The sequence below is a fragment of the Chryseobacterium sp. PTM-20240506 genome (genome assembly GCF_048296755.1).
Lineage (GTDB): Bacteria > Bacteroidota > Bacteroidia > Flavobacteriales > Weeksellaceae > Chryseobacterium > Chryseobacterium proteolyticum.
In genome coordinates, this window is sequence record NZ_CP182581.1 from 3,861,154 (window position 1) to 4,783,899 (window position 922,746).

At 36.1% G+C, this 922,746-nt stretch carries 817 protein-coding genes, 23 tRNA genes, 5 rRNA genes, 7 pseudogenes and 2 riboswitches (2 of these 854 cut by a window edge); of the genes and pseudogenes, 454 read left to right on the top strand and 398 right to left on the bottom strand.

Annotated features, from left to right (window positions below):
• Both ACNFU2_RS17190 and rrf (ACNFU2_RS17195) read left to right on the top strand, forming a co-directional pair.
• A 23S ribosomal RNA gene (locus tag ACNFU2_RS17190) occupies nucleotides 1–2,164 on the top strand; it begins 591 nt to the left of the window's first position.
• A 162-nt stretch (nucleotides 2,165–2,326) separates the two neighbouring features.
• Nucleotides 2,327–2,435, top strand: a 5S ribosomal RNA gene (gene rrf, locus ACNFU2_RS17195).
• A 263-nt stretch (nucleotides 2,436–2,698) separates the two neighbouring features.
• Here the strand turns inward: rrf (ACNFU2_RS17195) and ACNFU2_RS17200 are convergent.
• The gene (locus tag ACNFU2_RS17200; RefSeq protein ID WP_418122419.1) at nucleotides 2,699–4,327 is read right to left on the bottom strand and encodes an acyl-CoA carboxylase subunit beta; all 1,629 of its coding nucleotides are present in this window, start codon (nucleotides 4,325–4,327) and stop codon (nucleotides 2,699–2,701) included.
• Between the two features lie 460 nt (nucleotides 4,328–4,787).
• On the opposite strand from ACNFU2_RS17200, the gene ACNFU2_RS17205 reads away from it, so the two are divergent.
• From ACNFU2_RS17205 to ACNFU2_RS17215, 3 genes are read left to right on the top strand one after another with little or no spacing between them, the layout of a single operon-like run.
• The gene (locus ACNFU2_RS17205; protein WP_172283526.1) at nucleotides 4,788–5,666 is read left to right on the top strand and encodes a DMT family transporter; all 879 of its coding nucleotides are present in this window, start codon (nucleotides 4,788–4,790) and stop codon (nucleotides 5,664–5,666) included.
• 13 nt (nucleotides 5,667–5,679) lie between these two features.
• Nucleotides 5,680–6,762: a PorV/PorQ family protein gene (locus tag ACNFU2_RS17210; RefSeq protein ID WP_418122421.1), complete on the top strand. Its 1,083-nt coding sequence runs from the start codon at nucleotides 5,680–5,682 to the stop codon at nucleotides 6,760–6,762.
• A gap of 10 nt (nucleotides 6,763–6,772) precedes the next feature.
• Nucleotides 6,773–7,528, top strand: coding sequence for a hypothetical protein (locus ACNFU2_RS17215; protein ID WP_418122423.1), 756 nt, complete (start codon nucleotides 6,773–6,775; stop codon nucleotides 7,526–7,528).
• A gap of 111 nt (nucleotides 7,529–7,639) precedes the next feature.
• Here ACNFU2_RS17215 and ACNFU2_RS17220 read toward each other — a convergent pair whose 3' ends face one another.
• Nucleotides 7,640–8,209: a fasciclin domain-containing protein gene (locus tag ACNFU2_RS17220; RefSeq protein WP_172283532.1), complete on the bottom strand. Its 570-nt coding sequence runs from the start codon at nucleotides 8,207–8,209 to the stop codon at nucleotides 7,640–7,642.
• A gap of 254 nt (nucleotides 8,210–8,463) precedes the next feature.
• On the opposite strand from ACNFU2_RS17220, the gene ACNFU2_RS17225 reads away from it, so the two are divergent.
• Together ACNFU2_RS17225 and ACNFU2_RS17230 are read left to right on the top strand one after the other, a co-directional pair.
• Nucleotides 8,464–9,033 carry an RNA polymerase sigma factor gene (locus ACNFU2_RS17225; protein WP_273650661.1) on the top strand — a complete coding sequence of 190 codons (570 nt, stop codon included), beginning with the start codon at nucleotides 8,464–8,466 and terminating at the stop codon, nucleotides 9,031–9,033.
• A gap of 1 nt (nucleotide 9,034) precedes the next feature.
• Entirely contained in the window at nucleotides 9,035–9,853 is an 819-nt protein-coding gene (locus tag ACNFU2_RS17230) for an anti-sigma factor (protein WP_418122425.1), read from the top strand.
• Nucleotides 9,854–9,924: 71 nt separating this feature from the next.
• Here the strand turns inward: ACNFU2_RS17230 and uvrC are convergent, their stop codons facing one another.
• On the bottom strand, nucleotides 9,925–11,715 hold the full coding sequence (gene uvrC, locus ACNFU2_RS17235) for an excinuclease ABC subunit UvrC (protein ID WP_418122427.1): 1,791 nt from the start codon (nucleotides 11,713–11,715) through the stop codon (nucleotides 9,925–9,927).
• A gap of 89 nt (nucleotides 11,716–11,804) precedes the next feature.
• Complete coding sequence (locus tag ACNFU2_RS17240) at nucleotides 11,805–12,569, bottom strand: hypothetical protein (protein WP_418122429.1); 765 nt, start codon at nucleotides 12,567–12,569, stop codon at nucleotides 11,805–11,807.
• A 124-nt stretch (nucleotides 12,570–12,693) separates the two neighbouring features.
• Between ACNFU2_RS17240 and hutH the strand changes: the two genes are divergently transcribed.
• From hutH to ACNFU2_RS17260, 4 genes are all read left to right on the top strand, one after another.
• Nucleotides 12,694–14,181: a histidine ammonia-lyase gene (gene hutH / locus ACNFU2_RS17245; protein WP_273650665.1), complete on the top strand. Its 1,488-nt coding sequence runs from the start codon at nucleotides 12,694–12,696 to the stop codon at nucleotides 14,179–14,181.
• 8 nt (nucleotides 14,182–14,189) lie between these two features.
• The gene (locus ACNFU2_RS17250; RefSeq protein WP_418122431.1) at nucleotides 14,190–14,606 is read left to right on the top strand and encodes a DUF2059 domain-containing protein; all 417 of its coding nucleotides are present in this window, start codon (nucleotides 14,190–14,192) and stop codon (nucleotides 14,604–14,606) included.
• Nucleotides 14,607–14,715: 109 nt separating this feature from the next.
• Nucleotides 14,716–15,162, top strand: coding sequence for a GNAT family N-acetyltransferase (locus tag ACNFU2_RS17255; protein WP_418122433.1), 447 nt, complete (start codon nucleotides 14,716–14,718; stop codon nucleotides 15,160–15,162).
• 145 nt (nucleotides 15,163–15,307) lie between these two features.
• Nucleotides 15,308–16,792, top strand: coding sequence for a S8 family peptidase (locus ACNFU2_RS17260; RefSeq protein WP_418122435.1), 1,485 nt, complete (start codon nucleotides 15,308–15,310; stop codon nucleotides 16,790–16,792).
• A gap of 111 nt (nucleotides 16,793–16,903) precedes the next feature.
• Here the strand turns inward: ACNFU2_RS17260 and ygiD are convergent, their stop codons facing one another.
• On the bottom strand, nucleotides 16,904–17,731 hold the full coding sequence (gene ygiD, locus ACNFU2_RS17265) for a 4,5-DOPA dioxygenase extradiol (protein ID WP_418122436.1): 828 nt from the start codon (nucleotides 17,729–17,731) through the stop codon (nucleotides 16,904–16,906).
• Between the two features lie 76 nt (nucleotides 17,732–17,807).
• Nucleotides 17,808–18,320: a YceI family protein gene (locus ACNFU2_RS17270; RefSeq protein WP_172283548.1), complete on the bottom strand. Its 513-nt coding sequence runs from the start codon at nucleotides 18,318–18,320 to the stop codon at nucleotides 17,808–17,810.
• 450 nt (nucleotides 18,321–18,770) lie between these two features.
• On the opposite strand from ACNFU2_RS17270, the gene ACNFU2_RS17275 reads away from it, so the two are divergent.
• The 3 genes from ACNFU2_RS17275 to ACNFU2_RS17285 all read left to right on the top strand — a co-directional run bounded on the left by ACNFU2_RS17275 (nucleotide 18,771) and on the right by ACNFU2_RS17285 (nucleotide 23,131).
• The gene (locus ACNFU2_RS17275) at nucleotides 18,771–20,909 is read left to right on the top strand and encodes a DPP IV N-terminal domain-containing protein (RefSeq protein ID WP_418122438.1); all 2,139 of its coding nucleotides are present in this window, start codon (nucleotides 18,771–18,773) and stop codon (nucleotides 20,907–20,909) included.
• A 37-nt stretch (nucleotides 20,910–20,946) separates the two neighbouring features.
• Complete coding sequence (locus ACNFU2_RS17280) at nucleotides 20,947–22,017, top strand: acyltransferase family protein (RefSeq protein ID WP_273650669.1); 1,071 nt, start codon at nucleotides 20,947–20,949, stop codon at nucleotides 22,015–22,017.
• Nucleotides 22,018–22,105: 88 nt separating this feature from the next.
• Nucleotides 22,106–23,131, top strand: coding sequence for an LLM class flavin-dependent oxidoreductase (locus tag ACNFU2_RS17285; RefSeq protein WP_273650670.1), 1,026 nt, complete (start codon nucleotides 22,106–22,108; stop codon nucleotides 23,129–23,131).
• Between the two features lie 44 nt (nucleotides 23,132–23,175).
• Here the strand turns inward: ACNFU2_RS17285 and ACNFU2_RS17290 are convergent, their stop codons facing one another.
• From ACNFU2_RS17290 to ACNFU2_RS17300, 3 genes are read right to left on the bottom strand one after another with little or no spacing between them, the layout of a single operon-like run.
• Nucleotides 23,176–23,622 (bottom strand): STM3941 family protein, encoded by a 447-nt coding sequence (locus ACNFU2_RS17290; protein ID WP_172283556.1) that lies wholly within the window; start codon nucleotides 23,620–23,622, stop codon nucleotides 23,176–23,178.
• 50 nt (nucleotides 23,623–23,672) lie between these two features.
• Nucleotides 23,673–26,711 carry an SMC family ATPase gene (locus ACNFU2_RS17295; protein ID WP_418122441.1) on the bottom strand — a complete coding sequence of 1,013 codons (3,039 nt, stop codon included), beginning with the start codon at nucleotides 26,709–26,711 and terminating at the stop codon, nucleotides 23,673–23,675.
• Nucleotides 26,708–27,919: a metallophosphoesterase family protein gene (locus ACNFU2_RS17300; RefSeq protein ID WP_273650672.1), complete on the bottom strand. Its 1,212-nt coding sequence runs from the start codon at nucleotides 27,917–27,919 to the stop codon at nucleotides 26,708–26,710. The genes ACNFU2_RS17295 and ACNFU2_RS17300 overlap by 4 nt, the downstream gene beginning before the upstream one ends.
• A gap of 214 nt (nucleotides 27,920–28,133) precedes the next feature.
• Here ACNFU2_RS17300 and ACNFU2_RS17305 point away from each other — a divergent pair, with 214 nt between their 5' ends.
• Nucleotides 28,134–28,382: a VF530 family protein gene (locus ACNFU2_RS17305; protein ID WP_306614578.1), complete on the top strand. Its 249-nt coding sequence runs from the start codon at nucleotides 28,134–28,136 to the stop codon at nucleotides 28,380–28,382.
• A 107-nt stretch (nucleotides 28,383–28,489) separates the two neighbouring features.
• A complete protein-coding gene (locus ACNFU2_RS17310; protein WP_172283566.1) occupies nucleotides 28,490–28,990 on the top strand; it encodes an FKBP-type peptidyl-prolyl cis-trans isomerase in 501 nt (166 codons plus the stop codon).
• Between the two features lie 58 nt (nucleotides 28,991–29,048).
• Here the strand turns inward: ACNFU2_RS17310 and ACNFU2_RS17315 are convergent, their stop codons facing one another.
• On the bottom strand, nucleotides 29,049–29,426 hold the full coding sequence (locus ACNFU2_RS17315; RefSeq protein WP_273650674.1) for a YchJ family protein: 378 nt from the start codon (nucleotides 29,424–29,426) through the stop codon (nucleotides 29,049–29,051).
• A 112-nt stretch (nucleotides 29,427–29,538) separates the two neighbouring features.
• Nucleotides 29,539–31,680, bottom strand: coding sequence for a M3 family metallopeptidase (locus ACNFU2_RS17320; protein WP_306614575.1), 2,142 nt, complete (start codon nucleotides 31,678–31,680; stop codon nucleotides 29,539–29,541).
• A gap of 232 nt (nucleotides 31,681–31,912) precedes the next feature.
• Between ACNFU2_RS17320 and ACNFU2_RS17325 the strand changes: the two genes are divergently transcribed.
• Nucleotides 31,913–32,728 carry a head GIN domain-containing protein gene (locus ACNFU2_RS17325; protein ID WP_418122444.1) on the top strand — a complete coding sequence of 272 codons (816 nt, stop codon included), beginning with the start codon at nucleotides 31,913–31,915 and terminating at the stop codon, nucleotides 32,726–32,728.
• Between the two features lie 3 nt (nucleotides 32,729–32,731).
• Here ACNFU2_RS17325 and ACNFU2_RS17330 read toward each other — a convergent pair whose 3' ends face one another.
• The 5 genes from ACNFU2_RS17330 to ACNFU2_RS17350 form a co-directional block, all read right to left on the bottom strand.
• Nucleotides 32,732–34,612: a monovalent cation:proton antiporter-2 (CPA2) family protein gene (locus ACNFU2_RS17330; protein WP_273650676.1), complete on the bottom strand. Its 1,881-nt coding sequence runs from the start codon at nucleotides 34,610–34,612 to the stop codon at nucleotides 32,732–32,734.
• Between the two features lie 8 nt (nucleotides 34,613–34,620).
• Nucleotides 34,621–35,142 (bottom strand): NAD(P)H-dependent oxidoreductase, encoded by a 522-nt coding sequence (locus ACNFU2_RS17335; protein WP_172283587.1) that lies wholly within the window; start codon nucleotides 35,140–35,142, stop codon nucleotides 34,621–34,623.
• Nucleotides 35,143–35,333: 191 nt separating this feature from the next.
• On the bottom strand, nucleotides 35,334–36,140 hold the full coding sequence (locus tag ACNFU2_RS17340) for a TPM domain-containing protein (RefSeq protein ID WP_306614570.1): 807 nt from the start codon (nucleotides 36,138–36,140) through the stop codon (nucleotides 35,334–35,336).
• Complete coding sequence (locus ACNFU2_RS17345; protein WP_194304275.1) at nucleotides 36,121–36,549, bottom strand: TPM domain-containing protein; 429 nt, start codon at nucleotides 36,547–36,549, stop codon at nucleotides 36,121–36,123. The genes ACNFU2_RS17340 and ACNFU2_RS17345 overlap by 20 nt, the downstream gene beginning before the upstream one ends.
• Nucleotides 36,549–37,157 carry a LemA family protein gene (locus tag ACNFU2_RS17350; protein WP_172283591.1) on the bottom strand — a complete coding sequence of 203 codons (609 nt, stop codon included), beginning with the start codon at nucleotides 37,155–37,157 and terminating at the stop codon, nucleotides 36,549–36,551. The genes ACNFU2_RS17345 and ACNFU2_RS17350 overlap by 1 nt, the downstream gene beginning before the upstream one ends.
• A 73-nt stretch (nucleotides 37,158–37,230) precedes the next feature.
• Between ACNFU2_RS17350 and ACNFU2_RS17355 the strand changes: the two genes are divergently transcribed.
• The gene (locus tag ACNFU2_RS17355) at nucleotides 37,231–37,731 is read left to right on the top strand and encodes a dihydrofolate reductase (RefSeq protein WP_273650678.1); all 501 of its coding nucleotides are present in this window, start codon (nucleotides 37,231–37,233) and stop codon (nucleotides 37,729–37,731) included.
• A 68-nt stretch (nucleotides 37,732–37,799) separates the two neighbouring features.
• Nucleotides 37,800–38,372 (top strand): tetratricopeptide repeat protein, encoded by a 573-nt coding sequence (locus tag ACNFU2_RS17360; protein ID WP_172283595.1) that lies wholly within the window; start codon nucleotides 37,800–37,802, stop codon nucleotides 38,370–38,372.
• Nucleotides 38,373–38,441: 69 nt separating this feature from the next.
• On the opposite strand, the gene ACNFU2_RS17365 is transcribed toward ACNFU2_RS17360, so the two are convergent.
• The 3 genes from ACNFU2_RS17365 to ACNFU2_RS17375 form a co-directional block, all read right to left on the bottom strand.
• Nucleotides 38,442–39,074 (bottom strand): trimeric intracellular cation channel family protein, encoded by a 633-nt coding sequence (locus tag ACNFU2_RS17365; protein ID WP_273650679.1) that lies wholly within the window; start codon nucleotides 39,072–39,074, stop codon nucleotides 38,442–38,444.
• Nucleotides 39,075–39,156: 82 nt separating this feature from the next.
• Entirely contained in the window at nucleotides 39,157–39,630 is a 474-nt protein-coding gene (gene coaD / locus ACNFU2_RS17370) for a pantetheine-phosphate adenylyltransferase (protein ID WP_273650680.1), read from the bottom strand.
• 2 nt (nucleotides 39,631–39,632) lie between these two features.
• Nucleotides 39,633–40,625 carry a D-alanine--D-alanine ligase gene (locus ACNFU2_RS17375; protein WP_418122449.1) on the bottom strand — a complete coding sequence of 331 codons (993 nt, stop codon included), beginning with the start codon at nucleotides 40,623–40,625 and terminating at the stop codon, nucleotides 39,633–39,635.
• A 156-nt stretch (nucleotides 40,626–40,781) separates the two neighbouring features.
• Between ACNFU2_RS17375 and ACNFU2_RS17380 the strand changes: the two genes are divergently transcribed.
• From ACNFU2_RS17380 to murI, 5 genes are all read left to right on the top strand, one after another.
• The gene (locus ACNFU2_RS17380) at nucleotides 40,782–41,891 is read left to right on the top strand and encodes a PASTA domain-containing protein (RefSeq protein WP_273650681.1); all 1,110 of its coding nucleotides are present in this window, start codon (nucleotides 40,782–40,784) and stop codon (nucleotides 41,889–41,891) included.
• A gap of 72 nt (nucleotides 41,892–41,963) precedes the next feature.
• A complete protein-coding gene (locus ACNFU2_RS17385; RefSeq protein WP_273650682.1) occupies nucleotides 41,964–43,028 on the top strand; it encodes an RluA family pseudouridine synthase in 1,065 nt (354 codons plus the stop codon).
• Between the two features lie 51 nt (nucleotides 43,029–43,079).
• Nucleotides 43,080–44,030 carry a type IX secretion system membrane protein PorP/SprF gene (locus ACNFU2_RS17390; RefSeq protein ID WP_172283607.1) on the top strand — a complete coding sequence of 317 codons (951 nt, stop codon included), beginning with the start codon at nucleotides 43,080–43,082 and terminating at the stop codon, nucleotides 44,028–44,030.
• Nucleotides 44,031–44,080: 50 nt separating this feature from the next.
• On the top strand, nucleotides 44,081–45,205 hold the full coding sequence (gene hemW / locus ACNFU2_RS17395) for a radical SAM family heme chaperone HemW (RefSeq protein ID WP_273650683.1): 1,125 nt from the start codon (nucleotides 44,081–44,083) through the stop codon (nucleotides 45,203–45,205).
• A gap of 61 nt (nucleotides 45,206–45,266) precedes the next feature.
• A complete protein-coding gene (murI, locus tag ACNFU2_RS17400; protein ID WP_172283619.1) occupies nucleotides 45,267–46,097 on the top strand; it encodes a glutamate racemase in 831 nt (276 codons plus the stop codon).
• A 57-nt stretch (nucleotides 46,098–46,154) separates the two neighbouring features.
• On the opposite strand, the gene ACNFU2_RS17405 is transcribed toward murI, so the two are convergent.
• Complete coding sequence (locus tag ACNFU2_RS17405) at nucleotides 46,155–46,754, bottom strand: nitroreductase family protein (protein ID WP_306614562.1); 600 nt, start codon at nucleotides 46,752–46,754, stop codon at nucleotides 46,155–46,157.
• Between the two features lie 84 nt (nucleotides 46,755–46,838).
• Between ACNFU2_RS17405 and ACNFU2_RS17410 the strand changes: the two genes are divergently transcribed.
• Complete coding sequence (locus ACNFU2_RS17410) at nucleotides 46,839–47,186, top strand: winged helix-turn-helix transcriptional regulator (protein WP_172283622.1); 348 nt, start codon at nucleotides 46,839–46,841, stop codon at nucleotides 47,184–47,186.
• Here the strand turns inward: ACNFU2_RS17410 and rsmD are convergent.
• The 4 genes from rsmD to ACNFU2_RS17430 form a co-directional block, all read right to left on the bottom strand.
• Nucleotides 47,183–47,761 carry a 16S rRNA (guanine(966)-N(2))-methyltransferase RsmD gene (rsmD, locus tag ACNFU2_RS17415; RefSeq protein ID WP_273650685.1) on the bottom strand — a complete coding sequence of 193 codons (579 nt, stop codon included), beginning with the start codon at nucleotides 47,759–47,761 and terminating at the stop codon, nucleotides 47,183–47,185. The two genes, ACNFU2_RS17410 and rsmD, sit on opposite strands and share 4 nt — an antisense overlap.
• Nucleotides 47,762–47,831: 70 nt before the next feature.
• Nucleotides 47,832–48,548, bottom strand: a complete 717-nt coding sequence (locus ACNFU2_RS17420; RefSeq protein ID WP_273650686.1) for a DUF3822 family protein — start codon at nucleotides 48,546–48,548, stop codon at nucleotides 47,832–47,834.
• A gap of 18 nt (nucleotides 48,549–48,566) precedes the next feature.
• On the bottom strand, nucleotides 48,567–49,061 hold the full coding sequence (locus tag ACNFU2_RS17425; RefSeq protein WP_273650687.1) for a Smr/MutS family protein: 495 nt from the start codon (nucleotides 49,059–49,061) through the stop codon (nucleotides 48,567–48,569).
• 8 nt (nucleotides 49,062–49,069) lie between these two features.
• Nucleotides 49,070–49,564, bottom strand: a complete 495-nt coding sequence (locus tag ACNFU2_RS17430; RefSeq protein WP_418122455.1) for a metallophosphoesterase family protein — start codon at nucleotides 49,562–49,564, stop codon at nucleotides 49,070–49,072.
• Between the two features lie 102 nt (nucleotides 49,565–49,666).
• On the opposite strand from ACNFU2_RS17430, the gene ACNFU2_RS17435 reads away from it, so the two are divergent.
• The gene (locus ACNFU2_RS17435) at nucleotides 49,667–51,214 is read left to right on the top strand and encodes a serine hydrolase (protein WP_273650689.1); all 1,548 of its coding nucleotides are present in this window, start codon (nucleotides 49,667–49,669) and stop codon (nucleotides 51,212–51,214) included.
• Nucleotides 51,215–51,272: 58 nt separating this feature from the next.
• Here the strand turns inward: ACNFU2_RS17435 and ACNFU2_RS17440 are convergent, their stop codons facing one another.
• Entirely contained in the window at nucleotides 51,273–52,322 is a 1,050-nt protein-coding gene (locus tag ACNFU2_RS17440; protein WP_418122457.1) for a T9SS type A sorting domain-containing protein, read from the bottom strand.
• Nucleotides 52,323–52,535: 213 nt separating this feature from the next.
• Nucleotides 52,536–53,012: a SixA phosphatase family protein gene (locus ACNFU2_RS17445; protein ID WP_273650691.1), complete on the bottom strand. Its 477-nt coding sequence runs from the start codon at nucleotides 53,010–53,012 to the stop codon at nucleotides 52,536–52,538.
• 114 nt (nucleotides 53,013–53,126) lie between these two features.
• Between ACNFU2_RS17445 and ruvX the strand changes: the two genes are divergently transcribed.
• The 5 genes from ruvX to ACNFU2_RS17470 all read left to right on the top strand — a co-directional run bounded on the left by ruvX (nucleotide 53,127) and on the right by ACNFU2_RS17470 (nucleotide 56,660).
• Nucleotides 53,127–53,543: a Holliday junction resolvase RuvX gene (gene ruvX, locus ACNFU2_RS17450; RefSeq protein WP_172283638.1), complete on the top strand. Its 417-nt coding sequence runs from the start codon at nucleotides 53,127–53,129 to the stop codon at nucleotides 53,541–53,543.
• Nucleotides 53,540–54,112, top strand: coding sequence for a peptide deformylase (gene def / locus ACNFU2_RS17455; RefSeq protein WP_172283640.1), 573 nt, complete (start codon nucleotides 53,540–53,542; stop codon nucleotides 54,110–54,112). Before ruvX ends, def begins: the two co-directional genes overlap by 4 nt.
• A gap of 80 nt (nucleotides 54,113–54,192) precedes the next feature.
• Nucleotides 54,193–54,753, top strand: a complete 561-nt coding sequence (locus ACNFU2_RS17460) for a DUF5606 domain-containing protein (RefSeq protein WP_172283642.1) — start codon at nucleotides 54,193–54,195, stop codon at nucleotides 54,751–54,753.
• A gap of 252 nt (nucleotides 54,754–55,005) precedes the next feature.
• Nucleotides 55,006–55,779, top strand: a complete 774-nt coding sequence (gene mazG, locus ACNFU2_RS17465) for a nucleoside triphosphate pyrophosphohydrolase (protein WP_273650692.1) — start codon at nucleotides 55,006–55,008, stop codon at nucleotides 55,777–55,779.
• Entirely contained in the window at nucleotides 55,779–56,660 is an 882-nt protein-coding gene (locus tag ACNFU2_RS17470; RefSeq protein WP_273650693.1) for an SdiA-regulated domain-containing protein, read from the top strand. Before mazG ends, ACNFU2_RS17470 begins: the two co-directional genes overlap by 1 nt.
• Before the next feature lie 187 nt (nucleotides 56,661–56,847).
• Here ACNFU2_RS17470 and ACNFU2_RS17475 read toward each other — a convergent pair whose 3' ends face one another.
• Complete coding sequence (locus tag ACNFU2_RS17475; protein ID WP_273650694.1) at nucleotides 56,848–60,564, bottom strand: metallophosphoesterase; 3,717 nt, start codon at nucleotides 60,562–60,564, stop codon at nucleotides 56,848–56,850.
• 26 nt (nucleotides 60,565–60,590) lie between these two features.
• On the opposite strand from ACNFU2_RS17475, the gene ACNFU2_RS17480 reads away from it, so the two are divergent.
• Nucleotides 60,591–61,769 (top strand): Pycsar system effector family protein, encoded by a 1,179-nt coding sequence (locus ACNFU2_RS17480; protein WP_172283648.1) that lies wholly within the window; start codon nucleotides 60,591–60,593, stop codon nucleotides 61,767–61,769.
• Between the two features lie 106 nt (nucleotides 61,770–61,875).
• On the opposite strand, the gene ACNFU2_RS17485 is transcribed toward ACNFU2_RS17480, so the two are convergent.
• The 17 genes from ACNFU2_RS17485 to ACNFU2_RS17565 form a co-directional block, all read right to left on the bottom strand.
• A complete protein-coding gene (locus tag ACNFU2_RS17485; protein WP_172283650.1) occupies nucleotides 61,876–64,176 on the bottom strand; it encodes a GAF domain-containing protein in 2,301 nt (766 codons plus the stop codon).
• A gap of 74 nt (nucleotides 64,177–64,250) precedes the next feature.
• Complete coding sequence (locus ACNFU2_RS17490) at nucleotides 64,251–65,630, bottom strand: NADH-quinone oxidoreductase subunit N (protein WP_172283652.1); 1,380 nt, start codon at nucleotides 65,628–65,630, stop codon at nucleotides 64,251–64,253.
• A 121-nt stretch (nucleotides 65,631–65,751) separates the two neighbouring features.
• A complete protein-coding gene (locus ACNFU2_RS17495; RefSeq protein ID WP_172283654.1) occupies nucleotides 65,752–67,245 on the bottom strand; it encodes a complex I subunit 4 family protein in 1,494 nt (497 codons plus the stop codon).
• Between the two features lie 2 nt (nucleotides 67,246–67,247).
• Nucleotides 67,248–69,161 (bottom strand): NADH-quinone oxidoreductase subunit L, encoded by a 1,914-nt coding sequence (gene nuoL / locus ACNFU2_RS17500; RefSeq protein WP_273650695.1) that lies wholly within the window; start codon nucleotides 69,159–69,161, stop codon nucleotides 67,248–67,250.
• 3 nt (nucleotides 69,162–69,164) lie between these two features.
• Nucleotides 69,165–69,494 (bottom strand): NADH-quinone oxidoreductase subunit NuoK, encoded by a 330-nt coding sequence (nuoK, locus tag ACNFU2_RS17505; protein ID WP_172283658.1) that lies wholly within the window; start codon nucleotides 69,492–69,494, stop codon nucleotides 69,165–69,167.
• A gap of 4 nt (nucleotides 69,495–69,498) precedes the next feature.
• The gene (locus ACNFU2_RS17510) at nucleotides 69,499–69,996 is read right to left on the bottom strand and encodes an NADH-quinone oxidoreductase subunit J (RefSeq protein ID WP_172283660.1); all 498 of its coding nucleotides are present in this window, start codon (nucleotides 69,994–69,996) and stop codon (nucleotides 69,499–69,501) included.
• On the bottom strand, nucleotides 69,996–70,553 hold the full coding sequence (locus ACNFU2_RS17515; protein ID WP_172283662.1) for a NuoI/complex I 23 kDa subunit family protein: 558 nt from the start codon (nucleotides 70,551–70,553) through the stop codon (nucleotides 69,996–69,998). Before ACNFU2_RS17515 ends, ACNFU2_RS17510 begins: the two co-directional genes overlap by 1 nt.
• Nucleotides 70,554–70,691: 138 nt before the next feature.
• On the bottom strand, nucleotides 70,692–71,753 hold the full coding sequence (gene nuoH, locus ACNFU2_RS17520; protein WP_172283664.1) for an NADH-quinone oxidoreductase subunit NuoH: 1,062 nt from the start codon (nucleotides 71,751–71,753) through the stop codon (nucleotides 70,692–70,694).
• A 93-nt stretch (nucleotides 71,754–71,846) separates the two neighbouring features.
• On the bottom strand, nucleotides 71,847–72,845 hold the full coding sequence (locus ACNFU2_RS17525) for a 2Fe-2S iron-sulfur cluster-binding protein (protein ID WP_172283666.1): 999 nt from the start codon (nucleotides 72,843–72,845) through the stop codon (nucleotides 71,847–71,849).
• Nucleotides 72,846–72,886: 41 nt separating this feature from the next.
• Nucleotides 72,887–73,768, bottom strand: a complete 882-nt coding sequence (locus ACNFU2_RS17530; RefSeq protein ID WP_172283668.1) for a hypothetical protein — start codon at nucleotides 73,766–73,768, stop codon at nucleotides 72,887–72,889.
• Nucleotides 73,769–75,127, bottom strand: coding sequence for an NADH-quinone oxidoreductase subunit NuoF (nuoF, locus tag ACNFU2_RS17535; RefSeq protein WP_172283670.1), 1,359 nt, complete (start codon nucleotides 75,125–75,127; stop codon nucleotides 73,769–73,771). It lies immediately after the preceding gene.
• Between the two features lie 12 nt (nucleotides 75,128–75,139).
• A complete protein-coding gene (nuoE, locus tag ACNFU2_RS17540) occupies nucleotides 75,140–75,649 on the bottom strand; it encodes a complex I 24 kDa subunit family protein (protein WP_172283672.1) in 510 nt (169 codons plus the stop codon).
• Nucleotides 75,650–75,754: 105 nt separating this feature from the next.
• Complete coding sequence (gene nuoD / locus ACNFU2_RS17545) at nucleotides 75,755–76,978, bottom strand: NADH dehydrogenase (quinone) subunit D (protein WP_273650696.1); 1,224 nt, start codon at nucleotides 76,976–76,978, stop codon at nucleotides 75,755–75,757.
• A gap of 69 nt (nucleotides 76,979–77,047) precedes the next feature.
• Nucleotides 77,048–77,542, bottom strand: a complete 495-nt coding sequence (locus ACNFU2_RS17550) for an NADH-quinone oxidoreductase subunit C (RefSeq protein ID WP_172283676.1) — start codon at nucleotides 77,540–77,542, stop codon at nucleotides 77,048–77,050.
• Between the two features lie 6 nt (nucleotides 77,543–77,548).
• Nucleotides 77,549–78,109, bottom strand: a complete 561-nt coding sequence (locus ACNFU2_RS17555) for an NADH-quinone oxidoreductase subunit B (RefSeq protein WP_172283678.1) — start codon at nucleotides 78,107–78,109, stop codon at nucleotides 77,549–77,551.
• A 94-nt stretch (nucleotides 78,110–78,203) separates the two neighbouring features.
• Nucleotides 78,204–78,575 (bottom strand): NADH-quinone oxidoreductase subunit A, encoded by a 372-nt coding sequence (locus ACNFU2_RS17560; protein ID WP_172283680.1) that lies wholly within the window; start codon nucleotides 78,573–78,575, stop codon nucleotides 78,204–78,206.
• Between the two features lie 452 nt (nucleotides 78,576–79,027).
• Nucleotides 79,028–80,158, bottom strand: coding sequence for a GNAT family N-acetyltransferase (locus tag ACNFU2_RS17565; RefSeq protein WP_172283682.1), 1,131 nt, complete (start codon nucleotides 80,156–80,158; stop codon nucleotides 79,028–79,030).
• Between the two features lie 107 nt (nucleotides 80,159–80,265).
• Between ACNFU2_RS17565 and ACNFU2_RS17570 the strand changes: the two genes are divergently transcribed.
• Nucleotides 80,266–80,976: a zinc metallopeptidase gene (locus ACNFU2_RS17570; RefSeq protein WP_172283684.1), complete on the top strand. Its 711-nt coding sequence runs from the start codon at nucleotides 80,266–80,268 to the stop codon at nucleotides 80,974–80,976.
• Here ACNFU2_RS17570 and ACNFU2_RS17575 read toward each other — a convergent pair.
• From ACNFU2_RS17575 to rbfA, 7 genes are all read right to left on the bottom strand, one after another.
• Nucleotides 80,973–81,575 carry an IMPACT family protein gene (locus ACNFU2_RS17575; RefSeq protein WP_273651080.1) on the bottom strand — a complete coding sequence of 201 codons (603 nt, stop codon included), beginning with the start codon at nucleotides 81,573–81,575 and terminating at the stop codon, nucleotides 80,973–80,975. The genes ACNFU2_RS17570 and ACNFU2_RS17575 overlap by 4 nt on opposite strands.
• Before the next feature lie 97 nt (nucleotides 81,576–81,672).
• Complete coding sequence (gene ribD / locus ACNFU2_RS17580) at nucleotides 81,673–82,701, bottom strand: bifunctional diaminohydroxyphosphoribosylaminopyrimidine deaminase/5-amino-6-(5-phosphoribosylamino)uracil reductase RibD (protein ID WP_273650697.1); 1,029 nt, start codon at nucleotides 82,699–82,701, stop codon at nucleotides 81,673–81,675.
• A gap of 60 nt (nucleotides 82,702–82,761) precedes the next feature.
• A complete protein-coding gene (locus ACNFU2_RS17585; RefSeq protein ID WP_273650698.1) occupies nucleotides 82,762–84,564 on the bottom strand; it encodes a DUF349 domain-containing protein in 1,803 nt (600 codons plus the stop codon).
• A gap of 75 nt (nucleotides 84,565–84,639) precedes the next feature.
• Complete coding sequence (locus tag ACNFU2_RS17590) at nucleotides 84,640–85,377, bottom strand: shikimate dehydrogenase family protein (RefSeq protein ID WP_418122467.1); 738 nt, start codon at nucleotides 85,375–85,377, stop codon at nucleotides 84,640–84,642.
• Nucleotides 85,378–85,438: 61 nt separating this feature from the next.
• On the bottom strand, nucleotides 85,439–87,226 hold the full coding sequence (locus tag ACNFU2_RS17595) for an endonuclease (protein ID WP_418122469.1): 1,788 nt from the start codon (nucleotides 87,224–87,226) through the stop codon (nucleotides 85,439–85,441).
• Nucleotides 87,227–87,275: 49 nt separating this feature from the next.
• The gene (locus ACNFU2_RS17600) at nucleotides 87,276–88,481 is read right to left on the bottom strand and encodes an ABC transporter permease (RefSeq protein ID WP_273650701.1); all 1,206 of its coding nucleotides are present in this window, start codon (nucleotides 88,479–88,481) and stop codon (nucleotides 87,276–87,278) included.
• Nucleotides 88,482–88,484: 3 nt separating this feature from the next.
• Nucleotides 88,485–88,844, bottom strand: coding sequence for a 30S ribosome-binding factor RbfA (rbfA, locus tag ACNFU2_RS17605; RefSeq protein WP_172283696.1), 360 nt, complete (start codon nucleotides 88,842–88,844; stop codon nucleotides 88,485–88,487).
• Nucleotides 88,845–88,935: 91 nt separating this feature from the next.
• On the opposite strand from rbfA, the gene mce reads away from it, so the two are divergent.
• Both mce and ACNFU2_RS17615 read left to right on the top strand, forming a co-directional pair.
• Entirely contained in the window at nucleotides 88,936–89,334 is a 399-nt protein-coding gene (gene mce, locus ACNFU2_RS17610; protein ID WP_418122472.1) for a methylmalonyl-CoA epimerase, read from the top strand.
• A 62-nt stretch (nucleotides 89,335–89,396) separates the two neighbouring features.
• A tRNA-Ile gene (locus ACNFU2_RS17615) sits at nucleotides 89,397–89,470 on the top strand.
• 339 nt (nucleotides 89,471–89,809) lie between these two features.
• Here the strand turns inward: ACNFU2_RS17615 and ACNFU2_RS17620 are convergent.
• The 8 genes from ACNFU2_RS17620 to ACNFU2_RS17655 all read right to left on the bottom strand — a co-directional run bounded on the left by ACNFU2_RS17620 (nucleotide 89,810) and on the right by ACNFU2_RS17655 (nucleotide 97,330).
• Nucleotides 89,810–90,958, bottom strand: coding sequence for an NUMOD4 domain-containing protein (locus tag ACNFU2_RS17620; protein WP_418122474.1), 1,149 nt, complete (start codon nucleotides 90,956–90,958; stop codon nucleotides 89,810–89,812).
• 226 nt (nucleotides 90,959–91,184) lie between these two features.
• Nucleotides 91,185–91,892, bottom strand: coding sequence for a hypothetical protein (locus tag ACNFU2_RS17625; RefSeq protein ID WP_418122476.1), 708 nt, complete (start codon nucleotides 91,890–91,892; stop codon nucleotides 91,185–91,187).
• A gap of 583 nt (nucleotides 91,893–92,475) precedes the next feature.
• Complete coding sequence (locus ACNFU2_RS17630) at nucleotides 92,476–93,429, bottom strand: hypothetical protein (protein ID WP_418122478.1); 954 nt, start codon at nucleotides 93,427–93,429, stop codon at nucleotides 92,476–92,478.
• Between the two features lie 38 nt (nucleotides 93,430–93,467).
• Complete coding sequence (locus ACNFU2_RS17635) at nucleotides 93,468–93,749, bottom strand: helix-turn-helix domain-containing protein (protein ID WP_418122481.1); 282 nt, start codon at nucleotides 93,747–93,749, stop codon at nucleotides 93,468–93,470.
• Between the two features lie 83 nt (nucleotides 93,750–93,832).
• Nucleotides 93,833–94,522 carry a hypothetical protein gene (locus tag ACNFU2_RS17640; protein WP_418122483.1) on the bottom strand — a complete coding sequence of 230 codons (690 nt, stop codon included), beginning with the start codon at nucleotides 94,520–94,522 and terminating at the stop codon, nucleotides 93,833–93,835.
• Between the two features lie 350 nt (nucleotides 94,523–94,872).
• Nucleotides 94,873–95,343 carry a hypothetical protein gene (locus tag ACNFU2_RS17645; RefSeq protein WP_418122485.1) on the bottom strand — a complete coding sequence of 157 codons (471 nt, stop codon included), beginning with the start codon at nucleotides 95,341–95,343 and terminating at the stop codon, nucleotides 94,873–94,875.
• Nucleotides 95,344–95,348: 5 nt separating this feature from the next.
• Nucleotides 95,349–95,954 (bottom strand): DUF6705 family protein, encoded by a 606-nt coding sequence (locus tag ACNFU2_RS17650; RefSeq protein WP_418122486.1) that lies wholly within the window; start codon nucleotides 95,952–95,954, stop codon nucleotides 95,349–95,351.
• Nucleotides 95,955–95,965: 11 nt separating this feature from the next.
• Entirely contained in the window at nucleotides 95,966–97,330 is a 1,365-nt protein-coding gene (locus ACNFU2_RS17655) for a hypothetical protein (RefSeq protein ID WP_418122488.1), read from the bottom strand.
• A 250-nt stretch (nucleotides 97,331–97,580) separates the two neighbouring features.
• Between ACNFU2_RS17655 and ACNFU2_RS17660 the strand changes: the two genes are divergently transcribed.
• Together ACNFU2_RS17660 and ACNFU2_RS17665 are read left to right on the top strand one after the other, a co-directional pair.
• On the top strand, nucleotides 97,581–97,745 hold the full coding sequence (locus ACNFU2_RS17660) for a helix-turn-helix domain-containing protein (protein ID WP_418124915.1): 165 nt from the start codon (nucleotides 97,581–97,583) through the stop codon (nucleotides 97,743–97,745).
• Nucleotide 97,746: 1 nt separating this feature from the next.
• Complete coding sequence (locus ACNFU2_RS17665) at nucleotides 97,747–97,947, top strand: hypothetical protein (protein ID WP_418122490.1); 201 nt, start codon at nucleotides 97,747–97,749, stop codon at nucleotides 97,945–97,947.
• A gap of 76 nt (nucleotides 97,948–98,023) precedes the next feature.
• Here ACNFU2_RS17665 and ACNFU2_RS17670 read toward each other — a convergent pair whose 3' ends face one another.
• On the bottom strand, nucleotides 98,024–99,313 hold the full coding sequence (locus ACNFU2_RS17670; protein ID WP_418122492.1) for a tyrosine-type recombinase/integrase: 1,290 nt from the start codon (nucleotides 99,311–99,313) through the stop codon (nucleotides 98,024–98,026).
• 575 nt (nucleotides 99,314–99,888) lie between these two features.
• Here ACNFU2_RS17670 and ACNFU2_RS17675 point away from each other — a divergent pair.
• From ACNFU2_RS17675 to map, 5 genes are all read left to right on the top strand, one after another.
• A complete protein-coding gene (locus ACNFU2_RS17675) occupies nucleotides 99,889–101,211 on the top strand; it encodes a hypothetical protein (RefSeq protein WP_273650719.1) in 1,323 nt (440 codons plus the stop codon).
• 18 nt (nucleotides 101,212–101,229) lie between these two features.
• Nucleotides 101,230–101,799 carry a DUF6705 family protein gene (locus ACNFU2_RS17680; protein WP_273650720.1) on the top strand — a complete coding sequence of 190 codons (570 nt, stop codon included), beginning with the start codon at nucleotides 101,230–101,232 and terminating at the stop codon, nucleotides 101,797–101,799.
• Nucleotides 101,800–102,063: 264 nt separating this feature from the next.
• Nucleotides 102,064–102,651, top strand: coding sequence for a DUF6705 family protein (locus ACNFU2_RS17685; RefSeq protein ID WP_172283714.1), 588 nt, complete (start codon nucleotides 102,064–102,066; stop codon nucleotides 102,649–102,651).
• 25 nt (nucleotides 102,652–102,676) lie between these two features.
• Nucleotides 102,677–103,369 (top strand): hypothetical protein, encoded by a 693-nt coding sequence (locus tag ACNFU2_RS17690; protein ID WP_273650721.1) that lies wholly within the window; start codon nucleotides 102,677–102,679, stop codon nucleotides 103,367–103,369.
• Between the two features lie 304 nt (nucleotides 103,370–103,673).
• Nucleotides 103,674–104,438, top strand: a complete 765-nt coding sequence (map, locus tag ACNFU2_RS17695) for a type I methionyl aminopeptidase (RefSeq protein ID WP_273650722.1) — start codon at nucleotides 103,674–103,676, stop codon at nucleotides 104,436–104,438.
• Nucleotides 104,439–104,527: 89 nt separating this feature from the next.
• On the opposite strand, the gene ACNFU2_RS17700 is transcribed toward map, so the two are convergent.
• Both ACNFU2_RS17700 and ACNFU2_RS17705 read right to left on the bottom strand, forming a co-directional pair.
• On the bottom strand, nucleotides 104,528–106,708 hold the full coding sequence (locus ACNFU2_RS17700) for an outer membrane beta-barrel protein (protein WP_273650723.1): 2,181 nt from the start codon (nucleotides 106,706–106,708) through the stop codon (nucleotides 104,528–104,530).
• A 197-nt stretch (nucleotides 106,709–106,905) separates the two neighbouring features.
• Complete coding sequence (locus ACNFU2_RS17705; protein ID WP_273650724.1) at nucleotides 106,906–107,391, bottom strand: DUF4822 domain-containing protein; 486 nt, start codon at nucleotides 107,389–107,391, stop codon at nucleotides 106,906–106,908.
• Between the two features lie 132 nt (nucleotides 107,392–107,523).
• Here ACNFU2_RS17705 and ACNFU2_RS17710 point away from each other — a divergent pair, with 132 nt between their 5' ends.
• From ACNFU2_RS17710 to ACNFU2_RS17735, 6 genes are all read left to right on the top strand, one after another.
• Nucleotides 107,524–108,429 (top strand): helix-turn-helix domain-containing protein, encoded by a 906-nt coding sequence (locus ACNFU2_RS17710; RefSeq protein WP_273650725.1) that lies wholly within the window; start codon nucleotides 107,524–107,526, stop codon nucleotides 108,427–108,429.
• A gap of 69 nt (nucleotides 108,430–108,498) precedes the next feature.
• Nucleotides 108,499–109,149 (top strand): HD domain-containing protein, encoded by a 651-nt coding sequence (locus tag ACNFU2_RS17715; protein WP_273650726.1) that lies wholly within the window; start codon nucleotides 108,499–108,501, stop codon nucleotides 109,147–109,149.
• Nucleotides 109,150–109,197: 48 nt separating this feature from the next.
• On the top strand, nucleotides 109,198–109,620 hold the full coding sequence (locus tag ACNFU2_RS17720) for an ester cyclase (RefSeq protein ID WP_273650727.1): 423 nt from the start codon (nucleotides 109,198–109,200) through the stop codon (nucleotides 109,618–109,620).
• A gap of 163 nt (nucleotides 109,621–109,783) precedes the next feature.
• On the top strand, nucleotides 109,784–110,434 hold the full coding sequence (locus tag ACNFU2_RS17725) for a hypothetical protein (RefSeq protein WP_273650728.1): 651 nt from the start codon (nucleotides 109,784–109,786) through the stop codon (nucleotides 110,432–110,434).
• Between the two features lie 57 nt (nucleotides 110,435–110,491).
• Nucleotides 110,492–110,815, top strand: a complete 324-nt coding sequence (locus ACNFU2_RS17730; RefSeq protein ID WP_273650729.1) for a hypothetical protein — start codon at nucleotides 110,492–110,494, stop codon at nucleotides 110,813–110,815.
• The gene (locus tag ACNFU2_RS17735; RefSeq protein ID WP_273650730.1) at nucleotides 110,812–111,600 is read left to right on the top strand and encodes a TatD family hydrolase; all 789 of its coding nucleotides are present in this window, start codon (nucleotides 110,812–110,814) and stop codon (nucleotides 111,598–111,600) included. The genes ACNFU2_RS17730 and ACNFU2_RS17735 overlap by 4 nt, the downstream gene beginning before the upstream one ends.
• Nucleotides 111,601–111,698: 98 nt before the next feature.
• On the opposite strand, the gene deoD is transcribed toward ACNFU2_RS17735, so the two are convergent.
• Nucleotides 111,699–112,409 (bottom strand): purine-nucleoside phosphorylase, encoded by a 711-nt coding sequence (gene deoD / locus ACNFU2_RS17740; RefSeq protein WP_172283737.1) that lies wholly within the window; start codon nucleotides 112,407–112,409, stop codon nucleotides 111,699–111,701.
• Between the two features lie 311 nt (nucleotides 112,410–112,720).
• Between deoD and ACNFU2_RS17745 the strand changes: the two genes are divergently transcribed.
• From ACNFU2_RS17745 to ACNFU2_RS17815, 15 genes and pseudogenes are all read left to right on the top strand, one after another.
• Entirely contained in the window at nucleotides 112,721–113,374 is a 654-nt protein-coding gene (locus tag ACNFU2_RS17745) for a hypothetical protein (protein ID WP_273650731.1), read from the top strand.
• On the top strand, nucleotides 113,371–114,504 hold the full coding sequence (locus ACNFU2_RS17750; RefSeq protein ID WP_306614510.1) for an AAA family ATPase: 1,134 nt from the start codon (nucleotides 113,371–113,373) through the stop codon (nucleotides 114,502–114,504). Before ACNFU2_RS17745 ends, ACNFU2_RS17750 begins: the two co-directional genes overlap by 4 nt.
• Nucleotides 114,477–115,220 carry a hypothetical protein gene (locus ACNFU2_RS17755; protein ID WP_306614508.1) on the top strand — a complete coding sequence of 248 codons (744 nt, stop codon included), beginning with the start codon at nucleotides 114,477–114,479 and terminating at the stop codon, nucleotides 115,218–115,220. The genes ACNFU2_RS17750 and ACNFU2_RS17755 overlap by 28 nt, the downstream gene beginning before the upstream one ends.
• A complete protein-coding gene (locus ACNFU2_RS17760; protein ID WP_418122499.1) occupies nucleotides 115,211–117,595 on the top strand; it encodes a hypothetical protein in 2,385 nt (794 codons plus the stop codon). Before ACNFU2_RS17755 ends, ACNFU2_RS17760 begins: the two co-directional genes overlap by 10 nt.
• Nucleotides 117,585–119,246: an APC family permease gene (locus ACNFU2_RS17765; RefSeq protein ID WP_418122501.1), complete on the top strand. Its 1,662-nt coding sequence runs from the start codon at nucleotides 117,585–117,587 to the stop codon at nucleotides 119,244–119,246. Before ACNFU2_RS17760 ends, ACNFU2_RS17765 begins: the two co-directional genes overlap by 11 nt.
• Entirely contained in the window at nucleotides 119,239–120,258 is a 1,020-nt protein-coding gene (locus tag ACNFU2_RS17770; protein WP_418122503.1) for a tetratricopeptide repeat protein, read from the top strand. Before ACNFU2_RS17765 ends, ACNFU2_RS17770 begins: the two co-directional genes overlap by 8 nt.
• Before the next feature lie 826 nt (nucleotides 120,259–121,084).
• A tRNA-His gene (locus ACNFU2_RS17775) sits at nucleotides 121,085–121,157 on the top strand.
• Between the two features lie 176 nt (nucleotides 121,158–121,333).
• A tRNA-Asp gene (locus ACNFU2_RS17780) sits at nucleotides 121,334–121,405 on the top strand.
• 67 nt (nucleotides 121,406–121,472) lie between these two features.
• Nucleotides 121,473–121,544: transfer RNA gene (locus ACNFU2_RS17785), tRNA-Pro, on the top strand.
• A gap of 337 nt (nucleotides 121,545–121,881) precedes the next feature.
• Nucleotides 121,882–121,965: transfer RNA gene (locus ACNFU2_RS17790), tRNA-Tyr, on the top strand.
• A 377-nt stretch (nucleotides 121,966–122,342) separates the two neighbouring features.
• A tRNA-Leu gene (locus ACNFU2_RS17795) sits at nucleotides 122,343–122,416 on the top strand.
• Nucleotides 122,417–122,570: 154 nt separating this feature from the next.
• Nucleotides 122,571–122,642 (top strand) — tRNA-Gln (locus ACNFU2_RS17800).
• 72 nt (nucleotides 122,643–122,714) lie between these two features.
• Nucleotides 122,715–123,200 carry a ribonuclease H-like YkuK family protein gene (locus ACNFU2_RS17805; RefSeq protein ID WP_172283751.1) on the top strand — a complete coding sequence of 162 codons (486 nt, stop codon included), beginning with the start codon at nucleotides 122,715–122,717 and terminating at the stop codon, nucleotides 123,198–123,200.
• A gap of 26 nt (nucleotides 123,201–123,226) precedes the next feature.
• A pseudogene (locus ACNFU2_RS17810) lies at nucleotides 123,227–123,595 on the top strand (cyclic-phosphate processing receiver domain-containing protein).
• Between the two features lie 87 nt (nucleotides 123,596–123,682).
• Nucleotides 123,683–124,234: an exonuclease domain-containing protein gene (locus tag ACNFU2_RS17815; protein WP_418122505.1), complete on the top strand. Its 552-nt coding sequence runs from the start codon at nucleotides 123,683–123,685 to the stop codon at nucleotides 124,232–124,234.
• Nucleotides 124,235–124,267: 33 nt separating this feature from the next.
• On the opposite strand, the gene ACNFU2_RS17820 is transcribed toward ACNFU2_RS17815, so the two are convergent.
• The 4 genes from ACNFU2_RS17820 to ACNFU2_RS17835 are packed head-to-tail and all read right to left on the bottom strand — an operon-like array spanning nucleotide 124,268 to nucleotide 126,401.
• Nucleotides 124,268–125,161 carry an alpha/beta fold hydrolase gene (locus tag ACNFU2_RS17820; RefSeq protein WP_418122507.1) on the bottom strand — a complete coding sequence of 298 codons (894 nt, stop codon included), beginning with the start codon at nucleotides 125,159–125,161 and terminating at the stop codon, nucleotides 124,268–124,270.
• Nucleotides 125,142–125,600 (bottom strand): DUF1330 domain-containing protein, encoded by a 459-nt coding sequence (locus ACNFU2_RS17825; protein WP_273650740.1) that lies wholly within the window; start codon nucleotides 125,598–125,600, stop codon nucleotides 125,142–125,144. Before ACNFU2_RS17825 ends, ACNFU2_RS17820 begins: the two co-directional genes overlap by 20 nt.
• A gap of 10 nt (nucleotides 125,601–125,610) precedes the next feature.
• The gene (locus ACNFU2_RS17830; RefSeq protein ID WP_172283760.1) at nucleotides 125,611–125,955 is read right to left on the bottom strand and encodes a GIY-YIG nuclease family protein; all 345 of its coding nucleotides are present in this window, start codon (nucleotides 125,953–125,955) and stop codon (nucleotides 125,611–125,613) included.
• A gap of 20 nt (nucleotides 125,956–125,975) precedes the next feature.
• Nucleotides 125,976–126,401 (bottom strand): MarR family winged helix-turn-helix transcriptional regulator, encoded by a 426-nt coding sequence (locus ACNFU2_RS17835; protein ID WP_273650741.1) that lies wholly within the window; start codon nucleotides 126,399–126,401, stop codon nucleotides 125,976–125,978.
• Between the two features lie 443 nt (nucleotides 126,402–126,844).
• Here ACNFU2_RS17835 and ACNFU2_RS17840 point away from each other — a divergent pair.
• The 3 genes from ACNFU2_RS17840 (at nucleotide 126,845) to ACNFU2_RS17850 (ending at nucleotide 129,356) form a co-directional block, all read left to right on the top strand.
• Nucleotides 126,845–126,909: transfer RNA gene (locus tag ACNFU2_RS17840), tRNA-OTHER, on the top strand.
• Between the two features lie 402 nt (nucleotides 126,910–127,311).
• Nucleotides 127,312–128,412 carry a slipin family protein gene (locus ACNFU2_RS17845; RefSeq protein WP_418122510.1) on the top strand — a complete coding sequence of 367 codons (1,101 nt, stop codon included), beginning with the start codon at nucleotides 127,312–127,314 and terminating at the stop codon, nucleotides 128,410–128,412.
• A 101-nt stretch (nucleotides 128,413–128,513) separates the two neighbouring features.
• Nucleotides 128,514–129,356 (top strand): alpha/beta fold hydrolase, encoded by an 843-nt coding sequence (locus tag ACNFU2_RS17850; RefSeq protein WP_418122512.1) that lies wholly within the window; start codon nucleotides 128,514–128,516, stop codon nucleotides 129,354–129,356.
• Between the two features lie 76 nt (nucleotides 129,357–129,432).
• Here ACNFU2_RS17850 and ACNFU2_RS17855 read toward each other — a convergent pair whose 3' ends face one another.
• From ACNFU2_RS17855 to ACNFU2_RS17870, 4 genes are all read right to left on the bottom strand, one after another.
• Nucleotides 129,433–129,891 (bottom strand): VOC family protein, encoded by a 459-nt coding sequence (locus ACNFU2_RS17855; protein WP_411251210.1) that lies wholly within the window; start codon nucleotides 129,889–129,891, stop codon nucleotides 129,433–129,435.
• A gap of 85 nt (nucleotides 129,892–129,976) precedes the next feature.
• Complete coding sequence (locus tag ACNFU2_RS17860; protein ID WP_418122515.1) at nucleotides 129,977–130,861, bottom strand: helix-turn-helix domain-containing protein; 885 nt, start codon at nucleotides 130,859–130,861, stop codon at nucleotides 129,977–129,979.
• Between the two features lie 154 nt (nucleotides 130,862–131,015).
• Nucleotides 131,016–131,342 carry a helix-turn-helix domain-containing protein gene (locus ACNFU2_RS17865; RefSeq protein ID WP_172283770.1) on the bottom strand — a complete coding sequence of 109 codons (327 nt, stop codon included), beginning with the start codon at nucleotides 131,340–131,342 and terminating at the stop codon, nucleotides 131,016–131,018.
• Between the two features lie 6 nt (nucleotides 131,343–131,348).
• Complete coding sequence (locus ACNFU2_RS17870) at nucleotides 131,349–131,777, bottom strand: helix-turn-helix domain-containing protein (RefSeq protein WP_172283772.1); 429 nt, start codon at nucleotides 131,775–131,777, stop codon at nucleotides 131,349–131,351.
• A 676-nt stretch (nucleotides 131,778–132,453) separates the two neighbouring features.
• On the opposite strand from ACNFU2_RS17870, the gene ACNFU2_RS17875 reads away from it, so the two are divergent.
• The 8 genes from ACNFU2_RS17875 to ACNFU2_RS17910 all read left to right on the top strand — a co-directional run bounded on the left by ACNFU2_RS17875 (nucleotide 132,454) and on the right by ACNFU2_RS17910 (nucleotide 140,449).
• Nucleotides 132,454–133,992, top strand: coding sequence for a SulP family inorganic anion transporter (locus ACNFU2_RS17875; protein WP_418122518.1), 1,539 nt, complete (start codon nucleotides 132,454–132,456; stop codon nucleotides 133,990–133,992).
• Nucleotides 133,993–134,205: 213 nt separating this feature from the next.
• Nucleotides 134,206–134,880, top strand: coding sequence for an HAD family hydrolase (locus ACNFU2_RS17880; RefSeq protein WP_172283776.1), 675 nt, complete (start codon nucleotides 134,206–134,208; stop codon nucleotides 134,878–134,880).
• A gap of 5 nt (nucleotides 134,881–134,885) precedes the next feature.
• Nucleotides 134,886–135,710 (top strand): phosphoribosyltransferase family protein, encoded by an 825-nt coding sequence (locus tag ACNFU2_RS17885; protein WP_418122521.1) that lies wholly within the window; start codon nucleotides 134,886–134,888, stop codon nucleotides 135,708–135,710.
• Nucleotides 135,700–136,254 carry a TerD family protein gene (locus ACNFU2_RS17890; RefSeq protein WP_172283779.1) on the top strand — a complete coding sequence of 185 codons (555 nt, stop codon included), beginning with the start codon at nucleotides 135,700–135,702 and terminating at the stop codon, nucleotides 136,252–136,254. The genes ACNFU2_RS17885 and ACNFU2_RS17890 overlap by 11 nt, the downstream gene beginning before the upstream one ends.
• A 6-nt stretch (nucleotides 136,255–136,260) precedes the next feature.
• Complete coding sequence (locus tag ACNFU2_RS17895) at nucleotides 136,261–137,421, top strand: toxic anion resistance protein (RefSeq protein ID WP_172283780.1); 1,161 nt, start codon at nucleotides 136,261–136,263, stop codon at nucleotides 137,419–137,421.
• Between the two features lie 15 nt (nucleotides 137,422–137,436).
• Nucleotides 137,437–138,381: a hypothetical protein gene (locus ACNFU2_RS17900; protein WP_418122524.1), complete on the top strand. Its 945-nt coding sequence runs from the start codon at nucleotides 137,437–137,439 to the stop codon at nucleotides 138,379–138,381.
• 223 nt (nucleotides 138,382–138,604) lie between these two features.
• On the top strand, nucleotides 138,605–139,216 hold the full coding sequence (locus ACNFU2_RS17905; protein WP_172283782.1) for a TerD family protein: 612 nt from the start codon (nucleotides 138,605–138,607) through the stop codon (nucleotides 139,214–139,216).
• A 195-nt stretch (nucleotides 139,217–139,411) separates the two neighbouring features.
• The gene (locus ACNFU2_RS17910) at nucleotides 139,412–140,449 is read left to right on the top strand and encodes a TerC/Alx family metal homeostasis membrane protein (RefSeq protein ID WP_172283786.1); all 1,038 of its coding nucleotides are present in this window, start codon (nucleotides 139,412–139,414) and stop codon (nucleotides 140,447–140,449) included.
• A 76-nt stretch (nucleotides 140,450–140,525) separates the two neighbouring features.
• On the opposite strand, the gene ACNFU2_RS17915 is transcribed toward ACNFU2_RS17910, so the two are convergent.
• Nucleotides 140,526–141,521: a catalase gene (locus ACNFU2_RS17915; RefSeq protein ID WP_411251237.1), complete on the bottom strand. Its 996-nt coding sequence runs from the start codon at nucleotides 141,519–141,521 to the stop codon at nucleotides 140,526–140,528.
• A 131-nt stretch (nucleotides 141,522–141,652) separates the two neighbouring features.
• On the opposite strand from ACNFU2_RS17915, the gene ACNFU2_RS17920 reads away from it, so the two are divergent.
• The 5 genes from ACNFU2_RS17920 to ACNFU2_RS17940 all read left to right on the top strand — a co-directional run bounded on the left by ACNFU2_RS17920 (nucleotide 141,653) and on the right by ACNFU2_RS17940 (nucleotide 145,583).
• Complete coding sequence (locus ACNFU2_RS17920) at nucleotides 141,653–142,087, top strand: FKBP-type peptidyl-prolyl cis-trans isomerase (protein WP_273650750.1); 435 nt, start codon at nucleotides 141,653–141,655, stop codon at nucleotides 142,085–142,087.
• A 164-nt stretch (nucleotides 142,088–142,251) separates the two neighbouring features.
• A complete protein-coding gene (locus ACNFU2_RS17925; protein WP_418122527.1) occupies nucleotides 142,252–143,202 on the top strand; it encodes a hypothetical protein in 951 nt (316 codons plus the stop codon).
• Between the two features lie 67 nt (nucleotides 143,203–143,269).
• Complete coding sequence (locus ACNFU2_RS17930; RefSeq protein ID WP_172283794.1) at nucleotides 143,270–143,680, top strand: Rrf2 family transcriptional regulator; 411 nt, start codon at nucleotides 143,270–143,272, stop codon at nucleotides 143,678–143,680.
• A gap of 58 nt (nucleotides 143,681–143,738) precedes the next feature.
• Entirely contained in the window at nucleotides 143,739–144,392 is a 654-nt protein-coding gene (locus ACNFU2_RS17935; RefSeq protein ID WP_172283796.1) for an NAD(P)-dependent oxidoreductase, read from the top strand.
• 15 nt (nucleotides 144,393–144,407) lie between these two features.
• Nucleotides 144,408–145,583: a MoaF-related domain-containing protein gene (locus ACNFU2_RS17940; RefSeq protein ID WP_418122530.1), complete on the top strand. Its 1,176-nt coding sequence runs from the start codon at nucleotides 144,408–144,410 to the stop codon at nucleotides 145,581–145,583.
• 250 nt (nucleotides 145,584–145,833) lie between these two features.
• Here ACNFU2_RS17940 and ACNFU2_RS17945 read toward each other — a convergent pair whose 3' ends face one another.
• Nucleotides 145,834–146,868, bottom strand: coding sequence for a peptidoglycan DD-metalloendopeptidase family protein (locus tag ACNFU2_RS17945; protein WP_418122532.1), 1,035 nt, complete (start codon nucleotides 146,866–146,868; stop codon nucleotides 145,834–145,836).
• 221 nt (nucleotides 146,869–147,089) lie between these two features.
• Here ACNFU2_RS17945 and ACNFU2_RS17950 point away from each other — a divergent pair, with 221 nt between their 5' ends.
• From ACNFU2_RS17950 to ACNFU2_RS17980, 7 genes are all read left to right on the top strand, one after another.
• Entirely contained in the window at nucleotides 147,090–148,130 is a 1,041-nt protein-coding gene (locus tag ACNFU2_RS17950) for an NAD(P)H-dependent glycerol-3-phosphate dehydrogenase (RefSeq protein WP_172283800.1), read from the top strand.
• Between the two features lie 230 nt (nucleotides 148,131–148,360).
• Entirely contained in the window at nucleotides 148,361–149,383 is a 1,023-nt protein-coding gene (locus ACNFU2_RS17955) for an LLM class flavin-dependent oxidoreductase (protein WP_418122535.1), read from the top strand.
• Between the two features lie 10 nt (nucleotides 149,384–149,393).
• A complete protein-coding gene (locus ACNFU2_RS17960; protein ID WP_411251260.1) occupies nucleotides 149,394–150,482 on the top strand; it encodes an NAD(P)-binding domain-containing protein in 1,089 nt (362 codons plus the stop codon).
• 192 nt (nucleotides 150,483–150,674) lie between these two features.
• On the top strand, nucleotides 150,675–152,180 hold the full coding sequence (mqo, locus tag ACNFU2_RS17965; RefSeq protein WP_306614479.1) for a malate dehydrogenase (quinone): 1,506 nt from the start codon (nucleotides 150,675–150,677) through the stop codon (nucleotides 152,178–152,180).
• A 139-nt stretch (nucleotides 152,181–152,319) separates the two neighbouring features.
• Nucleotides 152,320–152,751 (top strand): hypothetical protein, encoded by a 432-nt coding sequence (locus ACNFU2_RS17970; RefSeq protein WP_418122538.1) that lies wholly within the window; start codon nucleotides 152,320–152,322, stop codon nucleotides 152,749–152,751.
• A gap of 195 nt (nucleotides 152,752–152,946) precedes the next feature.
• Nucleotides 152,947–153,348: a hypothetical protein gene (locus ACNFU2_RS17975; protein ID WP_418122541.1), complete on the top strand. Its 402-nt coding sequence runs from the start codon at nucleotides 152,947–152,949 to the stop codon at nucleotides 153,346–153,348.
• Complete coding sequence (locus ACNFU2_RS17980) at nucleotides 153,349–154,215, top strand: AadS family aminoglycoside 6-adenylyltransferase (RefSeq protein ID WP_418122543.1); 867 nt, start codon at nucleotides 153,349–153,351, stop codon at nucleotides 154,213–154,215.
• Here the strand turns inward: ACNFU2_RS17980 and ACNFU2_RS17985 are convergent.
• Nucleotides 154,212–155,792, bottom strand: a complete 1,581-nt coding sequence (locus ACNFU2_RS17985) for a GMC family oxidoreductase N-terminal domain-containing protein (RefSeq protein WP_418122545.1) — start codon at nucleotides 155,790–155,792, stop codon at nucleotides 154,212–154,214. The two genes, ACNFU2_RS17980 and ACNFU2_RS17985, sit on opposite strands and share 4 nt — an antisense overlap.
• Before the next feature lie 106 nt (nucleotides 155,793–155,898).
• Between ACNFU2_RS17985 and ACNFU2_RS17990 the strand changes: the two genes are divergently transcribed.
• From ACNFU2_RS17990 to ACNFU2_RS18005, 4 genes are all read left to right on the top strand, one after another.
• Entirely contained in the window at nucleotides 155,899–156,516 is a 618-nt protein-coding gene (locus ACNFU2_RS17990) for a DUF1684 domain-containing protein (protein WP_411251270.1), read from the top strand.
• Between the two features lies 1 nt (nucleotide 156,517).
• The gene (locus tag ACNFU2_RS17995) at nucleotides 156,518–156,991 is read left to right on the top strand and encodes a GNAT family N-acetyltransferase (RefSeq protein ID WP_418122548.1); all 474 of its coding nucleotides are present in this window, start codon (nucleotides 156,518–156,520) and stop codon (nucleotides 156,989–156,991) included.
• 73 nt (nucleotides 156,992–157,064) lie between these two features.
• Nucleotides 157,065–157,874 carry an SDR family oxidoreductase gene (locus ACNFU2_RS18000; RefSeq protein ID WP_345990558.1) on the top strand — a complete coding sequence of 270 codons (810 nt, stop codon included), beginning with the start codon at nucleotides 157,065–157,067 and terminating at the stop codon, nucleotides 157,872–157,874.
• A gap of 47 nt (nucleotides 157,875–157,921) precedes the next feature.
• A complete protein-coding gene (locus ACNFU2_RS18005; RefSeq protein ID WP_418122551.1) occupies nucleotides 157,922–160,576 on the top strand; it encodes an MGH1-like glycoside hydrolase domain-containing protein in 2,655 nt (884 codons plus the stop codon).
• A gap of 136 nt (nucleotides 160,577–160,712) precedes the next feature.
• On the opposite strand, the gene recO is transcribed toward ACNFU2_RS18005, so the two are convergent.
• From recO to ACNFU2_RS18025, 4 genes are read right to left on the bottom strand one after another with little or no spacing between them, the layout of a single operon-like run.
• The gene (gene recO, locus ACNFU2_RS18010; protein WP_418122553.1) at nucleotides 160,713–161,399 is read right to left on the bottom strand and encodes a DNA repair protein RecO; all 687 of its coding nucleotides are present in this window, start codon (nucleotides 161,397–161,399) and stop codon (nucleotides 160,713–160,715) included.
• Nucleotides 161,399–163,666 carry a hypothetical protein gene (locus tag ACNFU2_RS18015; RefSeq protein WP_418122556.1) on the bottom strand — a complete coding sequence of 756 codons (2,268 nt, stop codon included), beginning with the start codon at nucleotides 163,664–163,666 and terminating at the stop codon, nucleotides 161,399–161,401. The genes recO and ACNFU2_RS18015 overlap by 1 nt, the downstream gene beginning before the upstream one ends.
• Before the next feature lies 1 nt (nucleotide 163,667).
• On the bottom strand, nucleotides 163,668–164,618 hold the full coding sequence (locus ACNFU2_RS18020) for a bifunctional metallophosphatase/5'-nucleotidase (protein ID WP_418122558.1): 951 nt from the start codon (nucleotides 164,616–164,618) through the stop codon (nucleotides 163,668–163,670).
• Nucleotides 164,618–165,373: a 5'-nucleotidase C-terminal domain-containing protein gene (locus tag ACNFU2_RS18025; protein WP_172283829.1), complete on the bottom strand. Its 756-nt coding sequence runs from the start codon at nucleotides 165,371–165,373 to the stop codon at nucleotides 164,618–164,620. The genes ACNFU2_RS18020 and ACNFU2_RS18025 overlap by 1 nt, the downstream gene beginning before the upstream one ends.
• Before the next feature lie 107 nt (nucleotides 165,374–165,480).
• Between ACNFU2_RS18025 and dapA the strand changes: the two genes are divergently transcribed.
• The 4 genes from dapA to ACNFU2_RS18045 all read left to right on the top strand — a co-directional run bounded on the left by dapA (nucleotide 165,481) and on the right by ACNFU2_RS18045 (nucleotide 168,278).
• Nucleotides 165,481–166,353 (top strand): 4-hydroxy-tetrahydrodipicolinate synthase, encoded by an 873-nt coding sequence (gene dapA / locus ACNFU2_RS18030; RefSeq protein ID WP_418122560.1) that lies wholly within the window; start codon nucleotides 165,481–165,483, stop codon nucleotides 166,351–166,353.
• Nucleotides 166,354–166,459: 106 nt separating this feature from the next.
• The gene (locus tag ACNFU2_RS18035; RefSeq protein ID WP_273650764.1) at nucleotides 166,460–166,966 is read left to right on the top strand and encodes a GNAT family N-acetyltransferase; all 507 of its coding nucleotides are present in this window, start codon (nucleotides 166,460–166,462) and stop codon (nucleotides 166,964–166,966) included.
• A gap of 291 nt (nucleotides 166,967–167,257) precedes the next feature.
• Complete coding sequence (locus ACNFU2_RS18040; RefSeq protein WP_172283835.1) at nucleotides 167,258–167,839, top strand: helix-turn-helix domain-containing protein; 582 nt, start codon at nucleotides 167,258–167,260, stop codon at nucleotides 167,837–167,839.
• Nucleotides 167,832–168,278 carry a response regulator gene (locus tag ACNFU2_RS18045; protein ID WP_418122564.1) on the top strand — a complete coding sequence of 149 codons (447 nt, stop codon included), beginning with the start codon at nucleotides 167,832–167,834 and terminating at the stop codon, nucleotides 168,276–168,278. The genes ACNFU2_RS18040 and ACNFU2_RS18045 overlap by 8 nt, the downstream gene beginning before the upstream one ends.
• Before the next feature lie 594 nt (nucleotides 168,279–168,872).
• On the opposite strand, the gene recG is transcribed toward ACNFU2_RS18045, so the two are convergent.
• From recG to ACNFU2_RS18075, 6 genes are all read right to left on the bottom strand, one after another.
• Nucleotides 168,873–170,990, bottom strand: a complete 2,118-nt coding sequence (recG, locus tag ACNFU2_RS18050; protein WP_418124917.1) for an ATP-dependent DNA helicase RecG — start codon at nucleotides 170,988–170,990, stop codon at nucleotides 168,873–168,875.
• A gap of 92 nt (nucleotides 170,991–171,082) precedes the next feature.
• Nucleotides 171,083–171,616 carry a thioredoxin family protein gene (locus tag ACNFU2_RS18055; protein ID WP_306614470.1) on the bottom strand — a complete coding sequence of 178 codons (534 nt, stop codon included), beginning with the start codon at nucleotides 171,614–171,616 and terminating at the stop codon, nucleotides 171,083–171,085.
• A 45-nt stretch (nucleotides 171,617–171,661) separates the two neighbouring features.
• The gene (locus tag ACNFU2_RS18060; RefSeq protein ID WP_418122567.1) at nucleotides 171,662–173,134 is read right to left on the bottom strand and encodes a peptide MFS transporter; all 1,473 of its coding nucleotides are present in this window, start codon (nucleotides 173,132–173,134) and stop codon (nucleotides 171,662–171,664) included.
• Between the two features lie 104 nt (nucleotides 173,135–173,238).
• Entirely contained in the window at nucleotides 173,239–174,993 is a 1,755-nt protein-coding gene (locus ACNFU2_RS18065; protein WP_172283843.1) for a peptide MFS transporter, read from the bottom strand.
• Between the two features lie 133 nt (nucleotides 174,994–175,126).
• Entirely contained in the window at nucleotides 175,127–176,782 is a 1,656-nt protein-coding gene (locus ACNFU2_RS18070) for a peptide MFS transporter (protein ID WP_172283845.1), read from the bottom strand.
• Nucleotides 176,783–176,928: 146 nt separating this feature from the next.
• Nucleotides 176,929–179,058: a S9 family peptidase gene (locus ACNFU2_RS18075; RefSeq protein WP_273650768.1), complete on the bottom strand. Its 2,130-nt coding sequence runs from the start codon at nucleotides 179,056–179,058 to the stop codon at nucleotides 176,929–176,931.
• Nucleotides 179,059–179,178: 120 nt separating this feature from the next.
• Between ACNFU2_RS18075 and ACNFU2_RS18080 the strand changes: the two genes are divergently transcribed.
• Together ACNFU2_RS18080 and ACNFU2_RS18085 are read left to right on the top strand one after the other, a co-directional pair.
• Nucleotides 179,179–179,652 carry a hypothetical protein gene (locus tag ACNFU2_RS18080; protein ID WP_172283848.1) on the top strand — a complete coding sequence of 158 codons (474 nt, stop codon included), beginning with the start codon at nucleotides 179,179–179,181 and terminating at the stop codon, nucleotides 179,650–179,652.
• A 12-nt stretch (nucleotides 179,653–179,664) separates the two neighbouring features.
• The gene (locus ACNFU2_RS18085; RefSeq protein WP_172283850.1) at nucleotides 179,665–179,850 is read left to right on the top strand and encodes a DUF6496 domain-containing protein; all 186 of its coding nucleotides are present in this window, start codon (nucleotides 179,665–179,667) and stop codon (nucleotides 179,848–179,850) included.
• Between the two features lie 109 nt (nucleotides 179,851–179,959).
• On the opposite strand, the gene glgP is transcribed toward ACNFU2_RS18085, so the two are convergent.
• Nucleotides 179,960–181,618, bottom strand: a complete 1,659-nt coding sequence (gene glgP / locus ACNFU2_RS18090; protein WP_273650769.1) for an alpha-glucan family phosphorylase — start codon at nucleotides 181,616–181,618, stop codon at nucleotides 179,960–179,962.
• A gap of 200 nt (nucleotides 181,619–181,818) precedes the next feature.
• Between glgP and ACNFU2_RS18095 the strand changes: the two genes are divergently transcribed.
• From ACNFU2_RS18095 to ACNFU2_RS18115, 5 genes are all read left to right on the top strand, one after another.
• Entirely contained in the window at nucleotides 181,819–182,616 is a 798-nt protein-coding gene (locus tag ACNFU2_RS18095) for a hypothetical protein (RefSeq protein WP_273650770.1), read from the top strand.
• Nucleotides 182,617–182,778: 162 nt separating this feature from the next.
• A complete protein-coding gene (locus ACNFU2_RS18100) occupies nucleotides 182,779–184,878 on the top strand; it encodes a gliding motility-associated C-terminal domain-containing protein (RefSeq protein ID WP_418122571.1) in 2,100 nt (699 codons plus the stop codon).
• A gap of 70 nt (nucleotides 184,879–184,948) precedes the next feature.
• Complete coding sequence (locus ACNFU2_RS18105) at nucleotides 184,949–185,539, top strand: DUF1572 domain-containing protein (protein ID WP_273650772.1); 591 nt, start codon at nucleotides 184,949–184,951, stop codon at nucleotides 185,537–185,539.
• A gap of 68 nt (nucleotides 185,540–185,607) precedes the next feature.
• Nucleotides 185,608–186,954: a tRNA (N(6)-L-threonylcarbamoyladenosine(37)-C(2))-methylthiotransferase MtaB gene (gene mtaB / locus ACNFU2_RS18110; protein WP_418122573.1), complete on the top strand. Its 1,347-nt coding sequence runs from the start codon at nucleotides 185,608–185,610 to the stop codon at nucleotides 186,952–186,954.
• Between the two features lie 287 nt (nucleotides 186,955–187,241).
• Entirely contained in the window at nucleotides 187,242–188,759 is a 1,518-nt protein-coding gene (locus ACNFU2_RS18115) for an FMN-binding glutamate synthase family protein (protein WP_172283861.1), read from the top strand.
• A 60-nt stretch (nucleotides 188,760–188,819) separates the two neighbouring features.
• Here the strand turns inward: ACNFU2_RS18115 and ACNFU2_RS18120 are convergent, their stop codons facing one another.
• Nucleotides 188,820–189,572, bottom strand: a complete 753-nt coding sequence (locus ACNFU2_RS18120) for a hypothetical protein (protein ID WP_273650774.1) — start codon at nucleotides 189,570–189,572, stop codon at nucleotides 188,820–188,822.
• A 54-nt stretch (nucleotides 189,573–189,626) separates the two neighbouring features.
• Between ACNFU2_RS18120 and ACNFU2_RS18125 the strand changes: the two genes are divergently transcribed.
• Nucleotides 189,627–190,079: an RNA-binding S4 domain-containing protein gene (locus ACNFU2_RS18125; protein ID WP_172283865.1), complete on the top strand. Its 453-nt coding sequence runs from the start codon at nucleotides 189,627–189,629 to the stop codon at nucleotides 190,077–190,079.
• On the opposite strand, the gene ACNFU2_RS18130 is transcribed toward ACNFU2_RS18125, so the two are convergent.
• On the bottom strand, nucleotides 190,074–190,589 hold the full coding sequence (locus ACNFU2_RS18130; RefSeq protein ID WP_273650775.1) for a shikimate kinase: 516 nt from the start codon (nucleotides 190,587–190,589) through the stop codon (nucleotides 190,074–190,076). The genes ACNFU2_RS18125 and ACNFU2_RS18130 overlap by 6 nt on opposite strands.
• Nucleotides 190,590–190,705: 116 nt before the next feature.
• On the opposite strand from ACNFU2_RS18130, the gene ACNFU2_RS18135 reads away from it, so the two are divergent.
• From ACNFU2_RS18135 to ACNFU2_RS18145, 3 genes are all read left to right on the top strand, one after another.
• Nucleotides 190,706–190,778: transfer RNA gene (locus ACNFU2_RS18135), tRNA-Lys, on the top strand.
• A 35-nt stretch (nucleotides 190,779–190,813) separates the two neighbouring features.
• Nucleotides 190,814–190,896 (top strand) — tRNA-Leu (locus ACNFU2_RS18140).
• A gap of 64 nt (nucleotides 190,897–190,960) precedes the next feature.
• Nucleotides 190,961–191,033: transfer RNA gene (locus tag ACNFU2_RS18145), tRNA-Lys, on the top strand.
• Between the two features lie 171 nt (nucleotides 191,034–191,204).
• Here the strand turns inward: ACNFU2_RS18145 and panC are convergent.
• Nucleotides 191,205–192,053: a pantoate--beta-alanine ligase gene (gene panC, locus ACNFU2_RS18150; protein WP_273650776.1), complete on the bottom strand. Its 849-nt coding sequence runs from the start codon at nucleotides 192,051–192,053 to the stop codon at nucleotides 191,205–191,207.
• 170 nt (nucleotides 192,054–192,223) lie between these two features.
• Here panC and ACNFU2_RS18155 point away from each other — a divergent pair, with 170 nt between their 5' ends.
• From ACNFU2_RS18155 to ACNFU2_RS18195, 9 genes are all read left to right on the top strand, one after another.
• Nucleotides 192,224–192,994: a glycogen/starch synthase gene (locus ACNFU2_RS18155; protein WP_172283870.1), complete on the top strand. Its 771-nt coding sequence runs from the start codon at nucleotides 192,224–192,226 to the stop codon at nucleotides 192,992–192,994.
• 11 nt (nucleotides 192,995–193,005) lie between these two features.
• Nucleotides 193,006–194,610 carry a DUF4270 family protein gene (locus ACNFU2_RS18160; protein ID WP_273650777.1) on the top strand — a complete coding sequence of 535 codons (1,605 nt, stop codon included), beginning with the start codon at nucleotides 193,006–193,008 and terminating at the stop codon, nucleotides 194,608–194,610.
• Between the two features lie 29 nt (nucleotides 194,611–194,639).
• Nucleotides 194,640–196,493: a glutamine--fructose-6-phosphate transaminase (isomerizing) gene (glmS, locus tag ACNFU2_RS18165; RefSeq protein ID WP_172283874.1), complete on the top strand. Its 1,854-nt coding sequence runs from the start codon at nucleotides 194,640–194,642 to the stop codon at nucleotides 196,491–196,493.
• Nucleotides 196,494–196,600: 107 nt separating this feature from the next.
• Nucleotides 196,601–198,019, top strand: a complete 1,419-nt coding sequence (gldK, locus tag ACNFU2_RS18170) for a gliding motility lipoprotein GldK (RefSeq protein ID WP_172283875.1) — start codon at nucleotides 196,601–196,603, stop codon at nucleotides 198,017–198,019.
• A gap of 61 nt (nucleotides 198,020–198,080) precedes the next feature.
• The gene (gene gldL, locus ACNFU2_RS18175) at nucleotides 198,081–198,776 is read left to right on the top strand and encodes a gliding motility protein GldL (protein ID WP_172283877.1); all 696 of its coding nucleotides are present in this window, start codon (nucleotides 198,081–198,083) and stop codon (nucleotides 198,774–198,776) included.
• Between the two features lie 49 nt (nucleotides 198,777–198,825).
• Nucleotides 198,826–200,397, top strand: coding sequence for a GldM family protein (locus ACNFU2_RS18180; RefSeq protein ID WP_418122580.1), 1,572 nt, complete (start codon nucleotides 198,826–198,828; stop codon nucleotides 200,395–200,397).
• Nucleotides 200,398–200,420: 23 nt separating this feature from the next.
• Entirely contained in the window at nucleotides 200,421–201,359 is a 939-nt protein-coding gene (gene gldN / locus ACNFU2_RS18185; RefSeq protein WP_418122582.1) for a gliding motility protein GldN, read from the top strand.
• A gap of 55 nt (nucleotides 201,360–201,414) precedes the next feature.
• A complete protein-coding gene (locus tag ACNFU2_RS18190; RefSeq protein WP_418122584.1) occupies nucleotides 201,415–202,449 on the top strand; it encodes an NAD(P)/FAD-dependent oxidoreductase in 1,035 nt (344 codons plus the stop codon).
• Between the two features lie 66 nt (nucleotides 202,450–202,515).
• Nucleotides 202,516–202,773 carry a SemiSWEET transporter gene (locus ACNFU2_RS18195; protein ID WP_172283885.1) on the top strand — a complete coding sequence of 86 codons (258 nt, stop codon included), beginning with the start codon at nucleotides 202,516–202,518 and terminating at the stop codon, nucleotides 202,771–202,773.
• Between the two features lie 47 nt (nucleotides 202,774–202,820).
• On the opposite strand, the gene ACNFU2_RS18200 is transcribed toward ACNFU2_RS18195, so the two are convergent.
• Nucleotides 202,821–203,255, bottom strand: coding sequence for an META domain-containing protein (locus ACNFU2_RS18200; RefSeq protein ID WP_418122586.1), 435 nt, complete (start codon nucleotides 203,253–203,255; stop codon nucleotides 202,821–202,823).
• 45 nt (nucleotides 203,256–203,300) lie between these two features.
• Complete coding sequence (locus ACNFU2_RS18205; RefSeq protein ID WP_172283888.1) at nucleotides 203,301–203,693, bottom strand: hypothetical protein; 393 nt, start codon at nucleotides 203,691–203,693, stop codon at nucleotides 203,301–203,303.
• 377 nt (nucleotides 203,694–204,070) lie between these two features.
• Here ACNFU2_RS18205 and ACNFU2_RS18210 point away from each other — a divergent pair, with 377 nt between their 5' ends.
• The 4 genes from ACNFU2_RS18210 to ACNFU2_RS18225 all read left to right on the top strand — a co-directional run bounded on the left by ACNFU2_RS18210 (nucleotide 204,071) and on the right by ACNFU2_RS18225 (nucleotide 210,323).
• The gene (locus ACNFU2_RS18210; protein WP_418122589.1) at nucleotides 204,071–204,454 is read left to right on the top strand and encodes a hypothetical protein; all 384 of its coding nucleotides are present in this window, start codon (nucleotides 204,071–204,073) and stop codon (nucleotides 204,452–204,454) included.
• A 143-nt stretch (nucleotides 204,455–204,597) separates the two neighbouring features.
• Nucleotides 204,598–205,680 (top strand): efflux RND transporter periplasmic adaptor subunit, encoded by a 1,083-nt coding sequence (locus ACNFU2_RS18215; protein WP_172283892.1) that lies wholly within the window; start codon nucleotides 204,598–204,600, stop codon nucleotides 205,678–205,680.
• Between the two features lie 22 nt (nucleotides 205,681–205,702).
• On the top strand, nucleotides 205,703–208,894 hold the full coding sequence (locus ACNFU2_RS18220; RefSeq protein WP_418122591.1) for an efflux RND transporter permease subunit: 3,192 nt from the start codon (nucleotides 205,703–205,705) through the stop codon (nucleotides 208,892–208,894).
• On the top strand, nucleotides 208,866–210,323 hold the full coding sequence (locus ACNFU2_RS18225) for a TolC family protein (RefSeq protein ID WP_172283896.1): 1,458 nt from the start codon (nucleotides 208,866–208,868) through the stop codon (nucleotides 210,321–210,323). The genes ACNFU2_RS18220 and ACNFU2_RS18225 overlap by 29 nt, the downstream gene beginning before the upstream one ends.
• A 206-nt stretch (nucleotides 210,324–210,529) precedes the next feature.
• Here the strand turns inward: ACNFU2_RS18225 and ACNFU2_RS18230 are convergent, their stop codons facing one another.
• A complete protein-coding gene (locus tag ACNFU2_RS18230) occupies nucleotides 210,530–210,760 on the bottom strand; it encodes a hypothetical protein (protein WP_418122593.1) in 231 nt (76 codons plus the stop codon).
• A gap of 283 nt (nucleotides 210,761–211,043) precedes the next feature.
• On the opposite strand from ACNFU2_RS18230, the gene ACNFU2_RS18235 reads away from it, so the two are divergent.
• From ACNFU2_RS18235 to ACNFU2_RS18245, 3 genes are all read left to right on the top strand, one after another.
• Nucleotides 211,044–212,774: a helix-turn-helix domain-containing protein gene (locus ACNFU2_RS18235; RefSeq protein ID WP_418122595.1), complete on the top strand. Its 1,731-nt coding sequence runs from the start codon at nucleotides 211,044–211,046 to the stop codon at nucleotides 212,772–212,774.
• Nucleotides 212,775–212,871: 97 nt separating this feature from the next.
• A complete protein-coding gene (locus tag ACNFU2_RS18240) occupies nucleotides 212,872–214,404 on the top strand; it encodes a M20/M25/M40 family metallo-hydrolase (RefSeq protein ID WP_418122598.1) in 1,533 nt (510 codons plus the stop codon).
• A 121-nt stretch (nucleotides 214,405–214,525) separates the two neighbouring features.
• Nucleotides 214,526–215,224 carry a hypothetical protein gene (locus tag ACNFU2_RS18245; RefSeq protein ID WP_172283902.1) on the top strand — a complete coding sequence of 233 codons (699 nt, stop codon included), beginning with the start codon at nucleotides 214,526–214,528 and terminating at the stop codon, nucleotides 215,222–215,224.
• A 109-nt stretch (nucleotides 215,225–215,333) separates the two neighbouring features.
• On the opposite strand, the gene ACNFU2_RS18250 is transcribed toward ACNFU2_RS18245, so the two are convergent.
• Nucleotides 215,334–216,437, bottom strand: a complete 1,104-nt coding sequence (locus tag ACNFU2_RS18250; RefSeq protein ID WP_273650785.1) for a DUF4861 family protein — start codon at nucleotides 216,435–216,437, stop codon at nucleotides 215,334–215,336.
• An 11-nt stretch (nucleotides 216,438–216,448) separates the two neighbouring features.
• Nucleotides 216,449–217,639 (bottom strand): glycoside hydrolase family 88 protein, encoded by a 1,191-nt coding sequence (locus ACNFU2_RS18255; RefSeq protein ID WP_273650786.1) that lies wholly within the window; start codon nucleotides 217,637–217,639, stop codon nucleotides 216,449–216,451.
• A gap of 309 nt (nucleotides 217,640–217,948) precedes the next feature.
• On the opposite strand from ACNFU2_RS18255, the gene ACNFU2_RS18260 reads away from it, so the two are divergent.
• From ACNFU2_RS18260 to ACNFU2_RS18270, 3 genes are all read left to right on the top strand, one after another.
• Nucleotides 217,949–218,680 carry a hypothetical protein gene (locus ACNFU2_RS18260; RefSeq protein ID WP_273650787.1) on the top strand — a complete coding sequence of 244 codons (732 nt, stop codon included), beginning with the start codon at nucleotides 217,949–217,951 and terminating at the stop codon, nucleotides 218,678–218,680.
• A 390-nt stretch (nucleotides 218,681–219,070) separates the two neighbouring features.
• Nucleotides 219,071–219,802, top strand: coding sequence for a hypothetical protein (locus tag ACNFU2_RS18265; RefSeq protein ID WP_273650788.1), 732 nt, complete (start codon nucleotides 219,071–219,073; stop codon nucleotides 219,800–219,802).
• 233 nt (nucleotides 219,803–220,035) lie between these two features.
• Nucleotides 220,036–220,335: a hypothetical protein gene (locus ACNFU2_RS18270; protein ID WP_172283908.1), complete on the top strand. Its 300-nt coding sequence runs from the start codon at nucleotides 220,036–220,038 to the stop codon at nucleotides 220,333–220,335.
• A gap of 493 nt (nucleotides 220,336–220,828) precedes the next feature.
• Here ACNFU2_RS18270 and ACNFU2_RS18275 read toward each other — a convergent pair.
• A tRNA-Ser gene (locus tag ACNFU2_RS18275) sits at nucleotides 220,829–220,915 on the bottom strand.
• Nucleotides 220,916–220,969: 54 nt separating this feature from the next.
• The gene (locus ACNFU2_RS18280; protein WP_172283910.1) at nucleotides 220,970–221,986 is read right to left on the bottom strand and encodes an asparaginase; all 1,017 of its coding nucleotides are present in this window, start codon (nucleotides 221,984–221,986) and stop codon (nucleotides 220,970–220,972) included.
• A gap of 166 nt (nucleotides 221,987–222,152) precedes the next feature.
• Here ACNFU2_RS18280 and ACNFU2_RS18285 point away from each other — a divergent pair, with 166 nt between their 5' ends.
• From ACNFU2_RS18285 to ACNFU2_RS18295, 3 genes are read left to right on the top strand one after another with little or no spacing between them, the layout of a single operon-like run.
• The gene (locus ACNFU2_RS18285) at nucleotides 222,153–222,809 is read left to right on the top strand and encodes a TrmH family RNA methyltransferase (protein WP_273650789.1); all 657 of its coding nucleotides are present in this window, start codon (nucleotides 222,153–222,155) and stop codon (nucleotides 222,807–222,809) included.
• Nucleotides 222,810–222,826: 17 nt separating this feature from the next.
• Nucleotides 222,827–223,258, top strand: coding sequence for a hypothetical protein (locus ACNFU2_RS18290; protein WP_273650790.1), 432 nt, complete (start codon nucleotides 222,827–222,829; stop codon nucleotides 223,256–223,258).
• A complete protein-coding gene (locus ACNFU2_RS18295; RefSeq protein WP_273650791.1) occupies nucleotides 223,255–224,103 on the top strand; it encodes a hypothetical protein in 849 nt (282 codons plus the stop codon). The genes ACNFU2_RS18290 and ACNFU2_RS18295 overlap by 4 nt, the downstream gene beginning before the upstream one ends.
• Nucleotides 224,104–224,130: 27 nt before the next feature.
• Here ACNFU2_RS18295 and ACNFU2_RS18300 read toward each other — a convergent pair whose 3' ends face one another.
• The 3 genes from ACNFU2_RS18300 to tsaD are packed head-to-tail and all read right to left on the bottom strand — an operon-like array spanning nucleotide 224,131 to nucleotide 226,291.
• Nucleotides 224,131–224,826 (bottom strand): RsmE family RNA methyltransferase, encoded by a 696-nt coding sequence (locus ACNFU2_RS18300; RefSeq protein ID WP_273650792.1) that lies wholly within the window; start codon nucleotides 224,824–224,826, stop codon nucleotides 224,131–224,133.
• A 38-nt stretch (nucleotides 224,827–224,864) separates the two neighbouring features.
• The gene (locus tag ACNFU2_RS18305) at nucleotides 224,865–225,230 is read right to left on the bottom strand and encodes a four helix bundle protein (protein ID WP_418122602.1); all 366 of its coding nucleotides are present in this window, start codon (nucleotides 225,228–225,230) and stop codon (nucleotides 224,865–224,867) included.
• Between the two features lie 44 nt (nucleotides 225,231–225,274).
• Nucleotides 225,275–226,291, bottom strand: a complete 1,017-nt coding sequence (gene tsaD / locus ACNFU2_RS18310) for a tRNA (adenosine(37)-N6)-threonylcarbamoyltransferase complex transferase subunit TsaD (RefSeq protein WP_172283920.1) — start codon at nucleotides 226,289–226,291, stop codon at nucleotides 225,275–225,277.
• A 4-nt stretch (nucleotides 226,292–226,295) separates the two neighbouring features.
• Here tsaD and ACNFU2_RS18315 point away from each other — a divergent pair, with 4 nt between their 5' ends.
• The 5 genes from ACNFU2_RS18315 (at nucleotide 226,296) to ACNFU2_RS18335 (ending at nucleotide 233,201) form a co-directional block, all read left to right on the top strand.
• Nucleotides 226,296–231,098 carry a translocation/assembly module TamB domain-containing protein gene (locus ACNFU2_RS18315; protein ID WP_273650794.1) on the top strand — a complete coding sequence of 1,601 codons (4,803 nt, stop codon included), beginning with the start codon at nucleotides 226,296–226,298 and terminating at the stop codon, nucleotides 231,096–231,098.
• A 134-nt stretch (nucleotides 231,099–231,232) separates the two neighbouring features.
• Nucleotides 231,233–231,703 carry an Lrp/AsnC family transcriptional regulator gene (locus ACNFU2_RS18320; RefSeq protein WP_089029148.1) on the top strand — a complete coding sequence of 157 codons (471 nt, stop codon included), beginning with the start codon at nucleotides 231,233–231,235 and terminating at the stop codon, nucleotides 231,701–231,703.
• Nucleotides 231,704–231,771: 68 nt separating this feature from the next.
• Entirely contained in the window at nucleotides 231,772–232,149 is a 378-nt protein-coding gene (locus tag ACNFU2_RS18325; protein ID WP_172284183.1) for a hypothetical protein, read from the top strand.
• Nucleotides 232,150–232,257: 108 nt separating this feature from the next.
• Nucleotides 232,258–232,785 (top strand): TetR/AcrR family transcriptional regulator, encoded by a 528-nt coding sequence (locus ACNFU2_RS18330; RefSeq protein ID WP_273650795.1) that lies wholly within the window; start codon nucleotides 232,258–232,260, stop codon nucleotides 232,783–232,785.
• A 2-nt stretch (nucleotides 232,786–232,787) separates the two neighbouring features.
• Complete coding sequence (locus tag ACNFU2_RS18335; protein WP_172283926.1) at nucleotides 232,788–233,201, top strand: nuclear transport factor 2 family protein; 414 nt, start codon at nucleotides 232,788–232,790, stop codon at nucleotides 233,199–233,201.
• A 77-nt stretch (nucleotides 233,202–233,278) separates the two neighbouring features.
• On the opposite strand, the gene ACNFU2_RS18340 is transcribed toward ACNFU2_RS18335, so the two are convergent.
• From ACNFU2_RS18340 to ACNFU2_RS18425, 18 genes are all read right to left on the bottom strand, one after another.
• Nucleotides 233,279–234,226, bottom strand: coding sequence for a transketolase family protein (locus ACNFU2_RS18340; RefSeq protein WP_273650796.1), 948 nt, complete (start codon nucleotides 234,224–234,226; stop codon nucleotides 233,279–233,281).
• A gap of 10 nt (nucleotides 234,227–234,236) precedes the next feature.
• Nucleotides 234,237–235,400 (bottom strand): hypothetical protein, encoded by a 1,164-nt coding sequence (locus ACNFU2_RS18345; RefSeq protein ID WP_273650797.1) that lies wholly within the window; start codon nucleotides 235,398–235,400, stop codon nucleotides 234,237–234,239.
• Between the two features lie 32 nt (nucleotides 235,401–235,432).
• Nucleotides 235,433–236,287 carry a transketolase gene (locus ACNFU2_RS18350; RefSeq protein ID WP_273651083.1) on the bottom strand — a complete coding sequence of 285 codons (855 nt, stop codon included), beginning with the start codon at nucleotides 236,285–236,287 and terminating at the stop codon, nucleotides 235,433–235,435.
• 104 nt (nucleotides 236,288–236,391) lie between these two features.
• Nucleotides 236,392–236,913 (bottom strand): hypothetical protein, encoded by a 522-nt coding sequence (locus ACNFU2_RS18355; RefSeq protein ID WP_172283933.1) that lies wholly within the window; start codon nucleotides 236,911–236,913, stop codon nucleotides 236,392–236,394.
• Nucleotides 236,914–236,949: 36 nt separating this feature from the next.
• Nucleotides 236,950–238,449, bottom strand: a complete 1,500-nt coding sequence (locus ACNFU2_RS18360) for a sodium:solute symporter (protein WP_418122608.1) — start codon at nucleotides 238,447–238,449, stop codon at nucleotides 236,950–236,952.
• A gap of 109 nt (nucleotides 238,450–238,558) precedes the next feature.
• Entirely contained in the window at nucleotides 238,559–238,843 is a 285-nt protein-coding gene (locus tag ACNFU2_RS18365; protein WP_172283936.1) for a GNAT family N-acetyltransferase, read from the bottom strand.
• 1 nt (nucleotide 238,844) lies between these two features.
• On the bottom strand, nucleotides 238,845–239,243 hold the full coding sequence (locus tag ACNFU2_RS18370) for an OsmC family protein (RefSeq protein WP_172283938.1): 399 nt from the start codon (nucleotides 239,241–239,243) through the stop codon (nucleotides 238,845–238,847).
• Nucleotides 239,243–239,461, bottom strand: coding sequence for a (4Fe-4S)-binding protein (locus ACNFU2_RS18375; protein ID WP_273650800.1), 219 nt, complete (start codon nucleotides 239,459–239,461; stop codon nucleotides 239,243–239,245). The genes ACNFU2_RS18370 and ACNFU2_RS18375 overlap by 1 nt, the downstream gene beginning before the upstream one ends.
• A complete protein-coding gene (locus tag ACNFU2_RS18380) occupies nucleotides 239,461–240,039 on the bottom strand; it encodes a TMEM175 family protein (protein ID WP_172283941.1) in 579 nt (192 codons plus the stop codon). The genes ACNFU2_RS18375 and ACNFU2_RS18380 overlap by 1 nt, the downstream gene beginning before the upstream one ends.
• Nucleotides 240,039–240,572: an NADPH-dependent FMN reductase gene (locus ACNFU2_RS18385; RefSeq protein ID WP_273650801.1), complete on the bottom strand. Its 534-nt coding sequence runs from the start codon at nucleotides 240,570–240,572 to the stop codon at nucleotides 240,039–240,041. The genes ACNFU2_RS18380 and ACNFU2_RS18385 overlap by 1 nt, the downstream gene beginning before the upstream one ends.
• Before the next feature lie 33 nt (nucleotides 240,573–240,605).
• A complete protein-coding gene (locus ACNFU2_RS18390) occupies nucleotides 240,606–241,505 on the bottom strand; it encodes a pirin family protein (RefSeq protein WP_273650802.1) in 900 nt (299 codons plus the stop codon).
• A gap of 62 nt (nucleotides 241,506–241,567) precedes the next feature.
• Nucleotides 241,568–241,885 carry a GNAT family N-acetyltransferase gene (locus ACNFU2_RS18395; protein ID WP_172283947.1) on the bottom strand — a complete coding sequence of 106 codons (318 nt, stop codon included), beginning with the start codon at nucleotides 241,883–241,885 and terminating at the stop codon, nucleotides 241,568–241,570.
• Nucleotides 241,886–242,007: 122 nt separating this feature from the next.
• Nucleotides 242,008–242,883, bottom strand: coding sequence for a pirin family protein (locus ACNFU2_RS18400; protein ID WP_172284185.1), 876 nt, complete (start codon nucleotides 242,881–242,883; stop codon nucleotides 242,008–242,010).
• A gap of 117 nt (nucleotides 242,884–243,000) precedes the next feature.
• A complete protein-coding gene (locus ACNFU2_RS18405) occupies nucleotides 243,001–244,401 on the bottom strand; it encodes an MFS transporter (protein WP_172283949.1) in 1,401 nt (466 codons plus the stop codon).
• A gap of 233 nt (nucleotides 244,402–244,634) precedes the next feature.
• Nucleotides 244,635–245,444, bottom strand: coding sequence for a hypothetical protein (locus ACNFU2_RS18410; RefSeq protein WP_172283951.1), 810 nt, complete (start codon nucleotides 245,442–245,444; stop codon nucleotides 244,635–244,637).
• 216 nt (nucleotides 245,445–245,660) lie between these two features.
• Nucleotides 245,661–247,334 (bottom strand): asparagine synthase B, encoded by a 1,674-nt coding sequence (gene asnB / locus ACNFU2_RS18415; RefSeq protein WP_273650803.1) that lies wholly within the window; start codon nucleotides 247,332–247,334, stop codon nucleotides 245,661–245,663.
• A 322-nt stretch (nucleotides 247,335–247,656) separates the two neighbouring features.
• Complete coding sequence (locus tag ACNFU2_RS18420) at nucleotides 247,657–249,321, bottom strand: GLPGLI family protein (protein WP_418122614.1); 1,665 nt, start codon at nucleotides 249,319–249,321, stop codon at nucleotides 247,657–247,659.
• A gap of 195 nt (nucleotides 249,322–249,516) precedes the next feature.
• Entirely contained in the window at nucleotides 249,517–250,722 is a 1,206-nt protein-coding gene (locus ACNFU2_RS18425) for an RsmB/NOP family class I SAM-dependent RNA methyltransferase (protein WP_273651084.1), read from the bottom strand.
• Nucleotides 250,723–250,941: 219 nt separating this feature from the next.
• On the opposite strand from ACNFU2_RS18425, the gene ACNFU2_RS18430 reads away from it, so the two are divergent.
• Entirely contained in the window at nucleotides 250,942–251,286 is a 345-nt protein-coding gene (locus tag ACNFU2_RS18430) for a zinc ribbon domain-containing protein YjdM (RefSeq protein WP_273650805.1), read from the top strand.
• A gap of 367 nt (nucleotides 251,287–251,653) precedes the next feature.
• Here the strand turns inward: ACNFU2_RS18430 and ACNFU2_RS18435 are convergent, their stop codons facing one another.
• Nucleotides 251,654–252,589: a sulfate/molybdate ABC transporter ATP-binding protein gene (locus ACNFU2_RS18435; protein WP_418122617.1), complete on the bottom strand. Its 936-nt coding sequence runs from the start codon at nucleotides 252,587–252,589 to the stop codon at nucleotides 251,654–251,656.
• 75 nt (nucleotides 252,590–252,664) lie between these two features.
• Here ACNFU2_RS18435 and ACNFU2_RS18440 point away from each other — a divergent pair, with 75 nt between their 5' ends.
• Nucleotides 252,665–253,324, top strand: coding sequence for a YceI family protein (locus ACNFU2_RS18440; protein WP_172283961.1), 660 nt, complete (start codon nucleotides 252,665–252,667; stop codon nucleotides 253,322–253,324).
• Between the two features lie 130 nt (nucleotides 253,325–253,454).
• The gene (gene pheS, locus ACNFU2_RS18445; protein WP_172283962.1) at nucleotides 253,455–254,465 is read left to right on the top strand and encodes a phenylalanine--tRNA ligase subunit alpha; all 1,011 of its coding nucleotides are present in this window, start codon (nucleotides 253,455–253,457) and stop codon (nucleotides 254,463–254,465) included.
• A 45-nt stretch (nucleotides 254,466–254,510) separates the two neighbouring features.
• Here pheS and ACNFU2_RS18450 read toward each other — a convergent pair whose 3' ends face one another.
• Nucleotides 254,511–255,281 (bottom strand): DUF3108 domain-containing protein, encoded by a 771-nt coding sequence (locus ACNFU2_RS18450; protein ID WP_172283964.1) that lies wholly within the window; start codon nucleotides 255,279–255,281, stop codon nucleotides 254,511–254,513.
• Between the two features lie 150 nt (nucleotides 255,282–255,431).
• Between ACNFU2_RS18450 and ACNFU2_RS18455 the strand changes: the two genes are divergently transcribed.
• The gene (locus tag ACNFU2_RS18455; protein ID WP_172283966.1) at nucleotides 255,432–256,487 is read left to right on the top strand and encodes an NAD(P)/FAD-dependent oxidoreductase; all 1,056 of its coding nucleotides are present in this window, start codon (nucleotides 255,432–255,434) and stop codon (nucleotides 256,485–256,487) included.
• Between the two features lie 12 nt (nucleotides 256,488–256,499).
• Nucleotides 256,500–256,829, top strand: coding sequence for a 2Fe-2S iron-sulfur cluster-binding protein (locus tag ACNFU2_RS18460; protein ID WP_172283967.1), 330 nt, complete (start codon nucleotides 256,500–256,502; stop codon nucleotides 256,827–256,829).
• 179 nt (nucleotides 256,830–257,008) lie between these two features.
• Here ACNFU2_RS18460 and ACNFU2_RS18465 read toward each other — a convergent pair whose 3' ends face one another.
• The 3 genes from ACNFU2_RS18465 to ACNFU2_RS18475 form a co-directional block, all read right to left on the bottom strand.
• The gene (locus tag ACNFU2_RS18465; protein ID WP_273650807.1) at nucleotides 257,009–258,454 is read right to left on the bottom strand and encodes an aminoacyl-histidine dipeptidase; all 1,446 of its coding nucleotides are present in this window, start codon (nucleotides 258,452–258,454) and stop codon (nucleotides 257,009–257,011) included.
• A gap of 108 nt (nucleotides 258,455–258,562) precedes the next feature.
• Nucleotides 258,563–259,051, bottom strand: a complete 489-nt coding sequence (locus ACNFU2_RS18470) for a hypothetical protein (protein WP_273650808.1) — start codon at nucleotides 259,049–259,051, stop codon at nucleotides 258,563–258,565.
• 20 nt (nucleotides 259,052–259,071) lie between these two features.
• A complete protein-coding gene (locus ACNFU2_RS18475) occupies nucleotides 259,072–259,677 on the bottom strand; it encodes a hypothetical protein (RefSeq protein WP_172283973.1) in 606 nt (201 codons plus the stop codon).
• Between the two features lie 116 nt (nucleotides 259,678–259,793).
• On the opposite strand from ACNFU2_RS18475, the gene recR reads away from it, so the two are divergent.
• Together recR and ACNFU2_RS18485 are read left to right on the top strand one after the other, a co-directional pair.
• Nucleotides 259,794–260,405, top strand: coding sequence for a recombination mediator RecR (gene recR / locus ACNFU2_RS18480; protein WP_172283975.1), 612 nt, complete (start codon nucleotides 259,794–259,796; stop codon nucleotides 260,403–260,405).
• A gap of 2 nt (nucleotides 260,406–260,407) precedes the next feature.
• Complete coding sequence (locus tag ACNFU2_RS18485; RefSeq protein WP_273650809.1) at nucleotides 260,408–261,247, top strand: glycosyltransferase family 2 protein; 840 nt, start codon at nucleotides 260,408–260,410, stop codon at nucleotides 261,245–261,247.
• A 48-nt stretch (nucleotides 261,248–261,295) separates the two neighbouring features.
• On the opposite strand, the gene secG is transcribed toward ACNFU2_RS18485, so the two are convergent.
• The 3 genes from secG to ACNFU2_RS18500 all read right to left on the bottom strand — a co-directional run bounded on the left by secG (nucleotide 261,296) and on the right by ACNFU2_RS18500 (nucleotide 265,165).
• Nucleotides 261,296–261,646: a preprotein translocase subunit SecG gene (gene secG, locus ACNFU2_RS18490; protein WP_172283979.1), complete on the bottom strand. Its 351-nt coding sequence runs from the start codon at nucleotides 261,644–261,646 to the stop codon at nucleotides 261,296–261,298.
• A gap of 122 nt (nucleotides 261,647–261,768) precedes the next feature.
• Complete coding sequence (locus ACNFU2_RS18495; RefSeq protein ID WP_172283981.1) at nucleotides 261,769–263,802, bottom strand: M16 family metallopeptidase; 2,034 nt, start codon at nucleotides 263,800–263,802, stop codon at nucleotides 261,769–261,771.
• Between the two features lie 49 nt (nucleotides 263,803–263,851).
• Nucleotides 263,852–265,165, bottom strand: coding sequence for a M16 family metallopeptidase (locus tag ACNFU2_RS18500; protein WP_172283983.1), 1,314 nt, complete (start codon nucleotides 265,163–265,165; stop codon nucleotides 263,852–263,854).
• 170 nt (nucleotides 265,166–265,335) lie between these two features.
• Between ACNFU2_RS18500 and ACNFU2_RS18505 the strand changes: the two genes are divergently transcribed.
• Both ACNFU2_RS18505 and ACNFU2_RS18510 read left to right on the top strand, forming a co-directional pair.
• On the top strand, nucleotides 265,336–267,666 hold the full coding sequence (locus ACNFU2_RS18505) for an ATP-dependent helicase (protein WP_172283985.1): 2,331 nt from the start codon (nucleotides 265,336–265,338) through the stop codon (nucleotides 267,664–267,666).
• 121 nt (nucleotides 267,667–267,787) lie between these two features.
• The gene (locus ACNFU2_RS18510; RefSeq protein ID WP_418122624.1) at nucleotides 267,788–270,511 is read left to right on the top strand and encodes a TonB-dependent receptor plug domain-containing protein; all 2,724 of its coding nucleotides are present in this window, start codon (nucleotides 267,788–267,790) and stop codon (nucleotides 270,509–270,511) included.
• Between the two features lie 14 nt (nucleotides 270,512–270,525).
• On the opposite strand, the gene hxpB is transcribed toward ACNFU2_RS18510, so the two are convergent.
• The 9 genes from hxpB to ACNFU2_RS18555 form a co-directional block, all read right to left on the bottom strand.
• Nucleotides 270,526–271,179, bottom strand: a complete 654-nt coding sequence (hxpB, locus tag ACNFU2_RS18515; protein ID WP_273650811.1) for a hexitol phosphatase HxpB — start codon at nucleotides 271,177–271,179, stop codon at nucleotides 270,526–270,528.
• Nucleotides 271,170–271,820, bottom strand: coding sequence for a thiaminase II (gene tenA / locus ACNFU2_RS18520; protein WP_273650812.1), 651 nt, complete (start codon nucleotides 271,818–271,820; stop codon nucleotides 271,170–271,172). Before tenA ends, hxpB begins: the two co-directional genes overlap by 10 nt.
• A complete protein-coding gene (thiD, locus tag ACNFU2_RS18525) occupies nucleotides 271,807–272,640 on the bottom strand; it encodes a bifunctional hydroxymethylpyrimidine kinase/phosphomethylpyrimidine kinase (protein WP_418122627.1) in 834 nt (277 codons plus the stop codon). Before thiD ends, tenA begins: the two co-directional genes overlap by 14 nt.
• A complete protein-coding gene (gene thiE, locus ACNFU2_RS18530; RefSeq protein WP_418122629.1) occupies nucleotides 272,637–273,272 on the bottom strand; it encodes a thiamine phosphate synthase in 636 nt (211 codons plus the stop codon). Before thiE ends, thiD begins: the two co-directional genes overlap by 4 nt.
• Nucleotides 273,272–274,066, bottom strand: a complete 795-nt coding sequence (gene thiM, locus ACNFU2_RS18535) for a hydroxyethylthiazole kinase (RefSeq protein WP_418122631.1) — start codon at nucleotides 274,064–274,066, stop codon at nucleotides 273,272–273,274. The genes thiE and thiM overlap by 1 nt, the downstream gene beginning before the upstream one ends.
• 58 nt (nucleotides 274,067–274,124) lie before the next feature.
• Nucleotides 274,125–274,217, bottom strand: a riboswitch (TPP riboswitch).
• A gap of 55 nt (nucleotides 274,218–274,272) precedes the next feature.
• On the bottom strand, nucleotides 274,273–276,114 hold the full coding sequence (locus ACNFU2_RS18540) for a carbon starvation protein A (RefSeq protein ID WP_411251455.1): 1,842 nt from the start codon (nucleotides 276,112–276,114) through the stop codon (nucleotides 274,273–274,275).
• A gap of 244 nt (nucleotides 276,115–276,358) precedes the next feature.
• Nucleotides 276,359–277,396: an alpha/beta hydrolase fold domain-containing protein gene (locus ACNFU2_RS18545; RefSeq protein WP_418122634.1), complete on the bottom strand. Its 1,038-nt coding sequence runs from the start codon at nucleotides 277,394–277,396 to the stop codon at nucleotides 276,359–276,361.
• 19 nt (nucleotides 277,397–277,415) lie between these two features.
• Nucleotides 277,416–277,799 carry a DUF3037 domain-containing protein gene (locus ACNFU2_RS18550; RefSeq protein WP_172284003.1) on the bottom strand — a complete coding sequence of 128 codons (384 nt, stop codon included), beginning with the start codon at nucleotides 277,797–277,799 and terminating at the stop codon, nucleotides 277,416–277,418.
• On the bottom strand, nucleotides 277,786–278,559 hold the full coding sequence (locus ACNFU2_RS18555) for a HipA family kinase (protein WP_172284005.1): 774 nt from the start codon (nucleotides 278,557–278,559) through the stop codon (nucleotides 277,786–277,788). The genes ACNFU2_RS18550 and ACNFU2_RS18555 overlap by 14 nt, the downstream gene beginning before the upstream one ends.
• A 136-nt stretch (nucleotides 278,560–278,695) precedes the next feature.
• Here ACNFU2_RS18555 and ACNFU2_RS18560 point away from each other — a divergent pair, with 136 nt between their 5' ends.
• The gene (locus ACNFU2_RS18560) at nucleotides 278,696–279,544 is read left to right on the top strand and encodes an alpha/beta hydrolase family protein (protein WP_418122636.1); all 849 of its coding nucleotides are present in this window, start codon (nucleotides 278,696–278,698) and stop codon (nucleotides 279,542–279,544) included.
• A 60-nt stretch (nucleotides 279,545–279,604) separates the two neighbouring features.
• On the opposite strand, the gene ACNFU2_RS18565 is transcribed toward ACNFU2_RS18560, so the two are convergent.
• From ACNFU2_RS18565 to ACNFU2_RS18595, 7 genes are all read right to left on the bottom strand, one after another.
• On the bottom strand, nucleotides 279,605–280,441 hold the full coding sequence (locus ACNFU2_RS18565) for a flavin reductase family protein (RefSeq protein WP_273650819.1): 837 nt from the start codon (nucleotides 280,439–280,441) through the stop codon (nucleotides 279,605–279,607).
• 109 nt (nucleotides 280,442–280,550) lie between these two features.
• Nucleotides 280,551–281,798, bottom strand: coding sequence for a fumarylacetoacetase (gene fahA, locus ACNFU2_RS18570; protein ID WP_172284010.1), 1,248 nt, complete (start codon nucleotides 281,796–281,798; stop codon nucleotides 280,551–280,553).
• A gap of 217 nt (nucleotides 281,799–282,015) precedes the next feature.
• A complete protein-coding gene (locus ACNFU2_RS18575; RefSeq protein WP_273650820.1) occupies nucleotides 282,016–282,471 on the bottom strand; it encodes a hypothetical protein in 456 nt (151 codons plus the stop codon).
• Between the two features lie 69 nt (nucleotides 282,472–282,540).
• Nucleotides 282,541–283,671, bottom strand: coding sequence for a 4-hydroxyphenylpyruvate dioxygenase (hppD, locus tag ACNFU2_RS18580; RefSeq protein WP_172284014.1), 1,131 nt, complete (start codon nucleotides 283,669–283,671; stop codon nucleotides 282,541–282,543).
• Between the two features lie 229 nt (nucleotides 283,672–283,900).
• Entirely contained in the window at nucleotides 283,901–284,680 is a 780-nt protein-coding gene (locus tag ACNFU2_RS18585; protein ID WP_273650821.1) for a hypothetical protein, read from the bottom strand.
• A gap of 110 nt (nucleotides 284,681–284,790) precedes the next feature.
• Nucleotides 284,791–286,065, bottom strand: coding sequence for an acetyl-CoA hydrolase/transferase family protein (locus tag ACNFU2_RS18590; protein WP_345990423.1), 1,275 nt, complete (start codon nucleotides 286,063–286,065; stop codon nucleotides 284,791–284,793).
• 65 nt (nucleotides 286,066–286,130) lie between these two features.
• The gene (locus ACNFU2_RS18595) at nucleotides 286,131–287,282 is read right to left on the bottom strand and encodes a homogentisate 1,2-dioxygenase (RefSeq protein ID WP_273650822.1); all 1,152 of its coding nucleotides are present in this window, start codon (nucleotides 287,280–287,282) and stop codon (nucleotides 286,131–286,133) included.
• Nucleotides 287,283–287,400: 118 nt separating this feature from the next.
• Between ACNFU2_RS18595 and ACNFU2_RS18600 the strand changes: the two genes are divergently transcribed.
• Nucleotides 287,401–289,470, top strand: coding sequence for a TonB-dependent receptor plug domain-containing protein (locus ACNFU2_RS18600; protein ID WP_418122640.1), 2,070 nt, complete (start codon nucleotides 287,401–287,403; stop codon nucleotides 289,468–289,470).
• The gene (locus tag ACNFU2_RS18605) at nucleotides 289,467–289,937 is read left to right on the top strand and encodes a thioredoxin family protein (protein WP_273650824.1); all 471 of its coding nucleotides are present in this window, start codon (nucleotides 289,467–289,469) and stop codon (nucleotides 289,935–289,937) included. The genes ACNFU2_RS18600 and ACNFU2_RS18605 overlap by 4 nt, the downstream gene beginning before the upstream one ends.
• Nucleotides 289,938–290,048: 111 nt before the next feature.
• Here the strand turns inward: ACNFU2_RS18605 and ACNFU2_RS18610 are convergent, their stop codons facing one another.
• Together ACNFU2_RS18610 and ACNFU2_RS18615 are read right to left on the bottom strand one after the other, a co-directional pair.
• The gene (locus tag ACNFU2_RS18610) at nucleotides 290,049–290,519 is read right to left on the bottom strand and encodes a cupin domain-containing protein (protein ID WP_418122643.1); all 471 of its coding nucleotides are present in this window, start codon (nucleotides 290,517–290,519) and stop codon (nucleotides 290,049–290,051) included.
• A gap of 3 nt (nucleotides 290,520–290,522) precedes the next feature.
• Nucleotides 290,523–291,512 (bottom strand): NADP-dependent oxidoreductase, encoded by a 990-nt coding sequence (locus ACNFU2_RS18615; RefSeq protein ID WP_418122645.1) that lies wholly within the window; start codon nucleotides 291,510–291,512, stop codon nucleotides 290,523–290,525.
• Nucleotides 291,513–291,604: 92 nt separating this feature from the next.
• Between ACNFU2_RS18615 and ACNFU2_RS18620 the strand changes: the two genes are divergently transcribed.
• Nucleotides 291,605–291,991, top strand: a complete 387-nt coding sequence (locus ACNFU2_RS18620) for a winged helix-turn-helix transcriptional regulator (RefSeq protein WP_418122647.1) — start codon at nucleotides 291,605–291,607, stop codon at nucleotides 291,989–291,991.
• Between the two features lie 57 nt (nucleotides 291,992–292,048).
• Here ACNFU2_RS18620 and ACNFU2_RS18625 read toward each other — a convergent pair whose 3' ends face one another.
• Nucleotides 292,049–292,414 (bottom strand): DUF1304 domain-containing protein, encoded by a 366-nt coding sequence (locus ACNFU2_RS18625; protein WP_172284031.1) that lies wholly within the window; start codon nucleotides 292,412–292,414, stop codon nucleotides 292,049–292,051.
• Nucleotides 292,415–292,478: 64 nt separating this feature from the next.
• On the opposite strand from ACNFU2_RS18625, the gene ACNFU2_RS18630 reads away from it, so the two are divergent.
• From ACNFU2_RS18630 to ACNFU2_RS18640, 3 genes are all read left to right on the top strand, one after another.
• Entirely contained in the window at nucleotides 292,479–293,051 is a 573-nt protein-coding gene (locus tag ACNFU2_RS18630) for a Crp/Fnr family transcriptional regulator (protein WP_172284033.1), read from the top strand.
• A 63-nt stretch (nucleotides 293,052–293,114) separates the two neighbouring features.
• Entirely contained in the window at nucleotides 293,115–293,546 is a 432-nt protein-coding gene (locus tag ACNFU2_RS18635) for a DoxX family membrane protein (protein WP_418122650.1), read from the top strand.
• Between the two features lie 5 nt (nucleotides 293,547–293,551).
• Nucleotides 293,552–293,995, top strand: a complete 444-nt coding sequence (locus ACNFU2_RS18640; protein WP_418122652.1) for a carboxymuconolactone decarboxylase family protein — start codon at nucleotides 293,552–293,554, stop codon at nucleotides 293,993–293,995.
• 110 nt (nucleotides 293,996–294,105) lie between these two features.
• On the opposite strand, the gene ACNFU2_RS18645 is transcribed toward ACNFU2_RS18640, so the two are convergent.
• The 6 genes from ACNFU2_RS18645 to ACNFU2_RS18670 all read right to left on the bottom strand — a co-directional run bounded on the left by ACNFU2_RS18645 (nucleotide 294,106) and on the right by ACNFU2_RS18670 (nucleotide 298,763).
• Complete coding sequence (locus ACNFU2_RS18645; RefSeq protein ID WP_172284039.1) at nucleotides 294,106–295,077, bottom strand: cyclase family protein; 972 nt, start codon at nucleotides 295,075–295,077, stop codon at nucleotides 294,106–294,108.
• 126 nt (nucleotides 295,078–295,203) lie between these two features.
• On the bottom strand, nucleotides 295,204–296,187 hold the full coding sequence (locus ACNFU2_RS18650) for an aldo/keto reductase (RefSeq protein ID WP_273650831.1): 984 nt from the start codon (nucleotides 296,185–296,187) through the stop codon (nucleotides 295,204–295,206).
• Nucleotides 296,188–296,210: 23 nt separating this feature from the next.
• Nucleotides 296,211–296,885, bottom strand: coding sequence for a type 1 glutamine amidotransferase domain-containing protein (locus tag ACNFU2_RS18655; RefSeq protein WP_418122655.1), 675 nt, complete (start codon nucleotides 296,883–296,885; stop codon nucleotides 296,211–296,213).
• Nucleotides 296,886–296,965: 80 nt separating this feature from the next.
• The gene (locus ACNFU2_RS18660) at nucleotides 296,966–297,253 is read right to left on the bottom strand and encodes a putative quinol monooxygenase (RefSeq protein WP_418122657.1); all 288 of its coding nucleotides are present in this window, start codon (nucleotides 297,251–297,253) and stop codon (nucleotides 296,966–296,968) included.
• A gap of 11 nt (nucleotides 297,254–297,264) precedes the next feature.
• Nucleotides 297,265–298,149, bottom strand: a complete 885-nt coding sequence (locus ACNFU2_RS18665) for an NAD-dependent epimerase/dehydratase family protein (protein WP_418122659.1) — start codon at nucleotides 298,147–298,149, stop codon at nucleotides 297,265–297,267.
• A complete protein-coding gene (locus tag ACNFU2_RS18670) occupies nucleotides 298,146–298,763 on the bottom strand; it encodes an NAD(P)H-dependent oxidoreductase (RefSeq protein WP_418122660.1) in 618 nt (205 codons plus the stop codon). Before ACNFU2_RS18670 ends, ACNFU2_RS18665 begins: the two co-directional genes overlap by 4 nt.
• 193 nt (nucleotides 298,764–298,956) lie before the next feature.
• Here ACNFU2_RS18670 and ACNFU2_RS18675 point away from each other — a divergent pair, with 193 nt between their 5' ends.
• Nucleotides 298,957–299,691 (top strand): metallophosphoesterase family protein, encoded by a 735-nt coding sequence (locus ACNFU2_RS18675; protein ID WP_418122662.1) that lies wholly within the window; start codon nucleotides 298,957–298,959, stop codon nucleotides 299,689–299,691.
• A 72-nt stretch (nucleotides 299,692–299,763) separates the two neighbouring features.
• Here ACNFU2_RS18675 and ACNFU2_RS18680 read toward each other — a convergent pair whose 3' ends face one another.
• Both ACNFU2_RS18680 and ACNFU2_RS18685 read right to left on the bottom strand, forming a co-directional pair.
• Nucleotides 299,764–300,552: an alpha/beta hydrolase gene (locus ACNFU2_RS18680; RefSeq protein ID WP_306614340.1), complete on the bottom strand. Its 789-nt coding sequence runs from the start codon at nucleotides 300,550–300,552 to the stop codon at nucleotides 299,764–299,766.
• A 257-nt stretch (nucleotides 300,553–300,809) separates the two neighbouring features.
• Nucleotides 300,810–301,406, bottom strand: coding sequence for a Crp/Fnr family transcriptional regulator (locus tag ACNFU2_RS18685; RefSeq protein ID WP_418122664.1), 597 nt, complete (start codon nucleotides 301,404–301,406; stop codon nucleotides 300,810–300,812).
• Between the two features lie 118 nt (nucleotides 301,407–301,524).
• Here ACNFU2_RS18685 and ACNFU2_RS18690 point away from each other — a divergent pair, with 118 nt between their 5' ends.
• Nucleotides 301,525–302,421 (top strand): LysR family transcriptional regulator, encoded by an 897-nt coding sequence (locus ACNFU2_RS18690; RefSeq protein WP_273650839.1) that lies wholly within the window; start codon nucleotides 301,525–301,527, stop codon nucleotides 302,419–302,421.
• Here ACNFU2_RS18690 and ACNFU2_RS18695 read toward each other — a convergent pair.
• Both ACNFU2_RS18695 and ACNFU2_RS18700 read right to left on the bottom strand, forming a co-directional pair.
• Nucleotides 302,398–302,874, bottom strand: coding sequence for a GNAT family N-acetyltransferase (locus tag ACNFU2_RS18695; protein ID WP_418122666.1), 477 nt, complete (start codon nucleotides 302,872–302,874; stop codon nucleotides 302,398–302,400). The two genes, ACNFU2_RS18690 and ACNFU2_RS18695, sit on opposite strands and share 24 nt — an antisense overlap.
• Nucleotides 302,874–303,308, bottom strand: a complete 435-nt coding sequence (locus ACNFU2_RS18700; RefSeq protein ID WP_418122668.1) for a GNAT family N-acetyltransferase — start codon at nucleotides 303,306–303,308, stop codon at nucleotides 302,874–302,876. The genes ACNFU2_RS18695 and ACNFU2_RS18700 overlap by 1 nt, the downstream gene beginning before the upstream one ends.
• A 125-nt stretch (nucleotides 303,309–303,433) precedes the next feature.
• On the opposite strand from ACNFU2_RS18700, the gene ACNFU2_RS18705 reads away from it, so the two are divergent.
• The 3 genes from ACNFU2_RS18705 (at nucleotide 303,434) to ACNFU2_RS18715 (ending at nucleotide 306,016) form a co-directional block, all read left to right on the top strand.
• Nucleotides 303,434–304,309, top strand: coding sequence for an aldo/keto reductase (locus tag ACNFU2_RS18705; protein WP_273650842.1), 876 nt, complete (start codon nucleotides 303,434–303,436; stop codon nucleotides 304,307–304,309).
• Between the two features lie 151 nt (nucleotides 304,310–304,460).
• Nucleotides 304,461–305,525: an NAD(P)H-dependent flavin oxidoreductase gene (locus ACNFU2_RS18710; protein WP_418122670.1), complete on the top strand. Its 1,065-nt coding sequence runs from the start codon at nucleotides 304,461–304,463 to the stop codon at nucleotides 305,523–305,525.
• Nucleotides 305,526–305,563: 38 nt separating this feature from the next.
• Nucleotides 305,564–306,016, top strand: coding sequence for a lipocalin family protein (locus ACNFU2_RS18715; RefSeq protein WP_306614326.1), 453 nt, complete (start codon nucleotides 305,564–305,566; stop codon nucleotides 306,014–306,016).
• Between the two features lie 56 nt (nucleotides 306,017–306,072).
• Here the strand turns inward: ACNFU2_RS18715 and ACNFU2_RS18720 are convergent, their stop codons facing one another.
• The 9 genes from ACNFU2_RS18720 to ACNFU2_RS18760 form a co-directional block, all read right to left on the bottom strand.
• Nucleotides 306,073–306,855 carry a C-type lectin domain-containing protein gene (locus tag ACNFU2_RS18720; RefSeq protein WP_273650845.1) on the bottom strand — a complete coding sequence of 261 codons (783 nt, stop codon included), beginning with the start codon at nucleotides 306,853–306,855 and terminating at the stop codon, nucleotides 306,073–306,075.
• A gap of 348 nt (nucleotides 306,856–307,203) precedes the next feature.
• The gene (locus ACNFU2_RS18725; protein WP_418122673.1) at nucleotides 307,204–308,541 is read right to left on the bottom strand and encodes a UDP-N-acetylmuramate--L-alanine ligase; all 1,338 of its coding nucleotides are present in this window, start codon (nucleotides 308,539–308,541) and stop codon (nucleotides 307,204–307,206) included.
• A 9-nt stretch (nucleotides 308,542–308,550) separates the two neighbouring features.
• Nucleotides 308,551–308,985 carry a hypothetical protein gene (locus ACNFU2_RS18730; protein WP_172284069.1) on the bottom strand — a complete coding sequence of 145 codons (435 nt, stop codon included), beginning with the start codon at nucleotides 308,983–308,985 and terminating at the stop codon, nucleotides 308,551–308,553.
• 16 nt (nucleotides 308,986–309,001) lie between these two features.
• Nucleotides 309,002–309,808: a lysophospholipid acyltransferase family protein gene (locus ACNFU2_RS18735; RefSeq protein WP_172284070.1), complete on the bottom strand. Its 807-nt coding sequence runs from the start codon at nucleotides 309,806–309,808 to the stop codon at nucleotides 309,002–309,004.
• Nucleotides 309,809–309,835: 27 nt separating this feature from the next.
• A complete protein-coding gene (locus tag ACNFU2_RS18740) occupies nucleotides 309,836–310,465 on the bottom strand; it encodes an NUDIX hydrolase (protein ID WP_172284072.1) in 630 nt (209 codons plus the stop codon).
• 130 nt (nucleotides 310,466–310,595) lie between these two features.
• Nucleotides 310,596–311,072, bottom strand: a complete 477-nt coding sequence (locus ACNFU2_RS18745) for an OsmC family protein (RefSeq protein ID WP_418122676.1) — start codon at nucleotides 311,070–311,072, stop codon at nucleotides 310,596–310,598.
• A 75-nt stretch (nucleotides 311,073–311,147) separates the two neighbouring features.
• The gene (locus ACNFU2_RS18750; RefSeq protein WP_172284075.1) at nucleotides 311,148–312,707 is read right to left on the bottom strand and encodes a ribonuclease E/G; all 1,560 of its coding nucleotides are present in this window, start codon (nucleotides 312,705–312,707) and stop codon (nucleotides 311,148–311,150) included.
• A 366-nt stretch (nucleotides 312,708–313,073) separates the two neighbouring features.
• Nucleotides 313,074–313,364, bottom strand: coding sequence for an HU family DNA-binding protein (locus ACNFU2_RS18755; RefSeq protein WP_002984212.1), 291 nt, complete (start codon nucleotides 313,362–313,364; stop codon nucleotides 313,074–313,076).
• Nucleotides 313,365–313,504: 140 nt separating this feature from the next.
• Complete coding sequence (locus ACNFU2_RS18760) at nucleotides 313,505–314,176, bottom strand: response regulator transcription factor (protein WP_172284077.1); 672 nt, start codon at nucleotides 314,174–314,176, stop codon at nucleotides 313,505–313,507.
• Nucleotides 314,177–314,361: 185 nt separating this feature from the next.
• On the opposite strand from ACNFU2_RS18760, the gene tssO (ACNFU2_RS18765) reads away from it, so the two are divergent.
• From tssO (ACNFU2_RS18765) to polA, 24 genes are all read left to right on the top strand, one after another.
• Nucleotides 314,362–314,892 carry a type VI secretion system TssO gene (gene tssO / locus ACNFU2_RS18765; protein ID WP_172284079.1) on the top strand — a complete coding sequence of 177 codons (531 nt, stop codon included), beginning with the start codon at nucleotides 314,362–314,364 and terminating at the stop codon, nucleotides 314,890–314,892.
• A 3-nt stretch (nucleotides 314,893–314,895) separates the two neighbouring features.
• A complete protein-coding gene (gene tssO / locus ACNFU2_RS18770; RefSeq protein ID WP_172284081.1) occupies nucleotides 314,896–315,417 on the top strand; it encodes a type VI secretion system TssO in 522 nt (173 codons plus the stop codon).
• 45 nt (nucleotides 315,418–315,462) lie between these two features.
• Nucleotides 315,463–316,374 carry a PKD domain-containing protein gene (locus tag ACNFU2_RS18775; protein ID WP_172284082.1) on the top strand — a complete coding sequence of 304 codons (912 nt, stop codon included), beginning with the start codon at nucleotides 315,463–315,465 and terminating at the stop codon, nucleotides 316,372–316,374.
• A 44-nt stretch (nucleotides 316,375–316,418) separates the two neighbouring features.
• Nucleotides 316,419–318,818, top strand: a complete 2,400-nt coding sequence (gene tssR, locus ACNFU2_RS18780) for a type VI secretion system protein TssR domain-containing protein (RefSeq protein WP_411251524.1) — start codon at nucleotides 316,419–316,421, stop codon at nucleotides 318,816–318,818.
• Nucleotides 318,819–319,085: 267 nt separating this feature from the next.
• Nucleotides 319,086–319,490: a type VI secretion system tube protein TssD gene (tssD, locus tag ACNFU2_RS18785; protein ID WP_172284086.1), complete on the top strand. Its 405-nt coding sequence runs from the start codon at nucleotides 319,086–319,088 to the stop codon at nucleotides 319,488–319,490.
• Between the two features lie 191 nt (nucleotides 319,491–319,681).
• On the top strand, nucleotides 319,682–319,828 hold the full coding sequence (locus ACNFU2_RS18790; protein ID WP_418122683.1) for a hypothetical protein: 147 nt from the start codon (nucleotides 319,682–319,684) through the stop codon (nucleotides 319,826–319,828).
• Between the two features lie 90 nt (nucleotides 319,829–319,918).
• Entirely contained in the window at nucleotides 319,919–322,414 is a 2,496-nt protein-coding gene (locus tag ACNFU2_RS18795) for an ATP-dependent Clp protease ATP-binding subunit (protein ID WP_418122685.1), read from the top strand.
• Between the two features lie 60 nt (nucleotides 322,415–322,474).
• The gene (locus ACNFU2_RS18800; protein ID WP_172284092.1) at nucleotides 322,475–323,323 is read left to right on the top strand and encodes a lytic transglycosylase domain-containing protein; all 849 of its coding nucleotides are present in this window, start codon (nucleotides 322,475–322,477) and stop codon (nucleotides 323,321–323,323) included.
• Between the two features lie 51 nt (nucleotides 323,324–323,374).
• A complete protein-coding gene (locus ACNFU2_RS18805) occupies nucleotides 323,375–325,312 on the top strand; it encodes a type VI secretion system Vgr family protein (protein ID WP_345990359.1) in 1,938 nt (645 codons plus the stop codon).
• Between the two features lie 2 nt (nucleotides 325,313–325,314).
• Nucleotides 325,315–326,994, top strand: a complete 1,680-nt coding sequence (locus ACNFU2_RS18810; RefSeq protein WP_273650850.1) for a T6SS phospholipase effector Tle1-like catalytic domain-containing protein — start codon at nucleotides 325,315–325,317, stop codon at nucleotides 326,992–326,994.
• Nucleotides 326,987–327,955, top strand: a complete 969-nt coding sequence (locus ACNFU2_RS18815) for a hypothetical protein (protein ID WP_273650851.1) — start codon at nucleotides 326,987–326,989, stop codon at nucleotides 327,953–327,955. The genes ACNFU2_RS18810 and ACNFU2_RS18815 overlap by 8 nt, the downstream gene beginning before the upstream one ends.
• 73 nt (nucleotides 327,956–328,028) lie before the next feature.
• Nucleotides 328,029–329,024 carry a DUF2931 family protein gene (locus ACNFU2_RS18820; protein ID WP_418122688.1) on the top strand — a complete coding sequence of 332 codons (996 nt, stop codon included), beginning with the start codon at nucleotides 328,029–328,031 and terminating at the stop codon, nucleotides 329,022–329,024.
• Nucleotides 329,025–329,148: 124 nt separating this feature from the next.
• The gene (locus ACNFU2_RS18825) at nucleotides 329,149–331,482 is read left to right on the top strand and encodes a TonB-dependent receptor (RefSeq protein ID WP_273650853.1); all 2,334 of its coding nucleotides are present in this window, start codon (nucleotides 329,149–329,151) and stop codon (nucleotides 331,480–331,482) included.
• Between the two features lie 326 nt (nucleotides 331,483–331,808).
• The gene (tssD, locus tag ACNFU2_RS18830; RefSeq protein WP_172284101.1) at nucleotides 331,809–332,222 is read left to right on the top strand and encodes a type VI secretion system tube protein TssD; all 414 of its coding nucleotides are present in this window, start codon (nucleotides 331,809–331,811) and stop codon (nucleotides 332,220–332,222) included.
• Between the two features lie 248 nt (nucleotides 332,223–332,470).
• Nucleotides 332,471–334,636, top strand: coding sequence for a type VI secretion system Vgr family protein (locus ACNFU2_RS18835; protein WP_273650854.1), 2,166 nt, complete (start codon nucleotides 332,471–332,473; stop codon nucleotides 334,634–334,636).
• Between the two features lie 8 nt (nucleotides 334,637–334,644).
• Nucleotides 334,645–335,535 (top strand): hypothetical protein, encoded by an 891-nt coding sequence (locus ACNFU2_RS18840; protein ID WP_172284105.1) that lies wholly within the window; start codon nucleotides 334,645–334,647, stop codon nucleotides 335,533–335,535.
• A complete protein-coding gene (locus tag ACNFU2_RS18845) occupies nucleotides 335,510–335,767 on the top strand; it encodes a hypothetical protein (RefSeq protein ID WP_172284107.1) in 258 nt (85 codons plus the stop codon). Before ACNFU2_RS18840 ends, ACNFU2_RS18845 begins: the two co-directional genes overlap by 26 nt.
• A gap of 1 nt (nucleotide 335,768) precedes the next feature.
• Nucleotides 335,769–337,325: a hypothetical protein gene (locus ACNFU2_RS18850; RefSeq protein WP_273650855.1), complete on the top strand. Its 1,557-nt coding sequence runs from the start codon at nucleotides 335,769–335,771 to the stop codon at nucleotides 337,323–337,325.
• 25 nt (nucleotides 337,326–337,350) lie between these two features.
• Entirely contained in the window at nucleotides 337,351–337,764 is a 414-nt protein-coding gene (locus ACNFU2_RS18855) for an immunity 70 family protein (protein ID WP_273650856.1), read from the top strand.
• Between the two features lie 53 nt (nucleotides 337,765–337,817).
• Nucleotides 337,818–337,994, top strand: a complete 177-nt coding sequence (locus ACNFU2_RS18860) for a hypothetical protein (RefSeq protein ID WP_273650857.1) — start codon at nucleotides 337,818–337,820, stop codon at nucleotides 337,992–337,994.
• A 27-nt stretch (nucleotides 337,995–338,021) separates the two neighbouring features.
• Nucleotides 338,022–338,213 (top strand): hypothetical protein, encoded by a 192-nt coding sequence (locus tag ACNFU2_RS18865; protein ID WP_273650858.1) that lies wholly within the window; start codon nucleotides 338,022–338,024, stop codon nucleotides 338,211–338,213.
• A gap of 48 nt (nucleotides 338,214–338,261) precedes the next feature.
• Nucleotides 338,262–339,914: a hypothetical protein gene (locus ACNFU2_RS18870; RefSeq protein ID WP_273650859.1), complete on the top strand. Its 1,653-nt coding sequence runs from the start codon at nucleotides 338,262–338,264 to the stop codon at nucleotides 339,912–339,914.
• A 9-nt stretch (nucleotides 339,915–339,923) separates the two neighbouring features.
• On the top strand, nucleotides 339,924–340,427 hold the full coding sequence (locus ACNFU2_RS18875) for a hypothetical protein (protein ID WP_172284117.1): 504 nt from the start codon (nucleotides 339,924–339,926) through the stop codon (nucleotides 340,425–340,427).
• Between the two features lie 114 nt (nucleotides 340,428–340,541).
• Nucleotides 340,542–343,367: a DNA polymerase I gene (gene polA / locus ACNFU2_RS18880; RefSeq protein WP_418122692.1), complete on the top strand. Its 2,826-nt coding sequence runs from the start codon at nucleotides 340,542–340,544 to the stop codon at nucleotides 343,365–343,367.
• 74 nt (nucleotides 343,368–343,441) lie between these two features.
• On the opposite strand, the gene ACNFU2_RS18885 is transcribed toward polA, so the two are convergent.
• Nucleotides 343,442–345,328 carry a hypothetical protein gene (locus tag ACNFU2_RS18885; RefSeq protein ID WP_418122694.1) on the bottom strand — a complete coding sequence of 629 codons (1,887 nt, stop codon included), beginning with the start codon at nucleotides 345,326–345,328 and terminating at the stop codon, nucleotides 343,442–343,444.
• 160 nt (nucleotides 345,329–345,488) lie between these two features.
• Entirely contained in the window at nucleotides 345,489–346,124 is a 636-nt protein-coding gene (locus tag ACNFU2_RS18890) for a LysE family translocator (RefSeq protein WP_273650863.1), read from the bottom strand.
• 189 nt (nucleotides 346,125–346,313) lie between these two features.
• Here ACNFU2_RS18890 and ACNFU2_RS18895 point away from each other — a divergent pair, with 189 nt between their 5' ends.
• From ACNFU2_RS18895 to ACNFU2_RS18905, 3 genes are all read left to right on the top strand, one after another.
• A complete protein-coding gene (locus tag ACNFU2_RS18895) occupies nucleotides 346,314–346,928 on the top strand; it encodes a TetR/AcrR family transcriptional regulator (protein WP_418122697.1) in 615 nt (204 codons plus the stop codon).
• 91 nt (nucleotides 346,929–347,019) lie between these two features.
• Entirely contained in the window at nucleotides 347,020–348,285 is a 1,266-nt protein-coding gene (locus ACNFU2_RS18900; RefSeq protein WP_418122699.1) for an MFS transporter, read from the top strand.
• Between the two features lie 11 nt (nucleotides 348,286–348,296).
• Nucleotides 348,297–348,860 (top strand): cysteine hydrolase family protein, encoded by a 564-nt coding sequence (locus tag ACNFU2_RS18905; RefSeq protein ID WP_273650866.1) that lies wholly within the window; start codon nucleotides 348,297–348,299, stop codon nucleotides 348,858–348,860.
• Nucleotides 348,861–348,914: 54 nt separating this feature from the next.
• Here ACNFU2_RS18905 and ACNFU2_RS18910 read toward each other — a convergent pair whose 3' ends face one another.
• The 18 genes from ACNFU2_RS18910 to ACNFU2_RS18995 all read right to left on the bottom strand — a co-directional run bounded on the left by ACNFU2_RS18910 (nucleotide 348,915) and on the right by ACNFU2_RS18995 (nucleotide 367,664).
• Complete coding sequence (locus ACNFU2_RS18910; protein WP_172284128.1) at nucleotides 348,915–349,064, bottom strand: hypothetical protein; 150 nt, start codon at nucleotides 349,062–349,064, stop codon at nucleotides 348,915–348,917.
• Nucleotides 349,065–349,078: 14 nt separating this feature from the next.
• Nucleotides 349,079–349,426 carry a hypothetical protein gene (locus tag ACNFU2_RS18915; protein WP_172284130.1) on the bottom strand — a complete coding sequence of 116 codons (348 nt, stop codon included), beginning with the start codon at nucleotides 349,424–349,426 and terminating at the stop codon, nucleotides 349,079–349,081.
• 20 nt (nucleotides 349,427–349,446) lie between these two features.
• Nucleotides 349,447–350,112, bottom strand: a complete 666-nt coding sequence (locus ACNFU2_RS18920) for a hypothetical protein (protein ID WP_273650867.1) — start codon at nucleotides 350,110–350,112, stop codon at nucleotides 349,447–349,449.
• Nucleotides 350,113–350,114: 2 nt separating this feature from the next.
• Nucleotides 350,115–350,672: a YdeI/OmpD-associated family protein gene (locus tag ACNFU2_RS18925; RefSeq protein WP_273650868.1), complete on the bottom strand. Its 558-nt coding sequence runs from the start codon at nucleotides 350,670–350,672 to the stop codon at nucleotides 350,115–350,117.
• A 9-nt stretch (nucleotides 350,673–350,681) separates the two neighbouring features.
• Nucleotides 350,682–351,530, bottom strand: a complete 849-nt coding sequence (locus tag ACNFU2_RS18930) for a hypothetical protein (RefSeq protein ID WP_273650869.1) — start codon at nucleotides 351,528–351,530, stop codon at nucleotides 350,682–350,684.
• Nucleotides 351,531–351,637: 107 nt separating this feature from the next.
• Nucleotides 351,638–352,951, bottom strand: coding sequence for a DUF389 domain-containing protein (locus tag ACNFU2_RS18935; RefSeq protein ID WP_273650870.1), 1,314 nt, complete (start codon nucleotides 352,949–352,951; stop codon nucleotides 351,638–351,640).
• A 148-nt stretch (nucleotides 352,952–353,099) separates the two neighbouring features.
• Complete coding sequence (locus ACNFU2_RS18940; protein ID WP_418122703.1) at nucleotides 353,100–354,248, bottom strand: FAD-dependent oxidoreductase; 1,149 nt, start codon at nucleotides 354,246–354,248, stop codon at nucleotides 353,100–353,102.
• A 24-nt stretch (nucleotides 354,249–354,272) separates the two neighbouring features.
• Complete coding sequence (locus tag ACNFU2_RS18945) at nucleotides 354,273–355,034, bottom strand: helix-turn-helix domain-containing protein (protein ID WP_172284141.1); 762 nt, start codon at nucleotides 355,032–355,034, stop codon at nucleotides 354,273–354,275.
• Nucleotides 355,035–355,169: 135 nt separating this feature from the next.
• Nucleotides 355,170–355,754, bottom strand: coding sequence for a hypothetical protein (locus ACNFU2_RS18950; RefSeq protein ID WP_172284143.1), 585 nt, complete (start codon nucleotides 355,752–355,754; stop codon nucleotides 355,170–355,172).
• 38 nt (nucleotides 355,755–355,792) lie between these two features.
• Nucleotides 355,793–357,508 (bottom strand): ATP-binding protein, encoded by a 1,716-nt coding sequence (locus ACNFU2_RS18955; RefSeq protein WP_411251582.1) that lies wholly within the window; start codon nucleotides 357,506–357,508, stop codon nucleotides 355,793–355,795.
• Between the two features lie 5 nt (nucleotides 357,509–357,513).
• Nucleotides 357,514–358,623, bottom strand: coding sequence for a sensor protein KdpD (locus ACNFU2_RS18960; protein ID WP_172284147.1), 1,110 nt, complete (start codon nucleotides 358,621–358,623; stop codon nucleotides 357,514–357,516).
• A gap of 57 nt (nucleotides 358,624–358,680) precedes the next feature.
• A complete protein-coding gene (locus ACNFU2_RS18965) occupies nucleotides 358,681–359,766 on the bottom strand; it encodes a porin (protein ID WP_418122706.1) in 1,086 nt (361 codons plus the stop codon).
• 26 nt (nucleotides 359,767–359,792) lie between these two features.
• The gene (locus ACNFU2_RS18970) at nucleotides 359,793–361,163 is read right to left on the bottom strand and encodes an outer membrane beta-barrel protein (RefSeq protein WP_418122708.1); all 1,371 of its coding nucleotides are present in this window, start codon (nucleotides 361,161–361,163) and stop codon (nucleotides 359,793–359,795) included.
• 233 nt (nucleotides 361,164–361,396) lie between these two features.
• Nucleotides 361,397–361,954 carry a potassium-transporting ATPase subunit KdpC gene (kdpC, locus tag ACNFU2_RS18975; RefSeq protein ID WP_273650878.1) on the bottom strand — a complete coding sequence of 186 codons (558 nt, stop codon included), beginning with the start codon at nucleotides 361,952–361,954 and terminating at the stop codon, nucleotides 361,397–361,399.
• Between the two features lie 11 nt (nucleotides 361,955–361,965).
• Complete coding sequence (gene kdpB, locus ACNFU2_RS18980) at nucleotides 361,966–364,005, bottom strand: potassium-transporting ATPase subunit KdpB (RefSeq protein WP_418122710.1); 2,040 nt, start codon at nucleotides 364,003–364,005, stop codon at nucleotides 361,966–361,968.
• A gap of 176 nt (nucleotides 364,006–364,181) precedes the next feature.
• Nucleotides 364,182–365,876, bottom strand: coding sequence for a potassium-transporting ATPase subunit KdpA (kdpA, locus tag ACNFU2_RS18985; protein WP_418122712.1), 1,695 nt, complete (start codon nucleotides 365,874–365,876; stop codon nucleotides 364,182–364,184).
• A 6-nt stretch (nucleotides 365,877–365,882) separates the two neighbouring features.
• A complete protein-coding gene (locus tag ACNFU2_RS18990; RefSeq protein ID WP_373428029.1) occupies nucleotides 365,883–365,960 on the bottom strand; it encodes a potassium-transporting ATPase subunit F in 78 nt (25 codons plus the stop codon).
• Between the two features lie 378 nt (nucleotides 365,961–366,338).
• Nucleotides 366,339–367,664: a sigma-54-dependent transcriptional regulator gene (locus ACNFU2_RS18995; RefSeq protein ID WP_306614254.1), complete on the bottom strand. Its 1,326-nt coding sequence runs from the start codon at nucleotides 367,662–367,664 to the stop codon at nucleotides 366,339–366,341.
• A gap of 282 nt (nucleotides 367,665–367,946) precedes the next feature.
• Here ACNFU2_RS18995 and ACNFU2_RS19000 point away from each other — a divergent pair, with 282 nt between their 5' ends.
• The 7 genes from ACNFU2_RS19000 to rrf (ACNFU2_RS19030) all read left to right on the top strand — a co-directional run bounded on the left by ACNFU2_RS19000 (nucleotide 367,947) and on the right by rrf (ACNFU2_RS19030) (nucleotide 377,771).
• Nucleotides 367,947–370,814 carry a M16 family metallopeptidase gene (locus tag ACNFU2_RS19000; protein ID WP_306614252.1) on the top strand — a complete coding sequence of 956 codons (2,868 nt, stop codon included), beginning with the start codon at nucleotides 367,947–367,949 and terminating at the stop codon, nucleotides 370,812–370,814.
• A gap of 291 nt (nucleotides 370,815–371,105) precedes the next feature.
• Entirely contained in the window at nucleotides 371,106–372,020 is a 915-nt protein-coding gene (locus ACNFU2_RS19005) for a metallophosphoesterase family protein (protein ID WP_418122715.1), read from the top strand.
• A gap of 589 nt (nucleotides 372,021–372,609) precedes the next feature.
• Nucleotides 372,610–374,126, top strand: a 16S ribosomal RNA gene (locus ACNFU2_RS19010).
• Between the two features lie 214 nt (nucleotides 374,127–374,340).
• Nucleotides 374,341–374,414, top strand: a tRNA-Ile gene (locus ACNFU2_RS19015).
• Nucleotides 374,415–374,500: 86 nt separating this feature from the next.
• Nucleotides 374,501–374,574, top strand: a tRNA-Ala gene (locus ACNFU2_RS19020).
• Nucleotides 374,575–374,746: 172 nt separating this feature from the next.
• Nucleotides 374,747–377,501 (top strand): 23S ribosomal RNA (locus ACNFU2_RS19025).
• A 161-nt stretch (nucleotides 377,502–377,662) separates the two neighbouring features.
• A 5S ribosomal RNA gene (gene rrf, locus ACNFU2_RS19030) occupies nucleotides 377,663–377,771 on the top strand.
• The 16S, 23S and 5S rRNA genes sit together here with 2 tRNA genes alongside, the layout of an rRNA operon.
• A gap of 238 nt (nucleotides 377,772–378,009) precedes the next feature.
• Here the strand turns inward: rrf (ACNFU2_RS19030) and ACNFU2_RS19035 are convergent.
• Nucleotides 378,010–378,804 carry a hypothetical protein gene (locus ACNFU2_RS19035; RefSeq protein WP_273650884.1) on the bottom strand — a complete coding sequence of 265 codons (795 nt, stop codon included), beginning with the start codon at nucleotides 378,802–378,804 and terminating at the stop codon, nucleotides 378,010–378,012.
• 175 nt (nucleotides 378,805–378,979) lie between these two features.
• Entirely contained in the window at nucleotides 378,980–381,118 is a 2,139-nt protein-coding gene (locus ACNFU2_RS19040) for a S46 family peptidase (RefSeq protein ID WP_418122717.1), read from the bottom strand.
• A 160-nt stretch (nucleotides 381,119–381,278) separates the two neighbouring features.
• Between ACNFU2_RS19040 and ACNFU2_RS19045 the strand changes: the two genes are divergently transcribed.
• Nucleotides 381,279–381,761: a copper resistance protein NlpE gene (locus ACNFU2_RS19045; protein ID WP_172284679.1), complete on the top strand. Its 483-nt coding sequence runs from the start codon at nucleotides 381,279–381,281 to the stop codon at nucleotides 381,759–381,761.
• Between the two features lie 24 nt (nucleotides 381,762–381,785).
• On the opposite strand, the gene ACNFU2_RS19050 is transcribed toward ACNFU2_RS19045, so the two are convergent.
• The 4 genes from ACNFU2_RS19050 to ligA form a co-directional block, all read right to left on the bottom strand.
• On the bottom strand, nucleotides 381,786–382,433 hold the full coding sequence (locus tag ACNFU2_RS19050; RefSeq protein ID WP_172284681.1) for an MgtC/SapB family protein: 648 nt from the start codon (nucleotides 382,431–382,433) through the stop codon (nucleotides 381,786–381,788).
• A gap of 114 nt (nucleotides 382,434–382,547) precedes the next feature.
• Complete coding sequence (locus ACNFU2_RS19055) at nucleotides 382,548–385,100, bottom strand: DUF7619 domain-containing protein (RefSeq protein ID WP_273650886.1); 2,553 nt, start codon at nucleotides 385,098–385,100, stop codon at nucleotides 382,548–382,550.
• A gap of 91 nt (nucleotides 385,101–385,191) precedes the next feature.
• Entirely contained in the window at nucleotides 385,192–387,474 is a 2,283-nt protein-coding gene (locus ACNFU2_RS19060; RefSeq protein ID WP_306611106.1) for a DUF7619 domain-containing protein, read from the bottom strand.
• Between the two features lie 107 nt (nucleotides 387,475–387,581).
• Entirely contained in the window at nucleotides 387,582–389,588 is a 2,007-nt protein-coding gene (gene ligA / locus ACNFU2_RS19065; protein WP_172276496.1) for an NAD-dependent DNA ligase LigA, read from the bottom strand.
• Between the two features lie 242 nt (nucleotides 389,589–389,830).
• Between ligA and ACNFU2_RS19070 the strand changes: the two genes are divergently transcribed.
• From ACNFU2_RS19070 to ACNFU2_RS19105, 8 genes are all read left to right on the top strand, one after another.
• Nucleotides 389,831–392,905: a TonB-dependent receptor gene (locus ACNFU2_RS19070; RefSeq protein WP_418122721.1), complete on the top strand. Its 3,075-nt coding sequence runs from the start codon at nucleotides 389,831–389,833 to the stop codon at nucleotides 392,903–392,905.
• 64 nt (nucleotides 392,906–392,969) lie between these two features.
• Nucleotides 392,970–393,716, top strand: a complete 747-nt coding sequence (locus ACNFU2_RS19075) for a glycerophosphodiester phosphodiesterase (RefSeq protein WP_172276502.1) — start codon at nucleotides 392,970–392,972, stop codon at nucleotides 393,714–393,716.
• Between the two features lie 351 nt (nucleotides 393,717–394,067).
• Entirely contained in the window at nucleotides 394,068–397,040 is a 2,973-nt protein-coding gene (locus tag ACNFU2_RS19080) for a SusC/RagA family TonB-linked outer membrane protein (RefSeq protein ID WP_418122723.1), read from the top strand.
• 11 nt (nucleotides 397,041–397,051) lie between these two features.
• A complete protein-coding gene (locus tag ACNFU2_RS19085; protein WP_273650889.1) occupies nucleotides 397,052–398,503 on the top strand; it encodes a SusD/RagB family nutrient-binding outer membrane lipoprotein in 1,452 nt (483 codons plus the stop codon).
• A gap of 43 nt (nucleotides 398,504–398,546) precedes the next feature.
• Nucleotides 398,547–400,130 carry a calcineurin-like phosphoesterase C-terminal domain-containing protein gene (locus ACNFU2_RS19090; protein WP_418122726.1) on the top strand — a complete coding sequence of 528 codons (1,584 nt, stop codon included), beginning with the start codon at nucleotides 398,547–398,549 and terminating at the stop codon, nucleotides 400,128–400,130.
• Nucleotides 400,131–400,273: 143 nt separating this feature from the next.
• The gene (locus tag ACNFU2_RS19095) at nucleotides 400,274–400,987 is read left to right on the top strand and encodes a 3-ketoacyl-ACP reductase (RefSeq protein ID WP_172276511.1); all 714 of its coding nucleotides are present in this window, start codon (nucleotides 400,274–400,276) and stop codon (nucleotides 400,985–400,987) included.
• A gap of 112 nt (nucleotides 400,988–401,099) precedes the next feature.
• On the top strand, nucleotides 401,100–401,927 hold the full coding sequence (prmA, locus tag ACNFU2_RS19100; RefSeq protein WP_172276514.1) for a 50S ribosomal protein L11 methyltransferase: 828 nt from the start codon (nucleotides 401,100–401,102) through the stop codon (nucleotides 401,925–401,927).
• Nucleotides 401,928–401,944: 17 nt separating this feature from the next.
• Nucleotides 401,945–402,781 carry an SH3 domain-containing protein gene (locus ACNFU2_RS19105; protein ID WP_306611113.1) on the top strand — a complete coding sequence of 279 codons (837 nt, stop codon included), beginning with the start codon at nucleotides 401,945–401,947 and terminating at the stop codon, nucleotides 402,779–402,781.
• A gap of 75 nt (nucleotides 402,782–402,856) precedes the next feature.
• Here the strand turns inward: ACNFU2_RS19105 and ACNFU2_RS19110 are convergent, their stop codons facing one another.
• The 3 genes from ACNFU2_RS19110 to ACNFU2_RS19120 all read right to left on the bottom strand — a co-directional run bounded on the left by ACNFU2_RS19110 (nucleotide 402,857) and on the right by ACNFU2_RS19120 (nucleotide 404,125).
• Nucleotides 402,857–403,681 (bottom strand): 5'-nucleotidase, lipoprotein e(P4) family, encoded by an 825-nt coding sequence (locus tag ACNFU2_RS19110; RefSeq protein ID WP_418122729.1) that lies wholly within the window; start codon nucleotides 403,679–403,681, stop codon nucleotides 402,857–402,859.
• A 286-nt stretch (nucleotides 403,682–403,967) separates the two neighbouring features.
• Nucleotides 403,968–404,041 (bottom strand) — tRNA-Arg (locus tag ACNFU2_RS19115).
• 9 nt (nucleotides 404,042–404,050) lie between these two features.
• Nucleotides 404,051–404,125: transfer RNA gene (locus tag ACNFU2_RS19120), tRNA-Pro, on the bottom strand.
• Nucleotides 404,126–404,474: 349 nt separating this feature from the next.
• Between ACNFU2_RS19120 and ACNFU2_RS19125 the strand changes: the two genes are divergently transcribed.
• From ACNFU2_RS19125 to ACNFU2_RS19170, 10 genes are read left to right on the top strand one after another with little or no spacing between them, the layout of a single operon-like run.
• On the top strand, nucleotides 404,475–405,263 hold the full coding sequence (locus ACNFU2_RS19125; RefSeq protein ID WP_273650894.1) for a sulfite exporter TauE/SafE family protein: 789 nt from the start codon (nucleotides 404,475–404,477) through the stop codon (nucleotides 405,261–405,263).
• A gap of 16 nt (nucleotides 405,264–405,279) precedes the next feature.
• A complete protein-coding gene (locus ACNFU2_RS19130) occupies nucleotides 405,280–405,522 on the top strand; it encodes a MoaD/ThiS family protein (RefSeq protein WP_273650895.1) in 243 nt (80 codons plus the stop codon).
• Between the two features lie 5 nt (nucleotides 405,523–405,527).
• Nucleotides 405,528–405,944, top strand: a complete 417-nt coding sequence (locus ACNFU2_RS19135; RefSeq protein ID WP_172276526.1) for a molybdenum cofactor biosynthesis protein MoaE — start codon at nucleotides 405,528–405,530, stop codon at nucleotides 405,942–405,944.
• Between the two features lie 45 nt (nucleotides 405,945–405,989).
• Entirely contained in the window at nucleotides 405,990–406,865 is an 876-nt protein-coding gene (fdhD, locus tag ACNFU2_RS19140) for a formate dehydrogenase accessory sulfurtransferase FdhD (protein ID WP_306611117.1), read from the top strand.
• Nucleotides 406,862–407,212 (top strand): DUF7009 family protein, encoded by a 351-nt coding sequence (locus tag ACNFU2_RS19145; protein ID WP_273650897.1) that lies wholly within the window; start codon nucleotides 406,862–406,864, stop codon nucleotides 407,210–407,212. Before fdhD ends, ACNFU2_RS19145 begins: the two co-directional genes overlap by 4 nt.
• Nucleotides 407,213–407,239: 27 nt before the next feature.
• A complete protein-coding gene (locus ACNFU2_RS19150; RefSeq protein WP_306611119.1) occupies nucleotides 407,240–409,633 on the top strand; it encodes an FdhF/YdeP family oxidoreductase in 2,394 nt (797 codons plus the stop codon).
• A 37-nt stretch (nucleotides 409,634–409,670) separates the two neighbouring features.
• Complete coding sequence (locus ACNFU2_RS19155) at nucleotides 409,671–410,159, top strand: molybdopterin-dependent oxidoreductase (protein ID WP_418122733.1); 489 nt, start codon at nucleotides 409,671–409,673, stop codon at nucleotides 410,157–410,159.
• A gap of 6 nt (nucleotides 410,160–410,165) precedes the next feature.
• Nucleotides 410,166–411,407 (top strand): OFA family MFS transporter, encoded by a 1,242-nt coding sequence (locus ACNFU2_RS19160; RefSeq protein ID WP_273650901.1) that lies wholly within the window; start codon nucleotides 410,166–410,168, stop codon nucleotides 411,405–411,407.
• Nucleotides 411,407–412,324 carry a bestrophin family protein gene (locus ACNFU2_RS19165; RefSeq protein WP_172276544.1) on the top strand — a complete coding sequence of 306 codons (918 nt, stop codon included), beginning with the start codon at nucleotides 411,407–411,409 and terminating at the stop codon, nucleotides 412,322–412,324. The genes ACNFU2_RS19160 and ACNFU2_RS19165 overlap by 1 nt, the downstream gene beginning before the upstream one ends.
• A gap of 20 nt (nucleotides 412,325–412,344) precedes the next feature.
• Nucleotides 412,345–412,890, top strand: a complete 546-nt coding sequence (locus ACNFU2_RS19170; protein ID WP_172276547.1) for a DUF488 family protein — start codon at nucleotides 412,345–412,347, stop codon at nucleotides 412,888–412,890.
• 8 nt (nucleotides 412,891–412,898) lie between these two features.
• Here the strand turns inward: ACNFU2_RS19170 and ACNFU2_RS19175 are convergent, their stop codons facing one another.
• From ACNFU2_RS19175 to moaA, 5 genes are read right to left on the bottom strand one after another with little or no spacing between them, the layout of a single operon-like run.
• Nucleotides 412,899–413,939, bottom strand: coding sequence for a HesA/MoeB/ThiF family protein (locus tag ACNFU2_RS19175; protein WP_172276550.1), 1,041 nt, complete (start codon nucleotides 413,937–413,939; stop codon nucleotides 412,899–412,901).
• Between the two features lie 18 nt (nucleotides 413,940–413,957).
• Entirely contained in the window at nucleotides 413,958–414,560 is a 603-nt protein-coding gene (locus ACNFU2_RS19180) for an NTP transferase domain-containing protein (protein WP_172276553.1), read from the bottom strand.
• Nucleotides 414,541–415,017 (bottom strand): cyclic pyranopterin monophosphate synthase MoaC, encoded by a 477-nt coding sequence (moaC, locus tag ACNFU2_RS19185; RefSeq protein ID WP_273650902.1) that lies wholly within the window; start codon nucleotides 415,015–415,017, stop codon nucleotides 414,541–414,543. The genes ACNFU2_RS19180 and moaC overlap by 20 nt, the downstream gene beginning before the upstream one ends.
• A gap of 8 nt (nucleotides 415,018–415,025) precedes the next feature.
• Nucleotides 415,026–416,225, bottom strand: a complete 1,200-nt coding sequence (locus tag ACNFU2_RS19190; protein WP_273650903.1) for a molybdopterin molybdotransferase MoeA — start codon at nucleotides 416,223–416,225, stop codon at nucleotides 415,026–415,028.
• Between the two features lie 2 nt (nucleotides 416,226–416,227).
• Nucleotides 416,228–417,214, bottom strand: a complete 987-nt coding sequence (gene moaA, locus ACNFU2_RS19195; protein ID WP_418122737.1) for a GTP 3',8-cyclase MoaA — start codon at nucleotides 417,212–417,214, stop codon at nucleotides 416,228–416,230.
• A 160-nt stretch (nucleotides 417,215–417,374) separates the two neighbouring features.
• Here moaA and ACNFU2_RS19200 point away from each other — a divergent pair, with 160 nt between their 5' ends.
• Nucleotides 417,375–418,211, top strand: a complete 837-nt coding sequence (locus tag ACNFU2_RS19200) for a helix-turn-helix domain-containing protein (RefSeq protein WP_418122739.1) — start codon at nucleotides 417,375–417,377, stop codon at nucleotides 418,209–418,211.
• Nucleotides 418,212–418,272: 61 nt separating this feature from the next.
• Here ACNFU2_RS19200 and ACNFU2_RS19205 read toward each other — a convergent pair whose 3' ends face one another.
• Nucleotides 418,273–419,007, bottom strand: a complete 735-nt coding sequence (locus ACNFU2_RS19205) for an SDR family NAD(P)-dependent oxidoreductase (RefSeq protein WP_172276565.1) — start codon at nucleotides 419,005–419,007, stop codon at nucleotides 418,273–418,275.
• Between the two features lie 157 nt (nucleotides 419,008–419,164).
• Between ACNFU2_RS19205 and ACNFU2_RS19210 the strand changes: the two genes are divergently transcribed.
• A complete protein-coding gene (locus tag ACNFU2_RS19210; RefSeq protein ID WP_172276567.1) occupies nucleotides 419,165–419,524 on the top strand; it encodes a winged helix-turn-helix transcriptional regulator in 360 nt (119 codons plus the stop codon).
• Nucleotides 419,525–419,767: 243 nt separating this feature from the next.
• Here the strand turns inward: ACNFU2_RS19210 and ACNFU2_RS19215 are convergent.
• The 3 genes from ACNFU2_RS19215 to ACNFU2_RS19225 all read right to left on the bottom strand — a co-directional run bounded on the left by ACNFU2_RS19215 (nucleotide 419,768) and on the right by ACNFU2_RS19225 (nucleotide 420,071).
• Nucleotides 419,768–419,841: transfer RNA gene (locus tag ACNFU2_RS19215), tRNA-Arg, on the bottom strand.
• Nucleotides 419,842–419,887: 46 nt separating this feature from the next.
• Nucleotides 419,888–419,962 (bottom strand) — tRNA-Pro (locus ACNFU2_RS19220).
• Between the two features lie 24 nt (nucleotides 419,963–419,986).
• Nucleotides 419,987–420,071 (bottom strand) — tRNA-Ser (locus ACNFU2_RS19225).
• Between the two features lie 136 nt (nucleotides 420,072–420,207).
• Between ACNFU2_RS19225 and ACNFU2_RS19230 the strand changes: the two genes are divergently transcribed.
• The 4 genes from ACNFU2_RS19230 (at nucleotide 420,208) to ACNFU2_RS19245 (ending at nucleotide 424,702) form a co-directional block, all read left to right on the top strand.
• The gene (locus ACNFU2_RS19230; RefSeq protein WP_273650908.1) at nucleotides 420,208–421,233 is read left to right on the top strand and encodes an N-acetylmuramoyl-L-alanine amidase; all 1,026 of its coding nucleotides are present in this window, start codon (nucleotides 420,208–420,210) and stop codon (nucleotides 421,231–421,233) included.
• Between the two features lie 72 nt (nucleotides 421,234–421,305).
• Entirely contained in the window at nucleotides 421,306–422,706 is a 1,401-nt protein-coding gene (aspA, locus tag ACNFU2_RS19235) for an aspartate ammonia-lyase (RefSeq protein ID WP_172276572.1), read from the top strand.
• A gap of 84 nt (nucleotides 422,707–422,790) precedes the next feature.
• The gene (locus tag ACNFU2_RS19240) at nucleotides 422,791–423,639 is read left to right on the top strand and encodes a glycosyltransferase (RefSeq protein ID WP_306611132.1); all 849 of its coding nucleotides are present in this window, start codon (nucleotides 422,791–422,793) and stop codon (nucleotides 423,637–423,639) included.
• A gap of 22 nt (nucleotides 423,640–423,661) precedes the next feature.
• Nucleotides 423,662–424,702 carry a hypothetical protein gene (locus tag ACNFU2_RS19245; RefSeq protein WP_306611134.1) on the top strand — a complete coding sequence of 347 codons (1,041 nt, stop codon included), beginning with the start codon at nucleotides 423,662–423,664 and terminating at the stop codon, nucleotides 424,700–424,702.
• Here ACNFU2_RS19245 and ACNFU2_RS19250 read toward each other — a convergent pair.
• The 3 genes from ACNFU2_RS19250 to ACNFU2_RS19260 form a co-directional block, all read right to left on the bottom strand.
• The gene (locus ACNFU2_RS19250) at nucleotides 424,695–426,173 is read right to left on the bottom strand and encodes a lipopolysaccharide biosynthesis protein (RefSeq protein WP_273650910.1); all 1,479 of its coding nucleotides are present in this window, start codon (nucleotides 426,171–426,173) and stop codon (nucleotides 424,695–424,697) included. The two genes, ACNFU2_RS19245 and ACNFU2_RS19250, sit on opposite strands and share 8 nt — an antisense overlap.
• A 9-nt stretch (nucleotides 426,174–426,182) precedes the next feature.
• Entirely contained in the window at nucleotides 426,183–426,977 is a 795-nt protein-coding gene (locus ACNFU2_RS19255) for an FkbM family methyltransferase (protein WP_273650911.1), read from the bottom strand.
• 175 nt (nucleotides 426,978–427,152) lie between these two features.
• Nucleotides 427,153–427,818 (bottom strand): DUF2461 domain-containing protein, encoded by a 666-nt coding sequence (locus ACNFU2_RS19260; RefSeq protein ID WP_172276584.1) that lies wholly within the window; start codon nucleotides 427,816–427,818, stop codon nucleotides 427,153–427,155.
• Nucleotides 427,819–428,306: 488 nt separating this feature from the next.
• Here ACNFU2_RS19260 and ACNFU2_RS19265 point away from each other — a divergent pair, with 488 nt between their 5' ends.
• From ACNFU2_RS19265 to ACNFU2_RS19300, 8 genes are all read left to right on the top strand, one after another.
• The gene (locus ACNFU2_RS19265) at nucleotides 428,307–430,001 is read left to right on the top strand and encodes a DEAD/DEAH box helicase (protein ID WP_172276587.1); all 1,695 of its coding nucleotides are present in this window, start codon (nucleotides 428,307–428,309) and stop codon (nucleotides 429,999–430,001) included.
• A gap of 151 nt (nucleotides 430,002–430,152) precedes the next feature.
• The gene (locus ACNFU2_RS19270; RefSeq protein ID WP_172276589.1) at nucleotides 430,153–430,791 is read left to right on the top strand and encodes a DUF47 domain-containing protein; all 639 of its coding nucleotides are present in this window, start codon (nucleotides 430,153–430,155) and stop codon (nucleotides 430,789–430,791) included.
• A gap of 15 nt (nucleotides 430,792–430,806) precedes the next feature.
• Nucleotides 430,807–431,949 (top strand): inorganic phosphate transporter, encoded by a 1,143-nt coding sequence (locus ACNFU2_RS19275; protein WP_172276592.1) that lies wholly within the window; start codon nucleotides 430,807–430,809, stop codon nucleotides 431,947–431,949.
• A 104-nt stretch (nucleotides 431,950–432,053) separates the two neighbouring features.
• The gene (locus tag ACNFU2_RS19280; RefSeq protein ID WP_172276595.1) at nucleotides 432,054–433,025 is read left to right on the top strand and encodes a polyprenyl synthetase family protein; all 972 of its coding nucleotides are present in this window, start codon (nucleotides 432,054–432,056) and stop codon (nucleotides 433,023–433,025) included.
• An 83-nt stretch (nucleotides 433,026–433,108) separates the two neighbouring features.
• Nucleotides 433,109–434,062 carry a GSCFA domain-containing protein gene (locus ACNFU2_RS19285; RefSeq protein WP_172276597.1) on the top strand — a complete coding sequence of 318 codons (954 nt, stop codon included), beginning with the start codon at nucleotides 433,109–433,111 and terminating at the stop codon, nucleotides 434,060–434,062.
• On the top strand, nucleotides 434,062–434,586 hold the full coding sequence (locus ACNFU2_RS19290; protein WP_273650912.1) for a DUF4269 domain-containing protein: 525 nt from the start codon (nucleotides 434,062–434,064) through the stop codon (nucleotides 434,584–434,586). Before ACNFU2_RS19285 ends, ACNFU2_RS19290 begins: the two co-directional genes overlap by 1 nt.
• Nucleotides 434,587–434,590: 4 nt before the next feature.
• Nucleotides 434,591–435,355 carry a TatD family hydrolase gene (locus ACNFU2_RS19295; RefSeq protein WP_172276600.1) on the top strand — a complete coding sequence of 255 codons (765 nt, stop codon included), beginning with the start codon at nucleotides 434,591–434,593 and terminating at the stop codon, nucleotides 435,353–435,355.
• Nucleotides 435,356–435,361: 6 nt separating this feature from the next.
• Nucleotides 435,362–436,894, top strand: coding sequence for a hypothetical protein (locus ACNFU2_RS19300; RefSeq protein WP_172276603.1), 1,533 nt, complete (start codon nucleotides 435,362–435,364; stop codon nucleotides 436,892–436,894).
• Between the two features lie 43 nt (nucleotides 436,895–436,937).
• On the opposite strand, the gene ACNFU2_RS19305 is transcribed toward ACNFU2_RS19300, so the two are convergent.
• From ACNFU2_RS19305 to ACNFU2_RS19325, 5 genes are all read right to left on the bottom strand, one after another.
• Entirely contained in the window at nucleotides 436,938–438,194 is a 1,257-nt protein-coding gene (locus tag ACNFU2_RS19305) for a DEAD/DEAH box helicase (RefSeq protein WP_172276605.1), read from the bottom strand.
• 266 nt (nucleotides 438,195–438,460) lie between these two features.
• Nucleotides 438,461–439,495, bottom strand: a complete 1,035-nt coding sequence (locus ACNFU2_RS19310; RefSeq protein WP_273650915.1) for a DUF6438 domain-containing protein — start codon at nucleotides 439,493–439,495, stop codon at nucleotides 438,461–438,463.
• Nucleotides 439,488–440,471 (bottom strand): GTPase ObgE, encoded by a 984-nt coding sequence (gene obgE / locus ACNFU2_RS19315; protein ID WP_172276611.1) that lies wholly within the window; start codon nucleotides 440,469–440,471, stop codon nucleotides 439,488–439,490. Before obgE ends, ACNFU2_RS19310 begins: the two co-directional genes overlap by 8 nt.
• Before the next feature lie 78 nt (nucleotides 440,472–440,549).
• Nucleotides 440,550–441,131 carry an adenylate kinase gene (locus ACNFU2_RS19320; protein WP_172276614.1) on the bottom strand — a complete coding sequence of 194 codons (582 nt, stop codon included), beginning with the start codon at nucleotides 441,129–441,131 and terminating at the stop codon, nucleotides 440,550–440,552.
• 45 nt (nucleotides 441,132–441,176) lie between these two features.
• On the bottom strand, nucleotides 441,177–441,731 hold the full coding sequence (locus ACNFU2_RS19325; RefSeq protein ID WP_172276617.1) for a phosphoribosyltransferase: 555 nt from the start codon (nucleotides 441,729–441,731) through the stop codon (nucleotides 441,177–441,179).
• A 197-nt stretch (nucleotides 441,732–441,928) separates the two neighbouring features.
• Between ACNFU2_RS19325 and ACNFU2_RS19330 the strand changes: the two genes are divergently transcribed.
• A complete protein-coding gene (locus ACNFU2_RS19330; protein ID WP_172276620.1) occupies nucleotides 441,929–443,518 on the top strand; it encodes an ABC-F family ATP-binding cassette domain-containing protein in 1,590 nt (529 codons plus the stop codon).
• Nucleotides 443,519–443,663: 145 nt separating this feature from the next.
• Here ACNFU2_RS19330 and ACNFU2_RS19335 read toward each other — a convergent pair whose 3' ends face one another.
• Nucleotides 443,664–444,254 carry a hypothetical protein gene (locus tag ACNFU2_RS19335; protein WP_172276623.1) on the bottom strand — a complete coding sequence of 197 codons (591 nt, stop codon included), beginning with the start codon at nucleotides 444,252–444,254 and terminating at the stop codon, nucleotides 443,664–443,666.
• A gap of 85 nt (nucleotides 444,255–444,339) precedes the next feature.
• Nucleotides 444,340–445,275 carry an alpha/beta fold hydrolase gene (locus tag ACNFU2_RS19340; RefSeq protein WP_273650916.1) on the bottom strand — a complete coding sequence of 312 codons (936 nt, stop codon included), beginning with the start codon at nucleotides 445,273–445,275 and terminating at the stop codon, nucleotides 444,340–444,342.
• Between the two features lie 206 nt (nucleotides 445,276–445,481).
• Here ACNFU2_RS19340 and ACNFU2_RS19345 point away from each other — a divergent pair, with 206 nt between their 5' ends.
• Nucleotides 445,482–446,768, top strand: a complete 1,287-nt coding sequence (locus tag ACNFU2_RS19345) for an adenylosuccinate synthase (protein ID WP_172276629.1) — start codon at nucleotides 445,482–445,484, stop codon at nucleotides 446,766–446,768.
• A 275-nt stretch (nucleotides 446,769–447,043) separates the two neighbouring features.
• Here ACNFU2_RS19345 and ACNFU2_RS19350 read toward each other — a convergent pair whose 3' ends face one another.
• From ACNFU2_RS19350 to ACNFU2_RS19360, 3 genes are all read right to left on the bottom strand, one after another.
• Complete coding sequence (locus ACNFU2_RS19350) at nucleotides 447,044–447,868, bottom strand: N-acetylmuramidase family protein (RefSeq protein WP_306611148.1); 825 nt, start codon at nucleotides 447,866–447,868, stop codon at nucleotides 447,044–447,046.
• 68 nt (nucleotides 447,869–447,936) lie between these two features.
• The gene (locus ACNFU2_RS19355; RefSeq protein ID WP_306611150.1) at nucleotides 447,937–449,766 is read right to left on the bottom strand and encodes a hypothetical protein; all 1,830 of its coding nucleotides are present in this window, start codon (nucleotides 449,764–449,766) and stop codon (nucleotides 447,937–447,939) included.
• Nucleotides 449,767–449,834: 68 nt separating this feature from the next.
• Entirely contained in the window at nucleotides 449,835–451,445 is a 1,611-nt protein-coding gene (locus tag ACNFU2_RS19360) for a hypothetical protein (protein ID WP_172276639.1), read from the bottom strand.
• A 385-nt stretch (nucleotides 451,446–451,830) separates the two neighbouring features.
• On the opposite strand from ACNFU2_RS19360, the gene ACNFU2_RS19365 reads away from it, so the two are divergent.
• The 21 genes from ACNFU2_RS19365 (at nucleotide 451,831) to nusG (ending at nucleotide 468,831) form a co-directional block, all read left to right on the top strand.
• Nucleotides 451,831–452,670 carry an energy transducer TonB gene (locus tag ACNFU2_RS19365; protein WP_172276642.1) on the top strand — a complete coding sequence of 280 codons (840 nt, stop codon included), beginning with the start codon at nucleotides 451,831–451,833 and terminating at the stop codon, nucleotides 452,668–452,670.
• Nucleotides 452,671–452,834: 164 nt separating this feature from the next.
• A complete protein-coding gene (locus ACNFU2_RS19370) occupies nucleotides 452,835–453,608 on the top strand; it encodes a ParA family protein (protein WP_172276645.1) in 774 nt (257 codons plus the stop codon).
• A 78-nt stretch (nucleotides 453,609–453,686) separates the two neighbouring features.
• The gene (locus ACNFU2_RS19375) at nucleotides 453,687–454,577 is read left to right on the top strand and encodes a ParB/RepB/Spo0J family partition protein (protein ID WP_172276648.1); all 891 of its coding nucleotides are present in this window, start codon (nucleotides 453,687–453,689) and stop codon (nucleotides 454,575–454,577) included.
• Nucleotides 454,578–455,216, top strand: coding sequence for a DUF5683 domain-containing protein (locus ACNFU2_RS19380; RefSeq protein ID WP_172276651.1), 639 nt, complete (start codon nucleotides 454,578–454,580; stop codon nucleotides 455,214–455,216).
• A 31-nt stretch (nucleotides 455,217–455,247) separates the two neighbouring features.
• A complete protein-coding gene (gene dapB / locus ACNFU2_RS19385) occupies nucleotides 455,248–455,949 on the top strand; it encodes a 4-hydroxy-tetrahydrodipicolinate reductase (protein WP_172276654.1) in 702 nt (233 codons plus the stop codon).
• Nucleotides 455,950–456,027: 78 nt separating this feature from the next.
• The gene (lepB, locus tag ACNFU2_RS19390) at nucleotides 456,028–457,683 is read left to right on the top strand and encodes a signal peptidase I (protein ID WP_273650920.1); all 1,656 of its coding nucleotides are present in this window, start codon (nucleotides 456,028–456,030) and stop codon (nucleotides 457,681–457,683) included.
• Nucleotides 457,684–457,741: 58 nt separating this feature from the next.
• Nucleotides 457,742–458,365, top strand: coding sequence for a WbqC family protein (locus ACNFU2_RS19395; RefSeq protein ID WP_373428002.1), 624 nt, complete (start codon nucleotides 457,742–457,744; stop codon nucleotides 458,363–458,365).
• A 1-nt stretch (nucleotide 458,366) separates the two neighbouring features.
• Nucleotides 458,367–460,049, top strand: a complete 1,683-nt coding sequence (locus ACNFU2_RS19400; RefSeq protein ID WP_172276663.1) for a S8 family serine peptidase — start codon at nucleotides 458,367–458,369, stop codon at nucleotides 460,047–460,049.
• 123 nt (nucleotides 460,050–460,172) lie between these two features.
• Nucleotides 460,173–460,664: a lipocalin family protein gene (locus ACNFU2_RS19405; protein WP_172276686.1), complete on the top strand. Its 492-nt coding sequence runs from the start codon at nucleotides 460,173–460,175 to the stop codon at nucleotides 460,662–460,664.
• 25 nt (nucleotides 460,665–460,689) lie between these two features.
• Nucleotides 460,690–461,379, top strand: coding sequence for an OmpA family protein (locus ACNFU2_RS19410; RefSeq protein ID WP_172276689.1), 690 nt, complete (start codon nucleotides 460,690–460,692; stop codon nucleotides 461,377–461,379).
• 107 nt (nucleotides 461,380–461,486) lie between these two features.
• Nucleotides 461,487–462,374 carry a decaprenyl-phosphate phosphoribosyltransferase gene (locus ACNFU2_RS19415; protein ID WP_172276692.1) on the top strand — a complete coding sequence of 296 codons (888 nt, stop codon included), beginning with the start codon at nucleotides 461,487–461,489 and terminating at the stop codon, nucleotides 462,372–462,374.
• Nucleotides 462,371–463,690: an FAD-binding oxidoreductase gene (locus tag ACNFU2_RS19420; RefSeq protein ID WP_172276695.1), complete on the top strand. Its 1,320-nt coding sequence runs from the start codon at nucleotides 462,371–462,373 to the stop codon at nucleotides 463,688–463,690. Before ACNFU2_RS19415 ends, ACNFU2_RS19420 begins: the two co-directional genes overlap by 4 nt.
• The gene (locus ACNFU2_RS19425) at nucleotides 463,691–464,416 is read left to right on the top strand and encodes an SDR family NAD(P)-dependent oxidoreductase (protein ID WP_273650922.1); all 726 of its coding nucleotides are present in this window, start codon (nucleotides 463,691–463,693) and stop codon (nucleotides 464,414–464,416) included.
• A 4-nt stretch (nucleotides 464,417–464,420) separates the two neighbouring features.
• Entirely contained in the window at nucleotides 464,421–465,008 is a 588-nt protein-coding gene (locus ACNFU2_RS19430; RefSeq protein WP_172276701.1) for an HAD family hydrolase, read from the top strand.
• A gap of 23 nt (nucleotides 465,009–465,031) precedes the next feature.
• Nucleotides 465,032–465,496 carry a hypothetical protein gene (locus ACNFU2_RS19435; protein ID WP_172276704.1) on the top strand — a complete coding sequence of 155 codons (465 nt, stop codon included), beginning with the start codon at nucleotides 465,032–465,034 and terminating at the stop codon, nucleotides 465,494–465,496.
• Between the two features lies 1 nt (nucleotide 465,497).
• Nucleotides 465,498–466,673 carry a cysteine desulfurase family protein gene (locus ACNFU2_RS19440; protein WP_273650923.1) on the top strand — a complete coding sequence of 392 codons (1,176 nt, stop codon included), beginning with the start codon at nucleotides 465,498–465,500 and terminating at the stop codon, nucleotides 466,671–466,673.
• 85 nt (nucleotides 466,674–466,758) lie between these two features.
• Nucleotides 466,759–467,076, top strand: coding sequence for a thioredoxin (gene trxA, locus ACNFU2_RS19445; RefSeq protein WP_034682284.1), 318 nt, complete (start codon nucleotides 466,759–466,761; stop codon nucleotides 467,074–467,076).
• A 128-nt stretch (nucleotides 467,077–467,204) separates the two neighbouring features.
• A tRNA-Asp gene (locus ACNFU2_RS19450) sits at nucleotides 467,205–467,278 on the top strand.
• Between the two features lie 32 nt (nucleotides 467,279–467,310).
• Nucleotides 467,311–467,384 (top strand) — tRNA-Asp (locus tag ACNFU2_RS19455).
• A gap of 34 nt (nucleotides 467,385–467,418) precedes the next feature.
• Nucleotides 467,419–467,492 (top strand) — tRNA-Asp (locus tag ACNFU2_RS19460).
• 847 nt (nucleotides 467,493–468,339) lie between these two features.
• Nucleotides 468,340–468,831 carry a transcription termination/antitermination protein NusG gene (gene nusG / locus ACNFU2_RS19465; protein WP_273650924.1) on the top strand — a complete coding sequence of 164 codons (492 nt, stop codon included), beginning with the start codon at nucleotides 468,340–468,342 and terminating at the stop codon, nucleotides 468,829–468,831.
• Nucleotides 468,832–468,943: 112 nt separating this feature from the next.
• Here nusG and ACNFU2_RS19470 read toward each other — a convergent pair whose 3' ends face one another.
• The gene (locus tag ACNFU2_RS19470) at nucleotides 468,944–469,696 is read right to left on the bottom strand and encodes a M12 family metallo-peptidase (RefSeq protein ID WP_306611169.1); all 753 of its coding nucleotides are present in this window, start codon (nucleotides 469,694–469,696) and stop codon (nucleotides 468,944–468,946) included.
• A gap of 328 nt (nucleotides 469,697–470,024) precedes the next feature.
• Here ACNFU2_RS19470 and ACNFU2_RS19475 point away from each other — a divergent pair, with 328 nt between their 5' ends.
• Nucleotides 470,025–471,044 carry a L,D-transpeptidase gene (locus ACNFU2_RS19475; RefSeq protein ID WP_273650926.1) on the top strand — a complete coding sequence of 340 codons (1,020 nt, stop codon included), beginning with the start codon at nucleotides 470,025–470,027 and terminating at the stop codon, nucleotides 471,042–471,044.
• On the opposite strand, the gene ACNFU2_RS19480 is transcribed toward ACNFU2_RS19475, so the two are convergent.
• The 3 genes from ACNFU2_RS19480 to ACNFU2_RS19490 form a co-directional block, all read right to left on the bottom strand.
• Entirely contained in the window at nucleotides 471,041–471,565 is a 525-nt protein-coding gene (locus tag ACNFU2_RS19480) for a hypothetical protein (protein WP_172276716.1), read from the bottom strand. The two genes, ACNFU2_RS19475 and ACNFU2_RS19480, sit on opposite strands and share 4 nt — an antisense overlap.
• A 1-nt stretch (nucleotide 471,566) precedes the next feature.
• Nucleotides 471,567–472,889: a PDZ domain-containing protein gene (locus ACNFU2_RS19485; protein ID WP_172276718.1), complete on the bottom strand. Its 1,323-nt coding sequence runs from the start codon at nucleotides 472,887–472,889 to the stop codon at nucleotides 471,567–471,569.
• Between the two features lie 109 nt (nucleotides 472,890–472,998).
• Nucleotides 472,999–473,637, bottom strand: a complete 639-nt coding sequence (locus ACNFU2_RS19490) for an alpha/beta hydrolase (protein ID WP_172276721.1) — start codon at nucleotides 473,635–473,637, stop codon at nucleotides 472,999–473,001.
• Between the two features lie 146 nt (nucleotides 473,638–473,783).
• Between ACNFU2_RS19490 and ACNFU2_RS19495 the strand changes: the two genes are divergently transcribed.
• On the top strand, nucleotides 473,784–474,296 hold the full coding sequence (locus tag ACNFU2_RS19495; RefSeq protein WP_306611176.1) for a hypothetical protein: 513 nt from the start codon (nucleotides 473,784–473,786) through the stop codon (nucleotides 474,294–474,296).
• A 423-nt stretch (nucleotides 474,297–474,719) separates the two neighbouring features.
• The gene (locus ACNFU2_RS19500; RefSeq protein WP_273650929.1) at nucleotides 474,720–475,583 is read left to right on the top strand and encodes a hypothetical protein; all 864 of its coding nucleotides are present in this window, start codon (nucleotides 474,720–474,722) and stop codon (nucleotides 475,581–475,583) included.
• Between the two features lie 85 nt (nucleotides 475,584–475,668).
• On the opposite strand, the gene tyrS is transcribed toward ACNFU2_RS19500, so the two are convergent.
• On the bottom strand, nucleotides 475,669–476,964 hold the full coding sequence (tyrS, locus tag ACNFU2_RS19505) for a tyrosine--tRNA ligase (protein ID WP_273650930.1): 1,296 nt from the start codon (nucleotides 476,962–476,964) through the stop codon (nucleotides 475,669–475,671).
• A gap of 276 nt (nucleotides 476,965–477,240) precedes the next feature.
• On the opposite strand from tyrS, the gene ACNFU2_RS19510 reads away from it, so the two are divergent.
• Nucleotides 477,241–477,801, top strand: coding sequence for an RNA polymerase sigma factor (locus ACNFU2_RS19510; RefSeq protein WP_273650931.1), 561 nt, complete (start codon nucleotides 477,241–477,243; stop codon nucleotides 477,799–477,801).
• A gap of 45 nt (nucleotides 477,802–477,846) precedes the next feature.
• On the opposite strand, the gene ACNFU2_RS19515 is transcribed toward ACNFU2_RS19510, so the two are convergent.
• On the bottom strand, nucleotides 477,847–478,482 hold the full coding sequence (locus ACNFU2_RS19515; protein ID WP_273650932.1) for a hypothetical protein: 636 nt from the start codon (nucleotides 478,480–478,482) through the stop codon (nucleotides 477,847–477,849).
• Nucleotides 478,483–478,596: 114 nt separating this feature from the next.
• Between ACNFU2_RS19515 and lipA the strand changes: the two genes are divergently transcribed.
• Nucleotides 478,597–479,463, top strand: coding sequence for a lipoyl synthase (gene lipA / locus ACNFU2_RS19520; protein WP_172276733.1), 867 nt, complete (start codon nucleotides 478,597–478,599; stop codon nucleotides 479,461–479,463).
• 96 nt (nucleotides 479,464–479,559) lie between these two features.
• On the opposite strand, the gene ACNFU2_RS19525 is transcribed toward lipA, so the two are convergent.
• Nucleotides 479,560–480,414 carry an AraC family transcriptional regulator gene (locus ACNFU2_RS19525; RefSeq protein WP_273650933.1) on the bottom strand — a complete coding sequence of 285 codons (855 nt, stop codon included), beginning with the start codon at nucleotides 480,412–480,414 and terminating at the stop codon, nucleotides 479,560–479,562.
• A gap of 185 nt (nucleotides 480,415–480,599) precedes the next feature.
• Between ACNFU2_RS19525 and ACNFU2_RS19530 the strand changes: the two genes are divergently transcribed.
• A complete protein-coding gene (locus tag ACNFU2_RS19530) occupies nucleotides 480,600–481,799 on the top strand; it encodes an MFS transporter (protein WP_373428003.1) in 1,200 nt (399 codons plus the stop codon).
• Between the two features lie 33 nt (nucleotides 481,800–481,832).
• Here the strand turns inward: ACNFU2_RS19530 and ACNFU2_RS19535 are convergent, their stop codons facing one another.
• Complete coding sequence (locus ACNFU2_RS19535) at nucleotides 481,833–482,213, bottom strand: STAS/SEC14 domain-containing protein (protein ID WP_273650935.1); 381 nt, start codon at nucleotides 482,211–482,213, stop codon at nucleotides 481,833–481,835.
• 111 nt (nucleotides 482,214–482,324) lie between these two features.
• Here ACNFU2_RS19535 and ACNFU2_RS19540 point away from each other — a divergent pair, with 111 nt between their 5' ends.
• Entirely contained in the window at nucleotides 482,325–483,530 is a 1,206-nt protein-coding gene (locus ACNFU2_RS19540; RefSeq protein ID WP_273650936.1) for an NAD(P)/FAD-dependent oxidoreductase, read from the top strand.
• Between the two features lie 72 nt (nucleotides 483,531–483,602).
• On the opposite strand, the gene ACNFU2_RS19545 is transcribed toward ACNFU2_RS19540, so the two are convergent.
• From ACNFU2_RS19545 to ACNFU2_RS19555, 3 genes are all read right to left on the bottom strand, one after another.
• Nucleotides 483,603–484,802, bottom strand: coding sequence for a vWA domain-containing protein (locus ACNFU2_RS19545; protein ID WP_418122763.1), 1,200 nt, complete (start codon nucleotides 484,800–484,802; stop codon nucleotides 483,603–483,605).
• 129 nt (nucleotides 484,803–484,931) lie between these two features.
• Nucleotides 484,932–485,606, bottom strand: a complete 675-nt coding sequence (locus tag ACNFU2_RS19550) for an SIMPL domain-containing protein (RefSeq protein WP_306611185.1) — start codon at nucleotides 485,604–485,606, stop codon at nucleotides 484,932–484,934.
• 150 nt (nucleotides 485,607–485,756) lie between these two features.
• Nucleotides 485,757–487,511 (bottom strand): amidohydrolase family protein, encoded by a 1,755-nt coding sequence (locus tag ACNFU2_RS19555; protein WP_306611187.1) that lies wholly within the window; start codon nucleotides 487,509–487,511, stop codon nucleotides 485,757–485,759.
• Nucleotides 487,512–487,668: 157 nt separating this feature from the next.
• Between ACNFU2_RS19555 and ACNFU2_RS19560 the strand changes: the two genes are divergently transcribed.
• The 7 genes from ACNFU2_RS19560 to ACNFU2_RS19590 all read left to right on the top strand — a co-directional run bounded on the left by ACNFU2_RS19560 (nucleotide 487,669) and on the right by ACNFU2_RS19590 (nucleotide 500,226).
• Nucleotides 487,669–489,450: a tetratricopeptide repeat-containing sensor histidine kinase gene (locus ACNFU2_RS19560; protein ID WP_306611189.1), complete on the top strand. Its 1,782-nt coding sequence runs from the start codon at nucleotides 487,669–487,671 to the stop codon at nucleotides 489,448–489,450.
• A gap of 93 nt (nucleotides 489,451–489,543) precedes the next feature.
• Nucleotides 489,544–490,278, top strand: coding sequence for a LytR/AlgR family response regulator transcription factor (locus ACNFU2_RS19565; RefSeq protein ID WP_172276757.1), 735 nt, complete (start codon nucleotides 489,544–489,546; stop codon nucleotides 490,276–490,278).
• 68 nt (nucleotides 490,279–490,346) lie between these two features.
• Nucleotides 490,347–490,886: a lipocalin family protein gene (locus tag ACNFU2_RS19570; protein WP_273650941.1), complete on the top strand. Its 540-nt coding sequence runs from the start codon at nucleotides 490,347–490,349 to the stop codon at nucleotides 490,884–490,886.
• A gap of 101 nt (nucleotides 490,887–490,987) precedes the next feature.
• Nucleotides 490,988–492,238 (top strand): CinA family nicotinamide mononucleotide deamidase-related protein, encoded by a 1,251-nt coding sequence (locus ACNFU2_RS19575; protein WP_306611193.1) that lies wholly within the window; start codon nucleotides 490,988–490,990, stop codon nucleotides 492,236–492,238.
• Nucleotides 492,239–492,326: 88 nt separating this feature from the next.
• Entirely contained in the window at nucleotides 492,327–495,725 is a 3,399-nt protein-coding gene (locus tag ACNFU2_RS19580) for a polysaccharide deacetylase family protein (protein ID WP_306611195.1), read from the top strand.
• A gap of 75 nt (nucleotides 495,726–495,800) precedes the next feature.
• Nucleotides 495,801–497,858, top strand: coding sequence for a M13 family metallopeptidase (locus tag ACNFU2_RS19585; protein ID WP_418122767.1), 2,058 nt, complete (start codon nucleotides 495,801–495,803; stop codon nucleotides 497,856–497,858).
• Between the two features lie 271 nt (nucleotides 497,859–498,129).
• Nucleotides 498,130–500,226, top strand: a complete 2,097-nt coding sequence (locus ACNFU2_RS19590) for a M13 family metallopeptidase (RefSeq protein ID WP_273650944.1) — start codon at nucleotides 498,130–498,132, stop codon at nucleotides 500,224–500,226.
• Nucleotides 500,227–500,289: 63 nt separating this feature from the next.
• On the opposite strand, the gene ACNFU2_RS19595 is transcribed toward ACNFU2_RS19590, so the two are convergent.
• The gene (locus ACNFU2_RS19595; RefSeq protein WP_172276775.1) at nucleotides 500,290–501,336 is read right to left on the bottom strand and encodes a hypothetical protein; all 1,047 of its coding nucleotides are present in this window, start codon (nucleotides 501,334–501,336) and stop codon (nucleotides 500,290–500,292) included.
• A gap of 354 nt (nucleotides 501,337–501,690) precedes the next feature.
• On the opposite strand from ACNFU2_RS19595, the gene ACNFU2_RS19600 reads away from it, so the two are divergent.
• From ACNFU2_RS19600 to ACNFU2_RS19640, 9 genes are all read left to right on the top strand, one after another.
• Nucleotides 501,691–502,137, top strand: coding sequence for a type VI secretion system contractile sheath small subunit (locus tag ACNFU2_RS19600; protein WP_228456922.1), 447 nt, complete (start codon nucleotides 501,691–501,693; stop codon nucleotides 502,135–502,137).
• A gap of 22 nt (nucleotides 502,138–502,159) precedes the next feature.
• Nucleotides 502,160–503,521, top strand: a complete 1,362-nt coding sequence (locus ACNFU2_RS19605; protein WP_172276781.1) for a DUF5458 family protein — start codon at nucleotides 502,160–502,162, stop codon at nucleotides 503,519–503,521.
• 64 nt (nucleotides 503,522–503,585) lie between these two features.
• A complete protein-coding gene (locus tag ACNFU2_RS19610; protein WP_273650945.1) occupies nucleotides 503,586–504,059 on the top strand; it encodes a hypothetical protein in 474 nt (157 codons plus the stop codon).
• A 90-nt stretch (nucleotides 504,060–504,149) separates the two neighbouring features.
• Nucleotides 504,150–505,184, top strand: a complete 1,035-nt coding sequence (gene mutY / locus ACNFU2_RS19615) for an A/G-specific adenine glycosylase (protein ID WP_273650946.1) — start codon at nucleotides 504,150–504,152, stop codon at nucleotides 505,182–505,184.
• A gap of 44 nt (nucleotides 505,185–505,228) precedes the next feature.
• Nucleotides 505,229–505,786 carry a gliding motility lipoprotein GldD gene (gene gldD, locus ACNFU2_RS19620; protein WP_273650947.1) on the top strand — a complete coding sequence of 186 codons (558 nt, stop codon included), beginning with the start codon at nucleotides 505,229–505,231 and terminating at the stop codon, nucleotides 505,784–505,786.
• A gap of 27 nt (nucleotides 505,787–505,813) precedes the next feature.
• A complete protein-coding gene (locus ACNFU2_RS19625; protein ID WP_273650948.1) occupies nucleotides 505,814–506,737 on the top strand; it encodes a PfkB family carbohydrate kinase in 924 nt (307 codons plus the stop codon).
• An 87-nt stretch (nucleotides 506,738–506,824) separates the two neighbouring features.
• Nucleotides 506,825–508,192 (top strand): peptidylprolyl isomerase, encoded by a 1,368-nt coding sequence (locus ACNFU2_RS19630; RefSeq protein ID WP_273650949.1) that lies wholly within the window; start codon nucleotides 506,825–506,827, stop codon nucleotides 508,190–508,192.
• 180 nt (nucleotides 508,193–508,372) lie between these two features.
• Nucleotides 508,373–509,317, top strand: coding sequence for an NAD(P)H-dependent flavin oxidoreductase (locus ACNFU2_RS19635; protein WP_172276796.1), 945 nt, complete (start codon nucleotides 508,373–508,375; stop codon nucleotides 509,315–509,317).
• A 16-nt stretch (nucleotides 509,318–509,333) separates the two neighbouring features.
• Nucleotides 509,334–510,104: an alpha/beta fold hydrolase gene (locus ACNFU2_RS19640; protein ID WP_273650950.1), complete on the top strand. Its 771-nt coding sequence runs from the start codon at nucleotides 509,334–509,336 to the stop codon at nucleotides 510,102–510,104.
• A 10-nt stretch (nucleotides 510,105–510,114) separates the two neighbouring features.
• Here the strand turns inward: ACNFU2_RS19640 and ACNFU2_RS19645 are convergent, their stop codons facing one another.
• The gene (locus tag ACNFU2_RS19645; RefSeq protein ID WP_306611207.1) at nucleotides 510,115–510,732 is read right to left on the bottom strand and encodes a hypothetical protein; all 618 of its coding nucleotides are present in this window, start codon (nucleotides 510,730–510,732) and stop codon (nucleotides 510,115–510,117) included.
• A 27-nt stretch (nucleotides 510,733–510,759) separates the two neighbouring features.
• Nucleotides 510,760–511,059 carry a rhodanese-like domain-containing protein gene (locus tag ACNFU2_RS19650; RefSeq protein WP_172276805.1) on the bottom strand — a complete coding sequence of 100 codons (300 nt, stop codon included), beginning with the start codon at nucleotides 511,057–511,059 and terminating at the stop codon, nucleotides 510,760–510,762.
• Nucleotides 511,060–511,166: 107 nt separating this feature from the next.
• Between ACNFU2_RS19650 and queG the strand changes: the two genes are divergently transcribed.
• The gene (queG, locus tag ACNFU2_RS19655; protein ID WP_306611210.1) at nucleotides 511,167–512,114 is read left to right on the top strand and encodes a tRNA epoxyqueuosine(34) reductase QueG; all 948 of its coding nucleotides are present in this window, start codon (nucleotides 511,167–511,169) and stop codon (nucleotides 512,112–512,114) included.
• A gap of 55 nt (nucleotides 512,115–512,169) precedes the next feature.
• On the opposite strand, the gene ACNFU2_RS19660 is transcribed toward queG, so the two are convergent.
• The 4 genes from ACNFU2_RS19660 to ACNFU2_RS19675 all read right to left on the bottom strand — a co-directional run bounded on the left by ACNFU2_RS19660 (nucleotide 512,170) and on the right by ACNFU2_RS19675 (nucleotide 518,419).
• On the bottom strand, nucleotides 512,170–513,639 hold the full coding sequence (locus ACNFU2_RS19660) for a TolC family protein (RefSeq protein ID WP_172276811.1): 1,470 nt from the start codon (nucleotides 513,637–513,639) through the stop codon (nucleotides 512,170–512,172).
• Nucleotides 513,632–516,793: an efflux RND transporter permease subunit gene (locus ACNFU2_RS19665; RefSeq protein WP_172276814.1), complete on the bottom strand. Its 3,162-nt coding sequence runs from the start codon at nucleotides 516,791–516,793 to the stop codon at nucleotides 513,632–513,634. The genes ACNFU2_RS19660 and ACNFU2_RS19665 overlap by 8 nt, the downstream gene beginning before the upstream one ends.
• Before the next feature lie 15 nt (nucleotides 516,794–516,808).
• Complete coding sequence (locus tag ACNFU2_RS19670; RefSeq protein WP_172276817.1) at nucleotides 516,809–517,894, bottom strand: efflux RND transporter periplasmic adaptor subunit; 1,086 nt, start codon at nucleotides 517,892–517,894, stop codon at nucleotides 516,809–516,811.
• A gap of 96 nt (nucleotides 517,895–517,990) precedes the next feature.
• On the bottom strand, nucleotides 517,991–518,419 hold the full coding sequence (locus ACNFU2_RS19675) for a hypothetical protein (protein WP_273650953.1): 429 nt from the start codon (nucleotides 518,417–518,419) through the stop codon (nucleotides 517,991–517,993).
• 596 nt (nucleotides 518,420–519,015) lie between these two features.
• Between ACNFU2_RS19675 and ACNFU2_RS19680 the strand changes: the two genes are divergently transcribed.
• Both ACNFU2_RS19680 and ACNFU2_RS19685 read left to right on the top strand, forming a co-directional pair.
• Nucleotides 519,016–519,693, top strand: a complete 678-nt coding sequence (locus ACNFU2_RS19680) for a TIGR02117 family protein (protein WP_273650954.1) — start codon at nucleotides 519,016–519,018, stop codon at nucleotides 519,691–519,693.
• A 33-nt stretch (nucleotides 519,694–519,726) separates the two neighbouring features.
• Nucleotides 519,727–520,185 carry a hypothetical protein gene (locus ACNFU2_RS19685; protein WP_273650955.1) on the top strand — a complete coding sequence of 153 codons (459 nt, stop codon included), beginning with the start codon at nucleotides 519,727–519,729 and terminating at the stop codon, nucleotides 520,183–520,185.
• A 35-nt stretch (nucleotides 520,186–520,220) separates the two neighbouring features.
• On the opposite strand, the gene ACNFU2_RS19690 is transcribed toward ACNFU2_RS19685, so the two are convergent.
• The 6 genes from ACNFU2_RS19690 to ACNFU2_RS19715 form a co-directional block, all read right to left on the bottom strand.
• On the bottom strand, nucleotides 520,221–521,351 hold the full coding sequence (locus tag ACNFU2_RS19690) for an MBL fold metallo-hydrolase (RefSeq protein WP_273650956.1): 1,131 nt from the start codon (nucleotides 521,349–521,351) through the stop codon (nucleotides 520,221–520,223).
• Between the two features lie 236 nt (nucleotides 521,352–521,587).
• A complete protein-coding gene (locus tag ACNFU2_RS19695; protein WP_089029390.1) occupies nucleotides 521,588–521,782 on the bottom strand; it encodes a cold-shock protein in 195 nt (64 codons plus the stop codon).
• A gap of 31 nt (nucleotides 521,783–521,813) precedes the next feature.
• Complete coding sequence (locus tag ACNFU2_RS19700) at nucleotides 521,814–522,242, bottom strand: cold shock domain-containing protein (protein ID WP_172276829.1); 429 nt, start codon at nucleotides 522,240–522,242, stop codon at nucleotides 521,814–521,816.
• A 12-nt stretch (nucleotides 522,243–522,254) separates the two neighbouring features.
• A complete protein-coding gene (locus ACNFU2_RS19705) occupies nucleotides 522,255–522,989 on the bottom strand; it encodes a DEAD/DEAH box helicase (protein WP_273650957.1) in 735 nt (244 codons plus the stop codon).
• A 180-nt stretch (nucleotides 522,990–523,169) separates the two neighbouring features.
• Nucleotides 523,170–523,325 carry a hypothetical protein gene (locus ACNFU2_RS19710; protein WP_273650958.1) on the bottom strand — a complete coding sequence of 52 codons (156 nt, stop codon included), beginning with the start codon at nucleotides 523,323–523,325 and terminating at the stop codon, nucleotides 523,170–523,172.
• 419 nt (nucleotides 523,326–523,744) lie between these two features.
• Complete coding sequence (locus ACNFU2_RS19715) at nucleotides 523,745–524,257, bottom strand: hypothetical protein (RefSeq protein WP_172276838.1); 513 nt, start codon at nucleotides 524,255–524,257, stop codon at nucleotides 523,745–523,747.
• A gap of 140 nt (nucleotides 524,258–524,397) precedes the next feature.
• Between ACNFU2_RS19715 and ACNFU2_RS19720 the strand changes: the two genes are divergently transcribed.
• The 4 genes from ACNFU2_RS19720 (at nucleotide 524,398) to ACNFU2_RS19735 (ending at nucleotide 530,217) form a co-directional block, all read left to right on the top strand.
• Nucleotides 524,398–525,810 carry a PLP-dependent aminotransferase family protein gene (locus ACNFU2_RS19720; RefSeq protein ID WP_418122777.1) on the top strand — a complete coding sequence of 471 codons (1,413 nt, stop codon included), beginning with the start codon at nucleotides 524,398–524,400 and terminating at the stop codon, nucleotides 525,808–525,810.
• A gap of 265 nt (nucleotides 525,811–526,075) precedes the next feature.
• Nucleotides 526,076–526,269: riboswitch (cobalamin riboswitch) on the top strand.
• A gap of 404 nt (nucleotides 526,270–526,673) precedes the next feature.
• On the top strand, nucleotides 526,674–527,582 hold the full coding sequence (prpB, locus tag ACNFU2_RS19725; RefSeq protein WP_273650960.1) for a methylisocitrate lyase: 909 nt from the start codon (nucleotides 526,674–526,676) through the stop codon (nucleotides 527,580–527,582).
• Nucleotides 527,575–528,720, top strand: coding sequence for a bifunctional 2-methylcitrate synthase/citrate synthase (prpC, locus tag ACNFU2_RS19730; protein WP_273650961.1), 1,146 nt, complete (start codon nucleotides 527,575–527,577; stop codon nucleotides 528,718–528,720). The genes prpB and prpC overlap by 8 nt, the downstream gene beginning before the upstream one ends.
• A gap of 45 nt (nucleotides 528,721–528,765) precedes the next feature.
• Nucleotides 528,766–530,217 carry a bifunctional 2-methylcitrate dehydratase/aconitate hydratase gene (locus tag ACNFU2_RS19735; RefSeq protein WP_273650962.1) on the top strand — a complete coding sequence of 484 codons (1,452 nt, stop codon included), beginning with the start codon at nucleotides 528,766–528,768 and terminating at the stop codon, nucleotides 530,215–530,217.
• Between the two features lie 171 nt (nucleotides 530,218–530,388).
• On the opposite strand, the gene ACNFU2_RS19740 is transcribed toward ACNFU2_RS19735, so the two are convergent.
• From ACNFU2_RS19740 to ACNFU2_RS19760, 5 genes are all read right to left on the bottom strand, one after another.
• Nucleotides 530,389–530,718, bottom strand: coding sequence for a hypothetical protein (locus ACNFU2_RS19740; RefSeq protein ID WP_172276853.1), 330 nt, complete (start codon nucleotides 530,716–530,718; stop codon nucleotides 530,389–530,391).
• On the bottom strand, nucleotides 530,715–531,113 hold the full coding sequence (locus tag ACNFU2_RS19745; protein WP_273650963.1) for a DUF4267 domain-containing protein: 399 nt from the start codon (nucleotides 531,111–531,113) through the stop codon (nucleotides 530,715–530,717). Before ACNFU2_RS19745 ends, ACNFU2_RS19740 begins: the two co-directional genes overlap by 4 nt.
• A 69-nt stretch (nucleotides 531,114–531,182) precedes the next feature.
• Nucleotides 531,183–531,758, bottom strand: a complete 576-nt coding sequence (locus ACNFU2_RS19750) for a Crp/Fnr family transcriptional regulator (RefSeq protein ID WP_172276859.1) — start codon at nucleotides 531,756–531,758, stop codon at nucleotides 531,183–531,185.
• A 119-nt stretch (nucleotides 531,759–531,877) separates the two neighbouring features.
• Nucleotides 531,878–532,468 (bottom strand): hypothetical protein, encoded by a 591-nt coding sequence (locus ACNFU2_RS19755; protein ID WP_172276862.1) that lies wholly within the window; start codon nucleotides 532,466–532,468, stop codon nucleotides 531,878–531,880.
• A 235-nt stretch (nucleotides 532,469–532,703) separates the two neighbouring features.
• A complete protein-coding gene (locus ACNFU2_RS19760) occupies nucleotides 532,704–533,117 on the bottom strand; it encodes a hypothetical protein (RefSeq protein WP_273650964.1) in 414 nt (137 codons plus the stop codon).
• A 153-nt stretch (nucleotides 533,118–533,270) separates the two neighbouring features.
• Here ACNFU2_RS19760 and ACNFU2_RS19765 point away from each other — a divergent pair, with 153 nt between their 5' ends.
• Genes ACNFU2_RS19765 through ACNFU2_RS19780 form a run of 4 tightly spaced genes read left to right on the top strand, consistent with a single transcriptional unit; the run spans nucleotide 533,271 to nucleotide 536,437 of the window.
• A complete protein-coding gene (locus ACNFU2_RS19765; protein WP_273650965.1) occupies nucleotides 533,271–533,834 on the top strand; it encodes a TetR/AcrR family transcriptional regulator in 564 nt (187 codons plus the stop codon).
• A 1-nt stretch (nucleotide 533,835) separates the two neighbouring features.
• Complete coding sequence (locus ACNFU2_RS19770) at nucleotides 533,836–535,248, top strand: MFS transporter (RefSeq protein WP_273650966.1); 1,413 nt, start codon at nucleotides 533,836–533,838, stop codon at nucleotides 535,246–535,248.
• A 3-nt stretch (nucleotides 535,249–535,251) separates the two neighbouring features.
• A complete protein-coding gene (locus tag ACNFU2_RS19775) occupies nucleotides 535,252–535,761 on the top strand; it encodes a methylated-DNA--[protein]-cysteine S-methyltransferase (protein WP_273650967.1) in 510 nt (169 codons plus the stop codon).
• Nucleotides 535,762–535,786: 25 nt separating this feature from the next.
• Nucleotides 535,787–536,437, top strand: a complete 651-nt coding sequence (locus ACNFU2_RS19780) for a DNA-3-methyladenine glycosylase family protein (RefSeq protein WP_273650968.1) — start codon at nucleotides 535,787–535,789, stop codon at nucleotides 536,435–536,437.
• 45 nt (nucleotides 536,438–536,482) lie between these two features.
• On the opposite strand, the gene ACNFU2_RS19785 is transcribed toward ACNFU2_RS19780, so the two are convergent.
• Together ACNFU2_RS19785 and ACNFU2_RS19790 are read right to left on the bottom strand one after the other, a co-directional pair.
• Complete coding sequence (locus ACNFU2_RS19785) at nucleotides 536,483–537,262, bottom strand: hypothetical protein (protein ID WP_418122783.1); 780 nt, start codon at nucleotides 537,260–537,262, stop codon at nucleotides 536,483–536,485.
• Nucleotides 537,263–537,955: 693 nt separating this feature from the next.
• Nucleotides 537,956–539,212 carry an NRAMP family divalent metal transporter gene (locus ACNFU2_RS19790; RefSeq protein ID WP_418122785.1) on the bottom strand — a complete coding sequence of 419 codons (1,257 nt, stop codon included), beginning with the start codon at nucleotides 539,210–539,212 and terminating at the stop codon, nucleotides 537,956–537,958.
• Nucleotides 539,213–539,565: 353 nt separating this feature from the next.
• Here ACNFU2_RS19790 and ACNFU2_RS19795 point away from each other — a divergent pair, with 353 nt between their 5' ends.
• From ACNFU2_RS19795 to ACNFU2_RS19810, 4 genes are all read left to right on the top strand, one after another.
• Nucleotides 539,566–539,757, top strand: a complete 192-nt coding sequence (locus ACNFU2_RS19795; RefSeq protein WP_418122787.1) for a DUF3606 domain-containing protein — start codon at nucleotides 539,566–539,568, stop codon at nucleotides 539,755–539,757.
• Nucleotides 539,758–539,850: 93 nt separating this feature from the next.
• A complete protein-coding gene (ligD, locus tag ACNFU2_RS19800; RefSeq protein WP_418122789.1) occupies nucleotides 539,851–542,547 on the top strand; it encodes a DNA ligase D in 2,697 nt (898 codons plus the stop codon).
• A 53-nt stretch (nucleotides 542,548–542,600) separates the two neighbouring features.
• Nucleotides 542,601–542,786 (top strand): hypothetical protein, encoded by a 186-nt coding sequence (locus ACNFU2_RS19805; protein WP_306611805.1) that lies wholly within the window; start codon nucleotides 542,601–542,603, stop codon nucleotides 542,784–542,786.
• Between the two features lie 150 nt (nucleotides 542,787–542,936).
• Complete coding sequence (locus tag ACNFU2_RS19810; protein WP_273650972.1) at nucleotides 542,937–543,830, top strand: cation diffusion facilitator family transporter; 894 nt, start codon at nucleotides 542,937–542,939, stop codon at nucleotides 543,828–543,830.
• 1,051 nt (nucleotides 543,831–544,881) lie between these two features.
• On the opposite strand, the gene ACNFU2_RS19815 is transcribed toward ACNFU2_RS19810, so the two are convergent.
• On the bottom strand, nucleotides 544,882–545,940 hold the full coding sequence (locus ACNFU2_RS19815) for a 3-oxoacyl-ACP synthase III family protein (RefSeq protein ID WP_273650973.1): 1,059 nt from the start codon (nucleotides 545,938–545,940) through the stop codon (nucleotides 544,882–544,884).
• 499 nt (nucleotides 545,941–546,439) lie between these two features.
• Between ACNFU2_RS19815 and ACNFU2_RS19820 the strand changes: the two genes are divergently transcribed.
• Both ACNFU2_RS19820 and ACNFU2_RS19825 read left to right on the top strand, forming a co-directional pair.
• Entirely contained in the window at nucleotides 546,440–546,961 is a 522-nt protein-coding gene (locus ACNFU2_RS19820) for a recombinase family protein (RefSeq protein ID WP_418122792.1), read from the top strand.
• 109 nt (nucleotides 546,962–547,070) lie between these two features.
• Nucleotides 547,071–547,307 (top strand): annotated as a pseudogene (locus ACNFU2_RS19825) (IS1595 family transposase); the annotation flags it as partial.
• Between the two features lie 212 nt (nucleotides 547,308–547,519).
• Here ACNFU2_RS19825 and ACNFU2_RS19830 read toward each other — a convergent pair.
• A complete protein-coding gene (locus ACNFU2_RS19830; RefSeq protein WP_418122795.1) occupies nucleotides 547,520–548,224 on the bottom strand; it encodes a hypothetical protein in 705 nt (234 codons plus the stop codon).
• A gap of 463 nt (nucleotides 548,225–548,687) precedes the next feature.
• Here ACNFU2_RS19830 and ACNFU2_RS19835 point away from each other — a divergent pair.
• A pseudogene (locus tag ACNFU2_RS19835) lies at nucleotides 548,688–548,732 on the top strand (hypothetical protein); the annotation flags it as partial.
• 8 nt (nucleotides 548,733–548,740) lie between these two features.
• On the opposite strand, the gene ACNFU2_RS19840 reads toward ACNFU2_RS19835, so the two are convergent.
• Nucleotides 548,741–549,400: a beta-1,6-N-acetylglucosaminyltransferase gene (locus tag ACNFU2_RS19840; protein WP_273650983.1), complete on the bottom strand. Its 660-nt coding sequence runs from the start codon at nucleotides 549,398–549,400 to the stop codon at nucleotides 548,741–548,743.
• 443 nt (nucleotides 549,401–549,843) lie between these two features.
• Between ACNFU2_RS19840 and ACNFU2_RS19845 the strand changes: the two genes are divergently transcribed.
• The 4 genes from ACNFU2_RS19845 (at nucleotide 549,844) to ACNFU2_RS19860 (ending at nucleotide 552,272) form a co-directional block, all read left to right on the top strand.
• A complete protein-coding gene (locus tag ACNFU2_RS19845; protein WP_027378543.1) occupies nucleotides 549,844–550,038 on the top strand; it encodes a cold-shock protein in 195 nt (64 codons plus the stop codon).
• Nucleotides 550,039–550,159: 121 nt separating this feature from the next.
• The gene (locus ACNFU2_RS19850) at nucleotides 550,160–550,618 is read left to right on the top strand and encodes a MaoC family dehydratase (protein ID WP_273650984.1); all 459 of its coding nucleotides are present in this window, start codon (nucleotides 550,160–550,162) and stop codon (nucleotides 550,616–550,618) included.
• A gap of 118 nt (nucleotides 550,619–550,736) precedes the next feature.
• Nucleotides 550,737–551,834, top strand: a complete 1,098-nt coding sequence (locus ACNFU2_RS19855) for a calcium:proton antiporter (protein WP_418122798.1) — start codon at nucleotides 550,737–550,739, stop codon at nucleotides 551,832–551,834.
• A 96-nt stretch (nucleotides 551,835–551,930) separates the two neighbouring features.
• Nucleotides 551,931–552,272, top strand: a complete 342-nt coding sequence (locus ACNFU2_RS19860; protein WP_418122800.1) for a hypothetical protein — start codon at nucleotides 551,931–551,933, stop codon at nucleotides 552,270–552,272.
• A gap of 390 nt (nucleotides 552,273–552,662) precedes the next feature.
• Here the strand turns inward: ACNFU2_RS19860 and ACNFU2_RS19865 are convergent, their stop codons facing one another.
• The 3 genes from ACNFU2_RS19865 to ACNFU2_RS19875 form a co-directional block, all read right to left on the bottom strand.
• The gene (locus tag ACNFU2_RS19865; RefSeq protein ID WP_418122802.1) at nucleotides 552,663–553,367 is read right to left on the bottom strand and encodes a hypothetical protein; all 705 of its coding nucleotides are present in this window, start codon (nucleotides 553,365–553,367) and stop codon (nucleotides 552,663–552,665) included.
• Nucleotides 553,368–554,111: 744 nt separating this feature from the next.
• The gene (locus tag ACNFU2_RS19870) at nucleotides 554,112–554,594 is read right to left on the bottom strand and encodes a hypothetical protein (RefSeq protein ID WP_418122804.1); all 483 of its coding nucleotides are present in this window, start codon (nucleotides 554,592–554,594) and stop codon (nucleotides 554,112–554,114) included.
• 1,014 nt (nucleotides 554,595–555,608) lie between these two features.
• Nucleotides 555,609–556,205, bottom strand: coding sequence for a Crp/Fnr family transcriptional regulator (locus ACNFU2_RS19875; RefSeq protein ID WP_273650989.1), 597 nt, complete (start codon nucleotides 556,203–556,205; stop codon nucleotides 555,609–555,611).
• Nucleotides 556,206–556,896: 691 nt separating this feature from the next.
• Here ACNFU2_RS19875 and ACNFU2_RS19880 point away from each other — a divergent pair.
• Nucleotides 556,897–557,115 carry a hypothetical protein gene (locus tag ACNFU2_RS19880; protein ID WP_418122806.1) on the top strand — a complete coding sequence of 73 codons (219 nt, stop codon included), beginning with the start codon at nucleotides 556,897–556,899 and terminating at the stop codon, nucleotides 557,113–557,115.
• Nucleotides 557,116–557,264: 149 nt separating this feature from the next.
• On the opposite strand, the pseudogene ACNFU2_RS19885 reads toward ACNFU2_RS19880, so the two are convergent.
• Nucleotides 557,265–557,522: pseudogene (locus tag ACNFU2_RS19885) on the bottom strand (transposase); the annotation flags it as partial.
• A gap of 19 nt (nucleotides 557,523–557,541) precedes the next feature.
• On the opposite strand from ACNFU2_RS19885, the gene ACNFU2_RS19890 reads away from it, so the two are divergent.
• The 9 genes from ACNFU2_RS19890 to ACNFU2_RS19930 all read left to right on the top strand — a co-directional run bounded on the left by ACNFU2_RS19890 (nucleotide 557,542) and on the right by ACNFU2_RS19930 (nucleotide 563,542).
• On the top strand, nucleotides 557,542–557,970 hold the full coding sequence (locus ACNFU2_RS19890) for a hypothetical protein (protein WP_418122807.1): 429 nt from the start codon (nucleotides 557,542–557,544) through the stop codon (nucleotides 557,968–557,970).
• A gap of 67 nt (nucleotides 557,971–558,037) precedes the next feature.
• Complete coding sequence (locus ACNFU2_RS19895) at nucleotides 558,038–558,271, top strand: hypothetical protein (RefSeq protein ID WP_418122809.1); 234 nt, start codon at nucleotides 558,038–558,040, stop codon at nucleotides 558,269–558,271.
• Nucleotides 558,272–558,981: 710 nt separating this feature from the next.
• The gene (locus ACNFU2_RS19900) at nucleotides 558,982–559,515 is read left to right on the top strand and encodes a hypothetical protein (protein ID WP_418122811.1); all 534 of its coding nucleotides are present in this window, start codon (nucleotides 558,982–558,984) and stop codon (nucleotides 559,513–559,515) included.
• 200 nt (nucleotides 559,516–559,715) lie between these two features.
• Nucleotides 559,716–559,907: a hypothetical protein gene (locus tag ACNFU2_RS19905; RefSeq protein ID WP_418122813.1), complete on the top strand. Its 192-nt coding sequence runs from the start codon at nucleotides 559,716–559,718 to the stop codon at nucleotides 559,905–559,907.
• Nucleotides 559,877–560,119, top strand: coding sequence for a hypothetical protein (locus ACNFU2_RS19910; RefSeq protein ID WP_418122815.1), 243 nt, complete (start codon nucleotides 559,877–559,879; stop codon nucleotides 560,117–560,119). Before ACNFU2_RS19905 ends, ACNFU2_RS19910 begins: the two co-directional genes overlap by 31 nt.
• Before the next feature lie 1,478 nt (nucleotides 560,120–561,597).
• Nucleotides 561,598–561,813 (top strand): hypothetical protein, encoded by a 216-nt coding sequence (locus ACNFU2_RS19915; RefSeq protein WP_418122817.1) that lies wholly within the window; start codon nucleotides 561,598–561,600, stop codon nucleotides 561,811–561,813.
• Between the two features lie 14 nt (nucleotides 561,814–561,827).
• Nucleotides 561,828–562,712: a GMC family oxidoreductase N-terminal domain-containing protein gene (locus tag ACNFU2_RS19920; RefSeq protein ID WP_418122819.1), complete on the top strand. Its 885-nt coding sequence runs from the start codon at nucleotides 561,828–561,830 to the stop codon at nucleotides 562,710–562,712.
• Entirely contained in the window at nucleotides 562,706–563,056 is a 351-nt protein-coding gene (locus ACNFU2_RS19925) for a GMC family oxidoreductase (protein WP_418122821.1), read from the top strand. Before ACNFU2_RS19920 ends, ACNFU2_RS19925 begins: the two co-directional genes overlap by 7 nt.
• A gap of 54 nt (nucleotides 563,057–563,110) precedes the next feature.
• Nucleotides 563,111–563,542, top strand: coding sequence for a YybH family protein (locus ACNFU2_RS19930; RefSeq protein ID WP_273650996.1), 432 nt, complete (start codon nucleotides 563,111–563,113; stop codon nucleotides 563,540–563,542).
• A gap of 1,519 nt (nucleotides 563,543–565,061) precedes the next feature.
• Here the strand turns inward: ACNFU2_RS19930 and ACNFU2_RS19935 are convergent.
• From ACNFU2_RS19935 to ACNFU2_RS19945, 3 genes are all read right to left on the bottom strand, one after another.
• Nucleotides 565,062–565,541, bottom strand: a complete 480-nt coding sequence (locus tag ACNFU2_RS19935; RefSeq protein WP_418122823.1) for a nuclear transport factor 2 family protein — start codon at nucleotides 565,539–565,541, stop codon at nucleotides 565,062–565,064.
• Nucleotides 565,542–565,622: 81 nt separating this feature from the next.
• Nucleotides 565,623–566,003 (bottom strand): nuclear transport factor 2 family protein, encoded by a 381-nt coding sequence (locus ACNFU2_RS19940; protein WP_273650998.1) that lies wholly within the window; start codon nucleotides 566,001–566,003, stop codon nucleotides 565,623–565,625.
• A gap of 56 nt (nucleotides 566,004–566,059) precedes the next feature.
• On the bottom strand, nucleotides 566,060–566,818 hold the full coding sequence (locus ACNFU2_RS19945) for an SDR family NAD(P)-dependent oxidoreductase (protein ID WP_418122826.1): 759 nt from the start codon (nucleotides 566,816–566,818) through the stop codon (nucleotides 566,060–566,062).
• A 667-nt stretch (nucleotides 566,819–567,485) separates the two neighbouring features.
• Between ACNFU2_RS19945 and ACNFU2_RS19950 the strand changes: the two are divergent.
• Nucleotides 567,486–567,581 (top strand): annotated as a pseudogene (locus ACNFU2_RS19950) (hypothetical protein); the annotation flags it as partial.
• 203 nt (nucleotides 567,582–567,784) lie between these two features.
• On the top strand, nucleotides 567,785–568,051 hold the full coding sequence (locus ACNFU2_RS19955; protein ID WP_273651000.1) for a T9SS type A sorting domain-containing protein: 267 nt from the start codon (nucleotides 567,785–567,787) through the stop codon (nucleotides 568,049–568,051).
• A gap of 755 nt (nucleotides 568,052–568,806) precedes the next feature.
• Here the strand turns inward: ACNFU2_RS19955 and ACNFU2_RS19960 are convergent.
• The 14 genes and pseudogenes from ACNFU2_RS19960 to ACNFU2_RS20025 form a co-directional block, all read right to left on the bottom strand.
• Entirely contained in the window at nucleotides 568,807–569,754 is a 948-nt protein-coding gene (locus ACNFU2_RS19960) for a hypothetical protein (protein ID WP_418122828.1), read from the bottom strand.
• Between the two features lie 391 nt (nucleotides 569,755–570,145).
• Nucleotides 570,146–570,208 (bottom strand): annotated as a pseudogene (locus ACNFU2_RS19965) (helix-turn-helix domain-containing protein); the annotation flags it as partial.
• Nucleotides 570,209–570,606: 398 nt separating this feature from the next.
• Nucleotides 570,607–572,097 carry an amidohydrolase family protein gene (locus tag ACNFU2_RS19970; protein WP_418122830.1) on the bottom strand — a complete coding sequence of 497 codons (1,491 nt, stop codon included), beginning with the start codon at nucleotides 572,095–572,097 and terminating at the stop codon, nucleotides 570,607–570,609.
• Nucleotides 572,098–572,499: 402 nt separating this feature from the next.
• Nucleotides 572,500–572,664, bottom strand: a complete 165-nt coding sequence (locus ACNFU2_RS19975) for a nuclear transport factor 2 family protein (RefSeq protein ID WP_418122832.1) — start codon at nucleotides 572,662–572,664, stop codon at nucleotides 572,500–572,502.
• Nucleotides 572,665–572,934: 270 nt separating this feature from the next.
• Nucleotides 572,935–573,693: an SDR family NAD(P)-dependent oxidoreductase gene (locus ACNFU2_RS19980; protein WP_418122834.1), complete on the bottom strand. Its 759-nt coding sequence runs from the start codon at nucleotides 573,691–573,693 to the stop codon at nucleotides 572,935–572,937.
• A gap of 94 nt (nucleotides 573,694–573,787) precedes the next feature.
• A complete protein-coding gene (locus ACNFU2_RS19985; RefSeq protein ID WP_273651005.1) occupies nucleotides 573,788–574,024 on the bottom strand; it encodes a hypothetical protein in 237 nt (78 codons plus the stop codon).
• A 440-nt stretch (nucleotides 574,025–574,464) separates the two neighbouring features.
• On the bottom strand, nucleotides 574,465–575,877 hold the full coding sequence (locus ACNFU2_RS19990) for a hypothetical protein (RefSeq protein ID WP_418122836.1): 1,413 nt from the start codon (nucleotides 575,875–575,877) through the stop codon (nucleotides 574,465–574,467).
• Nucleotides 575,878–576,082: 205 nt separating this feature from the next.
• Nucleotides 576,083–576,553: a hypothetical protein gene (locus ACNFU2_RS19995; protein ID WP_418122838.1), complete on the bottom strand. Its 471-nt coding sequence runs from the start codon at nucleotides 576,551–576,553 to the stop codon at nucleotides 576,083–576,085.
• 447 nt (nucleotides 576,554–577,000) lie between these two features.
• Nucleotides 577,001–577,489 carry a hypothetical protein gene (locus ACNFU2_RS20000; protein ID WP_418122840.1) on the bottom strand — a complete coding sequence of 163 codons (489 nt, stop codon included), beginning with the start codon at nucleotides 577,487–577,489 and terminating at the stop codon, nucleotides 577,001–577,003.
• Nucleotides 577,428–578,012 carry a condensin complex protein MksE gene (locus tag ACNFU2_RS20005; protein ID WP_418122842.1) on the bottom strand — a complete coding sequence of 195 codons (585 nt, stop codon included), beginning with the start codon at nucleotides 578,010–578,012 and terminating at the stop codon, nucleotides 577,428–577,430. Before ACNFU2_RS20005 ends, ACNFU2_RS20000 begins: the two co-directional genes overlap by 62 nt.
• Nucleotides 578,013–578,105: 93 nt before the next feature.
• On the bottom strand, nucleotides 578,106–579,455 hold the full coding sequence (locus ACNFU2_RS20010) for a hypothetical protein (RefSeq protein ID WP_418122844.1): 1,350 nt from the start codon (nucleotides 579,453–579,455) through the stop codon (nucleotides 578,106–578,108).
• A gap of 34 nt (nucleotides 579,456–579,489) precedes the next feature.
• Complete coding sequence (locus tag ACNFU2_RS20015) at nucleotides 579,490–581,790, bottom strand: AAA family ATPase (RefSeq protein ID WP_418122846.1); 2,301 nt, start codon at nucleotides 581,788–581,790, stop codon at nucleotides 579,490–579,492.
• A complete protein-coding gene (locus ACNFU2_RS20020) occupies nucleotides 581,771–582,460 on the bottom strand; it encodes an ABC-three component system middle component 1 (RefSeq protein ID WP_418122848.1) in 690 nt (229 codons plus the stop codon). Before ACNFU2_RS20020 ends, ACNFU2_RS20015 begins: the two co-directional genes overlap by 20 nt.
• Entirely contained in the window at nucleotides 582,453–583,745 is a 1,293-nt protein-coding gene (locus ACNFU2_RS20025; RefSeq protein WP_418122850.1) for an ABC-three component system protein, read from the bottom strand. Before ACNFU2_RS20025 ends, ACNFU2_RS20020 begins: the two co-directional genes overlap by 8 nt.
• 451 nt (nucleotides 583,746–584,196) lie before the next feature.
• Here ACNFU2_RS20025 and ACNFU2_RS20030 point away from each other — a divergent pair, with 451 nt between their 5' ends.
• Both ACNFU2_RS20030 and ACNFU2_RS20035 read left to right on the top strand, forming a co-directional pair.
• Nucleotides 584,197–584,349 (top strand): recombinase family protein, encoded by a 153-nt coding sequence (locus tag ACNFU2_RS20030; RefSeq protein ID WP_273651017.1) that lies wholly within the window; start codon nucleotides 584,197–584,199, stop codon nucleotides 584,347–584,349.
• A gap of 532 nt (nucleotides 584,350–584,881) precedes the next feature.
• Complete coding sequence (locus ACNFU2_RS20035) at nucleotides 584,882–586,240, top strand: formylglycine-generating enzyme family protein (protein WP_418122853.1); 1,359 nt, start codon at nucleotides 584,882–584,884, stop codon at nucleotides 586,238–586,240.
• A gap of 2,967 nt (nucleotides 586,241–589,207) precedes the next feature.
• On the opposite strand, the gene ACNFU2_RS20040 is transcribed toward ACNFU2_RS20035, so the two are convergent.
• Nucleotides 589,208–591,859, bottom strand: a complete 2,652-nt coding sequence (locus ACNFU2_RS20040; protein ID WP_418122855.1) for a T9SS-dependent M36 family metallopeptidase — start codon at nucleotides 591,857–591,859, stop codon at nucleotides 589,208–589,210.
• Nucleotides 591,860–592,427: 568 nt separating this feature from the next.
• Entirely contained in the window at nucleotides 592,428–592,646 is a 219-nt protein-coding gene (locus ACNFU2_RS20045; protein WP_418124920.1) for a PDDEXK nuclease domain-containing protein, read from the bottom strand.
• A gap of 1,358 nt (nucleotides 592,647–594,004) precedes the next feature.
• Here ACNFU2_RS20045 and ACNFU2_RS20050 point away from each other — a divergent pair.
• Entirely contained in the window at nucleotides 594,005–594,436 is a 432-nt protein-coding gene (locus tag ACNFU2_RS20050) for a transposase (protein WP_418122857.1), read from the top strand.
• Nucleotides 594,437–594,479: 43 nt separating this feature from the next.
• Nucleotides 594,480–594,815 (top strand): helix-turn-helix domain-containing protein, encoded by a 336-nt coding sequence (locus tag ACNFU2_RS20055; protein ID WP_418122859.1) that lies wholly within the window; start codon nucleotides 594,480–594,482, stop codon nucleotides 594,813–594,815.
• Between the two features lie 404 nt (nucleotides 594,816–595,219).
• Here ACNFU2_RS20055 and ACNFU2_RS20060 read toward each other — a convergent pair whose 3' ends face one another.
• Nucleotides 595,220–596,674 carry a catalase gene (locus tag ACNFU2_RS20060; protein ID WP_418122861.1) on the bottom strand — a complete coding sequence of 485 codons (1,455 nt, stop codon included), beginning with the start codon at nucleotides 596,672–596,674 and terminating at the stop codon, nucleotides 595,220–595,222.
• A gap of 1,070 nt (nucleotides 596,675–597,744) precedes the next feature.
• On the opposite strand from ACNFU2_RS20060, the gene ACNFU2_RS20065 reads away from it, so the two are divergent.
• The 5 genes from ACNFU2_RS20065 (at nucleotide 597,745) to ACNFU2_RS20085 (ending at nucleotide 602,747) form a co-directional block, all read left to right on the top strand.
• Nucleotides 597,745–597,915: a hypothetical protein gene (locus ACNFU2_RS20065; protein WP_418122863.1), complete on the top strand. Its 171-nt coding sequence runs from the start codon at nucleotides 597,745–597,747 to the stop codon at nucleotides 597,913–597,915.
• A gap of 69 nt (nucleotides 597,916–597,984) precedes the next feature.
• Nucleotides 597,985–599,232, top strand: coding sequence for a radical SAM protein (locus ACNFU2_RS20070; RefSeq protein ID WP_273651026.1), 1,248 nt, complete (start codon nucleotides 597,985–597,987; stop codon nucleotides 599,230–599,232).
• The gene (locus ACNFU2_RS20075; protein ID WP_418122866.1) at nucleotides 599,219–601,393 is read left to right on the top strand and encodes a peptidase domain-containing ABC transporter; all 2,175 of its coding nucleotides are present in this window, start codon (nucleotides 599,219–599,221) and stop codon (nucleotides 601,391–601,393) included. The genes ACNFU2_RS20070 and ACNFU2_RS20075 overlap by 14 nt, the downstream gene beginning before the upstream one ends.
• 665 nt (nucleotides 601,394–602,058) lie before the next feature.
• A complete protein-coding gene (locus tag ACNFU2_RS20080; protein WP_418122868.1) occupies nucleotides 602,059–602,232 on the top strand; it encodes an MBL fold metallo-hydrolase in 174 nt (57 codons plus the stop codon).
• A 332-nt stretch (nucleotides 602,233–602,564) separates the two neighbouring features.
• Nucleotides 602,565–602,747, top strand: a complete 183-nt coding sequence (locus ACNFU2_RS20085) for a hypothetical protein (RefSeq protein WP_418122870.1) — start codon at nucleotides 602,565–602,567, stop codon at nucleotides 602,745–602,747.
• 349 nt (nucleotides 602,748–603,096) lie between these two features.
• Here the strand turns inward: ACNFU2_RS20085 and ACNFU2_RS20090 are convergent, their stop codons facing one another.
• A complete protein-coding gene (locus tag ACNFU2_RS20090) occupies nucleotides 603,097–603,669 on the bottom strand; it encodes a Crp/Fnr family transcriptional regulator (protein ID WP_273651029.1) in 573 nt (190 codons plus the stop codon).
• Between the two features lie 158 nt (nucleotides 603,670–603,827).
• On the opposite strand from ACNFU2_RS20090, the gene ACNFU2_RS20095 reads away from it, so the two are divergent.
• The 3 genes from ACNFU2_RS20095 to ACNFU2_RS20105 all read left to right on the top strand — a co-directional run bounded on the left by ACNFU2_RS20095 (nucleotide 603,828) and on the right by ACNFU2_RS20105 (nucleotide 607,355).
• On the top strand, nucleotides 603,828–605,498 hold the full coding sequence (locus ACNFU2_RS20095) for a GMC family oxidoreductase (protein ID WP_418122872.1): 1,671 nt from the start codon (nucleotides 603,828–603,830) through the stop codon (nucleotides 605,496–605,498).
• A gap of 214 nt (nucleotides 605,499–605,712) precedes the next feature.
• Nucleotides 605,713–606,693 carry an alpha/beta hydrolase gene (locus ACNFU2_RS20100; RefSeq protein WP_418122874.1) on the top strand — a complete coding sequence of 327 codons (981 nt, stop codon included), beginning with the start codon at nucleotides 605,713–605,715 and terminating at the stop codon, nucleotides 606,691–606,693.
• Between the two features lie 95 nt (nucleotides 606,694–606,788).
• The gene (locus tag ACNFU2_RS20105; protein WP_418122876.1) at nucleotides 606,789–607,355 is read left to right on the top strand and encodes an NADPH-dependent FMN reductase; all 567 of its coding nucleotides are present in this window, start codon (nucleotides 606,789–606,791) and stop codon (nucleotides 607,353–607,355) included.
• A gap of 212 nt (nucleotides 607,356–607,567) precedes the next feature.
• Here ACNFU2_RS20105 and ACNFU2_RS20110 read toward each other — a convergent pair whose 3' ends face one another.
• Complete coding sequence (locus tag ACNFU2_RS20110; RefSeq protein WP_273647225.1) at nucleotides 607,568–608,173, bottom strand: Crp/Fnr family transcriptional regulator; 606 nt, start codon at nucleotides 608,171–608,173, stop codon at nucleotides 607,568–607,570.
• 1,208 nt (nucleotides 608,174–609,381) lie between these two features.
• On the opposite strand from ACNFU2_RS20110, the gene ACNFU2_RS20115 reads away from it, so the two are divergent.
• From ACNFU2_RS20115 to ACNFU2_RS20140, 6 genes are all read left to right on the top strand, one after another.
• Nucleotides 609,382–611,373, top strand: coding sequence for a hypothetical protein (locus ACNFU2_RS20115; protein ID WP_418122878.1), 1,992 nt, complete (start codon nucleotides 609,382–609,384; stop codon nucleotides 611,371–611,373).
• A 211-nt stretch (nucleotides 611,374–611,584) separates the two neighbouring features.
• On the top strand, nucleotides 611,585–612,919 hold the full coding sequence (locus ACNFU2_RS20120; RefSeq protein ID WP_418122880.1) for a peroxiredoxin family protein: 1,335 nt from the start codon (nucleotides 611,585–611,587) through the stop codon (nucleotides 612,917–612,919).
• A gap of 57 nt (nucleotides 612,920–612,976) precedes the next feature.
• Nucleotides 612,977–613,207 carry a hypothetical protein gene (locus tag ACNFU2_RS20125; protein ID WP_273647230.1) on the top strand — a complete coding sequence of 77 codons (231 nt, stop codon included), beginning with the start codon at nucleotides 612,977–612,979 and terminating at the stop codon, nucleotides 613,205–613,207.
• A 103-nt stretch (nucleotides 613,208–613,310) separates the two neighbouring features.
• Nucleotides 613,311–613,817, top strand: a complete 507-nt coding sequence (locus ACNFU2_RS20130) for a hypothetical protein (RefSeq protein WP_418122882.1) — start codon at nucleotides 613,311–613,313, stop codon at nucleotides 613,815–613,817.
• Nucleotides 613,818–614,360: 543 nt separating this feature from the next.
• Nucleotides 614,361–615,914, top strand: a complete 1,554-nt coding sequence (locus tag ACNFU2_RS20135; protein WP_418122884.1) for a GMC family oxidoreductase — start codon at nucleotides 614,361–614,363, stop codon at nucleotides 615,912–615,914.
• Nucleotides 615,915–616,391: 477 nt separating this feature from the next.
• On the top strand, nucleotides 616,392–617,615 hold the full coding sequence (locus tag ACNFU2_RS20140; RefSeq protein WP_273647236.1) for a hypothetical protein: 1,224 nt from the start codon (nucleotides 616,392–616,394) through the stop codon (nucleotides 617,613–617,615).
• 504 nt (nucleotides 617,616–618,119) lie between these two features.
• Here the strand turns inward: ACNFU2_RS20140 and ACNFU2_RS20145 are convergent.
• The 3 genes from ACNFU2_RS20145 to ACNFU2_RS20155 all read right to left on the bottom strand — a co-directional run bounded on the left by ACNFU2_RS20145 (nucleotide 618,120) and on the right by ACNFU2_RS20155 (nucleotide 620,553).
• The gene (locus ACNFU2_RS20145; protein ID WP_273647237.1) at nucleotides 618,120–618,449 is read right to left on the bottom strand and encodes a helix-turn-helix domain-containing protein; all 330 of its coding nucleotides are present in this window, start codon (nucleotides 618,447–618,449) and stop codon (nucleotides 618,120–618,122) included.
• A 10-nt stretch (nucleotides 618,450–618,459) separates the two neighbouring features.
• Nucleotides 618,460–618,909, bottom strand: a complete 450-nt coding sequence (locus ACNFU2_RS20150; RefSeq protein ID WP_418122887.1) for a helix-turn-helix domain-containing protein — start codon at nucleotides 618,907–618,909, stop codon at nucleotides 618,460–618,462.
• A 135-nt stretch (nucleotides 618,910–619,044) separates the two neighbouring features.
• Complete coding sequence (locus ACNFU2_RS20155) at nucleotides 619,045–620,553, bottom strand: helix-turn-helix transcriptional regulator (RefSeq protein WP_273647239.1); 1,509 nt, start codon at nucleotides 620,551–620,553, stop codon at nucleotides 619,045–619,047.
• 347 nt (nucleotides 620,554–620,900) lie between these two features.
• Between ACNFU2_RS20155 and ACNFU2_RS20160 the strand changes: the two genes are divergently transcribed.
• A complete protein-coding gene (locus ACNFU2_RS20160) occupies nucleotides 620,901–621,746 on the top strand; it encodes an SMP-30/gluconolactonase/LRE family protein (RefSeq protein ID WP_273647240.1) in 846 nt (281 codons plus the stop codon).
• Between the two features lie 421 nt (nucleotides 621,747–622,167).
• On the top strand, nucleotides 622,168–623,253 hold the full coding sequence (locus tag ACNFU2_RS20165; RefSeq protein ID WP_273647242.1) for a hypothetical protein: 1,086 nt from the start codon (nucleotides 622,168–622,170) through the stop codon (nucleotides 623,251–623,253).
• Nucleotides 623,254–624,733: 1,480 nt separating this feature from the next.
• On the opposite strand, the gene ACNFU2_RS20170 is transcribed toward ACNFU2_RS20165, so the two are convergent.
• Nucleotides 624,734–624,883: a hypothetical protein gene (locus tag ACNFU2_RS20170; protein ID WP_273647244.1), complete on the bottom strand. Its 150-nt coding sequence runs from the start codon at nucleotides 624,881–624,883 to the stop codon at nucleotides 624,734–624,736.
• A 565-nt stretch (nucleotides 624,884–625,448) separates the two neighbouring features.
• Between ACNFU2_RS20170 and ACNFU2_RS20175 the strand changes: the two genes are divergently transcribed.
• From ACNFU2_RS20175 to ACNFU2_RS20195, 5 genes are all read left to right on the top strand, one after another.
• A complete protein-coding gene (locus tag ACNFU2_RS20175; RefSeq protein WP_418122890.1) occupies nucleotides 625,449–625,730 on the top strand; it encodes a helix-turn-helix domain-containing protein in 282 nt (93 codons plus the stop codon).
• 98 nt (nucleotides 625,731–625,828) lie between these two features.
• Entirely contained in the window at nucleotides 625,829–627,283 is a 1,455-nt protein-coding gene (locus ACNFU2_RS20180) for a DUF3945 domain-containing protein (RefSeq protein WP_418122892.1), read from the top strand.
• A 20-nt stretch (nucleotides 627,284–627,303) separates the two neighbouring features.
• Nucleotides 627,304–629,391: a DNA topoisomerase 3 gene (locus ACNFU2_RS20185; protein WP_418122894.1), complete on the top strand. Its 2,088-nt coding sequence runs from the start codon at nucleotides 627,304–627,306 to the stop codon at nucleotides 629,389–629,391.
• A 296-nt stretch (nucleotides 629,392–629,687) separates the two neighbouring features.
• Entirely contained in the window at nucleotides 629,688–630,596 is a 909-nt protein-coding gene (locus ACNFU2_RS20190; RefSeq protein WP_418122896.1) for a hypothetical protein, read from the top strand.
• A gap of 4 nt (nucleotides 630,597–630,600) precedes the next feature.
• Complete coding sequence (locus tag ACNFU2_RS20195; protein WP_418122898.1) at nucleotides 630,601–631,311, top strand: CBS domain-containing protein; 711 nt, start codon at nucleotides 630,601–630,603, stop codon at nucleotides 631,309–631,311.
• 210 nt (nucleotides 631,312–631,521) lie between these two features.
• Here ACNFU2_RS20195 and ACNFU2_RS20200 read toward each other — a convergent pair whose 3' ends face one another.
• The 7 genes from ACNFU2_RS20200 to ACNFU2_RS20230 form a co-directional block, all read right to left on the bottom strand.
• Nucleotides 631,522–632,364 carry a restriction endonuclease gene (locus tag ACNFU2_RS20200; protein WP_418122900.1) on the bottom strand — a complete coding sequence of 281 codons (843 nt, stop codon included), beginning with the start codon at nucleotides 632,362–632,364 and terminating at the stop codon, nucleotides 631,522–631,524.
• A 38-nt stretch (nucleotides 632,365–632,402) separates the two neighbouring features.
• Complete coding sequence (locus tag ACNFU2_RS20205) at nucleotides 632,403–633,725, bottom strand: hypothetical protein (protein ID WP_418122902.1); 1,323 nt, start codon at nucleotides 633,723–633,725, stop codon at nucleotides 632,403–632,405.
• Between the two features lie 147 nt (nucleotides 633,726–633,872).
• Nucleotides 633,873–635,717, bottom strand: coding sequence for an ATP-binding protein (locus tag ACNFU2_RS20210; protein WP_418122904.1), 1,845 nt, complete (start codon nucleotides 635,715–635,717; stop codon nucleotides 633,873–633,875).
• Between the two features lie 2 nt (nucleotides 635,718–635,719).
• Nucleotides 635,720–636,919, bottom strand: a complete 1,200-nt coding sequence (locus ACNFU2_RS20215; RefSeq protein WP_418122906.1) for an SIR2 family protein — start codon at nucleotides 636,917–636,919, stop codon at nucleotides 635,720–635,722.
• 298 nt (nucleotides 636,920–637,217) lie between these two features.
• On the bottom strand, nucleotides 637,218–638,240 hold the full coding sequence (locus tag ACNFU2_RS20220) for a restriction endonuclease subunit S (RefSeq protein WP_418122908.1): 1,023 nt from the start codon (nucleotides 638,238–638,240) through the stop codon (nucleotides 637,218–637,220).
• A 2-nt stretch (nucleotides 638,241–638,242) separates the two neighbouring features.
• A complete protein-coding gene (locus ACNFU2_RS20225) occupies nucleotides 638,243–640,102 on the bottom strand; it encodes an HsdM family class I SAM-dependent methyltransferase (RefSeq protein WP_418122909.1) in 1,860 nt (619 codons plus the stop codon).
• A 224-nt stretch (nucleotides 640,103–640,326) separates the two neighbouring features.
• Complete coding sequence (locus ACNFU2_RS20230; RefSeq protein ID WP_418122911.1) at nucleotides 640,327–640,617, bottom strand: hypothetical protein; 291 nt, start codon at nucleotides 640,615–640,617, stop codon at nucleotides 640,327–640,329.
• Between the two features lie 673 nt (nucleotides 640,618–641,290).
• Between ACNFU2_RS20230 and ACNFU2_RS20235 the strand changes: the two genes are divergently transcribed.
• The 3 genes from ACNFU2_RS20235 to ACNFU2_RS20245 are packed head-to-tail and all read left to right on the top strand — an operon-like array spanning nucleotide 641,291 to nucleotide 648,144.
• Nucleotides 641,291–644,281 carry a SusC/RagA family TonB-linked outer membrane protein gene (locus tag ACNFU2_RS20235; protein WP_418122913.1) on the top strand — a complete coding sequence of 997 codons (2,991 nt, stop codon included), beginning with the start codon at nucleotides 641,291–641,293 and terminating at the stop codon, nucleotides 644,279–644,281.
• A 10-nt stretch (nucleotides 644,282–644,291) separates the two neighbouring features.
• The gene (locus tag ACNFU2_RS20240) at nucleotides 644,292–645,665 is read left to right on the top strand and encodes a RagB/SusD family nutrient uptake outer membrane protein (protein ID WP_418122915.1); all 1,374 of its coding nucleotides are present in this window, start codon (nucleotides 644,292–644,294) and stop codon (nucleotides 645,663–645,665) included.
• Nucleotides 645,652–648,144, top strand: coding sequence for an alpha/beta hydrolase family protein (locus ACNFU2_RS20245; RefSeq protein ID WP_418122917.1), 2,493 nt, complete (start codon nucleotides 645,652–645,654; stop codon nucleotides 648,142–648,144). Before ACNFU2_RS20240 ends, ACNFU2_RS20245 begins: the two co-directional genes overlap by 14 nt.
• Nucleotides 648,145–648,158: 14 nt before the next feature.
• On the opposite strand, the gene ACNFU2_RS20250 is transcribed toward ACNFU2_RS20245, so the two are convergent.
• The 3 genes from ACNFU2_RS20250 to ACNFU2_RS20260 all read right to left on the bottom strand — a co-directional run bounded on the left by ACNFU2_RS20250 (nucleotide 648,159) and on the right by ACNFU2_RS20260 (nucleotide 650,401).
• The gene (locus tag ACNFU2_RS20250; RefSeq protein WP_418122919.1) at nucleotides 648,159–648,428 is read right to left on the bottom strand and encodes a DUF6520 family protein; all 270 of its coding nucleotides are present in this window, start codon (nucleotides 648,426–648,428) and stop codon (nucleotides 648,159–648,161) included.
• 12 nt (nucleotides 648,429–648,440) lie between these two features.
• Nucleotides 648,441–649,961: a DoxX family protein gene (locus ACNFU2_RS20255; RefSeq protein ID WP_418122921.1), complete on the bottom strand. Its 1,521-nt coding sequence runs from the start codon at nucleotides 649,959–649,961 to the stop codon at nucleotides 648,441–648,443.
• A 203-nt stretch (nucleotides 649,962–650,164) separates the two neighbouring features.
• Nucleotides 650,165–650,401, bottom strand: coding sequence for a hypothetical protein (locus ACNFU2_RS20260; RefSeq protein WP_418122923.1), 237 nt, complete (start codon nucleotides 650,399–650,401; stop codon nucleotides 650,165–650,167).
• Nucleotides 650,402–650,678: 277 nt separating this feature from the next.
• Between ACNFU2_RS20260 and ACNFU2_RS20265 the strand changes: the two genes are divergently transcribed.
• Both ACNFU2_RS20265 and ACNFU2_RS20270 read left to right on the top strand, forming a co-directional pair.
• Nucleotides 650,679–652,382, top strand: a complete 1,704-nt coding sequence (locus ACNFU2_RS20265; protein WP_418122925.1) for a helix-turn-helix domain-containing protein — start codon at nucleotides 650,679–650,681, stop codon at nucleotides 652,380–652,382.
• Between the two features lie 46 nt (nucleotides 652,383–652,428).
• The gene (locus ACNFU2_RS20270; protein ID WP_345989926.1) at nucleotides 652,429–653,274 is read left to right on the top strand and encodes an RteC domain-containing protein; all 846 of its coding nucleotides are present in this window, start codon (nucleotides 652,429–652,431) and stop codon (nucleotides 653,272–653,274) included.
• A gap of 43 nt (nucleotides 653,275–653,317) precedes the next feature.
• Here ACNFU2_RS20270 and mobC read toward each other — a convergent pair whose 3' ends face one another.
• The 3 genes from mobC to mobA form a co-directional block, all read right to left on the bottom strand.
• Nucleotides 653,318–655,321, bottom strand: a complete 2,004-nt coding sequence (mobC, locus tag ACNFU2_RS20275; RefSeq protein ID WP_418122927.1) for a conjugal transfer protein MobC — start codon at nucleotides 655,319–655,321, stop codon at nucleotides 653,318–653,320.
• A 93-nt stretch (nucleotides 655,322–655,414) separates the two neighbouring features.
• On the bottom strand, nucleotides 655,415–656,686 hold the full coding sequence (gene mobB, locus ACNFU2_RS20280) for a conjugal transfer protein MobB (protein ID WP_418122929.1): 1,272 nt from the start codon (nucleotides 656,684–656,686) through the stop codon (nucleotides 655,415–655,417).
• A 1-nt stretch (nucleotide 656,687) separates the two neighbouring features.
• Nucleotides 656,688–657,122 (bottom strand): conjugal transfer protein MobA, encoded by a 435-nt coding sequence (gene mobA, locus ACNFU2_RS20285; RefSeq protein WP_418122931.1) that lies wholly within the window; start codon nucleotides 657,120–657,122, stop codon nucleotides 656,688–656,690.
• 644 nt (nucleotides 657,123–657,766) lie between these two features.
• On the opposite strand from mobA, the gene ACNFU2_RS20290 reads away from it, so the two are divergent.
• The 15 genes from ACNFU2_RS20290 to ACNFU2_RS20360 all read left to right on the top strand — a co-directional run bounded on the left by ACNFU2_RS20290 (nucleotide 657,767) and on the right by ACNFU2_RS20360 (nucleotide 669,318).
• Entirely contained in the window at nucleotides 657,767–658,534 is a 768-nt protein-coding gene (locus ACNFU2_RS20290; RefSeq protein WP_418122933.1) for a ParA family protein, read from the top strand.
• A 4-nt stretch (nucleotides 658,535–658,538) separates the two neighbouring features.
• Nucleotides 658,539–658,934: a DUF3408 domain-containing protein gene (locus ACNFU2_RS20295; protein ID WP_345989919.1), complete on the top strand. Its 396-nt coding sequence runs from the start codon at nucleotides 658,539–658,541 to the stop codon at nucleotides 658,932–658,934.
• Between the two features lie 11 nt (nucleotides 658,935–658,945).
• Nucleotides 658,946–659,569: a hypothetical protein gene (locus ACNFU2_RS20300; protein ID WP_418122935.1), complete on the top strand. Its 624-nt coding sequence runs from the start codon at nucleotides 658,946–658,948 to the stop codon at nucleotides 659,567–659,569.
• A gap of 60 nt (nucleotides 659,570–659,629) precedes the next feature.
• Nucleotides 659,630–660,154, top strand: coding sequence for a hypothetical protein (locus tag ACNFU2_RS20305; RefSeq protein ID WP_418122937.1), 525 nt, complete (start codon nucleotides 659,630–659,632; stop codon nucleotides 660,152–660,154).
• A 192-nt stretch (nucleotides 660,155–660,346) separates the two neighbouring features.
• Complete coding sequence (locus tag ACNFU2_RS20310) at nucleotides 660,347–660,652, top strand: DUF4134 domain-containing protein (RefSeq protein ID WP_345989914.1); 306 nt, start codon at nucleotides 660,347–660,349, stop codon at nucleotides 660,650–660,652.
• A 10-nt stretch (nucleotides 660,653–660,662) separates the two neighbouring features.
• Nucleotides 660,663–660,995 (top strand): DUF4133 domain-containing protein, encoded by a 333-nt coding sequence (locus ACNFU2_RS20315; protein WP_418122939.1) that lies wholly within the window; start codon nucleotides 660,663–660,665, stop codon nucleotides 660,993–660,995.
• Nucleotides 660,992–663,502, top strand: coding sequence for a TraG family conjugative transposon ATPase (locus ACNFU2_RS20320; RefSeq protein ID WP_418122941.1), 2,511 nt, complete (start codon nucleotides 660,992–660,994; stop codon nucleotides 663,500–663,502). Before ACNFU2_RS20315 ends, ACNFU2_RS20320 begins: the two co-directional genes overlap by 4 nt.
• Before the next feature lie 48 nt (nucleotides 663,503–663,550).
• A complete protein-coding gene (locus ACNFU2_RS20325) occupies nucleotides 663,551–664,156 on the top strand; it encodes a DUF4141 domain-containing protein (protein ID WP_418124922.1) in 606 nt (201 codons plus the stop codon).
• Nucleotide 664,157: 1 nt separating this feature from the next.
• Nucleotides 664,158–665,150, top strand: coding sequence for a conjugative transposon protein TraJ (traJ, locus tag ACNFU2_RS20330; RefSeq protein WP_418122943.1), 993 nt, complete (start codon nucleotides 664,158–664,160; stop codon nucleotides 665,148–665,150).
• 13 nt (nucleotides 665,151–665,163) lie between these two features.
• Nucleotides 665,164–665,787, top strand: a complete 624-nt coding sequence (traK, locus tag ACNFU2_RS20335) for a conjugative transposon protein TraK (protein WP_418122945.1) — start codon at nucleotides 665,164–665,166, stop codon at nucleotides 665,785–665,787.
• Nucleotide 665,788: 1 nt separating this feature from the next.
• Complete coding sequence (locus tag ACNFU2_RS20340; RefSeq protein WP_418122947.1) at nucleotides 665,789–666,067, top strand: hypothetical protein; 279 nt, start codon at nucleotides 665,789–665,791, stop codon at nucleotides 666,065–666,067.
• 3 nt (nucleotides 666,068–666,070) lie between these two features.
• Complete coding sequence (gene traM / locus ACNFU2_RS20345) at nucleotides 666,071–667,369, top strand: conjugative transposon protein TraM (RefSeq protein ID WP_418122949.1); 1,299 nt, start codon at nucleotides 666,071–666,073, stop codon at nucleotides 667,367–667,369.
• A gap of 15 nt (nucleotides 667,370–667,384) precedes the next feature.
• Nucleotides 667,385–668,296: a conjugative transposon protein TraN gene (gene traN / locus ACNFU2_RS20350; protein ID WP_418122951.1), complete on the top strand. Its 912-nt coding sequence runs from the start codon at nucleotides 667,385–667,387 to the stop codon at nucleotides 668,294–668,296.
• 35 nt (nucleotides 668,297–668,331) lie between these two features.
• Complete coding sequence (locus ACNFU2_RS20355; protein ID WP_418122953.1) at nucleotides 668,332–668,853, top strand: conjugal transfer protein TraO; 522 nt, start codon at nucleotides 668,332–668,334, stop codon at nucleotides 668,851–668,853.
• A gap of 12 nt (nucleotides 668,854–668,865) precedes the next feature.
• A complete protein-coding gene (locus ACNFU2_RS20360; RefSeq protein ID WP_418122955.1) occupies nucleotides 668,866–669,318 on the top strand; it encodes a DUF3872 domain-containing protein in 453 nt (150 codons plus the stop codon).
• Nucleotides 669,319–669,575: 257 nt separating this feature from the next.
• Here the strand turns inward: ACNFU2_RS20360 and ACNFU2_RS20365 are convergent, their stop codons facing one another.
• Nucleotides 669,576–670,019 carry a JAB domain-containing protein gene (locus tag ACNFU2_RS20365; protein ID WP_418122957.1) on the bottom strand — a complete coding sequence of 148 codons (444 nt, stop codon included), beginning with the start codon at nucleotides 670,017–670,019 and terminating at the stop codon, nucleotides 669,576–669,578.
• A 526-nt stretch (nucleotides 670,020–670,545) separates the two neighbouring features.
• Between ACNFU2_RS20365 and ACNFU2_RS20370 the strand changes: the two genes are divergently transcribed.
• From ACNFU2_RS20370 to ACNFU2_RS20380, 3 genes are all read left to right on the top strand, one after another.
• A complete protein-coding gene (locus ACNFU2_RS20370; protein WP_418122959.1) occupies nucleotides 670,546–671,589 on the top strand; it encodes a PDDEXK nuclease domain-containing protein in 1,044 nt (347 codons plus the stop codon).
• 461 nt (nucleotides 671,590–672,050) lie between these two features.
• Nucleotides 672,051–672,212 carry a hypothetical protein gene (locus tag ACNFU2_RS20375; RefSeq protein WP_418122961.1) on the top strand — a complete coding sequence of 54 codons (162 nt, stop codon included), beginning with the start codon at nucleotides 672,051–672,053 and terminating at the stop codon, nucleotides 672,210–672,212.
• 19 nt (nucleotides 672,213–672,231) lie between these two features.
• Nucleotides 672,232–673,806, top strand: coding sequence for a recombinase family protein (locus ACNFU2_RS20380; protein ID WP_418124924.1), 1,575 nt, complete (start codon nucleotides 672,232–672,234; stop codon nucleotides 673,804–673,806).
• Here the strand turns inward: ACNFU2_RS20380 and ACNFU2_RS20385 are convergent.
• Nucleotides 673,760–673,839: transfer RNA gene (locus ACNFU2_RS20385), tRNA-Leu, on the bottom strand. The two genes, ACNFU2_RS20380 and ACNFU2_RS20385, sit on opposite strands and share 47 nt — an antisense overlap.
• Nucleotides 673,840–673,907: 68 nt before the next feature.
• A complete protein-coding gene (locus ACNFU2_RS20390) occupies nucleotides 673,908–674,675 on the bottom strand; it encodes an MBL fold metallo-hydrolase (RefSeq protein WP_273647265.1) in 768 nt (255 codons plus the stop codon).
• 55 nt (nucleotides 674,676–674,730) lie between these two features.
• Between ACNFU2_RS20390 and ACNFU2_RS20395 the strand changes: the two genes are divergently transcribed.
• The gene (locus ACNFU2_RS20395; RefSeq protein ID WP_172276883.1) at nucleotides 674,731–676,158 is read left to right on the top strand and encodes a TonB-dependent receptor; all 1,428 of its coding nucleotides are present in this window, start codon (nucleotides 674,731–674,733) and stop codon (nucleotides 676,156–676,158) included.
• A gap of 12 nt (nucleotides 676,159–676,170) precedes the next feature.
• Nucleotides 676,171–676,620, top strand: a complete 450-nt coding sequence (locus ACNFU2_RS20400; RefSeq protein ID WP_172276886.1) for a GAF domain-containing protein — start codon at nucleotides 676,171–676,173, stop codon at nucleotides 676,618–676,620.
• A 99-nt stretch (nucleotides 676,621–676,719) separates the two neighbouring features.
• Here ACNFU2_RS20400 and ACNFU2_RS20405 read toward each other — a convergent pair whose 3' ends face one another.
• A complete protein-coding gene (locus ACNFU2_RS20405) occupies nucleotides 676,720–677,448 on the bottom strand; it encodes an ABC transporter substrate-binding protein (protein ID WP_273647268.1) in 729 nt (242 codons plus the stop codon).
• Nucleotides 677,449–677,639: 191 nt separating this feature from the next.
• Between ACNFU2_RS20405 and ACNFU2_RS20410 the strand changes: the two genes are divergently transcribed.
• Complete coding sequence (locus tag ACNFU2_RS20410; RefSeq protein WP_273647269.1) at nucleotides 677,640–678,197, top strand: hypothetical protein; 558 nt, start codon at nucleotides 677,640–677,642, stop codon at nucleotides 678,195–678,197.
• A 52-nt stretch (nucleotides 678,198–678,249) separates the two neighbouring features.
• Here the strand turns inward: ACNFU2_RS20410 and mgtE are convergent, their stop codons facing one another.
• The 5 genes from mgtE to ACNFU2_RS20435 form a co-directional block, all read right to left on the bottom strand.
• The gene (gene mgtE, locus ACNFU2_RS20415) at nucleotides 678,250–679,572 is read right to left on the bottom strand and encodes a magnesium transporter (protein WP_172276892.1); all 1,323 of its coding nucleotides are present in this window, start codon (nucleotides 679,570–679,572) and stop codon (nucleotides 678,250–678,252) included.
• Nucleotides 679,573–679,753: 181 nt separating this feature from the next.
• Entirely contained in the window at nucleotides 679,754–679,915 is a 162-nt protein-coding gene (locus tag ACNFU2_RS20420) for a bacteriocin-like protein (RefSeq protein WP_407933709.1), read from the bottom strand.
• Between the two features lie 27 nt (nucleotides 679,916–679,942).
• A complete protein-coding gene (locus ACNFU2_RS20425) occupies nucleotides 679,943–680,086 on the bottom strand; it encodes a bacteriocin-like protein (RefSeq protein WP_172276895.1) in 144 nt (47 codons plus the stop codon).
• A 41-nt stretch (nucleotides 680,087–680,127) separates the two neighbouring features.
• On the bottom strand, nucleotides 680,128–680,271 hold the full coding sequence (locus ACNFU2_RS20430) for a bacteriocin-like protein (protein ID WP_407933710.1): 144 nt from the start codon (nucleotides 680,269–680,271) through the stop codon (nucleotides 680,128–680,130).
• A 424-nt stretch (nucleotides 680,272–680,695) separates the two neighbouring features.
• The gene (locus ACNFU2_RS20435; protein ID WP_273647270.1) at nucleotides 680,696–681,253 is read right to left on the bottom strand and encodes a pyruvate decarboxylase; all 558 of its coding nucleotides are present in this window, start codon (nucleotides 681,251–681,253) and stop codon (nucleotides 680,696–680,698) included.
• A 173-nt stretch (nucleotides 681,254–681,426) separates the two neighbouring features.
• Here ACNFU2_RS20435 and rpsO point away from each other — a divergent pair, with 173 nt between their 5' ends.
• The gene (gene rpsO / locus ACNFU2_RS20440) at nucleotides 681,427–681,696 is read left to right on the top strand and encodes a 30S ribosomal protein S15 (RefSeq protein WP_418122967.1); all 270 of its coding nucleotides are present in this window, start codon (nucleotides 681,427–681,429) and stop codon (nucleotides 681,694–681,696) included.
• Between the two features lie 139 nt (nucleotides 681,697–681,835).
• A complete protein-coding gene (locus tag ACNFU2_RS20445) occupies nucleotides 681,836–683,008 on the top strand; it encodes an acyloxyacyl hydrolase (RefSeq protein ID WP_273647271.1) in 1,173 nt (390 codons plus the stop codon).
• Nucleotides 683,009–683,111: 103 nt separating this feature from the next.
• Here the strand turns inward: ACNFU2_RS20445 and ACNFU2_RS20450 are convergent, their stop codons facing one another.
• A complete protein-coding gene (locus ACNFU2_RS20450; protein WP_172276907.1) occupies nucleotides 683,112–684,533 on the bottom strand; it encodes a sugar MFS transporter in 1,422 nt (473 codons plus the stop codon).
• A gap of 489 nt (nucleotides 684,534–685,022) precedes the next feature.
• Here ACNFU2_RS20450 and ACNFU2_RS20455 point away from each other — a divergent pair, with 489 nt between their 5' ends.
• Complete coding sequence (locus tag ACNFU2_RS20455) at nucleotides 685,023–687,236, top strand: polyribonucleotide nucleotidyltransferase (protein WP_273647275.1); 2,214 nt, start codon at nucleotides 685,023–685,025, stop codon at nucleotides 687,234–687,236.
• Between the two features lie 70 nt (nucleotides 687,237–687,306).
• Here the strand turns inward: ACNFU2_RS20455 and ACNFU2_RS20460 are convergent, their stop codons facing one another.
• The 7 genes from ACNFU2_RS20460 to ACNFU2_RS20490 form a co-directional block, all read right to left on the bottom strand.
• A complete protein-coding gene (locus ACNFU2_RS20460; protein WP_273647276.1) occupies nucleotides 687,307–690,474 on the bottom strand; it encodes an ABC transporter permease/M1 family aminopeptidase in 3,168 nt (1,055 codons plus the stop codon).
• 2 nt (nucleotides 690,475–690,476) lie between these two features.
• The gene (locus tag ACNFU2_RS20465; RefSeq protein WP_273647277.1) at nucleotides 690,477–691,349 is read right to left on the bottom strand and encodes an ABC transporter ATP-binding protein; all 873 of its coding nucleotides are present in this window, start codon (nucleotides 691,347–691,349) and stop codon (nucleotides 690,477–690,479) included.
• A 205-nt stretch (nucleotides 691,350–691,554) separates the two neighbouring features.
• Nucleotides 691,555–691,758 carry a helix-turn-helix domain-containing protein gene (locus tag ACNFU2_RS20470; protein ID WP_040995723.1) on the bottom strand — a complete coding sequence of 68 codons (204 nt, stop codon included), beginning with the start codon at nucleotides 691,756–691,758 and terminating at the stop codon, nucleotides 691,555–691,557.
• A 1-nt stretch (nucleotide 691,759) separates the two neighbouring features.
• The gene (locus ACNFU2_RS20475) at nucleotides 691,760–692,275 is read right to left on the bottom strand and encodes a DUF2975 domain-containing protein (RefSeq protein WP_273647279.1); all 516 of its coding nucleotides are present in this window, start codon (nucleotides 692,273–692,275) and stop codon (nucleotides 691,760–691,762) included.
• A 192-nt stretch (nucleotides 692,276–692,467) separates the two neighbouring features.
• Nucleotides 692,468–693,667 (bottom strand): hypothetical protein, encoded by a 1,200-nt coding sequence (locus tag ACNFU2_RS20480; protein ID WP_273647280.1) that lies wholly within the window; start codon nucleotides 693,665–693,667, stop codon nucleotides 692,468–692,470.
• Nucleotides 693,668–693,825: 158 nt separating this feature from the next.
• Nucleotides 693,826–694,911, bottom strand: a complete 1,086-nt coding sequence (locus ACNFU2_RS20485) for a DNA polymerase beta superfamily protein (RefSeq protein ID WP_273647282.1) — start codon at nucleotides 694,909–694,911, stop codon at nucleotides 693,826–693,828.
• A 71-nt stretch (nucleotides 694,912–694,982) separates the two neighbouring features.
• On the bottom strand, nucleotides 694,983–695,729 hold the full coding sequence (locus ACNFU2_RS20490) for a nucleotidyltransferase domain-containing protein (protein ID WP_273647283.1): 747 nt from the start codon (nucleotides 695,727–695,729) through the stop codon (nucleotides 694,983–694,985).
• Nucleotides 695,730–695,925: 196 nt separating this feature from the next.
• Between ACNFU2_RS20490 and ACNFU2_RS20495 the strand changes: the two genes are divergently transcribed.
• The 3 genes from ACNFU2_RS20495 to ACNFU2_RS20505 all read left to right on the top strand — a co-directional run bounded on the left by ACNFU2_RS20495 (nucleotide 695,926) and on the right by ACNFU2_RS20505 (nucleotide 701,198).
• Nucleotides 695,926–696,963 carry a helix-turn-helix domain-containing protein gene (locus ACNFU2_RS20495; protein ID WP_273647285.1) on the top strand — a complete coding sequence of 346 codons (1,038 nt, stop codon included), beginning with the start codon at nucleotides 695,926–695,928 and terminating at the stop codon, nucleotides 696,961–696,963.
• A 119-nt stretch (nucleotides 696,964–697,082) separates the two neighbouring features.
• Nucleotides 697,083–698,732 (top strand): serine hydrolase domain-containing protein, encoded by a 1,650-nt coding sequence (locus ACNFU2_RS20500; protein WP_273647286.1) that lies wholly within the window; start codon nucleotides 697,083–697,085, stop codon nucleotides 698,730–698,732.
• 51 nt (nucleotides 698,733–698,783) lie between these two features.
• Complete coding sequence (locus ACNFU2_RS20505) at nucleotides 698,784–701,198, top strand: TonB-dependent receptor (protein WP_273647287.1); 2,415 nt, start codon at nucleotides 698,784–698,786, stop codon at nucleotides 701,196–701,198.
• 111 nt (nucleotides 701,199–701,309) lie between these two features.
• Here ACNFU2_RS20505 and ACNFU2_RS20510 read toward each other — a convergent pair whose 3' ends face one another.
• Nucleotides 701,310–702,701, bottom strand: coding sequence for an RtcB family protein (locus ACNFU2_RS20510; protein ID WP_306611251.1), 1,392 nt, complete (start codon nucleotides 702,699–702,701; stop codon nucleotides 701,310–701,312).
• A 197-nt stretch (nucleotides 702,702–702,898) separates the two neighbouring features.
• Here ACNFU2_RS20510 and ACNFU2_RS20515 point away from each other — a divergent pair, with 197 nt between their 5' ends.
• The 10 genes from ACNFU2_RS20515 (at nucleotide 702,899) to ACNFU2_RS20560 (ending at nucleotide 711,772) form a co-directional block, all read left to right on the top strand.
• Nucleotides 702,899–703,231, top strand: coding sequence for a HopJ type III effector protein (locus ACNFU2_RS20515; protein ID WP_273647289.1), 333 nt, complete (start codon nucleotides 702,899–702,901; stop codon nucleotides 703,229–703,231).
• Between the two features lie 205 nt (nucleotides 703,232–703,436).
• Nucleotides 703,437–704,450 (top strand): helix-turn-helix transcriptional regulator, encoded by a 1,014-nt coding sequence (locus tag ACNFU2_RS20520; RefSeq protein WP_172276952.1) that lies wholly within the window; start codon nucleotides 703,437–703,439, stop codon nucleotides 704,448–704,450.
• Nucleotides 704,451–704,503: 53 nt separating this feature from the next.
• Nucleotides 704,504–704,629: a hypothetical protein gene (locus ACNFU2_RS20525; protein ID WP_262888793.1), complete on the top strand. Its 126-nt coding sequence runs from the start codon at nucleotides 704,504–704,506 to the stop codon at nucleotides 704,627–704,629.
• A gap of 310 nt (nucleotides 704,630–704,939) precedes the next feature.
• Nucleotides 704,940–705,503, top strand: a complete 564-nt coding sequence (locus ACNFU2_RS20530; protein ID WP_273647291.1) for a hypothetical protein — start codon at nucleotides 704,940–704,942, stop codon at nucleotides 705,501–705,503.
• Nucleotides 705,504–705,618: 115 nt separating this feature from the next.
• Nucleotides 705,619–706,665 carry a glucokinase gene (locus ACNFU2_RS20535; RefSeq protein WP_172276958.1) on the top strand — a complete coding sequence of 349 codons (1,047 nt, stop codon included), beginning with the start codon at nucleotides 705,619–705,621 and terminating at the stop codon, nucleotides 706,663–706,665.
• A 154-nt stretch (nucleotides 706,666–706,819) separates the two neighbouring features.
• Nucleotides 706,820–707,386 carry a YceI family protein gene (locus ACNFU2_RS20540; protein WP_172276961.1) on the top strand — a complete coding sequence of 189 codons (567 nt, stop codon included), beginning with the start codon at nucleotides 706,820–706,822 and terminating at the stop codon, nucleotides 707,384–707,386.
• A gap of 78 nt (nucleotides 707,387–707,464) precedes the next feature.
• Nucleotides 707,465–708,091: a YceI family protein gene (locus tag ACNFU2_RS20545; protein ID WP_172276964.1), complete on the top strand. Its 627-nt coding sequence runs from the start codon at nucleotides 707,465–707,467 to the stop codon at nucleotides 708,089–708,091.
• A gap of 72 nt (nucleotides 708,092–708,163) precedes the next feature.
• On the top strand, nucleotides 708,164–708,811 hold the full coding sequence (locus ACNFU2_RS20550; RefSeq protein WP_273647295.1) for an alpha/beta hydrolase: 648 nt from the start codon (nucleotides 708,164–708,166) through the stop codon (nucleotides 708,809–708,811).
• A gap of 100 nt (nucleotides 708,812–708,911) precedes the next feature.
• Nucleotides 708,912–710,258, top strand: coding sequence for an ammonium transporter (locus ACNFU2_RS20555; RefSeq protein WP_273647296.1), 1,347 nt, complete (start codon nucleotides 708,912–708,914; stop codon nucleotides 710,256–710,258).
• A gap of 95 nt (nucleotides 710,259–710,353) precedes the next feature.
• A complete protein-coding gene (locus ACNFU2_RS20560) occupies nucleotides 710,354–711,772 on the top strand; it encodes an L-serine ammonia-lyase (RefSeq protein WP_345989871.1) in 1,419 nt (472 codons plus the stop codon).
• 360 nt (nucleotides 711,773–712,132) lie between these two features.
• Here the strand turns inward: ACNFU2_RS20560 and ACNFU2_RS20565 are convergent, their stop codons facing one another.
• Nucleotides 712,133–712,978, bottom strand: coding sequence for a prephenate dehydrogenase (locus ACNFU2_RS20565; protein ID WP_172276976.1), 846 nt, complete (start codon nucleotides 712,976–712,978; stop codon nucleotides 712,133–712,135).
• Nucleotides 712,979–713,337: 359 nt separating this feature from the next.
• Here ACNFU2_RS20565 and ACNFU2_RS20570 point away from each other — a divergent pair, with 359 nt between their 5' ends.
• The 4 genes from ACNFU2_RS20570 to ACNFU2_RS20585 all read left to right on the top strand — a co-directional run bounded on the left by ACNFU2_RS20570 (nucleotide 713,338) and on the right by ACNFU2_RS20585 (nucleotide 721,958).
• Nucleotides 713,338–714,894 (top strand): T9SS type A sorting domain-containing protein, encoded by a 1,557-nt coding sequence (locus tag ACNFU2_RS20570; RefSeq protein WP_418122977.1) that lies wholly within the window; start codon nucleotides 713,338–713,340, stop codon nucleotides 714,892–714,894.
• A gap of 74 nt (nucleotides 714,895–714,968) precedes the next feature.
• Nucleotides 714,969–717,818, top strand: coding sequence for an RHS repeat domain-containing protein (locus tag ACNFU2_RS20575; RefSeq protein WP_273647299.1), 2,850 nt, complete (start codon nucleotides 714,969–714,971; stop codon nucleotides 717,816–717,818).
• A gap of 2 nt (nucleotides 717,819–717,820) precedes the next feature.
• Complete coding sequence (locus tag ACNFU2_RS20580) at nucleotides 717,821–721,504, top strand: DUF6443 domain-containing protein (protein ID WP_418122979.1); 3,684 nt, start codon at nucleotides 717,821–717,823, stop codon at nucleotides 721,502–721,504.
• A 4-nt stretch (nucleotides 721,505–721,508) separates the two neighbouring features.
• Nucleotides 721,509–721,958 (top strand): hypothetical protein, encoded by a 450-nt coding sequence (locus ACNFU2_RS20585; RefSeq protein WP_273647301.1) that lies wholly within the window; start codon nucleotides 721,509–721,511, stop codon nucleotides 721,956–721,958.
• A 113-nt stretch (nucleotides 721,959–722,071) separates the two neighbouring features.
• On the opposite strand, the gene ACNFU2_RS20590 is transcribed toward ACNFU2_RS20585, so the two are convergent.
• A complete protein-coding gene (locus ACNFU2_RS20590; protein ID WP_273647302.1) occupies nucleotides 722,072–722,536 on the bottom strand; it encodes a hypothetical protein in 465 nt (154 codons plus the stop codon).
• A gap of 513 nt (nucleotides 722,537–723,049) precedes the next feature.
• Between ACNFU2_RS20590 and ACNFU2_RS20595 the strand changes: the two genes are divergently transcribed.
• The 5 genes from ACNFU2_RS20595 (at nucleotide 723,050) to ACNFU2_RS20615 (ending at nucleotide 726,062) form a co-directional block, all read left to right on the top strand.
• Nucleotides 723,050–723,682 (top strand): hypothetical protein, encoded by a 633-nt coding sequence (locus tag ACNFU2_RS20595; RefSeq protein WP_273647303.1) that lies wholly within the window; start codon nucleotides 723,050–723,052, stop codon nucleotides 723,680–723,682.
• 449 nt (nucleotides 723,683–724,131) lie between these two features.
• Nucleotides 724,132–724,569 carry a hypothetical protein gene (locus ACNFU2_RS20600; RefSeq protein ID WP_273647304.1) on the top strand — a complete coding sequence of 146 codons (438 nt, stop codon included), beginning with the start codon at nucleotides 724,132–724,134 and terminating at the stop codon, nucleotides 724,567–724,569.
• 16 nt (nucleotides 724,570–724,585) lie between these two features.
• Nucleotides 724,586–725,224, top strand: coding sequence for a hypothetical protein (locus ACNFU2_RS20605; protein WP_418122982.1), 639 nt, complete (start codon nucleotides 724,586–724,588; stop codon nucleotides 725,222–725,224).
• Between the two features lie 78 nt (nucleotides 725,225–725,302).
• Complete coding sequence (locus ACNFU2_RS20610) at nucleotides 725,303–725,653, top strand: enoyl-CoA hydratase (RefSeq protein WP_273647306.1); 351 nt, start codon at nucleotides 725,303–725,305, stop codon at nucleotides 725,651–725,653.
• Between the two features lie 76 nt (nucleotides 725,654–725,729).
• A complete protein-coding gene (locus ACNFU2_RS20615) occupies nucleotides 725,730–726,062 on the top strand; it encodes a hypothetical protein (protein ID WP_273647307.1) in 333 nt (110 codons plus the stop codon).
• Nucleotides 726,063–726,149: 87 nt separating this feature from the next.
• Here ACNFU2_RS20615 and ACNFU2_RS20620 read toward each other — a convergent pair whose 3' ends face one another.
• The 8 genes from ACNFU2_RS20620 to ACNFU2_RS20655 all read right to left on the bottom strand — a co-directional run bounded on the left by ACNFU2_RS20620 (nucleotide 726,150) and on the right by ACNFU2_RS20655 (nucleotide 733,123).
• The gene (locus ACNFU2_RS20620) at nucleotides 726,150–728,423 is read right to left on the bottom strand and encodes a cation:proton antiporter (RefSeq protein ID WP_172278308.1); all 2,274 of its coding nucleotides are present in this window, start codon (nucleotides 728,421–728,423) and stop codon (nucleotides 726,150–726,152) included.
• Nucleotides 728,424–728,527: 104 nt separating this feature from the next.
• Nucleotides 728,528–728,917, bottom strand: coding sequence for a hypothetical protein (locus ACNFU2_RS20625; RefSeq protein WP_306611263.1), 390 nt, complete (start codon nucleotides 728,915–728,917; stop codon nucleotides 728,528–728,530).
• Nucleotides 728,918–729,024: 107 nt separating this feature from the next.
• Nucleotides 729,025–729,735: a LytR/AlgR family response regulator transcription factor gene (locus ACNFU2_RS20630; RefSeq protein WP_273647309.1), complete on the bottom strand. Its 711-nt coding sequence runs from the start codon at nucleotides 729,733–729,735 to the stop codon at nucleotides 729,025–729,027.
• Nucleotides 729,713–730,483, bottom strand: a complete 771-nt coding sequence (locus ACNFU2_RS20635; protein ID WP_273647310.1) for a histidine kinase — start codon at nucleotides 730,481–730,483, stop codon at nucleotides 729,713–729,715. The genes ACNFU2_RS20630 and ACNFU2_RS20635 overlap by 23 nt, the downstream gene beginning before the upstream one ends.
• 26 nt (nucleotides 730,484–730,509) lie before the next feature.
• Nucleotides 730,510–730,881 (bottom strand): hypothetical protein, encoded by a 372-nt coding sequence (locus ACNFU2_RS20640; protein WP_172277025.1) that lies wholly within the window; start codon nucleotides 730,879–730,881, stop codon nucleotides 730,510–730,512.
• Nucleotides 730,881–732,074: an alanine dehydrogenase gene (locus tag ACNFU2_RS20645; RefSeq protein ID WP_273647311.1), complete on the bottom strand. Its 1,194-nt coding sequence runs from the start codon at nucleotides 732,072–732,074 to the stop codon at nucleotides 730,881–730,883. The genes ACNFU2_RS20640 and ACNFU2_RS20645 overlap by 1 nt, the downstream gene beginning before the upstream one ends.
• Nucleotides 732,075–732,145: 71 nt before the next feature.
• Nucleotides 732,146–732,553 carry a tRNA (adenosine(37)-N6)-threonylcarbamoyltransferase complex ATPase subunit type 1 TsaE gene (tsaE, locus tag ACNFU2_RS20650; protein WP_172277031.1) on the bottom strand — a complete coding sequence of 136 codons (408 nt, stop codon included), beginning with the start codon at nucleotides 732,551–732,553 and terminating at the stop codon, nucleotides 732,146–732,148.
• Nucleotides 732,554–733,123, bottom strand: a complete 570-nt coding sequence (locus tag ACNFU2_RS20655) for a hypothetical protein (protein ID WP_273647312.1) — start codon at nucleotides 733,121–733,123, stop codon at nucleotides 732,554–732,556. It lies immediately after the preceding gene.
• A gap of 183 nt (nucleotides 733,124–733,306) precedes the next feature.
• Between ACNFU2_RS20655 and dnaG the strand changes: the two genes are divergently transcribed.
• The 3 genes from dnaG (at nucleotide 733,307) to ACNFU2_RS20670 (ending at nucleotide 737,810) form a co-directional block, all read left to right on the top strand.
• Nucleotides 733,307–735,289, top strand: coding sequence for a DNA primase (gene dnaG, locus ACNFU2_RS20660; protein WP_273647313.1), 1,983 nt, complete (start codon nucleotides 733,307–733,309; stop codon nucleotides 735,287–735,289).
• 118 nt (nucleotides 735,290–735,407) lie between these two features.
• A complete protein-coding gene (gene clpP / locus ACNFU2_RS20665; protein ID WP_007842699.1) occupies nucleotides 735,408–736,094 on the top strand; it encodes an ATP-dependent Clp endopeptidase proteolytic subunit ClpP in 687 nt (228 codons plus the stop codon).
• A 453-nt stretch (nucleotides 736,095–736,547) separates the two neighbouring features.
• Nucleotides 736,548–737,810 (top strand): esterase-like activity of phytase family protein, encoded by a 1,263-nt coding sequence (locus ACNFU2_RS20670; RefSeq protein ID WP_273647314.1) that lies wholly within the window; start codon nucleotides 736,548–736,550, stop codon nucleotides 737,808–737,810.
• Between the two features lie 108 nt (nucleotides 737,811–737,918).
• On the opposite strand, the gene tpiA is transcribed toward ACNFU2_RS20670, so the two are convergent.
• Genes tpiA through ACNFU2_RS20700 form a run of 6 tightly spaced genes read right to left on the bottom strand, consistent with a single transcriptional unit; the run spans nucleotide 737,919 to nucleotide 743,343 of the window.
• Nucleotides 737,919–738,677 carry a triose-phosphate isomerase gene (gene tpiA / locus ACNFU2_RS20675; RefSeq protein WP_172277043.1) on the bottom strand — a complete coding sequence of 253 codons (759 nt, stop codon included), beginning with the start codon at nucleotides 738,675–738,677 and terminating at the stop codon, nucleotides 737,919–737,921.
• A 14-nt stretch (nucleotides 738,678–738,691) separates the two neighbouring features.
• A complete protein-coding gene (locus tag ACNFU2_RS20680) occupies nucleotides 738,692–739,096 on the bottom strand; it encodes a hypothetical protein (RefSeq protein WP_172277046.1) in 405 nt (134 codons plus the stop codon).
• 4 nt (nucleotides 739,097–739,100) lie between these two features.
• On the bottom strand, nucleotides 739,101–741,227 hold the full coding sequence (locus ACNFU2_RS20685) for a S9 family peptidase (protein WP_273647315.1): 2,127 nt from the start codon (nucleotides 741,225–741,227) through the stop codon (nucleotides 739,101–739,103).
• 27 nt (nucleotides 741,228–741,254) lie between these two features.
• Complete coding sequence (locus tag ACNFU2_RS20690; RefSeq protein WP_273647316.1) at nucleotides 741,255–741,605, bottom strand: TerB family tellurite resistance protein; 351 nt, start codon at nucleotides 741,603–741,605, stop codon at nucleotides 741,255–741,257.
• Between the two features lie 60 nt (nucleotides 741,606–741,665).
• Nucleotides 741,666–742,775, bottom strand: a complete 1,110-nt coding sequence (locus ACNFU2_RS20695; protein ID WP_273647317.1) for a BT_3928 family protein — start codon at nucleotides 742,773–742,775, stop codon at nucleotides 741,666–741,668.
• Nucleotide 742,776: 1 nt separating this feature from the next.
• Nucleotides 742,777–743,343: a DUF1599 domain-containing protein gene (locus ACNFU2_RS20700; RefSeq protein ID WP_172277058.1), complete on the bottom strand. Its 567-nt coding sequence runs from the start codon at nucleotides 743,341–743,343 to the stop codon at nucleotides 742,777–742,779.
• Between the two features lie 483 nt (nucleotides 743,344–743,826).
• Here ACNFU2_RS20700 and folP point away from each other — a divergent pair, with 483 nt between their 5' ends.
• Nucleotides 743,827–744,597 carry a dihydropteroate synthase gene (gene folP / locus ACNFU2_RS20705; protein WP_273647318.1) on the top strand — a complete coding sequence of 257 codons (771 nt, stop codon included), beginning with the start codon at nucleotides 743,827–743,829 and terminating at the stop codon, nucleotides 744,595–744,597.
• 71 nt (nucleotides 744,598–744,668) lie between these two features.
• Here folP and ACNFU2_RS20710 read toward each other — a convergent pair whose 3' ends face one another.
• The 4 genes from ACNFU2_RS20710 to alaS form a co-directional block, all read right to left on the bottom strand.
• On the bottom strand, nucleotides 744,669–746,138 hold the full coding sequence (locus tag ACNFU2_RS20710; RefSeq protein ID WP_273647319.1) for a M20/M25/M40 family metallo-hydrolase: 1,470 nt from the start codon (nucleotides 746,136–746,138) through the stop codon (nucleotides 744,669–744,671).
• A 12-nt stretch (nucleotides 746,139–746,150) separates the two neighbouring features.
• Nucleotides 746,151–746,387 (bottom strand): hypothetical protein, encoded by a 237-nt coding sequence (locus tag ACNFU2_RS20715; protein ID WP_172277064.1) that lies wholly within the window; start codon nucleotides 746,385–746,387, stop codon nucleotides 746,151–746,153.
• 10 nt (nucleotides 746,388–746,397) lie between these two features.
• Entirely contained in the window at nucleotides 746,398–748,812 is a 2,415-nt protein-coding gene (locus ACNFU2_RS20720; protein WP_418122991.1) for a hypothetical protein, read from the bottom strand.
• A gap of 197 nt (nucleotides 748,813–749,009) precedes the next feature.
• Nucleotides 749,010–751,613, bottom strand: coding sequence for an alanine--tRNA ligase (gene alaS / locus ACNFU2_RS20725; RefSeq protein WP_418122993.1), 2,604 nt, complete (start codon nucleotides 751,611–751,613; stop codon nucleotides 749,010–749,012).
• A 344-nt stretch (nucleotides 751,614–751,957) separates the two neighbouring features.
• Between alaS and ACNFU2_RS20730 the strand changes: the two genes are divergently transcribed.
• The 4 genes from ACNFU2_RS20730 (at nucleotide 751,958) to msrB (ending at nucleotide 754,425) form a co-directional block, all read left to right on the top strand.
• Nucleotides 751,958–752,512 carry a sigma-70 family RNA polymerase sigma factor gene (locus tag ACNFU2_RS20730; protein ID WP_418122995.1) on the top strand — a complete coding sequence of 185 codons (555 nt, stop codon included), beginning with the start codon at nucleotides 751,958–751,960 and terminating at the stop codon, nucleotides 752,510–752,512.
• A 9-nt stretch (nucleotides 752,513–752,521) separates the two neighbouring features.
• Nucleotides 752,522–752,794, top strand: coding sequence for a hypothetical protein (locus ACNFU2_RS20735; RefSeq protein WP_172277076.1), 273 nt, complete (start codon nucleotides 752,522–752,524; stop codon nucleotides 752,792–752,794).
• A gap of 81 nt (nucleotides 752,795–752,875) precedes the next feature.
• A complete protein-coding gene (locus tag ACNFU2_RS20740; protein WP_172277079.1) occupies nucleotides 752,876–753,319 on the top strand; it encodes a DUF417 family protein in 444 nt (147 codons plus the stop codon).
• A 20-nt stretch (nucleotides 753,320–753,339) separates the two neighbouring features.
• On the top strand, nucleotides 753,340–754,425 hold the full coding sequence (msrB, locus tag ACNFU2_RS20745; protein ID WP_273647323.1) for a peptide-methionine (R)-S-oxide reductase MsrB: 1,086 nt from the start codon (nucleotides 753,340–753,342) through the stop codon (nucleotides 754,423–754,425).
• 191 nt (nucleotides 754,426–754,616) lie between these two features.
• Here the strand turns inward: msrB and ACNFU2_RS20750 are convergent, their stop codons facing one another.
• From ACNFU2_RS20750 to ACNFU2_RS20760, 3 genes are all read right to left on the bottom strand, one after another.
• Nucleotides 754,617–755,273, bottom strand: a complete 657-nt coding sequence (locus ACNFU2_RS20750; protein WP_418122998.1) for a hypothetical protein — start codon at nucleotides 755,271–755,273, stop codon at nucleotides 754,617–754,619.
• Nucleotides 755,274–755,389: 116 nt separating this feature from the next.
• Complete coding sequence (locus tag ACNFU2_RS20755; RefSeq protein WP_273647325.1) at nucleotides 755,390–756,235, bottom strand: ABC transporter permease; 846 nt, start codon at nucleotides 756,233–756,235, stop codon at nucleotides 755,390–755,392.
• Nucleotides 756,228–757,139 carry an ABC transporter ATP-binding protein gene (locus ACNFU2_RS20760; RefSeq protein ID WP_418123001.1) on the bottom strand — a complete coding sequence of 304 codons (912 nt, stop codon included), beginning with the start codon at nucleotides 757,137–757,139 and terminating at the stop codon, nucleotides 756,228–756,230. The genes ACNFU2_RS20755 and ACNFU2_RS20760 overlap by 8 nt, the downstream gene beginning before the upstream one ends.
• 117 nt (nucleotides 757,140–757,256) lie before the next feature.
• On the opposite strand from ACNFU2_RS20760, the gene ACNFU2_RS20765 reads away from it, so the two are divergent.
• The 5 genes from ACNFU2_RS20765 to ACNFU2_RS20785 all read left to right on the top strand — a co-directional run bounded on the left by ACNFU2_RS20765 (nucleotide 757,257) and on the right by ACNFU2_RS20785 (nucleotide 762,088).
• Entirely contained in the window at nucleotides 757,257–758,621 is a 1,365-nt protein-coding gene (locus tag ACNFU2_RS20765; protein ID WP_172277094.1) for an AAA family ATPase, read from the top strand.
• 13 nt (nucleotides 758,622–758,634) lie between these two features.
• Nucleotides 758,635–759,744 carry an NAD(P)/FAD-dependent oxidoreductase gene (locus tag ACNFU2_RS20770; RefSeq protein WP_418123002.1) on the top strand — a complete coding sequence of 370 codons (1,110 nt, stop codon included), beginning with the start codon at nucleotides 758,635–758,637 and terminating at the stop codon, nucleotides 759,742–759,744.
• 7 nt (nucleotides 759,745–759,751) lie between these two features.
• Nucleotides 759,752–760,060, top strand: coding sequence for a hypothetical protein (locus tag ACNFU2_RS20775; RefSeq protein ID WP_273647329.1), 309 nt, complete (start codon nucleotides 759,752–759,754; stop codon nucleotides 760,058–760,060).
• A gap of 133 nt (nucleotides 760,061–760,193) precedes the next feature.
• Nucleotides 760,194–761,306, top strand: coding sequence for a peptide chain release factor 2 (gene prfB, locus ACNFU2_RS20780; RefSeq protein ID WP_172277100.1), 1,113 nt, complete (start codon nucleotides 760,194–760,196; stop codon nucleotides 761,304–761,306).
• Nucleotides 761,307–761,392: 86 nt separating this feature from the next.
• On the top strand, nucleotides 761,393–762,088 hold the full coding sequence (locus tag ACNFU2_RS20785) for a DedA family protein (protein WP_273647330.1): 696 nt from the start codon (nucleotides 761,393–761,395) through the stop codon (nucleotides 762,086–762,088).
• Nucleotides 762,089–762,130: 42 nt separating this feature from the next.
• Here ACNFU2_RS20785 and ACNFU2_RS20790 read toward each other — a convergent pair whose 3' ends face one another.
• Both ACNFU2_RS20790 and ACNFU2_RS20795 read right to left on the bottom strand, forming a co-directional pair.
• Nucleotides 762,131–763,000, bottom strand: coding sequence for an alpha/beta hydrolase (locus ACNFU2_RS20790; RefSeq protein WP_306611283.1), 870 nt, complete (start codon nucleotides 762,998–763,000; stop codon nucleotides 762,131–762,133).
• A gap of 51 nt (nucleotides 763,001–763,051) precedes the next feature.
• The gene (locus tag ACNFU2_RS20795; protein WP_273647332.1) at nucleotides 763,052–763,567 is read right to left on the bottom strand and encodes a tetratricopeptide repeat protein; all 516 of its coding nucleotides are present in this window, start codon (nucleotides 763,565–763,567) and stop codon (nucleotides 763,052–763,054) included.
• Nucleotides 763,568–763,761: 194 nt separating this feature from the next.
• On the opposite strand from ACNFU2_RS20795, the gene ACNFU2_RS20800 reads away from it, so the two are divergent.
• The gene (locus ACNFU2_RS20800) at nucleotides 763,762–764,643 is read left to right on the top strand and encodes a DUF808 domain-containing protein (protein ID WP_172277112.1); all 882 of its coding nucleotides are present in this window, start codon (nucleotides 763,762–763,764) and stop codon (nucleotides 764,641–764,643) included.
• A gap of 83 nt (nucleotides 764,644–764,726) precedes the next feature.
• A complete protein-coding gene (locus ACNFU2_RS20805) occupies nucleotides 764,727–765,635 on the top strand; it encodes an acyltransferase family protein (RefSeq protein WP_418123006.1) in 909 nt (302 codons plus the stop codon).
• Between the two features lie 110 nt (nucleotides 765,636–765,745).
• Here ACNFU2_RS20805 and dnaJ read toward each other — a convergent pair whose 3' ends face one another.
• From dnaJ to proS, 5 genes are all read right to left on the bottom strand, one after another.
• Entirely contained in the window at nucleotides 765,746–766,861 is a 1,116-nt protein-coding gene (gene dnaJ / locus ACNFU2_RS20810) for a molecular chaperone DnaJ (RefSeq protein ID WP_172277118.1), read from the bottom strand.
• A 100-nt stretch (nucleotides 766,862–766,961) separates the two neighbouring features.
• Nucleotides 766,962–767,498 carry a nucleotide exchange factor GrpE gene (locus tag ACNFU2_RS20815; protein WP_172277121.1) on the bottom strand — a complete coding sequence of 179 codons (537 nt, stop codon included), beginning with the start codon at nucleotides 767,496–767,498 and terminating at the stop codon, nucleotides 766,962–766,964.
• Nucleotides 767,499–767,573: 75 nt separating this feature from the next.
• Nucleotides 767,574–768,905 carry an Nramp family divalent metal transporter gene (locus ACNFU2_RS20820; protein WP_172277124.1) on the bottom strand — a complete coding sequence of 444 codons (1,332 nt, stop codon included), beginning with the start codon at nucleotides 768,903–768,905 and terminating at the stop codon, nucleotides 767,574–767,576.
• A gap of 113 nt (nucleotides 768,906–769,018) precedes the next feature.
• Nucleotides 769,019–770,320 (bottom strand): OmpA family protein, encoded by a 1,302-nt coding sequence (locus ACNFU2_RS20825; protein WP_273647334.1) that lies wholly within the window; start codon nucleotides 770,318–770,320, stop codon nucleotides 769,019–769,021.
• 116 nt (nucleotides 770,321–770,436) lie between these two features.
• Nucleotides 770,437–771,912, bottom strand: coding sequence for a proline--tRNA ligase (gene proS / locus ACNFU2_RS20830; RefSeq protein WP_273647335.1), 1,476 nt, complete (start codon nucleotides 771,910–771,912; stop codon nucleotides 770,437–770,439).
• Nucleotides 771,913–772,089: 177 nt separating this feature from the next.
• On the opposite strand from proS, the gene ACNFU2_RS20835 reads away from it, so the two are divergent.
• Both ACNFU2_RS20835 and ACNFU2_RS20840 read left to right on the top strand, forming a co-directional pair.
• Nucleotides 772,090–773,127 (top strand): prolyl-tRNA synthetase, encoded by a 1,038-nt coding sequence (locus tag ACNFU2_RS20835; protein ID WP_418123010.1) that lies wholly within the window; start codon nucleotides 772,090–772,092, stop codon nucleotides 773,125–773,127.
• A gap of 34 nt (nucleotides 773,128–773,161) precedes the next feature.
• The gene (locus ACNFU2_RS20840; protein WP_273647337.1) at nucleotides 773,162–774,586 is read left to right on the top strand and encodes an OmpP1/FadL family transporter; all 1,425 of its coding nucleotides are present in this window, start codon (nucleotides 773,162–773,164) and stop codon (nucleotides 774,584–774,586) included.
• An 88-nt stretch (nucleotides 774,587–774,674) separates the two neighbouring features.
• Here ACNFU2_RS20840 and ACNFU2_RS20845 read toward each other — a convergent pair whose 3' ends face one another.
• From ACNFU2_RS20845 to ACNFU2_RS20860, 4 genes are all read right to left on the bottom strand, one after another.
• Entirely contained in the window at nucleotides 774,675–776,327 is a 1,653-nt protein-coding gene (locus ACNFU2_RS20845) for a RagB/SusD family nutrient uptake outer membrane protein (protein ID WP_273647338.1), read from the bottom strand.
• A 12-nt stretch (nucleotides 776,328–776,339) separates the two neighbouring features.
• Nucleotides 776,340–779,081, bottom strand: a complete 2,742-nt coding sequence (locus tag ACNFU2_RS20850) for a SusC/RagA family TonB-linked outer membrane protein (RefSeq protein ID WP_418123013.1) — start codon at nucleotides 779,079–779,081, stop codon at nucleotides 776,340–776,342.
• 261 nt (nucleotides 779,082–779,342) lie between these two features.
• Nucleotides 779,343–780,068, bottom strand: a complete 726-nt coding sequence (locus tag ACNFU2_RS20855; RefSeq protein ID WP_407933711.1) for a ZIP family metal transporter — start codon at nucleotides 780,066–780,068, stop codon at nucleotides 779,343–779,345.
• Complete coding sequence (locus ACNFU2_RS20860) at nucleotides 780,065–780,793, bottom strand: class I SAM-dependent methyltransferase (protein ID WP_172277145.1); 729 nt, start codon at nucleotides 780,791–780,793, stop codon at nucleotides 780,065–780,067. The genes ACNFU2_RS20855 and ACNFU2_RS20860 overlap by 4 nt, the downstream gene beginning before the upstream one ends.
• A gap of 135 nt (nucleotides 780,794–780,928) precedes the next feature.
• On the opposite strand from ACNFU2_RS20860, the gene ACNFU2_RS20865 reads away from it, so the two are divergent.
• Nucleotides 780,929–782,092 carry a THUMP domain-containing class I SAM-dependent RNA methyltransferase gene (locus ACNFU2_RS20865; protein WP_273647339.1) on the top strand — a complete coding sequence of 388 codons (1,164 nt, stop codon included), beginning with the start codon at nucleotides 780,929–780,931 and terminating at the stop codon, nucleotides 782,090–782,092.
• 37 nt (nucleotides 782,093–782,129) lie between these two features.
• On the opposite strand, the gene ACNFU2_RS20870 is transcribed toward ACNFU2_RS20865, so the two are convergent.
• Nucleotides 782,130–782,825: a nuclear transport factor 2 family protein gene (locus tag ACNFU2_RS20870; protein ID WP_172277151.1), complete on the bottom strand. Its 696-nt coding sequence runs from the start codon at nucleotides 782,823–782,825 to the stop codon at nucleotides 782,130–782,132.
• Between the two features lie 284 nt (nucleotides 782,826–783,109).
• On the opposite strand from ACNFU2_RS20870, the gene ACNFU2_RS20875 reads away from it, so the two are divergent.
• The gene (locus ACNFU2_RS20875) at nucleotides 783,110–784,540 is read left to right on the top strand and encodes an endo-beta-N-acetylglucosaminidase H (protein ID WP_273647340.1); all 1,431 of its coding nucleotides are present in this window, start codon (nucleotides 783,110–783,112) and stop codon (nucleotides 784,538–784,540) included.
• A gap of 57 nt (nucleotides 784,541–784,597) precedes the next feature.
• Here the strand turns inward: ACNFU2_RS20875 and ACNFU2_RS20880 are convergent, their stop codons facing one another.
• The gene (locus tag ACNFU2_RS20880; protein WP_172277157.1) at nucleotides 784,598–785,404 is read right to left on the bottom strand and encodes a helix-turn-helix domain-containing protein; all 807 of its coding nucleotides are present in this window, start codon (nucleotides 785,402–785,404) and stop codon (nucleotides 784,598–784,600) included.
• 45 nt (nucleotides 785,405–785,449) lie between these two features.
• Complete coding sequence (locus ACNFU2_RS20885) at nucleotides 785,450–786,460, bottom strand: SDR family NAD(P)-dependent oxidoreductase (RefSeq protein ID WP_273647341.1); 1,011 nt, start codon at nucleotides 786,458–786,460, stop codon at nucleotides 785,450–785,452.
• Between the two features lie 233 nt (nucleotides 786,461–786,693).
• Between ACNFU2_RS20885 and ACNFU2_RS20890 the strand changes: the two genes are divergently transcribed.
• Nucleotides 786,694–787,698 carry a glycosyltransferase gene (locus tag ACNFU2_RS20890; RefSeq protein WP_172277163.1) on the top strand — a complete coding sequence of 335 codons (1,005 nt, stop codon included), beginning with the start codon at nucleotides 786,694–786,696 and terminating at the stop codon, nucleotides 787,696–787,698.
• A gap of 39 nt (nucleotides 787,699–787,737) precedes the next feature.
• On the opposite strand, the gene ACNFU2_RS20895 is transcribed toward ACNFU2_RS20890, so the two are convergent.
• Entirely contained in the window at nucleotides 787,738–788,964 is a 1,227-nt protein-coding gene (locus ACNFU2_RS20895) for an aminotransferase class I/II-fold pyridoxal phosphate-dependent enzyme (RefSeq protein ID WP_306611308.1), read from the bottom strand.
• 145 nt (nucleotides 788,965–789,109) lie between these two features.
• On the opposite strand from ACNFU2_RS20895, the gene ACNFU2_RS20900 reads away from it, so the two are divergent.
• The gene (locus ACNFU2_RS20900; protein ID WP_273647343.1) at nucleotides 789,110–789,568 is read left to right on the top strand and encodes an Lrp/AsnC family transcriptional regulator; all 459 of its coding nucleotides are present in this window, start codon (nucleotides 789,110–789,112) and stop codon (nucleotides 789,566–789,568) included.
• 9 nt (nucleotides 789,569–789,577) lie between these two features.
• Here ACNFU2_RS20900 and ACNFU2_RS20905 read toward each other — a convergent pair whose 3' ends face one another.
• Nucleotides 789,578–790,600, bottom strand: coding sequence for a bestrophin family protein (locus ACNFU2_RS20905; RefSeq protein ID WP_172277172.1), 1,023 nt, complete (start codon nucleotides 790,598–790,600; stop codon nucleotides 789,578–789,580).
• A gap of 223 nt (nucleotides 790,601–790,823) precedes the next feature.
• Nucleotides 790,824–792,896, bottom strand: a complete 2,073-nt coding sequence (locus tag ACNFU2_RS20910; RefSeq protein WP_273647344.1) for an alpha-ketoacid dehydrogenase subunit alpha/beta — start codon at nucleotides 792,894–792,896, stop codon at nucleotides 790,824–790,826.
• 236 nt (nucleotides 792,897–793,132) lie between these two features.
• Here ACNFU2_RS20910 and dnaE point away from each other — a divergent pair, with 236 nt between their 5' ends.
• From dnaE to ACNFU2_RS20930, 4 genes are all read left to right on the top strand, one after another.
• Nucleotides 793,133–797,797, top strand: coding sequence for a DNA polymerase III subunit alpha (gene dnaE / locus ACNFU2_RS20915; protein WP_273647345.1), 4,665 nt, complete (start codon nucleotides 793,133–793,135; stop codon nucleotides 797,795–797,797).
• Nucleotides 797,798–798,138: 341 nt separating this feature from the next.
• Nucleotides 798,139–800,808, top strand: coding sequence for a T9SS type A sorting domain-containing protein (locus tag ACNFU2_RS20920; RefSeq protein ID WP_273647346.1), 2,670 nt, complete (start codon nucleotides 798,139–798,141; stop codon nucleotides 800,806–800,808).
• Between the two features lie 114 nt (nucleotides 800,809–800,922).
• A complete protein-coding gene (locus tag ACNFU2_RS20925; protein ID WP_418123021.1) occupies nucleotides 800,923–802,881 on the top strand; it encodes a T9SS type A sorting domain-containing protein in 1,959 nt (652 codons plus the stop codon).
• A gap of 111 nt (nucleotides 802,882–802,992) precedes the next feature.
• Nucleotides 802,993–804,969: a T9SS type A sorting domain-containing protein gene (locus ACNFU2_RS20930; RefSeq protein WP_418123023.1), complete on the top strand. Its 1,977-nt coding sequence runs from the start codon at nucleotides 802,993–802,995 to the stop codon at nucleotides 804,967–804,969.
• A gap of 41 nt (nucleotides 804,970–805,010) precedes the next feature.
• Here the strand turns inward: ACNFU2_RS20930 and ACNFU2_RS20935 are convergent, their stop codons facing one another.
• Both ACNFU2_RS20935 and ACNFU2_RS20940 read right to left on the bottom strand, forming a co-directional pair.
• Nucleotides 805,011–805,169 carry a hypothetical protein gene (locus tag ACNFU2_RS20935; RefSeq protein ID WP_172277190.1) on the bottom strand — a complete coding sequence of 53 codons (159 nt, stop codon included), beginning with the start codon at nucleotides 805,167–805,169 and terminating at the stop codon, nucleotides 805,011–805,013.
• Between the two features lie 43 nt (nucleotides 805,170–805,212).
• Nucleotides 805,213–806,040, bottom strand: coding sequence for an ion transporter (locus ACNFU2_RS20940; RefSeq protein ID WP_172277193.1), 828 nt, complete (start codon nucleotides 806,038–806,040; stop codon nucleotides 805,213–805,215).
• 61 nt (nucleotides 806,041–806,101) lie between these two features.
• Between ACNFU2_RS20940 and ACNFU2_RS20945 the strand changes: the two genes are divergently transcribed.
• Complete coding sequence (locus ACNFU2_RS20945; RefSeq protein ID WP_273647349.1) at nucleotides 806,102–807,199, top strand: Nif3-like dinuclear metal center hexameric protein; 1,098 nt, start codon at nucleotides 806,102–806,104, stop codon at nucleotides 807,197–807,199.
• 2 nt (nucleotides 807,200–807,201) lie between these two features.
• Nucleotides 807,202–807,978 carry a zinc ribbon domain-containing protein gene (locus ACNFU2_RS20950; RefSeq protein WP_172277199.1) on the top strand — a complete coding sequence of 259 codons (777 nt, stop codon included), beginning with the start codon at nucleotides 807,202–807,204 and terminating at the stop codon, nucleotides 807,976–807,978.
• A gap of 94 nt (nucleotides 807,979–808,072) precedes the next feature.
• On the opposite strand, the gene ACNFU2_RS20955 is transcribed toward ACNFU2_RS20950, so the two are convergent.
• Nucleotides 808,073–809,200 carry an endonuclease/exonuclease/phosphatase family protein gene (locus tag ACNFU2_RS20955; RefSeq protein WP_273647350.1) on the bottom strand — a complete coding sequence of 376 codons (1,128 nt, stop codon included), beginning with the start codon at nucleotides 809,198–809,200 and terminating at the stop codon, nucleotides 808,073–808,075.
• A gap of 86 nt (nucleotides 809,201–809,286) precedes the next feature.
• Here ACNFU2_RS20955 and ACNFU2_RS20960 point away from each other — a divergent pair, with 86 nt between their 5' ends.
• Both ACNFU2_RS20960 and ACNFU2_RS20965 read left to right on the top strand, forming a co-directional pair.
• Nucleotides 809,287–809,733: a nuclear transport factor 2 family protein gene (locus ACNFU2_RS20960; protein WP_273647351.1), complete on the top strand. Its 447-nt coding sequence runs from the start codon at nucleotides 809,287–809,289 to the stop codon at nucleotides 809,731–809,733.
• A gap of 6 nt (nucleotides 809,734–809,739) precedes the next feature.
• Nucleotides 809,740–810,117: a VOC family protein gene (locus ACNFU2_RS20965; RefSeq protein WP_273647352.1), complete on the top strand. Its 378-nt coding sequence runs from the start codon at nucleotides 809,740–809,742 to the stop codon at nucleotides 810,115–810,117.
• A 6-nt stretch (nucleotides 810,118–810,123) separates the two neighbouring features.
• On the opposite strand, the gene ACNFU2_RS20970 is transcribed toward ACNFU2_RS20965, so the two are convergent.
• Complete coding sequence (locus tag ACNFU2_RS20970) at nucleotides 810,124–810,507, bottom strand: DUF1634 domain-containing protein (protein ID WP_172277211.1); 384 nt, start codon at nucleotides 810,505–810,507, stop codon at nucleotides 810,124–810,126.
• Entirely contained in the window at nucleotides 810,504–811,334 is an 831-nt protein-coding gene (locus tag ACNFU2_RS20975) for a sulfite exporter TauE/SafE family protein (RefSeq protein WP_172277214.1), read from the bottom strand. The genes ACNFU2_RS20970 and ACNFU2_RS20975 overlap by 4 nt, the downstream gene beginning before the upstream one ends.
• Nucleotides 811,335–811,421: 87 nt before the next feature.
• Between ACNFU2_RS20975 and ACNFU2_RS20980 the strand changes: the two genes are divergently transcribed.
• Together ACNFU2_RS20980 and ACNFU2_RS20985 are read left to right on the top strand one after the other, a co-directional pair.
• Nucleotides 811,422–811,970, top strand: a complete 549-nt coding sequence (locus tag ACNFU2_RS20980) for a DUF1543 domain-containing protein (RefSeq protein ID WP_172277217.1) — start codon at nucleotides 811,422–811,424, stop codon at nucleotides 811,968–811,970.
• A 219-nt stretch (nucleotides 811,971–812,189) separates the two neighbouring features.
• Entirely contained in the window at nucleotides 812,190–813,299 is a 1,110-nt protein-coding gene (locus tag ACNFU2_RS20985) for a 5-(carboxyamino)imidazole ribonucleotide synthase (RefSeq protein ID WP_273647353.1), read from the top strand.
• A 44-nt stretch (nucleotides 813,300–813,343) separates the two neighbouring features.
• Here the strand turns inward: ACNFU2_RS20985 and ACNFU2_RS20990 are convergent, their stop codons facing one another.
• From ACNFU2_RS20990 to ACNFU2_RS21005, 4 genes are all read right to left on the bottom strand, one after another.
• Nucleotides 813,344–813,976, bottom strand: a complete 633-nt coding sequence (locus ACNFU2_RS20990) for an HdeD family acid-resistance protein (RefSeq protein WP_273647354.1) — start codon at nucleotides 813,974–813,976, stop codon at nucleotides 813,344–813,346.
• 163 nt (nucleotides 813,977–814,139) lie between these two features.
• Nucleotides 814,140–816,263, bottom strand: a complete 2,124-nt coding sequence (locus ACNFU2_RS20995; RefSeq protein ID WP_172277226.1) for a cation:proton antiporter — start codon at nucleotides 816,261–816,263, stop codon at nucleotides 814,140–814,142.
• Between the two features lie 9 nt (nucleotides 816,264–816,272).
• The gene (locus ACNFU2_RS21000; RefSeq protein ID WP_273647355.1) at nucleotides 816,273–816,839 is read right to left on the bottom strand and encodes a hypothetical protein; all 567 of its coding nucleotides are present in this window, start codon (nucleotides 816,837–816,839) and stop codon (nucleotides 816,273–816,275) included.
• A 169-nt stretch (nucleotides 816,840–817,008) separates the two neighbouring features.
• Nucleotides 817,009–817,914: a DMT family transporter gene (locus tag ACNFU2_RS21005; RefSeq protein ID WP_273647356.1), complete on the bottom strand. Its 906-nt coding sequence runs from the start codon at nucleotides 817,912–817,914 to the stop codon at nucleotides 817,009–817,011.
• A 195-nt stretch (nucleotides 817,915–818,109) separates the two neighbouring features.
• On the opposite strand from ACNFU2_RS21005, the gene purE reads away from it, so the two are divergent.
• Nucleotides 818,110–818,613: a 5-(carboxyamino)imidazole ribonucleotide mutase gene (gene purE / locus ACNFU2_RS21010; protein WP_306611321.1), complete on the top strand. Its 504-nt coding sequence runs from the start codon at nucleotides 818,110–818,112 to the stop codon at nucleotides 818,611–818,613.
• A gap of 50 nt (nucleotides 818,614–818,663) precedes the next feature.
• Here the strand turns inward: purE and ACNFU2_RS21015 are convergent, their stop codons facing one another.
• From ACNFU2_RS21015 to ahcY, 7 genes and pseudogenes are all read right to left on the bottom strand, one after another.
• Nucleotides 818,664–820,223 carry a BspA family leucine-rich repeat surface protein gene (locus ACNFU2_RS21015; RefSeq protein WP_306611323.1) on the bottom strand — a complete coding sequence of 520 codons (1,560 nt, stop codon included), beginning with the start codon at nucleotides 820,221–820,223 and terminating at the stop codon, nucleotides 818,664–818,666.
• A gap of 17 nt (nucleotides 820,224–820,240) precedes the next feature.
• Entirely contained in the window at nucleotides 820,241–821,992 is a 1,752-nt protein-coding gene (locus tag ACNFU2_RS21020) for a BspA family leucine-rich repeat surface protein (protein ID WP_418123031.1), read from the bottom strand.
• 5 nt (nucleotides 821,993–821,997) lie between these two features.
• The gene (locus ACNFU2_RS21025) at nucleotides 821,998–823,380 is read right to left on the bottom strand and encodes a BspA family leucine-rich repeat surface protein (protein ID WP_418123033.1); all 1,383 of its coding nucleotides are present in this window, start codon (nucleotides 823,378–823,380) and stop codon (nucleotides 821,998–822,000) included.
• An 8-nt stretch (nucleotides 823,381–823,388) separates the two neighbouring features.
• On the bottom strand, nucleotides 823,389–825,026 hold the full coding sequence (locus ACNFU2_RS21030; RefSeq protein WP_273647361.1) for a BspA family leucine-rich repeat surface protein: 1,638 nt from the start codon (nucleotides 825,024–825,026) through the stop codon (nucleotides 823,389–823,391).
• 330 nt (nucleotides 825,027–825,356) lie between these two features.
• A pseudogene (gene sph, locus ACNFU2_RS21035) lies at nucleotides 825,357–826,598 on the bottom strand (sphingomyelin phosphodiesterase); the annotation flags it as partial.
• Nucleotides 826,599–826,613: 15 nt separating this feature from the next.
• Nucleotides 826,614–826,943: a hypothetical protein gene (locus ACNFU2_RS21040; RefSeq protein WP_418123035.1), complete on the bottom strand. Its 330-nt coding sequence runs from the start codon at nucleotides 826,941–826,943 to the stop codon at nucleotides 826,614–826,616.
• 188 nt (nucleotides 826,944–827,131) lie between these two features.
• Nucleotides 827,132–828,448: an adenosylhomocysteinase gene (gene ahcY / locus ACNFU2_RS21045; protein ID WP_273647363.1), complete on the bottom strand. Its 1,317-nt coding sequence runs from the start codon at nucleotides 828,446–828,448 to the stop codon at nucleotides 827,132–827,134.
• Nucleotides 828,449–828,617: 169 nt separating this feature from the next.
• Here ahcY and ACNFU2_RS21050 point away from each other — a divergent pair, with 169 nt between their 5' ends.
• Nucleotides 828,618–829,148 (top strand): HugZ family protein, encoded by a 531-nt coding sequence (locus ACNFU2_RS21050; RefSeq protein ID WP_273647364.1) that lies wholly within the window; start codon nucleotides 828,618–828,620, stop codon nucleotides 829,146–829,148.
• A gap of 139 nt (nucleotides 829,149–829,287) precedes the next feature.
• Nucleotides 829,288–829,902, top strand: coding sequence for a 4'-phosphopantetheinyl transferase family protein (locus ACNFU2_RS21055; protein ID WP_172277255.1), 615 nt, complete (start codon nucleotides 829,288–829,290; stop codon nucleotides 829,900–829,902).
• Here ACNFU2_RS21055 and ACNFU2_RS21060 read toward each other — a convergent pair.
• The 3 genes from ACNFU2_RS21060 to porU form a co-directional block, all read right to left on the bottom strand.
• A complete protein-coding gene (locus ACNFU2_RS21060) occupies nucleotides 829,883–832,150 on the bottom strand; it encodes an FUSC family protein (RefSeq protein WP_306611332.1) in 2,268 nt (755 codons plus the stop codon). The genes ACNFU2_RS21055 and ACNFU2_RS21060 overlap by 20 nt on opposite strands.
• Nucleotides 832,151–832,225: 75 nt before the next feature.
• Nucleotides 832,226–833,389 (bottom strand): type IX secretion system outer membrane channel protein PorV, encoded by a 1,164-nt coding sequence (gene porV, locus ACNFU2_RS21065; protein WP_172277261.1) that lies wholly within the window; start codon nucleotides 833,387–833,389, stop codon nucleotides 832,226–832,228.
• Nucleotides 833,390–833,448: 59 nt separating this feature from the next.
• Nucleotides 833,449–837,336, bottom strand: a complete 3,888-nt coding sequence (gene porU / locus ACNFU2_RS21070; RefSeq protein WP_172277264.1) for a type IX secretion system sortase PorU — start codon at nucleotides 837,334–837,336, stop codon at nucleotides 833,449–833,451.
• 164 nt (nucleotides 837,337–837,500) lie between these two features.
• Between porU and gldJ the strand changes: the two genes are divergently transcribed.
• Nucleotides 837,501–839,102: a gliding motility lipoprotein GldJ gene (gene gldJ / locus ACNFU2_RS21075; RefSeq protein ID WP_172277267.1), complete on the top strand. Its 1,602-nt coding sequence runs from the start codon at nucleotides 837,501–837,503 to the stop codon at nucleotides 839,100–839,102.
• A gap of 65 nt (nucleotides 839,103–839,167) precedes the next feature.
• Nucleotides 839,168–840,439: a UDP-N-acetylmuramoyl-tripeptide--D-alanyl-D-alanine ligase gene (locus tag ACNFU2_RS21080; RefSeq protein WP_418123040.1), complete on the top strand. Its 1,272-nt coding sequence runs from the start codon at nucleotides 839,168–839,170 to the stop codon at nucleotides 840,437–840,439.
• Here ACNFU2_RS21080 and ACNFU2_RS21085 read toward each other — a convergent pair.
• Nucleotides 840,432–841,043 (bottom strand): NUDIX hydrolase, encoded by a 612-nt coding sequence (locus tag ACNFU2_RS21085; RefSeq protein WP_172277275.1) that lies wholly within the window; start codon nucleotides 841,041–841,043, stop codon nucleotides 840,432–840,434. The genes ACNFU2_RS21080 and ACNFU2_RS21085 overlap by 8 nt on opposite strands.
• Nucleotides 841,044–841,072: 29 nt before the next feature.
• Between ACNFU2_RS21085 and ACNFU2_RS21090 the strand changes: the two genes are divergently transcribed.
• Nucleotides 841,073–841,462, top strand: a complete 390-nt coding sequence (locus tag ACNFU2_RS21090) for an SRPBCC family protein (RefSeq protein ID WP_172277284.1) — start codon at nucleotides 841,073–841,075, stop codon at nucleotides 841,460–841,462.
• 29 nt (nucleotides 841,463–841,491) lie between these two features.
• On the opposite strand, the gene ACNFU2_RS21095 is transcribed toward ACNFU2_RS21090, so the two are convergent.
• The 6 genes from ACNFU2_RS21095 to ACNFU2_RS21120 form a co-directional block, all read right to left on the bottom strand.
• Nucleotides 841,492–842,535, bottom strand: coding sequence for an anhydro-N-acetylmuramic acid kinase (locus tag ACNFU2_RS21095; RefSeq protein ID WP_418123042.1), 1,044 nt, complete (start codon nucleotides 842,533–842,535; stop codon nucleotides 841,492–841,494).
• 5 nt (nucleotides 842,536–842,540) lie between these two features.
• Entirely contained in the window at nucleotides 842,541–843,131 is a 591-nt protein-coding gene (gene lptC, locus ACNFU2_RS21100; protein ID WP_273647368.1) for an LPS export ABC transporter periplasmic protein LptC, read from the bottom strand.
• Nucleotide 843,132: 1 nt separating this feature from the next.
• On the bottom strand, nucleotides 843,133–844,407 hold the full coding sequence (locus tag ACNFU2_RS21105) for a hypothetical protein (RefSeq protein WP_172277293.1): 1,275 nt from the start codon (nucleotides 844,405–844,407) through the stop codon (nucleotides 843,133–843,135).
• A gap of 340 nt (nucleotides 844,408–844,747) precedes the next feature.
• A complete protein-coding gene (locus ACNFU2_RS21110; RefSeq protein ID WP_418123045.1) occupies nucleotides 844,748–845,338 on the bottom strand; it encodes an aldehyde dehydrogenase family protein in 591 nt (196 codons plus the stop codon).
• The gene (locus tag ACNFU2_RS21115; RefSeq protein WP_418123047.1) at nucleotides 845,335–846,066 is read right to left on the bottom strand and encodes an aldehyde dehydrogenase family protein; all 732 of its coding nucleotides are present in this window, start codon (nucleotides 846,064–846,066) and stop codon (nucleotides 845,335–845,337) included. The genes ACNFU2_RS21110 and ACNFU2_RS21115 overlap by 4 nt, the downstream gene beginning before the upstream one ends.
• 93 nt (nucleotides 846,067–846,159) lie before the next feature.
• Complete coding sequence (locus ACNFU2_RS21120) at nucleotides 846,160–846,588, bottom strand: organic hydroperoxide resistance protein (RefSeq protein WP_306611340.1); 429 nt, start codon at nucleotides 846,586–846,588, stop codon at nucleotides 846,160–846,162.
• A 213-nt stretch (nucleotides 846,589–846,801) separates the two neighbouring features.
• Here ACNFU2_RS21120 and ACNFU2_RS21125 point away from each other — a divergent pair, with 213 nt between their 5' ends.
• From ACNFU2_RS21125 to ACNFU2_RS21145, 5 genes are all read left to right on the top strand, one after another.
• Nucleotides 846,802–847,920, top strand: a complete 1,119-nt coding sequence (locus ACNFU2_RS21125) for an ATP-binding protein (RefSeq protein ID WP_306611342.1) — start codon at nucleotides 846,802–846,804, stop codon at nucleotides 847,918–847,920.
• A 418-nt stretch (nucleotides 847,921–848,338) separates the two neighbouring features.
• Nucleotides 848,339–848,965, top strand: coding sequence for a TetR/AcrR family transcriptional regulator (locus ACNFU2_RS21130; protein WP_273647371.1), 627 nt, complete (start codon nucleotides 848,339–848,341; stop codon nucleotides 848,963–848,965).
• Entirely contained in the window at nucleotides 848,949–850,265 is a 1,317-nt protein-coding gene (locus ACNFU2_RS21135) for a TolC family protein (protein ID WP_418123050.1), read from the top strand. Before ACNFU2_RS21130 ends, ACNFU2_RS21135 begins: the two co-directional genes overlap by 17 nt.
• Before the next feature lie 15 nt (nucleotides 850,266–850,280).
• Nucleotides 850,281–851,393 (top strand): HlyD family secretion protein, encoded by a 1,113-nt coding sequence (locus tag ACNFU2_RS21140; protein ID WP_273647372.1) that lies wholly within the window; start codon nucleotides 850,281–850,283, stop codon nucleotides 851,391–851,393.
• Between the two features lie 163 nt (nucleotides 851,394–851,556).
• Nucleotides 851,557–853,134, top strand: a complete 1,578-nt coding sequence (locus tag ACNFU2_RS21145) for a DHA2 family efflux MFS transporter permease subunit (protein ID WP_172277314.1) — start codon at nucleotides 851,557–851,559, stop codon at nucleotides 853,132–853,134.
• Between the two features lie 54 nt (nucleotides 853,135–853,188).
• Here the strand turns inward: ACNFU2_RS21145 and ACNFU2_RS21150 are convergent, their stop codons facing one another.
• From ACNFU2_RS21150 to ACNFU2_RS21160, 3 genes are read right to left on the bottom strand one after another with little or no spacing between them, the layout of a single operon-like run.
• On the bottom strand, nucleotides 853,189–854,202 hold the full coding sequence (locus ACNFU2_RS21150; protein ID WP_273647373.1) for a TQO small subunit DoxD: 1,014 nt from the start codon (nucleotides 854,200–854,202) through the stop codon (nucleotides 853,189–853,191).
• Nucleotides 854,203–854,231: 29 nt separating this feature from the next.
• Nucleotides 854,232–854,636, bottom strand: a complete 405-nt coding sequence (locus tag ACNFU2_RS21155; protein WP_273647374.1) for a hypothetical protein — start codon at nucleotides 854,634–854,636, stop codon at nucleotides 854,232–854,234.
• Nucleotides 854,637–854,675: 39 nt separating this feature from the next.
• Entirely contained in the window at nucleotides 854,676–855,590 is a 915-nt protein-coding gene (locus ACNFU2_RS21160) for an alpha/beta fold hydrolase (protein ID WP_273647375.1), read from the bottom strand.
• Nucleotides 855,591–855,777: 187 nt separating this feature from the next.
• Here ACNFU2_RS21160 and ACNFU2_RS21165 point away from each other — a divergent pair, with 187 nt between their 5' ends.
• From ACNFU2_RS21165 to ACNFU2_RS21180, 4 genes are all read left to right on the top strand, one after another.
• A complete protein-coding gene (locus tag ACNFU2_RS21165; RefSeq protein WP_273647376.1) occupies nucleotides 855,778–856,614 on the top strand; it encodes an SDR family oxidoreductase in 837 nt (278 codons plus the stop codon).
• A gap of 269 nt (nucleotides 856,615–856,883) precedes the next feature.
• Nucleotides 856,884–857,804, top strand: coding sequence for a helix-turn-helix domain-containing protein (locus ACNFU2_RS21170; RefSeq protein WP_273647377.1), 921 nt, complete (start codon nucleotides 856,884–856,886; stop codon nucleotides 857,802–857,804).
• Entirely contained in the window at nucleotides 857,804–858,121 is a 318-nt protein-coding gene (locus ACNFU2_RS21175) for a MazG-like protein (RefSeq protein WP_273647378.1), read from the top strand. The genes ACNFU2_RS21170 and ACNFU2_RS21175 overlap by 1 nt, the downstream gene beginning before the upstream one ends.
• On the top strand, nucleotides 858,121–858,672 hold the full coding sequence (locus tag ACNFU2_RS21180; protein ID WP_172277335.1) for a DNA-3-methyladenine glycosylase I: 552 nt from the start codon (nucleotides 858,121–858,123) through the stop codon (nucleotides 858,670–858,672). Before ACNFU2_RS21175 ends, ACNFU2_RS21180 begins: the two co-directional genes overlap by 1 nt.
• Before the next feature lie 91 nt (nucleotides 858,673–858,763).
• On the opposite strand, the gene ACNFU2_RS21185 is transcribed toward ACNFU2_RS21180, so the two are convergent.
• Nucleotides 858,764–859,138, bottom strand: coding sequence for a winged helix-turn-helix transcriptional regulator (locus ACNFU2_RS21185; protein WP_273647379.1), 375 nt, complete (start codon nucleotides 859,136–859,138; stop codon nucleotides 858,764–858,766).
• Nucleotides 859,139–859,230: 92 nt separating this feature from the next.
• Here ACNFU2_RS21185 and ACNFU2_RS21190 point away from each other — a divergent pair, with 92 nt between their 5' ends.
• Nucleotides 859,231–859,761: an NAD(P)H-dependent oxidoreductase gene (locus ACNFU2_RS21190; RefSeq protein ID WP_306611352.1), complete on the top strand. Its 531-nt coding sequence runs from the start codon at nucleotides 859,231–859,233 to the stop codon at nucleotides 859,759–859,761.
• A 157-nt stretch (nucleotides 859,762–859,918) separates the two neighbouring features.
• Here ACNFU2_RS21190 and ACNFU2_RS21195 read toward each other — a convergent pair whose 3' ends face one another.
• Together ACNFU2_RS21195 and ACNFU2_RS21200 are read right to left on the bottom strand one after the other, a co-directional pair.
• Complete coding sequence (locus tag ACNFU2_RS21195) at nucleotides 859,919–861,505, bottom strand: patatin-like phospholipase family protein (protein WP_273647381.1); 1,587 nt, start codon at nucleotides 861,503–861,505, stop codon at nucleotides 859,919–859,921.
• A 277-nt stretch (nucleotides 861,506–861,782) separates the two neighbouring features.
• Nucleotides 861,783–862,682 carry a CorA family divalent cation transporter gene (locus tag ACNFU2_RS21200; RefSeq protein ID WP_172277350.1) on the bottom strand — a complete coding sequence of 300 codons (900 nt, stop codon included), beginning with the start codon at nucleotides 862,680–862,682 and terminating at the stop codon, nucleotides 861,783–861,785.
• 72 nt (nucleotides 862,683–862,754) lie between these two features.
• Here ACNFU2_RS21200 and ACNFU2_RS21205 point away from each other — a divergent pair, with 72 nt between their 5' ends.
• Nucleotides 862,755–863,777: a 3-oxoacyl-ACP synthase III family protein gene (locus tag ACNFU2_RS21205; protein ID WP_172277353.1), complete on the top strand. Its 1,023-nt coding sequence runs from the start codon at nucleotides 862,755–862,757 to the stop codon at nucleotides 863,775–863,777.
• 70 nt (nucleotides 863,778–863,847) lie between these two features.
• Here ACNFU2_RS21205 and ACNFU2_RS21210 read toward each other — a convergent pair whose 3' ends face one another.
• Nucleotides 863,848–865,008, bottom strand: a complete 1,161-nt coding sequence (locus ACNFU2_RS21210; protein WP_273647382.1) for a thioredoxin family protein — start codon at nucleotides 865,006–865,008, stop codon at nucleotides 863,848–863,850.
• Nucleotides 865,009–865,177: 169 nt separating this feature from the next.
• On the bottom strand, nucleotides 865,178–865,390 hold the full coding sequence (locus ACNFU2_RS21215) for a hypothetical protein (RefSeq protein ID WP_172277359.1): 213 nt from the start codon (nucleotides 865,388–865,390) through the stop codon (nucleotides 865,178–865,180).
• 166 nt (nucleotides 865,391–865,556) lie between these two features.
• Between ACNFU2_RS21215 and ACNFU2_RS21220 the strand changes: the two genes are divergently transcribed.
• Nucleotides 865,557–866,354, top strand: a complete 798-nt coding sequence (locus tag ACNFU2_RS21220) for a helix-turn-helix domain-containing protein (RefSeq protein WP_418123059.1) — start codon at nucleotides 865,557–865,559, stop codon at nucleotides 866,352–866,354.
• A gap of 165 nt (nucleotides 866,355–866,519) precedes the next feature.
• Here ACNFU2_RS21220 and ACNFU2_RS21225 read toward each other — a convergent pair whose 3' ends face one another.
• Together ACNFU2_RS21225 and ACNFU2_RS21230 are read right to left on the bottom strand one after the other, a co-directional pair.
• Nucleotides 866,520–866,738, bottom strand: a complete 219-nt coding sequence (locus ACNFU2_RS21225) for a cytochrome C551 (RefSeq protein WP_273647384.1) — start codon at nucleotides 866,736–866,738, stop codon at nucleotides 866,520–866,522.
• Between the two features lie 244 nt (nucleotides 866,739–866,982).
• A complete protein-coding gene (locus ACNFU2_RS21230; RefSeq protein WP_418123061.1) occupies nucleotides 866,983–868,761 on the bottom strand; it encodes an AMP-dependent synthetase/ligase in 1,779 nt (592 codons plus the stop codon).
• 145 nt (nucleotides 868,762–868,906) lie between these two features.
• Here ACNFU2_RS21230 and ACNFU2_RS21235 point away from each other — a divergent pair, with 145 nt between their 5' ends.
• Together ACNFU2_RS21235 and ACNFU2_RS21240 are read left to right on the top strand one after the other, a co-directional pair.
• A complete protein-coding gene (locus tag ACNFU2_RS21235; protein WP_172277372.1) occupies nucleotides 868,907–870,046 on the top strand; it encodes an acyl-CoA dehydrogenase in 1,140 nt (379 codons plus the stop codon).
• 25 nt (nucleotides 870,047–870,071) lie between these two features.
• Nucleotides 870,072–870,437 (top strand): hypothetical protein, encoded by a 366-nt coding sequence (locus tag ACNFU2_RS21240; protein WP_172277375.1) that lies wholly within the window; start codon nucleotides 870,072–870,074, stop codon nucleotides 870,435–870,437.
• A gap of 280 nt (nucleotides 870,438–870,717) precedes the next feature.
• Here the strand turns inward: ACNFU2_RS21240 and ACNFU2_RS21245 are convergent, their stop codons facing one another.
• Entirely contained in the window at nucleotides 870,718–871,650 is a 933-nt protein-coding gene (locus tag ACNFU2_RS21245; RefSeq protein ID WP_306611360.1) for a DUF4349 domain-containing protein, read from the bottom strand.
• Nucleotides 871,651–871,871: 221 nt separating this feature from the next.
• Nucleotides 871,872–873,467 carry a peptide chain release factor 3 gene (locus ACNFU2_RS21250; RefSeq protein ID WP_172277381.1) on the bottom strand — a complete coding sequence of 532 codons (1,596 nt, stop codon included), beginning with the start codon at nucleotides 873,465–873,467 and terminating at the stop codon, nucleotides 871,872–871,874.
• A gap of 222 nt (nucleotides 873,468–873,689) precedes the next feature.
• On the opposite strand from ACNFU2_RS21250, the gene ACNFU2_RS21255 reads away from it, so the two are divergent.
• From ACNFU2_RS21255 to ACNFU2_RS21290, 8 genes are all read left to right on the top strand, one after another.
• Nucleotides 873,690–874,520 carry a CPBP family intramembrane glutamic endopeptidase gene (locus ACNFU2_RS21255; RefSeq protein ID WP_273647387.1) on the top strand — a complete coding sequence of 277 codons (831 nt, stop codon included), beginning with the start codon at nucleotides 873,690–873,692 and terminating at the stop codon, nucleotides 874,518–874,520.
• A 19-nt stretch (nucleotides 874,521–874,539) separates the two neighbouring features.
• Nucleotides 874,540–875,124, top strand: a complete 585-nt coding sequence (gene rdgB, locus ACNFU2_RS21260) for an RdgB/HAM1 family non-canonical purine NTP pyrophosphatase (protein WP_273647388.1) — start codon at nucleotides 874,540–874,542, stop codon at nucleotides 875,122–875,124.
• A gap of 62 nt (nucleotides 875,125–875,186) precedes the next feature.
• Entirely contained in the window at nucleotides 875,187–876,101 is a 915-nt protein-coding gene (locus ACNFU2_RS21265; RefSeq protein WP_273647389.1) for a ribonuclease Z, read from the top strand.
• 8 nt (nucleotides 876,102–876,109) lie between these two features.
• The gene (locus tag ACNFU2_RS21270) at nucleotides 876,110–876,877 is read left to right on the top strand and encodes a TIGR02757 family protein (protein WP_273647390.1); all 768 of its coding nucleotides are present in this window, start codon (nucleotides 876,110–876,112) and stop codon (nucleotides 876,875–876,877) included.
• A gap of 10 nt (nucleotides 876,878–876,887) precedes the next feature.
• Nucleotides 876,888–877,448, top strand: coding sequence for a DUF1003 domain-containing protein (locus ACNFU2_RS21275; RefSeq protein WP_172277396.1), 561 nt, complete (start codon nucleotides 876,888–876,890; stop codon nucleotides 877,446–877,448).
• Nucleotides 877,449–877,688: 240 nt separating this feature from the next.
• On the top strand, nucleotides 877,689–880,070 hold the full coding sequence (locus ACNFU2_RS21280; RefSeq protein ID WP_273647392.1) for a choice-of-anchor L domain-containing protein: 2,382 nt from the start codon (nucleotides 877,689–877,691) through the stop codon (nucleotides 880,068–880,070).
• 183 nt (nucleotides 880,071–880,253) lie between these two features.
• Nucleotides 880,254–883,826, top strand: a complete 3,573-nt coding sequence (locus ACNFU2_RS21285; RefSeq protein ID WP_273647393.1) for a choice-of-anchor L domain-containing protein — start codon at nucleotides 880,254–880,256, stop codon at nucleotides 883,824–883,826.
• Between the two features lie 127 nt (nucleotides 883,827–883,953).
• Nucleotides 883,954–886,326 (top strand): choice-of-anchor L domain-containing protein, encoded by a 2,373-nt coding sequence (locus ACNFU2_RS21290; protein WP_273647394.1) that lies wholly within the window; start codon nucleotides 883,954–883,956, stop codon nucleotides 886,324–886,326.
• 83 nt (nucleotides 886,327–886,409) lie between these two features.
• Here ACNFU2_RS21290 and rsmA read toward each other — a convergent pair whose 3' ends face one another.
• Nucleotides 886,410–887,180: a 16S rRNA (adenine(1518)-N(6)/adenine(1519)-N(6))-dimethyltransferase RsmA gene (gene rsmA, locus ACNFU2_RS21295; protein WP_273647395.1), complete on the bottom strand. Its 771-nt coding sequence runs from the start codon at nucleotides 887,178–887,180 to the stop codon at nucleotides 886,410–886,412.
• A 91-nt stretch (nucleotides 887,181–887,271) separates the two neighbouring features.
• Here rsmA and ACNFU2_RS21300 point away from each other — a divergent pair, with 91 nt between their 5' ends.
• The 6 genes from ACNFU2_RS21300 (at nucleotide 887,272) to rluF (ending at nucleotide 891,412) form a co-directional block, all read left to right on the top strand.
• A complete protein-coding gene (locus tag ACNFU2_RS21300; protein ID WP_172277411.1) occupies nucleotides 887,272–888,171 on the top strand; it encodes a cell division protein FtsX in 900 nt (299 codons plus the stop codon).
• A gap of 4 nt (nucleotides 888,172–888,175) precedes the next feature.
• Nucleotides 888,176–888,472 carry a DUF3098 domain-containing protein gene (locus ACNFU2_RS21305; protein WP_034686639.1) on the top strand — a complete coding sequence of 99 codons (297 nt, stop codon included), beginning with the start codon at nucleotides 888,176–888,178 and terminating at the stop codon, nucleotides 888,470–888,472.
• Nucleotides 888,473–888,552: 80 nt separating this feature from the next.
• Nucleotides 888,553–889,371, top strand: a complete 819-nt coding sequence (locus ACNFU2_RS21310) for an undecaprenyl-diphosphate phosphatase (RefSeq protein WP_273647396.1) — start codon at nucleotides 888,553–888,555, stop codon at nucleotides 889,369–889,371.
• Between the two features lie 30 nt (nucleotides 889,372–889,401).
• Nucleotides 889,402–890,100, top strand: a complete 699-nt coding sequence (gene truB / locus ACNFU2_RS21315; RefSeq protein ID WP_172277417.1) for a tRNA pseudouridine(55) synthase TruB — start codon at nucleotides 889,402–889,404, stop codon at nucleotides 890,098–890,100.
• Between the two features lie 80 nt (nucleotides 890,101–890,180).
• Nucleotides 890,181–890,690, top strand: a complete 510-nt coding sequence (locus ACNFU2_RS21320; RefSeq protein ID WP_306611372.1) for a hypothetical protein — start codon at nucleotides 890,181–890,183, stop codon at nucleotides 890,688–890,690.
• Entirely contained in the window at nucleotides 890,690–891,412 is a 723-nt protein-coding gene (rluF, locus tag ACNFU2_RS21325) for a 23S rRNA pseudouridine(2604) synthase RluF (RefSeq protein WP_172277423.1), read from the top strand. The genes ACNFU2_RS21320 and rluF overlap by 1 nt, the downstream gene beginning before the upstream one ends.
• A 23-nt stretch (nucleotides 891,413–891,435) precedes the next feature.
• Here the strand turns inward: rluF and ACNFU2_RS21330 are convergent, their stop codons facing one another.
• The 3 genes from ACNFU2_RS21330 to ACNFU2_RS21340 form a co-directional block, all read right to left on the bottom strand.
• Entirely contained in the window at nucleotides 891,436–892,722 is a 1,287-nt protein-coding gene (locus ACNFU2_RS21330; RefSeq protein ID WP_273647398.1) for a helix-hairpin-helix domain-containing protein, read from the bottom strand.
• A 240-nt stretch (nucleotides 892,723–892,962) separates the two neighbouring features.
• Complete coding sequence (locus ACNFU2_RS21335; RefSeq protein ID WP_273647399.1) at nucleotides 892,963–893,376, bottom strand: copper resistance protein NlpE N-terminal domain-containing protein; 414 nt, start codon at nucleotides 893,374–893,376, stop codon at nucleotides 892,963–892,965.
• Between the two features lie 209 nt (nucleotides 893,377–893,585).
• Nucleotides 893,586–893,930: a MerR family transcriptional regulator gene (locus tag ACNFU2_RS21340; RefSeq protein ID WP_172277432.1), complete on the bottom strand. Its 345-nt coding sequence runs from the start codon at nucleotides 893,928–893,930 to the stop codon at nucleotides 893,586–893,588.
• 167 nt (nucleotides 893,931–894,097) lie between these two features.
• Between ACNFU2_RS21340 and ACNFU2_RS21345 the strand changes: the two genes are divergently transcribed.
• Entirely contained in the window at nucleotides 894,098–894,979 is an 882-nt protein-coding gene (locus ACNFU2_RS21345; protein WP_273647400.1) for an AraC family transcriptional regulator, read from the top strand.
• 9 nt (nucleotides 894,980–894,988) lie between these two features.
• Here ACNFU2_RS21345 and ccoG read toward each other — a convergent pair whose 3' ends face one another.
• Nucleotides 894,989–896,431, bottom strand: coding sequence for a cytochrome c oxidase accessory protein CcoG (ccoG, locus tag ACNFU2_RS21350; RefSeq protein WP_273647401.1), 1,443 nt, complete (start codon nucleotides 896,429–896,431; stop codon nucleotides 894,989–894,991).
• Nucleotides 896,432–896,674: 243 nt separating this feature from the next.
• Here ccoG and ACNFU2_RS21355 point away from each other — a divergent pair, with 243 nt between their 5' ends.
• Together ACNFU2_RS21355 and ACNFU2_RS21360 are read left to right on the top strand one after the other, a co-directional pair.
• Nucleotides 896,675–897,568, top strand: coding sequence for an SMP-30/gluconolactonase/LRE family protein (locus ACNFU2_RS21355; protein WP_172277441.1), 894 nt, complete (start codon nucleotides 896,675–896,677; stop codon nucleotides 897,566–897,568).
• A 380-nt stretch (nucleotides 897,569–897,948) separates the two neighbouring features.
• Nucleotides 897,949–900,627: a reprolysin-like metallopeptidase gene (locus ACNFU2_RS21360; protein WP_418123072.1), complete on the top strand. Its 2,679-nt coding sequence runs from the start codon at nucleotides 897,949–897,951 to the stop codon at nucleotides 900,625–900,627.
• 78 nt (nucleotides 900,628–900,705) lie between these two features.
• On the opposite strand, the gene ACNFU2_RS21365 is transcribed toward ACNFU2_RS21360, so the two are convergent.
• Complete coding sequence (locus ACNFU2_RS21365) at nucleotides 900,706–902,013, bottom strand: DEAD/DEAH box helicase (protein WP_273647404.1); 1,308 nt, start codon at nucleotides 902,011–902,013, stop codon at nucleotides 900,706–900,708.
• Nucleotides 902,014–902,335: 322 nt separating this feature from the next.
• Between ACNFU2_RS21365 and rpsA the strand changes: the two genes are divergently transcribed.
• The 5 genes from rpsA (at nucleotide 902,336) to ACNFU2_RS21390 (ending at nucleotide 909,937) form a co-directional block, all read left to right on the top strand.
• Nucleotides 902,336–904,132, top strand: a complete 1,797-nt coding sequence (rpsA, locus tag ACNFU2_RS21370) for a 30S ribosomal protein S1 (protein ID WP_172277450.1) — start codon at nucleotides 902,336–902,338, stop codon at nucleotides 904,130–904,132.
• A 415-nt stretch (nucleotides 904,133–904,547) separates the two neighbouring features.
• Nucleotides 904,548–907,157, top strand: coding sequence for a T9SS-dependent M36 family metallopeptidase (locus ACNFU2_RS21375; RefSeq protein WP_273647405.1), 2,610 nt, complete (start codon nucleotides 904,548–904,550; stop codon nucleotides 907,155–907,157).
• Between the two features lie 127 nt (nucleotides 907,158–907,284).
• On the top strand, nucleotides 907,285–908,268 hold the full coding sequence (locus ACNFU2_RS21380) for an EamA family transporter (protein ID WP_172277456.1): 984 nt from the start codon (nucleotides 907,285–907,287) through the stop codon (nucleotides 908,266–908,268).
• 124 nt (nucleotides 908,269–908,392) lie between these two features.
• Nucleotides 908,393–909,346, top strand: coding sequence for an alpha/beta fold hydrolase (locus ACNFU2_RS21385; protein ID WP_418123075.1), 954 nt, complete (start codon nucleotides 908,393–908,395; stop codon nucleotides 909,344–909,346).
• Nucleotides 909,347–909,493: 147 nt separating this feature from the next.
• A complete protein-coding gene (locus ACNFU2_RS21390) occupies nucleotides 909,494–909,937 on the top strand; it encodes an SRPBCC family protein (protein WP_273647407.1) in 444 nt (147 codons plus the stop codon).
• 89 nt (nucleotides 909,938–910,026) lie between these two features.
• Here ACNFU2_RS21390 and rplS read toward each other — a convergent pair whose 3' ends face one another.
• Nucleotides 910,027–910,383, bottom strand: a complete 357-nt coding sequence (gene rplS, locus ACNFU2_RS21395) for a 50S ribosomal protein L19 (protein WP_172277465.1) — start codon at nucleotides 910,381–910,383, stop codon at nucleotides 910,027–910,029.
• Nucleotides 910,384–910,680: 297 nt separating this feature from the next.
• Between rplS and ACNFU2_RS21400 the strand changes: the two genes are divergently transcribed.
• Nucleotides 910,681–913,419 (top strand): fibronectin type III domain-containing protein, encoded by a 2,739-nt coding sequence (locus tag ACNFU2_RS21400; protein WP_418123078.1) that lies wholly within the window; start codon nucleotides 910,681–910,683, stop codon nucleotides 913,417–913,419.
• Nucleotides 913,420–913,502: 83 nt separating this feature from the next.
• On the opposite strand, the gene ACNFU2_RS21405 is transcribed toward ACNFU2_RS21400, so the two are convergent.
• On the bottom strand, nucleotides 913,503–913,877 hold the full coding sequence (locus ACNFU2_RS21405) for a hypothetical protein (RefSeq protein ID WP_273647409.1): 375 nt from the start codon (nucleotides 913,875–913,877) through the stop codon (nucleotides 913,503–913,505).
• A 236-nt stretch (nucleotides 913,878–914,113) separates the two neighbouring features.
• On the opposite strand from ACNFU2_RS21405, the gene ACNFU2_RS21410 reads away from it, so the two are divergent.
• Nucleotides 914,114–914,722 (top strand): hypothetical protein, encoded by a 609-nt coding sequence (locus ACNFU2_RS21410; RefSeq protein WP_418123080.1) that lies wholly within the window; start codon nucleotides 914,114–914,116, stop codon nucleotides 914,720–914,722.
• Nucleotides 914,723–914,830: 108 nt separating this feature from the next.
• Complete coding sequence (locus ACNFU2_RS21415) at nucleotides 914,831–915,532, top strand: CoA transferase subunit A (protein WP_172277477.1); 702 nt, start codon at nucleotides 914,831–914,833, stop codon at nucleotides 915,530–915,532.
• 76 nt (nucleotides 915,533–915,608) lie between these two features.
• Here the strand turns inward: ACNFU2_RS21415 and ACNFU2_RS21420 are convergent, their stop codons facing one another.
• Nucleotides 915,609–917,414: an ABC transporter ATP-binding protein gene (locus ACNFU2_RS21420; RefSeq protein ID WP_273647412.1), complete on the bottom strand. Its 1,806-nt coding sequence runs from the start codon at nucleotides 917,412–917,414 to the stop codon at nucleotides 915,609–915,611.
• Between the two features lie 121 nt (nucleotides 917,415–917,535).
• Between ACNFU2_RS21420 and ACNFU2_RS21425 the strand changes: the two genes are divergently transcribed.
• Nucleotides 917,536–918,189: a CoA transferase subunit B gene (locus ACNFU2_RS21425; protein ID WP_273647413.1), complete on the top strand. Its 654-nt coding sequence runs from the start codon at nucleotides 917,536–917,538 to the stop codon at nucleotides 918,187–918,189.
• Between the two features lie 49 nt (nucleotides 918,190–918,238).
• Here the strand turns inward: ACNFU2_RS21425 and ACNFU2_RS21430 are convergent, their stop codons facing one another.
• The 3 genes from ACNFU2_RS21430 to ACNFU2_RS21440 all read right to left on the bottom strand — a co-directional run bounded on the left by ACNFU2_RS21430 (nucleotide 918,239) and on the right by ACNFU2_RS21440 (nucleotide 920,558).
• A complete protein-coding gene (locus ACNFU2_RS21430; RefSeq protein ID WP_418123083.1) occupies nucleotides 918,239–919,126 on the bottom strand; it encodes a hypothetical protein in 888 nt (295 codons plus the stop codon).
• Between the two features lie 4 nt (nucleotides 919,127–919,130).
• Nucleotides 919,131–919,508, bottom strand: a complete 378-nt coding sequence (locus tag ACNFU2_RS21435; RefSeq protein WP_273647415.1) for a hypothetical protein — start codon at nucleotides 919,506–919,508, stop codon at nucleotides 919,131–919,133.
• A gap of 234 nt (nucleotides 919,509–919,742) precedes the next feature.
• Nucleotides 919,743–920,558, bottom strand: a complete 816-nt coding sequence (locus ACNFU2_RS21440; protein WP_418123085.1) for a DUF4197 domain-containing protein — start codon at nucleotides 920,556–920,558, stop codon at nucleotides 919,743–919,745.
• A gap of 107 nt (nucleotides 920,559–920,665) precedes the next feature.
• Between ACNFU2_RS21440 and ACNFU2_RS21445 the strand changes: the two genes are divergently transcribed.
• Nucleotides 920,666–922,746: the 5' portion of a family 20 glycosylhydrolase gene (locus tag ACNFU2_RS21445; protein ID WP_418123087.1), read on the top strand. The gene runs 184 nt beyond the window's last position; only the first 2,081 of its 2,265 coding nucleotides appear in the window; its start codon is at nucleotides 920,666–920,668; the stop codon falls past the right edge of the window.

Sequence of the window (922,746 nt, forward strand, 5' to 3'; positions counted from 1 at the left end):
AGGTCCGGAGCCGGAGCGAAAGCGAGTCTGAATAGGGCGGATAGTTAGTAGGATTAGACGCGAAACCTTGTGATCTACCCATGGGCAGGTTGAAGCTCTGGTAACACAGAGTGGAGGACCGAACCGGTTGACGTTGAAAAGTCTTCGGATGACCTGTGGGTAGGGGTGAAAGGCCAATCAAACTGGGAGATAGCTCGTACTCCCCGAAATGCATTTAGGTGCAGCGTTGATTATAAGTTTATTAGAGGTAGAGCTACTGATTGGATGCGGGGGTTTCACCGCCTACCAATTCCTGACAAACTCCGAATGCTAATAAATGTTGATCAGCAGTGAGGGCATGGGTGCTAAGGTCCATGTCCGAGAGGGAAAGAACCCAGACCAACAGCTAAGGTCCCCAAATATATGTTAAGTTGAAGCAACGCGGTTGGACTGCATTGACAGCTAGGATGTTGGCTTGGAAGCAGCCATTCATTTAAAGAGTGCGTAACAGCTCACTAGTCGAGCGGTCCGGCATGGATAATAATCGGGCATAAACATATTACCGAAGCTATGGATTTGTACATTGTACATCTGGTAGGGGAGCATTCTGTTTGCGCCGAAGCAGTATCGTGAGGTATTGTGGAGCGGACAGAAAAGAAAATGTAGGCATAAGTAACGATAAAGGGGGCGAGAAACCCCCTCACCGAAAGACTAAGGTTTCCTCAGCCATGCTAATCAGCTGAGGGTTAGTCGGGACCTAACGCGAACCCGAAAGGGGTAGTGGATGGACAATGGGTTAATATTCCCATACTTGCTCACACTAAAAAGGGGACGGAGTGCCGTACCTGCTGGAGACTGACGGAATAGTCAAGGCCTAGCCTTCGGGCGAAGCTGCTGCAGGGAAAGTGCTTCCAAGAAAAGCCGAAGTGAAGCAACCCGTACCAAAACCGACACAGGTAGTCGAGGAGAGAATCCTAAGGTGCTCGAGTGAGTCGTGGCTAAGGAACTAGGCAAAATAGTCTCGTAACTTCGGAAGAAGAGACGCCATCAGCAATGGTGGCCGCAGTGAAGAGGCCCAGGCGACTGTTTATCAAAAACACAGGACTCTGCTAAATCGAAAGATGCTGTATAGGGTCTGACACCTGCCCGGTGCTGGAAGGTTAAGGAAGGGCGTTAGCGTAAGCGAAGCGTTTGACTGAAGCCCCAGTAAACGGCGGCCGTAACTATAACGGTCCTAAGGTAGCGAAATTCCTTGTCGGGTAAGTTCCGACCTGCACGAATGGTGTAACGATCTGGGCACTGTCTCAGCCACGAGCTCGGTGAAATTGTAGTATCGGTGAAGATGCCGATTACCCGCAATGGGACGAAAAGACCCTGTGAACCTTTACTATAACTTCGTATTGACTTTGAGTAAGTAATGTGTAGGATAGGTGGGAGACTATGAAGCAGGCACGCTAGTGTTTGTGGAGTCAACGTTGAAATACCACCCTTTACTTACTTGGAGCCTAACTTCCTTTAGGAAGGACATTGCGTGGTGGGTAGTTTGACTGGGGTGGTCGCCTCCAAAAGAGTAACGGAGGCTTTCAAAGGTACCCTCAGCACGCTTGGTAACCGTGCGTAGAGTGTAATGGCATAAGGGTGCTTGACTGTGAGACCTACAAGTCGATCAGGTGCGAAAGCAGGACATAGTGATCCGGTGGTTCCGTATGGAAGGGCCATCGCTCATAGGATAAAAGGTACTCCGGGGATAACAGGCTAGTCTCCCCCAAGAGCTCACATCGACGGGGAGGTTCGGCACCTCGATGTCGGCTCGTCACATCCTGGGGCTGGAGAAGGTCCCAAGGGTTGGGCTGTTCGCCCATTAAAGTGGCACGCGAGCTGGGTTCAGAACGTCGTGAGACAGTTCGGTCTCTATCTATTGCGGGCGTTAGATGTTTGAGAGGGCTTGATTCTAGTACGAGAGGACCGAATTGAACAAACCTCTGGTGTATCAGTTGTACCGCCAGGTGCACCGCTGAGTAGCTATGTTTGGAAGAGATAAGCACTGAAAGCATATAAGTGCGAAACTCGCCTCAAGATGAGACATCTTTTAAGGGTCGTGGGAGATGACCACGTTGATAGGCTACAGGTGTAAAGTTGGTAACAGCATAGCCGAGTAGTACTAATTACCCGTAGATTTATAGCCTATAGGTTACACTAATTCAAGTCTTATAAGTGCAATACTGGTTTTGCCTTTGTGATGAAATTTACCGATAAAACAGATGTCAGATACAAGAACATCAGATGACAGACTTTATAATGAGTCTGAAATCTGAAATCTAGCCTCTGATATCTTATATACCTTCTTTAGGGTGGTTTTAGCGGTGGGGCTCACCTGTTCCCATTCCGAACACAGAAGTTAAGCCCACCAGCGCCGATGGTACTGCGACAAGCGGGAGAGTAGGTCGCCGCCAGTTTTTATTAAAAGTCTCATACATGAATTTGTATGAGACTTTTTTGTTTTATACCTATACATATCTATACCTACTACACCATACCATAGGAATAAAAGATCAATGATCACTGATCATTGATGAATTATAAATGATAAAAGATCATTCATCAACTATCAATCATTATTTATCAATTATCAGTTATGAACAATAGCTAGTTAATAAATACAAAAAAGCCCTACTTTTTCAAATAGGGCAATAAATATATATTGAAAATTGTATCATTATCAAACCTGTATTACTCCCAAATTAAATTTCTCCGTTATAGGGGAATGATTAGCAGCTTCAATACCCATAGAGATCCATTTTCTGGTATCTGTAGGATTAATGATGGCATCAGTCCATAATCTGGCCGCAGCATAGGTAGATTCGGTTTGTTTTTGATATCTTTTGGATATGCTATCTAAGATTTCATTATGCTCTTCTTCACTAATTTCTTTTCCTTGTTTTTTTAATGTTGATTCCTGGATTTGAGCTAAAACTTTTGCAGCCTGAGCTCCTCCCATTACGGCAAGATCAGCCCATGGCCATGCAACAATGAGTCGCGGATCATATGCTTTTCCACACATTGCATAATTTCCTGCTCCATATGAGTTTCCGGTAATCACAGTAAATTTAGGAACTACAGAGTTGGCTACTGCGTTTACCATTTTTGCCCCGTCTTTAATAATCCCTCCATGTTCTGATTTGGATCCTACCATAAATCCTGTAACATCCTGTAAAAAGATCAAAGGAATTTTTCTCTGATTACAATTAGCGATAAATCTCGTTGCCTTATCTGCAGAGTCGGAATAAATAACTCCTCCAAACTGCATTTCTCCTTTACCACTCTTTACTAACTTTCTCTGATTGGCCACAATTCCCACGGACCAGCCATCTATTCTTGCCGTAGCACAAATAATAGTTTTTCCGTAATCCGGCTTATATTCTTCAAATTCGGAATTATCTACCATACATTTAATAATATCTAATGTATCATATTGTTCAGCTCTTGAAGCCGGCATTATCCCAAAAATGTTTTCAGGATTCTCTTTCGGTGGAAAACTTTCAATTCTATCAAAACCTGCTTTTTCAGTACTTCCAATAGATTTCATGATATTCTTAATCCTGTCTAAAGCATCTTTATCATCTTTTGCTTTGTAATCTGTAACTCCTGAAATAGAACAGTGCGTAGTTGCTCCGCCCAGAGTTTCATTATCGATACTTTCACCAATGGCAGCCTTTACAAGGTAGCTTCCTGCGAGGAAGATAGAGCCTGTTTTATCAACGATCATTGCCTCATCACTCATAATGGGTAGATAAGCACCTCCGGCCACACAGCTACCCATAACAGCAGAAATCTGTATAATTCCCATAGAACTCATTTTGGCATTGTTTCTGAAAATTCTTCCAAAATGTTCTTTATCAGGAAATATCTCATCTTGCATAGGCAAATAAACACCTGCTGAATCTACAAGGTAAATAATGGGAAGTTTATTCTCCATAGCAATTTCCTGCGCTCTGAGATTTTTCTTTCCGGTAATTGGAAACCATGCACCTGCTTTTACAGAAGCGTCATTCGCTACAACAAGGCATTGTCTACCCGAAACATAACCAATGACAACCACTACACCTCCTCCGGGACAGCCTCCATGTTCCTCATACATCTCATAACCTGCAAATGCTCCCACTTCTATGGAATCTGAATCTTTATCGAGAAGATAATCAATTCTTTCTCTTGCAGTCATTTTTCCTTCTTCACCTAACTTTTGAAGTTTTTTCTCTCCACCTCCTTTTTTTATTTCGGCAAGTAAACGATTTATTTCGGATAATTTTAATCTGTTTTGATCTTCTCGTTTGTTGAATTCGATATCCATAAAATTATAATTTTTTACGCCTAAAGATACTATTTTTAAAGAGAATATAAATTTTATTAAAACACGTGTTTAATAGTTTGGTTTACAGAAAATTGTGAAATATTTAACAAGAAATTATTTTTAATTAATTGATATTTTTTCTAACTTTACGTAAGAGTATTGAGGAGTATTATTGCTCTTTAATTACTCTGTTCCTAGTTTATTTTTTTAATAGTTTATTATTTGAAAGCCCCGAAAGTTGTCCAAATTTTCGGGGTTTTTTGTATCTGTATTTTGCGGTTAGATATATTAAGATTTTTTTGATCTTCTCATCATTAAATATGATTCTTCATGAAGTTTAGTAAATGAAAATGGGAGTTTATTATAATAATATCTGTTTTTCTTATTCAAATCTATTTTTTATGAAAGGAATTGGAAATGCTATTTGTAAATTTGCATTTTAAAAATTTAAAGGTAGGTTATGCATAAATTAGCACTTTTCAGATTGCATTTAATAATTTTTTTATGGGGATTCACTGCAATCTTGGGGAAACTTATTCATGCCAATGCTCAGATTCTGGTTTTCTACAGAATGCTATTTGCCGCGATATTCCTGTATGCTTACATAAGAATTTATAAAAAAGAGAGTATAAAAGTCTCAAAGAAAATATTTTTCCAATTGGCGGCGATTGGTACTGCAATGGCGGCTCATTGGTTTTGTTTTTTTTATTCCATTAAAGTTTCGAATGTTTCTATTGCATTAAGCTGTTTATCATTATCTACTCTTTTTGCGTCAATATTAGAGCCTATTATTTTTAAAAGAAAAATAGATATTTCGGAAGTTATCATGGGAATTGTTATCGTGGCTTGCATCCTGCTGATTTTTAAAACAGAGTTTCAATATAAAGAAGGGATACTTTTTGGTGTCTTGTGTGCTATTTTTGGGACGATATTTTCCGTTTTCAATGGTAAGATGTTTGGGAAAACAAGTTCAGGGAATATTATTTTTTATGAAATATTCTGTGGATGGTCAGTTTTATTGATATTTTATTTATTTTCAGGGCAAATTTTTCAAATGAACGAAATAAACTACAGGGATTTGGCGTTAATATGCTTGTTAGCAAGTGTTTTTACCGCTTTTCCAATGTTGGAATCAGTGAATCTGATGAAGTATATTTCTCCTTTTACACTTATTTTAACAGTTAATTTAGAGCCAGTTTACGGAATTATACTAGCTTTTTTTATCTTTGGCGAATCGGAGCATATGAGCCCTATATTTTATATAGCATCATTGGTGATGATATTAGCAATTATCGCTAATGGGCTGATAAAAGCCAGAAAACAAAAAAAAACTAATTAAGCATCAAATTTATATGATGAAAAAATATCTACTATTCCTATTTTCTTTAGCATTTGGATTTTTTCAATCTCAGATCATTAGAAAATATTCCAATGAATTTTTAAATATAGGGGCAGGAGCAAGAGGCCTAGCGATGGGTGGAGCAGTTATTTCCAATCAGGATGACGTTTATTCTCCCATGTGGAATCCTGCAGGTCTTATGTCTATCGAAAGAGACTGGCAAGGAGCTGCGATGCACGCCGAATACTTTGAATCTATAGCAAAATATGATTATCTTGCCTATGCTAAAGTGATGGAAGAGGGAGTTTTCGGAGTCTCAGTAGTGAGATTAGGGGTAGATAATATCCTGAATACGACTCAAATGATCGATTCTGAGGGAAATATTGACTATGACAAAATCACCAAGTTTTCGCAGTCAGATTATGCTGCTATTCTGTCCTATGCATTTCATCCTGGCGGTAACACAAAATTGGATGTGGGTGTTAATGCCAAGATTGTTTACAGGAATGTAGGGAAATTTGCAAGCGGATATGGATTTGGTTTTGATGTAGGGGCAATTTATAAAGCTGATAATGGATGGAAATTTGGGGGAATGCTTCGGGACGCTACCACCACCGTTAACTTTTGGAGCATCAATCAGAAGGAATTATCAACAGTTGTGAATGGAGAAGAGTTTAACCCTGCTCCAAAAGATAAAATGGAGCTTACTATGCCTAAACTTAATGTAGGAGCAAGTAAAATGTTTGAAATCAACAGCAGCGTTTATGTTTTACCTGAAGCTGGAATCAATGTGGATTTCGCTAAAACAGCAGCTTTAATTTCCACAGATTTTGCCAGTATAACACCATATGTAGGAGCGGAATTGGGATATCAGAAAATGATTTTTGTACGCTTGGGAGTGAATCGTTTTCAGTCTATCACGGATATTGAAGATCTTAAAAGAAAGGTTTCTTTTCAGCCGAGTGCAGGTTTGGGAATCAGATACCGCGGACTTACTCTTGACTATGCTATTACTAATTCAGGAATCGGAGGATCGAATTTTTATTCCAACTTTTTTTCTCTTAAATTAGATATGGGAACATTTAGAAATGATTAAAAAATAAAATATGAAAAAGGGATTATTTGCTATATTGACAGTTTGTTCGATACTTGCTTTCGGACAAAAAGTATCTGATTATAAGTATATTTCTATACCTGAAAAATTCAGCACTTTTAAAGAAAGTTTCGATCTGGATATTGCTTTGGCGAAAGCATTAAAAGGTAAAAAATATGTTGTTCTTCAGGGAAGCCGGGAGCAATGGCCTGCTGAAGCAAAAGAAAATACTTGTAATATTGTAAATGCCGATGTCATTGATGATAGCGGGTTCTTAAGAAATAAAGTGATCGTTCAGTTTAAAGACTGTCATGATAAGGTATTACTGACCGGTAAAGGAGCATCAAATATTAAAGATTATAAAGAGGGATTTCAGGATGCATTAAAACAAACTTTTGTTTCTATTCCTGTTTCTTATCCAACGATAATAGCTGCTCCGGCTGAAACGAAGACCAACGAGCAGGTGCAGGTTGCTTCAATTCAGGATAATACTAATACAGCTTCATCAACAGGAAGTTCTGTAAACAAATATAGTAACGGAGCAGTAACCCTACAGAAAATTCAGATTGATAACAGTCAGTTTATACTTGTGAAATCGGATAGCTCTGTTCCTTATGCGACTTTTAAGGAAACAACAAAAAAAGAGGTGTTCAGAGTGAAGCTTGCAAATGGAGATAATACTATCGGTTATTATGAAAATGGAAACATTGTAATAGAAATTCCTACCGGAAATGGTAGTTATTCTAAAGATGTTTATGCAGGTAAATAAGAAAATGTAAAAACTTCAGAGGTTTTTAGGAAACTAAATACAATAAGTAACCCCTTACCAAAATAACAATAGGTAAGGGGTTATTTATTAAACCATAAAAAAAACTAAGAATTAAGGCATCAGAACCGTATCTATTACATGGATAACGCCATTAGACTGATTAACATCTGCTATGGTAATTTTTGCACTGTTCCCTTTCGCATCTTTTACATAAAGGTCTTTGCCTTTTGTCCAGAAAGTAACATCTTCTCCTTCCACCGTTTTCATCATACTTTTTCCATTTCCTGCTTTTACAGCGGCCCAGATTTCCTTAGCATTAAACTTTCCGGCAAGTACATGATATGTCAGAATTTTAGTAAGCATTTCTTTATTCTCCGGCTTAACCAGGTTTTCAACTGTTCCTTTTGGAAGTTTCGCAAATGCCGCATCTGTAGGCGCCAGTACAGTAAATGGACCAGCTCCTTGTAGGGTTTCCACTAATCCGGCAGCTTTTACTGCTGCTACCAGTGTTTTGTGATCCTTGGAATTAACAGCGTTTTCAATGATATTTTTGGATGGATACATAGCAGCTCCACCTACCATTACTGTTTTTTCTTTCATCGTTTGTGCAGTTACCGTTCCGCTAAATGCGAATGATAATACAACCATTCCGAATACTGCGATTTTTGATCTTGTGTTCATTTCTTTGATTTTTTTAATTAAATAGTATTTGATTTCTTGTTATGATCATTTACGACATTCATCTTGTTTTAGATTTAAAGATTTTTATTTTTTTAGTCGGAAATAAAAATCCAAACAAACAGAACTAGTGAAAAAATATGGATCTGTAGGAATTGATTTTAATATACCTTTCATATTCTTGTAATTTGTTAATTTCATATACGATGTAAAAGAACTTTTAGATTTTTGTTATTATATGTTTTATTTTATTACATTTGAATCGAAAAATATTCGCTATTAAAACAAACTATTCGGAGGAAGAACTTATCGTTTTATTGAAGGATAAAAACGAAGCTGGTTTTCATTATTTGTATGACCATTATTCCGGTGCACTATATGGTGTAGTACTTCGAATCGTACAATCAAAAGAATATACTGAAGAAATTATTCAGGATGTTTTTGTTAAAATCTGGAATTCTATCCAACAGTATGACAACAGTAAAGGAAGATTCTATACGTGGATGATCAATATTGCAAGAAATACAGCGATCGATTATCTAAAATCTAAAAGTTTTCAAAACGAATTAAAAAACCAACCAATTCCGGATTTCGTATATAACAGTGCTGAACTTTCTACCACAAACAATACCTCTGATTTTATTGGCTTTAATAATGTGCTTGAAAGTTTGGAAACTGATAAACAGGAACTTATTGATCTGGCTTATTATCAGGGATACACACAGAATGAAATATCTGATAAATTGAAAATACCCCTGGGTACGGTAAAAACGAAGATGCGGAATGCATTAATAAAATTAAAGGATTTGTTAAAAGATTATCAATAAATTGAACACTAAGGAATACATATCATCCGGAATTATAGAATCTTATATTCTAGGACTTGCTTCTCCCGAGGAGGCAGGCATTTTGGAGTGTGTGATGAAAAATAATGCTGAAGTAAAAGCTGCTTTTGATGAAGCACAAAAAGTACTAGAGGATCTGGCAACTGCTCAGGCTGTTGCCCCACCTAATGAGTTAAAATCTAAGGTTTGGGAAAAGATTCAAAAAGAACAAACTTTTGAAAAAATCATACCTGTAGCGCAGCCAACGCAGCCTGTCAGAGATTTAACAAATGGATCGAAAGAAATTGCAAATACAAAAAATAATATCTGGAAAACTTATGCAATCGCAGCTTCGGTCTTATTTTTAGTAAGCCTTACCGGAAATTTGTTTTGGATGAATAATGAGTCTGAAAACAAAAAAGAGATCGCAAAATTGGAAACTGAAAAACAATCTAAAGATGCGGCTCTGCAAAAGATGAATGAAAAATGGACGATGATATCCAGCCCTGATATGCAAATGGTTATGCTAAAAGGAGTGGAAAAACATGCAGATTCCAAGGCAATGGTTTTTTGGGACAAAAAGACAAAAGAGGTCTATCTGAACGCAGAGGCTTTGCCTAAAGCTCCGGAAGGAATGCAATATCAATTATGGGCTATTGCAGACGGTAAACCCATAAGTGCAGGAATGTATACGGAAGAAAAAGATAGTAAAATTGCTCTTTCTAACATACCGAAAGCGCAGGCATTTGCTATCACCCTTGAAAAAGCGGGTGGAAGTGATGTGCCAACTATGGAAAATATGTACGTAATGGGAGGTGTATAAATACCTTCTGATCAAAAATAAAAGCGCTCTTTTGTTACATTACAAAAGAGCGCTTTTATTTTTAAAATTTGTTAGTCGTTAAAATACTCCCAAATAACCTTGGCTTTACTTTTACCCAATATTTCCTCTAATATTTCCAGGTTGGATTCTTTGATCCTTTTTACTGATTTTAATCTGGATAGTAATAGTTCAATTGTTTTTTCTCCTACACCGGGAATTTCTTCCAATTCAGATTTGATGGTAGAGTTTTTCCTTCTGGTCCTATGATGCTTTACACCAAAACGGTGAGCTTCATCACGAACCCTTTGGAGGATTTTAAGAGTTTCGGATTTTTTATCCAGATATAATGGGATAGGATCTTCGGGAAAGAAGATTTCTTCCAGTCTTTTAGCGATTCCGATAATAGTAATCTTTCCGTAAAGACCTAACAGCTTTAAACTTTTTACAGCTGATGATAGCTGGCCTTTTCCACCGTCAATCAGAATAAGTTGGGGAAGACTCTCTCCTTCGTCTACCATTCTTTTGTAACGACGATAGATCACTTCTTCCATAGTGGCAAAATCATTTGGACCCTCTACGGTCTTCGGATGAAAGATGCGGTAATCTGCCTTACTGGGTTTACCATCTTTAAAAACAACACACGCTGAAACAGGATTGGTACCTTGGATATTCGAATTATCAAAACCCTCTATATGTCTTGGCTCTACAGACATTCGCAGTAGCTTTTGCATCTCAGCCATTATACGGTTGGAATGTCTTTCAGGATCTACAATCTGAACCTGTTTTAGTTTTTCCAAACGGTATTCTTTAGCATTTTTCTCGGAAAGTTCAACGATTCTTTTTTTGTCACCTACTTTAGGAACAATAAGTTTTACATTGGGGATTTCAACGGATAAATGAAAGGGAAGCAAAACTTCTTTAGAATCGGAACCAAACTTCTGACGAATTTCAATAAGAGCTTCTTCCAGAATATCCTCATCTGTTTCTTCAAGGATCTTTTTGATTTCTGTTGTAAAACTCTGGATTATATTTCCATTTCTTATCTTAAAGAAATTGACATAGGCAGCCGTTTCGTCGCTGGTCATTCCGAAAACATCCACATCGTCAATATTGGGATTGACAACGGTATTTTTTGCCTGATAATCTTCTAAAATATCCAGCCTTTCCTTGATGATCTGTGCATCTTCAAACTGCAGATTAGCAGCATGCTTCATCATCTGGTTAATAAGGTAATCTTTAGCTTTCCGGAAATCTCCTTTTATAATACCACGGATGGAGTCAATCTTTTCATCATATTCTTCTTTGCTTTCCAACCCTTCACAAGGGCCTTCACAGTTCTTGATGTGATATTCGAGGCAGACCTTATATTTGCCATCTTCAATTTTACTGGGAGCAAGATTCAGATTACAAGTCCTGAGCTTATAAATATGTTTTATAGTGTCCAGTAGTATTTTTGCAGGGCGAACTTTGGCATAAGGACCGTAATATTCCGAACCATCCTTAATGATGTTCCTCGTGAGGAAAATCCTGGGAAAGGCTTCATTTTTAATGCAAATCCAAGGATATGTTTTATCATCCTTGAGCATTACATTGTAAAAAGGTTTATGCTCCTTGATCAGGTTGTTTTCTAATAGAAGGGCATCATACTCGCTATTCACAATAGTGGTCTCCAATCGCTGGATTTTTCCGACCATTATTTTTATCCTGTATCCCGATAGATTTTTATTGAAATAGGAAAGAACTCTTTTCTTTAGGTTTTTAGCCTTGCCTACATACAATAACTGTTCATTTTTATCGTAATAACGATAAACGCCAGGCTCAGAAGGTAAAGTTTTGAGTTGTAATTCTAAAGAAGGATTCATATAACAAAATTACGGAATCCATCCGGGATTTAAAAGAACAAAAAAGCTGTAGAATTTTCTACAGCTTTTGAAGTATTATGTAAGATATTTTATCCGTTGCTCATTTCAGTATACTCATTGACCAAAAAGCTAAAATAATCCCATTCAGCAGATTTCTTAGGATATTTTTTCATGAATTCTGCATTGTCACCAAAAAGAAAATCATAATTGTCTTCAAAGTCATCCTTATGCAGCCAAAGTACTTTATCTCCCTTTTTAATATAATAGGATTTGATTACACCACCTCCGAGCTGAGGAGAACCTCCAATTGAAAAACCTCCAGTTTCTTTGGCTCTGGGATCATAGTACACGGAGATGATTTCACTAAAATCAGGATTGATCAATTGCATCAGAAATTCTTTATCCTCTTTTTTATTTTTCAGTGATACTGTTTGATTGACAAAGTGAATTCGTTCGCCGGTTGTGTTTTTAGTTAATTTTTTAGTTCCGAAATTCCGGATATTTCCCATGTATTTAGCAACTTTTGCTATTTTTTCGACGTTGCTAGGATAGACATACATTTCGCTGATCTGCTCAGCATTGAAGACTTCGTTCTTTTTTGAAATACTGTCTTTAATAGAAACTTCGTAGATCTGTCCTTTTTTGGTTTCTATTTTACTGCAAAAACCTTTATGAGAGCTTCCATCCTTTAAAATAATAGTAGAGGTTTTTCTGGGTGATGGTGTATTAAAACCTTCGTTGAAAAGGTAAGTTTCCATCTTTTTAATTTCTTCTTTGGAGTATTTCACTTTGTCCTGAGCAAAGGAAGCTGTGCCCATAAGGCATAATGCAAATAGTAGAGTTTTAGATTTCATTGGTTATTTTTTAACGGACGTAAAAATAACAAATTAAATTGCTTTCTGCCGAAAAAATTAACGCTGTGAAATTTAGCTTTTACAATAGTCGCTAAATGTGTAATTTTAAAGAAATTTTTTAGAAATGATATACGGTGTAGATATTTTCACTTTCCATGATGTATTGGAAATCTGTAAAAAACCCAATAAAGCAAAACTTAATAAAGCAGCAAAAGAACAAATTTTAAAATCCCAGAAAAATGTTCAAAAAATTGTTGAATCTGATCGATGTGTTTATGGGATTAATACGGGATTCGGTCCTCTTTGTGATACGAAAATTTCAGCTGATGAAACAGCTCAGTTACAATATAATTTAATCATTTCCCACGCTGTTGGAGTTGGAAAACCTATTGATAAAGAATTTTCAAAGATTATGATGATTGCAAAAGTTCATGCATTATCAAAAGGATTTTCCGGTGTTTCTTTAGAGGTGATTGAAAGATTGATCCTGATGTTGGAAAAAGATATCATTCCTGTTGTCCCTGAACAAGGTTCGGTGGGAGCATCCGGAGATCTTGCTCCTTTAGCTCATCTTGTTTTACCATTGTTGGGTCTTGGACAAGTTTGGGAAGGTGATGCCATCTATGAAACTTCTGAAATTTTAGAAAAACATAATCTGGATCCTTTAGCTTTAGGACCTAAAGAAGGGTTGGGGCTTATTAATGGTACCCAATTTATCCTGGCTCACGCGATCAAAGGATTAGAGAAGTTTGAATACTTATTGGACCTTGCAGATATGACTGCTGCCATGAGTCTTGAAGCTTACAGAGGCTCTGAAAGCCCTTTTAAAAAAGAACTTCACGAGATCAGACCTTTTGAAGGAAGTAAAAAAGTAGCAGCAAGAATGCTGAAATTCCTTAAGAACTCTGAAAATATGAAAGCACATGAGGATTGTGAAAGAGTACAGGATCCTTATTCTATGCGATGTGTTCCTCAGGTACACGGGGCAAGCAGAAATGCTTTTGAACACCTGAAAATGATGGCAGAAACCGAATTGAATTCTGTAACGGATAATCCGATTGTATTGAGCGCTGAGGAATCCATTTCAGGAGGAAACTTCCATGGTCAACTTATGGCTTTACCATTGGATTATGCAACTTTAGCTGCAGCTGAATTAGGAAATATTTCTGACAGAAGAAGTTATTTACTTCTGGAAGGGAAATATGGCCTTCCAAGATTATTGACAGAAAGCTCAGGACTGAATTCAGGATTTATGATTCCTCAATACACTTCTGCTGCTTTGGTTACAGAAAATAAAACACTTTGCTTCCCTGCATCAGCAGATTCTATTCCAACAAGCTTAGGACAGGAAGACCATGTTTCTATGGGAAGTATTTCCGGGAGAAAATTCAATCAGGTTCTTGGTAATCTGGTTAATATCCTATCTGTTGAATTGATGTTTGCGGCTCAGGGGCTAGAATTCAGAAGACCGGCTAAATGCTCAAAAATTATTGAAGAGAATTTCAGTATTCTTCGTTCCAAAGTAGCAAAACTGGAAGATGACAGATTAATCGGTAAAGATATGCTTGCTATTGCAGAATTAATCAATGATAGAAAATTCATTGTGAATTAGTAGTGAGGATGAAGAGAATAATTGCCGTAAGTATTTTGTTTTTAGGAGTAAATACCTTTGCTCAAATAAAAGAGGCGAAAATTAAAGAACTCATTGCTCTTACGGGAGGTGATAAACTGGCTTCCCAAGCAGTAAGTGAAAATATAGGAAAATATCAACAGGCATATCCGGGGGTACCCCGAAAATTTTGGGAAGAGTTTTCAAAGGAAATGAGTCCCGAAAAGTTTGCAGAAATTTATGTGCCGATTTACAATAAGTATTACACCGAAACGGAAATTGATGAGCTGATAAAATTCTATAATACGCCACTAGGAAAAAAAGTATTGGAGGTTATGCCATTGATTCTAAAGGAAAGTATGGAAGCCGGAAGAAAAATGGGAGAAGAAACATCCGCTGAACTCATGAAGAAAATAGATGCTGAATAAGGATATCTAAAATCTATTCTGGCATCTTCAGGATATTAAAAAAGGCTTTCTGAATGGAAGCCTTTTTTATTTTTTCAATTCGTTATCTCTTATATTTGCTGAAAAAACAATGATTATAAAAAGAGTAGATTCCTCTGATATCGATTTCCAGAATCTTGTGAAGTTCCTGGATGAAGATCTTGCTATCCGCGACGGTAAGGATCATGCTTTCTACCATCAATTCAATGGAATTGATCTCCTTAAAAACTGTATTGTAATGTATGCAGACAATATTGCAGTTTCCTGTGGTGCCTTTAAGATCTTTTCTGAAGATACGGTTGAAATCAAAAGAATGTATACGAGCCCGATGCAAAGAGGAAAGGGACTAGCCGGAAAAGCATTAACCGAATTAGAAACCTGGGCTAAAGAGTCCGGTTTTAGCAGATGTGTTTTAGAAACCGGAATTATGCAGCCCGAAGCAATTGCTTTATATGAAAAAATGGGTTATAAAAGAATACCAAATTACGGACAATACATTGGAATTGAAAATAGTGTCTGTTATGAAAAAGAGATATAGAAAACAAGGGTATGTAAATCCTGGTTTTACTTTATTACAGGATGATTTGAGAAAATTAATATTCGGGAAATAGTAAATTAATATTCAGGGAATTACAATTCACGATAAAGTGTTATATTGGTGATACCAATCAAAAGTATAACATATGAGAAAAAATGTATTTTACCTTTTAGTCTTATTTTTCTTTATCGTATCATGTAACAGAGAAAGTATCCAAAATGAAACTTCCGGTCTTGAAGCTTATCAGAAAGATCCTCTGACAGCAAAACAAATTAACGCGGAAATCAATCAATCCATTAAAAGTAAAGGTTCCTTCAATTGGAGCCAGACTTCAGATCACTTCCTCTGGAGCGCCGTCTTTCGTGGAAACAGGATGGTATCCATTGGATTTGGTTCTTCCAAAGATGATTTCGATAGAAGTAAATCTCCTAACAGCAGTGAAATAGAGAAAGAGCTCTTATCTGTCATCAAAAAGTATGAAGGAAAAGATGAAAGAGGATTTCTTCTTCTTTCTGATCAGTATCTTAATCAGATGGATGTTGTAATTGAGAAGCAGGAAACACTTACTGAACTCAGAAAGATGAAAACTATCAGATATCTGGAGCCTGCAGATTATCATTATTTTGAATATGAAGCAGCATATAATACAAATGCAAAATCTTCAGGGAGCGGTTCTTCAGGATGTGGCTTTTCTTCAACAACACTCAATACAGCTGATTATACAAGCACAACCCCAAGTGCAAAAATTCCATGGGCTTTTACAAAACACAGTATTCCGAATGCCTGGAATTACAGTACCGGCGCGGGTATAACTATTGGTTTGATTGATACCGGAGTTTCCCCTGAGCAAACCTTGTTGGGAAATAGTTTTAATAACGGAGCATCTTCAGGAAGGACCATCAGTAAATTCGGAGTTTATAACTCAGATGGTTCAGCAGATCAGTGTGGTCACGGAACAAAAATGGCTTCTGTAATGACTGCGCCAAGAAATAATGCCGGATTACCTGTAGGGGTAGCTTATAATGCCAATCTTATCGCATACAGGGCAGCAGAAAATGTTGTGTTGGAAACCTCAAGTGAACAAACTGCTGTTAAAATTGCTTTTACTGAGCTGGGTAATAACAATAACGTAAAGATTATCTCAATGTCGATGGGACATATATTTTCTGTAGGAAAAATTGAGGATGGTGTAAAATATGCCTACTCTAAGGGAAAACTTATTTTCTGTGCAGGGGGAACGTCAACAAGCTTTACCAATTTTGTGGGGGTGATATTCCCTGCCTGGATGCCGGAGACCCAAGCAATAACAGGAGTAAAGGAAAATACTTCCAATAAAAAATGTGATGTTTGCCACTCCGGAAGTCAAATTGATTTTACATTTCAGATGGAAAGATCTTCAGGAAGTAATGTTCCGGTATTGAGCTATTATAACGGACAGTCTGACTATGTAGGAGGATCTTCTGTTGCAACTGCGGCAACTGCCGGTATTGCAGCTTTAGTCTGGTCAAAAAATCCATCATGGACGAGAGAGCAGGTACTTACAAAAATGAGGCAGTCTGCTACTTACTATCCAAATCCGGATTCCAGTTATGGTTATGGGAATATCAATGTTCTCAACGCGGTTCAATAACTCATACAGGATAATAAAAAAGGAAATATCTTAACCGGATATTTCCTTTTTTTATTTTTGAAAGTATACACTTAAAACCAGACTGTTTTAAAGGTAAAAATACTATAATTTTTATCCCACTCTTACACTTGTCATACTCAGTGACCCACCTATCAGCTCATCATTGAAAAGACGAAGTTCTTCAAAAGAATCTTTTAATCCTAAAGTATAGATCAGAGGTAAATAATGATCTGGTGTTGGGACGGCATATTGTAAAAAAGTACCTTGTTTCTGATAGTCAATTATATTTTGAAAATTACCATTTAGGAGCCAGTTGTTGGTTTTTTCCCTGGCTTCAATCGCCCAGTCCCAGCCCGCGCCCACCGTATTGATGTTCTGCCAGTCGATCAATCTCAGATTGTGAACTATATTTCCGCTTCCGATAATCAGGATGCCTTTTTCCCGTAGTTTATTCAACCGTTTTGCGAGATCAAAATGATATTGCGGAGGTTGAGTGTAGTCGATACTCAATTGAATAACCGGGATGTTTGCATCAGGGTACATATGCTTAATTACAGACCATGCACCGTGATCTAATCCCCAATTGTGATCTTCTAATACCACCGAAGGAGCTAAAAGTTCAATAGTTTCTTTTGCCAATTCAGGACTTCCGGGAGCTGGATATTCCACATCAAACAGTGCTTTCGGAAAACCTCCAAAATCATGAATGGTTCTTGGCATATCCATAGCCGTTACATATGTACCTTGAGTATACCAGTGAGCAGAAATACATAGAATAGCATTGGGAGTTGGAATTTCACTGGCTGATTTTCTGAACCCCTGAACAAACTGATTTTCTTCAATTGCATTCATGGGAGAACCATGACCCAGAAATAATACGGGCATTCTCTTTGTGTTATTGAAATGGTCACTGATGTTTTGTAAATCGTTGAGGTTCATAATGGGGTTTTTAAAAAAGAAAAAGGTTCAAGGTTTTTAGAAATCCCTGAACCTGATTATAAGTATTATGATACAATTATGCTTGCTTTACAAACTGTAGTTCACCAGCTACTTTTACCTCATCGCTCACCATTACACCTCCTGCTTCAAGAGCTGCATTCCAGTTTAAACCGAAGTCTTTTCTGTTGATTTTTCCTTCAAAAGAAAAACCAGCTTTTGTATTACCCCATGGGTCTTTATTGATACCCCCGAAATCTACATCCAAAGTTACAGGCTTTGTGATTCCATTGATCGTAAGATTTCCGGTTATATCTCCATTCAATGCCTGAGACTCAAACGTAATGGTAGGGTTTTGCTCAGCATTGAAAAATTCTTCAGACTTTAAATGGTTATCTCTGTCTACATTGTGTGTTGAAACAGAATTGGTTTGAATCGTTGCACTGGTTTTAGCATTAGAAAACGTATCATCATCAGCTTCGATTTCTGCATTGAAATTAGTGAAGCTTCCTTTAATACTGGAAATCATCATGTGTTTTACTTTGAAAGTAATTTCACTGTGTGCCGGGTCTAAATTCCATTTTGTTGCCATTGTGTTGTATTTTTTATTTGTTATTTATATTGCAAATGTACATGAAGGCTTAAGTAGAAACCATTGATATAGGATAAGAAATGAAGTTTCTTTTGGAGCTGTTTCCCGCTATCCATTTTTACTCCTCGCTCCAAATCTCTTCCATACCCTTGCTGCGGGGTAATCATTACTATCGAGGCTATGGTTATCCCTTTTGATTACCATTTAGTATTAAAAATGCGATCAAGATATTTTTCACAAAAAACAAATCCGATATCGTGCTTGTGAATTGAACTTACAGAACTTTTTTTCTATTCTTATTCATAATCGTATTACTCCTTCATTAATTTCCATATTAAGGTAAGAAATTATTCACTTAACATGATTATATCATTTTATGAATGTTTTTAATTTAACATTTCTTAACGGCTGACTTTTATTTCTTATTTTTGATGGATTCAATTTTATATAATGAAATTACATAAGTTTACTTTACTGATGGTGGTTTTGGGCAGTTCTTTATATGCTCAGACCCAAAAATTTACAATGGCGGAGGCTGTAAATGGGCTAAGAACAAATCTGGCAGTTAAAAATATTTCTCAATTTTCATGGTCTGAAGATGGCAAATCGTATATTCAGGCTGTAAAAGGTGGGTATTTAATTACAGATTTAAAAAACAATAAGCAGGATACCCTTATTTCATTGAATCAGCTAAACAAACAATTCTCTTCAAATAAGCTGAACGCGGTTCCACAGATTAAGTTTATCAATAATACCAATGCATATTTTAATGCCAATGACCAAATGTTCTGGGTGGAAAAATCCGGAAACGACTGGAAGGTAAAAAAGACTTCGGCATTGAATGAAAATGCTGCCAATGTAAAGGTTTTTGGGGATAATCAGACCGCGGCTTACACCGTAAAGAATAATCTTTATATTAACAGAAACGGAAAATCTGTTGCCGTAACCAATGATGCTGATGAAAATATCATTAACGGTCAGGCCGTTCACAGAAATGAATTTGGTATTGATACAGGAATTTTTCCAGCCCCTAATTCAGAATCTGTAGCTTTTTACAGAATGGATCAGACCATGGTTGCAGATTATCCCGTTATCGATTGGTCTGTAACTCCTGCGGTGAATCATAATATAAAATATCCTATGGCTGGGAATACCTCTCATCAGGTAAGTCTTGGTGTTTATAATATCAAAAATCAGTCTACAACTTTTTTAAAAATTGACGGAGAAAAAGATCAGTACTTAACAGCGGTTACCTGGAGCCCGGATTCTAAATATATTTTTGTGGCTGTGCTGAACCGGGGACAGAATCATATGAAAATGAATCAGTATGATGCCGAAAGCGGAAATCTTGTAAAAACATTATTTGAAGAAACAAATGATAAATATGTGGAACCTCAGCATCCGCTTGTGTTTTTTCCTAAATCCAACACTGATTTTATCTGGCAAAGTCAACGAACAGGATACAATCATTTATTTCATTTCAACTTGGAAAAAGGGTTGATCGCCCAGATTACAAAAGGAGATTGGTTGGTTACGGATATATTGGGCTTTAATGAAAAGAAAAAGGAAATCTTTTTTGTTTCAACAAAAGAAACCCCTCTTGAAAGACATTTGTATAAGATCAACTGGACAAATTTTAAAATGCAGAGACTGGATGGTGCGGAAGGAATGCATACAGGAGTCCTGAGCAGTGATGGAAACTATTTATTTGATGTCTATACCAATGCCAATACACCCAGAGTCGGTAATATCATTAATACAGCCACTTTAAAATACAATAATGTTTTCACCTCTGAAAATACATTAAAGAACTATCAGCGCCCTGAAATCAAAAATGTGAATTTGAAAGCGGATGACGGAACTCCTTTATACGGAAAGATTATTCTTCCGACGAACTTTGATCCCAATAAAAAATATCCGGTGATTGTTTATTTATATAATGGTCCACACCTACAGCTGATTACCAATTCTTTCCCGGCTTCAGGAAATCTTTGGTATGAATATATGGCACAAAACGGATATATTATTTTTACTATGGATGGAAGGGGATCTTCAAACCGGGGATTAAAATTTGAGCAGGCCGTGTTCAGAAATCTGGGGACTACTGAAATGAATGATCAGATGAAAGGAGTTAATTATCTGAAGTCCCTGCCTTATGTAGATGCGGAAAGAATGGGGATACATGGATGGAGCTTTGGTGGATTTATGACTACAAGCTTTATGCTTCGTCAGCCTGACGTATTTAAAGTAGGAGTTGCAGGTGGGCCTGTTATCGATTGGAAGATGTATGAAATTATGTATGGTGAAAGATATATGGATACTCCGCAGGAAAATCCGGATGGATATGCAAAAGCAAACCTCTTGGACAAAGTCCAGAATCTGAAAGGTAAACTTCTTATGATCCATGGAGCACAAGATGATGTGGTAGTTTGGCAGCATTCTATTAAATTTATTAAATCTGCGGTAGATAACGGGGTTCAACTTGATTACTTTGTATATCCTGGTCATCCTCATAATGTAATAGGAAAAGACAGAGTACATTTGATGCAAAAGATTACCGATTATTTTGATCAGAACCTGAAAAAGTAATCAAATCAACATACTAAAAACCACTTATTACAGTAGAATGAACTTTGAAAAAGGTAAGAGGATTCATTTTCATACTTTCGATTCACTAAGGTTTCTATCTTTTTTGCTGGTCTTTATACAGCATGCTCCTGTTCCGGAGGGTAGTATTTTACGGTATTTTTCGAGAGGAGAAGTAGGAGTTTCTTTTTTCTTTGTATTAAGTGGTTTTTTGATTACGTACATTTTGATACTTGAAAAATTAAATAATCAGACAATTCCACTTAAAAAATTTTTTAAAAGAAGAATCTTAAGGATATGGCCATTATATTATGCAATGGTCATATTTGCTTTTTGTACACCATATATCATTAATTTTTTTCACCTGCCTTTTTCAAATAAGGGATATGAACCCAATTGGCTCCTTACGATTACATTTCTTGAAAATTACAAAATGATGTCTACGGGGATTCTTGCCAATGTTTCTCCGTTGCCGGTGATCTGGTCTCTTTGTGTAGAAGAGCATTTTTATATCATTTGGGGATGCATTATGTATTTTATTTCTTTAAAAAATATTCCGAAGCTTATTGCAGTTTGCATCTTCATTTCTTTTGTATCAAGGATTATTTATCACATATTAGGTATCAGTTCACTGGATATATTTACCAACATCAGTTATTTTGCTTTTGGTGCTATTCCTGCCTATCTGTTTGTTTTTAAAAAGGATATCATCAGAAAATTGAGCATGATTCCTTCAATATATAAATATCTTTATTTTTTTATAGTTATTCTTGCCATAGCACTGCTTCCCGATATTATTTTCTTTAAACATATTCAGATAGGAATTATCATTTTTGGGATATTATTCTCTGTACTCATTTTATTTACATTGGGAGACAGGAATGTATTTAAAATCTCCGACCGTTCTATTTTTGGAAGGCTTGGAAAGTATACGTATGGTCTTTATCTTATACATACAATTTGCCTGGTCTTATTCGATAGAATCGGGAAAAGATATGATCTAAGTAATTATACAGTAATAATATCGGCACTTCTTTTCACCATATTTCTGGCCTATCTCTCTTATCATCTTTTTGAAAAGCAGTTTCTGAAACTTAAAAAATCAGTTTAATTTATTTTCTCTGCTTTTCGATCTTACCATTGATCAATGTTTTTGATTTTTGATTCCTGTAATTTTGATGTATATAAAAAAATACAATATGGAATTAGGAATTGGAATGTTTGGCGACTTAGCTTTTGACCAGACAACAGGAAAATATAAAGATGCAGGAGTAAAGATCAGAGAAATTCTTGAGCAGGTAAAACTAATGGATGAGGTAGGAATTGATGTTTTCGCCATGGGAGAGCATCACCGCCCGGATTATGCAGTATCATCTCCGGAAATGGTTCTGGCAGCAGCGGCAAGTATTACAAAAAATATTAAATTGGCTAGTGGTGTTACTGTTTTAAGTTCATCAGAACCTGTAAAAGTGTATGAAGATTTTTCAACATTGGATCTGATCTCTGACGGTAGGGCTGAAATATTTGTCGGAAGAGGAAGTTTTATAGAATCTTTTCCTCTTTATGGATATTCTCTTAATGACTATGATCAACTTTTCGATGAGAAATTGGAATTGTTATTAAAAATCAATTCTGAAGAGAATGTTACGTGGTCCGGAGAGCTTCGTGCACCTATGCACAATCAGACTGTATATCCAAGGGCAAAGAATGGAGGAAAGCTTCCTATATGGAGAGCCGTGGGAGGAACTCCGCAATCGGTTCTAAGCGCAGCAAAATTAGGAATGCCATTGATTGTGGCTATTATTGGAGGAATGCCGATACAGTTTAAAAATCTCGTGGAATTTTACAAGCAGGAATATCAAAAAGCAGGACATGATGTTTCCCAGATGCAGATTGCTATTCACTCTCATACTTTTGTGAGCGATGACCAAAAGGTTATTGATGGCTATTTTAATACTTACAAATCGCAGATGGACAGAATAGGGGCATCGAGAGGATGGGCTCCCTATACCAAAGCACAATATGATGGTGGGAGAAGCAAAGAAGGAGCTTTATTTATTGGAAGCTCGGATGAGGTATATGATAAGATTGCTTATATGAAGGAGATTTTTGGTATCACCAGATTTGTGGGACATATGGATGTTGGGGATCCGGAGCATAACGTGATGATGAAATCAATAGAATTGTTTGGTAAGGAAGTACTTCCGAAGGTCAAGCTATTATAAAAAGAAACTCCATTGAATTTTCAATGGAGTTTTTATTTTTTAGTCTAGGAATTCACGGAATTTGTTTTGTAGTCATTCATAATTTCTGCCAGCTTTCCGGCAGACATTCCGTAAGTATCCGGAAAAGCTCCTGTCCTCGATTTTAGTTTGGAAATATCTATGTACTCAGAATCAAAATCAATCATTACCATATTGTTAATGAAAATTCTTTTAGTGGAAAAGCCATTAATAACATGCCAGGGGATGAAAGTCGACCTGAATAATGATCTCATCTCAAAACCCTTTCGGTCAACCCTTAAATAAGAAGAATTAGGAATAAGCATGATGACATTCACAATTACACAAAGCCCGAAAAAGATAATATTAGCAAGCCCAATCCAAAGATTGGTGGTAACAATATAAAAGCCCATAATTACAAACAGTAAACTAATGATCAAAAGTATACTTTGCTTAAGCTTGCTGGGATAAAAAGTCACGGGAAGTTTCTCCATAATATTTCAAAAGTCAAATGTACTGCAAAAGGACTCAATAAACCTATATTTTAAAGCATTTCTATCAAACTTCCACGTTCCTCGTCTTTAACAATACTAAGTGATACCGGAATTTTTTCTTTAAGCTCTTCAACATGCGAGATAATTCCAACAATCCTGTTTTCCTTTTGCAGTCCCATCAGTGTTTCAAAAACAATATTTACAGATTCCAGATCCTGGGTTCCAAAACCTTCATCTATAAAAAAGAAATTTTTATCAGCTTTTGTAGTAGCCTGTACACTTTCCGCCAATGCCAGTGCCAGGCTCAGAGATACCTGAAAAGCCTGTCCCCCGGATAAAGTTTTTACACTTCTCGATTTACCCTCGTTTAAATAATCAATAATTTCAAAATCATTGTTGTCATTAAGCTGCAAGCTTAGTTGATTTCTGGTCATTCTGTGGAACCTTACATTGGCATGATCACAAAGCTGTCTAAGATAGATGGAGGAAACATATTGAACAAATCCGGCTCCTTTAAACAGATTGGTCATTATTTTTAGATTATCGGACCGCTTTTGGAGTTCACTCAGGTTTTTAAGTAATGCCTCCTTTTTCTTATATTCTTTTTCCAGTCTTTCAATTTCGGAAGTTACTTTTACAACAGAATCATTAGCTTCCTTTAATTGCAGTTCAATGTCTTTCAATTGTTTCTCGGCAGCTTCAAACATCTCCTGATCATAAGAAAAATCCTTCAGCTTGATCTCCAGCTCCTGTATACCGTTTTTTAATGTTTCAAACTGAATACGGAATTGTTGGATTTGAGTCCTTGTTTTATGAACATCAATTTCGATCATCAAAATATTTTGGACGTCGGTAAGCAAACCAAAGCCTTGTTGCTGTAAAGCAACTTGTAATGCCTCTTCATTTAAGGATGTTTCTTTTGTTAATTCAGAAATTCGGATGTTTAATTGGCTCGCAATCGCTTTTTCTTCCGCGAGTTTGGGGACGATTTCTTTTTCCCGGTTGATTAAGGCTTGATATTCTTTTTCAACTGTCAGATTGGATTCAATTAATTTTTGATGAAGCTTCATAACTTCTGAATGAGATTTATCCCGATAGTCATCCCAGTCCAGGCTCTTCAGATTGGATTGGTTCGTTCTGATCTGCTCCTCCTTCTTCGCCTCTTCTAGTTTGAATTCATCTAAAGCTTTTTTATATTTTTCAAGGATTTCCTGCTCTTTTTCAAAGGTTGTCCTTTCGTGTAAGATCTTCTGGTTAATTTCTTCAATTTGCTTTTCTATGGCAAAGGATTGTTGCCGTTTAAATTCGAAATCAGTTTCACCATCAGCACTAAATTCGTTCCATATGAATCTTTGAACATGGAGTTGACTTTCCTTTTGAAGCAGATCGAAAGATTCCTGTTCCGCCTTCAGCTGATCTTCAAAGATCTTTTTTCTATCCAGAATCTTTTCAATTTCTGCTATTTCTTTTTGGATTTTGGAAATAGCATGATCATTTAATTGAATTTCTTCCTGAACTTCATTAAGCTCAGTATCTACATAATGAAATTCGATAATATGAGGATGTTCCAGAGAGCCGCAAAGAGGGCAGTTCTCCTCATCATGGAGCTTTGTTGCAAAACGGGATAATTCTTTCTGAATCTTCAGGTGATCCAGTTTTTGCTGCAGATTTTTCTTTTTATTTTCTAAATTTTCTGTTTTGAGTTTGAAATCTTCTCTGAAATTTTCAGTATCAATTTTGTAAACTATCAGATCATTAAGGATCTTAGAGATCAAATCCTGTTGATCCATCAGTTTTTGGCTTTGTTTCTGTTGCAGCTCTCTCAGGTTTCTGTTCTGGACAAACCAATTTCCGACGCTGACTAATACATTAGCCTCGATCTTTTGAGGCTTCAGTCTATCAGCTTCTTTAGTAAGGGTATTAATTGCTGACTGTCCAAGCTTTTGTTTCTCCTCAACTTCGAGAACTTTTTCAGCACCCTTTTGTGTTCTTTCCCGAAGTGTCTTAATTTCTTCGGAAAATTGTAGCATCTGTAAGATCAGGCCAAGATCATTTTCCTGGATTTTTGATTGATCTAAAGCATCAAATTGAGGTTGAAGAGCAACAAGCTTTTCTTTGATAAGGTTAAAGCTTTTTTCCGTTTCTTCAACAGACTTTGTCCGGATTTCCAACTCCTTTTGTCTCTCAGAAATTTCACCGGAAAGCTTCTTCTTTTCATTCAATAAAGGGTCGAAAATACGAAAGGTTGTATCATAAAGATCTGTTTTCTTTTCCAGCTCATCAATTTTTGCTTTCTCAGTTGAAATCTTTTCAAACTCTTCTTTTTTTTGACGTAAGTTTTCGAAGTCTGTTTTTAAAATTTTTAGCTGTTGATATTTTTCAGAAACTTGCAGGTGCTCTTTTTTTACGTCACTGAATTTTTGTTGTTCTGTTTTAAGATTTTCTTTTTGTAAACGTATGTGTTCCTCATCAATTTCCTCAAATCCTTTCAATTCACCCTGAAGCTGATCTAGTTCGGACCTGTTTTTGGCATTTAAATTCGAAACATTGTTTTGCAGGTCAAACCTTTGAAGATTGAAAATCTCTTTCATCATATTGGTTCTGTCTGCAGCACCTAATTCAAGGAACTCTTTAAACTGGCCCTGAGGGATAATGATGGTTCTTTTAAAATTGGAATAGCTTAATCCGATAACTTTTTCTGCATCAGAATGATCGAGCGGGATCCATTTTTCATCTTTGTTTTCATAAAAAGTAACTGAAGAGGGTTTTACATCTTCAAATTTTTTTGAATTTCTTTTAAAATCCCTGGTTACACGAAATAACTTATTTTCATGGTTGACGAAATCGAATGCTATATAAGAACTGTTGGATTTGAGATTCATCATATTGTAAGCTCGCTTATCCCGCATATTCAATCGTTCTGTTTCTCCATACAGAGCAAAAGAAATAGCTTCCAGTATCGATGATTTTCCGGAACCCACCGAACCAAAAATTCCAAACAACCCGGCTTCCGTAAGGTTGGCAAAATTAATGGTCTGACGCTCCTGATAGGAATAGAGTCCTTCTATTGTTAGTTGAATTGGAATCATGACTGGGAATTTAAGATTTCGTTAAACAGGTTCATTAGTTCTTCATTAGCTTCCTGGCCAGCATTTTTAGACCTGAAATAATCTTTGAATAAAGTTTGTATATCCTGATTGAGATTAATTTCGTGCGGTTGGCTTTCACTAAAATCCTGATTTTTTACTTTAGGGATTAAGTGGATGATCCCTTGATGAGATTGGTAAATACGTTTTCTGTCCTCCGCCTTTAAAAAAGTATCGCTTTCCAGGGTTAATTCGATCAGCATATCGGGATTTTCAAGCAACCATGAAACCGTCTTTTCGACAGAATCAAAAACCTTTCTTACCAATGGCTTGCCGGTTTTTAAAGCGATTCTTTCATAAGAAACCTCTTTACCCGGTTCTGCTTCGATGATATTTACATATTTTGTTTGCCCTGCTTCATTAAAACTATAGCATAAAGGTGAAGAAGAATAAACAACAGGTTTTTCTTTTGTTCCGATATTTTGAAAATTGTGTAGATGTCCTAAGGCCGTATATTGAATCTGGTCAGGAATAATATCTGAATAGATGAGGTCCGCGGCACCAATTTTAATGGGTTTCTCACCTTCGGGCTCTTCCAGAAGTTCTGCACCTCTTTTATTTATGTATAAATGAGCGGATAAAATATTAACACCATTCTCATCGCAAAATTCTTCTGCGAGCTTTTTCCAGCTTTCCGCTAAAATCTTATTAAGTTCTTCCTCTTTATTTTCACCAAAATATTCTTTTAACCGGATCTCATTGGCATAGGGAGTATGCATGATCCGAACAGGAAAGCTTATGTCCTTTAGGTGTAATTCAATCAATCCTTCGGCTGAATTTGAAATTTTAAAATTTTCTAATTCAAAGGGAGTTACTTTAGCCTTTGGATGACCTATTAAAATAATTCCACATTCTCTTGCAAGTGGATCCGGTGCATCAATTAAATTCGGAGAATCATGATTTCCAGAGATCGCAACGACCGGGCGCTTTCCATTTAATGATAAACGTTTTAAAGTTTTGTAAAACAACTCGACTGCTTCAACACTTGGGTTAAAATTGTCAAAAAGATCTCCGGCAACAATTATGAGATCTACTTTTTGGGCATCGGCTATCTGAACAATCTCATCCATTACCTGAACTTGTTCTTCCAGACGTGAAAACCGATCCAGACGTTTTCCTAAATGCCAGTCGGCAGTATGCAGAATTTTCATATCTCAAATGTAAGAAACAAAAAAGGGAAAGAGAAATTTAGAGAGGAATTCTATAATTTGAACAGGTTGATCTTACTTTTTTTAGTAGAGGGGGCTGATTACAAAATTATTTCTATTGTAAATTATTTCTCCGAATTAATGATCCATATAAAAGGTAGGTCAGGAATCCTCTTTCAAAATCTCACAGTATTATTAGTACTTTTGTAAAAAAAAGATGGAACAATCCAAAGACCCGCTACACGGAAAAAGACTGGATACAATTCTTGAAGAACTTGTGGAATATTATAACGGATTTGAGAAGCTTGGAGAACAAATTAACATCAAATGTTTTACGGATAATCCGAGTATCAGCTCTTCTCTGAAGTTTTTAAGAAAAACGGACTGGGCAAGGGCTAAAGTTGAAAGTCTGTATCTCTTTGTATTGAGGCAGAAAAAAAAGGATCAGACAAGGAATAAAAACTAGAAAAACTCAATATGGATTGAAGATTTTCTCAGTACTTTTTCTGTAAATCAAAAGTAGTATATTTGTGCTGTTAATCGTGAAAGGACTCACGAAAAAAAGATAAAAATATGACAATCGAAAACAATCATGTTGTAGCTGTAAGTTATATACTTCACACTATCGAAGAAGACGGAAGTAAAATTCTTGTAGAAGAAACAACAGCAGAAAACCCACTTACATTTTTACATGGTGTAGGAATGATGATTCCAAAATTTGAACAAAATATCCTTGGTTTGAAAGCTGGTGATAAAGTATCCTTTACTATTCTTCCTGAAGAAGCTTATGGTGAAAGACAACCGGATGCCATTGCACAATTACCGATTGACATGTTTAAAGAATCCGGTGTACCTCCTGTAGGAGCTATTTTACCTTTGTCCGATAATCAAGGGAATAATTTTCAGGCATTGGTAGTAGAAGTTACTCCAGATGTTGTAATTGCAGATCTTAACCACCCTATGGCTGGAAAAGTATTAGATTTTCAAGTGGAAATTTTAAATACACGTCCAGCTACGGAAGAAGAGTTATCACATGGCCATTCTCATGGGATCGACGGAACAGATGTTCACTAAAAAATAAAAATGTCCGATTTTTCGGACATTTTTTTTATAATCAGTTCAGCTAAGTATTTTAATCTAAAAATTCTCCGGAAACATAGTACCATCGATCGTGCATTTTCTGGAAAACAGAAAATTCATGATGAACTTGTGGATTTCCATCCTGATCAATGTAGTGGGCTTTAAATTCCACATGGTTCAAAGCAGGTGTCCGGATAATTTCAAGTTGTACCCATTCATTAATCTCTCCCCATTCCTGCAGATCTTTTTTATTGTGGTATTTACGTTTTCCGGGTAGAGTAGTTTCCATAAGATATTCACCATTTGGGATTGCAAAAGCCGAAAATCTGGAGCGCATTAATGCTTCGGCAGTTGGAGCATGCTTCTCTCCGGTGTGATAGGGTTTGCAACATTCAGCGTATAATTTACCCGAACAACATGGACAATTCATTTTTCAATTTTTTAAAATACAAAAATCATGATTTTTTATCATAATACCACAAATTTCACATTATGTATTTTACAAATAAAAAGCATTCAAATTAATGAATGCTTTTCAATTATTATTTAATAAACCCTCTGTTTCTCAATAAAGGTTTTATATCCGGATCATGTCCTGTAAAATCTCTGAATGCCTGGTTCAGGTCTACAGAGTTTCCTACAGAAAGAATGTATTTCCTGAAACGGTCTCCATTTTCTCTTGTTAAGCCGCCATTATTTTTGATCCATTCCCAGGCATCATTATCTAATGTTTCAGACCATAAATAAGCATAATATCCCGCTGAATATCCACCGCCCCAGATGTGCGCAAAATAAGGTGTATGATATCTCGGTGGAACAGTAGCCAGATTAAATCCATGCTTGGCAAGGGATTGTTTTTCAAACTCCAGAACAGGAATAAGCTGACTTTCATTTGTTACTGTGTGCCAATCCATATCCAGTTCTGCTGCCGAAACCAATTCGGTAGTCATGTACCCCTGATTAAAAGTTCCCGCTTTTTTGATCTTATCAACCAATGCTTGTGGGATAGGTTGCTTAGTTTCATAATGAAGGGCATAGTTTTTCAGAATAACAGGATCCAGAGCCCAATGTTCATTAATCTGTGAAGGGAATTCTACAAAATCTCTAGGGACATTAGTCCCGGAAAGAGAAGGATACTTCTGGCTTGCAAACATTCCGTGTATTGAATGTCCGAATTCATGGAACATGGTAGAAACATCATCATAACTGATCAATGAAGGTTTACCGGGTGCCGGTTTCTGGTAATTGTAGCAATTTACAATCACAGGTTTTGTTCCTAAAAGGTAAGATTGTTCAACAAAGTTACTCATCCATGCACCTCCGTTTTTAGAATCTCTTGTGTAAAAATCAAGATAATAAATAGCAATTGATTTTCCGTCGTGGTCAAAAACCTCATATGTTACCACATCAGGATGATAGGTTGGAAGGTCAGTTCTTTTTTTGAACGTAAGCCCATAGAACTTTTCGGCAGCATAAAAAACTCCTTTTTCTAAAACTGTGGTTACTTCAAAATAAGGTTTGATTTGATTTTCATCCAGATCAAATTTTGCTTTTCTTACCTGTTCTGCATAGAAATTCCAATCCCAAGGCTCTACTTTAAAGCCTCCTTTTTGCTGATCGATAAGGTCCTGGATATCTTTTGCTTCACGTCTTGCAGTTTCTACTGCTGGAGTTGCAATCTGATTCATCAGTTTAGTAGCTGCTTCCGGCGTTTTAGCCATCTGATCCTGGAGTTTCCATTCTGCAAAGCTTTTTTTACCAAGGATCTGGGCTTTTTTAAGTCTTAGTTTAGCTAGTTTTTCAATAGTTTCCCTTGTGTCATTGGCATCTCCTTTTTCAGCTCTCAACCATGAAGCCTTGAATAGTTTTTCACGGGTAGCTCTGTTTTTAAGATTCTGTAATAGCGGTTGTTGTGTTGTATTTTGTAATGCTAATAAATACTTGCCGGGTTGTCCTGCTGTTTTTGCATCCGCTGCTGCTGCTTCAATTTCATCAGCAGAAAGGCCATCAAGTTCCTTTGCGTCCGAGAAGAAAACACCTCCCTGCTTTCTTGCTTCCAGTAATTTATTGGAGTATTGAGTGGAAAGCGAGGCCAGTTCCTGGTTTACCTGTTTTAATTTTTCTTTATCCGCCGCAGAAAGATTAGCACCAGCGATCTCAAAATTCTGCTTATAATATTGTAATAATCTCTTACTTTCAGAATCTAAACCATCCTCTTTAATAGATTGTATTCTTTTGTAAAGATTGTCATTAAGATACATTTTATCAGAGTGTGCTGCAAAAACCGGGGCGTATTCTTCATCCAGTGATTGTAATGTGGGATTCGTATTTGCGCTTGTTAAATTCGAAAATACAATCAGCGCTCTTTTTAATACCTCCCCGCTTTTCTCCAAAGCGACAATTGTATTTTCAAAAGTAGGTGTTGCCGGATTGTTTGCAATTTTAACAATTTCAGCATCATGCTGTTTTAATCCAAAATCAAAAGCAGGTTTAAAATCTTCATTCTTAATTTTATCAAATTCCGGAGCCTCGTACTGAAGCTTACTTTTTTTCATAAATGGATTTGAAGAAAGAGAAGAATCTGGTACAGGAACTTCCTGTTGAGTATCGGTTTTTTTCATTGTAGTACAAGAGTAGTTAAATGCCAAGGCAGAAATTAATAATACCGATGAAATATTTTTCATAAAATTACTTATTATTGAAGCATAAAGATATTAAAAACTAAACTATAATAGCTGCTTTCCGGTAAAGTCTTTCCTGAAAATAACATGGTCGCAGAATTTAAATCAAAAATATAAGATTTTACCTTTGGTCAGTTTTAGGAATGTAATTAACTAAACAGTTGTAATATTTTTTATACTTTAGTTGTTATTAATATAAAAGAATACTAAAACTTAAATTAAAAAATTAATACATATGAAAACGACGACTCTTTTTATTTTTTCAACTTTAATAGCAGTGTCTGCATGTAATGAAAAATATGACAGGAAAAACAAGGAAAAAAGTGATTGGGTTTCAAAGGTAGTGGACAAAGGAAGCGGCCCTATCAGAGAGAAAGAATTTAAAGGCGAGTTCGATGAAATTGAGGTTTCTCAGGCTATTGATGCTGAGATTATAAAATCTGAAACTGAAAGAGTAGTGATCTCTGCACCAGAGAATCTTATTGATGAAATCCTTGTAGATAATAGGGGTGGGAAACTTCATATCCATTATAAACCGGGAATCAGAGTGATGAATCAAAATAATGTTACCGCTAAAATTTATGCCAAGGACTTTACCAAGCTTGACGCAAATTCTGCCGGAAAAATCACAGTTAAAGATAAATTTACCCAGGAGAAAACGGATATAGAAATTTCCAGCGCGGGAAGTGTTACCGGAGATCTGGAAGCGAATAATTTTGAAATTTCAGCGGGTAGCAGCAGTAGTTTTGAAGGAAAAATCTGGGCTGTTGACTTAGAAATTGATGCTTCTTCAGCTGCAAGCATCTCATTAACGGGGAAATCTAAAAATGCAAATATTACATCCTCTTCAGGAAGCAGCGTATCTGCAGAGCAGGTTCTTGCAGAAAATGTAAAAGCAGAAGCTTCCAGCGGAGCAAGCGTAGAGATAAGCGCTACATCCAAAATAGATGCTAATGCATCTTCAGGCGGAAGTATCGATGTTCACAAAAAAGGAAATGTAACTTCTGTAAATAAAGAAGAAAGTAGTGGAGGAAGCGTTAATATACACTAGATATTAATCTTCAGAATCCTCTTCTTCTTCAACGGATGAGGCACCTTCCCAATCTTTATTATCGAAACTAAGATTATCAAATGCCAATAACTCCTCCTCTCTTTGGAGGAGTTCTTTTGTCGTAAACAGAAGCAGTTCATCTTCTTCTTTTATTTTTGCCAGCCTTCTGATAGATGCTTTATCTATGGCCATAAATCTCTGTCCGAGACGTCTGGCAGCATATTTTCTCATGCCTGTTTCATGAAGAACGTCTATAGCCATGTCTACAGCTGTGCCCAATGTTTCTCTGTAAATTTTATCAACACCTTTATTGAGATAGCTGTATGCGTCAATTCTGTTTTTAGCTCTTACAAAAATTTTCACATCGGGATAATGCTCACGGACAAGATCAGCAATAAACATATTATCATTAGGATCATCAAGGCAAAGGACCAGTATCTCGGCATCTTCAATTCCTGCCGCACGTAAAATCGGAATACGGGTGGCATCACCATAATAGACCTTAAAACCATAGCTACGCAACAATTTTACCCGATCAGAATCTCTGTCCAAAACAGTTGCTGAAATCTTATTGGCTTTTAAAAGCCGTCCTACCGTACTTCCAAAGTGGCCGAACCCAACAATAATAATTTTCTTTTGTGCAACATCGCTCCCCAGAATATCAAAATCGTGATCAGTATCCGGTTCTTCTTTGATAAATTTAGGTGTGAAAAATTTGTCATTTACAATCAGAAGAAAAGGAGTAATACACATTGTAATGGCTGTTACTGCCATAAGTTGGTCATTTAATTCAGGACCTAGTAGGTAAAGATCAGATGCATAATTTATAAGGACAAAAGCAAACTCTCCGACTTGAGAAAGGGCAAACGCATAAAACAGACTTTGAGGGGTGTCTATTTTAAAGAATTTTCCGATAGCATAGAGAACTATAAACTTTACGATCAAAACTGCAAAAACAGTACTGAATATAAATAAAGGATCATCCTGGATGATATTGAAATTCATAGTTGATCCTACACTGACAAAGAAAACCGCGAGCAATAAACCTTTAAAAGGGTCGATCTGTGCTTCCAGTTCATGTCTGAATTCACTGTTTGCAAGCATGACACCTGCAAGGAAAGCACCCAATGCCGGAGACAGACCAATGGCAACCATAAGTTCGGCAACTCCGATAACAAGAAATAGGGAAGAGGCTGTTAACAATTCGGTCATTCCGGATTTCGAAACATATCTTAAGAAAGGAACAAATACATACCTTCCCAACAGAATAAGGATTGCTACTCCAAAAAGTACCGTTGCAGCCTGTAGCCACTCAGGAAGTTTCTGAATAATCACCTGTATTTCATTGTTATGGTTTCTTGGTTTATAATGTGCTATTACAGGCAGTATGGCAAGAATGGGAATTACAGCAATATCCTGAAATAATAAAGTGGAGAAAGATGCTTCTCCTGCTGTTGTTTTGAGGTTGTTCTTTTCCTGTAAGGTCTGCAATACAATAGCAGTAGATGACAAAGCGAAACACATTGCTACAGCAGTAGCCTGGTCTGCTCTCCATCCAACACTGATGAAAACCAGAACGAGCAGGGAGATGGTGAGAACCATTTGGGTTAATCCCAATCCTATAATCTTTTTCCGCATTTCCCAGAACTTCCTGGGTTCCAGTTCTAATCCTACTAAAAATAAAAGCATGATTACGCCAAACTCACTCGCATGCATGATGTCATTGACATTCTTGCCTGTGAGCTTAAGTACGTAAGGGCCAATAATAATTCCTCCTGCAATATATCCAATGACGGAGCTTAACCCAAATTTCCTGGCAAGTGGAACCATAATAATGGCTACACCCAGAAAAAGTAACGTGTTAATTGCTAAAGAAGATTCCATATATTATTTCATTGATTCAATAGTTCCATAAACTCTTTTTTATGAAGAATAATTTCCTTTTTCGTAAGCTTATTGGCTTCATAAACGATTTTAATATTTTTGATATTGGCTTTAAAAACATTTAAAGAAACAATTAATCCACTGATCAGCTCGTCAATCGTGTATTGATATGTTCCTGTTTTGGTAAAAGACCGTTCTTTCCCTCCTGTTGTGACCAGAATGTATACCTCTTTGCCTTCAAGGGGATTATATTCCCCTTCTTTAAGCCAGTCGCGATCAAAAACCTCATCAATCCATAATCTCAACAAAGGAGGCATTCCAAACCAGATAATCGGAAACTGAAAAATAAAACGGTCATAATTTTTCAGCCGTTTTCTTTCTCTAAAGGCAGCAATGTGAAAATCCGGATAATCTTCATAAAGATCACGAAGCGTGAAATGCTGATGACGAACATAGAAATTGATAAGCTCTACATTCGAGTTTGAATGTTCCAGATAAGGATGTGCAAAAACCACCAATGTCTTTTTCATAATCCTGTTTTCAGTAAATATATTAAAAAATTAATAGAAAAACGATAGTTTTTAAGAGGTTTTGTTAATTTATTAATACAAAAACTTAAATTTTTTATTAAAATAAAGCAATAAAATGTTCTTATTTTAGTGTTTTAAATAAAAAAAATCAGTCATTATATGGCTGATTTTATATTTTGTTAATGTATATGTTACCACCCTCCGGATGCACCTCCTCCGCCAAAACTTCCACCTCCTCCGAAGCCGCCAAATCCACCTCCTCCGGAACTTCCGCCACCAAAGCCTCCACCGCCGAAGCTGCCCGGGAAAGGGAAGAATCCGCCAGGATAATTTCTGCGTCCTCTTCTGTTCAGGATTACATCGTCATCATCATTATTTCCGCCACCACCACCTCGGTTCCCGAACAGAATAGCCAGAATAATAAATATGACGAAAGCAATGATAAGAACTCTCAATGCCTTTCCATTTCCTTCCCCTGTTGCCGGTTCATTTACAGGCTTAAATTTCCCCTGAACGGCTTCCATAATGGCTGAAGTACCGCGGTTTATACCTTCATACCACAATCCTTGCCTGAAATTAGGAGTTACAATATAATCCAGTATTTGTCCGGAAACTGAGGCTGTAAGGTATTGTTCTACTGCTCTTCCCTGCTGTATAGACATCGTCCTGTCCTGAGTTGCTATAAGAAAAACAATTCCATTATCTACCCCTTTCTTTCCGATTCCCCATTTTTCACCAAACATAGTTGCCAGAAAATTGACATCTTCTCCTTTTGTGCTTGGAATAATAATCACCTCAATTTCTGTAGATGTCGAATCTGCGAATTTGATCAGCTTATTATTAAGATCATCTTTTTCCTGTTGTGAAAGCAGGTTAGCTTCATCATATACAGGATATAAAACAGCTGGTTTTTTAGGAATGGTATATTGTGCTGATACAAAAGTGTAAAAGCAGATCAATAGAAATGAAAATACTGATTTAAGAGAACGTAATTTCATTGGGGAGTTCATTGGGATTTTCTCCTTCTACAGGAAAATATTTTTTTAATTCAATACCAGTCTCCAGAATGGCACTCTTCAAAGCCTTGTAATAATTTCCTTTGGCAAATTCAGAAGTTATATAGTCATGCAGGTGGTCCCAGAAATACTGATGTACTTTTTCATGAATTCCCGTATCACCAATAATGGTAAGATATTTTTGTTCAAAATTAACATGGAAAAGTACTGCATTTCTATGCGTGGTTTTGTGCATACCAAGCTTTTTAAAAACTTCCAGCGCTGTTTGGGCATGCTGGGTTTCCGTATGGGAATCTATATGCACTCTGATCTCACCTGTAGAATTCTCTTCCGCAGACTGAATAGCTTCCACCAGGGAAGCTATTTGTTGATTTGTCAGGAAATTGCTCATTATTCAGAGAAAACTTCTGGTGCTTTATTAGCTCCGGCTTCTGCTTTGAAATAAGGTTTTTCTTTAAAGTTTGTAAAATTCGCCAAAATATTATTTGGGAAAGTTTTTATCGTAGTGTTATAATCTTTCGCAGCATCATTGAAATAAACCGTTTCAGATCTGATACTGTTTTCAATTGCGGTGTATTCTCTTTGGAAATTGATGTACTGCTGATCAGCCTTTAAATTAGGATATGATTCTACCACAGCCATTAATCTGCTTAAAGCTCCTGATAATTCTCCCTGTGCAGCCTGAAACTTCGCAAGGTCAGCTTCTGTCATATTGGTAGGATCAATATTTATAGAGGTTGCTTTCGAACGGGCCTCTATTACTTTGGTTAAAGTTTCCTGTTCAAATTTAGAATATGATTTTACCGTTCTTTCGAGGTTAGGAATCAGGTTGGCTCTTTTCTGATAAACAGTCTCTACATTAGACCATTTGCTGTCAACATTCTGTTCTTTTGTTACGAAATTATTATATCCGCTTTTTCCCCAGAAGAAGATTACGGCAACAATGATAAGGAGAGCAATGCCAATAGTTCCGGCGCTCAAACAGCCTTTATTTTTCATAGTTTATTTTTTTAAATTTTTTGTGCTAATCAAATATACAAATTATGTGCTAATTTTGTGGAAAATTATTTGAATGACAACAATTGTGGTAGCAATGGGGGAGAAAAATGAAATTGGTTTTAATAATCAGTTACTCTGGCATCTTCCGAAAGATTTAAAACATTTTAAAGATATAACTTCCGGACATCCGGTAATCATGGGAAGAAAAACCTATGAAAGCATCGGGAAGCCACTTCCTAACCGTACCAATATTGTTATTTCAAGAAAAAAAGATTGGTTTGAAGAAGGAATCCTGATCGTGGGCAGTATTAAGGAGGCTGTAAAATTTGCCAAGAAAATTGATGAGGAGATCTTTATAATAGGCGGAGGAAACATATATGAACAGACGATGGATGTTGTGGACAAGCTTGAAGTAACTTTAGTAAAAGCAGATCTTGAAGCGGATACCTTTTTTCCAAAAATAGATGGGAAAATCTGGGCAAAAACAAATGAAATTTGCCATGAAAAGGATGAAAAGAACCCGTATGATTTCTGTTTTCAGACGTTTGAGAGGATTAAAAGTAAACAGGATTAGAATTCTGACGGCTAAGTTCTAGCTTCTAACCTCTAAATTTTTTATCTTTGCACTTCTAAAATTGAATAATGAATAAATACATAAAAATTGTAATCGCAGCTCTTCTTATATTGGGTGGACTTGCCATGATGATTTTCACAAGAAATTTAGGTTGGGGAATTGTAATCTTTCTTCTTTCAGCTTTACCGATCTTTCTTTTCTTTAAAAATGAATATATCCTTTTGGCTTTCTGGCAATTGAGAAAACAGAATATGGAAAAAGCTGTAACTTATTTAGACCATATCAGGAACTATCAGACACAGCTTCATAAATCTCAATATGGTTATTTCCATTATCTGCAGGGATTAACTCTGGCTCAGGAACATCCTACCAAAGTTGAGCCTTTAATGAGGAAAGCACTTGAGTACGGTTTAAATATGAAACATGACAGAGCAATGGCTACTTTAAATCTTGCTGCTTCTGCCATTTCTAAAGGAAGAAAACAGGAAGGGCAGAAATTATTGGAAGAAGCTAAAAGATTGGATAGTGCAGGAATGATGACAGATCAGATCAAAATGATGAAAGATCAGTTGAAGATGCCCACAATGCAGAAACATATGCATAACCCTAATATGAGACAAAGAGGAGGGAAAATAAGATAATTGATTCCTTATCATAAAAAATAAAGGCAGAAAGTTTACTTTCTGCCTTTTTATATTGTTTTGTCTGATCTACATTTCCGAATTGTGGTCATATCCGTAGAACTTAGGCATCTGCCAGTGGTATTTTACCGCCAGTGTACGGATCACCACTATCAGAAGGATCGTAAAAATCTGGATAAAAGTGTAGGAAAAGTTAGAATATTTTGTCATCAGTAAAAAAGCAGCTCCGCCAAAAATACAGGCTGTAGCATAAATTTCTTTTCTGAAGATCAGAGGTATCCTGTTGAGTAAAATATCCCGGATAATCCCTCCGAAACAACCTGTAATAGTTCCGAGCCCGATGCATATCAAAGGATGGATATCTGCATTTAAACCTTTCTGGATACCTATAATGGTAAATAAGCCGAGTCCCAGGCTATCAAAAATAAATAAGGTAACCTGAAAGTTTTTTTCAAAAGATTTAAAGACCATCGTAAATATGCTGGTCATAATAATAACGGCGCAGGTCAGCAAATCATGCATCCAGAATACCGGAATATCCAGAAGCAGATCCCTAACAGTTCCTCCTCCCACTGAAGTTACGAAAGCTATAATGAGAACTCCAAAAGGATCAAGTCGTTTTTGCATAGCAGCAAAGCTTCCCGACATCGAGAAGGAAATTGTCCCCAATACTTCTATGGCAAAATTGAACTGTTCGTGCATATATTTTGAATGATAGCTGATAATAGATTGATGATTCTTCCATAAGCAAATCCTTTACCATTTATCACTGATCAACCGTTATTTATTTTTTTGTATTCTCTACTCTTACCGCTTCAGGAACCAGAAGTTCATACTCTCCGTTGTGGTTGATGATTTCCCTTACAATGCTGCTGCTGATAAAAGATTTTCCTGATGAAGTTAATAAAAATACGGTTTCAAGCTTCTTATGGGCCAAAGTTCGGTTGGTATGGGCAATTGCTTTTTCAAATTCAAAGTCTGCAGGATTTCTTAATCCGCGGATTATGTATTGTGCATTTTTTTCAAAACAATAATCAACAGTAAGGCCTTCAAAATAGTCAACCTCTACGTTGGGAAATTCTGCAACAGAATTCTGGATGAATTCCATTCTTTTTTCAAGCGGGAACATGTATTTCTTTTGGGAATTCTGTCCGATGGCAATAATTAATTTATCAAAAAGGGGAGCAGCTCTTTCTATAATGTCATAGTGACCTAGAGTAATAGGATCGAATGATCCCGGAAAAACAGCAATTTTCATAATTAGTTTGGTTTTTTCGCTAATGCTTTTTCAACTTCATTTCCACAAAGATCCATTATGGATATACCGTAATGTTTTGCCTGCTGTGGGAGAATACTTGCCGGAGAAAATCCCGGGTTTGTATTCATTTCGAGCATATAAGGAATGCCGTTCATCAATATATATTCACTGCGTGAAAAACCACTCATTCCTAAAGAGTCATAAGCCTTTTTTGAAATTTCTTCAACTCTTTTTGTTGTTTCTTCGTCAATTCTTGCAGGGGTTATTTCTTCTGAAGCACCTTCGTACTTGGCTTCATAATCGAAGAATTCATTGGTAGGAACAATTTCCGTAATCCCCAAAACAATTGTCTCTCCTTTAAAATCAATTACCCCTACAGATACTTCCATTCCATCCAGGAAGCTTTCTATTAAAATTTCATGATCTTCCTTAAATGCAACTTCTGTCGCCGGAAGTAATTCGGACTTTTCTTTTACTTTAGTAATTCCTAATGATGAACCGGATTGGTTAGGCTTTACAAATAGGGGAAGACCAAGATAGTCTACTATTTCATCAACATTAATATTTTCACCCTTTCTCAGATAAATACTTTTTGCTGATGGGATACCATATTTGGACAGAACTGCTAAAGTGTCCTTTTTATTAAAAGTTAAGGCACTCTGATAAAAATCACAACCCGTATAAGTTTGCCCTATAGCATCCCAGTAGGCCTGAAGTATGCCGTTCTCACCAGGTGTTCCGTGAATGATATTAAAGCATACATCAAACTTCAATTGCTCATTATTTTCCAATGTTACAGAGAAGTCTCCTTTATTGATCGGATATTCCTTTTCGTTCTGATCCAGAAAATACCACTTATCCTTTAAAACAACTACTTTATATACATCATACAGATTCCTGTCCAACGAATCATAAATTAATTGACCGCTTTTCAGGGAAACTACGTATTCATCAGAATATCCGCCCATAACTACGGCAACACTTTTTTTGCTCATAACCAAATAGTATCAATTAAGGCAAATTTAATCATTTTATGTAATGCAACAGGTGAAAATCCGAAATTTTGAAACCAAATATGAAATGTGATAAATAAAAAGTACATTCTAAAATTATTAGCTATATTTGCCATTATAATTAAAGTATTTTTAAGTATGCTTAAATCACTTTTCAACTGGAAAGTTTTACTGAATTTGTTAATAGCCATCGGTGTTTTTATAGGGTTGGTATGGCTTACATTTCGTTGGTTAGAATACCATACGAATCATGGTCAGGAAATTCCGGTTCCCAATGTTGTAAACAAATCCGTTCATGAGGCGGTAAAAATATTAGATGATGCCGGTCTGGGCTATGAAGTAGACAGTGCTGCTTATGATCCAAAATACAAACCTTTCCAGGTTTTAAAGATGTCTCCTACTCCTGGTTCCCATGTAAAGGATGGAAGAGCTATTTATCTGATCGTAAACCCGAGAAGCTGGGCTCCGGTTGCAATTCCTGATGTTATTAACAAATATTCAGGTCTGGCTTTCCAAAGGATAGATCAGGTAGGTCTGAAAGTGGGAGATACTATCTTCGAACCTAGCATCCAGAAAGATGCAGTACTTAGAATTTTATTTAAAGGAAACCCTATGAAACCAGGATCGCTGATTCCTAGGTTCTCAACGATAGATGTAGTAGTTGGTTCTGGACCCATGAGAAATATTTCTATTCCTAATGTAGTTGGCTTAACGGTAAAAGAGGCCAGAGCATTAATTACAAGAAGTATGTTTGAAGTAGGACTAGTAGAACATGAAGATGGAGGTAAAGATGAATCTGATATTATCTATTATCAGGATCCTGCTGCAGGAGATGTAAGAGATCAGGGAATGCAGATGGACCTCTGGGCAAGTAAAAAGACTCCGGCAGAATTGCGCTCTAAAATAGAAGAGCTGAACTCCGTATACCGTATGAAGGTAGATACTTCGTTGCCACCTATACAATATGAAGAAGTTCCTGTTCATCAGCAGCCTGTTTACGAACCAGTTCCTGTACCACCAGTGGTTCATAAAAAAATTGAACCTGCTAAAACGGAAGTTTCTAAAACTCCGGTTTCGAAACCTGCGACTGCTGATACGAAGCCGAAAACAACAACCGAAAGTAAACCGAAGAGTACAACAATCAATACTCCTGCGGGAAATAATAATGCTGGAAATAATAAAACAGCAACAAATGGTACACAACAACCAGCTCAAAAGCCAAAAGCTAAGAAAGTTGTAGTAGAGTAGTTACCATTTATTATTAAAAATACAGGCTTCAACTTATCATGTTGAGGCCTTTTGTGTAAAAAATAAAAAATCATGACAGAAGATAACGAGGATTTTTTTGATGAAGAATTATTGGATTCCAACAATATTGATATTGATGAGGAAAATAAAGGACTGTATGAGCATTTCAATATTACTGTCGATAAAAACCAGGAGCCTTTAAGAATAGATAAGTTTTTACTGATTTTCAGGCAGAATTCTTCAAGAAATAAAATTTCACAAACATGCAGAGCAGGTAACGTTGTCGTAAACGGAACTCCTGTAAAACAGAATTACCGTGTAAAGCCGGGAGATCAGATTTCTGTTCTACTGGCCCATCCTCCGAGAGAAAATGTAATTATCCCTCAGGATATTCCGATCAATATTGTTTATGAGGATGATGATCTTGTTGTTGTAGATAAAGAACCCGGAATGGTTGTGCATCCCGGATTTGGAAACTGGGATGGTACTTTGGTGAATGCTCTTGCATTTCATTTTGCCAAAAATGGTGAGAAATCTGATCTGGATAGAGTAGGCCTTGTTCACAGGATTGATAAGGATACCTCGGGTCTATTGGTTATCGCCAAGAATGAATATGCATTAAGCTTCCTTGCCAAACAATTTTTTGACAGAAGGACGAAAAGATTATATTGGGCTTTTGTGTGGGGGAATGTACAGGATGATGAAGGTACCATTCGGGGGCATATAGGGCGTCACCCTAAGAACAGGATGCAGATGTCGGTTTACGAGGACGGAAGCCACGGGAAGCATGCGGTTACGCATTATAAAGTTTTGGAAAGGTTCAGATATATGACCTGGGTAGAATGTAAACTGGAAACGGGAAGAACCCATCAGATCAGGGCTCATTTTAAACATATTGGCCATACCCTTTTCAATGATGAAAGATATGAAGGTCATACGCCTTTAAGAGGAGTGAATTTACCTAAATATAAACATTTTATTAAAAATGTTTTCGAAATCCTGCCAAGACATGCACTTCATGCACATACCTTAGGTTTTATACATCCTACCACTAAACAGGAATTGTATTTTGAAAGCCCAATGCCTCAAGATATGGCGGATGCTGTAAAAAAATGGAGAAATTATTTGGAAAACTAAAAATATATTGAGATTTTTTTTATATTTGTTGAATTGAAATCAAGATTTGTTATGAGAAAACTATATGCTATAGTGTGTTTGGCTCTTTTGTCAAATGCATACAAAGCACAAGAAACACTACCATATTATCAACAATATCTTTTGGATGGTGAGTTCCTGTTCAACCCGGCACAATACGGTAAAACAGATTATGTTCAGCTCAACCTCAATTATCAACAGCAATTTTCAAAATTTAATGAGTCTCCTAATGTGCAGTCAGTAGGGATCAATGCTAACATTTTTGATAGAGTTGGTGCAGGGATATCTGTTTTTAGAGATAGTAATGGTCCTATTTCAGCAGGAGGTATTACAGCGGGTGCTTCATATTTTATTCCGCTTAGTAGTGAAGGAGAGAGAAAAGATCAGTTCTCATTCGGTACCAGTGTTAGTTTTTACAATATGAATTTTGATTATACTAAAATCAATACTGAAGATGGGTATGATCCTTTATTGCAGGGTACGGAGAGTAATATTTTCATGGCATATGCCAACTTTGGTTTAGCCGCGACTTTTAGAAATATCTTTGCCGGAGTATCGGTTAATGATATTGCTTTGACGAATGACGAATCTATTGTGAATGGTCGTGAGCCTTCTCCTATCAAGTTCTTCTTAAACTTAGGATATGACTGGCATTTCGCAGATAATATGTACGTTACACCATCTGCATTAATCAATTTGAATACGAATTCTACAAGAACAATTGATTATAACTTGATGGCCACATTCTTTAATGATATCAATTCATTCTCTTTTGGGGTAAGTTACAGATCAGTTCAGAACAGATTTGATAACCAGCAATTAAGTATTTCACCACTAGTAAAAGTAAGATTCAATAAGTTTATGATCGGAGCAACTTATAATTTAGGTTTGTCTGATATTCAGACTTATGGAGGAAACAGCTTTATGATCGGATTGGGTTATAACTTCGATAACTTTATTAATCATAGAGGATATAGATATTAATCAATTTAATTTAAATAAATTTGAGCTCTGAATTTTTCAGAGCTTTTTTTATGATTTATATTCACATTCCTTTTTGTAAACAAAAGTGTAGTTATTGTAATTTTCATTTTTCAACATCTTTACTGTCTAAAGATGAGGTGCTTTCTGCTATTAAGAAAGAACTTTTTTTAAGGAAAGATGAATTACATAATAAAACACTACAGTCGTTGTACTTTGGTGGCGGAACACCTTCAATCCTATCAGGAGATGAGATCAATTCAATTGTTGATGAGGTATTGAAGTATTATAGTTTTGAAAAGGATATAGAAATTACTTTGGAAGCCAATCCGGATGATCTGGATAAGACCTTCCTGAGAGATCTCTCAAAATCACCGGTTAACCGATTGTCAATCGGAACGCAAAGCTTTTTTGATGATGACCTTAGGTTGATGAACCGTGCTCATAATGCTTCACAGGCAGAGGATTCTATTAAGAGAGCACAGGATTTCGGTTTTGAAAACCTGAGTATTGATCTGATCTATGGATCTCCCACTTCTAATTTGGAAATCTGGAAAGAAAATCTGAATAAAACAATTGCCCTGGATGTTCCTCATATCTCTTCTTATGCACTGACCGTAGAGCCTAAGACGGCATTGAATGACTGGATTTTGAAAGGGAAAGTGGCTACACCAAAAGAAGAAGAGCAAAATAGAGAGTTTTATTATTTGTCTCACTTTTTAAAAGATAATGGGTTTGATCATTATGAGGTATCTAATTTTGCTAAACCAGGATTTTATTCAAGGCACAACTCGTCTTATTGGAAGTACAAAGAATATTTGGGACTAGGACCCTCAGCCCATTCATATAACGGAGCTGACGTGAGAAGTTGGAATGTCGCTAATAATCAGCTTTATGTAAAGAAGCTGAATTCAAATTCTTTGGCTAAAGAAACTGAAATTCTATCGCAGGAAGACCAGTTTAATGAGATGATCATGATCGGATTACGGACGATATGGGGAGTGGACCTGGATAAACTGAAGAATAAGTTTTCTCCTGAAATAGTTGAGAAATTTCATCAGGAGATTAAACAAAAGATAGCTGACGGCATACTTGTTATTGAAAATAATCATTTGAAAATACCGGAAAAGCACTGGTTTATGGCGGATGGAATTGCTTCAGATCTGTTCCTGATTTGATTGTAAAAGTTTGATGTAATACTGGTGAAATTCATTATTTTTGTATAAAATTTCAACTCTTTTGAAAACTAAGAAACAAGATTATTCGCATCTTTCGGCTAAACAACCTATCGGAATTTTTGATAGTGGTGTAGGAGGTTTAACCGTTGCTAAAGAAATTAAAAGGCTTCTTCCTCATGAAGATCTTATTTACTTTGGTGATACCAAACACCTTCCTTACGGAGAAAAGTCTCGTGAAGCTATAATAGAATACTCTACCAAAATCACAAATTTTTTATTGGAGCAGAATTGTAAAGCAATTGTTATCGCCTGTAATACAGCAACAGCAAATGCTCTTAATGAAGTGATGCAGACAGTTGCCGGAAGAGTTCCTGTTATTGATGTTATTAATCCGGTTGCAGAGAAGGTATCTTATGAGATCCACACCAATGTTGGCGTGATTGCTACAAAAGCAACTGTGAATTCAGGGCTGTATAAAAAAAGTATAAGAAAGCATAATAAATGGATCAAAGTGGATGAGCTGGCAACTCCGTTGCTGGTTCCTGCCATTGAAGAAGGATTTAAAAATCATCCGATTACACATGCTATCATTTACAATTATTTAAGTAACAACAAGCTGAAAAATATTGAAACATTGATATTAGGATGCACTCATTATCCTTTATTAATCGATGAGATCAAGCAATATTACGGAAACCGTGTTCGTGTTATTGACTCTCCGAATATCGTGGCGAGCCATTTGAAAATTATTCTTGATAAATACAATCTTTTAAACGATCTGAATGCCAAGCCAAGTTATCACTTTTATCTTTCGGATCTGACGAAGAATTTCGAAAAGATATCCAAAAAGTTCTTTGGTAAAAGTATAGACCTGGAATTGAAAGTATTATAATATAAAAAGCTGTTACAAGGAATGTAGCAGCTTTTATTTTAATCAACATTTAAAAAGTTATAGTTCTACTATTATTTTTTCTGATTTCAGTCTTTTCTTAGAGGTGATTGTCGGTTGATTAGTGTCCGTTCCGGATCTTTCTCCGATAGTGACAGCAAATAGAGTTTCATAAAGATCATTCTTCAGGATATTATCGTATTTATCCGTTTCAATTCCTTCCATAGGAGTGGAATCTATTCCCATTTCGGCGCATGCAGCAAGCAATACACCAAGAGAGAGATATACCTGATGGGCTAACCAAGCCCGTATTGCAATGTCACCTTTAGGTTTTACCATCGTTTTATAGTAATTAATTGATCCTTCAGGTAAATTTTCCTGAATTTGCTTTTCAAAATCTTCAACGTTTTTCAGCACCTGGAAGACAATGAGTTGACTGCTGTCCAATACTTTCTCCTTATTAAAATAAGAAGCTTCAGCCAATTGTTCTTTTATTTTCTGATTATTTACAAAAATAAAATTCCATGGCTGGCTGTTGATAGAAGAAGGGCTCAGGTTGAGGATTTCCTTTAATTCAAGAATTTGTTCTTCGCTTACTTTACCTTGTGGATTATACTTTTTCACAGTATACCTGGTTTTCATTTTGTTTAAAAAATTCATAATTTTGTACTATATTTTTTATAGTTGCAAAACTAATTTAAGTTTAATAAATTTGCAAGAACGGTCAAAAAGGATAGTAGTAAAATGTATACAATAGATAATAAAACGTACCCGTGTTGTACAAGTATCACCATGAAGTTTATTGGTGGGAAATGGAAAGCAGTGATTTTATACCATCTTATTGAGGGGGCAAAAAGATATAATGAGATCAGGAAAGATATTCCTACCATTACGGAAAGAACATTAAGCCTTCAATTAAAACAATTGGAGGAAGACGGTATTATCAGCAGAAAGGTTTATACGGAAAAACCGCCGTTAGTAGTGGAGTATGCCTTAACTGATTTTGGAAAGACGCTTCTTCCTGTTTTGAATGAAATTACAAGATGGGGAGACGAAGCCATTGCCAATTCCAAAAAAATAACCAGGAATTAGAGTTCCTGGTTTTCTGTATCTGATTGAGTTGGTTCAAAAAAGCTGAAACTTACGTTTCCATATTTTCTGGTATCTATAAGATTCGGGTGTTCAAATTTTAAGCGACTCTGATGCTCTATAATAAGAACTCCGTTTTCTTTTAGGTATTTATTGTTTAATACCAAAGAGATGATTTCATAGTATTTCTTCTCTTCAGTTTCAAAAGGAGCATCGGCAAAAACAATTTCAAAAGATTTTTTATTTCTGAATTTTTTGAGCCAATCCACCACGTCCCCTCTTTGCACATTAACCTGTAATGACATGTCCAGTTCGGATGCTGTAGAATTAATGAAGCTTGTATGTTTGGGGTTCATCTCTACAGAAGTTACATCCTGACAGCCTCTGGAGGCAAATTCTAATGAAATAGAGCCTATTCCTGCAAAAAGATCAAGAACAGAGATCGATTGCATATCATATTTATTTTCCAGAATACTGAACAGAGCTTCCTTTGCAAAGTCAGTAGTTGGCCTTACATCAAAGTTTTTTGGGGCGGCAATTTTTTTGGCTTTCCATCGGCCGGAAATTATTCTGTACATGTTGTTTAGATGTTAGATTGTTAGTAATGGATGCAATGTCAGGTAAGACCTGGCGTCTGCAACCTGCGACCTAATTAAGTATAAAATTCTTATTAGGAACGTTATCATATACAATTTTCAGGTTCTTTACGAATTTTTGTAATTCAGAAATGAATGTTTCATTTTCAGTGGTTTCTCCATAAGCATAGAAGTTGGTTTCATTGATCCCAAATCCTATTTTACTTAATGTGAACATTACAAAATAAAGAAAATCAACCTCAGAATTGACATCCAGATTATTGTATAAGATCAGTTTTTTATTATCCAGGGCAAAAAATTCACATTGGTTATGATAAAGGTTAATGTGGATTTCTTTATTGTTTTTATGGCTGATTGAATTCAGGAATTTTTCTCCTGAAAAATTAAAGTGAACGGGAACGGCCAGCTCCTTTATCTTTTTATAAAAGTTTTTAGGAAAAGTATAATAGAACTGAATCCTGAACTTTTTATTAAGGGACAGCATCAGCTCTTCATTGTCCTTATCCACAGGAGCATTGAATGCAATAAGATCATATCCCGCCTCATGTTCTGAAAATCCTTCAGGCATAAGGGTAAAATGGTTCAAGGCTGAAATGACAGAAATCTCATCGAACCTTTGCTTTATTAAAACTTCATCCAGTTTCTCAGCGATAAAATTTTTAGGAGACTCTTCATTAACGAAATAAGATTTCTCTTCCAAAATGCTTTTATTCCTCGCAATTTGGTAGATTAATCCGTCTTTTGTAAAAAGTAAATTAAGTACGTTCATATTTCTATTGCTGCAAATTTAGTGAAATTCTACCATTACCGCACCTGATTGATGATGAAGTATTTCCTTATTGTAAAAATCCAGATCGGTCTGGCTTTCTAAAACATCTAAAACCATCCTTTGCAGAACACCGTCTCCAATGCCATGAACAATCTCCAATCGTTTAAGATGATTTTTCCGGCAGAAGCTCAATGTATCGATTAATTTTTCCTTTTGGAGGAAAAGTCTCTCGAATCCGTCATAATCATTTGGGTTTTTAACGAGATTATGAAAATGCAGGTCGAGAACCATATGATTTTTCTGATGTTTCTTTGAAGTGATTTTTTGGGGTTCAGCCTTTTTTACCACTTTTATATTATCATATATGGAAGCATTTTTCGGAACCAGCTTTTCCTTGGGATACTGATGTGTAAAACCATATTCATCTTTAAGAACAACAATATTTCCTTTTACGGAAGTTACAACCCCGCTTAAATCTTCATCTACCACAGAAACCTGATCTCCAATCTTCATATGTATTTCTATTTTGGACCTAATTCAATAATTTCCAGATCTTTTACTTCTTCACCATCGACCACAAAACGCATCATTGTTCTCACTTTGTGCCACCCCTGTTTTCCGCATGCCCCGGGATTAAGGTGAAGTAAATTATTTTTTGCATCAAACATCGCTTTCAGAATATGAGAATGTCCTGAAATAAATAGCTTAGGAGCTTTTTCTCCAATTTCTTTTTTAGCTATTGCGGAATATTTTCCGGGATAACCTCCGATATGGATCATAAGAACTTCCAGATTCTCACAGAAAAACCTGTTTGCCTCCGGAAATTCGGACCGGATTTTTGCATTATCAATGTTTCCGTAAACGCCTTTTAGTGGACCGATTTTCTCAAGTTGTTCAATCACTTCAAGACTACCGAAATCACCACAGTGCCAGATTTCATCAGCGTCTTTGGCATATTCCAGGATCCTGTCATCAATATAGGAATGAGAGTCGGAAAGAAGAAGGATTTTAGTCATTATCTTACATTTTCTTTCAGGGATATTCTTCGTGTTTAAAATAAAGTTCAAATTTACTTAATAAATGTCGAATTGATTAACTTTGAGAAAATTTAAAAAATAATGAAACAGAAAATTTCCTTTTTCATTTTTCTTTTGACAGTCGGCTTGATGAATGCACAGGTTGAAGAAAAAAAACTGGATGAGCTCATTCAAAATACCTTAAAAACCTTTGATGTTCCGGGAATGTCCGTTGGAGTGATTAAAGATGGACAATTGATCTATTCGAAAGGATTCGGAGTTCGTTCTTTGGCTTCAAAACAACCCATGGACGAAAATACCCTTGTAGGTATTGCTTCAAATTCTAAGGGATTTACCTGTACGGCACTGGCAATTCTGGCAGACGAAGGAAAACTGAAATGGGATGATAAGGTTTCAAAATACCTTCCTGAATTCCAGATGTATGATCCGTACGTTTCTCAAAATGTAACCATCAAGGATCTGGTAACTCACAGGGCAGGATTGGGATTAGGGCAGGGAGATCTGATGTTTTTTCCGGAAGGAGGAAGTCTTACGGTAAATGATATCGTCCATAATGTAAGATATCTGAAACCTGAAAATCCTTTCAGAACAACGTTAGATTATAATAATATCATGTTCATTGTTGCAGGGGAGGTTATTCACAGGATTTCCTGCTTAAGCTGGGCAGATTTTATTGAGCAAAGAATTATGAAACCTGTCGGTATGAACTCCAGTTTTGGAAGCTATAACAGGGCAAAAGGGGTAACCAATAAAATTGATGCCCATGCTCCGGTAGATGGAAAAGCAATTGCTGTTCCCCACGACTGGAATGAAACAGGAAATGCAGCCGGAGGGATTATGAGTAATATCAAAGATATGACGACCTGGGCCCAGTTCTTATTAAATAATTTCACAACGAAAGAAGGAAAAAAACTGGTTTCTGACAAACAGGTACAACAGTTATGGAGTCTGCAGATACCTAGCGGAGTAGCTCCTAAAAATCCTTATGATACAAGTTTTTACGGATATGGAATGGGATGGTTCCTGAGTGATGTGAAAGGACATAAACAAATTCAGCATACAGGGGGGCTGATCGGCACCGTAACCCAGTTTACATTGATTCCGGATATGAAATTAGGGATTGTCGTTTTAACCAATCAGCAGTCCGGAGCAGCTTTTAATACCGTGACCAATACTTTAAAGGATTCTTATCTGGGAATTGCAGACCGGAATTGGCTCAAAACATACGGAGACAGAATGGCTAAAATGAATGCTGAATACGATAAACAAAAGAAGGAAGCTTTTGAAAAATCTGAAACATTTAAAAAGAATAAAAACCTACACCCAAAAGCAGAACAGTTTGTTGGGAAATATAATGATATCTGGTTTGGGGATGTAGAAATTACCCATCAGGGAAATGCTTACAGAATCACATGTGAAAATTCTCCGAGATTAAAGGGAGAATTGCTTCCTTATTCCAACAATTCTTTCATTATCAAATGGGATGATAGAAGTTATGATGCAGATGCTTATATTATCTTTAATTATGATGAAAGCGGGAAGGCTGAATCAGCAAGGCTAAAAGCTATTTCTGATGTGACGGACTTCAGTTTTGATTTTGATGATCTGGATTTAAAAAGAATTCTGTAATATAAATACAATAATAATCCGGGCTCTAATATTTGTTAGAGCCCGGATTATTAATAAACTATTCTTTAATGAATTTTTTAATCAGATCTCCGGTCTGAATGATATAGGCTCCCTCTATGAGTTGACTTATATCGATATTGTTTCTTTCGAATTTTCCGGACAATATAAGTTTCCCTACCATGTCATATATTTTATATTCTTTTGATGGAGGGTTCATAACTGTTATGAAATCCTTAGCAGGATTGGGATAAATCTGTGTTTTATTTTTGTACTGTTGTTCAGAAACAGACAAAGCACCCAGATCAGCTTTTAATAATGAGCCTCCGAAGAAATCCGTAATAAAAATTGTGTTATTTTTTACGGCTAATCCTGATGGGTAGCTGAATTCACTGGAGACAATACCATCGGAAACTATTGGATTAGCCAGGGTGAAATTTAATTGGGAAATTTTAGAGGCTCCTGCTTCAGAAATATATAATTGATTTCCATGAGAGGTTAAACCGGAGGGATAACTTAATCCCTGAGCTATTGTTATTGGGGAAGTAGAACTATTGAGTTTAAATTTTGAAACTCTTCCTTCAAACCGTTCAGTGTAGAAAATTTCATCTCCGATTATTTCCAATTCAAATGGAGATGCTGCGGATGTAATATCCACTAATTGTGGGATCGGTTGGCTTACATCTATTTTGGCAATCTTATTATCTCCCTCAAGAGCCATATACAGGTCATTTCCAATGAATTCAAGCCCTAGAGGACTGTTTACATTCGTCAGGATAACTTCAGGCGCCGGATTGGAAATACTGAGATTGATCCTTGAAATTTTATTTCCCCCAAATTCAGAGATATATAGATATTTATCTTTTAATGCCAGACCATAAGGTCTGTTTACTCCTGTAACCACATCCACTGGCGCGGCGCCAGGATTATCGAGGTTTATCTTTACCACTTTATCCAAAGCATAAATGCCGATATATATTTCATTGTCTTCAATGATCATGGGGTTGGGTGTATTCAGATTGGTAATAAATGGACTGGCCGAAACCTGTGCGTAAATTGTGTTCCCTGTAAGCAACAGGATCAACAGTAAGAAATAAAATTGTTTTTGCATTATTATTTTTATTTAGAATAAATATTAATAAAACAAAAATATTTTATTCTGAATACAATGACAAAAAGGGCAACATGATATTTGCCCATATATTAGAAACTGTTATGTATAAAAGCGGAACTGGAGATATGATCTTTATAAAAATTTTCTCATGCATTATGCATAAAAAAGGAGATTGTAAAAAAAATAAAACAATAAATTTTTAAAATAATTTTAGATTTTTCCAGGTTCGTAAAAAAATAAAAGCTTTTTCGTTGCTCCATCAAATTCCGACCATGAATCACAGTTTATTTCAAAACCGGCAACTCCGCAGGTAGGAAAATGAAAAATATCCTCTGATATAGAGTTGGCAAAATTGGAAATTCCGTTGTTGTGTGAAAAAAATGCTACCGAATTATGATGGTCATCCAGGTTGTAAATTACAGATTCAAAATTCCTTTCTGAAGGGTTGTATAGCTTTTCATCAGTCATATAATTCAACTGGTATGTCTGATTGAAAATCTTACAGGTATTCAATGCACGAACCGCTGGGCTCGACACTAAATAATCTATAGAAATGCTATTGTTTTTTAAGAATCTGGACATGTTCATTGCGTCCTCCAAACCCTTGTCTGCCAAAGGTCTGTCAAAATCTTCAGTTTCTTCCGGCCAGTCGCTCTTTGCATGTCTCACAAGAATGAGTTTCTTCATAATTTCGTTTTTTGGAAGATTAAAATTATAAAAAAAAATATGGAATGAAACATGATTTATAAAAAAAACTACGTTGTGAATAAAATCATTAAAATTTACTAAATTTGCAAACCTATGGGACAAATCCTTGCAATAGACTATGGAAAGGCCCGTTGTGGCATTGCAACAACGGATGACATGCAGATTATAGCGAGCAGCCTTGATACTGTAGAAACAAAACATATACTGCCTTTTCTGAAAAAATATTTCAGCGAAAATAAGGTAGATGATGTGGTAATAGGACTTCCGATAGATTTAAAAGGAAACGTATCCGAGGTGGAAACAGATATTTTACAATTCATTGATGAATTTAAAAAAGAATTTCCAACTATTTCCGTTTACCGTTTTGATGAAAGGTTTACTTCCAAAATGGCATCATTTTTTATTTCCCAGAGTGGGAAAAGTAAAAAAAAGAGAGAGGAAAAGGGTTTAATAGATAAAATAAGTGCAACCATCATATTGCAGAATTTTTTAGAACAAAGAACAAGATGATTCTACCAATAAGAGCCTTTGGGGATCCTATTTTAAGAAAAGTAGGCAAAGATATAGACAAAAATTATCCCGATTTACAAGAACTGATTGATAATATGTTCGAAACTATGAATAGTGCGAACGGAATTGGCCTTGCAGCTCCGCAGATTGGCCTTGATATTCGTTTATTCGTAATAGATGTAACTCCTTTGGCTGATGATGAGGATTATGAAGATATCAAAGAAGAATTGAAAAGCTTCAAAAAAGTTTTCATCAATGCTAAAATTCTGGAAGAATCCGGGGAAGAGTGGAAGTTTAACGAAGGCTGCCTTTCGATTCCGGATGTGAGAGAAGATGTAAAAAGAAAGAGCACAATCCTGATCGAATATTATGACGAAAATTTTGTGAAGCATACAGAAACTTTTTCCGATATTAGAGCCCGCGTAATTCAACATGAATATGATCATATTGAAGGGACATTATTTACCGATCACCTTAGTGCCTTAAAGAAAAAGCTGGTAAAAGGTAAATTAACAAAAATATCTCAGGGGGATGTAAGCATCAACTACAAAATGAGATTTCCGAAGTAACAGGTGTATTTAATTATAAACAAAAAATAATAGACAGTAAAAGGTTTCTACTGATTACTAAAAATTAAAAAAATAAAATTATGTTGTTAGAAAAAATAATTTCAATCTCTGGAAAGCCAGGACTTTTTAAATTAGTTTCTCAATTAAGAAACGGATTTATTATTGAAGATGTATCTACAAAGAAGAAAGTAAGTATAGGAAACTCAAGCCAGGTGAGCTTGTTGGATAACATTGCTATGTTTACATTTGATAAGGAGGTTCCTTTGTTTGAGGTTTTTGAAAATATTGCTAAAAACCAGGATTACAAAGAAACAATTTCTCATAAATCTTCTGACGCTGAGTTGAAAGAATTTATGGCAGCTTCTCTTCCTAATTATGATACGGAGAGAGTATATGCTTCTGACATCAAAAAACTAGCACAGTGGTATAATATCCTTCACAAGGCAGGATATATTACACCTGAAAGCTTTGTTAAAGCTGAGCCTGAAACTTTAGACCCGGCACAGGATGAAGTTGCTGTTACTGAGAAAGCAGCTCCTAAAAAAGCAGCTCCAAAAGCAGAAAAACCTGCTACTCCAAAAGCAAAAGCTTCAACAGGAGCAAAAGCTGCTACTAAAAGTACACACAGAAAAATGGGATAATCCCTTTGCCCTGATTTAAAATAAAGCCTTGTTGAGAATTTTCTTAACAAGGCTTTTTTAATAAAAAAAGTACCGGATAAAATTTTTAAAGCCAAAAAAAATCTATTCAAAGGCTTCTCCTTAATTTTGCATCTAGCATCTAGCATCTAGCATCTAGCATCTAGCATCTAACATCTAACTTTCCCCACGAAGTTTTGTACCCAAGTTAAAATAACCCTTACATTTGTATAAGATTGAATTCCCAATTGACCTATGAATACCAGACAAGAAAAATTAGACGCTTTCGGAAGATTATTGGATATTATGGACGACCTTCGTGAAAAGTGCCCGTGGGATCAGAAGCAGACCTTACAATCTCTGCGTCATCTTACACTTGAAGAAACCTATGAACTCTCTGATGCTATCTTACAGGAAGATCTGCATGAGATCAAAAAAGAATTGGGAGATGTATTGCTTCACTTGGTTTTCTATGCTAAAATAGGTTCTGAAAAAGAAAGTTTTGATATTGCAGATGTCATCAATTCCCTTAATGAAAAGCTTATTTTCCGTCATCCCCATATTTATGGAGATACAGAGGTGAAAGATGAAGAAGAAGTAAAGCAGAATTGGGAAAAACTAAAACTGAAAGAAGGGAATAAATCCATTTTAGGAGGGGTACCCAAAAGTCTTCCAAGTATGGTAAAAGCTTACCGGGTTCAGGATAAAGTGAAAGGAATTGGATTTGAATTTCATGATGCGGAGGATGCATGGAAGAAAGTAGATGAGGAACTTGAAGAATTTCATGCTGAAACGGATCTTGAGAAAAAAGAGCAGGAACTGGGAGATGTATTTTTCTCCCTGATTAATTATGCACGGATCACCGGAATTAATCCTGATTCTGCCCTGGAGAAAACTAATTTAAAATTTATCTCAAGATTTCAGAAGATGGAAGAGATGGCGTCGGAAAGAAATCTGAATTTAGGAGAAATGTCCCTGGAAGAGATGGATTTGCTTTGGGATGAAGTTAAAATATTAAATAAAAATTAATGAAAATGTATATCTTTTGTATGGTAACCTCTCTTTTATTAATGGGATGTAATCCTAAAAATTCAGAACAAACTAAAGAAGATACTTTAAAAGTAGAGTTTTCATTACCTAAAAAATTAAAAGAAGTTTCCGGTATTACCTTGTCTCCGGATAAAAAGACAATATGGGCTATAGAAGACCAGGGAAATAAAAACCGGGTGTACGGACTGGACAGAAAGGGAGCATTTGTTTCGGATGTGCTGGTGGAGAATGCTGAAAATAATGATTGGGAAGAAATTACCAGCGACCGTGACGGAAATATCTATATTGGTGATTTCGGGAATAATGATAATGACAGACGCAATCTTTCTATTTTGAAAATTGATTTAAAAGATGCCTCTCAGACAACGACAAAAGTTACCCAGAAGACCAGCTTTCATTATGAAGGACAAACAGAGTTTCCGCCTAAAAAGTCAAATCTTTTATATGATTGTGAAGCTTTTGTTGAAATGAACGGGAATTTTTATCTTTTTACTAAAAACAGAAGCAAAGGTTTTGACGGGAGTTTTCTGATTTTCCGTGTACCGAATAAAGCAGGTGATTTTGAAGCAAAGCTAATGGGTAAATTCAAGCTGGATGGAAAGTATGCCGATGCAGCTATCACAGCAGCGTCAATCAATAGTAAAGGGGATCAGATTGTATTGCTGAATCATAAAAATGTGCGTATCGTTACAGGCTTTACTCCTGATGACTTTTCGAAAATTAAAGTTCAAAAAATTTCATTACACCATAATTCGCAGAAAGAAGCGGTTACTTTTGTGGATGATAAAAATCTTTTAATTGCTGATGAAAAGGATAAGAAGGATGGAGGTAATGTTTATCTTTTTACATTAAAACCTTAGAGATAATTTTCAGTTAAGCGGACGTGTGAATCAGCACTTCCTTTTAAATTGATCTTTCAAATATATAATATAAAAAAGTCGCGCAGAAATTTCTGTGCGACTTTTATTATTTTAATAAGGTATTCTAAAGCTCTCTTTTGTTTTGAAAAATGTAAAATTTTTAACAATAAAAATGGATAGTGCCGTTTTAGAAATTCATTCCTACGCCTGCAGAAATTCTTCCCCCGTCAGATCCATAGAAATAGTTTAATCTTGCGGAAAACATTTCGACAAGGCTTAACCATAAACCAACTCCTGCAGCCTGATGCCATTTTCTGGAATTCTCGTTATCATTCCAAACCCGTCCCAGATCATATCCAACCAATATACCCAGATTAGCCGGAATAATATTATTTTTGATCCTTCCAAAGTCCCAACGGATCTCGGAGTTGTTAGTGAAGTACGATTTTCCGGAAAACCGGTCATTTCTGAATGCCCTTAAGCCATTATTACCTCCGATACTTGCCGCCTGATAAAACTCAAAATTATTGTTGTTGATCCACATTACATTATTGGAATTCGAAAAAACAAAATTTGCTTTTTTATCAATTCTGTGGTGAATATTTAATGATCCGTTTACAAATAAAAAGTTTCTGTCGAAGTCCGAGAGATTGGTTTTCCAGTTCACGCTCGCGACAAATTCCAGACCTAAGGTAGGAAAAGCATTATTATCAAGGTTTTTGAAACTAAAGGTATAATTGGCTCCTCCGAATTGCTGACTTTTGAAAACACCAGGATTTACATCAGGAGATTGATCCACAAAGCGGTCACCCTTTCTCTGTACCTTATTGTCTTCAAAGGTAAGCTGAAACTGATGGCTTAAATTAAGCCAGCTCTTCTTTGAAATGGAAGGGGCAAAATTAAATTTTGAGATCCTGGCCCTGTTGTACTTTGCTTTAGTATCCTCACGGTCATATTCACTTTCATTGGATAATCCAAAGAAGTTTTCGGAAAAACGCGGAGTAGTATAGGCTGCATCAAGATTGAAATCCCATCCTGAAATTGCTTTCTTAAAGATACCTTTGTAAGCAAGGCTGAAACCTGCCGTATTGGTGTAAAAATTGGCTTTTAAACTATGTTTCTGTGTAAATGGATCACGAACGAAGTTGTTTACTGTATAATTGGCTAAAACACCGATAATCAATCCGTCATCCGGGTTGTAATCTGCATTGGGATAGCCGGCAAAGAAGTTATACTTCGGATGCTTGTAATTATAGGTGTTGACATCATAATCATCAGAAATATGTTTGGCCGCTGAACCTGCGTTATAGGTATTCTTTTGGGATTTAAAATCATAGATGCTGATCTTTTTTCCGTTGGCAACATTATATACATCATGATTATCTCCTCCCACCAATCTGATATTCATTTTAGGTTTGCCGTTTCCTGACACGTCGTAAACATCATCATCTTCAAGACCGTAGATCCAAAGCTCTTTGGTTTTATTGTCGTAATATGTTTTTTCAAATACCAATTCAGGGTTTTCACCTTTATCGTCAAGTTTATACTGTTTAACATCAACGGAATTTGCATTTTTAACGATTACAAATTTATCCTGGTTTACAGTTCCTGCTAACGGAACTTTTTCCTGTAAAACATCATAATACTGGACAGCATAGTCCTGTAGTTTTTCTTTTCTTAATTTTAATTTTCTCTGAATATCCTCACTGGTTTCATCTCTAACCTCTTTCGGCAAATGATCGAATGCTTCATTGATATCAGCATCAGTAAGGTGCTCCTGAATATATTTTGCCTGTGCAACCCATTCTTCCTGTGTTGAACCTTTTAAGAAAACAAGATCAATAGGATAAGGTTCTGTAGCCAGGAGTTTTACACTTTGAATGTCTTCCTTGAACGTTTTCATATGGCGGATAGCCGGAACGTTCATGATCAGTTTAAATGCAGCACCGTCATACTTGCTGAAAGCCTGGTCACGGTCTCTTGGAATCGGCTTATAGATGATTTTATCACCGTCTTTATATTCTGCCCATTTCCATTGATCGGAGTGTCTGTCCCAATCTCCTAAAAGCATATCAAAAATTCTGGCTCTGATGTACGATTCTTTGTCGACAGAGTATTTATAACTTTTGGATAGGTTTTTCAAGACATCGTCGGTTGAAAGAATATCTCTTGCATTGTCCAGGGATTCAAGCGTTTTAGGATCTGAAGAAAAGCGTTCTTCGATCATGTACATTTCGTCACCGTAATGTTCATTGTAATCTCCAAGGGCCTGTTGTTTTGGAATATAGAATAATCTTGGATTACTGTGCGTAATATTTACTTTTTCCGCCAGATTTCCAACAATAAATGGAGTGAACGGATGACTGGTTGTATAGAAGTCAAGCAGGAATTTGTCCGGAAAAGTGTCATACAGTTCCTCTCCGAAGGTACTTTTTTTAAAGGCCATGTTATTCAGAAAACGTACGGCACTTTTTTTAATGCCTCTCATGACGAATTCCTGACCATCTTTAGCTTTTAGTCTCAGGCTGTTGGACTGGTTTCCACCTCCTTCTCTGAAAGGGATATATCCACCGTCTAATTCTGAAATATTGGCAGTTTTAGCTTCAATAGGAATTCCGTAATATTTTCTGTAATGGTCACCCCACAACCATCTGTAGAACTTCCTTTTTTCTGTTAAGTTTGCCGGATACACCGTTGAGGTGATGGTAGCCGGAAAGGAATTAGGGTAGTTGTTGACAAAGGTTTCAGGTTCGGATATTACGTCGATATGGGCCAATGTTTTAACCTTGCTATTTTTAGTGGAAAAGTACTCAACATCGCAGCTTTGATCTTTGCGGATGTTTAAAACAGCAAAACCACTTCCTCCATAGGAAAAATCGGTCTGTTCAGCGATGGTTGCAGGATCTACTTTGGAGCCTCCGCCGCTGATGATCTGTTTGATATTCCTGTCGGTGTGGTATTGAAGGTTATGGTCATGTCCCGAAACAAAGATTACATTTTCTTTATCCTGGACGATACTCTTTAACCTGTTGGCAAGGTCGGCATAATGCTGGTTGTTGATATCCTCCATGCTGGCACCGGAGGTATTTCTGAGAATATTAATAATTGTTGCAATTCCGGGAGCCGGAATATTTCCTTTAAATGGAAAAAGGTGAGACCTAGCAGAATTATATCCCGCATGAGTTCCACTGCTGATAACAGGGTGGTGTAAAGCGACAATAATCCTTTTCCCCTGATTTTTAGTAATCAGATCCTGGAATTCATAAAAAAGATCGTCCCGGGTTTTGATATTGCAGTTTTTATTCATTCCCGGATATTTGTCCCAGTTGGCTATAACCCACTCACTATCGATAACGATTAACTTGATATCACTGGTCAGGCTTATATCATCAATAGGACAAGCATTTTTAGGTAAAAAAGCCTTTTTATCATTCAGATAATCCTTCACAAAATCTTCCTGTGCTTTTAATCCGTCTAAACCATGATACCAATCGTGATTTCCGGGAATGACGAGGGTTCTTCCCTTGAAATTTTTTGTAATGGAAAGCTGATTTTCCATTTTTTCTTTGGCCAGAGGATACTCTTTATCTTTCTTTTTAGGCATTCCTGAAGGATAGATGTTATCACCCAAAAAGATCAGCATCGAATTTTTGTCGGCTGAGTCCAGTTTACCCTTAAGAATATCCAGCGTTTGCTTCGCCTGTGGCTCATCTGCGTTGCCCGCATCCCCAACCAGGAAAATTTTAAAGTCGTTTTCAGAATTTATAGCAGAATTTTTAATTTCCTGTAAGTTTTTTCCCTTTTTTACGTTATAGGTAGCACAAGAATATAAGAGTCCTGATACCAATAAGAACCTAAATGGGACTGAAATTATTTTTAGATGAGTTTTAAAGGATAAATTCATAAATTTACATTAACAAAAATTCAGTAATGGATATTTTACAAAAAGCTAAAAATTATGTTGAAAACTTATTCAAAGATAAGTTATCTTCTGTATATTTCTATCATAATTTTATTCATACCACATATACGGTTAACAAGGCCGAAGAAATAATGAAAAATACTCCTGTCTCCAAAGAAGACCAGGAGAAAGTGATATTAGCTCTGTGGTTTCATGATGCAGGATATATTGAATGTGCTCAGGATCATGAAGAGAAGGGAGTAGAGATTATGAAAAATTTTCTCATCAATGAAAATTATCCTGAAGATTATATCGAAGACGTTTCTAAATTGATTTTGGCGACAAAGATCAACTATGAACCACAGAATTTACTGGAGAAAATAGCAAAAGATGCCGATTGCAGCCATTTTGCAAGCCATGATTATAATGATATTTCAGATTCTTTAAGGAAAGAGTGGGAGCTTACCAATGTAAGATGCTTTTCTAATGATGAATGGAATGCCGGAAACCTTGAGCTTCTGAAAAACAAGCATAAATATTATACCGATTATGCCAAAGAAAATTGGGAGCCTTTAAAGAAAAAGAATATTAAGAAGATTGAGAAGAAGTTGGAAAAGGAAGAGGAGAAGAAGGAAAATTCCGATGCTAAAGACAATAAAAAAGAACCTAAAGAACCGAAATCCGACAGAAGTGTGGATACTCTGTTCAGGGTTACTTTAAATAACCATACCCGCCTTAGTGATATTGCAGACAGCAAGGCCAACATATTACTTTCTGTAAATGCGATTATTATCTCGGTTTGTCTGTCAGTTCTGGTACCAAAGCTGGATGCACCTAAAAACGCCCACCTGATTGTACCTAGTTTTCTGTTGCTTATTTCAAGTGTGATGACCATTATTTTTGCCATCTTATCCACAAAGCCGAATGTGACAAAAACGAAATTTACGAACACAGATGTTAGCAATAGAAAAGTAAACCTCCTGTTTTTTGGAAACTTTCATCAGATGATCTTTGATGATTACCACAATGCAATGAAGGATCTGATCAAGGACAGGGATTATATCTATGATTCGATGGTAAAAGACCTGTATTACCTGGGAAAGGTCCTGGATAGAAAATATAAACTTTTATCGATTACGTATCAGATTTTCATGGCAGGAATTATAATTTCCGTACTTTCTTTTGCCTATGCATTCCTTACACTTTAATCGTGTTCGGGATGATAGGATAATTCTATAGGGAAATAGGATTATTCCCACTATATTTTACAAGTGAACTAAAGGGAAGCCTGATGTTTTTTTGTGAAGAAAATCTTTAAGCAATCGAAACCCTTAGAGCTAATAATCCTGTTATCCCCTGGAGGTCTTCAACCTTTAAAAACTCAACATCAGACTGAAGGATTTCTTTTTTCTGAAGCTTACTGATGTATTGCAGGTATTCTTTCTGGTTTTCCATTCCAAAGTAAACAATAGTTATTTTTCCCGGACAGGTAATTCTTTCGGTTGAATTTTTTATGTGGGCCTTATCTATTCTTTTTTTGATAATTTCATAATACGAATTGTAAGCACCATCTACATCGAAACGCTTTTCATCCATACGGAAGCGGATATCTATTTTTTCATTATAAACGAAAATAAGTGAAGCGATATCCAACGGAATGGGAAGCTCTTCCTTAAAGGTTTTAATTTCCTGTTCCATTTTACAGATCGTTTTCAGCTGCCAGTATCTTAACTGATGAACCACCTTGGATGTGTAATGAAGATCCGGAGTGATACTTGGTCCGATGAATAAATTATGCTCTACACCATCTGATTTAAACCTTTCGTAGTAATGAGGAAATATGGCTTGTGCTTTGATCTGATTCTCATCAAGTATATCGGCAAGTTTCCTGTTGATCAGAGTAATTGAATCATCAAGGCTTTTTCTGCTGTTGTAAAATAGATCGGTTTGAGTGAAGACCTGGGAAAAATACTCTGAAATCATTGTTTTTACCTCCTTAGTGGACCTTACCTCTAATTTTGCCTGAAGATACGGATGGATTTCATCCCTTAATAACCTTTGGAAGCGCTGTTCCGTATCGGCCTTGATCTCATTATTCAGTTCATTTTCAAAAATTTCCAAAGCCAGTAAATATTTCTCGGAATCTGAATTGACCAGAGTGAAAATATCATGAAGACAATCAATCTGCCTGTTAAGATCTTCCAACATAAGATTGAATCGTTTTTCGGAGGAAGAACGGATATCAGAGAACCCAAATAACGGCGTAAGATTTTTGAAAGAAATCTGCTTTAAGGTATAGATCTTCTTGGCTAACGAAGCATTAAAATACTTTTCTGCCTCATTTCTGAACTTCCAGACCACACTGTTGTGGATGGACGTGTATTCCCGTTGAATGATTGCCTCAATCTGATAATTCTTTTCAAAACTGAATCTGTTCAGCGAAAAAAGAATCATATCACTGAAAAACTCCAGCTTTTTCAATTTTAAGCCATTCAGACTATTGGGAATAGGAGAGGTAAACTCCATAATGGCGAGTAATTCCCCATCTTTCATGATTGGAATTACCATGAAACTGTTGATGTTGTTTTCCTTTAAAATGCTAAAGGAAGGTTGATCTTTTATTTCCTGCTCCATATTATTGACATTGGATATGACAATAGCCCTGGAGTTGTTATTTAAATTTTCAAAGGTGCTTTTCCGGGTCTCTTCATCAAAGGTATTGATCCAGAAATCAAGGATATGATTCGTAAAAAGATTTTCGTAAATCGGAACCTTTTCCAGCCTCTGGTCTTTTTTGTTGAAAAGCATCAGCCCGAAGTTCAATTCCGCGACATCAAAATAAGACTTAAATATCTCGATCAGGTTGTTATCCGGAGTAAGGTTTTCAGGATCAATCTGGATCATACTTGATTTAAGATCGGAAAGTGCAACTTCAGATGTACAGTCGACCAGAGAAACAATGGTAAAACCTTTTAAGACCCATGATTTCGATGGGAAGTGTTTTTTCCACAGCTTGTAATCATCCAGGTTTTCAAGAAGCATGTCGATAACATCATCCGCCGGTATTTTAGCCTTTTCCGTAGGATAAATATCTGTGAAATCTGAATTTACTGTGATTTTATAATGCTTCATGATTCCCTGCTTATTGGGAATATCATAATACAATGGCATTGTACTTTTCACATCTCTCTTGAAATAACTTTGGAGGATAAGACAGCAGCAGAATACATAGAACTCATCATCACTGATATTCCTAAGCTCAATTTCAAAATCCTTACCGGCATCTTTTAAAATATTCTTGAATCGTTCGGTATAATTGAATGTCGTTTTTGAAAGAGGAATACTGGCGGCTTTTATCTCATTATTGGTTAAACCCGTTGGAAACAAGTCAGCCAATAGAAGCCTGATGAGGTCCTCGTGTTTTTCCAATAACGAAACATCCTGGAAACCGTCTTTGAGCTCCTTGATTTTTTTTGTTTTCTCGATAAGGGATTCCGCATAATTCACCCGGTATTCTAATCGGTCATTGTACCGGATATGCTCAAGAACATCCAAATATTTTTTGAATGAAATGGATACTTGAAAAGGGGCGTCTTTTTTGTAAAGATGTAACAATGCTGAAAATTATAAAGTAAAGTTATAAAAAAAGCACAACTTTATGTTGTGCTTTTATATTTTTATGATTTTGATTACAGTCCAAATTGTTTTGCGAACAGGTCAGGGAATACTCCTAAAATGATGATAGAAGCTATAATTACCACCGCTACAATATTGTACGTAATTGTTACTTTTTCTGAAGTTTTGAATGTTGTTTCTTTAAAGAAAAACATGGCTATGATTAATCTCAGGTAATAAGCAATTGAAACTGCAGAACCTAAAACGGCAACCAGCACTAAAAAGGCAGCTCCGTTCATTGCCTGGGAAAATAATGCAAATTTACCCATAAAACCGGCTGTTAAAGGAACCCCAGCCATTGAAAGCATGGAGATTGCAGCTACGGTAGCCAAAAGAGGCTCTGATTTTGCCAATCCTTTAAATGCTCCAAAAGAAGTTTCTCTTTTCAATTTTTCTACCCATATCAGACACATAAATACTCCTACAGTAGATAATGAGTAAGCAAAAAGATAGAAAGCCAGATTATAAGTAGAAAGATTCGTCATTCCAAAGAATACCAATCCGATATATCCTGCATGAGAAACAGAAGAATAAGCCAGCATTCTTTTCGCATTGGTCTGTGCAAGCCCCATAACATTGGCCAGAAGCAAGGTTATGATAATGAATACTCCAAGTATATTAATCCATTCGTGGGTTACTCCTGCAAAACTTATATTCATTAATCTGAAGAATGCGAAAAATCCTGAAATTTTTACAACACTTGCCATGAAAGCTGTGATCAATGATGGAGAACCATAATATACATCAGGACTCCACATATGGAACGGTGCTAATGCTACTTTAAATGCCAATGCACAAAGCATCAGGATCACCCCTAAGATGAACATTACATCTTTTGGGTGAGCAGCTCCGAAATCATGGATTTTATAGATATCAAAAGTTCCTGTACTTCCATAGATGAACGTAATACCGAATAAAAGGAATCCGGTGGCAAACGCTCCCATCAGGAAGTATTTTATAGAGGCTTCGTTTGATCTTAAATCAGTTTTATTAGCTCCGGCCATCACATACAATGGGATGGAAAGGATTTCAATACCTAAGAACAGGGTTACCAGATTCTGATATCCGAAAAGAGTAATACCTCCGCACAAAGCGAATAGCATCAATGCATACAATTCGGACTGATGGCTTCTGTGGTTACTGAATGCGAAACCACCCAGAAAGAACAATAGTAAAGTAGTTACAATTGAGATTTTTGTAAATAAGGCAGTATTAGAGCCATATTCATACATATGTCTGTAATGTTCGAAAAATGAACATTCAGGCAGGAAGCTAACATATAATGCAATGATTAACCCCAAAATCCCAATGTACCTTGCGAATTTTCCTTGTTCAAAAACGCCTGAAAATAACGCAGCAACTGCAGTTAGGAAAACAATAATTAAAACACTCATAATATAGATTTGAGATTCGAGATTCGAGATTCAAGATAAAAACACTGACTTCTCAATTTCATACTCTCTTAATTTTTTAAATTATTAAATTAATCTTTAAATTTTTGAATCTTTCAATCTTTTAATTAATCAAAGATGCATAGATAAACTTCAGCGAACTACTCACCATTTCGATTACCGGTTGAGGGAAAATACCAAGTAAGATCACAAAAACCGCTAAACTGGCCAAAACAGAAAACTCCACTCCTGAAAGATCTTTCGCCGTACTCAATACGGCTTCATCTCCTTTTCCGAACATTGCCTTTCCGTAGAATCTCAATAGATAAACGGCAGAAAGAATCACAGTTAAACCTGCAATAATAGCAGCTAATACATTAAAATCAAAGATTGATTTAATCAAAATGAATTCCCCGATAAAACCATTAGTCAACGGAACGCCCATTGAACCTAAAAGGATCAGTAAAAACAATACGGCAAATTTAGGAGCTACTTTCGCTAAACCACCCATTTGTCTGATGTCTCTTGATTTAAATCTTTTATATAAAATGTCTGCACAATAGAATAAACCTACGACATTAATACCGTGAGCAAAAGTTTGTACCAAAGCACCTTCAGCACCTTCAGTAGTAAATGTTCCTCTTAGTGTAACAACAGCAGATGCAAAAATACCTGCTACCATCAATCCAACGTGAGAGAAAGATGAATAGGCAATGATCCTCTTCATATCATTCTGGATAATTGCGATCAATGCTCCATGAAGGATTCCTACTATCGCAAGGATAATAACGATCTGCCCTGAAATTCCCATAATAGGAATAGGAGTGATCGGTAATAAATAACGGATAACACCATACACAGCCATTTTAAGCATGATCCCTGATAATAACATCGATCCCTGAGTAGGTGAGTAGGTATAGGTATCAGGCTGCCATGTGTGGAACGGGAAGATCGGTAATTTCACAGCAAATGCAAAGAATATAAACCAAAATACAACCGTCTGCTGAGTTTCATTAAGTGATGCATTGTATAGATCTGTTAAGGCAAATGATGCAGAGTGATTATACACATAAATCAATCCGGCAAGCATGAATAAAGATCCTACGAATGTATATACAAAGAACTTCGTGGTGAATTCAAATCTTTTATTTTCCTGGCCCCAAAGTCCGGCAATAAACCAGATTGGAATCAGTGTTACCTCCCAGAAAATGTAGAACAATAATCCATCCAGAGATGTGAAAACTCCTACAAGTCCAAACTGCATCAACAGGATAAGACCATAGAATGAGTTTCTGTAATTGATGTTCTCATTAAATGAAGATAAAATAATGATTGGCGAAAGGATATTGGTCAGCAATAAAAGCAGCATACTCATCCCGTCAATACCGAAATGAAGCGAGCTTTTAATAAATTGTGACCATGGATAATTGATCTCATGCTGCAATACACTATCTACGGTCGGAGTAAAATCGAAATCCGAAAGTATATAAAATGTAAGAAGCATTTGTACCAATGCAATTCCTAGTGCCAAATATTTGCTGGATTTATTTTTCCAGGCAAAAACAAGTCCCGACCCTACTAGAGGTAAAAGCAATAATGTTAATAATAAACAAGACATTATTATTGTAATATAAAGTTAACAATCAGTATAATTCCCACAGCTAAAGACATGATAAGAATGTATGTCTCAACATTTCCGTTTTGAATACGTTTCATAGATCTACCGCTGTCCTCAGCTCCTTCACCTACGAAGTCTACAAAACGATCTAGAACACCCTTATCAAACATTTTACCTCCACGTCCTAATCCTTCAACAGTTTTTACAATTAATGCATTGTAAAGTTCGTCAATATATAATTTTTTAGCAGACAGCTTTTCCCAGCCTGTATAGCTTTCTTCCGGAAGGGCTCTCTTTTGCTTATTCACATAAGTGTTTTTAACGATGAACCATACCGCGAAGAACATTACAACAGTGGCTGCTAATAATATCATTTCAGTATTAAAATCAACTCCTGAAAGCGTAGCTTCCATTTGTTTGAAACTTTCTTCAGTAAGAACCGGCTTCAGCCATTCCATTAATTTTGCATAATGACCGTGGCCGATAAAGTGAGGAAGATTAATAAAACCTCCGATAACAGAAAGAATAGCCAATACGATCAACGGTAACGTCATGTTCATCGGGCTTTCATGCAAGTGGTGTTTCTGTTCCTCAGTTCCTCTGAACTCTCCGTGAAATGTAAGGTAATACAGTCTGAACATATACGTTGCCGTAATAGCTGCCAGAATGAATAACATTACCCAGTAGATTGGATTTTTTGCAAATGCAGCTACCAGAATTTCATCCTTGGAAATCATCCCTGAAAGTAAAGGGAAACCAGAGATTGCCAGTGTTCCGATAAGGAAAGTAGCATGGGTAATCGGAATTACTTTCTTAAGTCCGCCCATAAAACGCATGTCCTGCTCATTACTCATAGCGTGGATCACAGATCCTGCTCCTAAGAATAACAATGCTTTGAAGAATGCGTGTGTCATTACATGGAACATCGCTGTAGTATAAGCTCCTAATCCCAAAGCAATGAACATAAATCCAAGCTGCGATACAGTAGAATAGGCCAATACTTTTTTGATGTCGTTCTGACGAAGTGCATAGAAACCTGCTAAAGCTGCAGTTAAGAATCCGATCAACAGAATTCCGCCCTGAACAGTTGGAGCCAAAGTAAATAAGAAATTAGATCTTACTACCAGGTAAATCCCCGCAGTAACCATTGTTGCTGCGTGAATTAATGCAGAAACAGGAGTTGGTCCGGCCATTGCGTCCGGTAACCATGTATATAAAGGAACCTGCGCCGATTTACCGGTAGCACCGATAAATAAACTCGCCGTAATAAAGATAATTACAGTTCCGTCCAATTCAAATTTTGAAGCGTTTTGAGCTACTGAAAGATAATCAATAGCATTGGTCTGAGAAGCGATCATGAAAATACCGATCAATAAACCAAGGTCCCCAATTCTGTTCATGATAAACGCTTTTCTTGCTGCTTTACCATATTCTTCATTTGTGAACCAGAATCCGATCAATAGATAGGAACACAAACCTACACCTTCCCATCCGATAAACAGGATCAGGTAATTGCTTCCCATTACTAAAAGTAACATAGAGAAGATGAAAAGATTCAGATAAGTAAAGAACTTATAGAAACCTTTATCATGGCTCATATATCCGATAGAGTATAAGTGGATCAATGATCCGATACCTGTAATGATCATGATCATCATTAAAGATAACTGATCGATCTGGAAACCAAAGTTAATCTGAACTCCATTTACTCTGAACCATTCAAAAGCTTTTACGATAACCGGCTGGCTTTCAGAATTGAAATTCATGAAAATACTTACTGCGATACAGAAAGATCCGAAAACCGCTGCAGTTGCCAATCCCCCTACTACTATTTTTGGAAGATTTTTCCCGAATAAACCGTTAATAAGAAAGCCTAAAAGTGGTAAAAGTACTATTGCATACACTAAATTTTCCATTCTTTATCCTCTTAATTTATTAAATATACTAACATCTACAGAACGGGTATTTCTATATAGCATAGCAATAATTGCCAAACCTACTGCTACTTCAGCAGCAGCAACCACCATAATGAAGAAAACTAAAAGTTGTCCATCGCTGTTTCCTTTATACGCTGAAAAAGCAGCCAATAAAAGATTTGCAGAATTGAGCATAAGCTCTACACAACCCAAAATTACAATAGCGTTTTTTCTCAATAACACTCCCAATACTCCCAAACAGAACAATACTGATGAAAGAATAATGAAATAATTTAAAGGGACGCTTTGTATAAATGTATTTACTTCTCCCATAATTTTATAAATCTTTTTTACCGATTAATACCGCACCTACAATACCTGCCAAAATAAGGATGGAAGCAAGCTCAAACGGTAAAACATATTCATTAAACAAAAGTTTACCCAGATTTTTAGTAAGACCCACACCCCTGTCTACATTTTCCACTACAATATGGTTGTCCTGAACTCCTCTGAATACTCCTAAAATACCAATCAATAACAGACCGGCTGTAAAGACTCCAATAAATTTTAAAGTATTGTTCTTCTTACTTTCGTCTTCTTTATTAAGATTAAGCATCATCAGGATGTAAAGGAACAATACCATAATCGCTCCTGCATACACGATGATCTGAATAATGGCAAGGAACTGGGCATTCAAAAGAATGTACATCCCTGCAATGGAAAACATTGTAACAATTAATGATAAGATAGCATACAAAGGATTTTTTGCAAATACAAAGTATACTGCACCTGCCACTGCTAAAAAAGCCACCAAGAAAAATAAAAACTGATCCATTATTTTACCGCATTTTTTTGTTTCTCGGATTGTCTTGTCGTGATGTCAATCCTTTCGTTTATCTTTTCAACTAATTTATCTTTTCCATAGATAAAAGAACCTCTGTTGGTTTCCACATCTACCAATCTATCGGTTAAATAAATTGCTGATTTTGGACATGCTTCTTCACACATTCCGCAGAAAATACATCTCAGCATATTGATTTCATATACTGATGCATATTTTTCTTCTCTGTAAAGATGTTTTTCTTCCTTAGTTCTTTCAGCAGCAGTCATGGTAATTGCTTCTGCAGGACATGCCACCGCACAAAGTCCGCAAGCGGTACATCTTTCTCTGCCTTCCTCGTCTCTTTTCAGAACGTGCTGACCTCTCCAGATATCTGCTCTTGGTTTCTGTACTTCTGGATACGAGTATACTGCAGGAGCTCCTTTTACAACGGTTCTTACAGCATGCTTGAATGTAATCCCCATACCTTTGAAAATCGCCGGTAAGTAGATTTTCTCAGCAAGGGTCATTTCTTTATTAGAAACAACTTTTGATCTGTTAGTAAGTTTCATTTAATTATAGATTATAGATGGTAGACTAATTCTGTCTTTTATCTTAATTTTTAATATTTTATGTCTGAATAGAGCTGCTTAAGTAAAGATAAAATTTGATTTCACTTTCAAATCAGCTCATTTCAAATGTTCAATTTTTTAATGTCCGAATGCTAAAATCAAAGCTCCGGTAACAATCAGGTTCAAAACAGCCAATGGAATCAAAGTTTTCCATCCTAAGTGCATCAGCTGGTCATATCTGAATCTCGGTAGCGTCCATCTGATCCACATAAAGATCAGAATTCCGATAATGGTTTTAACTAAAAACGCTCCGATACTTAATATTCCTGCAATATTTTCTCCCCAGTTTTGTGTTACCCACTCAATTCCCGGATAGTTATAACCACCAAAGAAAAGAACAACCATAAATGCGTTGGAGATAAACATATTTACATATTCTCCGAACATGTATAAACCTAATTTCATGGAGGAATATTCCGTAGAATATCCTGTCACAAGTTCGGATTCACACTCCGGTAAATCGAAAGGGTGTCTGTTCGTTTCTGCTAATGCAGCAACAATAAAAATAAGGAAAGCCAACGGTTGATAGAAAATATTCCAGTTCATCCCGTCAATGTGGATAAGTCCCCACAGTTTTCCTGTTGTTTGAGCTTCAGTAATTACTTTTAAATCTAAACTTCCTGTCATCATGATGATAGAAAGCAGCGCCAATCCCATTGCCAATTCATAAGAGATCATCTGAGAAGAAGCACGGATAGCACCCAATAATGAATATTTATTATTAGAAGCCCAACCTCCGATCATGATCCCATAAACCCCAATGGAAGCCATTCCGATAATGAAAAGTACACCGACATCAATGTTAGCCACCTGAAGGTCGTAAGACATTCCTCCGATATTTAAACTTTTCCCCCAAGGAATAACAGCTCCTGTAATTAATGAAATAAACATCACCAAAGCAGGTCCCAATACGAAAAGGAATTTTTCTGCATTGGCAGGAGTAAAGTCTTCTTTAAAGAAAAACTTTCCACCATCAGCAAGAGGCTGCAGCAATCCGAAAGGTCCGGCTCTGTTAGGCCCGATTCTGTCCTGCATGATAGAAGCAACCTTTCTTTCTGCCCAGGTAGAGTAGGCCGCTATCGTTAGCGAAAGCAAGAAAAGCGCTAGTACAAGTATCAATTTAAATGTAATTAAATCCATTTTTATTATAGATGTTAGATATGAGATGTCAGATGCTAGATTTCAGATCTTTAATCTGATGTCTGTAGTCTGATATCTGAAATCTTATTAAAGTTATTTTTCGTCTTTTTCACTGATTTCTTTAGCCATAGGATTGTCTAAAACTCTTAGCTCATCCTTAGGTTTTTCATAATGGTTGAGTGAAATCACAGAATGTCTGTCGATATGTCTTGGACCTTCAATATTCCAGTCTTTCAATTCTTTTCTTTCAAAACGACATGTATCACAGATAAATTCTTCAACTTCTCCCCACTGGTCTTTTCTGGCTGTAACCCTTACCACTTCATCTCCTTTCAACCATACAACTGCTTTTCCAGAACACTTGTCACATTTACATGAAGCATTCATCGGGTTGGTAAACCAAACTCTGCTTGCAAAACGTGCGGTTCTGTCTGTAAGAGCTCCTACCGGACAAACGTCGATAACGTTCCCAATGAAATCATTATCCAAAGCTTTATTTAAATAAGTCGAGATTTCTGCGTGATCTCCTCTGAAAAGAATACCATGCTCTCTGGTTTCAGTAAGTTGATTCGCTGTAAGAACACATCTTGCACAAAGAATACAACGGTTCATATTCAGCTTGATATGTGGTCCCAGGTCATCCGCTTCGTAGGTGTTTCTTTCAAACTCCGTTCTGGTATTTTCCACACCATGTTCATATCCAAGATCCTGAAGATGACATTCTCCAGCCTGATCACAAATAGGGCAGTCCAGCGGGTGGTTAACCAATAAAAATTCAGTAACGGCTTTTCTACCTTCTTGAGCTTTATCAGAAGTAAGATTTTTCACTTCCATTCCGTCCATTACATTGGTTCTGCAGCTTGCCACCAGTTTTGGCATGGGACGAGGGTCCGCTTCAGATCCCTTAGAAACTTCTACTAAACAAGTTCTGCATCTTCCTCCACTGGTTTCCAACTTGCTGTAGTAGCACATTGCCGGAGGTACAGATTTTCCACCGATTTGTCTTGCTGCTTCCAGGATGGAAGTCCCAGGCAACACTTCAGTAGTCTGTCCGTCTATCGTTATTTTGAATTTTTTAACTTCTTCGCTCATATTATACGCTTTAAGCTTTCTGCAATAAGCAATAGGCTTTATTAATTATATTTTTTCGTATTAAATGTATATCCAATTCCGGCAAGGACTTGTCCAAAAACGAAATCTTGTCGTGCTTTATCTGGTTTATTATTCAACGTGGTTTTAATATCCCACATATTGATATATCCAAATTTTCCTTCCAGTCTTGCCATCCAGTGATTCCAGAACACAAGGTTTAAGCTGGTTCTTACATCAGTTCCCATACCGGCAACGTGAAAACGGTCACTCCTTTCATTCCCAAAAAGTCTTACGTTACTTTTGGGAAACATTACCCCAATTCCTGCTCCATAAGACCATACCAGGTCAATATTTTTCTTATTGATAAGGCTCTGGTATCTTTCAAGACCTAAGTTTTCATAGTTAAGTCCGTCCGTATGTTCGAAAGTAAGGAACTTTTCATCTGCCAGGTTTACCTGCCCGTTTTGAACCATACCTGCATATGTAGGATCTGAAATATGTCCCTTAAAATTAACGGTTTGGTTCTGATCCATAACATACTTCATATGATCAATCCCAAGAACAAGCGCTAAATTATCTTTTATGAAATAACCAGCTCTGAAGTTGTACTGAACCACTGTAAACCACGTAGGATCAAAATATACAATTCCAAATTTTGTAGGTCTGTCATGAGCGGATACATTATTCAGCTGAAAATTATAACCATTTCCTGAAAAATTGATATCAGAATTACTGAAAGCAGCTCTGTTCCAGCCAAAGAAAACAAACATCTGACCTTTTTTGGATAGAGGGTCTGGTTTTTGTTTTTTTGGAGTTGCACCTGTAAATGTTTCCAGATTTCTTTCCACACTTAAAGTATCTTTTTCTTTTTGTCCGAAAACAAAACTCGACATCATTACGCCGATCACAAACAACTTCTTCATTTATACATTTTTTTCAACAGCCGGAATAGGATCAGCATAATTAGCCAGACCATAATTTTGAGTTAAACATAACTCTGGATTTTTGATATGCCATTCAAATTCATCTCTGAAATGGCGTATCGCTGCTGCAACCGGCCAGGCTGCGGCATCACCTAAAGGACAAATGGTATTTCCTTCGATTTTTCTCTGGATATCCCAAAGCAAATCGATGTCTTCCATCTTTCCTTGTCCGTTTTCAATCTTTTTCAATATCTTATACATCCATCCTGTCCCTTCACGACAAGGTGTACACTGTCCACAACTTTCGTGATTGTAGAATCTCGCTAAAGTCATGGTATGTTCCACGATGCACTGATCTTCATCTAAAACAATGAAACCTCCTGAACCCATCATGGTTCCGGTAGCAAATCCTCCATCTGCTAAGGATTCATAGTTCATATATCTTGGTTCTCCGTTTACTGTTCTCAACAATAGGTTGGCTGGAACAATAGGAACCGAACTACCACCAGGAATACATGCTTTTAACCTTTTTCCGTTTGGAATACCTCCACAATATTCATCAGAATAAATGAATTCTTCCACAGTGATCGTCATATCAATTTCATAAACTCCCGGTTTATTGATATTTCCACATGCAGAAATTAATTTCGTACCTGTAGATCTTCCCACTCCGATTTTTGCAAATTCAGCACCGGTAATATTAATGATCGGTACCACAGCTGCAATTGATTCCACGTTGTTAACAACCGTAGGTCTTTCCCAAAGTCCTTTTACAGCCGGGAATGGTGGTTTCAATCTCGGGTTACCTCTTTTTCCTTCCAGCGATTCAAGCAATGCTGTTTCTTCACCACAGATATAAGCTCCACCACCTCTCTGAACATAGATTTCAAGATCGAAACCTGTTCCCAAAATGTTTTTACCTAAAAATCCTGCTGCTTTAGCCTCTTCAATAGCTTCTTCCAAAATATCCGGGATCCATGAATACTCTCCACGGATGTAGATATAAGAAACATTTGAGCCTAAACAGAACGAGGAGATAAGCATTCCCTCAATCAATAAATGAGGAATAAATTCCATCAGATATCTGTCTTTAAAAGTTCCCGGTTCAGACTCATCTGCATTCACTACAAGGTGTCTTGGAACTCCTTCAGGCTTTGCCAGAAAACTCCATTTCATCCCCGTAGGGAATCCTGCACCACCACGACCACGAAGTCCTGAAGTTTTTACTTCTTCCAAAATTTCATCGGGTGTCATCTTCAAGGCTTTTTCAGCAGCTTCGTAACCTCCCTGTTTGCGGTATGTTTCGAAATAGCGAATACCTTCTATATGTGCATCTTTAAGTAAAAGTTTTTTACTCATCGTATATTTTAATTAATCCAAAGCGATTTGTCCCTCTCTGCAAAGATCAAGGATTTCATCTACTTTTTCTATCGTTAAATTTTCATGAAAGAATTTCCCCAACTGCATCATCGGTGCATATCCGCATGCACCAAGACATTCAGCAGGTTTTAAAGTGAACATACCATCTTCAGTCGTTTCACCGTCCTTAATGTTCAGTTTAGTCCTGATATGATTCAGGATCTTTTCACTTCCGCGAACCATACAAGGTCCGGTTCTGCAAACTTCCAAAACATATTTACCAACCGGTTTCATATTGAACATGGTATAAAAAGTAGCTACTTCATATACTTCAATTGGCGTAATACTCAATAATTCAGCAACGTAATCCATTACCGGGACATCCAACCATCCTCCAAATTCTTTTTGTGCTAAATGCAGAACAGGAAGAAGGGCAGACTTTTGTCTTCCTTCAGGATATCTTGCGATAATTTTATGTACTTGTTCTAAACTTTCCGGTTTAAAAGCTATTGTTTCGCTCATTTTCTTTAATGTATTATTGTACAATGTACAATGTACTAATGACTTATTTTATTTTGGTCATTGTAAAAAGTCATAAATACATTTTACAATGATACTTTTTACATTTTATGCGTCTAATTCTCCCGCAATAATATTCATACTACACATGGTTACAATGGCATCAGAAATTACAGAGCCTGTAATCATTTCCGGATACGCCTGGTAGTAGATGAAACATGGTCTTCTGAAGTGTAGTCTGTAAGGACTTCTTCCTCCGTCACTCACTAAGTAGAATCCTAATTCTCCGTTTCCTCCTTCTACAGCATGGTATACTTCTCCTTTCGGAATTTCGGTTTCTCCCATTACAATTTTGAAGTGATAGATCAAGGCTTCCATTTTGTTATAAACGTCAGCTTTTTCAGGAAGATAGAAATCAGGAACATCAGCATGGAAATCCCCTTCCGGAAGATTGTTATATGCCTGCTCGATAATTTTAATAGATTCCCAGATCTCCTGTTGACGAACCATGAAACGGTCGTAGGTATCACCAGCTGTTCCTATAGGAATGATAAAATCAAAGTCCTGGTAAGAAGAATAAGGTTGTGCTACCCGAACATCATAATCTACACCTGCAGCACGTAAATTAGGACCTGTAAAACCATAGCTTAAAGCTCTTTCAGCTGAAATTGCTCCCGCACCAATGGTTCTGTCCATGAATATTCTGTTTCTTTCCAAAAGCTGGCAGAATTCAGCAAACTTCTTAGGGAAAGTTTTTAAGAAATCTTTGATCAGTTCATGACATTTCGGTGTAAGATCTCTTTCGAAACCTCCGATTCTTCCCATATTGGTTGTCATTCTCGCACCGCAGATCTGTTCGTAAATATCATAAATACGTTCTCTTTCGATGAACATATAAGTAAGTCCGGTAATTGCTCCAGAGTCCATACCAGTTACTCCGTTACAGATCAGGTGATCCCCGATCCTTGCTAATTCCATAAGAATTACCCGGATATAATCCACACGCTTTGGAACTTCAATTCCTATCAGTTTCTCAACCGTCATATGCCAGCCCAGATTGTTAATCGGAGCAGAACAATAATTCATACGGTCGGTAAGGGTCGTAATCTGGGTATAATTTCTTCTTTCAGAAATTTTTTCAAATGCCCGGTGGATGTAACCTACGGTTTGCTCAGCATGAAGAATTCTTTCCCCATCCATCGTTAAAACGTTCTGGAAGATCCCGTGAGTAGCAGGGTGAGTCGGACCTAAATTGAGGGTGTACAACTGACCGTCAATCTGCTCCTTACTTTCGTATTGGTTAAGTATATTAGATAATGAGTTATCTTTCATAATATATAATTGATAATTGATAAGCGATAATTGATCATTAACCAATCATCAGCAATCATTATTTTTATTTTATCTTCCGAACATGCTATCGTTCTTGTCGGTTCTTGTACCATCCTCAAGACGATATTCCTTCAGCATCGGGTGGTAACCAAGATCTTCCATATTTAAAATAGGTCTCAGATCCGGATGTCCCTTGAATTTGATTCCAAAGAAATCATAGGTTTCCCTTTCCATCCAGTTCGCTCCGGCATATAGATCTGTAAGAGAGTCTACCTCAATGTTCTCTCTGGACATAAATACTTTAAGACGGATTCTGAAATTCGTCATCATATTATGTAAATGGTAGACTACGCCGATTTCTTTCTCCGGAAATTCAGGATAATGAATTCCACAAATATCTGTAAGGAAATTAATTTCTAAAGACGAATCCTTAAGGTAATGAATCACTTTTTTGATGTCATCTTTCTTCACTTCAACGGTAAGCATTCCATAAGGCTCTGAACTGGAAATTACAGTTTCAGGAAACTCCCTGGTGATTGCTTCTAATACAAATTCGTTCGTCATTTCCGTTTAGTTGCTTATGTTGTAAGAGTCTAATAAATTCTGATATTCAGGCATATCTCTTCTTCTGATGCTTTCGCTTTCTGCAAGAGCCTGAACCTGCATTACTCCTTCAATGATCTGCTCCGGTCTTGGCGGGCATCCCGGAACGTATACGTCAACCGGAATAATCTTATCGATTCCCTGTAAAACAGAGTAGGTGTCAAAAATACCACCGCTGGAAGCACATGCTCCTACAGCAACCACCCATTTTGGCTCAGCCATCTGAGTGTACACTTCTTTTAGGACCGGGCCTAATTTCTTGGATATAGTTCCACAAACCATCAACATATCTGCCTGTCTTGGAGAGAAAGAGTTTCTTTCCATTCCAAATCTTGAAGCATCATATGTTGGGTTAAGAGTCGCCATAAACTCGATACCACAACAAGAGGTAGCAAATGGTAACGGCCAAAGAGAAAACTTTCTTGCCATTCCGATTACACTGCTCAGTTTCGTTGCGAAAAATCCTTCTCCTTCAAATCCTTCGGGAGCAGGTGCATCTGTTCTTATTACTGGTTTTTTATCTGACATTTTATTAAATATTTAAAGATTAAAAATTTAGAAGTTTAAAAGCATGATAAAGCTTTAAATCCATCAAATAATTAAATCTTTTTAATGTTAAAATTTATTTATCCCAATCTAGCGCGCCACGTTTCCATACATAGATAAAACCTACGAAGAAAATAGCCACGAAGGTAAGGACTGCAAGGAATCCTTCGAATCCGAATTCTCTGAAGTTAACGGCATATGGATAAAAAAATACGATTTCGATATCGAATAGAACGAACAAGACAGCCGTAAGGAAATATTTGATCGAAAAAGGGGTTCTGGCATTTCCTTCAACAGGAACACCGCACTCCCAACTTTGATTTTTCACAGAATTTCCTTTCTTCTGACGAGGTCCTAAGAAATGCGCTCCAAGCAATGAAACAGCTACAAAACCAATGGCAACGGCAGCTTGGATAAGGATCGGAATATAACTTTCAGGTAAATTCATTTTTGCATTATTATCTCAATTTGCAAATTTAGCGAATAAACAAGAAAGCATGAAATTAATAACCTTAAATGTGGAGTTAAAATGGGAAAAACCGGTAATTTAGAATTAATAAAAATAACGGTTATTTCTGCATTTTTTTGAGTAAAGAGTAAGCCATAAATGAAATATAACCGAAAAGGATACTGGCGTAAATAATATTGATTACCGTGTTTGTTTTATCGTCTCCGTTTTGGAAAAAAAAGTTGTAAATAATAAACCCGGCAATTAAAATAGCGAAGACGATGAGATGTGGTTTCATAGGAGAGGAGTTATGCGTTTGAGTAATTAATTGTGAGTGACGAGATTCGGGATGTGAAATTCGATTTATGGATGTATGTGTCGATGTTCAGGATTTAAAATCATTGGTTTAAATTATCAAATTGAAAATCCGGTAACACGAACCTCGTACCTTATCAGCTATTGATCTTCAGTGAATAGGTTCTCCTTCTTTTATGATTAACCGGATTGTAATCCTGCCAAAGCAGTTGCACACTTTTGTTTTCTTCCAGTTCCGGATTGGTTTCTGCAAATTTGATTCCCATACTGGTAAAACGAACGAAAATTTCCTTAAAAATAATAGCCGTAACCCCTCTTCTCTGGTATTCCGGATGAATACCGATAAGATAGAAATTAGCGCGGTCATTCTTTTTACCGGCCTGTAAAAAATGCCACCACCCGAAGGGGAATAGTTTACCCTTTGATTTCTGTAACGCTTTCGAATAAGAAGGCATCGTGATTGCAAAAGAAATCAGCTGATCATTTTCATCAACAACGCAGATCACGTAGTTTTTATCGATAAACGGGAAATATTTTTCTCTGTATGTTTTGATCTGTTCGTCGGAAATAGGAGTATATGTGGAGAGGTGCTTATAAGTTTCATCCAAAAGCTTAAACATAGGCTCCACATACGGAAGAATTTCCTCTTTAGATTTGAAGTTCAGGACTTTCAGTTTATATTTTTGAGCGATCAATCCACTGAATTTTTCTACTTTTTCAGGAAGGACTTTAGGGAATTCCATTTCAAATTCCACCCATTCCTTTTCCTTGGTAAGGCCAAGACTTTCAAGATGTTTAGGATAGTAATCATGATTGTAAATTCCGATCATGGTCGCCAGTTTGTCAAACCCCATGGTCAGCATTCCTGCTTTATCCAGGTTAGTGAATCCCATAGGACCTTCGATCATGTCTATATGATGCTCTTTTGCGTAGTCAATTGCTTTTTGGATCAATGCTTCAGAAACCTCTTTGTCATCGATGAAATCGATCCACCCAAAACGAACTTTTTTTATGCCCAGTTCCTTTTCCTCCTTGTGATTGATCATCACAGCAATACGTCCCACTACTTTTTTGTCTTTATAGGCAAGGTATTGTTTTGATTCCGAGTAATTCAGTGCTGGATTTTCTTTGGCGTCCCAGATCTTCATTTCATCTTTGATAAATGAGGGTACATAGTAAGGATTGTTTTTATACAAATCCATGGGGAACATCACAAACTGTTTTAATTCGTTCTGGTTTTTTACTTCTAGAATTGAAACTTTAGACATGGTTTTTCTGGGGTAATTAAAAGGCAAATATAAATAAATAAAATGTAATACTTTGGCACAGTTTTTACATCTTACAGGTTAAAAAATATCTATAAAATTTTATTAAAATGATTGGTTATTATGTAATTATTGGGATTACAATGCTGGTGAGTTGGTATGTTTCATCAAAGTTGAAATCCAAATTTGAGTATTATTCCAATGTACACCTTCGAAATGGCCTTTCAGGAAAAGAAGTGGCTGAAAAAATGTTAAGAGATAACGGAATTAATGATGTTCAGGTAATTTCGGTTCCCGGACAATTAACAGATCACTATAATCCAGCAGATAAAACGGTCAACCTTTCGGAAGGGGTGTACATGCAGAGGAATGCAGCGGCAGCCGCAGTGGCTGCTCATGAATGCGGCCATGCAGTACAGCATGCAGTAGGGTATTCCATGCTTCAGATGCGTTCAAAATTAGTTCCTATTGTGAATATCAGTTCTAATTTAATGCAGTTTGTCATTTTTGCAGGTATTGCCATTATGGCTGCCAGCAGAACAATTGAGAATCCCAATGGGAATACAACCGTCCTGGCAATTGGCGTAGCCTTGTTTGCCGTGACTACTTTATTTGCTTTTATCACCCTTCCTGTAGAGTATGATGCCAGTAACAGGGCGATGAAATGGCTTAAAGATACAGGGACTGTAACTCCTGAAGAATATGTAGGAGTACAGGACAGCTTAAAATGGGCTGCCAGAACCTATGTAGTTGCAGCTATCGGATCACTGGTACAACTTCTTTACTGGTTGTCGATCCTGATGGGTGGCCGAAGAAATTAATCTTTAAATGTAAAGGATACATATTGCATCTCGGATAATTTATCTGAGATGTTTTCTTTTTGTGCCGTTTTTAAAGAAGCGGTAAGGATGCAGTTTTCATTCGCATCAAAGTTCAGGACTTTTGCATCGAATTTTGACAACAGGGTGAAAATGGTGTTTTGCTGATTAAAATTAAATCGGATTTCAACTTCTGTTTCCAGTTCCCGTGTAATGATATTAGCTTCTTCAAGGGTTAACTTTGCAGACTCTTTATATGCTTTTACAAGACCTGATACGCCCAGTTTAGTTCCTCCATAATAGCGGACTACAATAACGAGAACATTGGTGATCTCATGGGCTAATAGTTGATTGTAGATTGGTAACCCAGCACTTCCCGAAGGTTCCCCGTCATCATTTGCGCGGTAATTTTCACCATGAAGACCCATCCTGAAAGCGTAGCAATGGTGTGTCGCTTTAGGATGCTCGGTTCTTACTTTTTCAAGCGCGTCCTTAAGTTCATTTTCGTTCGCAACGGGATAAGCAAATCCGATAAATTTGCTTCCCTTTTCCTTGATTAAGGTGTTTTCGATGGGTTTATCAATGGTTTTGTATTCGTGCATCATTATGGCCGGCTTTAAAAGTACAAAAGTATAAAATGCTTTAGTTTGAAACCCCAATAGACTTTTATAATTTAACTACGGGTTCAGTTTAAAACGGTTACACCATACGGGACGTATGAAAAGCTATCGTATTATCTCTTACGGTTTCGGTTTTAAAAGGTTCTGAATGGAATTCAGGGGCTTGTGTTCCCTTTTCAAGGATGAGATTTTCATTTTTGATAACGATAGCTTCGTCCCAAAGGTTGGCATCAATGAATTGCTGAAGGGTAAAACGCCCTCCTTCTATAATAACGGATTGGATCTGCTCCTGATACAGGATGTCCATCAGGTCGGAAATGAAATCATCCTTTCTGATTTTGATCCAGTGGATATTTTCTTCGTTTCCTTCTTTGATAGAATTAAGAACCAACGTTTTGGCTTCTTTGTTGAAAATCTTAAAATTATCAGGGACTTTCAGGTTGAGATCTATTAAAATTCTGACAGGATTTACTCCTTCAACATTTCTTACGGTAAGGCCGGGATTATCGTTAAGAGCGGTTTGTGTACCTACTAAAATGGCATGTTCATCAGCTCGTAGTTGATGGACAAACTGATTGACCAGTGAATTTGAAATTGAAGTCGGTTTAAAATCTTTATCTAAAAATCCATCCTTTGATTCAGCCCATTTTAAAATGATATAAGGTCTTTTCTTTTCATGGTACGTAAAGAATCTTTTGTTCAACTCAACAGACTCTTTTTCAAGTATCCCTGAAACGACTTCTATTCCGGCATCCTGAATGATCTTTTTGCCTTTCCCGTTCACTTTGTCATGAGAGTCCATCGCTCCGATTACCACTTTTTTGAATCCCAGTTCTTTGATCTTTAATGCGCATGGTGGAGTTTTCCCGTAATGAGCACAGGGCTCAAGAGATACGTAAATGGTAGATTCAGGAATAAGATCCTTATTGATTACGGAATTGATTGCATTGATCTCTGCATGAGGTTCTCCGGCTTTGTGATGATAGCCTTCTCCAATAATTTCGCCGCTATGTACAATCACACTTCCTACAAGAGGATTAGGATATGTTCTGCCCAAAGCTTTTTGAGCGAGCTCGATACATCTTCTTATGTATAATTCGTCCTGCATAATATAAAAAAGGCGAAGACAAATTTCTTTGCTTCGCCTTGGGTGTTATTTTTTTATCTGTTATTCTCCGACAATAATGTTGTGAAGATTCTGTTTTAAAGTTTCCAGATGAGCTTTCTTCTCATCAATCGTGTTGAACGTATCTGCTAAAAGAGGATTGTCCCTTGAAGGTTTATTGAAGAATGAAAGGTTGTTCTCTAATTTAACGATTTCTGATTCCAGGTCAGAGATCTGGCTCTTCATTTTTCTTGCCTTATCGGTTAATTGATTTTCAGAAAGACCGTCTTCTTTCAACTCCAGTTCATTGATCTTATTCAGCTTTAATTTTTCTCTTAAAGTTTTGTTGAATTCGGAGTTGATAGAGATCTTATCTCTAGGAACTTTTCCTACATTATTCCATGCTGTTTTTATCGTCTCTATTTTTTCAATACTTCCTTCATCATTAGAGATCGTTTTCAGCTCTTCAAGAAGCTCTTTTTTCTGTTTGTAGTTCTCCTTCCAGTTATCTGTAGATGCATTGCTTTTTTCTCTGTAGTTATTAAAGAAAGTATTGCAGGCATCACGGAACTCATCCCAGATCTTGTTGGTCATGCTTTTTGGAACATGGCCGATTTTTTTCCAGTCTTCCTGAAGCTTTTTAAATAATGGAACGGCAATATCCCATTCTTCATTGTTCATATTGTCCTTGGCAGTCTGGATCAGTTTTAATTTTTCCTCCAGGTTGGTTTGCTGAGAACCCTTCAAAGATTTATAATAATTGTTCTTTGTCGTATTGAAATTCCTTAGAGTGGTTTTGAAATCATTCCAGTTTTGGTTGGAAAGCTTTCTTGGAACACTTCCCGTTTTCAAAAACTCTGAACGCAGGTCCTCAACTCTTCTAATCGCATTTTGCCAGTAATTGTGGTTAGGAGTTTCCGCAGGTTCGGATAATTTCTTTATCTCTTCGATAATCTTGTTCTTCTTTTCAAGATTGTCATTCTGTTCAGTTTCTATGGCTGCGGAAAGCTCAGATTTTCTTTCGTGTATCTTATTCGAAATTTCTTTGAACTCTTCCCATGTTTTTTCACGGAATTCTTCTGCTACAGGTTCTGCCTCTTCTTTCCAAAGCTTATGAAGATATTGCAGCTCATTCAGCGCTTTTTGAATAACGGGCTCATTTTCCAGTTCTTTAGCACGGGCAATAATATGCTGTCTTTTTTCAAGATTATGACCATATTCCTGCTCCAGAAACTCTTTATTTAAATCCAGCATTTGATAGAATTGATTCAGATGGTGGAAATAATTATTGTTAAGGATTTTAAATTCAGATTTTGCTACCTGTCCCGCGTTAGACCAGTCTTCTTTAATCTCACGGATCGATTTGAATAAATTGGTATTGGGTTCGGAATTGGTGTAAAGGTTTTTAAGCCTTTCAATAATTCCCTGACGATGTTCCAGATTCTTTTTTTGCTCTTCCTCCAGTCCTTTCTGGAAATTGTCATGCTTTTCTCTGAAGATATTAACCAAAGCTGAAAGCTTAGATTGAGAAGGGTGCTCATAGCTGAAATTTTCAGGAGCATTCCCGGCTTCTACATATTCGTGCTTTTTGTCCTCCACTTCATCATGGATGTAATGACTTGCTTTTTCTTTTAACTGGTTGAATTTTTTTACATCCTCGCCCGCATTAGGAGCGTTGATGATTTTTTCCATTTCCTTCAATGCATCAGCCAAAGAAATATCAGTATCTGCTTCCTCTTCCAGATGTTCAGCATCATCATGCTGGTTTTCTTCCTGAGGTACAGTGTTTTCTGAAGTTTCTTCATTTGATCCTTCGATAGAATTTTTACTTTCTTCGTTTTCAGAAAGGTTATTTTCTGTTGTCATAGCAAATCTTTTATGTGAATGGCGTTTATTATCTGTCGCACGTAGCTAAAAAGCCAATTAATGCACTAATTTATGTTATTTTTTTTGAAAATTCCAAATTTCCCAAGCTTTTTCTGCTTGCTGTTCAAGCATATAATAGCCATTTACAGTCTTTGCTCCTTTTTCCGAAGCATTAATAATGAACTTCGTGTAATTGGGATTGTATATAAGATCGATGATCAAATGTTCGCGGGAAAGTCCCTTAAATGGGAATTTTAAGCAATCCTCAACATTCGGAAATGTACCCACGGGAGTAGTCTGGATGATCAGCTTGTGGTCGTTTACTGTTTCTGTATCCAGATTATCAAAATTTAATATAGATTTTCTGGAAACGGTCTGTGAAGAAATGCCATTTTTATCCAATACATATTGTACCGCTTTGGCGGCTCCGCCATCACCTAAAATCAATGCCGAAGTATGGTGTGGTTTTTTATGGAGAAGCAGGGTTTTTTCAAATCCGAAAGCATCCGTGTTATAACCAGTTTTCTTTCCATTTTCAATTAAAACACAATTTACAGCGCCTATTTTTTCAGCTTCTTCACTCAAATTGTCCAGATAATTGATGATCTTTTCTTTATACGGGATGGTCACATTAAAGCCCAGGAGCCCAGGTGTTGAAAACAGGTTTTCAACCTCTTCGATTTCCTGAAGATCAAAAATACTATAGGAGATGCCTTTCAGCATTAGTTTTTGGAATTTATCTTCAAAGAATTTTTTGGAAAAAGAATAAGAAATATTTCTTCCTATTAAGCCTAATTTTTTATTGGAATCCATCTATCAAAAATAAAAAAAAGACCGAACAAATCGGTCTTTATAGATTAAAATATTTTTAAGATTATTCCACAATGAATTTTGCAGAAATGTTGTCTGTTTTTAGGATGTAATTTCCTTTGGTCAGTCCATTTAAATGAATTCTGTTAGAATTTTTGAATGGATTGTTAATCACCCGGATCAGTTTTCCCGACAGATCATAAATCTCTGCTTTGGAAATTTTATTCAGCTGTTCACCTTTTACATAAAGCTCATTATTTGTAACCGGATTAGGATAAACCACAAATGATGATGGGTTTTTAGTGGCATCAACAGTAGCTAATGTTGAATTACATGTCCAGCTAAGATCATCCATTGAGATTCTGTTTGTTGCAGATGATGTAGCGATGATTTTGATCACGGCATTTCCGGTAACATTAATATTGCTGATCGTTGTTGTTTGTACGGAAGCGCTGTACGGTATGGTACCGACAAGATTTCCATTGATTTCAACATTCAATGTTCCGGCAGCTCCACTATACTTCAACTGGGTGGTTAGTGTTAAGCTTTGTACACCTCCTGAAATGGTAGAGCTTGTTAAGACTCCGTTTTTGATCGTGATGGATTTTCCATTGATCGTTTCATCCGTTCTTGCAGAGGTAGCATTCCATGTAATTCCATTGCTCGTCCATGTTCTATCGATGTAAGAACTAGGATTAGGAGCGGTTGGTATGGCATCAAAAGTTTCGGTTCCACAACTTCCTCCTGCCGGTGCTGCCAAGGTAGTCCCTTGTGCGATATTGCTCTGAGGAGATGAATTTCCGCCTGCATCCTTAGCAATTACATAAAAATCATACGTAGTAGACGGAGATAATCCGGAAACCACAGCCGTAGTTCCTGTTACGTAAGTTTTGAATGTATTGTTTGCATAAATATCATAGCCAATTACGCCTATATTATCGGTTGCTGCCGTCCAGCTCAATGACATGGAGTTAGAAGTAGGGTTGTTGGCTATCAGATTGGTCGCTGCTGTTGGCGCCTGGGTATCGATAACCGGAGTTCCCCAGATCAGTGCCACATATTCAGGGTGGTCGATATAAGGATTTCTGTTATTTTGATAAGCATAAGATGCATTATTTCTAGCAATTTCCTCCGGTGACACCGGATCTGCCGCATGCCATGCCAGCAACTGATTCAGTTCCCAGGATTGAAGCCCCGGGAAAGCAGAACCTCCCAGAATATTCCCTGTGCTGAAAGTAGAAAGCTGGGCTTCATATCTTGTTACGAAATAAAGGACCATTCTTGCTATGTCGCCCTTAAAAGCGTTATTAGGTTCAAATACAATACCTGTATATCCCGCGGAAGCAGAACTTCCAAGCTTGGATCCGTTTTGGGAAACGAATGTTGGTACGTCTACAACTCCAAAAGGGTAATTAGATCTCATGCCGTTCACCTTATAATCCGTAGGGCGTATAAAATGAATGTCAGATTTCATGGGAAGGTTTTCACTGAAAAGACTCTGAGGGACAATATGCTCTCTGTTGTAGCAGGTTCCTTCAGGTCCATTGTTGCTGCCGCATTGATTGACTATAAAGGTATAGTTATAATTATCCGGTCCCGCAGGGTTTTCGGAATAGATGTCCAGGACAGTGCCATCCATCTCGTAAAAATTGTCTTTGTCGGTAGATTGATAGGCATCCCAAAGGTCGTTATAGGTATGTTGAACATATCCGGTAGAAATAATTTCCTTAAGTTGGGTTTTTAATGAAGGACCGGTTAATCCAACAGCCGAATCATAATAGCCTGCAGGTATCTGTGCTAATGTATAAAAACAAGCTAATACCAATAAAAAAGAAGATAAAATTCGTTTCATTATTTAAAAATTGGGTCGCAAAGGTAAAGAAAATACGATCTTACGTATATTAATTTTTAGTAATATATTCCTTACTTATTTTTGAAAATACCCATGAAATAATGAAGCCGAATAGAGATGCCGTAACGGCTACAATGATATAATTTTTACCTACGATCTTTACCGGGAACGGCAATGTCTCGTTGGCTTTAAAAAATTCTGTAAACAATTGGAAATAGCACAATGCTGTCCCCAGAATCAACCCGGAAATAATCCCTGATATTACAATAAGAACCCCGGTGTAGAAATAAATTCTTCTCAGGTGGCTTAACGGGAATCCAAGCGAGATCAGTGATCTGGCCTGTTCTTTTTTATCCAGTTGCAGAATGATAATGGCTCCTGCCAGGTTAAAGGTCGTAATAAAAATAACCAACGCGAAGATTAAGTAGATGAAGAGCTTTTCCGTATTGATCATTTTCCAGAAAGCAGCATTTTCTTCTTCTTTGGTTTTGATATCAATCCCTTTGCCTAAAGTAGAAAGTAATTTACCTTTAACGATATCTGCATTTTCAGGATTTTTTAATTTGATGACGATCTGGTAGGCTGAATTTTTGGGCAGGTTCAATAGTTGCTCCGTCAATTCAATCGGGGAAATGATGTAACTGTCCAGCTGATCTTTTCCCGGAAAAATACCGGTCACCAGAATGTCTTTTTTATTATAAATATCATCCTCTTTATTGATGATCCCAAGTCCCGGTTTCGGCATAAAGATGGTGGCATAATCCTTTGAAGAAGCTACGGGAATCGAAAGCCTGTTATCCAATGAATTTTCCATCAATACCTCATTCGAATAATCGAAACTTGGATAGCTGCCGTAAAATACGTCTTTATTGATGGGATTGACTACGGTATAAGCTGAATCCACTCCTCTCAGATAGGCAATGTCTCCTTTACCGTTATAATTAATGTATACTTTTTCCTCAATGACACGGGAAAAGCTGGTAATATCTTTGTTTTTTTTAAGAAGATCTTCAATTTTCGGCAGGTTCTTTAAGGTCTTGCCTGCAGAGCTTTTGATCGTAAGATCCGCATGAAGATTAGAGATCAGATCTTTATTAAGATCCTCAAGGCCCGAGAAAACTGAAATAATGACAAACATTGCAGTAACGGCAACCATCATCGCTCCCACGGATAACCATGTGATGAAGGTAACGGCAGTGCTTCCTTTTTTTGCTAAAAGGTATCGGGAAGCAATATAGAATGCAATGTTTTTCAAAATTTATAATACAGGATTGTCTCCCTCGCCTCTTAATTCTTTTTCCAGTTTTTCAACATCATCAAGAGAAGTGTCAAGATAGAAACTAAGCTGTGGAATGATACGAACTTGTTTAGCCATTTTCTGGCCAATGAAATTTCTGTACTGAGGTTTGTTCTCCTCAATCTCCTTCATAATATCTGAACGGAATTCCTGAGGAAAAATACTTAAGTAGATCTTTGCTATTCCCAGGTCTGCAGTTACTTTAACATCCGAAACAGAAACCAAAATGTTCTGTTTGCTGTCAGCTGCCTGTTTGCGGAATAATTCTGCAAAATCTTCCTGTATAATCTGTGCTACTTTTCTTTGTCTGTTACTTTCCATAATTTATGCAAATTTAGTACTTTTGTTTGAATTGCTCATTTGAAATGTAATGGGTATTTCAAATTTACGATTTAATTATAGTATTTTACTTATGAAGTTAGAACATATCGGCATTGCCGTAAAATCTTTAGGGGTTTCCGATGAACTTTTTGAAAAGCTTTTAGGAAAACCTTCCTACAAAAAAGAAACCGTAGAAAGGGAAGGAGTAGTGACCTCGTTTTATGAAACAGGTGAAAGCAAAATCGAGCTTCTTGAAGCCAGCAACCCGGAAAGTCCGATCTCAAAATTCATCGATAAAAAGGGAGAAGGCATCCATCACCTGGCTTTTGGCGTTGAAAATATCGTCGAAGAAGTAAAAAGATTAAAAAAAGAAGGTTTTCAATTTATCTCCGAAGAGCCAAAAGAAGGTGCTGATAACAAATTAGTTGTATTCCTTCATCCTAAATCCACCAACGGAGTGCTCGTAGAACTTTGTCAAGAAAAGTCATAAAAAGTTTTGTAGTGAAAGAAATTTTACTATTTTTGCAAGCACAAAATTTAACCAAGTTTTGAGGTCCTATAGCTCAGTTGGTTAGAGCACCTGACTCATAATCAGGTGGTCCCTGGTTCGAGCCCAGGTGGGACCACAATGTAAAACCGTAATGCTTTATATTATATAGTATTACGGTTTTTTTCTTTTTGTTTTTCCCAACATTTTCCCAACCTTGAAAAAAATAAGAATAAAAAGAAGGAATTTAAAGGTTAAATTCCCACAGAATTTTTTATTACTTTTCTTTTACTTCAGATATAAGATAGAATATAAAGGTATACAGGTAATTTTTAGATTGAATATTGTTTTCTTTTGTTCATCGGTGTTTTATTTTTATTTCTAGAAAATACAATTACGCTGCTCCATCATAAATAGTTACAAATAACAACCCGGATAGCCTTTACTATTAACTTTTTTGATCATACTTTACGTTTGATTAACGCGGACTTAGAATAAGCTTTGCAATGTCTATATCCCATTTGGGTTCATTTTGATTAATGATGACAAGTCTCCTATCTTTTAGATCAAACTTTTCTCTATAGCAGTAATAGAGTAAGCGTGTAATCATCGTAAAATATTTTTTTCCGTTATGATTTAATTGTGTGTAAAGGTAATAAGCCTTACCATTAGGCTCGGCATTAGCAAGAAGCGATATGATATGTTCTTTAAAAAAAGCTTTGTTTTTAGCTGACGTCCATGTATTTAAGCGCTTTATCCTTCCCTTATTAGAGATTGTAAATTGTTTCTCAAGACCTGGTATTGGCTTCCACCTTTCACCTGGCAGATCTTCAAGCGACATATTCATGCATGCAGGTGGGTTATTTTTATTAATTGTAGGTCTACCTAATTTTTCCCAAAGTAATTTATTTAGTATTTTCTCTGAGTTATGGGCTGTTTTTGTAATTGGAAAAAAATCTTGTTTTCGTGGTGTATAGCCTTTTAAAAACCATCGGAATCCACCTGCTGTCATACCTTCTTTTTTTATTACAGTGAAGATGTTTCTACAGCCAATACCAAGCGTTTCACTCGCAGCAGTTATACTCTCAAAATCAGCTACAAAATTACCTTCTACAGTATATTGACGCACAGCTTGTGCATAGTCTTTCCTATGGTTTTTTGTTCTGTCTGTTCGATACCTTTTAAAAAGACTATCACTGACAGATAGTTTTTCTAAATTACGGACATGGATATGAAATCTATTACCATCTTTGTAGGAAATAATAATAGAATTATCATTTAAGTCAAATCTTTCCACAAAATGATAATAAACTAAGCGAGCCATATATTTCCCGTATTTTTTTCCTTCGAACGAGAACAGGCATCTGATATTGTAAAAATAAGTATTAAGATACTTATTAAATTGTTTGGCAGCCTGTAAGGTCATAATACGTTCCGGTAATTTTTGCCTTCTCCCATCTGAATATACAACTTCACGTTCTAAACTTTTGACCCTGCCATAATTAGAAATCGCATAGCTTTCAAAACCCTCAACAAGCTTCCATTTTTCTCTTAAAAGGTTTTTTAAAGATCTATTAAATATGACTTCTTTTACATATTGGTCATCTAATTCGAGTGGAATCTTCATATATCAAAAGAATAATTTTAACGACAAATTACTATTTATTAGTGAAAACCTAAAAATATTGAAAGAGAAAATTGTAATTGAAGCATGAGATTGTCATCATATTAAAGCAGGTTACGAGATGTAATTTTCTAGTGACATTAAAAATGTGTAAGTATATCCTGATATGAAGTGTCAGATTTTTCTAATATTTATTATGATACTATTTTTATGAATAAAAAGCGGTTAATTATTTATCCTCCCTGACTTCGATAGTTTTTAAAATTTCCTCAATAGTACTAAGCTGGTGAGGACTCAGGCTTTTAATGCTTTCCTGGCTTAATATCATTCCATTAATTTGAATATAATTGTTTTGATTCTGTATCAGGGTATTGTTATTCGAACTATTTAAAGAAAGAGTGTTTTTCAAAGCCCCGATAGCTTCAAGATATAATTTGGCTGCTCGCATGTCTCCATTAATAGCGTACTGGAAGACAGTTGTCATTACTTTAGAAGACATGATAGAAAACTGTTCTTGAAATTCCGAATAATAAACACTGTTTCTATACTCTTTTAAGTGCTTGTGTACGGTTTGCCTACTAAGGTCCGTTTTAGTTGAGATTTCTGTTTTTGTCGGCATTCTGCTGTTTTCTCTGATAAAAGAAGAAATAGCCCACATAATATTTAGTTGATTATGTTCCCAGATTTCATTTTTGGTACGAGAATCCATTATCTCTTCTACCTGATTGTAAAAATTTTCTCTTTCTTCACCTATTAATGTATTAAGTTTATGAGTAAGAATTCGGGAAAACTCTGCTCTTTCTTCTCCTTCAAGAATTTTAATATCTTCTGGAGTAATCTTTTGTAGAGACAAAAGAGAATTTATATTATTTTCTAATTCTGTCAACTTTTGTAAACCTTTATTGGTTCCTGCGTTGTGTTTTCTTTCTGTTTTCATAATAATGAATTTTAAATTTATAATCCAAGTGAAATAATGGGTTATTTTCGTTTCTTTTAGCTCGTAAAATTTGTTAAAAAGCTTGTTAGTCCAACTGATTAGTTTTATTTTTTTAATTTCAGGTTTTACAAGGAATTACAACTGACATAATTTCCTGGTCTTGTAATGTTTCAATGTTAATTTTTGTTCTGTATAGATTCTTCTAAGATCCTCTTTAAATATATTTCCTAACAGCTTTGTTTATTTAGAGAATACTTTAGCTTCATTTTACAGTTCAAATTTGATTGTCAAAGATTCTGAAGGCTATCCAAAAAAATCCTACCGTAATAAACTTTATTTTTCGTAATCATTTAAATTTGCTGTGAACTTAATCCAATTTTTTAATAAAATCTACTTATGAAATAATTGGTTTCAGGCACTTTTGATACTATTTAATTAATTCGTAATGAACTTTAATTAAAAAATATCACAATCTTATTCTAACCTTTTTTAGTATCTCTTTTTTATTTTTGTTTTTTGTTTATCATGTATATCATGTTCAAAATTGATGCATATTCCAAATTTATCAGGTAAGAATTTTTTTTTAATTTTTGAAAAGTCTAGGTTTCATGGGTGTTTTCTGTATGGAATTTGCACTAGTTAGTAAATAGAAAATTTTGTCTAAAATTCTGACCTTTAATTCATGGTGCAGGTTGTTTTTTCCTTTTGATTTATTATAGTATTTTTTCATTTCTCTCGCAAAAGTATTTCGATAAGGATTTTTCAATTTTGTTGACCAAAAGTCAATTGTATTTACCTCACTGATATATTTTGCCTCTGCAGGATTTAGCCCTTTCAAATTAGGCTCTAAATTGATAATAAGAATGTTGTCCCATTCTTTTAGTAAGCTTTCTGCAAGTTTTCTATAAGTGTTATCTTGGAATAAATCACACAGTGTATAAATTCCTAGTTTTCGAATATTCTTTGTTTGTTTAGTCCTGACCTCAAAGCGAAATGTATTTATATCAATTCCGAATTGAGGCATATTAATAAACTGAATACCTTTACCATAGGCTTTAATCTGTTTAAAGGTAGTTGCGTCAGTGATTTTGTACGTTTTTATCTTATTATTAGAAACAAATGGTGTTTTCTTATGATACAATATTCCTTCGATGAGGTTTTTAACGTCTGATTCTGGAAGAACATTAACACCATATTCCAGATTAATCAATTGCAACTCGTTATATTCTAATTGCTCAATTTTTAGAATAGAGAATATTTCTTGTAAAATGTTTTTGCAATTTTCTGGATTGAAGTCATTACCATTATGTTTACCGGAGTTAAAATAGTAATGTGGGGTAATGAGAATATCTATAAAAATAAACTCATTTTCTGCCACTAATTTTGATTTACGACATTCCAATTTAATATTATGTTTCTTATGCTGATAAACGAGGGTGTGGCTTCCTTTACTTCTAGATCTTTCAAAATCTTTACTATTTACCAGACGGATTATAATATTCTGGTTGAATGTTCTGAACTTTAGGAAATCTAACATGATATTTGTAAATTGTGGACACATAAACAAATCCTCTTTTACAATCTGTTCAAATTAATAAACTCATCAATATCGTTTCTCTTGAAATATATACGGTTTCCTAGCCCATAGGCAATGAGAGTTCCTTCCTTTCTCCAACGGTGAAGGGTGGAAAGGTCAATGTGAAGCAATTTGCATACTTCCTGACGCGTAAGATAGCTAGTAGGTTCTTTGGGTTGAAATTCCTTTTTTAATTGTTCTTTTAACTCTGGAATGATTTCTTTTTTTATCTCTTGGATGAGATCATTTGGAGTAGTTCCGATAAATTGAATTATTGACATAATAATGTGTTTTAAATATTATGCAACAAAGCTGAGTTCGGAAAAAATTCGGAACAAAATTATTTTTCCGAAGACTATTTTATTTACAATTTTTTCATTCCGAAATGAGCAAGTATTAATTCTAATTCTTCTTTATCTTGTTTACTTTTAATGGGGTATTTGTCACTATTTTTATCTTTTGTAAAATGTGTATTAGTAGACTTTTGTTTTAAAGGTACTTTGGAAATAAGTTCAAAAAAACCTGCTAGTTGATTATTAGTAATATTTGGATATTCTGATCTTAGAAAATCAACAATGCCTGACTGAATAAGCAAACCTATCTTTTGGATTTGCTTTGCATTTAAAAATTCCATTGAATCAGTCTCTTTGTCAGAACTAGAAACTCTTGAATATGTTGACAGTGTTATTTTCTCTTTTTCTAATTCTGTTTTTAAATAATTATATATTTGATTGTGCTGAATGAGTATAGAATATATGTATTCATTTTTTTCAACATTGTATGTAATTGGTTGTTTAATTATTTGTTTACTATTAAGATCAGTATCATTAAGAATAATTTCTTTGATGTTTATGTTGAGTTTAAAGGCAGATTGACTTTCATATAGTTGTTTATATATATTTTCTAAATCCTTTAAATATTCAATATATGTTATTCTATCACTAAGTCTTGAATAGTCAATAAAGTAATTTTCTTTAAAGTCCTCAAGTTTTCTGTAAACCTTATATTCGCTAGGTGCAAGGTATTGTGTTTTAATGGATGTTTTTTTCTTCATAATGGTAAAAAATAATTGTTAAAAATAAATAATTAATTTCTTGATCCTCCAATATTGATACGTTAGAATTTTTCTTAATTTGCAATTATGTCCATTCCGAAAATAGTTACAATGAAGTCTAATCCTTTCTTATTTTATTTTTTTTGCAACGAAATATACTGAAGTAAGTTACACTCACTTTGAATAGAAAAGTTGATATAATTTTCTTTAAAATCCTTTAAACTTCCATAATAATTGTTTCCATAACTTTATGCTTTAGAAAAGCTAAAATAAAAAGCAAATGCGACAAATAATGTCGCATTATAATTTGTTTAAATGAATTTTAAACTTAAGATTCAAAAGAACGGGACTTATCTATAATCTATTAAATCCTTCATTTTTAATCCGGCAGTTTTAATAATTAAACTAGTAGCATACCAAAAGTCTTTTTGAAAATTGTCATCTTTAGATTTTTTGCTTAAGCCTGCTGCATAATAATCTTTTTTATTATTTAAATTATCATATAATGTAATATTTGTAGATGAACCATCAATTAAATTCTCTTTCAATGCAACGGTATCATATTCTATTTTCTGACAGGCATTATAGATTTTGATGATTTTTTTTTTAGAAATTTGGAGAAAATATTCATTCTCTCTACCTTTTTTTACTCTTATTTTTATTTTATCCTTCTTACTTTGTTTGATAGCTTCGACTGTTATATCTATTGAGTTGGATACAATTATAGGATTTGAATGATGAAACTCTATCTTAGAAATTTTTTGACAGTAAAATAATGAATTTACAAATAGAATTACTGCAATTAATAGTTTAGATTTCATACTGACTATTGCTTTATTAGTACAACATTTTTTGGTAATGGATCAGGTCTCTGAGACTCAGGAAGACCATGATAAAAGCATGAAGTTTCTACCAAATCTGGATCTTGAAAGTACTTCCATTCCAATTTTGTTTTAGATGCATCAGTGAAATTTATTCTTACACTTCCTGTTATATCACACAAATCTGGATCAATATAAATTAATGAATATTTATTATCAATTTTTCTAAATCCACTACCATAAATTTTGGCATTATAATCAACAAGATTAGTATTGTCAAAAAGAACCGTACCATTATTATCTTTTACTATAAATTTTGCAATTAGGTAATCCTTAAAATATTTCAAAGTAGTATTGTAATTTTTTGTTACTTTTTTGAATGTTATAAGAATAGTTCTGTTGTTCCAAGTCCCTTTCCAAGTTCCTTCATATGCAGGAAGCTCATTATTAGTATCTTTGAGATAATAACAGGCATCTTCGGGAATCTCAGTAAAAGTTCTTAAAGGAACTTCATTAGGAGATGGGCAAGTATCTGTAACAGGACCATGGTCACGTTGTGCTGAAACATTGCTAAAAATCAAGGCTGACAATATGATAAGTAAATTTTTCATTCTATTTCTTTTTATTGGGGACATTCTGTTCTTGTTGTTATTTTATTATTTGAATCATAGTCAATTTTTTCAGATGACGTTTCACTTACTTTATAAACTTGTAATCCATCTATATTTACTTTTTCTTTCAAAAATTGTGCAAATACTTTTTCGACATTTTCTTGAGTGAGGGAATTTGTGTCAATTAGTCTTTCATATGAATCTTTATACCAGCTATCCCATCCTTTTAACTTATCTGCATCAATAGTACCCGGCCAAACTTCACTATTATACCTGAGCATATAACTACCCTGTGATGTTACAATTATGGAATATGCATTTGTATAACTTCCTGTATATATTCTAGCCTGTTTAATAAATGTATTCAAAAGAGTCTTTACATCTTTAGGAGATGGAGCTTTTATTGGTGCATTTCCCTCACAATCAAAATCATTATGTATGTGCATTAATCCCCCAATTCCATCTTGATTAGCAGGTAAATCCATCCCTGATCTACATGGGGCGCCATCTACGACCGGAAACCCGGAAGGTAAATTTGATCCTACAGGAGGAAATCTTTCGTAAAATCCTTTTTCGTGATCCATTGCAAAGACTTCTGGTTTGTTTAGTTCCCTGTATTTTTCTTTGAATTTTTCATTCGTAAAAGCATTTTTAATCTTTGCACAGACTTCTTTTATGTCTTCCTGTTCTTCTTCAGTAGGATAATAGTAACCTCCTCCATCTGAACCTCCTCCACCTCCATCACATTCACCAGTAAAAGGGTCTACTATCCCAAGGCAATCACTCGTATTTTCTGGGCCATCAACAAATTTACATACTGTTTTTCTTTGTTCTATAGGAGTTTGCACACCATTTGCACCTTCTACATACCCTACAGTAAGTATTAAAGTGCGACACTGCAAAACTTTCGTTGAAGTTCTAGCTGTTGTATTATCTATATATTGTACAGGTTCTGCTAATAACCGGCTTCGATCAGTAAAAATAATTTTTTCAAAAAATTCGTTACTTTCCATATCTCTGTTTGAAAAGTGAAAGAAAGCCTTGTTTTTTTCTCTGAATACCTCTAAAATATTCGTCACTTTGTTTCCCTTTATTACAGGAACAATCAGATAGTTCTCACCAAAGGTATTCATTGTCATAGCATGATCCCAGGAAATGATTCCATACGTATTTCTTATATAGTTGTCATCAGCATTTTTAGCATAGACTTCCTTTATTTTAGTAATATATTTTTCATCTTCCTTCCATAAGCTTTTAGAATTATATACCTTAGAGGTTGAATCTGATGCTGAAGAAAGTTCATCATGCATACAGGAACATAAAGAGGTTATAAATACTATTATAATAAATAGCTTCAAAATAAATTTGTTTTTCATTTTAATATTTGTAATTTCAAGTTAGCTAATATAAAAATATTTTTCAATTGACAAAATACGGATTTCCCTACTTTTAGAATTAATTAATTTCTTTTGGTAAAGATACACTTGTGATACGTCAAATCTTGTCGTATATTTTCTCTGAAAATCACTTTTCCTTCACAAAATTGTGAATTCTAAAATGTAAAACCTATTCTAATAAGAATAATAAATGAATAAATTTTTTACCTTTGCTTAAAACCTCAGTAAGATTAATGTAAGACTAAGAAAACTAAGAGAAGAAAAACAGATTTCGCAAGAAAAAATGGCATCATTGCTCAATATTTCCCAACCTCAGTATTTCAGAAAGGAGTCTAATCAAATAGGTTTTACAGAAGAAGAATGGATTAAATTGGCTGATCTTCTGAAATACTGATGTGGAGAATATAAAGACTGAAGAAGCTAAGGTTATCCAAAACAATATTGGAACAGCTACTAATTTTGCTTATATAATTAACGTCTCGGATCAATTGGCGGTAGAACTAAAAGAACATATTAGTACATTGAAAGAAATAATTAAGAGTCAAAAAGAAGAAATTGAAAGATTAAGAAAAGAATTAAATAGTCATAAAGAATAACAAAGGGAGTGAAATACTACCTTTGCTGTTCAAATTTAATAATAATTGTAGATTAATATACGTACAGGTAATAATCTTAAGATATTTTTTCCTGTGCAATTTCTCTAAATGTTTTTGCAGTTTGTAAAGCGTGGTCTGATGAAGTTTTTCCAATATATGATAAAAACATTCTTTCTGTTTTATGACCTGTAATAGACATAATCTGAGGAGTTGTAAAGCGTTTATCGCCATAAAAATTAGTCGCAAAACTACGCCTGCAAACATGTGAGGAAACTAATTTGTATTTTTCAGTTTCTACAATTTCATTTCTTTTTAAATCATCGTTAAAAACCTTTCCTTTGACAATGTTGTTTATTCCTGCAATTTCACAAACTTTTTTAATGTATCGGTTAAATAATACAAAATTACTGTCTGTTGCTTTTCCAAAAGTAGGAGGGAAGTTACCATTGTAGATTTCTAAAATCTTTAAAACCTCATCATGTAAAGGAATTGAAACCTCGTTGCCTGTTTTGATCTGCGTAAGCTCCAAAATAGGGAACTTGTTTCCCTCATTATCTATTTTGGTAAAAACCATGCTTAAATTCATTCTTAAAAGGTCCGAAACTCTTTGTCCTGTATAACATCCAATAATAAGCCAGTGTTTAGCAGTGATTAAATCATTTCCTATAACCTTAGCATTCTTAATTTTTTCTATTTCCTCAAAATTTAGAAATACTTTTATTGATGGTACATTCTCGATAGTAAAATTGTTGATAAGTTGATTTATATTCTTTCCGTTGTTCTGTGCATCCAAGAGAACTGTTTTTAAACATCTTAAAGTTCTGTTTGCTGTCGATTCCATTACCTTACAATCGTTAAGCATAAAAATTCTAAATTGAAGCATAAGTTTTTTATCGAACTCAGTCACTAAGAACTGATTTTTTTGCTTTTTCTCAAATGCTTTTATTTTTGTTTGCATCTGGATGAATTTTTGAATAGTTGCATTTTTAATGTTGCTATCTATTTTTCGTAATTCAATATAGTTGCTGAGATAAATTAAAAATAAATCGTCATTTTCAGGATTTGAATTACGACCAAAAAACAAATCGATTTTCTTTTTAAGCCAATTGGTCGAAAATATTACTCCTTTACTAAAATCAACATTATATTCTTTTTGAATAAAGTTTGCAAGATCATTTAGCTGGATTGCAATAATTTTATTTTCTGCTTTGGTTTGCTTGATCTGCGATTTTTCAATGCTCCAGTCTTTATAGTTTGCTGTTAATCCTGTTTTAGTTTCGAAAACCTGATTTCGAGAAATACTAAAACGTAAAAAAATCTGTGAATTGTCAGTTTTGGCTTTAAGCCTAAATTTTACAGTTGCCATGCCTTATAAATCTTGAATACAACAAAGATAAGCAAAAAAATAAGTGGTTCAGGAAAATTCCCAACCATTTCCCAACCATTTTGAAATTAAAATCAATTTGATAAAATCATATGCAATAAGCTAAGGTAGTTTGAAATAGGCTTTATTGATGTATTATCGGTAGATTTTGTAATGTTTATAACTAAAATGTAAAAATGTGAATTGCATTGTTTTGGTTCAGGTGGGACCACAGAAAATGAACCGCTTACAGAAATGTGAGCGGTTTTTTTTGTGTCACAAAGTATTATAGTATTAGTTTTTGAATTTTTTATAAGAACATTTGGCTTTACAAAGAGTTAAAATCAAAAGCAATCGATCTGGTGGTTTAAATAATAATTATGCCCATCTATTTTCTAAGGTCAGTGAAAAGAAAACGTTTATTAAGATTACAAAGCATTGTGTATTTTCTTAATCTTTTATGCACCTGAAATAAGAGTTTCACGTCAAATAAAAAATAATTCAACAATTAAGGAAAACCCTAAGTTGTGAATTATAAAATATTTTTATATTAGCTACCTAAGAAATACAAACACTAAATGAAAAAGAAATTTATTTTCAAGCTACTGCTACTAGTAGTCCTCTGCATCTCGCTGTATTCATGTGTTCATGATGAAGTCACCGCTTCATTTGATCCAAGTTCTAAAGAATATACTAACAAAAGCCTTTGGAAAGAGGACGAAAAGTATATTAAAAATGTAATGAAAGTCTATCAGGAAAATGAATCTAAAATCAAAAAAGGCAGTGGAACACCTTATTGGGATTATGCCACAACAATGGATAGCTTTGATGAAAGTTTTTTGATGGTTCCTGTGGTAGATAATGGAAAAGTTATTTCTGTGCTTCAAGTTCCCAGACATGGCACTAAAATTTACTTCATATATAGACAATCACAAAATGATATTAGTTTTTTCCAAAATTATATTTCTGCAAGAGTTAAAAAAGCAATAAATACCAATACAAACAATAGTAGTAAGGGCACATTAGTCTGTTCAACCAAAACGATTTCTACGTGGTATCCAAATAATGAATCTAATCCTGATCCAGAGGGAGGAGATGGATATTGGGTATCCAGTAATGTTACAACTTGTAGGGTTATAGATGCCCCAATAGAAATTTCTGATTGCTTAGGTATTGTAGATCCTGTAACAGGATTGTGTGATATGGGTAATGGTGGAGGAGGTACAGGCTATCCATACCCAAATACTCCTGACACTCCTTGTGATAAAACAAGAAGTAATCTAGCTAAACCACAGGTACTTGAAAAGATTAATGAACTCCGAAAACAAGCACCTAAAGGAGGTGAGCTTGGAGTAATGTTTAAAGCAGACGGAACACCTAGCGCCACAATTACAGGAGAAACTCACAGTGTGAATTTTAGAAATAAAACAGGATATGTAGGAGGTTATCACAATCACACACCGACAGGAATACCTATGTTATCTCCTCCAGATATAGACCAGTTATTAGGTTTTGCAAGAGCACAGCCCACTTCTAATCCAGCAAATGCAAACAATGCTTATTTAGGAATGGTGGCTCCTAATGGCATGCATTATGTAATATGGTTTAATGGAGGGTATCAAGATGCCGTAAAAACTTTTACGCAAGATGATTTAGATAACTTTACTGTTGATTTTCAAAGAACAGAGAGCAATTTAACTGATTGGGCAAAAAATGGGACAAAGTACATAGATAGTAAAGGGGATTTAAACAATCTAGGAGCAGAAACATTATTCTTTGAAACATTAAGTAATATGGGATTAGCAGGAAAGGTCAACCTGCAAAGAATAGAAAAAGATGGCACAATAAATAACATCACTTTAAATAGTACTAATCAACCAACTCCAGTACCTTGTTCTTAAAAATCAAAATGTAAAGTTATGAAAATAGTAAATCTTAAAACAGTAATATTATTTATATTCTTTATAGGGGTATTTTCCTGTAAATCGCAAGCATTACCCCTAAATACAGATTTAAAAGATATTCCAGCTAATGCTTATTTGAAGGATACCAATAATGAACTTCCTCCATATATCGGAACATATAAAGCAAACTTCCAAGGAAAAGAAATTACATTATATATTACAAAAGTTGAAAAGAAATTACAGAAGAGCTCAAAGAAATTCTACTCAGATATATTAGATATCAAATACATCGTTAAGAATTCTTCTGGTGTAATTTTGCAAGACACAAAAAGTAACAGTACTTCCAAAATAGAACTGTACAGTATAGGAATAAAGTCATATAATAATTCCATTATTTTTTTCTATAGTGGAACAAATTGCCGTGTTGGTTGGGGCAAAATTATTTTAACCAAAATTAATAGTACTCAGTTATCCTGGGAATATAAGCCTAATGATATCATACTTGATGATAGCAAGTGTGCTCAAGGAACAGACATAAATATCTATCTACCTGAAACAAAAGGCTTGATATTTACTAAACAATAGAGTAAAATTTAATATTAACTTAAAGACCTTTACTACCCTTGGTAAAGGTTTGTTTTTGTAGCGTAATAAATTAGAAGGAACTCTCTATACTAGTAATTCTGATTATCATTGGTTTTTGAGTTAGGTTAGGAACTATCCCATTTATTGGGATAGCTCTTTAGAAATTTTCTTGATACTATGATAGTTCAATAAAGAACATTACCCTAGATAATTATAATCAACCAACTTCAACAACCTGCTCTTAAATAGTAAACATAAAAATAAATGAAAACAATAAATATAAAAACAGCCATATTATTCACTTTTCTAGTGGGTCTATTATCTTGCCAGGCACAGCAAACATATCCGCTTCGTACTGCTGTGAACAATGTGCCTAACCTCTCGCATTTAAAAGATACAAACAATGAATTACCAGCTTTTACAGGAGTTTATTCAGCCTCCTATAATGGAAGACAAATTACCATTTACATTTCTAAAGAAGAAGATAAGCTTTTTGACCTAGTGGATAAAAAAGTATATAGAGATGTTTTATCCATAAGATATATTGTGAAAAATTCAACAGGTACAATACTGCAAGATACTAAAAACATGAATTTTCAGTCGAATCAATATACGCATACAATTTATAGTCAATTTATAGTTGATAATGGAGGTAAAGCAATATTTAATTATAGAGGGACTAATTGTCGCGTTGGATGGGGGAAAATTAATTTAAAAAAGATAAGTCCTACACAATTATCCTGGGAATATCGTCCTAATGACATTATACTTGATAGCAGTAAGTGTCCTCAGGGAACGGACATAAATATCTATTTACCTGAAACAAAAGATTTGATATTTACTAAGCAATAATTTCATCATTTCAATAAATTTAACAATGGAGAAAAGGTTACTTCTATTATTCACACTCTATTTTTGTTCTTATAGTACAGGACAAGAAATAAAAATTCCAGATAATTTTAGTGAGTATTCTATTCCAAAAGTAGGATCTGAAGAATCGTTTGTTCTCAATCAATCTAAAGATTGCTATGCTGTGAAAAAAGAAAATAATCGTTTGATAGTAGAAAAGGCCAGTTATTATAAAGAAGATTCTGAATTAGAAATAGAAGGTGGAAAACTGATTGGAGAAAATAAAGGCGAATGGGGAGGAGCATTATACTTTCAGCCGAAAGGAGAGATAAAGAAATCTATAGAAATAAAATTTGGAAATGTGGTTGATATTTTTCGATTCCAAAATAAAATCTACTTTACCGAAGGCTCGGGTATCTGGGGAAGCTTATATGAATTAAAAAAAGATTTCACATACAGAAAAATCGAATCCTTTGGAGATGCCTTAGAAGCATCAACTGTGTTTAATGACATTATTTATATTGTTTCTTTTCATGGTTTTTACAAAGTAGTAAATGAAGAAGCGATCCTTATTTTTAGAGAACAATTTTGGAGAAATCTATATCCAAATTCTGTAGTCATATTTGATGAAGAAAATATTTTTATAGGTATGCGAAGTGGAATTGCTAAATTAAACATTGTAAAAAAAACAATTAATTTTTATCGAGAAAAAGAATTATAGATAAGTTATATTATCTATGTTAGACATAAGAAAACAAATGCCACCAGTTATATTGGGCACATAAAATAAACCGCTTACAGTAATGTGAGCGGTTTTTTTATACCTATCAATATTTTGTTTTAAATATCACAGAACAAAAACGTAGATCAGGATTTGTAATCAAACATGACTTAAATTTATCTTCAACATTTTCACATAGGAATTTTTCCTGTCACACCATCCTATATTTTAATTGCCTAACTTTGTAGTTTCCAGTAAATTTTGTGAACAACGATCCAAAAATAACCTACGTAAACAAATAATAATGTCAATAACAAACGAATCTGAATTAATAGGAATGCAAAAAGCAAGTGAAGCAGTTGCCTATACCTTAAAGGAAATGACCAACTATGCTCAGCCTGGAATGACGACAAAAGAACTTGATGAGTTTGGAGCAAAAATACTTTCTGACTTTGGCGCTAAATCGGCCCCTTATCTGACCTATGGATTTCCAGGTTGGACATGCATCAGCATAGATAATGAATTCTGCCATGGTATTCCAACGGAAGAAAGAGTTCTGAAAGAAGGAGATTTAATTAATATCGATGTTTCAGCAGAGCTAAATGGATTCTGGGCGGATAATGGAGGTTCGTTTATTATTGGGGAAGATATTCATCAGCATCAGAAATTAGTGGATGCTTCTAAAGATATTCTTGAAAGGGCAATTAATAGTATTAAAGGCGGGGTTAAAATTGCAGATATCGGATGGCTTATGGAGACTGAGGCTAAGAAAAGAGGTTTTAAAGTGATTAAAAATCTTGCCGGGCATGGCATCGGAAGAAGTCTGCACGAACAGCCGGATGATCTGCTGAATTATAAAAACCGTTATGATTCCAGAAGATTCAAAAAGAATTCGGTTGTTGCCATCGAAACATTTATCTCAACCACTTCCAGCCTTGCCGTTGAGCTGAATGACGGATGGACCATGGTAGGAAATAAAGGTGGGTACATGGCACAGCACGAACATACAATCATTGTGACTGATGGGAAGCCGGTAATTTTAACAGAGATGAACGGGATTCTTAATTAAGAATAACAGAGTTCATTTCCGAACGGATAAAGAAAGGACTTTTTGAATTTCAAAAAGTCCTTTTCTATAAGTAACAATTAAAATAGCATTTACTTTTCTCCGCCACCACCGCCGCCTTTTTCGACGTCGGTCTTTGTATTGGTTTTTACTTTCTGGTTTCCGAAACGTTTCACAAAAGACAGGGAAACTCCGTACCAATCGGATTGGGTGGAATTTCTAAAAGTTCCCACAGGACTGAAGGTCGTGGAATCAAAGTTCGGTCTCTGAAAAATATTCATCAGCTGAAGGCTGACTTCCATCTGTGTTTTTGGGAATATTTTTGTCATGGAAATATTGTGGAATACATTCGTTTTATTGGCGTAAGAGTTCCCGTTATTCTGATTGGATATTTCCACCCAAGCACTTAGATTAATATTCTTGTTAAACAGGTTAGTGTACGAAAGGTTGGTTGATCCTCCCCAATAGCTGATGTAGTCTCTTGCTTTCAGGTCATTCCTTTGATTGAAATCACTGTTGTCAATATAATACCAGCCAAAGCCTACATTTACATTTAACTTATTCTTCAGAAAAGTCTGGTTGGTATTGGCAAACAGGTAGTATTTCTGAACCTTTCCGCTAAAATTGCCAGGGTAGGTCACTGTTATTTCTTTTGTAGGGTTGTCGGGATCTCCAGGTGTATTAACTACCTGAGTACTATAAGTGGTCCAGTAATCTTGTTTGGTAAACATGTATCTGGCAGAAAGGAAATATTTTTTCAAGATTCCGAACTTCAGATAAAGCCTGTCGCTTGGGTTGGGTTGTAAGTCGATATTTCCTCTGGAGTAGATCCCATCATTATTAGGTAGAAGGAAAGGGTTGAACTCTGCATACCACGGACGCCAGATATTACGGTTGTAGGTAAGGCTTAGATCGTACTTGTCTGAAAAAGAATATTTTAACAATAGATTCGGAAGGAAAGTACCATAGCCGTCTTTTCTTGAAGTTCCTGCAATATCCTGTCTTACTTTGAAATCAATATATTCATAGCGTATCCCGACTCTGGTTTCCAGCTTCTTGAAAAAGGTTTTACTGAAATTGGCATAAAGGGAACTGATATTGTCTTCATAATGGAATTTATCTGTTTTTTGAAGCAGATCCAGCTTGTTCCCGGTCAAATAATAAGGAGCAACATTATTATTGAAATCTATTTTTCCTCCGGCTTCAAATGTGGCTCCCGACTTTCCAATGGATTGCGTATAATCAATTTTGATATAATAGTTACGCATCTGATTGTTGGAATTAACTCCTATTTGATCCGGAATCGGTTTATTGCTAAATGTTTTCAGGAAATCATTGGAATCTTTTTGAGAGTCGTAGTTCGTTCCTAAATTGACATCCAAGATCCTGTTTTTTTCTTTATCATAATACTTGTAAAACAGATTGGTTCCTAAAGTACGATTCATACCCGCTAAGTTTTGGCTCTGATCATAAGAATACTTGAACTGGTCATTGGCATAATTGCTTGCCTCCGCTTCTGATGAAGACGTTCTTTTACTTTGATAATATTCCACAATAAAACCGATGTTGTTTTTATCGTTCAGCTCATATTCTGAAGTGGAAGAAATGGAGGGGCTTTTACTTTTATCTGTGTTTAAAGTATTGATTGTGGTAATATCATTATTTTCATACAGGGAATTAACAATCGAATTGGTTTGTACCCATGTATTGTCACTATAACTTCCAATAACCGTTTGTGTAAATTTTTTCTTATGGTAATTCAGGTTGAAGTTGGTGTATTGCGAATTTTTTCTGTTTTGTCTGTTATTCAGGGTGATGCTTCCTTTCATTCCTTCATCATCCCGCTTTTTCAGTACGATATTAATGACGGATCCTGTCGTTTCATAACGCGAAGAAGGGCTGGTGATCACCTCGATTTTCATCAGATTATCGGCGGGAATTGTTGCCAGATATTCTTTTAGTTCTTTTCCTGTAAAAACAGATTTTCTGTCATTAATATAAACCGTAACGTTCTCGCCTTCTGCTTTAATAGCATCATTATTATCTATACTTACTAAAGGAGTCATTCTCAGTACATCCCAGGTGGTATTTCCGGCCAGGATGGAGCTGTTGGCTACATTAAAAACCGTCCTGTCAACTTTGGATTCCACTGTCGGTTTTCTTACCACTAAAGTAACTGCTTCTATGTCTTTTAGTTTAACGGTGTCTTTTTTGGCCTGAGCCAAAGCTAAAGAAGCGGTTAATAGGGCGATTGTACATGTTATTATTTTCATTTTCAAGGGGCGTTTCAATTGATAAGACAACCATAGGGTGACATATGTTACATCCATATTGGGAAAAAAATGAAAAAAAATCAAGAAAATAAATATATTCCAAAGTATGTAAAGCAGAGCTGCCCTATTTTGGAAGAGAAATGAGTAAAAAACAAAGCCGGCTCATTGAACCGGCTTTCACTTATTATAAAAAGAGCCTAAGGCTCGGGATGAGTTGTTGGAGTATGGATGATATCATAATATACAGATGGATCATTAGCATCAGGAAATATTCTGTAAGTAAATTCCTGTTCCGTTAAAACTGTAATTTTTACTATTCTTGTAAAAAGTACGTTTCCGTTCGCATCTTTTGCTATGATAGTTCTGGTTGCTCCGTCTGCAGAAACGGACCAGTCTCCATGCATTTTAGGAGAATCATCAAGATTATACATCGTAAATGTACCATCTGCTTTAAAATAAGCAAAGCCTACAAAGTTCGTTACATGAGTGTCCGTTAAAGGAACCGGCTGTCCATTTTGGTTTTTAGCATGGGTTGTTTCCCATGGAGTAGACGAAAGTATCTGTGAAGGGGTGAGAACGGTTTCCCCAACAGTAGTTTCGTCATTATTGTCGGAGCATGAGATTACAGATATCATCATCAATACATACAGTCCGTAAAATAGCTTTTTTAAAATGTTCATCATAAATAGGTTTTAAACAGGACAAACTTATCGTTTATAAAAATCAAAAGATTGTATAAAACATTCCTTTTGTTGTAAAAAGCATCATTGATTGTTGCTATTTTGTGATTCCGGAAATAGTATGGCAGATCTGTTGTGAACTTTTTTGATATTCGTACTTTTGGAACCATTAGAGAAGCATATAATATGTATGATGAAGTGCTCATCTTCGATAAGGAAATAAAGGATTCTTTTCAGGTGGTTAAACTGGATCATTCGGTTCTGGAAAAAACGGATGTAGTCAGTGTTACCTATAACAGAGTGCTCATTGTTCACGAAGGAAACGGAAGCATCATTATTGATGGGAAACAATTTAATATTCAGGGGCCGGAGGTATTTGTCATATCGAAAGGACAAATATTTTCTTTATCCCATCCCAATCAGTTGTCCGGATTTGAAATAAGCTTTGGAGATTGCTTTTGGGAAAAGGCACCATCGAGTGCCTCCAATTGTAAATTGATGCTTTTTAATGATGCTGCCCTTCATCAGAATTTTCCTTTACAGGAAAAGGACTTCACTGAACTGATTGGGGTTTGTGAGATCCTTTTTAGAGAATATGAAGGTGCCGATTATCCCAATAAATTAGATGCTATGGCAGCCTATTTAAAAATTCTGATGATTAAGCTGGCCAATGCAATGCCTTCATTTCAGGATGGAATTGACGATTTCGACAATCAGATCTATCGCAGGTTTCTGGAATTACTCAGTCAGCAATATAACAAGATGCATGATGTATTGTACTATGCAGAACAGCTATCCGTTTCACCCCGTAAATTATCCGATATATCAAAAAAGAAAAGCGGTAAAGGAGCTAAAGAGGTCATTGCGGGACAAGTGATCGCCGAATCAAAAAGATTATTGCAGTTTTCCGCTAAAACAATAAAAGAAATTGCTTATCACCTTGCATTCAGCACGCCTGAACAATTCAGTCATTTTTTCAAAAAACACACAGATATCTCACCATTAGAATACCGTAGGATGTTTGTAAATATTGGCAGGTAATAGGTATATTCTGACATTCCGGAGCAAGAAGGACAGGCCTATTTTTGTATTGATTAAAATATAAAAAATATGTCAGTCCAAAGATTAAAAAGTGTTGCCGGAATTATGATTCCGGACAGTAAAATTGCTGCCGAAGCCACTGAATTGCTATTAGAGTATGGAACGGAATTTATTTATAACCACTCATTACGGGTTTTCCTTTTTTCTTCACTTAACGGAAAACGAAAAAATATGGAGTATGATGCAGAGCTTTTGTATATAAGCTCAGTTTTTCATGATCTGGGTTTAGTGCCCCATTACAGCAGTCCCGATTTGAGATTTGAAGTAGACGGAGCTAATGCAGCAAGGGATTTTCTGAAAAGCCACGGTCTTCCGAAAGATCAATTGCAGCTGGTTTGGGATACGATAGCATTGCATACAACCATTGGGATTGCAGAACATAAGGAGAATGAAGTAGCTTTGATGTACTCCGGAGTAGGATTGGATGTAATGGGAGAAGGGTATGAGTATCTGAGTGATTCAGACCGGAATGAGATTATAGAGGCATTTCCCCGGAATGATTTTAAGAATAAAATTATTCCAACGTTTTTTGATGGATTTAAACATAAAACCGAAACCACTTTCGGAAATATAAAAGCAGATGTCTGTGCATTTATGATTCCAAATTTTGAAAGGAAAAATTTCTGCAACTGTATTCTGCATTCTCCTTGGAGCGAATAATGTTTTATCCTAAATTTACGTATCTAAGGAAAAAATCAATAATAAGATATGGATTTGCAACAGGAAAAAAACAAAGAAATAGTAAAACGCTTTAATATAGAAGTTATTGAAAAGGGGAATGTTGAAACCTTTGAAGAACTCATGGATGAGAACTTCATCAACCACTCTGCCCCACAAGGTGCTGATAATGGAAAACAGGGAATGATCAATACTTTCAATGGGATATTAAGACCTGCCATGCCAGATATCCAGGTGACTATTCTTCAGCAGGTTGCGGAAGGAGATCTCGTTACCACCAGAAAAAATATATCCGGAACTCATACCGGAAATTTTATGGGAATTGCACCTTCAGGAAAAAGAATAAGTATTGATGTCATTGATATTGTCCGTCTTAAAAATGGGAAATATTTTGAGCATTGGGGAATTAACAATTTATCGGTAGTCCTGGCACAGCTTAAAAGCAATGAGTAACCCATCAAAATAATAAATTATAAAATCCCTGTCACTGATGGGGATTTTTTAATGAACAAAGATTATTTAATGTATTTTAAATTTTTCATTTTTACGTCAACAATAATGTAGAGTGTACTTTTATTGCTGAAAAAAATCTGCTATTTTGGTTAAAAATTTTTAAATGAGCGGAATTCAGCCATGTTCTTTGTTTTTTTCGGGCTCCTGGAAAGAAAAATATGGTGCCATTGTTTCGGAAGAACATCTTCGGACTATCGATCAAAACATTCAAAGATTTAAAGATGGAACTTTAGATTGGCATCTTCCTTATTTTAATGAAGAAATTCTGATTGACCGGAAGCAAAGTTTCGGGCACTTTATCCATATTCTGGAAACTAAGGATCAAAATGAAGAAAAAGCAAGACAATTGGAAGAAATCCCCTTTGAATACTGGCTTGATGTTCTGGGGCAGAGACTTACTTCAGCAAGCGTTCGTGATGAACAAGCCATTCCACCTCTAAAAGATGCTTTGATTGGTAGTTGTCAGGTCTATTTTAATAAAGAAATCACCATTGCACAGAGAGCATGGGAAAAACATGTGGGAAGAACGGATGACCAGTTCTGGGGTGAGGTAAAAGGCAGTAATTTTCAAAAACAGGAAAAGGTAATGGCTAAAATCCATTATATCATCGAGAATAAAACCTGGTGGAATGTATTCTTTCATTATAAGCATGGGGTTGTCTACGAAATAAGGGAAAAAGAAGGACACGGCATTCGTTGGGCTAGCGGAGGAACACAGCTTATTGGTTTTCTGGAAACTTTTATCAATGAATAATATATTGCGTAAAAAGATTGCGTAGCAAATGCTTTATTTTGCCAAAAATTCATCCGAATGAAAAATATCTATAACAAAGGGACTTTTCGGGCTTTTGAATACGGGAAAATAGGAACTTACCTGAAAAAGTATGGGAACAAAAAGTGGCGGAGAACTGAGCAATCCGATATAGATGACCAATTATCTGAATCCATACCATTACGGAAGGTAAGAAGACAAAAACAAGAACTTGTCTGGGTGAAAATAACCAAAGAAATTAATGGAACAAAATATTCCAGGTACAAGAAATTCCATAGTGAAAGATCTTTTAGAAGTGCCGTAAACAGTCCCCATGTAATAAGATATTTTCATATCAATAACAAAACAAAAAAAGAAAAATGAATACCTACATTGATATTGGCATTAATCTGACCAATAAACAGTTCTATAATGAACAAGACGAAGTGATTAACCGTGCTCTGGACAATGGCGTAGACTATATGATCCTTACGGGGACAAGTGTGCGTGGAAGTAAAGAATCTGCAGATATAGCGCAGGATTATCCGGATATTTTATTTTCAACGGCGGGCATTCACCCTCATGATGCTAAATCATTTAATGATCAAAGTATCGGCGAACTCAGGAACCTTCTAAAACAGGACCATGTGGTTTCAGTGGGAGAGTGCGGATTGGATTTTGACCGTGATTTTTCACCAAGGCCTCTACAAGAGAAGTGTTATTGTGCACAACTTGAACTGGCAATTCAAATCAATAAACCTTTATTCCTTCATGAGAGATCTGCATTTAAAAGATTTACCGAAATTACAGAGGATTACCTTTCTCAACTTCCGGAATCAGTCGTTCATTGTTTCACCGGGACTTTAGAAGAAGCAAAAAGCTATTTGGATAAAGGGTTTTATTTAGGATTTACAGGAGCAATCAGTGATGAAAAGAGATTTAAACACCTTGAGGAAGTGATCAGGTATGTTCCATTAGAAAGAATGATGATTGAAACGGATGCTCCGTTTATGCTTCCGAAAAATATCTCAGCGCGAAGTCAGAACCGGAGAAATGAACCTGCCTTTCTACCTTATGTGGCGCAAACCATTGCTCAGATCAAGAAAATAAGTTTGAAAGATGTAGCAGAGGAAACAACAGCGGTCGCCAGAAAATTTTTCAGGATATAAAAAAGAGCTCTACTGAATAAGTGAAGCTCTTTTTTTATGGTTGAAAAGCAAATTGCGATTCGCAATATTGCTTTCTATAATTAGGGTGATATAAGGTTTTAAATAACTTTCAATGCTGATTCCAAAGCCAGCTCAATCATCGGTTTCAACGCTGTCTCTCTTTGGTCTGCCGAAATTTTTTCGTGAGTAGGAATGATATCCGTTACCGTAAGAATTGTGGCTGCATTTTTCCCTAAATGTTTAGCATTGGCGAATAATCCAAAGGCTTCCATTTCCACAGCCGGACAGTTGTATCTTGTCGCAATCTCAGGAACGGTTAAATCCTTTCGATAGAAAATATCACTGCTATGAATAGTAACAGCCTTGGTTTTCAAAGAAGATTCTTCTGCCGTTGCATTGATCACATCAAAAATATTTCCCTGATGAGAAATAATATCTCCTTCTATTTCCCATGCATATTTTGCATAGGTACTTTCACTTGCCGCATGTTCAACATTTAGAATATCAAATACTTTCAGATCTGTGGTGTAAGCTCCACAGGTACCGATACGGATGATTGTATCTACATCATATTCGGTGTACAATTCATAGGAGTAAATACCGATGCTTGGAAAACCCATTCCACTTGCTCCTACGCTGATTTCTTTTCCTTTATAAAGTCCGGTATAATACAAAATACCTCTGGTTTTGCTTACCAGTTTTGCATTTTCTAAAAAGTTTTCGGCAATATATTGTGCACGAAGCGGATCCCCCGGCTGCAATATTACTTTCGCTATTTCTCCTTTTTTTGCACTTATGTGAATACTCATAATGTTATTTTGAATGACGGCAAAGATAGCAACTTTTACTTTTATTGCTTTTTAAGTTAATCGCAAAAACGCAAAGGTTATTTTATTATTTTATGTTTTCAGAGCACTGGAAAATCCTAGATTTTCAAATGTTTATGAACAAAAATACTTTATTATCAACTTCGTCGGTTTTAAAAATCTTTATATCCTCTAAAAAATTTGTTTTATGCCTTTGTATTCCCGTGGCTGACCGAAGACAGAGGCATTAATTAATTCTTAATCATAATGATATTAAAGTTTTATTCTCAAAAAAATAATTTTACTTTTGTTATATGACCGAAAATACATCTCCTTTCCTGGATACTTTATTTCTTCTCCGTAAAGAAGAATGTATCACCATTTTTTCAAATATTCAAAAAATTTCAGAGAAAGAAGAACAGGATGCCGCGGATTATTTTGAATCAGAATTTGAAAAAGAAAGACTGGAGTTTTTGACGGATCATTTGGAGTATGATAAAGAGGCTGCAGTCTGGGCTGCTAAGGTCCTTTATTATGCTGCTCAATTGTATTTAATAAGGGAAAACACGGCAAAAGACCTGGATCAGTTCATCCCTGAATTTAGAGGAATGAAAAATTCCGAAGCACTTTTATCAGCAGATCTTTCGCTGAGATTTTTACCACAGATAATTGTTGTTCTTCAGAATTTGGACCCCGACGATCCTTTGATAAAAAAATTGGAAAGTATTTTGCTGCAATTCCATTACTCGGGTGTAGGGTATGATCTTGATCTCGAAAATATGAATTGGCAGGAAGAGTTGAAAGAACCGACATACCGGAAGCTATATCTTGAAAGGATTGTTGAAAAAAGAGCTCAAAGGTTGGCTGAAATACCCTATATTAACAAGTTGTTGGTTGCTGAATTTGGCTTACATAAAGACGGGTTCTGGCGAGAATTAAAAATTATAAACGAAGAAGAAAATAAATGATTCCGAATATTTCAAAGCTTAATGCAGTACTCAATTACGTAAAAGACACTTTTGTAGGTAAAAACGATGTGGTCGATCTGCTGGGGATCTGCCTTCTGGCCAGAGAAAATGCATTTTTATATGGTCCGCCGGGAACTGCAAAATCAGCTATTGTAAGAACCTTGTCCCAAACGGTTAAAGATGGGAAGAATTTTGAGTATTTGCTGACCCGCTTCACGGAACCGAATGAAATTTTCGGTCCTTTTGATATCAGGAAATTAAAAGAAGGCGAACTTCTTACCAATACAGAAGGGATGATGCCCGAGGCTTCAATGGTTTTTCTGGATGAGATTTTTAATGCCAATTCAGCGATCCTCAATTCGCTTTTGATGGCTTTGAATGAAAAGATCTTTAAGAGGGGAAAGGAAACCAAGCATCTGCCTGCACTCATGTTTGTGGGAGCAAGCAATGTTTTACCTGAAGATGAAGCTTTAAATGCTTTATTCGACCGTTTTCTTATCAGGATCAATGTAGATTATGTGAATCCTGAGCTGCTTCAACAGGTTCTTTTAGCAGGCAGAAGATTAGAAAATGCAGAGGAAAGGGATATTCCTGAAATTAGGGCCGAGGAAATAAGAGAGCTTCAGAACCTTTGTAAAACAGTGGATCTGAAACCTATTTATGAAGTTTACCTCAATACTGTGATCAGTCTCCGGAATACCGGAATTGCAATTTCCGACCGTAGAGCGGTAAAGCTTCAGAACCTTATTGCTGCAAGTGCTTTGATTTGCGGGAGAAGTGAAGCAATACTTTCTGACCTTTGGGTATTGAAACATATTTGGGATACGGAAGAGCAGATTGAAATTCTGGAAGGGATCATTAACAGGACCATCGAAAAGGATGAAAACCCGCAAAGCCATCCTCAGGCATTGCACAATAAAATGCCGAATCCTGAAGAGGTAATGAAGGATGTGAAGATCTTACAGGAAAAATGGGATAGCGGATCTGCAACATTTGAAGAACAAAATGTGATTAAAGATAAACTGAGATATCTACAAACCCGCTGTGACTGGATTAAAAATCCTGAACAGAAACAATATATTCAACAGGAAATAGAAGGCTTATGGCAGAGGATCTTACAGAGCATGTAATTGACTTTTGGGCGGAATTACCTCGTGCTGATGAAGATTTTTTAGGTTCGATCCGGAACTGGAAAAATCTTCAGATTGCTTTGGAGGATGAGACGATCTGGCTTAAAGGATTTACTGAAGAGCAGGCTGCTTCTCCGGAGGTGCAACAATTGCCCAATTTCATTTTATATGAGCTCCGTAATGGTTTATTATTTAAAAAGAAAGCCTTAGTTCCTACCCGGAAAGTAAGAACTGCATTATTATGGTCTCCTATTGACCAGGCATTGCGTCTGGTACTGCCGCCATCCAATCAGAATTTTTTTGGAATTAATGAAAAAATCAGGATAAGGCTAAAACCTGAAACTACAGAACAGCCTGCCATCGCTTTATTAAGTCCTATGTCGGAGATTGGAGCGGTTATTCCGACATTACCTACATTCAAACTTGAAAGAAACGAATGGATTATCATTGGAGACAGGGCGTTATTCCTGGGTACACCTTTACTGGGGCTACCGGGAAAAACCTATTGGGAGAAAGAAGGACATCTTTTACCCACCGGATTTGATTTTGAATTTAAGAATGTAAGTGCTTTACTTCAAAGAAAATATAATGAGAACCTGAGCTATTGGCTTTTATGGAATGAAGACGGAAGTTATCTGTCCATTGCTAAGAAAGATCTGAAAAAGCTTTCCATAAGCTCATACCGGCTCACTCAAAAAGCGAAAGAATGGAGCTAAATGAATACTTCCAGTCCTACGAAGGATATTTTTGGGAATGGAATACAGATGAAGATGTGCGTGATGAGACAGGTTATCACAAAAATAACCTTGTGTCCATTCCGAATGTGGGAGCCATTGCATACCGGCCTTATATAATTGAAGTCCTGAAAGAATTACATCTGCAGGGAATCCCTCCCTTTGGAGCTTTATTGTTAGTACTTTATGCAACCCAGGAAGGCTATCTTAATTTCAATGCCGTTTCGTATTATTTAAAAAAGCTTGAAAGGGAAGCCAAAGTAAATATTGAGGTTAATTGCATTATCAATTTTCTGGGGAACCTGAATAAATTGGGTAAATCTTATAAAAAAGGGCAAAACAGAATTCTTTTGCTGCAAACATTATTTCACAATGCCCATAACAGGATCTCTGCACCATCCGGTTCATTGCTTCTGAAAAAGTTTGCAAAAAATCCTTATGCTCTGGCCAAAAGTGCTGAAAAAATACCCGTAACATCCTCATCTCTGGTAAAGGATACCAGAGTTCTTGTGTGGCTCAATGAAAAATTTCCTTCGGTAGAGTCAATTATTTATGCGATGAAAGGCTTTGGCACTGAGCCGGAGCTGGATGATGAGGTTGCAGAAGAGGAGATAACCGTAGAATCCAATAATGATTTTATCCAGGATTTAATAGAAGAGCCTAAAACATTTCAGGTAGGAAGCCTGATCAAAAGAATCTGGAGTGGCCTCAAAATTCCCATGCGTCACCTTTCTCCCGGTGAACAGCCGATAGGAGGAATTTCTGATATGACCAATAAGGGGGAGCTTCACCGAATGCTTTTGTCGGAATTCGCAAATGAAGATGAGGTTTTTATGAGCAGAATAGCCAACAACGAAACCCTCTATATTCAAAGGGAGATACCTCCGGAAGAAAATGTTTTTGAAAGAATAATTTTAATAGATACCTCTCTGAAAAACTGGGGAATACCGAAAGTATTGGCCTATGCATCTGCAATTGCGGTCATTAAGCATCCGAAAGCTCATTCGGAATGTAAAGTTTTCGTTCTGGGGCAAACAAGTGTTCCTGTTTCTCTTGATAGCGTGGAAAATGTTGTGGATCATCTGAATCAGGTAAGCTCAGCTTTGGATGTTTCCCAGGCTCTAGATAAGTTTTTCCAGAATGAGCACACGGAAAAAGATCTTGAGGTATTTTTTATCACCAACCAGGAAAATCTCATGAATGAAGGGTTGCAAAAGGTAATTCATGAAAACAGGGACAGGCTTAAGTTTATAGTAACGACATCTGTTGATGGCGAGGTTAATTTCTTCAAACATCATAAAGGAACAAGGAAACACATCCAGAAAATTGTACTTCCGCTAAAAGACTTATGGGCTAATCCACCACAACGAAAACAGAAAGCTGATCAGGATTCTGTGAATGGCAAAAAAACGGATGTTCCGAAGAACTATCCTATTCTTTTTCCAACACCCATGAACAAAATAGCTTCCTTTTTGTATGAAGGGGAGTTCTTTATTTTGAGCAATAAAAAGCAGCTGCTTAAAACCTATTTGTCTGATAATTATTATAATAAGGATTATTATGACCGATACAGAATACATCGGGGCTGTGAGGTTTTAATCGAAAATATTTCGGTAAGACCCCGCGGGCAGTTTGCTCTGGCTAAAAATAAGCAACAACAATTTATCCTTTGCCAGTACCAGCCTGATAAGCATATTATTTCAAAACTTAATCTTAATACCAAAGAATATTCTGAGCTCAATCTAACCGGGAAAAATATACCCAATGATTATCGGCTGATTTATTTTAACAAAAGTTTTTATCTGCATCATGCGGAATCCTCCTGGATCTATCATATTAATATCGATGGAAATATTTCATTTGAATCGGTGAAGAATGATAAAGAGATAGCCCGGAATCATTCAAAAGTAGAAACTGAAATGAAAAAGCTGGCGAATAGCGGAATAAAGATTTTAAATAACTTTAATAATATCGGAATCAACACTGAAAACAGCCTCGTCATATCAAATAACAGGCTGGCGAAAGTTTATGACAATTCTCTGACATTATACCGAAATAATCACAGGATAAAAATAATTGCGAATCAGTACAAAAATAAATTTACTTTTTCAGACGGAAGTGAGATTATCACGGATTCCCGTGGGATATTAACTTTCAAAAGCAGTAATAAAAATATTCCGGTATTTTATATCCCTTCTACGGAACATGGCTTTTTGTCTCTGGCAACCCATACCGAATTTGGAGGAGCAGAATATTACCTTCCTGAAACCACCTTGCTTAAGATGAGAACAATGGGGGATATGTGTTCAGATTATCTGGAGCCTTTTATCAATCAAATTCTGGAATATGGAACTTAGAATAAAACCTTTTCCAAAAAATGACTATCCCCGGAAAGGACTTCTGATCAGGAGTTCTTCACCTTCCGTATGGCTAAGTGAAATGGATGCTTTAGGAATTGACCTAGACCAGGTAATGACATTTGCGATTCCTTCCAAAGAACCTAATATTCTCTATGGCTGTTTTATTGTTTTTAATAATGAGGCACCCCGGGAAGTTGGCAGGAATTCTTATTTTCAATGTATAGATGAGGTCTTATTTATCCCTGAATACACTACATTTTATCCTAAGGTCACTCCTGAAGACTGGCTCCATATTGATTCTCAGTTTCTGATCATCCATCCCGAATTCGGAATGGTAAAATTAAGAGAAGAAATAGATTGGGCCACATTGCTTGAAGAACCACAAAAGAATGGATCTTCTGTCAGCAAACCATTAAACGGAGTTTATATTCCTAAAGAAATCAAAAGTTTTGCAGTGGAAATTGATGATGAAAAAATGATGGAATCTCTGCGGACCTCAACAACAGAAGAAGAATGGATGAAAAACCTGCCTTTTGATCTGAAAAAAGTGATGGCGGGAAACAAAAAAGAAATCGAAAAATATCTAAAGTATATAGAAAAATATCCTGATCGGGCTGTAGATTTGGGCGTGCCTCTGGATATTATGGGAACTTCCCGAGGAGATGGTTCCGGGAAGTTCAGATTTAATAACAATTGGCTGAGCCGGTTATGGGGAGGAAACGGGGCAAATGGTAAACAAAGGGATTACCGGTGGGCTCTCCTTGCATTATGGATCATAATTATTGTCGGGAGAATTATGATAGGCTTTACTAAAGAAGAGGGAACAACAGAAAGCCCTGTTTCTTCAGGAAATGTATTCTCAAAGGAGGCTTTGAAAAATCAGAATCCCGGCAAGTTAGCCTTTGAATCCGGTCTCACCGAAATAGATATGAAGATTGATTCCTTGTATCATAATGAAAGAAAGGAATTAATGAAAGACTATGCCGCAGCTTCCAAAGGATCCGACGCGAAGGAAATGAATAAGGTGGAAAAGAAGCTTGAAAATTACAGGGCAAAAGAAAGTAACACGCGGGATTTTCTAAAGAAAATTTACAACAGGAAAATAGCAAAACATATTGCAGACAAATCCAGGGATTACCAGCGTAAAATTTCCGATTCCATCAAAAATAAAAATCATGATAAACCTGTTGATCAGGGAATTGTAAAAAGTATCTGGAGAAAAAAGCAGGTGTTAATGGAAGATTCTCTTGGAAGGCTTTATGGAACTTTAGAAAGTGCGGAACCCCATTTTTCATCCGGTCAAAATGCAGATACAAAAGGAAGTTTGGGTGATGAAAGCACACCATCGAAAGACATTTCATTCTCCGAGATTGTTTGGCTGATCATTCTGATTATCGGAAGTGTAGGACTTTATTCTTATTTCTTCCGGAAGAAAACCTTGAATATCGGAGGCGATAATGTACCCGGTGGTATTAAAATATTCCTGGTTCTTATTTTGATAGGAATGCTGATTTATCTTTTTTATCCGTTGATCGGGATGTACGGGTATAACTGGTTTGTATGGTTCCTGGTTATTTGTGTCATCTTATTGGTATATCGTTTATTCAGCGAGGACAAAACCATTTTAAAATCCGATAAAGATGAATAAGCAGAAGTTTATAGATAAATTTATCAGAGCATTTTTAATACTGGTACTTCTTAAAGTGCTGGGGCTTGTAGCGCAACTTTTTCATCAGAGTTTCTGGAGTGTATTGGGCACCTTGGGTATTTTTGTCGCGGTGGCTATCATAATTTTTGTGGTAATGATCAGCCTGAAGGATAAAGAAAAAAATGATCAACGTTCCGGAAGGCGAGGAAATTCGGGAGGAAACTTTTACCTTGAAAATTCTCTTTTTGACAGAATCCGTAGTAAGTATGAAGAGCTGGCAGAAAAATATATTACAGAAGGAGATTACAAAAAAGCCGCAAAAGTTTATATGAACCTCCTACAGGATAATTACAGGGCAGCAAAAACACTGGAAAATGGGGGATTTTATAATGAGGCAGCCGTTATTTATCTGAAAAGGTTGCATAATAAATCCGATGCTGCGGCTTGCTATGAAAAAGCAAAACAATACAGAAAAGCAATTGATCTTTATAAAGAACTCGATCAGAAAGAAAAAGTAGGTGATCTTTATAAAGAGATGAATGATATCAAAAATGCACATATCTATTATCAGATGTTGGCAGATGATTTCGTGGATAACAGCCAGATGGTAAAAGCCTCGCTGATCTACAGAAAAAAGATGGAAATGCCTGATGAAGCACAGAAAATCCTATTAACAGGATGGAAAGAAAATAAAGATGCCTTCAATTGTCTGAATAATTATTTTGCAAATATTTTTGATTCTACAAAATTAGAAAGGGAAATTCAGCATTTATATGAAGAAACGCCAGCAGATAAAAAGCTGATTTATCTGGAGGCTATGAAGTATGAATTTAAAAAGAACTCTTCCCTTCAGACTGTCACGAGAAATATTGCTTATGAGATCATTTCCGAAAAGGTAGAAACTCATTCCGAAATTGTAAATGAGCTAAAATATTTTAATCCTGATGATTCGCTTATTTTAAAAGATATTTCAAGGTATAAGACTGGAAGGAATAAGATGTTCAGGAATTAATTGATGTTTGAATTAAAAGATTAAAAGACTTAAAAATTCCATAGTAATCTTTATAAATTCCTAACAAACATAATGGCTGAAGCTTTCAAAACCACCATTTTATCAGGAAAAATATTATCTTTGCGGACATAAAATTATGACAATACAAACAGCACATATCAGTTTAAATCTATGCGATAGCCCTGTACTAAAGGATTCGTTTGGATATGAATGCATGATATGGAATGAGGTAAAATGTGCTGACTTTGTAAATTATTTACTGTAAACTCGTAAAGATTTAATCAAAATACTGCAAAAACGCCTCGATTCACGGGGCGTTTTTTGTGTTTTTAGAACAGAAATTATTTAGAATGAAAAAAAATAACCAAAAAAGTGAAAATTTTTAATTAGCGATGAAATTTTAATACAATAAAATAGAGTGATAAACAAACCGGTGAGAGACAGTCATTTAGGTAATTAAAGTATCTGCAATAATTTGCGGACAGGAATTTCTATTTCTTTTTATTTAATGTAACTTATTGATTTTTAAGTTATTATATCTGGGATTTATTTGCGAGTTAAAAAAAAACATATTTACTTTGCAATCGAAAATTGAAAGCAACAGGTTTTCAGAATTTCAAAAAGTGTTTAAAACAAAAAATATAATGAAACAATTGCATTACATATTTAATCCGTATTCAAGACTACAAGCAGAGGAACCGAAAGGTTACCCATGTCTTCAGGATAGTGAATTTGTGGATAAAAGGTGCTTATATATTTGGGTCAGCTATTGATCTGACACGTCAAAATATATACAGCACCTCCCGAAAAGAGGTGCTTTTTTTATGGTTTCTTTAGCTTATTTGGTAAAGCGTCGGTTTGTGGCACCGGAGAATAGGGTTCGATCCCCGGAGAAACCCAAAGTACAATTCCTTAGCTTAATGAACCGACCACCGGTCTTTTAAAACCGGAAAAAGCGGAGGTTTAATTTCTCTGGGATTAAAAGGAGAGTAGATAAATAGGGGTTGGTTGCGGCTTAATGCTCATAAGTTCTACGATAGTCGTGAAGGTTCAATTCCTTTGCTCTCCGCAAAAAGGTCTATTGAGGTAATGGCTAACCTGCCCGACTGTCTCTTGGACACTGCGAGTTCGATTCTCGCATAGACCGCAAGGTTCACGGAATATTTCGGCTCCGACTGTCTCTCGGAAAAGAAATAGGAAGCTGAACCTTATCACTGGAAAGATAACGGTGGTTGTTTACCCGCCTTGGACGCGGGAGGTCGCAAGTTCGAATCTTGCTTTCCAGACTATTTTTAATTGAACGCGAAAAGTTGTAATGCAGGTCAATTATCACTAATGAACGATCAATTATAATGAATAAAACCTGATGGTTCGCCGAAGTGGAAGAGTCGGGGCGGTCTGCAAAACCGTTGCGTAAGCTGAGTGGGTTTTAATCCCATAACCATCTCAAATAACTAAAATGAGATTAGTTCCGGAGAAAAGTTAAAAGGATGTCGGGCGCAGAAGTTCTTATATCAAACAAAAAATTAAGACAGGCCTTTTGCTTACTCCATTATAATGATCAGAAATTATGATGAAATCAAAACCTCTATTCATCTTTATCACTGATCTTTATACAAATCGGGAAGTGCGCCGGAGTTGGAGAGCCGGGGCAGACTGTAAATCTGTTGCTTTATTGCTGAGTAGGTTCGAATCCTACCACTTCCACTACAATCAACTGATAATGTAATGGCAGCATGCAGGAACTGTACTCTTGTCGCTTAGGTTCGATTCCTAATCAGTTGATTATTATTATTAATTAAAGATAAAAGATAAAAGATAAAAGATAAAAGATGATTCATAAATCTTAAGACTAATATCTTATCAATCAATGATCAATCATCATTGATCAATCATATAACGAAAGGGGAAAGAGAAGGGTTTGTCAAGCGCAGAAGATCTTTACAAACACTAACAAGCAAAAGTTTACACCGACAAACTTTCTCTAACCTTAACTAAAAGTGATGATTGATCATAGATCAATGATTGCAGCTATTATAATTTATCTGTTATAATATCTCATCATTTATAATTTGTAAAAAAATACGGGAATGGCGGAACTGGCAGACGCACTTGACTTAGACTCAAGATATTGAGGGTTCGAATCCCTTTTCCTGTACAAAATGTTAATTCATATAAAGATAAATAACCATTTGGTTTTTATAATGAATTTTTATTTATCTATAATCAATGATAATTAACGAAGGTACAGGTTCGATCCTGTCTGTTCTGTAATTGCGGACAAAACTTATATGTAACTCAGTACTGCAGAATGATTCATGGTGTAATCGGCAGCACACAAGACTTTGACTCTTGTTGTTCAGGTTCGAGTCCTGATGAATCAACAAAATCTTTACTCAATCATCGCTTATCAATTATAAAGAACAATATGTAGAATTTTAAAAAAATGTAAAAAAATGGAAACGCAACAAGAAATATGGCAGAATATGAGTGGGAAATTTTTCCACAAGCCTATCACACAGTTGATAGAAGAAGCCATCATCCGCGAAGAAGCTAATGGATACCGACTGAAAGTTTGTGTGGGATCAGATTCTCATGTGTATGGAGATACTATTAGTTATGCTACGGCAGTAGTATTTATTCGTGAAGGAAAAGGTGCGTTTACTTTTATCAGAAAACAAAAAGAAATTCAAACAATCAGCATCAAAGAGCGGATGCTTAATGAGGTGAATAAATCTGTAGAAATTGCTTATACCATCTGTCCTGTTTTAGATAAATATGGGGTGGAAATGGAAGTTCATGCTGATATCAATACAGATCCTGATTTTAAATCCAATGTAGCCTTGAAAGATGCCATGGGGTATATTTTGGGAATGGGATATGTATTCAAAGCTAAACCTTATGCTTTTGCGAGCTCCAATTGTGCAGATATGATGGTTTAATAATAAATCTTGATGATTTTATGAAAATGATACAAAAGCTTTTGTTTCTTGATGATATCAGGTGTCCGGAAGAAGCCTATCACTATACAAAACAGGATTTTTTCTTATTGAAAGACTGGATCATTGTTCGGAATTATAAGCAGTTTATCCATTGGATTTCGGAAAAGGGACTTCCGGAAATGATCTCTTTTGATCACGACCTTGCTGATGGAGAGCACACCGGTAACTAGGATTCCGAAAAGACGGGATATGACTGTGCAAAATGGCTGATAGAATATTGTATGGATCATCATTTGGATGTACCTCAATTTTACAGTCATTCCATGAATCCGGTGGGTAAAAAGAATATTATTAACCTGCTTGAAAATTTTAAAAAACAGAATGAGCTCTTTTAGGTTGATCTGACATAGGAACCAGAGCTCATTTAAAGTTGCCCAATTATTAATAACAAAGTACATTTTTATACATGTACGACAAAAACTATGAAAACAACAGATCATATACTTATTATAGACCTCGAAGCAACATGTTGGGACAGCCGGCCGCCAAGAGGACAAGAAAGTGAGATCATTGAAATCGGGGTTTGCGTTATGGATGCAAAGACCGGCGAGATCTCAAGAAACGAAGGGATTTTGGTAAGACCTCAATATTCAAAGGTGAGCCCATTTTGTACGGAGCTGACTACCATCACCCAAAAGATGCTGGATGAAGAAGGTGTTTTATTTGGTGATGCCTTAGATATACTCCGGGCAGAATATCATTCAGAACATCTTACCTGGGCGAGTTATGGCAATTATGACTTGAACATGCTTCAAAACCAGGCCAGAAGATTTAATCTTGATTATCCCTTAAGTGATAGTCATATTAATGTGAAGACATTATTCGGGTGTGTTCATCCTACGATCAGGAAAAGTGTAGGAATGAGCAGGGCTTTAGGGGAACTTAATCTTAAGCTGGAAGGAATCCATCACCGCGGTGTGGACGATGCTAAAAATATTGCCAAGATTTTACATTGGTGCCTGCAAAATAACTAATTACTGTAAAGCTCCCTTTCTAAGAAGGGAGTTTTATTTTTCCGATAAATTTACAGTTTGTATAATCTTTTTGCAGATTGGGATATAAAGCTCTTCCGGGATGGAATGTCCCATTCCTTCGATCATCATAAGCTCTGAATTCGGAATAGTCCGGTAAAGATCTCTGGCAGATTCAGGATGAAAAATAGGGTCATCTGTTCCGTGAATGATAAGAACAGGTGCTAAAATTTGTTGCAGGTCATTGGGGTTGTATATCCAGGAGCCCATAGCCAACATTTGCCTGAGCATACCATTTTTTGTTTTAGAACGGACTAATTCCTGTTCTATTAAACTTCTTTCCTGCATTTCGTTCAAAGGGAAATTGCCTGATATCCTTTTGGCAAAAATGATTTTTTCTTTAATATAAGCTTCTTTGTTGGTAAAATAATCAACAGGTGGTTGGGTCATCATTGCCATAACCTCCGGATGTACAGAAGGCAGCTGAGGATTGAGTGAGGTAGACATAATAATGGTGATCGATGATACTCTCTCGGGAAAGCAAGAGCCCAGCAATTGTGCAATCACCCCACCCATGGATCTGCCAATAATATGAGCCTTTTTAATGTGTAGATGATCCATAAGCCCTATAACGTCTTTTGCCATATCCTTCAGTGAATAGGGAATGTCTTCTTTTCTGATCTCTGAAAAGGTTTGCTCGATATTTCCTCCGAATTGGATTTCTTTTTCCGCAGTAAAAACAGAAGCCCCGGAATCCCTGTTATCAAAACGGATGACTTTGAAGCCTTGTGAAGAAAGTTGCTCGCAGAAAGAATTATCCCATCGGATCATCTGGCTGCCTAATCCTGAGATTAAAATTATAGAAGTACTATTATTTTCTCCAAAGATCTCGTAGCATAAATCTACATTGTTAATGATTGCTGTTTCCATTGTTGGGTTTTATCGATTGAAGCAGAATCTCTTCCAGGGGTAACAGTCGAGAATCTTCAATAGCTGCGGTGCGATGGCCTGCGATTTTTATGTATTCTTCGTTTTGTTCAAAATTTAAAAAGTCGCCTACACTTTTTTGACGGATGAGCATGCAAATGTCCCAATACTCTTTTTCAGGCCCTATTAAAAAATGATCCCCCTTTCCAATAAAAAGAATTTCACCTCCACTGGCTGTGAGAAAGGGTTCTGTTTCCTGTATGTATCGGCAATATGCATCCCAGCCACTTGTGATCCCGGAAGATTTCAGTTCCGGATGAGATGAATAATCGGCTTCTTTTTTTAATTTAATCAGGTTCAGATTAACGATAGAACCTTTTATATTTTTACTGAATAAATGTTTTCCTGCCTCGAAGGTAGGATATAGATAAGATGTTGTCATTTTTTTATAACTAATAAAGATTTTCCGGGAGCTCAATATCTTCGATACAATTCTTTTCTGCCTTTAAAACTTCCTGACGGTAATTGATATAAGGATTGTTCTGGGGCTCCACTACCGCAATACATTCGAATATAAATGCATTTTCACCGTACTCATTCCAGTCAGACTGCAATTGCCGATGCGTGTACTGGCCAATATTGAGTGAGAATTTTATTTTATTCTCCAATGCTTCCACATTAAGGGAGCCTTGGATAAACTGCTTTCCGTTTATGGTATTTTTAATAGAAAGAACTCCCATTGTTACAGGGTGATTTTTAGCTTTTTCTCTAAGTTGCTGTTTAATTGTATTTTTCATTTGAATCCATTGTCTGTTCATTATTGTATCGATCCTCCCAGCTCAAATAGGAATTCTGAAGTAGCTTTAAGAGATTTGTTCTTCTTAAATGATAATACTTCTGCTGTAATATTTTCTGCTGTTTTTTTTGCTTCTTCAAAGACCTTTTTCCCGGTATCAGTGATTACAACATAGCTGACCCTTGCATCTCTCTCATTGGCTTCTCTGGATACAAGACCTATTTTTTCAAGGGGATTCAAAAGGCGTGTAATCCCTGAAGCTGTTAAACCTGTTTTCTCCGCCAGATCTATCCTGCGGATCTTATGTTCTGAAGACCCTATAAGAATATACAGGATCGTAAAATCACTGAAGCTAAGTCCATGCACACTCAATGCATCAAATTTTCTTGAAATAATGGCCTGCACTTTTGTAACGTTCATAAGCAGTAATAAATCTGTACTTATCATTGAATTATATTTGAGTTATCAAGTATTTTTATTGTGCAAATATAAACATTTTAATTAATTACGTATTATGGTTAGTTAATTTTATTATTTAATTGATTCAAAATGTGAATGACTGGATAGCCCAAATAGGTAATTAAAAAACAAGTCTTTTAGAGTAAGAAAATCGATTTCCTGTATAAATAATTTATTACGCAAAATGATTGCGTATTTCTATTATTACTTTGCATTATCAAAATGAAATAATAATAAGGTTTGGAAAAAGCAAACCTTAATGAAGATATCAGACAGGTCTTGTTGAGTGTTTCGGTATATCACCATTGCAGAAGGATTGTTGAGAAACATGATCTTATTCTGTTCAGCTTGATCTGAAGGTTTGAGGAGTTTTCCAAAAACTTCTACCATGTGCTATGGGTCGAAGGTTCGAATCCTTCTGTTTCCTTATGGAAATATAACTCAGTTGGGTAGAGTAATAGCTTTATGCGTGGGTTCGATTCCCACTCTCATTTCGGATGAGATAGCTCAGTTGGTCAGAGCACTACGCTTTTAACGTAGGTTAAAATAGACTCAAAATCTATTTTGCAGAGTTTAATATTTCTCTTCAAAAAATGTATGTATGGAAAAAGTCTGAGCTTTTTCAGTTGTTCAGTCAATATTTTGGAGAAGCCTGTAAAAAAGTTTTTTGTGAAAAAATAACCTGACGGATCATGATAAAAAGCTGGATGGTGTAAATGAAGTTTTTTTTGTGTAGCAGTGACAGTGAAAACGCTCAAAAGCCCGTGTACCCAGAAAGTAGTATTGTCATGTATGTCTTGAAATAATTCTTTCAGAAATGCTTATTTCCGCTGTTTTCAGAAGAAAAATCCTCAGTTTTTTTCCTTTTATAAAGTATAAAATAACCTTAAAATATAATATGATGTTTAGAAATGTACAAATTAATGCATATCAGGTAGGTCTGGTATTTAAAAACCGGAATCTTATTGAGATTTTACGAGAAGGCCATCACTGGATTTTTGGAAATAAATCTGTGGATATCTATGAAATGAAAACACTTTTGCAGATAAATGACGACCTGCTGCTTTTACTAAAACATCAGGAGTTAAGCGCTATGCTTGAATTGGTTGAGGTAAAAGACGGAGAACTTGTTTTAGTCTATGAAAACGGAATCTTTAAAGAAGTTCTGCATGTAGGGCAATATGCTGCCTGGAAAGATGTCGTAAACAGGACCTTTCAAAAGATTGATATGACGAAAGTTGATATTACTGAAAAAATTTCCAAAACGATTCTGGAAAATCCAAAATTGAAAAACCTGGTGAGAAAATTTGTGGTTACCAGTCAATACAATGGTTTGCTCATTATTGATGGAAAGCTGACAAAAGTGCTGGAAGCAGGGACTTATTATTTCTGGATGAATGAAATTTCTGTTGAAGTAAAAAGTGTAGATACCCGCATGCAACAAATGGAGATTGCAGGTCAGGAACTTTTAACAAAAGATAAAACAATGCTTCGTATCAATTTTTATGTCCGTTACCAGGTTGAAAATGTGGTGAAAGCATTGATGGATAATAAGGAGTATGATAAGCAACTATACATTATCATGCAATTGGCTTTGCGTGAATTTGTTGGGGCTTTAACACTGGATGAATTGCTGGTGAAAAAGGATAATGTAGGACAGGAGATTCTTGCTAATATGGGTGAAAAGGGTGAAGATCTTGGACTGAGAACTACGGATGCGGGGATCCGTGACGTTATTCTTACCGGAGAAATGAAGGAGATCATGAATCAGGTTTTGATTGCGGAGAAAAAGGCTCAGGCCAATAACATCATGCGTCGGGAGGAAACAGCTTCTACAAGGAGCTTGCTGAATACCGCAAAATTGATGGAAGAAAATGAAGTGTTGTGGAAACTGAAAGAAATGGAATATATGGAAAGGATCGCGGATAAAATCGGAGATATTACCGTATCCGGAAACAGCAATATTGTTTCCCAGCTTAAAGAGATTTTCGCAAAATAGAAAACTGCCCCAATTATTATATATGAGCAGGTTTCTGTAAAGAAATCTGCTTTTTTAGTACCATCTGAATAAGTAAAAGGAAATTTTAAAAATTATAGGTAATGAGAAAAAATACCGTTTTTAAGAATGATCAGGGAAGACAAAAGATCTTGACAATGTATGATGCTGCGCTGCTGGGTTGTGGTGTGGGAATTAAGCAAAGAGTATGTAAAACAAGTTTTGGAGATACATATATGGTAGAAGCCGGTGAGGAAAATGAAGACATTCTTGTGCTTTTACATGGCGCGTCATCCAATTCGACGTCATGGATCTCAGATTTCCATGTTTATGCTCAAAAGTATAAAGTAATAGCCGTTGATATTATCGGTGAACCCGGGAAAAGTGCGGAGACGCGGCTTTCCTATGAAACCATGGATTATGCCCTGTGGTTACATGAGGTGTTTGATGCAATGCAGATAAAAAAAGCACATATTGTAGGGTTGTCCCAGGGAGGATGGCTGGCAGTGCGTTTTGCAGGGTGTTTTCCTGAAAGGGTAAACAAAATGGTTTTGCTTTCACCAGCCGGTATTGTAAGAACTGCAGGAAGTTTTATATTTAAGGCGATATTCTACTCGCTGTTTGGGAAAGCGGGCAGGAAAAAAATCAACGAAATTATATTAGGAGAACAGTCCGTTGATCCAAAGGTTATAGAGTTTATGGATCTAATGCAGGATCATGTCAATGCACGGATGGATAAAGAGTATATCTTTCAGGATGAGGAGTTGGAGAACCTTACCATGCCGGTTTTGTTCATTGGAGGAAGAAGAGATGTTATCCGGTCTACAGAACAGATTTCAAAACGTCTTGGAGGTATATTGCCGGACTTGAAAACAATTATTGATGAAAATAAGGGACATGTACTCGTGGATACGTCTGAAGAAATTGTTAATTTTCTTCAGAATTGATGGTACGCCAATTTGAAAATTCTGGTCCGCAAACGGGCCAGAATTTTTAATTCAAAAAGATTTTGAGCGGATGAATTTATTTCCCCTCGTTATTTTTACTGACCCACTCTTCATAAGAAATTACACCCCATTCAGGTCTGCCTTCACCTTCTAAAACAGAGATGAATTCCAGTTGATTTCCGTCGGGATCATTAAAATAAATAGCTAAAGCCGGCATCCATGCAAAAACCATAGGCTTGTCTATCCCGTCTTTTAAGAAATTATAAGGTTTCAGATTTCTGTTTTGTAAATAGTCAACAGAATAGTTCAAGATGTCTTCCTTATCACTTGAAAAAGCAAAATGCCGTGGTTGTAAATTTTCTTTTTGCTCCCATAAACCCAGCATAAAGTCCTTTCCTTTACCAATCCATAAAAATGCAATAGGTCTCGTTTCGTCACGATGAGCCAGTGTGAGGCCTAATACTTCAGTGTAAAATTGAATGGCATTCTCCAGGTTACTCACTTGAATATGGGTTTCATATAATCCTTTGATCATGATTTTTTTGTTTAATGTGATGATACAAAGCTATACATAAAGACAAGAAAATAGGAGAGCCGGATTTCGGCTTAAATGACCAATTTTACGGTTGCTGTCTAAGTTCTGTGGGAGTTTTGCCTTTCTGATGTTGTATGAAGCGGGAAAAATGCGTTGGTGAGTCAAATTGCAGTTCATTACTGATCTCTTTAATACTTTTCTCAGTATATTTCAGAAGTACTTCAGCTTCCCGCAAGATTCTGTTTTGAATAACTTTTAAAGCCGGATATCCTAAATGTTCAGCTACACACTCGCTGAGGTATTTAGGGGTTATGTTCATTTGGTCCGCATAAGATGCCACGGTTTTATTTTCTTTGAATTGCATGTCAACAAGCTGCCGGAAGCGGTGCATAATCTGAAATTTCCGGTTGATCGAAGTATCGGAATTCAGCAGGCAGATTTCGCAAATCCTATTGTATTCAAATAAAATCTGTACAAGATAAAGTCGTATCATTTCCATTCCGAAGGGAGCTTCTGTGTCTATTTCCTGTGAAATTTTATTGAATTTGTACAGGAAATCTTTTTGTTGTTTTCCTTTCAGAGGAAATGTCGGAGGATAGTTGGGATTAATGAACATGAGATCATTCAGCACATGGTTGTAAGCCCAGCCTTTTTTTATAAATGAAGGTTCAAAAAAGATGAATTTTGCATCAAATGTTTTCTGGGGCTTTTCTAATGCTACCCATGATTCTGCCGGAATCACAGAAACACTGTCGGGCTTGATTAAAAATTGATGCGAGCCTGCTTTGATCCTGGTTTTACCCGTCACTCCTATAATAATCATATAAAAATGAATGCGGTTACCCTCAAGAGGTATTATCTCTTTGCCACTGACGGACAGGCATACAATGTCCATTTCCTTTTCGGGAAGGATGTAATTGAAATAACGACCGACAAATGATACAATATTCAGCTCGTGCTCTTCTTTCATGATGAACAAAGTTATCAATCTGTTGATTAAAAAAATCAATATTTTATTTCTTTATAGAAAAGCTATGATAGGCATTATGATTCGAATGTACAGACCTATCCAGCTTAAATAAAAAGCCGGCAAATAATCATTCGCCGGCTTTTTATTATTTTTTTTAACTGATTTCTTCTTCAAAGTTCTTTTTCCATTTTGCAATGGTAGTTCTGCTTATCTTGTACTTTTTAGACATATAACTTGTCGAAAAGCCATGCTTTTTTTGATATTGCAGCAGTTTAAGCATTGTTTTTTTGTCGTAGGTCTTTAGTTTTTGATTGTTTTTTGAGCTTTCTTTTGATTGTTCAAAAATTCTTTCATTGAATTTTAAGACATCGTCAGAAGTGTTAAGTCTTTTCAGTAGTTCTTTAATTTTGGGTTCTTCTAATTTATCCGGATGCTCCAGTCTGAGCATATCATGGTAAATCTTGCTGTAATTTGGTCGCATTATATCTTATTTAATGGGTGTGTTTATTTTTTGCAGCCAACGGTGAAGGGTACTTTTAGGAATAGAATATTCTTTAATGACCTCATTCAGAGTCATCTCTCCTGATTGAATTCTTTTAATGATGAATTCTTTTATTTCCTGTGTGTAAATGTTTTTTCTGAAATAAGGGATTTTGTCTGATTTCTCCGTATTCTTGTTTACTGCTGCCGGTGGAGCATATAAAATAAGGTGAGAACTATATAATCTGAAAAAATCGTACTCCAGTAATTTGCTGCATCGTAGCAGAACTTCTGTATCTATCGATTTGCTGTTGTACATCTTTTCAACAAATTCTTCATCCTTGTTTAAGAAATTACAAATTCTTTCCATTGTAATTCCTTTATCGTCAACCCGCTCTTTCACGAATTGCCCGATATGTATTTCTTTGTATAACATTTTTATTAGATAATATTTTATAATTAGTGTTTGCTTAGATAGATTAGATAAAATAGTATATCAACTGTATTCTGAATATGTGATACGTATAGAAATAATAGAATATGTTACAAAATAGGTAATCAATTGCCCTTGTGAGCAGCGAAGATGGTAAAAAGCAAAACTTCTGGAATAGCATAGCTATTATTTGCTGAATTTTTTAGTATGTAAAGAATGACTTGAGTATCCTTCTAACCTCCATCGATGCTTTTAGCGATTATTTATCTTTTGTCTCGTCTAATAAAATACTATAGATATCAGATTTTATGACTGCAGTAGCAATAATATATTATCTAAAGCCCTTTCATTCAATTTTTTCTTTATATTGTTTACTCGTAGATTAATTTTTTTTATAAAAGTTAAATAAGAAAAATCTTATTTTAATTTAAAGTTATATAATAAAAAATCAACTTCTTGATTTTCAAATATAGAAAAATTTAAAATTGATGCAAAAAATATAAGTAATAAATAATGTTAAAAAATGACATTAACGGAAAAATTAAGGTTTTAAATTTTTATATTTTTAATAATATAAATTTATGTGTGAATTATTTGAAATAATGCTTATTCGTTTATGCTATTTTGAGAATTCGTTTATTGTGTATAATATTTCAAGTATTTACCTTTGTGATTAACTATGGATGCATTCACTAATATCTTCGATTTTCCTAAAAAAATTAATTATAAAAATGAATTACTTGCGGGATTTACTGTCGCAATGACCATGATCCCGGAGTCTCTTTCATTTGCGATTCTTGCGGGACTTTCTCCGCTTACGGGTTTGTATGCTGCTTTTTTAATGGGATTGATCACGGCTGTTTTTGGAGGGAGGCCGGGAATGGTGTCCGGAGGAGCAGGTGCTACAGTCGTGGTATTGATTGCTTTGGCTAAATCGCATGGAGTAGAATATCTGTTCGCAACCGTTGCTTTAGCAGGAGTTTTCCAGATATTGGTTGGTGTTTTTAAACTGGGGAAATTTGTTCGCCTCATTCCTCAGCCTGTTATGTATGGGTTTTTGAATGGTTTAGCGGTCATTATTTTTATGGCTCAGGTAGAACAGTTTAAATTTGTAGATGACAACGGAGCCGTTCATTGGCTTCAGGGAAGTTCTTTATATATTATGGCCGGACTTACGGCTTTTACGATAGCCATTGTTTATTTTTTTCCTAAACTGACCAAAGTGGTTCCTGCCTCATTGGTTGCCATTATTATTGTTTTTGGACTTGTTCTGGGATTAAATATCCATACAAAGACTGTCGCGGATATTGCACACATCAGCGGAAGTTTTCCGGCATTTCATATTCCTGCCGTACCATTTTCGTTGGAAACCCTGAAAATTATATTTCCTTACGCATTAATCATGGCTGGTGTAGGCCTTATAGAATCTCTTTTAACTCTTTCGATGGTTGATGAGATCACCAATTCCAAAGGAAATGCTAACCGTGAATCTGTGGCTCAGGGACTTGCTAATATTACCAATGGTTTTTTTGCCGGAATGGGCGGTTGTGCCATGGTAGCTCAGACGTTAGTTAATCTCAATGCAGGATCCCGAGCCAGGCTTTCAGGAATCATTGCATCAATAACGATTTTGATTATTATTCTGATAGGAGCACCATTTATTGAAAAAATTCCAATGGCTGCTTTGGTAGGGGTAATGATGATGGTAGCCATCAGTACCTTTCAGTGGGTTTCGATAAGGATTGTCAATAAGATGCCAAAGTCTGACATATTTGTTGGGGTGATCGTCGCGATGATAACAATAGTTTTGCATAATCTGGCCTTAGCTGTTCTTGTAGGAGTCATCATTGCGTCGTTGGTATTTGCCTGGGATAATGCAAAAAGGATCAGAGCAAGAAAGTACGTTGATGAAGATGGAGTGAAGTATTATGAAATCTCCGGCCCTTTATTTTTCGGATCTGTAACCGCATTTGCAGAGAAATTTGATCCGGCAGCCGATCCGGATAAGGTTGTCGTGGATTTTAAAGAAAGCAGAATTGTTGATATGAGTGCAATTGATGCTTTGGATAAGCTGTCCAGACGGTATCATGAGCTCAATAAAACCTTACACCTACGCCATTTAAGCGAAGACTGCAGGAAAATTTTAAAAACAGCGGAAGCGGTAATTGATGTTAGCATAGAAGATGATCCCACTTATAAGGTAATGCCCAAGAAATAGACAAATGGTAGGTACGTGCCATGATGAGTTGTCGTTTTTTTCTTAATTATTAATCATAAATCTTAAAAAGTTATAAAAAAAACAGACTTTAATTTTAAAAAATTATCTTTGGGAGGAATTGAATAGATTCAAACTAAAAACTAACGACGAAAAAATGAAATTATATGGAGTAATTTTTAGCAATGCTCTGTGTAAATTGTAATACGTACCATTTTGAAAACAGATATTGACATCCACAACCACTATCATTTCTCTTTTGATTTGTGGCTTACTTTGATAAAATCTCACCCTGAATTTAAAGCAAAAAGAGTTGAGCTGTTCACCTCGTTTTTTACCATTAATCAACCCATAGAAACTGTTACAAAAACAGTAAAATATTATGATGATTTGTGTAATACGATGAATGAAGTAACAGGAGGGAATGTGGATACATTTGAAATTTATCTTCTTATATTAAGCGCTTTACAGGTTGATATAAAAGAAATCAATACGGATGATCTCAATGCATTTTATATAAAAAGCGAAGAATTGTTCCTGGAGTACAAACCGGTTATTATTTTTGACAATATACACCAGCTTTTCGACGAGATCAAAAACCAGGGGAAGACCATCAATATTTTGAGTAATACCGGTTTTATAAAAGGGAAAACGCTTAGAAAGTTTTTAATAGAAGAGAATCTGGACGATTATATCGATTTCCATATCTATTCAGATGAGATCAATTGTTCAAAACCCAATCCGATTGCTTTTCAGGAAGTGAAAAGTAAAATCAAAAACCAGGAGCTGGAACTTCGTCAGATTTTGCATATCGGTGATAATGCGATTGCCGATTTTAATGGAGCGAAAAGCTTTGGTTTCAATGCACATTTACTTAAACATTCAATATAATAACTATGAACACGAGGTACAGTTTACATCATATTCATTCTGCGGAAGAGTTTAGCTTTTCTCCGGCAGAATACAGTTATTTTAAATATGGAGATAAATCTTATGCCGAGAAGTTTGCTAAAGAATTATTCGAAGGATTTATTAGACATTATGAAGGGCTTTTCGATGCCGATAAAGAAATCGTGATTTTACCGAGTCCATATATGGCAATTCCCACTGCTTCAAACTTTTTATGCTTTTATTTTAAAAAGTGCCTTGATTTCTATCTTTTTCAAAAAGGAAAGAAGTCAAGTATTTTATCAAAGATCAACCGTAATCATACCTATACAACAGATTATGGAAATCTTAATTTCGAGGATCGGAAAAATCTGATTGCTAATGATACGTATTATATTGACAAGGATTTTCTAAGAGGAAAACTTTGTATTTTTATAGATGATATCAAAATTACAGGAAGCCATGAGCATACTGTAAACAAAATATTGAATGAATATGACGTACAAGCTGATTTCATATTCTTATATTATGCGGAGTTAATGAATTTTAATATTGACCCGAAAATTGAAAACTACTTCAATTACTATGCAGTAAAAAATGTAGATCACATTGTTGAAGTGATGGCGAGATCTGGTTTTCAGTTTAATACGAGAATTGTGAAATATATTTTAGGGTTGGATTCAAGTAATTTTGAGTATCTTACGTCTAAAGTAAAAAAGGAACAGATCGATAGCTTGCTTGAACTGGCAATCAGCAATAACTATCATTTAATAGAAGAATACGAAAATAACATAAATGCTTTAACACAAACAGAATTATATTATGGCTATTAACTTACAAAAAGGACAAAGAGAAAATATAAACGCACCTAAATTTACCGTAGGTTTAGGATGGGACATCAATAATACATCTACAGGAGGTTCTTTCGATTTAGATGCTTCTTTATTTTTATTGGGAGAAAATAAAAAATTGGTTTCAGATAATCACTTTATTTTTTACAACAACCTGGAATCTCCGGATAAAGCTGTAATCCATACGGGAGATAATTTAACAGGAGATGGAGATGGCGACGATGAGCAAATTAAAATTGATCTTACCAAAATCGATTCTGCTGTAAAGGAAATAACAGTGGTTGTTACCATTCACGAAGCTGAAGCAAGAAAACAAAATTTCGGACAGGTAAGAAACTCTTTTATCAGAATTTTCAATACCGATACCAACGAAGAAATTCTAAAGTATGAGCTGGATGAGGACTTCTCCATCGAAACAGCGGTAGAATTCGGAAGAATCTATAACAGAAACGGAGAGTGGAAGTTTGAAGCGGTAGGAAGCGGACAGAGAGAAGGGCTTGAAAAATTTGTATCACTTTATCAATAATTTATCATGGATAACGAACCCAATCAACCTATCGACCCACTTCAGTCAATTGAACCTCTTAAAACATTTGAGCCGGCACAGCCTGTTCAATCCAACCAGGGAACACCTGGGGTTCTGGTGGACCGCGATGGAAATGTGAATTTAAGCCAAATCAAAAATGATGATCTGCAGAAATATGAAAATGCAGCGAATGCCATCGATGAAACTAATCCCGGTTCTATCGTAAATTTTGGTTCTGAACTGCAGAAGACGCTTGCAAACCAGAGTGACAGCTTTCTGAATAACGTAAGAAGATCCAATTCAGGTGAGGTAGGAGAGCTGATCAATAATTTATTGGTTGAGCTTAATTACGTGGATGTAGATGAAATCAATGGCGGAAATAAAGCGAAAAGCTTTTTAAGCCGTTTGCCATTCATGAAAAAAGTAATTACCCAGGTTGAGAACTTATTTGCGAAGTACGATAAGATTATCAATAATATTGATCAGATCTCTTATAAAGTAAATGCCGGGATCATTACTTCTACAAAGGATAATGCAGTATTGCAAACGATCTTTGACAGCAATGTGAACTCTATTAAACAAATAGAAGATCTTGTAATTGCAGGGAATCTAAGAATGGAGAGAGCGGGAAGAGAACTTGCAGAAATGGAAGCGAATATCCAGAATTATGCTGATTATCAGATTGCAGATAAAAGAGACTTCATTAACAGGCTGGACAGAAGATTGGCTGATCTCAAAGTTGTTCGTCTGATCATGATGCAGTCCCTTCCGCAGATCAGATTGGTACAGAACAATAATGTTTCCATAGCTGAAAAGGCACAGACTATCCTTACCACAACATTGCCGGTATGGAAGAATCAGCTTTCTTTAGCTGTTGCCATGCACAGACAGCAACAGAATATTGAAATTCAGCAAAAGGTATCTTCCACTACGGAAGAAATTTTAAGGAAAAATGCAGAACGTCTGGGGCAAAACTCCAGAAACGTTGCGAAAGCAAACGAGCAGACCATTGTATCCGCTGAAACCTTGAAAGAAACAACAGCCATGTTGATCAATACCCTGAATGAAGTAAAGCAGATCCAAAAGCAAGGAACAGAAAACAGAAGAAAGCTGGATCAGGACCTGCAAACATTAGAAAGCGAACTAAAAGCAAATATCAGAGGTTAATAATACGATACACCGGTGAATGATGAAGCTGTAACCATACTGTCTCAGAGTAAAAGAAGATTAACGAAACTTAAACTTCTTGCCAACTTCTTTGAAAATGTTAATATAATATCCATTTACATTAAAACAGATATTATACATAATCTATTCAATGAAAATAAGACACTGGATTTTCAGAAGCTTGAGCTTTTTCACCTTCAGTATACGGACAGCCTGATAGAATTGTTGACCAAGATAAAGAAGAAAAAGGAAAACGATTTGCTGGCGGTTATTAATGAAATTGATATTAATAATCAATATGTTACAGCTTTTGAAGAAAGGAAAGTTGATAGTTTTGAAATAGACAGGAAAATGTACAGCGGTATATTTTCTACGCATTTGAAAAATTTGTATAAAGATCTTACAGAAGATAAATTCACCCTGAACTGGAATGATGTTTTATATTTTCATAAAAAATATGCAACGGAATTTTACAGAACGGAGGCAGATGAATCAAAACTTAAGCTTCATCCAGTTCCTTCTTACCAGTACAATGATTATTTTATTGAAAGGAAATTATTAGGTAAGCTTAATATACAAAACTTTAAAGTACGCTTTATGTGTGGTTACAGAATCGACAGAAATGAATATGAGTTATTTCGGATCTTTCAATCGGATGAACACTTTATCTTCAACATTGAAGAGAAGAGATTATACCTGATCGATGATGAACTTGCGTACTTAAATACTGCGGAAAATGAATCGAACCAGATTGTTATTATCAACCAGCTAAAGAGGAAAAATCAGGAGCTGGAGGAATCAATCGGTGAAAGAAAACGTACACTACCTGAAGATGTAGAGTCTGTTTTAAAGGACTATCTTCGAAACTTAGAAAACGTTGATATTATGAGCAAAATATTTGATGTCAATGAAGAAACAAATATTCTGCGTGCAATGCTTAATTTGAATTTGAATAATTAGGAAGGAGGGAAAATGCAAATTTGCTGAATTGTAAAAAGGCCAAATTGCATTATTTGTAGAAACTGTAAAATAGTTACTATAAGATAAAAAAAGAAGCAATTTCACAATTATTCAGTTTAACGGATTAACTTAAAAAGAAGCTACCTTCAAAAAAGGTAGGATAAAGTAATTTTGCGATTCAGCGGTTTCGCAGTTCACTAAAAAAATAATTAAACATAAAAAAATGGCTATTAACTTACAGAAAGGTCAAAGAATTAATCTTACCAAAGAAAACGGAACTACTCTTACGCAAGCCTGTGTGGGAATTAACTGGGGGGCGATTGAGAAAAAGAGCTTTTTCGGGGGAAGTAAAAAAGAAGCAGTAGACTTAGATGCGAGCTGTATTTTATATGATTCCAATAAAAATGCAACGGAAGTAATCTACTTCGGAAACCTAAAGTCTAAAAACGGATCTGTGAAGCATAGTGGGGATGATCTTACAGGAGATGTAGACGGAGATGACGGTTTGGATAATGAGGTTATTACGGTGGATTTCAATCAGCTGGATCCCGGTGTTGAGCATGTTGCCCTGGTTTTGAACAGCTACAGAGGTCAGGATTTCGGAACCATTCCGTTTGCGTCCATTCGTATTTATGAGGGAACACCGACTAATGTAAAAGAAGTTTTCGCTAAATACGATATTGCTAATGACAAATCATTCAGTGGGCATGTTGCGATGGTAATGGGAGTTTTTTACAGAAGAAACGGGGAATGGAAATTCAACGCAATCGGAGATCCGACCGCAGACAGAAAACTGGAGCAGACAATCCAGACCGTACAGCAAAAGTATTTATAAGAAAAAATACAGCAAATGGATTGATTTACAGGCATACCGAGCTGGTTATTGTTTGAAACATAAATTTACTAAACAAAACTTTTGTCAGGCTTAGTTATGCTGAAATTGGTTATATTTACGCGCATTAAAATAAATGGCAATAATTGTACTCTGTACAGCTATTGCTTTTATCGTATATAATAAACACATAGTAAAGTGGAAAAACATCAAAGTATTTTAGAACTGCATCCTGGATTGGTGTGGGGATTTGCGGTAACGGTTGTTATCATGTTGCTTCTCGATTTGGGAGTTTTCAACAAAAAAAGTCACGAGGTTTCATCTAAAGAAGCAACGATCTGGTCTGTAGTATGGATTTCATTGTCCATGATCTTTTCAGGAGTGGTATATTGGGTGTTCAATCAGGCTGACGGCCATCATCTTGCGGTGGAAAAGTTTACCCAGTACCAGGCTGCTTACTGGATAGAAAAGGCCCTTTCAGTGGATAACCTGTTTGTATTTATCCTTGTTTTCGGATTTTTTAAAGTTCCGAAATATTTACATCATAAAGTTTTATTCTGGGGAATTATAGGCGCGTTGATTTTCAGGGCGATATTTATTTTTGCAGGAGTCGAGCTGATCAATTTAACTTATTTACCTGAAATGCACATTTTTGGTGAAGCTGTTAAGATTAATATTGTAATGGCACTCTTTGGTATTTTCCTTATTTACGCCGGTATTAAATCCTGGGGTGATGGAGGCGATGATGAGGATGAAGATTTCAGTAATACTGCCGGGGCAAAGCTTATCAAGAGCTTCTGGAAAGTTGCCGATAACTATGATGGAGATAAGTTCTTTACCGTTAAAAACGGGATCAGAATGGCGACTCCACTTTTGGTTGTTGTAGGGGTAATAGAATTTACAGATGTTCTTTTCGCTGTAGATTCAATTCCTGCTATTTTCGCTATTTCTGATGATCCGTTCATTCTTTATACTTCGAATATTTTTGCAATTCTAGGACTTAGATCATTGTATTTCCTATTAGCGAATTTTATTCATATGTTCAGTAAATTACCTTACGGATTAGCTATCATCTTATCTTTCATTGGAGTTAAAATGTTAATTGCACCATGGATTCATATTTCATCACCAATCTCATTAGGGGTCGTGGGTGGAGTACTGGTGATTTCAGTTATTTTATCAATCATGTTCCCTGAAAAAGAGGACGAAGCAAAAGAAAAGCTTGAAGAAAAATAAATCATAAAGCCTTACTTAAAAGTAAGGCTTTTTTATTGAATCTAGTTTTTTTATTTCGTGCCAATTGTTTTCAAGGCTATCCATGCAACAGTTTATTGATCTTGCGCCGGGTTTGTACAGATACCTTATACGCTTCATCCCGGAGTTTCTGGATTTTACCAACGGGCTGGAAAATAGTCTTGCTTTCAAAAGGATTAAAAGACAGGAGTTCATGTTCACACGATCGCTCCAGTATACCATCCTTTTTGATTAATACTTCACCTATTTTAATAAGGGGAGCATTCTTCCATTCACGATTTAAAATATTAATGGGCTGATCCTTTAAATCACAACACAGCTGAACCAATACATCCGCCACATACTCATTGGAAGAAAAGTAATTTTCAATAGCTTCACGGGTACCTGTTTTTTTTCCAAAATTCTTCTCTGGAGATTGAGGTTTTAGCTGTATTTTAATCATATATTCGCCTAACCGGTATGCTCCGATAGAGTGAAAATCAAATGAAAGGAAGAAATTGTTACGCCGGCTGATCAACCTGAACAGATGCTTTAAAAATGAAAAGGTGAATACTGATGGGGTTATTTTTATTATCTGGTAAGCAAGAGGAAATACATGGTTCCATTTTTTTATAAAAAATTGGTTTATTGAGGTAAAAAGCTTCAAAAATGTACTTACTGAGTTAACCGGGAACAAAGGGAAATTAACCAATGGGTAATTGGCCAGAACATCGCCGGTTTCGTCTTTTATTTTTACTGAAAAACCATAGGCTGGTATTTCTTTTTTCGATTTTGTAATTTTCAGATGTGCATTGGAAAACCTGATGATAAGATCATATTTTTCCTTATCAAAAAAGGGTTGCAGATTATCGGGGAGATTTGTATTTACTTTGAACTCTCCCTTTAGAACCGCATATGTTGTGGCATGAGCATTTCGCGTCGCATAATCTACATCGCTGATAATGGATGACTGTTCAACAAAATCTGAAATACTTTTTTTGTTGATTGTAAGAAGTTCTTTTTCCTCCTCTGTCAGTTCATTGAATTTCTTATTATATAATATTGGGCTTGGCATTAATTTTTAAATCCAATTATAACACCAAGTTTCGAATTGCATGTTAAGATAATGTTATTTTAGTGTTTTATCTGCTTAACATTCGGTTTTCAGTGTTTTTCAGAAAGTTTATCTTTGTAAAAAATTAAATAATGGGAGTAGCAGATATGTTATTTAAACGCAAAAAAGAACTGGCAGAAAAAAATCTTAATGATGGAAAAGCCTTCATGGAAGAAAATGCCAAAAAGGATGGTGTTGTAACTTTGCCAAGCGGATTGCAGTATGAGATCATTACAGAAGGTAATGGAGCTCTGCCTAAAGCAAAAGATACGGTAAAATGTCACTACCACGGAACCACAATCAAAGGAGAGGTTTTTGATAGCTCTGTAAAAAGAGGAACTCCGGCGTCATTTCCTTTGAACAGAGTAATATCCGGATGGACAGAAGCTCTTCAGCTAATGCCGGTAGGAAGTAAATGGAGATTATTCCTTCCTCCTAACCTGGCTTATGGTGAGGAACAGATCAGCAAAGAAATTGGCCCGAACAGTACCCTTATTTTTGAAGTTGAACTATTGGGAATTAAATAATTTACTGATTAAATAAAGCTTAAAATTTACCCGATTTCTGGGTAAATTTTTTTATTTACTTTAAATTCGTATTTTAGATTTTAAGTTGTTTAAATAGGTGATAGATTATTTTTTAATAAGGCATGCAATCTCCTTCAACAACTAACTACACAAAAATAGATTGAATGAAAAAGCTGCTTTACCTTTTTGCTATTTTTAGCTTAATAACTTCATGTGTTTCCAAAAAAAATCAGGCCATAAAGCAGAATATTCTTACTTTAAAAGATAGCTACTGCAAAGCCCCGTTCCAATACAATTACAGCAAAGAGCTTCCTTCCTATAATTCTGACTCTATTCTGACTGCGAACAAGGAGCTTAAAGGAATGTTTTCCGATCAGAGTATCCTTATCCTGAATGCTCTGGATAATCTGGACGAAGTGCATCAGATTATGGAACTTAAAAAAGATACCTCACTAAGTGCTCAGGTTAAAGTTTTACAACTTAAAACTAAAATTAACAGTAAAATTACGATAGCACTCACAGAGCTGGATGCTGTAGCGGCTGAATTTGATTGCGAAGGAGAGCGGGTGGCTCAGATTGGAAGTTATGTAGATAATCTCAATGCTTCCAGGAATAATAAACTTATTTTATACTCCATTGTGGCAGGAGCTGCGGCATCCATTGCGGGAGGAATTGTAAAAGATGAGGGATGGAGCAGTGCAATAGATATTGGTGGGGGTGCTTTGGGAGCCGGATTCGGATTGGCTACCCTGAATCCGAAGGGGAAGAAGGTAGAGTTTATCCATCAAAGAAATCTCCTCAGGGATATATGGAACGAAAGACTTGAATCTCCTAATTTTCCACCATTTATCTGGTATATGTATACCGAGAAGAAGTTTTCCAATAAAGAATCAAGTTCCATCATCCAGAGTATGAAACAAAGATGGCTTCATTATCAGTTCGATGATGATAGGAAAGCTGCAGACAGTTCGGTTATTTTTAGTGACGGAGGATTTTATCGTGCTGATGACCTGCAAAACCGTGCAGCAATGCTTAATCAGATGCAATCAGCAACAAGGACGATCAATCAGAACATCAACTATTTGCTTTTGGATTTGGATAAATTGATACTTTAAGAAAAATTTAACTGTAATAAGTTTTGTTACAATTAAAAAATTGTTTTACCTTTGTCCTGTAATTAAAATGAACAATACAAGATTTGCTACGGCAGTACATATTATGACCTTATTGGCAGACAGTCCGGAGGAGTGGCTAACTTCTGAGTGGATGGCTGGCAGTATTAATATTAATCCTGTTGTTGTTCGTAAGGAGTTAGGGGTTTTAAGAAACGCTGGTCTGGTTGCAAGCAGACAAGGTAAAGAAGGAGGAAGCCAGCTTTCAAGGAATGCGAGCGAAATCCGTATTTCTGATATTTACTCAGCAGTAAAAAATACTGAAGTTTTGGGTAAAAAAAATCTAAATCCTAATCCGGCTTGCAATGTCGGAAAAGAGATTAATAATCATTTAAACACATTATTCAGCGAAACAGAAAAGTTAGTGATTCAATTTTTAGGGGATAAAACATTACAGGAGTTTTGTGATCAATTCAATTAAAATTTTTTACCCTTAAATGTAACAAAATTTATTACAATTTAATTTAAAAATAAACATTATGAAAAAAGTAGCAGTAATTGGTGCAACAGGATTTGTAGGTTCACATGTAGTGAAAGAATTGGAAAACAGAGGTTATGAAGTAGAGGCGATCGTAAGAGATGCTTCTAAAGTAGAGCAGAATGACAAAGTAAAGGCTAAAAGTGTTGATGTAAACAATGTAGAACAGCTAGCCGAAAATTTAAAAGGAATTGATGCTGTAATCAGTACTTATAACGCCGGATGGACAAATCCGAATCTATACAATGACTTTCTTACCGGTTCTGAAAACATTGAAAAAGCAGTTGAGAAATCGGGAGTAAAAAGACTTATAGTAGTAGGAGGTGCAGGAAGTCTTTATACACCGGATCATGTACAAATTGTAGACACCCCGGATTTTCCCGAAGCATATAAACCTGGAGCTACCGCTGCCAGAGATTATTTGAATAAGATCAAAGAAAATAATACGCTTGATTGGACCTTCTTTAGCCCTGCAATTGAAATGAACCAGGCTAACGTAGGAACAAGAACAGGAAAATACAGAACTTCTTTAGAAACTCCGGTATTGAATGAAGAGGGAAGAAGTATTCTGTCAGTAGAAGATGTAGCAGTTGTTCTGGTAGATGAATTGGAACAGAACAATCATATCCGCGAACGTTTTACAGCCGCTTACTAATCAAAACAACATTTTATGATGCTGAGAAAAAAATTATTATCATTACTGGCTGTCTTAGTTTTTGTAGGGAGTGCATGGGCTGGAAACCTGAAAATAAAAGTATATAATCCGGGAGCAAAAGCTATTTTTCCGATTACCTCTACTCTTGTATACGGAGATAAAGATGCCATACTGATTGATGCACAATTCCAAAAACAATATGCGGAAGAGTTGGTAAAGGAAATAAAGGCGACAGGCAAAAATCTGAAAACCGTTTTTATTTCGCACAGCGACCCTGACTTTTATTTTGGGCTTGATGTTATTAAAAAAGCATTTCCTAACGTAAGGATCATTTCCACTGCGCAGACAGCTTACCTTATTTCAGCTTCTAAAGATGATAAGCTGGCAGTATGGAATCCTCAGTTGAAAGCGGATGCTCCCTCAGAGGTTTATGTTCCTCAGGCTGTAGACTCAATTCCCGATTTGGAAGGAAATAAAATTGAGATCAGACAGAACCCTGACGATCCTGCCCATAGTTTTCTGTGGATTCCTTCGTTAAAAACAATTGTTGGAGGTATTTCCGTTTCTGTAGATTCTCATATCTGGATGGCAGATACTCAAAGCAATGAAGCTATTGATAAATGGATTGCACAGATTGACGCAATGAAGGCTTTGCAACCACAACAAGTTGTTCCGTCTCATTTTGCGAAACTAAATTTGTCTCTACAATCTCTGGACTTTGTTAAAAAGTATTTAGAAAACTATAAAAAAGCCGTTCATGAGAACAAAAGTTCAGATGCAGTAGTGAAATATATGCTGAATCAATATCCGGATCTTCCTGGAAAAGATGAGTTGGGGATGGGCGTTAAGGTATTTTTAGGAGAGATGAACTGGGATCTGAAATCGCCATATCCGGCAATCGGAAGAAAGGTTGAAGTGGATTTTGGAAAAGGAAAATTTGTATTGGATTATAAAGATAATAAAACGATGTCTTTTAGCGGTACAGAAGCTTTTAAAGGTATTTCAGATACTGTTGAGTATACGGCAACTGAGATTGCAAAAAATATATTCATGGTGTATTGGCATGAACCTAAAACCGGTGAAAATGTTACCCATATTCAGGATTATAATAAAAACATAATTTATACGAATATTGCTGGAAAAGACGGATCGTTCGATCATTTTAAAGTACCGTTTAAAATCTTGAAATAAAATAATAGGTAAAAACTCGGCTGCCTGACGGCAGCCGAGTTTTTTTAATCCAATAATTCATTTAGGTATTTTAATTAGAAGACTTATTGTAGCCGGCAACCTTAGCGGATTCTTGATTGATTAAAATTAAAACGATAGAATCTTTGTGTATAAAACTCTCTCAGATATAACGGATTACACAGTCTCTTTTTCAAGTATAAATTTCGAATAAAATAACAAAAACGGCTGTCAAAAGACAGCCGTTTTTATATTATAAATTCATAAATAATTTCGGATTCACCGGAGTATTGTTTTTGTGCACTTCATAATGAAGATGAGGACCTGTGGAACGTCCTGAATTTCCGGATTTGGCAATCACCTGACCTACTTTTACCTTATCGTTTACTTTTGCGATCAATTCGGATAAGTGGCCGTATAAAGTTGCCAAGCCATTTCCATGGGAAACAATTACGCAATTCCCATAACCTCCCTTCTGTCCTGAGAAAATAATGGTTCCGGCTGCCGCTGCTCTTACATCAGAACCATAAGCAACAGCAATGTCCAGACCTTTATGAAATTGCATCTGATCTGCTTCGGCAGGTGGATTATTTTTTTCTGTTGGTGCTGTTTTAGAAGATGACGGATTGGCGGCTAAGGTTTTTGTAGAGGTTGATGCAGCGGATGGAGTAGCAGCATTGGATGCTTTTGGAGTAACCATTACTTTTACCTCTCTTTTATTTCCGTAACTGTCTGTCAATTCAATGATCTTTTCAACAGGTTCGGCTTTCACTTCCGGTTTTGGAGCTGTGGCAACTGCTGGTTTAGAATCTGCAACCGCACTTGTCCTTACGGAAGCATAGACGGTCTTAAATGGAATAGGATTTTTTCTGACTCCAAAATTGGAGGAAATATATCCGTCAGTTGGCATTCCCAATGGAACCTGCATCAGTTTTTTTTGTAAATCCATTAAATATTGACTGTAACGGTTGGCTTGTTTGGCCAGATAGACAGAGTTTGAAATACTGTCTTTACTCAGAAACATCAGCTTTTCACTCGGGACATCTTTAGACTTCAGGAATGAGTTAAGCTGTGCTACGGTTTGATCTACTAAAGTAAGATCTGTTTTCATTTTTAAGTAATCTACACTGTCTTTTTCAGTGTTTATTTTCACAAGGTTTACTTCGTATGTTTTATCATCCTTTTCGGAAGATAACTTAGCTATAAAGATGCCTTGAGCAAAAACTACCAGTAAAAGTCCTCCCAGGAGTATGTTTACCTTCTTTTTGCTGCTTAGAAATTTATTCATATTTCTTCAGTTAGTATTAAAACAGTATTAGCCTGCAAATTTAATTAAAAAACAGTTTTATGAATTATTTTTAATTAAAATTTACTTATTTCTGTATTTAACGTGGATTTAAAGGTTTAATTGTGTGAAAGTGTTAATGTTTTCAAAAAATTAGGTTTTATCACGCTCCGAAAGAGTTCTTAATTTTTTGTTTTAATATCTTTGCAGTTCACATTTCAATTATGGCGAAAAAGAAAACTATTTCAGAATCTTCAAATCCGAAAAAGAATAAAAGTGAAGTTTCCGTAGGAGTGGTAGGAAGTGGAAGTTTTGCAACTGCGATTGTAAAAATGCTTGTTGAAAACTGTAAAGTAGTACATTGGTGTGTACGAAGTGAATTTGTAAAAGGAGCTATTGAGCTTCGCGGGCACAATCCTACTTATTTAACTGCAGTTAACTTTAATCTTAAAAATTTAAAACTGACAACTGATATCAATGAGCTTGTTACAGCCTGTGATATTATTGTACTGGCAACTCCTTCTATTTATCTTTCAGATACATTGGATAAGATGACCTGCGATTATAAAGATAAAATTTTTGTTTCTGCAATTAAAGGGATTATTCCTAAAGTAAACGATGTGGTTGCTCATTATCTGAGAGATGAATTTCAGATCGGATTCCGAAATCAGGCGGTAATTGCCGGACCTTGTCATGCTGAAGAAGTAGCGATGGAACGTCTTTCTTATCTTACCGTAGCTACTGTAGAGGATGAAGTTTCCGAGAAACTGTTGAATATCTTTAATTCCGATTTTATAAAAGTCCACTCAAGTAAAGATATCTTAGGGAACGAATACAGTGCAATCCTTAAAAATATTTTCGCCATTGGTGCAGGAATAGCAAGTGGCTTGGGTTATGGAGACAACTTCACGGCCGTATTTGTGTCGAATGCGATCAGAGAAATGGAAACATTCCTTGAAGCCATATATGAGGCACCGAGAGATGTTAATGAAAGTGCCTATCTAGGGGACTTATTGGTGACGGCCTATTCATTGTTTTCCAGAAACAGAAGTTTAGGGAATCTGATAGGAAAAGGATACACTGTAAAATCTGCTATCCAGTCCATGAACATGGTAGCAGAAGGATACTACGCTGCTAACTCTATTTATAAAACGGCTAAACAAAAAAATCTGAAACTTCCGATTGTTGATACCATTTATGGAATTCTGTATGAAGGTAAAAATGCAGAAAAACAGTTTAAAAAGCTGACCGCAAAATTGAACTAAAACGATTTGAAAATTACAGGACAGAATATAAACATCAGCAATTTGCTGATGTTTTTTTATTGGAGACTATTTTTACCGGGGCACAGATCTTTGATCCAGTTCAGTGTATATAAAAACGGAATGCAATCTGTCTTGTATCTGAAATGTATTGGTAAATAGTAAGGACTTGTTATATTCCGAACTTACCATATGATAATATTTCAAGAGATTACATTTTGTAAATTAGATATATGAAAAAGATAGGATTTTTATCGTTTGGACATTGGGGAAATCATCCTTCATATGATACCAAAACAGCAGGTGACACTCTGTTGCAATCCATAGATCTGGCTGTAGCTGCAGAAGAAATTGGGATTGACGGAGCGTACTTTCGAGTGCATCATTTCGCTAACCAGTTGGCGTCGCCGTTTCCTTTGTTAGCGGCTATTGGTGCCAGAACCAAAAAAATTGAAATCGGAACGGGTGTCATCGATATGCGGTATGAAAACCCATTGTATATGGTAGAAGATGCCGGTGCAGCAGATTTGATTTCTGGAGGCCGGTTACAATTAGGCATCAGTAGAGGTTCACCAGAACAGGTCATTGATGGTTGGCGATACTTCGGATATGATTTGGAAGATGGACAATCAGATGTCGATATGGGACGTCGTAAAGGTTTGGAGTTTTTTGATTTGTTGAGAGGAGAAGGGTTTGCTCAACCTAATCCTAATCCGATGTTTCCTAATCCTCCAGGATTATTGCGTATAGAACCCCATTCTGAAGGATTACGTGATCGCATTTGGTGGGGCTCTGCTTCGGATGCTACTGCAGTTTGGGCGGGAGAAACCGGTATGAATCTGCAAAGCTCTACTTTGAAGTTTGATGAAAGTGGAAAACCTTTTCACATTCAGCAGGCTGAACAAATTCGTTTGTATAGAGAGGCTTATAAAAAAGCAGGACATACACGGACCCCGAGAGTCTCTGTGAGCCGGTCTATTTTCGCAATCGTCAACGATCAGGATAGATATTATTTCGGGCATGAAGCCGACAGAACAGATAAAATAGGTGTTTTAGAGGGGAACCAACGTGCTATTTTCGGAAGAAGTTATGCTGCTGAACCGGAACAGCTCATTAAGGAGTTGGCTCAGGATGAAGCCATTCAGGAAGCAGATACTTTATTATTGACAATTCCCAATACATTGGGTGTGGATTACAATGTACATGTACTTGAATCCATTTTGAAATATGTGGCTCCTGAATTGGGCTGGCGTTAAAAAATCTGAAATGGCAGGAAAAATTTGGTATAAAACAAAAATTGCAGTTATTGGAGCCGGGCAAGCCGGACTTTCTACAGCATATCACCTCAAAAAAATGGGACTGGAAATCGGTCGGGATTTTATTATTTTAGATGCTGCACCTTCAGCTGGAGGTGCATGGCAATCCCGTTGGGACTCCCTGACCTTGAGTACAGTAAACCGCATTCATGATCTGCCGGGAATGTCATTTGAAGAAACTATTCAGGGAGATGAAAAGGAAGTTCGTGCTAATATTGCCGTTCCGCATTATTATGATTTGTATGAGAAAGAGTTTGGATTACAGGTCTATCGGCCCGTAAAGGTTGAAAAAGTGAGCCTGAACGGAGAACGGTTTTATATTGATACATCTTCTGTTTCCTTTTCTGCATTAGGCATCATTAATGCTACGGGAACCTGGGAAAATCCATATATCCCGGAATATCCGGGTGCTAAGCTTTTTAAGGGCGAACAGCTGCATACTCGAAATTTTAAAAATGCTGAATACTTCAGAGGAAAACACGTGATCATTGTCGGAGGTGGTATTTCTGCGATTCAATTGCTGGATCAGATTTCAAAAGTAACCACCACTACATGGGTTACACGAAGGCCTCCGGAATTTCGTGAAGGACCGTTTGATGATATGGCCGGGAGTTTAGCAGTTGCGATGGTTGATAAAAGAGTGAGAAGCGGATTATTGCCAACATCTGTTGTTTCGGTAACGGGCTTACCTGTTACTGATGAAATTAAAAATATGGAAAAAAGAGGTGTTCTCAAACGGTTTCCTATGTTCAGCGAGATTACGGAAGAAGGTGTTAAATGGGAAGACGGAAGACAGGAAAAAGCTGATGTCATTCTTTGGAATACGGGTTTCCGCTGGTCTCTGTCTCATTTAGATGCTGTTTTGCCTAAGGAAGAAGGTGGAGGTATCATCATGTCCGGAAGACTTGCCACTGAAGTTTCAAAAGAGCCGAGAATTCATTTGGTGGGTTATGGACCTTCAGCTTCCACTATCGGAGCAAACAGAGCTGGAAGTGCTGCGGCAAGGGAATTGGTTAAGACGCTGGGAATTGAGAAGTAAATTGATGTCTAATTAGAAGCATTTCGTATTCATCAATCCATAATCTGAATGGTGTACAAAATTTAACCTAAAATTTTGTACTTTTTCTAGTGCAGATACAGGTTAGATATTCTTAATAACTTTTGTGTTAAAATCCTTAAACGCAATCTTCTTTTTAAAACTTTTCACGAAATTAGTAGTAAATTTTATGTTATGTCACATTCGCTTATAAGCAGAACGCCAAAACCAAAATATGACGTTGTACTCATTGGGGGTGGTATCATGAGTGCCACTTTAGCCACATTACTCCACGAATTTGATCCCGATCTGGAGATCGCAATTTTTGAAAGGCTTGGCAGGTTTGCCAAAGAAAGTACAGCAGCCTGGAATAATGCCGGAACAGGGCATTCAGCATTTTGCGAATTGAATTATACTCCGGAAAAAGAAGATGGGACCATTGATATTTCAAAGGCAGAAAGTATTGCAGAACAATTTGAAATTTCCAAACAATTTTGGTCCTATTTACTTCAAAAGGGATATATCAAAGATCCAAAAGATTTTATCAATTCATGTCCTCACATGAGTCTGGTATTTGGAGATAAGGACGCAGAATATCTGAGAAAGCGCCATGATAAGATGGTGAAATCCGTTTTATTTAAAGGAATGGAGTATTCTACGGATCATGAAAAACTGCGGGAATGGATTCCCTTAGTGATGAGCAAGAGAAATGCTTCTGAAGTAATGGCAGCAACCAAAATGGATCTGGGAACGGATGTTAATTTTGGTTCCCTTACCCGAAAAATGGGAAGGCATTTATTAGAAGATTCCAATGTGGAGGTTTTTTTATATCATGAAGTAAAAGATATTGATCCCAGAGAAAATGGACAATGGGAAATGAAGGTTAAAGACAGAATTCACAATCACAAACAAGAAGTAGTTGCAGATTTTGTATTCATCGGTGCCGGAGGTTATGCGCTTCCGTTGCTTGATAGTTCAGATATTAAGGAAAGTGAAGGGTATGGAGGTTTTCCTGTTTCGGGTGAATGGCTGGTGACGCATAATCCTGAGCTGGTAGAAAAACATCAGGCTAAGGTATACACACAGGCTACAGTAGATGCTCCGCCAATGTCTGTTCCTCACCTTGACCTTAGAATTATTGACGGTAAAAAAGCACTCCTGTTTGGACCTTTCGCCGGCTTTTCAACAAAGTTTTTAAAAGAGGGTAGTTATCTTGACCTTCCTGAAAGTGTGAATACAAAAAACATACGATCCCTTTTCGGGGCCTGGTGGCATAATATTCCTTTGACAAAATATCTTATTCAGCAGGTAGCCATGACGAAAGCCCAGAGGATGCAGCATTTGAGAGAGTTTGTTAAAGATGCTAATGAAGCAGACTGGGAATTAAAAGTAGCCGGACAAAGAGTTCAGGTTATTAAAAAAGATGAAAAGGAAGGCGGAAAACTGGAATTCGGAACCGAAGTGGTTGTTAATAAGAGTGGAACCATTGCCTCTTTACTGGGAGCTTCACCGGGAGCTTCTACTGCTGTTTATGCTATGCTTAATGTTCTTGAGAAGTGCTTCGGTGAAAAACTTCACGGGGAGTGGAAAGACAAATTAGTGGAAATGATCCCTTCTTACGGACAAAAACTTGCAGATAATCCTGAACTTACAGATAAAGTGAGAGCTTATACGAAAGAGAAGCTGGAGCTGCATTATTAGTATAGATAAAAGATATTAGAAATAAATTTCTTTTATAAGGAAACGCCCTCACTGAAATTGATGAGGGCGTTTTTGGGAGAAAATTAAGCTTGTTTATCATGTGGAGAAAAAGTAGATAGAAACGAAGTAAGAAAATAATATGAATACAGTAAGAATATCTATAAATGAAAGCTCTTTCGAAAAATATAAAGAGAATATTACAGGAGTTGTCCATTTGGACTTTGGTGATTTTTCTTTCCCGGAAAAAAACTGGAATGATTTTGTAATTGTAATTATGAACAACTGGATTAAATCAATTAGCAATATTAAACTTGGGATTTCTGAATATGCAGATCTTTTGTTTTTTGATGGTTCTTTTTATATAAGAATTAAAATGACAGGTAAAGATAATTGTCTAATTGAATGTATTGAAAATCACAGAACAGAAAAAATTATATTTAAAGAACAGATAAAATTTAAGAACTTAGAAAAAGAAATTTTCACTACTGCAAAGTTATGTAAAGTATTTTGTACAAGACAAAATTGGAGAAGTGAAGAACTCGATGAATTAGATTATTTATTACGAAAGTAAAGAATAAATAGTGTGCTTATTTTAAAACAATATCAATAATAGTAATAAAGCCGATTCCAATGAATTGGCTTTTATATTGTAAAGTACTTTTCCAGTAAAAATTCCTTAACACAATCATAATCTATTCAAAATATACATTTCAATTGAAATTTAAATAAATTTGCAGGATATATTATTTGCAATTCATATAAAGCCGTGGAAGAAATTGTTGTAAAGCCTATTATTGCCAGAGAACTTCTTGAATCCCTTAAGACAAAAATGGAAGAGGAGAAGCAGGTTATTGTGCACTGCTGCTTCCCGGCCTCTCCTTTTTTGGGTAACCTGATCCGGATATGGAATACCACGTATCTTTTTGATAACAGTTCGGAGCATCAAAGTAAGCTGATCCACGCTGAAAATATTACAATATTTCCGGACTGGACTCCGGTTCCTTTTATGCGGGATTTTTGGTTTACACTCATATTTTCAGGATTGCCAAAAGATTGTAAAAGTTTTGATCTTAAAGAAGTCATTCCTGAAGAAGGTGGATTTTTTGTACAATCCATTAAGAGAAATGCAATGGATGTATACAGAGTGAAAATATCAGAATCTTATTAAATGAAAACCAGAGAAAAAAAATTACAACAGATCATTGACTGGGCGAAAACGAATCCGGATATTCGTGCTGTTTTGTTAACCAGCTCATTAGTAAATTCTTATGCTCCTGTTGATGATTTTAGTGATCTGGATATTGAACTTGTCTTTGAAAAAATGAAACCATATGAATCTGATAAGTCATGGTTAGAACTTTTTGGGGTGCCCATTTCTATGGTAGAAGAAGATGAAACATTTTTTGACGGAGTCCATGCAATGAAAATGGTTTTGTATGAAGATCTTGTGAAAGTGGACTTCAAACTCTATGAAAAATCTGAATTTATAAAAGAAATAAAAAAAGATGAGCTTCCTGAAGATTGGGACGTAGGCTATAAAGTTCTGATCGACAAAGATGAGTTGACAAAGAATCTGAAGGACCCGACTTATCAGTCTGTGATGATTAAAAAACCCACAACGGAAAGGTTTCAGCAACTGATGAATGATTTCTGGTGGGACACAACTTATGTGGCAAAATGCCTTAAGCGTGAAGATATTTTTTATGCTAAATTTATGAGTGAGGATGTAATCAGAACTGATTATCTTGTTCCTTTGCTGGAATGGTATATTGCCAGTGAAAACGGATGGAACAATATAACGACCAATAAACACGGAAGACTATTCAAAAAGTATTTGTCTCCAGATCTATGGAAAAGGATTGAAGCTACTTTTTCCGGAAGTAGTATTGAAGAAAACTGGAATGCTTTATTGGCATATGCAGATCTTTTTCATGAAATAGGAACTGACCTAGCCAGAAAGCTCGAAACTTCATATCCTGAAGAGCACGAAAGTAAAGTACGAAAGTACCTTACGATGATAAAGACTCAGGATTAGTCGAATTCATTTTGCCTGATTAAGTTTTCAATGCAGTATTCAGTAATTGCAACAATCGTTACAAAAGGATTCACGCCAATGGTTCCCGGAATTAAAGATCCGTCCAGGATGAAAAGATTTTCATGATCTTTTAATTTACCATATTGATTGGTGGCTTCACCTAATACGCAACCTCCTAACGGATGATAACATATATTAGGCCCAAAACCATTTTTAAAAAGAAAATGGCTTCTGGTACCTCCATTAGCCCGGTTCATTTTCCGGATAAAATAATCTGCATTCTCTCTCATCTTTTTTGTATGACTTTCATTCCAGTCAATATGGAGTCTTTGAGTTGTGGTATCAAAAGATACCTTTCCCTTTTTATCAACTCTGTTGATTAGCAGATATAGTGCAGTAGCCACATCCATACCCATTGGCAATGGTGCAATCTCCGTGAAAAAAGGATGTTCTTTATCTTCCCAGTTATCAACTCCACCTACAGGAATAGTGGATTGCTGAACTCCTGTACCTCCGGACAGAGGTCTGACCCAGTTTCTACCGGTCATAAAGTTTCCGTTATTACCCCAATTTTCCCCTACATTATTGTTGAGTGGAAGCTGGTTTTTCGCATGGGATTTTAAAAGAAGCTCTAAAGTTCCCATAGTTCCTGCAGATACAATCAGCTTTTTACAATGAAAAATTTTCTCTTTGATTACTTCTCCAGAGGTATTGATCTGTGTAACATCCAGTGTATAACTTTTGTCATCATTTAATTTGATGGCAGTAACTGAATGGAGATCCAGTATTTCAAGATTTCCTGTATCTGATGCTTTTTTTAAATACGTTTTATCAAGACTGTTTTTACCGTGATTATTTCCATAGATCACTTCTGTATTAAGCGCAGATCTCGGAACTTCATTTTTATATTCTCTCTCCATGTATTTGAAATCATACACATTCGGAACGCGGATGGTTTTAAAGCCTGCTTTATGAGCCTCTTCTTCACCTACTCTTGTAAATTTATAATAAGGACAATCATGCAAAAACTGTTCGTCAATCACATTGACCTTCAGTTCTTTTCTGGCGAGAGGAAAATAGTAATCATAAAACATTTCAGCATCGAGCTGTGGAAAAACTTCTTTAAAATAACTTTCTTTAGGGGTTACAGCCATTCCGCCATTTACGATAGATCCTCCACCAACACCTCTTCCCATCCAGATATTGATATGTTCAAAATCCAGTCGGTCTAATGCACCTGTAAAAGGTTTTAAAGAGAACAGGTTCATAAATGGTGCAATGGTCTTCTTTTTCAGCCATGCAGCACTTTCTCGGGGTTTTAATAAGTTGGAAAAAGGAATCCCGGATTTTTCCCAATTCAGTCCCATTTCAAGCATTAATACTTTTTTTCCCGCCTCACATAAGCGTAAAGCTGCTACGGCGCCTCCATATCCGGAACCGATAATAATGACAGGGGCATCCAAAATTTCTGTTTTTTCAGGAGATTTTGGAGCGGAACCATATAAAAGATGCGTACCTAAAAAGTAAAAGCCAGATATTCCAATGATACCTGTTTTAATGAACTCTTTTCTATTCATGTTCGTTATTTTCCAAAAACTATGCTAGAAAAACACAAAAAATTATAATTTTTAATTAAAATTAATGGGACTTTTTATTGTAATTTTAACCTTTAATAGATGAATAATGAAAAGATACCTGTTACTATTGCTGCTGTTTCCTTGTTTCGTTTTTTCACAGAAATCAATCCTTAAGGAGAAGGTTGAAATCAAAAAATTCCAGAAGAACCTTAATGCAGAGTATTTAAATCCTAAAGAAACTCCTTTAAGAGGAGATAATTTTAAAAATTTTAAAGCACATCCTTTTTTTCCTGTGGATCTAAAATACAGAGTAGAAGCTAAGCTGGTACGAACAGCTAATGCTGAACCGTTTGAAATTCCTACTTCATCAGGAAAGACTAAACAATATAAAGAATATGGTAAGGCTAGCTTTACGTTGGAAGGGCAGGAGTATACGCTTACTTTATATCAAAGTCTGGATCTTTTAAAACAAGAAAAATATAAAGACTATCTTTTCCTTCCTTTCCGTGACCTCACCAATGGAAAAGAAACTTATGGTGGCGGAAAATATATGGACCTTAAAATTCCGAAAGGAAACACTCTTATTCTGGATTTTAACCAGTCTTATCAACCGTATTGTGCATATAACGCTTATGATTATAACTGTCCGGTTGTTCCCGAAGAAAATAAACTACCTGTGGAGATCCGCGCCGGAGTAATGTATAACGATATTTACCACCATTAATATGATTCATTTAGAATTTTACAAGCACGAAGATTTTTCCGGAGTTAACTATACATTGGATGACGTTCAATCGCAGTATACATCAACTGCCGAATTTGCTATAGAGAGAATCAGAGAAAGAAATGATGGTAAGGGATTTTCTGTGACGATTTTTGAAAATGATAATCCTGCAGGCTATTTTGCCTTGGATTTCGGTGATGATAAACTGGATCTTACCCATAATACGAAATCTGTTTTATTAAGATCATTGTCTATTAATCCCGATTTTCAGGGGAGAGGCATTGGAAAAGCTGCTATGAGCCTTGTAGATGATTTTGTAAAGAATCATTTTAAAGATTGTGATGAAATCGTTCTTGCTGTCAATGAAAACAATATTTCTGCATATGAGCTGTACATAAAAGTAGGCTACATATTCGAGGGAAAAACCAGAATGGGACGGAGTGGTCCGCAACGGCTGATGTATAAAAAACTTTAAGAAAATTTTAAAGTAAAAAAATTCTGCTTGGCGCGATCTTTCCACTAACTTTGAGTAACATCAAATAAAAAATATGGAAATATCCCTTCATAATCAGGTGGCTGTCGTTACGGGAGCATCAAGTGGAATAGGTACAGGAATCGCTAAATCCTTAGCTTCAGCAGGTGCCACGGTCATTGTTAATCATTCTTCAGAAAGATCCGTTGAGGAAGCCAAAGCTGTCTTAAAAGAAATAACGGATGCTGGAGGAAAAGGAATCACCTATCAGTGTGATGTTTCGAAAGAAGATCAGGTGATCGCTATGTTTCAGGAAGTGATTTCCCGATTCGGGACTGTGGATATTCTTGTTAATAACGCCGGGATTCAGAAAGATGCTAAATTCACTGAAATGACCATGGATCAGTGGAATGCTGTAATTGGGGTTAATCTTACCGGACAATTTCTTTGTGCCAGAGAAGCAATTAAGGAGTTTCTTCGCAGGGGAATAGACCTTTCTCGTTCTAAGGCTTGTGGGAAAATCATTCATATCAGTTCTGTCCATGAAATTATTCCATGGGGAGGCCATGCCAATTATGCATCAAGTAAAGGGGCTATCCGTATGCTGATGCAAACCCTGGCACAAGAGTATGGAGCACAAAAAATTAGAGTTAATTCTATTTGTCCTGGGGCTATCCAGACACCAATAAATAAAAATGCCTGGGATACTCCCGAGGCACTCAACAGTCTTCTTAACCTAATTCCATACAATAGAATCGGACAACCGGAAGATATCGGAAACCTGACCGCTTTTCTGGCGAGTGATCTTGCAGATTATATAACAGGAACCAGCATTTTTGTAGATGGAGGAATGACGACTTTTGAAAGCTTTTCCACAGGCGGATAAATAATGATCTGCCTTTAATTTACTATTTCATTCTTAAAACTATATATATGACAGAAAAGCAGAGACTTTCTGATATACAATGGAAAAAATGGGGTCCTTATGTAAGCAATAGGGAATGGGGATTGGTACGTGAAGATTATAGTGCGAATGGAGATGCCTGGAATTATACCAATCATGATATTGCTGAAGCGAAGGCATATCGTTGGGGGGAAGAAGGGATTTGCGGGATTTGTGATGACTGGCAGAAATTGGTGTTTTCCATAGGGCTCTGGAATAAAAAAGATAAGATGATAAAGGAGCGTTTCTTTGGTCTTTCAAACGGCCAGGGAAATCACGGTGAAGATGTTAAAGAATATTTCTATTACCTCGATTCCACACCTACCCATTCCTACATGAAAATGCTTTATAAATATCCTCAGAATGCTTTTCCATATGAAGATCTGCTAAACATCAATGCAGGAAGAAGTAAAAATGAAGATGAATATGAATTGATAGATACCGGTATTTTTGAAAGAAACGAATATTTCGATATCTTCATTGAATATGCTAAAGAAGGGGCAAATGATATTTTAATACAATTAACGGTTACCAATAAATCTGAAAATGAAGCCCCGCTTATCATATTACCAACACTTTGGTTCAGGAATACCTGGAGTTGGGGATATGATGATTATAAGCCTCTGCTAAGCTCAAAAGAATTTTCAAAGATTAAAATTGAGCATAAGGATCTTGAGGTCAGAAATATCTATTCCAAACAATCCCGGAAAACATTGTTTTGTGATAATGAGACCAATAATGAACGGATATATCGTTCGGCTAATAAATCAAGATACTGTAAGGACGGAATTAATGACTTTATCATTAATCAGAATTTATCGGCCATAAATCCGGAGAATAAGGGAACAAAAGCCTCTTTTTATATTGAAGATGATTTTAATGCAGGAGAAACAAAGACCTTTGAGTTTAGGCTCTCCGATAAAGAATTATCAGAACCATTTCAGGATTTTGAGACAATTTTCAATTCAAGAAAAAAAGAATCTGATGATTTTTATAATGACATCCAGAAAGGAATCCGGTCTGATGATGAAAAGCTGATTCAGAGGCAGGCATTTGCAGGCTTGTTGTGGAATAAAATGTATTATCATTATAATGTTGAAAAGTGGCTGAAAGGTGATCCTGCAGAAATGCCTCCACCTAAATCCCGTGGGAGAATAAGAAATTACGATTGGAAACACCTGAATAATGAACATATCATTTCGATGCCTGATAAATGGGAATATCCATGGTATGCAACCTGGGATCTGGCATTTCATGCCATAAGTTTTTCATTGATTGATCCCGATTTTGCTAAATATCAGTTAAAGTTGTTCCTGTTCGAATGGTATATGCATCCTAACGGGCAGTTACCTGCCTATGAGTGGGATTTCGGTGATGTAAACCCACCCGTTCATGCCTGGGCGGTTTTTAAAGTTTTTAAAATCGATGAATATCTGAAGGATAAGCCTGATCTTGAATTTCTGGAAAGTGCTTTCCAGAAGCTATTGATGAACTTTACATGGTGGGTGAATAAAAAGGATAACAACGGGAATAATATTTTTGAAGGCGGATTTTTAGGACTTGATAATATAGGCGTTTTCGACAGAAACAGTACACTCCCGAATGGAGAACAGCTGGAACAGGCGGATGGAACCAGTTGGATGGCGATGTTCGCACTCAATATGATGAGAATTGCCTTAGAACTGGCTCTCTATAACAGGGTTTATGAAGAGATGGCAATGAAATTCTTTGAACATTTCCTTTCTATCGCCCATTCTCTTGATAATATGGGTGATGAAAACTTTGGCCTCTGGGACGAAGAAGATGAGTTCTTTTATGATGCTATTTCTTCCAGTGATGGAAATCATATGTATCTTAAATTAAGGACAATAGTGGGACTCATTCCTATGTTTGCGGTTGAGGTAATTGACGATGAGGTGATTGAAAAACTTCCTAATTTTAAAAAGAGGATGCATTGGGTATTGGAAAACAAACCCGAACTGGCAGCCCTTGTTTCGCACTGGGAAGTGAAGGGACAGGATTCAAAGCATTTGCTTTCCCTGCTGAGAGGACATCGCTTAAAGAGGCTCCTCAACAGGATGCTGGATCCAAACGAGTTTTTAAGTGATTATGGTGTGCGCGCCCTATCCAAAGTATATGAAAAAAATCCTTATACAATTAATCTCAATGGGGTTGATTATTCTGTAAAATATACACCTGCAGAAAGTGATAGTGGGCTTTTTGGTGGAAATAGTAACTGGAGAGGCCCTATCTGGTTTCCTATTAATTTTCTGATTATTGAGAGTCTTCAAAGTTTTTTCTTTTATTATAGTCCTGATTTTATGGTAGAATATCCTACTGGCAGTGGAAATTATTCTAATCTTGAGGAGATTGCAGATGCTCTAAGTAAAAGACTCGCAAAAATATTCCTTAAAGATGAAAATGGAAATCGGCCGGTCAATTCACAGTATCCAAGGTTTCAGACAGATCCTGATTTTAAGGATTACATTCTTTTTTATGAATATTTCCACGGTGATACAGGGCGTGGAGTAGGAGCTTCTCATCAGACAGGATGGACCGGACTGATATCTAAAATTCTTCAACCAAAATTCCCCAAAAAGGAAATAGCGGAATCTCAAACGGAAATGCCGGAAGAAACGAAATAGTTGAGCTGGGAGCAATTGGCTAAAAAGCAAGCGAGCAGAATAATAATGTATTAAATACAATTTCACAATTCAGCTACCTTACAACATACAACGATGACAACCATAAGAAAAATGAACTCATGATTGTGTAATTTACTTACTCAAATATCTGCTGGATCACTTCCAGGGAAGTTGGAATCTTAAAGTCTGTAATATGGTAATGGTAATAAACCAATATACTATCCAGGAGATCCTTTCTTAATGCTGAATGAATTTTTAATTCATAAGGATTCTGTGAAGAAATAATAGATTTCCAAGCGGCTGAGATCTCATGACTGAATAATTGATGAGCCGGTTGAGATGAAAAAGTTCCTGTTTCCGGATCCAGATACTGGTGATTGTCGAGTAGGGGTGCTACACCCTGGATTTTTAAAATTTTAATTAAAAAAATCAAATGGGATTGATAATTCTTTAGAGAGAGTTCATCAATAAACTCGTCAATGGAAAAATAAAGATTGGAATTTTTATGTTCATTTCTCAGGATCTGATTAAGAAAATCTGAAATAAAGAAAACTACAGTATTGATCTTTATATCGGTATACATATCGTTGTTTTTTACCAACTCGAATCTGATAACGGACGGTATTCCGCTACTTTTTCCCACAGGAATGGAAAAACTGAGTTGGTTTAACGGAAGCAATAATGCTTTTTTCTTATTTCTTTTGGAGTAAATCCCCTTCAGGAAAAAAGTCTGAAAGCCTTCCTCTTCTGTAAAGCAATGAAGAACCGCATCATTTTCCCCGTATTTGATAAATGAAAGTAAAAATCCTTTTTGTGAATTCATTAATTAACCACAGCTATTTTGGCGGTCGCTTTATCAGAACCATCTTCATTGGTCATTAAGACAAAATAGATACCTGATGCTACTCTGGTTCCTCGCTGATTATTAAGGTCCCATTCATAATAACCACCTCTTGCTACTGCCGAGTGAATGACGTTTCCTGCAACATCAGTTATTCTTATGTTTGTTTTTTCCGCCAGACCTTTGATTGTAACTTTTCCTTTGAAATTGGAGTATACCACAGGATTCGGGTACACCACTACATTTCCGAAGCCCGAAGTTACATCCGCTACATCTCCCTGATAGGTTACAATTCCGTTGTAAGAAGCAAAATATACCTTTCCTGTTTTTCTGTCTACTTTAATATCAGTGATGCTGTTCGTAGGCAATGGTGAATTTTCCTTTGTAAAATGCTTTATGGTTCTTTGTCCATCTGAAGACAGATAATATACTCCTCCACCATCTACTGAAATCCATTTATAATCTCCTGCATCTACTTCTATTTGTAGAATTTGAGAATCACGGAAAAGCTCCTCACCTAGATTATTCTGCTCAATGATAATAGGGTTTACAGTAGGATTGGGTTCTTTAATGGCTGTTACCGCATTGGATAAAATACGTAGTCCTGTGTCAGAACCTATCCACGCATCTCCGGCTTTATCAATGGCGACAGAAACCGTTCCTCCTGAATTGGTTGGAAATCCGCTGGCTTGAGTCAGGATATAAGCGGTGTCATCAGATACGTTTGTTGGAGTCTTTTTATAATCATATACTAAAAAGTTGTTCGTCCTTGGGATCGGTACCCATAAAAGATTTTCATAATATAGAGCTTTCTGCACACCGTGGCTCAGACCTGCTATTTCCTTTACGATAAAATTGTCAGCAGTTTTGTCATATGGAACCACAGACATAGAGCCATTGTCCATGAAACCTACAGTAGCAAATAAGTTATTTTGATCATCATAAGTTAAGCCTACAGGTCTATAGGCAAAGTTATTAGGTGGCGATAAGCTGTAATATTTTGTAAAATCAAAATCTTTATTTGTGCTGTTGTATTTCATTTTGTAAATACCCTGTCCTCCATATACATAGTTGGTGAAATAGACTTCATCCAAATTGCTCGGATCGGCTACAGCATCTAAAATATTAAATGACTGTGTTTGTCCTATAAAATAAGATGAATATATCCACTGCATTCCGTTAAAGTAGTAAAAACCCGGATTTTTAGCATTAATAAGTGGAGTGTTGAATCTTGCTTCTCTACCTCCGGTTGAAACTAAAATTCGATTTTCACCATATAAATTAAGTTTATAAGCATAGTTGAAATAGGGACCATCCGGTTTAAATGCATTATTGGTTTCATCTTTAATTCCCGAAAGAATAGTTCCTCCATATATCTTCGAACCTGTCCTTATAGCGGTATTACATTCTTCTCCTACACTCGCAGTCCCAACATAGTTTCCGTTGGTATTGAAAGTGTAAATCCTACTCTGATCGGTAACAATAATGCCATTTGAACTCACTACGATATCCTGTACTTTTCCAAAAGTCTGTGAAAGTGGAGTAGAGACACCATTATTAAAGATGTATGCTGTAGTTGCAGAAGAAAAGCTAATAACAGGATCAGAATCGATTTGGGTAAATGTTCCCGGGACATCAGTTGTCCAGGTAGAAAATACCGGAAAAGTCGTATTCATTTCATGGCTCTTTAAACCAGTATTTGTTACAGAATATACCTTATTATCTACGATAGTTGCTTCATTACTCGCTTCGTATACACCTCCTGCAAGAAAAAAAGCAGAATCGTTAAACTCTTTTTTTCTAAGATCAAAAATAGAGACTCCATAGCCAACTGAAAGAACAGCCTTATCTCCTGTAATTGATATATGATTGATTTTTTTGCTTCCGTTGTATCCTGTAGCAATGGGGATATCTACAACATAAGTAACACCGTCCGGAGTAACAATATCCAAGGAGCCGTTTTGATAACCAATAAGCCCGATCTTGGTTTGAGCATTGTAATCAAAAGCGGAAATACCTACTTCATGAAGGCCGTTTGCTTTGGATAACTTCGTAATTTCACCTGTCGAGATGGTATAATAGAATAGCCCGTTTTCTGCAGCTGCAATTATTTTCCCATTATCTTCTTTCATGGAGATAACATTGTTGTAGGAGAATATATCCGCCCATTTTTTTGAAGAGATAACCTGAGCATTAGCCATTTGAAAGCATGCTAAAATACCAAGGGAAATTATGGAGAGTTTTTTCATATTATGCTATTATACTGCTATCTATTACCTGATTATTCCAGGAGATATGTTGTACGTTTTTGTTATTGTCAAAGTGGAAATCTATTCTGCCTAAAAGAAGTCCTGCCCATCCCACCTGATTTACCAGGACATTTTTTCCTTGACGGTTTTTAAAGGTTTGGGGTTCCGGTAAAAATGTATGGGTATGTCCTCCTAAAATCAGATCGATATTTTCTGTACTTGCAGCCAGTATCTTATCACTTACCTTATCGGGCTCTCCTTTGTAATCGTAGCCAATATGTGATAAGCAAATTACAAGATCACATTTTTGTTCATTTTTCAAAAAGTTTGAATAATGTTGTGCAACTTCAATCGGATTCGAATATACGGTTTCCTGATATTGTTTTTTACCCACTAGCCCCTCCAATTGAATGCCTACTCCGAAAATCCCTACTTTGATTCCGTTTTTATTGAAGATTTTATAGGGAGATGTTTTACCATCTAAAACTGTATTTTTAAAATCATAATTCGAGCAGATGAATGGAAACTGTGCATTAGGCAAAACATTCAGAAACCCCTGTAATCCATTATCAAAATCATGATTCCCCATGGTAGAAGCATCATATTTCATCATGGACATTAATTTGAATTCAAGTTCGCCGCCAAAGAAATTAAAGTACGGCGTTCCCTGGAATATATCTCCCGAGTCAAGAAGCAATACATTGTTTTCTTTACTTCTGATTTGCTGTATTAAACTTGCTCTTCTTGCAAAACCTCCCTGATTAGGATTTTTTGTATAACTTTCATCAAAAGGTTCTATTCTGCTGTGCTGATCATTGGTATGAAGAATAGTAAGTTTATTTGTTGAAGATAAGGTACTCAGTCCGAAATCTTCAGCCATCATCATATTGGGAGCTAAAGCCATTGCCATAGTCCCGCCACCAATTGTTTTTATAAATCTTTTTCTATCCATTATTTCTTACCGATAAAATTTAAACGAACATCAGTATTGGGAACAATCTGGGGGTTTTTCTTAAAACAATCAATAAATAGATCTCTCATTTTAATTCCCGTAGAAATTGATTCCCCTTTTGCAAAGAAATTCATGTTATCACCTCCTAATGCTAAATAATCAGAAGTTGCAATATAATAATCCTGACTTGAATTAATGGTTTTTCCGTCAATTAAAGTTTTGGATGGTTTGCCGTTTTGAGTTTCTATATACAAGTGAGAAACCGGATTATTGACCTCATTTTTTGCATAGTATTCAAATAAACCCTGCAAGTCGGATCCCTTCATTTTAACAATGACCACTTCATTTTCGAATGGCATCACTTCGTATACATTTTTGAGTAAAATATCACCCTTGCCAATGGAAGTGCGAATACCTCCTATATTGATGAGAGCAGCGTCAACATTCTTTTGCAGGTGTGACTTTGCCCATTCATTGGCTCCTTCAAAAGTATAATCAGCTAAAAGATTTCCCAGATTGCTGTTATCACCTTGTTTGGTAAGATCTGTGTTCGTATGGGAAATTTTTTGATTCATTTCCCGATCCAGTTTTTGTTTATAAGGTTCAATAACTTTTACAAAAGCCTCATCATTCTTCAGATCTTTATTAATGGAAATATTCTTTTGTGTTTCCACATTTGCTACCTGTAAAGGAATTGTTTTACAAGAAGTAAGCGAAACCAAGGCAATTCCCAGCAATAAGAATTTATTTTTCATTATTTCTTTTAGTATATGCAAATATAATTATATGTAGAATAAAACATTATTATTTATTATAAATTCTTAGTCGAAATTATTAAATTTGACAAAAATAATTCTAACAGATGAGCATTTTAAAAGGAGTAGGTGTGGCTTTGGTAACACCCTTTAATGAAGATTTATCCGTTGATTTTGATAGTTTAACAAAACTTGTTGAATATAACATTGAAAACGGAACCAGTTATTTAGTTGTTTTAGGAACTACAGCGGAAGCTGCAACACTTTCTGCAGAGGAGAAGAAACAGGTTACAGATCATATCATTAAGGTAAATAGTAAACGCCTTCCTTTGGTTCTGGGAATTGGAGGGAACAATACTCTTGAAGTAAAAAAACAAATTGAAGAAACGGATCTTTCATCGTTTGAAGCAGTTTTATCAGTTTCTCCTTATTATAATAAACCTAATCAGGAGGGGCTTTATCAGCATTATAAAGCTCTGGCTTCTACAGGAAAAAAGATCATTATCTATAACGTGCCTTCCCGAACAGGACAAAATATAGAGGCAGATACTTCGATTCGATTGGCTAAAGAATTTCCTAATTTATTCTTAATTAAGGAAGCCGCTCCAAACATTCTTCAATATTTCGATATTTTAAGAAAGAAGCCTGAAGGTTTTGCATTAGTATCGGGAGATGATGAATATGCATTGCCTGTAACTTTGGCAGGTGGTGAAGGAGTTATTTCCGTTATAGGACAAGCATATCCAAAAGAGTTTTCTACTATGATTCAGTTAGCTTTGGATGGAAAAGTAAAAGAAGCTTATGAAATTCATAACAAACTTGTTGAAATCACAAGAATGATTTTTGCCGAAGGAAATCCATGTGGAATTAAAGTGATTTTGACAGAAAAAGGAATTATTAAAAATTATTTAAGACTTCCTCTCGTAGCAGCATCAGAAGGACTTTACGCGAAAATAAAAGCTGAAATGGCGAATATTTAAGATACGTAAGACGTTAAAAATAAATATGCGGTTACGTTATCTGTCAATAAATTAAATAACATAAAGTGAAAGGTTCGTGCCTTTCACTTTTTTTAATGATAAAATTATGGAATTAGTAAAAGCAACAGAAAATGACATTCCTTTAATTCAGGATTTAGCCAGAAGATCATGGGAAAATGCCTATGCAGAAATACTTTCGGCTGAACAGATGGAGTATATGTTGGGTACAATGTATTCTACAGAAGAGATTGCAGGGCATTTGCAGCACCCTCATTATCATTATTATCTTATTAAAGATGGAGAAAGTAACTCTTTTGAAGGATTTATAGGCTACGAAAATGCCTACGAAGATCAAACAACAAAACTCCACAGGATTTATTTGGTTCCCGAGAGTAAAGGAAAAGGATTTGGGAAAAAAGCACTCGCTTTTTTGGCAGACAAAACACTTGAAGCTGGAGATGGCAGAATAATCTTAAATGTAAATAAATTTAATGCCGCAAGACAATTTTACGAATCTCAAGGATACCGGATCTACGATGAAGGAGTATTTGATATTGGGAATGGTTTCGTGATGGACGATTATCTCATGGAATTTATAATTCACGAACAATAGACTTATAATTGTGTAACAATATCTGATAATTCTATAACGGGTGACTTGGTTATAATTGTGATATTTGCAAAGAACCAAATCACTTCAAAAATAATACGTTCATATACTTGGTTTTAAGCTGTATTGGCTTTTATCAGTATATTTTTTTCATCCTTAGTGTTTAAATTCCTGTATTCTTTAATGCAGGAGTTTTTTGCGTTTATGAAAATTATTTTAACTTTATTAACCTATTTCACATTTATATGAAATAAAAGTTTATATTTACAAAATAATTAACACACTTGTACTAGGATGAAAATGTATGTGAAATTTGATTTCAATGCTCTTTGTAAAAAAGTGTTGGATGAAAAGCTTAAAGAACAGGGTTTGAAATACCGTTTGCTGAATTTTGGGGAAGTTGAATTTTATGAAGCATTTACTCAGGAACAGCACAATAATTTCAAAAAGAATCTTGAAGATTATGGCATCGAAATTATCGAGAGCCAGAAGATTGCATTAGTCCAGAAAATAAAAGATGCAATCGTAGAATTGGTTTTCTCAAAAGATATTGTTGCTGTTAAAGCGTCTATTTACATTGCTGAAAAATTGAATCATAGCTACGGATATCTTTCCAATCTTTTTTCAGAAGTCGCGTACACATCTATAGAAAACTTTATTATTCTACAGAAGATAGAATATGCCAAGGAGCTGATTATTACAAATAAACTTAACCTTACGGAGATTGCACATAAGCTGAACTACTCCAGTGTTGCTCATCTCAGTACACAATTTAAAAATACAACGGGTATCACTCCTTCCCAGTTTCAGAAAATTATTATCAAAAGGAGAAAAGAGCAGACTGTGGCTGTTACTAATAAAATGCTTTATGAATAAAGAATATTTAAATACCATACTTGTTGATAATGACGAAGGCAATATTATTCTATTTAAAAGTATATTTAAAGATCTTAAAATAACAGTAAAGGTGCAGTCGTTTTCCAATGGTGAGGATTTGATGAAATATTTAAATAATGCGGAGGCTCTTATTCCGGAAGTGCTGCTGATGAACTACACCATTCCAAAAAAAGGGATGCTGGAATGTCTGGAAGAGATTAAAAAAGATGTGAGGTTGAACAGTATGGTCACAGGGGTATATTGTGATACGTTGTCAGAAGAAGAAGTCGAAAGGATTTTTGTAAAAGGTGCAAATATTTATATAAAAAAACCAGATAATTATAAAGACCTGAAAAGGGTAATTTCCGAGGTAGTGACTCTAAATTGGCAATACCACACATCAGGACTCAATAAGGATAATCTTATCCTGAAAGTATGATAAACATTGATGTTTCTGGATTTTAATTCAGAAATAAAATAAGACATATTATACAATACTCACCAATAGGTGAAAATTTTATAACTATTAAATATAATAATATAAATAGTTATTAATAACAATTGATGAAATTTGTACAAGAAACGTGCTAACACAAATTAATCATAAAAGTAATTAATATAAATAATTATTTTTCAAATCTTGAAAGTAAAAAATGTTAATCACGATGTTAGTAAAACAAAATGGATTATTCAGTTCCAATGTTAAGCGTAGAAGATCTTTAAACAAAACGGTACAATCATGAAAACTCAAGCGTCGGGGGATATTATAGTCGTTTCTTTTAAAATCCTTTCGACAAACACAGTTAGTTTTTATAATAAGTAAGTTGGAAACATAATTCATTTTGTTTTTTCAAAATTTATTTAGTAGTGGCTTAAAATAAAAATGCAAATGCTATAAATATTTTCACTCCACATCAAATTACAGAATAATAAGCATTCTACTAAATAAATTTTTTACCACGAGAATAATTTCTTCTAAATAACAGTTTTATAAGGGGGCCGCGGAAAGATCTTTTTCTTTTTGCGGTTTTTTTTATGATATTTTGCTCCATTTATTTTTCCCTTTATAGTATTTCAGATAGTAGTTTTTAATAATCTGATGTTCCGCAAGACCAAGCAGGGGATCTTTTTCAAGAATCTTTTCAACTGTTTTCTTTGTTGCTTTTATAATCCCGGAATCTTTTACCAGGTCAAGTCTTTTAAAATCTACAACACCACTTTGCTGAGTACCTAAAATATCACCGGGTCCGCGTAATTGCATATCTACTTCTGAGATTTTAAATCCATCATTGGTTTCTGTCATTGTCTTGATGCGGGTTCTGCTTTCAGTTGATAGTTTATCTGAAGTCATGAGAATGCAATAGCTTTGTTCCGCTCCGCGGCCCACACGTCCTCTTAACTGATGGAGCTGTGACAAACCAAACCTCTCAGCGCTCTCTATAACCATTACTGAGGCATTGGGAACGTTTACACCCACTTCAATTACTGTCGTTGCAACCATAATTTCTGCTTTCCCGGATGCAAAATAATTCATGGCTGCGTCTTTTTCATCCGGCTTCATCCTTCCATGAAGCATACTCACATTATAATCAGGAAAAGAGTTCATAACATGATCCAAACCTTCCATTAAATTTTTATAATCTAAGGTTTCAGACTCTTCTATCAGCGGATATACAAAATAGACCTGCCTGCCTTTTTTTATTTCATCTCTACAGAAATTATAAACATAGGTTCTGTCTTTTTCTCTTCTATGAGCTGTTATAATCGGTTTTCTACCTACGGGCATTTCATCTATCACAGAAACATCCAAGTCCGAGTAAAAGCTCATAGCCAGAGTTCTCGGAATAGGAGTGGCTGTCATAACAAGAATGTGTGGCGGAATTTTGTTTTTTGCCCAAAGTTTTGCCCGTTGTGCAACACCAAACCGATGTTGCTCATCTATAATGGCAAGCCCGAGATTTTTAAACTTAACCTTATCCTCAAGTACGGCATGAGTGCCTACTAAAATAGACAGCTCTCCGTTTTCAAGCTCCTGATGAATGATTTTCCTTTCAGAAGCCTTTGTGGAACCGGTTAAAAGCCGGACATTAATATCTGTTTTTTCCAGCAATTCTTTTATTCCGTTATAATGCTGTTGGGCAAGGATTTCAGTAGGTGCCATCATACAACTTTGAAAGCCGTTATCCATTGCAATAAGCATAGTAAGCAAAGCAACCATCGTTTTTCCTGAGCCTACATCTCCCTGAAGAAGCCTGTTCATCTGTATCGGTTTCTTCATATCTAAGCGTATTTCTTTTAAAACACGTTTTTGGGCATTGGTAAGCTCAAAAGGAAGATGGTTTTCATAAAAACCGGTAAAGTAGTCTCCCACAATAGGAAATGGATTGCCGAACGCCTGGCTTTTATGATGAATTTTCTTTAAAACATAGCCTAGCTGAAAGAAAAATGATTCTTCAAATTTCAACCGCTGATCGGCCTTTTCAAAATATTCCATACTCTGTGGAAAATGGATATTTAAAAAAGTATGTTGCCTTGATAAGAATTTAAAGGATTTTATCAGGTAATCCGGTAGGTTTTCCTCAATAAGATTGGGGATCTCTTTGCAGATATTTCTGAGAATTGTTTGAAAATATTTTTGGTTTAAACCACGTTTTGTCAGCTTTTCAGAGCTTGGATAAATTGGTCTCAGGCGATTATCATTTTCTCTTTTTTCTTCAATTTCAATTTCCGGATGTGGCATTGAAAACTGACTGTTAAAAAGATTGATCTTTCCGAAAATATAAACTTCCCTGTTGATGGGAAGCTGCTCTTTCAGCCATTTTGAATATTGGAACCATACAAGATCCATTGTTCCGGTTTCATCATTGAATTTGGCGGAGAGCCTTTTGGTTTTTCCGGTTTGAATTTCCTGAACATGGGTAATTTTTCCTTTTAGCTGAATCTCCAGATTGTTTTCCTGAAGATGAGAAATTTTATACACTTTATTTTTATCCAGATACCGGATAGGATAGAAGTTAAGCAAATCTTCCACAGTAGAAATTCCCAACACACTTTTAATGAGTTTAGCTTTTTCAGGACCGATTCCTTTAACGTATTCTATAGAGGTTTCTAGATTCAATTTTAGCTTGGATACAGGTTTCTGATCCGCGATAGTAAATGAAAAAATAAAAGTCCGAATTTCGGTAAAATAAAAAAAACTTCCAAAAAATTGGAAGCCTTAATTATTAATTTGGAAATCCCAAACTAGTTTTTTATTTTGGATTTAAACTTTTTCTGGTAATCTTCCCACTGTTCCCGAGTTTTGATTTTTTTATACATATCCTTTGAAATAAATTCCAGGTAAGGCTCAAGCTCTATAGCTGAAAGTTCACCCTGAAGAATAGTGATGGGTCCTCCTTTCTCATCCAGAAAAACAGTGCTGGGAACTGCCGCAACGTTCATATATTGTGTGAATTCATGGAGTGAATTTTTTCCTTTTTTGTGTTCAACGGTGTGATTGGAAAATGTTCTCCCGAAAATTTCAATATCTTTTTTCTCTTCTGCATTGAACTTCACCGGATAATAGTTTTCATTCAGGATCTGCTCAATTACTGGATGACCAAATGTCTTTTTGTCCATAATTTTGCATGGACCACACCAGTCGGCATAAAAATCAATAAGAATTTTTTTAGGATTTTGTTTCTGAGCCTTCAGGGCTTCTTCAATAGTCATCCATTTAACTTGTGCGAAGCTCAGGGTAAACAAAAACAAACTTATTATGCTTAGAATTTTTTTCATATAATTTTAAATTATTAATAAAATTAAGCATAATAAGCTTATATTTTATTTTACGTCTTGCATTAATTTTCTCACAAGCTTGGACATCAAAATTAATACCACACCAGCTATCAATGCATAGATTCCCAGAGTTTTATATCCGTCGGTATAAGCAATAAGTTTACTCATGTTGGTATTGCCGGTATTGGCCTCCGAAAAACTTGCTCCGATTTTACCGGCTGCAAACTGTCCGAATGCACTTGCCAGAAACCACAATCCCATCATCATTCCGAACATTTTCTTTGGTGATAGTTTTGTGATAATAGACATTCCGATCGGCCCCAAACATAATTCTCCGAAAGTAATGACCAGCCAGGTAAAGGTAAACAGATTAAGTGAAGATTTTCCATCAGCACCTGCAAAATATCTTAAACTATAAAATAAAAAGAATCCGGCTGCAAGGAATAAAAATCCAATCCCGAATTTGTTGATGGTATTCGGTTCTAATTTTCTTTTATTTAAACCAATCCATGCCAGCCCGATCAATGGACTGAAAATGATAATGAAAAATGAATTGGCACTATTATTAATAACATTAGGATCCATACCAAAGCCTAAAAGCTTATGTACAAGATTATCTTTTGCAAATAAAGATAATGAACCTCCGCTTTGCTCATAAATAGAGTTGAACACAAAGTACATGAAGATGAATATGAATGCGGCAACAAGCTTTTTCTGATAAGGTGTGGTTTGTTTTAATGTTTCTATGATAAAATATCCGACCGCAACAATTCCTATCAGGTACATAAAATAATCGGTATAATCCGTATTCTTTACCATGATAAAAGTTAGCGGCATACTTAGCAACGCTCCGATATAAACCAACACTTCACGAGTCGTTCTTTTGGATTGTGGAAGAGCCTGTAATGGAGAATCTCCGATAGGGCCTAAGGTTTTCTTTGTCGCAAAAAATGTAATCAAGCCTAAAATCATTACAACGGCAGCTGCAAGGAAACACCATGACCATGAATAATATTTCCCCAGATAAACACATAAGCCACCCCCAAGTAACCCACCAATATTAATACCTGCATAAAATAATCCATATCCTGCATCCCTTCTTGGGTCATCCTCCTTGTAAAGTTCTCCTACCATCGAAGAAATATTAGGTTTGAAAAAACCGGTACCAATGATTGAACAGGTAATTCCGAAATAAAAGAAATCATGGGGCGAAAAGGCAATAATAAGATTACCAATGGACATGATAAGTCCGCCAAAAACCAATGATCTTTTAAATCCCAGGATCTTGTCTGCAAAAATTCCCCCGATAAAGGTGAATGCATAAATGAAGGCCTGTATTGCTCCATATTGTAAATTGGCTTTATCTTCCAATAAGCCCAATTGGTCCACCATAAAAATGGTAAGAACTCCGCGCATCCCGTAAAAACAAAAACGCTCCCACATTTCTACTGTGAATAGCGTCCAAAGCTGTTTAGGATACTTGCCTTTAAAATCTTGTATTTCTTCTAATGTATACATAGTAAATGAAAATAAACGAAAAGCGGTTTCATTTTGAAACGGCGTGCTAATTTATAAAAAAACCTCTGACAAAGCAGAGGTTTTATAGTATTTTATTAATGCAACTACTTTACACCGTGCATCATTTTCTTTAAAATAGGTGAAATTAAACCTAAAATTACCGCAGCAATACCGCAAAGTACTACGAATACCATGAAGAATTGAAACAGGTTGTGAATTTCAAATCCGGCAAATGTAGGATTGTGTAATGGGAGCTGGGCTTTATCAAAAGCAGCTATTTGATCAGCTGTTAAAGTTACTTTTTTATCTAAAACATCCTGAAGGTTTACTCCGATTTCCTCCGCTTTTTTAAATTTATCACCTGTTGCAGGAATAAGAGCTCCTAACGAACCTGCTAAAGCATAACCTGCTGCATTGGAGATAAAGAAAACCCCGTATAGTAATGAAGCGAATCTTTTTGGAGCTAACTTACCTACTAGTGATAAACCAATAGGAGAAAGGCAAAGCTCACCGCATGTCTGGATGAAATACAATAGCATCAGCCATTTGATTGCTAACAAACCTGAGCTTCCAAGATCTTTTACATTGTGGGCAATGATGAAATAAGAAAGCGCAATTAATGCCAATCCCATAGCTTGCTTGAACGGAGATACAGGTTCTTTTCCTTTGGCTCTTAATTTGTCCCAGATCAAACTGAACGGAACGGCAAGTATAACAACAAAGATCCCGTTGAAGATCTGAACCATGGAAGGAGGCATATTCCAGCCTAAAATATTCCTGTCTGTCTGGTTATCCGCAATGAACGTCAGGGAAGAACCTGCCTGCTCAAAAGCGGCCCAGAAGAAAATAATAAAAAATGATACGATATAAATTACCCAGATTCTCTGTCTTTCCACTTTATTTTCAGCAGAAGTCATAATAAGGAATGCTAAAGCGATACCTGCCGCATAGATGAAAGGATAGATAATTCCTTTGATAAGCTGCCCCATCTCTACTGAATTGAATCCAAATTCTCCTACAAGAAGATATCTGAAAGCAAAAAATAAAACGACAAATATAAGCCCCGTTATTCCTAATGACGGACCTGAGAATTTAGCCGTTTGGGTTTCCCCTTCTTCAAAATCTGCACTTGTATTATGTTTTGGTAATCCTCCGATAGGTCTTCCTTCCGGAGTTACCACATATTTGTTTTTAAGGATGAAGAATGTTACCGTTCCGATAATCATGGCAATAGAAGCTGCAAGGAATCCCCATTTGAAGGCAAAAATATCTCTTACACCTGTTGCTGCATCTTTAACATCCCCAACGTATGGACAGATAAATTGCCCAAGGAATGCGCCGATATTGATTCCCATGTAGAAAATAGTAAAGGCAGAGTCCAGCTTTGATTTTTCCTGCTTGGGATAAAGGCTTCCAACCATTGAGGAGATATTCGGTTTAAAGAAACCGTTACCAAAAATGATAATGAACAAGGCAAGCCACATGATAAGCTTGGCACTTCCGATATCAGCAGAAAAAGTGGAGGCACTTATGAACAGTAAAAACTGACCAATGGCCATTAAGGATCCACCAATAATAATGGCATATCTGTTACCAATATATTTATCAGCAATAAATCCTCCTAAAAGAGGTGTTAAATAACACAAAGCTAAAAATCCTCCGTAAATGATCGCTGCATCAGCTTCTTTTATCAATAGGGAGTTTACCATAAAGAGCGTTAAAAGTGCTCTCATCCCATAAAAGTTGAAACGCTCCCACATTTCTGTTCCGAAAAGAACCCATAATCCTTTGGGATGTCTGGAGCTCTTATTCTCTACAAGTTCATCCGGTTTCGGACTTAATGCTTCAATATTATCCATTCTTATTGTTAATTTTTGTTAAGACTAGCAAATATAGTTTTTTTTGAGTTTTTGGCAAGATTTTAATTTTATATTTAAATAAAAAAGCTGTAGATCAATTCTACAGCTTTTATTATCTATTAAAAAGGGTTAATTAATGCCCTTTTTCTTTCATGATCCTGTTTAATCTTTTAAGCATTGAAAGCCCTAAAAGCGTAGCAAAAATCAATAAAGCAAAGTTAACCAGGAAATAATTCATCTTGTTATCATAGCTGTACCACGTACTTGCTAATATTCCTGATAACTTATTTCCGACTGAGTTGGCAAGGAAAAAACCACCCATCATCAATGCTGTAATTCTTGCAGGAGAAAGCTTAGAAACAAAAGAAAGTCCCATTGGGGAAAGGCAGAGTTCTCCTACTGTAATCACTCCATAACCAGCAACAAGCCACCATGGAGAAACTTTTACAGCTCCGTTATCTCCGGCCATTACTGCCAATACCATTACCAGGCAGGATAATGCGGAGATGAATAAGCCTAAAACAATTTTTGTAGGAGTAAGCGGCTCTTTTCCTTTTCTTCGTAATATTGCCCAAAATCCTACGATCAGAGGGGTTAAAGCAATAACCCAGAAAGGGTTTATGGATTGAAATAATTCAGTGTTGTATAAATAAACCTTATTTTTTGGATTTTTCTCTAATTCAGCACGTTGTTCAGAAGATATATTTTTAAAATAAACATCTTTCCCCTGCACCTTAATTGTATTTCCGTCTTTATCTTTCTGTGACTGGAATTGATTGTCATAAACAGGAACTTCTTTGTCCTCATAACTTTTACCATCTACCATATAGATATTCTCTAAAGGTTTTTCTATGGCTGCGGGAACACTTCGATCGGTATAATAATTCGCCCATCTTGTTAAAGCGGTTCCGTTTTGTTTAAAAACTGCCCAGAAAAACATACTGATCATAAAAACAGATAATAATGCTCCGATAGCCGTTTTTTCTTCCGGTTTTGCTTTAAAATAAAGAGAACCATAAAAATAGATGACAGGAATACATGCAAAAATAAATGCATCGGTGCTATCGCTTCCAAATATATTACCCGGAATAAACCATCCGATGGCTCCGGCAATAATAGCCGGTAAAAAAACCTTTATTAAGATTTCCGAAAGCTTAGTATCTCCTTCCTGAACAGGTTTCATCTGAGCTGCGTGGATATAGTGCTTCCTCCCAATAGTAAAAATGACCATTCCGATAAGCATTCCTACTCCGGCGGTAATGAAAGCTTCACCCCATCCAAATTTGTTACGCATGAAAGCAGCAATAATATTGCAGATAAATGCTCCTATGTTGATGCCCATATAGAAAATATTGTAACCAGAGTCCTTATTGGCTTTATAAGGTTCTTCAGAATATAGATTTCCGAGAAGGGTAGAAATGGTTGGCTTAAAAAAACCGTTTCCGATGATAATAAGTGCCAGAGAAGTGTAGAATAAAGGGAGATCCTTGAAAACGCCCATTCCTATATATCCAGCAGCCATCAGAATTCCTCCCAGATAAATAGATTTGATATATCCCAAAACCCTGTCTGCCAAGAAACCTCCAATAAACGGGGTTAGATAGGTAAGTGCAATATAGGTCCCGAAAATATCGTCAGCGGTTTTGTCCGGTAATCCCAGACCTCCTTTTAAACCGGTAGGTTCAATAACATACAAAACAAAAATTCCGAGAATCAAGTAGTACCCGAACCTTTCCCACATTTCGGTAAAAAATAGAAAAGGCAGGCCTTTAGGATGTTTAGTCTTCATCTATACAAATTTCAAATTTCCCAAAAATAAGTTTTTAATTTTAATTGATAAAATAAATTACTCTTTAGAAAAACGATAAATGAAATGAATATTAAAAAACCTTCTAACGTAAATCAGAAGGTTTAATAAATATTTTTAACGATGGATTATAAATTATTAAGGATAAAATCCGTCATTTTTTGATAGAGCTGAGGTCTTGTTTGTCCGCCACTAATTCCGTGGTTTTTATCAGGATATGCCATGAAATCAAATTGCTTTTTGTTTTGGATCAAGGCCTCCGAGAATTCCATAGAATTCTGAAAATGTACATTATCATCGGCAGTACCATGGATTAGTAGAAATTTACCTTTGAGCAGTTTAGAGTATTCTGTTGGAGAATTTTTATCATAACCGTCAGCATTTTCCTGTGGAGTTCTCATGAATCTTTCCGTATAAACAGAATCATAATACCTCCAGTTGGTAACCGGAGCAACAGCAATTCCTGCTTTGAAGACGTCGGCTCCTTTTGTCATAGCCAAACTTGTCATATATCCACCAAAGCTCCATCCGAACATTCCGATTCTGCTTTTATCAATATAAGATTGATTTCCAAACCATTTCGCAGCGGTAATCTGGTCTTCAATTTCATATTTTCCGAGGTTCATATATGTTACCTTTTTATATTGAGCTCCCTTGTAACCAGTACCACGTCCGTCTACACACGCTACAATATATCCTTTCTGAACCAAATGATTGAACCACAGTGTATTTCCTTGATCCCAAGAATTAGAAACCTGCTGAGAACCGGGCCCGGAGTATTGGAACATAAATAAAGGATATTTTTTATTCGGATCAAAGTTTTTAGGTTTTATGATCCATGCATTCATCTGATCACCTGCATTATTTGGAATGGTAATGAATTCCTTCACGGCAAAATTATCTGCTTGTAATTTTTGAAGCTGGTCGTTATTGTTCTGAAGTTCTTTTACTGTTTTACCATTACCGTCCTTAAGTACAAAAGTATAAGGCTTTGAAACAGAGGAGGAGGTTTCAATGAAATAATTATAGTTTTTGCTGAAATTAGCAGAGTTATTTCCTTCTGTATTGGAGATCAGCTGTGATTTCCCATTCTCAATATTGATTTTGGATACTACCTTGTTAATACTTCCTTTTTCAGTGGTCTGAACATAGATTTCTTTAGATTTTGGATTGTAGCCATAATAATCAGTTACCTCCCAGTTTCCTTTTGTAACCTGCTTCTTCAGTTTACCATCTTTGTCATACCAATATAGATGACGGTGCCCGTCTCTTTCTGATCCCCAAAGGAAAGAATCATCCTCCAGGAATTCCAATGTTGGACTGTCCGTATCAATCCACTTATCATCTGTTTCTGTAAATAATTTTTGAACAGCACCGGTTTTTGTATTAACTTTTAAAACATCAGAAGCGTTTTGTATTCTTTCTGAAGTAATCAAAACCATTTCGTCAGGTTTTGCTGTCTGAAATACATTGGGAATATAATAATTCTTGAAGGATCCAAGATTTAATGGCATTGTTTTTCCTGAATCAAGACGGTATAATTGAGCTGATACAACAGAATTCTTTTCTCCGGCCTTTGGATATTTATAACGCATTTCTGTCGGATAAAGAGTTTTACCATAAATAGGAATATAAATTTCCGGAACCTGGCTTTCATCTGATTTTATGAAAACAATGGCATCCGAATTTTTGGTCCATTCATACTGTCTTGCATGTCCGAATTCTTCTTCATATACCCAGTCAGCAAGTCCATTGATAATTGAGTTTTTCTTTCCGTCCGTCGTTATCTGAGTGATCTTTCCGGAATTCAGATCCTGAAAAAACAGGTTATTGTCTGCAATAAATGCCAGTTTAGATGCATCCGGTGAAAACCTGGGCTCCTGAACGGGTTTCCCTTCATTAACAGAAATGATTTTCCCTGATTTAAGGTCTTTAACTTCAAATTTCCCTAAAAACGAATGTCTATAAATAGGCTGTCTTTCTTTAAGCAAAAGAATTTTGGATTCATCATCGGAAAACTCATAGCTTTCAAACTGCCCGTCTACTATATTACCTTCTTTTTGAGAATTTTTATAAGAATATTTTGCGATACCGCCTTGCTCAATAACCAGGTAGTTTTCTCCGTTTTTCATGGAAGTAATTCCGGCAATGCCTTTCCCACGGTAATATCCTGAATATATTTTATCTAATGTGATTTCTTGTGCAGATAGATTTTGAAGAGCTATGGCAACACCAAGACTTAATAGGATTTTTTTCATTTCTAATTTTAAACAGATTCAAAGATAATAATTTTATCAAACGCACAAAAAAGCTTTTTAATATAAGGCTTTGGCAAAAAAATTGAATGTATTATTACAAATCAAGCTAAAATAATAATTATGGAAACGAATGCATTCAATCAGAAATTAAATCGTTACGTTTTGAATGATCAAATAGTGTATACGGGTTTTTCGAGCTTTAAAGATGCTGAAGCATGTGCACAGAAAAAGGGCGGAACTTTAGTGGAAGTAAGCTTTAAAGATGGAAATGATAATCCGCAGATTTCAGATGAAGCAGGGCTTATTGAAAAAAAATTACATTATTATGTATATGCAGGTGATGAATATAAATTTATCCATTCCTCAGATCCGGGATTCAGAAAATACGCAGACGATCTGCAGAAAATAAAAGCTAAGATGCGTCAGGATGCTCCTGACGAAAGATATTTAGCCAATTTTGAAATTGAAAATGCAGAAGATCCGATTATTGTGATCAAAAATGATCGTTTGGAATCGGTTACTTCAAGAGAGCGTTCAAAATATTTGAAACACGCTGAAGTTTATGAAATAGGGGTATCCCTGCCAAAATCTTAAAAAAATAGGATCATGAGCAAGACAAAATATTCAGATAAAGCTCAGGAAAAAGTAGGAAAAGTAATGCACGAATTCAAAGAGGGTAAATTAAAATCTTCTTCTGGAAAAAAAGTGACAAGTAAGAAACAAGCTGTTGCAATCGGAATTTCTGAGGCAAGAGAGAAAGGCTTGAAAGTCCCTAAAAAGAAAAAAGACTAACTTAAAATAAAAGCTGCCGGAGAATTCTCCGGCAGCTTTTATTTATAATATTGACCTAAAAATTATAAGGGTCTCAATTTTTTAAATTTCTCAATTCAGCAATTTCACCCTAATAATTATACAGCATGCTATAGTATTCATCAGCCATTCTATCGCTGTTAAACTGATGCTTAACATCGTCCATGGCATTGTACTGTATTTTCCTCCAGCTGTCTGCATTATCGTAGTAGGTTGGGAGGATCTGGTTTTCCAGGATTTCATATAACTGGTTTAAATCATAGTTGTCCTGTTCGTAGATGCTCATATTCAGGTAATCTGCTTTTTGAACGACAAAAGAGTTTTGCCCGTGTCTTGCAAACTCAGGAATCCAGCCGTCATCTGTCGAAAGATTTACAGAACCATTCATAGCTGCAGTCATTCCTGAAGTTCCTGAAGCTTCTCTTGGAACCCTGGGATTATTCAACCATAGGTCTGAACCCTGTTTTAGTGATTTGCTTAAAGAAAGCTCATAACCTGTAAGGACAGCCATGTTTTTATGATTTTTACTTTCTTCTACCAGTGTATTGAACGTAGAAATGGCAGAATAATCCATTGGATAGGGTTTCCCTGCCCAAATTATCTGAACAGGATGTTCAGGATTATTCAATAACTTGTAAAATCTGTCCTTATCGTGCAAAAGCAGATCAGCACGTTTATAACCTGCAAATCTCCTTGCCCAGACTATAGTAAAAATGTTTGGATTGAAAAGATTTCCTGTTTGATCGGCAACGATTTTAAAGAGTCTCTTTTTTAAATATTTTTTACGGTAATCAAATGCCTGATCGTCTCTTTCATCTTTGGAGTTGTAGAGGCGCTTATCTGCCCAGTATTTAAATTCCTGGGCGTTGGTGATTGATTTGATTTCGCAAATTCCGGGATATTTACTCCACATTGCTCTGGAAACCACACCGTGAAGTTGTGAAACACCATTGGCAACTTTAGCCATTTTTAATGCACAAAGAGAATGATTGAAACGTTCATCATCTACTCCTTCTATGCTTTTGGCTTCTTCCATACTAAAGCCTGAAAAATAAGACATGTCATAACATAATTTCAGATTATGTTTTTCATTTCCCGCTTCTTCAGGAGTGTGCGTTGTGAAAACAAGTTTCTCTTTTACTTTGCTTAAATCTCCATTGTATTTTCTTAATAAATAAAATGCAGCGGGTAGGGCATGTGCTTCATTCAGATGATAAATATCTCTTTCCAGATTCATTTCGTCCAGTAATTGGGCACCTCCTTTTCCCAGTAATATATATTGAGCCAGCTTTGTCGATTCATTGGCATCATATAGTTTATGACAGATTGTTTTTGAAACGTGGTCATTTTCCGGTACATCTGTTGATAGAAAAAACATAGGGGCGGTATGGAAAATTTCAGGATCAAGATACCATACTTTCACCCAAACAGGAGCGCTGTGGATTTCAATTTGGAATTTTATTCCGGTATCTTCCAAAAAACTATACATTTTTTTTGTCCATACCGGCTGTAGTGTCTGATCGTGGTTTCTTGCCTGATCATAGTATCCGAATTTCCAGAGTATTCCTATTCCTATAAAATCCTGCTTTAAATTATAGGCGCTTCTCATGTGTGAACCGGCTAAAAAGCCCAGTCCTCCGGAATATATTTTTAAAACCTGTTCAATGGCAAATTCCATTGAAAAATAGGCAACTTTTTTTGAATATTGGGGATTGGTATTAAAAGGTATTTTAAAGTTTTTAAAATCCATGTATCACAATTTTGTATTTAAAAGCCAAAGGTATTGAATATGAAAGTAAACTATACATTAATTATTTGACAATTTATTTTTAAAAATATCTGTTGAATAGTTTTTTTGCTTACCTTTAAGTGTAATTTTTTGATAATCAAAAACTTCTCAGATGAAACTTTAGGTTCCATGTTTTATTAACCATTAATAAAAAGGCAGTCATGAAAAAGGTGTTTTCCGATGAAGATTTAATCAAGAATCTAAGCTTATATTACCTGAATCGACATTTGAAAAAAAAGCCGATAGAAAAGTATCATCGTAAAATAGACGAATCTCAGCTTCATGACCGCGAAAAGTATAAGAAAAAATCAGAAATTTTACTGTTAAATTCTTTTATGCATCATTTTCCTGATGTTAAATTTGAAAACCTTACCTGTGAAAGTCCCGACTTTATCGCTAATTTAAATGATAAAAAAATTGGGATAGAACTCACTGAGGTGATCAATCATTTGGAAATGAAGAAGATAGAAAGTAATCTTAACAAGATTTTCCGTCAGGCTGAAATATTATTAGAACAAGAAGACACTACGAAATATCGTGGTGTTTATTTTTTAGAATTTCATTCGGATTTCAGGTTTGATAATCCCGAGGAACAGCAGGAAAGTATTCTTGCCATCTGTAAGAGCATAAAGAAAAACAAACCGGTAGGCTGCGTTAAAAAAATCAGGAAGTCTTTTCATCGTAGAAATGTATTTATTACACATGAATACAGTATGAATTTATTTGATGAATTATGCTCGGATAAAATACTTGAACTGATTGAGAAAAAGAATGAAAAATTTCCTTATTACGACACTTCAGTAGACGAATGCTGGCTTGTGATCGTTTCAGATATGAATTCTATTGCATCGCGATATACCTTTATTCAGGATAAAGAACATCTGAATGAAGTCAAAAGTCCTTTTCACAAAATTTTCCATCTTGAGAATTTATGTGGGAATTTGACAAGTATAAAATAATTCTTTAATAGATGTGTTTTTGTTTAATAATTACATATTTTTAATATGTATTGTTAATGATTTTTGCTATTTTATAAATTTTAATGAAATAATAAGTATATTTGATATATGTGTTGTGTATTGATTTAATTATTGATTAATTTCTAACAAAAGCATGTATTCATGAGGAAAAATTTACTTATTATTTTTTTATTGATCTCACAAATCCTCTTTTCCCAGGCAGATTGTTCATCTGCATTATCGGTTTGTGGAAATTCAAGCATTACATATTCTCCCACAGGAATTGGAGCTGTAAATGAAAATTTAGGAGGGTGCTTAATAACAGGCGAGCACAATTCAATTTGGTATAAACTTACTATTGCCACTGGCGGAACGCTTACTTTTGATTTGGTGCCCAATGATCCGGATGCGGATTATGATTGGGCTATTTATGGTCCTAATGTAGCTTGCGGAAGTTTAGGATCTCCTATACGCTGTAATGCTGCAACTGTGATTGGTGTAGGTCCGTCTACAGGATTAAATATGACAAGTACGATTGTAGACGCTCCCGGAGGATCACTGACTCCTTATTGTAAATATTTAGATGTTTTGCCAGGTCAGACTTATTATTTATATATAGATAACTGGGTGGGTGCTGCCAGTACTACAATGGCTCCGTTTTCTTTGACCTGGGGAGGTACTGCTGCTTTGGCATCTCCTTTCACGGACCCTGCAATACAGCCATATCCATTTGTCCCTCCGGGGGTTCCTGCGGCTAATCCGGCTGACCCACGTGAAGTTATTATATGTAATAGTCCGGCTGTTTTTGATTTCAGTACTTTGACGGCAGGCATTCTTAATGCGAACCCTAATTTCCAGATAACATACCATACTTCACAAAATGATGCCCTTTCCGGTGCAAGCCCGATTTTAACTCCCATTACTGTTAATACAACAACAACTTATTATTTCAGTATACATTATCAGGATCCTGCGAATCCCAACAATCCAATCAATTCATGCAGGCAGGTGGGTGCCTTTAAATTTAAGCTGGGAAATATAACAGGGAATAACGTTTCTTTATTTGCCTGCAACAATAATAATGCGGGTACGGCAACATTTGATCTTACAACTGCTGCTGTTTTTGGTGATCCTACAGCAGTTAAAAAATATTATCCGTCTTTAAACGATCTTAATGCAGGTACTAATGAAATTCTGAATCCTTCTGCATATGTATCTGCTGAAGCAACAGTATATGTAAAAATAATTTCCCAGCTGGGATGTATTGGAACAGGGATGATTTATCTTAAGTTTTATCCTGTGGTGGTTGTAAATGATGCTATTTTGAGATCATGTTTTATTGAAGGCGCCTCCTCTACAGCGTCTTTTAATCTTACCGCCGCATCGGTTACTACACAGGCACCCGTAACCAAGAAATATTATCCTTCACTTACTGACGCGGTGAATGGAACAAATGAAATCGCAACACCGTCTGCGTACATCGCTTCTAATGGTGTGGTATACATAAAAGTATTCAATTCAAATAATTGTTTTGCCGTCGCAAAAGTTACTCTAGCTGTGCTCCCACCGGTAAAATCGACAGTCCTTACTGATAAAACCATCTGTATGGAGGATACTACCACATTGGATGCCGGTCCCGGCTTCGATTCATACCTCTGGAGTACAGGTGCTACAACCCAGGCGATCACAAATGTAAGCGTAGGGACTTATTGGGTGAAACTAAAAACAGGAGAATGTATCACAACTCAGGAGGTAAAAGTGTATGCAAGTGAGCAGCCGGTAATATCCAATATTGATATTTCGACCAACACTATTACAGTTACGGTTAACGGAGGAACACCTCCTTATCAATATTCATTAGATAATATCAACTGGCAGACTTCTAATGTATTTAGCAATGTACCGAGAGGAGATAGCCAGGTCTATGTAAAGGATTCTTATGACTGTGATCCAATTGATATTACAGTGGTGGTACCGAACCTGATCAATGTAATTACTCCGAATAATGATGGAATTAATGATGTAATTGATTATTCAGCGCTGGCCCACAAACAAAATTTAATATTGAGTATCTTCGACAGATATGGTAATAAGGTTCACCAGGCCGACAAAACAAATGGATATAAATGGGATGGTACTACTAATGGTAGTAAAAAGGTTCCTACTGGGACATATTGGTACTCGGTAACCTGGAACGAAAATGATAAGAAAAATACACCGGTTAAATTCTCAAGCTGGATACTGGTGAAAAACAGGGATTAATATTTGATAATCATAAAAAAAACCATCCTAAAAAGATGGTTTTTTCTTTCAATATTTTTAAATTTAATGAATGAAAGAATTATTTATCAAACGATTCAGTTATTATAAATCTCTCGGAGACAGGGCTTTTGAACAACTGTCAGAAGAGCAGCTATTCTGGCAGTTTAATAACGAGAGCAATTCCATTGCAGTAATTGTAAAGCATGTTGCAGGAAATATGATTTCCCGATGGACGAATTTTTTAACAGAAGATGGAGAAAAAGAATATAGAAACCGCGATGAAGAATTTGTCAATGCATTTAAAACAAAGGAGGAGGTTATCAATTTCTGGGAAAAAGGCTGGAGTTGTTTATTGAATGCATTAGATCAGATCACTGATGAAAACCTGTATGCTACGATTTATATTAGAGGAGAAGGGCATACGGTTTTAGATGCTGTTTTTCGTCAGCTGGCCCATTATCCCTATCATATCGGGCAGATCGTTTATATTGCTAAAATGATAAAAAATGATGATTGGAAAACGCTTTCGATTCCAAGAAATGAATCTCAGGAGTTCAACATGGAAATGAAAAATAAATGGAATAATACTGAATTTAAAGGTAATTCCTCACCTGTTTGTTTTGAAAATAACCCGGAAGTCAGAGACGATTACAAACAATAGACCGAATCAATTTAGAGTCTTTATTTAAATTACTATCTTTGCACTCATAAAATTCAGGACTGATAAAAATGTCAAATTTTCATAAAACCGCCGCATTTCATACCCTTGGCTGCAAATTAAATTTTGCGGAAACATCTACTATTGCTCGTCAATTAACAGATGCCGGATATGATAAGGTAGGTTTTGATGATAAGGCTGATGTTTATGTGATCAATACCTGTTCCGTTACTGAAAATGCAGATCGTGAGTGTAAACTTCATGTAAAAAGAGCAATGAAAGCGAATCCAGAAGGACTGGTTGTTATTGTTGGTTGCTATGCTCAGCTCAAGCCTGAAGAAATTTCACAGATTAATGGAGTTGATTTGGTATTAGGTGCCAAAGAAAAGTTCAATATCCTGAGTTATCTTGACGATTTAGAAAAATCTGAAAGTGAGGGAATTGTTCATTCCTGTGAGATTGAAGAAACCGACTTTTTTATAGGAAGCTATTCAATCGGTGACAGAACAAGAGCCTTTTTGAAAGTTCAGGACGGTTGCGATTATAAATGTACCTATTGTACCATTCCTTTAGCAAGAGGGATTTCAAGATCAGATACGATCGATAGTGTTCTTAATAATGCTAAAGAAATTGCAGCAAAAGATATCAAAGAAATTGTCCTTACCGGAGTGAATATTGGGGATTATGGAAAAGGTGAATTCGGGAATAAAAGACATGAGCATACTTTTCTGGACCTGATTTCTGAGCTTGATCAGGTAGATGGGATCGAGAGAATACGTATTTCGTCTATTGAACCTAATCTTCTGAAAGATGAGAGCATTGAACTGGTTTCCAGAAGCAGAAGCTTTGTTCCTCATTTTCATATTCCTTTACAATCCGGATGCGATGATTTGTTGAAAAAAATGAAGCGACGTTATTTAACAAAGCTTTACCGGGATAGGGTGCATAAAATTCGTGAAGTCATGCCTCATGCGGCTATTGGTGTTGATGTGATTGTCGGATTCCCTGGAGAAACTGAAGAAAAGTTCATGGAAACCTATAACTTCCTTAATGATCTTCCCATCAGTTATCTTCATGTTTTCACTTATTCTGAAAGAGAAAATACCGAAGCAGCAGATATGGAAGGGGTTGTTCCCATCCCTGAAAGAAAAAAACGCAACAAAATGTTGAGGATCCTTTCGGAAAAGAAAAAAATGTCATTTTATCAAACTCAGCTAGGAAAAACACTTCCGGTCCTTTGGGAGCATGAAAATAAAGATGGCAAGATGTATGGTTTCACTGAAAACTACGTAAGAGTCCAAAAAGATTTTGACCAGGCATCGATTAACCAGATTGAATTTTTAAAACTTGAAAAAATAGAAGCTGACGGTACGGTTTCAGTACTTAATTCTTTTGAGAGCTTTTTAGAAAAGGTATAGCCTTTTTATCTCCTTTCTTATTCATATTATTACAGACTTCTCATCATTATTGATGAGGATAGAAAGCAAATTGTCATTACCAAAATTCAAAGAGGATTTCGTATCTTATAGATTTCGAAAGTGCATTGGACGGCACGATTTTGCTGATTTGTCTTAAGATATAAATTTCATGCTCCTATTGAAAACTGAAAAAAACAAAAAATACAATAATTTGAACCGTTTTTAATGGAGCTGAATGCGGGAAAGTATTCTGTATTTTTTTAACTTTGATAAAATTCAAAAACGATATGAGAGATAAATTTTTGCTTTGGGGTGCTATAATTTTAGTTGTAGCCTGGGCTATCGCTTTCTTGATAAAAGCGGATTGGTGGATTCCTATTTTACTTACTATTATTTATGCTGTTGGAGTTTATAATGTTACACAATCAAAGCATGCAATTTTAAGAAACTTTCCTGTTTTAGGATATTTCAGATACTTTTTTGAAAGCATTTCTCCTGAAATGCAACAATATTTTATTGAGAGGGAAACAGATGGGAAGCCTTTTCCCAGAAATCAACGTTCAGCTGTTTACCGGCGTGCAAAAAACCTTAGCGACACCGTGGCATTCGGAACACAACTGGAGGTTAATCACAGAAAATATGAAGGGATTAAGCATTCTATATATGCTAAATCGCCATCCGAAGAATTACCAAGAGTATGGGTAGGAGGGGAACAGTGTACGCAACCTTACCATGCGTCGTTATTTAATATTTCAGCGATGAGTTTTGGAGCATTAAGTGACAGGGCACAGATTTCACTGAACAGGGGTGCGAAAAAAGGTAATTTTTATCATAATACAGGGGAAGGAGGTATTTCCCCACATCACCTGGAAGGAGGTGATTTATGCTGGCAAATAGGGACAGGATATTTTGGATGCAGGGATGAAGAAGGAAAGTTTAATCCGGATCTCTTTATAAAGTATTCTACATTGCCTAATGTGAAAATGATTGAGATTAAATTATCTCAGGGGGCAAAGCCGGGACATGGGGGAGTTTTGCCGGGAGTAAAAAATACACCCGAAATTGCAAAGATTCGTCACGTAACACCTGGAGTAACCGTGATTTCGCCACCATCGCACTCTGCTTTTTCCAATGCAGCAGGTTTATTGAGATTTGTACAGCAACTAAGAGAACTTTCCGGAGGAAAGCCTGTAGGGTTTAAGCTTTGTATAGGAGATACAAAAGAATTTGAAGACATCTGTGTTCAGATGAATGTGTTAAAAATATATCCGGACTTTATTACCATAGATGGAGCCGAAGGAGGTACGGGTGCTGCACCACCGGAATTTTCAGATGGCGTAGGAATGCCTTTGGAACCGGCGTTGATTTTTGTAAATAAAACACTTAACAATTATAATGTTAGAAAAAAGCTAAGGGTCATTGCCAGTGGTAAAGTATTGACAAGTCTTGATATTTTAAGAGCGGTGGCGATGGGAGCTGACATGTGTAATAATGCCAGAGGATTTATGTTCTCACTGGGATGTATACAGGCGCTCAGATGTAATACCAATAATTGTCCTACAGGTGTTGCTACGCAGGATAAGATGCTGATCAAGGGACTGGATGTTACAGATAAAAGTGAAAGAGTATATCATTTTCATAAAAATACCCTTCATACGTGTAATGAGTTGATTGCCGCAGCAGGACGTAGTTCTTATGAAGAAGTAGATGCATCCATGTTTATGAGGGGAGATGAATTCGATCATCTTGCGGATCTTTATTTTCCGGATATTTTAGGAAATGTAAGACAGAAAACAAGAATGTAGATAAATAAAAAGCGCTTCAGTTATTCTGAAGCGCTTTTTTTATTGATGTTTTACTTTTACTTATTCATTTGCAGGTCTATCTGATGTTCCATACACCTGGAAATTAAATACAAATGTCCTGTTTTGAAGAGAATATCCCGTATAGTTATAATGGGCCTCTCTTCCAAAAGCAGCTCTGGAAGGAACAATAATTACTCCCTGCAGGTTATAAGGAGCCCCATCTGTTAAAGCAGGTGATGCTGCTTTGAAAAACTTCAACCCTTCCTGGAATCCTTCTATTTCATAGTATTTTCTCTCTCTTGCTACTGCAGGAAGGTTTTTATCATTTATAACTGCTTGCTTTACATAATACCACATAGGATCCGAAAGGGGAGATCCAGTTCCGTTTACTGTATTGACAAGGCTTGGGGAAACTGAAGATGCTACAAGTGCTACTGTTCCGTCTGTATTGGTCGCCAGATAATAATTTGCTCTTACCATCATCCTAAGAACATCGGTAGCGCCTATTGTTTTTGCCGGAGAAGGCTGTGCACCTGCTCTTACGATGTACACAACTCCTGAAGGAAGTTTTACAGGATTTAATTCTGCTAGCTTCTTCTCATGGTCATCAATGGTATCAGTAGCACTGAAAGCTTTTATATTTCCTTGGGTATCAAGATAGTTGTCGTTCAGGAACTTTTGGATAGCCTGATCATCATAGGTATTTCTTACTGCTACATCATCGGGCTCAACAAATGTTTGTGCCTCATCATCTTTTTTACAAGCAGAAAAACAAAGAGATCCTGCAAGGATATATAAAAATATTTTTTTCATTTCAAAAACTTTAATTACTTTACAAATAATATAACGGCAAAAGTATAAAAAATTATGAGAATAGATAAATTTTTATGGAGCATTCGTTTTTATAAAACGAGAACTGTTGCAACTGAGGAGATTAAGAAGAACAGAGTTTCCATTGGAGATACTGTTGTAAAGTCTTCAAAAGAGGTAAAAGAAGGTGATGTAATAAAAATCCGTAAAAATCAGATTGATTATAAGATTAAAGTAATCCAGATCCCTAAAAGTAGGATAGGAGCTAAACTGGTATCTCTTCATATCAAAGATGTAACAGACAAAGAGCAATACGAATTGCTTAAAATGCGTAAAATGACCCAGGACTATTACAGAAGCAGAGGAGAAGGCAGGCCTACTAAAAAGGACAGACGAGACATGGATGGATATGTGGAAAATGATATTGCATCAGATTTTACAGATTGGGACGACTTTTTTGGTGAAAGTGAAGACGATGGAATGGAAAATGAGGTTGAAGAGAAATCATAAATAGAGTTTCTCGATAATTTCATCAACGATGGCTTCAGGTTCTCTGGAGTCTGTAGTCACACTAATCATAGCCTTGCTATAGAATTGATTTCTTTCAAATAAATGCTTAGCAATAAACTCAGGAAGGTTTTCATCAGAAATATTAGCGATTAATGGTCTTTTTTCTTTCTGTTTTGAAAGCCTTTCTGCTAAAGTACTAACGGAAGCTCTCAAAAAAATGCTCTTAGAGTTGTTATTAATGATCTCCATATTATTGTAATAAACAGGAGTTCCACCGCCGAGGCTTAAAATAAGATTTTCTTCGGTAGCGAGTATTTCTTCCAAAGTTTCTCTTTCCAGCTTTCTAAAGTAGATTTCACCCTTTTTTTCGAAGATTTCCGGAATAGTTAATTTATTTCGTCTGGAAATCTCTTTATCGAGGTCAATTAATTTAAAATTTATTTTTTCGCTTAAAATTTTGGAAATGTGTGATTTGCCACAACCCATGTATCCGACTAGTGAAATTATCATGAAATATTTTTAAACAAATTTGCGAAAAAGTTTTGAGAAATTAAAAAAAGTTATATCTTTGCACCACTTAAAACAAGGGACATTACTTAAATGAAAGTTGTTTAAAATAAGTGGCCGACTCGGTAGCTCAGCTGGTAGAGCAATACACTTTTAATGTATGGGTCCTGGGTTCGAATCCCAGCCGGGTCACTAGCAAAAATATTACTAAATTTTGTAATTTTTTTGCCTGCGTGGTGAAATTGGTAGACACGCCATCTTGAGGGGGTGGTTTCCTAAGGATGTGCTGGTTCGAGTCCAGTCGCAGGCACTGCAAAGAAAAGTAAATTTTAAGTTGCATATTGATTTAAAATTTGTAAATTAGAATTACGACCGACTCGGTAGCTCAGCTGGTAGAGCAATACACTTTTAATGTATGGGTCCTGGGTTCGAATCCCAGCCGGGTCACAAGTTTACTGAAAAGTAAATTTTTTTCATATTAATATTTTGTGATTTGGTGTTCAAAGGCTTCCTTCAGGAGGCCTTTGATTTTTTGTATATGAGCAGGTGAACAAAAAAAACTTCGATTAAGGAATCAAAGTTTACATTTTTGTATTGCGAAATTATCAGGAGATTGTGTTAATCCAGATGCATATTGTCAATTAGTCTTACACCGTCTACAACAACAACTATAAAAGCTCTGTAGGATTTATCTTTATAAAAGAAGTCTGTTTCTTTTAATGAGTTTTCATCTGCGATCATAAAGTACTCAAGCTTCATACCGTGCTGATGATCGAAAATATCAACAACTCTTTCTTTAATTTCAGGAACGGTGATTACTCTGAACCAATCATTGACCTTTTTTAATGTTTCATAAATAATTTTTGAAACTTCCCTACGATCTTCATGCAGTCTTTGGTTTCTTGAACTTAAAGCGAGACCGTTATCTGCCCTGTAAATAGGAACTCCTGTAATTTTTATAGGAAGATGCTTTTTCTCAACCAATTTTTTAATAATAGCAAGTTGCTGGAAATCTTTTTCTCCAAAATAAGCATTGTCAGGTTGTATTTGCCTGAAAAGCTCTTCTACTACCGTTCCTACACCGTCAAAATGGCCAGGTCTGGATTTTCCTTCCATTTCATTTTCCAGGCCGTCAAAATCATAATGATGACTTTCAGCTTTTTCAGGGTAGATATCTGTAATTTCAGGAATATAAACGGCGTCAACTAATCCGGAATTTTCTAAAATAAGTATATCCCGGTTCACATCCCGTGGATATTTTGCAAGATCATCAGGGTTATTGAATTGAGTAGGATTAACAAAAATTGAAGAAATTACAAGATCATTTTCATTCCTTGCTACTTCATAAAGAGAAAGATGCCCATTGTGAAGAGCTCCCATTGTAGGTGCAAATCCTATTCTTTTTCCCATTTCTTTCTGTCTTTCAATGAAATCCTGAAGTGTTTTTTTATTTTTTAAGACTTCCATAATTAATTTTAATAGCAATTCAAAAATACTAAAATATCAGATAATAAACTGCGTTTTTGATAATTTGAAAAAGGTAATTTTCGTAAAAAAATGTTAATTAAAATAATGTTGGATGTTTTTTTGTAATTTTGCACATTAAAGCATTTTTACAAAAAATTAGATAGAAATTTATGCCGAATCAAAAAATACTGTACATTACTACAGAAATGTATCCATATCAGGAAGATACAAACATGGCTACTGTGGTAAACAAAATGGCGCTTAAAATGCACAATGAAGGCAATGATGTTAGAGTTTTTATGCCAAGATTTGGACAAATAAGTGAAAGGAAATTCCAACTCCATGAAGTTATCCGTCTCTCAGGAATGAACATTATCATTAATGACCTGGACCAACCTCTAATCATTAAAGTGGCATCTCTTCCGGGGGAAAGACTTCAGGTCTATTTTATAGATAATGAAGAATACTTCAAAAGAAAACAATATTACTATGAAGATGATGGTAGCCCTTTTGAAGATAATGACGAAAGAGCAATATTTTTTGCAAGAGGAGTAATTGAGACTATTAAAAAGCTGAACTGGGTTCCCGATATCATTCATTTGAATGGTTGGATGGCTTCTTTTGTTCCTATTTATCTTAAAACTTACTACAAATCCGATACGTATTTTAAAGACGCTAAGATTGTTCTTTCATTATATAATGAAAAAGACGCCCCTCTTAACGATAAAATCGGAGAAAAACTAGAATTCGATAATATTTCGGGACTAAAAGCGTTAGATAAGCCAAGCTTTCAAAGTTTTGTCATTGAAAGCATGAATTATGTAGACGGGGTTGTAAAAGGAGATGAATTCCTGGATGGAGACCTGGATAAGGCATTCAATGAAACATCTACAACCAAATCGGAGTATCTTGATGTAGATTCCATAAACAAACTTTATTAAAAAGACATTTAATGACTCGTACTATTAAAAGAACTTTTGCCATACTTTCTCTGGCAATTTTCGGCAGTGTGTTACTTTATAATTGTGAGCCGGATCCGGATTCTTTGGGAGAACAATTATTTTTAGATGGAGCAGCTCAGGGAAAGGAGACTTCCTACAATGTTATTGCTTTTAACATCCTTAATAATGATTCCATTAAAAGTGACGCTACCCAATTAGGATCAGCAGTTTTAGGTGCTTTTAAAGAAGACCAGTTTGGAATGCAAAAGGCGTCTTACATTACACAGCTTAGATTATCTACTTATAATCCTGATTTTGGGGCCAATGCAAAAGTAGATTCAGTGGTTCTTGTAATCAAACCGACCTATGCATCAGATTCACTTACAACAACAACGGATGAAAATTATGTGTATCCGGATGGAAATGTGGCTGCAAAAAAAGAGGTGAAAACATATCCTATTAACAAATACGGAAAAGCGAAAAAGACGTTCCACATTGATGTCAATGAAGTTACGGATTTCCTGGGAGCTGCGACCGATAGTGTAAAATCAAATGCTAATTTTGCTTATAATTCAACTGTACTTGGAACAAAAGAGTTTAAAGGGACGATTAACACCGTGACTATTACTAAAGATTCTGATAACAGTTCTTTGTTTTCAACAACTACACCTGCGATCAGGATTCCATTGGATAACGGTAAAACCTTATTCCAGGAAAAAATTATTGATAAGAAAGGTAAGCCGGAACTCGCTGATGCTTCCAACTTTATCAGACATTTTAAAGGACTTAGGATTTCCGTTCAGGAAAATGACGGATATTTATTCCAGTTTTCTCCTAATGACATAGAGTTGATCATGTATTATAAATATGATAAAACGGATAATGGAACAGTAACCAGACCTCAGGCAACTTATTCATTTGCTTTAGGAGCAGGGAATACACATGTTGGACAATATCAATATGACAGATCGAATTCTGCATTGGCGACTGCCATTAATTTGAATATGGTAGGAAATCGTGTGAATGGTGATAAAAAGCTGTATGCGCAAGGAATGGGAGGACCTTCTATCGGGGTGAAAATTCCGGATTCAGAAATCCAGAAATTAAAAACTCTATATCAGAATAATAAGGCTGCCATTATTAGTGCTAAAATCAGAATATATACAGATGCTTCTACATGGAATAATAGTTATGTAAAACCAAGTCTGTTTACTTTCTTGCAAAAGGATAGAAAAGAAAGCTCTATAACACCACCTTATATAACTACTACTGCATTTACTAGTGATGTATTGACTCTTGCGGGATCTCCAAATTACTCAATATATAAGGTCTTTGATTTAGATAAAAATCCCACTCCTGCTCATTACGACTTTATTGTTACAAAATCAGTAAAAGATTTAGTAGAAGGAAAACCAGGCGATTATGCATCAAACAATACTAATAAGTATTATAGAATCGATATTGGAGGTTTCTTGTCTAATTCTGATAACACGGGTCTTGCTGGGGCTAAATATACTTCAAGATCATACACAAGAGATAGAGCTGTTTTTGTCGGTTCTGCTGATTCTACTAATGATAAAAGAGTTCAGTTAATCGTTACTTACGGAACAAAATAAATTTAAACATACACCAAATAAAATAAATTATGTGCGGAATAGTTGGATATACAGGCTTTCAGGATGCCTATGATGTAGTTATTAATGGTCTTAGAAGACTAGAATACAGGGGATACGACAGTGCGGGAATTGTTTTGGAAAATGCAAACAATTCATTTGAAGTTGAAAAAACAAAAGGAAAGGTAGATGATCTTGTTAATATTTCAGCTCAATTAAAAGGTACTGCGAAAATTGGGATGGGACACACACGTTGGGCAACTCATGGGGTTCCAAGTGATAGAAACTCTCACCCGCATTTATCTAATAATAATAAAATTGCAATCATTCATAATGGAATCATTGAAAACTATGATACCATTAAAAAAATGCTTGCTGATAAAGGATTTACTTTCAAGTCTGAAACAGATACTGAAGTTTTAGTGAATCTTATCCAGTATTTTATGGATATAAATGTAGCAACAGATTTTCCAACTGCGGTAAGATATGCACTTAATGAGGTATACGGAGCTTATGCTATTACTGTAATGCACGAGGATTATCCTGGCGTTTTGGTAGTTGGAAGATTAGGTTCTCCTTTAGCAATTGGTATTGGAGATAAAGAATATTTTATTGCATCTGATGCCTCACCTTTTGTAGAGTTTACAAAAGAAGCAATCTATCTTGAAGAAGGACATATGGCTACAATCTCTTTGGAAGGAGGAGTGGATATCAGAACAATCAATGAAAACTCAAGAATAGAGCCGGAAATCCAGCAATTAAAATTAAGCCTTGAGCAGATCGAAAAAGGTGGATATGAACACTTCATGCTTAAAGAGATTTTTGAGCAACCGAAATCGATCCACGATACAATGAGAGGTAGATTACTTGTGGATGAAGGAATCATCAAGATGGCAGGAATCTGGGATCATGTTGAGAAATTCAAAAATGCCAACAGAATTATCATCATAGCTTGTGGTACTTCATGGCATGCAGGTTTAATTGGTGAATATCTTATAGAAGAATATGCAAGAATCCCTGTTGAAGTAGAATATGCATCAGAATTCAGATACAGAAACCCGATTATTACAGATAAAGATGTTGTAATTGCGATTTCCCAATCGGGAGAAACTGCCGATACAATGGCGGCTTTAAAACTGGCAAAAGAAAAAGGAGCGTTTATATATGGTATATGTAATGTAGTGGATTCATCTATTGCAAGAATTACGGATGCAGGTTCTTATACGCATGCAGGACCAGAGATCGGAGTAGCTTCTACAAAAGCATTTACTGCCCAGCTTACGATCCTTACACTTATTGCATTCAAGCTAGGAAAGCATAATGGCAACCTTGGAAATGCTGAATTCATGAGTCTCATTTCAGAGCTTGATGCAATTCCTAAGAAAATTGAAGAAGTTTTGAGTTCAACACATGAATTGACTCAGAGTATTGCTAAAGATTTCGTAGGGGTTCATAACTTCTTGTATTTAGGTAGAGGCTATAATTATCCAGCGGCTTTAGAGGGAGCTCTTAAATTGAAAGAAATCTCTTATATCCATGCAGAAGGGTATCCTGCAGCGGAGATGAAGCACGGACCTATTGCTTTGATCGATGAGAATATGCCAATCGTTATTATTGCGCCTAAAAAAGGACACTATGATAAGATCGTAAGTAATGTTCAGGAAATTAAAGCAAGAAAAGGAAAGGTGATTGCTGTTGTTAATAAAGGGGATCAGCAGGTAAGCGAAATGGCAGACTACGTTATCGAAATTCCTGAAACTTCAGAATGCTTCTCTCCAATAGTTGCATCTGTGCCTTTACAGCTGCTTGCTTACTATATTGCAGTATATAGAGGAGCCAATGTAGATCAGCCCAGAAACCTTGCTAAGTCGGTAACTGTAGAATAAAAATACTAGGAAATAAAATAAATTTAGATTTCTCGCGTTATTTCAAAAAAAATCTTAAAAGTTTCTTAAAAAAATTATATATTTACGGCTTAATTATAAAAATTAACATGAAAAGGATATTTCTTTTATTATTGTCTGCGTCGGTAGCGTCGGTATCTTGTTCAGGTGGTGGTAGCTCTTCTGTAGGGAAGCCAGGAACAAAAGGAGAGTTGATACCAAGAGAAAAAACTAAATCATTTGTTGCTGAAAGACCATACGGTATGGTTGCAATTCCTGCAGGATCTTTTATCGCAGGTTTAGCTGATCAGGATATCACTCATACTCCTGAGAAATCAGCACTGAAAACAGTAACTGTGTCCTCATTCTTTATGGATGAAGCAGAAACTACTAATGCAGAATACAGAGTATTCATTAATTACGTAAGAGACTCTATTGCCAGAACTCTACTTGCTGAAGCTGCCGGAGAAGGTGGTGAAGGTGGAGGAAGAGGTGCCAGCATCGGAGATTATGCATACCTTGCTAAGAAAGAAGAAAACCTAACTCCGTATCAGGAATATTTAGAAGGACAAGGAGGAAGAGAAGATGGAGGATATGATGCAAGTAAAAGACTGGATTGGAAAATTCCATTGCATTGGAATACTTCAAAATATCCTGATGTAGAATATGCGGAAGTTCTTGAGTCTTTATATTTACCAGCTTCTGCCAGAATTGGTAATGAAAGAATCCTTGATGTTAGTAAATTAAAATATAATTACCAGTGGGGAGATATGGATGCTGCTCTTGCTGACAATGAAAGAGGGGTAAACTACCTTAAAAGCAAAAGTATAGCAATCTATCCGGACACAACTGTTTGGGTAAAAGATTTCCACTTCGCCTATAACGAGCCATTATTTGAACAATATTTTTGGCATAAAGCTTATAAAGATTATCCTGTTGTTGGGGTAACCTGGGATCAGGCAAGAGCATATTGTAATTTCAGATCTAAATTGAAAACGGATTACAATGAAAGCTTAAAAAGAAAAAAACAGAGACCATTACAATTCCGTTTACCTACAGAGATCGAATGGGAATATGCTGCAAGAGGAGGTATGCAGAATGCTACTTATCCTTGGGGAGGTCCATATTTGATGGATGACAGAGGATGCTACCTGGCTAACTTTAAGCCTAAGCGTGGTAATTACATGGAAGACGATAAAAAAGGTACTTATACATATACAGCTCCAGTAAAGAAATTTAAGAAAAATGGATTTGGGTTATTTGATATGGCTGGAAACGTTTCTGAATGGACAGAATCTTCTTACAACAATTCTTCATACGGATTTTCTTCAACTCTAAACCCTTCTACTAAAGATAAATCAGATTCTAAGAAATCTGTAAGAGGAGGTTCTTGGAAAGATATAGGCGCAATGCTTATGACTGGTGCAAGAGATTGGGAAAGAAAAGATTCTGCAAGAAGTTATATTGGATTCAGAACTGTACAGGATATTCCTGAAGCTGCTGTTAAGCCAAGAAGGGTTAACAGATAATCAGATACATAATTATTTTTCAATACAATTTATTTTTAATCATTAAAAAAAACTAACTTATATGTTTAAGACTAAAGATGCTTGGATGAATTTCTTTTATTCATTCGGTGCTGCAATTGTAATCCTTGGAGCTTGGCTTAAGATTACTCACATTAACTTGGGACCAATCAGTGGTAACGTTGCTCTTACAGTAGGACTTATTACTGAAGCAATCATCTTCATTATTTTCGCTTTCGACCCTCCAAAATCAGAAGAGTCTTATGCCTGGGAAAATGTTTATCCTGAATTGTTAGATAAACATGCTAACCCGAACCCTTTACATTCTAATGTTTCTTCAAGAAATAATGCAGCTGCTCAATTTGCAGAATTAGAGAACTCTCTTTCTACAAAATTGGATAAAATGTTACAGGATGCTAAATTAGATGTTCAATTGTTTGAAAGATTAAGAACAGGAATTGATAAATTTTCAAATTCAGTGGATCAGATCAATCAGACGGTAGATGTTTCTGCTTCTACTCACAAATATAATGATCAGTTAAACATTGCCGCTCAGCACATGGAAAGCATGAACGCTTTATATGCGATGCAATTGGAGAATGGTAAAAGACAATCTGAATTTGCCAATAAATATGTGGCAGATATGCAGAAGTCTGCTGAGCATTCAGAAAAATTCAACCAGGAGTTACAAGGTTTAACATCAAACTTAAATAATTTAAACAGAGTTTATGGTGGTATGTTAACTGCTATGAAGTCTTAATTTCCAAACCATTTCTAAATTTAATTTTTAATCCAAACAAAGAAAAAGAATGGCACAAGGAAAACAGACTCCACGTCAGAAGATGATCAACCTAATGTATTTGGTGTTCATCGCTATGATGGCCCTAAATATTGATGCGGAAATCATCAGATCTTATTATGATTCGACTAAAGCTCTTAATGAAACAAGAACTTTAACAGAAAGAAAGAATGAGAAAATTTTTGAAAAAACTCTAGAATTAAAGGCACAGCAAGTGCCGGATACTTATGCTACTCCATGGGAACAGTATAAGGTTTTAAAAGCTAAAATTAATGCCTTAGTAGAAAGTGCTGAAACAATTAAAACTAAATTAAAAACTGAATCAGAATTCTCTGACAAAGTGGATGTAAGTGAGAATTTTGCAGCTCTTAATAATAACGAAGCAACTACGCATTATTTTTTTGCTGACGGAGATGAAAATAGCCCTTCTAAAGGAGCATTGGAATTGAAGTCCAAAATTGATGAAGTAAGAGAATATATTGTAGCAACTTTCGGAAAAAACAATCAGTTAAATGATTTGATTGAAAGAGCCAACAAGTCTCTAATTGCTGAATACCCTAAAGGAAAATCTCCAAACGAGAAAACATGGTTTCAGAATAAGTTTTATCATCAGCCTTTAATTGCAGCAATTTCTAACCTTGAAATTATACAGAATGATGCGAGAAACGTACAGTCTGATGCATTGGCTTTATTACTTCAAGAAAAAGTAGATGCTAGTATTAAATTCAGCAGCTATGAACCAATTGTTGCAGGACCTGTTGATATTCAGGCTGGAAAACAGGCTGAAGTAAAAGTAATGTTAGGTACTTATTCTAATAGCAATAAGATTAGCATTACGGGAGTAAATAAAGTTGAAAATGGAAAAGGAACAATTTCTATTTCAGGAAATGGTATTGGAGAGCATAAACTAAACGGTACTATTACCTTAACAGATGCTTCCGGTAAACCTCAAAGTTTCCCTTGGACGCATACATATAATGTAATTGCAGGACCAAGAGAAGTAAAACTTGAAAAAGGATTATTACTTTCTCCGGATAAGATGAATGTATTGTACAGAGGATTAGAAAACCCGGTATCCGGTTCTATTCTGGGTGCTGACAATTCTAAATTATCATTATCTGCTCCAGGTGCTGTAGTAAAAGGTAATGGTCCTGGAAAATGGAATATTATTCCTTCTACGGGCAATACTGTGAAATTAACATTATCTGGAACTGATCCTTATGGTAAAACGGTATCTCAGGTATTTGAATACAGAATTAAGAATGTTCCGGCTCCTCAAGGTCAGATGAGAGGTCAGACAGTATTGAATATTCCTGCTACTTCGATTCCAAATCAGATGGTACAGGCAGCAATACCAGATTTCGATTTCCCTGTTTCATTCACTGTTAATCAGTTTATGGTGAAGGTACCTGGTAGAGCAGCATTGCTGATCAAAGGTAATAGTCTTGAAGAAGCTGCCGGACTGGTTAAAAATGTAAGAGCTGGTGATGTAGTGTATGTTTTTGATATTAAAGCGACTGCTACAGGATTAGGAAATCAAACATTGAAGAATATTTCTCCTGTTGTAATCAATGTTCAGTAATTTTAATAAGTTAAAATAATATTATGAAAAAATATATAAGCGCTTTTTTAGTAGTAGTTTCGGGAGTTGCTTTTTCCCAGACTATTCTGAATGCTTCTTCTCCTGAAGAGTTCAGACAAATGAGAGCTGAAAACAAGCAGAAAGTTGGAGATACTATTGTTGATAAAACGGTAAAACCTTTGGAATACGGTTTTGTTGAGGACAAAGATATCTTAAAAAGTATGTTTGTTTGGGAGATTATTGACATGAATGATAAGATTAATCAGCCATTATACTATGATAATCCTGATGGTCTTCTTGCTACTCAAACAAGATCTTTATATCAATTATTGCTGGATGCTGCAATAACAGGTAAAATCCAGGAAGTTTATGATGATGAGAATTTTGTAACTAAATTATCTCCTGAAGGAATTCAGAAAAGATTGGAAAGTGTAAGAGTTTCTGACGCTGCTATTGATATCCTAAACTCTGGAAGACAGCTTACAGAACAGGAGAAAAAAGAGTATACCGATATTTTTAAAACGACGACTGATAAAGTTAAAGTATTAAAAATTATGGGTATGTGGTTTATCGATAGAAGAGATGGTCAGATGAAATACAGACCACTGGGTATTGCAGCAATGGGACCAGATCCTGCTGTACAAGGTAGAACAGGACCAGACGGACAGCCTTTGGCCGGAGCTAATGAGCTTATTGACCTGTTTTGGATTTATTACCCAAGTGCAAGAGAGATATTAGCGAATAACTTCGTGTATAATAGAAAAAACTCTTCTGCTGATCTTTCTTTCGATGATATCATCAATGCTAGAAGATTCTCTTCAATTATCTATAAATCTTCAAGTGGTTTAGGAGATGGTGTAATCAAAGATTATATTCCTAGAAATGCTGATGAGCAGATAGAAGAAAGCGACAGAATTAAAGCACAGATTCTTGACATGGAAAATGATATGTGGAATTATTAATATTTCACTTGATATTTATACAAAACCTGAGTATTTTTACTCAGGTTTTTTTATTATGAAAAATGTAGACTATATTATTGTAGGGGATGGATATGCCGGACTTTTTTTTGCCCATCAGTTAATACAGAATAATAAATCATTTATTATTTTTTCCGAGAAAAAGAAAAGTGCTTCACAGGTCTCTGCAGGAATCATTAATCCTGTGGTATTAAAGAAATTTACAACGTTCTGGTTAGCTCAGGAACAAATAAATACTCTGAAAAGAACCCTTTTAGAAATTGAATCATATACAGGGAGAAACTATTTGATTGATAAGCCTATTCATCGGGTTTTTCATGATGAGAATGAACAAAAGCTTTGGGTTAAGAAGTCTGATCATTTAGAATTACAAAACTTTTTGAATAAGGAGTTTCAAAGTTTAGAAGGAATTAATAATCCTTTTAGTACGGGAATCGTTAATCAATCTGCGAGATTGGATGTCAGTAACTTTTTTAACGATTTTTTCAATTATTTTGAGGACAAAGGAAATCTTATCAATGAGAAGTTTGATTATGATAGTTTAGATGTGTCTGGATCCGAATATAAAGGAATTCGTTTTAAGAATATTGTTTTTTGTGAAGGAATGGGGGTAATGAAAAACCCGTACTTTTCAGACATTGCTGTAATTCCAAACAAAGGGCATCATATTAGGGTCAAATTATCAGAAAAAATTTCAACTGTCGATATCATAAAGAAGAAACATTTTTTATTTCCCATTGATAATGGACTTTATTTTTATGGTGGCACATACGATCGTGAGCAATTGCAACACGAAATTGATGATTCTGCGGTAGACCAGCTGTTAAGAGGGTTATCTGAAGTATATCCTTACGATTTTAAGATACAGGAAGTTAATTTTGGTTTCAGGCCAACTGTGAAGGATAGGAGACCTATTATTGGGAGTCATAGTGAATATTCCAATATGTATGTTTTCAACGGATTGGGGGCGAGGGGAATATTAAACGGATGTTATTTTTCCGGAAGTTTGTATCAGCTTATAGAGAAAGGAATTCCTTTACCTGATGAAGTTGCCCTTAAAAGGTTTACATAATACGTGTATGTTTTTCGTTACCTAATTAAAAAATTAGTATATTCAGGATATGTGAATTCTATAAAAATGAATGAAAATATTCTTGGTATTGTGGCAGGTGTGCTCACTTCTGTATCGATGGTTCCTCAGCTGATAAAAGTTCTTAAAGAAAAGAATGTTGAAGATATTTCATGGATCATGCTTCTGGTTCTTATTTCCGGTTTGTCTTTATGGGTGTGGTATGGATTGCTGAAGGATGAACTTCCCATTATTTTATCCAATGCATTTGCTGTCGTGCTGAATGTGGTACTTTTAATCTGTTATATGATTTATAAAAAAAAATAAAAGGCACTTTCTCATGAAAGTGCCTTCTTATCTGTATACATTTCTATTTACTCTTGTAAGACAAATTTTGCCAAGGGTGCCATTTTAGCTTTATTAAGACTCAGGATTTTGCCACTTACAGAATAATTATCTGCTGCCAATAAAGCTTTGGTAAAACGTTGCTCTATTTCCAGATCATCACAAGCCATCATGGTAGAAATCCCCTGATTGAACTTGATACGCATAATGTCCTGTTTGATTTCAAAAGTACCTCCCAGGCCATTACATCCAGCGTTTCCTTCGTACCGCATGTCAGTCATATTCAATTTGAAATAAGGATTATTTTTCGGGTTTTTTAGCTGTATAGGCTGACCGTTAATTTCAATCAGTTTCCAAGTTTTTCCGGTAATATCATTACTGTTCTTATCGGCTGTTTTTGCAGTACAGCATATCGCCAGGATAAGTACAGAAAGTATTAAGACATAGTTGTGTAGTTTTTTCATGGGTATTGTTTTTAATTAAAGCATCTAATTTTTAGTTTGACAAAACTAATATGATGCCATTTTGCTGGCAGTGGCCCCTTTCTTTTCCTGTTTGTGGTGGAACAAGACCATGTCAACATTTCTTTTTAGAAAAGTTATATTTCCTCTGATATTAGAATACTGATACTCTGGATTGGATGCAGTATAATCTGGCAGATCTTTGTTCTTTTTAAGTTCGTAAGATTTACCATCAAGGTGAATAACAGCCGTATTATCTGTATTATTGATTGCGACTTCTATTTTATCTCCATAATTGTCTGTAAAAACTTCTTTGGTAATATCATCTGTTTCTACAGGTTGAGAGGCGATAACTTCGGGTTCTTCTTTGGCTGAGCTTTTACATGCTGCTACGGAAACTACAGCGAGAACAAGGATAATAATGTGAACTATTTTTTTCATAAGTATTTGTGATTAGGTGTTTCATTGGTTACTTGTTTGTGAACTGTAAAATTACAAAATATTTACGGTGTATTTGTTAATTTTTAATAAATTAATTAAATATTCATATCAATAGTATGGAATGCATCTTTGTTTCGGAAATGGTTATTTTTATTTTTTTTAACGATTGTTTCTGTTTTACGGAATTATTTGTATTGGCAATCTACACTGTATTTCCCATTAGAAATGATGAAAAAACCTGTTGTAATCCCAGGTATCTGGATGCCGGGAATCGAAAGAAAATAAATCAATTCTGATGATTGATATTTGTGAGTGAGTTAAATTTTGTTAATCTGTATAAAAATATTCAAATCTAAGCTTACCTTTGCCACTTCAAAATGAGAAACTATATTGTGTATTTTTTGACGAGTCTATTTCTGCTTTTCATAGTGGAAAGTAAAATCAATGTCAAAACATTACATAACCATCTACCTGTTTCTCATCATTTACCTAAAAAAGTCAATCGTTTAAATCAGACCTACGATAAATTATCGATCCAGCAAATGCCGGATGGTGTTGATAATTCCTCTTTAGAGCTTACAGAAGAAGATTTTCAATGGTCGGATAGTGTTCAGGATGCTATTCTTTTTGTGGGCGTTTTCGGTTTGGTGTATTTCTTCGGACTATTTAATTATAAAAAATTAAAAGCCCGTATTCAAGGATTTGTTTCCAATTATTCCTCTGTAAAAAAGTTTATTCTGATCCGATCTATCAGAATTTAAAATTCATTTTTCAATGTATGGTTCTGCTCTGATTACAGAGTGGAGCAGTATGCGTTGTGCTTGTTGGTAGTGGGCATAGCGTTCTCTCTCAATTACCATTTCTATTCTATTAAAACATTAACGATTTATATAATTTCAAAATTATGAAAAGAGCTGCCTCGGGCATTGCGCTAAGCACCCTCTTGTTATTTGTTGGCTGTCACAACAAAAAAGAAGAAAAAGAAGAAGTAACAACCTTTCCGGTTACGTCTCCGGTAAAAATGGATACTGTAATCAACAAAGAGTATGTTACGCAGATCCAATCTGTAAAAAATATCGAAGTCCGTGCACAGGAGAAAGGATTTCTTGAAAAGATCTACGTGGACGAAGGTCAGTTTGTTCACGCGGGACAGACTTTATTCCGTATTATGCCTCAATTGTATCAGGCTGAATTAATGAAATCCAAAGCTGAAGTGGAACAGGCCAATATTGAATTAAAAAATGCAAGTACATTAGCCAGTAATAATATTGTTTCAAAGAACGAACGAGCAATGGCAAAAGCTAAGCTTGATGCTGCTAATGCAGAAATGAGACTTGCCCAGATTCATTTATCATTCACCGATATAAAAGCTCCGTTCTCAGGTATTATTAACAGGATTCCATTGAAACTCGGAAGTCTTGTCGATGAAGGAGATCTGTTGACCAGTTTGTCTGATAATACCAATGTTTACACTTATTTTAATGTATCAGAACCCGAATATCTGAATTATCAGACTCATGCCGCAGATAGAGGAAGTAAAGAAGTAACTCTTATTATGGCTAATGGAGATGCACTTCCTCAAAAAGGAGAGATCCAGACTATAGAAGGGGAATTTGATAATGAAACGGGGAATATAGCCTTCCGGGCAAAGTTTCCCAATCCTGATAAACTTTTGAGAAATGGAGAAACAGGAAAGGTAAGAATGACCCTACCGCTCAGAAATGCTTTAATTATTCCACAAAAGGCTACTTATGAAATTCAGGATCAGAAATATGTGTTTGTCGTTGGAAAAAATGGCGTATTAAAATCCCGGAATATAAAAGTGGCTTATGAATTACCTGATCTATATGTTGTGGCTTCAGGCCTGGCAGCAGGAGAGCAATTTCTTTTAGAAGGTGTTCAGAAAGTGAAGGACGACCAAAAAGTAAAAGTGAAATTCCAGGATCCGCGGAAAGTAATTCAATCATTGAAATTAAAAGCAGAGTAGTGTACTCGTAAAATGAAGCTGTATGTTTAAGAAATTCATTCGCAGACCTGTTCTGTCCATCGTAATCTCATTGATTATTGTGTTTATGGGAGTTTTATCACTTGTTAAGCTGCCCATAACACAGTTCCCGTCCATTTCTCCGCCTAAAGTAAATATTACTGCGGAATATCCGGGAGCAAACAATGAACTGTTAATTAAATCTGTAGTTATTCCACTGGAAAGAGGACTCAATGGTGTTCCGGGGATGAAGTATATGACTTCTGACGCCGGAAACGACGGAGAAGCCTCCATCCAGGTTGTATTTGATTTGGGAACTGATCCGAACGTTGCAGCAGTAAACGTTCAGAACCGGGTATCTTCAGTGGTTAACAAACTTCCTCCATTGGTTGTCCGAGAGGGTGTGAAGATCACACGTGAAGAGCCTAACATGTTGATGTATATCAACCTGTATAGTGATGATCCCAAAGCTGACCAGAAGTTTCTGTTTAACTATGCGGACATCAATGTAATGTCTGAATTGAGAAGGGTAAGTGGCGTTGGTTTCGCTGATATCCTGGGAACCCGGGAATATGCGATGCGTGTCTGGCTAAAACCGGACAGATTAACGGCCTACAATATTTCAGCAGACGAAGTAATGGAAGCTTTGAATGAGCAGAGTTTAGAGGCTTCACCGGGGAAAACCGGAGAAAGTTCGGGAAAACGTTCTCAATCATTTGAATATATTCTAAAATATCCCGGTCGTTTTAATAGTGAAAAAGACTATGGAAATATTATCCTTAAGGCAAAGTCAGCCGGGGAGTTTGTAAGACTGAAAGATGTAGCCGATATTGAATTCGGAAGTTCAATGTATGATATTTATTCAACATTGAATGGTAAACCTTCTGCGGCAATAACAGTGAAGCAGTCTTACGGATCCAACGCAAGTGATGTTATTAAGAATGTAAAAAACCTGATGGCTGATCTTCAGAAAACTTCTTTCCCTAAAGGAATGCATTATGACATCAGTTATGACGTATCCAGGTTCCTGGATGCTTCGATTGAAAAAGTGGTTCATACCTTATTTGAAGCTTTTATCCTTGTGGCGATTGTGGTGTTTCTTTTCCTTGGTGATTGGCGTTCAACATTGATTCCGGCCCTAGCGGTTCCGGTGTCATTGGTAGGAACATTTGCCGTAATGTCTGCATTTGGGATCACATTGAATATGATTTCACTTTTTGCACTTGTAATGGCGATCGGTGTAGTTGTGGATGATGCCATTGTGGTTATTGAAGCCGTCCACGCCAAAATGGAAGAAAAAAATCTTTCACCATTAAAAGCAACGGAAGAGGCGATGCATGAGATCAGTGGAGCGATTATAGCAATCACTTTGGTAATGGCGTCTGTATTTATTCCTATTGCATTTATGTCAGGACCTGTAGGTGTTTTCTATCGTCAGTTCTCTATTACGATGGCTTCTGCAATTATACTTTCAGGGGTTGTGGCATTGACACTGACTCCGGCTTTATGTGCTTTAATTTTAAAGAATAATCACGGAAAGGCAAAAAGAAGAACTCCGATTACAATATTCCTGGATAAATTTAATGGGTTATTTACTAAAGGAGCCGGGAAATATGAAAAGTTACTGAATAAGACCGTAACGAAAAAGATGTTTACGCTTCCTTTGTTGTTAGCTTTTTGTTTATGTACATTCTTTTTAAGCAATTCACTTCCATCAGGGTTTATTCCTAGTGAAGACCAGGGGATGATCTATGCTATTATTCAGACTCCTCCGGGATCTACTTTGGAAAGAACAAATCAGATAGCAAAAGAACTTTTAAGAGAATCGGAAGATATTGATGGAGTACAGTCTGTTTCTTCCCTTGCTGGTTATGAAATTCTAACAGAAGGAACAGGATCTAACTCCGGAACCTGTCTTATCAACCTCAAAAGCTGGGAAGATCGTAAAGAATCTGCCGCAGAAATCATTGAGAAACTAGAAGAAAAAGCCAAAAATATTCCGGGTGCCAATATTGAGTTTTTTCAACCGCCTTCTATTCCGGGATATGGTGCTGCCGGAGGTTTTGAGCTTCGTCTCTTAGATAAAGCGGGTAGCGGGGATTACCATAAAATGGAGCAAGTAAGTAATGACTTCGTTAAAGAGCTAAAAAAACGTCCTGAACTTGGATCAGCGTTTACCTTTTATTCAGCAAGTTTTCCGCAATATATGTTGAGAGTTGATAATGACCTGGCGGAGCAAAAAGGAGTAACTATTGCCAATGCAATGGATAATTTATCAACATTGATCGGTTCGAACTATGAAACCAGTTTTATTCGTTTTGACAGACCTTATAAGGTAATCGTTCAGGCAGGCCCGCAATATCGTGCATTACCAACTGATTTATTGAAGCTATATGTTAAAAACGATAAGGAGCAAATGGTTCCATATTCAGATTTCATGAGGCTTGAAAAAGTATATGGATTATCTGAGATTACAAGACATAATATGTATAATTCCTCAGAGGTAAGTGGAACCCCAGCACCGGGATACAGTAGTGGACAGGCGATCAAAGCCATTCAGGAGGTTGCAGATAAAACTCTACCGAGAGGATTTGGAATCGACTGGGCTGGTATTTCCAAAGATGAAGTAAGCCGTGGAAATGAAGCCATATTTATTTTCCTTGTATGTCTTGGATTTGTATATCTTATTCTTTCTGCACAATATGAAAGTTTCATTCTTCCTTTGCCAGTAATTCTTTCTCTTCCTACAGGGATATTTGGAGCATTTTTATGCCTGAAACTTTTAGGGTTGGAAAATAACATCTATGCTCAGGTGGCGATGGTAATGCTTATTGGTCTCTTAGGAAAAAATGCCGTATTGATTGTTGAATTTGCCGTACAGAAAAAGGCAGAAGAAGGAATTTCTGTAGTGAAAGCTACTATCGAGGGAGCAACAATCCGTTTCCGTCCTATTCTGATGACCTCATTTGCGTTTATTGCCGGATTGATTCCGTTGGTAATGGCAACGGGACCGGGAGCAGTCGGAAACAGAACAATCGGAACTGCAGCAGCAGGAGGAATGCTGATAGGGACCATTTTTGGATTAATGATCATTCCTGGATTATACTATATTTTCGGAACGATTGCTGAAAAGTCCAGGCTGGCAAGATATGAGGAAGAAAATCCTTTAACAGAACAAACTGAACCTTATGAACATGATGGAAAATTTGAAGACTAAATCAATACTTACAGCCATAGCATTATCCCTTGTTTTATCAAGTTGTAAAGCACCTATGGCAACTGTTATAAAAGACGAGGTAAAAGAAAATGTACCTCAGAACTTTGGAGAAAATGATCAGCAGGATGCTAATACCAACAGTGGAACAACTCCATGGAGGCAGTTTTTTACTGACCCAAATCTTGTAGTGCTGATTGAAACCGCCCTGAAAAATAATCAGGAGCTGATGATTACCTTACAGGAAATTGAAATCGCAAAAAGCGGAGTTCTTTACAAGAAGGGTAAATTGAGTCCTACAGTAGAGGCAAAACTGGGAGCGGGGTTGAAAAAATCCGGACGTTATACCAGTGAAGGAGCAGGAGATGCAACTACGGAGATTGAACCCGGAAGAGAAATGCCTGATCCACTGGGTAATTTTGAAGGAGGGTTAATGGCAAACTGGGAGATTGATATCTGGAAAAAACTTAGAACAGAAAAAGAATCTGCTGTAGCCCATTATCTGTCTACAGTAGAAGGAAAGAATTTTGTTCTTTCCAGCCTTATTGAAGAAGTGGCGGACAATTATTATGAATTGCTTTCACTAGACAACCAGTTGGATATTATTCAGCAGTACATCAAGCTACAGGATAAGGCGTTGGAGATTTCTAAAATCCAGAAGGAGGCTGCTGCGGCAACAGAACTGGCCGTAAAGAAATTTGAGGCAGAATTAGCGAAGTCTAAGGCAACGGAATATACAATCCGTCAGCAGATCACTGAAAAGGAAAATGAGATTAATGCTCTTTTAGGAAGATTTCCACAGCCGATTGTAAGAACTAAGGAAAGCTTTATGTCTACAATTCCTCAGACCGTTTACACCGGTATTCCATCGCAATTATTAGCCAATCGCCCAGATATCAAACAGGCTGAATTGGAATTAAAATCTGCAAAACTGGATGTGGAAGCTGCGCGAAAAGAATTTTATCCTTCCCTTGAGATCTCTGCAGCGCTTGGACTGGAAGCTTTCAAACCTTCTTATCTGGTAAAAATGCCCGAGTCTATCGCTTATAATCTGGTAGGAGAAGTAGCAGGACCTCTGATTAATAAAACGGCGATTAAGGCTAATTTCCAGACTGCTGATGCAAAACAGATACAAGCATTGTATGAATATGATAAAACAATTCTCAATGCATATCTGGATGTTGCTAATCTGATGTCGAAAGTTAAGAATATTGATCAGTATTATAAGCTGAAGTCTGAGGAAACCCACGCATTAGATCAATCTATTGATATTGCCAATCAATTGTTCAGAAATTCAAGAGCAGACTATCTTGAAGTATTATTAAATCAAAGAGATGCTTTAGATGCCAAAATGGAATTGGTAGAAGCAAAAGAAAAACAGCTGAGTACAGTTGTTGATATTTATAAGAGCTTAGGCGGAGGCTGGAAGTGATTATAAATCTTTAATGTTTTTTTAATAGAAGGGGGCTGTCGTTAGACAGCCTCTTTTTTGTTTAAAATATCAATTAAATTTCCATTAAAAAAGGGCCCTGTAATATGCCGGGCCCTTTGGAATTTACCTGCAATTTTGCAACTAAATTATATATAAACATGGTTGTTAGTTCATTATAATCAACATTCAGGAATGCTTTTTTCCTGTTATGGTTGTGTTTTCCAGTGTGTTCCGTTTTTTACAGGAGGATCTGTTTTTGCAACCAGTTTTCCTTCTACCGTCTTTGATTGCTTATCATTAGCAATTTTAAGCCCAGTGGTACTATTCTTTGCCATTTGAAAGTCGTTTTCATCATCCTGTCTGCAAGCTCCTAAGGTCATACAAACTGCCATAGCAATTATTAATGGAAAGGTTTTTAATGAGATAATCTTTTTCATAAAATTTCAGAGTTAAAAGGTTATCCCGGCCAGGTTTATCATTCAGAATTCTGAGTCCGAAATTATAGGCATAAAATGATAAAAAAAAGTACTTGTTGTCTCTATTCGGCAATTAAGACGTCCTAATTCATAAATAAGGACAATGTTAATTATTTGATTTTCAATTGTTTATTTAAAGTTTTAATGTGTCGAAAACCAAGGGGATTAAATCATAATTGTTTAATAGGAATTAAATGATTTTATGTATTTTTGGTTTATAAATATGGTTTGTTAAATATTCGAAGTGATAAAAAAACTGCTTTTTATACTCGTCTTAGTAATTTTTAAATTATCCTTTTCTCAGGAAGGATACAGTGACTATTATAAACTCCGTTTGAAATACGAAAACTTCGAAGAAAATAACACTCAGGCATTTCCATATATTCAACCTTATATTAATAAAGCTAAAAAGGAAAAGAATTTTGAAAAGCTTGTTCAGGGATATAAGGATGGAGTATTCTATTCCTCTTCCAACGAACAGAAGCTTATTTATGCAGACAGTGCCGTATGGGCTGCTCAGCAATCCGGAGATAAAGATCTCATAAGTACTGCTTATCTAGAAAAAGGGGTTGTTTATTACTATCATTACAAAAGGTTCCAGGCAGCATTGAATGAATATCTGCTCGCTTACGAATATTCGAAGGATACGAAAAATGATTTCCTGAAATATCAGAATCTGTATCATATAGGTGTTGTAAAAAGTTATTTAGGATATTATGAGGAGGCCTCAAAATTATTTGAACAATGTATCGCCTATTACGGACCGAAATCAAAATCCGGATTGCATCCTAATGAAGTGTATAACAATAAAAAAGGTTATCTCAACAGCTTACATCAATTGATTATCTGCTACCGTAATTTACATAAGACGGATCTGGCAGATAAGGCTATCCACACTGGATTAGAGCAGGTAGGTGCCAATGGTGAATACTCGCAGGAGAAAGGCTATTTTCAGCTTGCAAAAGGAATATCGGAATTTGACAGAAAAGATTATATAACGGCTGTCGATGATTTGAAACAGTCGGTTTTTCCTATGAAGAAAAGCGGTGATTTTGCACGACTATCCGTAGGATATTTTTATATAGGGAAAAGTTTTGCCGGATTAAAAAAGGATACGGAATCTATTGTGTATTTTAGGAAAGTTGATTCTATATTTCAAAAACATCAATTTATTCTTCCTGATCTTAGAGAAAATTATGAAATCCTGATCAAGCATTATAAGGAAGAAGGGAATCAAGGCGAGCAATTATATTTTACCGGTCAGCTTTTAAAAGCAGACAGTATTATTTCGAAGGATTTTATTTATTTGTCGAGTAAAATTCATAAAGAATTTGATACCAAGACTTTGCTTGAAGAAAAAAGTAAACTGGAGAAAGCCAATTCCTGGGGCAATATTATTATAGTAAGTTTAATTGTTCTGGCGATTATACTTACCATCCTTCTTGTCATAAGATATAGAAGAGAAAAGGATATTCAGCAGAAATATATCCTTTTGGAGGAAAAATTCAGTTTACATCAAAATTCAGTACCTGAAAAATCATTGTTGAATATAGATGCTGAGGAAAAGAAAACCGGATTAGATGAAAATAAGGTAGAAGAGCTTCTCACTAAGCTGAAAATATTTGAAGCAAAAAAAGAATATACTCAAAAAGGTCTTACCATTCACAAACTGGCCGGGCAGTTGGGAACCAATTCAAATTATCTTTCTCAGGTGATCAATGATTGTAAAGGAGTTAATTTCAATAAATATCTAAGTGAGCTCCGGATCAATTACATAACAGCACTTCTATTTGAGAATAAAGAATATCTTAAGTACCGCATAGAAACTTTAGCAAAGGAGTGTGGTATCGCATCCAGACAGAATTTTTCAGATTTATTTTATGAAATTAACGGGATCCGACCAACGGATTTTATCCGCAAAAGAAAACAGGAACTAGATAGTAAAAATAGTTTCTCGGCATTTAATCCTGCGTAAAAAAACATTTACTTCATATCCATATTCTGTTTTGAGTTTTTTTAATAGGAATATCTTTGTTATATTTAATGAAAAAGCTATCACAAAACAAAAGATCATGAAAAAATTCCTTTTAGCAATTGCAGTCATTGTTGTGGTGATCGTTGCGATATTGCTGATCAAGACATTTACGTATCCGTTTAAAAAAAATAATCTAAGTTCTGTTCCGGAAACAAAATGGGTTAAAAATGATTCTGCCATCCAAAGGTTCTCAGGTGGAATTAAAATACCTACAGTGTCAGCGGGTGATCTGGATGTTTTTGATTATGCTCCATTTGGACAATTCAAAGAATATTTGAAAAAATCATATCCTTTAGTTTATCAAAACACAGAAAACTATGAAGTTAATACCTATGGATTAGTTTTTAAATTAAAAGGAAGCAAACCTAATCTGAAACCTATCCTTTTTTTATCACACATGGATGTAGTGCCTCCGGGCGATGCTGATATCAAAAATAATGAACAAAATGTTTTCAGACCCGATGATAAAGCTTTACCCGCTGTAACCAAAGTAGCAGAAGATTGGGATTTTTCTCCTTTTTCCGGGGCGGTTGCGAATGGAAGAATTTATGGAAGAGGAGCGATCGATATGAAAGGAATGCTGTTTTCCCTGATGGAATCTCTTACCAATATGATTAAAAGCGGAACAGTTCCTCAACGCGACATTTATCTAGCTTTTGGGTTTGATGAAGAAGTAGGAGGACGAAAAGGAGCAAAACAGATCGCCGAGGATTTTAAGAAAAAAGGATTGACGTTTGATGCGGTTTATGATGAAGGTGGATTGATCCTGGAAAAAGGAGGGATTAAAGGAATAGATTCTGATGTTGCCGTAATCGGTTGTGCTGAAAAAGGATTTTTTTCTGCAAAAATAAAAGTGAAAGGATTGGGAGGGCATTCCTCAATGCCACCTATGGAAAGTGCCATCGGTAAAGCTGCTGTTATCATGCAAAGATTGGAAAAAGATCAGATGAAGCCAACCATCACTCCTCTTATTAAAGAGTTTTTTGATAATATTGGCGGAACAATGCCATTTGCAAATAGATTGGCTATTTCTAATCAATGGCTTTTAAAATCCGTGTTGCTTTCACAGTTGGCTAAAAACAATTCCACCAATGCTTTGATACGCTCTACAACAGCTCTTACCATGATGAAAGGGAGTGACGGAACTAATGTACTTTCCCCCGAAGTTGAGTTTGTGGTTAATTTCAGATTACTTTCAGGCAATTCTGTAAAAGATATAAGAGATCATATTGCTCAGGCGACCAAAGGTTTTGATGTAGAAGTGGAAGAGATTGACAATACCAGAGAGGCTTCTGCGATATCACCGACGAATGTTAGGGCATATAAAGTGATTGAACAGGGGATTAAGGAGGTTTATCCTAATTCTTTAGTCACTCCTTATCTTACCATTGCCGGAACAGATGCTTATAAATATCAGATTGTAAGTAAAAATATTTACAGGTTTATGCCTATTAAGATTACTGATGCTGAAAAACAAAGCATTCATAGTACTAATGAGTATATCAGTATTGAAAATTACATGAAAATGATTCATTATTTTGAGTATATCATGAAGAATTATGATAAGTGATTCATACGTATTATAGCCTGTAATTGATCCTGCTTCAAATTTAAATTTTTACTAAAAAAATATTAAACGTCAAGTTTTGACGCTTTACTGAAATAGCTTTGTCTTATCAAAATATAAAGCTATGGAATTGCCTTTTTATTTAAGCTATAAAGAGTTTGAAAATAATTATTACAATAATCTTGAAAAGTGGTTTGAAGAGCATCTGAATACCAGTGAAACTGATTTTTTGAAAAGTCTTGTGGATATGTATTGTCCATATCTGTATTACAACTTCACTCATGACAGGATTCAGGCTGATGCATCTATTCAAATCAAAGATTGCTTTTTCCCATACCATGAAAAAATTGGCTTATCTTTTTGTACCAACTGTGAAAATGATACAGAGAAGAAGCATAAAAAGCAAATGAACCATGTATTTGAATGGAGAACAATAACAATGATGGAATATGCGCAACATATTCTTGATAAAATAAACCGGTATTTTGCTAAAAACGAGATCTCTCCTAAAGATAAAAATGTTCTAGATTATATTAACAGTCGTGAAATCATTACTTTTAAAGATGGAGCGGGATATTGTGTGAATTACAATCAACATCAGAAAACTATTTCTTTTTTAAAGGCTTACCTTCCTTGCCATGGGCAAACTGTAAATATTGGAGTTTATCGTGATTTTATTTTTTCTGTTGTTCAGATCGCTCAATTTATCGATCGGAAATTAAGAGCTGTACAGGCTACAGAAATGACTATTTATAATAAGCTGAAATCAGATGCAAGATTCAAGGTACAAATGAGCCATCAGTTTCTTACCATGTGTAACTAATTATACAACCGACACCAAAACATTCATTATAACTCAATTATGGTTTGATTGGTATTTGATACTGATCAAACAAACAAATCCTGATTACATGATCAGGATTTTGTTTTTATTATTGGGTTATCTGTATAGGATGTTTTAATCTGAGAGAAAATTCCTGAAGGTAATGTAGCCAGTTTTTACCGGAAGTAATTTCACCTGCTTTATCCCAGACAGCACCCGTATAAAAGGTAACGGCCTGATTGCTTTTTACATTAGTTTCCGAGCCCAGATGTTTATTCTTATCAATAATAAGGTTATTGCTGTGAGGGTATAGAATGGCGCTACCTACAGTTCCGTTTTTTGAATTCTCAGGCCAGTAAGCAGCCAGCTGATTATCCTGGTCGATGATTTTTTGACCCTTACCATCCCAATGAACAATACCGGTAAAAACAGGGAGGGTCTTTTTTCCTTTAAACTCATACCTAATGACAGATTTGTTAAGTTGTGAGCCTGCATCCAGACTGATCCTTTTGAGTGCGGAAATTTCATAGCCGTCAATTTTTACTTGGGGATAAGTGAGTTCAAATGTAAATCGAAGAGGACCTTCTTCAATGATTTTGTAGGAAGTATAATTTCCAAGATAGGCAAAATTATTATTTATAAAAGGAAGAACATCACCCGCTCCCAAAGTATGGCCCACCTGAAAAAAGTCCAACCCATCTCCATTATCCTGATGGTAATTATTGAGTTGATACCATTGGTTGATAATCATTTTGTTGGTTCTTTTTGTCCAGGCGTCCATTCCCCAACCGTTTTGTTCAGGAACTTTTTCCAGTTCTTTTCCATACATACGGAAAGCGATCTTCTCGTTTTCCCATGCAAAATCTCCAAGACGTTCGGGTACAAATCTTCCGTACACTTTAGGCTCAAAATGCTGTGGTGAAGATTTATAAAACTCTATTTTTTTTATTTCGCCAGCCCTAAAGTCGCTTTGAATAAGAAGGTCGCCGTTGGCCAACCACTGATAGGGGAGCTCCTTTTTGGAAGATGCATCATTAATGGTAAAACTTTGACCGGTAAGAACCCTGACTTTTTTTAAAGGAATTTCTACGGACTCCATATTTCGGGGAATCGTAAGACTGTTTTTTAGCTCTAATTTTAATAATATGGATTGTTGGGCATGCATGAAAGATACACAATGTATCATTACTAAGCCCCATAATGTTGATTTCATGAATTTCCGGTTTATTGTAAATACCAATCTTTATATCGTTTCAATGCTTCCAGAAAATAATAATCAGCATATATTAACGGGACATCGATTTCTGAATGGAGTGGTAGTCCACCTGTACTATGCATGAGGAGAAAGCCACCATTCGTTCCGGCTTTTGCCTGATAATGATCTCCTGATAAGCTTACTATCATTTGCCGTGCATTGTCGACATAGTTTTTTCTTTCATCCGCTTTTACATACTGTCCTAATTCCAGTAAGGCAGATGCGATAATTGCAGCAGCGGACGCATCACGGGGAACTTCAGGAATTTTTGGATCATTGAAATCCCAAAAAGGAATCTTGTCCTCCGGTAAATTTGGATTATTCAGAATAAATTTTGCGATATGCCTGGCCTGGTCAAGATATGCTTTATTTTTAGTAAAGCGGTACATCATGGTATAGCCATATAAGGCCCACCCTTGACCTCTTGCCCAGGCAGAAGCATCTGAATAGCCCTGAAAGGTTTTTTTACCGAAAACTTCACCTGTATTGACATTATAATCAATTACATGATATGAGCTGTAATCGGAACGAAAGTGATTTTTCATGGTAGTATTAGCATGGGCGATTGCAATCTCTTCTAACTTTTTATTTCCTCCATTTTGGGCTGCCCAATTGAGCATTTCCAGGTTCATCATATTGTCAATAATAACAGGACCTTTAAAGTCTGCCATTTTATCCCATGACAAAATAGCCTGCATTCCCGGCCGGAATCTTGTGGATAATGATTCCGCTGAAGTAAGAATGATATCTTTATATATAGGATTTTTAGTGATTCTGTATGCATTGCCGAAGCTGGTGAACATCATAAAGCCTAGATCATGATCTCGTGTAAATGTTTTATTAGGTTCGATCAGCTGCAATCTCTTTTCTGCTTCTTTTCTGATCTCAGGATCTCCTGTCTGTTCATAAATCATCCATAATGATCCGGGATAGAAACCTGAACACCACCATGTAATATCTTTTGTGGTTACTTTATCAATAGACGCATTATAAGATTGAGGCATTTTATCCTGTGGTATGCTTTTCATTAGCTTCTTGTATTGCTTATCTGCGAGCTGAAATTCATTCTGAATTAGCTCAGACATTTGCTTACTATTCTGTGCAAATGCTAAGCTTGTGATGGTCAGAAATAAGCCTGTTGTTATGTTTTGTAAAATCATAGATTATGCATATTCGAAGTACAATTTAATTAAAATTTATAGAAAATATTCAAAATCCGCATTATGGATGATGTTTGAAAAATGTTTTATAAGATTAATTACGATGAAAATGATGGGTTATTTTATTTGAAATAATTTATAACTTATTTATTTTGAAAACATTTGATTTATTTTTTTAACTTTGAGTTAGCGATAGTGGAATATTCTTATAAGAGTACATTAGGCAGACAGATTAAGATTGTATCATGTTTTTTATCAGGTTCTTAAAATTGAATTATTTATATCTAATCTTTTAAAACCAATCAAGTTATGAGAAAAACTATTTTATTTTACTGTTTATGCCTACCAATGCTTTATTTTTCACAGGTTGGTATCGGTACAACTAACCCTCAGGCAGTTTTACATGTTGACGGAGCAAAAGACAATGCGGTCACAGGCGCCCCGACTGCAGCTCAGGAAGCTAATGACTTTGTTGTTACCGCAGCGGGAAATGTGGGAATAGGAAATGCCAGCCCACAAAGATCATTGGATGTAGATGCCAAAAATCAAAGCCTTAGAATCCGGAATTTAATCAGACAAGTACCTTCAAGTTTCGATATACTTACAAGGGATTTGGCTACAAGCGATGTTGTAGCTACGTCTTATAGTTATACCGAAGCTGTAACTGTGGCGGCTGGAGCCAGTGCAACAGTTACAGTACCCTCTACGGTGAATATTGCTACCGGTCTTTTCATTGTAAAATCTACAAATGGATGTGCAAGAGCTATGATTACAACCTTTGTATATAATGGCTTGTCTCTCGGATATGTATCAGGAGTCGCAAGAGATAAAATTGGCAATCCCACTATTGCTCCGATTGCTCCTTCTGCCAATACTTCGGGAACATGGAGTGTAGTATTTCCCAATGTAACCAATTGTGCTGATGGAGGTACGGGAACGCAATTCGACTTTACTGTTATGAAAGCTACAACTGACTCTTACACGATTACTAATAATGGTAATGTATCCAGAACATACCAATTAACGGTTAGTCGCTTATAAGATAAGTATGCATAAATCCCAAAACAAAAAAACATTGAATTTCAATGTTTTTTTGCTTTTTTTGGATGTTTCCCGGTATTGCCAGGTTTATGGTCATGTATTCAAAGAGCTTGTATCAGCTGTTTTTTAGGCGTGGCTACAGTGGTTTATCAATCTTTGTAAAAGTATAGCTGATACTATTTTATTACAGAAAATACACTAATCTTGTTGGTGAATTATTATTAACTATAATGATAACTATGCTGTAAGTTTTTCCTTAATTTTAGCTATATTATTGATATTATCCTCATTTAGAAAAAGGAGAAGTTGAATCAGGTTTTTTATGGATTTAAAAATATATATTTGTCCTTACATACAAACATATTTTAATTCTAAAAACACAATCAAATTATGAAAAAATCAATTATTCCCTTCTGTTTATGTTTTTCAATAGCTTATTATGCACAGGTTGGTATTGGTACTAAAAATCCTCAGGCTATTTTACATGTAGATGGGGCAAAAGACAACGCTGCTACCGGAGTTCCAACCACAGCCCAGCAAGCCAATGACTTCGTTGTGACTGCTACAGGAAATGTAGGTATCGGCAATGCAAACCCACAAAGATCACTGGACGTGGATGCCAAAAATCAAAGTCTTCGAGTGCGAAACCTGATCAGACAGGTACCCTCGAGTTATGATATTCTGACAAGAGATCTAACTACTGATGATGTTGTTGCGACGTCCTATAGTTATACTGATGAAGTAACTGTAGCTTCAGGCGCAAGTGCAACTGTGACAGTGCCTTCAACAGTTAGTATAGCTAGCGGGCTTTTTATTGTAAAAGCTACAAATGGGTGCTCAAGAGCTATGATTACAAGTTTTGTATATAATGGTTTATCTCTTGGATATATATCAGGTGTAGCAAGAGATGTTGTAGGAAATGCTACCATTGCTCCTATTGCTAGTGGTGCTTCTGGTTCAGGAACGTGGAGTGTCAAATTTTCCAATGTTTTCGCTTGTAGCGATGGAGGTAATGGGACACAATTTGACTTCACTGTTGTGAAAACAACAGCTAACTCTTATACGATTACTAATAATGGTAATGTATCCAGAACATACCAATTAACGGTTAGCCGCTTATAAGATAAGTATGCATAGAATACCCCAAAAAAACATTGAATTTCAGTGTTTTTTTTGTTTTGTGTTTTTGAAAAATAAAACGTTTCCAAAGATAATCAAGTTTTTGGTTGGGCATTCACAAGAGGTTTTTAACTTTTTGCTCTTTATTTTGATTAAATTATTTTTACTAATCTTTTTAGGCTTAATAAATTTGGCTTGTTTTATGTAATATATATCACAGTTTAAAAAATAAAAAAATGAAAAAGAAATTATTTGGCTTATTAGCTTTTGTGTTGTTCGCTACAGCTATTAATGCCCAAGAGACTGTAAAAAAAGAAGTTAAAAATGTAGGTAAAGCCATTGAGAAAGGAGCAAAAGCAACTGGGGAGGGTGTGAAAGATGGTGCTAATTGGGTAGGTAAAACAGCGACCAAAGGTGCAAAAGCTACTAAAAAAGGAGTTAAAAAAGGTACAAAATGGGTTGGTAAAACAGCCACGAAGGGAGCCGATGCGGTTTCAGATGGTTATAAAGATGTGAAAGCAGATTTAAAGAAATAATTTTTTCAGAAAAAATAAGAAAAAGCGACTTCAGTAATGATAGTCGTTTTTTTTATGGTCTATATCTTTTGAATTAATTCTCTTTATTAAGGGCGTGTAGTTGTTGGTTCACCCCCGATTAATATTTTATTTAGGCTAGAAATTATTACAAAAAAGGAGCCTTTCAATTGAAAGACTCCAATCCAGTATTTAAAAAAATTTTAAAAAGTGTTTTTGCGTAAAAGCTTCCCGGGGCAGGGAAGCTAATTTAACTTGATGAAATTTATCAGTTGGAAAACTAATATTCGAATATACTAAGTGTGAACAAGCTTTTTTATGATCGTGATCATAATATTAGTTGTATTTTGATAGTAATATCTGTTGTGTAAAAATTATGTAAAAACGAAGTATTAAGTGCTGTTTTGTATATATAAAGCTCTGAAAACAAAACTATAGAAAAATAATGATGTTGTATGAAAAAAAATAACGTACTGATTTTCAGTACGTTATTTTGCAGAAAGGAAGGGATTCGAACCCTCGATACAGTTACCCGTATACTACCTTTCCAGGGTAGCTCCTTCAACCACTCGGACACCTTTCTGTTTGAGATTGCAAAAGTAATGTATTTTCTTGAATTTACAAATAATTAAAGCAATTAGTCTGTAATTTCTCCACATAAACTCTTTGAAAAGTTTTCTGCAAAGCTTCCCTGATATTTAGGATTGCCGACTAAATGCATCGCTTTTGTTATTGCAGTTTCTGCGGTCATATCTTTTCCGCTTATGGCACCAATCCTCGAGAAAATATTGCTGTTTTCATATTTTCCAAACGAGATTCCTCCTGAAATACACTGACTTACCACTACGATTTCAGTTCCGTTATTTCGGATTTCCTCAAGTGTCTGTTGTGTTTTTTCGCTGCTGAAAATAGTTCCGGAACCAAAAACCTGAAGAATAAGGACTTTCATTTTGGGAATTTCCTTGAAATGGCTTAAGTGCATTCCCGGAAAAATTCTCCAGAATAAAATATCCTCGGAAATATGATCATCAACGTGAAACTCCACATTCTGATCACAGCGGTGAAGGTTATCTTTGATGATATTAAGGTGAACCCCGGATTGACCCAGAATAGGGTAGTTCGGACTTGCGTATGCATCAAAATATTCTGCGGAGTATTTTAATGTCCTGTTTCCTCTCAATAGTTTATACTCAAAATAGATGGCAACTTCCTGAATAACAGGTTCGTTGTTTTCATATAAACTGGCATAATATAAACTTGTAAGCAGATTTTCTTTAGCATCGGTCCTGAGATCTCCAATAGGAAGTTGTGAACCGGTAAAAATAACCGGTTTTCTCAGTCCTTTCAACATAAAACTTAGTGCAGAAGCCGTATAAGACATGGTATCGGTTCCGTGAAGAACCAGAAAGCCATCATAATGATCATAATTTTTATGAATATAATGGGCAATGATTTTCCATTCTTCCGGTCCCATATCTGAAGAGTCCAGAGGTTTTGCAAAAGGATGGACGAAAACTTCACATTCCATAAGTTTCATTTCCGGCATTTTTTCAAAGATATTTCCGAAATCAAATGCTCTAAGGCTTCCGGTTTCATAATCTTTTTCCATTCCAATAGTTCCACCAGTGTATATCAACAGGACTTTTCGTTTCATGTATTACTTTTTATTAAGAAGTTGAACCTTGTGCAGGTTTATAAACTCAAAATTACGTTAATTTGCAAAGATTTGAAAATGAATGAAACGCTTCATGATAAATTTTATAGAATCATTTTATAATGAGTTGCGTTCCATCTTGTTATTAAAAAGAAATTGAATGCAGATGAAAGATTTAGCACAAACTTTTGAATATTTAAAACAATTTTTAACGGATGAGAGATTAAGGAAGATCGAACATTTTTCTCAAGAGAGTTCTGACTTTGTACTTCCCGTAATGGAAGATATTTATCAGTTCAGAAATGCAGCAGCCATTGTTAGATCTGTGGAAGCCTGTGGGTTTCATAAAGTGGTAGCTATGGAAGAAGAAAATGTTTTTAATCCCAATCTTACCGTTACAAAAGGTGCTGAAACATGGGTTGAAGTAAAGAAAATGGCTAAAGATATTTCGTCACTTCAGGAAATTAAAAATGAAGGTTACAAAATTTTAGCCGTTTCACCGGAAAAAAATGCTGTGATGCTTCCTGATTACCACATTACGAAGCCTATTGCCCTGGTATTCGGAACTGAGCTGGAAGGTGTGTCAGAAGAGGTTCTTGACTTTGCAGATGAAACACTGGCTATTCCCATGTATGGCTTCACAAAGAGTTTTAATGTTTCCGTTGCTGCAGGAATCTGTATATATGAATTAAAACAAAAACTTCTCAGATCAGGAATAGAATACAAACTTAATGAAGAGAAACTCCTGAAAATGAAAATACGATGGGCTGTGAATTCTATAAGAAGCGGCCATGAAATCCTTGAACATTATTTAAAAACATAATTCCCATTGTTAATCTGATGAAAAAATATACCCTACATTTATTTATCTTTTCTTTTGTAATGTCCCTTATCAGTTTAGTTATCATGGAAAAAGGGTATAAAGAATTATATCCGTTTTTCAGTTGGAAGCTTTTTACAGTGCCTAGCGGAGGAGAGGTTACGGAAGACCAATATAAACTCTATGGAATTACCAATAGTGATACCATTAGAATTGTAAATAAATCCGTCCGAAGCTATGATGCCAATGACAAAGCTGTAATCGTGGGAACATATGGTAAAAGAATAGAAGATAATGTGAACAAGGAAGAAAATAAGAGGAAGCTACTGATTTTCGCAAAAGATACTGAACCTCAATATAAAGGTTATCTTCTTTATAAAGAGACTTATCGTCCGAAGGAAATAGGAGAAGCAAAGATGAATATCAACAAAAAACTGATTGTAAAACTGTGATGAACTATCCTCAGCTTACTGTATTCAATTATAAGGTTGCCTACTACATGGTAAGGTTTTTCGGATTGTACTGGCTGGTAGCGCAGTATCTGGAATTTATCAGATTGAAAGAAAGACCTGCGGCAATCTATGAACCTGTTTTTCAGCTTGAAAAGCTGATCTTTCCTGAATTTCCGGGGACATTTGTTTTTGCCGGACTTTTGATCATATGTGCTGCTCTTTTGATTATTACGGTTTTCAAACCATCTTATCTTCTTAATTTTTTTATTTTTCTGTTAGTCGCTATTATTAATCTCCCTATTGCGGCCAACTTTGGAGTCCATCACGATGGGCACATCATCGTTCTGGGATTTTTTCTTAGTATTTTTTTACTCCCAAAGGAATTAGAAGACAAGGATTATAAACTTGTACAATACTTTTATTTGGGAATACTAATGACCTATACCCTTGCGGGAATGAGTAAAATCCTGGGTACGGTAAAGAATTTGATTAAAAATACGGATAAGCTCACCTGGGTTAGCAAAGATGCTGCAATGCTTAATACCTATGATAATTATTGGATGGCAGATATGCAAATACCTCCTGTATTTAAAAGTATTTATGCCTATGATCATATTTGGATTGTAATAACTGTATTAGGAATTTTGACGCAATTCCTTTGTTTTCTTGGGGCTTTTAATCGGAAACTGCTTACCTTCTTTTTAATATTCCTTTACATTTTTCATGTTTACACAGCTATATTTGTTTTAGCTGAATTTGAAAATACAAATTATTTCCTGATTGTCATCTTTTTCCCTTATCATCTTTTGAGACCTCTGTTTAGAAAAAAATATTCGGTTGCTTAAAAAGGATAAGCTTGTAATGTTATGCAGCTATTTTAGATGAAGGTAATTCCATGATGCGACAAATATGCCTGCTGTTTCGGTTCTGAGTCTCTGATTTCCAAGGGACACGGCTCTTACTTTTTGATCTGCAAGAGTTTGAATTTCCTTTTCAGAAAAATCACCCTCAGGACCAATAAGAAAAGTGAAATGGTCCAGTTTGGGAATTTGATTAAGCTCAATTCTCTCCAGGTTTTCATGGCAATGAGCAACAAAAGTACTTTCAGGGGATATACCTTTTATAAAATCTGAAAACTTTACGGGATCATGAATGACAGGAAAGTGAAATCTCAGACTTTGTTTTGAAGCTGCAATAGCTTGTTTTCTTATCTTATCAATGTTGATATTTTTACGTTCTGTCTTTTCAGTTATTAAAAAACTGATTTCGGAAATACCCATTTCTACAGCTTTTTCTACAAAAAACTCTATCCGGTCAATATTTTTAGTAGGAGCAATCGCGATATGGAGTTTAGGATTGAAATCCGGAAGTCCGGTTTTGATGTCGGATACCTCCAAAAGAGCTTTTTTACCTTCCAAAATCAATTTTCCAAAGGCAAGATTTCCATTTCCATCTGTTACATGGACTTCCTCTCCGTTTTTCATGCGAAGAACTTTTACAATATGTTGTTGTTCCTCATCATGTATTGTTACGGTATTGTTTTCTATGTGTCCGTGAAATAATTTCATAAGTTGATAGCTTTTGATCACTGAATTGTTAATTAGGGCTAAGATTCATTATGGATGGACTTCTTTAATGAATTAATTTGATTAGAAATGAATTCCGACTGACCTCTTAAATGAAGGTAATCTTCATAATTTAAAAGTTGCAGATCGTGCGAAAGAATTAAAAAATTAACTACTTCTATTGTTGAGCCAAAAGCGGTATCCAAAAAACGGGATTTATCTTTCTTTGATTTTCTTAACACCCCTTTTGCTATATGAGCCGGAATGTTTACACTTGCTTTTCGGATTTGATCGGTGATTCCAAACCTCTCACTTTCTGGAAAAGATTGAGTTACAATATAAATTTCCTTAACCAATTGCCGGGCATTTTGCCAGACTTCTAATTTTTCAAAGTAAAACTGATCCATCTTTTACGATTTTCAAATTTGCAACTTTACAATTTAGCAAAAAATTACAAATCATATTTCGATGTTGCACTCGTTCTCAAATCTGTAAATTCTCCTCTTTCGAACTTGAGTTGTGCTACCATAGCGATCATGGCTGCATTGTCCGTTGTGTATTCAAATTTTGGAATGTAGATGTTCCACCCAAGTTTTTGATGGTTGTCCTGCATTACTTTTCTTAATTCTGAGTTGGCTGATACACCGCCGGCAATGGCTACTTCAGTGATGTTAAGTTCTTTTGCGGCTTTTTCAAGCTTGTTCATTAATATCTCAATAATAGCTTTCTGTACGGAAGCACATAGATCGTTGAGGTTTTCCTTTATGAAGTCAGGATTCTTTTTTACCTCTTTCTGGATAAAGTAGAGTACTGAAGTTTTTATCCCACTGAAGGAGTAATCGTAATTTTCCAGTTTGGGTTTGTTGAATTTGAATGCGTCGGGATTTCCTTCTCTCGCTAATTTGTCGATAATAGGACCTGCAGGATAATCAAGATCAAATATTTTTCCGATTTTATCAAATGCTTCTCCCGCTGCATCGTCTGTGGTTTTACCAATAATCTCCATATCGAAATAGTCTTTTACCAAAACGATCATGGTGTGTCCTCCACTCACCGTAAGGCATAAAAATGGGAATTTTGGCGGCATAGGATTTGCATCGTCAATAAAATGCGCTAAAATGTGAGCCTGGAGATGGTTTACCTCGATCAATGGGACATCTAAACTCATAGCCAGGGATTTAGCAAAAGACGTCCCCACAAGAAGAGAACCTAAAAGTCCTGGTCCGCGTGTAAATCCTATAGCAGAGATCGCATTTTGTTGTATATTTGCTTTGGTGAGAGATTTTTCAACAACGGGAATGATGTTTTGCTGATGGGCCCTTGAGGCCAGCTCAGGAACAACGCCTCCATATTCTTTGTGAATAGCCTGATTGGCAGCAATATTAGAAAGAATAGTGTTCCCTTTGATGATAGCTGCTGATGTGTCGTCACAAGACGACTCGATACCTAAAATTATAGACTCGCTCATAATAATGGCAAAGTTAGAGAATAATAACGAAAATGAGAATAAAAAATCTGTAACTGAAAACTTAAGTGATCAGGTACAAAAGACTGTAGAAAATGTTGAGGAAAAAGTAAAAGAAACGGTAAAAGAAGCCTCTGAACTTGCTTCCGATGCTGTTCATCATCCGGTGGAAACTGTTCAGGAATTTGGGAAACAGGCCGCTAAAGATGTTACCAGCTATTCATGGTGGGCGAGACTTTTACTTATTTTATTCTGGTTGGTCGTTTCTGTTGTTGTTGCTATTGTCATTATTATTAATCTTCCTGTTACCAAACAATGGGCTGCAGATCAGGCGTTGCAGATTGTCAATAAGGATTTTAAAGCAGATATGTCCACTGAAAGTGTGGAAGTAAATTATTTTGGAAATGTTACCATCAGAGGATTAAAAGTTAAAGATTATAAAGGACTAGAGTTTATTAAGGCACGTGAGTTCCGGGCAAATTCGGACTGGTTATCGCTGGCAGCGGGGGCTATTTCCGGGAAAAGCAATTCTTTGAGCTTTAATTCCCTTACGATGATTAATGCCGATGTTAAAGTAATTACATATAAAGGAGATAGCATTTCAAATTTTATTAGATTTACCCAATTATTTGATAACGGTAAGAAAAGGGATCCGAAAAAGCCGGCTTTTGAATTGAATTCTCGCATACAAATCATTGACTCTAAAGTTTCTATCGTTAACCAAAACTCACCGGGAGAGGCAGGGAAGTGGCTTACTGCGACAAAGTTCAACCTGAAGGCTCCCAATCTTAAAGTGAGTGGACCTGATGTTTCTGCGTTGATCAATAATATGTCCTTCGTTACAACACGATGGGGAAAATCTCATTTTGTGGACACCTTCTCGACGGAATTATCTTTAACCCATAAACATCTTTCTCTTAAAGATTTAACGATAAATACAGATCATACCCTTTTGCAGGGAGATATTAAATTTAACCTCAATAACGGATCCTGGGCGGATTTTGCAGACCGGGTACGGTGGGATATGAATCTTAAACAGGGAAGCCAGTTAAGCGGATACGATATCAGTTATTTTGTCACCAACTGGGATAATTTTAAACCTTTCAATGTCTCCGGGAAAATGAATGGCCCGCTGAATAAATTTTATCTTGAAAATTTCCTTATCAGAAACCCTGACGTCAATATAGCAACGCAGACGATGAAGGTCAATAACCTTCTGAAAGGAAACTTCCAGATCGAAACCAACAATCTTTCTACTGATTTTACCTACGTGGATCTAAAGGCCATGATGCCTTCATTCATTTCAAAAAAGATGAAGAATTTTGCAGATGATTTCGGAAGGCTGAAGTATAACGGAGCGGCAAGAGTAAACCCTGATCAGATCTTTATTCCGAACGGAAATCTTATGACCGGAATCGGACAGGCCAGGATTACAAAACTTACTTTGTCCGGCTATAGTACAGCTATGCCAAAATATGCAGGATATGTAGAAGCAACAGATCTGAATGTTTCCGTAATTACAAAAAATAAGGCTGTAGGTTTAATTTCCGGGAAATTTGATATTACCGGACAAAGCTTTGATGTTAATACCATGAGGTTGACCACAAAATCTCAGATTTCGAAGGTTGAAATCATGAATAAGGAAATTAATAACCTCTATCTGGATGGCTTACTGGATCACAAGAAGTATAACGGAACCATTACTGTCAATGATGAGCAGGCTAAGGCTACTGTAAAAGGGCTTATTGACTTCAGCACTTCGCGAATCGCTATGGATGTAAATGCTGATGTGAATTACCTGAACATGAATTATTTTACAGATAAGCCCGGAAGTCAGGTGGTAAGCGGACAGGTAATCGGAAAAATGTCCATGGCCACCATTAATGACCTGGCGATAGATGTAGAGGCTAATAACATTAATTTTGCTACAGCAACGCAAAAATATATCATTCCCAATGCTAAACTCAAAACATTTATAGAATCGGGTAGCAGGATTATTTCCGTTGATGCTCCGGGAGCTGTAAATGGAAAAATATCAGGGAAGTATAACCTGGCTGATCTTACCGGAATGGTAGAAAACGGATTGGGGAAAATCCTGGTAGGGCCGCCACCCAGAAAGTTGTATCGTGGACAAAATTTTGCCATGAATTTTGATGTTCAGCAAGGATTGGTAAGCTATTTCCTGCCGGATCTTAAGCTGCCTCAAGGTGCTGTAGTAGAAGGGGAATATGATGGAAATGCCAACAATCTTAGGTTGAATGTAGATGCTGCTTCCCTAAAGTATATAATGACCAAAGAAGCGGAGATTACAGAAGCCGATAAGGCATTGGCAGAAGCTAATCCTGCTTATAAAATAAACGAGAGGGGAAATATTACCAGAGACAGTGCTTTAGTGGATAGTGTAATGGTTAGAATAAATACGGCTAACCTGGATGAACAATTGTACGCTAAAATAAATAAGGTACAATACAATAATAATATCCTTAAAGACATCACGCTTAGTGGTAAAAATGAAAACAATTCCATATTACATTTAGCAACCAAATTTAAACATGGCAGTCCGGCAGATGAACTGGATGATAATCTTAAAGAATATGCGATTAACGTTAATCAATCTACCAATGCCGGAGGTGATTTTGTTTTTAAATTTGATCCTACCGAAGTAAAATTCAATGATGTAACCTGGGCCATAGATACAAGTCCTGAATTGAATCACTCAATTACTTACAGGAAGAAGACCAGTGACTTTGAAATCAGTAATTTGAAAATATATTCGGATAAAAGTGTTCTGTTTATTAAAGAATCTACCTTCAAATCTGCTAAAGACTTTTATGTAGATGCAGATATCAATGATTTTGCTATTGAAAAGCTCCTGGAAATGCAGTCTGGTGGGAATTCCATGGACATCAAAGGGCTGGCAAACGGAAGTGTGAAAATAAGGATGGATAAGAGCACCTTACAACCTTTGGTGGATTTAACGGTTGATGATATCAAGATGAACGGAACGGATATGGGAGATCTTACCATCTCTGCAACCAATGGCTTCTCGCTTAATGTTTACGATATTGATGTAAAAGTAACATCAGCAGGGGTGCTGGGAAATAATAATTTGAATCTTACCGGAACTGTAAATAACAACACTGCTTCTCCAACGATTGATCTGGTAGCGGAAATGAGGGATTTTAATATTTCATTTGCTCAGCAGTTTGTGCAGTCTATCTTCGGAAACCTGAGAGGTAAGGCAACAGGGGACCTTAAAATAAACGGTACCTTAAAGAATCTTGACTACAGTGGTGATATAGCTTTAAAAGATTTTGGATTAAAACTTTTGTTTACAGGAGTAGACTATTCGTTTGACGATACAGTCATTCCACTATCAAAAGGATTGGCAATTTTAAATAATATTGAAGTTCATGACGGGCGATCCAATTCTAAAGGTAATATTTCGGGGGCAATTCAGTTTGAAACCCTTTCTTCAATGGGAGTCAACCTTGTAATGAGGGCTGATAATCTCTTAGTATTGAACAGCACTCAAAAAGATCTTGATCTTTTCTGGGGTAGAGTATATGGACAAGGGGATCTCTATATTGACGGTCCTGTGTCTGGTCTCAGTATATCCACGCCAAATATGAAGGCTCTTAGCGGAAGTACATTTACCTTTAACTCAGGTTCAACTTCCAATGTTGAGGAGTTCAAAATGCTGAGGTTCCTAAAAGAAGGAAAAGACGGATTGGTAACTCTTGAAGAAAAGAAAAAGACGGGAGCCAATATGAATATAGACTTTTCTCTTGATGTAGATAAGGGAACGACTGTAAATGTACTGGTAGGAGATGATGTAGGTAATATTACGGTAAAAGGAGAGGCTCAAAACTTAAAATTCCTCATGAACAGACAAGGGGCTATTGCAATGGGAGGAACTTATAAGGTAGAAAATGGTACTTTCGTTTCAAAAGCTATTCTTAATAAAACATTCCAGATAGAAAAAGGAAGCAGTATCCGTTGGGATGGTGATGCAATGAGGCCTGCACTTAATATTACGGCGAATTATGTAAGGATGGTTTCAAATGCAGGGCAATATTTGAATATGGGTAGCCTTCAGCCAATCAGTATTTTATTACAGGCAAATATTACACAGTCATTGACGGATCCTAAAATTGACCTCGATGTTTCTGCTTTGGACGTTTCCAGCCAGGTAAAAGAAACCTTGGCAGCAAAAATGAGCCAGGAGGGAGAAAAAGTATTGCAGTTCGGATCTATATTACTATTGAATAGTTTTAATATTTCAAATACCGGAGGTGTGGGTGTAGATGTTGCCGGTGTAGCGGAATCATCCGGGTATAATATGCTTTTAAAGCAATTGGGATCTGTTCTTAATACAATGAGTAACGAATTTCAGATTGACCTGAATTATGTAAAAGGAGACCAGAACTCCAATACAGGAGACCGGGCGAACGCCGGTGTAAGCTTTGCACTTTCTCCAAGGATTAAAGTGAAGACAGGTTTAGGTATTCCTTTAACAAAAACAGAGAGTACGGAAGCTAATTATCTCTCCGGAGAGGGATCTATTGAATACGATATTTCTAAGAAAAATGACGGAAGTTTAGTTTTAAGAGGTTACTCTAAACCTACGAATATCGGAATGGGTGTGGTAGGTGCAGGTACTAACGGATCTGCAAATCAAGCCTATGGAGGCGGTGTTGTGTGGAGTAAAAGCTTTAATTCTTTGTTTAAAAGAAAGAAAAAAGACAAAAAACCTGTAGAGACTGGAAAAGAAATAAAAACAGATTCCCTAAAAGCAATGGGTAAATAATTTGAATATTTTAATGATTTTTATCATCCGTGTTAATTATTGTTAATTATTGTTATAATTTTTTTAGTTAAATTATTTTTTATAGATTTGCAAAAAATACATAGATTTTTTAAAAAAATTGTAATTTAACTAATATGAACTATCAACTGGACGAAATAGACAAAAAGATTCTTGATTTCTTAGTAGAAAACACAAGAATGCCTTTTACTGAAATTGCTAAACAGATGGATGTGTCTGCGGGTACAATTCACGTAAGAGTGAAAAAAATGGAAGATGCAGGTATTATTTTGGGATCATCCCTTAATATCGATTATGGTAAGTTGGATTATCACTTTACTGCTTTTATCGGAATTCTTTTAACTAAATCAAACCGTACTCAGGAAGTTTTAAAAGAGTTATCAACTCTTCCAAACGTAATCGAGGCGAGTGTGATCTCTGGAAAGTATAATATTTTCTGTAAAGTAAGAGCGAAGAATACGGAAGACGCTAAAAGAATTATCTATCAGATAGACGATATTCAGGATGTTATGAGAACAGAAAGTATGATTTCCATGGAAGAATACTTAAGTGATAAAAATAGACTAATCAACGCTATTTCTATTTAATCAAATTCTAAACGAATAATTATAGAAGAACTTATGATATCATTCATAAGTTCTTTATTTTTGTACCTATGGAAGAATACAGTTACTTTGATGAGGACCCAAAGAAGGGATGGGGTTTTATTTTAGCATTTGCATCTTTAATGTTATTTACAATCATGGGATTGGGGATAGATGTAGATGAATACCTGCAGCACGAATACCTTAATATTCCCAGATGGTATTTTTATGTCATCTTTTCTATAGACATTCTTATGATGATAAGTCTCATACTGATGTTTTTTTACAAGAAGATAGGCATATTTACTTTTCCTGCTTTGCTGGTTCTGCATTTCTTTATGCACAACTATTATCTTTCAACATTCCTGTACACGGATGTTACCAATCTTTTCCTCTTCACAGGATTTGGGATGCTTGCAATAATTCCTAAATGGAAATTTTTCAAATAAAAATAAGAAGCCTTCGTAATGAAGGTTTTTTTTATTTGAAAATTAACAGACAGACCTGTCTGTATGTTACTATTTTTTTCTACCTTTGTTTCAATAATATATTGGTTTATGATATCTCCAAAAGAAAGGATTGTAGCAACGACAATGAAATTATTTTCCACCCAGGGATACAACTCTACAGGGATCAATCAGATTATTTCAGAAGCGAGTGTAGCCAAAGCGAGTTTTTATCAGTATTTTAAGTCCAAAGAAGATTTGTGTGTTGAGTTTTTGAATACCAGGCATACTTACTGGTTCAATGAACTTGAAACCTTTACGGCGGGGAAAAGAGGGGCTAAATCGAAAGTAATGGCTGCTTTTGACTTCCTGATTGACATGAATCGAAAAGAGAATTTCAGGGGCTGCAGCTTTCTCAATATTTTATCTGAAATTCCAACTGATAATACCAAGATACTGAATGTAATTCAACATCATAAAACAGATCTCCGTAATTACTTTATGAAAATAGTGGATGATGCTGAGATCAGTGATCATATTTACATGCTTTTTGAGAGCAGTATTATAGAAAGCCAGTTGTTTAGATCCAATGAACTTATAGAAAAATCAAAAAAGATAATCACCAATTTAATATCATAAAAATGGAACAGAAACACCCACTTCCACCTTTTACCCTTGAAACGGCAAAAGAAAAAATCCAGTTAGCAGAAGATGCCTGGAACAGTCAGGATCCTGAAAGGGTTTCTAAAGCGTATACTCAAGACAGTGAATGGAGAAACAGAGACCAGTTTGTGAACGGGAGAGAAGAGATCATTGAATTTCTCCGTCATAAATGGGAAAAGGAGCTCAATTATAGGCTTAAGAAAGAATACTGGGCACATACCGATAATCGTATAGCCGTACGTTTTGAATATGAATATCAGACAAAAAATGGAGAGTGGTTCAGAGCCTATGGAAATGAGAACTGGGAGTTTGATGAAAACGGACTTATGAAAAAGAGATATGCCAGCATCAATGATTTAGCGATTAAGGAAGAAGAACGCAAATTTAAATAACAGCAGAACGCGATTCTGTAAAAAATAAAAGCATCCCATCTGGGATGCTTTTATGTATATAAAAATTGTCAGAGAAATTATTTCCCTAAAATTCTTTTTACGGCTTCTTTTACAGCAGCAGCATCAATCTTGTATTTCTTCATCAATTCAGCAGGAGTAGCAGACTCTCCGAAAGTGTCGTTTACTGCCACAAATTCTTGTCTTGTTGGTCTTTTTCTCGCCAACATTCCCGCAACTGACTCTCCTAAACCTCCTAAATAATTGTGCTCTTCAGCAGTTACTATTTTGCCGGTTTTTTCAACTGATTTTAAGATAATTTCCTCATCAAGCGGCTTAATAGTGTGGATATTGATCACCTCACAAGAGATACCTTCTTTTTCAAGCTCATCTGCAGCTACAAGAGACTCCCAAACAAGATGTCCGGTTGCCACGATTGTAACATCTGTTCCTTCCTGCAACATAATTCCTTTTCCGATTTCGAAAGGCATATCTTCAGGAATGAATACAGGAACGGTAGGTCTTCCGAATCTTAAGTATACAGGACCTTCAAAATCAGCGATAGCAATAGTAGCTGCTTTTGTCTGGTTGTAATCACACGGATTGATTACCGTCATTCCAGGAAGCATTTTCATCATACCAATGTCTTCAAGGACCTGGTGAGTAGCCCCGTCTTCTCCTAATGTAAGCCCGGCATGTGAAGCACAGATTTTTACATTTTTTCCTGAATAGGCAACAGATTGACGGATCTGGTCATATACTCTGGAAGTAGAGAAATTGGCAAACGTTCCGGTAAAAGGAATTTTTCCTGTAATACTAAGACCTGCAGCGATACCGATCATATTGGCTTCAGCAATTCCTACCTGGAAAAATCTTTCCGGTGCCTTTTCAATGAATTTCTCCATTTTTAAAGATCCGATAAGGTCTGCACAAAGTGCTACTACATTTGGATTTTTATCTGCAAGCTCAGCTAATCCGGCTCCGAATCCTGAACGTGTGTCCTTTTTTTCTGTATATGTATATTTCATTTTTATTTTTTTAATCTAGAGTTTTTAAATAATTATTTAATTTCTTTTTATCAGATTGATCAAGTTTTTCCTGAATCGTATTAAGGTAAAGAACTTCTCTTCTTATTTCATCCAAAGTAAGTTTGATACCTACATTGTGTCCTGCCGATTGTGTAAGATACATATCACACATCTGACCCACATAATTTCTTAAATGTCCTTTTACTTCTTTAAGCTTAAAGGTTGGAAGATCTTTTTCGAAATTTTTACAATGCTTAGGCAGTCCTTTCCAAAGAGTTTCAGCCGGAATGTTTGTAATAGCCAAACTTCCGTCTTCATCCTGGTTCTCCTTATATGAAGAAACATAGTCGGGAATATAATAATAAGTCTCATCAGCATATGGAACTGCGGCTGTAGCAGCAGAATCAGCTACGATAGCGGTAGAATCAGTTGTTGCATATACGGAATCAGCCTTTGCATATTCTTCTTCCTGCTTTTTGTAGGCAATCATCAGAGAGTCCTGTTTTCTTTGTCTGTCCATCATTGCTTTTCTATGATCAAAAAATACCTGATCTTGAGAATCTTTTACTGATTCCAGTACAAAGTACTCTTTATCATACGTTTTTTCAGGACCCACTTTTAAAATAAGGCCTTTCAGGCCGGAGCTCTTCATTTTTACGCCCGGAAGATACTGATTCAAAAGTCCGTTAAATACAGACATGTTATTGATAGACGATTGATCATCAATACACAATTTTAAATCTTCATTTTCCTTTTTCGTTCCATCTTTTGAACGGTAGTTGACCAGATAATGTGAGCAGGGCATTCCCAGAATAGTTTCTTTTGTATCCAGTTTTCTGGCTTCCAAAGTATACTCTTCCTTTTCTCCATAATCATAGCCACTGTACCCTAAATACATCAAAGCACTCAAACCTGAACCGGTAAGACGGCTGTTCATTTCTAATGAAACCGTGCTTGTTCCCAATGCGTCGGTATAATAATACATGGGAATCTCTTTAATGTTCAGACGGGTGAGAAATTCATTATTCTTACTTGCATACATTTTTAGGGTAGGTAAAGAAGCTTTCTTATCAATCATTTGATAATTAAACACTTTAGAGAAAGAAATTTTTTTCTCTTGAGCGACTCCTAAAATAAAGCTTGTAAGCAAGCAGATTATGATGAATTTTTTCATGGAATACTTGATAATTGTGACAATCAAAGATATTAGTAATCTGCAGGAGCTTCCAGGTAAAGTTGCTTAAATGCTGTGTCTAATTGCTCGTCATTAGGCGCTTTACCATGCCAAGCATGACTTCCCATCATATAATCCACTCCATAACCCATTTCAGTATGAAGAAGGATCGCTACCGGTTTTTGTTTACCTGTTTCTGTTTTTGCTTTTTCAAGAATAGCAATCACCGCTTCAAGGTCGTTCCCGTTTTTCTCTTCTAATACAGTCCATCCAAATGCTTCCAGTTTAGCATGCAGATCACCTAAACTCAATACATCATCAGTATCACCATCGATCTGACGACCATTGTAATCGATCGTAGAAATAATATTATCCACTTTCTTTGCCGCAGCAAACATTAAAGCTTCCCAGATTTGTCCTTCCTGTAATTCACCATCACCATGAAGTGAGTAAACCAATGATTTATCTCCGTCTAATTTTTTACCTAAGGCAGCCCCTAAAGCTACAGAAAGTCCTTGTCCCAAAGAACCTGAAGCAATACGGATTCCAGGTAATCCCTCATGAGTAGTCGGATGTCCCTGTAATCTTGAATCAAGCTTTCTGAAAGTCTTTAATTCCTCAACCGGAAAAAAGCCAAATCTAGCCAAAGTAGAATAAAAAACAGGTGAAATGTGGCCATTGGAAAGATAGAAATGATCCTCATTTTTACCTTCCATAGTGAAAGGAAGATGATAGTTCAATACTTTTCCATAAAGCGCTGTAAAGAATTCCGTACATCCTAAGCTTCCACCAGGGTGTCCTGAATTAACAGCGTGAACCATTCTTAAAATGTCTCTTCTGATTTGTGTAGTAAGAGATTTCAACTCTTCGATACTTTTACTCATTATATCTGATTTATTTGCACGCGAATTTACGATTTTTTACTGGCTTATGGAAATTCAAAATCCGGACGGAATGCCCGGATTTTGAATTATTTAAAGATTTGAAGCTTTTAGCAGCCTTCATTAAGCGATACTGAAATCTCGGTAACAATATTATCAACCAATTTAAAAGACAATATGGTTGAGGCATCACTGTCGTTCAGAATGAAATAACTTTGATTTTTAATGGGCTTGCCCTTATCATCCCATCCCGGATATGCACTATAGCTTGGATAATTTTTGTAAGCATTAATAATCTCATCTTTTGTACTGCCTACACCAATACCACTTTTGGTTCTGAATTTTTTACTGGTTGTGGAAATGCCATATATACTATATCCATTAGTTTCTTTTCCATCATTATCATATTCCTGGCTGGTGCTGATCATAAGGATTTCACCATTGTATTTTACAGAGTTTTTATATTCTCCGTCGGTTATTTTCAGTTTTGTTCCTGAAATTTTTTCTATCTCCGCACTTTTCATAAATACTTTATAAGGGCCTATTCTAAGGGTTGAAACTTCAAAGTTTTCCTGTGCTGACACAAAGCTGAAAGCCAAAAGACCCAATAAAAGCTGAAAGATTTTTTTCATGGTATGTATTAATTATTTTGAGTTTGGTTATTGATTTTATTTTTTTCTGATGATTAAAAGCCCCAGGAATGTTAATAGTCCGTTGATGATCAGTAATTCCAGTCCTATTTTAAAGTCTCCGAAAATAGACGTCTGATACTTATCAATAAAATAGGATATAATAGGTGCTGCAATACAAACATAAGGAACAAGTTTGTCTTTAACCTTGTATGTAGTAAAAATACCAAAAGCGAAAAGTCCTAAAAGAGGGCCGTATGTAAATCCTGCTAATTTCAGGATCAATCCGATCATGGAATTATCATTGATGATCTTGAAAATAATTACCATAACCAGGAAAGAAAGCGCTACCAGAAGGTGAACGTTTTTACGGAATTTCTCCTTTTTATGATCTGTCCATTCTTTCTTTTCCTTCATTCCAAAGATATCAATACACAAAGAGGAGGTAAGCGCTGTCATGGCTCCGTCTGCACTTGGAAATAAAGCTGAAATTAAAGCAATGATGAAGATAATTGAAATAAACCCGGGCATATGGTTTAATGCCACTTCAGGGAAAATCTTATCTCCAAAAATATCTTTCCCGTTCAGTATAAACTCCTTTTTGGGGATACTATCTACAATGACCTCTGTAAGGTGACCTCCCTGGCTTTCTCCAAAAAGATAAAGAAGGCCTCCCATATACAGGAACAATGATATTACTCCTAACAAAATAAATCCTAAGGTTACCATATTTTTCTGAGAATCCTTCAGCTTCGTTACGGAAAGGCTTTTCTGCATCATTTCCTGATCGATTCCGGTCATGGTGATGGTAATAAATGCTCCCGCAAGAATCTGTTTGATAAAGAACCCCGGAGAATTAAAATCCATTTCAAATATTTTCGTATAACCTTTACTGCTCATGGCACTCAAACTTTGTCCAACGCTAAGATCCAGGTGGTTCAGCATGTAGATGGTGCAGATAATCAGTCCCAGAAGCATACAGGAAGTCTGCAGGGTATCGGTCCACACAATGGTCTTTACTCCTCCTTCATAGGTATATAAAATAATCATAGCCAGAATGATGAGAGTGGTCACAATGAACGGAACTCCTAAGCTGTCCAATATGGTTACCTGTAGGATATTGACAACCAGGTACAATCTTGCTGTAGCTCCTACCAACCTTGAAACAATAAATATCCAGGCTCCAGATTTGTAAGAAAGCTGTCCCATTCTCTGCTGAAGATAGCCGTAGATGGAAGTGAGTTTAAGGCGGTAATACAAAGGAAGTAATACATATGCAACGGTAATATACCCGATAAGATAGCCCAGGGTTATCTGCAAATAAGAGAAACTGTCTTTGCCCACAGCTCCGGGAACACTCACAAAAGTTACTCCGGAAAGTGAAGTGCCTATCATTCCAAAGGCAACAAGCATCCAATTACTTTTACGGTTTCCAATGAAGAAACTCTCGTTGTCACTTCCTTTACCGGTTTTATAAGCTACCCAGAGAAGCAGCGCAAAGTATACAACGATAATGGACAGTAATATAATTGGAGACATATTTTTGTAATTAAAATTTTACAAATATAGTTTTTTTATGTTCTGATAAAAAAGAAAAACCTTTCAGGGATCTGTCCTGAAAGGTTTTTCATCTGCCTTTTCCTGTTAACTAGACTACGACGTCCTGAAGATCTTCGTTTTTCTGGAAAGTAGCTTTCGCAAAAGGACAAAGTGCAATTATTTTTTTGCCTTGTTTTCTTGCGAAATCTACCGCCGCTAAAACCATTTCTTTGCCAACGCCTTTTCCGTTGTAAGCTTCCTCTACTTCCGTATGATCAATAATGAATCTTTCGTCTCCTGCCCAGGTGTATGTCATTAGCCCGGCGCGGTTTCCGTCTATGAAAGCCTCAAAACTTCCGTGTTTTTCGTCGTTGTTTTGTTTTACCTCTATCATATTATGAAAATTTGGTTAATATTTCTATATCGTTTGTTAGTATCTTATGTATCGGACACGCATCAGCAATCGTATGCAGCCTTTTCAATTGTTCGTCATCGAGGTTGGTTCCTTCAAAGCTGATATCTCTTTTAAAAACAGCTCTTTTGGTAAGGGGGAAATTTTCCAGATCAACCTCTACGTTGATTTTTTCCACATCCCATTCCTTCCTTTCAATATACATTCTTAAGGTTGCAGCAGTACAGCTTGCCAAAGAAGTGGCAAGAATTTCAAAGGGGTTGAATCCTTTGTTTTGCCCTCCTTTATCTAAAGGTTCATCCGTGATGATTTTATTTTCACCGGCTACTACTTCTGTATAGTATTTTGTTTTTCCTAAACTTGCTTTTACTGTTACGCCCATTATTTTTCAGTATTGATTTTGTAACTCAATGCCCCGGAAGGACATTGTTCTATTTGATTGATGAGTTCCTGAGTTGTTGCGTTTTCTACCTTGATCCATGGTCTGTCCTTTGGATTATAAACCTGGGGTAACATTTTTACACAAACTGCAGAGTGGATACATTTCTTAGGCATCCAGACTACGGTAAGATCTCCGTTGGTATATTCGTGTGTTTCCATTATTCTTCTTTTAGTAATTTTTCGATTCTTCTGTCCGGAATCAGCCATATAAGAGCAACAATGTAATAAAAACATAGAGCAATATAAGGATAAAAAAATGAAGTCGCGATTCCGGATATATAAAATACAATTGAAATATATTCCTTAAACCTGGAATGGATGGCTTCTTTTAGCTTTGAATTCTCTCCCTCACAGCGGACAATTAAGTTTTCCATAATTGTATAGGCTATGGCGCACATGAACAATCCTATTCCATAGGCAGCAACCGGGTTTTTAGCGAAATGTGTAGTACCTATCCATTCCGTAGCAATCGGCATTAAAGAGAGCCAGAACAGTAAATGCAAATTTGCCCAAAGAATAGTTCCGTTGATCTTTTTGGCTGCCTGGAACAAGTGATGATGATTGTTCCAATAAATTCCAACATAGATAAAACTAAAGACATAAGCCAGAACTTTTGGGATAATCGGTTTGAGACTTGCCCAGCTGTCACCTTCCGGTACTTTAAGTTCCAGTACCATAATGGTAATGATAATGGCTAAAACACCATCACTGAACGCTTCCAGTCTTCCTTTGGTCATCAGTTTGTAATCTCTGTTTTAAAATTTTTGATTTTTTCATTCAGCTCTTTGAGCATATCCGGATTTATGACACCACTTTCCAGATCAAAGTTTTCATAGAATTTCGGTAAGGAGAATGTTTCCTTAATATCCGCTGCGAACTGGGGGAAGAACGTTTTGGCTGTATTCATTACATTTCCACCACCATAACCACCCGGTGAGGTGCTCATGAGAAGCATGGGCTTGTTCTGAAAAACCTTCACATTAATCCTTGAAGCCCAGTCAAATATATTTTTAAAAGCAGCGCTGTATGATCTGTTATGTTCGGCCAGGGAACAAATAATAACATCACAGTCTTCGATTCTTTTTAAGAATTCATGTGCAGCATCCGGGAATCCTTTTTTTTCAAGATCTACAGAAAAAACAGGCATTGTATAATCATTAAGGTCAATTAAATTAATATCTTCATTTTGAAAATCCTTCAAAACAAATTTAACCAGTTCTCTGTTGATAGAGGTGGAAGAGCTACTTCCCGCAAATGCTAATATTTTCATGGTGTCTTGTCGTTATAAAATTTCTGTCCGGAATTATTTTCTGTTCAGAATTGCTTTAGGAAGCGGAACAAATTCGTCCTCATCTCCTGGAACTAAAGGAAAGGCATCGTGGTTCTGGTCATTCCAGTTTACTTTAGCCTGATCAATTACTTCTCTATCCGAATTTACAAAATTCCAGAATATAAAGCGCTCTTCTTCAAAGGGTTCGCCTCCAAAAAGATAGACGGTTGCATTTTCGCTCATTTCAAACTCACATAGCTTGGTGTCCTTTGCAATAAGCAATTGTTTCGAGCCATAGGTGTTTCCTTCGATATTTACAGTGCCATCCAGAACATACATGGCCGCTTCACCGTACAAGTCCTGTCCGATGCTGATTTTTTGTGCCGATTTTGTTTTTATCTCAATGAAAAAAAGCTTACTATGAACGGGAACGGGAGATTTTTTTCCAAAGGCTTCTCCGGCAATTAGTTTGTAGTGGATGTCTCCATTTTCCCAAACCGGAAGTTCATCTGCCTCCGTATGATGGAACGTCGGTTCACTTTGCTCCAGATGTTTTGGAAGGCCTACCCAGATTTGAAAACCATGTAATTTTTTATCAGTTTCTCTTAAATATTCCGGAGTTCTTTCGGAATGTACCACTCCCTTTCCTGCTGTCATCCAGTTGACGGCTCCCGGTTTTATTTCCATGGCACTTCCGATACTGTCACGGTGAAAAATAGATCCCTCCAGAAGATAAGTTAAAGTGGATAATCCGATATGGGGATGAGGTGGTACATCAAGATTTTGATAATCTTTTAATTCTGACGGTCCCATGTGATCTATAAAAACAAATGGGCCTACCGCTCTTTTTTCACGGAAAGGTAAAAGTCTTCCGACTAAAAAGTTTCCTATATCTGCGGCTTTTTCTTCTATGATAAGTCCAATATTTGACATAATTATGATTCTTTACGATTGCTGGTGGTTATTTAATTAAATTATTTAGCTTTTTTTAGATATTAAAGCTGGTCATATCTTTCAAACGTTACGTCCACAATGCGTTTCCATTCCGGATGTTTTTTAATGTAAGCAAAAACATAAGGACAAAACGGGAGTAATTTTTTAAGACTTTCTTCAATGTAAACCAATGTTTTCTCTACAACTGCTACGGCGGCTCCGGTACCTGCCAATTCTGGGTCAGCCTCCGTATGAATTAAAATGATCTGACTGTCGGTTTCACGGTAATCAATGAAAGCAAAATGGCCATTTACTTCAATTTCGAATCTCTTTTTTGATTCATTTTTTACAAGTGGAATATTTTCAAATTCTGGTTTCATTGTTTAAATTTTTGGCTGTATACTTAAAAAGTAAAAGTATTATGTTAAAGGTAATAAAAAAGCAATAATTAAATAACCGACTTAAGATTAAGATTATTTAATTATTGCCAAATTCTGTATGGTTAATCTTCTAAATATCCGAATTTTCCGGTATTGAAATCTTCAAAAGCCTGCATGATTTCCTCTCTTGTATTCATTACAAAAGGGCCATGCGGGACAATGGGTTCATTGATTGGCTCTCCACTAATGATCAGTACCACTGCGTCTTCACTGGCTTCAATGCTAAATTCCTCTCCTTTGTTTTCAAATAATACCAATTGATCGGTTTTTGCTTTTTCATTTCCATTCACAATAATACTCCCTTCAATGATAAGGGCAGCAGTATTAAAGTGAGCAGGAAAATTAAAATCAGCTTTTCCGCCGGATTTTAATTTTGCGTTCATCATGTGTACTGGAGTGAAGGTATTTGCAGGTCCTTTATTTCCTGCATATTCTCCGGCGATCACCTCAATAAACCCGTTTTCTTTCAGATCAACGATCTTCATATCGGAGTTTTTGATGGCCTGATATTTAGGTTTGCTCATTTTATCCTGCGCTGGAAGATTCACCCAAAGCTGAACCATCTGAAAGATTCCACCGGTTTTAGACCATTCTCTTTCGTGGTATTCTTTATGTAAGACACCTCTTGCAGCGGTCATCCACTGAACGTCTCCCTGACCAATTATACCACCACCTCCCGAACTATCGTGATGTTCTACTTTTCCCTGATACGCTATGGTTACGGTTTCAAAACCTCGGTGCGGATGTACTCCAACTCCTCTTGGTTTCTCAGATCCGTTAAAATGGAATTTTGAATTATAATCGAGCATAATAAAAGGATCCATTCTTTTCATATCTAATCCTGATGCACCGGGTATAAAATTATGAACTCTGAACCCATCACCTACAAAATGGGCAGGCTTTGGAGATACTACGATTTCTACTTTTTTAGTTGTCATCATAATGTTGATTTTTTATAATAACAAAAATAGAGTAGATAAGAATCAATTGCATTGATCTGTGTTAAGTTCGGATCAGATTGGTTTTCATGACTTATTATAGTCGAAATAATAGGGTTACTCCTTTGATTTCATATTCTTGCCATCTGAAATATGAAGTCTTCGGAATACCAATCCGGATAATATTGTGAGAAAACCAACTGTAAGAAAAGTATAGCGGAAAGCATTATGGATTTCTCCTTTAATAAGATCGGTACTTTCAAATATTTTTAGAACAATAAGACCAAAAGCAATTCCAAAACCAATGGCGAGCTGTTGATTTACAGATATTAATGAATTACCGCTGCTGGTCTGGAAATTTCTTAAATCAGCAATCGAAATGGTATTCATGGAGGTGAATTGGATAGAATTGAAAAAGCCTAAAACCGCTATGATCGGGATGAACCATAGAAGATTCGTATGAATATCAGGAATGGCCAGCATGCATATTAATGTTCCAATGACGAATGTATTAACCATTAACGTCTGACGGTAACCAAATCTATCCAGGATTTTAATGACTGATGATTTTCCGAGTATAGCTGTCAGAGCCATGGGAGCAACGATCCAGCCAGACGTAACTGCTGTTTGTTTATAGGCGATTTGTATCATCAGGGGAAGTAGCAAAGGAACAGCACTGATTCCTAGACGGGTAGCCAGATTTCCTACAATTCCCACACGGAAAGTTCGCACCTGGAAAAGATTTAAAGGAAATATAGGATTTCCTTCCTTTTTTGCATGTTTATAGTAATAATATAGAAAGAGAAATCCTAAGATAAAGATCAAAAGAACCGGTGTTATATTCTGAAGATCCCCAAAAAGTTCAAGAGAAATGGATAGCAGGAGGGAGGCTGCGGCAAAAATCATAAAACCTTTGAGATCGAAATCAACGTCCTTCGATTTGTAATTAGGCATGTACTTAATTCCCAGAATAATCCCTAAAAAGCCAATTGGGATATTAATAAGGAATATCCAGTGCCAGGATAAATAATCCACCATATAACCACCAACCAACGGCCCCAATACAGGACCGATAAGAGCGGGAATGATAGCGAAATTCATAGCTTTTAATAATTCACTTTTATCAAAGGTTTTAATGAGGGCTAATTTTCCAACGGGTGTCATTAAACTGCCGCCCACTCCCTGGATAACTCTTGAAATAACAAGGTGAGTGAGGTTTTGCGATAATGCACAGAATAAGGAACCCAGGCTGAAGAGAACCAGGGAGAAGATGAAAACTCTTTTTGTTCCGAATCTGTCTGCCAAAAAGCCGCTCGCAGGCATGAAAACTGCCAGAGTCAGAACGTAGCTGATTATGGCGTTTTGCATATTGAGCGGAGACTCTTTTAGATCTTTGGCAATAGAAGGTAAAGAAGTGTTCAGAATTGTAGAATCAAGCATCTGCATGAAAATAGCGGTAGCAAGAATCAGTGGAAGGATTTTTTTAATCGACGTTAGAGATGAATTTGTTTCAGACATGTTATATCAGCTAGGATCTTTATATAATGTAGTCTTTCGATAAGTTTGTTATTCTGATCAGGCAATTGAAGGGATCATTCTGGAATAAAAATAAATGGATTGAACAGGTTTTTCCCTCTCTTCCGGCCATTATCTAATGTAATGTATTTTGAAACTTAAAAGACTTGTTTCTTAGATAAAGAAATATGTATAAAATTAAAAAAGTCCTGTGAGATTTCACAGGACTTTTTGATTTATTTTTTAGTTTTTTCTACTCCTTTCCATTCATCGCCGGCTTTTCTGTACTGGCTTAAAATGAAAGTTTTAAAATCTGTTGTTTTATACTCGATGTTATCTGTATTTTGCTCAAACGGCATGATGTAATAGTAATCCACATCTGTTTTATCTGTTTTGTTCCCTTTTTTTACAGAAGGAACATATTTTGAAAACTTATAGTTGGGAAGATATTGTTTTAGTGAAGCATAAAACTTTTTATCTTCTTCACTCGGAATAATATCTACAATTTTAAAATCATCTTTTTTCTTGTCTATCCAAAGGTAATAAGTCTTTTCCTCCTGAGTTTTTCTATTCAGGGAATTGAAGGCAAAAAGCTCTTTAGGTACCAGTTCCTTGATTTTTTCAGGATCTACCTTTGTGAAGTATTCACCCTGAGAAGGATCAACATACGTTTCAAGATTATACATTAAAACGGCATTGTTTTCAAAATTCTTATTCTTAAAGTATTGATTTAAAGATAATTCAGCTGTTTCGCGTAGTTCTTTTCCTCTGGCATCCAGCTTTTTGGTTGGATTCTGTGGGTTTACTTTTTTCACAAATTCATAGAGAACAACTGGCTTTACATCCTTAAGGTGCGGATAGGTTTTTAATTGTTCAGCTTTCGCAAGCCAGTAATATTGTTGATAATAATTTTCTTTTTCGTTGTCCTTTACAGTCTTATAAGTAAGTGCAAGTTTCTTTGAGTTAAGATATTTACCAAATTTACCCTGGCCAAAAGCAAAATTTATAGATAATAAAGCAAAAAAGATAGTAACGGTTCTTCTCATTTTATAATATTGATTTTTTCGTTTTCCAAATATAATTATTTATTAGATACTATTTTTGATTGTTAGTTAAAATCTGTTAATATTATTGATGTTTATTCAAAAGAAAATCCTGTATTGCTACAGGATTAATAAATTTTAGTTCCCAAGGGTTTGAAAGGTGAGTTGGAAAATTCTTTACCAGGGTATACAAAAACTCCTTTGATTATTCCCCAAATATTATCCCTCATAGGAAGTTTCGTGTACTTTTACAGCCCTTCCGCTTGGATCGTTCATTTTCTTAAAAGCTTCATCCCATTCCAATGCAATAGGAGTGGAACATGCCACAGATGGTACAGACGGAACTGTTGCTGCCGCCGTTTCACTTGGGAAATGTTCTTCAAAGATCGTTCTGTATCTGTATTCTTCTTTATTCTGAGGAGTGTTCAATGGAAATCTGAATTTTGCATTCGCCATCATTTCGTCCGTAACTTCTTTCTCTGCCACTTCACGCAAGGTATCAATCCATGAATAGCCTACGCCATCGGAGAATTGCTCCTTTTGTCTCCAGACAATAGATTCCGGTAGGATATCTTCAAAAGCTTTTCTTAAAATCCATTTTTCTATTTTGCCATCAGCGGTATCGATCATTTTATCTTTAGGGTTAATATTCATAGCAATGTCCATGAATTCTTTGTCAAGAAAGGGAACACGTCCTTCAATTCCCCAGCTCATCAATGCTTTGTTGGCTCTTAAACAATCATAAAGGTGAAGTTTTCCTAATTTTCTTACTGTTTCATCGTGAAACTCTTTGGCATTCGGAGCTTTATGGAAATATAGATATCCACCGAAAAGTTCATCAGAACCTTCACCTGATAGTACCATTTTAATCCCCATGGATTTGATTACTCTTGCTAAAAGATACATGGGAGTAGAAGCTCTTACGGTTGTTACGTCATAGGTTTCCAGATGATAAATTACATCGCGTATAGCATCTAGTCCTTCCTGAACGGTAAAATTAACTTCATGATGGACAGAGCCGATATGTTCTGCTGCTTTTTGTGCGGCTGCAAGATCAGGAGATCCTACTAATCCTACTGCGAAGCTATGCAGTCTCGGATACCATGCTTCCTGGGTATCTCCGCTTTCAATTCTTTGACGGGCAAATTTTGCAGTGATCGCTGAAATTACAGAAGAATCCAATCCTCCCGATAATAGTACTCCATAAGGAACGTCGCTCATAAGCTGTCTGTGAACTGCATCTTCTAATCCTTGTCTCAGTTTTTTTATATCGCTCTCATTATCCTTTACATGATCAAAATCGGTCCAGTCTCTTGTGTACCATTGTTGAAGCTCCATACCGTCTTTACTGTAAATAAGGTGTCCCGGTAAAAAGGTTTCAATGGTTTTACAAATTCCTTCCAGTGCTTTTAATTCTGAAGCTATATAGAAGTTGCCGTTTCTGTCCCATCCTTGATAAAGCGGGCAGATCCCCATATGATCCCGCGCGATGAGATAAATATCATTTTTGATATCATACAACGAAAATGCAAAAATACCATTAAGCTTTTCCAGAAAGTCTTTACCATACTTTTCGTAAAGTGCTAAAATAACTTCGCAATCGGATTGGGTTTGAAATTCATAGTTGGGAAATTCTTCCTTCAGTTCCCTGTGGTTATATATTTCTCCATTTACGGCTAAGACAATATTCCCATCTTTAGAAAATAAAGGCTGCTTTCCGGATGTAGGATCTACAATGGCTAATCTTTCGTGAGAAAACACCACTTTTTCATTTTGAAAAACTCCACTCCAATCCGGACCTCTATGACGGATTTTTTTTGACATTTCCAAGACCTGAGGTCTTAATATTTCTGTTTTTTGTTTCGCGTCAAACAAACATACGATTCCACACATTTTTTATCATTTATTTAGGAGCAAAAATAGACTTGTAATTTAAAAAAGAAAACATTAATTAAATATAAGTTAATATTTTCAATTAAATAATCTGTTTTAAAGAATTTAATTAATTAAATTGAATGATAAATATGATTTTGGTTAATATTTTTCTTACAGAAGAATACTATGCGTAGCTATACGAAATTAAAATGGGATATTTATTAATATATGGTAATTAATTATATGAATTTTTACTTTTACTTTGTGGCTCGAAATAATTTTTTTTCATCATTTGTGTTTTTACCTTCTTGTGATTAATATCACGAGAAGGTTTTGTTTTTTATTGAATTCCTAATAAAACCCCGGAAACATTCCATGAACTGAAACTTGTGCCCTCTGTAGGGCCTTGAGGAATTTTGATCTGGATATTGTGTTTTCCTGCCTTTAAATCTCCCAATGAAATAAATTCTGGATTCGTAATAGTCCCGGGACACCAGTTTGACCTGCTTAAATCTGATGAAGAGAGTCCATCCGGAAAATTTCCTGATGCAGGGTTATATAAACGGTATGAACCACAGTCTGTTCTCCATGGTGTAAAAGAGAAAATCATCTTTCCATCCACAAATATGGAATTGACTTTCGGAACGAACTCATCTCCGTTTTCCCATCCGCCATGGCCTGTCGTTATATAACGTAACTGCGCATTTTTCAGATCTTTTTTTAGAGTGAATTCTGCGAAGAGTCCTTTCGCGGCATTAAACATCGTGGAATAATCCTGTCCCGCCATTTCCATGATGTTGACGGTATTGAACAACGGAATTACAGTATTGTTTTTATAAACAGTCTGATCACTTTTATGAATCGTGATCTCCAGATTTACTGTATGTCCACCTTTATCATAGTTTCCTATAAAGGTTCCAATCCATAATTCTTTATCAGATAAAGAAGGCTTTAGTTCCGTAATATCCTGACGGTATGGACTGATTGTTTGCCAGTCTTTTCCTTTTAGCTGGATGTGGTTGAATTTTTGAATCCCAAACGCGGTAAAGAAGCGCATCATTTCAATGCTCGGATCATAGTTATCTGTAGGGATAATGCCATAATACTGCTTTCCATTTCCGTTTTCGTATACCGGAAGTGTTTTAGCACCTTTTTCCAGGCCATCAAAAAAGGATTGCGATTTATTCTGAGGAATAAAGAAAACGGTTCCTGTTCTGTCATAAGCATCACCATTGGATTGCTGTTTTAATTCAATGAAAACATTTTCTCCTTCAGATATCTTTGGAAACTTTACCTTTTTTAAGATAATTGTTCCATTTGCAAATCTTTTTATCTTTTCGTCGGATTTGGATTCGTCCGAGAAGTTGATCGTTTCGTTTTCAAAAACTTTCAAAGTAGTAAAGCGGCTTTTCCAAAGCTGGTCTTTGTAACCTAAAAGATCTGTAGAGGTAATGGGTCCTTTAATGATATCCGCAATATTGGTTTTTTTTACTTTTTTAATAGAAGTGGCAGTAATTAGAGAATTTTTATTTCTTTCAATTTCCAGAACCAATCCCAGGTTTTGTCCTAGCACTGAAGGTCCGCCACTTATCTTTAAATCTCCTGTGTACCAGATTTCTATGGTGTTGGAGTTGATTTTAGTGACAGCCTTCCGGCAGGTGTAGCCGAGAATTTTTTTTGTTTCATTGGTTAATTCAAAGGTCTGTCTGGCTACTGATTCTTTATCGGCAGTAGAAATAATCTCATCAGGCTTTAAAAACCCGTATGATACAATTGTATTTGAAGGTTTTTCAATTTTTGTAATTTCAAACGGATATTCGCTCTTTTGTTCCCTGATAGAGTTATTAAGGATGAAGTTTTCACTGCTGTTAACCCATATAAAAGTCGGTGACTGTTCTGTCTGTATTTTTCCGTTGTAAGAATTGGTATACTGTATTTCATAGGTTTGGCCAAATGAAACATAATACAGAAAAGCAAAGAAAGCAAATAAAAGTCGTTTACACATGTGCGGGTGGTTTATCACAAATATACAATGTCTTACAAATGTCTACCTGTAAATTCAATGGCATTTCATGAATAGGTATTCCAAGGATACCGAAATGTTACGAATATTGAGAAATTTTTTTTGATTAATGATGTATTGTAAAAAAAAACTACTCCAGAAAATGGAGTAGTTAGTATATTGATAATGTAAGGCTGGTTAGGCTAACCTTTCTATAAGAGCCATATAGAATCCGTCATATCCTTCGCTAGGCATTACTTTTTCGTCTTTAATAAGTTTGAAGTCCGGGTTGTTTTTAAGAAATTCCTTAACCTGTCCGGTGTTTTCAGAAGGTAAAATAGAGCACGTGGCATACACCATTTTTCCACCTTTTTTAAGGATTTTAGAATAATCCTGAAGGATCTGTTGTTGTTCCAGTTTGATTCTATCAATGAAATCCTGGTCGATTTTCCATTTACTGTCAGGATTTCTTTTTAAAACTCCTAAGCCTGAGCAGGGAGCATCAATAAGAAGCCTGTCTGCTTTTTCGTGAAGACGTTTGATCACTTTATTGTCCGCGATCATACGGGTTTCAATATTATGAGCGCCTGCTCTTTTGGCACGGCGTTTTAGTTCTGCTAGTTTCCATTCAAAGATATCCAAAGCGATGATCTGTCCTTTATTTTGCATTAGTGCTGCGAGGTGAAGTGTTTTTCCTCCTGCTCCTGCACATGCATCAACTACTCTTTGTCCTTCTTTTACATCAAGGAAATATCCTATTTTTTGTGAAGAAGCATCCTGAACTTCAAATAATCCTTCTTTAAAAGCTGTTGTTAAAAAAACATTCTTTTTTTCTTCCAGCTGTACAGCGTCCTGATAATTTCTCACGGTAAAAGAGGCGATACCTTCATCAGATAGATCAGAGATCAGTTCTCTGGGCGTTGTTTTAAGAGAATTTGCTCTCAAAACAGTAGGAGCCTGCTCATTTAAAGCTCTCATTTCCTTTTCCCAGCCAGCGCCTAATTCTTTTTCAAGGGTTTCAGCCAGCCATTCAGGAATAGAGTGTTCAATAGCTCTTGTAGGAACAGTATCTTTTTTTAGCTTTGTAATGATATCAGCGATTTTTATCCCGTCGAACTCTTCAAACTTTTTATAGTTTGTTTTGCTCCAAAGTAAATAAGCAAGAATGAGTTTGTATATGTTATTCGGTTTTACACCTTCTCCCATATAATACTCCAAACGCTTTTTCCAGCGGATGATATTGTAAAAAATCTCAGAAACAACGGCTCTGTCCTGACTTCCCCATTTTCTGTGAGCCTTTAAAAGTCTTTCAATAACTTTATCAGCGTATTTGTTTTTTTCAAAAAATGTCTCCTGTAGGGCATCGTGAATTCCGATTGCCAGGTTTCTGTGAATAAGTTCCATAATTGCTTCTGCTGTTTTCAATCTGCAAAAGTACAAATTATAGTTGAGATTTGAGATTGATGAAGGAGATGGGAAACAGGAGGTACGATAGATGTTGATAGTTAATACATAAATAGATAAATAGGGTGGGTGATTTTTCTCCAGATACCTGATTTTATCTCTACACCTTTCTGTTGACTTGATCCTTTAAAAAACTCTACCTTTGCAAAAAATTAAAATATGAGTGATATTGTTCTTTGTCCGAAGTGTGGTTCCGAATTTACTTATCCTAGTGACAACATGACGGTTTGTTCCCAGTGTTTTTATGAATGGAATGCTGATGAGGCAGCTGCGGAAACAGCCAATGAAGGTAAAATACTTGATTCCAATGGAAATGAGTTACATGATGGTGATTCTGTAGTGGTTATCAAGGACCTGCCGGTAAAAGGAGCTCCAAAACCTGTAAAAGCGGGAACAAAGGTGAAAAATATCCGCCTGAGACCTGATAGTGACCATAATATCGATTGTAAAATTGACGGCTTTGGTTCGATGGCTTTGAAATCAGAGTTCGTGAAGAAAGCATAAAACCTGATAATATATTCATTGATGCGTCTTTAGGGACGCATTTTTGATATATAAGAAGTTATAAGAAACAAAAAAAGGAAAAGATTGGACAGTGTAATCTTTCAAAGACTAGATTGCAGGATTCTGCTAATGTTCGTCCAGGAGGCAGAAAGAGAATTAACCAAAAGTTTCCTTATGCTATAGAATTACAAATGTAATAAAAAGTTTTAAAAATGAATTTCCGGAATCCGGACTTTTATCCACAAACTAACAATGAGCATATTAAGGATATGTTAATTTTTTTGGAAAAATCACCGAATCCCAAATTTACCTTTTATACTTTATACATATAATAATTTTGTTTTTTCCGCCATTTAGCAGTTCGGCTTTATGCAAAGACAATTTTTACGGGGCCTTCAATTTTGCTGTTGGTATATAACACGAGATCCTTTTCCTTTGCTCTTACTTTATTCCAATAATGGTTACCGGCAAACCTGCTTTCCAAAACTTCTGCATCCATGCCGTTTTCCGAAACTTTAATTTCATGCGGGTAATAGGAAAATTTAGAGATCCCAAAATTCTTCATTTCATGATCGGTGAAAATATTTACTTCCCCAAAAAGTTTAGCAACATAAGGATTGTAAGGTTCTTTATAAGTTTCTTCCGGATGGGTGTTTTGGATCAGTCTTCCACTTTGAAGAACAACGATCTGGTCTACCCAAGGTATAATATCCTGAAGTTCATGAGTTGAGATGATTAAGGAAATGTTATGTTGCTTTACATACCTGAAAAGCCTTTCCCGAAGTTCTATTTTTCTTGGAAAATCAATATTACTAAACGGTTCGTCCAGGATCAGGAGCTTAGGCAATATAGACAAAGCACGCGCAATAGCCACTCTTTGCTGCTGTCCGCCACTTAAATTTTTTGGGAAAACATCAGCATATTCCTGCAGGCCTACTACTTCAAGAAGTTCATGAACGGTTTCTCTTTTTTTTGATAGATTGATATTTGAAATAAACTTACCCACATTGTCTGCAACGGTGGAATAAGGCATCAGGTCAAAATTCTGTGCAACAAATTTCATTTGAGGTTCTCCGGGAACAAGATTGCCTTTCGGGCCCATAAGTGGAGTGCCGTCAAAAATAATTTCACCGCCTTCCCAGTCTAAAAGTCCATAAATTAAATTTAATAATGTAGATTTTCCACAGCCGCTTTCACCGGCCAGGGCAATGATTTTCCCTTCCTCAAATCGTATATTGAGGTTTTGAAAAAGAGGCTGGTCTTTACGATGTGAAAAATAAAGATTGTTTATCTCTAATAGCATATTACAAATGTAGTATTTTTAAAAAAGAATTATTTTTTTTATTATCTTAGCGAACGTAATAAAAAAATATCAAAAATGAGAAAAAAACTGTTTTATTTCGTTATCCCTGCCGTTTTTGCTACAGCTGTTGTTGTTTCTTGTAAAAAAGACAAACCGCTTACAAGTGAAAGTAATGATGTTACGACAACAAAAGAAGGTGCTCAATATGCATTGGATACTTTAAATAGTAAAATAGAGTGGAAGGGGTATAAAGTCTTCAAATCTGAAAGTACAAGCCATTTCGGAACAATTAAGTTTGAAAGTGGTGATCTTACAGTGAAAGACGGAAAATTAGAAAGTGGAAAATTCGTTGCTGATATGAATTCATTAACATCTGTGGATTTAAAAGATGACGCAGAGCAATTAGGAAAACTGAACGGGCATTTGAAAAGCGGGGATTTCTTTGAAGTTGAAAAATTTCCAACTGCTTCTTATGAAATTACTAAAGTTACACCGGCAGCTGAAGGTGATTATAATACTTTATTGGATGGTAATTTAACCATTAAAGGAATTACCAAGCCGCTTCAGCTTAAAGCTAATGTGTCTGTAAAAGAAGGTGAAGTAACCGTAGCTACTGAACCTAAAGATATTAAAAGAGAAGAGTTTGGTGTGAAATTCCAGGCTCCTGCTGAAAACGGAGTGATTAAAGATGAGGTAACTCTTCAGATCAACGTTAAAGCTTTAGAAAAGAAATAATTTTTTTATTTAAGTGAAATAAGTGATTGAAGTCTGCCTCTGAATAAGGGGCAGATTTTTTATGATAAAATAAGAAAGTTTTTAAACTGAAAAATCGTATTTTTGCAAAACATTTTGAAAGGGTAAAATAATGATAGAAAAGATAGAAGAACTACTCGTTGAGGTAAATAACTTCAATACTACATCTAAAGAGGAGATCGAAAATTTCCGAATCAAGTATAATGGTAAGAAAGGAGTTCTAAACGATTTTTACGAAACATTAAAGGAAGTTCCAAACGATCAGAAGAAAGAATTCGGACAGAAAGTGAATTCTTTAAAACAGGCTATTGCCATAAAATTAGAAGATCTGAAAAGCGCTTCTGAATCTTCAGTCGTAGTAGAGAAAGATGATCTTACAAAACCTGCTTTTCCCTTGGAGCTGGGATCGAGACATCCTATCAACCTGGTGAAGAACAGGATTATTGAGATCTTTAAATCTATTGGTTTTGCGGTAGCTGATGGGCCTGAAATTGAAGACGACTGGCATAACTTTACGGCACTTAACCTTCCTGAATATCATCCGGCAAGAGATATGCAGGATACTTTCTTTATTGAACAAAATCCTGATATTCTTTTGAGGACGCATACTTCTTCAGTGCAGATTCGTTATATGGAGGAAAACCAACCCCCAATAAGAATTTTATCTCCGGGAAGGGTTTTCAGAAATGAAGCGGTATCTTCACGTTCTCATTGTATTTTCCATCAGATTGAAGGGTTATACATCGATGAAAATGTAAGCTTTGCGGATTTGAAGCAAACCATCCAGTTTTTTACTACTGAACTTTTTGGAAAGTCCAAAATCAGAATGAGACCTTCTTATTTCCCTTTCACTGAACCTAGTGCTGAAATCGATGTGTACTGGGGATTAAACTCTGAAACGGATTATAGAATTACTAAAGGAACAGGCTGGCTGGAAATTATGGGTTGCGGTATGGTGGATCCGGCTGTTTTAAAAAATGTAAATATTGACCCGGAAAAATATTCAGGGTATGCTTTCGGAATGGGTATTGAGAGGATTGTAATGCTTCTTTATCAAATGAGCGATATCAGAATGTTCTTTGAAAACGATATCAGAACTTTAGAACAATTTAAAACACTATAGAAAAAGCCTCCGTTAGGAGGCTTTTTTATGTTTTTTAGTGGCTTTTTATTTAGAAAACCTTAAAGGGTACTTTACATTTTTAAAATCGTCGATACTTGCTTTTAAAGAACCGACAGCTAATTCAGCTTTAAGTAACATAGGAACGTGATTAGCATCATTAGAAACCCACATGGTTACTCCCTCTTTATCTTTAAATACTCTTCCACTCATTACTGACGGAACGATTTTTAAGCAATTGATGACTCCGAACTTTGTCTTTAAATTTTCGGTACCTACAACTCTTAAACGAAAAGGAAACATTTCATCATCAATCCAGACATTCATATTAATTACCGTACCCACTTTAAGCTCCGTCTGGCTTTGGCTTCTGAGGTAATAAAAACAAGAAAGCATATCCTGTATTCCTTTTACAGACTTGATTACTTTGGAGCCGTTAGCCGGTGTTTTTTTATCCGTCAGGATCAGTGTATTGTTGTCATGGTTGAACACAGTTTCAAAATGTTGGCGATAGCTTCCTTCTTTTACATTTCGAACGTAGAAACTGGGAAGTCCTGTCTGTATATCAATGAAACTCTCATAAAGATCATCCACTTTAAAAAAAGCTTTTACAGCACCGGAGGTTTGTCCCGTTCCTTTTACATAGAGGTGGGGAGCTCCTTTGTAAGTTGTTTTTTGAGTTGTAAGCGTTGCATTTCCGGCAGTTAGTATTCCGTAATGAATCCTGAAAGTAATAGATTCGCCATCTGCTATATTATCAATCTGGCCAAAACCGAGAAAGAATACGAATAATGCAATGATATTGAGAATTTTCTTCATAATATGGTTTTTACAAAAACGCTGCCAAAATTAAAATTTTTCTATTTTACCCGTTATTTGATAAATCTCAGGTTTTTATTTAGACTCAATTAAATCAGCTTCGCGTTAAAATTAGTAAATTTGCAGTTATATGTAAAATTAAATTTTATTATGATTACTACCGACATATTGATTATAGGAGCCGGACCAACTGGACTTTTCGCAGTGTTTGAAGCAGGTTTGCTTAAAATGAAATGCCATATTATAGATGCACTTCCACAGCCGGGAGGTCAGCTTGCCGAGCTTTATCCTAAAAAGCCTATTTTCGATATTCCGGGTTATCCTTCGGTAAATGCCGGTGATCTGGTAGATAATTTAATGGAGCAGATCAAGCAGTTTCAACCTGGGTTTACTTTAGGCGAAACGGCGGTTACGCTTACAAAAGTAGATGAGGAATGGTTTGAGGTTGTTACGAATAAAGGAACGGTTCACAGAGCGAAAGCGGTTGCTATTGCCGGTGGATTAGGAACTTTTGAGCCAAGGAAGCCTACCATCGAAAATATTGCAGATTACGAAGAAAAAGGTGTTGAATATTTTGTTAAAGAGCCTGAACACTTCAGAAATAAAAAAGTGGTTATTGCAGGAGGTGGAGATTCAGCATTGGATTGGAGTATTTTCTTATCTAATGTTGCCAGTGAAGTGACTTTGATCCATAGAAGAAATGAATTCAGGGGAGCGTTGGATTCCGTAGAAAAAGTTCAGGATTTAAAGAACCAGGGAAAAATAAAATTAATTACCCCTGCCGAGGTTACTGCAATAAAAGGAGAAGGAAAAGTTTCAGCGATCACCGTTCAGGTAGATGGTGAAGAAGCTCATGATATTGAAACGGATTATTTTATTCCTTTATTCGGTTTAACTCCAAAGTTAGGAGATATTGCCAACTGGGGGCTGAATATTGAAAAGAATGCCATCGTTGTAAACAATGCGCTGGATTATCAGACAAATATTGACGGAGTTTACGCTATTGGTGATATTAATACATATCCGGGTAAATTAAAATTGATCTTATGTGGTTTCCATGAAGCAACATTAATGTGTCAAAGTGTTTATAACAGATTGAACCCTGGGAAAAAATATGTTCTTAAATATACTACTGTGAGTGGAGTAGACGGGTTCGACGGAAGCCGTAAAGAAGCAGAAAAAGCAGTTGTGAAAAAAATTGACTAATTTTGCAAAATTATGTCAGATATCAATATAAAAATTACCGATAGGGAAGGTGTAACGCACGATGTTATTGCACCAACGGATATGTCTATGAATTTAATGGAAGTTATCCGTTCTTATGAATTAGCAGAAGAAGGAACAATCGGTGTTTGTGGAGGAATGGCTATGTGTGCTTCCTGCCAGGTGTATGTGATCAATGATCCGGGCTTAACTGAAATGGGAGATGAAGAAGATGCTATGTTAGCTGAAGCTTTCCATGTGAAGGAAAACAGCAGATTAGGATGTCAGCTGCACATCGTGGAAGATATGGAAGGGCTTGAAGTAGAGATTGCTCCTTATCCTTAGAAAATTTTTAACTTAAAAATATAAAAGTCCTGAAATTTTTTTTCAGGACTTTTTTATGTATTGGAAAATTTGGAATTCCCGGATAGCATACGTATACTGTATCTTTGAATTGTATTTTCCTGCTGATGTAATCATGTGGAACCTATGGACTCCACATGACTGATTATTACTTTGAATAATTATTTCTGAGGAATATTCGCTAAAATTTCTTTCAGGAAACTCCAGAATTTTTGTGTTGAAGGGATATTGGCCTTCTCATCAGGAGAGTGGGCTCCTCTGATGGTAGGTCCAAAGCTTACCATTTCCATTTCCGGATAGTTAGCACCGATGATCCCACATTCCAGACCTGCATGGCAAGCTACTACATGAGGCTTTTCAGTGAATTTTTCGGTATAGATCTTTTCCATGAGCTGAACGATTTCAGATCCGGGTTTTGGTTTCCATCCGGGATAAGAGCCACTGAATTCTACCTGCATTCCTGCCAGTTCAGAAACTGATTTTAACTGTTCTGCTACAGCATATTTAGTTGAGTCAACTGAAGATCTTGACAGGTTTAATATTTTTAAATTTCCACCTTTAAGTTCTACTCTTGCCACATTGTTGGACGTTTCTACAAGATCTTTTACATCCGGACTCATTCTGTAAACACCATTGTGAAGAGATTTTAGGACTAAAATAACCTTTTTAGAATCTTCTTCAGACAGGGCTTTATCAGAGCTTGTTGAATTTTCTATATTGATCTGAAGACCTGGCTCAACAGTTGCAAATTCTTCTAAAATTTCTTTTTTAAGACCATTGGTTAGCTCCTCAATAAATTCATTGGCGTTTCTTACAGAGATAATAGCTACTGCTTCTCTTGGGATCGCGTTCCTTAAACCACCACCATCAATTGAAATTAATTGTACATTTTCTTTTGGTAAACCGCTGTAAAGCAATCTTCCCAAAATAATATTGGAATTCCCGAAACCTTTATGGATATCCATTCCCGAGTGACCTCCCTGTAGTCCTTTGATTTCAATTCTTACAATTTGTCCTTTCGCTGCTTCAAGCTCATAGTTTTGAGTGATAGTAACATCTATTCCTCCTGCACAGCCGATATCAATCTCATCATCTTCCTCGGTGTCAAGATTCAATAGGATCTGTCCGGTAAGCTGTCCTGGCTTTAACCCAAGAGCTCCGGTCATTCCTGTTTCTTCATCAATGGTAAAAAGTGCTTCTAAATCCGGATGCGGAATGTCTGAACTTTCTAAAATAGACATGATCGTAGCTACACCTAAACCATTATCTGCTCCTAATGTAGTTCCTTTTGCTCTTACCCAGTCTCCGTCAACTTCCATTTTGATGCCTTCTGTATCAAAATCAAAATTAACATCACTGTTTTTCTGACAAACCATATCCAAATGTGATTGTAATACAATCGATTTACGGTTTTCCATTCCTGCTGTTGCAGGTTTTTTAATAATAACATTTCCTACTTCATCTACTGTTGTGGGTAATCCCAGACTTTCACCAAATCCTTTAATAAATGCGATTACTTTTTCTTCTTTTTTTGAAGGTCTTGGAACAGCATTTAATTTGGAGAAATTCTTCCAGATAATCTGCGGTTCTATATTGGATAATTCCATAAAATTTATTTTTATCAAAATTACGAATAAAAAATGCTCCCGTAAATTCGGGAGCAGTCTTTTTTATTTTGGAGAGGAAAATTTTTGAAAAGCGGAATTGCAGGATGATTAGCATCCACATTCTCCATAAATAGGCAATGTGATGACAGTTCCGTCAGGTTTTTCAATGGTTATGGTCCCTTCAAATAATAGAGCTTCTTCCCCTTTGATTTTTTTACCTTTTACGGATATTTTATAATCGTCATTTTCTATTTCTTTGGTTAGAAGTTCATCAGCTTCCATATCGCTGGATGAGATCAGGTTCATGGCTAATCTTTTTCCGTCCAGTTTCATGTAAGCTGTTTTTCCTGCATCATCAGCATAGATGTACTTTTCCGCTTCGAAATCAGCTTTGCTTTTTGCAAAGTAACATGAGCATTCTTTAATCTCCTTGGGGAAGGCTATCGTTTCAACCAGGATTTTTCCCGAGCTCTCCACTTTTGCAGAATCCTGAACAATATTCAGTGAATCTTTGGGAGTGGTTGTTAAAACGTTTGGTTGTTCTTTTTTACAAGCTACTACCAAGAGTACTGAAAAGATAATAATAAGGTATTTCATTGTTTGTGGTATTAATGCATTTATCCTCTGGCTCTTTCAAGCAGAACCATCATTAATAAAGAAAGTATAACCAGACTTTCGTCCTCATCATCGATATCGATCATTCTGTCTAGCTGGAATCTTCTGCCAAAAAATGAAGGCATCTTTTTTAATTTAAAATATTCTTTTCCATCCACACCTCTTACCGTGTAAGCAGGATTTAAGAAATATCCGGTAAACATACCGATGATCGGAATTTCACTTACCATCCCGTCGAAGAATTTTGTCCATGCATTATCTTCCGTTACTGTAAATTTAGGCTGATCATTTGCGTCCAGGATATTATAAGTTGACTTCCAGAGTGAACGCATTCCTTTTCTTGCCAGCCTTCCGAAGTTTTTTTTATCAACAAGATCATTTAAAGAGTAGGATGCATTAAAATCGATCCACTTATTGGCCTGTATCCTGAAAAGCTCCTTAGATTTGCTTTCATCATTAAAGACAATAACATCTTCCTTTAGCTTAAACATTTTTTGGCGAACATATGCCACATAGTTCCCGTTTCTGTCTGTAATGTTAAAATCACTGGCTAATGTTGTGATTTTGAATTTGAAATCCAGAGGATAATTAAGGTTGTTAAGAATCATTTAGTTTATTTTTTTCATATATTTTCCAAAGATATATCTTTTATTGGAGAAGGAGATGATTTATGCTTGAGAAAGCCCTATAGACTCATCTTTTTATATTATTTTTGTAAGTAATTATGGATTATCCAAGTAAAGTTTTGGCAAAAGCTGTGGATGAGATTTCAGGACTTCCCGGAATTGGCAGGAAAACAGCTTTGCGTCTGGCGCTTCATTTATTAAAACAGCCCAATTCCAGGGCCGTTGGTCTCGGCAATTCTCTCATCAGTCTGGTTAATGATATAAAGTACTGCAAGGAATGTCATAATTTTTCGGATTTTGATGTTTGCGAAATCTGCAGCAGTTCCAAAAGAAGTGATGAGGTGATTTGTATAGTAGAGGATGTACGGGATGTTATTGCTATTGAAAATACAGGAAAATATACAGGAAAATATCTGATCCTGGGAGGTAAGATTTCTCCTATGGAAGGGATCGGTCCGAATCAGCTTAATATTCCAAGCATTGAAAGGAAATTGAATACAGGGCTGGTCAAAGAATTTATTTTTGCTTTGAGTGCAACCATGGAAGGTGACACCACAGCATATTATATTTATAAGAAATTTAAAAATTTCAATGTAAGTTTTTCAAGCATTGCCAGAGGGATTTCAGTAGGGGATGAACTTGAATATGCGGATGAGATTTCTTTGGGCAGGTCCATTATCAACAGACTTCCTTATAACGAAAAGGATTAAAAATGAATACCAGGCTCTCAATAATAATTGTTAATTATAACGTTACCCAGTTACTTCGGAATTGCCTTTTATCCATTAAAAAATATGTAAAAGAAGTTCCCTATGAAGTCATCATTATTGACAATGCTTCTACAGACACCTCATGGCGAAATCTGATAGAAGAATTTCCGGGTTTTCATTTTATTGCTTCCGAAAGTAATGATGGTTTTTCAAAAGCCAATAATACAGCTATAAAAAGGGCAGTGGGAAAATATGTCCTGATCCTCAATCCCGATACAGAACTTGAAGGCTGTTATATGGATGAGATTTTAGATTTTGCAGATGCTCAACCTGACTTTGGGTGTCTGGGAGTGAGAATGCATGATGCGAAAGGTACATTTTTACCGGAAAGCAAACGTTCAGTTCCGGATATGTTCAACTCCTTCGAAAAGTTATTTGTGAATTTTAAGAATAACAATTCAAAATCCTATTATCGGAATGACATTGATGAAAATGCAATTGATAAGGTGGAAGTGATCACCGGTGCATTTTTTCTTGTTAAGAGAGAGGTTTATGAAAGAGTAGGCGGCCTGGATGAAGCTTATTTCATGTATGGTGAAGATATCGATTTATGTTATACCTTACTTAGGAATGGCTTTACGAATTACTATTATGGTAAAGCTTCAATATTGCACTATAAAGGAGAAAGTACGGTAAAAGATGAGCTTTATCTCGAGCGCTTTTATGGGGCTATGCAGATTTTTATCAGTAAATATTACAAGGAATCGAAGCCTTTGCAGTATTCATTTTTAAAAGCAGGCTTAAGGCTCCGGCACAAAATAGAAAAGATCAAATTAAAATAAAAAGCAACTCAATTGAGTTGCTTTTTTAATATGTAAAATAGTATTTGCTTATTTAGCAGGAGTAACAGGAGCCTGAGCTGGTGCTGTTGTTTGAGAAGCCGGAGCAGATTGTTTTGCAGGAGCTTCTTTTTTAACAGGTTGCTGAACCGGAGCCGTTTGTGATGGCTTTCCTGTGATCACAACACTGATAAGGATAAGAACAATGATTGTCGCTCCTAAGGTCCATGTTGCTTTTTCCATAAAGTCGTTGGTTCTTTGTACTCCGAATTGCGCAGATGATGCACCTCCGAAGGTACTGGAAAGGCCTCCTCCTTTAGGATTTTGAGCCATAACGATAATTACCAGTAAAACACTAGCAATCATAACAAGAACCATCAATAGTATAAATATAGAATCCATTAATTTGATATCTTTTTGAATGGGCAAATTTAATCTTTTTTTACCGAACAGCAAAATAAGATTTTAGTAAAAAGAAAAAACAGCAACAATTGTTGCTGTTTTTTCTTTAAAAGAGATTATTCTTATTTAAAATCAGAATCTTTAGCCTGATTGATCTGATAAGATTTTACAGCCAGGTTTATATCCATTCCGCCCATATTCTGAATAATGGTATGTGGTAATTTTACGCCGGATACATCTTTATAATCAGCATAGCTTGTAGGGGTAGAACCCTGCTCTCCACTTTTTACCTCTCCTGTTTTCAGGCCGGTTTTTACGCTATAATAATATGTGTCTTTTGCGCCTTTCACTACGTAGGAATCTTCGTTGTTATATTTTTCAATTCCTGCTAATTTATATTCAGTAGATTTTGCGAAATTAATTTCCGGGAATAGTTCTTTCTCATCAGACATTTCGGCTTTCTGCTTGTCGCTTAGAGGAACCTTTTTCCCTTGAACTTCCATGTAGCCATCTTTTCCGTCGAATACAATTTTTTGTACGGTATTTCCCATCATGCTGATGTTCATAGCCATTTTACCTTCTTTAGCCTGAATCATTTTCATGTTCATTTCCATGCCCTGTACTTTTGTAGTAGCGTCACTGGAAATAGAATTGATCTTCTGAACAGCAGCAAGACCTCCGATTGCATTGATGTATTTATCCGCTACAGATCCGATCGTAACACCTGCATCTACTTTTTGTGCAGCCGGTTTTGCTACAGGATTAGCTTCCTTATCAAAATATTTTACCGGGTAGCCTAATTTTTCCAGACCTTCAGAAATATCAGAAGCTTTACCTGCGATGAAAATTCTGCTTTGATTAGGAAGTATTGTCGCTTTAACCGCACTTGTAACGTCTGCAGCGGTTACTTTATCAATGGACTTCAGATAATTGGTATAGAAATCTGAAGGAAGATCCTGTACTTTTTGATTTAATGCAAATCTTGCAATGGTTTCAGGTTTCTCCAAAGACATAATGAAGTTTCCTTTCAGCTTTGCTTTAGCATTTTCAAGCTCTTCCGGTTTTACGGTAGAAATAGCATTCAGTTCATTCATGAATTCTTTAACGGCTTTGTCTGTAACTTCGTTTCTTACACTTGCCTGTGCTGAAAAATTAGGAGAGTATTTGCTGGCAGACATGCTTGAATAAGCTCCGTAAGTAAATCCGTTTTTTTCACGAAGATTCATGAAAAGTCTAGCTTCACCACCACCTCCAAGGATGTAGTTGGCAATTGTTGCAGGGAAGTAGTTGGGATCTTTCATTTTCAGTGTATTCAGGTTGCCTACGGAAACAACCGATTGTACAGCTGAAGGAACATCAACAACATTGATCTCTGTTTTTGCAACATTTGAAGCAGGTTCTAATGCGGTAAAAGCAGTATTGGATTTTTTCCATCCGCTGAATGCTTTTTCGATCAAAGGTTTTACCTGATCATATTTAACATCTCCAACGATAACTAAATACGCATTGTCCGGAGCGTAATATTTTTTGTAGATATTCTGAACATCGGCCAGCTGGATTTTATTGATGGACTCAACGGTCTCAAACTCTCCTCTGGATGTGTTTTTTCCATACTGTAAAGCATTGGAAACCCTTGCTGCTATAGAAGAAGCGTTTTTATCATCAGATTTTAAACTTTCAATAGCTCTTTCCTTAGAATTCTGGATTTCTTCAGCAGAAAATTTTGGATTAATAATAGCATCAGCCATTAATCCTAATACCTCAGGGAAATATTTTGAAAGAGAACTTGCGAAAGCTCCGGAAGATGAAAAGTTAAGGTTAGCTCCCAGAAAATCTACCTTTTTATTAAATTCATCTTTGCCGATATTGGTTGTTCCGTTTTCGAACTGTTCTGCCATGATTTCGCTTACACCGGTCACATTTCCTTCATGGTAAGGAGGTCTGTCCATAGATAGATTGGCGCTTACTCGTGGTAATTTGTTGTTTTCTACAACCATCACCGTAAGGCCATTGCTTAGCTGGAAAGTTTTTGGCTTGGCAATGTTTATCGCTGGAGTAGGACCTGGCTTTGGCATTGCATTAAGATCTATTTTTTGTGCTGAAAGCATTCCGGTAAATAAAAATGCTACGGCTATATATGTTAATTGCTTTTTCATTTGTAAATAATTGTTTGTTATAATCACTTTTTAACCCAACTGATCTGGATTATTTTTTTTCAGGTACGTAATTAATGATTATTCTTTGATTAGGATTCAGGTACTTTTTAGCAGCATTTTGAAGATCTTCTCTTGTGATGGATCTGTAAATGTCAATTTCTTTGTTGATTAAATTGGTGTTCCCCATCAATACGTGGTTTGTTGCTAATGAAGCAGCAATTCCCTGAATACTTGAATTCTGATTTACAAACTGGTTTTCAAACTGATTCTGAATTTTCTGATAATCTTCCTGAGAGATTAGAGTTGTTTGTAATTTTTTGATCTCAGCATCAATGTCAGACTGTAAAGTTTGCTTTGTAGTCTGTCCCATTGGGATTGCGAAAAATGCAAATATACTGTAGTCTTCAAGTCCCTGGTTGAAAGCCGCTACCTGAAGTGCTTTTTTGTCCTGATCTACTAATTTTTTATACAAAACAGATGATTTTCCGTTGCTTAAATAGGTTGAAAGCATATCCAGAACATAGGCATCTTTCTCTTTATTGGCAGGTGTTCTGTAGGCAAAAACATAGGCCGGAAGCTGGATGTTAGGATCTGTAGCAGTAACTTCCTTCTCCTGAGTGATAGGAGCATCTTTCGGGAAATCTTTAGGATAGATTGTTCCTTTTGGAATTCCTCCGTAATATTCTTCAATCCATTTTTTAGTCTGTTCAGGCTTAATATCTCCTGCTACGACCAAAGTGGCATTGTTAGGTACATAATATTTTTTATAAAATGCCTGGAATTCTTCAAGTTTAGCAGAATTCAGGTCCTCCATTGATCCGATGGTTGGCCAGTTGTACGGGTGATTGGTGAAAAGATTTTTTTGGATGGTGGTAAAAAGATTCCCGTAAGGCTGGTTGTCCATTCTCAATCTTTTTTCCTCCTTTACAACCTCTCTCTGAGTATCTACTCCAACCTGGTTGATAACTGCGTGACGCATTCTTTCAGCTTCCATCCAAAGTCCCAGTTGTTCGTTGTTGGAAGGGAAAGTTTCATAGTAATATGTTCTGTCATTGGTTGTATTGGCATTGTTTTGCCCTCCGTTGGAAGAAACTATTTTAAACCAGTCACCTCTTTTGATATTAGGTGTTCCTTCAAATAAAAGATGTTCAAAGAAGTGAGCGAAACCGGTTCTTCCTTTTACTTCATCCTTGGCACCTACGTGGTACATTACTCCTGTTGTAACTACCGGTGCTGTATTGTCCTGATGAAGAATCACGTGTAAACCGTTTGGTAAATCATACTCTTCGAATTTGATTTGTTGTGCATTCAGCATCACTCCAAAGAAAGCTACAGCAGCAACAGAAAGAAGTCGTTTTTTCATAAAGTAGAAATTGTTTGTCAATAAGTCCTAAAAATACTTTAATTGTTACAATTATTATGTGAAATTTTTAACTGAATTATTGGTTTTGTTAAATATATCATACCTGCATTTCAAAAATTTGAATTCTCCTTTTAATACATTATTTTTGTATTCCCAAAATTTTTTGCAGCATGGACTATTTGAAAGGACTCAATGAATCACAATACGAAGCCGTTACTACTTTACAGGGACCTTTAATGGTACTTGCAGGAGCAGGTTCGGGGAAAACGCGTGTACTTACTATGCGTATCGCCCATCTGATTACAAACGGTGTCGATCCTTTCAATATTTTAGCCCTTACCTTTACCAATAAAGCAGCACGTGAAATGAAGGAGCGTATTGCAAAGGTAGTAGGCCCCGGTAATGCAAGAAGTTTGTGGATGGGAACTTTTCACTCGGTATTTGCAAGAATTTTGAGAAGTGAAGCTCATTATCTGGGATTTCCATCGAATTTTACAATTTATGATCAGCAGGATGCGTTGAATGTAATCCGGAAAGTGCTGAAAGACATGAATATAGATGCGGATCTGTATAAACCTAAAAAAGTCCAGGCAAGAATTTCAAACTATAAGAATAACCTGATCACGGTAAAAGCCTATTTCAACAACCCTGAATTGATGGAGGCTGATGAAAAAGCGAATATGAAGTTTATCGGTCAGATTTATCAGAAATATGTAGAAGCCTGTTTTAAAAACGGGGCGATGGACTTTGATGATTTATTGTTAAAAACCAATGAACTGCTTACCCGGTTTCCTGAGGTTTTAGCCAAATATCAGGACAGATTCCGTTATATTCTGGTAGATGAGTACCAGGATACGAATCACTCTCAGTACCTGATTGTAAAGGCACTGGCTTCAAAGTTTGAAAATATATGTGTAGTGGGAGATGATGCTCAATCGATCTATTCATTCCGGGGAGCCAATATTTATAACATTTTAAATTTTAAGAAAGATTATCCTGATGCGGTGACGGTTTCTTTGGAACAAAACTACCGTTCAACACAAAATATCGTGAATGCCGCTAATGTGGTGATTGCAAAAAACCTTCAGCAGTTCAAAAAGAATGTATTCAGTGAGAATGAAGAAGGAGATAAAATAAAAATCTACCGTTCGCTTTCGGATGCGGATGAAGCCAACTTTGTGGCTGGAAATATATGGGAGCTTCATAACAGGGACCAGCGAAAATTTAGTGATTTTGCCATTTTATACAGGACGAACTCTCAGACCAGGGCTTTTGAAGATGCTCTGAGACGTAAGAATATCCCTTATAAAGTATATGGAGGTTTATCTTTCTATCAAAGGAAAGAGGTAAAGGACCTTATTGCTTACCTGCGTCTTCTTATCAATGAAAATGATTCGGAAGCATTGACAAGGATCATCAATTATCCTACGAGAGGGATCGGAGAAACAACGCAGAATAAACTGGTCGTTTTTGCAGATGCCCATAACGTGTCTGTAGCAAAGGTCCTGGATAATCTTCCGATGTATTCTCAACAGTTAGGATTCAATAATGGTGTTCTCAACAAACTGAATGATTTCTGGTCAATGATCAAGGCTTTTCAGGTATTGCTGAAAACAGAAACAGCTTACAGTGTTGCCATGGAAGTTGCAAAACGAAGTGGTCTGATCAAATTTCTGAAAGATGACGGAACTCCCGAAGGGATTTCAAGGGTAGAAAACGTACAGGAACTCATGAACTCTATGCAGGGTTTTATAGAAGAGCAGATGCAGCTGGAGGACGGAGATCCTAGTTTATCCAATTTCCTTGAAAATATTGCCCTTTCAGCAGATACGCAAGCAAAAGATGAAGAAGATGATATGGTTTCCCTGATGACCATTCACCTTTCCAAAGGACTTGAGTTTCCTGTTGTGCATCTTGTAGGAATGGAAGAAAATCTTTTCCCTAGTTTTATGAGTTCAGCAACAAGGGAAGATCTGGAAGAAGAAAGACGTTTGTTTTACGTAGCCTTGACAAGAGCCGAGAAGCAGGCATTTTTCTCTTATGCCATTTCCAGATTCCAATGGGGAAAAATTACGGATGCAGAACCATCAAGATTCTTAAGTGAAATTGATGAGGAGTATCTGGAATTCATCAATCCTGCAATGGAAAAACGTTTTATTAATCAAAGCGGGCTTAAATCCAATATTTTTGATGAACATCCTTCAGAAATACGTAGTTTTAAAAAGGTAGAGAAGAAAACCATTGAAAAGAATGAGAATTCAAAACCAATTGCTGAACCTCGTAAACTGAAACCCGTAAGTACGGCCAAAATCATTAACCCAAGCGGAGCCTCTTCTCAGGATATTGAAGTGGGGGATAAGGTGAGACATGATCGTTTTGGTGTCGGGGAAGTTACTTTTCTGGATGGAACAGACCCTCAGAATATCAAGGCTAAAGTGGTCTTCATGCATGAAGGCGAGAAAAATCTTATTCTGAAATACGCTAAACTAACTAAAATTTAAAAACATAGACGTAAGCTATCAGAACTTTTTATAAATTATAAGTCTACTTATTTTGTAGACTTATAAATATGACATACATTTGCTCCTCAAAAAAAGTTAAAAAAAACTTAACATAAAATGTATGAAAAATAGAAAGACAATTTTTTCAGCTTCTGTTTTATTTTTTCTGGGGGCAACTTATGTTTATGGACAGGAGAAGGATACAGTGAAAACCGCTAATGTGGAAGAGGTCGTTATTCTGGGATCCCGAAGCGGAGCAAGATCTAAAGTTGACAGCCCGGTTCCTGTGGATGTATTTAATATAAAAGAATCTTCGCTGGTTCTTCCTCAGACCAATATTTCTCAGATCCTAAACGCTATAGCACCCTCATTTACCTCTACGATTCAGACCAACGCTGATGGTACGGATCATTTGGATCCTGCACAGCTCAGAGGCCTTGGTCCCGATCAGGTCCTGGTTTTGGTCAATGGTAAAAGAAGACATACTTCGGCATTGGTTAATGTGAACGGAACTCCGGGAAGAGGAACTGTAGGTACGGACTTGAATGCTATTCCTTCTTTCGCGATCAACCGGATTGAAGTGTTGCGGGATGGTGCTGCGGCACAATACGGATCAGATGCCATTGCGGGAGTGATCAATTTAGGGCTTAAAAGAGATACCGGAAGACTGACAGGTCAGTTTACTTACGGAGGAAATCTTACACCGGCTGCCAATGATCATACAGGAAATTTTGACGGGCAAAACTTTCAGGTAGATCTGAATTATGGTGATAAAATAGGAAAAAAGGGAGGTTTTTTCAATATTACCTGGACTTCACAGTTTAGGAATCCAACCTATAGGGCAGGAACGGAAAGCGGGGCAATTTACAATGCTTACAATGCTATTGAGAAAAGAGCATTAAATGATGGCGTGAATCTTTCTTCATTATTTACAAATATCGGTACTACTCCCAATGCTCAGCAGATCGTAAATTATATTCATCAATATGCACAGAATGTTAATTATTTCTCCCAGGATTTTCAAAACCAAATTCAGGGCGCCAATATAATTGGTGCGCTACAGGGATTGTTAGGAGCTGATGTAACCAATCAGGAGTTAGGCTACAGAGGCCTTGAAAGAAAGGATTTCAATATGCAGGTAGGCCAGTCAAAACTGAATAACCACCAGCTTTTTGCAAATATAGAGGTTCCGATTGATGATAACTGGAAAGTCTATACTTTTGGAGGTTATAGCTTCAGGCATGGTACTTCGGGAGGATTTTTCAGAAGACCTAATCAAAGCAGAACCTTTACAGGAATATACCAGGATGGTTATCTGCCGCAGATCGGAACAGATATTCAGGACTTGTCTCTTTCAGCAGGTATAAAAGGAAACTGGGATGGCTGGAATATTGACTTCAGTAATACTTACGGACAAAACTCCTTTGATTATACTATCCAGAATACAGGTAATACTTCTTTAAGATTTGCTTCCCCCAATGAATTTAGTGCCGGAGGACTAAGGTTTTCTCAAAATACGATCAATCTTGATTTTTCAAAGAAATATGATGTGTGGCAGGGAATCAACATAGCATTTGGGGCAGAGCACCGATATGAAAATTTTAAAATAACAGCAGGAGAAGAAGCTTCTTATGCAACTTATGATATCAATGGAAATGTATGGAACGGGACCACTTCCAGGCCAACCGATTTCTTTGGAAATTCACTTCCAGGAGGATCACAGGTATTTAGTGGTTTCAGACCTGAAAATGCTGTAAATAAAAACAGACAATCTGTTGCGGGATATGCAGATTTTGAATTCAATTTTACAGATTGGTTGCTGATAGATGCTGCTGCGAGATATGAAAACTATTCGGATTTCGGATCTACTTTTAATTATAAGATCGCTTCAAGAATTAAACTTGATAAGAATTTCAATGTAAGATTTGCGGGATCCACTGGCTTCAGAGCACCTTCTATTCACCAGATCTATTACAACGTTACGTCTACATTGTTTACCAACGGTCAGCTTTTAGATGTGGGGACATTCAGTAATGATTCTGAAATTGCAGGATTATTAGGAATTCCAAAACTGAAACAGGAAACTTCGCAGTCTGCAAGTGTAGGTTTCACATACAGGATTCCATCAATAAATGTGACTTTTACAGCTGATGGCTATTTCACCAAAATTAAAAACAGGATTATACTCACAGATCAATTCCTTAAAAAAGATGTTCCGGTACAAGCACAAAATGTGTATACTCAATTAGGGGTTAATGCAGCTCAGTTTTTTACGAATGCAATCGATACTGAAACGAAAGGATTGGATGTTGTAATTACTCATAATGCGCGATTCTCGGAAGTGAAGCTGGATAATAATTTTGCGGTTAACCTGAATCAGACCAAAAAAGTAGGAAACGTTCATTCATCGGGTTTGTTGGAATCTGCTAATCTTGAAAATACATATTTCTCTGAAAAATCAAGAGTCTATCTTGAAGAAGCGGTTCCAAGAGTAAAGGCAAGTTTATCCCACAGTATTTCGTGGAAAAATGCCAGTTTCTATTTAAGAAATACTTATTTCGGGAAAGTGACAGGTGCTGATGTTTTAGATGCCAACGGCGATGGGATTATTGCATTTGATGAACATCAGAAAATAGCAGATAAGGTAATTACTGATGTTTCCGTAGCGTATCAGTTTACTAAAAATGTAGGCTTAACGCTGGGAGTGAATAACGTTTTTGATATTTATCCAACCAAAAACCTTCCGGCATCAACCAATAACGACCAGTTTATCTACTCCCGTTCTACGTCTCAATTCGGACAGAACGGAAGGTATGTTTTTACGAGGCTTAATTTTACTTTTTAAGTAAAAAATAAAAACTAGCTGAACAATGCAGGCAAAGGATCTTCAAAACTGATTATTCTATGATCTGCGAGATCAAAATAAATTTCTGAATTTTGATTGGTAAAAGCAATGACAGTCATTCCTGCATTTTTGGCAGCAAGAATACCGGACTGACTGTCCTCTATTACAAAACAATGTTGAGGGTCAACTTTTAGGTTTTTTGCTGAAGTAAAATATACGGCAGGATGAGGCTTACCATGTTCTTCAAACTCAGCTGAGGTAATATGATCGAATAAATGGGCAATCTCCGCTTTATCAAGAACGGTTTGAATGACCCTGTAAGGAGAATTGGTGGCTAGGCCTATTTTGTATTGCTTTGATTTAAGATCTTCTATAAACTTTTTTATACCCGCAATAGTACAATCTTCTGTTGCGATCAGTTCAATGACCCTTGAGATGACTTGTTGTTCCACAATGTCCAATGCAATGTTATCCCAAGGGTATTTTTTATACCAGAATTCGGTAACCTCAGCAGTAGTCATCGTCTGAGTGAGCTGTGTGAATTCATCAGTAATCTTTACACCCAATGAGCTGAATACTTCGGACTCCGCTTGTTTCCAGAATTTTTCACTATCGATAAGAACACCGTCCATATCAAAAATAACAGCTTTTGCAGGTTTTATTTCCATATTTTTAATTCATAGGCCGCTTCCCAAAAATGGTACTCCATTTGGGTTGACATGATAAAAGCTTCTGTCATTTTATGTCTTGTATCATCTGTAGCTTTTTCTGCGATCTTATCACAAATAGCAATGGCATGATCTACAGCAGCAGAAAATTCCTCTCCGCCATAAGTATCGATCCACTTTTGATAAGGATTATTAATATTGTTCTGATATTTAAAGATAAAGTTTCCTACTTCCCTATAGATCCAGAAGCACGGCAACACTGCAGCAACTGCAACTTCAACACATTCCAGAGCAGCAGTACTCCTCAGAAAATGGATATAGTGATGACATGCAGGCTGTAAAACACCTTTATCGGTAACACCAAAATCCTTAAAATAAAATTCATGTAAAGCATTTTCGACCACGATCGCATTTTCGGCAAACCTGATAAAAGAAAGAACATCCTGGAGATCTGGGATCTTAGCAGCAATTAGCGAAAGCGTTCGTCCAAAATGTTCAAGATATAGAGAGTCCTGAGCCATGTAAAATTTAAAATTTTCAAGCGGCAAATTGCCAGCTGAAAGCTCTTTGATAAAATCCATTTGCAAAATAGACATGTATTTGTCTTCAATGGCTTGCCAGGTTTGTTCAGACCATTTCATTTTTGATCAGTTTTTGAGGGTTAAAAAAGTGATTAAGCGGGCCGTTTCCTAAACCGGTTTCTACATCTTTTCCATTTTCTATGGCTTTATAAACATATTGTTGTCCAAGAGAAACAGAATCAAATAAGGTTTTTCCCTGAGCCAGATATGCTGCTATAGCCGAAGAAAGGGTGCAGCCTGAACCATGGGTGTTGTGGGTCGCCAATTTGATGGTTTCAAAGGTATGGTATTGATTATTTTCATCGTAGAATAATGAGGTAATCGTTGAGGTGTCCTGATGTCCGCCTTTTAAAAGAATGCTTTTGCAGCCCAGACCTTTGATCAGTTTTCCTGCTGCATAAAGGTCTTCAAGCGTTTTCACCTCCATGCTGGCTAAAATTGCTGCTTCATCCATATTAGGGGTAATCACATCTGCAATAGGGAAAAGTTTTTCTGTAATAGCGATAATAGTCTCTTCTTCTATTAAGCGATGTCCACTTGTCGCGACCATTACCGGATCGAATACAATAGGAATCTTTTTATATTTACCGAGTGTTGAAACGATGGTTTCCACAAGCTGGGAAGTATGGACCATTCCGATTTTGATTGCATCAGGAAAAATGTCATCTAAAATAGCTTCGATCTGATCAGCTACTGCTTCTACAGGAATTGGATATATCTTTCTTACTCCCTGGGTATTCTGGACCGGTAAAGCAGTTAACACCGATGTTGAAAAGCATCCCAGGGAAGAGGCGGTTTTAATATCAGCCTGGATGCCAGCCCCTCCGCTTCCGTCGAATCCTGCTATCGTTAATACGGATGGATATTTAAATTTTTTCATTTTACAATTTCATTTTTGAGTTCATAAGCTGCTTTTTGAGGATCATCAGCACCGCATATTGCAGAAACTACGGCAATACAGTCCGCTCCCGCGTCCATAATAGCCTTGGTGTTGGTTAAGTTGACACTGCCAATAGCAACAAGGGGCTTTGAGGTCAGTTGCCTTATTTTTACTATTCCTTCCAATCCCCATTCAGTAACTGTATCTGATTTGGTAGTCGTGCGGAAGACCGGGCTGATGCCCAGATAGTCTGATGCTGCAGTCTGATCATTTTCAAGCTGATCGAGATATTCAATGGAGTAACCAATCATTTTATTGTGAATGAGTGGCTGCTCCCTCAAATAGACGGGGCTTGCATCGGTATTACCCACATGGATGCCTGCCGCATTTACTTTTGTGGCCACTTCTACGTTGTCATTAATAATCAGTGGAATATGATGTTTTTCTGTAATTGCTATCAGTTGTCTGGCTTTTTGGAGGAATTCATCGGGAGAGCTGTTTTTCTCTCTTAGTTGTATGATATCAACGCCGCCTAGAATAGCTTGCTCTGCAACCTTTAAAAAGTCTCTTCCGGGACAATCTGCCTCAGAAATAACAAGGTAAAGCTGGTAAGGAAAAGGATGTCTATTCATTATCTTTCATACTTGAGATGACTGAGAAACTCCTCTTCGGTAATAGTATATAATTTATCAAGAAGGTTAACCTGAAGGCTTCCAGGACCTTTACTTTCCAAAACAGCCAGTTCACCTGCGATACCCATTAATGCCATTGCGGCCGCAGTTGCTTCAAAGTACTTTTCGGTAACTCCTGAAAAAGCACCAATAAGGGCAGTTGCCGAGCAGCCTAATCCGGTAACTTTGGTCATTAAATGATGCCCGTTACGGATAAAGGAGGTCTGCTGTCGGTCAGTAATAATATCTGTAGCTCCGGAGATACAGACAATCGTATCGTGTTGATTGACGAGATATTGGGCGGCATTGATCGCTTCGTCACTTTTTGCTGTGCTGTCAACTCCTTTTGTAACGATTGTGTTTGCTTTAGCCAAAGCAATGATTTCTGATGCGTTACCTCTGATTACAGTCGGCCGGTACGGTAAAAGCTGGTGTAAAATCTCATCACGGAAACCCGTTGCGCCGGCACCTACTGGGTCTAAAATCCACGGTTTTTTTAATGAATGGGCAGCTTTTGCGGCTATTATCATTGACTCTGCCCAATATTCATCCAGCGTACCTATGTTAATAACGACTGAATGTGCAATACTGACCATTTCATGAATTTCAGATTTTGCATGCGCCATGATAGGAGAAGCTCCCACAGCCAAAAGGGCATTGGCTGTATTATTCATCACCACGTAATTGGTGATATTGTGTACAAGGGGGGATTGCTGTTTTACGAGCTGTACTTGTTTCCAAAGATTTTTATCCATTATTATTGATTAAATAAATAGCTTCAGGAAAAAATCCAAAACAAAAGTACATTGTAAAGAATGTCTTTTTGCTTTTCCCTACGTCGGTGTAAGCCGTATCAGGTTCAAAGGGACTCTCTCAATTCTTCTCAGAATACCCCTAAAGCATAACAAATGTAAGAAAAATATCAGATATGGCCTTATCATTAATTAGTAACCCAAACCTTTTATCTCTCTACCAGCTCCTTTACGCTTTCTCCGTAATAATCAATTTCCGATTTATTAATTTTGATAAGCTCATACCACTTTCTGAAGGCTCCTACAAATACAATAAGCATCAAGACCATCGCAACCACAGCAAGTGTTGCCAGTAAGTATTGCCCTTTGGGAATATAAATGGAGGTAACCTGGATATAACCAGCCCAGAATGTGATCCCTGCCATGAACACACCCGGTATAGCTGCACACAAGGCATATTTGCCTCTGTTTAACCGTATGAGCATTGTTGTACAGACGATCAGTCCACAGGCAGCAAGCAGCTGGTTGCTGATCCCGAATAATGGCCAGATACTACTGACGTTTCCTGTAAATACGAGATATCCCCATGCAAAAGTGAAGATCAGACTGCTGATAATAATCCCCGGGGTCCAGTTTTTGTCATTGAATTTCGGAATTACAGAACCCAGCATTTCCTGTAAAAAGAAACGTCCTACTCTTGTTCCTGCGTCAATAGCCGTAAGAATAAAAACAGCTTCAAACATGATTGCAAAATTATACCAATAAGCCATTAACTGATCCATATAGGGGATCTTATTGAATATATGAGCCATTCCCACAGCCAGAGATACAGCACCTCCGGTTCTGCCATGAAGATCGATCCCGATTTTCTGTGAAAAATAATCAATATCAACTCCGTGTAAAGAAGGATGAGCAGCCAGAAATGCATCATAAGAGTCTTTCGGAGTGTTTATGGCAAAATAATCTCCGGGCATTAATGTACATGCTGCGATCAATGCCATTAGGGCAACAAATCCCTCAACAAGCATTGCTCCATATCCTACAAAAAGAATTTCCCTTTCTTTATTTAGCATTTTAGGCGTTGTTCCGGTTGCTATAACAGCGTGAAAACCCGAAATAGCACCACATGCGATAACAATGAAAATGAATGGAAGGACAGGTCCTCCGATCACGGGTCCGCCACCGTTTACAAACTGTGTAAGGGCAGGCATCTGTATCGTGGGGTGGATCACAATTACTCCGATAGCAAGCATGATGATAGTTCCGATTTTCAGGTATGTCGACAGATAATCCCTTGGGACCAGCAGCAGCCATACCGGTAGAACGGATGCCAAAAAACCATACAAAGGAATAGCTATAGAAATGGTGGTGATATCCCAGGAGAACAAATTATGCATGGTTTCATTCTGCATCAGGTTATGCCCTCCGATAATACCCGCAATAAGAAGGACTCCTCCTAGGATACTGGCAAAAGTGACACTATTTTTGCGATAGCGCATAATCAGACCCATAATGATGGCAATAGGCATTGTAATCACTACGGTAAATAATGACCATGAGGCTTCGTGCATAGCATTGATACACGCCAACGATAGTCCTGCCAGCGTAAGAATGAGAATGAATAAAATGGCAAACCCAGCTACTGTTCCGGTTGTTTTTCCAATTTCTTTAGAAGCAATGGTTGCCAGACTCTGGCCTTTATGCCTTACGGATGCGAACAAAACGACCATATCATGAACACCACCTCCTAATACACAGCCTATCAGAATCCACAATGCTCCGGGAAGGTATCCGAATTGTGCGGCAAGAACAGGCCCAACCAATGGTCCTGCAGCTGCAATTGCAGCAAAGTGATGTCCGAAAAGAACGTTCTTATTAGTTGCAACATAGTCTTTACCATCCGCAAACTCCAATGCAGGAGTCGTATTTTTGTTATTAAGACGTAATACCTTATTGGCGAGAAAAATTCCATAGATACGATATGCTATGGCGAAAATAAGGAGCGATGTGAAAACTAAAGTTAAGGCGTTGATGTTATTTAGGAAATCCATATCGTCTTGATTTTTTATGAATAAATAATTAAATTTTTTGTTTAATTTATTTTGAATAATTTAAACAATGGCCAAGTTAATTATTTTGTAAATAAAAAATAAGAATATGTATACTAATCTAGCAAATTAACAAAACTTGAAAATAATTACTTATTTAATAGTCTGATAATTAATATTTTATATTGTTATCCGTTTGAGTTAACTATAATTTATTGTTAGTTTAGAAATATATTTCATTTCAACATTAATGATTGCTGGGCTTAGTCTTTCTCTGAGAAACAATAAAATCTACCATTTCATCAACAAGCTGATTAAGGTAGTTTTTATCGGTGGTTCCGAAGCCGTGTATACCATCTTCTACGATAGTCAGTTTATTTTGTACTTCATTTTCTTCAAGTTTTCGTTCCAGTAGTATCGATTGTTTGAGAGGTACAATTTTATCCTTATTTCCTTGCAGAGTTAGGGTTGGGGTTGCAAGATCAGCATAGGTTACCGGTGAAAGCGTTTCAAAGTATTTGATGACTTTCTTCTTGTCTTTTTTGATGTCGTATCCTGAAATTCCTAAGATCAGTTTTCCCCTTAGATCAACAATTTTCTTTGAAAAAAGGCTAATAAAAAAGGCACCTACATTTCCCACACGGGTATGTAAAAGTTTATTAAGATCAGTAGGCCCGAAATTATTGACTACATAATTTACTTTTGCAGAATAAGATGAGAGCTCAGGTGCTCCGACGAATTCATTATCTTGCGTATAGGCAGCCAGCAATGAAAGATGCGCCCCGGCAGACGCCCCGAAAAGTCCTATATTGTTGGTATCAAAGTGATATTTATCTGCGTTCTTTCTGACCCATCGTATAGCATCCTTAGTATCCTGGATAGGATTTGGAAAATGGATATCTTTATTCACTAAAGTATAGTTGATGCTGATTACAGTATATTCCTTTTCTACCAGCTTGAGAATAAGGTTTTCTATATAGGAATCTGCGTGAATGATCTTATCACCGCCGACCCATCCCCCTCCATGGACATAAATAAGCACAGGATGTTTTTCCGCAGAGGTTGTTTTTGGGCTGTACATATCCAAAGCTATTGAACCTTCCTTATTGGTTTTATAGAAAATATCTTCTGATGAAATGGTCCTTTCTTTTAAAAGACTGCTTTTTGGGGCTTTAGGCTGAAGCTGATTCTGGGAAAAAGCGACAGGGGAAATGCTCAGAAGTAAAATAAAAAACAGGTTTACATAAAACCTGTATATTGTAATATTGCTTTTGAATGATGCCATATAATTTTTGAGAAATTGGTTATTTTACTAACTCCTCAAAAAGTTTACCAAAAGTTTTTTCAAGATCTTTGGATTTTCCAGGATGAGGCCTTGATGTTTGTATAACGGAACTTCTTACCGCTGTTAACCAGCGAAAACGCTCGGGAATATCAAGCAGGGCTATTGGTCCACCATCCTTATCTCCATTGGCAATCTTTTGAAAACTTTGCAGGTTCTGAATAATGTCTTCATAGTCAAGTTTGCTGTGCATAAGTCTGAATTTATCTGGGCATAGATAAAAATCTACACGAATGAATTTTTCTTTTTTTGAAAACATCACGAGGCCTATATTGAAAAATTCTTCTCTTTCAACCTTAGGTACCAGACGTATTACGGCATATTCGTATATTTTATCCTCTTGCATTTTTAGCTTCGTTTACAAAGATTTGTGAATTTTCTAGCCTTGTTTTCATAAATTGGAAGTACACCTCACGAATTTCTTCAGGACTTTCATCCGCATCGTTCCAGTGTAGCCAATCTTCGGGAATCAGATTTACAATTTCCCGGAATACTTTTTCATTTAAAACCTCATGTGCCCATTGATCGGCTTCATCCAGCATTTTAGCTTTGGGAAGAAGAACATGGTCTTTTACATATTTGAAAGGAGTCTTTGCCGCTGCATCAAAGTTTTGCCATGAGTGATGAAAATAAAAAGAAGCTCCGTTATCAATTACCCAGAGTTCCTTATGCCACATCAGCAGATTGGTGTTTTTATAAGTACGGTCGATGTTGGTGATGAATGCATCCAGCCATACTATTTTTGAGGCCAGTAGAGGATCGATGACTACACCCGGATCATATGTGATCGATCCGGAAAGATAGTGAAGTCCCAGATTCAGCCCTTCCGAAAATTTTAGCAAATCCTGAATTTCTTCATCAGCTTCCGTTCGTCCAAAATCTACATCCAGGTTTACAAAAACAAGCTCAGGAATTTTTAATCCCAAAACTTCTGTTATTTTTCCTCCTAAAAGTTCAGATATCAGCATTTTTACTCCGTGGCCGGCACCCCGGAACTTCAGGACATATTTAAAGTCATCATCAGCTTCTGCCAAAGCCGGAAGCGAACCTCCCTCTCTTAATGGAAGGATGTAGCGCATTACCGTTACTGTTCTTAAATCCAACATACCGCAAAAATAAGATTTTACTTTGTGTTTGTTCCTATTTTTAATATTTTTAGTTGAAATTATGTCAGCTATCAAAGTGGAAGAAATATTCTTGTGATAAGATGTTCTTTTCTGGCTGATTCTTTAAGAAGTGAGTATGGAAGTTATAAAAAAAGAGAATATTGTTATTTCAAATCCTGAAACAAAGGATTTTCTTGCAGATGCTTATTATCCGGAAAGTAAACGAAAATTACCACTGGTAATTTTTGTACATGGATATAAAGGGTATAAAGATTGGGGAGCATGGGGGCTTATGGCTGAAAAAATAGCAAAAGCCGGTTTTTTCTTTGTTAAGTTTAATTCCTCCCATAACGGGACAACAACAAATGATCCTCATAACTTCGGGGATCTGGAAGCTTTCGGGCAAAATAATTATTCTAAGGAACTTTCCGATCTCGGTGCTGTTATTGATTTTTTTATTACAGATGATAGGGTAGATGATCAAAAGGTTATTTTAATAGGGCATAGCAGAGGAGGAGGTATTTCGATTATAAAAACCTCCGAAGATGAAAGAATAAACGGCTTAATTACCCTTGCAAGTGTAGATACCCTTGAGCGTTTTCCAACAGGAAATGCTTTTGAAAACTGGAAAAAAGAAGGTGTGTATTATGTTATGAATGGCAGAACAAAGCAGGAAATGCCTCATTATTTTCAGTTTTATAAAGATTTTGAAGAGAATGTGCATCGTTTCGATGTAGAAAGAGCAATGGAAATGGCAAAAGCTCATATTTTAATTATCCATGGCACCAACGATGAAAGTGTTGCTCCAAAAGAAGCGGAACATCTTCATATTTTGAACCCGAATTCTGAACTGTTTTTAATTGAAGATGCGAATCATACATTCGGAGCTAAAGAGCCCTGGGAAAGCCTGGATTTACCGGAAGACCTGAATAAAGCTATTGAAAAATGTATTGACTTTATTAACGATAAGATTGTACACGAATAAAAATAAAAAAGGAGTGGCAACGTCACTCCTTTTTTATTTTAGATCTTATAGATTTCAAGTTTAGTCATTCTGTGTCTGCTTGGTTAAAATACTCCAGGCCTCGTTAATTTTACTTTCAAGCAGAAGTTTCTGCGCTTCCTGATGAATGTTTTCTTCAGAATGAAAACTACCGTCCGGTAAAACTTCAATGTTGGCAAGCATACCCAGGTCATTTCCTGTAAAAATTTTACTGTATCTTATTTCAATAGGAAGAAGATCAAATCCAATTCCCTTTGTTACCAATGGTTTAGGAACTTCAAAAAGACTGTTTTCATTACTTCTTGAGTACCAGTTTACTCCCAGACGGGCTACCATATCCAGTTTTTTCTGATCCAGATTGCCTTCCTCGTTAAGATATTCTTCCCTTATGTGAATCTTCTGTACTTCGCAGATGATCAGATTTCCTGCTCCGCCCTGATCTCCCAGGGATTTTATTTCGAGTACTTTACATTCAAAATTAACCGGGCATTCTTCAATCAGTTTGGGCTGTACAAGATCAGCGTCCTTCATTGTAAGGCCGGATTTGATGAACTCATTAACCCCGTCTCCGTATTCTGTTGAAGCTAAAGATATTTGTTGTACAATAGGAAAATTGACTGTTCCGATTACCACCTCTGGAACTTCTGAAACATTTTTCAACGTGTGTTTAGTGGTGTTATCACGGACTCTCCTTGAAGGTGAAAAAATCAGGATAGGTGGAACGGTACTGAACATATTGAAAAAGCTGAAAGGCGATAAATTAATAGTACCATTCTTATCAACTGTCGAAGCCAAGGCAATAGGCCTCGGTGAAACAGCGGTCTGCATTATCGTTTGTAATTGAACCGGTGTTATTTCAGATGGGATAACTGTTTTCATATTTTATAATAAGTCACTTCAGTTTTATCAATATTAATTGAAAAACTAAAGTGAACTTAATTTTACCATAATATTTTAACTTAAGTAGCTCAAACGTTTTTAACTCTTTTTATAAACTTGGAATTATTTTACCAGATACTTCCCCGAAACCTACTCTTACGCCATCTTTTTCAGCCCATGCTTTCATGGTAATGGTATCATTATCTTCAATGAATTTTCTTTCCTGGCCGTTACTTAGCTGAATAGGATTTTGGCCTCTCCATGTCAGTTCAAGCATAGATCCGAATGATTTTGGATCGCTTCCTGAAATAGTACCACTGGCATAAAGGTCACCAACTTCAAGATTACAACCGTTTACCGTGTGGTGTGCCAGTTGCTGGGTCATATTCCAGTACATGAATTTATAATTGCTTTCAGAAATTAGGTTTTCTTCTCCGTTTTCAGGCTGTAAGTATACTTCAAGGTTGATATCATAATTTTTATCACCTTCAAACTTCAGGTAATCCAAAACTTCCGGATCCTGTACCGGTGAAGCGGTTCTGAAAGGAGCTAATGCTTCTAAAGTAACAACCCATGGAGAAATAGAAGAACCGAAGTTTTTAGCTAAAAACGGTCCAAGCGGAACATACTCCCATGCCTGGATATCTCTTGCAGACCAGTCATTAAAAATAACCATCCCAAAAATTGCATCTTCAGCATCTTTTGTGGAAATGCTCTCGCCCATATCCGTATTTTTGTTGATAACAAAAGCCATCTCTAGTTCAAAGTCCAGCTGTTTAGAAGGGCCGAATACCGGCTTTTCTGCATCAGCAGGTTTAGTCTGGCCTTTGGGACGGTTGATATCAGTTCCTGAAATCACAATGGACGATGCTCTGCCGTGATATCCTACAGGCAAATGCTTCCAGTTGGGTAATAACGCATTGGCAGGATCACGGAACATTTTTCCTACATTGGTGGCATGTTCGATGCTGCTGTAAAAATCGGTGTAATTTGGAATATGCAGAGGCATTATCATTTTTACCTGATCCAGTTCGTAGAAAGCATCTTCTATGGTTTTCTGGTCTTTTGATAAAGTGGAGCCTTCCTGTAATAATTCCTGGATTTTAGTACGCACGGCATTGGTAATGGGTTTCCCCAATTCAATGAATTCGTTAAGGGTATAAGCTTCGAAGACGTTATCTTCAAGTCCTTCAATATCTTCAAAATAGCCCAGATCATACAGGCTGGCAAGGTCAATGACCTGATCACCGATTCTGGTGCAGCATCCGATATATTCTTTATTGAAAACAGCTACTCCAAAAGGAATATTATGTATAGAAAAGTCTGAATTTGAGGAATACTCTACAAATGATTTCATAAGATTGTAATTTAATTAAGATTAATAAATCTGTTAAAATTTGGGTTCCAATATCTCAAGCGGCCGTAGCAGAAAAGCGATGTTTTCCAACTAAATATTCTTAAAACTCCTTGACTGGTTATCCAATGATCACCTGTCGGTTCAATATTGAGATATGAAATAAATTACCTTCTCACTACGCTCTTCGCAAATACGAGCGCCCTCAAGATATTTTGTATTATTTTTTTGAATAAGAGGCTTCGTCAATCCACCTGTCTTTAGTATTAACGTCAATCAGATATAAGATATTATCCTGTCTTGTTAATAATAAGGTTTTGGTTACCGGCATAGGAACTTTTTTTCCCTCCAGGATATTGGCTCTTAAAGAAACAATATTTTTTTTCCTGATGATATCGCCGGTAAAAACATTAGAACTGCTTTCTCCTGTGGCTTTATCATCGAAAACTTCAACATAGGTTGCATTATTTCCTTTTATGATAATGAAATCCCTTTCCGTATGGTCGTCAAAATCTTTGATAAAGACAAATTTTTTATCATCAATATTTACATTTTCAAGATGTTGATTGATGCCTTTTCTTTCTTCAAGTCTGGTAAGAATTTCATTCAGTGTTCCATATTGAGCTTTTAGCCCTAATGCACTGAAAAATAAAATTCCGAATACAATTTTTTTCATATTAAGTGTTTAAAAAAAAGTTTTGTCAGGACTTTTCATCCTGACAAAACTTAGTATTGTTATTTGGGATTAAAGATTTCCTCTTTTTTCCTGTTCTCTTTCCAAAGCTTCGAATAATGCTTTAAAATTACCTGCCCCGAAACTTTGTGCGCCATGTCTTTCAATGATTTCAAAGAATAGGGTAGGACGGTCTTCTACCGGCTTGGTAAAGATCTGTAATAGATAACCTTCCTCATCATGATCGATCAAAATTCCTAAATCCTGTAGTTTTTTAAGATCCTCATCGATGTGACCGACTCTCTCAGGAACCATGTCATAATATGCTTCTGGTGGTGCGGAAAGGAATTCTACTCCTCTTTTCTTAAGTTCTGTTACCGTATGAATAATATCTTTGGTAGCAACAGCAATATGCTGAACACCTTCACCTTCATAGAAATCAAGATATTCTTCTACCTGAGATTTTTTCTTTCCTTCTGCAGGTTCATTGATCGGGAACTTGGCATATCCGTTTCCATTGGACATTACTTTAGACATCAGGGCAGAATACTCTGTATTGATCTGCTTGTCATCAAAAGAAAGAATGTTCACAAATCCCATTACTTTCTCATACCATTCTACAGTAGGAATCATTCTGTTCCAGTCTACATTTCCCACACAGTGGTCTACATATAATAAACCTGTTTCTTCCGGCTGATAGTCACTTTCCCACTTCTCGTAGCCAGGCATGAAAGGTCCTGTATAATTTTTTCTTTCAATAAACATGTGAACGGTCTCTCCGTATGTATAGATTCCGGACATTTTTACTTCTCCATGCTCATCTGTTAAAGTTACAGGCTCCAAATAAGGCTTACCACCTCTTTTGGTCGTTTCCTCAAAAGCCTTGTAAGCGTCATCCACCCAAAGTGCTAAAACTTTTACTCCATCTCCGTGTTTTTTTACATGTTCGTTGATTGGTGATTCAGAGGTAAGTCCTGTCGTTAAGATTAATCTTATCTTTCCCTGTTGAAGAACATAAGAAGCACGATCCCTTACTCCTGTTTCAGGACCAGCATATGCTACAGACTGAAAACCAAAAGCGGTTTTATAAAAATGAGCAGCCTGTTTAGCATTTCCTACATAAAACTCAATGTAATCTGTACCATTAATTGGCAAAAAATTCTCTGCTTGAGCAATTTTTTCGGCAAATGTAAGTGTTGACATATTTTCTTTTTACTTTTATTTTTATTGGTATGCAAATTACAAAAATCTTAGATATGGCAAAAGTATTAATGGGAAATCCTCAAATTGAGTTAACATAATCTTAAAGAAAAGTTCATTTAAGTAATTTTAAGTTTAATTTATTACAATTCGGTTAATTACATTTGTAATACAAAGACAAGTGAAAGAAAGATATTTTCGAAAATTTGAAAGCCGTAGATTCCTACGGCTTTCATTTTTTATTGTTGAGTCTACCAGCGTCGGGATTATAATTATCCCATATTTTCCAGACGTTATCTATCTTTCTGATAAAGTAGATCTGGGTGTTCAATTGGTTAACAAAATTCTCTTCACCGGTTTCCCCTATTTTAAACAATAGGTTCCAGAATTCCTGAGTCTCCAGTATTTTTTTATCCGGTTCGTCTGTGACCATGTGAATATCAAAAACCTCAAAGTTGGAACGGTTGTTCTTGGTTATAAGCTGAAACTTTCTTTCACATAATTCTTTGCTGAACTGGGTTGCTCTTTCGAGAAAAGGCGAGTCATCGAAAACAAGATCCTTAAAAAGTGCGGTGTCGTGTTCAGGAAACTTTTTATAAAAGTTAAAAGCTGTAGAGCAGTATTCATAGACCATATTGCTGAAAAATGCTTCATCATCCGTACCATTGTCCTGTTTTTTTTCTCTTGCAAACTGAATATAATCGTTCAGATCTTTGAATCCTAAAAAGATACAGATCTTATCGAGTGTCTTTAAAAAACGAAGATCATTGTGGGTTTTATCCTGATAATCATTTTCAAAAAAGCGTTGTAAAGTGACGTGCGAAATGGTATTCCCTATTTCAAATTTTCTTCCTCCTTTCAGTTCTTCAGATTCTGAAAGTTCCTCTTTAATGATTTCAGAGAGAATAATGTAATGGCTTCTTTTCCAATCTTTAACATTTCCTAAAACTGAATTTTTTATTTTGGAATGTTTTACTATTTCCTCCCGGATTGAGTTATATATGGTTTTCAATTTCCTGACTTTAGAAGGTTTTTATCAAAAATACTGCCAAAGAATTATAGGATATTTTTATCAATCCCTTTTTGTTCGGTTAAAAATCCGTTTGAAATATATCAATTCTCTTAATGTTTGAATCTTTCAAAGGCTGCTCTTTCCAGCATCTCTCTGTCGTCAGGGTGTGCGATACTGATTAATTCCTGGGCACGCTGACGAAGATTTTTTCCATACAAATAAGCTGTTCCATATTCTGTGACAACATAATGGATATGTCCTCTCGTAGTTACAACTCCTGCTCCCTGTTTCAGGTAAGGGACAATTCTTGACACTCCTTTTTTGGTTCTGGAAGTGATAGCAATAATAGGTTTTCCTCCTTCGCTTAACGCAGCTCCTCTCATAAAATCCATTTGTCCTCCGATACCACTGTATTGCAAAGTGCCTATCGAATCAGCACAAACCTGCCCTGTAAGATCAATTTCAATAGCCGAATTAATTGCAACCATTTTTTTGTTACGCATAATGTTGATTGGAAAATTCACATCACTTACGTCTTTAAAAGCAAAGACGGTGTTATCATCTACATAGTCGTAAAGCTTTCTTGTTCCGAAACAAAAGCTAGTAATGGTTTTATTATCGTTGTATCCTTTGTACTTATTGTTGATGACATCATTTTGGATAAGGTCTATCACTCCGTCACTCAGCATTTCGGTGTGGATCCCCAGATCTTTATGATTACCCAGGCATTTAAGAACAGCATCCGGAATTGTACCGATACCCATTTGTAAGGTTGATCTGTCATCGATCAGTTCTGCCACATTTTTGCCGACCAGCATTTCTTCGGGCCCCACCTTGGATCCGTAATCTACAGTAGGCAATTCTTCTTCGTGCCACACAAGCTTATGAATGCGGCTGATATGGATCATTCCATCCCCGTGTGTTCTGGGCATCAGGGGATTAACAATAGCGACAATTATTTTTGCTGTATCTACAGCAGCTCTCGCAACATCTACAGATGTGCCCAGCGTACAAAAACCATGTTTATCAGGAGGAGAAACGGTAATTAATGCAACGTCAAGGGGCAGGATATTGTTTCTGAATAAAATCGGAATTTCACTTAAAAATACAGGAACAAAATCTCCCCGCTCTGAATTAACAGCTTCCCTCACCGGAGTTGAAACAAACAGGGAATTAATAAAAAAGTTATCCTTGTACTGAGGTTTTGCAATTTCCACATTTCCCTGTTGGGTAATGGAGACCATTTCCACGTTTTCGAGCCTGTGGGATTGTCTCGCAAGCTCGTCAATGAGATAATTTGGTGTACAGGCACTCCCGTGAAAAAATACGCGATTACCACTTTTTACTGTATATACGGCTTCCTCTGCACTAATATAATTGTACATATTGAATTTTTTTGAAATAATATTTATACCGCGTGCTGTCTGCGGTTATTTGTGTTTATCCGGATTTATTCCAGCCACGAAGTTTTGTATGTAGGATCTTCCACCTTCATTGCTTCTTCCGTGATTTTTAAAGGACGGAAAGGATCTACCATCACAGCGTATTCTTCTGTGAATTTCTTTCCGATGCTTCTTTCCATAGCTCCCGGATGTGGTCCATGAACAATTCCTCCCGGATGAAGACTGAAGTCCATCAGATCAACATGGTTACGGCTCATAAAGTCTCCTTCAGTATAGAATAAGACCTCATCGGAATCGATATTGGAATGGTTATACGGTGCAGGAATGGCTAATGGATGATAGTCGTACATTCTGGCACAGAATGAGCAGACTACGAAATTATGCCCTTCAAAGTTCTGATGGATTGGTGGTGGTTGATGTATTCTTCCTGTAATAGGTTCAAAATTCTTGATATTAAATTTATAAGGGTAGAAGTAACCGTCCCAGCCCACCACGTCAAATGGATGAGTTGCATAAATGAAATCGGTAATCTGATTTTCTTTTTTTACTTTGATGAGAAATTCTCCTTTTTCGTCTATAGGTTCAACGAAGGTAGGGGCAATGATATCTCTTTCGCAGAAAGGAGAGTGTTCCAGTAGTTGCCCGAATTCATTTCGGTAACGTTTCGGAGTATAGATCGGAGAATGACTTTCAAGAACAAAAAATACAGTGTTCTCTGACTGGATTTCCACCTGATAGATGGTTCCTCTTGGTATAATGAGGTAATCACCGGTTGAGAACTCGAGATTTCCAACAAAGGTTTTTAAAACACCTTTTCCTTCATGAACGAACAAAAGCTCATCACACTCTGCATTTTTATAGAAATAATCCGTAGATTTTCTTGGCTTTGATAATCCCATTTTCAAGTCGTTATTGACCAAAAGGAATTTTCTGCTGTCCAGAAAATCGTCTTCAGGAGTCACCTGCATCCCCTTAAACATTCTCGGGGTCACATTTTTTTCTACCGCAATTTTCGGAGTTACATCTTTTGGTGTACCTATAGATTTGATCTGTGTAGGACGGTGGATATGATAAAGCAAAGAGGAAATACCATGAAACCCTTCCGTTCCGAAAAGTTGTTCATAGTAGAATTTATCTTCAGGAGATTTAAAAATCGTATGTCTTTTCTGTGGGATTTTCCCGGACTGGTTATATCTCATTTTTACCTTTATATTTTCTCAAATTTAATAATTTTTGACGAATTATTTTAGAGGATATTTATCATAGAGTTTTTTGTTTCGAAAATAATTGTTAGATTTGCCTAACAATTATTATTTCATGAAGCGAATATTATTTTCTGGTGTACTTTTATCCTCTTATTGTTTTTCTCAGGAAACAGATAGTTTAACTTTAAATCAAAATCAAAGGCCTGATTCTATTTCTGTTGCTAAAAAAGGGATCAAAACAAAGCTGATCGATGATGTGGTGGTGACAGGAACCATAAAACCTATCAGCAGATCCAAAAGCCCTGTAGCTGTAGAAATCTATAGCCAGAAGTTTTTCCAGAAAAATCCTACTCCGAATGTTTTTGAAGCAATTTCTATGGTTAACGGAGTCCGTCCTCAGCTCAATTGCTCAGTTTGTAATACCGGAGATATACATATCAACGGCCTTGAAGGTCCTTATACAATGATCCTTATCGACGGGATGCCTATTGTGAGCTCGTTATCTACTGTTTACGGGCTTAGTGGGATACCCAACAGCCTGGTCGACAGGATAGAAGTGGTAAAAGGTCCGGCTTCATCAATTTATGGATCTGAGGCTATGGGTGGAGTGATTAATATCATCACAAAGAATGCTTTAACAGCTCCTAAATTAAGTCTGGATGTAATGACAAGTACCTGGAGTGAAGATAATATAGATTTATCTACCAAATTTAACGTAGGTAAGAAAGCCGCCTCTTTATTGAGTTTGAACTATTTTAACTTTACCAAAAGAATAGACCAGAACAAAGATAATTTTACGGATGCCACACTACAGAACAGAATTTCTGTTTTCAACAAATGGAACTTCCAGAGAAAAGAGAACAGACTGGCAAGTTTAGCACTGAGGTATCTCTATGAAGACCGGTTCGGCGGTGAGATGCAGTGGACAAAGGCCGATAGGGGTGGTGACAAAATATATGGTGAAAGTATTTATACAAATAGGGTAGAAGCCTTAGGGGTATACCAATGGCCATTGAAAGAGCAGATCATTACCCAGTTTTCATACAATTATCATAACCAGGATTCGTTTTATGGTACCAATCCTTACGATGCACAACAGAAAGTTGCTTTTGTACAGACTTACTGGGACAGAAAATTCGGAAATCATGATCTGATCTTAGGAGTTACCTACAAGAGGACATTTTATGATGACAATACTCCGGGAACTTCGTCTGCAGACGGACTCATCAATCAACCTATGAAATCTCCTATTTTGGGTGCCTTCATCCAGGATCAGTGGGATTTGGATTCTAAAAACACAATATTGCTGGGCTACAGGTATGATTACGATAAAATACATCATTCTGTTCATTCTCCCAGATTTGCATGGAAATTTTCTCCTAATCCTTACCACACGTTACGGTTTAATTTTGGAACCGGCTTTAGGGTAGTGAATTTATTTACCGAGGATCATGCTGCATTAACAGGTTCCCGTGAGGTTGTTATTAAATCCGATTTAAAGCCTGAAAAATCGATCAATGGAAATTTAAATTACATCTGGAAGATTCCTGTGGGTAACCGCCTGATTAACCTTGACGCTTCAGCTTTTTATACCTACTTCAGTAATAAGATCGTGGGTGATTTCGACACGGATCCCGATAAAATTATTTATGACAACCTGCATGGATATGGGATTTCTAAGGGAGCTTCTATGAATGTGGATTTCAGTTTCAGTTTTCCCTTAAGTGTCAATCTTGGAGTGACCTATCTTGAAGTATTTCAGAAACTGGATGATGGCAATTCTAAAGTTCAGCAGCTTCATGCACCGAAATGGAGTGGAACGTATAGTCTGACGTATAAATTTCCGAATGCTTTGACATTAGATTTTACGGGACAGTTCTACGGACCTATGCGTCTTCCGGTTCTTCCGGATGATTTCCGTCCGGAATATTCACCTTTTTATTCGTTAGCTAATATCCAGGTTTCAAAAGCATTTAAGTCAGGATTTGAAGTGTACTGCGGAATCAAGAATCTGTTCAACTTTACTCCAAAAGATCCTTTGATGAGACCGTTTGATCCGTTTGACCAGCATGTCAATGATCCTATTAATAATCCCAATAACTACAAGTTTGATACGGCATATGGTTACGCACCAATGCAGAGGATACGTGGATTTTTGGGAATAAGATATACTTTGAAATGAAAATATTGATTTTATTTTTAATGTTAGTGCCCTTCTTTGGTCTTTCTCAAAAGATGAGAGAGGGCACTTTTTCTGAACTTGAAACATTGCGGAATAATCAGAAAAAGCCTGTTATCATTCATTTGTATACCGGGTGGTGTGCTATTTGTAAAATCGAATCTTTCAATCTGAATAAAGATAAGGAGCTTGTCACTATAATTAATGATCATTTCTATTTTATCAATTTTGAAGCGGAAAAGACGAAAGAAAAAATCAACTTTGAAGGAAAAGAGTTTCATTATCTTCCTAATGGGAATTCCGGGATTCATGAACTGGCTTTAGCACTGTCTAAAAATAAAAGCCAGCCGGTTTATCCGCTATGGATCATATTGGATGCGAACCAGAATTTGGTGTATTACCATGAAGGCGAATTTAAACCGGAAAAGATGAAGAAGAAACTTGAAGAAATTTCGGCTTTGTACAATTAAATTTCCCCGCCGAATTTATCTCAATCTGCGAGGAATTTTTATGGATTAAATAAGTTTTTAATGATGAAAAGGAGGTTGGTCCTTTAACGATTAAATTCTTACGTCTTTCAATCACTGTTCTCCATCAATTAAAACTGCCAACTGAATACAAGGTTTATCGGAACGATTGCTCCATGCGTGATTTGTCCCCCTTTGGATAACAATATCTCCTGCTTTAAGAAGCGTTTCACCCTCCTCCATGATCAGATAAAGCTCACCTGAAAGAATAATGATGTAATCTAGTGTCTGCGTTCGGTGCATCATCGGATGAGGTTCTCCTGGTTTAAATTCAACACCCAGATTTTTATCAGGAGGTATAACCACATAGCGAAAGTAGGTGCCGTTTTTTTGTGTCTGAGGGAATCCTGTGTTTGGGATCGGGGCTTCAAAATCCATGCTTGCAGGAGTCTTTTGTGTATTCCAGAGATCTGAAATAATCAATCCGGGTAAATGCTCTACCGTATTTTCTACTTCATGGTCTTCAATAATAGTGGACTTCCCATTTTGAATTCCCGTTACAATGCGTCTTGGTATTCTATTCATAACTTAATGGGTCATAATTAATTTATTCCCTCGGGTGAGGTTGTTTTTAAGCATCTGATGGGCTTTAAGAACGGTTTCCAGAGATAAATTTCCAACGATCTTATATTTGGGAGGGACAATCAAGTGATCTCCAATGAGATTTGAGATTTTTGTTAAACTGTCTTTATAGTAATCGTAGTTCTTTGTCATACTGTGGGTGTAGTTAGAAATGTTCATAATAATATTTCCTTTATTAAAAAGAATTTCCTTGGCTTCTTTGCTAATTAGCGCAGTAACATCCACATACATTCCATGAACTTTCAGTACTTTGGCCGTCACTTCAGACATACCCTCACCCACAAGATCTACTCCAATATCGAAAGGCTGATTTCCATTCGCTTTGAGTAATTTTTCAGGAAGATGAGTTTCTTTATAGTTTACAATCTGATCATGGTGAAGACCCATCTCCAGTAATAGCATTCTGTTTTCTTCCGATCCTACCGTTGCAACCACATTTTTAAAGTGGTTAGCAATTAAGAGTTTGATAAAAAAAGATCCTACACCTCCAGTAGCACCTGTAACCAATACTGTGTCAGCAGGCTTCAACTGCAAGCGGTTAAAAGTCTGCAAAGCCGTCATCCCCACAGATGGAATAGCAGCAGCCTGTTCAAATGAAATGTTTTTAGGCTTTAAAACTACGATTGCTGCAGGGACGCTGATGTATTCGGCATAAGAACCATTGCTTCCCATGGAACCACTGCCACAGAATATTTCGTCTCCAATTTCAAATTCGGAAACATCGGATCCTTTTTCGACAATGATTCCGGAAAGCTCACGTCCTAAAACGGGGGAGCTTATCAATCTTTTCTCGAGTTCGTTTTCGAGCATCTGATAGTCGATTGGATTAAATCCGCTTGCTTTGATCTGAATCAGAACTTCATTATTTTTGGGTTGGGGCTTTTCAACCGTCCCATCTTCTAATCTGAAATCTTTATTAAGTATTACTGCTTTCATCATAATCAATTTATAAGACAAATGTAAAACAGGAATAGTTTATATTTGCTACTAGTTAACTATTGGTAACTAGTAACTTTAAGGATACTATTATGTCAAAAATTATAGAAAAGGGAGTTGAGCGGGAAGCAACCTGTACTGAAGAATTATTCGCAATGCGGGATAGTCTGGATGTTTTAGGTGGAAAATGGAAATTGATGATCCTGCGTTATTTAACGAACCGTACGGCTCAGTTGATCCATTTTAAAAAGCTTCAGAGAGGAATCGATGGTATTTCTGCAAAAATGCTGAGCAAGGAATTGAAAGAACTGGAAATGAACTTACTCATTACGCGTACAATCCAGGATACCAAACCTATTACTGTAACCTATGCGGTTACTGATTACGGAAAATCGGTACTTCCTGTTACCGAAACTTTAGTAAATTGGGGAATTATCCACCGCGAGAAGATCAGACAGTCGATGGGGGATCAGAAATGATTAATTAAAGAATTGAAAAATTAAAAGATTGGACAATATCAGACTTTTTGTGAAAAGTTATTTCAGAAGCACAGCAATAATTCCTAAAATAGCAGGTAATGCCTGAACAAAAAATATTTTTTTGGTAGCCGAAATAGCACCATAAATTCCTGCAATGGCAACACAGCCCAGGAAAAACAGAGCGATATTGGTTTGCCATTCAGCATCTTTAATAAAAAAAGTCCAGATGAGTCCCGCTGCAAGAAAACCGTTGTATAATCCTTGATTGGCAGCCAATCCTTTGGTAGGCTTGAACATTTCTGCAGGAAGTGCGGCTTTGAAAACTTCTTTTCCTTTTGTTTCCCATGCAAACATTTCCATCCAGAGAATATAAATATGTTCCAGTGCTACTACAGCAATCAAAATTTTTGCAACAATTTCCATGATTAATTATTTTGTAATTGTAAAACTAAAAAAATAAAGTTAAGTTTGACTACTAAATTGTAAAATGGATACTTTTAAAACACATCTTGACAAATTCATTACGATTAATGATGAAGATTATAGTTCTGTATTATCTTTTTTCCAGATCATGGAAGTTAAGAAGAAACAGAATCTGCTTGTTGAAGGTGAAGTTTGTAAATCCATGTATTTTGTTTTAAATGGCTGTCTCAGAAAATTTTTTGTGAATGAAAAGGGAGTCGAGCAAACAACTGAATTTGCGATTGAGAATTGGTGGATCACAGATACTTTTGCTTTTGAGAGACAGATTAAATCGGATTTTAGTATTCAATCTGTAGAACGATCAACAATTCTGGTAATTGACCTTGAAACCCAGGAACTTTTGTTGAAAAAGCATCCCGTCATGGAACGTTATTTCAGAATGATCTATCAACGGGCTTATGCGTCCTCTGAGAGAAGAATCCGTTATTTATATGAAATGTCAAGGGAAGAGCTTTATATTCATTTCAGCACACAATATCCTTGGTTTATCCAGCGTATTCCACAATATTTGATTGCTTCGTTTTTAGGTTTTACCCCAGAATATCTTAGTGAAATTAGAGCTAAGTTGCGTTCTTAAACCAGTTTAAGTTTTTTAAGATTTTAAAATCGGAATTTTGTCATGTTATTAAAAGCTAATACAATGACAAATATAAAAGAGCAATTCCCGCAATTATTTTTAAGAGTAGCGATTGCCGTGACAATGCTTTCAGCAGTGGCGGACCGTTTTGGTTTTTGGGGAAAAAATTCAGCCTGGGGGGACTGGGAGAATTTTGAGAAATACACCCGGAAATTAACTTTTTTTCTTCCTGAAGGGCTGAGTCAGTTTTCGGCTTATACCGCTACATTCTTTGAAATTGCTATTCCGTTGTTATTACTTGTGGGGTATAAAACCAGAATAGCAGCTTACGGAGCCGGATTTTTATTGCTCATTTTTGCTTTATCCATGACGATTGCTTTGGGGGCTAAAGCTCCTCTCGATTATTCAGTCTGGGTAGGAAGTGCAGGGGCATTTTTATTGGCAAGTCAACGACAATTTTCATTAAGTGCAGATCAATTAACCAAAAAAATATAAATATTATGAGTGCAAGAGTAAATATTGCAAAAACGGATGCAGCAGCTTATAAAGCTATGATGGGATTGGAAGGATATCTTCAGACCATTTCTTTAAATCCTATTCAAAAGGAGCTCATTAAAATCAGAGCTTCACAAATCAACGGTTGTGCTTTTTGTCTGGATATGCATACGAAAGATGCTGTGAAATATGGAGAAACTCCACAAAGGATATATCTTTTAAATGCCTGGAGAGAGGCTTTAGAACTGTTCACAGAAGAAGAACATATCTTATTGGCAATGACAGAAGAAATTACCTTAATCAGCCATAAAGGATTGACGGAAGAAACATATCAAAAAGCAAAAACATTCTTTGATGATAATCAGATTGCCCAGATCATTATGGCGATTGTAACGATTAATGCATGGAATAGAATTGCCATAAGTACACATTTACCGATTATGAAATAATTTTTTGAAATTGTTTTATTTAACACCAAGAGCTTCTCAATCATGAGAAGCTCTTTTTAAAATCAGTAAACTGATTTTAATAATTTCAAACTACAAATTCCGCTGAAGTATTAATAAATAGCGACAGGGTTGATATTTACTTGTGTTGATCCTTTATAAAGTGGTTGGCCAAGAACGAACATGAATTCCCATATTTTTTCTTTTACCAAAGGACGGCTGTCAATCAGTTCCAGGTTGTAGATTCCTTTTTTTGCCAGCATAAACTGATTAATAGGAAATTCTTCTTTACTCTTGGGATTGGGGTAGACTTCGGAAGCCCACGTATCGCCGCCAAAAGCAACAATTCCCTGCTCGGCAAGCCATTGTGCTGCTTCCATACCAATACCGGGTTCAACTTCTAAAAACTGTTTGTTGTCTTTACCAATGAGCTCAAGCCATCCTGTGTTGAAAAGAACAACATCTCCTTTTCTGAGTGTGATTCCCTGTTTTTTCAATACTGCTTTGATATCGGATACTGTAAATTCCGTTCCTCCGGGAACTATGGATTTTCCGTAATGTTCGGTCATATCTAATACCACTCCGCGGGTTACAAATGGCGGAACTTTTTCAATACCCAGCTTTTTCACACCTTCTACAGTTACAAAATCAGCGGCTTTATTGCCATTGTAGTAGATATTATTGATACCAATGTGCCCGATTCCGTTAAGTTGTGTTCCAACGCCGGTCCAGCCATTAACCAGTTCGTCATTGAATGTGAATTTATTAGGACCCAAACTTTGGCCGGCCTGTTCCCCGGGTTGAATGTTATATAAATTAAAGCTTCTGTGACGGAAAGCAGGAAGGTTTTTATCAATAGCGACAGCCAGAGGTAATGTTTTACCTTGTTTTACAAGCGAAATGGCTGCTTTTACAACTTGCGCTGTCAGGAGATTAGCGGCTCCTATTTCATCATTTACCCCGTATGTTGAGGGGTACCAGGATTGATCGTCAGGATTGATATACTGTTTTTGAGCTTTTACTATTGTGGTGTTAAAAGACAATAAAGCAGCCAACCCGAACAAAGTGATCAGATTATTTTTCATTTTCTATGATTTAGGATTAGAAAGAAGGGAAGTTAGAAGAGGGAAGTTTATTGAACCCTGTATGAATAAGTGATATTCAATTAGATGTAATGAGTATGCAGCTTCTCTCTTCCAACTTGTTTTATGTTAGATTCCGGTTAAGGCAGAATTAATCGTATCTAATTCTTCCCGAGAAAGTTCAAACGACATTGCCTGTGCGTTTTCAATGGCCTGCTGGGCATTTCGTGCTCCTGCCAATACAACACTGATAGCGGGTTGTAAACTGGTCCAGCGTAGGACTAACTGTGAAACAGTAGCATTTTTTTCTTGGGCAATTGTTTCCAAAGTTTCCAGAAAAGCTTTTACTTTTTCTAGATCAAACTGTGCAAAATATCCGTTACGGTGATCATCAGCCTTTAATTGAGCTTGTTTAAAATATTTACCCGTTAATAATCCTCTCTCCATTGGACTATACACTATAATTCCGGTATTGTTCTCTAAAGAGTAAGGTACTAAATCTTTTTCTATAGCTCTGTTCAGCATGCTGTATGATACCTGATTACTTGCCAGCTGAATCGTTTTAGAAGCTTCTTCCATTTGTTCCACAAGGTAATTGCTTACACCGGCAGTTCTTATTTTTCCCTGCTGTATCAACATTTCTAAAGCTTCCATGGTTTCACTGATAGGGGTCGAGTTATCCGGCCAGTGTAATTGTAAAAGATCAATATAATCGGTTCCTAAACGTTGTAAGCTTTCTTCTACTTCTTTAATGATGTTTTCCTTAGATGCAAATTTATATACAGGAAGTGTTTTACCATCTTTTTCTGCATTAAAAAAGAACTCACCTTTTCCCTGATTGCTGCCGTCCCATACTAAGCCAAACTTAGTTAATAGCTGGATCTTTGAACGGTCTTTTCCTTTGATTGCTTCCCCGATCATTTCCTCACTTAATCCGAAACCGTAAAAAGGTGCCGTATCAATAGAGGTTACTCCGTTATCTAAAGAAGCATGAATAGAGTTTATAGAATCTTGTTTTTCATTTCCACCCCACATATTTCCACCGATGGCAAAAGCCCCGTGAGTAATTACTGATAATTCAAGGTCAGTATTACCTAGTTTTCTATATTCCATTTTGATTTAAAAATTGTTTGAAATTATTTGTTTAATTCTTTTAAAATAGCCTCACCAACAGCCTTTGCTGATTGAGGATTTTGTCCTGTAATCACTCTTTGATCTGTAACAACATGCGTCTGCCAAAGTCCGGATTTTTCAAATTTCGCTCCTCTTGCTTTGAGCTGGTCTTCCAGAAGGAAAGGAACAACATTCGTTAGTTTTACCTCAGATTCTTCCTCATTGGTAAAAGCATTGATCTTTTTACCATCAACTAGATATTTACCGTCTTTCAGTTTAATGTTGACCAAACCTGCGGGTCCATGACAAACTCCGGCAACAATTCCTCCATTTTCATAAATTTTTGAGGCAATGGAAGCTAATTCTGTATTATCTGCAAGATCCCACATCGCTCCATGACCTCCGGCATAAAAGATAGCTGAATAATCAGAAGACTTTACTTCAGAAGGTTTTAGAGAATGATCTATTTTATTTTTGTATTCTTTGTTTTCCCAAAACTCTTTGTTCACCGGGTCTTTAAGATCAAAGCCATCTACTGGCGGTGTTCCTCCTTTAGGGCTTACAAAATCTATATCATAGCCTGCGCGATGAAGTACCTCCCATGGATGAGAAACCTCTCCTAAATAATATCCGGTACTCTCGCCGGTATCTCCTTTTTTGTCATGACTTGTTACGACAAATAAAATTTTCTTTTTCATATGAATTGATTTTTTGGTTTGTGACTGAACAAATCCTATCATGAATATGCTGAATATTACAATTGCAAGTTTTTTCATGGCTATAAAATGTTGGTTTTATAAATCTGTGGAACTTCCTGAAGTTTTTCATCAACCAGAGCTCCGAAAGCTTTAATATATGGCTGTTGATTGTGCTGTTCAAGCCCCGCTGCATTTTTCCATATTTCATAGAAAACAAATTCGTTTTGGTTCTCTATACCCTGATGCAGGCTGTAAAGTTCGCATGCTTCCTCTTTTCTCGTTTCTTTTACCATGTTCTGAAGAACTTCAAGTACTTCTGCACAGTGTTCTTCTTTTGCTTTTATAATCGCTGTTAAATATATTTTCATAATAATTGTATTTAAATAAAGTCTTCGATTGAATGATACTGTGGAGTCCAGCCCAGTTCTTTTTTTGCTTTGTCCGCATTACATAGGCTATTAGAGGCAAATCCAAAATAACCACCCGCAGGGCTAAACCGATCTACTGCCTCCTGTACGCTTAAAGATTGTGCAGGTTGCAACCCATATTTTGTACTGATGGTTTCAGCTATATTCCTGATATTGGATGAGCCGTTTTCTGCGTAATACAGGGAGCCTGCTTTTGCATTTTCCAGAGCAAGTACATAGAGGTCTGCCAGATCTTCAATGTGGATATTTGACCAGATATTTTCTCCTTTCCCGAAATAAACGCCAAATCCCTTTTCTTTTGAGAATTGAGTCAGGGCAGGAATCTGAATGCTGTCTTTTTTGATCCCAAGACCTGTACCGTATACCATTGTAGGGACAATAACAATACTTCTGATATTCTTTTGGGCAGATCTTAAAACGCAGTCATTGATCAGAACCCTGGAAGCCATTTCCAGTCTTGGGGTTAAAGGAATATCTTCAGTGAAAATAAAGTCACTTTTTTCTCCGTTTTCCTTTCCTCCCAAAATAGCTGAACCTGAAGTAAAAATAAATGTTTTTCCGGTTCCTTCCAGTGCATTGATAATGCTGTCCACAGCATAAGCATCATCTGCCGAATCGGCATTGTGAATGATTGCATCTGATTTTTCAATGGCAGCGCGGAGAAGGGCTTCATTTTGGATGCTTCCAACGATGGTTTCAATTCCCGCAGACGCCAGTTCTTTAGCTTGGGTCTCGTTACGGACCAGACCTATTACTGTATAGTTTTTATCCTGTAATTTTTTAGCAATACTTCCTCCGATATAGCCTGTAATTCCAGTTATTAGTATTTTTTTCATGAGGCTAATTGTACTTTTAATTCTTTTTCGAAAACATTTTTAATATGATCCAGGTACCGTTTCATATCACGTTCTATATTGGCATTCTTTTCCACATCATGGAAGTGAAAGCTATCCATTTTCTGTAAAGAAACGAAAGCATTCATCCTGTGGAATCCAAATAATGGTCCGTTATCTACACTCGTTTCATTAAAAAACTCTCCGGGAAGAGTAAACGCAGTTTCTGGAGCATTCCAGCTGGTTGTTACCATATATTTTCTGCCACCGAGCATCCCTCCGGTTCCATAATTGATCTCTGGGTTTTCGGCTGTTCTCCCGTCGCTCAGATAAATGCCTTTAGCATGTCCGGCAGTGAAAACTTCATCAATGTATTTCTTAAATCCGTTCGGAAGCTGAAACCACCAGATCGGAGTGTGGTAAATTATATAATCGGCCCACACAAATTTCTGAACTTCTTCATTTTTATCATATCCGTCTGCTATGTTGGTTACTTTAACTTCTACATTTTCAAAATTTTTTAATACTTCCAATGTATTATCAGCAACTGTTTTATTATATTTTCCTCCGGAATGTCCAAAGTTTTGTCCACCATTAATTATTAATACTTTTTTCATTGTTTTATGATTGTTTAAAATTTATGATGCAAAGTTAGGTTGTGTTTTACTATGATAAAAATAATATAAATTATAGTTTAATATCAGAATAATGATACATTAAATTTAAGGCATTATGGTTGAATATCATATTCCTTTTGCACGCTACTTATTATTTTCTCATGTAATTTTGTTAGGTAAATTTGAGTGGTATATGATACAGATAGCCGTTTTTAGTGATGTACATGGTAATCTTCCGGCTTTAGAAGTGGTTTTACAGGATATAAATCAAAGAGGAATTACTCAAAAATTCTGTCTGGGTGACCTGGTGGACTTTGCACCGTGGGGAAATGAAGTAATTGACAAGATCAGGAAGAACCATATTCCTTGTATACTCGGGAATCATGATGAAAGAATTGCTTTCGACCTGCCCGTAATTCCACTAAGCAAACATTCCGAAGAAGAAACAATAGCTCGGTTTGAAGCTATAGACCACTCCCGGAAATCTATTAGGGATGAGAATAAATCCTTTTTGGCCGAGCTTCCTTTCCACATCAAATTAAACTATAAGACAGGAGGCAGACATTGGAATATCCAGCTGGTACATTCATCTCTGAAAAGTAATGATACTTATCTCTACGAATATGAAGCTGATGAGGTGTTTCACGAAATGTTGAAGGATTCTGATTCGGATGTAATTCTGATGGGACATACTCATATTTCTTTTAAGAAGAAGATCGGAGAAAAATGGGCAATTAATACTGGTTCTGTGGGTCGATCAAAGGAAGAAAACAGATTAGCATCTTATGTAATTCTGACGTTGAATGAAAAAGAGGTAGTCCCTGAGATCATTCAACTGGAGTATCCGCTCGAAACGGTGGCTAAAAGTATTGAAGCCAGTGGAATTCCCAATTATTATGCATGTTTTCTGAGAAACGAAGTCGGTTAATTTTTAATCTAAATAATTCAAAGCTGTTTCAATTTTTTGAAACAGCTTTGAATGTGAGGATGTTTATTACTATTATTTTACTTCTTTTGATGCTCTGATGATCACATCCGCCACTTCCTGTGGATGAGAAATAAATACAACATGGCTTCCTTTTATTTCTGTGATTTTTGCATGTCCTTTTTGGTACATTTTACGTTGAATAGAAGGAAGTATCGCCTCATCCTGAGTGGCAACGATACCATAAGATGGTTTTGTTTTCCATGGTGCTTTTGTTACTTTAGCGCCCAGAGCTGCTGCAGAAAAACGTCCTTGCGAAGCATACATGAAATCAGCTTGTTCTTTAGGCAGATCTGCACAAAATCCTGCGTGAAATTTCGCTTTGTCATAGTAAAGAAATCCTTTTTCATCCGGAGGCAAAATTCCGCTCTTAGGAGATGCAGGTTCTGTTTTTGCCCAGTCTACAGCTGATTCACCCTCATCAAGCTGAAATGCCGCTACATAAACCAATGCTGCTACATTGGGATGATCTCCGGATTCAGTAATCACTGTTCCGCCATAGGAATGTCCCACAAGAATAGTTGGACCGTCCTGCTTGTCAAGTGCATCCTTTGTTGCCTGAACATCATCTGCCAACGAAGTTAGCGGGTTTTGTACCACGGTAACATTATATCCCTTTTTTGTAAGGATATCGTACACACCCCTGTAACCGGAACCATCTACGAATGCCCCATGCACCAGCACAATGTTTTTCACTACTTTAGATGATTGAGCTGATAAAGCAGATATTCCACCGAATAACATAAATAAAACAGCTAAGAAAGGTAAGAACCTTGATTGTTTTGAAATTGAAGTCTTTTTCATAAGTATATATTTTAAGGTTAAATTTTTTTGGTACGGACCAGAGCAATTGTCTGATTCCCTGCTAAGCTATCTGACTTTAGAATAACTTAACAGGGCAAAGATAGAGACGGTACGGGTTCGAAAAAATGGCTAAAAGTATATATTTATTGTACTTTTTTCCATCGGGGGGATTTTTTTAATGAATGAAGATAACTTTTATGATGAAAAAGCAACTATGATTGTACTTGAATGAAGATACTTCTTGGTATCCAATGACCTTAAGTCAAAAATTTAAAGTTAATATTTTTTCTGATCCGGCTAAGAGATTGTTGCGTTATTCCCAAGTAGGAAGCCACATCACTTAAAGGAACTTTAAGCATTAGGTCTGGGTGGTCGGAAATAAACTTGTGATAACGTATTGTGGCTTCTTCTCCCATTAAATGGTTTCTGGCTTTAATTTTTTCCATGAGGGTTTTTTGGATAATATTTTCTATCAGATTCTTAAAGTGGGGTAGTTTCTCAAATAATTCATTCAGATTTTTCTTGGAAAATACCAAAACCCGCGCAGAAGTTGCAGCAATGATTTCTTCCCTTGAAATAACTTCATCTGTAAAACTGTACAGGATTGTACAAAATTTATTTTCTTTAATAAAAAAATGAATGACTTCGTTCCCTTTTTCATTAGTGGAGACGATCTTTAAAATACCATCCAGTACAAAGAACAGATCTTTTGCGATTTTTCCTTCCTGCAGGAGAATAGTTCCCACTCCCATTTCCTTTATTTCCATATATTGACATATCAGGTCAAAATCTTGTGTTGAAATTTCCCCGATAGAATTTAGAAATTGATGAAATGTCTGAATGTCCTTTTTCATGCCTGAATCAAGCCTTTACACAAAGGTATTACAATTATTGATGCAAAGCATAGTCAATTTCTATCTATTAGTATTCTGATTATTTTGTAGTTTTGTATTATAATTTAAATGCTTTGATATGGTTAATTTAGAGTGGTACCGTACGTTTAAAGAGATCTACAAGACGGGAACGTTAACCGGAGCTGCGGAAAGTTTGTTCATTTCACAGCCTGGTGTAAGTCTTCATCTAAGCTCACTTGAGGCTTATGTAGGATATAAACTCTTTGACCGGACCGGAAGAAAAATGATTCCCACAGAAAGAGGGAAGGTGCTTTATAATGCTGTTTTTGAACCGCTTTTAAAGCTTGAGAATGTAGAGAAAAACTTTCAAAAATCAACAGAAAAGCATACACCGACAATCAGTGTAGGGATGTGTTTTGAGACTTTTCAAACTACTTTGGAGCAATATGTTTCCACTTTACCTTTTAATTTGATCATCAGCTTTGGGGAGTATCCGGAGATGCTGGATCAGCTTGATAAAGGAATTCTCGATCTAATCATAACACCCAAAAAGGGATCATCACTGAATATTGAGCATGAAGCATTTTCATCCGAACAGATTATTCTGGTGGGGGGGAAAGATGTAGATACCGATGCTTTTAAAAAGGTTCTTAAAACCAAAGATCCTGATAAGATAGAAGAATGGCTTAAACAGGAGAAATGGTATGGAACAACAGGTGATATGGAACATTTATTCCAATTCTGGATCCTGAATTTTGGACATAAACCTAATTTCCGTCCCAATTATATCGTTCCTAATCTTAATTCTATTATCCGTTGTCTGAAAGGAGGGACAGGATTGGCTGTAGTTCCTGATTTTTTATGTAAAAACGAAATTGAAAGCGGAGATGTAAAATTGATCTGGGAAGGAGATAAAAAGCTGGAAAATACTTTATATTTCGGATGCCGGAAAAAAACAAGTTATCAGGCAGAGATCGGGCATATCAAGAAATTATTCAGAGAAGTGATGAGTTAAAAACTCTAAAACGACCATGTCCCGCATCTGAATTCCATTTTCAAAAATAGGATCCGGATAGTTTTGAATAAAAAAGTCTTTGCGTATTCCTTTTTTCACAAAACCGTTTTTCTCATAAAAGCGGATTTGACGGAAGCCTGTATCTGAAGTTCCTACTAATAGGGAATGAAAGTGATTTTTATTTGCTATTTCTTTCGCTTTATCGATTAAAAGACCTCCTATACCTTTTCCCTGATACGGGCTGTCAACTGCTATGTTTTTAATTTCCAATTCGGTATTACTAATCCGGTAAAGGGCCATTACGGCTATCGATCGGGACTTTTCTTTAAGAACATACATATCACAATCAAATATGTATTTATGGATTGCTTCCACAGTTTCATCAGCCAGCAGAAGCAATTCATAGGGCATCTCTGAAGAGACCCCAATCTTAATCAGTGTGAACGGATCCATTATATTGCCATATGGATAATAGGATAATCTTTTCCGGAGCCATCTTTTTCTGATCTTCCTACTCTTTTAAACCCCATTTTTTCATAAAAGCCAATCGCCTGGGGATTTTGCTCATTGACATCCAGCTTCGTAAAACCGATCTGATCTTTCATAAACTGATATAATTTTTTCCCATATCCTTTTCCTCGGAAATCATCATGGATAAACAACATTTCAAGAGTATCCCCGGCAACTGATGCAAATCCCTTTGCTTTATTATCTTCCGTTATCAGGTAAACATCTAAATGAGGCAGATAATCTCTAGGAATCACTTCCTGAAAATAATTAAAATCCTCTTCTGCAAGAAAATGATGGGTTGCTTTCACTGATGAAGCCCAGATTTCCATGATCCTGGGATAGTCTTGTGATTCTGCCTTTATAATCTGATAGTTCATTATCTTAATTTTTGTGCAAAAATAAATAATTTTTAAATTTCATAAAGCAGGGATTTAAGGTGTAAAATTTCAATTTTTTGTTGCAAATTTGTTAGACTTTATGTTAAAAATTAAAATAAAGAATTATGCAGAAAAAAATGTACACAGGGCAGCCGGTTGTTACTTTAAATAACGGAATTGATATTCCGGCACTAGGATTCGGAGTATGGCAGATTGATGATCTGAAAGTTTGTGAAGATGCTGTGATCAAAGCTATTCAAACAGGCTACAGAATGATCGATACTGCATCTATATATCTTAATGAAAAGGCTGTGGGAAGCGCAGTGAGAAATAGTGGTGTGAATAGGGATGAGCTGTTCATTACCTCAAAACTTTGGGTGCAGGATCATGGGTATGAAAAAGCTAAAGCGGCATTTCAAAGAACACTGGACAGATTGCAACTGGATTACCTTGATATGTATCTTATTCACTGGCCTTTCGGGGATTTCTTAGGTGCGTGGAAAGCATTGGAAGAATTATATCATGAAGGAAAGATCAAAGCGATTGGAGTATGTAATTTTACAGTGGAAAAACTAGAAGAGTTAAAAGCGAATTCGACTGTTCTTCCAGTGATCAATCAGATTGAATTGCATCCTATTTTCCAGCAAAAAGAAATGGTAGCTTATGACCGTGAAAATAATATTGTAACGGAGCCATGGAGTCCGCTTGGAAACGGAAATGCTGAGCTTCTACAAAACCCTGAGCTAAAATCAATTGCAGAAAAATATTCCAAAACAGTAGCGCAGGTTATTTTGAGATGGCATCTACAGGAAGGTTTTGTTATTATTCCGAAATCCATTACTCCATCCAGAATTGAGGAGAATTTTAATGTGTTTGATTTCAGCTTAACAGAAGATGAAATGAATATCGTTCGCTCGCTGGATACGGGTAAAAGACTGTTCTTTGATCCGAAAGATCCTGAATGGGAGAAGAAAATGCTGAATTCTATAGCAGATATCTAATATAAGATCTATCAGTTCCCACAGCTCCTGAGGTTTTTACAGAAATAGTCTGTATGCTTGTGAGATCTGTGGGAATTGTTTTTTTTAAGTAGATATATCTACTGAGATGGAGCAGTATCTATTTTTTGTACTTTAAAATAAAATAATTTGTATGTTCTGGTCAAATACACTCGTTGAAAAATTAAACATAAGATATCCCGTTATTCAGGCTCCTATGTTCGGAGTAAGTACTCCTGAGATGACGGCGTCAGCTTCAAAGGTTGGTTGCTTGGGAACTCTGGCATTAGCTGATTTATCTGCGGAACAATCCGTTGAATTGATTAAGGTTACAAAAAAACTTGCTGACCAGCCATTTGCCGTTAACATTTTTACCCATGATATCCCTCCGATCACAGACTCCATACGACAGAAATACATAAAGACCAAAAACTTTACTGAAGAGCTTGCAGCAGAAAATAATCTGGAGGTCAGCCTTCCTGATCTCGAAGATCTTAAAGTGAACACTTATCACGAGCAAATTGACGCCATCATTGAAGAAGGATGTAAGATCCTGAGCTTTACATTTGGAAATCTTGACGATAATAGCATTCAGAAATTAAAAGAAAATGGAATAACCCTTATTGGAACGTGTACTTCAGTGGAAGAAGCTTTGATCCTGGAGAAATCTGGGATTGACATAATCTGTGTTCAGGGAATTGAGGCTGGAGGGCATAGGGGAACATTTGACGGAGATCGGATCCCGCAGATCGGAGGTCTATCTCTTTTATCACAGGTATTCGATCATGTGAAGGTTCCTTTGATTTATGCAGGTGGGATTTATAATGCAAGAACCATATTGGCGGCAAATGAACTTGGAGCAAAAGGGTTTCAGGTGGGCAGTATATTATTGGCTTCTCAGGAAAGCGCATTGCAGTCATTTGAGAAAGAAAGATTAAAGAAAGTAAGAGAAGACGAAATTCTTTTGACCAAAAGCTTCTCGGGACGTTATGCAAGAGGAATCAGAAATAGATTTATTGAAGCCCTTGAGAATTCTGACTATATTCTGCCTTACCCTTATCAAAACAAGCTGACAGGGATTTTAAGAAAAACGGCAAAACTTAAGGGTAATGTGGAGTTTGTGAATATATGGCTAGGGCAATCGGTTCATCCGTACAGTGAAGCATCCACCATGGATATTTTAAAAAGGCTGATTCTTGATGTTGAAAAAATATCCTGAAAAATTGTCTATTTTTGCAGGCTTTAAGCCCAGCATATATGAAAAGAATATTTTTACCTTTAGCTTTATTGTCAATGCTTGCATGTGGTAGTGATAGTGAAACATTGGATACTATTGATCCCAATGTAGGGACAATAATCGGGAAGTGGTATATTGAAAAATCTGAATTGTACACTTCAAAAGATCATCAGACAAAAACCAATTTTTCTACAGATTGTCAGAAAAAAAGCACGCATGAGTTCAGGCAAACCAATATGACTTCAACAACTTATGCCCAGCAAAGTACTACGTGTATTCAGACTGATGTTGTTACCAGAAACTATACTTTTGATAAACCAACCGGTCAATTTTGGTATGAGGGGGAACAGGATTATCCATATTTCGTTACAAAACTTACCCAATCCGAAATGATCATGGAAGACCGTACCCAAGATATGGATGGCGATGGAATAAATGATGTGATCAGAAGGTTTTTTACCAGAATAAATTAAAAAAAGCTCCTTTCGTCCGAAAGGAGCTTTTTTTGAAAATAAAGGTCGTTATTTGTTTATTCGTTGAACTCAATAATAAGCTGATCCATCGGGCTGCTGTTTGAATTGGTTACAGTTCCAGCCATATCATTCCATTTTCTTTCCCCACCAACCAGAATGTGTGTAGCTCCTTCTGTACCTCCGGCGTTATTAGGCTCTCCGGATGCGAACCAGTTTTCAGTTGTTGCCGGATTCGTGGACCAATTGATTCTGAACTCTTCCCCGGTGATCCATTGTAGCTGGTCGGGGTTCCCCGGTCTTCTGATCTTATTGAATCCTATCCAAATATTGTTGGCCAGATTATATCCAGTTCCGGATGCTACAATATTTGTATTTACCCATGCTCTTTCTGTATCACTGGGCATTGTTACGAGATAGCCTCCCATTTGCTTTCCAAAGTTAAACGCATTGAACCAGGTAATAGGTTGAGAAATCTGGTACGCACAATAGGTATGGTTATTAACAGTCCATTTTTTACATCCGAGTTCTGTAGCTGTTCCCCCTCCCGGAACTGGTCCTGGCGGAATTTGTCTTTTGGAGACAGGCTGGGGATCATATCCCAGAATCGTGGAATTGAAACCTGATGATCCACCACCGTTCAATTCATTTCTCGAAATTTTTCTTACATTCCCGGCTGCATCTGCCGAGAGAATAACATCATTTTCAGTTCCCTGATTTAAAGTTCGAACCCTTAGCTCTCCATTTACATCAAGAGTTTTTGTGGGTTGGGTTGTATTAATCCCTACTTGTGCTGATATGGCCATAGGCAATACCATAAAAAACAGTAATTTCTTTTTCATTGCTGTGTATTATTTGATATAAAAGTAATTAAAAATATTCAAGTTATCAAGAGGAATATTGTTTTAATTTACTGTAAATCATTGATATATGATTTTTGTTTTGTGTTTTTTTTATTACTGATTATATAATTTGTTTGAAATTATTTTTTATAATTTCATTGCATCTTAATTATTGTAATTGAAAATATTGCCACTTAGAATAATTTTTAATCTAACCTTAGAAATTTTTCAATATCTAAACTGATGAAAATTTCTCGTTGGAGTTTACTATTTTATTTCCAAGAATAAAAAAGCTTCCCTCTTTTAAAGAGGGAAGCTTTTTTATAGGTACATGAATAATGTAATTTTCTATTTTGTGAGATCTAATCCACCAAAGTTACCCGAACTCATCATTAGGAAAACACCTTGCTTTTTATCCAGAATATCCCAATACGCATGAAGCTCCTCCGCATTGGTAAATACTTTTAAATGGTCGTTTTTAAATTTTTCTTTAATGAGATCAGGAGATATCGGGTCCATTCTTTTAATCTTTAAGGCATCTTCAGAATAGAATACAATAGCCTCATCCAAGCCATCCATGGCATGATCATATTGCTCTAAAAAAGCAGGATTTAAACTTGAATAGGTGTGCAGTTCAAGGAATCCGTATTTTTTTTCTCCTTTAAACTGTTCATTAAAAGCTTTTACCGCAGCTTTTACTTTACTTGGAGCGTGGGCAAAATCCTTGTAAAGAATGGCTTTATCTTCTCTTTCTACTTTTTCAAGACGTTTTGAGGCTCCTTTAAAGCTCATAATTGCTTCGTAGAAGTCTTCATCCATAATACCTAGCTGACGGCAGATGTGTCTGGCCCCTTCCAGGTTCAGAAGGTTATGGGCTCCGAAAACAGAAAGTGGGATATCTCCCATTTCAGTTTTTAACAGGACCTGCCCATTACTGATCTCATACTCCGGAGTTTTATAGGGTATTTTTCTGAAATAATTTTCCGCATTGTCCACTACTTTTACCACCTCCGGATCTTCTTCATTGTATACTAATACACCACCAGGAGTGATGCTGGCTACAAATTTTCTGAATTGCTCTATATAATCATCGAATGTTTTGAACACATTGATGTGATCCCAGGCAATTCCGCTTAAAAGAGCGATGTTGGGCTGATATAATAAAAATTTAGAACGCAGGTCGATAGGGGACGAAAGATATTCGTCGCCTTCCAATACCATAAAATCGTTATCAGGAGTTAATTTCACCATACAGTCGAAGCCTTCCAATTGTGCTCCTACCATAAAGTCCACCTCATTCTGATGAAAATTAAGGACATGCAGAATCATGGAAGTAATGGTGGTCTTCCCGTGTGATCCTGCAATAACTACTCTTGTTTTATCTTTAGACTGTTCGTAAAGAAATTCAGGATAAGAGTATATTTTCAGGCCTAATTCTTTTGCTTTTGCCAATTCAGGGTTATCCTGATGAGCATGCATCCCCAAAATGACTGCATCAAGATCTGAAGTGATCTTTTCGGGGAACCAACCCATTTCCTGAGGAAGTATTCCTTTGTTTTCAAGTCTTGATTTTGACGGTTCAAAAATGGCATCATCAGAGCCTGTCACCTGATATCCTTTATCTTTTAGTGCTATGGCAAGATTATGCATGGCACTTCCTCCGATAGCAATGAAATGGGTCTTCAATTGTATTTATTATTTTTTAACATTATTATTAATGATCTCCTGAAATGCATTGGTGATATTCGTCCAATTGGTCCTGAAATTCGGCATAATCAGGCTGGCATCCGTTTTACTTCCTTCATTAGGACCTTTCTTTACATTAATAGAAGTCGTTACGTTATCATACAGTTTTTTGTGATCTTCCTGTATCCTTCTGAAGTTATTCTGAGACAAAATGTTATTGAGTTTCTTCAGGTCTTCATCCGAAACCTTAAAATCCTGTTTAATCTTTTTTCCTTCGCCCTCAAAAGAATAGTGTGCAGTATTATCTTTTATAAGCAGGTTTTCATAAGCAGGAGCGTAGCCTCCGCTTTTGGAATAGCTAATGTCGAAATTTGAATATACTTTTTGACTGTTGCATGAAACTAATACTATGATTGCGAATAAGATCTCTATTATTCTTTTCATATGTAATTTACCTTTTTTAATTATCTGAATCTTTCTTCTCTAGTTTTTTAGCTTTTAATTCTTCATCATACTGGTGCAGCAGATTGAAGTCCTCCGTTTGCTCTATGGCAGTCATGATTTTTAATAAAATTTCATGTGCATTTTCTTTATCATAATCAATATCCAGAGGTGCCTTAAACTCCATGGTAGGTTTTACACCGGTAACCTTTACCCGTAATCCTTTTTTATCAAAGGCTCTTCTGAAACCATTGATCTTGATAGGAATTACAATCGGGCGCTGGTTTTTCACCAGTTTTGCTGTTCCTCTACGGCCCTGTGCAAAAGCGGAAGTAGTACCCTGAGGGAAGGTGGCTACCCAGCCGTTATCAAGAGCCTTCATTATATTATCAACCTCTGTGAGGTCTACCATTCTGTTTACATTTTTTCCTTCCGCACGCCATGTTCTCTTTACCGTAACAGCACCTGCAATTTTAAAAATTTTAGGAAGAATTCCTTTGTTCATGGTTTCTTCTGCTGCCACATAGTAGAAATCAATCTTTGGATTGAGGAGATAGATCGGATTTTTAATGGTATTTAAATAGCCATTATTTACAGCACAGAACGCGTGGTACATGGCTGCAACATCTGCAAAATAAGTCTGATGGTTGGATACAAATAACACATTGGAATCGGGCAGATCAACAAGGTGTTCAGTACCGGTTATTTTTAGCTTATTAAAACCATTGAATCTTCTGTAAGAAACAAATCCTAAAATAAAAATAACTAACCTTTTCAAAAAGTAAGGTGTCCCGAATGCATCGGTGAAAATATTTTTCTTCGCCATCTCTCAATTAAACACGGTTGTGCAAAGTTACATTTTTTTCAGCAACTGACTGAATTCACTTAATATCATTGCTGTAGCTCCCCATATGATATATCCATTGAAATTAATGACCGGAACTTCATGTCCTCCGGCACTTGGCAGAGCCATAATTTCAGGCTGGTCGGGAAGATTTAAAAACGAAGTAATAGGAAACTCGATGGTTTCTACTGCTTCACTTTGTTGTAAAACGAAAGTGGGGTTCTTTTTGGTATATGAAATATAGGTATATACGTAAAAATTACTTGGAGGAATATAAATAGGGGACATCTCTCTTATGATCCTTACGTAATGTTTATCTATTCCTATTTCTTCTGAAGTTTCACGAATAGCAGTGTCTGCAAAATCCCTGTCCATTTCTTCGCGCTTTCCGCCAGGAAGTGATATTTGACCGCTGTGTCTGTCGTGCTCATTAATGGTCCTTTGAATCAGAGGGAAATACCATTCATCATCTTTTAAATATAAAACAATATTTACTGCCGCGAATTTTGGATTTTTCTTTAAGATTTCATCGTGGTTGAAAACAGGACGATAAGGTGGAGAAAATACGCCGTGAGCATTCTCTCCTGGTAATTCCACACTTTTAATTTTTCTTAATAAATCTTTTCCAAAACTTTCCATAGCTCAAATTTAGCAATATATCCTGAAGAATGGAATAGCCATTAACATTAATTAACCATATGGTTTTGAAAAATTAAAGATGAAAAAATTAAAGATACCAGAAGCAAATAGGCTACTGATGGTGCTGAATTCATCCTTGTTTAACCTGTACTGTCGGGCTGTGCTTTACTTTGAAATTAACCGAGTTGGCAATGAAACAAAATTCATTAGCTTTTTGATGAAGTTCCACCGCTTTTTCAATCATGGATTCATCCGTCACGATTATTTCAGGGTGTAGGGTTACTTCTGTAAAGTGGCCACTTCCATTGGCGGTTTCTGCCATGATTCCGGTTGCTTTATCTGTGTATTCAGTTAGGATAACTCCCGCTTCTGAACAAAAATGGAGATACCATAACATATGGCATGAAGATAAGGATGCTAAAAAAAGCTCTTCAGGATTATGTTTGGTCTTATCGCCCCTAAATGCAGGATCAGAAGACCCATCAATAGTAACTTTATTTTCTATTGAGATGGTATAGCTTCTGTCGTAATTCCGGTAGCCGCTGGTACCTGTTCCTTTATTTCCGGTCCATTCAATGGAAGTGGAGTAGTAGTGTTCCTTGTTCATGTTTTTTGTGTTTATTAAAACAGGTACTAATTTAAATAAAAAAACCTCCAGAAAACTGGAGGTTGTAATTTTGTATTAATTGGAATATCCTGATACTTCTTCTTTCTTAGAGTTATAGATCTTGTATTCCAAATATTTAAAAGAATCCCTTGGGATGATGGTTACCCATTTTTTATATTTTACAAACCATTTCATCTGGATGCTCTTAATTCCTTTTGTAAGATAAGCTTCCACGAATGGGTGTACATGCAGGTAAAGTTTTCCTTTTTCCTTTTGCATGATGTTTCTAATGGTTTCTTCCATTCTTTCCACAATAACAATCGGAGCTACGATTTCTCCGTCCTTGTTAGGGTTTTCTTCTTTGGTTTCGATTTGTTTTTCCGGACGGTTTCTCTGTCTGGTAATCTGTATCAATCCAAATTTACTTGGAGGTAAAATTTTGTGGCGAGCTTTGTCGCGCTTCATTTCTTCTTTCAGATGTTCGTACAAATCTCTTCTGTGATCGGCGTTCGGCATATCGATAAAATCGATTACAATAATACCACCCATATCACGAAGGCGCAATTGTCTTGCAATTTCTGTTGCGGCCATTTTATTCACGTTGAGAGCGTGTTCTTTATTGGCTGCATTTCCGGTTGTAATGTTATTCCCGGAGTTCACGTCGACTACGTGTAAAGCTTCCGTATGTTCAATAACAAGGTAAGCTCCTTTAGAACTTGGAATGTTGACGTGTTTTCCAAAGCTTTGTTTAAGCTGTTTTTCAACATTATAATATTCCAGAAGAGGAATGTGAGAATCATAAAACTGAACAATATTTTTTCTTTCAGGAGCAATTACTTCTACATAATTTTTCATTTCTTCCACCATTTGTTCATCATCACAAATGATACTCACGAAATCCTGATTAAAATTGTCCCTTAAAATAGCTGAAGCCTTATCTTCTTCGCTTAAGACCTTAGATGGAACTTTATTTTTCTGGATATTTTTAAAAGTACTTTCCCATTTCTGAATCAGCTGATTCATATCGTTATGCAGGTCAGCCACTTTTTTTCCTTCGGCAACGGTTCTTATGATCACACCAAAACCTTCAGGTTTGATACTCTCGATAAGAGTTCTTAGTCTTTCTTTTTCCTCAAAGCTTTTAATCTTTTTGGAGATAGAAACTTTGTTGTCGAAAGGAATTAAAACCAAAAAACGTCCTGTTAAAGATACCTGGGTAGAGATCCTTGGTCCTTTTGTGGAGATAGGCTCTTTGGTAATCTGCAGCAGGACAATGTCATCCTTTGCAATGACCTTATCCACAGTTCCGTTTTTGTCTATTTCGGGTTGTATCTCGAAATTTTTTAAGCTTGAAGAACTTTGCTTTTTAGAAATGGTGTCCTTTAAAAATTTTCTATAAGTAAGATATTGTGGCCCCAGGTCCTGATAATGCAGAAACGCATCTTTGTCGTAACCTATATTTACGAATGCGGCATTAAGGTTAGGTGCCAGCTTTTTTACCTTTCCTATAAATAAGTCTCCAACTATAAAATCACTTTTGTCCTCTTCCTCATGAAGTTCACATAGTCTTCCGTCTTCCAGTAATGCAATCTTTGTAAGTTCATCCTCATGCGAAACTATTAGTTCTTTCTTCATTTTGTTATAAGATAAAATTGTTAAGATTATAGGAAACAGGCATGGTTTTCTTTAATAAATGCATGTATAAATTTACGAATTCATAATGAAAGTTGTGTTATTTATTTCAATGAAATAAAACCTGTCCCGATCTTTTGGGAATCCTATAGTTATAAATAAAAATATAGTCGGTGTAGATTAAAAAATTAAAAACACCAACTATATTAATATATTTTTAAATCTCGAAAAAGGAGATTATTTTTTCTTATGTCTGTTCGCTCTTCTTCTTTTCTTTCTTTTGTGAGTTGCAACCTTGTGTCTTTTTCTTTTCTTTCCGCTTGGCATAATTTTAAATTTTTTAGTAACTAGTTAATATTCAGTTAATTTTTATTTTACTGCAACTTTAGTTTTTACTTTCTCAACAAAAGATTTTGATGGTTTGAAAGCAGGAATATTGTGAGCAGGGATCTCAATTGCAGTGTTTTTAGAAATGTTTCTTCCTGTTTTAGCAGCCCTTGTTTTAATTATAAAAGAACCAAAACCTCTTAGATAAACGTTATCTCCATTATACATAGAAGTTCTGATCTCCTGCATAAAAGCTTCTACAACTTTCTGTGTTTCATTCTTTTCTGTTCCCAACTTATTTGAGATGGTGTTTACCAATTCTGCCTTTGTCATTTCCTTTTTTAATTTTAAATTTTAGGTGTGCAAATTTAGTTAAAAAAATTGAATACTAGCAAATTAGTGGTAAAAAAAATTTCGGTAAACGGTTGATGGTTTTATATTTACTCTCTATATATATTACGTAATGATGTTTTTTACATGCTGGAATTGTAATATCCGTTTTCTACGCAAAAGCGGATCAGGTGAAGTTTTGTCTTTAGTCCCAGTTTTTCCGTTAACCTGTTGATGTAGGTATCAATCGTTCTCGTACTAAGATTAAGTTTCTCTCCGATTTCCTTATTACTAAAGCCTTCATAGCAAAATTTCATCAGCTGGATCTCTGTGGAAGAAAGCTCTTCCTGGCTCTTTTTTTGCCGTTCCATATACTCCATAACAGCAAGGGGTTGCTGTTCCCATTCTTTGGAATATGCTTCATAGTTGAAGGTGTCTGACGCTACCTGTCCTTTTATGATATCTCGAATGATATTACTTTTCTTTTCGCAATAATAGATATTGGGAATTTTGGAAAGTATTTCAGCCATATCTTCCTGATAGGTTCCTGAATAGGTAATAATGGGAGTTTCGGAATTGCTTTTACGGATGTATTTTATCGCTTCAATTCCGCTTAATACAGGCATAAATAGTTCAATGATAAAGACGTCTTCCTGTCTTCTGTAAATTCTGTTCACGAGTTCATGCCCGTTATTACAATCATTGAGAAGCATGTAAAACGGGTTTTCCAAAAGCGTTTTGACAAGTATTTTTTTAAAATAAAAATCGCTGTCTGCTATTGAGAATCGCACAGTATTAGTTAATATTTTACTCACGTTAATATTTAATATCGATTTGGCTTATGATAATTAAATTTAGGGGTCTAAATTAATAAAAACTTATTAAAGTTAAAATTAATCTTAATTTAAATGAAAAATGATCCGTTATATCACGGAAAAGATAGATATTGTGCAGGAAATTTTTTTTTTATACTTTCACAGACCCAAACAAACCACAAAATATGTCTTCAAATAGAGAGAAAAAATTAAATAAATCAGACGTCAGAATAGGCATTTGGAAGTTTGTTCTGTCTTTTGTTGTCCTGGCTGCTGTTTCTTTCACCAGCGTATTTTTCTTTTTTAAAAGCTATGATGCCCAAACGGAAGGGGTAAGCCGTGATGCGGAAGCCTACAGAGAATTACTGGGCCGCAGCGATATTCTTAGAGTTCAGGTGGATACTATTTTCAGCAGAATGAGCAGGCTCAACAGAGTGGAAAATGATATTTTCCTAAGAAATGATATTATAGACAATGTGAATAATGCTAAAAACATTATGGGAAAAGACAGTGCGGATAATTTTAAGCATTATGCGGTCTTAATGAAACAAATAAGTCCGATGCTGACTTTGAAAAATCGTATTGTAGAGGTTTCCAACCAGAAAAAAATCGCAATAAGAGATGTCAACGGATGCATGGGGAAAGTAGGAAGTATGGAAAAGGTACTGAAGATAGATCCTACCAGAAAGTTTACAGGAAGTCGAAGAAAAAGATAAGTTATGCAGGGACACATCACATTATCCAAAAAAGAAAAGCAATATCAATTTTTTTATTTGATTTTAATGCTTTTGGCAGCACTCATATTTTTAGGAATTATTTTCCTGAAAAGATTCAAATCGCCATTTTCTGAAGATGATATTATTGCCATTCAGAAACTTGAACAAAAAGCCAAATTTGATCAGCAACAAAAATTAACCCAGCGTTTGCAGGATAGTACTTTCATCCAGGTGAGCAGACTTACGGATGAAACCACAGAACCTTTTGTGGAAAATTCTATTCAGACAGGGATTAATGATATTAATAACAGCTTTGGTCCGGAATATATAGACATCAGAAAAGATGCTTATCCCCAGATTGCACAATTCTATAAAATGTATTTTGAGGACAAAAAGATCATCTCAAGAACTACAGAAGATATCAAACTCTTTCAAAAACAGTATCAGGATTGCCTGATCGGACTTAAAGAAACCAAAGACCGTGTCTTTCAGCGACAGAATGCATTAAAAGAAAGAACCCAGTAAACGGTAAAAACTAATACTCAATCAATCACACATCACATTATAACTATGAATTATTTTCAAAAGAACAAAAAGAACATTATTATCGGTGTTATAGCGACATTGCTGATTGCGGCTCTTGTTGCACTCTGGTTGCAGAAAAAGGTCATTCATTCTGCAGATGATATTGTAGGGGTTGTATATCCATCTACATTAAGTGTAGGGGATACATTGGTATTTGAAGATAAAACACAATTTGCCAAAAGCAAAAAATGGAACTTCGGAGACGGGACAACTTCTGAGAAAAGCAGTGGTATCCACTTTTATAACAAACCGGGATATTATCCGGTAACGCTTATTATCGATAATAAATACTCTAAATCCTTCCCTGTACTGGTTTCTGCCAGAGCAATTCAGAAAGCAAAAGATACAGCGATGGTAAAAACAACCATAGATGCACCATTACGGGCTATGCAATTCGAGAATGTACAGTTTCGTGCGATCTCCGATGCTAAACAGTTCAGCTGGAAATTCGGGGAAAGCGGAACTACAGATTCTAAAGATAAGCTAGCAATCTACTCCTATAAAGAACCGGGAGATTATATTGTTACTTTATACACGGATGAAAGCATTGAACCGATTATACACCACATTAGAATTGATCCTTCTTATGATGCATTAAATGATCAGGATGTAAGCGTAGAAGACGCTTATGCAAAAATCGATAATGATTTTAAATATCATTTGCAGCAGATTGCCAACGGGAGTAATTTCAATTCACACTATAATTACCTTCTTCAGAAATACCTTTGTAATAATGAGAATACGGTTGTGAAGGTGAATGACAGTAAAGTAAATAACTTTTACATGTATTGCGCGGGACTTCAGTTTGATAAAAATAATGTTATTCAGACCGTTAAGGTAAATTTTGATGATACACAGAATTGTGTAACCAAAGTGGATATTAACCAAAGTAAATAATTACAACCCTGTATCGGGCACACCAAATTATAAAAGAAAATAGGATGAAAAATAAATTTCCTCTAGCAGCATATTATATCGGAGTTTCATTTTTACTGACCAGCTGTCAGGTAAAATTACCATCGAAAAGAACTCCGGAGCCGACGCAATACGGGCAAATTGATAATGCCTCAGTGATGAATGGTTATCCAAAGAAGTCCGTTCCATGGATTGCCATTTCGGATCGTTCCAGAAATACGGCTTATCTAGATAAAAATGACGAAAAATCATATAAAGAAGTAAAATTCTTAGAACCTTTAATGGTTTTAAAGCATAGAGACGGCATGGTAAAAGTAGCCGAGTATATTCCGGATGCTTTAATGAAAAAAGTTTCTTCGAAGGCTATTAAGACCTATGGATGGATTCCTGAGTCCGAGCTATTGCTTTGGAACAGCTCTTTAAAAGATGAAAAGACCGGTTATCCGGTAAGAGTTGCTGTGGTACCAAGCAATAGTGATGTTATCAGAAGTGCTGAAAGATATTATAAAAATGATTCGATCATGGTGTTCAACTCTCCAAGTCTGATCGAAAATGCGAATGTAAAGATACCTAACGGTCAAATTGTATATGTTTACAAACAAGCTGAGAATAACAAAAGATTTTTAGTGGGTAAAAAACCGAATATTGACATCGATAGTATCAGTACAGGATTGTATGGCTGGGTAAGTTCTAATGTGATTTCAGCATGGGGGGAACGTTCTGCAGTAAAAATGAAGAATACAACCGGTGTTACAGAAACGGCTTTAGGGTTACATGAAGGAGCGCCGGGAGGTAGTGATGCCGCAAGCAGGACTGCAATTCTTCTTACGGATGTTAATAAGAGAACGCCACTTGAAAATATTTACCCTGTTAAGCTTGCATTAAAAGAAGCACCAACTCCGGATTCTAAAACCAAATATTTTACCAATATCCTGGACTATAGTAAGAACTATGTCTTAAATGTATTGGGAGAACCTATTTATTTTGACCGTTATCGTGAGATCACGGAAAGAAATAAAAACATCAATATTGTTTTTGCTTTAGATATCAGTGCACCTAATGCACTCTATGCTCCGATTGTAAAGTCCCTGTTACAGGACCTGCAGTTAAGATTTGAAAAGCCTTCTTATTTCAATTCTGTAAAATATGGAGTGGTTCTCTATAAAAACAATTCTTGCGGAGATAATGTAGCTGTTTCCAGCTTAAATGCTGATTACAGTAAAATAATCTCTTTCATAGAAGATAAGATTAATGAGATGAATTGTCCTACCAACAGTGGTTATCAACCCGTAAGTGAAGGTTTAACGGCTGCAGGAAATCTTCTTTCAGCGGTTCCTGATGAAACGAACCTTGTAATTACAGTTGGGACATCTGCCAACCAGAGCGGGAATATGTATGGCGTAATCAATTCTCTTACGCAAGCACAGGCAAGGCTGATCATGTTCCAGACGAGCTCTAGATCATCTGATACGTATAATGACTTCGTTTTGCTGGGGCAGAATGTTGTTTCCAATACGGCAAAAAATATTGCGGAGCTGAAAAAGCAAAAAATCATTAATCAGAATGATGTTTTAACTAAGAATAACTTTAACCTTGTGGAAGGAGATGAAGGTTTCTTCTCTTTAGACTATCCAAAGCAAAGTATGTCTCAGGGATTTGTAATATTCCCTAAAAAAGGAGATGTAACGACACCGGGCTATCTGAAAAAATCAGTTGATAGTTTAATTTCACAGGTAACCATGGATAATATGTCGATCGATAATTCCCTGAATGCTTATTTCCATTCCTCAGTAGGAGCGGGAAGAACAGATGTGGATCTGAAATATAAATATCTGTATCCGGGACTTACCAATCGCGTTCCGGCGGGAATTGCCGCTCAGCTGATCAATTACGGAAGTCCGTTCCTGGTAAAAGGGTATATTCCAAAAGATCTTAAAGATTATAAACCAGGTCTTGAAAAAGGAATTCTGATCTCTGAAACAGAATATGACAACCTAAAAGCTTTCTATAGGGAAGTATATGAGAAAACTGGTCCGGCAAGAGCAGACTTCAACCAGTCAAAAGCAATTAAAGAATATGTTCGTCTTGTTAAAAAATATAATCCGACAGCAAAATTCTTAGATAAAGGTGATCTTTATGAGCAGCCTATGTCTTATGCGGTGGGATTGACGACAGGTTTCGATTTGTCTGAAGAAGAACTAATGTCAAAATATAAGCTTAAGGGCTGGAGAAAATCTAAGATCGTTCTAAATGAAACAGTAAGAAAATATTTCCTTAACTACAAAGAATTGGGAGAAAGATTGCTTACTCACAGAAATAATCCGGCGGTGAAAATCCAGCAAAACGGACAGACTTTCTATTGGCTAAATGAATATTTTATGCCGACCATGCTTCCGGTAGAGGAACCAGAGTATACAAAACATTAAAATCAATTATAGGGCGGAATTATTTCCGCCTTTTTTGTATTTACACATATTGAAATCCTGAAGAAATATCTCCGGATTATCAATTCCGGATTATTGCAAAAGAATCATTGCCAGGGAGTTCTAAAATGTTGCTACATCGATGATCGTAGAACTACTACAAATTTGTAAAAATCCATTTGAAAACTTTTATAAAAGCAGCAGGGGTACTATATTTGTTGTACATTCATTGAGTTACAATATACAATTAACGATTAAAAATTTACAATCATGGCAGCAAATTCTAGAGGGATTTTAAAATTCAACGGAGGCGAGGGTCAAAAACTATTAAAACTTAACTATAGCGTTTCCAGATCTACAGATGTATCGGGAAGGGTAGCATCAGATCCTTCAAATGCACTTATAAAACTTACAGTAGAGGCAACGGAAAAATCTGATATTCTGGAAAGCTTACTTAATGGAAAATATAAGCCGACCACCGGAGAAGTTACATTTAACAAATCTCATGAAGAAGGTACTTTAATTACTTTAAAGTGGGAAAACGGATATGTTATTCAGCATGAAGTAGATTTCGATGCAGTAGATGAAAACAGTATGCTGATCAGCTTTATCGTAAGCGCTGAGACCATTCATTATGGTCAGGGTATTTATGAAGGTCTATGGCCATCAAGCTAATTAAAAAAGGCACATTTAATCCACATTCATAGAAAAAGACTGTCCATAAAAAGACAGTCTTTTTTGCCTGAGATAATTTAGATACCCACAGAAAAGACAATCTGAAATCTTTATCAGGGAATACTTTGCCTAAAAGAAATCCTGATTGGATATTTTTTTTTACCTTTAAGCCTCACCACAATCGCAAAATTATGCTACCGATACCTGAACATACCTACGGAATTTCTTTCCGTTTATCGCAGAAACCCGGCAGATTCATTAGGGATCTGCAGATGTGTACCTTACCATTAAGACCCTTTTCTGATCGTATTACTGCTGATGAGGCTCATGATATTTAATGTAAGAACATCCCTGCTGATGAACTGTACAGGCAGACGTGAAACTATTTGCATACAACAACACAAAACATATTAATAAGAACATTATCAATGGGAGTACTAGTAACCAACGAAACCGTAAAACAGCTTTTTCATATTGCACAATCCATTGCAAGAGAAAATTATAATGCCACATATGGAGCTCCACATCTTTTACAGGCTTTGATGCACAAAGATATAGGACTTAATGAATTTCTGAAAAATATTGATAAAGACCCTGGATACTTTTATGAATGGGCTGATGTTCGCATAGAAGATTACCCTAAAACAACCCATCTTCCTGATGATGTGGGACAAGATGAATATGTAGATAAAATTACCGAAGAGGCAGATGACATCAGGCTGAAACTTGGACTTGATGAGATCACTCCTATTTGTATACTTACTGCTATTGTAAAGCCTCAGGTTGCATTTACATTACAGCAGTTGAAATCCCTTCCCTTAAGAGAGCATGAAATATTCGCCCTATACAGGAAGGATATGCCTTACGGCACAGCGGAAGATGGTGAATTTTCGTCTCTTTTTTCCAATACTTCGGATTTTACGGAAGCCTCATTTCCTTCCATCAAAAACTATTGTGTAGACAGAACAGCACAGGCGAGACAAGGGACATTGGAAAATATTATCGGACGGGACAAAGAATTGAGGATGCTCGTAGAGATCCTTTGCCGAAGAAGTAAACCTAATGTGATTATCATTGGTGAGCCCGGAGTTGGTAAAACAGCTTTAGTAGAAGGATTTGCTATTGAAATCATCAGGGGAAATGTTCCGGAAATGCTAAAAAATGCTACCTTATTGGAGTTGGACACAGGAGCACTGCTGGCAGGAACATCCTATAAAGGCGAAATTGAAGATCGCCTTAAGAAAGTAATTAATGAATGTAAAAAGATTGAAAAAGCTATTTTATTCATCGATGAAATTCATACACTTTTAGATCCAAAGGGGAGCATCGGAAATGTTGCCAATTTACTGAAGCCTGAATTAGCAAGAGGCGAGATCACGGTTATCGGAGCTACCACTCAGGAGGAATACCGGAAGATCATCGAACCTGAACAGGCGTTTAACAGACGCTTTGAGGTATTGACGGTAAATGAACCGGATGAGAAAACCTGTGTGAAAATGATCGATGTTCTTCTTGAAGGTTACAAAAAACACCATAACATTGAGGTTGAAAAAACAGCCCTTCCGGAATGTGTACGTTTAGCGAAGCGCTATGCAAAAGGTAAAAAACTTCCTGATGCGGCGATTGATTTGCTGGACAGGACTATGGCTGCCATCAAAATGCTTGATGAACTTTCCGAAAAAGAGCTGGAGAGCTGGAAAGAAAGTTATGAAGAAATTCTAAAAGAAGAATATCCTGATCCTAAGGATCAGGCAGATGAGCTGATATGGACTTATAATTTGTTAAGGGATAAGATCAGCCCTATTTTGTGGGGATCGTTGAGTGAGCAACCTACGATCGATAACTCAATGCCTGTAGACCAGATCAAAAAGATCATCGATGATACCTATACTGAGCTTCTTCAGCATGCTTCCATAAAAAGAGAAAAAGTTGACCGTCTGGAACTGGCGGCAGTGATGGCTGCAAAAACAAATATTCCGATAGGTAAGATTCAGGCACAGGAAAAAGAGAAGCTCCTTAATATGGAATCTCTTCTTATGAACCGTGTAGTCGGACAGGATCATGCCTTAAAGATCCTTTCTGATGCTATCGTTGAAAACAGAAGCGGACTGAATAAGCCGGGGCAGCCAATAGGATCATTCTTCTTACTGGGACCTACAGGAACAGGAAAAACAGAGCTGGCCAAATCAATGGCAGAACTTCTTTTTAATGATGAGAAAGCGATGGTGCGTTTCGATATGTCTGAATTTAAAGAAGAACATTCCGCAGCCCTGCTTTATGGAGCTCCCCCGGGATATGTAGGATATGAAGAAGGAGGAATGCTGGTTAATAAAATAAGACAGCAACCGTACACAGTCGTTTTATTTGATGAAATTGAAAAAGCCCACCATTCAGTTTTTGATGTATTCCTTCAGATTATGGATGAGGGTAAAGTACATGATAAACTCGGAAAAGAAGGAGATTTCAGTAACGCCCTTATATTATTTACTTCCAACATCGGAAGTGAAGAAATTGTAAAGCAATTTGAAGAAGGTAAGGTTCCTGAATCCTCTTCATTAATGCAGATCATGTCGAACTCCGGAAGATTCAGACCGGAATTTTTGGCAAGGATTACGGAGATCATTCCTTTTGCACCAATTACCGAATCTATTGCAGAAAGGATCTTTAATATTCAGCTGAAATCACTCCATACTTCACTAACTAGACTGGGTATGACGCTTACAATAAGTGACGAGGCTGTAAAAAATCTTGCTCTTGGAGGCTTTAGCAGTAAATATGGAGCAAGGCAGATCTCAGGTGTTATCCGTGCACAGCTGGCCAGACCTATTTCCAAAATGATCGTTCGTGAAGAAGTAAAATCCGGGCAGACAATCCATGTAGGCTGGAATGCTGAAGAGGATAAACTGACATGGAGTGTGGCGTAGTGTTAAGATAAATCCATTTTAAAATGTTTTTATTTTTAATTTAAAATAGTTATTAGTACAATGAAATTTAATTTCAAACATATTGTAACCGGAATGTTGTTGCTGATTTCTTCTCATTTTGTAAATGGGCAGTTTCTTTCAGCTTCTGATACTTCCGAAAACAGTGTGAGAAGATATAAAAGTATCATCAGTTCGAACAAAGAGATCGTAGAATTTATAGAATATTCACTTTCTCAAAAAGGGTTACCCAGGCATCTTAGAAATTTAGCCCTGATTGAATCCGGTTTTGACCGGAAACAAATTTCCGGTGCCGGTGCGGTAGGTGTATGGCAGTTTATGACGGCACATGCCAATCAATACGGTCTTTCTGAACAAAGCCGTTCGGATTTATACAGAAGTACCAAAACAGCGGTGATTTCCCTGGGGAAGCTATACAAAAAATACAACAACTGGGTAACTGTAGTTGCAGCTTATAACTGTGGCGAGGGTAATATTTCAAGAGCAATGGATGCTGCGGGATCTTCGCAATATCATATTTTTAGTAAATATCTTCCCGGAGAAACAATAAACCATGTTAAAAAATATTTAAATGCCTGCTATGCCACAGGTGAATTACAAAGCGTACTGAATGATTATAACAATTCACGCATGAATATGATATTTGAAAACAGAACAGGCCAATATACCGCACCTAATTTAGCTGAAACAGATATCAATGCCGGGTTTGACTTAAGTATTATAGCCGAAGAACTGGATGTAGATGTAGATAAAATACTTACCTGGAATCCGGGAATCATGGATGAGCTCAAGCAAAGCGGCGAAAGCATATTCTATCTGCCGGTAGATCTCATGCCTGATTTTCTTTTAAAAAAGAATAAAATACTGAGCCGCTCTGTCAGGAAGAAATAAAGTAATGATTAAGGTTTAATAATAATGTTTAACGATCCAAATGCAGTTTATATGAAAACAAAATCACCCAACATATCCCAAAATCCTTCTTTTCGTCCTTCACAAAATGCTGATCGCGTTTCGGAGAGCCATCATACGGGGATCAACCGTCTCGTAAAATTGTCTCTTGTGATCGAAGGAAATGTGATCAGATACTATAAGCATTTCACTTTGAAGCAAAGTGCACAACGTCACCACGAGTTTACGCTTACTTTAGCGCACGATGCACTTGGAGGAAGACAAACACATACTTTGGAAGAAGCCAATAAATTTTTGGGTAAGCGTCTTACAGCTGTGATTTCTTACAAAGACATAGAAAACAGTCCCGAAAGAACGTTTGTGGGAGTAATTACAGGAGTGGGATTCAGCCAGGAGCAAATGAGCCTTGGGAACATTGTTTTAACAGGATATAGCCCTACCATCCTTTTGGACGGTGCTCCGCATATTCAGAGTTTTGGAGGTGACCAGGCCGTTAATATGGGGATTATTGCAGAGGAAGTGATTAAGCAGGGCATCGATAAAAGCCGGTTTGATATCAGGATAGATACTAATGATTATTCCCAGATTGTTTATAGCAGCCAGTATGATGAAACCCATTATAACTATCTGGCGAGAATGGCGGAAGCTTACGGTGAACAATTTTTCTATGATGGAGAAGTCTTGCACTTTGGAAAGCTTCCTGCACAAAATAAACCGATCAAACTTACCTACGGGAGTAATGCCAATGATGTAAAAGTAGAACTGAAAGCAGTTCATACAAAGCCTCAGTTTTATGGATACAACAGCAGTAGAAATGAAAAGCTTACTTCCGGTGAAACACCGATTCAGCATGTAAGTGATCTTGCCAAAACAGCGTATGCCCATAATGATAAAATCTTCAAAACACCGGCTCTGCAGGTAGCACCTGTAAAAGCGTCAACACACCTTGATGTGGAATATTCCCAGAAAAGTGCTGCGGGGAGTGAAGCGGTAAGTGTTTTTTCCATTTCCGGAAAAACTACGGTTCCTTTTTTACATCCGGGATGTATTGTTGATGTGCAGATGCGTAAGCCTGATACCAATGAAAGTGATTATTTCACCAGGATTATGATCACCGAAACCACCCACGAGATCGATACAATCGGTCATTATCAGGGAAGCTTTGAAGGCATTGCATCGGACACCGGATTTTTACCAAAACCGGATTTTAAAATTCCGAAAGCAGAACCACAGATTGCCACCGTAATTTCCAATGCCGATCCTGAAAACCAGGGACGGGTACAAGTAAGATTTGACTGGCAGACTAATGATATTACCCATTTTATCCGCGTAATGACTCCTGATGCAGGGGGAACGGATCAGATTACTCAAAACAGAGGCTACGTAGCCATACCGGAAGTAGGAGACCAGGTGATGGTCAATTTTGTTCACAGCCATCCTGACCGCCCGTTTGTAATGGGGGGAATGTTTCATGGTGGTGTAGGTTTAGGAGGAGGAGTAGATAACCGTGTAAAATCCATTCAGACAAGAAGTGGGCACCGTATTATTTTTACGGAAGATGAAAGCATCATTATTACGGATAAGTCGGGAAATAAGATCCATTTGGACACCACCGGAAGTAACATCACAATCACAGCTCCTGAAACCATGACATTGAACTGCCGGAATATGAATATTAATGTTGGAGAAAATATGAATACCTATGTCGGGATGAACAAAATGGATAAAATAATGCTCAATAATACGGAAAGCGTAGGGTCTATGAAATATGTGACTACCGGGGCGGATTTTACAACCAATGTCATTGGAAAAATGAGCCATTATGTGAAAGGGGACATGGAGGTATACGGAGAAAAAGAACACAAGCTGACCAGCTTAAAAGGAGTTGAGGTCAATAGTGAAGGAAAAGTAGAACATCACGCTGAAAAAGAAGTTCAAAACAATAGTGGTGAGAAATCTAAAAATCACTAGTCATGAGCATCGAGTATTTTGTAGAAGGTAAGACGACTACGAGAACCGGAGGGAATTATTTAACCTACGCCAAGGGAGGCATAGAACATAACAGTTCGGTTTCGGTAGAGCAGAAAGGCAAGGATTCCGGGGTAAGCTATGGACAGGCACAAAAAGTAAACCCCAATGATAAGCCCGTAAATTCGATTGATATCAGCTTGAATCTTTTTTTTGACGGAACCCAGAATAATAAAACCAATACCATGCTGGGTGGAGGTTTTAAGGAAGCCAGCAGCGATAAGGATGATAGCTACAACAATGAATTTACGAACGTAGCGAAAGGATATGACGCTATAGATCCCAATGCGGGTAACCAGGTGTCGTGGTACATTGAGGGGATCGGAACAGAAGATAAAGAAAGCGATAGTATCCTGAAAGGAGTTGCACAAGGTACCGGAAGCACAGGAGTAGTCGCCAAGGTGGCTAAAGGATGTTTAAAGGGAGCACAGGCGATTGTAGATAAATTAAAAAATAACATTAGGCCGATCAATATTCTAACTGTAAATGTGTTCGGGTTTAGCCGCGGAGCAGCGGCGGCAAGACATTTTGTACATGTAGCCAACTCAAAAGCTTATGTCTCTTATTCTAACTTTGGAAAAGTCCTGCAGGTTTTTCCACCTGAAGACATCAAAGACGGATATCTGACCATCAGTGATAAAGATGGATCCAAAGATGCATTTATAAATCAACATGGTTATTTTGGAGCTTGTCTCCTGGCGCAGGGACTGGAGGTTAAAGAGATCAGATTCAGATTTGCCGGGCTATATGATACGGTAGCGTCCTATGGACTTAATCACAGAGGGGGCTTTGGTATTGATAATGATACCAAACAGCTGGGGCTGGATACCATTGGAAGAGGGAAAGTACAGTTTGCCCTGCAGTTGGCTTCTGATGATGAATACAGGGATAATTTTGACCTTACGAACATCAATAGTACAGGATTGTATGGTCTGGAATTTACCCTTCCGGGAGTTCACTCCGATATTGGAGGGTCCTACGGCATTGGAGAGGAAATTTCCGTGTTGTATTGTGATCCTTATGATCCTTATCAGAATGTAGAAACGCATAAAGAGTGTGAAGCATTTAAAAAAATTGTTGTAGAAGAAGGCTGGTATCATGAAGACCAATTGAAAATTAAATATTTTTACCAAAAAGACGTCAATTATGACCGGTGGTGGAATAAAGGAGCACAATATTATGGTTTGGTAGGAACAAGGAAGCTTTCCAATATGTATGATAAAATTCCCTTAAACCAAATGTTTCATTATTCCAGAAATAATGATATTAAGTATCTGGAAGATGTCATCGAAAAAAATCATAAAATAAATGACAGCTTTATGAAGAAGATCTATTCGCAGTTATCCACATATATGAATGCATGCAATGATCTCCGGAATAAATATATAGAAGCATATAATTCAGGGGATACCTCTTCCTCTTCCCGTTATATAAAGGATATTAAAGCTATTTCCTATTTAGGGCATATCGATAAAGAAGATCTGAAAATACTTAGAAATCAGTACCTTCATTGGTCTGCTAAGACCAATCAGATTGGGTTAGATACAAGACCTAATGATAATGCTCCTAAGGAAAGAGGCGCATTGGAAGCGAAATACAGAAAAAGGAATATACAGGATGGATAAGCTGAAAAGATTGATCTATTTATTTTTAGTACTCATTTTTAATTATAATTATGGTCAGAAAACGCCAGACATAACCGGACAATATTATTTTGGAGAAAAGCAGATTTATCTGTATATTTTTCCTGATAACCGGTTTGTTGCGATAGGAGCGTCCACGGTTGCTATTGGAAGAGCGTCAATACAAAATAATGCTTTGATTTTTAATCCTATCCATCAAAAATCAGAATACCTCTTATATAGTAGGAAAACTCCTGGTGAAAACCGATTGATTATTACCGATCAGCAGATCATCCGGAACAAGATATACTTGAGTACAGAATCAGATATTCTGCGTCCTGTCCGCATTAACGTAGATTGCGGACAAACTGGTTACTTCATTCCATTTCAAAATAAAGTACAGGATCTGATCGTAAAAAATAACGCTGATGTTGTAAATGTATTTCCGCTGGACAATATGAGCAACGATCTGTTGTTATTCTTTCTGGAAAAAGAACAGGATATTTCTGAACTTAATGGCATCATTACGATTAAGGAGGGACACATTAAAGATAGTAACCTCGTGCGCCGCTCACCGCTTAAGTTGGGAAATACCACTGATATTGAAGAAGAAAAACCGGAAAATATACTGGCGAAATTCGACAAAATATATTCAATTTTCGATCAGGATAAGATATATTTGAATGAAGATTATCATGTTGTTCAGGATAAAATAGACCTCGGAACTTATTCTTTTAACAAAAATAAAAATCAATACGAAAAAAAGAATAGTACAAACGATCAGCATCTCAGGATCATTTATCCATATGTTAAAATAAAACAGAAACCGGCTAAAGAACTGAAATACAGATATGATCCCCAAAACTTCCTGGTCGCAAAATGTTTGAAGGATCCGGGACTGATAAGGGAAGAAAGCAATGATTCTGATCCCCCGCTTCCTGTACAACCCGCTTCTCAAAAATAATGAAATTGATATGAGATTGATTAAGATATTGTTTTTATTGGCAATTTTTGCCCAAAATATAAGCTGTCAGAAAATGAAAGAAAAAGAAATACCCCAGTTTCAGGTAGAAATATGTGCTCCAGCCAATCCATATAGAATAGAGTTCGTTGATGATAAGATCATAACCCTCGAAGGCATTCCTGCCAGCTTGCCTTATGGCGGAACATCAGGTGAATGGGGGACATCCGGAAAAGGATGGACCGAGCAGCATGGAACTCCGATTGGAGCTGATATTACTTACTATGCAGGGTATGAAGATACTTTTTACCATCTGAAAGCGGACTTTCCGGAAGATAAAATTAAAGACTATATGGAACGGGCTTATGCCCAAAGTGAAGTTCCTCTTTACACCGAAGAACTTCAGGAATATAAAAACCTGGGACGAAATGAAACTTTTGGAAGTGCACAAAATCCTTACAATAGCTTTTCAACTTTGGTTTTTGGTTTTGCTCCCAAGGGAATGGTAGTTGTATGGCTTCGTTTTCGTGCTGTTCAAATAGAATTAGGCAGGTTTCAGGCCGATGCAGTAAAAAATGATAAAGAGCTTGAGAAAAAGCTGTTTGCTAAATGGAGTATGACCAGAGAAGAGGTTAAAAAAAGGGATTTTAATCCTGATGCATCACCCGTTACATGGGATAATTATAGAACAAAGTATTCCTGGAAACCTTTGATTGCTTCCCAGAATAAAGGACTTCGCCTATTTGATATGAACCTGGATTTTTACAATGGTGAAACGGAAGTGATGCTTCGTCCATGGATTAATAACATTCAGATCAAAGAAAGGGCAATACCTAAAGAATTGAACTTTACCTGGGAAACTGGAAAAGGACAACAATACCTGGGGCGTGCTTTTTTTAGTTGGGAAAAAGCAAATGAAGCCTTCAGGAAAACAGGAAGCAAGGGAAATCTTGAACTAACAATAGCTCCTGATAACAGCGGATTTCAGATCTCTCTGAATGGGGAGCCTTTTCCGGCTGATAGCATAAGGATTTTCAAGACCGAAAAAGAGTTTCACGATTCTTATAAATAATCAATAGAGAAATAAAAGAAGGTTTTTCTTTTTGAAACAGGGACATGATTTTAATCAATGTCACCTATTCTTATTTTTACTTAGTATAAATAAAACTTACATTTGCGGCTGAAAAATTGACTAAATGAAACGTGCCGTTATTGTTGCCTTTTTTTTCGGGGGCTTGGGTTGGGCTTTTGCCCAAAATTCAGGATCTATCTCCGGGACTCTCAAACAGTATAATGGAGATAATCTCTCCGAAGCGACCATAGAGCTGATAGAGACTCATAAGCATACCCTAACTGATCAGAATGGTAACTTCAGTTTTAATGAATTGCCGGAAGGAGATTACCACCTTAAAATACAGGTTATTGGCTCCAATGAGAAAATTGTAGGAGTACATGTAAAGCAGAATGAACCAGCAGTGGTCAATTACCAGCTGGAGAAAGAAAATATTTCCGTTATTCAGGAAATTACTTTATCTACGGTCACCAATAAGTTTTCTAAAAAGGAAAGTCCTTATGTTTCCAAGCTTCCCTTGAAAAATATCGAAACCCCGCAGGTTTACCTCAGTGTTCCAAAAGAGTTGATTCAGGAACAGATTGCAGTTAATCTGGGAAGTATCTCAAAAAATATTCCGGGTTCCGGAATTCCCATGCTTGCCAATCAGGGACGTGTTACATTCCTTTCCCGTGGATTTACCACGGAGCCTATGGTAAGAAACGGGATCTCAGGTTTTGCCTACACTACCATTGATCCGGCAAACCTTGAAAAAATTGAAGCTATTAAAGGACCTTCGGCAACCTTATTTGGCTCAAATCTGTCGACATATGGAGGTTTATTTAACAGGGTAACCAAAAAGCCGTATAATGGTTTCGGAGGAGAAGTGTCCTATACGGCAGGAAGCTGGAACTACAACAGGTTTACTGCAGATATTAATACACCAGTGAATAAGGATAAGACCATTCTTTTCCGGTTAAATGGTGCGGCCACGTACCAGAAAAGCTTTCAGGATCTTGGATTTAGTAATGCGATCTCAATGGCACCCTCTATTTCCTATCAGATCAATGACAGGCTTTCTCTTTTATTTGACATCGAATATGGCCACGAGAAGGCTACCTCTGTTGTGAGGTTTAATCCTTACCTGAAAAGCAATAAAGTACAATCTATTGCTGATATGGGATTTCCTTATAACCGGTTGTTTGGAAGCAATGATATTGCTTATGAAACAGAAATGATGAATATTTTTGCACAAATGAACTATAAGATTTCTGATTACTGGACATCTCAAACCGTTTTCTCACGTGCAAGATCGACCATAGACGGATACATTACTGCCATCAATGGGACTTCTGATACAAAAGCAAGCTTACAGGTGATGAAGGGAAATACCAATTTCATTGCGACCAATATTCAACAAAATTTTATTGGGGACTTTCAGATTTCAGGACATAGAAACAGATTGATCATTGGGCTGGATTATTACAACAATGCGAATAGTTTCGACAGGGTAACGGTGACAGGTGCTCCATTTGATTTTACCAGCAATACGCCCTATTCAGCCAATCAATCTACGATAGATAATCTTGCTAGTTCAGGAACCCCAAGGATCGAAAAAAATGGAGACAACAGCTATGCTATTTATGCATCCGATGTCTTCAATATTACCGACAGATTTCTGGCTATGGTAAGTCTGAGGGCAGACCGATATCAAAATCTTGGAGTTACCGATATTGCTAAAAATGTAAACTCAGGTGATTACTGGCAGACTAATTTTTCCCCAAAATTCGGTTTGGTTTACCAGGTGGTAAAAGACAAAGTATCCATTTTCGGAAACTATATGAATGGATTTACCAATAAAGGAGGATCAGATATCAACGGAAACACTTTCAAACCGGAACAGGCAAACCAGAAAGAAATAGGAATAAAGGGAGACCTTTTTGGACATAAGCTGGTAGGAACAGTGAGCTATTATGATATTGATGTAAAAAATATGGTGCGACCTGATCCTGTTAATAATCTGTATTCTTTACAAGACGGAGGGCAGAGAAGTAAAGGAGTAGAGGTAGAATTTACTGCAAACCCTTTTCGTGGATTCAATATTATTGCTGGATATGCCTATAATGACAGTAAAATGACCAAAGCAGAAGAAAAAATCAATGGGTTGCGTCCTGCTTTATCCGGACCATCCAATCTTTACAATTTATGGATGAGCTATCAAATCATGGCGGGAGAATTAAAAGGACTCGGAGTGGGTTTTGGAGGAAATAAGGGAAATCATTCTTTCCAGACCAATACGACAACAGCTAAAGTTATTATCCCGGCATATACTACTTTAGATGCTACAGTCTTTTATGATCATAAAAATTTCAGAGCAGGAATAAAAGTGAATAACCTGACCAATGAAAAAACATGGTCGGTAAGATTAACTCCACAAAATCCGACCCAGGTCCTCGGGAGTATTGCATATAAATTTTAAATTTAAGCTGTGATTTTCACAGCTTTTTTTGAATCTAATCTTATGTTAACACCTTCTAAATTTTATTAATTTTTTGTTAATATCTCTCGGATGGGTGTTAAAAATAATTAGATATATTGACTGAATTTTAATTATAATTATTTGATTATAAGTGTTTTAATGTGTTATTTATTTCTATTATCGTAGAATTACTACACCAAATCGTAGAATTACTACAAAAACTCAGATAGGTGATCAAAAAGTTTCAGATTAAGAATAAGCAATCTATATTTGCTATACAATTGAACACCACATCACAAAATATTAACGATTAAAATTTACAAATCATGGCAGCAAATTCAAGAGGAATCTTAAAATTCAACGGAGGCGAAGGTCAGAAATTATTAAAGCTTAATTACAGCGTATCAAGATCTACAGACGTTTCAGGACGTGTAGCTTCTGACCCTTCCAACGCAATCATCAAATTAACGATCGAAGCTACAGAAAAATCTGACATCTTAGAAAGCTTACTTAACGGGAAATACAAGCCTACAACAGGTGAAGTTACTTTCAATAAATCTCACGAAGAAGGAACATTAATTACTTTAACATGGGAGAACGGATATGTTATTCAGCACGAAGTAGACTTTGATGCTGTGGATGACAACAGTATGCTGATCAGCTTCATCGTAAGTGCAGAAAAAATCCATTATGGTAACGGTATCTATGAAGGTATCTGGCCAGGTGGAAGCAGCAATTAATTAAACCATCCTAGTAAAAATAAAATTGGTACAGAATAGTTTACTCACCAGAGTTGACTATTCTGTTTTTTCGTTTTGAGATCCATAACTCTATAAAAATATCATATATATCTATTAATTAGGTGTTTATGATTTTTGGTTTAGAGGGAATATAGAAAATTATCTGATCATAAGATGATTTTATTTCACAACATCAGCTAATCAATTCAAATAGTAAGATTATGTTTAAGGATGGTCAATCGCCGAAAATGTCGGCGCCCAAAAATATAAAAGGTCCTGCAGAACAACTGGGAGATACAGTGAAAACACAGGCAATACAAAAGGGTAGTGAAAAAATACAGGAAAAAGCAAATCCGAAAGTTCAGAAAATAACCCAAAAGCTATCCCAGGCTCAGGCTTATTCAGGCATGGCACAAAATGCCTCCGGTCTTTTTATGAACCAGGTTGTGCAGCCTACAGCTCCTTCTGTTATAGAAGATAAAGTATGGTCCAAGCAACCTACTTCCAAAATACATAATGCGAATGCGCTCCCTCAAAGCCAGATCATGGGTATCAATAGGGTGGTAAAACTTGATATTATTATTGAAGGAAAAATTGTAAAACACTTTAAACACTTTAAGCTTAAACAAAGTGCTACAAAACATCATGAATTCGATTTAATGCTTGCTCATGATACACTGGGAAATCCGGAAAACCATAACCTTGAAGAAGCCCAAAATTTCCTTGGAAAAAGAATCACTGTCGTATTTAAATACAAAGACGTTGAAGATGGACCTGAAAGAAGTTTTGTAGGGGTTATTACCGAAGTAGGTTTTAGCCAGGAGAAGGGCAGCCTTGGAAATGTAGTACTTACGGGATCAAGTCCTACCGTTTTGCTTGATGCGGCTCCTCATATCCAGAGCTTTGGAGGAGGTAAAGAAATAAGCTTAAATAGCATCGCAGATCAGGTTATAAAAGAAGGATTGGGACAAAATAAGTTTGACTTCCGGGTTGATTCACAACATGGAAATGTCTCTTACAGCTCCCAATATGAGGAAACCCATTATAATTATCTTGCAAGAATTGCCGAAGCCTATGGTGAGCAATTCTATTATGACGGTGAAGTTCTTCATTTCGGAAAATTGCCGCCTCAGGAAAAACCAATCAAGCTTACTTATGGCAGCAGCGTTCAGGATATAAAAATAAGAATGAAGGCTCAGCATGTTAATCCTACTTTTTATGGGTATAACAGCAGTAAGAATGAAAAACTAACCACCGGTAATTCAAAAATTACCCATACTTCAGATATTGCCAAGCGTGCATACGAAATTTCAGAAAAAACATTTACAACGCCATCTCTGAGAGTAGCTCCGATTAAGGCTTCATCATTTATGGACATTGACGCATCCCAAAAAGGTACTGCGGGAAGTAAAGCATCCAGTGTTTTCATTACTTCAGGAACCACTACTGTTCCTTTCCTGTATCCAGGATGTACTGCCGATATTGAGATGCGGAAAACAGACAGTAATGAAACCTCTTATTTCACAAAACTCATGATCATAGATATGACTCACGAGGTAGATGCAAGAGGATATTATACAGGAACATTTGATGCGATTGCATCTGATACAGGATTTATTCCACGGCCGGAGTTTGAAACCCCTAAAGCAGAACCTCAGTTTGCCAAAGTGATCTCCAATACCGATCCCTTAAACCAGGGTCGTGTACAGGTACAGTTTGACTGGCAAAACGGATCTGCAACCACGGAATTTATCAGAGTGATGACTCCCGATGGTGGAGGAAGTGAAAAAGTAAGCAAAAATCGTGGATTTATGGCCATCCCTGAAGTCGGCGATCAGGTTGTGGTTAATTTCGTTCATCAACATCCGGACCGTCCTTTTGTTATGGGAGGTATGTTTCACGGAGGTGTTGGCGGTGGCGGTGGCGCAGGAAATAATATTAAAAGCTTAAGCAGCAGAAGTGGTAATAAACTGGAACTGGATGACGGAGCAGGTTCTGTTTTTTTAACAGATCAGGGAGGTGCGAATATGAAGTTTGATGGTGCCGGTAATGCAACGACCAATGCCAATAACAATAAGACAGTAAAAGTAGGTAATAACAATACAGTAAATACAGGTAGCAAAAATGTCATCAATGTCGGAAGTAAAGATGGCGGTGGTGCCAATTCTGTGTTTTCAATGGATAATGCCGGAAATATATCTTTAGAATGCGACACGAATGTAACCATCAAGACAGGTGCCAGTTCAATTACATTAAAAGCTGACGGAACAATTATCCTCAGCGGAAAGATCATTGGAATCAGTGGAGAGGGAATCGGAGTTGTAGGTACCAAAGGAATTGATCTTTCATCTCCTGCCAATCATCTCGGTGGCGGACAGACCAAGATCGATGGTGGGGACGCATTTATTAATTAAACAGATCTATGAGTGAATCATTCAACATAAAAGATAAATTTTCTGAACAATATACTCTTATAATAGATTCAGATATTAAAGCGGTAAATGTACACATGATTTCCCGTTCACAGTTAAGATGGGATTTCACCGTTCTACAGGTAGCAGAGGATCATATTAAAGTAAAAATAATTGTTCTGGACCACATTCTTCTTGAAGCCAATAATCCTCTAATTAAAGAGGTGGCAGCACTTACGAATGCGTTTTCCAGGTTGTATAATGAATTATATCTGACCATAAATAGTGAAGGCAAAGTCGTGGAAGTTTCCAATATGAATGTCATTCGTTCAAAGTGGCAGCAGACCAAGGCTGAAATGGAAAAGATAGCAGAAAATAATCCTGAAATTAAAAATGCGATTATCTTAAATGATAACATCTTCCAGGATGAAAAGAAGCTGATAGAAGGCATTCAGAATAATGAATTTTTCCTGATGTATTTTAATAAAATCTATGGACGAAAAATCCCGGGAAATTACAAGGAAAATGCATTAAACCTTTTTAATTCAGCCAATGTACACTGGAGTTTTGACCTGAAGAATAGCAGTAACCCATTACTGTCTTCCGATGAAATGATTGTAGAACTTTCCGGAGAACCATCCATTTTATTGAACATAGGATTTTATAACCGGGCGTATATTCAGTTTTCCAATCAGATCGATGTTTCCAAACTGGAAACCTCACTCAACGAAAAAGGGATTTACAGAACGGAAAAATCTACAGGAAGAATCATAGAAGCTTCCCTTACGAGAGAAGAAATTGCCGATCCTGAAAATCTTTATGCAAAATTGAAATATACATTTTATAGCGACGAAATTCTTAAATATAAAATGTCAGATGAATACAATACAGCGACTTCCTGATGTAAAGTCTTATATAAAGAGCATTTCTATAAGAAATTACCGCCTCGGATTTAATTTAAAATTCGACAGGAAAAACTGTATTAAAAGCTTTTTCATCTTTATGGCTAAAGAATATGAAAAAGATCAGGAGAAATTTATCAGAAAAACCGTTTACGGAATTGAGCATCAGCGGATCGATGATAGAAACAGGATAAAAGCCCATACTCGAAAACAAACCCTAAAAAGACTGTAATATGGGACATAAGATTATTACAGAAAAAGATTTTTGGATGTGCTCCAGTGGTGCGATGCCTGCACAACTACAGGGAACCAGAAAAAGCAATAAAAAAAGCTCAGGAGAAGTCTACATCACTGTTGCGGATACCGCTACAAGCAGCTGGATAGATTTTGGCTGTACAAAGAATATGCTTTGGGCCGCACTTTTAACTGCTGTGGCTGTAGTGGTAGTGGTCGCCTTAATTGTAGGTACCGGAGGTGTTGCTGCCATAGGTCTTATCGGAATGATGGCCATCGGCGCAGCGGCAGGAGTTGCAGGAGGAGTTATTGCAGCCGTAGACGGAGCATTGAAGTGTGGGCAAAAAAATGCCACGGCAAGAACATGGGATGCTAGTAAAAATAATCTTCTTCTTACAGGCACTCCAGGTATTACAGGAGACCGTACCATGACCTGTTCTATAGGTGGAGTGGTAAAATTTGCCCCTGAAATCAAAAGCTGGACCCATGCTTTAGCTTTGGGTAGCTTTAATTATGTCACTCAGCTTGCAGGCTGTGCCCTTGGTGGTGCGGCGGTAGGGGCTGGAGGATTTCTGGTCTCGGGACTGGCAGGCGGATCACTAGCCGTAGCAGCACCAACCTTTTCCAGTGTTCTCTCAAACGTTGCCGGAAGTTTTACCGGAATTTGGGGAGGCAGCCGTGCATTGTTCGGATTAAATGCGCTGGCTAATGAGCATGCTTATGGAAATGTTCAGAATGCCGGTGATGCCGGAGCTGCTTTAGTCAATGGAGGAATTCCTGAAATTGGTATGGGACAGCGTATTTTTACCGGACAGGCTCATCCTTCTGACTATCTTCTGTTTTTATATTTATTAAATATAAAAGTGAAGGAACCTGCACCACCCATTAAAGAGCAGAATAGTGGAGGCGATAAAGATGGAAATAATACTTCTAAAGAAGAAGGAAACAAAACGCCTGAAGAAGAAGGAGCTAATGGAAGCAAAGGACAAGGAGAAACAACAACAAAACCCAATGAAGGCGGGGAAGCAAATTCTTATGAAAGTAGTCAGCCTGGTGATCCGCCTGGTACCTATAGAGATAGCAATGGAAGATTAAAAGATTCTCAAACTCATAAATTCGTTAAGGATCCTAATGCCCAGGTTGCAGAACCAACCGAACCTAATCCTAATAACCCAAATGATACAAATCGACCAAGCTGGAGAAAAAGTGAAATTGATGCGGAACAAATGTATCCTGGTTATGATACTCAAAAAAGTTTCATTGATGGCAAAGAAGTGCCGTATGGAACGGAAGGAAGTACAAGGCCTGATTTATATAATACAGGACATAGTGTTGAGGTGAAAAATTATGATGTCACATCTAATACGGGTCGAAGAAATTTAACGAATGAGCTTAACAGACAATATACAGACAGATTACAAAATCTTCCACCAGGAACAAGACAGACAGCAGTAATTGATGTTAGAGGTCAAAATATGTCTCCTGAGGCATTAGTTCAGTTAGAATCTAGTATTCAAAAGAGTTGTCCGAATCTGGAGGTAATTTTTATTCAATAATTAATATATTTATAAAAAATAAATAATGACAGGATTAAAGGTAGGACCTATATTTTATAAGATAGGCACGGGTGATTTTTTACATTCTTTTTTTTCTACAATTGCTTATAATCTGGAAAATAATAAATGGGGCAGTAGATTTCCATTGCTAATGAATGAATTGTATTATAAAACTTTACCCGCAGATAAGGTAGATGGAGCAATTAATGAATTAAAAACGATCCAAAAAGAATTGGAAGAATATTCACCATCTATGGTAGTGTGGGATATTGAGGATCTGTCGAAACAACCACCTTGGGGAGATAATATTGCCGAAAGAATAACCGATCTGTCCAATTATTTTTATACCAATGATGGTGAAGATCTTTTTAATGTCTTCTATAAAGCCTTTGATGCTGCAAAAAGTGTTAATAAAGATATTAATATCCATAGTATGTAATCTTTACTAGAAGTATATTAAAAAACAAAGCTTACCAAAAGAAATGAAGATTTATGGAATATGAAGATTTAGAAAAAGAGTTACAAGCTGAAATAGAAAAAGGAGAAGAGATTGCGATTGAAAATATTCAGAATGGCGTGCGATTTTCTCCATTTATTTATTTTGGCGAAAAAAATATTAAAAAGATGATTGCGGACTCTTTGGATGAAGCCATTGAAATGGCAGAATAAGAAATAGAAAGCATTGACGAAGAGACGGTGGTTTTAATCTACAGTAATAAGATTACTCTTAAAGACGGTAGTTTTGATGCTATTGTTTCTCAGGTATATAATGTTGATGAAGGTTCAGGGTATTCTTTTGGAATGGTTTATAAAATAGAAGATAATAAAATGAAATTTCTTAATAAAAGAGTGTTTCTGGGAAATGTAAGAAACTGCCTTATTTTTTAATTTAAAATATACAAGCCCCATATAAAATATAAATCCTAAAAACCAGATATGGGAAATAAGATTATTACAGAAAAAGACTTCTGGATGTGCTCCAGCGGCGCAATGCCTGCACAACTACAGGGAACCAGAAAAAGCAATAAAAAAAGCTCAGGAGAAGTCTATATCACTGTAGCGGATACCGCTACAAGCAGCTGGATCGATTTCGGCTGTACAAAAAATATGCTTTGGGCCGCACTTTTAACTGCTGTGGCTGTAGTGGTAGTGGTCGCCTTAATTGTAGGTACCGGAGGTGTTGCTGCTATAGGTCTTATCGGAATGATGGCTATAGGCGCAGCTGCTGGGGTTGCAGGTGGAGTTATTGCAGCCGTAGACGGAGCGTTGAAGTGTGGGCAAAAAAATGCAACAGCAAGAACATGGGATGGAAGTAAGAGCAATCTAATACTTACAGGCACTCCAGGTATTACAGGAGACCGTACCATGACCTGTTCTATAGGTGGAGTGGTGAAATTTGCTCCTGAAATCAAAAGCTGGACCCATGCTTTAGCTTTGGGTAGCTTTAATTATGTCACTCAGCTTGCAGGCTGTGCCCTTGGTGGTGCGGCGGTAGGGGCTGGAGGATTTCTGGTCTCGGGACTTGCAGGCGGATCACTAGCCGTAGCAGCGCCAACCTTTTCCAGTGTTCTCTCAAACGTTGCCGGAAGTTTTACCGGAATTTGGGGAGGAAGTCGGGCATTGTTCGGATTAAATGCGCTGGCTAATGAGCATGCTTATGGAAATGTTCAGGATGCCGGTGATGCCGGAGCTGCTTTAGTCAATGGAGGAATTCCTGAAATAGGTATGGGAAAACGTATTTTTACCGGACAGGCCCATCCGTCCGATTATCTTCTTTTCCTATATTTGCTTAATATTAAAGTGAAAGAGCCTGCTCCGCCTATAAAAGAATCAAACAGCGGTGGTGATAAGGATGGAAATACTCCTTCTGATAATGACGGAAATACCGCTAATAAAGAAGAAGGAAAACCAAAAGATGAAGGTCAGCCAAAGGACGAAGAACCACCAAAAGACGAGAAACAGCAAGCGGCAGAGGAAGATGGACCTAACGGAAATAAAGGACAAGGTGATGAAGGGCAAAACAATTCCGGAGAAAATAAAAAAGGTGATGCTTATGAAAGTACACCCCAAAAACCTAGTGATAAATTAATTGCTGATACAGAGGCGAAGGCTAAAGAAATTGTAGAAACTCAAAGTGCTAAAGAAAGGGGACCATGTTTATCAGGCGTATATGATCCTGCAACAGGTAAAACCTTTTTTGGACAAAACTTTAAAAATAACGTAACAGGCAAGAATGCTTATGAAAAATGGTTGAGTGATCCTCCTGAATTGGGTGGTGCAGATCCTCTTATCAAACAAAAAGTGGCAGAGTACGAAGCCAAAATTAAAAGTGGTGAAATAAAACTTCCTGAAACTGCAGACAACCGATTAGCAGCTCACTCTGAAATAAGAGCTTACGATCAGGCTTTAAAAGCAAGAAGGGAAGCCGGTCTTCCGGTAGATGAAAATTCAATCCGGGAAATGGATCTTCACAACAGGGATTTACAGAATAATGCAATTAAAAATAATAATGGAACACCTCCTCCTAAGGTAAGATGCCCTCATTGTGGTTTCCTGACAGATGGAATAAACACTCATGGACATAAATAATAAACTTATATGATTGACAAAAATGCAGAGTTGAGATTAGAAGATACTGATGATCGTTTGTATACTAAAAATGATAGTAACGGATTTGCTGTATATTTTTTAGATAAAGAATGTAAAGAACCCTTTACGGGAGAAATATATGTAAAATTCAAAGATGCTATAGAATCTGAAGCCCAATATAAGAATGGCTACAAAAATGGGATCGAATATATCTATGATTCTGATGGAAATCTGGAGCAGGCTAATGAAAACAAAGGCAATGTAATGTATGGTGTTTCAAAAGAATATGATGAAGATGGGAATATTGTAAATGCAAGCATCGTTTTTAATAATGAGTATCTGAAATCTATTGAACTTATTGATGGGACATTTCAGGAAACAACTTCTTACCAGGATAAATTCGGAGAATTTTTGCCGGATTATATACGGGAATTGTTAAGCCTTTCCAAAGAAGAATTGTTTAATTATGAATTTAAACCTGATAATCCGCATCTTAATTATAGTAAAAAATAAAGAAGACCTGAAAAGGTCTTTTTTTATTTGATGGAACTTTAAAATTAAAAATCTCATCTTTAATTGTAGAACATAAATATTCCTATTTTCTTATATTTGTTCATTATAGAAAATATGGACGCAACTCAAGATAAAAGGTTATTTCTCATCGATGCTTATGCGATGATTTTCAGAGGATATTACGCATTGATCAGAAATCCAAGGTTAACGAGTACGGGAATTGATACTTCGGCTATTTTTGGTTTTACAAACTCTCTGATCGAATTGATCAGAAGAGAAAGACCTACGCATTTGGCAGTGGTGTTTGATGTAGGACAAGCCAGTGTAAGAACAGATGATTTTGCAGATTATAAGGCGAACAGAAGTGAAACCCCTGAGACGATCAAGATTGCCGTTCCGTACATTCACAGGATTTTGGAGGCAATGCATATTCCTTACTTAGGGGTTGAAGGATATGAAGCGGATGACGTAATCGGTACCATTGCCTGCAAAGCAGAAAAAGAAGGATATACTACTTTTATGGTAACACCGGACAAAGACTTTGCCCAATTGGTTACCGATAAAATCAAGATCTATAAACCAGGTTTAAAGGGAGGAGATATAGAAATTCTTGGTGTAGAAGAAGTAAAAGCTAAATATGAAATCGATGATCCGAAACAGGTCATTGACTTCTTGGCGATGATGGGGGATGCCGTAGATAATATTCCGGGATTAGAAGGAGTAGGAGAAAAAACTGCGATGAAATTCCTGAAAGAATACGGAAGTATCGAAAATCTTTTAGCCAATACCCATCAGTTAAAAGGAAAGTTGAAAGAAAAAGTAGAAGCATCGGCAGAAAGAGGAATTTTATCTAAAAAACTAGCCACCATTATTTGTGATGCTCCTATCGAATTTCATCAGGAACAATACGATCTTGAAACTCCCGATTTTGAAAAAGTAAAACAGGTTTTTGATGAGATAGAATTCAGAAGATTATATGAAAATCTTTACCGTGCTTTTGCTCCTACAGAAACTGTTGTGGTAAGTGAGGTTGAGGTTACACAGACTCCTGCCGGAACTCAGGTAAAGGGTCAGGTTACACAGCTTGATCTGTTTGCTACTTATGAGGAATTGGATCAGGCGACTTCTACAAAATCAACAATAGAACACAACGAACATTTATACCAGTTTATAGATAATCCTAAAGCACAGAAAATCCTTGTTAACAATTTATTACAGCAAAGGGTAGTATGTTTTGATACCGAAACAACTTCTTTAAATGAGCTGGAAGCTGAATTGGTAGGAATGAGTTTCTCGTATAAGAAAGGATTGGCTTATTACATACCTTTGTCAGAAGATCAAGGAGAAGTGCTGCAAACATTAGAAATTTTCAGACCTTTTTTTGAAAAGGAAGATCTTCTTAAGGTAGCCCATAATCTGAAATTCGATTACAAGATATTAAAGCAATACGGCATTACTGTAAAAGGTGCAATGTTCGATACTATGATTGCTCATTATCTTCTGAATCCGGACGGAAGACACGGAATGGATTACCTTTCAGAAGTATATTTAAATTATAAACCTGTTTCCATAGAAACCATTATTGGTAAAAAAGGTAAGAAGCAGGGAACTTTCAGAGACGCGGATTTAAGGACACAAACGGACTATGCTGCGGAAGACGCAGATGTAACGTTCCAATTATATGAGCTTTTTGCTCCGCAATTGAAAAAAGAAAACCTTGAAGACCTGTTTTTTAAAATAGAAATGCCATTAATGGTCGTTCTTGCAAAAATGGAACTGGCGGGGATTTCTCTTGATGAAAAATGGCTGGCTCAGGAAAGTATTGACCTTGAAAACGATCTGAAACAGCTTGAATCTAAGATTTTCGAGTTTTCAGGGGAGGAATTCAATATGAACTCTCCTAAGCAATTAGGAGAAATATTATTTGAAAAGATGCAGCTTGATCCGAAAGCTAAAAAAACTAAAACAGGGCAATATGCTACTTCGGAAGATGTTCTTCAAAAACTTTCTTCAAAGCATGAGATCATTCAGCATATCCTGGAATACAGAACCTATCAGAAACTGAAATCAACATATGTAGATGCCTTACCATCCCAGATTGATAAAGATGAGCGTGTACATACCAATTTCTCGCAGACAACTGCTGCAACCGGACGTCTGGCAAGTGTAAATCCGAATTTGCAGAATATTCCGATCAGGACATTGAGAGGACAACAGATTCGTGGTGCATTTGTTTCCGGAGAAGGAAAGAAAATCATCTCAGCCGATTATTCTCAGATCGAATTACGTCTGATTGCTGAGATTTCAGGTGAAAATAATATGATCAAAGCGTTCCAGGACGGTGAAGATATCCACGCTTCTACAGCTGCGAAACTCTTTAAAATTCCTTTGGAAGAAGTATCCAAAACACAAAGAGGGCAGGCTAAAACAGTTAACTTCGGAATCATTTACGGTCAGGGCGCTTTCGCACTAGCAGAACAAACAGGGCTATCCAGATCAGAAGCCAAACAGATGATCGAAGCTTATTTTGAGACCTATCCGAAGCTGAAAGAGTATATGGCTGAGCAGGTTAAAAAAGCCCGCGAGCTAGGATATGTAGAAACTATTTTAGGAAGAAAGCGTCATTTAAAAGATATCAACTCCAATAACTTTGTTGTGCGTGGCCATGCAGAGCGGAATGCCGTCAATGCTCCTGTTCAGGGAAGCGCGGCAGATGTTGTAAAAATGGCAATGATCAAAATTGACAAGCAATTGGATGAACAAAATCTTCAAACCAAAATGCTGCTGCAGGTACATGACGAATTGGTATTTGAATCGCCGATCGAAGAAATTGAAGTAGCTACAAAACTTATCAAAACCGAAATGGAAAGTGCCATCGAAACGCAGGTTCCTTTATTGGTTGAGGTTGGAGTAGGGAACAACTGGCTGGAAGCCCATTAAAATACAATTGTTTCATGTAACAATAAAAAAATGCTGAATTGAATTCAGCATTTTTTCGTTGATAATTATTGATCTTAAAGGATTGGTTCCAAATAGGTGAACTGTATCGATTTACTATTCCAGAATACAGATGATTTTTTTTGGACACCATTGATTTTAAACTCAATGGGTTTGAACGGAATTCTAAAGCTATCGATGCTGTATTTTCCATTTGTCCGTCCCAAAAGTAATAATTTTTGTTCGGGAGCTAATTTAACCATGTTAAGAAACTCTCCGGCAGCAATTCCTATTTGCCCTAAGGTTAATAAAACACTGATAGGACATTGTACCTGAAATTTAGGGTCCAGCAGAAGACTATGAAGAGGACTTGGTTGTATAGATGCATTGTATAATATATCATCGGGCTTGATATGTAAAAGAAGGTTTTCTCCTTCACGTGCTGAGGTGATAGATATTTTTGATACGGACTCTGGTATACTAATGTCAATATCACTTGATACTCTTTTATCATAATCGGAAAAGCAAAAGAAAATATGTCCAAGGTCCACAGGCTTTAACTCAAGATTGGACTGCAGAGTAGCATCGACATTACCATAGTATTGCATGCTCATTTCTGAAAGATCCGGATTGAAACGGAGAGATTGAAAATGAACAAACGCTTTTCCGTTACCGGATATTTCTCCTTTAAATCTTCCCAAAGCTAAGAAATCCAGGGTTTCCCGCCAGACGTTACAGGCTGCTACTTTGGCTTCATTTTCAACCTGATGAGCAATACGAGCTGTTTCACGGGCAGTCTGCCAAATGACTCTTTGCGCCTCTCTTCGTACTCTGCATGCAGCCCTTGTACTGTGACATATCGGGTCCCATCTGGAGCAGCTCCAGTTACAACTTGGGCCGTTAAAATCAGGATATTTAAAATCAGTTCTTACTTTCTGGCAGTTGATATCACCTCTTTTTACTTCCAGCTTCTCATTGAATGAAGTCTGAGGAATAATGAAATTCTGTTTTAAGCTAATAGGATTGGAAAATGCCTCGTTGAAAATCGATGAAATCTCTGCCTTACTTACATTGGCCGTTACTGACGATTTTGCATCAATAGGCTCAAAAACACTTAACCACAAATTGTCATACTTCTCACTGAATAATTTGAATAGTTTTGATAACTCAGCTTCACTTCTTGGTTTGTTTTGAGAAATACTTTTTAAGTCATTAATTAAAGGCTTTTCTTTTGTTAATTCAGCCATTATTGAAACATCTGTGGATTGTATTCTTACTGATGATTTTTTTACAAACCGTGATATTCTTATGGAGTCAGCGATAATTTCAGTATCCGGATTTTTAAACATTTCCTTTAGGCTAAGCTGATAAGATTGTCCCCAGCCAATATTAATAATTGTTGGCTTTTTAAAAATTTGTCCGTTTACATTGTCGATATAATTTTTAAGAATGGGGGAAAGCATTTTTGCCAATACCTTTTGTGATATTTTGGGATGTTTCAAAAATTGAATGCTTTCAATTTTTAAAGAAGTTAAAGCACTTCTCAGGTATAAAGAATCTGATTTGGTAGAAACAGCAGTAACCCCTTTGAAATTCCCGGTGGCTTCTATACTATATTTAGGAAACCTGACTGAAAAATCAGCTTCTACAAATATTCCCTGTTTATCAAAGGATAGTTTTGGAGTTACATTTTGTACCAGGATGTTCTCATCATTTATCGCTTCCGCTGCTTTTTTGATCTCAGGAGGTAAATATTGCAGAATGATATCCCTATCTATATTTACTCCTATATGGGGGCTGAAATCAGTAAGCTCAGAAAGGTTTTTTTCAACCGAGGTATATTGCTGGTCGATGGTAGAAACAGGCGGAAATTTTTTATTCAATGCGGTTTTTAGCGGAGTACAGCTGCCTAGAAAAAGTAAGACGCTGAATAGGCTTAAAGTTTTTGATAAATAATTTTTCATGGCTCTTTGTTTTGGTTAGTTTTATCTCTAAACAAAGTTGGAATAATCACCATTCAGTTTCAATTACCCTTTTTCGCTATTTTTTTTAAATAAGAAAAAGCCTTAAACTATTGTTAAGGCTGCCATTATTACGGTTAATTTTTTTATTAGAATTCTGAATCTATTTAGCTTTTGAAAGTGCCATTTTCACGGCGAGAAAAACCAGTACACTGGCCATAAACCATTTTTGTATTCGCACCCAGAGAGGATTTTTAGCAAAAAAGGAAGCTACTTTTGCTGCGGTCAGAACAATGATGAAATTGATGGTGAAACTTGTGAAGGCCTGTATCATCCCAAGTTCAATGCTTTGTGTAAAAATAGAGCCATATTGAGGCTTTATAAACTGTGGGAAAAAGGAAAGGTAAAAAACAGCGACCTTTGGATTAAGAACATTCGTTAAAAAACCAACGGTAAAGAGTTTTCGGGGACTGTCTATGGTCATGTCTTTATCCACTTCAAAAATGTTCTTACTGTTGGGTTTGATAGCCTGATAAGCAAGGTATAAAAGATATACTGTTCCCAATGTTTTTAAAATAATATAAGCGTATGGAACAGCAAATAATACAGCGGTAAGTCCAAAAGAAACCATGACAATATGAAATAAAAAGCCACAGACCACACCGGCAAGAGAAATCAGTCCCGCTTTTTTTCCCTGTGTAATGGATCTTGAAATCAAATAGATCATGTTAGGCCCGGGACTTATGACCAGAATAAGCGCTGCCAGAGCGAAAAATAAAAGATCATGGATAGGAATCATAATTTTTCACAAAGGTATAAAAATGCCTTAAAAGGAAAGTCTAAATACTATTCCGATCTTGCTTTTTCACTTCATAAAACTTTTTTAGAGGTTTTTTTAATCAAAAAGAGTAAAAAATAGATAAAAAGATTTTTCATTTCGACAAAATTTGTAAATTTGTCAAATATTTCTATACAGAAAATTAACCAGATGAGTCAACCACTTTCCCAGGAAGAAATTTTAAAAAGCCAGATTTTACAGACCGCACAGGATCTGTATCAAAGGTATGGCATTAAAAAGGTGACGATGGATGATGTAGCTAAAGCTGTGGGAAAGACCAGAAGTGCTCTTTATTATTATTTCAAAAACAGGGATGAGCTTTTTGAGGCAGTTATGATTTCCTTAGTAGATGAAGTGAAGGATGAGCTGGAAAAGATGATTTATAAAGAAGAAACTTTAGAATCGCGCATCCGGGCTTTTTGTTTTGCTAAAGTAAAGGGTTTTAAAAAGACCAGAAACTTTATAACAGCTATTGAAGCACGTATGGATAGCGAGGAACGCTCTAAATATTCTGACATTATATGGGAAATTCATCAGAGGATGATGCGTTCTGAGACTGCTTTGTTAAAAAAAGTAATTCGCGATGCTGTAACAGCAGGTGAAATTAATGAACCTGATTCCACAGCTCTAGATGTTCTCTTGTTTGTTTTACTGAGCAGCATTCGTGGGATCCGACGTGAATCAGTTAGTGAGAATTATAAGGATCAATGGGAAGATGGTGCAGAAATGTTTGCCCAAATGATTGTTGAGAAGATAAAAGGATGATTTTTTTTATTCAAAATTTGACGTTTTGATGATTTTTGTCAAATAGTTAGATTGGAGTTGTATTAGTAATTAAAACAAGATATTATACATAATGAATATCAGCAGTGTAAGCACATTCAGGGCTTTTAAAAGTGGCAATTTCAAATATTATTTTGCAGGACGTTCCATATCCCAGTTTGGAACATGGATGCAGCGAACAGCTATTGTATGGCTCATCTATTCGCTTACCCATTCTTCGTTTATGTTGGGGGTTACAGTGTTTGCTGAGCAATTTCCTTCATTCCTTTTTTCTTTTGCCGGAGGGGTTGCGGCAGACCGGTTCAACAGGAGTACGATCATACGATGGACACAGATTGCGGCAGTATTGCAAACCTCATTACTGGCGGTCTTATTTTTAACCCATCATATTGTTGTCTGGCAAATTCTGGCTTTAAGTGTGGTGTTGGGAATAATCAATGCTTTTGATGTTCCGGCAAGGCAAACAATGATCAGCCAGGTAGTGATGGAGGAAAGTGATGTTCCAAGTGCACTTTCTCTCAGCTCTGCAACATCAAGTATCAGTAAGGTATTAGGTCCTGCAGTTGCGGGTTTTGTATTAGAGCATTGGAATGTCGGTTTTTGTTTTGTACTTAATGCAATTGGTTTTATGATTGTAATTGTCTGTTTTTCGATGATGAAGTTGCCGACATATGAAAAGAAAACAACGCATAAAAAAGTACTCTTAGAATTCAAAGAGGGGTGGGTTTATCTTAAAAATGAGTCCAGAATCGGCTTGGTAATTCTTATGCTTTCCCTGATGGGTTTACTGGTTTTACCTTACGATACTTTAATTCCTGAGGTTGCTAAAATTACTTTTAAAGGAAGTGCATCCACTTTTGGATATATTTCAGGATTTATAGGTTTAGGAGCTGTTTCAGGAACCATTTTACTGGCCTCACTCAAAAGAAATGATAAGCTCAGGTTCTATCTTGTTCTGAGTACAGCAGCCCTTGGTTTGGGGCTCATTCTGTTTTCGCAGTCAACAAATTTTTACTGGGCAATGCTGTTTGTGGTCTTTACAGGATTTGGAAGTGTGATGCAACTGACCAGCTGTAATATTATCGTGCAGTCCGAAGCGGCACCTCATATGAAAGGGAGGGCGATCAGTATTTTATTAACGGCTATTTTTGGAATGCTTCCGTTGGGAAGTTTAGTCACAGGATATGCTTCAGAGCATATAGGAAGTAGTAATACACTCCTGATTCAAGGAATACTCGCAATCCTGATAGCAATATGTTTCTACAGGTTATTTACAATTCCTGAAAAAAATAAAGTATCCTCTCCGGAAAAAGAGGAATTCACTCGTGAAACAATTTAATATTAAAAAAAATGCAAGAAACAAACAAAAGCGCTTTGCTGGTAATGGATATGCAAAATTCTATTTTACAGAATATTGACGATCCGAAGCCATTAGTCAGCAATATTTCCAAAGCCATTTCTCATGCGAGGTCAAACGGGATCCCGGTTATTTACGTCGTGGTTGCTTTCAGACCCGGAGCTCCTGAGATCAGTGAACATAACAAAACTTTTTCCAGATTTGGAAACAAAGAAATGTGGACTCCGGAATTTGCAGCACAATGGCAGGAGATTCACCAGAAAGTCCAACCTGAAAAAGATGAAGTGATCGTAACAAAAAAACGGTTCAGTGCATTTACAGGAAGTGATCTGGAGGTTGTATTAAGAGGAAAGGAGATCCGACATCTTATACTGACTGGCATCAGTACTTCGGGAGTAGTATTATCTACTTTACGGGAAGCTGCAGATAAGGATTATGAATTGACGGTGATTGAAGATTGTTGTGCAGACAGGGATTCTGAAGTTCATCAGGTACTTACTGCTAAAGTATTTCCTATTCAGGCCGAGGTGGTCAGTTTGGGTAATTGGATAGGATAAAAAATCAAAACTCCGGATAATAATCCGGAGTTTTGATTTTTTCTTAGTTCTCATTTATTTTAATGGAGTTTTCTTTATATTTTCCACTTCTTTCTCCATTCTGTTTTCCCAGCCTTTTCCATTTCTTTTATCCAAGTAGGGTTGCACTGTTTCTTTATATTTTTTTTCGCCTTTTACTGATATAAAGATCAGTTTATTTCTCATTGTTAAATATTTGATCAGCGGTCTTTAAATAAAATTTGATAAACTTTTAAAATAATAAATCCAATCACAAAAAGTGCTATAGCAAGAACAATAGCCCTAAAATAAAGCTTTTGATATGCCGGATAATCAGAAGGAACTTTAAAATCATCAGCTGACTGAATCTTATTTTCCTTCAATATTTTTTCAATTCTGGCAGCATCTTTTTTATTGAAGTAAAATCTGATATCACCGGAAGCAGTTTGCATTTCAGAATCAGTCCAGTATTCAATATTAGCTTCGCAGAGCTTGCTTTCGAAGTCTATGGATTTTCGGAAAGGAATGTAGATCCGGTATTGTTCGTTATCAAAAATGGTTGGTTTCATAGGTTCTCAGATACTGTATATTAGTTCACGGTTCCTATAGCCAGAAAAACGATCAGCATAAAACCTGTAATACCTAAAATAAAAATGGAAAATTTCTTAATATCTTCAAAACTCCTTCCTTTTTTTAAGATCAATCTTCTGAAGCCGTTTGATATTAATGAGAGTAATGCTGTGATAAAGACCAGTCCCAGAGCAGAGCATACTCCCGGCCCGGGAAATGTTTGTAAGGTATTTTTATTTCCGGAATGAGGAAGAAAATCATACAGGAAAAGTGCATTCCACGCAATAATCAGCAATATAGGGACTAAAGGTTTTAAAGGAAATCCACCCTGCATTTGCTGTTCAATAATTGTATAATTCTTTGGAGGTGCAGTATTTTCTTTAGCTGCTAAAAATCCGGTTTTTTCTATTTCATTGATTATTCCTGCAGGATCTCTAAAGGTCCAGAAAATAACATTTGAATTGTACTTCTCAACGCGATGATCGATTTTGATTCCCTGTCCGATCAGAGGAATTGAAGTGTACGGCTTTATAGAGATAATATCCTGAGGTTGGAAAACAAGATTGCCTACCAGGGAAGCATTAATCTTTAGTATATCTGCATCAACATACAGGTCAGCAAATGGATAAGTGGCATTGGCAAGACCAATCCTTGCACCACCTGTTAATGTGAAGTTTTTTTCCATAATTATAAAACTCGTTTTTGTTGTTCACTTTCACGGATTGTTTTCTCCAATCTGGATATCATGGTTTTCTCCTGTTTGGCAGACATGATCCAGTGCAGCATGACTTTCTTATATGATGGTGCTTGATTACTAAAAAAATCCCAGGCTTTTTTATTCGATTTGAATTGTTTTTCAAAGGCAGGACTTAATTCGGCCAGAGCATTTTCATGGGAATATATTGCTGTTTTTTCCTGTTTTCTCAATGCAAATGCTTTGAGACCCGCTGTTTTCATTAATCCTGCTTGAGTCAGATCTTCAACCTTTTTTATATTGATCGCACTCCAGATGCTTGTCGGTTTTCTGGGAGTAAAGCGTATGGTATATTTTTCGTCGTCTACACTTTTTCTTACTCCATCAATCCAGCCATAGCATAAAGCCTGGTCTACAGATTCCGACCAGGTCATAGAGGGTTTCTTTGTCCCTATTTTATAAAATCCTACCAACAGTTCTGTTTTTGTTTCGTGGTTCTTTTCCAGCCATTCCCGAAAATCCTGTGGTGTTGAAAAAAATTGTATTTCCATCCGTTACTTTTACTTTTTTAAAGATGTTTTCAATTCTCTGAATACTATTTTCCGGTAATATTTTCTAGCTTTCCTCATAAGTTCAGGGGTAGAAATATTTTCGTTGACCTGCATCCCGTTAAAATAAAATTTGGTTCTATGACTGTTAATACTTCGCATGGCAAAATCAAGATCTCGTAATGTATCCCGGTCAATCACTAACTTGTTGATTTTATAGAAGTGAATGTTATTGTTGCGGAAACCGGGATATCTTTCCAACATTCTTTCACTCATTGGGAAGATGGTGTCGAAAATGATATTGTTATTTTTAAGTTTGTCTACAATTTCTTCCTGTGAATAATTAACTGTAATATGGCATTTTGAACATTGCAGATTACCACGGCTTACGGTATAGCTGAAGCTTGGCGGGGGAGAAGTAGCCATCAAAACAAACAATGAAGGAATTAAAATAAAGGTTGGATGAAGATATGATATTTTGATCCTGTGTAAGTTGTCTGCTCTTTGAATGATGAAATATGGGATGGGCAAGAACAGCAAAGCCAGCAGATCAGAATAATCAACAACTCTTGTTACAGGAATCAATGCATATTGATTATACCAATTGATCGCCTCTTCGGAATAAACGGATTTCCAGAACAAAAAGAGTAAAGCACCAATCCATACGGAATGAATTGTAAGTCTCGGAAAAATATAAGACAGGAGCAAAGGCAGGATGATAATTCCAACAACGTCCGAAAGCTTACCTGTAAGGAAATTTGAGAATTCATATTTAAAAAAATGATCATTCAGGAATAAAATGAGCAAGCAGGTTACAAATATGTAATTGAGAAGAAGATATTTATTTCTTTGGATTTTCATCAGACATCAGTTAATATTCAAATCCGAATTTACACAAATTACAGAGAAAAATAAAAGCAGATGAAATTTCATCTGCTTTTATTCCTACCGGATAATGCCGGTGTGTCTCAATTCTTTTTCTTTACAGGATCTTTCCGGGTGTTGAATACAATAATATTACTGGTCTTAAGCCGGTTAACTAACCATGTTTTTAATTTTTCTTCATCTATCTTGGTTTCCGACTGATAGATAAAAGCAGTTTCCAGACTTGTTGAATCCGTAGTAAAATAATTTTGGAGTTTTCCGATAGCCATCTCCTGAACCTCCGGGAAGAGGATCTTTACTTCTTTTACCAATTCAGGATTATCCATTTTATAGAGGTTCAGTTCATTCTTTAATTCATTAACCTGAAGATCCTTTTCTGTAATATTGGTTTTTTGAAGATTGATTTCGCTTAAGATCTCTTTTTTAAGATCGCTGGTGTTTTGTTTAATAACGAGATTGGTGTTTTTTATCCCAAAATCCTGTAATGAAGTATTAAATTTCTTTATTTCCGTACTGTCGAATTTTGTAGATAAAAAAGCAAGCTCAATAGATTTGGGATTGGCATTATAATCCACTTTTTTATAGATTACAGTGTATCCTTTTTTTGAAAATTCTTCATTGATGAAGTTCTCTACATTCTGGTTGTATTTTTTTTGGTTTAAAAGGTTATAAGCCAAATAACAACTCGGAACAATCATAATAATGATCAGGATCGAAATGCCATAACGTATTCTTTTTTCAAAGGCTTTATTGGTGGTTTCAACAGCTTGATATTTGAGAGATTTTATAATCAGGAAGGTAGAAATACAAATAAAGAAACAGTTGATGGTATACAGGTAAAATGCCCCTGCCACAAAAGACCAGTTTGCAGTTGCAATACCGAATCCTGCAGTACACAATGGAGGCATTAACGCTGTTGCGATGGCCACTCCCGGAATGGGGTTTCCTTTTTCAATTCTTGTGATGGATATCGCTCCCACAATTCCACCGAAAAAAGCAATCAGGACATCATAAATATTAGGCGAAGTCCTAGCCAGCAGTTCAGACTGAATATCTTTGAACGGACTTAAATAAAAATATAAGCTTGAAACTGTTAAGCTGACCACAGTGGCGATCAGCAGATTTTTCATGGATTTCTTTAAAAGACTGAAATTGAACGTAGCCAAAGCAAAACCTGCTCCTACAATAGGTCCCATAAGTGGGGAAATCAACATGGCTCCTATAATTACAGCCGTTGAGTTTACATTTAATCCTACCGACGCAATAAGTATAGCACAAGCCAGAATCCATAAATTGGCCCCCCTGAAGGATACATTACTTGTCACATTTTCAAGAACAATAGCAGGATTTTCTTCTCCGTTATGGAGATTTAAAAAATTGGAAATCGTTTTTCTCATTTTTGTTGTGTGTTATAAGGGTGAAGAACAAAATCTCATTACTTCACTTTTTCGCAAATATAAATGTTTAGGATATAATTCCAAAAAATAAATATGAGTATAAAAACACAATCTATGATTTCTCTGTTATGGCCTTCACAGAGCTGTTTTAATCACCATTAAACATCTTCATTAGTTTTTCTATAGCTTTAGGTGCATGCATCAGGATAGTATTATCCAAAGTAACCCGGGTAATTTCTGAAGCCCTTTTTAGCATTTGCTTTTCATAATGAGATAAAGCATCCTGAACGGTGTCATACTTGTTGCTAGTGAGGCATTCTGCAAGCTCATATGCATCCTGCATCGCCATATTTACTCCCTCTCCGGCATAAGGTGGCATTCTGTGGGCAGCATCCCCCAACATGGTCAGGTTAGGAAGTGTTTCCCATTTTTGATCAAGCGGGTAGTGGTACTGAGGGCGTACAACAAATGATGAATCCTCACTCATAAACAATTTCTGCCAGGTCTCATTCCATGTTCCAAATTCTTTTCTGAACCATTCGAAGATCTGCTCTCGGTTACTAAAATCGATTCCGGATTCTCTGACCCAATTTTCATCGACTTTACATCCTGTATAAAAAGTGAGCGTACCATCTCCTTTGGTGCTGAACAATAATGTTTTTTCTTCATCCAATGCAAAAATTTTACCCCCTTCTACAAGTTTCCAGAGTTTTGGAGCATTAATAGCTGCGTGGTAAATATTTCCCTCAACCATAGTTATTCCTGAATAAACAGGCTGAATATCTGTAATATAAGGTCGTATTCTGGAGTTGGCTCCGTCAGCGGCAATAACGATGTCTGCATCATACGATTTCCCGTTTTTAAAATAAAGCCTCCAGCCATCACCTTGTTTTTTCATAGATAAAAACTGACTATCCCAAACCACGGTTCCCGGAGTAAGTGCTTCCAACAGAATTTTTCTTAATGGAGCCCTATCGATTTCAGGACGGTCTTCAATATGTGAATTCACTGAGTCATGTTCATTGAGATAAACTGTAAGGTCTTTGTCTAAAATTTTTAATTTTCCCGCATCTGGACGGTAGTGAGCGATAAAAGCATCCATTAACCCGGCTCTTTTTAAAGCTTCCAGTCCTGATTCTTCATGCAGATCCAAAGTTGCTCCTTGTACACGGACATCTTTATGCTCATCACGCTCATAAACTTGAACTTCAGCTTTGTTGATCTGCAGGAGATTTGCCAAAGTAAGCCCGCCGGGACCTCCACCAATAATGGCTACTTTTTTATTTTGTACTATCATAATCTATTAAATTATGACGCAAAATTACTTCCCGGGAAGAACAGAAAATTGTATAAATCGGTCGTTTTTATTTTGGCTGAGTTCTTTTGGGAGAAACCCGGAAAGCCTTTTAATCTCTTTTATAAAATGAGACTGGTCACTAAAGTTTTGTTCGGGAAAAAGTTTTCCTTCTTTAATATGTGTAAAAGAGGCTCTGAATCTGAGAATTCCACAATAAGACTTTAAGGAAATACCGTATTGCTGATTAAAATAACGGTTGATCTGCCGTTCACTCCATATCACCTTTTCAGAAAGTTCTTTCACAGAAATATCTCCGTTGGCAGAGTAGATAAGGTCAAACAGCTTCCGTTTCCGTTCATCAATTTTCCGCAGAGAAAGTTCAGATGCTATTTTCTCTGTTGCTTTTTTACAGAACTGATTAAAATCGTTCATATCATCCACAGTGAAACCCCAGAAATTCTCAGGCAGGTTTTTAGCATAATCTAAAATATCAGAAACAGTTTCGTGAAGTATATATTCGGTCGCCAGTAAATTAAAACTAATTGCAAAGGTTTTGGATTTTTCAGCAATTACAATTTCCTCAGGATGTGTTCCAATGCCTAAAAGAACAATATGAAAAGGCATTGTGGAGGACTGTGACAATATAATGTCTATCCTTCCATCAGGCAAAAGAATAGTTTCTTTTGTTTCTGACGGATTATCCAGCATCCAGAAGCTTTCTACAAAGTCTTTAAGAGAAGGCTCAGGCAGTTGAGAAGCATAGATAAGATTATTAGTCAGTTCCATAAATTAATACTTTCTCAATTTCAGGAATATTTAAATTTTCTGATTTATTTTTTAATAAGCCTATACATAAAAAATGAATTCATCTAGGTTTTCTGGAATTGCATTCATTGGACTATAATAATCTAAAAGTAGAAATTACTTTCCGAACTGTGATGCTTTCCATGCATTAATCATTTGCTCTCCCTTTTTTGGATCCAAAAACATTAAATTAACTGAAAATTCCTTTTTATCAAACAATCTGCTGTACATTTGAAACTCCAGTATCATATTGTTGGGAAGGGTCATTTTAATTGTATACTTGTTGAAAACTAAATTATTAATTTTTTCCTTTGTACTGATGGTATCAAATTTTGCTTTTGGCATATTCTCTTTGAATGCTTTGTACAAAACTTCATTAACTGCTTTGTTTGATTCATCATAATTACCATCAACTTTTGGATCAAAAGGCTGATAATTAGCTTCCAGATAATTAAAATTATCAGATTTAAAAACAAAAATAGTTTTAGATTGATTGATAACTGGCTGACCCGTTGTTTTTTCAAGCACTTCCTGTCCTCTTCCTTGCAACTTTGCCCATTCATCATTATTTACTTTTTCAAAGTTTTTTGGAATTTGAATCTTCCATTTGAAATCACTGTTGTAGAAATCTGTATCAGTATTTTGAGCATAAGATATCTGAGACAATAATAGGGATACAATTAAGATATAGAGGTTTCTCATTTGAAAATTTTTCAGGTTCAAAATTATGAAATCTTATCTTAAGCCACCGGCAATCCAAAATAGAATGTACTTCCTTGGTTGGGTGCACTTTTTACTCCAATTTCACCATGTTGTTTTTCGATAAAGTTTTTCGAAATGGCCAGTCCTAGGCCGGTTCCGTTCTGATGTTCTCCCGGTACCTGAAAGTAGCGGTCGAAAATCTGGCGGTGGTATTTTTCATCAATTCCGCTTCCTGTGTCTGTGATGCTAAACAAAATCATTGCTTCAGACTTCTCTACCAGTATCCGTATGTTTTCATCCTGAAAAGAATGTTTAATGGCGTTACTCAGGAAGTTATTCATCACCCAAACGGTTTTATCAAAATCTGCGGAAACAAGATCTTCTTCACTTGTGAGAAAGTCGGTGCTGATAGAAATATTCTTTTGTTCCGCTAGTTTTTCAACATTTTTAATAGCGGTAGTAACAATTTCTTTCGGTGAGCAGCTTTTGATATTCAGACGAATATTTCCGGTTTCCACCTGCGACAAATTTAAAAGCTCACCTGTAATATCCAGGAGTCTTTGCCCGTCATCGTTTATGCTTTTCAATAATTCCTGTTGTTGGTCATTAAGTTCTCCGAATTTCTGATTCCCTAAAAGCTGAACCCCCATTTTTATAGCCGCAATCGGGGTTTTTAATTCATGGGAAATCGTTGCTATAAAATTGGTTTTTGCAAAATCCAGCTCTTTGAAAGGGGTGATATTCCGGAGAAGGATTACCTTTCCGATATATCTTTTTTCCTTTTCGCCTGTTTTGGCAATATTAATGGGAACAATTTCCTGTTCGAAATAGTTCTCCTTATTATCAGAGACAATTTTGATCGGATCTTTTACAGGATGGTCCATATTTTTAAGCAGCTCCCTGATCAGATCATTGTTTACAGCAACTTCATGAGCTGTTTTGCCAATAATTTCTTCCTTACGAAGGTTGGTGATTTTTAAAGCTTCATCATTGATCATGTAGATGTAATGATTTTCATCAAGGCCGATGACAGCATCATGCATATTGTTAACCAATGTTTCGATCCGCTTTTTATCCATCAGCTGTGTGGAAAGGGTGCTGCTTTCGTATTCCTGTAATTTCTCTGCCATGATATTGAAAGAGTTGGCCAGATCATTGAATTCTTCGCTTCCTTTAAAATGAACCCTTTCATTATAATTTTTATTGGCGATCTGCTTGATGCTGAAGGTCAGTTGGTTGATAGGCTCAGCAATAGTCTGTGGCAAATTAAATAAGAGGATAAAAGCGATAAGAAAACATACGGTTCCTAAACTTACGATCCAGAATGTGGCGCGTTCAGCAGTAACAATTGCAATGTCACTTTTACGCTCAATTCCTTTCATGTTCAGAGACATGATCTTTACTAAATCTTCACGGATAAGCTTTTCTTTTTTATAATCAGGTTGCTTCAGATAACTGCTGAAGTGGATCTTCAGATTCTGAGTGATTTCTTTTTCGCCGATTTCTGAAAGGTTATGTTCCTGTAGTGCATTATTTTTTTCAAAATCTCTGACGGAAACAACGCTGTCTGTGCTCATTCTGTCCAGGGCAATCAGCATATTTTTAGAATACTCAAGGCTGTTGTAATTGGCTGTAAGGATTTTCTCGGTGTCTGATTTTAGTTTATTGATGTACACAGAACCGATCACTGACAGTAAAACGATCAGTAAAAATAAAAGACCAACGCCTAATGTGAGTTTAGTTTTAAGTTTCATTACTCTTAAGATAAAATGATAATGTCTATCTGTCGTTCGTTCAATCGGTTCATTAAGGTATAAATCCAGCTATATCCCGAAATTCTTTGCCAGAAATGAGAATGTGGTTTTCCAATGCAAACCGTTGTAATATTATGCTGGATCACATAATCCAGAATCCCTTTATGAACGCTGTTTTCCTTTATCCTGATTACTTTAGCCCCCATTTCCTGTGCTAAATTAAAATTATTAATTAAATATCGTTGCTTATTTAGGGCTATTTTTTCCGGATTTTCCGAAGGTTTCTGTACATATAACACTGTCCACGGACTGTTGTAATAACTTGCCAGACGTGCTGTTTTCCGGATAATATTTTTGGCAATTTTCTCATTACTGCTTATGCAGGCGAGGAATTTTATAGGCTTAAAGTTTTCAGTTTTAATTTCCGTTTCTACCTTTCGTTCAACGTGGGTAGCAACTTCTTTTAAGGAAAGTTCCCGGAGCTGAAGAATATGTCCGCTTTGAAAGAAATTGTTCAGTGCTGTCTGAATTTTATCTTTTTTATAGATCTTTCCTTCTTTCAACCGCGTGAGAAGCTCATCAGCCGTTAGGTCTATATTCACAACTTCATCAGCAAGGGCTAGAACTTTATCCGGAACACGCTCAGTAACCTCCACACCGGTAATCTTTTTTACCTCTTCGTTCAGGCTCTCAATATGCTGGATGTTCATTGCGCTGATGACATTGATCCCATTATCAAGAATTTCAAGGACGTCTTGCCATCTTTTCTTATTTTTTGAACCTTCAACATTTGTATGAGCCAGCTCATCGACAAGAACCACTTCCGGATGCTCATTAATAATAGCCTGAAGATCCATTTCTTCAAGATTTTTACCCTTGTAGAAGACAGATCTTCTTGCTATTTCAGGAATGCCATCAACCAATGCCACGGTTTCTTCTCGACCGTGGGTCTCAATATAACCAATCTTTACATCAATACCATTTCGTAACAGGGCATGAGCTTCCTGAAGCATTCGGAAGGTTTTTCCCACGCCTGCACTCATTCCAATATAGATCTTGAATTTTCCCTTTTTGGATTTTTGAATCAGTTCTAAAAATTGTTTTGCTGAAGACATTGATTTTATTCTTTTTAATTTGATTTTAAACACTTTTTATGTGATTAAATGATATTATTAAAACCAGGCTGCAAGGCTTGCTGTAATGAAAAAATTACCTTGTTGCATCTCACTATTCTTTACAAAGATCGCATCCCTAGAGGTAAAGCCTCTGGCTTCTGTACGGAAGACGACGTTTTTTAAAATGGCATAATCAACATTCACAGAATACCCAAAGGTTTGAAATCCGTTTGGTGTTTTTGTATTGATAATGACCCCGTTTTTATCATTATAATATTCTAATCTTCCACCTAAGGTCCATTTATAGTCAAGCTGATATTTCACGAGGACATTAGGAGTATACCAGATATTATATTGATCACTTCCTTTTGATTTCTGTTCCGCACCGATATCAAAACCTATTACGGTAGAAAACTGTTCTGTCACCTGGAAAATCCCATGTAGGTCATGGAAGTAACGCATTCTTTTATCGTCTTTTGGCTTATCATTTCCTATAAATGAACTGCTGTTTAGTGTTATTTTATCATTAGGTTTGAAGGTTAGCTGATGTCCGAAAGAAATGGTTTGATTTCCCTCCGGCTTCGCTATCCTCTGCCATCCGTTCAATATCAATCCGCTTAAAAACCATTTTCCACTATCTGAAGTGTAAGAAATTTTGGCACCGGTTTCAAAATAAGGGGAGTTTTCAGCGGCCAGACTTCTGGTCAGATTGATGTTGTCTTTTCCTATTGCGCTTTCCCATCCGATATGAGAAGGCATTATCCCCGCATCGATCCATAAATTTTTATTTTTTGAAATTTTAATTCCAATATTTGCTTCATTTACATAACGTAAGGCGTTCTGTTCTGCTGCCATATTATCTTGTGCATAAGTTCCCGCCATCAAGGCAAAATTGGCACGGAGATGATCACTTTCGTAAGAAGCTTTTACCAAACCTAAGTTAAGATTTACTTCGTTATGTCTGTTGTAGGAATACAAGAAATTTTGGCGAAGATGATTACTGGGTTCATTGAAATCATAAGTGTAAAACAGTTCTGCATAAGCAGAAAATTTTACTTTAGGACTCAGTTTCATTGAATCTGAAGATTGTGCTTTCGGAAAAAAAAATCCTAATAGTATTCCAACAACAATATATTTTTTCATGTGGTTTTAATAGTTAAATGATATTATTACAATCTGAACATTACAGCGAGTGTAAATCTGCTGTCAGACTTTCTCAGATCCGGTCTCCATGATTCTATAGGAGTATCTATCCATCCATCCGGACTGGTTGTTCCTTCTCTTCCGGCAAAATAGGGGATATTGCTTTTTCTGAAGCCATATTCTAATCTGAAGGTCACAAACTGATTAGGCATGATATCTACTGTTGCTGTTCCCTGAAACATTTTAAGTTTTTCTCCTGATGCAATTGCATCGTTGAAATCATTCTGAGCAACAGGAGAAGGTGAAAATGCTAAATAAGCTCCCGGATTCGAAACCGCATCCGCTCTTAAAGTTAAAGCAATTTTATTATGGTGAAACCAGAGTCTGTTAGCAACAGAAGTACCAATCATATAATTGTCCCTGGCCTTTATACCGCCTCCACTTTGAAACCCGTAATGGTTATTGATACTGAATGCTGCCTGTGATAAGCCTTTGCTTTCTTTATTTTTATAGTATCTGGCTACAATACTGTGGTCGTGGTGAAAACGGCGAACTCCAGGGTTGTTTCTTGTATCTTTTCCGTTAAGATAAAAATTAGCTACCAGCTGTAGATTCTCTGTAGGACGATAATAATTGGAAACCCCTAAACCAAGCCCCGTATTCCAGGAATTGTAAGTTTGCCATCCATTGAGAACCCAGATCTCAGTTTTGAATTTTTTTGAAGGATAAGCCTGAATTCTTGCTCCCTGAAAGTAGAAAGGGGTAAAATCGCACACCAAACTTCTCTGGTAGTTCCAGTTTTCTCCCAGCACATAACTTTCCAAGCCGATATAGCTCATGAAAATTCCGGCTTCCACATTCAAGCCGTGCATTACATTAAAGTGATAACCTGCTGCTGCTTCACGGATATATTTTAAATTACCTACGCTCGTATTTTTACCGTGATTTACAGTTCCATCAAGATCCTGAATGATGGAGCCCATTTGTCCGTACTGTAACCATAAACGGCCGATTACATTCTTATAATTGGTCTCTAAACCAATACTAGCCATATTAATGGTCACTTCATTAGAGCGTCCTATAGCTGAGGAAATAGTGTGTGTGTTATCTTTTGGGCGGTTAAAATCATAATTGTAATAAGCGTCCACATAGGTTACACCTGTAAGTATAGTTTCTCCATCTTTGTCTTTTAGGGTTAAAGGAAAATCGGTTTGACGATTCTGACCATTAATCCACGTCAGGTCATATCCATCAAAAGGAATTCTGGATTCCGTTTTTGTGATTAATGAATCTTTGGGTTTGCCAAGAAGGGAATCTTTTTTTATTTCCTGGCCGTTGATTTGGCTCAAAGCAGTAAGTCCTAAGAAACATGCTGCATGAAAAGTTTTTGATTTCATTATAAATATTGATAATAATGTGTTGCAGTAATGGTGGAAAAGGCTTTCCACTATAAAAGGGGGTTAAAAAAATGAATTCTGTAAACGGTAGGAATATTTTTATGATATAGAAACGAAATCTTTTCGTAATGGGAAACTTTGATATCCGTTTAGTTAGAATTTTAGATTACAGAATTCATTATAAGCTGAGGTTCTTTTTTGATTACTAATTTTAATGTAAAGGAGATCTGCTTCTATTGTAATTTATCTAAAGCAATGTTGAGCTTCAGTACGTTGACTTTTGAAGGTCCAAAAAGTCCCAATAGGGGTTTTTCAGTATTTGTTTTAACAAGACTTTCAATTCTGGCCTCAGAAAGATTTCTTTCTTTTGCCACTCTTTTTACCTGGTAAAGAGCTCCTGCTTCTGAAATATCAGGATCCAACCCGCTTCCACTGGCGGTAACAAGCTCTACAGGTACTTCTGTATCTTTCATTTCAGGATTCTGCATTTTTATAGTATCGATTCTCTTTTGAACTGTTTCCAGATACTCCTTATTACTTGGGCCTTTATTGCTTCCGGCACTCCCCGCGGCATTATAATTAGCTGCGGATGGACGGCTGTGAAAATATTTTGGCGACTTGAACTCCTGTCCGATATTAGCGTAGAACTTCTGGTCCCGATAAGTAATGGTTTCTGCATTTCCCTGTGTAGGAAGTAATTTTGAACCTATCAATACAAAAAGTAAATAAAAGCCCGTACAAACCAGCATGACGAATGTTAATTTTAATGCTGAAATAAAATAAATTTTCATTGTTTTAAATTTTAAAAGAATAAACTGATAAACAGATCAATAAGTTTTATTCCGATGAATGGAACGATTACACCTCCTAAACCATAGATCAAAAGATTTCTTCTGAGCAAAGCACTTGCGCCAATAGGTTTATAAGCCACACCTTTCAGTGCCAGTGGAATTAGTGCAGGAATGATAACCGCATTGAAAATGATCGCAGATAATATCGCAGATTCAGGGCTATGAAGATTCATGATATTCAACTTCTGAAGAGCTGGAATAAAAGTGATAAACAAAGCCGGGATAATAGCAAAATACTTAGCCACATCGTTCGCAATGCTGAAAGTGGTAAGGGTTCCACGGGTCATCAATAATTGTTTTCCGATCTCTACAATTTCAATCAGCTTCGTAGGGTCATTATCAAGATCTACCATGTTTCCGGCTTCTTTTGCTGCTTGTGTCCCACTGTTCATGGCAACACCTACATCTGCCTGAGCTAAAGCCGGTGCATCATTCGTTCCATCTCCCATCATCGCAACCAGTTTTCCGGACTGCTGTTCTTTTTTGATGTAGTTCATTTTATCCTCAGGTTTAGCTTCAGCGATAAAATCATCAACACCTGCCTTTTCTGCAATAAACTTGGCCGTTAAAGGATTATCTCCGGTTACCATTACGGTTTTTACACCCATTTTTCTTAAACGCTGAAAACGTTCCTGGATTCCTGTTTTAATGATATCCTGTAGTTCAATTACTCCCCATACTTTCTCGTTAACCGACACCACCAACGGAGTTCCTCCGTTTTCAGAAATTTTAGTGGTTGCATCCTGAGTTTCCTGAGGAAAGATATTTCCTGCTTTTTCAGTTAATTTTTTAATCGTATCGTAAGCTCCTTTTCGGATACGTGTATCTTCGAAATCAATCCCTGACGTCCTTGTCTCTGCCGTAAAATCGATATAAGTAGGGCTGGAGACAATCAGGTCCTGAGGCTGTAGTTCACTCAGCTCAATAATTGATTTCCCTTCCGGTGTTTCATCCGCTACAGAACTTAAAGCTGCCGCTTTAATAAAATCATCAAGTTGTATGTTATTGGCAGGGTGAAATTGGGTTGCTTTACGGTTCCCAATGGTGATGGTACCTGTTTTATCCAGAAGTAGAACATCAATATCTCCGGCTGTTTCTACAGCTTTACCACTTTTGGTAATCACATTCGCTCTTAAAGCTCGGTCCATCCCGGCAATACCGATTGCAGAAAGCAAACCTCCAATTGTTGTCGGGATCAAACAAACGAAAAGGGATATAAATGCCGCAATAGTAATTGGGGTTTGCGCATAGTCTGCAAAGGGTTTTAAAGTAAGGGTAACGATTATAAAAGTAAGGGTGAACCCTGCTAAAAGTATGGTTAATGCGATTTCATTAGGTGTTTTTTGTCTGGATGCACCCTCAACAAGGGCAATCATTTTATCAAGAAAAGATTCACCGGGTTTTGTGGTTACTTTCACTTTGATACGGTCTGAAAGTACTTTGGTACCTCCGGTTACAGAGCTTTTATCACCACCTGCTTCACGAATGACCGGGGCACTTTCCCCAGTAATGGCTGACTCATCAATTGTTGCAAGCCCTTCGATGATTTCACCATCCATAGGAATCTGATCACCCGCTTCACAAAGGAAGATATCTCCTAATTTCATTTCAGCAGACATTTTTAATGTAGTCTCTACCTGAAATCCGGGCTTGTTGTCAACAATTAGTTTAGCAGGAGTTTCTTCACGTGTTTTTCGAAGGGTATCAGCCTGGGCTTTTCCTCTTGCCTCAGCAATGGCTTCAGCAAAGTTGGCAAACAATACGGTGAAGAATAAAATGATAAATACTAAAAAATTATATAAGAAGCTTCCCTGTGTTTTATCACCCGTTAAGCTGAATAAGCTTACGATGAGCATAACGACGGTTCCGACTTCTACCAGAAACATCACTGGATTTTTAAACATAATTTTTGGATTCAGTTTTACGAAAGACTGTTTGATAGCCTCATTGACCAAATCTTTTTGAAATAATGTTTGTGATTGATTTTTCATTGTTGAAAAGAATTATATAATTGTTAATCAAGAGGAACCATTAAGGTTGGTTAAAATATAAGATGAGGTATGGATAATATTATTCAAGTGAATGTTTATGATATCAGACTAGTTTGAATTTCCTTGATTTCAGATCCTTAATGGTCCTGTTGATTTTTACTTGGTAGTGTTCACGTTTATTTAGAAAAATACTGGATTTGCTCTGCAATAGGTCCCAGTGTCAATGCAGGGAAGAAAGATAATGCTGCTATCAGAAGTATCACCGCTAGAGTCATAAATCCGAAAGTTGCAGTATCTGTTTTTAAAGTACCGGCACTTTCAGGGATATATTTCTTCTGAGCCAGGTATCCTGCAATCGCGATAGGACCGATAATAGGTATAAACCTTGAAAGCAACAGTACGATTCCTGTAGAGATATTCCACCATGGAGTATTATCGCCTAATCCTTCAAACCCTGATCCGTTGTTGGCAGATGAAGAAGTGAATTCATATAGCATTTCACTGAAGCCATGGAATCCCGGGTTATTCAGCGTTTTGGCTCCGAACTCAGGGAAATAAGCCGTTAATGCTGTCCCCACAAGAATTAAAAACGGGTGAAATAAAGCCACAATCATCGCAATTTTCATTTCTTTGGCTTCGATTTTTTTACCCAAAAACTCGGGTGTTCTTCCCACCATTAATCCACTAATGAATACAGCCAGAATAATAAAAATGAAATAGTTTAAAATTCCGACACCACAACCTCCGTAAAAACAGTTGATCATCATGGCAAGAAGCTGATTCATTCCTGAAAGAGGCATCATACTGTCATGCATTGCATTGACTGAGCCTGTAGAAATAACAGTTGTAGCAATACTCCAATATCCCGAAGCAGCACTTCCAAAACGTATTTCTTTGCCCTCCATTGCACCTAACTGATGATCAGCACCCATCTGTGTGATCTGTGGATTTCCATGGATTTCATTTAAAATGGTAGGAGTGGCCAATGCCAGAAAGCCTATGGTCATTACTGAAAATATCGTCCATGAAAGTCTTTTCTTTTTTAAATAAAATCCCAATGCGAATACCAAAGCGAATGGAATGATCATCTGAGTAACCATTTCTGTCATATTAGTTAAGTAATTAGGATTTTCAAGAGGATGTGCCGAATTGGTTCCAAAGAAGCCTCCACCATTCGTTCCCAAATGCTTGATGGCAATAAAAGCCGCAGCGGGACCCCTGGAGATATCAACTTTTTGTCCTTCCAGAGTAGTGATGTGATCCTTTCCTTCAAAAGTCATCGGACTTCCGTTGGCAGAAAGAATCAGAGCAACAACAATACTTATTGGGATCAGGATTCTGATCATGGATTTAGTAAAAAAATCAAAGAAGTTTCCCAATTCTGTTGTTGTCTTTTCTTTAAATGCTTTGAAAAGTACGGCCATAGCAGCCATTCCGGTTGCAGCAGTTACAAATTGAAGAAACATTAAATACAGCTGGCTTAAATAACTGACTCCCGTTTCCCCTGAATAATGCTGAAGGTTACAGTTGACTAAAAATGATATTGCCGTATTAAAAGCAAGATCGGGAGACATATTAGGGTTTCCGTCGGGATTTAAAGGAAGCCAGGATTGATTGAGTAAAATGAAAAATCCAATAATCAACCAAACCAGATTGATACTCAACATGGCAAACATATTTTGCTTCCATGTCATTTGACGGTTAGGGTTAATTCCGGATATTTTATAAATTAATTTTTCAATGGGCTGAAAAACAAGATCCAAAAAAGTTTTTTTATGGCCATAAACATTAGCAATATATTTTCCTAAAAATATTCCTATTACCAATGTGATAACAAACATTGCTATGATGCCTAAAAATTCTGTGTTCATGATAGATTAAAATTTTTCTGGTTTTATAAGAACATAGCAGATATACACGAAGGCCAGTATTGAAAGAAAAAGCAAACTCCACATAGCTTTATATTTTATCAAAAAATTCAACGGACTTATACAATAGCCAAAATAAAATGGCGCTCAGGATTAATAAAATTATCAACATCATCTTATCATAATTAAGGTTAAAAGGGTAAACAGTACATAAGACACGATCAGGAAGCTGAACTTCGAATGACGCCGTGTTTTGAATGTTTTTTTTGAAATAGTCATTTTAAAATATTTATTATGTTATCCCTAATGCCAAAAAAGAATCCATTCTTTTGTTTTTTATTTTAATGTTTTGTATTACAGTGTTTTATTGGTATTTTGAAAAGGTGTTGAAAACAAAAAAGCCTATCAAAATGATAGGCTCTTTATTAAAATGATAGGCTCTTTATTAAAATGATAGGCTCAGTTTTATCGTAATCCGTATTCTTCCAGCTTGCGGTATAATGTGGCAATACCGATTTCCAGAAGTCTTGCAGCCTCGGCTTTGTTTCCTTTAGTATAATGTAAAACTTTTTGTATATGTTCTTTTTCTAGTGAACGGATGCTTAAAGAATCCTTATCACCGGTCACTTTTTCTGAGTAGTGCGGAAGGCTCTCAGCATTCAGAATATTCTCGTTCATTAATATCAAACTTCTTTCTACCGTATTTCGCAATTCGCGGATGTTCCCTTTCCAGTCATTTTTTTCCAGTGTTTTATAATACTCGGGAGACACCTGTACAGCGCTGAGGTGCAATTTATGAGAGAACATATCAATAAAATTCTTTGCGAGAATTTTTAAGTCTTCTTTCCTTTCACGAAGAGGAGGTAGGCTAATCTCAAAGACATTCAATCTGAAATACAGGTCTTCTCTAAAGTTTCCTTGTTTTATTTCTTCTTCCAGGTTTCTGTTTGTAGCAGCGATCAACCTGAAATCTGACTTCGAAACCTTGGTTTCACCCATTTTAATGAATTCATGGGTTTCAAGAACACGGAGTAATTTAGCTTGAAGCTCTATAGGCATTTCTCCGATTTCATCTAAAAATAAAGTCCCACCATTAGCTTCTTCTACCAAACCCTTTTTGTCTTTTATCGCTCCCGTAAATGAACCTTGTTTATGGCCAAAAAGTTCGCTTTCAAGAATTTCTTTGCTGAATGCAGAACAGTTGATGGCAACAAAATTATTTTTCTTCCTCTCACTTCCGTCATGGATAGCGTTGGCAAAGACTTCCTTTCCTGTTCCGGTTTCTCCTGTTAAAAGTACTGTAGCATCCGTTAGAGCAACCCTTTCCGCCAATTTTTTAGCCTCCAGGATGGCAGGTGAATGACCGATGATCTGATTAAATCCTTTTTGTGAATCCTTCTTCTGGACAATTTTAGATTTATTATCCTTTACTTTATCCAGTGCTTTATACACCAAAGGAATAATTTTATCATTATCATCCCCTTTTACCAGGTAATCGTAGGCGCCGTTTTTCATTGCCTGAACCGCATCCGTAATATTTCCGAAGGCAGTCATAAGAATAACTTCCTGATGCGGATATTTTGTTTTAATGGATTTTACAAGCTCAACTCCAAATGCATCCGGAAGCCGGACATCGCTTAAAACAACATCAAATTCGTATTGCTCAAGCATCGTCATGGCAGAACGGGCAGTAGAAGCTTCTTTAACATTAAAATCTTCCTGAGTAAGAATCATTCCCAAAAGTTTGAGAAGTTTAAGCTCATCATCGATGATCAGAATATTTCCGGACATGGTATAAATTTTAGGTAAAACCTTATGCAAACTTAATCAAACTTACAGATACAAACCGAATGTGAAAGATTTTATTTATTGTAAAATGTATTATTGGATAAAGTACCATATGATCCTGGTCGGTAATAAATCGCCTTTTCAATTCGGCAAATTGGCAATTCAGCAATTCCACTTTTTGAATTGCCATCATAGATGTAATAATTATAAAAGTAATATGCTTTCTTTTAGTATTCCTTACATTTGTAAAGCATTCTGTTTTAATGAATGAAAATGAATTTACATATGACGGACAAAAGATACAAGGAAACAATTCATACTGATAAAAACAACTACGAATATATAACCATTACTCACGATGAAAACGGAGTCAGAATCTATACCCTTAAAAACGGATTAAAAGTATTTCTTGCCCAGAATTTTGATTCACCAAGGATTCAGACCTATATTCCCGTAAGAACCGGAAGCAACAATGACCCTTCTGATAATACAGGGCTTGCCCATTATCTGGAGCATATGATGTTTAAAGGAACCTCAGGAATCGGAACCCAAAACTGGGAAAAAGAAAAGGTTTTGTTAGATCAGATTTCAGAATTGTACGAACATCATAAGGCAGAGGCAGATCCTGAAAAGAAGAAAGAAATCTATAAAAAAATAGATGAGGTATCCCAGGACGCCAGTCAATATGCTATAGCGAATGAATATGATAAAGTGATCTCATCATTGGGAGCAAGCGGAACTAATGCTCATACGTGGTTTGATGAGACGGTTTATAAAAACAACATTCCCAGTAACGAGCTTGAGAAATGGCTGAAAGTTGAAAAAGAGCGATTTTCAGAAATTGTGTTACGTCTTTTTCATACCGAGCTGGAATCAGTATACGAAGAATTTAACCGGGCGCAGGATAATGACTCGAGGTTAGTAAATTATGAACTGATGGATGCTCTTTTTCCTACCCATGCCAATGGCCAGCAAACAACCCTGGGAAAAGCCGAACATTTGAAAAATCCTTCCATGAAGGCGATTCACAAATATTTCGATGAATATTATGTTCCTAATAACTATGCCATGGTCATGGTTGGTGATCTTGACTATGAACGTACGATTCAGCTTATCGATCAATATTTCGGAACAATTCCTTATAAAGAATTACCAAAGAAAACTCCGGTGGTAGAACAGCCTCTCCGGGGAATTGTAGAAAGAACTGTAAAAAGTCCGACCACACCGAGGGTTCAGATGGCCTGGAGAACGGATAGCTATGGAACCCGGGAAGCTATGTTGGCAGATATTACTGCAAATATTATGAGTAACAGGGGGGAAGCCGGATTACTGGACCTTAATATTAATCAGACCCAACGGATGTTATGGGCTCAGGCATTTTCAGTAGGACTAAAGCAATATGGATATTTTTCAATTGTGGCTGTTCCTAAAGAAACCCAATCTTTGAAAGATGCAAAGGATATGGTTTTGGAGCAGATAGAACTGATCAAAAGAGGAGAATTTCCGGATTGGATGCTTCCTGCCATCATCAATGATTTCAAACTTCAGAGAATGAAGGCTCTTGAAACCGCTGATGGTTTGGCTACCAATCTCTATGATACCTATATAAAAGGAAGAACCTGGGAAGAGGAGCTTAATGAAATGGATGTATATGCTTCATTCACAAAACAGGATGTTATTCATTTTGCCAATGATTTTTTTAAGGACAATTATGTTCTGATAAATAAGGAAAAAGGAGTTAATGACAAGCTGATCAGGGTTGAAAACCCCGGAATTACACCGATTAAAATTAACAGAGATGCTCAATCGGAATTTTTAAAACAGATTTTAGCGGAAAAAACGGAAGATATTCAACCTGAATTTATTGATTATGATAAAGAGATCATAACCGGACAGGTTAAGGATAAGAAACTTAGCTTTGTCAAAAACAAATATAACGATATAGCACAGGTCTATTTCATTTTCCCGCTTGGAAGCGATCATGATCGTGATCTGGCAATATCAACGCAGCTGCTCCAATATTTGGGAACTGAAGATTATGCTCCTGAAGATCTGAAGAAAGAGTTCTTTAAAATTGGTGTGAGTAATGATTTTAAAACAACCAATGATCAGTTAACGATTTCATTGAGCGGTTTGGAGGAAAACATTGAAAAAGGAATTAGCCTTCTTCAGCATTGGATGTATAAAGTAAAGCCGGATCAGGAAATCTACAAACAGTTTGTCGAAACAGTTCTTGAAAACCGTGAAGCGATGAAAAAAGATAAAAACCGGATCATGACAGCTCTAACGAATTACACCAAGTTGGGCGAATTTTCCAGGTTTACAGATGTGATTTCTAAAGAGGAGCTTCAAAACAGTGAAGTTGAAATATTTACGGACAGAATGAAAAGAATGTTCGCGTTTCCATACCAGATATTCTTCTACGGAAAAAATCTGGAGAATTTCAAAACGTATATTGACAATTATGTTGAGGTTTCAAGCCTGGAAATTCCGGAGCCTAAGAAATATCCCGAGCCTGAAACCGATGGGAAAGTGAATTTCATCAATTATGATATGGTACAGGTTGAAATGAGCAAAATCGGTAGAGGGCACAATATCAATACTGCTAACTTGGGTAAGATTAACGTTTTCAACGAATATTTTGGACGGGGATTGTCTTCCATTGTATTTCAGGAGATCCGGGAGAGCAAGAGCTTAGCTTATTCAGCATACGTTTCTTATGCTGCAAATTCAGAATCCGGACACCCGGATTATGTAACGACATATATTGGGACACAGCCTGATAAGCTACAGATTGCCGTAGATACGATGTCTGAACTGATGAATGAACTCCCTGAAGTGCCCATCCAATTTGAAAATGCAAAAAGTACAGCTCTGAAACAGATCGCTTCTACGAGAATTACCAGAACGAACATTTTCTTTAATACATTAAGATTAAAGAAAATCGGAATTAGTCATGATTTCAGAAAAGATATGTATGAGGAAATTCAAAAGTTGGATTTTAGCGGGATAAAAGAATTTTACCGGACAGAAATAAAACCCTTGCGTTTTAATACAGCTATTCTTGGCAAAAAAGAAAATCTTGATATGGACGCTGTCAATAAAATGGGGAGTTTTAAAGAAGTCAGTTTAAAAGATATTTTTGGACATTAGATATTAATATATAATATACTAATCATATTAAACCCCGAAGAAATTCGGGGTTTAATATTTCATAACCTTTGATTAAAAATATAAGCTATGCTTTTTTCTGCATTATTGAACACTGCAGTAAAAAATTAATGGGAGCTTAACAATTTTATAATATGTAAGAAATTCTTATTTGTAAATATTGAGTCAAATTTGTCCACCGAAATATTATTAGTATTCTGTATATGGAACTTTTGCTGTATTGTCTTTGAAGGTAAAATTATATAGAATGCTGGTATCAGAGAAACATTGACTATGAAAAGAAGAAAATTTTTGACAAATATTCCGCTTGCCATTTCAGGGGTACTTCTGGGAGGACCTGCAGCCAGCTTGCTGGCCGAAGCTCCGAAGGATGATATAAGCAAAAAAAAGAAACTGCTGTTTACTGTAGCTCACATTACAGACGTACACTTACCGGCAGATCCTAAAATAATGGAAAGGTTTGTAAAATGTCTTAAAGAAATCAAAAACAGGAAAGTAGATTTCTTCCTTAACACAGGAGATTCCATTATGGCTGTGGACCGGGAAAACTCTACCCGTCAGGAAGTATATGACCAATGGAATGCCTGGGATAACTGTATGAAGGAAATTGCAGACTATGATATGTATAGTTGCGTCGGAAATCATGACATCTGGTGGGCAAGTGAAAAATCAGATGAAATGCATGGAGTTCCCTATGCGGCCAAAAGACTTAAAATGCCTAAGCGTTATTACAGTACTAAAAAAGAGAAATGGCATTTTATAATGTTGGATGGCAATAACTCTGGTATTACCCTGGATCCTGAACAAATGAACTGGCTGAAACAACAATTAGAAAATATTCCGCAGGGAGAATATGCATTAATTATGTCGCATTATCCTATACTTACGGTTACAGGATCCTGGGAAAGAGGGCAGCATAAAGACCATAATGCATTGAAAGACTTGTTTTATAAGCATAAAGATAAAGTGAAAGGCTGTCTTAGTGGTCATCAGCATCTCCTCGACAGAGCATGGTATAATGATGTATATTATTTCTGTAACGGAGCTATGTCAGGATTCTGGTGGGGAGAAGGAGACAAGCGTTCCGCGAAACCTTTCTATTATCAGGAAACACCACCGGGATATGCTATATTAAAATTTTATGATGACGGCTCATTTGAGAATGAATACATAATTCATCATTATTAATACCTATATATTATGTAAACAGAGACTGGCTTTTTAAGTCTGTCTTTGTTTTTATAGTACTTTATAAACATTCAGAAATCTGGATTGTCTTATTATTTTTAATTTTTGCAATACCAATTAAAAGTTTTGTCTCCGGTAGTCAATAAGTTATGGATATTATGTTAAAAAAGTTTATCAAAAGCTTGGCCGGTATCATTAAAGTTTATACTTTTGCCCCACTGAAAACGAGAGATAGTAGGTAGCGCAGAAGAGAGTAATTATAAACGAAGATTTAAAAAAATAAATAATAATTTATTTTGAAAATTGAGAAAAGTTTGTATCTTTGCAGTCCCAATTAAGGGAGCGCGGAGTAAAATTGAGATAAGTGTTAGAGAGGGATTAAGGTTACAGAAAAAACTTTAAAATTTTCTTCAAAAACATTTGGTCAGTTCAGAAACATTAATTACTTTTGCACTCGCAAATCTAAAGCAAAAACGACAGAAAAAAAGCTTTAGAGAAAAGCGGAAGAAGAGAGATCATTGAAATACAATATAACAACCAAGTAAGGAAAAACTAAAGCGTCAAAACTTTGAGTGAGTCAGACAAACATACAATGGAGAGTTTGATCCTGGCTCAGGATGAACGCTAGCGGGAGGCCTAACACATGCAAGCCGAGCGGTATAGATCTTTCGGGATCTAGAGAGCGGCGCACGGGTGCGGAACACGTGTGCAACCTACCTTTATCAGGGGGATAGCCTTTCGAAAGGAAGATTAATACCCCATAATATATTAGATGGCATCATTTGATATTGAAAACTCCGGTGGATAGAGATGGGCACGCGCAAGATTAGATAGTTGGTGAGGTAACGGCTCACCAAGTCAATGATCTTTAGGGGGCCTGAGAGGGTGATCCCCCACACTGGTACTGAGACACGGACCAGACTCCTACGGGAGGCAGCAGTGAGGAATATTGGACAATGGGTGAGAGCCTGATCCAGCCATCCCGCGTGAAGGATGACGGCCCTATGGGTTGTAAACTTCTTTTGTATAGGGATAAACCTACCCTCGTGAGGGTAGCTGAAGGTACTATACGAATAAGCACCGGCTAACTCCGTGCCAGCAGCCGCGGTAATACGGAGGGTGCAAGCGTTATCCGGATTTATTGGGTTTAAAGGGTCCGTAGGCGGACTCGTAAGTCAGTGGTGAAATCTCATAGCTTAACTATGAAACTGCCATTGATACTGCGGGTCTTGAGTAAGGTAGAGGTAGCTGGAATAAGTAGTGTAGCGGTGAAATGCATAGATATTACTTAGAACACCAATTGCGAAGGCAGGTTACCATGTCTTAACTGACGCTGATGGACGAAAGCGTGGGGAGCGAACAGGATTAGATACCCTGGTAGTCCACGCCGTAAACGATGCTAACTCGTTTTTGGGTTTTCGGATTCAGAGACTAAGCGAAAGTGATAAGTTAGCCACCTGGGGAGTACGAACGCAAGTTTGAAACTCAAAGGAATTGACGGGGGCCCGCACAAGCGGTGGATTATGTGGTTTAATTCGATGATACGCGAGGAACCTTACCAAGGCTTAAATGGGAAATGACAGGCTTAGAAATAGGCTTTTCTTCGGACATTTTTCAAGGTGCTGCATGGTTGTCGTCAGCTCGTGCCGTGAGGTGTTAGGTTAAGTCCTGCAACGAGCGCAACCCCTGTCACTAGTTGCCATCATTCAGTTGGGGACTCTAGTGAGACTGCCTACGCAAGTAGAGAGGAAGGTGGGGATGACGTCAAATCATCACGGCCCTTACGCCTTGGGCCACACACGTAATACAATGGCCAGTACAGAGGGCTGCTACCAGGCGACTGGATGCTAATCTCGAAAGCTGGTCTCAGTTCGGATTGGAGTCTGCAACTCGACTCTATGAAGCTGGAATCGCTAGTAATCGCGCATCAGCCATGGCGCGGTGAATACGTTCCCGGGCCTTGTACACACCGCCCGTCAAGCCATGGAAGTCTGGGGTACCTGAAGTCGGTGACCGTAACAGGAGCTGCCTAGGGTAAAACAGGTAACTAGGGCTAAGTCGTAACAAGGTAGCCGTACCGGAAGGTGCGGCTGGAACATCTCATTTTAGAGCGTTGAAGAACGTTAAACAAAATAAAGGTACTTAAGTGTACCATGTACTTACTTAAAGAGAAGCTTTAGTTTTTTATTTGGTTGATATATAAAAAAATACAACACCCACTAGAAATTAGTAAAAGGGAAGAGATTTAGAAAAGAAGTTAGAAATTAGAAGTTAGAGATTAGTCTAACATCTGATATCTAAAATCTAACATCTAAAACAAAGTCTCGTAGCTCAGCTGGTTAGAGCGCTACACTGATAATGTAGAGGTCGGCAGTTCGAGCCTGCCCGAGACTACTAATTATAAGACGGGAAGAGATCAGATATAAGACATGAGACATTAAGTCTGAGATCTAGGATCTGATATCTGAAGTCTACTAGAGGGGGAATTAGCTCAGCTGGCTAGAGCGCCTGCCTTGCACGCAGGAGGTCAAGGGTTCGACTCCCTTATTCTCCACAGTTTGTATATGTAAAAAAGAAGCATGTAAACCTCATGACGAGAGCCGTCATTGATACATGAATACGTTTTACATTAATACAGAAGAAATAAAGATCATTGACATTAACGGTAAAGACATCACAAAGAGAAAACCGAGCACTTATAAGTGCTTGAGTAACCTAAAAATAGGAAAGAAATCGTTAAGGGCGTATGGCGGATGCCTAGGCTTTCAGAGGCGACGAAGGACGTGGTAAGCTGCGAAAAGCTGCGGGGATTGGCACACACGAATTGATCCGCAGATGTCCGAATGGGGCAACCCAATACATTGAAGATGTATTACCTCGTAAGAGGAGCAAACCCGGAGAACTGAAACATCTAAGTACCCGGAGGAAAAGAAATCGAAGAGATTCCGTAAGTAGTGGCGAGCGAAAGCGGATTAGCCCAAAAGTCTTTATATATTTAGAAGAACGTACTGGAAAGTGCGGCCATAGACGGTGATAGCCCGGTATTCGAAAGGTATATATAGATGATAAATGAGTAGGGCGGGACACGTGAAATCCTGTCTGAATATGGGGGGACCATCCTCCAAGGCTAAATACTCCTGAAAGACCGATAGTGAACAAGTACTGTGAAGGAAAGGTGAAAAGCACTTCGAATAGAAGGGTGAAATAGAACCTGAAACCGTACGCCTACAAGCGGTCGGAGCCCACAAGTTGGGTGACGGCGTGCCTTTTGCATAATGAGCCTACGAGTTAATTTTACTAGCGAGGTTAAGGACTTCAGGTCCGGAGCCGGAGCGAAAGCGAGTCTGAATAGGGCGGATAGTTAGTAGGATTAGACGCGAAACCTTGTGATCTACCCATGGGCAGGTTGAAGCTCTGGTAACACAGAGTGGAGGACCGAACCGGTTGACGTTGAAAAGTCTTCGGATGACCTGTGGGTAGGGGTGAAAGGCCAATCAAACTGGGAGATAGCTCGTACTCCCCGAAATGCATTTAGGTGCAGCGTTGATTATAAGTTTATTAGAGGTAGAGCTACTGATTGGATGCGGGGGTTTCACCGCCTACCAATTCCTGACAAACTCCGAATGCTAATAAATGTTGATCAGCAGTGAGGGCATGGGTGCTAAGGTCCATGTCCGAGAGGGAAAGAACCCAGACCAACAGCTAAGGTCCCCAAATATATGTTAAGTTGAAGCAACGCGGTTGGACTGCATTGACAGCTAGGATGTTGGCTTGGAAGCAGCCATTCATTTAAAGAGTGCGTAACAGCTCACTAGTCGAGCGGTCCGGCATGGATAATAATCGGGCATAAACATATTACCGAAGCTATGGATTTGTACATTGTACATCTGGTAGGGGAGCATTCTGTTTGCGCCGAAGCAGTATCGTGAGGTATTGTGGAGCGGACAGAAAAGAAAATGTAGGCATAAGTAACGATAAAGGGGGCGAGAAACCCCCTCACCGAAAGACTAAGGTTTCCTCAGCCATGCTAATCAGCTGAGGGTTAGTCGGGACCTAACGCGAACCCGAAAGGGGTAGTGGATGGACAATGGGTTAATATTCCCATACTTGCTCACACTAAAAAGGGGACGGAGTGCCGTACCTGCTGGAGACTGACGGAATAGTCAAGGCCTAGCCTTCGGGCGAAGCTGCTGCAGGGAAAGTGCTTCCAAGAAAAGCCGAAGTGAAGCAACCCGTACCAAAACCGACACAGGTAGTCGAGGAGAGAATCCTAAGGTGCTCGAGTGAGTCGTGGCTAAGGAACTAGGCAAAATAGTCTCGTAACTTCGGAAGAAGAGACGCCATCAGCAATGGTGGCCGCAGTGAAGAGGCCCAGGCGACTGTTTATCAAAAACACAGGACTCTGCTAAATCGAAAGATGCTGTATAGGGTCTGACACCTGCCCGGTGCTGGAAGGTTAAGGAAGGGCGTTAGCGTAAGCGAAGCGTTTGACTGAAGCCCCAGTAAACGGCGGCCGTAACTATAACGGTCCTAAGGTAGCGAAATTCCTTGTCGGGTAAGTTCCGACCTGCACGAATGGTGTAACGATCTGGGCACTGTCTCAGCCACGAGCTCGGTGAAATTGTAGTATCGGTGAAGATGCCGATTACCCGCAATGGGACGAAAAGACCCTGTGAACCTTTACTATAACTTCGTATTGACTTTGAGTAAGTAATGTGTAGGATAGGTGGGAGACTATGAAGCAGGCACGCTAGTGTTTGTGGAGTCAACGTTGAAATACCACCCTTTACTTACTTGGAGCCTAACTTCCTTTAGGAAGGACATTGCGTGGTGGGTAGTTTGACTGGGGTGGTCGCCTCCAAAAGAGTAACGGAGGCTTTCAAAGGTACCCTCAGCACGCTTGGTAACCGTGCGTAGAGTGTAATGGCATAAGGGTGCTTGACTGTGAGACCTACAAGTCGATCAGGTGCGAAAGCAGGACATAGTGATCCGGTGGTTCCGTATGGAAGGGCCATCGCTCATAGGATAAAAGGTACTCCGGGGATAACAGGCTAGTCTCCCCCAAGAGCTCACATCGACGGGGAGGTTCGGCACCTCGATGTCGGCTCGTCACATCCTGGGGCTGGAGAAGGTCCCAAGGGTTGGGCTGTTCGCCCATTAAAGTGGCACGCGAGCTGGGTTCAGAACGTCGTGAGACAGTTCGGTCTCTATCTATTGCGGGCGTTAGATGTTTGAGAGGGCTTGATTCTAGTACGAGAGGACCGAATTGAACAAACCTCTGGTGTATCAGTTGTACCGCCAGGTGCACCGCTGAGTAGCTATGTTTGGAAGAGATAAGCACTGAAAGCATATAAGTGCGAAACTCGCCTCAAGATGAGACATCTTTTAAGGGTCGTGGGAGATGACCACGTTGATAGGCTACAGGTGTAAAGTTGGTAACAGCATAGCCGAGTAGTACTAATTACCCGTAGATTTATAGCCTATAGGTTACACTAGTTCAAGTCTTATAAGTGCAATACTGGTTTTGCCTTTGTGATGAAATTTACCGATAAAACAGATGTCAGATACAAGACATCAGATAAGAGACTTTATAATAGGTCTGAAATCTGAAATCTATCCTCTGATATCTTATATACCTTCTTTAGGGTGGTTTTAGCGGTGGGGCTCACCTGTTCCCATTCCGAACACAGAAGTTAAGCCCACCAGCGCCGATGGTACTGCGACAAGCGGGAGAGTAGGTCGCCGCCAGTTTTTATTAAAAGTCTCATACATGAATTTGTATGAGACTTTTTTGTTTTATAACTATACATATCTATACCTACCATACCATAGCAATAAAAGATAAATGATCATTGATGAATGATAAGTGGCTATTAATAAGTAATAACTGATCAATGATGAATTATAAATGATAAAAGATCATCCATCAAATATCAATCATCATTTATTATTTATCATTCATAATTCTTCACTCCTCACTCCTCACTCCTCACTGGTATCTGCTAAATGACTTCTCTACAATTTCTCTGGCATTCTTTTCTACATTCTGATAAGAATAAAAGCCGTAGATGGTATCGTAGTTTATTTCTTCAAAACATTTTTCAATTCTTTTAATTTCGTTCAAAGGAAGAGGAATTCTGTTGGGATAGCTTCTCATTGTGGCAAAATGATTCATAGATGGGGAAAGATACATGGTATCCCCAATTAAAAGCGTTCCGTTTTCGCTCATCCATGGTATTTCTATGACAGAACTTCCCTCAAAATGGCCACCAATATTGTGAAGCTTTAATTGATTCCATAGATTAAGCTGATGACCGGTCCAGTATTCTACAAAATCACCTCCATTTACAACCCATTCTTTATCGTTTTCATGAATATAAATTTTAGAATTAAAGGTATCTGCCCACATTTTCATATTGGAATAATAGTGCGGATGAGAGAAAGCAATAGCTTTTAAGCCCCCTTTAGAATTAATAAATGCAATAGCCGCTTCATCAAGAAGGGGAATGCAATCCCATAATATATTTCCGTTTTTAGAAAGTACCAGCAAGGCCCGCTGTCCAATAGAAAACCTCGGATTAACAACCAGTTCGTAAAGGTTATTATTTAGTTTTTTAATTTTTATGCTATGCTTTTCCAGAAGCTTTTCATGGGTAATCCACGATTGTCCGCTTTGAGGGACTGATTGTCTTTCGTCATTACAAATTAGGCAAAGATTGCCCTGATAGCTTTCCGGATATTGTATACCACATTCCGTACACATTTTAAGATGGTTATCATTCATAAAAAAGTTTTTATTAAAAATACATACTGTTCAGTGATCGGTATGTTATTTTATATAGATTTTACCTATCCTTAAATTGCGCTTAACTGCTCCTGGATAAGGAAAGATTATCTTTTCAATTAAAAACCCTATCTAACTTTAGATAGGGTTTAAAACATCTTATTATGGATAAGAATTATTTGATAACTTTCATTTCATCAATCAGCCACTTGGAATCGGCAAATTTTTCAATGATGAATAGAATGTACTTGGTGTCAACCATAATGTTTCTGCTAAAACGGGGGTCATAATTAATATCACTCATAGTTCCTTCCCATTGTCTGTCGAAATTTAATCCTACTAGATTTCCGTAAGCATCAAGAGCCGGACTTCCTGAGTTTCCCCCTGTGGTATGATTGGTGGCCGTAAATCCTACAGGAACATCACCTCCCTTATCTTTATAATTTCCAAAATCTTTTTTATTGTAAAGATCGATTAACTTTTTAGGAACATCAAATTCATAATCCCCCGGAATGTATTTTTCTATAACTCCTGCCAAATGAGTTTGATAACCATAAGAAACAGCATCTCTCGGATTTGAACCTTTTACTTTACCGTAAGTCACACGAAGTGTGGAGTTGGCATCAGGGAAGAATTTTCTGTCTTTATCGGACGACATTTGCTGTTGCATGAATTTTTTCTGCAGCGCATCAATTTTTGTCTGGATTGAGGTATACTGAGGATCAGCTGTTTTTGAATAAGTGTCTTTGATATTTGAAAATAATTGATAAACAGGGTCTTTTTTTAATGTTCTTACCAGTTTATCCTGATTAGAAAATGCCTTGTCAATATCTGCACTTAAAGAAGCTCCATTTACAGCTGTTCTGCCGGTAATGATAGAGTTTTTAGAAATCTCTTCGATATTCTGAATGTTCTGTGCTTCGTTTTTAAATTTATCAAATCCCGCTGGTAAAAACTGAGCGGTTGTTTTGTTGGCATACAGAGCAAGGAGCTTTGCAGTTACTTTTGCATCAAGCTCCGGACTGTAATCTTTATAGAAAGAAGTCAGCTTATTTTTAAATGCTGTAATTTCCTTCTCATCCATTCTTCCTGCTTCTACGGATAAGATATAGTTGGAATACATATTAGCTAATGCTAATGTCTCAGCATTTTTAATTAACTCAGAATAATAGGCATTATTTAAAGCATAAGGAGCCTGCTCAGTGTATAGCTTATTCAGCTGGTCTAATGTTGTTTTGATTTCCGGATTTTTAGCTACCAGAGATCCTTCGTACATTACTTTCTTTTCTACAGCATTAGACTTTTTCAGGCCTTCTACTTCTCCAATCCATTTTTTCCAGTAATTTGCCACTGAAGCATATTTAGAAGCATATTTAATACGTGTTGCATTGTCCACACGCATTTTTTCATCCAAAGTCTTTAAAGCGACATCGCGGACTGCAATTTTTGCAGGATCAATCTCATTCATGATTTTTTCAACTGCAATTGATGGAAGATACTCAGTGGTTTTTCCCGGAAAGCCAAATACAAATGTGAAATCATTTTCATTCTTATCCTTGATGGAAACAGGTAGAAAATGTTTAGGTACATAAGGAACATTATCTTTGGAATATTCTGCAGGCTTATTGTTTTTATCTGCATAAATTCTGAACATAGAGAAATCTCCCGTATGCCTTGGCCATACCCAGTTATCCGTATCACTTCCGAATTTTCCTATACTTTGTGGCGGTGCTCCTACCAAACGGATGTCTTTATAAGTTTCTATTGTATAAGCATAGTATTTATTTCCATAATACATAGGCTTTACAGTGATAGACTGATAATTTTCTATTTTTTGAGAATTTTTGTATATCTCAATATTGTTGTTGATTTTTTTTGAAAGATCAGGTTCGGAAAGATGATCCGTACCCTCCAGAATTTGATTGGTTACTTCTTTGATATCTACAATAAAATCTACTTTTAATCCGGGATTAGGAAGCTCGGTGCTCATATTCGTTGCCCAGAATCCATTGGAAAGAAGATCATTTTGTACTGTAGAATGTGCCTGAATTTGTCCGAAGCCACAGTGATGATTGGTTAATAAAAGTCCTTTTGGAGAAATAATTTCTGCTGTACAGCCACCGTTAAATTGAACAACGGCATCCTTAATACTGGCCTTTTGAGGATTGAAGATGTCTTTTGCAGAGATTTTCATTCCCAGGTCTTTCATTTCCTTTTCATTCAGCTCCGTTGGAATCCACATTCCCCCATATTGTTGGGCAAAAGCCATTGCGGCAGGCAAAAGAAATGCAGATAAAAGTATCTTTTTTATCATAATCAAAAATTTTGTCCAATTTACGAAGAAAATTAGGATTATAAGTTACAAGTCATCCTGAAAACGAGGTAGATTCATAGATAATGGCATTTAATATTTTGTATTAAAAAATATAATGGGATGGATCCCGTTATTTAATGACCAGAAACAAATAATATTTATGGAAAACAAAACTTTTTTATCCGGAACTGTACTGGCCATATTACTGGCTTCATGTTCACCCAAAGAAAAACAAAGAGAAATATTTTCTGCCCCGGAAACAGATTCAGCTTCGATCCAAAAACCATTGGATTCAGTGGCTGGCAACGCTTTGATTGATGGGCATAACTCTCAGAATTCATTGGATTGGAACGGAACTTATGAGGCTGTGGTTCCATGTGCAGATTGCCCGGGGATCAAAACTTCTCTCACATTGAATAAGGATAATACGTTCCATATTACAGAAGAATATATCGACAGAAAATCAAAGAATGAAGATAAAGGAACCTTGGAGTGGGATAAAACGGGCAGTATTGTGACTTTAAAAGGAAAATCCGCTAATTACAAATACAAGGTCGGTGAAAACCATCTTACTCAGCTTGATTTGAATGGAAAGGAAATTACCGGTCCCAATAAAGATCTGTATGTTTTCAAGAAAAAATAAAGGCTGCTGCCTTTATTTTTTATTTTAAAATTGATAGGACATAATTTTAGGGTCATTCATCATTTGCTTAATCAAAAGCTCGTGTTGCCGGGTATTCCCCGTAAGTCTCCAGGTCGTAATTAAACTGTCTTTGGAATATTGCTGTCTCATGATAAGAAACTTTAAATGATTATTCCTGAATAATTCCTCACAATGACTGATGTGATCAGAAGCGGAGATAGATATTTTATATTCCCTGATTTTATGATTATTGTCGATAAAATTCTGCAAATAACTTAACGAGCTCAAGACAAGAAGAACCAATGTAGTGCCCAGCAACGAAAAGTATACATATCCTGAACCGACAGCCATTCCTATTGAAGCAGTTGCCCAGATGGTTGTTGCCGTTGTAATTCCATCGATTTTATTATCTCCTTTGAAAATAACTCCTGCTCCCAAGAAACCTATACCGGTAATAATATTGGCTGCCAGACGATCTGGATTCTGAACTCCTATTTTGATTGATAATATGGTGAAAAGACAAGATCCAAAACATACCAGAATAAACGTGCGAAGTCCTGCAGACTTATTTCTATATTCACGTTCAGCACCGATAAAAAGCCCGAGCATAACTGAAATAAATATCAGTATCAGTTCATTTTGAATGGAATAGTGATCTTGTAGAAAATCCATGGATGTATAATTAAAACCTTGAATAAAAATACAATAAATTCTTACGTGATCGTTCAAGCATATAAAAAAAGACTGCTTCTTAAGGCAGTCTTTCGTTTATTGATGTAAAGTGATTTAATTTTTTATGAATTTCTGTACCATAACCTGATCTTTTGTAAACAATCTGATCATATAGCTTCCTTTAGCAAGTTCAGAGATATTGACAGAATTATTGCTTACGCTTATTGAATTTAAAATCCTTCCAGCTATATCATAGACTTCTGCCTTTACAACTTTCTCTTTTGACTTAATGAATAAAACATCTTTTACCGGATTCGGATAGATACTGAACTGGTCTTTATCATTAGTAATTTCGGATGTTCCTAAGGTATTCTGAACAGAAGTTGTAGCAGTATTCGTAATGATAGGCGCATTATAATCAAAATAGATCTTGGCTGTATTACTGAAACTATCTCCGATAACCAAATTAGATTTTGTTTTAATTTTAAATGAAACATATCCGTCATTATTCGCATTATCAAAAGGAAGCTGAATGTTTTCAAAAATAAATTCGACTACATTTCCATTGATTCTCGTTACAAAATTATGGCTTCCATTCAGTGCAACTAAGCTGGATATATCATATTTTGAAGTATCGATCTCATCCTTTACTACGATATTTTGAGCATTGGCCGTTCCTGTATTCTCAAATCTCATCAAATAATGAACATAATCTCCGACTTGTGCCTGAGTGATAGAAGAGCCTTCCAGACAGGTTTTATCATTAGGATCAAAAGAGTTGACAACGATTTGGTTTAATGTAAATATATTATCTGAAGGAGTATCATCTGTAGCTCCGTTGATTTGTGCTGTGTAATGCAGTACATCACCACCGTTTAAAGGAGGAGTCTGTGTAGGAGTATTCAATTTAAAGGTTACTGTAATTTCTTTAGTCTCAAAAGGTAAGATATTGTTGAAATTCCAGGATAAGATTCCAGTTGACTGTGAATTAGGAGCAATCGTGGAGCTTAGATAATTCATTAGATTGTCATTGAAATTATAAGCTAAGGTTCCTGATTGTGCCGAAGTTCCTTTATTTCTGTAAACAACTTTATATTTTGTATCAAATCCAGGTCTTGCTGATTCAATTGGAATAATCATAATTTCCAAATCATTATGTATTCCATTAGCCGTTAAACAAAAGTTTTGTGTAAATGGGCTTGCTTGAGTAGGAAAGGTGGTTATTAAATTTGCTGGCGAGACATTAAAGTAAGTAGGATTTTCGAGTATAGGACTAATAGTGTGAGTTCCAGCTTGTAACGGTATGAAATGGACCCCTGCCGAATTTGCAATAAAATTAGCAGTGGAGGACCCACTTGTAACCAAGAAATTTTGAAATGCTTTTCCTGGATCCGAAATATCACAGCCATTATTGTTGGAATCGTATTTTGTGTCTCCATTTATGGTGTAAAAAGTTCCACCAGGAGTAAAAGAACAATAAGAATTAACATTAACATTAGTATAACCATACATATTCAAGTAGGATAAAACAGCATTGGTATGCTGTAAATCACAACATACATATTGTAATTCTGAATTATCATCAATATTGAAATTATATGGAACACCTTGTCCTCCATTTTTAAAATTTAAAATCTTTATATTGTTATCCGAACAATCTAAGTAAGAAAGTAAAGGATTAGAACTCAAATCTAATAATGTGAGTTGGTTCTCTGAACACTTTACAGTTGTAAGAATAGGAAAACCTGTTAAATCAATACTGTTAAGAGCATTTTCATCAACATCAAAAATTTCGAGCAATGGGGATCCGGTTACTGTCAGGTTTGTAATTTCATTATCAACCAGTGAAATACTTTTTAGTAGTGGGTTGTTAGATATCGTTACATTAGGAACTGTAGTGCTATAATTGGAGGTAATTTCTGTGAGCAATGGGTTATTGGAAACAGATAAAGATTGTATGTCCGGGCCAAAAAGGGAGATTTTTTTTAAATCATTACAGCCACTAATATTTATAGTATTATTTAACCATGAATAACCGTAACTTGAAATCGTAACTTCTTCTAAATTATTTATACCGCTTAGATTAATATTACTTAGCAATACTCGTTCTAAATTTAGGACTTTGATATTTGGGCAACCTTGAAAATTTAAATAATTTAAATACTCTGAAATAGACAAATGTGTTAAAGAGGGAATATTTAAAGTAAGTGTTTGGAAATTTCCACCTTGAATATTCAATTTCTTAAGACCGGTACAATTATCTACATTAAGCGCTGAAAGATAATAACCAGCAGCAAATAATTCTGTAAGGGAAGTCATCCCGCTAACATCAAAAGAGGTGAAGTTATTGTTCGGTATAAATTGTACAGAGAGTTTCGTAAGATTTGTGAAACTTTTAATACCTGTAATATCGCCGATTTGCGATCCCACTGTACTCGTTGTTCCATTAATATCAAGAGTTTTTATTAAACTTGCTTCGCTAGCCTGAATTTCGTTGTCGCCGTTAAGATCTATAGCAACAGGATTGTGGTTAACGTCGAGAGCGATATAATTTGTATTATTTGCAGATAATAAATAAGATTTAAAGTTCGGATCTGGAATATTTAAGATTTGTGCTTTAAATATAGGCAGAATACTTACGAAAAGAATGAGGTAAAGTTTTTTCATAAATTTTATTGGTTTATCATTTTTTATGTGAGTTATTTTAGCATTACTTAATTGCTATTTAATGGTATCTAAAAAATATACTTAATTGAAATTAATTTTTTATGAATTTCTGTACCATAACCTGATCTTTTGTAAACAATCTGATCATATAGCTTCCTTTAGCAAGTTCAGAGGTGTTGACAGAATTATTGCTTACGCTTATTGAATTTAAAATCCTTCCTGCTGTATCATAGATTTCTGCCTTTACAATCTTCTCTTTTGACTTTATGAATACAATATCTTTTACCGGATTCGGATAGATACTGAACTGGTCTTTATCATTAGTAATTTCGGATGTTCCTAAGGTATTCTGAACAGAAGTTGTAGCAGTATTCGTAATGATAGGCGCATTATAATCAAAATAGATCTTGGCTGTATTACTGAAACTATCTCCGATAACCAAATTAGATTTTGTTTTGATTTTAAATGAAACATATCCGTCATTATTCGCATTATCAAAAGGAAGCTGAATGTTTTCAAAAATAAATTCGACTACATTTCCATTGATTCTCGTTACAAAATTATGGCTTCCATTAAGAGGAATCAAACTGGATAAATCGAATTTCGTAAGATCAATTTCGTCTTTTACCACAATATTTTTCGCATTGGCTGTCCCTGTATTTTCAAATCTGATTAGGTAATGAACGTAATCTCCAACTTTTGCTTGTGCAATTGAGGTTCCTTCAAGGCATGTTTTGTCATTGGGATCAAAAGAATTAACTACAGGTTGATTTAAAGTAAATATATTATCTGTTGGTGTATCATCTGTACCTCCATTAATCTGTGCTGTGTAGTGCAATAGATCTCCGCCATTTAAGGGTGGTGTTTGTGTTGGTGTGTTTAATGTAAAGGTTAATGTAACTTCTTTAGTCTCGAAGGGTAAAATATTGGTAAAATTCCAGGATAATATTCCAGTTGACTGAGTGTTTGGAGCAATCGTGGAGTTTAGATAATTCATTAGATTGTCATCAAAATTATAAACCAAAGTTCCCGATTGTGATGTGTTACCTTTATTTTTGAAAAAAACTTTATATTTTGTATCAAAACCTGGTACAGCAGCAGTCACAGGAATAATGATAATTTCTAGATCGTTATGTGTTCCATTGGCGGACATGCAAAAATTTTGAGTAAGGGGACTTGTTTGTGTAGGGAAATTTGCAGTTACATTTGTTGGTGAAATATTAAAATAAGTAGGGTTTTCTAATACAGGTGTAATGGTATAATTGCCGGCTTGAACTGGAATTGAATAATTTCCTGAAGCATTTGCTATCATATTACCGGCATTATAAGGATTTGTTATTGAGAATTTTTGAAACGCTTTTATAGGATCATTGATGTCACAACCATTATTATTGGAATCATATTTCGTGCTTCCCTGTATGGTATAAGAATTTCCTCCGGGAGCAAAAGAACAATATGAGTTTAATACAACATTAGGCTGATTGTAATAATTGACCAGTGCATTTATCGCTCCCAACTCGATATCATCAACGCATATATAACTTAAACTTGGTGTGTTTGAAAAATATGGAGTTGCTCCTTGAGTATAGTTATTTTTTCCGTTCTTAATATTAAAGCTTACGAGATTGGGATTATTAGAAAAATTAAAATTACCAAGCTGTGTAAGTTGTCCCACATCAATAGTAGTAAAAAGATTATAATCAATATATAAATTTGCCACATTAGGAGCCTCCCCAAACGGAATGGTTACAAGCTTATTATGTGAAGCAACAATGTTTGTCAAATTATTATTGTTATTTAAAATTAATGTTGTAATTAAATTATTATTACATTCTAAAGTGACCAGATTTGGGAAATTGGAAATATCTACCGATACTAATTGATTTCCACTACATGAGAGACTTTGTAGATTGGGGGAGTTAGTAATTGAGAAACCAGAAAGTTGATTGTTAGCGATAGATAAAGTCTGCAGACTGTTCAAATTATCAAAAGAAACGTTAGTAAGATTGTTGTTGGCTACATGTATAAGTGTAAGGTTGGATAATCCTGTTATTTGAAGATTAGTCAAAGCATTATTAAAAGCACTTAAAGCCGTAAGATTGGTAAACTGATTGATACCTGTAAGATCAGCAATCATATTACCTGTTTGACCGGGAATAAAAAGTTCTGATACATTCAATGCTTCTGAAACCTGAATTTCACTATCTCCGTTTGTATCAATTACAATTTTTTGGTGGTTATTGTTGTATGCGATCCCGTTTGTTGTGTTTGCTGACAGAAGTTTGGCTTTAAAATTAGCATCTGGAATATTCACAATCTGTGCCTGAAACATAGCAAATATAATCAGAGAAATGATTAAGTAGATTTTTTTCATGTATTACTAGTTAGTAGTTATTTTTTTATTTTAAAAAGCAAAAATAAGCCATCAATAGTATATATCAATGGCTTATTATTTAATTATTGTTAAAATGTCTGTTTTTTTTATTGATTTTCTATCAAATCTAAAAATTGCTGTTCATCAAGGATCTCAATAGTCCCGATATCCTGAGCTTTTTTCAATTTACTGCCGGCTTTTTCGCCCACAACAAGATAATTAAGGTTTTTAGAAACCGCGGAAATATTTTTTCCACCATGTTTTTCCACCATATCCTCTGCAGATTCTCTTGTGAACAGAGACAGTTTTCCGGTGAACAGGAATGTTTTTCCATCAAGAACATGGGATAAAACTTCATTGGTATTTTCTCCTTTTTCAAGCTGAACACCATAGGTTTTTAAGCGTTCAATCATTAAAATATTTTCCGGATTATTGAAGAACGCTTCAATACTATATGCAATTTTACCTCCTATATCTTCCACCTGACACAATTCTTCGGCAGTTGCATTTTTCAGGTCATCAATAGTAGGGAAGTTTTTAACCAGTTTCTTGGCAACTGTTTCTCCTACATGTTTGATACCGATTCCATATAATACTTTCTCAAAAGGAATTTCCTTAGATTTTTCAATTCCTGAGATAATATTTTGTGCCGACTTTTCAGCCATTCTTTCCAGCGGAAGTAATTGCTCTTTGGTTAAAGTGTAAAAGTCTGCCGGATTTTCAATTAATTTTTCCCGGTACAGTTGTTCAATGGTTTCGCTCCCTAAATTTTCTATGTTTAAAGCCTTTCTTGAAACATAATGAATCATTCTTCCTACTACCTGCGGAGGGCAGTGAAGTTCATTCGGACAGAAATGAATCGCCTGATCTTCCACTTTTATAAGTTCGGTTCCGCATTCAGGGCAATGTTTAATGTATTCGATCTCCCTGCTTTTTTCTGTTCTTTTGTCTTTGTTGACGCCCACAATTTTAGGTATAATTTCACCTCCTTTTTCTACATAAACAAAATCGTGTTCATGCAGATCCAGTTTTTTAATGATATCTTCATTATGAAGAGATGCCCTCTTAACAGTGGTTCCTGCCAATAGAACAGGTTTCAGATTAGCTACCGGAGTAATGGCTCCTGTTCTTCCGACCTGATAGGATACACTTTGTAATTCCGTTTCTACTTTTTCAGCTTTAAATTTATAGGCCATTGCCCAGCGAGGTGATTTTGCAGTATATCCAAGCTGTCTCTGCTGTTGTAAAGAATTTACTTTTAATACAATACCATCAATTTCAAAAGGAAGATTATGTCGTTCTGTATCCCAGAAAGTAATGAAATCTTTTACTTCATCTAAAGTTTTACAAAGTTTTGCCTGCTGGGAAGTTTTGAAACCCCAGGTCTGAGCTTTTTGAAGCAATTCCCAATGCGTTTCTGCCGGAATTTCCTCGGAAATAAACTGATATAATACAGAAGAAAGCCCGCGTTTTCTTACCTCACCACTATCCTGCATCTTCAAACTTCCGCTTGCCGTATTTCGTGGATTCATAAAAGGATCTAATCCTTCTTCCTCTCTTAGTTTATTGATTTTATCGAAATTTTTTCTCGTGAGATATATTTCCCCACGCATGAAAAAACGATACGGGAAATCTCCTTTCAGTGTCAAAGGAATGTCTGAAATAGTACGTACGTTAGCAGTGATCTCATCTCCCTGGAAACCGTCTCCACGAGTAACTCCCTGTATCAGTTTACCATTTTCATACAAAATAGAAATAGAAGCACCATCATATTTTAATTCTGCAACAAATTCCACGGGGCCGGTAATTGTTTTAATAATTCGCTTTTCCCAGTCTTCAAGATCATCAAAATCATAGGAATTATCCAGGGAATACATTCTGAACTGATGCTGAATAGTAGGAAAGACTTTAGTGATCCCACCTCCAACACGTACACTGGGAGAGTTGGCATCATAAAATTCCGGGTGCTTTGCTTCGAGATCCTGAAGTTCCTTTAATAATTGGTCAAATTCAAAATCTGAAATGGTAGGTTCATCCAGTAAATAATAATTTTCATTATGCTGATGAAGTTCTTTACGAAGCTGTTCTATCTTTTGTTGAATGTTTTCGGACATTGCTATTTTTTCTTTTAAGCAAAAATAGCTAAAACTAATATCATTAAGAAAATAACATAATTAAATAATATGGATACATTAAAAATTTGTAATACATGATAAGTTGTTGATTGCCATTTCTTTATTTTATTTGTTAGTAATAGCTTAACATATCGTTCTAATTTAATTAAAGAAATGTTAAAATTTCCTTAAATAGCAAGCTTGTACAGACCCAATACCTTTGCCCCAGCTAATTTGAAAAGATGAGAAAAGTAAAGATTGTATTGGGATTATTGTTTTTGAGCTTTGGTACAATGGCTTATGCACAGACCACACAGGCATCCATTACCGGAAAAATCACCGGAACTAAAGCCCAGGAAAAAGTAAAGGTAACCATCGTTAATGAGTCTACAGGTTTTAGAACAGAAACTGAAACCAATTCAAAAGGAGAGTATATTTTTAAAGAAATTCCTCTTGGTGGTCCTTATACGGTTATTGTAAACGATGAAAAAAGAGAGGGCTACAATGTCAATTTTGGAGATCAGGTTACCGTAGATGTTAATCTTGGGGATCATGAAAAGGTAATTGAAACTGTAGTTGTAACGGGAAATCTTAAAAACAAGATCGGAAATCTTGGTGCGGCAACAGCTATTTCTGCTAAAAACATGGGGATATTGCCTGTTAATGGAAGAAATTTCACCAATCTTACAGAATTGTCTCCGTTAAGTGGAAAGGGAGGGAATTTATCAGGACAATTAGGATCTTCCACCAACTTTACCATCGATGGAATGACTGCCAAGAATCCAACTTCTGCAGGATCTACAACCAGCCGAAGTGGCGCACCTTATTCCATTTCAATTGAAGCAGTACGTGAATTTAAAATTACGACCAACCAGTATGATGTTACATTGGGAAGAAGTGGAGGAGGTACGGTAAGTGCTGTAACGAAATCAGGAACCAATACCTTTACGGGAAGTGCCTGGGAATATCTGAGAACAGGATGGTTATCCAGCAAATATGATATCAGGGGAAATGAAAGGGTAAACGACTTTTCAACCTCACAGTTCGGGGTATCTTTAGGAGGTCCGATTATTAAAAATAAGTTGCATTTCTTTGCCGCATGGGATCATCAATTGGATTCCAGGCCTTTGATCATTGCAGATGTAAGAACGAAAGATGATGCTTTAAGGTTTAATGTAACCAATGAAACACTTAATCAGGTTTTAAATATTGGGAGAGCTAAATATGGTGTCGGAAATACTCCGCAATTCGGAAGCTTTGATAAAGTTAGGAATTCTGATGCCGGATTCCTACGTTTAGACTGGCAGATCAACCCTAAAAACTTATTAACCTTAAGAAATAATTTTACTTATGATTTTAATAAAAACGGACTAGCAGATAACACGGCCATCAATTTTTTTGAATCTTATGGAAATGACAAAAACCTTGATAATAGCTTATTATTAACATTAAGATCAAATCTGAAATCAAATCTCACCAACGAATTAAAAGCACAATATTTATATACTTACCAGAACAGCTATCAGAACAATCAGCTGGGGCATGCTGTTCCAAGGGCAATTGTAGAACGTGTACCTTCTACCATTGATGGAAAGGACCTTACAACCAATATCCAGATCGGAGGACACCGTTTCGGACAGGAAAGCTTTAGAAATAATGTATTCCAGATCGTAGACAATTTATACTATAATACAGATAAGATTAAATATACAGCAGGTATCGACCTGATGTACACAAAATCAAAATCTATTTATGGTAGCGAGGTGAACGGAAGGTTTCAATTCTTAGGAATTGATAATTTTAATAACCTTACGCCTTACAGGTTTTACAGAGAGGTTCCTTTAATGGATGATTCTTCTGTAAAATCGAACATTTGGAATGTTGGCGTATATGGTCAGATTCAAACAAAAATTGCTAAAGGACTTGACTTAATGGCTGGTTTAAGGCTGGATTATGGTGGATATCCGAAAGCCGAGCTTAATCAAAAGCTATATGATCAAATGGGAATCAGAACCGATAACCGTATTAAATCATTCGTTATTCAACCCAGATTTCAATTTGACTGGAATATCAATGAAGAAAGTAAAGACTTCTTGAAATTTGGTGCAGGAATCTTCTCTTCGGATATCAACAATTATATGGTGATCAACAACCTTGTATTTGACGGAAGACACTTGGCAACGGTAGATGTGACTGGTAAAGATGTTCCTGTCCCGAACTTCACCAGCTATAGGAATGATTACGGAACTGTTCCTACTTTATCACAATATCAGATTCCTACCATTAATTACACAGGTAAAGATGCTAAAATTCCAATCGTTTATAAGGCGAATATCTCCTATACTCACTTCTTTAATGAAAGATTCAGAGCGGGTGTTGCTGCTTATGCTGCCTTAGGAAGAAACAATTATTTCTATTATGACAGAAACATGGTAGCCAATCCTTATTTTACATTAAATAATGAAGGGGGAAGAGGTGTTTTTGTTCCTTTGAATACATTAAATGCCAATGGAACTGTTGATTGGAAAGCAGGCAGAATTAATAATAATTTCGGAAGGGTACTTGAACTTGTAAGCGACGGGAAAGTAAATCAGTTTTCGTTTGTATTTGATACAAGTTACCGTTATTACAAAGATGGAGAAATTACAGCAAGCTACACATGGTCTGATATCAAGGATAATACCTCATATAATGGGAATGTTGCCAATTCTGCAACTTTATCCACAATGGTTGAAAGTGACCCGAGAAATCTGAGAATGACATATTCCGATAATCAGTTCCGTAATAAAGTGGTATTGTATGGGAATTCACCTACCTTTTTTGGATTTACCGTAGGTATACGATATTCAGGGATAGGAGGAACTAGATTCTCAGTGACTTCCGGAGGAAATACGAACGGAGATTTTGTTGATACGAACGATCTGGCATACATATTCCCGAATCTTACACAGACTTTAATTGATAACCCTGAAGTAGGTAAAGCATTGAAAAACTATATCAGCGATTACAATAACAAAATTGCTGAACGTAATGGAGGTAAGAACGGTTTCTATGGAGTATGGGATATCCGTATTGCTAAGAAGATCAAGTTTGAAAAAATTGGTGGATTTGAACTTTCAGTTGATATTTTTAATGTTGCCAATCTTCTTAATAAAGAGTGGGGAGTCAATAAATCCTATGGAAATACAGCATTGTATAGAATTACAGGATTTGATGCAGCAACACAACAATATCAATATAAACTGAATACCAGTGGATTAGAACCTTTATCAGGTAATCCTTACCAGATTCAGTTAGGAGCGAAATATACTTTCTAAAATTTTAATACTACCTTTATGTCAAAGTCCCGGACTTTGACATTTTTAATTATCTGATTATATTATGAAAAATTTTATCTTAGGGTTAGCAGTTTTAAGTACAGTTGCAATGAAGGCACAAACCCAGATTATCGCACACAGAGGTTATTGGCAAACACAACCTCCAACCACCGAAAATTCATTAAAATCGTTGGAGAATGCCCAAAAACTTAAGATTTATGGAGCTGAATTCGATGTGAGAATGACAAAGGATGGAGTCCTGGTCGTTAACCATGATGAACACCACGGGAAAATGGAAATCTCCGAAACAGACTTCAAAGAGTTGGAAAAAGTGAAGCTCTCAAACGGTGAAAACTTCCCGACCCTTAAAGATTATCTGAAACAGGGAAAGAAAGATAAGTCTCTTAAGCTGATCGTTGAAATTAAGCCCGATAAGACAAAAGAAAAGGAAGATGAGCTGGTTCAAAAAACAATCAAAACAATAAAGGACCTGAAACTGGAATCTCAGAGTGAATTTATTTCTTTCAGCCTGAATATTTGTAAAGAAATTAAAAAGGCAGAACCGAAATTTAAAGTTCAATACCTTAATGGAGAATTGTCTCCGGAACAGATTAAAAATGAAGGTTTGGACGGGATGGACTATCATTACAGTGTTTTCGACAAAAATCCGACATGGATTTCCGAAGCTAAAGCATTGGGTTTAATTACCAATTCATGGACTGTGAATGATATTGCGGTTTACGAGAAATTAAAAAGCCAGGGAATCGGTTTTATTACAACAAATATTCCTGATCAGTTAAAAGGTAAATAGGCCTTAAAAGTTTATTTAAACGTAGATATTTTTTAGCAGCTTGCCCATGGCAAGCTGCTTTTTTTATAATATACATTCAGATGAGAACGATTCTGTTGATCAAGTATTTGATTACTAGATTTTTATTGTGATGTAAAAGTAGTGTATCATAAAAAGACAATAAAGATAATGAAATAAGTTATGCATGTCGCATTAAATAATATTCATCATTTTAATGTACTGTTAACCAGAAAAGTACAAACCCTTGTTGATAATGAGTTCATATTGTGTTTAATATTTTTTTAATAAATGTTAAAATAGTATTAAAACCATCTTCACCAGTAGCTTTTACTTTTGCGCAAACAAAAAGATATGCGTAAACAGAAACAGAAACTATTGTTTTTATCATTTTTGGGATTAGTTAGTTCCAGCCTGACAGCCCAACAGAAAGCCAGGAAAGATACCATTAAAAATATTGATGAAGTGGTCGTTACTGCTTTAGGTATTAAAAGACACGATAAATCTTTAGGATATGTTGCTGAAACCATCAAATCTGAAGAGCTGTTAAGAACCCAGAATAATAACTGGGCTCAGGCTCTTGAAGGTAAAGTTGCCGGTTTGAAGATCCAAACAGCGGGAGCGGGGCCTTTAGGAAGCTCACTCATCAAACTTAGAGGTGATATCTCGATGAATATGGATCAGAATAATGCACTTATCGTAGTGGATGGTGTTCCATTGAGCAATTCAACCACAGGTACCGGATTTTCAGCCTATGGAGCAGGAGCAAAAGCTGATTTACCTATTGATTACGGGAATGGAATCAACAGCATCAACCCTGATGACATTGAAACAATAACAGTTTTAAAAGGATCTACCGCAGCAGCTTTATACGGATCACGAGGTGCGGGAGGTGCAGTAATGATCACAACTAAATCCGGAAAAACCAAAAAGGGAAAAATACAGGTTACCTTAAATTCCTATTCAAGCTATGATACAGTGCTAAAATGGCCGGACTATCAGTATGAGTATGGTCAGGGGACTATGCAAAAGGATTCGAAAGGGAATTATTTCTATTCGTATGGAGCTTCACCGGATGGAGTAAATACGGGTGGTACAAGTAGTGCATTCGGGCCGAAATTTGCAGGCCAATATTATTTTCAATATGATCCCACATTGGAAGGTCAGAGTGCGGAACGACAACTATGGAGACCATACAAAGACAATATCAAAGGCTTCTGGCAAACAGGTAGCACATTTTCAAACAATATTGCTGTAGAGGCATCCAATGAAAATACCTCTTTCAGGTCCTCATTAACGTATCTTAAAAATGAGTGGATGATGCCTAATACGGGTTTCGACAGATTTAATGCAGCGATTTCTTTTGACCATAAGATCAATGAAAAATTAAAAATAGGAGTTAAGTTCAACTATAATAAAATGACAAGTGATAACCTGCCTGCGACAGGTTACAGCAATCAATCGATTTCCTATTTCATGATTTTCCAGAACCCGAATGTAGATCTTGCCTGGTATCGGCCAATATGGAAAAAAGATAAATACCAGGTGGATCAGATCCATCCCTTCAGTTCCTATATTGATAATCCATACATGATCGCCTACGAAATGTTAAACGGGGTGGATAAGAATTTTATCACAGGAAACATAAACCTTAACTATAAATTGGCCAAAAACTTTGAGGTCATGTTCAGATCCGGTATGGAGCTCACCAATGAAGAACGTACTCAGCAAAGGCCATGGAGTTCTGCCAACTATCTTCAGGGAATGTACAGGGAGCAGCATATTAAACAGATGGACCTTAATAACGATTTATTATTTACTTATAAAAATACATTTAAAGATTTTGATTTCAGCGCATCAGTAGGAGGAAATATCCGTTATTCCGAATACACGATGTATGATTATCTCGCCGACGGTCTTTTGAAGCCGGGAGTTTATACACTGCCCAATGGCATTGCCAACATTACAAAATTTGCAACTCCAAACGATAAGCAGGTCAATAGTGCCTATGGTTTGGTGACTTTGGGGTATCAGAATAAGATCTTCCTTGACCTTACGGCAAGAAATGATTGGAGCAGCACACTTCCTAAAAACAACAGATCCTATTTTTACCCTTCCGCAGGTCTTTCTTTTATTCTTTCAGACATATTCAAACTTAGCTCAAACCAGTTCAATTACTGGAAATTAAGGGCTTCCTGGTCAAAGGTTGGAAATGACACAAGCCCTTATAAACTTATAAAATATTATAACAACAGTGTGTTCTCCGGATCAGTAGAGGCTCCCTCTTTATTTCCTAATCCTAACCTGAGACCTGAGATGCTTACCAATATTGAAGCCGGAATGGATTTCAGTATAATTAAAAACAGGATCAGCTATTCCATTACCGCATACCAGAACAATTCTAAGGACCAGATCGTTGATATCCCGGCTCTGTATGAAACAGGATATAGTAAAAGAACCATCAACGCAGGGGAGGTACGAAACAGAGGATTGGAAATGACTTTAAATACCTTTCCCGTTAAAAATAAAAATTTCTCGTGGAGTGTAAATGCGAACTGGTCAATGAACAGAAATAAGATCCTTTCACTTCCGGATGAATTTCAGGGACAGCCTTATACTTTAGGCAGTGTAGGTGGAGTGGTGTATTATAATGCAGTAGTTGGTGGATCATTGGGAGATATGTATGGCTATGGACTGATGTATTCACCTGACGGACAGGTTGTATATGGAAGTGACGGCTTAACAGCGAAGCCAACTGAGATGAAAAAGATAGGAAATGCATATCCGAAATGGAGGGCCGGTCTTCAAAACGAGTTCAGATACAAGAATTTTACCATCAGCTTTTCTTTTGACGGACAATACAAAGGAATGGCCTATTCCCAGTCGCATCACAAAATGACTGAACAGGGTAAATTAACGCATACCCTGATCGGAAGAGATAATCCGAATGGTCTGATCGTAGGAGAAGGAGTGATACAAAATCCTGACGGATCTTACTCACCAAACACCAAAGGTGTCGCCGTTTCGGCTTATTACGCTGATTATTACAGAAGAGCCAATGTAGAAACCAACTCATTTGATACCTCTTTTGTCAAATTAAGGGATGCAAGAATATCTTATACTTTTCCTAAAAGTGTAACGGAGCAGCTTAAACTGACCGATCTTACAATAGCATTATTTGGAAGAAATCTTTGGATGTGGACAAAGTTCCCGTTATTCGATCCTGAAGCTGCAACTCTTAATGACAGTCAGATTACACCGGGAGTGGAAATGGGACAGCTACCTACGGCCAGAACAGTGGGAATTCAGCTTAACGTTAAATTTTAAAATTGAAAATCATGAAAAAATTATTACTCAACATATTATTAATTTCGGGAATAGGTCTTTTCCCTGTTTCCTGCAGCAGAAGTCTTGATGAAGTAAATATTGACGAAAGCAGGATAAGTGATCCGGTAGCGGCTAAATTACTTGTTCCTATTCAATATAACATGGCTTCCGTTAATTACATGCGGGCCAATGATTTTACGTTTGACATTATGCAGGTGTCACTTGATTTTCCGAATGAAGGAAATTCGTTGAGCCGGTATTATCTTACCGAAAATACAGGAGCCGGATTCTGGAATAACTCATATAAATGGCTGAAACAGGTAAAAGACCTGAAAGAGGCAGCAATAGTAGAAAAAGATCAGAATTATCAGGCTATTGCTATGGTATTAAATGCCTGGATTTATTCCAATCTTACAGATACCTATGGTGATATTCCCTTTACTGAAGCTTCAAGATTAGACGATGGGATATCACAGCCTAAATTTGATAAACAAAAAGACATTTATATTCGATTGCTGGATGATCTGAAAGCAGCCAATGCACTTTTTATTACCAATAAGCCACTTACAGGGAATGATCTTTTCTATAAGGCAGAATCGGATGCAAATGGGATTATAAACTGGAAGAAGTTTTGTAATTCTTTGTCGTTGAGGTTGCTGACAAGAATCCTGAAGAAAAACGGAGAAGTAAATGTTCATCAGCGAATTCAGGAGATTGTAAATGATCCTGCCACATATCCTCTCTTTCAAAATAACAATGAGACAGCAAAGCTCAATATTACAGGAGTATCACCACTTCTTCCTCCTATTGCAAGGCCTCAGGATTTTACTACAGGAAGAGCGGCTTCGGAATTTTTTGTAGAAGCTCTGAAAGCGAATAACGATCCACGTCTGGCTATGTTTTTCGGCCAGGCTAAAGATATTACCAGCCAGCAGAATATAGGGTATAAAGGTGCTCCATCAGGTTATGCTTATGGAACGATATTCAGTTATCAACCGTCCAATATGAATCAGAATCTAGCAAAAGCTCCGCTGAATATTCTCATTTATCCTTATGCAGAACTGCAGTTCATCCTTTCGGAATTAGCAAACAAAGGAATCATTCAGGGAAATGCCCAGACCTTTTATGAAAATGGGGTAAAGGCTGCAATAGAACAATGGGGAGCTGTTGTACCTGCAAATTATTTTGCGAATCCGAATGTCGCTTATAATGGAAATATCGACAGGATTATGCTTCAGAAATATATTGCATTGTTCTTTGTAGATCAGCAACAATGGTTTGAAAAGAGAAGAACCGGTTTTCCTGTACTTCCCAATAATGGAGGTCTCCTTAACAATGGGAATCTGCCCCAAAGGTTGATGTATCCACCTAATCCAAAAGTTTTAAATACAGCAAACTATCAGGCTGCTGTTCAGCAGATGGGAGGAGATAATATCAATATTAAAACCTGGTGGAATAACTAATAAAAACCTGAAGTAATACATCTTAATAAAAATAAATCATCCTATGAATATTAAATTATTAATGCCATGCCTTCTGATTTCAGCAATGGCATGGTCACAAACTTCCGTATCCGGCTATGTGTACGAAGACATGAATAAAAATCAAAAAAAAGAAAGCCGTGAGAAAGGAATCGAAGGAGTAGCGGTATCTAACGGTGCCCAGGTTGTTTTAACAGATAAAAATGGAAGATATAGCTTACCGGTTAGTGAAAATCAAACCATTTTTGTGATCAAACCATCGGGTTACATGACACCTGTTAATAGTAATAATTTACCTCAATATTACTATCATTACAAACCAAAAGGATCTCCTTCGGATTTTAAATACAAAGGAACGCTGCCGACAGGGGAGTTACCAAAAGAGCTCAACTTTGCATTGTACAGACAAAAGGAGGATAAAAACTTTGATATCCTGGTTTTCGGAGATCCTCAGCCTTACACAGAGAAAGAACTGGATTATTTCAAAAGAGGAATTGTAAATGAAGTAAAGAACACAAAAAAGAATGCGGTTCTGGGAATCAGTCTTGGAGATCTTGTAGGAGATAATCTGAGCCTTCAGAAACCGTATGCTGATGTCATGAAAGAGATTGGTTTACCATGGTACAATGTAATGGGAAATCATGACATGAATTATGATGCAAAGGAAGATCAGTTTTCAGACGAAACTTTTGAAGCTAATTTTGGACCTGCCAATTATTCTTTTAATTACGGGAATGTACATTTTATTATTTTAGACGATATTCTTTATCCGGATCCGAGAGACGGAAAAGGATATTGGGGAGGATTCCGAAATGATCAGCTGCAATTCATTGAAAATGACCTGAAGCTGGTGGATAAAAACAAACTGATTGCGATCTCTTTCCACATTCCGTTGGAACATAGTAATGAAGATAATTTCAGAAATGCGGACCGTCAGAAATTGTTTGATTTTTTAAGCCCTTTTCCTAACGCGCTTCTTTTATCAGCACATACTCATATCCAACAGCAGATCTTTTATGGCAAAAAAGCAGGTTGGAATGGAGCCAAAGACCTTCATGAATATAATGTAGGAACAACTTGTGGTGACTGGTATTCCGGAACTCCTGATGAAATGGGATTGCCTACTTCTACGATGAGAGACGGAACAGCCAAAGGATATTCATTCATAAGTTTTGCGGATAACCAGTATAAAGTTAAATACAAAACAGCCGGTAAACCTGATGACTATCAGATCAAGTTGTATGTTCCGAAGGTCATTCCTTATCCATCAAAAACATCAGCTAAAATTCTTGCCAACTTCTTTATGGGGAGTAAAAAAGATAAAGTGGAGTACAGGATAGATAATGCGGAATGGAAAGATATGGAGTATGACGAAACGATCGATCCTAATTTTGCTTTGTCCGTATTCAAATGGGATACCACACAGAATCTTTTCCCGGGAAGAAGACCCTCAAATCCTGAAATGGCAAAACACATATGGATCGGTGGATTTACTAATAAATTAGCACTAGGGAAGCACAAGGTGGAAGTGAGAGCTATGGATATGTATGGAAACCAGTTTTCAGCTTCTGAAGAATTTGAAGTGAAAGAGCCCGTGCTTATTCCTTAATTTATTCTTTTTTTACTATACTTTCTGAGAACCGGCTTCTGTAAGCCGGTTTTATTTTAAAGAATATCGTCGAAAAACATTCACATGATTCATCTTTAAACAAAATATGCTTTCGTAAATTTGTATGACGAAAAAGTATTATTATGAACATAAAAGGAAAAAATGCCATTGTAACAGGTGGTGGAAGAGGCTTAGGAAAAGCAGTTGCTTTGGCTTTGGCAAATGAAGGAGTGAATGTTGCCATTACAGGCAGAAATGAAGCCAACTTAAAAGCGACTGTTGAAGAAATTAAAAATATTGGGGTCAATGCGGCGTATGCTATTTTCAGTGTTGATGACGAATCAGCAGTAAAAGCAGGTATCGAATCTTTAGTAAAAGAACTTGGAGGTGTAGATATTTTAATCAATAATGCCGGAATCGGAGATTTTGGAACGATCGAAGAAATGCCTTCTGAAACCTGGGAACAGGTTATTAAAACCAATCTTTTTGGGGTGTATTATGCGGCAAAAGCAGTATATCCGTTTCTGAAAGAAAAGGGAGAAGGAGATATCGTAAACGTTGCTTCCACGGCCGGTTTAAAAGGAGGAGGAAATATGTCAGCTTACGCAGCTTCAAAAGCAGCCGTTATTTCTCTTTCACAATCCATGATGGCAGAATGGAGAAAGCAGAATATCCGTGTCGTAACCTTAACGCCAAGTACTATTGCTTCCGATATGAGCATTCAGGGAGGATTAACAGATGGAAACCCTGAAACAGTTCTTCAGCCGGAAGATTTCGCAGAATGGGTAAGAGATATCCTGAAAATGAACAGAAGAGCATTAATTGCAAACGGTTCTATTTTCTCTACAAATCCATAAGAAAAGATCTTTAGCAATACAGATAGATGAGCTATTTGCTGAATGATTTATTTTATATGAATACAGGCGGGTTTTAACCCGCTTTTCTTTATTTTTGTACCAAATTGATCACATGCAAAATTATTTAGAATTCAACTTCAGAATTTCTCCGCTTCAACCATGGAATGAAATATTAATGGCAGAGCTTATCGAAATAGGCTTCGACAGTTTTACGGAAGAATTGGAAGGGATTCTGGGTTATATCCAGAAAGATTTATTTAATGAAAATGAATTGAAGGCACTGCCTCTTTTTGAAAATGAAAATGTAACAATTGAATATACTTTCCAGGAAATGCCAAACATCAACTGGAATGAGGAATGGGAGAAAAATTTCTCACCCATTAATATTGATGATAAAGTCTTGATCAGAGCTGAATTTCATGATTCCGTACCCGGAATGCATGAAATCATTATCCAGCCTAAAATGTCTTTCGGAACCGGACATCATCCTACAACCCATCTCATGATCCAGCAAATGATGGATATTGACTTTCATGGTAAAAAGGTTTTGGATATGGGCTGCGGAACTTCAGTATTGGCTATTTATGCAAAGCAACAGGGAGCTGATGATGTGAAAGCTATTGATATTGATGAATGGTCTGTTGAAAATTCTAAAGAAAATGCTGAAAGAAATAATGTTGTCCTTGATATTGAGCAGGGAACCGCAGAGAATCTAGGAAAAGAGCATTATGATGTTATCTTGGCGAATATCAACCGTAACATTTTGATTTCAGATATTCCTACTTATGTTTCTGTTTTAAATAACGGGGGTAAATTATTGCTGTCAGGATTGTGCTTCTTCGATGTAGATGATATTCTTGAAGTATGTAAGGCAAATAACCTTGAGTTAAAAAAACAGCTGCAGAGAGAAGAGTGGGTAAGCTTATTGCTTGAAAAATAAGAATATAAAATTATTGTATGAAATCTCTTTTCACTGTTTTATTTTTGGGTCTTCTGCAGTTCTTTTCAGCACAGGAGGAGGAATACCCTTACGGGGTTTTTAATTTTCAGGAAAATAAAACACAAAAAATATTTACCGATTGGACGAGGGTAAGGCAAGAGCCTAAAGTAGATGCACAAATTCTCGACTCTTTGCAAACCAATCAGCAGATTCTTATTCTTAAGAAAGAAGAAATTGTTTTAAAATTAGGAGAAAGGTCTTCCAACTGGTATAAAATATCCTATCAGAAGGGAGAACATGTTGCTGAAGGGTACATCTGGGGCGGAAATCTTTGTGTAGGATACAGAAATAAAAACGGATATGATTTTCTTTTTGGTCTTTCAAAAACTGAAAACAGAAAGGATAAAAGATCAGGGGAAAATTTTAAACAAAATATAGCCAGTATTAAAGTGCTTGAAGGTAATACCCTTGTAGATGAGGTTTTCTTTAATACAGGACGTGGGGAAGAATTGAGCTATGGAAATTTTACCTTAGAAAGCAACCATAAACTGCAAAATGTAGAGCTTACCCTAAAAGCTGCGGTTTCCGGGGAAGCGTGTGGTATTGCCAGCTACGATCAATATGTATTGTTTAAAGATAAAAAGTTAATTGCATTGCCGCAGCTGATGAATGTTGGAGATGCCGATGTTTATTATCACAGTGAAAATTTTATATTTCCCAATGATAAAGGAGGAGCCCCTAATAGTATTATCTTCAAAATGGAGGAAATGGAAAAGGATGAAAAAGACAGGGAAAAGAAAAAATATTCCTCAAAAACTTATCTCTGGAATGGAACTTCTTACCAACTAAAATAAAAATCCCGCTGGTTTACAGCGGGATTTTTTGTTGTTTATCGGTATAGATAAAACTGTAAAAAAGATTTTCTTATTTTAAGGAGTAGTTTTTACTGCATTATACATCATTGAGGCTTTCTGCTGGTCAGTATAATCATATTTGTAGTTATAAAATGAAGATTCCCAATCACCATAACCAACATTAGGAATGATAATGAATTTTTTTCCGAAATCCTTTGCTGAATTCTTTACTGCAGCAGACCTTTCTGTTTCTGATTTTTTGTCGAATATGCCGGAGAAGTCAGAAAGATTATCTCCCAACAATAAAACAATATTATAATCTTTAGCAATATCAGCTCTTCGGTTTTCTTTACTGCTCTCCTTTGCACGGAGGATAAGGTTAGTATCATTTTGAAGCGGGAAATTGTATTTTTTCAGGTTTTTTACTGTTCCTGCACGTTCCTGCTCCAAACGATTGGTTACATAAAATACCTGAACACCCTTGTCAGCGGCATATTGGTAAAATTCCTGAGAGCCCGTAAGCGGTTTTGCAATTCCCTTAGCGGTCCATTCCTCCCAGGTAGCCTGGTCATAACCCTTTCCCATCTTAGAACGTTCAACGGCATAATAAGAATTATCTAAAAAAGTCTCATCAATATCTGAAACAATAGCTAAAGGTTTTTCCGATTTTTGTAGTAAAGCTTCATCCAAACGGAGCCTGGCTATATTATATGCCTGGAGACAAAGTGCTTCGTATTCTGCTGCCCGTTGCTGATAAAACGCAGCGTATATTTTTCCGTCACGCCCAAGATTTTGATAAGGACCGTCCTGGACAGAAACGTTTGAAACCGGAGCTGCTGTTTTGCAAGATAATACCAACACAAACAAACAGTTTGCGATAATGAATTTAAAATTTTTCATTGAATTAATATAGAGAAAACAAATTTAGGGTTTATTGGTTTTTGCTGCAATTAAATGGATGGATTGCCCGATAAAATATTTGTCTCTTTGAAAATTTTAGAAGGTTAAGTAGTATGTAATCAGTGTTTTTATGACATAAAAATATGGTGAATATAGAGCACAAAAAAACTCAGGATTCGAACCTTTGACCGTCCCGATTGAAATCGGGATGCTCTATCCTTTGTTGTGTATTAATTGAAATTATAGGACACAAAAAAACTCACAATTTTCATTGTGAGTCTTAAAGTGAGCGCGAAAGGATTCGAACCTTTGACCGTCTGCTTAGAAGGCAGATGCTCTATCCAGCTGAGCTACGCACCCTTGAAAAAGTCGGGGCGGCAGGATTCGAACCTGCGACCTCCTGGTCCCAAACCAGGCGCGATGACCGGACTACGCTACGCCCCGATTAAAGGTCATCTGAAACGAATTTTACCTCGTTTTTTGTGGGTGCAAATATATAGAGTTTTTTTGAATTATAAAAATAAAAATCAATAAAATATTTTTTAATTAAACGAAAGACTTGCTATAAGGCTTTTAATCATTATGTTAAATGTATAAGGGATTTTTTGTTTTGCAATGCAGGTCAATCAAATTACTTTTATATGGTAAGTATGGTTAATATTTATTAAATGTAAAAAATGGACAAAATCATCTGCTCACAAAACAATCAATACATTAAATAAACAATTTACAACATTCTTCTCACAAATTGTAGCAGAAACTTTATGTAACAACCGTGGATGGCGCCTTAAAAATGAGTATTATTGTAAGAAAATTAATTTCTGCAAAATATATGGGGCATTGGGAGATCTTTTTGTTTTTTTTAATCATCGCTTTCATTTATTCTTCCGTGGGTTTTGGCGGAGGATCCAGTTATCTTGCAGTTCTTGCCATGTATAACCTTCCTTACCAGGAAATACGCTTAACGGCACTTATTTGTAATGTTATTGTGGTCATTGGAGGGGTATTCATTTACATCAGAAATAACCAGACGGACTGGAGGAAAATAATACCGCTTACCATTGTAAGTGTTCCTATGGCATTCCTGGGAGCGGTTTTAAAAATAAGCCAGGAAACCTTTTTTCTGATATTAGGGATTACATTAATCATTGCGGCATTGTTGCTTTGGATAAGAACAGATTTAAAAAATGGAGAAGATCACCCGGAACGTACGGGCACTTCTCTATTCAAAAACGGACTTCTGGGAGGTGGAATAGGATTTTTATCTGGATTGGTAGGCATTGGTGGGGGAATTTTTCTTTCCCCTCTCTTAAACCTTATGAAATGGGATACTCCACGAAAAATTGCAGCAACATCAAGTGTTTTCATCCTGGTTAATTCAGTGTCAGGGATTTTCGGACAGTTATCCAAACTCTCTGCCGATATGGATTATTTCAGAATTCTGAGTTTATGTTTTGCCGTATTTATCGGTGGACAGGTAGGTTCCAGAATGTCCCTTAAATGGAATCCTTTGGTCATCAAAAGAATGACCGCTATTTTGATACTGGTGGCCGGGATAAATGTTTTAATAAAATATTGGTAAAAAGCTAAATGTAAAAATGATAATTAAAATATTAGCATTCGGAATAACGAAAGATATTTTCGGAGGTTCAGAAAAAAAAATAGAAATAAATGAAGGAGCAAGCGTCAAAGTACTCAAGGAATTTCTGGAGAAAGCTTTTCCGGAGCTTAAAAAATTAAAATCCTATTTTATTGCCATTGACGATGAATATGCGGAGGACAATCAGATCATTGAAGTCTCTAACGAAATAGCAATAATCCCTCCGGTAAGCGGAGGGTAACACTTATGGTTGATATTAAAATAACAGAAAATATACTGGATCTTACAAATTGCTTTACCCTTGCTTCCGATCCTGCATGCGGAGGGATTGCGTCATTTGTAGGAACGGTAAGAAATCATACGAAAGGCCAGGCTGTCATCCGTTTGGAATATGAATGTTACGAATCTATGGCGGTTAAAGAGATGCGGAAAATAGCAGATGAAGCTATTTCCTTATTTTCGGTAAAAAATATTGTAATTCATCACCGTACAGGAATTTTATTTCCTGGTGATGCAGCAGTGATAATCGTGGTGAGCGATGGTCACCGGAATACTGTTTTTGATGCGTGCAGCTATATTATTGAAAATATAAAAAAAACGGTTCCCATCTGGAAAAAAGAAATTTTTGATAATGGAGAAGAGTGGGTTTCAGCGCACCCGTAATTTGAGGAATAAAATTTTGTATCTTTAAGTATCAATTATTAAATTATGAAAGCCCATCTGTTATCAAATAAATCGGTAAAGCAGATAGAAATCGTCAAAGTTAAGGACAACAGCAGTTTCCAATATACGGATGATGTTTCTGTTGAGGAACCTTTAGAAATAAGGGTGGTCTATCATTTAGCAGATAAAAAAGAATCGAGGAATATATCTGTAACAATGAGAACACCTGGTAATGATGCAGAGCTGGCTGCTGGCTTTTTATTTACGGAAGGGATTATCTTTGACCGTAAACAAATTGAAAGCATATACGCTCCTCAGGCAGAATGTGCCAGGAACAGCGAAAATATTATCATTGTTGAACTTGCAGAAGGTTTTATTCCTGACCTTATGCATGCTGACAGGAACTTTTATACTACTTCCAGCTGTGGGGTTTGTGGAAAAGGATCCATAGAATCTATAAGAACAGTGAGTTCTTTTCATAACCAGACAAAAGAAAATATAGAGGTTTCTCTGGAAACCTTGTATCAATTATCTGAAAAGCTACAGTCTTTCCAGAATAATTTTAGTACTACAGGCGGTATACATGCCTCCGGTATCTTTGACCGGGAAGGTAACCTTCTGGCGTTGCGTGAAGATGTGGGAAGACATAATGCTTTGGATAAACTCATCGGTCATGCATTATCAGCAGGGCTTCTGCCGCTTCATGATAAAATTTTGGTGTTGAGTGGAAGAGCCAGTTTTGAGCTTATTCAGAAAGCGGCAATGGCCGGTATTTCCATTGTTGCAGCAATAGGAGCTCCTTCCAGCCTTGCGGTAGATCTGGCAAAAGAATTTGATATCACTTTATTAGGCTTTCTCCGGGACAACCGGTTTAATATTTACCATTCCGGCAGCCATTTTAAAATTGAAAATGTATTATGAAAATAAGAATTAAAGATAACTCGTTGAGATTTCGTCTTACCCAATCCGAAGTGGCAAAATTGGGAGAAGACGGAATGATCTCCAGCTTTACGGAATTTGTGGACCGTCCGTTTATTTACTCTATCGAAAGAACAGAAGATGTGGATCTCTCGGCGGCTTTCATTGAAAACAGGATTGTTCTGAAAATGCCGGCAACAATGATTACGGAATGGATTTCCACGGATAGAGTCGGTTTTGAAGGGCAGACCGGAAAAATCAAACTCTTGATAGAAAAAGATTTTGTATGTATTGATAATACAGTGGAAGACCAAAGTGACAATTATCCCAACCCGAACATAAAATGCTAATTTTTCATCTTTTTAAATGTAGAAATCATGGAAAACAAAGATATATTCAATAAAAAAGAGGACAGCAGATTGCCATCTGCAGAACCACCTTATAAACTGCTGGATCTGAAGCTGAAACCGCCAAAAGCATGGGCAGCAGGAGTTCCTGCAGTTGTTCATTCATTGGATCAGTTGGTGCTGAATGCCTCTGTTCTTCGTGGAGGGAGAGCTCTTTTCAGTATGAATCAGTTTGATGGTTTCGATTGTCCAAGCTGTGCGTGGCCAGACCCGGATGACGAACGTTCCAGATTGGGTGAATATTGTGAAAACGGGGCAAAAGCCTTAGCAGAAGAAGCGACTTCAAAAAAGATCGGGGCTGACTTTTTCAAAGAAAACTCGGTATATGATTTGGCAAAGATGACAGATTTTGAAATCAGCCAGTTGGGAAGAATAGCGGAGCCTATGTATCTGCCTAAAGGAGGAACGCATTATCAGCCAATCAGCTGGGATAATGCTTTTAAGAAAATCTCTGAAAAACTAAACGCTCTGGACTCACCCGACGAAGCCATATTTTACACATCCGGAAGAACAAGTAATGAAGCAACATGGGTTTACCAGTTGTTTGCCAGAGAATTCGGAACCAATAATTTTCCGGACTGTTCTAATATGTGCCATGAAACTTCCGGTTATGCTCTATCAAGAAGTATAGGTATTGGAAAAGGAACCGTAAAGTTGGAAGACTTCTACGACACGGATCTTATCATAATCATAGGGCAGAATCCCGGGACCAATTCACCAAGAATGCTCTCCGCCCTAACTAAAGGAAAGAAAAACGGAGCAAAAATTATGGCTGTCAATCCGCTTCCCGAAGCCGGATTAAAAGGATTCAAAAATCCTCAGGATGTTCGGGCTCTGCTCAATAAACCATATGAATTGTCAGATCTGTATCTTCCTGTTAGGATTAATGGAGATATGGCGCTTTTAAAAGCACTGCAAATTCTTGTGCTGGAAGAAGAAGCTAAAAATCCGGGAAAAGTTCTTGACCAGGATTTTATAGCGAACAAAACCGCCGGATTTAATGAATTGGTTGAGGAATTAAAAAAATATGATCTCAACTTTTTATCGGAAGAATGTGGTATTCCGGTTGAGAGCTTGAGAGAAGCTGCACAAATGATTGCCTCAAAAAAAAGGATTATCATTTGTTGGGGAATGGGAATTACACAGCAGCATAATGGTGTGGAAATGATTTACAATATTGTGAATCTCCTATTGATGAAAGGAAGTATAGGAATTCAGGGTGGAGGTGCGTGTCCGGTTAGAGGGCATAGCAATGTTCAGGGTAACAGGACGTTACTTATTAACCATCATCCAACAAAGGAACAATTGGATAGGCTGCAGGAATATTACGGCTTTGAAGTACCAAGAAAAGGTGGATATGATGTTGTAAATGCACTCAAAGCGATGCATGAAGGTAAAGTGAAATTTATGTTCTGCATGGGAGGTAATTTTCTTTCTGCTGCACCAGATACCACTTTTACAGCAGAAGCGATGCGCAGTCTTGAAATGTCTGTGATTGTTTCAGTAAAATTAAATAGAAACCACCTTATCCATGGGAAGGAAGCCTTGATCTTACCGGTCATCTCCAGAAGTGAAAAAGATATGATCAATGGGGAACTTCAGCATGTAAGCACAGAAAATTCAATGGGTGTCGTGGAATGGTCAAGAGGGGTTCTCGATCCTATTTCAAAAAACCTGATCAATGAAACCCATGTTGCCTGCAGAATGGCGAAAGCGGTGTTAGGGGAACGCTCAGTTGTGGATTGGGATAAGTTTATTAACAGCTATGATGCCGTTCGTCACGATATTGAGCAATGTATTCCCGGATTTGAAAATTATAACAAAAGGGTAGTACAAAAAGGAGGCTTCTATCTTCCGAACGGACCAAGAGATGGTGTTTTCAACAGTGAATTTTACCCAGGGAAAGCGGCTTTCAATATTACCGCTGTACCGGATAATTCGCTTGCAGATGACGAATATCTGATGGGAACAACCAGAACACATGATCAGTTCAATACGGTTGTTTATGGTTTAAATGACCGTTACCGCGGGATCTTCAATGAAAGGAGGGTTGTGATGATGAATGAAAAAGATATTGAAAAGGCAGGCCTCAAAGAAGGTGATCATGTAGATCTTTTCAACTATGATGATGGTATCGAAAGGATCGCACCGCTTTTTATTGTCGTAAAATATCCTATTCCACAAAAAAGCACCATGACCTATTTCCCGGAAACCAATGTTTTGGTGTCCATCAATAATGTAGTTAACGGAGCCAATATGCCGGCTTCCAAATATGTCCGCATTAAAATCCGGAAACATGATCCCGATATTTTTAAAAAGATTGATGACCATGTGATTGCTGCAGCCGGAACAAGTGTGGAGTAATGTTTAAAATACTTTATTGTTTAAACAGATTATAATCATGAGAAGACTGTTTTTTGTTTTCATATTTTCTTTTTGTGGATTGCTATCGGCTCAGACGGCATTTCAATTAAAAGTTTCAGGTGAAGTTGCCCATCCTTTGGATTTAAGCTTATCCGATCTTTCAAAAATGCCCCGAAAAGATGCTGTACTGAGGGATAAAGACGGAAGCTCCCATACCTTTACAGGAGTCCCTGTCATGGAAGTTTTGGAAGGGGCAGGGATTCCGTCCGGAAAAGCACTTCATGGAGCCGAAAACCTTTCAAAATATGTACTGATAAAATGTTCGGATGGTTATCAGGTTTTATTTTCACTGGCAGAGCTGGACGCTTCCATTCAGGATAAAAATGTCATTATTGCAGATACTGTAGATGGGAAACCTTTGTCAAAGGAAAAAGGTCCCCTCAGGATTATTGCGGAAGGGGAAAAGAAGCCGGCAAGAAGTTCTTATCAGGTTAGAGAAATTTTTATTAGTTCAATAAAAAATTAATTGTAAATGGACTCATCGAAACTTAAAAATCGTTGGCTGATTGCTGCTTCTGCAGTCGGTATTCATATTTCTATAGGCTCTGTGTATGCCTATTCTGTAATGACAAATCCTGTGGGGGAGATTTTTAAGATAGATGAAGGAACCATAAAGTGGGCATTTAAAATTGCCATTCTATTACTTGGTTTATCCGCAGCGTTTATGGGCACCTGGGTAGAAAAAGTAGGGCCTAAAAAAAGTGGAACTGTTGCGGGAATTTTTTACGGAGTGGGAATCTTAGGTTCCGGGCTGGCCGTACAACTTGTATCCCTGCCCTTATTTTTGATCAGCTATGGATTCATAGGGGGTATAGGATTAGGAATTGGATACATAACACCGGTAAGCACCCTGGTAAAATGGTTTCCGGACAGACGTGGCCTGGCAACAGGAATGGCGATAATGGGATTTGGTTTTTCAGCTTTGATATTTGGTCCCCTGATGCAAATTTTATTTGAAAAAGTAGGTGTTTCTAATGCTTTTTATATTTTGGGAAGTATTTATCTGGTTGTGATTCTTTTGTCTTCAAGTTACATAGAAAAACCGCCGGAAGGTTATTTGCCAAAAGGGTTTAATCCTTCCGAAAGTAAGACCGCAACAAATGATATAGCCTATATAGATGCAAAAACTGCATTGAAGACAAAACGATTCTATTATATCTGGATCATTATGTTTATTAACATTACCTGTGGTATTGCAATTATTGCGGCAGCGAGTCCGATGACTCAGGAGAAACTTCATTATACCGCTTTGCAGGCAGCTGCAGTTGTGGGTTTAATTGGCGTATTCAACGGGATTGGAAGATTGCTTTGGTCTGGTTTATCAGATTACCTGGGAAGGGCTAATACCTATATTTTATTTTTTGTATTTCAGATTTTAGCTTATTATTTCTTACCTCAAATTTCCATAGAAATTTTATTTCTTGCTATTCTCTTTACCGTTATCACAATGTACGGTGGAGGTTTCGCTACACTTCCTGCATTTCTGGGAGACTTATTTGGTACAAAACAATTAGGTGCAATACATGGATTTGTGCTTACAGCCTGGGCATTAGCAGGGGTAGCCGGTCCCTCGATATATGATTATGTTAAAAAACAGACAGGATCCCTAACGACTACCTTAGAGGTTTTTTCAGGAATGTTCGTGATCGCACTTATTGTTTCGGTTCTGATGAAAATGAATATTAATCAATTGAAAAAAGAAAGACAAAAATAATGATCATAAGAAAAAAAGAACATTGGTTCAGAATGCTTTTTGTGTGGCACGGCTCTGTTTTGCCTGCATTGCTTCCCCGGTTGGGATTGCTTTTAATTCTTTCTTTATTGGTCACTTATTTTCATGGAATCATTTTCTCTTTTAAAGTTCCGTTAAATCCTGCACCACTTACCTTGTTCGGTTTCGTACTGGCTTTATTCCTGGGATTCAGGAACAATGCCAGCTATGATAGGTTCTGGGAAGGAAGAAAGCTGTGGGGCGCTCTGCTGAATACTTCCAGGGCACTGACCCGCCAGGCCATCACGCTGAAAAATATAAAGGAAGATCAGGATTCAGTTCACAATTTTGTGCAGTTGCTGGGTGCATTTGTTTTTGCACTGAAACATCAGCTGAGAGGAACGGACGCTTATGAAGATTTAAAATCCAGGCTTAACGAAGATCAGCTGAAACTTGTTGCCGCATCAAAATATAAACCGGCTGTTATTATGCGCCTTCTTGCAGAATGGGTTCAGAAGCTAAAAGACGAAGGGGGAATGGATTCTATCCAGCAGGCGCGTTTTGATGAAAACTTTGATAAGCTTTCTGATATCTTAGGAGGTTGTGAAAGAATAATTTCTACCCCTATTCCATACAGCTACAGGGTTTTACTGCACCGGACTGTATATATATACTGTTTTCTGTTGCCTTTCGGACTTGTAGATTCTCTCGGATGGTTTACCCCTCTTATTGTTGTATTTGTTGCGTATACATTTGTTGCATTTGAAGCGATAGCGGATGAAATCGAGGAGCCGTTCGGAACAGATGCGAATGATTTAGCTCTTAACAGCATGTGTATCATGATTGACGAGACCATTCATGAGATGGTGGGAGAACATATTGCTGTTTCCAGAAAGAATACCCAGAATATTATTGATTGATCCCTTTTCAAAAGACAGGTATGGAAGCTTCAGAAAAGAAATTGATTTATACAGTTGGACATTCTGTTCATTCATTAGAATACTTTATTGAAATACTTAATTCGTTTAAGATTGAGATGCTGGTTGATATCCGGCGGTTTCCGGGATCAAAAAGATATCCATGGTTTAATAGAGAAAATTTGGAAATACACCTACGCGAAAATAGTATAGGATATGCTCATCTTGAAGAATTGGGAGGAAGGAGAAAGGTACAGCCGGATTCAATAAACAGTCGGTGGCGGAATGAATCTTTCCGTGGGTACGCCGATTATATGCAAACCGGAAAATTTGTAGCGGCTATAGAAAAACTTGAAGATATTGCTAGGGAAAAAATTACGGCTTTTATGTGTTCGGAAGCGGTATGGTGGAGCTGCCACAGGGCTATGGTGTCAGATTATCTTAAAGCAAAGGGCTGGAAAGTCGAGCATATAGTGAATGTCGGCAAAACAGAAGAACATCCTTACACTTCACCGGCAAGAATAAGTGATGGCAAAGTTTTTTATTCCGACGAAAGTTTATTTGATTAGTTTTTGTTTTATCGGTGTATTTTGTGAATACCGTCTTTTAAAGAAAACACTTCCTTCTCAGGAAAAAGATTTTTAATTTTCCTCACTGCTTCTGCGCTGCGTTTTCCGGATAGGCAATAAGCTAAAATAGGCCGGGTAAGCCCGGAAATATATTCTGAATGATGTTGTAGCTCATGTACAGCTATATTGACTCCTCCAATATTAAACTCTTTATGCTCTTCTAGGGTACGGACATCTATGATTTCAAAGTGATCTTTATCCTGCATCAACTGTTCAAATGTGATGATCTCAACTGTCTGAGATAAGCTTGTAATGGGTACGGCAAGTTTTCTTAATTTAATAATTTGGGTTTTGCCGTTCAGCACATTCATCATCCAGAGTTTTCCTGCCAATAAATCTTCAGGATTTGTAAAATATTTTATAGCTTCATTTGCCTGCATGCATCCCACAATTCCTGCCAGTGTAGGAAGTACACCTCCTTCTCTGCAGTTGGGAACCTGTGATTCTTCTGCATTAGGAAAAACATCGCGGTAATTGGGTGAGTATGTACCGTCTTTCTGCATAACATTCCATATGCTTACCTGGCCTTCATATTGGTAAATAGCACCATAAACCAAAGGTTTTCCGGTTAATACACAAGCGTCGTTCAGCAAGCATTTTGTTTCAAAATTATCTGTTCCTTCAATAATCAGATCAAAATCAGAAATTAAATCCATGACATTTTCGGAAGTTACCCGAAAATTAAAAGGAGTGATTTTCACTGATGGATTTTGTTGCTGTAATTTTTTGGTGGCAATGTCAACTTTTGATTTCCCGATATCATCCGGAGTATACAAAATCTGGCGGTGCAGGTTGCTTTCAGAAACAATATCGTCATCTGCAAGACCAATCGTTCCTATACCAGAAGCAGCAAGATACTGTGCTGAAGGACATCCAAGTCCTCCCATGCCCACGATGAGAACTTTAGCATTTTTAAGGAGTTCCTGAGAAGCTGTCCCAAATCCGGGTAAAGCCATCTGGCAATGATAACGTTCAAGAGAGGTATTCATATCAGCCTTTAGTTAAATTTATTTTCTTAAAATCTCCTGTGCTTTTGCCTTGTCTTCAGGAGTATTTACATTCATTAAAGAATCCGGGTTATCTGGTTTCAGGATTAACGTATCACTGTTAATAAGAACTTTTCTTGGACAGGTATTTCCTGATCCTAAAAAATTCAGAAGCAGAGGATAGCTTTTAGGTTCCCAGATCGTAATTAATGGTTCGGGTAGTCCGTCAAAAGGGCTTTCGTAGGTTGTTGCCGCTTTTTCAGGGTTTCTGGATTGTATCAGAAATTCTAATGCATTTTTATCCAGCAAAGGAAGATCGCAGGCTACTACCAGCCATGCTTTTTCTCTCTGGGAGCGCAATGCCGAAAGTATTCCTCCAAAAGGGCCCATGTCCAGAAAAGTATCGGTAAGGGCGTTGTAATCACTATTAAAATTTTCCAGCTGGTCCTGTCTGCAGGAAATAAAGACTTCCTCACAAAATGGAGCTAAAAGATCAGCCGCATAATACCTCTGCTCTTTGCCATGCCAGTTGATTTTATCTTTAGGATTTCCCATTCGCCGGCTTTTTCCTCCTGCCAGTACCAGCCCGTTGAGTCTGGGGAAATCAGTCTCTTTTGAAATCATTTTTTCCTCCTGTTTTTTCGATGAGTTGTATTTCTTTGATCGTAATATCATGGCTCATTGCTTTGCACATGTCATAGATGGTAAGTGCTGCCACAGATGCCCCTGTCAGGGCTTCCATTTCGATGCCGGTCTTAGCTTCAATCTCAGCAGTACAGTAGATTTCAATTTCATTCTGAGAATTGATTTCAATATCTATTTCACAATTATCCATACCAATAGGATGGCACAGCGGGATAAGGTCACCTGTTTTTTTTGCGGCCATTATCCCTGCAATGATGGCAGTTTGAAACACAGAACCTTTTTTAGTTTTAAAGTCATCCTTTTGAAGCGCTTCCAGAATATTTTCAGGAATTACCACAATAGCTTTGGCGGTTGCTTTCCTGTGGGTAACTTTTTTATCACCCACATTCACCATACCTGGTTGTTCCTTTTCGTTAAGATGTGAAAAATTTGTCATGAGTACAATTAAAAATTATATTTCCAGATGGTATAGACTTCGCCTTTCTTAAATTCATTTTTTTCCAGAGGAAGTTCTATAAATGCATGGGTCTCTGCAAGATGGGAGAAATCTCCGGAACCATTGGTATTCACTGATTCTGCAATTACTTGTCCCGATCGATTCACACTGAGTTTTATCTGGGCAAAATATTGCAATGGAAAAGGAAAGTCTATATCATTTTGTAAAACGGCATACCGTACTGTTTCCGGGATTTCTAAAGATTTTTCCAGCCAGGGAATAAAATACCGATGTAGGCACATAAATACGGAAACCGGATTTCCCGGGAATGCAAAAATTAATTTTTCGTTCCGGCTTTTTCCAAACCAGAATGGTTTTCCTGGTCTTTGCTTTATTTTGTGAAAAAGTTTTTCGATTCCCAGTTCTTCACAAGCCTTGGGCAGATAATCGAATTTTCCCATAGAAACTCCGCCACTCATTAGTAAAATATCGTAACGGTCAATACATTGGGAAAGTTCCTTTTTTATGAGTTCAAGATCATCATTCCAATGCAGCCAGTCAGCACTGATCCTATATTTTTCCAAAACAGATTGTATGGTAATTCCATTGGAACGTCTTAGCTGAAATGGAGTAGGGGTTATGTCAGGTGACACCATTTCGTCTCCTGTGGAAATAATAGCCACCCTCGGAAGCTTTTTCACTTTCAGAAATGTCTTTCCGACGGACGCGGCAATCCCGAGAATAGACGGTGTTATAACCTGATTGGCTTTTACCAGTATCTCTCCCACTTTTTTATCCCTTCCTTTCAGGTGGATATTCTGCCCTTTTTTTACATCAATATTGATGTTTGCCACATTGTTTTTGATCAGGATATCTTCATAACGAATCACGGTGTCCATTGAAGAATGCAATGCAGCACCGGTCATAATTTCGACGCAGTTATTTTCTTCATCAATAAAAACCGGAGCTTCACCCGCTGCCTGTACAGCTTTGATGGTAAAGTTGCGCACTCCTTTTTCATAGGATTTGAAACTGATTGCAATTCCATCCACCGTAGGTCTGTCAAAAGGTGGTAAATCACGATCTGCCAAAATATCCTCTGCTAAAATTCTTCCCAAGGCATTTTCATAGGAAATATCTTCTGTTCCGAAATCTCTTATCTGCGAAGAGATAATGTTTTCTGCCTGCTGTACACTGATCATTTCCATAATTATCCTCCTATAGTTGCCATTGACTGATGTATTTGTGATGCGGTCAGACTCAGTTTTTGAGCTTCCCAACCGTCCTTTGGTTTTTGGTGTATGCTGCTGATAATTATATTTTTCAGCTCTTCATCTGTTTTTCCCATACGGATTTCATCCTTCAGATTAATACCGCCCCCTTCATACAAACAGGTTCTCAGAATACCGGAAGGGGTGATTCTTATCCTGTTGCAGTCTCCGCAAAATGAACGGGTATAAGCTGCAATAATCCCTATACCTCCGTCAAAACCAGGAATCTTATAATTATATGATGTTGAACTTTTAGGATCAACTGTCTTTTGGATGTCAGGAAAATGATCTTTTATATAGCTATGAATTTTTGTAAAGTTCCAATTCAGGGAAACATCTGTTTCGCTGCCATTAAAAGGCATCTCTTCAATAAAGCGCACCTCTACCGGAAGACCTTTTGTAAGCAGAACCAACGGAATAATATCTTCGGTATTTTGTCCTTCCATTACCACGGTATTGATTTTTACTTTTATATCATGCTGTAGTAAACTATCTAAAGTTTTCATTACCTTATCAAAACTATTTCTCCGGGTAATTTTAAAAAAACGGTCCCTATCCATTGTATCAAGACTTAGATTGACAGATTTTATTCCGTATTGTTTAAGCTGCGGAATATATGGCTCGGTGAGAAGGCCATTAGTGGTTATGCTGAGATCAGTAAGTCCGTTTAATTGTGATATATTTTTGATGAGGTCAATAGAGTTTTTTCTGACAAATGGTTCTCCTCCCGTTATTCTGATTTTATCTACTCCCATGGCTGTAAATACCGAACAGATCCTCAGCATTTCTTCATCGGTCATTAATTCATTCTGCTTAATCCAGGTAAGACCTTTTTCCGGCATGCAATACGTGCACCGGAGATTACACCGGTCTACAATAGCAAGCCTTAGATAGTTGATATTCCTTCCAAATTTATCTGTCAACATTTTAAATAAAATAAGTCTTATTACAAATATACTGAATGTTTCCCTTCGGAAAGGGAAATTCTATAATTGCAGATAATAGGCCATATTTATTTCACAATTCCGGATATAGATTCTTATTCATATCTATTTTAAGTAACTTTATCCGTCATTAAAATAGAAAATGTCACACGATAATTTTAAAACATTAAAAGATCAGATTAAAGATGTGTATGTTGTGTATCAGGATACAATAAGTTCTTCCGAACTTAATCGTTTTCCCGATCATTCTTTTACAATTATACTTTTAGATGACTGTGAAAAAGGGAATTGTGTTACCGACATAGATACCTATATTTTAAATTCCCGGCAATTATTTGTTCACCTTCCCAATAGAAAATACATATGGGATCTGCCTTCAAATGCAAGTGGCAGAAGATTGATCATTAATGACTCTATTCTTGAAACATTTTCTCCGACATTAAAACATACTTTTTCCCCTCACAGTACCTATGAAATGATCCAGTCAAACGAGGAAGCTTATGAAAAGTTCAGTATGGAATTTGATGCCATCCGTAAAGAGATACATTCGGAAATGGTATTTCCTGAACTTATTAATGCAAGGGTGAGGCTTTTGGCTCTGATGATCAATCTTTGGATAGAGCAGATGTATGGAAAATCTGCATTGAGTGACCATAATAACCCTGCTTTCCGGTTCCATGAACTGGTCGAAACCTATTACAAAACACAAAAAAGTGTAGCTTTTTATGCTGAAAAGCTATGTATTACGCCCAATTATCTAGGTGTTCTATGCAGGAAACAGTATAAAATATCTCCATTGGAATTTATAAAGCAAAGAATAGTATTGGAAGCAAAGAAATTATTACACAGTTCAAATAAATCAATCAAAGAAATAGCTTTTGAGCTTGGGTTTAATAATTTCTCTCATTTTTCATATTTTTTCAGAACACAGACAGGCTGGACTCCGAAGAATTATAGAATAACAATGGATAAGAGTTAAGTTTAATAATCTATTTAATTAAATAAAACGGCATCTTTAAAGGATGCCGTTTGCTATTTTATTATCTGCGAATGGTTACTCCTCCGTCTACGGACAGGTACGAACCCGAAATATAAGACGCTTCTTTTGAGGCCAGGAAAACAATAGCATTGGCTATTTCTTCAGCTTCCCCGATTCGTTTCAGCGGAACCGCTGCTGCGATAGCATTTTTAATATCCTCAGGTGTTTGATGATTCATCGGGGTATCAGTTAATCCCGGAGCTACGGTATTGACTCGGATTTTTCTGTCTGCCAATTCTGTTGCTGCTGTACGGGCAATAGCATCAACGGCACTTTTTGTTGCAGCATAAGCTCCCATTTGTGCATATCCACTGACTGAAACTCCGGAAGAGATCAGGATTATGGAAGCTCCTTCTGCTAAATGCGGAATTAGTTTTTGCAAAGTAAAGAATAAGCCTTTTACATTGATGTTGAACAAATCATCAAAAACTTCTTCAGTCGTTTCTTCAATGGAGTGTTGTTTCGCTATACCTGCGTTCAGCACAAGTACATCAATTTTATTTCCGCTTTCCGCAACTTCTTTTGCCAACGTTTCAATGTCTGGTATTTTCGAAATATCCGACGCGAGGGTTTTTAAATTTTGGCTATTAATTTTTAGTGATGCTGCATTCAGGCTATCACTATTTCTTCCTGTTATTAAAACGTTTGCTCCTTTTGTGATAAATGTTTGGGCAGTTGCCAATCCAATTCCTGCGCTTCCGCCGGTGATTATTATATTTTTATTTTTAAAATCCATTTTTTAAATTTTGAATGATTGGAAAATTAATTTTAAGTCTAAGACTTTTTTGTGTTTGAAATCGATTTCTTTAACGATGCAAAGTTATAATGAATAAATTTATTTTAGTAACTTTGTAACTAAAAGTAACAGTAACTTTTGAGTAACAAAGTAACTTATGGCGGAAATTGAATGCTCTGATAACGAGACAAACAGAAAACAAATCATGGCTGTTCACGATGCAATGGACGTATTGAACGGCAAGTGGAAAATTTCAATAATATCATCGGTTTGTTATTACAACAAACGGCGTTTTTCTGATATTTTGAATGACGTGAAGGGTATTTCCAATAAAATGCTCAGTAAAGAGCTGAAAGAACTGGAAATGAACCAGCTTGTAAAAAGAATAGTTAAGGATACTCAACCCGTGACGGTGCAATATCAGCTGACAGAATATGGTTTAACGCTGAAAAAAATTATTGATACTTTGGCTGATTGGGGAATCGAACATCGAAAAGTAATTGTTGGGAAGAAATGATAATAAAGAACTGGTAGTAAGAGCTTTTCTTTTATTTCCTGCGGAATTTCGGCGGCGGAAGCGTTATGATAATTCCTTCAGGTTGAACTTTCCCAACGGAACAAGCAACGAATTAAGTAAACGCGAAAGGATTCGAACCTTTGATCGTCCCGATTAAAAACCGGGATGCTCTATCCTGTCTGATGTATTAATTGAAGTTATAGAACACAAAAAAACTCACAATACAAATTGTGAGTTTTAAAGTGAGCGCGAAAGGATTCGAACCTTTGACCGTCTGCTTAGAAGGCAGATGCTCTATCCAGCTGAGCTACGCACCCATAAAAAGTTGATTCCCGCTTAGTTTTACAAGCGCATTAAAAAAAGTCGGGGCGGCAGGATTCGAACCTGCGACCTCCTGGTCCCAAACCAGGCGCGATGACCGGACTACGCTACGCCCCGAGTATATTGTAAGAAAAAGAAAAGCGGAGGGTAAGGGATTCGAACCCTTGCGACACTTTCGCGTCGACAGTTTAGCAAACTGCTCCGTTAACCACTCCGGCAACCCTCCTTTTATCTTTATTTTTTAATGATCGTTATTCCGTTATTGCGAGTGCAAATATAGAATAGATTTCTTTATTTACCAAATAAATTTCAAGAAAATTTTGCGTATTTTTGAGCTAATAAATGATTAAAAAATTAGACTAATGCGTAAAACATTATATATCATCGGATTAACCGCTTTTGTTTTTTCTTGTGCCCCTCAGAAGAAAGTTGTGAAAACAACATATAAGCCGAAAAATCCAGTGACACAGCCAAAAACCGTAGTTAAAACTCCTGTTGCAGATAAGCCGAAACCACAAATTACAAGTGATCATGGAGTAGAGTTTTTTACAACCAATATTGCAGATCCTACCAAAAATGATAATACAGCAAGTTACGGCTCCATTGTCTCCGCAAAACCGGCCGGATATAAAGTAGTAAAAACCTATTTTCCTGCGATAGCGCAAAATTTCAGACAGAGATATTTAATATTACACTATACTGCTTTACCGGATGATAAATCCATAACTGTGCTTACCCAGCAAGCGGTGAGTGCACATTATCTTGTTAATAATATAGGGGATAATCAGATTTATCAACTGGTAGATGAAAATAAACGGGCGTATCATGCAGGGATAAGCTCTTGGAGAAATGATAAAAACCTTAATGATAATTCGATTGGAATTGAAATTGTAAATACCGGATATACTACTGATGGGACCGGAAAAAGGATTTTCGCCCCGTTTAGTGATGAACAAGTCAGAAAGGTAGCTGCATTAGCAAAAGATATTGCCACCAGATACCAGATTCCGGCGACCAATGTTTTGGCCCATTCCGATATTGCACCAACCAGAAAACAGGATCCGGGACCAATGTTTCCATGGAAAAAATTATATGACGAATATCAGATAGGAATGTGGTACGATGAAGCAGCAAAACAAAGTATCTTTGAACTGGCACAAACCGATTTTACAACCCGATATAATGAGCCGTCGTTTATCTTTTTAATTCAGACAGCACTTCAGAAGTTCGGGTACGGGATTGAGCCGAGCGGAAAATGGGATGATGCAACAAAGAAAACCATTGAGGCTTTTCAATATCATTTCCGCCCTCAGAATTATGATGGAATAATGGATGCTGAGACCTGGGCCATATTGCAGGCTCTCAATCAGAAGTATCCGGTAAAATAAAATGAAAAAAAGCGCATCTGTTAACGATGCGTTTTTGCTATATTTAAACGATAAAAAAATAGAAAATCTGTAATGGAAAATTTCAGAAAAGAAAGCGATTTGCTGGGAGAACTTAACGTGCCGGTGGACGCTTATTATGGAGTGCAAACCCAGAGAGCGATCGATAACTTCAAAATTTCGGGACAGCTTCTGTCTTCATATCCTGATTTTATTAAAGGATTGGCTTTTGTAAAAAAAGCTGCGGCTAAGACTAATTATGAATTAGGGCTTTTGGAAGAAGATCTTTATTTCAAGATTGCAGAAACATGTGATGAGATCATTGATGGACAACTTCATGAACAGTTCCCTGTGGACATGATTCAGGGAGGAGCCGGTACTTCGATCAACATGAATGCGAATGAGGTAATCGCCAACAGGGTTTTAGAAAAATTAGGAAAGAACAAAGGAGAATATCAGTATTGTTCGCCAAACGATCATATCAATCTTTCCCAATCTACCAATGATGCTTATCCTACAGCTATTAAAGTTGGGCTTTTACGTATGAATGTACGATTGGTTGAAAAACTGGAAAAAATAGTAGCCGCTTTTCGTGCTAAAGGAGAGGAGTTTCACGATGTTATTAAAATGGGCAGAACTCAGCTTCAGGATGCGGTTCCTATGACTTTAGGACAGGAATTTGAAGCATTTGCTGCTAATCTGGAAGAAGATATTTCTAAACTGAATAATAATGCCGATCTCTTTGTTGAGGTCAATATGGGAGCGACTGCTATTGGAACAGGGATTAATGCTCCGATCGGCTATGCTTCTCTTTGTGCTAAAAATCTGGCTCAGCTGACCGGTTTTCCGATTGTTTCCGCACCAAACCTTGTAGAAGCAACTCCAGATACAGGATCTTATGTGATTTATTCTTCTGCTATGAAACGTCTTGCAGTAAAACTATCCAAGATATGTAATGATTTAAGGTTGCTGACTTCAGGTCCTAGAGCGGGTCTTTTTGAAATTAATCTACCTCCAATGCAGCCGGGATCATCGATCATGCCGGGGAAAGTAAACCCTGTGATCCCTGAAGTGGTAAACCAGGTATGCTTTAAGGTAATAGGAAATGACCTTACGGTAACTTTTGCTGCCGAAGCAGGACAGTTGCAGCTTAATGTAATGGAGCCGGTACTTTCGCATGCGATTATGGAAAACATTAATTTCCTTTCCAACGCTTTGGATACACTTCGTACAAAATGTATAGTTGGCATTACCGCTAATAAGGAAGTTTGTTTGAATATGGTAAAACACAGCATTGGTATTGTGACTGCACTTAATCCTTATATTGGATACAAACAATCGACACAAATCGCTAAAGAAGCATTGGAGACAGGAAAAAGTGTATACAACCTTGTACTTGAAAAAGGAGTGCTTACTCAGGAGAAGCTTGATGAAATTCTTGATCCTAAGAACATGCTGATGCCGCATAACAAATAAAATTGGTTATTACCTAAGAATAAAATAATATAAGATCTTCATCTGAAAATATTCAGGTGGGGATCTTTTTAATACAACCGGACATTGAGGTTTTTAATTATCATTCCTGCACACAACGAAGAGGATCATCTTCCATTTACCCTGGATTCTTTACAGCAACAACGTTATAAGGATTTCAAAGTTGTGGTTACCAATGATGGTTCCACAGACCATACCCCTGAAATTATTAAACGATATACAGATACAGATTCCCGTTTTGAAACAGTTAACCTGCAGAAGTCGGCTCATCAGCCAGGTTCCAAAGTAGTTAATGCTTTTAAAAAAGGATTGGAGACTCAGGATTTGGATCATTTTGATATAATCTGCAAGTTTGATGCGGATATTATTTTGGACGAAAATTATCTTGAAACAATAGAAAAATCTTTCAGCAATAACCCCAAATACGGTTTGGTAGGTGGTCTGCTGTATGTAGAAAAAGAAGGAGATTGGGTTTATGAGGGAAATTCAAATAAAAATCATGTAAGGGGCCCGTTGAAGGCGTACCACAAAGAATGCTTTCTTGAGATCGGTGGATTAAGGGAAACATTGGGTTGGGATAATATAGACTCTATACTATTGGAGCATTTAGGATGGAAAGAAGTCGTTTTACCGGAATTAAAAGTAAAGTTGATTAAAGTAAAAGGAGCTGATTATACAGTCAGGGAATCGGATTATTACGGACGTTATTTTTACTTTCTTGGGCTAAACAGATTTCTGGCATATGTTGCATCCTTAAAGGAAGCGATGAAAATCAGATCTGTTTCATTTTTTTTCTCTATCATTAAAGCCTATGAAAGCTGCAGGTCTAAAAAACTGGAACTGAAAATCAGCAAAGAAGAACAAAAGGTTATTAATAATAAACGATGGGAGACTTTAAAAAAGAAATGGCTTTGAGAATAAAATAAATAAAAATATTTTGAAAAACATAGCTTACATAGAAATAGATACACATGCTGAAATTGCCCGTGCTTTCATGGATATTATGAAAGGTTCGGAAGAGTTTACGGTAGACTATTATTTTTCAAAAAAAATCAAAGATCAAATTAGGGAAGATGGCGAAACGATTTTTTTGTCTGACAGTTCCATGATCAGTGATCAGCTGAAAGCAAAAAAGTATGATATCATTATCATCGGGACGGCACATCGTTATTTCAGTACTTTCCTCGCGATTGTTCAGAAATATAAAGCTGCTGTTATTACCCATAACCTGAATTTTCCTCAATCCTCAAAATTAAGCTTAATCAAAAGTATTTTCAAAGAAGACTTTATTTACAGGCTTAAATTATGGTGGAAAGAAGGTCTTTTCTATTCTTCAAAAGTTTACCAGCATGCAGGTCATCTTCTTGTGTTGGATAATGCGCTCTGTACGGGTAAATATCAGTTTCTTCCCCTGTTTTATACTTCCAATTTTAATAGGGTTCAACAGGATGATGTCAATATTGTAATTCCAGGAGGAGTCTCTCAGAAAAGAAGGGATTATGATCATATTTTTAAAACAATCCGGACTTTAAAAACAGATCAAAGATTCACTTTTATATTTCTTGGGAAAGCTCAGGGTGAAGAGTTGAAAGTGCTTGAAAAATTATCCGGGAATTTACCTGCCAATATTACCATACATTATTTTAAAGAAAGGGTTTCGGCAGAAGATTATGACCTATGGATGGCAAAAGCAGATGTATTATGGTGTCCTGTTCAGCAGCAAACTGAATTTTTCAATCAGATAGAGATTTACGGAAAAACCAAAATGACCGGAAATGTAGGAGATGCGATCAAATATGGAAAATTGGCTGTTTTCCCTAAAAACTATTCCTCGCAATTGGATTTTATCATTCCGGAAAATGAGAACATTGCCGAGCAGTTTCAACAGCTTAAAAGACAGAGTTTTGACTTTCAGAAGAACTATAGCAAAGAAAGTATCCGGAAAAAGCTCGGGGATGTTTTAAATGGTCTTATTTAAACTTAAATATCCCTTTGATGAAAGCTGCATTCAGATAATCCTCAACAGGGAATATTTTTGTGAAATAATTTCCGATATAAATAAGCACCAAAACCACGCTTGGTTTGTAGATCAGGTTAATGAAATTATTATTGAAAGTAGGCAATACAATAGCCACGGTAATTGCTAACGTACAGATAATAGACACAAAGATCATCTCAATTGATAAGGGTGAAACCTTAAACACGAAATAATTAAAGGCTATTTTAATGACATTATAAGTAGTTAATGAAATGGCCGTCGACAAGGCAATTCCAATTAATTTCAAATCGGTATGCTTAATGAAATAATAGTTAAGTCCTATTGTTAAGCCTGCGAGAAGAAGCATAACTATGATGTTGAAACGATAGTATTTTGAAAGAGAAATAATATTTCCGTTGAATCCTGTTGCGAGATCTATTAAAACCGCTGAACCCCAAATCCAGACTACGGGTTCATATTCCCTGAGCATTGTTCCGTTCTTGGGCATGAACTGAGTAAGAAAGGGAAACCCTACCATAATGCAGGAAAATAATATGGCCCCTAGAAAATATAATGATAATGAGGTTTTTTTATGAAATCTGTCCAGTTCTTCCATATTCCCTTCCGCTAATGTTTTGCTGATGATCGGAGCAGAAATATTAAATAATCCCAGTTGTGGAATAGAGATGAGCGAAATCAGCGCGTACAGGACAGCATAGATCCCATTCTCTTCCATTCCCATGAATTCACCGATCATGAAACTGTTAATCGCCAGATAATTTCCAAAGGTTCCTAAAAAACCGAAGAAACTGTAGTTCGTAAATTCTTTCCAGAAATTATTTTTTTTGAAATAGTCGGTACTGAAGTCGAGTTTGATCTTTTCTAACCTGTTCGTATAATAAATATACCCTAAGAGCATCAATGCGAACATACCAAAGAAAAACGCAAAAGCGATCTGCTGAGACAGAAGTAAATATGAAAAAAGGCAGAAGGCTCCTAGGTTTGCTATTTTAGGGAAAATATTGTCGAAGATATTGGAGACAACAATTCTCTTATAATTTGAAGTGTATTTATTGAATAGGGCGCAGAGTGATAAAATCAAAACCATAGGTAAAATAATTTCCTTACTTTTCCAGGCTTCAAGCTTTGTAAACTTGGGATAAATCAACGGAATGATGAAGAAAACAATAGCAAATACTGCAAAATTAATCAGAATGGTGAGCAGTGAGATGGAAAGCATATTTTGCTTTTTGCCATCCTTTTCTACCCTGTGGAAAAATTTAACGTTAGAATAAGAAATTCCCAATACAACAAAGGGAACAAGCATTTCTGCAGTAGGCAAAATGTAGCGAAGCTTTCCGTAAAATTCAAAATTGCTCGGAAAGATGAATATGGCTGATACGGTACCTAACAAGAAACCTATATAACCGATAATGGAATATTTGAATCCTTGTCTTGCTACTACACTCATAAAGATATTTTAAAAGGTTTTGGGTATAAAAATAATGTTGTTGATATATTCCGTTTTGTCTTTTTCGTCACTTGTATTTCGGACCAAAATTTCTTCTGTAAGCTTTTCAAGCCTGAAAAGGGATCGGTCTAAATAATGCGCTTCATAACCCCAGCTTTCTACTTCGGAAATCTCTCCCCAAATAGGTTTGTCATGATGTCTTTGTTCCATTTCCACCATAAGGGTTGGTAGGAACTTTAGGATGGTTTTCTTTCCGCCGAACAGGGTTTTCATCTCATTTCCTTCAACATCTATCTTGATGAAATCCAGTTTTTTAAGACCTTCTTTTTCTGCCCAGTCGTCCAATTTTGTGACCGTTACTTTTTCTGTGTAACTCTTTTCCTCACCTTTTTCCTTATACGAAGTATTCAGTGTCCCCCTTGAAGCTACCATTTTTCCATTGATGATGGGAACTTTAAACTCAGCAACTGTATTTTCATCCGAAAGTGCTAAAGAAAGAAGATTCATAGAAGGAAACAATCTTTTTAAGCGGGTATACAATTTATGGTTAGGCTCAAAAGCATAAATATGCTGAGGTTTGAGTTTATGTTCCAGCTGGTATAAAAATGTACCTACATTGGCACCAATATCAAGAATCACATCGTCTTCCGACAGATATTCTTTGATCCACACCAGCTCCGGTTCTACATTTCGTGCTGAAAAGTTATCCTTTGAAAGATGATGTAAACTTTTAAAATATCTGCTTTTATAAAAACTTGGACTGATGTACTGTAAGTTTTCTGCAATTCTTTGGTATAAAGACATCCTTGATTATTTGACAGAAAGCAAAGATAATCAAAAATGTTAAACTCATGTTAATTTTGTTTAAATCTAACGCGTTGATTTTCAATTAAAATATACATGCTTGTTTTATTTTAAAAGAATGTGTAACTGGTTGTAATTCTTTTATTTCAGGCATGTTTAAAATAGATTCTTGTAGTTACAGAAAAGGGGTATTCAGAAAATCATTGAATGGCTTCATAAGTTTGAAAACTTTGGTTAGCTCCTTAACGGCATTTTTATCCAAAACTGTTTCATCCTTGATGTTGTACACAACAATAAAATTTTTCAGTTTTAAATATTCTGCCATCGGATCTTCTTTCTCGAATCCCTGGGGTATCTTTTTTAATTGGTCACTTTGATCCAGTTCAGGAAAATGCTTTTTAAAATCTTTGTTATTAACAATTTTAATAAAGTCATCAGCATATAAGGAGATCTCTTTTCGTACTTCTTTTAAAACTGATGATTCAGGCATGTAAATACCTCCTGCCAAAAAAGACTTTCCTGGTTCCAGGTGAAGATAGTATCCTCCTTTCTGGCTTCCTTTTCCCATTCCTAATGACGCTCCAAAGTTTGTTTTATAAGGTATTTTATCTTTTGAAAAACGGGTGTCCCTGTAAATCCGGAATAGAGCTTTTTTAGCATCTATTTTAGCAAGCTCTCCATCGAACGCCGACATTTCTTTAATAAGGTCTTCCAGAAATGCAACCACATTTTCCTGTGATTCGGTGTAAAGATGTTTATTTTCATTAAACCACTCGCGGTTGTTATTTTTGGATAATTTTTTGAGAAAATCAAAGGTTTTTGTAGAAATGGTGGCGGACATGTTTTTTAATTTTAACCAAATTTAAGTAAATCTATTCATATGTCAATGCCTCAATCCGATCAGGATTTGAAGCATTAAAACAGGATGATGTCCAGAAACTATATTTTTTATGGCAAGACAGCAAATATGATAAAGAATCCTGTAGTGAAATGGCAAATGGTGTTTGCATAACAGAAAGTCTCACAACAATAATTGAAGATCTTTCTTTTACATATTTCATGCAATTTTCGGGAATATTAAAATAAAAAAATTATAATTCCTGATTTTATTTTTGAAAATTCATTAATCTCCACGAAAAAATCAATCCAATTTAACAAAAAAAAATATTGTTTAATATTTTTTTAACATAACGGTTTATTTTTTGCGTTTAATTTTTTAAAAATTAAAAATATATTAAAGTATTCTGAAATTAAGATTCGTTATTTAACACTTTATTCAAAATAAAGTCAAATATTAATTGTATCTTTGCAAAAATTTTAAAATATTTAATGAATTTATTTACGGAGTCCAATTTAAGTCCTGACATCCTTAAGGCTATTGGCGAAATGGGTTATGAAAGCCCGACAGAAATCCAAAAACAGACTATCCCTTTTATTCTTTCAGATATACGCGACTTGATCGCACTTGCGCAAACTGGGACAGGCAAAACAGCAGCTTTTTCGCTTCCGATTTTGGATATGATTGACGATACGAGTCGCAAAATCCAACTATTGGTGCTTTGTCCGACACGGGAATTATGTCTTCAGATTTCTAAAGACATAAAGAATTACTCTAAGTACATGCAGAATATCAAATCTACAGCAGTGTACGGAGGTAGCAGTATTATGGACCAAATACGTTCTTTGAAGGAAAAACCACAAATTATTGTAGGTACTCCCGGAAGAGTAATTGATTTGATTAACAGAAAAGCACTTGATTTTTCTGCGATCCATTGGTTGGTTTTAGATGAAGCTGACGAAATGCTTTCAATGGGTTTCAAAGATGAATTGGAAACAATTTTAAGTGAAACTCCTGAAACAAAACAAACTTTCTTATTCTCTGCAACGATGAATAAAGAAGTGGAAAGAATTTCTAAAAATTATCTTACAAAACCTCACCGTATTTCAGTGGGTTCTATTAACGAAGTTAAAAAGAACATTAAGCACGAATACTATGTGGTAGGATATCGTAATAAAAAAGAAGCTCTAAAAAGATTAATTGACGCAAACCCTAATCAGTATTCCATTATTTTCTGTAGAACAAGAATGGAAACTCAGGAAGTGGCAGATTTCTTAATGCAGAACGGTTATGCAGCTGATGCACTTCATGGTGATCTTTCTCAGGCGCAGAGAGATACGGTAATGAAGAAATTCAGATTGAAAAATATCGACATTTTGGTGGCTACCGATGTAGCAGCAAGAGGTTTGGATGTGAACTCACTAACTCACGTTATCCATTACTCTCTACCTGATGATCCTGAAGTATTCGTTCACAGAAGTGGTAGAACGGGTAGAGCTGGAAAAGACGGTATTTCTATGGCTTTGATTAAGCCTGAAGAAAGCAGAAAGCTAAAACAGATTAAATCAACAACAAAGATTGATATTGTTGAAAAAACAATCCCTACAGGTGATGATATCATCAAAGCGCAGGTAGGAGGCGTTTTCGAAAAGCTATTTACGGAGCATGAAGACTTATTTGAGTTTGACGACAGCTTGATTCCGGATCTTAGCAAATTCACGAAAGAAGAATTGGTACATCAGTTACTGCAGTTCCAGTTGAAAGATCTTGCATTGTACTATAAAGATAAGCATGATCTTGCTGAACAGAAATTCAGTACCAGAGATGATGATTACTCAAGAAGAGACAGAGGAAGAGATCGTGACCGAGACAGAGGAAGAGACCGTGATAGCAGAGGTGGAGACAGAAGAGATCGTGGAGGAAAACCTAGAAGAAAGAATGAAGATATGGTAAGATTCTTCTTCAACCTTGGAAAGAAAGATCAATTGAAGAAACTGGATGTTTTGGATATTATCAATAAAGCAACTGCCGGAAATGGTAAAAAGAGAGCTGAAATTGGTGATATTGAAATTTTAGAGAAATTCTCATTCTTTGAAATTGAGAAATCATTTAAGGGAGAGCTTTTGAATAATATTTCTTCAATGAAATTCAGAGGAAAAGATATGAGAGCTGAAGAAGCTAATTAAAACTCATTTTTATATAATATAAACCGGCTTATAGTCGGTTTTTTTGTTTGATAATCAGCACTTAAACCAATGTTAACAAAACTTAATGTTATATACTTTTTGGTAAGGTGCTTTTTTAGGAAATTTGCAGACGAATTATAAATACTTAAAAATGGGAATTGGTAATATTTTCCACGCTTTTCAGCCTAAAGATAAAATCTTCTTCGTGCTTTTCGAAAAAGTAACTGAAAATCTAGTAGCAATGTCTGAAGAGTTCAACAACGGGGTGAAAGATTTTGACCTTAATGACGACTCTATGTTGAAGAAAATGAGCGACTACGAACACAAAAATGATGAGCTTACGCACGAAATCTTTATTGAGCTTGGAAAAAACTTTATAACTCCTTTTGACCGTGAAGATATTCACACTTTGGCCACAGGTTTAGATGATATCGCAGATTATATCTACGCTTCAACAAAATATATTTTCTTATATAAATCGCCTTTAATGAAGGCATATGCAGACTTCTCATTGTTGATTCATAAGGCATGTCTTGAAATTCAGAATGCAATGAAAAACCTGAAAGGATTCAAAAATATGGATCAGGTGAAAGAAGCTTGTATCAAAGTAAACTCTATTGAGAATATTGCTGACGACTTACTTTCCAACTCAATGGTAGAATTGTTTGAAACAAACGACGCTATCAATATCATCAAAGTTTCATCTGTACTTAATTATCTTGAAATAGTAACCGACAAGGCTGAAGATGTAGCTAATACTATTGAAAACATTATGATCAAATACGCATAAACAATATAACAAAAAATGGAATTTCCGATTTTACTTACGGTTATTATTGCTTTAGCTTTAATTTTCGATTATATTAATGGTTTTCATGATGCGGCCAATTCAATTGCTACTATTGTTTCTACAAAAGTTTTAACTCCTTTTCAGGCTGTGCTTTGGGCGGCACTATGGAATTTTGCAGCCTTTTTTATCGCAGCATACATCATTGGAGAATTTAAAATTGGTAATACGATTGCCAAAACCGTTAATGAAAACTTTATTACCCTGGAGGTAATATTTTCAGGTCTTGTGGCAGCTATTGCCTGGAACCTTTTAACATGGTGGTTTGGTATACCATCTTCTTCATCACATACCCTAATTGGTGGTTTCTTAGGTGCGGCTTTAATGCATGCTTTCATCCTGGATTATCATGATGTAGCAGCTGCTCAGCCCAATCTGGGTTTTATAGATACTTTCAAACAGGCATTTTATCAGGTTACAACACAAAGTGTGGTTAAATTTGATAAAGTAATTCCTATCTTCCTGTTTATTTTTATGGCACCCGTTATCGGGATGGTCATTTCAATCATTATCACATTGATTATCGTTCATCTTTATAAGAGATCAAACCCTCATAAAGCAGATAAGTCTTTTAAAAGATTACAGCTTGTTTCTTCAGCCCTCTTTAGTCTAGGACATGGTCTGAATGATGCACAAAAAGTAATGGGAATTATCGGTGCGGCTTTAATTTATTACCATGTACAGATTTTACAGGATCCTGTATACTTAAATATACCTTCTGCCGGACGATTTGATTATTTTGCAGAACATTATCTTTGGGTACCTTTGGTTTCTTTCCTGGCGATAGGTTTGGGAACAATGAGTGGTGGATGGAAGATCATCAAGACAATGGGAACCAAGATTACAAAGGTAACCCCGCTGGAAGGTGTAAGTGCTGAAACTGCAGGAGCTATTACCTTATTTATTACCGATCATTTTGGTATTCCGGTATCTACCACACATACGATTACCGGGTCTATTATTGGAGTTGGATTAACGAAGAGGATTTCAGCGGTAAGATGGGGGATTACAGTAAGCTTGCTTTGGGCTTGGGTATTGACGATTCCTATCTCTGCTATTGTAGCGGCAGTTACTTATCTTTTGGTCGCTTTTCTTTCCTAGATATTAATTTAAAATTACAATACTGAACTTTGTCCAAATGGGCAAAGTTTTTTGTTTTATAAAGATTTGAAAAATCGTATTTTTGTTGGAAATTATTGGATTTTATGGAATTTTTAGACAAGTACCAACAGCTGGTTGCTGACGCTATTACCAAGTACACTTTTAAAGACAAACCTGCGGAATTATATGAACCGATGAATTACATCATTTCCCATGGTGGAAAACGTCTGCGACCTATTATGGTTCTGATGGCTTGTGACTTATTTGGTGGTGATCTTAAACAGGCTATTAAGCCGGCTTTGGCGATTGAATTTTTCCATAACTTCACATTGATTCATGATGATATTATGGATGAAGCTCCTCTGAGAAGAAATAAGCCTACTATTCATACTTTACATGGAATTAATGTAGGGATCTTATCCGGAGACGGGCTGATGCTGAAGGCGTATAAATTTTTTGAAGACCTTGAACCGGAAATATTTAAAGCCTGTATCCGAATATTTACCCATACCGGGCTCCTATTATGTGAAGGACAGCAGTACGACATTAATTTCGAAACACAGGAAGATGTGACTTTCGATGATTACATCAGAATGATTACTTATAAGACCGGAGTATTAAGTGCTTCATCTTTTGAGATCGGAGCTTTAATTGCTAAAGCTAATTTTAAAGATGCCAAATCCATTTTTAATTTTGGAAAACATATAGGAATTGCTTTCCAGATCATGGATGATTACCTGGACGTTTTTGGAGATCAGGCTCAGTTTGGAAAAAAACATGCAGGTGACATTTATGAAAATAAGAAGACTGTACTTTATCTTCTGGCAAGAGAACACGCCACGGAGGAAGAAAGAAAAGAATTGGATCACTGGTACTCTAAAAAAACCGATAATATCGATAAGGTGTACGGAGTAGAAAAGATCTTCAGAAGAACAAAAGTAGATGAAAAAGCATTGCGTTTAATTGAAAAGCACAATGAAATAGGGCAGAGTTATCTTAAAAAAATTAATATTCCTGAAGAAAAGAAAAAGCCATTCATAGAACTCGCTAATTATCTTTTAAGAAGGGAAAGCTAATGAGTCGCTGATTATTAAAGGTTTTGGTAAGGAGTTGTTTAGGCTTCTTCTTCCACCTTTAGCTTTAGCCTCTTATATTTACAATGAAATTCAGAACCGAAGTTGACATCAAAGAATCTGCAAAAAAGATTGAAATTGAAGATAAAATATTTTCAATAGGTTCCTGTTTTGCCTCAGAGATGTCGGATCTGCTTCACCAGGGACAGCTTCAGACGGTCAATAATCCGTTTGGAACCCTGTTTAATCCGTTTTCGATCAATAACGCAATACAAAGGCTTCATGATTCACACTTTTATGAAGAAGAAGATTTAATCACGTTTAATGACGAATTTATTTCCCTTGACCATCATACGAAATTCGATACAAGGTATATTCATCAGACACTGGATAAGATCAATGGCCATTTAGAAGAAGGGAATCTCTTTTTGCAGGATACTAATTGGGTTATTATAACCTATGGAACCTCCTTTATTTATGAATTTCAGCCTAAAAACAAGCTGGTAGCCAATTGTCACAAAATTCCACAAAAATTCTTTAACAAAAGGTTGCTAACCCATCAGGAAATCACAGATTCTATTTATCAGACCATTTTTAGCCTGAAAGATATCTGTAAAGAAGATGTTCAGATTTTGTTTACGGTTTCTCCCGTAAGACATACCAAAGACGGTATGATGGAAAATCAGTTAAGCAAATCAAAATTGATATCTGCAGTACATGAAGCTATTTCAGGGATTGAGAACTGTCATTATTTACCCGTTTATGAAATATTGATGGATGATTTAAGGGATTATCGTTTTTATAAAGAAGATATGATTCATCCCAATTCTCAGGCTGTTCAGTATATCTTTGATAAATTTGGAGCTGCTTATTTTGCGGAAGACACAAAGGAGTTTATCAAAGAAAATTTTAAAATCCATAAAGCCCTGCAACACAGGACAGCAGATGAAAAAGATCCTAAATATGTTGATTTTAGAGAAAAATTAAAGCAAAGAATTGAAGCTCAACAGAAAAAGGTAAAACATAAGATATTCCAGTAATGATAACAGACTTTACAAAGATTGATTATTTGGAAAGCGGTAACCAGAGGCAGCAAAGGGCTCACTTGGTGCTTACAAAATATCAGATCCTGGAAAAACTAAAAGATTTCTCACCCTTGCTTGCAGGAACTATTCCTATTGAAATTGATATTGACGGAAGCGATCTGGATATCATTTGTGAAGTTAAAGATGAAGATTTCTTTTTGGAAACGATCCGCCTTTCTCAACTTATTCCACCAGGAATTCATTTCACAGTAGAAAAGATTGAGATAAAAGGGGAAAAATCTATTGTGATCAATTTTAATCTCGAAGAGTTTCCCATAGAGATTTTTGGTCAAGATAAACCGACGACGCAACAAAATGCTTATCGCCATATGGTAGCAGAGTACACAATATTACAGGAGAAAGGAGAGGAATTTAAACAACAGATTATAGAACTTAAGAAGGAAGGGATAAAAACGGAACCGGCTTTCGGTGTATTAATGAATTTAGAAAACCCTTATGAAGATCTATTAAAATTTTAAAATTATGATTGACACCCATACACATTTATACGCTGAAGAATTTGATGAAGATAGAAAGGAGGTTATTCAAAGGGCTTTAGACAAAGGAATTACGGAATTTTATCTTCCTGCTATTGACTCTGAGTCTCATGAAAAAATGCTTCAATTGGAAGCTGAATATCCTGGACAGGTTTTTTCAATGATGGGATTGCACCCTTGCTACGTAAAACCCGAATCCTGGGAAAAAGAACTGGCAATTGTTAAAGAATATCTTGATAAAAGAGCATTTCCTGCCATCGGGGAAATAGGAATTGATCTCTATTGGGATCAATCAACTCTAGATATCCAGGTAAAGGCTTTTGAACAACAAATCGACTGGGCTATTGAGATGGATCTGCCTATTGTAATCCATACAAGGGAAAGTTTTGATGAAACTTTTGAAGTCTTGGAAAGAAAAAAGCATCCGAAATTGAGAGGAATATTTCATTGTTTTTCCGGTAACCTTGAACAAGCAAAACATGCTATCGATCTTAATTTTTTATTAGGAATTGGTGGAGTAGTGACCTTTAAAAACGGGAAAATAGATCAGTTCCTGCAAGAAATTCCTTTAGAAAAAATTGTTCTGGAAACAGACTCTCCTTACCTGGCTCCGGTTCCTCATAGGGGTAAAAGAAATGAAAGTTCTTATCTTGATCTGGTGGTAGGAAAGCTGGTGAATATCTACAATAAAGATTTTTCTGAAATTGACAGAATCACAAGCCAGAATGCAAAACACATTTACAATTACTAGGCCTATATGAAGCTTTTAAAAGAAAATATCCATTATCTTCTTTTCCTTTCTGCTGTGTTTTTTCTATGGAATCCGGCGAAGTTTCCGGTTGATGATGGTTATTTTTATCCACAGATTGCCTATAATATGGTCAGAAATGGCTTTATGGGGTTTAATGATTTATACCTTACCAATGGCTTCCATCCTTTATGGATGGTATTCTGTGTTATTGCGGAAGCGATCAATTTTTTGGGTAAAAGTTTCTCAGTATACATTCTATGGTTTTTTCAGGTTATCTTTATCATTGCGGGATACAGATTTTTTGAAAAAACCTTATTCAAAGATTCAGTAAGTGGAAAAGTATTGAGCTTAGCATTGTATTGCTTAATTTTTTTCAGCCTTGGATCATTATATTTAACGGAAGCGCATCTCACCTTTTTCACCATTGCCTGGCTGCTTTATTTTCTTTGTAAAAGATACACCAACGATTTTCTGTTCGGATTCATTTGTAGCCTCGTTTTTCTGGCAAGGCTGGATCATATTTTTATCATTATTCCTTTAGGCTTTCTTTATTGGAAACACCGGGACTGGAATTTTCAAAGCATTTCTAAAGTAATTTTAGGATTTTTAATTTTGGCGGGACCTTATTTATTTTCCAATCAGTATTTGTTCGGAGATATGGTTCCTGTCAGTGGCAGAATAAAAAGTTCCTTTCCTAAAGCTAATCTGGATGATCCTTTTGGTTTACTCCCTGATTTATTCTTATTTGTGGGTTCCGCATATTTGATATTTTTGATTTTTACTAAAAATATACACTACCGCTCTGTCAAAATTTTATTTATTAGCGGAAGCTTTATTCATTTATTGTATAATGTATTTTTCCAGTCATATACAGGACAGTGGTATTTTGTATCACAATTTATTTTTTGTGGCTTTTTTATCAATGATATTGTTGAAAAATTTCAATTGAGAATAGTACCTGCGAGATCCAAGTTTATAATTTATTCTTTGGGTTCAACATTTTTCTTATGTACAATCGGGATTTTGAAGCTCAAGACCAACCTAAGCATATTTCATAACGTTTTTGATAACAAGTCAAAATTTGAAAAGAAAACAAAGGATATGGTAAAGAATTTGGCAGAAGATCTGGTTAACGTAGTTCCTCGAAAGTCTCGAATATATGTTTATGATTTTCCGGGTAAATTTGCTTTTTACTCCGATTTTAATTTTATACCGGCAGATGCTTTGGTAGCCAACTCTACTTTTTTTAATGAAATAAATACGCTCCGTTTTAAAGATTATCTCAAAAAAAATAAAATTAACTATATGCTCTTTCCCAGTCAACTGGAAAAAGGAAGGAACTCAATCACTTTTATGGGCATGGATGTTAAAAAGAAAAATAATCGTAATATGTTTTACTTTAGGAATACTTTAAGTAAAAAGATCATAGACAGTCTTGATGAAAATGAGTTAATTAAAGTGAAAACCTATTTAAATCCTGCAAAGACCTGGCAGGCGCAGTATGACTCGGTGACAATTTACAAGCTAAAAGAAAAATAACGAGAATAAAAAAGCTTTCAGGAATAACCCTGAAAGCTTTTTTTTATTTTTTCCTAAAGAAACTTTTATTTTTTGGCTTTTTGAAACCAATGTCTTTCTTCTGAGTAGGTTTAGGTTTTCCCTGTCCCGGATTCATAGGTTTATTATTTGAATCCCTTTTTTGTGCAACCAGGTTTTCGGTGTGGAACGGGTGGTCTTTAACCACTGGAATTTTAAGTCCGATAAGTTTTTCCGTATTTCTAAGGTTCAGCAAATCCAGACCATCTACAAAAGATAAAGAAGTCCCTTCCGAACCCGCTCTTCCTGTTCTTCCGATTCTGTGAACATAGGTTTCGGAAACATCAGAAAGCTCGTAATTAATTACATATTTCAGCTCATCAATATCAATTCCTCTTGCTGCAATATCTGTAGCAACCAATACTCTGGTTTTTCCGGATTTGAAGTTGTTTAGCGCATTTTGACGTGCATTTTGAGATTTATTCCCATGAATCGCTTCCGTTGAAATGCCATTTTTTTGTAATGTTCTTGCAATCTTATCAGCTCCGTGCTTGGTTCTTGAAAAAACCAAAACAGATTCAGAGATATGATTTTTAAGAATATGTGTAAGTAATCCCAATTTATCTTCTTTCTGAACAAAATAGACAGATTGTTTAATGGTTTCAGCTGTCGAAGAAACAGGCGTTACTTCTACCTGTACCGGATTGCTGAGGATGGAATTGGCAAGCTTTTGTATTTCAGGAGGCATAGTTGCAGAGAAAAATAAAGTTTGCCTTCTCTGTGGTAAAAGCTTAATAATTCTTTTAACGTCATGTACAAATCCCATATCCAGCATTCTGTCAGCTTCATCCAGAACAAATATCTCCAGGTTTTTAAGACTGATAATTCCTTGTGCAATGAAGTCAAGGAGTCTCCCCGGTGTTGCTACAAGAATGTCTACTCCTTTTCTTAAAGCTGCTTCTTGTGAGCCCTGTTTTACACCTCCGAAAATAACTAATTTTCTTAATGGAAGATTTCTTCCGTAAGCATTAAAGCTTTCTTCAATCTGAATAGCCAGTTCCCTTGTAGGCGTTAAAACCAAAGCTTTGATCTGATTAGTCTTTGGACGTTCTGAAAGGTTCTGGAGAATGGGAATAGCAAAAGCTGCAGTTTTACCGGTTCCGGTTTGCGCCGTTCCCAGTAGATCTTTTTTCTCTAAAATAGAGGGAATAGCCTTTTGCTGTATAGGAGTTGGTTTTTCATAACCTTCCTGTTGAAGCGCATCTAAAATGGGCTTGATGATTTTTAAATCTGTAAATAACAAAATATATTGCGTATTAAAAATAATGCGGTCGAAGTAGTATACTTCATCATTTTTAGCGAATCTGCTAAAATTGATTAACAGAATTTTTAAGTAAAATTAATTACCGAAAGGGCTGAGAATGCCGCGAAATATGCTACAAAGGTAGTTAAAATATTTGAAGTTTATTATTTTACTTCCATACCTGCGCAATTAAGGTCTGTTATCGATATTTTTAATCTTTGAAATGTACAGAAATAGGATCAACGAGTATCAGATGATCGGGGGACTTAATGTTTTATCTTCTTCCATTCCTGATTGAATCTTAGGTCGAACAGGGTTTTATAAAGAGTTGTTAATCCATAACTTCCAACTAAACCATAATCTTTAATCTTTTTGATCTTCCCGTTGTCATAGGTAATTGTTAAAGTTGACAACTGATCATCGGTCCAACTTACGGAATAATCATCTTGAAGCTCCGGAAAATTAATATAGCCAAGAATTGTTTCAATTTTTTGAAAATCCGATGCTTTTATTTGGGTTGTAAATTTTCCTTCACCTTTTTCAAAAGTTTTACGGGATTTCCTTTCTATTTTTTCAAAGGAATCATTACGGTTGATAAAATTGTAAGTCTTGGCAATAAATTGAGAGGTGCCGTTTTTACTCAATTCAAGCGTAAACACCGGACAGGTTCCAAAACAGGGCTCTGTTTCAAAAAATATTTTTTCAATAGTATACTTTTGAGGTTCCGGATTATACTCTACGAAATTATCAAATTTATAAGTCAGAATCTTATTGACGATTTTGTGGTAAAAATTGTATTTCTCAGAATTAAAATCTTCGGTAACTTCATCGTAGAAAACAGAGATATAATCTTTGCCATTTATGGTAGACAATTTCGGGATTACAAAATCAAAATGATTCAGAAGTAAACTCTTGGTCATATACTTATTGTCTATATCAAAAATAACCTTTACAACTGCACTACAACTGCCTCTGGATGATTGACAGCTGTTGTCATCCCCGATAAATAATAAATCCGTTTTCCCATTATGATCAAAGTCTCCTTTATAAAAACTTTTGTCAACACCCAGACTATCAGCAGTCCTTTTTATAAGGGGTGACAAATTATCATCTTCAAAGCTCCTGATCGTTTTTAACGTAAACTCAGATAAAAAATCATCTTTTGATTGTGAACATGACCGTATAAAATTGACAGCCTCAATGTCTGTTTTGAGGCTGTCAATTTTTGATAAAGTCTTACTGCTTTGTGAAAAACAAAATTGGTAAAATAAAACTAATATGAAGAACAGTGTTCTATCCATGTAGTTTTTTCCAGATAACATCCTTAAGTTCCGTAAGTCCTTCACCGGTTACACCCGAGAAGAACAGCGGCTGCCTGTTTTCAGGAAATTCTGCTGAAATTTCTTTTTTCAGTTCATCGTCCAGAAGGTCTGCTTTTGAAATGGAAATAATAAAGTCTTTATCCAATAATTCCGGATTGTATTCTTTAAGCTCATTTTCAAGAATTTTAAACTCCTGGAAATGATCTTCAGAATCTGCCGGAATAAGGAATAACAAAATTGAATTTCTCTCAATATGTCTTAGGAATCTATGGCCAAGGCCTTTTCCTTCAGCGGCTCCTTCTATAATCCCCGGAATATCAGCCATTACAAATGATTTGTAATTTCTGTAGTCTACGATTCCCAGGTTAGGCGTCAAAGTTGTAAATGCGTAATTGGCAATTTTAGGTTTTGCCGCGGATACGGAAGCCAACAATGTTGATTTTCCGGCATTCGGGAAACCTACAAGCCCTACGTCAGCTAAAATTTTAAGCTCAAAAACCACATAACCTTCCTGTCCCTCCATTCCCGGCTGTGCGTAACGTGGGGTCTGGTTTGTTGAAGATTTAAAGTGCTCGTTACCAAGTCCTCCTTTTCCTCCTTCCATCAGGATGATTTCCTGACCATCTTCTAAAATTTCACCGATGATTTCACCCTCTTCATTTTTGGCAATGGTTCCGATAGGCACCTCTATATAAACATCGGCACCATAAGCTCCTGTTAACTGATTTTTTCCTCCGTTTTCTCCACGCTCCGCTTTCACGTGACGGGTATAACGGAGTGGTAGTAAAGTCCATTCCTGAGCATTCCCCTTCATAATAACGTGGCCTCCACGACCTCCGTCTCCACCATCAGGGCCACCTTTAGGAATGTATTTTTCACGGCGAAGATGCGCAGAACCTGCACCTCCATGACCGCTTTTACAATGAATCTTTACGTAATCTACAAAATTTGACATAATTTTAATTCAAGGTTTAATGTGTAAGGTCCAAAGTTTAAACCTTGAATATTTAACTTTGAACCTTGAATCAAAAATTTATTTTTGAATTTTTTCTACTTCAGCAAACAATTTCTCAGAAATCTCATTGATCTCACCAACTCCGTTTACCTCTACATATTTTCCTTGTTGCTTATATAATTCAGCTACTTCAGCTGTTTTCGCATAATATTCTTTAATCCTGTTCTGGATGATTTCTTCGTTGCTGTCATCAGATCTTCCACTGGTTTCTCCTCTTTTCAGCAATCTTTCAACCAAAATTTTATCTTCAACGATTAATGAAAGACAAACATCAATCTCGTCATTCAGTTCCTCTTTAACGATTTTTTCCAAAGCCGCTGTCTGTACTGCTGTTCTTGGATATCCATCGAAAATAAACCCTGCCGCATCGGTTGGTTTTCTCAATTCGTCCACCAACATGTCGATTGTCACCTGGTCCGGAACCAATTCTCCCTTATCGATGTAAGATTTAGCTAATTTCCCAAGTTCCGTGTCATTCTTCATATTGAATCTGAATAGATCACCTGTAGAGATTTGCTTTAAGTTAAATTTTTCGATGAGATTCTGAGCTTGTGTTCCTTTTCCACTTCCTGGAGGCCCGAACAGAACAATGTTTATCATTTTTATTTAATTAGATATTTTAAGTTTAAATTTCAGGTTTTGAAATTAATGGTTGATTTTACCTTCTTCTAACTGATATAAATCCGAAAGATTTCTTCCCAGTTCATCGTAATCTAATCCGTAACCCAGAACAAATTTATTTGGAATTTCCTTTCCAATATAATCCAGTTTAAAATCCTTCTTGTAAACCTCAGGTTTTAGTAAGAAAGAAGCCAGTTTTACAGATTTTGGTCGTTGTGTTTCTTTGAAATATTTGAAAAGGCTTTCAACAGTATTTCCTGTATCTACGATATCTTCAACCAGAATAATATGACGGTCCTTAACATCTTTCGTCAGCTCCATCTTCTGGTAAACAATTCCCGTAGATTCCGTTCCTACATAAGAACTCATCTGGATAAAAGCAATCTCACAGTTTCCCGGATAATGCTTTAAAAGATCTGAGAAGAACATGATAACTCCGTTCAAAACTCCTATGAAGACAGGAACTTCATCTTTGTAATCCTCATAAATTTTCAGCGCTGTCGCTTTTACTATTTCCTGAATTTCCGCGTCCTTTAGATAAGGAACAAAAGTTTTGTCGTGAACTTTAATGCTTTCCATAAAAAAATTTAGTAGTTGGCAAAGTTACGGATTTTTGATTTTTGATTAAAATGTTTTTATGTTTAATCTATTATTTGCATTATATTTGCATACACAAAACCTAAAAATACGCTCATGTAGGATATAATTTCTTTCAGATTTGATCAGATGATAATCCCCTTGGATTATTGATGTTTAACTTTAATTAGAAAGAAATCATGATTTTTCTACAAAATATATCCTATAGGTTTCCCAACAGAGACCTGCTTTTTAATCATATCAATGTAACGATCCCAACATCTTCAAAAACGGCTTTGGTCGGAAGTAATGGCATGGGAAAATCTACCCTGCTTAAAATTATAGCAAATGAAATCCAACCTTTGGAAGGGAACTTACATATTGAAGGAAATTTATATTACGTTCCGCAAATGTTTGGAAACTTTAATCATCTTACCATTGCAGAAAGCCTGAAAATTGACCAAAAACTAAATGCTTTACAGAAGATTAGCAGTGGCGAAGTAGACGACATTTATTTTGATATTCTCAACGATGATTGGGATATTGAAGATCGTTGCCAAATGGCTTTACAATACTGGCAGCTTGAGAACCTGGATTTAAATCAAAAACTAGAGGGCCTGAGCGGAGGACAGAAGACAAAAGTCTTTCTTGCAGGTTTACAGATTCATCAGCCGGATATCATTTTGCTGGATGAACCCACTAACCACCTCGATCTTGAAGGACGGAGTCTTTTATATGACTATATTGCGAAAACAAGTGCTACAATAGTTATTGTGAGTCACGACAGAACTTTATTAAATCTGGTTGATACGATTTACGAATTGAGCAATCAAGGCATTTCAACGTATGGTGGGAATTTTGATTTTTATGTTGAACAAAAGGAAATAGAGGAGGAGGCATTGCATCATGACATTCATGCCAAGGAGCGGGCTTTGAAAAAGGCAAAGGAAAAAGAAAGGGAGACCTTGGAAAGGAAACAAAAATTAGATGCCCGGGGAAAGAAAAAGCAGGAAAAATCAGGAGTTGCAAGAATTATGATGAATACCCTCCGGAATAATGCCGAAAAGAATACCTCCAAACTCAAGAATATTCACGCTGAAAAGATTAGTGATCTTTCCGCAGGACTTAGGGGATTGCGTTCATCTGTGAAAAATACAGAACAAATGAAAGTAAATTTCAACGATTCTGATCTTCACACAGGGAAAATTCTTATGACAGCGGATGATATTAATTTCAGATATCATGAAAAACTCTTATGGGCTAAAAATCTGGATCTCGAAATCAGAAGCGGAGATCGTATTTGTGTGAAAGGACCGAACGGCTCCGGAAAAACGACTTTAATTAAACTTTTAATTGGTGATTTGGATGCTTCCATTGGAACTATTTCAAGAACTGATTTTAATAGTATTTATATTGATCAGGAATATTCGTTAATTGCTCAGGAAGCAACCATTTATGAATTTGCCCAAAGGTTTAATGATAATGCGTTACAGGAGTCCGAAGTAAAAACCATATTGTCCAGATTTTTATTTGGAAAAGAAACATGGGATAAAAAAGGAGAAATGTTAAGTGGAGGAGAGCGCCTTAGACTTTTATTGTGTGGGCTTTCAATCAGTAATAGGGCTCCCGATATCATTGTTCTCGATGAGCCCACAAATAATCTGGATTTGCAAAATGTAGAGATTCTTACCAACTCCATTAAAGATTATAAGGGGACGTTATTAGTGATTTCTCATGATGAAATCTTCCTGGATGAGATTGGTATAGAAAGTGAAATTGTGCTGGATTAATACAGCGATAAGTATTTTAAAAATGATACTTTTTAAGTTGCGGGGATTTTAGGGTCGATAATATTTTGGAATAATCATTCCGAAGGAGTCTAACTGTTAAATGTGAATAATGGCTTTGGAATCCTTCGGAATGATAATTTAGCACCTATTTTATTTCAATTTTCGGTAATTGATAATTTCCAACTACTTCTATTAATTTGGAAGAGTTATTTTTCAAATTATTGAAGAAACTTTCTATGTTTTCTTTATATCCCCTTTCACTAACGCCGAAAAGTAGGACTCCTTTACTTTTATTGTTTGAAATAAGTTTATAACGGTAAACATTTCTTTCTGCGATGAGTATTTCTTTCCCATCTTTCGAATTCTCAGTAATGAGAAAATCTAAGATATATTCTTCGCCGTTTTCATAGATTTTGTAATTGACGACCGGATTGGATTTTTTCAGGTTCTCAAGTTCTGTTACTTTTCGATTAATTACATCTTCAATTTTAAGAGTTCCCTGAATATAATCGATCATAACTAATGTGCCGTATTTTTCGATTTTCTCGGTTGGGCTTAGGTATTCTTGTTTGTAATAATTCTCATTAGGATGAGAGCTCCAGATTAGATTATAGAATGTATTATCAATTTTAATAGGTCCGGGAATACTCAGATACTCATTAATTTTATTTTGTGCGTCTAAAGAAAGAGAAGAGTATAGAAACAGGATAATAAGAAGGAGTGATTTTTTAGGCATGTTTGCTTTTAATTTTGTGTTGGTATTGATGATCAAATATACAATAATCAAAATACCTAAAATGAAAGAGTTATAAGAATATTTGTTACAAAAGTTTCTCAATCCACTTGTAAATATCATCCAGAACCTCTTTCCGGATTTCCTCATTCATAATTTCATGCCTCATTTCAGGATAGATACTGTAATCCACCTTAATGAATCCATTCTGTTTTAAATTATTTACTGTTTGCATAACTCCTTTTCCAAAATTCCCGATAGGATCGTTTTTTCCACTAACAAATAAAAAAGGGAAGGATTTGGAAATGGGATTTGCCCAGTTTCTTTTGGTTGCTTTTTTATACAGTTTGAATAATGCATAAAATGCATTGTTGGTAAAAGGAATTCCAGAAAGTTCATCCTGAGTAAAAGCATCTCTATTGGCTTCATTGAGGCTTAGCCAGCTTGTGTCGCCAAAATTTTTATCTTTTCTGAAATGGTTGTTGTTTACGAAATTAAAAAGTGAATTGAAAAATGTTTTTTGTTTGGGTGCTATTTTATTGGCGATTGAAAAATAGGTATTCAAAAGACTGATACCCGCTAAAGTACCTCCGGTGCCAACGATGATAGCTCCTGTAAGCCGGGTGCTAATTCTTTGAAGAAGACACCGTGTAACAAAAGAACCCATCGAATGACCGAGGACAAAATGTGGTACATCAGGATATTGATAGCTTAGGTGATCACTCATCATTTCCGCATCATCGATCAATTTTTTATCCGGTCGGTTCAATTGAAAAAATCCGATATCTTTTTTTTCTTTCACTGATTTTCCATGTCCCAGATGATCGTAAGTGATTACAGCTAATCCGTGACCGGCAAAATATTCTGCTATTTCATTATATCTTCCGCTATGTTCCTGCATTCCATGGATAATTAAAAGACTTGCCTTTATCTCATTCTTCTCAGGGGTAAATACATTGTAAAAAAGTTGAGGCTGATCGCTGGTATTTTTAGACAAGTATCCTGTTTGATGTAATGTTCTCATATCATAAACTATCTTTATTATTCTCAAACGCTACTCAAATATACACATAAATAAAAGATTTTTGGTTTGATGATAGATCAATGATGTCGTAAAAAATGCTTGTAATTCTATGATTTTAAACTAGAATGAAAATAAATTTTCCACATAATTTGCCCACCCTATTTTTTCAGAGTAATTTTGCATGAATCTAAAAACAATAGTAAAATATGTCAACTTACGTAGTTGTAGGTCTTCAGTACGGAGATGAAGGTAAAGGGAAAATCACGGATGTTTTATCCGCTAAATCGGATTATGTAGTACGTTTCCAGGGTGGAGACAATGCAGGTCATACGGTTTATGTGGGTGATGAAAAATTTGTTTTACACCTTCTTCCTTCAGGAGTTTTGCAGTGCAAAGGAAAATGCATCATTGCCAATGGAGTAGTGGTGAATCCTAAATCTTTCATCAAAGAAGTTAGCCAGATTGAGAGCAAAGGTTTAAGAACCGACCATATCTTTATCAGCAGAAGAGCGCATGTGATCATGCCTTACCACATTCTTTTGGATACTTACCGTGAAGAAGAGCATGGAGGAACTCAGATCGGGACCACTAAAAAAGGAATCGGACCTTGTTACGAAGATAAAATTGCAAGAGTTGGAATCAGAATGATAGATCTTCTGAATCCTGAGATTTTAAGAGAGAAAATAGAGAAAAACCTTAAAATTAAAAATTCTCTTTTTGAAAAATACTACGGAAAACCGACTTTAGACGTAGAAGAAATTTACAACGAATTTTTAGAGATAGGAAAACAGCTTCAGGACAGAATTGTAGATACAGAAGTTGAATTGAATGAAGCGATCAGAGATGGTAAAAACGTTCTTTTTGAAGGGGCTCAGGCATTGATGTTGGATATTGATTTCGGAACGTATCCATACGTTACTTCATCTTCTCCATCTACAGGAGGAGTTTGTACGGGAGCCGGTGTTCCGCCAACTTCACTTCAGAATCTTATTGGAGTTGCCAAAGCATACTGCACAAGGGTTGGAAACGGACCTTTCCCATCTGAATTGGATAACGAATTAGGAGAAAAAATCAGACAGATCGGTGGTGAATTCGGAGCGACTACCGGAAGACCAAGAAGAACCGGATGGTTGGATCTTGTTTCGTTGAAACATGCTTGTATGATCAATGGTATCAATAACCTTGTAATTACTAAACTTGACGTTCTTACAGGAATTGAAAACCTAAAAATTGTAACTCAGTATAAAACAGAAGATGGTAAAGTAATCGATTACTTCACTTCTTCTACAGAAAAATTATACAATTATGAGCCTATCTACCAGGATTTACCGGGATGGAGTGAAGATCTTACGAAGGTAAGAAGCTATGATGAACTTCCTGATAACGCTCAGAAATATATCGAATTTATCGAGCAGTATTTAGGAATCAATGTGTACTTGGTTTCTGTTGGACCGGAAAGAAGTCAGAACATTATCAGAAAAGAATTATTCTAATACTATAGAATATCATTTATAAAAAAAAGAGACTGTCACATGTGATGGTCTCTTTTTTTTGTGATCCATAAGGTTTATTCTTGTCTCTGTGAGGATTATTTGTGGTAAAATAATTTGTCACTCCATGTATTGTTGTTACATTTTGAATGTTAACTTAAATTATATATTGAAAAAAACTCCCACAGATTTCATCAATTAATCCGAATTTTTTTCTGTGAGAGTTTCAATTGCAGAACAAAGGGAACTTTTGAAATCAGTGTACTGCTTTTAACCATCTAATTCAAATATTTTGCATAAGCCTTAGCAAGCTTTTCATCGTATTTATTCTGCTTATAACCCGTACCATTATAGCCTTTTGCAAAATTGCCCCAGTTTTTATTTCTCAAATGAACCAAAAGTCCATTCTTTTCTAAAAACTTTCCAAAAGCTTTCAGGTGTTCCCCTTCATTGATCTCCATTTTAGATACAAAATCATTAACATCGGTATAACCCAGGTTTTTAGCATGAAATCCCATGATCTGAAAGCTTCCCCAGGATGCTGATGACAATGCAGCATCTTTAAATTTGACATCAGATCCTAAGCCTATAGCCTCATTTAATCGGTCATATTCTCTCACCCCACCCAGATAATAGGTTCTGGTCCATTTAGGATAAAGAATGTCTTTACTTGACTCGTTGTAATAAGAGTTTGGATTAATTCCTCGCTTTTCGAGTTCATTCCAGAAAATATGCCCTTCAAAAAGAATCTTAGGTTTATTGTTGATTAAAAAACCTTTTCCACTGCTTTCAATTTCATTAACGGCTTTTACAGCTGCTAATTCAAGGTCGTACTGATCAGCAAACGAGATAAGGTCACTTTCTTTAAGGAATTTATCCGTTGAGATAATCGGATTGGAATTTTTCTGCAATAATACTGCCCATGTTTTTATTCCGACAATTCCGTCTATTACTAAAGCATTTTTGCTTTGGAAATCTTTAACTGCCGCATCTACTTCCAGGCTGAAAGAATCTGAAATTTTAATAGGATATCCCAGCTTATAAAGTAGTTCACATAATGTGAGAACTTCAGGCGCTTTCGTATTGTATTTTAAGAGTTTCATGGTGTTTTTTTTGTTTATTAAAAGATTAAACTATTTTTGAGTAGGGTTCGTCCATATATTCACAAAAGTTAGCTAACGGGAATCTTTGGCATCTTCTCACAAATCATTCCGATCAAGAAAAATGACTTGAATTTAACTTCCTCTCTCTGAAGTTTGTATTCTAAATTAATAGGAGTTGTACTTGTTACACTGAAGTTTTGGTTCAAAACTGAGTAATCATCTATTCTCAGCTCAATACTGTATTCGCCTAATGCGATAACCTGATTGACAATTCCTGCTTCGTTTGTTTCTATTTCATAAATCCTGCTGTTGTTGGTTCCTTTAATGGAGATTGAACATTTATAAACAGGATCGTTATTGATTTTATCCAGGACCCTGAATTGTATATTCGCTCCTGATGATGGAACCTGGATAGGGTATTTTATGGGGACAAAGATTCCTGTATTTCTAATGGGGATTACAGGTTTTACTGGTGGAGCCGGAGTTATGGGTTGTGGTGTTGAAACGGGAGTAACCGGTCTTACATTCCTTACACTATTGAGAACATTCATATTAATTCTGTTGAATGCAGGGATCGGATGTACTTTGGCTGTTTCCGCAACAGGTTCAGATTCAGGTTTTGTTATGAATTCTGTGGCAGTAATCTTTGAGTTTTCATAAAGGGCTGTTTTTCTGGTTAAGTTGCTGAGCTGGTCGGATTTAATGGTTTTTACATTTGTAATGGCCTTTAAGAACTTTTGATTATTGTTTTTATTGACAAAGAGCTGCTGCTTCATGATCAGAGGACCAAAATAAATAAGTTGATCGGGGTTGTTGATTGCATCATTTGTAATTGAAGGATCTAAAATTATTTTCAGATTCTTTATTAAAATCATGGTCTTGGGAAAAGCAGGTAGTTTAAAATCACTCGAAATTGTTTGTCCGTCCGATATTTTTTTTGGCTCATTCCATTCAAATAGTTGCGAAAGCATAAAGTTTTTGCTGAACCAATTTCTTTTTAAATGCACAAAAGAATAATCCAGTTCAACCGCCTGAATAACGCCCTCGTCATAGTCAATCGAAAGAATTTCTGAGGGGAGGTTTTCGTGGGAGTTTTTTGCTTCCGTATATAAGGTTTCGAGTTCCTGTTTTTCAATTCTTATATTGTTCCATCCTGATTCATTTTCCATGAAATCATAAGGAATAAAATTAATATCATGAATAGAAGCATTAGTGATTACGTCGGTTTTTTCAGCTGCTTCAAAGGTGTTTTTAGCATTTTGGGCCATTGCGAGATAAACATCTGCATCAGAAGCTTTGTTGATTCTTGTCAATTCCTTATCGATGTTATCTTTATTTCCTTTTATTTTCCAATCTGAAAAGGCGATCTCTTTTGTTCCGTTTAAATGAGTAAGCTGATCATTCCAATTGTTTCTTTCCTCATCGCTGTCCAGATCGTCAAAAAGCTCGAGATGAGCTGTGATCTTATCAATTACCTGCTCATGAGCCAGCCTGTATTTTTTGTAAGCCTTAAATTCTTTAGTGTCATTCTTTTTAGCATCGAAAAGGATGGAACTTTCAATTGCCAGTGTCTTATCAAGGCTTTCTTCAAGATTTTTTAAATTGTTTTTATCTAGAATATCACGATAAATGTCAAACAGGGAATTGTTAGGATTCAGGTCCCAGAACTGAGAAGATATAGGAACTGAATTAAGTTCGTAGGCCATATTCTGCTTTTTAATTATAGAAAGGGCTTTTTTCTGATCATCGTTGAGCTGGTTTTGTGGCTTTAAAAGCTCAAGTTCTTCATTTTCATATACCCTGAGGGAAGGACATATCATGGGAAGGTCATTTTCCATCGAGCTTTGGGATAGATAAGTGTTTTTAAGTTTCTGGTAGACGGCAATAAAATATTTCATGGCATTAGTTTTTGTTTTTTAAATAACCGACAGAAAAAATCTGCCGGCTATTCTTGATGAGAAGGATATTATGATTTTCCGTCAGTCCATTTTTTGATCTCCGGATTAGGATCCGGTGATTTCGGAATGACATGGCATTTATAACCGATAATGTAGATTCCGTCAGAATTCAGTTTCTTTCCATTCCATTTGGCATTGGATTGTACATCCTGGTTATCGTAACTGTAGCTTCCGCCGAAAACGAACGGTCCTATTCCAACAGCAGCCCCCGCACTGACAGAGTTTTTAACATCCGTAAAAGCAGTACTGTTGTTTGTAAAATCAAGGCAAACGTCTTTAGCAATGATAAGCTCGGTAATGATAGAAGGCATTAACCCTTTTCCTTTTCCATCGCTGATGACATCGCCACTTAAAGTTTGAGGAGATTGTTCATGTAGTTTCCAGTATTTGGATTCAATAAAGTTTTGATTAAGCCATCCTCTTTCCACTCTTACTTTTCCAAGCTTGAAAGAGACCTTCATATTCGTATAATCTGTATTGATCTTTGTTTTTTCGTGCTTTCCGCCACCTTTTGCACCAATAGAGAAAATGCCCATGCTAAATCCTGCGGCTGCACCCCAGTTGTGAACTGATTTTGAATAATCATAATTAGATTCACCTTCTACGATGGTAACTGTGGGCCATCCTTTAGACTCTTTTAATGCATTAGCGGCAACCGGAACGGATGGTGAATAATTTGTATAGTCCAGAACCCTTGTTCTCTGACTGTTTCTGAACTCAGACTCCATCCTTTTTTTGATGACGAGCATGTTTTTCTGCTCTACCTCACTTAAATAATTTTGTATTTTCTCGACGGCTTCTTTGTATCCAAGAGATTGCCACGCTTTAAGGGATGCATCTTCTCTTTTTTTCATGTTCTTGCCATCGATCGATAATTTGGCCATTGCTTCCGCATCTCCGTTATCGGCAGCAGTTCTGATTTCATTATTGGCGTCTACGATATCGTAATATTTCATCTGATATTCTACATATTTAGAATACATCGGAGAAACGAAAGTGTGGAAGATCTCAGGTTTGTTTGTGTCGTCTATAGGTGAATTAGGATCAAAGTCTGTGTTTTTTACCTTCTTAATTTTGAAAAGCTTATCCCTTAACGTATTCAGCTTTTTTTCTACTTTTTCATCAAATTGAGTATCAACGACTACGGACCATTGCAAAAGATCTTCATATACTTTAGATACTCTTTTCTGGGAATCGTTCATAATGCTCATGATCGACATTACCCTTCCGTTGCCTGAACTGGTAAGCGGAGGAAGCTGAGAAGGAATGACATCCACCATTGCAGCAAATTGCTCCATTTGAAGATATTTTCTGAATTTACTGTTTGACAGGGCGTTCTGGTAAGCCTCCATGTCAATTTTCGGATTTCCGTTAGCATCCAGGATAGGTTCTCCTTTAGCGTCCAGCATTGGTTTTGGTGACGGGGCGTCCCCAAATAGTCCGTTGAGTGCGTAATCAAAGGTGTCTTCCGATAGAGTAATCCCTACCGGGTCAAATGAAATGAAATCATTAGGTCCCAGAGAGTCGGGGTCTCCACCATTGGTTACGGTGTCATACACTTGTTTTAAAAGCATGCTCATTAATGAGTTTGATTTTGCTTCTTGAGTTAAAGTTGGCATAATTATTAAGTTTTTGTTTTTTTGCTTACTCTTTTCGGTTTTCAGCATCCCCGGTTTGGTATGGTACAAATGTATTTTGACTCTGGGTTCAATATCTCAGTATTTTTCCTGTTTTAAGATGTGGTTTTTACTATTTTTAAAATATTAATGAATTTAATTAGTTAAAAATATAATATTGTTGAATAATTTTAATATCTATAATGGTGTTTTTAATACTTTATTATTGCTTGCATAGTTAATTTTATCGATTGTCATAAATTTTTTTAAAATATTAGTGTTTTGTTAATAAAATGGCAAATGTTTTGATGGTGTAACATTACTTATCGATAAGTGCTATAAAAACTAATAATCAGATTTTTTATTAACCGTTTAAATCTTTTAAGTGATGAAACACCTACACACTAATCAGGAATTTCGCTTCAATGAAGTTCTTTTCGAGCATCGTAACAAGGAATATGGCGCTTATGTTTTGAGAAATGAGTCCGATAAAATACTAACAAAGGCACTGTTTGTAGGTGTAAGTTTGTTGGCTGCGGTTTCCATTACTCCACTGATCATTTCAGCATTTAGTAACAGCACTCCGGTACATGTGCCTGTTGATGGGCCACCAGTAGTTATTAAACTCAAAGACCCCGCTACTCCTGAACAAACTCCACCAGTGCAGATCGTTAAACCTGTAACCCCTCCAAACACTAAACAGTATGATAGCCAGATACCAACACCAGCAGCGCATGCAATAGAGCCTGTAAAAGTTGAAAAGCCTGCCGATGCAGCTCCGGGTTTGGTTAATAATCTTGATGGGGAGTCGATCAAAAATACTTATATACCGCCGGCACCCCATATCGGAACAGGTCCTGCTGCTCCGCCGGCAAACCCACAGCCTGTACAACCTGCAAATCCCGGGAATTCCATAGTGGGTGCAGAAGCGCTTAGCGTTGAAGCTAATTTCGTAGGTGGAATCGATTCCTTCAGAAATAAAGTAATGAATAACTTTGATGGTTCCGGATTTGAGAGCGACGGAGTCGTTAAAACAACGGTCACTTTTATTGTTGAAATTGATGGAACTATTTCCGGTATCAAAGCCAATGGAGGAAATGCAGATTTCAATAGTGAAGCAATCAGAACAGTAAAATCGATCAGAGGAAAATGGATTCCTGGAAAAAATAAAAAAGGTGAAGCCGTAAGAAGTTATTTCAAATTTCCGATTTCTATGAAGTTTGAATAATCTATATCAAACAAATCTTGACAGTTATCCACAAAATACTATTTTTTGTGGATAATTTTTTTTAGGGTTAATTTCCTTATTAACAATATTTTAACTCATTTTACTTTTCATCATTCATTCAGAGCAAAGAAAAATGTGTATTTTTGAGGCTTAAAGTTCTAATAATGGGAAAAATCATAGGTATCGCTAATCAGAAAGGGGGAGTTGGAAAAACGACAACAGCTGTAAATCTTGCTGCGGCATTAGGGGTATTGGAAAAGAAAATATTAATCATCGATGCCGATCCTCAGGCTAATGCTACTTCAGGATTGGGTGTGGAAGATGTCCAGTATTCTACGTACAATCTTTTAGAACACAGTGTGGATACTGCCACTTGTATTAAAAAGACAGCAACACCAAATCTAGATATCGTACCATCTCATATAGACCTTGTAGCAGCTGAAATTGAATTGGTAGACAAGGAAGATCGTGAGTATATGCTGAAAAAAGCATTGGAAAGCGTAAAAAATGAGTATGATTTTATCATTATTGACTGTGCTCCGAGTTTGGGATTGATTACTGTAAATGCGCTTACAGCTGCTGATTCTGTAATCATTCCGATCCAATGTGAATATTTTGCATTGGAAGGTTTAGGAAAACTTTTGAATACCATCAAAAATGTTCAAAAGATTCATAACAAAGATCTGGACATTGAAGGTTTACTTCTAACGATGTATGATAGCAGGTTAAGATTATCCAATCAGGTGGTGGAAGAAGTAAATGCACACTTCCCGGAAATGGTTTTTGAAACCATCATCAGCAGAAATGTGAGATTAAGTGAAGCACCAAGTTTCGGGGAAAGCATCCTGAATTATGATGCCGAAAGTAAAGGAGCAATTCAGTATATTCAGTTAGCAGAAGAAGTTCTGTTGAAAAATGAAAATTTAGTAAAGAATTAATTAAGAGTAAATAATCGATAATTGCAATGTGGATCAGCTGATCTTGGTTGTAATTGTCATCATTTATCAAAAATATCTATGAAGGACAAAAAAAGAGCTATGGGACGTGGTTTGGGTGCTATTTTAAGTGCTGAATCCAAAGCTACAGTGAACTCTGCTACTGATGAGGGAGCGGATAAGTTTGTTGGAAATATCGTAGAAGTAGCGATTGAAGATATTTATCCCAACCCAACCCAGCCAAGAACTTATTTTGACGAAAAAGCACTCAATGAACTCGCTCAGTCTATAGAAAATTTAGGGGTGATCCAACCGATCACTCTTAGAAAAGAAGGCGAGAGATTTGAAATTATATCAGGGGAAAGACGTTTCAGAGCGAGTAAAATTGCCGGACTAACTTCTGTTCCTGCTTATATCCGTTTGGTAAACGATCAGGAGCTTTTAGAAATGGCTCTTGTTGAAAATATCCAGAGGGAAGATCTTGATTCTATTGAGATTGCATTGACGTATCAAAGACTTTTGGACGAAATCGGAATGACTCAGGAAAACCTTAGCCAGAGAGTAGGAAAAGACAGAAGTACGATTACCAATTCTATCAGGTTATTGAGACTAAGCCCGGATATTCAGAATGCTATCAGAAGTGGTGAGATTTCTGCAGGACATGGCCGTGCTATTATCAGTATGGAAAATGAGGAGCTACAACAAATTTTGTTTGACCTTATCATTAAAGAACAGTTGAATGTACGTCAGGCTGAACAGGCTGCTACAGCTTTAAAAAATCCAAAATCACCTGCTGCCAAAAAGGTAAAGGCTGAACTTTCCAATAACTATAAGAGAGCTCAGAAAACAATTGCTGACATTTTAGATGTAAAAGTGGAGATCAAAACCACCGGAAATGGTAAAAAAGGTAAAATTGTTCTTGACTTTAAGAATGAGGATGAATTGGAATATATTCTATCCCACATTAAATAAATGAAGAAATTATTGTTCACTTTTTTCTTGTGCCTGTATGCTGCTGCTTACTCACAAGTAAATCCTAATGATACCATTCGGGTAGAGCACTACCCGAAGGATAGTATCCCTGCCGCAAAGCCTCAAAAGTCTGAAGCTAAAGTGGTGGCTGATCTGGAAAAGGCCAACGGTCCCACAGCAAAAACATTAAAATTAAATCCAACAAAAGCGGGTTTATACTCGGCTGTTTTCCCTGGACTAGGGCAATTTTACAACAAAAAATACTGGAAAATTCCTATCGTTTGGGGTGCTGTAGGTACCGGAGTAGGAATAGCCATGTGGAATGATAAACAATACAAGAAGTACAGAGAGTACTATATTGCTAAATTGAACGGAACTCCTAATGAATTTATCGATAGTCGTCCATGGCTTGATAAAGTTGCACTGGCGAACGTTCAGGACAGAGCGAAAAGACAAAGGGACTATGCAATCGCAATTACCGGGCTGATCTATATCCTGAGTATAGTAGATGCTGTTGTAGATGCACACCTTTATGAAAGCCGCCATGACCCTGATTTAACTTTTAAACCTACAGTTATTCAGGACCAGTTTAGTATCGAACCTCCAAAGACCGGATTAAGTCTGAGTTACAGGTTCTAGATCGTAAGTAGGTATATCTAAAATAAATTACATGAAAATAGCATTAGTTGGATATGGAAAAATGGGCAAGATCATTGATGAGATTGCAACAAATAGAGGACATGAAGTAGTTGCCCGCCTTAAAGAAACTCCAACTGCTGAAAACCTTAATAATCCAGATGTTGTTATCGAGTTTTCGTTACCTGAAGTAGCTTTTAATAATATAAAAGCATGTCTGGAAAATAAAATTCCAGTGATTTGCGGTACAACAGGATGGTTAGAGAAAAAGGCTGAAGTAGAAAGAATTGCGGTGGAAAATCAGACGGCATTTTTATATGGTTCCAATTTTAGTTTAGGCGTTAATTTATTCTTTGCTTTAAATGAAAAGCTGGCTGATCTGATGAAAAATGTTAACGAATATTCTTGTCAGTTGGAAGAAATTCACCACATTCATAAACTGGATGCTCCAAGCGGAACGGCAATTTCTCTGGCCGAAGGAATATTTAGAAATAATCCCAAATTTGATGCCTGGAAGCTTGAAGAAACTCAGGGGAATCAGCTGGGTATTTTCGCTATTCGTGAAGATGAAGTTCCGGGAACGCACAGTGTCTTTTACAGGAGTGAAGTGGATGAAATTGAAATAAAGCATACCGCATTTAACAGAAACGGTTTTGCATTAGGGGCCGTAGTAGCTGCGGAATGGATTAAAGACAAGAAAGGAAACTTTACAATGAAAGATGTTTTAGGGCTTTAACTTGTAACAAATGCTCCAAATAGTAAACTAATAAAAACAGTTGCTCAACACAAATCAATAGAATAAGGCACGAAATTTATGAATTATTTTTTAACTTATACAGTATACGTTCTCATTTTATCCGTATTAATGGGGATTTCAACATGGAAGCTGTTCAAAAAATTAGGGTATAGCCCTTTATTTGCTTTTATACCTTTTTACAATTATTTTATTGTTTTAAAAGAGACCAAACACCCTAGATGGTGGGCTATTTTATCCTATTTGCCGATCGTAGGTCCGATTATGATGTCGGTTTTTCATATTTATCTTATGAAAAAGTTTGGAAAAAATCTTTTCCAGCACCAGCTTCTAACTGTTATTTTGCCGTTCATTTACATGGCTACGGTCAATTATTCTAAAGATACAGAAGTAGAAGACGAAAATGAGCTATTCCTGACGGATGAAGAGAAAAATGCCAAAAAGAAAGATTCCTTCATCGGTTCAGTGACTTTTGCTGTTGTATTTGCAACGATTATTCACGTTTTTGTAACACAACCTTTCGGTATTCCTACAGGATCAATGGAAAGAACCCTTTTAGTAGGAGATTTCCTTTTTGTAAATAAATGGAGCTATGGGTACAGGTTGCCGATGCGTCCGCTTGCAATTCCTTTCTTACAGGGAACAATCTTTGATTCCGGAGAAAAAGGAAACCCGAAGGATGATCCCAAATCTTATGTTGATGGAGTGACGCTACCTTACGCCAGAATAATGCAATTCAGCAAACCTCAGAAAAATGATGTCCTTGTTTTCAACTATCCTCAGGATTCAGTGCATACAGCTATTGACAGGAAAGACCCTTATGTAAAAAGATGTGTGGCAACTGCCGGCGATACTTTTGAAATGAGAGCTGGAAGACTTTTTGTAAACGGAAAACCAGAAACGGTGTTAGGGGATCAGGAAGTTCAGCACGCATATACAGTTAACACAGGTACTCAATTGGATATTCCAGGATTATACAATACGTATGGATTCTTACCGGTACGGGAAATGCAGACGGATAAAGGATTTGTATACATGTTCCAGGGATTAACCGATAAAACGGCTAAAGAGATCAAAGCATTGCCGAACGTAATTGATATGGAAGAAAGTATTTTTCCTAAAGACTCAGCTACGGTTCAGCACAAGCTTAACGCCGACAGAACGGCTTACACAAAAAGTATCGATACCACTCAATCTATATTTCCTATCAATAAGCCTTGGAATCAGGACTGGTACGGACCTCTTAGAATACCTAAGAAAGGTGATGTGGTCGCAATTAATAAAGAAACGCTTCCGATGTATCAGTGGATTATTTCGGAGTATGAACACAATAGCCTGGAAAATAAAGACGGAAAAATTTTAATCAATGGTAAGGAAGCCAATCAGTATACAATACAACAGGATTATTATATGATGGTTGGAGATAACAGAGATGCTTCACTTGATGCAAGATTCTTTGGTTTTGTTCCTGAAGAAAATATTGTAGGAAAGCCAATGTTTACATGGATGAGTCTGCAAGGTGTTTTCAAAGATGCCAGCTCTACATATCAGGCGCCTTTCAAGATCCGTTGGGAGAGAATGTTTAAAGCTACAAATACAGGAGAAGCCAATAAAACTTCATACTGGTGGATTGCAGCGATGATTCTTATTCTATTCTTCGGATGGGACTATTTTGTTAAACTATTCAGAAAGAAAAAAACTGAGGAGGATTTATAAAGTAAAATAAATTTTAAAATAGAATGAAGTATTTGAAAAAATACTTCATTTTTGTATTATGAATATGAAGAATGTATTATTACCGGTGTTTTATTTACCACCGATTTCCTGGTTTTCAGTGTTTTTAGATCCTGAAAATGAGGTTACTTTTGAACAATTCGAAAATTTTCCCAAACAGACGTACCGAAACCGGGCGAATATTTATGGGGCAAACGGAAAACTTTCTTTGATCATCCCGATCAGTCATACGGGTAAAAGACAATTCAAAGAAATAGAGATCTCCAACAGGGAAGATTGGAGAAAGCTCCACTGGAAATCTATCAAGACAGCTTATCAAAGTTCTCCTTATTTCGAATTTTATGAAGATAAACTGATCAGATTATTTGAATTAAAAGAAAACTATCTTTTGGATTTCAATCTTAAAGGTTTAGAGATCATACAACAAATCCTAAAAACGGAAAAGGCATACTCTTTGAATGAAGAGTATATCAAAAATCCTGAAGAAGTAAATTTCAGAGAAAAATTTTCTGCAAAATTTGCTTCCGAATATAAAATGGATGATTACTATCAGACATTTTCTGATAAAATGGGATTTTTAAGTGATCTGTCAATTTTGGACCTTATTTGTAACAAAGGGCCTGAATCTTTGACTTATATAAAAAATATTAAACAATCATACTAGCATGAAAAAGGTATTATTAGCTGCTGTCTTTTTAGCAGGCTTTAATTCTGCTTTTGCACAGGAAGCACAGGCGAAGAGCGTTGACCCGAAAGAAAATAAAGATTTAATGACCTGGTACCATAAAGATTTTGGAACAACCAAAGTATATGGTGTCAATACAGAAAATGCATATAAATATTTAGAATCTAAAGGTCTGAAGCCTAAGACTGTTGTTGTAGGTGTTCTGGACAGTGGAGTGCAGGTGGATCATCCGGGACTGATCAAAAATATCTGGTCAAACCCGAATGAAGTTCCGGGTAACGGAAAAGATGATGACGGTAATGGCTATATCGATGATGTTCACGGATGGAATTTTATCGGAGGAAAGAATGGTGATGTAGACGTGGATAATATGGAGGTGACAAGGGTCGTAGCTAAATATAAGCCTGTATTCGAAGGAGATGATTCTACTAAGAATAAAGCCAATCAAGCTAAAATGCCTGAAGAGTTTGCCATGTATATGAAGGCTAAAGAACTTTTCACAAAGAAAAGTGTTGAAGCTAAGCAAAGTCTCCAGCAATACACAATGATCAATGATCTGATTCCGAACATGATTAAATTGTTAGGAGGGAAATCAGTGACTTCTGAAAATATTGCTGCTATAAAGGCTCCAACAGAACAAAAAGATGCAATTGCACTTAATATTCTGACTCAGGTTGCCCATAGTCCTGAATTTGCAGGGAAATCTTCTGCAGATTTCGAAACTTCAATGAAGAAAGAAATGAAAGGCGCTATCGATCATTTTGCTCCTGCAGCAAAACAATATGATCTAAGCTATGATACAAGAGCCGAAATTGTTGGAGATAACTATGATGATTATTCTCAAAAAAATTACGGTAATAATCATTATCAGGGGCCTGATGCAGAACACGGGACTCACGTTGCGGGTATTATTGCTGGATTACCTCAGGGGAAAGAAGTTCAGTACGGGGTAGCTTCAAGAGTAGCAAAAATTATGTCCGTGAGAACTGTTCCTAATGGAGATGAGAGAGATAAGGATGTTGCTAACGCCATCAGATATGCTGTAGATAATGGAGCTAAAGTATTAAATATGAGCTTTGGAAAACCAGTGTCTCCCGGTAAAAATGTTGTTTGGGATGCATTCAAATATGCCGAAGATAAAGGAGTTCTCCTTGTAAAGGCAGCCGGAAATGAAAATGAAGATGTTGCTGAGCATCTTGCATATCCTACCAACTTTAAAAATATTACAGACGAAAAACCTTTCGTAAATAACGTGATTGTTGTTGGAGCAAGTACTAATAGAAACAATGAGTTGAGAGCGAGCTTCTCTAACTTTAACAAGAAAATGGTAAATGTTTTTGCTCCGGGTGAAGAGATTTATTCTACGGTTCCAACGAGTGAATATGAATATCTTCAGGGAACTTCAATGGCATCACCTGTTGTTGCCGGTGCTGCTGCGGTTTTATTAGCGTATATGCCTAATTTAAGACCTGACCAGATTATTGAAGCTCTTGTAAAGTCAAGTAATCCAAGTACGGAAAATGGATTTGCCGACCTTTCTCAAGCCGGAGGTGTTATCGATCTAAAGAAGGCTGCTGAATATGCTTATACTAACTTCTATAACGGTAAGGCATCAGCTGTAAAAAAGGCTACGAAATCCGTAAAAAAGGCCGTTAAAAAATAATATATTTCACTGTATTACAGTGTATGTGATAAAAAGTCCGAATTTTTCGGACTTTTTTGTTTTTATTTTTCAATTTTGGCACGGTTTTTTGTAACTTTAATGTAACAAAAAATAAACGACAAAATGAAAAAGTTACTACTTGCAGGAATGTTGGGAACATCACTTTTTGCAGTGTCTTGTTCCTCAGTGAAAAATGCACAAACATCACAAAACCAAAAATCTGATTTTTTAAAGATTAAAGGAGATTGGGAGATTGTTAGTATCGATTATGATAAAGGATTTAAAATTAAACCGTTTGATGAAGGAGCAGATGCACAATGTTTCGTAGGAAGTCATTGGAGATTGATTCCCAATAACTACACAGGATCTTATACCTTAAATGGAGGTGGAAGTTGCCCTAGCATTACACAGCCAATTAAATTTGAAGTTAAAGGTGGAAATACTTTTATGTTTAAGAAAATTGCTGAAGGAACAAAAGCTAAACAAAATACGGTTGGTTATTCTTTAAATTTGATCAACCAATCTACAGATCAGTTTTCACTTGAACAAAACGTTCCATTTGATGGAAGCACAGTGAGAGTGGTATACAATTTCCAAAGAACTGGAATGAAATAATTTATAACAAGAAAAAATTAAAAAGATGAAATTTAATAAAACATATATCGCAGGTATTTTCCTATCATCAACTTTATTATTGACAAGTTGTGAAGCAGTTCAGAATTCTAACCACCAGCAAAGAGGTACAGCAGTAGGTGTTGCATCGGGAGCTGTACTTGGAGGTATCTTAGGTAATAACGTAGGTAAAGGAGGAAACGGAGCATTAGGAGCAGTATTGGGAGGTATTATTGGAGGTGTTGCAGGTAATGTTATCGGTAACAAAATGGATAAGCAGGCTAAAGAAATTAAAGAAACTTTACCTGGTGCTGAAGTAGAAAGAGTAGGAGATGGTATTAAAGTGACGATGAACGAAAGTATAGTAAACTTTGCATTCGATTCATCTAACCTTACCTCTGTAGCTCAGACCAACCTTGATAAATTAGCTCAGGTATTGGCCAATAACCCTGACACGAACATCAATATCTATGGACACACAGATAGCGTTGGTAAAGATGCTTATAATATGGCCCTTTCTCAGAGAAGAGCAGATGCGGTTAAAGCATATTTAGCAGGTAAAGGAATCGCTTCAGGAAGAATGTTTACGAAAGGAGAAGGTAAAAATATGCCTGTAGCTAGCAATGATACGGAAGAAGGAAGAGCAAAAAACAGAAGGGTAGAGTTTGCCATTACAGCCAATGAAAAAATGATTAATGAAGCCAAACAAGGCAAGTAATTAATTTAATATATAAATATTTTCTTAAAAGACCGCCACGGCGGTTTTTTTTGTACTTTTATGCTACTCATCTTGAAATTACTATTTTTGCAATTGAAATAACATAAATGAAGAAATATCTTAAACTGCTGCGTGTAGAACAATGGGTAAAAAATTTATTTGTTTTTGTGCCATTATTTTTTTCCGGCAATATCAAAAACCTTGATCTGCTTACCAAGAGTATTTTTGCTTTTGTTATCTTTTCGCTTGCTGCCAGCATGGTTTATATTCTGAATGATTACAATGATATAGAGGCAGATCGCAGGCATCCTGAAAAAAGAAGAAGACCGCTGGCGAGTGGTGCTATCTCTAAATCAAAAGCTATAGGAATTTTAATAGGACTCGCAATTACAGATATTTTCCTTGTTCTTTTTGCTCAGTTCTATTTCGAGCAACTTCTCTGGAAATTTGCAACCATTATTGCATTTTACTTTGTGATGAATCTTGCTTATACATTCAGGTTGAAGCATGTTCCTATTATTGATATTTTTATCATAGCCACAGGGTTTGTATTAAGGGTTCTTGCAGGAGGTTACATTACCGGAATAAGTATTTCACAATGGGCTATACTGCTTACATTTGTTCTGGCATTGGTATTGGCAATAGGAAAAAGAAGAGGTGAATTAATCAATGCGCAGGTTTCGGGTAAGACAAGACGTGCTCTGGATGGTTATAACGTACAGTTTGCCGATATAGCACTGTCTATTTCTGTTACATTAGCCATTATGTGTTATTTAATGTTTACCCTGTCACCAGAGGTGCAGGCAAAATTTCATGAAAGGGTTTTTTATACCGTTATTTTTGTAGTATTTGCCTTTCTCAGATACCTGCAGCAGACTCTAGTGTATAACAGAACGGAATCCCCTACAAAAATAGTGTACAGGGACAGGTATATACAGGTTACCTTACTATTATGGGTTGCAACATTTTTAATTCAAATTTATTTTAAAAAATGAAGCCGAATTTCATACAAAAAGTTACCAATTGGGGCAATTTTCCTGTAGTGGAAAAAGAAATGAAGTCTGAAGACAGCTTCAGAAATATAAGGGAATTTGTATTGAACCATAATGAAGTGATCGCAAGAGGGAATGGGAGATGTTATGGAGATGCTTCATTAGGGGAACATATATTTTCGACAAAAAAACTCAATAAATTTATCAGCTTTGACCGGTTGAATGGTATTATAGAATGTGAATCCGGAGTGCTGCTTTCAGATGTTTTGGAAATAGCTGTTCCGCAAGGATACTTTCTTTATGTAACTCCGGGAACCAAGTTTGTTACTGTTGGAGGCGCCATCGCATCAGATGTACATGGTAAAAACCATCATTCAGAAGGTTGTTTTTCAGAATATGTCATTGAGTTTAAACTCATGAATGAAAATGGGGAGATCATAACATGTTCAAGAGAGACGAATTCAGATAAATTCTGGGCAACTATCGGCGGAATGGGACTTACGGGCATCATTCTGACGGCAAAGTTTAAGCTTAAAAATATAGAATCAGCTTATATTCGCCAGGAAAGTATTAAAGCTGAAAACCTTGATGAAATATTCAGGCTTTTTGAAGAAAGTGAAAACTGGACATATACTGTTGCCTGGATCGATTGCTTACAAAAGGGTAAAAATATTGGAAGGAGCATTTTGATGAGGGGAGAACATGCTTTTCAGCATGAACTTCCTCAGAATATGGCAAAAAGTCCTCTACGGCTAAAGAAAAAGTTTCAACCAACTGTCCCTTTTTATTTTCCGGGCTTTGTCCTGAATGCTTTAACGGTAAAAATATTTAATCTGCTGTATTATAAAAAGCAGTCTAAAAAAGAAGTTAAAAGCTTTATAGATTATGAAACATACTTTTACCCTCTGGATTTTGTTACCGATTGGAATAAAATTTATGGTAAATCAGGTTTTATCCAATATCAGATGGTAATTCCTAAAGACTCCGGAAAGGAGGGGATGAAGAAGATCCTGGAAACCATTGCCAATAGCGGAAATGGATCCTTTCTGGCTGTTTTAAAACTCTTTGGAAAGAATAACGAGGAAGCTTACAACTCATTTCCTATAGAAGGGTACACTTTGGCACTTGATTTTAAAGTAAATTCGAAACTTAAAAAGCTGGTAAAACAGCTTGATGATATTGTTCAGGAATTCGGAGGTAGAATTTATTTGACCAAAGACAGCATGAGTAAATCTTCTTTGACGAATTACCTTAAAAATATTCAAAATCCTAAATTTGTGTCGTTACAGCACAAAAGAATCATAAATAATAATTCATAAATGATAGTTCTGGGAAGTACCTCTGAAGTAGCACAAGCCTTTGTTGAAAAGGCTCTGCAGGAAGGTGAAAAATATGAGAAAATCTATCTTCTGACCTCAAATAAGGAAACCACGGAAAGGTTCGCAAGACATATTGATGTTAAATTTCTGCAACAGGCTGAGGTGATTGAGTTGGATTTAATGAAAGAAATAGATTACACCCGATTTGATCATGTCAATTCAAATGTATTATTTTGTGCAACGGGATATTTAGGAGATGGAACAGAAGAAGGTTTGTATGATAATAAAAATACGGAAAGAATAATTAATATCAATTATTCAAAACTGGTTCCTGTGATGAATTATTTTGCCCAGAAATTTGAAAGCAGAAGATCAGGTACAATCATAGGATTGTCATCTGTGGCAGGAGATCGAGGGAGGCAGAGTAACTTCATTTATGGAAGTGCAAAAGCAGCTTTTACAGCCTATTTAAGCGGGCTACGGAATTATCTGTTTGATAAGAAAGTGCATGTGCTGACGATTAAACCAGGGTTTATGGAAACTAAAATGACAGAAGGGCTTCCGTTAAATCCAAGGTTAACGGCCAAGCCAAAACAGGCTGCAGCTTCCATTTACAATGCGTATAAAAAACAAAAAAATGTAGCTTATGTATTGCCTGTCTGGGGAATTATTATGATGATGATCAGGAATATTCCTGAATTTGTATTTAAAAAATTAAAGCTCTGATAAAATGAAAAAATTGTATTGTTTTGATTTTGATGGAACGATTACCTATAAGGATACAATGTTTATGTATCTGAAATTTTATGATTCTACGAAATACCATATACAATTTTTGAGACATGTTCCTCTGTTTATTTTATTGAAATTAAAACTGGCGGAAACGGAAAAGGTCAAAAAAAGCTTCATCGGTTCAATACTGAAAGGACAATCACAAGAAAAAATAGAACGAAAATCGAGACAGTTTTTTGAGCAGCACTATCCTAAGATTGTGCGTGAAAATGCACTCGACTTTATTAAAAATATAGATCGTAATAATACTCAGAGTCTATTAGTTACGGCTTCTCTGGATATCTGGGTAAAACCATTTGCAGAGGAATTGAAAATGCAGCTGGTTTCCACGCGTGCAGAGTTTAAAAACGGTATTTTTACAGGGAATTTTATAGGGAAAAACTGTAACGGAAAAGAAAAACTCATAAGAATCCAGGAGCAGATCAACAATTCAAAATACGATAAAATAATCGCTTTTGGCGATACTTCAGGAGATAAGCAAATGCTGAAATGGGCAAATGAAGGACATTACCAATTTTTTCACTAATTTTGGGAGGTAAAAATGTAACAATGAATAAACTGTTTATTTGGTTCCTTGCTTTTTTCATGAGCTGTACAAGTGCACCGTCTTCAGTATCTAATGATACACAAAAAGGAGGTGAAATCCTTGTTTCTGAATCTCAGGGTGGCACTGAAACCGCTGGCTTCAAAATTCTTAAAAGTGAAGAAGAGCTTCAGAAAATTATAAAAGGTAATTCCAGCCTTGCTGAACTAGGACAGGATGCAGCAATTAAATACCCTGCCTTTCCAAAAAATCAAAAAGCTGTTTTATACAACCTTGGAACTTTTAGGTCAGGAGACCATAAGATCAGTGAGATAAAAAGTCTTTCTGTGAAGGATAATATTTTGTATGTAGAAGTTCCACAGCGTGAGTCCGGAGGAATGGAGATCCAGGTGATATCCAATCCTTGGGTGGTTTTTACAGTTCCTTCCAATTATCAATTCAATTCCGTCGTATTAAAATATTCAAAATAAAATGAATAAAGTATATTTAGATAACGCAGCAACAACACCCCTTTCAGAAGAAGTTATTGATGCAATGGTAGGTACCATGAAGGTAAACTTTGGAAATCCTTCTTCTACACATAGCTTTGGGCAGGAAGCTAAAATCCTGATCGAAAATGTGAGAAGGCAGGTGGCTGATTATCTACATGTAACGCCCGCTGAGATTATTTTTACATCATGTGGGACAGAGTCCAACAATATGATCATTAAATCCAGTGTGGAACACCTTGGAGTACAAAGAATCATCAGCTCTCCACTGGAACACAAATGTGTTTCAGAGAGTATAATCGATATGAAGGCAAGAAAAGGGGTAGAGGTCGTTTATATCCGTCCGAATGAAAAAGGAGATATCGATCTTAATAAATTGGAAGAACTTTTAAAGGCATCAGATAAAAAGACCCTTGTAAGCTTAATGCATGCCAATAATGAGATCGGAAATATTACCAACCTTAAAAAGATGGCTGAGATATGCAAAGCAAATAATGCACTTCTGCATTCTGATACTGTTCAGACCATGGCGCATATCGATCTTGATTTCTCTGACATTCCGGTAGATTTTGCTTCATGCAGTGCACATAAGTTCCATGGACCAAAAGGAGTAGGTTTTGCCTTTATCAGGAAAGCGACAGGCCTTAAGGGGATTATCACAGGAGGACCTCAGGAAAGAAGTCTGAGAGCCGGTACTGAGAATGTTGCAGGTATTGTGGGGCTTGGAAAAGCTTTAGAGCTTTCTCTTAATCATATGGAAGCATACACCCATCATATTAAGGAAATAAAAAATTATACCATTGAAAGATTATCTGCTGAAATAGCAGGGATTAAGTTCAATGGAAGAAGTGCTGAAACTGAAAATAGTTTATACACTGTTTTAAGTGCCCTTTTACCATATAAAAATCCGCTAATAGGTTTGCAGTTGGATATGAAAGGGATCGCCATTTCTCAGGGTAGTGCTTGCTCGTCAGGAGCATCAAAACCTTCAATGGTTATGATGATGGTTCTATCAGAAGATGAAATGGATAATTGTACACCTTTACGTATTTCATTTAGCCATATGACCACAAAAGCGGATATTGATGTTTTCGTAAATGCCCTGAAAGAAATTTCAGATGATTTGGTTATAGAAAAAACAAATGTTCAGCATAGATAACCTTATTGCTGAAAAGTAGTAATTTTGATGATCCAATTAAGGATTAAAAAAACAATAGAATATTAATTTAAATAAAATAAAAAAAATGGCTTTAGAAATTACGGATAGCTCATTTCAGGAAACGGTTTTGAAATCTGATAAACCAGTATTGGTAGACTTTTGGGCGGTATGGTGTGGACCTTGTAGAACACTGGGACCAATCATTGAAGAAGTAGCAACAGATTTTGAAGGAAAAGCTGTAGTAGGAAAAGTAGATGTAGACAACAACCAGGAAATCTCTATGCAGTATGGCATCAGAAATATCCCTACAGTTCTTATTTTTAAGAATGGTGAAGTTGTTGATAAATTAGTTGGAGTAACACCAAAAGAAGTGATCGCAGAAAAATTAAGCGCACACTTATAAAAAAAATAACTTTGATAATGAATGTCTTCCGCTTTTGGGAGGCATTTTTTTAACAAATAATTTGCAGGTAATTAAAAAAGGTGTAATTTTGCAATCACAAAAAAGAAACAAGTTCTTTAACAAAATTTGATCCGGTAGTTCAGTTGGTTAGAATGCCGCCCTGTCACGGCGGAGGTCGCGGGTTCGAGTCCCGTCCGGATCGCAATCAAATTTATTTGAAATTATAGAACTACTGATCCGGTAGTTCAGCTGGTTAGAATGCCGCCCTGTCACGGCGGAGGTCGCGGGTTCGAGTCCCGTCCGGATCGCATATCAAATTTGATTAATAAACTCAGGACTACTGATCCGGTAGTTCAGCTGGTTAGAATGCCGCCCTGTCACGGCGGAGGTCGCGGGTTCGAGTCCCGTCCGGATCGCAATATAAAATGCTGTAATATTATTTACAGCATTTTTTGTTTTTAAAGTAAATATAATCGGAAAGATTTCCTTTTTACTTTTGATTTACTATATAGATATTTGTGGTTGGCATAAAGAAAGAATGTGAGCTTATAATGGAGTTCTACAACACAAAAACTACTTCCCTGTCAATAATCAGAAATTTCATCTTTTGTGATAGATTGATCATGCTATCTAAGTATAATTACTTTTTAATTTATCCTTACTCGAAGTAATATCAAATATACATGAGCATTTTTTACTTTTCTTTTTAAAGGATAGTATTAGCATAAATTTCAGCCTTACTTTATGTATGTAAAGTTTTTTTATCATTCAATTCCGTTTATAAAGAATCATGTAAATGAAATCTATTTTATACGATGTGAAAACATAAAATATTGAAATAAATCAGAGATAAGTAACAGTTTCTTTTGAACTTTATGCTTTAAAAAGCAAAATACATATTTTAAACTCCTTCCTAATTATATTATTAGTTTGTGTTTGTAAATTATTGATAATTATATGATTAAATCTCGATTGCATTATCCGTACGTATAAATTTCTTATAATAACTTACCCCAGATTTATAAATCTAGATATGCTTTAGTTGTTAACTGTGTAAAGCTAATGCATCTTTGCTCTACAGATAGAAGAAGTGTGAACATATCTACTAACGTTTTATTTCATGGTAAGGAAAAGTAGAAGTATTGCAAATGTCTTTTTCTGTTATTTCATGTCCCTTATAGTTTTCAAGAAAAATTTAAGTTAACAGGTGTGACTTGAAAGGAGAAGATGTAAAATGATTATAATTATATAGAAATGAATTTCATGAAAGGATGGTATGTTATTTATACCAAATCACGTTACGAAAAAAAAACTGCTCAAATCCTAACTGAGCAAAATTTCAAAGTGTATTTACCTCTCAATAAAACAATCTCTCAATGGAGTGATCGTAAAAAGAAGGTTGAAAAACCGCTTTTTAGTTCTTACGTTTTTATTTATTTAGAAACAATAAAAGATTACTTACGAGCTCTTGCGATTGAAGGTGTGGTCATATTTATCAAGTTTGGAAATCGACTGGTTCGTGTTCTTGATGAAGAAATAGATAGAATAAGAGTATTTCTTAATGAATTCTCAGATGTTGAACTTAGAAATTCATTAGATATTAAAGTTGGTGAGAAGAGGAGAATCGCTTCAGGGCCTTTTGAAAATTATGACTGTGAAATAATAAAAATAGATAACAAGAAAAAAATCTGTGTAAGAATTGAATCATTAAAGTATAGTATTTTAGCTGAAATGCATTCTTATCATTTAATTTAAGATCTTAATGGAGTTATAAGGATATTAGCTTAATTATTAGAGAAATAAAATATATTGTATGGTATATTCTTATACTATACAATGTATTTATATAATGTTATCCTTTTGTTAGTTACTTTCCACCATTTGCCTTAAGGTCAGCTTTACAATTATTATCCAATTGAGGAACATTTCCATTTATAATAAAGCCTAAAATATCTGTGGTTTCAGAAGCGTAGTACATCAGACAATTTTGATTATTACAATGGTTTCCATTGGAAGAATCTTTGTGATCTGTCTGCATCGGTGATCCTAGATTTACTAATCCCATCAAATGTCCCAGTTCATGCTCAAGCACTGTAGCTTCAAGTTTTGTTCTGCTGGTCTGCCCAAATCCTCCGGAATTTTCCTGAATTGTTTTTCCGAATAAAGCAATTGAAGTATTGCGGTATGCAATTCCTAACGTATTAGAATTGCCGCTATATTTCCCGTTGGTATATAGAATGTTTACTGCAAGAGTTGATCCGTTGGTAAATACAGTTCGGTTTGTATTCTCAATTTGTCTTATATCATCCGCAGATAAAGTGGAGGAGGACGTTCCCGGAATTTCTCTTTGAATAACGGTTATACCACCATCTTTGCGGAGAAAAGTGGATAGGAAGTTTTTCACATGATCAACAGCTTGCGAATTCGGGGCATATCCCGGCATATACTGAATTTCGATCAATAATGAATTATACCGGTTATTGCTTAATAGGTCGTTGGCTGACGCGCCAACAGGACGCGTGTGGTTGTAATCTGATGATCCATTGCTGAATTCATTATCTCTGCTACAGGATATTGTACATAGCAAGGCTAGAAACGGAATAATTAGTTTTTTAATCATAGGTTTTGTGTCTTTTGTTAAATATTTAATAATGCAATATTAGTAAAAATAAGTTTTGTGGTAGCAATATCACAGTAATGTATTTGTTTTATATCTGTTTTTATGTTGAATTCATTTCTCAAACCCGGCGGGTTTGTTTTTATTAATGAAAACAAATTGATTTTTCATAGATAATGATAGTGTCAGTCAGCTTTTATACTGATACTTTAATCGTTCTTAACCGTATTTTTACGATATTTTTAACCATCATTATGATTATTCCGTTTTAGGTCTGATATTTGTACTGAGTAGCAAAACTAATCGACCTTTTAAATTTATGAACGTAATTGTGAAAAAATCTTTTTTATACAGTCTTATACTGGTTTTATTTTTAGTATCATGTAAAAAGGAAATTGAAAAAATAAATGATACTTTAGGAACCGATACAACTACCACAGAAAGTCCAACGGAAAAAACTGATTCAATAAAAAAAGATTCAGTGGTTAAAAAGGAATCTGTACCTCCGGCAATGCAGGAAACCGGCTTTTATAATGCTTTTGTACTTCCAAAAGATAAAAAGCTTAGAGATTCTGTATATGCTGCATTCAGCAAAAAATATAATGAAAGAGAACGGTATGCTATTTTAGCACTGAACAGATTGGATTCTAAAAATAAATGGAATTCTGATACATTGGTAGTTCCGACCAAAATAGATACCACACTGATGGCTTATTCACCTTTTCCAATGCAATTGGATGTATTGAGTAATGTAAAGAAATTTGTTATTTTTTCTTATCCGATTCAGGCGTATGGAGTGTATTCCAACGGGAGTCTTGTAAAGTGGGGACCAACCAGTATGGGAAAAAAAACCGCACAGACCACAAGAGGATTAACTTTTGCCAACTGGAAAAAGAAGCTTTCCATTTCGACGGTTAGTAGTGAATGGAAATTACCTTATAATTTCAATATTTTTAACACAGGAGGAATCGGATGGCATCAATATGACCTACCCGGCTATCCGGCATCGCATTCGTGTCTACGGCTATTGAAAAATGATGCCCAATGGTTATATTCTTATGCAGATACCTGGATCCTGAATCCGGGAGGAGCCACCACTAAAGCAAAAGGAACTGCAGTAATGGTTTTTGGTGATTACAAATGGGGGCACAGGAAACCGTGGAGAAATCTGTTGGATGATCCTAATGCAAATAATATTTCTGTAGAAGAAATGAATAAGCTCATAGAGCCCCATATTGAAAAAATAATAAAAGAGCAGGAGAACAGGGAAAAAGTAGCAGATTCTATCAAGGCAGCGAAGGCTGTTGAGATTCAGGAACCTGCAGTGAAGCCCCAAGTGCTTGCACCTTAAGACTTCTTTTCAAATTGTAAAGTAGATTCTTCTGCAAATTTTCTGAGCTTCTGCATTTCATCTTTAGCTTTACTTTGTCCGAATCTGGCCGCAGCATATGTTGCGGCAATACAAAGCAACATGATAAACGAGGCATTGAGTGCCCAAGGAAATTCATTGCTTTTGATTTGTTTTTCTACATAGTACATGGTGAAAAAGGTCATCCATAAAATCGAAAAAGAGAAATAGAGAAACATAAAGAAGGTCCACACAGCCGAGCTTGGCCCGAATACTCCACGGATCACAATATCATCATCTTCTGCCTCCACGCGAAGAGAAAGTCTGGGTTTCCAGTAATTATCATAAGGTGTTTCTACACAGATGGTAGCTACCTCCTTATTGACATTGCCGGAAAATTCTCCTTTGTGTTCCTTGAGGTATTTGTTAAGGTTTTCAGCATATTCTTCCTTACTGAGATGGGTAAACATTTTAAACCTCGGTCGTGTGCGTATCTTATCTAATGTGGTTTCTTCTGTTTTCATATTATTCCTGATAGGGGATTGGGTCTTCCAGAGTAAAGCTCAGTGTAAGTTCCTGGTCTTTCCTTTTTATAAGCATGGTAATGGTTTTTCCTTCTTCAGATTTCATCAGTTCCATAATGTATTCCAAAGTCATGTCAAGGGTTTTTCTACCATTGATTGTAATAATCCGATCGTCTTTTTTTAGTCCTGCTCTATCTGCGGGAGAATCTTTACGTACACCTGCAATAGAAAATAAAGGCTTTAGTACAAATTTGTACTGTAAGTTATTATTAATCACCTCGATTTCATTACTTGCCTTTTTTGCACCGGTTTCAAGGGCTACAAAATCTTTTTCCCAGGATAATCCATCCTGTTGAAAATCAAGACCACTCATATTAAAATGGAAGGGGTCGTCATAATTTTTATTTTTCTTTAAGTAGATTTTCTGGTTAGGATAATCAAAAATGATAGTAAATCGGCGGAGAATTTCTCCTCCCACTGAACCCCTTCTGTTTTCAACAAGATTTACATGCTGAATAGAAAACTCATCCGGCATCGCGGTAAGAGGTTTTTCAAATTTAAAATCCCCCAGATAAAAGTTATGAATACGGCTTCTTTTTCCGTATACATCTCCGTTAAATCCTCTGCCTAAAAAATCATCAATATTAGGACGGTTGTACACAAAATTCTTTATAAGAGTAGGAAAGAGCCATATAGGATCGCTGTTTCCTAAGTCTATAAGAAGTTTGGATGTCTTCTTTTCATTGGTCATTTCAACCTCTGCTTCAATATACGGTTTATTTTTTTCAATAGAAATGGGAAACTCCTCAAATCTTTTGGTTTTTTTCCTAAGCAGTTCAATATCGTTGTAGATGGTAATCTTTTTGGAAACGTAATCTATAGAAACAGCATGATCTTTAAAAAAATGATATCCTATGATCCCGTTAACAGGGATTCCTACATGAGAAGAAATATTAAATTCCTGATTAACGATAATAAAAAGGCTCAGAGATTTATTGATGAAATTTTTTCCTATTGTACCTGTATTATTATCGGAACGAAATCCATCTATACTTGCGTTCCCACCCAAACCTGAAAATTTGATCTTTTCAAGTGTTGTTAGTTTTACTTCTTTGTTTTCGAGGCTGAAAATTGATGTTTCAGCAACTCCTGTATCTAACAAAAAGGTTAGATCTGCTCCATTAATATTGACCGGAATGAAAATCAGATTATTAATCAGCTTAAATGGAACTACCGTCTTTTTAGCATCTTTAATCTCAAAAGAGTTCTGAGCATTGATAAAAATGCTAATCAATAAAAGCCAGATAAAACATCGATATTTCATTTACTGAATATAAGCAATTTATCGCTATGTAAAATAAAAAACATTCTCTATTTTGAGAATGTTTATGTAATTTTTAATGTTTTGTCTGATATGTTTTATTATCCGTAAATTATTTCGAAAAGAAATCCATAAGGTCAATATAATTTTTTTGATTTACTCCATGTCCACTCATGTATTCTCTGAAAGTAAAATAACAACTCAATTCATACAGCAGATCTGCAGCCTTTCTTCCCCATTCTAATGGAATTACAGCATCATCGGTTCCATGGGATACAAAAAATCTAAGCTTTTCCAATTTCTTTTTATCTCTAACGATATCACCTAAGATTTTCTCTTCAGGATAGCTGCTCAAACACGCCACATAATTAAATAAATCAGGATATTGTAATGCCAGGGCATAGCATAAAATTCCACCCTGACTGAAGCCGCATAAATGGGCTCTGCTTTCAGTAATTCCGTATTGATTAATTATTTTTAGAATATTCTCCAGAACACTGTTCAGAGATTCTTTTGCCTGATGGACATCTATAAAGTTTTCTGGATTATTAAAATCAATGTCATACCATGAATATCCCTCGAATTGAGTATTCTTTGGAGCCCTGAAACTAACGATGATCCAGTCGGCGGGGAGGGTTTCCCTGAAACTAAAAAGATCCTGTTCATTGCTTCCATAACCATGAAGCATAAAAAGTATTGGAGTAGAAGAAGTAATATTTTCTGGTTCTCTTACAATATAATCTAAATTCATACTACAAAGATAAGTAATAAATCAAATTGCTAAATTTTTATGTTTTGAATAATCACGGCTTTAATTTTAACTATAAAATATGAATAATGCTTAAAATCAGACATAAATATTATTTTTATTGATTTGATATTGTTTGGAAATCTTTATTGGAAATTTTTCATAAAAGTTATTTTTATATTGATAAAAAACCTATATTTGAAACATTAAAAAATCTATTTGGAGAAATGAAGCAATTTTACAAATCAAAAAGTTTATTAAGACTTTCTTTTTTATTCATCGTATTATTTTCGGTAATTTCTATATTAAATTCTTGTAAAAAAGATGATGACGATGAAGACTTTAAAGATCATATCGTACAATTTGAAGTAAAGGGGAGTACAGGTGTTATTTCAAAAACCATCGTTACTCAGGTTGGAACTACGGTAAATAATATGTATAATACTACATTGACTCCAATTACCCTTCCTTGGTCAAGCGGCGAATTTTTTGTTAACTCCAGCCAGGCCCAGTTAAATCTTTCAGCTAATGCCACGATGCCTGACGATGATTCTAAACTCATTGTGAACATTTGGATTGATGGAGAAGTGGCAAAGAGTGATACCGTTGTTGGTAAAGGTGTTTTAAGTGCTGCTGTTTTTCACAGCTTCTTGGAATTATAAAAATCAAATTTACAAATAAAGAACAAACCGCTTATTTTTAGGCGGTTTTCTTATTTTCAGATAATATTTTTTGTAGCTCTGTTAAACACTACGTGCATGTTGGGAATTAGTATTTTTTATTACAGAATATTTGATTTGGATAAAAAAATATTATAAGTAAACTACAACATTGAGCTCTTTATTGTTGAAGAAAAATGGGTATCAAACTTTTTATTGCGGTGAAAGAATATAAAATTAAAGAGCAAAACCATATTTAAATTTAACCTTTTATAGAATAAAAATTTCTTTCTAAGTATTACGATTACTGAGCATAATCATATTCTAATTTTGGCAGAAAAAAAAAGAATTTGTTATATTGGTCAGATAATCAATAAAATATAATCCCATTAAAAACGTATAAAATTAATTCAAAAATAAAACAAGATGAAAAAAAAACTATTTTTAGTAGGAAGCTTTTGTATATTTAATATCACAATTGCTCAAGTAGGGATTAATACTTCCAATCCTCAAGCAATTCTCCATGTTGATGGTGGGAAAGATAACGAAAAGACTGGTGTTCCTACTGTTACTCAGCAAGCTAATGATTTTGTAATAACTTCCGGAGGAAATGTAGGTGTGGCTACTATTACACCAGATCCGTCTGCTGATCTTACATTAGCGAGTGATAATAAAGGTTTTTTAGTAAATAGGGTAGCTCTTAAATCAACAACAGACGCTACTACCATTTTAAATCCTGCAACAGGTCTATTGGTGTACAATACAGGTGCAGGGGACCTAAAAAGAGCTGGGTTTTATTATAATTCAAATACACCTGGAGCTCCGGTTTGGTCTTACTTTCAACCCCAAACCAATACAAGCGGCAGTGAAGTGAAAAAAATAATTTTTACGAAAACGGCACCTTGTACAGCTGCTTTAACAGATGGGGCAGTAGAAATTGATCAATTTAAATTTTATTTTAGAAGTAGAAATGGAGACAATGTAGGAGGTTGTAAACCTTATTTGGCGCTAACAGATAACCCAGGCAATGACAAGATATTATTTTTAGGAATCAATCAACAATATGCAGGTGGTGGTTTTGAATATGATAATAAATCAATTACTTACACTAATACAAATTTTTCAACAGGCCAATTCTTAGACAAATCTAATACGGATTCGATTGCCAATAGCGAATTAAATATCATCCACATTGTAGATGCTTCTGTGAATAAGTATTATCGCGTTACATTTTATATCTCGGGCGGAGGCAATACTTATACTTATATGATTATTGCAGAGGGTTTTTAATAAAACACGCATATACATAATGTAAAGTTAAAAAAGACTATCTTGAGAAAGATAGTCTTTTTATATATTTATATATGATTTTGAATTATACTACTTTTACAATAAAATAACTCTTTTTACCTTTTTGCAGTAATAAAAATTTACCATCGATCAGGTCACTTTCGTTTGCTGTAAAAGTATCATTTATTTTTTGCTTGTTTACGGAAATTGAATTTCCTTTGATCTCTCTTTGGGCCTCACTTTTTGATTTTAAAAATCCTGATTTTTCTGAAAGAAGATCAATAATGTTGATTCCCAATACATCTGCTTTTGCTACTTCTTTTTGTGGAACTCCGTCAAAAACTTCAAGGAAAATTTCCTCATCCAGACTTACTAAATCTTCAGCAGTGGAGCGGCCGAAAAGAATTTCTGAAGCCTTTAAAGCCTTTTCATATTCTTCTCTTCCATGAACCCATACGGTTACTTCTTCAGCTAATTTCTTTTGAAGCTTTCTTTCATGTGGAGCTGTTTTGTGCTCTTCTATTAATGCTTCAATTTCTTCTTTACCCAGGAATGTATAAAATTTAATAAATCTTTCGGCATCAGCATCGGTTGCATTCAGCCAGAATTGGTAGAATTTATACGGTGATGTTTTCTTCTTATCTAACCAGTAATTTTCACCACTCTCGGATTTTCCGAATTTGGAGCCATCTGCTTTCGTGATCAAAGGAACCGTTAATGCAAAAGCTTCTCCTTGTGCCTTTCTGCGGATCAGTTCTGTCCCTGTAGTGATATTTCCCCACTGATCAGAACCTCCCATTTGTAACTTTACATTATTATTCTGGTACAAGTGCAGGAAATCATACCCCTGAATCAGCTGATAAGTAAATTCAGTAAAACTCATCCCTTCAGCTCCGGCTTCCCCTGAGAATCTCTTCTTTACGGAATCTTTAGCCATCATATAGTTTACAGTGATGTTTTTTCCCACATTTTTGGCAAAGTCTAAAAACGAGATGTTTTTCATCCAGTCGTAATTGTTTACCAACTCAGCCTTATTGGCTCCATCTCCATCAAAATTCAGAAACTGAGAAAGCTGATTTTTCAAACAGTCGACATAATGTAAAAGTGTTTCCTCATCCAGAAGATTTCTCTCCGCAGACTTTCCTGAAGGATCGCCGATCATCCCGGTAGCACCTCCTACTAATGCAATAGGCTTGTGGCCATGCTGTTGAAAATGAGCTAAAATTTTAATTTGAATAAGACTTCCAATATGCAAAGAATCAGCAGTTGGATCAAAACCGATATACGCAGTAGTTACCTCTTTATTCAGTTGTTCATCGGTTCCTGGCATCATATCAGCAAAAAGACCACGCCATTTTAATTCTTCAATAAAGGAATTCATATTATAATTTTTCTTTAAAATTTAACTGTGCAAAGATAGTAAATTCAGAAGTACGGATGGTAAAGTGTGAGGGCTAAAAAGCGAAAAGCCAAAAAACTGAAAGACAAGAATCCCATACTATATGGGTCAATTTACCTTTCATGATTTCATGATCACGGCATAATCATTTTATCATGTAAAAGCTGTCCAGGTAACTGTTTTACGAATCCTGGATTTTGCGATTTTGCCATTCAGCCATATTGTCATTTCCCCGAAAATAAATTATATTTGTTACTAATGAACGACGAACAGTTATTTTCACTTATTCAGAAAGCTAAAGAAAAAGACCAGAAGGCCCAGACAAAACTCATTAATGTTTTTTGGGTGGATGTCTTTTCTTTTGTGATGAAAAAAGTCCGTGACGAAAATGATACAGATGAAATTACGGTCAATGTTTTTTCAAAGGTGTTATCTAAACTGGATATGTACGATCCTCATTTTCAGTTTAAAACATGGATACTGACAATTGCTCAGAATACGGTTATTGATTTTTGGAGGAAGAGAAGCCGTGAAAATCAGGATCCGACAGAAAACCTGGATGAAGTGAAGAACCAGTTTGCCAAATCTCCGGAAGAACTGATGATTTCTGACGAAGAGCAAAAGAAAATCATTAAAACAATTGAATCCTTAGATGCCAATTATCAGGATATCATAAAACTTAGATTTTTTGAAGAGAAAAGCATAAAAGAAATAGCTGAAGAGTTGGGAATTTCTGTTGCAAATACCAAAGTAAGGGTAATGCGTGCTAAAAAAGTCCTGGCTGAGCTTCTCAAAAACAATGAGTTTGATGAGGATTGATAAGCCTTAAGCATTAAAATATCTCAGAAGTTTCAAAAGATATGACTACAAATGAAACTCAGCTTTTGTTTTTGGAAACTTAAAGGTTCTTTCTTCTGAATTTCTGTTTTGTAAATTAATCTTCCAGTCTTTTTTTATGACGGTTTCTTTTTCAGATTTTCCGTTGTCTGGGTTATCTTTACCTTCTACTTCTTTAGAATATACCAACTGTCCGGTGGAAAGGTTATAATCAATATCCGCCCAATAGTCTCCCGGTCTTCCGTAGCTAAGGGAATAACCAATCAGTTCGAAATGTCCGTTCTGAAAACGGTATTTATCCGTGTATCCCCATTTCCAGCTGCTTCCACCAGCCTGAGTAATTTCTAAAATTCCTTTTTTAATGGCCATACTCTGATAAGGATCTCCCATCATTCCTCCATGATTGCTTTCGAGGATGGCTTTTCTTGATTTTTCTAAAATGCCCCACTTACCATTTGTTTTTTTTAGAATCTGGATTTCACGGATATTTCCCATATCCGTAGTATCTTTCGTATTGTAGATAATTACTTTTTCTGGGATTTTATCGCCGTCAAGATCGCCATCTACGGTTTCTATAATCTCAGATCCCACAGGTTGAAATTCTTTTTGGGCAGAGCAAATGATACTGAAGAATAGAGATAAAAGGAAGAAGGTTGTTTTCATGGAAAAAATTTGGTGATCTAAATTACAATTATATATTTAATTATGTGTTCCATCAATTTCTGCATTAGATGGTTTCCATTAAAAATTCCTTAACTTTGAAGTTCAATTTTAGAAATGGAAAATTTAGTTCAAGACACTACCGTTCAAAAACCAAAGTGGATTCGTGTAAAACTGCCTACCGGAAAGAATTACAGAGAACTGAGAACCTTGGTTGATAAATATAAATTAAATACAATTTGCCAGAGCGGGAGCTGCCCGAATATGGGGGAATGTTGGGGTGAGGGAACTGCAACTTTCATGATTCTGGGGAATATCTGTACGCGGAGCTGTGGATTTTGTGGTGTAAAAACCGGAAAACCTATGGATGTAAACTGGGATGAACCCGAGAAGGTAGCACGTTCGATCAAATTAATGAAAATTAAGCACGCAGTACTTACTTCAGTGGACCGCGATGATCTGAAGGATATGGGATCCATTCTGTGGGGGGAAACTGTAAATGCGGTACGAAGAATTTCTCCGGGAACTACAATGGAAACATTGATTCCTGATTTCCAGGGAATAACAAAGCACCTTGATCGATTGGTGGATGTTGCTCCGGAAGTGATTTCTCATAACATGGAAACAGTAAAACGTTTAACAAGGGAAGTGAGAATTCAGGCGAAATATGAAAGAAGCCTTGAAGTATTAAGATACCTGAAAGAAGCAGGACAGAGAAGAACCAAAACGGGTGTTATGCTTGGTTTGGGAGAAACAAGAGATGAAGTTTTCCAGACGATTGAGGACATCAGAAATGCCAACGTGGATGTGATTACCTTGGGGCAGTATCTTCAGCCTACTAAAAAACATCTTCCTGTAAAAAAATTCATTACACCGGAAGAATTTGATGAATTCGGTGATTTTGCAAGAAGTTTAGGTTTCAGACATGTTGAAAGTTCACCACTTGTAAGAAGTTCTTATCACGCAGAAAAACATATTCACTAAAAATACAAATCGCTCCAACACGGAGCGATTTTTTTTATTAGAAAAGGGCAGTTGATATGTAAATCAGCAAAACTCAATTTAGCTATTTAGCCTTCATCATCCCTCAATTTTAGCCAAATGCTTTTTCCTGAACTCTGATGGTGTTTCACCTACATGCTGTTTGAATAGCTTATTAAAATACGACAGACTTTCAAAACCTACCTGGAAACAAACTTCCGTTACGGACGAATCCTTTAACAAAAATATCTTTGCCTGATTGATCCTGTAGTTGTTTACAAAATCAGTAAATGTCATATTGGTTTGCTTTTTAAAATACCGGCAGAAAGCCGCAGTACTCAGGTTTACTGTTGCTGCAATGTGATTGACATTCGTTTTTTTATCATAGTTTTCATGAATGTAATCGTAAATTGTTCCCATTCTTATTTTATCGTTAAGAAACCATTTGATCCGGGTATCTTCGTTATTCAGTTCTTTTACTTCATTTGAGTTGGCAAGGATCTGTAGGATTTCAATTAATCCGATGAGGGAATCAAAATTTCCTGTAGTCATGAGGCTATGCATTTTTTCAACGACGATCCGCTTTGTGTCTCCGGAGAAAGATAGTCCAAGATAGGAACGTTCCAGAAGATGTCTGATATCGTCAAATTCGGGAACCGGATCAATAATATCCTGTAAAAAATTTTCTCTCATCTGGAGAACCATCTGTCTGCACTCTGTTTGGATTTTGTAATCGAAGTTGAGATGTGGAACATTAGAGCCAATCAGTAAAAGGTCACTATTAGTAAAACCGGAAATATCTTTTCCTATATGGCGGATTCCATTTATGGCTTCAACATAAACCAATTCTATTTCAGGATGATAATGCCAGAAAAAGCAGTCTTTCAAGGAAGGAGAAAAAAGCTTGAATGATTTTCCTTTTTCGAAGTCAATAATTTCTTTCTGGATTTTCATTTGGTTCTATCTTGATTACTTTGAGATTTAAAATTAAATAAAAAGGTCAATACGGAGCAAATTTTTATCATTTGAGTGGAAGCAGAATTGAAAATTTCTATCGATTTTTGCACTTTCAAATAATAGGATTGCTTTTACTATCTCTAAAACAAAGAAGCAATTGAAAGAAACAAAATGATATGGGAATGATAGATAAGAGGATTATACCACTGGCCATTGGTGGTTTGGGGATTGGAACAACAGAATTCACCATTATGGGCTTACTGCCCGATATTGCTAAAACTTTACAGGTAAGTATTCCCGAAGCCGGGCATCTTATTTCTGCATATGCACTAGGAGTCGTTATTGGGGCTCCGATATTAATCGGTTACTCTGTGAAGTTTCCACCTAAAAAAGTATTGATTGTTTTAATGATGATTTTTACTTTGTTTAACGGTTTATCAGCGATAGCACCAGATTACACATCAATGCTCATTATCCGGTTTTTGTCTGGCCTGCCACATGGAGCATTTTTCGGAGTAGGGACCGTAGTGGCATCTCGGCTGGCAGGAAAAGGCAAGGAGGCATTCTATATTTCTTTAATGTTCACCGGGCTTACTATAGCGAACCTGGCAATGGTGCCCCTGGTCACTTATATAGGACATACCTTCCACTGGAGATGGTATTTCGTGATTGTCGCGGTAATTGGATTATTTGCCTTATTGTTTTTAAAGTTCTGGCTTCCTACCATGGAAACAAAGCAGGATACACACTTTCTGGAGGAATTAAAATTTCTAAAAAATAAACAATCCTGGCTGGTATTATTAATTACCGCAATAGGATTTGGCGGACTATTTACCTGGTTTAGTTATATTACACCACTAATGACCATCATTGCGGGCATTAAGGCAAGTCAGATGGCATATGTTATGATTTTGGCGGGAGCAGGAATGGTAGTGGGAAATCTGGCTGGAGGTTTTTTATCAGATAAATTAGGGCCCGAAAAAACATGTTCTCTTTTATTACTTCTGATGATGTCGTCATTGGCAGGTGTATTTTTCTTTTCAGAAAACAGTATTATTGCTCTGGTACTTACTTTTGTATGTGGTGCGTTATCAATGTCTGTGGCTGCCCCGATTAATATTATGATGATGAAAGCCGCTCCAAGAAGCGAAATGATGGCTGCGGCCTTTATGCAGGCTGCTTTTAATATTGCCAATGCAATGGGAGCATTTTTAGGTGGAATTCCTTTAGAACATGGATTTTCGTTTAAATATCCTTCTTTGGTGGGTGTCGGAATGACGTTTATAGGACTGATGATCAGTATACGGTATATGTATTTATACAGATCTTCAAAACTTATAACAGAAGAAATAACAGTGGAATGTATTCCGGGAGATCAATAAAAAAAAGAGGCATTTGCCTCTTTTTTTAATCCTTTATGCTTCAACTTCATTACCGTTCTTACACCAGTAAAGGGCATTGTATACATTTTCTTTAGGAAAAGACTTGAATTCACCGGGCATCAGGACACTGAATATATCGGTGAAATTCTGAACACCTGTGCTATCCGTCACAATAGCTGTACGATTCCATTTAGCAAGGTTTTTTAGTCCCAAAAGTGCGTCTTGTAACCATGCTCCCATGGTAAAATTCTCCAGATCCGTATCTAAATACAACAAATAATTAAGTTCATCAAACTGATCGACCTTTTGTTTTACATGGGGAATAACAAGGTTTTCAAAGTCCTCTCGGGTCACTTCTCCCGTTGCGCTGAACGCCGCAACATTCTCCGGGGCATCTGGAATAATAGTAATCATAGTATATTTTTTATGGTTTGGTGGTATTTCACCAACAATAATTACACCAATAATCGTCCGAAAATCGTTAAAATACTCACAAATATTAGTATTTTAGTTTAAAATATTAATATGGATTTAAAATCGAATGAACCATTTTGGTTATTAAAGAATGGATTGACAGCCTCTTATCCTTCTTTAAAATCAGATGAAGAATGTGATGTATTGATTATCGGGGGTGGAATAACGGGAAGTCTGATTGCCCACCAGATGGTAAAAGATGGATACAGGACGATCCTTATTGATAAACGGGAGATTTGTAACGGAAGCACCTCAGCCACTACTTCTATGCTGCAATATGAAATTGATATTCCACTTTTTAAACTGATTGATCAGATCGGGGAAAAAGGAGCTGTTGAAAGCTACAAAGCCTGTTCAGATGCTATTGATATAATAGAACAGCTTACAAAAGAATTAAAATCAAAGGCCGGTTTTAAAAGAAAAAGATCTCTGTATTATGCGTCAAGAAAAAAAGATATACAGTGGTTGCAGCAGGAATTTGAAGCCAGAAAAAAATACGGATTCGAAGTGGAATGGCTTGATGCTGAAGAAATTCAAAAAGAATTCGGATTTCAAAATACATTTGGAGGAATTGTTTCTAAGCAGGGAGCAAGCGTAGATGCATTCAAATTGGCCCATGAATTATTGGAATTTAATCATAAGAAAGGACTTCTTGTATTTGATAAGACAGAGATGAAAGCGGCAAAGAGTTACAGAGGATATAATCTTGTAAGCACAATAAACGGACCTCAGATCAAAGCTAAAAAGATCATTTATTGTATAGGCTATGAGAGTAAAAGTCTGATCAAAGAAAATTTTGTGGATCTCAAAAGCACATATGCTCTAGTTTCCGAGATTGATGATGATAAATTTAAAAATATCTCCAGTACACTGGTCTGGAATACAGATGAACCTTATATGTATATGAGGACTACTGATGACGGAAGGTTACTGATCGGAGGAGGGGATGAGGATTTTTATGACGCGAAAAAGCGGGATGCATTGCTGGATAAAAAAGAAAAACAGATTCTGAAAACATTAAAAAAGATCAGGCCCGATTACCATTTTTATACAGATTTTGTATGGGCTGGAACCTTCGGGGAAACTAAAGACGGGTTACCTTATATAGGTGAACATGAGAAATTCAATAATTCCTATTTTGTGCTTGGTTTTGGTGGAAACGGGATTACTTTTTCAGTTACAGGAATGGAAATGACATCCCTTTTTATGAAAAATAAAAAACATCCCTTATCGAGATATTTTAAGTTTGAAAGATAAAACCAGATGGTTATGAAACATCATCCACCTGGTTTTATCATTACTATATTGGTGGCTTCCAAGCTGCCAATATTATATAGTATATCCGCTTTTTCTGGCCAATTCCAAGATTGAAGTTTCGATAGCTTTGCCCAGATCATCAGAGTCTGCATTTCCTCTTTTTTTCATTTCGTTATCGATATAGTCCTGTCTTTTTTTGGATAGCCCCTCAATTTCTTTTTGAATCTTTTCCCGTTCGGCAGATTTCTCCGTTACCAGCCTTTTTACTTCATCTTTAGTTTTGCCTTTTAATTCAGCGGGGAGTTCACTTTCTTTAACAGTTGTTATAAAGTTGACATCCTTTTCCGCTTTGTCTACAAGGTCCCAATGATCATTCTTATATGCATTCTTTTTACTTTTGGCTACCGTTCTTTCCACCGCATTGGAAACAGACTGAACTGCTGCATTTTTATCCTGCATGATCTGTTTGCTCTTGTATTCGGAACCATGGCTTCCGTAATATACATAAGTGTCATTGAGTTTCGTGTTATACTCTGAAATTTTAGCATCATATGGTGTTTCCACATAGATTACCTTTCTGTCACTATCGATATTAAAGTACTTTCCATCACCTGTAACAGCTCCATTTTGCCAGAATGACTGGATACCTTCATTTCTGTCACCACAAAATATAGTATTGGTATAGATTTTTTTTGCCTTAGCAGATGAAATAACTTCCTTGTAGTTAATTCTTCCCTGATCAAACGGCTCATTACCGGCAATGTAGATAAGTTTCATACTCTTATCATTTTTATCCCAGTTCAGATTCATAGCCGCATCCCGGATCACGGCACCGCAGTATTCACTTCCACCATTGGTTCTTAATCCAAATAATTTTTCTGAAACCAGATCCAGATCCTGTGTTAGGGGAGTTACCTGGCGGATGAAATTTTCATCGCGAATTCCGTCATTGCCATATTCGTATAATGCAATTTCTATTTGTGGTGCTTTTCCTTCATACTTTAATGTAGTCAGCGTATTTACAATATTCCAGAGTCTGGATTTAGCCTGATCGATTAATCCATCCATGCTGTTCGAAGTATCCAGTAAAAGGGCAACCTGAATTTTGTTATCCCCTGATGATGGTTGTGCAGTATACAAAGAAGGTCTTTGTGTTGTAATGTGCTCAATTACCGAAGGATTGCTTTTTCCCATACAACGTGTCTCTGTAAGGCTATTAGAACTTAAAAAAGCAGCACCTATACTCAATGTTAAAATTTTTAAAGTTGTCATTATTTATATTTTTAATTGTTTATTTTCTATACTAATGAATTTGCAATGTTTTGGATTTTACCTTAAAGGAAAAATTGATGACCCTTTAGTTTGAACAAAGGCAACTGCGGATAGCTGCCTTTAGCATTTTTAAAGTATCTCGTATCTGGTTTTAATGCTGTATTTCAATTTGATATTTTCAATATTTTCAAATGAATAATCAACTCCTGCATCAGCTTCCATTTGTACATTACTGGATTTTCTCATGTAGGCAGACATTGGCATAATAGTGTCACTTGTATAATCCTCGATCTCTATAATTTCTAAAGGAGCTCCGGTTTTTTTACCCATGCTTTCCAGTAAATAATCCGCTTTTTCTTTAGCTGCCTTTAATGCATTTATTTTTACGGTTTTTCTGAAATCTGCAATTTTGGTATTTTTTACCTCTGCAATATTCAGGTTGCTTACCCACTTTTGATTTAACCCTTCGAATACCTTACTGAGGTTGGTCTTAGCATTTACCTTAAACTGAAAACTTTTGGTGAACTTGGTTGTTTTTGAGTAAAGATTCTGATACATTGATTTGAAGGTGATATCCTCATTCTTTACCCCATTACTTTTTAAAGTTTCGAATAATTTCTTTTCATTGTCTGCCAGCTCATTTTTGTTGTCGGCCTTTATTCCGATGTTGAAGATGATTTCGTCCGGCTCTACTTCCATTTCAGCAACTCCCGTTACCTCAATTGCATTTTTCTTTACTTCCTGTGCGTTTATTAAACTTCCTGCTGTAAGGAATCCGATTAATAAAAAATGTCTCAATTTCATAATTTCTTGTTTTAAATTCTGAAGTAAAATTAGCCCGATTGTAAACCTGAAATGGAGAGACTTGGTGAAATGAAGTTTTCACTTGGTGAAATGACAAAAAAAAGACAGTTCACTCGAACTGTCTTTTTATTATAGGTATTTAAATTCTTTTTAAGGCAAGAAAAAGACCTTTGAAATCTTATTGTCTTTTATTTCATAGATGGCAGTTGCTTCTACTTTTCCGTTTTTCCTGATTCCTGAAACACTTTCTTTATCCATGACAAAATTCCCTTTGATCAGCCTATTGGTAATTTCACAATGAAGATCCGGCAATTTGTCAAACATAGCGCTGTAGGTTTTTCTCATGGCATCTTTTCCCTTGCTTATTAATTTATCAGGGAAAGTATAGAGTTCGACATCGTCGGCATAAGGTTCTAGAAATGCATCTATATTTCTGGCATTGTATCCGTTTACCTGTTGCTGGACAAGGATTTCCGGGGTAATTTTTAAAATTTTATCAGGCTGTATTGGCTGTCCGTTTTTGAAAATCATTTCTATCTGGGTAAGATGATCCAGATTTTCAGTGGGATCTGCGCGTAAAAGAACCATATCTGCTACTTTACCGGTGTTTATACTTCCCGAAATATTTTCTTTATTAAAGATCTTGGCTGGATTAATTGTTGCAGACTGAATGATCTGCCAGTTGTTCATTCCACTTTCTTTCATTGCTTTTAGCTCGGCAAGAAAGGAAGTAGCATGTTGGGTGGCAATGTTTCCCGCATCTGTACCCGCTGCAATGGTTACTCCTCCGTCCGAAAGTCTTTTTAGATTAATGATTCTTACAGAATCTTTCTTTCTGGCGTAAGCGTTCAGCTGAGGTAGGTTGAAACGCTTTTTCATCTTATTAATCGTTGTGGAGTCTGCAGAATCTGCTAAATGTTGAAGATCATAGATAGATCCTACTGTTTGTGGATTCGAATTCTCCAGTTCATAGGTATTGTATTTCTTTTTCTGGGCATAGGTTTTAAAGTAATTATCCATCACCGTGAGTGTCGGGCTGAGTACTACTTTTTTTGATTTAAGAAGTTTGATAAAGTCATCTGGTACAACTTCATCTTCCACATCATGCACTAAAAAGTCGGCTCCATTTTGTACGGCAATCTGTGCGGTAATTCTTTCCGTAGCATGTACTGCAACTTTAAGGTTGTTTTTGTGAGCTTCTTCAATAATAGTTTTAATAATAGGCTCATATTTTCTTGCCATGGCTTCTATTTCTTTCGGGTCTGCCATAACGATATACCATATTTTGATAAAGTCGGGTTTATAGGGAAGTTGCTCCTGAACCATTTTGCGTCCCTCTTCACTGGTTTTCACTAGTTTGAAAGGCTCATTTTTATCCAGGTTTTTAAAAGCTTCGGGCTCGTAGGTTGTAATAAGTGGCCCTGTCATATAAACAGAAGGCAGAGTAGGATTTTTTGCAAATGAATCTCTTAATTTCAGAAAGTTGAAAGTAGCCCCGGCATCGATGACGGAAGTAATTCCATTTTTAAGATAACGCAGTAAAAAATCTTCCATATTCTGATGTACCCAATCTATTTCTTTTTCATAAGGGATCTGCTTTCTGAGATCAAATGCATCCGGTCTCGTATATAAGCCTCCGCTCTGGAAGAAATGAACGTGGGCATCCGTCATTCCCGGCATCAGAAATTTACCTTTTCCATCTATAACCGTCGCATTTTTAGGGATTGTTACTTTATGCCCCGGTTTGATTTCAGAGATCATGTCTTTTGTAACCACTACGGTTTGATTGGGAATCATTTTTTTATTCATCACATCCACAACCGTTACATTCTGAATGTAGGTTTGTGCATGAATTGTCTGGGTAAGAAAACACAGAAGGGACAGTAAATACAAATAGGTTTTCATGAGTTTCTTTTAAGAGATTTGTAATTCACAAATATATGAAAACAGGTGTATTGATTATTATTTCTTTTAAACTTGGTGAAATATACGTTTCACTTGGTGAATGGTAAGAGACGATACCTAAAGTTTTACTTACTTTGCATAATAGATTTGGATACAAGTGAAATTACTTTTTAAAATTATATTACTCATTACCTTGGCAATTGGAAGTTCTTTTTTTGCCCAGGATTCCATGAAGGTTTCTAAAGTACTTAAGTCTGCCTCCAAAATTAGAAAAGCGGTTGATAATAATGATAATAAAACGGTCGCGGATACCTATGTCGGTATGGCAAATGATTATTACGGGCAGGGAAATTATGCAAAAAGTGAAGAATACCTGATAAAAGCAAGGAATCTATACCAAAACCTAAACGATAAAAAGAACCTCGAATTTGTAACCCGAAAGCTCGCGCAGTCCCAGGAAAAACAAAATAAAATAAGTCCGGCCATCCTTAACTACAGCAGAGCAGCTGATATCAGCTACTCAAAGGAAAACAAAAGCATCAATACCAACGATGTTACCAGGCTCTCGTCACCTTCTAAGGAAGAGAGGGCGGAAGCGATCCAGAGCAATATTGATATCAGCAGGAAAGACAATGAAAAAGCAGATCTGGCAGCCAGTTACAGTCAGTTAGCTGATGTAAACATCCAGCAAAACGATATACCTAAAGCTGAAGCGAATCTTAAAAGTGCTTACACAATTTCCAAAAAGCAGATGGAACCTCAGCAGGCTCTGGAAATTAATCAGAAGCTGACCAATTTTTATGTTGAGAATAAAGATTTTGATAAAGCCATTGAAGCCAAGAAGAAAGTTTTGAAAGAGGACTTTGTAAAAGATAATTCTCAGAAAAAAGTAGAGCAGATCCAGGAGCTCGCTGATATTTATATAAAAAAAAATGACACAAAAAGTGCTATTGAAACATTGAAAAGTGCCTACAATATTGCACTGGAAAAAGGACATACGCTGGAGGCCCAGAAAAGTGTAAAAAGATTGGACAGTTTGTACAGTGTTTCCGAAAATACAGATGAATCGGTAAAGCTATACAGGGATTTTCTCGGACGATTACCGGATCTTGTTTCAAAGGACAGAAGTCTTGTTGATAATAAAATTCTTGAAGACACCGAACAAAGAATAGCACAATTAGAAAAAGAAAGGGAATTAAAAGATGAGCTGATCCGCAAAAAGAATGCATTTAATTATAGCCTTATAGGAGCCTTGGTTGTATTGGCAGGATTGGCAGGCTTCATTTTATGGACCTTAAAGAAAGTTCAGATCAAAAATAAAAAAATAGCTTTACAATCCCTTCGCCGGGAAATGAATCCACATTTCATTTTCAACAGTTTAAATAGTGTGAATCAATTCATCGCCACGAATAATGAGTTGGAGGCGAATCAATACCTGACAAAATTTTCGAAACTGATGCGCGGTGTTATGGAAAACTCAGCAGAGGATTTTATTCCTTTCCAACAGGAACTCGATCTGTTACAGAACTATCTGGCTCTGGAAAAAACACGGTTTGCAGATAAATTTGACTATGAAATCAAGGTGGATGAAAGTCTGAATTTACAGAGTCTACTGATACCCGGCATGCTGATCCAGCCTTTTTTGGAAAATGCGATATGGCATGGGCTACGGTATCGTCAGAACAAAGGATTTTTACAACTGAATTTTGAGAAGCAGGGTCAATATATGATAATAACCGTTGATGATAACGGAATAGGTATTGAAGAAAGTAAAAAATTGAAAACAGAACATCAAAAATCAAGGCAAGGAAGGGGGATGAAAAATACGATGGAAAGAATTACATTGTTAAATGACCTTTATAAACAGGACATCCACTGTACCATAACGGATAAAAAGAATGAACAAGGTGTAACTGTACAGATCCGCTATAAATTATAACTTTTTCAGGATTATCTTATCTAATAGACGTTTGTATTTCAACTAAATATTATATTTTTACATGTAAACCGGACATTATCCGGATCTGTATCAATGAAAATAAAAGCTGTTATCATAGATGATGAGGTTATTGCAAGAGAGGTTCTAAGGAATTATCTTACAAAATATTGTCCTCAGGTAGAAATCCTCGGTGAAGCCGAAAATATAAAAGATGCCGTTCCTCTGATCGCTGAGAAGCTTCCGCAGCTTGTTTTTCTGGATGTGGAAATGCCATTCGGGAATGCTTTTGATGTCTTGGAAGCTACTAAGGATTACACCTATGAAACGATCTTTATAACTGCTTTTTCTCAATATTCCTTACAGGCTCTTAATAAGTCGGCCAGCTATTATATTTTAAAACCTATAGATATCCAGGAGCTGATTCTTGCCGTCAATAAAGTAGCAGAAAGCCTTGAAAAAAAGGAAGAGCTGAACCGGAATAAAATACTGTTGGAAAATCTCAAAGTAAAACCTGATAAGCAGCAACTTATCCTGCCGACATTACAGGGATTTGATGTTGTGAAAACTGAAGAAATAGTAAGACTGCAGGCAGATGGAAATTTTACCCTCGTTTATCTTACAGACGGAACCAAAAAGATGGTATGCAGATTTTTAAAACATTTTGATGATCTTCTTGAAGCTCCCTTTGTCAGAGTTCATCGTTCACATATCATCAATACAGGTTTTGTTAAATCATATCACAAAAGCGGGACTGTTACTTTATTGGATGATGCTGAAATTGAGGTTTCAGGGACATTCAAAGAAGCTTTTCTTAAAACCTTTTCTTAGCTTTATGTTAAGGGGAACCTAAAGGCATCATTTTTGGACTTTTTTCATAACCACAAACTTATATTATTATGAAAAATTTTCAGAAAATAGTTATTCCTGTCTCGATAGGAGTTTTAGGATTTCTCATTTTTAATCAATGTTCTGTAAGGGTACCAAAAGGTGCTATGCCTGTCACCCGTTTTGATTCCGGAAGATACCTGGGAAAATGGTATGAAATTGCTCGCTTCGATTATAAGTTTGAGAAAGACATGGACAATGTTACGGCAACCTATTCCCAAAATCCCGATGGAAGCATCCGGGTAGATAATAAAGGGTATAATTATGTGAAAAAAGAATGGAAAGAGTCCATAGGAGAGGCAAGGTTTGTAAAAGATAAAACGGAAGCCCGCTTAAAAGTTTCTTTTTTTAAACCTATTTGGGCAGGCTATAATGTGATTGATATCGATGAAAACTATCAGTATGCCTTAGTAGCTGGAAACAGCTTAAAATACCTGTGGATATTATCCAGAACGACTGAAATCCCGGAAAGCATAAGATTACGGTTTTTAGAAAAAGCAAAGAGAATAGGATACAATACGGATGAATTGATCTGGGTGAAGCATAATTAGCAAAAATGCTGATTTGCCTAAAAAGATTTCTATAATAAACATTGCCGAGGCCACAGATTTTTCCGTCATTTGTATTAGATTTTTTTTCAAGAATGTACAATATGGAAAATGCTGTTCTCATTACTATCGGAGACGAGATCCTTTCAGGAAATACAATAGATACCAATTCTAATTTTATTGCTACTGAACTTAAGAATATAGGGATAAAAGTTTCACAGATTTTCACGATTTCTGATGAAATTGAAACTATTAAGGATACTTTACATGCTGCTTTTGAGATAGGAGACCTTGTTATTACAACAGGTGGGCTGGGTCCTACAAGGGATGACAAAACTAAAAAAGCGCTTGCCGATTTTTTTAATGATGAAATAGCTCTGGATGAACCGACTTTCGAACATTTAAAAAAATATATGGAAAAAAGAGGCCGTCTGGAAATTCTGGAAAGAAACAGAGAACAGGCTTTTGTTCCTACTAAATCTACAGTTTTCCAGAATCAGTATGGGACTGCTCCATGTATGATGATGAAGTATGGTGATAAACTGAGCTTTAGTCTTCCCGGAGTGCCTTATGAAGTAAAGCCCCTGATCAAAGAACAGATTATTCCTTACCTAAAAAATACTTTTAGCTTACAGTATATCACCACAAGAATTGTTTCCGTAGTAGGAGTTCCTGAAAGTATTTTAGCGGATATCATTGAGGATTGGGAGCTTTCGTTACCTGAGAATCTGGCTTTATCCTATCTTCCGGTGGGAACCCGCGTGAAGCTTCGCCTTACAGCATCTGGACATGATGAAAATATTCTGAACAGACAACTTGAGGAAGAGATTCAAAAACTCTTTCCATTGGTAGGTGAAAATATTATCGCTACTACTGAGGACAAAATTGAGAAAATATTAGGGGAACTTTTGGGTGAAAAAAAACTTACGCTTTCCACGGCCGAAAGCTGTACGGGGGGAGAATTGGCAAAAATGATCACTTCGAATTCAGGAAGTTCCAAATATTTTATAGGTGGAATTGTTCCCTATGCAACAGAAAAAAAAGTTGAAATTTTAAAAGTTTCTCAAAGCACGGTGGACGAATTTACGGTTGTAAGTGAACAGGTAGCTGAAGAAATGGCAAAGGGATGTCAGCGCTTATTTGATACGGATATTTCCATTTCTACAACTGGAGTTGCCGGACCGGGAAAAGGAGAGGATGGAAAGGATGTAGGAACCGTTTTCTATACAATCAGGATTCATGATCAGGCTCAAAACTTCAAACTTTATATGCCCCATCTGGAAAGACTTGACTTTATGAATTTCGTTTCACAGAAAATTATTCAGGATTTGGTGAGCTTGCTTGTAAATAATTAGTTAAACTTTTCTTTTTTTTAATTTTTTTTTAATTTTAAATACAACAGTTTTTCACACTTTTTGAATCTTCAGCCGAAAATATCAAAACGTGGAAAATTCAAAACAGGTTTTTCAAACAACTAATAAAAAACGCTGGAGAAATGTGCAGTGGGGATCCCGCATTTTTATCTTTGTCGGGATATTGCTTTTTCTGGCGTTGGCACTCATGATGAAACTGGATAAAAGTCCCAAAATCCCTTTTCATGAAGATTACAAAACCGTTATCACAGCAGGAAAGCCTTACCTTCAGGAGAATAGAATCTCAAAAGAATATAAGGGATTCAGAAGCTTTATTTCTGAAAAGACCATTCGTACCAATGTTTCCAAAATTGAGGAAGCAAAAGCAGAAAGATTAAAAAACCAAAACAGGAACTGGGCTCAATTTCCAGGAGGGATCCGTTCTGCTTTCTATGTAGCCTGGGATCCTCAATCCCTCATGTCTCTGAAAAGGAATGTTAAGCACATCAATTTAGTCTTTCCGGAATGGTTTTTCCTTGATCCTAAAACAGGAGATCTTAAAACCAACATCGATCCCGAAGGATATAAGGTTATAAAAAGAACGGGAGTTGCAGCGATGCCGATTCTCAGTAATAACTCAGACAGAGAATTCCGTGCTGAGGGCTTGGCAAAAGTACTTAACGATCCGTTAAGAAGAACCAAACTGATCCGGAAGCTTGCGGAGGAATGCGTGAAGTTTCATTTCAAAGGAATCAATATTGACTTTGAGGACATGAATCTGGATTCTGATGAAAATCTTATCGCTTTTATGAAAGAGCTTTCAGATAATTTTAAACAGAATAAGCTGCTGGTGACCATGGATATTATGACGGATAATGACGATTATAATATTCAAAAATTAAATCCTTACGTAGACTATTTTGTGTTGATGGCATACGATGAATATTCAGCTTCGGGGGATGCAGGACCTATCTCTTCTCAAAAATGGATTGAAGCTCAAACCGGGAAAATTTTAAAGAAAACAACGGCAAACAAGATTATTCTAGGTCTTGGGGCTTATGGATATGACTGGAGCTCAAATCCGGATGATAATATTTCGGTTTCCTATATGCAGGCTATTACTAAGGCCAGTGCAAGTAAATCGGTTATCAATTTTGATGACAATACTTTTAATCTCAACTATTCATACACAGATTTTAAGAATAATACCCATACGGTATTTTTTAATGATGCGGCATCGATTTTTAATACTATGCGCTTTTCTTCAGAATATCCTTTGGCGGGAACTGCACTTTGGAGATTGGGAAGCGAGGACAGCAGAATCTGGAATTTTTATGATAAAGATCTCACTTTTGCCGGCCTGCCTAAGCTAGATCTTAAAAAACTGGAGAATGTAAAAGGCCAGACCATGGTAGATTATATCGGAGATGGTGAAGTATTGGATGTCCTGAATACACCCCATGACGGGAAAATAGCTCTGGAAACAGATCCTAAAGAAAAAATTATTACGGATGAGAACTATATCACGTATCCAAGTTCTTATGAAGTGAAAAAATATGGTTGGGCACCACAGAAAGAACTGGTACTGACATTTGATGATGGTCCGGATGAAACGTATACTCCTCAGGTCCTTGATATCTTATCAAAATATCACGTTCCGGCTGCATTCTTTTTAATCGGCCTGAATGCTGAGAAAAATCTTCCTCTGGTAAAAAGAATCTACAGAGAGGGACATGAAATAGGAAACCATACTTTCACTCATGAAAATGTGGCCAAAGTAAGTCCGGAGAGGGCTTTATTAGAGATGAAACTGACGAGGCTCTTATTTGAATGCATAACCGGTCATAGCACGATCCTGTTCAGAGCACCTTATAATGCAGATTCCGAGCCTACAACCTCTGAAGAGATTATTCCCGTTGCCTTGGCCAGACAGCAGAATTATCTCGATATCGGTGAAAGTATAGATCCCGAAGACTGGCAACCTGGTATTAAAGCAGATGAGATCGTAAAACGTGTAATGCAGGGTATCAAGCAGGAGAGAGGAAATATTATTCTACTGCATGATGCTGGAGGAGACACAAGAGAAGAGACGATCAAAGCTCTGAAAATTTTAATTCCTACTTTGCAGAAGCAAGGTTATCATTTTACGAATCTGGCAAGCATTTTACATAAAAGTAAAAATGAGCTGATGCCTGCGGTTCCAAAAACCAAATCGTACTATATTATGCAGCTGAATCTTGTATTAGCGACTGTGATTTATGGGATTAGTCATTTTTTGGTGGCCTTATTTACCATCTTCATTATTTTAGGAATTATCCGTTTGTTATTTATGGTGTACTGGGCAGTTAAAGAAAAAAGCAAAGAGAAAAAGCTTTCAAATTTTCCCGTATTGGATACCTATCCTAAAGTATCTATTATTGTTCCTGCCTATAATGAGGAAGTTAATATTGTATCTTCTTTGCATAATTTATTAAAACAGTCCTATCCTAATTTTGATGTTATTCTTGTAGATGACGGAAGTAAAGATCTCACTTATACAAAGGCCAGGGAAGAATTTGCTGAACATCCTAAACTCAAGATTTTCACGAAAGCTAACGGAGGAAAAGCAACCGCTTTAAATTTTGGGATTTCACAAACCGATGCTGAATATGTTGTTTGTATCGATGCCGATACCAAACTGCAGCAAGATGCCGTGAAGTTTTTGATTGCAAGGTTTTTGAATGCCTCTGCTGAAGAGAAGATTGCAGCAGTTGCGGGAAATGTAAAAGTTGGAAATCAGGTCAACTGGCTTACAAAGTGGCAGGCGATAGAATATACAACAAGCCAGAATTTTGACAGGTTAGCTTATGCGAATATTAATGCAATTACAGTAATCCCGGGAGCAATCGGAGCGTTTAGGAGATCCGTAATTGATGAGGTAGGTGGATATTCTTCGGATACACTGGCTGAAGATTGTGATATTACGGTAAAAATTCTTAGAGAAGGATATACTGTGGCTAATGAAAACAATGCTGTTGCCGTAACAGAAGCTCCGGAGACGGTAAAACAGTTTTTAAAACAACGTTTCCGATGGACCTATGGAATTATGCAGATGTTCTGGAAGCAAAAACAAACCTTCTTAAACCCTAAATATAAAGGACTGGGACTTTGGGCAATGCCAAATATTTTATTGTTTCAATATATTATTCCGTTCTTTTCACCTTTTGCAGATGTCATTATGTTTTTTGGGATCTTATTTGGAAACGGAGAAAAAATATTTATATACTATTTACTTTTTCTTTTGGTTGATGCTTCCCTTGCAATCATTGCGTTTTTGATGCAAAAAGAAAAGCTGATCAATCTCGTGTATGTGATTCCGCAAAGATTCGGATACAGATGGCTGATGTATATTGTATTGTTCAGAAGCCTGAGAAGGGCCCTGAAAGGAGAAATGCAGTCCTGGGGATTTCTGAAAAGGACAGGGAATGTAAAGGAGATAACAACTTCTTAATATTTGTTTAAATTTGTTTTTGTAAACGTAACATATGTTACAATATAAAGACATATTATATAAATTGTTATTATAATGAAAAAACTAACGCTTTCTTTGTTTTTACTAGCGGGAATTTGCTCACAGAATACAGTGAATGCTCAGGCTAAAACAACTAAAACAGTAATGAGTACAACGGATAAAGGTTTAGACCTTAGTTTAATGGACAAATCTGTACGTCCACAGGATGATTTTTACAACTACGTGAGTGGAACGTGGATGAAAACGGCCAAAATTCCAGCTGATAAACCAACATGGGGAAGCTTCAATAAACTGGCAGATGATACTGACAATAATTCAATGACGATTTTGAATTCTCTTTTGAAGGATAAATTTGCAGAGGGAAGTGAAGGTAAAAAAATCCAGGATCTGTATGCTACTTATATGAACATGCGGAAGAGAAATGCTGATGGTATCAAACCTATCCAGGCTAACCTTAGTAAAATCGATGCTATTAAAAACCTTGCCGATCTGCAGAATTACCTGATCTCTGTAACTAAAGAAGGAGAGAATGTGTTATACGGATGGGGCGTAGATGCTGACCTTAAGGATTCTAAAATGAATGCGATCTATCTTGGCGATGCATCTCTTGGTTTAGGAAGAGATTATTATCAGAAAGTAAATGAAAAAAATACGGAAGCGATTGCTGAATACCAAAAGTATGTGGCTTCTATGTTAAAAGAATTAGGGTACAAAAATGCTGATGAAGCTGCAAAAGGAATTGTTGATTACGAAAAAAGCATTGCTAAAACTTATCTGACAAACGAGCAGATCCGTGATTCCAATCTTCAATATAATCCGAAGACGATGTCTGAACTTTCTGCTTTAGTAAAAAATGTTGATCTACCGGCTTACCTTAAAAAAGTTGGAGTAAATTCAGATAAAGTAATCATTGGAGAACTGGGTTATTATAAAAACTTCGACCAATTGGTAAATGCTAATAATCTTCCGGTTATCAAGGATTATCTGAAATTCCACCTGATCAACGGAAGCGCATCTTATCTGAGTGAAAACCTTGGGAACATGAGATTTGCTTTCTATGGAAAATACCTTAGAGGTCAGCAGGAACAGAGAGCTTTAAACAAAAGAGGATATGAGCTGATCAACAGTTCTCTGGGCGAAGCTTTCGGTAAATTATATGTTGAGAAATATTTCCCGGCTGAAGCTAAAGCTCAGATGGTTGAATTGATCGATTATTTAAAGAAAAGCTTTGTGGTTCACATCAACAATTTAACATGGATGTCTTCTACAACAAAAGAAAAAGCATTAAACAAGCTTAATAAATTCACTGTAAAAGTTGCTTATCCGGATAAATGGAAAGATTATTCCAAATTGGTTATCACTCCAGAATCAAAAGGAGGTACTTTATACCAAAACCTTCAGAATGTTTCAGAATGGCAGTATAATAAAGATTTAGCTAAAATTGGAAAACCGGTTGATAAAACTGAATGGGGAATGACTCCACAAACGGTAAATGCATATTATAATCCGGTAAATAACGAGATTGTATTCCCTGCAGCTATTCTTCAGCCGCCGTTCTTTAATCCTCAGGCTGATGCTGCTGTGAACTTCGGTGGAATCGGAGCTGTTATCGGTCATGAAATGAGCCACGGATTTGATGATTCAGGAGCTCAGTTTGATGCAGACGGAAACCTGGTAGACTGGTGGACACCTGAAGATAAAACGAACTTTGAAAAAGCAACAAAAGCCCTTGCTGCCCAATATGATAAATATGAGCCGGTAAAAGGAACTTTCGTAAACGGAACCTTTACAAATGGTGAAAATATCGCAGATTTAGGAGGTGTAAATATCGCTTATGATGCATTACAAATGTATTTGAAAGATAAAGGAAATCCTGGAGTGATCAGCGGATACACACAGGATCAAAGATTCTTCTTAAGCTGGGCAACAGTATGGAGAACATTATCAAGTGAAAAGTACATGATCAATCAGGTGAAAACAGACCCGCATTCTCCTGGATATTTCAGAAGCTTCGGTCCGTTAACGAACGTTGACGCATTCTATAAAGCATTTGATGTAAAACAGGGAGACAAACTGTATAAAGCTCCTCAGGACAGAATCAAAATCTGGTAATAATAAATGAAGCCGCTCAGAAATGAGCGGCTTTTATTTACTTGCTGAGCAAATCATGTACAGTAGTTGGTAAATCTCAATCGGAAGAAATGGGTCTATACTTTTATTTCAATAATCGGTATTTTTTCTCTAATTTCAAATCCTGGAGCTTATACTCTCTTAACCTGATTGCCATATTCCTCAACTTTTAACAATTTCTCAATTCTACCATCTTACATAATGAAAATTCGTATATTTGGTAAGTTTGTGTAAAATCAAAAAACGATCTTTAATGAAAAAGCTAAATATTGGGATACTTGCCTTTTCGGGTATGGTATTTTTAAATTCTTGCGGAACAGCAAAAACTGCAGAAAAAACTACTAAAACAGAAACTCCGGTGGCAACTACACAACCCGTAAAAGAAGAGGTGAAAGAAGAAGGGATTACCCTTTCTTACATGGATAAAAGTGTTCGTCCTCAGGATGATTTCTTTAATTACGTGAACGGAAATTGGGTGAAAAATACACAGATTCCGTCTGATAAAGCAAGCTGGGGTTCCTTCAATGCATTGAGGGAAAATGTGGATGATGCTTCCCTTGATATTTTGAATAAAATCTTATCTGAAAAATATTCTGATGGTTCGGAAGGGCAAAAAATACAGAATTTGTATGCATCTTTTATGGATGTAAACAAAAGAAATGCTGATGGATTAGCTCCTATTAAAGGTGATCTGGCTAAAATTGATGCCATTAAAAACCTTAATGATCTACAAAAATATCTTTTGGATGCGACAAGATTAGGTGACAATTCGTTCTATGGATGGAGAGTAGGTGCAGATATGAAGAATTCTAAAATGAATGCTGTTTATCTTGGTGGACCGGATCTCGGATTAGGAAGAGATTATTATCAAAAAGTAAATGAAGCCAATACCAAAACTTTGGGTGAGTATACTACTTATGTAGGAAAGCTATTCGGAGTATTAGGATATAAAAACTCTACCCAGGCTGCAGAAAATGTGGTTGCCTTTGAAAAACAATTGGCAAACTACCTTTTAACCCTGGAGCAGAACAGGGATGCCAATTTAAGATATAATCCTAAAAATGTTTCTGAGCTATCAGGATTGGTTAAAAATGTAAACCTGGCTAAATATCTTGCAGATGCCGGAGTAAAAACAGATAAAGTTATTGTAGGTGAATTGAAATATTATCAGAATATGGATCAGTTCATCACACAGAAGAATCTTCCATTATTGAAAGACTATTTAAAATATCATGTCATTAATGGTAATGCAAGCAACCTCGATGATGGTCTGGAGCAAATCCGTTTTGATTTCTACTCCAAATATCTTCAGGGTCAAAAAGAACAACGTCCGATGAATAAAAGAGGGCTAAGCCTGGTGAATGGCGTTCTTGGTGAAGCTTTTGGAAAATTATATGTTGAGAAATACTTTACTCCTGAAGCAAAAGAGCAGATGGAAACTTATATTGATTACATTCTGAAATCGTTCAAGACGCATATCAATGAAATGGATTGGATGTCTCCGGAAACAAAAGTTAAAGCGCAGGAAAAACTTTCTAAGTTCACCGTAAAAATTGCTTATCCGGATAAGTGGAAAGATTATTCTGCATTGAAAGTAGAAGCACCATCTAAGGGAGCAACGTTATATTCTAACTTACAGAATGTTGCCGCTTGGCAATACCAGAGAAGTCTGGAAAAAGTAGGCAAGCCTGTTGATAAAACTGAGTGGGGAATGACTCCACAAACGGTAAATGCGTATTATAGCGGTTCAAATAATGAGATTGTATTCCCTGCCGCTATTCTTCAGCCTCCTTTCTATAACCCTAAAGCGGATGCTGCCGTTAACTTTGGTGGAATAGGAGCTGTTATCGGCCACGAAATTTCTCATGGTTTTGATGATAGTGGTTCCCGATTCGATGGAGATGGAAATCTGAATAACTGGTGGACAGATGCCGACCGTAAAAACTTTGATGCAAAAGTAGGACAGCTTGCAGCTCAGTATAACGGATATGAGCCTGTAAAGGGAAGTTTTGTAAACGGTAAGTTTACAAGCGGTGAAAACATTGGCGATCTTGGTGGAGTGGCGGTAGCATATGATGCATTGCAGATGTACCTTAAAGATCATGGAAATCCGGGATTAATCAGTGGATTTACCCAAGATCAGAGATTCTTCATGAGCTGGGCAACAGTTTGGAGAACTAAGTCTACGGATCAGTATATGGTAAATCAGGTGAAGACCGATCCGCATTCTCCTGGATATTTCAGAGCCTTTGGCCCATTGGTGAATCAGGATGCATTTATCAAAGCATTTGATATAAAACCTGGAGATAAGCTGTACAAAGCACCTCAGGATCGTATAAAAATTTGGTAATTCAACCGAAAATTGTTAGAAAAGAAAAAATCCGTCTCTCACATTAGTGGGGACGGATTTTCTTTAATATGCATTTTTATAATTCCGGATCACAAACTTTATTCCGGTTTCTATAATGTCTCCCATGGTTTTACAATATTTGAAATTTACATCGTAAGTGAGTTTTTGCAAAGCCGTCTTTAGTTCTGTAACATTGGCTTCCGGTGCGAGATCTTCTTTTTTCATAATAGAAATGAGTTCATCAAATCTGTTTTTACTGCTGGTTACCCTTTTTACAATTTGTGAACGTACTTCTTTACGGTACTGTTCTATGGAACTGGGTTTCAGTTTTTCCAGTACCATATTGACCATTTGACTGTTTTCTTTAAAATATTGGGGGAGGTATACCTTCAGATTTCCTTCATAAGTTTGTTGGTCAAAGTCAATGGGGCGGATTCTGTAAATAACCTGGTCAAAATCATGTATTGGAATAATGACATAGTTATAAGAGCGCATGTCACCAAGGAGCCCAATAAGACAGCGTTCATTGAATTTTACAAACTCCTTGGAGATCTGAGCTTTTTCGGGCTCCGTACAATTGGGTAAGTGCTTCTTAATAAAAACATCACCGGGAATTCCTAAAATATGCTCTTCTATTAAAGTGTTTTTGTAAATCAGAAAGTTAATTCGATTAGGAGAAAGCAGATCCTCAAGCTCCAGTCCATAAATACGGGAAGCATCTGCCTGCTTAATATAAAAGTTAGTGTAATTGTCATTCAGAATATTTCTCACCCGGATTCGAAAAGGTTTAGAATTTCCGAAGGTGCAAAAGTCGATTGTATCCACTTTCAGGTAGGGTAAAGTAGCCTCATCTCCGTCAGAATGAAGAAGAGTATAGATCTTGTTTAGATTAGCTTCTATTTCTTTAAACTCATGTTCAGAATACAATACCCCAAGCCACAAAGTATCTTTACCATCATTATCCAGGATACTTACGCTGTCACTAAATCTCAGGAGGTCTTCATACAGAAAATGAATCTTGGTTATTCTGTTGTGTTTTTTCAGATATTGCTGTAATGCTTCTGAAACAGGAAATATTGGTTTTCTAAACGCTATCTTTACATCTTTCATAATTCTGTTTCTTTGTTTAAATATAAAGAATATTTTTTTCAGTATTTTTTTCAGATATAAGAAGAATTTTTATTTTGTCCCGGATTTAACATCTTTGCATAAGAGCAAAGTACACCAGGATTTTATTTTACCTCTTTATAGCTTATTTTTATTTATTTTTCATAGTTTAGTGAGGTGAAAATGACATATTTAAGTGTCACAGACCAAATAGGATTAAATAATGTAAGAAAAATCTTAACAAAATTTTGTATGTTGGAGTTTTTTTTTAAATTTAAACATTGGATTGGCGACTTATTCGATTCGTCGGGTAAAGCCGGTTCTAACCAAAATCAAAAATCTCAAAATAATAATAATATGGCAATGTTTAATTATGGTGTTGGCGGAAACGAGATAAAAGTAGACGCTAATGAGGCTATTCAGGAAATCCAAGAGAATAAGTCATTAATTGTAAGCCAGCTTACTACCGATGAATCTTATACCCCTGAAATTGTAACAGGATTAAAGACTGTGGATGACGTCTTCAAACATTTTCAACCTTCGATAAGTGTACAACATGAAACGGAAGATGGTAGTGTAATCAATGAAGAATTCCGTTTTCAAAATCTGGGAGACTTCACTCCTAAAAGCCTTACGCAAAAATCAGATTATTTACAGCAACTTAGTATGGAACAGGAACAATATAATAAAATTGTCCGCCAGCTAAAAACCAATAAGGTTCTACGCAGTATGCTGGAAAATGAGCAGACAAGAGCTGCATTTGTGGAAGTGTTGAAAGAAGTGGCACAAGAACTTGAAAAATAACCTAAAGACTTTACATTAAATCATGGATAGTAAATTACAGGCAGCTGAAAGCCAACAACAAGGCCAGCAGCAACATTCGGGACAACCGAAAGGTAATCCCCTTGCCGAACTCAATAAAATTGGTGGTTTCGGTTTTGTAGAATCTGTTGTTGACGGCATCGCCAACATGAATCCTACCAGAAAAGCAAGAAAAGAAATATTTCTCACCGATAATAATAAAGGAGATGAAAGAAAAGAATTGCTACAGAAGATTAATCTTTGGGTAAGCCTTCTGGAAGGGAACGAATCTGCAGATAAAATGGCAGAAGTGTGCAAAAATAAAGCACAACAGGCAGAAAATAGTTTAAAAACAAATTTAAAGAACACTCTGGATACGGTTCGTCAGTTAGAAACATCTTATCGTACAGTAGCACAGTTCTATAAAAATACCGAACTTGATAAGGTTGATAATGTAAGTATTGTGAATGCAAGCTTAGATCAACTATCGGATCTTGATAATCCGCTTTTCATCGATGCTATTGCTGAAGAATTCAAGAGTTATTATGATCGTCTGGATCTTAGAGACAATTATTCCCTTTTAGCCATTCCTGGTTATTTAGGATCAAATAAAGTAGTCGAAAAATGGGCAAAGATCTGTAATGAGAACAAAGTAATGTTGGTTACCGATTTTGCTAATCTTGACAAACCGGATGACGTAGTGGATTTATTTCATTCTGCGAACCTTACCGGTGGAGAACTTCACAGAAGTAATGTAATCATGACCTGCAACTGGCTTGTAGGACGTGGAAGAGCTGAAGAAGTGGGTGAAGAAGAAAATGTGGAACTTCCACCTTCTACTTCATTGGCCGGTAAAATCCATAAAACATTAATGTCTCAGGTAGCGGCCGGTAAGAAACATGGTAACATCAACGAAGTAGATGCCGTAAAATTCGAATTGAAGAAGAGTGAAATTTCTCAGTTGGAAAAAATGGGATTGGTCCCAATGGTTAATGAATATGGCAAGATCATGGCCTTCTCTGCAAAAACGTTGTTTACAGGAGATAATATCGGTCTTCAAACCTATTCCGTAGTTCGTGTATTCGATTATGTAACCAAAGTTTTGCTGGATTTCCTTAACAGAAGAGCATTTGAAAACTGGACCGCTAAAAATGAAGATGATCTGAGAAGACAGATTGTAACCTTCCTTGATGGTATCAAAGGTCCGGATAAACTGATTGAAAAATTCAAGATCGTTCGTTTCGAACAGGATAAAGTAAATAAAGACAGGGTATGGCTTGATATCCGTTTAACGCCTTATTTCCCAACAAAGAGTTTCGTTATTAAATTGGACGGACATAAAGGGGATGATGGTAACGAATGGGAGTCTCAATATACTCAGGACTAATATATCCTTACCAAATAATAAAAACCGATGCAATTTTACATCGGTTTTTTTCTACCAAATTTATATGAAAATTAATATGTTTACATCCAGGTTTGCCTATTGCATACCCGTTTTCCTGATGCTTTTTATAGGCTGCGAGAAGAAATATCAAAGCCCGAATTACTATAAAAAAGATCTTTTTGAAGATGAGAGACAGGAAGGGAAAGCTTATATTATGAATAAAGAAGAATGTATCGACGGTAGTGATATGGTTCTTGTCAGTTCAGATATAAAGCTCGTAGACAGCTCATCCGGTCGCGGGAGACCTATTTTTATTTACAGACTTACTTCCGGTGAGATAGAAAAAACGACAAGAGACTCTGTGGTCACCTATCCGTTCCAGTTTCTATCCAACCAGAGGCTAAAGCTTAAAAAAGATTCCATGTATGTTTTTCTGAAAAAACTTAACGGATACCGTTTTATTGCAGAAGAGAAAAAGCTTAAGTATCAATGGCTGAAATCCGCTCCAGTATATACCGTAGGTACAGAAAGTAAATAGTTCTATCTTTGCAAATGCTTTTATTTATTTCATATCCTATTTGTGAAATGATGTAAAAGGCAGGTTGAATTATTTAAACAGAGTCACTTTTTGGAAAAGAATTTTAAGGATTCGGACTTTCTTCATGTCGGAAACAAGCTGTTAGGATGGTACAAGGAAAATGCCAGAGATTTACCATTCAGAAAAACAAAAGATCCATATAAAATATGGATCTGCGAAATTGTTTTTCAGCAAACCAGAATTGCTCAGGGGCTTAACCATTATAATAATTTTATCAGACGATTTCCGGATGTGAAATCCCTGGCGTCAGCAGAAGAAGATGAAGTCTTGCTTCACTGGAAAGGCTTGGGGTATTATTCCAGAGCAATCAATATCCATAAGGCAGCCCAACAGATCATGACAGATTTTGATGGTATTTTTCCTGCCCGGTATGAGGATATATTACGGCTAAAAGGAGTGGGGAAGTATACTGCAGCTGCAGTTTCGAGCATTTGTTTTAACGGACGCATGCCTGCCGTTGATGGGAATTTCTACAGGGTATTAAGTCGTGTTTTCGCAGATGATTTTGATATTTCAGGTTCAAAGGCCTTTGCTTATTTTTCTGAATTGGCGTCATTAGTTATGCCGGAGAATGTAGGAGATTTTAATCAGGCCATGATGGATCTGGGATCTGAAATCTGTAAGCCCAAAAATCCTCTGTGTGAAAAATGTCCTTTAGAAGATGATTGCCTGGCCTTTGCTTTGAACAAGGTTTCAGAGTTTCCGGTTAAAACAAAAAAAGTAAAAACAGAAGACCTTCATCTGCAGTATTATTTTATTCATTACAAAGGCCAATTTGTGATCCAACAAAGAAAAGATGATTTTATCTGGAAGAAACTTTTTGAATTTCCGTCCTCTCTTCCTAAGGATTTCAAGATATTTATAAAAAACCTTAAAACAGTTCAACATAAGCTCACCCATAAGAATCTTACCATAGATATTTATAATGTTGAAATCCCTTCAAAAGCTATCTGGGAGGATTTTACAGTAAATAATCTATATATTGTAACGGACTACCGGGGATCACAGGATAAATCTTTTCCCAAGCCTCTGGAAAGCTATATCCAAAACTCGTTGAAAGACTGAAATTTGTCTTCCTAAATCTGAAATCTAATTTGTACTTTTGCAAAATGATTAAAAAAGTCATTTTTATATTTGCTTCATTGCTTTTAATTTCATGTGGAAAAGATCCAATCCCAAAACCATACGGAGAACTGCGTTTGGAATATCCCACACCAAAATATCAAAAATTTGATCCTGACTGTGCTTATAGTTTTGAATACTCGGATTTTGCAATGATCACAAATGCTAAAAGGCCTTGCTGGTACTATCTGAATTATCCTAAAATGAAGGCTAAGGTTTTTGTTACCTATTATCCGATTCAGAATGATTTTGCCGATCATATCAAAGAAGCTGAAAAGATGGTGTATGAGCACACCATTAAGGCCAGTGCCATTGACACTAAGTCTTTTGAATATCCCGAAAAGAAAGTCTACGGGAATTTTTACGAATTAAAGGGGCAGAGTGCTTCCAATCTTCAATTTTACATTACAGACAGTACAAAACACTTTGTAACTGCTTATCTATACTTTAATACAAGACCGAAACCGGATTCATTGGCTCCTGCAGTAAATTATATCAAGAATGATATGAAGCATCTGCTGGATACTTTCGAATGGAAAAAATAAATCAGTTTAAAATACATTGAAAAATATATGAAACTTTTAGTTGTTGGAAGTGTTGCATTTGATGCAATTGAAACACCGTTTGGTAAGACAGATAAAATTTTGGGAGGTGCCGCTACTTATATCGGGATCACTTCATCTATCTTAGGCGTAAAATCAGGGATTGTTTCTGTTGTTGGAGGGGATTTTCCACAAGAGCATCTTGATATGTTTACCGACAGGGATGTAAATATCGAAGGAATTGAGATCGTGAAAGAAGGAAAAACATTTTTCTGGTCAGGAAAGTATCATAATGATTTAAATACAAGAGATACCTTAGCTACAGAAGTAAATGTTCTGGAAAATTTTGATCCGAAAATCCCGGATTCTATGCAGGATGCAGAGATTTTGTTGTTAGGAAACCTTCATCCGGGGGTACAGCTGTCCGTTCTGGAAAAAATGAATGAACGTCCAAAGCTTGTTGTCCTGGATACCATGAATTTCTGGATGGATACTGCGATGGATATTTTAATGGATATGATCGCCAAAACAGATGTGATTACCATCAATGACGAAGAAGCCAGACAGCTTTCAGGAGAATACTCTTTAGTAAAAGCGGCAAAAAAGATCCTTAAAATGGGACCTAAATATGTGATCATTAAAAAAGGGGAACACGGAGCATTACTGTTCAATGAAACTCAGGTGTTCGCTATTCCGGCCCTTCCGTTAGAAGATGTTTTTGATCCGACCGGAGCAGGAGATACTTTTGCAGGTGGTTTTGCTGCCTATTTAGCCAAGAAACAGAAAATCGATTTTGAAACGATGAAATCAGCATTGATCGTTGGTTCAGCAATGGCCTCATTTACTGTAGAGAAGTTCGGGACCGAAAGAATTGAAGAAGTAAGTGAATCGGATATGTTCAGCAGACTGAGACAATTCAAAGAATTAACAACATTTGACGTTGAACTACAATAAATAGATGTTTTTAAGAAATATTTATAATAAAAAATTTAGTGTAATTCGTTAAGAATTCTAAATTTGCAACTTGTTTAAAATACTAAAATGATAAATAAACTAAAGATCACTTTTCTTTTTGGAGTTTTTGTGATGCTGTTTGCTACTAACATGAAGGCCCAGTTAAAACAAGGGGACCTGGTGGATGGTATTGCTGCTGTAATCGGAGATGAAATTGTGTTAGAGTCTGACGTTAATGAACAGATGAATTATGCAAAACAGCAGGGCGCTTCCAACACAGATAAGTGTGAGTTTTTGGAGAATCTGATCAACAATAAACTTCTTGTATTCGAAGCAAAAAAGGATACCTTGATTGAAAACAGATCGGCTGCTATTAAAACTCAGGCTAATGCAAAGTACAGCCAGTTACTTTCCCAATTTCCTGACGAAAAATCAATGTTAGCCGCCTACAAGTTCAGAACTGCTTACGAAATGAAGAATGCTATCGAAAAGATAGACACGGATACCTATTACGGGCAGGCAAAATATCAGAGAGTTACTGATAAGGCCGATGTTACGCCAAATGAAGTAACCGATTTTTATAATATGTATAAAGCTCAGTTACCTGAAATTAAGGATGAAGTAACTTTAGCGCAGATCATGATGTATCCTAAACTTACGGAAGCCCATAAAGATGAGCTGATCAATAAGTTAAAAAAGATTAAACAGGATATTGCAGGTGGAGAATCATTTGAAAGCCAGGCGAGAATCTATTCTGAGGATCCGGGTTCTGCATCTACTGGAGGTTTAATGAAAAATATCTCTAAAGGACAGATGGTAAAACCATTCGAAGCGGCTGCACTAAACCTTCAGGAAGGGGAAATTTCAGACCCTGTAGAATCAGAATTTGGGTACCATATCATTCAATTGGTGAAAAAATCAGGAAAGATATATGATGCAAGACATATCCTTTTGATGGCTACTCCTACTGAAGACGAAATTAAAACAGCTAAAAAGAAATTAGACAGTATTAAAACCCTGATTACAGAAGGGAAAATTACATTTAAAGATGCTGCCTTTAAATATTCAGATGATAAAAGAACAAAATTCAATGGTGGGGTAATTTCCGGATCTGATGGTTCTAATAAGATCGAAAGAGAAACTATTCCGGGAACTATCAGCTATGAATTGGCAGGTCTTAATAAGGATGATATTACCAGTGCTTTTGATGATGAAGACGAGAGAAAAAGAAAAGTAGTGAAAATTGTAAAGATCGAAGATGTGATTCCTTCTCACCAGATCACTCTGGAAACCGATTATGACAGAATAAAGCAAATGGCACTTAATAAGAAGCGAAATGAAATGGTTGAAAAATTTGTGAACTCCAAATTACCAACAACATTTATATCGATAGACAGCCGTTACGATTCCTGCAAGTTTAAAGGAAACTGGAAAAAAGAGGCTTTAAAGAAATAATAGAAAAACCTTCAGATCATCTGAAGGTTTTTTTTATAGATGGCATCCGGGATAATTAAAATTAAAAAGAAAATTTATCTGAATATTCTTCAAATAGAAAGGGATGAAATTTTTGTTTTTTAGTATTTTTACAGCATGAGTAATTTTATAGATTTTAGTGCGGCTAAAAAAATTTATGGGATGGAATCAGAACAAAACAGGATTACCAGACTTTTTGATATAAAATATCCGATCATTCAGGCAGGAATGATATGGCATTCCGGATGGAGACTTGCTTCAGCAGTTTCCAATTGCGGAGGGCTGGGATTAATCGGTGCAGGAAGTATGTACCCCGATATTTTAAGAGAGAATATTCAGAAATGCAAAGCAGCTACAGACAAGCCTTTTGGCGTAAATGTACCTATGCTTTATCCTAATATCGAGGAAATTATTCAAATCATTTTGGAAGAAGGAGTGAAGATTGTTTTTACCTCAGCAGGAAATCCTAAAACCTATACAGAAACTTTACAGAAAGAAGGTATTAAGGTGGCTCATGTTGTTTCGTCTACAAAATTTGCCATTAAATGTGAAGATGCGGGAGTAGATGCTGTGGTAGCGGAAGGCTTTGAAGCAGGAGGACATAACGGAAGAGATGAAACTACGACCTTCTGCCTTATCCCTAATGTAAAGCAACACATTTCTAAGCCCTTAATTGCAGCTGGAGGGATTGCTTTAGGTTCTCAGATAAAAGCGGCTATGATTTTGGGAGCAGATGGTGTACAAATAGGGTCCCGGTTTGCGGCAACCCATGAAGCCAGCGCCCACGAAAACTGGAAAAAGAAAATTACAGAGCTGAATGAAGGAGATACTCATCTTACCTTAAAAGAACTGGCTCCGGTAAGGATGGTTAAAAATAAATTCTTCAATGAGCTAGAAAATATTTATCAGTCCGGGAGAGATGCGGAAGCTTTAGCGGCGTCTTTGGGTAGGGCAAGAGCAAAAAAGGGGATGTTCGAAGGAGATCTGGAAGATGGAGAACTGGAAATAGGACAAGTGTCTGCATTGATCAATGACATCCTACCTGTTGAAACTGTTTTTGCTAACCTTCTGAATGAATTTGAAGAGGTAAAAATGCCTAAATTTTAATGAAGCAATAACTTGAATGTCGGTTAATTTAGCAAAACCCCAAATAAAAAATCTTTATATAGAATACGATAATTCACTGGGCAACAGGCCTACATTGGTTTTTCTTCACGACTCCCTTGGATGCACCCAATTATGGAGGGATTTTCCCCAAAAACTTTCCGAAGCTTCCCAATGTAATGTTCTGGTTTATGATCGTTTAGGATATGGTAAATCAGGTCCGATGCTTACATACGAAAGACCCGATAATTATATGGAGTTGGAAGCAGATCTTCTGAATGAGTTGTTGCAGGAGCTTAACATCAAAGATGCTATTTTATTCGGGCACAGTGACGGAGGAACCATAGCTCTTATCACTGCCGGTAAATATCCCGAAAGAATAAAAGCCGTTATTTGTGAAGCAGGACATATTTTCGTTGAAGATGTTACGCTGAAAGGAGTGTACGATGCATGGGAAGCTTATAAAACTACGAATCTTCCTGAGCGCCTGCAAAAATACCACGGAGATAAAGTAGAAATGCTTTTCAAGGCCTGGACAGAAACCTGGACTCGGGAGGGATACAGAAATTGGAACATCGAGTATATATTGAAAGATATTATATGTCCATTACTATTTATTCAGGGAGATGCTGATGAATATGGAACTTTAGATCAGGTAGAAAAAACAGTAGGACAGATGAGCGGATTCTCAGAGAAATATATTATACCAGGGGTAGGACATACACCACACAAAGAAGTACCTGAAATTATATTGGAGAAGGCGAAAGAGTTCATAGAGAAACACATTTAATAAGGTTGGTCTATAAATTTGTTAATTCATACTCTATATTTTTTCTGGCCTGATGTTCATATTTATTCTTAAAATAGTCAGTTTTAAAAATATAATCCGACTCCAGAAAATGCAGAAGTACTTTTCTTCTGCCAGGTTTATATAGAAAGTCAGGATAGATAGAGTATTCTCTTCTGATCATTTTAGTATATTCCAGATAGGTTTGAGGGTCTTGTCCTAAAATCGATAAGTCAGCGTCTAAAAGATAGTTGGTGTCATTATCTGGGGATTTTTGATGCAGTTGAGTTGCCAGAATCTGTTGAAATATATTATCTACGGACTTTTTATCTACCTTAATTTCACTAAGCCTTATTTTCGCCAATTCAGCACTTTTTTTCTCATTAGCTTTTGAGGAAGCATCATAAATAATATCGTGATAAAATACTGCAAAACTTATCACCTGAAAATCTGAAATATCACTTTTTACCTTTTCCAGCTCCGAAAATAAAGCAGTCAGATGTTCCAGATTGTGATAAAATCTTCCTTTTTGGGAGTATTGGATCTCTATTTCCTGCCACAATTTATTAATGAGATACTGGTCCTGTGTGTAAGGAAGGAGATTCTGAGCTAATCTTTCTTTCAGATTCATATTATTAAAAGGGATAAAAAAAGGAACTTAAAAAGTTCCTTGATTTGCTTCGATTGTTGCTTTCAGGTCTGCCCAGCCACCGCCGTTATAACCGTCCTTTAACCCCTGGGAATTTAAATATTCCAACGCTTTTCCGCTTCTGTTTCCACTTCTGCAGAAAATTACAACTGGTTTTTCTATCGATAGAATTTCTTCTTTTCTATCTTCAACTTCACCTAATGGAATATTTTGAGCTCCTTCTATATTACCATCCATTTCCAGTTCCATTGGTTCGCGAACATCTATTAATTGATAATTTCCGGATTTTAATACATCTGCTAATGACATAATTGTAAATATTTAGTGTTAAAAGTATAAAATGGCTGTCTGAAATATTTCACACACCCAAACTCCAACAAATTTATAAAATAATCTTAGTTTTGCAATGGGAAATCATGAATTCAACTGCTGAAAAATATTCTGAACTGATAAAGTCCAAGGCACAACGTTTTGGATTTCAGAATTGTGGTATCTCCAAAGCTGATTTCCTCGAAGAAGATGCCCGTCATCTGGAGAAATGGTTAAAGAATAACTTCCATGGGGAAATGAAATACATGGAAAACCATTTTGATAAAAGATTAGATCCCCGATTACTGGTAGAAGGCTCGAAGTCAGTGATTTCATTATCCTATAACTATTTCCCTGAAGAGAAGCTTTCCACGCTGGAAAACTACAAGATCTCAAAGTATGCATACGCCGAAGATTATCACGAGGTAATTAAGGAAATTCTTCGTGAAATGGTGACTGAGCTGCAGGAGGAGATCGGGGAATTCGGATTCAGGGTTTTTGTAGATTCTGCTCCCGTACTTGAAAGAAGCTGGGCCAGGAAATCCGGAATTGGATGGGTAGGGAAAAACGCCAATCTGATCACGAAACAAAACGGCTCCTTTTATTTTTTAGCGGAGATTATTTGCGATCTTGAGCTGATTGCAGATCACGAAACCACCAACCATTGCGGTACCTGCAGAAAATGTATCGATGCTTGTCCTACAGATGCTATCATCTCGGATAAAATCGTTGATGGAAGCAAATGTATTTCATATGCTACCATTGAATTGAAAAGTGAAATTCCCGATTATTTCAGGGATAAAATGCAGGATTGGATGTTTGGCTGTGATATCTGTCAGGATGTTTGCCCTTGGAACCGGTTTTCAGCTCCGAATATGCAGAGCAAGTTCAAGCCTAACGATAGCCTTAAAAATTTTAAAAAAGGCGAATGGAAAGAGCTTACGCAGGAATTATTCTCTGAAATCTTCAGGAAATCGCCTGTAAAAAGAACAAAATATGCAGGCCTGAAAAGAAATATTGAGTTTTTGGAAAACGGTAGTGATCCTGAATCTTAAAAAAGAAGCCTACCTTTCGGTAAGCTTCCCTAAGAAAAAATTAAATTGGTATATATTATTTTTTTATAATATCGGGGGGGGCAACAGGATTCTGATCCCATCCGCCACCAAGTGCCCTGTAAATGGCAACACTTGCTTTTAACTGATTCACTTTCTTTTCAACGAGTTCAAACTTGGATTCAAGAGCATCCCGTTGGGTCAGGAGGACTTCCATATAATCTGCACGGGCATATTTAAAAAGATCATTGGAAATATCAATGGACTTTGTTAAGGCATTTACTTCCTGATTTTTAATGTCAAAACTATTTTCCAGATTATGAATCTTTGATAATTGGTTGGCTACCTCAATATAAGCACCCAGTATAGTTTGCTCATAATGGTAAACAGCCTGCACCTGTTTTGCATTGGCATTATAATAAGCTGCCTTTATTGCATTTCTATTGATCAGTGGGGCAGTAAGCTCTCCTGCAAGAGAATACAGAAAGGACTGAGGCTTGACAATGTACAGAGGGTTAAAAGCCTGAAATCCTACTCCCGCAGCAATATCAAGAGAAGGATAAAACCTTGCTTTTGCTGATTTTATATCCAGCTTTGATGCAGCAAGCTCATATTCAGCCTGTTTAATGTCAGGTCTGTTTTCCAGTAGCTCTGAAGGAATTCCTGTATATACCGGTTGTGGAACGAGGGTATCAAAAGTATTGCGGGTTCTTTCCACAGGCTGTGGAAATCTTCCAACAAGGTAGTTGATCCTGTTCTCTGTTTCCACAATTTTCTGCCTGATATCGTACTGCATTCCCTGGGTTTTTAATACCTGAGCCTGAAAACGTTGAACGGCAAGTTCATTGGAACGGGCAAATTTTTTGAGATCTCTTACAACCTCTAAAGCATCATTCTGAATCTTTATATTCTGCTGTAGGATATCCAGTTCATTATCCAGAGCCAGCAGTTCATAGTAAGAATCAGCAATTTCAGCAATAAGATTCGTGGTCATAAAATTCTTTCCCTCTACACCGGCAAGGTACCTCTGTACCTGAGCTCTTGTGGCATTGTGCAGTTTCCCCCAGATATCGGTTTCCCATTTGGCCTGGGCTCCTACGGCAAAATCAAATAAAGGATCCGGCATTTCTCTGCCCGGTTCAATTTCAGTATTCGCTTCCATTGCGCCGATATTAGTGTATCTGCTTACTTTATCCATACCGGCTCCGGCTTTCAAACCTACTGATGGCAAATACTCTCCCTTACGGGCCTTGATCTCATTTTTGGAAATTTCTATTTCCTGGAGAACAATATTCAGCTCCTGGTTATTCTTAAGAGCTTCATTGATCAGTGCCTGGAGATTTGGATCACTGAAATATTCATTCCATTTGATCTTTCCTGTATTGGAAGAACTATTATCATCAGTCCCGTATTGTTCAGGAACTGTTTTATTTTCGGCACGCTGTTCTATTTCTATAGGTTTGCAGGCAGCAAGGCTTAATAGGACCAACGCGATCCCTGCATATTGATATATTTTATTCTTATTCATAGTGTATCATATCTTCGCTTAGCGGTGATTCATCTTCGTCTTTGATCATTTTTTTGCCATCAGACCATTTGGCAAAAATGTAATAGAGGCCAGGAATAATGATGACTCCTAAAATAGTTCCCACGAGCATTCCTCCTAATGCAGAAGCTCCAATGGTGTGGTTTCCGATCGCTCCGGCACCTCCTGCAAAAATTAAAGGAACAAGACCTGCAATAAATGCAAAAGAAGTCATCAAGATCGGACGGAACCTGATCCTTGCACCTTCCACGGCTGCTTCAAATATGGAATCCCCTGACTGTCTCCGCTGTACGGCAAACTCAACGATTAATACTGCATTTTTACCCAGAAGACCTATTACCATGATCAGTCCTACCTGAGCATAGATGTCATTTTCCAGACCCATTGCCTTAAGGAGAAGGAAAGATCCGAATACCCCCACAGGAAGCGAAAATAAGACAGCGAATGGAATGACAAAGCTTTCATACTGCGCCGCAAGTACGAGGTATACGAATACAAGAACAACCAGGAATACATAGATGGCTTCATTTCCGCGCTGTGCTTCGTCATAAGACAATCCTTCCCAGGCAACTTTGTATCCGTGAGGTAAAGTTTTAATTGCTGTTTCATTAATCGCATTAATTGCATCTGCAGTTGTGTACCCGGCAGCCGGTAACCCCCGGATCGCAGCAGAATTATACATGTTGTAGCGGGTAATTTCATTAGGCCCCTGTGTTTTTTTCAGCGTCATGAATGCTGAATAAGGAACCATTTCATCACGGTCATTCTTTACATAGAGCTTCATGATATCCGAAGGAAGTCTTCTGAATTCAGGAGAAGATTGTACATATACTTTAAAGAACTGCCCGAATCTGATAAATCCTTGCTCATAGGTACTTCCGATCAGGATATTCAGGTTGTCCATCGCCTTACCGATAGAAACTCCTTTCTGCATGGCGGCATTATTATCAAAAACAAGCTCATATTGCGGATAATTGGCTGCAAAAAAGGTGAATACCCCTGTTAATTCCTTGCGCTTTTTAAGGTTGGCAATAAATTCCTTGTTTACCTTATCGAAATCCTGATAATCTGTGGTTCTGTTCAGATCCAGCAGTCTCATGGAAAATCCTCCTGAAGATCCAAATCCGGGAACAGCCGGTGGTTCAAAAAACTCAATGGTTGCTCCGAGATCTTTTGATTTTTCTTCAAGTTCTTTCATGATTTCTTTTACAGAATGGTCACGGGCACTCCAGGTTTTAAGGTTAATCAGACAAGTTCCGGCATTAGAACCACGCCCTTCCGTCATAATTTCGTAACCCGCCAGTGAGGATACGGATTCTACACCGTCCACACCCTGACAGATCTTCTGTAATGCTCTGGAAACCTTATTGGTCTGTTCCAATGTAGAACCCGGAGGTGTCTGAATAATGGCATAAATCGTTCCCTGGTCTTCATTGGGGATGAAGCCTCCCGGAAGTGTTTTGTTGATGATAAAAATTCCGGCTGAAAATAAAATCAGGATTCCCCAGGTTACCACTTTTCTGTTAACGATTTTTCTCAGAAGCAATGCATACTTACCGGTTACTTTATCAAAACCTTTATTAAATGCATCCAGTGATTTTGTAAAGAGATTGGCTTTTTTAGGTTTTCCATGATTGTTTTTCAGCAGCATTGCCGCTAAAACAGGCGTTAATGTAAGGGCAACTACAGCAGAAATCACGATGGAACTCGCCATTGTAATTGAAAACTGACGATAAAAGGTTCCTACCGGCCCTGTCATAAATGAAATAGGGACAAATACTGCCACCATTACAGCAGTAATTGCGATAATAGCGCCTGCAATTTCAGCCATTACTTCTTTCACAGCTTTATAAGGTGAAATGTTGCTTTCTTCCATCTTGGCGTGTACAGCCTCAATAACCACAATCGCATTATCCACAACGATACCGATAGCTAGAACAAGGGCAAATAAGGTTACCAGATTTATGGATAGGCCAAAAAGCTGGATAACAAAGAATGTTCCTACTAAAGAGACGGGAACGGCAATGATTGGGATCAATGTTGACCTCCAGTCTCCAAGGAAGATGAAAACTACAATGGCTACAAGAATAAAGGCATCCCTCAATGTGTGGACCACCTGTTCGATGGAAGCATCCAGAAACTGGGATACGTCATAGCTGATCTTGTAATCTACTCCTGGTGGGAAGCTACCTTTCATTTCCTCAAGCTTTGCTTTCACATCTTTTATTACGTCATTCGCGTTACTTCCATAATTCTGCTTCAGGACTATAGAAGCAGAAGGATGTCCGTCGAGATTGGAATAAATATCAAAGAATTCGCTTCCCAGTTCTACCTTAGCTACGTCTTTAAGCTTAATATTTTCCCCCTCAGCATTGGAACGTACAATGATGTTCTCATACTCTTCAGGTTTGTTATATTGTCCTTTATAGGTAAGAACATATTCAAGGGACTGCGCTGCAATTCCTGAGCTCTGACCGATTCTTCCGGGACGCCCGATGATGCTTTGCTCACCAATAGCCTTCATTACCTCATCCACAGAAATAGAATAAGCACGCATACGATCGGGATTCAACCAGATTCGCATTGCATATCTTCGGCTTCCCAGGATCTGGGATTTTGCGATACCGTGAATACGGTTGATTTCAGGAATGATGTTTACGGTTGCATAGTTGTAAAGGAATTTTTCGTCCATGCTCTTGTTGGTGCTGTATAAATTGACATACATCAACATACTGGGCTGAATGGGATTTACTACAACCCCCTCTTTCTGTACGAGTTCAGGTAAAAGGGGCATCACCTGGTCTACTCTCGTTTTTACAAGAACAACGGCAGCATTGGGATCTGTTCCGGGATCAAAAACAACGTTTACCGTAGCTTCTCCGGCACTGGTCGCATCGGTGGTGATGTAACGCATTCCCTGTACTCCATTGATGGCATTTTCAATGGTAATCAATGAGGATTTCACCAGTACATCGGCACTCGCACCCGGATAAGCAATGGATACGGCAACCGTAGTAGGTGCGATTTTTGGAAATTGTTCGGTAGGAAGCTGTTTAATGGCCAATCCACCGACAAAGAGGATGATGACCGATATTACGATTGCGAATACCGGCCGGTGTATTACTTTTTTAAACATAATTCTGCTTTTTAATTACTCAGCATAGAGATCCAGGTTCGACATCACTTTTTCAGGCTTCTGATAGCGGGTGGAAATTTTTTGATTTTCCTGTACCATTCGAAGCCCGTCCAAAAGAATTCTTTCATCTTTTCCAAGTCCTGACGCCACTACATAAATATGTGGTAATTCAGCAGCAATTTTTATTTCCCGTGCTTTTACTTTGTTGTCTTTGTTGATTACATATACATATTTCTTTTCCAGCTCTTCAAAAGTTGCTTTCTGAGGAATCAGCATAGCGTTGGCATAGGGAGCTGTAATCTGTATATTTCCGGTTTCCCCATATCTGAGAAGACCCTTAGGGTTAGAAAAAGTTGCTCTATATGCAATATTTCCTGTTTCATTATCAAAATCAGACTCGATGGTTTCCACAATACCATCCTGGCTGAATGTTTTTCCATTGGCCATTTTTAAACGGACATGCATAGGATCATTGTCCTTTCTGTCACTCATCTGATTCAGGTATTCAGCCTCCGGAACATTGAAGTATACCCACATCTTGCTGTTATCCGAAAGTTCTGTGATCAGCTCGCCTTCGTCTACCAGACTTCCTTTCCGTACATGCAGACGGCCTACAATTCCGTTAAAAGGAGCCCTGATCTCAGTAAATTTCAGGTGTGTATTCATTGACGAAAGCTCAGCCTGGGCTTTTTCATATTTCGCCTTAGCCATTGCCATTTCCTGTGGAGCTACAATATCTTTATCTGAAAGATTTTTAGTGTTCTGGTATTCTATCTGAGCATATTTTGCTTCTGCCTTTGCCCTGTTAACATCAGATTCATAAAGGTTGGGCATAATTTTAAATAGCAGTTGTCCCTTTTTTACATATTGACCTTCATCTACATATAAGGTCTGGATATAACCTTTTTCCTGAGCACGGAGTTCTATATGGTTAATGGATCGGATTTGTGCTACATAATCTTTGTCGATTAAAGTATCTTTCACTAGCGGGCTTGTTACATTGAAAACCGCAGCTTCTGCTTTTTCTTTTTTCTCTGATTGACAGCTTATGCATAGCAAAATAATGCACAGGTTTATATACATGAGACTTTTCTTGACCATGATAATCATTTTATAGTAAATTTTTTTAATTGAAAAAATAAGGTTGCAGGCTCTCAGTATGAGAACCTATAAATTTTCCGTAAAAATATACTAAGATCACAGCCGGATGACCCTGTACTGGATGTACAGGTCATCATTGAAATATTTTAGATGTTCTGAATTAGCAAGTGAAACAGCACTCTGTCTGTTATGGAATTTCGTAACGAAATCAGGTTTCAGATGTCCGATGTCAGTCCCTAAACAGATTGGAGGTCCCGTAAAACCGGATGTCTCTACATTATCATCGTTTTCATTATCGCTTTCGGAAAGGTTTGCTCTAAGCTTATGGTAGGGCAGGTGTGAAACAACATATTGATCATGAAGTTCATGGTCCCTTAGAAAAGCATAAGAATGTTTTATATTGTTTTCCGAAGAATCATCACTTACGGATTTTGAATTGAAGTTGACATCAAAATCGGGATACTCCGGTATCTGACCAGAGTACAAACCTAAAACAGTGAGTAGTGCAAATAAAAAGGTAAACAAATATTGATGAAATCTTCCCCGCATCCAATGACAAAGGTAACTAAACTTGAAAATTGAAACAAAACGTGGGGATTAAAAATGTGTTAAAAAAATGATAAAAATGTAAAATATAATTACAATAAATGCCTGATTGCAAGTTCTTGATGAGAATGTATCCAAAAAAAAGGGGAGATTGAAGGGGATATGGTGGTGAGAAACTGAAAAATTGAGTTTCGTATGAGGAGTTAAGCGTTAAATTTTTGGTGATAAACCCTCGTTTGGAATTTCTGCTGTTCCAAATTAAAGAGGGTAGTCGACCATTCCTTAAATTTAGCGGTTTAAGGAGGCAAAGATTTTGTGAATAAAAATTCTCTGAAAAGCCTTTCCTAAAAAGAAAAATTGACTTTCAAAAAGATAAAATCTTTTAGAAAATCAACGTTTTTTTTGTATTCTTTTCGGAGCTGTTTTTACTCTTATTTTAAATCTTTTTTGGGATTTAGTGTTTTTACGCATATTTGTGACTATTTCATACTTAAATGTACTGATTTTTCCGATTAAAACAAATATTTTTGTTATAAATTAAAAATTAATTTTACGTAACCTTATAAGACATATCTGTGAAAAAAATACTTATTATCGTTTTAAAAGCTTTAGGAATCATCCTCGGGATCGTTGCTCTTTATGTTGTTCTTGCCCTGTTAGTCCCGTTTATCGGGGTTTCAGCGAAGGATGACGGTGAAAAGAAAGAGATTCCAATTTATATTTATACCAATGGAGTACACACGGATATTGTAATGCAGGTAAAAAACGATCTGCAGGACTGGAGTACAAAAGTTCCTTTCTCCAATACCACTTCAAAGAGAACTGATTATCAATATATAGGAATCGGATGGGGAGATAAAGGTTTCTACCTGGACACTCCGACATGGGCTGATTTAAAATTTTCAACAGCTTTCAAAGCTGCTTTCTGGTTAAGTGAATCTGCAATGCACTGTACTTATTATAGTACGATGAAAGAAGGAGAAGACTGTAAAATGATTATGATCAGCAGGTCCCAGTATAAAAAATTAGTTGAATTCGTAGAAGCCAAATTCGATAGAGATAAGAATGGTAATTTTATTCTCATCCCGACAAATGCTGTGTATGCTGATAATGATGCCTTTTATGATGCTAAGGGAAGCTACAATTTCACGTATACCTGTAACACCTGGACAAATGATGCCCTAAAAGCTGCGGGACAAAAAGCAGCCCTGTGGACGGCTACAGATTTTGGAATATTCAGGCATTATAAATAATTTTTAGTCAGAAAAAATATAATCCCTTAACTGATGATAACTGAAATTGAACAACAGACCCTGGACATTGATTGGTTTCTCACGGATGGCAAATACATTGGATTTATGGCTTCTGCAGGAGGAAAGTTACCTGATTCTGTAGCTAAATCAGCAGAAAATCATAAGAAATTAGTACATTATTTCAGGAATTTGCCTGTAGTATCAGATTTTACAATTAATCCCGAATTAAACTCGGTCTTAATTGAAATATATCGTAGTAAAGCAGATGAAAGATATCTTGAAGATTACATTTCAATGGCAAAAAAAGGTTTGTATTCATTTGATAAAAGTAACTTTAATCATTTTCTTGATGGTAACTACCACCTGGTAGCGAGCCCTGTGAATCCTCTAACATTAGAAGATTTACCTGTGGATATATCGGAGATCCTTATAGAGACCCAATTTCAGGATAAAATAAACCAAATGCTGAAAATGGACATCTCAAGTTTATAAAATTGGAATTTTCCAAAATTAACTTTTCAGATGCCTCATTGAACATTTTTCCACCATTCGTTAAACTTCTGATTTGTTTGGTCTAAATGAACTAATTCGCCGATCATAGGAGTTGCTAATCGATAAGTTTGGTTCTTAGAAAGAGCAGTGATTTTTTCCAAAGGTTCTTTCCAGGGATGGTTGGCCAGGGTGAATTTAGAATTATGCACGGGTAATAAATTTTGGGCACCCAGCTCTTTTGTTCCCAAAGCAACTTCTTCCGGAAGCTCATGTACCGATTGCCATGCTTTATTATATTGCCCACATTCCATAATGGCCCAATCAATTTTTCCGTATTTTGAACCTATAGATTTAAATCTATCATCACGACCTCCGTCTCCGCTGTAGTACACTTTCATAGAAGGTGTCTGAATCAGGAAAGAAAGCCATAATGCCTGTCCGCTTCTGAATCCTCTTCCGGAATCATGATGTGTAGATTCCGTAAATATGATAAATTCTGGCTTTACGTTTACGGATTCGTACCAGTCTTTTTCTATAATCTGATCGGGTGTATATCCCCAGCGTTCAAAATGAGCTCCGTTCCCTAAACCACAGACTACATGTTTTGTCTTTTTTTGCAGTTCTTTTACGGTTTCGTAATCCAGATGATCATAATGATCATGCGATAAAAGTAGGTAGTCGATTTCAGGCAGGTCTGCTACCGTATAAATATCACTTCCTTTATAAGCCGTAACACTTCCAGGGATAGGGGAGGCTTTTCCACTGAATACAGGATCAACAAGGATCTTTACGCCATCGAGTTGAAGAAAAAATGAAGAATGCCCAAACCATACATACGCGTTATCATGAATATTCAGTGCTTTTAAATTGGTCTTTATGGATGGTAGCGAATCTACGGGGCTTCGGTGTGGAAATTTTGTAAACAGGGTTTCGTACAATACACCCGGCATCGAGTAGCCTTTAGTAAGCGTTGGCCTCTCCACAATATTCCTGAATCTGCCATCTTTATAATGGGAAGAAGCTTTTATCAGTTCAAGACGTTTACCCTCCGGCAGGGCTCCGAATTCCTCCCGCCTCATATAGAAAAAGGTAATGATACCAAGAACAGTGATAATGAGGACCAGCAGGATCAATATTTTCCGGAATACTTTTACAATTCTTTTCAAGGTGATTGATTTTTTACTTCAAAATGTTTTTAGATGTCCAGATCACCCGGAACATCAGTGATGTGTTTTTATTACATAAAGATAATACTTCCCAATAAAGTAATGATGGGTTTATTATTTATAGGACGATCGACTTTGGATTATACTTTATCTGGATTTATTTGAAATAAAAAAAAGACCCCAAATGGGGCCTTCTGTGTGATTTGATATTATCTTATCGGAAAATATCTGGAAAACTATGCAAGTTTTACGTTTACTGCGTTTAATCCTTTTTCACTTTTTTGTACTTCAAAAGTTACTTTATCGTTTTCACGAATAATTCTTGTGCTTAACCCTGAAGCGTGTACAAAGATATCCTGTCCTCCGTCTGCTGGAGAAATAAATCCGAAACCTTTTGTTTCGTTAAAAAATTTTACTGTGCCTTCTTGCATTGTAATTGTTATTAAAAATTGTTGTTATTTATTATTTGATCAGTTGAATATCAATAGCAGAAAATCCTTTCGGAGATCTCTCTTTTTCAAATGATACTTTATTTCCTTTCTTTACGGGTTCCGCACAGTTGTTGGAATGGAAAAATACATTTTCCTTTGTTTTATCTTCTGTAATAAAACCATAACCTTTTTCACTGAAAAAAGTAATAATTCCTGATTTACGGATTTCCTCTTCAGGAATAGGAGCAGCTCCCAGCTGAATATCATCAAGGTTAATTTCTTGCGTCTCTTCAGGTGGAGTAGAAGTAAGTCTTCCGTATGAATCCACATACGTTAGCATTTCATCAAGTCCCTTTCCTTTATTGTTATTAGTTTTTCGTTCTTCACGGCGTAAAGCCTTTTCTTTTTGTTTTTGAATTTTTTTCTTGAAATTTTCTTTTTTAGAGAAAGAATCTGCCATAAATTAATTTTATTATTTAGTTATTATATTAAAGTACTGGAGCGGATCGGCGTTATAAAGCCTGTCCGTTTTTTCTTTTTTTCCTACGGGTATCACTGTATGATCTGCATTTTTTTCTATAGGTGTAGGTTTAATCTCCACCGGGTTGCTTAGCAATGGATCAGCAAATCTTTTAACCTTGTCTGATATGACCGAAGAAAAAAGTAAGGTTTGTCTTTTATGAGGAAGAAGTTTAATAACTTTCTTCACATCATTCACAAAATTCGTATCGAGCATTTTATCTGCTTCATCTAAAACCAGGATTTCAATCCTGGAAAGACTGATAGGTCTCTGATTGATTAATTCAAGTAAAGCAGCAGGAGTTGTTATAAGAACGTCCACTCTTACTCTTAAAGCGGCAAGCTGATTTCCTTGTGATGTTCCATCATGAATGGTCAACTGGGATAAAGGAAGATATTTACTGTAAATTCTGAAATCTTCTTCAATCTCCACTGCTATTTCTTGTGTCGGCGTTAATACCAGTGTCCGTATTTCTTTATGTTCCGGTGCGCTTTTCTTCAACAGCTGAATAACAGGCATGGTAAATGCTGCTGTTTTTCCAGGTTCCTTAGGTCCAAACCCCAAAATATCTCTACCCATCAAAATCTGCGGAATAACATCCGCCTGTATTTCTGTCGGTTTAGAATATCCTGTCTCTGTAGCGGCGCGGATAATGGGATTAATTAAATTTAAATTTTTGAAATTCATTGATAAGGTTTGCCGAATCTTCGACCTTTGACCAATTCTTTATCAGGAATTGAATATTTATTTTATTGTTGGTGTATCGGAAAAAAATAATTTTTCCCGTTGTTTCATTTGCTTTGTTCACCAATAATCTGAATAAATAAAGATCGTTGCTGAGTTTGCAATAGCGTGGCATGCCTCACATTAAATGAGCACCTCTATACGCCCGTAAACCCTGGAGCCTGCGTAATGGTCTTCTTTTGTAATTTCTACTGAGAGTAAATCTCCTAAAGGAGTAAAAGGATCTTCAAATTGTTTTTCTATTCTTTGTTTTTTAAAGTTGCCTGTATATATATTCATTCAAGAAATAAATAAGGGTTAATTTTTGGCAGCTGAAAAAGCAAAAACTGAAAGAAAAAAATAAGTATTCTAAACTGTAACAGATAGCAAAGGCAGAGGCCTGGTTATTTATTAAGTGCAAAGATACGAAAAAATAAGGGATAATCGATGTTTTAATTAATTGATTTTCAAAAAATTGTTTAAAAACAGCTTTTAGCCATAAAGAATCGGGCTTCTGTTTGTAAATATAAGGTCAAAATCTTTTGTAATGGGTTGTTTTTTTAATTAATGTATTACATGATCCTGTCAGCAACATTATATCTGCTAACAGGATCTGTTTGTTGAGGTTGCTTTTCCTCCTCTAAGCTAAGAAAATTAAAATATTGTCCACATCTGTTCCAAAAAATAACAATGTAAATATGTGAAAGGAATAGTCTTATTTACTTCAGCTTCAGTTCGTATATTTTTGCAGGGAGTGAAAATGCTTTCAGTGTGGTCGTTTTTATAAATTCAAATCCAACCGAATTGAAGAATGAGAGCATGGGATCATCTTCAGTTATGCTGATCCAGATACGATCTGTAAAAGTAATAGCTGATCTGCTTTTGTTCCATAATGATTGTCTTATTTCAGGCTGATCATATTCAGGAAGGATAGAAAAATCAATTATTTCCGTCATTCTCTCCCCTTCATTTGCTTCCGGATATAATGATCCGCTTTTAAAAAGGCAATAACCGACGGGTTCATGATCTGCAAACACCATAATGAGCTGGGTGGATAAGTCATTCAGGATATTGATCATTTTCCTGTATTCTACATTTTCGGCAAGGTATTCTTCAATTTTTTCCGATGAAACTTTTCCAGAATAGGTATTTCTGATATATGGTCTCATGACAGCAAAAAGGTGATCGATTCCCTGGTCTGATCCTACGGTAAATTTGGATATAATTTCCATTATGATTCTTTTTTACCCAAAGCTAATGGATTATTAAACTGTTGTATGAGTACAGTTGAGTACAATTGAATCAGTACAGTTGGTTTTTAATCATTTGTGCGAACACATTTGTACATTTGTTATGAAAAAGATGAAACGCCATGAAGACGTACAGATATGAGATTTTTACCACTGCTATTGAAGATAAAATAAAGACTGGAATGTTAAAGCCCGGCACCCGTCTACCATCTGTGAGAGAGATTAAAGAAAATTATCATCTGAGTACAAGTTCGGTTCAAAGTGGTTATGATCATCTGGTGATGAAAGGATGGGTGAAAAATATTCCCCGCTCCGGTTATTTTGTAGCAGATGATGTTCCACAAATAAGCAGTGAAAACTTACCACTTTACCCGGTCTCAAAAAATGAAGTTTTCAATAAAAATGTTGCTCTGATTTCATCAAGAAATAAGCCCTCCGAATATGCCTCATTTAATTCGGCGGCACCTACGGATCTATTGATTCCGCAAAAGCTCATTTTAAAAAAAATGCAGAAAGTGATCCGCGAAAAAGGGACTTCACTTCTTCGCTACTATCCTGCTAACGGGTCTTTAGAACTAAGAGATCTTATCGCTAAACGTACTTCTCAATATGGATACACATTGCATCCTGAAAAATTAATCATTACTGATGGAGCATTGCAGGCACTTTACATTGCCCTGGCATCTGTGACGAATGCCGGTGACCTCATTGCTGTTGAAAGTCCGTGCGTTTTTTCTGTTTTGGAAGTAATTGCCAATCTGAAACTTAAAGTCATAGAAATTCCTGTCCGGGATAGAAATGGTTTTGATACGGCATATTTAAAAAAGATATGCGCGGATCATGATATCAGATCTCTTGTAGTTACACCTAATTTTCACAATCCTACAGGAATTCTGATGTCGGAAACTGTAAAAAAAGAACTGCTTTCCATTGCGGAAGAATATGAGTTTCCGATTATCGAAAATGATATTTACGGAGACCTTTATTTTGGCAATGAGAGACCTTCGGGGATCGGGAGTTTTGATACCGGTGGTTGGGTAATAACTTTTTCTTCTTTTTCCAAAACATTGGCTCCCGGTATTCGCCTGGGATGGATGCATTCGGGAAAATTCCATGCGGAAGCAGAGAGAACCAGGTTTGCCTTAGGAAGATCTGTTGCTCCGGTATATCAGGAACTGGTCATTAAACTGCTTGAAGACCATAGCTATGATAAACATTTGCGTTCATTTCGTAAACAGCTATATAAGCAGGCCAAAGATGTGTTAGAGATATTAAAAAGCCATTTTCCGGATGGGGCTTATTTTGAAGATCCTCAGGGTGGATACAGCATTTGGGGAAGTTTGCCTGAAGGAGTGGATATGGAGAAATTTTACGCTTATTGCGAACAGCAAAGAATATTATTTACTCCCGGAGAAATTTTTAGCCTTACCGATCAGTTCAGGTACCATTTCAGGATTATTTTTGCAGAACGTATCACATCCCATAGCCTGTTGGCTTTGCAAAATATAGGTGAGAATTTGAAACAGATATTGTGAGTGTTTTTCAGGCTTTTATCTGTTAATTCAGAATCATATTTTCATATTGAGAGCATATGCTTTTCTCAATAATCGTGTTTGTCGGATTTTTTTGCAAGTGATTTTTACATAATCAAGATCATTTTAATTATGATTTTGAAAATTGAAAATATATTTATAATGCCTATTTTCAAAGAATTACGAATTCCTAACTGTTGTTCGTAAATAATTATTTTCGTGTTTCAATAAAATACCTATATTTACCACCAAGGAGTTCATTTATACTTCTTTATCAACCGGAATTGGTTACACTTAGCTGTGAATTAAAAGGGAATCGTGTGTGAATCACGAACTGTCGCGCAACTGTAAGTAACACTCAAAAGGTTTTTATCAATCAGGGTTCACTGTTCTTTTTTTGAATGGGAAGGACGATAAAAATTGTTACAAGTCAGGAGACCTGCCTATTTCGAATTGACGATGCTTTCGCGATCTGAAGCTTATAGTCAGGTATGATACGATGTGATAACAGTGCCCGATATCTTTTTGTGTACATTATCATTTTTAAGAAATGGTTTACAGGTTTTGCTTTTCAGGGCTGTATCATTTCTACAGCTTGCTCGTATTAGTCCCTTTCCATAATTTTCTCTTTTACAAAGTATTGTGAAGTTTTATCAGCACCTTTTATATTGATTTATAAGCATTACAGGCTGATGGCAGCAATCTTTGACCGGATTGTTATTACATGAAAATGTAATGAGGCTGTTCAACCATTCATTAAGGTTTATAGGTCGTTTAATTATTTTAATCATTTAAAGAATAATCTTTCTTTAAATTGTTGGAAGAATGTGAGTTAAAATACATCAAAACGAACAATAATATTAAAGATGAGTAAAAATGTAAGTCTAGAGTCTGCCGGATTACGTTTCCGGGAGACGATGCAAAAAGAAAACCCTCTTCAGATTGTCGGGGCTATCAATGCCAATCATGCATTGCTGGCGCAGCAAGCAGGATTCAATGCTATTTATCTTTCCGGAGGAGGAGTTGCTGCAGGATCGTTGGGAATTCCGGATCTGGGAATTACGACCCTTGAGGATGTTCTGATCGATATTCAACGAATAACCAATGTATGTGATTTACCTCTATTGGTGGATGTAGATACGGGGTTTGGTCCTTCGGCATTCAACGTAGCAAGAACTGTAAAATCATTAATTAAAGCCGGAGCAGGTGCTTTGCATATTGAAGACCAGGTGGGAGCGAAACGTTGTGGGCACCGTCCAGGTAAAGAAGTGGTAAGCAAAGAGGAAATGGTAGACCGTTTGAAGGCTGCTGTTGATGCTCGGACGGATGAAAATTTTGTGATCGGGGCACGTACTGATGCTTTTGCCAATGAAGGGCTTGAAAAAACATTGGAAAGGGCTGTTGCCTATAAAGAAGCCGGAGCAGATTTCATCTTTGCGGAGGCTGTTCCTGATTTAAGCTATTATCAAAAGTTTGTAGACGCTACAGGTATTCCTGTACTGGCCAATATTACAGAATTCGGAATGATTAAAATGTATACTGCTGATGAACTGAAAGATGCGGGAGTCGGTTTGATTTTATATCCCCTTTCTGCTTTCCGGGCGGCAAATAAGGCAGCACTGAATGTTTACGAGCATATCCGGAAAGATGGAACCCAGGCTCATGTAATTGATACCATGCAGACCCGGGAAGAGCTTTACAAAAGTATTGGATACCATGATTACGAACAAAAATTAGATAACCTATTTAAACAGAACAAGAATGTCAATGAATAACGAACCAACATTTAAGCCTAAGAAAAGTGTAGCGCTTTCCGGGGTTGCCGCAGGTAATACTGCACTTTGCAGTGTAGGAAAAAGTGGAAATGATCTCCATTACAGAGGTTATGACATTTTGGACCTCGCAGAAAAAGCAGAATTTGAGGAGGTAGCCTATCTTCTTATTTACGGACAGCTACCAACAGGAGCCCAGTTAAAAAACTATAAAGCCAAATTGAAATCACTGAGAGGATTACCACATTCTGTAAGAAATATCCTGAAAAGTATTCCTGCAGCTGCCCATCCGATGGATGTAATGCGCTCCATGGTTTCAGCAATTGGAAGTATTCAGCCTGAAAAAGACGATCATAATGTGGCGGGAGCAAGGGATATTGCAGACAAATTACTGGCATCATTCAGTTCCGGACTTTTGTATTGGTATCATTATACGCATAACGGAAAAGAGATTGATGTAGAAACTGATGATGATACTATTGGGGGCCATTTTCTTCACCTGTTGCATGGTAAAAAAGCACCCGATTCCTGGGTGAAGGCAATGGAAATCTCTCTTAATCTGTATGCAGAGCATGAATTTAACGCTTCCACTTTTACTGCGCGTGTTATTGCGGGAACCTCTTCAGATTTTTATTCCTGTATAACGGGAGCTATCGGCGCTTTAAGAGGTCCTAAACATGGTGGGGCGAATGAAGTGGCTTTCGAAATTCAGAGTCGTTATAATTCCCCGGATGAAGCGGAAGAGGATATCAGAAGGCGTATTGGTAACAAAGAAGTAATTATTGGATTTGGACATCCGGTGTACACTATATCGGATCCGCGAAACGTAGTGATAAAAAAAGTAGCGAAAGAACTTTCCGAAGAGGCAGGAGATATGTTGCTTTATCATATTGCTGAAAGGCTGGAAACCATAATGTGGGAAGAAAAGAAAATGTTCCCTAACCTGGATTGGTTCTCAGCGGTTTCGTATCATCTGATGGGAGTACCAACCCTTATGTTCACTCCGTTATTTGTTATTTCAAGAGTCACCGGATGGAGTGCCCACATCATTGAACAAAGGCAGGATGGCAAAATTATCCGTCCAAGTGCCAATTACACCGGGCCTGAAAATAAAGAATTTGTTCCTATCACAAGCAGATAATACAATCAATTTAAAATATAAACTAATTAAACTTAAAACAAAAAGATGTCATCACACATTTCAAATGAAAGACCACAACCGGATCAGGTATTAACAGATATTGCAGATTACGTATTGAACTTCGAAATTAAAAACGACCTGGCCTGGAAAACGGCCCACTACTGCCTTTTAGATACTATTGGATGTGGATTGGAAGCTTTAACTTATCCTGCATGTACGAAATTATTGGGACCTATTGTAAAAGGAACTGTTGTTCCGAATGGTGCAAAAGTGCCGGGAACTCAGTTTCAACTGGATCCGGTTCAGGCGGCTTTCAATATTGGAGCTATTATTCGTTGGCTGGATTTTAATGATACATGGCTAGCTGCAGAATGGGGACATCCTTCTGATAACTTAGGAGGAATTTTAGCAACCGCTGACTGGTTGTCCAGAACCCATATTGCAGAAGGAAAAGCTCCTTTGAAAATGAAGCAGGTGCTGGAAGCCATGATCATGGCGCATGAAATTCAGGGAGTAATTGCTCTTGAAAATTCATTCAACAGAGTAGGTTTAGATCACGTTTTATTAGTGAAGTTGGCTTCTACGGCCGTTGTAGGGAAATTAATTGGATTAACCCGTGATGAGCTGATCAATGCGATCTCATTGGCCTTTGTGGACGGACAATCTTTAAGAACATACCGTCACGCTCCTAATACAGGAAGTCGTAAGTCATGGGCAGCCGGAGATGCCACTTCCAGAGCTGTGCGTTTAGCATTAATTGCCAAAACCGGCGAAATGGGTTATCCTTCGGTACTTACGGCTAAAATATGGGGATTCTATGATGTTTCATTTAAAGGAAATGAATTCAAATTTCAGCGTGAATACGGTTCTTATGTAATGGAGAATGTATTGTTTAAGATCTCTTTCCCTGCTGAATTCCATTCACAAACAGCCGTGGAAGCAGCTATGACATTGCACCATCAATTAAAAGGGATGGGTAAAACAACTGAAGATATTAAAAAAATTACTATTCGTACGCATGAAGCGGCTATCAGGATTATCGATAAAAAAGGTCCCCTGAATAATCCTGCAGACAGAGATCATGCGATTCAATATATGGTAGCGGTACCTCTTATCTTCGGAAGGCTGACTGCTGCCGACTATGAAGATAATATTGCTTCAGATCCAAGGATTGATATTCTTCGTGATAAAATTGAATGTATCGAGGAGGTTCAGTTTACCACTGATTACCATGATCCTGAAAAACGTTCCATTGCCAATGCATTAACAGTAGAGTTAAATGACGGAACTGTTTTGGAAGAAGTAAAAGTAGAGTATCCTATAGGACATAAACGAAGAAGGGATGAAGGAATTCCTGAACTGATTAAAAAGTATAAATTGAATCTCGCCCGTATATTCCCGGAAAAGCAGCAAAGACTTGTATTGGAAAATTCTCTGGAGTATGATAAGCTGGTTAACCTCAATGTTAATGAGTTTGTGGATCTTTTGATTGTTTAATTATCTGAAATTCAATAAATAATTTCAGAAAAATAAAATAAATACTGACTTACCAAACACCTTAAAACAGATATTTGATTTTTTTTCAAAGCCTGAACAATCGTGAAGTTCAGGCTTTGATATGTAATAACTTTTTATTGAAAATAAAATTGAAATTGTATCGAAGAATACCTACGTTTTGATGACTCCTATCAAGCCTGCAAGGATAGCCATTCCGAATAAAAGATAGAACACTTTCGTTGGAACATTTTTCCCACTGTATATTCCGCAAAAAGTTGAAACTCCTAAAAACAAAAATGATTTTGGTATGATCTTATACAAATTGATGTGAGGGTATTTCAGGACGACAAGGAGAATTCCTGTTAATAAAATGGTAACTCCAATAAGAATGTTTTTTTTATGAAGGACCTTATTCTGTTGAGGAAATAATATGGCAAGCTGAATAATAAATACTAAGAATGCGATGAAATGTAAAACCAGAACGATATTAAATAAAATCATGATAGTATTAGTTTATGGTTTTGTAAATAATAAAATCCACACGACAGACAAATGATAACGGCGATCAGGTGGGAAAGTAAATGACCGGCTGTGGAGCCAGGATGTGATAGTACGACGAAGAAGTCTGTAGCTGGAATGATAGTTCCTAAAACCAGGATAACACCTAATGCGAAGAACTGTTTTTTCCCTAAAAGAAGGATAATGATCAATCCAAAGAAAAAATCACGGATTCCTTTGATATACTGAAAAGAAAAATCCCCATTGGTAACAGTACGGATACCATAATCTATTTCAGCACCAACAGGATTAATAAAAAAGCGGATTCCAATGTAAAGTAAACCAATACCTGAAATGAGGCTAAGCCAGAATGATGTTTTTTGTTGTAAACGTTTCATAAGAACTTTATTTTGTTGATACAAAATTCTTCAACGTTTAATAGAAATTGATGCACCCAGGTTAATAAATCATAAAAGTGATATTCTTTTTCTGATTCTGCTCAATGATTGTGGCTTTACTCCCACATAGGAAGCAATATAATATTGAGATATCCTTTGTTGCAGATCAAAATGCTCCTTAATAAATTTTTCGTAGCGGGATTTTGGAGAATCCGTATAAAATGAATTCCTGTCTTTTAATGTTTTGATAAGAACATACTCAATAGATAGCCGTCCAAATCGCTCTCCATTTTTTACCTGTTCATACAGCTTCTGAAGATTTTCATAGCTGATGGTCCAGATCCGGGTATTTTCTAAAGCCTGAATGAGTTGCTTAGATGGTGTCTGCGGGCCAAAGCTTTCAAAATTACAGGTAAATTCATTTTCTTTTGAGAAGCCATAAGTTCTTTCTTCCCCATCATCATTGATGTAATAACGGACAAGACCATTTTCAATAAAGCCGACATATTTGCAGATTTCACCTTCCTTAAGGAAAAAATCTCCTTTTTTATATTCTTTCAATCTGAATAAGTTCTGAATTATTTTTTCTTCATCATAACTTATTTCTACTATCTTTTTTATAGCCACAAGTAAAGCATTATCCATTCTAAAACAATTTAGTTAGCGGTAAAACTTATATCAACAGTATAATTTTGATAATATGGAAAGTTACGGCTTTCAATTAAAGAATAATAAACTTTGCGCTCAGTATTTTATTGAGCAGATTACTGATATTGGTATTCGATATTACTCCACAAAACAACATCACCGGATTCGGTCATTTCTGCTGGTTTATTAAAAGCACTTTTACCGAAAATAGTTTCATATTGTGTAACACCAAAAGTGTTCGTTTGTGAAATCAGCATGGGTCCGAAATCAGTTCTTGGAACTTTTTTTACATACCGTAGTGATCTCTTTAATGTAAATGAAGATTTTTCTCTGTTAAAATTACCGATATAGGTCAATTCGTTATGATCATTGATAAATACAGAATCCTTGTCCATTGTAATGGTATATTTTATGCCGGCTGATGTTTCGGAAATCAGCTGTAAAGAGCTGTTTTTTATGTCAAGACTTATTTTCCTCCATATTGGTTCCTGATAAGTTCCCCAATAAGCAGTCAGATAAGATTCGCCGGGATCAGATTCCTGGGCAATCGGTCCTTTATAAAGAGTAACATTTTTTACAAGATAATTTTTATATTCCAGGTTATATAATGTTTTTTCCGTTGGTTTTGGTTTTTCAGAAATATCATCATTTCCCGCACATGAAATGAGTAATGTCGAAACTAAAAGAATATTGAGAATAGGTTTCATTGCAATTTAAAATTGTATCGTCAGGATAGTTTTTACGTATGTTTAATTCACGGTAAAGATACTTATTATTGTATTAAATCTCCTCAAATACTTTATATATGGGCTTTTTAATAATTGTTAAATTTGCAATGAGCTAGTTTTTAGTAATTTAATTTTTGACAGTATTCATTAAATTGCGTCAAAAATGTGATGGAAAAAATACTTTCTTCAATTCTAATAAGGTTGACTGTTTAATTTAATAAGCCCTTTCAATATTGATTTCTTCATAAGTGTCCCACATATCAGTAGTGATTTTCGTTACCGTTAGTTCATTGCCATTTATTGAAGCTTTGTAATTGACAAAATTAAGGGTCATATTTGAAGAGGAACTGTTATAATATCCCTTTTGTATTTCATATTTTTCGCAGTTTATGTACGATACAAAAGTTGCAGGAGTAGTATCGATAAGCTGATCGATCTGGTAGTATGATTTTGCAGCACAGGTACCATCATGCGATACGGTAAAGGTTACCACCCCATTTTTTTTCTTAAACGACTGGTACAAATAGTATCTGGTAGATTTTTTAGATGGGGCAGGAGAAGTATAATCCGAATCACTTATGCAGGAAGTAAGAAAAAGAATTGATAAGACCAGCAGGAACACTTTCATAATTTGATGTTTTTGCAAAGATATACTTTGATATTATATAATGCTATTACTTTCATTAATGGATATCTTAACATAGCTTTTGATATATACATTATAGAAAAAAGTGAAAATTTAAATATACAAGTCTGTCTATTTAATTTATATCTTTGTACCATGAAACAAAGAGGACAAGTTGTAACCGACAGGATATTGGATACCGCCGAACGTTTATTTTATAGACAGGGTTATAGTAATACCGGTATCAATCAGATCATTCAAGAGGCTGATATTGCCAAGGCATCTTTGTATAAACATTTTGAAACAAAGACGGACCTGTTGATCGCTTATATCCGCCGTACGCATGAGCTATGGTTCAGCAGGCTGGAAAGCAGTGTCAACAAAGTTAAAGATCCTAAACAGAAACTACTGGCACTTTTTGATCATCACACCGAACGTCAGAAATTCAGGCAGTTCGGAGGCTGTCCGTTCATTAAAGCAAATGATGAAGCAGGGACAAGTGATCCGGAAGTTTTAGCCGAAATACAATCAGCTAAAGTGCACAGTAAAGAATTTATAAAAACCCTTGTTGAAAATTCCGGACATAAGAAAATATTGTCTGATGAAGAGCTGGCAGAAACAATCTACGTTATGCTGGAAGGCGCTATTGTTACCGCCTCCGTCTTTAAAAAACCTGACGAAATTCATTCTGCCAAAAAAATCATTGAAAAACTGATCTAGAATGAAAGATATAAAAAATAAGTGGCTGGAGCTGATCATTGTATTGGCTGCACCTTTACTTTCTGTAATTGATGTATTCATCATCAACGTGGCGATACCTACCATTAAAAAAGGAGTTCATGCGACTGATGGCGAAATGCAGTTCGTTATTGCGGGATACTTGCTTGGTTATGCTGCTTTTCTTATTACCGGAGGTAGAGCGGGAGACCATTTTGGAAGAAAGAAAGTTTTCTTTTGGGGAATGTTTGCCTTTACAGTTGCTTCATGCTTATGTGGTCTTTCGCAATCCTCTTTTCAGCTGAATGCAACCAGGATACTCCAGGGGCTCAGTGCATCATGTATGGTTCCGCAAACCATAGCGTTTATACAAGTTCTTTTTACTGATACTAAAGAGCGGGCAAAAGCATTTGGCCTGTATGGTATAACACTTGGAACTGCTGCAGCCATCGGTCAAATGCTGGGAGGATACCTATCGGATACCCATTGGTTCATAGAAGGCTGGAGACTCGTGTTTTTTATCAATCTTCCTATCGGGATCGTTACACTTTGGGCAACTCATAAATACCTCACGGAAACCCCGAAACATGAGTCTACAAAATTCGACTATACAGGAATATTGATTTTAACACTGGCATTATTTTCCCTTATTTATCCCCTGATCCAGGGTCGTGAATCAGGGTGGCCGGTGTGGAGTTTTGCATTGCTTATTTTATCAGCCATTTTGTTTACATTTTTTATTTATAATCAGAAAATTAAACTTTCCAGAAATGGAAACCCTTTGATTGATGTAAGATTATTTAGAATAAAAGATTTCAATATCGGTCTGGTTGCGGTATTATTTCATTTTATGCTGCATACGGCATATCTTTTACTCAGTGCCGTTTATTTACAAAATGGATTGGGTATCTCAGCAATGGATAGCGGATTGTACTTTGTTGTTCCCGGGATTTTATTTATCATATCATCTCTTATGGCGTCGAGGCTGATTGTTATATTTGGAAAAAGAGTATTACAAGTGGGAGTGGTTATTCTGTTTATGGCATTTTATCTCCAGATGACACTTTGGAAACCCGGGATCAGTACCTCGCTGATTATCGGTCTAATGGGAATGTGGGGACTCGGAAACGGATTGGTCCTTCCTTCATTATTAAATGTTGCTCTGAAAAATGTACCTTCACAGTATGCAGGTGCAGCTGCTGGAATCTATTCAACTTTTCAGCAAACAGCATCGGCACTGGGAGTAAGTATCATTGGAGGTGTGTTCTTTTATTTTTCAAAAGACGGCTGGCAGGAGGCTTACCATTTCGGGGTTATCTGTCTGTTGATTTGCGTTGTAATCGTAGGGCTGATGTTACAGTTACTTCCCGGAGCAAAATCGGTAAACGAAACTAATGGAAAAGTACTTAAAACATGAACCATGGATGATAAAAGGCTAGTATACAAAGATGTTTCTTCTCCTGTCGGATTAATCAGGGTAATCGCTTCAGATGTGGGGCTTGTGGCTATAATCTGGGAAGGCGAAGATTATAAAAGAACCCAACTTTCTATTCCGGAAAGGGAAGATCTGCACCCTATACTTTTACAGACGGAAAAAGAGTTAAAAGAATATTTTGAAAACAGCAGAAAAGTCTTTGATGTTCCATTGGATCTGGAAGGAACGGAATTTCAGATTAAAGTCTGGAAAGCTTTATTGAAAATTCCTTATGGTATGACAAAAACCTACGGGGACCTGGCTAAGATTCTGGGAGATACAAAAGCAGTACGTGCAGTAGGCGGTGCTCTAAATAAGAACCCCATCTCAATTATTGTCCCTTGTCATAGAGTAGTAGGAGCGTCAGGGAAATTGGTGGGCTTTGCCGGAGGGTTGGAAAACAAATTAATTTTACTTGATCTCGAGAAAAGCTTCAGAATGCCGTCTTTATTTTAAATTTAATATAAAAAAAACAGATTGTATGGAATCAACATCGGAGACCAGAGTTTTTAACCTTGAAAATTTCCATCAGCTATGTGAGCATTTAGCAGCTCATGATCAGGATTTAAGGGAAGTTTTAGAAAACCACGGTTACCCGCCGATGTGGACCCGTGAGAACACTTTTGAAACACTAGTCCATATTATTCTGGAGCAACAGGTTTCATTGGCTTCTGCTTTAGCTGCCCTCAATAAACTAAAAGAAAAAATGCAGGAGATTACTCCTGAACATATTCTCAAACTTACGGATGAAGAGTTGAGAAAATGCTATGTAAGTCGGCAGAAGATTGTATATATCAGAGGTCTTGCAGAAGCCATTATAAAAGGTGAAATAGATCTTGAAAAGCTATCGGAAATGTCGGATGACGAAGCACGTAAAACATTAGTAAGCCTAAAAGGAATAGGTAACTGGACAGTTGATGTTTATCTGATGTTTACCCTTCAGCGGGCAGATATATTCCCGATTGGGGACCTGGCTGCGGTCAATGCTTTAAAACGTTTGAAACAACTTCCGTCCAAAGTTGCCAGAGAAGAAATACTTGAAATCAGTGAACAGTGGAAACCCTTCAGGTCTGTCGCTTCTATGATGCTCTGGCACTATTATTTGTCTAATGCGAAAAAGAGGACCGGATGAAAACCATTATTGAATCGTAGTTTTACGTAAAGATAATCTCAAAAATTATTCTTCTTTCAACTCTTCAAAATAAAGCATTACTTTTTTTTCAGTTTCATCTTGTAAGATTATGTTGTTGCCGAAGAGGACGTTCCTTAATTTCCGGTATAATAAAACTGAATGGTGGAGGCATTCCAATAATGAGTGCCGATTGTATTGTGGCAGGGTAAGTTTTAAATCTTCAAGATCTTTAATATCCAGATCTGTTTCTACTTTTCTTACACCTCTCGGTAAATTATTGTTTTTGATATGGAGGAGTGGTCTAAAGACACTCATCCTCAAAAAACCTAAGAAGTCAAAGGCTTCAAAATACTCACCTCGACCCACCTTCAGTAAAGCGTAATGTATCCATATCCAAAACCGGTCTTCAATCCACTGATAGTCCGGATACGGAAAACTGGAGACGGAATGGTCGATAACTTTCTGAAGTCTGCCATTTTTGTCAAGAAGAATGGTGGGTGTTTCAACTCTTTCATGAAATTCCTCCAAAGTGACAAATTTTAGATCTACATGCAAGAGAGGGTTGTCATATAAACAAATTAAAAGCCTTGGTTCCCCAACATGCTCACCTGTAAATGCTGAAAGGAAATTACCCAAACGTTTTGCATAATCAATCATCACATTTTTGTCTCCGGTAACTTTTTGTTCGGTTACAATAATCAAATCCAGATCAGAAAATTCATCCATCTGATCTGATATCCATGAGCCTCCGACAGCCAAACCAATGATGGTCTCATCAGTTTGCAGAATCTCTTTAGCCTTGTTTGCAAATTCAACCTGTATCATTTCGACGTTTTAATAGCGGTATTGTTTTTATATGTCAAGAAGCCTAAATTATAAAAAATAACAAATAGGTGAGCTAATATATTTTAAAGCCATTACCTCGTCGAACCATTTGAGATATTAGAAGTAGGAGCTAAAGATTTCTTTGACTGTTTAAAACGGGTTAAAGAATTTGAATATTAAAAATTTTTGATTTTGTTAGTAAATTATACCAAAAATAAAAACCTCCGAAAATACTTTCAGAGGTTTTTTGTACCCGTAACCGAAGAAATATCGAAACATTTGGTGCAAGATTTGGAAAGAATTTTAGAAATTAATAATCCAGTTATGTGAGCTTGATGGGATTATCTTCAAAACAATTTCTTGCTAATATTGATCGAATTTTAAAAAGTATTAATGATCTGGAAACCAATAGTACCGCCCAAGTCTTAGTAAAGTAAAGGATAATATTAAATTGACACGTAAAATATCTACGGGAGATAGTCCTTTGTGGAGTTTTCAGTGGAAAATAATTAGATGTAATTTTAGGATATATATGAATAAAAAGGATATCTAGGACGGGCTTTTTCTAACTGTAGAAAAGCATTTATAATCAGCCACTTCTTTAGATAAAGGATAGTAAATATTACAGAGTTACCTACGGAAACAGTTACCATATCAATTGTAAGAGGCAAATCTACGTTATACTTCTACTAATTAGAATAAAAAATAAATAAGTCCAACGGCCGCAGCTGTCATAAGTATAAATGTTAGCACACCTAAAATATTTGATAACCTTGTATTGGTATGTTTACCCATAATCTTTTCATTATTTGCAATATGCATAATGACAGCAATCATTACGGGCGCCGTTAGTCCGTAAACAATTGCTGTATACAGAAGTGCTTTAATGGGACTTACACCAAAAAAATCGAGTGATAGGCCAATAAGTAACGATATAATTATGGATCCGTAGAAGGGTTTCGCCTGTGAAAACTTCTTATCAAGACCTGCTTTCCATCCGAATGTCTCTGCAAGCATATAAGATTGGGAGCCTGCGAGCACCGGAATAGCCAGCATTCCTGTACCCAAAACTCCAGAGGCGAAAATAAAATAGGTAAGTTTTCCTGCCAACGGTTCAAGAGCCTTTGCTGCTTGATCCACAGTATCAATCTTGTGAATTCCGCCATTGAACAGCACAGTGCCTGTTGTAAGAATCATAAAAAACATCACCATGTTGGAAAGTAACATTCCTAAGTTTACGTCAGTTTTCATTTCACTCAATATACTTTTATCTACGAAAACAACGCCCTTATGCTTTTGATCTTCTGCTTCCATAGTGGTTTGCCAGAAAAAAAGGTACGGTGAGATTGTTGTACCAAGAATTGCTACTATAATTGAAAGAAATTCTTTATCAAATTTAATTGTTGGTATGAAGGTTTTTTTTGCAACCATTGCCCAATCTTGCTCCACTAAAAAGGGAACAATAATGTAAAGGAGTAAGCTAAGGCATAGCCATTTTAATATCATTGCTATTTTCTGGTACGGATATCTGATGATTATAAAAAGTAGAAGAGTTGTTAGAATCACACAAAAAACCGACACGGGAATTGCTGGACAGATCATATGAGCGACAGCTCCCATTCCCTGTATATCTGCACCAATATTCAAGGTTATTGCAGGAAAGCTAAATATGAGCATACCATACAGTATTGGTTTAGAATAGTTTTTTTTCAGTGTAACTGTAAGACCTTGCGCTGTAACAAGACCAATTCTTGCACACATGCCTTGTATAGCTGCCATGAGAGGGAAAGTTAGTAAGGCGGTCCACAATGTTGAAAGACCAAATTGTGCACCTGCTTGGGAATATGTTGCAATGCCTGAAGGATCATCATCGCTGGCACCAGTTATTAAGCCAGGCCCCAATTTCTTGAAAAAAGCAAGAAGTTTTGAATCATTTTTGTTATCTGCCATAGGAGTATTTTTTTAATTTGATCCATAACCAGCCCTCTCACGAAATAACAAAATCCAAGCCATTACATACTTTTAGCCATTAAATCAACTATTTTCTGTTACTAATAAATAAGTGAATTTTATATGCTATAGCTTTTATAGTAGTTGTGATTTGGTTCTTTGCAAAAGAAGCTTATGAGCATTCATAAATCTATTATTAAAATTTATCGTTCCGTACAACGTTCTCACTTAAAATCATAAGCCTTCAATTTCAAACTTTCTTTTTTAATTATTGTAAAAATAAATAATACGTAACGGCGTAATATTTGTATTTTTTTTAATCACCAAATGTAAATCACTTAAAATATTAAACCATGACAGACGATAAATCTAAAAAAGGGAAAAAAGACCGCAAACAGGTAAGTGGTTCAGAAAATTATGAAATCCAGTATTTCAAGGAAAAAATGAGAGTAACCTCACAAGCCGTTGTTGGTGCTATAAAAGCAACCGGTTCTAATGACCGAAAAACATTAGAAGATTACTTAAGGAAGCGTCACCAAAAATAGCAATACTTGCATCATTAGAGTGTCAGCTGTGCATTTGTTAAGTGCGGCCAAATTTTTAGATTCTAAAATCCATTAACTTAAAAAACAATTGGTATGGCTTTAGAAAAATATCGTGAAAAGCGTTCAGAAGAAAAGACTCCCGAACCCTTTGGGGGTGAGCCATCTGGCAAAGAACTGAGGTTTGTTGTTCAGAAACATGATGCTTCCCATCTTCATTACGATTTTCGTCTTGAAATGGACGGAGTGTTAAAAAGTTGGGCGGTTCCTAAAGGACCCTCCCTGGATCCGAATATTAAAAGACTTGCTATGATGGTTGAAGATCATCCATATGATTACCGGGATTTTGAAGGTATTATCCCAAAGGGACAGTATGGCGGGGGTACGGTGATTGTTTGGGACGAAGGTACTTATGAACCTTCGGAGCCAGTGGAAGGAGATTTGAAAAAGCAGGAGAAAAATCTATTGCACCAACTTCATGCCGGTAAGTTGAAAATAAAGCTAAATGGTAAAAAACTAAAAGGAGAATTCGCCTTGGTAAAAGCTTATGGTAGGGGCGAGAATAGCTGGCTTCTGATGAAGCTTGATGATAAATACGCAACGACCAGGGATATTACATTAAAAGATAAATCCGTGATTTCCAAAAAGACAATAGTCCAGATGGAAAAATCTCCAGATAAAGTTTATGGAAAACCTAATGTAAAAAAGGAGAGTAGGCTCAAAGATAAGACTACTGAAAAAAAAACGACTCCAGAACTCATTGAGGAACAATTAAGCTCAAACAGATCAGAGAAGGAGGATATTGATGTGGATAAGATTTTAAAAGGCGCGCCAAAAAAGACTTTTTACAATCATGTAGAACCAATGCTTGCTACACTTGTGGATAAGCCCTTTGAAGATAAAAATTGGCTCTATGAAGTGAAATGGGATGGGTACAGGGCAGTGTCCTTTTTAAAAGGGGGTAAGGTTGAGATCAAATCTCGTAATGACAAAAGCTTTAACGAGAAATTTTATCCGGTATATGATTCGCTCAAGGCGCTTAATCTTAATGTTATCTTGGATGGAGAAATAGTCGTTGTAGGGGAGGATGGCAAGGCTGACTTCGGATCATTACAAAACTGGCGCAGTGAGGCAGACGGAACTTTACTGTACTATGTCTTTGACATTATATGGCATGATGGAAAGGACCTTACAGACCTTACCTTATGTCAGCGGAAGGAAATTCTAAAAGAAATATTAGAGGAGAATGATATAATAAAAATCAGTACACCATTTTATACTTCCGGGATAGAATTTTTGGAAGCTGCAAAGAACATGGGACTTGAAGGCATAATGGCCAAAAAGAAGGATAGTTTGTACCATGTACATGTAAGGACAAAGGACTGGCTTAAGATCAAAGCCAATAAAAGACAGGAAGTGGTTATTGGAGGTTTTACGTTGAATGATGACTCCAGAAAATCTTTTAGCAGCATCCTTGTAGGAGTTTATGAAGGTAAAGATCTTGTGTATAAAGGAAAAGTGGGCACAGGATTTAATGACAAGTTGCAGAAGGAGATGATGGAACAATTTAAACCACTGTTCACTAATAAGCCTCCTTTTTCTGAGGAGCCTGATGTCAACAAACCTTCCCGATTTCGGCCTAATCCCCCTCATGCTTCCGTTACATGGCTAAAGCCTAAACTTATCTGTGAAGTAAGTTTTACAGAAATGACCAGTGATGGAGTCATGCGTCACCCTTCCTTTGAGGGGATGCGGGAAGATAAAGACCCAATGGAAATTATTCTTGAAAAAGAAATTGATACAGCTCAGATTACTGATGAACATCATGAAAAAATAATAAAACCTGCTGGCAAAATGAAAAGGAAAACCTTATTGAATCCTACTGAAAAGACACAGGTGAAAACCGTCAATAAGCACGAACTTAAATTTACAAACCTGGATAAGGTTTTTTGGCCAAAAGCAAAAATTACTAAACGCGATTTGATCAATTACTATTACCAGGTAGCACCATTTATTCTTCCTTATTTAAAGGACCGCCCTCAGAGTATGAACCGATTTCCCAATGGTATTGAAGGTAAAAGCTTTTATTTTAAAAATGTGACAGATACAGCACCGGACTGGGCTGATACTTTTTTGTATAGGAGTGAAACAGATAATGAGGACAAGCACTACCTTGTTGGGAAAGATGAAGCAACATTGTTATATATGGCAAATCTTGGCTGTATAGAGATGAATCCCTGGAATAGTACAATAAAAAAGCCTGAACATCCGACATACTGTATCATAGACCTCGATCCTGATAAAAACTCTTTTGATCAGGTAATCGAAACCGCACAGGTTACAAAACAGATTTTAGATGATATGGGTATAGATTCTTACTGCAAAACAAGTGGATCGACCGGTCTTCATATCTATATTCCGTTGGGAAATAAATATACATATGAACAGTCCAAAGAATTTGCTCGCGTAATAGTCACCTTGGTACATCAAGAACTTCCTGATTATACAAGTTTGGAACGGGTCATTAAAGACCGTAAGGGAAAAATGTATCTTGATTTTTTACAAAACAGGCCTCATGCAACTATTGCATCGGTGTATTCTGTGCGACCAAAACCTGGGGCGACTGTTTCTATGCCTCTGCATTGGGATGAAGTTAAAAAGGGACTTAAAATGAGTGATTTTCATATTTTCAATACGTTGGAGCGATTGCAAAGTGAAGGCGATATATTTAAGCCAGTGCTAGGAAAGGGAATTGACCTTAAAAAGATAATTGATAAATATGCTGGGAAATGAAAAATGCCAGCAAGTCAAAAATAGAGGATACTAACCTAATAAAAAATAATATCATGAACGTCAAAAGAATTTTTGGGACAATATTAACCCTACTTGGGATAGGTGGCCTTATTTATGTAGGAAATGGCTTAATCACCAAAGGTGTAGCCAATATGCCGATTATCGTGGTGGGAATTATCGGTTTACTTTTCTTTTTTGCTGGAATCAGCTTAGTCAAGAATACAAAGGATGAGAGCTAAGACGTAGAAAGTGCTGAAGAAATTATATAGTTCAGATTCTCCGGATTATTACATCAGTGAAAAGATTTAATATTCTGTAGTGTCAGAGATGGACTACAGAATATAAATGTTATTGACAATGTTATCCTTTTTTAATTAGTAAGGCTATTAATGACCGACAATAAAAAATCAATATACAGTGCTCTTGCAGCAAACCTTCTAATCGCACTAACAAAATTTATTGCAGGGGCATTTACAAACAGCTCTTCCATGATCTCCGAAGGAATCCATTCAACAGTTGATACCGCTAACCAGCTGTTGCTTCTTTATGGACTTAAGAGGAGTAAAAAAGCACCTGACGTGTCTCATCCATTTGGATATGGCAAAGAACTGTATTTCTGGTCTTTTGTCGTATCTATCTTAATATTTGGACTGGGTGGTACCTTGTCTATATACCAGGGAGTTTCACATATCATCGAACCTGAACTGATGAAGGATCCATTTTGGAATTATATTGTATTATTTCTATCGTTGATCTTCGAAGGAACATCTTTAATTATCGCTGTAAAAGAATTTAATAAGGTCCGTAAAGGACTTGGTTGGTGGGAGGCTATTATTAAAAGTAAAGATCCCTCAAGTTTTCTTGTAGTTTTTGAAGATGGAGCAGCAGTTGCAGGTTTAATTATTGTGATAATTTTAATGAGCCTAAGCCACTCACTGCAAATTCCAGCATTGGACGGTCTGGCGTCGGTACTTGTAGGGCTGATATTGGTTTTTGTTTCTTTTATTTTAGCCAGAGAAAGCCGAAGCTTATTGATGGGAGAAGGGATTGCTCCCGAAACAAGAAGAAAAATTTCCCAGCTCGCAGAAATGGATGTTTCGGTAGTGAAAACAAAAAATATCCTTTCGACCTACCAATCTCCAGAGGAGGTAGTCCTTATGCTCATTATAGATTTTAAAGATCACCTCGACACAGAAGAAATCACTGAGGCAATACGACGTTTACGCACCAATATAAAAAATGAGTTTAAATTTGTACACTTTGTAATTATTCAGCCAGAATAGATCGCCGAAAAGATATAAAATTTTAGAGAGTATAGATTGAAGTAGAATTTGGTGTTAACTATATTTTATACATGGCAGAATATCTTTTGGATAGGTGACCTTTTGTAAAATCCATCGGTAAAAGATCAATGGGCGACTTTATACGGCTATTGGTGAAATTTCTAAGTTTTTAACGGTAATTATTTAGTTATAAAAAAGCTCTTCAATTAAAGACTCCAATATTAATGTATTTGAAATAAAAAGCTTCCCGGTAAAAGAGTACCACAATAAAATGTTGAAAGTTATTTTAAAATATTTTCACACAAATTTATTGATTTAAGTTTTAGTAGGTCTATGACCTTAATCACAAAGGTAAGTACAGTATTTTTCCTTTCTCAGAATCAAGAATTATCAGATTTTATCTTTTTATAGTTGATGTAATAGACTTTCATTAAGTCAAAAATTCTATTCTGCCAAAACATAAGATGTTGCAACCAGTCTTAATAATCGCACCCATTAGATAGGTCTATCCTGTAATAATAATGATTCTCTCACACGTTAAAATTATCATGTGTTTCCCTCGTGGAAGCCACAATTTGATGATTATTATTCTTTTATATTGATTATAAGTTAATTTTCATCCTAATTATAATGTATTTGAAAAAAACGTAACTTTATAGTCAATGTATTTGTTTCTAACAATAACATTGCTGTTTCTCTAGCCTGTCTTCGGACAGGTTTTTTCTATATATAGCAAAAATCTTTAACGAATTTTATAAATGCTATTTTACTATGTAAACAAGGTTAATTATTATTTATTAAATCAAGTCTTTTGTTTTTAAGTAAATATACCTGTTATCATTCCATGGAGGTCAAATATTCCTGAACAGCTCTCTCGTAGTATATAACGTGCAAAACATTGCAAAAGGAGTTAATGCAGTTAACATAAGTTAGTTTAATTAATAATTAGCAGGCAACTAAAAATGTTTTCTAAAATTTTTTTATTCAATAAAACAAAAGCAAATTATATTTTTATAAGTATATTAATTATTTAAGTGTCATAAAATCAATACTAAAATTTATATACCAAGGCATTTATATTCATACCAGCTCCAACAGAAGCAAATAATACGATATCATTCTTCTTTATATAATGATCTTGAAGTTCGTTATTTAAAATCATTGAAAGTAGTGTTGGTACTGTTGCCACACTACTGTTTCCAAGTTTACTTATGATCATAGGCATAATATCTTTAGGAACTGGGGTATTATATAATTTGTAAAAACGATTTACAATTTCTTCATCCATTTTCTCATTAGCCTGATGAATAATAATTTTGTTTAATTCCCCAATCTTATATCCACTCTCGTCAAGACACTTTTTCATGGCTTCCGGTACATGCAAAAGAGCAAATTCATATATTTTTCTACCGTTCATTTTAATGAATTTAGTATCTGACGAATTTGCACAATTATAAGATCTTCCAAAATAAAGATAATCCTTCTCTTTTAAAGTGTAAGAAGCAGAAACATGTGACTTAATACCAGAATCGGTCTCTGTCGCTTGAAGAATTACTGCCCCTGCACCATCAGCATAAATCATGCTATCCCGATCATGAATATCAGATACTCGAGATAAAGTTTCAGCCCCTACAACCAAACAAGTCTTAGCAATACTGGCTTTAATAAATGCATTAGCCTGGATTACTCCCTCAATCCACCCAGGACATCCAAATATCAAATCATAGGCAACACAATAATTATTTTTAATTCCCAATTGATGTTTAATTCTTGACGCTAAACTAGGAACAGCGTCAGATTGGATCTCCCCATAAGGAACATCTCCAAAATTATGGGCAAATATTATATAATCTAATGTCTCAGGGTCAATCGTAGAATTTGTTATCGCTGTTTTTGCTGCAATAAGACCTAGATCTGAAGTAACCAATTCCTTAGATGCATACCGTCTTTCTTGTATACCCGTAATCTCTTTTAGTTTTTCAGCAATTGTAGCATTATTATGTTCCAATCTCTTACCTTTTTCATCAAAAAAAAGATTTCCATAAAAAAATAAATTATCAATAACCTCTAAGGGTATATAATGTCCAGTACCAATTATTTTACTTGTCATGTAATTTAATTTTATACGAATTTATTTATTTCTCATTCAAAAAAGATGCTAATATATTATAATTAATTTAATTGGAATAATTGTTTTTAGTAGAATATTAATGTATTATTCTTAAGTGATTTGAATAGAAAATTTCCTCGATTGATGGATTTACCACAAAATATTTAAAGTTAATCTTAGAATATTAAATTCCAAATTTAGTGCCTTGTGTTTATCCTTTTATGATCCCAAGTACAAATATGATAAGTAGTCGAAAAGGAACAAATATCGCACCGATTCGTTGATGATCTGCAAATTTTATCCACTTTACAGCTATAAGAATTTAGTTTGAATAGTGGAATAGATAATTATCAAATATTTAATAAAAATTCGGTGGTTTTATGAGATTTTTAAATTGATTGTTTTAAATCATTTTATCTTTTCAATTAATTTCTCAAAATCTCGTATCATTAAACAAAGTTTCATAAATTTATGAGAGATGAGTTTAATGTAACAAATTATGAAAATAGGATATGCAAGAGTTTCTACCAAAGATCAAAATTTGGATTTACAAATTGAAGCTTTAGAAAAAGCAGGTTGTGAAAAAATATATCAAGAGAAAATTTCAGGTTCAACTAAGAATCGTCCTGAACTGGATAAAATGATTGAGCATTTCAGAGAAGGTGATGAATTGTATGTTTGGAGACTAGATCGATTAGGAAGAAGTTTAAAACATATTATTGATCTGGTTCTTGGTTTAAGTGACAAGGGAATTATAATAAAAGGTCTTATAGATGGTGTAGATACATCGACAATTAATGGTCGTCTATTTTTAAATCTAATGGCATCTTTGGCGGAATATGAAAGAGAATTAATAAGAGAGAGAACAAATGCAGGTCTACAATCGGCAAGAGCAAGAGGAAGGACTGGCGGAAGACCAAAAGGATTTACAAGAGAAAAAATTTCTAAACTTTTAATAATGCGCTCTTTTTATAAGATCCAACTAAGTCTCCAGAGGAGATTTACAAGCCACTTGGTTTGACTAGAGCAACTTTTTATCGGTATGCTAAAATTCTTGATAATAATACGAATGAAGAAATAAAGAAAATGGCAATTAAAAATAAATAAATCTTATTCAACGGTTTATTTATATGAATATTTTCAATTTCACGGCACATTTTGGTACAGAAGAGGATTGTAGGAAGCATTTTAAAGAGCAACGAGATAAAGAGGGTGTTTGTTGCAAGCGATGTAAAGGAAAAGAACATTATTGGCTCCCATCAAAATGGAGTTATCAATGCAAATCATGCTCTTTTCGAACTTCACTACGTAGTGGAACTGTTATGGAGAATTCAAACCTTCCATTCTTAGTTTGGTATAAAACGATAAATTTTACACTTTAAGCCTAATAGTTGATTTTATATGTTTCGAAGGAATAGAATAATCCAGAAAAGAAACTCCCTTTCATTTTCTGAAGAGGAGTTATAATTTATGAAATGCCTCTTGCGGCTGAGAGGTCTTATTTTCTTACTCCATATTTTTTCTTTTATTAGAATTATAAATGCTAAAAATTTTTTAAATGTGAAGACGTAAATAACTTTTATTTTAATCGTTTCAACGACATTTGTGTAATAGGACCCGAACCAGTACTTCCTGAACTTAAATGCTTTATGGTTATGCTGGCTGTATTTACAATTCTGAATGAATATGTATTAGATGTCAGCATAGGAATAGATGTAAGTAGAGTATATGTCTGTAAACTGCCAGTTGTCGCTGTATAAAGATCATTAACTCGAGCCACCCAATTATTGTTTGTATCATCCCAAATTCCTATAACAGGCGACGTTCCATTAGTTGTTGATAACTGTCCATTCATTGTTATCTGATAAACGCCATCTGCCGATACTTTAAAAGTATTAGTTGTAGCTGAACCTGTATAAAGGTTCTCATTATCAACAATTTCATTGTTTAAATTCCCTATAGTTACCGCAGTACCTGTGCCGGAATTTGTAAAGTCTGCAGTCATTTGAACTATAATTTCCTGAGCAACCAAAAATTGTCCATTAACTGCAATTACCGTCCCGGTAGATGTTGGAGCTCCGGCAAGGTTTTGCCAAGAAGGGGGGGCACCTGGCCCATTAGATTTAAGTACTTGACCTACATTTCCAGATGATCCGGGAGTAGAAGAAGTCCCACCTACATTCAATTCATTTACAACTTGTAAGGATCCGTTAACATGCAAAGTTTTCTGAGGAGTAGATGTATGGACGCCTACTTGTGTATAATATAATACAGGAAGGAACAAGGCTAATGATAATAAATTTTTTTTCATTTTTAAATTTTTTTTTCATCCAAATGTACATTTTTTTAGCTTATTTAATCTTAATATAAATTATAAAATATATTGGCGATGGTAAGTCCTGGAAGTTTTTGTGAAACAAAAATTAATACTGCAAATTATTGGAAATTTGAATTTTGCAGAAAAAGATATTTTGAAAGAGTAAATATATATAACTAAAATATCACAAAGTGATGATATAAATATTTGTGTTTTGTTCAAAATTATTTTTTTAAAATAGGTATTTATTTTGAATAGATATTAAAACCACAAATATTTGTAGTTTTTTTTCATAAAGTCTATCTCTAAAAAGATATAGTTTATTTTTGCTTTAAATTAATGTATGGAAAAGCTGATAGACCTTTGCTATGACTATGAATTTAAAGATGAAGCAGAAGGAATTAAATACGAGTTTGTAAGTGTAGGAACTATGGAAATTCCTAAAAGAGTAACTTTTTCCCCAGTAGATGGATTATCTAATTATTACAATTTAGGTCTGACTAATATTTCAATAGATGAAGAAGGAAATGAAACAGCATCTGATATGTCGAGAGAGAACAGTATAAATGACCATTTGCCGCCTATGTATGGTGTGACGTCCCTCATAAAGTCTCTTTTATAGATAAGCGAGGAAATCTTGTGGGTTAATTCTGTAAAGTGATTCTGGATTCTTTGCAATGTGTCGGGTCTATAAAACTTCTGATCATAATAAAAGATGTAATTTCTTCCCGCATTGACCGTCAGAAATTGCCTGATGATGTGCTGGGATCTCAATGGAAGATCTTCGCCACTAAGGTTGATCAGATAGTCCCACTGCTTGCTGGCATTGAGTAAGAATTCCATGGCGTTAAGCTCCGCCTGAATCATGCTGAATCCCCCTGATATGATATTCATACTTTCCAGAATGTAGACATTCGGATATTGAATTACATAATCCTGGATCGCTTCCGTTGTTTCGGAACTGGCTTTCCGGTCAATGTGTATCAGGTAGAATTGATCACGGGTATATATTTTCTCAAGCAAAGTCATAAGGGCCTCCGGTCGCTGGTGTACCATAATGAAATAAGCAATACGAACCTGTGGTATGGAATGCTCTTCAACGGTATGAGATAGGGTCTGTGGTGTAGCTGAATGGGTCTGCATATTTACGGAAACTTTGATCATCCGCACTGTGCAAATAATTCTTCTGTGTGCGCAATGTATGAATAAAATAATGATAATCAATTATTTATATTTTTTAATTTCGAGGAATATTGATTTACCTTTGCAAAGTATTCATAAAGAAAGGTTCCTGCCTTCGCTTCACTGGTCTATGACAACTATCAGTCTTGCTTTTACAGTTTCCCGTTTATAGATCCAATTTTTTTAATAATATTGAGAATCATGATTCCATTGATCTTAAAAAATGACCCGACAGTACAGGCCATGATATTTAAGTGTCTTATGGATAGCATCAATGAGCCGCGCAAAGAATGATAGGTAATAACGACAAATGCTTCAGTTTGTCCTACAGATCATCATTAACTTCAAAAATTAAATCTGTAAAGTGTACAGATCCATTATATTAATTTTTTAATTTTATTACAATGCAAAAAGGCACCGTAAAATTTTTCAACGAAGCAAAAGGCTTCGGTTTCATTGCACCATCAGAAGGTGGAGCAGACATCTTTGTACATACCTCAGGACTTGAGTCAAGAGGCATCCGTGAGAACGACGAGGTTGTTTTCAACGTACAGAAAGGAGATAGGGGTTTAAGCGCAATCAACGTTAAACTGGCATAATCTGATCAATATAGTAATTTAATATATTAGTTATATTACCGGCCTCCCGCATGTTGCGAGAGGCTTTTATCTTTTTACGGAAATCATACCGCTGCCATTGAACTATTAAATCAGAAAATACATGCAGATCATCAACAATTACGAAGAATATAAGTCACTGGAGGTAGTCATGGTCGGAAGTTCTCCATGGCATACAATTGACCAGAACCAGATCGACCGATTTGCAGATGCCACTATGGATCACCAGTGGATTCATGTGGACAGCGACAGGGCATCTATTAAAAGCCCTTACGGATCAACTATAGCACACGACTATCTCACGCTTGCACTGATTCCCTATCTATGGAAGCACATCGCAACGGTGCAGAATGTAAGCCTCGAGATCAATTACGGAATTGAAGACCTGAGATTCGGCATACCCGTGAAAGTAAATTCTGAAGTATCATTGCAGGCGACGATCAGATCGGTGAATGACCTTCGGGGGATGGTCAAGGTCGTTGTCGGTGCAAGACTCGTAGTAAGGGATGAGTCGAAACATGCCTATACTGGCAATGTGGTATTTCTTTATCAATTCAAATGAGCTACTATGTCCTTTTGTTCAAGTTCACAAGGTTAAAGGCCTTCTGCGCATTGAACACATTTTGCTGTCAAAAGATGGTACGCTCTACACCATCAAAAATTAAATTGTATTCTTCTTTATGAATCAACATAAGTATTTACGGTATTGGACGATAGTCGTGCCGCTTTTATCTTGGCTCTTCTATTTTGGGAGCTTCATCTTTTCATTAGGCTATTATTCGATCCTGTTAACTATCCTGTTACTGGGAAGCGTGCTCACAGCAGTCTATCACTCCGAAGTGCTTGCACACCACCTGGGTGAGCCTTTTGGCACCCTTCTTTTGGCCTTTGCCATGACAGTCATCGAGGTCGGCCTTATCATTTCCATTATGCTTGGAGCTGAAGGTTTGGAGACCATCACCCTGGCAAGGGATACGGTCTTTGCAGCAGTTATGCTCATCCTTAATGGAATTATTGGCATCTGTATTGTCATTGGATCAATAAGATACCGGGAGCAAGCCTTTACTTTGAAAGGCGTGAGCACGGCTCTGATCACTTTAACAGCAGTGGTTGTTTTTGTTCTGATATTACCTAACTATACAGTAAGCCACAAAGGAGGTGAGTATACTTCGTTTCAGCTTTTGTTTATTGCGTTGTTATGCCTGACACTTTATCTTGGGTTTACGATGGTGCAAACGATCAGGCATCGGAGCTTTTTTATATCGCCCAGTGACAAAGCGAAGGAAAAAACTGTGGAATACGAAGGTAAAGTCAAAGTTTCGAGAAAGCAAATGTATATCAGCAGTTTTATGCTGATCGTAAGTTTAAGTGTGGTTGTTCTGATGGCCAAACTTCTTTCAAGAGATGTAGAATATCTAGTGGTAGCCGTGGGAGCACCAAGATCCGCAGTAGGTGTTGTCATTGCAGGAATTGTGCTCTTACCGGAAGCTCTTGCGGCAATCAGGGCGGCCAGAAATGACAGGATACAGACTTCACTGAACCTGGCGTTTGGTTCTGCGCTGGCTAGCATCGGACTGAGCATTCCTGCCATTGCGATCATATCAGTAATGAGCGGGATTAGGATGACATTGGGAATCGACATCAAATCGACCGTTCTCTTGGGACTATCGCTATTTATCATCACGATTTCCCTGGCCACAGGAAAAACAAACATTATGCAGGGATTTGTGCTGATCGGCATATTTATGATCTACCTTTTTATTACGATTGTTCCCTAATTCTATCAATACGATTGACAAATGATATCATTATGCTGCAAATCATAAAGTCTAGTAGACATTAAAAGCTATATTCATCACTAATTTAACAATATAATGATTGAGGAGGAATGCCTGAGATTGCATGGCGCTGAACTCAGAACATTTGCCGGAGGCTCTCTGCTTTTCAGTAGGGAAGAGGTGGTGGGGTATTACTTTCAGATTGTAAAAGATTTACAAGAACGTTTGGAAGAAAGTATTAGACAAGCTGAAACAAGTACATTTGACGGAATAATCACTTTAATTACAGGAGAAAAAATTGAAAGTGAATTTTTTCATAGGCTTTCAGATGACGTGTTTGTTGACCGAAAAAATAAAACTGAATTTATTCGAGATAAAATTGTGAGTGTAAAATATATTGAAGATAGAAGGACAATCTCAAAAAATAAATTACTTTAATCATATTAGTAGTACAACAATCTATTCCCAAATTTCATAATATAGCCAAATGAAGTTATCGTGTGAAAGACTGGTAGATGTAATAGGTTGGATGCCATGATATAAAAAAACACCTGCTATCACAGCAGGTGTTTTCTCAATTATATTTAGATTGATTTCCGAACTGCAGTTGTTTTCAACACCAAATCTAAGGACTAATGATTTCACTAGAACTACCGACAACTGGTTGTTTTATTTATAAATTAACTAGTTTTCTCGTCCTTAGCTTTGCAAAATCTTTCTCTGAACTTTGATGTATTTGTCAAAATTGTAGATTAGAATCTATTTTGGTTTTGTAGCCGGAATTGACTTTACCCGCTTTTCACAAATCATAATCCTTGCTTCCATTTCTTATTTAAGTCTGTTAACTGAAAAAAAAGTAGAAGGATTTCCACTTAATTCTCCCCGGATGAATATTTTTGTTGCAATTCTTTTCATAATTCTAAAAGAATAAGTTTTACCTGTAACAAGGTCCATAGCTACATTAAAACTTAAGTTGCTTACTTCTCCATCTGCTAAAGTTATTGTTTGTAATAGCTGAGATTCCCATTTATTATCTGTATTATTATAAAGTCCATAGTAAAAATCTCCACTATAAGCGTTTCCTTGAGGTTGTACGGAAAAATTCATTGTTACTAAATAAGTACCATTAGCGTTAATCGTGAAAGAATTGTTGGTGCTTGTTCCTGTAAATGTATTATAATTGTCAATAATTTTAGTTGTAATGTTATTGATTGCTAGTGGTGTAGTTGCTATAGTACCTGTCTCCCAATTTGTAGACATTCTAGCAGAAATTTCCTGAGCTATTTGCTGCTCCCCATCAATCATAATAACAGTTCCTGTACCATTAGGTAGATTTAAAGGGGGAGTTGAAATAGCTTGCCATATCGTACCATTAAAAGAAAAATACCCCGTTCTTGTTACATTGATCGTTTGACCTGATGGAGGAGCTGGATCTGCAAGTGTAATATATACCATAGCTCCTGTTTGATCAGCTCCATAATTTTTTGCTCGTAACTCAGCTCCTGTAATTTTGGGCGGAATAATACCATCCATTTTTGAAATATTAGTTGGTTCACCAGAAACTTCTAGGGTAGCTTTAGGATTGGTTGTATTTTAATAAAGTTGAAATTTTAACAAAGATGTGATCATGATAATATGTTGGGAGATTCTTTAAATAAAAAAACCTGTCCGAAGACAGGTCAAAAAAACATCAATGTTTTGTAGAAAACAAAACTATTGAATAGTAAATTTACTATATTTATCTAAGAATTAAATAAATTTATAGCTATAAAGTTTATTATAATATATAATTTTAAAAAAAAATATGGAATATCGAGTTGTTAGTAATGAGTCCCTTGATGGTCTTTATGAAGTTGTTGAAGCAAATTTATTAATCGGATGGAGGCTATAGGGAGGTATCGCCGTTGGAATAAATGGGGTATTTTACCAAGCCTTAGTTAGGTTAAAATAATGATAGAATAAATCTTAAAGCTAATTAATAAATATAATCAATGGTTGTTTAAAATGAAGACCTAATTTTTATTTTACCCAAAATCTTATTAGGGACCACACATAAACAAAAAAGCTTATAATTTGATAGTAAACCTTAATTAATCTTTATTAAAACATTTTTTAACCCCACAAGATTGCGATTATGATAATAAGTGAAGATTTATTAATTAAGCATGGTGCGGATTACAAATTTTTTGCTTCTGGCGAAATAATTTTCCGCGAAGACTCTACTCCTAACCTGTATTTTCAGATTGTTACAGGGATGGTGGAATTATTTAATTTCCATCAAAATGGGAGGGAATTTAACAGTTGATAGATTTTATCTGTATCAGCAGCATTTAATGGAACAGTATCGAGTATTGCATTTAATTTATCATCTACAGATATCAAATTTTTATTCACCGCCATTTCTACTTTCTCCTGGAAATAATCCTCTGCAATTGCGTAAATTTCACCAGCCAGATCAGGCCTTACCTTAACCGCAGTAATAAGAACCTCGTTATAAGTAACCTGATCATATCCGTCTGTTAAGTACTTTTCACATGTAAGATTATGTAAAATACCATAATTATTACTGTTGCTTGGAAGAATAGGTTCTTCAGTAACAATAGCTTTCCAACCTTCATTAGCTACTTTATCTTTGTAGTATGCCATTGAAGCTGCAGCAGCTATGAAAAGGCTTACAAACCCTGTCTCTGCTGTCATTAATCCTGCTACTACATCAGCCCAAGCAATTGCTTCTTTTTGTTGTCTTGTTAATTCTGCCATGATTTTTTCTTTTTAAAATGTTAATTGTAATTTTTGCTGTATAATCCCCGGCATTGGGTTTGAGTAATCAAAATTTTTTGTATATTTTTATTGGGCATATAAAAATAAACACCTAAAATTCTTATCATTTAATTACTAATACAAAAGTAGGTGTGAGTAGCGACAAAAGTCGGCGTATTATATTTTTTTCTAAAAAATTCAAAGTATTGCTTTGGAGACAGAAACATCAGAGTTTATGCTGTTGAGGCTGAGTATAAATCTAATAACGCTGTAAGAAAAAATAATTGAAGAAGAAATCTGGGAAAAGAAAAAATGTTTTAATAAGTATTAATTATACTTTAATCATAGAACTATAAATCATGAACCGTTAAAAAAAAGTATATAGAAAAGAACTGAAACGAATTAGTGGCGGGGGGGAAGAACCATGCGGTCCGGCAGGACTTCCATGTTTTAAAGGTGCATGCTGTATCAATGATAGGTGTACAGGGCCAAGCCCTCCTTATAGCTGTGCTTAACATAACATGATGAGTATTAAAAACTGACACTTAATTAGGTTGATATTCTTTAAAAAGAATATCATATTTTCTGTTCATCACCAAAAGGTATTTTGGAGATCCTCATAAGATAATCAACTAAAAGCTTTTCTAATATTCCCGCTAAAGTGGGGATTATTCATTAAAAAAAAGAGCCCTTCAAATGAAAGACTCTTATCCAGTATTAAAATAATTTTAAAAGTTTCACGAAAAAGCTTCCCTGTTAAGAGAAGCTATCAAACTAATGGATTTAGTTAAAAAACTAATATTCTAATTTAGTAAATATGAATAAGTGTTTTTATGATTGTGATCATAAACTGTTTTATTACTTAGCTATTGTAAATTTTTAAGAATGTGAATATTTGGTCAAGTTTGTACCTTACATCTTCAGCTTCGGTTGGAGATTTTATTGAAAAGAAGCCCTTCATTTGAAGAACTCCAGAGTATATATTTTCTTAATGCGTTCTGAGTATTATATAGACTAGTAAAGTATCTTTCCTTTTTCAATTGTTAAAATATTATCAGCCTCCATTTTTTTGATTGTACGTATTACAGTTTCTACAGCCATACCTGTTAGGTTTGCTATCTGCTGCCGTGTAAATGGCACTTCAAAAGCATCAGAAATATTCCTTAAATTGTAATCTTTAATATAATCTAAAATGGTTTTGATCTTTACTGATGGCTCAATACTTGACATATTGAAGAGCATTACGTATTTATGATAAAGCCTTTCGGACATGCATTGCAAGAGATTTTGCATTACATCAAAGTTTTGAGCAGCTAAACTTGTAAATTCATTTCGCCCAAGGCACAATATATTACAATCTGTTTTAGCAATTGCGCTCATTGGATAAGGCTTTTCTGTGAATAATAAAGATTCCCCAATGCTTTGTCCGTCATATAAAATGTTATGAGTAAATTCTCTTCCATTTTGATGGAAATTAAATAGCTCCACCATCCCTGTAACAATCTGAAAATATTGGTTGGGAGTAGAGTCTTCGCGGAAAATTATTTCGCCAGGGGCAAAATATTTATTAACCGCTCCATGCTTAATTAATAATTCTTCACCTATTATCATAATAGTAATGTTTTGGTTAATAATGTTTTTAGAAAATGATCAATTAATTTCCCATCAAATTATAAGCCGCTTTTGTATGTCGTGTGGTACCTATAATTTTTTTTGAATTTTTAAAATCTGAATTTTTATTATCTTTAAAAGCCTTGTGATTTTTTAGTCACTATTTGTGTTTTTTTATCCTCAACTTCGGTTGGGGATTTTGCATTAAAAACTTCCCCAGCCCGAGGAAGTTACCACAAAATAATGAAAGTTATTAGATTTTATCCTTTTCAAACTTAGGCATTAATGATAAGATAGTTTATGATCATAATCACATTATTATTTTTGAATAGATCTTGTAAATTTATAATTCAATGTATTTGTAACTTACAAAGCATAATGCTTTTTAGCTTGTATTCGGATACGCTTTTTTATGCCCATGAAATCAGCAAAAAACGCAAATTGTTACAAATTGTATCAATAAATATTTTGGAAATGTTACAATAATTTAATTTGTTAAATGTTAAGTAATTAAATTGCTTATTAATTATGGATTTCCATAATTGAGAATGAAAATTATTTGTAATGTTATCTTTTCATTACAAAAAAATATACTTATAACCCAAATTCAAATTAAAATGGAAAAATCAGTCATTTAGCAGCTTTGGGAGTTGCTGGACTTGTTAATGCGAAAAGCACTTTTGAAAATACAGTGAAAATTAAACTTGAAAAACTTACAGATAGTGAAACTATGTTTCAATTATGTGGAGTGACTGTGACTTTCTACAATAGCATGGGGGAGATTACAGGGCAACAATTATATACCTCGGATCAGCCTACCTTAGAATCATGCCTGGCTTATCAGGCAGGAGTAATTGCAGATCTTAGAGCACAAGGGTATATAGTTGAAATCATTGGCGACGTAAATTAGTACTTATGAAACGATTTCTTTTTATTATTCTTATCCCTAATTTTTTTTTGGAGTATTATATTCTCAGAAGATAGTTCATATACAATATCTGAATGTCCGTTCTCCTATAGCTAACATAAACGAGGATCTTTATAATTATGGGTTACATGTTGTACGTCATCACTCGTAGCCTCACGAGCGACATCTCCATTGAGACGCTTTTTTCCTGCTTCCATAAACTCCTTGTTCCAGGCATAAAACTGCGATTGTGCAATGTTATGGTTCCTACAAAGTTTGGCTACGGAGGTCTCAGCCCGAAGACCTTCCATCACGATTAGAACCTTTTGCTCTGCGGTAAATATTCTGCGGGTGTTTTGCCGAATATCTTTTACAAATTTTTCGGTCGGTTTCTTTTTCGGTGTTGCCATAATTAAAATTACTCTTTTTATGAAAATACTCCTTAACTTTTTAATATCAAATGTCCACTTTTTGCTGACGATTTACAAATATTGGTTTCCTGCAGCATTTACTTACACAATGCTAAATAACAAGGAAAGACTAGCTTTCAAATATTATCCGGAATTATTTAAAACAGATTCTGTATTTCCGGATTTTAAGTATTTTTCAATGCATGAGGATTTTCATATTTACGTGCAGAAAAATTGGTCTTACGACCAGAATGGTAAGGATTATATCGATAATTATCCAGTTTGTAAAGAGCATTTTGATCTTCTGAAAAAAGAATATATACTATTGGATAGGGGAATAAAAACAAACGATCTAGAACAATTGGATTTGATTATGAGGAAATGGGTGGAAATTCGAAATAAGCGTTACAAAAAATGGCCTCAACTTATAGGAGAAACTAATAGTTGAAGCTATAGAAGGAACTGCACGTTATTTAGAATATAGGTATTCGGTCCTTAGTAATGAAGATAGACCTTTGATAACAAATACACACGGAAAAGCAGTGGATTTTGAACAGACTATAGAATATATTACAAAAAATAGCTTATTATATCCATTTTTATCTAGAACAGCTTCATATGCTAAAGGAGCTGCATTGGGATGTATTTTAGATAAATTAGATCCAGAATTGAAACATAAAATTGAAGATTCTAAAAACAATAAAGGGTCGACACAATTTGAAATTTTGAAGACACAATATTCTGATTAGTGTTACCATTATAATCAATTAAGTCCCCGCATGAAATCAATATTTTAAGTATATCAACTGTCTTATAAAAGATTTTCGTAATGTAATTTTGGGTTCTATCGTTTTGTATCTGAATAATAAAACTTAGTAACGTGGATTCAGAAGAAGCTGCTAAATGATAGGATTTATTTTTAACCAGTGTAGGGAAGGGTTAAAATAGAGTGTTATCTTTTAATAACCAGAGATTATACTTTATAAAAACCATTTTTCTTATTAATGCACAGCTTACTTAAAATATTTTAACAGATGTTTGATTTTTTTAGTGCTTTAAATATATTAATATTGACGCTTAAGATATCTTTAAATTATTTACATAAGTTTATAAAATAAAAACAACAACGATAGAGGATTAGAATATTTATAATTGTTGTAATATGATCCAGACAGACGGAGGGATTAATCAATATTCATAAGAAAAGAAAATGTGAGTTTCTTATGAGGTTGTACAAAGTTTGATCTGACCAACTGAAACCACTTCAGTCTTAATGCTTTTGTTTAGAATACGAATGCTTTTAACTGGAATTAGCGATACTGAGATGAATATGCCATAAATCAAGGGATTCCTATCTTAATTCTACAAAAGTTATTGGTGGACTACAATATAAATTGCGAATTCTTAAATTAACGAAGCCATATTTGATTTAATTATATCACTAACTAAATTTTATAAAATGACTGCATACTACCTCATAAAAATTGGAAAAATAACAGGATTAGTATCATTTTTACTTGGAACATTTTTTTTTGGACTATGTTTTTGGAAACCCGAAACAATAATGGCCCTATTTGTTATTGGCATAGCCATCATAATTAATATGATCGCTTTGGGGTTAATTCTAGCAAAAGAAATAAAAGAAGCGAATAAAAAATTGCTAAAAACTGCTGGCTTTGTTTCGATGAATATTATTGTTCTGCTTTTGTATTGTTGGATTATAATTATTTTGATAAATATGATTCGAGTAACATTAACAAACTCTGGTACATCAATATTGACGGACTTAAATATTTCAGGTTGCGAAGTCGAAAATATAGATAAACTTGAAGTTGGAGAAAGTAAAACTGTCTGGATTGATATACCTCATGATTGTTCTGTTACCATAACTTATTTATGTAATAAAAACATAAGAACAGACACTATTGTAGGATATGGTACAAATAATGGAGGAGGAGAAATATTGAAGTATAAAATTGGCTGCGATCAGTAGAAGTAACAGTAACTGGTTCGTGCATCATATAATAATTATTAACAATCTAGAATTATGACAAATTTATTAATCAAAGGAGGGCTCCAAAGCTCTCTTAAGCCCTGAAAATTGTGTATTGATCTTAATAGATCATCAGCCATTTCAATTTGCCACTCTCAGAAGCCATGATTCTCAAACGATAATAAATAATGTAGTAGGTCTTGCAAAAAACGGCTAAAGCATTTGAAGTTCCCACCCTTTTTACCACTGTTGTAGAAAATCTTGGCGGCAGCTTGGTACAGCAGCTTCTGGAAGTTTTCCCTGAACAGAAACCATTTAACAGAACAATGATTAATTCCAGGGAAGATCCTAATGCAGTGGATTGGGTTACAGAGACAAGGAGAAAAAAGTAATTGCTGCTCTGTGGACTGAGGTCTGTCTTGCGATGCTAGCTATCCAAGCAGCAGGAGAAGGATGTGATTTATTTGTAGTTACAGATGCCTCAAGAGGAACAACATTGGAGGCATATGAAAATGGCAATCCAAAGGATGATCCAATTAAGTGGAGTGTTTTTGGAGGAGAATTTCAAAGGGATTGGGCACGTCAAAATACTGTTCCGCAATGAATGAAATTATGGTTGAGCATCAAGCAAATTTCGGAATCAGTTAGCTTTGGGAACATCAATTATTAAATAGCTCATCTAAAAATAACGATTAGAAATAAGTAGAAATTACAGATTTGGAGAGTTAAAAGTATATCACTAGTGATTTTAATTATTGGATTTGAATTTGGAGGTTGGAAGGAGAGATATATTAATAGGTTAATAGTGTTGAAAAGGGATGTTGTTGTTGAGCATCCTTTCTCTTTACCCTTATATTACCAAACTTTAATAGCAAAGTAATAGAAATGAAATGTCCGGTGTTTTCAAAGTAAATTTTATTTAAATGTGTAAAATATTTTATAATGCTAATTGGTTTATAGCATGATTATTATATACTTTAATTGCATTGCAAATATATTGCATTAGATACAAAATTAAAATTATTAATAAGAAATACTATTGAATATAATAAATTTCAAGCTAAAGAGTATTTGACTACAAGCGAAATATGTAATTATCAAATATCACATGTTGTATGGTTTTGTAGAATGATGGGCAGTAATCAGTAAATTAGAAAAATCTGCTATGACATGCTTTTCGTTGCTCAAATATATAGTGATTTTACTTACAAGAAAGTATTGCTGAAATACAAAATTACGGAGTATTAACTCCTTGTTTATGTTTGTTCTGTCTTATTTTTTCTCAGAGATTCCCCTTTAAGTTCTATTCTTAGAGAGTTGTGTACCTATCTGTCGAGAATTTCATCTGCAATCGTCTGCTCTCCTATAACTTTATGCTATGTACTTACAGGTAACTGCCAGGCAATAATTGTAGAACGTTTTCATGTCTGTATTCAATTATTCCCATAAAATTCTGATGTTTAAGATTATCCAGCGCATGTAATCCGAAGTTGTCCGGAATAATCAAGTCCTGCTTTTCTGCGGTCTATTCTTTCAGATAGGTTCCGTCTCCTATGGTCATGAAATGCTAATATTTATAGCGTGTATTTACCCAATGAAATAATCATTAATAAAAATGAGTATCCAAATCATGTAGAGATAACGGTTTTATCAATAAGATCTTTTATTGACGCATACATGATTTGGTGCGGTTCATGCAAATTGGCGGAAAAAACATTTTTTTTGTTCCTTTTACTAATTGGAAATTTAAAAAAGAAGGTGTTGTTTTATTGATGGAAAGCAAACCGTTAGCTGTGCATATCTAATCTATATGATAATGTAGATTGACAGATTTTATATTCGTCAAATTTAATTTATTTTTTATCTCTTCTTTTTAAATATTAGCGATCTAACTTATAAAACTTCAAAATCTACATCAAAAAGCATAGTATAATAATAAAATTAATTTTTCTTCTTAATATTTATTAAGACAATTTGCAAATTACTGATCTAATTTTGAAAATAATAAATAAGAATTGAAATGAAAAAAAATCAATTATCCTATCATACTATTATCATTGGCGGTGGAACAGAGGTGCTGTGATGGCTAGTCGATTAAGTGAAATAGAAGATATTTCTGTATTATTGATCGAAGCTGGAGAGGTGTATAAGCCTAATGGGTATCCTGAGCAAATTGCTTTAGCGAAATATGTTGGAGGAGATAAGGATTCTGTTTGGGATGTTTCTAAGGAAATCAATTCTGAAATTCCTACAAAAGGTCTATTTAGAGCTAAAGTACTTGGAGGGGGGCAGCGATAAATGCTGCCGCATTTTTGCGTGCACCAAAATCTGATTTTGATCGTTGGACAAAAAACGGGTTAAAAGGATGGGAATTCTCTCAGGTATTACCTTATTATAAAAAAATTGAAACAGCGGATTTTGGTGATGATAAATGGCATGGACGAAACGGACCAATATCTGTCCATCTACTTAAAATAGATGAAATTACAAACACTGCTAAAGATTTTGTAGAGGCAGCTATTAATACCGGGATATCATTTCAAGAAGATTTAAACATTCCTTTCCCAAAAGGAGTGGGAATATATTCCATTAATATCAATCGTGGTATTCGATTAAATACAGGAATTTCATATTTAGCTGAGAAGGTACGTGAGAGACCAAATTTAAATATTGTAGGAAATACCACAGTTAGTAAAATTATCTTTGATAATGGAAGTGTGAAAGGTGTCGTGTTGAACGATGGCAATACAATATTTGCCAAGAACATAATATTGTCTTGTGGCACTATTGGTACCGGTGGAATTTTGCTTCGTTCTGGCCTCGGTCCAAGGAAGCAACTTGAATCTTTGAAAATTCCAGTAATTGCTGATCTACCCGTTGGACAATTTGTAATGGATCAACCTCAAATTTACCTAAAGGTTAATATTAATGGAGATGAAGATTCCTTTCCTCCTATTGGAGGAAAGGTTTGGGAGCAATCTAGTTATGCAGAAGGTGATGAACTTGATTACTATTTGGGCTTTAACCATTTTGCAGACCTGTCGAAATCACCAACAGGAAAAGCGTTTGGCATTATAGTCTGTGGTTGCCGTCCTGTGTCCAGAGGGAAACTACAACTTGATCCTAATGATATTTTAGCGTCCCCTAGAGTTAGTCTAAATCTTCTTTCTAAGGACAATGAATATAAATTATGGTAGAGGCTATTAGAAAAGTTATAAATATATTAGAACAAAAACCTCTCAAAGGCCAAATTACCTCTGTAATGTTTTGCGATGGTAATTTACTTCCTTCTTCATCAGAGGAACTAGAGGTATTAATTCGTAAAAATGTAGAATCTTGTTTGCACATTACTTCATCCGCACCAATGGGAGGTAAAAATGATCCAAAGGCTGTTGTTGATAATAAAGGGAAAGTATATGGACTCAATGGATTGTATATAGCTGATGCTTCAATACTACCGGATGTACCTTCTGTAGCCACTAACCCAACAGTAATTATGGCTGCTGAATATATTGCAGATCAAATTAAAAAAAATTATTAATTTAAAATTTAAATAAAAATGGATTATTCAATTTTGAAAGAAGCAAAGTTTGTATTGACACCTGAAGTAGAACAAGTAATACAAGTCGTTGCTGGATACAATCGTACACTCAAAGAAGGCTCGCTTTCCAACATTATGAGAATTTTTAATGAAGATTCTGTTCTAATTCCAGAAAATCAAAGACCAATTAGTGGACTTAAGGATATAGAGAAAGTATACACTGAGCTTGTAAATGTTATTAAGTTTAATGAAGGTAATATCATTAATATCATGGATGCGTATGTTGCGGGTGATTTAGCGTACGTAAGATCGGTAGATACAACGGGTTCTGTTACTGAAATCAAATCAGGGGAGGTCAAGTCTCCAATATTCAGAGAACTTTGGGTATTAAAAAAAGATGATAAAGAAAAATGGACGTTCGCGATATATGCATATGGAGTAGCATCACAGGAAAAGAGTAACCTGGCCGATGCCGTAGTTTGGTAAAAGATGTGGTTACAATATACAAAAGATGATGGGAGATTATAATTACAGTACTAATTCTTTTAAGCATTTTGCTTATTGTAAAAAAACTTCCAAGAGACCTATATTTACTCTTAGTATATTGTTCCAAGGAACATTGGGTTTTATAGCCTCTAAATTAAATTGGTCTCAATAAAATAATATTATGATGTGCTAAAATAATTTAACAACAGTATCAACCTTGATGCTGTTGTTATTTTTTACAGCGAAATATGTTATTTCTCAATTCTGTACAATGAACAAGTTAAAAATTAGAAATGATACTAGACGCATTGGATTATTAGTAAACTATAAAACTAATATGTAATATCACTACTTTATGCATTACCAAATTTCACTAAAGTTCAAAAAACGAGAGTCTAATTTTTTTATTTTTGCCTGTGTGAAAAGAATGGATACTTTAATCCTCTTCGGAGATTTTTTTCAAATTAGCCCATTCTGGTTCAATACCTTTGCCGATGAATGAAAAGTAGTAGGTAGAGTAAAATTAGCTCCAAATATTCCTTTTCCATCCAGAACGTAATAAAGCCATTATATATAGAAAGTAAGTGCTGAGTCGTAGTAATCCCCTTTTTATAGATACTTCTACCGTAGTTATAGGAACATAGTTCTTTGTCTGTAAAATAATGTCTCCTGAATTTCCGGAAAATATTTTGTAAATAATCCTTTCTTGTTAACTTACAGGAGCGTTTTCTGACAGTATATCCTGATCATAAAGTCTTTGAATTGTTAGCTAATCTTAAATTGTTCAAAAATTATATCTTGTGACTTTATTGTTTGCATAAGATTAGAAGTGAAAAAAAATCAGAGCCCTTACGAACTCCGATTTTTTGTGTTTACACTGTCATGGGATGGTTTTGTATATAATCTGTTTTAATGATCATATTACTCCTTGAGTACTTTCTTAGTAATTTTCCCTTTTCAGTATATATCTTAAAGATATGTATTCATTTAAGCAAATCATATCTTTTTAATAAACGAAACTCGCCATTTGGTTGTCCATTTAGTAATACAATCAATGAATTTTTGTCAAAATATAATCATTAGATAACAATAAGACAATCAGAATAGGTTAAATATCAAACTCACTATTTGCATTTGAAATTTTCCACTTTCCACCTGTTTTGAATGTAGTATAAGTTTCAATAGTATCTTCTAAAAAATGAAAAAGAATTATTTTTTTCATTTTGAATTTGAATTCGAATTGAAAATGGAGATTGTCCTTTTTGATTTGTTTTTTTTGATTCTATTTCTATACTTCCGAATACAGCAATATATTCTCCCCTGTCCAAATATGTGTTCAATATCAAATTTGTGAAAAATATTTTCAGCAATAATATTTAGAAAATAATGTTGTACCTCCATAATCACGAAGAAAATTTCTAACTATTTCTGCATTTAAATTTTTCATTAGTAGGAGTTTATTTTAATCTTGATAATTACTCAATATAATCATTAAGTAATTAAACAGCGAATTAATATTTTATATATAATTAGCAGAGAAAGTATGAGCTACTTTTTTACCGTTTCGCACGATAATTACATCTGCAGCGTATTTAGCAATACCTCCTTTCCATTCAGTAAAGGCAATCTCTCCCTGAATTTGGCTTTTACTTAAATCTACCATGGCTCGAATATCATCGGGAAAATATTCAGTGAAAACCTTTTTATAAAGTTCACGAATTGCTGGTTTACCTATAAAAATACCAGAACTATTTATTAGTATACCGTTATCACTCCAATCGGCCATAACCTTATCAATATTTCCTTCCCGCCACGCATTTAGATGACGATTTAATACCTTAGATGTTTCTTGTGCGGAAGTTGTTGGTGCTGTATCTTGATTTTCTTGTTCATCCGCTGAGGAAGAACAACTTGTTAGTAATGAAGGTAGGACCAACCCACCTATAGCTAAAATTCCTGCTGCTTTTAAAAATTCTTTTCTATTTAACTGATCTTTCATATTATTTTATTTCTAAATCATTTTGTATTTAATAAATCGCAAACGAATATTATATTACATAAAAGTAGGTTATACATTAATTTATGCCGTGTAATCTGCTGCAAAAACATGGGCCACTTTTTTACCATCTCTTACAATAATTGTATCTGAAGCATATTTGGCAATACCTCCTTCCCATTCAGTAAAGGCAATCTCTCCATGAATTTTTTGTTTACTAAAATCTACCGTTGCTCGAACATCATCAGGAAAATATTCCGTAAAAACCTTTTTATAAACTTCACGAATTGCTAGTTTACCTATGACAATACCGGAGCTGTTTATTAATACACCATCATCGCTCCAATCTGCCATCACCTTATCAATATTTCCCTCACGCCAAGCATCAAGATGGCGATTTAATACTTCTGTAGTTATTGTTGTAGAAGTAATCTCCTGTACTACATCTATTTTCTTTTCTTTCATAATAATTTTGTATGTTATTTTTTTAGAATATCTGATATTAAGTAATTTAGTACTAATTAAAATGCTGTATTTCCACCATCAATGATTAACTCTGTACCTGTAACAAAAGATGATTCGTCAGATGCTAAAAAAATAACTCCATAAGCAATTTCTTCTTCTTTTCCTCCTCTCCTTAGTGGTGTTCCCTCTACTGCCATTTTTTTGAATGCTTCGTAATTTGGCATGTTTTTACTCATAGAAGTGTCTACAAATCCTGGGTGTACTGAGTTAACACGGATATTAAATGGAGCTAGTTCAACAGCAGCTCCCTTTGATAACAATCTGGAGCCTCCTTTCGATGCTGTATAACCAGTACCTCCAGCAGATCCTACAATCCCACCTATGGAAGAAATATTAATAATAGATCCGCCTTTTACCTTTTTCATAAAAGGAATCACGGATTTCATTCCTATAAATTGACTTGTAAGATTTATATTGAGTACTTTATTAAATTCCTTAACACTACGTTCTTCAAGCGGACTTTCAATATCTCCTATAATTGCTGCATTATTAACCAGAATATTGATTTTGCCATATAACCTGATTACCTCATTTATCACTGAGCCCCATTGTTTTTCATCACTTACATCATGTACCATGTAAGCTGCACTTCCCCCTAGAGTTATGATTTCTTGGCTAACCGCTTTAAGCTTTTCCTCATTTATGTCAGTGAGAAAAACCTGAGCTCCTTCTTGTGCAATTAATTTTGCTTCAACAGCACCCATTCCACTGGCTGCTCCGGTAATAATTGCAACTTTTCCTAGTAATCTGTTCATTGTATTTAATTTTAGATTAAAAAATTGTTTCTGATAAGTCGAAATTAAAGAGATGAAAAATGAATACAAATAAGAAATCTTAAGTATTTATTTCTTTATAAATCTTTTTATTACACTTAATGATTCAGGTGTAATACCAAGATATGAAGCAATATGTTTTTGTTTTATTCTGATCTCGATATCGGGAAATCGTTTAATTAGATCTTCATAACGTTCCTGTGCAGGTAAATCTTGAAATGCCTACAATCTTTTTATATGAGCTAAATAACTATTGATTCCAACGATTCGCCAATAGTGTTCAAGTTTAGGAATGTCGGTAAAACTCTGTTCAAAATCTTTTCTGGAAATTATAAATAGTTCAGCATATTCTATTATTTCGATATTTTTTTTTGATGGAGTCTGAAGATGAAAGCTCTCCAAATCATTTGCCCACCATCCCTCAAAAGCAAAAAAAGAAGTAATTTCTTTACCTTTTTCATTGAGATAATATATACGGGCTATTCTCCGGATTTCGCAGTTAATAATTATACCTATGGGAGAACAAACGTGATGAAGAAAAATTTATCAGACTATACTGTTTCGGATGCTCACAGTATTGGTTTTGTTTTGGGCATCAATACTTTGGGACCTTCATTGGAAGTATGTTGAATAATATGGCTACAAAAATAATGTATTGGAAGATCCGAACAGTGGAAGCGTCAGAGTATTACAGCTTGTAATGGATGGGCTTAAACTTCAATCATGTAATCCAATCTTCATATAGGATAAAGATACCAATTCTAGCGGCAGACCAAGCTAAAACGGGAGTGTACGATCTGGAGAACTTTGCTAGGAGAGGGCTAGGAGTAAATGCTGCTCCTGGAGGACTTAACGTAATATGTATTGGGAACAATCATGCTGCTCTGGATTTAAATGATCAGGTGGAGGATTTTACTATCCCAGCAGAATGTGGCGTATTAGCAGTAAATGAAGCTATTTCAAGCTCTAAAGGATATCCATCTATCCAAATCCGGTGAAAACAGAATTTACCATCAACACCTTTCAGGAATAGATTTTTCAGGAATTACTACGGTTTCTATTTATGATTTTACAGGAAAACTGGTTTCTTCAGAGAAGATTAATCTTAATAAGCAGAATACAGTGAGTGTTAATACACTGTTGAATGGTGTTTACATGGTGAAAATCAGCAGTAATTCAATTGATTATAATCAGAAAATAATTGTTTCGAGATAAACTATAATACTACTAAATTGTTAATATCCCGGGGGGTAATTCTTCAGGGCTTTTTTATATTCCATAGTGGGATGGCCTCATGAAAAGGAAAGTCTTATCATAGCCTCAATTAATTCATCGTCATTTTTCATACTTTTATAACGATAGCTCCGCTTGATTATACCAATTGCCAAACAACTTTTCCCTTCACTACGTTATATTTTTCACGGATAAAGTTAACAATTTTACACTGTCCAGAAGGCTTTACGCTTTTTGACAGAACATTTTTTAAAGCTTCAATATTTAAACAACCTTCTGTATAAAGTTTCTTAAGCTTAGAATTTTCGGACTCCAGATTTCAAAGTCTTTGAATATCAGAACCTTCCAAACCTGAATATTTACTCTTCAAACGATAAAAAGTACCTTGAGTAAGCCATGTTCACGGCATATTTCTATGACACTTGTTCTTTGAGAACCCAAAAACCTGATTCTCTGAATACATACTCTTTTTCATATTTAAAGATAGAGTTTTTGATTAAAAAAACTCTATCTTTAAATGGATACATTTTTAGGTAAGTTTACAATACCTTATTCAATTATTGATGTTAATTAGGTGCAATTTGCAAAATTTTTGTGGGATGAGTATTATTGAATATCTTATCATCATCTTTAAACTTTAATCGACTGACCACTAAAATTCATATGACTTTAAGTCACATTTCCATTTAATAATTTTCAAAGATGAGCAATACTATTTTACCTCGCTTAAATTTTAATTACATATTAGGTATACCTGGTACGATTCCTAATTTTTGCATATTTTGTCTGATTCCTGTTCTTATTTTCATCATTTCGGGATCTTTATAAAAAAGAAGTATTTTTTTATTTTTCCCATCTGTAGCCTCAGGTTTATCATTTAATAGCACAAAATGAGTAAATGTTTCTGCTCCATCCTCATCCATTGAAGAACATGCATAAGCACTAACAAAATCTCCTGGTAGAGAATTAAAAATTTTGCTTGGATTCATCAATATGTCTGTTGGTAACTCTGAAACTTTTTCCCATGAAATATTAACGATTTGCTTTATAAATGAACCTTCTTTATAAGTACTTCCATAGCTGTCACTTTCTGGAAAATAATACAAGTACTCTTGTGTCTTGTTTTTTGTGATGTAATGTCCAAATTCATGAATCATAGCATAAGTGGTCATGTCATACCCCAAAGTATTGTGCTTATAATCCGGTGCTGAAAAAGAAGGAATTTGCGTTTTACCCCTCTCTACATCGTAGGCAAGTCCCAAAGAGAACTGGTTTAAAGAGTTTTTTTTCCGAGCGCCAATATAAGCATATACATTAGATCCTTCTTCAGGGTAAAAAAAGGTGAGTTGTGTAATTTCTTTTCGAAATTCTTCGGGAATAATGTCTGTAAATAATTTAAATTTTTTCTTATGTTCATCAATTGCTTTTTGTTCTTTCTCCCAGATTTCTTTTTTTATATACATCGGCGCATTATCTGGTATCGAGAAAGATTTGTTAAAATAAATATTATTGTTGTAAATATTATAGGCTACTATAGCCAAGTTAATTTCTTTATCATCCTGGTCATCTGGGAAAATTATGTCTTCTTGTTTATATGTATTTTCTGTGGTACATGAGTTCAGACATGGCATGGTAGTTATTGTTAAAAATAATAACAATTTCAGGAAATTGTCTTGATTGTTCATAATAAATAAATTTGAAGTTTTAAGCAAAGGTCATGTATTAAAATTACTCTTTTTATGAAAACACTCCTTAACTTTTTAATATCAAATGTCCACTTTTTGCTGACGATCTACAGTTAGTATCATCAATCTGTGCCCCATCCCAAGAAATTTCTCTTCTGTATCTTTGTAATCAGATTTTTTACGCCTTTTGACTACGGTTAACTTTGTATTTAAAGAATACCCGCCAAACAGTCATTGCGGAAAGCATAATTACTTTTCGAAGCAGATGGGTTGAAATTTTTGCAGTTCCCCATCTTTTTTTCTCTCTTAAATCAAGGATGATTGATCCAGTTTCTTTTGTAACTTTGGTATTGGTAAGGGCTTTAGGACGTCTTGACTTATCTCACAGTCCTTATTTTCCTTCTTCTTTATATCTTTTTATCCAACGATGAAGTGTTGATCTTGCAATTCCAAAAACGTAAAGCCTCCTTTATCAAACACCCCGATTCTAAGTAGATTTTAAGTCAAACTTTGCGAGTCTTGACGTGGTGTTGCTGTTTATTCATGGATGAAATTTTAAAAATTTATACCATAAGTTAAGTCATTTTTGTAAAGGAGCTATTGATACTTTACTCTACTAGCAGAACCTACTTTTTCATTTTTTTTGATTATATATATCCATGTTTATGTGGATAAGTACTCGGCATAAAATTCACTTTATACCTCTATTTTAGTTAAAATATAAGAATTTAAAAATATTTTTATTGAAAATATGGAACATGCTTATATCAATAATTCGGAGAATTAGCCTTTTTTTATGTAGATCAATTGGACTTCTTTCATAAAATAAAAAAAGTAAAGGAGTATATTTATTTAGAAAAAATGATTTTCTAACCCAGCCTTTGCAAATAGATAATCTCTAGATTCAGTAATTTTTGAGTGCAATACCTGCGTATCAATGCCTAGCATTTTCCCTTGGTATTTACGGATTTTTCCAGCAATGATAACCGTATCTACATTTGTTCTCTCCATCAGGGTAACGACTGTGCCACTTACACTATTAATTGGCATCACATTTAGATCCCTTGTTCGTAGCATTATAATATCAGCTTCCTTACCGGGTGTAAGACTTCCAATTTTATGTTCAAGATGTGTTGCCTTTGCCCCTTCTAATGTTGCATACCTGACAACATCATTACATGTAATAAGGTCTTGTTGACAATCTATACCTGAAAGTACTTGTGCATTAACTAAACCCCGTTGTAATGTATAGACAGATCTCATTTGAGTGAAAAAGTCGGAAGTCATTGTAACTTCTACATCACTGCTTAGAGAGGGTTGGACGCCATGTTTTAGTGCCTGCATAATAGGGGGAGTCCCATGTCTCATACTTAGCTCAATAGGAACAGCAAGAGAAATAGCGGCTCCTGATTTTGCAATACTTTCCCACATTTTATCATTCAATCCAGTACAATGAATTAATATATTATCTTTTCCCAAAAGATTTTCCTTTACTATATTTTCAAAGGCAGGAGCAGATCCTAAATTTCCAACAATATGTGATACAATTGGCACACCAATATCTCTTGCCATACCCCAATGATTCTTAAAATCTCCAGGAAAAAGTTCAGCTCCCATAGCCATAGTAAGAAGCTGGTCTGTCGAAGAAAAGTACATCTTTTGTATATCGTTGAGCTTTCGGGGGAAAGGAGTAGACTCACCAGAACCTGTTGAAAAGGCTACAAGTGCTCGCCTCCCACCATCTTTCAAGCCATGCATCAAGGCTTCAAAATGTTCCATCGAGTGAACTACTTGAGAAGTATCTAAAACAGTTGTAACTCCACAATCGATCTGATTTAATGATGATAGCAGTACAGCAGTATAAATATCCTCAGGACGAAATACAGGTGTCAATTTTTTAATTAAAACATCTAGATATGTAAATGGGTTATCTGGCTTTTTATCATTGACAAGAAGAGCCTCGGCTAAGTATCCTCTAATAGCGGTTTCATACTGATGATGGTGAGTATCAACAAAACCCGGCATTATTATATACTCACTTGCATCAATTACATATGTGTCCTCACCTTGCTCTATATCAGGTTTGATTTCTTTGATAATTTTACCTTCTATTAAAATATCAGCTTTTCTAAAATTTCCAACTTTAACATCCTGGCTATACACTATTCCATTCTTTAGAATGTATTTGGTATTTGCATTTCCAGAGATCTTTATTATCTTTCTTTCTTTTTCTTTTGAATCAGATAAACATCCGGTTAATAATGCAGGAGCTATTAAGGCTCCGAGAGATAATTTTCCTCCTAAATGTAAAAAGTCTTTTCTATCTATTTTTCTTGAATTCATTTCGAAACTATTTTTAAAATTAATGTTGCAAGTATTTTCACCAGAGGGCTGATTTTTCCTGTTAGTTCAAAACTATTAAGTCTTAAAAAAATGCTTTAATTTCATTGAATAAAATTGCCAATATAAAATATTTGCCTCTTTTATGATATGTATTGTGATTTAAGTTTTCGAAGTATTATGTTATTATTTACAAAATTGCAGATTTAGTGTATATTTGCTATCACATTGAAATAAATAAAAATTGTTTTTAAAGCCTTTATTTAATCAAAGTTTTAAATGTGAAATTGTTATCTTATTATTTTTGTTTGTTTAAATTTTTAGACAGTTCTATTGAGGCCATATATTGCTAATAGTATAGTTTGGCAGCAAAGATATCATTTTAAGGAGAGTTAGTAATTTTTTTTAATTAATACTTTTACCTACCACTATACCTGAACTGTTGATCAACACTCCATCATCACTCCAGTCTTCCATAACCTTATCGATATCTCCTGAACGCCATGCGTCGAGGTGACGGTTTAAAGCATTAGTTGTTTCTTCTGTTGAGTTTAATTGTTTTTCTATCATCCTTTTTTTGATTTTTAATTTGATATCCCTCCCATATAAAATACTGTATGTCAACCCGAAAATAGGCTATTACTACTTATAAATATATAAGGGCATAAGGAGTTTTGTTTTGATTTTTCCAGAATAAGTATAACAAAAATGTATTAGGAAATGCATTTTTGTTATACGACCATTTTGTAGCCTCCTATTTTGAAGCAATTTTATATGAACCAATAATAAATTTAGGATTGTAATTTACTTGTTTGACAAATGATATCGGGACAAGAATTATTATACAGCAGTATTTCCGCCATCAATAATCAATTCAGTCCCTGTCATAAAGGAAGATTCATCAGAAGCCAGGAAAATAACACCGTAAGCAATTTCCTCTTCTTTTCCTCCTCTGTTTAATGGTGTTCCATCAATAGCCATACGTTTGAAATCTTCGTAGTTGGGCATATTTTTATTCATCTCGGTATCCACAAACCCAGGATGCAGAGAATTGACACGAATATTAAAAGGCGCCAATTCAATAGCGGCTCCTTTTGATAACAGTCTGACCCCTCCTTTGGAAGCGGTATAAGCCGTACCGCCAGCAGATCCTACAATTCCACCGATCGAAGAAATATTAACAATAGATCCTCCCTTGGCTTTTTTCATCAATGGAACCACTGATTTCATTCCGATGAAATGGCTTGTGAGATTTATATGGAGAACCTTATTAAATTCTTCAACGGTTCTCTCTTCCATAGGAGAACTCAGGTCACCCAAGATAGCAGCATTATTGACTAGAATATCAATTTTTCCAGCGACTCGGATGACTTCTTCTACTACGGAATTCCATTGTTCTTCATTACTTACATCATGTACCTTATAGTAGGCATGACCTCCTGAAGCATTAATTTCATTGGTAACTGTCTTCAGGTTTTCTTCATGGATATCAGTTAGAAAAACCGTAGCCCCTTCCTTTGCAAGCATCTTTGCCTCTACAGCACCCATTCCACTGGCTGCTCCAGTGATAATGGCGACTTTGTCTAATAATCTATTCATCGTATTTAATTTATAAGGATTAAGCAAATCCCCGTTAACAATGATTCAAAATTAGATCAACTGAAAAACAGTACCAATAAGAAATCTTAAGAAATCAATTTTTTAGAAGTTTTTTGATAGCGCTTAATGATTCCGGTGCAATCCCTAAATAGGAAGCAATGTGTTTTTGCTTTATTCGGTTTTCTATATCAGGGAATTGTTTGATTAGTTTTTCATATCGACTGTTTGCAGGAAGCTCCTGAAATTCCTCTATCCTTTTGATATGAGCCAGATAGCTGTTGACGCCAACAATCCGCCAATAACGTTCAAATTTTGGAATATCTATAAACATCTGTTCAAAGTCATCTTGGAGATTGCAAACAATTCTGCATCCTCTATTATCTCAATAAATTTGCGGGATGGTGTTTGTAAATTAAAACTCTCTAAATCATTTGCCCACCATCCTTTAAAGGCAAAAAAAGAAATTACTTCCCTGCCTTCACTATTGATAAGCAGATTGAAAATTGGCTTCGTAATATTCATTATAACCATCCCCTGCAACCAGAATATTGCTATTGCCTTTTTTTGAGCAATAAGTTCTGTTTATGCCATTAAGTAACGGATATAGTCTACTTAGTGAATTTTTGCTGTTGTTTTCTTTTTTTCATACAAATCATTCAGCGCTTTTAATACGGGCCATGTAAAATCCTTACTATGTAGTTTCTTCAAAGATTTCATTGATGTGTTCTGTTAATTGTCCTCTGTGAAAGATACCTAATGGTGGTACATAGGTCAAGCCATTAGCATCTTTATTGTCGTGCATGATATAGATATATTGTCCTTCGTCATTAATATCACCTGCAGTTTCGATTGACATAGTAACGATTTGGTACTGTTCTTTTTTGCTAGTTTATGTAATATTTCGTAATTGCTTCCCAAGCCTTCTGCTTCATCAATCGGCATAATTCGTATTCCGGTGTGATCTTCGCCTTCAATGAGCGATAGTCTGGCGAGGCAAAGCAGTGCATTGGCTGTATAGGTTTGCCCATTGCTTCCCGAATTTTTTTGCCCATCTTGCCTGATTTCAAAAAGGAGATCAAAATAAGAGCGTGGGTTGAGCAGATCGTTTATGGTGGCTTCTCTTGTTCCGTTTGCTTCGCGGAATACACTAATCATGATGTCGTCAATGTCTTGTTTGTTATTTGTTGCAAACAGGCCTGTCTCCTGCATTTCGTTGGTGAGCCGTTTTCTGAAAACTTTCATCCAATCGTCTGGATATCCAGCAGCTGGTGTATGTTGTAATGTTGCATAATTAGCTCCTGTAATCTTATTTTTTGACAGGTAGTCGCTTATTTTCTGGACCTTGGTCAGAAATCCGTTATAAATTGTAGTTAATTCTTTAAAAGTGTTGTGTAGAATTTCTATTTTTCTGGAACCAATGCGCTGCAAATCGCTCGTGAGTTCGATAAGTCTCTTTTCAATCTGTTCGCCAATAAGTTCTTCTTGTATCTGTTGCGTAGGGAAAACGGTAGGTAACAGTTTGTTGGCCAGTACACCTACTGAATAGTCTTTTAAAATAGTCTTGTCTTCTATTTCTTCTGACGCGGCGGCGTAAGTGGCTTTGAACTTGCTGTAGGCATCCGTGCTCGGTGTTTCTGCTGGCTGCTGTTCTATTTTGATCAAATCCTGCTCGGCAATAAAATCACGTCGGTGCTCTCTTGCAAATTTTATTTTTGCTTCATTGAGTTTTAAAATACTCACATTGTGGTTGTTTTGGTATTGTTCAAATCGTGTTTTAGCTCCTGTGTGTTCCGTATCAATAGCGTTATGCATTTCGTAAAGCGTATTGATGGGCGGATTGGATTTAAACAAGTCATCTTCTATTCTATGAATTTTTAGAAGTGCTATTCTTTCGGCAGTTCGAATATTTTCTAAATCTGTCTCAAAATGGAGAAGCTGGCTTTCTCCTGTCTTTGTCAAATGGTCAAAGTCGATTGAACCATATTGTTTGGTCATATAGCTTTCAATCTGGTCAATTTTTTCCCGATTGTCCTTGTTCAGCTGATGGCTGTGGTTATACTTGGCAAAAGCCTTATCATGGGCGTCATTAAGGTTTTTATATTTTGTTAGATGTTGTTCGGCATCTTGGCTCTCTACCGAGTGTGATCTGGTCAGGAGGTACGCTGAGATGTTGTTTGGGTACATTGGTTATAAATTCGTGGATGCCGTTTAATTCCAGCCAAAATCCATTGTCGTTTGCTTTGAAAGTAAGCGGTTCTTTGAATAGTTTTTCGGGAAAGGGGAGGTAGCGTTCTTTTGGCGAATTGGGTGTTGTTCGCGATAGGTATTGTAAATGGATGAGTAGGCTTTCTTGCTCAGTCGTAAGGGGCAAATCGAGGTGTTCTATTGCCTAATGGGCCAGTGATGCTGGATTGTCCAAATCCGAAAAAACAAGTTGTGTTTCCAGCTTGCTGATGGTTTCTTCAAAATCCTTCAATTTTTGCGATGTCATTTTTCCTGCGGTTGCATAGTCATTGTACCGATCTGATTGTTCAAATTGCTGCTTCAGTTTGTTTTCTATAAGAAATTGTTCAAATGCTTTTAGGTTATCTGTATCTGTTACCTTAGAGCGTTTATCCTTATGCCATTGTCTGATGGCATCTGCATCTTGTCGATCTTCGGTAAACCAGCTGTTTACTTTGTCTATATTGTCTTTGTATTTGGCGCTTTCATCGAGCAGGTTTTTGGCTTTTTGCCATTCTATTTCAAATTTTTCTTTTTCCCGCTCTGAATTTTTGTTATTGTTTTTTAATTTGGAATGGGTTTTATGTTGGTCTTTGATATCAGTTATTTTGACATTGGACAATTTCTTTTTGATCAAAAGCCTTTTAATCTGGTTTGTTTGGTAGTCTTGTGTGGATTGTACAAGTTTTTCAGCAATAAGTTCATTTTCTTGATACCAGAAGCAGATGTTTTCCAGACTGAATTGTTTTTTCAGTTGACTGCAGGTATTGAAATCACGTAATACGTGTTCTATTTTCTGTTCTTTGCTTCTTATGGTGGCTATTTCTTCCAGTAGGTGGTGGTGTTGCTGCTGGTCTACATTAATGTTTTGTACTTCTTCTCGGTATTTGTCAACAAGCTGTTTGTGGTCGCTGTCTCCAAATAGGAATGTTTTGAGAGCGTCTGAATCAGTAAAGAAGCCTTTTTCTCTGGAGAAGGCTCGTATAATTGCCGCATAGCTTTTCAGACTTTGGTGGTTTTGGCTTAGGTCTACGGCAAGTATACCGTTGTTAAAAAGTAGATGGTGGTATTTTTTATTGTTTACTCATTTCAGGTAGCCTTTTCCCAAAAATCTTTTTTCCAGATTTTCCAGCGTTTCGATTTGTCCATCGAGTAGCAGGTCTTTGTAAAATATTGGCTCATTCATGGGCAGGAGTGTTTCTTCAAAATCGTAGCCAGCCTGTATGATAAAAAATTGCATCTGAGTACTGGTGATGTCCAGATAGCCACCCAAGGTGATGTACTTACGGTATTGTATTTCGATGTTGATGAAAATATAGCCACGCCCGTATTTGCCACCTCCATTTTTTAGGACAAGACCACTTGTATCTCTATTGCTTACGCCGTCTGTTCCCGATTTAAATACACGGGAGCCCACTAAAAGCAGTTGGATAAAGTCGGCAATAAGACTCTTACCACTACCGCTTTCTCCACTAAAATCGGTACGGAAGTCATTGAAACGGTAGTCGCTGTTAAAATGCTGCCTGATGTTGAGGGTTGATAAACTGTAGATCTTGGGTTGAAATTTTGCCATGTTCTTTTCGTTTTATGATTTCATCGATTGTTTCTATCTGCGGGTAATATATTCTCCTTAGTCTTTCGAACGAGGGTTGGTAGGTAAAGTAGTCGCTGTCATTTGTATCTCTGGCAATCCAGCCCAGCTGTTCAAATTCGGCAAAGGCTTTATATACCATATTTTTTAGTTTCTCTTCGTTCAGGTCTGATCCTGCATTAATTTCAATGGTTGATACGACACGCTGCATCTTGTTGAGGAGTTCATCGTATTCCTGATAGAGCAGGTTGATGAAATCAGATATTTTAGCCAACTCGATATTGCCGTCCAGCTTATAGATTTTGAAAAAGATAAGGCCAATAAGGATGTATTCCGATTTGAGGTACGATCGGTATTGGTTGTCGGTGGGGATTTTACCTCTTGAGCCTTCATGAAAGTCTATATAGAAGTAGGTGGACCATCCTTCACCTTCTTTCTTGAGAAGCATTTCAAAAAAATCGTCATAGTAGGCCTTTAGGCTTCGGTAATGCTTATCCAAAAGCATACATCGAAGCAGGTTTTTGAAAGTCCCGTTGTATGTGCATTCCCGATTTTAGAAGATAATCTAACTTAGCGAATGTGTTTTTAGCTGATTTGTCTAACATAAACGCATAACGTTCGTTTGGGTCTTTTTCAGTATCGTCATATTCCATAGTGAAAGATTTTGATAGTTTGGATTGTAATATTCGTTTTGGTCTACCGTAATTTCATATTGCCAGCTATTGCATTGTTTTACCAGCCTTTGAGCTGTTCTTACAGCTATGTTCAAGTTGTGCTGTTCGTGGTTGAGGATGTTGAAAAAGAAGGGCGAAAAATCGAGTTTCCTTCTCTGTCTATATGGTTTAGAGCCTCTGTTGCCCAATATCGTATCCTTTTTTATTTCAAGCTTTTCTATGTTTTTGGCCATCATTTCCTTAGTCTGTTCTACATCTCTTGATCTTACAGCAGGGGGTAGAGGCGCTTTTCTGGCAAAGTCTCTTTCAGTCAAGATATAGAAACGTGGCACGGATTCTGGAATCCTGATGCTAAAGGATTCAATTTCTTCGGGAAAAATTAATCTTTTGGGCTGGTTGTTCTCTCGGACATAGGTGGCACTGTCTAGCAGATAATGGAGAAAATCGTCTGTTTTTCTATCGAGTTCCCGTTGGTTAAATTCGAAGATAAATTCCCGTATGCGGGGCTTTATTTTGTCAATACGTGTGCTTACCTGGTCTAAATGATTGCGTACGTTTTCGTTGTATTTTAGTACAAGGTTAATGCTGTCGAGAAGCTCAAAGTTTGCGGCGTCCTTGAGCATGTCCTGTACGATGTCATCTATGTCGTAAGTGATCTGAAATCCAGTGGTCAGTTCGTGTACGTGCTTTTTGATGTGGTCTAAACCTATGCTGATGGTTTCGATTACTTGCAAGATGTTGGCCTGTGGTTGTTTGATCTGAAAACGGAAATCGTCTACTGATTCGCTTACCTGCTGGTCTAGGATTTCAATTTGCTGGGCCAATTCGGTACTTCGGCTGTTGAAATAGTCGCTCATCCAGAACAGCATTTCGGGAGGATTTTTTTTAAGACTTATTTTTAGGGTGTCTAGCAGGTTTTTGAATAGGCGTTCTATTTTGGCAGGATGATAGCTTTCAGACAGTCGTGTAAAGACTTTCCGGCAAAATTCTTCTCCATAGTTTTTAAAGCCATATACTTTTCTTTTCCTATCACGCCACAGAAGAAATTCTTGCAAGCGTAGGATGATGTTGTTGTTTCGATTGCCTTCGTCTCTTATGTTGGTTCCTCGCAGGTCGCTAAGTACTTTATTGATGATTTGTATGATTTGGTCTTCCATAAATTCCTGCTTTTGGTATTTTTGATATAATGCAAGAAGTATCAGCCCATCCTCCCGATTTGGTATGAGCTGATAATAGCGCGGTTTTACTTCGGAATAGAGATCGATTTCTTTCATGGTGAAGATATATTAAGATCTTTTATTGTAGCAATTATCCTGTTGCTAGTTCCTTTAAATTAATACGTTGTTCTGATAGATTGTAATTTTTGAATTTATACCTCATAAATGCTGACATCATGTCTTCGTGAGTAGACATAATAACTTGATTATCATAGAATTCATTTCTTAGTAAATCAATAAACCCATAAAGATTTAATTCATCCATGGTTTGAACAGGATCGTCTATCAAAATTAATTTATTTTGAGAATACTTTTTGTGAAGTGCTAGAGTGAAAGAAATAATTAATGCTGACAATTGTCCAGAGCTCATAGTAAAGACAGCATCATAGGTTTTTTTTGATCCAGTTTGGAAACGTATCCCTTCTTTTTCGGAAAAGATAAATAGACCTATTCCACCTTGAAAAGATTGCATAATCCTGCCTGAATAGATATGGAATACTGTTTCTATGTCTTTTATTATTTTTTTCTGATAAGATTTTAAGGATGAGTTATATGTTCCTTTTAATTTATTCAATTTTTGAGAAACTTCTCTTGCTGTGTCTCTCTTTTTTGTCACTTCTAATAATTGTGCCGACTTACTCTGTAAAATTTGATTTTGACTTAATGATAATTTGTGAGATAAGTATTTTTTCTTCGCTTCAATTTGTTCAACAGTCACAGAATCAAATTGACTATCTTCATTGTTGAAATATTCTCGAAAATATTCTAAAAAATACGTTTCTACTAATTCTGCATTACTTGTGTCTTTTAGAATGGAGATTTCGCTTTTGAATAGTTCTAATTTGTCAGATACATCTAGTATCTGTTCGCTACTTAGATATTTTGAATAATCAATTTCAAGAATAGTAAGAACTTTTATCAAATCCTTAAAATGATTGTCTTCCAAATTAAGTAACTGTGTAGCAAATTTTTCATTATAATTAATAGAAATAATATGAGTATTTATCAGTTCTATTATTTGTTTAATTGTTTCATATTTAAATTTTGTGAATGTTTCCTGAAGACGATTGCTTTTATCAGAGTTGATCTCCTTTATTTGTTCAGATTTATTTTCGATTTGAAGAAGGAATGCTTCAATGTTTTTCCAGTCATATCCACATAAAATACATTCGCCACTAGAAACTCCAGCTTCTCTTAGTTCTGTAAGTTCCTCAATTAAGTCATTTCTAGATTTAAAAATGTCTGAATAAATTTTATCTAGTCCAGAGAGTTCTTTATGACTAGATATTAGTGCCTGCTGAGTTGAAGAAAAAGTAGTTTTTAAATCACTTGGAATGAAATCATACAAATTCAAGTCTATTGATTCTTCCACTGCATTATGATTAAGAGATTCCAGTTTCTGAATGGTGTTTTGCATACCTGTCATTTTAGCTTTTATCTCTCTAATCTCATCTTTTTCAGATAAAAAATTATGAAATTTGAAAAAGCTATTTACAAGATTTTCATTTACCAAAAGATAGTCAACAGCTCTATTTTTTCGATACTGATTGAATAGGATTTTTCGTTCGATAAATACCTTTAAACGGTCAAGAACTCCGTCAGTGCCTATAATCTCTGAATAGTCGAATGTTGATGAATCGATTTCCTCCTGATCCCAAAATAAATCTTTTTTGTCTAATAATTTAACAAAAGAAATAGGAGTTTCATCTGCAATGATATTGACTTTTATTTGATTCACTTCCTGCTCAAGGATTCCAAATCTTTCATTTTCATGTGCGAAAATTGCGTCAAATCTCCTTTTTAGGTTATCAATTCGTTTGATTTTTTGTTCAAATTCATTTAAATCAAATAAGTGACCAATATGGCTCTTTCTTTTTTTATCATCATGTTTAAGCAAGAATAAAGATTCTTCTTGTTCTACATAGTTTAAAAACTGGAAATTAGATTTGTAATTTTTGCCTAATAGATTTGTTAAAAATAAGTTTTCATCATCTACAGAAGTCCTATTCTCAGATAAAAAATCATCTTTTGTAAACAACTTATAAACAGAAAAATCTATGTAGGGCTCTATATTTGCTACATCTGCAAACCGCTCCAATATGTAGGTTTGGTCATTTTTAATTAGCTCAATTGTGATCAAAATGTCTTTGCCTATCCCATTTGAATGTTGAAATGGATTTTCAGAAAAAACTTGTCTTCCGTCAATCAGTTTGGACTTAAGGTCTTCATATCTTCTTATTCTTCCAGTAAAAACTACTTCTATTGCATCATAAATAGTTGTTTTTCCGAAACCGTTTGGTCCATCAAACACAATAATATCAGAAGAATTAAAATTTATTGTTGTATTTTCGAATACCTTAAAATTCTGGATGCTAATTTTGCTGATCTTCATTTGGTAATATTGCTTTTAATTTTTCAAGAATAATTTCATTGGTCATTGCACTAAAATCTTCATCATTGAGCATAAAAAAATCTTGCTCTAAAATTTCATTAAGTGGATTGTTTCCAATAGATCTTTTATTTATTTCTTCAAGGGATTTAAGATTATTTGTTTGAGTGATTCCTATTTTAATAAAAGGTATTTTAATAGCTATTCGATAAATCAATGACTCAAACGAGTTAGCATCAAAATTCTTTTTGTGCTGTTCAAATATTTCGTCTTTCAAAATAAGTGCTTCAATGGCAGTAAGTGCATTTGAATCACCGATGGCAAAATTTAGATTTTTTAACTCTTCATCAGTGTAGTACAAGATATTTTTCTTGAAGTGGTATGGATTCTCTTCAATTTGTAGCAGGTTGTCAAATTTAACATCTTCTAATTTTGGAACCCTATTCAATATTAACAGGTTAGCATTTTTGTCAAAAGCCGATTCTTGTACGAGTTCTTTCGTTTTTACAAATAGCTCTATTTGGTCGTTTAATACATTATTGATGTTATCGCCATCGTACTGGACAATAACCCAATAGTTTTTTCGCTCTTTCAAAACATAGGTTTTGAAATTTGTATTAGGTTTTTCTTCGAGCTCTGCAGCTTGGAATATGCTATTTATTAGATCAATCATTTAATTTGTTTTTTGCTGTTTCTAAATCAATTAAGCTGACTTTTTTCCATTGAGTGATTTTTATTTCACTTTCAGCTTCGCCAGTATCAACATGGTTGACATGACTGATGTTGTTTGCATAAGCTTCTATGTTGTCAACGTTGCATTCTGAAGTGATTAAGTAATCAGAATTAAAAGGAACGTCTACCATTTTGTTTAGAGCAGTTTTAATTATCCGCTCACTTACTTTTTTCTTACTTGATTCGGAATTGGAATAGTTTATTGAAGTTGGGAAATATTGTTTGCTTTCAGAACAAAACCAACCAATTCCATCAACTCCATTTGACTCTTTAATGGTCAATAGTATTTGATAGAAAGAATCTTTCATTTCATCTTCATTGAGGCTTAAGTCCGTATATTGCTGTAAGTTCTCATAGGAAACACTCTTATGAGGTCTTATATTTTGTAGAAATTCTTTGAAGGCGATAGTGTCGTAAGAATTGAAAAGTATCGAATATTTATCCATCTTGGTTTTTAATTCGGGACTTAATTGATCATCTTCACAATCTAAGCAGAATTCCTGATAATACCGATTAAGATTATTTCTAATCTTGCCTTCAAAATAAACTTCATCTTGAACAAGTGAAGCTATATCGGTTCTTATAGCATCTAAAAAATTTTGTAGAGGAATAGGATTGTCATACGCAGCATTTCTTATGGCGGTTCCACCATGATTTAGTGCGTGAATGTATATTACCTTATCAGATATTGTTTTTTCTAATATTTCGCTTAATAATTGAACTGTATCTGGATTATTATGGCCCACAATATTATACTTTTGAAGTGCTAAGACTATTTGCTCTTTAATTTTTATATCAATATCATTTAAAGAACATGATTCGGCATTATTTTCATATTCATAAATTTTCATGTTAGGATGCAAAACTTCGATTTGTACTTTAGTTTTTTCATTTTGAGTTGCAAGATGAAAAAAAGCTTCAACAGTTTGTAATCCGATAGCTGTCCATTTATTTTCTAATTGTGTAAAATCATCCCTATAAGTTGTATACGCGTTGCTTTTAACAGCCTTAACTTGATGCATAGAAATAGGGGCATGTCCTCCATTAGCAATCAACTTTAGTATGGTAAAATCTTCTATGGAATCTATTTGGAGTACCAACTCATTTATTTCATTTTCTGTTTTGATATTAAGTTGCTTTAATACATGATAGAGTGCGACTCTACCTTGATAAATGAATCCGCTCCATGTTGGTATTGCGGTATGTGGTAAAGGTTGATTAGGCATTATTAGTTTTTGGTTTCTATAGTTGTTAGATTTTAGGATGATCTAAGAAAATTTAAACTCTTGGCAGTGAAAGTAAATTTCATGTTTTTTAGAATATACTTCTTAGTCAACAAATAAAGTTTGTTGATAATGATAGAAATTATTTAATCTCAGAGTTGAATGTTTTATACAATTGAAATTTCATTTTATTAGTTTTAAACAAGTTAATAAATAAGTCAACAGCGTAAAAATTTTTTCTAGCAATAATATTTATTTTTTTTTCAAGTTAAACTACGGGAAACCGTAATGGATTTATATTTATTTTTTGTTAGGATACTTATGTTGTGATATGGCATTTTCCTTCGAACACTCAAAAGAAGAGGGATATTCGGATAGGCTTAGAGAAATTTCTTTTCATTGTTACCTTTAATGTTTTTGTTTCTAACTTTAATCTGATCAATAATGAATTAAAATGAAAAAAGCTTATTTATACGTCCGTGTAAGTACATACGAAAAAAAAAGGAAAGGTTACTTCTTACCAGAGCAAGAGGATAGATTTCTAAAGTATTGTAAATACAACAATACCGAAGTCAAAGGAATTTACAAGGAAGATTATTCTGGCTAAAAATGGGGTTCAGGTAAATGATATGGAAGCTAAAATTATATTGGAATTGCTATATTTAGTATCAAAAAATTACAATTGGTACTTTTTATCGCATGACAGGCGTATCTTCGATCGTTTTGAATTAAAAGCGCATACACTATTGAGATTCTTTAAATGTAGATAATCTTAAGATTTCTTAATTTTTTTTTAGCTACAACGATTTAATTTTGTTTACAAATTTGATAAAATAGTGAAATTGAAAAGATCATTAAATAAAGCTACCATTATTACTTTGCAGCTAGCGAGCAGGAACTACTTACAGATATCAATTAGAAAAGCTGCCGGCTATAACAAATGAAATTTAATTCTCTGGAAGTAATTCATATATATGATACATAATGTGAGTGATAAAAACAATGGAACTTGGTTTATTTAAAGATATGATTTAAATAATTTTAAAAATATATGTTTGCATTTTTTTCTTTTACCTCAACCATATGTCAATAAATAAATGTTAAACCTTTAAATGAAATAATTCTTTAAAATGTTATATATGACTAAAAAAGTAATATTTTTTACAATAACACTTATTGTATATTCTTGTTCTCAAAGTGAGGATCAAAATAAATGTAGTAATAGAAATCCTGAATTTGAATCAGTAATCAAAGAATTAAGAAAAACTTTTAATGATGCATCCGATTTAAAAAAATGGCCTAAAAATTATTGTGATGCAATTTATAAAGAAATTTACAATAAGGCCAATAAAGCACTTTCTTTATTAAAAAAAGATGAATGTAATGCTGACTATATTGAAAATTTAACCCAGCTTAGTAATCAAGCGAAAGCAATGTTGGTTCAGTGCCCAAATTTTGAAAATAATAGTTTTCCACAATTATCAAATAAATATCTTAGAGCAGATATGTCTTTGTGGGGTGCTCAATTAGATATGCTTCAGTCATCTTCTTATGGTTCAAATAAGATTATCCAGCTACTGCCCGTAAAGGATACAAAAGTATTTCAGCCTTTTGATGTAATTAAAGATTGTAGCAGGTTTTATTGTACAGAGATGGTAGTATTGCCGACAGGAAGTTTTTTAATTGGAGGTAGCCAGGAAGAACATCAGGCACTTAATGTAGATCCTTATCGTGTTGCTTGGGAAAGTCCTAGACATCAAGTGAAAATTGGCAAGTCTTTCGCAATATCAAAAACTGAAGTGACTGTAGATCAATATGCTGAATTTGTACGAGATACTAATCGTAAAGAAGCTAAAGGAGCGCTAGGATTTACTGGCCAACCTCAGATTAATGATCCTGAATTTCCTATGTACAGAGAAAATTTATCTTGGCGAAATCCTGGTTTTCCGCAAAAGGGAGATTTTCCCGTTACTTGCGTAACACGTAAGGATGCTGAAGATTATGCAGCTTGGCTTTCATCAAAAACAGGAGCCAGATACAGATTACCAACTGAAGCAGAATGGGAGTATGCAGCAAAAGCAGGAACCAATAGTGCTTTCTTTTGGGGGGATAATTTAACTGATGCCTGTAGTTATGCAGCAGTTTATGATGAATCAACCGATGCAGTAACAGGTTATCAATTTATTAAAGTAAATTGTAATGATGGGGCTCCTTATACTACAAGCGTAGGTAGTTATAAACCCAATAATTGGGGATTATATGATGTTACAGGGAACGCAAGAGAATTTGTTGCTGATGCTTGGGAAGATTCCTATAATACAGGTCCATATAATGAACTGCCTCGTACATCGGGAATCTCTCAATTCCCCGTATTGCGGGGTGGAGCATGGGCATATATGCCTCAAAATATTCGTACATCTTACAGATCAGCGTATTATTCATGGCTTATCCGGTCCAATATGTGGGGATTTAGGTTAGTTAGAGAAATTAACAAATGACGATTTATATTATAAATTATATTGAAATAACAGACAATTCTTAGCATAGACTGAAGCCAAATATTGATAAGGATTTATTATATAATTAGTTGTTTAATAGTTTTTTAAAGAACATTAAAAAGCATACATCAGTACTAGTAACTTTTAATCGTTCTGAATCATGGTTTATAATACTGCTCGGTTGAGTATTAACAGATCATAAGACAATATCAAGAGATGTAACACATTTTCTAACAAAACTACAGCAAATCTGAATTGATATAAGCAAAATTGGATACTATTTTATTTCGTCTCGGATTTCGTGCACGCTGATATTATACATGAAAGATATTGTGCTAAATATGCATAATACTTAATTTGCTTATCAAATATACGAATCAAAAAATGAATCAATATTTTCTTAGCTTTCTACTTTATTTGGCTCCAAAAGGTTTTCTTAGAAGTTTTTAGGTAGAAAGTAAAAATATTAGTGCAGCTGTAACGTAGCTATATGATGTAACTATAATAAATACTGTTTTTGAATACAAAACTATATTTAAGTCACATGAGATATTTATGTGATATTTGTGAATATATGAATGCTAATGAATTTAAGTAAATTTGAAATGACTTTACAGGTTAAAGTAAAGAGTATTCTTTGAAAGGTTAATAGCTATTAGAATGCATAAGGAAATAGTGATAAATATTTATCTTGTTATTAAAACTTTGGTAAATAAGATAATTATTGCTTTAACACCAAAGAAGATAGTTGGTATTTGACCCAAAAATGATCAGTGTGTTATAATCGCTGTTATATTTACTTCGCCTTATTATAGAATCAAGAATAATAATTTGTATAATAATAAATTGTTATGAGTAAGATGGTGATATCATCTAAAAAATTAAACAGTTTTTTTGAGTTTTCATTAAATTGAGTTTTTTTCATTCTAGTGTTTAAGTACCTCTTTATGGGGTACTTTTTTATTGTAATCTCTTTTAAGATATAATTAAATATTGGGTTTCTTTAGTTGTGTTTTGAGGCAAAGAAAAATATTTTACTATGCTTGTAATGAACGATATGTAGCTCATATAATTGGATTTATTTTGCTTGATATGATATTTATGTGTGATACAAAAGTTGTTTTTCATTCTAGTTTTATATTCAATAATAGTTGATTTTTTAGAGTAGTGTTATGTTTTGAGTTTAAGTGGGCAATAATGAAATTATTGTAATCTATAATGTAAGATTTATTTTAATTAATAATAGCTGATTGTTTAAAAAAATTATGAATATGTATTTAGTTGTTTCTGTTACATCTTTTAGTGATTTTTTAATCTTACTACTATTGACTAATACTTTAAATGTAGTTTCAATTTTTTAAAGAGTTATAATGAAAACTAAAATTTAAAAAATTGTTTTTAAAGGGTTTCCTTTTATTAATTAATTTTTTAGCAATTTGTGTGTGTATTTGTATTATATTTTTAGGGGATTGTTATGAAAATTAGATAACTAGACTGCTTAATCTCTTAGTTTATTACTAAGTTATCAACTGATACTTAAAAAGAACCAATAACCGTATTCAATAATACCAAAAGCTCATTTGTAAAAGACCTAACAGATATATTTTATAATTATTGTGGTATTGGTGAACAAAACGTTTTCTTCAAAATTACTAGCTCACAGTTTATTATTACTGAATCTTAAAATTATCATATAACTTAATGGTCAAGCCACACTTGTATTTTTCTTAGATTCCTTTGAATAAGGTGTGAAATCTATCCTGCATCCAAAGTAATTTGATCTCCTGGACAAATTATCGCTACTGAAAGGGAAGAAGTAATAGCATATCCTGCAATGGTAATAGTTGCTGGGCCCAGACATTGATTTCCCAGTATGGAAACTTGAACATCATAAACTCCCGGCTAAATTGCTACATACTGATCACTAGTAGCCTTGGGTATAATGATTCCACCTTTATACCATTGGAAAGTCATACCAGGAGCTGTCATCTGCGCTTTTAAAATCTGTTTGTTGTGGATTGTTACATATATCAATTATTTTAGGTAAAATAGTTAGCAATATAGACCCCGATGTTAAAGGATCCGCCCTGCAGAAAAACTGCTGAATCAGCCTACCATCTTTGTAATCTGACAAAACCAATTTAAATGATATGCAACACCTGGTGTTACATTGGCTATTGCCATTAAGGGAATGGTTCTTCCGTTGTAATTTGTTACAGTCGGAGAACTAGTATTATATCCTTCAAAATATCTTGGATTGATCACTCCGCAAAGTAATGGGGGTATCATCATTCCGGGTTGCTGGTCTTAATTTACTTACACTTACCGGGCCTACACCCAGGAAGAATTGCAACATTAACATAGGGTCCTCCGGCAACCGGTTTTATCAACAAAGCAAATGTATCTGTAAAATCACATGGATAGCTAAGTGCGTATTTCTTCAGAAGCCAATAAATAATTGAACTTAACCTACTTAGAGAGTCGTAAAAAGTCAAATTGTCAATCACAAAAGAAGATGCGAAACTACAGTACTAGATGCAAAAAATACAAAAGTATTTGCTAAATTTTAGTTATATAAATTAAAACTCTAACTGGCTTACCGTTTTCGAATATTAATATTTAGAATAAAATAATTTGAAGGAATCTACAGATTAGTATTGTTACCAACTGATACAGAACCGGAATTAGACGAACTTATAAACCCTATTTATTGTAAATCAACATAATATTTTACATGCCTCAAATTGATTCTGATGCCTGGCACACGTATTTTTCTATAGAAAGTAATTAGAGATTAGATTATTCGTTATCGGGATTTACTTTATTCAAAAAAATAACTCCTATCCCTGAAATCACAGATAATGTGCTTGCCAGGATCAAACTTCTATAATGTAGTGGAGAAGGTTAAAAAAGAAAAGCCTTAGAATATAGATCCTAAGACTCCTCCGATCGAATTATTACATTGTATTATTTTGATACAATAATTTTCTGACTGAAATTAATTGCTTTATTTGTAATCTTAACCATATAGGACCCATTGATTAATTTGGAAACATTAACCTTCTGTTGCTGGTTAAGGTTAATATATTCTGTATTAACTAATTTTCCGGTAAGATCATAAATCGCTACCGTCGTAATTCCAGATAGGTCTGTGTTTGAAGGTACTTTTATGCTAAATTCATCTTTGACAGGATTTGGATAGATCGAGATTCCACTGTTGTTAGCAGTAATCGTTTCTTTTGTATCTAGCGTGTTACATTCAGTTGGAATGGTAAAATCTTCAACCTGATCATTAAGCTCAGCTGCAGGATTATTGAAACCCATATAGAGGCCATTCAATCCACCAGGACTTGCATTGACTCCCAATCCTCTTTTTGCAAACGTTTTCCAGATCATACATTTATCAACTCCTCCTGTTGTTGCCTGGTCAGCAGCCAATATAGCATCTCTTCCCTGTATAAAACTTGGGTTACATGGCTGTAGTTTAAGAGCGTCCATAACCAATTGTAATACTTTTGCACTTCCACTATTAGGATCAGCCAATACATTACTGTTATAACCATATTTCTCCACATACTTCCAATTTAGATCCCATAACATTGTAGCCCAAATGAAACCGATACTGTGAACATCTGGTCTTGTAACCGGATAGACACCGCCCAGTACATCATTAACCTTCATCCCGTTAGTCTTGGCATAAGTAAAATTATTAATGCTAAAATCAGGTGAATATTTTGCAGGTCGTATACCAGCTCCATTGATTTGCTCTCCTTTCGTAAAAGTACCCATTCCTCTTGGTATAGAGGCATTATCTCCAGGCCTGTTGGTTACCATTAAAGCAAAAAAATCAGACCACCCTTCTCCCATCTGCTCATTATCATCGATCCATGATAAACAGCTGCTTCCAGTACCAGTCAATCGATTAGAGATACCATGTCCATATTCATGAGCAACTACACCATTATCAAGACTTCCGTCTTTATAAATATAATTCTGCTTATCATATTTCAGCGTTGCATTTACTGTAGTCCCAGCTGTTAATTGATTAACCAAAAATTCGCCTTCTGATTTTCCAATCATAATAGTAGGTATTGTAATTGAAGCATCAGATCCTCCTAAACCGACTGGTGTATCACTGTTTGGATGGTATTGAATAACACCAATAGCTCCGGCTGTCTGAAGATTTTTTGTTTTAAGTGCAAACGCACAACCTCCTGCAGTAGTTACGGCAATTTTCCCAGCCAGGGTTCCTGCCGAAATAGCATTACACGCATTTGCTGGAATTGGCAAAGCCAGATCACCCGTTACCGGAGGATTCCCCTCAAGTGCTGGTCCAAAAGCAGCGGTAGTACTTTTCGGTATTCTTGTTGTGTAGTTTCCCGGTGCATTATAAAAAAGATTCTGCATGTCTTTTGGTTCAAAAAGATACATCTGCATTCTACCACTTGTTCCTTCTACTGCCGGGTTAAAATTTGCATTATTATAAGCTCCTCCATCTCTAGCTTCAGCAAAAACCGGATCATTTCCAGTACCTCCATTAGTAAAATTATTCATCTGAAAATTTCGGGCAGATTCTGTAAAGCCAAACTTATAAAACACATCATGCATTTTATTGGTTGTATAAAACAGATTGGTTACTGCTGCAGAGGTATAATTTTGTGGAGGCAAAGTAATATCCATCGGGAAATCAAATACTCTTGATGCACCTCCATCCGGAGAAAACTGAGGAGTGTTTGTATTATTCTCGTCCGTATATGTATAGGTGTTATTTCCTCTTGTTATGGTGTAATGATTCGTTCCATCAGAATGCCATCCCTCTGGAGAGGCTGTTAGATCCCAGGGATTAGACACCAGAGTTCTGTTTCCAAATGTAGGTCCTTCAACAGGAAATGCAAGCACCTTATAAGAGGCATCATCTGGCACAAAAATAAAATTAGCAGCTGTCTTTTTCAGATTTGCCGGAAGCGAATAAGATTGCGCTGTTTCATTTGTTTGAGATATCTCTAAAGGTAAATGCTCATAAGCATCAGAATGAAAATCACACGAAACAGTTGTATTTTCCTTATACAAAATAGAACCATCTTCAGTACTTATAATCACATTCCACACATTACTTGTTCCTTTTTCTTCAATAAAGAACTGGTATCCTAATTGTAAAATACCTGCTTTTAAGTAGTAAACGGTTGTTGCTTTAATAGGATTTTGTAATGCCTTACTATCCTTAGAAGCGTTCTTATTAACTTTTTTTACTACCTCATCGATCATGAGATCTTTATTGGCATTTTCTTTACCCTTAATACTGGTAGGATAATCTTTGATGAAGGTGTCTGCAAAGCTTAAAACTTCATTTCCACGAACTAAAACATTTGCTGAACTACCGAAAACAGGAATTCCATTAAGAGTCTGTTGTATCCCTACCACATCACCTTTCAAACTTTTAGATGGATCAACATTGATAATCTGAAAAGCTTTCAGTTCCGAGCTCACTTTCTGTAAAGGTCCTTTTGCAGAATTCATATACCCTCCTATAATCCGCTCATATTCTTGGGCAGAAAGAGAACCAAAACAGGCGAGAGAGGATAAAAATAAAAATTTAATAGTAAATTTAATTCTAATCATAATACATCTTTTTTAGTATGCTTGCAATTTATGTATTTTTTTACGAATTAAACATTGAAATGATTAAAAAAATAAATAATTGATAATTTGAATGTTAGTCAAAAAACACTATGAAATTTTAATTTAAAATTATGATTTTATAGTATTTTATTATATAAAGTTTATTATCTGTAAAATAAATCAGATTGCACTTTTTTAAAAAAAGACACCAAAGTCTCCATTTAAGGAATTATACATCATCCTAAAGCCTTCAATTGGACTCCATTGTTCATCCAAAAAGTTATTATCTAAGGAATAGTTCTTGAGAACTTCTTTTTAAGTATTTATTCTCTAGTATATTTAGAGATTTCACAAAGCTAAAAATTATAATGTATAATACAATCTAATATTTCATAATACATGATAATATTATTTTCCGGAATTAATCTCCAAATAATTCATGTAATTTTTGAAGTATTTTTTTATCTGGAAGTTGAGTTTTATATTCTGAAACCATCGTTGGTGAAAGGCTTCTACTTAAAGCATATTCAACAACCTCATTATTTTTTATCTTTACACAACAAAATTCCTATATTTGGATTCTCATGTCCTTTTTTCTTATCTCGATCAAATGCTTAACATAAAAATTAAGCTGCCCTAAATGTTCCGGTTTAAATTTATCTGCTTTAAGTTCAAAAGCTACTAAGCACTGTAGTCCTCGATGATGCAAAAGCAGATCGATATAAAAGTCCGAAGAACTGACTTGTACCTTATACTCTTCTCCCACAAAAAGAAAATCCTTGCCTATTTAAAGAATAAAATCTTTCATTTGATTTATCAGACCTTTTTTCAAAACATTCTCAGGGTGGTATTAGATTGATTATATATGAAAAAGTGAAAACAGTTTAAAAGTATAGGAGATCTCCTAAGTATATTATGGGGATAATTTTGTACATATCTTACATTTTCCAATTTTAGAATAGACCGAGTTGCTATTGGATAATATTTCTTTAATGTATTGCAAAATTTACTTTCCCAAATAAGAATTTAAGAAAATAAATATTCAAAATTTTCCCATAAATCTTAATGAGATATCGAACTTTTAATAAATAATGGTTTAAAGCCTAGTAGCGCTTTTGAGACAATTTAATCGTAATTAGCTCAAAATTCTTGTTGAAAATCGAGCTAAAAATAATCAATATTTAACTATTTGATAATAGATTTTTATATGCATAAAAAAAGAGACAACCACTTGATAGTTGTCTTATTACTTACTATAACCGAAGAGATGTCGAAACATTTGGTGCAAGATTTGGAAAGAATTTTAGAAATTAATAATCCTGCCATGTGACCATGAAGAGGGTATTTTCAAACATTTTTATCGATGATTTAATTCGCTTGATCCACATTAAGCAAGAGTTATTTTTCTTGTAGATTAAATTGTTTTCAATCTATTTTTATATATTTAAAATTGGAATGATTTGTCTATCGTTTACTTTGACTTTGACTAGCTTTTATTATTGGAAGCAGATATTTACTAAGATGTGATAAGAAAAATTCCACCTTCTGAATTTATTATGCAATTAAGAAATCATGATCAATCACACCAATCGTAAAATATTTATTAACAACCTTTTATTTGATATTAAAAATGCATTACAATGATCAGTATAGCTGTTAGTATTCGCGAATAATGACAGTCCTTTCCTTTCTAAAACATAAAATTTGGATTAAATTTGTGTCAATAAGTTTAAAAATGTAATCCATATTTTGTGATTCAGATTATGATTAACATTTGGTACTTTTTCCATAGTTATTTTTTTTGTAAATCATTTTTAAGTTTACATTAGACAGCCATTATATAATGCTAATGGCTGTCTTAAAAAACTTTTGCCAGTAATTAAATAATATGGCTTTCATATTAATTGAAATGTTGAAAAGTTTAAATATATTTTGTGGTTTTTTATATCAATATTTGGTGATGTAATGTGTAGGAGATATCCTAATCTGAGACCTCTTAAAAAGAGGTCTCATTCTTTATGAAATTTGTAATAAGATAAAGTGTAAACTCAATAAGTATTGTAAATGAAATTTTCATTAGAAGTATATTTTCTCCCAATAAGCTGTAACAATTAAAATGAACATAAATTATTAAATATATAACTAATGCGAATAGATTTAAAAAATATCAAAGTGGGTTACTTAATTTCTGAAAGAATAAAAGAGTGCGATATTGATATTACACGTATTTGTGATTTTTTTAGTTGTGAGGAACCTGAAATCGAAAAAATGTGCCAAATGGATAGCTTAGAAAGCGATACCCTTCTTAAATGGTGTAAATTACTAAAATATGACTTTTTTAGACTGTATACACAACATCTCATTCTGTATTCTCCACCTGCCTCCAGAGATAAACACATTAATGCTAAATCCGACATATTACCGACATTTAGAAAAAACGTCTATACCAAGGAGCTAATATCATTTGTTATGGAACAATTAAACAATGGAGTGATGGATACAGAGCAAATTATTGAAGAATATAGGATTCCTAAAACTACCTTGTTTAAGTGGTTAAGTAAATATAAAAATTTTTGAGTAAGCTTCATCCAATCATTATATTATTAAGAAAACATTGAATATGGAAAAACAACAATCGCCAAATTATATCAGAATTTATAAGGATATTATACAAACTAAATATCCTGAGAAAGAGGAGAAGTGCTCTTTTTTCTTGAAAAAAGCTAAATTAACAACAAGGGAAGTTCTTCAGCTAAATAAAATTATATTTGAAAAGGAAAGCTTCTCAGAAATTAAATTAAGTAATAGTAGATTTAGGTCTTATGATCAAGAAACAATTTGGTATATTTTGGATCATCAAAAAAAATATAGACTTAACAACTATCAGTTAGCTGAACATTTTAAAGTAAGTAGAAACACCATCACCAGTTGGAAGAAAAAATTTTTTGTTAAATAGTATTCATTGATACTATTATAATTTATTATTTACCTTCTTCAAAGATTAATTTTTCTAAACTTTTATACTTAATTGATTTTATTATCATATTCTCAACCAGAAGTTGTTTGGTTGTACATGTTTATCAACTATGGAAGCGTTTAAATTATAGTTCAATAGAATTGATGCTTAAAAAATGATCCGGAGCTGATGTCCATCAGTCCGGATTCATTTTAAACAAGTACTTTATCAATTTAAAACGTAATTTTTCAACTATACTACTCTTCAAAATTAGGTTTTAAGTCGTCGCTGATTCGATTTATTATGTACTAAATCCCGCATGTAAAAAAGTGGTGTGATGATTTATATTGCGTTAATAAGAACTGATCCAGCGGATTATAGAGCTATTATGACATCCCAATTATTCATTCCCAAACTATGTTCATAGATATATTTAATTCCTTAGCTATTCCAATTGCGTATTCAGGATCAGCTTTATGACAATTTCTGATATGACGTATTTGAATAAACTGTTGTGCGTCTTTGATCGCTTCAGCGGTATTTTTAAATAAAAGTGATTTTTGCTCTAAAGACATTAATCTGAAGAGATTACCTGGTTGGGTGAAATAATCATCATCTTCACGATGGTCCCAATGTGTTGCATCGCCAATAATTTTTAAAGGAGGTTCACTATGATCTGGTTGTTGCTGCCATTGCTTATAACTGTTTGGTTCATAGGAGGTGGTTGCACCATAATTCCCATCTATGCGCATTGCTCCGTCTCTGTGAAAAGAATGGTATGGGCATTTGGGAGCATTAACAGGTATTTGATGATGATTTACCCCTAAACGGTATCGTTGGGTATCACCATAAGAGAATAGTCGTCCTTGTAGCATTTTATCGGGTGAAAAGCCGATACCAGGAACAACAGAAGCTGGATTAAAAGCTGCCTGCTCGACATCACTAAAATAGTTCTCAGGGTTTTTATTAAGAATAAGTTCACCAACTTGAATTAACGGATAGTCTTTATGAGGCCAAACCTTGGTCAAATCAAATGGATTAATATGGTAATTATAAGCAGCTTCTTCTTCCATAATTTGTACAAACATAGTCCATTTAGGGTAATTCTTAGCCTCAATATTTTCAAATAGGTCGCGATGATGGCTTTCTCTATCTGAGGCAATAATTTGATTGGCTTCTTCATTTGTGAGGTTTTGAATACCTTGTTGTGTTTTCAAATGGAACTTCACCCAATACCTCTTTTGGTCATCACTTATAAAACTAAATGTATGGCTACCAAATCCATCCATGTGACGATATGATTTAGGAATACCACGATCACTCATTGTAATGGTAACCTGATGTAATGCTTCAGGGAGCAATGTCCAAAAATCCCAATTGTTGTCCGGGCTTCTCATATTGGTGCGAGGATCTCTTTTTACCGCATGATTTAAGTCAGGAAATTTTAATGGATCGCGTAAGAAGAAGACTGGTGTATTATTACCTACCAAATCCCATATTCCTTCTTCAGTATAAAACTTAATAGCAAAACCCCTAATATCCCGCTCCGCGTCAGCAGCTCCGCGTTCTCCAGTTACAGTGGAGAAACGGACAAACAATGGAGTTTCCTTTCCGACTTGGGAGAATAAGTTTGCTTTTGTGTACTGTGTAATATCGTGTGTAACTTTAAATACACCAAACGCTCCAGAACCTTTGGCGTGCATTCTTCGTTCTGGAATTACCTCTCTATCAAAATGCGCCATTTTCTCTAAAAACCAAACATCTTGTAGTAATGCCGGACCCTGTTTTCCTGCGGTCAATATATTTTGATTATCCGATATGGGTGCGCCTGTTCTGTTTGTTAATTTTAAATCTTTCATTTTTTATTTAAAATGTTTGATACAAAAGTATTTTATTTTTGGATTGGTTTACTATGGCAGTTTTTGTAAATTCTGATAGTCCAGATTGTAAACTATGATGATAACACACAATAATTTTTTATAACCAAAGTAACTTTCAAAGGATGTAAAACTCCAAAGAGAAAAGCGGATTATATATCGTGTAATAAAGGTGGTTATATTTCTTCTTCTTATTGGTATGGTGAAGATAAAATTGGAAAGTATGTTATCCGTGAATTGCATCGTTGAATCTCTTTAAAGTCTATTGAGTCAAAATATTTTCATCAAAAATTTGGTTTGATAATGTTACAGGTAAGGAAATAAAAAAATTGGGAGGTTACTTATATAACAAAGTATTTCCCGAGCTAAGGAAATAATTATGTTATATAACGGATAGACCTACATCCTAAAGTTCGTTATCACCTTTCTATAACGGCTTTACGGACCATAAAAGCTATGTAATAAACATATGAGTATTAAAAAGCATTTGTTTTATAGTCGGTTAAAGCCTATAAGAGGAGATCGCCTTTGGCTCACTATTCACATTTTGTCTTTCAGACACATATTCTTTATAGTCGGAAAAAACATTCGTTTTTTATAGCCCTGTCTATCAAAGGAAAAGTTGCGCAAAAAAGAAAGTTAATAGAGAATCAGTCGAAGACAAGTAAAATATTATGGATTAAGGATAAAATCTATTAACATTTAGTTTCAGCTTACAATCACAAAGATAATTGCCTATCAAGTGCATGTTAGTACTAAAGGGAGGCTTAAGGGGAATCCTTAAAACTGATTTATTTAGAATGGATCTAAATATAAATAATATATCACGTTATTGTGAAAAATTTATTACATTTATAAAAATATTTCAAATGGGTTGCTAATTTTTATCAAAAAAAATTACCCCTAAAATTGTTCACGCATTAGTTACTGTAACGGTGATAGTATAAAATGTAAAAGGAATTTGTATAAAGTTACTCTATCAATACAATACCAATAAATAATCTAATGTATTAAAACTTCGATTAGAGTTATTAATCTAAAATTTAATCAAAATGAAAAAATTTTTTTTAACAAAAACAGACAAAACTAAATTAAAAAAATCTGTTACTAAGTTTGACAATCAAGTTTTATCTACTGCTGCGCTAGATATTACAAATTCCAAAGAAAATGTTATAGGAGGAGAATGGATTAACGCGTTTGGACAATGGTCTAGGAGATTTTAATTAAAGGTACTAACTGAATTTTAGAGGGTGGTATTTTGTCATCCTCTAAATTCGAATTTTAACAAAATTATGAAAGTTGATAAAGTCGTCGTAAAAATAGTAAGCAGATGCAATATTAATTGTAGTTACTGTTATATGTATAATATGGGAGATACTTCCTATGTAGAACAACCAAAATTTATTGATATTTCAACCAGTAAAAATTTTTCTAGGAAAATGCTAAAACATTGCCTAAAAAATAGTATTAAGGATTTTTTCATCATTCTTCATGGTGGTGAACCATTACTTATGGGTAAGTCTAGGCTTGAGGAATTTATTGAGTGTTTTTCTATTTTTAAGGATAACTATATCAATGTGTTTTTTTCAATACAGACGAATGGAATATTAATAAATGATGAATGGTGTAATATTTTTAAAAAGCATGAAATTCAGGTTGGAATCAGTTTGGATGGGCCAAAAGAAATCAATGATTTATTTAGAGTTGATAAAAAAGGTAAAGGAACACATGATAAAGTAATGAAAGGCATTCGAGTACTTGAAAGAAATAAAACTTCTTTTGGAATACTATCTGTAATGAATTCTAATGCCTCTGCAACTACAATATATAATAATTTTATACAATCCAATATAAAGAGTTTTGATATTCTTTTTATGGATACCAACCATGATCATATTAAAGTAAATAATCAATTTTCTAGGTCAATGTTTGATTGGTATAAGGAACTGTTTGATCTTTGGTTCATAAACAAAGAAGATGTTGTAATTAGGATCTTTGACATTATAGTAAAAAAGATTTTAGGACAAGAGATTGAAATAGATATCTTGGGAACATCAGAAAATAATGTTTTAGTACTAGAAACTAATGGAGAGTTAGAAGCGGTTGATATTTTGAAAATATGCGGTGAGGGATTCACTAAAACAAACCTGAATGTCAATAATAATATTGAGATTGATGATGTTGCGAAAAATAATTTAATTAATGTATATTATAATAGTGGTAAAATGTTGGCCAGGAAATGTTTGGCTTGTCCAATTATGGAAGTATGTGGGGGCGGTTATATTGCTCACAGATATAAATCTTCAAATGGGTTTAATAATCCCTCTGCTTATTGCGATGATTTAATTAGGTTAATTACTTATATTCAAAATACCGTAATTGATGCAATGCCTTATGAACTTAAACAGGAGACTCAAATTGAAAAATTAACATATAAAGATGCTATCCGAAGCATCAATGAAGCATTGCCAACAATCCCGGAACCTACCTATACTAATCTATTGGAGAGTTTTCGTAAACCTGATTATGAAGTTATTTAAAAAGACTTTTCCTTTTCTTAGACAATTGGATAGTCAAGATTGTGGAGTAACCTGTATTAGGATGATTGCTAAATATTATGGAATTAATATTTCAAATACTAATCCTGTACTTGTAGAGAGTAATTTATTAAAACAAGGAATTACTATATCAGATTTAAATGATACTGCAAAAAAATTAGGATTTAATACCTTAGTAGTAAAGTTAGATTTTGAAAAGATGATAAATAATGTTCCACTGCCCGCTATCTTTTTTTGGAATCAAAATCATTTTATAATAGTATATAAGGTTGTAAATAAACAACTATATGTGGCCGATCCAGGTTTTGGGAAAATAGTATATTCCCAAAAAGAGTTTTTAAAGGGATGGGCGCAAGAAAGTGATGAAGGTATTGTTTTATTGTTAGATCCAACAGAAAAATTATTTGATATACGAGAGAAAAAAAAAAAGAAAAATGATTTGCAATATGTAACTCAATACCTCGTAAAACATAAAATACAACTTTTTTTAATAGCTCTAACCTTATTAATATCCTCCTTTATAGAACTAATTTTCCCTTTCTTTACCCAGAAAATTTTAGATAAAGGGGTAGTATTAAAAAATATTTCTATCATCTATCTAATTTTAATTGCACAAATTTTAGTGTTTGTAAGTCGTATAGGATTAGAGTTTTATCGTTCATGGTTATTTATTCATATTAGTAGCAGAATTAGTTTATCAATTATTTCTGATTTTCTAGTAAAATTGATGCAGTTGCCATTAAGATTTTTCAACAGTAAAAATATTGGAGATCTGATTCAAAGAATACAAGATCATAATAGAATTGAATCATTTTTATCGAAAGATTTAATTCAAACTGTTTTCTCATTTTTTAGTATTGTAATTTATATCTGTATTTTATTTTACTTTAATATTAATGTTTTTTTAATTGTTTCTATAGGAACTATTTTAGAACTTTTGTGGATTTTTAAATTTTTGCATAAAATAAAATTACTAGATCAAAAGACATTTACCCTAGAAATAAAAGATAAAAATAAGATTTATGAATTAATTAGTTCCATGCAAGAAATAAAACTTAATAATTTAGAAGAAAATAAACGTAACGAATGGCAAAAGATCCAAACTAATATCTATTTAAATAATATTAATAAGCTTAAAACTACTCAAAAATATGAAAGTTATAGATTCATTGGATTCTTTCAGACTATATTAGTTATTTTTGTGTCATCAATTGCAGTAATGAATCAAACATTAACCATTGGCAGTATGTTGGCTATTATGTTTATATTGGGAGGTATTAATGCCCCCATCGGACAATTGATAAACTTTGTATTACAATATCAATTAGTAAAAGTAAGTTTTGAAAGATTAAATGAAATTCATAATAAACCTAATGAAGAGAATCTAAATAAAATTTCATATTTGGAGGACATCAAAGATATAAATATCGACAACATTTCTTTTTCTTATGATAATTCAAATTACATATTAAAAAACATCTCTTTAAAAATTCCAAAAGGTAAGACAACTGCTATTGTAGGAGTTAGTGGAAGTGGTAAAACCACACTTTTGAAATTAATTCTTAAATTCTATCAGCAACAGCAGGGAACAATTTTAATAAATGATAATACCTTAGAGGAAGTAGAAAATACTTTTTGGAGAAGTAAATGTGGAGTAATATTGCAAGATAGCTTTATTTTCTCTGATACGATTTCATACAATATTTCTTTAGAAGAAAACGCTAATCAAGAAAAAATATTGAATGCTATTCGATTAGCAAATGTTAATGACTTTGTTGATAAATTGCCCCTTGGATTAAGCACAATCATTGGTTCAGAGGGTATTGGAATAAGCCATGGACAAAAGCAAAGAATTTTAATAGCAAGAGCTATTTATAAAAATCCTGATTATCTTTTTTTTGATGAAGCCACGAATTCTTTAGATTCAAATAATGAGGTAATTATAATTAATAATATTAATCGTTATTTTAATGGGAAAACAATGATTGTTGTTGCACATAGGCTATCAACTGTAAAAAAGGCAGACCAAATTATAGTTTTAGACAATGGAAGGATAATTGAAAAAGGAAATCATAATGAATTGGTAAAATTCAAAGGAAAATACTTTGAACTTATACAGAATCAACTTGAATTGGGCATATAAAATGGATGGTAAATCAAATAAAAGTTTAATAGGGAAAATTCCACATTATCTTACTGTTTTAGGTGTTATTTTGTCAATAGTAAGCATTCTATCTTTAATTTTTGCTTTTTATATTCTCTTTCAGTAACTATTTTCATCAAAGTTTGCTTGATATTGTTACAGAGCAAATAAATAACTTCAGAGGTTATTTATATGACAAAGTATTTCCGGATTTAATAAGTAATTATGGTAAATTGCGAACGACTTACATAATTACAAACATAATGCATTAAAGTTATGGCAAAAGTTAGTAAATCCGCCATGTAAAAAACTGGTTCTTTATTAATATAGATTAAGGAGAAATTTATATAAAAAATTAATTTTCGACCTTTAAATTAAATACAATTTTTTATGGAGAAAAAAGCACTACGCAGCTTTTAATATGGATAGTATTACTTGTAATAAATGGTAAAATACAGTCACAGGTCAAATTTGATCTTGAGGAGCAGAGTACGTGAACAAAAAACACTATAAAATCGAGAAGTCTTACCAGATATTTCGAGTGATTCTACACCGCTTTTAGAAAAGAGTCTGGTAAAAATAAATGACAATCTATACAGACGCACTAGTGGTACATTACCAGCACTGCATAGTGGGTTAGTACTTATTACTAAAAAGTTGCAGTTGTGATTGATCCTACCGGAACACAAGCTGCTATTTGGCTACAATCTGAGATCAAGAAAAGATTTAAGGTAAATGTAAAGTATGTTATTCTAACGCATGCTCATTATGACCATGCAGCTGGATCCCAAGTATTTCAGCGGTCTGGGGCATATGTTATTATACAAGAAACGGATTAGAGCCTATTATCGGAGAAAAATTACCAGTTGCTATCCCGGATGTTGTATATGATAGGGAAATGCAAATCAAATTGGCGGGTGAATTAATATTACTTAAGCACATTGCGCCAAGTCATTCTAATAGTATTTCTGTAGTTTTGTTTCCAAATCATAAGGCTTTACAACTGACTGATGTAGGAGAATCTAAAACAATGCCATACAATGATTTTCTGGATTTTTATTATGACGGTTGGTAGCTACTTTAGACTGGCTTTACAGCAAGATGTTGATTATATTGATGTTGGCATTATACACTTACGACAAAAGATGATATAAGAAATGAAAAAGTCTATATGGTAGATCTTCATCAACAAGTATTAGATTTAGTAAGAAAAGGAGAAAGTTGGGATCAACTTTATCGTAATATCAAATTTTCGGATGACGTGAAAAATTGGGGTGGATTTGAAACAATGAATAAATTAAATATTCTTGGAATGTATCGTTGGGTGATTAACCATAGAAGAGGACTTTGGTAAATTTGAAACTATGCTATGCCTACTGATTTTAATTCGGAGCAACAAGTTAAATAATGAAATTTTAATTTTTTTTCGCTAATTTTTATCTATTTGTAACAAACTTCAAATTTTCATTTTATTTCAGTTTATTGATATATAAATATCAGTTTTAATTCTTATCATTTTTTGTTAGAATTTCAGTTGATAGGGGCATTGAAACTCTTATCTTGTTTGGTTAAAAAATAAATGCAACAAATAGATATTTCATATTATTTCGTAGCATTTATTTTTACGGGATTTCTAATACCTATATTTTCCATGTCTGATTTAGCTCAGTAATTCTAAATTATAAGAAATTGTCTAGTAGTAATTACATTTTTTTACGGAGGTAGCTTAGATGTTCGGGAGTCATATTAAGATAAGTAGCAATATCCTTAAAAGAAATATACTCGGATAAGTTAGGGAATTGTTGTAAAAAATTGTCATAACGTTCTTGTGCAGATAGTGATAACATTTCAACAACTTTTTTATGTTGAGCAATTAAAGCCCCTTGATATATTTTTCTGAAGAAAGTCTCCATTATTGGATGTTGAGATAAAAGTTTGTCATATGAATTTTTTGATATTCGAAGCACTTCAGTATCTACTATTGCCATTATTGAATAATCTGAAACGGTTCCGTTAAAAAAGGAATTTAAATCTGAAGCCCACCATTGTGGGGGAAGAAATATTATTGTGTGATCTTTTCCATGTTTATCAGTATGATAAGTTTTAACACAGCCAGAAATAATAAAATATTGATAATTACAGACTTCACAAGGAATTTGTAAATAGTTTTTTTTTTCGATTTTCTGATATTCAAATGATTGGATAAGTGCTAATTTAAGTTCTTCATCTGTTTCTATATAGTTTCCTACATAGTTTAGAAAAAAATCGTTAGGCATAATGATTATTTTTATATTATACGTTCGTACAATTACAAATTTTATACCATCAGGCAGGCCTACTTATTGTAAAAAGCCGTCATTTGATCTCTTAAGAATTATTAAGAAGTAATTAGTAATTGATAAATAATTTTGTTTCAAGTTTTAAAAAGATACATATGGAACGAAGAGAAGCTATTAAAATTGGTGCATTAACGATGGCTACAGGTTTAATAGGAATTACAACTAATGCTATGAAAAATACTCTAGATAATTTTGGGGTAGATTTGGATTATGATAATAATCAGGAAGGTGATTTTGATGAGGATAAGCCTTACGATTTTATTATTGCAGGAGCTGGGTCAGCGGGTGCTGTATTAGCAAATCGTTTATCAGAGGAAAAGAAGTGGAAGATTTTGTTAATAGAGGCAGGATTGGATTTTAATCCCGAAAGTAATCCGGAACTTATTTATAGTAGCAATATAATTGCTGCAAATTTGGATAAGAGATATGATTGGGGTTATAAAAGTACTGAACAAGAATATGGTAATGTTATTATTGCACCAAGAGGAAAAGGAGTTGGAGGCAGTTCTAATATCAATGGTGCAGTAGCAGTTCGAGCTTTAAAATTTGATTTTGATCGTTGGACAAAAATGGGACTTGAAGGTTGGAAATTTGATGATGTACTACCATATTATAAAAAAATGGAAAGTACAGAACATGGATCAGATAAGTGGCATGGGAGAAAAGGACCTTTTCCTATTCATCAAATGGAAAAGCATTATATAACGCCAGTGCAAAGTGCGGTTGTTGATACTGCAGTTGCTATGGGATATAATGAAGTTATGGACTTTAATGATCCGAATGAAAATAATGGAGCGGGTCCTATTCCTATGAATGTTATTAATGGTGTACGTGTAAATGTAGGGATTGCTTATCTTAATAATCAAGTAAGAAAACGTAATAATCTCCATATTTTAAGCGAAAGCTTAATAGATAAAGTAATAATAGAAAAAGGAAAAGCAAAGGGTATTTTATTAGCAAATGGGAAGCGAATTTTTGGGAGAGAAGTAATACTATCTTCAGGAGCTTATGGTAGTGCTGCAATTTTAATGCGATCTGGTATTGGACCAGCGAAGGACCTAAAGGAGTTGGATATTGATGTCGTTTTAGATGCCCCAGTTGGAAAGCGTTTACTTGACCATCCTTTTTACTGGATGAACTTTGCGGCAGTACCGGAGAAAAATACAAGAATACATCCTGTAGTAGGATCGCAGCTCTGGACTAATTCTACTAGAGCTTCCTCAAAGAATGAGCTTGATATAGCTATCTCACCATCACATTTGGTAGACCCTTCTACTAGCCCTACAAAATCAATATTTACTCTTGGATTGGAACTCATGAACTGTGAGTCAGAGGGATCAGTTAAATTGGCGAGCAAAAATCCAGCTGATATGCCGATTATCGATTTTAGGCACCTAACATCAGAGGAAGATATGTTACGGATGATAGAATGTTTTAAAATTGCCCGTAAAATGGTTACAGTTAGTCCATTAAAGGAGTTTTATCATAGCGAAATTTACCCAGGCTCTGATGTTCAAAGTGATGAACAGATTAGAAAAGCCCTATTAAGTGGAGTATCCACACTCCAGCATCCTTGTTCAACAGTTCCAATGGGTAAAGAAGGAGGTGAGAATTCAGTAGTAGATGCTGAAGGACGTCTATATGGTATACAAAATCTAAGAGTTGTTGATGCTTCTATATTTCCTGAAATTCCTCTTATCAACTTAAATCCTCAAGTTATAATGGTAGCAGAAAAGATAGCGGATAAAATTAAAGGTAAAATTTAATTAAACAAAGTTACAAGAGCAAGATTAGAGGTTACTGATTAATAAGGTGGATGCTTTTATTAAATCCTTATAAATGAATTTTCTTGACACTAATTTATCACACTCTCGAAACTCAGAACTTTCAGGGAGGGTTGGAAAGAAATAGTTAATGGAACTTTTGTATAGGATTATGATGAAGTAAAATTACATTAATAAATTCAAGTATAGCGAACCTATGGATAAAATAAACCGGCCTATTGAAAATGATTCAAATATTTTGAAGGATATTCGGTCTTTTCTTATAAAGATGAATAGTGAAAATCACAAAACAAATGATGAAATGAGTATAGAAGATACTAGAGATATGCTTATTAAAAGTAGTACATCTATGAACTTTGATTACTCAGATATTGACGTTTTCAATATGGATATTCAGCAAGACGGGATATCTATAAATATTAATATTGTAAAGCCAAAAAAGGCAGAAGAGCAACTTCCCGTATTTATGTTTTTTCATGGTGGCGGTTGGGCTTTTGAGGATTTTTTAACTCATAAAAAATTGGTAAGGGATCTGGTTGTTGAAAGTGGAGCTGTAGCAGTATTTCCAAATTATACCTTGTCTCCTGAAGTAACATATCCTATTGCTCTTAATCAAGTATATGCTGCTACAAAGTGGATTTCTTTTCATGGAGACAAAATTGGGGTTGATGGGAAGAAATTGGCTGTCGTTGGAAATAGTGCAGGAGGAAATTTAGCAGCAGCAGTAGCTTTAATGGCGAAAGATAAAAAAGGGCCTAATATTCTGTATCAGATTTTATTATGGACTGTCACCGATTCTGATTTTTCTCGAGAGTCATATAAAAAATACGGACAAGATAGGTTTTTAACGACTGAAACAATGAAGTGGATGTGGGATAATTATGTTCCTGACCTGATTAAAAGAAAGGAAAAGTATGCTTCTCCAAATCAAGCATCTATTGAGGAGTTGCAAGGGCTGCCTCCAGCGCTTATTCAGATTGCTGAGAATGATATACTTTATGACGAAGGAATAGAATATGGTCGAAAGCTTGACGAGGCAGGAGTTGCAACTACAATTACTGTTTATAAGGGATTAATCCACGATTATGGTAAGTTAGAACATCTTTCACATATTCAGTCTGTTAGGGATTCTGTTACACAGGTAGCAATAGCTCTTAAAAATATACTTTTTAAGTAAAAAAAATGAGTTGGGCTATTTGTATTTATTCCTATCTGGTAGATTTTATTAAAATATGAGTACAATTAATATTAAGGAAAACAGCAATAAAAATTATGGGAAAAGTTATAGGAATTCTTGCAGGAAGTTTGCATAGAGATTCATTTTCAAAAAAAATAGCAAAAACAATTAAATCCTTTGTCCCGCAGGAGGGATATGAATTTAAAATTATTGATTTGGAAGGATTACCCGTGTACAATCAAGATTTTGATACCGATAAAAATATCCCTTGGGCTATTGAAAGATTTAGGGCAGATATGCAAAGTGTAGATGGTGTTATATTTGTAACTCCGGAATACAATAGATCTGTTCCCAGTGTTTTAAAAAATGCAATTGATATAGGCTCAGCACCATTCGGAAAGAGTATTTGGAACGAGAAACCGGCAGCAATTTTCAGTCATTCTCCTGGGAATATTTCGGGTTTTGGAGCTAATCATCATTTAAGACAAAGTCTTGTATTTCTTAATATGCCAACCATGCAACAGCCAGAGGTTTATATTACAAATAGTGATGCGCTGTTTTCTGTAAATGGAGTTATGATTGAAGGCAGCACAAAAGATTTTGTAAGGAGTGCAGTGAACTCTTACATTAAATGGTTTGAAAAAAGCTACAGTACTATTTAGATTACTATCGGAAGTGTCAAAAAGAAGAGATAGAGAGATGCTACTTTTCACAAAGTTATTTAAGACCCCTGCTATTCTGGGAATTCTTGTTCTTAAAATAACTTATCACTTTAAAATTGAAAATAACCAATAATACAAAAACGGTTAATAGCCTTTTGTATTATTGGTTTATTTTTTCAATAATTATTATTAAAAAGTAATATTATATTAGATCAAGTGCTAGCAAAGCTGTTTTTTTCGTCGTTAAGCATCTTTTTACGTAGAAAACTTAAGTGCTCCGGTGTCATATTTAGGTATGAGGCAATATCTTTATACGAAACATGTTGAATAACTGAGGGGTATAATTTAAGAAAATTTTCATATCGTTCTTGGGATGTTAAAGAAAGGATGTTTACCAGTTTGGTCTGTTGCGTTGTGAGTGCTCCTTGCAATATATTTCTGAAGAAAGTTTCCATTATTATATGATTAGCCAATAGTTTCTCAAATGAGGGTCTTGATATTTGTAAGACTTCTGTTTTCATAATTGACATTATTGAGTAATCTGAATGTAATCCATTGATAAATGAATTCAGATCTGAGGCCCATAGTCCTGGGGATAAAAATGAGAGAATATGATCTTTCCCATTTTTATCCGTATAGTATGATTTAAGACATCCTGAAATAATAAAATATATAAAATTACAAGGTTCTCCAGCTAATTGTAAATGAGTTTTACTTTTTATTTTCCTATATTCAAAAAGCTTAGTAAGAGATACTTTTAATTCATCATCTACTTTGATATATTCTTCGACATGCTTTAAAAATAATTTGTATACCATTTGTTATTGTTTATTATATATACTGTACTTAGGTTATTATGACTAATAATTTATCATATCTCTTTTCAATGATTGATCAACAAGATTCTATTTAATGGAGTACTGTTATTTTAATTTCTAATATAATCCCTATATAGTCAGATAAGTTGTATAAGAAATAAATTATATCAGGCTTAAAGTATTTAATATGCTATATGATACATATTTGCCTATGATATTTAAATTTAGACAAAAAGATGATGTACTATCCTTAAGATATCTTAAGAAAATTTAAGCTCTATGGGTAAAACAATATAAAATTTTTGCGTAGCAATATCTATTCAGAATATTTGTTTCTAATTAGGGAAATTATAAATTGTTATTAATTAGCTTGTTAGTGCAAATGATCGGAAGCAGATGAATGCAAAATAGATAATCATTTAATATAATGAAAATTATATTTTAAGGATGGAATTATTAATTATTCATTCTGAGACTGGGCTTATTTTTAAAATAATCTTATCTATCTAATGAGTTTGAGCAAATTCATAAGTATTAAGTTGTGGTTTCTTTGCATAGTATATTCTAACTAAAAGGATAATTTTGACAAAAGTAAAAATCACTTGTATTAGTTAAAAGCAAACTAGTATCACATTAATATCACTTATTGGATTTCATAAGATTTCTATGATGGGAATGAATGTATAAATGACGACCTTTAGCTAGTTTACTTTGTTCGTAGAACTTTGAAGCTTTTTATCATATATTTTCAGGGCATATTACCATTATCAAAGAACTTATTTTGGAATAATTGTAATAATGAATAAAATTTATTTCCTGAATTTGTGATTTGACATGAATTTTATTTAACTTTACATTATTCTGTTATGAAAAAATAATGGGTTTTCTTAATTGTACTATAATTGTTAATGATTTCTGTTCTTAAGAAATCTTAAGAGTATTTGAGCTGTATCGTAGTAATTTTGCAAAAGATATTACATAGTAGTGACTAAGGATATTTTTTTTGATCAATATGGGAAGGGTAATTTTTTCAAGTTCATTTTGATCTTAGATAGTTCTAATGCGATTATTCATTAAAATAATAATAATCATAGTCACAAAAGCTTAAAATTACATCTATAGAAAAATCTTAATTCTAAAAAAGTTAGGTCTTTTCTATACACTTATTATTATATAATAGCAACTTATAATTTAATAAATTATCACAGATGAGAAAAACACTATTACTAATTTTCGGATGCTTTTGTTGTATTGCTTTGAGCGGTCAGGTAGGCATCAATAATACGAATCCCAAGGCTACATTAGATGTAATGGCCAAAAACAGTGATGGGAGTAGCGCGGAGGGTCTTCTTGCCCCTCGTTTAACAGGCGATCAGATTCAATCAGGCAATTCCCGTTATGGTTTGGATCAGGCGGGAACTCTTATTTATGCCACTTCTGGAGTAAGTAGCCCAGATGCTGTAACTCAAAATATTACCACTGCTGGTTATTATTACTTTGATGGTACTGCCTGGCAGGTTTTGGGAGGTAGTGCAGGAGTCTCTGATTATAATATTTATGATTCAGATGGATCTCTTTCGGGTAATCGTCAGGTTGATTTGTCAGGAAAGAATCTTGGTTTTACAGGCGGTAATGTTGGTGTTGGAATTGCAGTAGCGGATGCTTCAGCAATATTAGATGTAAGCAGTACGACGCAGGGTTTTGCTCCTCCTCGTGTTACCAAAGTACAAAGAGATAATATTGTATCCCCAGTTTCCGGTTTGATTGTTTATTGTACAGATTGTGGAGTGGGTTCTACGGGTTGTTTATCCCTGAATTTGGGAACTCCTGCAGCACCTAACTGGAGCTGTGTAGGCTCTACAACATCTTCTACCGTGGTAACTTCCGAATGTACCGGTTTTTCAGGTACCTACACTTCGGGTTCGGCTTTATCAGGAGCCAGTTATAAAGTAACGGTAACGAATAATTCTTTTTCTTCTGCGACGATCAATTTTTCTTCGGGAGATTTGGTTTTAAGTGGTATTACAGGTCTAACGGTTGGTACTCCCACTTTTTCAGGAGGATCAGTAAGTGGGAGTAATGTTACTTTGACTTCTGGGCAAACAGTTGTTATAAGCTATCCTATTACGGGTACTCCGGGAGCCAATGGTACCCTTACGGGTGTCTGGACAAAGCTTTCCCTTTCTTGTACGAGTAGTCAAATAGTAGGTAAGGGTACTGCCCGTTTTACTCTTCCTCAAAACCTGTATGTTGCTTCTGTGGATTTGGGAGGAACAGGAGATGTCCAGGGAGTTGTAGATAACGGATCTAATAAGCTTACGATTCAAGTCCCTTATACTGGAGGGAAAGGTAGTTATGACGCTTATACGAGTGCATGGATTTCCAATAATTCAGGAAGTGGCCAGGGAGGAGACACTAATAAGTTTAGGGTTTCTTATCCTGGGGGAACGTTTAGTAGTTCGGGAAGTATTGCGGTGAGTATTGAGGTAGATGGGGATGGTAGTTTTAATGCCTTAAAGCTTCCCCCTGGAAATACTATGGTTTTGGGAACGCTTCCTTTTGCACATAATGGCATTTATGATGGCGATATCATCATCCATATTGTAACGTGTGGAGCGTTTATAGCACCGGGAGTCTTTAAGGCGTTTATGTGTCATAATTTAGGGGCTGATATGAATGCAGATCCTTTCCAGCCTTCGGCCTCTATTCACGGAGCTAAATACCAATGGGGAGCTAAGACAGGTCAGGCAGGGCGTTATATAAGCCAGGCGGATGATCAGGCTAATAGTGGTGCTATTGGAGGATGGATTAATTCTCCGCTTCCTAATAACAGCTGGTCTGATACAACGAAGACTGCGCAGGACCCATGTCCTTCAGGGTATAGGGTTCCTACAAAAGACCAATGGGAGAAGGTGATCGCTAATAATAGCTTCACTACTACAGGGACCTGGACAAATAGCCCAACGAATTACAGCAGTGGAGGCAAGTTTGGAAATACATTATTTCTGCCAGCCGCCGGCTACCGTTTCTACATGAATGGAGCCCTGAACTACCGTGGCCTCTACGGGACGTATTGGAGCAGTACGCAGGGCTCAAGTGCCTACGCCGCCTACAGCTTGGACTTTGGTAGCACCGGGGGGGTGTATTTCAGTAACACATACCGTACGTTCGGGTTCAGTGTTCGTTGTATTCAGGAATAGGTTTTTATTTTTCATATTAAGCAAATCCTTGGTGGCTTTTGCCACTAAGGTTTTTTTTACTATTTAATGTCCCGGTTTGGGGATAAACTGGATTTTTTCTGAGTGTTACCATACTTAACTTATAGTTGAGCTTTGTTTATCGTGTATTTTTAAGAATAGTCCGTGTTTATAGGATGTAGTTATCAAAATTTGCAAATCATAATTTTTATCTATGAAAAAAATAATAGTATTAATTTTAGGGATTTTCTTTTTAGAATCCAAAGGGCAGGATATTGCAATGGATTTTCCTTATTTTAAAGGCAAGAGCTACGATTTTGTGATCTTTCAGGGGAGTGAGGCCAAAACAGTGTTCCAAGGGACAATTCCTGAAAACGGGAAGTTTATTTTACATATTCCCAAGCAATATGCTCCCTATCGGGGTATGAGTCGTTGGCTTATCACCGGGAGTAAAGAAGGAGGCGGCTTGGATATGGTGATCCCGGGTCATGATTTCTCAGTAGGTAGTAAAGAATCTCAACCTAGAGAAGAGAATATTATTTATATGGGAAATGAGGAAGTAAAAGAGCTTAATAGTCTTTATAAAAAAGAGCAGGCGATCTTCGCCAGATATGGAGCCATGCTCCAGGCCACGAAATCTTTTTCAAAGACGGATAAAAACTATTTGATTTTTGAAAAAGAGGCTCAAACTCAAGTTCAGGCTTATGGGGATTATCAGGGAGAGCTAAAGAAAAACAAGAGTTATGCATCAGGCCTTATCAATATCATTAATATTACCCAGGGTATAGGAACTGGTCTTTTTGAAGCGGAGGAAGAAAAGGCAAAAAACATCAGTGATTATATTACCAGGGATCTCGATTGGGACGCCCTGTATACTTCCGGGCACTGGACGGAGGTGATCGCTTCCTGGGCAGATATTCATGCCTTAGTATTGGAGGATCCTAAGTCCTTTGCCAAAGATGTAGAAACCGTAAGCTCCCGAATCAAAAATCCTGCGGAGTATAGGGATTTTGCAGAAAGACTGGCCGTGGCGTTCACCCGTAACGGGAGAGATGATTTTATCAGTGCTATTACGCCCATCATCAGGGCTTGCGGCAAGATAAGTTCTTTCGAAGGCCCCTTATCTGTTTTTGTATCTGCAGCAGTAGGAATGCAGGCCCCAGATCTTGATCTTCGTGCTTCGGGATATAAAGTTCTTAAAAGTAGTTCCTTTTTAGGAAAGGGTTATGATAAAACGCTATTACTTTTTTACCGATCAGATTGTGGTCCCTGTGAAGATCTTTTAAAAGATCTTAGTGGGAAATATGATATGCTAAAATCAAGAGGGGTTCATATAATCTCAGTCTCCGGTGATCAGGCAGAATCGTTATTTAAAGAAAAGGGCAAGGAATTACCCTGGGAGGATAAATATTGTGATTATAAAGGTTTTGAAGGGGTTAATTTTAGAAATTACGGTATATCGGGTACCCCTACTGTTTTTCTTATTGATGGTGAGGGTAAAATAATAGAAAGAAGGGCTTCCCTAACGGATATTATGGGAAGGTTATGATAAGATCGTAAAATAGAAAGTTTTGCTTTCATAGGAAAAAATAAAAAAATAGAAGTATTGATAACAAAAGATAAAATATTTTCAATGAGTATTGATGAAGCTTTCATAGAAGAACATTTATTAGGAAAAAGCCCTAAAGAAATAGTTTGTTTTATGTCCAAAGTTCCAGATGCAGAAAAGGGTAATGAGTGGATGTATGTTACTAAAAAATACTTGTGGGGGATGTATAAAAGGAGGCTTTATTTGTATTTTCATAATGGAGTGGTGAGCGAATATTATTGTGAGTAACAAAAAGTGGAAGATCTGGATAATCCCCTTGGAATTAATAATTAATAGAGAGGGATCGATGAACACAAGATAACCTATAATAAATAAACTAAAATCCATAAAAATGAAAAGAGTACTATTAATCAGTATGTTGTTTATTGGAAGTTTGTATAATGGACAAATAGCAATAGGAAAGTCTGAGCTTACTAATGGGTCTGTTTCTCTGGAGTTCTCTGGTGCAGAAAACCGGGGTCTTATCCTGCCTTATGTAGAAGATAAGACAGGTATCACCGAAAATGGGACTTTTATATTTGATACAACAGACAAAAAGGTAAAATTATTAAGTAGTGGTGTATGGCATGATTTGAGTGTTGATCCGGGAGGAGTTGTAGATTTAAGCGATCAAAAGGATAGGGAAGAAAATGCAGACGGTAAGGTGGGTATTGGTAAGCAAAGCGCTGTTATGGGTATTCTGGTCCTTGAGGATAGTGATAAGGCCATGATTCTCCCTAAGGTGGCTAGTCCCCATTTAAATATCATCAATCCTTCTGCCGGAATGATGGTGTATGATACAGTAGCTCGTCAGTTAGCCGTTTATAATGGGAGTGTATGGTCTTTTTGGAAGCCATAAAACCATAAAAAACCATAAAAGATATGGCGTTATAGCTACAGTTATAGCTATTAATCATAGGAGGTAAGTTGTCATGATCATTCTTTATTCTTTACCTATTCTTTCAAAACAGAAGTCTATCTTTTTTAAAAAGATGGACTTCTTTATTTTATTTAAGCTTATAAAGTTTTTAGATTTATCATTCTCTTAATATTTCTTAAGTTAATTATTGATGCTATAAGCTAATTTTGTAATACAAGCTATTCTATTTCAGTGCTTTGGATAAATGAGTGATTGATTCCCGTAAGTATTTATTTTTAACCGTGTCATCTAATTTACAGCTTGATAATTCGGAGTGATAGAATTTGGATTTTTATGATAGAGAGCTGTTCTTGAATTTTTTAAGAAAAAAATATAGACTTATACCCAACAATTATCTCAACATTTTAAAGTGAGCAGAAATGCTATTATAGTTGAAAGACAAGATTTTTAGTTTAACTAAACCTTGGATGTTAAATTACTTAATAAGAGATACTAACATATTTATAAAATATAATTAATTATATGGAAAAACAAGAAAATACTATAGGTCAGAAATATGATCATATTGTAATAGGTGCAGGGTCAGCCGGATGTATTTTAACAAGGAGATTACTTGACGCGGGTAAAAAAGTTTTGCTTATTGAGGCTGGGCCTATTGATAATAAACCCGAAATACATGATCCAATGGGATCTATAGCATTATGGAATTCGGATGTTGATTGGGCCTTTGAGACAGAGCCTCAAAAATTTGCTAATAATCGTAGGTTACCCTTTCCCAGGGGAAAAACTTTGGGAGGGAGCAGTTCATTTAATGGAATGATCTATGTAAGAGGTGCAAAACAAGATTTTGATACCTGGGCCTATTTGGGAAACCATGGTTGGGATTATGAATCAGTAAAAAATAATTTTAAAAGATTCGAGCAATTTATTCCTGAAGAGGATGCTATTAATAAGGATGAATTGGGAACTAAGGGTGATTTGCCTATAACTTTAAACCCCCAACCGACTGATATTACAAAGGCGTTCATTGCCGATGCTATTGATTTGGGAATTCCTTATAACCCAAATTATAATGATGGTAATGAGATGTTTGGGGCCTATCATACATGGTTAACCCTTAAAGATAACAAAAGGATGAGTAGTTGGGTTGCTTTCCTGGAGCCTTTAAAAAATCATCCTAATCTTACTGTTTTGGTTAATGCCAATGTTACTCGGGTAGTATTTTCTGGCGAAACAGCAGTTGGTGTAGCATATACCATTGATTCTTCCGAATATGAAGAACAAGCTTATGCGAAAGATGATATTATATTAAGTGCAGGTTCAATTAATACTCCAAAGATATTAATGCTGTCAGGAATAGGAGATCAGGAGCATCTTAAAGAAGTAGGTATTAGTTCAAAAGTACATTTACCAGGTGTGGGACAGAATTTACAAGACCATATTAATGTTCCGCATGTATGGGAGACACATGAAAATATTCCTCTGTCTAAAGCCCAAGGTTTGGAAGGAACATTTTTTTGGAAAACAAAACCAGATATGAAGGTACCGGACATGCAACCAATTCTTATAACATTTCCATATCCCATGGAAAAATCACCTGAAAATGGTTTTACAATTGTTTCAACATTATTACACCCACAAAGTAGAGGGATAATTAAACTAAAATCAAACAACCCCAATGATAAACCTATTATTGATCCGAGATTTTTAGAAGATCCGGATGATTTGAATGCACTTGTACTGCAAACGCTTTTTCTTCGTAAATTAGTTACTGGAAAGCAAATGGGGTCGCTTATTAAAAAGGAATTTTCTCCAGGAGCTGAAGTTGATAGTATTGAAGATCTTGAAAACTTTATTAAGGCCCATGCTGTCAGTGATCACCACCAAGTGGGTACAGCTAAAATGGGTGTAGACAAAATGGCAGTTGTCGACCCACGGTTAAAGGTATATGGTGTTAAGAATCTTAGAGTAGCTGATGGCTCTATCATGCCAATGATAAACACAGGTAATACAAACGCAGCTTGCATTATGATCGGAGACCGTGCTGCTGACTTTATACTAAATTCGGAAATATAGTGTTATTTTAATATTGAATATTTGATTAGTTTTTAAAGGCCTGGATTAAAATAATCCAGGCCTTTTATATAAGATATCATAAAAGTAAATAATTCACATATGATAAAATTCTTAAAATATAATATATATGATAAATACTTTCGTATATGTATAGATTTTATATTAGAAAGTATATAGAACAAAGATAAATGGTGAAAAATCTTCCTTTTACTTGGAGCTTTTTTATACAAAAAAACATTAAATTCAATAGAAAGTGAATAATATTTCTTAAGATTATTATCAGTTGGATGATTTACCTTTGTTTTACAAAAGAAGATTTATTAATATAAGTGTATTTACTTAAATCCGGAGTTACTCTTCACTAAGTATGATGTTGCTTTAATTTTTATTATTAGATGTACTTAAGTATGTAAGTGCATCAATAGCAATTAAGGGTAATATCTGTTTCTAATACATAAAATTTAAAGGAAATTAACAATGCGGAAAGATAGATTTCTAGGGCTCATTTTATTCATTTTTTTAGTGACCTTGAAGGGATTGCATGCACAAACGATTAATTGCCCGGGCCCGACTTTAAATATACCAGTAAACGGTGAAGTTATAGTTAATGAGATTAAGGTTACAACTGTTTCAACAGGAAATGTGGTCAGCTTTAACGACAGCTATCCAACATGTGGGGGGAGATTGAGTGAAAAATCTCTTTGGGTTGGTCGTACTGCTCCTTTGGGACCAAGTGAAGGAACTGAATGGGCGGTTACATTTTTGTTTGATGAACCCGTTAATAATTTGATTTTTATTTTGGGAGCTACGGGAGAAGTTAATAATCAAGATTTTGTTTTTAATTCTAATGGGGGGGCTGTATCAATTTTTTCTGATAACAGTTGTTATTCGACCATTATAGATAACGCGATATTTTCGGGGAGTGGAGCACAACATGGCGGAGGCGGTGGCCTATTCGAAATACATGCTCCTACAGCTTATACTCAATTAACAGTTAGCGGATTGGGAGGAGATGGAGGTTCGTTATTATCAATTTGTACTGCCAGTATTGTATCTGCTTTAAAAATTTCGTCTATTCATCCCAGTACTCAAACAGTATGTAAAAATACTGTTCCGACACCTATTACGGTTTCCGTATTATCTTCGGATTCTGAAGTTTTATCTTACCAGTGGTTTAAGAATTCTGTAGACAGTAATATGGGAGGGACTATTATTAATGGAGCGAATACAAATACTTTTATTCCTCCTGCTTCCTCTTCTTCTAAAACAGATTATTATTATGCAACTGTTACTAGCAGTGAGGGTAGCAAAAACTCTCCTACTGCTAAGGTGATAACAACAGACTGTCTTTGTTATAAACCTGGAATTACAGAAGTTTCTAAAAAATCTTTGGATAGTAAAATGGGGATATCCTCTCTGAATAAAGGAAAAGATGTTGTTGGTTCTGACCATTGGCCTTTGACAAGAAAAGGGGCTTGGCTGGTATTGGAATCTAAATTTAAAGGATTGGTAGTAAATAGGGTGCAATTTAATAGCTTGGGAAATCCGGTCGGAATTCCTCCTTCAGATTTTGTAGAGGGAATGATAGTATATGATATGACAGACAATTGTTTGAAAATTTATACTTCAATTGATGAAGGAGCAACATTCGCTTGGCGGTGTATAAATACACAAGCATGTCCAGATAGAATAGGGGGATAGATAGCCCTACGTTATAGGTTTTTTTTATTACTTGTGATCATTATTAAATGTTCTATGAGTTCTTTTTTTCATAGTTTTGTGTTTGATACTGGGAATCTATTTCCCAGTATTTTTATTTTCTATTAATGAATATGAATATTGGGAAAAGTAAAACCAGAAATGTTACATTTCTGGTTTTATATCATTTTAGATGTTTCCTATCCCAACTTGGCTAAATTATTCATTGGATAATAAGTAAAACTTTTAGTGATTATGATTAGCTTTAAGAATATTAGGAAAATTGAAAAATATAAGATTATCTCTGTATCTCGAAATTATTAAGTGCAGAAAATGAGTTTTGTATATTTTATTTATTATAAAATGAGAAAAATTTTCCCTTGTTACTTTTTATTTTTATGGGTAGCCCAGAAGTTAAGAGAGGGGATATTATTTTCCATAAAGTGTTCAAAGCAGCTTATAGAAAAAATATTGCTTATAGGTCTTGGGAAATATACTAATTCAGTATTAATAATATTTTTTCTTCCATTTTGTAATAGTATTTCTACTGATACTGAAATGTTTAGCGGTTTGTGTATTATTCAAAAGGTTATTTTTTTGATAATCTAACATTTCTATTATTGAAGCACGATCATATGAACGAAATTTTTGACTTTGTGTATTCGATTCCTGATTAGTTAACCCGTATATTTTTTGATTTATTTTAATGATGTCTAATGCAGTAAGAGTTGTCTTTTGTAATGCCTCTTCAAATTCTGTAGCTTTTTCGGGAAATTTTTTAGAAATAATATCCAAATAAATTTTACCATAATTAATTGATGTTTTTTTATCTTCCATACTTTTAACTTTATTTTGAAAATTGTTCGTTGATTTTGGGACTGTATTTTACCAGCCACCTATATAGAGTTGTTTTTGGAATTCCATACTCTTGAACTACTTCTTTTCTGGACATCTCTCCCTTTATCACAATTTCGATAATGTAATCTATGAGTTCTTTGGTATAAATATTTTTTCTAAATTGAGGAACGGTAGATTTTTTTTTAACATTTTCTCGTTCTCTTTTCGACGGTGGGGAATATAAAATCAAATGTTGTGAGAAGATTCTGAAGAGATCATATTCCAAAAGCTTTGACCATCTTAATAATATTGCTGAATCAAGGCTTTCAGAATTGTACATATCATTAATTTCCGCTTCCGTAGCATTTAAGAAAGTGCATATACGGGATATTTTAATTTTATCCTCCAATACTATTTGTTTAATGAGAGTTCCAATGTGGATATCTTTTACGTTATTCATAACAGTTTAGATATACGGTTATTTATACAGCAAACATAGGGTAGGGAATCAAATTTTACAAATTAATAGATATCACATACCTTTCTCTGTTTTAAATTAATGATTTGTAAACCAATATATTATTTATAATGTTGTTTAATTATGATCCATTGCCTTGTTTTTCATCCATAAATAAATATCCTGATCAGAAGGAATATTAAGCTTCTTACGGAGTCTGTTTTTCCTAAGCTGAACAGCTCTAGGAGTGACAAAAGTGTACTGCGCAATTTCTTTAGTTGAAAAATTTAAGTATAGGTATCCACAAAATGTAAGCTCCCGGGTCTGAAGTTTGGGATCTATTTTTAGTAGAGTAGGAATAACTGTTGGGTATACTTCATCAAATCGTTTGATAAACTCCGTGCTATTTTCTTTGGCTAGCCTTATTACTTCATCAAATGCTTCATTTATTTTCTGCTCTAGTGATAAATTTTTTTCTTCTTTCTCTGCTATTATACTATTTTGAATGTTAATTTTGTTTTTTATTAAACGTTGTCGTCCTGTAAAATAATAAAAAATTAAGATCGAAATAATGAGAGTTAATAATACAAACCAGATGAGATATTGAGTTATATGGGTTTTTGATTTCGTTTTTTCATCGGTAATTAAATTTTCAACAGCCTCTTCCTGATTATTTGAAATCTGTTTTATAGATTTATCCTGAAAATCTATAATTTTAGCATTAAATTCATTGGATTTTTCCATATTTCCTTTTGATTGATAAACATCAGCAATGCGATGATAAATAAAGGGATATGCCTTTGTGAGCCGTAGCTCTTGAGTATTTTTTAATGCTGTTGTATAGTAGTATAACGCTGAATCAGGTTGATTCATTTCCTTTTTCATATCTCCCCAAATTAAATAAGTGAAGTTTGTACTTTTGAATTTTCTGGCTTTTGCAATTTTCAGAGACTTCTTTAAGCAGTATTCTACTGAGTCATAGTGTTTATTTGAAAGTTGGGATATTCCAATTAAATTATAATTTGTAGTAATTTCTTCTGTTGGCACCCTGGACTCACCTATGATATTAATATTATGTTTAGTTTTTGCTAAGTAAAACCGAATAGAATCCTGATTATTTTCAGCAAGATATAAATAAACCAAATTATTATATGCTTTAATTTCTTGTAGAACTATGCTTTTTTTATCTTTAATTTTGTTTATAAATTTAAAACCTTGTTTTTGTATCTCAACTGCCTTTCCAGGCATCATTAGAGAGCTATATATATTACTCCTTTTTATATAAATATCAGACATTAATATTGGGCTCTCCTGGGAATACTCTTCTTTTTCTGCCGCTAATAAATATTGTAGAGCAATATTTGGTTTCCCGATGTCAAAAAGGGATTGGGCAATATAAAAATTGCTGTATGCGATGCCATAAGAGTAATGGATTTTTTGGCTTTTTAGTAAGGCTTTATTGGCACTTTTTTGGCTGGCTTTAAAATCCATTTCCTCGTATTGCTTTTTAGATAGAGCTAAAAAACGCTTAATTTCTTTTGTTTCATTAGTAGAAGCTCGCTGAGTTACTAAATGGGGATCAATTTCTTGGCTATGAAGATTTACAAAAATGCATAATAGCAAAAAACAATATGGAATTTTTTTCATGTGTACAAATTATAGTGATAATTAGTTCTATATATCATACCTTCTAATAAGTTATACGAACAGTATGAATTTAGGCCAGCAAAAATAGAAATATCAAAAAATACTTTATGACGTTTGGTTAAAAGTGATATATATGTGATATCTCGTATTTACAAATAACAGTACAATGATGATAAAATTAATAATATTCTTGTTTATGTACAATAATAATTATGAGAGTAATAGGATATTTTAAAATGTTCTTGAAAACAGTTTGAGAAAGTTTAAAATACTTTAATGAAAAGAGATATTCATGTGATAATTTACATGTTTTTATAAATGTGGATTTTTGTAAAAAAAATTAAGATATGTGTTTTCGTTTAGCTGTTACATGGGTAACATTACATTTATTATTTCAATATTCTTATGGTCAAATTCTTAACAAACCGGAAAGTGTTGATTTTGATCCTAATACAGAAACTTATTATATATCCAATATTGGAGGAAGCTCTGGAGGTTTTATTGTTGTTGATTCTAAAAAGAAAACAACTGAGGTGAAAAAGGAAGGAAAAGGACAATATTTGGGAATTAAACGCTATGGAAAATATATTATATGTGCTATTGACCAAGATAATACAAAAGAAAATGGATTGTCTGATGAAGTAGCATTATATGATGCAAAAAGTTATAAACTGATTAAAACAATATCAATACCAGGTGCCATACAGTTGAATGATATTGAAGTTGATGAACGAGGGGTGGTTTATGTGACTGATAGAGGAGCTAATCAAGTATATGAAGTTAATATTGTTTCCGGTTCTTTTAATCCGTTATTAAAAGAAAATAATATTTTAACTCCTAATGGTCTTTTTTATGATTTGAAAACAAAACTTCTTTATATATGTACAACTAATGAAACTAATAATGCAATATATATTTTAGATCCCAAGAGTAGAAAAATAGAAGATAAGATAGCAATACCTTTCTCAAATTTAGATGGAATAATAATTGACAAGAATGATAATATCTATGTCTCTTCATGGTCGAATGATTGGAAATCTTCCCGGATATTGAAATTGGGCTCCGATAAAAAATCTATAAGCGTTTTGATGGAAAATGAAAATGGAATGGCTGATATTGCCTATGATAAAGTAAACAATCGTATTCTTATTGCTTGTATGTATAAAAATACTATACAAGTACTTCATTTATAGATATTTAAAATATTGGTATTGATTCATTAATGGATATCTGTAGTTCTAATGTATTGGTTAAATTCAGTTGTACTGCTACATGTAATAAGGTTTGATTATTATATGTATGATGAAAAATTTTAATAAAATTGTATTAGTGATATTAATGTGATACTTATATTTTTTAGATTTAAATTAATAGTTTTTACTTTTGGCAAGGATTATAAGCAAACATTGAATGTTGAGTTACAATATTCTAAATAATTATATTGATGAATGCTTAATTAGGGAACGGGCGAATCCAAGAAAATGATTCTAAAAACACAAAATTATACTCCTCCTTCGCCTGTTTTCCTAATAAAATATGCTTTTTAATATTACCTAGTAGCTTAACAAATCCAAATTACATTATTTGAGAAAATATTAACTTAAAACTATTCAAATGAAAAACAAGACCTTTTTATTTGGAATCCTTGGAGGGATTTCATTTTTAAATGCACAAGTTGGTGTTAATACAACATCACCAGGGGCTACCTTAGATGTCGTTGCTAAAAATACATCTACAACAAGTGTTGATGGAATTATTGCTCCTAGGGTTGACCGATTAAAAGCTTCGACTATGGTGGGAGTTCAAAATGGAACGTTTATTTATGTAAATGATGCTTCTACAGGAACGGCAACAGGGCAAGCGGTTAATATCAATACAACAGGTTATTATTATTTTGAAGGCAGTACATGGCAAAAGTTTGCCGGCGGTGGCGGATCATCGGGTGCTAATATTTATACAACCGACGGAAGCCTTACAGGTAATAGAAATGTAGATTTAGGAGGCAATACTTTAAGATTTAGTGGTCCCGGAAACGTGGGAATTGGAACCACAGCTCCCAACAATGATGCTATCCTTGACACATCTGCACCAAATAAAGGGTTTTTAATGCCTCGAATTGCTCTTACAGGTACGAATGCCAGTGCTCCTTTATCTTCACATACTGCAGGAATGTTAGTATACAATACAGCTTCTGCCGGAGTATCTCCTAATGATGTAACTCCTGGAATATACTATAACGATGGTACAAAATGGTATAAAACCAATCAAACAACTGGCACTCAAAGTGGATCAAGTGTAAATTATCAGGGCTTTATTAATGCAAGTACAGCTACAAATTCTGTTATACAATTAGGAAATCTTCAAGTTAGATATAATGGAACAAATACTGCTGGAACGATTTCCTTCAGGAATATAGGTAGCCATCCAATTTATGCTTATTATTTTGCCGTTTGGGGACATACTAGTAATTCTAGTACAACTTATGATGGTCCATATACATTACAACCCAATGTTTGGGTAGAAACCTATAGTTATGGGTCTCAAAACTCTGAGGGAACAATCATGCAGTTAGACACCTATGATCCATCCCCTGCTGATGGTACAACTGTTAAATCCTATAATCTTTCTACCCGAATGTTTTATGCTTCTGAAGTGGGAGCAGTAGGAGACTACATGTTTATGAGGTTTTTTAGAAATTAATTAAATCGTCAGAAAAATTTTAAATAGTTGAATCACTATTGATTATGTGTTTTAATATGCTGGTCTGACACAGGATGGGTGGGTATAGATATTACTAATTAGAGAAAAGGAAACTTTTATTATAATCTTAACGGATATAGTAAATGGTCATGTTTCTCAAAGCGAAAGATAGAAAATGCATCGTAAAAATTAATAGCGCGTTCAATGATAAAGCTTGCTTGAAAGCTTACTAAAGTAAGGATAATTCTATTTATTTTTTACTACTATGGATTAAGCATGGTAAATTTAAAGTTTTAAATAGCATTCCAGATATTACAATCAATGTAATTGATTACATATAATGGTGTAACTTATCAAATGGTAATAAGGGACTATAACTATGCTCAACACCGTGGAACAATCACAAAAGTGTAACCGGTAAGTGGTATGTTGATAATACTTTCTCTGTTGTACCATATCTAAGCCAATAATCCTTAGTTAATAAGTTTTATGCATTATTTTGTACTGGCTATATTGATGACTTAATATTATCAAGGATCTAACTAATTTGCGTCAATATCTAAATAAATAAAAAGTGAAGATGGGTAGTATTAAGTTCAATTTGAGAATTATACAAAAGCGGAAAAAAATACTAAAAGCAATGTTCTTCTTTTCATTTTTATATTTTTTAAATTAAAGATGAAATATGCAAGGTATAATGTGCAATATTAATATTTTTGGTCACTCTTAACTGTATATATGATAATTAAGATTTGATGGCTATTAAACAAATTTAAATATTTTTATAATACAAAGATTCTTTTTAAAGATATATCTATATATCAGCTAAGGTTGATAATACTATTATTTACGGAGAAGAGAGGAATACAGGAAGCCTTTTTATCTACATGCCAAGAGTATATAAGTGTATTCATTATAAATACTACCTTAACTTTTTAATATCAAATGTCCACTTTTTGCTGACGATTTACAACTTCCTGCATTTGAAGGCTCGTGGAAAGGAACTTGGAAAAATAAAACCTTTCTAATTAATTTAAAAAAAAATAAAATATTATTTTACTCATCTACAAAACAATCCATATTATCAAGATATATTAATTGGAAAGTTTCAAGTTAAAGATTCTAATGGAAACATTTTATTTGATAATTTAAATGTTTCGGATACTCAATCTAAAATTAAGGGAGTTAAAATATCACCCAGTGGAAAGTATGTTTTATAGTATATTGATCCTGATTTATGCTTAAAGAGCGGAGGTTTAATTATTGAATTTACAAATACCACAAAAACGCAATTAAAATTAAAATTTGCAGAGACTAGTGATTTAATAGAGCCTGATTGCTTCTATTATGGTAAACCGGGAGATCAAAGGCCAGAACCAATACCAAAGGAAATTATTTTAACAAAACAATAGCATAATACCACCTTAAAGAGGTGGTGTTTTTATATTATTGGAACCCATAAAAAATGTATTTTTATGTATTATACCTTTACATAAGAATAATAACATAGACCGAAGCCAATGATGTATAAAAGGATAGGATCTGTTTTTATGGGAGCAAAGGAAAATCCTTTTGATACAGCATCTTCTAAATGGTTAATAACACCAATGTATGAAAAAGGTTTTGTCATTATTTTTGTTGTGCAGTCTTTTTAGTGTAAAGCTCACTCCGGGACAGTTACTTTGGATGAACAAATTAATACAATCTGTAATTAATAATTCTGCTCCATCTTTTGATTACTTGTATCAGTAAAACCTCTACGTCTATCCCATGCTCCTTGCACAAGTAAGTATAATATCCTGCTTGGTCTTGATGTTGAAATCGTCTCCACCGTGAAACATCATAACTAAAACATAGTCAAAATATGGTGAATTGAGTTCTTTATCCAGTTAGTAAATAGCCGTTCAAAACCTGGTCTATTAGCTAGAAGCCCAATTGCTCCTCGTCAAATCTTTAAGTTTCAATTAAGTTCTGCTATTTTAATTTCAACACAGTCTGAAATCTTTCAGCACCATTTCCAAAAAGCTGTTCGGCTATGTCCACAGTCTTTATTATTTTACTATAAATATCGATTTTTTTTGATAAAAGATTTACTGATAGTAAAATAAATCTTTTCATTACTACGAAAAAGTAGTGATTTTATATGATTTCTGTTGTCCAATTTTACATCACCAGCAATCATAAAAATCACAGTTATGAATATCGAAAGAACAGAATTTATAGCCTGGATGGAGAGAATCATGGAAAGATTTGACCTACTGAAAGAACAGATGCTCAAGAACCAGTCGAAATTTATTGAAATAGACGGCGAACAGCTTCTGGATAACCAGGATGTTTTACAGCTTTTAAAAATAAGTTCCCGATCATTACAGCGTTACCGTACTGATAAAAAGCTGCCTTACTATACCATTAGCGGAAAGCTGTACTATAAGCTTTCTGATGTCCATCAATTGATCAGAGAGTGTTTAAACTCTTGATAGTAACAAGACATCTAGAGCCAAATCATTCATCACTATTCCAATCTTCAGGATTTTCTTAATTGAGCCAATATCTTGGTTCCATTAAATGAAATACAATGGAAAATGAATTGATAAACTCTCAGGAACCTGATGAACTTAAACCATCAACAGACACACTCCTTGTCCTGAACATTCATACCAACCAGGTTGAGATGGTCAAGGGAGTTGATCAGGATGGGAATCTTCAAAAGGTTCCTCCACAAGAAAAAAAGGATAATGAACAGCTGATCAGGGTAGATAAACATGGCGATCTATTCTCCAACTTCTTTTCTAACTTTTACCGACAGCTTAAAAATCCTACGCATTTCAACTTTTTCAAAGTTTCAGAATACGATGCTGTTAATACTGCTAACGATCTTCAAAAATATATCGATCAGGCATCCCCCGAAGAAAAAGAAAAGCTGAAAGACTACGAAGTTTTACCTCAATATAACAATAATCCAAAAAATCAAAATACAATGGACAACAACACAGACAATCAGGAATATCGTTTTAAGCCGGAACAGATCGACTGGAAAACGATGGGAAAATTCGGACTTAATCAGGAGAAGCTTGAAAAAATGAATGCGATGGATGCATTACTCAGAGGTTTTAAAACCAATACATTAATCCCGATATCCATTAATATGGGAACGGCAGTGAGCAAAATGGATGTCCGGTTATCCCTTCAAACAGGAGATACCGGACAGGTTACCGTTCATCTGCATGGAATCCGCAAAGAGCCTAACCTTAACAATAAATTCTTAGGTCATCAGTTTAGTGATGAAGACAAAAAGAATCTGAAAGAAACCGGGAATATGGGCAGGGTAGTAGATCTTGTCAATCCTAAAACAGATGAAATCATTCCATCAGTAATCAGCCGTGACCGTTTAACCAATGAATTGGTTGCCTATAGAGCGGAGTACATGAAAATTCCTGATGAAATTAAAGGAATTAGGCTTGATGAACATCAGAAACAAACCTTACTGGAAGGAGCACCATTGTACCTTGAAGGTATGACCTCTAAAAAAGGTGAACTTTTTGATGCCACCGTACAGTTCAATGCGGATAAGCGGTATGTGGAATTTTTATTCAACAATAACCAGGCACCGAAGCAAAGTCAACAACAGCATCATAACCAACAACAAACTCAACCTACGGATAAAGAAGCATCCAAAATATTCAGAGGAAAAGAACTGGACGATTCACAATATGAAAAGTTTAAAGCGGGACAGACCGTTTATGTTGACGGTCTTACCGATGCTACAGGTAAAGCCTATCAAGGCTATATTACCTTCAACAAAGAAACTTCCAAAACCGACTTTTCATTCACTCATCCTAATAAACTTAAAGAAGAGGCAAAACCTACAGAAGATCATAAAATCCAAACAGCGGTTAACACCCATGGTAAAACCAATGAAGCTACTAAAAATGTGAAGGAGCCTTTAGCATCAAAACAGCAGCAGCCTACCAATAAACAGCAGGAGGATCAGCAAAAAAAGGTTAGAAAACCAAGAAGGCAAAAACTATAATAATCATTTAAATCTTTCATATGATAGCAATCATCGCAGAAAAACCGAGTGTTGCAAGAGAAATCGCACAATTATTAGGAGCCCATGAAAAGATGGATGGTTATTTATTCGGTAACGGATATTGTGTCACCTGGGCATTAGGACATCTGATCGCATTAGGAATGCCGGAAGATTATGGTATAAGAGGCTTTAACAAAGCCTCTTTGCCTATCTTTCCGAATCCTTTTATTCTAACTCCTAAAAAACTAAAGAAAGCAAAAGGCGATGGGCCTGATCCTTCGGCTTTAAAACAACTCAACATCATAAAACAAGTCATCAATCAATGCAGCAGTATCATTGTCGCAACAGATGCAGGAAGGGAAGGAGAACTGATTTTCCGCTATATCTATCACCACATAGAATGCAACAAACCCTTTGAAAGATTATGGATAAGCTCCCTTACCGAAAAGGCAATACAGGACGGTTTTAAAAACCTTCAGCCAGGCGATTCCTTTGATGGTTTATATCAAGCTGCTAAAGCCAGAAGCGAAGCGGACTGGCTGGTAGGAATCAATGCTACCCAGGCATTAACCATCGCAGGAAACCAAGATGTTTATTCTTTAGGCAGAGTGCAGACCCCAACGCTTGCATTAATCTGCCAAAGATTCCTGCAGAATCAAAACTTCACCAAGCAAAAGTATTTTCAAATCCAGTTGAGCCATAGAAAAGAATATACAGACTTTACCAGCCTTTCACTATTACAATGGGAAGAAAAAAAGCAGGCAGAACAAATCCAAAAATCCATAGAGCGGAAGGGAAGAGCTGTTGTAGAAGATGTATCCATTACAACAGTGAAGGAACAGGCTCCCTTACTTTTCGATCTCACAGAATTACAAAAAGAAGCCAACAGAAAGCTTGGTCTTTCTGCTGATGAGGTTTTACAGATTGCCCAAAGCTTGTATGAAAAGAAATTCATTACCTATCCCAGAACCGGGAGCAAGTATATTCCAGAAGACTTATGGCCTGAAATTCCTGAACTGGTCAGAATTCTCAATGCAACCGATCATTTCAAGCCTCCCATATCTACTTTAAAGTTTGGAAACTTTAACAAGCGGATTGTGAATAATCTAAAAGTTACCGACCATCACGGATTACTTATAACAACCAAAACACCTTCCGCACTTACTGCTACTGAAAAAGCCATTTATGATATGATGGCTTACCGCTTATTGGAATCCTTATCCCATACCTGCATCAAACAAGTCAGCCACATCACCATCAAAGTACATCATTATGAATTCCAGATCAAGGGATCAAAAATACTAAATCAAGGTTGGCGGGGCATCAAAGGAATTCTCATTGATAATGAAAATTCAACTGATTCTAACGAAGCTCTTATAGAACTTCCGGAATTCAAAATAGGAGATGAGCTGAAAATATCAAAAACTGACTTACTGGAAAAAACTACCCAGCCCCGCAAACTTTTTACTGAAGCCGATCTCTTATCAGCGATGGAAAATGCAGGCCGATCTGTTGAAAATAAAGAAGAACAAAAAGCACTATCCAATATCGGCATCGGAACACCAGCCACAAGAGCTTCCATTATCGAAACGCTGCTCAGTAGAAACTATATCATCAGAAAAAGCAAAACATTAATTCCTACAGATAAAGGCATACAGGTTTACAACCTTGTCAAAGACAAGAAAATTGCTAATGTCCAGATGACCGCAGAATGGGAAATAGCACTAGACAGAATTGAAAAAGGCGAACTCAATAAAACTCAATTCATGAACGACATCCAACACTACACAACTGAAATCACCAGCGAACTTCTATCACTCCATATTCCCCAAGAAAATATTCCACAACTAAAATGCCCCAAATGCCAACAACATAATGTTATTATCAAGGATAAAATTGTCAAATGCCCAGATGAACAATGCGGTTGGATTCTCTTTAGAACCATATGCGGAATACAACTCAGTATTAAAGATCTTACTTTACTATTAACTCAAAACAAAACATCATTAATCAAAAACATGAAAAGCAAGAACGGTAAAAAGTTTGATGCTTTCATCATTCTTAAAAATGATTTCAGTACATCATTTGAATTTGGAAATAAGAATTAATTTCAAAAAATTAATAGAATAAAGAAGCAGCCGATAGGCTGCTTCTTTATTCTACATCTTATCCAATTCTTTTAATTTCTTAAAATAAAGTCTAAAATATTTACTACTTTTTTTTGAATTTTGTTAGCCATTATGATAGTGATATAGTAGGAAATTAGATTATAATAATGTAATACAATTATTTAAAAAGTATAGTTAAGTATTATGGCGTAATGATTAAAAAAAACTTAATAATATTTTTTTTATAGTATTGTAAAGTAAGATTTATTATTTAAATTTAAGAATATTTCAAAACCATGAAGACATTTATACAAATCAAAATTAACTTTTTGAAACTTTGCTTTGTTATTGTATTTTCAACTATTTCATGTATCAAAACATACGCCCAAAAATTTGAAGATATATTTTTAGCTAACGATTTTGTACTTTATAAAAATACAAAGGTAAAATTAAAACAAGATCTCATTGGAGTCAACTTTAGTCACAATTTTTATGGTGATCTAAAAGATCTTCAAAAAGATTATGATAATAAGGTATTATATCCCTCAGTAGCATATAATTTTCAAACGGAAAAAGATTCTTTAAAAAATAGAGTTTTCATTATTGAAAATATTATTGGCAAAGACGGAAAAACATTTAATACAGAAAACTCAGGTTATTTTGATTCTCCTATTTTTATCTTGAAAGATGAAGTAAAAGCCCAAACCATTTACTATAAATACGATAAAAAGTTTGAACATAACTTCCCTTTTTTAGTTGCTGATATAAATTACCCTGTAGATTTTTTTTGCTCACAACTCTCAGAAAATGATGATGATTTCACCAATGAAAAAACTATTAGAACCCCAATGACGGAAGGCAACAATTTAGCTCCCGCATCTTTAACAAAGGTTTCAAAAAAAGGAAGACCATCTGCTTATTACCTAAGTTTAAGAGCTTATGGCAATACGGTTAATGTAAATGAACGAGGGGTAATTCTAATATTTGAAGACAATACTAAATGGATTAAAAACGCAGAGATAGATGTGGAAGCAGATAAAGATAGTTATGAATACTCAGTATTTATAACTTTATCTCAAAATGATCTTAAGCTGTTTTCGACTAAGCGAATAAAAAAAATTAGACTGTACATATATGATGCTACCCTTAATGCAGGTTTTGCCAGTAAATTTTTGAATTATACAAAGTGCTTGTTAAAAAGATAATAATATGACAAATGCAGAAAAATTTTTAGATATTTATAATCAACTTGATAAATTTCTAAAAAATGGTAACAATCAGAATCATGAAACTTTTGCCTCAAAAATAAAAAGTAGCAAAAATTCAATTATAAAATCGTACCGAGATAAATTGATAGATTATGGAGAACTTAGAAACGCTATAACACACACACCTAAATTAGGTGGCAATTATATTGCAGAACCTCTGGGAGAAGTTGTTAATGAGTTTGCCATGATTTTACAAAAATTATTAAATCCACAAAAGGTTATTCCTTTATTTTCTTTTGAAGTGATTGGAGCTAACGAAAACGAGAGATTAGATAAAATTTTGAACGTAATGAGGGAAAAATCTTTTTCGCAATTTCCTGTATTTGACGAAGGTGGAATGGTTGCGGAGCTAATTAATACAAATACAATTTCAAGATGGTTAGGAAAAAATATTAATCAGAATGAAATCATGGTGGAAAATCCTATTATCAAAGAATTGATAGTCGATATTGAGTTTAAGAAAAATTTTAAATTTATATCGAGAGACTGTGATATTTATACTGCCTATGATTTGTTTATTGATCAAATAAATATCCATAAAAGAAATCTCGATGTATTATTTATTACAAACAGCGGTAGTGAAAATGAAAAATTATTAGGATTAATTACTATAGAAGATATTGCTAATAAAGTTAAGAACGTTCACTCATAATAGAGTCCTGAACACGATTGCAGCATAGTGAAGAAATTGTTTAATATTAAAGCGTAAGATTTTGAATTACTGTATTCAACTATTCGTTATGGTTTTTAAAAAGTTTGTTCATAAAGAACTTCCTGCAAATCCTGTAAAGGAGTCCAGATTCCAGATTTAACTTCCAGGTAAGTATTGCATAGTGAGACGATTTTTTGTTGATCTCCAAATCTAATTTTTTTTCTTTCTAACTCTGTTAAACCTTCGAAAGCATTTGAAGTAAAGCCGTATGTTGATAAAAACAAACCTCTCTCTTTTTTCATTGCAAATTACTTTTAAAAATTCTTTTACAGATTTTTGTCCTACCAGTTGTTTGGATTTCCAGTGCTTAATCTCGACAATATATTTCATGGATATTCCTTTTTTGACAAGCTCCAAAATAATATCCTTACCTCCATCTTTGCTTGGTGATGTAAGGGTCACATCAAATGCCAAGACTTCAAATAACTCGGCTATTGTTTTCTCGAATTCTCTCCATTCTATTTTCAACAAAAAGTTGGGATCTTCCGCTATCTTTTCTATAAATGTTTTGCTTACAATTTTGATGATATCTTCATATTCATGGGTATTTAGGTTAGACTCTATTTCTATTTTAGATGTCCAAGATTTCAAGTCATCTAAGGCTAATAGTTCCACTTTTAATGGATCAGTACTATTTATAAAACGATAGCATGCTGAAGTGAAACCATGAGGCGCAAACAAAATAAGACGGTTATAAGGATAGTTGAAAGCAAATGATACCCTCTCGTGTACTCGCTCTTCATGAACACTTTTACCTGACTTTTGAAGAGAAATACACATTCTGTCTCGAGAATCTTGCTTTGTGCACATGAAATCAAATTTACTTGTATCAGGACTTGGATTAAGTATAGTTTTAAAACCATCATTTGATAACAATTTTGAAATGACTTGATGAAATGTAAAGCAAATTTCCCGATCGTCTCTTGGACTTGTTATAGAATGTTCTAAAACAAGAATATCACGTACAAGTTGATCTTTTATTGAGGAAGTCATAATTTTAATGGTTAACGAAAGTTATAATCCTAGAAATTTCAGTCCAGCATATCTATTTTATGAAAAAAGAAAGAATCCATATATTTCCAAATACCTCCGATCTGACCATACACCATATTTTCCCCTTGCTCATTCTGATAAAGCATGCGCAAAACTATTTCTTTTACATATTCTGTTTCATTAAATAAGACAATCACTTTTACTTTTACTTCTGCAATTGCTGGTGCCTGATGTTCGACGGATAATATTTCAAAAGATTTTAAGTTCTTTTTTTCAAAGACTTTTCGAATTCTTCCCGCTTCCTTACCTATATTAAATTCATTTGAAAATAAACAAATCTGTTTAGCCATCTGCCCATAGTTGTTTTTCTGCCAATTTATTAAAAAACGGACAGCATCTCTTTCCGGAGTATATTCTTCATAATCTGCTTCGTTTCCTTGAGCTGGAAAATCTTGGTTTACTATAGGTTTTCTATCTTTCCAGTAATCCATATGTTTATCCATATCTTTCATCTTCAATTTGTGTTGTTGATAGTTGGAAATGGTATCTTTTAGATCTGAAAAAGTTTCTTTTAAAGTAGGAGTGTTTTTTTCTTTAAGGGGACGTTCTTTATTTTTCTTTAGAGCTTTTGCCCAATCATTAATGGCAAATAATGTTAACCAAACTTTCCCTGCAACATATTTATTAGCATATGAAAGATCCCTTCCATGCAAAATACCATTACGGTAAGGAAAGAATATTTCTTCAGTGGTCGTGGCCTTTCTTGTTACATTTAATATATCTCTAAGTTTAGAGAGGCCTGAACTATGAGCAGCAATAGAATCCCAAGCGGTTAGATCAGTATTTTCCACGAAAAAACCTTTGCTTTTGCTAATGTCATTGACAGTACCATCAATAATCATTAATAGTAAGGGGACAGCAGAATAATATTTTTGAGCTTTTGTATCTTCAAATGCAGCTTTAATCATGACATTACGCAATCTAAATTCTGGAATACCGTAGGTTGAACTTATCATCCATTGCATCGCTTCAGATGTGTAATAATCGGCAAGCTTTTCCTCTGCTTCATTTATATTGCCTGCTTCTGCCAGAGCAATGCACTCCAAGATCAAATCATGATTTCCGGACTCATGTGCAATCCAACCGCGTTCGCTAAAATAATGGTTAAACTGATCAGGACTTTTTGAAATTTCTTCAAACTGCTTTTCAATCTCATCAAAGTTTTCAAAAGCATCCAAAATTCCTTTAGCTCTTGAACTAAAGGGAGCAAAGAATGATGCAATCTTTTTTACTGATTTTCCTCCCTTGAGATTATTTCTAAATTCTTCAAACGAAGAATTGTCTTCAATTCTGTCACTCATAAGATGTTATAAGGAATTATATTTAGTTTAAAAAAAAATTAACTTAAAAAATCTGAAAGACTATTTTTTAATTGTGAAGAGTAATTCTATTAGTTTATATAGGCAAATTAAATTTTATATGGAATAGTGAAATTTTTTGCTACCTGTTTAAATCCAATTTTCAATTAATCTAATTGTTTTATTATCTGGTTCGTTTGCTTTATCTATGGAAGAAATATCAACCATAATGGGTATTTGTAGGCATTGTCCAGCAATTATACAAGTGCCAGTCGGCAAAATAGGTAATGATTCAAAAGAAACTTTATCCAAATATGATACAGTCCTCTCAACGGCAATAATATCGTTATTATTAATTAATCGGTGTAAAATGAAATTATGCAGTTGTGAAATAATAGTTGCAGAAATATCCGAAGGCCTTTGACTGGCTATTGTCATGAAAACACCAAATTTTCGTCCTTCTTTTATTATTTCCTCAAACGTTTCTAATCTATAGTCTTTCCATGTTTCACTTTCTCTTTCGGAAATAAATGAAAGGATATTGTGAGCTTCATCAACTATTATATTTAATGATTTTTCTTTTTTTCCATTGTATTTCTTATGTTCGGAGTAAAGTTTTTGTGATACAAGTAAGGGAATCATTTTCTTTATATGTGTGTTAGTTTTATGTAAATTAATAACACAAAAAAAATTGTCATCCCAAAAGTCCTCTTCATCTAAATCATCTACAACTTTAATTACAGCATCAATATCTTTATGGAAACTTTTTAGTTTATTAATAACTGGAGAAATATGTTCATTTGCAGCTCTATTACTAAATATATCATGTATTAACTGTAAATAAAGGAAATGTATAATTCTCGAAATAAAGTCTTTGCTAAATTCATATTGATTTACTTGCTGGTAAAGTAAAGTTTCTTCTATTCTTTCTGGATGACTTCGCAAATATGTTCCATCAAACATAAACTCACTTAGTTTATTATTAAAATCAACATCGTTAACTAAATCAATTTCGATATTATCATCGTCATATAGTGGAGGTAAAATTTCTCTAAAATAATCAAGAAGTAGCTCGGCTTTAACTTTATCAGCCATTTTATATACATCTTTAACCCTTTTTCTGAGGATATTTTGAAAATATTCTAAAGCATCTTCTGAATGGAAAATTTTTTTATAAAACTCTAGTGTTCTTGCTACAAATGGTTTTTGCGTCTTTTCCGTCGCATTTGCAATTATACTGAACAGATCTTTATCAAGTAAATCGCTTTCATAAAAAATAAGTTTATCCTTCTTTCTTATAGTACGAGTACTTAGATTGTAAACTTTTTTTTCTTCAATTATACTATACTTTGATTCATATTCTCCGTTAAAATCAAATAAAAGAAATTTTGCATTTTTTTTAAACTTTTCCTCATGCTTAAATTTCATGAAAAGTTCATAGTATACTTTTGCCAAGGTATAGGATTTACCACTTCCAGTGTTTCCAAAAATACCAATATGGCTAGCAAAAAGTTCATTAATACCAATTTCCACATTTTGATTGGGCTCATGAGTTAGAGTTCCAATATTTAGTGGTAAATCAGTTTTTCCTACAAACTGGTGAACATCTTGAAATTCTTTTTTATCTAGCAGAAAACATTCGTTATTAATTAGAGGAAGCTCCTTAATACCCCTTTCAAAACCACGTTTTGTAAAGAAGCCTAAGAGTTTTACTATTAAAATACGCTTAATTTTCTGTTTTTCATTTGTATAATTTTTATCAGTAAAATTAGAATCCTCATATATATATTCACCATCAACTTTGCCGATGATACGATTAAATCCTTTTGTAATTTTAATATAGCTATTTACCGAAATATTTCTAATTATTTCACCATTGTACAATAAATGTGAACTATTCTTACTTTTGTCGACTTCAATTTTTATTGTTCTACCTTCAACTGAAACTACTTTGCCAACTCTGAAAATAGAATCTTTTTGTAAATCTTTTTCCATTTCTACAAACAATTAATATTATCCAGCATTGTTTTAAAGATGGTTTCATTGATGAGATTAAGATTAAAATTGTCAATCTCATTTAATAATTCCACATTATGAAAGTCTTTTAAATCAATATTATCCAATTTAAGATTATTAACTATATCAGTTGCAGCTTTGGTGTAAGAAGAAATAAAAACTTTTAGAGTAGGATTGGATCTTATGGCTCGGAAAGTAATATCTCGAATATGCTCGTCTGCCATTGAAAATCCGAAAATAAATAATACACTATTTTCTTTTTCTAATTCATTTGCATAAAGTCTCAACATTTCATAATATGATTTGTTGAATGTAGTATCCTTGAATTTTGCTTTTGTTGGATTTACAATTTGTAGCTTTTCATATGCCGTAACAAAATTCTTAGTATTTACAATTGTTTTTTTCTGTGCTTCTTTAACAATTTCTTTAAAGGGAATATTTTTTTTGTGTTTATTCCAGTAATCATTGTCTAGCTTAATTATATCTAAAAAATCGGTTTTATTGTACTCTTCTTCAATTGAATAAATTGTATCAATATTACTAAACATTAATTGATTTCCCTCAAGTTTCCATGTGATTGAACCATGTATTTTTAATAAATTATAGACTGGAATTTCTGCGATATTATCATACTGAAGACTTTTTTGATAGAATGATTTCTTAAAATTGCTTAGGCTAAATGTTCTTTTAAAAACTCCACTGAATCCGTCATTAAAATGTAGATTTAAATCTTCAATTACTTTTTCTAAAAAGATATCAATATTTGTTGTGAATAAGTTGGTTTGCTTATTTACTGTATTACTTCTTCTTTGATATATTATTTGATTAATTACTCTTAAAAAATCTTTGTAACCTTTATAAGTGTTCTGTAGTTTTTCAATGTCATTCTTTGGTGCTGAAACTAATTCATCTTTTATTGATGTGATATTATGTAAGACAATATTTTTCTGCATAGCTACTACAAAGTAACTTGCATATAAACTCGCTTTAATATAATTTCTTAAATCTGCTTTTAATGAAGTGTCATTTTCTAATTCAGTGAGCCAAATTTCAATATTTCCTAGCGTTCCAAAAAAAGGATTTGAAAGGCCAGAACCTATTAAAAAATTTACATTACAATCTTGGATTATATTTTGCCAAGTCTTTAGCTTTTCATTAAATGGATTTGGGGTAGCGCTCATTTTTTATGGTTATTAGTGTCAATCTGTATGTTTAAAGAACAGATTTTATCAAAATTAAAAAAAAAATCTTTCGTTATATTACGGTTTACCATACTTAATTAAAAGTCACACTGATTTTAATTAAGTCTTCTTGCTGATTTAGTGTTTATATTGATTTTAGACAATTTAAAAAACTCACATGAAAAACTCCAGAGCAAAATGCTTTGGAGCTTATAAAATTGTTATTAAGTAACTACTTCTTAAGAAAGTATACCTTTCTTATCTAATGGAAAGATATTTTACTCTACAGTTGATGAATTTAAATTGAAGAGCTGAAATTCAGACTCTTAATGTAGTTTTCCATAAATAACCAATCTGGATTACCATCTTTATTAATTGGTAATTTTATTATTGAATTAGGCATTCTAATTGGTCTCCATTTTCTACCATATCCCCATCTATATTTTTCTCTCCTAATTAATGTACACAAAAACATTGCAATATATTTATTAAGAGTAATAGATTTATCTTTTAAGTAGATTGGATTTACATCGTGTGAACAAGTAAATCTTTTTTCTTGAAAGAATGCCTCACCGACTGAACCATTATTACTAATGGTTATGCAATTTCCCTCAAATATTTTGCCGCTAAAATCTACATCAGTAATTTTCCCTATCTTGTTATATATTGCAACATCTGAAATTTTGATGTAGGAGGTTATTCCATTTGATTTTTCTGTAGCTCCAATAAACGGAATAGTATCTGGTGATTTTTCGGAAACAGGAGGTTTTTTGTTATAAAAACCTTTACATATTTCAAAAATATCATCGTAACGAAAAGATTTCCAATTTTCAGGTTTTAATTGTAAATCAACATTTTTTATTATTGGTTCCCTATTGGTATCAAACGATTCATTATGGTAGTTTGTTACCCAAGTCGGAACCTCGGTTAAATCAGGAACTAATAAACTTTTTAAAGTTCGATTTGCTTGTCGCCCCCAGCTATATTTATATCTGTTTTTAGTTATACATAAGCAATAATAAAGTAAAACTGATTGATCCATATTATACTTCGGTTTTAATCTAGCAATATGATAACCAGTATAGAATTCGCGATTTTGTATAAATGTAGACAATACTCCATTTCCACTTAAAGCACAAGTTAGTTCTCCAGCAGGTGCCGGTTGAATTTCTGGAATTTGTTTCACATAGGCTGCTATACCATTTTCACCAGATTTTCGTGAAACAAATGCAATACCTTCAGAAGGATTGCATTCTTCTAATTTATTTAATTCAAGTGAGTGCCCATACTGTATATCAAAAATTTTATTTAATGGTACCATTATTAAAGTTTATTTAACATTTTAAAGACTGAGTAGTCTTTTACTACTTTGGCAAATTCATCTTCAGTAATTTTTGAGTAATCAGTTTGAAGGTAAGCCTCTGCAACCCACTCATCATTTGATGTAACATATTCCATAACTGATTCGCCCGCTTTAACTTCTTTGTTCCTATACTGTTCAATCCAGTAGTCTCTAATGCCAGCCCACCTATTATTTAAATCAACTCTGCCTAAATGTTTAGTTTTTTCAAAACCGTCCTCTCTCCAGTATCCAAACCAAGTTTTTTTATTTGATGTTTTGTGTGGTATATGTGCTTCGAATACAACTATACAAGTAGGCGCACCAACAGGATAAAATAGTTCAATAGGCATAGTCATTACAGCCAGTAATGTATGTTTTTTTAAAAGTTCTTCTTTTGCAGAATGTGGTGATATTACTGTATTCATTGGAATTATAGCAACTCCAGTTGCACCTTTTTGCAAGAGATCCAACATGTGTTTTACAAAATATAACTCATGAAGTTCCACATCACTTTTAGCTTGTGAATAAGGAGGGTTTAATAAGCCTATTGTTGGTTTAGTCTTTTTTATTGCACTTGTTATTGCATTATCAAAGCAACTTCCTTGGTGTAGATTAGCTTTGCCATCACCGCGAAGAATCATATTACTTGCAGCAAGTGAAAACATTTTAGGTGAATTTTCAACTCCAATTAAACGATTTCTCTTAATGTCAATTCGTTCGTCATCAGTAACAGCTTGTTTCAACATTTGTTGCATGGCTGAAATTAAAAATCCACCTGTTCCGGCACATATATCTAGGACGACATCTGTTTTTTGAACATTTGCTATTAGAGAAAATAATTCAGCTATATGTTTTGGAGTTAAAACTATTCCTAGAGCTTTCTTATCTCCTGCTGTATATTTCAAAAATTCTCCATAAAATTGGCCTACTACGTCAAAATCGTGGTATATACTTATAAAAGGCCATACATTATCATTTATTCTATCAATTACCTCTTTAAAAACACCATCAGGATATTCTTTTTCAGTACGACTATCCGGTTTACCTAAATTTGGATGAACTGCAATAGTGGTATAGGGCTGAATCATTGTGTCCTTCTTCCCTTGTGGAATTTCAGCTTTATTTAACTCCTTTTTTATGGCATTGATCCAGGCTTCTTGAACGTCTTCAGCATTTAAATATTTATATGACTTTTGGAACGCATCATTCATTAAGGCAATTAAAGTACCACTAACTAAAAGAGGTTTATCTTCTTCAGATACTTTTGCTTTTGCCCAAATAAATTCATGCAATTCTCTTGAAAAAGAGATTAGATCCGAGTACCTTTTTTTTGAAACCTCTGGGTCAAAAGATGCTAATCTATAATAATCTTCAAATTTAAGTAGCATTTCAATTTCCAAGCCATGTTCATTAACTAAATTTCTATAGGAATCTTGCTCACTAGGAAATAGAAAAGTTGAAATCTTTAAATTATCCTTGCTATATCCGCTTATTGCTATTGCTAAAACTGTATATTTTTTTGATAAATGCTTTGCATAATGAATCACTCCATCAACTGCAAAACCAACTGGTTTATCGTAATTTTGACTTTCATGTTTCTTAATATCAGACTTACATTCAATAATAATAATGAAATTTGGATCCAATTTATTTGATATAATAAATTCAGGGTAACCAATATTTCCTTTAGAATTTTTACTAGCTTTTGACAATAAATTCTTAACTTTTATTATTTCTGACTTTTGCTCTTCTATTGTTATTCCATTATCAGGGTTGTAGTAATCTAAATCTCTAAGATTATCGCGGACGATATTTTCTGTTATTCTTTCATTCTTGGACATCTAATTCCTTTTAAATCTTCTGCAATTTACAATTTTCATTTTTAGGCAAAAAACACCTTTAAATACTACATATTACATTTTATGTATTAGGTATCATTTTAAGTAAATGATTTAGAAGTGTCTAGCAGAGTAATAAGTTTGATATAAATTTTTAAGATAGAAGTCTTAATATAGAAGTAATTAAGTTTTTTGTAAATTATGAAATTACAATTCTAGTTAGTATTTTATTTGAAATGCTTTTCTTGAAATTCTGTAATTTGTTCATTTGATATATTGCAGTATTGCTGACCAAAATCTGACATTGTAAATCCCATTGATTCGACAATAAGAGTTATTGTTACCATTGATGATCTTTTTTTACCACTAAAAGCATTTGTTACAGTTGCTTTTCTAATATCAGCATTAGAATTTATAGCAATTTTTTCATAACTATCAATGATGTCAAAATCATAGCTTTGAGAATGACTTTTATTGCGGCTAAGTAATAGCCGTAATGCAATAGCAGTCTTTATCATTATGATTTTTTCAACATCATTAAACATGAATGCAATTAAAAACTATTCAAATTTTTATTCGGTACGCTTTTGTTTACCAATTATATTTTTATTATATTTGTAAAATAAGTTACAATAAATGTAACTTTGCGATACTTCAAAGAATAATAGAAGCTATTGCTTAGAATCTTGTAATAGAAAACTGGTAATTTTAAGGAAACAAGAGGATAAGTATTAAGCTCACGACCTAGGCGTGGGCTCTCTTATCTGTTTCCAAGGTATACCAGTACCCCTATTACGGATAATGTAGAGTTCCCACGCCGTCTTTTTTCAATGCTGTTCGCTTTATTTCTACATAACAAATCTAAGCCCGCTTCCTAAACATAGTATCAGACTACACGATACAATAGGAATGTACAACCTATTGCGGCTTTAAAAAGCTTACACGGGAACACAGATTTCATTCATATTAAATTCTTTCCGGTGCCTTGCGGTTACTGATTACAGAACCTCACCAGTCCTTTTTCATACTAAAGGGCATCAGGAAAGTCTTTATCTAAAAAATGAATCAAAAAACTACTCAACTTAAAATCAGAAGAAAGAAAAAAGCCCCTTCCCATAGAGTTTGCAGACCAATGGGAAAGAGCGTAGTTCAGTAATTAATCTTTAGAAAATTAAAAACCTTTACAAATCTATGAAAAATTCCTATTACAATATAGGAGGCATTTTCTTTGGGCTCATGTTTACCGCTGTAAGCATTACTGTAAAAGCCCAGACACGCACTATTTCCGGTACCGTAACCTCATCAGGCAAACCTTTACAGGGAGTTGTAATCTCCACAGAAGGTAGTGATCAGGTAACGATGACCGGCAACAACGGAACCTATACATTACAGGTTTTAGCAGAAAATTCCATCCTATTGTTCAGACACCCTGATTATTCAGAGGAAAAATTCACACTCACTAATCAGAAAGTCGTTAATATCAGCTTAGAACAAAAAGTAAAGGGAATCGAAGAAGTCATTCTCAACGCTGGCTACTACAAGGTTAAAGACAAAGAAAGAACCGGTAGTATTGCTAAAGTTTCAGCAAAAGATATAGAAAACCAGCCTGTCACCAATGTGTTATCAACCGTACAGGGAAGAATGGCAGGAGTCAATATCACCCAGAATTCAGGAGTTCCGGGAGGCGGCTACAGTATCCAGATCCGGGGACGTAATAGCCTGAGAACCTACGCCAACAGTGAAATTGATGGCAGCCAACCCTTATATATAGTGGATGGGGTACCTGTAGGCAGTGGAATGACTGCTACTTACGGAGCCAATATTTTGTCAGATGCCAACCTGAATCCATTGAGTAATATCAGCCCCAATGATATTGAAAGCATTGAAGTTTTAAAAGATGCAGATGCTACTGCTATCTATGGTTCCAGAGGAGCCAATGGAGTGGTACTCGTGACCACTAAACGGGCCAAGAAAGGCTCTTTAGGGCTTTCCTTCAATACATCCTATGCTTTAAGCAGCAGCCTTTCCAATCTTACCATGATGAATACGAAGCAATATCTGGGAATGCGCAGACAGGCCTATGCGAATGATGGAATTTCAGTATATCCGGCTACTGCGTATGATATTAACGGTACATGGGATCAGAACCGTTATACCGATTGGTTCAGGACACTTCTCGGCAATACATCGGTAACTTCCAATGTCCAGCTGTCTTTATCGGGAGGCGGGGAGAGAACCTCTTTTCTGGTAAGTTACGGGCACAATGAGCAGACCACGGTCTTTGCCAAAGATTTCCGGTATAAAACCAATACCTTACTAGGCAACCTGTCACACCGCTCAGCAGACAACCGTCTTAACTTTACGATGTCAACACTCTTTTCAAAGCTGGAACATAATGTAATCAGTCTGGACAATACCGGCAGTGCTTTGTTTCTGGCTCCTAATGCTCCGGCTCTGTACGATTCACAGGGGAATATCAACTGGCAGAACAATACTTTTGATAATCCTTTGGCTGCCTATAACAGTACCTATTCCAACAACAATGTGCAGTTTATGAATAACTTCACGGCGGGTTACGAATTGTTGAAAAATGTACAGATCAGACTCAATGGAGGGATCAGTTATCAGACCTTTGATGAACTTTCCTTACAGCCCAGTACGATCTATAATCCGTCATTGGGTATAGGTCCTGCCAATTCCAGAGCGCTGCAGAGTAATAAAAGCAGGCTATCCTACACGTTGGAACCGCAATTGAACTGGACCTTCAAAAAAGGACGCCATCAGGGAGATGTCCTGGCAGGGGGCACCTATCAGGCTGATCTGAATACTCAGGGTGCCATACAGGGGTATGGTTTTACCAGCAATGCATTTATTGAAAATATTGCGGCGGCTACTACCAAACTGATCTCGGACCAGGTCAAAACGGAATATAAATATACAGCTGTCTTCGGAAGACTTAATTACCAGTTTGACCGCCGGTATATCATTAATATTACAGGGAGAAGAGACGGAAGCAGCCGTTTTGGAACCAACCGTAAGTTTGCGAATTTCGGTGCGGTGGGAGCGGCCTGGCTATTTTCCAATGAAAGCTTTATGAAAGAACTATCCTGGCTTTCCTTTGGAAAGCTGAGGGTAAGTTATGGTTCTTCAGGAACCGACAATATTGGGAACTACCAGTACAACGATACATTTATCACTTCTACTTTAGGGTATAATAATGTAACGGGACTGGTTCCTTCCAAACTGTTCAATCCTAATTTCAGTTGGGAAAAAACCATCAAATTGGAAGCTGCACTGGAAATGGGATTCTTCAGGGATAGACTTAATATTACAGCATCCCATTACCGCAACCGTTCTTCCAATCAGCTGGTAGGTTATCAGCTTCCTTCGGTAACTGGGTTTACTTCAGTGCTGGCCAATCTGGATGCTACCATTCAAAATACGGGTTGGGAATTTGAGATCGTGGGCCGTCCGCTTACCGGTGCTTTTAAATGGGGAACATCTGCCAATCTAAGCATTCCGAAGAATAAACTTCTGTCGTTTCCGGGACTGGAAGGCTCTACCTATGCCAACTCTTATGCAATTGGGCAGTCTGTGAATATTGTCAAATTGTACCATCTGGAAGGCGTCAACCCTCAGAGCGGTCAGTATATCTTTACGGATTACAATGGTGATGGTAAGATCAGTTCCCCTGATGACAGGCAGGTAATTAAAAATATAGGCGTTGAGTTTTTCGGAGGCTGGAGCAATAATTTCAGCTATAAAAATTGGTCGCTGTCACTGCTTGTCCAGTTTGTCAAACAGCAGAGCCGCAATTTTAATTATCAGATGTCATCCCCCGGACTGATGAGGAATCTTCCGGTAGAAGTCCTGAATGTCTGGTCACCCGACAATCCGAATGGATTGTATATGCCGTATCATGCTGCCGCATCACCATTGCACAGTTTATTTCAGATGAGTGATGCAACCGTGTCCGATGGGTCGTTTATCCGCCTGAAAAATATTCAGCTCAGTTACCGGATTCCTTTGCAGGGCAAACTCATCAAAGAAGCCAGGATTTATTTTCAGGGGCAGAACCTGTATACCTGGACCCGCTATTTCGGGCTGGACCCCGAGTTTTCATCTTTAGGATTCCTGCCACCTCTTAAAACCTATTCCTTTGGCATGCAGATTAACTTTTAAAACTATGACAATGAAACTTTATCAACAATTCTATATCATAACAGGATTTGTAGTATTATCTAGTATGAGTTCCTGTGAAAAACTAATCGAGGTAGAACTGCCTTCCAATCAGATTGCTTCCGATCAGGTATTTGTGGATGTGCAGACGGCGGATGCTGTTTTGGCAGGACTATATTCAGGACTACGTGATAGCTCTCCGTTTGCGGGGGATCAGTCCGGGAGATTATTAGGGCTTTATACTGATGATCTGGACTTTTATTCCACTACAGCCACCAATGGACTTCCTGAGATTGCCCACAACCTTCAGAACGATTCCAACGCAAGTATTTATACGGATTGGTCAACTTCTTATAAGCAGGTGTATGTCGCCAATGCCATACTGGAAGGTATTGAAAAGTCAAAGTCCATTTCCAAGGCAGACCGCAGCCGAATTAAAGGAGAGGCATTAATGGTCAGATCCATGCTGCTGTTATACCTTCAGCAGGTATATGGAGATATTCCTTATCCTACAACTACCGATTATCAGGTTAATCAGTCGATTTCAAAAATTGATAAGGCACAGGTGCTTATACAGCTCAGTGAAGATCTTAAAGAATCCATCAGCCTGCTTCAGGACAACTACAGAAATACGGAGAGGATTTATCCTAACCGTAAAATGGCGGAACTGCTATTGGCTAAAGTCTGTCTGCTAGAGGGAAAATGGTCAGAGGCAGAGCTTTTATGCAAAGGTATCATTCAAAGTCCGCTGTACCAGTTTCAGAATGACATTACCAAGGTCTTCATTAAATCGGGAAGCCATATCCTCTGGCAGCTAAAGCCTAAAAATTCGGGGGACGGGACCAAAGAGTCCGGAATTTATTATTTTACCAATTCAGCACCTTCGATGACCGCGCTCAGTTCAGGGTTTGTCAATACCTTTTCTTCTGCAGATCTAAGAAAGCAGTATTGGATGGCTCCGGTAGCTTTTAACGGAACAACCTGGTACAGGGCTGAGAAATACAAAAACAGGACAGCCAATACAACGGAATATTCAATCATTGCACGCCTGGAGGAGGTGTATCTTCTTTTAGCCGAGGCTTTGGTACAGCAAAATAAAATAGATGAAGCCCTTTCGTACCTCAATAAAACCAGACAGAGGGCAGGAATATTGCCGTTAGCCATGCCTTTATCAAAGGAAGTTGCACTCAACGAGATTGTCATGGAAAACCGCAGGGAGTTTTTTACAGAAATGGGACATCGTTTTTTCGATCTTAAAAGAACAGGGAAGCTCGATACAGCTTTACAGGCGAAGCCCAATTGGAAGCCTTATCATAAAGTATGGCCGATACCCCAGCAGGACATTTTATTGAACTCTAATTTAAAACCTCAGAATGAAGGCTATTAAGATTAAACCGTTTCTATGCGCCGTAATCACATTTATCTGGAGTAGCGGTTTGTTGGGGCAGTATAATATGGATTCCATCAAGGGGAGGTATGATAAATTCTACACCATTGCCAACCTTAAGTTTGATAATGAAAGCCAGTGGATTTCCTTTACTAAGATTTATAAAAAGAATACGGATACCACGGTCGTTGTAAAAGTCGGTCAACAGCAGGATCTTACGGATGCTTTTGTAGGTGTTTCTGAAAGCTGGTTTTTAAAAGGTAACCGTTTCTTATGGTTAGGAAATGATAAAGCGGAGCTTGTTGACCTTCGGTCCGGGAATAAGAAAGATTTTAAGGAAGCCGGTACCATAGAGGTTCTTCCTTCCCTTGGTTACTATGCTGTTTTGTATAAAAACCGTCTTCTGGAAGTATTTGACAGCAAAGACAAACTCGTTGCTTCCGTTAACGATGTGGCACAGCTGGTAGGCAATAAAAAGAACCAGCTGTACATTTTTGTGAAGAAGAACAATGTCTTATCTGTTTGGTCACTGCAGTCCAAAACATTTAAAAAGGTGTATACTTCTGAGCAGGGTATTAAAAAAGTCATGCTGACTCCCTCACAAAGATATTTGGCGGTTACAGAGCAGGAGAAGTCTTCTGGTGGATTGCAGTTTGTATTACTCGACACCAAATCACTGAAAATTTCAAGAGTTGGCAACGGCTCTATGAAAGCAGATTATATCGAAGTTCGTGAGATTAATAATGGAGCTGGTTTTTTTCTGGATTGTAATACCCGTCCAAAACCCTCTCCAGCTAACCAGCCGGAAATAAAATACGGTACCGATCAGGATCTTTGGCTCTATAGAATGGGAGAGCAGTACCACGAATACTGTGTGTATAATGTACAGTCAGAACAGTTGGAAAAGATCGATCGCAACGGGATGTTTATGGCCGCTATGGACCATGACAGGTATTTTCTAAGCTTTGACCGGAAAGAGAGGAATGCTTATGTCAGTTCGGTTTCCTGGTTTGACATTTATTTGTATGACCGTGTTGGTAAAACATCAAAAAAGATACTCACACAAACTTCAAATCTGGTAGTGAGCCGGGGAGGAGAGTTTATTATAGGCTTCAATGAAGAAAAAAAACGATGGATCCTGTATCATACGATGTCATCGAAAGAAAAAACTATTGGAAATGAAGAAATCCAAAGGCCTGTATTCAGCCAAGATAACCGATATGTTTTTTTTGAAAGCCGAAGCGGTCTTTACCGGTTTGATCTGCGTGCGGAAAACCTGGCACCCATAGCTGTCACAGAAAATAAAAAAGTAACCATTGTCAATGTCAAAGAAGAGGCTATCTATGGAACATTAGGTGCGGATTTTCGAATCCGTAGTGTTGACACAAATAATCCCATCATCTTTGAGCAGTATGATCCAAACAGCAATGAAACATCATACGCTCAGTGGTTCCAACGTACAATAAAGGTGCTGCTTCCGGCTACTAAAAACAGGGTTAGTGATTTCAAAATCAATACCCGGAGTCATACGGTTTTAAGTCTGGAAGAGAATTTCAACAGTCCTCAGGCAATTTATCAATATCACGGCGGTAAAAAGAAAAAAGTGTATCAAAGCAACAGGCATGATCAGGAGATCATTATGGCCAGGCAGGAAGTACTTTCATACAAGAATAGTTTAGGTGTTCCCATCAAAGGTGTATTGTACTATCCGCTTAACTTTGATGTCCGAAAGAAGTATCCACTGGTTCTGTCGATCTATGAAGTCCAGAATAAAAGTGCGTCGGTGTATCCTTACCCTTTTTTTTCAGGAATAGGGATTAACATCCGGTCATTAATTGATAATGGCTATTTTGTTTTTCTTCCCGATGTGGTTTTGGACAGTCGCGGACCTGGATTTTCCGCGTTGGATTGTGTGCATTCAGGACTGGATGCCCTGAAAGGAAATAACAATATTGACAGCAATAGGGTAGGACTCATGGGGCATTCATTTGGCGGGTTCAGCACCAGTTTCATAGCGACCCGTTCCCATCGTTTTGCGGCCTATATATCAGGAGCAGCAGTTACGGATCTGGTGAAATTTTATTTTTCCTTCAGTCAGGAAAGAAAGCTTCCCAATTATCCCCGCTTTGAAAACGGACAGTTTGATATGAAGGTGCCGTTTTCTCAGAACAAAATGCTTTACTATGATAACAGTCCTATTGCTAATATAGAGAAAATTAATAAGCCGATCATGCTCTGGACAGGGCTGAAAGATGGAAATGTCCCTTATACTCATACAGAAGAATTGTATACCGGTTTACTGCGAAATCAAAAAAAGGCGGTAGTACTGTATTACAAAGATCAGGATCATGATCTGGCAAAAAACAGTGCTGAGAGCATGGACCTGCATTTAAGAATCCTGGAGTGGTGGGATTACTTTCTGAAAGATAAAAAAGATATTCCCTGGATTGATAAAGAAATGAAAAAGGATGCCCTGTAAGGCATCCTCTTCTTTTACTGTGGAATTTCTCTGAGAACATTGTCGCAGAAGGTTTCTGAGACCTGTTCTTTCAGCTGAGTGCCGTCTGACAGCTGACAGATAGGCCCTGTAGGAATGTCACTACAGTTTTTACCTGCTTGTTCACACGTGAAATTTCCATTACCATCCGGAACCATAACATATCCCGGTACAATAGCTTTGTTGGTCTGATTTGCCATCTTTGTGGCAAATGCTGTTCCTGTTCCTAGTACAACTAGTAAAGCAGGGAAAAGGATCTTTTTCATAACATGAAATATTTAGTGTTGCCTACTCTGTTGATCGGTTTTCGGCTTCCCCGATTTGATATATTGCGATAATGCTTTTGTTATTTTGTATTGGGTGAGCTGATTATTATGGAGAGTGTACAGGTATTTGTCCGTGACAATGATGTCATTGAGTGTATGATCGTCTTTTTTAAAAATATAGATGCTTCCTACATAACTTTTGGAATCCATGTCATATACATCCAGTACATCTGATTTTTTCCACGCTTTTCTCGATTCATGCCTGCCCATCAGACTGGATTGAACAAAAAGCAGATTTCTGTACACAACAGATCTGATATTGACCTTCAGGGCAGGTGCTGTCATCTTGTAAGTGCCGTCAGAGAGCTTCGATGTTTTGATTTGGGCAGTTTTTACAGTATCTATCGTCTTAAGTAATTGCTGCACCTGCATACTGCTGTTCATGACAATCACCTGATTTCTGTATGTATAGGTATACAGCAGTTTTTTCGTATATTGTTCATAAGCCATGCTTCCATCAACATCAAAAAGGCCGTCGGTCTGTTTCTGTAAAACGGTTGTTTTTAATTGTAATTTCTCAGGACTGTCAATATTAAGAAGCCCTAGAACCAGATGGTTGCTCGGACGTATCTGTGTCCTGATGGCAAAATGAGAAGAGTCGATAACCCTGAGATCATTAAAATAAGCGTCTTTATAACTTATTCTTGTGGTAGATTCACTCCCAAGCCTGCCTTTAAAAATGATAGGTACCGATCCGTCATAGATATAGAAATGTCCATCTGATACTATTTGCCTGATGTTTTTGTAAGGATGATCTATTTCTATTCGGGCAGAGGTAGAGGCTGTCCGATGCATCGAAGAGTCAACTGTGAGAAGCTGTTGCGGATACTTCTGGTTAGACAGATAAATGTTATGATCATCAAACCCTGCAAAATAATAAAAATCATTGTCCAGCTGTAGTGATTGATGCTCGATGACAGGGTGCTTGATAAACCGCCTTGTAAAATTATTTTCCTTTTTAATAACATGCTCAGAGGAAAGAAACAGACCTATCATTACTATAATGCTTACTACGATTGATGTTACTACCGTTAAAGCGGTTTTTGATGTCCGAACATGAATTTTCTTTTCTATTAAGAATAAGCCAATAATTGCAAGTAATACACACACTGCATTAAAAATTAAATGTTCAGTCCAGCCTAGTTTTTCCAGAATTCCTCCACAGGAACAAGGAACAAAGTCACTATAGTTGAGAATGATGAAAATATAGGTTGTAAATGCTGACATCAAAATCAGTGAGAGGTATAAGCCTAAGCGTCTGCAAAAGGGTACCAACAGTAAAATAGAAGCAACCCATTCTATAATAATGACGCTGTATGAGACAAAACCGGCATAAGCACTTAAAAGTGGCGACTGTGCCAGTTGAATCTGAAATCTTTCAAACTCTAGTAGTTTACTGACACTTGCATATACAAATAATAAGATAAAGAAATAGCTTACAAAAGGAGGGACTATATTGAGAAAATTTTTCATAGCATGTTATTATGAGGTTAACAGACTTGAACCAATCTCCATTTAATTTTACAACCACAATATTCGGGCATCGGTTCACCTTTGAAAAGGGGTACTGTAGTCTTGAAATTCCCCATACTTTCCCAGATGCCACTCTTTGGACATGGTAACCCTGTAACAACTGATATGGAGGTATGAGGAATCATCAATTTTATTTGTAGTTTTTAATCTTGGGTAAGCCGCCAATTATCACCGTCCCTCACAGGAGGATCTTTTGTTTCAGGATCTTTAATAGCCTCTATGGATTTTGCAGAATCCTGTTTCATTGCCATATCGTTTATTGTAGGTTCTGGTTTTTCAATCTTTCCATTATTTGATATTATATCATCATCTCGATGGGTGCAGTTTTGCAGAGAAACTACTCCGATCACTATAGTAAAAAATGGGATAAACTTTTTCATTGTAATAATTTTAATTTGGTTATCCCGGCCGGTTTATATTAGAATTCTGATATCAAAATTATCCGGCTTAAGAGGTAAAAAAAACTGATCTGCGGCTCTATTTTAAAATTGATACGTATCAATTTTAAAATTAACACATCTTTAATTTTAATATAAGTTACTGGTTATTAGTAATTTGTGATTGATTTGTTCTTGTGGGTGTCCAATTCCTCTAATTTTGATTTATTTAAAACATAAATGATTATTTTTGAGATGGTGAGGTTCTAAATATCAGTCTATGAAAAAGTTTTATTACTTTCTCGTCTTATTTTCTGCATTTTCACATTTTTTATTCTCACAAAAGAAAGAGGAAAGAACGTACAGTGAAATCAGAAAACCTTATGAAAAAATGACCATAGATGACATTAATGCAATGCCCTATGTAAAACTCTATATTCAAAAAGCAAAAAATGAAAATAACTTTTCAAAGCTGATTCAAGGGTATAGAGACGGAAGACAATTCGACTACAAAAACAAAATGAAGTATGCTGACAGTGCGTTAGCCGTTAGCTTGCAGCATGGAACTCAAGATGATATAAGTAAAGAGTATCTAAGCAAGGGGATTATCTACTATTTTTATCAGAAAAAGTATAAGCTGGCCTTAAATGAATATCTGAAAGCCTATTCATATTTGAAGGGTTCGAAAGATCAATACCACTGCTACAAAGTTCTTTATCATTTAGGAATTGTAAAAGGCCATTTAGGCTATTACGATGAAGCCATGAATCATTTTCTTGAATGTACTTCATTTTACAGGTCAAAGTTGGATGAAAGCCATCATGAAAATGAAAAGTTTAATTATGAAAAAGCATACCTCAACTGCTTACATCAATTAACCGTACTCAACAGATATCTGAATAACTTTGATAAAAGCGACAGTTTAAGTATGTTGGGTTATCGGTTAACCGTCGATAACAGCGATTTTGCATTGGAAAAAAGCTATTTTCTCAAATGCATCGGAATTTCCAGGTATCACAAAAAAGACTACAATGGCGCAAGGAACCAATTACAAGAATCCTTACCTACTATTCTGAAAAGAAACGATTTTGCCTGGGCTTCCGTCGTATACTATTATTTGGGAAAAACCTATGAAGTTCAAAATGATATTGATCGTGCGGTCGGATGCTATGAAAAAATAGACTCTATTTTTACTAAACATGATTTTATACTTCCTGAGGTCTATAAAAGTTATCATTACCTGATAGATAACTACAAAAATAAGGATGTCAACAAACAGCTTTATTATACCAATCAGCTATTAAAAGCAGACAGTTTAATCAGCAAAGATTTTCCTTATCTATCTTCAAAACTTCATAGGGACTTTGACCGAAAGACATTAATTGACGCAAAAGAGGAAATAGAGAAGTCGAGCAATAAAAAAATTGTAATTGCTCAGATCTTAATTGTATCAGGCAGCGTACTCCTTGGTTTTATGGTGGTCCGACACAGAAAAGATCAAAAGATTAAAAAACAGTATAATCTTCTTCAGAATAGGATGGCAGAAGGAACGTATAACATCAATGATATTTTACAGGAAGAGCAGACAGAGTTTCCGCTAAGAAAGACTTCTCTAACCCCGGAAATGACCAATGAGATTAAAGAAAAGCTTAAAAGGTTTGAGCATGAGGAACAATTCAGAAAGAAGGGGATTACACAGAAAAGTATCGCCTTAAAGTTAGGAACCAATTCCCATTATCTATCTGTTTACATTAATGAGCAAAAAGGGATGAATTTTAATAGATACATGGCTGAACTGCGGATCAATTATATTACCAATTTACTCAGCACGAACAGCAAATATTTAAACTATACCATTGAGGCTTTAGCAGAGGAATGCGGTATCGCTGCACGGCAGAACTTTTCAAATTTATTTTTCGATATCAATGGTATCCGGCCGACAGATTATATAAAGAATCGGAAAAAGGAGCTGGGTATTAGCTGATTAAGCCATGCATTATGGATTTTTTGTAAATTCCTGAAAAAAGGACATGGTAACAAAAACAATTTTTAAAAGAACTTCCCAATTATTGGAAGATCTCGATGTAAAGATTAACGAAGTCTGCGATGACGGAAATGATGTGATTAAAATTTCAGAAAAGGCCTTACTTATTATTGATGATTCCATAAGGAAGTTGAAACTTCTGGTTTCCAACCATCATTTTGATCATATTGCCGAAGAAGTACTTTTTTTTAAGAAACTTAAGCCACAGTTTATCTCAAAATTTATTTATTACTCTGCTGTACTGGATATTGAGTCTCATAAGCCAGCCGCAGGAAATAAAACACTAAAAAAATATTACGAAGCAGAACAGGAGAAGCTAAGAAATTTTTATGTGGAACATTCTGAATTTTACAGCTATTATAAACGCGAAGCAACTTATCTTGACCATAAAATATTTGTACGTAACTCTTATGATCTGAAAATGAAACTATCATCAGGTTTTTATAACTATGATCCAAGTTTTACCACATCACATGACCATTTGATTGCCCGATTTATTTCCAATGGGCAATTTGACCAATATTTAAAAAAACAGATCGAGGGTTTTAGCGAAAACACAACAGGAAAAGTCCTTTCTCCCCTTAACTGGACGGGGTCAAAAGTTGGCCTTATAGAACTGACTTATGCACTTTATCAAATGCGTTGTTTTAACGGAGGCAATATAGAGTTAAGCGAAGTCATAAAGTTTGTAGAAAAGTCATTGGATTGCGACCTTGGCAATTTTCATAAAACTGTATTTGAAATCCGTAACCGAAAACAGGGACCCACCAAATTCCTTCAGCTGGTGAGTGACAATCTCAATCAGTATTTTATGAACAGTGATGCAGAGTAATTATTACATCAAAACCTCAAATATCATAAGATTTGAGGTTTCACTATTCATCATTTTTAATTAAATGCTGTAAGTCGGGATCATTTTTTATTCTGCCCATCTCACTTCTGACAATGGCAAGAATATCTGCCTTAATTCCTTTGTAATTTTCTTCAATTTGTTTACTCATCGAATCATTTCCGTCTTTATCCATAAAAGATCGGATCATCGGTATCTCCTGATAGTTTTTCATTTCCCGAGAGAGTTTAACAGTATCCACAACGATTTCCGAATGAAAAATTTTCTGTTCGATTCTTTCATCAAAGTTATCAGATACTGCACCGACAAAACATCCCTGTGTTAAGGTTGAGATTTTTGATGCGGGAATCAAACTGTCCAATTGGGTAGAAATGGAGGTAGAAGTATCATTCCTATTAATAGAAATACTTTGTCTTTTTTGCAACACCTTTCCAAAACGTTCTGATAAACTTTTTGCGGTTTCTCCAACTACCTGACCACTGAAAATATTACCAACTGTATTCTGGATGACCTTACTTTCTTTATCTCCATAGTCCCTGGTCAACTGGGAAAAATCCTGAAAACCCAGACATACCGAAACCTTATTACTTCTTGCGGTGGCAATTAAATTGTCCAGCCCTCTAAAATAAATGGTTGGCAGCTCGTCAATGATTACTGAACTTTTTAGCTGTCCTTTTTTATTGATGAGCTTAGCAATCCTTGAATTGTACAAACCCAAAGCTGCGGAATAAATATTCTGACGATCCGGATTATTTCCTACACACAATATTTTAGGTTCTTTAGGATTGTTGATATCTAGGGAAAAATCATCACCCGTCATGACCCAATACAATTGGGGAGAGATCATTCTTGACAATGGAATCTTTGCCGAAGCGATCTGTCCTTGTAACTGATCCTGTGCACCTCCCTGCCAGGCATCCATAAAAGGGGAGAGATAGTTCTCCAGTTCAGGGTATGAGGTTAAAATCGTAAAAACATCCTCATATTTTTTATTCAGCAATTCTATGGCATGGGGGAAAGTACAATACTTACCATTCTCATAAATCTTTAAAAACCAGATGATCGCAGCTAGCAAAATAATGGGACTTTCAACAAAAAAATCCCCCTGCTTCTGTATCCAGGTTCTATTGAGATTCAACATAATGGTGTATGCTGCTTCATAGGCATCCGATATATCGGTCATAAAAATTGGGTTTAGCGGATTACACCGGTGGCTTTTCCCAGGATCGTCAAAATTGATGATATAGAATTTCGGTTTTATTTTATAAACTTCGGAATGCAATAAAAGATGATTGTAAGCAATGGTGGAAAGGTCATCGAATTTAAAATCGTAAATATACATAGCGAAGCCTTTTTCAATATGCTGCTTGATATAATTGTTGACAACGGCAAATGACTTTCCTGAACCTGGCGTGCCCAATACAATCGTTGCACGAAACGGGTTAACAACATTGATCCAGCCACTGTTCCACTTTCCTCTATAATAAAATCTGGTAGGCAGGTTGATTGAGTATTCATTTTGAAGAAGTTTTGTTTCTTGCTGGAAACTTTCATTTTCATTATTGAATACATCATGCATCAAATTGTTTTTTAAAAGACGGCTCATCCAGACACCGGCCATCATCAAAAGAATATATCCGCAGGCTGTTAGGAAAATATATAGAGGTACAGCAATGGATAATGATAGCCTTAACAACAATACTGAAAAGAAATATAAAAGAATTCCAATGGTTAGTACTATAGATATTTTAAACCATGTTATTTTCTCATTTTTAACCCCTTTGGTCCCAAGACAGCTCAGAGCAAGCAGTACAAAAGAAAAAAGCTTTGAATTTAACGGATGTGAAAAAAAACCAGCTGTTCGATTGAAATTGTACAGTATTTTATTAATAATTATCAATGTCCAACCCCGTTCATCAAAAAAGCTGTAACAAAACCAATACATATTCATCAGTGTGATAATGATACTTGTCGCTCTCATAAACGCCATAATTTTGGCAAGCCCCCTTAAATCGTCCTCTCCCTGCATTTTTATATTTTTTAGTGCAGTGGAAAAGTAAACGGGATGAGATTGTAGCGGGGAAAATTGGCTTTTAAAATAATCGGATGGCCGAATAAGTGCTTACTTGTTTCTTTTTTGTTTCCTCTTTTTTCTCAATTGAGGTTCGATTTCAATTTCATGGTATTCCACATTTTGTACCTCAGGTAAAAGTCCTCCGAATACTTCTATTATTTCAGAAGCATTGCTGTCAGAGAAATCAAACATCGGGTGTACATCAAAAGTTTGATTGTTGTATTCTTGGAGGGGATCATTAGCCGGAATTTGTTTATTATTAACAGCTGTTTCGGGTGGCAGTTTGTTCCAGTAATCGTTAAAAGCATTGGCTGAGTATTCTTTTCCTAATCGTGATCCATTGCAGACTGTGCTGGAAATATGATCTATAAAAGTAATTCCATAGATTCTTCTTTGGTCATTTCTACGAATCACGGTGTCAATTCCTTTTTCTGCAAGACCATTTTTAAAACTTTCAATATTTTTTGATGCTTGCAAAACCGCTGTAATTTTAGATTTCAATGTAGTTTTAATATCAGTCTTCATTTCTGTTTTGCATATGTCAAACCGTCTTTCCAAAGCTGGCAGTCCTGTATTTTTTCCAAATAAAGAAGATTTAAAGGGGTTTCCAGCTTTTTTACCATCCTTGTCTAAAGGAAAATAAAGCAGCCCTTGTTTGAACTTACCATGTAATTCTCCTTCGACCTTTTCCGCTGTGATGTTAAAAAGAGATAGAAGAGCGTTATACTCTCCTAAGGATTGGAATTGGTAATGTACCGGTAGTTGTCGTACCACTGATGCGATCTGACTTTTTATATTTCCTGCCCCATAATTAACAGGCTTATAAATCATTTCATTTTTTATACTTTCCTTTTTTGATGCATCTGCCAAACCAAATTTTTTCTCCAGTTCCCTGCAAGCTTTCATAGATCGAATTTTCTCAAACTTGTCAGAAATCTTTTTTCCATTTTTATCTACACAAACTGAAACGATATGAATATGGGTGCGGTCTATATCCGTATGCTTAAAAACGACGAAAGGCTGATTTCCATAACCCATTTCAGCCATGTATATTTGTGCGATCTGCCTAAACTGTTCATCTGAAACTTGGTCCTTCGGGTCAGGATTAAGAGAGATATGTAGCGTATGTTTTTCAGTATTTTGATTGACTAATAAATTAGGCTCAAAAGACTTTGTCAATTGACTGACAGAATATTTTCCGTCGGGCGTTTCTATCATGTTATGAGTCATCAGGATTTCACCTTTTTCCTGTTGTATTTTTAAATTGTTATAGGATAATACGCCAAAAAGATTGTTGCTACGTCCGATTTTAGCGATCATATTAGTCTGTATTTTTTACATAATTCCGATTAAATTCCTCGGTGATCTCTATTACTTTTTTGAATATGTTCACCATTTCAAGCGTGTTTTTTTCAAGTTTATATAAAAGTCCGGCTGCTTTTTTTTCAGAAAAAGTACTGTACAACATCTTGACAATCTGATTATAATTGACTCCTACCGCTCGAAATTGACTGTGAAAAGACGTTAGACGCATATAAAAGTCTATGGTTCCTTTGTCAATTTTTATTGTTTTAATCTTATTTTCAAAAATGCATGAAGTGATAAAGTGGGCTTTAATTTTCATGCCGGATTGCTCAAAGAGACTTAAAAAACGGGCATGTTCTACTTCATTGAAGGAGATTGAATACCGGATCTTTGCCGGGTCGGTTTTAGGATGTCGTCCCGTTTTTTTCTGTTTTTTGTTACTGTCTTCCATAATATTCCATTTAATTTTTAAAACACCGACTTCGGAGGATGTTTCTGCCCCCTGCAAGGGCAAGTTGTTTTAAGCATCTGAAATTATTTCAAGATGCTTAAAACACAACTTGCCCCTTTCGGGTGAAAGGAAATTTCAGTTAGCAATAAGTTAGCAAATAGAATAGATTTTGCGTCCTATTAAAAAAGTTCAATTTCCACAGACTCCTTAGTCTCATTTCAGCAAAGTAAACCACAATGACTTGTGCAGACAGTATAATAGAGAAAGCCAATATAGGACACTAAGAGCCAAAAATTACCACGAGAAAATCTCCAACATAGAAATAGCATTCATTTGCATCATATCGAGAGCATGGGCTCCTAGCTGCAGGCTTGACAGAGTTCTCGAGTTCTGGAAATCCAGCCTTCCCGCCTTCCTGAATTACAGCCGTCAGGATATCCTGTTTGAGAAATAGGAGTCAGGAATTCAAATTTTCAGGGCTTCAGGATGGAGAGTATTCAGTACGTATAGATAGAAGTCAGTACTGATAACAGGAACCTCCTCCAGCATTACTGAAAGCGGTGAGGGGAGCATGAAGTATCTACGGCTTAGAGGACTCCAATCGGTCATTCTTCCCAATTATGTTTAACTAAAATTCAAGCAAAATGAAAACAAAAAAAGAACCTACAATTATTGCATTTTCAACTCAAAAAGGAGGAGTAGGAAAAAGCACATTTACAGTACTTATCGCAAGTATTCTCCATTACCGTATGGGCTATCAGGTTGCGGTCTTTGACTGTGATTTTCCCCAATACAGTCTGCTTCAGATGAGAGATAGGGATTTGAAAATAGTAATGCAGAATGAAACTTTAAAAACGTTGGCTCACAAACAGTTTATGAGAATCAATAAAAAAGCTTATCCTATTTTTCAGAGTAGAACTGATCAGGTTTTAGAAGAAATGGAAGCTTATTTAAATAGATCCGAGATAGCACCAGATATCATCTTTTTAGATTTACCTGGAACAGTTAATACGGCAGGGATTTTAAAAACATTGACGAATGTCCATTACATTTTTTCTCCCATAACAGCAGATCGGGTTGTACTGGAGAGTACATTAAGTTTTACGGATGTTCTGACTAATGTTTTGATGAAGGAAAATCAAACAGGGATAAGAAGTATCAATCTGTTTTGGAATCAGGTGGATGGAAGAGAAAGGACATTGTTGTACAAAAACTACAGTAAAGTTATTTCTGATCTGGGACTACAACTTATGGAAACGACAATTACAGACAGCAAACGATTTAGAAAAGAAGGAGAATTCATTACAAAAACTGTATTCCGATCGACGCTAATGCCGGCGGATACTAAGTTGATAGCTCAGTGCAGGCTGGATAGGTTTATTGAAGAATTTTTGAGAATCGTCAAATTATAGCAGTATGGAAAAAGAAAGAAATAGTAACCAGGACAACAGTATTGATGAACAGTACCTGATGTCTATTATGGCAGGAGATGTACAGAAGGAATTCCCTCAACAGAATTTTGACCCCTCAAAAGAAAAAGGGATGACAAAAAATAAGCCGAAGCATCATAGATCTTCAGATGTAACTTATGTGACAAAGTTTCTAACGCACCATACAATGACAAAACGTGGAGACAAAAGTATTTATATTCGTCCCGAGTACCATGAACGTCTCTCTCGTATTATTCAAATCATCGCTGACGACCAGATTCCATTATATGCTTATCTGGACAATATCCTGGCGCATCATTTTGAAATGTTTGAAAAGGAAATCACTGATGATTTTAATAACAAATATCGTCCAATCTTTTAATTCTTAATTATATGGAACCACTCATTATAGTTTTCTTATTAATCATAATCCTGCTTCTTCTTCTTTTAGATCGAAAGTTTTCAATCAATTTCAGAGAAAAAGATATCGATGATAGGAAGAGCAATCTGTCATCTATTTTGGGAGAAACGAAGCAAGTGGCGAGACAGACACTGCCAACCACTGTCATAAAAGGTCAATATGAATCGAATGTACTGACAAAAGATAATTTTGAATCAGAAACCATAGACAAGGAAGTAGAGAGAGTCGGTGAGTCTAAAAATCTTGAAGATATTTTAGTCAAAAATGAGGACTGGGAGGAGCAGGAAGAAGATTGGAAGTTTCAGGCCTCTAGTATTGAAAGCGGGTTTGCTACAGGGGTTACCTTTCAGGAATTGAGTACTGTGGATCAGCTGCTTCAGCAGGACATACTGGAGGCTGATTTAGAACAACAAGCAGTAGATATAATTCAAAGAATTCAGGGAACCGAGCTTTTTGAACTTTTAGAGAATTCATTAGGAGATGCTTCAAAAAGAATTGCCATTTTGTTGAGAGAGAGCATTTCGAATGATGACCAGACCATTTCTTCTAAGCGCCATAATTCTGTAGATGGTTTCGATATTGGGGAGTTTATATAAACTCTCCAATGTTTTTCCAAGAGGGAATAAAAGAAATGAACAGTCAAAACTTATAACAGTATGGATTCATCTGAGAAAAATATCAATGAGGACGCTTATGATTTACGTGTCAACAAAGGACAGCTTCCAACCATAGTGATTGCAGGACATATATTTTTTGTAGATATCCGCATGGATATGCTCAGACCCAAAGATGATTTTCTATCTCGGGGAATAGTGTTTTCTGAGATACAAAACTACCATGATCGAGATCAAAACAGCTATACTATACCTTACAATCCTAAGACACATGAATTTCACGATATCGACTTTAGTATAGTCAAAGAATTCCCCAAAGATTTAATCGCTGTACAATTTCCCATAGAAAGTGAGCTTGACCGGATTGGATGGAACAGACATCACGGATTTGAATTGAGGCAAGGGCTATCAAAAAGGGGGGTTAGAATGCAGTTTGAAGGAAGAGAAATACCATGGGAAAAAACTTTTTTTGCCGATATGATTAAAAATAATTTAAGGTCTGAAAAAATTACTGGAGATTACAAAGAAAAGCTGCCTAAAAATAAATCTACAAGAAGAAAAATATAAAAGTCATTTTCAGATAAATGAACGTCAAGCTAGAAGGTTTGACGTTTTTTATGCAAAAACGCTAAATGAGTTACACATAGAAGCCAAGCAGTTCCTCTCACAGACACTTTTCCCCAAACCTGTTTTTCCAAAGCACATTTGCTTCTGAGTACTGCAGGGAGCAGTTCTCATTAAGAAAAAAATATTTACAAAATGGAAAAACAGAGAAAAAAACTGATGTATGCATTACTGGCAATCTTGATTGCTCCGCATGCTTTTTCACAAGGTAATGGAAGTGCCGGAATCAATGAGGCAACACAAATGGTCACTTCCTATTTTGAACCCGCTACCCAATTAATTTACGCCATAGGTGCAGTAGTAGGATTGATTGGAGGAGTTAAAGTTTACAACAAGTTCAGCAGTGGTGATCCAGACACCAGTAAGACCGCTGCAAGCTGGTTTGGAGCATGTATCTTCTTAATTGTTGCAGCGACAATTCTTCGCTCATTCTTCCTTTAAAATGATGATTATGAATACTTATCATATCAATAAAGGAATAGGGAGGACGGTAGAATTTAAAGGTCTTAAAGCACAGTACCTTTTTATTTTCGCAGGTGGTTTGCTGGGAGTATTGATCTCTGTCATGATTATGTATATGATTGGTGTCAATACTTATCTCTGTCTCATTCTGGGGGGATTCATTAGTGGACTTCTCATCTGGCAGACTTTTGCGCTGAACGGAAAATACGGAGAACATGGCTTAATGAAATTAGGTGCTCGCAGAAGGCATCCTAAGTACATCATTAGCCGTAAGAGTATTTACCGGTATCTGAAAGCTAACTCTAAAAAAGAAGGTGTATGAGAAATTCTTCCAAAGCAGCAACTTTGGAAAGTAAATTTCCATTGCTGGCGATTGAAAATGGCTGTATCATATCAAAGGACGCTGATGTTACGGTTTGCTTTAAAGTAAAACTTCCGGAACTGTTTACCGTTGCTTCCGCTGAGTATGAAGCGATGCAGTCCGCATGGTTCAAAGCTATTAAAACGCTTCCTGACTATACGGTAATACATAAACAGGATTGGTTTATCAAAGAGAACTACAATCCTGACTTATCGAAAGAAGACCAGAGTTTTCTGTCAAAATCATTTGAAAGGCATTTTAATGAGAGACCGTTTTTAAATCATTACTGCTACCTGTTCATCACGAAAACCAGTAAGGAGAGAATGCGTATGCAGAGTAACTTTTCATCTCTGTGCAAAGGTAAGCTGATTCCAAAAGAGATTAAGGACAAAGAAGTCATCCATCGATTTCTAGAAGCTGTGGACCAGCTGGAGCGGATAATGAATGACAGTGGCTACATTCATCTCGAAAGGATGAATGAAGATGAGATATCAGGAACTTCAAAAAGCTCAGGTTTATTGGAACAGTATCTCACATTATCCCGTGAGGCCAATCCGTCATTGCAGGACATTAAGTTGGGATCTGAAGAAATGCGGATTGGTAACAACCGTATCAGTATGCATACGTTGTCTGACACCGAGGATTTGCCTGGAACAGTATCCTCGCACAGTCGTTATGAAAAGTTAAGCACAGACCGCAGTGATTGCCAGCTGTCATTTGCTTCCCCCGTGGGACTTTTGCTTAGCTGCAATCACATTTACAACCAGTATTTGTTTATTGACAACAGTGATGAAAATCTTCGGCAGTTTGAAAAATCAGCGAGGAATATGCATTCACTCGCAAGATACAGCAGAGCTAATCAGATCAATAAAGAGTGGATTGAAAAGTATCTGAATGAAGCTCATTCTTATGGTCTGCAGTCTGTCCGTGCCCATTTCAATGTGATGTCATGGTCTGATAATCTTCACGAATTAAAGCAGTTAAAGAATGATACAGGAAGTGCATTAGCACTTATGGAATGCAAACCCCGCCACAACACAACCGATACAGCGACCTTATATTGGGCAGGAATTCCTGGCAATGCTGGTGATTTTCCAAGTGAAGAAAGCTTCTATACTTTCATAGAGCCGGCATTATGTTTTTTCACCGAAGAAACAAACTATCAGGATTCTCCATCCCCTTTTGGAATTAAGATGGCTGATCGTCTGACTGGGAAACCTATTCACTTGGATATTTCAGATCTGCCGATGAAGCAGGGGATTATTACCAATAGAAACAAGTTTATCCTCGGACCTTCAGGAAGTGGTAAGTCTTTCTTCACCAATCACATGGTAAGGCAGTATTACGAGCAGGGCGCCCATGTCCTTCTAGTTGATACGGGAAATTCCTACCAGGGATTATGTGAATTGATTAAAGGAAAAACCAAAGGTGAGGATGGGGTTTATTTTACCTATACAGAGGATAATCCCATTGCTTTCAATCCATTCTATACCGATGACGGCGTCTTTGATATAGAAAAAAGAGAAAGTATCAAAACCTTGATTTTAACGCTTTGGAAAAGAGATGATGAACCACCGACCCGCTCAGAAGAAGTAGCATTGTCCAATGCAGTCAGCGGATATATTGAAAAGATAAAATCAAATGACGAGCATCCGTCTTTCAATGGATTTTATGACTTTGTCAAAGAGGATTATCAGCAAGTATTGGAGCGAAAGAAAGTCAGAGAAAAGGATTTTGACATAGCCAACTTTCTCAATGTGTTGGAGCCTTACTACAGAGGAGGGGAGTATGACTATTTGCTCAATTCGGAAAAGCAGCTGGACTTGTTATCCAAACGTTTCATTGTCTTTGAAATCGATGCTATTAAAGATCATAAAATTCTATTTCCTATTGTAACCATTATCATTATGGAAGTTTTCATCAATAAGATGCGAAGACTTAAAGGAATCAGAAAACTGATCCTCATCGAAGAAGCCTGGAAAGCCATTGCGAAAGAGGGGATGGCTGAGTATATCAAATATCTTTTTAAGACGGTAAGAAAATTCTTTGGGGAAGCCATTGTAGTAACTCAGGAGGTTGATGATATTGTACAATCACCGATTGTAAAGGAAAGTATAATCAACAATTCGGACTGTAAAATCCTTCTCGATCAGCGTAAGTATATGAACAAGTTCGATGACATTCAGGCTATGCTGGGATTGACTGATAAAGAAAAAGCTCAGGTACTTTCTATCAATATGAACAATGATCCACGAAGATTGTATAAGGAAGTATGGATTGGGTTAGGTGGAACGCACTCCGCAGTCTATGCCACCGAAGTATCCACTGAGGAATACCTGGCCTATACCACGGAAGAAACAGAAAAGTTGGAAGTGATGAATCTTGCATCGGAACTTGACGGTAATGTAGAACGTGCCATCAAGAGGATTTCTCTCAAGAGAATCAAATCGAATACGAAGGACAACTAAATCAATTAAAATTTTACAACAATGAAACATTTAATCATTAAAACCTTGATGGTGGCACTCTTTGCTGCCGTAACATTTGCGAAAGCACAATTTGTAGTAACTGACCCTGCTAATCTGGCATCAGGTATTTTGAACTCTGCCAACGAAATTGTACAGACTTCATCGACGGTATCCAATGTTGTTAAGAACTTCAATGAGGTTAAAAAGGTGTACGAGCAGGGTAAAGAGTATTACGATAAACTCAAAGCCGTCAACAATCTGGTAAAAGATGCCAGAAAGGTCCAGCAGACGATTCTTTTAGTGGGTGACGTTTCTGAAATGTATGTCAATAATTTCAGTAAAATGCTGAATGACCCCAATTTTAATGCGCAGGAATTAGCATCTATTGCCAATGGTTATTCTGCTCTTCTTACGGAAAGTACGGAACTACTAAAAGAACTGAAAGAAATTATTACTTCAAATGGCCTATCGCTTAACGATAAGGAAAGAATGGATGTTATCGACCGGGTTTACAAAGAGGTGAAAGCTTATCATAATCTGGTACGCTACTACACTAATAAGAATATTTCGGTAAGCTATCTGAGAGCAAAAAAACAGAATAATACCCAAAGGGTGTTAGATCTCTACGGAACCTCCAATCAAAAATACTGGTAAAATGGAACCGAGCAACTTACACGAAGTATTGCGTTCCGTTTACGAAGAAATGATGCCTATGTGCGCGGATATGGCTGCTGTGGCAAAAGGAGTCGCAGGATTGGGTGCTTTATTCTATGTGGCATTGAAAGTTTGGCAGTCGTTGAGCCGTGCGGAACCCATTGATTTGTTTCCTATGCTGAGACCTTTTGCCATTGGCATCTGCATTATGTTTTTCTCAACATTGGTTTTAGGAGGATTAAATGGCGTTATGAGTCCAATTGTTCAGGGAAGTCATTCCATGCTGGAAAACCAGGTATTGGATATGAATGAACTACAGCAGAAAAAAGATCTTTTAGAGCGGGAAGCCATGCTCAGAAATCCAGAGATGGCTTATCTGATTTCTAATGAAGAGTTTGACAAAAAGCTGGAAGAACTTGGCTGGTCGCCATCTGATTTGGTCACGATGTCGGGAATGTATATTGAGAGGGAGATGTTTGCGATCAAGAAAGATATCAGAGATGGTTTCCGTGAATTTCTTGAAATCCTTTTTCAGTCAGCAGCATTGGTCATTGATACCATCAGGACCTTCTTTCTGATCGTTCTTTCAATCCTCGGACCAATCGCATTTGCGATTTCCGTCTGGGATGGTTTTCAGACCACATTAACCCAGTGGCTGACAAGGTATGTCAGTGTTTATTTATGGCTACCGGTTGCTGACATATTCAGTGCTATTCTGGCCAAGATACAGGCTTTAATTTTAGAACGTGATATTGAGATGCTCGCAGACCCCACTTTTATTCCTGATACTTCCAATACCGTGTACATTATCTATATGGTAATCGGTATAATAGGTTATTTTACAGTACCAACTGTTACGGGCTGGATCATTCAAGCAGGAGGAGCAGGCAATTTCATGCGTAATGTGAACCAGACCGCTACAAAGTCGGGTAATGTTGCGGGCGCTGCAGTAGGTTCTGCAACAGGTAATATTTCGGGAAGATTATTAAAATAAAAAATACAGTTCTATGGAATTTAAAACTTTAAGAAATATTGAGAGCAGTTTCAAGCAGATCCGATTATTTACGTTTGTTTTTGTGGTGTTATGTTTTGGTGTTGTGGGCGTAGTGGTATTTAAATCTTACCAGTTTGCCGAAGAGCAGCGTCAGAAGATTTATGTGCTGGATAATGGTAAATCCCTGATGGTAGCGCTTTCACAGGATATGTCGCTCAATAGGCCGGTTGAAGCTAGGGAGCATGTGAGAAGATTTCACGAATTGTTTTTCACGATAGCGCCTGACAAGAATGCCATTGAAAGTAATGTCAAGAGGGCCTTCAATCTGGCTGACCAATCCGCATTTAACTACTATAAGGACCTCCAGGAAAAAGGATATTACAACAGAATCATTTCCGGTAATATCCAGCAAAGAATTGAAGTGGACAGTGTTGTTGCGAACTTCGACAGCTATCCTTATGATGTAAAAACTTATGGTAGGCAGTTCATTATCCGATCCAGTAATCTTACCATTCGAAATCTAATTACGAACTGTTCATTGGTTAATTCTGTCAGGTCTGACAGTAATCCCCAGGGATTTACTATTGAAAAATTCAATGTAATTGAAAACAAAGATGTAGAAACTGTTGAACGCTAATATGCCCGCAATGAAAAAATTAAAAGATACAATCGAACATTATGTTTTAGAGGTGGAGAATCATTGGAAGGTTCTCCCCATAGCGAAGCAAAGATTGCTAACCAAAATTTTCTTTGGTGGGTATGCTCTGCTAACAGTCCTTGTTATTATCAGCGTCTTTATTTCTACAAGCCAAAGAAGTGATACCATGTCGATCCATCACATTGACGGAATTTCTAAGAAGACTATAGAAAGAAGTTCAGGACATAATGATACAGTAAACTCACCAGCAAAAGAATAGAGCATGAAAGATCCAGAGAAAATTAAAATCACAGAAAATGATCTTCCTCAAAATTCCAATGACTTGGGTAATCATCCGAAAGCCCAATGGGAGAGAGTGAAGAAGCCGGTTATTTATTTCCTGATGGCTGCCGTTTGTGCAACTTGCTTTTACCTTATTTTTAAACCAAAATCCTATAATACTTTAGTAGAAGAAGCAGGTTTTAATGCTGCTATTCCACAGGCAAAGGATGGACAGTTGCAGTCGGATAAGCAAAAGGCTTATGAGCAACAGCTGTTGGAGCAAAAAAATGAGGCGAAAAGAAATACGATAACCACTTTATCGGACTGTTGGAATGACCAGGGTACTTTAAATTCGAATAGTAATACTTCTGCTTTAACATCTAATACGAGTACTCTTCAGCAATCCGATCAGAATGCTATAAACAGTTATCGTAATGCACAGCAGACTTTGAGTTCGTTCTATGGCCGGGATGATCGGGAAGTCAATAATCTGAGGAAAGAAATTTCAAGGTTAAAGAATGAAGCGATGCAGAACAATGCTGTTCCAGCAGGTCTTGGAATGAACGATCAGTTAGAACTGATGGAAAAATCGTATCAGATGGCAGCCAAATACCTTCCGACAACTCCAAGACAGGAAGAGTCTGCACCAAAAGAAGAGCTTAACAAATCTACTGAAAAGAAAGTTAAACTGACTTCAATAAGACCTGCACATTCAAATATTGTTTCCTCATTATACAGAGAGACGTCAGACAGTGCTTTTGTCGCAGGTTTGAATCAAAATAGGTTTTATAATGTTCAAAATGAAACGGTAATTTCAGGTCAGTCTAAAAATGCGATAAAAGGTATTATCTATGAGACTAAGACTATAGTCAATGAAAGTACACTATTCATAAGACTGATCGAGGCGTTGCAGCTAGGGCGTACAGAACTTCCTCCGGGCAGTTTGCTTATTGCTTCAGGTAAATTTCAGGGTGGGCGACTTCAGTTAACAATATCCTCCATTCAATATAAGGGCAGCGTCTATCCTGTAGAAATCAATATCTATGATAATGATGGGCAATTGGGGTTATATGTTCCGTATTCACCGGAGCAAAATGCGGTCAGCGATGTTGTTGCCAATATGAGCCAGACTTCCGGTGCCAACATTATGATGACCCAATCAGCTGGCCAGCAGGTTGCTGCCGATTTAAGCAGGGGTGTTGTACAAGGGTTGTCCGGTTATTTTCAAAAAAGGGTGCGGCAGCTAAAAGTAACTGTAAAAGCAGGCCATCAGGTCTTGCTGGTACCGAAAAATAATTAATCAAAAAATTAAAAAATGAATACACAAAAGAGCCATTATATTCTCATTATTCTGTTTCTGCTGTTTATAAGCAGAGCATTTGGTCAGGATTCCGTGATGACCTATGTTTCATTGGAAGGGGCAAAGCTGGAAGCTTTCAGGATGCAGGTGACTTACAGTAAAACCACGCATGTGATTTTTCCTTCCTCAATAAGATACGTCGATCTGGGAAGCGATCTTTTGGTTGCTAATAAAGCTGAACCCATCGGAAATGTTCTTCGGGTTAAGTCGGCTGTCAGGGATTTTGAAGAGGAAACCAATTTTTCTGTCATTACAGAAGATGGAAAATTTTACAGTTTCGATGTCTTTTATAGCGCATATCCTGATGTCCTCAGTTACGATCTTGTAAAAATGCGAAGAAGCATTGAAAGGGAATATTCAACCGATGTACTTTTTGAAGATCTCAAAGGAAGCTCGTCATCACTTACAGAACTGATTATGGAAAACCTGTATCGAAAGAGCCGGAAGACCATTAAACATATTGCGTCAAAGAGCTTCGGTATTCAGTTTTCTGTCCGTGCATTACACGTGAATGACAATAAATTCTACTTTACCTTACAGATTGATAACAGCAGCAACGTCGCTTACGAAATTGAAATCGTCAACTTTAAGATCGTTGATAAGAAGAACTTAAAGAGAACTGTTATTCAAGATAAGTTATTGGAGCCAATCAGAGTTTACTCTCCTTCTTTGACTGCAATTCGCCATTCCAATGTTATAGGAGTTTATTTACTGGAGCAATTTACTTTGCTAGAGGATCAGGTTTTGGAGATTGAAGTTCTTGAAAGAAACGGAGGACGACATCAAAAAATTCAGCTTGAGAATAGGGAACTGATCAACGCGAAACTGATCAATAGTTTAAATTTTAAAACCAACCAACTAAGATGAACAGGTTATTGATAGCAGTGGTTTTCATTTTAACAATGAGTTCAAGGTCATTTGCACAGCAGATGATTCCGAAGCAAAAAGGATTTGAAATATCCTATTCTGTATTTCCTAGTTCTCCCGAAAAACAAAATTATGTTTTAACAGCAGGGCTTATTTCTTATGGAAAGAACGGGAATTATTTGTTTGGGCTGGCAGAATATAGCAGAAAATATTATGAGTATACCAACTACAATATCCCGATAGAAATGTTTCTGTTTAACGGAGGCTACAGTTTTTACGTATGGGGCGACTTCATGCGAAATGTTAATCTTAATATGGGAATTGGTGTTCTGGCAGGATATGAACAGGTTAATAAAGGCAATGAATTGCTATATGACGGTTCAATGCTTACCGAAACAGATCACTTTATTTATGGGGTAAATGGTAAGTTGTCCATCGAAAGCTATCTGACACCAAATTTGGTTTTCCTGGTCAACGGGCAACTTCGCTATTTGAAAAATAGTCAGACGGCGCAGTTACAAGCCCTATTTGGTGTTGGAATAAGATGTAATTTTTAAAAATAATATAAAATGCAAAATATACTTAATCATAAATTTAAATTATTGCTAGGGTGTTTCATCATTCCAGTGATGATCTTATTACTTATACAATCATGTGAGAAGGATACTTTGGAAATTCAGCAGAATTTTCCTTTTGAGGTAGAGGTGATGCCTGTTCAGAAATACATTTCTAAAGGTGAAACTGTAGAGATCAGATGTCGTATTATACCGAGTGGAAATTATGCGGGTACTACTTACTCGCTACGGTATTTTCAATCTGAAGGAGTCGGAAGTTTGCGGTTATTTGACAATCCATCCTTTGTTCCTAATGATTTCTATCCGGTAAGTAAAAAGGAATTCAGATTATACTATACTTCCGAATCTTCAGTCTCTCAAAGTTTTGATATTTGGATTTCGGATAATATGAGTAATAAGCAGGCCGTAAATTTCCAGTTTAATCCTCAAAGTGTAGGAACTTTATAAGAAAGCATCATTTAAAATTTCAGGCTATTTCTGATGAAATAGCCTTTTGTTTTAGATCTATGGTTATCTGATATAACTTTACTATGTCTGTGTAACCTTTTTTGAGAAAATTGATGTAAGCTAATTTTTTCAATAGGGTTACTCCTTATAATATGCGAAAAGACTTTTCCGACCAAAGGAAGGGATTGTCTTTTCGCCGAATTTTAAATAAGCGACAATGAAGGATTGTCGCTTACTCTAGTAATTGTAAAACTTATTCAAAGATGTCCTTCATCGGCAAACGACATATAATCTGTTGAAGTTAGAATACAATGATCTAATAATTTAATATTTAAAAATTCTGATGCATTTTTTATGCTCAGAGTGATTTTTAAGTCTTCCGGTGAGGGTTTTAAATTTCCTGATGGGTGATTATGTGCTACTATAATGGCAGTCGCATTGCACAATAGGGCTGCTTGCATAATAATTCTTAGATCAACTATCGTTGAGGTAATTCCTGATTCGGATATTTTCTTTATCCCTAAAACTTTGTTTGCCTGATTTAGATATAATGCAAAGAACGATTCTCTATAATCTATTTCATCAGGGTCAAAGTAGTGACGAAATACATCAACGGCATCACGTGAACAGCTTATTAATTTCTCAGAGTTTCCTTTTCGTGAGTAGATTAATTTTATTTCATTGACAATATTAAAATCCATGTGATTGCTCTTGTACGGCAGAGACTTGAGTTTCCCGTACCTATTATATTTTAGATTTGTTTTCCATCTCTTCTCCAGCTTATTCCTAAAGTCTTTCAGGCGTCACAGAATATTTTTCAAAAGAAAAACCGGAAAAAAGAAAGCAGATATGAAGTGTTGACAAAGAATAAAAACCAAAAGGAAACGGAATAATTGGAGGGTACCTTTAGGGAGGAAACCGTTTATGCCGTAGTCTTTTGGCTGGAAAAGCGTTGGCTGGCAACAATACCTTAGCTGCCTTTTTACCGGTTTATTATGGAAAATAGTTTACAGATTTAATAGATATAAATTTAATTTTAGATAGTGAAAATCTTAATTATTAATGAAGTTGTACGTAGTTTTTTACTTTGTGTTTTTTATCTTACAAAGACAAGTACTGCCGCATACAGCCAAATGCAGCAATTTTTTTTTTAATATCCTTAAAATGGCATATTTACCACCATATAATAGCGATATTTAATAAAGAAATAATTTTAAATTTGTAAGTATGAGTCAATTGTCATCACATCTTTTCATTTCAATAAAGCAGTTAATCGAAAATGCTAAAAGCAGTATTGTTCGAAATATCAATACAGCCATGTTATTGACTTATTTTGAAATAGGTAAGGTAATCATTGAGAATGAGCAGGACGGAAAGGACAGAGCAGAGTATGCAAAAGAAACCTTGAAAAATCTAAGTAAACAGTTGACAAAAGAATTCGGCAGAGGCTATTCAGTAGATAATTTGCAGTGGATGAGAAAGTTTTATTTAATGTATCAAAATAGGATTTCTGAAAAATACGAAACAGTGTCTCGTAATTCTGCTGAGGCTGTAATTTATGAATCAGTGTCTCGTAATTCTTTTTTCTCATTATCGTGGTCTCACTACATTCAATTAATGAAGATCGAAAACTCAGATGAGAGAAATTTCTATGAAATAGAGGCGAGCCAGAATAACTGGAGTGTTAGAGAGCTTACAAGACAATTTAATTCAGCTATATATGAAAGGTTGGCATTAAGCAGGAACGAGAAAGAAGTGAAGAAGTTAGCCCAGAAAGGACAGATCATAGAAAAACCGACCGATGTTTTAAAAAGTCACTATGTTTTGGAATTCTTAGATCTAAAAGAAGATAATCGCTATTCCGAAAGTGATTTGGAAACTGGGATCATCAATAAATTAGAGCATTTTATGCTGGAATTAGGAAAGGGCTTTCTCTTTGAAGGGCGGCAACGCAGATTTACATTCGAGGGCGACAGTTTCTTTGTAGATTTAGTGTTTTACAATCGTTTATTGAAGTGCTTCGTACTTTTTGATTTAAAAATTGGAAAGCTGACCCATCAGGATATTGGGCAAATGCAGATGTATGTCAATTATTATGACAGAAAAGTGAAGTTGGAAGAAGAGAACCCTACCATTGGAATTATTCTTTGCAAAGAAGAGAACAAAACAGTGATCGAGTTTACACTTCAAGAAAACAACAATACTATTTTTGCAAAAGAGTATAAGGCGATCCTTCCAAGTAAGGAGGAACTTAAAAAGCAAATTGGATAATTGAGTTCATAAGCCCTTGAATTCAAATTAAGGCTAAAAAGGTTTTTATACGACTGTACAGAAAGACGATAATACTGTTTTTTGGTCTGTACTTGCAAATTTTACAAGGTATAATTAGATTTATACTGTACAATTTTAACATTCAACTGATTATTTGTATTTTAGTTGAATCTAAGAATGATGAATTTCTTCGCAACAAATCTTGTTGCCACTTTAAAATAATAAACAAAATTATGGATTCTGTTGCTAATGCAGACTTACGGTTGGGAGGGAGCCTGTGCTAATGCGTTTGTATGGAATACTGCTTTCGGCAGTATCTTTTGAGTAAACGTTAAAAGTACGATAAAACTATAGTTTTTATGTTAAGATTAATTTGCACTTCTCAGCCAAGTGTTGCAAGTAAGTGCCTCAATTAATTGTGATTAATTACGCCGGATATTTTTATTTAAAAGATATCGGTCATGGCAAGGAAACTTGAAATTAAAAATATTAGCATTGATGAGATTATTAAAATTTTTAAAGAAGAGGAAAAAATTGAGCTAACTATAGCGGAAGCGGAACTGATTGTAGAATTTCTAAAAATGCTATCAACAATTACTATAAAGCGTTTTTTAGAACAATAATATTTTCTAAGATTTATATATGAAAAAAGCCGATTTATATATCCGTGTGTCAACTGATGAGCAAGCAGATAAGGGATACTCACAAAGAGATCAGGAGGAGCGATTGAAACGGTACTGTGAAAATAATAGCATTCAGGTGGGTCAAATCATTTATGAAGATTACTCAGCCAAGACTTTTAACAGGCCAGAGTGGATTAAATTACTGGATACGCTAAAGAAAAAAAGCTCGAAAACGAATCTACTGCTTTTTACAAAATGGGATCGCTTCAGCAGGAACGCCGGAGATGCCTATCAAATGATTAATATACTTAGGAAAATTAACGTAGAACCGCAGGCCATTGAGCAGCCTTTAGATCTTTCAATTCCAGAAAATAAAATGATGTTGGCTATATATCTTGCTGCGCCAGAAGTCGAAAACGACAGGCGCGCTTTGAATACTTATTATGGAATGCGCCGCGCTAAAAAAGAAGGAAGATTAATGGGAAGGGCGCCTTACGGTTATGCTAACAAAATAACGGAGAACGGAAAAAAGTATGTAACTCTGAAGGAACCAGAAGCTTCTAACATGAGATGGGCATTTTATGAAATGTCAAAAGGCGTATATTCAGCGAGCCAGATAATGGATATGATGAACAGAAAGGAAGGGAAATCAGTTAAGATAAGTGCCTTTCTTGCAAGTTTACGCAATACCGCATATTGTGGGAAAATTTACGTGGAGCAATTCAATGAAGAGGAGGCTCATTTTGTTAAAAGTATTCATGAACCTCTTATTAGTGAAGAACTATTCGAAAAAGTTCAATGTATAATGGATGCAAATGTGAATCCAGCCAGACCAAATGTAAAAGTATTGTCTGACGATAATTTACCATTAAGAGGTTTTCTAGTTTGTCCGGATTGTGGTCATTTGATCACCGGTAGTGCATCTACGGGACGTTCTGGAAATAAATATTATTACTACCATTGCCAGTCTCCGTGTTCATACCGGTACAAATCTGAGATTATTAATTCAAAATTTTTAGAGCTATTGCAGTCATTGGAAATGCGCGCATCTATAAAAAACTATTTAAAAAAGGTATTGAAACAAAATTTTGAAAAATTAATTAATAATCCCCAAAAGGAAAGAAAAGCAATTCTATTAGAGATAGATCATTTAAACGGCAGGTTGAAACAGGCAAGAAATAAACTGATGGAAGGGGTAATTGATGATGAAGATTTTTTTGAAATTAAAACCGAATGTAAAGGGCAAATTGAAAAGCTTGAAGCTAAATTAACTAAAGGAAAAGATAATAAAAAAATAGATTTTTTAAAACTACTAGACCAAGCATTATCGAACCTGGTAGATCTTGCGAAAGTCTATACTGACGGGGATATTGACGTGAAACGCAAGATAATTGGTTCGATATTTCCCCAAAAATTGCAATTTTCAAAAAATCATTATCGAACCACCCGACCTAATGTTTTACTCTCTTATATATACCAGATAAACAATGAGTTAGGGACTGAAAAAAACCGGAAGAAAAGTGAATTATCACCTCTTTCCGGTCTTGTACCCAGGACCGGGATCGAACCGGTACTCCTAAGAACTGGTGTTTGAGACCAGCGCGTCTACCAATTCCGCCACCTGGGCTTGCTTTAAATTGGTGTGCAAATATAGAAACTTTTCTTACAATCTGAAAACTTTTTATCAATTTTTCTTTAAAAATTTAATTCGAGGCCATCGTAAGCCAGGTGCATTCCGGGCGGAAGTAATTTATCTTCAACATCATGCAATCCTAAATGATGACTGATATGGGTAAGGAATAATTGTTTGGGTTGAAGCTCTTCAAACAGCTTTATCGTGTCCGGAACTATAAAATGGGCAGGATGGGGATCAAATTTTCTGATCGCATTTAAGATTAAAACATCAAGATCTTTCAGCTTTTCCTTTTCTACATCGGAAATAAAGCTTGCATCTGTGATATAGGCAAGCTTCTTGAATTTATATCCAAAAATAGCGATCTGATGATGCATGACTTCAATAGGAGTAATCAACGTATCAAGAATGGTAAAAGGCTGGTTTTTTATTTCGTGCAGATCAAAGGCCGGAGCTCCCGGATATCTTACATCCGCAAAGGCATAAGGAAAACGGTTTTTAATTTCGTTTCCTACTCTTTCATTGCAGTATATGGGCATATTCTGGCCGCTTTTGAAGATAAGGGGCCGCATATCATCAAGGCCGATGATGTGGTCATTATGTTCGTGCGTAATTAAAGCGATATCTACCGTCGTTTCGTGGTTCACCAACATCTGCTGCCTGAAATCCGGGCCGCAGTCGATGAGTATTTTTCGGTTTTCTTCTGTAGTGATCATTACGGAAGATCGTAAGCGGCTGTCTTTGGGATTATCCGAAGTGCAGACCTCACATGTGCAGCCAATAACGGGTACACCCTGGGAAGTACCTGTTCCTAAAAATTTCAACTTCATTTTGTTTTGAGGTTGGTATTAATTTTGGTAAATTTACAAAAAATTTAATGTCCTAATGTATCAGAAACTAACTCCTAAACAAAAAGCATTAACAATTAATCTAGATCCTACTATTTATGGTACTTTCGCGGAAATTGGAGCAGGGCAGGAGACTGTTCGGCATTTTTTTAGAGCAGGAGGCGCTTCGGGTACAATCGCTAAGGCGATGTCTGCTTATGACAAAGATTTTAGTGATGCGATCTATGGAAAAGAAGCTAAAAACAGGTATGTAACTCAGAACAGACTTCGTAAAATGCTTCGCTATGAAGTTGCCTTGATCGAAGAAAGGATTTCCAGGGAAAACAGCCCGAACAGAAAATTTTTTTCCTATGCCAATACGGTAACAACCATCAATTTTGATAAAACGCTTAAAGGTCACGGTTGGGTAGGAATCCGTTTTCAGGTAAAAGAAAACGAAGGTTATAACGAAATCGTTATCCACGTAAAGTTTAAAGAGAATGATGCTACATTACAGCAGGAGACTCTTGGAAATTTAGGAGTAAATCTGATCTTTGGAGCTTTTACATATTATGATAATCCACGAACCTTAATCGAGTCATTATATGATGACATAGCGACCGACAATCTGGAAATTGATATGATAGATTTCAGCGGGCCGGCGTTTGATTATGTGGATAACAGGCTGATGTCTTTACAGTTGGTGAAAAACAATATGACGGATGCCGTTATTTTTAATAGCCAGGGTAATAACATGCTTCCTGCAGATATTTTATACAAGAAGAATATCTTTGCGGTAAGAGGAAGTTTCAGGCCGGTGACCAAAGTGAATATTGATATGCTGCAAAACGGTATTGATCTATTTATGAAGGATGCTGCCTGTACGGAAGAACAAACGGAAATCCTGATTGAAATTACCATTTCCAACCTTCGTGCTGATGGTGATATCGATGAAAGAGACTTTATGGACAGGGTGGATATCCTCGGTAAATTAGGATATACCGTAATTGTATCGAACTTCTCCGAATATTACCGATTGATCGATTATTTTGCCTCATATACAAGCGGAAATATAGGAGTTGCGATGGGGGTAAATAACCTGTTGATGGTGTTTGACGAGAAATACTATAAGAATCTTTCAGGAGGAATCCTGGAAGCTTTTGGTAAATTTTTCCGTAACGGAATGAGGGTTTACTTATATCCGTATAAGGATCCTGAAACTCATGAGTTGTTAGATTCATCAACGCTAAAAGTAGAGGAAAACTTAAAAGAGCTCTATAAATATTTCAAACTCAATAACCGTATCGTAGATATTGAAAACTATAATCCGGAATTCCTGGAAATATACTCCAGAGAAATATTGAGAAAAATCGCCTGCAATATCAAAGGCTGGGAAACTCAGGTTCCGGAAGGAGTTGCAGAAATGATCAAAGAGCGTGGAATGTTCGGTTATAAAGAAGAGCTTTCCTTCAAACAATTTTCTTAAAACAATAATATAATGTCAGAATTAAAGAAAAGACTTTCTTCTATTCTTGAAAGTCCAAAACATAATACAGAAGAAAAACTCCAGAAAGTTTGCCATCTGTTGGATCAGGAGATCTCCTATTTCAACTGGACAGGTTTCTATTTTAAAAATGGAGACAAAGAAGAATTGATATTGGGTCCTTATGTAGGAGCAGAGACAGATCACACCATCATCCCTTATGGGAAAGGAATTTGCGGACAGGTTGCTGTTTCCAATGAAACGTTTGTGGTTCCTGACGTTCATCAGGAATCTAATTATTTAAGCTGTTCGATAGATACAAAGGCAGAAATTGTGGTTCCTATCTTTAAAAATGGTGAAAATGTAGGGCAGATAGATATCGATTCCCACACAATAGATCCGTTTACCAGTGAAGACCGCGAATTATTGGAATGGCTTTGTAATGAAGTTTCAAAGATCCTTTAATTGATCAACATCTATAAAAATATAACTCCGGAAGTCAAGCCGGAGTTTTTTATTTTATGTCTGAAATCATGGTTTAGGATAACTGTACTCTATGGCATTTTATAAATCAATTTCAGCCACCAGTTCCTTAAAGTAGTTTCCACATTTTGCAATATGGGTCCCATACCAGGAGAAAGCTTCTCCATCTACGATGATTATTTTTTTATCAGGGTAATATTCCTTTAATTCTGCAATATGTTTTTCTTTAAAAGGGAAAGGTTCTGAAGAAAGCATGATCAGGTCTGTATCTGCCAGGTCCTGAATGGTTACCTCCGGATAGCGGGTTTTATCTTTAAAGCTGTTTTCAAAACCTATTTCCGTCAAGATCCTGTGAATAAAAGTATCCGCACCTACTGTCATATAAGGGTTTTTCCAGATGAGATAGGCAGCCTTGATCTTAGAGCTGATTTTAGTCTGATTTAAAACCTCGTAGATCTTTAGATTATAGGCTTTAGCCCTTTCTTCTTTTTGAAAGATATTGCCCAGAGTTTTCAGTAGATAATAATTGTCTTCAATAGTTTCAACGTTGGTTACAACCACTTTGAAATCTTCCATCAAAGCTTCTACCTGTTCTTTGATGTTTTCTTCTTTATTGGCAAGGATAAGGTCTGGTTGCAGGCCTTTAATCTTTTCGATATTCAGATTTTTTGTTCCACCGATAACGGGAACGTTTTTGATTTTGTCTTTGGGATGAATACAGAATTTTGTTCTTCCGATAATCTCATCTTCAGTTAAACCCAAATCAAATAGAGCCTCCGTAATAGAGGGTACCAGAGAAATAACTTTCATTTTTAGACTTTGCCTAAAATTACAAAAGTTTTCCTGATGATAAAAATATTAATAATTCATTATTTATTGTTTTATTTTTAGATAAAATCTCTGTTTTATCTATTGATAAAGGATTTTTTACTATTTAATTCATTTTGTAGTGTAATATTTTTTATAAATCTCTATATTTGGTCTCTTAACTAATTTAATTTATGAGAAAAACATTAATTCTTTTGACTACTATGCTTCTAATTACTTCATGTTCCAGTGATGACGAAGTATTAGTAAATAATACAGACATTAAAAAAAATAGTAAAATTCAATCATCAAAGATAGAGTTAGAATCAAAGAGTGCTCCTCCCTCTCCATTTATTGCTTATAATGGTGATTTTGCAAGGGTAAACGATAATGGGCATACTTTGTATTACATTAAATTTATGGGAAAATGGAGACATATTGATAATCAAGCTACATGGGATGGGCTCTTTATTAATAAAAGTTTTAAATTTGATCTTCCATCTATCAGCAGTTTAATTTCTACTACTCAAACTGAAGTAAGAACTCCGATTTTTCTAGATAACGGGCTGATGCAAAATCCAAATAATGGAAAGATATATTTTAGGGAAGGAAGTACATTAAGATGGATACCAACAATGGATATTTTTAATCAATATCACTTTAATCCAGCTGTTGTCGTTCAGTCGACAGAGACTGAAAACCCTTCAAAGTACACACAGTTACCAGATTTTAAAGATGGTATTTATGACTAAAGATAAGAAAGCTTCATATTATGAAGCTTTTTTTATTTTAGGTACGTTTTCGCTATAAAAGTTTACCGGTTAAGAAAAGTCCGGCTACGGAAAAGTAAATTATTAATCCTGTAACATCCACTAGGGTAGCTACAAAAGGAGCAGATGACGTTGCAGGGTCGAGTTTTAATTTTTTTAGAATGAATGGAACCATCGAACCGGAAAGGGTTCCCCAAAGCACAATCAATACCAGGGAAACGGCTACGCTTAAACCTACATATACCCAATGGGCACCATAGCTGAAGAACCCGGCTTCATGCCAGATCATGATCCTTAAAAATCCGATAAGGCCAAGTATTCCTCCGAGGAACAACCCGGTAAAGATTTCTTTCCTCATTACATACCACCAGTCTTTTAATCCGATTTCCTGAAGTGCCATCGCCCGGATGATAAGCGTTGCAGCCTGTGAGCCGGAGTTTCCACCACTGGAGATAATTAATGGGACAAATAATGCCAGTACAACGGCTTTTTGAATTTCATCCTCGAAATATCCCATTGCCGAGGCAGTAAGCATTTCGGAAAAGAATAATATGATCAGCCACATTCCTCTTTTTTTGACCATTTCGATGAGGGAAGTCTGGGTGTATGGTAAATCAAGGGCTTCAAGACCCCCGAATTTCTGGATATCTTCGGTGTTCTGCTGTTCGATCTGGTCAAGGATGTCATCGATGGTTACAATCCCTACAAGGACTCCTGATTCCGTGATAATGGGAAGTGCGGTGCGGTCATATTTTTCGAAATAGGTAACTGCATCCTCTTTTGAGGTCATTGTGGTAATGGCAACAAAGTGGTTATCCGTTAATTCCGAAACAAGAGTATCTTCTTCTGCCAGTAATAGACTACCAAGCGCTAAATCGTCAATGAGGCGGTTTCTTTCATCTACTACATACAGATGGTTCATTGTTTCCACCCTTTTTCCTACTTTCTTGATCTGCTGTAAACATTTCTTCACAGTCCATTCCTTACGGATCTGGATGTAATACGGAGTCATCAGACGGGCAATGGAGTCGGAATGGTATCCTAAAAGCTTTAATGCAATCCTCCTTTCCTGTGGGTTAAGATGATTGATTGAATACTTAATAAGCTCATCAGGAAAATCTTCAAACAGGGCAGTCCTGTCATCCGGAGTCATCGCATTCAGGATCTCTGAAACTTCATCACTACCGATACTTCTGATCGTTTCCTCCTGGAAATCAGGATCAAGATGGGAGAAAACCTCTGCTTTGTATTCTTTAGGAACCTTTAAAAACGCCAGGAGCCTTTCATCAGCAGGAAGGTTGCTAAGAGTTTCGGCAATATCGGCAGGATTTAAGATAAGTTCGTCAGTATAATTCAAAGCGTGAGATTTTAGGATATGCAAAAATAATTCAATTTTTTAAAATTGACCAATGATGTGACAAAATTAAGGATTTATTAAAGTTTTACACCTGTATTGAATGGCTATGACATTTTATCAATAAAAAAACATCCGCTTATTGCGGATGTCCGGTGAAATTTTAAATTTCATACTCTGTATTTTATTCTATAGGTTCACAGTTCGGTATATCGGAAGCAATACACATTCCGCCGGAGCAGCACTCCCCGAAGCCACACTGTGACGAGTTCTTACATTTGGTTATCGGACCAGCACCTTTTATTTCCTTTTGTTGATTCCGGTTTAGTTTTTTAAGATTTTTCATAGCAGTTTTAATTTTAGTTTGTTTCAGTTAAGCCTCAATGCATGCAGTTGGTACGCATATGTTATTGCAGCACCATGCTCCAAAACATTGGGAATGGTCTGTACATCTTTTAAGAGCTCCTCCGTTAATTGCTTTTTGTTCCTGTCTGTTGAGTTTTTTAAGATTTTTCATAGTAAATAGTGTTTAAATTATACATTCGATGATTAATGATATTAAAATTCTAAGCATGCATCGATAACACATGTGCCATTGCAACACCATCCTCCAAAGCATTGCGAATGATCGTTGCATCTTATAAGGCCTCCACCTTTAATTGCCTTTTGTTCCTGTCGGTCTAATTTTTTTAAATTTTTCATAGTATGTAGGTTTTAATGAATGACTAATTTAATAAAAAATCATTTATTATTCACATTATTGTAGAGTTATTTGTCTGTTGAATATTTTTTTTATCTATTGAGGCAGAGTTTGTTAAGGATAAAAAAAACACCTGCGAATATCGCAGGTGTAATAATGAATTTAAAAAATGAAGAGATTTATTTTCTATAATTAAAATTTTATAAGATTAACAAGATGAAATGCTCGATAGATGAATAAGGCAATGTATTAAAACATATTTGCCCTCTTTATGTAGATTTATTGAAGTATTTCATGGTGTGTTAATTTTTAGTTTATGACTAAATTAACAAAAATATTTGAATTATTCACAAATAATTTTAAAAATTTTTATCAAAATTTATTAAAATTGTGATATGTAATGAATTATGAAAAAAAATAGAATTGTTAGAATCCTGCTTCTGAGGAAGGTTTTATTTTTCTTAGTTTCCTAAGAATCGCTTTTATAGCTCCGTTTGTTCCGATTTTTATAGAATTCTCTGCAGAACCCAGAAGACGCATATTTTTCCTATAGGTATCATAGTCGGATTCCGTAATAAGGTTGCCGGTTGCATCAAAAAGTTTCATACTCACAACAACCTGGTTGGAGAACACATACTTTCCAATTCCCACTTTAAAGTATTTAACTTTCGGAACAACGGCAAAATCAGCATCATTGTTGATGCAGTAATCAGCAATCGTCTGTGCATCCACGCTGTCAAAGGGAATCTGGATTTCGGTACGCAGCATTTTATTCTTTTTATAGCCGCTTAAATTATCTGAAACAGCACTGAAAAATGCATGATTGGTAGGTTCTTTTATTTCATCAATATCAGGCTCTACCTCGGGATTGAAGTATAAAACCTTTTTTATCCTGTCCTCAGAAGAAGCACCCTTTTGTGCTTTCACTGAAATACTGATCAATAAAAAAATGGAAACCGTAGTAAAAAGTAAAGTTTTTCTCATTTGTCTTCGTTTGCAAAATTACTCTCTTTTAATGGGATGGCATACATTTTATTAAGAAATTTTTAACATTTTTTTCTATCAATTTTGATATATGAAATCAATAATGTTTTGCCGGATTAAAAATTAGTCGTACTTTTGCACCCGTTACATAATAATCATTAAACAATATTGGAATGTACTTAACAACAGAAAAAAAGCAGGAAATTTTCTCAAAACACGGGAAATCTGCACAGGACACAGGAAGTGCTGAAGGGCAAGTAGCTCTTTTCACTTACAGAATCAATCACTTATCTCAACACTTAAAGGTGAACCGTCACGATTTTGCAACGGAAAGATCTTTGGTGAAATTAGTAGGTAAAAGAAAAAGTTTACTAGATTACCTTAAAAATAAAGATATCGAAAGATACAGAGCAATTATTGCTGAACTAGGTTTAAGAAAATAGTCTACAAGATTTTCAAAAAATAAAAAGCAACTTCTTACGAGGTTGCTTTTTTATTTTAACAATAAATTTAAATTTAGTTAATAATATTATTAATTTATACCAAATGAATACTTAGATTTGCCAATCTTAAAGTAAACTGATGTTTTTAAGGCATTTCTACCTGATTGTATCCGGCCTTATTTCTGCTTGCTGCTATTCGCAGGAAAATGAAATACCAAGACCATCTTCATTCGTTCTGTCTGGCGGATTCGAATATGGTAATATTCTACGGACTAACGAACCGTTAAAAGGATACAAGAATACTAATTATACCGGTTATTCTGTTCAGATTCTCAAACAAACCGCAGGTAATAAACATTGGGAAAAACAGTATAATTATCCCCAATATGGTATTGGATTCTTTGCTTTCGATTTTCTTGATAATAAAGAGATGGGATCACCATTTGGAATATATGGTGTCTACAACGCGAAACTCGGACAATGGGGAAAACTGAAGTGGTATCACCATGTAGATTTTGGAATTGCTTTTAATTCAAATCCATTCGATGAAGATCATGGATATTACAACACGTCTTTAGGATCCAGAACGAATATGTTCATCAGTTTGGGTACGGGAATTTATTATGAACTCGGTCGTCATTTTGACATCGGACTGAATCTGAAATTCAATCATCTTTCGAACGGGTCATTAAAGTTTCCGAACAAAGGATTGAATACTTTTGCTCCACAGATCAGCCTTGTCTATTATCCCGAAAGAGCAGTTCCACGAACCAATGATTCAATTTCATTTAACACAAAGAAATATAACACCCTTGAAGTTTCGGCTTTCGGAGGGAGGAAAAATATTTTTTACAGGGGCGGGCAACGTGAGGAATTGAAAAAACTTTATGAAGGTTTTAATTATTCCGTTTATGGGGTAGAAGCTTTTTATATGCATCAATATTCTTCTAAGTCGGCGTATGGACTTGGAGTGGGCATTACTCATGACGAACAGTACAACCACACCATGTATGTGGCTGATAGTACACTTTACCAGCAAAAACGTTTTTCACATGATCAGTTATTGTTTAGTGTAATTCCTTCTTACAGGTTGATCATCGGTAAATTGAATGTGAATGTAGGAGCGGGTTATTATCTGTTTAAGAAAGAACGTAAATACGACAGCCCTGCTTTTTTTCAAAAAATAGGATTACAGTACCAGATCACAGATCGCCTCTTTGCTTCTTTTGGGATCAATGCGTATGACCTGCACATTGCAGACTATCTTGAATGGAGGATCGGATATACTTTTTCCAGAAGGGAAAGAAGATAGGGATCTGTATATATGCTCACAAAAAAAGCTTCATTTAAAATATTCCTTTACTGTGAAATGGATCATTTTAAATGAAGCCGTATTATTTTATTCTGTATTTTAATTAATGCCCTGACTTTGCTTCCGTGCTTTTCACATGTCCCAGATACCGGGTGCAGTAAGCTCCGAAAATAAGGATAACCAGATAACAGAATACAGGAATAATAAAGGAATGTTGTACTCCGAACTGATCAGCAAGGTATCCCTGGAAAATAGGAACAATGGCACCTCCCAGAATTGCCATAACTACTAAAGATGATCCCTGGCTTGTGTATTTTCCCAGCCCGGAAATAGCAAGCGTGTAAATATTGGAGAACATGATTGAATTGAAAATTCCTATACCTAAAATACTGTACATCGCCAGTTCACCATGATTGACCATTGCTGAGATGAGCAATGCGACATTTACAGCGGCAAAAATAGATAGCGTCCTTGCAGGAGCAGCTTTACCTACAAAGAATGCAACGAAATTAAGTACGATAAATACAAGGAAAAAGCTGATCTGCGAAAATGTAAGATTAACGATACTGAAGATCACCAGGAAAACCAAGCTTGCGGCACCTGCCATATAAATGGCTTTTCTTCCCTGACTGATAGACTGGTTCAATGAAATAGCACCAAGAAAACGGCCAATCATAGCACCTCCCCAATACAGGGAAAGGTAATTCTTACTGATGATTTCATTAAAGCCCATTACCTGGGGCTGTTCCAGGAAACTGATGATAAAGCTGCCCACAGCAACTTCTCCTCCTACATAGCAGAACATTGCAAAAACGCCAAATTTAAGATGGCTGAATTCCAATGCTCCCCAACCTTTTACGATTTCTTCTTCTGCCGTCTGGAAAGAAGGTAGTTTTACTCTTGAAATCAGTAAGGCAACCAGTAACAGGATAGCTGCAAAAATAAGATAAGGAATCCTGGTGGCTACGGCACTGAATGATCCGTCCGGAGCCGAGAAGAATTCGAAAATAAGATGTCCGCCCAGCACCGGGGCTATGGTGGTTCCGAATGCGTTGAATGCCTGGGTCATGTTCAGACGGCTTGAGGCAGATTCTTCGCTTCCCAATAGAGAAACATATGCATTGGCTGTGATCTGTAATACGGTAAATCCTAATCCTAAAATAAACAAAGCTCCAAGAAATAAAGGATAATAAGAAAAAGTAGCCGCAGGATAAAATAAAATACATCCGAAAGCTGCCAGGAAAATACCGAAGATGATTCCTTTTTTATAGCCTACTTTATTAATGGGGTCTCCTTTGGAGATAGAAATAAAGAAATAGATTAATGAGCCGATGAAATAGGCGCCGAAGAAGCAAAACTGAACGAGCATAGACTCAAAGAAAGTGAGGCTGAAAAGCTGTTTCAGATAAGGAATCAGGATATCATTCATACAGGTAATAAACCCCCACATAAAAAATAACAAGGTAATGGTGATCAAAGGAACCGTATAATTCCTGTTTTGCGACTTTACTTCTTTATTAATCATAAACATTTATTTAAAAGAAAGAGATGATAATACGCTCCTTCAATGGGTTATAAAAAGATGAATTTTTTAATGTGTTTTTCCCGGAAGAAAATAGATTTAAAAAACAGGGCAAATATAGGGGAACAACTTTTTTTTCTGCAACTTTTAAGAGGCTTTTTATGTTAATTTTATCTGTAAATACAATTATTATCTCTAATTGAGACAAAAACAAAGCTGAAATAAACTGATGTTGAAAAATAAAAGGCTGAAAAGTAGAGTTATAGGAGTAATAGATTCGTTGAGGAACATCCTTAAATTCTTTGTCGTTTTTTCTGATCAGGCAATTTTTTAGACGCTCAAATAAGTGATTGAAGGATAGTTGATTACTTCCCATGCCTCTTTTCTTTTTTATAGTGCCAGTTACCGGGAAAATAGTTTATCTTTGCAAACAAAATTTAGACGAATTTATATCAATCACACTCAATACGGAGTGTTTAAACAAAATTATTTATGAGTATACCTCAAGCGTTTACAGAAACGATTACTCTTGCAGACGGCAGAGAAATCACTATTGAAACAGGTAAATTAGCAAAACAGGCTGATGGTTCTGTAGTAGTAAAAATGGGTGGAACAATGCTTTTAGCAACTGTTGTAGCCAATAAAGAAGCTAATCCTGGTGTAGATTTCTTACCATTAACAGTAGATTACAGAGAAAAATTCTATGCAGGAGGAAAAATTCCTGGAAATTTTTTCCGTAGAGAAGCAAGACCTTCAGATCAGGAAATTTTAACCATGCGTTTGGTGGACAGAGTTCTTCGTCCGCTTTTCCCTGAAGATTTCCATGCGGAAGTTCAGGTAATGATTTCCCTGATTTCTTACGACGGACAATCTATTCCTGATGATTTGGCAGGTTTGGCGGCTTCTGCTGCAATTGCTATTACCGATATCCCTTTCAACGGACCGATGTCTGAAGTGAGAGTGGTAAGATTTGACGGAAAATTAGCGATTAATCCAAGATATGAAGATCTTAAAGATTCTGAGCTGGATATTATGGTTGGAGCTACCAAAGACTCGATCGTAATGGTAGAAGGAGAGATGAAAGAAATTTCTGAGCAGGAAATGCTGGAAGCGATCATCTTTGCACATGCTGAAATTAAAAAACAAATTGAAGCTCAGGAAAGACTTGCTGAAAAAGTAGGTAAAGCTTTCCCGAAAAGAGAATACAACCACGAAATTCATGACGAAGATATTCGTGAGAAAGTGTGGAAAGAAACATATGATAAAGTATACGAAGTTGCCAAGCAACCTTCAGGTAAAGAAGAGAGAGGAGAGAAATTCAAAGCTGTTCTTGAGGAGTTTTTAGCACAATATGTTGATAATCCTGAAGAACTGGAAAGAGTATCACCTTTCGCAAAAGTATATTATCATGATGTAGAAAAAGAGGCTATGCGTCAGATGATCCTTGAAGACAACATCCGTCTTGATGGTCGTGATCCTAAAACGATCCGTCCGATCTGGTCGGAAATTGATTATCTTCCTGGAGCGCACGGTTCTGCAATTTTCACAAGAGGAGAAACACAATCATTAACAGCTGTAACTTTAGGATCTGTAAAAGATGCGAATATGGTAGACAGCGTGATGGCGAATTATGACGAGAAATTCTTCCTTCATTATAACTTCCCTCCGTTCTCAACAGGTGAAGCCAGACCTTTAAGAGGAACTTCAAGAAGAGAAGTAGGACACGGAAATCTTGCTCAAAGAGCTTTACAGGCTGTAATTCCTGAAGAAAATCCATACACGATCAGAATTGTTTCCGATATCCTGGAATCTAACGGTTCTTCTTCTATGGCAACTGTTTGCGCAGGAACATTAGCATTAATGGATGCCGGAGTACAGATTACAAAACCGGTTTCCGGAATTGCGATGGGACTTATTACCGATACTAAATCCGGGAAATTCACGGTACTTTCCGATATCCTTGGGGATGAAGATCACCTGGGAGATATGGACTTTAAAGTAACGGGTACGGCAGAAGGAATCACGGCTTGTCAGATGGATATTAAAATCCAGGGGCTTTCTATGGATATCATGGAGCAGGCTTTAATGCAGGCTAAAGACGGAAGATTACATATCCTTAATAAAATTACGGAAACAATTGCTGAGCCTAGAGCTGATGTTAAGCCTCATGCACCGAAAATGGTGGTTATGGAGATTGCAAAAGACTTTATTGGTGCAGTGATCGGACCTGGTGGAAAAATCATTCAACAATTACAAAAAGATACGGATACTGTTATTGCTATTGAAGAAATAGGCGAGATCGGACGTATTGAAATTGCAGGAACAGACAGAGAGAAAATCAATGCAGCTGTTGCGAAGATCAATGAAATTACTTTCGTACCGGTAGTAGGGGAAGTATACAAAGGGAAAGTAGTGAAAGTAATGGATTTCGGAGCTTTTGTAGCGATTGCAAAAGGTACGGAAGGTCTTCTTCACATTTCTGAGATCGAATGGTCACGTCTTGATAAAGTTCCTTACGCTGAAGGAGATGAAGTAGAAGTGAAGTTTATGGGTTACGATGACCGTAAGAAAATGAAATTATCCCGTAAAGTTTTATTACCAAGACCACCAAAGCCGGAGCAAAAACCGAGACAGGAAAGACCTGAAGGTGGTAAACCCGCAGCGCAAACGCCAAAGGAAAATGAAAAGCCTTCAACTGAAGCATAAGATATAGCTTTTAGTAGCATAAAAAATCCCTCCACAAGAGGGATTTTTCTTTTGGGACAATCCTGATTCATTATATAGTTTTAAATAACCGGTCAACTTCTTTTTGAGAAGATGCATCGGGGCATACTTTGTAAAACTCTTTAAGAAGATCCGTACTTGCAGGCTTTTTAGGGTATTGATTATGTAAAAGAAAATTCTTGAGTGCCTGATTTACCCTTTCTTCACCAAGCAGCTCACTTAGTTTCACCATCGCTACTGCACCTTTGGAATAGGCGATATGAGGTTCCTCTCCGGTTGCTTTGTAAATGGGCTTGTTTTCTGATAATCCTTTTTCGTTATCATAGATCTGCTGATGCATTTCTATTCTGTCGAGCATTTTTTGTTTTCCATGCATCTTCTTATACAGCATCATTTCAGTATACATGGCTAAGGTTTCCGTAAGCATTACAGAACCTTCCCTGTCATCGGGATCAATCTGGCTGTTGCCCCACCATAAATGGGAAAGCTCATGTCCTGCGAGTTCATTAATCACATCCTGTTTTTTATCTGCATGAATATTCGCATGAAAGATCATGTCTTCAGGCATAAAGATCGCTGACGGATAGGCTGTGGCTGCAAAACCTTTTGTATAAGAAGAAATTTCAGCGAAGTTGACTGATTGGAACGGATATTTTCCAAAATTGCGCATACAATAATCTAAAGTCAGTTTCGCATTATTAATTAAATGAAAGACATTTTCACTATGATTTGCATGATAAAAGACATTGATCAAAATACCTCTATACCTGACACTTTTACGATTATAGTCAGCAGAGGAAACGGCAAAACGAAATGGAATACCTCTGGCTCCGTATTGAAAATATTTTCTTTTACCCTGTGTCCATTCTTTAATTAAATCTCCGGTTCCGACTGCTGTCTGATCCTTTTCAGTTGAGACGGTCATTGTAAGATTAATAAAATCATTCAGGAATATTTCTGGAGCTTCCGGTTTCTTAAGGCCAGATGTTTTGCCCAATTTATAATCCATTCTTTGTTTCTCATCCTGAAGTTCATAACTTTTTTGATAGCCAATACTTGGATAATATCTGCTTATCCGCATAAACGAACCGTTTTTAATAACAGCATTGAATGAATCGTGTCCGTTTACTGCATACCATTGATAGGAGAGTGTGAAATTTAAGGTTGCAGTCTCATTGGGCTGTAATGGCCGGTTTAAATATATTGCTGCAGTTTCTGTACGGATCTTTACAGACTCGGAAGAAGTAGTGAGAACAGCAGATTGGATTTTCAGACTCGGATGGAAGTTAAATAAAATTTTATCAATAGCTTTGGTTGTGATATTGGTAATAGTATATTTTCCTTCTATTATATAAGAAGATTTGGACGGGAAAAGCTTGATTTCTGTGCTGACATCTTTTATTACAGGCTGAGGGAGTTGTTCAAAGATCTTGAATTTTTTTTCGTACAGAACAGCCTTAGCAATTGATTCTTCTTTATTCTGAGGAATGTATCCTTTCATAAAATGATATCCGCTAAAAATACCGGCTGCTAAAAGAATAGCGATACCCAACCATTGATTTTTATTCCATTTTTTTGTAGCAACAGATCTGTTAAGGATCCATAGAAACGCAACCAAACCTATTCCAAAGAAGAGTCTTTCAGCAAATGCTGTTGTATAGATTCCATAACCGTTAAAGTCGCTGTAAACCCCTTTAAAATCTGAAAATATCCTCAGTAAAGGGTATGGAATAATCTTTTTCGAGGCGGGGCCTGCAAAAATAAAAACGGCAAGAACGGAAATTCCTAATGCTATAAACCTGTTTTTACTAAAGTCATTAATCAGCAGTATAAAACCGGAAAATAATAGCAATGGTAACGTATTGAAAAGGATTGTGCCTGAATAGGCACTCCAGTCAATATGGAAATAATGGTAGCCAAGCTGGAAGGTCAGGCCTTCTATGATAAGGATACCTGTAAAAAAGAAAATGAGAATACCAGCGGAGAGAAGATGTCCGGATAATTTATTTTTTGAAAAATGGGTGCTTTTTTCGATCAGGATAAATCCTGATGACTGACTTCTCCAATACAGGTCGTTAATGAAGTACGTCATGATCAACAATCCGAGTAGATGGAAATTTTCTGAAATGGTTGTTGCCATGAGACCTGAGCTTGCATACTTTTGTGGTAAACGGATTCCTTTTTCAATTTCAGCATACATTTCCATACCGACTGCAAACAATAGCAATATAGAAACCGCAATAATGCTAACACTTTTAAAAAGGTAAATCAGATCGATTTTGGCAAAGGAAATAACAGATCTGAAAGAGGCCCTGAATCCAAAATCTGATTCGGCAGTAATATAATCCGACAACACAATATGAGGAGCGGAAAAAAGATCATTTTTCTTTCCTGATCCTTTATCTGAAGAGGTCGTAAAAGAAAATAAACGATAAGATAAAAATAAGAACAGTCCTGAAAATACAATAAAAATCAGCCTGTTCGTCAATAGATATCCTGAAAGAGGAGTGATAGAATAGTTCTTTTGGGCCACCGAAAATACCTTTGCCTCCAGGAAATAGGCAGATAATCCAAAGGGATCAGATAGTGCAGAGAGCTGCTGAGTCTCTATTGATTGAGGTAAGCTTCCCGCCATGAAAGGTGAATTGGAAAATAATAATACAACCATATACAGAACGTATAACAGCAGGCCGCCGGTTACTACCAGGAGCTTTCTTTTGGTACTGTAGGCAATGAAAAATAAAAAACTACAGACTAAGAGACAGTTGATGAATCCTAAAATCACTACCGGATATAGATAATACCAGAGATTGAAATAGGGCTGCATCTCACTTCCTGTCCTTGTATTTTGCCCGAGAATAAAGCCAATAATCAAAAACAGGAAGCTCAGGAAGGTTTGCAGGAAATAGTTCAGAAACTTTCCTTGCAGATATGTTCTTTTTGAAAGAGGTAAAGAAAACAGGATCATATCAAATTTCGAATCCCAATCCTTAAATAGCTGCTGACTTGCGTAGATAATCGCAAAAAATATAATAGAAAGACTCAACATACCCACCATAAACCCGATGGAATAAGGTGAATTGAGATAAATACGTTCTCCGACAGTCAGGTTGAACTGGCTTCCGCAAAATATACCCAAAACGACTAAAGTGAAGGCAATAAGATAACTGAGCCAGTGCTTTATGTTGCGTCTGGCTTCAAATAAAAGTAATGAGTTCATGATTATGATTTTTGAGTGAGGCTATGAAAGTATACATGTTCCAAAAGAGGAGGAACAGCATTGAAATCTTTTGGTTGATGGGCTGCGAAAGTCGTGATATACAGTTCTCTTTCGATCAGCTGTTGGCTGATGATCTCATGAGTTGCCTGATAATCCTCCCATTCATTTCTGTTGATCCGTTTTGACCAGATTTTATGTTCTAATTCTGAAATCAGGTCACCGGGTTTCCCTTTTCGGATAAGCTTTCCTTTATTGATAATAGCCATCTCAGAACATAAATTCCGGACATCTTCTACAAGATGAGTAGAAAGGATCACAATAACATCCTTGCTGATATCATTGAGTAAAGAATTAAAACGGTTGCGTTCTTCGGGATCCAGTCCTGCCGTAGGTTCGTCCACAATAATGATTTTAGGGTTTCCTAATAAAGCCTGGGCAACTCCAAAACGCTGTTTCATTCCGCCTGAAAAAGTATGGACTTCTTTGTTTCGGAAATCTGACAGGTTTACTTTTTCCAACAATCCGGAAATCTGTCTTTTTCGAAAGGTATTGTCTTTTATTCCCTTTAAGATAGCAATGTGATGCAATAAGTCGTAAGCTGAAACTTTAGGATAAACTCCAAAATCCTGTGGTAAGAACCCGAGGTTTTGTCTTATAAAATCAGGCTCCCTGGAAATATCAATACCATTGAAAATAATATTTCCCGAACTCGGTTTCTGGAGGCCAACGATGGTTTTCATTAAAGAGGACTTTCCGGCTCCGTTCGGACCCAGTAAACCGAACATGCCATTTCCTATTTCCAATGAAATGTCTTTAATTGCCTGGAAGCCATTTTTATAGGTAAGGCTCAGGTGGTTAATGGATAATGTATTCATGATTTTAAATTTGGATAATACAATAGCTGGCAATGTTTCCGTTGCTTTTTTTATGATGTTGAAAAATAAGTTGTTGTATCTACTTGCTAATGAAAATGAGCTGACAGTTAAAGGGTATGAGTTGATAGATGAAAACTAAAGGCTAAGGTCATGGGCATTTTCGCTTTCTTACCGATATCATGCATCTTTTATCTCGTTTCCACCACTATTCTCTATACTCTAAAATATCTCCCGGCTGGCATTCCAGAATTTTGCAGATAGCTTCGAGGGTATCAAAACGAACCCCTTTTGCCTTTCCCGTTTTCAGAATGGATAAATTGACAGGCGTGATTCCTAATTTTTCTGCCAATTCCTTACTCTGCATTTTTCGCTTGGCAAGCATGACATCTAAGTTGACTATAATTGGCATTTTATATAAATAGATCTTGTTCGTTTTGCAAATGTAGCCCTTGCCTGAAGATATTAGCAAGAAACAGGCAGAAAATTCCTAGCATGAAATGGATAAAAACCAATCCCCATATAATACTTTCGACCTCTGTAAAGAAACTTGCGATGATCACAAGCGGTAGTGGAAGGAAAATATTGTATAAGTAAAATCTCTTCAATTGTAAAATGTTGACCTCGGTAAATAATTGAGGTTGAAAGAACACTTTAAAAACTTTTGCTGAAAACCAGAAAAAAATACCATATGTCACTAAAACGGCCATGAAAGAGAATATAATGTAAGGATAATTGTTTTCAATGTTGAGAAATGGCTGTTCAGTAAAAGGATAATTGATATGTAAATATTGATCCTCTTTATAAGGAGTTACCGCAAAACCTGTAGTCATACAGAAAAAGGAATAAAGTGCTGTAATAAGATATCCTCCTGATAATACCAGGCAGATATAGTATAAAATTTTTGCAATAGTTTTAGTTTGATTCATAGCATGATAATTAATTGATAATGCAAATGTATAATTAATTATCGTAAAACAATAATTAATTAAAAAAATATTTAAAAATAAAAAAGTCCTGATATATCAGGACTTGGAGTAATGTAATGTTAATGGGCCATTTTTACGAATGATCTCGATTAACATGTATTGAACCCAAAGTAAATAAAAACAGCATATGTGCTAAACAACTATTTTCTGAGCAGTTACTTTGGGTATAATAATTAAATAATCGTAACCCGCCAATAGTTTTTTTAGGGTGCCGGACTTTACGGAAGTCTTTTGTTTTTTTATTTCAGCATTGATCTTGGTAAGGTCAAAGAGGAGCCATTCATTTTCCTTATGAACCAGGCGATAGAAGGGTCTCAGAAAAAGAATGTATTCTGCATCATTATTTTCAGCAAAGAAAGATCCTGTTTTTCCATTTTTTTGAATAATGGCAATATGTAAGGACTTTTCGTGGTCTTTTTCGGCAAGATTAAATGCAACATTTCCTATATCAGGGCTATTTTGCAGTAGGCTCTGATCTTTACCGGCATGACTGGCTCCAAACTTGAAAAGATTTCTTTTTCCTTTTATTTTGTTCTGGTTTTCAAGAAGATTTTCCTTCATTGAAGCTATTTTCAGGAACTGAGATTCGTCTCCCTTTTGATTATTTTCCAGAGCATATATTGTATTGCTTTGTAGCAGCTTGTTTAAAGCTTTATGCTCATATTCAGACAAATCTAATTTTTGAATATCTGCAATACGGGTCCTGAAATCGTTGCAAAACAAATAGGGCTGGTTTTTGCTGTCATCAATAGTCCGATAGCCCAGTCCTGACCTGAACGTGTTCCATCTCTCATTCGATTCTTTCAGTAAAGATTGATATTTTGCTTTTGCTATTTTATTGGATGTCCTTGCAATAAGCTCTCTGAAGATCACTGCATCAGAATTGTAATAAATCTGATCAAGGCCTATGACGGTTTTTTTATTTTGGAAAAAATAATCCAGAAGGTCATGGTCTTTGTTAAATGAGAAAAACGAAAATCTACCGTTAGAGCTGGAAACAATTGATTGGTATTCTTTATTTTTCTCGAAGTCTTTTTTAAGAATATCAATGGTAAGCTGATCTGCTTCCGTAATATAGTTGTCGAAGTTGATATTGTGAGTAAGATAAGAAGTAAAATCCAGGACCTCATTATTAAGATGGTCTTCACCGATCAGAACATATTTGTGTTTAGCAATCGTTTCAGTCAGGTTACGAATTCCTTCACCGGAAAAATGATTATTCTCGAAATTTATGATTTGATAATGTTGTGAAGCAATTTTAGTAACTAATGAATCTTGAGCCTGAATGGTACAGCCTAACAAGAAAACCGTTAAAAAATAGATTACTTTCATTATTTTTTTTACAAATTTAAATTTCTGTTTTACTCAAAAATTGTAAAAATGTAAAGGACCCGAAATGAATAGATAATCTCTTTAAATAAAGTTGCCTTAGAAAAAGGCAACCTTATTTTCTTTTTGGTGGTTTATGAGTCTATACAACTCCCGGATCTTTATTTTGAATGATATAGCTTTTTCCTGATTTCGATGAGGTTCTGAGTTGTCCTTTCCAGATCCGGTGTGTCTGGTAGGTTAGAACTGGAATAATAATGCTCTATAGAAAGGACCAGGTTTTCAGCTTTTTCCATTACGTGATCATAAGATCTTTTTCCTGCTTTTATATCAAGTAACTCATCACGGTTCTCTACGCGGATCTGCATCGAACCTGTTTTTAGAATATGCTCGCAGGATTGCAGTAATCGGATGGTATGCATCATGTTTTTGCTGTCGTAGTTCTGCCCATGAATCTGGTTGACATTGTAACGGTCCTCATTGCGCTCAGCTACCCATTTCCAATATTCCCTATAGTCTTTACAGTAAACAGAGTAGGCATCCAGATTGCAGAACAGATAAGCAGTTGGTTTTTCATCCTTAAGAACAGATGATACAGAAACCTGATTTGCCTCTTCATTCTGAATAATCCCCTTATATCCCAATGTTCCCGATTCATCGTAAAATAAAGCAAACATACCCTTAGTATGATCAATGCTTACCAATCCGAATTGTTCCTGTGAGAGACTATTCTGTCCTTCCGATACAGAAAATTCATGCAACCATTTTTTCAATGCAACGGAACCCTGTCCTGCAAGGATAAAACAGAAATCCAGGATGGATTTTCTTTCTTTATCAATCGGGTTTACAATCTTTTTATTAAGACCTTTTGCCTTTTTAATCTGTGAAACCGCATAACCTGCAAAGGTATCTTTACTGAGTTTTGACAGGAAATCCTCCGTTTTCAGCAGATCCATCAACGGATGTTTGTACAGGATGCAGTCTTCCGGACTTGCCAGAATTTCCAGGATATTGGGATTGTTCTTTTGCAGCAATTCTACAAATCTCCCGATTTCATAATAGGTAATATCATTGGTCTCATTGGAAATCTGGGGGATGTAGTTCAATCCAAAGAAATCCTCCTTGGGAAGGTAATAAACTCCCTTTATATCCGTGTCGGAACTCTCCGTTGCCAGCCCGAAAGCCCGGCTTCCGGAAATAGCTTCAAAAAGAAGAAGGTTTTTATTTTTAAGATCCTGAATCGTCATGATGGTATATTATAATTGTCCGATTTTTTTAACATTGAAAAAATGGTGTAATATTAAGTGCTTTCGATCCGTTAAGCTAGTATTTTTCTAAACACCAATTCCATTTCTTTTTTATTTCCTTTTCCTCCTGCCAATGTTTTCGTTTTTTCTTCAGTCTCAGCAACTACACTTTCCAGAAATCCTAAAAGCTCCCAGTCATTGGAGTGATTATAGGATTCTCCTTTAGTAGCCTTTAAAGCAACCAGACTCTCTATTTTAGTTTTTGTAAAATCATCAACCAATACCAGAAGATCACTGAACAGAACAGGAGGAACGGTTCCTTTGTCTAATATCCACTTTCCTGTAAGTGCTGTTCTTAAACAGTAGAAATAACTTTTTAATTTCACTTCATCATGTCTGCAGGCTTCCAGGTACTTTTTACTCATACTTAAATAATGGTAAGACACCGCTATCGGAGAGAAGCAAGTATCAGCCAAAGGCTTGAACAAGTCTGCAAATTCTTCATTTTTCTTATAAACGACAGGAGAGTAGAACCAGCTTAGCAATGCAGCATTGGACTTTAGCAAAAGGTGAAAAGTCTTTTTAAGGTCCCAACCGCTACCATCCAGGTCATCCTCTGTCATGAATTCTATGGTTTCATCCTTGTCCCATGGAGAAAGATACCATTCCTTTTCATGACGGTATATAAACCGTATATCATAATCGCTGTCCGGCGATGCAAATCCCCAGGCTCTGCTGCCGGATTCAACTGCAAGAAGTATTTCTATGCTGTGTTTGTCTTCTACCTCTTTTAGTTTTTCTAATATCCTGTTTTTCATTTTTATTTCTTTTGATGGTACAAAATAATAAAGCGATTACGCAGTCTTTTTGCGTAATAATTTAGAATAACGAAATCATTATAAATGTAATGAAATACCTTATGGGAAAATGGAAAATAGTGAATGGTTAAATTTTTCAATATAAGTCTTCTGGGCTATTACATTTTTTGTAATATTGTAATTTAGACAAGAAAATATGGCATTAATAGGTGACCTAGGGAAAATTATTGTTTTTTTGTTTTTATTGTTAAGCATCTTTTTGATCACGGCAAAAAGCAAAAGAAGATTACCCAATTATCTGTTTGCTGCATTTCTTCTTACTTCTGTTATAGATTTATCCGGATTCTTTGTATATCCTTCCGGGAATTTTATGCAAAGTTTTAAGTCTTCCAGTATTCTTCTTCAGATGCCACTTTATTATCTGTATGTAAAGTCTGCATGCTACTATAACTTTAGCCTGTCCAAAAAGCATCTAGTACATGGCCTACCTTTTCTCTTCTTCCTTGTTCTGTTTCTTGTTACACAGATGTCTGCACAAGCTGACCAGGTTTTTGATATTTTTACCATTATCCAGTATTACTATTATATTATTGCTGTTTTTCTTGAGCTGAGGATTTTTAAAAAACTATACCGGGATAATTATTCTGGAAATCATAGTCATATTTATAGGTGGTTAATACAGATTACAGTTTTGTTTTTAATCGGAAATTTTTTTGTGCTACTCAGAGATTTTGTAAAGAACAACGGGAGCCTTTTTACCTATCTGTATACTTTTAGCTGCTTATTTGTATTATTTATGATCAGCTGGTTTGTGCTCAACTCCCTGTACAGACCCAATTTGTTTGCCGGAATTGATAAAGATTTGGTTCCTTTAAAAATTGAATCCGGGGATCATCATGAAAAACCACAGCAGCTAAAAGATCTTATGGAATTAATGGAAACTGAGAAACCTTATCTGGATGACAGCCTTACCCTGCAAAAGCTGGCTGAAAAATTTAATATGCCGGAGAAGCAGCTTTCTTTATTGATCAATCAGTCTGCGGGAAAGCATTTTTTTGATTTTATTAATGAATTCAGGATTAAGGATGCCCAATTACTTTTAAAAGATCAGCCTCAGCTTACTGTATTGGAAGTTCTGTATCAGGTAGGTTTCAATTCCAAATCCTCTTTTTATACCGCATTTAAAAAAGAAACGGGTATTACTCCTACAGATTACAGGAAATCAGTTATTTAAAAAGTGTTCGATTTAAAGTCGGACTGATTTTACGCCATAAAAATGGTTCGGTTTCCGGTATTCGGATCTTTATTTCCATGCAAAGTTTCAGATTTGTTTCATCATAAAATTTACATCAGATGAAGCAACAGATCAAAGTAGCATTATTTCTTTTTTTTATAATGAATTGTGGGAAATACTCCGGACAGTTCAATCAAAAAAACACAATCAGAAAAGCAGACTCATTGCTGAATAGTTATGTCAAGAAAAATGCTCCGGGGATGGCCGTAGGCATAATTAAAGAAGGAAAGGTAATTTATAAGAAGATTTATGGCCAGGCCAACCTGGAAAATCAGACACCCATTACAGATTCCACAGCTTTTAATATTGCATCGGTTTCCAAACAGTTTACGGCATTCATTGCTTTGCAGGCTGTGAAAGAAGGAAAGCTGTCATTAGATGATGATATCAGGATCTATCTTCCGGAGCTCAAACATTTATCTTATCCGGTAACAATCCGTCAGCTGGCAAATCATACGCATGGGCTGCCTGATTTTACCGGAATTAAAAGATTACAGGGATTCGGGGATGAATTCAGGGTAACCAATAGTCAGGCAGTACAAACAATTCTGGGTATTAAAAGCTTTAACTTTCGGCCGGGCGAGCAGTATCAGTATAATAATACCGGTTTTATGTTGTTAGCCGAAATCCTTCACAGGGTCTATAAAAAAGATTTTGGTGAACTTCTAAGGAAATATATCTTCACTCCGTTAGGAATGCACCATACTATGGCGATAGATGATCCGGAAAAGATCATCCCGAATAAGGCAGACTCTTACCTGCAGCAGGGGGATACTGTTTTAAAATATCCGATCGGGCAAATGGAGTACGGATCTTCCAATATTTATATGACACTTAATGATTTCTGTATATGGGCAGCTGATTTTCAGAAATCAGCTACGGATAATCATGACTTTTATACTGTGATGCAGGAAAATACGATCCTAAATAATGGTAGAAGCATTGAATATGGGTTGGGGCTGCAGACGGGTACTTATAAAGGTTTGCATCTTGTCTTTCACGGTGGAGGGACAGCGGGTTACGGTTCTTATATTTTACATATTCCCAATCAGCAGTTTTCCGTTGTCCTGCTGGCGAATAAGAGGGGAACTGAAGGTTATCAGATGGTCTATAAATTGGTGGATTTATTTCTTGGAGATAAAGAAACGGTTGTAAAACCTAAAAAAACTGCTTATACAGCATCCGAATTAAAAGGATTTGAAGGGATTTATGAGCGTATCCCAGGTAGCTACTTTGATGTTTCTGTAAAAGAAAACAACCTTTACCTAAAAACTTATAAACAGGAAGAAGGAGAACTTTTAGAACCAGTTGGAGATAACCGGTTCAGCATTCCTTCCGTTGCTACGGCAAGCCTTGTTTTTAATAAAGATTCAGCTTTTTTCAAAATTGCGGATTTTACATTTCCGATGAAAAAAATCAGAATGAATCCGCCTAAAGTGGATTTGAAAGATTTGAAAAAACTGGAAGGATTTTACCGAAATGAAGAATTCAATACGATGTACCAGCTGGTCACTGAAAATCATCACCTGGTAGCAAAACATTCGGTAAATCCAGATATTCTATTATTTCCACTCAGTTCAACAAGCTTTTATTCATCAAAATCCTACTTCGGACAGCTTGATTTCCAATGGACTTCATCAGGTACTGTAAGTGGATTTACCGTGTCCGGCTTTAATATGGCCAATATCGAGTTTAAAAAAATAAAATAACTCTGCATTATTTGACCATATGAAAATTACATCACTTTAAAAGATAAACTTATGATCAGGCTATTTTCTTGCATTTTTATCGGAATACTGATATTTTTCAGTACACTTTTACCAGCACAGGATATACAGCGTTTCTCGCTGTCGGGTACTATAAAATCGGATGGTACACAGTCTTTAGTCATCAGCCTTTTTGATGCTGAAAATACATTGATAAAAACCGAAACTGCTGACCGGCAAGGACAGTTCAGGTTTTCTGCCCTGAAAGTCGGTCGTTACCAACTGAAAGTTTACAGGAATGGTTTTGAGGTTTATCATTCAGAAAATATTCCTGTAACAGAAAATAAGATGCTTCCTGTTATTGATCTTACAGTAAAATCCATTGAAGAAGTTACCATTACCAAAACCCGTCCTTTTATAGAAAGACAGGAGGGGAAGATGATCCTTAATGTAGAAAACAGCATTTCCGCTACCGGAAGCTCGGCTTTTGAAATCCTGGAGAAAGCACCAGGAGTGAGCGTGGATAATAATGACAATTTAAGTCTTCACGGAAAAGGAAATCTGCTGGTTCAGATTGACGGTAAAAATACACCGATGACGGGAAGTGACCTTGCGGGTTATCTCAGGGGGATTCCCTCAGCCTCCATTGATAAAATAGAATTTGTTACCAATCCTTCTTCGAAATATGATGCAGAAGGATCTTCGATTATCAATATCAGATTAAAAAAAGAGCAAAAGAAGGGGACTAACGGGACTGTTTCTATCTCTGCGGGAGCCGGTAAATATATAAAAACTAACAATACGGTCAGCATCAATCACAGGAGCGGGAAGGTGAATGCTTTTGCAAACTATGGCTTTGTTGATAGAATTTTTTACAATCATCTGCTTTTAAACAGGAATTTTTATGAAAACAACCAATTTAAAAAAGCTTTTATTCAGGATAATTTCCTGAAGTTTGGAATAACGGGCCATATGACCAGGATGGGGATAGATTACGATCTGAATAACAAGAATATTCTTGGGCTTTCTGTGGGACTAGTAGCTAATAATGTTAAAATTGACGGAAATACCTCAAGCCTCACACTGGGAAGTAATCAGCTTCCGGAAAGTACCTTCGGAACCATAAGTAAAACCCGGAATCATTTCGCTAATCCTTCCCTTAATCTCAACCATAAATACAGCCTTGATTCTCTGGGATCAGAACTAACAACGGATTTTGACTATATCAACTATTCAAACGGTTCTCTACAGAATTTTGAAACCAGGAACTACAATTTATCGGGTAGTTTGGACAGGCTTGATATTCTGAAAGGGGATATGAAAGGAAAACTGAATATTTTTTCATTGAAAAGCGACCTTACTAAAAACTTTAAGTATGGATGGAAACTGGAAAGCGGGATTAAAACAAGCTTTGTAAAATCTGATAATGATTTGAAATTTTTTGACGGAAGTTCAGGGGTCTTTGTGTCTGATCCTACCAAAACCAATCATTTTATTTATGAGGAAAACATTAATGCTGTTTATGGGAATGCTTCCAAAAAATGGGAAAGGCTTAAAATGATAGCCGGACTGCGAATGGAAAATACAAATATAAAGGGCATGCAGCTTGCTAATAACCAGATTAATAAAAGAAACTATACGCAAGTATTCCCGAGTGCAGTACTGGCATATAATATAACGGATAAAAGTTCCATGGAGATCAGCTTAAGCAGAAGGATCACCCGCCCCAGTTATAATCAGCTCAATCCTTTCAGATTTTACTTTGACCCTACTACTTCAAAGGCCGGAAATCCAGATCTGATTCCCGAGACGATGATGAATTATGAGCTTACTTACAGCCTTAACAATAAATATTTTGCCACACTGAATTATAGCAGAACTTCTGATCACATAATTAATGTAGTAAAGCCTGTGGTGGAAAACGGACAGAATATTGCGATCCAAACATTTGAAAATATCAGTTCGGCTTCCCATTACGGGCTCAGTCTGATCGTTCCTGTAAAAGTGATGCGTTGGTGGGATATAAGCAATACTGCCAGTTTTTACTATGCTTCTTTCACAGGGAATGTTTCGGGAAGTCAGATTACCAACCAGGGAAATTTTACCTTCAGCATCAACAGCATCCATAACTTCAAATTAGGAAACGGCTTTACTGCTGAAGTTACGGGAAATTACCACGCCAGAGAAATACAGGCTTATGTATATGCACGGCCCTATGGCTTTCTGAGTATTGGTGCCCAGAAAAAATTTAACAATAAAAGTGTCCTTAAATTTTCTTTTGCTGATGTGTTTTTTACCAGTAATCCAAGGGGGCAGTTTGCTTATAATGATTACCTGGAGAATTTTACGGTAAAAAGAGATTCCAGGGTCGTGATGCTGTCCTATACTTATAACTTCGGATCCTCTAAAAACCTTCAATTGAGAAAGACCGGAGGTGCAGATGACCTGAAAGAGAGAATCGGAAGCTGATGATATAAATTAAATCTCTCGCCAACAATTACGATAAACAAATGACTAAAATCAAAATCTGTCTGTCATAATTATAGGCGAGAGTATATCAGGGAAAGTAATTTCTTACTATTATCCGTTCTGTGCTTTTCTAAATTTTCTTTTCTTTTTCCATGGTGCATTTTTCCCGACATCACCAGCCATGATACACCCGTAAGGCATCACTTCATCCAATACTTCACATAATCCGTATTCTTCAATCTGTGCTCTTACGTTTTTAGCACTTTTATATGCGGTCGGTAGTTCGGAAATATCAATTTCATTGGAAAAGAAACGGATATCCAATCCTTCGGTTTCTTCAGCAAAAACTTCTTCAATGGTTTTGTGGGCCAATGATCTCTTATGCTGACTTCTGCTGAAATTTCTTCCTGCTCCGTGAGGGGCAAAACCCAGGTTTCTTTCATTGGTGTTTCCCTGAACTATTAAAACCGGTTCTGCCATATTTAATGGAATCAGTCTTGGTCCTGTAATATCAGGCATGAATTTATCATCCAGTGGGGTTGCTCCTTTTGCATGGTAAAAAAGATCTCCGTCTTTGAAGACAAAGTTGTGCTCATTCCAGTACCTGTTCTCTTTTTCAATTTCCATTTTATATAAAACGGCATCATGGATGGAAGTATGGTTTTCTTTCGTCCATGTTCTGATCAGCTGCAGAGCTTCCCAGTAAGATTTTCCCTCTTCTGTATCATATGGGATCCAGGCATTCTCTTTCAGCGTTTCCGGTGAAATATCCTGTCTGAAACGATTGGCAACTTTCATCCCTTTATCGTAAAGAGCAGCTCCCGGAGCTCTTGAACCATGATGAGTAACCAACATGGTATTTCCTGTATTTTTAGAAATACCAACGAATAAGAAATGATTTCCATCGCCCTGTGTTCCCATATGAGAGCGGGCAATGCTGATCAGCTTTTCATCATTAAGGAAATAATTTTCCCTGAACGCATCCATCAGTTCCTGCGACATTGGCATTTGTTCTCCTCGTGCTCTTCCTCCATATCCGAAATGAGTTACCGAATGAGCAGTATCCAAAACGGCTTTAGGATCAGCTTTTCCAAAATCAGTCAACATCACGGAACAGCAGATATCTGCACTATGAAACCCGGGATGGATTGCATTTTTAGCAATAACCACACCACCCACCGGTATATGACCTTCTGGTCCTGTCGGACAGGCATCAGGCATTAAAGCTCCTCCAACCAATGTTGGGGTTTTCATTAAAACCTGCATGGTTTTGATTACCTTTTCCACGTTATCATTTTCACTTTCGTGCTCAGCTCTGATGTTGATGATGAAATCTTTTGGGGTTTCATGCAAAGGAATCTGGTCCGGTTGTTTATATTGCTCCAGATACGTTTTGATCTGAGTTTCATCCAGATTATTTTCGTTGATATATTCTATGGCTTCTTTAAACCATTTTGCGGGTCTGAACCCTAATTCAATTAGGTGATTTCCATTAAATTCCATGTGTTCTTTCAATTTGATGATGCAAAGTAAATATACAAGTATGCAATCTTTTTGCGTAGATGAATTTTTTTTGATTATTTTTACAAAAGCGAAAAGCTGAAAAGCAAAATAACGGAATTGCCACAAAGTCAATTGAAGTTATATTTTAATGATTTAACCATTTTGCCAATTCGCTCTTTCGCCTAAAAAAAATAAATATGCTATTAGAACAAGTAAAAAATTCTCCGGAAACCATTCAGTTTAAAGATGTCATTGCCTACATTGATGAAAATTATCATTTTACACCTACCAGATTCGCGAATGGGAATACAGTGAACGAAGCGGATCAGAATAACGGATCATGTAAGGTATTCAGTTTTGGAAAGCAGAATAATTTGTCAAAGGATGAGGTATTAAGTCTTTTCGGAGATTTTTACAGAGAAGATGTACTGAAAAATCCCGATGGAACAGATCATCAGAATATCAGGAATTTTATGGAGTTCGGATGGGATGGGGTTTCTTTTGATGGAGAGGCTTTGGCGAAGAAATGATTTTGATTATGATGTATTAATGTATTAATGTATTAATGTATTAATTTTTCAAATAAGTTATTAAGTCGTTGATTAGAGTTGAACGGAAAGACTATCTGTGGTTTTTGATTTATTTACATTCAATTAGAAAGGAAATAAGGAAAAGAAAAAATTCCGGCTGAAAAATCATGTTGCGGAATAAAAGACATTTCAATAAAATACAATTATGTCATCGAACAAAAATGCCCTGATCCGATATAAAACATTGGATAAATGCCTGAAAAACAAGTATAGAAAATATACGCTGGAGGATCTTATCGATGAATGTTCGGAAGCCCTGTTTGAGTTTGAAGGCAAAGAATCATTTGTCAGCAAACGTACGGTCCAGCTTGACCTGCAGAATATGCGGAGTGAAAAATTTGGCTATGAGGCACCTATTGAAGTCTACGACAGAAAATACTACCGATATAGTGATCCGGATTATAGTATTCATAATATATCAGTAAATGAAAGTGACCTGAAGGCAATGAATAATGCCGTTCAGATCCTGAAGCAGTTCAAGGACTTTTCCATGTTTAAGGATATGAACGGAGTGATCCAGAAGCTGGAAGACTCCATCCATTCTACAAACCAGAAGTCGATTATCCACCTCGATAAGAATGAACAGCTGAAAGGGCTCGAACACATCGATATACTATATGAAAGCATTTTAAACAGGAAAGTACTGAAGATCCTTTATAAAAGCTTTAAAGCAAGAGAATCGGATTATTACACCGTACATCCGCAGCTCCTGAAGGAATACAATAACCGTTGGTTCCTTATATGCTGGTTTAAGAATAAAATGTATAATCTGGCCTTGGACCGGATGGAGGAGATTTCTGTTGATGAAAAGGTAAGCTATATTGATAAAGAATTTGATTCGGACCGTTACTTCGGGGAAGTGATCGGGGTTACGGTTTCGGATGGGCAACGTCCGCAGAATGTTATCTTTAAAATTAACCCAAAACATGCCCCTTATGTCAGAACCAAACCTTTTCACCATTCCCAGGAGATTATAAAGGAAGATAAAACCGGAACCACATTTAAAATATGTGTTCAGCTGAACTTTGAATTGGAGAGAATGATATTGGGGCTCGGCGAATTTATAACGGTTTTAAGGCCTGAGAGGCTCAAAAAAAGAATTCAGGCCAGTTTGGAAGAAGCATGCCGGAATTACCAGCTTTTGAATACCAATGAATAAAGCGGATTAATAAATGGCTTAAAAATTGTAATGATAAACCAAAATTACTACATATGAAATCAAGAATTCTTAAGGCGGTTATTGCCATAGTTGCACCACTTGTTATAGAATATATCGTAAAAAAAGTGAGTGAAAAATTAGATAAAAAGGAAGAAGGAAAAAAGCAGATTCCAGCATAAGTACAACGTAATCTGGAATGATAAAAAAAGACTGCCCTGAAAAGGCAGTCTTTTTTTCAGGTAATAGCGGTTGGATAAAATCCATTGACAATCGCTCCTGAAAGCACTGAACTTAATATTTTAAACATTTTTCACTTTTTGGCTATTGCTTTTTCGAGACTTAATTAAACATTTATTTAAATTTTAACAAAAATTAACTGTTTAATTTTCAATGATTTGAGTCGTTTGCGGATGTTAAAGGAGTGAAAAACGACCTGCTTGGCATGATTTTTACAGCATTCTGAATAGTAAAATTTAAAGATCAGAAATTATGAAAATGTTTAAACAAGCAGTTTTACTAGCTGGAATTTTAACAGCAGGTGTAGCAAGTGCACAGAGCGTACAGATGAACAACATGCTTAAAGTAGGAGCGAATGTAGGATTAGCTGTTCCTTCTGATAATCTTTCTGCTGCTGTGGGTGTGGATGTGGCTTACCAGAATCTGATTACTCCGGGAGTTGGATTAGGTATCGCAACTGGTTATTCCCATTATTTCGGAAAAGAAAACAACGGATATAAAAATAATGATGTAGGGGTAATTCCTGTAGCAGCATTATTGAGAATTTATCCAAAGCAAACAGGTTTCTATTTTGGGACTGACTTGGGTTATGGATTCCTTGTAGGGGATGATAAAGTAGCTTCCAATACTTCGGTTGACAGACCAAGCGGAGGTTTTTATATCAAACCTGAAATCGGGTACCATAATCAGGACTGGAATTTCTTCGTACAATATCAGAAGGTATTTACAGGAAGTAAAGGTGATTTAGTAAATCAGGACTACAATGTGGGTAACATTGGTGTCGGATTTTCTTACAATATTCCATTAGGAAAGTAGTTAGATTTATATATAAACAATTATTAGCCAAAACCTTTTCATCTTTTTGAAAAGGTTTTTTATTACCGTACACGATTTCCGAAAACTATTATTATATTTGATAAAATTTGTGATTATGAACTTAAATCCAAAATTTCCCCTTTATTTACCGGGTGTAAAAGACAGCAATAATAATGATGTTTCCATCATTGGAGCCAACTTACGTGAGGATGTTACCACTTTAGGATACTATGTGTCTGGTAATGGAGGGCTTGATATAAAATTACAGACAAGCTACCCGACAAAAGAACATGCTTCTTTTTCGGAAATCCTGAAAAAATTTATTCAGGAAAATCAGCTGAGCAATGTGAAGCGTTTAGGAATAGCGGTTCCGGGACCGGTTCTTAATGGGAAGAGTAACCCTGCCAGATTAGGCTGGAGTTTCGACGTAGACGAATTTAAAAATGAATTCGGATTCGAAAAAGTGGATATGCTTAATGATCTTGAGGCATCTGCTTATGGAATGGGACTTCTTGAGGACAGCGACCTGGAAGCTATCTACACAAGCGGACACCTTGAAAAAGGAAATGTTGCGATCCTGGCACCTGGAAATGGTCTTGGGGAAGCGGGGTATTTCTTTGATGGAAAATACTTAAGACCTTTTGCTACAGAAGGCGGACATTCTGAGTTTTCACCAAGAACCAATGTTGAAGTGGAATTTTATCAGTTCCTGAACAACATCTATGGGATTGTTAGCTGGGAGAATGTTCTTTCCAAAACAGGGCTTTTTAATATCTACCGGTTTTTAAGAGACGTGAAAAGACATCCTGAGCCTGAATGGCTGGCGGATCGACTTGCCAACGGTAATTTTTCACAGGAGATATACAAGGCAGCCGTTGAAGATGATGTGTTGATCTGTAAAATTGCATTAGATACCTTCCTGGAATTTCTTGCGAGAGAGGCTAATAACCTTACCTTAAAGCTTAAGGCTACCGGAGGATTGCTGATTTCTGGCGATATTCCGCAGATGCTGAATGAGTATATGGATAAGGCAAAATTCTATGAGAAATTTAAAATAAGCGATAAAATGGAAGACATGTTGAGGAATATTCCTATCTATCTGATCAGGAATAATCTCACGGGTTTACATGGTGTCGCACTGTATACAGCGTATTACGAATAACAAATAAGAAAATAAGAACTCCGGAAACTCCGGAGTTTTTTATGCCTGATATTATTCATGAAAATAATTGGTTTTATTGATGTACATCAATAAAATCTATCAAATAAGATAGCTACATTTGTATCGTTAAATAACAATTAAATAAATTTATTCAATGAAAAAAATATTATTATTAGCGGTTTTAGCTAGTGGATTGGTTTTCGGGCAATCAAAAAAAGTGGTAGCATCTGATGTTCACTGGTGGGGTTATAAAGTAGCAAAATCTGAGGCAAGTTCTCATGACGGTACAGTAAAAGTGAAGTCAGGAAACCTTGTTATGAAAGGAAATGATGTTGTGGGTGGATCTTTCGTTTTAGATATGACTTCTATTACGTCTACAGACCTTTCCGGAGAATACCAGACTAAGCTGAACGGACATTTAAAGAACGGAGATTTCTTCGAAGTTGAGAAATATCCTACAGCTGCTTTTAAGATTACTTCCGTAAAGAAAAACAATGATAAAATATACAACTCTCTAGTAACAGGAGATCTTACAGTAAAAGGAAAAACAAACAGTATTTCTTTCCCTGCGAAGATTGCGTACAGCAAAGGAGTAGCAAGTCTTGTATCAGATAAATTTTCTTTCGACAGACAAAAATTCGACGTTGCGTACAAATCAACAATGCAGGATGTTTTTGTGAAAGATGATATCGATATGCTTGTAAAAGTAACTGCTAAATAATTTAATCAAAAAAAGATTGTTAAAAGTGTAGAAGTTCTACACTTTTTTTTATTTTTGTTGAATTGTAAATAAAAAAGAATGAAAAGACTACTATTGTTTGCTATGATGTGCGTAGGTATATCATTTGTTTCTGCTCAGAGAAAATTTGATAAGGTTTCGAAGGTGACCTCTTCTGAGATCAGATGGTGGGGATATAAGGTTGTAAAAACTGTACCTACATCACATTCCGGAACAGTAAAACTGAAAAGCGGAAAATTCAATTTTGATAAAACGGTTTTGGTAGACGGTGAATTTATAATTGATATGAGAAGTCTGATGGCGGGGGATGTTTCTGATGAAGATCAGATCAAGCTGACCAACGACCTTAAAAGTACCAATTTCTTTGAAGTTAAAAAGTTTCCGATTGCGAAATTCCACTTAACTAAAATTATTCCTCTGGCAAACAGTGAGTACAATTCAACGGTATATGGGGATGTTACGATAAAAGGAGTGAGAAAGACCATTACTTTCCCTGCTAACGTATATGTTACACAATTTACGGTAGTGATTGAGTCTGCTAAATTCTCATTGAACAGAAGGGATTTCAAAGTATTCTATCAGTCTTCTTTAAAAGATTATTTCATTAAAGATGAAATGGATATCCAATTCAAAGTTTCTACAGAAAAGCTGGATAATGATAACAGGGTTCCTGTAAAGAAAAAATAAAAGGTTTTACTTTAACAATAAATTAAATATGGGTAGCTTTCAATAGTTACCCATATTTTTTATTTTAGCAGTATGAAAATCTATGTAATAAGCGGACTTGGTGCAGATTTTAAAGTGCTGGAAAAATTGCAGTTTCCTGCACATCTGGAAGTGGTGTTTATAGACTGGCTCATTCCGGGGCTAAACGAAAGTTTTCCTCAATACGTTGAGAGAATGGCGTCAAAGATTGATGATTCGGAACCATTTTATCTGTTGGGGTATTCTTTTGGAGGAATTATGGTGCAGGAGATCAATAAAATAAAACCGGCTGAAAAAGTAGTGATTTTAGGAAGTATTAAATCTGATAAAGAAAAATCGAGGTTAATAAGAGCCGGACAGATTACCAGGATCCCTAAAATATTACCTACTCGTTTTTTTAATGAAAAAAATACAGCGGCATATTCTGTGCTCAGGAAGTTCTTTGATCCAAAAAATCCTAAGGTTTTACAGTATTTCAGGGTGAAAGATCCTTATTATCTGAAATGGTCCATAGAAAAGATTTCAGATTGGAGGTTTGATGAAAATCCTGAAGTGATCCAGATATTAGGTGACAGGGATATTGTATTTCCTGTGAAAAATTCAAAACCGAACTATATTATACGGGGTGGAACCCATCTGTTTCCCGCTACTAAATCAAAAGAAGTATCTAAAATTTTAAATGAAATATTTCCTGTGGAATAGATTTTAAATTATTATGCGTTAAAATTTAAGGGTTGTTTTGTTTTTAAATGTGTTTTTATGAAATTTATCCCTATTTTTGATAGGGTTAAAATAGATTTTTATGAAAATTGGTTTGAAATGGATCGTGTCCTTTGCGGTGATATCAATGGTTGCTATCGGTGGTTTGTTTTGGTCACCGGTAACGGACCTGCCGGATTCAGGTGAGTTTTTAAGCGAAGATAAGATCGTAGGGGCTGATGTGGCGTGGATTTTAGCAGCAGCAGGACTGGTATTGCTGATGACACCGGGGTTGTCCTTCTTTTATGGTGGAATGGTGGGTAAAAAGAATGTGATCTCCACCATGTTGCAAAGTTTTATTGCTTTAGGAGTCATTTCTATTCTGTGGGTTGTAGTTGGATTTTCTTTGTCATTCGGTGATTCTATAGGTTTTGAAATGAACGAAGAGCACTATGGACTGATCGGTAATCCCTTGAGTTACCCCTTTTTTAATCATGTAGGTGTCTTGCCGCACAAAGCGATGGCTTCTACCATTCCGTTTATTTTATTCGCTCTTTTTCAGATGAAATTTGCGGTGATAACTCCCGCACTGATCACCGGTTCTTTTGCCGAACGGGTGCGCTTTATTTCCTATCTGCTGTTCATGGTTCTTTTCAGTATATTCATTTATACGCCCCTTTGCCATATGGTATGGCATCCGGACGGTTTGTTGAATAAATATTTTGGTGTCAAAGATTTTGCAGGCGGAACCGTAGTGCATATGAGCGCAGGATTTGCTGCTTTGGCAGGAGCAATGGTTGTAGGAAACAGGAAAAACCCTCACCATGAACCTTCGAATATCCCTTTTGTACTTCTGGGAACAGGAATGCTTTGGTTCGGCTGGTTTGGTTTCAATGCCGGATCTGCACTGGGAGCCAATGCAACTGCTGCCACAGCTTTCGGAACCACAACTATAGCTTCGGCATCAGCGATGATGACATGGATCCTTTTTGACCGAATTAACGGAAGGAGTGTTTCTGCATTAGGAGCATGCATCGGTGCTGTAGTAGGTCTGGTTGCCATTACCCCGGGATGTGGCTTTGTATCTGTTCCGGAAAGCTTATTTATCGGATTTATTTCAGCTATTGTTTCCAATCTGATGATGAACTGGAAGAAACTCAAAAAAATAGACGATACCCTAGATGTTTTTGCATGCCATGGAGTAGGGGGAATCATGGGAATGATCCTGACCGCTATTTTTGCGCATGGTGAAAACGCAAGCCTTCTGCATGGAGGGATTGAAGTATTTGCCCACCATATGATGGCGTTGGTTCTGGTTTCTGTGTTTGCATTTTTTGGCTCTCTGGTTTTGTACCGGCTGACGAACAGAATGATTACCCTTCGGGTATCCGAAGAGTCGGAAAATATGGGACTGGACATGTCTCAGCATGAAGAAAGCCTAAAATGGTAGCGGGCACTTAAATAATTATTTTAATCCTTATGTGAAGGGAAGCATAATAACGATTTATCATGTATCTTTGTGATGAGGAAAATGATGAATCTTTTATGGAATCAATATCAGTATTTGAGATTATTAAAGTAGGTATAGGCCCGTCCAGTTCGCATACGATGGGACCATGGAATGCAGCTTCTGCATTTATCAGAATTATAAAGAGAGAAAGATCGATCACAGAGGTGAAAGAGGTCTTTCTTGAATTTTTCGGTTCTTTAGCAAAAACCGGGATAGGACATGGTACAGATATCGCGGGAATGCTGGGATTGAATGGTGAGGATTACAAGACGATCAATACTTCAAAAATTGATGAGAAAATTGAGAAAATAAAAAGAGATGAGATCATCAATCTGGGTGGAGAGAAAGAAATTCCTTTTATCTACGGCTATCATCTGGTTCTCAATATGCAAAAATCCCTCGATTTCCATCCGAACGGAATGATTTTCAGAGCCGTTTTCGAAGATGGAACCGAACTGGTCCAGGACTTCTATTCCGTAGGAGGAGGATTCATTGCAAGCCAGGAAAAAAATTCGATCCAAAAGCATTGTGTCCGCACATTATACCCTTGTCATCACGGTTCAGATGTTATAAAATATTGTGATAAGTTAGGGCTTGAGAAGTTTTCAGACCTGATCATGATCAATGAAGAAAGCTGGAGGACCCAGGAAGAAACCAGACAGGAAGCATTGAATATCTGGACACAGATCAAAGAATGCATCTACAAAGGAGTCAACAAAGAAGGAATTTTGCCTGGTGGTTTAAATGTAACCAGAAGGGCAGCCGGAATCAACAGAAAACTTTTAGGGGATAAAATATATAAGAATATTGACGAATGGTTTCAGCTGGTAGTAGATGCCGAAGAAAATTTCACCAATATCAATAAATGGATTGCCTGCTTCGCTTTGGCTGTCAATGAAGAGAATGCAAGCTTCGGAAGGATCATCACAGCACCTACAAACGGGGCGAGTGGTGTTATTCCTGCCGTTTTAATGTATGCTCAGGCTTTCACGCCATTTACGAGTGAAGATGATATTGTAAGATTCTTACTGGTTGCCGGAGAAATCGGAACCCTGTTTAAAAAGAATGCCACGATCTCCGCGGCTATGGGAGGATGCCAGGCTGAGGTTGGAGTATCTTCTGCTATGGCGGCAGCGGGACTTACTGAAATTTTAGGCGGAAGTGTAGGACAGGTGCTGATGGCGGCTGAAATCGCTATGGAACATCATTTAGGTCTTACCTGTGATCCGATCAAAGGATTGGTGCAGATTCCGTGTATTGAAAGAAATACAATGGGAGCGATGAAAGCGATCACCGCAGCCAATATCGCTCTTGAAAGCGATCCTGCAAAAGCCAGGGTAACTTTGGATGAAGTTATTCAGACGATGTGGGAGACAGCTCAATCGATGAGTGATCGTTTTAAAGAAACTTCGGAAGGAGGGTTGGCTATTGCAGTCAATGTTCCGGAGTGCTAGAAATATTTGTCACAAAAGTAATTTTCTTTTAAACTGATAGTCCTAAAGCTTTATAAGTTTAGAAAAAATGTACCTTTTTATAGTGACCTAGGAAACGTAGGCGTTAAGAAAATGAATGCTGTGAACGTTAAAAAAATTCTACTGTCTGAGTGCGGAGAGAAAAGTTAATAATAAACATACTTCAAATCCGCACGAGTTATAGAATTTTTAGAGAATAGGATCATTTTTAGCCGCAGTTTCCAGTCTTGAATTTTTGTTTCTTTTGTTTCAAGACAAAAGAAAAGATACAGTCAATTACTAAAGTTACGATGGATGATTCTCCTTCATCGAAATAGCAAAGAAAAATATTCAATAAGAGGATTACTTATCCAGTATTCCTCTTATTTTATTAGCATTGGAAATCAGCTCCGTTAAATATTCGTAATTTTCTTTTTCCAGAGCTGCCTTAAACTTACGTAGCTGCGAAATATGTTCATTAAGGACATCCAGAACATTTTCTTTATTTTGTTTAAAGATCGGAACCCACATTTCCGGATGGGATTTGGCTAGCCTTACCGTACTTGAGAAACCCGAACTTGCCAGCTGAAAGATGGTGTCTTCCTCTTTTTCTTTTTCCAATACAGTATTGGCTAAGGCGTAGGATGTAATGTGAGAGATATGAGAGATGTACGCGGTATGGACATCGTGGTCTTCAGCATTCATATAAATGAGGTGCATATCCAGGCCTTCTACAATTTTCTGAACGAGGGCAAGAGCGTCTTCTGCGGATTCTTCTTTGTTGCATATCACCCCGGCTTTTCCTGAGAAGCTCTCTGCAACGGCTGATTTCGGTCCGCTGTTTTCCGTACCCCACATCGGGTGGAAAGCTACAAACCTAGACCTGTTCGGGTGATCTTTTACGCCGCTTACAATTCCTGCTTTGGTGGATCCTGCATCCATTACCGTTTGGGTGCCTGATACCAGATCTAAAACTGTAGGTAAAAGCTTTCTCGCGGAATCAACCGGAATAGCAATAATCACAAGATCGGAATTCCTGATTCCGTATTCCAGGTCTACCTTGGCATCAATGATATGTAAGCTTAATGCCTCATCAAGGTGCCTGCTGCTGTTGTCTATTCCGTAGATAAAATCGGCAATTCCTTTTTCTCTCAACTTTAAAGCGATAGAGCCTCCAATGAGACCTACACCGACAATACTTATTTTCATTTTCTTTTCATTTTAAAATAAAAAACCCCGTCCTAGGACGAGGTTGTATATCATATATAAGAATCTCTATCCCAGATCTGAGTTAAATATTCTATAGTAATATGTTCCGTTATTTGTAATCACGAAGCGAAGGTATAAAATATTTTTGAAATGATAAATATGATTTTGATAGAAAGTTTTGCTTGTGAGGAAAGACTTTTGGTTTTATAATGCGACGGGTTTTGTCGCAATTCAAAGCTAACTTTGTACAAATGAAAAAGATGAAGTCAAAAATTTTAGATAAGTCTTTTCGTTGTGAGATAAAAAAGATTACTTTTGCGGCAATTATAAAAAATGAATTTAACAATTAAACACAAGGCATGAAAAAACTCTACTTGAGTGTACTTTCTATGTGCATTATTTCCGGGTTATCAGCCCAGGAAGTGGTTTGGCAAAAAGATATCAAATCCTCAACCCAGGATTTCCTAAGCCAGGTAACCACAACAATCGATCAGCAGTATCTGATAACAGGAAGTGTCATACAAGCAGGAAACCAGAAGAAAGATGCAGGAAGCAATACCCAGCAAAACAATGGCTACGACTTTCATTTGGTGAAACTCAACCAACAGGGAGATCAGGTTTGGGAAAAGTATTTCTCAGGAAACAATCATGATTATTTGTCTTCTACCGTAGCAACCCAGGAAGGAGGCTTTCTAATTTCAGGAACCTCATATTCCGGAAAGGGAATAGATAAAAAAGATGACTCCAAAGGAGGATCAGATATATGGCTCATTAGAATTAATGAATTTGGAGATGAATTGTGGCAAAAGACTTTGGGAACAAGTGCTGATGAAGAAGCCAGATCAGTTATCCAAACCACAGATTTAGGACTTGTTGTAGCCGGAAATGTTCAGAATGCATCCAAAGGCTATGGTTCAAAAGATATCCTGGTGATCAGACTTGATAAAAACGGAAAAGAACTTTCACAACTTATTTTAGGGGGAAGAGGATTAGACGAAGTGGAAAAGATGATACCCACAAGAGACGGTGGAGCACTTCTGGGAATCTATTCAAGAAGCTCTGAGTTTCGTGTTTCCGATTCCGGGAATCAAAACTCAGCTACAGGAACCTCAGGTTCCGTATCCCGCTATGCAAAAACCACTGAAAACTTTGGTGAAGGAGATTACTGGATCGTAAAACTAAACAAAGAAGGAAAGGTAGAATGGGAAAAGAACCTGGGAGGAAAAGGAGATGATCATCTAAGAACACTGGCTTTAACGTCAAACGGGTATATCATCGGAGGAGAATCAAGAAGTGAGAGATCCGGAAACAAGACGGTAGGAATAGAAGAAGGAACAGATTTGTGGTTGGTTTCTTTAAATGAAAGAGGAGATGAACAGTGGCAAAAATCCTACAATTTCAAAAACAGGGATGTTTTGATGGGTATGACTGCCCTAAATCAGCTATCAACTGACAACTCTCAACCCTCAACTAAAGGAATATTGTTGGGTGGATATACTCAGGCAGAAGGAAGAATAGAAACAGATGATGAAACATTCTGGATACTGTATTTGGATGCTAATGGAAATGAACAGTGGAGAAAGCATGTGAAGGGAGAATCCAGAAAGAGAGAGGAGAGATTATCAGATATTAAGCTGAACAGGGATGGCTCCATCATTTTAGCAGGAACCAGTGCAGAGGAACTAGGGAAGGAGAACTGGAAGATTGTGAAGCTGGGAGATAAACAACTGGATCAGTTAATTGAAAAACAGGATATCAAGATCTATCCGAATCCGGTATCAGATTATGCTTATGTAGAAATAGGCTTTGATTTCAGGGAAGCGGATATTACTATGTATGATATGGGAGGAAGACAGCTTCAGAATCTAAAAACCAAGAATAAGGTAACGAAGATTAATGCACAGCCGTTGATATAAGGTGCTTATCTGGTGGTCATCAAAACGGATACGAATAAAACGGCTAATGCTAAATTGATTAAAAAATAATACAGATGAGAAAAAATAACTTTATAAAAAACTTGTTTTTCTTTTGCTTTTTAGCTTATAGTACCATAAACTATGGTCAAAGTGGAAATACTTTTGAACTTCAAAAAAGTAATTATGAAAATATGGGTACAGTGGATATTGCCAGAGGTAATCCTAGTATAGGTATTCCTTTATTCAATATTCCCACTCAATCTTCCAAACTTAAAATCAATGTTGGATTAAATTATTCTGCTTCAGGTATTTCATCCAAGCAGATGATCACTGATATTGGCATGGGGTGGAACGTTACAGCGGGATCTTATGTATCAAGATCTTCTCATAATCATGTTAAGGAATATAGCGTAGGAAAGATAGGGAATAACAAGGTTTATGAATCCAATATGTTTCAGTATAGCTGTCCTGGAGGAAGTGGAAGATTTGCAATAGCCTATGATAAAGCTACTAATGGAGCGAAAATTATACAAACAGAAACTTCAAAAACAAGGATCATTTTCGAGAAAACTACTGATACCACAAAATACCTGATAAAATCGTTTACAGTAATTGATGAAAACGGGTTAAAATATCTTTTTGATAAAAACGATATTTCATTTTATGGAATAGGCAATAAGAAAGAATTGTTTCAGAGTGCTTATAACCTTACTCAAATAACAGATGAAGGAAATAATACGATTGTAACCTACGACTATGTTCCTTATACACAGAGTATTTCAGGTGTCGGCGGAACACAGTATATTGTAAAGAACAAGCTTTTGAAAATCAATATAACTAACATTGGATCAATTGATTTTCAATATTATCAAGGCACTGCACCTTTGCCCGTTACCAACTGGACACCAACCTCTGGGGATCGTGATGCTTATTTGCTACAAAAATTAATACTCAAAGATGCAGGGTCAAGAGTAATCCATCAATATCAGGTAAGCACCAATGGAAAAGAGCTACTCTCTTTATCTAAATTGGATAAGAATAATAACGTGATTGAGAAATACAGTTTTGATTATCTTTCTAATAATGGTGTAAGTGTAGATAAAAAAGATGAGTTCGGTTTTGGAACAGTTTCTTCCTATCAAATCTTTGAACAGGATAGATTATATAATACTGGGGAAGTTAACCCTCACTATGCCAATAATGGTGTTTTACAGGTAATACATTTGCCCTCAGGAGGAAAAATAGAATATGAATTCGAGTCAAATACACAACCTGTACCTAGTCGTCAGTATAGTGTATCTTATAGCGGTGGGAATATCTTAAATCATCCTTTTAAAGATTTTAAGCTGGTAAAAATAGCAGAGATCAACTTTGACATGGCTATTACCAAAGACTATCCATTTACTATTGATAGCTCTGTATATACTGATGTATGTTATATTATTGGTGGAGTGAATGATGTAACATTAAAAAATGCAGGACCTGTTCCTTTTTCTTATAAAATTTATAAGGCTAATGGTACAGAAGTCTCAAGGACAATATTTAAAAATGATACAGAGACCTCCAGCTATGAGTATTTTGTGACCAATGGTACGAACAAATTAAGGCTCACCGGGTCATCCCCTGATAAAGGAACATTTATTATATATGGAGTAAAAAAGCTTTCCGAACCTTTTAACTATACTAAAGGCCTGAGAGTGAAAAGTATAAAAAAATATGATGATCCCAATGCCGCACCTATAGAAGTATTGGATTATAATTACGATGATTTTTCAAAACCTGGGGTTCCGAATAGTATGCTTTATGGCTGGGATAATAGCAGTATCCTGCTAGATGGTGGATTTTATCAACCTTATGAAGAGATGCTTTACAAAAATGTAAAAGTCACCAATACAACTAAGAACTATTCTACTAAGTATTCTTTTATTATGCCTAATGATACTAGTGGACTATTAAACCTTCCAATTCAAAGTCCCTTTAATTATGCAGACCTCAATTATAATATTTTAAATATGTTGCTTCCTGAAAAAATTGAGCAATATAAAGGGAATGGACAACTGGCACAGAAAAATGAATATCAGTATACCATAAATTATACTCCGATTGATGCTAATATTCCTGTTCCTCCAAAAATCCCATGGATAGAAACCCAGACTGTCAATGGGTTTTCATATCCGGATGCCAATACTGTTTTAACCAATTCAAGTACAACAACAGCAGAAGGTAAATATGGAAATATTATTAAAGAAGCAGCCACTGACGAAACCGGAGATTATTCTGAAAAAAATTACAAATATGCTGATGATCTTAATAACCAGAAGCTGAAAAATGCCAATCTGATTGCAGTTCCGCTACAATCGGAAACTAAAGTAACCCAAGATGGAATCTCTAAAAATATTTCAAAATCCGAAGTGAAGTTTGATCGCACCACGGATGTCTATCCTTCTTCAACAATTTCCTATGACGTTGTAAACGGAACACCTTCTACAGAGGGAACTTTTGATAAATATGATGCATTTGGGAATGTATTGCAGCTTACCAGTAAAAGCGGAGTTCCTGTATCACTGGTATATGGTTATAACAATACGCTGTTGATTGCTAAAGTTGAAGGTATTACCTATGACCAGCTTACAGCTCTTAATATTATTCAGCCTATAGTCAACGCGTCGCTTAAGGATATTTCAGATCCTTCTACAGAGCCTGCTTTCATTACAGCTCTCGATACTTTCAGAAAAAATCAGAATCTGAAACAATACAATATAACGACCTACACTTATGATCCGCTCATTGGAGTAACCACTGAAACTTCTCCAGCAGGAGTCAGAAAGAACTACCAATACGATAATGCCAACAGGTTGATTAAGATCACAGACCGAACGGGCAATACGTTACAGGAGTTTAAAAACAACCTTAAAAACCAATGATCATGAAGCCAGGTATACAATATAAAACACAGATCAGGATGAAAAAAATTATTTTATGTTTGATGCTGTTAATCTCTGGGTGGGGCTTCTCCCAGTCAGGGCTTACTGACAACGAAAACTATTCTTATACGAAAAGCTGTCTTACCGAAGATTGCTCCAAAAAAGTAGAATCAGTTCAATATTTCGATGGGCTTGCTCGTCCTAAGCAGATCATCAGTATTAAAGGAACTCCATCAGGAAAAGACATAGTACAACATATAGTATATGATCCTACGGAAATAACGAATAAAACTTATCTGCCTGTCCCACAAAGTGTAACCCAGGATGGAGGTATTTATACAGATCCTCTTGCGGATGCTTCCCAGACCTATGGCTTAGAAAAGATATTTGGAGTAACGACAATGGATATTGCTCCTTATAACAGGGTAAAGCAGAGCGTAAAACCGGGAAATGCCTGGGCTAACAAGCCAGTGCTGTATAATTATGAGACAAATGCAGCTAATGAAGTATTGAAATTCACGGTCTCTACCACGTGGGAAAATAATGCTACCAAAACAGATATTGTGAAAGCTGGATATTATCCTTTAAAAAAGCTTTCTAAAAACACGATAACTGATGAAGACGGGAATAAAAGTATAGAGTTTAAAAGCGCAAGCGGAAAGACCTTGCTGGTGAAGAAAGTAATTAGTGCATCAGAGAGTGCAAACACTTACTATATTTATAACGAGTATAACAAGCTTGCTTTTGTACTTTCACCGGAAGCTTCAAAGACAGTTGAAAAGATGGCTAACGGGGCTACTGTTACCCAGAGTATACTTGACCCATTATGTTATCAGTATAAATATGACTCCAAAGGAAGACAGGTAGAGAAAAAAATACCAGGGAAAGGATGGGAATATTTTGTTTATGATAAAGCTGACAGGCTCATAATGAGTCAGGATGCAGAATTACGAAAAACAGGAAAATGGTTCTTTTCAAAATATGATAAGCTGAGCAGAGTAATATATACAGGAATAGCTGATATTGGGAGTCAATTTATCAGGGATCAGGTTCAATACAGCACCAATTATTATATTGACCAGGGAAAGCCATCAACGGAAGAAAAAAGTACTACGGGATTTACAAACAGTGGAATGCTTGTCTACTATGGCAATATGGTATACCCTACCACTATTGATAAGGTTTTGAGTATTAACTACTACGACACTTATCCAACTGGAACTCCCACAAGACCTTCGCAGATTCAGGGTGTTAATACCATCGGTGATAACACGGCTAATGCAGTCAATACAAGAAGCCTTGCAACAGCTTCGTATGTGAAAAATATTGAAGATGATAACTGGACGAAAAATTATATATGGTATGATGATAAGATCAGGGTTATAGGTACGCACTCTATTAATCACCTGGGAGGCTATACCAAAACAGAATCTTTGCTTGATTTTGCAGGCGCCGTAAAACAGTCTAAAATCTACCACAAAAGATTAGCTTCTGACGCAGAAAAAATTATAACCCAGACGTATGAATATGACAGCCAAAACAGATTAAAAAAACAATGGCATCAGGTAGGAACGGGCGCTCAGGAATTACTTGCGGAGAATACTTATAATGAACTTAACCAGCTTTCAGGTAAAAAGGTTGGAAACAGCCTTCAGGATATTGTTTACACCTACAATATCCATGGTGCTCTTACCAAAGTTAATGATCCTTCCAACCTTAACGGGAAATTATTTGCCTATGAGCTTAAATTCCAGAATCCCACTAATGCAACTGCAAAATATAACGGACTAATTTCAGAAATGGATTGGAGGACTTCTTCAGATAATGTACTAAGAAGATATGCCTATCAATATGATGCTTTAACCAGGCTGACCAAAGGAACTTATTATGAACCCGGGTCATCGGTTCCCCAAAATAATTTTTACAACGAAACCCTGGCTTACGATCTGAACGGAAACATCAGCTCCTTACAAAGGAACACAAAAGGTATTACAGGAGCAACCGAACTTATGGATAACCTTACTTATCAGTATACGGGAAATAAGCTTAACTCCGTTACTGATTCCTCAAATAACTATGGAGGGTATCCCGAAACTTCCGGAAATAGTATTGGCTATGATGATAACGGGAATATGACAGACCAGAAGGATAAAGGAATTTTACAGATCGACTATAATATGCTTAACCTCCCGAAGTATATTAAATTTAATGAACTTGTTGGGAACAGGGGATCTCAAACCTATGTTAATACATTGTATACCTATCGCGCAGACGGGACAAAGCTAAAAAAAGATTATAAATACAGGGATGATGCCCAGTTTAATTTTCTTGCCAATACGGTGACGGATTATCTGGACGGATTTCAATATGAAACGAGTACGACATCTTTTGGAGCGGGCTCACCAATCCTTAAGTTTGTACCTACTGCGGAGGGATACTACAGTTTTGAAAATAATAAGTATATTTACAACTATACCGATCATTTGGGGAATATAAGGCTAAGCTACTCCAAAAGCTCTACCGGTAGCGCAGAAGTTCTTACTGAAAACAATTACTATCCTTTTGGATTGAAACATAATGGCTATAATGGTATAAAAGGAAATCCTTCTTATAATTACCAGTACAATGGCAAGGAACTTCAAAGTGAAACCGGATGGAATGATTTCGGGGCCAGGATGTATATGTCCGACATTGCACGATGGGGCGTGATTGATCCTTTGGCGGAACAAATGAGAAGATTTTCTCCGTATAACTATGCATTTAATAATCCGGTAAGCTTTATTGATCCGGATGGAAGAAAATCCATCTACGCTCCTACGATAGATCCTGAAAGATCTGTAGGAATGGGTGAGAGGGGAAGTCTCCTGAGATATTTCGCCCAAGGAGGACATGGTGGAATAGCAAATTATTTAGATTATTTGGGACAGCAAAATGTAACTGCAATGTATTTTGAAGACTCAATGTCTAAGCTTAGTACGGCAGGTGGCAGAAGCACTGAAACTTTTGGAGAAACGCAGGCTTATAGTGATCTTATGAATACGTTGAAAATGGGCTACAGTGGAGGATTAACAAATAATAAAGGCATTTTAAGTTGGTGGACAGATGCAGATGAAGCGCAGTATGGACAATATAATATGTTGAAGTTAGGTACTGGTAGCATGTGGGGTAATGTTATTGATTATTTTATGAATAATTTCGTTTTAAAATTAGAAGGTTCTGCGACATTTGGTGCACAAGTTGGAGGTAAAACAAGCTTTGGTTCACTTGAGGCAGGTTTATTTACTACATCTCTTGGAAAGGTAGGATGGAGTTTGGGGGATGGTTTTTATGCAAAAGCTGGTGATAGAAAAGGACATAATTTTGTAGGTGGTGGTATAAAATTATTAAGTAAGAAATTATCAGTAGGTGGGAACTTAGATTATGTTTCAAATGACGTCATTCCCACAGCTGGTGATTTAATAGAATATTATAAGGATAATGGACATTTAGAGGGGCAAGGTAATATAGGTCCTGGAGAAAGCATACTTAAACCACCAGCTGGGAGCAGTGCTGAAGCTTTAGGAATATCTTTAAAATCTAAATTTAAAGGAGGTAATAAAGAAGGTTGTTCGTCTTGCTTTGAAATTGGAGGAGGATTGAAAGCTCTTTTGGGTATAGATGGTAAAATTGTAATAGGATTTAAATAATATTATGAATTACTATGTTAATATTCATTCTGATACTTCAGAATTTTTTGAAGGTAATAAGTTAATTTTAAAGGTGATCTTTGGACGCTTTTATTTAAATAAAAACAAAATTTTAGGAGTTGACAATAAAGAGTTGTTGGTTTTTAAAACGTTTAATTTTTTTTTTAAGAAAAATATTAAAATATTAGATCAAAATTTAGATAAGACTCTTTCAGTAAAAAGAAATAGCCTTGTTATAAATAATAATATACTTTCAATAAAAGAGAAATTTAATATATTAGGGAAATATGAAGCGATATGTTTGTTAAATAATAAAAAAATTGGATCAATAAAAGATGAATCAACTTTTTTTATGAACAAATACGTCCTAGTATTTGACAGAGAAGATGAATACAACTATTACTTTTTACTATTATTTGCTATGCTTTCAGTAGGATTTGCAGATCCGGCATAAAAATACAAATGCGTAAAAAGGTTATCTACAAAACGTAGATAACCTTTTTAAATTTTTATATACAGCGCTATTTAGAGTTTTTATTTCTACAAAAAGATCCCTATTATTTTCCTTTATTTTATTATCTTATTTTTGTCTACATCTAAATTTATTTCATAACCGATAATTTTTATACTATCAGTCTCTTTCTGTAAGGAGAAAATTTCAAAAGTATTGATTTTATCTCTTTTCACATAATATGACAATAGATATTCAGCTTTAGAGTTTGTTCCTTTTACAACACTTGTTTCCCATTCATATAATGAATAATTTGAACTACTTCCCGCTTCTTTATTAGTCCAATCAATCATTCCAATTAATTTATCTTTACTTGTTGCTTTAAAAAATTTTGCACTAAAAAGCTTCAAAATTTCTTCTTTTCTGTTTGCCTTAATTAAAGAATAAAACTTTTGTGTAATCTTTTCAGCCTCTTTTTTATCTTCTTCTCGGTTTTCATATATATGATTAAAGTTGCAACTAGTTATCAGTAAAAGTACTAAGATTAAAAGAGAGCTCTTTATATAGTTTTTCTTAAACATAAGCTATTTTATAATATTCAAAGTTATGAACAATAATTTAAAATGAATAATTATTTATTAAATATAGTTGTTATTATGAAGTAATGATTTTTCCAGCTTATACCTGTTTGTTGATACATTTATGGTCACCCTGCTGGCGCGAGCGTCACGCTGGTGTCTTAATAAATTAGATTAACAACTCATAATAAATCCGAGAAAATACCTATTTCTCGGATTTTTATTAAGGTTGTTTTTAGAATTACACTATTTATGGTCTTTAAAGGTTTTTGAGCAAAATTAAATTACATCCATCAGAATCCTATTGAAAGTGGTTTTGTAACAGAACCTTATGAATGAAAATATAGCAGTGCAAGAAATTACTATAATGATGATCATGAAATTTTGGAAATAGATTTAAATTTGTAATTAGTGAAGAGGCAACGAGCGTGACGCTCGCACCAGCGTGGGGTTTTTAGTTTATGGAACAGGAACAATGATTTATGATTTAACAAATGAACCTTAATTAATAAGAAAATGCAAGAATATAATATTACTATTTTTAAACAATCTAGAATTTTGTTAAGTCTTTTTTTAACGCCAATATTTTTTGTAATTGCAATCTTTATTGGAGCTGAAACCAGCTCTTTTATTATTCCAATTCTTTGTTTTACTTTAATCCTTATAACAATGTATTATTTTGCAAGTGGAAACCTCAAAATAATAATTAAAACTGATAACGAATTAGTTTTTGAATGGAAAAAGAAATTTATTTTTAATTTTAGATCTCCTATTTCTATTAAAATTAGTGATATCAAAACCGTTGTTTTAGATGACGATCAATTTTTAAGAAAAATTATAACAAATGTTGATACTATTTATATTAATAATTCCAAGATTAAATCTAAAGATGCGGACAAGTTTATTGACAAGTTAAAAAATGAAGTTAAAAAATACGATATTAGAATAATTGATAGTTGGGATGAACTTGTAGAAAAAGGATATATTAGGTTGGCTTATATAATTAATTCTTTTGTTTTATTGGTATCAATTATAGTAGTTATAATTTTTACAATATTAAAAGGATTTAATCCAATTTCATTTTCTATCTTACTATTGTTTATACCGCAAATGCTTTTATATAGTAAACAAATGAAGAGTAAAATATAATTCCCCTGTTGGCGCGAGCGTCATGCTCGTGTCTGAATAAATTAAATTAGATTAACAACTCATAATAAATCCGAGAAGGTACACTTTCTCGGATTTTTGTTTATAGTATTTAATATTAAATGAGTCTGAAAGTAGCCTTTAGCAGAAATTAAATTACATCCATCAGAATCCTGTTGAAAGTGGTTTTGTAACAGAACTTTATCAATGCAAATATAGCAGTGAAAGAAATTACTATAATGATGATCATGAAATTTTGGAAATAGATTTAAATTTGTAATTAGTGCATGGGGGTAGCGGGGATTGGAGCAGGAGCAAGAAAAATATCTATTTATGATTCATCAGTAATTAATCAAGGATTTTAAATCCAAATATAGCACAACGATTCGGTTATTCATTCGAGAAGGTTGGAAATGGAATTATTTTGCAAAAAACTTTAAAATAATATTTAAATGATAAAAGATAAATCATCAATATACCTTTCAATTTTCAAAAGAAAAGGTGGGGAAGGGATTAAAACTAAAATTATTAATAGAGATAATGAGAATCAATTCAAGACATTGTTTTCAAATTTATCTGATCAAGAAAAACCATTAATTACTTTTTTTGAAAATATTTCAAATTGGATTTTATTGACTAATAATAGAATTATTATCAATAAGCAAGATAGCTTTTCATTTGTAAAAATAGATGAAATTATAGAAGTTGTTCCAGCCTTAAAAGAAGAATTGAAAAATGACATTTATTTAAAAAATAATTTTACAAAATTAAAATTGGGATTAAAAAATAATGATAATGTTATACTTGATTTAGAGCAAGGATTGCCATACGAAGGTTTATATCAGGTTTTACATTTTATTAAAAGCGATAATATTAGTTCCCTCTTATAAACTGGCGTTAAAACTTATGGTTGGTAAAATAAAATATATTGGGATTTTTCTTGTCTTTTCCATATTTTTCAGTTGTAAAAAACAACAAGGGGAAAATATTTTAAAATTAGCTGAACTAAGTAATTACAAAATAATATCAAAAACAAGAATTAACGATTCTATTACGAAAATTAATGGAGAGAATAAAGAGTATACTCTGGAAGGTAATATAAATACTCATTACAACTCTAAGCAAGATTGGTGGAAATTTAGAAATAAAAGAACTGAAGAAAAGTATGAAATAGAATATATTTTTCTAAATAAACAGATTGAGAATCAAATTAAGATATATAGAGATGGAAAATTGTATGAAGATGCAAGTAAATTTTATACTAAATCATTTGATAAAGTTAGGTTCAATTTCAGTTTTTACTTTCCTGTTTCAAAATTTAAAACAAAATTAGTAGAGTTTAATTATACTATTTCTGATTCAGTCAGAAGAAAGATTATTAAAGAGGAAACATTAATATGTAAAGAAAATAATAGTTATTATTCTTGCTCTATTCCTATTAATGAGAATGAAAGTGTGATAGGTATAGTGACAAAATTTTCCGAGTTCAGTGATGACAAAAGTGATAGTATAATGCTTGCAGCAGATAAAATATTTGTGAAATAAATGGCAGCTGGCATTTTAAATGGATTCGTGCGGTAGCGGGGGGAATACGCTTTACCAAGATCAATATAAATTATTAATATGTTAGTATCTGAAAAAATATTTAGCTTAATAAAAAAAGAAAGGCAGATGTTGGGTGATTTTGAAAACTATAAAATTAAAATCAGCAATAGTGATAACTTTGATAGAGAAAATTTAATAGGAATATATAAGATTAGGCAATACACCGCTACAAGGAATGGTAATGTTAGGTTATCACAAGAATTAAGCAGTTTATTATTAAGCTTGGAAAATTATTCTGAAAGTAAATTAAGATTTGTAAGCATAACAGGTGAAAAATATTATGGTATGTTTTATCTGAGTGAAAATTGGCATGAAGTTATTGGATACTTTGAAAGTGAACTTGATGAGAATGGAAATATAATAAATTAATAAAATGGCCCCTGCTGGCGCGAGCGTCACGCTCGTGCCCGAATAAGATTAACAATCTATATATAAATCCGAGAAGATGGAATTTGATAAGATGAGGGATCAACTCAATGTTTTATTTGAAAGGTTAGACTTTAAAACAGTTTCAACTTTAGATAACAAAGATTTTAGAACATTAGCGCATAATTTCTTCATAGGGATAAACCAACTTAGAGATGAAGGCTTAACCTTAAATGATGATTTTATAAAATTTGTCAATAATAAACATATTGAATACGATCATGATGATTATGGAAGTGATTTAATATATAAGGAAAGGATGCAGGATATCCTTTCCGAATTAACAGAATTCTGCTCACCTCCATGGTTCTGGAATACCCCATTAGAAGAGTATCTGGCTCAAAAATGGTAAATTTTTAACTTCGAATAAACAAAAAAGACCGGCTCTACAGCCGGTCTTTTTTATAGGTACGAACCATACAGTTGCTAACCGAACCTGTTATGGATTGGATATAATAAGAGCAGAAGGTATATCGGATAGCCAGATACTTTTGGTATCGATTAATCCTTTCCAGCTTTTACTGCTGATGAGCATCAGATCCTGGGAATTTAAAAACTCCTTTTCGATCTTTTTCTCGTTATATAGGGTGATATGATTAGGGGCAACCTGTTCAATGCTTCTGATGAGTTCTTTCACCTCGATATTATTCCGGATCTGTCCTGCGACATCCAGAATGATGATCTGTGAATTATTATTGTTGATCAGTCTCTTGGCATATTCCAGCAGGTAAAAATCGCTGAGGTTGAAGATCGGAACAAATACTTTATCCGCACTTTTGAAATCTTTTTCTACCAGAACTCCTACCGGGATATTGGTTTTATCAAGGATTTGTAAAGTAAAATCGTCAAAAGGGGAGTTGTTGAAAATATATCCTTTTCCTTTTACGGTATTCAGGAGTTTTTCCGGGTTGATGATCTTCGTGGTGAAACCCAGCAGCCTGCCTAGTAGACTTCCTTCATACATCGATTTTCCAAGCATGATCAAAAGGAGGTCGTAGTTTCCTTTGTTTGAAATGCTGGTAAGATCGTTTTCAATATCCGTAGATGCTTTGAAAAGGGTAGTGACTTCAAGTTTCAGGTCGTGGGAGGTTTCGATTACATTTTTAAACTGCTCATTCTCGTATTCATTGATGTCATAGGCATGCATTTCCTCCACAGGAGCAATATTCATGGCAGTAATGCTCTTATTGCCATTCATTTTATTGGTAAAATCATGGGCGAGTTTTAATAAGGTACTTCCCGATTCAGGATTGTCAAAGGAAAGCAAAACACGATATTTCGAATCATGATGCCCATTTGGGATATTTTCATCCTTTTTAGATTTAAAAAGATAATTGAAAAAATCCAGTGCCGGTCCGGTCATAAAGGTAGTGAACAAAGCCATGATCACCAGCATGGCGAAAATTTCGGGACCCAGAACACCGAGGTCATATCCGATATTCAGAACGATAAGTTCCATTAATCCCCGGGTATTCATCAAAGCACCGATTGTTAAGCTGTCTTTCCAGTTGATCCCGAGGAATCGTGCAGCTAAAGCACTTCCTGCAAATTTTCCGGCTACAGCAATCAGAATTATAAATCCGGCTGTCATCCAAAGGTGTCCGTCATTGAGCAGTCCGATCTGTGTCCGAAGTCCTGTAAATACAAAGAATAAAGGAAGTAAAAGAACCAGGGCCACATCTTCGATCTTATCGATGAACATCGTACGGAATTTAGCGTTCTCAGGCATAATAGCTCCAGCCATAAAAGCTCCGAACAAGGCATGGATTCCGATCACTTCCGTTACATATGCAGAAAGAATAAGCGTTAAAAAAAAGATGGCGACCATCGGTTTGTTGATGGTGTTTTTACCTGCCTGCAGATCACCGATCCTTTTGAGGAACGGCCTTACGATCTTGATCATAAAAAAGACATAACCTATAGCCATTAAGATCACATAGATCGAACTGGCAAAAGATCCCGCTTTTACAATAGCGATCACGGCTGCAAGGATACACCATGCGGTAATATCATCTGCTGCGGCACAGGTGATAACGATGGTTCCCAGTTTGGTTTTCTGCAGATTTCTCTCCTGGACGATCCTTGCCAGTACCGGAAAGGCGGTAATGCTCATTGAAATAGCAATAAATAAGGCAAAAGAAGTAAACTGGATACCATCCGGTGCAAATTCCTGATAGATGAAATAGGAGAGTCCGATACCCAGTGCAAAAGGAATAATGATACTGGCGTGGCTGATCACTACGGCATCATGTGCCTTTTTTCTTAAGACGCTAAGATCAAGTTCCATACCAACGATATACATGAACAGGATCAGCCCGATCTGGCTTAAAAACTGTAAATTCCCAAGGGATTCTTTTGGAAAAAGAAAGGATGAAAACTCCGGAAAGTACATTCCCAGTAATGAAGGTCCCAGAACAATACCGGCAATCATTTCTCCGATCACCGTCGGCTGCTTTATTTTCATGCAAATCCATCCGAATAACCGGGCGACCAGGATGATGGTAACGATTTGTGCCAGCAGTAAAGCCAATGGATGATGAAGGTTGGCTTTAAACGATTCTATAAAGTTATCCCAGGTAGATCCTGAACTTGTTTTTACAACAAGATTTTCTTTTACCTCCAATGTTTGTCCTTCAATAATGAAGAAGTACATCAGGCAAGAGAAAACAGCGATCGTAACTGCATAAAAAATAATATTTCTGTATTTCCCCAAATTCATAATCCGTTATTTTAGTGTAAATTTCTAAAGAATATATGGATGACAGATATTATTTTTTGTAAAATGTAATAAATGCCATAAATAATGTAATGAAAAATCTATTTTAAAGAATATCCAAGCCCAATTCCTACTTTCCAGCTGCCATTTTGTGTCGAAGTCTTGGTATTATAGTACACCGGAACCTGAAGGGCTATCTTTTTGTAGACAAAAGTAAATCCTACACCCAGATTAGGAGTGATAGCGCTGTTTTTTGTCCCTTCTGAACGATCTTCTCTGATCCGTAGGGAAGGAAGCATTCCTACAATAAATCTTGTATGGCGCCAGGTCATGTTGATATTTGGTCCCGTAAAATTGATGAAAGCCCCATGATCCACATATCCGGCTGCTGCCACTCCGTCAAAAAATGCGGCTTTCACTTGAGAAGTAGATTCCTGGGAAAAACAACATCCGGATATGAGAATTCCACATGCATAAAAAAATCTTTTCATGATCAATCATTTAATCAGGGGCAAAAGTACACGGACTGATTATTGTAAAAAGGAGCCTGTAATGAAAGACCTGAATTCTGCAGCGAAAACCGGATCATTTGAAGGATCTATTTTCCGAACATTTCCATCAGAGCGCTTTTATAGGTATCTCCGATCTGAAGTTTCAGGAAATTGTCATCTTCCGCAGGAATTGTGGTAATGATCTCGTTGGTTGAAAATACTTTGATGGAAGACAACGCGATGATCTCTTTTTTATTGACCTGGGCGAAATCTTTAGCAGGAAGCATGTCAAGAAGATTTTTAAAATTGAGGTTTTTAAGGACGATATTGGTTCCGTCGTTGAGAATAATATCTTTATCGCGGCTGTCGATCTCCGAGGTTTTAATGTAAGCAATCTGCTCTGTGAAAATGATGGTTTTCCCGATATTCGTATTCCATTCGATAAAGTCTTTCTTCTGCGGGCTGTTGACCAGTTCCTTCGCCTTTTCAAAAGCCTGAATGAGTCTTTCTTTTTTAATAGGTTTACGCACATAATCCACCACATTAAGATCGAACGCTTCGGCGGCATATTCTTTATAGGCTGTCGTGAAAATGATCTTTTTAGAATCTGAAATCAATTCTGCTACCTGAAGTCCCGTCATTCCCGGCATTTCAATGTCCAGGATGCATACGTTGCAGTCAATGGAATGGATTTCGCTGAGGAAAATTTTAGGATCGTTAAAAGCCTTTACCACCTCTACATGATCAATCTGTTCACATAGAAGCTTTAAATAGCTTATCGCCAGCAATTCATCATCAAGAATAACGCACTTTATCATAGAACTCTCCTAAATTAATTTGTAATTCTGCTGTGAAGATCCCGTTTTTAGAACTTTTTTGAAGCTGATAATGCGTGTTATAGATCATCTTCAGCCTTTGATCCAGGGACTGGCTTCCGAATCCGCTTTTTTCTTTTTCCAGAACGTTTTTCAGCGAAGCCTTGTTGATCACCTTCATGGTGTAGATCCCGTTTTCCAGCTCCAGATATATGGATATAAAAGAATCCTGGGCTAAAAAATCCGTATGTTTAAAAGCGTTTTCTATCAGGTCCACAGAAATCAGCGGGGCAAATACTTTCTCTTCAAAGATACGGTCGGATTTATCGATTCTGGATTTGATCCTGAAATCAAAAAGGGGGTTGATCTTGATCTTATTGATTTCAATAAGGCTTAAGGCAAAAGTGAGCTCTTCCTTCGGGCTTACGAATTTATTATTGCTTTCGTATAAGATATAATCCAGCACGTTCGCCAGCTTATCAAGGGACATATAGGTCTGGTAAGCGTGAGACTGAACGGAATTGAGGATATTTTTAAACAGATGCGGATTCAGCTTGGTACCAATGTGTTCCAGCTGAACTTCATTCAGTCGCTGCTCAATCAGCTTATTCGTTTCCGACAGCTTGGTATTTCGTTGTTTGAATTTTTTATTCTGGCCAAACAGGTAGATGCTTACCGTAAGAAAAAAGAAAATAGCAAAGACTCCAATGAATATCAGATAATCATGAATCATGTAATAATTGCCATCCATGGTTGTTTTCTTTAAATAATACCTGCTTATTTCAGTTTTTTAAGGCTGTTCAGCGTTACCGTTTCTTCACATTTTTCATATCCGATCTCGTAGGTCGGATGGGTTTCCGGATAGATCAGTATATATTCCGGACATGGTTTTTTTTGAGCATGGCTGCGGTCGAAATCTACTTTTCCTTTGGTGATAATACTGTCTTTCAGAAATTTTTCATCAATCTTTAAGGTTTTCATTTCATTACTGAATGTCTCTGAATACTTAAAATCCTTGGAAAGCGTTTCAGCAATAACACGGCTGTTGGGCAAATATCCCGAGCAGCTTGCCCCTTTTTTGTTTAATATAAAAAATACAATAATAAGCCCCGGAATAAGGCCGATTAAATAAAACTTCAGTTTTTTCATTAGAAAATTAAAAGATTGATATCATGATAAGTAAGCCCGAAACGGTCGCAGATGATCTTTTTCGTATGTCTTCCTTTATACATATAAAGACTTTGCTTCATTTCATTTTTGCGGATCAGCATATTTTCAAAGCCACCTTCCTCATCGTAATTTAAAATGTAGGATAAAAAGAAATTAGAAATAGCCTTTGTTGTCGTTCTCGGCATTTTTGACGTAAGATTCGGAAGACCGCAATGGATCACTCCGTGTTTGATAATATAAGGCTCATCCATGGTGGTAAGTTCCGAAGTTTCGATCACTTTACCATTGTCGATGGTGATATCTATGATTACACTTCCTTTTTTCATTTTCATTACCATATCTTCCGTAACGATCGGCTGCATATTCAATCTCGGAAGGGCTCCGATCACAACATCTGCACGTCTTAAAGCTTTACCCAGCTCTTTAGGATCGATAATAGAAGTAGGAACACGGCTGTCTACAATGGTATGAAGTCGGCGTAGTTTCGATAGGGAATTATCAAAAACCCTTACGCTAGCTCCTAAACCGATAGCTGCTTTGGTGGCAAATTCGCCCACGATTCCTGCTCCAAGGATCAGGACTTCCGAAGGTCGCACACCTGTAATTCCACCCAGCATAAGGCCATTGGATAAAGCCAGCAATTCCGATGCATACAGGATGGAAACGGTTCCGGCAATTTCACCTACCAGTCTTACCAGGGCAAGCTGCTTGTATTCGTCGATAATAAATTCGAAAGCGATTGCATTGATTTTTTTCTCAGCAAGCTTCAGGAAATATTCTTTCTCTCTTAAATTGATCTGAAGGGCAGAAACCAGATACGTATTTGGCTTCATATAATCAATTTCTTCCTCAGTAGGAGGGTTGATCTTTAAAATCAAATCCTGTCCGAAAGCTTCTTTGGGATCTGTAGTGATCTTTGCTCCTGATTCGGAGTACTGTAAATCTGTAAAAAAAGATCCTACTCCGGCACCCGATTCGATAATGATTTCGTGGCCGTGATCTACCAATACCTGCACTGCATCAGGAGTGATACAGGTTCTTCTTTCGTGAAGACACGTTTCTTTGGGAACACCAATACTAAATTGTTTACCCTTCTTTATAACTTCCAGTTTTTCCTCTTTCGGCATCAATTCTTCTTCAGTAAAAGGAGTGAAAATATTTGTAGTACTCATTCTTTACATTAATTATGTCTTACAGATAAATGTTTTTATAATCAAATTTAGTAAGCAAAGATACATAATATTTACTCGAAAGTGATTTCTCTGCTTTCACCGGTATTTAAAATGCTCATTGAGTGATATTCCAGGCCGTACAGCTCTTCTTCATATACTTCCGGCCATTCGATAATGCATAGATAAGCATTGTCCAGATATTCCTCAATACCGATATCATACACCTCGTCAATATTTTTCAGACGGTAAAGATCAAAGTGAAAAATTTTTCCTTTCGGACTGCTGTACTCATTCACAATAGAATAGGTTGGAGAGCTTACCTCATCCTCACTTCCCAGGTTTTTAAGTAAAAACTGTGTAAATGTTGTTTTTCCTGCTCCCAGGTTTCCTTTTAGCAAAAGAATAGGGTGCTGCAATTGAGGAATAATTTTTTCCACTACAGCCTGCCAGTCTTCGATTTTATTGATTTTCAATTCCATTTATGATGTATAGTTTAATATATTGTTTCGGGCTTCCTTGGTCATTAAACCCTGTTCTATGTAAAAGTTAAGCTGATTGGATATTTGTAAAAGTTCTCCTGGTTGTTTTATCTGAAACAGAACTTTCCTTTCCTCATTATCCAAAAGTCTGATTTTTAAATAATTATTGCAGCCTTGGGAAAAAGCACCGTCAGCACCGTTCCTGATAATGAACCTTCCCTTATGATCATTTTGTACTATTTCCACATACTTTAGATTTTGCGTCAAAAAAACCTCATTGTCGACGGTAATTTTTTCTTTTTCAAAAATAAGTTTTCCTTCCATTCGACCTTTTAGCTGTTCCGGAAACCAGACATTAATAAAACCTCCGATGAAGGCAATAAACATAGGTATTCCTATGATCCATGCGAACCAGCCTGGAATTTCCTTTTCCGGAACTTTGAGTATATAAAGCACAAAAGCAACAGTCAGGAAAGGGATACCTATTAAAATATAAATTATTCTTTCCCTTGTCCATACAAAACCGTTGGCAGGTTTGTAGATATTAAAAGCTTTATAATCTTCAGCCATACATGAAACTTTTATTGAGAATGCGTTCAACCAGGCATTCTGTCATTCATCCGGGTGTCATTTTTCATTTGTCAAATTTAGCCTAATTATTTTATTTAGATCGAACACGAATTTTATCAATTTTAGGAATTTCACGAAGGGGGATTTTTTTGTTTTACAATAGAAATATTATACTTTTACACCATGATTTCCAAACAGACCATTGATAAGATATTCTCCACGATCCGGGTAGAAGAGATTGTGGGTGAATATGTGCAGCTGAAACGGGCAGGGTCTAATTATAAAGGACTCAGTCCCTTCCACGAAGAAAAATCTCCCAGTTTTGTCGTTTCTCCGAGTAAGCAGATCTGGAAGGATTTCTCTACAGGAAAAGGAGGAACTGCGATTTCCTTCCTCATGGAAATTGAAAACTTCACCTATCCCGAAGCGCTTCGCCATGCTGCCAAAAAATACGGAATTGAAATTGAAGAAGATCAGCGCGAGTTTTCTGAAGAAGCTAAAAATGCCCAGTCTGAAAGGGATTTATTATATAAAATTCATGAAGTGGCCAATGATTACTTTCAGAATTTCCTTTGGGAGGCTGAAGAAGGAAAATCCATTGGACTCGCTTATTTCAGGGAGCGTGAGCTGAAAGATGATATCATAAAAAAATTCCAGCTGGGATATTCTCCTGAAAAGAAAAATGCCTTTACGGCGTATGCTTTAGAGAAAGGATATTCTAAAGAAATTCTGGAGAAATCAGGACTCTCTATTTTTCCTGAAAATGCACCGAATGGAATTGACCGTTTTCGTGAAAGGGTCATCTTTCCGATCCATAGTTTCTCAGGAAGGGTATTGGGTTTTGGTGCCAGGATCCTTAAGAATAATGTAAAAACAGCAAAATACCTCAATTCCCCGGAAACGGAGATCTATCATAAATCGAATGTCCTTTATGGATTAAACCAAAGTAAGCAGGCTATTTCCAGGAAAAACGTCTGTCTCTTGGTGGAAGGATATATGGACGTGATTTCCCTTCATCTTTCCGGAATTGAAAATGTGGTGGCAAGCTCGGGAACTTCCCTGACGACAGAACAGATCAAACTGATCAAAAGACTAACGGAAAATGTAACCATTCTCTTTGATGGAGATAATGCCGGAATTAAAGCCAGTTTCCGGAGTATTGATATGTTGCTGACAGAAGGAATGAATATCCGAGTTCTTTTATTTCCTGAAGGAGATGACCCGGATTCCTTTGCCAGAAAACATCCGCAGGACTATGTGGAAAAATTCATCGAAAATGAGGCGATGGATTTTATTGATTTTAAAGCTGAAATTCTTTTAAAAGAAGCAGGAGGCGATCCTATTAAAAAGGCCGAAGCGATCAGGAACATCGTTAAATCCGTAGGGTTTGTTCAGAATGCCTTGAAAAGAGAGGTTTACTTAAAAGAAGTTTCCAATAAATTCGGACTTTCCGAACAGAGCTTGTTTAATGAACTGGATGTTCAGAGGCAGATTACCCAAAATCAGAACCAGCATGTTCAGCAGCAGAAAGAAAATGTTCCCGTTAAAATGGATATTGTCCCTCCGGATGAGAATAAAGGGGATCCTTTTCTGTATGATGTCTTGTTTATGGAGAGTAAGCTTGTAGATCATATGCTGATGTTTGGAGATGTTGTTTTAAAAAGAACGGACGCTAATAATGAGGAGTATCAGATCACGGTCATTGAAGAAATTCTGCACCATTTTGAGGAAGAGCAATATCAATTTTTGGTAAAAGGAAATGAGATCATCATTAATCAGGTAAAAGAAGGCATCCAGCAGGATGAACTGAGAAGCGGGAATTTTTTCGTATCTTTTATGGACGAGCAGATCACCTCGAAGGTAGTAGATGCGTTAATTCCATTGGATGAGCTTGAAAACTGGGCTTCCCGGAATATTTATCCTCCCAATTACGGGGATAAAGTGGCAGAGCAGATTAAAGGTGACGTCTTGCTGCATAAATACCGGTATATCGACTACCTGATCAAAGAAACGGCTAAAGAGCTGGATCAATACAGTGGAAAAGATGAAGGAAAATATTTTGAACTGATCAAAAAGATCACCTTATTGAAACAGGCGTCAATGAAACTCAATGATATTATCGAATACTCACCCATTAAAGGGATTTATAGAGACAGTAAAAGATAATTTTCAGACAAACTGTTGGCGGGGCACCAATCATTTCTGACAAAAAGTCCTATAAAATTTTAGGAATAAAAGTTGTAATTTAAACTTCAGAAAAATTTAAAATAATACCAATAGAAATATGGACATTAAAAAAGAATTCAGAGATTTCTCTGTAAAGCATTTAGGAAACAGCGGTTTGGTTACCGATCAGTATATGGGGATGTATGGTCCAACGAATCTTACGCCTTACATTATGGAGGAAAGAAGATTGAACGTTGCTCAGATGGACGTTTTCTCCCGTTTGATGATGGACAGGATTATTTTCCTTGGAACCGGAATCGATGACCAGGTAGCTAATATCGTAACAGCACAGCTTTTATTCCTTGAAAGTGCTGACCCTTCAAAGGATATTCAGATCTATATCAACTCTCCTGGTGGTAGTGTATATGCAGGTTTAGGTATCTATGATACGATGCAGATCATCAAACCGGATGTAGCGACAATCTGTACAGGTATTGCTGCTTCAATGGGAGCTGTATTGTTAGTTGCCGGAGAAAAAGGAAAACGCTCCGCACTTAAGCATTCAAGGGTAATGATCCACCAGCCTTCAGGAGGTGCACAAGGTGTTGCTTCTGATATGGAGATCAACCTGAGAGAGATGTTGAAATTAAAGCAGGAGCTTTACGATATCATTGCAGAGCATTCAGGACAAACTTATGAGTGGGTTGAAAAATCTTCTGACAGGGATTACTGGATGACTTCTGAAGAAGCTAAAAACTACGGAATGGTAGATGAGGTTTTACAGAGATCCAAAGAGAAAAAATAAGTTTCTTTAAATACTAATGAAAGCGCACCGATAGGTGCGCTTTTCTTTTTTTATAATAATCCTATGTCATTAACTACGTCTGATCTTCGACTTGAGAACGGAGCGCATATGAAGTGAAGGAATCTAACACTATATGTCTTTTTTTTAACCACAAAAGTCACAAAAGTTTTTAAACACGTTAGCTGTTTTTAAGGACCAGAATGCTGTATAGAAAATACACTTAAGTTTTAAAAAAATCTTTGATTTTTTGACAGCGACCTGGGAACCGGAAACGTTAAAAAAATGAATCCTATAAACGTTAAGAAAATTCTACTGTCTGAGGGAGAAGTAAATATTAAATCTTGAACCTTTGTTTCAAGATAAAGAAATTAAGTCATATTTAAAATACAATTATTATTCAATTCAACATTAGTTCACAATCGCTGTTTACATTCGCAACCATAAAAAGTAATCATGAAAAAACTTCTTCTTTCATCTCTTATCCTAGGAACTTTATGGTCATGCAACAATGATGATACGGTAAATAACCAGGACATCAATTATAATAAACTACCACAGGAATTTCCTTTTACAACGGTTGCTACGATCAATGGAGTCGCTGTAATTAATGGTGGTTTCGGTTCCGGAGCAACAGCCCATCCTACCCGTAAAGGAGAATTTTATGTGATCACGGACCGTGGTCCCAATACCGCTTATCAGAATGGAATTAAATTCCTCATTCCCAACTATACACCCACGATCATGCATTTTAAGATCAATTCTGATGGAAATATTGAAGTACTGAAGTATATCAAGCTTAAAAATCCTTCGGGACAACCTATTACAGGACTTCCAAACCCTCAGGGAATGGGAAGTACGGGTGAAATTGCTTATGGTGTCAATGGAAATGTATTGGGGACTGATAATTACGGATTGGACAGTGAGAGTATTGTAGCTGCTGCTGACGGCACGTTTTGGGTGTCTGATGAATATGGACCTCACATCGTTCATTATAATGCGGATGGGGTGGAGATGGAAAGGATCAGTCCTATTGGAGTGAATACAGGAAACAGGAAATTGCCTGCCGTTTTCGCAAAAAGAAGACCTAACCGGGGAATGGAAGGAATGTGTATGACTCCTGACGGAAAGATGCTGGTGGGAACGATGCAGTCGACCATGTATGTTCCTACCAAAGCTCTCGCTACCAATACTACTTTAACAAGGATTGTAACGTTTGACCTTGCAACCGGGCAGACAAAACAATATTTGTATAAGCAGGATGGGGGAGCATCCGATTCCGTTTGTGATATCACGGCGATCAGTAATACTGAGTTTTTAGTTATTGAAAGGGACGGAAAATTCGGTTCTCAGGGAGGACTGAAGAAAGTATACAGAATTAATCTTTCCGGCGCATCAGATGTTACCGGTCCCGATCTGGCGGCTGTTGATGGGCTAAAGATTAATGATAAAGCTTTGGAACAATCCACATGGGCTGAGATTGATGCTGCCGGGTTAAAGCCGGTTTCCAAGACTTTAGCTGTGGATCTGGTTGCTAAATTGGGATATGAACACGACAAATTCGAAGGAATTGTTTATCTGGGAGGAAATAAACTGGCTGTTTTCAATGACGATGATTTTGGCGTTACCGATGATGGAAACGGAAACCCGAAAGCGAAGATTCTTCCTAAGACAGGAAAAGTAGATAAAGGAACAATGTATGTAGTCGATATTCAGTAATCATATTTTTAAAAGAAAAGCGGCGGAATACAATTCCGCCGCTTTTTATTTTTATGATATTGATTCAGTAGAGCATCTAACCTCTAACCTCTAATATCTAAAATCTAACTAATTAAAGGCCTCAATAATTTTAGAGAAATCCTCCAGTTTTAAAGCAGCTCCGCCAATCAGTCCACCATCGATATCCGGTTGGGAAAAAATCTCTTTAGCATTATCCGGCTTCACTGAACCTCCGTAAAGGATCGAAACTTCATCTGCAACTTCTTGCCCATACTTTGCAGCAATGATACTTCTGATATGTGCATGGATTTCCTGAGCTTGCTCAGGTGTAGCCGTTTCACCGGTTCCGATTGCCCAAACGGGTTCGTAAGCAATTACTACTTTTTTGATTTCCTCTGCGGAAAGGGTAAATAAAGCCACTTCAGTCTGGTTTTTTACCACTTCAAAGTGCTGGCCTGCTTTTCTCTGTTCAAGTGTTTCCCCATTGCAGTATACAGGAATTAAACCTTTATCAAGTGCTAACTTAACCTTTCTGTTGCAATGTGAATCTGTTTCACCGTGGTATTGTCTTCTTTCAGAGTGTCCGATAAGTGATCCGGTCACATCAATGGATTCCAGCATATCTGCAGAAAGCTCTCCTGTATAGGCTCCGCTTTCATGCTCGCTCATATCCTGGGAAAAAACTCCGATCTCATCCTTTTCAAAGATGTCTTTTGCCATCATCAGATACAATGAAGGAGGAGCGATCCAAACCTCACAATTCGTCGGGTTATTGTTTTTATAACTAAGTAATTGAATCATTAATTGCTGAGCATCAATTACATTTTTGTTCATTTTCCAGTTTCCTGCAACGATCTTTCTTCTCATAATTATTTTACTATTTAATCTTCTTTTATTTTAGTGTCTATAAATGTGTAGGTGTTATCTTTTTTACCCATTAATTCAATTGATTGGAACTTTACATTACCGTTATCCAGTACTTCATAATTGTACACATCAATCACCTTATCATAGTTATGAAGTTCATAATATTTTCCGGATTCTGTCCACCAGCTGCCATTTTCAGTTTCCTGTTGTACGTTACCGTCCTGATCAATAGCAACAAATAAAAGCATGCTTTTTCCGTTTTCCATCCTGCATGAAACCCAGTACTTTGAGAAACCTTCGATCTGTTGGTTTTGTTCAGAACCCTTATAACATCCTACCATCTTTGGATCGTAGGTTTTTTGTTGTGCTGTTAATCCTATTCCAATACAAAATAAGGATATGGCAAATAGTTTTTTCATAAAATTATTGATTAATTCCTTCTAATTTAAACATAAAGGCGTACACCAAAGCAGTATCCTTCAGGTAGTCGAATCTTCCAGAAGCACCTCCGTGACCATAAGCCATATCAGTTTTTAAAAACAATACATTTTTATCTGTTTTCATATCCCGTAATTTTGCCACCCATTTTGCAGGCTCGAAATACTGTACCTGTGAGTCATGCAATCCTGTTGTTACCAGAAGATTGGGATAATTTTTCTTTTCTACATTTTCATAAGGCGAATAGGATTTCATATAGAAATATGCCTCTTTATTATTGGGATTTCCCCATTCATCATATTCATTGGTGGTTAATGGGATGCTTTCATCAAGCATGGTATTCACCACATCTACAAACGGAACGTGAGCAATAACTCCATTCCAAAGATTCGGGCTCATATTGGCAATCGCTCCCATTAATAAGCCTCCGGCGCTTCCGCCCTGAGCATACATATGCTTTGGAGAAGTGAATTTTTCCTTTACAAGATATTCTCCAGCATCGATGAAATCCGTAAATGTGTTCTTCTTTTTCATCATTTTACCATCTTCATACCACTGCCGTCCCATCTCCTGACCTCCACGGATGTGAGCCATCACAAAGACAAATCCTCTGTCTAAAAGGCTTAATCGGGTAATGCTGAAAGAGGCATTGGATGAATTTCCGTAAGAACCATAGGCATAGAGCAACAGCGGATTTTTTCCGTCCTTTTTTAACCCTTTTTTGTACACAACTGAAAGAGGTATTTTTGTGCCGTCTTTAGCGATAGCGAAAAGTCTTTCTGTTACATAATTATCCTTATTGTAGCCTCCTAAGATCTCCTGCTGCTTTAAAAGAGTTCTTTTCCCTGTTTTCAGATCTTGTTCAAACTGGGAAAGCGGCGTAATCATAGACGTGTATCCGAAACGGAAATTGTCCGTATTGTATTCCGGGTTTCCTGCCGGAGAAACGGTATAAGTAGGTTCATCGAATTTTACAAACTCTTTTTTCCCGGTTTTCCTGTCATAAATGACCAATTGGGAAAGCCCATTTTGCCTTTCGCTAAAAACCAGGTAATTTTTAAATTCCGTAATGCCCTGTATTAAAACATCTTTTCTGTGGGGAATAAAATCTTTCCAGTTTTCAACTCCTGTTTTGGTTAAGGGAGTTTCCACGACTTTAAAATTAAGGGCATCTTTGTTCGTGGTGATCAGGAATTTATTCTCTAATGGTGTTACATCGTATAAAACATCCTTCATCCGTGGCTGAAATACTTTAAATGTACCATTAGGATCATCTGCATTCAGGTATCTTGTCTCGGAAGATGTAGTGGCAGTAGAATAAATCATAATGAACTTCTCATTTTTAGATTTTCCTACCCCGATGTAATTGGATTTATCCTTTTCTTCATAAACCACCACATCTTTACCAGGATCTGTTCCGAGTTTATGCCTCTTGATTTTTTCAGACAAAAGTGTTACGGGATTATTCTCAGTATAATAAATGGTTTTATTATCATTAGCCCATATTGCCTCACCTTCGGTATTTTTGATGCCCAGATCGGTTGTTTTTCCTGTGGAAAGGTCCTTTAAAAACAATTTATACTGCCGTCTCGAAACATCATCCACACCATACACCAGTTTTGTATTATCCGGGCTTATGTTGAATCCTGCTGCTGAATAATAAGGGTGTCCCTCAGCAAGCTGGTCCACATCCAGGAGTATTTCTTCAGGTGCCTCAAGACTACCTTTCTTTCTGCAATATTTAAAATACTGTTTTCCCGTTTCAGTCCGTGTATAATAGTAATATCCGTTTTTGAACGAGGGAACCGATTCATCTTTTTCTTTGATCCTGGATTTCATTTCCTGGAAAAGTTTTTCCCTGAAAGGTTCCGTATCCTTCATCATTCCTTCCCAATAGGAATTTTCCGCCTTCAGGTAATCAACAACTTTTGTGGAGTCTTTTCCTTTTTTGAAGTAATCGATCATCCAGTAATACGGATCATTTACCTTATCACCGTGTATCGTTCTGATGTGTTCCTGTTTCTCTGCAACAGGAGCCTTAAGATCAGGGAATTTTTGAGATTGAAGGGTAGAAGCACTCATGATTAATAGTCCTAGATATAATTTTTTCATACTCATATTGGTTTTTTGGGCAGGTGTCTAGTTCAGATGCCACAAATTCTTTAAAAGCTTATAGAAGGTATGTTCTTCATCCGTTACTTTGTTATCAGCTTTTATAAGTGTTTTGGCAAATTCTGCAAATTTTACGCGCTCTTCTTCCGTAGAGTCATCATAAAAACAACGGGCATGAAATTCAAAATGATCTTTCCATTCTTCAGGCTGAAGCAGGGCGATGGTTTCCAGTTCATTATCCAAATTCATTTTGAACGGAAATTCATCAGCTAAATATTGCTGTACAAGCATTCCTTCTTCAGGGGCAAATTCTCCGTCTACGGAAGAAAGAATCATTAATAAATGGTAACCGGCGATTGGCTTATTTGACTTTTGCATGAGTTGATTAAAAGTTTAGTGTTTAAAGTGGGTCAATTGACTCCTATTATGTATACGTTATTATTTAATATAATCTTTTGCAGGCTGTTTGTCTACAATTTTTCCGTTCTGTAATATCAGGACAAACGGGTTGCTTCTGGCAATGGTTTTAATGGCAGTTCCATCCATCATTGCATTTTTAATGGTTTTAAATGTGTTCGGATCCGTAGAGACACCATAGATAACTGCACCTTTCTGGGCATTTACCTTAGCTTCAACCTTCTGGATCAATTCCTGAGAAAGCTCTTTAGGGTGATAAGAAAATACCAAAACAGCCTTTGGAGCTTTAATAATCTCATCAGTAACCTCAAGGCCGGTAGGATCTTCAATTTTAAATTTTACAATCTCAGACTTGTAGCCTTCTTTTACGATGACAGATTCGTTTTTTCCTTCTTCAATCTTCCATGGAGAACCGTCAGCCCAATATTTTGTTTCTTTGATGTAATCATCCTGATTTACCTTTAAAACCTCCCCGGTTTTTTGATTTTTAAGAGTGTAGAAGGTTTTATATTCCGACGGGTTTTTACTGATTTTATCTTTTTCTGCTTTAATATCCGTACCGATTTTATAATCGCGGAAATCGATGAGAGGCTCGTGCATAATTCCCTGTGCCATTATGTAGACCATTACAAGACCAAAAGCTCCCAAAAGGAAATATTTGTACTTGGCCGTAGGTGTTTTCGTTGTGCTGCTGTATTCGTCTTTCCGGGCGAATTCTTTTCTGTACAGAACAAATAAAATAATCAGTCCGATCAGCAGAACAACGTCTTTAAAGAAACTCTGCCATGGCGTAAATTTTATTGCATCTCCAAAGCATCCACAATCGGTTACAACATTGAAATAAGCTGAATAAAAAGTAAGGAACCCAAAGAAAACACAAAGGGCAATGAGCATGGATAAGGTGAATTTCAGTCTTAATTTTATTAAAAGCATAAATCCAAGGAAAAGCTCCAGTACCACCACAATAACTGAAAACAGCAAAGCAAATTTTTCGAAAAATGGCATGTTGAAAACTGCGGGGGAAAAGTATTCTTCCATTTTAAAGGAAAAACCTACCAGATCCACAGCTTTTACAAACCCGGACAGGATAAAAATAACTGCAATAATAAAACGAAGTACACCTTTGATCATTTTAAATAGTTTTAGGTTCGAAATTGTTTTCTTTTTCAGAGAATTTGATCAGACAGAAAACAGCATAATTCAGCATATCAAAATAGTTGGCATCCAGGCCTTCGGAAACGATCGTTTTTCCCTGGTTATCCTCGATCTGTTTTGTTCTCAGGACCTTCTGGTAAATAAGATCTGTTATGGAAGAAATTCTCATATCTCTCCATGCTTCGCCATAATCATGATTTTTTCTTTCCATCAGAGCCTGAGCTTCAGATGCATATTTGTCATAAAGGCTTAAAATCTCATCATTATTTTCATTGAAATCGTTGGAAAGACCTTTTTCAAGCTGAATAAGTCCGATAATCGAATAGTTGACGATCGCAATAAATTCGTCTTCTTCACTTTCCTCAACCATTTTTTTATCCGTCATCTGCAGGGTCCGGATTCTGTTCACTTTAATATAGATCTGATCTGTAATTGAACTTGGTCTTAGAACCCTCCATGCTGCGCCGTAATCCTGTAATTTTTTACTGAAAAGATCACGACATTGATTGATAACTTTCCCGAACTGTACTGAAGTTTTTAACATAAATTCTCTTAATAGCCCAAATATACAAAAATACGTATTAGGTTGTGGGAATTGGAGTGTGATTTTGAGCAGAAATGCTTTTAGGTTTGAGGGTTTGAGGGTTGGGGAGCTGGATGGTTGGAGGGTTTGAGCGTAAGAGGGTGGTGGGGTTGAAGAGTATGAGAGTTGGGGATGAAAAGATTGTAAATACTAAGTGGAGAATACATTGCCAAATTGCTTATGATCTGGTGCCCATTGCTTATCAAATAACCTTGCTCATATTACTTTTACTCCTTAGCTTTGCATTATTAAAATTCACCACTAGTACATCATAACCTTTATCACTCACAAACCCTCATACTCATACGCTCACACGCTCAAACACTCCAACTCCCCAACCTTAAAAACCCTCAAACTCTCATGCTCTCCAACTCCCCAACTCATAAACCTTTTCACTCTATCAACTGCAATGGAAGAATAGTAGATTTAACGATTCCAAAAATTATGGGAATTTTAAATCTTACACCGGATTCTTTCTCTGATGGAGGGAAGTTTAACGATGAAAAGACCGCACTGGAGCACACGGAGAAATTACTGAAAGAAGGAGCGGAAATCATTGATATCGGACCCCAGTCTACGCGTCCTCACGCTGAATTTCTTACGAGCAAAGAAGAGATCCGAAGGATCGGAAAGCTGATTTCTCAGATCAAAAAAGAATTTCCTGAAGCATTGATCTCATTGGATACCTTCTATTCGGAAACGGTGAAGTTTGGTTTTGATGAAGGAATTGACCTCATTAACGATATTTCAGGAGGACAATTTGATCATAATATGTTCGATATTGTTTCAGGAACAGGACTTCCTTATATTCTGATGCATATAAATCCTTCCTATGAGAGGATGCATGACAAAACAAAATTTGAGGATATTACATTAGAGGTGAACCGGTATTTTAGTGAAAAGACCCATGAGCTTTTACAGAAAGGAGTGAGGGATATTATTCTGGATCCCGGTTTTGGTTTTGGAAAAACGGTGGAAGATCAGATGAAATTAATAGGAGAAGTGGAGTATCTGGAATTTGGACGATTTCCTCTGTTGATTGGTATTTCCAGAAAATCTTTTATTTACAAACCTCTAGGTAAAACCCCATTGGATATTAATGAAGAAACCCAAAAACTTCACATGAAAGTTTTAAAACAAGGGGCAAAAATTCTCAGGGTGCACGATGTTGCCGAAGCTAAAAAAACAGTGGAGATCTTTTTGCAAGAAAAATGATAAATAGGCTAAAAAAAACTATGCGCTAAAAAGAATCAACGCATAGTTTTAAATGGTAAACCAATCATATTTTATCTCTCTAATGTAAAGTTCGGGATCACTTTCGGACGATCACTTTCATTAGCTACTTTCCATGAAGTTCTGTACATCCATTCCGTCATTTTGTATAACTTTTTGTAATTGATGTTCTCAGACTCATCCTGTGGAGTATGGTACTGCTCATGTAAAACACTGGTAAAAAATATAGCAGGGATTCCTAGTTTTGCGTACGGTAAATGATCACTTCTGAAGTAAAAATATTCAGCATGATTAGGAGAATCCCAGTCTTTAAGGTATCTGAATTTCGTACTTTCGTTATTGGCTTCTTCAGCCATTTTTACCAATTCTTCAGAATTTTTATGCGGAGCATTTCCTCCTAACAGAGCTGCTTCTTCATTGCTGTTTCTGCCGATCATATCGCCATTCAATACTGCAACGATCTGTTCTTTAGGAACTACAGGATGGGCTGCATGCCATCTTGACCCCAAAAGTCCTCTTTCTTCGGCACCATGAAAAACAAAAAGAATACTTCTTTTTCCGGGTTGTTTTTTGTAAGCTCTTGCCATAGCAAGCATAGCTACACAGGTACTCGCGTTATCATCTGCACCGTTGTAAATGGTATCATTTTTAACCGGATGTCTTATCCCGTCATGATCCTGATGTCCGCTGATCAGAACATATTCATTTTTTAACTTGGGATCTGTTCCTTCAATTTTTCCGATAACGTTTACAGATGGATATTTATAGGTTTCTGTGATCAGGTTGATAGACACTTTAGGGTTGTTTTTTAGCCAGCCGGCATTTTCTCTTTTGATCCACAAAACAGGGATATTGTTTGTAATGCTTTCTCTTAATCCCTCTACGCCATACGATCCTCTTGTCATTTGCGGAAGAACTTCTGCCCAACTTTTTTCAGAAGTATCATCTGTGATGAAAATAATGGCTTTAGCGCCAAGATTTAGTGCCGTATTATAGTATTTTGTTCTTACAAATCCGGGATATCTTCTTACAAAAAGGGTCATTTCCTTTTCAATATTTTTATCGGAAGCGTTTACGGCCAGTACTTTTCCTTTAAGATTCAATTTAGATAGATCCTCAGGTTCGGTATTTCCGGCGTACACAACATCAGTTTCCAGATGAGCATTTACAGGTTCTGCAACAAGAAAATCTTTCCATAATCTTAATGTATTTTCACCCAGTTTTACGCTGCTTTGCGGAATTACCTGATGCCTGTACATATCAAAATACTGAAAAAAAGTGCCATTTTCTCCTGCCGGAGACATCCCGGACTCTTTCGCCTTATCTGCCAGCCACATCGAGACTTTTAACTCATTTAACGTTCCTGCTTCACGCCCCCAGAACTGATCAGCAGCCATTTCATACATATCTTTTTTAAGATCTGATTCTTTGATTGCAGATACTAAAGGCTTTTTATAGCTTTGGGCATGGGCTAAAAAGATAGCAAATACGCCGATAATTGATAGAAAATAATTTTTATTCATAGGGTGAACAAATTAATTAAGATAGGACAGCTTTTCCGAGAACTGTTTGGAAAACTCTTTCCGGTCTTCTTCCAGTTTTTCTTTGTCAGCAGGTAAAATATAATTGAAGAGAATCTTTTCTTCGCGATCGATGAAAATAATTTCCTTCTCTTCACCATCAATCATCTGCAGGAATATTTCCCACATGGAAACGTCCTTTAACCGTAAAAGGTCAAAAAAATCGTCCGCTTTTATTTCTATTTTTTTCATGTTCTGATTGTTAAAATTCCAATAATTTTAATTTAAACTGTATGGCAAAATTTTGCTTAAAATTAGAGGTGGTATAATATCCTACTCTATAAAATACGCCAAGATTAAAATAACTTGAAAGGAAGTTATTCCATTCCACACCTACTTCCTGATACAGGTGATCCAGCTTTCTGAATTTGAAATCATGATATTCCGGATGTTTCATATCTCCAATGGTTCCTCTAAGAACAAAATCAAAACTTGATACATTTTGTCCGATACTCTTCAGGTATAGCGGAAGCTTATGGGTGAAATAATAGGCAATAAATTTATCATTATAATACTTTCCTCCCTCTAATGTTGCAAATCCAAGGTAGGAGGTAAGGTTAAAATTAATATCTCTTCCCGGAGAAGCCAGTCCGTTCATCGTGAAATTTTTCCAGATCGGAGCTTCACCCAGAACGATCCCTCCATAGAGCCTTACACCGGTAGTTCCTAAAACCGTTTTAAAATTATGAACAAAAAGTGCATCAAAACGGGTATAATTAAAATCACCACCCAATACTTTGTAGCTCTGTTCATAATTGAAATAAAGTTCAGGGTACTTCTGATCAATAAGAGACTTGCCCTGTGGGGTCATAATATTGGTGGAATTAGGTGAGAACTTCAAAGTAAATAGTGTATTGAAGTTTTCAAACGAAGGACCACTGTTTCGGAACTGGTAATCAAACATAGCCTGCTCAAAATTTCTCCTTGCCGCAAAAACCAGGGTAAGTCCGTTAGTGATATCATTAAGATAAGACAAAGAAGCCCCGCGGAAATGGTAATACCTGTCATTATTAAGGTTATTTCCATAGTTCATCATTCTCATCTTAAAGTTCCAGAGTCTTCTGTAAAATTCCCCAGATGCAGTTACATCATTATAATATTCTATTCTGAAAAACGAATTCTTTTCCAGGGTTGTTTTCATGTCCAGGCCGATTCCGTACTTCCATTTATCATCTTTGAACCCATAGGCGAAATAATAATCCGGAGAAAAATAAGGATTAAAAGTTTCATTCAGTTTAGCTTTTAAGCCAAGCCTGAATCCCTCATAGAGGTTGTAGTTCACAATTTCATCTACCGCAAAGTCAACGATACCAACCCTTATCTGCCCATTGATAAGCCCTGTCAGTATTTTAGCTTTATTATCGATATTGTAGATCTTTCCAAGGCTGTCTATAGTTGTATAGGTATTTCTTTCCCTTTCCGTTAGCGGATCCGTTCTGTACTGGTCAAGAGATGTCCCGTCCGCATTTTTTACAGAAAAGGTATAACCCTTAAAATCTTTGGCGTTTTCTTCAATAGGGGACTTGAAATCAAAATACCTTGAGGTAAGGAAAGCGTAGGTGCCAAAACTGTTTCTCCCTTTTTTTTCAGCGGTATCTTCAGAATGGTCTTTACTGTCGTCCTTAACGGCCATTTTACTCATTCGTAGTTTTACCTTTTCATGAGCAAGGAACCATTTGTTATTATAAAACACCCAGGTGCTGGTAATAATTCCGTCGTTTTTATTTTTACTGATGTTTTCGATCTTTTTAATACCATAGGTCTCGGTATCTATATAGATCGTTCCGTTGAACTTTCTTTTTTTGTCGGACTTTTTATAATTCACTTCACGGAAACGGATCACAAAGTTTTTCCGTCCGTCCAGCTCTAGGGTATCGGTAAGAAAATAACGGTATAAACCTCTGTTTTCCTGTTTAACCTGATTCGGAATTCGGTCCCTGTTACTTTGCTGGAGAGCAATCATTTCATAGATAGGTTGCTTAAGACCCGAAATCCTGTTATCTAAAATATTGATCTTTTCTCCATATTTTTTTGAATACAAAAACTCCTGAGCTCTTTCCCAAAGAAAAAGTTTGCTTTTTGAAAAGATTTTTTTAGCGGAAATATTGTTTAAAGAATCCTTCTCTCTTTTCTTTTTGAAGAAATTAGTATCGTTAAAAAACTGATTAAACTGAGTTATACTATCTTCGTCAATGTCTAAAGATACTTTTTCATACGATTTATACGTGTATGAGCTCAGACTTTTGGGAGAGTTTTCTTTAAAATATTTATTAACCTTATTCAGAATCTCCAGGGCTCTCGGATCACTTTTGTCCTGAAGGATGACGGTTTCAATAGCAGTGGTTTTTGAGGAAGTTTTAAGGAGCGATACCTCCATATTTTCTTCTACCAACGCAATTTCATTCTGATAATAATCTGCCCGGATTTCTATGCTGTTGCATTTGGTTTTGAATTCAAAAATTCCCCGGGAGTCTGTTTGTCCAAGGAGTTTATCATTACAGAAGATTTTAGCATTGAGGACAGGGGTTTTGTCTATCTCATCGATGACTTTGATTTTTGATTGCGAATAACCAAAAATACAAGTCCAGAAAAATATAATAAATAAAACCCTTTTCATGAAATAAATGTGAATCAAAATTAGTGATATTTCTGATCATGAAAAACTTTTATAAGCGTTATTGATATAATTTTCAATCTGTTGTTGATTGGTTGTTTTAATAGAAATGCAAGTAAATTAGCTTATATGGATCAAGGCAAAATAAAAACTTCCAAAATTTTTGGAAGTTTTTATTGTTATTGTTAAAATATTGTTATTTAAATATTTAAGGCTTTCTGATAAGCATTTTCTAAACCGGCGAGGTTTTTTCCACCCGCAGTAGCAAAGCCCGGGTTTCCACCACCGCCACCTTGGATCTCTTTTGCCAGTTCCTTTACAATAGCTCCAGCCTGATAGCTAGAAGCCAGATCGTCAGAAACTCCTACGGTGATCATCGGTTTGTCATCAGCATTGGAAAGTACAATGGTTATCGATGTTGGGATTTCTTTTTTTAGCTGGAAGATAATGTCTTTTACAGAGCCTGCATCCAATGAGGTCTTCTTAACCAATAGCTGCTTATCTCCTTTTTGCTCATAAGCATTCTTCCAGTCTCCGATTTCTCCTTTTGCTTTTTCCTTCTTCAATGCTTCAACCTCAGATTTCAATGAGGCATTTTCTTCAATCAGCTTTTCAATAGATCGTACTACATCTTTTGATTTCAGCAGCTGAGAAAGCTCGGTGATCTGCTGTTCTATATTTTTGAAATATTCGGCAGATTTATCTCCTGAAATTGCTTCAATTCTTCTGATCCCTGCAGCAGCAGAGTTTTCCGAAGTGATTTTAAAATGACCGATTTCGCTGGTGTTCTTAACATGGGTTCCACCACATAATTCCTTTGAACTTCCAAACTGGATCATTCTTACATTATCTCCGTATTTTTCACCAAACAAAGCCATAGCTCCTTTGTCTATAGCCTCCTGGATCGGAATGTTTCTGAATTCCTGCAGAGCAATGCTGTCTTTGATCTTTTGGTTTACCTTTTCTTCGATCAAAGCAAGTTCTTCTTCCGTCATCTTATTGAAATGAGAGAAGTCGAAACGCAAATAATCAGGTCCTACATAAGAACCTTTCTGCTCCACATGAGTTCCCAGAACTTCTCTTAGTGCTTCATGCAGAAGGTGGGTAACCGAGTGATTGGCCTGAGAATTCTTCCTTTCCGTAGCATTTACTTTAGCATAGAAAACAGCTCCTGCATCTTTTGGAAGACCATTGATCAATGAAATGATCAATCCGTTTTCCTTTTTCGTTTCCAATACTTCAAAGCTTTCCGCAGCATTTTCCAGGACTCCTTTATCACCAACCTGTCCACCTCCTTCAGGGTAGAAAGGAGAGTTGCTAAGAACTACCTGATAGAATTCCCCGTCTTTATTTTCTACCTTTCTGTATCGGGTAATATAGGTTTCAGCTTCAAGCTGGTCATAGCCTACAAAAGTTTCCGGCTTTTCTTCCAGAACCACCCAGTCATATACTTTAGAAGCAGAGTCTTTCTTAGAACGCTGTTTTTGTTTCTCCATTTCTGCCTGGAAACCCACCTCATCGATGGTCAATCCCTTTTCTTCCGCAATAATTCTTGTCAGATCATCCGGGAAACCATAAGTATCATACAGTTCAAAAACTTCTACAGAAGGCAGCACCTTCGAACCATCCGAAATGGTTTGCTGAATCAGTCTTTCAACGCGTACAAGACCGCTTTCAATGGTTTTTAAAAATGATTCTTCTTCGCTTTTGATAACCTCCGTAACAAGATTTCCCTGTTTTTCCAGCTCCGGGAAGAATGGTCCCATCTGATCTTTAAGAACAGCAACCAATTCGAAAAGGAAAGGTTCTTTCATTCCTAAAAAACGATAAGAGTAAGAAATTGCTCTTCTTAAAATTCTTCTGATCACATACCCGGCTCCTCCGTTAGAAGGAAGCTGTCCGTCTGCAATAGCAAAAGAAACTGCTCTGATATGGTCTACCACCACGCGGATGGCAATATCTTTTTCATCCTCTAAAATTCCTGTGTATTTCTTGCCTGAAAGTTCCTCAACTTTAGCAATAAGCGGCGTGAAAACATCGGTGTCGTAGTTCGAAGATTTACCTTGTAACGCCATACAAAGACGCTCAAATCCCATTCCGGTGTCTACATGCTGCTGCGGAAGTTTTTCCAGGCTTTTATCAGCCTTTCTGTTGAATTCCATGAAAACCAGGTTCCAGACCTCAACAACCTGCGGGTGATCATTATTCACCAGTTCAAGTCCGGAAATTTTTGCTTTTTCTTCAGGAGTTCTAAGGTCGATATGAATTTCAGAACAAGGTCCGCAAGGTCCGCTTTCCCCCATTTCCCAGAAATTATCTTTTTTATTTCCGTTAATGATCCTGTCTTCAGAAATATGGGTCTTCCAGAAGTCGTACGCATCCTGGTCCCTTTCCAGATTTTCAGATGCATCTCCCTCAAAAATGGTTACGTATAAATTTTCTTTCGGAATTCCGTATACTCCGGTTAACAATTCCCAGGCAAAAGCAATAGCATCTTTTTTAAAATAATCACCAAAAGACCAGTTCCCCAACATCTCGAACATCGTATGGTGGTAAGTATCTCTACCTACATCATCCAGGTCATTATGTTTTCCGGAAACCCTTAAACACTTTTGTGTGTCGGCAATCCTTGGAGCAGTAGGTGTTTTATAACCTAAGAAAAAATCTTTAAACTGCGTCATTCCTGAGTTGGAAAACATCAGGGTAGGATCGTCTTTCAGCACAATCGGTGCAGAAGGAACGATAAGGTGGTCTTTACTTTTAAAATAATCTAAAAATTTTTGACGTATCTCTTGTGATGTCATAAGTAATGTATTGCTTTGCTTTTTATGATAAGATGCAAATTTAATGTTTTTAGGTGATTTAGTTTCAATTTATTGATACTTTTGGAAACATTTGTGTCGATAATCTGAAACAGTTTTTAGAAGCTGTTTCCCGCTTTCCGTACTCGCTATTTTTCTTTGATAAGAAAAATGAGCTCAGACAAATACTACAATCGGGGCTAGAAAAAAGTACCTTAAAATAATTATACCAAAAAATAAGGAATTGTATGCTCTCTGCGGAACGGGAATTTTAGGCAGTATATTTTTTTGTGCTTTTCCGCTTAACTTACTATCTTCGTTATGATCTGAAATGATAAAAGCGTAATATGACGAAAAATGAAGTGCTGAAAAGCTGGGTAGAAATGTATTCCGGAGCCCTTTTAAAGAGAGCAATGTATCTTCTTTCAGATAAGGATGATGCTAGAGATATCGTTCAGGAAGTTTTTCTTTCAGCATTGTCATCTTATGATTCTTTTGAGGGAAAAAGCCAGCCTCTTACCTGGCTGATGACGATTCTCAACCGGAAGGTTGCCGATTTCTACCGTGGAAAGTACAAGTCTGAACCTCAGATCAGGCTGGATCATTTTTTTGATGAAACAGGATCCTGGAAAAGTAGCCAGGTTCTGAATGACTGGGATATTTCTAATAAAGAACCTGAGCTTCTGGATGACCAGCAATTCAATAAAACTTTAGAAGATTGTATTGAAGAATTGCCCGTCCGATGGAAGATTCCTGTGAAAATGTACTACCTCCAGGAAAAAAAAGCTCCGGATGTGAGTCAGGAATTGGATATTTCTACGACTAATCTATGGAAGATTTTACAAAGAAGCAGAATGCAGTTGCGGGAGTGCCTGGATTTTAATTGGTTTGCAAAATCATAAATGTTGAACATGTTGAAAAAATTGATTCATTTGATATTTCTTCCATGCAGTGTAGCCACACTCCTTATGGAAAAGAAAAATGCAGGGTCTATTTCTCCGGAAGAAGACCGTAAGCTTACTATGCATCTGAAAATTTGCAAATGGTGCAGGGCTTATCAGAAAAAGCTCGCTATCCTTGATGAAATCATGAAGAAAACTTTTATAAAAAAGGAAAGTGATGAAATAAATGATTCTGATATTCAAGGTTTTAAAGATGATATGATTAAAAAGATAGATTTTTGATAAAAATTCTGTCAGGATTTTGAAGCCGTTCCGACTATACTTCTGAAAATAATAAAAGTAGTCATTCAAAATCTTAAAAAAATGAACGGAACAGCACAACTTACTAAAGAATCTATAACGTATAAGCTGGGATATTACATCTCATTATACGGAGCGGCACTTATCTTACTCTGGATTGGAATTTTCAAATTTACTCCAACCGAAGCACAAGGAATAAAAAGCCTGGTTGAAAACCATTTTCTCACCTTTTTCGTATATAATATAGCAAGCGTTCAAACAGTGTCAAATGCTATCGGAACGATAGAAATTATCATTGCACTACTGCTGATATTTAGTCCGAAATTTGTAGCTCTCAAGAAGTATGCGGGAATCGGAATGACAGTGACTTTCCTTGTTACTTTAAGCTATTTATTTACAACTCCGGGAATCTGGAAAATAGTGGATGGAGTTCCGGTAACAGATTTCTTTATTCTTAAAGATCTCATGCTTTTAGGATTTGGATTGATGATATATCAAAAAAAATAATAATGAATAAAAAGATAAAAATGAAAAGTATATTAATATTACTGGCAGTTGTTTTAGGTATTGCCGTATTTGCAAGAAGCTGTGGCGATTCAAAGAAATCGTCAGAAATAAAAAAAGAAAATGAGACCATTATGGACAGTAAAAATGTAAAAGAAGTTTATTTTGCAGGCGGATGTTTTTGGGGAACAGAGCACTTTTTCCAACAGATTCGCGGGGTTGTGGGAACTGAAGTAGGATACGCTAACGGAAACAAGACAAATCCTACCTATGAAGAAGTTGTAAGCCATACAACCGGCTTTGCAGAAACCGTAAAAGTGAAATATGATCCTGATCAGGTTGATTTGAAATTATTGATCGATCTGTATTTCAAAACCATTGATCCTACAAGTCTGAATCAACAGGGAAATGATAGGGGAGACCAGTACAGAACCGGAATTTACTCTACAGATAAGGCTACAGAAGCCATTGTGAAAGAAGAAGTACAAAAGCTGGCTAAAAATTACAGTAAGCCTGTGGTGGTAGAAACTATTCCACTGAAAAATTTCTACAGGGCGGAAGATTATCATCAGGATTATCTGGATAAAAATCCTGGAGGATACTGCCACATCGAACCGGGACTTTTTGAAATGGCTAAAAATGCCAATCCGCTTCCAAAAGCTAAGTACCAGAAACAGGATAAAAAGGTTTTAAAAGAAAAACTTACGGCTGAACAATACCGTGTAACGCAGGAAAATGCTACAGAAATGCCTTACCAGAATGAGTATGATAAAGAGTTTCGTGAAGGAATCTATGTAGATATTACAACAGGGGAGCCATTATTTGTGTCAACAGATAAATTCGAATCCGGTTGTGGATGGCCAAGTTTTTCCAAACCGATTACTAAAAATGTTATCGATGAAAAATTAGACAGGTCTGCGGGAATGACCAGAGTGGAAGTTCGTAGTAAGACTGGTGACGCTCATTTGGGACACGTCTTTACAGATGGCCCTAAAGATAAAGGAGGTTTACGTTACTGTATCAATAGTGCCTCTCTAAAGTTTATACCGAAGGCTGAAATGGAGAAGAAAGGATATGCTGAGTATCTTCCATTACTCGAGAAAAAATAATGTGTAAAGGTTGCTGAAAAGCAACCTTTTTTTATGAATATTTACTTTTTCTCCAGGCTTGATCTTAGCAGGTAATCCAATATCAATAACATTGAGATTGATCTCCTCAAACTTCCGGCTCCCATAATACCAAAACAATAATGGAATAAGTACAGCATTAATAAGTCACGGAAAGTAGTATATCTTTTTCATTATTGTCTTTTATTAAATTGAACGGTATCTTTAATGCTAAACATGGAGATATTTAAAAATAGTAAAAATCCAAAAATGATGTAAAATGAAGGCTTGGGTAATTGTGAAATTGAAGTTTCAAATTCGGAAAATTGTTGTGACGGATTGTTCTTCAAAGCGCTTTGCATTATTAATCCCGTCCCACATCTAAAAATAAGGTCATCATCAATTTTTGTTATAGTAGGATCAATGTACTGATGAGGAACAAAAAAATGTCCTGTTTTGTTAAGGTCTAAGCAGTATGATAATTGTCCGCTGGATTCTATATCATTTAATAAAGATATAATGTCATCATATGTATTTTCGTCATTTAAAATAAATTCTATTCCAGATTCCTTGCGGTTTTCTTTTTGAAGCTGTTTAATGTCAGATATATAACGTTTGGAATTTTCTCTTGCTGAATTAGGTTCTACTATAATTTTTTTATAATTCCAGTTTCGTACGGATTCGAAAGTTGCAGATTCATTTACTTTTTCTCCAGGCCTGATCTTAGCAGGTAATCCAATATCAATAACATTGAGATTGATCTCCTCAAACTTCCGGCTCCCATAATACCAAAACAATAATGGAATAATAACAGCGCTTATAAGCCCAGGGAAATAATATATTTTTTTCAAGCCTCGCATTTTTATAAAATTAAAAAAATATTCTGTACAAATAAAAAAAGTGATCCTCAATGAATCACTTTTTAATATTTTAATTTTCAAATCTTTTAATCATTCAATTAAAGAGACTACCAATCCCTTTTTCTCAGGATCCAGTATGATCCGAAAATAAAAAGTCCACTCCAAACAATACAGGCGATTAAACTTTCGGTAGGATAGGTGAATTCATATTTCAATCCCATCATTTTAGCCATATTTAATCTCAGCATAGGATTGGGAATCAGGTTAGACATACTTTCCAAAGGGAGAAGATGAGTGATGAAGAAATCTTCTTTCATAATCTTGATTCTCTCCAGTTCCTGTGTTCCACGGACTTTTTGGAATACTTCGATGGCGGTTAAGATTCCTTCACCGATCCAATACACAAAGAATCCTAGAAATACAAACATGGATTTTCTGAGGAGTACTGAAAGAAACATTAAAAAACAGAAGAAAGTAAAAAGTTTTACAAAATAATTTCCGATAAAGAACATTTCTTTGAAGACCGATGCGGAGTCTGTTACCTTGGAGTAATTATATCCCAAGAAAAGAGTAATGACAAATACAATAAGGGTAGATACAACAGAAAAAATAGTTATCGTCAGTAGCTTAGATCCGATGAATTCTTTTCTGCTCAACCCATCAATGGTATTCTGCTTAAACATTCTGTTGCTGAACTCCTGTGAGATCGAAAAAACAATAATCAATCCAAGGAATATCTTTAGCAAGGCTACAATCCAGGTAGTGAAGTTCCAGATTTCCGGAAAATTATAAATCCCCTGTTCCTTTAGATTAATTGTTGCACCAAAGACATCCAGATCGACCAATCCGATGAAAAGAAGCGCCACTAAAATAGCAAAATACAATATGGTGAAAATCCTGAATGGTCTGTAATTCAGATTTTTGTGGTATTCGAGTTTTAATAATTTAAGCATTGGTATTCGTGTTTTTTACAAGTTCAAGGAATTGAGTTTCAAGCGATAATTTTTTCTTAGACAAGTGGGATAAGAAAATACCTTTTTCTGCCAGCTTCTGATTGAGTGCCGAAGCAGAAATGGAAGCGTCTTCACGAATCTGAGCTTTAATGATATCATTTTCGGTGTTTATAGAGCTGAACCATTGCAGTTCTTCAAGCGCATTTAAAAGTGCAGTATTGTTATCTGCCTTTAATTCAAAAAAACCTTTGTTGCTTGTAATTTCATCAACCCGCCCGCTGTAGATGGAATTCCCCTCCTTTAAAACAATAACATGGCTGCATATTTTTTCAATTTCGTCCAGAAGATGGCTGGCAATAATGATCGTAATTCCTTGTTTGGCAATATTGGAAATGATTTCCCTGATCTGGATAATGCCTTCAGGATCCAGTCCGTTTGTAGGTTCGTCCAATATCATGACCTCAGGATTGTTCAGCATAGCGGAGGCAATCGCCAGTCGCTGTTTCATTCCAAGTGAGAACGTTTTAAATGGGTCTTTCTTCCTGTCCAGAAGATTTACAGTCTTCAGAACTTCATCAATACGGTGGTAGGAAGCTCCTTTAATTTCGGCAACAATCTTTAAGTTGGTTTCGGCACTCAGATATGGATAGAAGTTCGGTTGCTCAATAATAGCCCCGATTTTTTTTAAAGTATCGGGATCTGTACCTTTTTTTCCAAACCAATACCAGTCGCCACTGGTAGGGTTTATGGTGGAAAGCAACATTCCGAATGTAGTGGATTTCCCACTTCCATTAGGGCCAAGAAGTCCGTAAACGTTCCCTTTTTCTACATCAAAAGAGATATTGTTTACAACGGTTCGTTTGAATTTTTTTGTTAAATTCTTTACTGACAAAACTTTTTCCATGTAATTTGTTTTACATAGTAGTAGTCTTTGTTTTTAACAGAATGTTACAATATTTACTTAAATTGTCTGATCTTGTATGAGATTAAAATATTAAATTTGGTAGTATAATTCGTGAATATGAAGTTAATTGAGCTTGCAAAAGAATTAAATATTTCCGTAGAGGCAATCAAGCAATTTATCCAGGATTTTGACCTGGAACTTGGGGTATGTATGAGTACCAATTTTGAGATCAAAGATGATTTTGAAAAGTTTGCCCGCGAGAATGTAGATTTTTTAAGGACCTACGAAAAAGATCTTGATCAGAATAAAACCCTTGAACAAATTGCGGAGACGATCAATCAGCCTAAGGAAAAGATAGAAAAAGCAATTCAGGACAGCACTCCTAATATTTTTGATAACGGAATATTCCGTTCTTCAATTTCCAGTTACGGAATAGATAATAAGCTGGGTGGAAATTATCAGTTTGTTTATAACTATTTTGGACATAAGACCAGTCTTCAACACCGGGATTTCATAGGTTACCGGGATTTGTTCTTTTATATTTCCAGTGTCTTGGAACCTTTTTTAAATAAGCAACAGATAAAAGACTGGGGGATCAATAAACCAGCGGGGATCATTCTTTACGGACCTCCGGGAAGTGGTAAGATTTTCTGGGCCAACAAAATTGCAGAGATCATCAATTATCAGTTTAAGGAAGTTAAAAAACATTATCTGGGAACATCATTAATCGATGGGAATAAAACAAATTTTAATGATTTTCTCATAAAGATGATGACGGAGGATAAGGTGCTTCTTTTTATGGATGATTTTGATGAAATCATGATGGAAAGAAGTGCAGAGAACAATGTGGCATCCTGCAATCTTGAAACGCAGGAGATCATTCTTCATTACATCGGAAAATTTGCAAAAGAAGACGTAGTGATGGTGGGGTCTGCCAAGTCCGTATCGGAGATTGATGAGGAGATTCTGGCGCCGGGAAGATTCGATGTAATGATTCCTGTTTTTCCTCCTAATGCTGCAGAGCGTTCGGAAATTATCCTGTACGGAATGACGAAAGGGCTGGAAAGCGATTCTTTGCTCTATAAGATCCTTAAAAATAACAAAGCAGATAAAGTACCTTTCTGGAATGGAAGTGCATCCAAAATGAAGGCTTTCAGCAATACCATGCTCATGGATTTTACACAAAGTCTGAAGAAGAGGATAAAAAATCTTTACCAGCGAACAAAAAATGAAAAACTTGTAATTGACGATGTCCTCTTAAATGGAGCCCTGAGAGATGCAGCAGGCAAACTTACAGAAGAATACCTGCAACAGGTTGAACAATTTTTAAATGATGCGATTATCAATAATTTTGATGATTTTCAATACAGGATTAAATCCTTACGAACCGAACTTGAAACCTATAAAGTGGTAGAAGAACCTGCGAGGGCAATAGGTTTTCATCACAATGGTGAAGAGGAGGGAGGAAAAGACAAAGGCTAATTACTCATCACCGATGAACAGCATCTGGGAACTTGAAACCTTTTACCGGAGAAGGGATGTTATTATTATTGGAGCAGGGTTTACCGGGCTTTGGACAGCTATTTCCATTAAAGAAAAATATCCTGACCTATCTGTTTTAATTATTGAAAGAAATCCGATTCCGCTGGGCGCTTCAACAAGAAATGCCGGCTTTGCCTGCTTTGGAAGCCTGACGGAAATTATTGCCGATCAGGGAAAAATGGGATGGGACAAGACCTTGGAATTGATTAAGATGAGGTTTGAAGGGCTTCTGAAAATTCAGAAGTATTTTAAGAATTCAGAAATTGATTTTGATTTGAGTGGGGGCTTTGAAATCCTGAATAATGAATCTCCCTTAGAAAAGATGCAAGAAGTGAATGAAAAAATGAAGCCCATAACAGGAATTTCAGCCACTTATTCTTTACAACAAGATAAAATCAAAGCATTTGGGTTGGGAAAATCGGACTTTCTGATTGAAAATCCATATGAAGGGAGTCTCCATTCAGGAAAGCTCTTACAAAAGCTTCTTGAGAAATGTCAGGACCTGAAAGTTGAATTCCTTTTTGGAACACCGGTTACGGATGTAATTGAGGAAAACACCGGAATGGAAGTCAGGTTGTCTGAAGATTTGTCTGTTCATGCAGAGCAGGTTATTTACTGTACCAATGCTTTTAGCTCCCAATTTTTAGAAAATGAAGAAATCATTCCTGCCAGAGGTCAGATTTTAGTTACGGAACCCGTTCAAAATTTAAAATTAAAAGGAACTTTCCATTACGACGAGGGATTTTATTATTTCAGAAATGTAGGAAACAGGGTGCTGTTGGGAGGCGGGAGAAACCAGGATTTTAAGACTGAAGAAACCCGTGATTTTCAGACTACTGAATTTTTACAGAATCATCTGGAAAATTTTTTGAAAGAGGTAATTCTGCCTGATCATGATTTTAAAATTGACCTTCGATGGTCGGGGATCATGGCAATGGGTTCAGAAAAAACTCCCATTGTAAAACAGGTATCGGAAAGACAGTTTTGTGCTGTAAGACTCTCCGGGATGGGCGTTGCACTGGCCCCAAAAATTGGAGAGATCGTTGCGGATAAGATCAATTAAATGTGTTATGAAATATAGATATACGAATCTTTTTGCTGTATTAACGGTTCCTCTTATTTTTTTGTCAGTTTTCTTTGCAGGAGCGGGTCATGGAAATTATGCGCTGATCACAGTTATTTTTCCACTTTGCTTTTTAGGAATTATATTACCGGATAATATATCCATGTATTTTCTGGTATTTGGTATACTTCAATTTGCCATCTATGGAAATATTATTGATAGGTTTGGAGGTAAGAAGAGTTTGCCATTTATATTAGCAGCACATTTTTTATTTATAATTATTGGCTTTATGGCTACAAATAATAGCTTATTCTGATTAATATATATTTCCATTGAGTCAAAAAATATTATTGATCTTGTTCAACATTAACTCAGGAAAAAATGATTGCTGATCAGCTATCGCTCTTTGCTCAAAATTTTATCCTTATTTTTGCAAAAAATAAAATTTCGTGATTAACAACGACCATATAAAAGATGTTCAATCCAGAATTGAAGATCTCCATAAATATCTTCAGATTGAAAAGAAGAAAATAGAAATTTCTAATGACGACGAGAAAACGGCTGCTCCTGAATTTTGGGATCATCCGAAAGAGGCGGAGGCATTCTTAAAGCAGCTTCGTTCTAAAAAAAGATGGGTGGAAGATTACCAGGAAATTGCTACTCAGTTTGAGGATTTGCAGGTTTTAATGGAATTTGCCAAAGAAGATCCTGATTCTGAAAAAGAGCTGGATGAGACATTTCCAAAACTAGTAGAAAAAATAGAAGACCTTGAATTTAAAAATATGCTTTCCAACGAAGGAGATGAGCTTTCAGCCGTTATACAGATCACGGCAGGGGCTGGAGGTACGGAAAGTTGTGACTGGGCTGCAATGCTGATGAGAATGTACACAATGTGGGCAGAAAAGCAAGGATATAAAATTCGGGAGCTGAATTATCAGGAAGGAGACGTTGCCGGTGTAAAAACGGTGACCCTGGAAATGGATGGAGAATACGCTTTCGGGTACCTTAAAGGAGAGAATGGTGTTCACAGGCTCGTAAGAATTTCACCTTTTGACAGTAATGCCAAAAGACATACAAGCTTTGTTTCCGTGTATGTTTATCCATTGGTAGATGATACTATTGAAATTAATATAAACCCTGCGGACATTTCATTTGAAACCATGCGAAGTTCAGGAGCCGGAGGACAGAACGTTAACAAGGTGGAAACAGCGGTGCGTCTCCGTCACGCGCCTACCGGGATCATTATCGAAAACTCGGAATCAAGATCGCAGCTGCAGAATAAGGAAAAGGCAATGCAATTGCTTCGTTCCAGATTATATGAAATGGAGCTTGAAGAAAGAATGAAAGCCCGAAACGAGATTGAATCCAATAAGATGAAAATCGAGTGGGGAAGTCAGATAAGGAACTATGTGATGCATCCTTACAAACTGGTAAAAGATGTACGTTCTGGTTATGAGACTTCAGACGTAGATTCGGTAATGAACGGAAATCTTACGCCATTCCTGAAAGCTTTTCTCATGGCCGATGGAACCGCGGTTTCTGACGATGATTTAGACCTGTAAAAATTATTCTGGTTTTTTAGTTAAAATCTTATAATTAATTTCTTAATCAGACTTTTTAGACTTATTTTTGTTACTTATCAATATGTATGGAAGATTTCAATAGCTGGAAAGATTTATTAAACCCGGAGTTTTATATTAAAATGGGAGGGTTTTGGCTGATTCTGTTTATTATTTTTGCTGAAACTGGTCTTTTTGTAGGATTTTTTTTACCAGGAGACTCTTTATTGTTTGTTTCAGGAATTTATGCTGTTGAAATTATCAAAGAGACATTTGGCTCTACAGGGAGCGATCTTCTTGATACTACCATCCTTGCCACTGCTGTAGCATTTGCTGCTGTTGTAGGTAATGAAGTGGGATATTACTTTGGGGTGAAGGCAGGTCCTGCACTTTATAAAAAACAAGATACCTTTTTGTTTAAGAAAAAATACCTGTACCAGGCTCATGATTTTTTTGAAAAGCATGGAGCTTTAGCCGTTATCATGGCAAGATTTTTACCTGTAGTAAGAACGTTTACTCCTATCGTTGCGGGAATTGTGAAAATGGACAAAAAAGAGTTCCTCAGAGACAATATCATCGGAGCAGTGCTATGGTCGTTCATCCTGATCTTTGCGGGTCACTATCTGGATAAATTATTCCAGGAACAATTTGGTATCAATCTTAAAGAAAAGCTCGAACTGATCATTATTGTGATCGTTCTGATCACTACGCTTCCGATCATTATTAAATTTCTTTTTGGTAAGAAAGTGGATCACAGTAAATACGAAGATAATTCACCTAAATAAAGAGATGTGAATTGTAAAATATAATAACCTGCTTTATGCAGGTTATTTTTTTATCCATTCCAGGATATTAGGGTAGATGATACTGTCTCTTTTTCGTTTGCTGAAAAATCTTGGGGCATGTCCTGTATTTTTCATGAAAACCAGTTTACGGGTAATATTCCGGCTTGCTAAAGCCGAATCCAGCGCGAGCCCCTGGCTTTTATTAACCAGAAAATCCTGATTTCCCTGAAAGATCAGCGTAGGGACATTTGTAATATTGGCAATCGGGCTTGCTATTTTAAATTCCTCAGACAGGTTGTGACGGTTAAATCTGGTTCCTACCACCTTTTGTAAAGTAGGTGAGGTATATTTCGAGTAAAATGAGTGTAAAAATTCCGGAGAATAAAAATCAGTAGGACCGCTTAAAGAAATGATCTTTTTGATCTGATCCGGATGCTGGTAACCATAAAGTAAAGCCAAATGTCCACCCGCACTTTCTCCCAGGATAATATAGTTATCAGGTTGGAGTTCCGCTTTCCCCGCTAAAGAATTAAATTTTTCAATTACCGAGCTGATATCCTCCAACTGCTCCCTGTAAGTAATTTTTTTAGATTTTGAAACGAGCCTGTAATTGATATTGATGCTGGGAATATTATTTTTAAAAAGCATTTTTTGGATCTGGATCATATGTTCTTTTCTGCCATACTTCCAGGCCCCTCCATGTACAATAAGAACAACAGGGGATTCTTTAGCATATTCGGACGGAAGGAAAATATCCATCTTCTGTCTTTTATGCTCACCGTATTTTAAATTGTAAATTTTCTGCTGATTGTTATTCCCCACCCAAACTCTGAATCTTGAATTACATGAATTTAATAAAAAGCCGATACATCCTAAAATAAAAAAATGATATCTGAGTATGAGCTTTTTCATAAATCAAATGTAAGAAAAATATGATGATTCTGGGTTAAGGCAGGGCTGTTTTCAAGATCCGGTGCTATCATGTTTATTGGATGCTTCTAAATTTTCAGCGTACTTGTATAATGAATTGTTGTATCGAGGTAAATGCCGGGATAAAGCTTTTAACGCTAGGGACAATGCCTCTTTACTCTCTCCGGCTGAGTACAATGAAAGTGCAAGAAAAGAATCCACTGCATCATCAAGCTCATCAGACTCATTTATTTTTTCTTCTCTGAGGATCCGAATGCTCTCATCGATTTTTCCATTGTTTCTCAGTGTACTTGCAAGCTGAATTCTGGCCCTTCTTCTGCGCAAACCCGATAAGCCATGGTGTAAGGCTGAACGATACAATGGTTCAGCTTCTTTTTCATTTCCTGTTGAATCAAATGCACAAGCCATTTCAAAATCAGCAATTGCTTTTTTATCCGTTAGATGCTGAACATGATCTTTGATCCGCTGGATAAAATCTTCATTGCTTATTTTCCCTAATTGCTGCCAGATGGATTGCAGTTGTTTTTCCCAGATTTCAGTTTCGTCCATATTGTTAAGGATTTTATACCCTGGCAAATATGAGAAGAATTGTGAGGTTTATTATTAAGTTCAATAAAAAAAATAGATGATACGATCACAAGGCTTCTTATGATTTATGAATTTTTTCTTTGTTAAATTGATTTTAAAAGAAAATGAGATATAGAATTAAATAGTTATTTTTGTTGTTAAATAATAAATTACATATGGCTTCCGGTTTTTTTGCAATTTTAGATGATCTCGCTGCTCTTATGGATGATGTGGCTGTAACCAGTAAGATAGCAACTCAGAAAACTGCAGGGATTTTGGGAGATGACCTGGCGGTAAATGCCGAAAAGGCTACAGGTTTCATTTCATCACGGGAGATACCTGTGTTATGGGCAATTACCAAAGGTTCTTTTATTAATAAGCTAATTATTCTGCCGATCGCGTTTTTACTACACTGGCTGTATAAGCCTGCAATAGAAATCATTCTTATTTTAGGAGGTTTTTACCTTGCATTCGAGGGAGTTGAAAAAATCATTGAGTTTTTATTTCATCGGGATAAAAAAGGACATGAAGTCATAGAAGAAAGCACAAAAAATGAAGATGATGAAAATTCAGAAAAATCGAAAATTAAATCAGCAATTACCACAGATTTTATTCTTTCAATCGAAATTGTAATTATCGCTCTTGGAACTGTTCTTGAAGAACAACATCCTCTACTGACACAAATCATTACGGTAAGTTTGGTTTCTTTCCTGGCAACCATAGGAGTGTATGGTATTGTGGCTTTAATTGTAAGGATGGATGATGCCGGCTTTAAGCTGATCAGAAAGAGTAATGATAAAGGCTTTTTCTCCAAACTGGGGCATTTACTGGTGAAAGCATTACCTATTATTATTAAAATGCTGGCAATCGTGGGAACAATAGCCCTCATTTTGGTTTCCGGAGGAATTTTTGTTCATAATATAGCGTATCTTCATCATTTTCTCCCTGACTGGCCATCAGTACTTAAAGAGTTTACGTTTGGAATGATAGGGGGCTTACTTGCCGTGGCACTTTTTACATTAGGCAAAAAAATATATACTCTGGCAACCCGTAAATAGATGTATGCAGGTTCTCTTTTAAAAATAGACAGCAAGACGATTGACTTATCATTCTTGTTTACGCTGTATCATGTTTACGGCTCATGAGGAATCTGTCCATTGATATATTGAAAATTGTCCTTGCATTTTTTGTTGTCTTCCTGCACATGCATTTATTTCAGGATACCTGTCCTGTACTTGGTTTCGTACTTGTTAACGGGGTTTTCAGAATGGCGGTGCCCACATTTTTAATCATTACGGGATATTATTTTTATTACGTAGACAATACACAAAAGCTTAAAAAGTGGCTGGTAAGGACATTTTTGCTTTACCTGATCTGGTCGCTGGTTTATATTCCCTTCTGGAAAAAAGAAGATATATTCATAAACATTCTATTTGGATATCATCACTTATGGTATTTGATAGGAACTTTTTTTTCAGCGATTATTTTATTTTTAATCAGGAAGAAACCGGTAAGGTTTATGCTAGCGCTTATTGTTTTATTATTCAGTATAGGCTACGCGTTACAGACGATAGGAAATCTCCATTATTTTGGGGGGCAAAAAGATAAATTAATCAATCTTTATCCGTCTTACAGGAACTTTCTCCTGGTATGCTTTCCTTTTTTAACAATAGGATATCTGATCAATAAGCTTAACCTTGATATGAGATACAGGCCTTCACTGATCACAGTTATTGCTTTGACCGGGCTTGTGATTTCAGAGTCTTTTTACAATTTTATCATGATCAGTTCTACAGAAAATATTGACCTGTTGTTTTCTTTATTATTAGCCTGCCCGCTGGTATTTATCTACTGCAAAAATGTGTCTGTAATGATAGATACTAAAATTCTTGCCAGCTTATCCACTGCAATCTATGTGATACATCCTCTGATTATGAAATGGACACTTGGTTTATATTATCCGTTCGAAATGTTGATTTTCGTGATAACATTACTGACTGCCAGTTTTATTCTTGTATTGGCTAACCGCAAACTGAAATATCTTTTGTAATGGCTTAAAAAGTTTGATCATCTATGGTCTTAGGTGAGAAAATATAAATTCCGGAACATTAAAACAGAACGCCAATAAAAAAAGAGACCTTGCAGGCCTCTTTTTATATTTTAGTTGAAAAGATCTTTTACTTTATCAAAGAATGTCTTCTCCTTTCCGGATGGTTCTGCAACCATTTCTCCGCTGGACATCTGTTTTTCAAAGAAATCTTTCTGATCTTTCGTTAATTTTTGTGGAGTCCATACATTAATGTGTATAAACATATCTCCTTTTCCATAACTGTCAATGCTAGGAAGGCCTTTTCCGGCCAGTCTCAGGATTTTTCCTGATTGCGTACCGGGATCTACAGTGATTTTTACCTTTCCACCTACCGTAGGAACTTCTTTTTTGGTTCCTAATGCAGCTTCTGCAAATGAAATATATAACTCCTGATGAAGATTGTCTCCTTCTCTTTTGATTGTTTTATCTACTTCTTCCTCTACGATAACAAGCAGATCTCCCGGAACTCCTCCGAAAGGAGCGTCGTTACCTTTTCCTCTTACATTAAGCTGGATTCCGTCTCTTGCTCCTGCAGGAATATTGATGGTAATTTCCTCCTCATCTTTTATAAGTCCCTGTGCATTTGCACCTGCCGGGATTTTATCGGCAACTTTTCCGATACCCTGACAAGTTCCGCATGTAGCCTGTGTCTGCATTTGTCCGAACATGGTGTTCATTACTTTCACCTGAACTCCGGAACCATTACAGGTAGGACACGTTTTAGAAGTGGCACCTTCTGCCATCTTCATTTTTTTTACTTTAAGAGTCTTTTGGGTACCGTTTACCATTTCCTCAAGATTCAGCTTGATGCGGATTCTTAAATTAGAACCTTTTACCTGCTGACGTCCGCCACCACCGAATCCGCCGCCGCCAAAATGACCACCGAAAATATCTCCAAACTGGCTGAAAATATCCTCCATATTCATTCCGCCGCCAAATCCACCGCCGAATCCGCCGTTTCCACCTACACCTGCATGACCGAACTGATCGTATCTTGCACGTTTCTGATCGTCGCTCAATACTTCATAAGCTTCGGCAGCTTCTTTAAATTTTTCTTCAGCCTCTTTATCTCCCGGATTTTTATCAGGGTGATATTTGATGGCCATTTTACGGTATGATTTTTTTATTTCTTCGGTTGAAGCAGATTTGCTTATCTCAAGAACCTCGTAATAATCTCTTTTTGACATGACAATTGTATAATTGATTTCAGATAAATGACAAAAGATGTGTAGAGCATATATGGGGTTTTATCACCTGATATTGCTCACCATTTATCACTTATTAATATTAGTTTCCTGTTACTACTTTAGCAAAACGGATTACCTTATCTCCTAAAGTATATCCTGTTTCGATTACATCTACGATTTTACCTTTTAAATCATCAGATGGAGCAGGAATCTGAGTAATTGCCTCGTGAAGGTCCACATTAAAAGAATCTCCGGCTTTTACTTCCATTGATTTCAACCCCTTCTCTGTAAGTTTATTTTTGAATTTCTGATAGATAAGTTCTACACCCTGCAGATCCGCCGGATTTCCGTTTTTAGCGATTTCTTTTAATGCTCTTTCAAAATCATCCAGTACTCCAAGCATAGAAACCATCATGTCCTGATTAGCATATTGGAAGAACTCCATCTTTTCTTTGGAAGTTCTCTTTTTATAATTTTCGAACTCAGCATAAAGACGAATATAACGGTCTTTCTCTTCTGCCAAAAGTTCTTCCGCAGTCGGAGTATTTGTCACATTTTGTTCAGAAGCATTTTCGTTCTGAATGTTGTCTTCTTGTTGCTTATTGATGTTTTCTTCGTTGATATCCTGATTTTCCATATTCAATAACTATTTTAAAGAGTTGTTTGTCAAAGATTCTGCCAAATAGCAAATATGGACATTAAGGCAGAAAAATTATTCTCCGGAAAATGTTTGATACAACAAATAAAGATTCAGGACAATGATAATGGCTGAGATAACCCAGACACAGATTTTCATGAAAGGCTTATTGACGAAATCGCCCATTTTGGCTTTGTCATTAGTAAACATTACGAGTGGAACTACAGCAAAGCTCAGCTGCATGGATAAGATAACCTGGCTTAAAACCAGAAGGTCTGTTGTCCCTTTTTCTCCGTACAGAATCGCAACAATTAAAGCAGGAATAACCGCGATAAGTCTGGTTATCAATCTTCTTAACCAGGGTTTTAATCTGATATTCAGAAAACCTTCCATTACAATTTGTCCGGCCAGTGTCCCTGTTAATGTAGAATTCTGACCTGAGGCGAGCAAAGCGATCGCAAATGCTATACTTGCCATAGAAGCACCCAGGATTGGGGTCAGCATTTTATAAGCATCATGGATATCTGCAACATGTTTATTTCCTGTGATATGGAAGGTAGCTGCTGCCAGTATTAAAATTGCTCCGTTGATGAAAAAAGCAAGCATTAAGGAGATCGTACTATCTAAAGTGGCAAATTTTATAGCTTCTTTTTTACCTGCGTTATCCCGTGTATAATCCCTCGTCTGTACAATACTGCTGTGTAAATAGAGATTGTGGGGCATTACCGTAGCTCCCAGGATTCCTATTGCAATATAGAGCATAGCAGGATTCTGAATAATTTCTTTTTGCGGAACAAGACCTCCCAATATTTCATTAACGGCCGGTTTTGAAATAACGATTTCATAAATGAAACATGCGAGAATAATAAAAATAAGTCCTCCTACAATACTTTCGATCCATCTGAATCCTTTAGCCTGGAGCAAAAGGATAAGTAAAACATCTATTGTGGTTATTACGATTCCCCAGGTAAGGGGAATATGAAAAAGCAGGTTGAGTGCGATCGCAGATCCTATAACTTCTGCGAGATCACAGGCGGCAATGGCAATCTCACACAGGATCCACAAGATAAAATTGGTAGTCGGGCTAAAGTGGTCCCTGCAGGCTTGTGCAAGGTCTCTCTCTGTAGCTACTCCCAGCTTTACTGATAAATGCTGTAAAACCATTGCGAAAATGTTGGAAATAAGTATAACGGAAAGCAGGGTGTAGCCAAATTGAGCTCCTCCCGCGATATCGGTAGCCCAATTTCCGGGGTCCATGTATCCCACTGCAATCATTAAACCGGGACCTGCAAACGCAAGGTATTTCCTCCAGAAAGAACCGTTTTTAGGTACTTTAATGGATGAGTATACTTCTGGTAATGAGTGGAGTGTTTTATCTTTTCGCCAAGCGCCTTTTGTAAAATTCATAAATGTTAGAAATGACTAACAAATTTAATTAAATAAATGTAAATAGAAAATATATAATAAAAAAATCCCGAAAAAACTTTCGGGATCTTATACGTAGTATTTATTTTAAAAGATTATTTCGCAAATCTTATTGCCATTTTTCTGTCTTTGGCTCTTTCAGCGTCAGAAGCTTTTGCGTCTACCGTTGCAAATTTACTTCCATAACCTTCTGCACCTAATACCTGACCACCTAGATTTTGTTTGCCTAACCATTCTTTGATAAAGTTAGCTCTTGCAGTAGAAAGTTTTACATTAGAAGCTTCATTACCTGTTTTGTCAGTATATCCTCCTATTTTAATTTTAGCATCAGGATAAGCTTTTAAAATAGCTGCAAGGTTTTCCAATTGTCCCTGAGAACCTGCTTCCAGTTCTGTAGCGCTTCCTAATTTAAAATTCACATGATCGAAATCGTACCAAGTGTCTTTTAATGCATTATCATCTGCTGCATTTTTGTAGCCGTCAGATTTTAAGAATGCAATCATTCTGTCTTCCATTCCGCCTTTGTACCCTTTAAGCGCTGTACCGTTCAAGTCGATATTTTCGTCAACTTTCGTGGTTGTAGCTGCAGGCGCTGCTGCTGTATCAGATGGAGATACTGCCGTAGCCGTATCAGAGTGTGCTCCTGTAGAATCTGCGCCCATTGTAGTGGTAGTCGTTTCTTTTTTCTCACACTGCTTCCATAAGAAGTATCCTGCAGCAATCAATAGCAGAAGAGGTAATAACCATTTCCAGATAGAACCACCTCCGTCATTTCTGTCCGGGTTGGTACCTGTTGGAGTTGTACTTCTTGTTACTTCAATTTTTGGTTCCTCCTGTACCGGCGTTTTTATGGCGTCGTTATCATTATCAAATTTATATCCTTTAGCCCAGTCACCAATATTTAATGATGCTAAAGAAAGTCCGGCAGGCAGTAAAGTAGAAACAATTCCTTTTTGATCATTCAGTAGCCCTGAAATTCCTGATGCATCCAGATTATTGTCTGCAGCATACTTTCCTATAGTACCTACTGTAGCTCCTGTTACCATATTCAGCAAAGAGCTGGAAGAATTATTACTAATTCCGGCAAAGCTGGCGATGGAATTTACCAAGCCACTCAGTTTATCTCCAAAAATGGACGTCAATAAACCTGAAATCATAGAATTATTAGAAGAGCCTCCTAATAAATTACTTAAAATTCCATTAGATGAAGCACTAGTGATTGCATCTAAAACTCCAGGATTATTAGCATTATTAGCTAATCCGCCAACAACGGCAGGCAATAAACCTCCAATTGCTTTTGAAATACCAGACTCACTTTCTCCAAGCTGTGAAGCCGCCTGAGAAACTAAAGCGGGACCCAATTGTCCTTTAATTAAATCAATAACGTTTAAAGACATAATAAATATTTTTTAGATTAATGTTGACATAAAATTAAACAAAAATCTGTCCAAATGTCATATTTTTTAAATATTTATTTGATTTTCAACGTTTTTTTTGCAAATGATTAAAATTATTAATATGCTTTAGCGAACAGTACGCGTCTCTTAGAAGGCTTTCCGGAGATTAATGAAACACCTTCTTCAATATCATCATCCAAAGGGATACATCTGATGGTCGCTTTCGTTTCTTCCTTGATTTGTTCTTCTTCTTCAGCGGTACCATCCCAATGTGCATAGATGAATCCTCCTTTTTCTTCCAGAACTTTTTTAAATTCTTCGTAAGAATCCACTTTAGTCATATTTTCTTCTCTGAAATTAAGAGCTTTGGTGTAAAGATCTTTCTGGATGGTTTTTAATAATTGATCGATATGGGAATCCAATCCTTCAATAGAAACCGTTTCTTTGGTCAGGTTATCCCTTCTTGCAATTTCAACCGATTTATTTTCCAGATCTTTTGGTCCGATTGCAATTCTCACAGGAACACCTTTTAATTCATATTCAGCAAATTTCCAGCCTGGCTTGTTTTGGGTGTCATTATCAAATTTCACCGAAATACCTTTAGCTCTAAGCTTTGTCTGAATGTCTAAAGCAACCTCACTGATTTGGCTCAGTTGTTCTTCTCCTTTGAAGATCGGAACAATAACCACTTGTATTGGAGCTAAAGTTGGAGGCAATACCAATCCGAAATCGTCAGAGTGTGTCATGATCAACGCTCCCATTAATCGGGTAGAAGTTCCCCATGATGTAGCCCATGCGTGTTCTATTTTTCCTTCTTTGTTGGTGAATTTCACATCAAAAGCTTTTGCGAAATTCTGGCCCAAAAAGTGAGAAGTACCAGCCTGAAGAGCTTTTCCATCCTGCATCAATGCCTCAATACAATAGGTTTCATCCGCTCCCGCAAACCTTTCGGAAGGGGTCTTTAATCCCTGGACTACAGGCATTGCCATAAAGTTCTCTGCAAAATCTGCATACACTTTATTCATCTTTTCTGCTTCTTCTATGGCCTCATCTTTGGTTGCATGAGCCGTGTGACCTTCCTGCCATAAGAATTCAGAGGTTCTCAGGAATAGACGGGTTCTCATTTCCCAACGAACAACATTCGCCCACTGATTGATCAATATCGGTAGATCTCTGTATGATTGGATCCAGCTTTTATAAGTATTCCAGATAATAGCTTCCGAGGTAGGACGAACGATAAGTTCCTCCTCCAGCTTGGCATCAGGGTCTACTATCAGCTTGTGAGGATTATCCGGATCGGTTTTTAATCTGTAATGGGTAACAACGGCGCATTCTTTTGCAAAACCTTCTGCATTTTTCTCCTCAGCTTCGAACAGACTTTTGGGTACAAAAAGCGGGAAATAAGCATTAACGTGACCTGTTTCTTTGAATTTTCTATCCATTTCATCACGCATTTTTTCCCAGATCGCATATCCGTATGGTTTTATAACCATACTTCCACGTACTCCGGAGTTTTCTGCCAGATCTGCTTTTACAACTAACTCGTTATACCACTTGCTGTAATCTTCGCTCCTTGAGGTTAATTTTGCCATTGTTTTTTTAAATTTTTTTTAACTTTTTAACATTATTGTTATCTAAAAATAAAAATCTATTTTTGATAGATTTTTTTACCGATGTTTGGTACATTTTTGGTACACATTGCAAATATAATTTAAATTAAAAATCTTTACGTTATCATGAAAAAAAATATACATAAAAATTTATTTGGTATGCTAAAATCCAAAGGTATTTTAGCCATATCAAGTGGATTGTTATTAATGTCTTGTGGTGCACAGATGGGAGGGTACAGCGAGACAGACGGGGTCTATTATGATCCCAATAAAGATACGTTGCCAGAAGGAGTGATCATTAATGGCGGAAACAGGGTTGGAGAATACTATGATTACTATCAGGATGCAAACAATACCAATCTTATTCAGAATGCGGAAACCAACTCCAAAGATCAGGATAACAAATACAGCACATGGGGAGGCGATTCATGGAATAATACCGCAACAGATTCTGATTGGGGCGCTTTTGCCGGATCTCAGACCAACTATTACGACAACTCATGGGGTTCACCATGGGGCTGGGGTGGATGGTATGGAGGCTATAGCCCATATTGGGGCTGGAACAGAGGCTGGGGCTTCGGAATGTCCTTCGGCTGGGGCTGGGGCGGCTCATGGGGCTGGGGTGGTTACCCTTACTGGGGCTGGGGCGGCGGCTACTATGGAAACCCATATTGGGGCTGGGGTGGCGGTTACTGGGGTAATGGATATTACAACAGACCGGCTTACAGGAGAAGTGGTGCTGACGGAAGACTTGGATATGGTTTAAGCGGATATAACGGAAGTAACGGATCAGTATACAGAAACAACATTAATAACTCTGCATTCAGAAACAATTCTGCAGGTTCAGGATTCAGAAACAATACGAATGGTTCAGGGTTCAGAAATAACAATGGTGGTTTCAGAAACGGAACAATGACTAATGGTAACAATTCCGGATTCAGAGGCAACAATAACAGTGGTTTCAGAAATAATAATTCAGGATATCGTAATCCTAATATGAATACTCAGCCAAGACCTAATTACGACAGCCAGCCAAGATACAGAAATGATAGTGGTTTCAGATCAAATGACAACGGTGGCTTCAGATCCGGAGGATTCAACTCTGGTGGCGGAGGTGGTTTCCGTGGCGGTTCCGGTGGAGGCGGCGGTGGATTTAGATCCGGCGGCGGAGGCGGCTTCAGATCAGGAGGCAGATAATTTTTAAACATAATAACTAACTATTCAAATAATAATGTTAAAAAAATCTTTAGTAGTACTAGGTATTTCTGCTGCTTACTTTGTGCAGGCACAGGATATTTCTACAATCAGGAATTCGATTGATGTTTATTCTAACACTCCGATAATAGGTTCTTCAAAATTTAATGCGATGGCCGGCTCTAACGGGGCACTTGGAGGTGATGCTACTTCATTGATGACAAACCCTGCGGGATTAGGTGTTGCTATTGCGGGAGATGTATCGGCAACGTTGTTTTTAAGCAATACTAAAAATACCAGCTCTCTGGCTGGATCTTCAACAGATTATAAATTAAATAAATTTACGCTTGGAAATGTTGGTGGTGTTGCAACGATCCAGCTGATGACAGAATCACCATGGAAGTTCATTAATATCGGTGCCAATCTATCAACGCAGTCTCTTGAGAATTATGTTGAGAGCCCGGGGAATTCCAATGTAGTGATCTCCAAAAACCTGTTAGATTCTAATGGAAATCCTGTGGTAGGTAACCTGTCTTACCTTGGGCATGCTTATAACAGATATGGTAATCAGACCAAATTTAACCTGGGTGTAGGTGCGAACTATAACAATTCACTTTATCTGGGAGCAAGCATTAATATGCATTACGCTGAAATCGATCAGTATGACAGTGCTTTATTCGGGCTTAATCTGGATGGATCGGTGAATACTTTTGATAAGCAGTATACCCCGTTTTCGGAAAAATCAAATGGTTTTTCAGCAACAGTAGGGGTTATCGGAAAATTAAGCAATCAGTTCAGATTGGGAGCATCTATTGAAACACCGACCTGGTGGAATATCGACAGGGTCTTCCGCGAATATTATGACGGAAGTAACGGGATCAATTATGACAACTATGTGGAAGACAGAAATTTCAGGTCCCCAATGAAGGCTACTGTAAGTGGTGCGTTTGTTCCCAATAAGAATTTTGCCATTAACGTAGACTATACTTTAGGACTTACCAAACCTAAATATGAAGTACAAGGTGCTGCGGAAAGAGAATTGAATTCTTTCTTCAGTGACAATTATAAAAACCTATCGGAAGTAAGGGTAGGTGCGGAATACAGAATTAAGGCATTTAGAATAAGAGGTGGATATTCCTATACATCAAGTCCTTTTGATGCTTTTACGATCAGTTCTTATTCCAATGCAGGAGTTGCAGGGGATAACAGCTATAGTAATTTGATTTTGGGAGAAAGAAATACGATAGGAGCAGGTATCGGATATGATTTTGGAAACTTCTATGTGGATGCAGCGTATCAGAATGTCAGCTCAAAATATAATAACCCATTCCTGAGAGGGAGTGCTGACCTGGGAACAGGATATTATTCAGGTGATTTTGATGTAAATACACCAACATCCGTTGTTTCCAGTGTGAAAAGCAACAGAGATAACTTCTTTCTTACAGTCGGCTGGAAATTCTAATTTCCGGATTGTGTAGCAAGTGATTAAATTGAGGCTCCGAATTTTTAATTCGGAGCTTTTAATTTATATGCATTGAAGTAAGATCTGATTAATCAGGATTCTGGATCAGATTGGGCTGGATCTGAATCTGCTGTTCAGGAATATATTCAATAATTCTGTTGCTGGTATAAGGAACCGTATAAAAGGGATTATTTCCGTTTAAATGGGTTCCCGGATAATTACGGTCGAGACTTAATTTATTTCTGAAGACATCATATTTTCTATGTGCTTCAAAAGCCATTTCAAGTCTTCTCTCCTGAAGAACCAAGTCTAAAATAGTTTGTCCTGATGGAACTGAAGGATATGCTGGAATTCCCGCTCTTGTTCTGATCGTGTTTACGTCAGCCAGTGCTGAAGCTGAATTTCCCTTTTTAGCATAGCCTTCGGCCCGGTTCAGATACATTTCAGCCAATCTCAAAATAACAGGTGACCATAATTGAGGAACTCCTTCCTGTAATGAACATTTTAAAACATAGAATTTCGGATAACCGTTTCTTTTGTCCATATCATTGTCCAGATTTACATAAACTTTTACGTTATTAGAATTAATAAAGTAATAATTCGTTTTGGTAGGCAAAATTTCTGATTGCACCAGATAGTTAACATTATTCATCGTGAAATAGGTATTCCCGCCCTGCTGGAATGTTTTCTGAAAAGTGTAATTATAAGTTATTCCTCCGGAAGCATTTGTACCTTGTTGTACCCAATAAGCAACAGGAACAGATGGGGTTGCATATTTCGGAGAAATGAACTTCAATCGTGCATCCTGCGGATTTTGATTGATCAGATCCAGATAAGAAGAAGACGCGTACATCTCACCCCAGCCTACATTTTGAATATTGGCATACATGGATCCTATAGTGTACCAGCCATCACTGTAATCACCATCTTTATTATATTTGAATGCAAAAATGGTTTCTTTGTTGGTTTCAGGAGTTTTCGTGGCATAAGAAGGAAGTTCGGAATTAGACAATAGCATATACTTTCCGGAATTAATCACCTTATCAGCATATTCAATAGCTTTATCATTATTTTCCATATACAGATACACTCTGGATAGCAGTGCTTGAGCAGCTTCTTTAGATGCGTAGGTGTTGTTTTTATCGAGAGTCATCAATTGTTCCGCTTTTCTCAGATCATTGACTACCTGATCGTAAATTTGACCTACCGTGGCCCTGCCCGGTAATTCGTTTACATCATCCGATGTTTTTAATGGTACTCCCAGATTGCCGGTTCCCTGATTGTAAGGTTTTCCAAATACATTTACCAAAGAAAAATAAACGTAGGCCCTTAGAAAATAATTTTCCCCGATCAGCTGATCGGTATTGGTATCTTTTCCTTCGGCAAATTTGGAAATAACTTTATTGCATCCAATGATAGCCTTATATCCTGCATTCCATATCGTATTGGAGCGGCCATTATTTTTAATACTTCTGTAGTTATAATAATAAAAGAACTGGTCGGTGGTCGTACCGCTGATATCAATATTATCGCCGCCATATTCACCCACTCTGTAAAGATTGTTGAAAAATCCTCCTCCTGTTGCATCTCCTTTCAAAAGAGCATAGTTTCCGAGAGTAATGGTCTGCAGCCCTGTTGGATCTGTTAATATGGTATCAGACTCTTTTGAATCATATGGAGACCTGTCTATATTACAAGCTACCGATGTTAGTGCGATAAGTGCTAAAAATATCTTTTTCATGTTTTTTAAGTTTTAAAAGGTGAAGGTGAAACCAAGAGAAAATCTTCTTGGGATAGGATAAATTGCGCCTGCTGTTCCGGAATAGGTAGTTTGGTTATCTGCAGGTCCGGCTTCCGGATCTACTCCGGAAAATTTAGTAATGGTAAAGAGATTTTCCCCCATGATATAAATACTTGCCGAAGAGACTTTAAGTTTTTCCGCTAAAGAATCTGGAAAATTGTATCCTAACCTCAGGGATCTTAATTTCATATAGCTTGCATCTTCCAGGTACCTTGAAGAAGGCTTGTTGGTAAGTGTATTATTGTTGAAAATTGCTACAGGATGTGTGGCTATATCTCCAGGTTTTTCCCATCTGTTCCAGCTATCCTTCAGGACCATTTGGTTGTAGTAAGGATAAGCGCCATCAGAATCAAACAGTTCCCGGTAGGAGTTGTAAATCTGTCCTCCCTGCGAAAAATAAATATTGGCATTAAGGTAAAACCTTTTTACGGTAAGATTGGTACTGAAAGATCCATAATAATCGGGTGTAGCAGCGCCTACAATCTGCAGTGTGGCCTGATTGTAATTAGATGTAACACTTTTGGTTCCATCAGCGTTAATCACTTCCCATTGCCCTGCGCCATTATCAGGATTTACCCCCATCCATTTTCGCATATAGAATGAAGTAACATCGTTTCCGGCAATAGCGACCTGATTATTGGATAGAAGCTGGATGCTGTTGTTTCTTGTTGAAAGAACCCTGTTGTTGTAGGTACTGATATTGAAACCAATATCCCAGTTCACATTTTCAGATTTAATGACAGCATAATTAACATTGAATTCCCATCCTTTATTTCTTACGTCTCCTACATTCAGGTATTGTCTGTCGACTCCTGTTAATGACGGAAGGGTAACGAGCATCAGAAGATCTTTGGTTTTATTATTAAAATAATCCACGTTCAGGGTCAGGCGGTTATCGAATGCCCGGATATCCGTACCAATATTGTTCTGATAAATCGACTCCCAGGTTAGATTAGGATTGCCTAGCTGGTACCATGTCGCTCCTATCTGAGCATTGTACATCTGAGTAAGCGCATAGAGGTCCTGCCATCCGTAATTAGGACTTGGGGTATTTCCTACAAGTCCCCTGCTGGCTCTTAATTTCCATTCGTTGATTGGTTTTACTCCGAAAAATTTTTCTTTGTGAATATTCCATCCTAAACTGTATGAATAAAATAATCCATTTCTCTGGCTGGCACCAAATGCAGAAGAAGATTCGCTTCTTAAAGAACCCTGAATGAAATATTTTTTATCGTATACATATTCTGCGTTGAAAAGAAATGCATTGTATGCCCTGTCATATTTTGTGCCTGAGGGCTTTCTTCCTGTCGTTGCTCCGTTGTCGAAGACGTCTGTTCCCGGAACAATTCCGTATACACCGGCTCTGGAAACCTTATATATTCTGTCGTTATACTCATAGGCTGCTAAAGCATTTACGTTATGAACTCCAAAATCTTTGTCGAATCTCAACATCTGGTTAAAGAATTTGCTTACATCTTTGGAATAGGATTCTGTTAATTCACCTTTGTTACTATCCCCCGCAATGGATCTCGGATCGGTATAATACATATCGTCATAATTTCTGTAGGTGACATTATTGGTAGTAACAAACTTTAAATAATCTGTAAATTTAATTTCAGCATCAAAATTCCCGATCAGATCCAGCTGATTACTTTTACCATAGTTCCATTGCAAATCGTAAAGGTAATTGGAGTAATCTCTTCCATACCATGTTCCACTATATGAATTAGGGTTTATGAGACTTCCATCCGGGGCTTTTGGATTATCCCAAGGCATATTGAGGTACATCTGATACAGAGAACCCTGACGGTCTTTTCCGCTGGTATATGATAGACTCACTTTGGGTTTTAATATCAGCCAGGGCTTTACGGTATGTTCATGATTGATCCTGAATGACAATCTGTTATAGTCGTATCCTCTTACAGTTCCGGTTTCGTCATAATAGTTTCCGGAAATGTACGTCCTTGAATTTTGAGAGCCTCCTCTGAAATCAATGGTGTAGTTTTGAACTACTCCCGTCTGTGTGCCGTTTTTCAGCCAGTTATATCCAGGATTTCTGAGTTCGGAAGGGATTGAAGGGGCATTTTTTAATGAAGTGAAATAATCATATAATTGGGTACCATCCATCAGTTTGAAGCGCCCGTTATTGAATGTATTAAACGAATTGTTTACAGAAACATTCATCGTGCTTTTTCCTGCTGTTCCGGATTTTGTGAAGACCTGTACAATTCCGTTTGCTCCCCTGGAACCATACAAGGCTGTTGATGTCGCATCTTTCAAAATGTTGATGCTTTCGATTTGATTGGGATCCAGATTGGGAGTTCCGTTCATCATTACACCGTCTACGACCCATAATGCCTGGCTTGGACCGTTGATGGTAGCGGTACCCCTGATTTTTACGGTTGCTGAAGATCCCGGACCGCCTCCTCCCTGCATAATTTGTGCTCCTGCGGCTTTTCCTTGTAAGAGACTTGATACATCAGAGGTATTGGCATCTTTTAGTTTTTTGTCAGAAATAATTGAGACAGCTGCTGTAAGACTCGATCTTTTTTGAGTTTTGTATCCTACAATTACAACATCTTCAATGCTTTTTTCCCTCAGGGTGTCTTTTTTTTTATTCGTTTGGGCGGATAAAATACCGCATAATAAAAAACAGGACACAGCTGTTGTCAAACGTTTAGTTCGTTTATTCATACGTAAGTGATTTAGTGGCGGGGCTAAAGTACAAAAAAAATTACATCAATATTAATTTGATGTAAAAATTATGAATAATTAAAAGAATTAACTAATTGTTTGATTGTGCGATGTATTATGCACTTTAATTGTTTGTTTTCCGTAATTTTCTCTATAAAAGGAATTATCTTGCTAATTATAAGTTTCCTCTAGTCAGGGTTTTATGAATAAATTGTAGTGATTTTTAAATACAACTAAGGCCGGATTTACATAGGGCTGTTCCTAATGGCCGGAAATCACCGAATGTGAATGAAACAGGTGCATGATCAAGGCAAGTGATATACCAAGGATTACTAAACCTATTTTCGTCCAGTCAATATTATGGTTTTTATTACTTTCAAAAATAATTACTGATGAGATATGCAGGAAAATTCCTCCGACAATTGCCAGAAAATAAGGCTGTAACTCCGGATTGAAATAATTTCCCAATAACATTCCCATAGGAGAGGCGAGCGCAAATAATGCAATGATCATATAGGTAGGATACGGTGATCTTTTCTCTCCCTCCTTTCTGTTGAATAAAAAGGCTCCCAAAATAAATGAAATAGGAATGTTATGAAAAACGATACCAAGTAGATAGGGTGATAATACTTCTTTTTCATTTCCTAAAGGAATACCTTCTATAAATGCATGGACAAACAATCCGGCCATTAAAGCAACGGGAAGTATATTATGATCATTATGATGATGAAAGTGACCATGCTCAAACCCTTTGGTTAAAGCTTCCAGAATCATTTGTAATAAGACACCCAGAATTACAAAAATACCTATAATATTACTTTTTTCTGAAGTGTAAACCTGTGGGAAAACCTCGTTCAAACAGATGGTAATAAGAAACCCTGCACTCAGAATCAAAAGATTTTTAGCCAGTTTTTCTTTTTTACCAAAATGCTTTCCAAGAAATACTCCTGCGATTACACTTAAAATCAGTAAAAGGACTATGATCATGATTTTTTCTTAAATAAATTGATACAGCGTGGTGACGTTTCTTTATTAAAGCTATTCAATTGATAATCACCCCAGATTTTCAATCGTTCAAAGCCACATTCTGAAGCGTAGGAATTGATTTCTTCCAGTGTATGTAGCTTTACCTTCTCAAAAAAATGATAAGGCTTTCCTTTAGATTCAAACCGGATGTCTTTGATAATATGTCTTCCTTCAATTTTTTTGCAGATTTTAAAATCGATATCACCGCGGTTGATGACTGATTCCGGAACAATTTTACTTCTTACGTACTCTTCGTTCAGATAATCAAGAACAAAATAGCCTCCAGGCTTTAAAACAGAGTAAACAGATTGGAAAACTTTTTTATCATCGCTTTCCTGGTCAAAATATCCGAAACTCGTAAAAAGATTAAAAACGGCATCCACAGGATCTGCATCGATAGGGTTTCGCATGTCATGGACATCGAAAATAAGGGTTTGGTTTTCAAACTGCTTATCAAACTCAATACTTTGTCTTGATAAATCAAGCCCCAAGACATCATATCCCAATTTATTAAGGAATACGGAATGTCTTCCTTTTCCGCAGGCAAGGTCAATAATTTTAGAAGAAGGCGGCAGCTGAAGACTTTGAGTAAGCTTTGTAATAAAGTTTTCAGCTTCCGTATAGTCCCTGTTGCTATAAAGTAAATGATAATAAGGGGTATCAAACCAAGATTCAAACCATTCCATAATGCAAAAATAACTAAATTTGTGCGGTAAAAGGAAAAGTATTTTAAGATTGAAAGATTGAAAAATTCAATTAATCAAAATATTGGAAGGCTAATCTTTTAATTTTTAAATTATTAAATCTTTTAATAACTATTTATGGACATAGAAAATATAAAAATTCAGATAAAAACTTTCTTCGGATTGGAGCAGATCTTAGCTGAAGAGATTAAAAAATTAGGAGGACGAAATGTTGAAGTTAAAAACCGCGCGGTAAACTGTGAAGGAGATTTAGGTTTTCTTTATAAAATCAATTACTCGGCAAGAACGGCATTGAAGATCCTGGTACCGGTTTTTGAATTCAAGGCTTTTAATCAGCATCAGTTTTATGACAAGCTTTTTAAGCTGGAATGGGAGCAGTTTATGGATGTGGATCAATCATTTGCAATTGACGCTACCGTAAATTCAGAGACCTTTAAGCATTCACAATTTGTTACATTAAAAATGAAGGATGCTATTGTGGATTACTTTCAGGAAAAATTCAAAAAGCGCCCTAATGTGGAGCCTAAAAGTCCTGATATCAAGTTTCATTTGCATATCGACAGGGAGTTAGTAACAATTTCTCTGGATTCTTCAGGTGATCCTTTATTCAAAAGAGGATACAGAAAAGAACAGGGTGAGGCACCTATTAATGAGGTATTGGCAAGTGGAATGCTTCAGCTTGCCGGATGGGACGGAAAAGGAAATTTTCTGGATCCGATGTGTGGCTCAGGAACTCTTCTGATCGAAGCAGCAATGATTGCTATGGATCTTCCTGCACAGATTTTCAGGAAAAGATTTGCGTTCCAAAACTGGAATAATTATGATAATGATCTTTTTACCAAGATCAAGAAATTCAGAATCAATAGAGTGAAAGAATTTCAGGGTAAAATTGTAGGGTACGATATAGACGGAAGAATGCTTAACGCTGCCCGTACCAATATCGAGTCGGCTGAAATGGAAGATGTAATTGAAGTTAAGAGGCAAAACTTTTTTGAGTCTAAAAAAGAACTTTTCCCTTTATTAATGGTTTTCAATCCACCATATGATGAAAGAATCTCTATTAATGATGATGAGTTTTACAAGAAAATCGGAGATACTTTTAAAACCCATTACCCGAATACTTTAGCCTGGCTGATTTCTTCAGACCTTGAAGCGGTAAAGAAAATAGGACTTCGTCCTTCGAGAAAGATTAAGCTCTTCAACGGAAAATTGGAGACAAGATTTTTACAATACGAAATGTACGAGGGAACTAAAAAGGTACATAAACTGGAAAATCAATAAAATGAGATAAAGCCTTCCTTATTGGAAGGCTTTTTATTTATTTCGTAAAATAATCTTCTTCGATAAGATTCCCGTTTTCATAAACATTCATTTTTATGATCTTATTTTTTTCTTTTACAAATTCAAACACAAGATCCTTTTCTTTTGTAAAGAATCTGTTTTCTGTTTCCGGATAAAGTAAAAGCGTTTTACCTCCAACGGTCAGATTCAGGATGGAATTTTTGGGTTCAACGCTAATAATTCCGTTTTTCCTGCTATTGTAATTACCTTGATAGGTTTTCAGAATTTGATCCTTTAAAGGTATTTCCTTTCTTTCATTTTGGTATGGTGCCGGGCCGTGGTCATAACTTAAAACCCTGGACATTTTCCATTTTCCGTTCTCTAAAATCCAAAGATCAGTGAACTTGGCCAAACCATCCCTAAATTCTTTTTTACCCGTTTCATTGATGTAGAAATAATGATCACCGGAAATAATTAAACCGTACAGCTTATCGTCTTTTTTCATTGGGAAAACCCTGACAGTCTTATCAATTGCTTCTCTCCTTAAATGAAAATCCTTATTTCCGCAAAGGTTTTTCTGGAATGTGATTTTTAATGCTTCGTCCCCTTTTGTTATTCCTCCCTTATCGTGATAGAATTCAACATCAGCAGGAATAAAACGCATCATTTCACTCACATTGCATTTGTTGTAGGCTACCCAGAACATGCTATCACTTTTTACTCCTTCCTTCATTAAAGTTTCAGTATTTTGACCGGGAATTGTCCTCAAGGTAAATATTAAAATAAATAATATTAGGATATATTTTCTCATTACAGTAGGCTTCTATGTTGTAAGACAAATATGATAAATTTTCCTCTTATATTATCAACTTTAAAACGTTTTAATGTAGTTTGATTTTATATTGATATCTGTTTTATATTTTCATTGATAAAATAATAGATGATTTTGATAATTTATTATTAATTAATTGTTAAGGTTTATTTTAGATTCGTAATAAACAGTTAAATACTTTTATTATGAAAAAAATTAGCTTACTATCCCTACTTATTCTGTTGATAGGTGTTTTCAGCGTTATATCATGTAATTCCGATCCTTTGGATGATTCAGTAACGCCACAGGAAAATTCCTTATCAGCAAAGAGTAGTTTAACCTCTAAAGTGGCTGCTTTTGGTAAGAATCCACTTTCCGTAATGTATGTTGAGGTCAACAACAATGATATCAGGGAAGTTGGTAAATATAAACTGGCAGACGGAAGACAACTTTTTGACGTGGCAATTATTTTTGCCGCCAACATCAATTATAATACGACAACCCAAAAGGCTTATTTGTATTTTAATCCTCAGGTAACCAACGTGCTCAGCAATAAAAATACCTATATAAAACCTTTGCAGGATAAGGGTATTAAAGTAATGTTATCCATTCTGGGAAATCATCAGGGAGCAGGATTTGCTAACTTTCCCAGCCAGGCTGCCGCACAGGCTTTTGCTCAGGAACTGGCTGATGCTGTAAATACGTACGGATTAGACGGAATTGATTTTGATGATGAATATGCAAATTATGGTGCCAATGGAACAGGGCAGGCTAATCAGTCTTCATTTGTATACCTTGTAACGGCGCTTAGAGACTTACTTCCTGATAAAATTATTTCTTTTTACAATATCGGACCTTCTGCAAGCAACCTTTCCTATAATGGGGTCACTGTTGGGTCAAAGGTAGATTATGCATGGAACCCTTATTACAGTACATACTCAGCACCTAATATCCCAGGCCTTGATAGCGCTCATAAAGGGGCTGCGGCTGTCAACGTAAACTCTTCAACTTCCAGCTATACAAGTACTTCTACGGTTTCAAATTTTGCACAGAGAACCAAAGATGACAGATATGGCGTATTTTTATATTATGACCTTGGAGCTACCAATATCGCTTCTTATTTTACCAATGCTACAAGTATATTGTATGGACAAAATACAGTGTATGGAGATGGGACAACAACACCTACGACAGGAATTACTTCGGGGGCCACTTATCAATTGGTTTCTGCGACCAATGGAACAAGCATGCTGGATGTTTTGAATGCAGGTACTACAGATGGAACAAAAGTTCAGCTATGGGCATCCAATGGCAATACGGCACAAAAATGGAAAATTACTGACGTGGGAGGAGGGTATTATAAGCTCCAACCTTTGAATGCACCCACAAAATCTTTAGATGTATCCAATTCCGGGACAACAAACGGAACCCAGGTGCAAATCTATACTGATAATGGAACCAACGCACAGAAATGGAAAATAACATCTGTAGGAAATGATTATTATACTTTGTCACCTGCTCACGCATCAGGCTTTAATCTGGATGTGAATAATGGTTCTTCAGCTAACGGAACAAAAATTCAGATCTGGACGGCAAATACAGGAAATGCACAAAAATGGAAGTTGGTAAAATTATAATCCGGTAATTTACATGTAAAAGGACAGATTTCAACATGGAGTCTGTCCTTTTTATTTTTATCTGATCATGGATGGAGCGTAGCCATATTGCTTTTTGAATGCATAGGAGAAGTGGGATAAATCCTCAAAGCCTACTTCCATAAATATATCTGATGGTTTCTTATGTTTTTCAGCAAGGTGGTAATGAGCTAATTCAAGTCTTTTACGGGTAAGCCACCGCTGAGGTGTGGTTTGAAATGTTTTTCGGAAATCCCGGTTGAAAGTGGACAAACTTCTTCCTGTAAGGTAACCAAATCGTTCCAAAGGCATATTGAACATATAATTTTTCTCCATAAAATCAACGAGATTGATTTTTCCTGGTTCCTCAAAATCAGCTAAAACAGTGTCAATTTCCGGATTAATTTCCCGTAGAATACTGATTGATTCCATGATTTTCAGTGATGCGATATGTTCCGGGAAAGTTTGGGTCATCTCAAAATAGGGTATTAATGAGGCAAGGCAACTTTGTAATAAAGGATGATTGCTGAAACTGAAGATTTCAGGTTCTTTCCGGATTACAGAATCCTGGATATCCATATTTGAATAAAACTGCTTTAAACGGTCTGTCGTCAGATGCATTACTACTGCTTTATGGGGGCGGCCGTCTTTAGGATAATTAATAATTGTTGCCAATTGGTTCCTCGGAATAAGAAAAATGTCTCCCGATGTAAAATGATAAGAGCGATCGGCCTGGATGATCTTCGTTTCCCCGGAAATAAACCACACCAGCATATGATATTCAAAAACAGTTTCAGTTTTAAATAATTTATCTTCATAGGAAGAAAGCTTAATATCCGGTGTGATGTATTTGATGTGAAAATCCATTGCTTCTAGTTTTCAATAACAAAATTATTCATTTTCAAGGTATATTTATCCTATATTGAATGGAATTCCAATCATTTCTTCGCTAAGTTTCCAGAGATGTTCAGCATTTTGTTTATCCAGAGAATAAGATTGTACTCCTCGTATAGTGGCAGGGTCATCAAACCGGTGCTCAATTTGTCCGTGATCTATCTCTGCAATATCGCAGTTTTCACAATACACTCCTCCGATGTCATGGAGAAGAGGGCTTGTGGCGCACCATACTGTTGTTGCTGCTCCCTGGGGAATGGTTTTTAATCTGGCTTCCACTTCAGGTTTTATGTTTCCATCCTCGTCATGGGTACCTATTTGCTTGAACAGGTCTATGGGTTCTTCTCTTCCTAAATCAGTTCCGTATACAGAACCCGGATGGACGGAATAAGCCCTTACATTAAATGCCTTTCCTCTTGCGTCAAGCTCTACAGCGAAAAGATTGCATGCTGTTTTTGACTGGCCATATCCGAGTAGGGTTTGATATTCCCGATGCTCAAAATTAGGATCTTCAAAATTAAATGGTGCCATCTGGTGTCCATAAGATGAAACACTGATTACTCTGGCTCCGTTAGCTTTTTTTAGGGCAGGCCATAATCTGGCGGTAAGGTGGAATTGTCCCAGGTAATTGGTGGCGAGCTGTGATTCGATTCCGCGGCTATCTCTACGGAGCGGAACCCACATAATTCCGGCATTATTGATCAGGAGATCCAATTTTTTTCCTGAAGCAATAAATTTTTCTGCAAAAGCATCAATGGATTGAGGATCCATAAGGTCCAGTAATTCAAATTCAATGTTTTGAACTCCTGACAAGTTTTTCCTTGCTTTTTCAATATCCCTGGCAGGAACGATGACTTGCGCACCTGCCGAAACCAGAGTTTTCGTAGTCTCAAGGCCGATTCCTGCATATCCACCGGTAATAATAACCGTTTTTCCAGTAAGATCAATTCCTTTAATAACATCCCAGCTTGTTGATTGTGCATTGAAACCGGAATGGATCGGACTTTGTACATTTTTGTCTTGTATCATGTTTTTATTTTTATTGATATGACAAAGGTATAGCGTACAGGAATCTGGTAATTTGTTTAAAATGTCAATTTACTTTGTTTAAAATTTCATGCACACTCATCGAAAAATTGCTGTAATGACCTCTTCTTTTGTAATAAAGATCTGTTCTACCATATTGGTGTTAATTTAGGTGAATACCTGTTAAACTGTTTGCTAATTCTTTTATGAATGGTTAATTTTGACAAATTTTCAATTTGAAACCTACTATTTCCATCGTTATCGCTATTTTCAACCGGAAAGATGAGCTTTTCGAGCTGCTGAACTCTCTGACTCAACAAACAGACAGGGAGTTTGAAATTATTATTGTGGATGATGGTTCTATGATTGATCTTAAACCCACGATTAAAAATTTTGATGACATCCTTTCGATCAGGTATTTCAGGAAAGATAATTCAGGACCTGGTTTGTCAAGAAATTACGGAGCTCAGCGAGCTGAAAATGATTGGCTTGTTTTTGTGGATAGTGATGTGATTGTGGAGAATGATTATATAGAAAATATTAAGAAAGATATTCTGGAAATTCCCTGTGATGCATTTGGAGGTGCAGATAAGGCTCATAAAGGATTTAATCTGATGCAAAAGGCGATTTCCTATTCTATGACTTCCGTGTTTACTACCGGAGGGATTCGTGGCAGTAAGAAATCCGTTTCTAAATTTCAGCCTCGTAGTTTTAATATGGGAGTGAAAAAAGAGGTTTTCGATAAAGTTGGAGGATTTTCTGAAATGAGAATCGGGGAGGATCCGGATCTGTCTATGACATTGTGGGAAAACGGCTTTACTACGGCTTTCTTCGATAATATTGCAGTGTATCATAAGCGCAGGGTAGATTTTGGGAAATTTTCCAAACAGGTATTTCAGTTTGGCTGTGCAAGGCCTATTCTGAATCAGCGGCATCCGAATTATGTGAAGATTTCCTTCGCTTTTCCCAGCCTTTTCTTATTAGGATATATTCTTGGTTTTATAGAGTACTTTGTAATGGGAAGAGGGATTATTCTTGCTTTTTATGGATTATATACTTTTCTGGTTTTCTTTCACGCTTTATGGGTTACCAAGAATATTAGCATTGCCGGTATGGCTGTGATTTCTACGTATGTTCAGATGTTTTCTTATGGATACGGATTTCTGAAATCATGGATTTTACTCAATGTGTTCAGGATGAAGCCCGAAGATGCGTTTCCAAAACATTATCATAAAAAATAAATGCTGTTGAAATTCAACAGCATCTATTACAATGATTGATTAGTATATGGATGTGTTTTCATGGTGGAGAACGCCTGTTTTTACCATGCATTCTTTCATTTTTTGATAGGTTCTTTCAATGTCGTGATCAAGACCTATTGAGAATCTGATCAATCCGTCAGATATTCCCATTGCAATTCTTTCCTCTTCAGGGATTTCAGATGATGTTGAGCTGCCTGAGCAAGAGAATAATGTTTTATAAAAGCCGAGACTTACAGCAAGATATCCTAAATTTTCCTGTTGCATCAGTTCCATCAGCTCATTGGCTTTTTCTGTTGTACCTGCATCTAAAGTCATCAAGCCTCCGAATCCGTACTCTTCATGCATCATACTTTTCATGAGTTCATAATTTTTATGAGAGGGCAATCCAGGATAGGAAACTTTTAATCCATCCTGTTCGAATTTTTCAGCAAGATATTGTGCGTTATAGCTATGCTGCTTCATCCGGATGTGAAGTGTTCTCAGATTTTTTAGGATACTGGCCGAACGGAAACTGTCCATTGTTGGTCCCAATAGCATACAAGCTCCGTTATTTACGTTTTTGGTATCGTTGATAAACTCCTGTGATCCGCAATAAACGCCTCCCACAGTATCACTGCTTCCGTTGATGAATTTTGTTAAACTATGAATTACAATATCAGCTCCCAATAAAGTCGGAGAAATTGAAAGAGGGGAGAATGTATTGTCAACGATCAGCTTAAGATTGTGTTTTTTACATATTTGAGAAAGTTTTCTAAGATCTGCAACTTCCAGGAGCGGGTTGCTTACACTTTCACAATAAATAACTTTGGTGTTGGGCTGTATCGACTTTTCGATCCATTCAATATTATTGATATCCAGAAAAGTGGTTTCGATATTAAAAGGAGGAAGGAAGTTTTTCAGAAATGCATAGGTTCCTCCATAAATTGTTCTGCTTGAAATAATATGGTCGCCACTTTTACAAACCTGTAAAAGTACAGATGTAATTGCTCCCATTCCTGATGCGGTAACATTGGCGGCTTCCGTGTTTTCCAATTTGGCTAAAGCCTGAGCCAGATAAAGGTTCATTGGAGATGAATGTCTGGAGTATAGATAGCAACCTTCTGCATTTCCTTCGAATGTATCGAACATTGTTTTAGCTGAAAGAAAAGTGTAGGTTGAACTGTCAGAAATTGAAGGATTTACTCCGCCAAATTCTCCAAAGTATTGTAAGTCCTGTATTTCGTTTGCTGCGTTGAAATCTTCCATTGTTTTTGTTTTTAAATTTGAGTTATTTTAAGTTTTATTACAATGGTTTTGATAAATATTAGAGGATAAATCTATAAAATTGGATTATTGTAGAAAATATGTTTATTATATTTGTGTGAAATAACTTTTTTCCAAAAAAAAATCTATGGTCTTTGATGAAACAGATAAGAAACTGCTGTTGTTTTTGCAGGAAGATTCGAAACAAACCACTAAAGAGCTGTCTTATAAGCTTGGTTTATCGGTTACAGCGATATATGAACGAGTACGCAAGCTTGAAAATACAGGGGTCATTTCAAAATATGTAGCGATATTGGATAAGCATAAGATCCAGAAGGATTTTATGGTTTTATGCCACGTTAAACTTACCCAGCATAAAAAGGAATATGTTCTCCAGTTTGAGAAGGAAGTGATGAATCTGCATGAGGTTACAGAATGTTTTCATGTAAGCGGCGATTATGACTATATTCTTAAAATCTGCGTACAGGACATAGCTGATTACAGAAATTTCATGTTAACAAAACTGACAACTTTACAACACATCGCAAGCACTCACAGTTCTTTTATGATCTCTGAGGTGAAGAATACTACGTCTATTATTCTTTAAAAAGATTTGCTAAACAAGTACACCGTTCTTTGATGCGATTGGTTCCGGAAGATCTTCTTCTCCCATGATCTGAAGGACATCAATTTCTATTGTTCTGCAGATGGATAACATAGGAATATCGAACATGAGTCCTCCAAAAGGGTTTTCGGAATAATCTCCTACAAGTTCCATTACGATGTAAATCCATCCCACTATTACGCAGAATGGGATGCTTGTCCATATTCCCCAGTCGCCCAACTTTGCGAACTCATTCACAAGGCCAAGAGGGAGCAGCATAATAAAGATAACATTGAAAACGAATGCTGTACTCGCAAATTGTCGGGGCGAAGGGAATTTTTTAATTCTTTCAGCCTGTCCCTGAAAATCATAAAACTGATTGAGACAGCTTTGTAACTGCATCTGATTGAAATCTGAAATGGTATGGTCGTTTTTCAGTTCGTTGATTTCTTTTGCCTGTTTTGAAATTAGAAAGGTTGCAAAGTTTTTGTAATCCGCTTGGAGGGCAAATTCCTCAGCAGAAAGATATTTATGTAAAAAAATAGGTGTTCTCCCATAATCAGGAAATCCTGCTTTCATCAATCTGTGACGTCTGATATTGATGGCGCCGAAATGTTTTTTAAGACTGATGTGTTCCCATTCGGTGGGAGCAAGAAGCTGTTCGCGGAAAGTATATAACCATGCTATGTGGCGGTAGGCAATTGTTTTTCTTCTTTCCTCTAGATTGGTATGATCAGCATCTTCGGTTTCAAAAGCATAAAGCATTGCCGCAAAAGAACGGCTTGAGTTGACAATAGCGCCCCAGATTTTTCTGGCTTCCCATAACCTGTCGTATGCCTGGTTATTCTTAAATCCTACGTAAAAAGCTTCTGCCGTACCGATTAATGCCAGCGGTACCCAAGGAATGATCATCCATTGCCAGTTGAAGAAATAATAAATTGCTGCTACAAGGGTACACCATGCGGTAAGCCATATTAAATGAGAACCTGCAAGATTAAATATTTGTTTATAGTTGAAATATTTTGTTGTGATCATAGAAGGAGATGTGTTTTTATAAAGATTTTGTTTAGCAAAATAAATACCATAAAAAAAGGTTATGGACTTTATTCTGCACCGATCATAAGCTTCTTTTGTAGTTTTTTAATTTTAATCATCTGTATTCAAGTATATAATGGAAACAAATACTTTTTTAAAATTAGTAAAAAAAGAGCATAAAAAAACCTCTAAATAATTAGAGGTTGTGTTTTATAGATAAAATTTAATATTGTAACATTTCTTCTATTTTCTTCGTGAGCTTTTCGGCATTAGGAAGCATTTCTTTTTCCAGGATCAGATTGATAGGCACTGCCGGGGTATTCAGAGAGCCCATTGTTTCTACCGGTGCATCAAGATATTTAAAACAATTTTTGGAAATTCTGTGCGCAAAAGCTTCAGCAAATGAATTATTAATTTGTTCTTCTGTAAGAACAATACATTTTCCATGGGCTTTTACCCTTTCGAAAACAAGTTCTTCATCAAGAGGGATTAATGTCCTCAGATCAATCACTTCAATTCTACCGTTGAAATTTTTCGCCGCTTCTTTCGCCCAGTAAACTCCCATACCATAGGTTACCACCAATAGCGTTCTTCCTTTGGATGTTTCATCCTTATCGGCTTCAATAATAACCTTTCCTTTACCAAACGGAAGTACATAATCTTCTGCTGGTTCAATTGTTTTAGCATCTTCGGTTCCCGGCACTTTACTCCAGTATAAACCTTTGTGCTCAAGCATGATTACCGGATTCGGATCATAATAAGCTGCTTTTAATAAACCTTTGAAATCCGCTGCATTACTCGGGTACGCAATTTTAATCCCTTTAATATTGGCTAAAATACTTTCAACACTACCGCTGTGGTAAGGTCCGCCACCGCCGTAAGCCCCAATCGGAACACGGATGATATTACTAACCGGAAATTTTCCGTTGCTTAAATAATTTGATTTTGAAATCTCAGTGATCAGCTGGTTGATACCCGGATAAATATAATCTGCAAACTGAACTTCTACAATCGGCTTAAGGCCTACAGCACTCATTCCTGCAGTAGATCCAATAATATAAGCTTCCTGGATTGCCGTATTGAATACTCTTTTGCTTCCGAACTTTTTACCTAATGTAACCGTCTCACGGAAAACACCACCGATTCTCTCTCCTACGTCCTGACCGTAAAGCAATGCTTCAGGGTGTTTCCACATCAGTTCCTGAATTGCATGAATGGCAGCGTCTACCATTACGATTTTTTCTCCACCTGCCGGTTCACGGGTTCCTACTTCTTCGGTAATTGGAGTAGGAGCAAAGATATGCTGCATTACGGTTTCCGGTTTCGGGTCTTCTGCTTTTTGAGCTCTGTCAAAAGCTTCTTCAACTTCAAGCCTTGCCTTCTTCGTGATCTGTTTCAGTAATTCTTCATCGACTCCTGTTTCCAGTAATTGTTTTCTCAGGATCTCTCCCGGATCTTTAGCTCTGTGCTTTTCAAGATCTTCATCATCCCTATAGAACTCTCTTCGCACACCTGATGTATGGTGTCCGATAAGTACCGTTTTTGCACAAACCACTAATGGTTTTCTTTCGGTCCTTACAAAGTCTACAGCTTTTTTCATCACTTCGAAACTTTCCGCAAAGTCAGTTCCGTCTACTCTCATTCTGCTGAGACCTGTAAATCCTGCAACGAAATCATAAGCATCGCAAGTCCGTGCTTCTTCCTTGGTTACAGAAATTCCCCATTCATTATCCTGAACAAGGAAGATGATCGGAAGCTGATGTAAGGCCGCAAACTGTAATGCTTCGCTTACTTCACCTTCAGTGACCGAATTATCACCCAGGCTGCACACAACAACCGGGTTGTTTTCAAAATTCTGTAAATTAAAATCCTGAATATATTTTATTCCCTGTGCTACACCTGTAGTCGGGATGGTTTGCATTCCTGTTGCTGAGCTCTGGTGAATGATCTTTGGCATTTTTTCATCCCTGCTGGACGGATGGGAGTAGTAAGATCTTCCTCCTGAAAAAGGGTCTTCTGCTTTTGCCAATAGCTGCAACATCAATTGATATGGCTCAAATCCTATCCCCAAAAGAATACTTTCATCTCTGTAATAGGGAGAAACCCAGTCTTCTTTTTTTAACTGATATGCGGTAGCCAGCTGGATTGCTTCATGACCTCTTGAAGTACTATGAACATATTTACAAACATTTCTGTTTTCTTCGTAGATGTCTGCCATGGCTTTGGCAAGCATCATATGGGTATAAGCTTTAAGTAAAATATCCTGAGAAACTTTCTCGTGAAGTGTATTTTCCATAGGAAGCAAATATACATAAAAAAACAAAATACGAACAACTGTTAGTATTTTGTGATCATCTATTTTTCTTTTTAATTTTTCTGCCCTGGGTATTACCTATATTAAGTAAGGCGCTATCTTATTTTATGGATTATTTATATCGGCAGAATTGACGTTTATGGATAAAAACTCATTCAGATCAAAAAAAATTGGAGTAACTTTACATTCTCTTTTTTAATTAAAAAGCTAGAAAATACATGTATTTAGTTTTTGACACAGAAACAACAGGGTTACCAAAGAATTTCAATGCTCCACTTTCAGATTCCGATAACTGGCCAAGAATGGTGCAGATTGCATGGCAGTTACATGATGATGACGGAACGCTGATTGAAAATCAGGATTATATTATAAAGCCTGAGGGATACGATATTCCCTTTAATGCAGCCCGTATTCACGGAATTACGACGAAGATTGCCAATGAAGAAGGTAGAGACCTTGAAGAGATTCTTAAAGAGTTTTCTACAGTCTTAGAAAAAGTAAGGGTTGTTTCCGGACACAATGTAGAGTTTGATTACAATATTGTAGGAGCTGAGCTTTTCAGAAAAAATATAAAGGACATTCTTCAGGAAAAACCTAAAGCAGACACGATGATTCTGGGAACGAATTTTTGTGAGCTTGGGGGTGGAAGAGGTGGTAGATTTAAGCCGCCGAAACTTGAAGAACTCTATGAAAAATTATACGGGAATAAGTTTGATGAAGCCCACAATGCAGCTGCCGACGTAAATGCTACTGCTCAGGTTTTCTTTGAAATGATGAGAATAGGAGTAATTCCTTCTGATGTGTTGAAGATTTCAGAAGATCAGCTTGCTTATTTTAAAACCTTACATCCGGATCCTATTAAGCCGTTTGATATCGTAATCAGAAGGCAGGTTGCGGATTTCCATAACAAGAAAAAACAATCTGATTTTGGAAGTATTGAAGAAATTGATCTTGGCAAGTATTTCCATTTTGATAATCACAGTGTATTTTCAACATTATCGGCTACATCAAGTATTTCTGACCTGATCAATAAGGCCACGGAGGATAATTTTCCTGCTGTAGGAATGGTCGACCTGGGAAATATGATGGGGGCATTTAAATTTGTTTCCGCCGTAGAAGCTACCAATTCAGACAGATCGAAAAAACATAAGGAATATCTTGCAAAGAAGCAGGAGGCTGAAGAGCAGGGATTGGATTTTAATGAAGAAGAGCCTGTCTCTAACCCGTTGATACCGGTTGTGGGATGTGAATTTTATATCTCCGATCGTTATGAACAGAAACAATTTACAAAAGATGATCCGGACAGACGGACACAGGTGGTTCTGCTGGCTAAGGATTTTAACGGATATAAGAACCTGGCAAAACTTTCAAGTATTGGTTTCCTTAAAGGATTTTACTTTGGGGTTCCAAGGATAAGCAGAGAATTGATTGCAGAGTATAAGGAAGGTCTGATTGCTCTGACTTCAGGGATTCTGGGAGACATTCCAAGCGCGATCCTGAACACGGGTGAGCAGAAAGGGGAAGAATTGTTTAAGTGGTGGAAAGATACCTTTGAAGATGATTTCTACGTTCAGCTTCAGAATCACAAGCTTCCAGAGGAAGAGCATTTGAATGAAGTATTGTTGTATCTGGCAGATAAATATAATGTTAAAATATTAGCTCAGAATGAAACTTTTTATACCAATAAAGATGATGCCAATATTCAGGATATCGTAAGCTGTATCAAAGATGGTGAAAAGCTTTCAACACCTGTAGGAAAAGGATTTGGTAAGAGAAGAGGTCTTGCGACGGGTGAATATTATATCAAAAATTCCGATGAGGTAAAAGAAGCGTTTTTGGCTTATCCTGATGCTTTTGAGGCTTATGAAGAATTTTTCGCCAAATTCAGTCCGTATACATTAAAGAGGGATGTATTGCTTCCTAAATTTGATATTCCGGAAGAATTTATCCATGCAGAAGATGAAGTAGATGGAGGAAAAAGAGGGGAGATGGCTTATCTTACCCACCTTACTTATGAAGGGGCAAAAAGAAGGTATGTGGATACAGGTATTACGGATGAAATTAAAGAACGTCTTGATTTCGAACTTGAAGTAATTGCCAATACCGGTTATCCGGGGTACTTCCTTATTGTACAGGATTTTTGTAATGAAGCCCGTAAAATGGGAGTTTGGGTAGGACCCGGAAGGGGTTCGGCTGCCGGATCGGCAGTTGCTTATTGTATTGGAATTACTAACGTAGACCCTATCAAATATGATCTCCTATTTGAGCGATTCCTGAATCCTGAAAGGGTATCCATGCCCGATATTGACATTGACTTTGATGATGAAGGAAGAGATAGGGTGATCAAATGGGTAATCGAAAAATACGGACAAAGCCAGGTGGCTCAGATTATCACCTATTCGGTGCTGGGTGGAAAATCTGCGATTAAGGATGCCGGAAGGGTATTGGATGTTCCGATCCCTGATACGAATAATATAGCCAAGCTTATTCCTTCCACACCAGGAATGAATATTGCCAAAGCTCTGGCGAAATATGATAAATTGAAACCGGAAGAGCAGATGCTTGTTGATGAAATGAGATATGTTCTTCAAAGTCCTGATGATGCCCGTCACAATGTACTTGCGAGTGCGAAAAAAATGGAGGGTTGTATCAGGAATACCGGTATTCACGCCTGCGGGGTGATTATCACTCCGGAAGATGTAAGTAACCTGGTTCCTATAACAATTGCGGCCAAAGATGCTGATATTTTGGTGTCTCAGTTCGATAACTCGGTAGCGGAAAGTGCAGGTCTTTTGAAGATGGACTTCCTTGGGCTGAGAACTCTAACCATTATTAAGGATGCATTGAAGCTTGTAAAGGCTCGTTATAATGTAGATATTGATCCGGATCTTATTCCGCTTGATGATGCTAAGACCTATCAATTATTTAAGGAAGGAAGAACGGTAGGGATTTTCCAATATGAAAGTCCCGGAATGCAAAAATATATGAGGGAGCTTAAGCCAACGGTTTTTGCCGACCTTATTGCCATGAATGCCTTATATCGTCCGGGACCAATCAAATACATTCCAAACTTCATTAACAGGAAGCACGGAATAGAAGAGATTGTGTATGACTTACCGGAAACAGAAGAATATTTAAAGGAAACATACGGGATCACCGTTTACCAGGAGCAGGTAATGCTTTTGTCCCAGAAGCTGGCTAATTTTACAAAAGGTGAAGCGGATACTTTGAGAAAAGCGATGGGTAAGAAACAGATCGACGTTCTTAATAAAATGTATCCTAAGTTCATTGAAGGGGGTAGAAAAAATAACCTGAACGAAGAAAGGCTGGAGAAAATCTGGAATGACTGGAAAGCCTTTGCGGAATATGCCTTCAACAAATCTCACTCAACATGCTATGCATTTATTGCTTATCAGACTGCTTATCTGAAAGCCAATTATCCGGCAGAGTATATGGCGAGTGTTATGAGTAATAACATTAACAATACAGACTCCATTACCATGTTCATGGAGGATTGTAAAAGTATGGGAGTTGATGTATTAGGTCCTGACGTTAATGAATCTCAATATAAATTCTCAGTAAACGAAAAAGGACAGATCCGCTTCGGGTTGGGAGCGATCAAAGGAATCGGGGAGGGCCCTAGTGAGGCCATAACGCGTGAAAGAGAAAACGGAAGATTCAAGAATATTTATGATTTCTTTGAAAGGATTTTACCTTCACAGATGAACAAGAGAGTGGCTGAAAGTTTGGTTTTGGCCGGTGCATTTGACGAATTGGACACGTTTCACAGGGGACAGTATTTTGACATTGATGCCGCGGGCAAAACAAACCTGGAGCGTTTGATAAGATATGGACAGAGCTTTCAGGAAGGAAAGAATGAAATGGAAAATTCCCTTTTCGCGGATTTTGCGGAAGAGGTTCAGATTGAACAGCCTAAATTAGCACCTTGTCCGGAATGGCCAAATATGCATAAGCTGAACAAAGAAAAAGAAATCATTGGCTTCTATCTTTCCGCGCATCCCTTGGATGAATTTAAATATCAGTTCCAGTTTATACAGGGAAGCCTTTCAAAGAAATCTGTTCTGGAAAAAGATGAACATAATAAAGCGGTTGTAGATGAAGCCCCTATTCTTGAAGCAGATTCTCAGGAAGAAACCGTTGATTTAACGGAGATTGTTTCTGATGAGATTTTGGGAGGAGAAGAAATTATTGAAGAGGTGGTTAAAAAGGCAGAACCAAAAGGTAACTTTTTATTCCTGAACCTTGATGAGGTGGATGCATACAAGGAACAAGCCTTCGCTAATAAGCAGGAAGAGCTATTTGAGGAAAAGAAAAAAGACTGGAAAACCTTACAGAAGGAAAGAGAAAATGGAGGTGGCGGAAAAGAATATACTGTGGCCGGTCTGATTACTGAATACAGGGTTCAGGATGGTTTCAGGAGTGGTGAAAAAGTAGCTTTCGTTACCCTTGAGGATTATTCAGGATCATATTCATTCAGATTAGGGGATAGAGATTATATGAAGCTAAAGGAAAAGCTGGAAGTCCAGCGTTTCGTTATTTTTAAAATAAAATTCGCCCAGGTGAAGGACGGACGTGTTTTTGTTAATGTAAATGACGTGATCGAACTTCAGGAAGCATTTGAAAGATTTGCGAAAAGCATCTCTCTGGTCATGGATGTTATGGATTTCAGACCTGAGGATCTGGAATTTTTCAGAAATGTGCTGGATAGGAACCGCGGAGATCAGAAGTTTAAATTTTATATTAAGGATATTGAAGATGATTCACAGATTGAAGTACAGTCCATGAAACATTCCGTTGATCTGAATGGGGACCTCATTAAAGAGATTCAGTTGCTCAATAAATATGAATTTTATTTAAATTAAAAGATAATTGGATTAAAAAAAAGCGGTTTTTGACCGCTTTTTTTGTGGTATTTAATTTAATATTTAAAAATAGTTTAAAAAAAGTTAATATTTTTTTCTGTGGTATCTCAAGTGGATTTTAATAATGAGTGGCTTCAAAATTAATTTTGTAATTGATTGATTATTAGAAATTTAATTTAATTCAATATTTGTTGAGTTTTTAAATAAAATTAAATGATTGTTTGGTTTTGTTTAATAAAATTGGTTAAAAGGTGTCTTATTTAATAACGATTTTAAGTTTTTATTGAATTTAATTGAAATATTATTTACATTTACCGTCCAATTTAAATTTTCTACCATATATGAAAAAACTTCTACTCACGTGTATGATGGCTCTTGGTATAGGGGCATCTGCACAGATTTTAGTTACTGAGGGGTTCGAAGGCTCAAGTTTGCCTTCAGGATGGGCCAGTACAACGACCGGATCAGGGACGAGTTCCACACCTGGAGGGTATGGGACAAGTGCGGGTACGGCCTGTGTCGGGAGCAAAGCGGTCTATAAGAATATTTATGGATCTACCTACACAGGTTGGAATTTGACCTATTCTTCCACAACTTCTAATGCAACTGCGCTTACGTATTCTTTCAAATACCTTGCGAAAGGGTATAGTACTTCAGGTGCCGTTAGCGGAAGTGTAGCTGCTGATTACTCTGTAGATGGAGGGACGACATGGGTTGATATCCTAGCGCCTGTGGTTCTTGATAGTCCTAACGGAACCCCGATTCCATGTACGACCGTTTCAGGAACAATTCCTGCGGGAACTATCCCAACAGGGGCAAGCTTTAAGTTCAGACTGAAAAGCACAAGTACATCTACCGGAGACTTCTATATGGGGTTTGATGATGTCCAGCTAGCTCAGACCTTAACGAATGCGCCTTCATGTACTCAGATTTCAGCTCCTGCCGATGCAGCAACAGGAATCTCGGTAACACCAACTATTACCTGGGCTTCTGCTGCCTTTGCAACAGGGTATACATTAAATATCGGAACAACAGCAGGGGGAACTGATGTTGTAAATGGTCTTGATGTAGGTGCAGTAACCAGCTATACCATTCCAAATACTTCAGCGCTGAATTATTCAACGTTGTATTATGTAACAGTAATTCCGAAGAATAATATTGGATCGGCATCCGGATGTACAAGTACTTCTTTCACAACACGCGCAGTAGTTTGCCCGACTGTATCTGCACCATCTGCAGGGGCTATTGGACAGCCATTAACTCCTACCATTACATGGGGTGCGGTAAATTCTGCTACAGGATATAAACTTACTGTAGGAACTACACCAGGTGGAACAGATATCCTGAATAATCTGGATTTAGGAAATGTGACTACATATACATTTACTACTCCATTAACATTAAGCAGTACTTATTATTACACTGTAAATTCCTACAGCCCAACCAGTACGTCGTCATCTTGTACAGAAAGAAGTTTCTCTACGATTTGTGGACCAACCAACATTCCTTACTCTCAGAATTTCGAAAGTGTATCGACTCCTGCATTGCCGGCTTGTACTTCTATTGAAAATGCAGGGAATGGTAATAACTGGACAACCTATTCTTCTGCGGGAGGAGGGTTCAATACTAAGGTTCTTAACTACACTTATAATAGTTCAAATGCTGCTAACGCATGGTTTTATACACAAGGTATTAACCTTACAGGGGGAGTATCTTACAGAATAAAATACATCTATGGAAATGCAAGTGGTACTACATATCCTGAAAAACTGAAAGTAGCTTATGGTACTGCTGAATCCAGTGCTTCAATGACCAACGTATTAGCAGATTACCCTAATGTAACCAATGGTACTACACCAATTTCTGCAACCGTAGATTTTGTTCCTGCAGCTTCCGGAGTGTATTATTTTGGATTTAATGCATACTCAGATGCTGATATGAACAGATTGTACGTAGATAATATCGTTATTGATGCTACACCGACTTGTGCTGAGCCTTCTGCATTAGTAGTATCGAATGTAGCGGCTACTACAGCAACGATTTCATGGACTGCTCCTGCTACTGTACCTGCCGGTGGTTATGAGTATTATTATTCTACTTCTAACACGGCTCCAACTGCTACTACTCAAGCATCGGGAACGAGTACTACGGTTACAGCTGATTTAAATAATCTTACTGCAGCTACCGTATATTATGTTTGGGTGCGTTCAGTATGTAGTTCTTCAGATAAAAGTGCATGGTCTCAATTGGCAACATTTACAACTGCTTGTATTACATCACAAACATTGACTGAAAACTTTGATTCAACAGCGGAAGGAAGTCTTCCTCCATGCTGGACAAGTATAGGTTCTACCGTTAGTTATGCGAAAGTAATGGCTTATACGAGTGCAAATACTGGTGCTATAATCAGTGGGGCTAATGCATTGTACCTTTATACAAGTGGCTCAAGTACAGGAATGTTAGCGACTCCTGAAATTGCGAATCTACAGTCTAATAACTACATCCTTAAATTTAAGGCAAGAGCAAATTATACTGCCGGAGGAGTTGTTCAGATCGGTTATTTAACAGATCCTGCTAATACTTCAACTTTTGTAGTATTGGGAACGTATACTTCTACAAGTGTAACGGTTGCTGATGATTACCAACTTAGTATTACGGGAGTGCCGGCTGGTGTTAACAAGCTTGTATTTAAACATACAGGAACTCCTGCCAATAGTGTTCTTATAGATGATATCAGCTATATGCTGGATCCGAGTCTGGGAACTTCAGAAGTAGCTAATGCTAAGAATACGATTAAAGTTTATCCTAATCCATTTGCAGATGTGCTGAACATTTCTGATGTTTCTAAAGTGAAATCTGTTTCTGTTTCTGATGTGGCAGGAAGATTAGTAAAAACAATTGCGAACCCTACTTCGGTTCTTCAGTTAGGAGAATTGAATTCAGGAATGTATCTGATTACACTTGAATTGAAAGATGGTTCTAAACAAACGATTAAAACGATCAAAAAATAGAATTCGATTTGATTTATAAATAATGATGGCAGCTAAGATATTAGCTGTCATTTTTTTATTTTATTCATTATATTATTAGTAAATTAGTATATTAAACACTAAAACTGTTATTTTATGGCAAAATTTTTACTCTCATGTTTCTTGATTGTAAGCATGGCACTAAACGCCCAGATTGATTTGGGCGCTGGAAGCACTGACGTTGGTACAGCTCCGATCAGTAGCTATTACGGATATTCCTATGTTCAGCAGATTTACCCTAAGCAGGAAATCAATGCAAATGCAGCAGGAAACATTACGGGACTTAAGTTCTACCTGGATCCTTCGATGTCTTTGGCAAATTCATCCGACTGGGTGGTATATCTCGGGCATACCTCAAAATCAGGATTTACTTCAGATACAGACTGGATACCGGTTTCTCAGCTGACTCAGGTATATGCAGGAACAATTACCAATGCTAACGGAGTGGTGGAAGTTACTTTTACAACACCATTTCCTTATAACAATACGGATAATCTAGTCGTAGCTGCAGAAGAAAATTCGCCGGGATATGATAATAATGATGAGGCAATGTATGTTTATTCCGGTGCCGCAAATTCTACTTTGTTTTATAAAAATGACAGCAACAATCCTGATCCGGCTTCACCTTCGGCAGGAGATTTGGCAGATTATAAATCGGTAATTACATTTCTGGGATTAACGGCAAATCCAATTGCTGCCTGTCCTGTCATAACATATCCTTCAAATAATTCAACCTTCATCCCATTATCACCTACCATCAACTGGAATAATACATCGGGAGCGACAAGTTATAAGGTTTCTATAGGAACAACTCCGGGAGGAACTGATGTGGTGAATCAACAATCTGTAGCGACCAATAGCTTTACTCCAGCTCCACCTTTAAGTGCTAATACCAATTATTATCTACGGGTAGTTTCAGTATCAGCGGCCGGTGAATCTTCAGGATGTACAGAAATTACATTTAAGACTTCTCCGCCAGCTCCATCGAATGACGATTGTGCGGGAGCGATTACTTTAACAGTAAATCCGGATCTTAATTGTGGTGCTGTAACCGCAGGATATACTTTGGGAGCAACAGATTCAGGCTTAATTCCTGATCCATGTTATGGCGATCCTGATGATGATGTATGGTTTAAATTTGTTGCTACTGCTACAACGCATAAAATATCACTCCTGAATGTGGTTTCTGTAGGAACTACCAATGATGATGATACCTATTTCCAGGTGTTTAGCGGTGCCTGTGGTACATTGTCGAGCATTCTATGTTCCGATGATACATCATCAGTTTTAACCGGACTTACTGTTGGAGATACCTATTATGTGAGGGTTTACAGTTATTTCGATACAGGATCCAATCAAAGTTTTGATATCTGCGTAGGTACAATGCCACCGCCACCAGCCAATGATGATTGTTCCGGAGCGTTGACGGCGTCAGCCTTCCCTTATACTTATGTACAATCTGACGGAGGTGGTGCAACAAATAATGGCGGATTTGTAACTGTATGTTCCGATAGTATGAATGATGGTACCTGGTTTACATTTACCGGTGATGGTGCAACATTTGATATTACTGTTACAATGCCTGCAGGTAGTGATTTTGATCCTCAGATCGGTGTTTACAGTGGAACATGTGGAAGCCTTGCATGTGTTGATACAGTAGATAATAATGGCTCCGGAGGAACAGAAACTCTATCAATACCTACTCAGCCTGGTACTACATATTATGTAAATGTGGGTAATTATAGTGGATTCACGGATAACATGGAAGGAACTTTCACGATTAATATAGCAAAAAATAATCTTGGAACCTCTGAAGTAGCAGGAAATAAGAAAGTAATCAGTGTTTATCCGAATCCTTTCTCGGATATTTTGAATATTTCTGACATTGCTAATGTAAAATCCGTTACGGTTACTGATATTTCCGGAAGATGGATAAAAACAATTGATAATCTTGGTCCGGTTATTCATCTGGCTGATATTCAATCAGGTCTATATCTGGTCACATTAACAATGAAAGACGGATCTAAACAAACGATCAAAGCAATTAAAAAATAGAATCCGATTTTATCCATAAATATTGATGACAGCTAAATTTTAGCTGTCATTTTTCTTCGATGCTTGCTGTATTATTGGTAAATTAGTGGTCTAATACCAAACATTATATTTATGAAAAAAATTTTACTTTCATGCTTATTGTTTTTAGGCATGGTGTTGAATGCTCAAATCAATTTGGGCTCAGGGAGTACTGATGTAGGACCAGCTCCGATCAGTACATACTATGGATATTCCTATGTGCAGCAGATTTTCTCAAAACAGGAAATTAATGCTGACGCGGCAGGGAATATAACAGGGCTTACATTTTATAGTAATCCGTCGATGTCAATGGTTAATTCTTCAGATTGGGTGGTCTATTTAGGGCTTACCACAAAATCCAGTTTCGACACCGAATCCGATTGGATCCCTGTTTCCGGACTGACTCAGGTGTATGCCGGAACAGTTACTAATGTAAATGGAGTTATCAACATCACTTTTGCGACACCTTTTCATTATAATAATACAGATAACCTTGTGGTTGCTGTTGATGAAAATTCAGCCGATTATGATGATAATGGGGACGAGATTATGCATGTGTATCCTTCAGCTCCTAATTCTACTCTTTATTTCAGAAATGATGGGACCGATCCGAATCCTGTTTATCCTCCTGTAGGGCATCAGGCTTCCTTTAAATCGGCCATTACAATCAACGGATTAACACCAAAACCTGTTCCCGTTTGTCCGTCAGTAACTTATCCGACAAATAACGCCGTGTTTATTCCATTGTTACCTACCATTCTCTGGAACCCGGTTGCAGGAGCTACAGGATATAAAGTTTCCATAGGTACAACTCCTGGTGGAACACAAATCATCAATCAACAATCTGTAAGTGCTGCTAGTTTTGCTGTTCCTACCTTATTAAGTGTAAATACTACTTATTATTTACGGGTGGTTTCTGTATCAGCGGCCGGTGAATCTTCAGGATGCGCTGAAGTGAAATTTAAAACAGCCCCTCCGGTTCCTCTGAATGATAACTGTATAGGAGCAGTAACCTTAACGGTGAATCCTGATCTCAATTGTGGAACAATAACATCAGGTTATACACTAGGAGCTACGGCTTCAGGAATTGCTGCTGCTCCTTGCTATGGTAATCCTGATGATGACGTGTGGTTTAAATTTGTAGCGACAGGAACAAGCCAGAAAATCTCTCTTCTGAATATAACTTCTATCGGTACAGAAGAAGATGATGATATTTATTTCCAGGTATTTAGCGGATCTTGTGGTACTTTATCCAGCATTCTTTGTTCGGATCCTACGTCAGCTGTTGTTTCCGGGCTAACTATAGGACAAACTTATTACATCAGAGTTTACAGCTACTATGGAACAGGAAGCAATCAAAGCTTTGACATCTGTGTCGGAAGTATTCCACCGGCACCGGCTAATGACGAATGTTCAGGAGCTCTGCTGGCATCTTCTTTCCCTTATACTTATGTGCAGACTGACGGAGGTGGTGCAACAAATAACGAAGGATTTATCACCGCTTGTGAAAGTGGAATGAATGATGGAACATGGTTCACATTTGTTGGTGACGGAGAAACAGTTAATATTACCGTGAGTATGCCTTCAGGAAGTGATTTCGATCCTCAGATTGGTGTTTTCAGTGGAACATGCGGCAGTTTAGTATGTGTGGATACTGTAGATAATATGGCAGATGGAGAGACTGAAACATTGTCTGTTCCAACTATATCCGGAACTGTTTATTATGTGAATGTAGGATATTATAGCGAGTATACAGATGAGCTCGAAGGAGCGTTTACGATCAATATCAATAAAGAGAGTTCAGATAGACATGCTTCAGGTATTTCAACTCCTGCTTTAATTAAAAAAGCCAGTGGAATTTATCCGAATCCGTTTACTGATGTTCTGAACATTGCAGATATTGATAACGTTAAATCTATTTCTGTATCAGATGTTTCAGGAAGATTGGTTAAAATGATCGTAAGCCCAGATACGGTAATTCATTTGGAGGATCTGAAATCAGGATTGTATCTGGTTACTCTTGAAATGAAGGACGGCTCTAAAAAGACGACCAAAGTAATTAAGAAATAAGAATTTATATTCAACAAAAAAGGTGGCATCAGCCACCTTTTTTATTTATTAGGAACAGGTTGTATATCACCTGTACTCATATGTTCAAAAACAGTAGGGAAGAACATAGCTAGTATAAAATAAATAATGATCATTAATGCAACTAAAGCAAAAAGAATAATAACTAAACTATTGGGCTTGTTTTTCTTTTTTGGTTCCATGATTTTGTGGTATTGGGTTAATAGATTAATTTGATAAATGATATCAAGCTAATTTCTTGCCACACTGTTTGCAATACCTCGCATCATCATCAATATCTTCATTTCCGCAACGTTCGCAGATCTTTTCCAGGTTTTGTCTTTTATTCCTCATCTCTGCCGTTACAATACCGGTGGGTACAGCAATAATAGAGTAGCCGGCAAGCATCAGTATAACTGCAAAAAATTTTCCCATAGGTGTAATGGGTGAAACATCTCCGTAACCTACTGTAGTTACTGTAACCACAGCCCAGTAAATAGATTGGGGAATGGTTTCAAAACCGGTTCTTCCTCCTTCCACCATAAACATCAAAGAACCTACAATCACCGAAAAAATGATAAGGAACAACAGGAAAATATAGATCTTTCTTGAACTGTTTTTCAATGCCCGTACAATGAGATATCCGTCATTCATAAAATCCAGTAAATTGAAAATTCTAAACACCCTTAACATTCTCAACATTCTGAATATCAGGAAATATTTGGTTACCGGAAAGAAAAAACTGAGGTAGAAAGGAACCAGGGCAAGAAAATCTATAATTCCAAAGAAGCTGAAGATATAATTTTTCTTATTTTTTACGACCATAATACGCAGCAGGTATTCTGCGGAAAAAAATAAAGAAATGATCCATTCAAAAACAATAAATGTAAGATGGAATCTTTGGTCCAGCTTCGGAACACTTTCCATCATAATGATAAGTGTGCTGACAAGGATTAATGCCAACAATATAATATCGAAAAGCTTTCCCAATCTGGTATCGGAACGGTAAATAACACGATAAAGAAATCTTTTCCATAATGTATCCTCCGGGACAAGATTGTGTTCTTTTTCCATACTTTGAGTTTTTTCTAATTTAAGAAATTATCCCTATTTTCGTAGCAAACATACATAATAAATGACAATAAGAGAAGTAATTTCGGAAATAGAAAAACGTATTCCCTTACAACAGGCAGAAGACTTTGATAATGTAGGGTTGTTGTGCGGGGTTCCGGAACGGGAGGTGAGTGGTATTTTAGTATGTCACGATGCTTTAGAGAATGTTGTAGAAGAAGCTATTCAAAAGAAATTAAATCTGATCGTATGTTTTCATCCGATTATTTTTTCAGGGTTAAAATCTCTTACCGGGAAAAACTATGTTGAAAGGGCTGTTTTAAAAGCCATCGAGAATAAGGTTGCGATCTATGCAATTCATACTGCGTTTGATAATGATTTTTTTGGGGTTAATGCAGGAATATGCAACCAGTTGGGATTAAAAGAAATGAAAATCCTTCAGCCGAAGAAAGATAATCTGAAACAACTTACCGTATTTGTTCCCAAAGACCATGCTGAAAAAGTAAAAGAATCTCTTTTCTCTGCCGGGGCAGGAAATATTGGTTTCTATGATGAGTGCAGTTTCAGTATTAATGGCAATGGAACTTTCAGACCAATTGAGGGCTCGAATCCATTTTCAGGAAAGCAGAATATCAGGGAAAATGCAGATGAAAATATGATTTCTGTAATTTTTGAAGGCTATAAACAAAATCAGATTATTTCTGCTATGAAATCTTCACATCCATATGAGGAAGTAGCCTACCAGATCTATAGTCTGGACAATGAAAACCAGTATTCAGGATTGGGAATGTATGGAGAGTTTGAAGAAGCAATGAATGAGGAGGACTTTTTACGTTTTGTTAAGGAGAAATTTAATCTTGAAATGATCAGACATTCAGGGCTTACTAATAAAAAGATTAAAAGAGTGGGTGTTTTAGGAGGCTCAGGAGCGAGTGGAATAAAATCCGCATTATCTAAAAAATGTGATGCCTACCTGACCGGAGACGTTAAATACCACGATTTTTTTTTAGCAGAATCTAAAATGCTGATTTGTGATATAGGACATTATGAATCAGAACAATGGGTTGTAAAACAATTATTTGAAATTTTGTCACAAAAATTTAGTACATTTGCAATCTCAAAATCCAACGAAAAAACAAACCCAGTAAATTATTTCCTTTAGATATGGCAAAAACCAACGATATTTCAGTTGAAGAGAAATTAAGAGCTTTATACGATTTACAAATCATAGATTCAAGATTGGATGAAATCCGAAATACAAGAGGAGAATTGCCAATTGAGGTTGAAGATCTTGAAATCGAGATAGAAGGGCTTGAAAAAAGAGCTGAAAAATTTCATGCAGAAATTAAGGATCAGGAAGATCAGATCAAAACAAAGCATGAAGTAATTAACCATGCGAAAACTCTAATTGAGAAATACAAATCTCAACAAGATAACGTAAGAAACAATAAAGAGTTTGAAGCTTTAGGTAAGGAGATTGAATTCCAAGATCTTGAAATCCAACTTGCGGAAAAAAGAATTAAAGAATTTGGGATCAAGATCACTCATAAAAATGAGACTCTGGAAGAACTGAATTCAAAAATTAACGATCTTAAAAACCACCTTAAATTCAAAAAAGAAGAATTGGAAGGTTTAGTTTCTGAAACTCAGAAAGAGGAAGATTATTTAATTGAGCAGTCTAAAGAATTTGCAGGTAAGATTGATGAAAGATTACTAGCTTCTTACAACAGAATCAGAACGAACTCTATCAACGGATTAGCTGTGGTAGGTTTAGAAAGAGGTGCTCCGAAAGGATCTTTCTTTACAATTCCTCCACAAAAACAGATGGAAATCGCTCAGAGAAAGAAAATCATTATCGATGAACATTCAGGAAAAATCCTTGTTGATGATGAATTGGTAATGGAAGAAAACGAAAAAATGAAATCTGTGATTAAATTTTAATCATCGTTTACTTTGATATAAAAGCTGTTTCAGAAATGAAACAGTTTTTTTTATTCTATTTAATCGAAGAATGCGCTTGCTATAGATAAACATATTATTCTGTAACAACAGCATCCCGGTCACCATCTTCTTTTTTCCCCTCGATGATCATTTCTTCAGCCTCAGCTTTTTCTTCGGCGTCAGCAACTTCTATTCTTTCTTCCTGACCCGTATTATGATGATCGATAAAGAATTCGCAATATACCGGTAGGTGGTCCGAGCCAAAATTGTCTAGGGTCTTAAGTTCTTTAATAAAGATGTCTTCACTATGAAACATTAAATCGATAGGGAATCTCAGTAATTGGTATCTGGCGTGGAAGGTTGGAACAAAGGCACGTCCGATTCTCGGATCAATAAGGTGGCTTGTTTTTCTGAACAGTATAGAAGACCTTGACCAGGCAACATTATTAAAATCACCAACGACAAGTACAGGTTCAGTGATATCTTTCACGCGTTTTGCAATGCTCAGGAGATCGCCGTCCCGCTCCTTTGATGTCGCTTCTTCCGTTGGGCTGGGAGGCGGTGGATGAACCCCGAAAAAAACAAAAGAGAAGCCGTCTTCTGTCTCTAAATGGATTTCAATGCTTGGAATATCTTCAGCTACAAAATAATGTGTAGTGGAATTTTTGATCTGAATTTTAGAATAAAAATGCATCCCATAAGTATTTTCCAAGGTTACCTTATGATGATAGGGGTAGTCTTTTTCTAAAGCTCTTAATGCATTTTCCCAAACTCCATTGCTTTCCATGGTAAGGAACATTTCCGGCTTGTTTCGGTTGATAAGACCGATAAACTTGTCATATTCCGTATTGAACTGATAGACATTGGCAGAAATGAAATGTAATTTTTGAGAGGACCGCTTGCCCCTCTGATGTTTCCTTACTCTGTAGAGAGGAGTATACTTTACAAGAATTACCCCATGATGTACAAATAAGATAAAAAGAGTGCCCTGGAAATACCAGAAATATTCGGCTGATCTAAAGAAAAATCCTAAGAGGAAGGTAAGCACAATAAAGTACGTGATTTGAATTTTTCCAAACTCAGGAACCCGAAATATCCAATGCTGGTTTTGAATTTTAGGTAATAATGTCAATAGAACCAGCAGGCCGGTTAAGATCAAATAAGCACTCCACATGTTATAAAAATAGATGGCTAAAAATAATCCTTTTTTACAAGAATTCAAATGAAATCATCTTTTTTAGTGTGAAATAAATGAAGTTTGAGTCAGATTTTTCTTACTTTTATTCTGTTATATTTTGAATCAATACTATGAATAAAATTTTCGCAGTTGTATGCTTTTTAAGTACATTCTGCTTTGGACAGCAACTCCAGAACCCGGACATTGAGAAACCTATCAGGGATTTGTTCGCAGGTATGAAGAATGCAGATTCGGAACTGGTAAAGTCGGCATTTACTGAAACGGCCATTCTACAGACTATTACAAAAGAAGGAGTAGTGAAAACAGATGATATACCTGGTTTTATATCTGCTGTTTCCAAAGCCGCTAAAGGCGATCTGGATGAAAGGATTACCATAGCATCTGTACTTGTAGACGGCAATATGGCGAGCGTTTTCACTCCCTATCAGTTTTATTACCAGGGAAAGTTTTCACATTGCGGAGCGAACAGCTTTCAGCTCGTTAAGCAGAATAACAGCTGGAAAATTCAGTACATCATTGATACAAGAAGAAAGGAAAATTGCGAGAATAAGAAATAATATACAATGAAAATTCACCATATCGCCATTATAGGCTCCAATTATCAAGTTTCTAAAAAGTTTTACACAGAGATTTTAGGTTTGAATGTGATCCGTGAAGTATACCGTGAAGAAAGGCAATCTTATAAGCTGGACCTTGCTATCGGAGATCATTATGTGATAGAACTTTTTTCATTCCCTGATCCTCCCGCAAGGCCTTCCCGTCCCGAAGCGTGCGGATTAAGGCATCTTGCATTTTCCGTTGAAAATGTTGGCGCAAAGCGGCAGGAACTTATGGAAAAGGGACTGGAATGTGAGGAGATAAGGATCGACGAATTTACCGGTAAAGAGTTTTTCTTTACACAAGATCCGGATAGGCTTCCTTTGGAGTTTTATGAAATGTAAATAGGCTTAATGTGCGTATCCCGTAAAAAAGCTGATTGCCATAATGGCTAAAACAATTGAGGATATGATCACATAGATGTAATCTTTTTCTTTCAGGTATCCTATTAATGCAAAAACAATTCGCATTAAAGGAGTGAAAATAAGAACCAAGATTCCCAGTTGAATGATGGCCATTCCTTCACCTTTGCAGAGAGATTCCCAAAACTGGCCCCATACTTTTTCCGACGAAGAACCGGTCTCCAGTAAGGAATAGTTTTTGGGCATTTTAAAACCTTCCAGAAACAGTTTTACAAAGCCAATAATGGATATAGCTACGGACAAAATCACTCCAAGTCTCAGGAGATTTCCTACGGAGCGGTTCAAATCAACGTCTGTGAAATTTTTTCTCATCGGAAACTTTGATTTATACCGTTATACATCATATAGATTGAAAGGATTGTAATTACAATAGCAAAAAATACCTTCAGTTTTTTAGTTTTTGAAACCATCAATGTTTTAGACCCAATGAAGCTTCCTACCACAACCCCTACCAAAACAGGAGCTACAATTACCGGGATAATTTCTCCTCTTTGAAAATAGATCAAGGAACTTGCGACAGCCGTAACACCGATCATAAAATTACTCGTGGTTGTAGAAACTTTAAAAGGCAACTTCATCATATTATCCATTGCCAATACTTTCAATGCACCTGAACCGATTCCTAAAAGACCAGACATTGCTCCGGCAAACATCATCATAAAGAATCCAGGAATGGTGTTTCGCGCAGAATATTTTTTAATGACTCCTTTATCCGGAAAGGTTCCGTACAATTTAAGTTTATCTTCTAAACTTCCCTTGATCAGGGGTTCCTGGTGGTCGGGTTTTCCTTTAAGATTTAAAATTACGGTAAGGAGAAGAATACTGGCAAAAATAATCCCGATGGTATTTGGGTTCAGAATTCCGGAAACAAGAGCTCCGGCAATAGCACCTGCTGTAGTTGCTATTTCCAGAAACATTCCGATTCTCATATTGGTAAATCCTTCTTTAACAAAAGCTACGGCGGCACCGGAAGATGTACCCACCACAGATATTAAGGAAGCTCCGATTGCGTAATGCATAGGGACGCCAAAACCAAGCGTCAATAAAGGGATAATGATAACTCCTCCTCCTAAACCTGTAAGTGAGCCCAATAGGCCTGCTGAGATTGCTCCAAGGAAGAGAATAATGATTTCTGACATGAATACAAATATAAAACTATTGCAGTTTTCTGCCAAACTTTCAAAAAGATAAATTTGACGTATTTTTGTATGACTAAAAAAATGAAAATGAAATTATTCTACGTGATCCTAGGTGCCACTCCTCCAGGCAGGAATATCGAACAGCACGATGTGTTTTTTGGAATTGCAGAAAGTTTAAAGGATCTGGTTCCGGATATGAAAGACTTCTGGAAAGAGGCTGATGGTAAAATCCACCTGGACTGCCATCAGGAGGTAAGATTTGCAGATGGATATGAAGTGAAAATTGTTGAGAAAACAGATCAGGTTTCTGAAAACCAACTATTCTTTATTAATTTAGGAGGCTATAAGAGGGGATATTTTGAAGAATTCCATGAGCAACATCTGATGGTTGGAACATCCATGGGCGAAATCATAAAGAGAGTGAAGGAAACGGAATTTTACAAAACAATGGGATTCGAAGGAGCTGTAAGCCATGTTGACGATAAGCACGGTGTGGATATCGATGATATTTTTAACGTTAATGATATCCTTCCTCAAAAAATGAAAGAGAAATACACCATTGTTTTAGAAAAATCTGATGCGGAAAATCAGGAAAACCCAATAGGTCTAGGATATCTTAAAATAGATAAAGTATAAACTTCCCATAATCACTTACGCCGGCTTTTAAGCCGGCGTAACACGTTAAGTACGGCAAGGATCGGAGATACGAAAATTTAGGTAATCGGCTATAAAATTTTTATCTTTGCAAAGTCTTGGATCAATGATCTGGTGTTGTATTGTAATGTTGAAAAACGTTTGATATTTGCCTATGATCCGGATGGTCTCAATTGAAAATATATCTAATAAAAATATAGAATGAAAATAGGAATTTTAGGAGGTGGTCAGCTGGGAAGAATGCTGATACAGAGCGCATTGAAATATGATGATGAATTTTATACGCTGGATCCTGCCTCTGATGCTCCCTGCAGTACTATTTCAAATTTTACACAGGGAAATTTCAATGACTATAAAACAGTCCTGAACTTTGGAAAAAATAAAGATGTTGTAACAATAGAGATCGAGCATGTAAATGCCGATGCCCTATCAGAACTTGAAAACCAGGGGATCAAAGTTGTTCCGAATTCTGCAATCATTAAAACCATTCAGCAGAAGATTCTTCAGAAGGAATTCTATAAGGCTCATGATATCCCGAGCCCTGAATTTCAGGCTGTCTGGAATAGTGATGAAAAAATTACAATGACACTTCCTTTTGTACAAAAGATGAATACAGGCGGATATGATGGAAAAGGTGTTCAGGTAATTAAAAATGAAGAAGATCTTCAAAATTTATGGAAGGAGCCTTCTGTGATCGAAAAGCTTGTTGATATCGATAAAGAATTGTCTGTGATTGTTGCAAGAAATGAAAAAGGGGAAACGAAGACTTTTCCGGTTACAGAAATGGTGGCTGATCCTAAGTTAAATTTATTAGATTTTAATATTTGTCCGGTTTTTTTACACGAAGACACCCAAAAGCAAATTGATGTAATTACGGAAAAGTTTCTGAACGCAATAAACTCTCCCGGGCTTTTTGCCATAGAACTGTTTTTGGATAAGGCTGGAAAAGTATGGGTAAATGAGACTGCGCCGAGACTTCATAACTCAGGGCACCAAAGCCAGGAAGGAAACGCGAATTCACAATTTGAGCAAATGTACCGTGTCGTTAAGAACCTTCCATTAGCGGATACGGAAAGTTTAGGTTATAGTGGAATGCTTAACCTTGTAGGAGCAGAAGGATATTCAGGAAAAGTAATTTATGAAGGAATGGAAGAAGTCCTGAAATTGCCTAAAACTTATGTTCACTTATATGGAAAAACCGAAACTAAACCGGGAAGGAAAATGGGGCACATTAATGTGCTGGCTGACTCCAAAGAAGAACTGATGGAAAAGCTCATCAAAGTAAAGGCTATGGTAAGAGTAATAGCTTAAAATATTGAGAGAAAGACTGCTGAAAAGCAGTCTTTCTTATTTTTTTATCTCATTTTATCATTGAGTTCATTATGAAGATTTTCTATTTTATCCTTGAGCTCATTACCCAGTTTTGAAGGATAGTCCTTTATTTTCTTCAGATCAAAGGCTAAGATGACAGAAGCTACTCCTACGAAAATAAATGATAAACCGGTAAGGACTACAAGGGACATTCCTGAAAATATAGGATTAGCCAAAAGCATAAACGACAGGATAATTCCGAGGATACTGAATATGGCAAGATTACCCCATCTTAGTACATGGGCGTCTTTCAAATCAAATGAGATACCCAGTAATTGGAAAGAACGGAACATCACTGTAAATCCTACAATAAAGGGTAGAATGGTCATTGAAATCTGAGGATAAGAAACCAGATAGACTCCCATAATAAAGGAAAGTAGTCCCGTTACCAGATATAAGCCCCATCCATTTAATACTTTCGCGTTATTGATCGAGAAAAAGATATCGAAGATCCCCGAGACGATAAAAGAGACACTAAAAAGAAGAGATAATGTCAGATAGGTTTCAAGGGGAGATGAAAATACATATACTCCACATCCAATAAAAAGGATTCCTAGTATAAGCGGGATATACCAGTGCTTTACAGAGTTTCTGAATGATTTTAATAGATTTGGCATAATTAAAAGTATTTTGTTGCCTACTTTGAAATACGGTGTTCGGCGAGTCCGTTTTTATATTTCCATTTTAAATAATTGAATTCTGTTTTAAGGTCTAATTTACTGAAAACAAACAACTAATAAATAGTTGAATTGATTGAATTTATTCTATTGATAGTGGTTGTTACTTGAAAATTTTCTGGATAACATTTCCGATTTCGATGAAATCCCTGTGATTTCCGAATGATCTTTTTTCAGGACTGTTTTTGTCATATTCTGAAAAAGGATAGATCAGAAGATAATTGTTTTCTTTTAGATTTTTGTTGAGAAGTTCCGGCATGAGCCTCATTTGAGGAATATAGGATACCATTCCTCTTTTAGCCATAAACACAATAAGGGCTTCATCCTCTTTTAGTCCCGCAGCTGTTTTTTCACCGTCATGCCAGGTATTCATAATGATAAATTCAGCTTCTATATTGGCTTTTTTGATGATCCTTTGTAAAAGATCAATAATACTTTCAGGAGCATAAAATATCATGGTTGCTCCTGAATTCCGGGCAATATTCCATACCCTTAAAAGAGCATGAAAAAAGCCGGCTTCTTTATCTGAATTTTCAGGAATCATCACTGCATATTTTTTTATTGTAGAAACAGGCTGGGCAGCATGGTATACCAGTACGTTCACGTGATCATTCTGAAGGTAGCCATTATAAAGATTGTAAACGAAGGAAGGAGAAAAACCTTTTTCATCTTCAAGGCCGATAATAAGATCCGTTATTTCCTGCTCTTTGATCACATTATTAACGCCGTTTACAACATCATTATCATATCTTTTCAGAGGTTGCAATTTGACATCGGCCGATGCTGCGGCATCTGTAGCCTGGTGGAGTAATTTTTCGGCATTTTTTACAGAAGACTCATTTTTATCTTCATTGATGACGTTCAATGCAAAAAAGTCTTCAGTATTGGAATGTGCCTTAATCAGAATACCCAGATTGACCATTCGCTCTACAGTTTCCTGATGATTGATGGCTAATAGCAGGCTTTCCTCCTCATGGCTGTTTCCGGATACCGTATCTTCATTATCCGTTTCTGCGATTTTCTGTGCACTGGCCATAGATACAAATGAAGAAATGGTACATGAAATAAGGATAAGTAATATACTTCCGTTCAATACATGTTCATTCAGTAATCTTACAGGTTCTCCTGTTTCCGTTTCGGAAACAATGATGTTGTATCCTACCATTACTGTAGCTAATGTAGCAGCTGCAGAAGCTGAACTTAAACCAAAGATCAGTTTACCTTCTTCTTTTGTAAACCTGAATGTCTTTTGGGTGATCACGGCTGAAATATATTTACCACCGATTGATGCGACCAACATGATCGCTGCAACTTTAAGGGTTTCAAAACTTTTGAAGAATACGGTAAAATCGATCAGCATTCCCACACTGATCAAGAAGAAAGGGATAAATATCGCATTCCCTACAAATTCCACCCTGTTCATGAGGGAAGATGTATGAGGAATCAGTCTGTTTAATGCAAGCCCGGCAAAGAATGCCCCGATGATGGCTTCAATGCCGGCTAATTCTGCCAATAGTGCCGCCAGATAAATCATCACCAATACAAAAATGTACTGGGATATTTTATCATTTACTTTTTTGAAAAACCATCGTCCAATAATAGGGAATAACAATAGAACGATCAGGCTAAAAAGTATAACAGATACGGATAACTTTACCCAGAAAGAAGTTCCCACGTCTCCCTGGACCATACCTACAACCACAGCAAGTACCAATAATGTGGCAATATCGGTGATCATTGTTCCGCCTACGGTAATATTTACAGCCCGGTTTTTTGCAATTCCAAGTTTACTGATTAAAGGATAAGTGATAAGGGTTTGAGACGAGAACAAACTGGCGAATAAGACGGAAGTCAGTACCGAAAATCCCAATAAATAATACGCTCCGACAAATCCGAGTATAAAAGGAAAAATAAATGCATAAGCTCCATATCCGAGGCTCTTCCATTTGTTTTTCTTAAAATCACCCATATCAATTTCCAGTCCTGCGAGAAACATAATATAAAGAAGTCCTGTAGTTCCCGTAACTACAATACTGCTATCTCTCGCCAACAGATTGAATCCATTGGGTCCGATTACTGCACCTGCGATAATAAGGCCTAACAGATGGGGAACTTTAATTTTATTCAGAAGTAATGGAGCTGCCAGAATAATGACCAGGACCAATAAAAATTTTAATACAGGATCTTCAATAGGGAAGCTCAGGTTGTGTATGCTCAGTAAAATCATAAATGTGTTTTATTTGGACGAACGCGTTAATTCTACAGAAAATTTTGCAGTACAATTATTATCTGTTATTACAGTTCTTGTTCCTCTTATCTTAGTGTCGGAAATATCATTGAGAAGAATATTCATTTCTACTTTCTTTTTGGCAGCAGAATCTGTTTTGAAATTCAGTTTGATCTCATTGTTTTCAAACTTTCCGGAATACAACCTGATAAGATTGTTATTGTTGATGATTTTAGCCACCAATTGAGTGGAATCACTGTCGAATTCCCAGGTATCTGTTCGCTGATCTCCAACAACATAATCATTACAATTGGATTCCGTGCAGATCACTTTGCCGTTCCAATCTCCGGAAATTTCTTCCGGCCATGTCATTACTTTGGCAGAGTCCTTTCGGGTAAAGATGCTGTCACGCATTTTAATTAAGGCTTGATATTCAGATTCTTTGTGGGCAAATAGCTTTTCTTTTTCCAAAAGCTGCTGCTCTCTTTCCAGCAGGTCTTTTTCCTTTTGGCGATTATCACAACTTAGAAGAAGCAATGGGACAATAAATAAAATCAGCAGAGTGTTTTTTAGCATATCATAGAAATTGATCTAAACAAGATAGGGAAAAAAAATAAAAAAAGAGATGTGAAAGTGGATAAATAGAGATATATTCTGTTGGATGAATAATGAAAATAGGAAGCAATCATAATATGAAAGTTCCTTAATGTACCGATAATCAGGGGTTGAGATAGGTGTCCCGTGTTTATTGAATTCTTTGTTTTTTAAACATGGCTGGGTTGTAGTTAATTATGAACACTCCCAGAATAATTAATATTGCTGCCACAATAAATTTAACAGAAATACTTTCATCAAGGATCAGCCAGCTTAAAAAGATAGAAATAATGGTATTGATATAGGCCAGAATAGAAACCTGAACCGGTGAAACCTTTGTCAAAGCATAATGATAGGCAAAGAAGGCTGCAACAGAGCCGAAGATGGAAAGGTAAAACATGGCTGAAATACTTTTGAAACTCCAGTTTTCGAAGTTATAATCGTCAGAAAATAAGAAGGCAAAAATAATCTGGATAATTCCTGCAAAGGCAAACTGATATAAGAGATTCAACGATATATTTCCACTTTGAATGTTTAGTTTTTTTGTGAAAATGGTACCTGATGCCCAGCCTGCAATCGCGATAAGAAGAAAAACAATTCCCATGGCATAATCCGGATTGGCCAGATCTTTTATACCGTCCCAAAAGATAAAAACAATACCACCGAAAGACATCAGAATTCCTACGACAGCCCTGAGGCTGAATTTTTGTATTCCCACAGCCACACTGCCCATAAAAACCAGAATAGGAGAGCAGGCGCTTATCAGAGAGGTCACACTGCTTGTTACCGTTTCTTCAGCAACAGTGGTCATTCCATTGGCAATGATCAGCATAAGTGACGAAAAAACAATCTGGTATTTCAGGTTTTTCCATCCGATCCATCGTAATTCTTTTCTGTATAAAAGGACAAGGAGCATAATTAATGCTGCAAGAGATTGTCTTATTCCCGCGACAAACCAGGCTGGAATCGTTTGTACTGCCACCCGAATCGATAAAAAAGTCGTTCCCCAGACAATAGCTACAGTAAGAACAGCAAGTGTAAGTTTATAATCTTTCAAAATATTAGTGAAATGGTATACAAATATATCTTATTTAAGTATAATTATAAAACGTGATTTTGCATGTTGTTTGTAATCAGTTGATATATTCAGGGTTAAAATTTTTTCAGATCAGATTATCCAGGGATTTATAGATAGTTCAATTTTAGAAAACAGATTTTAATTTTTATCTTTGAAAATCTAATAAAATTGAAGATGGTAGGAATTATCATGGGAAGTCAAAGTGACTTACCAATTATGGAACAAGCTGCAGGCTTTTTGAAAACTCTCGAAATCCCTTACGAGCTTACTGTGGTATCTGCTCACAGAACGCCCGAAAGAATGTTTGATTATGCCAAAACAGCAAAAGAAAGAGGTTTGAAAGTTATCATTGCAGGGGCCGGGGGAGCTGCCCATCTACCAGGAATGGTGGCTAGCTGTACTACTTTACCTGTAATCGGAGTTCCTATTTTATCCAGTAATTCTATTGACGGGTGGGATTCTGTACTATCCATCCTTCAGATGCCGGGCGGAATCCCTGTAGCAACTGTAGCATTGAACGGAGCTTTAAATGCGGGAATCCTTGCTGCTAAAATTTTAGGAAGCGGAAATGAACAGGTGGCGGAAAAACTACAGAAATATCAGGATTCTTTAAAAGATAAAGTACTAGGAACTGTTGACGATATTAAAGCTCAGCACCCCAACGAGTATGATAAATAAAAATACGCGTTATAAAAAAGCCTCACTTTATTACAAGTGAGGCTTTTATTTTACTTTTTGATCAGCTTAAACGATTCTGTTTTATTCTTCGTTGTAATCTGTAGTATATAATTTCCTTTTGTCAGTGAGCTTATATTAATCATGTCTGTATTCAGAGCATTCTGTTGTACCAATCTTCCGCTGGCATCCAGAATTTTATAACTTTTGAGCTCGTGGGCATGCCTTATATGCAGGTTATCTTCTGCGGGGTTAGGATATATAGATAAGCTTTGGCTGTTGGTGTGGATTTCTGAAGTTGACAACAAACAGTTTCCTACTGTATCTCCTGTTATATTCCAGCCCTTACCAATAAGAATGTTTCTTTTAGAAGCAGCATTGGAAGCATATTGTAAAGGCGTTACTGAAACAAGAGGAATATTATTAGGAGTAACAGGATTATCTGCCCATCCGGAAAGGGTTTTGCTGTAATTATCGCAATTTAATCCTGAACCTGTAAGCATATTGGTAGCATCGGTTAATGAGCTGAGGTTCCAGTTGCCTAAAGACCGGTTAAAGCTTGTGGCGCTTGTTAACATAAATCCCATATGAGTAACTTGGGAAGTTGCCCAGTTAAGAGGTTGATTGAAAACAGTACAGCCGTGAAACATATGAGCCATATTGGTTACAGAGGAAGTATTCCATCCGCCAATGTCTTGATTGAAAACAGGAATAAAATGGAACATAAAAGACATATCTTTTACTTTAGAAGTATCCCAGCTGTCTAAACGCTGATTAAAATTCAGGCAAAGAGCAAACATCCAGCCCATATCTTCCACATTCGAAGTGTTCCAATTATTTAAGGGTTGATTAAATACCTTTCTTCCGGAAAACATATTATTCAGATTTTTAGCTGATGACATATTCCAGGTACTCAAATAAGGGGAATTAAACTGATCTATTGCCTGCACATAATCTCCCATCCTTGCAAACATAAATTTAAAATCCTTTATAGTTGAGGTATTCCAGTTTTGCATTGAACTTGCCCCTAAAAAATCATGGGCATTATAAAACATGAATGAAGCATCCGTTACATTAGTGAGGTTTGGACTGTCGGTAGCCGTGAGCTGAAGCAATCTGCAGTGCGCAAATGCAGTATTCATAGAGGTCCATTGAATATTTCCCCAATTTTCTATTTCAGTTATTTTATCAGAATTTCCGAATATATCCCACATGAGAATATATGAGTCTGCTACATAAATGATCTGGCATTCTCCAAATCGTATCTGTTTAAATATGCCATTTCCGTTGCTTACTTTTACTCGATAAGAAGCGCTTGCCGTATCAGGATTTAATGAAGTTCCAAAGTCAATCAATACCTGCTTCGTAGAGGTAACATTATTCATAACCCCGTTATGCTGAGGATAGTTTACTTCTTCCCAGCTTATTGTGTAATTCTCACCGATTCCCGGAAACCATATCTGATTAGTGGACGCGGCATAAGGAGCATTTACATCAATAAGAGGCATTGTGTCGGGCCTGTTGGGTTGCCAGATCGTAACAAATTCATTTTGTGCTTTTATCATTTGCCCTAAGAGTAAGAATAAACCTAGGAGGATAATTTTTTTATACATACGGATGGATTATGATATTATTTCTTAATAAATTTAAGTGAACTTGCCATGTCTTTCGAAATGATCTGAAGGATATAGTTTCCTTTGATTAATGAGTTAACGTCTATTTTTTGATTATTTATCATACCCTGAAGTATTATTCTTCCTGCCATATCCATTATTCTATAATTACCGGAATCTTTCATATTTCTGATGTAGATAAAGTCCGTTGCGGGATTTGGATAGATACTGATCTCGTTGAGAGGTAACGCATCTGATGTGGATAAAACAGACTGGCATTCTCCGTTGTAAGTATCTCCGCTGATCGTCCATCCTTTATTATTGATAAGATTATTTCTGGCATTGACAGCAAGCGGGTTGGAGTAAACCAAAGGTGAAGTATTTGCAAGGTTGATATTATTAGGGGTTGTGGGCTTCAGGTTCCAGCCGTAAAGGGTATTATCGTAGCTTTGACAATTCAGTCCTGAGTTTTGTAGCATGTTTATGGCTGAGGTAAGAGAGCTGATGTTCCATTGTCCAAGATTTTGATTAAAATGAGTGGCTCCATTGAACATATTGTTCATGTTGGTGACAAGTCCTACATTCCAGTTTCCTATATTCTGATTAAAATTCTTTGCATCTTTAAACATATTGTGCATCCAGACTGCTTTGCTTACATCCCAGTTTCCAATATCCTGATTGAAGCTGGTAGCCCCATTGAACATATCGTTGATATAGACTACATTGCTTATGTTCCAGTTTCCGATGTTTTGATTAAAACTGGAAGCTCCAGCAAACATGCCCTCCATAATGGTGGCACTCGAAGTATCCCAATTGCTGATATCCTGATTGAAATCTTGTGCCTGGTTGAACATACGGTCCATTTCAACTACTTTTGAGGTATTCCAGTTACCAATAGGCTGGTTGAATTTTTTAGCACCGGAAAACATAAATTCGCAATCGATAGTATTGGAAAGATCCCAATTTCCGATCGGTTGATTAAACTCCTTAGCACCACTGAACATGGCGGTCATGTGGTTTACCTTAGAGGTGTTCCAGTTCGCCAGAGATTGGTTGAATACCAAAGCAGAGCTGAATGTTATTCCCATCATGGTAACGTTTGAAGTGTCCCAGTTTCCAACAGGCTGATTGAAAAGAAAACAACCTGCAAATGTACTTAGCAAAGTGGTTACATGGGAGGTGTTCCAATTATTGAAAGAGGGATTTCCTATCAAACTATAATTACCTAAGAACATATTGGACATATCTGTAACGGCTGAGAGGTCTGGAGTGTCTGTGGCAGTTACATCGAAGTCTCTGCAACCCTGAAATGCCTGTCCCATAGAAGACCAGTGGATGTTTCCCCATTGTTCCAATCTTACTATTTTATGCACATCACCTATCAGGCCATCACCATTAAACATATCCCAGTTGGAAAACCGGATCCTATGAAAATTACCAGTGCCATTAGTTATTTTTAAACGATAAGTTGCGTCTGCTGGATTAGGGTTTAAAGGGGTCCCAAAGTCGATCAGTACTTGGTAAGTAGAGTTGAGATTGGTTAATGTGGCATGGTGTGCCGGGAAACCAATTTCTTCCCAGTATACCTGAAAATCGGTTCCTACAGCAGGAAGCCAGATCTGTGTATCTGTAGAAGCTACGGATATCCCAGTATATTGTGTTGCATAACGGGGAAGGCTTGGTTTCCAGACGGTGATAAATTCATTTTGAGCTTTTCCTGACTGAAAGAAAAGAATAAAGAGAAAGAATAGGATTGTTTTTTTTAGCATGAGAATTAGTTTTTGATTAATTTTAAAGATTGGACCTTATCTTTTGTAATGATTTGTAAAATGTAATTTCCTTTAATTAAAGAACTGATATTGATTTTTTCATCGTTTAGGAGGTCCTGAAGCATTATTCTTCCACTCATATCAAAAATTTTATAAGTATTAAAACCTTTTACATTCTTAATATAAATGTAATCCGCTGCCGGATTTGGATAAATACGGATTTCATTTTGAGAAAGAACTTCGGATGTTGATAAACTTACACATTCAGTATTGTAGTAATCACCAGTTATGGTCCATCCTTTTGTATTGATAAGATTATTTCTTGCATTGAGTGCGGGCTGAGATGAGTAAGCCATTGGAGAAACATCTCCGATTATCAGATTGTTGGGAGTTGCCGGATTATTTGCCCAACCCATGAGAGTGTTATTATATTTTTCACAGCTTAGTCCGGAACCGGTAAGCATCCCTGAAGCGAGCACTAAAGAATTCAGATTCCAGTTTCCAAGACTATGATTAAAGTTCGTTGTTTTGCCAAGTATTGCCCTCATATCTGTTACCTTTGAGGTGTCCCAGGAAGAAAGATCCTGGTTAAAGGCATAGCATTCGTGTAGCATATGGATCATAGTAGTTACCTTTGAAGTATTCCAGTTTCCGATAGGCTGATTGAAAAAATCAAGATAATGAAACAGCCAGTTCATATTGGTTACATTGGCCGTATTCCAGCTTCCGACAGGTTGGTTAAAATTTGTGGCTCCGGCAAACATGTGGCTCATATTGGTAATACCCGAGGTATTCCAGGTGTCAAATGCCGGTGTTCCTGTGAGTGAGGTACAATTGTAAAATAAGCCATAAGTACTTGTTATTTGAGACAGGTCAGGTGCATCTGTTGCAGTAACATTCATATGGATGCATTCGCTGAATGCCCATTCCATATTTTCCCAGATAATATTTCCCCATTGTGAAACTTCCAGAATTTTTTCTTTGTCACCATTATATTCTAAAAATATGGGCCATAGTGTGGTAGATACATAAACACCCTCAGGAAACCGGATTGCCTGAAAGGTACCATTACCATTACTAATTTTCACTTTATAGGTTGCGTTAGCAGGAGTGGGGTTTTGGGGATCGCCAAAGTCTATTAAAAATTGTTTTAAAGCCGTAACGTTTTGTAAAATTCCATTGTGCTGAGGATACCCTATTTCTTCCCAATAAACGTTGAATTGGTTGCCTTTGCCGGGAAACCATATTTGATTGGACGTTGAAAGTGAAACTCCTGTTATATTGGTACTGGTATTACCAGGTTTCCATATGGTAATGAATTCATTTTGTGCCTTTCCGGATTGAAAGAAAAAGCTGAAGAGAAGGAATAGGATTAGTTTTTTTATCATATGGATCGTTATTTTTTGATGAATTTTAAAGATTGGACCTTATCCGCGGAAGTAATTTGTAATAGATAATTTCCCTTTATTAAAGAACTTACATCGATTTTTTCATTATTTAAAAGTCCCTGAAGGATCATTCTTCCTGCCATGTCAGTTATCCTGTAACTTCCGGAACCTTTTATATTTTTGATATAAATAAAGTCGCTGGCAGGATTGGGATAAATGGAAAGATTATTGAGAGGTATTTCAGAAATTCCTAATCTGCACTCTCCCTGAGTATCACCATTAAATACCCAACCTTTATTGATAAGTACATTTCTTTCTGGTACTACATCCGAAGAATACATTAATGGTGCAGTAGAAATCAGGTTGATGTTATTCGCCGTATTTGGGTTATTGGCCCATCCTGCGATGGTTCTGCTGTAATTTTCGCATTTTAATCCGGAATTCGTCAGCATCTGGTCTCCAATAGTCAGGGAAGCCAGGTTCCAGTTTTCTAAAGATTGGTCAAAGCTTGTTGCATCACGAAAAGTGAAAAGCATTGTTCCCACCAACCCTGTATTCCAGCTTCCTACAGGTTGATTGAAGGCAGAGGCACCTGTAAATAGCATCTCCATGGTAGTTCCTTTAGCCGTGTTCCAGTTGTCTAGTGGTTGATTAAAAGAAGTACAGTTGTGGAACATGTGGCTGAAATTAGTAACATTGGACGTGTCCCAATTACCGATAGGCTGGTTAAAATCGGGGATAAAATGAAATAAATACGCCATATTGGTGACCTTTGAAGTATTCCAGTTATTCAATGGCTGATTGAATGTGTAACAATTTTCAAATGTATGGGCCATTGTGGTTACGTTCGAAGTATCCCAGTTGTTTATATTTTGATTAAATGATCTTCTGTGGAAAAACATATAGCTGATGTCTTGTGCCGAAGACATATCCCATGAACCGATGTTGAGATTGAACAGATCAACTGCTGCGGTAGCCGGAGTAGGGGAAGTGTGGCCAAACATGTATGTAAATTTTTTTATTTGGGATGTATTCCATGCCGTCATAGACGGGTGTCCTGTAAAAGCTGAATTTCCATAAAACATGAATGAAGCATCTGTTACACCTGAAAGGTTAGGTGTGTCTGTAGCGGTAAGTTGAAGCGCCCTGCAATTACTAAAGGCATTCTCCATAGAAATCCAGTTGATATTTCCCCATTGGGAAACTTCGGTAATTTTATCAATGCTGCCTACGTTGTGCCAGAGAATAGCCATGTAAGCAGTAGGGACATTTAGGATTTCAGGATCACCAAACCGGATCTGCTTAAAAACTCCGTTTCCATTGCTTACTTTTATCCGATAAGCAGCATCAGTGGTATTAGGATTTAATGATGTTCCAAAATCGATAAAGACCTGTTGTGTAGAAGTCACATTGTTCATGACTCCATTGTGCTGGGGAAAACCTATCTCTTCCCAGGTTATCGTATAATTTTCTCCGATTCCCGGGAACCATATCTGGTTATTGCCTGCCGGATAAGGAACAATAACATCCATCTGTGGAATGATTGCTGGAGTATTAGGTTTCCAGATGGTGATAAATTCATTTTGGGCGTTCAGGATGTGAAAAAAATTAATAAATAAAATAAGGGGTAAAAATTTTTTATACATATCAAGATTTTGTGAAATAAAGATAATGAAAATAATAAAATCACAAAATTTTTGAATAGTTTATTGCAGTATTTGATTTATTTTAATTTTTTTTTACCTATAAAAGCTAAAATAATAAATAATTTGAATTTTTGAAGATTAAAGGCTTTTATTCCGGAAGCCTGTTTTCCAGGTGTTTTTTGGACTGTTCCTAGCCCCGATAGAAGCGGTTACCCCGGAGCAGGGAAGGGGGTAAAGTTGGGGGCGAGGAGTATGAGCGGATAGCGGGAAATAGCTCTATAAAAAAACTCTCCTAATGTGGAGAGTTTTATGTTTTTTAAGGGATGAAATTTAATACCAATTCTGTTGGGAAGTATTGTTCATTCGTACTTCAAATTGTTCGGCAGCACCGATTGTATTTCCATTTAAATAGATCCAATCGGTACCGTTCTTTTGATATACCTGAAGGAAATATGTTTTTCCTGCGGAGGTTTTATCCTTGAAGGCAACGGTATCTCCATTTTCTATGCTTGTGGAAGTGTTTCCGTTTTTCTTTTTCACAAGGACCAGTTCCAGGTTTTTAAGGGATTTGCCAAATTTCGGGAAATAGTAATAAGCTCCTCCGTTCAGATACTCCCAATACCAGAAATTATTAATACGCTCGCTGATCTCTACCCGTACCGGACCTTCTTTGAGATCGAAATAATTTTCACCAGCCCCAAGGTTAACAAGATTGAACCATGTATTCTGATCAGGAGCAGAAGCGGATACGGTAAGCCAATCATCTGGTTTTGAAAGGTTGCTGGTAATATATTTTCCGGTAGCTACGGATCTTAAAGATACCTTATCATATATTCTGAATTTCATACTCTTTTTGGGAGATGTTTCATCCGTACTGATGGCTCCTTCTACAGGATAATGATCCGAATAATCTGTCCAGTAATAAGTGTCCTGGGTGAGATTGGTATACGTCATAAGGGTATTGCTTACGGGATCAAAAGCGATATTATGCCAGGATAGAGGAGTAAGGTGTTCGTTGGAAACGAAGATATAATCAAGATATTCCGGCTGATTCTTAGGATAAGGATAATGGTAAGATGCCATGGTGTTCGTTTGGGTATCCCATGTCTGTGAAAGACCTTTGTAGAAAGGTGCAGATACATTTAACGTTTGCAGCATGACAGGGTATTCCTGGCTGTTCTTAATAATATTAAAATCTCCGCCATACACAAGCATTTCATCAGCAGGAATTTGAAGCGCGTCCACATAAGATTTGATCATTTCCAGCTGGCTTTTTCTGATGCTGACTTCATTTCCCTGGCAGCCGGGTTGTGTAGATTGAAGATGGGTAGAAATACAATGAATCCGTTTTCCGTTTTTAATAATACGTGCGTACACAAAGCCCTTTAAAGAAAGGGCATCGAAATCACATCCTTTGGGAAAGATATATTGATTCATTATTTCAATCGGGTACTTACTGGCAATCATCACTCCACCGTTTTCCAGTCCGCCCGAGACTACTTCTCTCCAGTCTCCGGAAGTGCTATTCCAGCCTTGTTTGGTTTGGCCAAGAATAGGTGTCTGGTAAGGGAATTTTGAAGAAAGTTTTTATCGAAGTATTGTTGAAGCTGTATTGTCAAAGCATTCCTGCAGGAGTAATACATCATAATTTTTGATAAAGTCTGCCGTTCCGATTTTTTCTGCCCTTTGATTTTGCGACCATTGTGTGGTAGAGGCTACAGCGATATCCCGCAATAAGAATGTGTTGTAAGTGAGTACTTTGAGATCATTATCTCCTAAACGTGAAAATCTATCCTTCTTATTTGCCTGATCGGCAAGAGAACTATTTTCTTCAAAAGAGGTTTGTTCGCTGCATGAAATAAATGAAAGAAAACATAATAATGCAAGAAGATAGAATCTCCGGTCGAAATTTTTCATATGTATTTTTTATTTGATGGGCTAAAATACTCTATGAAGAAAAAGTAAATGTTATCTAAGTATTATATGTACATTAAGTTTGTCATGAAATAAAATTGTGAAAAGATATCTGGAATTACTTCACGAGATATAAAATAAAAAGTCCCATTATTCAAATAATGGGACCGTATATTGCGTATGATTATATCTTAATATCTGTAGTATTCCGGTTTGAACGGACCTTTTACATCTACACCGATATATTCAGCTTGTTCAGGAGAAAGAGTTTCCAGCTCAACACTTAATTTTTTAAGGTGAAGGGCAGCTACTTTTTCATCTAAGTGTTTTGGTAGTGTATACACCTCGTTTTTGTATGCTGCAGCATTATTCCATAATTCGATCTGAGCTAAAGTCTGATTAGAGAAAGAATTGGACATTACAAAACTAGGGTGTCCTGTAGCACATCCAAGGTTTACCAGTCTTCCTTCCGCAAGGATGATAATTTCTTTTCCTCCTTCTAAGGTATAAATATCTACTTGTGGCTTAACTTCTGATTTTGTATGACCATAGTTTTTGTTTAACCATGCCATATCAATTTCATTATCGAAGTGACCGATGTTACAAACGATCGCCTTATCTTTCATTTTAAGGAAGTGCTCTGCTCTCACGATATTGAAGTTACCGGTAGTCGTAATGATGATATCTGCATTATCTACAACTGTATCTAATCTTTTTACTTCATAACCATCCATTGCAGCCTGTAAAGCACAGATAGGATCAATTTCAGTAACCGTTACGATAGAACCTGCCCCTCTGAAAGAAGCTGCCGTACCTTTACCTACATCTCCGTAACCACAAACTACCACTCTTTTACCTGCCAACATTACGTCTGTAGCTCTTCTTACAGCATCTACTGCAGATTCTTTACAACCGTATTTATTGTCAAATTTAGACTTGGTAACAGAATCATTCACATTGATAGCCGGCATTACTAACGTACCGTTCTTCATTCTTTCGTATAATCTGTGTACTCCGGTAGTGGTTTCTTCAGAAAGTCCTTTGATATCTTTTGTTAATTCAGGGTATTTATCAAAAACCATGTTCGTTAAATCTCCACCGTCATCAAGGATCATGTTTAATGGCTTTCTTTCTTCACCGAAGAATAAAGTCTGCTCAATACACCAGTTGAATTCCTCTTCATTTAATCCTTTCCAAGCATAAACAGGAATTCCTGCAGCAGCAATAGCAGCAGCAGCGTGATCTTGTGTAGAGAAAATATTACAAGAAGACCATGTAACTTCAGCACCTAAAGCTACTAAGGTTTCGATAAGCACAGCAGTCTGGATCGTCATGTGTAGACATCCTGCAATTCTTGCTCCTTTTAGAGGTTGAGATGGTCCGTATTCTTCACGGATAGACATCAGGCCAGGCATTTCTGCCTCAGCAAGAGTAATTTCTTTTCTTCCCCATTCTGCAAGAGAAATGTCCTTAACTTTATAAGGAACGTATTGTGTTGTAGTACTCATATGTTAATGAATAAGTTTAAATTCAATTGATAATGAAATGCAAAATTACAATTAATAATTAAGATATAAAAACGATGGATCAAGTTCAATTGATGAGATTATACATGAATTAATATTATTTTTATTTACTCTAAATAAGCTATTTTTGCATCAATAAAATCGTTGTAAGATGAATGATAACCATGCTCAGGATAATGCTCAAAAAAAGACAAAGCCATTCACTCCCAAAGTAAAAGAGTTAATAAATAGATCTAAAAGTGTGATTTTAGCCACCGTAGATGCCGAAGGAAATTCCCATTCCAGCTATGCTCCTTTTGTACAGATAGAAAATACATTTTACATTTTGGTATCTTTTATGGCAAAACATACAAAAAATCTTGCAGAGGGAAGGAGTACTTCTGTAATGCTTATAGAAGATGAGATGGCTACCAAGCAGATGTATGCCCGTGAACGGTTAACCTTTGAAGCCAAAACATCACCGATAGAAAGAGATTCTGAAAGCTGGAATAATGCGGTAAGTCAATTAAAAGAATCTCATGGAAAAGTAGTCGATCTTATTTCCGAAATGAAAGATTTTATTCTTATTGCTTTACATCCGCTTAAAGGTTCCTATGTGAATGGTTTTGGAAGTGCTTACTTTGTTGATGAGAACCTGGAAATCCTTGAGCATAGAAATGATGTTAACCATCAATCAAAATAAATTGGAAGGTAGGAGAGGAAGAGTGTTTTTTACGATTGCCTTTTTCATTAAAGGATTTCTTTTAGTAAAACCCGACTTCATCTTCTACAATTATATGATCATTACATTTCTTTTTATTACTTTTATCCAATAAAAAACAATGCCCCTTTACCGAGATTTTTCAGATGAAACCGCTACAATTCTTATTTGGAAATATGATGAGAGCGAAGAATTACATATTAATGATCTTTTAGAACCTGAAAATGCGGAAAAAGTAAAAGATTACCATCCCAAGAAATTACTGGAAGTCTTAATGGTTCGTAAACTTTTAAAAGGATTAAAGCCGGATTCTAAAATACTCTATAAAGAAAGAGAACCTTTTCTTTCCCCAAAAGATGCGGAAATTTCAATCACCCATTCATTTCCTTTTGCAGCTATTGCCATTTCAAAAAGAAAAATCGGAATTGATATTGAAAAATTCAATCCTAAGATCATGAGGGTTATTGATAAGTTTACGTATGAAAATGAAAGAGGATTTATTCCTGAAGATCTCGCCCATACTTATTATACCATTATCTGGAGCGTAAAAGAAAGCATGTATAAGATCCATCATTCCAAATACTGGTCCTTGAAGAAAAACTATGAAGTGAAGCCTTTTCAGCTAAAAAATCTTCATAAAATAAGCTGCCGGGTGTATGATGATCAGTTTTCAGATGAGTTCAAGGCCAGGGTAGAGTTTTTTGATGACTACTGCTTTACGATTGTGGAGGAGTAGCCGCTTCGGATTCGTTCTTGTATTTCTCGATCACCTTTCTTTGCTCTTTAGCAACATCATAAATAAGCTCAAGCACATCATGGATGTTTTTCAGTTCCGTAAGATGAGATATCTTATTGGGATCGTTAACTTCTGAAGCTTCATTTTCCTCGAGCTCTGTTTTCCTTTTCAGCATGAGGTCCTCAATAGAAGAATCCTCCGGTTCCAGACGGCTTTCCATTTTAAGGGATTCATTGATTTTTTCACCATTAAGAAGGGCATAGGTCTGCTGTAACTCCGATTCTATTTTCCTGCTCCAGCTGTCAGCATCTATTTCAGGATATTTCTCGTCATTTTTAGCGTATTGCGAAAGCGAAGCTGTATAAGCCGTAACAAGATGGGAAGTTGCTACAAACTGGTGAACAACTTCCAGCTTCTTCTGCTGATTTTTGGGTTCTGAGATCATCCTCTGGAAATTGTCGGAAAGATTGGCCAGGGAAATAATCGCATTTTTACGTTTTACCTTATAGTCCTCAAGGTCAAAATTATCTTCAAGGAATTTGGAAATAACACTCTGAAAATAGATGAGGTTACTTTCTGCAGATTTTTTCATCAGATCCAGATTCTGGGTATGCTCCCAGACAGGAAGGACAATATAGGAAACAAGGAACGCAATAATACCTGCAATCATGGTATCCACAATTCTGTCTTTGAAAATAACGTCAACCTTTCCGGGGCTTAAAAAATTAAAGCTCATAAAGACATAGATCGTCATGAATAATACAGCCCAGAAATATTTACCTTTTAGTAAACTGAAGCAAAGGATCATGCTGATCAGAAGTGTGGCAAATAATATAGCATTGATGTGAACAAAGTGGAGTATGATATAGGCTATTGTAGCTCCTACAATAGTGCCGTACAAACGAAGTCCGTTTCTTTGTTTTGTTATGGAATAAGCCGGTTTTAATATAGCGGTAATCGTAATTAATATCCAGTAGGTATGGCCGATTCCTAAAAACTGAAAAAGAGAAAACAGATACCCGATCAGTAAAGCAGTCGTAATGCGGATGGCATGACGGAACTGAGAGGAAGATAGGGATATGTTGTTTCTAAGGACTTTGAAATTCAGCTTTTCTTCATTAGGCATAAACTTTCTTAGGTCTAATCCTGTTGAAAGACTTTTTGCAAGTTTTACATCTTGTGAAAAAACTTTATAGATCTCGTTGATTTCCTTTGTAATCTCGCTGATACGCATCAGGATCTGACGCAGGATCATAAAGTTTTCTAACGTTTCGGGTGTGATCTGCCTGTTCCTTAGTTCAAAATACAGGGTATTCAGTTTCTTAAGTTCCATTTCCAGATCAAAAATAGGTTTTGCACGGGTACCCAACTGTAAAGAAATTCCAATGTTTGTTATTTCTTCGGAAAGCAGGTTGAGGTAATCATGGATATTAACCAATATCATGCTGTCCTTGAAACTTTCCTGCAACTTCTGATAATCACTTTCAGAAGTCATCAGTTTCTCATGAAGGTCCATTGAGTTCAGGAACATCAGCATTAATAATCTGCTGGTCGTTGTAGATTCATTAACAATGGTTCTTGTCTTAAAAACGGTTTCCCGGGTTTCCTCCTGAAGGTTCTTGATTCCTATCTGCTTGGCAATAACCTGGGTGGTCAGCTTATCGAAATCGGGATTCTTTTGGTAATAATTTGCTTTTATTTTTAAAAATTCTGCCAGCTGGAGATAATTTTCGCCGATCATCTGGCTTGCCAGCTTATAAGGCTGAATAGTCGTAACAATAAGGAAGATCAATAAAAACCATATACAGCCTGACGCAAAGATCAGCAGACTTTTAAAAATATTGTCTCCTGTCAGATGTCCGTCGATAAAGATCGCTAGTACCACCAGGGATAAAGAACCAACGGCAGCCAGCCTTTGCCCGTATACCCCGATAAGTGAAAAAAACATGGCAAACACGATGATCTCAAGGATCACCAGTACTTTGATATGCATCACCAGGCTGGCAATAAGTGCTACAAACACAAAACAGACAATGGCAAAAGTAAGGGCATTCCTTCTTCTGATAAACGGTCCCGGCTGGTCGGTAAGAGCTACGAAGCTGGTTCCCAGGGGGAAAAGAAAATATTCTTTTAAAATTCCAAAGTGGGCGAGAACCAAACAAGGTAATACAGTGGCTAATGTAATCCTGATTGCAGAATATACATACTGACTGGTTACAAATTTTTTTAGTTCCGCCGAATAGTTCATATTACAAAAATAATTATTGACAAACAAAAAAGCCTCATAAATATGAGACTTTTCTAAACTTAAATGTTATATTTTTTAATTATCAACATTAGAAGTTTCATCTCCGATATTCCAGGTCAAACCGAAACGAAGCGTGTTATCTAAAGCTGTATTAATTTTAGACATATTGATCAGATAAGAAATATCAAGTCCGAAAGAACGGTACTTCAAACCAATACCTGCTGTTGCGAACTCTCTGGCTCCCTGTTCAGGGCTTTCGCGGAAATAACCAGTTCTTACTGCAAAAGCATTATCGTATGAATATTCCAATGCACCACTATACATGATACTGTTCTTGTTTTTGAAAGACTTTCCGATTCCCGCAATAGGTCCCACATTTGGTACCGCATACATAGGCTGTCTGGTATTAGGATCCATTCCTACGAATTCTGATCCCGGAACTAAGATTTTAGAACCTTCTACGCTGATCCCGATTTTATTAAGGTCGTCCAGATACATATCATAACCAACCCCTAATCTTGCCATGGTAGGTAGATAAGATCTTGATTCTTCATTTCCTGTGTAATCCAGTTTCGGACCCAGGTTTTGAATAGCAAAACCGGCATTCACTTTACCATCATATCCTCCGATACTTGAAAATCTTGGAGAGGTATAGTATCCTGAAACGTCTACCGCAAATGAATTGGCAGGTTTTAATGTAGTATCTGTGTTGAACCCTCCGGCTAAATCTGAACGGATGAATCTACCCGTTACAGCCATTGAGTATGAATCTGAAAGCTTTAATCCATAAGCAACATCAATAGAGAATTCATTTGGTTTTGATGTTCCCATTGAAGCTACTTCGCTACCTACTAACTGAGTCAAGTCTACCTGTCCCATGTTGAAGTAATAAATACTTGCTGAGATCGTAGATCTTTCATCCTGACCTAAGAATTTATGGAATGCACCATATAATAGAAATACGTCATTGGTTAATTTTCCCATATAAGGGGTGTAGTTAAGGCCTACGGAAGAACTCGTTCTGCTAAAAGGATATTTCGCTGCATTCCAGAATTGTGAAAATGCATCCGGAGAGGTAACGACACCCTGATCACCCATACCTCCAGATCTTGCATCTGGTGCAATTCTTAGAAATGGAGCTCCGGTCAATACAGGTCTTACCTGCCCCAGATCTTGCGAATAGCCTAAAAAACCAGCACTTAAACCAATTCCTAAAAGCAGTTTAGTAGTTAAATTCATATGTTGTCTTTTATATATTATCAGTTTTTTATTAATATTATTATTATCCTTATTTTATTTTACTTCAAAAGTACCATTTTTTCTACAGCTGTGGCACTTCCTTTGCATTTTTCTTGGTTTTGACTTTTTGCAAATATCTTAAAAATATATGTTCCCTTCCCAACAGTTGCCCCAAAATCGTCTCTTCCATCCCATTCAATTGCCTGACGTGGCGTTCTAAAGCCCTGTAGGAACGGTTCTGCAACTACAGCCTGTGATAAAGTTCTTACCAATTTTCCTGTTATTGTATAGATCTGAACATTTACATTCAGAATATCATCACAATTATGCTCAAACTGAACATACGTTTTATTGGTAAACGGATTCGGCCAGTTAAGAGGTCTGTTGATTACCAGATGCTGATCCGCTTCATCCTTAACTTCAAAGTTTAACGTTGCAGATGTAGAATTATTGTTTATATCCCAAACTTTAAATGATAATTGATGCTGACCTACCGATAAATTCCTGAAAGGGTAGGTTACATTTCCTTTCTGATAATCTGCAAGACTCGGACTCAGACATCCATTTCCTTCTCCCGAAGAATAAAAATCGTTTAAAACAATAGTATTGATGATCTGGCCATCCAAATATACAGTAATATCATGGCCAATACCGGATCCTGTTGAATTTATTCCTGTATCATCTGTGATACAGGCAAGCAACATCGGATTCTGGTCTGTAATACCTCCATCCGCAAAGTTTGTATTGTTCATGTACAGCTTTACCTTAGGGGGCTGGCTGTCATTAATTCCGTTCGGGTTAATATCTCCAACCTGTACCGCCTGATTATTGAATACGTCCGTAGCTTTATTGTCAGCATATCCGAGGATTCTTCCTTCACCTACGGCATAATTAATATCTTTCGGTACATAAAATTCTACAGTGAATACCCCATTCACAGCAGTACCTGACGCCTTCACAATAGCACTTCCTTCTTCAGTATATTCAAGGATAGGGGTGAGATTTCCGTCGTTATTCAATGTTTTTTTATTAAGCCTCTTATCGAAGATATTGATAACCACTCTTCCGTTAAAAGAGGTATTAATACTTCCGTTTGTATTGTTGATATGTCCTTTTACTTTTACAAAGTCCAGACCTCTGATCAGTCCCGGTACCGGAGTTTCTATAGCATCGATTACCAATAACCTTTTTGGTCTGCTTAATTTCATAGCAGGATCACCCAGAAGGTTTACTTTCAAGTGGTCTGCTTGCGGACCTTTTTGTCTTTTAGCATTTAAATGGGCAACACCAAGGGTTTCAAAATCATCATTCACAAGTTTGAAAATATCTTTGGTGTAAAGGTCTGTAAAATCACGACCATAATCCACACCAATAGCACGGCTTGAGGTGATCATTGTTGCCGGCCCTCCCTGTTTCATTTTTAGAAAACGTTCTCCGGCAGAAAAGGTTTCCGGTTCATCCCAGAGCGTAAATTCACAAGTAATCGTAGACACGAATGGAAATCTGCTGTACACATTAGAAAAGTTATTGGCATTATTGATCTCATCAAGGGTTAGCACTCTTTCCTGAGCCCATCCGCTGATTCCTCCATGTCCGAAATAAAACAGGTACATACTGTTTCCGATATCATTGGAGATTGCCTGGTTTACCTGTGGGTATCTTTGTCCACCTGCTGTACTCTGAGCCTGAAAAGCATCCAGATAGAGTTTTCTTACATTATATTCTTTAAGATTTGTAGATCCTGGCTGTTCGAAAACTGTTGCTAATGTAGTGTTCATTACATCATGGAAAGGACCTCCGCCATCATCATCATCATCTACTACGAAATCAAGCTTCATACGCCATTCCCCAAAAGGAGTTGACTGCCCCGGTAAAGAATTGTAATATGCAAGGGTTTTATCCATCATTACCGCTGCTTCAGTAGCATTTGCCGCAGGAAGTCTTCCTACCGGCACATCAGGTAAGTTATTCGGGATCGAAGCAGAAGTTTGTGGTTTTGTCATTACGATATAATCATCGGTAACAAACGAAGTAATGAAATCTGAAGACTGTTCACTTTCATAGCTGGATACCACATTGGAATTGTTAGGAACCCTATTTTTATAATCGTAAGAGGTATCACCCAGAATAAAGACATACTTTAAACTTCCCAGTGGTGTATTTAATTTGGTTATAAAATCACGGATAGCAGTAAGATCTTTACTTCCGCTTCCAAATTCATTATAGATCTTATTAACATCTACAATCTGTACATTATAATTATTTTTAGTCTGATGGTAGTTGGCAAGCCTTTGAGCCTGGGACATCATTTCAGGGACTGTAATAATCAGATAATCTACATTTTGTAATCCCGAGAGGTTCTGGTTGGCAATTCTCTCTACGAATTGAGGAGAATAAGCGGCATCAGCCTTAAATGCAACAAATTCGTTATTGAAATTTAAATCAGAAGTAATATACCCGAAATTAAAATTACCACTTCCCGTTGCTTTGTTGACTCTTCTGTTGGCATTGGTGATATCCGTGACATCCCAGATCTGTTCCAATCCCGCCGTATTGCTTACACTGAATCCATAACTGGTGTTGGATCCGCTTACAAGGGAAAAATCCCTGAAATTCATCTGTGACCCGTTATATCTAAGGTCTTCTTTATATTGAACTTCGGCATAATCAAAATAAAACAAACCATTAGGATTTGTTGCGATGTTCGGTTTGTAGTTGATCGTAAGCTGATTGCCACTTAAATTGGTAACATCTCCAAAATAAACATATGGAACATAATCAGGGTCCGTTGAACCGGACGAAAAAGGCTGAGCATTTTGATTATTAATATCAAAAGTTATACTGTTTCCCTGAGACTTATATCCAATTACCCGTGTTCTGTATTTTACGGGATCGCCGCCCAGGATTGGAGTGGTGAGGTTAAAAGTAACCGATTTGTCGGTGGTAAACGGAGCTTCTTCTGTCCAAACCCTTCCGACTTTCATGATGTTTTTCTGATCATTATTGATCACCTGGTAATTATCAAATCGTGTAATTAGTGGGGAAGCCGGCAGGTTGGCATCTATAGGCTGAACCCTTTTTCCCGCACCTTTATCAAAATTGATGTAGTAATAGGAAAAATCTTCATAAATATTCTTTACGTTTTCACTGCGGTCAATTCTTTCTTCCGCTCTTTTGAATCCTTTACCATTGGAACTATTATACAGATTGTATCCATTAGGTCCCTGAGCATAGAATAGGGCATAATCATTATCGTTCCATATTCCATCATCTTCACCCACTACCTGTATGGCGTTTTCCTGAAGAGCACTGTATTTTACATCCTGGTTATATTCCGGTAACATGATTCCTCCGTTCCCATATATCCTGAAATTTCTTGGATTTACAGATGAAGGATTGATCCCGTTATCCTTTAAAAACTGAGTGGTAATTTTAAAAATACCGGACTTGTCTACTTTAATTTTATAAAAAGCGCCGCTAGCCAAAGGGTTGTTGGTCGTTCCCACCTTAGCTGCATTCATCATCTGATTAGAGCCGTTTCCTTCTGAAATTTCAAATGATGAAAGTCTTTGTATTCTTCCTTTTACATTTTTAAACAGGCCAACATGTACGCTGGCGTATTGTTCCCCTTCTGAGTAATAATAAGAAACATTAGAAACATCATAATCAGGTAATGCGTTTTTGCTTAACTCAAATAGCTCCCGGTTTGAAACTGCTTCCCAAACTAAATTGGAAATTTTTAATTGCTTTTCACCTATTTTTTGTGTGGTTATTATAAAAATGTTATTTTGGCCATATGAAAATCCCTTATTTTTAAAATTGGGAAGATTGATTTTTGTGTCTCCAAAATCTTGAATTTTTGATCCATCCCACTCGATGGTGATTCTTTGAGCATAAATAGTTGATACAGAAGTTAATAGAAGTAAAAACGTAATTATTTGTTTCATGTTTGTTTTTGAAATTACTAAATTACAAAATAAATGAAAATTTTATAATTAAATTGCGATACAATAAAATTAATTTGTTAACGTTTTTCAAAAAAATCAAATGATTACTTGATTTATTGAATAATTTATTTTTTCTTTGTACTTTGAAAATATTTATATCGACTATGAAAAAACTAAAGTTGTTTTCATTAATAGCATTAAGTTCTACACTTGCATTAACCAGTTGTGGTGGATCAGGTACCAACAAAGGTGGAGGTACTAAAAAATTTATCAGTAAGACGGGTTGGAAACCAAACGAAAAACAAGGTTGGTTTTTTGCAGGAAAGCAACAAAAACAGAAAGGTTGGCCGGGGATGGTATATGTAGAAGGTGGAACTTTTACAATGGGATTAGTGAAAGATGATGTCATGCACGATTGGAATAATTCGCCTCGCAGAATGCAGGTAAGTTCTTTCTTTATCGGTGAAACAGAGATTACTAACTACGAATACCGCGAATACCTTACATGGTTGAAGTATGTGTTCCCACCTAGTGATCCAAGTTTTAAGGAAATCTATAATGGTGCCTTACCAGATACCTTATTATGGGATAACAAACTATCTAGAAATGATTACAACGAGACGTATTTCCGTTCTCCGGAGTTTGATTACTATCCGGTAGTAGGTGTTTCCTGGACTCAGGCAAACAGATATTGCGAATGGTTAACAGACAGAGCTAATGAAAAAGCTTTAATGTCTGCAGGGATCATCGCTAAAGATTTGTATATCAACGAATCCAATAATCAAGGAGGAACTGCATTTAACATGGATAAATTCAAAGCGAATGATCCTGAAATGCAAGGATATATTAACGAACAAAGAATGCAGCAAAAAACGGGTTTGAAAACAACCAACCAAAGATTGCTTGCTGCTAACAGAGCTCCAAACTCTGCAATGGTTCAGAAATTCAGACTTCCTACAGAAGTTGAATGGGAATATGCAGCGCTTGGTATGGCTAAAAACAGAGAATATAACCAATATCTTGGAAAGAAGCCTGAAATTGAAAGATTAAGAGGTACCAAAGGAAGAGACAGAGGAATGTTCCTTGAAAACTTCAAAATGGGTAGAGGAGATTACTCAGGTATCGCAGGTTGGAAGAATGACGGTTCTGCAAGAACTTCAGATGTTAGACAATATCCGTCTAACGATCTTGGAATCTATGGAATGTATGGAAACGTGTCTGAATGGACAGCGGATGTTTACAGACCTATTATTGATGAAGATTTCAGTGACTTCAATTACTATAGAGGAAATATGCCTCAGGCTGTTGTAAAGAACGGAGACGGAACTTACAAAATGGTAGATGAAGGAAGCATTAAATATGATACTTTAGCTGACGGAAGATTAGTTTACAGAAACTTACCTGGACAGTTTGAAAGACAAACAATTGCTGATTACAGAAATTACAGAGACGGTGACAGACAATCTTCTTTAGAATACTATAAAGCCGGAGATTCTGCAACAGCATATGATATGTACAACTCTCCTAAACAAAGATTCATTGTAGACGGAAGCGGTAAAGTAATACTGCAAAAAGATACCAGAGACAGAACATCTGCTATGTCTAACGACATCAGAGTAGTAAAAGGTGGTTCTTGGCAGGATACTGCATACTGGCTGGATCCGGGACAAAGAAGATATAAAGATCAAAACAGAGCTTATGGCTGGATTGGATTCCGTGTCGCTCAAGATGCCAGAGTTGCTGACAAGAATAGAACTAGAAGATAATATTTATCAAAAAATAATTGAAAAAAACCTTCCTAAATACAGGAAGGTTTTTTTATTTTTGAACTATGAATATAGAACAGTTTTATCCTTTGTTTCTGCAAGCTAATAAAGTTACTATTGACAGCAGAAAAATAGAAAATAATGATATTTTCTTTGCCTTTTCAGGAGATAATTTTAACGCAGCTACTTTGGCAGAAAAGGCTGTTTCCGAAGGCGCTTTGGCAGTAATTGTGGAGGATAAAGAATATGAAAATACAAATGGAAATATCTTCTATGTTCCTTCTACACTGGATTTTTTACAGGCTCTTGCCATACATCACAGAAATAAGCTGAATATTCCATTCATAGGGCTTACTGGGAGTAATGGAAAAACAACTACAAAAGAACTGATCCATGCTGTTCTTTCTGAAAAATATAACGTGCAGTATACCTACGGTAATCTGAATAACCACATCGGAGTTCCTCTTACCATTTTATCCATCAGACCTGAACATGAAATGGCGGTAATAGAAATGGGAGCAAATCATCAGAAAGAAATAGAACTGTTATGTTCGCTATCGAAACCTGATTTCGGATACATTACCAACTTCGGGAAAGCACACCTGGAGGGATTTGGTGGATTTGAAGGGGTGATCAAAGGAAAATCCGAATTGTATGACTATCTGAAAACATTCCATAAGACTATTATTGTTAACGAGAATGATGAGATACAGCGCGATAAAACAGAAAATTATGATCCTAAAATCACATTCGGAAAACCAGATTCGGATTATTATTTTGAGGCCTTTTCAGAAAATCATTGTGTAGGTTTATCTTATCAGGGGACCAGAGCATTATCTAAGCTTACAGGGAATTATAATTTTACAAACCTTTGTGCAGCAGTTAGTCTGGGGCTTCATTTTGGAATAGAAATTAGTAAAATACAACATGCTATTGAAAGCTATACGCCGACCAATATGCGATCCCAGATCGTAAAAAAAGAGGGTAGGACACTTGTTCTGGATACTTACAATGCTAATCCAAGCTCAATGACGGCCTCTCTAAATAACTTTGTAACTTTTGAAGGAGCCAAGGCCATTATTATTGGTGATATGCTTGAGCTGGGAAATGAAAGTGAACTGGAGCATCAGATCATTTTAAAACAGGCATTGGACCTGGGTTTTGATCAAATCATCACTGTTGGCAGAAATTTTAAGCAAATAAATCAATCAACACTATCTTTTGAAAATACCCAGGAATTAATAGAATACCTTAAACTGAATAAAATTCAATCAGAGAATATTCTATTAAAAGCTTCACGGGGTATATCGCTGGAAAAAGTGCTGGATTTTATTTAGGCTGGCCGTCCCTGAATTCAGTGACGATCAGACGAATGTTTTTAAAAGTATTTGGAAAAACTTCATTTTCTATTTGAGTGTTGTTTTTCCATGCTACCTCTGTAATACCTTCTTCAATCTGAGGTTTAGAAGTGTCTTCACCATTAAAATTCATTTCGAACCAATGGGTACATTTCAGGATTTTTTCACCGTTTCTTTCTACGTAGATATGGTAAGTGGTGTTGATGAATTTTACTAATTCAACATCCTTAAGTCCTGTTTCTTCCTCGATTTCCCTAACAGCAGATTCCTCACGGGATTCTCCTTTTTCCATTTTTCCTTTGGGAAGATCCCATTTGCCCAGTCTTTTGATGAAAAGCATTTCACCTTTGCTGTTATTCACAAGCCCGCCTGCTGCCTCAATAATTCTGAAGAGACTCTGAAATTCTTTCCAAATAGTATCAATATCGTCTCCGAATACATTCAATTCTTTTACAGATGTATTTTCAAGAAGATCTAATGCGATTTCAAAAGTTGTGAAGTTCTCATACCTTACATTTTTTTCCAGGTTTTCAGACTGTTTAGACAGCAATAATTTTTTTTCGTTCACAAAAACTTTATACATTTGTAAGAATTTAAATACAAAAATAAAAAATGAATTTAGAAGGACGAAAAATTATTGTCAATAAATCATCTAAAGAGTTGGCGGAACTATTAAAAACACCAGACAACTATAAAGAATTTATGCCGGACGGACTTCAAAAGTTTGAAAGCAGAGAAGATGGATTTAAATTTGGACTGCAGGGGATGCCGGAAATTGCTTTAAAAATAGATGAAGTTACAGACCAAAAAGCTGTTTTGAAATCGGCAAGTTCAAGTCTGGATTTTTCATTAACAGCAACTTTAAACCCTGTCAATGACAGCCAAACGGAAGTACAAATGCTTTTTGAGGGCAAGTTTAATCCATTTATAAAAATGATGGTAGAGAAGCCTCTTCAGAATTTTATCAATACCTTAACGGATAAGATAGAAGCTTACAAGTAATATATAAACCTTCAGAAATGGAGGTTTTTTTATGCAATGATACCGGAGCTGTGATCTTTAAAGCTACCCGTAGCAGAGGATAATACATTCACTTGCTGGTTGAGTCGTAAGATCCCCATAAACGCAAATATCAATGCTTCTTTATAATCTATAAGCTGTTTTTCAGGAATAACAATTTCTGCTTTTGTTTTTGCCTTTATCTTTTCAATCAGATAAGAATTATGGGTTCCGCCACCGGTAAAAAGAATGTTTTTCAAGGCATTCTCATTGATAACTTGAGAAATTTGTTCGGCAATATGCTCAGTGAAGGTTGCCAGGAGATCAAGGGTTTCAATATTTTTAAAACTGTTAAAGATATTTTCATTACACCATTCAATACCTAAGGACTTAGGGTATGGTTGTCTATAGAAATGGATTGAGCTTAGTTTGTCCAGTAAAGCTTTTTTAACAGTTCCTTTTTGGGCAAGTTCACCATTTTTATCAAAACGTTTACCTGACTGTTCCGCTAATTTATTCAGAACAATATTTACCGGAACGATATCAAATGCTATTCTTCTATGATGAGACTGAAATGAGATATTTGAAAATCCTCCCAGGTTAAGACATGCGTCATATGTTGAGAACAATAGTTCGTCACCAATCGGGACCAAGGGAGCTCCATTTCCACCCATCAAAACGTCCTGTGTCCTGAAATCATAAATAACAGGTAATCCCGTTTCAAGCTTTATGGCTCTTCCATCTCCGATTTGTAGGGTGAACTTTTTCTGAGGCTGATGAAAAACGGTGTGCCCGTGAGAGGCGATAAGGTCAATGTTTTTTAATTGATGAGTTTCTATAAACTGATGAACCTGTTTTCCCAGATAGTAGCCATATTCAGCATTGAGCTCCAGGAGTTCTTCAGCGGATAGATGAATAGAATTCCTCAGTTGCTCTTCCCAGGTCTCAGGGTAGGGAATGGTTTCGGCAATTACAATCTGAAAACTCCACTGCTCCTGCTTTTCAAACCGGACAAAGCAAATATCCAGTCCATCTAAACTGGTACCCGACATTAAACCTATCGCTCGGAAAATCATAGAAATTATTTTTTGGATTCGGACAGTTGTTTAGAGCTGAAATCTCCGGAACTGTTAAAGAAAGTATATTCAGAGAAGTCATCCTTGGCGGTCATTCCGTTGGCGCCTACAAGCGTAGAGCCATCTTCCATCGTTACATATACGGTATCTTTGGTGTAAATACGGTTTTTCCTCTGATCCCAGTAGATGCTCTGCATGGCAAATCTTTGTCCTTCGTTGGTGGTAATTCTCACATTACCTTTTGCCTCATAGAATTTTTTATATTCGAAGATCCGTGCGTATTTGGCAGTAATTTTTCCCGGTACCTTGGGCTTTTTCTTATCAAAAAATTCAATATTGATTCCTTTTCGGGCAACTACATACGGGCTATCTATGAGCTCGTACTTTTCAATAATAGGAGCTAACGCCTTTAGTGTGACGAATCCGGAATCTCTCTGGATGATACGGGCATTATTAATGATCTGTGAAGGGAAATTTTTGCTTTGATTGCCGTTTCGTTTGGTAAGATCCTCTTCACAGGATGTCAATATAAAAAATATAGCACAACTAAAAAGGCATGCTATATTTTTTTTATATGATAAGTTTTTAAACTTCATTTTAGTTGTATAAACTCTTTCTGAACCACTTGTCAGCAAAATTAAATCCTACCCTCAGGTTGATGAAATTCTGGTTGATCAGGTTGTCTTTTAAAGTTCCGCGCTTACCAAGCTCGATACCCAGTTCCAATCCACTCATTCTCGTTATACTACTGGTTTTGAACGGAAGCATTACCCCTGCTGAAATACCAAATTTGTTAATGCTGTTATTACCGATCTTCAAACCTCCTCTTTCATAGAATGCACCATAACGGTATACTACTCTTGAGAAATAGTTTCTGAAGTTATTGTAGTTAGGTAAATACCAACCACCGGCAGATATTCTGTAGGTATCCTGGAAATCAAATGTTTTTCCAAAATAAGAAATGGTTTCTCCTTTTTTATAATCAATCTGGCCCGAAACGAACCATTGGTTTTCACTTCCATATCCAACCCCTAAAGAGGCTTGTACGGGTAAAAGATTTTTAGAGCTTGTGCTTTTCTGTTCTATGATCTGCTCCTCTTTTTTCACATCGGCAGCATAGAAATAAGTACTGTTTGTATAATCGGTAGTCATATTACTTGTGTTTCCAAAAGTAGTAGTGGCACCAATGGTTAGTTTTTTATCAGTACGGGTATTCAAATGCTGGTAGCTTGTCCCTAAAGTAAAATTAAAGTTTCGAACATTATTTTTGGTCTCGTATCCATTGATCAATTGACTATCAGCAGTAGTGATCTCGTTAAGATCATACAGATTACCGAAATAATAATTCGCTCTTAAACCTAAAGCAAATTCATTGCTTACTTTATAAGACGCAGCTATCTGTGCTGTATTTAATGTTCCTGTTCCTTTAAACCGGTTGGCAAAAACAGTTCCATCAGTGGTCGTGCTGGTATTAACAATATCATAGCTCTTTGAGCTGTAAGGTTGATAAGATAATCCCATTTTCACCTTTGAGGAGATAGGAAATGCTAATGAAATATTGGATAAATACGTAGAATGTTTGGTAGACTTCGTATTGTTATAATTCGTTTTGAAATAGTTGTTTTCGTTCGTCGCTTCAAGCTTAATACTGGTCAGTTCGAAATTCGTATTGTTTGCTGGATTGGCAAAATTGAAATTACTCGTGAAATCACTTATAAAAGCCGTTGAAATGCCACCCATAGAAGCTGTTTCAATCGTATTATCATATTTTACATCCCCGATTCCGTAAGTTGCATATGGTGAATTACTTAAACTCTGCGCATTAAGGAAATAGCCAACAGAAATGAATGATAGTACAAAGATTTTTTTCATTCTTTATTTTTAAAATAATGCGCAAATATCTTAAATATTAATGAATTGTAAAAATTTCATGAGGTTAAAGTTTGTTAAGGGGAATTATCTTTAAATCAAAAGCTGATTTTTTGTTATAAAAATAAATTTAGTCGAAGTGAGCTTCTTTTTTCTAAGGATGGAATTGTCAGGATTCCTGCAACTATACATCTTTCACAATAATAGTTGATTACATTAATGAAAAGAAGAGCTGTGCTGTAAATAGACGTTGCTTAATCTGATTTTTGTAATTTTAAAAGGCAGTTTTCTTTGTGGAAAACTGCCTTCCAACTTTTTATGTATTGTCAATTAATAATTGAGCTTATAATACTTCCAGAACCGATCTGCTATGGCTGAAGGCCTGGAAACTGAACTTTCCGTGATATTTTCCTATGCCGGAAGTTCCTACGCCTCCGAAAGGCAGAAAATGAGAGCCTACATGGATGATGGCGCTGTTGATTTCAGCATCACCACTTGTGGTACGGTTTAAAACATCATTGGCAAATTCTTCACTTTCAGAAAAAACATATAAAGCCAGAGGCTTGGGGCGATTGTTGATTTCTTCCAAAGCGACATCAATGTCAGTATAGGTCATGATGGGCAATATAGGACCGAAAATTTCCTGCTGCATCACCTGATCATCCCAGGTCACCTGATCCATTAAGGTTGCTTCGAAATGACGGGTTTCAGAATCATATGCTCCTCCGTAAATTACTTTTTCTGGTGCAGCGTCCAGATAACCTGCAAGATGTTTGATCTGGTTGGTATTAACGATTTTTCCTATTTTTCCTAAAGATCCTTCAGGATAAGTCGTTTTAAGGTAAGCTATAAATTTATTTATAAAGCTGTCTTTTACAGATTCATGGATGTAAATATAATCAGGGGCTACACAGGTCTGCCCACAATTGATCATTTTCCATAGGAAATTCTGGACACAGCTTTATCGAGGTCAGCATCTTTGTGTACTATTGTTGGTGATTTGCCTCCCAACTCCAGAGTAAGCGGAATCAGCTGTTCTGCGGCGGCTTTCATGACAATCTTACCTACATTGGGGCTTCCCGTAAAGAATATATAATCGAAAGGAAGACTTAATAGCAATGTATTTTCCTCTATAGCTCCCTGGAATACTTTAACATAGGACTCATCAAAAGCTTCATCTATAATTTTCTCGATTACCTTTGCCACATGAGGAGTGTTTTCAGAAGGTTTGATAATTGCTGTATTTCCGGCAATCAATGCACCGATCAACGGACTGAAAGTAAGCTGTACAGGATAATTGAAAGGCCCTATAATATAATTTACACCATAAGGCTGATATGTTATTTTGCTCACAATTTTTGCTCCTGAAGGATGAGGTTTGGATTCTACCGGAGTGGGTTTTGCCCATTCATCAATGTTTTCCAGTAAATAATCCAGTTCACTGGATACGATCTGAATTTCTACATATTCTGCCTCTTTTCTGCTTTTTCCCAGGTCAATATCCAAAGCTTCACATAATGCATCCGTGTGGTTAAGAAATACTTCACGAAATTTTCTTAGCTGCTCCTTTCTGAATTCAATATTTTTGGTCTTATTGGTTTTAAAAAATGCCTTTTGCTTTTCAAAAACCTCCTTAATTTTTTGTTCTGATTCTGGTGTCATAGTACTATTTTATAATGATCTATTAATCTTGGTGAAAGTTTTATCTAAATTATTCATTTTAAACTGATATCAGATAAAGGCTCCACGATTAATTTAAGACTCAGCCGTTGTTACACTTAAATTAACTTCAATATTTCCTCTGGTTGCATTAGAATAAGGACAAACCTGATGTGCTTTTTCAATTAAAGAGCGGGCCTCTTCCATAGATACTCCTGGAATATTAGCATGTAAATCAACTGCGAGACCAAAGCCTCCATTTTCAATCTGTCCAAGACTTACTTTTGCTGTAACGGTAGTTTCTCCTGTTTTTATCCTATTCTGTTTGATGACCAGGTTGAGGGCACTGTCAAAGCATGCCGAATATCCCGCAGCAAATAACATCTCCGGATTAGCGTAATCATCATTTGTACCACCAAGCCCCTTTGGCATTCTTACTTCAAGATCCAATACTTCGTTTTCGCTTTTTACATGTCCGTTTCTTCCTCCTGTGGCTATAGCGCCAATACTATACAATACTTTCATAATGTGAGTTTATTTTTTGTTTTTTGATACAACAAATGTATTGCTAAAAATTAAATTGCACACAATTTAATTGATGAATTACGTAAATAAGATTATTGACAGAGACTATAATTACGAGATCTTAAGCGGATTGTTCTGTTTTTGAAAATTATTTTAATCAATAGATCATCTTAAATTTCCTTGAATTGAGAGAAGATTTTTTATCTTTGAGGCATGAATTGGGAGAACATTGCCGGACAAGACAATCTGAAAAAACTTCTTAAAGATAGCATTGCAGAAAACAGAGTAAGCCACGCCCAGCTTTTCATTGGAAAGGAAGGATATGGTACATTTCCTCTGGCTTTAGCTTATGCAAAAGAAATCCTGCAGGGCGAAAATGAGCATGCCGCTTCAAAAGTGGAACACCTAAATCATTTGGACCTGCACTTTAGTTTTCCGGTATATACGGATAACAAGAACTCTTTAAGTAAAAATAAGTTTGAGGATTTTCGCGAAATGATCCTGGCTTTTCCCTACGCAAGCTATGATGACTGGACTGCTTTTCTGGATTCTGAAAACAAACAGCTTTTTATTTCAGCTGATGAAATAGATGATCAGAACCAGAAATTTTCTCTTAAGAGTTTTGAAGGCGGAACAAAAATTCTCATTGTATGGAGAGCAGATAAAATGAATGTAGCGGCATCCAATAAATTTTTGAAATTCCTGGAAGAGCCACCTGCTAAAACCATTATCCTGCTTACTGCAGAAAATTCAAACGATATTTTACCCACCATACTTTCCAGAACACAGATTGTAGAAGTTCCCAGACTTAACGATACGGATATTGCAACCTATCTTCGGAACAACTTTTCAGTATCTGATGAGCAGTCCAGGGAAATTGTTCATGAAGCTCAGGGAAATCTGAATGACGCTGTAAAACTTTTAAAATCGGGGAATAAAAATGAAGAGTTCGAACGACTTTTCATCCAATGGGTTCGGGATGCATTCCAGGTAAAAAAGAGGCCGGAATTTCTTAAAAATATCATCCTTTGGGCAAGAGAGATAGCCGGGTGGAATCGTGAGAAGCAGAAAAACTTTCTGAATTATTGTTCTGAAATATTCAGATTAGCTTTACTGCAAAACTATCAATCTGAGGATCTGGTGTATAAAAAGATCAATGCCAATGGTTTTAACTGGGCTGGATTTTCTAAATTTATCAGTGGTGCCAATATTGAAAATATTCTTGAAGAAGTAAGTACTGCCGATCTGCATTTAACAAGAAACGGGAATCCTAAAATCATATGGACAGACCTCGGAATAAAGCTATCCAGATATATTCATAAAACAACATAAAATTTTAAAATAAGATATGAGTCCGGTATAATCCGGACTTTTTTGTTTTGAAAAAGGAATGGTAAAGTGTTTCTTAGATACTTTTATTAGAATAAAAGCAAACAAATAATTATGATAAAAGAAGGAAGGCAGATTTCAATTTTAAATAATTCCAATTATTTACATCATTTTTTGAAGATTCTTTCTTCGGCCAATGCTGTATTTTTGACAATTTTTACCTGAAAAAATTAAATCAAATATTTAAATAGTTAATTAATTATGAATTTATTTATAATAATTAGTATTTTTATTTAATCAAAATGTATTAGTTTACAGTAAGTTATATTAAGTAAAATTAAAAATACATTAAAAAATCAATCAATCGTTTGATTCTTTACAAAACTTGTGTAAATTTGCAGCCTGAAAAATTAGCAGTGACATGATTTCAAAAGAAGAAAATATATTATTTGCTGCAGAAAAGCTTTTTGCTGAAAAAGGTTTTGACGGGACTTCTACAAGGGAAATCTCAAAGGCAGCGAATGTAAATATTTCTATGATCTCTTATTATTTTGGCTCAAAAGAAAAACTTTACGAGAAATTGGTAGAATACAGAATGAATGAAAGCCAGTTTTTTTCAAAAGATATTCTAGAGAGAACAGATATTAATGAATGGGAGAAAATAGAAAAGATAGTGGACGTGTTTTCAGGAAAGGTAAGAAATAACAGATGCTTTTACCGGATTATGCAGCGTGAGCAGCTCCATGCGGAGAACCCACAAATTGTAGAATTCCTGAAGCAAACAAAAATGGGCTTTCTTTCCATGTACTCACAGATTTTAAAGAGTGGTTTGGAAAAAGGCATTTTTACCAAGAACCCCCTTATTTATTTGTTACATACTACAGTTAGCGGGACGTTATTTTACGCTTCCAATGCTAAAGAAATGTATAAAGAATTCCTGAATAATAAGGAGGACGAAGAAGCTTTCGATGAAAAATACTACACAGAACTTAATAAACATATAAAATATTTACTAAAAGACCTTTTGGGTTATGAAGAAAATAAATAATTCCGTTATTGCACTTTCACTATTTATAGGAATTGCTAACATAAATGCTCAGGAGAAAAAACAACTCAGCCTTGATGAAGCTGTGAGGTTAGGTATCCAAAACAGCAAGAATCTAAAGATCGATGCCGCTAAAATAGAAGAAGCGACAGCCGACCTTTTAGAAGCAAAAAATAAACAGCTGCCGGATTTTAAGCTTTCGGGGCAGTACATGCGTTTAACGAATGCTAAAGTAGATGTAAAATTTCTGAACGAATCCGGATCAGGTGGTGGAGTAGCCTCACCGAAGTCTGTATTTTTAGGTCAGGCTAATTTATCTATGCCTATTTATGCTGGAGGAAGAATAAAATATGGAATTGAGTCTGCAAAATATCTGGTGGAGGCATCCAAACTAAGCACGGAAAATGATAAAACTTCCATCGCTTACAATGTTGCCCAGGCTTACAATAATTTGTTTAAGGCCAACCAATCGATCAAGGTTTTAGAAGAAAACCTTACAGCTTCCAATCAAAGAGATGAGACTTTTCTTAAAATGGAAAATAACGGATTGATCGCAAGAAATGACCGTTTAAAAGCAAATCTTCAAACCTCAGATATTGAATTGCAGCTATTGGAAGCCAAAAATAACTACAATATTGCAAACATCAATATGGACCTGTTACTAGGAATTCCTGAAACAACAATTATTGAAGTGGATCCCAATTATATAGATGAAGCTGAGGATGCTAAGCCTGTGGATTACTATCTGAATGAGGCTCAGCAAAATCGTAAAGATCTACAAGCCTTAAGCCAGCAAAGAAGGGCTGCAGAGTTGGGAAGTAGAGCTGCAAAAGCTGAAAACTTACCTACCATTGCATTAACAGGAGGGTATATTGCAGCAGATGCACCCAACTTTTTAACGGTTTACAATGCAGTAAACGTAGGCATAGGGATACAGTATAATCTGGCTAATATTTGGAAGAAGAATTCATCTTTGAGACAATCCAAGGCGAGAGAAAAACAACTGGAAGCAAGCAATGAACTTTTAAATGACAATATAAAGCTTGATGTAAACAGAGAATATCAAAATACAAACTATTCTAAGCAAAGGATTGCTGTATTTGAAAAATCTGCTATTCAGGCTAATGAAAACTATAGAATTACTAAAAATAAGTTCGATAATGGTTTAGCCACCATGACCGAACTCCTGGATGCAGATGCTGCTCAGATCTCAGCCAATGTAGGAGTGATCAATGCAAAAGCAGATGCCGCATTAGCTTACAGAAAACTATTACAAACTACAGGAACTTTAACAATTAAATAAAAGAATAATACCACAATGGAAAATAATAAAACAGAACAAGCAGAGAACTTAGAACCAAAAAAGAAGAAAAGTTTAGTTTTCCCTATCATTTTAGCGGTTGTGTTAATCGGAGGTGGAATTTATGGATATAGAACTTATTCTTACGGACAGGTGCATGAAGAAACGGATGACGCCCAGATTGCATCCAATATGAGTCCTGTAATTTCTAAAGTATCAGGATATGTAAAAGAGATAAAAGTAAAAGATAATCAGTTTGTAAAAAAAGGAGATACTCTGGTTATTTTAGATAGCAGAGACCAGAAAATGGCATTAGAGCAAGCCGAAGCAGCATTGGCAACAGCAAAAAGTAATATTTCAACTGCTCAGGCTACTACAACAGCTACTTCTAAAAACATCGGAAGCTCTGAAGCTGCTGTAGCAACAGCAAATGCCCAGATCGAAGCTGCAAAAGTAAATGTCTGGAAAACTTCTTCTGACCTGAAAAGATATGCTAATCTTGTAAAGGATCATTCCATTACAGAACAACAATATGAGCAGGCGCTTGCTGCAAAACAATCCGCAGATAAGCAGTTGCAGGTTTTAGTGGAGCAGAGAAATCAGATCGCTCAGCAGACAGGTATTGCTTCTTCTCAGACTGCAGCTAGTTCTCAACAGATAAGTGTAGCCAATTCAGTGGCACAACAAAGACAGGTAGATGTGGAAAATGCAAGATTAAACTTGTCTTACACGATTATTTTGGCTTCTGAAGACGGATATGTAGGAAAAGTTCCGATTCAGGTTGGACAATATCTTCAAGCAGGTGCGCAGTTATTCAGTGTAGTGAAAAATGACCAGAAATGGGTGGTTGCGAACTTTAAAGAAACTCAGGTTGACAAAATGGTTGAGGGACAAAAAGTGAAAATAGAAATTGATGCTTTCCCTGATCAGGAATTTGAAGGGGTTGTAAGCTCTTTCTCACCTGCAACCGGTGCTACATTCTCTATCCTGCCTCCGGATAATGCAAGTGGTAACTTCGTAAAAGTGGTACAAAGACTTCCTGTAAAAATTGATTTTGTAAAACTGGATCCGAATATCGCTAAAAAACTGAGAACAGGAATGAATGTGAAAGCTGAAGTTTCGCTAAAATAAATATGTAAAATGTATTGATGTAGAATGTTTTTATGATTTAGATAGATTACGCAAACATAATAACGGGTTTGTTTTCAATTGAGAAATCTTTAATCTTTAAATTTCTCAATCCTTAAATCAATCATTTCACATTCATACAATTGTACATCACACAAAATTAACTATGCAAGATTCATTAGTAGAATATGGAGCCCGGAGAGTGATCATTACGATCACAGCTATTCTTTGTGCTCTGCTTGAAATTGTGGATTCCACGATTGTAAACGTTGCCCTCAATGAAATGAAAGGTAACCTGGGATCTACACTTTCTGAAGTGGGTTGGGTAATTACGGCTTATGCTATAGGTAACGTAATTATCGTACCAATGACGAGCTGGCTGTCACAGCAGTTCGGACGTCGGAATTATTTTGCAGCCTCTATTATCATCTTTACCATATTTTCATTTTTATGTGGAAATGCAACCAATATCTGGGAACTGGTATTCTTCAGATTATGCCAGGGTATTGGTGGAGGCGCATTATTGGTAACCTCACAGACCATTATCACGGAATCATATCCTGTTGAAAAAAGAAGTATGGCTCAGGCGATTTATGGTTTAGGGGTAATCATTGGTCCAACTTTGGGACCACCGTTAGGAGGATATATTGTAGATAACTTTAGCTGGCCTTATATTTTCTATATCAATATTCCAATTGGTATTGCAGCAACTCTGATGACTTTACAATTTGTAAAAAGTCCCAAATATGCCGAGAAGAGAAAAGCTTCTGATGTCGACTGGCTTGGAATTGCCCTGTTAGCCGTTACTGTGGGTTCTTTACAGTTTATCCTGGAAAGAGGTCATGAAGAAGACTGGTTTGCAAGCGGAATGATCGTTACCTTTACCGTAACCGCTGTATTAGGATTTATACTGTTTCTCTGGAGGGAGCTTACCTTTAAATTTCCTATTGTTGAATTAAGGGTTCTGAAGAACAGTAATTTAAGGATCGGAACGGCGATGTCTTTTGTATTAGGATTTGGGCTGTATGGGTCTACATTTATTGTCCCTTTATACACTCAAAGTATCTTAGGCTGGACTGCCCTGCAATCGGGTGCATTGATGATCCCTGCAGCATTAACTACTGCCTTCATGATGCCTATCATCGGGAGATTGCTTTCTAAAGGAGCTAAGCAGCAGATTCTGGTTTCCTTAGGATTGTTCATTTTCTTTGTTTATAGTTTCTGGGGATATAAGATCCTTACACCAGACACCAGTAAAGAAGCCTTTTTCTGGATGTTGATTGTAAGAGGAGCCGGATTAGGACTCTTGTTCATACCGATTACTTCCTTGTCGCTAAGTACATTGAAAGGTCAGGAAATTGGACAGGGTGCAGCTTTTACGGGGATGATGAGACAGTTGGGTGGTTCTTTTGGTATTGCTGCCATTACAACCTTTATTGCCAATGCAAGTCAGAAGTACAGGGTGAATCTTATTACCCATCTCGATAGTGATAGTTTTGAGGTTCAGCAGCGTTTAGCAACACTGAAAGCAAGTTTTATCTCCAAAGGGATGACTCCTGATGCTGCATTGAATGCGGCCTATAAAATGCTTGATCTTTCAGTAACAAAACAGGCAACGGTACTGTCTTATATGGATGTTTTCCTTTATTTAGGGGTAGCCTTCCTGATTTGTATACCATTTATCCTCTTCGTGAAAGAGCGAAAAAGTAAAGAAAAAATAGATTTGAGTGAAGCCATGCACTAAATTTAAATTAAAAATACCTCCGGAATCCGGAGGTATTTTTTTATGCTGAAAAGTTTAAAGATCAGCAAACCATTCAGCTCCGCTGATGTCAATCAGCTTTACGCGATGGATCATATTTCTTTTGTCTGAGATATCTTCAATATTGAATTTGAGATCTGCCTTGGCTCCAAGCGGAATGATCAGACTGTGTTTCCCTGGCTTTACCCTGGCTACATAATGATTCTGAATATTTTCCGATTGCAGTTCCGAAAGTTCTTTCTGGGTCAATGCTTTTAAAATTATCCCATCTTTATCTAAAATATGAATACCGATCAGAAACGAACCGTAGACGTCAGCACCCTCGGTTCTGTATACCTCAAAATGAATGGTATTACGGTTAAGGGAAAGATTTGAAATCTCAACTTTGGGTTGAACTGATTTATTGTGCAAAGTTCCCCAGACTCCTCCATGAAAATATTGATTGGTAAAGAGGGTAAGTCCCATAATAAAAACAGAACCTGTAAGCACAAAATATCTGGGATTCCGGATAGGGAGATGACCTGAGGCGAGCCATGGGAACCATTTTTTAGAAGTGAAACTGATCTTCTTCTTCTTTAAAAAGTAATCATCCAGAGAAAAAGGACCACTGCCTGTAAGAAATAATGTGAACCCACCCGCAATTCCCAGAACACCGATTTGCCATTCGTCCAGACATGTTGTTCCCAGCCAGCCTGATCCCAGAAGAATTCCTAAAGCCAGTCCAAAAATTCCAATGCTCATGAGACGGGTAAACAATCCAAAAATGACCGCTAGTCCTACAATCGCTTCTATGATGGTAAAAACTACCATAGAGGTGTGCAATGCATCGGGATGAGTAACAAGGTATTCTATAGCTGGTTTGATCCCCAAAGCATTGGGCAGGAAATGATTGAATTTTTCGCCGATATATCCTTTTACTTCGGGATCCAGTTTATTTTCCAGGACCAGACGCCGCCAAAAAGCTGAAAAGTAAGTCCATCCGATGACCATACGGATAGATAATGTATATAAACCAGCATGATCTTTAAGCTGGCAAGTTGTATTTTTCATTGAATGTATATTTTACTGAATAATTAAAATTAAAAATGACCGGAGGTAATCTCCTGTGCTATATCCAATTTTAATTGTTGAAATAAAATATACCTTGGTGGGCTATTTCCTGAAGTTGTTCCGGAATAGGTATTGCAAATTTGTTTACCTTCTTTTAAAGGATGTAAGCAAGTATGCAAATAAAATAAAAAGCCTTTTACCGATTTGGATTGTATTGATGAAATAAGTGTTTTCTGTGATGAGTTCGTAATCAAACTATCACAGCTGAAAGCGGGATTGGAAGTAACTCTTACCTTATTTAAAGGGCTGATATATTGGATATCGAAAATACCTAACAGGTCCCTTTTTACAGAACAGGGAGATAATGAAAACATCAAAACAAGCATGATAATGATTGTTTTGTAGGTTCTCGTATGTATTTTGTAGTCCTGCATGATCTGCAAAACTAAGTTTTTATAATGGAATGAAAGAATTTAATGCAGATGCTCAACCATAAATTTTAAAAACTCATCCTGCTGGTCTACAAATAAATAGTGAGAGCAGTTGTCAATAAGATCGAAGTTCTCTTTTCCTACTATTGTTTGAAGATCATTGATCTGCTTTTCAGAAAATATAGCATCATTCTTTCCATAGACCGCAAAGATAGGGACATCCTTCTTTTTTATATTTTTTAAAACACTGATATTATTAAGATTATTCCGGCTTTCATTTTTATAGAATTTCAGAGGTGAATCAGGGTTTCTGTAATTCTTTTTATAAAAATCACCTGCTTCGTATTCATTTCTGAGCTGCCGGCTTTTGGGTGTTGGATTGGGCATGGAAAAGAAATTCATATCACCCGCAATATTATAGCAGCTTTTTCTGTATTCTGCGGAGTTTTTCGGTAAACCTTGAATGTCTGTAATCTGCTTTAATTTTGATGGATCATCCTTAAATTTTTCTCTAGCTTCTTTCAGGATATGATCATAAGTTTCCTGTTGCGAAAACAAAGCACCTGCAAGCGTTAATGAGCTTACTTTTTGAGGATATTGATTCGTAAATAAAGTCGCTATGATCCCCCCAAAACTATGTCCCAGAATATTTGCTTTATTCAGACCATACAGTTTGTAAATATTGAGCAAATCATCAAAACTTTCTTTAAAAGTCATTGTTGCCTGGTCATCTTTCGATCGTCCTTCACCACGTCTGTCATAAACAATTACATAAAACCCTTTATTAGCTAATGCCTCAGCTGTAGTTCCTTCAAATAATGTAGCATTTCCGCTGGGTCCGCCATGAATAAAAATAACAGGTGGATTTTCCTTGTTTCCGTAATCCCTGGAGTAAATTGCCTGTGCATTCAATGAGCATACAAATAAGAGGAAAAGAACTGAAATAACCTGTTTCATAATTCGGATATAAATATAAGAAGATGGGTAAAGATAAAATAATTAGTAATAAAGAAGTATTACATTTTCCTGTCATTTAATTTATGATAAAAAATTCTGTAATTCGTCAAAATAGCTACAACGATACTCAATATGGCTACTTTTAATTTTTAATTTCTAAAGACCTTTGTATCATAAAATCAGAACAATGCAAAAAACAATTTTTATCACAGGAGCTTCATCTGGATTAGGGAAAGCAACAGCTCAGCTATTTCAAAGCCAGGGATGGAATGTCATTGCGACCATGAGAAACCCCGAAAATGAAACTGAACTCACAGCATTAGAAAATGTTTCCGTTATCGGACTGGACGTTACCGATAAAGAACAGCTGGAATCAACGATTGCAAAGGTTCTTTCCGAAACGGAGATTCATGTGGTTGTGAATAATGCCGGATATGGTTTGGTAGGCCCTTTAGAAGCCTTTACAGATGAACAGATTAAAAAACAGATTGAAACCAATCTCATGGGAGTAATCCGGATTACAAAGACTTTTACTCCTTACTTCAGAGAAAGAAAAGAAGGGGTATTGATTAATATCACATCCAGTTTCGGTTTAATGGGTTTTCCTACATGCTCTATTTATAGTGCGACAAAATTTGCAGTAGACGGTTTCTCAGAAAGTATGGGTTACGAGCTGGCTCAATTCGGGGTTCAGGTTAAAGTAGTGGCTCCGGGAGGAATACAAACGGATTTTGCTGGCCGTTCATTAGATGGAGCCCAGCATAGCGCGTATCGCCAATTGACAGAAAAAGTACAGGAAGGCTATAGTCCGGATCAGGTATCCAATTACTCAAAACCGGAAGATATTGCCCACGTTATTTATGAAGCGGCAACTGATGGTAAAGATCAGCTGAGGTATGTTGCCGGCAAAGATGCTAATGCCCTTTACAATGACCGGAATTCCATCGGAGTGGAAAATCATGTTCAGAAAATAAAATCCGGCTTTTTGTTTGGGGAAGAGAAGAAATTAGAGGTTAGAACTTAGATGTTAGATATTAGATGTTAGATATTAGATGTTAGATGTTGCGGGCTTTACTAATGAATTGCAATTAAATAAGTTAGAGTAAATAGCTGTAATGTTAAATATGCAAAATCTTTATTTTCACAACCTATAATTTACTACCTTCAACTATCAACTATCAACTATCAACTATCAACTATCAACTATCAACTATCAATTATCAATTATCAATTCATCAAATTTCACATTCCTACTGACTAACAGTTGTCACAAACCCACCTTATCTTTGTACTATGAAAACGAATCAGTCACCCGTTCATTTCCGATCTCTGTCAGCTTTACATGAAGCGATGGGACTTTCTGCACCCAAACATCCTCTTATCACAATTATCAATTATGATGAAACGTGCTTCGATCCGAAAACCTTTGAACAGGGGACAAAATCGGATTTTTACAAAATCTCATTTAAAACCAATTTCAACGGTAAAATCCGTTATGGCCAGGGATATTATGACTTTGAGGAAGGAGGCCTTTCTTTTGTTTCTCCGGGGCAGGTTCTTATTATGGAACAGGAGGAAAGGAGTTATAGTGGCATGTCCCTGCATATTCATCCGGATTTTATAAGACCATATTCTTTAATGAAAAAAATTAAAAATTACGGTTTCTTTTCTTACGCAACTTCGGAAGCATTGTATCTTTCCGAAAATGAAAAGAAAGCAATTCTCGATGTTTTTGAAAGCATTAAGAATGAATTAAATGAAAGGATAGATCAGTTTAGCCAGGATGTTATTATTTCGCAGATTGAGTTGCTGCTTACCTACAGCAATCGCTTTTATAATCGCCAGTTCATTACACGAAAGGCGGTAAATAATGACCTTCTTTCAAGGATGGAGGCTTTACTTGATGATTATTTTGATCGGGAAAAAGGTATAAAAGGACTGCCAACAGTAGAATATATTGCATCACAGCTAAATCTTACACCAAGATACCTGAGTGATATGCTCAGACACCATACAGGGCAGAACGCACAGCAACATATTCACGAAAAGCTTATTGAAAAGGCTAAAGAATATTTGTCCGAAGCTCAATTGTCAGTTTCCGAAACAGCTTATCAATTGGGGTTCGAGCATCCGCAGTCATTCAGTAAACTGTTCAAAAATAAGACAAGACAGACACCTAATCAATACAGACAATCCCTTCAAAAATCAGAATAATGGATCAGAATAATTTAGATAAGATTATAGAAAGGGCTCTTGACATCAGAGAGAAATACCACCGTCTTGAAAAGCAGCAGAACGGTAGTGAATGGACCCTGGAACAGGATGCACTTGCCTACCTTACCGATGCCGGCATTGTCGGACGGGATATTATGTCACATGAGAAAACATGGATTAAAAAAGATGCCTCTGCAGAATTGGAACATAAACTAGCGGAAAATATCTGGTGGTTGATTATCTTAGCAGATCGGACAGGTATTGATATCAAAAATGCTTTAGAGAAATTTTTAACCAAAACAGAAAATATATTTTAATGAGTTATTGTTCAGCCATAGAAAAGATGCAGCCTGAAAGCAGAAAGGCATTACACCAAAAATATCATGACTATCATTATGGATTCCCTATTCATGATGATAATGAATTATTTGGGCGCTTGGTAATGGAAATTAATCAGGCAGGATTAAGCTGGGAAACCATTCTGAAAAAAGAAGAAAGCTTCAGAAATGCCTATGATCAGTTTAATATTCAGAAAGTAGCCGCATATAGTGAAAAAGATCGTGAAAGGTTATTAAATGATAGCGGCATCATTAGAAATAAACTTAAGGTGAACGCTGCCATTGAAAATGCCAAAACAATCATTGAGCTGCAAAAAGAATTCGGATCATTTGAAAAATGGCTGGAACATCATCATCCCAAAACTTTACAGGAATGGATGAAGCTTTTTAAAAAAACATTTAAATTCACAGGTGGAGAAATCGTCAATGAATTCCTGATGAGTATTGGTTATCTGGGTGGTGCCCATACAGAAAACTGCTCTGTATACAAAACCATTCTGAAACATAATCCCATGTGGCAAAAAGGTTAAATCAGGAAGCCTGTAAAATCAATATTTTATTTTCTGATAATAACAGAAAACTCTACGAATACCCGTCTTTAGTATAGGCAGAAACTTCGGATCAATTTAGTCTATCCGAACTTACAATTTCCTTATGCTCCGTTCCCCATTGCTCAAGTTCTTTAATGATAGGCTTTAGCTTATAACCTATTGCTGTAAGTTCATACTCAACACGAGGTGGGACTTCCGCAAAAACGGTTCTTGTAATGATCTTATTTTCTTCCAGCTTCCTGAGTTGTAAGGTAAGCATACGTTCTGTAATATTGGGTAAAAGTTTCCTTAATTCCCCAAATCTCAGTTTACCATTAATCAACCAGCTGCATATAGCCAGTGACCATTGTCCACCGATAATGTTGGAAGCATAAACCTCAGAACATTCATCGGATAAGAGTTTTTTATTCTCAAAATTTGTTGATGTTTCCTTTATTTTGCTCATTACTTACTTTTTTTATAGTACCATACATTAGGTTGCTAATGTACGAAATGTAAGTGGATAGGATTATTTTTGTAACTATAAATTGCATTAAAATGAAAACATTGGTAATTGTTACCCATCCTGTAATGAAAGATTCGCTGATCAATAAAAGATGGGTGGAAGAGCTCTCTCAGTATCCTGAAAAATATACCGTTCATGATCTGTATAAGGAATATCCTGATGGTATAATTGATGTTAAGAGAGAACAGGAATTGATTGAAAGTTATGATAAAATAGTTTTTCAGTTTCCCTTTTATTGGTTCAGCAGTCCGCCGCTTTTAAAAAAATGGTTTGATGAAGTTTTAACTTATGGATGGGCATACGGAAGCAAAAGCGGATTTAAAGTAGGAGGGAAGAAGATTGCTTTGGCTATTACAGCCGGCGTGGAAGAAGAAGATTATTCTGCTTCCGGTAAATATAAATATACAATGAAAGAATTGACCAGACCTTTTGAACTCACTTTTGAATATATAAAAGCAGATTATAAAGATCTTTTTACCTATTACAACTTGGAAATTAATACTTCACAGGAATGGATAGAGAAAAGTGTCCCGGAATATCTGAAGTTTATTGATAAATTATAATAAAAAAGCTGGATCATTTAAATGATTGATGATCCGGCTTTTTCCAACTAGGTTTAAATTTTATTATTTTTTAGAATTTCTTTTATCGTAATTCCATTGTAAAAATCATAGACAAACGGATTCATAAGTATTTTATTTTATAGATATTAGAAATTCTTTAACCCACCGTCTTCGTATCTTCTTCCTTCAGTATTTTTTTCTCCTTCATCGATATCATCATTCTTTCCTTTTTGTATTTTTTCCAGTCGAATCCATTGAGGAAATCCAGTGCGGCTGAAAAACCCGCATTGAAAAGTTGTTCCTTTTCTTCCCTTTTCATAAAGAAATTAAGCCAGCTGCTGGTTCCACAATCTACGGTTTGTATGCTATACAAACGATAAAAAGTATGTTTGGTGAGGAATGATTTATCATTAAAGCCTTTCAGGGTTTCAATGATATTTCCTGCATATGAAAAAGGGGTTTTTAAGATCTGCTCGCTGGTTTTCCCCTTATCGGCATCCCCTTCGGACTTACTCGTAAGCTGTACACCAAACAGAGGCATTCTCGGATAGAATACATCATTGGCATGAAAAAGATCAATAGGGAAATTGGAAATGCTTCCCCCATCTATGAAAACACCCACAGGATAAATATCTTGCGGTTTTGTATTCATCCAGAACCTCCATGCGTATTTTACAGAATCATCATCCTTATTAATCCTCTTTTGAAAAGGTTCAAAAAAGAAAGGAACAGACATGGAAGCACGCACAAATTCAGCCGGACTGCTGTGTTTGAGTTCTTCTTCTGACCAGTATAAATTGGCCATCGTAGGCAGTTCCACCTTTATTTTAGCGTTAATATCTGTTGTAACGACAACGTATTCTGATCTTAACTGATAGAAGGGGTTATTTTTATAATGATCATTGCTGACGGCACTGTCATAAAATATTTTATACTGCGTTTCGTCTATATGTTCCAGATTAGCATTTTTTATTTCTTCTATACTTCTTAGTGCTATGGTGTAGTATTCCTGATTATTGCCGTAACGGTAATTAAGATTGAGTGCACCCTCCCTGGCAGAAAATTTCTGATTAAGGTCAGCGACCGTTTTCACACCGAAACTATCCAGAGCATCTTTCATGGTATTTAAAAATGTGTTTCCGGGATTAAGACCGCTGTTTTGCTTACGGAAATCATTATAAAACTTTTTCAGGCAGAAAAATATCAGAATCAAAGGAATAATGGGAATAAGGAAAATAAGCTTAGCCCTCCATACCGTTTCAGAGGATACCGCAAATGGGGTAATCACAAGGATGAGTAAAATAATAATGGCAATAATCGTATTTATCTTCAGGAAGTTTTTGTTATTAAGCATTGCATGGATAGTAGTCCTTACATAAGGTTTACCATCCATAAAATCTGCAAAATTCCAGTTGAATAAAATTTCTTTGATTACTTCACTTTTAGCTTCTTCTTTTGTTTTATAAGCCGCAATTAACATTGTATTGATAGCCCCGGCACTTGTACCTGCCACTTTCAGAAAACGGACACCGAATATTTCAAGACCATAGAGATAACCTACCAGTGCACTTCCCCAAACACCACCGCCTTCCTGTACAAATTCGACATATTGATGGCCTTCAGCGTCCAGTAGATCCGAGAACTCTTTGGTGGAAATATTTTCATGCAGAGCCATAAGTTTGTCTTTAGACTCTTTTGAAAGAACATTATCACCGAGAATTTTATTAAGAAGATCCGGGTTCATGGTGGTTTGGTGTTTTTAGATTTAAAATAAAAAACTGCAGCTTTTGTATAGTCGCTTTAAAGCTCAGTGGTTTTATTGAAGATAAAAATACCAAAAGATATCCAAATTTCACCCCATTTTCAGAGTTAAATATTCAATAAGCATCGGTGCTAAACTGAGTGACCTGTGGGATTAAAAAAAACTTAGCTCTTAAGAAAAATTGCAAATTTTATAATTATGTTTGGTAAGCAAATCTAATCCTTCCCTTAAAAAACTCCATATCTTGAAGACCGATCCATCACCACTGTTTTCTCCTCGCATAAATAAAAGTAACAATGACAATTAAAGCCATTAATCCCAAAGTGAAATAATAACCATGCTTATGATGCAGTTCCGGCATATTATCAAAGTTCATTCCGTAGACTCCCGCTATAAAAGTAATCGGTAAGAAGTAAACAGAATAAATTGCCAATACCTTCATCACCTGGTTGGCTTTTTGATCCGATAATGCCAGGAACATAGAAATAAGGTTGGTGATCTGGATGTTCAGGTGATCAAAATCGGCAACAACGTCTTTGTGCTTATCTTTCAGGTCTACAAATTCGGAATCCTGAAGATTCAGAAGTTTAAACTTATCAACGGCATCTGTAGAAATAATAAGGACCCTGGAATTCAAACCTGATTTTCTTTTCAGTTTATAAAGCCTTCGGATCTGGGTCGTATGATTGGTATTCTTTAAGAAAATTTCATTTTCTATATTATCCATGGTTTCCAGTAAGCTGATTGACTCATCATCAAAGCTTTTCATGATCAATAGGGCGATCATCAAGGCGATATTTTCCGGTGACGAATCTGTGGTGCTGGAAGAAAGTTGTTTTTTTGTTTCGGTGATACTTCTGGTTTTCATCCTGTGAACTGTAATGATCGTATTTTCCAGAAGAAAAATTCCAATTTTGGTGCTGATATCACTTATCGTATTCAGATTTTTCCTTTCCAGTTCTGTACTTTCCCGCAGCAGGAAGAACTTTACATTCCCATCCTCTTCATATTTCGGAAGGTGATTAGGATCAAGGGTGTCTTCCAGAAGGAGATTATTAATCTCATATCTTTCATGAAGAAACTGTAAATCTTCTGGGGTTGGAGCTTCTACATCCACCCATTCGCAGTGGGAATCTCTGTATATCGTATCGATTGGCATAAAGTAAAAATACTAATATTTTGAAATACTATGGGTCAAATAAGTTTATCTTTGCCAAAATTAAAAAACTATATGATTAAAAGTACAATAAAAGGAATCGGATTTTATGTTCCGGATAATGTTGTAACGAATGATGATTTAGCTAAATTAATGACTACCAATGATGAATGGATCACGGAGAGGACAGGTATCAAAGAAAGAAGACACAGGAAAAACAGAAACGATTCACAGGAGACGACAGCCTACCTGGCATTCAAAGCGTCTGAAAAAGCTCTTGAAAAAGCAGGATTAACCGCTAAGGATATCGATTATATTGTTTTTGCCACGCTTTCTCCCGATTATTATTTTCCAGGATGTGGGGTATTGCTTCAGGATATGCTGGGATGCGATACCATCGGAGCATTGGATGTAAGGAATCAATGTTCAGGATTTGTTTACGCGATGAGTGTAGCTAATGCTTTTATTAAAACCGGAGCCTATAAAAATATTTTAGTCGTAGGCGCTGAGGTACATTCCTTTGGTTTGGATTTTTCTGATGAAGGAAGAGGAGTTTCCGTGATTTTCGGGGATGGGGCAGGAGCTGTTATCCTTTCTGCAACTGAGGACGAGAATGCGGGAGATGTTTTATCCTTTAATATGCATTCTGAAGGTAAATATGCAGACGAATTATGTACCCAGTTCCCGGGTTCAAAATACGGCTGGAGTGATCGCATGAGAAAGGAGCCCGAAAATGTTACCAATAAAGAAGTATATCCTATTATGAATGGAAACTTCGTATTCAAACATGCGGTAACAAGATTTCCTGAAACGATGGTGGAAGCATTAAATAAAGCAGGAAAAACAGTTGAAGATCTCGATATGTTTATTCCCCATCAGGCGAATCTGAGAATTGCCCAATTTGTACAGCAGAAGTTCGGATTACCGGATGAAAAAATCTACAACAATATCCAGAAATATGGGAATACAACGGCAGCTTCTATTCCGATTGCTTTAAGCGAAGCGATTGAAGAAGGTAAAATCAAAAGAGGAGACCTGGTACTTCTTTCCGCTTTCGGAAGTGGATTTACCTGGGGAAGTGTATTGTTTGAATATTAATATCTTGATTGGATATATATAAATAAGAACCGCAGTTACACTGCGGTTCTTATTTATATATAGAAGTTGTTTAAAGGCTCTTCAATAATTTTTCAGTATCCGAAGCATCTTCACCGCTACTCTTAGCCAGTGCTACAGACTTTTCAGCCCAGATTTTAGCATTCTTTTTATCCCCAACCTTATTGTAAAGGTTCGCTAAGGTATCTGTATTTGCATAGCTTTCATTTTTCTTTACCGATTCCTGAGCCCAAAGGATTGCTTTTTCAAGAGATGATTTTGTGGTTACATTTTCAAAAAAGTTCCATGCAATAGAATTCAGTTCTTCAGAAGAGGCAGCCGAATAATCTTTGTATAAATCTAAAGTTAATGCCTCATAAGTGGCAATGTCCTTATTTTTCAATGCTCTGCTGGATTTTGCTCTTTTTAAGATTTTTTCAGATTCTTCTTTGCTTAGAAACTTCTGGGTTTCGGCTAAAAAGTAACTGTCATTCCATGTTTTGGTGTCGGCATTATAAGACTTTTTAACGATGGTATTCATCTTAATATTCTTATCAACCATATCGTATTTTTCACCAGGAAGGACCTTCACAATGTCCGCTTTTTTATCTTTAAAAATTTTGTACAAAGGACTTTCTGTACTTTGAATTCCGGCAAGTAATATCTGAACATCTTCCTGATTCAGACTGGATTTTCCCTGGAAATAACGATCCAGGACTTTACCCGCAAATTCCGAGTCATTATAAATGGTAAGTCCGGCAAGATTCTTTAAGAATTCAGGATCTTTTTCTCCGTTTTCGAATTTTTGCTTTAATGCAGTCAGTCTTTTATTCGGGTCTTCCGCATCTTTAGCAAACTGAACGAAATCATTTTCTTCTACGTATCCTAACGTTCTGTGTACTTCTTCACCGTTTGCATTAATGAACAAGTAGGTAGGGAAAGCTTTTACATTATATTTTTTGGCAAGGTCAATTCCTTCCCCTTTTTCCATGTCAATTTTGGCATTGATAAAATGAGAATTATAGTAATCTCCAACATTTTTCAATGGGAAAATGTTTTTTGCCATCAGTTTGCATGGTCCACACCATGATGCATAGGCATCGATAAAGATCAGCTTGTTTTCTTTTTTTGCTTTAGCAACAACGCTTGCGAAGCTGGTATCCTCAAATTTGATACCTTGTGCAAAAGCAAATACACCCACGAAGATTGAAGAGAGTATCGTTAACTTTTTCATAAATACTTTTTTATTGATTGCAAATGTAATAAATATGTCAATGCATAAGTCGTACTACAGTGAAAATTGTTACGGTATTATCTATTTTAATGATAAATTTTTAACACCAGTTGATGGTATTCTTCTTCTATGTAAAAATAAATCCGCAGAAATTCTGCGGATTATTTTATTATTTTGCTTTTGTAGAATCTGTTTTCGTTTTTAAACTGTCCGATGGGTTGGTTTGAGCCGTGTCAGAGTTGGCAACTGCAGAATCTCCCATTGTATTTCTCATGGCATTTTTATCATGCTCATCTTTAAATTCTTCCCGCTTTTCTTTATTCTGGGCGCAGCTGCTCATAATAAATAACCCTAAAACTGCTCCGATCCATAATTTTTTCATAGTAATTTCTTTTAATGTTTGTTGATCAAATATAGAAAAATATTAGTATTAATAGTATATAAGCTAATATTCATTATAAAAATACGATATAATGTAATTTTTCAGTTATTTTTGAGATCTATTGGATATCAAAGCATTATAAGAAAAAGAGATGGAACTGCAATTGATGAAACCTAAGAATCCCACGCTGGCTAATTTTCTGGAAGGTTATTATTTCCTGAATAAAAGCCGGTATTCAGAGGATATAGAGTATCTCACTTTTCCTAATAACTACAGTATTGTATCAATATCCCGGAATGTAGAGCTGCAGTTTGAAAATAATGAGATACGGGTCATTGAAAAAAATAACGGCGGATTTTCATCAGACTTAATATGCCATTATAAAAGGCCTATAAAAGTATTAATACAAGGCTGCTTAAATGAAATAACCTTTTACTTTAAGCCATTGGGATTAAATGCTTTTTTAGAACGCCCATTGAAAGAATATACCAAGGACTTTTCCAAAATGTTTTTCCCTTATGATGATTTTGAAGCCTCAATGATTCCGATTTTAGAAGAACAGGATCCTGAAAAAAGAGTAGAAATGATTGAAGATTTTTGGATGTCCAGGTATATAGGTTTCAATCATGCATTCCTTAATGAATTGGTGGGTGATGTACTGATGGACCTGGATAAGTCTATAGAAGCTCATGCCTGCGAATATAAAACAACAAGGCAGACGATTAATAAGCTTTTCGATCTTTATTTATGTAAAAGTCCGTCCGATTTCAGGAAAATTCAACGGTTCAGAGAAACTCTCCTGGAGCATGTCGGGAAGAAAACTCTTACCGAACTAAGCTATGATCACCTGTTTTATGATCAATCCCACCTGATAAAAGATTTTAAGGCGCTTACAGGTTTTACCCCTAAAAAATTTTTTGACAAGGTATATTCCGAAGGAAAAGTAAAATGGTTGTTTCTTTAGCCAGGTTTACAATTTTACAATTTTTCATAGAGAGGAATGTGTACTTTTGAAAGCAATACCACTAATCACGAAAACTAAAATTAGCACCAGAATCAAAATCTGTACTCCATAAAAAAATCCGTAGCGTTTCAGCTGCGGATTTTCCATATTTAGGTTAAAAATTTATTATCGGGTTGCGGGAGCTTTTACGGTATCCATTTTCATTTTGATACTATCAGGAGGTAATGTCTTTGTTTTGACTGTATCAGTAGTAGAAGGGGCTGTTTTCACAGTTTTATCTACTGCTGTAGAATCTGTAGTTCCTGATGACATTTGGGGCTCCTTGGTTCCGCAACTCACTGCAAATATCCCTAAACCCAGGGTTAGCAATATCAACTTTTTCATAATATTCTGTTTTGGTGTATAACAGACAGTTCAATAATTGTTCCTAACGGGGTGGTCGTATTATTAAAAAACAATAAAAAAATGAAAATTATGTTAATTAAAACTTTATTGCGTTTATTTGAATAATAAAATTTAAGAATTGTATTTAAAATATTTATAATGATGAAATTTTATGTGACTTTATAAGGATGAACAAGAGATATATAAAACATAAAAAACCGCCCTTGTAAGGGCGGTTACTATTTTATTCATGATGCTCATACATTTTATTGTATAAATTAATAAACTTTTCTTTGACCGCTTTTCTCTTGAGTTTAAGAGTAGGCGTTAAAAGACCTCCTTCAATACTCCATACTTCAGGAGTCAATTCAATCTTTTTAATTTTTTCCCAGTTTCCGAGATGTTCATTAATGCCATCAATTTCTTTTTCTATTCTTTCTTTTAATTCAGGGCTTTTTGCAATTTCCTGAGGAGTAGAGCCTACATTCAGATTATTTCTCATAGCCCAGCTTTTGGCAAATTCAAAGTCTGGCTGAATAAGTGCACATGGCATTTTCTCGCCGTCACCGACTACCATAATCTGTTCTATGAATTTAGAAGCTTTTGCCAGGTTTTCTATAATCTGTGGTGGAATATATTTACCTCCGGATGTTTTGAACATTTCTTTCTTACGATCGGTGATTTGTAGAAAGCCGTCAGCATCAATATTTCCGATATCTCCGGTTTTAAAATATCCGTCTTCAGTAAAAACTTCTTTTGTCATTTCTTCATTTTTAAAATAACCTTTAAAAACAGAAGGACCTTTTACTGTTATTTCACCGTCTTCCTGGATTTTTACATGTAAATTATCCAATGGAAGTCCTACGGTTCCGATTTTCATCTTATCAAAACTATTTACGGAGATCACGGGCGATGTTTCCGTTAATCCATATCCTTCCAGAATAGGAATCCCGGCATTCTGAAACATCAGGTTTAATCTTGTGGAAAGTGCTGCAGAACCTGAAACCAAAGTGATGATTTCACCTCCCAGACCTTCTCTCCATTTTGAAAATACAAGTTTATCAGCAATAAGTTCCAAAAGACCGGAAGGCTTTGAAACTTCTTTCTTTTTTGAGATCAGGTTCAGGGCCCAGAAAAAGATTTTTGATTTTAATCCTCCTGCTGAAGATCCGGTGTTGTAAATCTTATCATATACTTTTTCTACCAATCGCGGAACAACACTCATATAATGAGGTTTTACCTCCTTTACATTTTCTCCCATTTTATCAATGCTTTCAGCGAAATAAACGGAGAACCCATTGTATTGGAACAGGTAGAAAAGCATTCTTTCAAAAATATGACAGATCGGCAAAAAGCTTAACACTCTTGTTTCTTTATAGTCAAGGCTTCTTTTCTTGGGAATCCTTGGAACAGAACCCAGAACATTGGAAACGATATTATGGTGGGTAAGCATTACTCCTTTAGGCCTTCCTGTAGTTCCTGAAGTATAAATAATGGTGGCCAAGTCTTCAGAATTAATGGCATTCGAAAGATCTTCCACTTCAATTTGTGTAGAATCATCTTCACCCAGATCCAAAATTTCACGCCAGTTTGGAGCACCACTGATCATATCAAATGTGAAAACCCCTTGTAAAGAAGGAATGTTATGCTTCACCTTCATTACTTTAGCAAGCAATTCTTTATCAGAAACAAAGCAATATTGTATTTCGGCATTATTAAAGATGAATTCGTAATCTTCATGGGATATGCTTGGATATACAGGGACTGAAACAACACCGATCTGGGAGAGTCCCAAATCCATCACCGCCCATTCCGTACGGGTATTGGTGGTAATGAGTGCAATCTTATCTCCGGGTTTTATTCCAAGCTTTAAAAGTCCCCTGGATATTTTGTTTCCCTGATTGATAAATTCCTGTGTAGATGTTTTTTTCCATTCACCCTGATACTTTGTAACGAACATGTCCGTTTTAGGAAATTTCTCCAAAGCATAGTGAGGTATATCGAATAATCTTTTGATCGTCATAATTTTTTATGTAATTTTTAAGGAAATCTAAATATAAGCATTTTTGTGAAAATAGCATAAACCTCACTGGAATTTTATAATAGTAATTATTTTTTCAGATTTGCTTAAAAAGTGTAAATTTACGACCATCTAATTATTAATTTTTATGGACTTTAATTTATCCGAAGAACAGCTGATGATACAGCAGGCAGCAAGAGATTTTGCACAAAACGAACTATTACCAGGGGTTATTGAAAGAGATCGCGATCAGAAATTCCCGACTGAGCAGGTAAAGAAGATGGGTGAAATGGGGCTTTTAGGGATGATGGTAGATCCGAAGTACGGTGGAGCAGGAATGGATAGTGTTTCTTACGTTTTGGCAATGGAGGAGATCGCAAAAGTAGATGCATCTGCAGCGGTTGTAATGTCTGTAAACAATTCATTAGTTTGTGCAGGTTTGGAAAAATTTGCTTCTGAGGAACAAAAACAAAAATATCTTACCCCTTTGGCAAGTGGACAGGTAATTGGTGCATTTGCTTTATCTGAGCCTGAAGCAGGATCTGATGCGACATCACAAAAGACCACTGCAGAGGATAAGGGAGATTATTACCTTTTGAACGGAATCAAGAACTGGATTACCAACGGAGGTACGGCTACTTATTACATCGTTATTGCACAAACTGACCCTGAGAAAAAGCATAAGGGAATCAATGCGTTTATCGTGGAAAGAGGATGGGAAGGTTTTGAAATCGGACCGAAAGAAGATAAATTGGGAATCAGAGGAAGTGATACACACTCTTTGATCTTTAATAACGTAAAAGTACCAAAAGAGAACAGAATCGGAGAAGATGGATTTGGATTCAATTTTGCTATGGCTGTACTAAATGGAGGAAGAATCGGGATTGCTTCTCAGGCTTTAGGAATTGCTTCCGGAGCTTATGAGCTGGCTTTGAAATATGCTAAAACGAGAAAAGCGTTTAAAACTGAAATTATCAACCACCAGGCTATTGCCTTCAAATTAGCAGACATGGCTACGCAAATTACAGCTGCCAGAATGCTTTGCTTTAAGGCTGCAACTGAAAAAGATGCAGGAAAAGATATCTCTGAAAGTGGAGCGATGGCAAAGTTATATGCTTCCCAGGTAGCAATGGATACTTCTATTGAAGCAGTACAGATCCATGGTGGCTATGGATACGTGAAAGAATATCACGTGGAAAGATTTATGCGTGATGCTAAGATCACCCAGATCTATGAAGGAACTTCTGAAATCCAGAAAATTGTGATTTCAAGAAGTATTTCAAAATAAAAAAAACAAACAAACACAACTATTTATGAAAAAAACTTGGTGGATTACTCTCGGAGTCATTGTACTTCTTTTAGGAGTATTTGTATGGTATAAATACTTCTTCGTTTTCGGAGAAGGAGTAAAATCAGGTTATCTGAATTACGCGATTAAGAAAGGATATGTTTTTAAGACGTATGAAGGTAAATTGATTCAGGAAGGCTTCGGCCGGGGAAAAACAGGAAGTATAACAAGCTACGAGTTTGAGTTTTCTGTAAACGATCCTGAAGTTTTTAAACAACTTGAAACCAACAGTGGTAAAAGCTTTGATCTTCATTATAAAGAATATAAAGGAGCCTTACCATGGAGAGGAAATACCAGGTATGTTGTAGATAAAGTAGTGAATATGAAATAATGAAAGGCTCTCGATCGAGAGCCTTTCATATACACGCACCACAAAATATTAAGATATAATATTGTTTCTTTTATATGATCTTCTTTATATAAGCATTGAATAAAGTAAGATTTTATTTAATAATCACCTGACCGGACTTTGGAAATTGGTCTATACTGCCAGGTGTTCGTTTTTTAACTCTGTATCATAAAGTTAGTAAAGAATATTTTCTTTATGACCTTCCGGGCATTAAAAAAAAATTAAAAATAAAACACCCCCAGGTCTGAAGGTGATTTTGTACTTAATGAGAAGGGCTTTTGGGAATATTTTTGTTTTTTCTTTTGTAAAAATAATATCCGATCCCTCCGATAAGGAATACAGGCCAGAAAGGCAGGAAAAATAAAAAAATTCCTGTGATAACATCCCATCCTGAAGAGATGGCAGCGATCGAGCGATTACCAAAAGTTTCAGGTTCTTTATCTTCCGCATACCATGATGTTGTTCCGTACAAAGTAATTTCCAGATCACACATAGTATTTTCCAGATAATTCTGCCCGGAAACTTCTGTTTCTTTTTTTTCAACAGAGCCGATACTACTGAGATCAGCCATAAGATATTCAAATTTCTGGATGGGAACCTTTACTCGCAGATAAGCCGTTTTCTTATCATCATTACCCGAAGAAATACTTTCACTTCTTATAAAACCATCATATTTTCTTATTTGCTCGCTTACAAGGTCTTTGGCTGTTTCGGCGTTTTCAACTTTTAATTCCAGGGTACCCGTTTTTATCATTTTGTTTTTAGAAATATTTGCTTCTTCATTTGCCTTGTTGTTTTTATCTTTATAAACAACCCGGGTTTCTCTAATGATCTTTGGAGAAGGAACATTGATCACCATTTTTTCAGCTTTTTTTTCCGTAGAATCTTTCTTTTCTTTTTTTGATTCAAGCCGGGTGGAAGTAATCTGCTGCGAAAGGGAGTCTACGCTTTTTGAGGTCGCTTCAATAGTTTCTTTGAGGTTGCTTTGAGCTTGATCAAATTCTTTGATTTTTACATTGGCAGAATCAAATACAGCATCTGCCGTGTTGGCCATCTTATTGATGCCTTCTGATGCGGCAACAACAGAACTGTCAACAGATTGTACAGCTTCTTTCAGCTGAGATTGCGTTGCTTCACTTTTTTTACATGCTATAAAGGAGGTGGATAAAGCAATAAGTAAGATATACTTTTTCATAAGATTAATTTTTTTGATGAGGTAAAATTAGCTGGGTGATCAAAGCTTCGCTTGTAAAAAGACTGTATTCTTTCGGTAAAATCTTAAGTGCTATGTAATGAGGCGTTTGTATTGTTTGTAAAACTATTTTACAAATGGGGAATGCTTTTGTTTTATAGATTTGTACAAAAAAAACCGCTCAGTATCTGCTGAACGGTTTTAAATTATTGGGTAACAATTTTTTATTGTTGACTGAACTCACTGATGAAATGGAGTTTGACATTCGGGAATTTCTCCTGAGTCATATGGATGGTAAACGAAGAATCCGCTAAAAATACAAGCTGGTTATACTTATCTCTTGCCAGGAATCTCTGTTTCAGCCTTGCAAATTCTTTAAATTCCTCAGATTTTTCATCTGCTTCCACCCAACATGCTTTGTGCATAGAAAGAGGTTCGTACGTACATTTTGCTCCGTATTCATGCTCAAGACGGTATTGAATAACTTCATACTGAAGCGCACCTACCGTTCCGATTATTTTTCGGTTGTTCATTTCAAGGGTAAATAACTGAGCAACCCCTTCGTCCATTAGTTGATCGATACCTTTAGCCAATTGCTTAGCTTTAAGTGGGTCGTTATTATTGATATAACGGAAATGTTCAGGAGAGAAACTAGGTATTCCTTTAAAGCTCAATTTTTCTCCACCGGTTAATGTATCACCAATCCTGAAACTTCCCGTATCGTGTAATCCTACAATATCACCAGGGAAACTTTCATCTACTACTTCTTTTTTATCTGCAAAGAAAGCATTAGGAGATGAGAATTTCATTTTTTTACCTTCTCTTACTAATAAGTAATTTTCATTTCTTTTAAAAGTTCCGGATACAATTTTAACGAATGCCAGGCGGTCTCTGTGTTTAGGATCCATATTAGCATGGATTTTGAAAACGAATCCTGTAAAATTATTTTCCTCAGGTTTTACAATTCGGGTATCGCTTTCTTTAGGTTGAGGCATAGGTGCAATTTCTATAAAAGCATCCAATAATTCACGTACCCCAAAGTTGTTCAAAGCAGATCCAAAGAAAACCGGCTGTAAATCACCTTTCATATAGTCTTCACGACTGAATTCCGGGTAAACGGATTGCACGAGCTCCAGCTCATCACGTAAAGTTTTAGCCGCTTTTTCCCCGATCAGTTCATCGATGGCAGGATCGTTGATATCATCAAATTTAACCGTCTCACCAACTTTTTGCTTTTTTTCCTCCAGAAATAACTGGATATTGTTTTCCCAGATATTATAAATACCCTGGAAGTCACTACCCATTCCAATTGGCAGGGAAAGAGGGACTACACTAAGACCCAATTTTTGTTCAACTTCATCTAACAAGTCAAAAGCATCCTTACCTTCACGGTCCAGTTTATTAATGAAAACCAGCATCGGGATGTTTCTCATTCTACAAACCTGAACCAGTTTTTCCGTTTGTTCCTCAACTCCTTTTGCCACGTCTATCACGACGATTACGGAATCAACTGCAGTTAATGTTCTATACGTGTCTTCGGCAAAATCCTTGTGCCCGGGAGTATCCAGAATGTTTATTTTGTGCCCTTTGTATTCAAAAGCCAATACGGAAGTGGCAACAGAGATCCCTCTCTGTCTTTCAATTTCCATAAAGTCGGAGGTAGCTCCTTTTTTTATCTTGTTGGATTTTACTGCACCAGCTTCCTGAATAGCTCCCCCGAAAAGAAGTAACTTTTCCGTCAAGGTTGTTTTTCCGGCATCAGGGTGAGAAATAATCCCAAATGTTTTTCTTTTTTGTATTTCTTTGATTAAGTCTGACATAGTGTATTTTGAAGTTGCAAAAATCGTGATTTTTTATGACGCTGTCAAATAAATTGCAAAACAAAAAGAAAACTCCCCGGTATATTCGGAATCAAAGGATAACCGGAATGTCGGAACCGAATCACTTTCCGGAATTTAAACAGCCCTAAGAATTTTCTTTTTTTGTTGTTTAAGGCCTTCAAAAAAATTACCTTTGTTCCTTAATTATTACAAAGGAAAAACATGAAAAACAGCAGATATCCAAACTATACTTTTACATGGATCGGTGGCGTTGTTTTATTAGGAGGATTATTTGTGGGAACCTTGTTCGTCACTTTTCTGAACTTCTTTTGGATGCTGATTTTTAAAGAAAACCTACAGCTCAAAGATTGGTTTTTTATGTTATCCAATGCAGCAGGATTTTTAACGGCAATTGCTTTTTTTGATTTTTTCATTGTTAGGCCTACCACAAAACAAAAGCTGAATTTCAATTTTTCTCCTACCAATTTCTATACCTATCTTCTGATTTTTCCAATGATGATAGGGATGATGTTTATTTCTGAGTTTATAACCTCTCAGATTCCTGTAACCGGGCCTTTTTTCGGGAAATATTATGAGTTTTTCAGTGAGTTGATGAATCAGCTGACAGATGATCCTGTCGTTATGATCATAACGGCTGTGATTATGGCTCCGATCTTTGAAGAAATTATTTTTAGAGGAATTATTCAGAAAGGACTTATCAATAAAGGAGTAAAACCCTGGAAAGCGATCTTGTATGCTTCCATTATTTTTGGACTGGTGCATGGGAATCCATGGCAGTTTGTGGGAGCAGTTCTGCTGGGCTGCGTTTTAGGGATTGTTTATGAAAGGACAAAGTCGCTTTTATTGCCGATGTTGCTGCATGGCTTTAATAACTTATGTTCATCATTATTGATTACGTATACAAAAAATGAAAGTTTTTCAGAAGCATTTAAAATTTCTGAATGGATATTGCTGGTAGTGGGGATTATACTTTTTTCTCTGTTTTACTATCTCTTTATGAAAAAGTACAAGGTACATTACGCTGAAATTTAATTAAAAAAATGAAAAGGATATGGAATTATTAGTTGCAACGCACAATCAACATAAAAAGGAAGAAATTCAACAAATATTAGGAGGAGGTTATACTGTCAAAAGTCTTACAGATTACGACATCCACGAGGAGATTGTAGAGGATGGAGACTCTTTTAATGCCAATGCCCTTATCAAGGCAAAATATTGTTTTGAAAAGACAGGGATTCCAAGTCTTGGAGATGACAGCGGATTGGTTGTGGAATCTTTGGACGGTCGTCCGGGGATTTTTTCGGCACGTTATGCAGGAGATCATGATTTTGCAAAAAATATAGAAAAAGTTTTAGGCGAAATGGAAGGCGTTGAAAACAGAAAAGCTTATTTTATTACAGTCTTATGTTATTATGATGAAAACGGAGCTCAATATTTTGAAGGGAGGGCTTACGGAAATCTGTTGACAGAGAATAAAGGACATAAAGGATTTGGATATGATCCGATTTTTGTTCCGGAAGGGCATGAAAGAACATTTGCTGAAATGAATCCTGAAGACAAAAATAAGATCAGCCACCGGAAACAGGCTTTGGATTTGTTTCTGGATCACCTTAAAGTTGCCGGTGAATATCAATAATAGTTTTAGAAACAGGCATATCCAAAATTTCTGTCGTACATTTGCTATAATAAACTATTGATTTGAGTACTTATTTAACGATATTAGGCTTTAATTCAGCAATTCCTACGATTAATACCTCTCCCACGGCACAGTTGCTTGAAATGGAAGAAAGACATTTCCTGATCGATTGTGGAGAAGGTACACAGGTTCAGTTGAGAAAAGCCAAAGCAAGGTTTTCAAAGATTAATCATATTTTTATTTCCCATCTTCATGGGGATCATTGTTTCGGGTTACCGGGACTTATTGCTTCTTTCCGTTTGCTGGGCAGGGAAACTCCTTTACACGTGTATGGTCCTAAGGGGATTAAAAAAATGCTGGAAACCATTTTTACCATTACGGAAACCCATCGTGGATTTGAAGTTATTTATCACGAGCTGGACAAGGATTATTCCGAAAAGATCTATGAGGACAATAGAGTAGAGGTGTTTACAATTCCTTTGGATCACAGGATTTACTGTAACGGTTATCTTTTTAAGGAAAAGCCGAAGGACAGACATATCAATATGAAGGAGATAGCCAAGTACAATGAAATTGAAGTATGTGATTATCATAATATAAAAGCAGGGAAGGACTTTGTGCTTAGTGACGGATATGTTCTGAAAAACGAAATCCTAACAGTGGATCCTATGCCATCGGTTTCGTATGCTTTTTGTAGTGATACAAGATATCTGGAATCTGTGATTCCTATTATAAAGAATGTTACTGTTTTGTATCATGAATCAACCTTTTTACATGATTTAAAGGAAATGGCGGATTATACCGGACATGCTACGGCTTTGGAAGCAGCTACGATAGCACAGAAAGCGGAGGTAGGTAAACTTATTCTTGGGCATTTTTCCAACAGGTATGGAGATCTGACCGTATTTACCGATGAGGCAAGAACTGTTTTTCCTAATACATTCCTGCCGAAAGCATTGGAAAGTGTGAAAATTTAGATGAAGTTATGAATTTTGAAGAGTTAAGAGATTTTTTGAATGAAAAATCGGATCAGTATAATAACTATGATTTTATTGAAGATGATCCGATCCAGATTCCCCATCGTTTTTCCTTAAAGCAGGATATTGAGATTGCAGGTTTCCTGGCCGCAACCATATCGTGGGGAAACAGAAAATCTATTATCCGTTCTGCAGAAAAAATGCTGGATATCATGGGGAACTCTCCATACGATTTTGTTATGAATTTTTCAGAAAAAGATCTGGATTCGATTCGGGACAAAAGTATCCACAGAACTTTTAACGGAGAAGACTTTACTTATTTTATACAGCAATTTAATAAGGTTTACAGAGAAAATGAAAGCCTGGAAAATCTTTTCCTGATCAAAGATTCCGAATTTAATTTTTTGCATGCTATTGAAAGGTTCAGGACTTCTTTCTTAGAAACATCTAAACACAGAAGTCATAAGCATGTGAGCTCACCTTACAAAAATTCATCTTCCAAAAGAATCATTATGTTCTTACGGTGGATGGTTAGAAAAGATAAACGAAGTGTAGACTTTGGTATCTGGGAAAATATAGACCCGAAATACCTGTCGATTCCGCTGGATGTTCATACCGGGAACATTTCGAGAAAGCTTAGTCTGATTACAAGAACTCAGAACGACTGGAAAACAGTAGAAGAGCTCGATCAGGTAATCAGGCAGTTTGATGATAAGGATCCTGCAAAATATGATTTTGCATTATTTGGATTAGGAGTTAGTAAAGAATTTTTATAAAGAGGAAATAATGAAATCAAACACTGAAAAAACAGAAGTTCTTGAAAGAATTGCTAATGGAATTACCTGGTGGATTGGTTCTATTCCATCCCTTATAGCCCATACCTTATTTTTTATTATTTCATTTCTGCTGCCTTTACTTCATATTGTAGAATTTGATAAAATGCTTCTTATCCTTACTACTGTAGTTTCATTGGAAGCCATTTACCTGGCAATATTCATTCAGATGTCTGTTAACAGGAGCCACGAAAAGATCGAAGATATCCAGGAAGACATTGAGGATATTCAGGAAGACATTGAAGAGATCAGTGAAGATATAGAGGAAATCAGCGAAGATATCGAAGAGATCAGTGAGGATATCGAAGAAATTAACGAAGATATTGAAGATATTCAGGAAGATATTGAGGAGATCAATGAGGATGAGGACGATGAAGATCACAATGAACGGGCAAAAAAAGTGATATTGAAAAGCAGTGTGAATTCCAACAAGAACGAGATAAAAGCTTTAAAAGATCAGATATTGAGGCTTCAGAATGAAATTGATGATCTAAAAAAAGATGGTTCAATATAGATACAATATACTTCTTGAGTGTGTGAAACTCTTTTTTATAAGTCTTATTTTTATTTAAATTTTAATTTTTCTGATTTTGAGCGAAATATTAAATATTTTATTTCCAAATACGGATACTGTTATTGTTTAATTTCAGTGAATTATTTTTTTAGTATTTATTTTATCTAATTACTGCTTTTGATTCGTAAAATATTAACATCATATGTTTATTTTTGCTATTTTTGAACAAACAATACCAAAATGTTAAATTATAGACTAAAAAACTACTTTTTCTTTTTAATATTGCTATTAGCTCCGCTCTTTTCGTTTTCTCAAAATCTGGGGAAACTGCCTCAAAGAAAGCCACAAAAGGAAAAAAGTACGGCAGCAAGTCTGAAGGCAGGAGCATTTATTGATGTAAATGTTGCCTCGTATGCTCCATCTGCTTTTACTCCCACACAGCTTGTTACAGACATCCTGATTAACGGAGGTACAAACTGCTCAACTCCGAATGTGACGAATGTTACAGTAAGCCCGAATCATGATGTTGCAAATAATGACAGATTTTGGGGGTATTTTCACAGAGCTACTACCAATTTTCCTTTCAAAGACGGAATTGTACTTACTACGGGTTATGCAAGACAGGCCGGGAACTCTCTGGTAAGCGGAAGCTTATCCGGAAGTATTTCTATGCAAGGTGATGCTGACCTTGCAGCTGCTACAGGAACTAACCTAAGTAACCAACGGGATGCAGTTGCATTGGAATTTGATTTCGTACCCAACTCCAATCAGGTAAAATTTAATTATTTATTTGCTTCTGAAGAATATACAGGAGGTTATCCGTGTAATTATTCTGATGCGTTTGCATTATTGATAAAACCTGTAGCAGGTGGACCTTACGTGAATGTCGCTGTACTTCCGGGAACAGCAGGTGCAGTAAGTGTAACGAATATACGTCCTGCAAACCAGGATAATGGGTCTCCATTAACTTGCGGAGCTCTTAACGACTCTTATTTTGCGGGTTATAATACTTCAAATATAGAAACAAACTATAACGGAAGAACCATTCCTTTAACAGCCATTGCCGATGTAACGCCTGGTGTTGCTTATCATTTTAAAATGGTTTTATCAGACTACAATGACCAAAGTTTAGATTCAGCTGTTTTTTTAGAAGGTGGATCCTTTGATATCGGAATTAAAATTGTTGATGGAAATGGTACGGTTTTACCTGGCACAGTAAACATGTGTGATAATACTCCACAGATATTAAAAGCACAGGTAGTTACAGTACCGGGAATGACCTTTCAGTGGTTTAAAGATGGCGTTCCTATTCCGGGAGCTACCAACATTCAGTATGTGGCGACACAGCCTGGCGTTTATGAGGTAAAAGTTTCGGTACCTGGAAATCAGTGTCCGGGATCAGCAACTATTACGATTGTTGGAGGAACAACTCCTACAGCACATGATGCAGTGCTTAAGATTTGTACGACGCCAAATGCTTTAAACTTTGATTTAAATACAGCAATGCCATTGATCAGTACTACTGCGGGAGCTGTGTTTCACTTTTATGTAAATCAGGCAGACGCAGTTGCCCAAAATAATAATTTCATAAACAACCTAGCCAGCTACGACGGGACTGACGGACAAATTTTGTATGTAGTAGTTTCTAATGGTGCATTTTGTAGCAAAATGGTAAAGTTGACATTGAGAAAAGAAGCGACTCCTGTAGCACAGCTGATTTCTTCAAAAATGAAAATCTGTTCCGGTGAATCTGTTCTTTTAACAGCTTCTGGTGGTGCCACATACCAATGGAGTGACGTTTCAACAAACGGACCTACAAGAACAGTAAGTCCAACTCAGACGACTACGTATACCGTATATGCGATTGGGGTGCAGGGTTGTAAATCATTACAACCGGCTACGGTAACAGTAGAAGTGGTTCCGGCTATTACCTCTAATCTTACCGGAGGAATGATCTGTACCGGAGATCAGATTACGTTAGATGCCGGAGCTGGTCCTAACTATACTTATACCTGGAATACAGGAGCAACAACACAAACGATTACTGTAGCAACAAACGGTACGTACACCGTTACTATTGACAATGGTGTTTGTTCTAAGGTATTTACAACACAGGTAATTAAAGCAGTGATACCAACTGTCATTAAAGTGGATTATAACTCCAGTGGTACGATGGTTATTACCGCAAGTAATCCAAGTAACGGAATTTTAGAATATTCTATTGATAATGGATTAACATGGCAGCCTTCCAATATATTCAATAATGTTCCAAAAAATAAGCTGATATCGATCAGGGTTCGTGTGAAGAATACCAGTTGTGTAGGGTTTCTTGAATACTTTACATTTATGATGAAAAATGTAATTACTCCTAACGGAGATAATGTAAACGATATCATCGACTTTAGAGGAATCAATGAGTATAAAGATTTTACTGCAAGTATCTTTGATCGCTACGGGCGAGAAGTATATAAAGCCGAAAAAGTAAGGCCTTATTGGGATGGATATTTCCAGGGCAAGCGTTTACCTACTGCATCATATTGGTATCAGGTGACTTTTGAAGATCCTGCCAGTAAGGAAAAAGCAGTGAAAACCGGCTGGATCCTCCTGAAGAATTTTGAATAAAATATTAATCATATTTCCAAAAAGACTAACGAATCGTTAGTCTTTTTGTGTTTTATTAAATTATAAAGAGTATTTTAAGACAAATATGTTTACATTATTAACAATACAATTTGAATAGATTTGAGTTTCAATTAAAAAAAATAGTATTTTTGTTTAAAACAATATAAAATGTTAAATAGGAGGATGAGAAGTTTATTTCTGGCTTTATTTTTAGTTCTTGCAGGTAATATAGTGTTCTCCCAGAACAGGGGTCAAAACATTAAACTAAAACAACCTACAGCTGAAAGTATGAAAGCCGGAGCATTTATTGATGTAAATGCAGCCGGATATCCAGAATCTAACTATAACATTACTCAGTTGGTAAAAGATGTTCTTATTGCAGGAGGGTCTACGTGTACCACAGCCAATGTAAGTAATGTAAATGTATCTCCTAATCTACCAACAACGGATCAGAACAGAAGCTGGGGTTATTTTAATAAGGCAGGGACCAACTTTCCCTTTTCAAAAGGTATTGTCCTTGTAACGGGATTTGCCAGAAAAGCAGGAAATAACTTTCAAAGTGTCTTAAGCGATCCACTTCCTTCAGGAGGTGACGTTGACTTAGCAACAGCCCTGAATGTTAATAATGCCAATTTAAGGGATGCTACTTATATCGAATTTGACTTTGTACCTAGTTCTACTGAAGTTTCTTTTCGATACTTATTTGCTTCTAAAGAATACTCACCATCAGGAACTTTTACGTGTAGTATCGCAGATGGCTTTGCCTTATTATTGAAAAAAGTCGGTGATCCTACTTATACTAATTTAGCAGTTTTACCCAATGGTGCAGGTCCTGTAAGTGTAACCAATATTATTCCTTCAGGCTTGGCTTGTGGTCCTAAAAATGCACAATATTTTGCTGGAATGAATAATCCTCAGGTTGAAACCAACTTTGACGGACGCACGGTTCCTTTAACAGCAAAAGCAACGGTAATTCCAGGTGAAACCTATCATTTTAAAATGGTTTTAGCGGATTATCAGGACGTAAATTTTGATTCTGCTGTTTTTTTGGAGGCAGGATCCTTCGATATCGGAGTTCAGATTTTAGGTCCCGGAGGAGTAGCACTTCCTCCGTCTATTAATATGTGTGACAATACTCCTCAGGTACTTACTGCATCGATCCAGAATGCAACAGCTTCCTACCAGTGGTTCTTGAATAATAATCCTATTGCTGGAGCTACCAACGCGACTTATACAGCGACCCAACCAGGAGTTTATACACTTCAGGTGCTTCTTGCAGGAAATACATGCCCGGGAACGGCCACTGTAACGATCGTAGGCGGAACTTCACCTACGGTACAAAATGCAACGTTGACAGCCTGCTATGCTCCAGGAAATGCAATATTTAATTTACCGGCTGCTCAGACATCGATCAGTACAACTCCAGGAGCTACATTTGCTTATTATGCCAATTTAGCGGATGCCAATGCCGGAAATGGAAATACGATAGCAACACCGGCAACATATTCAAGTCCTGGAGGACAGACGGTCTATGTTCTGGTTAAAAACGGATTTTGTTCAAAAGTTGCTCAGCTCCAGTTGATCAAAGCCCCTCAAATGACGGGGACAATAGCTCCTCCTACACCGCTTACATGTGCTAATTCACAAATAACATTAAATGCATCGACTTCTGTATATCCTGCAGGATCTACATTTAACTGGACTACCACAGGTGGAAATATTGTTTCCGGAGGAAACACTTTAACTCCTGTAGTGAATGCGGCTGGAACTTACACATTGACTATTTCCAATACCTACCAGCCCGGAAATGTAGTGTGTACAGCAACTGCAACCGTTACTGTAGTAGGGGATAGTGCTCCTCCAACTACGACTGTATCGGCAACTAAAGTATTAATCTGTGCAGGGGAGACTGTAACATTAACTGCTTCCGGTGGGGCTACGTACAATTGGACGGGATTACCGGGGACGGGAAATACGCAAACCGTAACACCAGCCACTACCACCACTTATACGGTAACTGCTGTTGGAGCAAATGGATGTGTTTCTCAAAATCCTGCAAGTATAACAATTGAGGTTTCCCAACCTATTACAGTGCAAAATGCTACTTTGCTTAAATGTTATCAACCAGGTAATTTAACATATGATCTTACTTCTGCTCAGCCACAAATTACAACGGTAGGAACGGCAACCTTTGCTTACTATGCCAATTTAGCGGACGCTAATGCAGGAAACGCCAATACGATTGCGGTACCAACAGCTTATCCGACGCCAGGGAATGTAACGGTTTATGTTCTGGTGAAGAATGGCGGATGTAGTTATGTAGTCAATCTGCAGCTATTAAAAACTGCCGAAACAACATTAACGATTGCAACTCCACCAACTATTACATGTACAACGACACAGATTACATTGGACGCATCGGCATCAGTCGTGCCGGCAGGTTCTTCCATATTATGGACTACAACAGGGGGGAATATTGTTTCAGGGGCCAATACATTAACACCGGTTGTTAATGCAGGCGGAACGTATACATTAACAGTACAGAATACAACACAGCCTGGAAATGTAAACTGTAGCTACACAGCCAATGTTACGGTGGTGGAAAATAAAACACCACCAACGGCAACCTTAACTTCTTCCCACGCTCAAATTTGTGTAGGAGAGTCGGTGACTTTAACAGCCGGCGGAGGAGTAAGCTATAACTGGACGGGTCTGACCGGAAACGGGAGTACACAAACGGTTTCTCCGACAGTCACTACAACTTATACTGTATATGCTGTAGGAGCTAATGGATGTATTTCAACAAACCCTGCAACGGTTACCGTGATCGTAGGGCCACCGGTTGCATCAGTGACTGCCTCAAAATCAAAAATATGTGCCGGAGAATCTGTTACATTAACAGCTTCCGGAGGGATTACTTATAATTGGGTCGGATTGACCGGAAACGGAAATACCCAGGTGGTTTCTCCAACGGTTACAACAACTTACTCAGTATATGCGCTGGGAGGGAACGGATGTACATCACTGGTTCCTGCCACGATTACTATTGAAGTAGTACCAGCTATTACCTCTACCTTACAGGATGTATATGTGTGTGCCGGTGATACAGGAATCCTGGATGCCGGAAGTGGTCCGAATTACACTTATATATGGAGTAACGGAGCAACGACTCAAACAATTTCAACAAATATTACTGGAACCTATACGGTTACCATAAGTAATGGAACCTGTTCGAAAGCGTTTACCGCTCAGCTATTAAATCCTAATCTGCCACAGTTCACCAATATTGTTTATGAAAACCATGTGCTGACTTTAAGTGCAACCAATCCTACCGGAGGAACATTGGAATATTCTATTGACGGAGGGCTTACCTGGCAGAATTCCAATATATTTAATAATGTACTAAATAACACAAATTATAATCTGATGGTAAGGGTAAAGGATGCCAAATGTAGTACCTCATTAAGCTACTTCACCTTTGTGATTAGTAATGCTATCACTCCTAACTCAGATGGAAAGAATGACACAATCGACTTTTCGGGAATAAGCGGATATAATAATTTTGCGGCTTCTATTTTCAACAGATATGGACAGGAACTCTTTAAAGCTACTAAGTTAGAACCTGCCTGGAATGGAACAGTAAAAGGATTAGCCCTGCCAACTGCTACTTATTGGTACAGAGTACAGTGGGAGAATCCTGCGAGTAAAAAATTAGAATTACGAACAGGATGGATATTGTTGAAAAACAGGAATTAATTTTTAAAAATATACTCTTAAATGTAAGCCTTTCATAATTGAAAGGCTTTGTTTTTTTAACATAATAATGTTAAATATGTATGTGGTATGTTTAAAAATAATTTAAATTTGTTGAAACAAAAATATTATGAAGAGATATCTCCTGTTGTTTTCTTTTTTTTTAGTTTCGCTGAATATTTATCATTCACAAAGTATTAATCCCAGAAAAGTTCCTAAGCCAAGACCTAATTTAGCTGCCAAAGCAGGGGCGTTTATCGATGTAAATGCACCGGGATATAATGAGTCTGCTTACAACATTACTCAGCTTGTAAAAGACGTGCTTATTTCATCAGGAACAAACTCATGTGTTACTCCCAATGTGTCAAATGTCCAGGTAAATCCTTCTTTACCGGCAAGTGATGTCAATAGGGCGTGGGGTTACTTTCATAAGGGTACCACAAACTTTCCCTTTAAAGATGGAATTGTACTTGTGACCGGAAAGGCGAACAGGACCGGAAACAGCTATATAGATGTATTGAGTCCTTTAAGTGACCTTGTCGGTACAGGAAGCGACCCGGATCTGGTAGCTGCTACCAATCCGTCAGTGAATCTAAATGATGCTGTTGTATTGGAGTTTGATTTCGTTCCTACTTCTTCGCAGGTGAAATTTAATTATTTATTTGCTTCCGAAGAATATACAACATCCTTTCCATGCAGTTATTCCGATGCATTTGCGCTGTTGCTTAAACCTGTAGCGGGTACAGCACCTTACGTCAATATGGCGGTATTACCCAGTGGTGCCGGACCCGTAAGTGTAACCAATATTCACCCGGATACTCAGTTTGATGGGAGCCCTTTGAGTTGTGGAGCAATTAATCCAACATTCTTCGGAGGATATAATACAACTAATATTGAGACTAATTTTAACGGTAGAACCGTTCCTCTTACGGCTACCGCAACGGTAATTCCGGGACAGGCCTATCATTTCAAAATGGTTCTTGCTGATGCGATCGATACAAGTTATGATTCAGCGGTATTTTTAGAAGGTGGATCTTTTAATATAGGAGTGGAATTATTGGATCCGGATGGAGGCACATTGCCATCAGATATCAATGTTTGTGATAATGTTCCTCAGGTACTGACAGCTTCAGTGAGTGATCCTAATATGGCGTATCAATGGTATTACAACGGTGCCATTGTACCGGGAGCAACAACCAATACCATTACAGCAGTACAGCCGGGAACCTATACTATTGAAGTTACTTTTCCGGGAAATCCATGTCCGGGGAAAGCATCTATACAGATTCATGGGGGGACAACTCCTAATGCCAATGATGCTACGCTATTGTTATGCTCTACGCCGGATGTCACAACATTTGATTTGACTACAGCAATGCCTTCAATAAGTACAACACCTAATGCGGTATTCCATTTTTATGAAAATCAGGCAGATGCTTTAGCGCAAAATGATAATTATATTACCACTCCGCTTAATTATAATGGTAATGATGGACAGATTTTATATGTTGTGGTGTCTAATGGAGGGTTCTGTAGTCGGCTGATTAAATTAACTTTATCAAAAGAGGTTACCCCTACCGCACATGTTGTTTCCACAAAACTGAAAATATGTCCGGGAGATTCAGTAGACCTTACGGCTACTGGCGGAGTTACTTACCAATGGAATAATTTCCCGGGAACCGGTAATACACAAACCGTAACTTTATTCAACACTACAACGTTTACAGTATATGCTATCGGAGCAAAAGGATGTAAATCATTGCAGCCTGCTACAATCACAGTAGAAGTAGTTCCGGAAATAACCTCTCCTTTGAAAGATGTTGAAATGTGTATCGGAGACAGAATTACACTAGATGCGGGAGCCGGACCTAATTATACTTATTTATGGAGTACGGGTGAAACGACGCAAACGATTTCTGTAGACCAATTGGGTATTTATTCTGTTACTATAGATAATGGGTACTGTACAAAAGTATTCACGGTGAAAGTGATGGGAGCTACATTGCCTTTTATTACCGGATTAAATTATGGCAATAATACATTAACAATCACAGCGGTAAATCCATCGCTTAATAATATTCCTGGAGTACTTGAGTATTCTATTGATAACGGAATTTCATGGCAGGCTTCTAACGTGTTTACGGGGTTATTGGATAATACAACATATAATCTTCAGGTAAGAATACAGGGAACACATTGTGTGGGAACACTTGACTTCTTTACTTTAAAGATTTCCAATATTATTACTCCTAACGAAGATGGAATCAATGATGTTCTTGACCTGTCGTCTCTAAAGAACTTTAATAACTTTACCGGATCTATTTATGACAGATATGGTGTGGAAATGTTCAGGTTCTCTAAAGAAAATCCGATCTGGGATGGAACCGTAGGAGGAAAGAGATTATCTACCGCTACGTACTGGTATAAATTTAACTTTGAATATCCTAAGTCAAAAGCCCAGATGAACTGGTCCGGTTGGATATTACTTAAAAACAGAGAATAAATTATTTATTTATAGATTGTAAATTGAAAAGCCTTTCAGATATCTGAAAGGCTTTTCCTATTTCTTTATTTCTTAGTTTATTATTATGCGTTTTCTTTCCACTGTTTTGTAAAAGAAATAAAATCGTTAACGCTGAGTTCTTCAGCTCTCTTATCTAAAAATTCATGCGTTTTTAATGCTTCAGGAATATTCAGTATTTTAAGAGAGTTGGATAATTTCTTTCTCCTCTGGTTGAATCCTGCCTTTACAATTTGCTTAAACAGGACTTCATTGCCGGCTAAACCTTCTTTGGGATTTCTGGTTAGCCTGATAACTCCTGATTTTACCTTTGGTGGTGGGTTGAAAACATTTTCATGAACAGTAAACATATAGGATACATCATAGTACGCCTGAATAAGAACAGATAAAATGCCATAGTCTTTTGTTCTCGGAACGGCAGCTGTTCTTTCTGCAACTTCCTTCTGGAACATTCCTACCATTTCGGGAATAAGCTCATAATGATCTATGATCTTAAAAAGGATCTGCGAAGATATATTATAGGGGAAATTGCCAATAATAGCAAGCTGTTCATTATTGATAAAAGCAAAATCCTGCTTTAAAAAATCTCCTACGAAATTTTTATCTGTAATTTTTGAATAATGATTTTTCAAATATTCGATGGACTCGTTATCAATTTCAGCAAGATAAATATATTGGTCTTTTTCCAATAGATATTTTGTAAGGACTCCCATTCCCGGACCAACCTCCATGATATTATTGTAGTTTTCAAAGCTTAAGCCTTCTACAATTTTTCTCGCTATGTTTTCATCTGTCAGGAAGTGTTGACCAAGATGTTTTTTTGCTTTTACACTCAAAGTTTTTTATGATTTTGTTAACAATGATTTTCTTTTTTTCGTCCCAAATTTCGGAAGATTTTTTCTATTTTAGCCAAAAAATTTAATATTAATGGCGAAATCTGTAGATGAATTTAATAAGAAGAGACTTAGGTCCAGCAATATTACAGTGGTAATTAGTATTGCCTTAGTGTTATTTTTGTTAGGATTAATGGGATTGATTTTAATTAATGCCCAGAAATATTCTGACTATATCAAGGAGCAGTTGGTTGTAAACGCATACTTTGATGAAAACTATGACGCTAAAGATTCTGTTAAAATTGCGAAACTGGAAGAAGAAACTTTTAAAAAAGTACAGACTTTAGCCCCCGTAAAAAGGGCAACCTATATTTCAAGAGAAATGGCTGCTAAGGAAGCGAAAGCCAGTATGGGAATTGATAGTGATGCACTTTTTGAAGAAAATATTTTCCCTTCATCTATTGAAGTTGCCTTAAAACCGGAGTATGTGGATCCGGCAAAAATTGATGCGGCTATTAAAACGCTGAAATCCGTTCCCGGTATTGTAGATGTAAAGAATAACAGTACGCTGATGGTAGATGTTTATAATAACCTGAACAGAATCTTGAAATGGATCTTAGGCTTTTCTATACTATTCCTTATTTTAGCGGTTGTCTTGATTAACAATTCAATCCGTCTGAAAATATTCTCCAAAAGATTTATTATTAAAACCATGCAGCTTGTAGGTGCAAAGAGAAGATTTATCCTGAAACCATTTATTGTTGAGGCTTTGATTTTGGGTTGTATAGGCTCTGTTATCGGACTTCTGGCGCTATTTGGAGTATGGTATTATTTCACAAGTCAGATCGGGTCTGCATTTGTTCAGAATAATCAGCAATATTTCTGGCTTGTTATACTGGTATTCGGGGTAGGGATTTTTATTACTGTTTTAAGTACTATTGTTGCTACCTGGAGATTCTTGAGAACAAACGTTGACGATTTATATTACTCTTAAAAAGATGAGCAAAAAAACAAATAAATTTTCTGCAGCTGAGTTTGGTACGGATACCAAAGCTCCACAGGAAAACACCTTTTATTTCGGACAACAAAACTTTAAATGGATGCTGATTGGATTAGCATTCATTGTAGTAGGTTTTCTCCTGATGATGGGTGCCGATGCTAATACAGTCGATGGAAAATATGATCCGAACTCATGGAACGACGGTATCTTCTCTATTCGCAGAATCCGGATAGCTCCATTATTTGTAGTTATCGGTTTCGTGATAGAAGTATATGCGATTTTAAAAAGAAAATAATTTTTTATTTAAGATTAAGAAGTTTAAGAAATTCGGAGTATTCCGGATTTCAGGCTTTTTAATCTTTTAATTTTATACATATGGATTTATTCAAAGCAATTATTATTGCGATTATAGAAGGTCTTACTGAGTATCTTCCAATTTCTTCTACAGCCCACATGGGTTTCACGGCTAGCTTAATGGGATTGCCGGAAGATGAATTTTTAAAAATGTTTCAGGTATCTATTCAGTTTGGTGCTATTTTATCAGTGGTGGTTGCTTATTGGAAAAAGTTCTTTGATTTTAATAATATTAAATTCTATTATAAGCTTGCCTTTGCGGTAGTACCGGCTTTGGCTTTGGGATATCTTTTTGATGATAAGATTGAAGCTGTTCTTGGAAATCAGATCGCTATTTCGTCTGTTTTGGTTTTAGGTGGAATCGTTTTATTATTTGCAGATACCTGGTTTAAAAACCCGACAATTGATGATGAAAAGGGGATCACTATCAAGAAAGCCGTGACCATAGGTTTTTGGCAGTGTCTTGCAATGATGCCGGGAACAAGCAGAAGTGCTGCTTCTATTATCGGAGGAATGACACAGGGATTAACGCGAAAGGCGGCCGCGGAATTTTCATTTTTCCTTGCTGTTCCTACGATGCTGGCAGTTACTGTGTATTCAGTTTTTGTAAAAACTTGGGGAAAAGAAACTCCTAATCCTCAGAAAGGATATGAAATGATTTTGTCATCACAAGATCATCTTACTATTTTTATCATTGGAAATATCGTGGCATTTATTGTAGCTTTAATCGCTATTAAAGCTTTTATCGGAGTGCTTAATAAATATGGTTTCAAACCTTGGGGATGGTATCGTATTTTTGTAGGAATAGCTTTATTGATTTATTTCTATTTCTTTAAATAAATTATTCTCTTATCTATTTATTACCAATTTATGACTGCCGAAAATATACTTGAAGGCCATATATTTTTACTTGATAAACCTTTGGATTGGACCTCTTTCCAGGCCGTTAATAAAATGAAATATAAACTCAAAAGTGAGTTTAAACTTCCTAAAAAATTTAAGATTGGGCATGCCGGAACTTTAGATCCTAGAGCAACAGGTTTACTCATTGTCTGTACCGGGAAATTCACTAAAAAAATTCCTGAAATACAGGATGCCCCTAAAGAATATTGGACTGAAATCAAGATAGGGGTTCAGACGGAATCTTACGATACTGAAAAACCTGAAATTCTTCATCAGGATATTTCAAACGTTTCCGAGGAGCAGGTAAGAGCAGTTTTACAAAAATTTGTTGGAGAAATAGACCAGAAACCTCCTGTTTTTTCTGCTATAAAAATTGATGGGAAAAGAGCTTATAATCTAGCGAGAGCAGGTGAAGAAGTAGAGATGAAGTCAAGAAAAACTACTATTTTTTATCTTAATAATATTCAGATTGATTTTCCTTTTGTGAGTTTTACGGTAGGATGTTCAAAGGGGACTTATATCCGGAGTCTTGCACATGATATTGGGCAGGAGCTTGGTGTTGGTGCATATTTAACGCAACTGAGACGTACGAAGATCGGGGAATATAAGATAGAGGACAGTACAGAAAAGTTTTTAGAAAATGATTTTAAATTTGAAAGTATATGAAAAAAACTCTCCTTTTGTTCATAAGTTTATTTTCGATAACTCTATCATACGCTCAAAATGTTGAGAACAAAAAGCCGAAAATGGATTTTTATGTTAATCCCACTCTCAATTTAGGATATAATCTTGGAAATAATATTCAGGATGACAGAAATAAGGATTCAGCCTATTATCAACAATACATAGCTCCTTATCTCCCTAATAAAATTACTTTTGGAATGACAGTTATCGGTGGGTATAATTTTCTTCCTAACTTTGCCTTAGGATCAGGGATAAAATATAGTTTTACGGATAAGAATTTTCATTTGCTTTATTGGGTTATCCAACCTAAATTCATAATTGGTCCTGGAGATGAACCTTTTTTTATTGATATTAATTATGGAAAGCAGATCAACCACTCTGTTGTTTCAAATGCTGAATTCTGGGGAATAAAGTTGGGGAAACAGGTGTCTTATTCGAAAAGATTAAGCCAGGAAGGAGGACTTGTTCTTGAAAATCATAACTTTGGAAAATCAAATGCTTTTTTTATCGGTTTGAGTTATGGGATAACATTTTTTAGTAATAAAAACTACACGGGTTACGGAGACGATTAATGGAAAAGACACGGATTAATAAATATTTATCAGAAGTTGGTTTCTGCTCAAGAAGAGCGGCAGATAAATTACTGGAAGAAGGGAGAATAAAAATCAACGGGCAGATTCCTGAATTGGGAACGAAAATTTCCGACGAAGATGTTGTGGAAGTAGACGGTAAACCGATCCGGGAAACAGAAGAAAAACCTGTTTATATTGCTTTTAATAAACCAATTGGTATTGTTTGTACCACAGATACAAAAAGAGAAAAAAACAATATTGTAGATTATATCAATCATCCTAAAAGAATTTTTCCGATTGGTAGGTTGGACAAGCCTAGTGAAGGCCTAATACTTCTAACCAGTGACGGGGATATTGTTAACAAAATTTTAAGGGCCAGGAACAATCACGAAAAGGAATATCTTGTAAGAGTCGATAAGCCGATTAATCCGAGATTTTTGGAGAAAATGAGAAATGGAGTTCCCATCCTGGATACCGTCACTAAAAAATGTGAGGTAGAAAAAGTAGATGATATGACGTTCAGAATTGTTCTTACCCAAGGCCTCAACAGGCAGATTCGCAGAATGTGTGAATATTTGGGCTACGAAGTGAAAAAACTTAAAAGGATGCGTATCATGAATATCAAGCTGGATTTACCTGTAGGAAAATGGAGAGATCTTACCGATGAGGAGCTATCCGCTTTGAACAAGTTGCTTGAAGACTCCAGTAAAACGGTAGATTAAATTGATAAGAAAGTAAGATTCGATCATTTCAGATATAATTTCATCCTTGTCTCATATTCTGGCTTTAATTTCAGAAACTTCCATATTTTTTTGTCTTCGGGATTGCTCACACGGTAATAAATAATCTTATCTGCAGAGTATCTGAAATAAGGATGGTTCTTTAACCATTCTTCCGGTGCGTCCGCAAGTGTATATTTTGTGATGCCGGAGGAATCAAGCTTACAAATTGAAATTAATTTCTGCACAAGATCTGCATCTATATTGTAAGTTTCCAGGATTTGCTGTTTGGTAACGAATCCGCCCAGTTTTTTTCTGAAACCAATAATTGATCCTGCACTTTTTTCATCAAGTCCGAATTCCAGAAGCTGTTTAAAAGTAATTTGATTTAAATCAGTAGATGCGAAATCTGTTTTTTGCTGAATGATTGGATTCTTTTTTTCATCATTTTGCTGATCTTTGATTTTAATAAAGGGTTTTAATTCTTCAAACTTTTCCTGAGAAATGACGAAACATTTCTGAATATCCTGATAGGTATTAAAACGTCCCTTTAAATTTCTATCTCTGTAATTAACTATAGTTAATGCCTGCTTTTCGGAAAAACCAAGAGATTGCCATCCTGCTGTGTTTAAAGTATTAGGATCAAAAAAACGGAGATAAATACGAGGCTTTTGCTCAGTACTCTTAGAAATGTTTTTTAAATTTTCAGGTGTTTTTTCCGGTAAAAGCAGATGTGGTGCTAATAATCGATAGTTTTCATCATTGATTATAAAGCAGGCTTTTAATTTTTCTTTACTTACAAAACTACCTCCCAGATAAGCTTTGTATTTCAAAATCGCTTGGGCCTGTCTCGGGCTGAATCCCATATTCTCCCATTCTTTTTCAGAAAGGTGATCCGGATTGAATGTTCCGGAGACGGTAATTGTTTTTTTATCAGGCACTCCCGATCTACCATTTTTTATAACCTTATGGTCATTTGGGAGCATAATGTATGGACTGATCTCTGAAAATTTCTCCTTGGAAATAGCGTAGCATTTTTGTAATTGTTCTTTAGATGTAAATTCTCCACCAACAATTTTCTTATAGTTTAGTATCGTTAGTACCTGTTTTGAAGAAAATCCAAGGCTTTGCCACTGTTTTTCGTTAAGGTCATTAGGATTAAATTCGGTTAAATACAATGAAGCGTTTTCCTCCGACACAAACTTTATTTCGGGGAAATTTTCTTTTTCTTTACTGGTATACTCCTGGAAGATGAATAATATGAGCAGTAGTATACCTAAAAATGCAATCTTTTGATAGTAGCTTCTTTTCATCAAGCTAAACTTATTGATAAACCTCAACTTTTAAAAGAATAATGTTCAGAATTTGATATAATGATATATAAAGGGTTGTTTTTTGATGGTAACCCTTTTTAAAATGAAGCTGATCTTTTGATTAATTGAATTTTTTCAAGCCTACTCATCGGAATAATCGAGATAATATGATATATGATGGCATAAAAAATCCCCAAAAATGTTTTTGGGGATATATTTAACTAATAACAGATTATTGTATTACTGACGAACAAGATTATATTCTGTTCCTGCTGTTTCTTTTGTCCATGCGCTTCCGCTATGCATTTGAATTGTTTTATCATTGACAATTGAGAAGGTTGTTACACGGTCTGCAATATTTGAATACTTTAAAATTACCTTATTGGTGTCTTTGTAATACTTCCAAGTCCCTGTACTTGACATAGGAGTTGTACTACCAGGAAAAGTTTCAGACAAAGCGAAAGTATTATCATCTTTGAAAGTGATTTCAACATTCTGTTTTGAGTTTCCTGAAGGGATATTTCCTTTATAAACTCCTGGTACAAAAGTAGAAGTTTTAATTACCGAAGTATTTTCCTTTTGATTTTTCATTGTACTGCAAGAAGTAAATCCGATGAATGATGCGCAAGCTGCTGCGAGAAATAAATTTTTCATAATATGTTTTTTAAATTTGGTTTCTTACTAACTAAAATAATGCCAAAAAATAAAATAAATAAGTGAAAAAGTCATTGAGTTTTCATTGCTGATCTTATTTTGCCAAGGTGTGAAAAGGTGCAGAAAATTGATCATCACAGGATTAGCAGATGTTTATGTAAAATCTGATATTTGGAAAAAAAATGTTAGGGTATTTTTATCCGTTTCTGTTATTCAGAGTCTTTTTCTACTAAAGATTCTTTTAATTTCAGTAATTCAGCTTTTACGAATTCCAGACGGTCGATAATAGTAATGGTCTCGGATATTTTACTGTTTGTTGCCAAAGCGATCTTTGCTCCATCCAGCGTGTAACCTTTTTCTTTCACCAGATGGTAAATGATCTGCAGGTTTTTAATATCCTCAGGGGTGAAGTACCGGTTACCTTTCTTGTTTTTTTTAGGTTTGATAATAGGGAATTCCTGCTCCCAATAACGTATTAATGAAGTGTTTACATCAAATGCTTTAGCAACTTCTCCTATTGAATAATACAGCTTATCGGGTAAATTTATCTTCATTTTATGAATCCTAATTTTCAAAGATAATTTTTTTTGAATTTTTTTACAAATTTACCATCCAAAATATATTCTTAAAACTCTTTTCTTTTCTTGAAATACTATAATCTTCCAGTGCTATTTAAGATTAAATGAAAGTCTTTTTTTAATTTTGAAGTAAATTAATAGATTTGAATTCTATATCTGTACTTCATATTGATCTTTTTCAGTCCGGGAAAAATACTTCGGATTTTTATTTCAATACAATGAAAGATCATTTGGTCAGCAGCCATAAACATATTGAGAAGCCCCATCGGCATGATTTTTACGTAACGGTGCTTTTTACAAAAGGGACAGGAATTCATGAAGTCGATTTTCACAGGTATGATGTCTCAGAGGGAAGCATGTTTTTTCTATCACCGGGTCAGGTTCACAGCTGGGAACTTTCGGAAGACACGGACGGGTATATTTTTTTCTTATCTCAGGAATTTTATGATATGCATTATATCAATCAGCATCTGAGAAACTTCCCTTTTTTTAGTTCGGTGAATTTTTCAAGAAAGCTTCAGCTTGAAAAAAAATACCTGAACCCAATGGTTGGTTTGTTTGATGAGATTCAGAATGAGTATTATTCTCATAACCTTATGAAGGAGGGGCTGATACTTTCAGTGATTACAAAAATGTATATCACCTCATCAAGGTTGTTTTCTAAAGAATACAATACTTTTAATTCCCCGGTTAGTATTTCATATTTAAAGCACTATCAGGATTTTGAGACTTTACTCGAAGAACATTTTACAAAAGAAAAATCGATTTCATTTTATGCTTCTTTGCTGGATATTTCTCCTAAACACCTGAACAGGATTACGCAGACTATGGTTCAGAAAACGGCTACTGAAGTTATTACTGAAAGGGTAGTGCTGGAAGCAAAACGGATGCTGATGTATTTAAGCGAAAGTCTTGTTGAGATTGCCTTCAGATTAGGATATGAAGAATATTCTTATTTTGTGAGGGTATTCCGGAAAACTTCCGGAATAACACCGACTCAGTTTATTCAAAAGTATAAATCATAAACTTTTTGGCTACAACAATAGTTTGAAAGGTCCTTCAAAAGTTGTTTCAAAAGTATCCACAATTTTGCCTTTTTCATCAAGTACAGCAATCACAATGTTCTGTTTGGAAAATCGGATGTCTTTTTCAGGAAATGTAATATTAATGTTACCTTTTAAGATCTGATCTCCCTTTAATACAATTTTATCTGAACCAAAAAAAGTGATCTCGCCATTTTTAGGACTTATTACTTTTATTGTTAAAACCTTTTTCTCATTGGTTTTGTTTAAAAAAGTATAAATAAATGTATTCGTTATTTTTCCATTTTTTGTAAAGAAAGTGGATCCGGCAGGTTTAATAAATTTGGCCTCCATAGATCCACGGTCATACATTAGAAAACCAAGAAAACCGATTAATAATGCCAGAAAAACCGTAGTGACTTTCATTCTGGAGGTAAAAATAAACCTGGATTGGTTTTCAATTTCAGCTTCAGTTGCGTAGCGAACCAATCCTTTTGGAAGACCTATTTTTTCCATTACTTCATCACAGGCATCAATGCACGCCGTGCAATTAATACATTCAAGCTGTTGGCCGTTTCTGATGTCTATTCCTGTAGGGCAAACTACGACACATTGCTGGCAATCGATACAATCTCCTTTTCCTTCTGATTTTCGGTCTTCACCGTTTTTCCATTTGGAACGGTTTTCACCTCTTTTAAAATCATAATATACATTGATGGTTTGTTTATCAATAAGAACTCCCTGTAAGCGTCCGTAGGGGCATACCAATGTACATACCTGCTCACGGAGCCATGCGAAAGTAAAATAAAAAACAGCTGTGAAAGAAATCATAGCAATGAATTTCAATGAATGTTCTGCCGGTCCTTCACTCATGATTTTAAAAACCTCTCTGTAGCCTACAATATACATGAACATGAAATGACTGATAATTAACGAAACCAAAAGGAATACCGACCATTTCAGACTCCTCTTTCTTATTTTTTCACTATTCCATTCCTGTCGGTCCAGCTTCATTTGCTTATTACGGTCACCTTCGATCCAATATTCTATTTTTCTGAAAACCATCTCCATAAAAAGAGTTTGCGGACAAAGCCAGCCGCAGAATATTCGTCCGAAAACTACTGTAAAAAGCATAATAAATATAACAGAAGTAACAGCGCCCAGAGCCAGAATAAAAAAATCCTGGAGATAAAAAGGTTGCCCCACAATGAAAAATTTTCTGTCGATAACATTAATCAGAAGAAAAGGGTTATGATTAATGGTTACGAAAGGTAGAATAAAAAACAAAGCAAGCAGGATATAGCTGGTGTAATTTCTGTAATTTGTATATTTCCCCTTGGGTTTGCGGGGGAACACCCATTTTCTTTTTCCTGTATCATCCATTGTTCCCACAGAATTTCTGAAAGCTTCATTCTCTATTGCTATAACCTTTTCGGGTTTGGTGTCTGTATTCATTCTTTTATTTTAAATAACCAATTGAATAATCCCTCATTTTGTTGTTTTTTTTATTAAAAAACATCTATTGAGTTTCTTACCGCAAAGCTCTTAATTAAGGGAATACATTACTAATAGTATACACGTATTGAATAGGACAAATGGGACATTTATCAATTTTTTATTATTGTATCAAAATGAGAAAATAATTCTTGAATTTTATTTTTTCATGTTGTACATTGTGAGCCTAAAATGAAATAAGAAATGAAGAATCTTTTTAAAATGACTTGGGTTGGTTTGGTTTTAGTATTACTAAATTGTCAATCAGTAAATTATACCCGTATGTTTTATCATGATGTAATGCCAGAGAAGATTTCAGACCGGTTCGGTTTTACTGAGGGGCCCTCCTCAGATAAAGAAGGGAATGTTTATTTTACAGATCAACCCAATGATAAAATTTATTATTGGGATTGGAAAACAAATGAAATCCGGGAATTTTTAAGCAAAACAGGACGCGCCAATGGAACCCATTTTGATCAAGACGATAATCTGATTACCTGTTCTGATGATCAGGGCGAGATCTGGAAGATCTCTAAAGATAAAAAGATTCAGATTTTATTAAAAGGTTTCGAAGGAAAAAGGCTTAATGGTCCGAATGATGTATGGGGAGATTCTTCAGGTGGAATGTACTTTACTGATCCTTTGTATAAGAGAGATTACTGGATTGATTTTAAACAGGAAATTCCTCATAAAAGTCTTTATTACAGAAATAAAGAAGGTAAAGTAAAAAAAATCGATACTTTTACCCAGCCCAATGGCATTGCCGGAAGTGAGAAATACAGAAAACTCTATGTTTCTGATATTGATGCAGGAAAAACTTATGTATACGACATATTGGATGCAGGAGAACTTTCTGAGAAGAGACTGTTCTGTGAAATGGGTTCTGACGGAATGACGTTAGATAAGCACGGGAATGTTTATTTAACAGGTAATGGGGTTACGGTGTTTAATCGCGATGGTAAGAAAATCTATCATATTCCCATAGAAGAGGAATGGACCTCTAACGTAACATTCGGGGGAAAGCATAATGATATTCTTTTTATTACTGCTTCAAAGTCAGTATATACTTTACCAACAAGGGTAAAAGGGACAAGATAATCGATTCCATTTATTGTTGTTAAATCTTTTATCAGTGATTTAGTTACTTGAAAATTATATGTAATATTCAGGTAATCAGTGAGGTGGGCTTTGATTTCATTGATGTTATTTCATGTGTATTTGAATTTATTTCTTTTTAAATCTTATTTTATATAAAATTTTTAATCTATTTACTTCTATCGTAAAATAATTTAAGTTAATTGTGAAAATGTTAATAATGAGTGTTGTTTATTATTAATATTATGGTTTTTGTGTTTAATTTTTTGCTTTTTTTGTAAAGTGTTTTAGGCTCTGGAAAATATCGTTTATTTTATTTAAGATGTTTGCGTGAGTTAGAACATATACCAACCTTAACACAAACAGTTTAAATTATTATAGATATGAAATTCTACTTATTGATCGCATTGGCGATGGTTCCTTTTATGGGGTCATCACAATGGAAGAGAACAGAACTACGTTCACAAAGCGTAAAAAAAGTACAGGAAAAACTGGAGTTTTCAGGCTTGTATACATTAGATATAAACGCTTTAAAACAAACCCTTAAAAATACATCTTCTAAAACTTCTGAGGGAAAAGGTGTTGTTATTTCAATTCCTGATATCAATGGGAAAACAGAAAGGTTCCAGGTATGGGAATATTCCAATATGGCTCCTGAATTACAGGAGAAATATCCAGACATAAAATCTTATATGGGAAGGGGAATAGAAGACCCGTCTGCTTATTTAAGATTTAGTCTTTCACCGGTAGGTTTTTCATCCATGATTACAAGATCCGGTAATTCTGAATTTGTTGAACCTTATTCACAGGACGGAACAGTATATGCTGTATTCGATTCAAAAGCAAGAAAGAATCAGGAGGCAGAACCTTTCATTTGTGGTACTGCTGAAAATCTGGCAACGAAGTCCCTATCTAGTAAAAATGGTGCACAAAATAAAAAAGCCGCAGGTTTCAATACTTTCAGGCTGGCTATGTCATGTACCGGGGAATATGCCCAGTATCATTTAACAGCAGCCGGAACACCGGCAAATGCTACGGAAGCGCAGAAAAAAGCGGTAGTACTGGCAGCTATGAATACGACATTAACCCGTCTTAATCAGTTATTTGAAAAAGATCTGTCATTACATTTTAATTTAATTGCCAATAATGATGTGCTTATTTTTTTAGAACCTACTGCAGATCCTTATACCAACGGAGGACCTGGTGAAGCTCAAACCCAGATTTCAGCGCGTATTGCAGCTCAGGACTACGATATGGGTCATTTGCTGGATAAAAAGAATGGTAACGGCCAGGCAGGAGATATCGGAGTAATCTGTGATGATAATGCTAAAGCAGGTGGATGGACAGCTCATAATTTTCCTGAAGGAGATAAATTCGATATAGACTATGTTGCTCATGAAATGGGTCATCAGATGGGGGCGAACCATACATTTACGCTTTATAATGCAAGCTATACGGATGCTTCTTTAGTAGAGCCGGGAAGTGGATCTACGATTATGGCTTATACAGGTATTATGGGTGGTAATAGTGATGTGCAGTTTAACTCATTTGATTATTTTCATGCTTTTAATCTTAAAGAGATCAAAGATGTGATCAATGGCGTGGCATGCGGTGTTAATGTGCCGTTTGCTAACCCTGCACCAGCAGTAAATGCCGGAGCTGATTATACAATTCCTAAATCTACACCTTTCGCATTGAAAGCAACCACAACAGATGCCAATAGTGCTGGTTATACTTATACGTGGGAGCAGATGGATTCCGGTTCGGCACAAACAGGAACGGTGAACTCCCTTACGTATGCTGCCAAACCTTCCGGTCCTACTTTCCGGTCCTTACCTCCGGTAAGTACACCTGTAAGATACTTTCCTGATTTTAATAAAGTATTGGCAGGAGTATATGCGACCCGTTGGGAGTCTTTATCCAGTGTGGCAAGGACACTTAATTTTACAGTTACGGCAAGAAATAATCATCCTACTGCTCCGCAAACGAGCAAAGATGAAACGGTAATAACGGTTGATGCTGCATCGGGACCTTTCAAAATTACAGCTCCGACATTTGGACAGTCGTTAAGTTCCGGAAATTCAGCAACTATAACCTGGGATGTAGCCAATACCACTCAGGCTCCGATTAATACAGCAAATGTTACGATTAAATTATCTACCGACGGAGGGCAAACATTTACCGTGCTGGCAGCAAATACACCTAATGACGGTAGCGAACAGATTACAATTCCTGCCGGATCAACTTCGGCAAACGCATACATTCTGATTGAAGCTATAGGAAATGTTTATTATGCGGTAAGTCCAAGTTTTGTTATTGATTATAATGTGACCGGAGAAACATGTGCAACATATACTTATAATGGACCAGCTGTTGGCATTACAGATGGTCCAGGAGGTAGTAATATTTCTGCTCCTAAAGTTGTGATTCCTCTCCTTGTAAATAATACGGGAACTATTACGAAAATTAAAGTAACACCTTCTGTTGCACATACGAACGTAAGAGATCTTGCTATCGGGATTGAAAGTCCGGCAGGTTCATCCGCCTTAATCTGGAACAGGCAGTGTAACAACAGGTCTGGTATAACAGCAACGTTTAGTAATGAAGGAAATGCTGTAGCATGTGCTTCGCCAATACAGGGAGAAACATTATCTAATGAGTCTTTAGCTATTTTCAAAGGTCATAAAGCGCAAGGGGAATGGAAGCTTTTCGTATCTGATAACAATGCCGGTAATGTTGGAACCATTAACGGATGGTCACTTCAGGTTTGTACCCGCGAAACACAAAATTTAGGAACAAAGGATGCTTCCGCTGTATCAGGAAATGATATCAAAATTTACCCTAATCCGAGTAATGGGAATTTCTTTGTTAAATCCAGGAATTTATCAGGAGAAATAAAAGTTACTCTATTTGATTCAAGTGGCAGGCTGATCTCTTCGGATTCCTATCAAGGTAATGGAGATTTTACAAAAGAATTTAATATGAATATCCCAAAAGGAGTTTATATTATTAATATTAATTCTTCCAAAGGGATGTATAGTCAAAAACTGATCATCAAATAAGTTTTTTAATATTATTGTAAAAGGAAAGCGGCTATTAAATAATGGCCGCTTTCTTTTTTATCTTAAAATTGATGTCGTTTAATACGCTATCTCCATTTTGACTTTTTTTCCTTTAAGCTTTTCATTGGATAATTTCTTTAACAATGAATTTACTTTCTTCCTGGAAACGGCAACATATGATGTTGTGTCTTTCACTTCAATCAGCCCGATATCCTCCTTTTGTAATTCTCCTTTTTTAATGAGATAACCCACAATATCTACTTTATTAACTTTGTCTTTCTTACCTGCACTGATATAAATTGTTTGAAAAGGTGTCTTTTCAGGAACTTTATCATATCCTGAAACACTTTCGTCAGGCGTATTATTTTTGATAAAAGGAAAATTTTCTTCCTCTGTCATGATAAGGTAAACAAAACCTTTAGCATTCATCCTCGCGGTACGTCCGTTTCTGTGAATGAAAGCATCTTCTTTGGGAGGTAGTTGATAATGAACAATAGACTCTACTTCAGGTATATCAAGTCCCCGGGCGGCAAGGTCGGTTGTGATTAGGATTCTTGCAGAGTCATTTCTGAATTTCAGTAAAGCCCGTTCTCTTTCGTCCTGTTCCATACCCCCGTGGAATGTTTCCCTGTCAATTCCCATTTGATGAAGAAGCTCGGAAATACGGTCTACTGCGTCACGGTGATTACAGAAAATCAGCGTTCTTTTATTCCCGATTTTACAAACAAGATTGAAAAGTGTATCCAGCTTTTCTTCCGGAATTGTCATTACTTTTCTCAATTGTAAATCAGGTTTTATATCGTTTTCTTTAAGGAAACTGATTACTTTTTCATCTTTCAGCCCGGTAAATGAAGGGATTTCATCCATGGCAGTTGCAGAAGTTAAAATTCTTTGGGATAACCCTTTTAAAGAATTAGAAATAAATTCCATATCATCATGAAAGCCTAGCTCTAATGCTTTATCAAACTCATCAAGAACCAATGTCTTAATTGTCTTAGGATCAAAATTATTGTTTCTCAGATGGTAAACAACTCTTCCCGGTGTTCCAATCAATACGGCAGGAGCTTCAATTAAATTATTAACCTCAATCTTTTTATCATGGCCACCATAGCAAACGGAAACCTTAAAATCCGTTCCCATTGACTTGAACACCTGTTCAATTTGTAGAGCCAATTCTCTGGCCGGAACTAATATCAATGCCTGGACTCCTTGAACGTCTTTTTTCAGATTTCTTAAAACCGGAAATAAAAAAGCAAGCGTCTTCCCTGATCCGGTAGGAGAGAGCAATACAATATCCGTATTGTTTTCAGAAGCTTTATAAGTAGATTTCTGCATCTGATTCATATCCTGAATTTGCAGTTTTTGATAAATTGATTGTAGTTCCATTGGGCAAAGATAGTGAAAATAGGTGGCTAGGAATTTAGAGTCTTTAGAGTCTTAAGCTGTAAGTTGTTATTTGTTATAAAGATTGTTGGTGAAGATGTATTTTAATCTTTTAATGATTTTAATTTTGACAATCAGGCATTTAGGTGTGACGTCTCTGCGGATTAAAATATTGTTTATATTAAATAATATTCGTATATTTGCACCCACTTTTTGTGGTCAAGGTTTGAAGAGGTAAATTATTAAAAATTAATTACTTCCGTATTTTTTAAATCCACATTTGTTCAAACCGTTAAAAAAGAAGGAATACAAATTTTATTAGAAAATGTCAAAAGAGACAAATTCAGCAGAGGTTTTATTAAACCAAAACGTAGCACCAGAACAATTTGATTGGGATTCATTCGAATCAGGTCTTGATGCAGATGCGAGAAAAGAAAAAAGTGATTTAGAAGAAATCTACAACGGATCTTTAAACAGCTTAAACGATAACGACGTTTTAGTTGGTAGAGTTGTAAGATTAACTGATAAAGAAGCTATCGTAGACATCAACTTCAAATCAGAAGGTGTTATTTCTCTTAACGAATTCCGTTATAACCAAGGATTACAAGTAGGTGATGAGGTAGAAGTAATGGTTGACAGAAGAGAAGACAAAACTGGACAATTACAATTATCTCACAGAAAAGCAAGAACGCTTAAAGCTTGGGATAGAGTAAACGAACTTCACGAAACTGGAGAAATCGTTAACGGTTTTGTGAAATCTAGAACTAAAGGAGGTATGATCGTTGACGTACACGGAATCGAAGCATTCTTACCAGGTTCTCAAATTGATGTTAAGCCAATTAAAGATTACGATCAGTTCGTAGGTAAAACTATGGAGTTCAAAGTTGTGAAAATCAACCCTGAATTCAAAAACGTAGTAGTATCTCACAAAGCATTGATCGAAGCAGATATCGAAGGTCAGAAAAAAGAAATCATCGCTCAGCTTGAAAAAGGACAAGTTCTTGAAGGAACTGTTAAGAACATTACTTCTTACGGTGTATTCATTGACTTAGGAGGTGTAGATGGATTGATCCACATTACAGACCTTTCTTGGTCTAGAGTGAACCACCCATCTGAAATCTTAGAAGATGGACAAACTGTAAAAGTTGTTATCCTTGATTTCGATGATGAGAAAACAAGAATCCAGTTAGGTATGAAGCAATTAGAAGCTCATCCTTGGGATGCTCTTTCTGCTGACCTGAAAGTTGGAGATAAAGTAAAAGGAAAAGTAGTAGTTCTTGCTGACTATGGTGCATTCGTAGAAATCGCTCCAGGTGTAGAAGGATTGATCCACGTTTCTGAAATGTCTTGGTCTACTCACTTGAGATCTGCTGGTGATTTTGTAAAAGTAGGTGATGAAGTTGAAGCTGAAGTACTTACTTTAGATAGAGAAGATAGAAAAATCTCTCTAGGTATGAAACAATTATCTAAAGATCCTTGGGAAAATATCGAAGCTAAATATCCTGTTGGATCTCAGCATGTAGGAACTGTAAGAAACTTCACAAACTTTGGTGTATTCGTAGAGTTGGAAGAAGGTATCGACGGTTTAATCTACATTTCTGATCTTTCTTGGACTAAGAAAATCAAGCATCCATCTGAATTCTGCGCTGTAGGAGACAAATTAGATGTTATCGTATTGGAATTAGATATCCAAGCAAGAAGATTGTCTTTAGGTCACAAGCAATTGACTGAAAACCCTTGGGATAAATTCGAAACTAAATATGCTGAAGGAACTATCCATGCTGGTAAAGCTGTAGAAGTACACGATAAAGGTGCTTCTGTACAATTCGAAGATGCTGAGGTTGAAGCGTTCTGCCCTTCAAGATTATTAGAGAAAGAAGATGGATCTAAAATCAAAAAAGGTGAAGATGCTGAGTTCAAAGTAATCGAATTCAACAAGGAGTTCAAGAGAGTAGTAGTATCTCACACAGGTATCTTCAGAGATGAGGAAAAGAAAAATGTAAAAGAATCTAACAACAGATCTAATACTTCTTCTTCATCTTCTTCAAACGAAGAAAGATCTACATTGGGAGATATTGATGCATTAGCAGAATTAAAAAGAAAAATGGAAGAAGGTAAATAATCCTTAACCATTTAGGAATATGAAGCCACTCTTACGAGTGGCTTTTTTTATTTCTTATTATGATATTTTTATTAAAAATATCATGCTGTTTTCTAGAATTCAATTGTAAGAAGTGAATTATGTAAATGTTTAAAATTGAGTTGAATGAAGGGAAATTAATTATGATTTTAGTTGTGTATAATAAAATCAAATAAAATGATTTTTGATTATTAAATATTTGTAAATTAGCGGCTTTATTAATGTATATTAAAAATATAACCCGATCCATTTTGTTTGCTGTATCCGCAGAATTTGATCTTTGTTCGTTTTCTTAATATTAATTATATAAGGAAGGTTAAGTAAATTATGTTTCACAAAGTAAGATGAGGAAATATAAAGTCTAATAAATTTCAATATTAAAAATTGTTCAGTATAAATGAAAAGAATAAAACTACCTCTTATGGTTGCTGCTTTCGCAGTTATTCCATCTTTACAATTATTTTCACAGGAAAATACTCAGATTATCAAAGACTATATTTCTCAGAATAAGATCAGAGAATATAAAAAGTCCGATCTCACTAATTTTGTTATTGATAATACGGATGCATCGAAGTCATTAAATGGTGATGTTATAAAATTTCAACAGACTTATAATGGAATTCCTGTATACAGTTCCGGAGGAACTGCGTTAATTAAAGATCGTAAGATCGTTTATTATACAGATAATTTTGTAAAGAACTATACAGGATCTACTCCCGTTTCTGCACAAATCAATAAAACAGCAGCTCTTCAGAAAATAGCAAATGAACTTGGAAACACTGAGATTGCTGATTTTTCAATTCTTGGATTTTTTGAAAAAAGCTTAAATAATACAAAATCAGCTAAACAAAGGCTGGTGTATGCAAATACGTCTACTGGAGATTTGCGTTTAGCCTATGAGTTTATTATGATGGAGCCAAAGTCTTCCAATTACTGGAATATTCTGGTAGATGCCAATGATGGAAAAATCATAGAAAAGAATAACTTAACATTATCTTGTAATTTTAAACCGGACTCTTATGTTTCAGATGGATTAGCTATAGAGAATAATAATACATTTGTTGGTCCTGAGAAAGGCTATCAGCAAAGTTTGGTTTTGTTGGCTGATCCTGCAAGCTACAATATATTTTCAACGCCACTGGAAGCGCCTACATTTGGATCAAGATCTGTAGTTTCTAATCCATGGATGTTGACTTCCTCACCAGAAGGATGGCATTCGGATGGTACAACCCATTATACCAATACAAGAGGAAATAATGTGTATGCTTACGAAGATACAGCCAATACAAATAACCCTGGATTTTCACCTGATGGAGGGGCTTCAAGAAATTTTAATTTTCCTTTTAGTATCAATGGGACTCCTGCAGCGAATCAAAGTGCAGCAATTACCAATCTGTTCTACATCAGTAATAGGGTTCATGATGTATTTTATAAATTTGGATTTACAGAATCTGCGAGAAATTTCCAGCAAAATAATTTTGGACTTGGCGGATTAGACGATGATTCAGTTTATGCAGAAGCGCAAGATGGCGGAGGTACTAATAACGCGAACTTTTCCAGTCCTCCGGATAATTACAATGGGAGAATGCAGATGTATTTATGGTCGACTAGAAATAGACTTTTCTTCTATAATACACCTAGTACAGCGGTAGCCCGCCAACCCGCTGCTGGTGTTGCTGAATTCGGGAATGCACTAAACCCTACTGGAGTTACTGGAAATGTACAATTATCATCCGTATTAGATGGATGTACTGCATTACCAGCAGGTTCACTTACAGGGAAGATTGGTTTGGTTGAGCGTGGAACCTGTGCTTTCGTGATCAAAACAAAGAATTTACAGAATGCAGGAGCTACTGCTGCCATTATCTATAATAATGCCGCAAATGGATCAACCATTGGCAATATGTCAGGGACTGATGCAACAGTTACTATTCCATCTGTATTAATTAGTAATGCAGAGGGAGAATATATTAAAACCCAGCTTTCAGCTGCTACAACGGTAAATGTTACTTTGAAGAATGATCCTGCAACCAGCGTTACACCAGATGGGAGTTTTGATAATGGAATCGTAACACACGAATACGGTCATGGAATTTCTAACAGATTAACGGGAACTGGATATGGATGTCTGAATGCTTCATCTGATAAAGAACAAATGGGTGAAGGATGGTCGGATTTCTTTGCCTTAATGCTTACCAATAAAATAGGAGATAATGCTTCTGTTCCTAGAGGAATGGCAACATATGCTGCAGGACAGCTTCCGGATGGGGATGGAATCCGCCCTGCAAAATATTCTCCTGACTTCACGATCAACGATTATACCTATGGAGATACCAATGGAATGGAATATACGAATCAAAGTGGAAATATAGTTCCTGATGTGCATTCAATTGGATTTGTATGGGCTACGATGTTATGGGATCTGCATTGGCAGTATGTAGCAAAATATGGTTATTCTGCCGATGTTACTGCTAATACAACAAATGGTAGTTCAAGAATATTACAACTTGTTACCGATGCATTAAAACTTCAGGTTTGTAATCCAACATTTATTGATGGAAGAAATGCGATATTAGCTGCAGAACAGGCAACTACCGGAGGAGTAGATAAATGTATGATATGGAGAACTTTTGCAAAAAGAGGTTTAGGAGTGAATGCAAGTGCGGGAGTTAAAACAAATATCAATGATCAGATTCAGGATTTCACAATTCCCGATGAATGTCCGTTATTGGCTACTGATGAAGTGAAATCTGTAAAAAATACCTCAATTTCTATCTATCCTAATCCTGCTAAAAATGAATTTTTCATCAATTTCCCAAGCAATACAATGGGTAAAGTAAGTGTGGAAATTTATGATATGTCTGGAAAGCTTGTTTCTTCTGAAGATAAAATTTCTCCGGATGCTAAAAAAGCTATTTCTACAGATCGCTTGATCAACGGAACTTATATGGTAAAAGTAAAAGGCCTTGGCTTTGAAGCTGCGTCTAAAGTAATCGTTAAAAAATAAGCTGTTTTTTTTATTCAGTTTCAATCACCCCAGGGAAAACTTGGGGTGATTTTATTTATCTATAAGCTTTTTACCTCCTGGTGAATTAAATTATTATATTGTACCTTTGCAGGCTGTTAAAAAGATTATGAAGAAGAAAAATTTATTGAAAGGCGTATTGCTAGTGGGTATTGGTGCAAGTGTTTATGGAATGTTGGCTACATTTGTTAAAATGTCTTATCATGATGGATATACCACATCCGAAGTAACCACTGCTCAGTTTGTATTAGGATTAGTAGGACTTCTGATCCTGAATTTTATCCAGACTTTAACATCAAAAACAAAATTATCATCACCAAGCCGAAAAGAAGTTAGGATGCTGATGCTGGCAGGTACTTCACTGGGGTGTACAAGTTTATTTTACTATATCGCAGTTCAATATATCAATGTTTCAATAGCGATTGTTTTGTTAATGCAGTCTGTATGGTTTAGTGTGGTTGTAGAAAGTTTCTTGACCAGAAAATTTCCCAACGTGAGGAAAGTGGTCGCTACAATTATTGTACTAGTAGGAACTGTATTGGCTACGAATCTTATTAATGTGGATATAGAATTAGACTGGCATGGTGTTTTTTGGGGATTAATGGCAGCGGCTTCCTATACTCTGACGATGTTCACCTCTAATACACTGGCTACACATTTACCCGTCCTACGTAAAAGTATGGTAATGCTTTCAGGAGGATCTATTGTTATTCTGGCATTCCTTTTCTTTGCTCAGATCGGGCCCCTCTATTTTGATGGTCTTAAATCAATTTATTTAAATTTTACCGACAATACTCAACATATTCATTCTTTTGATTATTCTATATTCTGGACCTATGGCTTTGTTCTTGCTGTTTTTGGAACTATCATTCCACCCATTTTATTTAATTTGGGATTTCCAAATACAGGATTGGGCTTGGGAAGCATTATTTCATCACTGGAACTTCCGGTTTCTGTGACAATGGCTTTTGTTTTGTTGGGTGAAAAAGTAATTTTAGTTCAATGGGCAGGGATTGCATTAATCCTTTTTGCTATTGTACTTATGAATTTACCGGCAAAAAAAGAATTGCAAGTTGCTGAACAACTGTCCTGAAAAGATAATTAAGCTGAAAATAATAAGTAAAACCGTTTCTTTTGGAACGGTTTTTTTAATTTTAATCTATAAATAAGAATTCATGAAATATTTTAAAAAAAGCATTATGATTTTAATGCTATCTATGATACCATTTTTATCGTTTTCCCAGATAAAATCGTTAGATGCAATGCTTACGAACTATCAATATCCTTTTGAAGTTCATTTTATTGATTTGAATACTCAGAATCAGCATCTGAAAATGGCCTATATGGATGTAAAGCCTAAAGAACCCAATGGAAAAGTAATCATGCTTCTTCATGGGAAAAACTTTAACGGAGCGTATTGGGAACAAACGGCGAAAGATCTTTCAGCTAAAGGTTTCAGGGTTATTATACCCGATCAGATAGGATTTGGTAAATCTTCCAAGCCTCAGTGTTATCAATTTTCCTTTTCACAATTAGCAGACAATACAAAAAAAATCCTGGATGAATTAAAGATTGATAAAGCAATTGTTCTGGGGCACTCTATGGGAGGGATGTTGGCAACCCGTTTTACATTACTTTACCCTGAGAGGGTTCAAAAGCTTGTCCTTGAAAACCCGATTGGCCTGGAAGATTATAAGACCTTTGCATCATACCAGACCATTGATCAGGCATATCAGTCGGAGCTTAAAAATACAGCTGAAACCTATAAAAATTATCAGCTAAAATTCTATTATGATAATCAATGGAAGAAAGAATATCAACCCTGGCTGGATCTTATTGCTGGTTGGACTTTACATAAAGAATATCCACTTGTGGCATGGGATGCTGCTCTCACATCCGATATGATTTATAATCAACCGGTTTGTTATGAATTTAAGAATATTAAAACTCCAACCTTACTTATAATCGGAACAAGGGACCGAACTGCAATAGGAAAGGATAGGGCACCTAAAGAACTTCAATCCAGGATGGGGCAATATCAGGAACTGGGAAAAAAAACACAACAGCAGATACCTGGTTCCAGATTAACGGAAATCGATAATGTAGGGCATCTTCCCCATATTGAGGTTTATCCCCAATTTTTTGAAGCCTTATATGAGTTTATAAGGTAAAACATGAACTCTTGAAATTAGCCTGTTCATAACGGAAATAAAAACAGAGGTGGATTTAGAATTTTGACTTTAAAAACATTTCTTGCCATATGTATAGTTTTTCATGAAATAAATTGTATAAAATTGTATTACCAATACACGGGATTTATGGAAAATTATACCAATACAACAGAAATAATAACTACACCTGAAAAGGCATATGAAGCTTTGACCCGGAAAATTCCTTTATGGTGGTCAGAAATGTTTAACGGATCTTCCCGGGAACCCGATGATGTATTTACTATACAATTTGGTGACAATATTCACAAGACATTTCGGGTAAAGGAAGCTGTACCTGAATCAAGAATTGTATGGTATGTTGTAGATTCTTTAATCGGTCTTCCAGAGCTGAAAAATCAAACAGAATGGATTGGAACGACTATCGTTTGGGAAATTGAAAAAAATGAGAATGGAATTCTGCTGAAACTTACGCATAGGGGTTTGCATCCTGATGTCGAATGTTATCATATATGTTCCAATGGCTGGGTGCAATTTATCAATAGTTTGAAACTATTTCTTGAAACAGGAACGGGAAGTCCGTTTACAGGATAGCATCAGAGTCATATAAAACAACTTATATATAAAAAAAGAAGCTGCTTACATTGAGTAAACAGCTTCTTTTGTATGTATTGTTGTCTGAATTATTTCTTTTTGTAAGCAGCGTCTTTAATTCTTGCTTTCTTACCTCTAAGATCTCTGAAGTAGTAAATTCTAGATCTTCTAACTTTACCTCTTCTGTCAACTTCAATCTTCTGAAGAGCTGGCATGTTGATAGGGAATACTCTTTCTACACCTACATCACCACTCATTTTTCTGATAGTGAAAGTTTTTGTAGAACCTGTACCTCTTAATTGGATAACTGTTCCTTTGAAGAACTGAGTTCTTGTTTTTTGTCCTTCTTTAATTTCGTAATACACTGTAATTGTATCACCTGCTTTGAATTCAGGGAATTCTTTTTTTGCAATGTACTTCTCTTGTACGTACTTTAATAAATCCATTATTAATGATAATATAATGTTAAGGCTAAGCAACTTACACGTTTTTCGTCAGAGGTTGAATAACAGGTTGCAAATGTACAAAATTAGTTTTGAATAATCCAAATAAATTTAAATGTAATTGAACAGAGATTTTTGATGCATTGAAATCCCAAAACTTAACATATCCTTCACCTTATGATGAAACTGTGTTTACATGGGAATTTTACTTTTGCACGAAGTAAAAATTAACCGTTACTCTTCTTATTTTACTGATAAACAGTAAATTATTGAAGAGTGCCAATTTAAAAATTATTAGCTATGAAAAATTATTTCTTCCTTTTATGTTTTATCGTCGTCCAGATGACCTTTGGGCAGGCTTTATTTCCTTATTTGCAAAATCCGACTCCAAATTCAATGATCGTTAATTGGAAAACCGCTTCCAATAATGAGACTACTGTTCTCTACGGGAATTCTCCGACGAACCTGAATGTTACGGTAACAGGAACCACCAATATATTTTCGGATACGGGATATAATAATAACTACTATTATCACACGGCCAAAATCAATAATCTGCAGCCGAATACAAAGTATTATTATAAAATAAAAACAGGAACCAGCGAGTCGGCAATTTACAACTTCAGGACACTTCCCATGCCGGGACAGCCTACTACGGCAGACGGTAAAATACGTTTTTTGATTATGGGAGATAATCAGATCAAAGCGGAACCCAGGTATGATACACTTACCTTAAATGCATTTAAAAAATTAAAGCAAAAATTTGGGGCAAACTCAGATCCTTCGGATAATGTTGCTCTTACTTTTATGGTGGGAGATCAGGTAGATGTCGGGACACTTGATCATTACGAAAATGTCCACTTTAAAAAGAATATTAAATTATCACCATATCTTCCGATCCAGACGACTGTGGGCAATCACGAAACCTATGGAACATTGGGAATGAATTCTTATTATGCTCATTTTTATATCGATGAAATTAAATATAAAAATATCAGCTCCGGGAATGAAAATTACTATGCGCAACAAGCGGGGAACGTTTTGTTTATCAGCTTAAGCTCTGAACATACGGGAACGGCTCAGCAGACCTGGTTACAGCAAATTCTTACAGCTGCAAATAACGATCCTACTGTCGATTGGATTATTTCCTTAAGCCACAGGCCTTATCAGGCAGAGCAATATGTAGGGGATATCTCAACATGGGTAAGAAATAATGCAGTTCCTCTTCTAACGTCATCGAGTAAATATCTGATGCACGTAGGTGCACACCATCACCTGTATCACAGAGGGCAATTAAAAGATAGCCCTACTTATCAGATTATATCCGGAGGAACAGCGTGGGATCAGTACTGGGGAATGTCTACAGAACAGGATTTTGATGATGTTCAGAAAACACTTACCGACTGGACATACCAAATCGTAGAGGTAGATGTTACCAATGGTAAGGTAGATGTGGAATGTTATTCGATTGGAGGGATCTATACTAAAAAATACAATGAGCTCGTTGATTCTTTCCATAGATATAAAAACCAGCCAAAACCTGTTAAGCCTACGATCACCAATACTTTTTCAGGTCCTGTGACTTTACCCTTAACTTTGAATGGAAGCAGTTTTACGTCACCCAACAATGAGCTTTTAAACACAACACAATTCCTCATTAGTAAAGCAGCAGATTTTTCGGTGATAGAAAAAGAATTCTATCGTGATTATGAAAATTGGTTCGGTAAGGACGGAGTTCCTGATAAGGCTAAAAACCTGAATGCCGGTGTAGATATTACGAAAGTAAGCTTTCCCGCCAATTCTATTTCCAATGGTGTGTATTACGTAAAAACAAGATACAGGGACAGAAATCTGGAATGGAGTGACTGGAGTGATGTAAAGCAGTTTGAAATAACGGGAAGCGTAGTTTCAAATCCTACATTTACGCTGGATAAAACAGAATATTTACAAAATACCCCCGTAACTGCAACCTATACAGGCGGTCCAGGTAATCAGACAGATTGGGTGGGTGCTTATAGAAAAGGGCAGGTTCCGGGAACATCAACTTCGCAGGCCTATATTTATACCAACGGACAAACAGCGGGAACAGCCACTTTTACCAATGGTTTTGCAGCTAAAGGACAGTATTTTGCCGGATTTTTTGCCAATGACGGATATACGGAGATTACACCGAGAAAAAATTTCTATATAGGCCCTAAAGTTGTTCTTCAGGCCACTTCAGATACTTATCCGGTAGGAGGAACTGTGAAAATAAATTTCAGTAACGGACCCAATCTTGTAAAAGACTGGATCGGGATTTATAAGATGGGGCAAACTCCGGGAACCAATACTTCTGCGATGTATAAATATGTAACAACCGCTGCTGGAAATCTTGAGTTTACCGGACTCCCTAAAGGGTACTATTTTGCGCAATATTTTCTGGAAGATGGTTATACGGCAATCGGTGAGAAAGTGTTTTTTAAAGTAGGAGATATTGTTACCGAATTATGGATTAACAAACCTGTTTATACGTTGGGCGAAAATATTACAGCTTCATGGACGGATTCTCCGGGAATTATCAAAGACTGGCTGGGTATTTATCCACAAAATATTCAGACGCCGGACGATAATTTTGTTTCATATACTTATTTTGACGGGATAACTCAGGGTACAAAAACATTGAATGGAGCTGCCTTACCTACAACTCCCGGAAATTATTATATGGTAATGTTTACCAATGATTCTTATACTGAAGTTTCAAACAGAATGCAATTCCAGGTAACTTCTTCAACATTAGGAACTGCTGAAACCTCAAAAAGTACTGAGAAAAATGTAGTGTTGTATCCTAACCCGACCAAGCCAGGTGAACCTACATTTATCAAGAGCGATTATCCAATTGATAAGATTGAGTTATTATCTGCTACAGGAGATCTATTATACGAATCTAAAAATGTACACAATCAGCGTTTTTCTTTAGTCAACGAAAATCTGCCTAAAGGTGTATACTTTGTAAAAGTTCATACAAGAAAGTTATTTACTTTAAAACTGATTATTCAGTAACACTTTTTTGATCAGTACAGAGAGGGAACATTTGTTCCCTCTTTTTTTATTAAAGATTACCTAATGAAGATAAATAGTTTACTTTAATCCGTGGATTTTAATGCCCATGCAATTAAAGGAGCCTGCATTAAAAGTCTTGCGAATCTCTGATTATCGGTGTTCAGGCCGAAAGAATCCCTTCTGTTTTTATATTGGGCAATATTTCCGGGAAGAACCGCTGCAAAAAAGCCTGCAACAACTTTTCCCATTGTTTTTCGATACTTTTTAGGAGTCACGATCGTTGCTGTTCCCAGGAGTATTTCTACGATTCCGGAATATACCACCGTATCATCTTTTTTTAAAGGAACCCATTCGGGAACCTGAGCCTGAAATTCTTTCCTTGCAAATGTAAGGTGACTGATTCCTGCAGTAATCAGAAATGCACCAAGTCCTATTCTTGATATGTCTTTCGTTTCCATAATAATGTGATTGGTTGTATGTACTCAGAATTTTATAATTCTTTTATACATGAACTCCAAAATTCAGACCATTAGGATTTGGTCTGTATATTGTCGTAGTAATTGGAATTGTTGGTTTTATGAGCCTGGTCATAAAATAGTTTTTACCGGTCCGGTTAACTTTATGAATCTTAGTTTACCAGTGAATAAAGCTAAAATGTGAGTTCCTTACATGTTCAATTTTAAAAGATGAAATTATGAAACCTAAAGAAATTCCGGGAGTTCCCCAACAAAAGAGTGGAGGATTTCATGATACTGAAAGTAAAAAACAATTTGACGATCCTGAATTGAACAAGCAAGAGTTTTCTGTTTTGAAAAAAAGATTTTTTTCAGTGAATCAGTGGAGGGAGTACAGTGGTGCTCTCACAGCCGATTTTAAATTGTATGGTTCAAAAGGAAAACCCCTTGACCGACCTCCTGAAATTGATGATTACATCCGTATTGATATACCTGGTCCCGGAGAAAAAGAAGCAAAAGGATACGATTGGGTACAGATAGTTAATATTTCCTCTCATCATACAGGGTCATTAGAACGTATTAGTATAACCTGCAGACCATCCAAAATTCCGGGAAACTCCGAAAACAACCGTATAGCACACTTTTACAGCAGTAAAGCTACGTCAACTTTTATGATCTCAAATAATGGCAAAGAAATAATGGCAGCAATTTACGGAAGGAATGAATCACCCAATTTTAATGCTTCTTTTATTGATAAGATCAGAAATATCATGGTAGGCATAGGAGGAATGATGGGAATTTCTAAAATTCAATGGAAGGCCCTTTCTGATGGTTTGCTGGATTTTTAGCAATTATCTAAAATGGTGTTTCACTTTTATCTATTTAAATAAAAATCCTGTGTGCCTTGATTTAAAAGAAAATTATTAAATTTAGCCAACAGAAAAATCTAATATTTCATGATAGATAAAAGAGTAAAAAATGCAAAGGAAGCTATAGAAGGAATTCAGGATGGGATGACATTAATGCTGGGGGGATTCGGCCTTTGCGGTATTCCTGAAAACTCCATTAATGCTTTGGTAGAAAGTGATGTGAAAGATCTGACGTGCATTTCCAATAACGCTGGGGTTGATGATTTTGGATTGGGATTATTGTTGCATAAAAGACAGATTAAAAAAATGATCTCTTCTTATGTAGGGGAGAATGCAGAATTCGAAAGACAGATGCTTTCCGGGGAACTTGATGTTGAACTTACTCCACAAGGGACCCTTGCTGAAAAATGCAGAGCTGCACAAGCCGGAATTCCTGCGTTTTATACACCTGCAGGATATGGGACTGAAATAGCTGCAGGTAAAGAAGTAAAGGAATTTAACGGTAAGCCTCACATTCTTGAACATGCCTATAATGCAGATTACTCTATTGTAAAAGCGTGGAAAGGAGATCATGCAGGAAATCTTATCTTCAAAGGATCTGCAAGAAATTTTAATCATCCAATGGCCGGGGCTGCAAAAATTACAATAGCAGAAGTAGAAGAATTGGTAGAACCGGGAGAATTAGATCCCAATGAAGTCCATATTCCAGGAATTATGATTCAGAGAATATTCCAGGGTGATAAATTCGAAAAGCGAATTGAGCAAAGAACAGTAAGGAAAAAAGATTAAGTCTTCGTTTGAAAGAGAGTATTCATATAAATAAAGCGCCGGAAAATATTTTCCGGCGCTTTATTTATGATTCTTCTTATGATTCTTCGGGAATTACCATTTTCCTTTCTCCGATCTGTTGTCTCCACATGGCATAGTATAATCCTTTTTCGGCAATCAGATTATCATGGGATCCCATTTCTATGACTTGGCCTCGTTCAAGTACATAAATCCGGTCGGCATGCATAATGGTGCTTAGACGATGGGCAATCAATACTGTGATTTGTTCTTTTTCCTCCGATATGCTTTTGATGGTGGAAGTTATTTCTTCTTCCGTAATACTGTCCAAAGCTGAAGTGGCTTCGTCAAAAATTAACAGGTGAGGTCTTCGTAATAAAGCCCTTGCAATCGCAATTCTTTGCTTTTCCCCGCCACTTAATTTCAATCCACCTTCTCCAATTACGGTTTCTATACCTTTTTCAGCCCTTTCCAGTAAAGCAGTACAGCTTGATTTTTGTAAAGCTATTTGAAGTTCTACCTCAGTAGCCTTTGGATTTACGAAAAGAAGGTTTTCTTTAATGGTTCCTGCAAAAAGCTGGGTGTCCTGAGTTACAAAACCAATTTGATTCCTCAATTCATCAAAATCAAATTCTTTCCCATTGATATTATTATAAAAAATATTTCCTTCCTGAGGACGATAGAGCCCAACCAAAAGTTTTACCAGAGTACTTTTTCCGGAACCACTGGGACCAACAAAAGCAATTGTTTCTCCGTTTTTTACGGTAAAAGATATATTGTTTAACGCTTTATACTGAGCTGATTGATGTTTGAAAGAAACGTGTTTGAACTCCAATTCTTCAATAGCACCGATCTGTTTAGGATGAAGGGGTTTTTCCTCGACTGTTTTTTTCATTAAACGGTCAAAATTAAGAAGGGAAGCTTCAGCCTCTCGATAAGAAATAATGATATTTCCGATCTCCTGCATAGGTCCGAAGATAAAGAAGCCATAAAACATCAGCGATAAATATTGTCCCGGAGTTACAATATTTTTAAAAATTAAAAGTAATAAAGTCAGGGTGATCAGCTGTTGAAGAAAATTAACCATTGTTCCCTGGATAAAACTTAAAGAACGGATGCTTTTGACTTTTCTAAGTTCAAGCCCCAGAATTTTATAGGTATTATTGTTTAAGCGGATGACTTCCTGATTGGTTAATCCCAGACTTTTTACTATTTCTATATTTCTAAGGCTTTCTGTAGTACTTCCTGCCAGAGCTGTGGTTTCCGAAACAATATTTTTCTGGATACTCTTTATTCTCTTGCTTAATAAATTCGTGATGAATGCAATCAGAAATATTCCACAAATGTATACCGGCATGATTGACCAATGTAAACGGATAGCATACACAGCAACGAAAATGATACTAACCAGAATTCCGAAGAAAATATTAATAAAATTACTGATGAACTTTACAGTATCTTCTCTTACTTTCGTTAAAATAGAAAGGGTTTCACCACTTCTCTGGTCTTCAAATTCCTGATATGGCAATGCCATAGAATGCTTTAAGCCGTCCGTGAAAATTTTTGCCCCGAACTTTTGGGTGATAACACTTACTGCATAATCCTGAAAAGCTTTGGCGATCCTGCTCACCATGGCTGTTCCGATAAGGAGGGATAAGAAATAGAATACACCATGATAAATGCCGTCTCCGTATAAATATTGGTTCAGGTTTCTTGGTAAAAGCTTTTCTTTATCAAAAAAATTAGGATGGGTAACCAGTTTATCGAGAATATTACCCGTTATTGCCGGAGCAAATAAAGAGAATACCTGATTAATGGTTGCTAATAACAATGAAAGAATAATCAACCACAGGTAAGGTTTAAGGTATTTTAAAAGTATTTTCATTCTGTTAAATAATGTTGCAAAATTAGAGATATTATTTCGACTTATTATGTTAATAATTTTCAATAACAAAGCCCTTTTGTATTCTATTGAAAATAATTAAATTGCAGTCTAAGTTTTTACTATGCTCACAAAAGAACAAATTGCTAAAAGAATCTCAAAAGAATTAAAAGATCGTTATTATGTAAATCTGGGAATAGGGATTCCCACTTTGGTTGCCAACTACGTTCCTGATGGCATTTCAGTAGAATTTCAGAGTGAAAATGGAGTTTTGGGAATGGGACCTTTCCCTTTTGAAGGAGAAGAAGATGCTGATATCATCAATGCAGGAAAGCAGACCATTACGATACTACAAGGAGGTTCATTTTTTGATTCCGCTTTTAGTTTTGGGATGATCCGTGGACAGAAAGTAGATCTTACGATCCTTGGCGCAATGGAAGTTTCTGAAAATGGAGATATTGCCAACTGGAAGATTCCTGGAAAAATGGTAAAAGGAATGGGCGGAGCAATGGATTTGGTAGCTTCTGCTGAAAATATCATTGTTGCGATGATGCATGTAAATAAAGCAGGAGAAAGTAAAATCCTGAAAAAATGTACACTTCCTTTAACAGGAGTAAATTGTGTGAAAAGAGTAGTTACGGAGCTCGCTGTTTTAGATGTAACACCAGCTGGTTTTAAGCTTGTTGAAAGAGCACCGGGAGTGTCCGTAGAGCATATTGTACAATCTACAGAAGCAGATCTGATCATTGAAGGAGAAATTCCCGAAATGCAATTTTAATAAAAACAAAAGAAAGGCTGTTATCATTAACAGCCTTTTTTTTCATCGGTTAATTAAGTTTCATTAGTTTTTCAGGAAGAGCAGGAAGCTTTGTTTGTGGATTTATTTCATCGTTGTTCCAGAAACTTATCACGCAGCTTATATTTTGATCTTGTATATTTTCTGCGATATAGTAGATTGTTAAAGATTTTCCGCCGGACATTTTTGTAAGAACAGAAGTTAGGCCCGTAAAGTCATATACTATTTTTTTTGCTTCTGTGGGTACATCCAGAAAATTAATATCAATCATTTCTTCGGATGTAATTTTTCCTCCTCCTTTAGATTTTGTTACATTCAATTGGTTTTCAATAGCTTCTTTTGCATCCTGTAATGTTCTGTGAACAGACCAGTTCATCTCACCTGCATATGGGCATTGAACTGTATTGAGGAAGGTCCAGTAACAATTACTGCCAAGTTCTATTTTTCTTCCGGCAAAATTAATTGAACTGATATTCATAGAAACAAAATTCTCCTCCGGAATTCTATTCTCAATAATTGCATTAACGAGCTTTTCTTCAGTATCTTGATCTGTTTTTCCGTTTTTTATAAACCATACTACAGTGATTGTCTTATTCGGATTTTCAACGAAATAATAATTATTTGTTTGAAAGCTGTTTGCTGAAATTTTTTGTTGTTTGGTTACAAAGAAGTTTTTACTATTGATTTTCTCATCTCTTGTTTTTAGTTCAGAATCTGAAATTTTATGTTTTTTTAAAACCTTTGAAAGCCCTTTTTCATCAAAAGAATTATTGAAAACCTCACTTGTAACACTATATCCATCTATATTGTACCAGATTTTGCCATTATTATTCAACGCGGAAAGTCTTGTGAGGATATTATTTTCCTGAGAAAAGCACATTGAACAGAAGAAAATGGTTAAGATTTTAAAGATCTTCATGTCCTTATTTATTAATGGTAAATGTATATGTGGGAACATTATCTTTGGATCCCTTTTTCCAATTTTCTGCAAGTTGAGGATCATTTAATTCCACACCATCTACTGGTGATATGTCGAACTTTGAAAACCATTTTTGAGGATTGGTACCGTCTTTTTTGAAATAAGTCTGCCTCACAATAATACTGTCATGAGGTTTTACCGTAAAAGAATTAGAGACTTCCTGCGCTCCAAAACTTTGTGACATTTTGATAACACTAGAGGTAAAGCTAACGGGCTTGTCTGAAGTGTTTTTCACAATAAAGGCTGTCATAGGACTTCCGGACATGGGTAAACAAGCTGCGAACAGACTGAAAACAAGAAAAGCATACATTAATTTTTTCATGGTTGTTTATTTTTGTGTTTGTTGATTTACTTCGCTGATTGTATTTTATATACGGAATTGAAGTTATGAAAAAATTGTTATGTTTACAGAATTCCTGACTATTATATCTTAAAAAAGAAGAATTACATGATTTGCAATACAATTTAATACGAAAGGCTGCTCAAATTCTGAAACAGCCTTTTTATTTTGTATCTAGATGTTATAAATTGAGTTTTTTCAACTATTCATAATTGATTATTTACCGTCCTGAGCTCCAAAAACTTTTTGTAAAATACTGGTAGTTCTCATGGCTGGAGTATTTCTGATCCCGTTTTCTTTATCTGCAACCATTTTGAAAACGCCATTAATTGTTTCTGTAGTCACATATTCATTCAAATCAGTAGTTACAGATTGCCCTGTAAAAGTATTGTACTTTGAAATAAGGCTTTTCCAAAGGGTGTCAGCTCCCACTTTTCCCAATGAAGCCTGTACTTTTGGCTGGAACGCTGTAAAGAGCTGGTTCTGGGTTTTAGTTTGCAGATAATTAGTCGCCGCATGATTTGAGCCCAATAAAATATTTTTGGCATCAGTAATTGTCATTGATGTAATGGCATTGGTGAAAATAGGAGCAGATTCTGTTACGGCATCTTCAGCAGCTCTGTTTAATAATTTCACTCCCTCATCAGCTAGTTTTCCCATTCCCAAAGAACGCAAGGTCGTGTCTACCTTTCTTAGTTTTTCGGGCATTAAAATTTTTACGGCTTCATTTTTGAAAAAGCCATCAGTTAAAGCAAGCTTCTTCACACCATCATTCACTCCCATACTTAAGGCTTCCTTTAATCCGGACGAAATTTGGGTAGAAGTAAGATTATTCAGATTAACTGAAGAGGCTCTGTTGGGTGATGGAGTTGTGATTACAGTTGTTCCTGTAGAAGTGTTCTTTATTTTTCCTGTATTGTTAAGGTCAACCCCTGTTTTTTTCTTAACTGTAGATTTTATGATATCTAAAAGTTGTGCTTGTGCTGAAAATGAAAACACCAGACTTGCCGCTAAAAAAATTGTTTTTCTCATTGTATATTTTTGCAAAATTAGATCTTTTATATCATAATAGGTTAAATAATTCACTGACTTTTTTCAGAAATTAATTATATTCGCTTAAATCTAAATTACACAAAATAATGCGTTTATTATTGGTCTTTTCCCTTATGATTTCCAATCTGTTTTTTTCGCAAACTAAACCAAGTTTAATTCCTTACCCACAAAGTTTAACGATTCAGGAAGGTAAATTTGTGATCCCCAAAACATTGATACTGAATGATAAACTTCCAAAAGAGGAAACGGAATATTTCAAAAAGCATCTTGGTGCTCGCGTTACATTTCAATCCTCAGGAAGTACGGAAAAAGTTCATATAATGCATATGCTGATTCCACAACCCAAAATGCCGATTGACCCGCAGGGTGATAAAGAAAGATATTCTATTGATATTTCTCCCAAAAGGATTTTTATAAGTTCTTACACTAAACAAGGTTATTTTCTTGCTGTTCAAACCTTGATCCAGTTGTTTGATGATTATCAGGAAAAAGGAGAGATTCCCGCTATGGAGATTAAAGATAATCCAAAATTTGCATGGAGAGGAATGCATCTGGATGTTTGCCGTCATTTCTTTACGGTAGATGAAGTAAAGCAGTATATTGATTATCTGGCCATGTATAAGCTAAATACATTTCACTGGCATTTAACCGATGATCAGGGATGGAGAATTGAAATCAAGAAATATCCGAAGCTGACTGAAATTGGCTCCAGGAGAAAAGAATCTATGATTGGAGCCTATGTAGATAATACCTTTGACGGAAAACCATATGGCCCTTATTTTTATACTCAGGAACAGATTAAGGATGTGGTTAAGTATGCAGAACAGCGTCATATTACAATTGTACCTGAAATTGAAATGCCCGGGCATGCTTTAGCAGCACTTTCAGCCTATCCTGAGCTGGCGTGTACGAAAGGACCTTTTGAACCTGCCACAAAGTGGGGCGTCTTTGATGATGTTTTTTGTCCTAAAAAAGAAACATTTACATTTTTAGAAAATGTCCTGGATGAGGTGATAAAGTTATTTCCTTCTCAGTATATCCATATTGGTGGTGATGAATGTCCTAAGACACGATGGAAAGAGTGCCCGCATTGTCAGGAGCTGATCAAAAAGAACAATCTGAAAGATGAACATGGATTACAAAGCTATTTTATCCAGACTATAGAAAAATATGTAAATAGCAAAGGGCGGAAAATAATCGGATGGGATGAGATTCTGGAAGGAGGTCTGGCACCAAACGCTGCGGTAATGAGCTGGACAGGTGTCAATGGAGGAATTGAAGCTGCAAAATCAAAACATTTTGCTGTAATGACTCCTGGAGCTTTCTGTTATTTTGACCATTATCAGGGGGATCCCCAGTCCGAACCTAATGCTTTTGGAGGATTTACTCCTTTAGATAAAGTATATTCTTACGATCCGGTTCCTTCAGAGCTTACTGCTGAGGAAGCTAAATACATTTTAGGTGTTCAGGCTAACTTATGGACCGAATATATATTGGATTTTAAGCATGTCCAGTATATGATTTTTCCAAGAATAATGGCACTTTCAGAAGTAGCATGGGGAACTTCTGATCCTAAGAATTATAAAGAATTTGAAAACAGGGTTATCCGGCAGTTTAAGGTTTTAGATAAAATGAAGATCAACTATGCGAAAAGTATTTATAATATTTCAGGAAAAGTAACACCTTCTGCCAAAGGTGTTGCATATGAATTATCAACTTCTCAAAATTCTCAGGGAATAAAATATACAACCGATGGTACAGATCCAACGGTAAATTCACCATCTTATAAGGAGCCTATCCCTGTTTCAAGAGCTATGACCATAAAGTCTGCCTATTTCGAAGATGGACAGATAAAAAGTGCGGTTTCTTCCCAATCATTTATTCCTTCCAAAACAACGGGAAAGAAGATCACTCTGGAACAACAGCCCAGCGAAAATTATTCTTTTGGCGGAGCGTTTACTTTGGTGGACGGAATTTTGGGTAATCAAAAACAGCTGGGAAAAACATGGTTAGGCTTTCAGGGAAAAGATGTTGTAGCAGTTATTGACTTAGGAGTAAAAACTCAGTTTTCAGAAGTTTATTTTAATACCCTTGAAAATAAAGGAAGCTGGATTCATTTAGCTAAAGGAGCACAGGTCTTTGTTTCTGATGATAATGTAAATTTTAA

Bases quoted from the DNA above. Each gene is read 5' to 3' on its own strand.
- mobB (WP_418122929.1), bottom strand. From the start codon at position 656,686: ATGATCGCTAAAATCGGACGTAGCAACAATCTTTTTGGCGTATTATCC.
- ACNFU2_RS21055 (WP_172277255.1), top strand. From the start codon at position 829,288: ATGCCCCTTTACCGAGATTTTTCAGATGAAACCGCTACAATTCTTATT.
- ACNFU2_RS20740 (WP_172277079.1), top strand. From the start codon at position 752,876: ATGAACGGAACAGCACAACTTACTAAAGAATCTATAACGTATAAGCTG.
- ACNFU2_RS18940 (WP_418122703.1), bottom strand. From the start codon at position 354,248: ATGATAGTACAAAATAAAAAAGTAGCCATTATTGGTGGAGGTCCCGGC.
- tsaD (WP_172283920.1), bottom strand. From the start codon at position 226,291: ATGAGCGAGTCTATAATTTTAGGTATCGAGTCGTCTTGTGACGACACA.
- nuoD (WP_273650696.1), bottom strand. From the start codon at position 76,978: ATGAAAGATAACTCATTATCTAATATACTTAACCAATACGAAAGTAAG.
- tenA (WP_273650812.1), bottom strand. From the start codon at position 271,820: ATGAAATGGTCTGAACAAACCTGGCAAGCCATTGAAGACAAATACATG.
- prpC (WP_273650961.1), top strand. From the start codon at position 527,575: ATGAATAACGAACCAACATTTAAGCCTAAGAAAAGTGTAGCGCTTTCC.
- ACNFU2_RS20240 (WP_418122915.1), top strand. From the start codon at position 644,292: ATGAAACTTTATCAACAATTCTATATCATAACAGGATTTGTAGTATTA.
- ACNFU2_RS18495 (WP_172283981.1), bottom strand. From the start codon at position 263,802: ATGAAAAAGCAATTAACATATATAGCCGTAGCATTTTTATTTACCGGA.
- ACNFU2_RS21060 (WP_306611332.1), bottom strand. From the start codon at position 832,150: ATGAACTATTCGGCGGAACTAAAAAAATTTGTAACCAGTCAGTATGTA.
- ACNFU2_RS18085 (WP_172283850.1), top strand. From the start codon at position 179,665: ATGAGCAAGACAAAATATTCAGATAAAGCTCAGGAAAAAGTAGGAAAA.
- ACNFU2_RS17745 (WP_273650731.1), top strand. From the start codon at position 112,721: ATGACCGAAAATACATCTCCTTTCCTGGATACTTTATTTCTTCTCCGT.
- ACNFU2_RS19535 (WP_273650935.1), bottom strand. From the start codon at position 482,213: ATGATTACTATTATTCCAGATGCCCCGGAGAATGTTGCGGCGTTCAGC.
- ACNFU2_RS18860 (WP_273650857.1), top strand. From the start codon at position 337,818: ATGGAATATGAAGATTTAGAAAAAGAGTTACAAGCTGAAATAGAAAAA.
- ACNFU2_RS21435 (WP_273647415.1), bottom strand. From the start codon at position 919,508: ATGAAAAAATTAATGTATGCTTTTCTTGTTTTCAGTCTGTTCGCAGCT.
- ACNFU2_RS19975 (WP_418122832.1), bottom strand. From the start codon at position 572,664: ATGATAGAAAAACAATTAAACTCAACAGAAGAAACAACTAATGCTTTA.
- mqo (WP_306614479.1), top strand. From the start codon at position 150,675: ATGTCACATTCGCTTATAAGCAGAACGCCAAAACCAAAATATGACGTT.
- ACNFU2_RS21320 (WP_306611372.1), top strand. From the start codon at position 890,181: ATGGATTTTTATGTTAATCCCACTCTCAATTTAGGATATAATCTTGGA.
- ACNFU2_RS18825 (WP_273650853.1), top strand. From the start codon at position 329,149: ATGAAACGTGCCGTTATTGTTGCCTTTTTTTTCGGGGGCTTGGGTTGG.
- tpiA (WP_172277043.1), bottom strand. From the start codon at position 738,677: ATGAGAAGAAAGATCGTTGCAGGAAACTGGAAAATGAACAAAAATGTA.
- ACNFU2_RS20135 (WP_418122884.1), top strand. From the start codon at position 614,361: ATGGAAAAACAAGAAAATACTATAGGTCAGAAATATGATCATATTGTA.
- ACNFU2_RS20015 (WP_418122846.1), bottom strand. From the start codon at position 581,790: ATGAAGATCAGCAAAATTAGCATCCAGAATTTTAAGGTATTCGAAAAT.
- ACNFU2_RS20505 (WP_273647287.1), top strand. From the start codon at position 698,784: ATGATCAGGCTATTTTCTTGCATTTTTATCGGAATACTGATATTTTTC.
- ACNFU2_RS18475 (WP_172283973.1), bottom strand. From the start codon at position 259,677: ATGATTCTTAACAACCTTAATTATCCTCTGGATTTCAAATTCAAAATC.
- ACNFU2_RS20170 (WP_273647244.1), bottom strand. From the start codon at position 624,883: ATGACAAAACCTTTTTCATACATTGGTGTTATTAACCATTTAGAAGAT.
- nuoH (WP_172283664.1), bottom strand. From the start codon at position 71,753: ATGGATTTAATTACATTTAAATTGATACTTGTACTAGCGCTTTTCTTG.
- ACNFU2_RS19335 (WP_172276623.1), bottom strand. From the start codon at position 444,254: ATGCCTAAAAAATCACTCCTTCTTATTATCCTGTTTCTATACTCTTCT.
- ACNFU2_RS18320 (WP_089029148.1), top strand. From the start codon at position 231,233: ATGAACTATCAACTGGACGAAATAGACAAAAAGATTCTTGATTTCTTA.
- rdgB (WP_273647388.1), top strand. From the start codon at position 874,540: ATGGAATTATTAGTTGCAACGCACAATCAACATAAAAAGGAAGAAATT.
- ACNFU2_RS18335 (WP_172283926.1), top strand. From the start codon at position 232,788: ATGGAACAGAAACACCCACTTCCACCTTTTACCCTTGAAACGGCAAAA.
- ligD (WP_418122789.1), top strand. From the start codon at position 539,851: ATGGCTTTAGAAAAATATCGTGAAAAGCGTTCAGAAGAAAAGACTCCC.
- ACNFU2_RS17945 (WP_418122532.1), bottom strand. From the start codon at position 146,868: ATGAATAAATTTCTAAGCAGCAAAAAGAAGGTAAACATACTCCTGGGA.
- ACNFU2_RS21105 (WP_172277293.1), bottom strand. From the start codon at position 844,407: ATGAAAAAAATCTTTGTACTATCATTCATTTCTGTTGGCTATTTCCTT.
- ACNFU2_RS19130 (WP_273650895.1), top strand. From the start codon at position 405,280: ATGATAATTAAAATATTAGCATTCGGAATAACGAAAGATATTTTCGGA.
- ACNFU2_RS18930 (WP_273650869.1), bottom strand. From the start codon at position 351,530: ATGAAAATCCAAAGAAATAAATATCTTCTTCTCAATTACATATTTGTA.
- ACNFU2_RS17490 (WP_172283652.1), bottom strand. From the start codon at position 65,630: ATGAGTGTTTTAATTATTGTTTTCCTAACTGCAGTTGCTGCGTTATTT.
- ACNFU2_RS20895 (WP_306611308.1), bottom strand. From the start codon at position 788,964: ATGGAAGATTTCAACGCAGCAAACGAAATACAGGACTTACAATACTTT.
- ACNFU2_RS17405 (WP_306614562.1), bottom strand. From the start codon at position 46,754: ATGAATTTTTTAAACAAAATGAAAACCAGGTATACTGTGAAAAAGTAT.
- ACNFU2_RS19805 (WP_306611805.1), top strand. From the start codon at position 542,601: ATGAACGTCAAAAGAATTTTTGGGACAATATTAACCCTACTTGGGATA.
- ACNFU2_RS20920 (WP_273647346.1), top strand. From the start codon at position 798,139: ATGAAAAAACTTCTACTCACGTGTATGATGGCTCTTGGTATAGGGGCA.
- ACNFU2_RS21255 (WP_273647387.1), top strand. From the start codon at position 873,690: ATGAAAAACAGCAGATATCCAAACTATACTTTTACATGGATCGGTGGC.
- dnaJ (WP_172277118.1), bottom strand. From the start codon at position 766,861: ATGTCAAAAAGAGATTATTACGAGGTTCTTGAGATAAGCAAATCTGCT.
- ACNFU2_RS18815 (WP_273650851.1), top strand. From the start codon at position 326,987: ATGGATAAGCTGAAAAGATTGATCTATTTATTTTTAGTACTCATTTTT.
- ACNFU2_RS18385 (WP_273650801.1), bottom strand. From the start codon at position 240,572: ATGAAAATATTAGCATTTGCGGGAAGTAGCTCTTCCACCTCTATCAAC.
- ACNFU2_RS20530 (WP_273647291.1), top strand. From the start codon at position 704,940: ATGAAAATGTTTAAACAAGCAGTTTTACTAGCTGGAATTTTAACAGCA.
- ACNFU2_RS18290 (WP_273650790.1), top strand. From the start codon at position 222,827: ATGAAAAAATATACCCTACATTTATTTATCTTTTCTTTTGTAATGTCC.
- ACNFU2_RS20490 (WP_273647283.1), bottom strand. From the start codon at position 695,729: ATGAAAAACAGGATATTAGAAAAACTAAAAGAGGTAGAAGACAAACAC.
- ACNFU2_RS19890 (WP_418122807.1), top strand. From the start codon at position 557,542: ATGAAAATACTCCTTAACTTTTTAATATCAAATGTCCACTTTTTGCTG.
- ACNFU2_RS17550 (WP_172283676.1), bottom strand. From the start codon at position 77,542: ATGACGAACGAATTTGTATTAGAAGCAATCACCAGGGAGTTTCCTGAA.
- rluF (WP_172277423.1), top strand. From the start codon at position 890,690: ATGGAAAAGACACGGATTAATAAATATTTATCAGAAGTTGGTTTCTGC.
- ACNFU2_RS20235 (WP_418122913.1), top strand. From the start codon at position 641,291: ATGAAAAATTCCTATTACAATATAGGAGGCATTTTCTTTGGGCTCATG.
- pheS (WP_172283962.1), top strand. From the start codon at position 253,455: ATGATAGAAAAGATAGAAGAACTACTCGTTGAGGTAAATAACTTCAAT.
- ACNFU2_RS19510 (WP_273650931.1), top strand. From the start codon at position 477,241: ATGAACGACGAACAGTTATTTTCACTTATTCAGAAAGCTAAAGAAAAA.
- ACNFU2_RS19575 (WP_306611193.1), top strand. From the start codon at position 490,988: ATGGAAAATGCTGTTCTCATTACTATCGGAGACGAGATCCTTTCAGGA.
- ACNFU2_RS20875 (WP_273647340.1), top strand. From the start codon at position 783,110: ATGAAAAAAATTAGCTTACTATCCCTACTTATTCTGTTGATAGGTGTT.
- ACNFU2_RS19485 (WP_172276718.1), bottom strand. From the start codon at position 472,889: ATGAAATATCGATGTTTTATCTGGCTTTTATTGATTAGCATTTTTATC.
- obgE (WP_172276611.1), bottom strand. From the start codon at position 440,471: ATGTCAAATTTTGTAGATTACGTAAAGATTCATTGTAAAAGCGGTCAT.
- ACNFU2_RS20325 (WP_418124922.1), top strand. From the start codon at position 663,551: ATGGTGGCACTCTTTGCTGCCGTAACATTTGCGAAAGCACAATTTGTA.
- traK (WP_418122945.1), top strand. From the start codon at position 665,164: ATGGAATTTAAAACTTTAAGAAATATTGAGAGCAGTTTCAAGCAGATC.
- ACNFU2_RS21110 (WP_418123045.1), bottom strand. From the start codon at position 845,338: ATGATCAATTGTGGGCAGACCTGTGTAGCCCCTGATTATATTTACATC.
- ACNFU2_RS19150 (WP_306611119.1), top strand. From the start codon at position 407,240: ATGGAAAACAAAGATATATTCAATAAAAAAGAGGACAGCAGATTGCCA.
- ACNFU2_RS20250 (WP_418122919.1), bottom strand. From the start codon at position 648,428: ATGAAAAAGATCCTTTTCCCTGCTTTACTAGTTGTACTAGGAACAGGA.
- ACNFU2_RS19710 (WP_273650958.1), bottom strand. From the start codon at position 523,325: ATGAATATATATACAGGCAACTTTAAAAAACAAAGAATAGAAAAACAA.
- ACNFU2_RS17215 (WP_418122423.1), top strand. From the start codon at position 6,773: ATGAAAAAGGGATTATTTGCTATATTGACAGTTTGTTCGATACTTGCT.
- ACNFU2_RS18805 (WP_345990359.1), top strand. From the start codon at position 323,375: ATGAAAACAAAATCACCCAACATATCCCAAAATCCTTCTTTTCGTCCT.
- ACNFU2_RS20880 (WP_172277157.1), bottom strand. From the start codon at position 785,404: ATGGATTTTCACATCAAATACATCACACCGGATATTAAGCTTTCTTCC.
- ACNFU2_RS20770 (WP_418123002.1), top strand. From the start codon at position 758,635: ATGAACAGCATCTGGGAACTTGAAACCTTTTACCGGAGAAGGGATGTT.
- ACNFU2_RS21290 (WP_273647394.1), top strand. From the start codon at position 883,954: ATGAAGAGATATCTCCTGTTGTTTTCTTTTTTTTTAGTTTCGCTGAAT.
- glmS (WP_172283874.1), top strand. From the start codon at position 194,640: ATGTGCGGAATAGTTGGATATACAGGCTTTCAGGATGCCTATGATGTA.
- ACNFU2_RS19270 (WP_172276589.1), top strand. From the start codon at position 430,153: ATGGGAATTGGTAATATTTTCCACGCTTTTCAGCCTAAAGATAAAATC.
- ACNFU2_RS17855 (WP_411251210.1), bottom strand. From the start codon at position 129,891: ATGATCAAAGGATTATATGAAACCCATATTCAAGTGAGTAACCTGGAG.
- ACNFU2_RS18945 (WP_172284141.1), bottom strand. From the start codon at position 355,034: ATGGAACTGACTAATAATCTTATCTATGCTTCTCAACTGCCTGAGCCT.
- ACNFU2_RS17390 (WP_172283607.1), top strand. From the start codon at position 43,080: ATGAGAAAACTATATGCTATAGTGTGTTTGGCTCTTTTGTCAAATGCA.
- ACNFU2_RS17950 (WP_172283800.1), top strand. From the start codon at position 147,090: ATGGCGAAAAAGAAAACTATTTCAGAATCTTCAAATCCGAAAAAGAAT.
- ACNFU2_RS19650 (WP_172276805.1), bottom strand. From the start codon at position 511,059: ATGTCATTAGCAGATGTATTAAAATCCGGAAATTATCAATTAATAGAT.
- ACNFU2_RS18015 (WP_418122556.1), bottom strand. From the start codon at position 163,666: ATGAAAAAACTCTCCATAATTTCCCTTGGTATTTTAGCATGCTTTCAA.
- ACNFU2_RS20975 (WP_172277214.1), bottom strand. From the start codon at position 811,334: ATGTCAGAAATCATTATTCTCTTCCTTGGAGCAATCTCAGCAGGCCTA.
- glgP (WP_273650769.1), bottom strand. From the start codon at position 181,618: ATGGATTTTAAAAACTTTAAAATACCTTTTAATACCAATCCCCAATAT.
- ACNFU2_RS18605 (WP_273650824.1), top strand. From the start codon at position 289,467: ATGAAAATATTGATTTTATTTTTAATGTTAGTGCCCTTCTTTGGTCTT.
- ACNFU2_RS20720 (WP_418122991.1), bottom strand. From the start codon at position 748,812: ATGAAAAGGGTTTTATTTATTATATTTTTCTGGACTTGTATTTTTGGT.
- ACNFU2_RS17815 (WP_418122505.1), top strand. From the start codon at position 123,683: ATGAAAACAACAGATCATATACTTATTATAGACCTCGAAGCAACATGT.
- ACNFU2_RS18775 (WP_172284082.1), top strand. From the start codon at position 315,463: ATGAATTATTTTCAAAAGAACAAAAAGAACATTATTATCGGTGTTATA.
- ACNFU2_RS20305 (WP_418122937.1), top strand. From the start codon at position 659,630: ATGGATTCATCTGAGAAAAATATCAATGAGGACGCTTATGATTTACGT.
- ACNFU2_RS19990 (WP_418122836.1), bottom strand. From the start codon at position 575,877: ATGTACCCAAACAACATCTCAGCGTACCTCCTGACCAGATCACACTCG.
- mobC (WP_418122927.1), bottom strand. From the start codon at position 655,321: ATGCAGGGAGAGGACGATTTAAGGGGGCTTGCCAAAATTATGGCGTTT.
- ACNFU2_RS17955 (WP_418122535.1), top strand. From the start codon at position 148,361: ATGAAAAAGATAGGATTTTTATCGTTTGGACATTGGGGAAATCATCCT.
- ACNFU2_RS18750 (WP_172284075.1), bottom strand. From the start codon at position 312,707: ATGAAGAAAGAACTAATAGTTTCGCATGAGGATGAACTTACAAAGATT.
- ACNFU2_RS20460 (WP_273647276.1), bottom strand. From the start codon at position 690,474: ATGAACTCATTACTTTTATTTGAAGCCAGACGCAACATAAAGCACTGG.
- ACNFU2_RS17990 (WP_411251270.1), top strand. From the start codon at position 155,899: ATGAAAAGATACCTGTTACTATTGCTGCTGTTTCCTTGTTTCGTTTTT.
- ACNFU2_RS20035 (WP_418122853.1), top strand. From the start codon at position 584,882: ATGACTAAAAAAGTAATATTTTTTACAATAACACTTATTGTATATTCT.
- ACNFU2_RS18120 (WP_273650774.1), bottom strand. From the start codon at position 189,572: ATGAAAAAAATATTTTTATATATCCTTGCAGGATCTCTTTGTTTTTCT.
- ACNFU2_RS17820 (WP_418122507.1), bottom strand. From the start codon at position 125,161: ATGGAAACAGCAATCATTAACAATGTAGATTTATGCTACGAGATCTTT.
- ACNFU2_RS19325 (WP_172276617.1), bottom strand. From the start codon at position 441,731: ATGGAAAGCATTAAAGTTCACGACAAAACTTTTGTTCCTTATCTAAAG.
- ACNFU2_RS18565 (WP_273650819.1), bottom strand. From the start codon at position 280,441: ATGAAAACAGTTATCCCATCTGAAATAACACCGGTTCAATTACAAACG.
- ACNFU2_RS18100 (WP_418122571.1), top strand. From the start codon at position 182,779: ATGAGGAAAAATTTACTTATTATTTTTTTATTGATCTCACAAATCCTC.
- ACNFU2_RS19765 (WP_273650965.1), top strand. From the start codon at position 533,271: ATGAAACAAAGAGGACAAGTTGTAACCGACAGGATATTGGATACCGCC.
- ACNFU2_RS20430 (WP_407933710.1), bottom strand. From the start codon at position 680,271: ATGAAAAATTTAAAAAAATTAGACCGACAGGAACAAAAGGCAATTAAA.
- ACNFU2_RS17765 (WP_418122501.1), top strand. From the start codon at position 117,585: ATGGAACTTAGAATAAAACCTTTTCCAAAAAATGACTATCCCCGGAAA.
- tssD (WP_172284086.1), top strand. From the start codon at position 319,086: ATGGCAGCAAATTCTAGAGGGATTTTAAAATTCAACGGAGGCGAGGGT.
- ACNFU2_RS20405 (WP_273647268.1), bottom strand. From the start codon at position 677,448: ATGAAAGTTATTTCTCTGGTACCCTCTATTACGGAGGCTCTATTTGAT.
- ACNFU2_RS18630 (WP_172284033.1), top strand. From the start codon at position 292,479: ATGGATACTTTTAAAACACATCTTGACAAATTCATTACGATTAATGAT.
- ACNFU2_RS20320 (WP_418122941.1), top strand. From the start codon at position 660,992: ATGAGAAATTCTTCCAAAGCAGCAACTTTGGAAAGTAAATTTCCATTG.
- ACNFU2_RS17480 (WP_172283648.1), top strand. From the start codon at position 60,591: ATGGATATTTTACAAAAAGCTAAAAATTATGTTGAAAACTTATTCAAA.
- ACNFU2_RS18245 (WP_172283902.1), top strand. From the start codon at position 214,526: ATGGAATTGCCTTTTTATTTAAGCTATAAAGAGTTTGAAAATAATTAT.
- ACNFU2_RS20060 (WP_418122861.1), bottom strand. From the start codon at position 596,674: ATGAAAGATTTAAAATTAACAAACAGAACAGGCGCACCCATATCGGAT.
- ACNFU2_RS21220 (WP_418123059.1), top strand. From the start codon at position 865,557: ATGAAACCTAAGAATCCCACGCTGGCTAATTTTCTGGAAGGTTATTAT.
- ACNFU2_RS17670 (WP_418122492.1), bottom strand. From the start codon at position 99,313: ATGGCAACTGTAAAATTTAGGCTTAAAGCCAAAACTGACAATTCACAG.
- ACNFU2_RS18610 (WP_418122643.1), bottom strand. From the start codon at position 290,519: ATGAATAGAATACCAAGACGCATTGTAACGGGAATTCAAAATGGGAAG.
- ACNFU2_RS17435 (WP_273650689.1), top strand. From the start codon at position 49,667: ATGAAACAGAAAATTTCCTTTTTCATTTTTCTTTTGACAGTCGGCTTG.
- porU (WP_172277264.1), bottom strand. From the start codon at position 837,336: ATGAAACAAATAATTACGTTTTTACTTCTATTAACTTCTGTATCAACT.
- ACNFU2_RS20355 (WP_418122953.1), top strand. From the start codon at position 668,332: ATGAGTTCAAGGTCATTTGCACAGCAGATGATTCCGAAGCAAAAAGGA.
- ACNFU2_RS18345 (WP_273650797.1), bottom strand. From the start codon at position 235,400: ATGAAAAAATTCATCATAATCTGCTTGCTTACAAGCTTTATTTTAGGA.
- map (WP_273650722.1), top strand. From the start codon at position 103,674: ATGTCAATAACAAACGAATCTGAATTAATAGGAATGCAAAAAGCAAGT.
- ACNFU2_RS17325 (WP_418122444.1), top strand. From the start codon at position 31,913: ATGAAAACGACGACTCTTTTTATTTTTTCAACTTTAATAGCAGTGTCT.
- ACNFU2_RS18225 (WP_172283896.1), top strand. From the start codon at position 208,866: ATGAACATGATGGAAAATTTGAAGACTAAATCAATACTTACAGCCATA.
- rpsA (WP_172277450.1), top strand. From the start codon at position 902,336: ATGTCAAAAGAGACAAATTCAGCAGAGGTTTTATTAAACCAAAACGTA.
- ACNFU2_RS21410 (WP_418123080.1), top strand. From the start codon at position 914,114: ATGAAACCTAAAGAAATTCCGGGAGTTCCCCAACAAAAGAGTGGAGGA.
- ACNFU2_RS19200 (WP_418122739.1), top strand. From the start codon at position 417,375: ATGTCACACGATAATTTTAAAACATTAAAAGATCAGATTAAAGATGTG.
- ACNFU2_RS18375 (WP_273650800.1), bottom strand. From the start codon at position 239,461: ATGGAAACACACGAATATACCAACGGAGATCTTACCGTAGTCTGGATG.
- ACNFU2_RS21090 (WP_172277284.1), top strand. From the start codon at position 841,073: ATGAATTTAGAAGGACGAAAAATTATTGTCAATAAATCATCTAAAGAG.
- ACNFU2_RS18625 (WP_172284031.1), bottom strand. From the start codon at position 292,414: ATGGAAATTGTTGCAAAAATTTTGATTGCTGTAGTAGCACTGGAACAT.
- ACNFU2_RS20535 (WP_172276958.1), top strand. From the start codon at position 705,619: ATGAACTTAAATCCAAAATTTCCCCTTTATTTACCGGGTGTAAAAGAC.
- ACNFU2_RS19840 (WP_273650983.1), bottom strand. From the start codon at position 549,400: ATGCAGACCCATTCAGCTACACCACAGACCCTATCTCATACCGTTGAA.
- ACNFU2_RS19050 (WP_172284681.1), bottom strand. From the start codon at position 382,433: ATGGATTTTCTACAAGATCACTATTCCATTCAAAATGAACTGATACTG.
- ACNFU2_RS20795 (WP_273647332.1), bottom strand. From the start codon at position 763,567: ATGGACGAAACTGAAATCTGGGAAAAACAACTGCAATCCATCTGGCAG.
- ACNFU2_RS20205 (WP_418122902.1), bottom strand. From the start codon at position 633,725: ATGAGTGACAGAATTGAAGACAATTCTTCGTTTGAAGAATTTAGAAAT.
- polA (WP_418122692.1), top strand. From the start codon at position 340,542: ATGGACGCAACTCAAGATAAAAGGTTATTTCTCATCGATGCTTATGCG.
- ACNFU2_RS17295 (WP_418122441.1), bottom strand. From the start codon at position 26,711: ATGATTCCAATTCAACTAACAATAGAAGGACTCTATTCCTATCAGGAG.
- ACNFU2_RS20085 (WP_418122870.1), top strand. From the start codon at position 602,565: ATGGTAGATCTTCATCAACAAGTATTAGATTTAGTAAGAAAAGGAGAA.
- ACNFU2_RS17585 (WP_273650698.1), bottom strand. From the start codon at position 84,564: ATGACAACAGAAAATAACCTTTCTGAAAACGAAGAAAGTAAAAATTCT.
- ACNFU2_RS17835 (WP_273650741.1), bottom strand. From the start codon at position 126,401: ATGATAAGTACAGATTTATTACTGCTTATGAACGTTACAAAAGTGCAG.
- ACNFU2_RS19375 (WP_172276648.1), top strand. From the start codon at position 453,687: ATGAAGGACAAAAAAAGAGCTATGGGACGTGGTTTGGGTGCTATTTTA.
- panC (WP_273650776.1), bottom strand. From the start codon at position 192,053: ATGGAAGTCTTAAAAAATAAAAAAACACTTCAGGATTTCATTGAAAGA.
- ACNFU2_RS18020 (WP_418122558.1), bottom strand. From the start codon at position 164,618: ATGGATAGAAAAAGATTTATAAAAACAATTGGTGGCGGGACTATGGCA.
- ACNFU2_RS17715 (WP_273650726.1), top strand. From the start codon at position 108,499: ATGTCAGTCCAAAGATTAAAAAGTGTTGCCGGAATTATGATTCCGGAC.
- ACNFU2_RS17860 (WP_418122515.1), bottom strand. From the start codon at position 130,861: ATGAAAGAAGAGCACGAGCTGAATATTGTATCATTTGTCGGTCGTTAT.
- ACNFU2_RS19170 (WP_172276547.1), top strand. From the start codon at position 412,345: ATGGAAGCTTCAGAAAAGAAATTGATTTATACAGTTGGACATTCTGTT.
- ACNFU2_RS18700 (WP_418122668.1), bottom strand. From the start codon at position 303,308: ATGAACTATCAGATTATAAAGGCAGAATCACAAGACTATCCCAGGATC.
- ACNFU2_RS17220 (WP_172283532.1), bottom strand. From the start codon at position 8,209: ATGAACACAAGATCAAAAATCGCAGTATTCGGAATGGTTGTATTATCA.
- ACNFU2_RS21270 (WP_273647390.1), top strand. From the start codon at position 876,110: ATGAATTTTGAAGAGTTAAGAGATTTTTTGAATGAAAAATCGGATCAG.
- ACNFU2_RS20550 (WP_273647295.1), top strand. From the start codon at position 708,164: ATGAAAATCTATGTAATAAGCGGACTTGGTGCAGATTTTAAAGTGCTG.
- ACNFU2_RS20695 (WP_273647317.1), bottom strand. From the start codon at position 742,775: ATGATCAAAGGTGTACTTCGTTTTATTATTGCAGTTATTTTTATCCTG.
- ACNFU2_RS19915 (WP_418122817.1), top strand. From the start codon at position 561,598: ATGGCTAGTCGATTAAGTGAAATAGAAGATATTTCTGTATTATTGATC.
- ACNFU2_RS20020 (WP_418122848.1), bottom strand. From the start codon at position 582,460: ATGATTGATCTAATAAATAGCATATTCCAAGCTGCAGAGCTCGAAGAA.
- ACNFU2_RS20155 (WP_273647239.1), bottom strand. From the start codon at position 620,553: ATGAAAAAAATTCCATATTGTTTTTTGCTATTATGCATTTTTGTAAAT.
- proS (WP_273647335.1), bottom strand. From the start codon at position 771,912: ATGGCAAAATTAACCTCAAGGAGCGAAGATTACAGCAAGTGGTATAAC.
- ACNFU2_RS19080 (WP_418122723.1), top strand. From the start codon at position 394,068: ATGCGTAAACAGAAACAGAAACTATTGTTTTTATCATTTTTGGGATTA.
- ACNFU2_RS18065 (WP_172283843.1), bottom strand. From the start codon at position 174,993: ATGGATAATATTGAAGCATTAAGTCCGAAACCGGATGAACTTGTAGAG.
- ACNFU2_RS17275 (WP_418122438.1), top strand. From the start codon at position 18,771: ATGAAATTACATAAGTTTACTTTACTGATGGTGGTTTTGGGCAGTTCT.
- ACNFU2_RS20845 (WP_273647338.1), bottom strand. From the start codon at position 776,327: ATGAAAAAGATATTTTTAGCACTTATCGCACTAACATCGGTAGCTTGT.
- ACNFU2_RS19610 (WP_273650945.1), top strand. From the start codon at position 503,586: ATGAAAATTAATATGTTTACATCCAGGTTTGCCTATTGCATACCCGTT.
- ACNFU2_RS18200 (WP_418122586.1), bottom strand. From the start codon at position 203,255: ATGAAAAAACTACACAACTATGTCTTAATACTTTCTGTACTTATCCTG.
- ACNFU2_RS21085 (WP_172277275.1), bottom strand. From the start codon at position 841,043: ATGTATAAAGTTTTTGTGAACGAAAAAAAATTATTGCTGTCTAAACAG.
- ACNFU2_RS18720 (WP_273650845.1), bottom strand. From the start codon at position 306,855: ATGAAAAAGAAATTACTGTTTTTTATGGTATTGCCTATGGCCATATCA.
- ACNFU2_RS19870 (WP_418122804.1), bottom strand. From the start codon at position 554,594: ATGGCAGAATTAACAAGACAACAAAAAGAAGCAATTGCTTGGGCTGAT.
- recO (WP_418122553.1), bottom strand. From the start codon at position 161,399: ATGAATTCACAAAAAGGATTTTTACTTTCATTTATCAAATACGGGGAA.
- ACNFU2_RS19955 (WP_273651000.1), top strand. From the start codon at position 567,785: ATGAAGCTATTTCAAGCTCTAAAGGATATCCATCTATCCAAATCCGGT.
- ACNFU2_RS20570 (WP_418122977.1), top strand. From the start codon at position 713,338: ATGAAAAAACTCTACTTGAGTGTACTTTCTATGTGCATTATTTCCGGG.
- ACNFU2_RS20850 (WP_418123013.1), bottom strand. From the start codon at position 779,081: ATGAATAAACGAACTAAACGTTTGACAACAGCTGTGTCCTGTTTTTTA.
- ACNFU2_RS20640 (WP_172277025.1), bottom strand. From the start codon at position 730,881: ATGAAAAAACTGAAGTTTTATTTAATCGGCCTTATTCCGGGGCTTATT.
- ACNFU2_RS19085 (WP_273650889.1), top strand. From the start codon at position 397,052: ATGAAAAAATTATTACTCAACATATTATTAATTTCGGGAATAGGTCTT.
- ACNFU2_RS19590 (WP_273650944.1), top strand. From the start codon at position 498,130: ATGAAAAAGCTAAATATTGGGATACTTGCCTTTTCGGGTATGGTATTT.
- ACNFU2_RS19595 (WP_172276775.1), bottom strand. From the start codon at position 501,336: ATGAAAGATGTAAAGATAGCGTTTAGAAAACCAATATTTCCTGTTTCA.
- ACNFU2_RS18925 (WP_273650868.1), bottom strand. From the start codon at position 350,672: ATGGAAATACAATTTTTTTCAACACCACAGGATTTTCGGGAATGGCTG.
- ACNFU2_RS21430 (WP_418123083.1), bottom strand. From the start codon at position 919,126: ATGAAGATCTTTAAAATCTTAACCATTTTCTTCTGTTCAATGTGCTTT.
- ligA (WP_172276496.1), bottom strand. From the start codon at position 389,588: ATGTCCGAAAACATTCAACAAAAGATAGAACAGCTTCGTAAAGAACTT.
- ACNFU2_RS17515 (WP_172283662.1), bottom strand. From the start codon at position 70,553: ATGAAACTTACTAACAGATCAAAAGTTGTTTCTAATAAAGAAATGACC.
- ACNFU2_RS21025 (WP_418123033.1), bottom strand. From the start codon at position 823,380: ATGATAAAAAAACTAATCCTATTCCTTCTCTTCAGCTTTTTCTTTCAA.
- ACNFU2_RS19040 (WP_418122717.1), bottom strand. From the start codon at position 381,118: ATGATAAAAAAGATACTTTTATCTGCATTTCTTTTGCCTGCCGCAATG.
- nuoK (WP_172283658.1), bottom strand. From the start codon at position 69,494: ATGGGAGAAGTAAATACATTTATACAAAGCGTCCCTTTAAATTATTTC.
- ACNFU2_RS19900 (WP_418122811.1), top strand. From the start codon at position 558,982: ATGACTGCATACTACCTCATAAAAATTGGAAAAATAACAGGATTAGTA.
- ACNFU2_RS20190 (WP_418122896.1), top strand. From the start codon at position 629,688: ATGAAGACATTTATACAAATCAAAATTAACTTTTTGAAACTTTGCTTT.
- ACNFU2_RS21250 (WP_172277381.1), bottom strand. From the start codon at position 873,467: ATGTCAGACTTAATCAAAGAAATACAAAAAAGAAAAACATTTGGGATT.
- ACNFU2_RS18595 (WP_273650822.1), bottom strand. From the start codon at position 287,282: ATGAGATATAACCAGTCCGGGAAAATCCCACAGAAAAGACATACGATT.
- ACNFU2_RS18550 (WP_172284003.1), bottom strand. From the start codon at position 277,799: ATGCAAGAGGATAAAATATACGAATATGCCGTAATACGTCTGGTACCT.
- ACNFU2_RS17890 (WP_172283779.1), top strand. From the start codon at position 135,700: ATGGCTATTAACTTACAAAAAGGACAAAGAGAAAATATAAACGCACCT.
- ACNFU2_RS19640 (WP_273650950.1), top strand. From the start codon at position 509,334: ATGTCGGTTAATTTAGCAAAACCCCAAATAAAAAATCTTTATATAGAA.
- ACNFU2_RS17470 (WP_273650693.1), top strand. From the start codon at position 55,779: ATGAAAATGTATATCTTTTGTATGGTAACCTCTCTTTTATTAATGGGA.
- ACNFU2_RS18840 (WP_172284105.1), top strand. From the start codon at position 334,645: ATGAGTGAATCATTCAACATAAAAGATAAATTTTCTGAACAATATACT.
- ACNFU2_RS21390 (WP_273647407.1), top strand. From the start codon at position 909,494: ATGGAAAATTATACCAATACAACAGAAATAATAACTACACCTGAAAAG.
- ACNFU2_RS19105 (WP_306611113.1), top strand. From the start codon at position 401,945: ATGAAATCTCTTTTCACTGTTTTATTTTTGGGTCTTCTGCAGTTCTTT.
- ACNFU2_RS20265 (WP_418122925.1), top strand. From the start codon at position 650,679: ATGAAAAAGTTTTATTACTTTCTCGTCTTATTTTCTGCATTTTCACAT.
- ACNFU2_RS21140 (WP_273647372.1), top strand. From the start codon at position 850,281: ATGGAAAATAATAAAACAGAACAAGCAGAGAACTTAGAACCAAAAAAG.
- ACNFU2_RS19280 (WP_172276595.1), top strand. From the start codon at position 432,054: ATGGAATTTTTAGACAAGTACCAACAGCTGGTTGCTGACGCTATTACC.
- ACNFU2_RS18255 (WP_273650786.1), bottom strand. From the start codon at position 217,639: ATGATTTTACAAAACATAACAACAGGCTTATTTCTGACCATCACAAGC.
- ACNFU2_RS19570 (WP_273650941.1), top strand. From the start codon at position 490,347: ATGAAAAATTTTCAGAAAATAGTTATTCCTGTCTCGATAGGAGTTTTA.
- ACNFU2_RS20980 (WP_172277217.1), top strand. From the start codon at position 811,422: ATGAAATTATTCTACGTGATCCTAGGTGCCACTCCTCCAGGCAGGAAT.
- ACNFU2_RS19255 (WP_273650911.1), bottom strand. From the start codon at position 426,977: ATGTCTTTATACCAAAGAATTGCAGAAAACTTACAGTACATCAGTCCA.
- ACNFU2_RS18895 (WP_418122697.1), top strand. From the start codon at position 346,314: ATGAGTCAACCACTTTCCCAGGAAGAAATTTTAAAAAGCCAGATTTTA.
- ACNFU2_RS21340 (WP_172277432.1), bottom strand. From the start codon at position 893,930: ATGAAGATAAATTTACCCGATAAGCTGTATTATTCAATAGGAGAAGTT.
- tsaE (WP_172277031.1), bottom strand. From the start codon at position 732,553: ATGGAATTGAAAATCAATAAAATCGAAGACTGGCAGGCTGTAGTGGAA.
- ACNFU2_RS18060 (WP_418122567.1), bottom strand. From the start codon at position 173,134: ATGTATACATTAGAAGAAATACAAGATTTTAAAGGCAAGTATCCTAAA.
- moaA (WP_418122737.1), bottom strand. From the start codon at position 417,214: ATGTTGACAGATAAATTTGGAAGGAATATCAACTATCTAAGGCTTGCT.
- ACNFU2_RS17495 (WP_172283654.1), bottom strand. From the start codon at position 67,245: ATGTCTTGTTTATTATTAACATTATTGCTTTTACCTCTAGTAGGGTCG.
- ACNFU2_RS20075 (WP_418122866.1), top strand. From the start codon at position 599,219: ATGAAGTTATTTAAAAAGACTTTTCCTTTTCTTAGACAATTGGATAGT.
- ACNFU2_RS19550 (WP_306611185.1), bottom strand. From the start codon at position 485,606: ATGAAATTGAGACATTTTTTATTAATCGGATTCCTTACAGCAGGAAGT.
- ACNFU2_RS21205 (WP_172277353.1), top strand. From the start codon at position 862,755: ATGATTAAAAGTACAATAAAAGGAATCGGATTTTATGTTCCGGATAAT.
- ACNFU2_RS20340 (WP_418122947.1), top strand. From the start codon at position 665,789: ATGCCCGCAATGAAAAAATTAAAAGATACAATCGAACATTATGTTTTA.
- ACNFU2_RS18080 (WP_172283848.1), top strand. From the start codon at position 179,179: ATGGAAACGAATGCATTCAATCAGAAATTAAATCGTTACGTTTTGAAT.
- ACNFU2_RS20410 (WP_273647269.1), top strand. From the start codon at position 677,640: ATGAGAAAAACATTAATTCTTTTGACTACTATGCTTCTAATTACTTCA.
- ACNFU2_RS19005 (WP_418122715.1), top strand. From the start codon at position 371,106: ATGAAAAGAAGAAAATTTTTGACAAATATTCCGCTTGCCATTTCAGGG.
- alaS (WP_418122993.1), bottom strand. From the start codon at position 751,613: ATGACATCACAAGAGATACGTCAAAAATTTTTAGATTATTTTAAAAGT.
- ACNFU2_RS21365 (WP_273647404.1), bottom strand. From the start codon at position 902,013: ATGGAACTACAATCAATTTATCAAAAACTGCAAATTCAGGATATGAAT.
- ACNFU2_RS18180 (WP_418122580.1), top strand. From the start codon at position 198,826: ATGGCACAAGGAAAACAGACTCCACGTCAGAAGATGATCAACCTAATG.
- ACNFU2_RS21385 (WP_418123075.1), top strand. From the start codon at position 908,393: ATGATACCATTTTTATCGTTTTCCCAGATAAAATCGTTAGATGCAATG.
- ACNFU2_RS21355 (WP_172277441.1), top strand. From the start codon at position 896,675: ATGAAGAATCTTTTTAAAATGACTTGGGTTGGTTTGGTTTTAGTATTA.
- ACNFU2_RS20465 (WP_273647277.1), bottom strand. From the start codon at position 691,349: ATGAATACATTATCCATTAACCACCTGAGCCTTACCTATAAAAATGGC.
- ACNFU2_RS18045 (WP_418122564.1), top strand. From the start codon at position 167,832: ATGAATAAAGAATATTTAAATACCATACTTGTTGATAATGACGAAGGC.
- ACNFU2_RS18285 (WP_273650789.1), top strand. From the start codon at position 222,153: ATGAAAGATTTAGCACAAACTTTTGAATATTTAAAACAATTTTTAACG.
- ACNFU2_RS21150 (WP_273647373.1), bottom strand. From the start codon at position 854,202: ATGAAAAATACAACTTGCCAGCTTAAAGATCATGCTGGTTTATATACA.
- ACNFU2_RS19790 (WP_418122785.1), bottom strand. From the start codon at position 539,212: ATGGCAGATAACAAAAATGATTCAAAACTTCTTGCTTTTTTCAAGAAA.
- ACNFU2_RS18740 (WP_172284072.1), bottom strand. From the start codon at position 310,465: ATGGAAAGTTTTGGAAAAGATTTATTAAGAAAAATTAAAAGTGTGGAA.
- ACNFU2_RS17895 (WP_172283780.1), top strand. From the start codon at position 136,261: ATGGATAACGAACCCAATCAACCTATCGACCCACTTCAGTCAATTGAA.
- ACNFU2_RS18820 (WP_418122688.1), top strand. From the start codon at position 328,029: ATGAAAGAAAAAGAAATACCCCAGTTTCAGGTAGAAATATGTGCTCCA.
- ACNFU2_RS20420 (WP_407933709.1), bottom strand. From the start codon at position 679,915: ATGAAAAATCTTAAAAAACTAAACCGGAATCAACAAAAGGAAATAAAA.
- ACNFU2_RS19125 (WP_273650894.1), top strand. From the start codon at position 404,475: ATGAGTATTATTGTAAGAAAATTAATTTCTGCAAAATATATGGGGCAT.
- rsmD (WP_273650685.1), bottom strand. From the start codon at position 47,761: ATGTACAGAATAATTTCCGGCCGATGGAAAGCCAAAAAAATTGCCGCC.
- ccoG (WP_273647401.1), bottom strand. From the start codon at position 896,431: ATGAATACAGACACCAAACCCGAAAAGGTTATAGCAATAGAGAATGAA.
- ACNFU2_RS21425 (WP_273647413.1), top strand. From the start codon at position 917,536: ATGCTCACAAAAGAACAAATTGCTAAAAGAATCTCAAAAGAATTAAAA.
- ACNFU2_RS20935 (WP_172277190.1), bottom strand. From the start codon at position 805,169: ATGGAACCAAAAAAGAAAAACAAGCCCAATAGTTTAGTTATTATTCTT.
- ACNFU2_RS19605 (WP_172276781.1), top strand. From the start codon at position 502,160: ATGGATAGTAAATTACAGGCAGCTGAAAGCCAACAACAAGGCCAGCAG.
- ACNFU2_RS21330 (WP_273647398.1), bottom strand. From the start codon at position 892,722: ATGAAAAGAAGCTACTATCAAAAGATTGCATTTTTAGGTATACTACTG.
- ACNFU2_RS17425 (WP_273650687.1), bottom strand. From the start codon at position 49,061: ATGAAGATTGGAGATCAGGTTTCTGTGGTAGATGAAGATTTAAGCGGG.
- ACNFU2_RS20545 (WP_172276964.1), top strand. From the start codon at position 707,465: ATGAAAAGACTACTATTGTTTGCTATGATGTGCGTAGGTATATCATTT.
- ACNFU2_RS21020 (WP_418123031.1), bottom strand. From the start codon at position 821,992: ATGCTAAAAAAAACAATCCTATTCTTTCTCTTTATTCTTTTCTTTCAG.
- ACNFU2_RS18000 (WP_345990558.1), top strand. From the start codon at position 157,065: ATGGAAATATCCCTTCATAATCAGGTGGCTGTCGTTACGGGAGCATCA.
- ACNFU2_RS19205 (WP_172276565.1), bottom strand. From the start codon at position 419,007: ATGGATTTTAAAAATAAAAATATAATAATCACCGGCGGAAGCGCAGGA.
- ACNFU2_RS20595 (WP_273647303.1), top strand. From the start codon at position 723,050: ATGCAAGAATATAATATTACTATTTTTAAACAATCTAGAATTTTGTTA.
- ACNFU2_RS19275 (WP_172276592.1), top strand. From the start codon at position 430,807: ATGGAATTTCCGATTTTACTTACGGTTATTATTGCTTTAGCTTTAATT.
- ACNFU2_RS20520 (WP_172276952.1), top strand. From the start codon at position 703,437: ATGTCATCGAACAAAAATGCCCTGATCCGATATAAAACATTGGATAAA.
- ACNFU2_RS20445 (WP_273647271.1), top strand. From the start codon at position 681,836: ATGTTTTTAAGGCATTTCTACCTGATTGTATCCGGCCTTATTTCTGCT.
- ACNFU2_RS19585 (WP_418122767.1), top strand. From the start codon at position 495,801: ATGAAAAAACTAACGCTTTCTTTGTTTTTACTAGCGGGAATTTGCTCA.
- ACNFU2_RS18205 (WP_172283888.1), bottom strand. From the start codon at position 203,693: ATGAAAAAAATAGTTCACATTATTATCCTTGTTCTCGCTGTAGTTTCC.
- ACNFU2_RS18665 (WP_418122659.1), bottom strand. From the start codon at position 298,149: ATGAAAAAAATACTAATAACTGGAATTACAGGCTATATCGGAGGAAGT.
- ACNFU2_RS17970 (WP_418122538.1), top strand. From the start codon at position 152,320: ATGAATACAGTAAGAATATCTATAAATGAAAGCTCTTTCGAAAAATAT.
- ACNFU2_RS20610 (WP_273647306.1), top strand. From the start codon at position 725,303: ATGTTAGTATCTGAAAAAATATTTAGCTTAATAAAAAAAGAAAGGCAG.
- ACNFU2_RS20700 (WP_172277058.1), bottom strand. From the start codon at position 743,343: ATGTTAAAAACTTCAGTACAGTTCGGGAAAGTTATCAATCAATGTCGT.
- ACNFU2_RS20450 (WP_172276907.1), bottom strand. From the start codon at position 684,533: ATGATTAATAAAGAAGTAAAGTCGCAAAACAGGAATTATACGGTTCCT.
- ACNFU2_RS19740 (WP_172276853.1), bottom strand. From the start codon at position 530,718: ATGATTTTATTTAATATCGTTCTGGTTTTACATTTCATCGCATTCTTA.
- ACNFU2_RS21235 (WP_172277372.1), top strand. From the start codon at position 868,907: ATGGACTTTAATTTATCCGAAGAACAGCTGATGATACAGCAGGCAGCA.
- ACNFU2_RS17575 (WP_273651080.1), bottom strand. From the start codon at position 81,575: ATGCACGAATACAAAACCATTGATAAACCCATCGAAAACACCTTAATC.
- ACNFU2_RS17935 (WP_172283796.1), top strand. From the start codon at position 143,739: ATGAAAAAAGTAGCAGTAATTGGTGCAACAGGATTTGTAGGTTCACAT.
- ACNFU2_RS21210 (WP_273647382.1), bottom strand. From the start codon at position 865,008: ATGAAAAAGTTAACGATACTCTCTTCAATCTTCGTGGGTGTATTTGCT.
- ACNFU2_RS19400 (WP_172276663.1), top strand. From the start codon at position 458,367: ATGAAAAAGGTATTATTAGCTGCTGTCTTTTTAGCAGGCTTTAATTCT.
- ACNFU2_RS18040 (WP_172283835.1), top strand. From the start codon at position 167,258: ATGAAAATGTATGTGAAATTTGATTTCAATGCTCTTTGTAAAAAAGTG.
- ACNFU2_RS18855 (WP_273650856.1), top strand. From the start codon at position 337,351: ATGACAGGATTAAAGGTAGGACCTATATTTTATAAGATAGGCACGGGT.
- ACNFU2_RS19705 (WP_273650957.1), bottom strand. From the start codon at position 522,989: ATGAATTTCAAAAATTTAAATTTAATTAATCCCATTATCCGCGCCGCT.
- mtaB (WP_418122573.1), top strand. From the start codon at position 185,608: ATGTCAAATTTTCATAAAACCGCCGCATTTCATACCCTTGGCTGCAAA.
- ACNFU2_RS19285 (WP_172276597.1), top strand. From the start codon at position 433,109: ATGAAATTCAGAACCGAAGTTGACATCAAAGAATCTGCAAAAAAGATT.
- prmA (WP_172276514.1), top strand. From the start codon at position 401,100: ATGCAAAATTATTTAGAATTCAACTTCAGAATTTCTCCGCTTCAACCA.
- ACNFU2_RS19295 (WP_172276600.1), top strand. From the start codon at position 434,591: ATGATTGACACCCATACACATTTATACGCTGAAGAATTTGATGAAGAT.
- ACNFU2_RS18575 (WP_273650820.1), bottom strand. From the start codon at position 282,471: ATGAAAAAAATTGTATTCGGAATTTTATTTTTCAGTGCATTAGGGCTA.
- ACNFU2_RS18130 (WP_273650775.1), bottom strand. From the start codon at position 190,589: ATGATAATTTCACTAGTCGGATACATGGGTTGTGGCAAATCACACATT.
- ACNFU2_RS18935 (WP_273650870.1), bottom strand. From the start codon at position 352,951: ATGAGAAAAACGATTTCCAATTTTTTAAATCTCCATAACGGAGAAGAA.
- ACNFU2_RS20690 (WP_273647316.1), bottom strand. From the start codon at position 741,605: ATGCAAAAGTCAAATAAGCCAATCGCCGGTTACCATTTATTAATGATT.
- ACNFU2_RS18410 (WP_172283951.1), bottom strand. From the start codon at position 245,444: ATGAGAAGAACCGTTACTATCTTTTTTGCTTTATTATCTATAAATTTT.
- ACNFU2_RS19090 (WP_418122726.1), top strand. From the start codon at position 398,547: ATGAATATTAAATTATTAATGCCATGCCTTCTGATTTCAGCAATGGCA.
- ACNFU2_RS18745 (WP_418122676.1), bottom strand. From the start codon at position 311,072: ATGAACAAGGAACACTACTACTCCACTTCCATTGAATGGACCGGAAAT.
- ACNFU2_RS20735 (WP_172277076.1), top strand. From the start codon at position 752,522: ATGTTGAAAAAATTGATTCATTTGATATTTCTTCCATGCAGTGTAGCC.
- ACNFU2_RS20495 (WP_273647285.1), top strand. From the start codon at position 695,926: ATGGCATTAATAGGTGACCTAGGGAAAATTATTGTTTTTTTGTTTTTA.
- ACNFU2_RS20985 (WP_273647353.1), top strand. From the start codon at position 812,190: ATGAAAATAGGAATTTTAGGAGGTGGTCAGCTGGGAAGAATGCTGATA.
- ACNFU2_RS17590 (WP_418122467.1), bottom strand. From the start codon at position 85,377: ATGGATTCCAATAAAAAATTAGGCTTAATAGGAAGAAATATTTCTTAT.
- ACNFU2_RS20760 (WP_418123001.1), bottom strand. From the start codon at position 757,139: ATGGAAAAAGTTTTGTCAGTAAAGAATTTAACAAAAAAATTCAAACGA.
- ACNFU2_RS19405 (WP_172276686.1), top strand. From the start codon at position 460,173: ATGAAAAAGTTACTACTTGCAGGAATGTTGGGAACATCACTTTTTGCA.
- ACNFU2_RS20865 (WP_273647339.1), top strand. From the start codon at position 780,929: ATGGACATAGAAAATATAAAAATTCAGATAAAAACTTTCTTCGGATTG.
- ACNFU2_RS18390 (WP_273650802.1), bottom strand. From the start codon at position 241,505: ATGTCAAATATTGGACTTATCATAGAAGAAAAAGCCGCAGATATAGGA.
- ACNFU2_RS19420 (WP_172276695.1), top strand. From the start codon at position 462,371: ATGAAGCCGAATTTCATACAAAAAGTTACCAATTGGGGCAATTTTCCT.
- ACNFU2_RS17375 (WP_418122449.1), bottom strand. From the start codon at position 40,625: ATGAGCAAAAAAAGTGTTGCCGTAGTTATGGGCGGATATTCTGATGAA.
- ACNFU2_RS18920 (WP_273650867.1), bottom strand. From the start codon at position 350,112: ATGGAAAAAAACTTCACATTAACAGGTGGTGCAAGGATTGGTCTTGCC.
- ACNFU2_RS18340 (WP_273650796.1), bottom strand. From the start codon at position 234,226: ATGAAATATACATATACAGAAAAAAAGGACACACGTTCAGGATTCGGA.
- ACNFU2_RS19600 (WP_228456922.1), top strand. From the start codon at position 501,691: ATGGCAATGTTTAATTATGGTGTTGGCGGAAACGAGATAAAAGTAGAC.
- ACNFU2_RS20210 (WP_418122904.1), bottom strand. From the start codon at position 635,717: ATGGAAAAAGATTTACAAAAAGATTCTATTTTCAGAGTTGGCAAAGTA.
- ACNFU2_RS21225 (WP_273647384.1), bottom strand. From the start codon at position 866,738: ATGAAAAAGTTGATATTGCTAACCCTGGGTTTAGGGATATTTGCAGTG.
- ACNFU2_RS18315 (WP_273650794.1), top strand. From the start codon at position 226,296: ATGGCAAAGTTAGAGAATAATAACGAAAATGAGAATAAAAAATCTGTA.
- ACNFU2_RS19815 (WP_273650973.1), bottom strand. From the start codon at position 545,940: ATGACAAGTAAAATAATTGGTACTGGACATTATATACCCTTAGAGGTT.
- ACNFU2_RS17475 (WP_273650694.1), bottom strand. From the start codon at position 60,564: ATGAATTTATCCTTTAAAACTCATCTAAAAATAATTTCAGTCCCATTT.
- traJ (WP_418122943.1), top strand. From the start codon at position 664,158: ATGGAACCGAGCAACTTACACGAAGTATTGCGTTCCGTTTACGAAGAA.
- nuoE (WP_172283672.1), bottom strand. From the start codon at position 75,649: ATGAGCGAAACAATAGCTTTTAAACCGGAAAGTTTAGAACAAGTACAT.
- ACNFU2_RS21050 (WP_273647364.1), top strand. From the start codon at position 828,618: ATGAATGATAACCATGCTCAGGATAATGCTCAAAAAAAGACAAAGCCA.
- ahcY (WP_273647363.1), bottom strand. From the start codon at position 828,448: ATGAGTACTACAACACAATACGTTCCTTATAAAGTTAAGGACATTTCT.
- porV (WP_172277261.1), bottom strand. From the start codon at position 833,389: ATGAATTTAACTACTAAACTGCTTTTAGGAATTGGTTTAAGTGCTGGT.
- ACNFU2_RS19785 (WP_418122783.1), bottom strand. From the start codon at position 537,262: ATGATACAGGTTGAATTTGCAAACAAGGCTAAAGAGATTCTGCAAACT.
- truB (WP_172277417.1), top strand. From the start codon at position 889,402: ATGACTGCCGAAAATATACTTGAAGGCCATATATTTTTACTTGATAAA.
- hppD (WP_172284014.1), bottom strand. From the start codon at position 283,671: ATGTCAACACTTACATTTGCCGAAAAAATTGCTCAAGCAGAGAATTTT.
- ACNFU2_RS20630 (WP_273647309.1), bottom strand. From the start codon at position 729,735: ATGATAAAGTGCGTTATTCTTGATGATGAATTGCTGGCGATAAGCTAT.
- ACNFU2_RS18890 (WP_273650863.1), bottom strand. From the start codon at position 346,124: ATGATTCCTATCCATGATCTTTTATTTTTCGCTCTGGCAGCGCTTATT.
- ACNFU2_RS18755 (WP_002984212.1), bottom strand. From the start codon at position 313,364: ATGACAAAGGCAGAATTGGTAAACACCATCTCAAATAAGTTGGGAACA.
- ACNFU2_RS18485 (WP_273650809.1), top strand. From the start codon at position 260,408: ATGAATACCAGGCTCTCAATAATAATTGTTAATTATAACGTTACCCAG.
- ACNFU2_RS19310 (WP_273650915.1), bottom strand. From the start codon at position 439,495: ATGGATAGAACACTGTTCTTCATATTAGTTTTATTTTACCAATTTTGT.
- ACNFU2_RS19685 (WP_273650955.1), top strand. From the start codon at position 519,727: ATGATAACTGAAATTGAACAACAGACCCTGGACATTGATTGGTTTCTC.
- ACNFU2_RS18355 (WP_172283933.1), bottom strand. From the start codon at position 236,913: ATGAAAAAAATCTTTCAGCTTTTATTGGGTCTTTTGGCTTTCAGCTTT.
- ACNFU2_RS20950 (WP_172277199.1), top strand. From the start codon at position 807,202: ATGGCAAAAACCAACGATATTTCAGTTGAAGAGAAATTAAGAGCTTTA.
- ACNFU2_RS17410 (WP_172283622.1), top strand. From the start codon at position 46,839: ATGTATACAATAGATAATAAAACGTACCCGTGTTGTACAAGTATCACC.
- ACNFU2_RS18270 (WP_172283908.1), top strand. From the start codon at position 220,036: ATGAAAAAGAAATTATTTGGCTTATTAGCTTTTGTGTTGTTCGCTACA.
- ACNFU2_RS20925 (WP_418123021.1), top strand. From the start codon at position 800,923: ATGGCAAAATTTTTACTCTCATGTTTCTTGATTGTAAGCATGGCACTA.
- ACNFU2_RS20220 (WP_418122908.1), bottom strand. From the start codon at position 638,240: ATGGTACCATTAAATAAAATTTTTGATATACAGTATGGGCACTCACTT.
- ACNFU2_RS20840 (WP_273647337.1), top strand. From the start codon at position 773,162: ATGTTAAAAAAATCTTTAGTAGTACTAGGTATTTCTGCTGCTTACTTT.
- ACNFU2_RS20230 (WP_418122911.1), bottom strand. From the start codon at position 640,617: ATGATAAAGACTGCTATTGCATTACGGCTATTACTTAGCCGCAATAAA.
- ACNFU2_RS20040 (WP_418122855.1), bottom strand. From the start codon at position 591,859: ATGATTAGAATTAAATTTACTATTAAATTTTTATTTTTATCCTCTCTC.
- ACNFU2_RS18505 (WP_172283985.1), top strand. From the start codon at position 265,336: ATGGACTATTTGAAAGGACTCAATGAATCACAATACGAAGCCGTTACT.
- ACNFU2_RS17565 (WP_172283682.1), bottom strand. From the start codon at position 80,158: ATGTCTAAAGTTTCAATTCTAGAAGTAAAAAACCAGAACGAATTAAAA.
- ACNFU2_RS20175 (WP_418122890.1), top strand. From the start codon at position 625,449: ATGAATATCGAAAGAACAGAATTTATAGCCTGGATGGAGAGAATCATG.
- ACNFU2_RS18125 (WP_172283865.1), top strand. From the start codon at position 189,627: ATGAGAATAGATAAATTTTTATGGAGCATTCGTTTTTATAAAACGAGA.
- ACNFU2_RS19530 (WP_373428003.1), top strand. From the start codon at position 480,600: ATGATAGATAAGAGGATTATACCACTGGCCATTGGTGGTTTGGGGATT.
- ACNFU2_RS17360 (WP_172283595.1), top strand. From the start codon at position 37,800: ATGAATAAATACATAAAAATTGTAATCGCAGCTCTTCTTATATTGGGT.
- ACNFU2_RS18885 (WP_418122694.1), bottom strand. From the start codon at position 345,328: ATGAAAAATTATTTATCAAAAACTTTAAGCCTATTCAGCGTCTTACTT.
- ACNFU2_RS18690 (WP_273650839.1), top strand. From the start codon at position 301,525: ATGGTTAATTTAGAGTGGTACCGTACGTTTAAAGAGATCTACAAGACG.
- ACNFU2_RS20560 (WP_345989871.1), top strand. From the start codon at position 710,354: ATGGAATCAATATCAGTATTTGAGATTATTAAAGTAGGTATAGGCCCG.
- aspA (WP_172276572.1), top strand. From the start codon at position 421,306: ATGGAAAATTTCAGAAAAGAAAGCGATTTGCTGGGAGAACTTAACGTG.
- ACNFU2_RS18640 (WP_418122652.1), top strand. From the start codon at position 293,552: ATGAGTGCAAGAGTAAATATTGCAAAAACGGATGCAGCAGCTTATAAA.
- ACNFU2_RS20825 (WP_273647334.1), bottom strand. From the start codon at position 770,320: ATGTCTTTAAACGTTATTGATTTAATTAAAGGACAATTGGGTCCCGCT.
- ACNFU2_RS19780 (WP_273650968.1), top strand. From the start codon at position 535,787: ATGGAATCAACATCGGAGACCAGAGTTTTTAACCTTGAAAATTTCCAT.
- deoD (WP_172283737.1), bottom strand. From the start codon at position 112,409: ATGAGTATTCACATAAGTGCAAAAAAAGGAGAAATAGCGAAAGTAATA.
- gldK (WP_172283875.1), top strand. From the start codon at position 196,601: ATGAAAAGGATATTTCTTTTATTATTGTCTGCGTCGGTAGCGTCGGTA.
- ACNFU2_RS19795 (WP_418122787.1), top strand. From the start codon at position 539,566: ATGACAGACGATAAATCTAAAAAAGGGAAAAAAGACCGCAAACAGGTA.
- ACNFU2_RS21405 (WP_273647409.1), bottom strand. From the start codon at position 913,877: ATGGAAACGAAAGACATATCAAGAATAGGACTTGGTGCATTTCTGATT.
- ACNFU2_RS18300 (WP_273650792.1), bottom strand. From the start codon at position 224,826: ATGAAATTATTTCACGGACACATAGAAAACAATACCGTAACAATACAT.
- ACNFU2_RS20575 (WP_273647299.1), top strand. From the start codon at position 714,969: ATGAGAAAAAATAACTTTATAAAAAACTTGTTTTTCTTTTGCTTTTTA.
- ACNFU2_RS17870 (WP_172283772.1), bottom strand. From the start codon at position 131,777: ATGTTATACAAAGAAATACATATCGGGCAATTCGTGAAAGAGCGGGTT.
- ACNFU2_RS17555 (WP_172283678.1), bottom strand. From the start codon at position 78,109: ATGTCAGATAAAAAACCAGTAATAAGAACAGATGCACCTGCTCCCGAA.
- ACNFU2_RS18450 (WP_172283964.1), bottom strand. From the start codon at position 255,281: ATGAAGAAAATTCTCAATATCATTGCATTATTCGTATTCTTTCTCGGT.
- ACNFU2_RS17690 (WP_273650721.1), top strand. From the start codon at position 102,677: ATGGAGAAAAGGTTACTTCTATTATTCACACTCTATTTTTGTTCTTAT.
- ACNFU2_RS17760 (WP_418122499.1), top strand. From the start codon at position 115,211: ATGGAGCTAAATGAATACTTCCAGTCCTACGAAGGATATTTTTGGGAA.
- ACNFU2_RS21200 (WP_172277350.1), bottom strand. From the start codon at position 862,682: ATGCCAATCGATACGATATACAGAGATTCCCACTGCGAATGGGTGGAT.
- ACNFU2_RS17985 (WP_418122545.1), bottom strand. From the start codon at position 155,792: ATGAATAGAAAAGAGTTCATTAAAACAGGTATCATTGGAATATCTGGC.
- ACNFU2_RS21160 (WP_273647375.1), bottom strand. From the start codon at position 855,590: ATGAAACAGGTTATTTCAGTTCTTTTCCTCTTATTTGTATGCTCATTG.
- ACNFU2_RS19525 (WP_273650933.1), bottom strand. From the start codon at position 480,414: ATGAAAATCCAGAAAGAAATTATTGACTTCGAAAAAGGAAAATCATTC.
- ACNFU2_RS20940 (WP_172277193.1), bottom strand. From the start codon at position 806,040: ATGGAAAAAGAACACAATCTTGTCCCGGAGGATACATTATGGAAAAGA.
- dnaG (WP_273647313.1), top strand. From the start codon at position 733,307: ATGATTTCCAAACAGACCATTGATAAGATATTCTCCACGATCCGGGTA.
- ACNFU2_RS21155 (WP_273647374.1), bottom strand. From the start codon at position 854,636: ATGCAGGACTACAAAATACATACGAGAACCTACAAAACAATCATTATC.
- ACNFU2_RS20100 (WP_418122874.1), top strand. From the start codon at position 605,713: ATGGATAAAATAAACCGGCCTATTGAAAATGATTCAAATATTTTGAAG.
- ACNFU2_RS17300 (WP_273650672.1), bottom strand. From the start codon at position 27,919: ATGAAAATTCTGCATACTGCCGACTGGCATTTAGGAAAACGTCTGGAT.
- ACNFU2_RS21185 (WP_273647379.1), bottom strand. From the start codon at position 859,138: ATGAGCAAAATAAAGGAAACATCAACAAATTTTGAGAATAAAAAACTC.
- ACNFU2_RS17700 (WP_273650723.1), bottom strand. From the start codon at position 106,708: ATGAAAATAATAACATGTACAATCGCCCTATTAACCGCTTCTTTAGCT.
- rplS (WP_172277465.1), bottom strand. From the start codon at position 910,383: ATGGATTTATTAAAGTACGTACAAGAGAAGTACATTGCAAAAAAAGAA.
- ACNFU2_RS18875 (WP_172284117.1), top strand. From the start codon at position 339,924: ATGATTGACAAAAATGCAGAGTTGAGATTAGAAGATACTGATGATCGT.
- ACNFU2_RS21245 (WP_306611360.1), bottom strand. From the start codon at position 871,650: ATGAAAAAGTATATCTTACTTATTGCTTTATCCACCTCCTTTATAGCA.
- ACNFU2_RS18325 (WP_172284183.1), top strand. From the start codon at position 231,772: ATGGAAGAATACAGTTACTTTGATGAGGACCCAAAGAAGGGATGGGGT.
- ACNFU2_RS20870 (WP_172277151.1), bottom strand. From the start codon at position 782,825: ATGAAGGAAGGAGTAAAAAGTGATAGCATGTTCTGGGTAGCCTACAAC.
- ACNFU2_RS21280 (WP_273647392.1), top strand. From the start codon at position 877,689: ATGTTAAATTATAGACTAAAAAACTACTTTTTCTTTTTAATATTGCTA.
- ACNFU2_RS20090 (WP_273651029.1), bottom strand. From the start codon at position 603,669: ATGCCTAACGATTTTTTTCTAAACTATGTAGGAAACTATATAGAAACA.
- ACNFU2_RS18675 (WP_418122662.1), top strand. From the start codon at position 298,957: ATGATACAGATAGCCGTTTTTAGTGATGTACATGGTAATCTTCCGGCT.
- ACNFU2_RS20790 (WP_306611283.1), bottom strand. From the start codon at position 763,000: ATGAAAAAGCTCATACTCAGATATCATTTTTTTATTTTAGGATGTATC.
- ACNFU2_RS19145 (WP_273650897.1), top strand. From the start codon at position 406,862: ATGAAAATAAGAATTAAAGATAACTCGTTGAGATTTCGTCTTACCCAA.
- ACNFU2_RS20300 (WP_418122935.1), top strand. From the start codon at position 658,946: ATGGAACCACTCATTATAGTTTTCTTATTAATCATAATCCTGCTTCTT.
- ACNFU2_RS17510 (WP_172283660.1), bottom strand. From the start codon at position 69,996: ATGGATCAGTTTTTATTTTTCTTGGTGGCTTTTTTAGCAGTGGCAGGT.
- ACNFU2_RS17705 (WP_273650724.1), bottom strand. From the start codon at position 107,391: ATGATGAACATTTTAAAAAAGCTATTTTACGGACTGTATGTATTGATG.
- ACNFU2_RS20110 (WP_273647225.1), bottom strand. From the start codon at position 608,173: ATGGTATACAAATTATTTTTAAAGCATGTCGAAGAATATATCAAAGTA.
- ACNFU2_RS17270 (WP_172283548.1), bottom strand. From the start codon at position 18,320: ATGGCAACAAAATGGAATTTAGACCCGGCACACAGTGAAATTACTTTC.
- ACNFU2_RS20625 (WP_306611263.1), bottom strand. From the start codon at position 728,917: ATGAAAAGATTTTTTTATGCATGTGGAATTCTCATATCCGGATGTTGT.
- ACNFU2_RS20370 (WP_418122959.1), top strand. From the start codon at position 670,546: ATGAGTCAATTGTCATCACATCTTTTCATTTCAATAAAGCAGTTAATC.
- ACNFU2_RS19645 (WP_306611207.1), bottom strand. From the start codon at position 510,732: ATGAATCTGAAAGAAAGATTAGCTCAGAATCTCCTTCCTTACACACAG.
- ACNFU2_RS17355 (WP_273650678.1), top strand. From the start codon at position 37,231: ATGACAACAATTGTGGTAGCAATGGGGGAGAAAAATGAAATTGGTTTT.
- ACNFU2_RS17240 (WP_418122429.1), bottom strand. From the start codon at position 12,569: ATGAAATCTAAAACTCTACTATTTGCATTATGCCTTATGGGCACAGCT.
- ACNFU2_RS19865 (WP_418122802.1), bottom strand. From the start codon at position 553,367: ATGGATGGTATTATTCCGCCCAAAATTACAGGAGCTGAGTTACGAGCA.
- ACNFU2_RS19540 (WP_273650936.1), top strand. From the start codon at position 482,325: ATGGATTTAAAATCGAATGAACCATTTTGGTTATTAAAGAATGGATTG.
- queG (WP_306611210.1), top strand. From the start codon at position 511,167: ATGAATTCAACTGCTGAAAAATATTCTGAACTGATAAAGTCCAAGGCA.
- ACNFU2_RS18250 (WP_273650785.1), bottom strand. From the start codon at position 216,437: ATGAAATCAACATTATGGGGCTTAGTAATGATACATTGTGTATCTTTC.
- ACNFU2_RS18590 (WP_345990423.1), bottom strand. From the start codon at position 286,065: ATGTACAATTATATTAGTGCAGAGGAAGCCGTATATACAGTAAAAAGT.
- ACNFU2_RS19845 (WP_027378543.1), top strand. From the start codon at position 549,844: ATGCAAAAAGGCACCGTAAAATTTTTCAACGAAGCAAAAGGCTTCGGT.
- ACNFU2_RS19940 (WP_273650998.1), bottom strand. From the start codon at position 566,003: ATGAAAGAAAAGAAAATAGATGTAGTACAGGAGATTACTTCTACAACA.
- ACNFU2_RS20120 (WP_418122880.1), top strand. From the start codon at position 611,585: ATGAAAAAAATAATAGTATTAATTTTAGGGATTTTCTTTTTAGAATCC.
- ACNFU2_RS18960 (WP_172284147.1), bottom strand. From the start codon at position 358,623: ATGTCTTCAGCAAAACAATTTTTAGAACTGATTCAAAAATCCAAAAAG.
- ACNFU2_RS17205 (WP_172283526.1), top strand. From the start codon at position 4,788: ATGCATAAATTAGCACTTTTCAGATTGCATTTAATAATTTTTTTATGG.
- ACNFU2_RS20855 (WP_407933711.1), bottom strand. From the start codon at position 780,068: ATGATCATAGTCCTTTTACTGATTTTAAGTGTAATCGCAGGAGTATTT.
- ACNFU2_RS18695 (WP_418122666.1), bottom strand. From the start codon at position 302,874: ATGGATCCGTTCACACTGATTAAGATTGGGGTCTCTTCAGAGATGCCC.
- ACNFU2_RS21375 (WP_273647405.1), top strand. From the start codon at position 904,548: ATGAAAAGAATAAAACTACCTCTTATGGTTGCTGCTTTCGCAGTTATT.
- ACNFU2_RS20900 (WP_273647343.1), top strand. From the start codon at position 789,110: ATGGTCTTTGATGAAACAGATAAGAAACTGCTGTTGTTTTTGCAGGAA.
- ACNFU2_RS20995 (WP_172277226.1), bottom strand. From the start codon at position 816,263: ATGATTTTACTGAGCATACACAACCTGAGCTTCCCTATTGAAGATCCT.
- nuoF (WP_172283670.1), bottom strand. From the start codon at position 75,127: ATGAGTAAAAAACTTTTACTTAAAGATGCACATATAGAAGGTATTCGC.
- gldN (WP_418122582.1), top strand. From the start codon at position 200,421: ATGAAAAAATATATAAGCGCTTTTTTAGTAGTAGTTTCGGGAGTTGCT.
- ACNFU2_RS18230 (WP_418122593.1), bottom strand. From the start codon at position 210,760: ATGAAAAAGATTATCTCATTAAAAACCTTTCCATTAATAATTGCTATG.
- rbfA (WP_172283696.1), bottom strand. From the start codon at position 88,844: ATGGAAAGTAACAGACAAAGAAAAGTAGCACAGATTATACAGGAAGAT.
- ACNFU2_RS18115 (WP_172283861.1), top strand. From the start codon at position 187,242: ATGAGAGATAAATTTTTGCTTTGGGGTGCTATAATTTTAGTTGTAGCC.
- ACNFU2_RS18305 (WP_418122602.1), bottom strand. From the start codon at position 225,230: ATGGATCAGTTTTACTTTGAAAAATTAGAAGTCTGGCAAAATGCCCGG.
- ACNFU2_RS17340 (WP_306614570.1), bottom strand. From the start codon at position 36,140: ATGAAATTACGTTCTCTTAAATCAGTATTTTCATTTCTATTGATCTGC.
- ACNFU2_RS20365 (WP_418122957.1), bottom strand. From the start codon at position 670,019: ATGGATTTTAATATTGTCAATGAAATAAAATTAATCTACTCACGAAAA.
- ACNFU2_RS20390 (WP_273647265.1), bottom strand. From the start codon at position 674,675: ATGAAGTTGAAATTTTTAGGAACAGGTACTTCCCAGGGTGTACCCGTT.
- ACNFU2_RS19770 (WP_273650966.1), top strand. From the start codon at position 533,836: ATGAAAGATATAAAAAATAAGTGGCTGGAGCTGATCATTGTATTGGCT.
- ACNFU2_RS20115 (WP_418122878.1), top strand. From the start codon at position 609,382: ATGAGAAAAACACTATTACTAATTTTCGGATGCTTTTGTTGTATTGCT.
- ACNFU2_RS17865 (WP_172283770.1), bottom strand. From the start codon at position 131,342: ATGCGACCAAATTACAGCAAGATTTACCATGATATGCTCAGACTGGAG.
- ACNFU2_RS21285 (WP_273647393.1), top strand. From the start codon at position 880,254: ATGAGAAGTTTATTTCTGGCTTTATTTTTAGTTCTTGCAGGTAATATA.
- ACNFU2_RS17595 (WP_418122469.1), bottom strand. From the start codon at position 87,226: ATGAAACGAATTTTATCTTCTTTTTTATTGGTATTAGCTTGTTTTTAT.
- ACNFU2_RS18955 (WP_411251582.1), bottom strand. From the start codon at position 357,508: ATGAAACTTAAAACTAAACTCACATTAGGCGTTGGTCTTTTATTTTTA.
- ACNFU2_RS17430 (WP_418122455.1), bottom strand. From the start codon at position 49,564: ATGACTAAAATCCTTCTTCTTTCCGACTCTCATTCCTATATTGATGAC.
- ACNFU2_RS17365 (WP_273650679.1), bottom strand. From the start codon at position 39,074: ATGCACGAACAGTTCAATTTTGCCATAGAAGTATTGGGGACAATTTCC.
- ACNFU2_RS21440 (WP_418123085.1), bottom strand. From the start codon at position 920,558: ATGAGAAAAACAATTTTTTTAGCGGCAAGTCTGGTGTTTTCATTTTCA.
- ACNFU2_RS18560 (WP_418122636.1), top strand. From the start codon at position 278,696: ATGGAAGTTATAAAAAAAGAGAATATTGTTATTTCAAATCCTGAAACA.
- ACNFU2_RS21190 (WP_306611352.1), top strand. From the start codon at position 859,231: ATGAAAACATTGGTAATTGTTACCCATCCTGTAATGAAAGATTCGCTG.
- ACNFU2_RS18055 (WP_306614470.1), bottom strand. From the start codon at position 171,616: ATGAAAAAAATTCTAAGCATAATAAGTTTGTTTTTGTTTACCCTGAGC.
- ACNFU2_RS17320 (WP_306614575.1), bottom strand. From the start codon at position 31,680: ATGAAAAATATTTCATCGGTATTATTAATTTCTGCCTTGGCATTTAAC.
- ACNFU2_RS20140 (WP_273647236.1), top strand. From the start codon at position 616,392: ATGCGGAAAGATAGATTTCTAGGGCTCATTTTATTCATTTTTTTAGTG.
- ACNFU2_RS17655 (WP_418122488.1), bottom strand. From the start codon at position 97,330: ATGAAAAACAAATTTATTTTGAAGCTATTTATTATAATAGTATTTATA.
- ACNFU2_RS17685 (WP_172283714.1), top strand. From the start codon at position 102,064: ATGAAAACAATAAATATAAAAACAGCCATATTATTCACTTTTCTAGTG.
- ACNFU2_RS20150 (WP_418122887.1), bottom strand. From the start codon at position 618,909: ATGAATAACGTAAAAGATATCCACATTGGAACTCTCATTAAACAAATA.
- ACNFU2_RS20180 (WP_418122892.1), top strand. From the start codon at position 625,829: ATGGAAAATGAATTGATAAACTCTCAGGAACCTGATGAACTTAAACCA.
- ACNFU2_RS20970 (WP_172277211.1), bottom strand. From the start codon at position 810,507: ATGAGAAAAAATTTCACAGACGTTGATTTGAACCGCTCCGTAGGAAAT.
- ACNFU2_RS18555 (WP_172284005.1), bottom strand. From the start codon at position 278,559: ATGTTGGATTTAAGAACAGTAACGGTAATGCGCTACATCCTTCCATTA.
- ACNFU2_RS17440 (WP_418122457.1), bottom strand. From the start codon at position 52,322: ATGCAAAAACAATTTTATTTCTTACTGTTGATCCTGTTGCTTACAGGG.
- ACNFU2_RS20470 (WP_040995723.1), bottom strand. From the start codon at position 691,758: ATGCCAATTATAGTCAACTTAGATGTCATGCTTGCCAAGCGAAAAATG.
- ACNFU2_RS20480 (WP_273647280.1), bottom strand. From the start codon at position 693,667: ATGAAAGTAATCTATTTTTTAACGGTTTTCTTGTTAGGCTGTACCATT.
- ACNFU2_RS17875 (WP_418122518.1), top strand. From the start codon at position 132,454: ATGGATGCATTCACTAATATCTTCGATTTTCCTAAAAAAATTAATTAT.
- ACNFU2_RS18430 (WP_273650805.1), top strand. From the start codon at position 250,942: ATGAGTGATATTGTTCTTTGTCCGAAGTGTGGTTCCGAATTTACTTAT.
- kdpB (WP_418122710.1), bottom strand. From the start codon at position 364,005: ATGAAAAATCAATCACAAACATTATTTCAAAAAGATTTGGTCAATGAG.
- ACNFU2_RS20580 (WP_418122979.1), top strand. From the start codon at position 717,821: ATGAAGCCAGGTATACAATATAAAACACAGATCAGGATGAAAAAAATT.
- ACNFU2_RS19860 (WP_418122800.1), top strand. From the start codon at position 551,931: ATGATTGAGGAGGAATGCCTGAGATTGCATGGCGCTGAACTCAGAACA.
- ACNFU2_RS17210 (WP_418122421.1), top strand. From the start codon at position 5,680: ATGATGAAAAAATATCTACTATTCCTATTTTCTTTAGCATTTGGATTT.
- ACNFU2_RS17345 (WP_194304275.1), bottom strand. From the start codon at position 36,549: ATGAGCAATTTCCTGACAAATCAACAAATAGCTTCCCTGGTGGAAGCT.
- ACNFU2_RS19750 (WP_172276859.1), bottom strand. From the start codon at position 531,758: ATGGATAATGCTTTACTTGTGGCTATAAAAAAGATAGTAGAAATAAGT.
- ACNFU2_RS21170 (WP_273647377.1), top strand. From the start codon at position 856,884: ATGAAAACGAATCAGTCACCCGTTCATTTCCGATCTCTGTCAGCTTTA.
- ACNFU2_RS18635 (WP_418122650.1), top strand. From the start codon at position 293,115: ATGACAAATATAAAAGAGCAATTCCCGCAATTATTTTTAAGAGTAGCG.
- ACNFU2_RS20375 (WP_418122961.1), top strand. From the start codon at position 672,051: ATGGCAAGGAAACTTGAAATTAAAAATATTAGCATTGATGAGATTATT.
- ACNFU2_RS18005 (WP_418122551.1), top strand. From the start codon at position 157,922: ATGACAGAAAAGCAGAGACTTTCTGATATACAATGGAAAAAATGGGGT.
- ACNFU2_RS20255 (WP_418122921.1), bottom strand. From the start codon at position 649,961: ATGAAAAATTTTCTCAATATAGTCCCTCCTTTTGTAAGCTATTTCTTT.
- ACNFU2_RS20070 (WP_273651026.1), top strand. From the start codon at position 597,985: ATGAAAGTTGATAAAGTCGTCGTAAAAATAGTAAGCAGATGCAATATT.
- ACNFU2_RS19165 (WP_172276544.1), top strand. From the start codon at position 411,407: ATGATCATAAGAAAAAAAGAACATTGGTTCAGAATGCTTTTTGTGTGG.
- msrB (WP_273647323.1), top strand. From the start codon at position 753,340: ATGAAAAGTATATTAATATTACTGGCAGTTGTTTTAGGTATTGCCGTA.
- gldL (WP_172283877.1), top strand. From the start codon at position 198,081: ATGTTTAAGACTAAAGATGCTTGGATGAATTTCTTTTATTCATTCGGT.
- ACNFU2_RS20960 (WP_273647351.1), top strand. From the start codon at position 809,287: ATGAATAAAATTTTCGCAGTTGTATGCTTTTTAAGTACATTCTGCTTT.
- purE (WP_306611321.1), top strand. From the start codon at position 818,110: ATGGTAGGAATTATCATGGGAAGTCAAAGTGACTTACCAATTATGGAA.
- ACNFU2_RS17640 (WP_418122483.1), bottom strand. From the start codon at position 94,522: ATGAAGAAAAAAACATCCATTAAAACACAATACCTTGCACCTAGCGAA.
- ACNFU2_RS17845 (WP_418122510.1), top strand. From the start codon at position 127,312: ATGATGTTTAGAAATGTACAAATTAATGCATATCAGGTAGGTCTGGTA.
- ACNFU2_RS20965 (WP_273647352.1), top strand. From the start codon at position 809,740: ATGAAAATTCACCATATCGCCATTATAGGCTCCAATTATCAAGTTTCT.
- ACNFU2_RS18435 (WP_418122617.1), bottom strand. From the start codon at position 252,589: ATGCTATTAGAGATAAACAATCTTTATTTTTCACATCGTAAAGACCAG.
- ACNFU2_RS20475 (WP_273647279.1), bottom strand. From the start codon at position 692,275: ATGAATCAAACTAAAACTATTGCAAAAATTTTATACTATATCTGCCTG.
- ACNFU2_RS18095 (WP_273650770.1), top strand. From the start codon at position 181,819: ATGAAAAAGGTGTTTTCCGATGAAGATTTAATCAAGAATCTAAGCTTA.
- ACNFU2_RS19635 (WP_172276796.1), top strand. From the start codon at position 508,373: ATGGAATCAGAACAAAACAGGATTACCAGACTTTTTGATATAAAATAT.
- ACNFU2_RS17380 (WP_273650681.1), top strand. From the start codon at position 40,782: ATGCTTAAATCACTTTTCAACTGGAAAGTTTTACTGAATTTGTTAATA.
- ACNFU2_RS20680 (WP_172277046.1), bottom strand. From the start codon at position 739,096: ATGAAAAAACTATTTGCCATATCCTTATTTTGTATTGGAATAGGATTA.
- ACNFU2_RS20785 (WP_273647330.1), top strand. From the start codon at position 761,393: ATGGAAGATTTCAATAGCTGGAAAGATTTATTAAACCCGGAGTTTTAT.
- ACNFU2_RS18360 (WP_418122608.1), bottom strand. From the start codon at position 238,449: ATGTCTCCAATTATATTACTGTCCATTATCGTTGTATACTTTGCGCTG.
- ACNFU2_RS19850 (WP_273650984.1), top strand. From the start codon at position 550,160: ATGCAGATCATCAACAATTACGAAGAATATAAGTCACTGGAGGTAGTC.
- ACNFU2_RS19985 (WP_273651005.1), bottom strand. From the start codon at position 574,024: ATGTTTATAGATATTCCAAAATTTGAACGTTATTGGCGGATTGTTGGC.
- ACNFU2_RS19095 (WP_172276511.1), top strand. From the start codon at position 400,274: ATGAACATAAAAGGAAAAAATGCCATTGTAACAGGTGGTGGAAGAGGC.
- ACNFU2_RS20635 (WP_273647310.1), bottom strand. From the start codon at position 730,483: ATGGATGGCAATTATTACATGATTCATGATTATCTGATATTCATTGGA.
- ACNFU2_RS20585 (WP_273647301.1), top strand. From the start codon at position 721,509: ATGAATTACTATGTTAATATTCATTCTGATACTTCAGAATTTTTTGAA.
- ACNFU2_RS20730 (WP_418122995.1), top strand. From the start codon at position 751,958: ATGACGAAAAATGAAGTGCTGAAAAGCTGGGTAGAAATGTATTCCGGA.
- ACNFU2_RS18190 (WP_418122584.1), top strand. From the start codon at position 201,415: ATGAAAAATGTAGACTATATTATTGTAGGGGATGGATATGCCGGACTT.
- ACNFU2_RS19110 (WP_418122729.1), bottom strand. From the start codon at position 403,681: ATGAAAAATTTTAAATTCATTATCGCAAACTGTTTGTTTGTGTTGGTA.
- thiD (WP_418122627.1), bottom strand. From the start codon at position 272,640: ATGAAAAAATTTAAATATCCATCCGTATTAACGATAGCAGGATTCGAC.
- ACNFU2_RS21380 (WP_172277456.1), top strand. From the start codon at position 907,285: ATGAAGAAGAAAAATTTATTGAAAGGCGTATTGCTAGTGGGTATTGGT.
- tssR (WP_411251524.1), top strand. From the start codon at position 316,419: ATGAAAAATAAATTTCCTCTAGCAGCATATTATATCGGAGTTTCATTT.
- ACNFU2_RS17925 (WP_418122527.1), top strand. From the start codon at position 142,252: ATGAAAAAGCTGCTTTACCTTTTTGCTATTTTTAGCTTAATAACTTCA.
- ACNFU2_RS17680 (WP_273650720.1), top strand. From the start codon at position 101,230: ATGAAAATAGTAAATCTTAAAACAGTAATATTATTTATATTCTTTATA.
- ACNFU2_RS20435 (WP_273647270.1), bottom strand. From the start codon at position 681,253: ATGAGAAAAACTTTACTTTTTACTACGGTTTCCATTTTTTTATTGATC.
- def (WP_172283640.1), top strand. From the start codon at position 53,540: ATGATTCTACCAATAAGAGCCTTTGGGGATCCTATTTTAAGAAAAGTA.
- ACNFU2_RS19490 (WP_172276721.1), bottom strand. From the start codon at position 473,637: ATGAATTTAGATTATATTGTAAGAGAACCAGAAAATATTACTTCTTCT.
- ACNFU2_RS17630 (WP_418122478.1), bottom strand. From the start codon at position 93,429: ATGTTAGATTTCCTAAAGTTCAGAACATTCAACCAGAATATTATAATC.
- ACNFU2_RS19810 (WP_273650972.1), top strand. From the start codon at position 542,937: ATGACCGACAATAAAAAATCAATATACAGTGCTCTTGCAGCAAACCTT.
- prpB (WP_273650960.1), top strand. From the start codon at position 526,674: ATGAGTAAAAATGTAAGTCTAGAGTCTGCCGGATTACGTTTCCGGGAG.
- ACNFU2_RS19265 (WP_172276587.1), top strand. From the start codon at position 428,307: ATGAATTTATTTACGGAGTCCAATTTAAGTCCTGACATCCTTAAGGCT.
- ACNFU2_RS20515 (WP_273647289.1), top strand. From the start codon at position 702,899: ATGCTATTAGAACAAGTAAAAAATTCTCCGGAAACCATTCAGTTTAAA.
- lipA (WP_172276733.1), top strand. From the start codon at position 478,597: ATGGAAAATTTAGTTCAAGACACTACCGTTCAAAAACCAAAGTGGATT.
- ACNFU2_RS19350 (WP_306611148.1), bottom strand. From the start codon at position 447,868: ATGAAACTCTTAAAATACAATACGAAAGCGCCTGAAGTTCTCACATTA.
- lptC (WP_273647368.1), bottom strand. From the start codon at position 843,131: ATGAAGTTTAAAAACTTATCATATAAAAAAAATATAGCATGCCTTTTT.
- ACNFU2_RS18645 (WP_172284039.1), bottom strand. From the start codon at position 295,077: ATGAAAAATAATCTGATCACTTTGTTCGGGTTGGCTGCTTTATTGTCT.
- ACNFU2_RS17625 (WP_418122476.1), bottom strand. From the start codon at position 91,892: ATGAAAACAGAAAGAAAACACAACGCAGGAACCAATAAAGGTTTACAA.
- ACNFU2_RS19250 (WP_273650910.1), bottom strand. From the start codon at position 426,173: ATGAGTGTAGTAGCAAGACAAGGATTCAAATATTCCATTATCGGTTAT.
- ACNFU2_RS18800 (WP_172284092.1), top strand. From the start codon at position 322,475: ATGAAATTTAATTTCAAACATATTGTAACCGGAATGTTGTTGCTGATT.
- ACNFU2_RS20400 (WP_172276886.1), top strand. From the start codon at position 676,171: ATGTCAGAATTAAAGAAAAGACTTTCTTCTATTCTTGAAAGTCCAAAA.
- ACNFU2_RS17735 (WP_273650730.1), top strand. From the start codon at position 110,812: ATGAATACCTACATTGATATTGGCATTAATCTGACCAATAAACAGTTC.
- ACNFU2_RS18735 (WP_172284070.1), bottom strand. From the start codon at position 309,808: ATGGCGAAGAAAAATATTTTCACCGATGCATTCGGGACACCTTACTTT.
- ACNFU2_RS21115 (WP_418123047.1), bottom strand. From the start codon at position 846,066: ATGACACCAGAATCAGAACAAAAAATTAAGGAGGTTTTTGAAAAGCAA.
- ACNFU2_RS19565 (WP_172276757.1), top strand. From the start codon at position 489,544: ATGAAAATAAAAGCTGTTATCATAGATGATGAGGTTATTGCAAGAGAG.
- kdpC (WP_273650878.1), bottom strand. From the start codon at position 361,954: ATGAAAATTTATTTTATTTCAGCATTAAAATTAACATTCGTCATGCTG.
- ACNFU2_RS20225 (WP_418122909.1), bottom strand. From the start codon at position 640,102: ATGTCCAAGAATGAAAGAATAACAGAAAATATCGTCCGCGATAATCTT.
- ribD (WP_273650697.1), bottom strand. From the start codon at position 82,701: ATGCAGGACGAATTATACATAAGAAGATGTATCGAGCTCGCTCAAAAA.
- ACNFU2_RS20050 (WP_418122857.1), top strand. From the start codon at position 594,005: ATGCGAATAGATTTAAAAAATATCAAAGTGGGTTACTTAATTTCTGAA.
- ygiD (WP_418122436.1), bottom strand. From the start codon at position 17,731: ATGAACCTCAACGATTTACAAAACATCAGTGACCATTTCAATAACACA.
- ACNFU2_RS20000 (WP_418122840.1), bottom strand. From the start codon at position 577,489: ATGGCAAAATTTCAACCCAAGATCTACAGTTTATCAACCCTCAACATC.
- ACNFU2_RS21040 (WP_418123035.1), bottom strand. From the start codon at position 826,943: ATGAAAAATTTCGACCGGAGATTCTATCTTCTTGCATTATTATGTTTT.
- ACNFU2_RS17805 (WP_172283751.1), top strand. From the start codon at position 122,715: ATGGAAACGCAACAAGAAATATGGCAGAATATGAGTGGGAAATTTTTC.
- hxpB (WP_273650811.1), bottom strand. From the start codon at position 271,179: ATGGAAATAAAACCTGCAAAAGCTGTTATTTTTGATATGGACGGTGTT.
- ACNFU2_RS18990 (WP_373428029.1), bottom strand. From the start codon at position 365,960: ATGTGGAGTTTGCTTTTTCTTTCAATACTGGCCTTCGTGTATATCTGC.
- ACNFU2_RS20425 (WP_172276895.1), bottom strand. From the start codon at position 680,086: ATGAAAAATCTTAAAAAACTCAACAGACAGGAACAAAAAGCAATTAAC.
- lepB (WP_273650920.1), top strand. From the start codon at position 456,028: ATGAATTATTTTTTAACTTATACAGTATACGTTCTCATTTTATCCGTA.
- ACNFU2_RS20885 (WP_273647341.1), bottom strand. From the start codon at position 786,460: ATGATACAAGACAAAAATGTACAAAGTCCGATCCATTCCGGTTTCAAT.
- ACNFU2_RS20500 (WP_273647286.1), top strand. From the start codon at position 697,083: ATGAAGCAACAGATCAAAGTAGCATTATTTCTTTTTTTTATAATGAAT.
- ACNFU2_RS19070 (WP_418122721.1), top strand. From the start codon at position 389,831: ATGAGAAAAGTAAAGATTGTATTGGGATTATTGTTTTTGAGCTTTGGT.
- ACNFU2_RS21080 (WP_418123040.1), top strand. From the start codon at position 839,168: ATGAATATAGAACAGTTTTATCCTTTGTTTCTGCAAGCTAATAAAGTT.
- ACNFU2_RS18035 (WP_273650764.1), top strand. From the start codon at position 166,460: ATGGAATTAGTAAAAGCAACAGAAAATGACATTCCTTTAATTCAGGAT.
- ACNFU2_RS18070 (WP_172283845.1), bottom strand. From the start codon at position 176,782: ATGAAGACTAAACATCCTAAAGGCCTGCCTTTTCTATTTTTTACCGAA.
- ACNFU2_RS18500 (WP_172283983.1), bottom strand. From the start codon at position 265,165: ATGAAAAAACGACTTCTTTCTGTTGCTGCTGTAGCTTTCTTTGGAGTG.
- ACNFU2_RS19395 (WP_373428002.1), top strand. From the start codon at position 457,742: ATGAATATGAAGAATGTATTATTACCGGTGTTTTATTTACCACCGATT.
- ACNFU2_RS20145 (WP_273647237.1), bottom strand. From the start codon at position 618,449: ATGGAAGATAAAAAAACATCAATTAATTATGGTAAAATTTATTTGGAT.
- tssO (WP_172284079.1), top strand. From the start codon at position 314,362: ATGTCTTCAAATAGAGAGAAAAAATTAAATAAATCAGACGTCAGAATA.
- ACNFU2_RS20165 (WP_273647242.1), top strand. From the start codon at position 622,168: ATGAAAAACAAGACCTTTTTATTTGGAATCCTTGGAGGGATTTCATTT.
- ACNFU2_RS20105 (WP_418122876.1), top strand. From the start codon at position 606,789: ATGGGAAAAGTTATAGGAATTCTTGCAGGAAGTTTGCATAGAGATTCA.
- ACNFU2_RS21230 (WP_418123061.1), bottom strand. From the start codon at position 868,761: ATGACGATCAAAAGATTATTCGATATACCTCACTATGCTTTGGAGAAA.
- ACNFU2_RS17755 (WP_306614508.1), top strand. From the start codon at position 114,477: ATGGCAGAGGATCTTACAGAGCATGTAATTGACTTTTGGGCGGAATTA.
- ACNFU2_RS18600 (WP_418122640.1), top strand. From the start codon at position 287,401: ATGAAGCGAATATTATTTTCTGGTGTACTTTTATCCTCTTATTGTTTT.
- ACNFU2_RS19175 (WP_172276550.1), bottom strand. From the start codon at position 413,939: ATGAATACCTCTCTTGAACGTTATCATTGCCAGATGGCTTTACCCGGA.
- ACNFU2_RS20715 (WP_172277064.1), bottom strand. From the start codon at position 746,387: ATGAAAAAAATAGAAATAAAAGCGGACGATTTTTTTGACCTTTTACGG.
- ACNFU2_RS20540 (WP_172276961.1), top strand. From the start codon at position 706,820: ATGAAAAAAATATTATTATTAGCGGTTTTAGCTAGTGGATTGGTTTTC.
- ACNFU2_RS18850 (WP_273650855.1), top strand. From the start codon at position 335,769: ATGGGACATAAGATTATTACAGAAAAAGATTTTTGGATGTGCTCCAGT.
- ACNFU2_RS21420 (WP_273647412.1), bottom strand. From the start codon at position 917,414: ATGAAAATACTTTTAAAATACCTTAAACCTTACCTGTGGTTGATTATT.
- ACNFU2_RS19340 (WP_273650916.1), bottom strand. From the start codon at position 445,275: ATGAGAACATTACATCAAACAGGATACTTGTCTAAAAATACCAGCGAT.
- ACNFU2_RS17720 (WP_273650727.1), top strand. From the start codon at position 109,198: ATGGATTTGCAACAGGAAAAAAACAAAGAAATAGTAAAACGCTTTAAT.
- ACNFU2_RS18470 (WP_273650808.1), bottom strand. From the start codon at position 259,051: ATGAAATACCTTATTATTATCTTTTCAGTACTCTTGGTAGTAGCTTGT.
- ACNFU2_RS18710 (WP_418122670.1), top strand. From the start codon at position 304,461: ATGTTCTGGTCAAATACACTCGTTGAAAAATTAAACATAAGATATCCC.
- ACNFU2_RS20380 (WP_418124924.1), top strand. From the start codon at position 672,232: ATGAAAAAAGCCGATTTATATATCCGTGTGTCAACTGATGAGCAAGCA.
- ACNFU2_RS17460 (WP_172283642.1), top strand. From the start codon at position 54,193: ATGTTGTTAGAAAAAATAATTTCAATCTCTGGAAAGCCAGGACTTTTT.
- ACNFU2_RS17315 (WP_273650674.1), bottom strand. From the start codon at position 29,426: ATGAATTGTCCATGTTGTTCGGGTAAATTATACGCTGAATGTTGCAAA.
- rpsO (WP_418122967.1), top strand. From the start codon at position 681,427: ATGTACTTAACAACAGAAAAAAAGCAGGAAATTTTCTCAAAACACGGG.
- traM (WP_418122949.1), top strand. From the start codon at position 666,071: ATGAAAGATCCAGAGAAAATTAAAATCACAGAAAATGATCTTCCTCAA.
- ACNFU2_RS19370 (WP_172276645.1), top strand. From the start codon at position 452,835: ATGGGAAAAATCATAGGTATCGCTAATCAGAAAGGGGGAGTTGGAAAA.
- ACNFU2_RS21000 (WP_273647355.1), bottom strand. From the start codon at position 816,839: ATGCTAAAAAACACTCTGCTGATTTTATTTATTGTCCCATTGCTTCTT.
- ACNFU2_RS20685 (WP_273647315.1), bottom strand. From the start codon at position 741,227: ATGAAAAAATTATATCTAGGACTATTAATCATGAGTGCTTCTACCCTT.
- ACNFU2_RS20605 (WP_418122982.1), top strand. From the start codon at position 724,586: ATGGTTGGTAAAATAAAATATATTGGGATTTTTCTTGTCTTTTCCATA.
- ACNFU2_RS20590 (WP_273647302.1), bottom strand. From the start codon at position 722,536: ATGTTTAAGAAAAACTATATAAAGAGCTCTCTTTTAATCTTAGTACTT.
- ACNFU2_RS19155 (WP_418122733.1), top strand. From the start codon at position 409,671: ATGAGAAGACTGTTTTTTGTTTTCATATTTTCTTTTTGTGGATTGCTA.
- ACNFU2_RS17915 (WP_411251237.1), bottom strand. From the start codon at position 141,521: ATGCCAAGCCCAATATTATATAATAAGAAATTCAATGAACTGACAGAG.
- ACNFU2_RS19035 (WP_273650884.1), bottom strand. From the start codon at position 378,804: ATGAATGATAACCATCTTAAAATGTGTACGGAATGTGGTATACAATAT.
- ACNFU2_RS18455 (WP_172283966.1), top strand. From the start codon at position 255,432: ATGATTACTACCGACATATTGATTATAGGAGCCGGACCAACTGGACTT.
- ACNFU2_RS17250 (WP_418122431.1), top strand. From the start codon at position 14,190: ATGAAGAGAATAATTGCCGTAAGTATTTTGTTTTTAGGAGTAAATACC.
- ACNFU2_RS18025 (WP_172283829.1), bottom strand. From the start codon at position 165,373: ATGAAAAATAAATTCTTATTGCTGGGAATTGCCTTGGTTTCGCTTACT.
- ACNFU2_RS20310 (WP_345989914.1), top strand. From the start codon at position 660,347: ATGGAAAAACAGAGAAAAAAACTGATGTATGCATTACTGGCAATCTTG.
- ACNFU2_RS18810 (WP_273650850.1), top strand. From the start codon at position 325,315: ATGAGCATCGAGTATTTTGTAGAAGGTAAGACGACTACGAGAACCGGA.
- ACNFU2_RS17980 (WP_418122543.1), top strand. From the start codon at position 153,349: ATGAAAACCAGAGAAAAAAAATTACAACAGATCATTGACTGGGCGAAA.
- ACNFU2_RS19055 (WP_273650886.1), bottom strand. From the start codon at position 385,100: ATGAAAAAACTTTACCTCATTCTTTTCGTAAGTATTCTGCCTATATTT.
- trxA (WP_034682284.1), top strand. From the start codon at position 466,759: ATGGCTTTAGAAATTACGGATAGCTCATTTCAGGAAACGGTTTTGAAA.
- ACNFU2_RS17995 (WP_418122548.1), top strand. From the start codon at position 156,518: ATGATTCATTTAGAATTTTACAAGCACGAAGATTTTTCCGGAGTTAAC.
- ACNFU2_RS18900 (WP_418122699.1), top strand. From the start codon at position 347,020: ATGAATATCAGCAGTGTAAGCACATTCAGGGCTTTTAAAAGTGGCAAT.
- ACNFU2_RS20290 (WP_418122933.1), top strand. From the start codon at position 657,767: ATGAAAACAAAAAAAGAACCTACAATTATTGCATTTTCAACTCAAAAA.
- ACNFU2_RS18730 (WP_172284069.1), bottom strand. From the start codon at position 308,985: ATGAAAAGAATAATAGAGATCTTATTCGCAATCATAGTATTAGTTTCA.
- ACNFU2_RS21305 (WP_034686639.1), top strand. From the start codon at position 888,176: ATGAGCAAAAAAACAAATAAATTTTCTGCAGCTGAGTTTGGTACGGAT.
- ACNFU2_RS17830 (WP_172283760.1), bottom strand. From the start codon at position 125,955: ATGAAAAATACAATTAAACAGCAACTTAGAGAAAAAGCTAAAAATCAC.
- ACNFU2_RS17650 (WP_418122486.1), bottom strand. From the start codon at position 95,954: ATGAAAAATTTACTTATCATATTGTCAGCCTTGATTTTTAGCAATGTT.
- ACNFU2_RS18240 (WP_418122598.1), top strand. From the start codon at position 212,872: ATGAAAAAATTCCTTTTAGCAATTGCAGTCATTGTTGTGGTGATCGTT.
- ACNFU2_RS17385 (WP_273650682.1), top strand. From the start codon at position 41,964: ATGACAGAAGATAACGAGGATTTTTTTGATGAAGAATTATTGGATTCC.
- mobA (WP_418122931.1), bottom strand. From the start codon at position 657,122: ATGGAAGACAGTAACAAAAAACAGAAAAAAACGGGACGACATCCTAAA.
- ACNFU2_RS21130 (WP_273647371.1), top strand. From the start codon at position 848,339: ATGATTTCAAAAGAAGAAAATATATTATTTGCTGCAGAAAAGCTTTTT.
- ACNFU2_RS18105 (WP_273650772.1), top strand. From the start codon at position 184,949: ATGAAAGAATTATTTATCAAACGATTCAGTTATTATAAATCTCTCGGA.
- ACNFU2_RS18460 (WP_172283967.1), top strand. From the start codon at position 256,500: ATGTCAGATATCAATATAAAAATTACCGATAGGGAAGGTGTAACGCAC.
- ACNFU2_RS18705 (WP_273650842.1), top strand. From the start codon at position 303,434: ATGCAGAAAAAAATGTACACAGGGCAGCCGGTTGTTACTTTAAATAAC.
- ACNFU2_RS20565 (WP_172276976.1), bottom strand. From the start codon at position 712,978: ATGAAAATAAGTATTGTCGGTGTAGGTCTCATTGGAGGCTCTATCGCT.
- ACNFU2_RS20130 (WP_418122882.1), top strand. From the start codon at position 613,311: ATGAAAAGAGTACTATTAATCAGTATGTTGTTTATTGGAAGTTTGTAT.
- ACNFU2_RS18970 (WP_418122708.1), bottom strand. From the start codon at position 361,163: ATGAAATCAAAAACTTTTCATGCAGCATGTTTCTTAGGACTTACTGCT.
- ACNFU2_RS21165 (WP_273647376.1), top strand. From the start codon at position 855,778: ATGCAAAAAACAATTTTTATCACAGGAGCTTCATCTGGATTAGGGAAA.
- ACNFU2_RS19430 (WP_172276701.1), top strand. From the start codon at position 464,421: ATGAAAAAATTGTATTGTTTTGATTTTGATGGAACGATTACCTATAAG.
- ACNFU2_RS21275 (WP_172277396.1), top strand. From the start codon at position 876,888: ATGAAATCAAACACTGAAAAAACAGAAGTTCTTGAAAGAATTGCTAAT.
- ACNFU2_RS21030 (WP_273647361.1), bottom strand. From the start codon at position 825,026: ATGTATAAAAAATTTTTACCCCTTATTTTATTTATTAATTTTTTTCAC.
- ACNFU2_RS19260 (WP_172276584.1), bottom strand. From the start codon at position 427,818: ATGTCCGCCACCATTTCTACAAAAACCTTTGATTTTCTCAAAAAATTA.
- ACNFU2_RS18395 (WP_172283947.1), bottom strand. From the start codon at position 241,885: ATGAAACCAGAATTTGAAAATATTCCACTTGTAAAAAATGAATCAAAA.
- mce (WP_418122472.1), top strand. From the start codon at position 88,936: ATGAAGTTAGAACATATCGGCATTGCCGTAAAATCTTTAGGGGTTTCC.
- ACNFU2_RS21095 (WP_418123042.1), bottom strand. From the start codon at position 842,535: ATGATTTTCCGAGCGATAGGTTTAATGTCGGGTACCAGTTTAGATGGA.
- tssD (WP_172284101.1), top strand. From the start codon at position 331,809: ATGGCAGCAAATTCAAGAGGAATCTTAAAATTCAACGGAGGCGAAGGT.
- ACNFU2_RS17260 (WP_418122435.1), top strand. From the start codon at position 15,308: ATGAGAAAAAATGTATTTTACCTTTTAGTCTTATTTTTCTTTATCGTA.
- ACNFU2_RS21300 (WP_172277411.1), top strand. From the start codon at position 887,272: ATGGCGAAATCTGTAGATGAATTTAATAAGAAGAGACTTAGGTCCAGC.
- ACNFU2_RS19060 (WP_306611106.1), bottom strand. From the start codon at position 387,474: ATGAAAAAAATCTACTTAATCATTTCTCTGATTATATTTGCTATGTTT.
- ACNFU2_RS18330 (WP_273650795.1), top strand. From the start codon at position 232,258: ATGATATCTCCAAAAGAAAGGATTGTAGCAACGACAATGAAATTATTT.
- ACNFU2_RS19820 (WP_418122792.1), top strand. From the start codon at position 546,440: ATGAAAATAGGATATGCAAGAGTTTCTACCAAAGATCAAAATTTGGAT.
- ACNFU2_RS20005 (WP_418122842.1), bottom strand. From the start codon at position 578,012: ATGCTTTTGGATAAGCATTACCGAAGCCTAAAGGCCTACTATGACGAT.
- ACNFU2_RS19555 (WP_306611187.1), bottom strand. From the start codon at position 487,511: ATGAAAACCTATTTGTATTTACTGTCCCTTCTGTGTTTTCTTACCCAG.
- ACNFU2_RS17305 (WP_306614578.1), top strand. From the start codon at position 28,134: ATGGAACAATCCAAAGACCCGCTACACGGAAAAAGACTGGATACAATT.
- ACNFU2_RS19330 (WP_172276620.1), top strand. From the start codon at position 441,929: ATGATTTTTCTACAAAATATATCCTATAGGTTTCCCAACAGAGACCTG.
- ACNFU2_RS20200 (WP_418122900.1), bottom strand. From the start codon at position 632,364: ATGACTTCCTCAATAAAAGATCAACTTGTACGTGATATTCTTGTTTTA.
- fahA (WP_172284010.1), bottom strand. From the start codon at position 281,798: ATGAAATCATTTGTAGAGTATTCCTCAAATTCAGACTTTTCTATACAT.
- ACNFU2_RS20395 (WP_172276883.1), top strand. From the start codon at position 674,731: ATGTATCAGAAACTAACTCCTAAACAAAAAGCATTAACAATTAATCTA.
- ACNFU2_RS19360 (WP_172276639.1), bottom strand. From the start codon at position 451,445: ATGCCAACTTTAACTCAAGAAGCAAAATCAAACTCATTAATGAGCATG.
- ACNFU2_RS21145 (WP_172277314.1), top strand. From the start codon at position 851,557: ATGCAAGATTCATTAGTAGAATATGGAGCCCGGAGAGTGATCATTACG.
- ACNFU2_RS18620 (WP_418122647.1), top strand. From the start codon at position 291,605: ATGTCAAAAATTATAGAAAAGGGAGTTGAGCGGGAAGCAACCTGTACT.
- ACNFU2_RS19230 (WP_273650908.1), top strand. From the start codon at position 420,208: ATGCGTAAAACATTATATATCATCGGATTAACCGCTTTTGTTTTTTCT.
- ACNFU2_RS18650 (WP_273650831.1), bottom strand. From the start codon at position 296,187: ATGGAATATAGAAAACTAGGTAATACTGACCTTGAATTATCAGTAATT.
- ACNFU2_RS18260 (WP_273650787.1), top strand. From the start codon at position 217,949: ATGAGAAAAACTATTTTATTTTACTGTTTATGCCTACCAATGCTTTAT.
- ACNFU2_RS19515 (WP_273650932.1), bottom strand. From the start codon at position 478,482: ATGAAAACAACCTTCTTCCTTTTATCTCTATTCTTCAGTATCATTTGC.
- ACNFU2_RS19345 (WP_172276629.1), top strand. From the start codon at position 445,482: ATGTCAACTTACGTAGTTGTAGGTCTTCAGTACGGAGATGAAGGTAAA.
- ACNFU2_RS19300 (WP_172276603.1), top strand. From the start codon at position 435,362: ATGAAGCTTTTAAAAGAAAATATCCATTATCTTCTTTTCCTTTCTGCT.
- ACNFU2_RS19425 (WP_273650922.1), top strand. From the start codon at position 463,691: ATGATAGTTCTGGGAAGTACCTCTGAAGTAGCACAAGCCTTTGTTGAA.
- gldJ (WP_172277267.1), top strand. From the start codon at position 837,501: ATGAAAAAACTAAAGTTGTTTTCATTAATAGCATTAAGTTCTACACTT.
- ACNFU2_RS21215 (WP_172277359.1), bottom strand. From the start codon at position 865,390: ATGAAAAAATTATGGATCGGAGCAGTTTTAGGGTTATTTATTATGAGC.
- ACNFU2_RS18950 (WP_172284143.1), bottom strand. From the start codon at position 355,754: ATGAGAAACCTCTATATCTTAATTGTATCCCTATTATTGTCTCAGATA.
- ACNFU2_RS19355 (WP_306611150.1), bottom strand. From the start codon at position 449,766: ATGAAATATTTTATTGCCGTCTACCAGAAACTTAAAAACACTTATCTA.
- ACNFU2_RS19045 (WP_172284679.1), top strand. From the start codon at position 381,279: ATGGAAAACAAAACTTTTTTATCCGGAACTGTACTGGCCATATTACTG.
- ACNFU2_RS19410 (WP_172276689.1), top strand. From the start codon at position 460,690: ATGAAATTTAATAAAACATATATCGCAGGTATTTTCCTATCATCAACT.
- uvrC (WP_418122427.1), bottom strand. From the start codon at position 11,715: ATGAATCCTTCTTTAGAATTACAACTCAAAACTTTACCTTCTGAGCCT.
- hemW (WP_273650683.1), top strand. From the start codon at position 44,081: ATGATTTATATTCACATTCCTTTTTGTAAACAAAAGTGTAGTTATTGT.
- ACNFU2_RS17940 (WP_418122530.1), top strand. From the start codon at position 144,408: ATGATGCTGAGAAAAAAATTATTATCATTACTGGCTGTCTTAGTTTTT.
- ACNFU2_RS20805 (WP_418123006.1), top strand. From the start codon at position 764,727: ATGAGGAATCTGTCCATTGATATATTGAAAATTGTCCTTGCATTTTTT.
- ACNFU2_RS17330 (WP_273650676.1), bottom strand. From the start codon at position 34,612: ATGGAATCTTCTTTAGCAATTAACACGTTACTTTTTCTGGGTGTAGCC.
- ACNFU2_RS17645 (WP_418122485.1), bottom strand. From the start codon at position 95,343: ATGAAATCTAAACTATTAATTGCAGTAATTCTATTTGTAAATTCATTA.
- thiE (WP_418122629.1), bottom strand. From the start codon at position 273,272: ATGAATAGACATCCTTTTCCTTACCAGCTTTACCTTGTTATTTCTGAG.
- ACNFU2_RS17920 (WP_273650750.1), top strand. From the start codon at position 141,653: ATGGGAGTAGCAGATATGTTATTTAAACGCAAAAAAGAACTGGCAGAA.
- ACNFU2_RS20755 (WP_273647325.1), bottom strand. From the start codon at position 756,235: ATGCTTAAATTATTAAAACTCGAATACCACAAAAATCTGAATTACAGA.
- ACNFU2_RS20835 (WP_418123010.1), top strand. From the start codon at position 772,090: ATGCTAAAATCCAAAGGTATTTTAGCCATATCAAGTGGATTGTTATTA.
- ACNFU2_RS18680 (WP_306614340.1), bottom strand. From the start codon at position 300,552: ATGAAAAAGACTTCAATTTCAAAACAATCAAGGTTCTTACCTTTCTTA.
- ACNFU2_RS19440 (WP_273650923.1), top strand. From the start codon at position 465,498: ATGAATAAAGTATATTTAGATAACGCAGCAACAACACCCCTTTCAGAA.
- ACNFU2_RS19380 (WP_172276651.1), top strand. From the start codon at position 454,578: ATGAAGAAATTATTGTTCACTTTTTTCTTGTGCCTGTATGCTGCTGCT.
- ACNFU2_RS21415 (WP_172277477.1), top strand. From the start codon at position 914,831: ATGATAGATAAAAGAGTAAAAAATGCAAAGGAAGCTATAGAAGGAATT.
- ACNFU2_RS18540 (WP_411251455.1), bottom strand. From the start codon at position 276,114: ATGGATTTCCTAAATAACATCAACGCCTTAACTTTAGTTTTCACATCG.
- ACNFU2_RS18660 (WP_418122657.1), bottom strand. From the start codon at position 297,253: ATGAAAATATATTTAACAGCGATTATAAAAGCAAAAGAAGAACACTGT.
- ACNFU2_RS19855 (WP_418122798.1), top strand. From the start codon at position 550,737: ATGAATCAACATAAGTATTTACGGTATTGGACGATAGTCGTGCCGCTT.
- ACNFU2_RS19000 (WP_306614252.1), top strand. From the start codon at position 367,947: ATGACGGACAAAAGATACAAGGAAACAATTCATACTGATAAAAACAAC.
- ACNFU2_RS17635 (WP_418122481.1), bottom strand. From the start codon at position 93,749: ATGTCAATAATTCAATTTATCGGAACTACTCCAAATGATCTCATCCAA.
- ACNFU2_RS18420 (WP_418122614.1), bottom strand. From the start codon at position 249,321: ATGTGTAAACGACTTTTATTTGCTTTCTTTGCTTTTCTGTATTATGTT.
- ACNFU2_RS18160 (WP_273650777.1), top strand. From the start codon at position 193,006: ATGACTCGTACTATTAAAAGAACTTTTGCCATACTTTCTCTGGCAATT.
- ACNFU2_RS17445 (WP_273650691.1), bottom strand. From the start codon at position 53,012: ATGAAGAAACTCATTCTTGTGAGACATGCAAAGAGCGACTGGCCGGAA.
- ACNFU2_RS18400 (WP_172284185.1), bottom strand. From the start codon at position 242,883: ATGACAACTAAAAAAGTAGAAATCGTAGTATCTCCAAAGCCTGCCCAT.
- ACNFU2_RS17930 (WP_172283794.1), top strand. From the start codon at position 143,270: ATGAACAATACAAGATTTGCTACGGCAGTACATATTATGACCTTATTG.
- ACNFU2_RS18905 (WP_273650866.1), top strand. From the start codon at position 348,297: ATGCAAGAAACAAACAAAAGCGCTTTGCTGGTAATGGATATGCAAAAT.
- mazG (WP_273650692.1), top strand. From the start codon at position 55,006: ATGAATACCAGACAAGAAAAATTAGACGCTTTCGGAAGATTATTGGAT.
- ACNFU2_RS20555 (WP_273647296.1), top strand. From the start codon at position 708,912: ATGAAAATTGGTTTGAAATGGATCGTGTCCTTTGCGGTGATATCAATG.
- ACNFU2_RS20315 (WP_418122939.1), top strand. From the start codon at position 660,663: ATGAATACTTATCATATCAATAAAGGAATAGGGAGGACGGTAGAATTT.
- ACNFU2_RS18795 (WP_418122685.1), top strand. From the start codon at position 319,919: ATGGGAGTACTAGTAACCAACGAAACCGTAAAACAGCTTTTTCATATT.
- ACNFU2_RS18910 (WP_172284128.1), bottom strand. From the start codon at position 349,064: ATGAGAAATAAACTGATCTTTATATCAGTAAAAGGCGAAAAAAAATAT.
- ACNFU2_RS17290 (WP_172283556.1), bottom strand. From the start codon at position 23,622: ATGGAGAAACTTCCCGTGACTTTTTATCCCAGCAAGCTTAAGCAAAGT.
- ACNFU2_RS17285 (WP_273650670.1), top strand. From the start codon at position 22,106: ATGGAATTAGGAATTGGAATGTTTGGCGACTTAGCTTTTGACCAGACA.
- ACNFU2_RS18195 (WP_172283885.1), top strand. From the start codon at position 202,516: ATGAATGAAAATATTCTTGGTATTGTGGCAGGTGTGCTCACTTCTGTA.
- ACNFU2_RS19960 (WP_418122828.1), bottom strand. From the start codon at position 569,754: ATGAACAATCAAGACAATTTCCTGAAATTGTTATTATTTTTAACAATA.
- ACNFU2_RS19745 (WP_273650963.1), bottom strand. From the start codon at position 531,113: ATGAAACGTTTACAACAAAAAACATCATTCTGGCTTAGCCTCATTTCA.
- ACNFU2_RS20055 (WP_418122859.1), top strand. From the start codon at position 594,480: ATGGAAAAACAACAATCGCCAAATTATATCAGAATTTATAAGGATATT.
- ACNFU2_RS18405 (WP_172283949.1), bottom strand. From the start codon at position 244,401: ATGTCTGAAACAAATTCATCTCTAACGTCGATTAAAAAAATCCTTCCA.
- thiM (WP_418122631.1), bottom strand. From the start codon at position 274,066: ATGGATAAAAATCTTTGGAAACAAGTACAGCTCGTAAAACAGCAATCC.
- ACNFU2_RS20360 (WP_418122955.1), top strand. From the start codon at position 668,866: ATGCAAAATATACTTAATCATAAATTTAAATTATTGCTAGGGTGTTTC.
- ACNFU2_RS21135 (WP_418123050.1), top strand. From the start codon at position 848,949: ATGAAGAAAATAAATAATTCCGTTATTGCACTTTCACTATTTATAGGA.
- ACNFU2_RS17530 (WP_172283668.1), bottom strand. From the start codon at position 73,768: ATGAAGAAGTTGTTTGTGATCGGCGTAATGATGTCGAGTTTTGTTTTC.
- moaC (WP_273650902.1), bottom strand. From the start codon at position 415,017: ATGACAAATTTTTCACATCTTAACGAAAAGGAACAACCAGGTATGGTG.
- ACNFU2_RS18995 (WP_306614254.1), bottom strand. From the start codon at position 367,664: ATGTCCGGAAATATTCTGATCATCGATGATGAGCTTAAACTTCTCAAA.
- ACNFU2_RS17770 (WP_418122503.1), top strand. From the start codon at position 119,239: ATGAATAAGCAGAAGTTTATAGATAAATTTATCAGAGCATTTTTAATA.
- coaD (WP_273650680.1), bottom strand. From the start codon at position 39,630: ATGAAAATTGCTGTTTTTCCGGGATCATTCGATCCTATTACTCTAGGT.
- ACNFU2_RS20065 (WP_418122863.1), top strand. From the start codon at position 597,745: ATGAAAAAATTTTTTTTAACAAAAACAGACAAAACTAAATTAAAAAAA.
- ACNFU2_RS20295 (WP_345989919.1), top strand. From the start codon at position 658,539: ATGGAAAAAGAAAGAAATAGTAACCAGGACAACAGTATTGATGAACAG.
- ACNFU2_RS20815 (WP_172277121.1), bottom strand. From the start codon at position 767,498: ATGGAAAATCAGGATATCAACGAAGAAAACATCAATAAGCAACAAGAA.
- ACNFU2_RS20195 (WP_418122898.1), top strand. From the start codon at position 630,601: ATGACAAATGCAGAAAAATTTTTAGATATTTATAATCAACTTGATAAA.
- ACNFU2_RS19135 (WP_172276526.1), top strand. From the start codon at position 405,528: ATGGTTGATATTAAAATAACAGAAAATATACTGGATCTTACAAATTGC.
- ACNFU2_RS18510 (WP_418122624.1), top strand. From the start codon at position 267,788: ATGAAAAATAGAAAGACAATTTTTTCAGCTTCTGTTTTATTTTTTCTG.
- ACNFU2_RS20215 (WP_418122906.1), bottom strand. From the start codon at position 636,919: ATGAGCGCTACCCCAAATCCATTTAATGAAAAGCTAAAGACTTGGCAA.
- ACNFU2_RS19720 (WP_418122777.1), top strand. From the start codon at position 524,398: ATGAAGACGTACAGATATGAGATTTTTACCACTGCTATTGAAGATAAA.
- ACNFU2_RS17675 (WP_273650719.1), top strand. From the start codon at position 99,889: ATGAAAAAGAAATTTATTTTCAAGCTACTGCTACTAGTAGTCCTCTGC.
- ACNFU2_RS18870 (WP_273650859.1), top strand. From the start codon at position 338,262: ATGGGAAATAAGATTATTACAGAAAAAGACTTCTGGATGTGCTCCAGC.
- ACNFU2_RS18615 (WP_418122645.1), bottom strand. From the start codon at position 291,512: ATGAAAGCAGTAATACTTAATAAAGATTTCAGATTAGAAGATGGGACG.
- ACNFU2_RS18545 (WP_418122634.1), bottom strand. From the start codon at position 277,396: ATGGCATCATTCAAAAGCAATATTACAATATACAGGTTTTATGTAAAC.
- ACNFU2_RS19945 (WP_418122826.1), bottom strand. From the start codon at position 566,818: ATGAACAGATTACTAGGAAAAGTTGCAATTATTACCGGAGCAGCCAGT.
- ACNFU2_RS20860 (WP_172277145.1), bottom strand. From the start codon at position 780,793: ATGGAATGGTTTGAATCTTGGTTTGATACCCCTTATTATCATTTACTT.
- ACNFU2_RS18075 (WP_273650768.1), bottom strand. From the start codon at position 179,058: ATGAAAAAAATCCTATTAAGTCTTGGTGTTGCCATAGCTCTTCAAAAT.
- ACNFU2_RS20905 (WP_172277172.1), bottom strand. From the start codon at position 790,600: ATGATCACAACAAAATATTTCAACTATAAACAAATATTTAATCTTGCA.
- ACNFU2_RS19160 (WP_273650901.1), top strand. From the start codon at position 410,166: ATGGACTCATCGAAACTTAAAAATCGTTGGCTGATTGCTGCTTCTGCA.
- ACNFU2_RS17730 (WP_273650729.1), top strand. From the start codon at position 110,492: ATGAAAAATATCTATAACAAAGGGACTTTTCGGGCTTTTGAATACGGG.
- ACNFU2_RS19365 (WP_172276642.1), top strand. From the start codon at position 451,831: ATGAAACACCTACACACTAATCAGGAATTTCGCTTCAATGAAGTTCTT.
- ACNFU2_RS19415 (WP_172276692.1), top strand. From the start codon at position 461,487: ATGAAGAAATATCTTAAACTGCTGCGTGTAGAACAATGGGTAAAAAAT.
- ACNFU2_RS17525 (WP_172283666.1), bottom strand. From the start codon at position 72,845: ATGAGCGAAGAAGTTAAAAAATTCAAAATAACGATAGACGGACAGACT.
- ACNFU2_RS17750 (WP_306614510.1), top strand. From the start codon at position 113,371: ATGATTCCGAATATTTCAAAGCTTAATGCAGTACTCAATTACGTAAAA.
- traN (WP_418122951.1), top strand. From the start codon at position 667,385: ATGAATACACAAAAGAGCCATTATATTCTCATTATTCTGTTTCTGCTG.
- ACNFU2_RS17725 (WP_273650728.1), top strand. From the start codon at position 109,784: ATGAGCGGAATTCAGCCATGTTCTTTGTTTTTTTCGGGCTCCTGGAAA.
- tyrS (WP_273650930.1), bottom strand. From the start codon at position 476,964: ATGAATTCCTTTATTGAAGAATTAAAATGGCGTGGTCTTTTTGCTGAT.
- ACNFU2_RS19180 (WP_172276553.1), bottom strand. From the start codon at position 414,560: ATGATTTCAAAAGAGACTGATTTCCCCAGACTCAACGGGCTGGTACTG.
- ACNFU2_RS19670 (WP_172276817.1), bottom strand. From the start codon at position 517,894: ATGGTCAAGAAAAGTCTCATGTATATAAACCTGTGCATTATTTTGCTA.
- clpP (WP_007842699.1), top strand. From the start codon at position 735,408: ATGGACATTAAAAAAGAATTCAGAGATTTCTCTGTAAAGCATTTAGGA.
- ACNFU2_RS17885 (WP_418122521.1), top strand. From the start codon at position 134,886: ATGAACACGAGGTACAGTTTACATCATATTCATTCTGCGGAAGAGTTT.
- ACNFU2_RS21015 (WP_306611323.1), bottom strand. From the start codon at position 820,223: ATGTATAAAAAAATTATCCTCCTAGGTTTATTCTTACTCTTAGGGCAA.
- ACNFU2_RS19435 (WP_172276704.1), top strand. From the start codon at position 465,032: ATGAATAAACTGTTTATTTGGTTCCTTGCTTTTTTCATGAGCTGTACA.
- ACNFU2_RS21180 (WP_172277335.1), top strand. From the start codon at position 858,121: ATGAGTTATTGTTCAGCCATAGAAAAGATGCAGCCTGAAAGCAGAAAG.
- ACNFU2_RS20260 (WP_418122923.1), bottom strand. From the start codon at position 650,401: ATGAAAAAGTTTATCCCATTTTTTACTATAGTGATCGGAGTAGTTTCT.
- nusG (WP_273650924.1), top strand. From the start codon at position 468,340: ATGAAAGGATGGTATGTTATTTATACCAAATCACGTTACGAAAAAAAA.
- ACNFU2_RS21240 (WP_172277375.1), top strand. From the start codon at position 870,072: ATGAAAAAAACTTGGTGGATTACTCTCGGAGTCATTGTACTTCTTTTA.
- ACNFU2_RS18965 (WP_418122706.1), bottom strand. From the start codon at position 359,766: ATGAAAAAATATATTGTTGTTGGAATACTATTAGGATTTTTTTTTCCG.
- ACNFU2_RS19480 (WP_172276716.1), bottom strand. From the start codon at position 471,565: ATGAAAACAGAAGAAACCACATTAGATAAGATACGCACACGACCGAGG.
- ACNFU2_RS21120 (WP_306611340.1), bottom strand. From the start codon at position 846,588: ATGAAAGTATTGTATAGTATTGGCGCTATAGCCACAGGAGGAAGAAAC.
- ACNFU2_RS19660 (WP_172276811.1), bottom strand. From the start codon at position 513,639: ATGAATAAGAATAAAATATATCAATATGCAGGGATCGCGTTGGTCCTA.
- ACNFU2_RS20600 (WP_273647304.1), top strand. From the start codon at position 724,132: ATGATAAAAGATAAATCATCAATATACCTTTCAATTTTCAAAAGAAAA.
- ACNFU2_RS20655 (WP_273647312.1), bottom strand. From the start codon at position 733,123: ATGGCTGAAGATTATAAAGCTTTTAATATCTACAAACCTGCCAACGGT.
- ACNFU2_RS21335 (WP_273647399.1), bottom strand. From the start codon at position 893,376: ATGAAAAATTTATTTCTCGCAGCAGCTTGCGCATCATTCATCGGATTT.
- ACNFU2_RS20710 (WP_273647319.1), bottom strand. From the start codon at position 746,138: ATGAATAAAAATTATTTTCTATCAATTATCGGCGTATTTGCTATCTTT.
- ACNFU2_RS20990 (WP_273647354.1), bottom strand. From the start codon at position 813,976: ATGCCAAATCTATTAAAATCATTCAGAAACTCTGTAAAGCACTGGTAT.
- ACNFU2_RS21175 (WP_273647378.1), top strand. From the start codon at position 857,804: ATGGATCAGAATAATTTAGATAAGATTATAGAAAGGGCTCTTGACATC.
- ACNFU2_RS19735 (WP_273650962.1), top strand. From the start codon at position 528,766: ATGTCATCACACATTTCAAATGAAAGACCACAACCGGATCAGGTATTA.
- ACNFU2_RS20820 (WP_172277124.1), bottom strand. From the start codon at position 768,905: ATGAATTTTACAAAAGGCGCTTGGCGAAAAGATAAAACACTCCACTCA.
- ACNFU2_RS18425 (WP_273651084.1), bottom strand. From the start codon at position 250,722: ATGGAACTTATTCACAGAAACCTGGCAATCGGAATTCACGATGCCCTA.
- ACNFU2_RS20270 (WP_345989926.1), top strand. From the start codon at position 652,429: ATGGTAACAAAAACAATTTTTAAAAGAACTTCCCAATTATTGGAAGAT.
- ACNFU2_RS18220 (WP_418122591.1), top strand. From the start codon at position 205,703: ATGTTTAAGAAATTCATTCGCAGACCTGTTCTGTCCATCGTAATCTCA.
- ACNFU2_RS20010 (WP_418122844.1), bottom strand. From the start codon at position 579,455: ATGAAAGAAATCGATCTCTATTCCGAAGTAAAACCGCGCTATTATCAG.
- ACNFU2_RS19970 (WP_418122830.1), bottom strand. From the start codon at position 572,097: ATGAATTCAAGAAAAATAGATAGAAAAGACTTTTTACATTTAGGAGGA.
- secG (WP_172283979.1), bottom strand. From the start codon at position 261,646: ATGGATTCTATATTTATACTATTGATGGTTCTTGTTATGATTGCTAGT.
- ACNFU2_RS20670 (WP_273647314.1), top strand. From the start codon at position 736,548: ATGAAAAAACTTCTTCTTTCATCTCTTATCCTAGGAACTTTATGGTCA.
- ACNFU2_RS19715 (WP_172276838.1), bottom strand. From the start codon at position 524,257: ATGGAAATTATATCCAAATTTACCGTAGGATCAGACCAGGGAATCGAT.
- ACNFU2_RS19290 (WP_273650912.1), top strand. From the start codon at position 434,062: ATGATAACAGACTTTACAAAGATTGATTATTTGGAAAGCGGTAACCAG.
- ACNFU2_RS19625 (WP_273650948.1), top strand. From the start codon at position 505,814: ATGAAACTTTTAGTTGTTGGAAGTGTTGCATTTGATGCAATTGAAACA.
- ACNFU2_RS18365 (WP_172283936.1), bottom strand. From the start codon at position 238,843: ATGATAGAGGTAAAACAAAACAACGACGAAAAACACGGAAGTTTTGAG.
- ACNFU2_RS19695 (WP_089029390.1), bottom strand. From the start codon at position 521,782: ATGCAAGAAGGCACAGTAAAATTTTTTAACGAAACAAAAGGTTTCGGA.
- ACNFU2_RS19545 (WP_418122763.1), bottom strand. From the start codon at position 484,802: ATGACAACTTTAAAAATTTTAACATTGAGTATAGGTGCTGCTTTTTTA.
- ACNFU2_RS19775 (WP_273650967.1), top strand. From the start codon at position 535,252: ATGGATGATAAAAGGCTAGTATACAAAGATGTTTCTTCTCCTGTCGGA.
- ACNFU2_RS19190 (WP_273650903.1), bottom strand. From the start codon at position 416,225: ATGGAAATGATCAGTGTACAGCAGGCAGAAAACATTATCTCTTCGCAG.
- ACNFU2_RS19875 (WP_273650989.1), bottom strand. From the start codon at position 556,205: ATGATAATAGGTGAAGAATTATTAATTAAGCATGGAGCGGTTAATAAA.
- fdhD (WP_306611117.1), top strand. From the start codon at position 405,990: ATGAAAGCCCATCTGTTATCAAATAAATCGGTAAAGCAGATAGAAATC.
- ACNFU2_RS19500 (WP_273650929.1), top strand. From the start codon at position 474,720: ATGAAAAAAAAACTATTTTTAGTAGGAAGCTTTTGTATATTTAATATC.
- ACNFU2_RS19755 (WP_172276862.1), bottom strand. From the start codon at position 532,468: ATGAAACCTATTCTCAATATTCTTTTAGTTTCGACATTACTCATTTCA.
- ACNFU2_RS21125 (WP_306611342.1), top strand. From the start codon at position 846,802: ATGAATTGGGAGAACATTGCCGGACAAGACAATCTGAAAAAACTTCTT.
- ACNFU2_RS20945 (WP_273647349.1), top strand. From the start codon at position 806,102: ATGACAATAAGAGAAGTAATTTCGGAAATAGAAAAACGTATTCCCTTA.
- kdpA (WP_418122712.1), bottom strand. From the start codon at position 365,876: ATGAACACAGAATTTTTAGGCATCATAGCAATGTTTGTTATCACATTG.
- ACNFU2_RS20800 (WP_172277112.1), top strand. From the start codon at position 763,762: ATGGCTTCCGGTTTTTTTGCAATTTTAGATGATCTCGCTGCTCTTATG.
- ACNFU2_RS18670 (WP_418122660.1), bottom strand. From the start codon at position 298,763: ATGAAAAAAGTATTAATAATTAATGGTGGACAAAACTTTGGACATTCC.
- tssO (WP_172284081.1), top strand. From the start codon at position 314,896: ATGCAGGGACACATCACATTATCCAAAAAAGAAAAGCAATATCAATTT.
- dapB (WP_172276654.1), top strand. From the start codon at position 455,248: ATGAAAATAGCATTAGTTGGATATGGAAAAATGGGCAAGATCATTGAT.
- ACNFU2_RS18685 (WP_418122664.1), bottom strand. From the start codon at position 301,406: ATGAAAAAGGACATTCAGACATTTCATCAATTTCTAAATTCTATCGGG.
- ACNFU2_RS21400 (WP_418123078.1), top strand. From the start codon at position 910,681: ATGAAAAATTATTTCTTCCTTTTATGTTTTATCGTCGTCCAGATGACC.
- dnaE (WP_273647345.1), top strand. From the start codon at position 793,133: ATGTATTTAGTTTTTGACACAGAAACAACAGGGTTACCAAAGAATTTC.
- ACNFU2_RS17905 (WP_172283782.1), top strand. From the start codon at position 138,605: ATGGCTATTAACTTACAGAAAGGTCAAAGAATTAATCTTACCAAAGAA.
- nuoL (WP_273650695.1), bottom strand. From the start codon at position 69,161: ATGGAAAATTTAGTGTATGCAATAGTACTTTTACCACTTTTAGGCTTT.
- ACNFU2_RS20615 (WP_273647307.1), top strand. From the start codon at position 725,730: ATGGAATTTGATAAGATGAGGGATCAACTCAATGTTTTATTTGAAAGG.
- ACNFU2_RS20025 (WP_418122850.1), bottom strand. From the start codon at position 583,745: ATGCCTAATCAACCTTTACCACATACCGCAATACCAACATGGAGCGGA.
- ACNFU2_RS20245 (WP_418122917.1), top strand. From the start codon at position 645,652: ATGAAGGCTATTAAGATTAAACCGTTTCTATGCGCCGTAATCACATTT.
- recR (WP_172283975.1), top strand. From the start codon at position 259,794: ATGGATTATCCAAGTAAAGTTTTGGCAAAAGCTGTGGATGAGATTTCA.
- ACNFU2_RS17620 (WP_418122474.1), bottom strand. From the start codon at position 90,958: ATGAAGATTCCACTCGAATTAGATGACCAATATGTAAAAGAAGTCATA.
- ACNFU2_RS18915 (WP_172284130.1), bottom strand. From the start codon at position 349,426: ATGAAACCAACCATTTTTGATAACGAACAATACCGGATCTACATTCCT.
- ACNFU2_RS20160 (WP_273647240.1), top strand. From the start codon at position 620,901: ATGTGTTTTCGTTTAGCTGTTACATGGGTAACATTACATTTATTATTT.
- ACNFU2_RS18370 (WP_172283938.1), bottom strand. From the start codon at position 239,243: ATGGGCGTAACAGTAAAAGCAAGTTTAGGAAAAACAAAATACTATACA.
- ACNFU2_RS18440 (WP_172283961.1), top strand. From the start codon at position 252,665: ATGAGAAAAAAACTGTTTTATTTCGTTATCCCTGCCGTTTTTGCTACA.
- ACNFU2_RS20765 (WP_172277094.1), top strand. From the start codon at position 757,257: ATGAAGTTAATTGAGCTTGCAAAAGAATTAAATATTTCCGTAGAGGCA.
- ACNFU2_RS20930 (WP_418123023.1), top strand. From the start codon at position 802,993: ATGAAAAAAATTTTACTTTCATGCTTATTGTTTTTAGGCATGGTGTTG.
- ACNFU2_RS20030 (WP_273651017.1), top strand. From the start codon at position 584,197: ATGAAAAAAGCTTATTTATACGTCCGTGTAAGTACATACGAAAAAAAA.
- ACNFU2_RS19980 (WP_418122834.1), bottom strand. From the start codon at position 573,693: ATGAATAGATTATTAGACAAAGTCGCCATTATCACTGGAGCAGCCAGT.
- ACNFU2_RS19665 (WP_172276814.1), bottom strand. From the start codon at position 516,793: ATGTTTAAAAAAGTAATACACCGGCCGGTATTCGCAATCGTAATATCG.
- ACNFU2_RS18155 (WP_172283870.1), top strand. From the start codon at position 192,224: ATGCCGAATCAAAAAATACTGTACATTACTACAGAAATGTATCCATAT.
- ACNFU2_RS20910 (WP_273647344.1), bottom strand. From the start codon at position 792,896: ATGGAAAATACACTTCACGAGAAAGTTTCTCAGGATATTTTACTTAAA.
- ACNFU2_RS18845 (WP_172284107.1), top strand. From the start codon at position 335,510: ATGAATACAATACAGCGACTTCCTGATGTAAAGTCTTATATAAAGAGC.
- ACNFU2_RS17335 (WP_172283587.1), bottom strand. From the start codon at position 35,142: ATGAAAAAGACATTGGTGGTTTTTGCACATCCTTATCTGGAACATTCA.
- ACNFU2_RS18835 (WP_273650854.1), top strand. From the start codon at position 332,471: ATGTCGGCGCCCAAAAATATAAAAGGTCCTGCAGAACAACTGGGAGAT.
- ACNFU2_RS20775 (WP_273647329.1), top strand. From the start codon at position 759,752: ATGAAATATAGATATACGAATCTTTTTGCTGTATTAACGGTTCCTCTT.
- ACNFU2_RS17420 (WP_273650686.1), bottom strand. From the start codon at position 48,548: ATGAACGTACTTAATTTACTTTTTACAAAAGACGGATTAATCTACCAA.
- ACNFU2_RS20485 (WP_273647282.1), bottom strand. From the start codon at position 694,911: ATGACGATTCAGGATCTTAAAAATAAAAACCTTCTTCTTTTTGAAGCT.
- ACNFU2_RS19700 (WP_172276829.1), bottom strand. From the start codon at position 522,242: ATGGCAGATTCTTTCTCTAAAAAAGAAAATTTCAAGAAAAAAATTCAA.
- ACNFU2_RS19210 (WP_172276567.1), top strand. From the start codon at position 419,165: ATGGCGGAAATTGAATGCTCTGATAACGAGACAAACAGAAAACAAATC.
- ACNFU2_RS18380 (WP_172283941.1), bottom strand. From the start codon at position 240,039: ATGACCAAAGGAAGACTGGAAGCGTTCAGTGATGGTGTTTTAGCCATT.
- ACNFU2_RS20510 (WP_306611251.1), bottom strand. From the start codon at position 702,701: ATGGAATTTAATGGAAATCACCTAATTGAATTAGGGTTCAGACCCGCA.
- ACNFU2_RS17850 (WP_418122512.1), top strand. From the start codon at position 128,514: ATGAGAAAAAATACCGTTTTTAAGAATGATCAGGGAAGACAAAAGATC.
- ACNFU2_RS18210 (WP_418122589.1), top strand. From the start codon at position 204,071: ATGAGAAACTATATTGTGTATTTTTTGACGAGTCTATTTCTGCTTTTC.
- ACNFU2_RS17280 (WP_273650669.1), top strand. From the start codon at position 20,947: ATGAACTTTGAAAAAGGTAAGAGGATTCATTTTCATACTTTCGATTCA.
- gldD (WP_273650947.1), top strand. From the start codon at position 505,229: ATGATTAAAAAAGTCATTTTTATATTTGCTTCATTGCTTTTAATTTCA.
- ACNFU2_RS17570 (WP_172283684.1), top strand. From the start codon at position 80,266: ATGATTGGTTATTATGTAATTATTGGGATTACAATGCTGGTGAGTTGG.
- ACNFU2_RS19075 (WP_172276502.1), top strand. From the start codon at position 392,970: ATGAAAAATTTTATCTTAGGGTTAGCAGTTTTAAGTACAGTTGCAATG.
- ruvX (WP_172283638.1), top strand. From the start codon at position 53,127: ATGGGACAAATCCTTGCAATAGACTATGGAAAGGCCCGTTGTGGCATT.
- ACNFU2_RS18280 (WP_172283910.1), bottom strand. From the start codon at position 221,986: ATGAAACGAAAAGTCCTGTTGATATACACTGGTGGAACTATTGGAATG.
- ACNFU2_RS19925 (WP_418122821.1), top strand. From the start codon at position 562,706: ATGGTAGAGGCTATTAGAAAAGTTATAAATATATTAGAACAAAAACCT.
- ACNFU2_RS20095 (WP_418122872.1), top strand. From the start codon at position 603,828: ATGGAACGAAGAGAAGCTATTAAAATTGGTGCATTAACGATGGCTACA.
- ACNFU2_RS20525 (WP_262888793.1), top strand. From the start codon at position 704,504: ATGAAATCAAGAATTCTTAAGGCGGTTATTGCCATAGTTGCACCACTT.
- ACNFU2_RS17350 (WP_172283591.1), bottom strand. From the start codon at position 37,157: ATGAAAAATAAAGGCTGTTTGAGCGCCGGAACTATTGGCATTGCTCTC.
- ACNFU2_RS17310 (WP_172283566.1), top strand. From the start codon at position 28,490: ATGACAATCGAAAACAATCATGTTGTAGCTGTAAGTTATATACTTCAC.
- ACNFU2_RS19935 (WP_418122823.1), bottom strand. From the start codon at position 565,541: ATGAAAGATCAGTTAAATAGAAAAGAATTTTTAAAAGCAGCAGGAATT.
- ACNFU2_RS18715 (WP_306614326.1), top strand. From the start codon at position 305,564: ATGAAAAGAATATTTTTACCTTTAGCTTTATTGTCAATGCTTGCATGT.
- ACNFU2_RS21360 (WP_418123072.1), top strand. From the start codon at position 897,949: ATGAAATTCTACTTATTGATCGCATTGGCGATGGTTCCTTTTATGGGG.
- ACNFU2_RS20185 (WP_418122894.1), top strand. From the start codon at position 627,304: ATGATAGCAATCATCGCAGAAAAACCGAGTGTTGCAAGAGAAATCGCA.
- ACNFU2_RS20645 (WP_273647311.1), bottom strand. From the start codon at position 732,074: ATGAGTACTACAAATATTTTCACTCCTTTTACTGAAGAAGAATTGATG.
- ACNFU2_RS18465 (WP_273650807.1), bottom strand. From the start codon at position 258,454: ATGGAATTATCCAATATAGAACCGCAGATTATCTGGAAGAATTTCTCC.
- hutH (WP_273650665.1), top strand. From the start codon at position 12,694: ATGATATACGGTGTAGATATTTTCACTTTCCATGATGTATTGGAAATC.
- ACNFU2_RS17200 (WP_418122419.1), bottom strand. From the start codon at position 4,327: ATGGATATCGAATTCAACAAACGAGAAGATCAAAACAGATTAAAATTA.
- ACNFU2_RS21310 (WP_273647396.1), top strand. From the start codon at position 888,553: ATGGATTTATTCAAAGCAATTATTATTGCGATTATAGAAGGTCTTACT.
- ACNFU2_RS17960 (WP_411251260.1), top strand. From the start codon at position 149,394: ATGGCAGGAAAAATTTGGTATAAAACAAAAATTGCAGTTATTGGAGCC.
- ACNFU2_RS19630 (WP_273650949.1), top strand. From the start codon at position 506,825: ATGATAAATAAACTAAAGATCACTTTTCTTTTTGGAGTTTTTGTGATG.
- asnB (WP_273650803.1), bottom strand. From the start codon at position 247,334: ATGTGTGGAATCGTATGTTTGTTTGACGCGAAACAAAAAACAGAAATA.
- ACNFU2_RS18655 (WP_418122655.1), bottom strand. From the start codon at position 296,885: ATGAAAAAGAAAATTTTATTTGTCGTAACAAGTCATGACAAAAAAGGA.
- ACNFU2_RS17255 (WP_418122433.1), top strand. From the start codon at position 14,716: ATGATTATAAAAAGAGTAGATTCCTCTGATATCGATTTCCAGAATCTT.
- ACNFU2_RS18265 (WP_273650788.1), top strand. From the start codon at position 219,071: ATGAAAAAATCAATTATTCCCTTCTGTTTATGTTTTTCAATAGCTTAT.
- folP (WP_273647318.1), top strand. From the start codon at position 743,827: ATGGGAATTTTAAATCTTACACCGGATTCTTTCTCTGATGGAGGGAAG.
- ACNFU2_RS21195 (WP_273647381.1), bottom strand. From the start codon at position 861,505: ATGAACCCGGATCTTCTTAATAAAATTCTCGGTGATAATGTTCTTTCA.
- ACNFU2_RS18790 (WP_418122683.1), top strand. From the start codon at position 319,682: ATGCTACCGATACCTGAACATACCTACGGAATTTCTTTCCGTTTATCG.
- ACNFU2_RS19320 (WP_172276614.1), bottom strand. From the start codon at position 441,131: ATGATAAACATTGTTCTGTTCGGGCCTCCAGGAAGTGGAAAAGGAACA.
- ACNFU2_RS17825 (WP_273650740.1), bottom strand. From the start codon at position 125,600: ATGACAACATCTTATCTATATCCTACCTTCGAGGCAGGAAAACATTTA.
- ACNFU2_RS17560 (WP_172283680.1), bottom strand. From the start codon at position 78,575: ATGAATTTACCTGAAAGTTATATTCCGATCCTTATCCAAGCTGCCGTT.
- ACNFU2_RS19760 (WP_273650964.1), bottom strand. From the start codon at position 533,117: ATGAAAGTGTTCCTGCTGGTCTTATCAATTCTTTTTCTTACTTCCTGC.
- ACNFU2_RS18215 (WP_172283892.1), top strand. From the start codon at position 204,598: ATGAAAAGAGCTGCCTCGGGCATTGCGCTAAGCACCCTCTTGTTATTT.
- ACNFU2_RS19470 (WP_306611169.1), bottom strand. From the start codon at position 469,696: ATGATTAAAAAACTAATTATTCCGTTTCTAGCCTTGCTATGTACAATA.
- dapA (WP_418122560.1), top strand. From the start codon at position 165,481: ATGAGCATTTTAAAAGGAGTAGGTGTGGCTTTGGTAACACCCTTTAAT.
- ACNFU2_RS20455 (WP_273647275.1), top strand. From the start codon at position 685,023: ATGAGTATACCTCAAGCGTTTACAGAAACGATTACTCTTGCAGACGGC.